Origin of the sequence: Roseivivax sp. THAF197b, from assembly GCF_009363255.1 — a bacterium.
Lineage (GTDB): Bacteria > Pseudomonadota > Alphaproteobacteria > Rhodobacterales > Rhodobacteraceae > Roseivivax.
This window is the reverse complement of record NZ_CP045318.1, coordinates 824,301-1,475,000: the sequence shown is the minus strand read 5'-3', so window position 1 is coordinate 1,475,000 and position 650,700 is coordinate 824,301. Positions and strand designations below refer to the sequence as shown.

The window sequence follows — 650,700 nt, the reverse complement described above, 5'->3', positions numbered from 1 at the left end:
GGGAATCCGGTCGAGATACCGGCGATCTTCCGTCCAGGTGAAGACTCACGGAGGTCCGCGACGCCTTTAAGCGGAGCCATAGGACAAAGTCGGGCGCATAGCCGCAATCGCTTGATGCCACAGCGATCCAAACAGGATGCCGGAACCAGGAAACCGGTTCAGCGCAACGATCATATCAAGAGATGGGGAAGGTGGCAGCCCGTAGGGGAATCGAACCCCTCTTTCCAGGTTGAAAACCTGGCGTCCTAACCGATAGACGAACGGGCCATCCTTGGCGGGCTGACTAGGACAAGCGCGCAGTCCCCGCAAGTTTTTTCTTCACCCCCCAAGCGTCATCGGATCAGAGCACTGGACCGCGCCAAAATCCCGAGACTTTCAGAGGAGGCGTCGTGGCAGCCCGTAGGGGAATCGAACCCCTCTTTCCAGGTTGAAAACCTGGCGTCCTAACCGATAGACGAACGGGCCACTCTTGACGTGCGCGGTGTCTAGAAAAAACCTGACCCGCCTGCAAGAGGCATTTTCAGGAATTTTCGCTCGCAGCGGGTGCGGCATCTTCCAGACGGAGCTGAACGCTGCGCCGCCCGCGGAATTCATTGATCTCGAGACGCCCTGCAAGATGGAAACGCGCGCCCTTGTGCTGGGACAGCGCGGCTCCCATCGGGCTGTCGAACGCACCGAAGCAGATCGCATCGAGGCGCGCGCCCATGCCGTCTCCGATCCCGAGCTTGAGGTGCCCGGTGCCGACCTCCTTGCAGAAATCGATCTGCGCATCGGGAAAGGCGTAGCGCGGCGCGGGCGCACCTGCTCCGAAGGGCCCCGCCGCCTCCAGCGCCTCGATCAATTCCGGCGTCGCAGCGCCGGGCATGAGAAGACTGTCGAGACGCAGATCGGCAGCACCGCCCGTCCCTGCCCCCTGTTTTGCCAAAAGCTCGGTCAGGCGGGACATCGCGGCATCAATCCCGTCCCGCGCCACGGTCAGACCGGCGGCCATCTTGTGCCCTCCGCCTTTCAGCAGCAGCCCTTCGGCGGCCAGTTTCTGAATGCTCGCCCCGAGATCGACACCGGCAATGGAGCGCCCGGAGCCTTTCCCCTCGTCGCCTTCGAGACCGATGACGATGGCAGGCCGGTTCGTGGCCTCCTTGAGGCGCGCGGCAACAATGCCGACCACGCCCGGATGCCAGCCCTCGCCCGCAGCCCAGACCAGCGGCGCATCGAGACCGCGCTCTTCCGCCTGGGCCATGGCCGTGGCACGCACGGCCGCTTCGATCTCGCGCCGCTCCGTATTGAGGTGATCGAGACGCTCCGCCAGAGCGGCGGCCTCGTGCACATCCTGCGTGGCGAGAAGGCGGGCACCGAGATCCGCGGCCCCGATCCGCCCGCCCGCATTCACGCGGGGACCGAGCACATAGCCCAGATGGTAGGAGGAAGGTGCCGTCTCCAGGCGGGCAATGTCGCTCAACGCGACGACCCCGGGCCGCGCGCGCCGCGCCATGACCTGCAGACCTTGCCGCACAAGCGCCCGGTTCACCCCGCGCAAGGGAGCCACATCGGCCACGGTCGCAAGGGCCACGAGATCGAGCATCGCCATGAGGTCAGGCCCCGCCTGCCCCGCCGCGCGCATCTGACGTCCGCATTCGACCAGCATCAGGAAAACGACCGCCGCCGCGCAGAGATGCGCAAGCGCGCCGTCCTCATCCTGCCGGTTCGGGTTCACGACTGCATGGGCGGGCGGCAGCACCTCGCCGCCAAGGTGGTGATCGAGCACGACCACATCCGCCACGTCCGACGCCGCAGCAATCGGATCATGCGACAGGGTCCCGCAATCGACACAGATGATGAGATCGTGCCGCGCGGCCAGATCGCGCATCGCGGGCACGTTCGGACCGTAGCCTTCGTCTATCCTGTCGGGGATATAGAGCGTGACCGACCGCCCCTGCTGCCGGAACCAGTCGATCAGCAGCGCAGCCGACGCACCGCCATCCACATCGTAATCCGCGAAGACCGCCACGCGCTCGGACTGCGATACAGATTGCAGAACCCGCGCCGCCGCCTTCTCCATGTCGCGCAGGGATCGCGGGTCGGGCAGCAGGTCGCGCAATTTGGGGTCGAGGAAGGCCACCGCATCTTCAGCCGCAATGCCGAGCCGCGCGAGCGTGGCACAGATCGCCGATGCGAGGCCCGTCGACTGGGCCATGGCCTCGGCGGCGCGCTGCACGTCAGGCGCGGGGCCGACCCAGCGCCGACCGGTCAGGGATCTTTCGACACCCAGGTAACTCAAGAGTGCGCGCCTCTCACGTTCGGACGGAAAACAGCTGCGGGGGTCGTCATTGTTGCGCCATTGGTCCGAGCGACACTGGCGACGGGCAGAACCCCCAACGGGATCGCCGCATGCGCGCGGCGATCCGCATCACCGGCAACCTGACCTTACTGCGTCGGGTTGCGGTAGACCATGCGCCGGACCGATCCGGTCTTCGAACGCATCAGGATCGTCTCGGTCGTCAGATATCCGACCTCGCGCTTGATCCCGGGCAGGAGCGAGCCGGAGGTCACGCCTGTGGCCGCAAAGATCACGTGATCCGTCACCATGTCGTCGCGCGTGTAGATCCGGTCGAGATCGGTGATCCCGGCCTTTGCCGCGCGCCCGCGCTCGTCATCGTTGCGGAATGTCAGGCGGCCATACATCTGGCCCCCCATGCATTTCAGCGCGGATGCGGCGAGCACGCCTTCAGGCGCCCCGCCCGATCCCATATACATGTCGATCCCGGTGATGTCGGGCTCTGCGGTATGCATGACACCCGCGACGTCGCCATCGGTGATGAGCCGGATCGCAGCGCCCGTGGCACGAACCTCGGCGATCATGTCCTCGTGGCGGGGACGCTCAAGGATACAGACGGTGATATCGGCGGTGGCGCAGGACTTGGCACGCGCCAGCGCCTCGACCCGCTCTTTCGGGCTCATGTCCAGTGTCACCACATCCTTGGCAAAGCCCGGACCGATGGCGAGCTTGTCCATATAGACGTCGGGCGCATGCAGCATGGAGCCGCGCGGCCCCATGGCGATGACGGTCAGTGCGTTGGGCATGTCCTTGGCGGTCAGCGTCGTGCCTTCCAGCGGATCGAGCGCGATATCGACGCCGGGTCCGTTGCCCGAACCCACTTCCTCGCCGATGTAAAGCATGGGTGCCTCGTCGCGCTCCCCCTCGCCGATCACGACCGTGCCCTGGATGTCGAGCTTGTTGAGCTGCTCGCGCATGGCGTTCACCGCCGCCTGGTCGGCGGCCTTCTCGTCGCCGCGGCCGATGAAATCCGCCGATGCAATCGCCGCCTGCTCGGCGACGCGGGCCAGGCCCAGAGACAACATGCGATCGTTAAAATCCTTGGGGGCGGTCATGGCGGGCTCCGGAACTGTCCATTTCTTGTTGCGACATGCCTACCCCGGCCCGCCGCGCTTCTGCAAGGACAAGGGCGGGCCGGATTTCCTTTATCGCGCCATAGTTTCCGCAATGCGCCTCAGAGGACGGGCCTCGAGCTGGTGATCCAGCCCATCGCCCGAAGGCACAACCGGTCCACATCCCGGCTCATCAGGTACCGTCCGCCGATCACGTGCGGGACCGGGAACCAGCCCGCCTCCTCGGCATCATCCGCCGCGCGTGCAGCCCCGGTCGCGTCATGGCAAAGAAACGCATCGAGCCGGTAGTGGAAATCTGGCCGCAGGACATGGAGCGTGCCAAGCATCGTCGCGCGCGTGGCGACTAGCCCGGTCTCTTCGCCCAATTCGCGCAAGGCGGTCTCGGCCGCGCTCTCTCCGGCTTCGCATTTCCCGCCGGGATAACCCCAAAGCCCCGCATCGGGCCGATTGCCCCGGCGCACTAGAAGGGCATGCCCCTCGCGGATCACCACCGCGAGCGCGGCAGGTGTCGGTTCAGACTTCCTCGATACGGAGCGCAACCGGGTCGCTCCCCAGGACACCGGACGTGCTCATCGCGCCGATCGCGCGGTCCAGCGCATCGCGCGTGGTCTTGTGGGTGACGATCAGCACGGGCGCCGTATCCTGCGAATGATCGTATTGGCGCATCCGGTTGATCGAGATGCCCGCATCGCCCAGGGCCGTGGCGACCTTGGCCAGCGCGCCCGGCTTGTCGAGAAGCCGCATGCGCAGGTAATAGGGCGCGGGCGTTGCGACCGTCGCCGATTGCACCTTGTTGAGCCCCGCCGCGGGCTTGCCGAAGGTCGAGATGCGCAAGCCGCGCGCGATATCCATCACGTCGCCGAGGACGGCGGAGGCCGTGGGCCCCTCGCCCGCGCCCGCGCCACGCAGGACGATCTGGCCGACGCTGTCGCCCTCGATCACCACCATGTTGGTGCCGCCATCGAGCTGGCCCAGCGGCGAGGTCTGCGGCACGAGGCACGGCGCCATGCGCTGTTCCAGCCCGCGGCCGGTCATCCGCGCCACGCCCAGAAGCTTGATCTTGTAGCCCATGTCGGCGGCCTGGCGGATATCGTCGATGGACACCTTGCCGATGCCTTCGAGCTTCACGCCCGCGAAATCCACCTCCGTGCCGAAGGCGATGGCCGAAAGGAGCGCCAGCTTGTGCCCGGCATCGATGCCGCCCACGTCCAGCTCGGGATCGGCTTCGAGAAAGCCCAGGTCATCGGCTTCGGCGAAGGCCTCGGCATAGGTCAGCCCGCCCGATTCCATCCGCGTCAGGATGTAATTGCAGGTGCCGTTCATCACGCCCATGACGCGGCTGATCTCGTTGCCGGCCAATCCCTCGGTCAGGGCCTTGATCACGGGGATGCCGCCCGCAACCGCGGCCTCGAAGCGCAGGACCGCGCCCTTCTCGTCGGCCATCTGGGCAAGCATCTGGCCGTGATGGGCCAGCATCGCCTTGTTCGCGGTCACCACATCCTTGCCCGCCTCGAGCGCGGCCTGGGTCGCGGCCTTGGCAGGCCCGTCCGAGCCGCCCATGAGTTCCACGAAGACATCGACATCGTCGCGCCGCGCCAGCGTGACGGGATCGTCTTCCCAGTCGAAATCGGTCAGGCGCACGCCGCGATCCTTGTCGCGGTTGCGTGCGGAAACGGCGACGATCTGGATCGGCCGCCCGGTGCGCGTGGCCAGGAGATTGGCCTTCTGGCGCACGATCTTGATGACACCCGCCCCGACCGTGCCGAGGCCTGCAATTCCAAGACGCAAGGGGTCTGACATGGGCGCACGGGCTCCTTTTCGCGGGTCGGGATCTGGGTTCGAGACGTATTCGCCGTCCCTCTAGCCGCTCCTGCAGGGCGCTGCAACGCGTCTCAGCGCGATGCCACCCCGCGCGCCATGCGCCTGCGGGTCCCGGCATCGATCACCGGGCCTTGCAAGCGGGCCGCGCGCGCGCGCAGAGCCTCGGCGCGGGAGACGACGTTTGCACTCATGTCGGGCGTGGCGCGCATCGGCGCGTCCCCGAGAAGCAGGCCGAGCGGCAGAAGATCGGGATAAGGCGCATCGGCCACACCCGGCGTGGCCGTCGCATCAAGCTCGGGAAACTGGGTGCAGCCCGTCACGGCAAGGCCGAGGGCGATTACAAGGGCAGGCGCGCGCATGGGCAATCCGGTCTTTCGATCCGACCGTCTTGCCCGAGCGTCCCCGACTTGGCAAGCCCGCGCCATGGCACGCACGGAGCGCGCGCGGCACGCACCATCTTGATCTGAACGAGCGTTCATATCAAACTCCGCCCATGGCACGCACCCGCGGTTCCCATTCCGACATCACCGGACCGCGCGTCGAACGCGCGGCACTCAAGCTGTTCGCGCGACACGGCTTTGCCGCGGTCTCCATGCGCCAGATCGCCTCGGATGTCGGCGTTCAGGCAGGCGCGCTTTACAATTACACGCCCGACAAGCAGACCCTGCTCTTCTCGCTGATGAAGGGACACATGCAGGACCTGCTCTCGGCCTATACCGCCTGGCCGAAGCCCGAGGACGCGCTTGGCAGGCTGGAGGCGTTCACACGCTTTCATATCCGCTTCAATTCCGAACGCCCGGCCGCGGTCTTCATCTCCTACATGGAGCTGCGCAATCTCGATCCCGATCATTTCGCCGAGATCGAGATGCTGCGCCGCCGCTATGAAGGCGCGCTGGTCGACATTCTGCGAAATGGTCGCGACACGGGCGCCTTCGATGTGGAGGATCCCCGCATCACCGCCTTCGCGATCATCGGCATGCTGACCCAGATCAACACCTGGTACCGCGATGGCGGTCGACTGTCCCTGCCGGAGGTCGAGGAGCTTTACTGGTCGATGATCCGACGGCTCGTCACGGCGCAACCCGCCCCTGTCACGACCGGACCATAAATACCTCCAGAGAGCGCGAGAGACAGCGTCTCTCGCACCGGCGCATCCCGGCCTTGCGCCGGGATGCGCCTGGTTCCGCGTCAAACCTCAGTCGTCAGCGATCAGCCTTGCGCCCCGAGACCTCAGCGCGTCACCTGGATCGTGCGCAGGTATTCGGTCAGCGCCACGAGCGTGCGCGGCGTGGGCGTCTGGATCCCGTCGCCCGTGTCATAGGGCACGAGATCGCCGCGCAGCAATTGCCCGAATTCCGGCATGCTCGGCCCCGAGATGTCGGAACGCGCATAGCCGTCGATGGTCGAGATGACCTTGGCCGCGGGATAGACATCGTTGTTGCGCACCGTCAGCAGCGTCAGGTCGCGCGGCGGTTTCTGCATGGCGCGCGCCATCGTCCCGTCGCCCTTGCCGCCCGGCCCGTGGCAGATCGCGCAATATTCCTGGTAGAGCCGCGCGCCATCCGAGGCGCCGGGCATGGCGGCCTGTCCGCCCGTTTCGTCCACCTGGCATGCCGACAGCCCGGCCAGGGCGAGCGTGGCGAATGCGATGCGCGTGAAGGTCATGATGGTGCTCCTGTCCTGCTCCCTCACATGTCTGGCAAGCACCGGCGCCCCGCGCAAGGGGCGATGACCCGGGCGCGCCCTCTCCGCGCACCATCCGCGCCGCTTTCCGCGTGACATGCCCGGCCGCGCGGTCCACCTTCCGCCGAAGAGGCCCCGCATGCATGCGGGGATACCGATGAGGTGCGCCATGTTCCAATATGCCAGCATTATGTTTCTCGCCGGGATCGGCATCCCGCTTCTGGCGGCTCTCAATGCGGCCCTCGGCGCGCGCATGGGATCGCCCTCCGCCGCAGCCCTCATCCTGTTCGTCGTGGCCTTTTCCGCGGCGGCAGCCGCGACGCTGATCACCGGGCCGCATGCCCTGGCGCGGGCCGCAGGTGCTCCGAAACACCTCTTTCTTGCCGGGTTCTTCGTGGCCTTCTACGTGCTGTCGGTCACGTATATCGCACCGCATTTCGGGGTCGGGAATGCGGTGTTTTTCGTGCTGATCGGGCAGCTCGTCTCCGCCGCTGTGATCGATCAGTTCGGCCTCTTCGGCGCGCGCCCCTCACCGCTGACAATGACGCGCCTGACCGGCATTGCGGTCATGGCGCTGGGTGTCTGGATCACGCAGAGGGCCTAGTTCACCGCGAGGTTGCGGATCGAGGCATCGATGCGGCTCTCGGTGTCGTCGCTGTCGCCCGACACGGCGATCCCCACAAGCGCACCCGGCGCATCGCTCCCGAAGGCCCGGGCATAATCCGCGGCGAGATCGATGTCTTCGCCATGGGCGCCCGTCCCCGCGGCCCGCAGGACTACCGTCTTGCCCCGCTCGCCCAGATACGGGCTTGGGAGCACGTCCCCCCGGCCATGATCGCCGCCCCAGACATAGACGAGCGCGCGGATCGCGTCCTCGTTCAGAAGCCGTGTGATGGACGCGCCCTGCAATTCCCGCGCCTGCGCCTCCGGCAGGAAAACGAAATAGACGGCGAGGTTGCGATCATCGCCGCCCTTCTGCGTCAGATCCGTTGCGGGCACGCTCGCATCCACCGACCAGGACCAAGAGGCGGAGCGCGCCCCCCAGTTCGCAGGCGCCAGCGGACGATAGGCGATGGAGACCGTTCCATCCGAAGCGACAGACAGGCTATCGCCTTCAAAGCCATAATCATTCCCGGAAAAGAGCGAGAATCGCTGCACTTTCCACGCTGAATCCTCGAACGGGACCGAGGCGGCGCCAACAGGAAGCGCCAGAGACGCGGCCAGAAGCGCGCCGGACAGGACAGGACGGGCGGAGAAGCGGAAGATTTTGGGCATGTGATCCTCGTAACGTTACAGCCCGGAACCTATCGCGCCCGAAGGTTACAGCGAGGCACAATGACGTGACGCCACGGGAGCGCGGCGCGGAGCGGTGACGTCACCGCGCAGACATCACAGGGCCGCTGTTTCGAGGAACGCGATGCTCGCCACATCCAAAGGCTCGGTCACACCCGCCAAGGTGATGACGCTACCATTGGACAGGCTAACCTCCAGCCCCGTGGACGTGACGACCTGATCGGTGATCTCCGGGGCGGTCTCGCCAGTATAGCGCACCAGGAGGACGTCTTCCGCGCTGTCAAAATCGGTAATCGAAGCGGACCCGCTCGGTGCAAAGACATCCGCCCCCTCACCACCGGTCGCACTGTCGCCCGGACCAAAGAACAGGGCATCGTCCCCCTCTCCGCCATCCAGCACATCCGCGTCGTCGTCCTCGTTTTCCGCATCATCCGCGAGCAGGATATCGTTGCCCGATCCACCCGAGAGCGTGTCGGCGCCGACACCGCCAGCAAGGACGTCGTCATCCGCGCCGCCCTCCAGCACGTCATCGCCTTCCCCGCCCAGAAGAACATCATCGCCCTCCCCACCGAGAAGCGAGTCGGCCCCGTCATCGCCTTCGACGTAATCTGCGCCCGCGCCTGCATCCACGCTGTCACTTCCTGCATCCGCGAGGACCAACTCATCGGCATCGGTGCCTGTCAGAATGTCGTCTTCCTCGGTTCCCGGAATGTCCAAACTGTCCTCGGGGCGTGCGGGGATCAGGTCGTCGGCGTCCTCCACCTCGGCGCCGTCCTCTCTGGCCGGATCCGCGCCGAATTCGTCCTGCCCGTCCTCCGCACCGGTGGCGATCAGACCCGCACCGATTGCAACAGGCGTTAAAGCCAGAAGAATGAAAAGAAGTTCCGCACCCATCACACAGTCCACATCTCTCCGCCGAAAACGATGCGACAGGAACCGAATAATGAGGTCAATTTATGGCAAGTTTTTCGGATAACGATCGCAACCCATCGTCGCGATGCATCGGGGTCACAGCGCCCGCAATGTGCCCTGGTCCAACCGCACCTGCCGATCCATGCGCGCGGCAAGCTCGAGATTGTGCGTCGCGATCACCGCCGCAAGCCCCGTCTCGCGCACGAGGCGCATGAGCGTGTCGAACACCCGCTCCGACGTGTCGGGATCGAGGTTGCCCGTCGGTTCATCCGCCAGGATGAGGCGCGGCGCATTGGCCATCGCACGGCAGAAGGCCACACGCTGCTGCTCGCCACCCGACAAGGCGGCGGGTCGGTGATGGGCCCGGTCCGTCAAACCGACGGAGGCCAGGAGATCTGCCGCGCGCGCATCCGCGTCCTTACGTGAGCTTCCATTCGCAAGCTGTGGAAGAACAACGTTTTCCGCGGCACTGAATTCCGGCAGAAGATGGTGGAACTGGTAGATGAAGCCCACCGTTTCGCGCCGCATTCGGGTGCGGCGGCGGTCGGGCTGACCGGTCATGTCCTGCCCGGCAATCGTCAACTGGCCCGCATCGGGCGTGTCCAGAAGCCCGGCGATATGCAGAAGCGTCGACTTTCCGGCGCCAGAGGGCGCCACAAGCGCGACAGCCTCCCCGGGTATCACGGCCAGGTCCACTTCGCGCAGCACATGAACGGCGTTCGGCAAGCCCTTGTTATAGCTTTTGGATATACCGCGCAGATCGAGAGCCAGATCACTCATAACGCAGCGCCTCGACCGGGTTCATGCGCGCCGCACGCCGGGCCGGAAAGATCGTCACGATGAAGGACAATCCCAGCGACAAGGCGACGGCGGACAACACGTCGCCGAGCTCCAACTTGGCCGGCAATTGATAAAGGCCGCGCACGGACGGATCCCAGACCCCGCCCCCGGCGACGTAGTTCACCGCCGAGAAGATCGGATCGATGTAGATCGCGAAGAGACATCCCAAGACGACGCCCGCGACCGTGCCGATGATGCCCGTAAAGGCGCCGCAGATGAAAAAGACCCGCAGAACCGCACCCTCGGTCAGCCCCATCGTGCGCAGAATGCCGATATCCCGACCCTTGTTCTTCACCAGCATGATAAGACCGGAGGTGATGTTCATTGCCGCGATCAGAACGAGGACGGACAGGATGACGAACATCACGTTATCCTCGATCTCGAGCGCGTTCAGAAACCCGCCAGACGCATCCTGCCAGGTCCACAAATAGGCACCGGAGCCCACTGCGGCTTGGATCGCGCCGCGATATTCGGACACCGCCTCGGGATCCGAAACAATTACTTCGATTTCATCGGCTTGCCCGTCGCGGTTGAAGAAGAGCTGCGCCTCCGCGAACGGCATGTAGGCGCGCGTCCGGTCGATGTCGTAGCGCCCCGCGGAAAAGATGTAGACCACCTCGTACGACTTGGAGCGCGGGCTTTGTCCGAAGGCGGTCTTCACCCCGTCGGGCGAGATGATCTTGACCGGATCGCCGATGCGCAGACCGAGCTCCCGCGCCACGCCCGATCCTATCGCGATGCCGTCCCCGTAGCGGGAAAAGTCGCCGCGGCCCGTCTCTGGATCGACGATGCGCGGCAGGGTCTGCACGTCCGACGCGGCCATGCCGAAAACCTCGATCCCGGAATTGCGACCATTGGCATTGGCCATGACCTGACCTTTGACCACGGGCGCGGCATGCTCCACGCCCGGCACTTCTGAGACGGCGTCCGTGCGCGCCTGAAAGTCTGTGAAGCTGCGGCTCACGACGCCGTTTTCGTCCCGCGTTTCAGAGGCATAGACGGTGACATGAGCGTTCGCGCCAAGGATCGTATCGACGAATTCCGCGCGAAATCCGGACCGCACCGCGAGGGTTGCGATCAGTGCGAAGACCGCAAGCGTGATGCCGATCAGGCTGATCCAGGTCATGACGCTGACGCCGCCCTCGGCGCGGCGCGCACGCAGGTACCGCCAGGCGATCATCCATTCGAACGGGGCAAAGGGGGCTGTGCGACGGGGCATCGTGTCTCGGCTATAGTGTCGGGCGATAGGTGACCGCTGCGCCCTGCCCCGTCAAGCGCAGTGACGCCTTTTCTTCGGCACGGCGCCGCTTAACTAAATACTCAAAGGAGTTCGGATATGAGCAGAATACTGGTGATCGGCGCGACCAAGGGGATTGGTCTGAATGTCGTCGAATACGGGCTGGAGCGCGGGCATACCGTGCGGGCCTTCGCGCGCTCGGCAGACAAGATGACGCTGGAGCATGATGCGCTCGAGCGTTGGGCAGGCGACGCGACCCGGTCCGAGGATCTGGAGCCTGCATTGAAGGATGTCGATGCCGTGGTGATGTGCCTCGGCATCGAGGAAAGCGTGTCGATGATCTGGAAGAAGGTCACGCTCTTCTCGGATGCGACGCGCGCCCTCTTGCCGCTGATGGAGGCCCATGGCCCCAAGCGGTTCCTGGCCGTGACCGGCATCGCTGCGGGCGAGTCGATCTCTGCGCTCAGCTGGGTGGAACGGCAGGGCCACGCCTTCCTGTTGGGCGAGCCCTACAAGGACAAGACCCGGCAGGAGGAGCTGGTGAAAGCCTCCAACCTCGACTGGACCATCGCGCGCCCGGTGATCCTGACAAAGCGGCCCATGACCGGCCAGTACCGCGTCCTGACCGAGCCGAAAGACTGGCGCATGGGTCTGATATCGCGCAAGGATGTCGCGCATTTCCTGATCCATGCGATCGAGGATAACGCGTATGTGCACGAGGCCCCGGTTCTGGCCCGTTGATGCGCAGGGCCTCCCGTGTCTTGATACGCTGGTAATGACGACCAGGATCTGAACGCGATGGCATTGTTTCCAAGGATCGCCGAGAAGCGCATGCAGGAGGCCGCGGAAGACGGTCTGTTCGACAACCTCAAAGGTGCGGGGCAACCGATCCCGGACCTGCAAAGCCATGACGGTCTGGACGCGGCGACCCAGGCCGGGTTCCGCATCATGTCCGAGGCCGGGGCCGTGCCCTTCGAGGTCAGCCTCAAGCGCACCGTGAACGAAGCGCGCGAGGCATTGCGGCTTTGCGAGGACCCGGAGGAGCGGCTGCGGCTCATGAAGACGCTTGCAGATCTGGAGATGCGCTACGCTATGACGATGGAGCAGCGGCGGCGCGGGCGATAATCCTCAAACGGGCGCGCCTCGGCCAGAGAGATGCGCGCAGACCGGGCTGCCCCCTTGCTTGCGGCTCGTCGCTGCGGATATTCAGACGGCATGACCGGACCCAGATATACCCGCCTCGCCGAGACCCTGCCCTCCAACGTGCCCTTCGTCGGGCCCGAGGTGCAGGAACGGCAGATGGGCCGCCCTTTCCGGGCACGCCTTGGCGCCAACGAGTCGGTCTTTGGCCCGTCTCCGGCGGCGACGGAAGCGTTGCGCCGGGCGGCAACCGAGGTCTGGATGTATGCCGATGCCACGAACCACGCGTTGAAGGCCGCATTGGCGGCCGAGATGCAGGCAAAGCCCGAAAACATCGTCATCGGCGGCGGCATCGACGGACTTCTGGGCACGCTCGTTCGTCTGCTGGTGGAGCCGGGCGATCCCGTCGTGACCTCCAAGGGTGCCTACCCCACCTTCAATTACCATGTGACGGGTTTCGGCGGCGCGCTGCACAAGGTTCCGTTTCGCGACGATCGTGAAGATCTGCCGGCACTGATCGAGGCCGCGCGCGCGACCAAGGCCAAGCTGGTCTACCTGTCCAATCCCGACAATCCGATGGGCTCCTGGTATGAAGGCGCGGAGATCGAGTCCGCGATCGAGACCTTGCCCGAGGGCACGCTTCTGCTGCTCGACGAGGCCTATATCGAATTCGCGCCCGAGGGCACCGCGCCCCGGATCGATCCCGATGACCCGCGCGTCATCCGGATGCGCACCTTCTCCAAGGCGCGCGGCATGGCGGGGCTCAGGGTAGGATATGCCACGGGCGCGCCGGACCTGATCCGCGCCTTCGACAAGGTGCGCGATCATTTCGGAATGACGCGGCCCGCGCAGGAGGCGGCCCTCGCCGCGCTCGAGGACAGGCAATGGCTGGCCCATGTGCAGACGGAGGTTGCCACCTCTCGCGCGCGGATCGGCGAGATTGCCCGCGCGAACGGGCTAACACCGCTGCCGTCTGCAACGAACTTCGTCGCGATTGATTGCGGAGGCGACGGGGCTTTTGCCAAGGCCGTGCTCGATGCGCTGGTGGCGCGCGGCGTCTTCGTGCGCATGCCCTTCGAGGCGCCGGAAAACCGCTGTATCCGTGTGTCCTGCGGGCGGCCCGAGGACCTCGATGTCTTCGAAGAGGTGCTGCCGCTGGCGCTTGCGGATGCCAAGGAGCACGCCGCGTTCTAGGGCTTTCCTTGCGCAGCATTCGTTTTATCCTTTCCCCTGCAAAAGACAGAGGACCGGATCATGCACGAGCATCCTCAAGGCCGCGCGCCCGATTACACTATGCCCGCCCTAGTCATGGCGGCGATTAATCTGTTCTGGATGCTGGGCGTGATCTGGGCCGTTTTCGGTTTGCCCGTCGTCTTGGCGCTCGCTTGGGCGCTAAAGACGCTGATCGACGCGATCGGGGCTCGGCGCGGAGGATCGTAGCCCGCCGCGACACGCCTGATTCCTAACCCGACACTCTTATGACGCGGCGGAGGCCGCAGCGGGCTTGGCCGCGGTATTGGCCGCCGCACCTGATGCCTCGGCCACGACGCGGGCCGCGGCTGACACACCGCCTGCACCATGCGGCACATCGATGGCGGCAAGCCCGGCCTCGACCGTGCCCAGAAGGCCCAGAACCATATGCGCGTTCACGTGGCCCATGTGACCGAAGCGGAAAAAGCCCGTGCCCTTGGGATCGCCCTCTTCCGACATGCCGAGCCCGATGCCCAGCGTCACGCCCGCCTGCGCATCCGTCCAGGCGCGAAGCTGCGCGCCGAAGGGCGCACCGATGCGCATCGCGGTCACGGCATGGCTGCGCTCTGCGGGATCGGCCACGTTGAGACGCAAGGGGCCGCCCTCGCCCCAGACCTCCACCGCGGCCCAAATGGCGCGGGCCAGCGTGGCGTGGCGGGCCCAGATCGCCTCCATCCCTTCCGCGTGGATGATGTCGAGCGCGGCGCGCAGTCCGTAAAGGTGATGCGTCGGCGCGGTCCCGCCGAAATACTGATAGAACATCTCGGGATTGGCACGCGGGGACCAGTCCCAGTAGCGGCTGACGCGCGGCATCTTGCGGCGGACCGCATCCGCACGGTCGTTGAAAAAGACAAAGCCCAGCCCCGGCGGCACCATCAGCCCCTTCTGGGAGCCGGTGATCGTGACATCCGCGCCCCAGGCATCCATCTCGAAGCGGTCACAGGCGAGCGACGCGATGCAATCGGCCATCAGAAGCGCGCCGTGGCCGGCCTCGTCGAGCGCGCGGCGGCATTCGGCGATATCGGACCGGATCGACGAGGACGTATCCACATGAACCGCCAGCACCGCCTTGATCCTGCCGCCCGCATCCTCCAGCAGACGCGCCCGCAAACGCTCGGGATCAATCGGCGCGGCCTTGCCGAAATCGAGGATTTCCACCTCGATCCCCATGCATTCGGCCATTTCCGCCCAGCCGTGACCGAAGCGGCCCGTAGCACAGACCAGGACCTTTTCGCCCGGTGCGACCGTGTTGGCCAGGACGGCCTCCCAGGTGCCGTGCCCGTTCGAGATGTAGATCGCCACATGGCCATCGGTGCGGGCCACGCGTTTGAGATCGGGCACGAGGCCTGCCACCATGTCGATCAGCGCGCCCTCGTATATGTTCGGGGAGGCCCGATGCATCGCCTGCAGGACCGCATCCGGCATGACCGAGGGTCCGGGGATGGCAAGATAGGGGCGACCATTGGCAAGCGACATGAGTTCTGCATCCTGTGCTGAAAGGGTGTCGCCTTGCACCGGCAACGCCTTGAACCTACTTCCGTCAGAGGGGGCGTCAATCGCGTCACGCCTCGCGCATCGAATTTTCGCGAAGGGTTTCATGCAGGCGCCCGACGGGATACATCCCGCCCGTGACCCAGAGGCTGGTAACCGACCCGATGATCAGAACAGCATGGAACCGGATTGCCGAGGCCGAGCGCCGTCTGATGCGATCCTTCGGGAAGGATATCTCGACCCCGTGGAACCGCTTCCTGTCGCGCGTTCACATGGCGCTCTTCGATCATGGCATCCTGCGCGGGCTCTGGACCAATTTCTACAAGGTGGCGCCGGGCGTCTTCCGGTCGAACCATCCCACCGACCGCCGGTTCCGGCAGTTCAAGGCGATGGGCATCAAGACCGTGATCAACCTGCGCGGCCCGGACAAGTTCTCCTTCTACCTGTTCGAGCGGGAAATCTGCGACGAGCTGGGCCTCACCCTGGTCGATGCGAAGCTCTGGGCGCGGCTGGCGCCGTCCTCGAAGCGCATCCTGACGGCCATCGACGCGATCCGGCAGGCGGAAAAACCGCTGGTCTTTCACTGCAAGTCGGGGGCCGATCGCACCGGGTTCCTGGCCACGGTCTACCTGATCGTGTTCGAGGGCCAGAGCCCGGCGGAGGCGCGCAAGCATCTGGGCCTGCGGTACATGCACCTGAAGTTCACCAAGACCGGCATCCAGGATTACATCATCGACGTCTATGAGGCGCGGCAGGCGCTTGGGCCCATCGGGTTCGAGGACTGGATTCGCGACGAATACCGCGCCGCCCGTCTGCAGGACGGCTTCGACCGCAAACGCCCCCCCTCCGAACTGGCCCAGCCCGAATGAGCGAACAGACCCGCCTCAAATCCTCGGACGAATATGCCGCGGGCGAAGACAATACGTTCCGCGAACGGGTGGCCCTGTTCGGCTGGATCTGGCGAGACTACCTCATCCGCCATTGGCCCTGGTTCTTGGTGGCCTTCATCCTGATGACCCTGGAAGGCGCCATGTTCGGCGCCTTGTCCTACATGATGAAGCCCATGTTCGATCAGGTCTTCGTCGAGGGCGGCGAGCAATATATCGGCCTTGTGGGCATCGCCTTCTTCAGCATCTTCACGATCCGGGCACTCGCGGGGATCGGACAGAAGACGATCATGTCGCGCGTCTCCGCAATCTCGATGATGGAGCTGCGTGAGGCGCTTCTGCGCCATATCATGACGCTCGATGGCGGCTTTCACCAGACCTACGGGCCGGGCTATCTGATGCAGCGCCTGAACGGCGATGTGAACACGATCAACACGCTGTGGAAGGCGTTCATCACCGGCGCGGGGCGCGATGTCGTGGCGCTGATCTCGCTCTTCGGGGTGGCCTTCGCGATCGACTGGCGCTGGACACTGATCGCGCTCGTGGGCGCGCCGCTTCTGATCATGCCGGCCTTCCTGTTGCAGCGCGTCCTGCGCGGCAATTCGCGGCGGGTTCGGGACATGCAGGCGGGCCTGTCCACACGGCTGAACGAGGTCTTCACCGGCATCGTGCCCGTGAAACTCAACACGCTGGAGCAGTACCAGGCGGATCGGTTTCGCAGCCTGTCGGAGCGGGTCGTCGGCATCAATATCCGCAATTCCGCAGCTGAAGCCGCGATCCCCGGTCTGATCGACATCATGTCCGGAATGGGCTTTGCCGCGGTCCTCTATTTCGGCGGGGGCGAGATCCTGTCGGGCGACAAGACCGTCGGCGATTTCGTGGCCTTTTTCACCGCCATCGGCCTCGCCTTCGAACCCCTGCGCCGATTGGGCGGCTTGTCGGGCAAGTTGCAGCCCGCCCTTGCCGGGCTTGAACGGCTGCGCGAGCTCTTCGATCTGAAACCGGCCGTGACGGATCCCGACCATCCGGTCCCCGCACCCACCGCGCCGCCGCGCATCGCCTTCGACAGCGTCACGGCCAGTTACGGCGACGGCCCGATTCTGCAGGAGACGTCCTTCGTGGCGGAGGCGGGCAAGGTGACCGCACTTGTGGGCCCGTCGGGCGCCGGGAAATCCACCGTGTTCAATCTGCTGACCCGTCTCCTCGACCCCGAGAACGGTACGGTGACGCTGGACGGTATCCGCACGGAAGACATGGCGCTCGCCGATCTGCGCGCGATCTTCTCGGTTGTGAGCCAGGACGCGCTCCTGTTCGACGAAAGCCTGCGCGACAACATCCTGCTGGGGCAGGACCATGTGTCCGAGGCGCGCCTGCAGGCCGCACTCGATGCCGCGCGGGTCACCGATTTCCTGCCGAAGCTGCAGGGCGGGCTCGATGCGACGGTGGGGCCGCGCGGCTCCAAGCTGTCGGGCGGTCAGCGCCAACGCGTGGCCATCGCGCGTGCAATTCTGCGCGACACGCCGGTGCTGCTTCTCGATGAGGCTACCTCGGCGCTCGATGCGCAGATCGAGGCGGATGTGCAGGCCGCCCTCGATCAACTGGCACGCCAACGTACGACGCTGATCATCGCGCACCGGCTGTCGACCATTCGCGGCGCGGACAAGATCGTCGTGATGAACCATGGCCGCGCCGTTCAGCAAGGCACGCACGAGGCGCTTCTGCGCGAAGGCGGGCTCTATGCCGATCTGCACAACCTGCAAATACGGGACGCCGATTGAGGCATCCGCCTAGCAGGTCTGCCGCGTCGCGCCCGGTCCCTCCGGTTGCAGCGGCCGTCTGAGACTTTAAGTTACGGCCAACAGAAAGAGGCTGATATGAGCGAGACAGAGCGCACCGTGCTCCGCCTTTCGGGCGCGGAGACGCATCACTTCCTGCAGAACCTTGTGACCAACGATCTGGACCGGCTCGAAGGCGGCGTGGTCTATGCCGCGCTGCTGACGCCGCAGGGCAAGTACAAGGCGGATTTCTTCCTCGTGGCCGAGGGCGACGACATTCTTCTCGATGTGGCAACGCCTCTGGCGGCCGATCTGATGAAGGCGCTGACCCTCTACAAACTGCGCGCCAAGGTCACGATCGAGGAGACCGACATCATCGTGGCCCGGGGCACCGGCGCCCCGCCCGAGGGCGCATTTGCCGATCCGCGCGATCCGCGAATGGGCTGGCGTGCCTATGACGGACGGCCCTCGGAGCCGGATGTGGACTGGGACGCGCTGCGCGTGGCGGCCTGCATCCCCGAAAGCGGCGTGGAACTGACGCCCGAGAGCTACATCCTCGAGATGGGATTCGAGCGGTTGAACGGCGTCGATTTCCGCAAGGGTTGCTATGTCGGCCAGGAGGTGACCGCCCGGATGAAACACAAGACCGAGCTGAAGAAGGGCCTTGCCGTCGTCGAGGTCGAAGGCGAAGCGCCTCCCGGTACGGAGATCACGGCGGACGGAAAACCGGCAGGTATTCTTTACACGCAGGCAGGCGGCGCGGGGCTCGCATTTCTGCGGTTTCAGCGGGCCGCGGGGCAGATGGACGCGGACGGGGCGCGCGTAAAGGTGCAGGGATGAGCCTGCCACAGCCCCTTCTCGACACACTTGGCGCGACGGTTGCGCGCACCGAAGCCATGACTGGCGGCGATTTGAGCCAGGTCGCGCGGATCACACTCGATGATGGTCGCGAAATGGTCACCAAGCGCGGAACCCTCGTCGATGCCGAGGCCCGGATGCTGGCCACCATGGCGCTGGTGAACGCGCCGGTGCCGCAGGTTTTGCATGTCGAGCACGGTTTGATCTGTCTCGAATACCTGCCCCCTGCCCCGGCCACCACGCAGGCCTGGCGCGATTTCGGCACGGCGCTTGCCAAGATGCATAGCTGGGACGGGCAGGATTACGGCTGGTCGGAGGACTACGCCTTCGGGGACGTCCGGATCGAAAATGCCGCTGCGGCCTCCTGGCCCGCCTTCTGGGGGGAGCGTCGGCTCCTGCCGTTCCTGTCGCATCTGCCTGCCGCCATCGGCGCCCGGATCGAGGCGCTGGTTGCGGATCTGGGCAACCGTCTGCCGGCCGCGCCGAACCCCGCCCTGCTGCATGGCGATCTCTGGGGCGGAAACGTGCATTTCACCGATCAGGGCGCCTACATGATCGACCCCGCCAGCTATTACGGTCATGCGGAGGTCGATCTGGCGATGCTGACCCTGTTCGGACAGCCCGACACCGCCTTCTGGCGCGGTTACGGCCATCTCGAGCCGGGGTTCGAGGCGCGCCGCATTTTATATCAGCTCTTCCCCGCGCTGGTGCATCTGCGCCTCTTCGGGGACAGCTACGCGCCCATGGTCACGCGGCTTCTGGACGAGGCCGGGGTGTAGATCGACCGGGGCGCCTGTCTCAGACATAAAAAAGCCGCGGGCCCGAAGGCGCCGCGGCTTTTTTCGACCTGTCGTGGAGCGCTCAGGCGCGCTCGGAATATTCCATCGTCTCGGTGTTCACGACGACATCTTCGTCCTGTCCCACGAAGGGCGGCACGTTGATCTTCACGCCATTGTCGAGGATCGCAGGCTTGAACGAGTTGGCCGCGGTCTGGCCCTTTACCACCGGCTCCGTTTCGGCCACGCGGCAGGTGACCTTCTGGGGCAGCGTCGCGTTCAGCGCTTCGGATTCGTAGAACTCGACCTGGATTGTCATGCCGTCCTGCAGGAAGGGACGACGATCGCCGAGAATCTCGGCGGGCAATTCGACCTGGTCGTAGGTTTCCGCATCCATGAAGGTCATGATGCCGTCATTTTCGAACAGGAACTGCATGTCACGCTGTTCGAGGCGGACGCGCTCGACCTTGTCGGCGGAGCGGAAGCGCTCGTTCAGTTTCGAGCCGTTGCGCAGATTGCGCATCTCGACTTGTGCGAAAGCGCCGCCTTTTCCGGGCTTTACATGGTCGACCTTCACCGCGGCCCAGAGGCCACCGTTATGCTCGAGCACGTTGCCCGGGCGAATCTCGTTTCCGTTGATCTTGGGCATGTAACAATTCTATGGCAAAAGGTTGATCGGATCGTGTCGCCCCCTATATCTGCCCATCGAGACCCCTGCAACCTTACCATATATCGTGTTGGGCCGGATCGCAGATATGCACAGAACGAAGACAAGATATGCGTTTCAGGTGTATCCGAATCGAGCAAGATAGGCCATAAGGGCCCTCACGCCCGAAGCACAAGACCAATAATCAGAAGGACGACTTATGCGAGATTTCGTTGACGGAACGGCTTTCAATGCCGAGCAGGGCAATCGTGCCCGCAAGCTCTTCGCAGCTGTTGTGCTTGCCGCGCTCGACGACGCCATCGCCGACGACAAGAAGTATGGAAACGGACCCGAGCAGATTGCCCGCTGGGCGCGCTCCCGGGACGGTCGCGAGGTGCTGAGCTGCGCCGGTATCGACCCGAACGAGCGTGTCGTGGAAGGTCTGATGGAGTTCGTCTCGAAAGGTGTCCGCACCTCCGTCGCGCTCTCGCGCGAAGAGAGCGAGCGTCGCAACGCCGCGTTGCAGGCCGAAGCCGCCTGATCTTTCGAGACCTTTGATTTCCCTGATTTGGCGCGCCTCCGGGCGCGCCTTTTTTATGCGCAAACTGTTTTGATGCGCGATCCGTCGCGCCGGAGCCTTCGTTTCACGTATGCCCGTTCGGGCAAGCTGTTTGCTCCCACATCACGCAGATGCTGGAGGGGTGCCGCCCCCAATAGGAGCGGCTTTGCCAGACACGGCCAAGAGGTCGCTTATTCGTAATTCTGGCTCATCATGGCGCGCTGGATCTCACGGCGCACCAGTTTGCGCACGTTCCGCGTGATCCGTTCGCCCAAAGCGCCCTGCAGCTCGCTGCGCACAACGCCTGCCACCAATTCGCGCAAGGCCTCCTCGTCGAGACCGGCGAGCGGAGATGCGGGCGCTTCACCGGGCACATCCTCGTCGAGATCGTCGGCGATCCGGGACAATTCGCCTGCCCGTCGCGTCTGGAAGATCGCCTCGGGGCGCGGGGCATCTTCCCATTCCAGCGGAGAGGAGAAGCGCTGCGCAAAGCCCGTATTGCTGTCCTGGCCCTGCGGTTCATCTTCCCAATCCGCGGCCCCGGTGCCGCCGATCATCGCTTCGAGCTCGGCGATTTTCTCTTCCAGCGACAGCCCCTGCCGCGGCGCATCGGATCGCGGCGATCGCGCCTCGGCCTCGGCATTGACGGCGCGTTCCGGCATATCCGGGCGGGTCGGCCGAATGGCGGGGGCTGCCTGCGCCGCATCTTCCGCGATATCGGTCGGCGCGCGGCGGGGTGCCGCGACGTCGTCCACGGCCCGGTCGGCAGGCTGGTCGGCACCGCCCGTCGCTTCGGGCGCGTTTTCTCCCAGCGCCGCGGACAATTCATCCCGGATCACCTGCGCGAGAACCGAGTTCGGCGCGTCCTGATCGCTGTCAGCGGCGTTCTCGCCCTCATCCTCGTAAGCGTCGTCTTCGTTGTATTCCGACACGCCCGGCATGGACGACAGCGTTGCGGACACCTCCGCGTCATCCTGCAGATCCGCATCATCCTGGGTGTCGACTGCATCGAGGATCAGATCCGTCGCGGCCTCATCATCCCAATGGGCATTGTCAGAATGCGGCGCCTCTTCAGGCTGCGCGTCAGCATGTGCCTCATCGCTATCGGGCGCCACGCTTTCCAGCGGCTCCGCATAGGCATCCACGCCATCGGTCGGGTCTTCCACGGCCTCCGCCGCGGTGTCGACGCGGTGCGGTTCGGTCAGAAGAATCGGTTCGGGTGCGCTGTCCGTGTCATGCGCCGCACCATTTCCGTTGGAGCCCCCATGGCCGTTGGCTGATCCCGCATCATTGGTGTCGGGCTGATCGTGATCCGCGACACGCTGCGCGGGCGTCAGAATCAAACGGTCGGCACGCAGGATCTTCGCCGCCTTGTTGGCGCGTATCGCTGCGGAGGATGGATCCGACCCGGCCTCGTCGTCAGCCTCGACGCGTTTCGGCTGCAGCGCGCGCGCGGCAGAGCCCCGGCCGTCATCCGTGACAAGCCGACGGATCGACGCCAGAACGTCCTCTATTTCGACACTCGATCCATGTTTGGACATGTTGTTCACCGCTCTACCTCGGGCACGAGTGTAACCCCGCCCCCGATTCCGCACAACAGATCGGAAAAACCTTAATCTTTTCCAATCGCTCTCAGGACACGATTCAGCTGTTCCCCCTGGCTGGAGAGCGCAGGCGCGTCCTTGACGAGGTTGTAATAGACGGTGGGATCGTATTGCTGCACGGGCAGGTTCAGCTCTGCCACGGTCAGGCGGCCCATCGCGGCGATCACGTTATAGGCCGCGACATATTCATCGACCTGCGCCGAGATCAGCAAGGTGCGGGCGTCGAGCAGGTCCTGCTCCGCATTGAGCACATCGAGCGTCGTCCGCGCGCCAAGCTGCGCTTCCTCGCGCACCCCGTTGAAGGCCACCTGCGCCGCCTGCACCTGCTGTTGGCTGGCCTGGATGGCCGAGCGCGCAACCTGCACGTTCACATAGGCATTGGCGACATTCTGGCGGACATTCTCGGCAACGACATGGAGCTGCGCGCGGCGCTGATCGCGATTGGCCACGGCCTGCCGCAGGGCCGAGGTCAGCGCCCCGCCGCGATAGATCGGGCCGGATGCGCCCAGCGAAATCGAGCCGCCGCGATTGAAGAAGTCGTTGTCGTCGAGGTTCTGCGTATAGCCGTAGCGGCCCGTGAGGTTCACGCTGGGCTTCAGGGAAGCCTCGGCGATGGCGATGCTGAGATCGGCAAGCGTGACAGCATATTGCGCGGCGATCAGATCGGGCTGGGTCTTGAGGGCGATGGTGGTCGCCGCACTGACCGATCCCGGGATGCTCGGCACGCTGCCCAATGCGTTTACGCCGCCGGGCTGACGGCCGGTGGCGCGCAGGTATTCCTGCTGCGCGCGCGCCACATCACCCTGCGCAACGGCCAGCTGAGAGCGCGCTTCGGCAAGACGCGCCTCCGCGAGGGCGACATCGGTGCGCGTCACCTCGCCCACCTCGAACCGGTCGCGCGCGGCGCGCAATTCGCGGCTGATGACGCTGAGGTTGTTCTGGCGAACGGTCAGGACACGCTGCGCACGCTGCAATTCGTAATAGGCCTGCGTGGCGCGGAACAGCACTTCCTGCTCGATCCCGATCAGCTGGTAGCGGGTCGCCAGAACCGCCTGCTTCGCGGCATCGACGCTGAGCTGCGTGCGCCCGAAATCATAGACCAGCAACGAGGCGGAAATGCCGATCGACGCCGTCTCGGTGACGGAGCCCACGACCGTGCCAAGGGTGTTCGCGCTGCGGCTTTCGCTGAACTGACGGGTGATATCCGCCGTCCAGTCCAGAACCGGGCGCAGGGCCGCGACCGCCTGGGCGACATCCTCGTCTGCGGCCCGCAGCAAGGCACGGTTCTGTTCGAGAAGGCCGCTGGAATTGTAGGCTCCGACGAGGGCGTCGGCCAGGGTGTCGGCCTTTGCGGCACCGAGGGTCGAGAACGTGGCTGCGAGGCTGAGACCCGCGGCGACAAATGTGTGTTTCAGCGCCATCCGGCTGCCTCCCGCTCGTATTGCTCTCCCTCGTGTCGCATCAGCGCGGCGCGAAGGCCTGTCAGAGTGCGAATGCCCGCGTCTTCGCAAAGCCCGGAAGGACCGGGGCACTTGCGTTGAAGGCATATCGCCAGTTGAGATGCCCATCGATCTTGTAGCCGATCCGCACCGTGCCGAGGCGACCCTCGACGAAGAGGCAGGCAATGCGCCCCCCTTCTTTCAATTGCGCTTCGATCCCGGCGGGCAATTCCTCGATCCCGCCTTCGAGAATGATCGCGTCATAGGGGCCGTGTTCCGGCGCGCCATCCGTCAGCGGGCCTTCATGCAGGACCACGTTGTCCGCTCCGGTCTCCGACAGGATGCCGGGCGCTTCGGCGGCAAGATCGGTCTCTTCCTCGACGGCCACGACCGCCTCGGCGATCCGCGCCAGAACCGCGGCCGAATAGCCGTAGCCACAGCCGATATCGAGCACGAGCATGTCATTGGTCACATTGAGCGCATCGACCATCTTGGCGAAGGTGCGCGCGGCCAGCACGGTGCGGTCCGGTGCGATGTCGATCGGTTCCGAGATATAGGCGACCTCGGCCTTGTCATTCGGCAGGAACGCTTCTCGCGGCACGGTCAGCATCGCCTGGATGATCGGGAACTTGGTGACGTCGGAGGGGCGGACCTGCGTGTCCACCATCACTCTGCGAAGGGTCGCGTAGTCAGACATCCGCTAAACTCTTTCGTTCAATACTGCCCGTTCGTTCTGACACAGCCGTGCAGAACCGGCAACATCGCAGCATTGCGAAAGACGGTGATGGTGTTCAAATTTCCATAAAGGCTGCCGGAATGCGACACAAAGGCGCCCGTCCGCGCGGCTGAGCGGATCAGGCGGCGTTGGCTGTCCGGGCCTGGGTTTCGAGCTTGTCGTCCGTCATCGCGACCCCGATCACGAGGACCGGAATGGCCACAATGCCCCCGATCGGCCCCCAGAACCAGATCCCGAAGACAAGCGCCACGAAGACCAGAAGCGGGTTCAGGCGCACATGGCGGCCCACGAAGGCCGGCGTCACGAATTGCGCCTCGATCATGTTGCACACCATGAAACACGCAGCCGGTGCGGCCACCATCAGCCCCTCGAAATTCACGAGCCCGCCCAGAAGCAGCACGACGACCATCACCGCAGGCCCGAGATACAGCACGTAATTCAGAAGGGCTGCCGCAAGCCCCCAGACGTAAGGCAGCGGCATGCCGAGCGCGGTCATGATGGCGGTGACCGCAAAGCCCAGTGCAAAGTTGACGATGGTGATCGCCAGGAAATACCGCGAGACGAGTTTCTCGGCGACCCGGAAGCGCCGCTTGATCAGCTCCGTCTCCCCCACCGCGCTGAGGCGACGCGCGAGGAAGGAATAGACCTCCAGGCGATTCACGAGGAAAAAGTAGAAGGTGCCCGCGAAGATCAGCGCCTGCGCAATGATGGCAGGTGCTGCGAGCATTGCATCTGTCAGCGAAGGAACGCTCGCGCCCTCATTGGAATCCCCCTCGCCCGAGCCACCGCCGAAGGCTTCCTGCATTTCTTCGTTTACGTTCCCGATGCTGTTCAGCGTCTCCCGGAAATTCCAGATGATTTCGCGGATTTCCAATCGGATGGTCGGGATCGCATCCACGAACCGCCAAAATATCGGCTCGAAGGCGACAACAGCGGTGACGATGATGGCAATTGTGGCCAGAAGAATTATGGAGGCTCCGACGCCCACGGGCACACCCACGCGGCACAGAAAATCAAGGACGGGCGCCGCAATGATACCGGTGACCACAGCAAGCGTCATGGGCGCGGCGATATCGGCGGCAAAATGGAGCACGCCCGCCACGAGGATGCCCGCGATCACGATCACGGCCGCCTGAAAGGCTCCGGTCTTCTGTTTCAAGCTGCACTCCGACCCGTCACGCGCGGGCTGCGGTCACTTGCGTGACTTGCGACCGGCATCGAGGCCGATCAGGAAACCTTCGATCAATTGGACGACGGGCAATGTCGCGGTCTGGGGAGCTGCGGAATGCGCGCCGACGACGACGGGTCTGCGGGAGACGAATTTCCCGATCCCCAGAAAAATAAGGCCAATTCCAAACAGACTTCCGCCGATGACTTGCGCTGCAAAAAGCGCGCCCCGGAGTTCAACCAACACGATCCAAAGCGCGACGCAAAGAAACGCCACGCCTGCGAGGATGAACACTGTCCCGATGGTCGAAAAGACGGCGCCACGCACCTTTCGGCGCGCGACAGCCTCAGCATGGGCAAGCAAAGCCATTTTACTTCCGGCTGGTCAGGAAGCCGAAGAGAAAGCCCATCCCGACAGCCAGACCGATGGCCGTTGCGGGCTGGCGGCGGATTGCCTCCAGAGCCTGATCCTGGGCGTCCTCCGCCCGGTGACGGGCCTCACTGTAGAGCCGCTCACCTTCGGAGCGCGCCGACGCATAGCGCGCCTTTGCCGCCTCGAGAGTCTCATCCTTGCGCCGGACGCCGATCTCACCAAGCATGTCGGTGATGGATGCCAGATCTGCCTTTAGCGTGTCGATCTGCGCCTTGAGCGCATCCGTGTCGGCCTTGTCGGTTTCCTTGGTGCTCGTCGAGCTCGTGGTGTTCTGCGATTGTGCCATGTTCCCTCTCAAATCTGTCCAATCACAAACGCGGTATGAGGCCATCTTGTTCCGCGTCGTTTTGGTGTTTGGGAAAATCGGCTGCCCGTCGTTGGCATATCCGCTTGACGCCGCCCGAGCAGCCTCCTAGAGACAGGGTCGCTCTGGCGAGTTGGCGGAGTGGTTACGCAGCGGATTGCAAATCCGTGTACACCGGTTCGATTCCGGTACTCGCCTCCATACCCCCACTGGAATGACGGATTGACCTGTCGCGCATTTTTTCGCGGCACTGCGGGGATTTGCGGGTTTTTTCTGATGTCGCGGACGGACTTCAGCGACGATCAGGCAATGGTCTGGACGTCTGGCTAGCAGAGGATAACCACCGCCACTCACACGCGGAAAAATATGCCCTACCAGAGGCTTGAGCGCCACACTTCACGCATCACCTCAAAAGACACCGGACAGAATGCTGCGAGGCGTGAAAAAACAGGTCCCAAGACGCGAAACGAGGCACGCAAGCGCGCGCGCCGTCAGACAATTGGTCCGGATCAGGCGGTGTATTCGGTGGCGCCGGTTTCTCCGCGGCCGAACCCTTCGAGCAGTATCGTCTGGTCGAAGAAGCTCAGCTCGAGCCCATCCGCGGTGGCGTCCACCTCGAGATTGCGGAAAACTCGGAACACGCCGTAATCGCTGAAATCGAACCGGTCCACGCCACGCTCGTAATCGGTGATGACGTCGTAGCCACCCTGCCCTTCGACGAATATGAAGGTGTCGGCCCCGGCGCCGCCCGTCAGCACGTTATCCGCGGCGTTGCCGACAATTGCATCGTCGCCGGAGCCGCCCGTCGCGTTCTCGATCACGACGCCATTGGCGATCGTGTAGCCGCCATAAATGCCATCTGCATAAGACAGCCAGCCGCCGCCACCTTCTTCCAGTTCGAGCGTCGCTTCCCGCAGATCGATCACCACGTCATCGCTGCCGTTATACCGGATCTCGTCGGTGCCACCCGCATCCCAGATACACGAATAGAAGGTGCCGGCGCCGTTGCTGTCGGGCAGCAGATAGACGCTGTCGCCGGTATTGTAGTCCATGTTGGCGCCGTACTTGTCCTGCAACAACGCGACATCTACGGCCATGGGCGTGCCCTGGTAGCCGTAATCGCTCGTGATCGCGGGGTTGAGCGCGCCGTCGGGGTTCGTGGCCCAGCCGTCGATATAGGACATCGTGGTGTAGATGCCCTGATTGAGATCGCCAAAGCCGGTATCGCCCGAATTGCTCACGCCGGGCAGCACCGAAGAGCCGCCGCCAGTGTCATGCGGATGCGCCAGGCCCATGCCGTGGCCGAATTCGTGGATCAGGGTGATGAAGCCGAAGCCGCCCTGTTCGAGCCCGCCCGTGTCATTCCAGCCTGTGCCGTCGCTGGCAAACCCGGCATCGCCTTCGTTGCGGAGCCCCGGCGGGTTCATCACGCCGAGATAAAGGCCGTTCGCATCGATCTTGTGGAGCTGGAATTCGGCATCCGCCTCGTTCGTGGTCTCGACGAACTCGACATCGAGGATCGCCTCGTAGGTGTCGAAGGCAAGCTCCACCTGCTGCTGTTCGTACGCCGTCCAGGTTTCGGTCGTGAAGAAGCCGAACCGCTCCCCGGCGGGCACGTAGTAATACTCGATGATCATGTCACCGTCGGCGTTCATTTGGCCGGACGAGACTTGCGTGCCCCAGTCGATGGCATCCGTGTAACTGGTCGTCACCGCGGCGGCCGCGGGAGATGCGCTGCTGCTGGCCGGGTTGATCGCCCCGAGTTTATCGCAATAGACGCACATACCGAACCTCGCAAAGCCGTCAAATGGATGCTCGATTATTAGGCCAAGCATCCTTTGCGAGGCAATATGGCAATTGCCCGGAGCGGTTATTTTCGGGTCAGACCGGTTCGATTTCCTGGAAGGCTTCCCGCAGCGCCTCGGACCAGGCCTGGCTCATGGCCTGGAAGCCCGCATCATCTGCCTCGATGCGACGCGACCGCGCCACCCGGAGGCCGTGGTTCTCGATCACCACGAGATCGAGCGGCATGCCCACGCTGAGGTTGGATCGCAGGGTCGAATCCATCGACAGAAGCACGGCCTTCTCGGCATCGGCAAGCGACGTGCTGGGTTCGATCACCCGGTCGAGGATCGGCTTGCCGTATTTGTGCTCACCGATCTGTAGATACGGCGTCTCCGCCGTGGCCTCGATGAAATTGCCTTGCGAATAGATCAGAAAGAGGCGCATCGGCCCGTCGGCGCGTTGGCCCGCCAGAATGAGCGAGGCGGAGGTCGACACCTTCTCCTGCTGCTGGATCTTGCCGCGGATCTCTTGGCTGACCGCTCCCAGCGTGTCGCCCACGATCTGTGCCACGGCCAGCATCGAATGCGCCGTCATGATCGAGCGCTTCTCATCGCCGCTGTCGATCGCCTCCGTGAGGCGGGCGATGGTGGTTTGCGTGACCGACAGGCTGCCTGCGGTCATGATCGCAATGACCCGCTCGCCCGGGGCCTCGAAGGTGAACATCTTGCGATAGGTGGAGATATTGTCGAGCCCCGCATTCGTGCGGGTGTCGGACAACAGGACCATGCCTTCGTCGAGCAGGAGGCCGACGCAATAGGTCATCGATTCGAACCTTTGTGACAGTATCGCTGAGGATTAGACGATTGCGCCCCGGTCCTGCAATCGCCCGATGGCCCCATGGTGAACAACGTGACGTTACTGCTGCGTCTGGGCCGCGGCCGGATCATCGGCGTCGCGCACCTTCACATGCACATCCAGCGTCTCGCCGCTGCCGCCCGCAACGACTCCGCGGATCGGGGCCGCATCCTGCGCGTCAAAGCCTGAACCGAGCCGGATGTAGCGATCATCCGGACAGCAGCGATTGGAGGCGTCGAAGCCGACCCATCCCAGATCGGGCACGTGCAATTCGGCCCAGGCGTGGCTGGCCTCGGCCATGTGGTCTCCCGATGCGCTGAACAGGTATCCGGTGACGTAGCGCGCGGGAATGCCGGAAACCTGCGCCAGCGCGATCAGCACATGGGTCTGGTCCTGGCACACACCCTTGCCGCCTTCCACAACCTCGGAGGCCGGGGTCATGTGATCGGTCTCGCCGGGCACATATTCGACATTGTCCGAAACGGCCGCCGACAGCTTGTGCGCGCATTCCAGAACAGTCGCGTCGGCCATGTCGGCCAGGGCCTCGGCTACGAGGTCCCGAAGCCCCTGGCTGGGCCGGGTCTGATCGGTCGCGGTCAGATAGGCCGAGGGCGGCACCTTCTCGCGATGCTCGGTCAGAACGCCAGCATAATCCTGCGTCTCGACCTCCCCTTCGACAATGATCTCGAAATGCTCAAGCGGGCCGTTCACGGTGACGGTTTCGGTCCAGTCCCCCGTCCCGTCGCGAAAGGCCGCGCCGCGCACCGCGCCCTCCATCCGCACGTCCCATTCCATGATCTGCTGGTTGGCGCAGCGCGACGGTGTCAGCCGCTGGGACTGGATCAGCCGCGCAACCGGCGTCGTGAAACTGTAGCGCGTGACATGACGAACGCTGAGCCTCATTCCGGCACCCCGCTGAGATATGTGGCCTGCACGGCGGCCGCGATCTGGTCGTTGCGGCGCATGAAACGCAACAGGAACTGGTGCAGCCCTTCGTCGAAGACATCCTCGACCGTCAGCTCTGCGATCTCGCCCAGAAGGCCCCGCGCCACGGAGGAGGCGCGCGACGGCTGCTTGTAGCCCCGCGACAACGCTTCGAGATGGTCGACGCTGTCCTGGGTGGCCGATAGCAGCGAGCGCGGAAACTGCCTGTTCAGGATCAGAAGATCGGCGATCTTGCCCGCCGTGATCTCGCCCTTGTAGGTCCAGACAAAGGCCCGATGCGCATGCATGGAGCGCAGAAGCGTCGCCCATTGCGTCTGATCGAGCGCGGAGCCCACGTAAGACAGGCTGGGCAGGAGGACGTAATATTTCACGTCGAGAAGCCGGGCGGTGTTGTCGGCGCGTTCGATCGAATAGCCGAGACCGATGAAGCGGTAACCGTCGTCGCGCAACTGCGTACCGCCGATGGCCCCGCGGATGAGCGCCCCTGCCCGCAAGGCCCAGTCGGTCATGTCGTTCAGCATCAGCTTTGAGCGCTCGGTGCGGTGAAACTCCTGCATCTCCTGGAAGCTCATGTTGATCGCATCCCAGACCTGGCTGGTCAGCGCCGTGCGCACCACGCGCGCATTCTCGCGCGCATTGGCCATGCAGGACATCACCGATGCGGGGTTGGAGCTGTCGAAGAAGAGAAACGTCTCGATATTGCGCTGGTTGGGATCGCCGTATTTCTCGCGGAAGGGTTCAAGCTGGCCGAGGGCCTGCAGCACCGCCTCCCAATCGTTGCGGTACCCGCCGCCGATATCTGGCAGCAACCCGTTGCGCGCGCCCACCTGCAACAGGCGTGCGGTCGTCTCGGCCCGCTCAAGATAGCGGGCCATCCAGTAAAGATGCGATGCGGTGCGGCTCAGCATGTCTGTGTCACTCCGCCAATACCCAGGTATCCTTGACCCCGCCGCCCTGCGACGAGTTCACCACCAGGCTGCCTTCGTTCAAGGCAACGCGCGTGAGGCCGCCCGGCACCAGCTCGATCTTCTCGCCCACAAGGCAATAGGGCCGCAGGTCCACGTGGCGCGGTGCGACGCCTTCCTCGACGAATGTGGGACAGGCCGAAAGCGCCAGCGTGGGCTGGGCGATGTAGTTCGAGGGGCGTTCCTCGATCTTGGCGCGGAAGGCCTCGATCGTCGCGCGGTCGGCCTTGGGGCCCACAAGCATGCCGTAGCCACCCGAGCCATGCACTTCCTTGACCACCAGCTCCGACAGGTTCTCGAGCACGTATTTGCAATCATCCGCCTTGGCGCATTGCCAGGTCGGTACGTTTTCAAGGATCGGGGCCTCGCCGAGATAGAAGCGGATCATCTCGGGCACGAAGGTGTAGATCGCCTTGTCATCGGCCACGCCCGCACCGGGCGCGGAGCAGATGGTCACCCCGCCCGAGCGGTAGACATTCATCAGCCCCGGCACGCCCAGCATCGAGTCGGGCCGGAAACAGAGCGGGTCGATGAAGGCGTCATCGATCCGGCGGTAGATCACGTCGACCTTCTTCGGGCCTTCCGTCGTGCGCATCCAGCAGAAATCGCCATCGACAAACAGATCCTGCCCCTCCACGAGCTCGACCCCCATGAGGTCCGCGAGGAAGGAATGTTCGTAATAGGCCGAATTGAACTGGCCGGGCGTCAGGATCACCACGGTGGGATCGCTGTCGCATTTCTGCGGCGCGACCGAGGCCAGCGTCTTGCGCAGCGTGTCGGCATAACCATCGACGGGCGCGATGCGGTTCTCCACGAAGAGATTGGGGAACATCCGCATCATGATTTCGCGGTTCTGCAGCATGTAGCTGACACCCGAGGGCGTGCGGCAATTGTCCTCGAGCACGTAGAACTGGTCGGGGCCCGTGCGCACGAGGTCGATCCCCACGATATGGGACCAGACATTGCGCGGCGGGCGGAAGCCCACGACCGCCTTCTCGAAGGCTTCGTTCTTGGTGACCAGATGTTCGGGAATGCGGCCCGCGCGGATGATCTCGCGCTGATCGTAGACATCGGCCAGAAAGGCGTTGAGCGCCGCGGCGCGTTGCCGGATTCCGCGGTCGAGCTTGCGCCATTCGGAGGCGGTGAAGACCCGCGGGAACATGTCGAACGGGATGAGCCGCTCGGGATCGCCCCCCTCGCCGTAGACCGCGAAGGTGATGCCGACCCGGCGGAAGAGTGCCTCCGCCTCGCTCTGCTTCATCGCGCGCAGATCGCCCGGCATGTCGTTTTGCCACTTCTCGAGGTTCCTGTAGGCCTCGCGGACATGGCCCTGATCGACCATTTCGTTGAACGTTTGTGCCATCATACCCCCTGCATTGCCCTAGCACATAATGCAGAGGCCGGAAACGCAATGGCCTGCCATCAAAAAGCGCCCATTCCTGCGGCATGCGCTGAAATTGCAGGCGATTGGCCGCGGGGCTTTGCGCTTGCCCGCCGGTGCTGCGCGCGCCATGTGAGGGCGCAAGCGCAATGTCGCGCGCCACGAAAGGTCGTCACGCATGCATCAGCCGCCCCTTCCCCTGACCCGCGATCTCGTCCTTGTCGGTGGCGGGCACACCCATGCGCTTGTGCTGCGCAAATGGGGCATGGATCCCCTGCCCGGCGCGCGCCTGACGCTGATCGATCCCACGCCGGTGACGGCCTATTCCGGCATGTTGCCGGGCTTTGTTGCGGGGCATTTCACGCGCGAGGAGCTTGATATCGACCTGGTGAAGCTTGCGCGCTTTGCGGGTGCGCGGCTGATCCTGGGTCCAGTCACGGGCATCGATCCCGCGCGCAAGCTGATCGAGGTGCCGGGCCGCCCGCCCGTGGCCTATGACGTCTGCTCGCTTGATGTGGGCATCACCTCCGCCATGCCGGACCTGCCCGGGTTTTCCGAACATGCCGTGCCTGCAAAGCCGCTCGGGCCCTTCGCGGATCGTTGGACCGCCTTTCTTGACGGCACGGGCCCCGCCCGCGTCGCCGTGATCGGTGGCGGAGTGGCAGGTTGCGAATTGGCGATGGCCATGGCGCATGCCTTATACGCCAAGGGCCGCGCACCCGATGTGACGATCATCGACCGGTCGCAGGCGCTGTCGGGTCTTGACCGGAGAACCGAACGCGGACTTCGCGCAGCACTTGAGGCGCGCGGCGTAACCCTCAAGGAAAACTGCGAAATCTCGGAGCTGACTTCCGAGGGTGTGCAGCTTGCGGAGGGCACTTTTCTGACCGCGGATTTCATCGTCGGCGCGGCGGGTGCCAAGCCGCATGACTGGATCGCCGCGATGGGCCTCGATCATCAGGCAGGCTTTCTGTCCGTCAGCGCCAGGCTGCAAAGCAGCGATCCCGCGATCTTTGCGGCCGGCGATTGCGCGCATCTCGCCCATGCGCCCCGCCCGAAAGCCGGTGTCTTCGCGGTCCGCGCGGCGCCGATCCTCTATTCCAACCTCCGCGCAGCCCTTGGAGGCGGCACGTGGCGCCGCTTCGAGCCGCAGAGCGATTACCTCAAACTGATCTCGCTGGGTCGTCAAAGCGCTTTGGGCGCGCGGTTCGGCCTCTTTGCGCAAGGGGAATGGGTCTGGCGCTGGAAAGACCGGATCGACCGCCGGTTCATGGAAAAGCTGTCTCAGCTGCCGCACATGACGCCCCCGCCCCTGCCCGCACATCACGCATCGGGCCTGGCCGAAGCGCGCGGTCCGAAGCCCATGTGTGGCGGTTGCGGCGCCAAGGTGGGTCGGGCCACGCTCGCACGGGCTTTGAGCACGCTGCCGAAACCGGACCGAACCGACATCGTCCCTTTGCCCGGCGATGATGCCGCATTGCTGCATATGGGTGCCACACGTCAGGTCCTGACCACGGATCACCTGCGGGCCGTGACGCTCGATCCCGTCGTGATGACCCGGATCGCCGCCCACCACGCGCTTGGCGATATCCACGCCATGGGCGCGGCCCCGCAAGCCGCAACGCTCAACCTGAACCTGCCGCGCCTTTCGGATCAGCTGAGCGCGCGCATGCTGACCGAGATCGTCACCACCGCGTCAGAGGTGCTGCGCGCAAGCGGCGCCGAGATCGTCGGCGGTCATTCCTCCGTCGGCGATGAGCTGACCATCGGGTTTTCGCTCACGGGCCTTGCCGAGGCCGCACCGATCACCCTGTCCGGCGGACAGGCCGGCGATGTGCTGATCCTGACGAAACCGATTGGCTCCGGCACGATCCTTGCGGCCGAGATGCAGGGGCAAGCTTCCGGCCACGATGTTGCCGCCTGCTGGGAATGGATGTGCCAAGACCAGTCCGGCGCCGCGCGGATCCTGGCCGACGCGCATGCGATGACCGATGTGACGGGCTTCGGGCTGATCGGTCACGCGCAGAACATGGCGGAGGCGTCAGGCTGCGGGCTCGCCCTGTCTTTGTCCGATATCCCGTGGATGCAGGGCGCGCTGGCCTTGGCTGATGCAGGTCATCGGTCGTCGCTTTATCCCCAGAACCGCGAAGTTGCCCCCGACCTGCCGGAAACCGCCCGTCACGCGCTTCTGTTCGATCCGCAAACCTCCGGAGGTCTTCTGGCGGCGGTCTCGTCGGAAAACGCGGCGGAGCAACTCAAAGCGCTTCGAAACGCGGGCTTCGCGGCGGCAGAGGTGGGGCATCTGACAGCGCGCCCCGGCGCTATCGAGGTCAGGACCTGACAAGGTTGCCCATCTGGTCGAGCGTGCCCTCGATCTCGGCCGCGACCTCCCCCAAAGCGCTTTGATCTAGCGACTTGGCGTCCACCCGCGCGATCACCTCCGGCGCCAGCCCGCGCATCGCCGTGGCATAGGCCGGATCGTAGTGATCCTGCATCAGGCTTTCCACGAGCCCTGCCTTGTCACCGCGCCCGATCCGGTCGAACCAATCATCAACCAGAGCATGTCCGCGATGACGCCGAAGCGGCGCCAGTTTTTCCTTCAGCGCGTCGCCATCGGCCAGGATATCGGCATAGGCCTCGACCAGGTAGGAGGTGCGCGCCTTGATCGGTGCTGCCATCTCGATCCAGGGCGCGTCCTTCATCGCAGCCCATAGCGACGGCGGCAGGATCAGATCGCCGATCTTGCTCGACTCGGCTTCGACCACGACCGGACGCGCCGGATCCAGACGGAGGATTTCACGGGCCAAAGCGCTTTCAAACGCCTTCTGGCTCGGTTGCCCGCCCGGCCGATCGCCAAGCAGCGATCCGCGGTGATGGGCAAGCCCCTCAAGGTCGATGACCTGAATGCCTCGTTGCGCCAGAACGCCCAACAAATCGGTCTTGGCCGTGCCGGTATATCCCCCAAGCTGCACCAGTCGCAGGTTCAACGGTGCGTCATACAGCATCCCGCAGACGAGCCGCCGATAGGTCTTGTAGCCGCCCTTGATCGTATCGGATCGCCAACCGATCTCGCGCAACATCCAGGCCATGGAGCCCGACCGCTGCCCGCCCCGCCAGCAATAGACCAGCGGCTGCCAGCCCCCGTCCTGATCGGCCAGCGGACCTTCGATGTGGCGTGCGGCGTTCTTGAAGACGAGCGCCGCCCCGATCTTGCGCGCGCGAAACGGCGATTCCTGTTTGTAGATCGTCCCGACGCGGGCGCGTTCTTCATTGTCCAGCACCGGCAGGTTGATCGCGCCCGGCAGGTGATCCTCCGCGAATTCCGCAGGCGACCGGACATCGATGACAGTGTCGAAGCCATGGTCGAGCAGGTCGGCGAGGTTTTTGGACGATATCGGCATGAGGCTGCATCTAGAGCAGCGCAGCCGCGCTGGAAAGCGACGAATGACGCCTCGACGTCGCAATCGCGTGGCCTCCCTGACCCTTGGACGGACGGCATCACCGGTCCCTTTTGCGCGGCAGACATGCGTGAGATGCATTTTTCCCGTTCGACCTCTGGACACCCGTTTCAGTTCTGGCTAGACCGCGCTCACCCGAGGGAGAGCCCTCACCCGTGCCCGGGTAGCTCAGGGGTAGAGCAGTGGATTGAAAATCCTCGTGTCGGTGGTTCGATTCCGCCCCCGGGCACCACTTCCTTACCATAATTTGGTACTCTGTGCGCACGGCCCTCAAGCTTGTGTGGGACTGGTCCAACCAGTCCCAAAAATGCGGTTGTTTCGCACCGTTAACACATCAGCTTGACGGCTTGATATCGAACACAAGCGCGGAGGCTGGCGCGTCACCTCGGTTGTAGAACCAATGCGTGGTGTCGGCATCTTCAATGAATGTATCTCCTGCAGATCTCAGGGTCTCGCCTTCGTCGGTGCCTTCTGTCCAAGCGCCGCTTTCCATGAAGACGATGCCCGGCACGGTGTCATGGCTGTGCTTGGCGATCTGGCCACCCGGCATGATTGTGATCCGTCGCGCAAGTAGCATCCTGCCCTCGAGCCCCAGTTGCCGTTCAATCGAGTCCGGGGGCACATTAGCGAGTTGCTCAACCTGCAAACCTGCATGTTCGGTTGGGAAGTGTCCTTCGGCAAACAACATCGTGGCCGACAATGCCAGAATGGTACTGCCGATGACCACGCGTCGCAGATAACGGGTTGGGGATTGGGAATGCGTTGAAAGTATTTTCATCTCTGTCGTCCTTCTCAAATCGGGGTGGCTCATTTGAAAAGTCTCTGCGGAACAGCGATTTGGCTCAAATGATGGTTTTTCACGGCAGACTGAATTCCTTTCAGCCTCTCGCGGTGGCCTGATCCGCGTTTTGAGCGATGGCATTGATTGTGCCATACTGGGCAAGAGCAAGACGCGTCGCCCGCACACACGGGAAGGGATCGATGAGCCGCAAATACCCACCATTCGCCGCTGTGCGCGCCTTCGAGGCCGCGGCCCGGAGAGGCAGTGTCAAAGCTGCCGCCGAAGAGCTTTGCCTCACCGCATCGGCAGTCAGCCACCAGATCCGTGCACTCGAGACCTATCTCGATACCGATCTGTTTATACGATCAGGCAACCGGGTAGAGTTGACGCTCACCGGACGCACCTATGCGCGCAAAATGACTGCGCTGCTCGATCTTTTCGACGAGACGACGCGCAATGTAAAAGAGGCGGGGCATAAGCCATTCCGCGTGCATTGCACCCCGGGTTTTGCCGCCCGCTGGCTCGTGCCGCGCCTGAATGATCTCGCGTTCGGCGATCGGGTGAGGATCTCCGTATCCAACGGGGCGCCGTCGACCGATTTCTCGTCGAACGGGGCCGATGTGGTCATCCAGTGGGCAGACGCCCATGTGCCCGGTGTGATTACTGAGCCACTTATGCAGTCGGCGCGCTACCCCGTCGCGAGCCCGGCGTTGAAAGCAGCCGAGAACCTTCGGAAACCAGAGGATCTCCGGCGTGTCACGTTGATGCATGACGAGACAATGGATGCATGGCAGGAATGGTTCCAAGCCGCAGATGTCACGCCTCCCGCCTTCCCAAGAGGCCCGAGATTTCCCAATTGCGAGCTGGCAACAACAGCAGCAGAAAAGGGACAGGGGGTGGCGCTTGCCTATGATGCGGTGGTACGAGATACGTTGAAGAATGGAACACTCGTCCGCCTGTTCGATGCGGTGACCATGCCCTTCGTGATCTACTCAGTCGCCTACACGATTGCGCGCAAGAACGATCCCATGGTGCGGGAATTTTCGGATTGGCTTCATAACCAAGTCGAAGCGGAAGGCGTCGCGGCCAAGTCTGGCTTGGCGCAGTCTCACGCCTGATGGAGGCGTCCAGAACCTAGACCTGCAGGCAGTAGCGATCAGCTACGCTCACCCAAGACGCTTTGCGATGAGCTCCGCCCAGCAAGGACGCGCCCAATCCTCACAAAAGCAAGCATCGACACAACAGATGCAGAGGATCGACATGCCCCACAGCCCCACCGCCCTACTGATCGCAGATGCCCTCGATGCTTCGGGCAAAACACAGCGCAAAGTCGCATATGAAGTCGGCTATCCGCGCGGCAATGTCATCTCCATGCTGCGCTCAGGCGAGATGCGTCTTCCCATTGAGCGGGCCCCTGCCCTCGTCCCCGCGCTCGGCAAAGACGGACACTTGAACGCCAATATGTGCTAGAGTTCCTCTTGAGTGTTCAGGGAGGGCCCCGCCATGGGACATCGGAGACACCTGGTATCCAACGGGAACCCGATGGAGCAGATCGTCGGGTTCAGCCGTGCGGTGCGCGTTGGAAATTTCATCGCGGTCGGGGGCACGGCGCCGGTTGACGCGGATGGCCGGACGGTGGGCGTTGGGGATGTCATTCAGCAAACCCGACAATGCTTTGAGATCATCAAAGCCGCCCTTGAAGACGCGGGGTCCGGCTTGCAGGACATCGTCAGAACTCGGGTTCTCCTGACCGATATCGGTCACTGGAAAGACGCGATAGAGGCGCGAAAACTCTATTGTCTCGACGCACGTCCGGTGGACACGATCATGGCGGTCAGCCGGTTCGTGAATCCCGAATGGCTTGTCGAAATCGAGGTCGACGCCGTTATCGAGAATTGAGCGCCGCCTGCGACTAGATGGTTTACCCTCCTATGGCACACGTACCACGATGGCCTGCGCGGCGATCTCGTCCCTGGGACAGCGGCGCGAAAGGCGCGCCTAAGTCGGGAACAAGGGGGTACGTGCCCGATCTAGAAGGACGGCTGCATCCAGACCTTTCTCGATGAAGCGCCAAAACTATTTACGGCGCGCCATTCCGACACGCGCGCCCCTATCGTTCCGGCAATGGAATGAACTCCGCGTCATCACCGGGAGGCAGCTGGAACCGGCCTGCCTGCCAATCCCCGGCCCGCCAGGCTTCCTTCGCCTCTTCGATCCGCTCCTTCGACGAGGCCACGAAGTTCCACCAGATATACCGCGACCCTTCAAGGGTCTCGCCCCCGAGCAGCATGACCCGAGCGCCCGAAGGCCCCGCCTTCAGGGACAGCCGGTCTCCCGGCCGGATCACCATCATGCGACCGGCTTCGAAGGTCTCCCCCGCGATCGTGACCGCGCCCTCCACGACATAGATGCCGCGATCCTCATGCTCGTCGGGCAGCGGAATTGCGGCGTCGGGTGCAAGCGTCGCATCGGCATAGAACATCTCGGAGGCGGTCTCGACCGGCGCGCGTTCCCCCCAGGCATTGCCGAGGATGAGCCGCACCGATTTTCCTTCGCCCTCGAGCATCGGAAGCGTGTCGGTCGCCGCGTGCACGAATTCCGGTGCGCGATCCTCATGGTCCCTGGGCAGCGCAACCCAGGTCTGGATGCCGAAGAACGGCATCGGATCGACCTGCGTCTTGTCGTCCGTACGCTCGGAATGGGTAATGCCGTGCCCTGCAACCATCCAGTTCACCGCTCCGGGCTCGATCCACGCATCTGTGCCGAGGCTGTCGCGGTGATGCATGCGGCCTCTGAACAGGTAGGATATCGTCGCCAGACCGATATGCGGATGGGGCCGCACATCCATGCCCCGCGTCGGAAGAAATTCGGCGGGGCCCATCTGGTCGAAGAAAATGAACGGACCGACCATCTGGCGACGGGGCGCAGGCAGCGCGCGCCGCACCTCGAACCCGCCGAGGTCCCGCGCACGGGGGACGATAATCGTGTCGATCGCATCCACCTCGTCTCCGGTGGGGCAATGCGGGTCAAGGGCCGGGTTCCAGCTCATGCATCTTCTCCATTATGGACTCGACATGCAGGATATTGGGTTTCACCGCGCAATAAACGGGTATTTGCCCCGATATCTGCGCGCCTGCGCACAGGTACTCGGCATTGGGTCCATCGCCGGTAGGCAGATTTGCGATGCTGAGGGTACCGGCGGCGGTCAGAGGGACTCACGCGCGCCTGGGCGGATGGCGACCGAGGAAACCTTTTCAGGCAGAGCACTTCGAGCGTCCCCCGAGATGAGCGCAAGGCGGATGAGTACGTGCCGCACGGCCGAAGCCGCGTTCTCGGAGACGCTGTTGCTCCCAACGTGTGTTTGGCCATGGGCGGGGGGCATCGCACCCCCCTGCCCTGATCCCAAACCACCGATTAATGCGGCCCGGATTTCGTTCGGCGATGACGGTCCGGTCTTTGACGGTCCGCATGCGGGCTTCCGCCGTCCGGCCCGTCATGATCTTCTTCGGAGATGGCCTGCTTCATGTCCTCAAGATCGAGGCTGTGCATCCGGCTGAGCCCGCTGTTGCGGTAAAGAAAGCTGACGAACATCATGCGTTACGCCGCTGGCAAAGGAGTGCGCGACTGCGGCTTCTGGCGCACCAGCCCGTCGAAGCGGGAAATCTCGTCCTTTAGGCGCAAGCGCTCCCGTTTGAGGGCCTGCAAGGTCAGGCTGCACGGCGCGGGTCTGCGCAATTCGGCATAGACCCGCGCGGCCAACTCGCGCCGACGTCGGCGCAGATTGTCGACCCGAGCCATGATCGAGTGGCGTTTCTTGGCGGGCATCCCATTCATCTTTCAGTCTCCCTGTGTTTAAGCCGAAGCGATCTTTGCCGACCGCACTTGCGATATGGCCAAGGCGTTCGATTGGAAAAAGACAGATAAACCTGAAAGTTTGATCGGCCTTTCCTATATTATTCGAAGCCCGATACCGCATGAGCAAACCGGATGCCCGCAGATTTCACGCTGAGACAGCTGACCTATTTCCTCGCACTTGCGGACACGCGCCATTACCGGCGCGCGGCCGAGCGTGTCGGCATCAGCCAGCCGTCGCTCAGCCAGCAGATCGTGGCGCTGGAAGAGGCCCTCGGCGTGGAACTGGTGGAGCGCGGCCAACGCGGCGCGGTCCTCACGCCACACGGGCGCACGATGCTCGAGCAGGCGCGCCGGGTTGCGGATGAGGCAGACACGCTCCGCGCCCTGGCGCAGGATATGCGCGCGGGCTTCGGCGGAACTGTGCGCTTCGGCTCCACCCCGACCCTCGGCCCCTATCTGCTGCCGCATGTGATGCGCCAGCTTCATCTGTCCTACCCGGCGCTCAAGGTGATCGCGCGCGACGCGACGCCGCTGCAGCTTCAGGACGAACTCATGACGGGTCAGCACGATCTCATCCTGACGCAGCTCCCGGTCTCATCCGCCGATATCGAAACGCAGCGGCTTTTTCGGGAGCCTCTGAAGCTTGCCATGGCACAGGATCATCCCTTCGCCGCCCGGCAGAATATTGCGCCTTCGGATCTTGCCGGGCTCGATGTCATCGGTCTGTCCGACGCCTACCGGCTACACACGCAAATCGCGGCACTTTGCGAAGAGGTCGGGGCGAACCTGCGGCGCGATTACGAAGGGACGAGCCTTGATGCCGTGCGGCAGATGACGGCGCTTGATATGGGCGTGAGTTTCCTTCCGGCGCTTTACGTGCGCTCCGAGGTCTCGGGCGATACCGGCGACGTGGTTGTCCGGCCCTTTCGCAAGGATCGTCTCACACGCTCCATCGGTTTGGCGTGGCGGCGGCGGGCCGCGCATCGCGAACTGATCCAGCGCATGGCGACCCTCATCCGCGACGTGATCCGCGACCGTTTTGCCGGAATCGTCCAGATCGAATGAGCCGGTATTGCCCGGGAGGCGTCGATGTGACCACGCGGCTATCCGATATGTTCGGAGCCGCGTGGTTCAGATCTTCGGTTTGACGGGTCGAACGGTCCTGCCCGGACCACCGCACCCTTGCGCGAAGAGACGCCATTTCGGCGCCTCTCGCTTTATCCCTTATGACCGCTTGATCCGACCAGAGGGCGGGCTTCGCCGCTACCCTCAGTCGGCACCACGAGCGAAATCGGAGGCGCCCATGCGTCCGCGCTGGATCAGCACCAGAACGATCGCGATGCCCACCCCGATTGCGTCCGTAATCCAGCCGCCTGCGATCATGGTCAGTCCGCCCGCCCCGAGGGCTGCGCGAACTGCCGCGTTGGCGTGGCCGAAGAACCAGCCCTGCACCGCGCAGGACAACAGGTACACGCCGACCAGCGCCGTTGCAGCAATATGGGCGATGTCAAACCAACTGCCGTTGAGCAGCATCGCGGGCGAGTAGAAGAACATGTAGGGCACCACGAAGGCCGCAAGGCCGATCTTGAAGCTCTCCACGCTCGTGCGGATCGGGTCCGACCCGGCCAGCGCGGAGCCCGCATAGGCGGCCAGCGCCACGGGTGGCGTGATTGCCGACATCACCGCGAAATAGAAGATGAAGAGATGCGCGGTCAGCGGTGCGACGCCGAGGTTGATGACGCCCGGTGCGATGACCGAGGCCGCCACGGCATAGGCCGCCGTCGTGGGCATCCCCATGCCGAGGATGATCGACACGACCATGGCGAAGAAAAGCGCGAGGATCTGGCTCTGATCCGCCAGCGCCAGCAGCACCGTCGAGAAGCGCGAGCCGATGCCTGTCAGGGCGATGACCCCCACGATGATCCCCGCCGTGGCACAGACCGCGACCAGCTGCAGCACCATGCGCGCGCCGTTGTCGAGCGCCTGGATCAGTTGCCGCGGCCCCATGCGGTGCGGCGTGAGCCAGGACACCACCGCGGCGGTGATCATCGCCAGCGTACCGCAGCGGATCACCGAATAGCCTGCAAAGAGCGCGTAGATCAGCACCACGATGGGGAGGAACAGGTAGATCTGCTTGGCCAGTTTCGCGAGCTTGGGAAGCTGGTCGCGCGGCAGGCCCATCATGTTGGCCTTCTTAGCGGCCAGATCGACCATGAAATAGACCGACACGAAGTAGATCACCGCCGGGATGATCGCGGCATAGACGATGTCCATGTAGGCGATGCCCGTGATCTCGGCCATGATGAAGGCGCCTGCGCCCATGATCGGCGGCATGATCTGCCCGCCCGTGGAGGCTGCGGCCTCCACCGCGGCGGAGGTCTGGGGCCGGTAGCCCACCTTTTTCATCATCGGGATGGTCAGCGAACCGGTCGCCACGACATTGCCCGCCGAGGTGCCGTTGATCATGCCCATGAGACCGGAGGCGAAGATCGCCACCTTGGCCGGACCGCCGCGGCGATGGCCCGCAGCCGCGAAGGCGAGGTTCACGAAGTATTCCCCGACCCGCGTGGTCTGCAGAAAGGCCGCGAAGACGACGAACAGGATGATGTAGGTGGACGAGATCGCGATCGGCGCGCCGAGCACCCCGTTATCGGTGAAGATGTAGGAGAAGAAACGCTTCACGTCATAGCCGCGATGCTCGAAAATCCCGGGCAGCCAGGGGCCCGCGAAAGCATAGGCCACGAAAACGCCCGCGATGATCACCAGCGCCATCCCGGCAAGGCGGCGCGTGAGCTCGATGATCAGCAGCACGCCGGTGATGGCCGACCACATATCGCCCGGCAGGGCCATGGGCATGCCCGCACGCAGTTGAAGCTGGCGCGCGAAGAAGATCAGGTAGGCCGTGAAGGCGATCGCGGCCAAGGCCAGCACCACATCGCCCGGCGCGAATTGCATCCGCCCCCGATGGGGAAAGACCCAGCCATGCACGATGGCGAGGCCCGTGCCGAGGGTCAGCGGGATGCCGAAGGTCGACATTGCCCAGGCCGGAGGCATCATCTCGCCCAGAAGCGTGCCGTTGATCCAGATCGCGACAACACCGATCAGGCCGTAGAGGACCCCTGCCCCGGCAAGAACCAGCAGCACTTTTGACATGAGGCTTTCGCGTTGGGTCGGTCCCGCATCCTCTCCGAACGGCTGGGAGCCGAACAGAAGGAAGCCGAGCAGCAGACCGCCGCCCACATGGGTCAGGCGATAGGCCCAGGTTTCCAGCGGGTAGACGTTCATCACCAGAAGGTGGAACACCGTGTAGGCCACACACATCGCCGCGACGATGAAGTTGCGGCTGCCGATAAACAGCCTCTGGTTCGCGGCTACGGGGTCGTTGTCGACATTGGCGCGGGCCAATTCTTGCTCGATGGCGGACTTACCGTCGCTTTCGGCCGGGTTTGGGCTGTGCTTATGCTGCGCGTTGCTCATGGTCCGGATCGCTCGTGAATATGAAAAGAAGCGGGCGGCGACATGGGAATCGCCGCCCGCGCGCGTTCAGACTTTTGCCAGATGTGGCGCGGGTTTACTCGACCGACGGCACGTCGAAGCCGTTCTCCTCGAACCAGCGGGCAGCGCCCGGGTGGAACGGGATGACGGTGTTCTTGGAGACGTTCTCCGGCAGGGTCTCGCGTGCGGCAGCATGGTTGGTCATCATGCGGTCATGGTTTTCCATGGCGAGTGCCGTGATCTCGTAGGCGAGGCTTTCCGGCATGTCCTCATGCGCGATGGCGAAGTTCCAAAGCGATACGGTCTGAAGATCCTCGGGCTGATCCTCGTAGGTGTCCGCGGGGATGGTGAAATCGGCCATTGCGGGCACGATTTCCTTCATGGTCGCCAGCGTCTCGTCATCCATCGACAGGAAGCGCACGTCGTTTTCGACGGCGAGCTGCGAATAGGCGCCCGTCGGCAGACCCGCAGCATAGACGAACGCATCGATCAGACCGTCCTTGAGCTGACCGGCCGTGTCCGAGCCGCCCGCGTTGGAGATCGTCACATCGCCGTAACCTTCCGCGTTCTCGAAAAAGCGCGTCCAGTAGGTGGCCGATGTGCCGCCCGCGGGGCCGACGCCCACGCGCTTGCCTGCGAGGTCCTGGAAGCTCTCGATATCCGAGGATGCCAGCACGGCCGCCTGCAGCGGCGTCTGGTACATCGGGAAGAGCGCGCGCACGCCTTCATGCGGCGTGCCCGGCATCAGCGGGCTTTCGCCGCGGCGCGCTTCATCGGCGGGGCCGAGCGTGACGAAGCCGAGCTGATGCTCGCCCGCCTCGACCAGCGTGACGTTCTGCACCGGGCCGCCGGTGATCTCGACGCCGGCATTGACGCCCAGCTCTTCGCTGATCATCGCGCCGAAGCCGCTGCCATAGCCGAAATAGGTGCCGCCCTGGCTGCCTGTGCCGATGGTCAGGCTGCTCGGCCAGTCCGCATTGTCCTGCGCGACTGCCGGCAATGCTGCGACGCATGCTGCGGCGGCAAGAAATGTGGTGAATTTCATCGGTTTCCTCCTCCGTTGTATTCCCCTCGTGACGCATCCTGATGTGGCGCGTCCTCCGAGGAAGAGTGTGGTCGAAGGAGCGTCTCCAACTCAATTCGTCACGGATTATATTCAGTTATGAAATAATCAGGCCGAGGCTTCGAGCACGCCTAGATTGGCATCGAGGGTCTGGAGGAAATCATCCCGAAGCCGGTCTCGCGTGCCCCGCGCCCATGCAGCGGCAAGGATCAGTTTCGCCTGCGAGGTCGCATCCGTTGTTGCCAGGGGAATGAAGTTCACGCCCTTGACGCCAAGGCGCGACGTCCAGCGCGGCACGATGGCCAAACCGGTCCCCGCCGCCACCAGGTTGACGATGGTCTGCTTCTCTTCTGCAATTTGCGCGACCCGCGCCGTCAGGCCCGCGCCGAGAAACAGCGACATGGTCAGATCGTGGGAATGCGGTCGGGACCGCCGGTCCGGCACGATCAGGGGCTCTTCGGCAAGATCGGCAATCTCGATCGCTTCGCGGTCGGCCAGGGGATGCGATTTCGGCAGGGCGACGACGGCCGTCTCATAGAACAGGGTCTGGAAGACCAATCGCGGGTCCCGGATGTCGGGCGGACGGCACAACGCGATGTCGAGGCTGCCGCTCAGAAGTTTCGGCAATAGGTGAATGGTCTTCTGCTCGACGATCTGGATCTTCAGCTCCGGATGCGCGGCCTGCAGCGGGTGCAGGATTTGCGGAATCAACCCGGCCGCCGCGCTATCGATCGCGCCGACCCTGAGGACATGTTCACCGTCGCTGCGCACGGCGCGGACCTTTTCCTCGAACGCCTCGGCCTGGGCGACGAGCGCGCGGGCATCCTCCAAGATCCGACTACCCGCCTCCGTGAGTGCGACAGCGCGCGTGGTGCGCGTGAACAGCGACACGCCGAGGTGATCCTCGAGTTGCTTGATCTGCCGTCCAAGCGTCGCAGGCAGCATACCGAGCGACTGCGCGGCGCGTCCGAAATGCAGGGTCTCCGCCGCCGCAAGCAGGCATTTCAATTGAGTGATATTCACATGCGCTCTCTAATCGCGTCAGTATTTCATTTAAGTATATAATCGACGTGGAATTGAGAAGCGCAATCGCCTGCCTGTACGCTTCCGCGCAAACACGTGTTGACGAGGAGGAAACAGCATGACGATCCTGACAGAGGGCAAGCCCGCGACTGCGCCGTCCGGCCAATCACACGCGGCAGGTGATGCGGTGAAGACCTACAGGATCGCCTCGATTCCGGCCGACGGCATCGGCCCAGAGGTGATCGCCGCCGGATTGCAGGCGCTCGAGGCACTGGCCCGGCGCGACGGTAGCTTCACCTTCGACGTCACCGAATTCGACTGGGGCTCGGAGCGCTACAAGAAGACCGGCGCGCTGATGCCCGAGAACGGACGCGACGAGATCAAGGATTTCGACGCCATCTTCTTCGGTGCCGTGGGCGCGCCCGATGTGCCGGATCACGTCACGCTCTGGGGTCTGCGCCTGCCGATCTGCCAGGGCTTCGACCAATATGCGAATGTGCGCCCGACCAAGATCCTGCCGGGCATCACCTCGCCTCTGGCCGGTGTCGGCCCCGGTGATCTCGACTGGGTCATCGTGCGCGAGAACTCCGAGGGGGAATATTCCGGCAATGGCGGACGCACGCATCAGGGCATGCCCGAGGAAGTCGGCACGGAAGTGTCGATCTTCACCCGCACCGGCGTCACGCGGATCATGCGCTATGCGTTCGAACTGGCCCGGTCGCGGCCCCGGAAACTCCTGACCGTGGTGACGAAGTCCAACGCCCAGCGGTTTGGCATGGTGATGTGGGACGAGATCGCGGCCGAGGTGTCCAAGGATTTCCCGGACGTGACCTGGGACAAGATGCTGGTCGATGCCATGACCGTGCGCATGGTCAAGGATCCCAAGAGCCTCGACACCATCGTCGCGACCAACCTGCACGCAGACATCCTGTCGGACCTCGCCGGTGCGCTGGCAGGCAGCCTCGGCGTGGCGCCCACGGGCAATATCGATCCCGAACGGCGCTATCCCTCCATGTTCGAGCCGATCCATGGCTCGGCCTTCGACATCACCGGCAAGGGCATCGCAAATCCCGTGGCCACCTTCTGGACCGCAAGCCAGATGCTCGACCATCTGGGCGAAGCGAATGCCTCCGAACGCCTGATGCGCGCGGTGGAGAAAGTCTGCGCCGACGGGATCATGACACCGGATGTGGGCGGCACGGCCACCACGCAGGAAGTCACCGACGCCGTGTGCGAAGCCATCCGCGGCGAGAATATCTGAGCGGTAGATGATGACCGACGATGATGCACAAGACCTGCTTCGGCGGATGCTGGATGCTGCCATCGGCGCGGCGGATCCGGCGCGGGTCCTGGCGTCCCACCTGCCCGAGAAGCCGCGCGGGCGCTGCATCGTCGTGGGCGGCGGGAAGTCGGCGGCCTCCATGGCGCGCGCGGTCGAGCAGGCCTGGCCCGATGTCGATCTGACGGGCGTCGTCGTGACGCGCTACGGGCATGCGGTCCCGACCGATCGGATCACCGTCCGAGAGGCCGCCCACCCGGTGCCCGATGCCGCGGCAGAGGCTGCGACCCGGGAGATCATGGAGGAAGCGGCCAAGGCGGGGCCGAACGACCTGGTTCTCGCGTTGATCTCCGGAGGCGGCTCGTCCTTGCTGTCTCTGCCCCGGCCACCGCTGACCCTCGACGATCTCGTTGCGGTGAACCGGCTCCTCTTGGCCTCCGGTCTGTCGATCTCCGAGATGAACAAGGTGCGCCGCCGCCTCTCGCAGGTGAAAGGCGGCGGACTTGCGCGCGCGGCGAAAGATGCGCGGCTCGTGACGCTCGCGATTTCAGATGTGCCCGGCGACGACCCTGAAGCCATCGCGTCCGGGCCGACCGTGCCCGACCCGACGGCGCAGGCAGACCTGTCCTATCTCGCCGACAAACTCGGCGCGTCGCTGCCCAAGGCCGCGCAGGACATGCTGCGTGCCCCCTCCCCGGATGCCGAACCCTTCGAGCCTGATTATCGCCTGATCGCAACGCCGCAAGCCTCGCTTGAGGCCGCGGCAGAGGTCGCGCGAGCCGCGGGCGTAACGCCAGTTCTCCTGGGGGATGCATTGGAGGGAGAGGCGTGCGAGTTGGGCACCGTGATGGCCGGGATGGCCAAGGCTGTGGCGCGCCACGGAACGCCTGCTGCGCCGCCTGCGGTTCTGATCTCCGGCGGGGAGACGACCGTGACAGTCGGCGACACGAAGCCCGGTCGCGGGGGGCGCAACACCGAGTTCCTGCTGTCCCTCGCGCTCGCGCTGAATGGCCATGACGGCATCTGCGCCGTTGCCGCGGACACGGACGGCATCGACGGGACCGAGAACGCGGCCGGGGCGATCATCAACGCGGGCTTTCCGAGGGACGCAGCCCTCGCAGGCCTCGATGCGCGTCAGATGCTTGCGGCGCATGACAGTTTCAGCGTGTTCGAGCGCTTGGGCTGTCTGATCGAGACGGGGCCGACCCTGACCAATGTGAACGATTTCCGGGCCATTCTGATCCGGGGCTGACACCATCGCGCGGCACCATAGGATCAAGGGGCGTGGCTGAGCACGGTCCAGCTCAAACAGTGCGTTATGACGCGGCCGCCCGCGGACCATCCAGCGCAAGGACGCGCATTGGACCCGCACCGTCAGTTTCTAGATGAACTCGATATCGTTCTGCAGCTGATCCTTGGTCACGCCCAAGAGGATCATGACATCGTCATCCACCTTCAATGCTGTGAAACCGTTGAGAGTGATCGCGTTCTGCTGCACGAAATCGGCAGCGCCAAGGCCACCCGCCAAATCCGCATCGACCAGCAAGGTATCGATATCGTTATGAAAATCAACAACGATGTCGGTATCGGCACCGGCCATGAACACGAAACTGTCCGCCCCGCCGCCACTGACGATCAGGTCGCGGTCGGCGCCGCCGATCAGCGTGTCGTCTCCGTCCTGCGCGATCAGGCGGTCATCGCCCGCCCCACCGTCGTAAAGGTTGTCGCCCGCGACGCCCAGCACCACGTCGTTGCCCGCGCCGCCAAACATCTCGTCATTGCCAGCGCCTCCGATCATTGTGTCGTTATCGGTGCCCCCGAACAGGAAATCGTCCCCCACACCCCCGCGCAGGTTGTCGTCACCGGCAAGACCAAACATGGCGTTCGAAGCCCCATCGCCGGTCAGGGTGTCGGCGGGGTTCGGCGCGTCGCCCGTGTCGAGCCCCACCACCACGTTGTCGAGAAGCTGGGGCGATCCGACAATCTCCTCAGCATCTGCCACCAGATCGGCGAAGGCGGTCTGCAAGGTGCTGATGGCGCTGGTCAGGTTCTGGAAGAGTGGTGCCACGGCCTCGCCCAGCACGTCGAATTGATCGAAGAACGGGTCGAGGAACCCCAGCATCTCGTCGGCGATGGAGTCGAACACGCCGCGGATGTCGATGCCGATATCCGCAAGCACATCGATTACGAAGTCTTCCACGATCCCGACAATCGTATCGATCCATTCGGTGATCGTTTGCAGGACATCGAGAACATTGATGTCGGGCAGCGGAAACGGCAGGTTGATCGTCACGTCCAACGCGTCTTCGATGTCATTCGCAATACCCGCAGCACCGCTGAAGACCCCAAGCGCGCTGTCGAGCGCATTGGACACGCCACTGAGGCTGGGCACCGCGTTCTCGATCGCGTCGATGGCGGTCTGCAAATCGGACAGCGCCGCCTGAACGGGTTGCACCCCTGCATCCAGAAGGCTGTTCCAGTTTCCGGCCAGTTGGGAATACCCCGCCATGCGCGCAGCCAGTTCAGATCCTTCGAAAATCTGCTGATCGCCCAAGCTGGCCACCAGCAGATCGGCCTGCTCCACGCGGTCCTGATTTGCCGTAGCGAGGCCGGAGATGGACGCGCCGATGGTGGTATTCACGCTTTGTGCATTGTCGACGATGCTGCGCGTCGGTTGCCATGACGCATCCAGAGCGGCCAGAACATCGGCCTGGTCGTCCACCGTGCCCGAGACCGAATTCGCGACATTGTCGAGTTGGCGGATGGCTGTCCCGATCCCGAACGGCACGGCGCCAAGAGCTGTCACAATCGAATTCGGAAGGTCGATCGTATCAGCCGCATCCCGCAACTCGTCCTCAAGCTCGCCCGGCAGATCAAGGACGGTTTCGGCGCCCGACAGCACGCTTCCGATGTCGGAGGAATATCCGCCCAATGTGTCCAGGTCGGTCTGAACACCATTCACGACACCCTGAAAGCCAACCGCAGTCACCATTTACCCACACTCCGAAATATATCTAATTCAAATGCATATTCTTTAGCGATGAAATTGAGAGGTTTTTTCGAGCTATGAATGGGCCTCGAATCCTTCCTCAACGTCACGATTAGAGTGCGCGAACGGGGTGTTTAAGTCGAGTATTTCGTATTTTTCGGCTAATGGCCTGAATTCCCAATTGGAAATCAAAATATGAGTCTACAGTCGTTATTTTGACCACTTCCAATTGCGAGCCCGCACGACATGTACCCGCGCCAGGTCGTCAGGGTTTGACGAGCGCTCATCGCCGGGCGTGAGACACCCCCGCTCCTCGGTAGGTGACCGCCCTCGAACGCGACGATCCGAGCCGCTTTCGTCCGAGGTCAGGCCGGTGCCTCCCATCCCCCCTGCCCCGGCAGCACGCGCAACATGCCGCATCTCAGGCAAGAATCACCTTCGAGAGGCGCGGACGCCGCATTTTATCGGTATACGACGGGATGCTAAAAAATTTCAGTTAAACAATGGCTTATAAATCAGGGAAAATCCCCTCCGCACGAAAGTTATGGAAAATTACTTCTTGACGAAATAATCCTGCGCACTCCATGTAGCACCTCGGAGCGCCACAGGCCTTGCAACACGACCAGTCGAAACTGGCGACCCGCAAGGAAAGTGGCGGGGAGTATGACTTGAGGCAGGTGAGATGATTAAGTCCATTTTGGTCCCCGTGAGAGGGGATGGCATGGTCTCAACCGTGCTCGCGCATGCGGCGGAACTGGCCAAGAGGCACAGCGCGCGCGTCAATGTCGTGCATTGCCGGGTTCAGGCGAAAGACATGATCCCGCAGGGATTTGCGATGCCTGAATTCGCCCGCAAGACGATGATGAGCCAGGCCGTGGAACTGGCAGACCGCCAGGAAGAGCATCTGCGCAAGATCCTTCATAAGCTGGCTGCCGAATATGGGCTGAAGGAAGGTGCTGCGACTGATGGAAGCGTCACCTGCACCTTTTCCGAAGAGCCCGAGAAGATGGCCGACATGGTGCGCCACAAGGGCAGGCTCGCCGATGTGATCGTCCTGCCGAAGCCGCAGCGGGAACGGAACCTCGGCCAAAGCTCACTGAAGTCGGCGCTTTACGGCGCGGGACGTCCGGTTCTGCTCTGCCCCGGCGAATTGCGCCCGGACGCGACCTTCGCGGATCACGTGGCGATCGGCTGGAACGGCTCCCTGCCCGCGTCACGCGCCGTGGCCTCGTCGCTGGACATTGTCGGGATGGCCAAGCGCGTGACCATCCTCACGGGTGGCAAGGGCGAACCCCACGGGCCCGGCGCGGACGAGTTGGCAGAGTATTACGCTTTGCGCGGCATCAAGGCCGAACTGGTACGCATGGACGGCAAGGATCCCGCGACGGCCCTTCTCAAGACCTGCAAGGAGATCGGCGCGACCCTGCTGGTCACCGGCGCCTACAGCCACAGCCACGAGACCGAGATTCTCTTCGGCGGAAATACCGAACGCATCGTGGACCGCACAGAGATGGCGGTCCTGATGGCGCACTGAATTCCTGCGCCTGCACCGGATCCGAGCACCGCGACATGTCGGGGGTCGGTTACGCAGGAAGGGATACTCGCGAAGGACGCGAACCACTGGTCCGGGACACCGGACGTTCAAAGGGAGGACGACGAATGACACTGACCAAGAGAGCATTATTGGGCGCTGCCGCCAGCACCCTGCTGGCATCCCTGCCCGTGGCCTCGATGGCCCAGGATTGGCAGCCGAAACGCCCCATCGATTTCACCATCATGGCAGGTCCGGGCGGCGGCGCCGACCAGATCGCACGCTTCGTGCAATCGGTCGTGGAAGCCGAGGACATGACGAACCGTCCGCTCGTGCCGACGAACCGCGGCGGCGGGTCGGGCGCGGAAGCCCTTCTCCACCTCATGAATGCGCGCGACGCGGATCACACGCTGATGGTCACGCTGAATTCCTTCTACACGACCCCGATCCGGCAGGATGGCCTCGGTGTGGATATCGAGACCTTCACGCCGATCACCATGATGGGCGTCGATCCCTTCGTGCTTTGGGTCCACGCCGATAGCGGCATCACCACCTTCGAGGAATTCGTCGAAGAGGTGAAGTCCATGGACGGCGAATACGTCATGGGCGGCACGGGATCGGGCCAGGAGGACAGCATCGTGATCGCCTACATGTCGGGCGCCTACGACCTCGATATCAAGTACATCCCCTATGATGGTGGTGGCGCGGTCGCCAAGGATCTCGCGGGCAAGCAGATCATGGCCACGGTGAACAACCCCGCCGAGGCCAAGGGCTTCTACGAGTCGGGCGATTTCGTCCCTCTTCTGGCCTTCTCGGATGAGCGGATGGAGGCCTATCCGGACGTACCCACGATGAAGGAAAAGGGCCACGACTTCTCGTACTACAACCAGCGGGCCATCGTCGGCGCGCCGGGCATGTCGGACGAGGCCGCGGCCTATTACCGCGATGTCTTCGGCAAGGTCTACGACAGCGAGGAATGGCAGAACTACCTCGTCTCCGAGAGCCTCTCGCCCCTGCCGATGAACGAGGAAGAGACCCGCGCCTATTGGGCCACGCAGGTGGAAAACCACCAGCAGCTTCTCTCTGACATCGGCAGCTAAGGCCAATTCAAGGCAATGAAAGGGGGCAAAGATGCGTCGTGGTGAGATCTCTCTCGCAGGGCTCTTTGCCCTTTTTTCCATCTACCTGATGTGGAAGGCCACCGAGCTTCCCGTCGGCTACATCCGGGGCGAAGGGCCCGGCGGTGGCTTCTGGCCATTCTGGCTCTCGGCGGTGATGTTCCTGAGCTGCGTCGCCATTGCCATCAACTGGTGGCGCGGCAAAAGCCCGGCCTCGCAATCCGACGAGCCGATGATGGACGATTTCGGCTGGCGCACCGTCTTTCTCGTGGGTGGCGGCGTCGTGGGCTTCGTCGCGCTCATTTCGGTTGTCTCCATGTACGGGGCGATCGCGCTTTTCCTGCTCTATTACCTGCGCATTCTCGGGCGGCATTCATGGTGGCTGACCCTGATCATGGCCATCGGTCTGCCCATCCTTCTGTTCTTCTTCTTCGAAGGCGCGATGATGATTTCCATGCCGCAGGGCATGGCGTTCACGCAGCCCTTCTTCGACGTGATGTACGACATCATCTACTGACGCCGCCCCATCCAGAGGTCCCACATGGAAACTTTGTCTTTCCTCGCCGACGGCGTCCTGCTGTCGCTTCAGCCGATCAACATCATGCTGATCATGATCGGTGTCACGGTGGGGCTGTTCATCGGCGCCATGCCGGGGCTCGGATCCGTGAACGGCGTGGCGATCCTTTTGCCGATCACCTTCCTCGTGCCGCCCGATTCCGCGATCATTTTCCTGGCCGCGATCTATTACGGCGCGATGTATGGAGGCGCGATTTCGTCGGTCACGCTGGGCATTCCCGGCGCGTCGACGGCGGTGGCCACCACCTTCGACGGCAGGCCACTCGCGATGCAGGGCAAGGCCAGCCTCGCGCTTGTGACAGCGGCCATCGCATCCTTTGTCGGCGGCACGGTGGCGAATGTTCTCTTCACGCTGTTCGCGCCGCTTCTCGCCGGGCTCGCGCTGTCCTTCGGGCCGCCCGAGATCTTCGCGCTGATGCTTCTGGCCTTCGCCACCTTCGTGGGCCTTGGCGGCGATGACATCCCGAAGACGATCTTCTCCATCTGTTTCGGGCTTGTCCTTGCCACGGTAGGCTTCGACACGATCTCGGGCGAGCCGCGGCTTGTGCTTTTCGACATTTCCGGCTTCCTGCGCGGGATCAGCTTCATCGTTCTGGCCATCGGGGTCTACGGCATCGGCGAGATGCTCTGGACCATCGAACAGACGCGCGGCGAGATCACCACCACCAACCCGAAGATGTCGGTGAAGGGTATGATCTCTGACACCAGGGAGGCCACGCGCCGCGGCTGGAAAGGCACGACCATCGGCTCCTTCCTGGGCTTTTTCGTGGGCGTTCTGCCTGCCGCGGGTGCGACGCCCGGCTCGCTCATGTCCTATGGCGTGGCCAAGATGGTGGCCAAGAACCCCAAGGAATACGGTACCGGCACGCCCGACGGCGTGGCCGCACCCGAGGCCGCGAACAATTCCGCCTCCACGGGCTCCATGCTGCCGATGCTTACGCTGGGTATTCCGGGTTCGCCCACGACGGCGATCCTTCTGGGTGGCATGGTGATCTGGGGGCTGACACCCGGCCCGCGGCTCTTCGTCGATGAAAGCGAGTTTGTCTGGGGCCTGATCGGGTCGTTCTACATCTCGAACTTTGCCGCCTTGCTGATCAACCTCGCCTTCATCCCGCTTTTCGTAGCGATGCTGCGGATGCCGTTCACGATCCTCGCGCCGCTCATCTTCGTGCTGTCGATCATCGGCGGGTTCGCTGCCGCGCGCAGCATGCATGATATCTGGCTCATCGTGATCTTCGGGCTGGGCGCGTTCTTCATGCGGAAATTCGACTATCCGCTGGCCCCTGCGGTCCTCGCGATCGTGCTCGGCCCCATTGCGGAGCCCACCTTGCGGCAATCGCTGCTTCTGTCTTCGGGCGATCCGTCGATCTTCTTCACCCGGCCCATTGCCGCGCCGATTACGGTAATTGCGATCTTTCTGATCCTTCTGCCGGCATTCAAGCTTCTGCGTGTTAAGAAGAAGACCGAACTGAAGGCATGAGCGCGCAGAAACACAGGATCGAACCGGGCAATGCGCCCGGGGATACCAACAATCAAGAAGTCAAACGAGGGATGTTATGCAGACACTTGCAGAGCTGATCGGACGCCAGAACGATGACGCGCCCGCGCTGGGGGCGCCGGGTCGGGAATGGTTGAACTACGGCGGGCTGAAGGCCCTTGCCGGGGACGTCCGGGGCGTGTTGCGCGGAGCGGGTGTGGCGGCCTCAGACCGGGTGGCGATCGTGTTGCCGAACGGGCCGGAAATGGCTGCGGCCTTCGTTACCGTGGCGCAATCGGCGACTACAGCGCCGCTCAATCCCGCCTACAAGGAAGACGAATTCGCCTTCTATCTCGAGGATCTGAAAGCCAAGGCCATCATCGTCGAGGCGGGCTATGACGGCCCTGCCCGCGCGGCGGCAGATCGCTTCGGCCTGACCGTGATCGAGCTGACCGCAACAGAGCCTGCGGGTAGTTTCACGCTGTCGACAGATGCCAACGGCGATGCCGCCGACAGCGATCCCACCAAGGACGACGTGGCGCTGATCCTGCACACGTCGGGCACCACTTCGCGGCCCAAGATCGTCCCGCTCCTGCAATCGAACATCGCGGCCTCGGCACAGAATATTGCGACGTCCCTCGCGCTGACCTCGGACGATTGCTGCCTCAACGTGATGCCGCTGTTCCACATCCATGGCCTCGTGGCCGCCGTCAGCGCCTCGCTTGCCGTGGGCGCGTCGATCAGCTGCGCGCCGGGCTTCGATGCGCTCAAGTTCTTCAGCTGGCTCGAAGAGGTGAACCCGACCTGGTACACCGCCGTGCCGACCATGCATCAGGCGATCCTCGCCCGCGCGCCGCGCAACCGCGAGATCATCGAGGCGTCGCGCCTGCGCTTCCTGCGCTCGTCCTCGTCCTCCCTGCCGGGCCCGGTGATGACGCAGCTGGCCGAGACCTTCGGCGCGCCGGTGGTCGAGGCCTACGGCATGACCGAGGCCGCGCACCAGATGTGCTGCAATCCGATCGAGCCCGGGCGCCAGAAACCCGGCGCCGTGGGCCTGCCCGCCGGTCCCGAGGTCCGCATCGCGCATGAAATCGAGAACCGGCTCATCGACGGCGTGGGCGAGATCTCCATCTCCGGGCCGAACGTGACGCCGGGCTACGAGGGCAATCCCGAGGCGAACGAGAAGAACTTCTTCGAGGCCGAGGGCAAGCGCTGGTTCCGCACCGGCGACCAGGGCGCCTTCGACGAGGATGGCTACCTCGCGCTGACGGGCCGCCTGAAGGAGATCATCAATCGCGGCGGCGAGAAGATCAGCCCGCTCGAGGTCGATGGCACGCTGTCCGATCACCCGGCGGTCGCGCAATGCGTGACCTTTGCGATCCCGCACCCCAAGCTTGGTGAAGAAGTGGGCGCAGCCGTCGTGCTGAAAGAGGGCCAGACCGCCACGGATCGCGACATCCGCGATTTCGCCAGCGAGCGGCTCGCTGCCTTCAAGGTGCCGCGCAAGATCCTGATCCTCGATGAAATTCCCAAAGGGGCCACCGGAAAGTTGCAGCGCATCGGGCTCGCCGAAAAGCTCGGCCTCGTGGAAAAGGCATAAACGAATGAAGATCTGTGTATTCGGCGCGGGCGCCATCGGCGGCTATATGGGCGCGAAACTGGCGCAGGCCGGGGCCGATGTGAGCCTTGTCGCGCGTGGTCCGCATCTGGCGGCGATGAAGGAAAAGGGTCTCACGCTGATCGAGGAAGGGGCCGATCCCGTGACCGTGCCCGTCACCGCCAGCGACAATCCCGAAGACCTCGGCCCGCAGGATTACGTCATCGTCACGCTGAAGGCGCATTCCGTGCCGCCCGTCGTGCCGAAGATGCAGCCGCTCATCGGCGAGAACACGACCATCGTCAGCGGGGTGAACGGCGTGCCCTGGTGGTATTTCCACAAGATCGGCGGCGACCTCGAAGGCACGCGGCTGGCCTCGGTCGATCCGGGCAATGCGCAATGGGACGGCTTCGGCCCGGACCGGGTGCTGGGCTGCGTGGTCTATCCCGCAGCCGAGGTCAGCGAGCCCGGCACGATCAAGCATATCGAGGGCAACCGCTTCAGCCTCGGGGAGCCCGACGGCTCCAAATCCGAGCGCGCGATGGCCTTGTCGAAGGCGCTCTCGTCGGCGGGGCTGAAAGCGCCGGTGCGCCCGCGTCTGCGCGATGAGATCTGGGTGAAGCTCTGGGGGAACCTGTCCTTCAACCCGATCTCGGCACTGACCCATGCGACGCTCGACGTGCTGTGCACCGATGAGGGCACACGGCCCGTGGCGCGCGCGATGATGGTCGAGGCGCAGGAGATCGCCGAGAAGCTGGGCGTCAAATTCCCCATCGATGTCGACCGCCGCATCGACGGTGGGGCTGCGGTGGGGGCGCACCGAACCTCCATGCTGCAGGATCTCGACCAGGGCCGCCCGATGGAGATCGACGCGCTCGTGGGCTCCGTGCAGGAGCTGGGCCGCGTGACCGACACCCCGACCCCCACCATCGACACCGTCCTCGCGCTGATCAAACTCCGCGCCAAATCCGCAGGTCTCTACGGCGGCTGAACGCCGGGAATGAGACGCGGACGGCAGAGATGCTGCTCGCGACTACATACGAATAGGTCCGCCGCCACAGCGTGACGGCGGACCTTTGATTTTCGGGAACAAGCTGAAGCCGGGGCCATTTTGCGCGGCCCCGGCGATCAGGCTTACCGGGCGGCTTGCAGCAGCGGCGTGATCCGGCGCACGGCAGCGCGGCGATTGGCACGCTCGTCTTCCTGGGTCTGCACCAGCAGATCGCTTTCGCCGTAGCCTTGGATCACCATGTTTTCCGGCGGCACGTCGAAATATTCCGTCAGCGCCAGCGCCACCGATTCCGCACGACGGTCCGAGAGCGCGAGGTTGTAGCTCGCCCGGCCCACCGCGTCCGTGTGACCTTCGATCAGGAAGACCTCGCTCGGGTTCTCCTCGATCAGCGAGCGGATGGCGCGGCCCAGGGCCCGCAATTCCTCCGCCTCTTCGGCGCGGATCACGGCGGAGCCCGTCTCGAAGTTGATCGTATCCACGTTGATCTCGGGCATCAGCTTGCGCACCTGGTCGATGTTGCGCACCTGATTGAGAGAGAACGTCCGATCGAGCGCCTCGCCCTCCAGCTGCGACAGCGCGGTAGCCAGATCGTCCTGCTCCGTATCGCGGAAGTTGATGACATTGCGCTGCGATTGCTGCGGCAACTCGCTGATCGTGACGCTTTGGCTGGTCTGCGTGTCGTCGAAGAGCACGTAGCTTTCGCCCGACGGCAGCGTGCGCGTGCGGCGCAGGACGCGGCCATCGCGAGCCCGGATCGTTTCGATCTCGGAGCCGTCCTCGCGCACGACGACGGTCCGGGTGGAGCCATCGTCATACCGGTAGGTCGTCACGTTCGATCCGGGCTGACGCAGCAGCGCGTCGTCATTGCGCAGCACGCGCAATTGCCCGTCGCGTTCGACCACGACGCGGTCACCGGTATCGGAAACGACGCTTTCGTTCGGACGCAGGATGTCGCCGACCGCCAGCGCGCCGAGGCCGAGAAGTGCGGCACCCGCACCCCGCAGAACCTCGTCCTGACGGTCATTGTCATCGTCGTCATCGTCGTCGTTGGCTTGGCGTTGGGCCGCGGCATCGCCTTCCGCGATGGAGGTTTCGAATTCCTCGTCGGAAGAGCGGGCCGTCTCTTCGGTCACGGTCTCTTCGACCACCTCGGCCTCGGCACCTTCGCCGGATGCGGCGGCGGTGTCTGCGGCTGCGGCACTTGCCGCGGCGTCCTCTTCGGCAATGGCATCTGCCTGCGCCTGCGGATCGACGTCAACGACGTCCGAGACGGGTTCGTCTGCGGCTTCAGTTTCCGCCTCTGTGCCGGTCGCGGTTTCGGTTTCGGTCTCAGCCTCCGTTTCGGCCTCGGCCTCGGTTTCAGCTTCGGCGTCTTCGGCTGTTTCGGCTTCTGCTTCGGCGTCAGCCGCGTCTTCCTGCTCTGCCGCAGGGGCTGCGTCTTCGCTCTCGGAAGCGGAGTTTGCCTCCTCTTCAGCAGCGGCTTCGAGGGCGGCTTCCAAATCCGCGTCCTCATCGGCTGCGGCTTCCGTGCCTGCCTCAGCCGCAGGGTCCGCATCGGGAGTGGCGGCTTCCGCATCCTCTACGACGGGTGCCTCTTCGGCCTCCGCTACGGGATCGGCCGGAGCGCTGCCTTCGGCGGGTTCTGCGCTTTCGGCAGGCTCGGAGGCGTCAACGGCGCTATCCGCCGCCTCGGGCGCGGCTTCCGGAGCCGGTGCCGGATCTGCCTCGGCCTCGGATTCGACCTCAGCCTCTGCCTCTGTTTCTGTGTCTGTTTCGGCTTCTGCCTCGGAGGCAGCTTCGGCTTCGGCTTCCGCTTCGAGCTCGGCTTCCGCCTCGGCAGCGGGTGCAGCCTCCTGCTCGGACGCGGTGTCAGAAGCTGCATCTATCTGCGCATCGAGATCCGCGATCATCGCATTGAGCTCTTGGACCAGCTCGGTATTGCCTGCCGCCTCTGCGGCGGCCCGTTCTTCAAGGACAAGCGCACGTGCGGCGGCCGGGTCCATCCCGCCCAGATCCAACGCCGATTGTGCAAGCGCCGGATTGGAAAGGCTGGCCACCAGGGCCAGGGCCGTCGTTGTCTTGAGGATACCGGTTTTCATCTTCACTCTCCTGAATTGCGTCGCACGCGACCTCTCCGCCCCCGCTTCTGAAGCGGACGCAGCGGCCAACCCGTGCGCGTCGCGAGTAAAACGCCGTGGGTCACCTGATTTGTTCCGTGCCGATTGTTCCGCGGCGGATCATCGCCGTTTTGGCGGCACGGGGCGCGCAGACGGATTTGCGGCGGGCGAGGCGTTCTTGCGCCTTGCAGACCGTGATGCTGCGCCACCGGCAGAGCGATGGCGCAGCTTGGCATATCTCGTGGGTACCAAAGCCGGGTTCGGTGCCGCCCCGCCTGTCCGGCAACGGCAGACACGGCGATGACGCGATCAGCCTTTGATCACGACCGCGTTGATCTTGTCCCAGCCATTATCGGCGTTGGAGCGGAAATCGATCTCGATCACGTCGCCCGCCTTGAGGTCCGCTGGCACCTCTTCGAGGGTTTCCAGCGACCAGACGGTCTTGTCGGTCAGAACGATGACATTCGCCTTCCGGTCGAATGCAAGGACGGTTCCGGTGGTGCTATCGGCAATGACCGGTGTCGCAACAGCTGCGATGAAGATCGCGGCAATCAGGGAACGCATGGCGTTTTGTTCTCATGTGGAGGATGGCGCTCTCAGGGCGTCGTCGCACCTTGCAGCCGCCGGACGGAGCCTCACGTCCGGATTTTCGCGCATTAGAACCAGTTGATGAGTCGCGCAAGCGAAATCATTTGGAGACCCGTGTTCGGCGCGTCTTTGGATCTGATGCGCCGCTCGGGCCCCGTTTAACGGCTCTCCTGCGGCCAATCCGAAACCCGTCGACCGCGCGACACAACCAGGATCAGGACCAGGGGCCTTTGGGCCGCCGCCCGCCGGTTTTCGGTATGCTGCTGCGCGAAATCGGCTGCGTCGCGGAGCGCGACACCGGCCCCCCTGCCCGACCGCCCTGCGCGGCAAGCTCGCGCAGGGCAGCGATGCGGTTCTCCGTTGCGGGATGCGTCGCGAAGAGCTTGTCGCGCGTATGGGCGTGCAGCGGATTGATGATGAACATATGGGCCGTGGCCGGGTTCCGCTCCGCCGCGTCGTTGTCAATTCTCGCAGCGCCGAGCGCGATCTTCTCCAGCGCAGAGGCCAACCACATCGGCTCACCGCAGATCTCGGCCCCGGCCTTGTCGGCGGCATATTCGCGGGTGCGGCTGATCGCCATCTGCACCAACGCGGCCGCCATCGGCGCGAGGAACATCATGAGCAAGGTGCCCACCAGACCGAGCCGCTCGCGCGAGCCGCCGAAGAACAGCGCGAAGTTGGCCAGCATTGAGATCGCACCGGCAAAGGTGGCTGTCACGGTCATGATCGCCGTGTCGTGATTGCGGATATGCGCAAGCTCATGCGCGACCACGCCCGCCAGCTCCTCACGGTTCAACGTCCGCACGAGGCCAGCCGTGACCGCCACGGCCGCGTTCTGCGGGTTGCGCCCTGTCGCGAAGGCATTGGGCTGCGCCGTGTCGATCAGGTAGACCTTGGGCTCCGGCATGCCTGCGCCGCGCGCGAGCTCCGACACCATCGCGTGCAGGCCAAGGCGGTCGCCCGGCATGACCGGTTGCGCATCGTGCATGCGCAGGACCATCCGGTCAGAATTCCACCATGTGAAGATGTTCATGGCCGCCGCGACTACGAGGGCGATGATCGCGCCGCCGGATCCACCGATGAGATAGCCCACGCCCATGAAAAGCGCGGTCATGGCCGCCATCAGTACCGCTGTCTTCACGTAACCCATGCTGCGCAGGCCCCTTCACCATCGTCGTGTCGCAAATATGGGTTTGGCATCATGGGCGGGCAAGTCGCGGCGAAACCCGTCTCTGCATCGCGGGGGCCGTCGCAAATGCGCCGCGTTGCGGTCGGTGCCGGCATCAAACCCCGAGATCACGCTCGATCTCGGCCCGTTTCGCGAGCCCCGGCAAATCCGGCAGGATCAACATTTGCCCGTCCCGGGCGAGCAATCCGTCATGCTCCAACGCGCGCAGCCGTTTGTTGACGGCCTCCCGCGTCGCGCCCAGAAGCTGCGCGAGGTCGCTTTGCGAATACCGCCGGGTGAAGCGCGCCTGCCCGTCCGCGATCTCGGCATTGTCGAGTGCAAGATCGTAGAGCCCGCGCGCCAGCCGCGTGTCCAGGCTGGAAAAGGCAAAGCCGCTGATCGTGCTGACATTCCGGCGGAGGATTTCGCAGAGGCATTCGATCAGGTGGCGCGCGAGCGCGGTATCGGCTTCGAGCGCATTGGCCATGGCCCGGACCGGCAGGAACAGGCATCGGGTCGGCTCCAGCGCGGTGGCGGAGGCGGATCTCGGCAGACCGTCGAGAAGGGCGATCTCCCCGAAGGGATCGCCGGGTTCGGCAAAGACGAGGGTCAGCTCGCGGCCTTCGCGATCGGCAATCCAGATCCGGACCTGGCCAGACAGGACGATGCGCAGGCCATCCGCCTCATCGCCCGTGGCGAAGATCTGCGCCCCGCGCTCCACCGTCTGGACCGAGCTTGCGCGCGCAAGGCCCGCGAGGCTCTCCTCCGGCGCATCGGTGAACAAATGGCATTTGCGCAGGTGGACCAACCTATCGTCCGACATTGTGCTCATCGGTCTGACCTCCGGCTTTTGCGTGTCGTCTGGGAGGCGCGCGGGAATGCGCCCATGTGGCGCGCCGGTGCCGCGTTCTGCTTGGGCGGTGGCATCCCGATCCAGATCGTCTCAGGCGCCTGCCTGCCCCGCAAGGATTGATCGACCAGAGGCGTCAGGCCCGCCGCATCAGCCCATGCGCGGGTCGATGGATCGCTTGCCATCAGGCGCTCGGACAGGGCCAGCGACACGCCATGGCCCTTCGCAATCTCCTGCAAGCGGCTGGCCGTATTGACCACATCGCCACTCACCGACACGATCCGGTGTCGCGTCCCGCCCAGAAGGCTGAACTGCACCTGCCCTGCATGGCCACCGACCCGCAAATGGATGTCATCCAGCGCCTCCGCTTCGAACAGCCGCTCGATGAAGTGCAGCGCATTGGCGGCATCGCTTTCGCCCGCGTCGGGCAAGCCGAACACGACCAGCACACCATCGCCCGCGAAATCCATGATCGTCCCGCCAAGCGGGTCTGCGGCGGCCTCGACCTGCTGGTGAAACATGCTCAGAAAGCGCGCGGTGTCGGCGGGGCCCATCCGTTCCGCCCGGGTGGTGAAGCCCGCGATATCGACGAAAAGCACGATGGCATGCTGCGGCGCCCGGCTTCCCAGCGGATTTGTCTGCGAGGCGATGGCCTCGACCAGCCGTGGCGACTGGAAGCGCGCAAGGTTGGCCGCCCGCCGTCGCGTATCCAGAAGCCGCAGGACCGTCCCAATGGCCAGCCCGCCTCCGAGGGCGGCCAGAACACTCAAGGCATCCAGCCACCATCCGGCAAGAAACGCCGCGTGAAGCGCGAGCAGCGTCGCGCTGATCACGCCAAGGCTGAGCGCAAGCGCCACCCATGGACGGGCGCGCGACCCGGACCAGAAGCCTGCCAAGGCGACCGTCACGGCCAGAACACCCCCGATGCCCAAAGCGGCCAGGTCGCGGCGGAGAACCCGTCCCTCCAGCAGATTGGCCGCGAGCGTTGCGTGCGCCTCCACCCCGGGCAGGGTCGCGTCGAAGCTGGTGGCATGCCGATCCCCGAAACCGGTCGCCGTGGCCCCCAGAAAGACAATCCGCCCGGTGAGATCAGCCTCGGAGAGCGCCGCGGCCGAATAGGTCGGGATGGTCGCTTCGGGGCCGTAATAATCGAGTGGCAGCGCACCCTGCCGGTCGAGCTTGGCCGTGGGCCATGACCCGCTCAAAACGCCGCCGGGACGGTCGCGGTGCAGGATCAGCTCGGGCCGTGCCCCTGACGTTGAAAGTGCGGCGATGGCCAGACCTGGTATTGTGACCACGCCTTCCGGGGTCTGCAGCGACAGAGCCGGGCGCATCCGGCGCAACATGCCGTCTCTGTCATGCTGCACGGTGACATGCCCCAAGCCCGCCGCTTGTTGCAATGCGGGGTTGGGGCCGAGTGCCGGCAGGGGCGACGCGGACGGCAGCCCAATAATCAGGCCGAACCCGTCCTTCTGTATCAGTGGCGTGGGGCGCGCGCCCATGGGCGCTTCAGCGACGCCGAGGAGTGTGGGCCCCAGTGACAGCGCCGCGCTCAGCTCCGGATCATCGGGCCGCGCATCGACCAGAAGCAGGTCGAGGGCAACGACCTCCGCTCCGGCGGCGAAGATGCGGCGCACGGTATCGGCGATATCCGCGCGCGAAGGTGGAAAGGCCTGTAACGCGGCGACGGCTTGGTCGTCGAACGCCACGATGGCCACACGTTGCGGTGCGGGAACCGGCCCGCGCAGGGCGAAGCGCATGTCCAGCAATCGCCCCTCGATGGCACTGCCGACCTGACCCCGCGCTCCGGGTTGCCAGACGGCCAGGGCCGTGGCGGCCAACAGGATGAACAGACACGCGCTTTTCCAGCCTTGGGGAGCCGCGCCCTGTCCTGTCACCAATCCGGGCCCAGAAGATCGGCAAAGAGATTGATCCGGGCCTGACCCCATTGCACGACCGGCCCGACCGCACCCGTCGATGCGACATCGACCCCCTCGCCGGGCCCGAGCGTGACGCGCCCCGTCTCGCCGACGACGTCCACCGCTCCTTCCCGCGCAAAAACCGCGCTGGCGCCATCGGTGACCTGCATCGCCCATTCGGTGGAGCGGACCGCGGCGACCGCCGATGGGGTTTGCACCTGAACGCTCCCGTCATCGCCCGTGCCATCGAAGATGAAGCCGGAAATGCCGCGCATCAGCCGCATGCGGAATGTCTCGGGCGCGTCTCCGACGATGCGCGCGACCGCGACTTCAGAGTCGGGCCCGACGATCACGCGCAGATCGCCGTCGCATTGCAGCGTGACGCGGGCTTCGGCTTGTGTTCGCAGCGTGGCGTTGCGCCCCAATCCCAGACCGGTTTCCGCCGCCCGTGGGCGCACGCCGCGGGCGAAAACCTCGCCCGCCCCCTCCACCGAAAGAATGACGCAGATGCCGTCGCCTGATGCCTGCGCCAGGGCCTGAGTGACCGGCGCACCTGTCAGCACGAGGGACAACAGCATCACGCGAAGCATGGGTTGAGCGATCCGATTTCTGGTTACCGCTCAACGGTGACCGAACTCCGGCACCGAGTCAAAAGATTGCCGGGCCTCTTCGGGCGAGGAAAATGGCCCCTTCCTTGTGGAAGGGGCCGACTGGTTAAAAAAGCACCGTTTAAAAAGGTCTTCTTGAAATTCGAGAAACGGATCAGGCCGCCTGCATCGCCCCCGAACCCGTAGGCCTTTGGGCCATCTGCGGCTTGATCCATGCGATCGCGCCATCGGCCTTCATCGTGTAGCGCACGCCGCGGTAGCACATCTCGGTCTGCGCCGACCGCGCGACTTGCGCCTCGGACATGCCGTCATGGGCAACCCCGCGATAGATCAGGTCTTTCGTGATCGCGCGCTGGGTATGGCGGGTCCGGGTATATGTCACGCCACGGTAAATCATCTTGGTCATTGAATATTCCTTCCATCCGATTGTCTGGCCGACCCTGTGTCTGACCGTGCACGCACCTTGGCATCACGCCGCGTCGCTGGCTGTGAAGCGGATCACACTTCGCCGGATTGGTGGTGCTGCGCGGCTCTTCTCACTGAGGGCGTCGGGCGATCTCGACCCGACATGAAGGCGGGCTGACTTCCCCTTCGAGACCGGAAAGGTCAGCGGTCGTGCCCTCCGACGACCTGCGCCGATCCGGTTTCCATTTCACCGCCCTTCCCCGGTGGCACGACTGGGCTAATTCCTCGGCATGACCAAGTTATCCAATGCCATCGACGCCGCTTACGAACGTTTCGCAGCCTCGATTTCGATGCTGCTGTTGCTGGGCATGGCGGTGGTGATCCTGGTTGCGACGTTCTCGTTCCTCCGCCTGACCGCCGGGGTGGTGATCGGAGCGCCGGGTGGTACGAGTTACACGACGCTTCAGGCGCTGTTCGATGCGCTTCTGGGCGCGATCATCGCCTTGGAGCTTGCCCATTCGGTGCATCTCATGGTGATCGGGCAACGCGGTTTCGCGCAGGTCCGCATCGTTCTGGTCATCGGTATTCTGGCCGTTGTCCGCAAACTCATCGTGGTTGAGCTGGAACAGGTCTCAGGCGTGCTTTTGATGGGGCTTGCGGCTGCGGTCATTGCACTTGGCGCGATCTACGCGACATTGCTGTGGTTGGACCGCAACGGAAAAATGCCCAAGGATTGAGGGCGCTCTGCCACGCGCGAAGACAGGTGCGACTGCCGTAGCGCCCGGCTTGATCCGGACGTCGGGAATTATCCGAAGGCGCGGCACAATCGGGCCGCCGCCGTCACCCCATCGATCACGCGGCAGGAAACCTGCGCCTCGATAGTCTCCGCGATGGTGACCGCACCTGCACATCCGAGGATCAGGGTATCGATGTGCCGGGGCAAGGCGCGCGCGGCCTCGGCAAAGACGCTGGCCGCCTGGCCCGGATTATCCTCCAACATCAGGACCGGGACCTGCGCCGCACTGACATGCTGGATTGACTTGTCAAAACCCGACTGGGCCAGGTTCGCCTCGATAACGGGAATGGCTGCCTCGACCGTGGTGATGACCGCAGCCGCGCCCGACACCATCGCAGCCATGATGAAACTCGCCTGACCGATCCCGATCACAGGGCAGCTGGCCAGCGCCCGTGCTTCGATAAGGCCTGTATCGTCGAAACAGGCGATGATGATGATTTCCGCACCGCCCTCTGACGCCTTTTTGACCAGCGCAAGCAGCGGCGGCACGGCCCTGTCGCCATCGGCGGCGCCTTCGATCGCAGCGGGCCCGTCGAACGAGGTCCATCCTTCGAAGTCGATCTCGGGCGCGGCTCGTTTTGCGGCGGCCAAAGCGCTTTGGGTCATGGCTTCGGTGCTGTTTGGATTGATCAGGACGGCACGCACGGCTCAGACCATGCCCTTTCCCGCATCCGACCCCTTGTCCCGGCGCCGGGACATCAGCCAGACCGCCAGGAAAAAGACCCCGATGATGCAGAAGGAAAAGATCGTCGTCAGGGTGCCGAGGGCGAAGATGACCGGCGTGGTCACGTTGGTGGTCATGCCGAAGATTTCCAAGGGCAGCGTGTTGTAGCTGCCTGCAGTAAGCAGCGTGCGGGCGAATTCGTCATAGCTCAGCGTGAAGCCGAACAGCGCCACGCCCAGCAGCGACGGCGCGATGATCGGCAGCACCACATGCGCGAAGGTCTGCCATGCCGTGGCGCCCTGATCGCGCGCGGCCTCCTCGTAGCTTTTGTCGAAGCGGTTGAAGACCGCGAACATGATCAGCAGGCCGAACGGCAGGGTCCAGGTCAGCTGGCTGCCAAAACCGGAGGTCGCCCAATGCACCGGGAAGCCCAGCTGGTTGAAGATCAGCCCCACGCCGAGCGAGATGAGGATCGACGGGATCACGAGCGAAGCGATGGCGAGGTAGAACAGAACCGACGCCCCCTTGAAGCGCTTCCGAAAGGCCAGCCCGCCCAGCACCGAGACGATGACGGTCGTGACCATCACCATCAGACCCAAGGCGAAGGAGCGACGAAAACTGCCCCAGATGTCGCCCACGGCCTGTTCCTGAAAGAGATCGCGGAACCAGTGCAGCGAGACGCCGTTCATCGGAAATGTCAGCCCGCCCTGCGGTCCCTGAAAGCTCAGGATGCCGATGGTCAGGATCGGCCCGTAAAGGAAGAGGACGAACAGGGTGAAGAACCCGGCAAGCACGTAGAAGCTGCGGCTGCGTCGTTCCATCTCAAAGCTCCTTGCGGATATCGACGAGGCGCAGGAACAGCGCGATGACGATCAGCACGGTCACCAGCAGCACCACCGCCGTGGCCGAGGCCGAGGGGTATTGCAACAGGTTGATATCGTTCGAAATCAGCCGTCCGACATTGGCCCGCTGGCTGCCGGACATGAAGCGCACGGTAATGAAATCCCCCATCACGAGCGTGGTCACGAAGATCGTGCCGATCATGATGCCGGGCTTGCAGAGTGGGATGATGACGTGGCGCAGCGTCTGCCAGCCATTCGCACCATTGTCGCGCGCAGCCTCGATCAGGGAGCGGTCAATCCGCATCATCGAGTTGAAGATCGGCACGACCATGAACAGCGTATAAAGATGAACAAACGCCAATATGACGCTGAAATCGCTGAACAATAGCCATTCGAGCGGTTCGTCGATCACGCCCCAGCTCATCAGGGTGGAATTCGCCAGACCATTGCGCCCCAGAAACGGGATCCAGCTGATCATGCGGATGATGTTCGAGGTCCAGAACGGGATCGTGCAAAGCAGGAACAGGGCCACCTGCCATTTCAGGCTGCGCACCTCGAAGGCCAGGAAATAGGCCACCGTGAAGCCGATGACCAAGGTGAAGGCCCAGGTAATGAAAGCGTATTTGAACGTATTGAAGAACACCGTGTAAGTCACGGGAGAGCCGAACAAAAACTCGTAATTGTCGAACTGGAAGGCGGGGTAGATCGAGTATTCCGTCGCGCCCCAGAAACTGACGATGACGATCATGACGATCGGCGCCACGAGGAAGGCCAAAAGCACGAAGCCTATGGGCGCGGCCTGAAGCCATGCGGTGATCTGTTTGCTCATGGGTGCCTGTCGTCCGGTCTTTTGGGATGCGGGGGGCACGCGGCCCCCCGATCCGGGATCTGCGTCTTAAGCGGCGATGAACTCGTTCCACTTGCGGACCATGTACTGGTTCTCGTCCATGACGGAGTTCCAGCAGGCGACGGAGCCCATCCGGGAGTAGAAGTCGCCGCCATCGCGCACTTCGCCCGCCTGGGCCAGCGGATCGCCGAAGGGCGAGGTGATAGTATCTGTGGCTTCCTTGCCCTCGAACCAGTAGCCCCATTCGTTTTCGGACATGAAATCCTTCGAGGTCGCGGGCACGGCCGAGTAATAGCCCTGCCGCATCAGGAAGCCGCCGACCCAGCCCGAGAGATACCAGTTGATGTATTCATAGGCCGCATCGAGCTCCATGCCCGACAGCGACGCCGAGAGGCCGATGCCGCCGCCCCAGCTGCGATAGCCCTCTTCGAGCGGCTGGTAGACGCAGGGAATGCCGCGGGATTTGACCGCCGTGATCGCGGGCGACCACATGGACTGGATCACCACCTCGCCCGAGGCCATCAGGTTGACGCTCTCGTCGAAGGTCTTCCAGAAGGCGCGGAACTGGCCGTTCTTCTTGGCCTCGGTGAAGATTTCGAAGGTCTTGTCGATCTCTTCGCGGGTCATGTTGCCCTTGTCGCCATAGGTCATCTCGCCCATCGATTCCACAACCATCGCCATGTCCATGATCCCGATGGAGGAGATGTCGAGGATCGACGCCTTGCCCGCGAATTCGGGGTTCAGAAGCTCGGACCAGTTGTTGATGGGGCGATTGATGAGATCGGGGCGGATGCCCAACGTGTCCGCGTTGTAGATGGTCGGGATCAGCGTCATCCAGCCGGATTCGTTGTCCACGAACTCCGTGCCGTCCGGACCGTCGACAAAGCCCACCGTGTGCGGCGCGGTGCCTTGGGCGATCTCGCTTTCGGGCGTCAGCTTGCCATCGCGGAAGATGCCGACGATCTGGTCGTAATTGGCGATGCGGCTGGCATCCATGGCCTGCAGATTGCCGGTGGGCCAGACCTTCTTGCAGACGAAATACTCGATGTCAGCAATGTCGAAGCTGTCTGGCTGCGTGGCCGCACGCTGGGTGACGCTGTCGGTATCGAGCGCGGTCATCTCGAGCGTGATGCCGAGGTCTTCCTTCACCTTCGTCGCCACCTCGTTGAGGTTCGACACGCCGGTGCCGAACTGGCGCAGGGTGATGTTCTTGCTCTCCTGTCCCCAGACCATGGGGGCGGGAAGCGCTGCGGCCGCGATGGCGGCCCCACCGGTCTTCAGCAGCGAACGGCGGCTATACCGGATCTTCGATATCGTGGTCATGTGGTCATCCTCTCTGTCTTTGGGGGGTGGCGAGCTTTTTTGTTCAGGCGCTCAGCGGGTGCGCGACCCGGTCGTCCCATTGCAATCCAATGACTTCGCCAAGGTCCTTGGGTGTCTCGATGAAGGCGGCGTCGGGCATGAGGGCCGTGACCTCCTGCCCGCCCGCGACTTCTGCGGTCAGCGCCACGTGCGTGCCCTGGTATTCGACGCCGATCACACGGCCATCGAGGCGGCCCTGGTCGGGCGCGGTCACGCGCATCTCGTCGGAGCGCAACGCGATATGGCCCTGCGGCAGGCTCAACACGTTGTGCCCGCCCATGAAGCGCGCCACGAAGGCAGTGCGGGGCGCATTGAAGACCTCGCGTGCGGGGCCCGCCTGTTCGATCCGCGCGTCATTCATGACGATGATCTCGTCGGCCAGCGCGAGGGCTTCGTCCTGACCGTGGGTCACATGGATGAAGCTGATCCCCAATTCGCGCTGCAGGCGTTTCAGCTCTGCCCGCATGCGGATGCGCAGGAACGGATCGAGCGCCGAGAGCGGCTCATCGAGCAGCAGCACCTGCGGGCGCGTGATCAATGCGCGGGCCAGCGCCACGCGCTGTTGCTGACCGCCCGAGAGTTGCGCGGGTCTGCGCTCTGCCAATGCGGTCATCTCCACCAGTTCCAGCATCTCGTCGGCGCGCCGGTCGCGGCTGGCTTTGTCAACGCCGCTCATGCGCAGGCTGAAAGCGACGTTGTCGCGCACGTTCAGATGCGGAAAGAGCGCGTAGTTCTGGAACATCATCGCCGTGCCGCGCTTGGCGGGCGGCAGATGCGACACGTCCCGGCCGCCCAGCACGATGGACCCGTCCGAGACGTCCTCGTGGCCCGCGATCATGCGCAGGGTCGAGGATTTGCCGCATCCCGACGGCCCCAGCAGGCAGGCATAGACGCCGCTGTGAAAGCGGTGGTCGATGGCATCCACCGCGACGGTGCCGCCGTAGCGCTTTGTCAGGGCGATCAGTTCGAGATCGGTCGGGGCTGTCATGAGGCACCTCGTTGAAGATGCCCTCAGCAAGCGGACGGCCCGGCGAACGGCGCAAGAATTTCACGCCGAAAACCGGGGCATTTTCTGCACTGCAAATAAATGCAGCGCAGATTTCGGACCTGCGCACATAAATTGCGCACAATATTGTATACAATAGTGCAAAAGCATGGATACGAAGTTCAGGTCTCTTGCACCAGATTCGCGAAACCGTCATGGCTGTCGACAGGAGCCAAGATATGACGTCCACCGCAGACCTGCCGACATTCACGCAATCCACCATGGCCGGGCCGAGTGCCACGCTTGTGGACTCGCTCAGCCTCGCCATTCACGAACATCGGCTGCTGCCGGGCACCAAGCTCGGCGAGGATGAGTTGAGCGAGATCTACAAGGTCTCGCGCACCGTCGTGCGGTCGGCGCTTCAGGCCCTGTCGCATCTCGAATTGGTGGAGTTGAAGCGCAATCGCGGTGCCTTCGTCTCCCAGCCCACGGTGCGCGAGGCGCGCGAGGTCTTCGAGGCCCGCGCCCTTCTTGAGCCGCGCACCGCGCGCTCTGCGGCCGAACGGATGACGCCCGAGGCGCTTGCCCGGCTTGAAGCCCATATCGCCGCCGAACATGCCGCCATCGCCGAGGGCGCGCCCGGTCGCGCCCTGCGCCTGTCCGGGCAGTTCCATATCGAGATTTCGCGCATCGCCGACCAGACCACCATCGCAGGCTTCATCGAACGCCTCGTGGCGCGGTCATCGCTGATCATCGCACTTTATTGGCGCAGGCAAAGCGCGCTTTGCGAAGAGCATGCGCATCACGCCCTCGTCGAGGCGTTTCGGAGCGGCGACGGGACGCAGGCGGAAGATCTGATGAAAAGCCACCTGGTGGATCTCGTCACCGCGCTGGACCTGCGGGACGCCCCTGCCCCCAGCGTCGATCTGAGGGACATCCTCGCCCCGTGAGATCGCCGCCTTATGCGAGGACAAGGACAGCGGCTTGGCGCGTCACGGCCACCAAAGCGACGGAGGCATGCTGCCGCCCGTCATCGCGATGGCGCGTTCGGAAAGCAAAATCATCCAAAGGAACGTTGCTCCGCAAAGGCGTGCATGTGTCATTGACCTTCCCCCTTCATGAATGCTGTGAGCAGGCTCAAAGGATAGCACGGAGCGTTTTACGTTACGTCACCTAATGCCGTGATGGGATCGTGAGCCTTTCCCAAGACTTACGAGACGCGTTCCGCCATTGGTTGTGTTAGAGGATCCGCGCCCAACTTTTGTACGAAGTCGATATGCGGCACGCCGGAGATGGCGGCGAGAGACGTGCATCCGTGGAGACCGACACTCCCGAATGGAATGGGTAATGCTCTAATACATTCGTCAGAGTTTTCGATTGAGATTCTGCAACGTTCCGCTCCTGCAATGCGTACCCGCATTACCGAGGCTTTGCTCTGCCATCAGACCTTATCCAATTACGAACGGATTGCCGCACTATCAGCAGCGCCCTCCAATCGGTGACGTTGGATGATTTTATAAATTCAAACGAACGGGATTGGCCCAGCTAGGCCAACCCTGTCCAATCGTATAAGGAACTTACTGATAATATTTGATCAGCGCTTTCGCGGTCGCCCGACCATCCGCAACGGCGTCAGACCCATGCAGCACGTTGATCACCGCCGCGGCCTGTGCATCGGTCAGGTTGGAGGCGTCGAAATGCGTCAGAGACCAGATCTCGAGCGATTGCTCCGGCGTAATGGCAACAGCCGCCGAACCGAACACGGATGTAAAGGAAAACAGCATCAAAAAAATGACTCTCGTCATGACCCTACTCCTTTATAAAATGTTTTGGTGAGTGCACTCAGAATACCACATTCGGCGCATTGATACGCGATGAAATCCCGAAATAATAAGAGACGCTATTCGAACGACTTGGCCGAGGCATTCATCCAAAAGTTGTGTTAGCGACCAACAGCACTTGCCATTTCTGATTCCTTTTCACGGTGATCAAGCAGCATTAAAAGCCAATGACGCCACCCGCTTGGAATTTCGATGAAAGACACTTTCGCAGCTGCGCAAGCTGACTTCCGCGCGCGCCGCGGGCATGGTATTTCTCACCCAACGGAGGATCAGCCATGCCCCTTACCGGCTTCAGCCATGTGAATGTCCGCACCGCGCGGCTTGCGGAGATGGTCGAATGGTACACGGATATCCTCGGGATGAAGACCGGCCCGCGCCCCGATTTCGCGTTCGATGGTGCATGGCTTTATCTCGGGGACAATCCCTTCATCCATCTTGTCTCGGTCCTAGAGGATCCCCGGACACAAGACCCGAAGATCGAGCATTTCGCTTTCGATGCGACCGGGATGGCCGCCTTCGCCGAAAGCCTCGCCTCGCACGGGGTCGCATTCACGATCGATCCGGTGCCGGGATTTCCGCTTGTCCAGATCAACTGCCACGATCCCGACGGGAACCACATTCATATCGACTTCGCCCGTGCGGAGGCGGAAACCGCCGGATTGGTGTGACCACGGGCACTTAGCCGAAAGATCACGCCCGTTTGTCCTGCAACCCTACCGCACGCGCTCCGCGTGACGTGACCACCCTTGACCTCGATCAAGGCACCGCGCGGCGCAGGCTTTAGCCTGACCGGAGCAGAGACGCGGCCGGGAATGCCGGGCCCGCGCTGGCCGCCAGGAAGTGGGACAGGATGCCCAAATCGACCTCGACCCGCCCGAAAACCGACCTGCCCGCCAAGGTGCATGACCTCGTGCCCCGCGCCGCTCCGGCCCCGGCGGATACGCATCCCTATGAGCATCTCGACAGGATCTCCCGGGCCCTTCTGGCGCGCAATACTGCCGGGTTGTCCCCTTTTTCCATCTTTCAGGCCTGGAACGATTGGGCCCTGCATATGAGCCGCGCCCCCGGTCGGCAGATCGAACTGGCTGAACGGGCGGTGAAGAACGCCCTGCAGGTCGTCTCCCACACCGCAGGCATCGGACAGGATGAAGACGCGGACCCGCCCTTTCGACCCAAACCCTATGACACGCGGTTCGCCCATGACGGATGGGCCAAAATGCCGTTCCTCTTCTGGCAGCAATCCTTCCTCGCCACGCAGGATTGGTGGGATCACGCGACGGATGAGCTGCGCGGTTTGTCCGCCGCGGATTCCGAGCGCGTGCGTTTCATGGTGCGTCAGGCGCTCGACCTCGTGTCGCCATCCAACATGCCCGCGACCAATCCCGAGATCATCGAAGAGACCATCGCCCGCCGTGGCGCGAATATCATCGAAGGCGCGGAGCATTTCCTGAACGACATGACGCATACGGTGATGCAGACCCGCACCGCCCCGCCCGAGGGTTTCAAGCTCGGAGAGGACCTCGCCTGCACACCCGGTGAGGTGGTCTTTCGCAACGAGATATTCGAGCTGATCCAATACGCGCCCGCGACCGACGATGTGCATGCCGAGCCCATCCTGATCGTGCCCGCATGGATCATGAAATACTACATTCTCGATCTCTCGCCGCGAAACTCGATGATCCGGTATCTGGTCGCCCAGGGCTTCACGGTCTTCGTGATATCCTGGTGCAATCCGACCCGCGATCAGGCCGACCTCTCCCTTGAGGATTACCGCAAGAATGGGGTCATGGCGGCGCTCGATGCGATCGGGAAGATCGTACCGGACCGGAAGGTGCACGCGATGGGCTATTGCCTCGGCGGCACGATCCTGTCGATCGCGGCGGCGACCATGGCGCGGGACGGAGATGACCGCCTCGCCAGTGTGACGCTTCTGGCCGCACAGACCGACTTTTCCGAGGCGGGAGAGCTGCTGCTCTTTCTCGATGAAAGTCAGGTCGCCTTCCTCGAGGACATGATGTGGGCGCAAGGTTATCTCGACCGCCCGCAGATGAGCCGGACCTTCGCCTCCATCCGCGCGGAAGACCTGATCTATGCCCGCGCCGTGAAGCGCTATTTCCTCGGCAAGGCTGACCTGCCCTCGGATCTGACCGTGTGGAACAACGACACCACCCGCATGCCCGCCAAGATGCATTCGGAATACCTCCGGGGGCTGTTTCTGGAAAACCGCCTGACCGCGGGGCGCTTTGCAGTCGAGGGGCGCGTGATCGCCCTGAAGGACATCGACGTGCCGCTTTACGTCGTGGGCACGGAGACCGATCACATCGCGCCCTGGCGGTCGGTCTACAAGATCCGGCTCTTCACCGATTGCGATCTGACATTCGCGCTGACGAGTTCCGGCCATAACGGCGGCATTCTCAGCGAGCCCGGGCATCCACGGCGCCACTTTCGCATCGGTCATCGGCCGACCGGGGCGCGCTACGTAGATCCCGACACCTGGTTTGCCGCGCATGATCCGGTTGAGGGGTCGTGGTGGACCGACTGGGTCCGGTGGCTCGCGAACACCTCGAGCGGCAGGGCCGAGCCGCCGCCCATGGGCGCGCCGGGCGCGGGCCTGCCCCCGATCGCGCCCGCGCCGGGCACCTACGTCCATCAGGAATAGGGTCGCGCCCCGCGCAAGGTCACGGCACCCGGCAATCCGAGGCGTCCAGTGTCTGGACCGGGTCGGTCGGCGCGCAAGGTGCACCGGACACGGGATAGGTTTCCGGATCCTCGCAGCCCATGAGCAGAACCGCGAGAACGGGCAGCAGCGCGATGGCCGTTCTGCGGCCAGGTGTGGTGGTGACGTTGGACATTTTGGCCTCTTTCATCATGGATGTGTCCTGAGAAATTAGCCGCTGATGGCGGGGCGAAATTGATCTTGATCTATCCGCCTTACGTTTTCTCCAACGCGCTTTGGCCTGCCACAAACTGAGCTCACACCGCGCTTCGATTTCCAAAACTCTGCCCTGACCGCCTGCCCCGCGCGCATCGCGGCGCAGATCATTCGATACTGCGCTCCGCGATTGCCATGCCGTCGGATATCGCGGCCGACGGGTACAGGACCACGCGATCGCCCGCAGACAGCCCGTCAAGCACCTCTGCCGTGACACCGTTGTTCTGACCGATCTCGACCGGGCTCAGACCGGCCCGCCCCTCCGTGTCGCGGAAGACCGCCCATCCGGCGCCGTCTCGAAACAGCGCGCTGGCGGGGACGCGCAATGCATCCTCGTTCTGCCAGACGATGATCCGCGCCTCGACGCGGTATCCGTGGCCAAGCGCGCGTCGCGCTTCCTTCGGTCCGGTCATTGCGATGGTGACCGCCACGCGCTGTTCCTCGACCCCGAGCGCCGAGAACGTGGTCACCCCGAACGGATCGACGCGCCGCACCTCGCCCGGCAGCGTGTCCGGACCACCCCAATCGGCGATAAGGACCGGATCGCCGGGCGCCACCTGCACCGCATCCGAAGAGATGAGATCGACAACCACTTCGAGCGATCCGTCCACATCGCCAATCTCCATGATCGGGGCGCCCGCAGGCAGGGTCGTGGCGCTTTCCTGCAAGATCCGCAGGATGCGCCCGTCGGCAGGTGCGTAAAGCGGGATGTCGTCGCTGCGGGTATTGCCGATGGCCCGAGCGAGCCCCTGATCATCGAACCCGATGAGTTGCGCGCGCGCATTCGCAAGATCGGCCTCCCGGATGGCAATGGCGGCCTCCGCTGTCTCGACCGTCGCTTCGGCCACGCGGAAATTCTGACGCGCGCGGTCGAAGGCGGCCTTGCTGGCGATCTGCCGCTCACTCAATTGCCGGGCGCGGTCCAGCTCGCTCTCGGCGAGGTCGCGATTGGCCAGTGCCGCATTCAGGTCCGCGCGGGCCACGCGCAAGGCCGCTTCGGCGGCTTGCAGGGCGGCTTGTGCCTGTTCCCGCGTCCGCACATCGAGCGCTGCGGGATTGGTGGGCAGCATATGCGCCACGACGGTCTGATCCTGGACCACCGGATCGCCGGGATGGACCTGCACGCGCTGCAGCCGCCCCGCAACCGGCGTCGAGACCACATAAGCCTCGGCCACGCGCGTGCGGCCCTCCTCATCGATCGTGACCATCATCGGGCCGCGCGTCACAGCGCCCAGATCGACCATCACCGGACGAGGCCAGAAGGCAATCACCAGCGCGGCCCCGATCAGCAGCGCAACAAGCCCAGAGAGGATCAGACGCGAACGTTTCCGTGCTTTTGCCATGGCCTATTCCCGTGTTTTGAGCGCTTCGATCAGATCGACCCGATCCAGATCGCGCTTGACCAGCCAGCCCGAGACGAAGGCCGCCCCAAGGACGACAAGCATGGCCTGACCATAGCTGACCGGATCGAAAATGGCGGGGATCTGGTAAAGATCGGTCGAGTAGCCCGCCGCGATCACAAACGACAGATGGTATCCGAGGATCGCCCCGACCGGCAGCGCGATCGCCGTGACCACGGCCAGTTCCCCCAGAAGGACAAACGCGACCTCCCCGCGTGAAAAGCCGATGACCCGCAGGCTGGCCAGGTCGCGCGCGCGTTCGGCCAGCGCGATCCGGGCGGCGTTGTAGACGATGCCGAAGGTTATGATGAAGGCAATCGCCCCCATCACGTAGCGGATCGAGCCCGCGCCTTCGTTCATCACGCGGGCGACCGAGTCGCGCGCCTCCGCCTTCAGGCTGACGCCCGCGACAATCGGCATGGCCTGAAGGGCGGCATAGATCGCCCCGGCCTCGCGTGTGTCGATGGTCAGATAGGCGGCGGAGATGCGCCCGGGCTCGCGCAGCGCGCGATTGAGGGCATGCAGGTCCATGTAGGCGGGCGATCCCAGCAGGGTCTGCGCCGTCCCGGTCACCGGGATCTGCAAGAGCGGGCGGCGCCCCTCGCGGACATCCACGGTCAGCATGTCGCCCGGCGCCACATCGAGCATGCGCGCCAGCACATCCGACAGCACGATTCCGCGTTCCGGCAAGTTGATCGCCGCGAGGTCCGCATCGAGCGCGCGATTGAGCTCCGGCTCCGGCGGCAAGCCGATGAGCGCGCCGCGATGGGCCCGTCGCCCGTTGCGCATCACCACGCTGACATGGCGTACCGGCTCGGCACGCTCCACACCTGGCAGCCGCACGAGTTCGAACAGGGTCTTGTCGCTTACGGGATGGGTGAAGCTGACGGTGACATCGCTGCGGTCGATGACCGAAAAGGTCAGGTCGATGCTGCGGTCAAAGCCCGCATAGATCGTGATCATGGCCACCGACAGCGCCATGCCCGAAGCAATGCCGATGACCGAGCCCGCCATGCGCACGGGCTGACGTGTCAGGCGGCGCAGCACCATCCGCGAGGGCTGATCGAGAAACCGGTTCAGGCTTCGGCCAACCCTACCGCTTCGGCTGAAATTGGGCGGCGCGGGCGGGCGCATCGCCATGGCCGGTGCCAGCGCGAAGACCCGACGCAGTACAAAAAGCCCGCCTGCCGATGCAGCGAGAATGCTGACGATCACGCCGGTCGCGAAGGAGGCAGGATCGAGTTGGAAGACGAGGAAGGGAAACTTGAAGTAGATCGTATAGATGCCGACCAAGGCCCGCCCGGCCGCGATACCGCCAAGACAGCCTGCCGCGGCTCCACCCGCTGCAATGGCGAGGATCAGCTTGAAATAATGCGCGCCGACTTCGGTATTGGTATAGCCGAAGGCTTTCATCAGCCCGATCTCCTCGCGCTCGGACTGCACCATGCGGCTGATGACGATGTTCAGAAGAAAGGCCGCGACCGCGAGGAACAGAGGCGGCACGCTGACCGCGGCGGCTTCAAGGCCGGAGATCTCCTCAGAGACGAAGCGGTTCGAGAACTGATCGGCCAGACCGTAAGCCCCTGCCCCGCCATAGGGATCGAGCATCCGGTCGACACTCTCCCGCACGGACCGCTCCGACGCGCCGCGCGACAGGCCCAGCAAGACCTCGTTGAAGGCGCCGTCCATGTCGTAAGCCGCGGCCAGGCTTGCACGGCCCATCCAGATCACGCCGAACCGCGCATCGTCGGGCACCAACTCTCCGGGTGCCGTGGTGTAAAGAAACTCGGGGCTTTGCGCGAGACCGACGATATCGAAGCTGCGCCGCGCCCCGTTCATGGTTGCGCGCAAAGCGTCGCCCGGTCGCAGGCCATGGGCGACGGCAAATCCCTGCAGCAGCAGAATTTCGTCCGGGCGCCCGACAGACGGCATCCGGCCATCGGTCAGGTACACGTCGTTGAGCGCCGGACGGCCCCGGTCTGGCAGGGAGGTTGCCATCGCCTGAACCGGCAGATCCCGCCCCGGCACATCGATGAGGGCGCGCCCGACCACCCGCGTCTGCACCGACGCAACACCGGGAATATCCGCGAGGCGTCCGCTCAGGCGCTCCGGCGCGCGGGCCACCGGCGCGAAGATATCGGCCATGCGGTAGCGGTCGTAATAGGCGTCGCGTGTCTCGCTCAGCGAGGCGACGAGGCCCGTCATCATCACCAGCATCATCACGCCCATGGCGATCACGGCGCCGATGGCGGCCGCCTGCCCCTTCATGCGCCACAGATCACGCAGGAGCTTGTGATCGAGCGGGCTCACCAGACGATCTCCTCGGGCGGGCGCTTGTCGCGGTTTTCCACGATCTCACGGATGTCTCCGTCGGCAAAATGGATGACCCGGTCGGCCATGCGTGCCTGGTTCGCGGCATGGGTAACCATCAGCACGGTGGAGCCGAGCCGCGCATTCACATCCGCAAGCACCCGCAGCACCGACCGCCCCGTGGCGGAATCGAGCGCGCCTGTCGGCTCGTCGCAGAACAGCACATCGGGCTGCTTTGCGATGGCGCGCGCGATGGCGACGCGCTGCTGTTCCCCACCGGAAAGCTGGGCGGGGAAGTGATCCGTCCGGGCGCGCAACCCGACAAGATCGAGTGCGGCATCTGCATCCATCGGATCCGTCGCAATCTCCGTCACCAGTTCGACATTCTCGCGCGCGGTAAGGCTCGGCATCAGGTTGTAGAACTGGAACACGAAGCCCACGTGGTTGCGCCTGTAGCGCGTCAACTCGGTGTCGTTCATGGCGCTGAGCCGCTGGTCCCGGAACAGAACCTCGCCCGCCGTGCCACGATCCAGGCCCCCGATGATGTTGAGAAGCGTGGATTTCCCCGACCCGGACGGCCCCAGCAGGACGACGATCTCGCCCTCCGGGATCTGCAGATCGACCCCGCGCAGGGCGTGAACCGCGGAATGCCCCTCCCCGTAGACCTTGGTCAGACCGCGGGTGGTATAGGCGATACGGGTCATGGGGCCCGCACCTCACCGGCCGCCCTTCGCGGTAAGCAGGCATTGGTTCTGACGGAATTATTCGCGGTCCACGCCGCGCCGATGTCCCGGCGCAATGGATGTCGCCGGTGCCTCTTTCGAAACCCCGGGAAGACATCTGATCGCTTTGGACACCGCATCCGTCGACCTTGCCGCCTGCGCCAAGAAAGCTGGTGCAGCGAGCCTATCAGACCGCTCATGTCTGTGGGAAGAAAACGCGCGTGACGTCGGCGTCACGACTTGCGCCCGGTTTCTGATCAGGCCGACTGGGCCTTGGCCGACAGATACTCATCGACATCTCGCAGCAAGGACTCGCAATCCGCGTCCTCGATACCGAGCGCCTCGAAATGCGCGACAATATTGGCCAGGTAATCCCGGCTGGTGCCCAGAAAGCCCGCCCCATGCGCGATATAGCGGATCTGCTCTTCGCGGGCGATATCGGCGCGCATGTCGGGCACGGCATGATCGGCCACGAAGGTCAGCGCCTGGACCGGTTCGTCATCAAGCTCGACGGGAACCATCCGCGCGAGATAGGCCGGCGCCAGCATTTCCCGACGGAAGAGAATCCGCGTCTCGGTATCGACCAAATCCGCCGCGATCCGGAACGCCAGCCCCTCGCAGCCATGGCCCGTATCGAGCGCTGCCATGAGACCGGGCGCCTCAGCGGTCCCACGCGCCCCGCGCCACTCCACCAGCATCATCTTGCGCTCGTAATCCGGCAGGTAGGCGCGACGGACTTCGGAAAAGTGGAGCGCCGGATCCCACATCAGGGAGCCGTAGCCAAAGACCCAGAGATCGCCCGAATGCCCGCTCAACGCCGCCGCGCGCAGCGCTTCCCGGGCGTCATCCCGGTGCGGCCAGTCGCGATGCACCGCCATTTCGGGAAAGCGCTCGATCATCCCCTCGAATGAGAAGTCGCGAAAGAACGACGCCTCGGGGGCTGCGATCTTGTCGCGCAGTTCGGGGTGATGTGCGAAAGGATCATCGGACAAGGGGTTGGCCTTCGGTCGGGGATGGGCATGCGCAGGGACCATGCGGCATCCCGCGCGGCGCGTCCAGCAGGCAAGGAGTGGCGTTGAGCGGACCCGAGACGGGCCAAAGCCCCGACTTTGCGCATCTTTGTTTGGATCGTCCCGCAGGATTGCTTAGGCTTTGCATGATGTCCCCTGCCGAAAAGGCGCCAGAATGACTGCATGCGCGGATCCCCGATCCGGCCCGGTGGCCTATCCCACCTCCCAAGTCCGGTTTGCGGGAGTGGTGCGGGCCACCGTTTGGAAGGTCGCGCGGCAGGGCTGGCTTTCCGTTTCAGCCCCGCAGGTTAAGTGATGCCATATGCGTAACCCGTTTGATCGTTTCACCGGGCAGACCCCGGAGGATGCCGCAGACCCGCCCCCCGAGGCGGAGGCAATGGCGCGCGACATCCCGATCGTCTGGCTGCTGGGGCGGACGGGTGCGGGCAAAAGCTCCCTCATCCGGGTTCTGACCGGGCTCGACGAGATCGCGGTCGGGAACGGCTATGCCCCCTGCACGCGCAGCTCGCAGAGTTTCGACTTCCCCGCCGAGGAGCCGCTCGTGCGGTTTCTGGACACGCGGGGCCTCGGCGAAGCGGGCTATGATCCAAGCGAGGATCTGGCGGCCTGCGAAGGCCACAGCCACGCCGTGATGGTCGTGGCCCGGCTCGATGATCCGATCCAGGGCGAGGTTGCGGACGCCTTGAAGGCGGTGGTGCAACGCCGCCCGAAGATGGAGATCTTGCTTGTGCATACGGGCGCGGATCTTGTTCCCGATCCGGCCATGCGATCCCGTGCCAAGGCCGCCATTCAGAAGCGGATCGAGGACGCGGCGGGGCGATCCGTTCCCCATGTCGTCATCAGCCTGCCCGCCCATGGCAATCCGCGCGCAGACGAGCTTGCCGCCCTGAAGGATGCGCTGGTCGAAACCCTGCCCAATGCCGGGCTGGCGCTGCGCGAGGAAGCCGCGACCGACGCCGAATCCCGCGCCTTCAACGCGGTGCGCCGAACCGTTCTGCTTTACTCCGGCATGGCGGGCGGGTCAGACGCGCTGCCCATCTTGGGGCTGTTTTCGTCGACGGGATTGCAATTCACCATGCTCAAGAAGCTTGGCGATCATTACGGCGTGCCCGTTACGCTGGCGCTGGCGCGGAATTTCCTGTCTCTTCTGGGTGTGGGCGTCGGTGGCCGCCTTCTGGGCAGCGTTGCGCTGCGGCAGGGCGGCAAGCTGATTCCGGGATACGGTCAGACCGCAGGCGCGGTGGCCGCAGGTGCGTTCACCTTCGTTGCGACCTATGCGCTGGGTCGGACGGCGGGGCGGTATCTCTATACCTTGTCGATGGGCGAGACGCCCACGCGCGACGACATCCAGGCCACCTTTCGCGAAGCCTTGAAGGGGGCTGGGCAGCAGCATGACCCCGGGCAGCAGCATGATCATTGATCGCGCACGCGGCTTCCTGCTCAGATGGCGCATCCTCGTGCGGGCGGGGGCAATCGCGGTGCCGGTTCTCGTGTCGTGCCTTCTGGGCCTTCTGTGGCTGCGCGAGCATGGCTACCTTCTGGAATTCACGATCACCTGTCTGGTCATCGGGCTCTTGGCCTATCTCGCGCTGAAACTGCCCATGTGGCTTGGCAAGGCCGCGCCATCCGAGCCGATGGACCTGACCGAGACGTATCATGTGGAGGCCGATCCCGATTGGTCGCCCTCCGAACAGAAGGCCTTTGCTGCGGCGCGCAAGCTGATCGACACGCGCCTGCGCCATCCCCTGCCCGTCGAGGAGATCCAGGATTTCGCCCTCGAGGTGATCCGCAAGGTGGCCGAGGCCTCGGGCGAGACGGGCAAGCGCGATCTCGACTTCACGATCCCCGAGGCCCTGCTTCTGGTGGAGCGCGTGTCATCCCGGCTGCGTGCCGATCTCAGGGCGCATATCGCCATCTCGGACCGGATCTCGGTCGGCACGCTGGTCTGGCTCTGGCAGAACCAGGACCGAGCCAAGCGGCTTTACGGTCTGGGGCACGGCGCCTATCGCGTTTATCGGCTGACCGCGGGCCTGCCTGTTGCGGTGATGCGCGAGACGCTGGATCTGGTTACCAGCGGCAATTCCAAGATGCTGACCGGGGAGTTGCAGGTCATCGGCCAGCGGATCCTCTTCGAGGAGATCGCCCGCGCCGCAACGGAGCTTTATTCCGGGCGCTTGCGGATGTCCGACGCGGAGCTTCTCGAAAGTATCCTGCAGGAGGCCGATATCGACCGACAGCGTCTGGCCGAACCCGATGCGCCCTTGCGGATCGCGGTCGCGGGACAGGTCAGCGCGGGCAAATCCAGCCTGGTGAATGCCTTGCTCGGGATGAATGTGGCCGAGACGGACATGCCGCCAACCACGGATCGCGACACGGTGCATGAAGGCGACATCGACGGTCTGCCCTGCGCCATGGTCGACCTTCCGGGCCTCGATGGCAGCGCCAAGGCCACCGAGATGACCCTGCGCGAGGCGGATCGCTGCGACATCCTTCTGTGGGTCGCGGCGGCCAACCGTCCGGGCCGGGAAATCGACCGGGCCACGATCGCGAAGATCGAGACGCAATTCGCGGAGAAGCCCGGCCGTCGCGTGCCGCCCCTGATCGGCATCGCCACCTTCTGCGACAAGCTGGCCGGGTCCGACTGGCCCTACCCGGAGCATTCCATTCCGCAGGAGGTGCAGACCCGCATCGGGGCTGCCGTCACCGCGATCGCGCAGGAGACGGGCATGGATGCGCCGGTCCCGGTGGCGCTGGGCAATCACCCGTGGAACGTCTCGGCGGTGCGGCAGCAGGTCTCCGTCCGGCTTCTGGAAGGCATCCGGGTGCAGCGCAACCGCACGCGCCTGACGCGCGGAGACAAATCCTTCGGGCGCGAGGCGCTGGATACGGTTCAGGGCGTCACCAAGAGCCTTCGGTCGCTCTCGAAACACGCGGCGGCGCGGTACAGGCGGTCCGACAAGACGCCACGCTGATTGGGTCCTGCGCGCCTCGCTCTCAGCTTCGATCGGACGGCACAACACCCGTGATGCTGTCGCTGACCGCGCGCGGATCGCGCAGGGGCCAGCGTCCCGCATCGACCTGCGCGAAGAACTTCTCCAACGCAGTGTTGAAAAGATCCGGTTCCTCAAGATTGACGGTATGCCCAGTGCCCGGCACGACCTGAAGCTGCGCGCTTGGAATGACCGATTTCAGGAATATGCCTGGCAGTGAACAGGGCCAATCCTCGTCCCCGTTCAGGATCAGGCAGGGCGTTGTCATGGCGCGCAGACCATCCTCAAGATCGTAGATCGACGGGCGTTCGCGCTGCACCTGCTGCTGGGTATGGGCCGAGCCTGTTGCCGAATGCTCCGCCATCGCGTCTGCGAATTCGCGCCAGCCGCGCGGATTCTTGTTCTGGAATTGCACGCGGGTCGGTCCTTGCGTGTAATGCTCCGCAAACGCCTTCATGCCGTCGCGGCGCAACCTTTCGGCGCTGGCATCCGCCTCGGCCCGCCATAGCGTCTGGCGCTCTCGCTCCGCGCCATATCCCACGCCGGAGACAACGAGCGACAAGGCGCGCTCGGGCGCGGTCAGGCCGAGATGCAGCGTCGCATATCCCCCCATCGACAGGCCCACCACATGCGCCCGGTCGATGCCGAGCCCGTCGAGGATGGCGATGACATCCGCCGTGGCCCGCGCCTGCGAATACTTCGCCGGATCGTCCGGCACGTCCGAGGGTGGCCAGCCGCGCGCATTGAAGACGATGCAGCGGTAGCGACGCGCGAAGTAGCGCACCTGCGGCTCCCAGCTGCGACAATCGCCTGCGAATTCATGCACGAACAGGACCGGCGTGCCCTGCCCCGTCTCCTCGTAGTAAAGGGCGACGCCATCATCGGTTGTGAGTGTCGGCATTGGCTTGCTGCTCCGCCTGCGATCCGGGCTTTACCCTTCGGTCTGGTCCAACCCGCAGGCTAGTGCAGAACGCGGCATTGATCCATCGGGCGCGGGCCGACGCCACGACCTGCGTGCGGTTCATGCGGGGCGGGCCGTCAGCAGATCAGACGCGCGGCAAGGCCAAAAGCGTAATCTTGAGCGTTCGTCGCTGGCGCGCCTCGTCGAATTTCCGCTGCGCCGCCTGAAGCTGCAACAGAGCACGGTCGCGCTGCTCATAGAGCTTGCGCAGTTTCGAGCCCGGCGCACCGATCAGCAAACCCGTCGGGCGCGCGCCCACCGGAAACCACGCCCGCGCATCGCGCTGCGCCTGCTGCCATGCGCGGTCAGAAGCCAGGTATCGTTGGTAGAAAATCATCACGGCCCGGCGCCGCGGAACCAGATCAGGGGTCATGGCAACTTACCTCCCATCACATTGCCCTATTAGCAAAAACCGATCACTTTTCCTAGTCCGAGCCGCCGATCCGCGCCTTCAGCGATGCCAGCACGGCGCGGCGGATATCATCTGGCTGATCCTCGACGGCCTCGCGCAAAAGACGCAGGTCGCGCCGCGTGCGATGCAGGTTGTCTATGAGTGACAGCAGCGTCGGGATCGCGTCTTCCGGCAGCGCCATGTCCTTGCTCAGATCGCACAGCAAGCGCAGGCGCGCGACATCCACGTCATCGAAAATCGGGCCCGCCTCGCTTTCGGCGGGACGGACCCAGCCTTCGCTGACCCATAGCCGCAGATCGTGCACCGTGAGGCGCTCGATGCGCGCGACGACCATCCGTTCATCGAGGCTCATAGGCTTTTCCTCAATTCCGCGCGCGGGTCGAAGGCGGCCTTGTCCCGCATCCGCTCCGCCAGCTTGCGCGTCTCGTCGTCGATCTCGGGCGGCAGCACGATCTTCAGCCGGACGGTCTGATCGCCTGCCTTGTTGCCCCGCTTGATCCCCCGGCCCTTGAGGCGCAGCCGTCGCCCCGAGGACGCACCCGGGGGGATCGTCATCGCGACCGAGCCCGCGATCGTGGGCACATCAACCTTCGCGCCGAGCACCGCCTCGTCGAGCGTGATCGGCAGTTCCATCTCGATATTGTCGCCCTCGCGGATGAAGACCGGATGCGCACCCACGGCGATGGTGATGAGCGCGTCTCCGGGCGGGCCATCGCCCAGTCCCGGCTGGCCCTTGCCGCGAAGCCGCAGGGTCTGGCCGTTGCGCACGCCCGGCGGAATCGAGATTTCGATGGCCTTGCCGTCGGGCATGGTGACAGAGCGTTTCGCCCCCAGCGCGGCATCGAGGAAATCGACATCCAGGTGATAGCGCTGGTCCTGACCGCGCGCCTGAAACGCCCCGCGTGGCCCGCCGCCGCGCGCGCGACCGCCGAAGAGGTCCGCGAAGGCCTGCGCCAGATCCTCATCCGCGCCGGGTCTGAACCCGCCTCCGAAGCTCGGCCCACCCGGTCCGCCATCGTAGCGCGCGCCCGCATCCTGATCGGCGTATTGATGATAATATTGCCGCTGCGGGCGTTCCTGACCGGAGGCGTCGATCTCGCCTGCATCGAAGCGCCGACGCTTTTCGGGATCGCGCAGCAGATCGTGCGCAGCAGAGACCGCCTGAAAGCGCGCCTGCTTGTCGGGATCGTCGGGGTTCAGATCGGGATGCAGGGACTTGGCGAGTTTGCGGTAGGCCTTCTTGATCTCGTCCTGAGACGCCGTCTTGGCCACGCCTAGAACCATGTAGGGATCGTCGATCATGTCACGGGGCCCCTTTTCACGTCCGCGCCTCGGCGCCGACCCAGGCCGCGATCTCGCCCGCCTGCGTCACGCCCGTCCGGCGCGCGATCTCTCGCCCCTTGCGGAAGGCAATGAGCAGCGGAATGCCCCGGATGCCGTAGCGAGCGCCCGCCGCCGGATGCGCCTCGGTGTCGAGTTTGGCAAAGCGCGCCCGGCCCTTGAGCATCTGGGCAGCCTTCGCGAATTCCGGCGCCATCATCCGGCACGGCCCGCACCATGCGGCCCAGAAATCCACGACGAGCGGGACCTCATCGGTCGCTTGCGCCTTCCTGAGAATGTCGAGGCTGATCTCGACGGGTTTCGCGGGCATCAAGGCCGCGCCGCAGGTGCCGCATTTCGGCCCCGCGCCCAGCCGGTCCTCGGGCACCCGGTTGGCTTGTCCACACTCAAAGCATGTCAGTTTCAGGCCCATCGGCGCTGCTCCACCTATTCCAACTCATGAATATATAAGAGGCCTGCGCCGCAGCATAAGGGGGGAAAGTGCCGGTCGATTTGATTCATGTCATCGTCTGGACAATTTCCGCCCCCTACACCTTGGGCGTCGAACATGCGCCGACGATCCGCAGGCGAGCCAGGCCCTGCCCGGCGCGCGTGACGTATCTAGCGTCCGCAGAGAGGAGCGAACGATGCCGGAGATCAGCACCAACAAGGTCGTGCGCGTCATATTCCTCGCGCGGGAATACGGACCGGAAAGCCACCAGCTTCACGACTACATCTCCGGATTGAACGAGGATGAGGCCGCGAACCTCGTGGCGATCATGTGGGTGGGTCGCGAAAGTTTCGATGCGGATGACTGGGACGAGGCGCTCGCCACCGCACGGGCCGAGGCGACCGCACCGACGGCGGATTATCTGTCGGGCATGCCGGAACTGGCGGACCAGTTGGAATCCGGCCTCGATGCGCTTGGTATCGATGTGAGCGACGCCGAAGACCATTTCCGCGACCGGTAACAGCGCGGTCACCTCTGCGCGCGATGCCTCCACCGCATGGGATGATGACGCCGACGGTGTTTCGCCCGACAGCCGCAGGAACGCTTCGCTCTGCGGTGCAACAATCGCCGATGCCACCGTGCCCGCGTCCGCCGCTCTCCGGCACCGATGTCTAGTTTTTAAGCACAGACGCAGGCGAGCCCGCGCTAAGCGGTCCTTTTTTGTTGCGCAAGGCGCGCGTTGGCGGGTCATCTTCGGGGTGCAGGACGTTTAGGGTTCCGCCGCGCCCCCGCGGGTCTGGTCCGAGAAACGTCACCTGACCGGCAAATTCCGGGCGGGCACACGGCGGGGCAAAATCCCGGGAGGCATACTGCGCAGGTCTGACCCGCGCCCACCTCTTTGTTCCGCCAGCGGGCCGGACCTTACCTCAATCGAGGGCGGGACGCTTACAAAGGGTAAGTCCATGAACCGAAGAACGCTGCTGTCCACGACGGTCCTGTCGCTTGGCCTCCTTGCCGCGACCCAAGGCCCTGTCGCCGCACAGGAAAAGTCCGAATTCCGTCTGGCCTGGTCGATCTATGTGGGCTGGATGCCCTGGGGCTACCTGGAAGACTCCGGCATCATGGACAAATGGGCCGAGAAATACGGCATCGACGTCGAGATCGTGCAGATCAACGATTACGTGGAATCCATCAACCAATACACCGCCGGTGCTTTCGACGGCGTCTCGGCCACGAACATGGACACGCTGTCGATCCCGGCAGGCGGCGGCGTCGACACGACCGCGCTGATCATCGGGGATTATTCCAACGGCAATGACGCGGTGATCGCCAAGGGCGACGCGACGCTTGAAGACCTCGCGGGCACATCCGTGAACCTCGTGGAGCTGTCGGTGTCGCATTACCTGCTCGCACGCGCGCTCGACAGCGTGGGCCTCGCGGAGCGGGACCTCGACGGCGTCGTGAACACCTCGGACGCGGACATGATCGCGGCGTTTGCGACCGAGTATGTGAGCACCGTCGTCACCTGGAACCCGCTCGTGTCGGAAATCCTGAACACCAATCCCGATGCCACGAACATCTTCGACAGCTCGGCCATTCCGGGCGAGATCCTCGATCTGATGGTGGTGAACACCGAAACGCTGGCCGCCAATCCCGATTTCGGCAAGGCCGTCGTCGGCGCCTGGTACGAGGTGATGGGCCTGATGGCCGCAGGCGACGAAGAGGCGCTGACCGCCATGGCCGAGGCCTCGGGTACGGATCTCAAAGGCTACAAGGCCCAGCTTGCCGCGACGGAGATGTTCTACACGCCCGCCGATGCGGTCGCGCAGGCCTCGAGCGCGGATCTGCCCGAGACGATGGTTAACGTTGCCGAGTTCCTGTTCGACAAGGGGATCCTCGGCGTCGATGCGCCCTCGGCGGATTTCGTGGGCATCGAATACCCGGACGGGACCGTGACCGGGAATACCGACAACGTGCAGTTCCGCTTTGACGCGAGCTACATGCAGATGGCGGCCGACGGCGCGCTTTGATCTGACGCCTGAGCCCAAGCCCGGCCGGTCGTCCTGGCCGGGCGCCTTTCCGCTGCCCCAGAGAGATCGCGCATGCGCCTGATCAATCGCCGCCCCACCTTCCGTCCGCTTGTGGTCGCGCTGGCCGCCCTGCCCTTCGTGGCCGTGGCTGTGGCCTATGCGGTGGGCTCCGATATCCGGCTGACCGCCAATCCGCAGGACAAGCTGCTGCCCGCCCCCGCGACGATCTTCGACACCGCGATCCGGCTTTTCACCGAAGGTGACCGCCGGTCGGGCGAGATCCTGTTGTGGCAGGATACATGGGCGAGCCTCAGGCGGCTGTTGTTCGGGGTCGGCATCGGGGCGCTGATCTCCCTCGCAACGGGCGTGCTGATCGGCATGCTGCCCTATGTGCGGCGCACCCTGTCGGATTTCGTCGCCGTCCTGTCGATGGTGCCACCGCTGGCGCTGCTGCCCATCCTGTTCATCGTCTTCGGCCTCGGCGAGACCTCCAAGGTCGTGCTGATCGTCGTGGGCATCACGCCGTTCCTGATCCGCGATCTGAGCCAGCGGGTTCTGGACATCCCGCATGAGGAGATCGTGAAGGCGCAGACGCTTGGCGCCTCGACGCTGGTGATCGCGCTGCGCGTGGTGCTGCCGCAGATCCTGCCGCGGCTGATTGCGGCGGTGCGGCTGTCGCTGGGATCTGCTTGGCTGTTCCTGATCGCGGCCGAGGCGGTCGCGGCGGATGTGGGGCTCGGCTACCGCATCTTCCTCGTGCGCCGCTACCTCGCGATGGACATCATCCTGACCTACGTGATCTGGATCACGCTTCTGGCCTTCCTGATCGACTGGGCACTGAAAACCGCCTCGCGCCGCGCCTTCCCCTGGCTGGGGGCGAGCCTGTGAGTTTCGTCTCTGTCACAGATGTCTGGCAGGCCTATGACGGGCGCTCGATCATCGAGCGCGTCAATCTCGACGTGGCCGAGGGCGAATTCGTCTCCATCGTCGGCGCGTCCGGCTGCGGCAAGTCCACCTTCCTGCGGCTCCTGCTGGCCGATGAGCGCCCGACGCGGGGCGAGATCCGCATCGATGGCGGCGCACCGGCGGTCGAACCGGGGCGCGAGCGGGGCGTCGTCTTCCAGCGCTACTCGGTCTTCCCGCACATGACCGTGCGCGACAATATCGTCGCCGCTGAGAGTTTCCCGACAGGGTTCGGGCGATTTTTCGGGGCGAAGCTGCGCGCCGCCCGCGCCCGCGCCGACGAGACGCTGGAGCGGATCGGCCTTGCGCACGTGGCCAAGAACTACCCCGCGACGCTCTCGGGCGGGATGCAGCAGCGGCTGGCCATCGGGCAGGCCCTGACCGCGCGGCCCCGCATCCTGCTTCTCGACGAGCCCTTCGGCGCGCTCGATCCCGGCACGCGAATCGCGATGCACGATTTCCTGACCGAGCTCAGGGCCGAGACGGCGATGACCGTCTTCATGGTCACCCATGACCTGGCCGAGGGCTTCAAGCTCGGCGACCGCGTTCTGGTCTTCGACAAGCCGCGCTGGGATCCGGACTTCCCCGAAGCCTACGGCGCCACGATCACCTACGATTTCGACGCCCGCGACGGCGGTATCCCCTACCAGCGCATCCTGAAGGATGTGCCGGCACTCGGGCCCGCTGTGCCGCCGCCGGACTAGCCCGCCCGCACCCGATGCCCATGCGCGCCGCCGGGCCCCGCGCATGGGAGACAGCCAAGGTCCGGAAGCCGCATGCCCCCAGAGCGGGGCGTACCCGAGAGGGAGACTGACATGCTCTTTGAGCCGATGACCCGCAACAGCCGGTCCCACCACCCCGACGCCGCGCGCGCACGCCATGCCGCGCGTGAGCGGCGCTTTCACCATCCCGACCTGACCAAGCTCGGCGGTTGGCGCGCCATGCAGAAGGAGGGCGAACTGCCCGAGGGCCGCTGGGACGAGGAACGCCGATGGGCGCTGCGCATGGGCCTGACCGGCGCGGACACGATCGAGGACAAGTCGATCCCGACCTTCGCGCGGGGCGAGCTGCCGCATTATGCGGGCATCAACACCTTCCTCAAGGCGCCCTATACCGAGGACGTGCTGGAGGTCGCCAATTACGACGCGACCGTGCTGGGCATCCCCTTCGACGGCGGGACAACCTACCGCCCCGGCACGCGCTTCGGCCCGCAGGGCGTGCGCAAGATCTCGGCGCTTTATACCCCCTACAACTACGAGATCGGTGTCGATCTGCGCGAACAGATGACGCTCTGCGATGCGGGCGACGTGTTCACCATTCCGGCCAATATCGAGAAGAGCTTCGATCAGATCAGCCGCGCGGTGAGCCACGTCTTCTCCTCGGGCTCGCTGCCCATCATGATCGGTGGCGATCATTCCATCGGCTTTCCCTGCGTGCGCGGCATCGCCGAATGCACCTCGAAGAAGATCGGCATCGTGCATTTCGACCGTCACGCCGACATCCAGGAAAAAGACCTCGACGAGCGGATGCACACCACGCCCTGGTTCCACGCCACCAACATGCCGAACGTGCCCGCGAAGAACCTCGTGCAGGTGGGCATCGGCGGCTGGCAAGTGCCGCGCGAGGCGGTGAAGGTCGCGCGCGAGCGGCAGACCAACATCATCACCATGTCCGACATGGAGGCGATGGGCATCGACAAGACCGCCGAGATGGCGCTCGAGATGGCCTGGGACGGGGTCGACATGGTCTACATGTCCTTCGACATCGACTCGATTGATTGCGGCTTCGTGCCGGGCACCGGCTGGCCCGAACCGGGCGGCTTCCTGCCGCGCGAGGCCTTGGCGCTCGCCTCCAAGGTCGCGGCCGAAGGCATCTGCGGGATGGAACTCGTTGAGGTCTCCCCGCCCTACGACACGTCCGACATCACCGCACTGATGGGCACGCGAGTGATCGTGGACGTGCTGGGCGCGATGGTCTCGAACGGCACGTTGGGCAAGCACAAGCAGCATATCGACAAGCCCGTCTCGATCCCGCATGGCGAATTCGAGGGCAAGAGGTGGTCCAATGCCACATGATCACGGGCCGCACGGCCATCATCACCATCACCACGACCACCACCACGATCATGGGCCGGGGGCGGGCCACAACCACGCCGATGCGGAGCATCTGCACAGCCACATGCATCACCACGACGATGCGGCGGACCTGCAGGTGCTGGCCACCCAGTTCATTGACGGCTTCCTGCAGGCCTCAGACAAGACGAGTTATCTCAAGCTTGCGGGCGTCCCGTTCGAGCGGGCCTCGAAGGACGGCGCCAAGGCGCTGAAGCTTGTCGATGTGGAACTGACCACCGACTGGCAGGTCGGCACCGCCTCGCCGAGCTTCGGCTCGCGCGAATTGTCCTACCTGCCCTTCCCCGGCGAAATGGTGCAGGAGCGCACCAACATGTCCCTGATCTACGTGTCGCTCGACGAAAAATCCGTCCTCGACATCCGCGACTTTCTCACCACCCGAAAAAAGGAAATCGACCAATGAAAACCCTGTCTCTCGCCGCAATCGCCAGCCTCGCCGCCCTGCCTGCCGCCGCGCATACCGATACGGTGCTCCACATCCATAACGCCGAGACAGGCGCGATGATCGTCGCGGCCTTCATGGTGGTCGTGGGCCTCGCGCTGGCTTTCAAGCGCTGACACGAAAGAGGCGGCCCCCGGGGATGATCGGGGACCGCCGCACATTGTCGGACCTGAGCGATCCGGGCTGTCCGCGCCCGGACGCGGCACCTCAGTTCAGTCGCTGACCGGTCTCGGGCGCGAAATAGGACACCTTGCCCAGATCGAAGGCCAGGGATTGCGGCGATCCGGCTTTCGCCTGCGTCTCAGCATGCAGCCGCGCAGTGACGTGCTTGCCGCCCAGTTGCATGACCGCGAAAGTGTCCGCGCCCGCAGGCTCCACGATCTCGATCAGGCATTCGGCGATCTGCGCATGCTCGCTCGTCAGGCGCGCGGGATCTGCGATATCTTCGGGCCGCACGCCCATGATGACATCTTCGGGCAGATCGGTGTTGCGCGTGTCGGTCAGCACGATCGGGTCGCCCTCCTTCCGGGCGATCTCGATCTTGGTGCCGTTGCCGTTACGCCGCGCCTTGGCGGGGATCAGGTTCATCGCGGGCGAGCCCATGAAGTCCGCAACGAAGAGGTTGGCCGGACGATTGTAGATCTCCGCCGGGGAGCCGATCTGCTGGATTACCCCGCCCTTCATCACGACGATCTTGGTGGCCAGCGTCATCGCCTCGATCTGGTCGTGGGTGACGTAGACCATCGACGCGCCGAGCTTCTGGTGCAGGGCCTTGATCTCGGTGCGCATCTCGACGCGCAGCTTGGCATCGAGGTTCGACAGCGGCTCGTCGAAGAGGAAGAGCTTGGGATCACGCACCAGCGCCCGGCCCATGGCGACGCGCTGCCGCTGGCCGCCCGATAGCTGGCCGGGCTTGCGGTTCAGCAATTGCTCGATCTGCAATTGCGCGGCAACCTTCTTGAGCTTCTCGTCCTGCGTGGCCTGATCGACGCCGCGCACCTTCATGCCGAAGGTGATGTTCTTGGCCACCGTCATCGTCGGGTAAAGCGCGTAGGACTGGAACACCATGGCGATGTCGCGATCCTTGGGGCTGACATTGGTCATGTTCTGACCGCCGATGAAGAGGTCGCCGCCGGAGATCGGCTCAAGCCCCGCGATGCAGTTGAGAAGCGTGGACTTGCCGCAACCCGAGGGTCCGACGAGGACGAGGAAATCGCCCTCCTCGATCGACACGTTGATGTCGTGCAGCACCGCGGTCGCGCCGTAGTTCTTGTAGAGGTTCTTGACGTCGAGGATCGGGGACATCGGGCTTATCCTTTCACGGAACCGGCGGTCAGACCGCGGATGAAGTACTTTCCGGCAACCACGTAGACGAAGAGGGTTGGCAGGGCTGCGATGATCGCGGCGGCCATGTCGACGTTGTATTCCTTCACGCCGGTGGTCGAATTGACGATGTTGTTGAGCGCGACCGTCACGGGCTGCGTGCCCGCCTGGCTGAACGAGACGCCGAACAGGAAGTCGTTCCAGATCTGGGTGAACTGCCAGATCACGGTGACCACGATGATCGGCAGCGACAGCGGCAGGAAGATCGACCAGAAGATGCGGAAGAACCCCGCGCCGTCGACCTTCGCGGCCTTGGTCAGCTCGTCCGGGATCGACACGTAGTAATTGCGGAAAAAGAGCGTGGTGAAGCCCAGACCATAGATCACGTGCACGAAAACGAGGCCCGGAATGGTGCCTGCAATGCCCATCACGCCGAGCATCCGCGCCATCGGCAGCAGTACCACCTGGAACGGGATGAAGCAGCCGAAGAGCATCAGGGCGAAGAAGATGTTCGCCCCCTTGAAGCGCCATTGCGCGACGACATAACCGTTGAGCGCGCCCACGAGGGTCGAGATCAGAACGCCCGGAATGGCGATCAGCACCGAGTTCCAGAAGAACGGGCGCACGCCCTCGCATTGGATGCCGGTGCAGGCCTCGGACCAGGCGGTGCGCCACGCATCGAAGGTGACATCGCGCGGCAGGGACATCAGATCGCCCGTGCGGATCTCGTCGAGCGATTTCAGCGACGTGGTGATCATCACGAAAAGCGGCATCAGGTAGAACAGCGCGAAGACGCACAGTGCCACGTAGAGGATGACGCGCAGGACGAGCTTCGTTGTCTGGTTCTGGGAACGGACCATCGAGGGGCCGCTGCTGGAAGAGATATCAGCCATCTTTGGTCCTCAATTCCGAATAAAGGTAGGGAACGACGATCGCGAAGACGACGAGCATCATGACCATGGCGGAGCTGGCCGCCTGGCCGATATCGCCGCGCGAGAAGGCCATCGCATACATGTAGGTTGCGGGCAGATCGGTGGCGTAGCCCGGGCCTCCGCCCGTCAGCGCGATCACCAGGTCGAAGGACTTGATGGCAAGGTGGGCCAACACGATGAACGCGCTGAGGAAGATGGGCGCCATCGAAGGGATGATGATCGCGGTATAGACGCGCCAATTCGGGATGCCGTCCACCTGCGCGGCCTTGATGATCTCGCCATCGACGGAGCGCAGACCGGCGAGAAACAGCGCCATCACGAAGCCCGAGCTTTGCCAGATCGCGGCGATGACGATGGTGTAGATCGCCATGTCCGGATCGACGAGCCAGTCGAAGGTGAAATTCTCGAACCCCCAGCCGCGTACCATCGCCTCGAGGCCAAGCCCCGGGTTCAGGATCCATTTCCAGGCGGTGCCGGTGACGATCATCGAAAGCGCCATCGGGTAGAGGTAGATCGTGCGGATCGCACCCTCGGTGCGGATCTTCTGGTCGAGCAGGATCGCCAGCAGCAATCCCAGCACCATCGCGATGATGATGAAGAGCGCCCCGAAGATGAACAGGTTGATCATCGCCGTCTCGAAGCGCGGCGACGTGGCCAGCCGTTCATACTGAATGAAGCTGTCGAGCTCGTAGCGCGGCATCAGGCGGGACCGTGTCAGCGACACCCAGGCCGTCCAGCCGATGAAGCCGTAGACGAAGATCATGACCGCGATGAACGACGGCGCCAGAACGATCTTCGGCATGTTGTCTTGAAGCCATTTCGACATGGCGTGCCCTCCCCCCTTTTTGGTAGCCCGATGGCCCCGCCCCCGAAGGGACAAGGCCGGAGTTTCGGTAATCGCGGGCGATTACATGGAGTTGGCGACAGCGTCCGTCAGCATCTGCACGGCGTCCTCGGAGGACATGTCAGAGTTGAAATGCGCGGTGACGACATCGGTGATCGCACCGGCCTGCGCGCCGAACAGGGCCATGCCGTGGGCATAGGACGGCAGGAGGGAGCCGCCATCGGAGGTGCTGGCCATGTCGGATGCCGAGGTCTGTGCGCAGCTGTCGAAGCCATCGAGCGCCACATCGGTGCGCGCGGGGATCGAGCCCTTGTTCATGTTGAACACTTCCTGGAAGCTCGGGCCCATGACCAGCTCTGCCAGAAGCTCCTGACCGGCCTGCTTGGCCTCGCCGTCGACTTCGAACATCGCGAAGCTGTCGACGTTGTAGAGGAAGCCGTCACCCGGCGTGGAGGCGCAGGTGAAGTCGACACCCGGCTCCTGACCGGCGGCGAGGAATTCGCCCTTGGCCCAGTCGCCCATGATCTGGAAGGCGGCCTCGCCGTTCATGACCATCGCGGTGGCAAGGTTCCAGTCGCGGCCCGAGAAGTTGTCGTCGACATATCCGCGCAGGGTGCGCATCTGGTCGAAGACCGCGACCATCGTGTCGGAGCCCAGCGCTGCGGGATCGAGATCGACCAGCGCCTGCTGGTAGAACTCGGGACCGCCGAGGCCGAGAACCACCGTCTCGAAGACGGTCGCATCCTGCCAGGCCTGACCGCCATGCGCGAGCGGGATGATGCCCGCCGCCTGCAGCGTGTCTGCCGCGGCGTTGAACTCTTCCCAGGTGGTGGGCATCTCGATGTCGTTGGCCGCGAGGATCTCGGTGTTGGCCCAGATCCAGTCAACGCGGTGGACGTTCACCGGAACCGCGCACCAGGTGCCGTCGCACTTCATGTGCGAGGCGATGGAGGCGGGCAGAAGCTCGCTCCAGTTGTTCTCTTCGGCCACGTCAGAGATATCGGCCAGAACGCCTTCCTGGTACCATTCCTGGATGGACGGGCCCTTGATCTGCGCCGCGGTGGGCGCGTTGCCCGACAGAACGCGTGCACGCAGCGCCGTGCCAGCCGCATCGCCGCCGCCGCCTGCGACGGGCATGTCGGTCCAGGTGCCACCATTCTCGGCGAACTCTTCCTGCAGAACGGCCACGGACTTCGCCTCGCCACCGGATGTCCAGTAATGCAGGACCTCGGCCTCGGGCGTGACATGGCTTTCGGCCAGTGCCCCGTTTGCGGCCACGATCGCGATCGCGGACACCATTTTAAATGCGCCGTATTTCATCTTGGTTTCCTCCCAGATACTGCCCTTCCCGGGCAATGGTGGGGGAACATTGTCGCTTGGCCCGAAGCGTTGCAACTTCGGAATGGCGGCTAATCGCTGGGGGCATGCAATTAATCGGGCAAGCCGTTACACATTGTTACGCAAGGCTCTGGGCCGGTGCATGAAAAGGCATATGATCCCGCCCGGAAGCGCCCGCCCGGCGGCGTGTCGAAGGAGATCATGGATGACGATCCCGCGCATTCTGGTGGTCGATGACGATGTGGAGATGCGTCGCATGATGACGCAGTTTCTGCAAAAGAACGGCTCCATCGCGCTGCCTGCGGCCAACGAGGCGGAGGTGCGCGGCCATCTCGAGGCCGGACGCATCGATCTCATCCTTCTCGACGTGATGCTGGGCGACGAGAACGGCCTGTCGATCTGCGACCGGCTGCGGCGCGAACAGGACGTGCCGGTCATCATGGTCTCGGCGCTGTCGGCCGATCACCAGCGGATGCAGGGCTACGAGGTGGGCGCGGACGATTACATCGCCAAACCCTTCAACCCCGAGCTGATGCTGGCCCGGATCAAGGCCGTGCTGAAGCGGACCCGGCGCGCGGCCTCTCTCGCGCATCGCCGCCAGACCGATATCTTCCATTTCCGCGGCTGGCGCTACGATGCCAAGCGCCGCGAGGTGCTGTCGCCCGATGGCGTGCAGGTCGCATTGTCGAAACGCGAAACGGCCTTGTTGCAGGTGCTCCTGGCGAACCCCTATATTCCGCTCACTCGCGAAGAGATCGCCGAAACGCTCAGCGTCGATGACACAGCCCCGCAGACGGGCGATGCCTCGGGACGCTCCATCGACATGCTGGTCAAACGGCTGCGCTCCAAGATCGAGGTCAATCCGAAGGAGCCCGAGGTGCTTCTGACCGAACGGGGCGTGGGCTATGTCTTCGCGGTCGATGTGACGACAGAAGACGCATGACGCGAAACGCGCCCAGCCTGCGCCTGATCGGAACGGTCATCGTCCTCTGCGCCTTCGCGGCGGGCCTCATCGCGGCCTGGGCCTGGGTACGCTCGGATGCGCGCTGGCAGCAGCATCGCTCCGAAGCTTACGTGGCGGGGCTTGCACTGTACGCCACCCTGCAGACCGGGGCTGCCGCCCCACGGGACATGGCGATCGCGCCCCTCTCCACCGAGGATCAGGCCCGCGCCAGCCGCAATGATTTCCTGCAGCTATCCCGCGCGCCGCAGGTGGTCCGCACCACCATCGTGCCCATCCTGCCCGATCCGGGCCGGGGCGGCGTGACCGACGCGCTGACCCTGGTGATCCTGTCATCCGACATCGTCTATCCCATTGCTCCCCTGCAGCAGCGCGCCGAGCAGACCGCGGCGGAGACCACGGGCGAGGTGCTGCGCCTTCTGGCCACCTATTGCAGCGATCCCGTGGTTCTGGCCCGCGTGGGCACCGGTCCGTGGCTTTACGTCGAGGGGGCTCGCTTCTGGAATTGTGCCGCCGCCCCCCCGGATCTGCGGCTCTGGGCGGCGATGGGGGCTGCTGTCGCCGTGGCCGGGCTGCTGACCGTGCTTCTGAACACCACGGCGCATTTCACCAATTTCGCGGGCCGTCTTCGCAGCCGCCGACGCTTGGACGGGCCGGACAGCTACGACACGGACGGGCCGCAGGAATTGCGGGACATCATCAACGCGGTGAACAACTACCTGGAGATGGAGCGCGCCCAGCTGGCCGCCCGGGCTGCCGTCCTTTCCGGGGTCAGTCACGATCTGGGCACGCCTGCGACCCGGCTGCGGCTGCGCACCGCGCTCATCGAGGATGCGGAACTGCGCGGCAAGCTCGAGCAGGACATCGACAGCATGACCGGCATGATCGAAAGCGTCCTGACATACACGCGCGCGGAGATGAACGCCGAGACGCCGCGCCGGATCTCGTTGCAATCGCTGATCGAGGCCATCGTCGCGGATTACGAGGATATCGGCCAACCGGTCCGGGTCCGCCCGCCGCGCGACAAGATCCTGCAAGGCGCGCAATCGGTGTTCATGTCGCGGCGTGGCAGCAGCGTCATCTCCGGCGATACCGATATCGTCGTGCGAGCGCGGCCCATCTCGCTGCAGCGCGCGATCTGCAACCTGATCGACAATGCGCTGAAATACGGCCGCAGCTCCACCGTCGGGCTGGAGACCGGCGCCACAAGCGTCACAATCACCGTCGAGGATGAGGGCACGGCCAGCACGGCGGAGGATATCGGCAAGCTGATGGCCCCCTTCACCCGCGGCGAAAACATCGCAGCGAAAGACGGCTACGGGCTGGGCCTGACCATCGTGAACACGATTGCGAGCCTGCATGGCGGGTCCTTGTCCTTCGAGGACACATCGACCGGGATCATCGCCCGTCTGACCATCGCGCGGGGCTGAGGCAGGGCGCGCGGCGCCGCATGTGCAAGGAGCCACGCCGCGTGAGCCCTCGCCACTGCCCGACGCGCCGCAGGCTGCGCGGAAAGAGATAACGCCAAGGCAGTGCGTGACCTTCGCGCCCTCCGCCACATCTTTCCCGGCAAGACGCGATACCGGGCTGACCAGGCTGCCTGGGCAGACAATCGAAAGGCGATCATGCGGTTCTGGACCAATATCAACCTCATCCTCGTTTTGTCGGTCGTGGGCCTCACCTACGAGATCGCGGCGGGCCGCGTTCTGGCGCCCTTCTTCGGCACGTCGCTGGTGACCTGGACCGCGGTGATCGCGACCGTTCTCGCGGGCTTTTCACTGGGCTCTGCCCTGGGCGGGCTCGTGGCCGAACGCGGTCGGCGCGATGCGGTGGCCGCGGTGCAGAAGGCGCTCATCGGGACGGCGGTGCTGATGGCGCTGTCGCCAACCATCCTTGCGGCCCTCTACGGCATGGGCGCGCGCGGCACGTCGGGCATGTTGCTGACCGTCTTCGTGGCATTCTTTCCGGCCTCGGTGCTGGTCACGCTGCCCACGCCGCTTCTGGCCAAGCTCGCCGTGGAGGCCCGACCGGGGCGCGAAGGTTCCTCCCTTGGCATCGTGCTGGCCGCAGGGTCGCTCGGGGCGATCTTCGGGGCGATCCTCGCGGGCTTTGTCACCCTGCCCTTCCTCGGCTCGGCGGCGACCTTCGCAGGCTGCGGGGCCGCGGCGCTTCTCTGTGTGCCGTTTCTGCGCGCAGAGCCGAAAACGGCCGCCGCCCGCGACGATGCCCGCATCGGCACGCCCGTTGCCGTGGGACCGGCTGCGGTTCTCGTGGCGCTCAGCCTCGCGACGGGTCCTGTCTGCCAATACGAATCCGGCCTATCCTGCATCGATGTCGTGCAGCGCGGGGGGAATGTTCAGCTATATTCCGACCGCACGCCCCAGGCGGCAGAGCGCGCCCTGCCCGACGGCGCCCGCGCCGATACCGGTCCGGAACTTGTGATGCCTTACGTGCAATGGATCTGGGCGCGTCTGGCGCAGGATCTTGGCCCTGCCCCTAAGGTCCTGTTCATCGGCGGTGGCGGCTATACCCTGCCCACGCAGCTTTTGTCCGAGCGGCCCGAGGCGCGCGCCGTGGCGGTGGAAATCGATCCGCTCATCACATCGGTCGTCCGCCAGCACCTGCCTGCCGCAAGTGCTATGATCGCCGAGACCGGCTATGATGCCGGGCGCGATCTGCCCGCGCGGACCACCGCGGAGAACCGGCTTGGCATCGTGCATGAAGACGGTCGGGTCTATATCAACGAGACCGGCAAAACGTTCGATGCCGTGGTGATGGATGCGTTCTCCTCGGGCTCGGTGCCTGCCCACCTCGCCACGCGCGAGACCTATGCGAGGCTGCGCCAGATCGTCGATGGCCCGGTCTACGTGAACCTGATCGACGCGCCCGACGGTCGGCTGGCGCGCGGGCTTCATGCGATCCTGACGGAGCTCTACCCGCATGTCCGCGCCGTTCAGGGCCCCGTCAGCAATCGCGGCCGCGCCAACATCCTGCTTGCGGCCTCCGACGTGCCGCTGCCTACCCTGACGCAGATGCCCACGGACTACGCGCTCACGGAGATCTCCGACGGTCGCGCCTTCACCGATGATCGCGGCTGGGTCGGTCACAGGTAGGCCCTGCGCTGAAACGCCACGCCCCCTGTTCCGGAACGGACAGGAATGACCGCGCATTGAGATGCGACTGGCGGGCGGCGGACCTCGCGTAAAGCGCTCGCATGAGACACCTGTTTCGGCCTGGCACAGGGCGCCGCGCGGAAGGCGCTGAGGCGGCGATCCGGTACGAAGCCGCCCGGCAAGACAGATCCTGAGACCCAATGCGCATCCTGGCGCACAGCAATACGGAGACCGGCGATGACCAGCCTTCTGAAAGCCTTTGCGGGATTGCTCGCCATTGCAGCCTTTGGCGCGGCGGGATTGTTCGGAACGGAATACCTGCTGTCGAACTCGGGCGCCGCGATGCAATCGGACGGTGAGCGTGCCCGCACCACCCCTGTCGGCGTCACCGCGCCCGAACAGCAGGCCGTCGACGATGCCGTCAGCGCGGTCGGCACGATCATGGCCATTCGCGACATCGAATTGCGCGCCGCCACGTCCGGACGGGTCGCCGAGGTCGCGGTTGCCTCCGGCGCGAGCGTTCAGGCCGGGGACCTCATCCTCGAGCTTGACGCCGACAGCGAACGCGCGGCTTTGCGCAGCGCAGAGGCCAGCCTTTCGGAGGCGCGGCAGAACCTCGACCGGGTCGAGGAGCTGGCCGCATCGAACACCGCTGCCGAGGCCCGGCTCGAACAGGCGCGCGCCATGTTCAACCGTGCCGAAAGCGAGGTCGCGCGCGCCGAGGCCGCCTTGGCCGATCACCGGATCACTGCGCCCTTCGACGGCACGCTGGGACTGATCGACCTCGATCCCGGAGCGTGGCTGACACCCGAAACACCGCTCACCCGCCTGTCGGACCTGTCTGTTGTCGAGGTCGAGATCGCCCTGCCCGAACGCTATTACGACCGCGTCGAACCAGGTCAGACCATCTCTCTCACCGTGCCCGCCTATCCGGATGCCACTTTCGAGGGCGCCGTCACGGTGCGGGACAGCGCCATATCGCCCGCATCCCGCAGCTTCGACATCCGGGCCGAGATCGACAATGCCGAGCGGCGCCTGACAGGCGGCATGTTCGCCCGCACTCAACTGGTTTTCGGCACGGGCGATGCGCTGACACTGCCCGACGACGCGATCATCTCCGAAGGTGAGACGACCTTCGTCTACATCGTCGAGGACGGTCAGGCTGTCCGGCGCGAGGTCAGCCTCGGCGGCTCCGCAGGCGAGCGCACGGTGGTCACGGAGGGCATCGGCGCCGATGACCGCATCGTCGTGACGGGCTGGAGCAATCTGCGCGACGGCGCGCCTGTGGACGTCGCGGACAACGTCGCTCGCGAGGCGCTGCAATGACCCTCTCGGATCTCAGTCTCAAGCGGCCCGTCCTCGCCACGGTCATGTCGATCCTGATCGTGATCCTCGGCATTGCCGGGCTCACGCGGATGCCGGTGCGCGAATTGCCCAATACCTCCACCGCCGAGGTGACGGTCAGCGTGCAATATACCGGTGCGGGCCCCAGCGTGGTCGATTCCGAGATCACCTCGGTTGTCGAGGGCGCGATTTCCACCGTGGCCGGGATCGACCGGATCTCGACCGAGGCCGAGCTTGGCGGCGCGCGCACCGTGATCACCTTCCGTCAGGGCCGCGATATCGATGCGGCAGCCTCCGACGTGCGTGCAGCCGTGCAATCCGTGGCCGCCGATCTGCCCGAGGCGGCGGGCGAGCCGCAGGTCGAAAAGAACGACAGTCAGGGCGATCCGATCCTCTGGATGACGATGACATCCGACCGCATGTCGGCGGTGGAGCTCACCGATTACGCCGACCGCTTCATCACCGACCGGCTCGAGACGCTGGGCGGTGTGGCTGCGGTGAACATTTATGGCGACCGGCCGTATGCAATGCGGATCTGGCTCGATCCCGACGCAATGGCCGCCCGCGACATCACCGTGAACGAGGTCTCCGCCGCCCTGCGCGACAACAACCTCGAACTGCCCGCAGGCCAGATCGAAAGCGCCTCGCGCACCTACCTTCTGCGCACCGAGACGCGGCTTTCGAGTGCCGAGGATTTCGAGAACCTGATCCTGCGCGATGCGGGCGGCTTCCCCGTGCGGCTGGGTGATGTGGCGCGCGTCGCCCTTGGCACCGAGACCGACGATTCCCGCTTCCGTTCCAACGGAGAGACGGCCATCGGCCTGGGAGTTCTGCGGCAATCCTCCGCCAACACGCTGTCGATCTCGCAGGCGGTCAACGAAGAAGTCGCCGCGATCCAGAGCGATCTGCCAAGCGGCACGACGCTTCAGGTCACCAGCGACGACGCGGATTTCATCCAAAGCTCGATCGAGCAGGTCCTGATGACGCTGCTGATCGCGGTCGGCATCGTCGTCACGGTCATCTTCCTGTTCCTGACATCGCTGCGCGCGACCATCGTGCCTGCGGTGACGATCCCCATCGCCCTTCTGGGTGCCTGTGCGGGCATCGCCATCGCGGGCTTTTCGATCAACATCCTGACGCTTTTCGCGCTAATCCTCGCCATCGGTCTTGTCGTCGATGACGCCATCGTCGTGCTTGAGAATATCGAGCGGCGGGTGGAGGAAGGCGACGATCCAAAGGACGCCGCGCGCAAGGGCGCCAACCAGGTCTTTTTCGCGGTGGTCTCCACATCGGCCACGCTGATCGCCGTCTTCGTGCCGCTGTCCTTCCTGCAAGGGGAGATCGGCAAGCTCTTCTCCGAGTTCGGTGTGACGCTCGCCATTGCGGTTGCGCTTTCGTCCTTCGTGGCGCTGTCTCTTTGCCCCGTCATCGCGTCGAAGGTCCTGAAACCGGGCATGAGCGAGGGCCGCTTCGCCAGGACGGTCAAGCGGATCACGGATGCCACGTCCTCGGGCTACCGTGCCTTGCTGACACGGGCGATCCGCATGCCCGTGCTGGTCGTGGGCATCGCCGCTCTGATGACCGGCATGTCCTGGACGCTCTATCAGAACCTGCCGTCGCAGCTCACGCCGCAGGAAGATCGCGGCATCTTCTTCGTCTCGATCTCTGCGCCCGCGGGCTCCGCGCTGGGTCTGACCGATCAGGCTGTGGATCAGGTGGAAGACCTGATCGCGCCCTACCGCGAAGACGGTGTCGTCGATGACGTGATCTCCATCATCGGGCAGTATGGCGAGACCGGCCGCGCCTTTGTGGTCGCCGTCATGTCGCCCTGGGGCGAGCGCAATATGGGGCCGCGCGACGTGGTGAACGAATTGCGCCCGGCCTTTGGGCAGATCACCTTGGCGAGCGTCCGCTCCTTCGCGCCGTCTGGGCTCGATGCGGGCGCCGGGTCTGGCCTGTCACTGACCATCACGGCCCCCAGCTTCGAAGAGGCGGCGGAATGGTCCGCCAACATGGAACAGGCGATGCGCGATAGCGACGTCCTGACCGGTGTGCGCCGCGCCTACGAGGTGAACACGCCCGGCTTCGACATCCGCGTGAACCGCGAGCTTGCGCGCGGGATCGGCGTGGATGCGCGGGCGATCTCGGATTCGGTGCGGACCTTCTTCGCCTCCGCCGAGGTTACGGAATTCATCCGGGAGGACCGGCAATACCCGGTGATCCTGCAAGCCCCCGAAGAGTTGCGCGCCACAACAGACAACCTGCGCGGCCTCAATATCCGCACCGCAAGCGGTGAGCTCGTGCCACTCGATGGGCTGGTTGAGCTAGAGCGCCGCGCCTCGGTCGCCGCGTTCAACCGCCTGAACCGCCAACCGGCGGTGGAGATCAGCGCGTCGCTCGCCGAGGGGGTCGATCTGGGTCAGGCCATCGCCGAGGTGGACCGCCTCGCCGATGAACAGCCCGCGCAGATGGGCGTCACCTATTCGGGCCAGGCGGAGCAGTTCCAGGAAACCTCGGGCGGGATCTTCGTGACCTTCGGCCTTGCGCTGCTGATCGTGTTCCTCGTGCTGGCCGCACAATTCGAAAGCTTTGTGCAGCCCGTGGTGATCCTGCTGTCGGTGCCCTTGGCCGTGGCGGGCGCGCTACTGACGTTGTTTGTGCTTGGCGAGTCTGTGAACATCTACAGCCAGGTCGGGATGGTCATGCTGATCGGTCTCATGGCCAAGAACGGCATCCTGATCGTCGAGTTCGCCAACCAGCTGCGCGAAGAGGGTCACGCCGTGCGCGAGGCTGTGATCGAGGCGGCAACCGTGCGTCTGCGCCCGATCCTGATGACGGTGCTGTCCACCGTGTTGGGCGCCGTGCCGCTGGTCTTTTCGTCGGGCGCCGGGGCGGAGAGCCGTTTCTCCATCGGTATCGTCATCATCGGCGGCTTTTTCCTGGCCTCCATCCTGACGCTGTTCCTGACACCGGTGCTCTATGACCTGATGCAGCGTGACCGAGATGAGGCCGGCGACGAAAAGCCGGGCGATCTGAGCCCGGCGGAATAGCCTATCCGAGCTGCGCCTGCCCGACGAGCTCGGGCAATGCGGCATCGAGCCCGGCCACACCGCGCGGTCGCCAGCCCAGAGCCCGCAGGCGGTCGCAGCGCATCTCGGATACCGGCGCATCGCTGGGCGGGGGCGGTTTAACCCCCGCGCCCGTCAGCCGGGCCACGCGCGACAGTAGGTCGTGCCGGTCGAGCAGAATGTCGGAGGCGTTGAAGGGCCCCGTCGCGTCATTGCACAGGAGCAGCCGCACAGCGGCGGCCAGATCGTCGCCGTGAAGCTCGGTGCTGCGGCGCGGTTCGATCTTGCGCGCGGCAAGGAAGTCCCGGAACAGCCCGCACCATTTGTGATCCCGCCCCGGCCCGTAGATGCCCGTCGCGCGGATCGAGGCGGTGGCAAATTCCGGGCCATGCATCGCCGCAAGCGCCTGTTCCGCTTCCCATTTCACCTGTCCGTAAAGCGTGTCGGACCGCGGCGTCAGGTCTTCGACGAGGGGCGTGCCGGGCGGGTAATCGCCATAGACCGCGCGGGAACTCAGAAAGATGATGCGCGAGACGCCGCATGCACGCGCCGCCTCGAACAGCCGCAGCGAGCCGTCCAGATTGGCGCGGCGGAAACCCTCCGGGTCGTCCCCCTCGCCGCCGCGATAGCGGCCAGGCACATGGGAAAAAGCGCAATGGATCAGCGCGTCACAGCCCTCGAGATCGGGCGCGTCTCCAAGACTGTAATCAGGTCGCGAAAGCGCCAGAAGATCGTCGCCCGCCGCACGGATTTCCTCAGCGATGAAACGCCCGACAAGGCCTGTACCGCCGGTCAACGCGATCTTCATGCGGGATCCGGCAGGCTTGCGATCTCGGGCACCGGCCCCTCGCCCGCATAGGCACGCCACAGATCGATCAGGGGCGCGAGGCGAGCGGCCTTGTCATGGTCCTGCCACGGCTTTTCGTATTGGAAATGAAGAACATGGATGTCCGACCAGCGCCAGAGTTCCGGCAGGTTGAACCACACATATTGCAGCATGTTCATGAAGACGGGCAGCCCGTGCCAATCGGGAAAGAAGTCCTGCAGGAAGGTCTGATCGGTCCGGCGCCAGAACATGTCCGGCACATCGAGCCGCGCCAACATCGCCTCGAACGTCGCGGGATCAGGCCGCGCGGTGAAGACGCCCGAATTCATCCGGTGAAAATCGCCCAAGCCCTCATAAACATTGGGGGCCGCGCAGAATTCGGGGTAGTCGAACAGCTTGTCGAGATTGCGCAGCACAAGCGTATCGGCATCGAGGAACACGACCCGCTCATAGGGCAGCTGCCAGAGCCGCAGCTTGGCGAAATTGTCGAGCGGCGTGTGAAAGGCGGGCTTGTTGCCCTTCGCAAACGGTGCCGCGTCATGCAGGGCCTTGCGCGCGTGCCGCGCGTTGAAGGCGTCCGATGTGGGCAACAGCTGGGTGGGCGTCAGATGCGTGCCCGGATGCGCGAGCGTCTCCAGCGCGGCCTCCGACACGCCGCCCGTATGCATCACCACCAGATCGGCCTCGGTCCCGGACAGCCGCAGCGAGCGCAGAAGCGCCCGCGCGCCCAGCGCGAAATCGTCATTCGTCACCAGGGTGACGTAGGCGCACCGGCTCATGAGACGGATTTGATGCGGCTGCTTTCGGGATCCTTTTCAACGCGGCTGCCCAGATCCTTGGTCCAGGCGCTGACCGCGGGCACGCGGGTGCGGTCGATGCGGTGGGCGAATTTGCGCGCGACCTCCACGACCTCATCGAGAAGCCCCTCTTCCAGCGTGGTGGGATCAAGGCCCAGCGCCAGGAACTGGTCGTTCTTCACGATCAGGTCGTTCTCGGCGGCTTCCATCCGGGGGTTCGGCAGATAGGCGATCTTTGCGCCGGTCTTCTTCGCCACCAGTTCGGCCAGATCGCGCACCCGGTGGGTTTCGGTCATCTGGTTGAAGATCTTCACCCGGTCGCCCGCCTCGGGCGCATCCGAGAGCGCCAGCGCGATGCAGCGCACGGAATCCTGGATATGGATGAAGGCGCGCGTCTGCCCGCCCGAGCCATGCACGGTCAGCGGATAGTCGATCGCCGCCTGGATCAGGAACCGGTTCAGCACCGTGCCGTAATCGCCATCGTAATCGAAGCGGTTGATGAGCTGCGGATGCCGCCGCGTCTGATCGGTATGGGTGCCCCAGACGATACCCTGATGCAGATCGGTGATCCGAAGCCCGTCATTCTGCGCATAGAACTGGAACAGGATCTGATCGAGCGATTTGGTCATGTGATAGACCGAGCCGGGCCGCGTGGGATAGAGGATCTCCTGCGCCTTCTTGCCGGTGGGCGTGTCGATCTCGATATCGAGATAGCCTTCGGGGATCGGCGCACCGACCGACGAATAGCCATAGACGCCCATCGTGCCCAGATGCACCAGATGCGCGTCGATGCCGGTCTCGACCATGGCGGTCAGCAGGTTATGCGTCGCGCTGACATTGTTGTTGACCGTGTATGTCTTGTGCCGGTCGGATTTCATCGAATAGGGCGCGGCGCGCTGCTCAGCGAAGTGGATGATCGCGTCGGGGCGTTCGGCTTCCAGCCATTGCTTGAGCCGCTGGTATTCCTTCGCCAGATCCAGCAGGTGGAAATGCAGAACGCGGCCCGTTTCCTGTTTCCAGATGCGGCAGCGCTCCTGGATGCTGTCCATCGGCGTGAGCGATTGCACGCCAAGCTCCGTGTCGATCCAGCGCCGGGACAGGTTGTCGATGATATGGATGTCGTGACCCTGCTCCGAGAGGTGCAAGGCCGTGGGCCAGCCGCAAAATCCGTCGCCGCCCAGAACTGCAATCTTCATCGTCTCACCCCGTCCTCTTGTCCTGCCATCCGCGCCGATCATTCCGACGCGCGCCTCTGATACGAGACTGCCCGGCAGGTGTCATATGAAGGTTTTATGTCGGGCTTTCCCGTGCCCAAGTCAAATCAGGAGGCGGGGCGGCGGCGGTGACTCGCCAGACCGGGCGCGGTGAATGCGGGTACGGAACAGCCATGCCGGGGTATCCGGATGGGATAGCAGATGGCAGGCTCAGATCCGATCGGCGGCCCAGCTCAGCACAGCCATGTCGCGCACGCGGTCGGTCACTTCGGGCTCCACGGGGCGTATCCGCTCGGACCGGTGCGGCTGATCGTGGAAGAGGTAGAGACGCGACAGGAATTCCTCGAAGGGCAGCGAACCTTCGCCGTAGCGTTCTCCATTGCCGCTGGTGGTGACGGTCAGCCCATGGCCCCAATCCTGACCGCTGTCATTGTTGGGGTTGTAGAAATAGACGCGCATCTCGCCCGAGAGGCCGGTGGCGACGCGCAGGATGGTGATCGCGTGCCAACCGATGAAAGCGCCTGTGGGATCGGTGAAGGCGATGCCCGCGGGTTGGGGATGAATGAGCGGCCGGTCGCCATTGTAATCGGGATGGTAGCTTTCGTGGAACCGCGCAACGAAGCGGTCGTAATCGTCAAGCTTGCCCGTCGCCACATCCACGGCCACCGCACATTCGCGGGCGACCCACCAGCCATGAAATTCCGGGTTGATCCAGCGATGCGGATCTCCTGCCCGGCCTGCACAAAGACGGCCCATCTCGGCATAGATCCGGTCGAGATGCGGCACCAGCAGCACGGAGACGGGATCCGCATCGATCGGACCGAAGCCCGCAAGGCCCGCGGGCAAATCGGCGGAGGCGATGCGCTTGCCCTCGAAATGCATGATGATCGTTTCGGCCTCGGCGGCCTGCACCACGAGATGCAGCAGGAAATCGGGATCGTTCAGCGCCCACATCGAGATGGCGCGTGCCGATTGGCAGGTCGGGTTCGCCCCCTGCCCCACGCCCAGCGGCTTGCCGATAACCTCCAGCAGAGATGCGGTGATCAGGCTGTGGGGCGACACGTGCGGGCCGAAGCCCAGCGCGAGCCGGTCCTGCACGGCAGGCGCGAAATCGATGGTCATGGCGCGGCGCAAGGCCGGGGCCACGGGTGGCGCGTGCATCACGCCGCGTTCGAGCAGCATCGCGAGCCCGTGCACCGCCTGGCTGGTCGCGGGGGTGACGCTGGTGCGGATCAGGTCTTCGATGAGGCTGCGGAAGTGACGCCAGCAATCGCGGCCCGTGGGACCGAGACCAAGCGCCTCGGGCACGAAGGGCCGGTCGGGGTACTCCACCGCCCAGACCAGGAAACCTGCATGGTAGTCCGAGACGAGCCCCGTGTCGTGCATCGACCGGGCAAAGCCCATCGCCTCGCGCGAGAGCGCCACCTCGTCGAGTTGATCGAGCCGGGCGACATAGGCCTCGATCCCCGGATCGTCCCGCGTTTCGGCCGTGGGACCGAAGAGCGCGCTGACCAGCCGCTCTGCGCCCAGCCTGTCGGCCCCAGGCGCGCTGCCCTGGCGCGCGAGCACGATGGCGATCTGCGTGATCATGTCCTTGACCGGCGCCATCTGAACGGGGCGCTGTTCGAGAATGCGCCAGATCTCGGTCACCATCTGGCCCAGCACGTCCTGCAGACCGATCCGGTCGGCCACCATGCGCAGAACGCGGCCCGCAATCGCGGCCCGCGCGCCTGCCGCCCGGCTGGCCTCGTCGGAGAAATCGAAAAAGCGCGGCAGATTGAGCGCGAGAAGCTGGGTCAGGAATTGCCGGGCGTAATCCTGCTGCAGCGCGGGATGGGTCGCATCCCCCACGGCCACTGCCAGAAACCGCATCAGGCTTGCCGCTTCGAGTGCTGCCAGAAGCCGGTCTTCGCCTTCAAGCGTCTGACCTGACAATTGGGGCAGGAGCGCGTTCGGCATGTTCCAGTCGGAGCCTGTGAACAGCCCCGCCTCATCGAGCGCAATCGCACGCGCATAGATTGCCTCCAGCCCCCCCTCGACGGCCATCAACCGTGACAGCACATCGAGAACGGGCCTTTGGTTCCGCTGCTTGGAGAAGGGGCGCGCCCGCTCCAGCCGTTCTGTCGCGACATCGAGCGTCCTGGACAGACGCTCGACATCACCAACAACCGTATCCATCAGGTATTGCACCTCCTGGATGCCCCGCTTGTTGCCTCAGACATAGAAATCAAGCTCTTCCTGAGCTTTCAAGAGATCCCGCAGCTTATGCGGGTCTTCGCCGAAGAAATAGGCAAGTCCCCAATGCGTACCGAAGGCGGTACGCTTCGTCACCTTGCTTTCCATGGGCTCGGCGAGCTCATGGAACTCGAAATAGGGGTGGTTTGCCGTCTCCTCCGGCACTTCGAGGCGGCTGACGACGCGGCGGCGCGGATAGACGCCGAAGCAGCCCGCATGGCCTTTCGCACCGGTCACTTCCTCGGGGAAGAAGGCGTCGATCTCGTCCTGCGTGGTGTTCGGATCGAACATCAGCACGAGGCCCTGATAGCCGTTGAAGCCGTAGGCGCGCTCGATCAGCTCCAGCGCCTTGAAGCCCGGCGGACGGTAGGCGACCTCGCCGAAGTAGAGCTTGTTGTCGCTCGTGAGGAAGTATTCGGGATGGATGAAGCCGAAATCGATATCGAAGGCCTCGATCAGCTTCTCGATCTCCTCGGTGATGCGGGCGCGATGCGCCTCGAGCTCGGGCGTCGCGGGCACGAAGACCGAATAGCCCAGAGTGACGTATTCCGAAATGTTGAGGAACTGGATCTTGCCGTCCTTGATCCAGGCCTCGACCGCAAATTCCCAGCCGTCGAGATGGCTTTCCAAGAGCGCCGGGAATTCGTCGTCCGGGATGTTGTCCACGTCCTCGGGCGTGCGGATCACGCGGTGGCCCGCCGTGCCCGACTTGTCGAAGGCCTTGAAGTGGATGGGATCGTTCGGGTCACCATCAAGCTTCAACAAGGTCTGGTTCACCCGCTTGAGGAACCGGATCACGTCGCCACGATCATGCGCCTCCTCGAAAACACCCACGCGGATACCGCCGAGCTGGGCGCGCCGCTTCATCAGCGACTTGTCGCGGAACAGCATGGATTGGCCCAGAAGGCGCGGGTTCTTCAGCAGCACGGCGTTGATCGCGCCGGCCCATTCCACCGTCTCCTCGTAAAGCGGGATCGCCACATCGACGCCTTCATCGGCCAGACGGTGCGCCAGCTCGTGCGAGCGTTCGTTCAGACGGTCGAAATCCCATGGAATGAAGGGAATGTCGTTCTGTTTGCAGTAATCTTCGGCCCAGGGCGGTGCGACCACGACATAGCGACGGTCAAACCGGTCGACGGCGTCGATGGCGTTCAGGCTCCAGCCCAGAAGGGCGACATATCCTTTGTCGGGATTGTAATCGTTCATGTTTCCTCCGTTCATTGCCACGAAGCCGCCGCGCGCGATTGCGCGGTCAGTAACCGACCGGTCACTCCCTCAGCGATGCGAATGCAGGGAAGAGAAGCCCGATCCAGGCGGCTGGGCTTGTTTGATTGACCGGACCCTACCAATCAGCCCGCCGCATGACAACCCGACGACACTTTCGGTCTGTTTTCAGTGACTTAACGTCGCACCTGAGCGGCGCGACGCGAGACGTCCCGAGGCTGCCCAAAGGCTATGATCCGTTGATCGATCCCTCAAAATCCGCCGGATCGCCGCTTGCGGCCTCGGCAGATCGGGCCAACGGAGATACGCTTGACGGGATTCCACACCGGGTATCCGGGCATCATCGGCCCGCGAAAGGCGCGCATTTTTTCAGCCACGTTTTAATACCTCCGGGAATCTGACGTTTTCTGCAACGCAGCGCTTGCAAGGATGCCGAGGCTGCCTAGTTTTGATCTATCGAAGGTGCGGCACCGACCCGCCTTCGGTTACGGTCAGGCCGATCCCTTCGCATGGCGGTTGGCACTGGCACTTTGAGCGCCTTTTCCTCCTCCCTTGGCGCTTGAGGGTTAGAGCGGTCGGTCTGCTACCTCCTCCCGGCAGACCGGCCGTTTTTTATTCCCCGAGAAATTCGCGCCTTGCGCCGGATCGCAGCCTTGCGGCTCAGAACCGCTGTCGCAACTGCGCCGCAGCCTGCGTCAGAAGTGTGAGATCGATGCCCACGGCAGTGAACCGCGTGCCCAGCGCCATGAATTGCGCGGCCTCGTCGGGATCGAGAGACAGGATGCCCGACGGCATTCCCAGCGCCTGGAGCCGCCGGATCACATCGTCGATGGTCGCGCGCACCTCTGGGTGTCCCAACTGGCCCGGATAGCCCATGCTGGCGCTCAGATCGGCAGGCCCGATGAAGATGCCGTCCACGCCGTCCACCGCGGCGATCTCGTCCAGCGCGTCGACGCCCGCCTGAGTTTCCACCTGCAGGATCAGGCACAGCTCCTCTTCGGCGCGGGTGAAGTAATCGGTCACGCGACCGTAGCGCGTGGCCCGCATCGCGCCTGCCATGCCGCGTATCCCGCGCGGGCCGTAGCGCATGGCTGACACGGCGGCGCGCGCCTCCTCGGCACTTTGCACATACGGCACAAGAAGCGTCTGCGCGCCTATATCCAGCAGACGTTTGAACAGCACCGGATCATTCGCTGCCGGACGCACCACCGCCGAGACATCGGGATATTGTCCGATGGCCTGGAGCGCGGGCAGCACATCGAGCGTATCGACCGGCGCATGTTCGCAATCGACGAGCACCCAGTCATAGCCCGCGCCCGCGAGCATCTCGGGCACGGTATTGCCGCCGATCATGTTCCACATGCCGATCTGCTGCGTGCCCGCCTTGAGCCGCGCCTTGAAGAGGTTCCGGGGCAAATCCATGAAGCATTCTCCTTGCTGGGTCTTTGCCCGCATGGCGACACAATGCGGGCCGGACAGCAAGATAGGAGATCGGGTATCCGCGCTGCGGCGACTTTATGCAGGCGGGCGGCTCCGAGACGCGCCGGAGGCGCATTTGCCTGGCCCGCGTCGATTAGTCCTTCGCGACCACGCCCCTCTCGTGCCAAGCTGACGGTATGAGCGCCCGTCCCTCACCGTCAGGAAAGCTGCCGATGCGCAGCCTTGCCGCCCTCGCCCTCGGCCTCTGGGCCACGCAGAGTGCCGCGCTGGAGATCACGCTCACGGGCAATTACGCGCTGAACCGCCCGGCGAGCCTCGATTACGATCCGACATTCTGCGGGCTCTGGATCGCCAATGAGGGGCCGGAGGCCATCCTCGTCACCCTTCAGGGGGACGAATTGCGGCGCATCTCCTCGGATCTGAGCCGGATCAAGGCCATCTCGCTCGAGGGGGACAACCTGATCGTGGCCGACGGGATGGGCCTGTTTCAAAGGCTAGACAAGTCCGGCACGCCGTTGGCCGCCCCGTTTCGCATCGCCAGCGGCTGGGCCGATACCGAAGGCATTGCCGTCGATGCGGACGGTCGGCTCATCACGGTGGAAGACGATCCCGAATACCTGACCTGGCTGTCGCCTGAAGGTGATATCCTGAAGCGGATCGACACGATGACGCTGGAGCCGCCCCTGTCGGAGGCCCAAGGCATCGCGCGGGATCCGCGCACGGGCCATCTGCTGATCGTGGACGATTGGGAAGGCTCGAACGCGCTTTACGAATTCGACGCGGAGGGCGGGCTGCTCGGCACCGTCTCGCTGGTGCCTTACGGCATCGACCCCGAGGGGATCGCGATCCGGCCGGGCTCGGGGCAATTGTTCATCGCCTTCGACAGCGGTGCCAAGATCGCGAGCTTCGATTACACGCCCACCCTGCCCGAGGGCGCACCGCCCCTGGCGCCGGGTGCCGATTGCATGATGTTCTGATCGCGCCAAACGTAAGTCAGGCGGTCAGCAGGAAGCGCGCGATGCGCTCGAACCGGCCATCCGGTCGCTCCCCCAGAAGCGTGACGGCGTCCAGAACGAACGGCGCGGGCAAGTCCGGCAGGTGGGTCGGCAGCGCCGCCTCGGCCCGGGCGAGATCGGATTTGTTCAGCCGACCCGTTAGCGTCATGTGAAAGCGGAATGCGTCCAGCACCTGCGGATAGCCCCAACGGGCCAGCAACTCTTGCTGGTGCGCGGTCAGATGTGGCAATTGGCGGCGCGCCCGTTCCGCCACATCCATCGGAGCCCGAAACGCATCGAGGTCCGTCACGCAGGCCGCCGCGATCCGGTCAATCCCGGTGCTGTCGCCATCGGCGACAAGGGCGAGGAACCGCCCCAGCCGCGCGAGCTTCAACCCATCCGCGCGCGCCTGGGCAGTGCGCCCCGCAAGCTCCGCGATGGCGGCTTCCAGATCCGCCTGGCTTCGACCCAGCGCGAGCCGGAACGGCGGCTTCAGCGTTGCGTGAAAGCCGTATTTGCGCGGGCCCGCCGTCATGGCATCGAGGCCGTCCAGATCGTAAAGCGGGGCCTCCACCCCCGCCTGCGCATCCCAGCCCAGCCAACGCGCGCCGAACTCAGCCAGCGCGCCCTCGGGCGGCAGATAATAGAGGGCGTATCGGGCATAAGAGGTCATTGGCAGCTGCGCCCCCGGCAATGCGATCAGACCGTCGAAACAGGTCCGCCCCGGTTCTTGCAGAGCATCGCGGCCTTGCCAATGCTCGGCACAGATGCGCCCGCGATAACGCCCTTGATCGCCGCGCGGGAATGCGTAGCAATACCCGTCCAGAGCGGGTGCCCGCACCGAGCGCGGCACGGCGGGGTTTCATGCATACGGGCGACCGACCCGATCTCAATTTTCGAAAGGACCTATCTCATGGCGTTCAAGCACAGCTCCCTCGCGGTCGCGGCCGTTTTCTGCCTGTCGGGCGTCGCGGCCCATGCACAGGATGCGGCGCAGGGCGAAGAGATCTACCAATCCGTCTGCAAGAACTGCCATGGCCCTACCGCGAACGGCATGGCGAGCTATCCCAAGCTCAACGACAAGGACGTGGCATACCTCACCGACCGGCTGGAGACCTACCGCGCCGGTGACAAGGTGGGGCCGAACTCGCTGCTGATGATCCCCCATGCCAAGCGCCTGTCGGATGACGAGATCGCCAGCATCGCCGTGTATGTAACGACCGCCTTCGAGTGAGGCGGCCGCTTCAAAGCCGCACCGCAACACATCAATGAGCGACGTCTGCGCAACCGCGCGGACGGGCGTCCCGTGGCCATCCTCCCGTCCGAACACCCCATAATTCTCCAAACGATTCCAGAGGCGTAACTGGCATGGGCCCGAAAACGCAAATGCGGTCTTCCGCCGAGCCCAGCACGGATCCGTCGGAAAATTCTTGCTCCAAAGCGTTTTTGCGGCCTACCGTCGGTGGCCCGGGTGACCTTGCGTCATTTATCCCCAAATCGCGCAGGCTCCGGCAACCATCGTATCAGGGAGGATAAAATGGTTAAAAAGACCAATCGCCAGACATCGGCACTCATCGCGACCATGCTGCTCGGCACGGCACTGGGCACGACCCCGGCGCTCGCGCAATCGGGTATGAACACGACCGCACTGCAGCACGAGGTGGTGCTCGATAACCTCGAAAGCCCGTGGGATATGGCCTTTCTCGACGACGGCACGATGCTCTTTACCGAGAAGTGCAAAGGCCTGTCGGTGCGCATGCCCGACGGCACCGTCAACGCGCTTTACGGGATGAGCGGCAGCGAAGGCTATGCCGCCACGGGCGACGATCTGTTCTGCGAAGGCCAGGCCGGGATGATGGGCGTCGCCTTCGACCCCGACTTCGCCGAGAACCGCCGGGTCTATGTCTATTCGACGTCGAACATGTCCGACCCGCATACCAACCGGCTGATGCGCTTCGAGGTGTCTGGGGACTTCACCTCGGTCTCAAATCGCACCGACATCGTGGATGACGTGCCCTACAAGATGGAAGCCTCGGACCACCCGTTCGGCGGCCCCGGTGCGCATAACGGCGGGCGCGTGCGCTTTGACGAAAGTGGTGCGCTCTGGCTGACCACCGGCGACAACCACAACGAAGAGGTCCCGCAAAGCCCGACGATGATGGGCTCCAAGGTCATCCGCATCGACACCGATGGCAATGCCCATCCGGACAACAGCCCGCCCGAGGGCTTCGATCCGCGGACCTTCACCTATGGTCACCGCAACGTGCAGGGCATCGCCTTCCACCCCGAAACCGGCACGCCCATCGCGGCAGAGCACGGCCCCTGGCACTCGGACGAGATCACCGTTCTCGTGAATGGCGGCAATGCCGGCTGGGATCCGCGCGACAACATGGCCGGACGCGGTGACTGCCCGGACGGCTATTGCGGCTACATGCCCAACCAGGGCGAGGGCATGAACCGCTACGAGCGCGCGGCCTTCATGCCGATGACCGACTTCGAGACCTATCCCGACGCCATGCCACCGATCTGGACTAACAATGGCTGGTCGCAGGGCACCTCCTCGGCGGCCTTCCTCGAAGGCGAGCAATGGGGTGACTGGGATGGCGCCATGGTTGTCGGCATCATGGGCATCGGCTTCGGCGGCACGCCCATCGGCCAGCGCATCGACGTGATCGAACTGACCGACGACATGGAGGTCGAGGACGTGACCGAGATGACGCTGCCCATGGACTCGGCGCGCTTCCGCTCGGTTGTGCTGGGTCCCGATGGCAGCCTCTACACGGCGGTCGATGAAGGCCAAATCCACAAGCTGACACCCGGCGGCATGTGATCGCCTCGCCAGAAACATCGGATGCGCCGCCTTCGGGCGGCGCAGTCGTTTTCGCTTGCGTGTACCCCTCGGCCTGTTCCGGACCGTGCCGTCACTCGCCGAAGATGAGCACATCCGGCAGGACAAAGCGCTGATCGTCGACACGGATGTTGTGCAGACCCTCTTCGATGCGCCAATCGGTATCCGTGCCCACACCCGACATGGTCGTATTGGCCCGCAAGAACGCGCTGTCTTCGAAGAACAAGGTGCGCGTGAAACTGTTCTCGAAGGTGATGACGATGGTCGCCTCTCCGCCCGGCGCCCGCGCCACGCGGGCGATGCAGCGTCCCATGGGCAACCCATCCCGTTGCACGCAATCGATCGGGCCTTCCGCATCGAAATCGCCTGACGTGGCCCGCGCGGCCGTCGTCTCGGCCGACACGTCTCCAGGGCCAAGGCATGCACATGCAAGCACAATGACCGCCCCCTGACGCAAGCGGTGAGAGATGGTCGCCACGGTCATGGACTCCATGCATCCTCCGATCAGTGTCCAACGCGAGGATAAAGGACCCGTGCCAGCACACAAAGCGCAATCGCGCGCCCCTCAGGCCGCGTCGTCCGACAAGGCCCCGCCCTGATCGGACAGGATGCCGCGCAAGGTGGCCAGCGTCTTCGACCTTGTGGAGTTCTGCCGATGCACCAGCCCCAACCGCCGCGAGATCTGGCCGCGCCCGAAAGGTCGACAGACCAGCCGCTCCGAACGGGCATCGAGATAGGCGATCCGGGGCACGACCGCGAAGCCCAGGCCCGCCTCCACCAGCCCGACCACGGCGGGCATCGTGTTGGCGACCGCAACTTCGCGAGGCGCGATGGCAAGCCGCGACAGCTCCGTCGTGATCTGGCGCGCCAGCGGCACATCGGTCTCGTAGCGGATGAAGGGCAGCCGCCGCATCAGCTCCGTTTCGGTCTCGTCCGCAGTGCCGGGTGGGGCGACCAGCACGAGCGGCTCCTCGATCACCGGGTGCCAGGCGAGGCTCGACGGGACGCCCACATGTTCGGCCACGAGGGCCGCGTCCAGCCGCCCTGCCCCGACATCGGACATCAGTTTTTCCGACAGCCCCACCGACAGATTGAAGGCGAGATCGGGATAGACGCGACGCATTTCAGCGAAGGCCTGCGGCATGAAGCGCGTCGACACGGTGCGAATTGCCCCGAATTTAAGCACACCCGAGGTCCGCCCGCCCGACAAGGCGACCCGCGCCTCGGTCATGGTCTGCACGACATTGCGGGCGGTTCGGAGGAAGTCCTCCCCCTTGCCATTGAGCCTTGGCGGGCGCTTCGACCGGTCGAAAAGCTGCACGCCCATTTCGGACTCAAGTGATTGAATTTGTTGACTAACAGCGGAGGATGTCAGGTTCACCAGCCGCGCCGCTGCGGCGAAGCTGCCGGTGTCCGCGACGGCGATCAGGGTTTCGAGCTGGCGGATATCCATTCCCGCTTCTTAAGCATCTCTTACGAAAATCCCAAGAACAATTCGCTTTCATAAGGTTTTCTTACGCCATAGCCGTGAGGCGTCCCGGCGCAGTGCCGGAGATTCGCTCAGAACAGGGAGTTCCCGAATGACTGTCCTCACACGGATCGCCGCAGGCATCGGCCTGGCCGCCGCCACGCTGGCCCAGCCTGCCCTCGCGCAGGATTACCCCGACCGTCCCGTCGAGTTCATCGTGCCTTGGTCGCCCGGTGGCGGCAGCGACACGCTGATGCGCATCGTGGCCAACAACGTCTCGCCCTATCTCGGCGCGGAGATGCCCGTGATCAACATGCCCGGCGTCGGCGGCACCGTGGGCCTGACCGAAGCCTCGCGCCGCGATGCCGACGGCTACACGATCTCCCAGGTGCATGAGGGCCTTCTGGCCGCGACTGCGACCGGCCTGACCGAGCTGAAATGGGACGATTTCGATCCCATCGCGCTGATGACCGCCTCGCCGCAATACCTCGTGGCGGCCTCCGATCAGCCCTTCGACACGTTCGAGGGCCTGATCGAATATGCCGAGGCCAATCCCGGCGAACTGACCATCGGCGTCACGCTGGGCGGCGTGCCCCATGTGCACGCGGCCATGATCGCCGAGGCCTATGACCTCGACTGGCGCTATGTGGGCTATGAAGGCACGGGCGAGCGGATCCGCGCGCTTGTGGGCGGCAATCTCGATCTCGCCATCGGTGACATCTCTTCGTCGCTGCAATTCGTCGAGAACGGCGATCTGGTCTTTCTCGCCACCGGCGCCACCGAGCGGATGGAGCAGACCCCGGACGTGCCCACCTTCATGGAACTCGGTTCGGATCTCGACCTTTCGGTCACCCGTGGCATCGTGATGCCCGCAGGCGCGCCCGAAGAGGCTCAGGCCACGCTGGAACAGGCCCTGATGGAGCTGTCGCAGGACGAAACCTTCATCGAGCAGATCAACAACGCCGGGGCGACCGTCGCCTTCCGGGGCCGCGAGGAGTACACCACCTACCTCTCGAACCTTTCGGACACGGTTAACCGCCTGGCAGAGGTCATCGCACCGTGAGCCAAGAGGCCACCCCATATGACGCGGAGGAGGCGGGCGAGGTTGCCCGCCTTCTCTCCTATGTCGCGCTGCTGGCGGTCTCGGCCGGATTGTTCCTCGAAGCCCGCGTGATCCCCACATCCCGTTTCGAGGTGCTGGGTGCGGGCGCCTTCCCGATGCTGGTGCACGGCGTTCTGATGCTGCTCCTGCTCATCGCCATCGTGGGGTCGGTCCGCAGCCTGCCCGGCTCCGCCTATGGCCGCTTTGCCGCCCGCATCACGGGCTGGGCCGTGGAACGCCGCCTCGTCTTCGCGGTCTTCGGCTGCTTGGCGGTGTATCTCGCGGCGATGCCGGTCATCGGCTATCCTATTGCGACGCTGGGCTTTCTACTGGTGCTGCAGATCGTTCTGTCGCCCAAGACCCGCACGGCCATCGCGCTGGCCGTCGCCCTGTCGATCCTCTTCTCCTTCGGCTTGAACTGGCTCTTCGCCGAGGTGTTCAACGTCTTCCTTCCGCGCGGGAGCTGATCCATGGATGCGTTTCTTCTCGGCGCCTCCGAGGTGCTTTCGCCCGTCACGCTTCTGATGATGCTGGCAGGCTCCATCGCGGGCATCATCGCCGCTGCGATCCCCGGCTTCACGGTGACCATGGCGATCGTCCTGACCCTGCCCCTGACCTTCACGATGGAGCCCTTGCAGGGCATCGCGGTGATGCTGTCGGTCTATGTGGGCGGCTATACCGGCGGTCTGATTTCCGCGGCCCTTCTGGGGATTCCGGGCACGCCCTCTTCGGTTGCCACGACCTTCGACGCCTTCCCGATGTCGCGCAAGGGCGAGCCCGGGCGCGCGCTATCCATCGGGGTCTGGGCGTCATTCTTCGGCACGCTCATTTCGACCGCCGTGCTGATCGTCGCGGCACCGCCGCTTGCGATCTTCGCGGTGAAGCTTGGCCCTTGGGAATATTTCTCGCTCATTGTCTTCGCGCTGACCATCGTGGCCTCGCTTGTGGGCCATTCGCTGCAACGCGGCCTGATCGCGGCCCTCATCGGCCTCGCCATCGCCACCATCGGCACCGACCCGATCCTGGGTCGCCCGCGCTTCGACATGGGGTTCGAGCTCTTGGCGGCGGGCCTGCCCTTCCTGATCGTGCTGATCGGCATTTTCGCGATCTCGCAGCTTGCCTCCGAGGTGGAGGATGCCAAGGCCATCAAGACCGGCGAAAAGCTCGTCGAGGGCGAGATCGACTTCAAGACATGGGCGGTGATGCGCGAAGTGCTGATGCGCCCGGTGAACCTGATCCGGTCCTCCATCGTGGGCGTGGCCATCGGCGCGCTGCCGGGTGCGGGCGGCTCCATCGCCAATCTCGTGGCCTATGACCAGGCCAAGCGCAGCTCCAAGACGCCCGAGAAGTTCGGCACCGGCATCACCGACGGGGTCGTGGCCTCGGAGGCGGGGAATTCCGCGACCGCGGGCGGCGGGCTTATCCCGCTGATCGCGCTCGGCATCCCCGGCTCCGCGGTCGACGCGATCCTGATGGCCTCGCTCATGGTGCATGGTATCTCGGTCGGTCCGCGCCTGATCATGGACAATGCCGATCTGGTTTACGGCATGTTCCTTGCGATGGCCGTCTCCAGCCTGATGATGCTGGTGGTCTGCGTCCTGTCGATGCGCGCTTTCCTGCGGGTGGCGGAGGTGCCGAAATGGGTTGTCGTGCCGGTGGTTCTGGTCTGCTGCGTCGTGGGCTCCTTCGCGCTGAACAACCGGGTCACGGACCTCTACCTTCTGGGCGCCATCGGCCTCTTCGGCTATGCGCTGAAGGCGCTGGACTATCCGCTGGCGCCCCTGGTGCTGGGCGTGATCCTGGGCCCCATCGCCGAGACGAACCTGCGCCGCGCGCTGATGACGGACAATGACTGGTCGCTCTTCGTGACCCGTCCCGTCAGCCTGCTGTTCCTCGTGGCGGCAATCCTTTCCGTGGCCTGGGCGATCCGCGGCATCGTGAAATCGCGCCGTTCCTGCAACAATGACACGAAGGACGCTTCCTGATGCATTTGCGCCATGATGCCCTCTACGCTTCCCGCCGCTCCCCGATCCTTGCGCAGAACGTGGTCTCCACGTCGCACCCGCTGGCCGCGCAGGCAGGCCTGTCGATGCTGGCGAAGGGGGGCAATGCCGTCGATGCGGCTATCGCCGCCGCCGCCACGCTGACAGTGGTCGAGCCCACGGGCAACGGGCTTGGCTCCGATGCGTTCTGCATCCTGTGGGATGGCAAGGAATTGCACGGGCTCAACTCCTCGGGCGCGGCCCCTGCGGCCTGGACGCCCGAGCGCTTCGCGGGCCAATCCGAGATCCCCTTCCGTGGCTGGGAAAGCGTGACCGTGCCGGGCGCAATTGCCGCCTGGGCCGAGTTGGCCGAGAAATATGCCCGCTTCGACCTGCCCACGCTGCTGGCGCCTGCCACGGCCTATGCCGAGGGCGGTTTCATCGTCTCCCCCATCATCGGCGCCTTGTGGGAGCGCGGCGCGGAGATGCTGTCGGACCAGCCCGGTTTCGCGGAAGCCTTCATGCCCGGCGGGGCCGCACCCAGGGCCGGTACGCGCTTCCGCAATCCGGCACAGGCGCAAAGCCTCGCCGCGATTGCCGAAACCAACGGACGGGCCTTCTACGAAGGCGCGCTGGCCGAGAAGATCATCGCCGATGCGCGCAAGCACGGCGCGGCTCTGTCCATGGCGGATCTGGCGGAGCATCGCCCCGAATGGTGCGGCACGATCTCGTCTGATTTCGACGATCTGAGCCTGCACGAGATCCCGCCCAACGGTCAGGGCATTGCCGCGTTGATGGCCCTTGGAATGCTCGCCCATACCGGCGTGCGCGATCTCGGCCCCGACGATCCACAGGCGCTGCATCTGCAGATCGAAGCGGTGAAGCTGGCCTTTGCGGATCTTTACGCCTATGTCGCCGACCGCCCCTACATGACCGCCCCCCGCGTGGAGGATCTGATCGATCCGGGTTACCTCGCCAAGCGCGCCAAGCTCATCAGCACCGACCGCGCGCAGGATTACGGCCCCGGCGAACCGCAGGCGGGCGGCACGGTCTACCTGACCACCGCCGATGCCTCGGGCATGATGGTGTCCTTCATCCAGTCGAATTACTCGGGCTTCGGATCGGGCGTGGTGGTGCCCGGTACCGGGATCAGCCTGCAGAACCGCGGCGCGGGCTTCACGCTGGAAAAAGGCCACCCGAACGAGGTCGCCCCCCGCAAGAAGCCGTTCCATACGATCATTCCGGGCTTCCTGATGAAGAACGGCCAGCCTGCCATGAGCTTCGGCGTTATGGGCGGCCCGATGCAGGCCCAGGGCCATGTGCAGATGACCCTGCGCACCCAACTATGGGAGCAGGATGTGCAATCGGCGGTCGACTCGCCGCGCTGGCGCTTCGTTAAGGGCATGAACGTCGCCTGCGAGGAGGCGATGCCTGAGGCCACGCGCGACGCGCTAGCCAAGCTCGGTCACGAGATCACGGTGGAGACGCCCGATACGGCCTTCGGCTTCGGGGGCGCGCAGCTGATCCAGCGGCTCGAGGATGGCAGCTACGCGGCAGGCTCCGATCCGCGCAAGGACGGACAGGCGGTGGGCTTCTGAGGCCCCCGCCCCGCCCTCAGGTCGATTGCCGTTCGGCCCAGCCCGCGAAGGTCTTCTCGAGCGCGACCACCGCGTAATAAAGCGCAATGCCCAGGATCGCGAGCGCGATCAGCACCGCGAACATCAGCGGGTAGTTGGAGTTGGTCTGTCCCGACAGGAACAGCGCACCAAGGCCCCGCCCGTGCGGCGAGACGATCTCCACGAGGTTGGTGCCGATGAAGGCCAGCGTCACCGACACTTTCAGCGCCCCGAAGAACTCGGGCAGCGTCTTCGGCAGCGCGATCTTGCGGAAGATCGTGAACCGTGACGCACCGAGCGAGCGCAGGATGTCGCGGTATTCCGGCTCCAGCGTCGAGAGGCCAATTCCGACCGACACGGCGATGGGAAAGAACGAGATCAGGAAGGCCATCATCACCGTGTTGAAATCATGCTGGCCGATGAACAGAAGCGCCAGAACCGGCACCAGCGTCGCCTTGGGGATCGCGTTGAAGCCCACCAGCAGCGGGTAGAGCCCGTCACGCGCGATGCGGCTGAAGCCCATGATCATGCCCAGAAGCAGGCCGAACAGCACTGCAAGGCCAAGCCCCGCCACCGTTCGCCAGAGCGTCTGCCAGGACCCGATCAGGAACAGCTCCCAGAATTGCGCGTAGGCGGCGGGCAGGTCCGATGGCGAGGCCATGACGTAGTTCGGCCAGTTGTTGATGCGCACCAGCGCTTCCCAGAAAAGCAGGAAGGCGAGGATGGTGGCGACGGGCACGCCGATCTTTCGAACCATATCCATCAGGCGGCCACCTCCGGATCGCGGCCCTGGGCGATCTTGATCTGATCGCGCAGCGTGTGAAGCATGTCGGCGGCTTTCTGAGTATAGAGCACGTCGATGGTGCGGTCCTGCGGCAGGTCCACGTTCAAAATGAACTGCGTGCGGGCGGGACGGCCCGACAGCACCACGACCTGATCGCCGAGAAAGACGCTCTCGCGCAGATCATGGGTGATGAGCACGGCGGTGAAGGGCTCCTTTTCGCGCAGATCGTGCATGGTCTGCCACAGATCCTCGCGGGTGAAATTGTCGAGCGCGCCGAAGGGCTCGTCCATGATCAGCACGTCCGGCTTGTGCACGATAGCCCGGCACAGAGAGGCGCGCTGGCGCATCCCGCCCGAGAGCTCCGAGGGGCGTTTTTCCTCGAAACCCGAAAGGCCCACCATCTCGAGCAATTGTTCGGCGCGGGCGACGCGGTCGCGGCGCGGCATCGACGGCGCCACGATCTCGAGCGGCAGGATGACGTTTTCAAGGATGGTGCGCCATTCCAGAAGCACGGGGTTCTGAAAGGCCATGCCGACAGTCTTGCGCGGGCTGGTCACCCGCTCTCCATGCAGCCAGACCTCGCCCGCATCGGGCTTCATCAGGCCTGCCACGAGCCGCGTCAGCGTGGATTTCCCGCAGCCCGACGGGCCAACCACGGCGCAGAACTCGCCCTCGGGCACGGAGATATCGAGCCCGTCAAGGACGGGGAGCGGCCCGGCCTTGGTCTTGTAGGCGTGCTGCACGCCCTTGATTTCTATGAGATTATCCATCTTCCCCGCCGCGTTGGAAGATGCCGGACCCGAAAGCCCGGCACCTTGCCCGATCTTACTTGAGCATCAGCACGTCGCCCGCAGGCAGATAGCTGTCATCGAAGAACTTTGCCGCGTCGGGTTCGTTCTGGAACTCGTAGACGGTCTTGGTCTGCTCGATGGCGGCGGCGAAGCGCTCGGGGTCGATATTGCCCATGCCGTTCTCGCCCACGTATTCGGTCATCACGTTGGCGTCGATGGCCAGTTGCAGACGACGCTTTTCGAGATCGGCATCGGCGGCCGGGTTGCGCTTCAGCAGCGCCTCGATGGCGGCGTCGGGGTTGTCGATGGCTTGCTGCCAGCCCTGCGCGATGGCGGTCAGGAAGCCGGTCACCGCCTCGGGGTTGGCTTCGGCGAAGTCGGTGTTCACGATGATCGCGTTGCCGTAGAGGTCAACGCCGTAATCGGCCATCAGGATGACCGAGATGTCCTCCTCGGGCACGCCCAGACGGATCAGGTTCAACGTCGAGGAGAAGGAGAAGCCAGTCACGGCGTCCACCTCGCCCTGCGCCAGCATCGGCTCGCGCGTGGGGAAGCCTACGGGCTCCACGGTGATTGCATCCACGTCGAGGTCATTCTCGGCGGCGAAGATCGGGAATTGCGCCCAGGCGCCATCGGGCGGCGGCGCGCCCAGCGTGCGGCCTTCCAGATCAGCTGGCTCGGACACGCCTTGGCTGATGCGGCCCACCACCGCAAAGGGCGGCTTGTCGTAGACCATCATGACCGGCATGACCGGCGCGTCGGGGTTCTGATCGAGAAAGCGCATCACCGAGTTGATATCGGCAAAGCCCACCGGGAAGGCGCCCGTGGCGACCTTCGGGATCGCGTCGAGCGATCCGGCCCCTTCGGTGATGCTGACGGACAGGCCCTGCGCCTCGAAGAGGCCCGCATCGACCGCATGGGTATAAGGCGCGGCGGGGCCTTCGAACTTCCAATCAAGCGCGAAAGGCATTTCGGTTTGCGCGGAGGCGGCACTGGCCGCAGTGGCGACAGCACCGGCGAGAACGATGTGTTTCAGCATTGTGGTTTCCCCTGTTGGATCGTCTTTTTGTCCTGCGGCGTGGCTGTGAAGACCAGTCCCATGCGCCGCTTCCCCTCGGGATAGCCCATCAGGTCGCAGATGGTGAGTAATTTTTGGGCAGAGGCCGGAATTTGGCGATGATTTTTGCGTCGCGGCGGGCTGACCGCGCAGCTTTGAGAGCGTGCGCGCCCTAGGTGCAGGCGTCAGAGCAGGCGCGACTTGGCTCAGCTCACGTGGGCCAGCGTGCCCATCATGAAATCGCGATTATAGTTCAGAAACCGCACGCGGGGATCATCGGCCGAGAGCCGCATCACCCGGTCGTAATCCGCAAGGCAGATGATCTGCGCATCGTTCTGAACGATCTCGAAGGCGCGATCGAGCAGGAAGGCGGCGGTGAAATCCTCGGCCAATTCACGAGACGGAAAGTTGAGAATGGTCGTCGTGCCGCCGATATTGTTCTTCAGGCCGTAGCAGACCACTTTCTGGCGCTCGAACAGGAAGTCGGCGAATTCCATGGTGTTTTCGGAGTAGGACGTCATCGAACCTCCTTCGCGGCACGCCGCACACGCGCAAAACCGGCGTTGCGTCAGAGGTAGTATATTTGCGGGCATGGGAAATGGGTAAAATTCTCTGCATTGCAGCGAAAAGTGGCTCATGGCACGGGAGCCTGCGCCCGGATAACGGGCAGATGATCGCGCAGCGGGCAATCAGCGCCCCTTTTTCGTGCAGGAACAGCACAGACCGGCCCGATGACGCGCCGCGCTACGGCCCCTTGGTGGCGCGCGCGCCATCGCCCAGCAATTCGGCCAGAAGCGGATTCGGAAAGCGGCGCTGCAGGCTCACCGCGTAGAACGTCTCTTCCATGTCGCGCAGGCGCAGCGCTTCGATCAGCACGCCCGAGGCCAGCTCGTCACGCACGACGATGGAGGGGATCACGGCAAGGCCCGCATCTTCCCGCGCAAGAAGGCGGAGCATGGCCATGTCATCAGCCTCGGCCGCGATATGCGGCGTGATTGACAGGCTGGCTGTCAGCGCGTCGAACGCGGATCTAAGCGCGGTTTCGGGCGTGGGCAGGATCAGCGGCATCTCGGTCAGCAAGCGCGCAAGCTCATGCGGCCCCTGCCCCAGACGCGAAGGCGTGCCGATCAGGCTCACCGGTTGCGCATCGAGCCTGCGGGTCAGATAGGCGCTGGCCGCATCCCGGCTGGGCGCCAGGTTGGTCAGCACCACGTCGAGCGACAGCGCCTCCAACCCCGACAGAAGCGAGGATTGCGAGCCCGAGCGCAGGATCACCTCCACATCCGGGCGCTGGATGAGCGGGCGCAGGAATTCCAGCTGGAAGTTGCGCGACAGTGTCGCAAGCGCCCCCACCCGGAGGGGACGGCGCGCCGATCCGGTTTCGCGCAAGGTGGCCGTCAGATCGTCGGCGGTGCGAAAGATCGCCTCCGCATGATCGAGCGCGATGCGCCCCGCTTCGGTCAGGACAAGCCCCCGCCCCCGCCGTTCGAAAAGCGGATGGCCGAGCGTCGCCTCCAGCGTCTTGATCTGGGTCGAGACCGCCGATTGCGACAGGTTCAGCCCGCGCGCAGCGCCCGTCAGCGTGCCATCGCGGGCCACGGCACGGAAAAGACGGAGGTGATGCAGGTTCAGCATGCAGGCGTTCTATCAAACAGAACGAAATCTCACAATATATGTAATTTTATTGATGCCTTTTCCGCCCTATCTGCCCCTCAACGAAAATTTTGACCGGAGAATTGGCCTATGTCCTCGCTGCTTCCGCTGTCTTTCCTGGCCCCCATGGTGCTATTGGCCGTGGCCGCGCGCGCCATGCTGACACCGGGCGCCCGCCCCGGATCTCTGCCCCGCTGGGCCGAGGCCGCGGCGCTTGCATCTCTTGGCCTGACGCTGGCCGGATTGGTCCAGCTCCTGGTCGCAGGACCGGAAACGCGCAGCCTTGGCGGCGGGCTTGGCCTGATCGCGCTGCGGCTCGATGCGCTCAGCGCCACGATGGCGGTGCTGGTGGGCTTTGTGGGCTGGATCGTTCTGCGGTATTCGCGCAGCTATCTCGACGGGGAGCCGCGCGAAGGCGCCTTTCACGGCCTGATGCTGGCGACGCTGGCCGCGGTTCTGATCCTCGTGCAAGCGGGCAGTTTTGCCGTTCTGGTCGCGGCGTTCCTCGCGATTGGCGCGGGCCTGCGGGCCTTGCTCCTGTTCTATCCCGACCGGCCCGAAGCGCGGCGTGCGGCCACGAAATTCACGCTGGTCTGGGGCTTCGGCGATGCCAGCCTCATCGTGGCCGGGCTTCTCTTCTGGGCGGCGTTCGGCACGAGCGACCTGACCGCAATCGGCGCCGCGGCGGCCGATGCGGGCCTGCCGGTTGCGGCTCATATCGCAGTGGCGCTCCTGGTACTCACAGCCGCGCTTAAGACCGCTTCCTTCCCGCTGCATGGCTGGCTGACCGAAGTGATGGAAGCGCCCACGCCCGTCTCTGCGCTGCTGCACGCGGGCATCATCAACTCCGGCGGCTTCCTTCTGATCCGGATGGCCGAGCCCATGCGCGAAAGCCCCGGCGCCATGGCCGCGCTGGTAATCCTGGGCGGGTTGACCGCGCTTTTCGGCGCGATGGTCATGCTGACCCAAAGTGCCGTGAAGACGGGCCTTGCCTGGTCGACGATCAGCCAGATGGGCTTCATGCTGCTGCAATGCGGTCTTGGCCTCTGGACGCTGGCGCTGCTGCACATCGTGGCGCATTCGCTCTACAAGGCGCATGCCTTCCTGGGCTCGGGCGGCGCGGTCAAGGCCGTGACCGATGCCCGGCGCCCCGGCCCCGTGGCCGCCCCCGATCTGGCCGCGGTGGCGCGCGCCTTCGTTCTGGCGCTGGTTCTATACGGCGTGGTCGCTGCGGGCTTCATGGCCTTCGTCGCGCCGAAATCCGCACAGGCGCTGGCCTTGGGCGCGATGTTGATCTTCGGCGTGGCCTATCTCGTGGCACAGGGTCTTGCGGACAAGGCCCCGAAAGCGCTGACGCAGCGCACGGCCCTGGCTTCTTTCGGGGCGGCGCTGGCCTATTTCGCCTTCCAGCAGGGCGCGCATGTGCTCTGGGGCGCGCATCTGCCCGCGCCGCAGGCGCCCGGTCCGCTTGAATGGGCGCTCATCGTGCTTGCGCTCTTCTCTTTCGGGCTCATTGCGCTGGCGCAGTCGCTCTTCCCGCTCTGGGCGCATCATCCGGCCACGGCGGGGCTTCGGGTCCACCTTGCCAACGGGCTTTACCTCAACGCGTTGCTGGATCGCCTGATCGGCGGATTCCGGGCTGCGAAATCCAACTGACACCTCAAGACGGAGCGAAACCCATGTTTCTCAAGCACAGCACCATCGCCCCCGCACGGGTGTCCGATATCCTGAAGGCCGCAGAGACCGCCTGCCGGGCCATCCCGCCAGCCTTCCCGCTATCGGCCACGGTCGCGGTCAATCCCTTTCTCGGCCAGACCGGCGAGCCGCTGACCATGGCCGCCGCCCGGCTGGCACGGGTCGCAGGCGTGCGCCTCACGCGGAGCCGCGAGGAATACGCAGCCGCAATCGCCAAGGGCACGATCAGCGATGACGACCTTGCCGCGGCCCTGTTCGAAAGCACCGATCCGCTGAAGCCCGTCGACCTTGCCGCGCTCAAATCACGGATGAAGCGGCCCCATCCCGCACCGCAGGCGCTGCCCACCGTGGCAGAGCTTGCCGCGCAGGCCGAGGGCACCGACTGGCCCGCCCTGATCCTGCGCGCGACGGGACTTTGGGCCGCGGGCCATTTCGACGAGGGTCAGGCGCTTTGGACGCCCGCCCCGGGCCGCCCGGCCTTTGCCGCCTGGCGCGACTGGGCGACGAACGACCTCACCCCCGAGATCGCGGGGCTGACAGGCTTCTGCGCCCATGTGGCCGACGCGCCCGACACCGCCGAACGCGCGATCCTGCGCGCCTGCGAAACGCTGGGCATCACCGACGAGGCGGCCGAGACGGTGTTCCACCGCCTGCTCGTCGATCTGGGCGGCTGGGCGCATCACGCGCGCTGGCAGCTCTGGCAGGCGGAGCTGGCAGGCGGCAGCGACACGGCGTTGACGGACCTCCTTGCGATCCGGCTTTTGTGGGAAGAGGCGCTCTTTCACCATGTGCCCGCCATCGCGCCCGATTGGGAGGCGACCATCGCCGCCCATGCGGCACCGATCGCGCCCACGCCGGACGAGGTTGCCGATGCAATCCTGCAGGACGCGGCCGAACGCGCGCATCAGCGCGGCCTCGAGATCACGTTGAAGGGCGGCACGACGTCTGACGCGCGGCCCGCGCTGCAGGCGGCCTTCTGCATCGACGTGCGCTCGGAAGTGTTCCGGCGGGCGCTCGAAAGCACCGGTACGGATGTGGAGACGATCGGGTTCGCGGGCTTCTTCGGCCTGCCTGTCGCGCACAGCGCCCATGGCTCCGATCTGCAGGAGGCGCATCTGCCGGTGCTTCTGCAGCCCGCCGTGCAGGCCACCAGCCACCGTCCGCCCGAAGCCGAGCAGGACGCCCGGATCTCGGCCCGCGCCGCGCGCGCCTGGGGCCGGTTCCGGCAGGCAGCCGTGTCGTCCTTCGCCTTTGTCGAGGCGGCGGGTCCGTTCTACGGCGCAAAACTCGTGAAGGACGCGCTGGGGCGCGGCGCCAAGACCGCGACGCACCCTGCCCCGCGCTTTGCAACGGAGCTCTCGCCCGAGGACAAGGCCGCGACCGCCGCAAAGGTCCTGCGCGCAATGAGCTTCACACGCAATCACGCGCGGCTCGTCCTGCTGCTGGGGCACGGGGCGGATGTCGCCAACAACCCGCATGAGAGCGCCTATCATTGCGGCGCCTGTGGCGGTCAGACCGGCGAAGTGTCGGCCCGGCTGCTCGCAAGCCTGCTCAACGATCCCGAGACGCGCGCAGGCCTGCCGGGGCACGGCATCGATCTGCCCGCCGACACGCTGTTCGTCGCAGGCCTGCACGAGACGACGACGGACGCGGTGACGCTTTATGCCGATGATGCCGGTCCCGATCATGGCGACGACCTGAAACGGGCGCGCTTGGCGCTCGATACCGCGGGCGCCCTTGCGCGGGCCGAACGAGCGGCCCGCCTGCCCGGTGCCAAGCCCGAGACCGTCGCAGCCCGGGCGCGCAACTGGGCCGAGATCCGTCCCGAATGGGGCCTTGCAGGCTGCGCGGCCTTCATTGCGGCGCCGCGTCCGGCCACGGCGGGCGTCGATCTGGGCGGGCGCGCCTTCCTGCACAATTACGACTGGCAGGCGGATGAGGGGTTCGGCACGCTGGAGTTGATCCTGACCGCCCCCGTGGTCGTCGCAAGCTGGATCAGCCTGCAATATTACGGCTCCTCCGTGGCGCCCGAGGCGTTCGGCGGCGGCAACAAGCTGATCCACAACGTGACCGGCGGGATCGGTGTCGTGCAGGGCAATGGCGGGCGGCTGCGCACCGGTCTGCCCTGGCAGGCGGTCCATGATGGCGACGGCTTCGCCCATGAGCCGCTGCGGCTGTCGGTGATGATCGAGGCACCGGAAGCGGCGATCCTCGATATCCTGGCGCGGCATGACGGCGTGCGGGAGCTGTTCGACAATGGCTGGCTGCACCTCTTCACGCTGAAAGAGGGTCGGGTTGCTGCGCGCTACAAGCCCGGCGGCACCTTTAAGCGGGCCGCGGCAGAGACACTGGCGGCCTGAGGCAAGCTGTCAAAGGTGTTTTTGAAAATGCGGGCCTCCGTTCCGGGGGCCCGCGACGCGCAATGTCAGCTGTTCACCACGCGGGGCATCATGTCCTCGGCGCGCATGCTGGCATTGAAGATGATCTGTTCGGCGAGTTCTTCGGCGAGTTCGCGCGCGAAGCTCAGGCAGGACATCCGGTCAAGCTTGGGGATGTATCGTGGGGGACCATCGCTGGCGATGGCCACCACAGGCGCGATCTGCGCATCGGGCGAATTGTCCGCGATCCAGTCATTGAGCGAGACCGCCAGCGATTGGCAATCGACATCGCTCGGACCCCGGATCGCGAAGGCGATGGCGCCATCGCCGAGATAGGCCATCTGCACATCTTCATCCCAAAGCAGCTCCGCCAGGATGAGCGCGACCTGACGGATCGTCTGCCGGAAGGCGGGCAGCGATTGCTCCGCGTGCAGCTCCTCGACATTGACGACCTTGAGCACGCAGATCCGGAACCGCGAAAAGCTCGGCAGCGCCTGCAGCGAGTTTTTCAGTGCCTCGACGCTGACCGCGCCGGGGACCTTCCGAAGCATGAAGGGCTCCGACAGGCTGGAGGCCGCGGTCTCGACCGGAACGAGCGCGGGCCGGGCCACCTCTGGCTGCTGGGACGCGGATCGCCGCCGCGCCAGATCGACCCGCAGGCCGATCTCTGCCTGTTCGAACGGTTTGACGATGTAATCGCTCGCCCCCGCGTCGAAAGCCTGCGTCACATAAGCCCGGTGGTCGAGGCGCGTGACCATGATGATGGGCACATCGGCATAATCCGCATGCGCCCGGATATGGCGGCACAGCTCTATCCCGTCCATGTTCGGCATGTTCACATCAAGCAGGAAGCAATCGAACGGCGCGTCCGCCTGCGCGATCAAATCCAGCGCAGCCTCGCCGCTTTCGGCGAAGGCCGTGTCGAAATACCCGGCACGGCTCAGGGCAAGTCTGAGCATGTCCCGTATGAAACTGTCATCATCAACGGCCAATATCCGCATGTCGCTGCTCCGGCTTGAAAAATACAACTCTAAGGAGCAGCCAGAATGTGGCGAGCGTTTGGCACTTTGCCGCCAGATCGGTGAACATTCTCACGGGCCTGTGAAGCCGCCTTTGCAGAAATTCGCTGAAATATACGAAAGTATAGTTTCCCATCCCTTCGCGCGGATGTCTGGTCAGGCATTCTCTGGCATTTGGATGGTTAACTGTAAGTGATTGAATGCGAATTTGAACTGGTACCCGAATCATGATTACGCACCGCATCTTTTTTACTGCTTTCGCGGCCGGCTTGCTCAGCATGTCGGCCATGTCGCCCGCCTCGGCAGACCAACTGCCGGAACCGGAAGGCGCGGTGCTCCTGACAGTCACCGGCGACATCAAGGTCACCAATGTCGGGGATACGGCCCAGTTCGACCTCGACATGCTGCGCGCAATGGAGCCTGAGACCTTCGCCACGTCCACCATCTGGACTGACGGCGTGCAGCGCTACACTGGGGTGCCCTTGCGCACCCTCATGGACCGGCTCGGCGTCGAGAGCGGCACGATCGAAGCGCGCGCAATCAACGATTACGCCATCGACATCCCCCTCGACGACCCGACTTCCAGCGCTCCGATCATCGCCTTCGCCGTGGATGACAAGCGGATCTCGCGGCGGGAAAAGGGACCGCTCTGGATCGTCTATCCGTTCGATTCGAGCGTCGAATACAGGTCGGAAGTGGTCTATGCGCGCAGCATCTGGCAGCTCGATCGTATCCACGTCACGCCCTGAACGCACCGCGACGTCCGGTAGCCCGCCAGCATCGCGCGCCGGTTACGCCCCAAGCCGCCCCGTGCGACCGCCGCTGATCATTCGATCTGCGCCTCGCGGGCCAGCATCGCGGCCTGGGTGCGGTTGCGCACGTCAAGCTTGCGGAACATCGTCTTCATATGCAGCTTCACCGTCGGTTCGGTGACGCCGAGATCGCGGGCAATCTCCTTGTTTGACTTGCCCTCCTTGACCCCGCGCAAGACATCCCGTTCGCGCGGCGTCAGCGACGCGGCGAGCGGATTGCTCGGCTCGGAATCGCCGCTCCGCATGAATTCGATCGGCGCGTATTGCTCGCCCATGGCCATGAACTTGATGGCGCTGACCAGCGACTTTGCCCCGAGCGTTTTCGGAATGAACCCGGCGGCCCCCATGTTCAGGGCCTGCTTGGCCACGTCCCGCGTGGCCTCCCCCGAGATCAGCGCGACACGCTGATTGCCGCCGCCGAGGCTGATGGCATCGGCCACGCTGGACAGACCGGTCATGCCGGGCATGCGGAAATCGAGCAGGATCAGATCGAATTGCGGGCTTTTCTCGACGCAGCGGCGCACCTCGTCGAAGGATGCGGCCTGCTCCGTCTGGACGCCGTCTTCGCCTTCGAGGTACGCAACCAATGTTTCGCGTAACAGGTCGTGGTCATCTGCGATCAAGACGCGCAAAAGCGGGCTCCGGACTGGCTACAGGGCGAACAGGTCAACTCACTACAGCGCCTGGCAAGCAACACCGATCACCCCGATACAAGCACTGGCACAGTCCCTATAATCGCATCGGGACGAATGTGCGGCAAGCCAAATTACGGGCAAAATTCGACCGATATCAAACAGCTTCTGTGCGCCCGTGCGACAATCACCCTGCCCTGCAACCATCTACCCTTTCCCGGAAAACACTGGCTGAAAACCCGCTTTGCGATATGATCGCGCAACACCGCAAAGCAGGCGCAGATGGCACTCGACCCTTCCAGAACGATTGCAAGGCGCGGCCTCACGGGCCTCATACTGGTTGCCGCCGTCTGTCTGCCGCTCATCGCGCTCATGGTCCAGGACGTGGTGCGGGAATTGCGCCTGCTCCGGTCTGCCTCCGCGGACAATCTGCAATGGACATTGTCCCAGGCCGAAATCGAATTCCAGGAATTTCGCCGCTCGGCAGAACGTGTCGCCAATGGCAGCGCCTCCGATCTGGAAACGCTACGGGCCGATTTCGATATCTTCTACAGCCGCATCGGCACGCTTGAGGCCAGCGGGGTTTTCGTCCGGTTGCGCGAGAACGACGAGTTCGATGCCGCCCTCACCACCCTGCGCGAATTCCTCGACGCCTCGGTCCCTGTCATCGACGGCCCGGACGCGGCATTGCGCGAAGAGGTGCGCAGATGGCCGCCGCAACTGGCCGAGTTGCGCGAGGTGACGCGGGATCTTTCGATTTCCGGGCTGACCTTCTTCGCCTCCGCCTCCGAAGCGCGGCGCGACGGGATCGCGCTCACACTGCGCCGTGTGGCGCTTCTGACAACAGCGCTCTTGCTGGCGATGGCTGCCACGCTGGTTATCCTGCGCCGTACCACGACCCAATTGCAGGAGCGCGGGCGTCTGCTCAGTGCCACGAATGCACGACTGAACACCATTCTGGACACGACCCGCGACGGCATCGTCGTGGCCGACCGCCATGGCCGCATCCTGCAGTTCAATGCCGCAGCGGAGGCGATGTTCGGACGCAAGGCGCCCCAAGTGGACGGGCTGCGCTTTTCGCGCTTCATCCGCTCAACCGAGACGAAGCACGATCCGGTACGCCTCGAGAGCCTGGACGGACAAGGCCGCTGGACCATGGAGGGATTGCGCAGGGACGGCAGCACCTTCCCCATCGAGATCGCCGTTTCGCGTGCCTCCGCAGGCGGCGAGGACATCTTCATCGGGTCCGTGCGCGACGTGTCGCACAGTGTCGCCGCCGAACGGGACCTTCTTGCCGCCCATGACCGGGCCGTTGCGGGCGAGAAGGCCAAATCCGACTTCCTGGCCGTGATGACGCATGAGATCCGAACGCCGCTCAATGGCCTTCTGGGCAATCTCAACCTGATGCAGGACACGGACCTCACGGAGGATCAGTCCCGCTTCACGCGCAACATGGCCATCTCGGGCGAGGTGCTGATGCGGCACGTGGATTCGGTGATGGATATCGCCCGGCTGGAGGCGCAGACTCCGCCCAATGCGCGCGAGCCTGTGCATCTGGGCCAGCTGTTGCAGGATGTGGTGGACGGGCAAAGCGGTGCCGCCGTCGCGCGCGACACCACGCTGACCTGGCGCTGGATCGGCCCGGCCGCGGGCTGGGTCGCAAGCGATCCGGTGCGCCTGAACCAGATCCTGCTCAACCTCGTCGGCAATGCCATCAAGTTCACCGAGGCCGGTGCGATCATCATCGAGGCCGAGGCCGAGACCGACCGTGACGATCCCGGCAAGCTGACGCTCGAGCTGCGGGTCATCGATACCGGCATCGGTATCGCCGAAGACGCACTCGAGACGGTGTTCGACGATTTCACCACGCTCGATACGAGTTACCGGCGCAAGACCGGCGGCACCGGGCTCGGCCTCGGGATTGCGCGGCGCCTGACCGAAAGCCTCGGCGGCGAGATTGGCGCGGAAAGCACGCTTGGGGAGGGCAGCGTCTTCTGGCTGCGCCTGCCCCTGACCCGGACCGCCGCGCCCGCCCAACCGATCCGGCAGACCGAGGACGCCGCGGAGGCCAGACCGCTCGATATCCTGGTTGTCGAGGATAACGACATCAATCAAGACCTCGCCCTCGACCAGCTGCGCGCGCTCGGCCATCGCGCTGTTGCCGCCAGTGACGGACGCGCGGGCGTGGCCATGGCGGAGGCGCAAGCCTTCGATGCCATCCTGATGGACATCTCCATGCCGGTCATGGACGGGCTGGAGGCCGCGCGGCATATCCGCGCCTCGAACGGGCCCTGTGCGAACGCGCCGATCATTGCGCTGTCCGCCAATGTCCTCGCCCGCAATCAGGAACGCTTCAAGGCCGCGGGCATGAACGACTTCCTGGGCAAGCCCTTCACGCGTGCCGCACTGCAGGCCACGCTTGAACGCGCCATGTCGCGCCCTGCCCCAGCCCCTCGCGCCGATGATGGCCCCGGCACGCGGATGCCCTCCGACGCGGTGGTCGCCCGGCTTCGCGCGACCTTGTCGAAAGAAGTGGCGGACCTGATCGACTGGCTGTCCGAGGCCGATATCGACACGCCCGAGATCGGGGAGCGTTGCCACCGGATCGCAGGCACTGCCGCCGCCTTCGAAGAGACCGGCCTGCGCGACGCGCTCGTCGCCATCGAGGAGGCAGCAGAGGCCAAGGATGCCCCGACCTTCCAAAGCCGTGTGGCGGATCTGGCCAAGCTCGACCCACGCCGCAACGACGCGTCCGGTGCGCCCCAAAAGCACGCCGTGTAAGCGGTCACGCGCGGGCTAGATCACCTCGTAGACATGCACGCGGTGGGTGATCTCGGGCTCACCGTAAGGCATCGACTGGAATGGCGCGGTCTTGAAGACCTCGCGCCAGCGTCCCGAAGCGGCAAGCTGCGCCACGGCCTCCGGATAGGCCGGGTCCTGCCCTGCATCGGCGCGGAGCGAGAACAGGACCAACCCGCCGGGCCGGGTCACGCGCGTCAGATCCTCGAAGGACGATGCGGGCGCATGGCCGGGCGAAATACACCCGCAGGCATAGCTCACGGCGAAATGGTCATCCGGAAAATCGAGCCTTCCGCCCAACGCCATCTGGCGCAATTCCGCGTAGAGCCCCTTGGCGCGTGCGACCGCCAACATGCCCTCGGACAGATCGATGCCCGTCAGCGGGCCGTACCCCAAAAGCGCCAGGGGTTCGGCCTGGATACCGCCACCGCAGCCCGCATCGAGGATGGGGCCTGCGTCGCGCGGCACATGGGCGGCGAAGACAGACGCGAAGGCTGCAGGCAGCCGGTAGCCCATCGCGCAAAGGTCGCGCTCATAGGCGTCGGCCCAATCGTCATAGGCCGCGCGCGCCTCGTCGCTGTTCTGCGCGCCATAGACACGCTCCAGATGTGCGTCGGACATGGTGCCCCCCTTTGCCGTGACAGGATCAGGTTAGTCACGACGCCGCGCGCGACAAGCCCCCGCCTTGGGTCGGCGGGGTCACCGTTGTTCCCCATTCACGGCATTTGGCCGCGAGCGATCCGGGCAGCGTCGCATCGGTAAAGAACGTATCGATATCGGCCAAGGTGGCGATCCGTGCGGGCGCGCTGCGGGTGAATTTCGATTGATCGGCGACAAGGAAGGTGCGCCGCGCTTGGGCGAGGATGGTTTGGCTGACGCCCACCTCCTCGATGTCGAAATCCAGAAGGTCGCCGTCATCATCCAGAGCCGAGCAGCCGATCACCGCGAGATCGAATTTGAACTGACGGATCGTCTCGGCGGCGAGGTTGCCGACGAGCCCGCCATCGGACCTGCGCAAGCGTCCCCCGGTGACCACGACCTCGCAGCCATCATTCGCGGCCAGGATATTGGCCACATTCATGTTGTTGGTCACCACCAGCAGGTTGGCATGCTGGTCGAGCGCCCGCGCGACCGCCTCCGTCGAGGTGCCGATATTGAGGAAAAGCGAGATATTGTCGGGGATCTGCGCCGCACAGGCCTCCGCGATGGCGGTCTTGGCCTCCGTGTTGAGCGCGCGGCGCTCCTCGTAGCCGATATTGGTGGTCCCGGACGGCAGCACGGCGCCGCCATGCACCCGCTCCAGACGGCCCGCCTCGGCCAGGTCCGTCAGATCGCGTCGGATGGTCTGGTGCGTGACCCCGAAATGAGCCGCGAGCCCTTCGACGGTGACGGCCCCGTCGCGCCGGGCGATGTCGATGATCTCGCTGTGCCGGAAGGTTTGGGACATCGGCGCTTTCGTTTTCGTTCGGTTATGCCCGCCACGGATGCGGCAAGGAGGGTGCGAGTCGCGAACCGAAACGACGTCCGATTCGGTTTTTTGCCTAAATTCAACGCTTACGATGACGATTTACGCAGGCATTGACGCCACGACACTGTCCGCCACGCCTCATAAAAATCAAGAAAAATCTTCGAAAACGAAAATAAACGAAAAAACTCTTGAACGGGACAGAGCGGTTTGTCAGTGTCGTGAGGCCTGATCGTTTTGGGAGGAACGGTATGGCCCAGCGGCCAGATACAGACATCAGCGACCTGTTCATCATCGGGGGCGGCATCAACGGATGCGGCATCGCCCGGGATGCGTCCGGTCGCGGTCTCTCCGTCACCCTGGCGGAGATGAACGATCTGGCCTCGGCCACCTCCTCCGCCTCGACGAAGCTCTTCCATGGCGGCCTGCGCTACCTCGAATATTTCGAGGTGCGGCTCGTGCGCGAAAGCCTGATCGAGCGCGAGACGCTGCTGCGCGCCATGCCGCATATCAGCTGGCCGATGCGATTTGTGCTGCCCTATCATAAGGATATGCGTTTCGAGAGCGAAACGCCGACGTCGCGGCTCCTGTCCCGGATCATGCCGTGGATGAAGGGACGCAGACCGGCCTGGCTGATCCGGCTGGGGCTTTTCATGTACGACCATCTGGGCGGCCGGAAGATCCTGCCCGGCACGTCGACCCTGTCGCTGACGGGCACGCCCGAGGGCGCGCCGCTCGAGGATCGGTTCGAAACGGCCTTCGAATATTCCGATTGCTGGGTCGAGGATTCGCGCCTCGTCGTGCTGAATGCGCGGGATGCGGAGGCGCGTGGCGCCGAGATCCTGACGCGCACGAAAGTGGTCAGCGCGGAGCGGGACGGCGATCATTGGCGTATCGAAACGCAAAATAGCGAACATGGCGCGCGCCGCACCCACCGCGCCCGCATGCTCGTGAATGCCGCGGGCCCTTGGGTCGGCGATGTGATCCAGACCAAGGTCCGGCTCAATTCCTCGGACGGGGTGCGGCTCGTGCGCGGCAGCCATATCGTGACGAAGAAGCTCTACGATCACGACAAGTGCTACTTCTTTCAGGGCACCGACGGGCGGATCATCTTCGCCATCCCCTATGAGCAGGATTTCACCCTGATCGGCACCACCGATGCCGAACATCTCGACCCGTCGGACAAACCCGTCGCAACTGAAGCCGAGCAGACCTACCTGATTGATTTCGCGAACAATTACTTCAAGCACCAAATCACGAAAGCCGATGTGGTCTGGACTTTCTCCGGCGTCCGGCCCCTTTTCGACGACGGTGCGTCCAGCGCCAGTGCCGCGACCCGCGACTACACGCTGAAGGTCGATGCGGAGGGCGGCGCGCCCATGCTGAACATCTTCGGCGGCAAGATCACAACCTATCGCCGCCTCGCCGAATCCGCGCTTGAGCAGATCGGCGGTCATCTGCACGTCTCGAAAGGGCCCTGGACCGCGGGCGTGCCCCTGCCCGGCGGCGATTTCGCCGTGGATGGCGTGGCTGCTCTGACAGACGCGCTCAAGGCGGAATACCCGTTTCTGGACGACAGATGGGCGGGCCGCCTCGTGCGCGCCTACGGCACGGAAGCCCGCGCGATCCTCGGAGACGCGAGGAGCCCCGAGGCTCTGGGAAAAAACTTCGGCGCAACCCTGACGGAGGCCGAAATTCACTGGCTCATGGCGCAGGAATACGCACAGAATGCCGAGGACGTCGTCTGGCGGCGCAGCAAGCTCGGCCTGCGCATGACGGACGAGAATATCGCCGCGCTCGACGCCTTCATGGCAGCGGCGCGTGACACGCAGACCCGCGCGGCGGAATGAGAGGACGGAACCGATGACGCTCGAACTCAAAGGCGTATCCAAGACGGTCGACGGGCAGACGCATATCTACCCCACCGATCTGACGCTCGAGAAAGGCACGATGAACGTCCTGCTGGGGCCCACCTCCTCGGGCAAGACGTCGCTCATGCGGCTGATGGCCGGGCTCGACGTGCCCGCGACGGGCCAGATCCTGTGGCAGGGCGAGGATGTGACCGGCCAGCGCGTGCAGGATCGCAAGGTCGCGATGGTCTACCAGCAATTCATCAACTACCCCTCGATGAGCGTCTACGACAACATCGCCTCGCCCATGAAGCTGATGGGGGTCGATGGCTCCGAGATCGACCGCCGCGTGCGCGAAACCGCCGAGCTGATGCAGCTCACCCCGATGCTCGACCGCAAGCCCTTGGAACTGTCTGGCGGCCAGCAGCAGCGTTGCGCCCTGGCCCGTGCGCTTGTGAAGAATGCGGGCCTTGTGCTGCTCGATGAGCCGCTGGCGAACCTCGATTACAAGCTGCGCGAGGAATTGCGCGTAGAGATCCCGAAGATCTTCGAGAAGTCGGGCTCCATCTTCGTCTATGCCACGACCGAACCCGAGGAAGCGCTGCTTCTGGGCGGCAATACCGCAACCCTCTGGGAGGGCCGCGTGACGCAGTTCGGCCTCACGCCCGACGTCTATCGCCAGCCGGTGGATGCGACCACGGCGCGGGTCTTCTCGGACCCGCCGATGAACTTCCTGCCGGTGTCGAAGACCGGATCGAACCTGATGTTCGGCGACGGACAGAGCACGCCCGCGAAAGGCCGCCTCGCCGACCTGCCCGACGGGCGCTATACCGCCGGGTTCCGGCCCAACCACCTCGAGATCGGCAAACATTCCGAGGACGCGATGGAGTTCACAACCCGGCTCGTCGTGACGGAGCTGACCGGTTCGGAGACCTTCGTGCATCTCGATCATCACGGGCAGCGCTGGGTCGGACTGATCCACGGCGTTCACCACCTCGATATCGGCAAGGACCTGTCCGTGTGGCTCGATCCGCGGCACGTCTACGTGTTCGGCGAAAACGGTGATCTGATCGCCCCCGCAGCCTACGCGCTGGCCGCCTGAGGAGAGAGAGACATGGCAAAGATCACCCTCGACAACCTCGCCCATTCCTACCTGCCCAACCCGGGCAGCGAGGACGATTTCGCGCTGAAGGAGCTCAACCACGATTGGGAAGACGGCGCGGCCTATGCCCTGCTCGGATCGTCGGGCTGCGGCAAGTCCACCCTTCTGAACATCATCTCGGGGCTGTTGCAGCCCAGCCAGGGCCGCATCCTGTTCAACGACCGCGACGTGACGCATCAGGAAACCGCCGAGCGCAATATCGCGCAGGTGTTCCAGTTCCCGGTGGTCTACGACACGATGACCGTGCGCGACAATCTCGCCTTTCCCCTGCGCAATCGCGGCAATGACGAGGCCTATATCGCCGAGCGCGTGCAGGAAATCGGCCGCATGATCGACATGGAGGACATGCTCGACCGCAAGGCGCGGGGCCTCACGGCGGATGCCAAGCAGAAGATCTCGCTCGGGCGGGGCATGGTGCGCAAGGACGTGAACGCGCTGTTGTTCGACGAGCCGCTGACGGTGATCGACCCGCATATGAAATGGGAGCTTCGGACCCAGCTGAAGAAGCTGCACCACGAGTTCGGCCATACGATGATCTACGTGACCCACGACCAGACCGAGGCGCTGACCTTCGCCGACAAGGTGGTGGTGATGTATGACGGGCGCGTGGTGCAGATCGGCACGCCCGACGAGCTGTTTGAACGGCCCGAGCATACCTTCGTGGGCTATTTCATCGGCTCGCCCGGCATGAACGTGATCCCCGCGCGGGTCGAGGGGCGCAAGGCCTATGTCGAGGGCTCCGAAGTGCCGCTGGGTGCGGGCTACGCGCCGCTTGACGGCAAGGTCGAGCTGGGCGTGCGGCCCGAATTCGTGCGCCTGTCCGCGGAAGAAGGCCTGCCGGTGAAGGTCCGCCGGGTCGAGGATGTGGGCCGCCACAAGATCATCCGCGCGGAATTTTTCGGAAGCGATATCAATATCATCGCAGGCGAAGATGATGTGATCGGTGCGGATATGACGCGGGTCGTGTTCGACCCGGACCACGTGAATGTCTATGCCAATGACTGGCGTGTGAAGGGGGAAGCGGCGTGATGTTGGCTCTCCATCATCACGCGCGCTTCGGGGCGTTGGGAGATTCTTGGGTCAAGGCCGAGGATGAGGTCTCTCGGGTCGGACGTTGCGCGAGCCGCGCCAGCGCTGGACCGGGGTTCGGCGCTCCGACTTCCGAGGTCTGCGCTTTATCCACGCCACGTCCCTCTGCCTCCCGAGCGGTGCGCTTGCATTTCCAAAGCGCCGGACCGTCGGGCTGGTCCAGCGCTGGCGCGACAGCCTGCGGCCTTGTTCCGCGCCCGGTGCATCGCTCGATCATCACAGCGCCAGCCCGCCGGTCCGGCGCAGTCTCGGTAAGCGACCAAATTGGCGACGCAATTCAATCCTCTTCCCGAAAGGCCCCGTGATGGAAAAGACCGTCAATCAGAAAGCCTGGTTTCTCGTCCTCCCGGTCCTGATCCTCGTCGCCTTCTCGGCCGTGATCCCACTGATGACTGTGGTGAACTACTCCGTGCAGGACACGTTCGGGAACAACCAGTTCTTCTGGGCCGGGCTCGAATGGTTCGAGGAGATGCTCGAGGATGAACGCATGTGGGACGCGCTCCAGCGCCAGCTGCTGTTCTCGGGGATTATCCTCGCGATCGAGATCCCGCTGGGCATCTTCGTTGCGCTCAACATGCCGAAATCCGGCTTCTGGTCGTCCTTCTGCCTCGTGATGATGTCGCTGCCGCTGCTCATTCCGTGGAACGTCGTGGGCACGATCTGGCAGATCTTCGGCCGCGTCGATATCGGCCTTCTGGGCCATACGCTCGATGCGCTGGGGATCAGCTACAACTACACGCAAGACACCTTTGCTGCCTGGGTCACGATCATCGTGATGGATGTCTGGCACTGGACATCGCTCGTGGCGCTTCTGGCTTTCGCGGGTCTCAAGTCGATCCCCGACGCCTATTACCAGGCGGCCAAGATCGACCAGGCGAGCCGCTGGAAGGTGTTCCGTTTCATCGAGCTGCCGAAGATGATGGGCGTTCTGATGATCGCGATCCTTCTGCGCTTCATGGACAGCTTCATGATCTACACCGAGCCGTTCGTCGTGACCGGCGGCGGACCGGGCAATGCCACCACGCTTCTGTCGATCGACCTCGTGAAGATGGCGCTGGGACAGTTCGACCTTGGCCCCGCGGCGGCGTTCTCGCTGATGTATTTCCTGGTGATCCTGCTGATTTCCTGGGTGTTCTACACCGTGATGGTCAATCTCGACAAAAGGGAGGGCTGAGCCATGGCTGACACGACGTCCCGCATCCCCGGCGATCTGACTGCCGAAGGCAAGGCCCGCAAAGCGCGCATGCGGCTCAATTCGAGCGCGGTGGTGATGACGCTCTACCTGCTGTTCCTGCTCCTGCCGATCTACTGGCTTCTCAACATGAGCCTGAAGACCAACACGGAGATCCTGAACAGCTTCACGCTCTGGCCGCGCAACCTGACGCTTGCCAATTACGCGACGATCCTGACCGATCCCGCTTGGTATATGGGCTATGTGAACTCGCTCATCTACGTGGTGATGAACACGGTGATCAGCCTCGCCGTGGCGCTGCCTGCGGCTTACGCCTTCTCGCGCTATCACTTCATGGGCGACAAACACCTGTTCTTCTGGCTGCTGACGAACCGGATGGCCCCGCCTGCGGTCTTCGCCCTGCCCTTCTTCCAGCTTTACTCCTCGGTCGGGCTCTTCGACACGCATATCGCGGTGGCGCTGGCGCATTGTCTGTTCAACGTGCCGCTGGCGGTGTGGATCCTCGAAGGCTTCATGCGCGGCGTGCCGAAGGAGATCGACGAGACCGCCTATATCGACGGCTATTCCTTCGGCGGGTTCTTCGTGAAGATCTTCATGCCGCTGATCGCATCCGGCATCGGCGTCGCGGCCTTCTTCTGCTTCATGTTCTCGTGGGTGGAGCTCTTGCTGTCCCGCACACTGACCACGGTGGACGCCAAGCCCATCGCGGCGATCATGACCCGGACGCAAGGGGCTGCGGGCATCGACTGGGGCGTGCTGGCCGCGGCGGGCGTGCTGACCATCGTGCCAGGCGCGCTCGTGATCTACTTCGTGCGCAACTACATCGCGAAGGGCTTTGCCCTGGGGCGGGTGTGATGCAGGGCATCGCTTTCCCCGTCGCGCGGAGCCGCGCCAGCGCTGGACCGGGGTTCGGCGCCGCAACCTCCGAGGTCCGCACTTTATGTCGGCCACGTCCCTCTGCTGCCCGAGCGGTGTGCAAGCGTCACCAAAGCGCCGGACCGTCGGGCCGGTCCAGCGCTGGCGCGGCGGCCTGCGGCCTTGTTCCGCGCCGATGGCACTGCGCGCGCCGAAGAACCAACCCGACACAGCGAAAGGACCACTGACATGGCATGGATGGCATGGACCTGGCCCACGGCGGCCTTCTTCGCGGTGATCGCGCTTCTTCTGATCACCTTCACGATCCTCGCGATCAAGTTCCCCGAAACCCCGCGCGTGGGCATCCTGCGCATCGAGACCACGCGGGGCGACCGGCTTTTCATCACCCTTCTGGGCTCGGCCTTCATCAACCTGGCCTGGCTTGGACTGATCGGGGCGAACCAACCCTTCGCCCTCATCGTCTGCCTGATCTATGCCGCGGCGGTCTTCCGCTGGGTCTGATCAGGTTTCCACCACGCGCGGGCAAACGAGGAGGTCCGCGCGGTAACGCTTCACTCCTCGACATAACGGTTCAATCAGGGAGGAACCAATGAACCTGAGTTTGAAATCAACCACGGCCATGGCGCTCGCGCTCGGCCTCGCATCCGGACCGGCCTTTGCCGGGATGGACGAGGCGCGCGCGTTCCTCGACGAGGAAATCGGTGAGCTCAGCGCGCTGACCCGCGAAGAGCAGGAAGCGGAGATGCAGTTCTTCGTGGATGCGGCCGAAGCCTTCCAGGGCATGGAGATCAAAGTCGTCTCCGAGACCATCACCACCCACGAATACGAGAGCCAGGTCCTGGCCCCCGCATTCACCGCGATCACCGGCATCCAGGTCACCCATGACCTGATCGGCGAAGGCGACGTCGTCGAGAAGCTGCAGACGCAGATGCAGTCGGGCGAGAACATCTATGACGCCTATATCAACGACTCGGACCTGATCGGCACCCACTGGCGCTACCAGCAGGTGCGCAACCTCACGGACTGGATGGCCAACGAAGGCGCGGACGTGACGCTGCCGACCCTCGATCTCGAGGATTTCATCGGCACCGAATTCACCACCGCCCCCGACGGCAAGCTCTACCAGCTGCCCGACCAGCAATTCGCGAACCTCTACTGGTTCCGCTACGATTGGTTCAACGACGAGAAGAACAAGGCCGACTTCCAGGAAGCCTATGGCTACGAGCTCGGCGTTCCGGTCAACTGGTCGGCCTATGAGGACATCGCGGAGTTCTTCACCGGCCGTGACCTGAGCCACCTCGATGTCGAAGGCGAAGTCTTCGGCAACATGGATTACGGCAAGAAGGATCCCTCGCTCGGCTGGCGTTACACCGATGCGTGGATGTCCATGGCCGGCATGGGATCCGAAGGTGAGCCGAACGGTCTGCCCGTCGACGAATGGGGCATCCGGGTGAACGAGAACTCGCAGCCCGTGGGTTCCTGCGTCGCGCGCGGCGGTGCCACCAACGGCCCCGCAGCGGTTTACGCCGTGACCAAGGCCATCGAATGGCTCGAGAAGTACTCCCCGCCCGCAGCGGCAGGCATGACCTTCTCCGAGGCAGGCCCGATCCCCGCGCAGGGCAACGTGGCCCAGCAGATGTTCTGGTACACCGCCTTCACCGCCGCCACGGTCGAGCCCGACCTGCCGGTGATGAACGAGGACGGCACGCCCAAGTGGCGCATGGCCCCCTCGCCGCACGGTGTGTATTGGACCGAAGGCACCAAGATCGGTTACCAGGACGTGGGTTCCTGGACGCTGATGAAGTCCACGCCGGAAGATCGCGCCAAGGCGGCCTGGCTCTACGCCCAGTTCGTCACCTCGAAGACCGTGGACGTGAAGAAGTCCCATGTGGGCCTGACCTTCGTGCGTGAATCCTCGATCCAGCACGAAAGCTTCACCGAGCGCGCGCCGCGTCTCGGCGGCCTGGTGGAATTCTACCGCTCGCCCGCGCGGACGCAGTGGTCGCCCACCGGCACCAACGTTCCGGATTACCCGAAGCTCGCGCAGCTCTGGTGGCAGAACATCGGCGACGCGATGTCCGGTGCGAAGACCCCGCAGGAAGCGCTCGACGCGCTGTGCGAGGACCAGGAAGACGTGCTCGCGCGTCTCGAGCGTGCAGGCATCCAGGGCGATATCGGTCCCAAGCTCAACGAAGAGCAGGATCCCGAGTACTGGCTGAGCCAGGAAGGCTCGCCCAAGGCCAAGCTCGAGAACGAGGACGAAGAGCCGATCACCATCTCCTATGATGAGCTGATCAAGTCCTGGCAGTAATCGAACCCGAACGGGGCCCCGCGCGGGCCCCGTTCCCTTTTTTGGCGCTGATTTCAGCCCTGCCGCGATCGCCCCGCACGCAGGCGCTATCGCCCGCCCCACGCCCCGGCCAAACCTGACGCGCCACCCCGCATCAAGGCCTTGATTTTCGGCGCGTTTGGCGCGCAATACGCCCCCCGCCTCGCAGCCGATCCCGCCTGATTGGGCTTTCCAGTCCCCGCCCGCGGCTTACCTGTAAGACATGAACAGCTTTTCTCTGACCCTGCCCGCCCATATCGATTTCGGCCGTGGTGGCGCGCAAAGCGCCGTTGATCACGCCCGCCGCTTCGGCACATCCATCCTTGTCGTGCGGTCTGCCTCCGCGGCCTTTGCGGGCCAAGCCGTGACAGCGCTGGAGGCCACGGGCGCGCGCGTTCGGGTCATCACGGGACGCGGCGAGCCCGCGTTGCCCGATCTCACACGGCACCTGGAGGATTGCGCGGGCGATCCGCCCGATTGCGTCCTTGCGATCGGTGGGGGATCGGTCATCGATCTCGGCAAGGCGCTGGCGGCGCTGATCCCGCAGCCGGGCGCACCGCTCGATTATCTCGAAGTGGTCGGAGCAGGCCGCGCGCTGGACGCAGCCCCCCTGCCGATGATCGCGGTACCGACCACCGCCGGAACCGGTGCGGAGGCCACGAAGAACGCCGTGATCGGCGTGCCGGAGCATGGCCGCAAGGTCAGCCTGCGCGACGCGCGCATGGTGCCGGTGCGCGCCATCGTCGATCCGGCGTTGACGGATAATTGCCCCGGCGCGGTGACGCTGGCCTCGGGCCTCGATGCGGTGACGCAGGTGATCGAGCCCTTTCTGTCGGCCCGCGCCAACCCGGTCACGGATGCGATCTGCCGCGATGCGATCCCCCGCGGGATCGAGGCGCTCGATTGGCTGATGTCCGAGGAAAACCCCGAGATGCGCGATGAGCTGGCTTATGTCAGCCTGTCGGGCGGGATTGCGCTGGCCAATGCGGGGCTCGGTGCCGTGCACGGGCTTGCAGGTGTGATCGGCGGACGCACGGGCATGGCCCATGGCGCACTCTGCGGTCGGCTCCTTGTGCCGGTGCTGCGCGCCAATGCCACCGCACTTGAGGCGGCGCGGGCCGACACGTCGCGCATGGATTGGGTGTTGCGCGTGCTCGCGGACCAGTTCGGCGTGCCGAAGATGGGCGCGCTCGATGCGCTGCAGGACTGGATCGACGGCCACGGGCTGCCCTTCATCCCGCGTCCCGACCCCGATCTGGAGACGAGGGAGGCCTGGGTCGACGATGCCGCTGCCTCCTCGTCGATGAAGGCCAATCCGGTCGTGCTGAGCACCGACGCCCTGATGCAGGCGGTCAGCGCTGCCTGCGCTGCGCCGCACTCCTAGCGCCCGTCCGCTATGTCCGGTGCTCTCGTCCAGGCAATGCGCGCCTTGAATCACCCGCGTCGCCCGAGAATGTCCGGACGCTGCGCGATTCCCCCCTCGACGTAAAAGCCCATGGCGCTTAGGCTTTCTGCCAAGCGCCCGCAGCGGCGCTCGTCATAAGGGAGGAAACCATGACACCATTCAAGCTGGGCCGTCGCGCCCTGATCGCGGCCACGGCGGCCGCCATGACCTTCGGCAGCCCTGTCTTTTCAGAGGGCCATCAAGTCGTCGAAAGCATCCACTTCCTGATCCCCGGCGGCGCAGGCGGCGGCTGGGACGGCACCGCACGCGGTACGGGCGAGGCCCTGACCAATGCCGGTCTCGTGGGCAGCGCCTCCTATGAGAACATGTCCGGCGGCGGTGGCGGCAAGGCCATCGGCTACATGATCGAAAACGCCGAGAGCCTCGAAGACACGCTGATGGTGAACTCCACCCCCATCGTGATCCGCTCGCTCACGGGTGTGTTCCCGCAAAGCTTCCGCGACCTGACGCTCGTGGCCGGAACGATCGGCGATTACGCGGCGATCGTGGTGCCCGCCGACAGCGACCTCGACTCGATGGCCGACCTGCTTGAGACCTACAAGGCCGACCGCAACGCCTTCGCGGTGGGCGGCGGCTCGGTGCCGGGCGGCATGGACCACCTCGTGGCAGCAATGACCATGAAGGCCGCGGGCGAGGATCCGACGGCGGTGAAATACATCCCCTATGATGCGGGCGGCAAAGCCATGGCGGCGCTGCTGTCGGGCGAGATCCAGGCGCTGTCCACGGGCTTTTCGGAAGCCGTGGCGCTGGCCGATCAGGGCGAGGTCAAAATCCTCGGCGTGACGGCGGACGAGCGCGTGGCGGCCTATGAGGACGCGCCCACGATGCAGGAACAGGGCATCGACACCACGTTCATCAACTGGCGTGGCTTCTTCGGGGCGCCCGGCCTCTCTGACGAGAAGCTCACCGCCTATCAGGACGCCATCGCCAAGATGTACGACACCGAGGAGTGGGAAGCCGTGCGCGCCCGCAACGGTTGGGTCAACATCCACAATCCCGGCGACGAATTCCGCACCTTCCTGGAGAGCCAGGAAAAGGAAATCGGCGACCTGATGAAAGAGCTGGGCTTCCTCTGAGCCCGTCCCGGCGCGCCGCCCTGCAGGGCTTGGCGCGCCGGAATTTCAATTAAAATTCCGGGCGGATTTTTAGATAAAAATCCGTGCCCTTGGCAAAGGTCACGCCTTTGTCTGCAAGGAGGATCTCATGGCCCTCGACCGCTGGATCGCGCTCATCATCCTCGGCATCTGTCTCGCTTATGGCTATGCTGCCTTCTTCACGATGGATCAGCTTCTGCCGCCGTTCATGCAGCGCAATCCGATCTGGCCCTCGACCTTCCCGAAGGTCCTGTCGGTGCTGGCGATCCTGACCGCGCTCATCATCGTGCTCGGCCTCGAAAAGCCTGCCGCGGATGAGGAAAAAGCCCCCGATATCGATTACCGGCGTCTCGGCGATTATCACCTGGGCAAGGCGCTGGCGCTCTTGGGCCTGATGGTGCTTTACGCCCTGATGCTGCGGCCTGCGGGCTTCATCATCGCGACGATCGGCTTTCTGTCGGGCGGTGCGGTGATCCTCGGCGAGCGCAAGTTTCACTACCTTTTGCCCATCACCGCGCTGGCCACCGGCATCGTGTGGTACCTCGTCGAGGGGGTTCTCGGCATTTTCCTGCGGCCTTGGCCGTTTTTCCTAGGCTGAGGAGCGCACGTCATGATCGAAGGACTTCTCATCGGCCTGTCCACCGCCTTCTCCGTCACGAACCTTCTGATGGTCATTGGCGGCTGCCTCATCGGCACCTTCATCGGCATGCTGCCGGGCCTTGGTCCGATGTCGATCATCGCCATCATGATCCCCGTGGCGATCACGCTGGGCGATCCGTCAGCCGCATTGATCCTGCTGGCAGGTGTCTATTACGGCGCGATCTTCGGCGGCTCGACCTCGTCCATCCTGCTGAACGCGCCCGGTGTTGCGGGCACGGTCGCCTCCTCCTTCGATGGCTACCCGATGGCGCGCAAGGGCATGGCCGGGAAGGCGCTGACCATCGCCGCGATCTCGTCCTTTCTGGGCGGCACGATCGGCGCGCTCTTGCTGATGGTCTTCGCGCCCATGCTGTCCACCGTGGCACTCCTGTTCCATTCGGCGGAATATTTCGCGCTGATGGTCGTGGGCCTCTCGGCCATTGCGGCCTTCGCGGGCACGGGCAACGTGGCCAAGGCCGTGCTGATGACGCTTCTGGGGCTCATCATGGCGACCGTGGGCGAAGGCGCGCTCTTCAACATGCCGCGCTTCACCATGGGGATGATGGACCTGCAATCGGGCTTTTCCTTCATCACGCTCGCCATGGCGATGTTCGCCCTGCCCGAGGCGATTTTCCTTGTCCTGAACCCCAAGCGCACCGCGACGGAGGGCGATGGCTCGTCGGGCAAGATCACCGGTCTGCGTATCTCGGGCGCAGAGGCCCGCAAGATCGCGCCCGTCATCGGACGGCAATCGGTGCAGGGCTTCTTCATCGGCGTGCTGCCGGGCGCGGGTGCGACCATCGCGTCCTTCCTGGGCTACGCCGTGGAACGCAATCTCGCCACCGAGGAAGAGCAGAAGGAATTCGGCAAGGGCGCGATCAAGGGGCTTGCCGCGCCCGAGACCGCCAACAACGCCGCCTGCACGGGTTCCTTCGTGCCGCTCCTGACGCTGGGCATTCCGGGCTCGGGCACGACGGCGATCCTTCTGGGCGCACTCATTGCGCTCAACGTGACGCCGGGGCCTCGCCTGATGGTCGATTCCCCTGAGATCTTCTGGGCCGTCATCACCTCGATGTTCATTGGCAATCTGGTGCTTCTGATCCTGAACCTGCCGCTCATTCCCTACATCGCCAAGGTCCTGTCGATCCCGCGCAACTATCTCATTCCGTTCATCCTCTTCTTCACGCTGATGGGCAGCTATATCGGCCAGAACAACGCGACCGAGCTTCTGATCCTCGTGGGCTTCGGGGTCTGCGCGACGATCCTGCGCTTTGCGGATTACCCGCTGGCGCCCTTGCTGATCGGCTTCATCCTGGGCCGGATGCTGGAGGACAACTTCTCGCGCTCCATGCAGCTTTACGACGGGGCGAGCTTCATCCTCGACCGGCCGATGACGCTGGGCCTTCTGGTGATCGCGGCGCTTCTCGTGATCGTGCCGAGCTACCGTGCGCGGCGCGCCCGTGCCCGCAAGCAGGGCGTGGCCGAGGGTGACTGAGACCGCGCGATTGCCGCTTGAGGGCGTGCGCGTCCTAGACCTGTCGAACGTGCTGGCCGGGCCTTATTGCGCCTTTCAACTGGCGCTGATGGGGGCCGAGGTCATCAAGGTCGAACGCCCCGGCATGGGAGACCTCGCGCGGCAATTGGGCGCTGATCCCGCGCGGAGCGCGGTCAATATGGGGATCTCGTTTCTGGCGCAGAATGCCGGGAAGGCCTCGGTCACGCTCGATCTGAAGCGCGCGCGCGGCAAAACCCTGCTGAAACGGCTCGTCCGGGATGCGGATGTGCTGATCGAGAATTTCCGCCCCGGCGTGATGGACCGGCTGGGCCTCGGCTACGAGACGCTGCGGGCCGAAAATCCCGCGCTGATCTACTGCGCCATCTCCGGCTTCGGGCAGGACGGGCCCTGGCGGGACAATCCGGCCTATGACCAGATCGTCCAAGGCGTCGCGGGCGTCATGTCCGTCACGGGCGATGCGACGAGCGCGCCGCTGCGCGTGGGCTACCCGCTGGCCGACACGGTGGGCGGCATGACCGCGGCCTTCGCCATCACGGCGGCGCTCAATGCCGATCCGCGCGGCACATTCCTCGATATCTCCATGACGGAGGCGGTGCTGTCTTCGATGGGTTGGGTCGTGTCGAACCACCTGATTGGCGGGGTCGCGCCGCAGGCGCTCGGCAACGAGAACATGACCTCCGCGCCCTCGGGCACCTTCGCCACCGCCGACCGGCCCATCAATATCGCCGCCAACCGCGACAGCCAGTGGGAGGCGCTGGCCCGGCACCTGGGCCGCGACGATCTGCTGACCCATCCCGACTATGCCACCCGCGAGGCGCGCAAGACGAACCGTCACCGCCTGCGCGCCGAGCTTGAGACTGTGCTGACCAAACGGCCGGCGGCGGATTGGGTGGCGGAGCTGAACCCGCTGAGCGTGCCCGTCGGGCCGGTGCTGAGCGTGCCCGACGTGCTGGAGACCGAGCAGATCACGGGCCGCGACCTGATCGCGGAGGTGGAAACGGAAGATGAGACACTGCGCCTCTGCGCCTCGCCCGTGCGGATGGGCACGCAGCGCCCTGCCCCGCAAAGCGCGCCGCCTGCGCTCGGGGCGGACAACGCGCGCATCTGGGGCGATCTGGGCCTGAGCGCGCAGGAGATCGCGGAGTTGCAGGCGGAGGGCGTGATATGAGCGATGTCAGCGATTGGTGGCGGACCTCGATCATCGACATGGAGCCGGGCCGGATCGCCCTGCGCGGGCATCCGATCGAGGATCTGATCGGTCAGGTCAGCTTCGCGCAGATGATCTGGCTGATGGTACGGGGCGATTTGCCGACCGAAGTACAGGCGCGGCTCTTCGAGGCGGCGCTTGTCTCGGCGGTGGATCACGGACCGCAGGCGCCCTCGATTGCCGCCGCCCGGATGGCTGTGACCTGCGGGCTGCCGCTGAACAACGCGATGGCGAGCGCGGTGAACATGCTGGGCGACGTGCATGGGGGTGCCGGCGAACAGGCGGTCGAGCTTTATCACCATGTCGCGGGCTTCGACGGCCCGCTTCCCGCGGCGCTGGCCGACTGGACCGCGACGCGCGGCAAGATCATCCCGGGTTTCGGGCATCGCTTCCACAAACCTGTCGATCCGCGCGCGCCGCGCCTGATGGCGCTGGTTCGCGAGGCGGCGGATGCAGGCGCGGTCTCGGGCCATTTCGCCGGGATCGCGGAGGCCATCGAGGCCGAGATCAGCGCGGCCAAGGGCATAGCCCTGCCGATGAATATCGACGGGGCCACGGCGGTGATCTACGCCGAGCTGGGCTTCGCGCCGCCCTTGGCGCGGGGGCTCTTCTGCCTGTCGCGCTCCGTGGGGATTCTCGCCCATGCCTGGGAACAGCGCGAGCAAGGCGGGCGCAACAAGGGGCCGACCCCGCCCGGATACCGCTGGACCTATGATGGTCCATGACCTGCGCGATGCGGCGACGGCCCTGGCGATTGGCGCTGTGGGCGCGGCGCTCTTCTGGGTCATCGGTTTTCCCGCAGCGCCCCTGACCGGCGGGGCCACCGCCGTCACGCTGGCCGGGATCGCGGGTCTGCGTGTCCGCCTGCCCGGGCCCTTGCGCATTCTCGCCTTCTGCCTTCTGGGCATCGGCATCGGCACGGGCGTCACACCCGAGATGCTGCGCACTGCCGCCGCCTGGCCTGCCACATTGTCGATCCTTGCGGTCTCCGTCCTCGCCGGGATGGCGCTTGCCCGCTACGGGCTGGAGCGTTGGATGGGTTTCGACCGCCGCAGCGCGACGCTGGCCGCAGCGCCCGGTCACCTGAGCTTCGTGCTCAGCCTGTCGCTCGAGACCGGGGGCCAGACAGCGCGCATCGCCGTGGTGCAAAGCATCCGGGTGCTGTTCATCACGCTCTGCGTGCCGGTCTTCGTCTCGGCCGTCTTCGGGGCCACCGGCGACCGCCTCGCCCCGCCCGTCAATATGGGGGCGCTTGCGGCGCTGACGTTGCTTGCGGGCACCTACGTTCTTGGGCGCCTCTTCGAGAAGGCCCGCCTGCCCGCGGCCTTCCTGCTCGCGGGCATGGCGCTGAGCGCGGGCGGCCATCTGAGCGGGCTGACGCCGGGCGGGCTTCCGGGGCCGGTGAATTTCGCGGCGTTCCTCGTGATGGGCGTGCTGATCGGGTCGCGCTTTTCCGGGCAAAGCTGGGCGGATGTGCGCGCGGCCATGGCCGCAGGCGCCTGGGTGACAGCGGTAACGGGCGTCATCACGGTGTTTGCCGTGCTGGGCGCCTGGGTCGCGATGGGGCTGCCGCCTGCGCTACTGATCGTGGCCTTCGCGCCGGGCGGGGTTGAGGCAATGGCCGCGATCTCCGTCACGCTGGGGCTCGACCCGGCCTTCGTGGCCGCCCATCACGTCGCGCGGCTCCTGATCCTGACGGCGCTTATTCCGCTGTTGATGGGCCGGGCACCGCGTCCGCCCGCGCCGCCGCCGCAGCACTGAGCCCCGCTTCGCGCACGATCTCGGCAAGGTCGGTCAGCTGATGGGCCAGCGGCGAGGATTTCCGCCAGATCATCCCCACGGTGCGGGTGGGCTTCGGCGCCCGGAACCGCCCTACTGCCACAGCCGCAGACCGGGTTTCCACCGGCACGGCCATTTCGGGAATAAGCGTCACGCCGATCCCCGCCCCCACCATCTGCACGAGCGTGGAAAGCGACGAGCCCTCAAGCCCCTCACGCGGCAATCGCGCGGGCATCTCGCAGAAGGACAGCGCCTGATCGCGGAAGCAATGCCCCTCCTCCAGCAACAAAAGCCGCATCTTCTGCAGAGCCTCCCCGTCGGGCACGGGCTCGTTCGCCTCCGCCTCGGGCCGGATCAGCACGAATTCCTCGTCGAAAAGCGCGGTCTCCATCAGATTCGGCTCCGAGACCGGGAGCGCCACGATGGCCGCGTCGATCCGGCCTTCGCCCAATTCGCGGATCAGCCGGTCGGTCAGGGTCTCGCGCACATGGATGTCGATGCCGGGATGCGACCGCGACAGCGCGCCGATCACCCGCGGCAGCAGGTACGGCGCCACGGTCGGAATGATCCCGAGCCGCAGCCGCCCCGACAGACGGCCCGACGAGGCCCGCGCGAGATCGCCAAGCTCGTCGACCGCGCGCAGGATATCCCGCACGCGGGCCGCGAAATCCTCTCCGAAGGCCGTCAGGCGCACCTGCCGCGCGGACCGGTCGAAGAGCTGCACGCCAAGCCCTGCCTCCAATTCCTTGATCTGCACCGACAAGGCCGGCTGCGTGATCGCGGAGGCGTCCGCCGCACGTCCGAAATGCCGGTGGCGCGCCAGCGCGTCGAAATAGCGAAGCTGTCGGAGGGTCAGGTTGTTCATAACCTGAAATTATCGACAGGATGAATATTTGTAAATTATATCTATGGAAAAAGGCTGCTATGGCAGGGGCCAGCGGGGGAATCGCTCCCGCAGAAACGTGGGCCGCGAAAAACCCGGATCGGATTGATCTCGGTCGCTTCGCGGCTACCTCGAAGATGCTATACCGCTGGCGGGTCTCGCCCCCCGGCCCACCGTGACAGACTACCGACTGGAGAGACGAAGATGATGGACGGAAACGACATCCCGGCAGGCAAATGTCCTGTGATGCACGGCAGCACGACCGCGCTCAGCAGCACCGCAACCGTCAGGTTCCCCGATGCGCTGAACTTTGACATCCTGCATGCTCATGGCAGCAAGTCCAACCCGATGGGCCCCGACTTCTCCTACCGCAAGGAGTTGGAGAAGCTGGACGTCGAGGCGCTCAAGGCGGACATGCACGCGCTGATGACCGACAGCCAGGAATGGTGGCCTGCGGATTGGGGCCATTACGGCGGCCTGATGATCCGTCTGGCCTGGCACGCCGCGGGCACCTACCGCCTGCAGGACGGGCGTGGTGGCGGTGGCACCGGCGACCAGCGCTTTGCGCCGCTGAACTCCTGGCCCGACAACGTGTCGCTCGACAAGGGCCGCCGTCTGCTGTGGCCGCTCAAGAAGAAGTACGGCAACAAGGTTTCCTGGGCGGATCTCTTCATCCTGTCCGGCACCATTGCCTACGAATCCATGGGTCTGAAGACCTTCGGCTTCTCCTTCGGCCGCGTCGATACCTGGGAGCCGCAGAAGGACGTCTATTGGGGCCCCGAGAGCGATTGGCTCGAGCCGTCGGACGAGCGCTATGGCGACGTGACCGACGCATCGACCATGGAAAACCCGCTCGCCGCCGTGCAGATGGGTCTGATCTACGTGAACCCCGAGGGCGTGAACGGCAATCCCGACCCGGCCCTGTCGGCGCAGCACGTGCGCGAGACCTTCGCGCGGATGGCCATGGACGATGTCGAGACCGCGGCCCTGACCGCAGGCGGCCACACCGTCGGCAAGTGCCACGGCAATGGCGATGCGGGCGCGCTCGGTGACAAGCCCGAAAGTGCCGACCTGCACGAACAAGGCTTCGGCTGGACCAACCCGAACTGGTCGGGCAAGGCCTCCGATGCCATCTCCTCGGGCATCGAAGGCGCCTGGACGACGGAACCCACGAAGTTCGACATGGGCTACTTCAAGCTCCTCTTCGGCTATGAGTGGGAACTGAAGAAGTCGCCCGCAGGCGCCTGGCAGTGGGAACCCATCGACATCAAGGAGGAAGACAAGCCCGTCGACGCCTCCGATCCCACGAAGCGCAACAACCCGATCATGACCGACGCGGACATGGCCATGAAGGTCGACCCGATCTACAACGAGATCTGTCAGAAATTCATGGCCGATCCGGAGTATTTCCGCGACACCTTCGCCCGCGCCTGGTTCAAGCTGACGCACCGCGACATGGGCCCCAAGGCCAATTACTGGGGTCCGGACGTGCCGGAAGAGGATCTGATCTGGCAGGATCCGATTCCCGCCGGTTCGACCGATTACGACGTGGACGCGGTCAAGGCGAAGATCGCGGATAGCGGTCTTTCGATCTCGGACATGGTCACCACCGCATGGGACAGCGCGCGCAACTTCCGCGGCTCGGACATGCGCGGCGGTGCCAATGGTGCGCGCATCCGTCTTGCCCCGCAGAAGGACTTCGAGGGCAATGAGCCCGAACGTCTGGCGCGCGTGCTGGGCGTCCTTGAGCCCATCGCAGCCGAAGCCGGTGCTTCCATCGCGGATGTCATCGTGCTGGCCGGCAATGTCGGTATCGAGCAGGCGGCGAAGGCCGGTGGTTACGACGTGACCGTGCCCTTCACGCCGGGTCGCGGCGATGCCTCCGAGGAGATGACCGACGGTCCCTCCTTCGAGTATCTGGAGCCCATCCATGACGGCTTCCGCAACTGGCTGAAGAAGAACTATGCCGAGAAGCCCGAGGAGCTGATGCTGGATCGCTGCCAGCTCATGGGTCTCACTGCGCCGGAAATGACGGTTCTGACGGGCGGCATGCGCGTGATCGGGACGAACCACGGCGGCACCAAGCATGGTGTCTTCACCGACCGTGAGGGCGCGCTGACCACCGACTTCTTCGTGAACCTCACGGACATGTCCTACAAGTGGGTCAAGAAGGACGATGGCGGCTACGAGGTGCAGGATCGCAAGACCGGCGCCAAGAAGTGGGAGGCAACGCGCATCGACGCCGTCTTCGGCTCGAGCTCGATCCTGCGGGCCTATTCGGAGCTTTATGCCCAGGACGACAACCACGAAAAGTTCGTGAACGACTTCGTGGCGGCCTGGAACAAGGTGATGAACGCCGACCGTTTCGACGTGACGCCGGTCAACGCCTGAGCCTAGGGCTTAATTGAACCAAAGGGGCCGCCCGCATGTGCTATGCGGGCGGCCTTTTTCTTTGCGCGAAGCCTAACGCGCCGAAAGGACCTGCCCGATCCGGTCGAGCGCGCGGGCAATGTTCTCCTCGGAATTGGCGTAGGAGAAGCGCAGGAACCCCTCGCCATGCGCGCCGAACGCGGTGCCCGCGACGGTGGCGACGCCCGCCTCTTCCAGGAACAGATCCTGCGCCTCCGTGGCGCTCAGCCCGGTGCCTTCGATATTCGGGAAAGCGTAGAACGCCCCGCCCGCATCCGCGCAGCGCATCCCCGGCAGCGCATTGAGCCCGTCGACGATGACCTTGCGCCGTGCGTCAAAGGCCGCGACCATCTCCGTGACCGCGTCCTGCGGCCCGGTCAGTGCGGCAAGGCCTGCATATTGCGCCGCCGCGTTCACGCAGGAATGGTCATTGATGCAGAGCCGCGTGACGTGATCCACCGCCGCATCGGGCCAAACCGCGTAGCCCAGCCGCCAGCCGGTCATGGCATAGGTCTTCGACCACCCATCGAGCAGGATCAGCCGATCGCGGATCTCGGGATATTGCAGCAGCGAGACATGGCTGCGGCCCTCGTAGAGCATCTGCGAATAGATCTCGTCGGAGAGGATCGCCACATGAGGATGCGCCTCCAGCCCTTTGACAAGCTTGTCGATTTCGGCCTTCGGCGTCACCCCGCCCGTGGGGTTCGCGGGCGAGTTGATGATCAGGAGCCGGGTGCGCGGCGTGATCTGCGACAGCACCGTTTCGGCGGAGAAGGCAAAGCCGTTCTCTTCCTTCAGGGCGATGGGCACGGGCGTCGCGCCGGAATAGCGGATGACAGATTCGTAGATTGGGAAGCCCGGGTTCGGGTGAAGGATCTCCGCCCCCGGTTCGCCGAACATCAGGATCGCGAAGAACATCGTGGGCTTGCCGCCCGGGACGACGACCACATTGCCGGGATCGACCGCCGCGCCATGGCGCCGCTCCAGATCGGCGGCGACGGCCTCGCGCAGCGCGGGCAGGCCATTGGCGGGTGTATAGCCGTGATGGCCATCCCGAAGCGCTTTGACCCCGGCCTCGACGATGTGATCGGGCGTGCGGAAATCCGGCTGCCCGATGCCGAGATTGATGATGTCGCGCCCTTCTGCCGCCAGACGCGCGGCGCGGCCCAGGACGACGAAGGCGGATTCTGTGCCAAGGCGCGACAGGTTCTCGCTGAAGATCATGCGGCTCACGGATGCGACCCTTTCGTGTTGTTGCGCGGGGCCATACCGCCTGAGGCCCGCGCAAAAGACAAGCCGCATGGCGCGCCGGGGGCTACGTTGCGTCAAGCTTCGCGATTGCACGCATTCCGTGTCTCAAAAAGCGGCTGAGGCGCTGCTATGTTGTGATTAAATCAGATGCGACGTGAGGACCAAGGCCCATGCAACTGACCGTGAACGGGACCCCGCGCGAGGTCGACGTGGAAGAAGACATGCCGCTTTTGTGGGTGCTTCGCGATGAATTGGGGATCACGGGCGTCAAATATGGCTGCGGCGCGGGACTCTGCGGGGCCTGCACGGTGCATCTCGACGGGGTCGCGGTACGGTCCTGCCAGACCTGGGCCGCGGATGCCGAGGGCGCGGAGGTCACAACAATCGAAGGGCTTGGCACGCCGGAGGCGCTGCACGCGGTGCAGGAAGCCTGGATCGCGCATCAGGTGGCGCAATGTGGTTATTGCCAGTCCGGCCAGATCATGCAGGCCGCCGATCTTCTGGCGACGACACCCGCCCCCACGGATGCAGATATCGACGCGGCGATGAACGGCAATCTCTGCCGCTGTGGCACATATCCTCGGATCCGGGCGGCCATCCACGACGCGGCCCGCCGCTTGCAGGAGGCATGAAATGAGCGCGAAGGACATTACCCGCCGGGTCTTCCTCGCGGGATCCGTCGCGATTGCGGGCGGCGCGGCTTTCGGCATCTATGCCGCGCGGCGCCCCCATGACAATCCGCTGGAGGCCAAGCTGAGCGCGGGTGCCGCGGCGCTCACCCCTTACGTCAAGATCGACGCGTCGGGCGTAACGCTGATCACGCCGCGCGCGGATTCCGGTCAGGGCGCCTACCACGTCCAGGCCGCGCTCATTGCCGAAGAGCTGGATGTCGACCTCGAAAACATCGCCATCGATCCCGGCCCGCCCGATGCCGCCTATTGGAACGGCGCCCTTGCGACGGAGGCGGCGGAATTCATGGTCCCCGCCGCCGGACTCGTTCGCAATGCCACCGAAGCGACAGTCGCCACCGCGCTCAAGGTGATGGGGCTGCAAATCACCGGCGGCTCGACCACCGTGCCGGACGCTTTCGACAAGCTGCGTGCCGCAGGCGCTTCGGCGCGCGAGACGATCAAGGCGGCAGCGGCAGACCGTCTTGGCGTCGATGCGATGGACCTCTCCACCGAGGCGGGCCATGTGATTGCGCCGGATGGAACCCGGATCGCCTATACCGAGCTTGCCGCCGATCTGTCGGGCCGCGCGGTTGTTCAGGACGTGCCGCTCCGTGCGCCCGAGACGTGGCGCTACATCAATAAGGGCATCCAGCGCCTTGATATCGTGCCGAAATCCACCGGAACGCAGGCCTACGGGATCGATGCCAACTTGCCCGGCATGGTTCATGCGACGGTGCTGATGAACCCCGCGCAAGGCGGCGCGCTCGACAGTTTCGACACGGCAGAGGCGATGAAACTGCGCGGCGTGCAGGCGGTCATTCCGATCACCGGTGGCCTCGGCATCGTGGCGGATAATACCTGGCGCGCCTTCCGGGCGCGCGCGGCAATCGCGGCGACTTGGGGCAAACCCGATTTCCCCACCGAACAGGCCGATCACTGGGCCGCACTCGAGGCCGCGTTCACCGAGGACGCCCGCGACAGCCGCAAACGCGACGATGGCGATGTGGAGGCAAATCTCGGATCGGAGGCGATCAGCGCCGAATACCGCGCGCCCTACCTCGCCCATGCGCCGCTGGAGCCGGTAAACGCCGTGGTGCGGGTGGACGAAGACGGAGCGGAGGTCTGGACCGGCACGCAGATCCCGCGCTTCATCCAGCGCAACGTGGCCCGGATCACCGGGTTAACGCCTGATCAGGTCACGGTGCATGTGCTGGCGATGGGCGGCTCCTTCGGCCACAGGCTCGAGGACGAGGTCGTCAAGCAAGCCACGGAAATCGCGATGCAAATGCCCGGCACGCCCGTGAAGCTGACCTATCAGCGCGAGGAGGACATGATCCACGATTATCCCCGGCAGATCGCCATGGCGCGGATGCGGGGGGCCGTGAGGGATGGTCAGGTCGAGGCGCTCGATCTCGGGATCGCGATGCCGTCGGTGATGGCGTCTCAGATGGCGCGGCAGAACCAGCCCGTGCCCGGCCCCGACAGCCAGATCGTCGCCGGTGCCTGGGACCAGCCCTTCGCGATCCCGCACCAGCGCGTAACGGGATATCGCGCACAGCCGCTGGCGCCGATCTCGTCCTGGCGGTCCGTGGGCGCGTCTTCGAACGGCTTTTTCTACAATGCCGCGCTCGACGAGCTGATCCATGCAGCGGGGGCAGATCCCTTGCAGGAGCGCCTGCGCCTGACCTCGGATCCGCTGGCCCGCGCCGTTCTGGAAACGGTGGGCGAAATGGCTGACTGGTCCGGTCCGAACCCGGCACCGGGACGCGGACGGGGCATCGCCCTGACCCGCAGCTTCGGCGTTCATTGCGCTGAAATCATTGAGGTTTCGGATACGGAGGACGGCATCCGCATCGACAATGTCTGGGTCGCCGCGGAAGTCGGCCGCGTGGTCGATCCGGTCAATTTCGAAAACCAAGTGCAGGGTGGCGTGATCTGGGCCCTGGGCCACGCGATGAATTGCGAGATCACCTATGCTGGCGGTGTGGCGCAGCAGGACAATTATTACGCGCATGAGGGAATGCGGATGCGGCAGGCCCCCCGGATCACGGTCCGCGGATTGGAAAACGGCGACCGTGTGACCGGGATCGGCGAGCCACCTGTCCCGCCTGCCGCCCCCGCGCTTGCGGGCGCGATCTTCGCGGCGACTGGCACGCGGCTGCGCGAAATGCCGTTCAACAAATTCGTCACCTTTGCCTGAGGCCTCGCCGATGTCGCGTTTCAACACCTTGCCCTATGCCGGACGCCTTTTGATGGTGGTCGCGGTCTTTCACCTCGTCGCGGCGTGGTTTGCTGGCCTGACGGAGATGGGCCTTGCGGGTCTTGCCCTCGCGGCGGGCCTCATCTTGCAGGCGGGTCTGCGCTGGACGGGCTGGCTCGTGATGCTCGCGCTGATCCTCGCCATGGGCGCACGGGCGGCCGAGATAGGCCTGCCGCCAGTGCCGGACGCGCTCGACATGGCGATCCTTGCGCTCGACGCCCTCGCAGCCCTGAGCCTCTTCACAGCGCTTTGGACGCCCGCAGAAAGCCCGGTCCGCGACTGACGCGACCGGCTTTCAGGCAGATGCCACGGCTCGAACGTGGCTCACGACGCGGCGCGCTTCCATCCCATTCCCCATGCCGTTACACATGGTTGAAACGCCAAGGGGAGGTTTTCGATGACCTATATTCTCGCCATCGATCAAGGCACGACCTCGAGCCGCGCCATCCTGTTCGACGAGAAACTCAGGATCGCCGCAATCGCTCAGGAAGAATTCGAACAGCACTACCCCGCCTCGGGCTGGGTCGAGCATGAGGCCAGCGATCTCTGGACGACGACGGCCGCCACCTGCCGCGGCGTGATCGAGAAGGCGGAGACCGATGCCAGCCAGATCGCGGCCATCGGGATCACAAACCAACGCGAAACCACCGTGGTCTGGGATGCCGAGACGGGCCATGCGGTGCACCGCGCCATCGTCTGGCAGGATCGCCGCACCTCGGCCTATTGCCAGGAGCTGAAGGCGCAAGGCCACGAAGAGATGGTGACGGATCGTACCGGTCTACTGCTCGATCCCTACTTCTCGTCGACAAAACTGAAATTCATCCTCGACGAGGTCGATCCCGACCGCAGCCGCGCCAAGGCGGGCAAGCTTCTGTTTGGCACGGTCGACACGTTCCTGATCTGGAAGCTCACCGGCGGCAAGGTACATGCAACCGATGCGACCAATGCCTGCCGCACGATGCTTTACGACATCCGCAAGGGGCGTTGGTCAACGTCGATCTGCAAGCTCTTGGATATCCCCGTGGAAATGCTGCCCGAGGTCCGCGACAGCGCAGCGGAATACGGCGTGACGCGCGGCGATCTGTTCGGGCGCGAGATCCCGATCCTGGGCGTTGCGGGCGACCAGCAGGCCGCCACGATCGGTCAGGCCTGCTTCGAGCCGGGCATGCTCAAATCCACCTATGGCACGGGCTGTTTCGCGCTCATGAACACCGGGGCCGAGCCTGTGCGATCGGAGAACCGCCTGCTCACGACCATCGCCTATCAGCTCGACGGCAAGCCGACCTACGCGCTTGAAGGGTCCATCTTCATCGCGGGCGCGGTGGTGCAATGGCTGCGCGACGGGCTGAAGATCATCCGCGAGGCGAAGGAAACCCAGCCCATGGCGGAGCGCGCGGACGATACGCAGAATGTCGTTCTGGTTCCGGCCTTTACGGGCCTCGGTGCCCCCTATTGGAATGCCGAATGCCGTGGCGCGATCTTCGGGCTGACGCGCAATTCCGGGCCCGAGGAATTCGCGCGCGCCGCACTCGAAAGCGTGGGCTACCAAACGCGTGATCTTCTGGACGCCATGCGCGCGGACTGGAAAGGCGATGGCGCGGGCCGGACCTTGCGCGTCGATGGCGGGATGTCGGCCTCCGATTTCGCCATGCAATTTCTGGCAGATATCATCGGCGCGGACGTGGACCGGCCGGAGGTTCTGGAGACGACCGCGATGGGCGCGGCCTGGCTCGCCGGGATGAAGGCGGGCATCTACCCCGACCGCGACGGGTTCGCCGCAATGTGGGCGCTCGATCGCAAGTTCGAACCGTCGATGGACGCTGACACGCGCGAGGAAAAATACGCCTCCTGGCAACGCGCGGTGGCGGCGGCCCAGGCCTTCTGAGGCTGATCTGGCGATTTTGGGCATTTGATCGCCGGGCGGCTTGCAAGCCCTTGCTCGTCCCTTGCCCGCCCGGCACACTCCGCTCAGCCAAGACCCAAAAGAGGCAGAGCAGAGCAGTCATGACCCTATCTCGTCGCACCTTCGCCCTCGGGGCAACCGCCTTCCTGTCCGCTTGCGGCGGCGGCGGTGCCTCCCCGATTTCCCCGACCCCCGCGCGCGATCCGGACCTGATGCCGACGCCCAATCCCGGCTTTGACGCCTGGGTGGCGGGCTTCCGCGCGCGCGCCCGGTCGCGCGGCATCTCCGAAAGCACGTTGGACAGGGCGTTTCGCGGCGCGGGCTTCCTGCCCGGCGTCGTCGCGCGGGATCGCAACCAGACCGAGTTCAAGCGCAGTTTTGAGGATTACCTCAACATCGTCGCGGGCGATGCGCGCGTGGCCACCGGACGAGAGAAATTCAGACAAAACAGCAGCTTGCTATCGGAAGTTGAAGCGCGCTACGGCGTGCCCGCATCCATCACCTGTGCCATCTGGGGCGTGGAAAGCCGCTTCGGGGCGCGCCGTGGGGACATCCCGGTCATCTCTGCCACGGCGACGCTAGCCTATGACGGACGGCGCGGTGACTTCTTCGAAGCCCAGCTTCTCGCAGCACTGCGGATCCTCGAACGGGGCGATACGAGCGCCGGGCAACTGACCGGGTCCTGGGCTGGCGCGATGGGACATACACAATTCATTCCAACCACTTATCAAGCCCATGCGGTCGATTTCCGTGGCGATGGTCGGCGCGATATCTGGTCGGAGGATCCGACGGACGGGCTTGCCTCTGCGGCGGCCTACCTCGCCGATAGCGGCTGGCGTCGTGGTCGTCCCTGGGGCCTTGAAGTGCGTGCGCCGGAGGGCCTGCCCACGGGGCGCGGCAACCGGCGCACCGTCGCCTCTTGGACAGCCGCGGGTGTCACCTCTGCGCGGGGCGGCGCGCTGCCAGCGCTCGGAGATGCGGCCCTGCTCAGACCATCGGGGATCGTGGGCCCGGCTTTTCTGGTCTCGCGGAATTTCGATGTGATCCTGCGCTACAACAATTCGGAAAACTACGCGCTTGGCGTGGGTTACCTGGCCTCGCGCATTGCGGGCGGCCCGCCGCTGTCAGCCCAGTTTCCGCCGGACGCAACCGGGCTGACCGCGGATGATCGCAAACGCCTGCAGGAATTGCTGACATCGCGCGGCTTCGACACGGGCGGCACGGATGGCGTGATCGGACCGAACACTGAAGAGGCAATCCGCGCCTACCAAGCCAGTGTGGGGCTGCCGGTGACAGGCACACCCTCGCCCGCCTTGCTGCAAGCGCTCGCGCGCTGATCAGCCAAAGACATCGATCAGCCGCAGGCCGCCCGTTTCCTCACGAAGACGGACGGCCCGAAACGGGTCTCCCGGTCTGAGCGAACCTATGCCACCTGTCAGCCCGGCCAGACTGGCCGGGCCGGATGTCGCGCGCCGAAGGGCCTGCTCCAGGCTCTGACCGCATTCCGTCATAACGATCGAGACCGCGCGCGTGAGGTCCAGATCCGCCCCCGCCAGCGTCTCATCTTCGAGCCGTAATTCATTGTTTTTCCGATAAACCTTTCGTTCCCCGAGCATGAAGCTCGGCAAATCTGTCCCGGCCACGGCCATGGCGTCGCTGACCAGCACGATGTGGTCGTTGGCCGCCAGCGCCACGCGCATCGCCTCCGGCGCCACATGCACCCCATCCGCGATCAAACCGCACCACACCCGATGCGAGAGCGCCGCACCCACGAGTCCCGGCGCACGCGCATTCATCTGGCTCATCGCGTTGAACAGATGCGTGACGCCCCGCGCGCCTGCCTCGAAATAGGCGGATGCGGTGACGGCGTCGCAATCGCTGTGGCCGAGCATGACGACGACGCCCGCGTCCGAAAGCTTGCGCACCTGCTCCAGGGTCGCGTTTTCAGGCGCCAGCGTCACCATGAGACAGGGCAAGCGTTTCGCCGCCTCGATCAGCAAGGCGAGGTCCGAGGCGTCCATCGGACGGATCATCGCCGGATCATGGGCGCCGTGTTTCGCGCGGTCCAGATGCGGCCCTTCCAGGTGCAGCCCGGCAATGCCCGGTACATGGTCTGCACATGCCTCACAGGCCGCCTCGATGGCCACAGACACCTTCTCCGGTCGGTCGGTGATCAGCGTCGGCAAGAGGGTCGTCGCGCCAAGTGCCCGATGCGCCTCCGTCATCCTGCGCAGTGTTTCAACGCAAGGATCGTCGTTCAGGTTGATGCCGCCACCGCCATTGACCTGAAGATCGACGAAACCGGGCGCCAAGATATCACCGTGAAGGTCGATTTGCGTGGCATCCTCGCCCTTGATGTCAGAGATTACTGTTCCATCACAGATCGTTAGCGCCTGATCCTCAAGTAGATGCTCCCCATCGAACACACGGCCGTTGAGGAATTGGATTGCCTCGCTCATGACTGGCCCGCCAAGTCCCGCGCCAAGGCGATCGCTCCGGCAAGCGGCGTGCCTCTGGGTTGGGTCAGCCGCTTTTGGATATGGGTCGGAAGATAGGCTGCGAGATGCGGGGCAACGCCCCCCGTCAGGCAAATCGGGCCGTGATCCGCTTCCTCCATTCCTTGCATATAATCAGATAGATGCCGGGCGGCGTTCATCAATATCTCCTGAGCGGATGGGTCAGTTTTGGCGCAGGCAACCACCCGCGGTGCCAGATCGGCAATGTCACGGACGGGTCGCGTGCCCGCATAGGCGATGACCTCTGCGGCGCCGCCGATTTCCGATTGAATTGCCGATGACAATTCACCTTTGTCAGCCCGCTTTTCGAGGACCCGCAAATGGTGCCGCAAGGCCTCCCGACCGATCCAGAAACCCGATCCCTCATCGCCCAGATTGGATCCCCAGCCGCCCGCGAACCGGGCGCGCCCTTCTGCCTGAACCCCGACGAAAGCCCCCGTACCGGCATGGATGACGGCCCCGTCCACGCCTCCGAGGGCACCGCGCAGCGCTGCAACACGGTCCTCGCAGACGCGGATGCGCGCGAAAGGAAACGTACGGGCCGCACGGTTCGCGATATCGTCTGACACGACGCCAGCCAGGGCAAAGACGGCAGGAAATTGGTTCAGATCTTCGCCCAGAACTTGAGACAGCAGATCAAGTCCGCGTCGCAGCTCTCTGATTCCGCCATCAAAATCGGATGATAGATTGCACGCCGCAACCTCGACCTGCTCGACGATATGCGCATTTGCAAACGCGATCCGGCATCGCGTGCCGCCCCCGTCGGCGGCAATCACCGGCACAGAGGCCGCTTCCAGGGGGAGAGCTGTTTTCACACTGGTCCTTCCACAGACACTTGACGGCTTAAGTGGCCGCTGATTCGGAGTAGGTTGACACAAAACGCGAACACAGATAGAACAAAGCCGAACATCACCTCGGAGGCGACCGCATGCTGACCAAGAAACAACTCGATCTTCTGGACTTCATCAACCGTCGCCTGCAGCGCGATGGCGTGCCGCCCAGCTTTGACGAGATGAAGGAAGCATTGGATCTGCGGTCGAAGTCCGGAATTCACCGATTGATCACGGCGCTGGAGGAGCGCGGCTTTATCCGTCGCCTCGCCCATCGTGCCCGTGCAATCGAGATCGTGAAGCTGCCGGAAACGCTGGGCGGCACTGCGCAGAACGGATTTCAGCCCCGCGTGATCGAGGGTGATGCCGCCACGTCCCGTCCTGCAGCGGCGCAACCCGTGTCGGCGACCCATGCGACGGATCTGCAGATCCTCGGACGGATCGCGGCGGGTGCACCGATCGAGGCGATCAATGACATCCCGCCCGAGATTGCGGTGCCTGGCCAGATGCTCGCCGGTGCCGGGCGGCACTACGCGCTTGAGGTCAAAGGCGATTCCATGATCGACGCGGGCATCAATGACGGGGATGTCGTGGTCATCCGCGAAACCGGCGAGGCGCAGAACGGAGATATCGTTGTGGCGCAGGTGCAAGGCTATGAGGCCACGCTGAAGCGGTTCAAACGCAAGGATGACATGATCATCCTGGAAGCTGCGAACCCAGCCTATGAGCCGCGCGTGCTGCCCCGTGGCGATGTCTCGGTTCAGGGGCGACTGGTCGGATTGATCCGCACCTACTGACCCGCTGGAGACCGGCCTTTCCAGGCGAGCTTCTGCGGACGCGCGTCCGACCATCGCTCCGATCTGGTTTCTGACCAGGGCCGCAGTCCGGTAATCTGCCGCGACGTGATGATCCGCAGCCCGTCCGGTGTGTGCGTGATCGCCATGGCACCGCTTCGCGCAAGCTCGGCAGGCCCGATGATCCTGCAGCCTTTTGCTGCGTCCAACGCGAAAACGCTGATGACCAGCATCCCGCGCTCACATCCCGCGAAGACCGCGAGGTCCCGCTTGCGCGACAGGTGCACCACCTCCCCATCAAGCGCGGACCAAAGCTTCGCGGCATCCTCCTGACCGATGCGCTCCCCATCGTTTTCGGCCCATAGACGCGCCGTGAACCCGGCACCACGGGCTTTCGACAGGGCACGGCCCTCTTCTGTCATGACGCCCACAAGGGCGCCGTCCCGCGCGATCAGGATTTCCGGACGCTCGCTCATGGCCCAGAGCGACAGCGCCGCGATGGCGGGAAATGCCGCGATTAGTCGTCCACGCCCCTGCCACAGCACGAAGATCAGACCTGCCGAGGCAATCAGCGGCAGGACCCATGGGGGCGGCGCCTTGATCTGACCGACAGCACCCGGCAGGCCCGAGACATAAGCGGCCACACCCATGATCCAGTCGAGCCCGCCCCCCATGATCCAAAGCGGCACGGCCTCCCATCCGAAGGGCATCGCCACGAGCGCCATGAGCCCGGCAGGCATGACCAGAACCCCCATCAGCGGCACGGCGAGGAGGTTGGCCAGGAGCCCGTAATGCGAGATCAGGTTGAAATGGGCCATGGCGAAAGGTGCGGTCGCCGCCCCCGCGACCGCCGAGGACAGCACGAGTGCCGCGGCACCGCGCAGCCAGCCCGGCAAACGGCCCTCGAACCCGCGATTGCGCCAGGCGGCAAAGGCTGCAACCAGCGCCGTCGTGGCGGCAAAGGACATCTGGAAACCGGGGCCCAGCAACGCTTCGGGCGTGAGGACCAGAACGATCAACGCGGCAATCGCCACGGATCTGAGGGACAAGGCCCGCCGGTCGAGCACCACGGCGAGCAACATCACGGACACCATGACGAAGGCGCGTTGCGTCGCGACATTGCCCCCCGAGAGGGCGAGATAGCCTGCCGCCGCGATCAATGCGCCGCATGCCGCGATTTTCTTCACCGGCCAGCGCAACCCGATGCCGGGCAAGGCCACGAGGCCCAAACGCAGCCCGCCAAAGACGAGCCCCGCCACAAGGCCCATATGCAGCCCGGATATCGCCAAAAGGTGCGCGAGGTTGGATTCGCGCAACGCTGTCAGCGCGTCAGGCGAAATGCCGCTGCGGTCGCCCACGAGGATGGCCGCCGCGACCGCGCCGCGATCCTCTCCCAGCGCCGCCCGGATCCGCTTCGCAAGCGCGTGTCGTACGCGTGCGACGGGCAACACATCGCCCCCTTCCGACAGGTGCAGAACCGGCGAGCGGGTATATCCCACGCCGCCCAGCGATTTGAACCAGGCGTGGCGGCGGAAGTCGAAACCATAAGGCTCCACCGGACCTTGCGGCGCGGAGAGATGCCCCGTAAGGATCACAACGCGCCCCGGTGCGGGATCGAGCCAGCGCTGATCGCCATGAAGGGACACGCGCACCCGGCGCGGCGTCTGTTCAGGCGGGGTCCAGGGCAGCACCACCTGGTCAAGCGTGAGGCGCGGTTTGCCCGACGCGGAACGATCAAGCGCGACGATCCGCCCTTGGATCGGACCGAAATAACGCCCGTCGATCAGCGGGGTGGCCACGATCTCCGTGCGCAGACCCGAAACCGAGACACCCAGCGCAGGCATGGCGACACAAAACAGGAGCGCCGAGGCCAGCAGCCCCGTCCGGCAGGCCTGCAGCACGCATAGCGCCCCCAGCCCGGCCATCACCGCGAGGGACCAGAGCGGTGGCTCGATGGGCAAAGCGAAATAGACCCCGACGCCCAGACCGAACAAAACCGCGAGCCACGGGAACAACGCCCCCGATTGCGAGGCGAGGCGTGTTTCCATGGCGGTCCAGACCCGGCCCATGCTTGTCCTCCCGGCCCCGCGTGATATGGGTCCGCAGCACTTTGCGCGCCCTTGGTTATCGAAAGGTTAACGCTTCTTATGTCCGAACAGGTCGTCACTCGCTTCGCCCCTTCTCCCACGGGATATCTGCATATCGGCGGCGCCCGGACGGCGCTGTTCAACTGGCTCTATGCGCGGGGTCGTGGCGGCAAGTTCCTGCTTCGGATCGAAGACACGGATCGCGCGCGCTCCACGCCAGAGGCGACGGCCGCCATCCTGCAGGGGATGGGCTGGCTCGGCCTCGATCACGATGGCGAGGTGGTCAGCCAGGCGGCCCGCGCCGATCGCCATGCCGAAGTGGCGCGCACGCTTCTGGACAAGGGGGCCGCCTACAAGTGCTTCTCGACGCAGGAAGAGATCGAGGCATTCCGCGAAGCCGCCCGGGCCGAGGGCCGCTCGACGCTGTTCCGCTCACCCTGGCGCGATGCGGATCCCGCGACGCATCCTTCAGATACCCCTTACGTCATCCGCCTGAAGACGCCCGAAACCGGTGAGACGGTGATCCGCGACGAGGTGCAAGGCGACGTGCGGATCGGCAATGACCAGCTCGACGACATGATCCTGCTGCGTTCGGACGGCACGCCCGTCTACATGCTGGCGGTGGTGGTCGACGATCACGACATGGGCGTGACCCATGTGATCCGGGGTGACGATCACCTCAACAATGCGGCGCGCCAGATGGGCATCTACGAGGCGATGGGCTGGGACGTCCCGGTCTATGCGCATATCCCGCTGATCCATGGCCCCGACGGAAAGAAGCTGTCGAAGCGCCACGGCGCGGTCGGGCTCGAGGAATACCAGCTGATGGGGTATCCGGCGGCCGGCATGCGCAATTATTTGACCCGCCTCGGATGGAGCCACGGCGACGACGAATTCTTCACCGATGCCGAGGCGCGGGACTGGTTCGATCTGGGCGGCATCGGCAAATCCCCCGCCCGGCTCGACTTCAAGAAGCTGGAGAATCTCTGCGGTCAGCATATCGCCGCCATGGACGATGCTGCGCTGCTGCATGAAATCTCGGCATATCTCGACGCCAAGGGAGACATTCCCTTGACCGAAGGTCAGAAAGACGGATTATCGCGGGCGATGTATTGCCTGAAAGATCGCGCGAAGACATTGCCGGAGCTTCTTGAAAAGGCGCACTTTATCCTGACCGACGCCCCCGTCGAGCCGGATGAGAAAGCCGCCAAGGCGCTGGATGATGTATCCCGTGGTATACTGGGAGAATTGACGCCGCACCTGCAAAATGCTAGCTGGTCGCGAGACGGATTAGAGGCAGCAACCAATGCTGTCGCGGACGCTCATGGCATCAAATTCGGCAAGATGGCGGGCCCCCTGCGTGCGGCGCTTGCCGGCCGCGCGGTCACGCCCAGCGTGTTCGACATGATGCTTGTTCTCGGGCGGGAGGAAAGCCTCCTGCGCATCGAACAGGCGGGACGCCTCGATGCCTGACGGGCGCCAGCCCCAGGCCTGAGCGACCAGCCCGAGCGTCCCGGAAACAAGGGCCCATGCCGGTGAACGCGGCATGGCGGAATGACAGGAAGGGATGACGGCATGGCTGACAGCTCCAAGAACGCAACGATGACCATCGATGGGCAGTCCTACGACCTGCCCATCTACACGCCCACGGCGGGCCCCGACGTGATCGACATCCGCAAGCTGTATGCGCAGGCGGGCGTCTTCACCTACGATCCGGGCTTCACCTCCACGGCAAGCTGCGACTCGACGATCACCTTCATCGACGGCGACAAGGGCGAGCTTCTGCACCGCGGTTACCCGATCGACCAGCTGGCCTCGAAGTCGCATTACCTCGAAGTGTGCTACCTGCTGCTTTACGGCGAACTGCCATCCTCGACGCAGCTCGAAGACTTCGAGAACACGATCACGCGCCACACCATGCTGCACGAGCAGATGGTGAACTTCTTCCGCGGCTTCCGCCGCGACGCGCACCCGATGGCCATCATGGTCGGGGTCGTGGGCGCCATGTCGGCCTTCTACCATGACAGCACCGACATCGCCGATCCCTATCAGCGCGAGGTCGCATCGCACCGGCTCATCGCCAAGATGCCCACCATCGCGGCCTGGGCCTACAAGTATTCGGTGGGTCAGCCCTTCGTTTATCCGCGCAACGATCTGTCCTATGCGGCGAACTTCCTGCACATGTGCTTCGCCGTCCCGGCAGAGGAATACGTCGTCGACCCGATCCTCGCCCGTGCGATGGACCGGATCTTTACCTTGCACGCGGATCACGAGCAGAACGCCTCGACCTCGACGGTGCGTCTGGCCTCGTCCTCGGGCGCGAACCCGTTTGCCTGCATCGCGGCCGGCGTGGCCTGCCTCTGGGGGCCTGCACATGGCGGTGCAAACCAGGCCTGCCTCGAGATGCTGAAGGAAATCGGCTCGCCCGAGAACATCCCGGAATACATCGCGCGCGCCAAGGACAAGAACGATCCGTTCCGCCTGATGGGCTTCGGCCACCGGGTCTACAAGAACTTCGACCCGCGCGCGAAGGTCATGAAGCAATCCGCGGACGAGGTGCTCGACCTCATGGGGATCGAGAACAACCCGATCCTCGCCACCGCGAAGGAGCTGGAGCAGGCCGCACTCAACGACCCCTACTTCGTCGAGAAGAAGCTGTTCCCGAACGTGGACTTCTATTCCGGCATCATCCTCGAGGCGATGGGCTTCCCGACCTCGATGTTCACGCCGATCTTCGCGCTGTCGCGCACGGTGGGCTGGGTCAGCCAGTGGAAGGAAATGCTGAACGATCCGCAGAACAAGATCGGTCGGCCGCGCCAGCTTTACCTCGGCAACACGCAGCGCGATTACCGCGATATCGAATCGCGCTGATCCCAAAAATCACAGATTGCAGACCGGCCGTGGCAGCGATGCCGCGGCCGTTTTGATTCCGGGCCTCAATTTGGAAACGACCCCGGAGGCAATACCGCCATGGGCCGCGCATTGTCTCCATGACGGGAACAAACGTAGCGTCATCTCTCTGAAAAACATAAAAAAATTGCTAAATCCTCGCCGTCTTTCTAACACAATTCAGGCCGGAGCCCCTGCCCGGCAGGTTTCTTTATCGATGCGGAGATTGCGCCATGTCCTCAGCCGACACGTTTTTCATCACCCTGGGCTGCGATCCCACGATCGACCTCGAAGTCATCCCCGACGGCAACAAGCTGGTCTTCCGCTTCGTCGACCCGTCGCAGGCGATGGATATCGACGGGCTCTTCTTCAATCTCAAGGGTGACGCCGAGCAGATGCCGCTCGACGTGTTTCCCTTCGAGGGCAATATCCCGATCACCGGCTTCGACAACACCGTCGACAGCGTGAACCACCTCGATAACGGCGCGATGGTGCAGCAAAGCTTCGATGTGGGCGTGCAGTTCGGCTCCGTCGAGGCAGGCAGCACCGCGGGCGAAGTGGGCGCGCCGCTGGCCTTCACGATCCAGCCTGTGGATTTTGACCAGACCCTCAGCATCGAAGATATCGACTTCACAAACATCACCGTCGTGATCGATTCCGATACCGGCAACGGCCAGGCGCTGGTCGGCAATCCCGGCGACAGCGACAGCGGCACAACGACCGAGCTGGTCGAGACCGTGGCCCTGTCCGAGGATTTCAATGCCATCCACACGCCCGAGCAGAGCGACAGCGTCGTGGGCAATGACGGCTGGTACATCTACAACAACCAGCTCTCGACGGATGGCTGTAATGACGGTGCTCTGACCTTCGGCAAGGTCGAGGCGAACGAGGCCGTCAGCCTGACCTTTGATGCCTCCACATGGAACGTCTCCTGCTTCGAGAATTCCGGCCATGCCGCGGACAGCCTGTCCGTGCAGGTCCAGATCGATGGCGGCGAGTGGGTCACGCTCGACGTGTTCGCGGTGAACGATGCGGGCACGGCGATGGTCGGCTCCGAGACCGGGCAAACCTTCAACGATCACGGCGGCACGCTGACCTATGAAGGCGGCATCCTCGACACGGTCGAGGAAGGCGCGCAGTTCCGCTTCGTCTCCGACATCTCGGCCGGCAACGAATATATCGACATCGACAATGTGCAGATCAGCACCGTGAACGAGGTCGTCGTCGACGGCGACACTCCGCCCGAGCCGATCTGCCTGCTCGAAGACGATTTCGACGGCATCCACTACGCATCGCAAAGCGAAATCGTCGAGGGCTCGACGCATTGGGATGTCTGCTATGGCAAGCTCGCGACCGATGGCGGAGATGACGGTCTGCTGACCTTCAAGGAAGTCGCAACCGACGATCCCGTGCGCTTCACCTTCGATGCCGAGTCGCCCTGCACCGGCACGTTCGAAAATTCGGGCCATTATGCCGACAGCCTGCGCGTCGAAGTGCAGATCGATGGCGGCGAGTGGGTGCTGCTCGACGAGTTCATGGTCAATGATGCGGGCACCGCGCTCGTGGGCTCGGAAACCGGCCAGACCATCACGAAGGACGCGACCACCCTGACCTATGAGGGCGGCATCCTCGACACCGCCTCGTCCAACGTGCAGTTCCGCTTCGACAGCGACATCTCCGCGTCGAACGAGGATATCCTCATCGACAACATCAAGGTCGAGGCCCTGCCGGAAGCGACCCAGGATGACGACGACAGCGAAAAGGTCTGCGAGGATTTCGACAGTGCAGAGGCAGGCGACGATCCGTTCAGCGCCTTCTCCGGGCTCCTGATCACCGGGCAGAATGCGGGCTCCGACCCCAACGGGCCGAGCGATGCGATGATCTTCGACACCGCGAACCCGACAGGCGGCGACTGGGACCTTGGCTTTGCCGATCAGGGCAAGGCGATCATCCTCTCCGAGGATGGCGACAGCTCCGACCCGGACGACAACGCCCATGGCGGCACGATCTCCTTCGAGTTCCTGTCCGCATCCGATGTGCAATCGGTCAACATCCTCGATGTCGAGGAACAGGGCGGCACCATCGACCTGTTCGACGCCGACGGCAATGTGCTGAACAGCTTCGAGATCCCGGCGGCGGGCGACAACAGCGTCCAGACCATCGAGATCGCAACGGCGGGCGTGACCTTCATGGATGTGAACCTCGTGGGCTCCGGCGCGGTCGACGATCTGTGCTACAGCAATCCCAAGGCGGATGATTGCGAGGGCGCACAATACGACATCCTCTTCAAGGACGAGCTTGTCGCCGAAGAGACCGAGGAGCAGCCGGAAGAAGAGGAAGAGGCCGACAGCATGATGGCCTGATCCCGGCCCCTTGCCGAAACAGAAACGCCCGGACGGTCACGACGACTGCCCGGGCGTTTTGCGTTTTTGTACTGGTGGGCTCAGCGCCCCTCGAAGACGGGCGGGCGCTTTTCGAGGAACGACACGACGCCCTCCTTGAAGTCGCGGGTCTTGCCGCATTCGCCCTGCAGCTTGGCTTCCAACGCGAGCTGCGCCTCGAGATCGTTCTCGAAACTCGCATGCATCGCGGTCTTCACCTTCTGATAGGCCGCGGTCGGCCCCTTGGAGAGATGCGCCGCACGCGCCTTCCATTGGGCGTCGAACTGGTCGTCCGGCACCGCCTCCCATATCATGCCCCACTTGTCGGCCTGCATCGCGGTGATCTTCTCGGCGAACAGTGCCGCACCCATCGCCTTGGCAAGGCCCATCTGGCGGGGCAGCGCCCACGTGCCGCCGGCATCGGGGATGAGCCCGATCCGCGTGAAGGCCTGGCTGAAGAAGGCGCTCTCAGTCGCGATGACCACGTCCGCGACCAGCGCCAGGTTGGCCCCTGCCCCGGCAGCCGCGCCGTTCACCGCCGAAATCGTTGGCACCGGGCAATCCACCACGGCGCGCAGCATCGGCACGTATTCGTCGCGCAGCGTGCGTTCGAGATCGAGATTGGCGGCATTGGCCCGGTCACCGAGATCCTGCCCCGAGCAGAAGGCCCGCCCCGTGCCGGTCAGCACGACGCAGCGCGCCTCCGTGCCGCCCTGCTGGATGGCATGGGTGATCTCCGCGCGCATCTGCGTGTTGAGCGCGTTCATCACGTCGGGGCGATTCATGGTCACCACGGCCACGCCGTCCGTGACCGCGTAGGTGATCGTTTCGTATTGCATGGGTCTGTCCTCTCGCGCGTTTGCCGCATCAAATACCGGCATGGCGCGAAAGGCAAAGCGCTACGCGGCGTCAGACATCGTCGAGAAGATCCTTGAGGCGCTTCTCTTCGTCCGGGCTGAGCGCTGCTTCCGCTTGCGGCACGGCCTTTGCACGTCCGCGCAGATAGCCCGCGCCGAGGCCCGCCGCTGTCAGCAACATCAGAGGACCGGCGGCCCAGAGAAGCCAGTTCCAGCCATCGGTCTGCGGGTTCAGCAGGACATATTCGCCGTAGCGCTCGACGATGTAGTCGACGGTCTCTTCGTTCGTGTCGCCTTCGACGAGCCGTTCGCGCACCAGGATGCGCAGGTCGCGGGCCAGCGAGGCATTGCTTTCGTCGATCGACTCGTTGCGACAGACAAGGCAGCGCAGCCCTTCGGAGATCTGGCGCGCCCGCGCCTCGAGGGCGGGATCGTCCAGCACCTCGTCGGGCTGCACCGCAAAGGCCGGGAGCGCGATCATCGCGGCGAGGACGCCCGCAAGGGCGGAGGCGCGCATCCCCGTCATTCCGCAGGCACCGCATTCTTGGCAGTACTCTTCCGGGCCCCGGCGGCCACCCGGAATCGGCGATCCGTGAGGCTCAGCAATCCGCCGAGCGACATGATCAGCGTGCCCGCCCAGATCCAGTTCGCCAGCGGCTTGATATAGGTCCGCACGACCCAGCCGCCATTCTCCTGCCGGTCGCCAATCACCACGTAGACATCGCGCAGGAAGCGGTAATCGATCGCAGCTTCGGTGGTGGGCATCTGCGCCACCGGGTAATTGCGCTTCTCGGGGAAGAGCTCGGCCAGAACCGTGCCGTTCCGCGCGAGCGTGACATCGCCCATGGTCGAGACGTAGTTCGGCCCTTGCACGCGCCGCACATCGTTCAGCGTCAGGGTGAAGCCCGCAACCTCGAAGCTTTCACCCACCTGCGCGACCCGGATATCTTCGCTTTCCCAGGCCGTCAGACCCGCAACACCGATGAACAGGATACCAAGCCCCGCATGGGCGGTGGACTTGCCCCAATCGGCGCGCGGCAGACGCAGCAGGCGCTTGAGGTCCCGGCTGCGGCCTGTGCGCGACCACAGATCGGTCAGCGCGCCGCCCACAAGCCAGGCGCCCAGGAAGACGCCGACCGGCCCCAACAGCGACCGGCCTGTCTGCATCGACCACGCCAGCCCGCCCAATGCCACGGCCAGCACGAAGACCGGCATCAGGGTCTTTGCCACACGGCCGAGCTTGCCGCGCTTCCAGGAAATCATCGCGCCCAAGGGCAGGATCAATCCGAGGATCAGCATGAAGGGCGTGAAGGCCGCGTTGAAGAAGGGCGGCCCGACCGAAAGCTTGCGATCGAAGAGCATCTCGGCCACCAGCGGCCAGACCGTGCCCACGAAGACCACGAAGGACGACACGGCAAGCAGGATATTGTTGGCGACCAGCGCGCTCTCGCGGCTGACGACACCGAAGACACCCTTGGCCTGCATCGCATGGGCCCGCATCGCGAAGAGCGTCAGCGCGCCACCGGTGAAGAACACCAAGATCATCAGGATGAAAACGCCGCGATCCGGATCGTTCGCGAAGGCGTGCACGGAGGTCAGAACGCCCGAGCGCACGATGAACGTCCCGATCAGGGAAAAGCCGAAGGCGAGGATCGCCAGAAGGATCGTCCAGGCTTTCAGCGCCTCGCGTTTCTCGACCACGATGGCCGAATGCAGAAGGGCTGCGGCAAAGAGCCAAGGCATGAAGGAGGCGTTCTCCACCGGGTCCCAGAACCAGAAGCCGCCCCAGCCCAGCTCGTAATAGGCCCACCAGGAGCCGAGCCCGATGCCGATGGTCAAGAACACCCAGGCGGCCAGCGTCCAGGGACGCACCCAGCGGCCCCAGGCGGCATCGACCCGGCCTTCGATCAGGGCTGCGACCGCGAAGGAGAAGCAGATCGAAAGACCGACATAGCCGAGATACAGAAACGGCGGATGGAAGGCGAGGCCCGGATCCTGCAGCAGCGGGTTCAGATCCTGCCCGTCAAAGGGCGGCACCGCCATGCGCGTGAAGGGGTTCGAGGTCCAGATGATGAAGGCATAGAAGGCCACGCCCACCGCGGCCTGCACGGCCAGAACGCGGGCCCGCAGCGTCTCGGGCAGGTTCGATCCGAACCAGGCGGCCATCGCGCCGAAGAGTGCCAGGATCAGCACCCACAGCAGCATAGAGCCTTCATGGTTCCCCCAGGTGCCCGAAATCTTGTAGATCATCGGTTTGGCGGAATGGGAATTCTGCACAACGAGGCTCAACGAGAAGTCGGACGTGATGAAGGCATACATCAGCGCGGCGAAGGAAAAGCCCACCAACAGGAATTGGGTCGTGGCCGCGGGTTCGGCCACAGCCATCCATCCCTGCCAGCGTTGATGCGCGCCGATCAGCGGCACGACCATCTGAACCAGCGCCACGAGGAACGCGAGGATCAGGGCGAAATGTCCGAGTTCTGTAATCATGCCCCATGTATATGCGCGGAGGCCGCGCAGGCCAATGGGGATCGGCCTGCACGGTTCAACTTGTCGCGCGTCCCGGCTCGGCGTTCAGCCCTGCCCCTGACGCCATTCGGCCAGCGCAGCGTTGGGCGCGTCATCGCCTGCTTCCGCCGGGGCATTGAGGCGCGCTGCGGGCGTCGCCCCGCCCTGCCCGGCCTCTGCCGATCCGCGGAGACCTTCGATGGCGCGCATCTGCGCCATGATCGCTGGCGCGCCCGCCAGCGTGGCGGCCATCTGGCGCTGCAGATCCTGCCCCTTCGCCTGGTGGCGCGCGCCGAAATAGAAGCTCACCACCGCGCCCAACAGCCACCAGAGCGGCTCCGGCACGAGGGCAATGCCCGCCATGCGCGCGCCGAACCAGACCGGGTCGACCATGGCCGTCACGAAGAGCCCCAACGTGCCGAGCGCCATGGCCGGGCGCGGCACCCGGTTCATCCCGTCGATCACCCGGTCGAAGAGGCCCTTCTTGGGCAGGGCGAATTCCGCGCCGAACTGCGCCATGGCAGCGGTGCGCAAGGCCGCATCGCGCGCCGCGTCGCCTTCGGCATTGACGCGAAACACCTCCGCCGTCTCGGCCACCACGTTGCGGCCCGACCCGAACAGGAACTCGATCACCCCCATGCCGCCACCCGCGCGCTGAACTCGGCGTCACTCAGATGATAACGCGGCGCCATGAACTCCTCCGCACGCTTGATCCAGCCGCCTTTGCGCCCGGCGCGGGTGCGCGCGTATTTGCGCGACGCAGGCCGCCTGTCCGCAAGGTCGAAGTAATAGTTGCGCCGCGCGATCCCGTAGGCATCGACCAGAAGCGCGCCCGCCTCGGCGAAGGCCTTCTGGCAGGCGCCCAACGTCTGAGGCCCGATGGCCCCGTCGACCGCGACCGGAAATCCCATCTGGCCCATCAGACGCTGCAGGATCTTCACGGCATTGCCGCCTGCATTCACGTACATGTCGAAGACCGAGGCCTGAAGCGGCTCCGGCAGGCCCGCGATCCCGGGGCGCGCGTAATAATGCTGCAGGAAGATATCGACCGCCTGCTCACGGCTCAGCGCGCGCACATCGGCGATATCCGTATCGCCATCGCCATCCAGATCGATGCGCAATCGGCGCATCGTGCCGATGGTCACGCCATATTTCGTCGCCCCGCCCGGATCGTCGGGATCGTTCACATATCCGCCCTCACGCGCCACGATTGCGCTTGCGATCCGGCGGACCTCCGGTCCGGTCTTGGTCATCAGCTTTGCCCCTTGTCACCCAGTGCGATGGGGGCAAAGGTCGCGCGTGTATGTTAATGCGGGCCTGCGGGCGCGTGCGATGCAGCAAGGGACGCCTCCATGTCAGACCTCACCGACGACGAGATCATCGACCTTCTGGCACTCGAGACGCATCCCGAAGGCGGCTATTACCGGCAGACATGGCAGGGCACGGAGACGCCTCGCGCCTCGGGCACCGCGATCTACTTTCTTCTGAAGGCAGGCGCAGGAAGCCATTGGCATCGGGTCGATGCGACCGAGATCTGGCATTACTACGCTGGCGCGCCGCTTAGCTTGCGCCTTGCGGCAACGGACGCCGGACCGGTCACGGACATCACGCTGGGGCCTGACCTGACAACGGGTGCCCGCCCCCAGGTCATCGTGCCGGAACGGCATTGGCAGGCCGCGAGAAGCTTGGGCGACTGGACATTGGTGGGCTGCACCGTGTCGCCGGGCTTCCGCTTTGAGGGGTTCGAATTGGCCCCGCCGGGTTTCGACATCCCGAAAGCCTGACGCCACACGACAAAAAAAGCCGGGCCCCGCGAGGGACCCGGCCGATACGTGCCTAACGTATCAAGGGAAGTCGTCTTAGTTCCAGAAGCCTTCGTCGACGGATTCCATTTCTTCCAGCTCTTCTTCCGACTGGCCGACGGCGATGGAGTAGGTCTTGTCATCAACAGCAACCAGCTGAACATCGTCCATCTGCATGAAGACGTGCTTGTCGCCGATATCGAGGAAGCCGCCGATTTCGAGCACGACGCCACGCATCTGGCCGTCCTTGCTCAGAACGATGTCTTCGATCTCGCCGATCTTGGTCCAGTCGTCGCCCACGGTCTCGTAGGTTTCGGCACCGAAATTGGCGACGCCGTTCTCACCGTCGACCGAATAGACCGGCCCACCGGTGATGTCGCGGGTGCGGATCAGCTGTGCGGGGTCGAACATTTCCATGTCCGCCACTTCATTCGCTTCTTGCTCGAGCTCTTCACCAGCGTTCTCGGCGGCCTGCTCGGTTTCCTCGGCTGCGTTCTCTGCGGCCTGTGCGGTCTCATCGGCGGCCTCGTCGAGCGCCTGACCGGTCTCGTCAGCGGCGTTCTCGATTTCCTGACCAGCTTCCTCGGCCGCGTTCTCGGTGGCCTGAGCTGCGTTTTCGGCTGCGTTTTCAGTTGCTTCCGCGGTGTTCTCGATCGCCTGGCCGGTTTCTTCGGCGGCGTTTTCGAGGTTCTGCTCTGCGTCTTCCATGTTGGAATGGCTTTCAGCCATGGCGCCACCGGCAGCAATGGTGAGGGCAAGAACGGATGTGGTAAGGCGGATCATTTCGAACTCCTTTGCGTCTCTGTGCATGTGACAGAACAACACACCCCTGAGCGGGTGCGTTCCGAAAAGGTGCTAAATTAAATCACAAAAAAATCTGGAACATTTCAGGGCCGCTCAACGTTTGCGCGGCCCTGAAATCAGGGGGCTGTTAGCCATCGCCTCAGCGATAGAGGCTCACATATTCGACAAGCTGTCGGGTGGAGCCGTCCTTGTCGTCCGCACTTGCCTCGCCCGAGATGACGGGCCCCAGCGACGAGGCCAGTTCCTTGCCCAGCTCCACCCCCCATTGATCGAAGGAGTTGATGCCGAGGATCACCCCTTCGACGAAGACGCGATGCTCGTAGAGCGCCACGATCTTGCCGAGGATCTCGGGCGTGAGTTCGGGATAGATGAGCGTGGTGGACGGCCGGTTGCCCGGAAAGACGCGGTGGCGCGCCTGGCGTTCGATCTCGTCGCCCTCGGCGCCCTTCTTCTCCATGATCGCGCGCGCCTCGTCGAGGGACCGACCCCGCATCAGCGCCTCCGATTGCGCGAGGCAATTGGCCACGAGAAGATCGTGGTGGTGGCGCAGATCGGCCTCGTGCCCCTTGGCGGCCACCATGAATTCACACGGGACGATGCGCGTGCCCTGGTGGATCAACTGGTAGAAGGCGTGCTGACCATTCGTGCCCGGCTCCCCCCAGACGACGGGGCCGGAATTCACCTCGAGATCGGCACCGTCCATCGACACGCGCTTGCCGTTGCTCTCCATCTCAAGCTGCTGAAGATATGCGGGCAGCCGCGCGAGGCGGTTGTCGTAAGGCAGCACCGCGCGCGTGGCATGGCCCTGCACCTGGTTGTGCCACATCCCCACCAGCGCCAGCAGCACGGGCATGTTCTCATGCGGCTCGGCCACCTGGAAATGGCGATCCATCTTCTGCGCGCCGCGCAGGAAGGCGCGGAACGCCTCGGGTCCGATGGCGATCATCAGCGACAAGCCGATGGGCCCCCACATGGAGTAGCGTCCCCCGACCCAGTCTGCGAAGCCGAAGGTACGTGTCTCGGGGATGCCCCACTCGCCCGCCGCCGCCTTGTTCGACGACAACGCGACGAAGCGCCCGTCGGTGGAGACGCCCTTGTCCATGAGCCACGCCTTCGCCGTCCGGGCATTGGTCATGGTCTCGATCGTGGTGAAGGTCTTCGAGGCGACGATGAAGATCGTCGTCTCCGGATCGAGGCCCCGCAACGTGTCGGCAATATCCGCCCCGTCCACGTTTGAGACGAAATGGCAGCGCGGCCCGTCGCAATAGGGTGCCAGCGCCTTGTAGGCCATGGCAGGCCCGAGATCCGAGCCGCCGATGCCGATATTCACAACATCGGTTACGTCAGAGCCCCGCACTTCACGTGCGAGCGCCGCCATCCGGTCCAGCGTCTCCAGGACCTCGGGCATGACGTCCTGTCCGTCCACATGCACGGGCCCGCCATCGAGGTTACGCAGAGCGGTGTGCAGAACCGCGCGATCCTCGGTCTCGTTGATGGCAGTGCCGGTGAACATGGCCGTGCGGCGGGCATCGAGATCGGAGGCTTCGGTCAGTGCGATCAGGGCCGCGCGGATCTGCTCGTCGATCTGCGTCTTGGAATAGTCGAACAGCATGCCCGCGGCGTTCAGGCTGAATTCCTCTGCCCGCTTTGCATTGTCGGCAAACAGATCCTCGATCCGCCGCGTCTTGATCCCCTTGGCCAGCGCGTGAAGGTCGTCCCACATGATGCTCACTCCGTCCAATGCACGATGGCGCCGTCGAGCACGGCGTTGATCGGGGCCTCCGAGGCGGATTTGCCGCGGGCATTCTCCAGCGCCGCGCGTTTCTCGGGCCCCATGATGAGGATATGTTTCGACAGCGCGCCATTGAGCACCGGGGCGCTCAGGGTGACGCGCGGCTCGGGCGCGCCGTCCGCCCGCATCGGCAGAAGGATCGGCGCATTGCGCGACAGCCCCTCCTCCAGCCGGTCCGCACCGGGAAACAGCGAGGCCGTGTGCATGTCCGCCCCCATCCCCAGAAGCACGACGGAGAGGGGCAATTCGGGGCGGATCATGTCGGCGATCTCGTCGATCCGCTCCTCGGGTGTCTTGCAGGGCAGATACATCGGCAGGAGGCGCGCCACTGCGGCCTTCTCGACCATCAGCCGTTCCCGCAAAAGCCGCGTGTTGGAGCGGTCGCTGTCCTCGGGCACCCACCGTTCGTCGGTCAGCAGGACGTCGACCCGGTCCCAATCCAGATCGACCGAGCACAGATCGTCGAAGACCGGCCCAGGCGACGTGCCGCCCGGCACCGCGAAGGCCACGCGATCGGTGCGCGAAAGCGCGCCGCGCAGGTCCCCGGCGATGCGGTTGGCGAGGTTGATGAAGAGCGCCTCGCGGTCGGGATAGGTTTCGAATTCGTAATTCATACCTTGATCTCCCGCCAGCGGCGCCCGTCGCGGTGCAGCAGCATCAGCGCATCCTCGGGCCCCGACCCGCCGGGATCGTAGGTCACCGGCACGTCGCCGCGCAACTCCCAGCCCTCGATGATGGGATCGGTCCAGGCCCAGGCGGCCTCGACCTCGTCGCCGCGCATGAACAGGGTCTGGTTCCCCCGGATCACATCCATGATCAGCCGTTCATAGGCATCCGGCACCGCTTCGGTATCCGCGCCCAGCGCATCCGCGAAGGCCATGTCGAGCGGCACGTCAATGAGACGCATGCCCCCCGGCCCCGGCTCCTTGATCGTCACGCCGAGGGTCATGCCCTCATTGGGCTGCAGGCGGATTGACAGCACGTTGCGGTGCCGTCCGGCATCGGCACCGAAGATCGAATGCGGCGCATCCTTGAACACGATGGTGATATCCGAGGTCCGCGCCCGCAGCCGCTTGCCCGTGCGCAGGTAGAAGGGCGTTCCAGCCCAGCGCCAGTTCGAGATATGCGCCTTCAGCGCGATGAAGCTCTCTGTGCGGGAATTGCTGTCCTCGACATGAGACTTGTAACTCTCCTCGCCGCCGCCCGCGCCGTACTGGCCGCGCACGATATCCTGCGGCTCGACAGGATCGAGCGCGCGGATCACCTTCAGCTTCTCGTCGCGCACCGCGTCGGGCTCGAACTTGGCGGGCGGCTCCATCGCGATTAGACAGAGCAGCTGCATCAGGTGGTTCTGCACCATGTCCCGCATGGCGCCTGATTTGTCGTAATAGGATCCGCGCCCGCCGACGCCCACGGTCTCGGCCACGGTGATCTCGATATGATCGACATATTGCGAGTTCCACAGCGGCTCGAACAGCGTGTTGCCGAAGCGCACGGCCATCAGGTTCTGGACCGTTTCCTTGCCGAGATAATGGTCGATCCGGTAGATCTGCGTCTCGTCGAAATACTGCGCCAGCGTCGCGTTGAGCGCGCGCGCCGAGGCAAGGTCATGCCCGAAGGGTTTTTCGACCACGATCCGGCTTTCCGGCGTGGACAGCCCCTTGTCGTTCAACCGCTCCGCGATGTCCCCGAACAGCGACGGCGCCACCGAGAAGTAGAAGGCCCGCACCGAATCGTCCCGCAGATGGGCTTTCAGGGGCTCCCAGCCGTCATCGCCCTTGGCATCCACCGCCTCGTAGAAGACGCGGTCGAGAAACGCGTCGATCTGGCCATTATACTGTGGTGCGGAGCCGAATTCCTCGATCACCTCGCGAGTCATGTCGCGGAATTGCGCGTTGTCCATCTCGGAGCGCGCGGCACCGATGATCTTCGCCTCGGGCGGCATCTGCCCCGCGCAGTAGCGGCGGAAAAGGCCCGGCAGGATCTTGCGGCGGGCCAGATCGCCGGTCCCCCCGAAAATGACGAGGTCGAAGGTTTCGACGGGAATGACGCGGGATACCATTGAAGACGCTCCGATTCGTCTGGATTTGCACCCTGTTTGCCCAATCGGGGGCGATGGGTGCAATGCCCCAGAGGTTTTTCCAAGTGCAGGTGTGGACCTGTGCGTTAGCGCTAACTGTTTCGCCGTCGGGTTAGCCCATCCGCATCGCTTTGTCTAATCCTATGGCACCCCCGAAAGGTGTCTGCCGCATCGCAGCGCGGCAGCCGCGCCACAGCGTCGGGGCGTCTTGCGCGGCGGAGAAACGCGTGCCACCACTTGCCCGCATATCTGCGCAGGAGCCGCCATGTCCGCCCGAAAGATCATTATCGACACCGATCCGGGGCAGGACGATGCCGTCGCGATCCTGCTGGCGCTTGCTTCGCCCAACGACATCGAGCTCCTGGGCATCACCGCCGTCGCGGGCAATGTGCCCCTGTCCCTCACCGAAAAGAACGCGCGCATCGTCTGTGAACTGGCGGGGCGCCCGGACATCAAGGTCTTCGCGGGCTGCGACGCGCCCCTTGCGCGCAAGCTCGTCACGGCGGAGCACGTGCATGGCAAGACCGGGCTCGACGGGCCCACCCTGCCCGATCCGACCATGCCCCTGCAGAAGGCCCATGCGGTCGATTTCATCATCGATACGCTGCGCACTGAGCCGGCAGGCACCGTCACGCTCTGCCCGCTGGGGCCGCTCACGAATATCGCCACAGCCCTCGACCGCGCGCCCGATATCGCCGAACGGATCGCGGAGATCGTGCTGATGGGTGGCGCCTATTTCGAGGTGGGCAACATCACACCTGCCGCCGAATTCAACATCTACGTGGACCCCGAAGCCGCGAAGGCCGTCTTCGCCTGCGGCGCGCCCATCACCGTCATGCCGCTGGATGTAACGCACAAGGCGCTGGTGACGAAGCCCCGCAACAACGCGTTCCGCGCGCTTGGCACGGCTCCGGGGCTGGCCGTGGCGCAAATGACCGACTTCTTCGAACGCTTCGACCGCGAAAAATACGGCTCCGAAGGCGCTCCGCTGCATGATCCCTGCGTGACGGCGTATCTGATCAAGCCCGATCTCTTCAGCGGGCGGCATATCAACGTGGAGATCGAGACCACGTCCGAGCTGACCCTGGGCATGACCGTTGCCGATTGGTGGGGCGTGTCGGGGCGGCCCGCGAACGCGACCTTCATGGGCGATCTCGATGCCGACGGGTTTTTCGCCCTCCTGGTGGAGAGGATCGGACGGCTGTGACGGACCTTCTTCTTTACGGACACCCGGACTCGGGTCACGCCTGCAAGGTGGCGCTGGCCCTCAGACTCGCGGGCCTGCCGCACCGGGTCGAGACCGTCGATATCTGGGCGCCGCCCGAGACTCGGCCCGCGGCGTTTCTGACCGCGAACCCGGCGGCCGAGGTGCCCTGCCTGATGATCGACGGATCGCCCTACGTGCAATCGGGCGCGATCCTGATCGAGATCGCCACGCGTTTCGCCGTACTCGGCGGCGCGGATGCAGCCGGACTGCGCCGTGGGCGCGAGATCCTGTTCTGGGAGGCCAACCGCATCGGAATGTGCGTGCCGCAGCTTGTCGCCGCCGCCAAGGACGGCGCGGGGTTTGCGCCCGATGTCGTGGCCTGGCTTCGCGGGCGCTTCGATGCCGATTGCGCCCGGTTCGACCTCTATCTCGGCGACGCGGCCTTCCTGCATGGCGACACACCCGGGATCGGCGATTGCGCGGTCTGGGGCTATACCCAATGGCTCGAAAAGGCGGACCTTGCGCCAACACCGGCGATGGCGGACTGGCTGGCCCGGATGCGCGCCCTGCCCGGCATGGTCACGCCCGAGGCGATGTTCCCCGGCTGAGACGCGAAGCTTCGCCGATGCCGCCCGCGCCCCCTTTCGCCGCGCCGCCGAATGGCCTAGGTCCGCTGGGACCACCCATTCAGGCTTGAGACTGCGAAAGACGCCCATGAAAACCTTGCATCTCGCCGCGCCGGACGATGCCGAAAAGCTCCTGCCGCTCGTGGCGGCCTTCCATGCCGAACAGGGCTTCGACACCGATCTTGAGCACCGCGCCGCGGCCATCGCGCCCCTGCTCGACGGCACGCCCCACGGGGCCGTCTGGCTGATCGGGCCGCGAAAGGCGCCTGTCGGCTACATCGTCATCACCTTTGGCTGGTCGGTGGAATATGGCGGCCTCGATGCGGTTGTGGACGAGATCTACATCCGGCCCGCCGTGCGCCGCCGGGGCATGGGCAGCGAGGCGCTGAACGATATCGCCAAGGCGCTGAAGGAGGCCGACGTGCGCGCGCTCCATCTCGAAGTGGCCCGCGACGATGAAGACGCCCAGCGGTTCTATTCCCGCGGGCGCTTCAAGCCCCGCGACGGGCATATGTTCATGTCGCGGACGCTGCGCTGAGCTCAGCTCAGCGAAGAGACGACGATCACCATCAGCAGCGAATAGAGCATGATGCCGCCGCCGATCATCCAGATCGGATAGTTGCGGCCAACGCTGGCCTGCGCCAGCACCTTCGCCTGATGCAGCAGATCGGGCCATGTATAACTGACGAAATCGCCTTGGGTGAACACGACCTTGATCCGCCCGTCGGCATCGACCACGGGCAGGCGGCGGAAGCGTTCGTTCGACATGATCCGCAGCCAGTCGACGAGATCGTCGTCTTCGCGCGCAACGCGCGGATCGGCGGTCATGATATCGCCAAGCTTCAGCGTCGCGGCATCCTTTTCGGCGCCGACAACCTTGCGCATGACATCGCGCTCGGTGACGACCCCAGTCACCTTCCCGGCCTCGTCGCAAATGATGACGGAGCCGTAATTCTTCTCGCTCATCGCCTTGACCGCATCGAGGACGCTGTCCCCCGCATTCATGGTCAGCGGCTTCGGCTTGCTCTTGAATTCGGGACGATCCTTGATCGCCATTCCGACGCGGTCCGTGGCGGCCATCTCGCACTCCTTTCCGGTTTCACGAGGATTCACCTAGCGCCATATGCGTTGCGACAAGGCTTTATGGCCGTGCCGCGGATCCCTATATCCGAGACATGACCCTGCATATCCCCTTCGACAATTCCTATGCCCGCCTGCCGGACGGCTTTTACACCCGCCTTGCGCCCGAGCCAGTGGCAAAGCCCGCGCTGGTTGCCTTCAACGAGGCCCTCGCCGCCGAGCTTGGCATTGTGCGCCCCGACAACGATGCCGAGCTGGCGCGTGTCTTCTCCGGCAATGCCACGCCCGAGGGCGCGGAGCCGCTCGCGCAGCTTTATGCGGGCCACCAGTTCGGGCAGTTCAATCCGCAGCTCGGCGACGGCCGCGCGCTTCTTCTGGGCGAGGTTGTGGATCGCGCGGGCCAGCGGCGCGATATTCAGCTCAAGGGCTCCGGGCCCACGCCCTACAGCCGTTCGGGCGATGGACGCGCCTGGCTGGGCCCCGTCCTGCGCGAATACGTGGTCTCCGAAGCGATGCATGCGCTTGGCATCCCCACGACCCGCGCCCTCGCCGCCGTGCGCAGCGGCGAGCCGGTCTATCGCGAAACCGCCCTGCCGGGCGCCGTCCTCACCCGTGTCGCCGCCAGCCATATCCGGGTCGGCACTTTCCAGATCTTCGCCGCTCGCCGGGACCGCGACGCGTTGCAGGCGCTTTATGACTACACCGTTGCGCGGCACTACCCGGACGCCGCCGACCCGCATGATCTTCTGGACCGGGTGATCGCGAAACAGGCGGCGCTCGTGGCGCATTGGATGTCAGTGGGGTTCATCCACGGCGTGATGAATACCGACAATTGCACCCTGTCCGGCGAGACGATCGACTATGGCCCCTGTGCCTTCATGGATGCGTATCATCCGAACCGCGTCTTCTCCTCGATCGACCGCATGGGCCGCTACGCCTATGCCAATCAGGCCGACATCATCGTGTGGAATATGGCGCAGCTGGCGACGGCGCTGGTGCCTTTGACGGACGACCCCGAGGCCGCAGTCAAGCGCTTCACCGATCAGGTCCACGCCATGCCGGACCGCATTCGCGCCGAATGGGAGGCGCGCTTTGCCGCCAAGATCGGCATCTCCGCCCCGCGCGCGGAGGACAAGATGTTGGTGGCCGAGCTGCTGACGTTGATGCAGGCCGAAGGGGCCGATTTCACCAACACGTTCCGCGCACTTGGCCGGGACGATGCGCGCGACGCCTTCATCGACCGGGCCGCCTTCGATGCCTGGGCCGGAAAATGGCGCGCCCGGATCGCCGAAGAGCCCGAGCCCGATGCGCTGATGGCGCGCGTCAATCCCGCCATCATCCCGCGCAACCACCGCATCGAGGAGATGATCGACGCGGCGGTCTCAGGCGATGACGGCCCGTTCCACCGGTTGAACGCGGCTCTGTCCGCCCCCTTCACCGAGGATCCCGCCAGCGAGGATCTGCGCCGCGCCCCCCTGCCCGACGAGGTGGTGCCTGCCACCTTCTGCGGCACCTAACCGGCGGCTCGAGCACGCCGCCCGGCGCCGCGCGCTCGAGACCCTGCACATCGCCGCCCGAGATCAAGGGCTGTGCAAACCCGCAAAACATGTCACCTTAAGACCGAATTTGAGAAAAGGAGATGCCCCATGGGCCTGATGAAGACGCTGACCAAAGTTGCCATTGGCTATGCCGCCGCGCGCGGCGTCGACCGGCTGTCCTCGGGCAAGGGGTTGTCCGGCCTCATCGGGGGTGGTGCGCAGCTCAAGGGTGACCACCCTGCCACCCGCACGGGCAGCGACATGACCCAGCAGATGCAATCCGGCATGACCCAGGCGGCGAGCCCCATGCAGGGTATTCTCGAGAACATGAAGAGCGCGGGCTTCGATCTCTCCTCGATGCTGGGCGGCGGCGCGACTGCCGGCGGCACCGGCGGCGCCGAGCCGGGTGCCAGCCACAAGGGTCTGTTGTCCTCCATGCCATCCGCAAGCGGCGGCGGCCTTGCCGGTATGCTTGCCGCGGCAGGCGGTGCGGCCGCCATGGGCGGCAAGGGCGCGGGCCAGCTGATCGACCAGTTCAACACCGAGCAGACAGCGCCCGAGCTGGAGAAAACCGCCGGTCTGATGCTGCGCGCGATGATCCAGGCCGCCAAGGCCGACGGCAAGATCGACGAGGAGGAGAAGGCCAAGATCCTCGAGCTGGTGGGCGACGACGCCACCGAAGAGGACCTGGCCTTCGTCCGCACCCAGCTTGCCGCCCCCATCGACATCAAGGCGCTGGCCGCGGACACGCCAGATAGCCAGAAAATGCCGGTCTATTCGGCCTCGCTGATGACTATCCGGGTCGATACCGACGAGGAAGCGGAATATCTCGACCAGCTCGCCAAGGCGCTCGGCCTCGATGAGCCCACGGTGAACGCGCTGCACATCCAGATGGGCAACCGTCCCCTCTACATCTGAGGTCAGGCTCCCTTTCATGCTTCGCACACACCCCGCCTTCGGGATCGGGCTGGCCGCGCTCGGCGCGGTCCTTTTGTCGCCCGACGCCCTGTTCATGCGCCTGTCGGGCATGGAGGGGCTGCAAATGGTGTCCTGGCGGGGCACCTCGATGGGACTCATCTTTCTCGCCGCCTGGGCCTTGACCAGCCGCACCCGGCGTGAGGATCTGCGCGTTCTCGGCACCGGGGCGGGGATCACGATTATCGCGGCACAGGTCTTCAACGCGCTCTTGTTTCCCACCGGAATCGCGCTGGCGCCCGTCGCGGTGATGCTGATGGCGGTGGCGACGGCGCCGGTCTGGTCGGCCCTGCTGTCGCGGGCGCTTTATGGCGAGAAGACGGGTCCGGCCACCTGGATCGCCATCGCCGCCGTTCTGATCGGGATTGCCATCGCCGTGACAGGCAAGGGCGATCTGGCCATCTCGCCTGCAGCCGCGTTGGGCGCGCTTTGTGGCGTCGGCGTCGCCTTGATGCTGGCGCTCAACTTTTCCGTTCTGCGGTTTCAGCGCGAGGTCCCGATCCTGCTGGCAATGGGCCTCGGCGCGCTCCTCGCAGGCGGCATCGGCATCGCTGCCACCGGTCCTGCTCAGATGAGCAACGGGAATGTTCCCGCCATCCTCGTGACCGCAATCGTGATCCTGCCCGCATCCTTTTTCGCGCTGTCTCTCGCCTCGCGCTATACGGCTGCGGCCAATGTCAGCCTCCTGATGCTGCTCGAGACGGTTCTCGGCCCGCTCTGGGTGTGGCTCGGCACGGGCGAGACCCCGACGCCGCGCATGCTGACCGGTGGCGCGATCGTGGTCACAGCACTCGCGATCTACCTCGCCCGCCCGAAACGCCGCGCGCGCATGGGCTGAGTTAACGCGCTTCCCGCGCCCTCTCCGCCCGCGCGTCCTACACAGGGCCCGAAGCGCCCGCGCCCTATCCGCCCGCGCGTCCCACGCAAGGCCCGAAGCGCAGGCCCCTGTCACGACCGGACCATAAATACCTCCGGGGAGCGCGAGGGGCTGGCCCCTCGCTTCCTTGAATGCGCCATTGGCCCAAGGACAATGGCGGCGGGGCTGGCCCCTCGCTCCCGCGCGCGCCATAGGCGGGAGGCTCGATCAGCCCCCAACCATCGCCACTGGCCAATTGTCCTCCGTCCCGCTACCTGCGCTGAGGTGGCATGCGGAAGGCAAAACGAATGGACAATCTGCGCGGCATTACCCTGATGATCGTGGCCATGGCCGCCTTCGCCATCGAGGACGCCTTCATCAAGGTCGCGGCCCGCGAATTGCCCACAGGACAGATCCTGATCGTCATCGGCGTCGCGGGCGGCGCTGTCTTTGCCACCATGGCGCGTCGTGCGGGCATCCGCCTCGTCACGCCCGAGATATGGCGCGGGCCGATCCTGCTCAGAAACGTGGCCGAAATCCTGGGCACGATCGGCTTCGTGACCGCGATCACGACCATTCCGCTGTCCACCGCATCGGCCATCGCGCAGGCCATGCCGCTGGTGATCACCATGGGGGCGGCCTTGTTTTTCGCCGAGCCCGTGGGCTGGCGGCGCTGGTCCGCGATCCTCGTGGGACTTTCGGGCGTCCTGATCATTATCCGGCCCGGGCTTTCGGGCTTCGATCCCAACGCGCTCTGGGCCGTTTTGGCCGTCTTCGGGCTCGCGGCGCGCGATCTGGCTGCCCGTGCGGTCCCCGCGCGCGTGTCGCATCTGCAATTGGCCTCCTACGGGTTTCTGAGCCTGATACCGACCGGGCTCATTCTGCTGCCCTTCGCTGCCACATCACCGGCCCTGCCCGATGGACGGCTCACGCTGATGCTGGGCGGGGCGGTTCTTTTCGGGATGGCGGCCTATTACGCCATCACCTCCGCCTCACGTACGGGCGATGTGTCGGTGGTCACGCCGTTTCGATTTTCGCGCATGTTGTTCGCGCTGATCATCGGCATGGTCGTCTTCGGCGAACGCCCCGATACCCTGACCTATCTTGGCGCGGCACTGATCCTGGGATCAGGCACCTATACCTTCCTGCGCGAACGCAGGCTGGGCCGCGCCCGCGCCGCGGAACCCGGCAGCCCCGGCATGGCCCGCGACCCCGGCTAGGGAACCGCGCCCCTCCCCGCACAAATCCTGTCACCCAATTCCGGCCACCTGATTGCAGCGTGTTATCGCTAACAAATGGCACGCCGCGCCGTTTACTTGACGTCAGAGCTTGATATAGACGCAGGCAACGCCCCAGCAGGGAGAGGAGCATTTACCATGAGCATTATCATCGACATCCATGCCCGCGAGATTCTCGACAGCCGAGGCAATCCCACGGTCGAGGTCGACGTCACGCTTGAAGACGGCACGATGGGCCGCGCGGCGGTGCCCTCGGGCGCCTCGACCGGCGCCTACGAGGCGGTGGAGCGGCGCGATGGCGACAAGTCCCGCTACATGGGCAAAGGCGTTCTGGATGCCGTCGCCGCCGTGAACGGCGAGATCGCGGACAATATCGTGGGTCTCGATGCCACCGAACAGGTCGGCATCGACGGCGCGATGATCGAGCTTGATGGCACCGACAACAAAGGCCGCCTCGGCGCCAATGCGATCCTCGGCGTGTCGCTCGCCGTGGCGAAGGCGGCAGCGGATTTCACCGGTCAGCCGCTTTATCGCTACGTGGGCGGCACCGGTGCGCGCCTCCTGCCCGTGCCGATGATGAACATCATCAATGGCGGCGAGCATGCCGACAACCCGATCGACATCCAGGAATTCATGATCATGCCGGTCGCTGCGGAGAATATCCGCGAGGCGGTCCGCATGGGCTCCGAGGTGTTCCATACGCTCAAGAAGGAGCTCTCGGCGGCGGGTATGTCCACCGGTCTCGGCGACGAGGGCGGATTTGCGCCCGAACTCGGCTCCACCCGCGACGCGCTCGATTTCATCCTGAAGTCCATCGAAAAGGCGGGCTACAAGCCCGGCGAGGACATGTATCTCGCGCTCGATTGCGCCGCGACGGAATACTTCAAGGACGGCAAGTACGAGATGAAGGGCGAAGGCAAAACGCTGTCGTCCGAGGAAAACGCCGATTACCTCGCAGCCCTTTGCGACGCCTACCCGATCATCTCGATCGAGGACGGCATGTCCGAGGATGACTGGGACGGCTGGAAAGCGCTGACCGACAAGCTGGGCGACCGCGTGCAACTCGTGGGCGACGACCTTTTCGTCACCAATCCCAAGCGCCTGTCGGACGGCATCGCCAAGGGTGTCGCGAATTCCATGCTGGTGAAGGTCAACCAGATCGGATCGCTGACCGAGACGCTGCAAGCGGTCGAGATGGCCCACCGCGCGCGCTACACCAACGTCATGTCGCACCGCTCGGGCGAGACCGAGGATGCCACGATCGCGGATCTGGCCGTGGCCACGAATTGCGGGCAGATCAAGACCGGCAGCCTCGCGCGGTCGGACCGGCTGGCGAAGTACAACCAGCTGATCCGGATCGAGGAAATGCTGGGCGAGACGGCCGAATATGCGGGTCGGTCGATCCTGCGCGGCTGATCCATCCCTGATCCGGCGGAGTGCGGGCCAAGGGGCCCGCACCCATGTCATCTCATCCGGGGCCCATTGGGCCCCGGTTTCGGATCGGAGCCTCTGACTTGCGCGATCTCATCGCCCATATCGGGCCACAGCTTGCCCATGTCACCGCGGCACGAAACCTACCCTCGATCCGGCAACACGGTCTCCGCCCCGCGGCCGAGCTGGCCCGGGCCACCGGATACGCGCCCCAGGGGATCGTCCTGCGCAACGAGCGTTTGCACCTGCAGGGTGCCAATTTTGACGCGACGCTCAATCATCAAAAACCGATCCTGCACGGGCGCACGGCCGCGGATCGCATAATCGACGGTCATGACGCCGCAAGCTGGGCGGCAGCGCTTGACGCCCGCGTGTTCTTCTGGCCGCACCGCAGAGGCGCAAAATTCCGCGCGAGCCTCGCCCGCGATCTGCCCATGGCGATCCTCTGGCTGTCGACCGAGGCGCTTCTTGAGCGCTGCGCGGACCGGCTGACGTTGTCGCCGATCAATTCCGGGAATTTCCTTCAGGGCGGGGCTCATGCACGCCGTGGAGACTGGCTGTTCGTGCCGGTCCGGGCCGGGCTTCCGGCCTTTCGCGAAAATCGCCGGTCTCGGGGCCTCGTGCGCAACCCGGATAGCGTGACCGAGATTTCCTTGCCGGGCAGCCTGTCCGTCTCCGACCTCGATGCCTGCCTTGTCCGCATTGATACAGCCGACTGAACAGGCCAAGCGCAACCAAGCGCCCACTCATGCGTTGGGTCTCAAGCAGTATTAGGGGAGACCATGTCCGGCTGGATAACCACATTTCTGACAGACCATGGATACAGCGCCATTGCGCTTCTGATGTTCGTGGAAAATCTCTTCCCGCCGATCCCGTCCGAAGTGGTGATGCCGCTTGCGGGATATACCGCGTCCCAAAGCGACCGCTCGGTCGTGCTGATGATCCTTGCAGGTACGTCCGGCTCCATTGTCGGCGCCTTGTTCTGGTACTGGGTCGGCATCCGGATCGGCACGGATGGCCTGCGCCGCGTCGCCGCCCGCTATGGCCGCTGGCTAACGCTCAATCCGTCGGACGTGGATGCAGCAGATGCCTGGTTCGACAAGCACGGACACAAGGCGGTTTTCGCAGGGCGTCTCATCCCCGGCGTGCGCACGCTCATTTCCGTACCGGCGGGCCTGTCGGAGATGAGCTTCCGGCGCTTCATGATCTACACGACAGCCGGAACCGCGCTCTGGACGGCGCTTCTGACGCTTGCCGGATGGTATCTCGGCGCCAATTACGACGCAGTCTCGAAATATACCGGTCCGGTCTCGAACCTCGTCATCGGCGGGGCCGTGATCTGGTACATTTACAGGGTCATCACATTCTCGCCGGACAGGAAGTAGCGCGTCAGCTCTCGGGCTCCTGGTAGACACCCTGTTCCTTCAAGGCATCGACGACTTCCTTGGGCATGTAGGTCTCGTCATGCTTGGCGAGGATTTCGGAGGCCTCGAACGTGCCGTCGATCAGCCGTCCCGTGCCGACCATGCCCTGGTTCTCCTCGAAAAGATCCGGCAGTACGCCGCGATAGGTCACGGGCACGCTCGCGCCGCCATCGGTGACGCTGAAGGAGACCGTCTCACCCTGCCCGCGCACGATGCTGCCCTCTTCCACGAGGCCACCGATGCGGAACACTTCGTTGGGCGCGGGCGGCGCTTCGGCCACCTGGGTCGGAGAGCGGAAGAAGTTGATCCCGTCGCGCATCGCATAGCCAATGAGCGCGGTGGAGATAATCAGCGCCACGGCGGTCAGCGCCACCACCTGAACGCGGCGTTTCTTCTTGAGGTTTTTCAGGGCCATGATCTTCCGCTTCCCCCCGGAGATATATTCGTTACTTAGCATATATGCGCTGCGGCGTCCCGCGCCTAGTGCCTGCGGGACTGCCAGATGCGATGCGCGGGCGCAGGATCGCAGATAATCGCCAGGGCCCTTGCACGCGATCACTCCCGGTCAGCGCGCCGAGGCATGCCCGCTGCGCACCTGATCCTCGAGATGCCGCGCGAGGGTTTTGCGATTGGGGAAATCATCGACGCGGACGGGCGGGTGATAGATCAGCTCCACCGCCCCCTGCCGCGGTGCGGCCAACGTCTTCAGAAGGTGCGATCCGAAATCCATCCCGCCCCACCAGCCGTAGAAATGGCCGGGCGCGCCTTCGGGCGGATGATAGCGCAGGGTCACGGCCTGGAGCCGCATTTCGTGGCGGATACGCGGATTGAGAAAGGCCTCGAAGAGCGTCGTCTTGAACGGCAGCACGCGCAGCCCGTCGGTCGAGGTGCCCTCGGGAAAGAAAACGAGCTTATGGCCGTGATGCAGCCGCCATTCGAACATGCGCGTCTGCTCGGAGGCGCGGCGGCGGTCGCGTTCGATGAAGACGGTGCCGGTCGCCCGTGCCAGCCACCCGATGCCGGGCCATTTCGCCACCTCGGCCTTGGAGACGAAATAGAGGTTCATCCGGGAATTGAGCGCGAAGATATCGAGCCACGACGTATGGTTCGCGACCAGCGCGCCGTGCTCGCGCAAGGGTGCCCCGCTATGGCGGATCGGCAGGCGCAGGATCGTGAAAGCGGCGCGGCAGACGCCTTGCGTGATATAGGGAGTGACCGGGCGGCGCATGCCGCAAAGTGGCCGTTCGATGAGCCGCGTCAGCAGCAGGAGCGCCAGCCCCCCAAACACCACGATCCCGAGCGGCACGCCACGCCAGGCAACGCGCAACCAGTCGGTCGCGCCAAGCCGCGGTGGTGCCGGCTCCTCCGGGCCCTCCCAGGTCGTCATTGCGAGCCCGCCTGCATTCGGGTTTCGCTTTCGCGCGGGTTGGCCACCTTGCCGAGGACGGCCCGACGCATGGCACTCAGCTGCGATGTCTCGAGGATGAGGCACACATCGACCGTGTTGAAGGCATGATCGATGAAGGCGCCATCGCCCACCATGCCGCCGAGGCGCAGATAAGCCTTGATCAGCGCGGGCGTGTCCCGCACCGCCTGACGGCGGTCGATCTCGGAGGCAGGCACGAGGTCCATGGGGTGATAGGCCCGCGACCGGACGCGCAGGTCAGGCGGGGCAAGATGACGGTGATGAAGGTTGGACAGGGGCTGCGCCAAAGCTTTCGTGTCGGTGCCGTGAAAGCTCGCCACGCCGAACAGGATATGAGGGCCGTGATCCTCCACATAGGCTGCGAGGCCCTGCCAGAGATGCATCATCGCCGCCCCGCCGCGGTAGTCTTCATGCAGGCAGGAGCGCCCCAGTTCCAGAAGCGGACGGCCCGTTTGGCGCAAGGGGTCGAGATCGTATTCCGCCTCCGTATAGAAGCGGCCCGCTTTCTGCGCGCCCTCATTGCGCAACAGACGGTAGACGCCGACCACCGGTTCGGCAGGCCGCGCATCGTCGAACAGAAGAAGGTGGTCGCAGACCGGATCGAAGCGGTCCTGTTCGATCCCGGCGGCGTGATCGACCTCTTCGCCGCCGCCGCCCAGTTCCTCGACAAAGACCCTGTAGCGCAGTCGCTGCGCCGCCTGCAGATCCTGCGGGGTGCGTGCCAATGCCACGCGGAATTGCGGCTCCCGGTCCGTCATGCAGGCGGTCTCCGTTTCAGTCGCTGCCTTCCTAGGCAGCACGCGGGGCGATTGCAACGGCACGGCGATCCCGTGTTAAGGTTCTGCTAAGCAATCGGCTCTAGCCTTCTCCGAAGACAGGAATCAGGAACACGCGGGACCCATCGATGACAACCTTGCCCTCATCCCTGAAGTTCACCGTGATGCGCCCGTTTATGTTGGACTGCACCTGTCCCCGTCCCCAATCGGGCCGGTCGGGATGCTCGACCAGCATGCCCGGCTCCAGCATCGCGTTCAGATCCTCGGACATCGGTCGGCCTCATGCATGATATAGTGGTTCCCCAGCACGGTAACGCAGAGTTGGCGGCGCTGATAGGCTCGCGCATCTGCCATGACCTCATTTCACCTATCGGCGCGATCGGCAACGGCATCGAGTTGATGAGCATGGGTCCGGGCAGCGCAGACAGCCCCGAACTCGCGCTTGTCTCGGAATCCTGTCGGGCAGCCCAGGCCCGTATCCGGTTCTTCCGCGTAGCCTTCGGCTCTCAGGTCACGTCCGAACAGATGGTCGCCGCGTCAGAAGCCCGGTCGATCCTGGCGGAATATAGCCGGGATGCGCGCCAGAACCCCGATTGGCGCGTGACCTCGGATGTCCCGCGCCGTGAATTACAGATCGCTCTCTTGGCATATCTGTGCCTGGAGACGGCGTTACCGCGCGGAGGCGCAATCGTCATCACTCACGGCGGTGGGCATTGGCAGTTGCAGGTGGAGGCGGATCATCTGTCGGTCGATCCGAAGCTCTGGTCCGCGCTGACCGGTACGCCCATGGCAACGCCCCCCGCGGCGGCGCATGTGCAATTCGTGCTGCTGCCGATGATTGCCGCCGAGCTCGGCCGCGCGATATCGGTCGCCCATGGCGAGACTCGGCTGACGCTGACAATCTGAGGCCGTCACGCCGACGCGCTGAATAGGCAAAGTCCCGGCGCGAACAAGGGCCGCCCAACCGAGTCACGCAGCTAAATCACCGCGCCACGTCGCACCATTGCGAGACGTGCGGCCCGTGCAACCCGCTCAGCTCGTTCAAACGATCCCCTGCGACACCCGCCCTGATCGAAGCCGACCCTTTGGCGCAGGGACGACGCCCGGCGTCGCCCCGACCGCTCAGCCGCGCGTCGTCCCGTTTCCGGTCACGAGATACTTGAAGCTCGTCAGCTGCTCGACGCCCACCGGTCCGCGCGCATGCATCTTGCCCGTGGCGATCCCGATTTCCGCGCCCATGCCGAACTCGCCCCCATCGGCGAATTGCGTCGAGGCGTTGTGCATGACGATCGCGGAATCGACCCGGGCAAAGAACCGCGCTGCCGTCTCGGCATCTTCGGTCAGGATGCACTCGGTATGCGACGACGAATGCTGCCCGATATGCGCGATGGCGCCGTCCACATCGGGCACGACCTTCGCCGCGATGATCATGTCGAGATATTCGCAGCCCCAATCGGCGTCACAGGCGGGTTTCACACCGGGAATTTTGGCCAGGCGCGCATCGCCGCGCACCTCGACACCGCCATCGATCAGCGCGCGGATCACGCCCTGCCCGATCGTGTCGACCACGTCTTCATGGATCAGCAGGCATTCCGCCGCGCCGCAAATCCCGGTGCGGCGCGTCTTGGCGTTCATCACCACGTCGAGCACCATCTGCGGGTCCGCGGCCTTGTCGATATAGATGTGCACGATGCCCTCGAGATGGGCAAAGACCGGGACCCGTGCTTCGCGCTGGACGAGGCCCACGAGCCCCTTGCCCCCGCGCGGCACGATCACGTCGACATGATCCGTCATGCCCAGAAGGTGGCTCACCGCGTCGCGATCCCGCGTGGGCACCCGCTGGATCGCATCCTCCGGCAGACCTGCGGCGCGCAGGCCTTCCACAAGGCAGGCATGGATCGCGGCGGAGGAATGGAAGCTTTCCGAGCCGCCGCGCAGGATCACAGCATTGCCCGCCTTCAGGCATAGCGCACCGGCATCGGCGGTCACGTTGGGACGGCTTTCATAAATAACGCCAATCACGCCGAGGGGCGTGCGCACGCGCCGGATGTGCAACCCCGACGGCCGGTCCCATTCGGAGATGACCGAGCCCACGGGATCAGGCAGCGCCGCGATGTCGCGCAAGGCCTTCGCCATCGCCGCCACGCGGGACGGATCGAGCTTCAGGCGATCCATCATCGCGTCGCTCAGGCCCTTTTCGCGGCCATATTCGAGATCTTTCTCGTTGGCCGCGAGGATTTCGGTCAAATGCGCGCCCATCGCATCCGCCGCCGCTTCGAGGGCGCGGGTCTTGGTCTCCGGTGCTGCAAAGGCCAACTCCGACGCGGCGCGCTTGGCGCGTGCCCCGATATCATCCATCAGCGCCGTGATGTTGTCCTGATCTTTCATCTCACTCGCCCTCCGGCCCGTAAAACCTGCTCGATCCTAGCACGGATCAGAGCGCCATGTCGTCGCGATGTACAAGAACCGCGCGCCCGGGATAGCCCAAGATCGTCTCGATCTCGGCTGATTTGTGCCCCCGGATCGCGCGCGCCTCGGCAGCGGTGTAGCGCGCCAGCCCCTGGCCCAGGGCGGACCCGTCCGCGCCGCGGATCATCACCGGATCGCCGCGCCCGAACGTGCCTTCGACAGACCGGATGCCCGCGGGCAGCAGCGACCGGCCTGCCTGCAAGGCAGCCACCGCCCCCGCATCGAGCGTCAGCACTCCACGCGGCTTCATCGCGGCAATCCAGCGTTTGCGCGCTGTATGCGGATCGCCCTGCGGTGTGAACCATGTGGCCGCGGCCCCGCCCTCAAGTGCTTTCAGCGGGTGCAGCGCCGAGCCTTCGGTGATCGCCATGGCGCAACCCGCCGCGGTGGCGGTCTTGGCCGCCATGAGCTTGGTCTTCATGCCACCCTTCGAAAGGCCCGAACCCGCATCCCCGGCCATCGCCTCGATCTCGGGCGTGATCGCGGTGATCTCGTCGTATCGGGTAGCCGCCGGGTCCGTCGCGGGGTTGCCGGAATAGAACCCGTCCACATCCGACAAGAGAACCAGCACGTCCGCCCCTGCCGTGACCGCAACCTGCGCGGCGAGACGGTCATTGTCGCCGTAGCGGATCTCGTCCGTGGCGACCGTGTCGTTTTCATTCACGATGGGCACCACGCCATGGCCCAGAAGCGCCTCCATCGTCGCGCGCGAATTCAGATACCGCCGCCGATCCGCGGAATCCTCCAGCGTGACGAGCACTTGCGCCGTGGTGATGCCATGCGGCGTCAGCGCCTCTTCCCAGGCGCGAGCCAGCCGGATCTGCCCCACGGCAGCCGCCGCCTGGCTTTGCTCGAGCGCGAGGTCCGTGGCGGGCAGACCCAACACGCCGCGCCCCAGCGCGATGGAGCCCGAGGACACCAGCACCACATCAGTGCCGCGCGCACGAATCCGGGCCACATCTTCCGCCATGGCGCGGAGCCAGTCGCTGCGGAGCGCGCCGGTCTGCCGATCCACCAGCAGCGCGGAGCCGATCTTGACGACCAGCCTGCGCGCCGCGTTCAGGGTTGCCATCCGCCGCTCTCCTCGTCGGCATCGGCCTCCGCGTTTTCTTCCTTGCGGCGGCGCAGACGCTCGTCCTCGATCTCGGCGCGCAGGGCCCGCAGCACGTGCGTGACGCCATCGCCAGAGATGCCCGACATGGTGAAGACACGGGCCCCCGCGACCTCTTCCAGCTCCTCGCGCAGGAACTTGATCAGCTCGTCATCGAGCGCGTCGATCTTGTTCAGCACCGTGATCCGTGGCTTGTCCGCAAGGCCCGCGCCATAGGCCTCGATCTCGTCGATGATGGTCTTGTAATCCTCGAGAAGCGTGCCCGAAGTGCCGTCCACAAGGTGCAGAAGCGCCGCGCAGCGCTCCACATGGCCGAGGAACAGATCGCCCAGGCCACGACCCTCATGCGCGCCTTCGATGAGACCGGGAATATCGGCCACGACGAATTCCACATCATCGACGCCGACAACGCCAAGATTGGGGTGCAGCGTCGTGAAAGGATAATCGGCGATCTTGGGCCGCGCATTCGATGTCGCCGCAAGGAAGGTGGATTTCCCGGCATTTGGCAGACCCAGAAGCCCCACATCCGCGATGAGTTTCAGCCTGAGCCAGATGGTCCGGTCGATGCCCGGCTGTCCGGGATTGGCCCGGCGCGGCGCCTGGTTGGTCGAGGTCTTGAAGTGCACGTTGCCCCAGCCGCCATTGCCGCCCTTGGCAAGCGTCACCTTCTGGCCAAGCTCGGTCATGTCGGCCAGCACGGTTTCCTGATCCTCGTCGAGGATCTCCGTGCCCACCGGCACGCGCAGAACGATATCCTTGCCGTCGCGGCCGGTGCGCTGACGGCCCATGCCACCCTGCCCGTTCTCGGCAAAGAAATGCTGCTGGTAGCGGAAATCGATCAGCGTGTTGAGACCGTCCACCGCCTCGACGATCACGGAGCCGCCGCTGCCGCCATCGCCGCCATCGGGGCCGCCATATTCGATGTATTTCTCGCGCCGGAAGCTGGCCGCACCCGACCCGCCCGAGCCGGAGCGGATATAGACCTTGCAGAGGTCGAGGAATTTCATGGGTCGCGCCTCGCGGAATGGATGGCTGAGGCGATAATCGGATTGCCGCGCGCGCTCAAGGCCCGCGGCGATCCTGCCCGTCTCAGCTGAGTTGTTTCAGATAGGTCCAGGTCGGGATATTCGCCTGGCGCGCAATGCAGAACTGTTCCGCATCGCCGATGTAATCGAAGCCGGAATTGACCAGAACCCGCGCGGAGGCGGCATTGTCCTGAAAGACGGCGGCGAACATGGTGGCGTTGTTCATCGGGTTCGCCTCCACCAATGCCCGCACGGCGTCTGAGGCGAGCCCGGTATTCCAGAAAGCGGGCGCCACCCAATAGCCGATCTCGGACTGGTTGCGATCCATGCGCTTCAAGGCGATCACCCCCATCAGCTCGGGCGCGCCTGCGCGCTGTCCGTCGATGGCCCAGATATCCTCTTGCCGGTCAGGGGCATGGGCACGGGCCACATAGGCCTCGGCCGCGCCTGGCGGATAGGGATGCGGGATCGCCCCTGTCATGCAGGCCACCCGCTTGTCGCCCGCGTAATGCGCGATCAGGCCCTGATCCGAAACGCGCAAGGGGCGCAGTTCGAACCTGTCGGCCGGAATCGTCGGCTGAAGGCTGGTCTGGTCAAGGCTCATGACGGGTCTCCTCCTGGGATCGAACTGCACCGCCCCCTCCCCGGTTCGGTCAGCCCTGTAATGTCATGTATGACGCGGGATCGCGGAATGCATGTGACAGCACGAAGTTTAATGACTTCGAACGCGGCACACCGCGCGGCGCGGGGTCGGAATGACAAAGGGGACCGGCGTGCCGCCGATCCCCTGAATGGTGTCCGATACGCGGCGGTGCTTACTCTGCGGCCTCGGCCACTGGCAGGACCGACACGAAGGTACGACCCTTGAGGCCCTTGCGGAACGTCACGGAGCCTTCGCCCGTCGCGAACAGCGTGTGGTCCTTGCCCATGCCGACGCCTTCGCCGGGATAGAACTTGGTGCCGCGCTGACGCACGATGATGTTGCCGGGGATCGCGCGCTGACCGCCGTAAAGCTTGACGCCAAGACGGCGTCCGGCAGAGTCGCGACCGTTGCGGGAGGAACCGCCTGCTTTTTTATGTGCCATGGGTGTCTCTCCTTACTTCTTCGACAGCTCTTTGGCCTGATCGATCCAGCCTTCACGCTCGATGCGGCCCTTGAACGACAGCTTCTCGCCGAATTCCTCGACGTCGGCTTCGGTCCATGCGGCGATCTGCGCAAAGCTTGTGACGCCAGCCTCGTTCAGCTTCTTCTCAAGCGCCGGGCCCACACCCGAAAGCTGCTTGAGGTCGTCCTTCGCGCCCTCGGACACGCCTGCCTCTGCGGCGGGCTTTTCCTGCGCTTCGTCGTTCTTCACGCGCGCCTTCATGTCCGACTGCTCGGCACGGTTGGCGACGTACTTCTCTTCGCCGAGGCCGCGGGGCAGAACGCCCGCGCCGATCGCGGCCTTCACACCGGATGCATCCGCGCCGGAGGCCAGGATGTCGGTCACGCGGATCATCGTCAGCTGCTGACGGTGGCCCTTCGTGCGCTGCGAGGAGTGCTTCCGGCGACGCTTCACGAAGTGGATGACCTTGTCACCCTTGACCTGGTCGACGATCTCGGCCTGCACGGCCGCGCCATCGACGAACGGCGCGCCAACCGTGGTGCTGTCGCCACCCAGCATCAGAATCTCGTTGAACTGGACTTTTTCACCAGCATCAGCCGCAAGCTTTTCCACGCGGAGCGTATCGCCCGCCTGAACCTTGTATTGCTTGCCGCCGGTCTTCATTACCGCGAACATGCGCGTCTTCCTTTTGCTTCCGCGTCCTGTGGCCCCGCCCTGTGGCGGAATTTCGGGGACCATCCCCGCCTCGAACAGCGCGCCCGATCGGGCGTCATGAATTCAAAACGACAAGCGGGGCGCAAAGCCCCACCTGTCAGAGCAGCGCTTATGCGCAGCATCCGCGCCCCTGTCAAGCGCCGCGACCGGGGAAAACCGCCCGAATCCGGCCCTAAACCGAGACTAGAGGTCGGTCCCTGCCATCTCCACCGCGGCACCGAGACCCATCGCGTAGGAAATCTCGTCATACATGGCGTTGAAGCCCGCAAAGAGCGCCTTGTTCAGCGCCTCGCCCGCCGCACTTTCCGACAGCGCCACGTATTCGGAAAGCTCGTCCTCGGAGAGCGGCCCGTAGGCCATCATCAGGTAGCCCCAGACCCATTCTTCCGTGTCACTCCGGGTGGCCTCTTCCTGGCTCCAGATATCATCGAGCATCTCTTCCTCGCTCAACTGCAGCGCGCCGCCTTCCGACAGGCCCGAATAGAACGCGTAAGAGGCGTTGAGCGCCCCGGTCACGTTCTGCTCGATCAGGTCATTGGCATCGATGAACCGCTCGATCAGTTGCAGCTTGGGATCGCCGGTCAGTTGCAGCTTGGGATCGCCGGTGCCGGTCAGTTCGCGGTATTCCGCGCGGGCGGCCTCTTCAATGGCCTCGTCGAGCAGCGCCTCCCGCGCGCCGATCTCCAGCGCCACCACCTCCCGGCCGAGATCGCTTTCGAAGAACGCGAGCAGAGGGCCCACGGCCTCGGGATCGATGGCCTCGCGGAAGCCTCTGGTGACGCTGCTTTCCATCGTGCCCGCATCGTAGATCGCGTCGACCGTCGCCTGCCAGCTTGCGTTGACGCCGCCCAGCATGTCGACCGCAAGCTCGTTGGCATATTCCTGCCCTTCGGCGCGCATGATCTCGACCGTGTCGTCGATCCGCAAAAACGCGATCAAGGCATCCAGATCCTCGGACTGCGCCTGCGCCGGGGCGGCCAGCGTGCCGATTGCGAGCCCGATCCCACCCACGAAATGTCGCATGAACATGCCAGTCGCTCCTTGCTTGGTCTGCCTCAACAGATACGTGCCGCCCGCCCCGTTTCCAACCATTCGAGCGTTGCATCGCAAAATTCATCGCACTCCGGGTTGCAAGCGCCCCCGGCCTTGGGTATTGGGCCGCACCAGACCCCCGCGGAGAGGTGCCGGAGTGGTCGAACGGGGCGGTCTCGAAAACCGTTGACCCTTCACGGGGTCCCAGGGTTCGAATCCCTGTCTCTCCGCCATTTCACTCAATAGATGTATGGACTTCGCGTCGAATGCGCGCCGGTCAGGCGCTCAGGCGACGTCTGTTGAGCATGTGGAAGTGGTTTTCGAGGATGGGTAATCCGTCGCACCTCCAGTGAGCGTGGATCGTCTCTCAAGAGTTGTGCTCGATCACGGATCCCCTCGCGCTGGGCTCTGCAAACATCCCTAGCAATCACGCAGGCGCGCGCAACGGGCCAAGCGCGAGGGCCGAGGCCGGGTGCGTGTGATAGCTCAAGCCGTCAAGAGCCAATCTACGGCCGTCGCATATGCGAAACCGACGCGCCGGTTGTCAGTGCCCAATTACTCCACGAGTTGAACATCGCAGTCGATATTCAGCACCTCGAGATAGGATGGCACAAGCGCCAGGTTCAGCAGCGACCGGGAGAGGATCTCCTTTTCGCTGTTTTCGCGCTTCTTGAAGAACGAGACCGGCGTGCTGCCCGAGAACAGCCCGGAGGTCAGCAATTCCTGCTGCAATATGGCAGACAGGCTCTCCTCCAGCTCCTTCTTCAGTTTCTGCAGGTCGTTCACCCGCATATACGCGACCTCTTTGCGCGCTCCCCGGTCGATCTCGTCTTGGGAGAAGCGCAAGGCCTCCTTTCGCTCCCGACCGAGCAACGGGACATAGGCGGTCAGATCCGTAACGGAGATCGGCAGAAGCGGCGTCGAGAGGCTCACACCGATATCGACCAAATCCACTTGGACAGGGTCGAAATGCACCGCGATCCGGTTCGTGTCGCGTGAGCAGACCTCGCTTTTGGCGGCCAGCTGCGCCTCGGCGCTGGCAATTTCGACCTTCAGTTTGAGCCCGGTCAACGACAAGAGGTCCGAGCCTTCAATCAAGAGGCTGATCTGCGAGGTGCGCGCGCGCGCGTTTGGATCGCCGGGCCTCGCGCCCACCACGATTTTGCGTGGCTCACCGACATGCAGATGCGCCGAGACCCGCCCCTGCGGCTCAAGATCGATCTCGAGCGCCGCATCGAGCAGCCGGTCCCCCAAAAGCTCGACCGCGCCGAACACCAGATCGGCGGCAGAGATCTCGATCCCGTCGATGGGGCTGCCAATCGTCAGTCGTCGCAGATCACTCGGCATGTAAATCATGTCGCCCAGGCGCAGGGTGTCGCCAATCGGCGGCACAGATCGCCCGAGAACCGCGCTCAACAGCTCCGAAACCTCGAACTCCGCATCCAGCACGTCGCCATAGGTGCTCGAATAGTTCAGGGCATCGCCCTCGACCGCAAGCGCCGAAAACAGCTCAACCGCATTCACGCGCACGCCCTCACCGGAGCACAAAACGTCCGTATCAAGTCCTGCAATCCCTGCGAGGGCCTGCTTGTACAATTCCAGCGACAGCAGGCAATTCGACAGGGCGAAGGAGACCCGCGGCTGTCGTATCGCCGTGGCGGACCGCGAAAATGCGAAACCGTCCACGTCGAGATAGCGACTCAGCAGGGAAAATGGCGCGTCGCCGGTCACATCCACCCGCACCCCCTCGACGAGATGAGGCGAATGATCGATCACCGCGTCGCTCAGCGGGGTGAAGGACCCTGATGTCGCGAATGTGCCGAAAGCGATATCGTCGTCATGCACCCTGCCCGCTTCGAAGAAGTCGTTGACGGCGACGGAGGCGCGGATCGCCTCCATGCTCTCCGCACGGCTTTCGAGGTTGAGCGCCCCGCTGATCGCGGCCAGATCCGCCTGGGATTGGACATGCTTGCGGTTCGCGTTCAGCAGGACGAAGTCGAGGCCGAGCGCCAGCACGATCAGGAACACCGGCAGCATCAGCAGCGAAAGGACGGAAATCCCGCCCTCTTCGCGTCGGAAAAATCTCGCCATGACCGTCATAGCAGGAAGACCGCGTCTTGCGTGGTCTGCTCCGTGTCGAGGCCGACCGCGTCCAGAAATCCGCTGAAGAACAGATGGTTCGTGGCATAGGACACGGACACATGAAGACCGGCCGGGTCCTCGATATAGGTGCAGCTCACCGACTGGATGTGTTGCGGATCGAAGAAGATCAACTCGGCCGATACGCGTTCGAAGGCAGAATGCTGCAACGCAACACAGAGCTCCGCCCCTTCCAGGTCAGACACCAGGAATCGCAGGGATTGCCGCGCCAGGTCCGAGCTGAACTGCTGAACCTCACTGATCGTCCAGATATATTGCGTGGCCGCGAACGCCGCCAGCAGCAGAAAGATGAAGGCCGGGAAGATGATAGCGAATTCAACCGTAACAGAACCGCTTTCGCACTTTGAAAAACACCGCAACCGCTTAAAACGATAATCTGGATATGACATGTCATACCTCCCTATATCATTTATTCGCACTCTCGCTGGTGACCTGCATGTTAAAACAATGTGGCAAAACTAGGTCAGCGCCTTGCGGTCTCGCAAAAGTGTTAAGTGAAGCCAGCGGATCTCAGAAAGCACCCAACATATTTTTTACTCGAAAAATCCGATATTTAGAATGAATCCATGTAAGAGACGGGATTCGATCTACTACTTTTGGATTATGTTTCGACCAATAAATAACTTAGCCTGAAATAAGGCCGCAAACCAATCAGGAGTTTCATTTATTAGCGCCACCAATTTATCGCGACGCATATTTTTGGCGCGCCGATAAATCAGACTTTTTTATGTACAACCCATGTGCGCCCTACGCGGTCATCATTCAGAACATGAATGAATACAAATATAAAATTGCATCTATCTAGGTCGCATTTGTTAACAAGCATCAAACGAACTGTTTCCGAAACAACTTGAAACAGGACGACCTGTATATCCGTGGCTGTCAGCGCTCTTTGTTCAACAATAAGGGAGAAGCGACGATGTTCAACTTCGTCAAGAGTGGCCTCGCCACCGCTACACACTTGATCAATGAAAAAGAAGCGCAGATCCGTGAGCTCTTCTCGCAGGATCAATCAGGCAAGGAGGGGTCCGACACATCCGGCGCAGACAATGCGTCAGATGGGGCTGGCCTGAGCCTCGATATCGGTCAAGAGACCTCCATCGGCGGCGATCAGGGCGTCGACATCGACAACCTCGCGAATGTCGACGCGGGCAAGGACGGTGTCGAGATCGACGTGCTCGAAGAAGCCTCCATCGGCGGTGACCAAGGCATCGACGTCGACAACCTCGCGAATGTCGACGCGGACAAGGAAGGCCTCGACATCGACGTGCTCGAAGAAGCCTCCATCGGCGGTGACCAAGGAATCGATGTCGACAACCTCGCGAATGTCGACGCGGGCAAGGACGGTGCCGAGATCGACGTGCTCGAAGAGGCCTCCATCGGCGGCGATCAGGGTATCGACATCGACAATCTCGTGAATGTCGATGCGGACAAGAAAGGCCTCGATATCGATGTGCTGGAAGAAGCCTCCATCGGCGGCGACAAGGGCATCGATGTAGACAACCTCGCGAATGTCGACGCGGGCAAGGACGGCCTAGATATCGACGTGCTCGAGGAAGCCTCCACCGGTGGCGACAAGGGCATCGATGTCGACAACCTCGCGAATGTCGACGGGGGCAAGGATGGTCTCGAGATCGACGTACTCGAAGAGGCCTCCATCGGCGGCGACAAGGGCATCGACATCGACAACCTCGCGAATGTCGACGCGGACGAGAACGGTCTCGATATCGACGTACTCGAAGAGGCCTCCATCGGTGGCGACAAGGGCATCGACGTCGACAATCTCGTGGACCTTGGTCTCGGCGGTGGTCATGCGGATGCCGCGCCCTTGGATGGGGCGGCGCTGCTGGCGGCGCTCGACACATCGTCCTCCAAGCCGTCCGAGGAAGACCACGACAAGGCCCATGACTGCGATGACGATGCGGAGGAGGATGGCCTGCTCGGCGGGATCTTCTAAGGGATCCTGATGCAAAGACGGGGAGCGGCGATCCGGGCGGTCACCGCTCCCCGCCCCTGAGAATTGAGCATTGCACGGCCTCGGGCGCACATGGGGTCATGCATGATGCGTTAGGTTCAACCGGACACACGCTGCGCCCCCGATTGACCTGCATCAACCGAGACCGCGCCGCGCATGGTATCCCCTCGGCAATTGCCCGGACGACAACGCGCGGCAATCGCATCGCCGTCCGGACCGCACGTTTTCAGGGGGGAGCCAAACCATGACGCATCGACCGTTCCGATTTCATCCGATCCAGCACAGGATCCTGAGCGCAGCCATGGCGCTGGCCAGTCTGACCGTGGCGGGCCCTGCCACGGCGCTCGACCGCGATGCAGAGATCATGCTGGGGCAATCGGAATACATGGCCCATTGCGCCTCGTGCCACGGGGCCTCGGGCTTGGGCGACGGACCCGTGGCCGACGTTCTGACAAACAAGCCGCCCGACCTGACCACGCTCAGCGCGCGTTTCAGTGGCAGCTTTCCGGCGGACGATGTCCGGCAATTGATCGACGGGCGCAACATGATCAATCCGCATGGCGATCGCGGCATGCCGGTCTGGGGTTATCGCTATTTCCAGAACGCGGCCGACCGCGCTGCGGGCGTCCCGCATGACGTGAATGCACAGGCGCTGGCCTTCGGGCGGATCACCGCTTTGGTCACATATCTGGAGTCGATCCAGGCCGAGTGACGCACGGAAAGCGTGCCGATGCTCACCCCCGCGCGAAGGCGTCCCGCAGCGCGTGGTAAGATGCTTTCGGCACGCGTGCCTGCGTCTCGTAATCCACGTAGATGATGCCGAAGCGCTTGTCGTAGCCGAAGGACCATTCGTAATTGTCCATCAAGGACCAGGCGTAATAGCCCGTGACCGGCGCGCCCTCCGCGATCGCGGAGCGGACGGCGCCCAGATGATCCTCGAAATATTGTACGCGCACCGGATCACCGATCTGACCGTCGACGAGATGATCGTCGCCCGCCATGCCGTTTTCCGTCACGACCAGAGGCGTGTCGCCCGTATAATCGCGCGCCAGCCGCACCAGCAGCGCACGCAGACCGTCGGGATAGATCTCCCACCCCATATCGGTCTTCGAAAGCGGCCCGGGCACGTCTTCGAGATGTGGCCAGAGGCTGTCCTCGACATGGCGCAACGTGGTGCGCGTGTAATAATTGGCGCCAAGCCAGTCGATCGGCGCCGAAATCGCGGCCATGTCCTTCTGCCATCCCTCGGGCATATGGGGGCCGAGCGCGCTCGCGATATCCTCGGGGTACCGGCCCTTGGTCAGAGCCTCGACGAACCAGCGATTGTGAATCCCGTCGAAGGTATGCGCGGCCTGCTTGTCGGCCTCGGCGTCGCTCGCGGCATGGGTATGCGTGAAATTCAGCACGATCCCGGCCTTGAGGTCAGGCGTCACCTCCCGGATCACCTCGAGCGATTTGGCATGGGCCAGAAGCACATGATGCATCGCGCGCGAGGCCGCCCGGATGTCCCGCAGGCCAGGCGCCTGAAGCCCCATGAAATGGCTGAGCCAGGCCACGCACCACGGCTCGTTGATCGTGGCCACGCTGTCCATCCGGTCGCCGATCCGCTCCATCACGACGCGGGTGTAATCGGCGAAGCGATCCGCCACGTCCCGGTTGGCCCAGCCGCCCTGATCCGCAAGCGCCGAGGGCAGATCCCAGTGATACAGCGTGAGCGAGGCCTTGAGGCCCCGCGCCGCAATGGCATCGGCAAGCCTGTCATAAAAGTCGAGCCCCTCGGCATTGGGCGTCCGCCCGTCCGGCATCACCCGCGCGAAGGAGGTCGAGAAACGGTAGGTGTCGAAATTGCCGTCCCGCACCAGATCGAGGTCTTCCTCGAACCGGTGGTAATGGTCACAGGCGATGCGGCCATCCTCGCCGCGCACCACGTTCCCCGGGGTGGCGGCATAGCTGTCCCAATGGGACGGGCCCGTGCCCCCTGCGGCCGTGCCTTCGATCTGGTAGGCGGCGGTGGACGCGCCAAGCTCGAAGCCGTCGGGGAAATCCGCGCGCGAGAGTGACAGCTGCATGTCGTCCTCCGTTCATTCAATCGCAAATCAAGACAATGTTGATGTGAACGCTAACAGTGGACATGCGAGGGGTAAAACCGAAATCCTGACCGGTCCGATCGGCGCCATCACGCGGCTTGATCTGCATTTCCCCATGCAAGTGCCGGCATCTGCGTTACATTTCGCGCATGACCTTTTTCGATTCCTATATTCTGGCCGCTCTGGCATTCCTCGCGCCGATCCTCGTGATCTACACGGTCTGGCGGGCGATCGTCTCTGCGCGCACGCCGCAAGGGGCGGCGGCCTGGGTCGTGTTCCTTCTGGCGGCCCCCTGGTTCGCCCTGCCCTCCTATCTGGTCTTCGGCCGCCACAAGCTGAAACGCTACGAACGCACGCGCCGCGCCTCGCGGGCCCTGGCGCAGGATCTCGATGCGCGCACCGAGACGCCCCTGCCCGATGAAGATCGCCGCACGCTTTATGCGCCGTTCGAGAAGCTCGCGGGCATGCGGGTGCTGGGCGGCAATGATGCGGCGCTTCTGATCGACGGGGAGGAAACCTTCGCCGCCATCTTCGAGGCCATCGACGCAGCGAAGTCTTATGTCTGCGTGCAATTCTACACGATTGCCGATGATGATCTGGGCGGCAGGCTGGCGGATCGCCTGATCGCCGCGGCCGAGCGCGGCGTCTCGGTGCGGGTGATGTATGACGGTGTCGGCAGCTACGGGCTGTCCGCGGCCTATCCCGAGAGGTTGCGCGCCGCCGGCGTGACGATCCTCAATCCGCGCAAGGCGCGTGGTCCCACCAAGCGCTTCGAGGTCAATTTCCGCAATCACCGCAAGACCGTGGTGGTCGATGGCAATGTGGGCTTCATCGGCGGACACAATGTCTCGGACCTTTATATGGGCAAGGACGCGCCCGGCGGGCATTGGCGCGACACGCATATCGCGCTGTCGGGCCCGGTCGTCGCCCAACTGCAGACCGTCTTCTTCGAGGATTGGCACTGGGCGACGCAGGAACGGCTGGACGAGGTGCTCGACTGGTCGCCCGCGCCGCGCGATGCAGACCTGCCCGCGCTGATCCTGCCCGCCGGTCCCACCGACGAGATGGACACGGCGGCGATGTTCTTCTTTACCGCGCTGTCGCGCGCGCAATCCCGGGTCTGGATCGCCTCCCCCTATTTCGTCCCAGACGAGGCGATCCTCTCCGCCCTGAAATCCGCGGCCCTGCGCGGCTGCGACGTGCAGCTGCTTTTGCCCCGCCATGTCGATCACTACCTCACCTGGCTTGCCGCGCATGCCTATTTCGACGAGGTGCGCGCGGCGGGCGTGACCATTCACCAATATGACCGCGGCTTCACGCATCAGAAGGTCGTCGTCATGGATGACGAGATGGTGGCGATCGGCTCGGCCAATCTCGACAATCGCTCCTTTCGGCTGAACTTCGAGACGATGGCGCTGGTTTTCGACGGGGCGCTGACCGCCAAGGTCGCGGCGATGCTGAAAGACGATTTCATCGACAGCACGATTGTCGACACGCCGCTTTCGGAGCAGCCTCTCTATATCCGCATCGGCGCGCCCGTCGCGCGGCTCCTGGCGCCGGTGCTATGACCGAACTGACGCTGGCCAGCTACAATATCCGCAAGGCGGTGGGACTCGACTGGAAACGCGATCCCGCCCGGATCCTGGCTGTCCTGACCGAGATCGACGCCGACATCGTCGTCCTGCAGGAGGCCGACAAGCGGCTCGGCGCCCGCCCCTCGGCCTTGCCGCACTTCCTGATCGCGCAGGAAACCGATTACGTGCCCGCCGATCTGGCGCGCAACAAGGTCAGCCTGGGCTGGCATGGCAATGCGATCCTCGTGCGGCGCGGCCTCTCGGTCGAGAAGACCCAGCATTTCGACCTGCCGGGGCTTGAGCCACGCGGCGCGGTGATGGCGCGGATCGAGGGATTGACCGTCGTCGGCACCCATCTCGGGCTATTGCGCAGCTGGCGGCGTCGACAGATGCGGCAGATCCGTCAGCATCTGGGCGATGCAGCACCGGGTGCGCTGATCGCGGGGGATTTCAATGAATGGTCCGATACCTCCGGCTATGAGCCCTGGGCGCGGGATTTCAAGCTCGTGACGCCCGGCCCCAGTTTTCACGCCGCCCGTCCGGTGGCCTCGCTCGACGGGATCGCGCATGGCACGCTTGTGACCGTCGCTGAATCCGGCGTGCATCACGGCGCCCATACGCGCGTTGCGTCCGATCACTTGCCGATCTGGGCTCGATTGCAGCTGCGGAGGGAAGACAGCGATCCTTCGACGGGCCCGCACCACCAGTGAGTTCGCACCTTTCCGTGGTGTCCGGTTGCGCGATGTCGAAGACCGAGGTTGCGCATGCCTTAGGGGCAATCAAGGGAATGGCCATGGGTCCGGACACCCAAGACGCGACTTGCACCGCATTCCGTCTCGACAATGCGAGTTTCCGTGATTGATTGTTGAAAATCCTATTTCGATCTCAGCATAATAGCTGCAATCGTAATGCTTCTGGATTTATTCCGATTCGATGCTCAGACCTCTAATGGAGGTATTCCAGACCTCAGGCGATTCGCGTTTTCGGACGCTCTTTCTCTCAAATGGCGGTCTTTTCGCGCAATAAACAACACTAGGTTGTGCGGATAATCTTCACATCGCCCCAAAGTTGCCGCTCGCCGCAATTTCGACAGATTCTCTTTGCGCAAAGGTTAACGAAGGGTAAATATGCAGATGTTGTTTCTGCGCCCTGGGGGGAGCGGCGCGACCACATTATTGAAGTCTACTTTTCATCGGTGCCGAAAGGCAGCGTGAAATTAATTCTGCCGCCTCCGGGCGGCAACCACCTTTCGTCTTTCGCTGTCATTCGGCAGCGGCCCTGTTGTTTTGTGCTGCTAACTCTCAGTGTTTTATAGTGTTTTTGTTTTCGGGAGATTATAATGTCCTTTGTTTCGATTAGGGGAAACCGGTCAAACCGGACGAACCAAAGATCTGAACCGGCAGTCTCCGGTCTGAGAAACGGTCCCACAGCACAATATCTCCGTCGCATCTTCGGCGAGTTGAAATCCCACAAGCGTCTGGCCGTGTCGGATCAGATTTTGCTGATGATTTCGTTTTGCACGGCATATCTTCTTCAAGTCGGGATGCCTGTTGGAGAAGCAGGCTACAAAGCGCTTTCGGGCCTTATTTTATATGGCGCTGCGGCATCCCTGGTCATCTTTCCCGTGGCCGGCATGTATCGTCGCCATCCCAAAACGGCATCAATCCCGGATGCTCTAAGCTCCTTCACCGGCGTCGCTATCGTTATCGGGATAATGACGATCGCCTCTCTGTCCGGAATGATAAGCATTCAGCCGCATTTAGGCACTCTGATTGTCGCATTCTTTATCGCGATGCCCCTGCTCAGCGGATCGCGGCTCGCACGTCGTATCGGCAGCCGGTATGAAACTGTTCTGAATGGTGAAAAGCGGGCTCAGACCGAAAACCGCATTCCGCTTCTGCTCGTGGGCACCGGGACAAGCTGCGATCTGTATCTGCGCGCGTTGCGCAACACCTCCGATACGGAATACCGCCCCATCGGGATCGTCGACTCGGTCGAGGATTCCAAAGGATTGTTTTTCCATGACATCCCGATCGTCGGATCTGTCCGGGATATCGACGCGGTCGCGGATTGGTGCACCCGCAAGGAAATGCCGCGCCAGATCGTGCTGACGGAAGCCCCGTCGCAATTCGACCAGAAAGCGATCAAATCGCTGGTCGAATGGGCCGAGGGCCGTGGAATCGCAATTCGGAAACTCGCCGGGCTTTGCGAAACCTTCGAATTGGAGGAGGCGCAGCCGCTCAAGACGCTCGAAGTGGCGCCCGACGATCTGCTGCAACGCCCTGCCCGCATGTGCGACCATCACCGGATGGCCAGGCTGATTTCCGGCGCCCGCGTGGTCGTGACCGGCGCAGGCGGATCCATCGGCAGCGAGCTGGCCCGCCAGATCGCGGCGAACGGTCCCGAGAGTCTGCTCCTGCTCGATCACTCGGAATACAACCTGTATTCCGTGACGAAGGACCTCGCCCATTATTTCCCGGAAGTGGATCGCCATTCCGAGATTTGTGATATCCGCGACAAGGAACGCGTGGAGCGTTTCTTCCAGCAGCACAAGCCCGATATCGTCTTCAACGCCGCGGCGCTGAAGCATGTGCCGATCGTCGAGAAGAACCCCTGCCAGGGTGTGCTGACCAATGTCGTGGGCACCCGCAATGTGGCCGAGGCTGCGCTGCGCGTGAATGCCAAGGCGATGGTGCAGATCTCGACCGACAAGGCCGTGAATGCGAGTTCCGTGATGGGCGCCACGAAGCGCGTGGCCGAGCTTTACTGCGCAGGCCTCGACCGCGAAGCCCGCGAGAGCGATACGCGCTTCATGACGGTGCGCTTCGGTAATGTTCTGGGCTCGTCGGGCTCGCTCATTCCGCTCTTCAAGGAACAGATCGCCTGCGGGGGGCCCCTGACGGTCACGGATCCGCGTATGGAGCGTTTCTTCATGACGATCCGCGAAGCGGTGGAGCTCACGCTCATGGCCTCCGCAAACGGCGTCGAGCGGCAGACGGACAAGGGGTCGATCTTCGTGCTCGACATGGGCGAGCCGATCAAGATCATCGACCTCGCCGAACGCATGATCCGGCTGTCCGGGATGGAGCCTGGGCGCGACATCGCCATCAAGATCATCGGCACGCGCCCCGGCGAGAAGCTGTTCGAGGAGCTTTTCGACAAGCTCGAGACGCGCTCCGCCTGTGGGATCGATGGTGTGCTCTCCGCGGCATCGGCCAGCGTGTCGCTCGCTGAATTGCGCCGCTGGGCCGACCGGCTGGAAGCCTTCGCCCGGCTTCAGGACCGGCCAATGGTTCTGCGCACGTTGCAGGACATCGTTCCCGGATATGGCGAGAGCGCCGACGAGATCGAAAATGCGCCCCGCCGCAACGATTTGCCCCCGGAAGAGGCGAAGGCCGTTCCACTTTCGAACAGGCATTTTGCCGATGCACCAAAAGGACCTTTCAGCATTGGCGCGGACCTGCTTCGCAACAAGATCGTGGTCCGACATTAACGCTGGCAGCTCCGTCCGGACCATGTCGCCGGCACGGTGCTGCAATCCCCACACGTAATGTTTTCACGGAGACCGGATAGCGATGAAGACGTTAGTAACGAGTATATTGCCCGAGAGTCAGAAAAACCGTATTCGCAAGGTGCAATCGGGCGGCTACAAGCTTGCCTCGCAAGCCAAGCCGCTTGCCTCTGCGTATTACTCTCTGCTCTCGCGGCAGTTTTTGCGTGAGGAACGCGCGGTCCTGCTCGGGCTCGCGAAGTATCATGCGGATCTTCAGGAAAATGACGCCAACATCTTCCTGCTGCGCCGCAACGTGCACCGGCTGGAAAAGGGCATGATGATGCGGCCGCGACGTGCGGTCTTCGCAAAGGAATACATCGTAGCCACGGTCAACGTTTATCGCAAGCTCGTGGCCGAGCCTGCGCGGTCTCAGGAAAGCAACGCCGTATCGCTGCACTGGGCCTATGACGTCCTGAGCAAGTATTTCGAGATCGTGGCACCGGAACCGGCTGTCGATCGCGCGCGCGAAATGTTCGAGAAATGCCCGATCCCGGCCAAAACCGATACGGACCGGAGCAAAACCCCCTATCATCGCGATCTCGATGAGCACCCGGTCACATATGAGCAGCTCGAAAGGCTCGCCATAAAGCGTCGGTCGGTCCGGTGGTACGAACAAAAGCCCGTGCCGCGCGAATTGCTCGACAAGGCGTTCACAGTGGCCGGCCTGTCACCCACCGCCTGCAATCGGCAGCCCTACCGCTTCCTTGTCTTCGACGATCCTGAGATGGTTCAGACGGTGGCGTCGCTGCCTGGCGGCACGGCCGGCTTCAAACACAATATTCCGGTGATCGTTGCTGTCGTGGGCACGCTCGATGCCTTCTACTGCGAACGGGATCGGCACGTGATCTATATCGACAGCTCGCTCGCGGCGATGTCGTTTTCTCTCGCGCTTGAGACCGTGGGGCTCAGCTCCTGCATCTTCAACTGGCCCGATATCGAAAAGCGCGAGAGGATGGCCGAAAAGGTTCTGGGTCTCGAAGGCTACGAACGTCCCATCATGTTCATGGGCGTGGGCTACCCGGACCCCGAGGCCATGGTCGCCTATTCCCAAAAGCGCCCACTGGAAGTCATTCGGGAGTATAATCGGCCGATCAACCCGCTCTGAGCCGACGCACGCGGTCGGTGCCGTGATCTGAAAGCCCAACTGCGCTGCGAAGGTCGTCGGAGGGATCATGGGGGAGGCCCTCCGCACCGGAGCATCGGCGGATAACGAAACTTAAGGGCGGCGGCACGCTTTTGAGGCGCTGCAAACCGTCAGGAAAATCGGACGTTTGCAAGAGGCGTCCAATTCAAGGGGACGATACGTGGGCATAGCCAGATCACGAAGCGCGTTGGCGCGCCTGGGGGACTCCTTCGAGGGCCTCCTGCCCCATATCGGCGTTCTTTTGTCCGCCAATGTGATCATCGTGATCGTCGGTCTCGCCACCCTTTCCATCACGACCCATGCGATTGGCGCGGTCGGCATCGGCCTTCTGGCCGTCATCGAGGCCTACCCGCGTACTCTCGACCAGGTCTTGCGCTTTGAGCCGTCCCAGGCCGTCATTCGCTACGGCAATCGCGCCCGCGTGGCGGGCGACGACGAAGCGTTCCGCAGGCTGATCAAGTTCGGCACGGTGATGGATGTCCTCGGGGCCGCGGTGGCCGCACTCCTCGCGCTCGCAGCGCTCGATCTTGCCAGCCAATGGTTCGATTTCTCCGATGCGGAGCGTCACATGATGATGCTCTTCGTCTTCGCCATGTTCACCTTCGTTTCGGCGACCTCGATTTCGGTGCTCAGGCTGACATCCCGTTTCGATCTCTACGCCCATGTCCTCGTGGGCGTGGCGGTTCTGCGTCTCCTGGTCAGCGCCGCACTCTGGTACGTCGGCGCGGGCATCGAGGCGTTCTTCTATTTGTTGCTGTTCACGGCGATCGCCGAGCATCTGGTCATGTTCTGCGTCGCCTGGTTTATCCTGCGCCGCGAGGTCCCAGGCCCCATTCTCTCCCTTCCGCTCAAGGGGATCTTGCGGGAGAACCCGAAGATCCTCTCGTTCATTTTCAACTCAAACATGAACGTTATCGCCCGCAACTCGACCCGCCGGTTCGATATCTTCATCCTCGGTGGCGTTGTGGGCTATGCGGATATCGGCCTCTACCAGATCGCCAAGCGCGTCGGCCTCGCCGCCACACGCCTGTCTCGGCCCATGCAATTCGTCGTCTTCCCTGCGCTGAGCCAGTTCTGGGAACGGGGCGAAGGCATGAAAATCGTCAAGCTGGTCCTACGCTTCAGTTCGGTCTTCGCGATCATCGCGGTGATACTGTTCCCCCTCTTCGCGATCTGGGGGGAGCAGTTCATCACCGTGGCGTTCGGCGAAGAATTCATCGCCGCCCTGCCCCTGGTGCTTTTGCAAATCGTCGCGGCATCCCTGTTCATGACGGGCGGCATCCTGAACTCCGCGCTGCTGAGCATCGGGCGAGATGGTGCCCTGCTCGGCGTGACCTTCACCGCATCCTTGTTGTTCTTCGCCCTCCTGATACCGGCCGTCAGCCTATATGGCATCGTCGCGGCAAGCTGGCTGCACGTGCTGGTCAATCTCGTATGGTGCGGCGGCTGCGTCTATTTTTTCGCAAAGGCGGTCAACCTGCATATGAAGCCGAAAATTCCGGATGATGTTGAGGATCTGTCTTTGTGAGAGACCACGGCGTCATCGATATGGATGCTTCGGAGCTGGCCGCGCGAAATGCGACCTTCACGGTATGATCGAAGGATGAATCGGATCGCCGCATTCCCGGACGTTTTCGTTTCTTTTCACGTGTCTTGCGTATGCATGCCCATGGACTTCCAAATCTGCCATGTCCGCGCACCTTCTCGATCTGTTGCATTGAATGAGAGGCAGATGGGCAATCATCCCTCGCGCAGATAAAGAAATTCCCGATCGCTTCTCAATTTTCTTGCCATCATACGGAAATTTACTACGCTACTGAAAACTATATCATTTTATTGATCTTTCTGCGCCCGAACGCAGCTTGGATTTCAACTGGAAGACATTTCACGAAGGGGCAATGATGCTTGGCCCGACACCCAAGATAACGATCAACCATAGCGACGCATCTGAAGCCGGGCAGTGTTACACCAACGACGAAACATGCACCGATCTATTTAGACGCGTGAGACATTATCAGGGTCAGTCCGTAATTTCATGAACTGACTTTACGGGGACACAGAAAGAAAGGGGAAGGATGGGCACGCTTTAAGCCCATCGATTGATATGAAGAAATTTATCATTACCGGTATTCAGATGAGAAACAAAGGCTCCCAGGCCATGTTTCTATCGTTGTGTTACGCATTGAAGGCCAAATTTGCAGGCTGCGAGGTCATCGGTTTTGCAAACAAGTACGATGCGCCTGAACAATATTCGTTCAAGCTTCTGCCTTATGACGATTATACCCGCCTCGTTTTCAAACATCACCTGAACAAGGTCCCGCTTCTGGAGCCGGTGCTCGCATTCGCGGCCGGCCAGCGCAGCAAGACCGACAAGTGGAATGGCGCAGTCAGCGAGATGGAAGAGGCGCTGCGCGACGCCGATGCGATCTTTGATGCGAGCGGCTATACCCTGGGCTCCGGCTGGCCGAAAAAAGGCGGGGGGATGCTGCTTCAGACCATCCGTATCGCGAAGCGGTACAACAAGAAGGTCATCCTGATGCCGCAAAGCTTCGGCCCTTTCGACTGGGGGGAGCCTGACGATGCGGACTTCCTAAAGGAAGTGAAGGAAGAGCTGTCCTATGCGTCGCGGATTTATGCGCGCGAGAAGGAGGGGTACGAATGCCTGCTCTCGCTCGGCCTCGACAATGTCGAACTTTCAACAGACATGGTCATTCGGGAAAAACCGTTCCCCACGGCCAGCGAAATCTTCAAATCCTATGATCCGGCCTCTGTCGAATATCCCAGCGAAGGCTCGGTCGGTTTCATCATCAATGAAAATGTCTTTCGGATCGGCAATTCCGATGCGGTTTTCGACCTCTATGCAAAGGCGCTGGATAAGCTGCTCGACAAGGGGGAAAAGGTCTACATCCTGAACACCTCGACCGCCGATATCCACCTGGTGGAGACGGTTCTGGGCAAGGTCAAGAACCGCGACAAGGTCAGCATCATCTCGGGCGAGTATTCCAGCCCGGAGCTGATCGATATCATCAGCCGGTTCAAATATGTCGTGGCGTCGCGCTATCACTCCGTCGTATTCGCCTACCGGAGTGGCGTGCCCGCCATCATCCTGGGATGGGCCAACAAGTACATCGATCTGGCGGAACATTTCCAACAGCAGGATTACGTCTTCGACATCCGGGAACCGGGCGTCGATCATATCGTCGAAAAGATCGACAAGATGAGCGACACCCACGAGGCCGAGTCCCAGCGCATCAAGGAATGTTTGGAAAAACTTCAGCAAAGCTCTGTGGTTGATAAGGCGATTGACGCTTTGGGGATCCATTGATCACGGGGCCTGACCCCACAGATTTGGCGACCTCGCACGGATAATGCCCGTCAATTAGGGCTATCAGGTTTTACGGCGCGCCGGACCCAATCATGGAAGGTGCGGCCCCGGACATTCGCCGATCATGTCTGACGGATCTGCACTGCACGCCGTCTGAGTTCGAGTTCCGGTCCATTGGAGGGCCATATGCCGAAAGATTCCATACGCGTATTGTTCTGCTCCGCCGGTCGGCGCGTCGGGCTTCTTGAGCGTTTTCGCACCGCCGCGAAGACACTCGATCTGAACCTCGAGATCCTGGCCTGTGACATGATGCCGGATCTGAGCGCGGCCTGTTTGCTGGCGGACAAAAGGTTCACCGTCCCCCGCTGCACCGACGCGCAATATGCGGATGCGATCCTCGCGATCGTGCGGGAGCATGATGTGGACCTAGTCGTTCCGACCATCGACCCGGAACTGCAGCCTCTGGCCCGAAAGGCCGAGGAGTTCGCCGCATGTGGCGCGCGTCTGCATGTCTCGTCCGAGGCGGTGATCGACGTGGTCCGGGACAAGCTGCGCACCTCGGACGTGCTGGGCGCCGCCGGGGTGCCGGTGCCGAAATCCGTGAGCCATTCCGCCCTTCTCGACGCGCCGGACGCGCTCGGCTGGCCGATCTTCGCCAAGCCGAGCGGGGGAAGTTCCAGCCGCGGCCTTCAGGTCTTCGAGCGCATGGAAGACGTGCCGACGGACTTCCCGGAGCCGATGGTGTTTCAAAAGCTCCTGCGCGGCGATGAATACACGGTGAACATCGTCGTGGACGCTCATGGCGCGCTACGCACGGTCGTTCCTCATCTGCGCCTGCAAATTCGCGCGGGCGAGGTCGAGAAAGGCAGAACCGTACGGCGGCAGGATCTGCAGGAGATCGCGGAAGGGATCGTACGCGCCCTACCCGATTTGCGCGGTGTTGCCTGTTTCCAGGTCATCGACGATCCGGATCTCGGCCCCTGCGTGATCGAGATCAACGCCCGGTTCGGCGGGGGCTATCCGCTGGCGGACGAGGCAGGCGCCACATTTGCGAAATGGCTTCTGGAAGAGGTGTCGGGCCGGGACTGCTCGGCGCATAACAACTGGCGTCCGGACGTGCTGATGGTCCGCTACGACGCCGCGGTGTTTCAGGGTTGATGCTGGTCTTCGACCTCGACGACACGCTTTACCTCGAGCGTGATTTTGCCTTTTCCGGCTACCGTCATCTGGACCATTGGGTCGCGGCGCAGACCGGAATCACCGGGTTTGGCGCGGCCTGCCGTGCGCTCTTCGAGGCTGGCGAACGTCGACATGTCTTCGATCGGGCCTGCGCCCAGCTCGGTCTGGACCCAAGTCCGGAATGGATCGCGGAGCTGGTCGCGGCCTATCGCGGTCACCCGCCGCAGATCACCCTCGCGGATGATGCGGCGCGCTATCTGGCGCGGGCGGAGGGTCCGTACGGGCTGATCACGGACGGGCCGGAACACATGCAGCGCGCGAAAATCGCCGCTTTGAGTCTAGAGCGGTGGATTGCGCATATCCGGCCCACAGGGGCCTGGCCGCCGGGTTTCGGGAAACCGCATCCACGCGCTTACGAAGAAATGGAAGGCTTCGGAAGCTCCTCCCCGATGGTCTATGTCGCCGATAATCCCGCCAAGGATTTCGTCACCCCGAAGGCGCGCGGTTGGTTGACCGTCCAGATCACGCGCCCGGGCAGCGTCCATTCCCCAGTTCCCCCGGACAATGACCATGCTGCCCATGTCAAATGTCAAAGCTTCGACGAGCTGGACGCAGCACTCGCGGGTCTGTCGGCCTGACGCGAAACGGTCCTCGACGCGGTGACGCCATCGATCACGCGATCCCACTCCCGCAGAATCCGCGCAGGTGCCAACCATTCGCGCGTCGGACCCGCCGCCTTCGAGATCGCCGCGCGCAGATCGGGGTCGCGGGCCACATCGGTAACGGATCGGGCAAACCCCTCGATATCGTCCTGCGGGACAAGAAAGCCGTTTTCGCCGTGCCGGATCAGTTCCTGCGGACCGTAATCGCAATCGAACGAGACGACCGGCAAGCCGCTGACCACGGCCTCGGCGATGACATTCGGGAACCCCTCGAACCGGGACGAGACGACGAGCATATCCTGCCCTTCGATCCACTGGCCCGGCAGACTTGCCCCCGGCAGGAAGACGCAATCCGCAATGCCGAGACGCTGCCTTTGCGCCTCAAGCGCGGCGCGTTCGCGGCCTTCGCCGAAGATGGTCAGGCGTGCTTCGGGAACGGTATCGCGGATCGAAGGCATCGCCTCCAGAAGCATGTCGAACCCCTTCTGGCGATCCAGACGACCGACCGCGACCAGATTGGCGCCGATCCCGGGACGGGCCTTCGACGGCGCAAGCGGCGCGCAGGGATTGGGGATGACAACCGCCCGCGATTGCAGGCCCGAGGGCAGATCCTCGCGCGCCCGCTCCGTCTGCATCGCGATAGAGGTGGCGCGTCGGCCCAGAAGAGATTGCGCGCGATCCCAGATCGGGTTTGCATTCTGCGCCTTGGGATTGTTCCGCTCGGAAATCACGACGGGCACGGAAGAGCCAAGCGTCGCCAACAGGACCAGCGTGTTCACCTTGGTCAGGAAAGAGATGATGACGTCCGGCTTCGTCTTCTTGATGACCCGCCGGATATGCCGCAGCCTTTGCCACTGGACCCGGCGCCTTGGGGCCGCATCCTCAAGGCACATCGGGTGCAGGCGCACGGCATCGGGATAGGTGAAAAAGGAGCCATCTTTCGGCATGGTCATCCCGGCGACATGCACCTCATCGCCTTGCTCCGCGCGGTTTGCGGCGATCATCGCGATGATCTTCTCCGCACCTCCGGCACCGAACCCGCCCTGAACGAACAACACTTTCATCAGTTGGCCCTGCCCGCGATGACGCGCTCCGCATAGGACCTCTGCCGCATCGGAGCGCGGGCATCGGCCGTGTTCATGCGGCGTATTCCTGAACGAGAATGCGGTCGATCCAATCGCTGCGTCATGGCGCGCTGACCTCCCGCTTGGTTTTCGGCTCCACGGCAGCAGACAAGGTTCCGGTCTGCGGCACGGCTTCAAGCCCGCCAATTTCGATCCCCATGCCGTGCATGAGCTTCGCATTGACGAGATGCACATCGTTTGTGCCGCACACTTTCTGACGGGCGGCTTGCCCGAAGCGCTCCGCCAGCCCCGGCTCCTTCACGAAACGCCGCATGGCGCCTGCAAGCGCCTCCGCATCGCCGCGCGGCACGACCAGCCCGGACACACCGTCATCGATCGTCTCCCCGCAGCCCGGACTATCGGTGGTGATCACGGCCCGGCCGCAGGACATCGCCTCAAGGATCGAGCGCGGAATGCCTTCGCGCAGATAGGTCGGAAGGACGAAGACACTGCAGTTCTGGATGAAAGGCACCACATCGTCGCTGGCGCCGAGATGGCGGATCAGACCGGCAGCTTTCCAATCTTCAAGTTCGCGGTCGCTGATATGGTCCGGGTTCGGGTCCTTCGGTCCGAGGATCTCGATCTCGAAATCGAGCCCTTCGCCCTTGAGCTTCTTGGCAGCCTCCGCCAGGACGGCAATTCCCTTGGACCGCAAGAGCCGACCGACGAAGAGGAACTTGATCGGACCGGCGGGAACCGGCGTGGGCGCGAAGCGGGATGTATCGACGCCGGAGCCCGGGATGTCATGCAGCGCGACCTTTGGCGGGATCAGCCCGAAGCGGCGAATATCCTCCCGGTCGGCGCTGTTATAGCAAAATGCCGCGGTGATCCCGCGCAGCGCCATCCGGTGCAGCCAGATCGTCGTTGTCCGCACCAGCCGCCGCCGTCCCGTCGGATTGGGCTCCGTGAAGGCGTAACCCAACCCCGTGAAGAGCGCGTATCGGTCCGGGACCGACGCAAGCTGCGCGGCAAGACAGCCATAGACGATGGGCTTCATGGTATAGGCAACGACGATATCGGGCCGCGCCCTCCGCAATTCCCGCAGGAGCGCCGTCAATGACCGGATATCGTGAAACGGGTTCGTTCCGGTGCGGTTCATCGGGATCTCGCGATGTGCGATGCCATTGCGGTCAAGCGCTGCGGCTGTGTCCGGGTCAATCTCGGCCGCCAGGGCAAGCACATCGTATCCGTTGGCCTGAAAACGGCGCATCAGGTCGAGACGAAAATTCACCAGCGAATAGCCAAGACTGCCGATGATGACGACGCGCTTGCGGTCCGCCGTTCCGGAGGGTGTCCGATCCGGGCCGCGGCCTCCCCGGTGCAGCGTGCCATTGACCGAAGACGTCACGACGCAACCTCCTTGCCGGGCAGGATCAGGGGCGCGACCGCGCAATAGGTCCGGTCCGGCGAAGGAACGGCCGGAATATGTCCGGCGGGGCGGGTGAGTGAAATCTTGACTTTGCCCGAATGACCGACCCGCCAAATATCAATAGCACGACAAACACGCACCTGCCGCAAAGCACTTGAGGGCATTGGTTCTGCTCGAGTCGCAAAAGGCAAAAGTCGAGATGCCGGTGCCGCACAGGCTTCAGGCCCAATGGCGCTTGAGACGACCATCATATGGCAGCACCGGCATTGATTTTATGAGAATATAAAACGAATTCTCTTGAGCAACACACGCTATACAAAACTGGTAACACTGAAACAGCGGCAGAAATTGCCAAATACATTCACAAACTCCCAGTCGACCTGGTTCGCCTTGCCTGTATCATGCTGTGGATTTCCGGTTCACCCGGATATGAATTGAGATTCATCTAAAATAGATGCGCAACAAGACACCACTCAAAACAACACAGATTCAAGATGTACTCTTTACCAATATACACACGACTAAATAAGCCATTACAGCGGGCTGAAAACGCGCCCAGTCTTAAGATTATATTAACCTTTGCTTTCCTGCAATTCTTTCTTGATCTCTTTTCAAGGACGCTTATCACCAATTAAGTGTGCAATTCCCCTAAATACACGCAAGGCGTGCATCGGGATCCTCAGGCAAAGGCAAAGTCGTCTCATGGCTGCGCTGCCGTGTCAGGTTGAGACGCCAAAAAAAAATCGAAGGGCCGCGCTTGCAGGCGCATGGCCGCCCGCAGAACGCCCCTGATGCATCCCGTCGATGGCAGCGCCTTGCCCGGATGGACAACCTCATGCGTAGCTCGGCTCGAGCGACGTCGCTGTCGGCCAGCCTTTCCCCACATGCGGCGCAAATTGCCGCAAGGCCGCCAAGTCGGCCTGGAAGAAATCGGCCATCTTCGCGGCCAGATCCGGCGGAAGCGGAGGATAGCTCACCTCGTTTGCAACGAGATTGCGCAACCTCTGCACGGGCCAGGTATGACGCACCGGATCCAGCACCCGGCGCATGGGGGCCAGCGCACCGCGAACGCCCGGCGGCACGATCGCCTGCGTCTTGTCCTTCACCCGGTCTTTCACCGGCGGTACCAGCGCCTGACCCAGCCCGATATGGTCCGCCACAAGCTGCGCCTGCGCTTCCGGGGCATGGCGGATCCGATCAAAATCCAGCACCAGGATGCGATCATCGCCAAACAGATCGCGGAACTTCTGAAGGTGATGGGCATAAAGCCCCCTATCGAGGAAGCGGTCCCCGTCGGCTTTTCTGTCCGGATCGAGGTAGCGACGGATATCCTTGGTCACGGCGCCGCGCCGCAGATGCATGCAATAGGACGAGTAGGCGCGCTGAACCGGATCGCGCAGCTGAACGATCAGTTTCACGTGCGGAAGATCATGCGCGATGCGCTCCGCCGAAGGCTCCTCCGTCAGGTAGGAATTGGATTTCTCGCCGATGATGGTGGCGGCACCGGCCTCCGCGAACTGGGCCCGGTACCAATCGCTGCCCCTGTGATATTCGCGCGAGAAGTAGTGCAGCTCCGGTTCCGGCATGAACACGCTCGGGTTCTCCGCGAGCGACATCTGAAGCCAGGTGGTCGCGCATTTGGCGGCACCGATAATCAGGAAATCAATTTTGGTCTCAGGCTGCATTAACATTGCGCTTACTCCTTAAAACAACATCTTCGTAAATCCGGCTGACCTGCGCCACGTGGCTGTCGGTGCCCAGGGTCTCATGCACATGGCGCTGCGCACGCGCGGTAATCGCATCCGCAAGCCCCGGCTCCTGCAACAACCGCAGAACGGGTGCCACGAAGGCCCCTGCATCGAAGGGATCGACGAGAAAGCCCGTCTCGCCGTCGCGAATGGCTTCGGGATTGCCGCCATGTTCGGTGGCCACCACGGGCGTGCCCAGATGCATCGCTTCGATCAATGTGCGCCCGAAAGGCTCTTCGAGCGCCGGAACAAGCATGACGTCCATGGCGGCCATCGCAGCCTCGATGGGCGATCGGTAGCCCATCAGATGCAGCCGGTCGGCCACGCCCAAGGATGCGGCCAATGCCCGGCACTCTTCATCGAGGCCCGACCCTGCCACCTCGACCTTGCCGAAGATCAGGCCATGCACCGGCCGGTCCGGCAGCGCCTCCGCGATGAGTGCCAGCGCCCGCACGAAGTGATCGGGGCGCTTACGGGTGTTCAGAACGCCGAAATACCCAAGAAGAACGGCATTCTCCGGCAGGTCGAGTTCGGCACAAAGGTCGGCATGGCAGGCATTGCGATCAGGCAGGGCCTGCGAAAAATCAAACGGGCTGCGCACCACCTCCAACCGGTCCGCCACTGACCGGATCGGGTTCTTCGGCTGCGAGAATTCCGAGACGCAGAAGATCCGGTCGGCCAGCATCGGCGCCAACCGATTCACCCCGGCCGCCTCCGGTCCCTGCCGATGGTGCCAGATGAAGGCCGCATCGGACAGTTTCGTGGGCAGCGCCCAGTTCGCGTGCATCCGCCCGTCATTGGTGTGGACGATGTCGATCTGCATGTCGCGCAGCATCGCCACGAGCCTCGGCACCGAACGCGTCAGGTAACGCGCAAAAGACACGTCATCGACGCTTCTGGAATATTTCGGCGCGACGATGCCGGGCTCTGTCAGCAGGCGGTATTCGAGGCCGAGCGAGTGCACATAATCGCCCAGCGCACCCTCCGTGCGGTGCAGGGCGATGATCGGCTCGAAGCGCGCGCGATCAAGGCCCGCCACCAGGCTCAGCGCCGAGACGTGGCTTCCACCGAATGTGTCCCCGCCAACGAAAGGGAAAAAAATGCGAATTGGGTACAAAACACAGAACTCCAAAATTACTCGGTCGTCGGTGCCACCTGTCTTTGGCGGCGCACGTAAAGCGTGTCTCCGGGCTGTAATGCGCCCGTCGGTTCAATCTCTTTCGCCGTGGGGCTCGTGCCCCGCGTCACGCTGAATTGCGTGACCAGCTCTCCGTCCAGGCTCGATTCGCTGACCAGTCCGGCTGCAATGGCTTCATCATACAGTGTCGCGGCCGTTTGACGCTGTGTGCGCAGTCTCACGATATCGTTTTCGATCCGATTGAGCTGCTCCAACCCTTCGGAGCGGGCTTCCCCCACCAAGGTCAGCGCGTCCCGTTCGGCCAGGTTGAGCTGCTGTTCGGCGGTCAGACGCGCAATCTCGAGCTGCAGCCGTTTGGCCTCCAGATCGTTGAGCGAATTGGTCAGCGCGCTCACACGGGTGTTCACCGCAAGCCCCCGCTCCTTGAGCGAACTCACGCTTTCCAGCTCCTGGCGGACGACCTCGATCTGATCCGTTCTGAGCGCGATCTGAGCGCCGAGCCGTTCGACCTGACCGCGCAGAACCGTCTCCAATTCCGCGATCTGGGTGCCCTGGGCCTCCCGCGCGGCCCGCGTCGAGGCCAGGATCTTGCCCTGAAGCCCGTCAGGCAGAGGTGCTGTATCCGCGTCATCCCCCTGCGCTTCCAGCCCTTCGAGATCGGAGAGGAAGCGGGCGCGTTCCGCGTCCAGCGCGGCAAGCTGCGCGTCCAGCAGGCGGATTTCGCCAGAGAGGCGCAGCGCGCCCATATTGGCGCCAGCATTGTTCAGGGGATCGGTCGGCACCCGCAGGAATCCGCCCGCGAGCGCGAGCGCCTGTTCACCGGACAGGCCCGGCCGAAATGGATATGCCCCCGGCGCGGCCACATCGCCCAGCACGTAGACCGGCAGGTGACCGATCACTTCGACGGCGATGTCGGGCGGCTCGGAGAGGCCGGCGCTTCGCTGCAGGCGCTGCTCCAACTCGTCCGCAAGCGCCCCGACCTCGAGCCCCGCCGCCTCGATCTGCCCGACAAGCGGTACGAGCAATACCCCGCCCTCCGTCAGCGTGAATTCCCCCGAGACGCCCTGCCAAAGGACATGGGTCGCGTTCAGGGGATCCCAGCGCATGACCCGCAACAGGACGCGGTCCTGCTTGTTCAGCTTGTATTCCTCCGCCTGGGCATCGGCGCCGCGCGGAAGGGCAAGAGACGCCAGAAGCGTCAGAAGAATGCAGGCGGCCCTCACCGGTCCAACCTCCTGATTGCACGTTCGCCCAGCGGATCTGGTCGGCTTGTCCGGGGCGAGGTTTTTGTCGGCGCCATCAGCCGGGATGCGCTCAGCGCGATGGCAAGGATCACGGGCACGTTCCAGAAACGCGCGTAGAAGGTGGGGAACATGTTCAGCATCAGCGCGAAGATCAGCAGCAAGGTCACCGTCACCGCGCCAACCTTGCGCGACCCGTCGGCGCGCATGGCCTGGACCGCCACGAAAATGCCCGTCAGTTGCAGGCCGATCAGCCCGAACAGGGAAACCGCGCCGCCTTCGGTCAGGATCAGCAGATAGACGTTGTGGACCGGGGCGCCGTGGGCGCTGAACTCCCGGTATTGATCGGCGCCCAGACCGATCACGAGCGTCCGGCGCGCCGTCTCCAGCGCCTCGCCCAAGAGGTAGGCCCTGTCCTCGAACGTTCCGGCCTCGGAGACGTCCTGCGTGACAAGCGCGTTCATGACCCGTTTCTGGAACACCTCGGGCAGGAACGCCTCGCCGAATTGCAGCGCAATCACGGCGCAGAGCAGGATGATCGCCAGGGTGATCACGCCGTGCTTCTTCGACCCGCAGAGCAGCACGATCGACAAGGTCCCCAGAACGCTCACGATCAGGCCCGAATTCGAGCCCGTGAGCAGGACGCCATAGCCGAGTGCGGGCATGCTGATCACCAACCAGATGATCCGCAGATGCCCCAGAAGATAGAGGCCCAGCACGAACACCATGCCGACCGCGCCCAAAGCGGCACATTCGTTTTCGCGCTCGATCAGGGAGCGCAGCCGCCCGCTGCCGGAGACCAGCCGCATGCTCGGCTCATCCACGAAATGAACCACGTAGATTCCGAACAGCATCACCGCGACGAGCGCCGCGATCAGGACCTTTATCAGCGAGACGATCTCCGGATAGCTCCGCCCGGCAATGACCATGGGCAGAATGATGAGCGAGAAGAAATATTGCAGGTAGACGCTTGCCAGCGCTGCAGGCGCGCCATTGACCACCGAGCCCAGCGCAAGCCCGCCGCAGAACAGCAGGAAGGAGAAATACCAGTAGCTGGTGGCAGCTCCGAAGAAATACAAAGGCAGCCGTCCGGTTGCCAGCAGCAGCACGAAGGCCAGCATCGTGGCCGCATCGGAGGCCGTGAGATAGATCCCCTGCAAGCGGAAGTAGCTCATCGGGGACAGCGCCACGGCGATGACCACCAGAACACCCGCAGCGCTCGTCATGGCCCGACGGCTCTGCGCGGGCCTGTCAGCGCCGTCCCAAGCGCGGCCCCAGGCGCCGCGATGCCCGGCTCCGCCCGGCACCCCGCCGGGCAGGCCCGGGACCTGTCGCGCCCGGCTCATGGCGCATCCCCCGATATCGAAACCCGCTCAATCCACATCGGCCCAGGTCCCGTCTGAAGCGGAGAGGGCAAGCCAGGTCTCGACATGGCTCATGCCGCTTTGCGGGTCGATGGCCCAGACATCGTCGGCACGCGCGCTGTCCAGTGCCGCGCGGGTCTCCTCCCAGAGATCGGGCAGACCGTCATTGTCGCTGTCGCGCGTCTCTGCGGGATCGGCCGGGGCCAGGACCGGCCAGCCGCCGACCTGATCCACCCGGTTGATCACCTTGCCACGGCAGTTGCGGACCCCCTTGATGACGCGCGCATCGAGCGCATCCGCCGTGCGGCGCCCCTGGATCCGGTCCCCCGCCCGCGCGAGCACCGCGTTCAACACCTCGGATGCGGGCATGGGCGTTACGCTGACGGGCCATCCGGGCGGCGCGACCAGCGCGCTTTCCGCGGCGCGATCTAGAACCTGCACATTGCGCCTGTCGCAGCCCTTCGCGACCCCGGCGAGGTTATCGCTGGCCAGCAAGCGGACGGTGGCCCCATCCGTCCATTCGAAGACCTGAACCGCCTCCGGCGTCTTCTGGATCGTCGATTTCCCGGCAAGGGCGAGATTGCCGAGATACGCGATGTCGGCATTGCCCAGAAGGTCGTAGAACTCTCCGAACTGGCTGATCGAATTGTAAAAGACGTTGTTGATGACCTCGACAGGACCGATATCGGTGGCCTTGACGTCCGGAGACCGATCCCGGTGATGCGCGAACAGGTTGCGCAGCAGCGTGATGCGTCCGCAGCGATTGCCCTGCCCTTCATCAGAGCAGATCAGCGCGCCCTTGGAATGGCGGCCCTCGGGATGGTTCGACCGGTCGAGGCTGTAGGCCAGGATGCTGTCGGCCAGCGTGATGTCGGACGCCGTCGCCCCCGAGACGTGGATGTTAAAGGTCTCATCCGTGGCGAATGCCATCGACAGGTTGCCCAGAAAGACGCGCTGCGCATTCTCCACCGTGATGGCGTCCACGGTCGGTGACGGCTCCGGGCTCGGTCCGGGGCGCAGCTTCAGATGGCGGATGACCACATCCGAGACATTCTTGAGGATGATCGGCCCGTGACCGCCGTTCGTGATGCGCAATTGCACGCCATCACCGGGCGCTGTCTGCCCCGCGATATAGATGTTGGAGCCCACATGGATCGGTCCCTCAAGATCGATCGTGCCGCTCACGGCAAAGCCACAGATGCGCGGCGTGCCCGCATTCTCGGCGCAGTCCCGCAAGGATCCCGGCCCGCTATCCTCAAGCGTCGTGACGAGGCGCAATTCCCCCTGCCGCCAGCCCACGGCACCCGCGCCGAAGCCCTCTGCGCCGGGGAAGACCAGCTCGGACGCGATGGCCCCGTGCCCTGCCAGTGCAAAGCCCAGCACGATGCCCATGCGCTTGAGTTTACTGATAATATTTTGCGGCATAATCATAGTATTGCGGTGCACCTCCGTAGCCATGCTTCCGGTGCTTGCGCAAATCCACATCGTTGATGACCGTCCCCAGGACATTCATGCCGTTCCGCTGCAGCCGTTCCATCGTGTCGGACAGCGCGGTCTGCGTGGTCTGCCCCCAGCGGACCACCACCACCGTCGCCTCCACGAGCGGTCCGAACCGGCAGGCATCGTCCATGATCAGGACCGGCGGCACGTCGACCAGCACGAGATCGTAGCTGTCGCGCAGTTTGCGGTTCAGCCGGTCGAGCCACTTCTTCAGATGCTGCGGCGATGCGCTGGCGCGGGTCTGCAGCGACAGGATTTCGAGCCCCTCGATGGGCTGGCCATCGACCACCACTGGCTCCGCCTCGAAATCTTCGGTCAGCGCCTCGCTGATCGGCTTCGCCGAGGTCTGGTAATTCACCAGCTTCGAGGACCCCCGACGATGACTGTCCAGATCGAGGACCAGAACCCGCATCCCTTCCCGCGCGGCCATGGTCGCCAATGACACGGTCAGGGTCGACTTGCCCTCATTGGGCAGGCCAGAGGCGACCATGATGATCTTGGCCCTCTCGCGGCGATTGAACCACAAGGTCAAGAAACTCCGCAGCGTCTCGCTGAAGGCGGAATAGGGGTTGTTCACCAGGAACCAGACGGGCGCGTGCCGTCGCCAGAGCAGGCCCCTGCGCTTGATCCGCGGCAGATATCCCAGGTTCGGCACGCCGCTGACCGGAACGGTGCCGTCCTCGGTCCAGAGCCTGTTGTTCATTCCTTCCAGAAGCAGGGCGATCACGAACGCGATCGTGAACCCGACCACCGCACTGACCACGAGGGCCACCGGGATGTTCGGCCAGGACGGCTCCAGCGGGATCCGCGCAACCGAGACCTGCCGCGCGCCCTGATTGGAGAATTCGAGCTGCGTCTCGAACTCCGTCAGCTTCTCGATCGATGTCTGATAGCTCGTGCGCAGAAGCTCCATGGCGCGCTGCATGCGCATCAATGTCAGCTCGGCGCGGGTGTGGTCGTAAAGCGCCTGCTCGGCATTTTCCAGTTGCCGCCGCGGTTCGGCCAGTTCGGCAGGATCGCTCGGCCGTGCTTCGAGGATTTCCACCACGGCAGAGGCACGCTCAAGGTCTGAGCGCAGCCGGTCGACGAGGTTTTCGTCGTAAAGATCATTGTTGCGGATGAAATCCGCGAGTTCGAGCTCGGATTGCGACAGATCCTCCCCAAGCTTCTCCACCCGGTCGCGCAGGAACGCGATGGATTCCTCGATCGTTTCGCGCCGCTCCAGCCTCGAGATGTCGATGAACGTGTCCGAAACCTGGTTGGCGATCGCCGCCGCCATCTCCGGGTTTCCCGAGGTGGCGACGACCGAGAAGGCCAGGCTCTCGCCCTGTCGGTATACGTCATACGTGCCCAGAAGCTTGTCGATCACCCGCTCCTGGCGGATCTCGGGCGTCTCAATGGTTCCGTCTGCCGGCGGCCCGACGAAATCGAGATTGTCGAAGAGCTCCAGCGCGGTCGCCACTTCCTCTGCGAATTCATGCGAGCGCAGGACGTCCATCTGCGTCTCGATGATCGTCCGGGTCAGTTCGAAACTTTCAAGCTGCACATCCGTCGACCGGACCCGCGTGTCGAAAAGGGTCATCACCACGGTGGATTTCGCCGTATACCGCTCGTCCACATTCGTCAGAACGACATAGGTCAGCGCGACAATGCTCGCGACGATCAGCAGGCCCATCAAGAGATGCCTGCGCAATAGGCTCCAGACGCCTTCCGTCCCGAACCGCCTTTCCGAAATCCGTTCCGGCATGGTTAAAACTGGTCTTGCCGATGTCATAACTTCCCCTCAGCGATCAGAATGGATCGCTTGTCGTCACTCGTCACCACGAACCGACCCAGACACCCCGGTCCGGAAAGACCGTATCAGGCGGAAACAGACTGCCTGGTCTGGGTCGTCTCACCAAAAGAAACCGCGCGATAAAGCTTGTCATGCTCATCGCGATAAATATCGGTCGAATAAAATTTTTGTACGCGTTCCCGGGCCTTTGCGCCCAGTTCCTGACGTCCTTCACGCCCCAATGAAATGAGTTGCGAGACCGCTTCGGCCTGTACTGCGGGATCTTGCGGCGGCACGACAATCCCCGTGTCTCCGACAAGCACGGCGCAGTCGCCCACATCCGTGACGACGCAGGGCACGCCCGCCGCCATCGCTTCGGTCACGGCAAGCGGGAAGGCCTCCCCCCAGGCCGAGCACAGAAGGAAGACATCGAGCCCCGGAACAAGCGCCGCGATATCGTCGCGCACCCCCAGTGCCGTCACACGATCCGCAATGCCCAGCTTTTTGGCCTCGGCAAGCGCCGGGCCGTCGCCATGGCCCTCCCCGATGAGGACCGCTTGCACATCATGCCCCTGCTGCAAAAGCTGTGCGCAGGCCTGCACCATCGAAGGATGGTCCTTCATCGGATGGCTGCGGGCGACATTGCCGATCAGAAGGCGCCCCTCCGGCACGCCGCAGATCTCCGCCAGATGCGCGTGCGCGGCAGGATCAGGGCGAAACTGCTCTGCATTCACCGCATTCGGGATCAGCACCGACTTGTCCGGCGCAAAGCCGATCGCCTCATGCTGTCGGCGCGATGTGTCGGAGCAATAGGTGATGGCGTCGGTACGGCCGGACAATGCGGCCATGGTCCGGATCACCGCCCGGCTGGACCGCTTTTCGTTGCGGATATCCTGCAGGGAATGATGGATGCCCCAGACCAGCCTTGGCCGCCGGGCGCGCCGCCCCGCCAAAGCCGCCCAACTCGACAGGCAGCCGTGATACATCCAGCCATGCACCACATCCGGCGCGAGCGCGCTCAGCCGACTGCGAAGCTGCGGAAGGGCCGCGGGCGTAATCTGCCCGGCCGAAAGCCCGAGTGTGTCCACCGCGACACCAAGGTCGCGCATGGCGATGCCAACTGACCCATCTTCAATGAGGGACAGGACTGTGTGATCGGAAATGCGTGGACCCAATGACGAAAGGTAGCGGAGTAACATAACTTGAGCACCACCCACACCCGTGGAAGTGATGAGATGAACAATTTTCATGAATTCAGCATCGAGATTTTCCGATTCAATTCAAGAAGACTCTCTAAACCATGATCAAAAAAGTAGTTTTGGCAGCCTTCCACTGGTGTAATCTGTCTATTGTTTCCAAAGATTCGTTCTAAAAATGATGATTAACGATCACGGACCTGATACGCTCAGGACGTAATTATTGTGACCCGGATTGTGATTCGGGGGAATTTTTTTGCCATGAGTCGACCAGTAGAGTTCATTATCTGCATCTTACTGGGCATTATTGCCCTGCCGTTTTTCCTTATAGGTTGCATTATCATTTACGCGACCCTGGGGCGGCCACTCTTCTTCTCGCAGACGCGTGCGGGAAAAGGCGGCGTGCCATTTCGTCTGTTTAAATTGCGCAGCATGAGTGACGCGCGCGATCACACCGGGGCGCTCCTTCCCGATGAGGCGCGCCAGACCTGGGCGAGCGCGATCATCCGGCGGCTCAGGATCGACGAGATACCGCAATTGCTGCTCATCCTGCAGGGAAAGATGGCGCTGGTGGGCCCCCGCCCCCTGCTGCCCGAGACCGTCGCCTCCTTTGGTGAGGCGGGCCGTCGGCGCGGTCTGGTGCGACCGGGGCTGACCGGTTGGGCGCAGGTCAGCGGCAATACTAATCTCGACAATCACGAAAAGATGCAGCTCGACCTTTGGTATGTCGCGCATCGCTCGGCCGCGCTCGACTTTCGTATCCTGGCCGAGACCGGCGGCACGGCGCTCGCCGGTGAGAAGCGGCGCGCAGACCGTCTGGAGGAGGCCGCGCGCTGGATGACCGAAGATCCAGCCAGGCCCTTCGTGGATATCCCGGCATGAAGACGGTCTTTGTTGGTGCCGTCGAAGGCTCGCTCGAAGCGCTGAGCGCGATCTGCGCGCAGGGCCATCCCCCGGCGCTCGTCGTGACGCTTCCGCCCGAACTGGCCAAACGCCATTCCGACTTTGCCGATCTCGCCCCGGTGGCGGCCGCGTTCGACATCCCGGTCCATTACACGACCAAGAGTGATTCCACCGAGACGCTGGACGCCATTCGCGCGGTGGCGCCCGATCTCGTCATGGTCATCGGCTGGTCACAGATCTGCGGGCCGGAATTTCGCGCCATTCCCCGGATCGGCTGCCTCGGCTTCCATCCCTCCGCCCTGCCCCGTCTGCGGGGCCGCGGGGTGATCCCTTGGACCGTCCTTCTGGGCGAGACGCAATCCGGCAGCACGATCTTCTGGCTTGGTGCGGGTGCCGATGACGGGCCGATCGCGGCGCAGACACTTTATGATATAGACCCCGAAACCGTCACCGCGCGCGAGATCTACGACCGCGTTCAGGTCGCCCTGATCGAGATGCTGCCGCCGCTGCTGTCGCGGATCGCGGCCGGGGACATCCCATCGGAGCCGCAGCCCGAGGACGGGATCAGCATCTGTGCGCGCCGCAGGCCCGAGGACGGCCGGATCGACTGGACCCGCCCCGCCCGGGAGATCCACCGCCTGATCCGCGCCGTGGGTCCCCCGTATCCCGGTGCCTTCACGGAAGCTCCCGACGGCACGACGCTAACCGTCACCGATGCGCGGATCTTCCCCCGCGACGGCTATTACATCGGTCTGCCTGGGCAGGTGCAGGCGATTGATGGAACCACCTTCATTGTCTCTTGCGGCGATGGTCGCTGCCTCGAGATCCTCGAATGGAGCGGAGCCACGCTCCCGCCTGCCATGCACAGCAAGCTTGGAAAGAGTGCCCTATGATCTCGACCCTCATGTCCAGCACCGGTCCGGTTCTCGTGATCGCGCCTCACCCGGATGACGAAGTCCTGGGCGCGGGCGGGACCATCGCGCGCCTCGCCCGGCAGGGATGCGACGTGCATGTGGCGATCGTGACGCGCGGGCAGCCGCCCGCTTTCGACGCGGCACAGATCGCGCGGGTGAAGGCCGAAGCCGAGGCCGCGCATGCCCATCTCGGAATCACGCAGACCCATTGGCTCGATTTTCCGGCGGCGGGATTGTCCGAGCATCCGCATGCCGTGCTGAACGGGGGGCTCGGATCGCTCGTGCGCGCGCTCTCTCCGGACCTGCTGCTCGCGCCGCATCCCGGCGATATCCATCTCGATCACCAGCTGACATTCCTGTCCTCGCTCGTGGCAAGCCGCCCGCATCAATCGAGCTACCCGGCCACGATCGCCGTCTACGAGACGCTGTCGGAGACCAACTGGAACGCGCCCTACCTGACGCCGCCCTTCATTCCCAATGTCTTCGTGGACATAACCGACACGCTCGAAGCCAAGCTGGCCGCGTTTCAGCTCTTCGCCAGTCAGGTCCATCCCGCCCCGCATGAACGCTCCGTCGAAGCGCTGCGCGCGCTCGCCACCCTGCGCGGCGCCACCGTTCACCGTCCGGCGGCCGAGGGCTTCGTTCTCGTCCGCTCCGTTTGCTGAGGTTGCCCCCATGACCCGATGGCCCGTCTTTGACACCGAAGAGATTGAAGCGGTCGCGAACGTTCTGCGCTCCGGCAAGGTCAATGCCTGGACCGGACCCGATGTGGCAGCCTTCGAGGAGGCCTATTGCGCCGCGACCGGGGCCCGGCACGCCATCGCCATGGCCAACGGGTCGGTGACGCTGGACGCGGCCCTGCACGCGCTGGACCTGCAGCCCGGAGACGAGGTCATCGTCACGCCGCGCAGCTACATCGCCTCCGCAAGCTGCGTCATGCTGGCAGGCGGCGTGCCGGTCTTTGCCGATATCGACCGTGACAGCCAGAACATCACGCCCGAAACCATCGCGCCCCTGATCGGTCCGCGCACCCGCGGCATCCTGCCCGTGCACATGGCGGGCTGGCCCTGCGACATGGACGGCATCCTCGATCTAGCCCGCGCGCATGATCTGTGGGTGATCGAGGATTGCGCCCAGGCCCATGGCGCGAAGATCGGCGACCGGCATGTGGGCACGATGGGCAGTTTCGGATCGCTCTCCTTCTGTCAGGACAAGATCATCTCAACGGGCGGCGAAGGGGGCATGTTGCTCTGCAATGACGACGCCCTCTGGTCGCGCGCCTGGAGCTTCAAGGACCACGGCAAGGGACACGCCACGGTCCATGCCAAGGACCACCCGCCGGGCTTCAGGTGGTTGCACGATTCCGGTCCCGGCACCAATCTGCGCATGCCCGGCCCCCTGGCCGCGATCGGGCGTATCCAGCTCGGACGTCTTGACGCGACCCTCGCCCACCGGACCCGCAACGCGACCATCCTCGCCGAGACGCTGGGGCAAAGCCACGCCCTGCGCGTGCCGATGCCGGCCGCGCCGTTCACCCATGCCTATTACCGCTTCTACGCCTTCGTGCGCCCCGCAGCCCTCGCCTCCGAATGGTCCCGCGACCGCATCATCGCCGAGATCACGGAGGCCGGCATCCCGGTCTTCTCGGGCAGTTGTTCGGAGATCTACCGCGAAGCCACGTTCCGCAGCCGCAATCTGGGCCCGGATCAGCCGCTTCCGGTGGCACGGGAGCTGGGCGAGACCAGCCTCGCCTTCCTCGTCGACACGACCTGGTCCCACGAGACGATCGCCGCCCTTGCCGAGACTGTGCGCGACATCGCGGACGCGGCGCTTTCAATCAAGGTTCAATCAAAGCTGGCCTGAAACGAAGTAGCTGTCAGCGAGACGTGCGCGTCTAACGGCGGGTGCAATTCAAACGCCTTTGCCTCGCGTCCAAAGTTCCAAAGGCGAAAAAGTGACCATTCAGAACGCCGCTCCTCGGCCGCCGCCAATTCGTTGCGACTGATGTGAAAAGGCGTGCGTTCCCAGCCATTCGTTGTTTTCACCTCAATCAAACGTGGGCGTCCGTTCGGCGCGAAGCTGGCGATATCGTAGCCAGCACCATCGCCATCCTCCTCCGACACCCACCGGACTCTACGCACAAGGTCGTCGCGTCCCGCTGATTTGAGGGCTGCTCGCTCGTGCGCCAAGACGCGCTCCTCACCGGCACGGCCGAGGACGCGATTGCGCTCATCTCTCGCCGCTACATCGAATTTTCGGGCGATGTGCAGCATCTGCTCCAGCTCCTGCGGCGGCGGCTGGTTCGACAATGTGGGCGGCGGCCCTATCCAGATTGGCGCGGCTTCGGCCAGGCCGGTCGACGCTCTTGCACCCGAACGGCGGCCAAGCCACGCCGGGTTCAACGCTAGCCAGCGCACCACGGCATCCACCAGTGTCATCTGGAAATTGAAGGCTGGCTTGTAGCCTGGGATCCAGTCCTCACCTAGCCCCTTCAGCACGGCGCTGATGTTCTGATGTTTAAACTCGATCGAACCCTCGGATCGATCTTTCAACAACGGAATAAGCGCCCGTCGATGCTCGGCCTTGTTATAGCGTTGTCCAGCAATATCATCGGCTAACATCGCAAAGTAATCAGCGACGATCAGATCGTTTTCTTCGTCTGTCCAGGGCCCATTCGACATGCCGCCAGGCTATGAGCGAAAAGTCTCTTTGTCATCAGAGACTTCTCATGATCGTTCGCACCAATACGCACAACTGTGCCGCCTTCGGGTGTCTCTGATCGCATTGATTGCAGCCGAGCTTACTTCAACTTCGGCGCAACCCATTCTCAGCAAAAAATTGAAAAGGCGTTACTTTTTGAATCCGTCCCGGTCTAGGTGGGCGGCAGGTGGAAAAAGACGCCGGGCTTTGAGAGATTAATTTCAGGCCAATCGCCAGTCTCCACAAGTCGGGTGCGTTCCTCAAACCCCATTGAACCAAAAAGAAAAAAGGCCCCATCAGGGACACTATCTCGGGTTCGCGAATGGTTTGTGGCGGACAGGAAGGGATTCGAACCCTCGAGACGGTCTCCCGCCTACGCACTTTCCAGGCGCGCGCCTTCGACCACTCGGCCACCTGTCCGAGGCGGTGTGTAGCGGAAAGCCAAGGCGGGGTGCAAGGGGCGCAATCACCGAAATTTCCAGCTTTTTGCCGACTTTTCGGTCAAGGTGGCGTGCGAGGCGTCGGCGCAGCGGCACGCGCCACCCATCGAGGCGCGCCCGTATGCCCTCCAAAGCCCTGCAGGTGGCGCATGTCAGGCGCCATCGCCCAGCACGATCTGCACGCGGCGGTTCTGTTTGCCCTTGTTCTCGATCTTGCCCAGACGCAGCGCGCCGATCTCGCCCGTGCGTGCCACATGGGTGCCGCCGCAGGGCTGCAGATCCACTTGGTCCGCCCCCTCGCCGATCCGCACGAGCCGGATGCGCCCCGCACCGCGCGGGGGCTGCACCGACATGGTCTTCACCAACCCCGGATTGGCATCAAGCTCGGCCTCGTCGATCCAGCTTTCCGACACCGGCAGGTCGCGGGTGACAAGTGCGTTCAGCGCGTCCTCAACGGCCTGCTTGTCCTCGGGCGGCTCCGGCATCAGGAAATCGAGCCGCCCCTTGCCCGCGCCGATCTGCCCGCCCGTCACGGGCAGCGGGATGACCACGGAGAGCAGGTGCAGCGCCGTGTGGATGCGCATATGCGCGTACCTACGCCCCCAATCGAGCGATTGCGTGACGCGGGCACCTTCAGGCGGCAGGCTCCGCGGCTCCGATGGCACCAGGACGATGCTGTCGCCCTCTCCCTTCACGGCGGTGGCGATCTCGATCTCGCCGCCCTCCCAGCGCAAGGTGCCGCTGTCGCCGGGCTGTCCGCCGCCTGTCGGGTAGAAGACCGACGCATCGCAGACAATGCCGCCCTCGCCGGTCAGCGCGGTCACACGGGCCTCCGCCTCGCGCAGATAGGCATCGTCTCGAAACAAAGGCGTTGTCATATGGCTCGTCCTCATTCTCCGTCGGGGTCAGCGCCGCCGGTGCTGCGCGCGACGTTGTCGGGCAACGGCTTCTTGTCCGCCATGCTTTGCGGCGATTGATCGTCGCTTGCGAAGGCCCGCTCTTCTGCCGGTCTGCCGCTGCTGTCGACCTCGCCCTCGCGCAAGGTTTCGGGATTGCGCAGCCACAGGTCGCGCTGCGGGATCGGAATGCGGATGCCCTCTTCGGCGAAACGCTCGGCGATCTGGTGGTTCATCTCGGTCTGCACGTCGAAGATCTCGAGGATATCGCTGAGGATCACCCGGATCTCGAATTCCAGCCCGTCATCCCCGAACCCTGCGAACAGGACGTAAGGCGCGGGGTTCATGATCACGATGGGATGTGCGCGCGCAATGGACAGCAGCGTAGATTCGACCTTCCGCGTGTCAGAGCCGTAAGCCACCTTCACCGGCAGGATCAGACGCCCCAGCGTGTTGCCGCGCGTGTAATTCGTCACCGTGCCCGACACGAGGTCCGAGTTGGGCACGATCACGTCGAAGCGGTCGAAGGTCTCGATCCGCGTGGAGCGGACGGAGATATCCTTCACGAAGCCCATGTTGTCGCCGACCGCGATCCAGTCCCCCTCGCCGATGGGCCGCTCGATCAGCAGGATGATGCCTGAGACGAAGTTCGACACGATGTTTTGCAGGCCAAAACCGATGCCCACCGACAACGCACCTGCCACGATGGCGAGCGACGACAGGTCGATCCCGGCGGTGGTGAAGGCGATCAGGGCCGCGAGGAAAATCCCCAGATAGCCCACGCCCGCAACGATCGCGTTCTGCCCGCCGATATCCATCCGCGTCTTCGGCAGCACGCTGGAGCGAAGCCCCGCCTGCGTGCCGCGCGTGACCGCGAAGCCCACCATGAAGACGAGGATGAAGGACAGGAAATCTGCCGGAGAGATAACGCTGTCGCCGATCTCGAAGCCCGAAAGGAACGTGTTCCACAGCTCCGTGAGGTCGGCCACCCGCGCGCCCCAGATCAGGGCCAGAACGGGGATCGAGGAGAGGATCAGGACGAAGCCCGCAAAGACCGGAACGAGCGAATTGCTCTCCTGTGGCGAGACGCCCGCGATGAGCTTGTAAAGCTCCCCGATGAAGCGCAGCAGCACGAGGATCGTACCCGCGAGCACCATGGTCGCGATCATGGGGAAGGTCAGCGTCTGCGCGACCTCCTGCAACCCGGCGGCGGAAAAGATCGGCGCGGCAATCGCGCTCAGCGTCAGAACCCGCCCGAAGAACCGCACGAGACGCAGACGGAAATGCATCGTGTCGTGGCGATCCTCTTCCGCGCCGTCCTCGCTGTCGCCTTCCAGTTTGGCGTGGCGGAAGATCGTGCCGAGGCGGAACAGCAAAAGCGACGCGAAGGTGACGATGGCGAAGCTCAGAACCGCGCGGACCCCGTCGGTGTAGACATCCGCACGCGAGAAGGTGACGATCACGCCGCTCAGGATCATCAGCGCCGCAAGCGCCCCGAAATAGTACCGCGCCTCTTTCCGGCGTGAGGATTCAAGCGGCAGCGTGGCCTCGTCCTCGTCTGTCGAGAAGGTCTGCTGCGCGAGCCAGCGGATATAGACGAAGATGCCGACCCAGATCGGCAGCCGTTCAAGCAGGAGCTGTCCGCGCGGCCCGGCATAGCCCGTCATCTGCGCGCCGTAGGCAATCGCGATGATTCCGCTCAAGGGCAGCACGACCATTCCGAAGGAGGCCAGCGTGCGCCACACGCCGGTGCCCCGCCGCGAGGTCGCATTGCGCAGCCACGCCGCGCCCCGCTCCGCCCAATGTCGCCCCTTGAGCAGCAGAATGAGGCCGACGACGCCCAGGAATACCGCAAGCGGCACATTCACTTCGTTGGTCGACAAGAGACCGCGCGCGATCTCCCGGTCGGTCTCGGTCAGAAAGCCCACGCCCGAGGACAGCACCGCCTCCACCGCTTCGGGCCAAAGCGCGGGATTGATTGGTGTCGGGCCACGGCTGAACAGCTTCTCGGTCGCCCGCGTACGGATGGTGGCGTCAATCTCGCGGATGATGCCATCGGCGCGGGTGAAGGCCTCCTCCGCGGCCACGATCGGCGCCTGAGCGGCTTCGAGCTGGCTGGTCAGCTCAGCGCGCCGCTGGGCGATCTCCTCGGCCTCGCTGGCGCCCTCTTCGGGGACGGGACCGAGCGCGTCGATCTGCGATTGCAGCGTCGAGATGCGCTCGGATTCCATGTTCTGCTGGGAGTTCAGCCGTTCGCGGAAGGCCGCAACCTCGGAGCGCAGCTCTTCGAGTTGCGGGATCGTGGCATTGCCCTCCGCGAGCGTATTCTCGACGCGGCTGGCGACATTGTTCCACAGGTCGAAATCGATCTCCGGGCGCGGCCCGGAGGGCGACGCTTCGCTGACCGCTTCGGAGGATTGCGCCTCGCCGCCCGCATTGCCCCCGTCGGAACCACCCGCGTCCGAGCCTTGCGCAAGCGCCGCCCCGGTCCAGAGACACAGGACCAGAGCAGCTTGAACCAGCCAGCGCGCCAGCGGTTTCATGTATCCTCGAAGACGCCCGGAATGGAGGCCGGTGCCCGGTCCATCCAAGGCGGAACAGGCAGGCCCTTGGCGGTCAGGAAGTCGGGGTTGAAGAGCTTCGATTGGTAACGATTGCCGAAGTCGCACAGGATGGTGACGATGGTGTGCCCCGGCCCCATCTCGCGCGCCATGGCCATCGCCCCCGCGACGTTCACGCCGGTGGAGCCGCCCATCACAAGGCCTTCGTGCTGCAGGAGGTCATAGACGATGGGCAGCGCTTCGCTGTCGGGAATGCGGCAGGTGAAATCGGGCGTGAAGCCTTCGAGATTGGCGGTGATCCGTCCCTGCCCGATGCCTTCGGTGATCGAGTCGCCCGGGTTTTCCTCACCGGTATAAAGCTTCAGAAGCCCCGCGCCTTCGGGATCGGCAAGGCCCACTTTCACGCCCTTGGGCTGCAGCGCCATGCCCACGCCCGCCACCGTGCCGCCCGATCCGGCCGCACAGATGAACCCGTCGACGCGGCCCGATGTCTGCTCCCAGATCTCGGGGCCGGTCGTCTCGATATGCGCCTGCCGGTTGGCCACGTTGTCGAACTGGTTGGCCCAGATCGCGCCATGGGGTTCGGTCTTGGCCAGCTCCTCGGCGAGGCGACCGGAATAGCGCACGTAATTGTTGGGGTTCTTGTAGGGTGCTGCGGGCACCTCCACGAGCTCCGCGCCTGCAAGGCGCAGCATGTCCTTCTTTTCCTGGCTCTGCGTCTCGGGGATGACGATGACCGTCTTGAAGCCGAGCGATGCCCCGACAAGCGCGAGGCCGATGCCGGTATTGCCCGCCGTGCCCTCGACGATGGTGCCGCCGGGCTCCAGCAGTCCGCGCTTCACCGCGTCGCGGATGATGTACAGGGCGGCCCGGTCCTTCACGGACTGGCCGGGATTCATGAATTCGGCCTTGCCATAGATATCGCAGCCCGTCGCCTCGCTGGCCTGGCGGAGCCGGATCAGTGGGGTGCGGCCGACCGCGTCGGCGAGGTCCTTGGCAATGCGCATGGCGGCTCCTTTACGATATCTCGCTGCGTTGCCCATGGGTGTAGGGCGCAGGTGGCGGGAACTCAAGGAGATGACGGCCCGGCGCGCCGGGATCGGCAAGCGGTCGGTCCGTTGTCCTTGCGTCCTAGGCCGCTGCCCGCAAGCCTGGTCGCTCGCGCGCCAACCACAGCAGCATCATCGCGAGCGGGCCTGCATTGATCTCGCCCGTCTCCACCAGCTCCATGGCCCGGTCGAACGAGATGACATGGCTGCGGATATCCTCGTTCTCCTCGTCGAGCCCCGCATGCACCGTGTCGCGCCCGGACAGATCCGCAAGACCCAGGAAACAGTGGAAAAATTCCGTGGAATAGCCGGGTGAGGCGTAGACCTTCACCATCAGGCGCACATCCTCGATATCGAGCTGCGCCTCCTCGCTGGCCTCGCGGCGCGCGGTCTCCGCCGGGTCCTCGCCAGCATCGATCAGCCCCGCGATGGGCTCCAGCACCCACGGGGCGGGATCGTCGCGCATCAGCGGGCCGTAGCGAAACTGCTCGATTAGCAGGACCTGGTCGGTCACGGGATCGTAAGGCAGCACGAGCGCCGCATCGAAGGCGCAGAACGCCTCCCGCGTGAGCCGCTCCGATACCCCGCCGCGATACTCGGAATATTGCACGGAGAACCGGCGCAGGCGGAAAAACCCGTCCCAACCGCCCGGCTCATGGGCGAAATGGCGGATGTCATCGCGCGACATCGCCGTGCGCAGCGTGGTCGGTGCTGCATTCTGCGCCATCTGGCGGCCCCAGGCGCGGGCTGCGAAAACCGGCCAGAGCGCATGTGCCTCTTTTCCGGTCTCGCGCCCGTGCCGCGCCATGATTTCCTCGGCCGCGCCGGTCGCGATGGCGCCCCAGCGCGTGGCCCAATCCTCCAGATCGAACGGAGCCCCAGGATCGGCATCGTGATCGGGGAAATACACCCAGGCCTCGACCGGGCCATTCGCCGTCTCGACCTGCCGCGTCTCGGCCCGGTAGCCAAAGCCCGCCTCGTAGAAGTCGAGCCGCGCGGCCATGTCCGCCCCCGCCTCGATCAGACGGCCCTTTGCCACGCGCGCGGGATCGGCATGGATCACGGGATAGGCCGCGTCGCGCACCCAATCGACGCCATATCCCGACAATTCCGCCGCCTCTCCGGCCAGCGCGTCTTGGGCCACCACCTCGAACAATGGCGCGTGCAGCAATGTGCCGTAGAGAAAGTAGCGCGGCACGTCAGCGCCAGTAATTGCTGGAGATTTCAGCGGCCATGCCCACGATGATGGCACCGAGAATGAACAGACCGAAGAAGGTGGGCGTGAGGAGATACGCCCCGTATTCGAGGAAATTCTCGATCGCGGAATTGATGGCTTCGAACACGTTGTCGAATTTCCGGTCGAGGGAATCCTCGACCATGGTGTTGACGGAATGCACGAAAAGGCAGCAGACGATCATCGAAACGGTGCCGGTCAGCCCGTTCGAGATCGCGGCCGCCGACCCCTGCCCGACGCCGTAGCCGACCTGTCGCCAGCCTATGATGAAGCCGATCAGCGCATTGACCACCGAAAACCATCCGAACACGGTCGAAGACGGCAAAAGCGGCTTCACCATCTCCGAGGCCACGAAGGCCAGGGCCGCAAGCAGCAGGCCTGCAACCAGTTTCGGTGCTGTCGGCATGGATCATTTACCCCGGACGCGACAATGTGATCTGCGTGACGTCGCAATTGCCCGACGAGAAGGTCGCGGCGCAGGACGTCAGGTAGAAATTCCACATACGACGGAAACGTTCGTCAAATCCTAACCGCGCCACATCGTCCCATTTTTCGTTGAACGTGTCGTGCCAGCGACGCAATGTCTGGGAATAGCTCTCTCCGAACTCGATGGAGCGCACGAAATCGAGCCCGGCGCGCGCGATCTGCTCGCGCAGGATCACCGGGGAAGGCAGCATCCCGCCGGGGAAGATGTATTTCTGGATGAAATCCGGGCTGCGCTTGTAGACGTCCCAGCGCCGGTGCTGGACGGTGATGATCTGCAAGGTGGCATTGGCGCCGGGTTTCAGCCGCGCCTTCACGTTGTCGAAATAGACCGGCCAGTATTTCTCGCCCACGGCCTCGAACATCTCGATGGAGGCGATGCCGTCATAGGTGCCGCGCTCGTCGCGGTAATCCTGCAGCTTGAACTCCACGCGGTCCTGCAGCCCGGCGCGGCGGATCCGCTCCTGTGCGTAATCGAACTGCTCCTTCGAGATGGTCAGCCCCGTGACCTTGAGGCCGCGTTCCTTGGCGGCATATTCCGCGAACCCGCCCCAGCCGCAGCCGATCTCCAGGACGTGATCGCCGGGCTTGGCCCCCATCTCGTCGATCATGGAGGCGTATTTCAACTCCTGCGCGCGCTCGAGGCTCTCCTGCCCCGTCTCGAACTTCGCCGAGGAATAGGTCATCGTATCGTCGAGCCAGAGCCCGTAGAAATCGTTGCCCAGATCGTAATGGTGCGAGATGTTCTTCTTGGCCTGGCGCTTCGAGTTCGACTGCCACCAGAAACGCAGGTTCTCGTAGAGTTTCACGAGCTTCATGCCCGGGAAGCCGTCATAGATATCCTCGTTATCGGCATGAACGAGTTCCATGAAGGCCATGAGGTCCGGCGTGGACCACCAACCATCGAGATACGCCTCGCAGAACCCCATATCGCCCTCGCGGATCAGACGCGCGAAGAGGTCGGGATTGTGGATGCGCAATTCCGAGACGGGCCCGGGATTTCGGCCCTGGGCGCGGAAGACCCGCCCGTCGGGCAGCACGAAATCGATGCGGCCATTGTTCATGTCGCGTGCCATGCCGAAGACCTGCGCAAAGTAGCGCGGCAGGTTCGGCTGGCCGGTCGTCTCGGTCAGGATCATTCAGGTCTCTCCGGTCGCTTGCACCCGAGACACGGGCGCCGCGTGCTTCTGGTTTCAGATTTGTTCTATAGCGGGCAAGGCCTTGGCGGCAAGCCGGGGGTCTGCGGCGTGCCGCCTCAGAAATCGCGGTTCTCGTAGGCCTCAAGCGCCCGCTCGCGGCCTTCCTTGGCGCCCACGATCGGATCGGGATAGGGATCGTCCGGCTCCATGTTCCACGATTTCGGGATCGCGTCGAAATAGGACAGCGCCTCTTCGGGTGGGGTCTTCTGCCCTTCGGCGATCCAGCGCTGCACATAGGCGCGCTTCTTGTCGAACCGGTCGAGCTGGGTCTCGGGATTGAAGACCCGGAAATAGGGCGTCGCATCGGGGCCGGAGCCGGCCGACCATTGCCAGCCCATCGCGTTCGAGGCGGGATCCCAGTCGATCAGGTGCTCCTCGAACCATTCCTTGCCGATCTTCCAGTGGCACATCAGGTGCTTGCAGAGATAGGAGGCGACGATCATGCGGCCGCGATTGTGCATCCGGCCCGTCACGTACATTTCGCGCATGGCCGCATCGACGAAGGCCATGCCGGTGCGCCCCTGCTTCCAGGCCTTGACCTCCGCCAGCCGCTCATCCTCGTTCCATGGGAAGGAATCCCAATCCTCGCGCCAATTGGCGTTCTGGATGCGGGGCGTGTGCCACAGGAGGTGATAGGCGAACTCGCGCCAGACCAGCTCCTTGAGGAAGGTCTCGGCGCCATCCTTGCCATCCTTGAGCGCGCGCAAGCCCGCATGCCAGCATTGCGCCGGGCTGATCTCGCCCAGGGCCAGGTTCTCCGACAGGTTCGAGGTGCCGTCCGCCCAGGGCCGGTCGCGCCCCGCATCGTAATCGGCGACCTTGGAGGACATGAAAGCGCCGAGCCGCGCCTGTGCCGCACCCTCGCCCAGCTGCACATAGGGCCGCACTATATCGGCACCGCGCTCCATGCCCGCGCCCAGCGCCCAGCTGTCCAGCGTCTCGCTCTCCGGCCAGGAGGCAGGCGCCGGGATCTTGGAGGGCGTGCCCAGGGGGGCGGGCACATCGCGATCCTTCACCGACCGCCAGAACGGGGTGTAGACCTTGTAGAACTCGCCCTGCTTCGTCTCGACGGTCCAAGGCTCGAACATCAGATGGCCTTCGAAGCTCTGCGCATCGAGCCCTTCCTCTTTCAGGCCTTCCTTGACGCGGGTGTCACGCTCCACCGCGTCCGCGTCATAGGCGCGGCTCCAATATACAGCCTTAGCGCCGGTCTCCTTGGCCAGTTGCAGCAAAACCTCCCGCGGCGGCCCCGCCCGCAGGATCAGGCGGCTGCCCTTGTCGGCGAGGCTTTCCGCCAGCGCCCCCACGCCCAGCCCCAGACGCCATTGGGGCGCGGTGCCCAGCCCATCGACAAGATCGTCACGGATGAAAACCGGGATGACCGGGCCGCCTGCCTTGACGGCCGCGTCCAGCGCTGCGTGATCCGACAATCTCAGATCGCGGCGAAACCAGACCAGGATGGGCGATGCGTCTGACACGGGATACCTCGTTCGTTGAGTTTCGCGGAAAGCTGGTCCCGCTTGGGCGAAGGTCAACCTCCGTCGCAGGAGGACAGGCTGTCAGTGCGCCGTCTCGATGCTGCGCGCGTCAACGGGGCGACCCGCCCCGCCTGCCCCCGTGATCCGCGCCGGATCGCGGGGCCAGACATGCATGCGGGGGCCCGAAGGCCCCCGCATTCGATCAGATCAATCGGGCGGTGCGCGTCAGCGACGCTCGCTGCGCAGGCCCGCATAGATGGCAAAGCACATCACCAGGAGCACCAGCGTGAAGGGCAGACCGGTGGAGATCACCATCGCCTGCAGCGACGACAAGCCGCCGCCCAAGAGGAGCGCGATGGCGACAGCCCCTTCCACGAGGCACCAGAACACCCGCTGCGGCACCGGCGCGTCGACCTTGCCGCCCGCGGTGATCGTGTCGATCACGAGGCTGCCCGAGTCCGACGAGGTCACGAAGAACACGATGACCAGCACGATGCCCACGAAGCTGGTGATCTGCGCAAGCGGCAGTTCGGCCAGCATCTGGAAGAGCTGCAGCTCGAGGGCCGCATCGCGCGCGCCGGTATAGCCGTCATTGACGACCTGGCTGATCGCGGTGCCCCCGAAGGTGGTCATCCAGAGCACGCAGACGAGGCTCGGGATCAGCAGCACGCAGATCACGAATTCCCGCACGGTCCGGCCGCGGCTGACGCGCGCGATGAACATCCCCACGAAGGGTGACCAGGAAATCCACCAGGCCCAGTAGAACGAGGTCCAGCCCTGCATGTAGTTGGTGTCGGCGCGTCCGAACGGGTTCGAGAGCGCGACGAGATTGGCAAGATAGGCGCCAAGACCCGAGAAGAAGCCGGTGATCAACTCGACCGTCGGGCCCACGAAGAGCACGAAGAGCAGCAGAAGGGCCGCGAGACCCATGTTGATCTCGGACAGGATCTTCACGCCGCCATCGAGGCCGCGCATCACCGAGACCAGCGCCACCGCGGTGATCGCCGAGATCAGCACCACCAGAAGCGCGTTGGAATTGGTGGCCCCGCTCTCTTCGGTGTTGCCGTAGGAAATGCCCCAAAGGCTGCGTGTGCCTTCGGCCGCGTCACCCGACCCAAAAAGAAGCGTCAGGCCAGACGCCGCCTGCTGCGCGCCGATGCCGAGCGAGGTTGCCAGACCGAACAGCGTCGCCAGAACCGCGATCGTGTCGATGATGTGCCCCGGCCAGCCCCAGACGCGATCGCCCAGAAGCGGGTGGAAGGCCGAGCGGATCGAAAGCGGAAGGCCCTTGTTGTAGGAAAAGAGCGCCAGCGCCAGCGCGACCACAGCGTAGATCGCCCAGGGGTGCAGACCCCAGTGGAAGATCGTGGCGGCCATGCCAAGCTGGGCCGCGGCCTCGGGGTTGGAGGCGGCATTGAGCGGCGCCCAGTCCGTGCGCAGGCCGTTCTCGCCCACACTCGTTCCCGCATTCGCCGAAGCGAAGTGCGACAGCGGCTCGGACACGCCGTAGAACATCAGGCCGATGCCCATGCCCGCGGCAAACAGCATCGCGAACCAGCCGGGATAGGTGTAATCCGGCGTGGCTTCGCTGCCGCCCAGACGCACCTTGCCGACCGGCAAGACAATGAGCGCGAGGCAGAAGAGCACGAAAAGGTTCGCAGCACTCAGAAACAGCCAGTCGAAGGTCGAGGTGAGCCAGGGACGAAGCGCCCCGAACACCGTCGCCGCCTGCTCGTTGAAGATCAGCGCGTAGAACGTGAACAGAACCGTTCCCAACCCGGAGATCAGGAAGACGGGATTGTGAATATCGAAGGGAACAGGTCCCAGGGAGCCGTCGATATTGTCCTGACCGATATCGTAATCGGTCTCGATTAGGTTTGTGTGGCCTTCAGGGGTCGGTATCCCCTCAGCCACAACGTCTTCGTTAGACATTGTCTGTCTCCTTATGTCTGTTGCGGGACCGCGCGCTTGCGAGAAGGCGCGGCCGCCTCAGCGATAATTTGCCGACGATGGCTGCACTGGTCTCACGATTCAGCATGCGATTCAAACGGGCTTCCGATCAAGACAAAGCTTGGAACACCCCTTCAAGCCCGCGCGACCGGACGCGGGCGGGGCGCGCGACCATGCGCTCACGGCGCGGATTGCGGACGGAAAAAGGCCCCGGAATCCCTCCGGGGCCCTGTCGCACGGAACCCGCGCGCAATCGGTCTGCGTGTTGTATGCTTGAGCGTATCGGCGTCGTCAGCCCGCGATATCGACGACCACCCGGCCCCGCACCTGACCTTGCAAGATATCCGCGCCAAGCTTCGGCAGATCAGCCAGCGTCGCGGGCTGGATCATCGCCTCGAGCTTTTCCATGGGCAGGTCTTTCGCGATCCGTTCCCAGGCGCGCAGGCGGTTGTCATAGGGCTGCATGACCGAATCGATGCCCAGAAGATTCACGCCGCGCAGAAGAAACGGCACGACCGTCGCAGGCAGGTTCGCGCCGCCTGCAAGCCCCACCGCGGCAACCGAAGCGCCGTATTTCATCTGCCCCAAAACGCGCGCCAGCATCTCGCCGCCCACCGCGTCGACGCAGCCCGCCCAGCGCTCGCTTTCGAGGGGGCGCTTGACGGTCTCGGCGATCTCTTCGCGGGCGACGATTTCGGTCGCGCCCAGATCCTTGAGGTAATCGGCACTTTCGGGCCGCCCGGTAACGCCCGCGACCTCGTAGCCGAGATTGGACAGGATCGCCGTCGCGACCGAGCCCACGCCGCCGGAGGCGCCGGTGACGAGCACGGGCCCATGGCCCGGCGCGAGCCCGTGATCCTCAAGCGCCATGACCGCCAGCATCGCCGTAAAGCCTGCCGTGCCCACGGCCATCGCCTGCTTGGTGGACAGCCCCTCAGGCAGCGGCACGAGCCAGTCGGCCTTGACCCGCGCCTTCTCCGCGTAGCCGCCCCAATGCGCCTCGCCCACGCGCCAGCCGGTCAGCACGACCCGGTCGCCCGGCTTGTAGCGGTCATCCTCGGAGGCCTCGACGGTGCCGGCAAAGTCGATGCCCGGCACATGCGGGTATTTCCGAACGAGCCCGCCCCCCGGCCCGATGCAGAGACCGTCCTTGTAGTTTAGCGTGGAATACTCGACCGCAACGGTCACCTCGCCCTCGGGCAGGTCGTCCAGCGCGATATCCTTGACCGCGGCGCTGGTCTTGCCGCTGTCTTCGTCCTTCTCGACGACGAGTGCCTTGAACATGAACGTGCTCCTTCTGGGCTGGCGCGGCTTGGCGCATGCATTTGCCCCAGAGGTAACGAGCCTTGTCCGCCGCGCCAAGCCCCGGTGGCTTGGATGGGCTGTGGATCGCCCTCCTCTTGCGCATCCGCATATCGACGCGACCGCGGCCTTGGCCGTGATAGGGCCGTTAAGGGCTGACACTGAGCCGCCACTGGCCCGCAGGTCACCGCGGCCTAGATCGCAGTCGGAACAAACGGAGCCATCAGCACATGGTCGACCTCATCAATATCGCGATGGCGCTTGCCACCATCGCCTTCGGCGCGTTCGGGCTCGTGGCGCCAAGCTACACGGCGCGCGTCCTCGATCTCGAATTCGGCGCGAGCGACATGGGCAAGAGCGAGTTGCGCGCGTCAGCAGGCGGTCTGTTCGTGGCGTTGGGTATCGGCGCGATCGTGATCGGCGCGCCGCTTGCCTATGCGATGGTGGGTCTTGCCTATCTCGGCGCGGCCATCGGACGTTTGACGGCCAATATCATCGACGATCTGCCCCAACCGAAAGGCTGGACCTTTTTCGCGTTCGAGGCGGTGTTCGCGGCCTGGCTGATCGGTGCGAACCTGCTCTGAGCGCGGGGACGCCGCGACGTGCGACATCGCCGGACACTTCGCCCAAGCGTCCCGGCTGATCGCCCGCATTCCGCGCGCCGCGGGGTCTGGACCGGACCCTGTTCTTTTGTGTTAGCCTCATGCTCTCAGGAAAAGGGAGATCCGCGATCATGACCAGGCTTGTTGCAGCGCTCAGCGCGCTTTTCTTCATGGCAGCCGGGCCGCTTCTGGCCCAAGACGACACCGGTTACGGCAAGCAGAAGGTCGTCTATCACATCAATTACAACGGCGGTGAGGACGACCGCGCCTATCGCGGCGCGATGCGCAACATCCAGAACCACATCAACGCCGTAGGCGCAGAAAACCTTGAGGTGAAGGTCGTTCTGCACGGCAACGGGCTCGGCCTTTTGAAAAGTGCGAAGTCCGATGACAAGCTGCAAACGCAGGTGGGCGGGCTCAAGGGCCAGAACGTGTCCTTCAGCGTCTGCAACAACACGCTGAAAGGCCGCCAGATCAGCTATTCCGACGATCTTTACGACGTCTGGGAAGAGGATATCGTGCCCTCGGGCGTGGCCGAACTCTCGAAGCTCCAGCAGATGGGCTACACCTACATCAAGCCCTGAGCCGGGCTTCACCGCCCCGGAAACCGCTTGAAACACGGGCGCACGGCCTCCATATTACGAGTGTCTCGCAAGAGACTATGGACATAAACGCGCTCGTAATAAGCGGATCGGACCCGGGGGCGGTACCCGGCGACTCCACCAATTAACCCGCGTTGGGGGTTCATGGGGTCGAAACAGGATCGACGAACGTCTAAAGGGGTTTGCTTTGTCCCGGTGAGGTACCACCGTTATCGGTCCGTAAAGCATAGTTGCCAACGTCAATCATGCTCCGGTTGCAGTTGCCGCGTAAGCGGTAACGAGACCGAAACTTAAGCCCTAACCTCTAGCCAGGTTAGGCGGGGTTCGCAGGCACCTGGCAACAGAAGCCTGCATTCATCCCCTCCCAATCCTGATCGACCGCAGCCCTTCATCCTGTGCGGAAATCCGCCTCGGCTGCCGCGATGCGTCGGCATCTTTCGCCCGTTTTTCAGGCGCAAACCGGCGAGGCTGCCCGCGTAAGAGCCCAATTTCCCCCAAGACTGCCGAGAGAGCGGGCAATCGGACCGGATTGAAAAAATGCGAGGCTCTGCCCCTTTCACTCCGCTGCAAAAGCAATAAAGTGGCGAGACGTCACCCAAGGGAAGAAATATGTCCGGCGGAATCGACTACGGCAACCTCATGCACAAAGCCATGCGCAGCCTGATCCAGCAGGTTCTGACGGATGTGGCCATGTCCGGTTTGCCCGGCGAGCACCACTTTTTCATCACCTTCGACACCGGCCATCCGGATGTCGAACTGGCCGATTGGCTGTCCGACCGCTATCCGGGCGAGATGACGGTGGTGATGCAGCACTGGTTCGACGCGCTCGACGTGACGGATGACGGCTTCTCCGTAACGCTGAATTTCGGCGACGCGCCGGAGCGGCTTTATATCCCTTACGACGCGATCAAGACCTTCGTCGATCCCTCCGTCGAGTTTGGCCTGCGCTTCGAGACCCAAGACGAAGACGGCGATGACGACGACGCCACCGCCGCGCCCCGGACACAGGATGACGAGGCCAAGACCGCGGGCAAAAGCGACAAGTCCGACGCCGAGATCGTCAGCCTCGACAGTTTCCGCAAGTAATTCCGGCCGCAGCCGCGAGGATGACCGCCGACCGCGCGTAGCGCTTGGCCTTTCGCGCCGCGCGTCGTAGGACCGGCCCCGATCAGGACGCATTCCGCGAAAGGAGCCCCAAGATGACCGCGACCCGTACCGAAACCGACAGCTTCGGCCCGCTCGAGGTGCCCGCCGAGAAGTATTGGGGCGCGCAGACCCAGCGCTCGATCATGAATTTCCCCATCGGCTGGGAACGTCAGCCGGTCCCGATCATCCGCGGCCTCGGCGCGATCAAGAAGGCCTGCGCGCTGACCAATGTGGAGCTGGGCAACATGGAGGCCGAGATCGGCGAGGCCATCGCGGCTGCCGCGCAAGAAGTGATCGACGGCAAGTTCGACGACAATTTCCCGCTGGTGGTCTGGCAGACCGGATCGGGCACACAGTCGAACATGAACGCGAACGAGGTCATCTCCAACCGCGCGATCGAAATGCTGGGCGGCGAGATGGGCTCCAAATCGCCCGTTCACCCCAATGATCACTGCAATATGGGGCAATCCTCGAACGACACCTTCCCGACCGCCATGCATGTGGGCATCGCCCTTCAGGCCCGAGACGTGCTGCTGCCCGGTCTGCGCAAGCTGCACGCGGCGCTTGTCGCCAAGTCCGAGGAATTCGCAGATATCATCAAGATCGGCCGAACCCACACGCAGGATGCGACGCCACTGACGCTGGGCCAGGAATTCTCGGGCTATGCCCATCAGGTCGCCAAGGGGATCGAGCGGGTCGAGGCTTGCCTGCCCGATATCTACGAGCTGGCGCAGGGCGGCACCGCCGTGGGCACCGGGCTCAACACGCAAACCGGTTGGGCCGAGAAAGTCGCGGCCCGCATCGCCGAGATCACGGATCTGCCCTTTGTCACCGCCCCCAACAAGTTCGAGGCGCTCGCCGCCCATGACGCCATGGTGATGTTCTCGGGCGCGCTGAAGACGGTGGCCGCAAGCCTCTTCAAGATCGCCAACGACATCCGTCTCCTGGGCTCCGGTCCTCGCTCGGGCCTCGGAGAGCTGATCCTGCCCGAAAACGAGCCCGGCTCCTCGATCATGCCCGGCAAGGTGAACCCCACCCAGGCCGAGGCGCTGACCATGGTCTGCGCGCATGTGATGGGCAATGACGCGGCAGTGGGTTTTGCTGGCTCCCAGGGCCATTTCGAGCTCAACGTCTACAACCCGATGATGTCCTACAATGTGCTGCAAAGCATGCAGCTTCTGGGCGACAGCGCGTCCGCGTTCACCGACAACATGGTGTCGGGCATTCAGGCCAACGAGACGCGGATCGGAGAGCTGATGCGCAATTCGCTGATGCTGGTGACCGCGCTCGCGCCCACAATCGGCTATGACAACGCCACCAAGGTCGCCAAGACGGCGCATAAGAACGGCACCACGCTGAAGGAAGAGGCCATCGCGCTTGGCTTTGTCGATGAGGCCACCTTCGACGCCGTGGTCCGCCCCGAAGACATGATCGGCCCCAAGGACAGCTGAGGTCTTCGCCAAAGGGCGCGGATGGGGTATCATGCCACCATGGCAAAGATCGTGAACCTCAGCCGCGCCCGCAAATCCCGCGCCCGCGACGACAAACGCCGCAAGGGCGATGAGAACGCCGCGAAGTTCGGGCGGACGAAAGCCCGCAAAGGGCTTGAGAAGGCGCGCGCCGAAAAGGCCCGCCGCGATCTCGACGGGCACGAAAGCGAATGACCGCGCGGCCGGTGAAACGCTCGCTCACCCTGCGCGGGCACCGCACCTCCGTCTCGCTGGAGGATCCGTTCTGGCAGGAATTCCGCGCCATTGCCGCCCGCGACGCCAAGCCGATCAACGTCCTTGCGACCGAAATCGACGCAAGCCGCGGCCTCGATGTCGGATTGGCCTCCGCGATCCGGCTCTACGTGCTGGCGGATCTCAAGGCGCGGGTTACTGGATGATCTCGAACACCATCGAGACCTGCGCGGAATAGCCCGTCTCGCCCTGCGCGATCGGCACCGAATCCGCAGCCATCCGCATCTCGGCCATGGGCATCGGCATGGGCCGCGCGCCCCCCTGCTCGTCGATCGACAGAACCCGGCCCAGCGACACGCCCGCGGCTTCCGCGTAGAGCTCGGCCTTGCGGCGCGCATCCGCGACCGCACTGCGCCGCGCCTCGTCCAGAAGCGGCGTCTCGTCGATCACGCCAAAGCTCAACCCGTCCAGCGTGTTGGCCCCGTCCCCCGTCACGGCCCCCAGAACATCGCCCAGGATGTCCAGATCGCGCACCCGGACCGTGACCTGGTTCGAGGCGCGAAAGCCCGTGATTTCCGGCGGCTTGCCGTTGTCGCGATCATAGCGGGTATAGACCGGCTGCAGGGACAGCCCCGAGGTCTGCACGTCCCGCGCCGCGATTTCGAAGCTTTCGAGCCGCGCGATGATCCGGCCCGCGACCTCGGATGTCGCATCGAGTGCCTCTGCCGCTGTCTCTTCCTGCGCCATGACGCCTAAGCGGATCGTCGCCATATCGGGCACCGCGGCCGCCTCGCCGCGTCCCGAGACCGACATCCGGGCAAGGATGTCCTCCTGCGCTTGTGCTTGCGCAGCAACCGGCGCGGGCACAGGCGCGACAAGCGCGGCAGAGACGAGTAGCGGGGCGAGAATTCCGGCGATGAGACGCGGCATGGCGATCCTTTCGGTGGCATCGGCTAGGCCCCGATACCTTCCTCCGATGCCGCCCCGTGCGCAAGCGTCTTGGCTTTGCGTCGGCGCGTCCCTGCCCTATATTCTGGATTGGCGGATGCGGACTCCCACGCAGCTGAAAGCGGTGTTAAACCATGGCCATGAGACCTGATTTTGCCCTGAACCTTTCCTTCGACGGAATCACGCTTCTCCAGCGGGTGAAGGGGGGCTGGGCCCGTCTAGGGCAGGCCGGGCTCGACGGGGATCTCGCCGCCGAGATGGCCGCGCTGCGGGATGAGATGGCCAAGGCCGGACAGACCGACGGCGTGGTCAAGCTGATCCTGCCCGAAGACCAGATCAAGCTTCTCGAGCGTGACATGCCGCAAGGCGCCTCCCTCGACGCGGCGGCGCGCGATGCGGTTGACGGTCAGACCCCCTACGCTGTGACCGAGTTGCGCATCGACGCGCTGGAGCGGGACGGACGCCTGCATGTCGCCGCCGTCGCGGTCGAGACGCTCGAAGAAGCGGAAGCCTTCGCGCTCGAGCACGGATTTGCGCCGATGGGCTTTGTTGCCGCTCAGGGCAACGGTTTCGGGCGCGAAGTGTGCTTCGGATCCGCAGAAAGCTGGAGCGGCAAAGCCCTCAAGCCGGACAGCACGCCGCTGCGGATCGTGCCGATGCCCGAACCTGAGCGTGAGGCTGAGCCCGCGCCGGAGGAAGAAACCGCAGCCGAGGCATCCGCCGAAGACGCGCGCACAGCGCCCCTAGAGACGACGCCCCCGGAGACAACGCCTCAGCAGACCGAAGCTCCGGTGTCAGCGCGCGAGAGCGACCCAGCGGACGCAGCAGCCGATCATGGCCGCGATGCCCAGTCGGCAGCACCAACGCCTGAGCCGCCCGCAATCGAAGCCGCGAAGGCCGACAAGCCCACGGAGGTGAAGGCCGACAAACACACTGAGGCGGAAGTCGATACGCTGGACCGCGAGGATGAGAGCGACGCTTCCTCAGCCGAGCAGACCGAGCCCTCTGTACCCTCCGAGGCGAAGCCGTACCCCGTTCGCGCCCGTGCGGCTGACCCCTTGGCCGATCCCAAGGCAGCGCCACCGGTCAGGGCGCCCGCCGCCCCAACGCCCCCCGATGCCAAGGCGCCCTCGACCCCGCCCGAGGAAAAACCCGCCTTCGTGTCGATGCGCGCCCGCCGTGATGCGCCGCCACCGGCCCCGAAGACGCCTGCCGCACCGCTACGTGCGCGCGATGACAGCCCGAGCGGTGCGCCGCGCCTGTCGGTTCGTCCGGTGGCTGCGGACCGGATCGACAGTCCCGTGGCGCCCGACCCGCAGGTCCTCGACAGTCTGACACGTCCGGCCCCGCCGGTCCTGCCGGAGGACAGCGATCTGACGCCGGGCCCCTTCGGACAGCCCGCGCAGGATCAGGCCACCCGCAACAAGGCTGCCGCAGTCAAAGCTGCCGATGACAAACCCGCGCCGCGCGACATGGCGCGTCCCATCGGGCATGACCAATTCGAGGCCGCGCATATCCCCAACGATCCGGCGCCTCTCCCGGCGGGGGATGCATCCGTCACGGCACCTGTCGGGACCGCCGTCGACAGCCCCGCGCTCGCTGCGAGTTCCGCGCGGTTGGGCTCTGCGGGCCTTCGTCCGGGGGCCGCGGCGGATCCCGCCCCCACAAAAGAAGCGCGCCGCGGATTGGGCGCGCGGATTGGCCTGGGCGGAAAAGACGCGAAGACCAAGGCTGCGCAGTCCGCAAACGGCGCGCAGGCCACCACCGCCGCCGCCAACGAAGCCGAACGGATGACCGTCTTCGGCGCGCGCCGGAAGGACAATTACGTCGGCGGCAAGCCTCGTTTCCTCGGTCTGATGCTGACTTCGGCCCTTCTGCTGTTCCTTTTGGGCGTTGCCGCCTGGGCCTCGGTCTTTCTCGAGGATGGGCTTGCGCGCCTCTTCCGCAGTCCCGCACCAAGCGAGATCGCGGCGGTTCCCGAGGATCCGCTGCCCGAGGTCGTCGCACCGGCCGACGATCCGGCACCACTGCCCGAGCAAACCGCGGAGACCGGCCTGGAATCGCCCGGCGCAGCGCCCGATGCGGAACCGCAGCGCGAAGCCAGCCTTGCGGTCGAGCCGGTCGCCCCGGCCCCTTCCACCCTCACATCCGATCCCGCCATCGCGGCGCCGCAGCCCCAACAGGAACCCGAAGCGCTCAGCACCGAGGAGGCCGAAGCGACCTATGCCGCGACTGGCATCTGGCAGCGCGCACCCGAGGCCCCGGTCGATATCCGCGAAAGCGACGCAGGCGATCTCTATGTCGCCTCCATCGATCCGGACGTGCCGCAATTCGACGCCAATGCCTTGCCGATGGCGCGGGTGGCACGCGATCCGGCCTATGATGCGCCGCCTATCCCGGCCCCTGCGGGCACGCCCTTCGATCTTGACGATCGCGGCCTCGTGCGGGCCACGCCGGAAGGCGCCGTGAACCCCGACCGCGTGCGCATCTTCGCGGGTCTGCCCCCTGCCGTGCCGCCCTTGCGGGGCGATGCGCTGGCTCCGGTGGTCGAGGCGATCCCGGAACGCGCGGATGGCAGCCGACCCGCACCCACGGAAATCTTCCAACGCCTGCAGGAATTTGACGATTTCCGCCCGAATACCCGCCCCGGCGATCTGCAGGAACAGAACGACCGCGCCAACCTGACCGGGTTTTCCCGCAACGAACTGGCCGCGTTCCGTCCTGCCCTGCGCCCGGACGCCGAGAAGACCGCGCAGGAAGAGGACGTGACTGCAACCGATCAGGCGGTCGCGGTATCCGAACGCCCCAGCTCCCGGCCCGTGAACATGGCGCGCATCGTGGCCGCCGCCCAGGCGCGTCAGGCGGCATCGCCCGCGCCCACGACGCAGGTCGCCTCCGCTGCCGCCGTGGCCCCCCGCACCGTGGCGCCCAGCATACCGTCCAACACCTCCGTCGCGCGGGCCGCCACGGAAGAGAATGCGATCAACCTGCGCCGCATCAACCTGATCGGCGTCTATGGCCAGCCGTCGAGCCGCAGCGCGCTCGTCCGGCTTTCCAACGGGCGATATGTGAAAGTGTCTGTCGGGGACCGTCTCGATGGCGGGCGCGTTGCAGCCATCGGCGAAAGCCAGCTGCGCTACGTCAAGGGCGGGCGCAACATGACCCTTCAGATGCCGCGCGGCTGATCCGGCACGCGGCACCGTCGCGCAGCCTTGGCCGCGCGACACTCTCTACTTTCGAAGTGTCCCGCACCGGGCTTATTCGGTGCCTTCCAACTCGCCATTGGCGATCTGTTCGGCCTCGATGGACTCGAACAGCGCCTTGAAGTTGCCCTCTCCGAAGCCGTCATCGCCCTTGCGCTCGATGAATTCGAAGAAGATCGGACCAATCACCGTCTTCGAGAAGATCTGCAGCAGGATTCGCGTCTCGCCGCCATCTACCACGCCCTCACCGTCGATCAGGATGCCATGCTTCTTCATCCGGTCGATGGGCTCTTCATGGCCCGCCACGCGCGTCTTGCTCAGGTCGTAATAGGTGTCCGGCGGGCCCGGCATGAACTTGAGCCCGTTCTCGGCAATCGCATCGGTCGCATCATAGATGTTCTTCGCCCCCACCGCGATGTGCTGGATACCCTCGCCGTTGTACTTCTTGAGATAGGACACGATCTGCCCGGTCTCGCCACGGTCCTCGTTGATCGGGATTCGGATACGTCCGCAGGGCGAGGTCAGCGCACGGGAAAAGAGCCCCGTGAACTTGCCCTCGATATCAAAGAAGCGGATTTCCTGGAAATTGAACAGGCGGCCATAGAAGTCGAACCACTTGTCCATGTTCCCCTTGAAGACATTGTGCGTGAGGTGATCGAGATACCAGAACCCCACGCCCTCGGGTTTGGAGGTCGCGATCCAGTCGAACTCGCTGTTGTAGGGCGAGGTCGCGTAATATTGGTCGGTGAAGTAGAGAAGCGACCCGCCGATCCCCTTGATCGCGGGCCAATCCACGGTCTTGTCGCTCCCCTCATAGGGCTCCGCCCCTTGCGCGACGGCATGCTCGAAGGCGTGCTGCGCATCGCGGACACGCCAGGCCATGGAGGGCGCGCAGGGGCCGTGCTCCTCCACGAAGCGCGCGGCGAAACTGTCCGGCTCGGCATTCAGAACGTAGGTGATATCGCCCTGCTGCCAGAGCTCCACGGCCTTCGTCTTGTGGTTAGCGACATGGGTATAACCCATTTTCGTAAAGACATCGCGCAGCGCATCCGGGTCGGGATGGGCAAATTCCACGAACTCGAAACCATCCGTCCCGGCAGGGTTCTCGGACGTGATCTGTGCCTGCGGCGCGTCGTGGGGGAACGGGCCCATCATCTTCTCCTCTGACTTGGGTGTAGGCCGTATCATACCCGTTTGCACATGCTGAAATTGCGCGAAATTGACCGGAATAGTGACGTTGATTGCGTAAGACACGCGCGCTATGCTCATATTATGCAAGATACCCGCATCGATCTGGACGAGACCGATACCCGCCTCCTCGCGGCCCTGCAGGAGGATGCGCATCTGACGGCGGATGCGCTCGGACAGATGCTCAACCTCTCGGCAAGCCAGATTGGCCGTCGGCGTCAGCGGCTTGAAAAGATCGGCGCGATCCGGGGCTACCGGGCCGATCTCGATCCCGAACGCCTGGGCCTCGCAGTGCAGGCCTTCATCCAGGTCAGTCTTGGCAGCCATGGCGCCGATCAGTCGAAACGCTTTGCCCGCCTTGTGGCCACACGGTCCGAGATCGTCTCCGCCTGGACCCTGACCGGCGAGGCGGATTACCTCCTGCGGGTCTATGCGCCCGATCTGCGGGGCTTGCACCGGCTGATCCACGATGTGCTGCTGAGCCATCCGTCCGTGGCCCGCGTGCAAAGCCAGATCGTGATGGACCAGCTCAAACGCGACGCCCCCCTGCCGGTGTGACGCCCGCCCCCTCTGCACTGCCCTTGCATGTCGGTGCTGCACGCGCAGAATGAGGAGGACGCCCGAAGGAGCCCTCGCCGATGGACGCATTTCTGTTCCAAGCCTCGATCTACCTCGCCGCAGCGGTCATCGCCGTGCCGATTGCCGCCCGTCTCGGATTTGGATCGGTGCTGGGCTACCTCGCCGCGGGCCTTGTGATCGGCCCGGTTCTGGGGCTCGTGAATGCAACCGAGGATCTGCAGCATTTTGCCGAATTCGGCGTTGTCATGATGCTGTTTCTCATCGGCCTCGAGCTTGAGCCGCGCGCGCTTTGGGATATGCGCCACAAGCTGCTGGGCCTGGGCGGGTTGCAAATCAGCGTTACAACGCTCGCCGTGACCGGCCTCGTGATGCTGTTCGGCTATGTCTGGCAGACCGCGCTCGCCATCGGCCTGATCTTCGCGCTGTCCTCGACGGCGATCGTGCTTCAGACCCTGTCCGAGAAACGCCTGATCCAGACAAGCGGCGGGCGGTCCACCTTCTCGGTCCTTCTGACGCAGGACATCGCGGTGATCCCGATGCTGGTTCTGTTGCCGCTTCTGGCGGTTGCCGCGCCTGCCACGATCAACGAGGACGGCTCCATCGGCGTGGGGCACGGGGAAGATGCGCATCATTCCATGAGCCTCGTGGAAGGCCTGCCCGGCTGGGGCGTGACCCTCGTGACGCTGGGCGCCATCGCGGCGATCATCCTCGCGGGCATCTACCTGACCGGCCCGCTTTTCCGCTTCATCCACCAGGCGCGCCTGCGCGAGATGTACACCGCCGTGTCGCTGCTGATTGTGCTGGGCATTGCCTTCCTGATGATGCTCGTGGGCCTCTCGCCCGCGCTCGGGACGTTCCTTGCGGGCGTAGTGCTGGCCAATTCCGAATTCCGGCACGAGCTGGAATCGGATATCGAACCCTTCAAGGGCCTGCTTCTGGGCTTGTTCTTCATCACTGTCGGGGCCGGTATCTCCTTCGGCACCTTCTTCGCAGCCCCCCTCCTGATCCTGTCGCTGACCCTCGGGATGATGGCGCTCAAAGGCGTCATCCTTTACGTGCTCGGGGTGATATTCGGCCTCACTGGCAAGGACCGATGGCTCTTCACCCTCGGCCTTGCGCAGGCGGGCGAGTTCGGCTTCGTGCTCGTCTCCTTCTCGCTCCAGCAGAACGTGCTGACCGACGCGCTCGGCGAACGCATCCTGCTTGTCATCGCGCTGTCGATGCTGTTCACGCCGCTGGCCTTCATGGCCTATGAGCAGTTGTCCAAACGCATGAGCTCCGGCGACACCCAGCGCGAGCACGATGAGATCGACAAGACCGCGCCCGTCATCATCGCGGGCATCGGCCGCTTCGGGCAGATCGTGAACCGGATGCTGCAATCCACAGGGTTCGAGACGGTGGTGATCGACCATGACATGGAGACGATCCAGACCATGCGGCGCTTCGGCTTCAAGGGCTTCTTCGGCGATCCGACACGCCCGGATCTGCTTCATGCCGCGGGCATCGAGAAGGCGCGCGTGCTCTGCGTTGCGCTGGATGATCCGGCCGCGACGTCCAGGATCGTGGCCTATGCGCGGCGCTTGCGTGGGGACGAGTTGCACATCGTGGCGCGCGCGCGCGACCGCACCCATGTCTACGAGCTCTATCAGGCGGGCGCCGACGACATCGTGCGCGAGCTGTTCGACAGCTCCCTGCGTGCGGGCCGCTATGTCCTTGAGAATATGGGCCTGACCGAGTTCGAAGCGGCAGAAGCCGAGAAGACCTTCTTCCAACACGACCGGATGACCGTGCGCGAATTGGCGCAGCATTGGCGGCCCGGTGTGCCCGCAGGCGAAAACGAGCCCTATATCGCGCGCGCCAAGGAATTGGAGAAAGACCTGGAGACGGCCCTTCTGTCCGCGCTGGACAGCCAGGCCAATCGCGACAGCAAGTCCGAGGAGGCATGAAAAAACCGCGCCCCGGTGGGAGCGCGGTCTTTGCATTGTAATCGAAGGAGTGTCGCTTAGGCCGCGGCGGCGCGCGACACGAGCACGTCGTCGATCTGCTTGGCAGCTGCGACCTCGTCGCCGCCGGAGACCGCAGAGATTTCGCGGGTCAGACGCTCAAGGGCCGCTTCATACAGCTGACGCTCGGAATAGCTTTGCTCGCGCTGATCGTCGGCACGGTGCAGGTCGCGCACGACCTCCGCGATGGAGATCAGATCGCCGGAATTGATCTTCTGCTCGTATTCCTGCGCCCGGCGCGACCACATGGCCTTCTTGACCTTGGCCTTGCCCTTCAGCGTCTTCATGGCCTGGCTGACGACGTCAGGCGAGGACAGCGAACGCATGCCCACCTCGGTCGCCTTGTGCGTCGGCACGCGCAGGGTCATCTTGTCCTTCTCAAAGGAAATCACGAAAAGCTCGAGCTTGATGCCCGCAATCTCCTGCTCTTCGATCGACATGATCTGACCGACGCCATGCGCAGGGTACACCACGTAATCGTTCGGGCGGAATTCGGACTTGTTCGACTTCGACATATTGCTTCCTCAGGCAGCGCGCCTTCCCATATCTCGGACCCATCAAACGGCACGAAAAGAAGCGAACGGAAAAACCAATTTCCGATCACTTCATGGAATGCCAGACTTTACAGATGGGTGCAGACGCCCCGAAACTGATATGGATAAAGCGCTATCATTGAGTTGTCACAATAGCACAAAAATGAGCCACTTCCCAGCGCCCTGAGAAAGCGACCCATTGTCAATGCGTTTCAAGGGCTTAACGGCCTAAACCGCCGCGAAAGCCGCCCCGTCGTGCTGCACTGCGCGAATCAGGCTCAGCCGCCCTCGCCCGGCGCTTCGGAGAAGTACTTCTCGAGCTTGCCTTCTTCGCCGTCGCGTTCCTCGGCCTCGGGCAGCGGGTCCTTCTTGGTGATGATGACCGGCCACATTTCCGAATATTTACGATTGAACTCGACCCACTTCTCGGCCTCCGGCTCGGTATCGGGCCGGATCGCATCTGCGGGACATTCAGGCTCGCACACGCCGCAATCGATGCACTCGTCGGGATGGATGACGAGCATGTTCTCCCCCTCGTAGAAGCAATCCACGGGGCAGACCTCGACGCAGTCGGTGTATTTGCAGCCAATGCAGGCATCGTTGACGATATAGGTCATATCAGCAGGGTCCGTCTTCAGCTTTTGGCACAGCTAGACCAAGGCCCCGCATCATTCAAGCGCATCACGGCGGGTTTGATCGAGCAGCCTGCGGTCGCGCTTCGAGGGGCGCCCGCCCTCATCGTAACGCGGGACATGCGGTTGGACCTCGCGCACACGCGGTTGCGGTGGATCGAGGTCCTCGTAGAGCGCCTGAGCCTCGGGTGCGGGGCCGCGCCGCTCGCCCGGCGCGATGACCCGGATGACGCGGACGTGATCGTCTTTCGGGAATGTCAGAACATCGCCCGGCGCTACCTGAACTGCCGGTTTCGCGACGGGCTGGCTGTTCAGGCGCACCCGGCCCGAGGCCACCAGCTTGTTGGCCAGGCTGCGCGTCTTGAAAAATCGCGCATGCCAGAGCCATTTGTCGATGCGGATGCGGTCCGACATCGCGGCTCAGCCAACCCGTCTCGCGGTGGAGACGGGTCGCGCTGATCGCAAAGCGTGTGCGTCGAGGATCAAGACTTGCCCTTGAAGCCCTGCAACGCCGCGGCGAAGGGGTTGTCGGGGTCGATCTTGTCCTTCTTCTGCGGACGTGCCTCGTAATTTTGGACCTTCTTCGGCCCGCCATCGCGCGGCCCTTTGCCCTTGGGCTTGCCTTTGCCTTTCGGCGGGCCGCCCCGGCCCCGGCCTTGGCCCTGCCCCTGCGGCTTGCCACCGCCGCGATTACGATTGCCGACCCAGGTGAAAGTATAGAACACCTCCATCTCGGGGCCTGCGATATCCGCGTCAGGCGCTGTGCCAACCGGCGTTTCCTCGTCCGAGACGGCATCGACAGGCGCTTCGTCCTGCGGCTGAGCAGGCTCTGCCGCGATCGGGGCTTCACCGTGATCGGTGATCGCCTCGACACCTTCCGTCGCCGTCGCTGTGGCTTCCTCGCCGGTGATGGCACCGGCCTCCGCGGCATCGGGCTGTCCCGCGTCGAAGACCGGCGTGTCGGCGGCAGGCGCCTCCTCGGGCGTGTCGGCTGCGGGCACTTCGGCCTCATGCGCGATACCCTCATCGGTGGGCACTACCTGATCGACGGCCTTTTCCTTGGCCCGCTCGCCCCTCTCGGCGCGATAGCCCAGACCTTCCATCAGATCCGCGAATTGCTCCAGCGTGAGACCGGTGATCGAGAGCATGTCGGCCTTGGCCTCGAACCCGCCCCGGCTGTCCTCGCCGCGGACCATGTCGGCCAACCGCTCCAGCATGTCGATGCGGATGGCCCGCTTGCCCGCGCGGCGATACCCCATCGTGGTGAAGGCGTCGTTCGACGTGCCCGCCTCGGCCGGTACGGTCACGAGACCCGGCGGCGGCGCTTCGGGGAAAACGTCATGACCCTGCGCGAGGCTCCACAAAACCAGACGCAGGCGCGTCGGCGCGGGCTTGAGCAGAAGCGGCATGAAAATGGTGAACTGACCGAACCGCATGCCGTGCTTGCGCAATGCGCCACGCGCGTCCTGGTCTAACTCCTTGACGTCGTTGGCCACCGCACCGCGCGGCAGCACGCCCATCGCCTCGACCATGCGGAAGGCGAACCCCTTGGCAAGGCCGGTCAGCGTCTCGTCGCGCTGGATATTGATCAGCGGCTCGAAGAGGCTCGCCACCTTGCGGTCGATGAAATGCTGCAGGCGGCGCTCCACCTTCTGGCGCACATCGGGCCCGGCTTCGTCGTCGACAAAGGCCACGACCCGCGGCTTGAGCGCATCATCGCCCTTTTCGAGCTTGCCCACCGCCTGGTCGCCCCACATGAGGCCGCCCTGCTCGGTGAAGTCGATCTCCGTGTCGGGCGCGTTGTAGAACCTGTCCGCGCGCAGATGGAAATGCGGGCTGAGCGCCTGCAAGGACGCCGTCTTCAGCGTCTTGGCCTCCTGCCCCTGGGCGTCCTTGTCCTGCCGGAACCGGAACCCTTCGAGCCTGCCGACGAATTCGCCTTCGACGGTCACTTCACCTTTGTCGTTCACTTCGGCCAAAAGGGCCTCCTTTTGCTTCAACCGGCGAAGGAGGACACTCGTCCGCCGGTCAACGAATCTTTGCGTCAAACGCTCATGCAGGGCGTCCGATACTCTGTCTTCTACCGCTCGGGTGCGGTCGCGCCAATGCTCTTCATCACCGACCCAACCTTTGCGCTGCGCGACATATGTCCATGTGCGGATATACGCCAATCGTTTCGACAATGTGTCGATATCGCCTTCGGTCCGGTCGATCCGGTGCACCTGCCGGGCCAGGAAATCATCGGGCACGCTCCCTTTCTCGTGCAGATACCCGAAGATAACGTCGAGCAGGCCTGCATGTTCCGCGTGACTGATACCGCGAAAATCCGGGATGCGGCAGACATCCCACAAAAGCTGAACCGACCGCGCATCGGAGGCCCGCGCCCGCACCTCCGCCCGGGTGGACAGCTCCTTCAGCGCTTGCAGATCGTCGGCCTCCCGCGCCTTGACGAGGATGGGATCATCGGTGCCCGCCTCGAGCGATGCGATCAGCGCGTCGATGGACCCGAAGGACAGCTTCGCATTGCGCCAGTTCAGTTTCTTGATCGGCGTGAAGCGGTGGTTGCAGATGGCCTCGGCCACGTCGTCCTGCAAGGGCGGAGCCTCGCCCGTCACGCCGAAGGTGCCATGGCTCATGCCGCGCCCCGCCCGGCCTGCGATCTGCGCCAGCTCGTTCGGGGCGAGCGGCCGCATCCGCCGTCCGTCGAACTTCGTCAGCGATGAGAACGCGACGTGATCGATATCGAGGTTGAGCCCCATCCCGATGGCATCGGTGGCCACGAGGTAATCCACCTCGCCGTTCTGATACAAATCGACCTGCGCATTCCGCGTGCGGGGGCTGAGCGCGCCCATTACCACGGCAGCGCCCCCCTTCTGGCGACGCAGCAGCTCGGCGATGGCATAGACGTTCTCAACCGAGAACCCGACGATTGCCGATCTCGGGCGCAACCTGCTTATCTTTTTCGAGCCGAGATAGGACAGCTGGCTCATCCGCTCGCGGCCGATGAACTCGCATCCCGGCACCAATGCGGCGATCGGACCGCGCATCGTATCCGCGCCCATGAACAGGGTCTCGTGCGTGCCGCGCATGCGCAGAAGGCGGTCGGTGAAGACATGACCACGCTCGGGATCGGCGCATAGCTGGATTTCGTCGATGGCCGCGAAATCCGTGCCCATGCCTTCGGGCATCGCCTCGACAGTGCAGACCCAATAGGCCGCGCGGGGCGGCACGATACGCTCCTCCCCGGTCACAAGCGCCACGACGCCGGGGCCGCGCGCCGCGACGACCTTGTCGTAGACTTCGCGTGCAAGAAGGCGCAGCGGCAGGCCGATGATGCCGGTGCGATACCCGAGCATCCGGTCAATCGCGTAATGCGTCTTGCCGGTGTTTGTCGGACCGAGCACCGCCGCCACGCGGGATCTCATTTCCATATGGATGTGCCCTTTGCCGCCTCGGGATCAGAGCCGGGTGCCGTTTGCCGCAAGATCCAGCCGCTTCAACGCCTCTGTCACATCCTTGTCGAAGGGACGCAATGCCTCGGCCTCCGCGTAGGCGCGATAGGCCAGCGCCTGTCGGTCCAATTGTTCAAGAAGCGCCCCCATGCCCTGCAAGGCGCCGAAGTGATTCGGATTGAGGGCGAGCGTGCGCTCCAGCGCATCCGCTGCCTGGCCGTATTGCCCTTGCGCGTAATAGGCCTGCGCGAGCGAGTACCACCCTTGGGCGAATCCGGGCGCATGATCGGTCAGCGCCAGGAGATGGTCGATGGCGCGATCCGTTTCGTTGATCTCCAGCGCGTCGCGTCCCCGCTTCAGCAGGAGATCCATGGCCGCGGAGCCGGATTTCGACCATTCGAGCTGCAATTCGCGCTCCAGCCGCTGCGCTTCGGCGGCGTCCACGGCTTCGGCCAGATCGCGCGCCAGTTCCGCGGCACGATCGCTCGTCGCTTCGGCATGGCCTTGTGCGGGTATGGAAAACATGACCAGCACGGCAAATGCCGCAACGGTAGAATTGAATTCGGGGCGTGTCCTAATCATGGTCCCGATGAGATTAGCGCCTAGTTCGGGAATTGCTACCCGAACCGGATCACATGGAGGACAGCGCGCATGAGCGATATCATCAACGAGGCCGTATCGGCCCTGAACGACAAGCTGGCAGGCCAGGACATCGGCGGCACGGCAAAGTTCGACATCGAGGGCGAAGGCACCGTCATGATGGACGATTCTGGCGCGCGCGCCGCGGATGAAGAGGCCGATGTCACCATGACCTCCGACGCCGACACGTTCCGCCAGATCCTCGAAGGCGAAATGAACCCGACCGCCGCATTCATGTCCGGCAAACTAACGATCGATGGCGATATGGGCATGGCGATGAAGCTCGCGGGCGTGCTGGCCTGATGTCGGATGCGGCCCCTTTCCTGACCGACGCCGCGCATGGGCCCGATGGGGCCCGGGCGCTGTGGATCCAATCGGTTGATGGCAAGAGGCTGCGCATCGGACATTATCCGGCAGCGGCAGATACGCCCGTGCGCGGGACCGTTCTGCTGTTTCCGGGACGTACGGAATATATCGAGAAATATGGCCGCACCGCCGCTGATCTGGCGGCGGGCGGCTATCACACGGTCACCATCGACTGGCGCGGCCAAGGGCTGTCGGACCGGCTTCTGGACGATGCGCGCACCGGTCATGTCGATGTATTCGACGATTATCAGCGCGATGCGGATGCGCTGATGGAATGGGTCAAGGCCGAAGGATTGCCGCAGCCCTGGCACCTGATCGGCCATTCCATGGGCGGCTGTATCGGCCTGCGGTCGCTGATGAACCGCCTGCCCGTCGCCTCGGCCGTCTTCACGGGCCCGATGTGGGGCATCCGGATCTCGCCCGTCATGCGCCCCGCCGCCTGGGCGCTGAGCTGGGGGGGCGCGCAGGTTGGCATGGGCCATCAAATCGCGCCCGGAACCCGACCCGAGAGCTACATCGTCTCGGAAGGTTTCGACGATAACATGCTGACCCGCGATCGCGACATGTTCGACTACATGCGCGCGCAGGTTTTGGCAGAGCCGAAGCTGCAACTCGGTGGCCCGTCCCTGCGCTGGCTGAACGAGGCGCTGAAGGAATGCCGCGCCCTGTCGCGTCTGCCGAGCCCGGACTACCCCTGCCTCACATTCGTCGGTACCAATGAACGCATCGTCGACGTGCCCCGGATCGAGGCCCGCATGAAGGCCTGGCCCAAGGGGCGTCTCGAACGCGTGCCGGGCGGCGAACACGAGGTCCTCATGGAGGGGCCGCAAGTTCGCGGCCGGGTCATCCGCGAGATCATCGCGCATTTCAACACCTCCGGCAGCACCGCGGACGCCACGGCGACAGGTTGACCCGCACCCCGGTGCCGCGACGATCCCCGGCATTGGCACCGCGCCGGACCGCCCTATCCTAAAGGCCATGTCCGACCCCGTCCTGACCTTCACAGAGCGTGGCATCTACTGCCCCGCAGGCGATTTCTTCATCGATCCCTGGCGCCCGGTCGACCGCGCGCTCATCACGCATGGGCATGCCGACCATGCCCGCTGGGGCCACGCCCATTACCTCGCAACCGAAGCCGCCGCCCCGGTCATGCGCTACCGTCTTGGCGATGTCTCCCTCGACACGATCGCCATGGGCGAGCCGCGAAAGATCGGCGGCGCAACCGTCTCCTTCCATCCGGCAGGTCACATCCCCGGATCGGCTCAGATCCGCGTGGAGGTCGGCGGTGAGGTCTGGGTCGTTTCCGGCGACTACAAGACCGAGCCCGATCGCCTGTGCGAGCCCTTCGAGCCCATCTCCTGCCACGCTTTCATCACCGAATGCACCTTCGGCCTGCCGGTTTTCAAATGGCGCCCCGAAGCCGAGGTCGCCGCGGAAGTTAACGAGTGGTGGGCCACCAACGCGGCGGAAGGACGCGCATCGGTTCTGGGTGCCTATTCCCTCGGCAAGGCCCAGCGGGTTCTGTCCTTGATCGATCCCGAAATCGGTCAGATCCTGACCCACGGGGCCGTCGAGGCCACCAATCGTATCCTGCGCGATCAGGGCCTGCCCTTGCCCGAGACCACGCAGGTCACATCCGATATAGATCCGAAATCCGTAAAGAATCCGTTGATCATCGCGCCCCCTTCGGCTCTGGGCACGCCCTGGATGCGTCGCTTCGGCCCGTCGAGCCAATCCTTCGCGTCCGGATGGATGGCGCTCCGGGGGGTCAGGCGACGGCGGGCGATGGACCGGGGCTTCGTGATTTCCGACCATGCGGATTGGGACGGCCTGCTCTGGGCGATTCGGGAAACCGGGGCGGAAAAAGTATTCTGCACACATGGTTACACGGAGATCTTCGCGCGATGGCTGAAGTCTGAAGGCTATGACGCGCATGTCCTGTCGACCGAGTTCGGATCGGAAGATGCCGACGACGTCTCGCAAGAGTCGGAGGAGGTGCGCGCGTGAAGGATTTCGCAGCACTCTTCACCGCCGTGGACCAGACCACGAAGACCACCCTCAAGACCAAGGCGCTGGCGGAGTATTTCCGGACCGCGCCCGATACCGACAAGCTCTGGACCATCGCGCTTTTCTCGGGCCGACGCCCGAAACGTGCGGTCAACACGACCCAGCTGCGCGAATGGGCGGCGGAGCGCGCAGGCATTCCGCTTTGGCTGCTGGAGGAAAGCTATCCCATTGTCGGCGATCTTGCCGAGACGATCGCGCTTGTGCTTCCGGATGCGAAAATACATGAAGACCGTCCGCTAACCGACTGGATACTCAAGCTTAAGTCGCTGTCTCAGGTGGATATCGCGGAGCGCAAGACGCGCATCCTCGATGCATGGGCCCGGCTCGATACGACCGAGCGCTTCCTCTTCAACAAGCTCATTACCGGAGGTTTCCGGATCGGGGTCAGCCAGAAGCTGATGACCCGCGCCCTGGCGCAGGCCACCGGGCAGGAAGAGGCCGTTCTGGCCCATAAACTCATGGGCAAATGGACCCCGGACGACATCACCTATCACGCGCTCATCGAAGCAGACGACCCCGCCGCGGATGCCTCGCGCCCCTACCCGTTCTACCTGGCCTACCAGCTTGACGACGGCCCCGTGGATATCGGCCCGCCGGAAGAGTGGCAGGCGGAGTGGAAATGGGACGGCATTCGCGGTCAGCTTCTGATCCGCGGCAGCGAACACCACGTCTGGTCGCGCGGCGAGGAGCTGATGACCGACCGCTTCCCCGAACTTGCCCGCGCGCGGGACTACCTGCCCGAGGGCACCGTGCTCGACGGCGAGATCGTGGCCTGGAATGCCGAGGACGAAATCCCGCTCCCTTTCAATACCTTGCAGGCCCGCATTGGCCGCAAGACCGTGCCGAAGAAGCTGCTGAAAGACGCGCCCGTGATCCTGCTGGCCTATGACGTGCTGGAAGCGGACGGCCGGGACCTGCGCGATACGCCCATGGCGGATCGGCGCGCGCGACTTGACCGGATGCTGGGCCAATTGCCCGCCGAGGCCCCGATCCGCCCCTCCCGTCTGATCGACTTCGATACCTGGGACGTGCTCGCCGAGACCCGTGCCCAGGCGCGGGAGATGCGCGCGGAAGGTGTCATGCTGAAACGCAAGGACAGCCCCTATCTGTCGGGCCGCAAGAAGGGCGATTGGTGGAAATGGAAGCTCGATCCGCTCACCATTGATGCAGTGATGATCTATGCCCAGCAGGGCCACGGCCGCCGCGCCAATCTCTTCACCGATTTCACCTTCGCGGTCTGGGATGGCGACGCGCTCGTACCGTTCACGAAGGCCTATTCCGGCCTGACCGACGCGGAATTCCGCAAGATCACGGCCTGGGTGCGCAAGAACACCCAGCAACGCTTCGGCCCGGTGCGGCAGGTCACGCCGCACCATGTCTTCGAGATCGCCTTCGAAGGCATTCACGAAAGCCCACGGCACAAATCCGGCGTGGCGCTGCGGTTTCCCCGCATGTCCCGCTGGCGGCAGGACAAACCGCTGGCCGAAGCGAACACGCTGGACGATCTGAAGGCCATCCTCGCCGCCTATGGATGACAGCTCCCGGGGGGGGAGACATCTGGGAAAAGCGCCGGACAAACGCATCCTCGTGTTGCACGCGCCGCGAGCCGGACGCACCGCAGCTCAGGCGGCAAACGCCCCGCACCAAGCGACTGCCTCGGATCACGGCCCCTTGAACCCGGGCCAGCTTCGCGCCACCTATCGATAAGACAGATGAACAGGAGCATTCCATGACCGCACGCCCGCTTTTCGACGCCAATGCCTCAGCCGGGGGTCGCGACCTGGGCGATCTGCCCGAATGGGATCTGACCGACCTCTATCCGAGCGAGGACGCCGCCGAACTGAAGCGGGATCTCGACTGGCTGGAGCAGGCCTGTCAGAGCTTCGCCGCGGATTACGAGGGCAAGATCGCGGATCTCGATGCGGGCGCCTTCGTCGAGATGATCGAGCGGCACGAGAAGATCGAGAATATCGCAGGTCGGATCATGTCTTTCGCGGGCCTGCGCTACTACCAGAACACCACCGATTCCGGGCGCGCGAAATTTCTGTCGGACGCGCAGGAAAAGATCACTGTCTACACGACGCCGCTCGTGTTTTTCTCCTTGGAACTCAATCGTGTGGACGACGACGCTTATGCGGATCTGTTCACCGATGACCGGCTTGCGCGCTACAAGCCCGCCTTTGACCGCGTCCGCGCGATGAAGCCTTACCAGCTGTCCGACGAGATGGAGAAGTTCCTGCACGACATGGGCGTTGTGGGCGACGCCTGGGAGCGGCTCTTCGACGAGACGATCTCCGGGCTAGAATTCGACGTCGGTGGCGAGATCATGGGGATCGAGGCCACGCTCAACAACCTGACCGAGCAGGATCGCGACACGCGCGAAGCCGCGGCCCGTGAGCTGGCCCGCGTGTTCGGCGCCAATATCCGCACCTTTGCGCGCGTGCACAACACGCAGGCCAAGGAGAAGGAAATCCTCGATCGCTGGCGCGGCATGCCCACCCCGCAGACGGGACGCCACCTGTCCAACGACGTGGAGCCCGAGGTGGTGGAGGCCCTGCGCAACGCGGTTGTCGCGGCCTATCCGAAGCTCTCGCACCGCTATTATGAGCTGAAGCGCAAATGGCTGGGCCTCGAGGTCATGCAGGTCTGGGACCGCAACGCCCCCCTGCCGATGGAGACGACGCGCATCGTCGATTGGGACGAGGCGCGCGAGACGGTGATGAACGCTTATTCCGAGTTCGACCCCAAGATGGCCGAGATCGCGGAGCCGTTCTTCACCCGTGGCTGGATCGATGCCGCCGTCAAACCGGGCAAGGCGCCCGGCGCTTTCGCGCACCCGACCGTCACGGACGTGCACCCCTACGTCATGCTGAACTACCTCGGCAAACCGCGCGACGTAATGACGCTCGCGCATGAGCTCGGGCACGGCGTGCACCAGGTGCTGGCCGCCGATCAGGGCGAGATGCTCTCCTCGACGCCGCTGACCCTGGCCGAAACAGCATCGGTCTTCGGCGAGATGCTGACCTTCCGCCGCATGCTGCGCAACGCCAAGACGGATGCCGAGAAGAAGGTCATGCTCGCGGGCAAGGTCGAGGACATGATCAATACGGTCGTGCGCCAGATCGCGTTCTACGATTTCGAGTGCAAGCTGCACGAGGCGCGCCGTGGCGGTGAGCTGACGCCCGACGATATCAACGCGCTCTGGATGAGCGTTCAGGCGGAAAGCCTCGGGCCCGCCTTCGAGTACATGGACGGGTACGAGACCTTCTGGGCCTACATCCCGCATTTCGTGCATTCGCCCTTCTATGTCTACGCCTATGCATTCGGCGACGGGCTCGTGAACGCGCTTTACGCCAATTACGAAGAGGCGCCCGAGGGCTTCCAGGAGAAGTATTTCGACATGCTGAAAGCGGGCGGGTCGAAGCACCACACCGATCTGTTGAAGCCCTTCGGCCTCGACGCCACCGATCCCGCCTTCTGGGACAAGGGCCTGTCGATGATCTCGGGCTTTATCGATGAGCTGGAGGCGATGGAGGACTGATCGCCCCGCCAGACCGGCGCGCGGGTCTCTCGCGCGCCGTTTTGCCGCCCTCGGTTCCCGTCTCTGAAGCCAGAGCCCCCAGCGGCGGCTCTTGCTGCCCCTGCCCTTCACCTTTCCAGATAAACGCAATCCATCGCCGCCGTCCCGCACAACCGGTGGAACGGCGCGCCTTCAGGCCACGCGCGCCTTGGAATAGGTATCCGGCAAGCGCTCCAGCCCATTTTCGGCCCCCGCAACAAAGTCACGCGAATAGCCAAGCTCCATGCAGAGCGCCGCGCAGGCGTCCCGCAGCGCCGGGCGCACCGTGAAATCGTAATCGCCCTTGAGCGCGAAATTATAGGCGTCGCGCTCGTCGTCGGGTTTCGGGATATGGATGCCCGCGAGATCGAAATAGAACATCGGCATGGCCGTCGTCTTCGTGCCGTAGAGCTCCTCGAACCGGTAGAGCGGCGCGTCATAGGCGCGGCAGCTCTCGAGGATCAGCGTGTTCGCCTCCAGCCAGTGAAACAGCAATTTCTCGAAGGGCGAGAAGTCGGCCCAGTCCGCCCCCAACGCGCCATGATAGACGCGTGGATCGCCGCCCCGGATAAATCCGCAGCGCTGCATCGTGTCCTGCCGCGCACCGGTAAACAGATCGTGCGTGAGGAAGCTGGCCGCGACCTTGTAGGGGTTGCGCACCAGACCGACGAAGGACACGGCGCCGCCGAAGCGCCATTTCAGGAACGTGGCCCAGGTGAACGTGGTCCAGCCCGCCGACACGTAGCGCTCCCCGCGCGCCAGCACGCTTTCGATCTCGTTGAGCTTTGCGTCGATCAGCGGGTCGCGACGCTTGATTTCGGCGCACATCTTGGGTTTGCGAAAGGTCTGGCGCGGATTGAAATGCACGCGCAGCGGCTCATGCTCGACCAGCCCGCGAAAATTCGACTTGCGGATTGTGTTGTAGATGTTCTGCGTCGAAACGCGTCCCGTGGACAACAGATACGTTGCCTTGCCCATGCTCTGCCTGCCTTTTCGTGTTTTTTTAGGGCAGGATGGCCCAGCGGGCCGCAGCGCGGCAAGGTTGCAGGGAGCCAGTGGCGGTCTTACGGCCACTTCTTCAACGTCTTGTTGCAAAAAGGATTCGCCCTCGGCGCGATGGGCTACTTCAACTGGCTGTCCTTGGAGCCCCGTCGGTTGATGCCCCCGCGCGGCGCCGCACGGCCGTCTCGTTCCGACTGGCAATCGATGCATAGCTTGACACCCGGGATCGCCACGCGGCGCGCTTCGGGAATGGGCTCGTCGCATTCGGCGCAATGCGTGCGGCTCTCACCGACGGGGCCGCGCCGCGCCTTCAGCCGCGCAAGCTCGTCGCTGATCGACGCTTCGATCTGTTCGCTGACCGCGCCGTCGCGGCTCCATCCGCCTGCCATGTCCGACCCTTCCATCGGCCCCGGGATATCCGCCGACGCAGGCGTGATTTGACCGTGGCCATTCCACGCTAAAACATAGGCACACAGAGGAGAGTTTTCCATGACGCGACTGATCGCGCCCTTCGTGGCCTTGCTGCTGTCGGCCCTTCCGGTGGCCGCGCTCGATTTCAGCTTCCCCTCCATCGATGGCGGGACGGTCGAGATGTCGGACTGGGACGGCCAGCCGGTGCTTGTGGTCAATACCGCCTCGCGCTGCGCCTTCACCGGCCAGTACGATGCGTTGCAGACATTGTACGACCGGTATCGCGATCAGGGTCTCGTGGTCCTGACCGTGCCCTCGGGGGATTTCCGCCAGGAACTGGGCTCCGAGGAAGAGGTGAAGGAATTCTGCGAGGTCAATTTCGGCCTTGATCTGCCGATGACCACGATCACCTCCGTGCGCGGTGCAGCAGCGCATCCGTTCTATGCCTGGCTGCGTGCGGAAACCGGGTTTGAGCCCACATGGAACTTCAACAAGGTCCTGATCGGCCCCGATGGCGCGGTGGTCGCGACCTATGGCTCGACCACCCGCCCTCTCGCCCCCGTTCTGACGCGCGAGATCGAGGCCCTGCTCAGCCCGGCACGCGGGTAAGCGCGGCGTAAAGCTGATCCTTCAACGCCGCACGCGCCTTGCGCTTGGCCGTCTGAGTGGCATCATCCGTGGGCGATACATCCGTCTCCATGCGGTGAATCTCGCCGTTGATCGCGGCATATTCATCCGCCATCCGCGCGAAATGCGCATCCGACTGGCGCAGCTCGGCAATGCGGGCACGGTGTTCGGGGAAGTCTTCGACAAGCTGGTGGGGAACGTGAGTCATGTTGGGCTCCTGTTTGTGTCGGACCCAATCTCGGTCACATGCCCCCACCCCTTCCTTGACCGGGATCAATCCGCGCCGCGTATCGCGAAAAAAGACCGGGCGCTGGGGCCCGGTCCGGTCTTCATCGTTGCGCGGTCTGCCAGTCTGGATGCAGCCAGGGTTCCGCGTTCTCCGGCGGCAGGTAACGGCCCAGAACGTGATCCGCGATCTTCTCGCCGACCATGATCGAGGGGCCGTTCAGATTGCCGTTGGTGATGCGCGGAAAGATCGAGCTGTCGGCAACGCGCAGACCCTCCACGCCGATCACGCGACCCTGCGGATCGACCACCGCATGGCGGTCATCCGCGCGCCCCATCCGGCAGGTGCCGCAGGGGTGATAGGCGCTTTCCGCATGCTCGCGCACGAAATCATCCAGCGCCGCGTCGCTCTGCACCGCCTCGCCCGGCTGGATCTCGAAATCCGCATAGGGCTTGAACGCGTCCTGCGCGAAGATCTCCCGCGTGAGGCGGATTGCGCGGCGGAACTCGGCCCAGTCGTCCTCGTGGCTCATATAGTTGAACGCGATCTTGGGCGCGTCTTCGGGATCTGCCGAACGCAGCGTCACCGCCCCGCGCGATTTCGACCGCATCGGTCCCACATGCGCCTGGAAGCCATGCCCCTCGGCCGCGGCCTTGCCGTCGTAGCGCACGGCGAGCGGCAAGAAATGGTATTGGATATCGGGGTAATCCACGCCCGCCTCCGAGCGGATGAAGGCCGCGCTTTCGAACTGGTTCGAGGCCCCAGGCCCGGTCTTCGTGAAAAGCCAGCGCGCCCCTACATAGGCCTTGCCCAGAAGGTTCCAGTACTTGAAGAGGCTGACGGGCTGTTTCGCGGCCATCTGGATGTAAAGCTCCAGGTGGTCCTGCAGGTTCTGCCCGACACCCGGCCGATCCGCGACCACGTCGATGCCATGCTCGGCCAGATGCGCGGCAGGGCCAATCCCCGACTGCATCAGCAGCTTCGGCGAATTGAGCGAGGACGCCGCGACGATCACCTCCCGGCCCGCGCGCACGATCTCCGTCCCGTTCGGGAAGCGCACTTCCACGCCGGTTGCCCGGCCATCTTCCATCACGATCCGGCGTGCGAGCCCGCGCACCAACTCCGCCCCCAGCTTCTGCGCCGGGCGCAGATAGGCATGGGCCGCCGACCAGCGCACTCCGCGATGGATCGTGGCCTCCATCGGCCCGAAACCTTCCTGCTTCTCGCCGTTGTAATCGTCGGTGGTCTCGTAGCCCGCCTGGCGCCCCGCCTCCACGAAGGCCTGCGTCAGCGGGTTGTCGCGCGGCCCGCGCGTGACATGGAGCGGCCCGTCCGTGCCGCGCCAGCCCGCCTGTCCGCCATGCGACGTCTCCAGGCGCTTGAAATAGGGCAGCACGTCGGCATAGCCCCAGCCATCGGCGCCCTGATCGCGCCAATGGTCGAAATCCTTCGCATGGCCGCGCACATAGACCATCCCGTTGATCGAGGAGGACCCGCCGATCACCTTGCCGCGCGGCGTGGCCAGACGGCGTCCGCCGAGATGCGGCTCGGGTTCGGACGCGTAACCCCAGTCGTACATCTTCATGTTCATCGGGTAGCTGAGCGCCCCCGGCATCTGGATGAACGGCCCGCCATCCCAGCCGCCTTCCTCGATCACGATCACCGACCGGCCCGCCTCGGCCAGACGGTAGGCCATGGCGCAGCCCGCACTGCCCGCGCCAACGATCACGTATTCCGCTTGCATCTCACGCTCCTTCGCGTGGCTCCGGGGCGGGTCAAGGATGGCCCTTCAGGGCCACCGCGGCTTGGCCGCGGCCTGTCCTTGAGGCGCGCCGGAGCCACCTCACACTTGTCATGGCGCCTTGAGGGCAGACCTGCCCCTCAAGCGCCTCCCCAGCAAATATCCGAAATCCCCCGCCCGCGCGGCCCGCGGGATCGCAGGTCGCAATCCCTGCGAGGACGCCCGCGAGGGCGGAGGAGCAGCCTCAGAACGGCGCCTCCACCCGGCCCATGCGCACATAGACCGACTTCACCTGCGAATAATGCTCGATGGCGGCCTTGGCGTTCTCGCGCCCCACACCCGACATCTTCACGCCGCCAAAGGGCATTTCCACCGGCGCATCGTTGTAGGAATTGATGAAACAGGTCCCGGCCTGCAATTCCCCGATCACCCGGTGCGCGCGCGAAATATCGCGGGTGAAGACACCCGCCGACAGCCCGAAGGGCGTATCATTGGCCCGCGCGATGCCCTCTTCCTCGGTCTCGAATTCGAAGACCGATAGCACGGGCCCGAAGATCTCCTCGCGCGCAATGGTCATCTCGTCGGTTACCCCGTCGAAGATCGCGGGCGTCAGCCAGAAGCCGTCCTGGTCAAGCCGCTTGCCGCCCGTGACCAGCCGCGCGCCTTCGGCCACGCCTTTCTCAAGGTAGCCCTGCACGATCTCCATCTGCCTCTGGCTCACCATCGGCCCGAAATTCGTGGCCTCGTCCAAGGGATCGCCGATCACCGCGCCTTCCAACCGCTCCTGCAGCCGTTCGACGAAACGATCCTTCAGCCCCTTCTGCACAAAGACGCGGGTGCCGTTCGAACAGATCTGCCCCGAGGAATAGAAATTCCCCAGGATTGCGCCGCCCACCGCATCGTCGAGATCGGCATCGTTGAAGACCAGCATCGGCGATTTGCCGCCGAGCTCCATGGTGACGTGCTTCAGCTCACCGGCGGCCGCCGCATAGACCTTCTGCCCTGTCGGCACGGATCCTGTCAGCGACACCTTGTCGATGCCGGGATGGGTCGAGAGCGCGGCGCCCACGGGCCCCATGCCCTGCAGCACCTGGAACAGCCCGTCGGGCAATCCCGCCTCGGTCAGGATCTCGGCCACCTTGAGCGCGCAAAGCGGCGTGGTCTCGGACGGTTTGAAGATCATCGCGTTGCCGCAGGCGAGCGCCGGTGCGGCCTTCCAGCAGGCGATCTGCGTGGGGTAGTTCCACGCGCCGATGCCTGCGCAAACCCCCAGCGGCTCACGCATTGTATAGGCCCAATCCTCACCCAGCGGGATATGCTCACCGGTCAGCCCCGCCGCGATGCCCCCGAAATACTCGAGCGCATCGGCACCGGAGGTCGCATCGGCCACCAGCGTCTCCTGCAACGGTTTGCCGGTATCGTAGGTTTCCAGAACCGACAGCGGGCGGTTGCGCTCGCGCATGATCTGCGCGGCGCGCGTCAGGATGCGGCCGCGCTCGCGCGGGCTCACCTTGGCCCATTCGGCCTGCGCGCGCCTGGCTGCCGCGACAGCCTTCTCGATCAAACCATCGGTCGCCTGATGCACGCGCCCGATCACTGCGCCCGTCGCGGGATAGATGACCTCGATCACCTCGCCCGCGTCATCTTCGAGATAGGCGCCATCGACGTAATGGCTGGCTTTGGGTTGCGTGTCGTACTCGATGTCCATCGTCATTCTCCTCTCGGGAAACGCTGGTTGGTTTCAACCTCGTTGAGGTCCATGTGATTGCGCATGTAGCGATCCGACGCGTCGCGCAGCGGCTGGAAATCCCACGGGTAATAGCCACCCTGCCGCAGCGCCTCGTAGACGACCCAGCGGCGGGCCTGGCTTTTCCGCACCTCGGCATCGAAGGACTCCAGATCCCAGCGCGCGGCGGCTTCCAGCCGGAAAGCCTCCAGCGTCGCGGCATGGGCCGGATCCTCGGCGAGATTGGTCAATTCATGCGGATCGGCGTCGAGATCGAAAAGCTGCTCGGGATCGAGTGCGCAGTTGGTGTATTTCCACCGCCCCTGCCGGAGGGCCACAAGCGGCGAGTAGGAGGCTTCGGCGGCATATTCCATCGCCACGGGGCTCTTGCGCGCCCCACCCTGCCCCAGCCGCACGAGGCTTTCCCCGGTCGTCCAGGGCATCACCTCGGCCATGGAGACACCGGCCAGATCGCAAAGCGTGGGGCACAGATCGATGGTCGATACGGGCGTTTCCACAAGACCCGGCGCCATATTCGGCGCCGCGATCATCAGCGGCACCCTTGCCGAGCCCTCGTAGAAGCTCATCTTGAACCAGAGGCCCCGCTCGCCCAGCATGTCGCCGTGATCCGAGACGAAGACCACGATGGCCTCCTGCCGCGTACGCTCGAGCACGTCGAGGATGCCGCCGATCTTGTCGTCGAGGTAGGAGATATTGGCAAAATACGCCCGCCGCGACCGGCGGATATCGTCCTCGGAAATCTCGAAACTGCGCCAATCGTTGGCGTCGAAGATGCGCTGCGAATGGGGATCGTGATCGGCATAATCCATCGCGGGAACGTCCGGCTCCAGATGGGCGCAATCCGCGTAAAGGTCCCAGTATTTGCGCCGCGCCACGTAAGGATCATGCGGATGGGTGAAGCTGACGGTCAGCATCCACGGCCGCGCATCCTGTCCGCGCGCCAGATCGTAGAGCTTCTGCTCCGCCTCGAAGGCGACCGCGTCGTCATATTCCATCTGGTTCGAGATCTCGGCCACGCCCGCGCCGGTCACGGATCCCAGATTGTGATACCACCAGTCGATCCGCTCACCGGGTTTGCGGTAATCCGGCGTCCAGCCGAAATCTGCGGGGTAGATGTCCGTGGTCAGGCGGCTCTCGAAGCCGTGGAGCTGATCCGGCCCAACGAAATGCATCTTGCCCGAGAGGCAGGTCTGGTACCCCGCACGGCGCAGGTGATGCGCATAGGTCGGGATGGACGACGCGAACTCGGCCGCGTTGTCATAGACGCCCGTCTCCGAGGGCAATTGCCCCGACATGAAGGCCGCCCGCCCCGGCGCGCAGAGCGGCGAGGCCGTGTAGGCATTGGCAAAACGGGTCGAGCGCGCAGCCAGCGCGGCAAGATTGGGCGTATGGAGCCAATCCACCGGGCCGTCCGGAAACAGCGTTCCGTTCAGCTGGTCGACCATGACGACAAGGATGTTGGGCCGGTTCATCGCATTTCCTCGGTTGGTGACCCAGAGGTAATGCGCACTGATTGACTCGTCAATCAATATCCCGAAAGAGCGCAGGCCAGACATGAAAACGCCCGGCAGCCAATGGCTCCGGGCGTCAGCGTTCAGCGATATTCATATACTCGATCAGGCCTCAATCATTCCCAGAACGCTCATCTGCGGCAGGCGGGCCACTTCGTAGCCATGATCCGTCCGACGCAGATTGTAGCCGTAGCCGCGCATGCGGAACCGCCATTCCGTGTCGGACAACACCTTTGCGCGCTCACCCAGAGCGAAGCTGGCGACATCGTCGAAATTCTCGGTCAATTGGTTGTTAGCGAACATATCTTGCACTCCGTTACACCGTTTTTCGGACCTCTTCGGGTCTGTGATCTCACCTTTCCGCGCAATTGGGGCAGGATCGTGCCGCCCCTGTGATCATTTCTGGAATGGAAACAGTTAAGGCTTGGTCAATGCTTCGTTGCGTGAAACGCAGGTGTGACCCGGCGGCGGTTGGCGCGCGCCTCCCGCCAGGTCATGAAGCTGACGGCCACGATGATCAGGGTCCCGCCCGCGATCACGAAAGGATCGGGCGGCTCGCCGAAAAAGGCCGCACCGATCAGAACGGACCAGACAAGCTGCAGGAAGATCACCGGCTGTGTCACGGTGACGGGGGCTGCCGCGAAGGCCCGCGTCATCGTGTAGTGCCCCGCCGTGGCGAAGAAGGCGACGGCGAAGAGGATGCCGAACTCCCAAAGCGTGGGCCAGACCCAGCCCACGAGCGCGAAGGGAAAGAGCACCAGTGTCACGCTCACCGACAGCATCGCCACCACGACCGATGCCGACACCTCGTCCGACAGGATCTTGGCCAGAAGATAGCCCCCCGCGAAGGTCAGCGCCGTCACCATCATCGCAAAATGCCCCGGATCGAGCACGCGCATGCCGGGCCGCAGGATGATGAGCGCACCGAGCAGGGCCGCCACGATGGCCAGGATGCGCGGCGCGCGGATCCGCTCGCCCAGAAAGAGCACGGCCAGTACGCTCACGAAGACGGGGTTGAGGTAATTCATCGCCGTCACCTCGGCGATGGGAATGCGCGTCATGGCAAAGAACCAGCAGATCACGCCCAGCCCGTGCATCAGCCCGCGGATGGAAAACAACGTCCATTGCCGTCGGCTGAGCCGTGCCGCCACCAGCACGCGCCAGACCGGGATCAGGAATACAAGCCCGAGGAGATAGCGGAGAAACGCGCTTTCGGTGGGCGGTATGCGGGTCCCCAGCGCTTTGACGAGCGCCGTGACCATCACGAAGCAGATCCCGGTCACGACCATCCAAAGGATGCCCTGAAGCGGGCGCTGCATGCTGTCCGTCATGGCGCCATCAAGCGCGGGACGCGGCGGGATTGCAAGGGGCCGCTCAGCCAAGAAGAAGCGAGACCGCGATTGCATACATCGTCAGTCCCACGAGCGCATCGAGCACCTGCCACGCCCGCGGCCGCGCGAAAAGCGGCGCCAGGGCCCGCGCCCCGTATCCGAGCGAGAAGAAGAAGACGAAAGACGCGGTCATCGCGCCCAGGGCAAAGCGCAGCGCGCTGGGATATTGCGCCGATATCCCGCCCAGAAGCACCACCGTGTCGAGATAGACATGCGGGTTGAGCCATGTGAGCGCGAGACAGGTCACGATGGAGCCCTGCAGCGACGGCGCCGCCTGCCCCGCCTCGAGCGCCGTGCCACCCCGCCAAGCCGCGATCAGCGCGCGGCTCCCGTACCAGAACAGAAACGCCGCCCCGAAAAGCCGCATCGCATTCTCGAGCCAGGGCAGCCGCTCCACCAGCGCGCCGAAGCCCGCGACCCCGCCCGCGATCAGCACCGCATCCGAGACAGCACAGGTCAGAACCACCGGCAGCACATGCAGACGCATCAGCCCCTGCCGCAGAACGAAAGCGTTCTGCGCGCCGATGGCCAGGATCAGGGAAAAGCCGAGCGTGAAGCCCGCAAGGATCGATTGCATGCCTCCTCATGGCCCGGCGCGCCCGTATCTGCAAGGACCGCGCCGCACGGGCTTGCCCCCGCCCCGCCTCCTCCCCTATATGAGCCTCGACTTTCAGACAGACGTGAGTGAGGCAAACATGGCCGGCCATTCCAAATGGGCGAATATCCAGCATCGTAAGGGACGCCAGGACGCCGCGCGCTCCAAGCTCTTCTCGAAGCTGTCCAAGGAAATCACCGTCGCCGCCAAGATGGGCGATCCGGACCCCGAGAAGAACCCGCGCCTCAGGCTCGCGGTGAAGGAAGCCAAGTCGCAATCGGTGCCGAAGGACGTGATCGAGCGTGCGATCAAGAAGGCCACCGGCGGCGACAGCGAAGCCTATGAGGAAATCCGCTACGAAGGCTACGGGCCGAACGGCGTCGCGGTGATCGTCGAGGCGATGACCGACAACCGCAACCGCACCGCTTCGAACGTGCGCTCCACGTTTTCGAAGAATGGCGGCAATATGGGCGAGACGGGCTCCGTGGGTTTCATGTTCGACCGCAAGGGCGAAGTGATCTACCCGGCCTCCGTGGGCGATGCGGACACCGTGATGATGGCCGCGATCGAGGCAGGCGCCGAGGACGTGGAAAGCTCCGAGGACGGTCACGTGATCTGGTGCGCCGATACGGATCTCAACGAGGTCTCGACCGCACTCGAGGCCGAGCTGGGCGAGTCCGAGACCACGCGCCTCGTCTGGAAACCCTCCACCACGACCGAGCTTGACCTCGATGGCATGCAATCGCTGATGAAGCTCGTGGACGCGCTCGAGGATGACGACGACGTGCAGCGCGTGACGACGAATTTCGAAGCCTCCGACGAGGTCATGGCCCAGCTCTGAGCCGCCCCCTCTCCATCCGCGCGTCCCACCTCTGGCGGTTCTGCGCAGCACGATGTCACGACCGGACCATAAATACCTCCGGGGAGCGCGAGGGGCCGGCCCCTCGCTCCTGCCCCCGCCACGGCATCGAAGGGTGATCTCAAAATTCCGACCGCGTCACTCGAGGCCTCGGTCAGCCGCCTGTGTCGCCGTCCGGATACCGACACCAGCGTTTAAAGACATGACGATTGAGGGAGCGAGGGGCCCTGCCCCTCGGTCGCCATTGTCTCTCGGACCAATGGCGCGACAATGACGACCCCGGAGATATTTATAGTCCGGTCGTGACAGGGTGTGGCGCCTAAGCGACGGTGTGGAACGCGCAGGCGAGGAGGTTTTGTGGCGCGTCCTGAAATCAGACGCCGCGCTTCAGATGTCGAAGCGGCCCTGATCCACGTTCTTGTCGAGCCGCGCCGCCGGGAAGACCCGGCCGTTCATCACGCCCCAGACCCCCGGCTCCAGGATCTGTGCCGCGACGATTGCGGCGCCGAGATTGAACTCGCCATCCGAGGCATAAAGCGAAAAGGGCCGCATCGCGCCTGTCAGCACCACGCACTTGTCCGTGTCGCCCAATTCCGCGGCGAGATAACGCGCCGTCTGCCCCATCGTACCGGTGCCATGTGTCAGCACAATTGAAGGCTCGGGTGCGGCACGCACCGCCTCCGCGATGGCGGCCCGATCCGCATCGTCGAAATAAAGCGAATCTTCAGCATCAGCTTTTCGACCACCGGGAAATGGCAGCGCCCGATGCGCAGCATCTCCGGCAGATGCGTAGCGCCGTCGGGCGAAAAGGACAGCCCTTCGCTCGCCGGATCGTGGACCTTGTCGATGGTCCCGCCCGTCACGATCACGCGCAGCTCTTTCATCCCGGCGATCCTTTCGCGGCTTTACTGATTGGCGCGCTCGGCCTCGAGACGCCGGTAGGCGGCGACATTCTCGTTATGCTCGGCCAGGGTCTGCGCGAAGAGATGCCCGTCGGACGGATCGAGCGTCTTGGCCACGAAGAAGAGGTACTCGGTCTCGTCGGGATTCAGTGCCGCCTCGATCGAGGCCCGGCCCGGATTGGCGATGGGTGTCGGCGGCAGCCCGTCGATGACATAGGTGTTGTAGGGCGTCTCCGCGCGCAGCTCCGACTGGCGGATGCCACGGCCCAGCGTGCCCTCGCCGCCCGTGATGCCGTAGATCACCGTCGGGTCGGTCTGAAGGCGCATGCCCTGCCGCAGGCGGTTGATGAAGACGGAGGCCACTTGCGGACGTTCCTCTGCGCCGCCCGTTTCCTTCTCGATGATCGAGGCGAGGATCAGCGCCTCGGTCGGGCTTTCCAGCGGCAGGTCGTCGTCACGATTGGCCCAGGCATCGGCAAGGATGATGTCCTGCGCGCGGCGCATCCGCTCGATCAGGCTTGCGCGGGTATCGCCCTCGGCGACCTCATAGCTGTCGGGCGCGAGCGATCCCTCCGCCGGGACCTCGACCTCGCCCTGCAACACATCGACGGATTTCAACTCCTCGATGACCTGCCAGCTTGTCACACCCTCGGCCAGGGTCACGCGGTAGCGGGTGTCGGCCCGGGCGCGCACGTCCTGGTAGGCTTGCGGCGCCTCTTCGGCGGCAGGGTTGAATTCCGCGATCTCCACGAAGCGGCCCGTGGCCGGATCCAGTTCGCGCACTTCCACCTCGGCCGCGGTGACACCGATGCGGTAGACCACTTCGGTGCCGCAGGTCGAGGCGCCGCCGCGGGTCACGATGTCGACGATCTCGCGCATCGAGGCGCCTTCCGGCACCAGGTAAGAGCCCGCTTTCAGCTCCTGCGTCTTGTCGGCGTAATCCGCACCCAAGCGAAACAGCATGCCGGAGGACACCGCGCCCTGCTCGGCGAGATTGTCAGAAACCCGGGTCATGTTGGTGCCGCGCGGCACTTCGAGGCAGATGGGCTCGCCCAGGGGGCCCGCCGCCTCGTATTCCTGCTGCGCCCAGATCAGCATGCCGCCGAATAGGAAGACGACCACGACCAGGAAGGTCAGCGCGTTCGAGGCGATGTTGCGCCACATGGATATTGCCCTGCTCTTTATTGCGACAGGCGCGGCCGAGCGACCGCCCCCTTCGATCTATATGTGCCCGCCCCGGCTGCCGGAGAAAAGCCCGGGGCCGGGCATGGTCACGCGGATTTCAGCCGACCTTGGAGAAAACCACGCTGGCATTGGTGCCGCCGAAGCCGAAGGAGTTCGACAAGGCATGGGTGATCTCGCGCTCGACCTTGGCGTTGGGCGCAAGGTCCACCTTCGTCTCGACCGCGATGTTGTCGAGGTTGATCGTCGGCGGCGCCACCTGATCGCGGATCGCGAGGATCGAGAAGATCGCCTCGATCGCACCGGCAGCACCCAGAAGGTGGCCCGTGGCGGATTTGGTTGAGGACATGGTGACCTTGGAGGCCGCGTCGCCCATCATCCGTTCCACCGCGCCCAGCTCGATCACGTCAGCCATGGTCGAGGTGCCATGCGCGTTGATGTAGTCGATATCGGCAGGCTCCAGCCCGGCATTCTTCAGCGCCGCGCGCATGGACCGCTCGCCGCCCTCGCCGTCCTCGGAGGGGGCCGTGATATGGTAGGCATCGCCGGAAAGCCCGTAGCCCGCCACTTCCGCGTAGATCGTCGCACCGCGCGCGACCGCGTGCTCGTATTCCTCCAGCACCACGACGCCCGCGCCCTCGCCCATCACGAAACCGTCGCGATCCGCGTCATAGGGACGGCTCGCCTTTGCGGGATCGTCGCTGCGCTTGGTAGAAAGCGCCTTGCAGGCGTTGAAGCCCGCGATGCCGATCTCGGAAATGGCCGCCTCCGCGCCGCCCGCGATCATCACGTCGGCGTCGCCATGCTGGATGAGCCGCGAGGCGTCGCCGATGGCATGCGCGCCGGTGGAACACGCCGTCACGACCGCATGGTTCGGCCCCTTGAAGCCGTACTTGATCGACACCTGGCCCGAGATCAGGTTGATCAGCGCGCCGGGAATGAAGAACGGCGACACGCGTCGCGGCCCCTTCTCCTTGATCAGGATGGCGGTCTCGGCGATGGAGTTCAGCCCGCCGATACCCGAGCCGATCATGACGCCCGTGCGCAAACGGTCCTCTTCGCCCTCGGGCGTCCAACCCGCCATCTGCACGGCCTGCTCTGCCGCGGCGATGCCGTAGAGGATGAAGTCGTCGACCTTGCGGCGGTCCTTCACGGCCATCCACTCGTCCGGATTGAACGTGCCGTCCGACCCGTCGCCCCAGATCACCTCGCAGGCGTAATCCGTGGCGAGATGCGAGGCGTCCCACTTGGAGATCGTGCCCGCGCCCGATTTCCCCGCAAGGATGCGGCTCCAGCTTTCCTCGACCCCAGTAGCAAGCGGGGTCACGAGGCCCATTCCGGTGACGACAACGCGACGCATGAGGCGGCCCTTTTCGCTCAAATCTCTGTCAGGCCCGGCTCTTATCGCGCGGGCTGCGCTGGAGCAAGACCGGGACGGTGCCGCACCGCGGCGGGATGCCGCAAAACATAGTCTCGGCGGGATGCCGCCAAAACGGGGTTCGGCGGAAGGCCGCCAGACCACTCACCGGATAAAGCCCGGTCCTCTACGCCCAGTCCGGCCCCAGATCCGCCGCCGTCCGGTCGATCCAGTGCTCGCGCAGCCAGGGGCACGGCTTCGAGTACCGGATGAGCGAGCCGCGATAGCCGTCGATCGCCTCATCCATCTTGGGATGGCCGTGAAAACACACGACACGCGCCTCCTCGGGCAAGATGGGCGGGCGCAGGTAATTGCCCGGAAACGGATTGCAATCGTACTTGTAGGACACGACCCAATCCTCGGGGATATAGGTGAAGACACCCCGATCCATCGCCTTGTGCGAGGTGTAGCGCTGCTCGGACCCGCGGGCCTTTTCGACCTCCGCATAAGGGTTCTCCGCCAGATCGTCATAGAGAAAGCCGTGCACGCCCGGGTCATACCGGAAGACCGAGCCATGCCCGGTGGGCCGCCCCTTCCGCTTCTCGGTCCAGTCGTGGCGCATGGCGACATGGCCCGGCGCAAGCTCGAGGATCGGTTGCAGATCGCCGGTGATGACCACGTCGAGATCGAAGCCCAGCACCGGCCCGTCGAGATCCGGGATGAGCCCCTCGCGGAAGAGCGAGGTCTTGCGCATGGCCCCCTGCCGGTTGGCGACCGCAAGCGCCGCGTCCATTTCGGCCCGGAAGGGCTCTTCGGGGAGGCTCAGCACCTCGATATCGGGGTGCAGGCCGTCTGTGTGTTCGGTCATGCAGAGGAAGCGGATGGGGGTGCCGAGGTTCCGCCGCACGCCGGAATAGAGCCGGTTGACATATTCCGGCCCGAAGAGCGTGCCCCACTTGATGCAGATGATGTTGGTTCGGGTCATGGGGTGGGTGATAGCGGAGGGGGGTGGTGGGGGGAAGTAGCTACTCACCTATTCAACCGCGGAGAGGTTCTAGTCAGAGACTAGCAATACAGTGAGCCAATGATCTTCATGCCGCGCACACCAAACCTCAAATATTATGAAATTCGTAGCGATACTAAATCTTTATCCGTAAGAGTCTGAACACTAGAATTCAAACCTGACAATCTGGCCATTTCGTGAAACAAGTATGAACCAAAAGTATATATTCGAGCTACGAGGTCCAGAACATCAACCTCATCTTGCCCTTCAATTTCCACATTCCGAAAATATCTCATTGTATTATCTTCTAACGAAGCGGGCTTTACCGAACCAAACATTTCTGATGATCGAGTACCAAACGGCTCACGGTGAATGAACTTATTTCGTAAGCTTGACAGATCCTTCAACCAGCCCGAAAATTCAAAGTCTCCCTTACCGCTACTGCTTCTAATTATACACTTCGAATCAAGGAGAAACTTCAACATTGCATCATCAGGAAAACTTTCCACACTGAGAGACCTCACTAATTTCACCATAGAATCGCATTTGTTTGATATGTTGTGATTGCGTAAAGCAATAAATTTTGCCAGATAGTCCCTCGCAGCGCCAATATGAACAAAAAATGCATGGATATTTGCATATAGTAGCCGCGACTGCGTATTATCCGAACGCTCACCAGACACTCTACCGTCAAACATCCCATTGAGAAGCTGTTCGTTATAGTATGACGCCAGAGCTTCTACCGTTATATCCATACTCTCGAGGCTTAGACGAATGAAGTGGGCCAGAGCCTCAATACCCCCTCGACTATCAAATATCTTTTCCATGTCGATATCATCCGCGCACAAACGACTATCACTAAACCGTTCTTTTCGCTCTTTTAATAAATGCGATGCGATATTACCCCATAACATAACCGGTGATTCAGAGTGATTATTCTTTCCGTCCATCACTGGAATCCAAGAGGAGTAGTAACTCCCATCAATTATACCAGATTGCTGAAATCCTAACGCCCGAAACGAACTTCGACGTGCTATTGCCTGAACTTCGCCCATAGAATAGCTTCCACTTATAGCGGGCCGCCCTTCGTATAAAATCGGCCCAATATCCCAGAGACCCTTCGAAATCATAGAGGCATAAAATCCACCAGTAAAATGCAGGTAAAATCCGCTCCATGCTGGCGTCTTTCTCAACAATTCATTTCTTTTAAGACTATTTCTATTAGACACTTACACCTCATGAAATTTTTCTTGAACACGTCTTATTCGGCAGGCACAATAACAGTAACTATCTTGCATCTCTAGTTTTCAAAAACTCTCCACTCAATACCCACTCTCCGACACCAAAACCCGATGCCCCGGCCCCACCTCCTCGTACACATTCGCCACGGGCTCATACCCCACCGGGTGAATGGGTGACGGGATCGGCTTGAAGTTCAGGTCCCGCTCGGATTTGCGCCGCGCTGGGTCCGCAACCGGCACCGCGGCCAGCAGCGCCTGCATCACCCGATGATATGTGCACAGGCCGAGACCGCAAGCCAAGCGCGTCACATACCCCTCAAGAAAAACGAAAAACCGGACCGCGCTTGCGCGCGACCCGGTTTCCCTCCGAACACAGGCGGGGATGGCCTCAGAACGGAACGCGGAACGAGTCGAACAGGCTCTCGCGGTTGGCATTGCGGGAGCCGCCGAACAGCAGCGTCGCGCCCACATTCACGGAGGTGGCATTGGAGGTCTCGCCGCCAAAGCTTGCAGAGCTGCGCGACAGACCGGCGGATAGTCTCACCGGCGCATCCCCTGCCGCCACGAAGTAATTCCCCCCGACGGAGAGCGTGTTGACGTCGAGATTGTCGTCGACCCCGTCGAGGGACGCGGACAGCGAGTCGTAGTTCGCGCTCAGCTGAAGCGTCTCGGACAGGGCCACGTCGCCGCCGACACCGATCAGGGTCACGTCGACATCGTCCACGCCCTCGATATCCGCAGAGCCGAGATACCCACCGAAGGTATAGAGACCCTGCGTCATCTGGCCCTCGATCCCGTAGGTGGAGACCGTCTGATCCAGGTCCGCCGAGCCGACATCATAGATCTCGATCTCACCGAGATTGAGCGAGCCGCCGAACAGACCGACCTTGCCGCGGCCGAAATCGCCGTAGATATGCGTCGCGAAATAGCTGGTATCGAGATCGCCGTAATCATCGACATGGGTGTTGGCCGCAAATCCGTCGAGCTGGATCCCGAGACCCGCGCCGGAGACGAAGGCCGCACCGCCCTGGAGGGTTATCGTATCAGCCGCGCCGTCGAAGTCTTCGCTGGTTGCCCGGCCATAGCCGAGCCCGACTTCACCGAACACTTTTTCCTGTGCGTGCGCAAATGATGCACTGGCCGCGACAATAGCCACGGCTGTCCCGATCGTTCTCATAACTACCTCAATTATATGGTGTTTTAGTTATGTATTTGAGACTCGCATAACGGGAATCGCTTGTATAGGGCTTGCACCGTCACACGAATGAGAACCCGGTTTTGGGTTCGTGCAACGAACGCCCGCGACCCCACCGAAGGCGTTCCCTCAGTAGCCACTCTCCGACACCAGTACCCGATGCCCCGGCCCCACTTCCTCGTACACATTCGCCACAGGCTCATACCCCACCGGGTGAATGGGTGACGGGATCGGCTTGAAGTTCAGGTCCCGCTCGGATTTGCGCCGCGCGGGATCGGCAATGGGCACCGCTTTCATCAGCGCCTGCGTATAGGGGTGGCGCGGGTCCTCGAAGACCGCGCGGCGGGGGCCGATCTCGACGATCCGGCCCAGATACATCACGCCCACGTAATGCGAGACGCGCTCGACCACCGCCATGTCGTGGGAGATGAACAGGAAGGACAGCCCCATTTCGGCCTGCAGCTCCAGCATCAGGTTCAGGACCTGCGCCTGCACCGACACGTCGAGCGCCGAGACCGCCTCATCCGCGACAATCAGCTTCGGATTGAGCGCCAGCGCCCGGGCAATGGCGATCCGCTGGCGCTGCCCGCCCGACAACTCGTGCGGATAGCGCTGCATGAAGCTGCGCGGCAGCTCCACCCGGTCAAACAGGTTCGCCACCTTGTCGCGGATGCCATCCTTGGGCAGCCCCAGCCCGTCATAATTCCACAAGGGCTCCGCCACCTGATCGGCCAGCTGCATCTGCGGGTTGAGCGAGGCGAAGGGATCCTGGAAGATCATCTGCATATCGACCCGCGCGCGGCGCAGATCGCGGTCATTCAGCCCGATGATATCCGTACCATCGAGGTCGACACTGCCGGAAAGCGGCTCCACCAGCCGCAGAATGGACCGGCCCGCGGTGGATTTCCCGCAGCCCGATTCGCCCACAAGGCTCAGCGTCTGGCCGCGATTGATCGTGAAGGACAGATCCTCGACCGCGTGCACATTGGCCACCGTCCGGCGGAAGAACCCGCCCTGCACCGGAAAGCGCGTGGTCAGCCCCTCGACGCGCAACAGCGTCTCGTCCGTGCCGGGGATCGGATCGGTCGCCTGATCGTCGCGCCCCACGAGCTTCATGGGGGCTGGCGCATCCGTGCCCGCCATCTCTCCGAGCTTCGGCACCGCCGCCAGAAGCGCCTGCGTATAGGGATGCGTGGGCGCTGCGAAGATGTCGGCCACGGGCCCCTCCTCTACCTTCTCGCCCCGGAACATCACCACGACGCGGTCGGCCATCTGTGCCACCACAGCCATGTCATGCGTGATGAACATCACCGCCGTGCCGGTTTCGCGCTTAAGTCGGTCGATCAGCGCCAGGATCTCCGCCTGGATCGTCACGTCGAGCGCGGTCGTCGGCTCATCGGCAATGAGCAGCCGCGGCTTGCAGGCCAGCGCCATGGCGATCACCACCCGCTGGCGCATGCCGCCCGAAAGCTCGTGAGGATATTGCTTCAGGCGGCGTTCGGGTTCGGGAATGCGCACCTCGCGCAGAAGCTCCAGCGCACGGGCGCGGGCAGCCTTCTGGTCCATGCCACGATGCACGCGCAGCCCTTCGGTGAGCTGCCGTTCGATGGTGAAGACGGGGTTCAGCGCGGTCATCGGCTCCTGGAAGATCATGCCGATCTCGTTGCCTCGGATGGTGCGCATCAGGTCCTGCTCGGCCCCTGCCAGATCGAGCGTGCCGCCCTCCTTGCGGTCGAAAACCAGCGTTCCGCCCGCAATCGCCCCGCCCGAGAATTCAATGAGCCGCATCAGCGACAGCGAGGAGACGGACTTGCCCGATCCGCTTTCGCCCACGACGCAGACCGTCTCTCCGGGATCGATGGAGAAGGACAGATCCTTCACGCCTGCGACGGTGCCCGCCCGCGTCTGAAATTCGACCCGCAGGTTCTCGATCCGGGCAATGGGGCCCCGTGGCGCGTCATCAAGCATGGGAGCTCCTTCTTCCGGCGTCGAAATGCGAGGGTAAGAACACCGGCATGGAAGTGTCAAACCTTCCCCGCTGCGCGGCACGCGGTGACGACGGGGAAGGCGCGGGATGCATCCCGGATGAACAAGGAATGCGCGCCCCGCCCGACAGGAGCCGATTGCCGCAAGGCAAGGGTTGCAATTTCAGCGGTCTGTGGTTTCGTCGGACACTTGTGGGAAGGTCGCGGCCGCCGCGTGGCGCCCGGCCCCTCATCATCCAATGGACGGCGTGGCCGAACCGACCGCTTGCAACGATCAAACATAACGGCCGACACGACAACCAACGTGGGAGACCATCTCTATGAAACTCAAAACTCTGCTCATGGGAGCAGTGGCTGTGACCGGGCTTGCGCCCGCCGCTTTCGCGGAGCGCGCGTCAGACGGCCAGGTGAATATCATCTATTGGCAGGCGCCCTCAATCCTGAACCCGTTCCTGTCGGGCGGCACCAAGGATATCGAGGCGGCCTCGCTCGTGCTGGAGCCGCTCGCGCGCTATGACGAGACCGGCGCGCTGGTCCCCTGGCTCGCAGCCGAAGTGCCCACGCTGGCCAATGGCGGCTTCTCCGAGGACAAGACGCAGATCACCTGGACGCTGCAGGACGGGATCGTCTGGTCCGACGGCACGCCCTTCACCTCGGCGGATGTGAAATTCACCTATGATTACTGCACCGACCCCGAGGGCGGCTGCGCGCAGCTTTCCAAGTTCGAGAATATCGCGAGCGTCGAGACGCCCGACGACCTGACCGTGGTTGTGACCTTCAACAGCCCCACCTCGAACCCCTACCAGCCCTTCGTCGGCGGTCAGAGCCCGATCCTGCAGCAGGCGCAATTCGCCGATTGCATGGGCGCGAACGCCCCCTCCTGCACCGAGCAGAACTTCAATCCCATTGGCACAGGCCCCTTCACCGTGGCCGAGTTCAAGCCCAATGACGTCATCACCTTCGAGGCGAATGACAACTATCGCGATCCTGCGAAGCCTGCCTTCGCGACCGTCAATTTCAAGGGCGGTGGCGATGCGACGGCCGCAGGCCGCGCGGTGATGGAGACGGGCGAGTTCGACTATGCCTGGAACCTGCAGCTTGCGCCCGACGTGATCGCGTCCATGCAGGAAGGCGGCCAGGGCGTGCCCGTGGCAGGCTTCGGCACCGGCGTCGAGCGGATCATGCTCAATTGGACCAACCCCGACCCGTCGCTCGGCCCCGATGAGCGCGCCGTGATCGGCCCGCACCCCTATTTGCAGGAACCCGCGGTCTTCAAGGCGATGTCCATGGCCATCGACCGCACGCTTCTGTCGGAAGTGGGCTATGGCGAGGCGGGCAAGCCCACCTGTTCCTGGGTCGCAGGCCCTGAGATCTACGGCATCTCGCCCGAAGGCTGCCTGACGCAGGACATCGCGGGCGCCAATGCGATGCTCGACGAGGCGGGCTTTGTCGACAGCGATGGCGACGGCATCCGCGAGGCCAATGGCGTGCCCATGTCGCTCGTCTTCCAGACCTCGACCAACGCCGTGCGCCAGGACTTCCAGGCCCTGATCAAGCAGTGGTGGTCCGAGATCGGCATCGAAACCGAGCTGCGCAACATCGACGCGTCGGTCTTCTTCGGCGGCGATCCGGGCAGCCCGGACACGTTCCAGAAGTTCTATGCCGATGTGGAGATGTACCAGAACACCTTCGACGGCACCGATCCGCAAAGCTATTTCGGCAACGGCCTCTGCGACAAGATCCCCTCGCCCGCGACCCAATGGCAGGGCGAGAACGTGTCGCGCTTCTGCATGGAGGAATATGATGCCCTCCACGCCAAGCTGACCGAGACCGACGATCCCGATGAGCGCGTGCGCATCTCCCAGGAGCTGAACACGATGGCTTTCGAGAACGGCATGATGATCCCGCTCGTGCATCGCGGGCGCATCTCGGCGGCGTCCAACTCGCTCGGCGGCGTTGTCCTCAATGTTTGGGACAGCGAGCTGTGGAACGTCGCGGACTGGTACCGTAAGGACTGATCCGATCCACACGCGCAGGCCGGTACCGCACCGGCCTGCGCGCCAAGCCGCACTTCCGAAAGATCTGACCCGAGGCGCCGTATGCTGACATTCATCGCGAGACGATTGCTTCTCTCGATCCCGACGCTTTTGTTCATCTCTTTCGCGGTCTTCATGCTGTTGCAGCTCGCACCCGGCGATCCGATGGCGCAGGTGCCCCTGACCGTGCCCGACGCGGTGAAGGAAAAGATGCGCGAGGCCCTGGGCCTCGGCGAGCCGCCCTTGGTGCAATACTGGAAATGGCTGGTGCAGGTCTTCTGGATCGAGCCCAAGGTGCTGATCGACTACCTGACCACATCCTCGACGCTGTTTTCCTGGCTGCCCGACACAGCGCTTTATCAGGGCGAGTTGCGCGTCATTTCCTGGCAGACCCGCTCGCCGGTCATGGATATCGTCGTGCAGCGCATGCCGCAGACACTCTGGGTCGTAGGGCTGGCCTATGTGGTGGGCGTGCTGATTTCCCTGCCCATCGGCGTCTATTCCGCCTACCGGCAATATTCCGTTTTCGACCAGGCGGGCACCTTCGTGACGATGATCGGCTTTTCGATCCCGCCCTTCTTCACCGGCCCGCTTCTGATCGTGATCTTCTCCGTCGGTCTCGGTTGGTTCCCGTCGATCTACGACACCACCCACGAAGTCACCGACTGGGACAGCTTTGTGGTGCAGCTTCAGCAGATGATCATGCCGGTCATGGTGCTGGCGCTGCAGACCACGGCACAGATTTCGCGTTACATGCGCGCCTCCATGCTCGACAACCTCGGCGCGGATTACGTCCGGACCGCCCGCGCCAAGGGCCTGTCCGAGGCGGTCGTGGTCAATATCCACGTCCTGCGCAATTCGATGATCCCCGTTGTGACGGTCATCGCGCTTGGCGTTCCGGCCATTTTCGGCGGCGCAATCATCACCGAGAACGTCTTCAAGGTGAACGGGATCGGCCAGCTTCTGATCACCGCGCTCTTTGCCAATGACCTGCCCATGGTCATGACGCTGACCTTCATTTTCGCCGTGCTCATCGTGCTGTTCAACCTGATCGCCGATGTCCTTTACGGCGTGCTCGACCCGAGGATCCGCTATGACTGAGCCCGTTCCCGCAAGCCCCAAGGCCATCGAGGCGCTGCGCGACGAAGGCCCCCTCGCCCCGCCCACAAGCCAGGCCGCCGATATCTGGGCGCAGTTCAAGAAGCACAAGGGCGCCATGGTGGGCGGCGGCTTTCTGGTCTTCATCACCCTTGCGGTGATCTTCGGCCCCTATATCTGGACGCTCGATCCCCAGCGGCTCGATATCCGCAACAAGGATCTGCGGCCGATCTACACGCTTCTGTGGGACGGCACCGCCAAGACCGCCTGGGGGCATCCCTTCGGCACCGACAATCTGGGCCGGGACCAGCTCGCCCAGATGATCGCGGGCGGGCGCGCCTCGCTCGCCGTGGGCTGGGCCGCGATGGTGCTGAGCCTCGTGATCGGCGCCACGATCGGTGTGGTTGCGGGGTATTTCCGCAGGCTCGACGGGCCGCTCATGCGCCTGACGGACCTGTTTCTGTCCCTGCCCATCCTGCCGCTTCTGCTGGTCGCGGTGACGCTCTTCCGTCAACCGCTGCGCGCGAATTTCGGCGCCGAGGGCGGCATGTTCATCCTCATCGTGACGATCATCGGCATCACCTCGTGGATGCCCACGGCGCGGATCGTGCGGGGCGATGTGCTGGCGCTGAAGCAGCGCGAATTCATCCTGGCCGCGCAATCCATCGGCACGACATCGGGCAAGATCATCCGGCGCCACCTGCTGCCCAATGTCCTTTCGCCCATCATGGTCTCCGCGACGCTCGGCCTCGCCACCGCGATCATCACCGAAAGTGCGCTGTCCTTCCTGGGCGTGGGCTTCCCCTCGGACTTCCCGACATGGGGCAAGATGCTGGCCGATGCGGTCCCGCGCATGTCCGAATTTCCCGAACGGGTGATGCTGCCCGGCATCGCCATTTCGCTCACGGTACTGTCGGTGAACTACCTGGGCGACGGGCTGCGCGATGCGCTCGATCCGCGGTTGCGCGGTCGGTGAGACCGCTGAAATAAGGACAGAGACAACGACTGCGCGGTCGGCGCAGGAGCCGTGTTGCGCGCTGGACCGCTGAGCAGAACCGCGATTACGGCTTTTGCGCGCGAACCGGAATTTTGTTCTCGAAAGCGCTTCTGTTCTGACCCCCCTCCCCCTTGAACGGAGGGGAAAACCTCGGCAGATGAGACCGATTGTTCTCATCGAGGTGATCCCATGTTCGCTGATTTCGGATTCGAGACCCTGACCGCGCCGCAGGCCGCCATCTTCTTCGGTCTTGGCCTTGGCGTTCTCTTCGGCATCCTGGCCGAGATCACCCGCTTCTGCTTCCGCCGCGCGCTGGTGGGCGAGGATCGCCGCTCCGCCGCAGGTGTCTGGCTGACCGCCTTCGCCGCCGCCCTTCTTGGCACGCAGGCCGCCGTTCTGACGGGCCTTGTCAGCTTCGACGCGCATCGCTTCATGGCCGCGGATCTGCCGGTTTTGGCCATCGCCGTGGGCGGGCTCCTGTTCGGTGCCGGCATGGTGCTGACGCGCGGCTGCGTCTCGCGCCTCACGGTCCTGACCGCCAGCGGCAACCTGCGCGGGCTTTTCGTGCTCGTCCTCTTCGCCATCGTGGCCCATGCCACGCTGAAGGGCGTTCTTGCGCCGCTGCGCACCTCGCTGGGCGCCGTGACCGTCCCGCTGGGTGAGGCCGTATCGCTGGCCGCCCTGCCCGGCGGTGCCGCCCTCTGGACGGCGCTTCTGGCCATTGCCGCGCTGGCCTTCGCCGTGCGTTCCGGCACGCGTCCCGTGATGCTCGGCCTCGCGGCCCTTCTGGGCCTTCTGGTGCCCGCGGGTTGGGTCGGCACGGGCTTCGTCCTTTATGACGACTTCGATCCCGTCGCGATGGAAAGCCTGTCCTTCACAGCACCCTGGGCCGACACGCTGTTTTTCACCGTGGCCTCGACCTCGATCCCGGCGGGTTTCGGCGTGGGCCTGATCGGTGGCGTGCTGGCCGGTGCGCTGGTCTCCGCGCTGATCGCTGGCCGTTTCGCGTGGCAGAGCTTCGAAAGCCCCGCTCAAACTGGCCGCTACGGTGCAGGTGCAGCCCTGATGGGCGTGGGCGGTGTGCTGGCGGGCGGCTGCACCGTGGGCGCGGGTCTGGCCGGTGTGCCGACCCTGTCCGTCGCGGCGCTTCTGGCGCTGGGTGCCATAGCGGCAGGCGCGTTTGCCATGCAGGCGATCCTCGTCCGTGCGCCGCGTGCAGGCATCATGCATCCCGCTGAGTAAGGCGGTTCTGACGCGATTTCGAAAGGCGGGCCCTCGGGTCCGCCTTTTTTCATGCCCCGCCTAGAGATCGGGCCCCTGCTTTTCCATCTGCACCCGGATGCGCCGGATCATGTACCACACGCCCAGCACCACCGGCACGGTGATCCCCGCGATCAGCACACCGCGGGAGATGCCCAGGAGTTCTGCCAGCGGATAGACGAGGTAGGAGACGAGCGAAACCGCGTAATAGCTGATCGCCACGACCGAGAGCCCCTCGACCGTGCGCTGCAGGCGCAGTTGCATGTCCGCGCGCTGGTTCATGCTTTCCAGAAGCTGCTGGTTCTGGGCGGAGCGTTCCACCTCGACCCGCGTGCGCAAGAGATCCCCCGCCCGCATCGCCCGTTCAGCCATGGTACCCAGCCGCCTTTCCGTGGCCTTCACCGTGCGCATGGCCGGATCGTAGCGGCGGGTCATGAATTCCTCGAAGGTCTGGCGGCCGCGCCAGCGCTCCTCGCGCAGGACCTCGATGCGTTGCGCCACGATGGCCTCGTAGGCGCCCGTGGCCCCCAGCCGGAACGACGTCTGCGCCGAGAGGCTTTCCAGTCGCGCCGAGACTGACAGCAGCGCCTTCAGAGTGTCCTCGGCGGCCCCCTGCCCATGGGTCATGGCCTCCATCAGGTGGCTGAGTTCGGTATCGAGATCGCCCATCTTCGGGCTCAGCGACTTGATGCGCGTGAAGCCCAGCATGGACATGGATTTGTAGGTCTCGATCTCGCAGAGCCGCTGCACGATGCGGCCCACGCGGCGTTCGCCCACATGCGGCTTGGTGAAGACGCCGAAGCGCATGTGCCCCGCAGGATCGATGCGGAAATCGCCCGCGATCACCGCCTCGTCGTCGATTACCGAGGACACGGCGAGGCTTTCGGGCACGAACCAATCGTTCAGCATCGGCTCGATCTGTGTGTCGTCGTCGGGCCGCTGGCAGCAGCGGATCAGGCAGGATGTGATGCGCACGCCGGGCGCGTCATCGAGCCATTCGCTCGGGAACACCTCGAAATCCGCGGGGTCGAAGGGCCGGTCGGTCAGCCCGTTCATGAAGACGGTATAGGTGACGAACTCGGTATGCTGCTCCCATTTGAGCATGTGCTGGCCGATCTTCGTCTGGTAATGCGTGGCGCCCGGCTGCGGATGCGCCGTGCCGTAGCGGTCCAGCAGATCCGTCAGGTGCTTGAGATCGAGCGAGCGGTCCCGCCCGGCCGCCCCCTTGGCTTTCTTGATCGCGAGATAGACCGCCCGGCAGGGCGGCTTCAGCGCCGGAAAGGGCCGGGCATGCAGCTCGTTTGCCAGCTTGTAGCGCAGCGGATGGTCTTGGATCGGCGGCATGAGGGGGCCTTACTTGGGAGAGCTTTCCTACGCATGTAAACTGCCCTCTGGCAGCGGCAAAGGGATTTTTTATCGATTTCAATGGGTTGGAAGGATGCAACAGTATACTGATCGCGCCTATCAACACTGGCTTTATCAAGAAAACCAAGTGCTTGGGGCGCATCAGGGTCGTCGAAGGGCGGGCCCTACGCCCGTTGAGCGCGTATTTTCTAGGCGCTACGAGACCTTGCGTGGACGAATGGAAAGATGGGCGTGTAAACCCTCGCATTCACGAGCGCTTGGACATCAAGCCCTCCTTTTCCGGAGTGGTGAACCCCAAGGCGCGGAATCAAGGCAGCTTGCTGCCGCCGCGCTTAGCGCCTGCCCGCCCCAACGGGCTGGCGCTTTGTCAACGCAGGCGCTGACGTTCCTTCTGCGGAGGTATTTGGCTGCCATAAAGCGCTGACGTTCATACGTAGCTGCGCCATCCCGCGGGCAGGCGTTCCAGCCGCGGGCCTCTGGTCTATGGTCGCTCCACCCAAACGCAAAACGCCCCGGCCTTCCAGCCGGGGCGCTTCGCATCTCTCAAAACCGACGATCAGCCGATCTTCGTCAGCAGGTCGCTGATCGTGGCCTTCGCATCGCCGTAGAACATCCGCGTGTTGTCCTTGAAGAACAGCGGGTTCTCGATGCCCGAATAGCCCGTGCCCTGGCCGCGCTTGCAGACGAAGACGTTCTTGGCCTTCCACACTTCCAGAACCGGCATGCCCGCGATGGGCGAGTTCGGGTCGTCCTGTGCGGCCGGGTTCACGATGTCGTTCGAACCGATCACGATGACCACGTCCGTATCCGGGAAGTCGTCGTTGATCTCTTCCATCTCGAGCACGATGTCGTAGGGCACCTTGGCCTCGGCCAGCAGCACGTTCATGTGGCCCGGCAGACGGCCCGCGACGGGGTGGATGGCGAAACGCACCTCCTTGCCCTGCCCGCGCAGCTTCTTCGTCAGGTCCGACACGGCGTTCTGCGCCTGCGCCACGGCCATGCCGTAGCCCGGCACGATCACCACGCTGTCGGCCTCGTCCAGTGCGGAGGCCACGCCATCGGCGTCGATGGCGACCTGTTCGCCCTCGACCGCGGCCTGCTCACCGGCGGCAGAGCCGCCCCAGCCGCCCAGGATCACCGAGACGAAGGACCGGTTCATGCCCTTGCACATGATGTAGGACAGGATCGCACCCGAGGAGCCCACCAGCGCACCCACGACGATCAGCAGATCATTGCCGAGCGAGAAGCCGATCGCCGCCGCGGCCCAACCCGAGTACGAGTTCAGCATCGACACCACCACGGGCATGTCGGCGCCGCCGATGCCCATGATCAGGTGGTAGCCGATGAAGAGCGCGAGTGCCGCCATGATGAACAGCGTCCACGAGCCCGAGCCGGACATGTAGAGCACCAGCATCAGCACCGAGCCGATGACTGCGGCAAGGTTCAGCATGTGCCCGCCAGGCAGCTGCTTGGCCGAGGTGTCGACCTTACCGGCAAGCTTGCCATAGGCGATGATGGAGCCGGTGAAGGTCACTGCACCGATCCAGATGCCAAGCGAAAGCTCGACCATCAGGATGCCGATCTCCACGCCCGTCTTCTTGGCGACGAGCTCCGCGAAGTTGCCCTCGACCATCTCGCCACCGGCCTTTGCGGCCTCGACCATGTTGATGGTGAAATCCGCATTGAAGCCCACGAAGACCGCCGCGAGACCGACGAGGCTGTGCATCGCCGCCACAAGCTCGGGCATCTGGGTCATCTGTACCCGCGTGGCCAGCTGCCAACCGATCACGCCGCCCATGGCGATCAGTATGACCGACACCACCCACAGGCCCGAACCGGGGCCCACCAGCGTCGCCACCACGGCCAAAGCCATGCCGACGATACCGTACCAGATCGCGCGTTTTGCGCTTTCCTGACCGCTCAGACCGCCGAGCGACAGGATGAAGAGAACTGCCGCGACCACATAGGCCGCTGTCGTAAATCCGAAATCCATTGTCCTGTCTCCCGCTTACGATTTCTGGAACATGGCGAGCATGCGCCGGGTGACGAGGAAGCCGCCGAAAATGTTGATCCCGGCCATGAAGACCGAAAGCGCGGCGAGCAAGATCACCAGGAACGAGCTTGATCCGATCTGCATCAGCGCGCCCAGAATGATGATCGACGAAATCGCGTTGGTCACGGCCATGAGCGGCGTGTGCAGCGAGTGGCTGACGCCCCAGATCACCTGGAAGCCCACGAACACGGACAGCACGAATACGATGAAGTGCTGCATGAAGCTCGCCGGTGCGATCAGACCCACGCCGAGGATCAGCGCCGCGCCGATGCCCAGAAGCGCCACCTGCTGGGTGGTCTGCTTCTTGAAGGCCGCCGCTTCCTGCGCCTGCTTCTCTTCCGCCGTCAGCTCCTTTTCCTTGGGCTTGGGCTTCTGTGCCGCAATCGCCTTGGTCTTGGGCGGCGGTGGCGGGAAGGTGACCTCCTTCGCGTGCGCGATGGTCGCGCCGCGGATCACGTCGTCTTCCATGTTGTGATTGACCTGGCCGTCCTTCTCGGGCGTCAGATCGGTCATGAGGTGACGAATATTCGTCGAGTAGAGCATGGAGGACTGCTTGGCCATCCGGCTCGGGAAGTCGGTATAGCCGATGATCGTCACGCCATTGTCGGTGACGATCTTCTTGTCCTTCAGCGTGAGCTTGCAGTTGCCACCCTTCTCGGCGGCAAGGTCCACGATGACCGAGCCGGGCTTCATCGCCTCGACCATGTCCTGCGTCCAGAGCTCGGGCGCTTCGCGGTTGGGGATCAGCGCCGTGGTGATGACGATGTCCACATCGGGCGCCAGTTCGCGGAACTTCGCAAGCTGCGCCTCGCGGAATTCAGGGCTGGACGGCTTGGCGTAGCCACCCGATTCCGCGCCATCCGTCTGCTCTTCCTCGAAGTCGAGATAGACGAACTCGGCGCCCATCGACTCGACCTGCTCGGCCACTTCGGGGCGCACGTCGAAGGCCAGCGTGATCGCACCCAGAGACGTGGACGTGCCGATGGCCGCAAGACCGGCCACACCGGCGCCCACGACGAGCACTTTGGCGGGCGGCACCTTGCCTGCGGCGGTCACCTGGCCGGTGAAGAAACGGCCGAAATTGTTGCCCGCCTCGATCACGGCGCGATAGCCCGCGATATTGGCCATCGAGGACAGCGCGTCCATCTTCTGCGCGCGGGAGATGCGCGGCACCATGTCCATCGCGATGACCGATGCGCCCTTGTCGGCGGCTGCCTTCATCAGATCCTCGTTCTGGCCGGGCCAGAAGAAGGAGATCAGCGTCTTGTTCTCGGAGAGCTGCCCGACTTCGGCATCAGTCGGTGGCTGCACCTTGGCGATGATGTCGACACCGGACCAGAGCGCATCCGCGCTCTTGACGATCTCGACACCCGCTTCTTCGTAGACGGCATCCGGGAACCCGGCCTTTTCGCCCGCGCCGGTCTCGATGGCGCAGTCATAGCCGAGCTTTTGCAGCATCTTGGCGCTGTCAGGCGTCATCGCGACCCGCGCCTCGCCCTCCATCAGCTCTTTTGGTGTACCAATCTTCACAGGTCAGATCCCCTTTCGATACATCATTCGTTATTTTCGCATACAGAACGTTTTTGCATACAGAACTCGGGCCGCAGGCATATCCTGCCGCCCGGTAAGTCTCAACCTCGTCGGCCCTAGACCATAGGTCGCGGCAAAGTTAAAGCCACCTTCGCACTTGTTGCGCATAAGTATCGAATTCAGCAAGAAACGTGCTTCTCAGCAGCGCCTCCTCCTTCTCGATAAAACGCTTGTTTATCAACATCATGAAGACCGGAACCAGGACCAGCCCTAGGATCGACCCCCAATAGAGCGCTGCGCCCAGCAGGATCAGCGCATCGCCCAGATAGATCGGATTGCGCGTCTTTGCGAAGATGCCTGTGCGGATTATCGCGGAGGGCGCTTGGCGGGGGATGATCGTGGTGCGGGCACGGCGAAACTCCCAGGCCGCCAAGAGGATCATGATCAGCCCCATCGCGACGAAAATCGTGCCCGAGAATTGCAGCGCGGGCAGCGGCCCGATCCCGGCGCCGATCCGGGCGAGGATCAGCGCACCGAGAAGCCAGACGGGCGGCATGTCGATCCATTTCATCGCGGGTCCCCGGCCTGTTGCGTCCGGCGGACCCTGCCCCAGCGACAAGACGGCGGCAAGCGCCTTGTGAGCCCTGCCCCGCGCCCCTAGGCTCGGGCCGAACAAAGGGAGGAAAAACCATGCATCTGGCAGGCAAACACGCGCTGGTCACGGGCGGCGGCACCGGGATCGGGCTCGCCATCGCACGGGCGCTGGCGGATGCGGGCGCCCATGTCACCATCACCGGACGCCGGGCGGAGGTTCTGGGCGCGGCAGAAGGGCTGCGCATCACGGGCCGGGTCATGGATGTCGCCGAGGAAGCGTCTGTACGCGACGGCATCGCCGCAGCGGTCGCCGCCCACGGCCCGGTGCAGATCTGCGTCGCGAATGCGGGCGTCGCCGAAGGCCGCGCGCTGCACAAGACCGACCTCGATTTCTGGCGCCACATGATGGCGATCAATCTCGACGGCTGTTTTCTGACCATCCGCGAGGCGCTCGCCTCGATGCGCGAGACCGATTGGGGCCGAGTGATCGCGGTGTCGTCCATCGCGGGCATCCGCGGACTGAAGGGCGCGCCGACCTATACCGCCTCGAAGCATGGCATGATCGGCCTCATCCGCGCGCTCGCCGCCGATTACGCGGGCAAACCCTACACATTCAACGCGCTCTGCCCCGCTTACGTGGACACAAATATCGTGTCCTCGAACGTGACCAAGATCATGGAGCGCACGGGCATGTCCGAGGCAGACGCGACCCGCGCCATGGTCGGCGTGAACCCCCATGGCCGCCTGATCCGCCCCGAGGAAGTGGCCGAGGCGGCGATGTTCCTTTGCGGGCCGAATTCCGGCAGCGTGAACGGTCAGGCGATCCAGATCGCGGGCGGGGAGGTGTGAAGCCCCAAGACGCGCACCACTGTCGACACTTACTGTAGGGTGGGTGAAAACCCACCAAACCCCGATCACGCCGAGAGCCGCGCCTCCGGCCGCTTGCCCGCAGCCCAGTCCCGGGCCGCGGCGCCGAAGGCCTCGAACAGGGGCCGCGAGACCGGGTCGTTCCCGGCCTGCCATTCGGGATGCCATTGCACCGCTAGCGAAAAGCCCGGCGCGCCGTCGATATAGGTCGCCTCGGGCGTGCCGTCGGGCGCGTATCCGTCGATCACGACGCGGTGCCCCGCGGCCTTGATCCCCTGCCCGTGCAGGGTGTTCGTCATGACCTCGCGCGCCCCCAGCAGGCGATGAAAGACGCCGCCTTCGGTGAAGGCCACCTTGTGACGCAGCGCGAACTTTTCCTCGAGCGTGCCATCGGGCGGCATCCGGTGGTTCATGCGTCCCGGCAGGTCGCGGATCTCGGGATAGAGCGTGCCGCCCATGGCGACGTTCATCTCCTGAAAGCCGCGGCAGACCCCGAAGACGGGCTGCCCACGCTCAACGCAGGCCCGCACGAGCGGCAGCGTGATCGCGTCACGGTCCCGGTCGAAGGCCCCATGCGCCTCGGTCGCGGCCTCGCCGTATTCCTCGGGATGCACGTTCGGACGCCCGCCGGTCAGAAGAAAGCCGTCGCAGACCTCCAGAAGCTCGTCCAGCGCCACCACCGACGGATCGGCCGGCACGAGAAGCGGCAGGCAGCCCGACACCTTGCTGACCGCTTCGGAATTCATCGAGCCACCCGCATGGGCCGCGTACTGATCGTTGATCAGGTGGTGATTGGTGATGATGCCGATGACGGGCCGCGCCATGGATGCCTCGCAGAGCCTGAACAGAGTTGCCTGTTTCTAAGGCATTGCCCGCCAAAGGTGAAGGCTGCTCAGATCTCCGCCGTCAGCCCGACCGCCTCGATGCCCGCTTTCGCGGCAGCCGCGTCGTTATCCGAGCTGTCGCCGGTCACGCCGACCGCGCCCAGAAGCTTGCCCTTGGCGTCATGCACCAGAACGCCCCCCGGCACCGGCACGAGCTGGCCGCCGAACGCACCGTTGGCACAGGCGATGAAATAGGCCTGCGCCTCGGCGCGCTGCATCTGCGCGGTGCCCGCCATGCCCAGCATGATCGCGCCGTATGCCTTGCCATGGGCGATCTGGAAGCGGCCGGGGCTCGCCCCGTCGCCGCGCTCGAAAGCCTGGATGTTGCCGCCCGCATCGAGCACAATGGCCGAAAGCGGCTTCATGCCCGCCTCCTTGCCGTGCTCCAGCGTCTTGCGGATGATGGTGCGCGCGCGGCGCAGCGAAATCTCTGCCATGTCGTCCTCCCTTTTCGCCGAGCCGCCGGGACCCTGCCCCTGTCACGTTCGGACCAAAAATACCTCCGGGGGTGTGGGGGCAGAGCCCCCACTCGGGTCCGGCCAAAAGGCCGGATCCGATCCTATCCCGCCGCCTTCAACTCGAGACGCCGCTGGTGCAGCACCGGCTCGGTATAGCCGGAGGGCTGTTCGCGCCCCTTGAAGACCAGGTCGCAGGCCGCCTGGAAGGCGATCCCATCAAAGTTGGGCGCCATGGGCCGGTAGGCCGGATCGCTCGCGTTCTGCTCATCGACGACCTTCGCCATGCGGCGCATGATCTCCATCACCTCCTCGCGGCTCACCACGTCGTGGTGCAGCCAGTTGGCGATGTGCTGCGCCGAGATCCGGCAGGTCGCGCGGTCTTCCATCAGGCCCACATTGTTGATGTCGGGCACCTTGGAGCAGCCCACGCCTTGGTCGACCCAGCGCACCACGTAGCCCAGGATGCCCTGCGCGTTGTTCTCCACCTCGCGGCGGATCTGATCCTCGTTCCACTTTCGGAAGGCGGCGAGCGGGATATCCAGGATGGCATCGACCTGCGCGTAATTGTCCGACGCCTTCATCTTCTCCTGCAGCGCCATCACGTCGACCTGGTGGTAATGCAGCGCATGCAGCGTGGCGGCGGTGGGTGACGGCACCCAGGCGCAGTTCGCGCCCGCCTTCGGATGGCCGATCTTGGCCTCCAGCATGGCCGCCATCTTGTCCGGCATGGCCCACATGCCCTTGCCGATCTGCGCCTTGCCCGAGAGCCCGCATTTCAGGCCGATATCGACATTGCGGGTCTCGTAGCCGTCGATCCAGCCCTTGCGCTTGATGTAATCCTTGCGGCTGAAGGGCCCTGCTTCCATCGAGGTATGGATCTCGTCGCCCGTGCGATCAAGGAAGCCCGTATTGATGAAGGCCACGCGGTTCTGCGCCGCCCGGATACATTCCTTGAGGTTGACGGAGGTGCGCCGCTCCTCGTCCATGATGCCGATCTTGACGGTGTTCTGCGGCAGGCCCAGCGCCTTTTCGACCGCGGTGAAGATGCGGTCGGTGAAGGCCACCTCATCGGGGCCGTGCATCTTCGGCTTGACCACGTAGACCGAACCTTTGACAGAGTTGCGCGGCCCATCGGTCTTGGCGAGGTCATGCTTGGCGATCAGCACCGTGACCATGGCATCCATCAGCCCCTCGAAGACCTCGCGGCCCTCGGCGTCGAGGATAGCGGGGTTGGTCATCAGGTGGCCCACGTTCCGCACCAGCATCAGCGCGCGGCCCTTGATGCTGAACTCCTTGCCATCGGGTCCGGTATAAACCGGATCGGGGTTGAGCGCGCGGGTGACGGTCTTGCCACCCTTCTCGAAACTGTCCTGCAGATCGCCCTTCATCAGGCCCAGCCAGTTGCGATAGGCGAGAGTCTTGTCCTCGCCATCGACGCAAGCGACCGAATCTTCGCAGTCCATGATGGCGGAGACCGCCGATTCCAGCCGCACATCCGCCAGACCCGCCTGATCGCGCGCGCCGATATTGTGCGTGCGGTCGAAGACGAGCTCCACATGCAGGCCGTTATTGCGCAGGAGCACCGCGTCGGGCGCTTTCGGATGGCCGCGATATCCCACGAATTTCTCAGGGGATTCCAGCGGCTTGTCATCAACCAGAAGCTGCCCCTTGGAGATGTGGTAGCGCCGCGCATCCGCGTGGCTCGTGCCCTCGACCGGGAAGGCCTGATCGAGGAAGACGCGCGCCCGCGCCACGACCCGCGCGCCCCGGCCCCGGTCATAGCCGCCCGCAGGCGGGACGGAGCCCATGGCGTCGGTGCCGTAGAACCCGTCGTAAAGCGAGCCCCAGCGCGCATTGGCGGCGTTGAGCGCATAGCGCGCATTGGTGATCGGCACGACGAGCTGCGGGCCGGGCACGGTGGCGATTTCAGGGTCGGTATTCTCGGTCCCGATCTCGAAATCGGGGCCCTCGGGCAGCAGGTAACCGATCTCCTGCAGGAAAGCCTTGTAGGCTTCGTGGTCGCGCGGCGCATTGGCGCGCTCCCGGTGCCAGGCATCGATCTGGGTCTGCAGCTTGTCGCGGGTCTCGAGAAGGGCGCGGTTTTCCGGCGTCATCTCCTCGATGAGGCTCGCAAGCCCGGCCCAGAAGGTATCCGCGTCGATGCCGGTCCCTGTCAGCGCCTCACCCTCGATGAAGTCGCACAGCAGCGTGTCGACCTGCAATCCGTGCCGCTCGGTCCGGTCTGCCATAAATTCCTCCCTGAATTCTGTATACACTCGTCGACGGCCCATATAGCGGGGCAGACCGGTCCGGGCAATGTCAGGTCGGGATGATAACGCTCACAGGCCCTCATATGCACAAAGCGCATGCACCTCCATGTTCATGCCTTCGAGCTTCGCGCGCCCGCCGAGATCGGGCAGATCGACAATGAACGCACAGCCGATGACCTCGGCGCCCAGCCGTTCACAGAGCTTTATGCCCGCCTCGGCCGTGCCGCCCGTGGCCAGAAGATCGTCGACCACGAGCACCTTTTCACCGGGCTGCAGCGCGTCATCATGGACCTCGACCACCGCTTCCCCGTATTCCAGCGTATAGCTTTCGGAGATCACCTTGCCCGGCAGCTTGCCCTTCTTGCGAATGGGCACGAAGCCCGCCGAAAGCTGGTGCGCCACCGCTCCGCCCAGGATGAAGCCCCGCGCCTCGAGCCCCACGACCTTGTCGAAGCGCACGCCCGCGTAAGGGTGCAGAAGCTGATCGATCGCCATGCGAAAGCCCCGCGGATCGGCAAAAAGCGTGGTGACATCGCGGAACATGATCCCCTCATGGGGAAAATCGGCGATGGTGCGGATGTAATCCTCGACCTTTTTCATCGGGGTTCGGTCCCTTCCTCTGAGGCTGTCTGTGTCAGTCCGGTGCGGGCAGGACGCGGCCTGCAATGGTGGCCAGTTTCCGGACCATGGCCGGATCGCGCGCGGCATCCTGGGTGATGATCGCATGTTCGAGCGCGCGGTCGCAGCCGCAAGCGCAGGGCACCTCCCGGGTCGTCATCCGCTCGGGCAGGCCCCTGACCAGCGCGCGGGCATGCTCCGCATTCGCGGTCAGGACGCGGATGACATCCGTCACCTCGACCGCCTCGTGCCCCGGATGCCAGCAATCGTAATCGGTGACCATCGCCACGGGCGCGTAGCAGATCTCGGCCTCGCGGGCGAGTTTGGCCTCGGGCATGTTGGTCATGCCGATCACGTCCGCGCCCCAGGCGTCACGATACATCCGGCTTTCGGCGAGGGTCGAGAATTGCGGGCCTTCCATCGCGAGATACGTACCGCCCGGATGGACCGTGACACCCGTAGCCTCGGCGGCGGCGCCCGCGATCTGCGAGAGCCGCGCACAGACCGGATGCGCCATGGAGACATGCGCCACGCATCCCGCCCCGAAGAACGATTCCGGGCGCGCGCGTGTGCGGTCGATGAACTGGTCGACCATGACGAAATCGCCGGGCGCCATGTCCTCCCGGAAAGAGCCACAGGCCGACACGGCGACGATATCGGCGACACCCAGTTGCTTCAGTGCGGCGATATTGGCGCGGTAAGGCACATCGGAGGGCGCGTGCACGTGGCCGCGTCCGTGGCGCGGCAGGAAGGCCATGGGCTGTCCGGAGAGCGTGCCTGTGAGGATCTCGTCCGAGGGCGCCCCCCAAGGCGTGTCGACCGCGACCCACCGGGCCTCTTCCAACCCGTCGAGCGCATAGACCCCCGATCCACCGATCACGCCAAGCCGTGCCTGCATGCGCTCATCCCCGTGCCGCTTGTTGCGCGGCAGAGAACCAGCTTGTCCCGCTCTTGGCAATGCCCGCCCGCAGGACTGCGCAACAGGCTAGCGGGCGTTGCTGCCCGGTATTCCTAGAGGAGGTTGCTACCGGGACCGGCGGGGCTGACGCTCGACCGCGTCGCGCAGCTGGGCGATGAGCGCCTCGCGCGGGGTGCCCGTCTGCTCGGCCAGCTTCTTCAGGCCGAAATGCACATGGGCCATTTCCTGGTAATAGCTGGTATAGGCGTAGTTGGTGGCGGCCCCTGCTGCCGCGCCGAGGATCGGAATGGTCTGCGCGGCGAGCTTCTGGCCCAGCACCGTGGCAAGACGGGGGGCGACCCGCGCGATCACACCGTGCACCGTGGCGCCCGTGAGGGTGACGCGCGCCGACAGGAAGGCCATATCCGCGCCGTCGTCTGCTTCCAAAGGGCCCGCCGAGCCGAACACCATCAGGCATTCCTTGGCAATTTCGGGATCGGCAGGATCGAAGCCATGCTCGGCCGCGATGCCCTGGATCGCGCGCAAAAGGACCGTGGTCGTCACCGGCAGCTCGGCCATCGCGGTGGGCAGACCGCCCGCGCCGCCGGCCGCGCCCATCGCGGTCGTGAGCGCGGTGTTGAGCCAGCTTTTCTGATCCGGCACGACGCTGCGCGAGGACGAGGCTGCCCGCATCGCCGTCTCGAGCGCGCGCTGGGTCGATGCCTCGAGCCGGTCCTTGACCCGGTCGGGCAGGCGTTCGAGCAGGTTCTCCGCCTGGCTGCCCAGCACGTTGAGAAGCTGAAGCCCCACACCGCCCGCGCGCTTGTGACGGCGCGCGAGGGCCGCGATTTCCGTGTCGGTCGAGGTCGGGATCAGGTCGGTGCCGGTCATGGGCTAGAAGATCGGCGCTCGGACAGGCGGTTTCAAGCGGCGCGCGTAACCGTGCCCGCAACCCCGTCCCAGGCGCCGTCCGTCAGGGCCAGCTGCAGCACGCGGTCCGGGTTCGTGGGCGGCGGCATCTCGACGCCCGTGGCGCGGGCAAAGCCGAAGCGGCTGTAATAAGGCGCATCGCCCACCAGCAGGATCCGCGGGCAGATGGGGCGCGCGCGTTCCAGGCTGTCGCGGATGAGCGCACCGCCCAGGCCCTCGCCCTGCGCAGTCGGGTGCACGGCGATGGGGCCGAGCAGCAGCGCATCGGTGCCGCCCACCTGGACCGGCCAATAGCGGATCGCGCCGCCGACCTGTCCGCCATCTTCCGCGCGGGCCACGCGGCAGAGCTGCGCCACGGGCGGCACATCCTCACGCAGGCGGTAGGAGGAAAGCGCCGTGCGGCCCGGCGCGAAGGACAGATCGAAGAGGGCCTCGACCTCCCACCAATCCGCCGCGCGTTCCTGATCGAGGATGTACAAATCCCTGCCCGCCCCCTCGCGGCCCTGCCCCTTGGCCCATGCGGCCCGCTCATTGGCCCTTGCGGGCCGCTTCGCCGGGTAACATGCGCGTGGCCCTTCGGCAAACCGCTGCCGGGGACTTGTCGGCCCCGCGCCAGTACGGTCTACCTGTGGCTGAATTCGCATCCGAGGAGAAAGCATGTTCTATCGCCCCGAAGACGGCCACGGCCTGCCGCACAACCCCTTCAACGCCGTGGTCACTCCGCGGCCCATCGGCTGGATTTCGACCCGTGGGGCGGATGGCTCGGAGAACCTCGCGCCCTATTCGTTCTTCAATGCCGTGGCCTATGTGCCGCCGCAGGTCATGTTCGCCTCGACCTCGGCAAAAGAGGATCGCGGCGACACCAAGGACAGCGTCGCCAATATCCGCGATACGGGCGTCTTCTGCGTGAATATCGTCGAATACGAGATGCGCGACGCGATGAACCAGACCTCGGGCGCCTGGGACAAAGACACCGACGAATTCACCCTCGCCCAGATCGAGCGCGCGGAATGTGAAAGCATCGCCTGTTCGCGGGTGGCGCAGGCACCGGCCAACCTCGAATGCAAGCTGACGCAGATCGTCCAATTGCCGGGCGAGGCCAATTTCGCCGTCTTCGGCGAGGTGACGGGCGTGCATCTGCGCGACGATTGCCTGGTCGACGGGGTGTTCGACGTGCTGCGCTACAACCCGCTCTCGCGGATGGGGTATCGCGACTACACCGTGGTGCGCGAAAAGTTCGCCCTCAAACGCCCGGGCGAGTGAGATCCGGGGGTGTTCGACGTGCTGCGCTACAACCCGCTCTCGCGCATGGGGCATCGCGACTACACCGTGGTGCGCGAAAAGTTCGCCCTCAAACGCCCGGGCGAGTGAGATCCGGGGAGGGAGGGGCCCTGCCCCTCTTGGCGGGCCGGGCCCGCCAATTCACCCCGGCGGTTTACGGGAAAGGTGAAGCGCAACGTGGCCCGCCCGGTGTTTGCAGGTCCGGGTAAGAATGCCACGGGCGGGGTCCGCTCTGAGACGAAGGACGCCGCTTCCTGCCCGGGCCTCTTGCCGAAGACGCGGTGCGGCGCGCGCGGCGGGGCTAGTGCCCGCCGATGATGCCCGTGCGCACGCCGTAATTCACCGCGACGCCGTAATCTGGGTCGTCATCGGCCTCGATCACGAGGTGCCCGGATTTCTTCAGCAGCCAGTGGCAATCGCGCGAGAGATGGCGCAGCTCGATCCGCTTGCCCTCTGCCTCGTATTTCTCGGCCACCGCCTCGATCGCCTGCAGGGCGGATTGATCGGCCACGCGGCTGTCGGCGAAATCCACGATGACGAGACCCGGATCGTTCTCGGGATCGAACATCTCGTTGAACCCGTCGGCCGAGCCGAAGAAGAGCGGCCCGTTGACCTGGTAGACCTTCGCGCCTTCGGGCGTGGTGTAGGTCTTGGCCGAGATCCGGCGCGCATTGGTCCAGGCATATTCGAGCGCAGAGGCGATCACGCCCACCACCACCGCCACGGCGAGGTCTTCGAGCACCGTCACGACGGTCACGAGGCCGATCACGAAGGCGTCCATCTTGGGCACGCGGGTGAGGATCTTCAGCGAGTTCCAGGCGAAGGTGCCGATCACCACCATGAACATCACGCCCACCAGCGCAGCGAGCGGGATGAGCTCGATCAGCGGAGCGGCGAAGAGGATGAAGACCAGCAGGAACAAGGCGGCAGCAACGCCTGCGACCCGGGTCCGCCCGCCCGATTTCACGTTGATCATCGACTGGCCGATCATCGCGCAACCGCCCATGCCGCCAAAAAAGCCGGTCACGGTATTGGCCACACCCTGGGCCACGCATTCCTGGCTCGCGCCGCCCTTCCGGCCCGTCATCTCGCCCACGAGGTTGAGCGTCAGCAGGCTTTCGATGAGACCGATCGCGGCGAGGATCACCGCGTAGGGCAGAATGATCTCGAGCGTTTCGAGATTGAGTGGCACGGTCGGGACATGAAAGCTCGGCAAGCCGCCCTGGATCGAGGCCAGATCGCCCACGCGCGGCACGTCGATGCCGAAGCCGATGACAATACCCGCCGTGACCACGATGCCCACGAGCGGCGCGGGCACGACCTTGGTCAGCTTGGGTAGCAGCCAGATCACGCCCATGGTCAGCGCGACGAGGGCCAGCATCGGGATCATCTGCGCCATCGGCAGCCATTGCCCGCCCGATGCGCCATGCCCTGAAACCTCGGCGGTGCCCGGCACCTGGAACTGCGTGAGCTGCGCGAGGAAGATCACGATGGCCAGCCCGTTCACGAAGCCCAGCATCACCGGATGCGGCACGAGCCGGATGAATTTCCCCCAGCCAAGGACACCGGCGGTCATCTGCAGAATGCCCATCAAGACCACGGTCGCGAAGAGGTATTCCACCCCGTGCTGCGCCACGAGCGCCACCATCACGACCGCCAGCGCGCCCGTCGCACCCGAGATCATGCCGGGGCGTCCGCCAATCAGCGCGGTGATCAGACCGACAAGGAAGGCCGCGTAAAGACCGACCAGCGGATGCACGCCGGCCACGAAGGCGAAGGCCACCGCTTCGGGCACCAGCGCCAGTGCGACGGTCAAGCCCGACAGGAGTTCGGTCTTGAGCTGCGACGGGCTCAACTTGCCCTGCGGCAGGATGTTCAGATCCGCCGAGGAGAGGCTTTGCGCGAAGCGGGCGAGCGGGGCACGGGACATGAAGGGGCCTTTTCCAACGGACAGAAGTATCGCAAGCCCCGGCGCCTATCGGGATTCAGGCTGTGGTGAAACCGCGCTGGGTGAATAGCCGGTATGCAATCACTGCATGACTTAGCGCGTTTCCTCGAAAGTCCCGCAATGGGTGTCAATCCTGCCGCAGGCCTGTCTGAACCCGCGCGGGTCAGCTTGCGCGGGCGAGATAGTCCATCACTGGCCCGCGCACCGATTGGTGGCCGTCATGGCAGGCGCCCTTGATGACCTCGCGCAGCTCATCGAGGCGCACGCGCATCAGAAGGTGCTTCACGGGGCCGATGGAGGCCGGGCGCATGGACAGCGTCCGCAGACCCACCGCCGCAAGGCAGGCGGCTTCGATCGGTCGGCCCGCATCCTCACCACAGAAGGACAGATGCGTGCCCGTCTCGGCGCAGCGGTCCACGATCCCCTCGATGAAGGTCAGGAAGGAACAATTGAGCGTGTCGTAGCGGCGGCGCACGCGCTCGTTCTCGCGGTCGGCGGCGAAGAAGAACTGCTTGAGATCATTGCCGCCGATGGACAGGAAATCGACCTCCTCGAAGAACTTCCGCGGCGCGAAGGCCAGGCTCGGCGTCTCCAGCATGGCGCCCACTTCCAGCGTCTCGGGCACCGGATGGCCCAGGCGCTTTTCGCGGGCGATTGTTTTTTCGACCTCGGCGCGGCCCGCGCGGAATTCATCCAGCTGGGCCACGAAGGGGAACATCAGCGTCAGCGGTCGGCCATTGGCCGCGCGGAAGAGCGCCTGCAGCTGCATCCGCATCACGCCCGGCTTGTCGAGGCCTACGCGGATCGCCCGCCAGCCCAACGCCGGGTTCGGCTCGTCGTTGGGCTTCATGTAGGGCAGCACCTTGTCCGAACCGATGTCGAGCGTGCGGAAATTCACCCGCTTGCCATGGGCCGCATCGAGGACGCGGGCGTAAAGCGCGGCGAGCTCGGTGCGCGTGGGCATCTTGTTGCGCACCAGAAATTGCAGCTCGGTGCGGAACAGACCGACCCCTTCGGCGCCGGAGCCATCGAGGCTTGGCAGATCGGCCATCAGGCCCGCATTCATGTTCAGATGCACCCGGGTGCCGCAAGCGGCCACGCAATCGGCATCGCGGATGGAGGCGTAGCGCTCCTGCGCCTTGGCCTGCATCGCCATCTTGTCGCGGAAGGCGCCGACCACGGTCTCGTCGGGGCGCAGGTGCACGATGCCCTGATCCCCGTCGACCATGATGTGATCGCCGTTCAGCGCCTCGGTGGTGATATTGCCCGCATGGATGATGAGCGGAATGGCCAGCGCGCGGGCCACGATCGCCGCGTGACTGCCGACCGAGCCTTCCTCGAGCACGATGCCGCGCAGGCTGCGACCGTATTCCAGAAGCTCGCCGGGGCCGATATTGCGCGCCACGAGGATGGGATCGGCGGGCATCTCCGCGCCGGTATGGTTGCCCTGCCCCGTCAGGATCCGGAGCAGCCGGTTCGACAGATCGTCGAGGTCCTGCAGCCGTTCGCGCAGATAGGGATCGGTGGATTGGGACATCCGCGAGCGGGCGTTGGATTGCTGCTTTTCGACCGCCGATTCCGCCGAAAGGCCCCGGTCGATATCTTCCTGCATGCGCCGGACCCAGCCCTTGGAGGCCGCAAACATGCGGTAGGCTTCGAGGATCGCGCGCTGTTCGGGATCTTCGGCCGAGGCCAACAGATCATCGACGGAGACCTGCAGCGATTGCACTGCTTCGGTCAGCCGCGCATGTTCCTTCTGCGGATCGTCGGCCACGAGGTTGGTAACGACGACGCGCGGCTCGTGCAGCCAGACATGGCCCTCGGCGGTGCCCTCCTGCCCTTGCGTGCCGCGAATGAGCCGCGCTTCGGTGTGGCGGGCCTGCAGGGCCGCGCCCTCGCCCACGAAGGCGCCCAGCTCGGCCATCTCGGCGAGCACCATGGCCACCACTTCAAGCGCGTATAGCTCATCGGCGGAGAATTCGCGTGCCTCCTTGGACTGCACGACCAGAACGCCCAGCGTCTCGCCCAGGCGCTGAACCGGCACGCCCAGGAAGGACGAGAAGATTTCCTCGCCGGTTTCGGGCATGTAGCGGAAACCGGGCTGGGACGGCGCGTCGGCGGCATTGACCGCCTCGCCCGAGCGCGCGACACGGCCCACGAGCCCCTCTCCGATCCGCATGCGAGTCTGGTGCACGGCCTCTTTCTTGAGGCCATGCGTGGCGCAGAGCTCCAGGGTTTCGGGGTCGCGGAACAGGTAGACGGAACACACCTCCGTCCCCATGGAATCGGCGGTCAGATGCGTGATCTTGTCGAGGCGCGCCTGTCCGGCGGCTTCCTCGGCCATGGTGTCGCGCAGCCGGCGCAGCAATTTCCGGCTTTCGCTCTCGCTTTCGCCGCGATCCGGCATATCAATTCCCAGCTATGAAATCGGCTGTCCCCGGTTATAGGCGATGCAGCCCGTCGAGGGGAAGACGTACTAACCCTTGAGTTGAAAAACTAGAACCTTTCGCATGCGAAAGGTGCATGCGGCGGCAAATTCCGCCTAATCCTTGGGATATCAGGCTTTTTCCAGCTCGAACGCGTCATGCAGTGCCTGCACCGCGAGTTCCATGTACTTGCGATCGACCAGGACGGAAATCTTGATTTCCGAGGTCGCGATGACCTTGATGTTCACGCCTTCCTGCGCCAGCGTCTGGAACATCTTGGCGGCGACACCTGCATGGCTGCGCATGCCGATCCCCACGACAGACACCTTCGCCACGCCGGTATCGGCCACGAGGTCATGGAAGTTGATCGCGCCCGAGGCCTTCGCGTCATCCATCGCCTTCTGCGCGCGCTTCACCTGGTCCACGGGGCAGGAGAAGGTCATGTCGGTGCGCCCGTCATCCGAGATGTTCTGCACGATCATGTCCACATTGACCCCCGCCTCGGCGAGCGGGGTGAAGATGGCCGAGGCAATGCCCGGACGGTCCGCAACCGAAACGAGCGTCATCTTCGCCTCGTCGCGCGAATGGGCCACACCGGCCACGACCTTGCTTTCCATGATGTCCTCCTCGTCGCAGACAAGCGTACCTGCCGCGTCATCCATTTCCTCGAAACTCGACAGAACCCGCAGGCGCACCTTGTAGCGCATCGCAAGCTCGACAGACCGGGTCTGCAGCACCTTGGCCCCGAGCGAGGCCAGTTCCAGCATCTCCTCGAAGGCGATGCGGTCAAGCTTGCGGGCTTTCTCGCAGATGCGCGGGTCGGTGGTGTAGACGCCGTCCACATCGGTGTAGATATCGCAACGCTCCGCGCCGAAGGCCGCCGCAAAGGCCACCGCCGTCGTGTCAGACCCGCCGCGCCCCAGCGTGGTGATCCGGCCCTCGGGGCTGATGCCCTGAAAGCCCGCCACGACCGCGACGCGCATGCCCTCGCCGAACTTGGCGTTGATGTTGTCGGTGGGGATGTCCTCGATCCGGGCCGCACCATGAGCCGAGGTAGTCAGAAGCGGCACCTGCCAGCCCTGCCAGGAGCGCGCAGGCACGTCCATTTCCTGCAGCGTCAGCGCCATCAGCCCCGCGGTCACGTTCTCGCCCGAGGACACCACGGCGTCATATTCGCGCGCATCGTAGAAAGGCGAGGTCTCGTTCACGAAGCCCACGAGCTTGTTGGTCTCGCCCGACATCGCGGAGACGATGACGATCACGTCATAGCCCTTGGATACCTCGACGCCCACGCGTTTGGCCGCGCGGCGGATACGATCGAGCGTGGCGACGGACGTGCCGCCGAACTTCATCACGAGAACGGGCATGGCGCGCCTCCCGGGGACTGACTTCGCCTCGCCCTTTAATCGGGGGGTCGAACACGCGCAAGAGCGTGCTTGCATCCGCGGCGCGGGGCTGGCCCGGATGCCGCTATGACGCGTGCCTCAGGATGTTGCGCACAGACCCGGGGGGCGGGCTCAGAACGGATGCACCTCTCCGTCCCAGGTCAGGAAGGCGCCGGTCGTCTCGAGGCTCAGCTCCGCGATCCGGTCTGCAAGGCCCGCAGCGGACGCCTCGGGCGAGATGCTCGCCCCCTGCCCGCCCATATCGGTGCGCACCCAGCCGGGATGGTAGATACCCACGGCGATGCCGTCATCGCGTAGATCGGCGGCAAGGTTGCGCCCCAGATTGGTCACCGCCGCCTTGGTGGCGCGGTAGATATAGCTGCCGCCCGGCGCGCGTTCGGACGATCCCATCTGCGAGGAGATGATCGCGATCTTGCCGGCCTTCGAGCGCCGGAGCGCGGGCAAAAGCGCCTGGATCGTGGCGAAGACGCCGGTGACGTTGGTGGCGAAGGCGTCGGCCCACATTTGCGGCGGATAGCCATTGTCGAGCGCCTCTGCCTTGTCGGGGTAGATGCCCGCATTGCAGACCAGCACGTCGAGGCTGTCCTCCCCGATCCGCGTGGCAAGGTTCGCGATCGAGGCCGGGTCTGTCACATCGAGGGCGACCGTACCGCCCCCTGCCCGCGAGGTGCGGATCGCTTCGTGTCCTTGCGTCTCCATGCGCTCGGCCAGCGCCGCGCCGATGCCGCGACTGGCACCCGTGATCAATATCCGCGCCATGTTACCTCAGTTACTTTTGCGTGTCGGGGTGAATGGCAAGGGGGCGATGGGTACCCCGTCCTCTGCCAATTTGCGCGCCTCGTCAGGCCGCGCCTCGCCCCAGATGGGGCGTTCGGGCGCATCACCGTCATGAATCGCGCGCGCCTCGCTGGCGAAGCTTTTGCCGACATAATGGTGGTTCTTCTCCACATGCGCCTTGAGCGCGGCAATCGCCTGTTCCGCCGGGCTTTTCGGCGCAGAAAGCGGCCCTGGCCGGTCCGGCGCCGCTATGGGCTTGGCCTGTTCGTCCTTTGACGTCGACTTGGACACGGCAGGCGCCATCAACGCTTTTTCCACTTTCGTGTCCCCGCAGATCGCGCAGGAGACCATGCCCTGCGCCTGCAGGGTTTCGAAGGCGGTGGCGGATTGGAACCAGCTGTCGAAGCTGTGTCCCGACGCGCATTTGAGCGTGTAGCTGATCATGGACTGGCTCTGAGTTTCTACCTTTAAAGATATTGCATCGCCCAAGGCCTTCAAGCCATGCCCGACCGCTCCGGCAGCCGCTGCAGGATCGCGGCGAGGAGCGCATCGAGATCGGCCTCGGGCTGCAGCGCCTGCTGTGCCGCCTGCCCTTGCCGCACCTGGTCCGCGGGATCGCCCAACGCCGTCAGCGCCTCGGCCAGCCCGTCGGCATCGGCGATCCGGCGCGCCGCCCCGGCCTTGTCCAGCTGCGCGAAGGGACGCGCGAAATTCGCCACATCCGTCCCGTGCAGGAGGGCCGCACCGAAGGCCGCAGGCTCGAACGGCGTATGCCCGCCGCGATCGGTGAGCGTGCCGCCGATGAACACCCGACCGGCCAGGCGATACCACAGCGCCATCTCGCCCATCGTGTCGGCCAGCAGCACCTCGGCGCCAATCTCGCCCCGACTGCGCCGCGCGATCTCAAGCCCTGCGCCCTGCAACAGCGCCGCGACCTTGTCCCCGCGCGCGGGATGACGCGGCGCGAGGATCAGGCGCAGCCCCGGCTCCGCCGTGCGGGCCTTGAGATGCGCCGCGATCACCGTCTCCTCCTCGCCCTCATGGGTCGAGGCCGCGAGCCATGTCCGCGCCCGCGGATAGGCGGCCATCAAATCCGCATCAGGCATAAGGTCCTGCGGCGGCGTATAAAGCGCTTTGAGATCGGTCACGGGGCCTGCTGCGGCCTCGGGAAGACCAAGGCCCAGCAAGCGCGCGCGCGAATTGTTGTCCTGCGCCGACAGGTAGTCGATGCGTGACAGAAGCGTGCGCGCCAGGGCGGGCAGACGCTGCCAGCTGCGCGCGGAGCGTTCCGTCAACCGCGCACCCAGAACGATCACCGGCCCCGGCATGCGCAGGATCCGGTTCGGCCATATCTCCGATTCGAGCGTGATATGCGCCGCCACCTGCCAGTCGCGCAGAAACCGCGCCACGATCCAGCGAAGATCGAGAGGGGCAAGCCGGGCCTCCAGCCCCATCTTTCGCGCCAGATCGCAGCCCGTCTCCGTGTTGCAGGTGACGAGGATGGGCAGATCGGGCCGTGCCTTCCGCAGGGCCTCGATCACCGGGCGCGCGGAGGCCAATTCGCCATTCGAGGCGGCGTGCAGCCAAAGCCGCGCCTGTCCGTTGCGCGGGCCACCTATCCCCAGCCTCGCGGCGACGGCGCTCCTGCCCTCGCGCAGGCCCGTGCTCACCAGAACGACGCTAGCAAAGATGGAGATCAGGAAACGATAAAGCAGCATGGCTATCCCGTTGCGGCGGATCGCGCCCTCCTACACCGCGCGACGCTGCGTTGTGAAGGCGGCGGGGCTGGAGGCGGGTCTGTGACGTCCGGTTTGGTCAGTGATCAGGCGCCCTTGAGCGTGGCGCGGATCGTGTCTTCGAGCTTTGCCAGCAATCGTTCGTTGTCGAACCGCGCCTCGGCCACCTCTCGTGCACGCGCCGACATGGCCGCGTGGTCCGGCGCGTTCAAAGCGGTTTGGATGGCGGCGGTGAACCCCGCCGCGTCGTGTTCGGCCACAAGATAACCCGTCTCACCTTCGTCGATCGCCTCGGGGATGCCTGCATGCCGGGTGGAGACGGTGATGCAGCCCGCGGCCATCGCCTCCTGGATCGCGGTGGGCAAACCTTCGGTATTGCCATCAGCAGCCGTGACCGAATGCTGCAGGAAAAACGCCGTCGTCTTCAGCTTTTCTCGCACGAAATCATGCGGTTGCGCGCCATGGAATCGGACCTTCTCGGTCACGCCCAGACTTTCCGCAAGCGCTTTGGATTGTTCGAGAAGCGGGCCGTCGCCCACGAAATCTAGCCTGGCGTCGGGCAGGCCTTCCGATGCCTCGGCGAAGGAGCGCAGGGTGGTCAGTGGCGCCTTTTTCTCGACGAACCGCCCTACGGCGAGGCAGGACAGCGGCACCTTCCGGCCCGGCGCGAACCGGCGCACATCCACGCCCGAAGGGATCACATGCGCATTGGGATGCGACACGCCATGGGCGGCAAGATTGTCGAGCAGGAACTGACTGACCGAGATGACGCCCGCAAGCCGTGGCATCATCAGCCGGTAGGCCGCCTGCATCCGTGGCGGTGCCAGGGATTTCGACGCATCGGTGCCGCGAAAATAGGTGAAGATCGGGATGCGCAACTCGTTGGCCAGGGGGGCCAGTGCCAGGGCTTGCGTGCCGAACTCGGCGAGGATGACCTCAACGCGTTCCGTGCGCAGAAAGGCAGCAAGGGCCGCTTTCTGATGGCCGAACGGCAGCCGCGTGGTCTTGTGCCGCACCCTGTTCCACACCGTCCAGAACGGGGCGCGGATTACGTCCGACAGGGGCGGTTTGGCACGGCGCTCGAAAAGGGGTTTGGAATGGGCATCGTCGCCGTTGAAGCGGCCGGTGACGATCACAGTGTCGCCACCGAAAAGATGCGCAATATGGCGATTGATGAACGTCTCGCCGGGGACGTGGTAATCGCTTGTGGCGATGGCTGCGCGCATGATCCGGCACCTTGGGCTGTGACGCTTGGGGCTTATCAACCGGACCCCGCGCAGACAAGCGCAGGCCAAGCGCCTGCGCTCGTTGCGTGGATAGGGAAATTCAGAGGACGAACTGGACGATAGCGACAACGATGACGACGAGGCCGACAAGGTAAATGATATTACGCATCTTTTTTCTCCACTTTTACAATTTGTATGTGGATGAAGCGTCGGTAACGCCGTTTTGTTCCGCGCAATGTGTAAGAACGTCGCAAAGGAGGCATCTCCGACGGAATGGCGCTGCGGGCCACTGAGACTGGGCGATGAAGGGAGGAAAATGGTGCTGCTGGAGAGAATTGAATTTTGGATTTCTGGCGATAAATCATATACTTACAAGGCATTTTGTAACGGCGTAACGGGCTGATTTTTGTAACATTTTGCCGAGATCGTGATCGCCCACGAGGGCGATGCCTAGCCAAGGGAGCCGCGAAACGAAGACGCCCGGCGCGATGGCCGGGCGAAGAATTAGATGGCGGGGGTTCGACGGCCTACTTCACCGGGAGTTGAAATTCCTCGACAAGCAAAGGCCTGATCCTGTGGGCGGCTCCTGCATAGGTTTGTCCATTCACCTGCCACTGACGAAAATCAGCTTGGCTTTTAACAATGGCCGCAACATCTGGCAGGTAGAAGTCTGGCAAGCGTGCCCCGACGTTCCACACAGCGCCACAGGCTCGATAGAGCTCGAGTGCATTATTTGCTGTCGGCTCCTGAACGAACGTTTCGAGCGCGGACGTGAAAAATTCGCGTGCATTCATATTGGTGCCCTCAGATTCGCGCGTTGCCGGATTGTTCGCCGAGCTGCTCCGCAAACCGATGCGGGCGCTCATCGCCAATTGTCACCATGCATTCATCGAGCCGAGTGACAGCCTTCGGTGCGAGCGCAGCAGCGGCATGGCGCAGCGCAGAGAGGATCGCCCGCCGGGCGGTCGGCGCGTGCCGGAACTTCGGGCCGGTGGCGACCTCGGCCCCGATCATCAGGAGCGCGGCAGTGTGCCGGTCCTCAGGCGTTAGGCGATCAACCTCAGGATCGTCGAGGATGGTGTCGGGCCAAAGGTTGAGGCGCTCGCCCAGGGCCTCCTTCACGGCGCTGGAGGGGCACATGGTGGCGGGTGCCGCCAGGAGCTCGGCAACAAGGGTTTCGTAGCTCGCGGCGGGCATGAAAGCCGGGCCGGAACTGACACAGGTGTGCGTCATGCTGGTTACTCAAAGGGGTTTCGGTGAGATCAGATTCCGCTATTGCCGGAATCCTGTCCAGCAAAAAGTGAAGGTAAGCATCTGCTTATCATCACTTTTTTCTCGGATCGCATGTTCGCTGCGCCGGAGATGAGAACGCCCATGCCGGTGGCTTACTCCCGGCATGGGCGAAGATGCGCCCCTTCTAACTGACGCAGTGTTATACTATAACATTTACGTCATGCGCGCAAGGAAGATCGTGCCGCGTCACCGGCTGAGGCGAAGTGCGGCCTGGTTAGCAGGTGCCGGAAGCGTATCGGGATGAACGGTCTCGACCGTCACGGTCTTCCGCTTCTTCCTGGGCCTGATCGCCGGACGCCCAGCTTCATAGAGGGCGCGCGCCACACGACGCATCTCATCGTTCATATAGGTGGTCGGCTGCCCAGGGAATGCCTCTGCGAGGCGCTCCCCTTCCTCGCGGTGGTCTGTGCGATCCCAGGTCTTCCCGGCATAGCCAATGGTGCCAGGGCCGTAGAAGACATCCCTGGCCGTCACCAGCCGCGCCTTCATGCCGGTGGTTTTCCCCGCGACATCGAAGAGCGCGCTCTTGATGAGAGGAAGAGGGTGCGCGCCGGGAAGGATGTTGCCGTGCAGATGGATGCGGCCAGTGCCGGAGATGCCGAGCATGATCTGAACCGGCACGCCGGAGAGGCCATGCTTGGCGAAGATGGTCTGCACGCGACGCCGGACATAGCCGAGGGCATCCTTGTGGCCGATGAGCGTCTGGTGCTGCACGTCGCCGAACTGGATCGTGACGTTCTGCCCGCCGAGGTGCTCAGCGGCGATCCCGGCGGCGACGTGCTTCTGGGCCTCGCTGAGACTCTTCCAGGGGCCAGTGAGCACGGGGGCGGCACCGTGCTTCGCCAGGTAGGCGGCGCGTTTCTGGGCGAGCTCTGCGGCGATCTGTGGGGCGTGCTGGCGATGGTGCTGGGCGACGGACGCGGGGATGGGGGTCGGAGGCGTGGTCTTGAGTGTGTGCGAGGGCGTGTGAGTTATGCGCGGCGCGACGGCCTTTGGGGTGTGTGCGTTGGCTGCGATGAAGGCGCGGAGTGCTGGACTCAAGTTGCCTCCAATGCGACCTACTGCACGAAAGCCATCACTCCAGCCGTTGGGGCTTGTGTTTACTGGGGTTTTCGGCAGATCCGGCGTGTCCGAAAGTGCGCGGATTTCGCTAAGCTCGTTGAGCCCGACGATCTGCTCGAGCGCAGCGTCAAGCTCAGCGAGACTGGATTTTCCGTCGAGCATGATTTTCTCAGCCGAGGGTTCCAGCGCGCGTGCCGCTGGAGTTGGCTCGTTCGATATGACCCCAGATCCACGGACCTCTACGAGCTGACGAAGCTCAAGCTCGGCCATAGCCCGCTGATACTCCTCCTCGGTCTCGAAGCAGTCGTCGTCTTCCGGCTCAGGAAAGTGACCGGAAAGGTCGAGGTCAGCGAGCACAAGCTCGAGCTCCTCGTCAGAAATCTCATGCAGTTGAGCGGCGGTAGTGCTATACATGGTTGAGCTCGTGCTGGTGCAAAGCGGTCTCGGGCAGTCGTGTAGGAGCGACGTTTTCAAGGCCGGAGCGTTGGTGCGCTCCGGCCTTCATCATGTATAGCGGGTCAGGTGTTCGCTTGCGCGATGTTCCGCTCGAGGAGGTCAGCGAAGTCCGCCGCGATGTCCGGGGCGAACTGCTTGGTGATCTTCCGCTTGATGAACTGGATCGCGACCGAGCGCCCGATCCCCTTCACGATGAAGTCGCGCGTCGGGTGAGCGAGCGCGGTCTTCCTGGGCTTCGTGTCGGCCAGGTATTCGCGGATCGCGCCGACGAGATGCATGGCATCTTCATACGACATCCCGGCGGCGGTCGTGCCGTCGAAGCGGATCACGAAGCCATCGGTCGCGGCACGTATATCCACGCCGGGAAGCGAATGTTCGATCTTGCCGATTTCGGCGAAAGTCTTGATCAGCTCACCGATGGCTGCGGAGAAGCTAGGGGCATTGAGCAGGTCGCGGAGATCCACGAGCTGTTGATAGCGCTCCAAGGGGAGCGCGATTTTGGGAAGCTGTCCCATATTGCAAAAAGGTCTCCAGACGATATAGCACTACAATACCGTTTATTGTATTGTATGGCAAGATATACCTTGCGCTGCCTGGATGAAGGCGAGAAGGTCGTGAGGCGATATGCAAGCCAGGGAATTATAGATGCCAACCCCCACCCCCGAATTTCGTTTGGAAAATCCTAATATACTTCAAGCCGACACTCACATAAGTGAAATCCAAACTCACGAAATTCCGAGAGCGCCCATTAGATGCCCTCATTGCCATACATCAAGTGTATTCTCCGTATTAAGGACTCCTGTTCAATATCAGAAGGCGACCATAAATAGCGAGGGCAGAAAGTTAACGGAGCCCGTCAAGGTAGCAATAAGGCAGTGCCCAAATGAAAGTTGTCGTGGAATTGTTCTCTATCTGCTCTATAGTGATAACCTAGAATCCATCTTACCTCCAGAGCGGATCGGCTTTTCAACTGAGAATATTCCCGAGCGACTGGTCTCTACACTCCAAGAGGCAATCACCTGTCATGCTAATGGCGCATTTCGTGCTTCCGCAATGATGGTCCGGCGTCTTCTGGAAGAGTTATGCGATCTCAATGACGCCGACGGGAAAAACCTGCATGACCGATTAACAGCGCTTCAAGAACAGGTCATTCTTCCTCCCGCCCTATTTGAGGCCATGTCTCACCTTAAGGCCCTTGGGAATGATGCAGCGCATATCAAAGCCAAGAATTACTCTAGCGTTGGAGCGGAAGAGTCCAAGCTCTCCATTGAGCTGGCTCAAGAAATACTAAAGGCACGATATCAATATGACGATCTAGTAAACCGCCTAAGAGCGCGGCAAAATGATGCCGCCAGAGAATGACACAAATTCAATAACCTAATCGAAATGGATTATGCGCTTTACCTCGATTCGCACTCATCTTCTCTCATTTTTTCTGCTTCTTGAAGTTTCGCTTGCAACCACTCAACGACAACCTGTCCAAGCTCAATAGCTTGATGCTCTGCAATAATAGCCTCATTTGGAACCCGATACACTCCACTCCTTGTTTTAACATCCTTTAAAACAAGGAAGTGCTCGTGCTCTTTGACACCTTCTCTTCCAATTGAGCCTCCGGCATATCGACCGCCCTTCACTTCAAGCTTCCCATCAGGCAAGCGCTCTACACGACCATCAGGATGAATGATGCGATTATTATACAACTCAATAGAGGAATCTCCCGAAACCCGAATAAAGTCACCGATTGAAACTGATCTTTCTCTAGCCTCCTTTTCATCTTCAAAGACATGATTAGCATGATCTCTTGCTTGAAATGCATACTGGAGATATGGATGAGACCTTTGCTCCTGAAGCAACTTATCAGACCAAGACTTTGATGAGCCAGTATCTGTCGCCCTTCGCAAAGCGGCCACTGCTTTCACATATTGATCGAGAAATCCGGACCAAGCGCGCCAAAGAGCTCTAGCCTCGTCAGCATGCCTCAACTCTTCGAGGTGGTCGCCAGCGTATGATATTGCGATTTCAGCGTTTTTCAAAATGCCCTTATATCCTTCGCGCATTATACGCTACTCCAATTCTCTAAAAGCACGTGTAGCATATATCATTCGTTGCTCCCTAGTGAAGAGGTTACCTGCAATCCAAAAACTCCTCGTTTCTCAGCAATCTGGAAAACAGCTCATCTCCGCCCCAGCATATTCCCCGGCCTCGTCGCCCGACGCAGCTCGTCAATCACCAAGCCGCGCACCGTGTTCTCCATCTCGCGCGCCATGCGCTTGGCAAGGTCATTGTTCTGTTCAGGTGATCCGGATGAACCCTGCACCGTCACCGGCGCGTTGATCGACACAGCGATGCCACCAGGCGCTGCCGGAGCGAGCCCAGGAGTGCGGGTGAGCGCTGGAGCGGCACCGACATAGCCGCCAGCGCTATAGCCCTTGAGTGCGCCCTGGTGCAGAGCCTCCAGGTTCGCCACGCCGATCCGCTCGACCGCAGGTTTTGAGAGCACGAACTCGCCGCGATGCACAACACCGGCAGGCTCATGGCGCGCACCGTCGCCGGTGTAGCCGCCACCGGCGAAGCCAAGCAGCCCGCCCAGGAGATTGCCGAAGCCGGTGCCGCCGAAGACACCGCTGAACACGCTCTGGAAGACCGATGACGCCGCCATCTCGAGAAGCTGGTCGAGCACCTGGGCGAGCGCATCCCGCCAGGTCAGCGTGCCCCGCACTAGGCCAACGAAGGCGCTCTCGGCGGTGCCTGCCAGCCGCTCGCGGGCATCCTCGATGCCTTCCAGTTTGTTGGTCACGGCGTCCACGGCGTCGGCCTGCGCGCGGTGCGCGGCTACAAGCTGATCAATCTCGGCGCGCAAGGCAGGAGTGTCCGCGCGCCCAGCCTGGAGTGCAGCGTTCAAGAGCTCGGCCTTCCTTGCGGCATCGTCGATAGCGCCGGAGAGGTCGCGGCCTGCGAGGGTGACACCAGCCAGCGCCAGCGCTTCGAGCTCCAGCTCACGGGTCAGCTCGCGGATCGCGGCCACCTCGCGCTGATACTCGTCAGCCTTCGTTGCACCACCACCGCCACCCGATCCACCACCACCGCCAGACGATGAGTGTGCCGGTGCGCCGAAGCTGGCGTCGATACTCGGCAGAACCGGGCGCGGCGAGCTCGTCGGGGCGATGGCGCTGCCGGGCGAGTTATACTTGGGGCGTCCGTTCTGTGGCCCGTAGCTGATCGCGGTCTCTGTGTCACCGGCGGGCAGGTTGCCGCGGAGCGTGGCCGCGTTCTGTGCGGCGGTCGCCAGGGCTCTGGCAATGCCATTGATCGCGCCGATGACATTCCCGAACCGCTGAGCATCAACGGCACTCAGCTCACCGAGTAGCGTCTGTGCCTCTTCTACCAGCTCGGCGACCTCGGCCTCGAACTCGGCGGCGCTCTTCGAGCCGTTCTCGAAGGCGCGCATCTCGCGGTCGATCTCCTGCAGGATCGCCGCCAGGTCCTGAGCGACATCAAGATCGGCCACGTCCATGAGCCGAATGCCATCCGGGCCGGTGGCAGCATTGATCGCGCGGAACAGCTCGTCATAGGTGCCGATTAGGCCTTCGACGTTCTGGCGCTGCTCTTCGAGCTCTGCCCCGCCCTCTTTCAGGGCGCGGTAGTTGGCCTCGCCCATCATGGCGATGGCGCGCTCGACCGATCCGAAAAGCTCATCCACGTCCACCGTGAAGGCGTCCTCGATGGCTGCGCCCAGCTCGACCACGGAAGTCTTCGCGAGCGTCGAGACACGCGCGCGCAGCTCGTCGAACTTGCGGTTGATGCGCTCGGCCCGGTCGAGCACGTCGCGGTCCATAATTAGGCCTAGATCGCGCGCCCTCTGCATCGTCGCGCGGATATTGCCCTCGCCCTGGGCCAGAAGCTCGACGAAGCGCTCGCCGCCCGTGCCGCCGAAGATCTCATCTGCCACGCGGATCTGTCCGGCCCGGTCGAGGCCTTCCAAGCGCTTGGTGATCTCGAGGAAGAGCTCAGTCGGGTCTTCGAGCCGCCGCTTCAATTCGCTCGCGCCGAAGCCGAGCCGCTGGAATGCCTCGGCACCGGAGCCCTGGCCGGTCAGGATGAACTCGTCGGCGCGGAGCTGGAGCTCTTTGAGGCCATCGGTCAGCACGTCCACGCCGATCCGGTTCTGCCGCGCCACGAAGTCGAGCGCCTGAAAGCTCTCGAAGTCCACGCCAGCGCGCCGGGCCGCATCGGCGGTCTCTGCGATGCTCCGCGCCACTGTGTCGAGGGTCTTCGCGCCACCTGCAGCGGCAGCGGTGATCGCGCCGATGATGGGCACCGCCCTGGCACCGAGACGGGTGAAGCCAGCCGTGATCCGGTCCATCGCGGAGCCATAGCTCGCATTCATCCGGTCCGCGCTGTCGCGCGCGCGGCGCTCCATCTGCGTCGCGGCGGAACTCTGGGCGCGGTTGGCACGGGCCAGGCCGCGCTCGAGCTTGTCGATCTTGGCCTCGAGCTCGATGATCATTCCAGGCAGGCGGTCGCTCATTTGGTCTTGTCCTTAGAAGGTGAAGATCCCGCCATGCGCGGGGTCATTGTAGGCGGAAACGGCGGTCTCGGCGGCGCAGGCGCGGCTCACGGCCATCGCGGCGGCAATGGCAGCGTCGATGCGGTCGGTCTTGCGCGCCTTGTGCATCCGGATCAGGCCGGAGTTGTCATTGCGGCTCGCGACCACGTTGGCGAAGTGCACAGCGAGCACCGGGTGCCCATCATGGCGGATCATGCGCCCGTTCACGGTGCGCTCAAGATCGCCAGCGGCCACGCCCATGTTGAGCGGTGTCTGGCGGAACTCGACCACCGGCAGGCCATCGTCGTGCAGGTTCTGCATCATCTTCCGCGCGAGGTGCGGATCGAAGGCGATCTCTTGCACGTCGAAGCGCGCGCAGAGCTCGGTGATCTGGGTCTCGACCGCACCATGATCGACCACCGGCCCAGGCGTCACGATGATCTGGCCCGCCGCTTCCCAGGCCTCGTAGGGTGCGCCGTCACGATCCGCACGGGCACGCAGATCTTCACCAGGCACGAAGACCCAAGGCGCGATGGTGATCTGTCCATCAGTGTGCCGCCACGCGGCCACCACCGCGCTCAGGTCGCCGGAGAGCGAGAGATCGACACCCAGCCAGCACGGGAGGCCCTCGAGCTCCTCAAAGTCGATCTCGAAGGCGCGCGCCGCATAGGTGTCGAGATCGAAGAGCGGATCGCGGCTGTTCGCCATCCAAACGTTCAAATTGTATTGCGCGAAAGCATAGCGGTCGCCTGGCCGGTGCTCGGCCTCACGGGCGAGGTTGCGCAGGCCTTCGAGGCTCGGGAAGCCGTGCTCGAGACCGGGGTTCACGCGGTGCCACACAGCCTCATCGCGCCAGTCTTCCTCGGGCTCGGCGGCGAAGATGATCGGCAGGAAGCTCGGATCGGTGATCTCGCCGAGCGCGACACGCCGCCCGTAGTCAAAGAGGTCCGCCGCCACGGTGTCAGAGCCGCGCCCGGCGGTCGTGGCGATCACGGTGAGCGCGTTCGGCACCTTGGCAGTGCCCGAGCGCAACGCCTCCCAAAGATCGCGGCCACGCCAGACGTGCAGCTCGTCGGCCAGGATGAAACTCGGCGTCAGGCCGTGCTGGGCGGAACCGTCAGAGCTGATCGCGCGGAGGGTCACGTCCTCGGCGCTGTAGACGATTTTCTTCGGGGCATTGTGCGCGTCATAGATGCGCGTCGCGGCCTCGATGCGCTTGTCCATGCGGACGATGTTCGCGGCCTCGCGGAAACCGATGCCCGCCTGCTCACGATCCGCCGCCGCGAAGATCACCTGCCCTGCCGGGACACGCTCGGGACCGATCAGATGCAAGAGTGCTAGCGCAGCGGCGAGCGAGGTCTTCCGGTTTCCGCGCGGCAGAAGCAGGAGCACGGTCTGCACGATCCGCCGCCCGTCTTCGTGGCGCGGCCCGTAGATATGCCGCACGATGCGCTCCTGCCAGGGGAAGAGCTGGAAGGCCTGGCGCGGCGCATCGCTCTGGGGATGCCGGAGGCGGCGCAGGAACTCGACAGCGCGCGCGCCACAGCGCAGCGGATCGGGGATGGCCGATCCGTCGCTGATCCATGCCGGGTGCACGCTGCCAGTCATCACCGCACCGTCAACGGGTTGTCGTCGTCATCGTCTTCGGCCTGGGTCGCGCCGATCCGGGCGCGGCTCGTCGGGCTCAGCCCATACTCTGCGGCGAGCTGGCGCGCGGTCTGCGCGCAGCGGATCGACAGGCCCATCATCTTGAGGTCAATCACGCCACCGGCGGCGGCTTGATCGTCGGCGATCTGCCGCACGGTGCCAGCCATCACGCAGTAATTTTCGACACCGCCGAGATCGGCCTTCGTAAGCACGCGGCGCGCGATGAGCTGGGGCATGATCCGCTTCCACTCGGCGGCGGCGTGCTTCGAGAGATGCTTCGGCACCGGCGGCGCTTTGGTCAGGGCGTCTTTGTCAGCGGAGAGGGGCGGCTTTACGCCGCGCAGATGCGCGCTCATGCCGCCACCGCCCGAAGCTCGAGGCCCTGCCGCCGCCCAAGCTCTGCGATCTCTTCGAGGTCATAGGCGCGGCCCAGATAGGTCAGCCGGTCAGCGGTCGAGATGTCCGCGCGCCACCGAATGCGGAAGATCACGGCCACGGTCTCGCGCTCGATGTCCGAGGCCAGGAACTCCTCGGCGCTCCGCTGCACCAGCTCGGCGCGGATCGTCGCGATGGGTGCCCAGGCTTCCGAGACCGCGCCGGATGCGGCCACGGTCTCGACCTTGCGCTCGAGCGTCACGATCCGGTCGAGCTTGCCTGCGCGGATCATGCGTAGGCCCTCCAGCGGATCGCAGCTTCGAGCTCGATGACGCCATGCGTCCAGGCGCGCTCCGGGGCCGGGTCGCGCAGATACCGGATGCTGGGCTTCGTCCATTCATCGACGTGGATCTCCTCGGAGGTCGGCGCGTCGAGCAGCGCCAGCATGGCCGCGCCGCCGATCTGGTGCGCCAAGTCCGCGCCTTCGGGTGCCCAGATATGCGCATCGAGATAGACACTGGCGCAGAACTGCTCGCCGGAGGCGCGGCCTTTGAAGACGATCTGCTCCCCGGCAAGCACGATGCAGGCGGCGTCACCGGGCCGGGTGGAGCCTGCGCGGATGCGATCTGCCGGGACCAAGGCGGTGACGGCAGGTGCACCCATCAGGGCAGCGCGCACAGCGGTGCGGAAGGCGAGTGTCGGGTCGATCATGTCAGGGCTTTCTTGATCGCGGTCGTGATGGCTCGTTTTATGCGGCGCTCGACGCGGGGCTTGGCAAGGCGCCAGCCGGGCCGCATGAAGGGCTGCGCCTCGTGGTGGACGGTGCCGAACTCTTGCAGGTGGCCGTGGCGCATGTCTGGATCGCCGACCGTCACCAGTGCTTCATTCGGGCCAGCGGTGCGCCTGCCGCCGCCATCTGCATAGGCCGGGGTGGTCTCGAGTGGGCCGGTCACGGCGATGGACGCGATCAAATCACCCTCATCTTCTGGTGCGAGCGCGCGCATGTTGCCTGCAACCTCGTCAGCCGAGCGCACCAGAGCGGGCCGGAGGTGGGTGAGGATCTCGGTGGGGATGGCCCCGAGGCGCGCGGAGATGCGCTTGGCGTCGTCAGATGCTGACATGACCAGTCACCACCTCGGCATAGGGCCGCAGAAGGTCGTGCACGCCGAAGGGGATCATACCCATCGGCCCGGAAGTGACCGCCTCGCGCTCGGCATACCAATATGCGGCGAGCTGCAGGACGGCCTCGGTCAGCACCGGCGCGGGGATCTCGTGAACGCCCAGGAAGGTCGCGCACCAGGCTTCGGCGGTGGCGATCTTGTGCTCGAGGAGCGCGTCATCGAGATCGTGATCGAGGTTGATCTGGGCTTTCACTAGGGGAAGCAGAGGGTGTGGCATGGGTCAGGTCTCAGTGAAAAAATCTAAATTCGGCTGTTTTGCCGAGCGCAAATACCGGCGATGGCGTAAGAGCCTTCCCGCGCCGGTCCCGTGGATCGGTCGAAAGACCACAGGCACCCCCGGCATCCTTCGCCCTGCGGCGCGTCGGAGTGGCGCGCGGCGAGTGACGCACCGGCTTCGAGATCAGCACCTCGGGTGTCTCAGCCGCTTCGATCTGCCGGGCCACACGGTCGCGAACCGCAACGGGATCAAGGCCGAGGAGCTCGCAGATCGCGCGCAGGCTGTCATTCGGGGCGAGGAAGTATTCGCGTGCTTTGCGGGTCTCGACGATGCGGAGGCCAGGCGTTCCGAGGCAGGCTGGTGCACCGAACACTGCGTCTTCGATGAGCGCCAGAAGCACGGACGCCCAGAGCCGCCGCTCGGGCGCGGTCTCGTTGTCGAGGGTGTCGATGGTGAAGCGGCCGGAGAATGGCGCGGTCATTCGCTCCGCTCCTGCCGCTGCTTGTGCGCGTTGTGGTGGTGCGCGCACAGCGCCTGCCAGTTGGTGCGATCCCAGAAGAGCTGCATGTCGCCACGGTGCGGGATGACGTGATCGACCACAGAGGCTTTTTCGGTGCATCCGGAGTGTGCGCAATAGGGGTAAATTGAAAGGAACGTAGTACGCGCTTCCTCCCATGCTCTCGTGTATCCGCGAGCACGCGCATTCGGACGGCGAGCATCGTGGCGCTTGTTCCTGGCACGGATAGCAGGGCGTTTGCAGGCACAGAGAACGCCATCGGGCACGATCTTTCCGCAGGTGCAGAGATGCGGAGGCCGGGGCATTAGGCGATCCCTCCGGCGATCTTGGCCTTGAGTGCGCGCAGGGCATCGCGGTCGAACTCAGGGTCGAGCCCTTCCGCGATGTTGCGCTCGCGCTGCTCTTCCGAGACCTGGCCAGTCTCTTTGGTCTCTGCCGAGCCGTGGATCGTGCGCAGCATGTCGAGATGCTCTTCGAGCGCAGCTGCGATCTCGGAGGGTGTGGCGTTCCATGCAGCCGCCGGCGTCCAGTGCAGCCAGCCGGTCGCGCGCCGATGAAGCTGTGCGTAGACATTGGCCCAGGGCATAGGCTCAGCGGTGATGCCTGTCTGAAAGCGTGTCTTTTGGTCCTGAGAGACGTGGGGGATGAAGCCCAGGCAAAGCGCCTGGAGGGGCCGCCGGAGCGCCGCCTCGGCAGCGCGCAGGGGCACATCTGCGATGTCTGCCAGGAGTTGCTCGGCGACGCTCCTACCGACCACCACGCGGATGATCTTCTTCACGATGCCCAGCTCGAACTGAGCCAGGCCCCGGAAAAGACGCTCGAGGCCAATGTCGGCCTCGAGGATGGCAGCGGCGCGCAAAGAGGGACGGAGCTGCACGGCGAGATCGCCGAGCTGCACCGTGGCCTCCTCATATGCGAGCCGGATGGTCATTAGGCGGCTGCCAGCTCGAGCTTGACCAGTGACTCGCCCAGGATGACGCGGCCACCGACGCGGCGGCGGGCCACGAACTTGACCATGCTGTTGAGCGCGCCGGTCAGCTCGTCGCGGATCACCTCGAAGCCGATGCGGTCAGCGATGGCGTAGCCGGTGGCGAAGTCGCCGAAGACGATGGGCGTGCCACCGGGGGCCGGATCGGGCATGTCCACCGCCTCGAGCACGGGGCGACCGTAGAGGGTCGGCGGCTGACCGGATGCAAGCGAGGGCTGCCAGATCGGCACACCGTTACCATCGCTGATTGCGCGGATCACCGACATGGTGCGGCGGTTCATCAGCCAGACGCCGTTGACCGCATACGCAGTCGGCAAGCCGTAGAAGAGCTGATTGATCGCGTCCAGATCGACAAGGCCCCCGGTATGCTCGAACACCTGCACCTCGGTCGAGGTCAGGACACCCTCGGCCTGCGAGGTGCCGTTGCCGGTGACGAACCAGGAGGCCTCTTTCTGGCCGAAGCGGCGCGCTATGTGGTTCGCCAGGTAGCCGGAAATATCCACCTGTGCGTCTTCGATCAGCGTGCGGCTGACCGGAACCATTACCCCCATCTCGAAGGGCTTGAGGTCGATCTGCTCGAAGGTCGGCTCGCTCTCGGGCTTGGCCTCGAGCTCGGCCACCTCGCCGACCGTCACTTCGGTAACAAGGCGCGGAAGCTGGAGCAGCGGCCCATTCATGGCAATGGTCTGGGCGATGCCGCGCACCGGGCTGAACTCGGCGATCTTCTCGATGATCGTGGCCGAGACCGTTTCAGGTGCGAGGATGCCGCCGGTGCCGCTGTTCGCGGCCAGCGCCTTGAGCTCGGTCGCATCGCCAGTGCGCAGGTAGTCGGTGAAGGCCTTGCGCTCATCGCCGGTGTGGATGGCCGGGCCGGTGATCGTCACGCCGTGGGAACGTGCCGCTTTTGCCTCAAGGGCGTCCAGACGATTGCGGATCGTCTCGAAGGCTTTCAGATCGACCGCCGGAGCATCATTCGCCGGGACGGTCGGAACAACCGGCGTGATTGCCGGGGTCGTTTCGTTTTCCATTTTTTCTCCAATGGAAGGATGTGCCGTGTCATCGGCGGCAGATTTTGCAGTCGTGATGCGCGCCGCCGGATGACACGGAACGGCGACCAGAGAGACCTCGAAGAGGTCGAGCGCGGTGATCGTGCGACCACGGACGCTGGGTGCTGCGGCTTTCGTCTTGAAGCCGATGCTGAGGCCGGTGACGGCCTTCTCGACGAGCATCGCGCGGACCTCACGGGCACGCGCGATCTCATCGACCAGAAGGCGACCTTTGACGGTCAGGCCTTCGGCTGTTTCGGTGATCTTTTCCCAGACGCCGACCACCTGGGTCTGATCGTGCTGGAAGAGCATGGGCAGCGGTGCGGCCACGGCCTTGAACGCGCCGGGCAGGATCTCGTCGCCGACATGATCCGGCGATCCAAAGGGCCAGGCCAGTCCGGAGACGTGGCCGGTATCATCGACGGCGAGCTGCGCCTTGATCTCGATGAAGTCGGTCATGCTGCGTCGCTCGTCTTGGCGGGGGCACCGCTCCAGCGCGCATCCAGCACGTCGAGCGCGAGCGGCAGGGTTTCGGCAATGGGGCGATTGCGGCACCAGGCGGTGACGAGGCGCTCAGCCTCTTCGGGTGGCGTGCCTGCGCCGATCAGAGCGAGCCGGAGCGTCTCGGTGATGTCTTTGAGGCCGAACTGCATGGCAGTGGCGCGGCGGTAGATGAGGCCGATCCCGGCATCACTGAGCCGCTCGAGCTCTTCGATCATGTGATCGGTTAGCGCGAAGTCGCGCTCTGCATCGCCGAAGAATGCGCGCACGTTGATGGTCATTTCTCGGCCTCGACCTTTACCTCGGCGATCAGCTCATCCTGATCGCGCAAAAGCGCCTCGCCTGCCGGATGGCGGCGGAGCTTCATCGCCTTCAAGCCGCGCTCAGTGTCGCGGCGCATGGCTTCGAGGATGTTCGCGGTCGTGGTGCTCATGCAGAGGGCTCCTGCACCGGGGCGCTGTTTGAGGTTGTGAAGGGGTTGCTCAGCTCATCACCGGCAACGTGAGCGGGAAGGTTGAGCCCGGCGCGGACCTCGTTCGCGGTCATTGCGCCCATGCTGCGATATTGCGCGTAGGCAGCGGCGCGCGTGGCGGCGTCGGTCTCAAGGAGGGCATCGACGACAAACTCGATGCGCAGCGCCTGGCGCTCTTCCAGCGTCAGCAGCGTGCGGGAATACGCGGCTTCCCAGGCGCGCAGCCAAGGCGCGAGCGTCATCTGGAGGAACTGGCGGTTGAGCTGCTCGAGGTTCGACCAGGTGGCGCGGCCCAGCTCGCCGATCATGGGGGCCGGAATGCGGAAGGCACGCGCGATCTCGCGGATCTGCTCGACACGGTTCTCGGCGAACTGTGCATCGGCAAGCGTCGTGCTCAGCGCCTGGTAGCTCATCCCCTCGTCGAGGATTGCAGTGCCCCCTGAGCGAGCGCCGGAATGCGTGGTGAACCAAGAGCCAGCAATCTTCTTCTTGCCCTCGGCGTCGAGCGTCTTGGGCGACATGATGATGCCGGAGGGACGGCCACCATTCTTGAAGAGCGAGCCGATGTGCTGCTCGAAGGCCAACGCCAAGCCGATGGCCTCGCGCGCCTGTGTCAGTGGGGCGATGCCGCCGAACGGCGCGACGTGCAGAATGTCCTCGAAGCTGTAGGTCGCCTTGCCGGTCGCATTCTGCACCAAGTAGGCGGGGCTGCCATCCGATGCCGTGGCAATCGTGACCGCCGAGGGCTCCAGGCGGTGGAGCTCAAGCGGACGGCCATCGCTGGCGCGCACCACGAGCGCAAAGCCGCCCTTGTCATTCACCAGCGCATCAAGCGTCAGCGCCGTGCGCAGCGCTCCGGCGGCGGTCCAGGGATTCGCCTCGTCATGGGTCAGCCGGAATGAGGGATGGGTGCGGTTGGCCTCCTTCGTGCTCTTGTCGAAGCCCTTGACCGGCAACGTGCCGATGGTCTCGGCGATGAGCGCCACGGCGCAGGCGACGGCAGGCACGCGCATCGCGGTCGCGGCGGAGACCGACATACCGCTCGAGGTTGGCATGACACCGAAGATACCGAGGGCCTCGGCATCGGTCAGAGAGATCGGACTCGTGCTTTTTTTCTCGAGGGCGGTGCGGCCCAAGAGGCGGTCGAAGATAGTCATGTGGGAAACAAATCGGGCGGTATGATGATTTAATCCATCATACCACAATCTCAGACTCCCAGCATAAAAAATCTACGGGTTTGAATGAATATTATCGATCTGGCTCAAAATATTCGAGCCAACGATCTCGCAAGTGCCCATCAAGATCCTTTACGGCAGCCCTAGAAAAAGCTTGCGAGTTTTTCTCAAGATCTACTAGAAATGATCGGATGAGATTTTGATGTGCTTCGGTAATTCGTGACGACATGTCACCCTTAGATCCAGTCAGCAAATAAGAACTCGACCAAAGCGAGTATCTATAGATAGAAGGAAGCTTCAATTCTTCATTATGAACGTTGCGAAATCCAGTAGCCCAAACCTTCAACTTCACATTGGCAGCACATGAGTAATCATCTATGGCGTAGCCATTTGCAGAGACAAATATTTCCGGCGTGAAAAAACTACCTTCTTCAATGTGAATCGAACTGCGCAAGAGCTCCAACTGGACAACATTCATCGAAGCGGTTGGGTCTATCCAGCATCCACCAGAGACTTGATCATTGATAGAAACCGATGCTTCTCTATACTTTGATAGAAACACCCAACTCGGGTCTCCCTCGATTGCGAAAAAATCCTCCTGCGCAGTTGCTAGGGGAGAAAATATAATTGAATAGGCCAATGCCAGAATAATAGTCGAGGGTTTCTTCACGCCCATTAACTCCAATGAGTGATTTCTTTTTCAATAAGTGTTGGTGATGAGCACAACATCACTCAACGGTGTATGACGGCATTTTCCCGAGCACCACCGCTTTAGCCTTGATCGTTACATCGCCGTAGTCATCACCAGCGGTCCGACCGGCATGACCGCAGATCGCGTCGGCGATGCGATCAGATATCCCGACCTCACGGGCGACAGTCTTGAAACGATGCCGCCAAGCATGGTTCGGCTGCACACCATCAGGCACCAGACCGGCCTCTTTCAGCCATTTCGCAATCCGCACCCCCTGGTGCTGAGCCTTCTGCAAAGACAGCTTTTCGGGACTGCCGATGTAGAACAGCGGCCCATCCGGAGCTGCATTCACCACAGCCGGAAAGCCGAGGTCGATCAGCTGGGGATGCAACGGCACGTCCCGATATTGCCCTGTCTTCACAGTGCCAGCCTCAGGGGTGATCCGGATCACCAGGCTGCCGTCCTCCTGCCGAAGGTCAGACTTCCTGAGCTGCATGATCTCGGTGATGCGCGCCCCGGTATGAGCCGCGAGAAGCGGCCCCCAGCGGCGGGCCAGCGTTGTGGTCGGTGCCTCTCGGACGATTCCCATGTCGACCTTCGGCTCGTGGGCGCGGCTGAATTTCAGGATCGCGCGCGCCTCCTCATCGGTATACCCCTTCTGCCGGGAGCGCGTTTTCTTGGGCACCGCCTGCCGCACCTTCTCGACCGGATTTGCATCAAGCCGGTCCTCGGCCACCGCCCAGTTAAATGCAGCTCTGAGCGCGCCGAGATATGTCTGGCTCACCGTCTTCGCCGAGCGCGAGGTCAGGAGCTTGTCGCGCCATGCAATCGCATCCTTCCTGGTGACGCGGCGCGCATCGTCGTGGCCGAGATCATCGACAAAATCATCGAGAACGCCGCGCCATCTCTTGATCGTGGCAGGTGATCTCCGCTGCACTTTCAGATGGCCCAGGTAATCATGCAGTAGCCTGCGGAGCGGGATCGGTGGCGGTCCCTCTGCTTCGGGCTCAGCGTCACGGATCATGGGATGCGCCGGGATGCCCGCGAAGTCTCCCTCATCGCGCTCTGCGACGCGGCTCAGCGCCTCGTATTCGGACACGCACAAAGCCATTGCCAGGCTGCGCCATTCTGGCGTGCCGCGAACGGCGATCGTGTTGCCGATCTTCCGATAGTGCGCGATCCGATGGCCGACGAGCTCCTCGAGCTCGGCATCGCTCGCGTGCCCGGCCATACCGGCGCGGAGCTGAGCGGCATAGGTCTCATCCACGCTGACGCTCGCGTAGCCAGGCAAGCGCTGTCGCTCCCCGGCATCCTGAACCAGTCGGGCGCTATAGCTGCGAAAGGCGATCTGCGCATCGCTCAGAGGGTATCGGCCTGGCACCTGGGCGATGCCCTGGGCGTCCGCCAGGGCGCGCTCAGCGACCGCGATCTTCTGCATCAACTCGGCGACCGCGATGGGATGGTGCCGGAGCGCCGTGCGTCGATCAGGACCGAGCGGCGCGCGGAGCTCGGTCTTGTTGTCGAGATATGGCCGGAGCTCTTTCGGCACCACGATGCGCGCGAAGTAGCGACCGCCACGGTCGAGGAAATGACGAGGATTCCGCCCCATGTCACAGCCCATTTTGTAACACTGTTTGTAACAGCGAAATGGTGAAAGCCCTTAGAAAGCAAGGGGTTTCTTTATGATCAAGGGGTTAGAGTGGTGCTGCTGGAGAGAATTGAACTCTCGACCTCTCCCTTACCAAGGGAGTGCTCTACCTCTGAGCTACAGCAGCGCCGGGTCGCCGTGTCTGGCGATGTGGCGGGTCTCTACTGGCAAAAAACCGAAGGCGCAAGCATGAATCTGGACCCTCTTTGCCCGCTGCGATAGAGAGCGCCCATGGAGCAGAAACGCACGCCCGGAAAACCCCGCGACACTGGCCGAGAGGACCGGCTGAAAGCCGCGCTCAAGGCCAATCTGGCCCGCCGCAAACGGCAGGCCAAGGCGCGCAGCGGTCCCGACGAGGCGCAGGACAAAGACAAGGATTGAGGTCATGGATTCCATCGTCGTCACCGGAGGCGGCCCGCTTTCGGGCCAGATCCCCATCGCGGGCGCGAAGAATGCCTGCCTCACGCTCATGCCCGCGACGCTTCTGTCCGAAGAGCCGCTGACGCTGACCAACGCGCCGCGTCTGTCGGATATCCGCACCATGACCACGCTGCTGCAATCGCTGGGCGCGGAAGTCTCCAGCCTGCAGGACGGGCATGTCCTGGCCCTGTCGAGCCATGACATCCATAACCACAAGGCCGAATACGACATCGTCCGCAAGATGCGCGCCTCAATCCTCGTTCTGGGCCCGATGCTGGCGCGGGACGGGCATGCGGTGGTCTCCCTGCCCGGCGGCTGCGCCATCGGGGCGCGGCCCGTGGACCTGCATCTGCGCGCGCTGGAAGCCATGGGCGCGGAGCTCGACCTGCGGGACGGCTACGTCCATGCCAAGGCGCCGGGCGGTCTGAAAGGCGGCACGTTCGAGTTTCCGCTTGTCTCCGTGGGCGCCACGGAGAATGCGCTGATGGCCGCAACGCTCGCGAAGGGCACGACGGTGCTGAATAACGCGGCGAAAGAGCCGGAAATCGTCGATCTGGCCGATTGTCTGCGCCGCATGGGCGCCCAGATCGAAGGCGACGGTACCGACACGATCACCATTCAAGGCGTCGAGCGGCTGGGCGGCGCCACCCACCGCGTCGTCACCGACCGGATCGAGCTAGGCACCTATATGCTGGCGCCCGCGATCTGCGGCGGCGAGGTAGAGTGCCTGGGCGGGGAGATCCGGCTGGTCGCGGCCTTCTGCGAAAAGCTCGACGCGGCGGGCATCTCGGTCGAAGAGACGACGACCGGCCTGAAAGTGTCCCGCAAGAATGGCCGCGTCTCGGCGGTCGATGTCACCACGGAGCCCTTCCCCGGCTTCCCCACCGACCTGCAGGCGCAGATGATGGCGCTTCTGTGCACCGCCGAAGGCACCAGCGTTCTGGAAGAGAAGATCTTCGAAAACCGCTTCATGCATGCGCCCGAATTGATGCGGATGGGCGCGAAAATCGACGTGCAGGGGGGCACCGCCACCGTGACGGGCGTCGACAAGCTCAAGGGCGCGCCGGTCATGGCGACCGATCTGCGGGCCTCGGTGTCGCTGATCCTCGCAGGACTCGCGGCCGAGGGCGAAACGCAGGTCAACCGGGTCTACCACCTCGATCGCGGCTATGAGCATGTGGTGCGCAAGCTTCGCGGCGTGGGTGCCGAGATCGAAAGGATCAAGGAAGCATGAGCGAAGACGCACGTTTCGAAGACGCGACGCCGAAGCCGCTGAACCTCGGGGCGCTCGACATCGACGATCTGGCGGTGTTGTCCGCGCTGGTGCAGGACGCGGTGCTGCCTGCGACCGAAATTTCCTTCTCGCGGAAAGAGCGGCGTCTGGCCCTTCTCATCAACCGTCTGCGCCACGAGGAAACGCGCGCAGATGTCGAGCGGGTGCAGGCCGTTCTGTCCGTGGAGAACGTGCTCAAGGTGGCCAGCCAGGGCGTGACGCGCGGCGATGCGGATACCATCCTACAGATCCTGTCCATCGCCTTTCAGCCGGGCGAGGACGGCGCGGGCTTCGTCGAGATCACGCTTGCGGGCGACGGCGCGATCCGCGCGGAGGTCGAAGCGCTGGAGCTGCGCGTGAAGGACGTAACGCGGCCTTACCTCGCGCCCTCGGGCAAGCGGCCGGATCATCCGCTGGACTGATCGGGTCCGCCTTTCGCACCTGCAATAAAGCCTTATCATGAGCGACAGCCCCCGCGCGTTTTGCGCGGGCTTTCGCCGTGCGAGCGCCCCTATCGGGCATAGACCCGCCGAAGCGCTCATCCCTCTGTTCTTCATCACAAATTCTCTATCGAAACGGTGGAACCGGGGCGCCACTCTGGTGTTGATAGCATTCCCAATGCATCTTTTCCGGAGCTCCCGTATATGCCAGCCCTCCTTCTCGGTTCCATCGGCGTCCTGGTCGAGACGTCGGCCGTGCAACGCGATGCGTTCAATCGCGCTTTCGGAGAGGTCGGGCTCGACTGGAAATGGAGCGACGAGGACCTGAAATCGCATCCCTGCGCATTGAGCGACCGTGCGCGGATCGCCCGGCACGCGGAGGCCTCGGAACTCCATGTTGATGTCGACGCGCTGGCCCGCCGCAAGTCGGAAATCGTTCAGACCGCGCTGACCCGCCCCGTCACATTGCGGCCGGGTGTCGCCGACACGATTGCCGAGGCCCGCACCAAGGGTTGGCGGATCGGGCTGGTCTCCTCTGCCTCCGAGGCCATCGTGGATGCGGTGCTCAGGGCGACTCATCTGGGCCGCGACAGTTTCCATGCAATTGTGACCCGCGCAAACCGCGTGGCGCCGAAGCCCTCCCCCGACAGCTACCTGAAGGCGCTGCTGGAGCTTGAAACCCTGCCGCATGACGCGATTGCCGTGGAGAACACGGCACATGGGCTTAGGGCCGCACGTGCGGCGGGTCTGGCCTGCCTTGCCTTTCCGGACAAGCGCAATGCGCGCGCGGATTTCGGAGGTGCGGCCGCCCATCTCGACCGTCTGGCCTTGCGTCCCGAACTTCGGACCGGTTGATCCCCGGGTGGCGTGCGGCCCCCTGCCCCGGTTGCGCCCGGCGCGCATCCCGCTAGAACCCCGGGCAACAGGCTAGAGAGGTCGCCGCAATGCCCGTCTTTCTGAACACGACACAATCCGATTTCGAGGCCGCCTTTGCCGCGCTTCTGACCGCCAAGCGCGAAGACAGCCCCGATGTGGACGACACCGTCGCCGCGATCATCGCAGACGTGCGGGCGCGGGGCGATGCGGCCCTTCTGGACTACACCGCGAAATTCGACCGGATGGAAATCACTGCGGACAAGATCGCCGTCAGCCGCGACGAGGTCGATGCCGAGATCGCCAAGGTGCCCGAGGCCGAGCGGCAGGCACTGGAGACCGCCGCAGACCGCATCCGGGCCTATCACGCGCGCCAGATGCCCGAGGATCAGCGCTGGACCGACGAGACGGGGGCCGAGCTTGGCTGGCGCTGGACGCCGGTGTCGGCGGCAGGGCTTTACGTGCCGGGCGGCATCGCCTCCTACCCGTCTTCGGTGCTGATGAACGCGGTGCCTGCGAAAGTCGCAGGCGTCGGGCGGCTGGCCATCACGGTGCCGACGCCGGATGGCGTGATAAACCCGCTGGTCATGCTGGCCGCGCGCATCGCGGGCGTTGACGAAATCTACCGCGTGGGCGGCGCGCAGGCCATTGCGGCACTGGCCTACGGCACCGAGACCATCGCGCCGGTGGACAAGATCACGGGGCCCGGCAATGCCTTCGTTGCCGCTGCCAAGCGCCGCGTCTTCGGCCGTGTGGGCATCGACATGATCGCGGGGCCGTCGGAGATCCTCGTGATCGCCGATGGCGACAACGATCCCGACTGGATCGCGCTCGACCTGATGAGCCAGGCCGAGCATGACGAGAGCGCGCAGTCGATCCTGATCACCACCGATGCCGCTTTCGGCCGCGCCGTGGCCGATGCCGTCGAGACCCGGCTGCAAACGCTGGAACGGCGCGCGGTTGCGGGCGCATCCTGGCGTGATTTCGGTGCCATTGTCGTGGCGCGCGATCTCGAGGAGGCGGCGGCGCTGTCGAACCGCATCGCGCCCGAGCACTTGGAGCTCTGCGTGGCCGATCCCGATGCGCTGTCAGAAAAGATCACCCATGCGGGCGCCATCTTCCTTGGGCAATGGACGCCGGAGGCCATCGGCGATTACGTCGGCGGGCCGAACCACGTCCTGCCCACGGCCCGCTCCGCGCGCTTTTCGTCGGGCCTTTCGGTGATGGATTTCGTCAAGCGCACGACGCTGGCCAAGATGACACCGGAGGCCTTGCGGGCCATCGGACCTGCCGCCGAAACGCTGGCGCGGGCCGAAAGCCTCGAGGCGCATGGGCTATCCGTCACGGCACGGCTCGAGAAGCTGAACCGATAAGCGCCACTTTCCTGCGCATGTCCCGACGCGCAGGCCTGATCAGGGCTGCCGGCCGGACCTTCGACGAATGCATCGTTGCCCGGCCCGGTCTTTGCCGCTAGGCAGGACGGCAGACATGCCGGACCGTTATTCATGAGCTACATCGCCGATATCGCGCTTGATGACGCGAACCTGCCCCCGCCCACGCCCGAGATCGAGCAAGAGCGCCGCGTCGCCCTGTTCGACCTGATGGAAGAGAACACCTTCACCCTGCCCGCACGGGACGGCACGCCCCCGCCGGAGGGGCCTTACCGGCTGACGCTCGCGATCCGGGACAAGCGGCTGGTCTTCGACGTGACCACCGAAGACGGCACCAAGGCCAGCGAGTTTCACCTTTCGCTCTCGCCCTTTCGGCAGGTGGTGAAGGATTATTTCCAGATCTGTAAAAGCTATTTCGACGCGGTGAAATCGCTGCCGCCAAGCCAGATCGAGACGATCGACATGGCCCGCCGGGGCATCCATGATGAAGGCGCGCGGCTGTTGCAGGACCGGCTCGACGGCAAGGCCGAGATCGACGACGACACGGCGCGGCGGCTCTTCACGCTGGTCTGCGTGCTGCAATTCGGCGGCTGAGATGCCCCAGACCCTGCCCCGTTCGGTGCTGTTCTGCTGCGATCACAACGCGGTCCGCTCCCCCATGGCCGAGGGACTGATGAAACAGCTCTATGGTCAGGAGCCTTATGTGCAATCGGTGGGCGTGCTGGGCGATCTCGATATCGACGGCTTTGCCATCGCCGCCTGCAAGGAGCTCGGCGTCGAGCTTTCGCGCCACAAGTCGCGCAGTTTCGAAGAGCTTGAGGAGATGGGCGAGGCGTTGTCGGATTTCGACCTGATCGTCGCCATGTCGCCTGCCGCGAACCGCCAGGCGCTGGAGCTGACCGCCAAGTTTCACCTGTCGGTCGAATACTGGCCGATCATGGATCCCACCGGGATCGGTGAGACGCGGGAGGTCAAGCTTCAGGCCTATCGCCAGACCCGCGACCAGTTGCGTCGCCACATGATTGAGAAATGGGGAACAAGATGAGCCATCCGACCCTGACCCGCTATTTCGACGCGTTCAATCGCGGCGATACGGACGCGATGATCGATTGTTTGTCCGAGGATGTCGCTCACCACGTCAACGAGGGCGATGTGCGCATCGGGCGCGACGCGTTTCGTGACTTTTGCGCGCACATGTCGCGCTGCTACGACGAGAAACTGACGGAGCTCGTGATCTTCGAGGCCGAGAAAGGCGCGCGCGGGGCCGCGGAATACATGGTCAATGGCACCTACCTTCAAACAGATGCGGGCCTGCCGGAGGCCAAAGGTCAGACCTACAGGCTGCCTGCGGGGTCGTTCTTCTCGCTCGACGAGGGGCGGATCACGCGGATCGCGACCTATTACAACCTCTCCGACTGGATCCGGCAGGTATCCTGATGCGGGTGAAGGCGCTGACCGGAGACGCCCTCGAGGCGGTGCTGGACGACGTGGCCGCCCTCAGGATCGCGGTGTTTCGCGAATATCCCTACCTTTACGACGGCGATGCGGCCTACGAACGGGATTACCTGCAGGCTTACCGGGACAATCCGGATGCGATCGTGATCGGCGCGTTCGACGGCGACCGTCTGGTGGGGGCAGCCACAGGCACACCGATGGAGGATCACGCCGAGGATTTCGCGGCGGCCTTCTCCAATACCGGGCATGATCTCGGCAGCATCTTTTATTGCGCGGAATCGGTGCTGTTGCCGGAATACCGGGGGCGGCGCATCGGCCATCTGTTTTTCGACATGCGGGAAGAGCATGCCCGTGCCCTGGGCCGGACGCATTCGGCGTTTTGCGCGGTAATGCGCCCCGATACCCACCCGCTGCGCCCGGAGGACTTCCGCCCGTTGAACGGGTTCTGGCGCAAGCGCGATTACGCGCCGCTGCCCGGTGTGGTCGCGCGATTTTCATGGAAGGATATCGACCAAGAGGCCGAGACCGCACATGAGTTGCAGTTCTGGATGCGGGAACTTTGATGCGCGGCTTACCGAAAATTTATTAATTTTCGGCGCGTCCATGGGCAATGCAAAATCTTAATTAAGATTTTGACCCGTCTCCAGCTCGCCCCTTGGAGCGGCGACAGCGATCGGAGCAGTATCGCACCTCGTCCCACACATCCGCCCATTTCTTGCGCCATGTGAAGGGCTTACCGCATGTGGCGCATGTCTTCTGAGGCAGATCGCCCTTCTTGCGCATCTTGGCCATGGCTGCCTCAGATAGACGGGGCGGCACAAGGCCGCCCGCTCACTCTCATTCGGATTCGAGAGTGACGGATCCGGTCGAGTTTCCGCCGGGCTCATACCCTTCGGCCTCGTAGCCCTCGAGCGCGGTACCTTCCGTCTCCCCTTCGACCATCGACGATCCGGCCGTGTCGGCACCGGCAACGCCCGTTTCGCCCTCATTCGAGGCGGTGATCACGTAAATCGTGAAAATCGCGAGCAGACCGACGCCATAGGCAAGCGAGGCCTTGATCCCGAGCAAGGAGTGGCGGTGCTTCTTTTCTTCGTTTTTCACGTTGGTATCAGGTGCGGACATCTGATTACTTCCCCTTTGAACACATTACAGGTGCGGACAGGCCAAAGCCCATCTGCTGTTACGCACCTAACGACCAGTGGACGCCGCTTGTTCCTGCGACACATTGAACAGCCCGGCCCTACGAAACATGAAGGAGTGCCACCGCGTGAAGGATGCGAGCCCGCAAACCGTCTATCTCAAGGATTACACCCCGTTCGGCTTCGAGGTCGACGCGGTCCATCTGACATTCACGCTGAACCCGGATGCGACCCGGGTGAAAAGCCGCATCGCGTTCCGGCCAAATCCCGACGCCACGGATCGACGGTTTTTTCTGCATGGCGAGGAGCTGACGCTCATTTCGGCGCGGATCAACGGGGCCGAAGTGACGCCCGAGCTGACCGCGGAAGGACTGAGCTGCGACGTGCCCGACGCGCCCTTCATCTGGGAGGCGGAGGTCGAGATTGCACCCGCCGCCAATACGGCCCTCGAGGGGCTCTACATGTCGAACGGCATGTATTGCACGCAATGCGAGGCCGAGGGGTTCCGCAAGATCACATATTATCCCGACCGGCCTGACGTGATGGGTGTCTTCACCGTGCGGATCGAGGGCGATCTGCCGGTGCTCCTGTCAAACGGCAATCCGCAGGGGGCGGGCGATGGCTGGGCGGAATGGCACGATCCCTGGCCGAAACCGGCCTATCTTTTTGCGCTGGTTGCGGGCGATCTCGTGGCACATCCCGACCGCTTTACCACTGCGTCGGGTCGCGAGGTGGAACTGAACCTCTATGTGCGGCCGGGCGACGAGGGCAAATGCGCCTTTGGGATGGAGGCGCTGAAGAAATCCATGCGCTGGGACGAAGAGGTCTACGGGCGCGAATACGATCTCGACATCTTCAACATCGTCGCGGTCGACGATTTCAACATGGGCGCGATGGAGAACAAGGGGCTGAATATCTTCAACTCCTCCGCGGTTCTGGCCTCGCCCGAGACCTCGACAGATGCCAATTTCGAGCGGATCGAGGCGATCATCGCCCATGAATATTTCCACAACTGGACGGGTAACCGGATCACCTGCCGCGACTGGTTCCAGCTCTGCCTCAAGGAAGGGCTGACCGTCTTCCGCGACAGCCAGTTCACCGCCGATATGCGCTCCGCCCCGGTCAAGCGGATCTCGGATGTGATCGACCTGCGCGCGCGGCAGTTTCCCGAGGATCAGGGCCCGCTATCGCATCCCGTCCGGCCAGAAAGCTTTCAGGAAATCAACAACTTCTACACCGCCACCATCTACGAAAAGGGCGCCGAGGTGATCGGCATGCTCAAACGGCTGGTGGGCGACGAGGCTTATGACAAGGCGCTCGAGCTCTATTTCGACCGTCATGACGGACAGGCCTGCACGATCGAGGATTGGCTGCGGGTCTTCGAGGATGTGACCGGTCGGGATCTCGCGCAGTTCAAGCGCTGGTATAGCCAGGCAGGCACGCCGCGCCTGTCGGTCAAGGAGAACTGGGCGCCCTCAGGCGATGGCGATGGCGGCACCTACACGCTCACCTTCCACCAGCACACGCCGCCCACGCCGGGCCAGCCAGAGAAGGCGCCGCAGGTCCTGCCCATCGCGACGGGGCTTCTGGGTGCCAATGGTGATGAGGTCGTGCCCACCACCCTGCTCGAGATGACGGAAACCGAGCAGAGCTTCACCTTCGAGGGGCTCTCGGGGCGACCGGTCCCATCGATCCTGCGCGGCTTTTCGGCGCCCGTGGTGCTCGACCGCGATCCCGGCCCCGAGGAGCGTGCCTTCCTCCTGGCCCATGACACCGACCCGTTCAATCGCTGGGAAGCGGGCCGTCAGCTCGCGCGCGAAAGCCTCGTGGCGCAGATCACCCAAGGGGCCGCGCCCGATGCGGGCTATCTCGACGGGCTGACAGCGGTGATCCGGGATGAGACGCTCGATCCTGCGTTCCGTGCGCTGATGCTGGGCGCGCCGACCCAGTCCGAAATGGCGCAGACCCTGCATGAGCGCGGCGTCGTGCCGGACCCCGATGCCATCTATGCCGCCGCCGAAGCGTTGGCGGAGGCGAAGGCGGCGGCACTGGCGCCGATGCTCGATGGTCTGGCCATGGCCTGCCGGGTCGATGCGCCTTACGCGCCTGATGCCGCGCAATCGGGCAAGCGCGCGCTCGGCGCCGCGGTCCTCAGCCTGCAGACCCGTCGCGACGGGGGGCGCACCGCGCAGGCGCAATTCGAGAGCGCGGACAACATGACGCTGCAATTGTCGGCCCTGACGAGCCTCGTGCGGGCCGGTCAGGATGCCGAAGCGCTCGCGGCCTTTGCGGAGCAATGGCAAGAGGACCGGCTCGTCATGGACAAGTGGTTCGCGATGCAGATCGCGGCCACAGCGCCGGACAACGCCCTGCCCCGTGCAGAGGCGCTGACACAGCACCCGGCCTTCGACATGAAGAACCCCAACCGCTTCCGCGCCGTGCTCGGGGCGTTCGCCATGAACCATGCGGGCTTTCACCGAGCGGATGGGGCGGGTTACGATTTTCTAGCCGATTGGCTGGTCAAACTCGATGCGAAGAACCCGCAGACGGCGGCGCGGATGTGTGCACCGTTCCAGACCTGGCGGCGCTATGACACGGACCGGCAGGCCAAGATGCGCGCGGCCTTACAGCGGATCGCGGACCAACCGGGTCTCAGCCGCGACACGACCGAGATGGTCACGCGGATGCTGCAGGACTAAGGACGCGGGTTGTTGCTCGATGGGTGCGGCCCGGATCGCGTGTCGGTCCGGGCGGCGCCCTTTCATTGTCCGTGGATGCGCCGCGCCGGTGAACCGGATCGGTCGGGACGGCTTGTTCGAGCCGTTTCGAAGCGCGGGCCGTTGCGATGAAACGTGTTTCGCCAATGGCGTCGTGATGGCTGCACAGCCGCCGGACAGGTGCGATTTCCTTGCCTCGAACCTGTGGAACGTGGTGAAAAAGTCCGCTCGGGCACCGCATCCGAAGCCTCGAAAGGACCTGAAATCAGGCGCTTGTCCAGGCAACCAGCACCGAAAATGGAACCCCACCCTGACATTTTGCGTTGGAAGGTGTTAAGTTGACGTGTAGGCAATCTGCTGCCCATCAAGCGGCAGGAACGGCCTCTTCCCTTCACGCGAGCGTCATGCGATGGGAATATAAGCAAGGTTGAAACGGGATTAGGCCGCCATGAAAGAGCGCATCGACCCCCTGATCGAAGAGCGTGCGCCGTGGCTCTTCAGCGACAGGCTTGGCACACGCCATGCCCGGCGCGTTCTCAACATGCTTCTCGGATACAAGAAGACGATAACGCTGGCCGAGCAATTCCGCGACATGCCCTCGGCCGAGTTCATGACCATCCTGGGCGAGATGCTGGCCCGCGACGTGGAAGTGTCCGGCCTCGATCATATCCCGCGCAATGGTCCGGCCCTTGTGGTGGCGAACCACCCGACGGGCATTGCCGACGGGATCATCCTGTTCCACCTGCTGCATTCGATCCGCCCGGATCTTTATGTCTTCGCAAATCACGACATCCTGCGCGTCATGCCCCAAATGGAGGACATGATCGCGCCGGTGGAATGGCGCAAGGAAAAGCGCAGCCACGGCAAGACGCGCGAGACGATGGCCTATACCCGCCGCGCGGTCGACGAGAACCGCCTCGGCATCATCTTCCCGTCGGGTCGTCTCGCGAAACGCCGCGGGCTCAGCCTGCATGAACGCGAATGGATGCCGTCGGCGGCGATGCTCGCGCGCAAGTTCGAGTTGCCGGTCGTGCCGCTGAATATCCGCGCGCGAAATTCGGTGCTGTTCTACCTGTTCGACTTCATCCATCCGACGCTGCGCGATATCACTCTCTTCCACGAGACGCTGAACAAGGCGCGTCAGCCGTACCGCGTCACCATCGGGGAGCCGATCTCGGCCAGCGCATTGCCGCAGAAATCCGAGGACGGGATCGAGATTCTGCGCCGTGCCACGCTGGAACTGGGCGGCCATCGGGCGCCTGCGGTGTCCTTGCTGGACAATTCGCGCAGGCCGTCCTGGCTGAAGGCGATCAAGGCGACGTAGGCCTTCTGCACCGCGTCTTTGGCCGGTGCCACGCCGTTCATTTTACTCAGGAGAAGTCGCGCGGACGCAGCTTCGGGCGGGTCGAGATCAGCGGCTTGCAATAGGTCTGCGACCGGGTCCAGGCCATCATGTCGCCGCGCTTGGCGCGCGAATGAAACGGGCCCCAATCGGCGGCGACACCGCGCATGCCCTGGCTCACGACGCCATCGCGCTTCACGGTCTTGGCCATGATCCGGAGCCCGCATGCGAGGTTCGCAGGACCGTGTTTCAGCGCCTCGCCGGAGCCTGCCTTGCATTGATAGGCGCGCGCGGTGGAGGGCAGGATCTGCAACAGCCCGTACCATCGCCCGCCCCCGCCCACGACGCGCGGGCGATAGGTGCTTTCGTGTTTCGCCAGCGACGAGACGAGGCCGACCCAGAACGCCTCCCGGTCGCGACGCGAGGCTTCGGGATAGGCGGGGCACCACTCGCGGATATCGCCGGGCACGATCTGCGGCAGGTCGTCGGCATGGCTGCGCAGCGCCGAGACGGCCGCGCGGGTCCAGAGTGCGGGCCGCCCGGTCGCGCCCCAGCGCGCAGGCGGCAGCACATCGAGGCGCGGCTTGGGGCGCAGGGAGGCAATGACCGCTTGCGGGCTCGCCTCGGTCACGAGGTCCAGCGGCAGGGACCGCGCGACGGGGTGCAATTCGGACGCGGCATCGCCCTGCGCGGCAAGCGGCGGGGCCAGACAGATCAGGGCGAGTGCGGCAGCACGGGCAAACATGGCCGCAAAGATGGCCCAACAGGGACGCATCGCGCAAGTCGCCCCGCGACAGGCATGGGCGGATTGCTGCCCGAGACCTTTGCCGGAACGGTCGTGCGGGAACGCGCAATGACCCTCTTCGCCCCTCTTGCCCCGTCCCGGCCGCTCGCCTAAACCGCTCCTCGAACCGACACGCATAAAGGACACGGGACGCATGCTGGATCTGACGTTCGACGCCCCGAAGCCCAAGGTCATTGCCGGGGCAAAGCACGATTGGGAGCTGGTGATCGGCATGGAGGTCCATGCCCAGGTCGCCTCCAAGGCCAAGCTCTTCTCGGGCGCGTCCACGCAATTCGGCGCAGAGCCCAATTCCAACGTGGCCTTCGTGGATGCGGCGATGCCCGGCATGCTGCCCGTCATCAACGAGTTCTGCGTCGAGCAGGCGGTGCGGACGGGGCTTGGCCTCAAGGCACAGATCAACCTGCGCTCGGCCTTCGACCGGAAGAACTACTTCTATCCCGACCTGCCGCAGGGCTACCAGATTTCGCAGCTCTACCACCCGCTCGTGGGCGAAGGCGAAGTGATCGTCGACATGGAGCCGGGCATCGCCCGCCGGGTGCGGATCGAGCGCATTCACATGGAACAGGATGCCGGCAAGTCGATCCACGACATGGACCCCGCGATGTCCTTCGTCGATCTCAACCGGACGGGTGTGGCGCTGATGGAGATCGTCTCGCGCCCCGATATCCGCGGCCCCGAAGAGGCGGCGGCCTACGTGGCCAAGCTGCGCCAGATCCTGCGCTATCTCGGTACCTGCGACGGCAACATGCAGAACGGCAACCTGCGCGCGGATGTGAACGTGTCCGTCTGCCGCCCCGGCGCGTATGAGAAATACATGGAGACGCAGGATTTCAGCCATCTCGGCACGCGCTGCGAAATCAAGAACATGAACTCCATGCGCTTCATCCAGGCCGCCATCGACTATGAGGCACGGCGTCAGATCGGCATTCTGGAAGCAGGCGGCGAGATCACGCAGGAGACGCGGCTTTACGATCCGGACAAGGGCGAGACCCGCTCGATGCGGTCCAAGGAAGAAGCGCATGATTACCGCTACTTCCCCGACCCCGACCTGCTACCGCTTGAGATCGAGCAGGCCTGGGTCGACGACATCGCCGCCAACCTGCCCGAACTGCCCGACGCCAAGAAGGCGCGCTTCGTCAAGGATTTCGGCCTGTCGGAATACGACGCCTCGGTGCTGACCGCGGATCTCGCCAATGCCGGATACTTCGAGGCCGTGGCAGCACAAGCGGGCGACGGCAAGCTGGCCGCGAACTGGGTCATCAACGAGCTCTTCGGTCGGCTGAAGAAGGACGACAGGGGCATCGAGGAGAGCCCCGTCTCGCCGGAGCAACTGGCCGGGCTCGTCAAGTTGATCAAGTCGGGCGACATTTCCGGCAAGATTGCCAAGGACGTCTTCGAGATCGTCTATACCGAGGGCGGCGATCCCGCGCAGATCGTCGAGGACAAGGGTCTCAAGCAGGTCACCGATACAGGCGCGATCGAGGCTGCCGTCGATGAGGTCATCGCCGCCAACCCCGCGCAAGTGGAGAAGGCGCAAGCCAACCCCAAGCTCGCGGGCTGGTTCGTGGGCCAGGTGATGAAGGCCACCGGCGGCAAGGCGAACCCCAAGGCGGTGAACGAGATCGTGACCGCGAAGCTCGGCCTCTAGGCCCCTCCCTGCCCCCGCGTGATTGGCGTCCGCTTTTCGCGCGGGTCCCGTTTCTTTCTTTGCGGTCGGCACTCTGCAAGTGACCGCGCATGGCGCGGGTCTCCGCGCCGGAGCGCTGGCCTTCGCGCAAGCTCCGGCCTATGGTCCGGCCCGCGCCGAACAAATCAGCGAGATCCCAATGCCGCATTACGAATACCGCGTCCTACCCGCGCCTGAAAAAGGCCTCAAGGCCAAGGGCGTCAAAGGTCCGAAAGCGCGCTTTGCGCATAGCGTCGAGACGCTGATGAACGAGATGGGCGCCGAGGGCTGGGAATATCTGCGCGCCGACACGCTGCCGTCCGAGGAGCGCGCAGGCCTGACCTCGTCGGTGACCGAGTGGCGCACGCTGCTGGTCTTCCGGCGCATCCGCCTCGATCACGCCGACGCGTTCCGCCCCAAGGAGCTGCCCGCGCCGGACGAGGACGATGCGCAAGCGGCCACTCCCGCCGATGCAAACCAGCAGGAGCAGGAGCCGAGCGCCAAGGCCGACGCCGAGGACAAAGACGCGGATCGCATGGAGACGATGCTGAAATCGCGCGCCGACAGCCTCGTGGCCATGCCCACCGATCTGGGCGGGCCGGAAAGCGATGGCGGGACAGCCGACCGCGACGATCCGTCACCGGACGACGCGCCCCGCCGCGACTAAGTCATTCGCCAAGATCCAGCGACAGCGCATGGATCGCCGTCACCAGCTCGGGCCCGAGCGCGCCATGCACCGCCCGGTGCCGCGCGATCCGGCTCTGGCCCTTGAAGGCCTCCGAGCGCACGATCACATGGAAGTGGCTCTCGCCGCCTTCCTGGAAACCCGCATGACCGCGATGCCGTTCGCTGTCGTCTCTCACAACCAGTTCGCGCGGTGCGAAAGCCTCGCGCAGACGTGTCTCGATCATTTCAGTTCGCGTCATTTTTTCCTGCCTCTCCCCCTACAAACCGCTGGGGTTTTGTCTAAACTCTGGCGTCCGAGTCGAAAAGGTACCCGATCATGAGCAAACCCGATCCCTTCGGTTTCGACATGTCTATCAAGTCGTCGAAGAAGAAAAACCCGCGCGGACGGCGGGGCATGTCCGGCGAGAGCGAAACCTCGACGCGCATCTGCGATCATGACGGCTGCAACGAGCCGGGCAAGTTTCGCGCGCCCAAGGCGCCGGACGTGCTCGATGATTTCTACTGGTTCTGCAAGGACCATGTGCGCGAATACAACGCCAAATGGAGCTTCTTCGACGGCAAGACCGAGGCCGAGATGAACGCCCAGAACACCGCGGACAAGGTGTGGGAACGGCGCACCAAGGATTGGCGCGACCCCGAAACGCGCGCCTGGGCGCGCCTCGGGATCGAGGACCCGCACCAGGTGCTGGGCGACAACGCGACGCGCAATCCGGGCCGCAACGGCCAGACCGCCGCGCGCCGCCTGCCGCCGACCGAGCAGCGCGCCGCCGACATCCTCGAAGTGCGCGCCGATGCCACCAAGGCCGATGTGCGCAAGGCCTACAAGGCGCTGATCAAGGTCCTGCACCCGGACATGAATGGCGGCGACCGCAGTCAGGAAGAACAGCTGCAACAGGTCGTCTGGGCCTGGGATCAGCTGAAAGACAGCCGCAACTTCAAGTAACGCCTCCGCCAAAACGCAAATCGGCGCGCCCATCCCGAGGCGCGCCGTTTTTCGTTCGGACGGACCGCGACTTAGGCATCGCCAGCCATCCACGCGTCCAACGCCTTAGTGACGCGCGGCCCCCTGTCACGTTCGGACCCAAAATACCTCCGGGGAGCGCGAGGGGCAGAGCCCCTCGCTTTTCTGAGTGCGCCGATGGCCCAAGGGCATCGGCGGCGGGCAGAGCCCCTCGCTTTTCTGAGTGCGCCGATGGCCCAAGGGCATCGGCGGCGGGCAGAGCCCCTCGCCTTTCTGAGTGCACCGATGGCCCAAGGGCATCGGCGGCGGGCAGCGCCCCCAGCGGATCGGCGCGGCACGCGTCGATCCGACAACGTCAGCCGTCCGTCACGCCGCCACGAAAGTCAGCGAAACTCCGTTGATGCAATGCCGCTTGCCCGTCGGCTGCGGGCCATCATCGAAGATATGCCCCAGATGCGATCCGCAGCGCGCGCAATGGCATTCCGTGCGCGTCATGAACAAGGACCGGTCCTGCTTGGTCCCGATCGCGTCATCCGAGATCGCGCGCCAATAGCTCGGCCAGCCGGTGCCGCTGTCGTATTTGTGCAGCGACGAATAGAGCGGCAGGTCGCAGCCACGGCACACATAGGTGCCCTCGGCCTTCTGATCGTTCAGCGGCGAGGTGAAGGCCCGCTCGGTCGCCTCCTCGCGCATCACGCGGTATTCCAGATCGCTCAGCATGGCGCGCCATTCGGCCTCGCTGCGCGTCACTTCGAAATTGCCCTCCACGGCGGAGGCGCTTGTCCCCAGCCCGAGGGCTGCGGCGGTCGTTCCGAGAAAGGTTCGGCGGTGCATGTCGTCTCTCCGGGTTGGATCTTCAAAAAAAGGCCCGGCCGGAAACCGACCGGGCCACCTGCAAGTCAAGGTAGGGGGCTCTACCCCGACTTGAAAGGGATCAGCCTGCCTGACCGGCGGGCAGCATCACGCGGTCGATGACGTGGATGACGCCATTCGACTGGCGCACATCGGCGATGGTCACGGTGGCCGAGCGGCCATTCTCATCGGTCAGGATGATGTCGGAGCCTTCCATCTTCGCCTGCAATGTGCAGCCACCGACGGTGGGCACCGGGTGCATGCCGCCATCATCGGCGATCATGCCTGCAATCGCGCTCGACATGGCTTCCGCGGCGACCACGTGACAGGTCAGGATCTGCTGCAACTGGCCCTGGTTCGCGGGATCGAGCAGCGCGTTCAGGCTGTCTTCGGAGATCATGCCAAACGCATCGTTGGTGGGTGCGAAGACCGTGAAAGGCCCTGCGGAATTGAGCGTATCGACCAGCTCGGCGGCCTGGACCGCTGCAACCAGCGTGGTGTGATCCGCGGAATTCACCGCGTTCTCGACAATGGTCTTCGAGGGGAACATCGCGGCCCCGCCGACCATCGGATTGTCCTGCGCCGAGGCGGTGCCTGCGGCCAGAAATGCAGTTGCGGTGGCGATTGCGCCGAGTGTGAAAGTCGCGTTCATCTTCATCTCTCCGTTCTGGGTCTCTCCACCACGTTCTTGCGATGGAGTTGCCCTGAGCCACGCGCGCCGCGACGCCGGAGTTTCAGAGGATGAAGATTATTGCGCTCACGTCTCCGTGAAGGGAACGATCGGACCGATTGCGCGGACTTCCGTGGGCAGCCCGGTGGGCGAACCGCCAAGCGGCTCCTCGGAGATGGCAAGCGTGCCGCCATCCAGGAGCGGGCGCAGCGCCTCGGGCAGAACCTGACGTCCGATCACACCGGTCTCGCGCGGCACGAGGCCCAGCGAGATGGGCGGGCCGTCATCCGGCACGAGCCAGATCTCGTTATCGCGCTCTTCGGGCACCAGCCCGCCGTCTCGGCGCACGAGGAACTCGTTCGTCTCTTCGAGATAGCCTGCATGGACCAGCAGTTCCGGCCCCTCCGCAGCTTCCAGATCCGCCACGTAAAGCGGGGTCGGTGCATCGGGCATCAGGAGCCCGGAGATCATGACCGCCCAACCAAAGAGGGCCGCGGCCACCGCGCCCACCGCGTAGGGAATGAGGCTTTGCCACCAGGGGCGACGCGGCGCATCACCGAAGGCCAGCACCTCGATCCGGCGCTTGAGCTGCGGCGCGGGCATCTCCTCGGGCAGGTTTTCGGTCAGGGTCGCGAGATGCTCCGTCCAGGCGACGACGGACAGCACGAGATCGGGCTCCACATCGAGCCGCGCCTCGAAGGCCTCCGTCTCGGCGGGATCCAAGAGACCAAGGACATATTCCGCGGCCAGCGCGTCGTCCTCGTCCCCGGGCCCCAGGGGGCGTTCGCCGTCCTGCCCGCTCATGACGCCAGACACTCCTTGAGATCAATGAGGGACCGGCGCAGCCAGGTGCGCACGGTGTTCAGCTTCACGCCCGTCGCCTCTGAGAGGTCGGCATAGCTCCACCCGTCCAGATAGACCCGGCTGACCATTTCCGCGCGATCGGGCGACAGCCCGTCCATGCAGGCGTAAAGCGCGCGGGCATCGGAAGACATCATCGCCTGCGCCTCGGGTCCCGGGGCCGCATCGGCCACGAGATCCGCCGTGTCGAGGGTCGCGCCCGTGTCGGGCACGCGCTTGCGACGCCGGTCGATGGCGACGTTGCGCGACAATGTGATCAGCCATGTCATCGGCGAAAAACCGTTGGCGCGGTACATCTCTGCCCGGCCCCAGATGCGCAGGAATGCCTCCTGCAAAGCCTCTTCCGCCTCAGCGCGGTCCTTCAAGACACGCAGGCAGACGGCAAAGAGTTTCGCCGCGGTGCGATCATAAAGCTCCGAAAAGGCCGCGCGGTCGCGCAAGGCGATGCGCGCCAGCAAGGCCTCGATTTCTTCCTGCGGTGTTATGATGGACTTGCCCTGCGTTTGTCTGGCCTGTGTCACGATGCGGCATCTGCCCTTTTTTTGTCGGACCGCAACGCCGCAGGTCCGGGCTTTCCCTTGCTCCCCCTCGCGATATGTTGCACGACGGGCGCAACTCAAGGATCGGCCGAAAGGACAGTGAAAATCATGGCGGACGGATCGATAGATATCAATGCAAAACCGACGGTCGAACACTCGGTGCGCGAGCTCTTCGGCCTCGACACGGACATGGTCGTGCACGGCTTTCCCGAAGCGAGCGATCGCGTGCCGGATATCGACTCGACCTACAAGTTCGACCACGACACCACGCTCGCCATCCTCGCGGGGTTCGAACATAACCGCCGGGTGATGATCCAGGGCTATCACGGCACCGGCAAGTCCACCCATATCGAGCAGGTCGCGGCGCGTCTCAACTGGCCCGCCGTGCGCGTGAACCTCGACAGCCATATCAGCCGGATCGACCTGATCGGCAAGGACGCGATCCGCCTCGTGGACGGCAAGCAGACCACGCAATTTCAGGAAGGCATCCTGCCCTGGGCGCTGCGCAATCCCACGGCCATCGTCTTCGACGAATACGATGCGGGCCGCGCGGATGTGATGTTCGTGATCCAGCGTGTTCTCGAAGTGGACGGCAAGCTGACGCTTCTCGACCAGAACGAGGTGATCCACCCCCACCCGTTCTTCCGCATCTTCGCGACCTCGAACACTGTGGGCCTTGGTGACACGACGGGGCTTTATCACGGCACCCAGCAGATCAACCAGGGCCAGATGGACCGCTGGTCGCTGGTGGCCACGCTGAACTACCTGCCCGTCGATGCCGAGGTGGAGATCGTGATCTCGAAAAACCCCGCATACGACACCGAAAAGGGCCGCCGTCAGGTGCGCCAGATGGTGACCGTGGCGGAGCTGACCCGCACCGCCTTCATGAACGGCGATCTCTCCACCGTGATGAGCCCGCGAACCGTGATCGCCTGGGCGCAGAACGCGCAGATCTTCGGCGATGCGGGCTACGCCTTCCGCGTGTCGTTCCTGAACAAATGCGACGAGCTCGAGCGCCAGACCGTGGCCGAGTTCTACCAGCGTTGCTTCGACGAAGAGCTGCCCGAAAGCGCGGCCTCCGTCGCGATGAAGTAAGGCCAATCGGCGCCGCCACGCGCGGCGCCCGCGGCTCCCGCGTGCCGCCCCAGTGTCCAAGCTGTGGCACGGCGCCCCCCCCCTGTTACGACCGGACCAGAAATACCTCTCGGGGGAGCGCGAGGGGGCAGACAGCCCCCTCGCCCTTTTGGTGCGCCATTGATCTAAAAATACTGCCGGCGGGGCAGACAGTCCCCGCGCCTGCAACGGCTCTAGCCTGCGCGCGGGCTGATCACCTCTCGCTCGGTCACGATCAGGTCGAGCGGCTGATCGGTCTCCTCGACCGGCAGGCTGTCGGTTTCCTGAGCCGCATAGGCAAAGCCCACGGCCAGAGTGGCCTGCCTTGACCGCAAAAGCTCCAGCGTCCGGTCGTAAAAGCCCCCGCCATACCCCAACCGCGCGCCTTGCCGCGTGAAGGCCAAGAGCGGCACGATCAGGATTTCCGGCGCGATGAAGTCCTGCGTTTCAGGCACCATGGCGCCGAAGGGCCCCGGGATCATCGCGCAATCGGGCTCCCAGCGGGCAAAGCGCAGCGGCATCTCCGGCCCCTCGATCACCGGCAGGCCGACGGCCCCGTGTGCTGCGGCCTCCTCCATCGCGGGGCGCGGATCGATCTCGGTCCGGATCGGCCAATAGCCCGAGACCGGCACACCGCGATAGCCCGCGAGCACCTGCGACAGATGCCCTGCCCGTCCCGGCCCGTGCATGTCATGCGCCGCGGCCCGTCGGGCGAAGGCGGCCTTGCGCGCCGCGGCCTTGGCCTCGGCAAGGCTCACAGCAAGACAGCCGATGCGAGCCCGAGGAACGCGAAGAAGCCCACCACATCCGTCACCGTGGTCACGAAAGTGCCCGAGGCCAGGGCCGGATCGACTTTGAGCTTTTCCAGCACGATGGGGATGCCGATCCCCGCCAGCGCGGCCGCGACCATGTTGATGATCATCGCCGCGAAAATGACCCAGCCCAGCGCGGGCGAGCCGAACCAGATCAGCCCGACGATGCCCATGACGATGGCGAAGGCCACGCCCATGATCAGGCCCACCGCCGCCTCGCGCCGGATGACCCGCCAGGCGTTGGACCCGGTCAGATCGCGCGTGGCCAGCGCGCGCACGGCCACGGTCAGCGATTGCGTGCCCGCATTGCCGCCCATGGAGGCCACGATCGGCATCAGGACCGCAAGGGCCGTGATCTGCGCGATGGCCGCTTCGAACTGCGCGATCACCAGCGAGGCCAGGATCGCGGTCGCGAGGTTCACTGCGAGCCAGGGAAAGCGCTGTTTCGTCGTCTCGACGGCACTGTCCGACAGGGAACTTTCCTCACCCACACCGGCAAGGCGCAGGATGTCTTCCTCGTGTTCTTCATCGAGGACCATCATCGCGTCATCGATGGTGATCACACCCACGAGCCGTTCGTTTTCGTCCACCACCGGCGCCGAGATCAGGTGGTACTGGTTGAAGGCATAGGCCACGTCGGCTTCGGGCCGGGAGACCGGGATCACATGGAAGCTGGCATCGGTGATCTCGGCCAGTTTGGTCGCGCGCGGCGACGACATGAGCTTGCCGAGCTGCACCTTGCCCACGGGCTTCATGCGCGGGTCGACCAGGATGATGTGGTAGAACTGGTCCGGCAGATCCTCGGTGGCGCGCATGTAGTCGATGGCCTCGCCCACGCTCCAATGCTCGGGCGCCATGACCACTTCGCGCTGCATGAGGCGGCCCGCGGAATATTCCGGGAATTCCAGCGACTGCTCGATGGCGAGGCGGTCGCGGTCGGTCAGCGCGCCCAGGATGGAGTCGCGCTGCTCCGCCTCGAGGTCTTCCAAGAGGTCGACCACGTCGTCCGAATCGAGCTCGCGCACCGCATCGGCCAGAACCTCGGGCCGCAGGATACGGATGACTTCCTCGCGGATGCCTTCATCGAGTTCGGTCAGGATTTCGCCGTCGAATTCCTGGTCGTAAAGCCGGATCAGCGCCGCGCGGTCGGGCGCGTCGATCTGCTCGAGCATGTCGGCGATATCGGCGGCATGAAGCGGCTCCATGAGCGACACGAGCGCGTCGCGGTCCCCCGCCTCGACCGCCTCGAGAATTGCGGCAATCGTGCGCGGCGACAGCGCATAGGCGTCGTCCTCCGGGACCTCGGGCTCAGGGGCGATATCGGGCTCGTGCACCATGGCAGATTCCTTTTGCGGATTTGGCCGGAGACTAGGACAGCGCCCGGAAAAGCAACAGGGCGGATCGACAATTTACCCCCGCAGCCGGGGCGCGTAGGGTCCGGCACGCACGAGCATGAGGCAGGCCGGAATGAACGAACAAACCTTGATAAGCGGTCGGGTGTTGATCTGGGACGGCGCGCCCATGACGGAGGGGCCCGGCGCCGCGCGGATCGAGCCCGATTGGGCGGTTCTGATCGAAGGCGGCAAGGTCGCTGCACTCGGCCCGGCAGGTGCGTTGCGCAGCACCCATCCGCAGGCCGCCGAGACGCGCTACGGCTCCGACCTGATCTGCCCCGGCTTCGTCGATCCGCATGTGCATTACCCGCAGACCCGCATCATCGCGAGCTGGGGCAAGCGGCTGATCGACTGGCTTGAGACATATACCTTCCCCGAGGAGATGCGGTTTGGCGATCCGGCCTATGCCCGGGCGGTGGCCGACAGCTATCTCGACCTGACGCTGGCCGCGGGCACGACCACCGTCTCGAGCTATTGCACATCGCATCCCGCTTCGGTCGATGCCTTTTTCGAGGCGGCCGCCGCGCGGGGACAACGGGTGTTCGCGGGCAAGACCTGCATGGACCGAAACGCACCCGAAGCGCTTTGCGACACCGCTCAAAGCGCTTTGGATGACAGTGCGGCCCTGCTTGCGCGTTGGCACGGGGTTGGTCGGGCCTCCTACGTCATCACGCCGCGCTTCTCGCCCACCTCCTCGCCGGAGCAGCTGGAGGCGCTCGGAGCGCTTTGGGCCGCACATCCCGACTGCCTGATGCAGACCCATCTGTCCGAACAGACCGATGAAATCGCCTGGGTCCGCACGCTCTATCCCGGGGCGCGCGATTACCTCGATACCTATGAGCAATTCGGTCTGCTCGGGCCCGGCGGGCTCTACGGCCATGCCATCCATCTTGAACCGCGGGAGGTGGACCGGCTGGCTGAGGTTGGCGCGGCGCTCATCCATTGCCCGACCTCCAACACGTTCATCGGATCGGGATTGTTCGACATGGCGGGGCTTGTCGCGCGCGGTCTGCGCGTGGGACTGGCCACCGATACAGGCGGCGGATCATCTTTTTCGATGCTGCGCACCATGGCCGCGGCCTACGAGATCGGACAGCTGCGCGGCCGCGCACTTCATGCGGCCGAGCTTCTGTGGCTCGCCACCGCGGGATCGGCGGACACCCTCGGCATGACCGGTGTGATCGGGACGATCGCGGAGGGCGCCGAGGCGGATCTGACGGTCCTCGACCTCGCCTCCACGCCTGCCATCGCGCAGCGAGCAGATCGGGCCGAAGATGCCTGGGAAGAGGTCTTCGCAACCATCATGATGGGCGATGACCGGGCCGTGCGCGATGTCTGGGTCGGTGGGCGCCGCGTCTAGAGCGTTTCGGCAAGGCGGCGCGCGCGGCGGTTCTGCTCGGTGATGGTGGCGGCGAGGTCGATGGTGGTGATCTGCCCGCCCCGCACGATCTGACGTCCTTCCACGAAGAGATCGCGCACGCGGGTCGGACCGGCCAGAAGCAAGGCGGCCGGGTCCCAACTGCCCGCAGCCTCGATGCCCGAAACATCCCAGACCGCGATATCGGCGCGGGCACCGACCGCGATGCGGCCGCAATCCTCTCGGCCCAGCACCTCCGCCCCCCCGCGCGTCGCGATCCAGAGCGCCTCCCGCGCGCTCATCGCATCCGCACCTTTCGAGACACGCTGCAACAGCATCGCCATCCGCGCCTCGGAGACGAGGTTGCCCGCATCGTTCGAGGCCGACCCATCCACGCCGAGCCCGACCCGGACGCCCGCGTCCCGCATGGCCCGGACCGGCGCGATGCCGGATCCGAGGCGACAATTCGAACAGGGACAATGGGCGATACCGGTGCGCGTGCGGGCAAAGAGATCAATCTCGCCCGCATCGAGCTTCACGCAATGCGCGTGCCAGACATCCGGTCCGGTCCATCCCAGATCCTCCGCATATTGGCCGGGACGGCAGCCGAAGGTGGCAAGGCTGTAAGACACATCCTCGTCGTTTTCAGCCAGGTGCGTGTGCAGCATTACGCCCTTGTCCCGCGCGAGCAGTGCGGCGTCTCGCATCAATTCGCGGCTGACCGAGAAAGGCGAACAGGGGGCGACCCCCACTCGGATCATCGCGCCCGGTTCGGGATCATGGAAGCGGTCGATCACCCGGATGGTATCCTCGAGAATTGCCGTCTCGGCCTCCACAAGGCTGTCCGGCGGCAGCCCGCCCGCGCTTTGCCCGATGGACATCGCCCCCCGCGTTGGATGAAACCGCAGGCCGATCTCGCGCGCCGCGTCGATCGTATCGTCGAGCCGCGCCCCGTTCGGAAACAGGTAGAGATGGTCGGAGGTGAGCGTACATCCCGACAGCGCCAGTTCCGCCAATCCCGTGAGCGCCGAGATGCGCATGTCCTCGGGCCCCATGTGTGCCCAAATGGGATAGAGCTTCTGCAACCATCCGAAAAGCAGCGCATCCTGCGCGCCGGGAACAGCCCGGGTCAAGCTTTGGTACAGGTGATGATGCGTGTTCACGAGACCCGGTGTGATAACGCAGCCCGCCGCATCGACAATCTCGCCTGATGTCCGGAGATCTGGACCGATTTCGGCAATGACGCCATCGCGAATGCGGATATCCTGGCCCGTGCGTTCAGATTTCTGATCGTCCATCGTCAGGATGTGATCGGGATTGCGCAGGAGCCATTCGCCCATGACCTACCCCATCAGCAGGGTTTGCGCTGCGCGGTGCAACTCGGGCGTCGCCGCGGCCAGAACCGTGCCGCCATGGAGCGCCGGTCCGCCGTCCCAGTTCGTGACAATGCCACCCGCCGCTTCGATCACGCCGATGGGCGCCTGGATGTCATAGGCATTCAAACCGGCCTCTATGACGAGGTCAATCTGACCCGTCGCCAGAAGTGCGTAGGCGTAGCAATCCATCCCGTAACGGGTGAGTTTGGTCCGCGTCGCGACCCGCTCGAAGGCTGTGCGCTCCGCAGGCATGCCGATTTCGGGAAAGGTCGTCATCAGGCGAGCATCGGCAAGATCGGTGGTCTGGCGCACGCGCAGTTTGTGGCGTCCCTGCGGCCCGCTCACATCCGCCCGACCGAGGCCACCGCAGAACCGTTCTTTGGTGAAAGGCTGGTCGATGACCCCATAGAGGACGCGATCTGCGGACGAGAGCGCGATCAAAACGCCCCAGGTCGGCGTGCCGCAAAGGAAGCCGCGGGTCCCGTCAATGGGATCGAGCACCCATGTGCGACCACTCCGGCCCGGCGCGTGCCCATATTCCTCGCCAAGGATCCCATCGTCAGGATGGCGGTCTGCGAGGATCTCGCGCATCGCGCGTTCCGCGGCGCGGTCGGCCTCGGTGACGGGATCGAAGCCGTCTGCCAGTTTGTTATCGGTTGCCAATCCCGCTGACCGGAAGAGCGGCAAGACCGCTGCGCGGGCGGCATCCGCTAGCGCGTCCGCTGTGTCCTGGATCCGGGATTGACCGATTTCGGAGTTGGGTGGCGTCATGCTGCGCAGCCCTGGAGGTCGACACGCGTGAGACGGCTGTAGCCGCGCGGTATCGCGTGGGGGCCTCGCGGTAGAATTTTATTGAAGGGCACGGTGCAGGTGTCAGCACCTTGCGCCTCAGGCGACGTCCGACAGGACCCGTGCCAGTTCAAACAAGCGACGCCGCTGGTTTTCTGGAATGGCATAGTAGGACCGCACGAGGTCCAGCGCTTCCTTGTCACCGAGGATATCGGCGGGAACTTTCGTGTTCGGCGCGGCATCTTCTGATTTCTCTTCGGTCTCGTCGATGCCTTCAAAGAAGCAGCTGACCGGGACGTCAAGCGCATCGGCGATATCCCAAAGCCGGGACGCGGAGACACGGTTCGCACCGGTTTCGTATTTCTGGATTTGCTGAAACTTGATTCCGACCTTTTCCGCGAGCTGCTGCTGCGTCATGCCGACGAGCCATCTGCGATGGCGGATTCGCTTTCCCACATGGACGTCGACGGGATGTGTCATACCCTCTTTCCCTTATTCATTGTCGGGTGCTTTACAATCCGACCCAAGCAGGCTGATTGTTGCGGCACAGCCGACCGGACTACTCGTACCTCACACAGGCGGTGATCTGCCCAGCAATTTTCTTCCGGGAAGGTACAGCGAAAGCCCCTTCTGTTACAAGATGCAAGAACGCCTGTCACGAACCGCCTTCCCCTCCGTAAACTACGGAATTTTTGCAAAGGCGCGCGGTTTAATCGCTTTATTTCGGTGTGCTTGACGCAAAGGTGAACGGCGGGCAACAACAACGCCATCACAAATCCGAGGACCGAACCATGCGCGCGCTTCTTGTCGAAACCCATGATGCACCGCCGCAAGAAGCCGAAATCGCGCGGCCAGAACCCGGATCGGGAGACATTCGCGTCAGGATCGAGGCCTGCGGGCTGAACTTTGCTGACCTCCTGATGGTGAAGGGCACGTATCAGGACACGCCCGCCCTGCCCTTCGTTCTGGGGATGGAGGTTGCGGGCGTTGTTGACATGGTCGGAAGCGGCGTCTCGCATCTGGCGCCCGGCGACCGCGTTGCCGTCTTTGGTGGTCGGGGCGGGCTTGCCGAATACGGTGTCTTCGATGCGCAGCGCGCCGTGCGATTGCCGGACGCGATGAGTGCGGTCGATGCCGCCGCTTTCCAGATTGCCTATGGCACAAGCCATGTGGCGCTGGACCATCGCGCGCGGCTTCAACCGGGCGAAACGCTTCTGGTTCTGGGCGCGGCAGGCGGCGTGGGCCTTACCGCGGTCGAAATCGGAAAGCTGATGGGTGCCACCGTCATCGCCTGCGCCCGCGGGGCCGACAAGCTGGCCGTTGCTGAACGCGCGGGGGCCGACCACCTGATCGATGCCGAAACCGCCGATCTCAGGGCCGAGGTCAAGGCGCTTGGCGGGGCGGATGTGGTCTATGACCCCGTTGGGGGCGATCAATTCAAGGCCGCTTTCCGGGCCTGCAATCCCGAAGCGCGGCTCCTGCCGATCGGTTTTGCGTCGGGGGATATTCCCGAGATCAAGGCGAACCATCTTCTGGTGAAGAACCTGTCTGTCATGGGCCTTTATTGGGGTGGCTACCTGGCCTTTCGCCCAGACATCATCACCAAAAGCCTGTCGACGCTGATGGATTGGTACACTGAGGGGCACCTCAAGCCGCATGTCAGCCACGTCCTGCCCTTGTCGGAGGCGGCCCACGGGTTGGAATTGATGCGGACCCGGAAATCGACCGGCAAGGTCGTGATCGAGATCAAGTGACGGGTTCCAATCACGGCACAAGGCCCGAAACGACCCGATGACAATCCGCAGGACGCACAGGACGTGCAGAGATATCCACATTGTCGCGCCCTCCCTGTCCTTGAGCCCACTTCGTGTCGTAAGGGCGAAACGTTGCGTCTTTCCTAATGCCTGACCGGAAAGGCGCGTCAGATGCGGGCAATCCGCGCCCGCGTATGATCATTGCAAGGAGACAGCGGCCATGACCGACGCAACCTTTACCCATGCCGCGGAAGAGGATGCGCGCAACGAGACGGTTCAGCTCTGGCTCAACGGGAAATTGGTGCCGCGGGCGGAGGCGACCGTTTCGATCTATGATTCCGGCTTCATGTTGGGGGACGGCATCTGGGAGGGCCTGCGCCTCTATAACGGGAAATGGGCGTTTCTCGACGCCCATATCGCGCGGCTCTTCGAGGCAGCCAAGGCGATCGATCTCGACATCGGCCTGAGCGCGGAGGACATCGTGGATGCGTTGGAAAAAACCCGGACAGCCAATGGGATGCAGACCGATGCTCATGCACGATTAATGGTAACGCGCGGGGTCAAAACCCGGCCGTTCCAGCACCCCGGCCTGTCCCGCTCAGGCCCGACCATCGCGATCATCATGGAGCATTCGAAGCCCCAAATCGCGCGTCCGATCCGGCTGGCAACCGTGCCGCATATCAGGGGGCTGCCGATGAGCCAGGATCCCAAGCTCAATTCCCATTCAAAGCTGAACTGCATCCTCGCCTGCATCGCGGCCGAAAAGGCCGGGGCGGATGAAGCCTTGATGCTGGACGTGCACGGGTTCGTGAATACGACGAATGCCTGCAACTTCTTCATCGTGCGAAAGGGCGAGGTTTGGACCTCCACCGGGGATTATTGCATGAACGGTATCACAAGGGGCCAGGTGATCGATATCTGTCGTACGGAAGGCATCCCGGTCTTCGAGAAAAACTTCTCCCTGACAGAGACTTACAGCGCGGAGGAGGCGTTCCTGACCGGCTCTTTCGGGGCGCAGACACCGGTTTCCGAGATCGATGGACGCCGCATCGGAGATGGCGAGCTTGGCCCGCTGACCAAACGCATTCGGGCCGCCTATATGCAGCGGGTGAGCGCATGAACCTCGCGATGTGGTCCGGCCCGCGCAACCTTTCGACCGCGCTGATGTACGCGTTTGCGGCGCGCGGGGATTGTACGGTCTGGGACGAGCCCTTCTACGCGGCGTATCTTGATCGTACCGGTCTGGACCATCCGATGCGGGCCGAGATCATGGATGCAGGCCTGCGCGATCCCGCAGATGTGGCCCGCAGATGCGCTTCAGGGGCGAACGACAAGCCGTTGTTTTATCAAAAACATATGTGCCAGCACATGATCGCGGAGATGCCCCGCGATTGGATGGAAAAGGCCACGCATGTTTTCCTGATCCGGCATCCGGCGCGCGTGCTGGCGAGCTTCGCCGCGAAATATGAGGCGGCGGGCCTCGACGATATCGGTTTTGTGCAACAGGAAAGCCTTTACCAAGATGCGGCCAAGCTTGGCGATACCGCGCCGATTGTCATCGATTCCAGTGACATACTGGCCGATCCTGAAGCAGCTTTGCGCGCGCTTTGCGCAGCACTCGGGATCGAATACCGCAATTCCATGACCTCTTGGCCCGCAGGTCCGAAACCGTTCGACGGGGTCTGGGCACCGGTGTGGTATGCGTCGGTTCACGCCTCGACGGGGTTCCATGGATCCGAACGCCCCTTGCCGAAGCTGGAGGCCCCCTATGATCGGATCGCGGAGGCTGCACTTCCCTATTACGAGCGTATGCGCGCGCGGGCCCTTCGCATCCCGAAGCGCAAGGCGGACTAGATCGCCGCAAACCCTGTACGCAGCAGATCGACGAGCGCTGCAGCTGGTCCGGTGGTCGAACGCGCGGCATAGAGGTTGATCTTCGTCGTACCGAGATCGGGCAGCGCACCGCCGGTATCGATTTCTTCCAGCTGCGGCGGCGCATGCCCCTCAATGAGCGCCATGACACCGAGATCGGCCGATACCGTGGCCTCGATCGAGCGGTCGCTATCGGTATCAATGACCTGAAACCACGGGATATTTTCGGCATCGAGATGCCGGATGACAGCGGCCCGGAAGGCGCAGATCCGTGCCTGCGCGTATGGCAGCGGCCTTTGCCGCCAGGCAGTCCCGTCCGGCGCACCATACCAGCGCAGCGGGGCTTCGCTGAGCGTCTCGCCCTGCGCCTCCTCTTCCGTCGTCAGGATGATGTCGATCTCACCAGCGGCATATTTCTCCTTCAGATTGAAAGTTGAAAAGGTCAGCAATTGCACGCGCATACGCGGGAAACTTGCGGCAAACGCCTTCATGGCACGCGGCACGACGGGGTAGAGGATATCCTCGGGCACACCGAGCGTGATCTCCCCCTCAAGAGCATCATGCGTCAGAAGCGCGTAGACCTCGTCATTGAGCGCGATCATCCGCCGAGCATAGCCGAGAAGCTGCTCCCCGGAGGCGGTCAAGGCCACTCCACGACCGGCGCGTTCCAGAAGCGTCAGGCCCAGAAGATCCTCAAGACGCTTGATCTGCATGGACACGGCGGACTGCGTCAAATTCAGCATGCGCGCCGCGCTCGTCACCCCGCCATTATCGGCGACGGCTGCAAACGAGCGCAGAGTTGTCAGATCGAGATTACGCATGCGGACCCCATTCATCACAACCTGTGATGCGATACCCTATAATCATTCATTTTTCAAATATTCATATGTAGCCTATCTATCACCCATCAAGAAGGCAGACAGCCAAAGCATCACAGATACTGAAAGGTCACATCATGTCCCTCATGGATCTCGCATTTCCCCTGCCCCGCCATCGCCAATCGCTCCGAGCGCGCTTTGCCCGCATGGTACGGCTGCACAGCCAGCGTCGGGCCTTGGGCGCGCTCGACGCACATTTGCTGCAGGATATCGGCGTTAGCGCCGAAGACGCACGGATCGAAGCCGCGCGCCCGGCCTGGGATGCCCCCGATCACTGGCAGGGCTGACCCGACAGGCATGCGACCGAATGTTTCGGTCAAAAGCGCCGGATATTCTTGAAAAGCTCGGTAGGAGCGCCGATATTTCTCACAGTTTCCGGCAGGTCGCCGGGGTGGATTGATTTCGGAGGAAAGAATGGCTGAATACAGAACCGTTCGAACCGGCGCCGCCGCCGGCGCGCGTTCGGCTCAGATCGATGAGGGCCTGCGCGCCCATATGAACAAGGTCTACGGCACGATGTCCGTGGGCATGTTCCTGACCTTCCTTGTGGCCTGGGCCGTTGGCTCCAGCCCGCAATTGCTGGGTATCTTCCGCGACCCTGCCACGCTCCAACCCAATATCCTGGGCTGGATCGTCATGTTCGCGCCCCTCATCATGGTGTTCGCCTTCGGCGCCGCGATCAACCGGCTGTCCGCGGCTGGCGCGCAGACATTCTTCTACGTCTTCGCCGCCGTGATGGGTCTGTCGCTGTCCTGGATCTTCGTCGCCTTCACCGGCATTTCGATCGCGCAGGTCTTCCTCGTGACCTCGATCTCCTTCGCGGGCCTGTCGCTCTTCGGCTACACCACGAAGAAGGATCTGTCCGGCTGGGGCACCTTCCTGATGATGGGTGTGATCGGCCTTGTTGTGGCGTCGATCGTCAACATCTTCCTGCAGAGCCCGGCGATCATGTTCGCGATCTCGATCCTCGGCGTGCTGATCTTCGCGGGTCTGACCGCGTATGATACGCAGTCGATCAAGAACGAGTATATCGAGCATGCCCGCCACGCCGATCAGGAATGGCTTGGCAAGTCGGCGATCATGGGCGCGCTCCGCCTGTATCTCGACTTCATCAACATGTTCATGTTCCTGCTGCAGCTGTTCGGCAATCGCGAATAAGCGCGTAGAGCAGGCACGTATCCAAGGCCGCCGGAGCCCAGCTTCGGCGGTTTTTTCATGCGGCTTCAGCGATTTGCGCGCGACGTCTGCAGCATCCACGACACGCATGGCATCAATTTGCCGGGCGTCTAGGTGAACGGCCGCACGGGCCGCGTCGTCTCTTTTGGGAGTGAATGGTGCGGTCGAGAAGACTCGAACTTCCACGGGAGTTACCCCACAGCGACCTCAACGCTGCGCGTCTACCAATTCCGCCACGACCGCACTGTCTGAGGCTTGGTTTTCAACGCCTTACGTAGAGCCGACCATTTCACCTAACCAACCTTAGACTTACCCTCGGTGGTGGTTCGAGTAGCATCGGTAGTGTAAGGGTGAATCACCTGTCAACCCTTACATGTCAGGGTGAGCCTCCGAGCCCCCTGCCAAGCGTTGTCGGTAGTCTTCGAGTTCCTCGGACTTGACCGAAGCAAGGAAAGCCAGTTCTCCGCTCTCCCATCCACGCCGGAAGCCGTCTTTTAGAGAACGCTTTTCGGCATCAGTTTTGACGCAGGGGAAGCACAGGCCGTTCAGGTCTTGGAAGAGATGCCAAGCACGGGCCTCGCGATCACGATAGAGGAAGCGCATTCTGCCATCGACCTCTACAAACAAATGGCCCATCCGGTCTGCCTCATTCCTGCTCTCGTGGCGTCTCAGGTAAGCCTTGGCCGCTTCGTCAAATAAAGCTGATCCAAGAATGATCGGGCTGGGCTGGCTCACAGCGGCCCGGAGAGAGTCACTGAGTGCAGGCTGGGCTTTCTTTCGTGTCGGCACCTCCGTAACCTCAAGAGGCTCTGAGGAGTCCTCTCCGTGGCCCTCAGGGTCCATAAGAAATTCGCTCATATATGATCCTTAAAAAATGATGATGGTCGAGGAAGGAGAGCGTTTGTCCCCCTCCCCTCCGAAGGCGTTGCGGGTCAGCCTACGTCTACCGGGAAGTCCAGTTGGTCAGCCGGGATTACTCCGGCGAACGCATGGGGTCCCTCGGGTTCAACAGGTTGTACTCGGTTCGCCGTGACGACTTTGACAGCATTGCCAATGTCAGTTGCCGAAGCTTCGTTGTTCTCAAGCTTTGCGATCAAAGCGCGGATGAGAAGGCCATTGAGTTTCTCTAGGTCCTCTCGGGTAGCATTGAGGTCTCTGGGCGCTTCGATCTTCGTGGTCTTGCGTTGAGCCATGCGGGTTACGCCTTCTGACCGTAGGGCGAGTAGAGGTAGCTGTAAGCCTCAGCAGCGTCTTTCTGGGTCAGCTTCCCCGTCGCGGCCATGAACCAGAGGTTGCGAACAATCGCTTGCTCTTGCTGAGTCCCGTTCCAAGCCTTGTCTGCGAGGAAGTCCATACGCGCTTCACCGTATTCGTCGCCTACCGCCATAAAATCGGACAGGACTTGGGACCCTGCCTCTTCCATGTCAGCGTACCTCTGGCGAACCGAAGCTTCCGACATACCCAGCTTGTCCTGGGCGAACGCAAATGTCTCTGCCCCAAGTTCACCGTTGTACACGATATCATTCTGGAAGGCCGACAAGGCGGCATCAGCATTGCCCTCGCCTACTGCGACCTCAAGTTGCGCTTCGAGTAACTGAGCGGCTTCATGGCGGTTGTCCTGCTGGGCCTCTTGAAGTTCGGCTCGGGCATTCTCGGCGTCAGACAGGAAGTCGTCCGAGGGATTGCTCAGGGTCTGTCCCTTGATTAACCCGAGGGACACAGCCTGATCGTATGCGACCTCCATGCCTTCAATCACTACGAGATCGCCCGGAAGGTATTCGCCGTTAGAGTGCTGGCGTGAACCGTCTCGAATGACAACCTCAGGATTGTTGTTGGTTTCCTCATCCGAGAGATACGTATTCGCAACGGAGTAGTGTCCCTTGGCGACCTTCTCTGCCGAGTAGTCCCGCGCGGTGAACCCGAGATCATTACCTTCGGTGAGATCGTCGGAGTAGGTAGGAACGGCGTTGCCGTTGGCGTCGATTGCGTTGGTCATTGATTAATGTTCTTTCTGAAAATGTTTGGTGAGGCTGTCTCCGCCTAGCGGGAGACCGAGGGCCTCGGTGGCCTTTACGAGAAGGCGATAGTCGGAGAGCCAATCGCTCCCCATTGCGTGTTTTACTGCCAAGCGGAGTTCGTCTCCGATTGCGCGTACAAGAGTGGCAGACCGCCAGAGGTCTAGCTGTTTGGTCTTCGTGATTGTCTCGGTAATGGGTTGAGAGAGATTGTCCCTCGGGTTCTCCGAGATGTACCAAGGGCGCTCCCAAGCGATCACCTTTTCCTCGGTGGTGGTCTTGGTGAACCCCGAGTTCGCCAGAACGAAACGCCCTGCCAAGGTATTTACGAATTGATCCCGTTCCTTGGTGAAGCCTTTGCGGCTTCCCTCGGGCATCTTCCATTTGAACTCTGCCCACAGTCTGATGGCCATGTAGCGCAACATAGCGTCGGACAGAGAGTGCCCTTGGCGGTGGAAGTAATGTGACAGGATAATCCAGCCTTTGGCCTTCTGGGTGTACCCTGAGACGCCTTCGAGGCGATAGAACGGGAGAGCGTAGGAGGCATGGTGTCGTATCTTCCTTTGCCCTGAACCCCAAGCGGCCTTGAAGGCTTGTCGCTGGTGGTCATTGGTCAGGAGGTCGGTATCCAGCCACTGCTTTAGGGCTTCCTCTAGTGCCCTCAGGTCCGCCAGTTTTGGTATTTCATTGGTGGGGTGACCGAAGCGCCGATATCGCTGAGCATGGCTGTAGCAGTAGGGGTACAAATCATGTCGATGAATAGCGCATCCCGAGACCGCACAGACCTCCGCTTTGTTTGCTCTCTTGGCTTGCCGAACTTCAATGGAACGCTTCTCGCGTTGTCTTGAGTCTTTCCCTTGGCGCTTGGATTTCGGAAGGCCAGTCTGAGACCTATGAACCACAGCCCGACCCGTCCGCTACATCGTAGCGCCTATCGTAGAGGAACGAGAGGTAATTGATTGCCGTAGTCGCTAACAGTTCACTGGAGAACTCTAGGTTGAACTCTGGCTCCCCCTTGGACGAGAAGAACGAGACACGGAAATTCCCTTCCTCCGTTTTCTGAATATCGCCGTAGCTGGTGCAGCCCGTGCTATACATTCGGTTTTCCATGTTCTCCCGAGGTGTTGCCGCTTTGAGATTACTGGGACGATTATCGAAGGGGATACGATTAATGTGGTCAATCAATTTGGGCGGGGCTTCTTCATATTTGAGAAGCCAGATAAGGCGATGAAGCATCACTCGGACCGGACCTAAGTCAGGATGAGTTACCCCGAGGATAATATGTGGCATTTTAAGACAAGGATTCTTGCCGACAAGAGTTCCCGCGTATTGGTTGTTGAAGTTGGTCTGATTACGCTTCGATTTGAAGTGGTGACGGGGGCGCTCTTTCCAGTAGAGGAGGCCTTTGTCGATCTTGGTTGCATCGAAGCAAGCCCTGAGGAAATCTAGGTTCTCTGGGCGTAGTAGTTGGTCGGTTTTATTCATCATTTGAATGCTTTCGTTGTAGTTGGATGGTCATCAGAAATTGATGATAGGAGTTGGGCCTTTGGTCTGGCCTATTGTGGCACTCGGTCTTCTCGGCGGTGCCAACGATTGTACCTTCGTCTTCACCTTGGTGATGACAAGGTTTCGTCTGTCGGTTCTATAGAGGGGGTGTCCCCGGTTTTGACCTGAGACCAGACCATGCTGTCTATAGAAGGGGTGTCCCCGGTTTTGGTAATTGCAGGTGGGTACAAGCCTTGAACCCCGGACCAGCGTCATCGACGGTACCGTCATCCGAGACAAGCCCAGTTGACGGCTCAGGGATCAAACCTCGAACGACACGATCAATAGTGGCGCTCCAAGGAGACCAAACGGTATAGCGATTAGCGGCTTGGGCAATCGTGCAGTAGACAGAGGGACGACCCCGGTAGAATAAATAGCGGTTTTTTGGGTTGGGGCGGATCAACTGAGGGGTGGTTAGAATATCGCGCACCATTGGGCTGTGACCATCACGGGCCAGCCTGATGACGGTTTCGAGATACCCGAGTCGGAGCGCAGGAGGTATTGAATAAAGCCGTTCAGCCATGCGCTCAGCGAGTTCAAACTTCTCGTGTTGCTGTCTGTCTTTGGCGTAACTGTAGCTAGCGTTAACGGGTGTCTTACGTCTAGCCTTGCGCTTCTTTGCAGCATCGCGGCAGCGAGGTGAGCAGTAAGTCTTATTGCTTCGGTAGATGAATAGGATACCGCAATTCGGGCAAATTAATTGCGTTGGCGGAGAAACAGAACTCCCCGCGTCCGGCTCGATAACTTCGTATTTCAATGCTGGATATTCACTTTCAAAAGTATGGACGCTCAGAAACGGTAAACGAGCAATTCAGAGTTGGTCTTAGACAGACCTAGAGCCTCCACCCTGGCCTTAACGTGGGCGGCGCTTCTGGCTGGCATAGTGAACAATCGGTCGAGATGAGTTGCTCCGGTCTTGGGATCGGTTGTGAGCAAGCTGGCTTCGTACATGGACATGATGAAAAACCTCTTAACTACGCACTGTCGTGCGCGGCATTAACTTGAGGGAATGAGTTTGGGGCCGCTTGAAGCGACTGAAAATGGTCTGGGTAGTCGGGAGAAAATACGTGAGGACGCCTGAGAAAACGCAGGGGACCTTGGGTGAGTCTGACGCGCGTGTATCTCCAGATGAGGGGGTTTAAATTTTGCCCCTATTTTGCTGGACTTTCAGCAGCTAGGCAGGGCAACGCCTAGAACGGTAGCGTGTGTGTTATCTCCATATGCAGACATAATTAAAAACGACAAAAAGGGAGGCCCTAAAGCCCCCCTTCCTTGTCTTGTGTCGATCAGATGCCGCAGCTTCCGCCCTTACCGGAAATGTCGCAAATGTCATGTGTCTGAACACCTTCCTCGAACTCTTGTCCGAGATGCTCCACAGCCTCGCTGTAAGGGACGCTGGTGAGCGGTTGTCCACCTCGGGCACCATCGGGCAGGACGAGGCGTGTATCTCCATATGGAGGGGTTTAATGGATAACACGTGTTTAGCCGGGCTTTCCGGGCCTCAAGAGAGCAAGTCCCAAGACAGTAGCGTGTGTGTTATCTCCATATGGTGTGGTTTAACGGATGACCGAGCGAAACCCGTACAGAACCCTAACGCTCCCCGCGCTAACCTACTGTTATCCCTGCGTTCACTGCGAGTAACTATGATCGAACCAGCTAGAGCCCAAGCGTTTTCGTGTCGGCAGCGAGAGAAGCAAATGGTTAGGCTAGGTCGCGTGAGATATTCCTAGGGTCTACCTTGGGTTTCCCTAGGGGGTACGGGGGGAGGGGGTATCGCGAGACTACGATATACCTCTACGAATTTTCTCCAGAAAACTGGGCGTTATGAATTTGAAACTGGTGGATATCGACCAACCATCGTGTGAATGAAAACCCTTGGGTTACGAGAAGGAGACCAAGTTCTTCGGTTGGCTGGGAAGGTTCAGGCTTACCCTCTTCGTGGCGGTAAAAATGGGCCGCATCGATCCATTCCCCAAAGCTTTTCAGGATACGTAGGGAAGCCCTAAGGCCATTAGTTTTTTCTGGATACATATTTTCAAGTATCGGCGATAATAAATCCCTTGCCTCTCCAACCCCCAAGCGTGGTTTTCGGCCCAATTGCTTGAAGATATTCTCTGATGCGAGGAAAATACTACGAATTGCCTGAGAACCATCTACCGGGTCCTTCAGAAGCGCCGCCTCACAAGCCTCAACATGCAAACGCGCAGCCTCATACGAATCTAAATCTAATCCTCGTATCAGCGCCATCCTCTGCTGATCAAATGCCATATCATACTTCGGGTGTATTATCCCATCATTCTTTAAGACCAGTCGCGCTTTCTGCTCCCCGAATACACGATTCACCATAGCTAAATATTGACCCAATTCTCGTCTAGCTACATCTCCACGGGGTCCAACAACAATCTCCGCCTTAATCGTATGATACAGTTCACCTAGAACGTCGAGAAAATCTCCCCACTCCAATGATCTCATGAACTTCCGAACGTCACTCGCAACTCTAAGTGAGCCTGGATAAATACCAATTTCAGCCTCAATATTTTTCGCTACTTTATGAGTCCTGTTCTCGGAAAAAGAAATGAAGACCGCTATTAATCGGCTTCGTGTTCGTTCGTTATCCCCTGAGTTTTCCTCAAGTCCAACATAGAGTTGTTTATGCGTACGCGCAGGATACTCTAGATAACTCAAAATCATCTCCGTGTAGTAAGGGATTCACAATCATGACTTGCTGTGCGTTACGCCAGCCATCAGGTCAACAGTGGATACGGACACAACAGCTTAGAAATCGATATCGTCCAACTTCTCACCCACAGGATGATCCTCCCGCCCTGTGATTTCCTCATAGGCCCACAGAGCATCCGCAAGCTGCTTGAACAATCCCTCGCGTCCCTCAGGGCATTCCGAGGTATGAAGACGGTTCAGACCCCACCCTGTCTCTATGCCCCAGTCGGTGACCAGAAGTTCACTGCGGTTATCCGTGAGCATTAGATACAGAAGACAGATACGCTCATGGATTGCTTGTGCCGGGGTGAGACTGCCTACGCTCAGCATTACAGGCTCCCCCCAAGTTCACCGTAGAGCGCCTCAAAGGTCGCCTTTATGACCTCGCTCAGGTCGCCCCGCTTTGCATAGACTGACATGCCAATATCGTCCTTGTTCGAGTGGCCCACCGCAAGGTTCCGCGCTTCCTTGGCAACCCCGGCGTTGACCAGCGCGGAAACCCCGGTCCTACGAAAGGAATGCATGTCCCACTCACCCGATTGCATGTCCAAGGTCTTCCTAGCGTTCTCCAACGCCTTCCCGAGATAATGCCCCGGCGTCCTGTCGTATCCGCCTCTGAGCAGCCTCGGGAACAGTAGACCGCGATTATCGGGACAAGCTGGCTCGGTCACCTGAGCGCGGCGGATTGCTGCTCGGAGTAACTCACAATCATCCTGCCCGACGACCATCACCTTCCGGTTCCCGGCCTCTGTCTTGGCTCCCGTGATGTTCAGCCGGATATGGTCGCCCCGGTCGTCAATGTTGCCCAGAGAAAGCCCTGCGATCTCCCCGAGGCGACAGGCGGTCACCCAAAGTAACCTTACGGTCACGCTCATCTCGAACTGATACTTGAGGCGTTGGTTACGTTCGATGAAGGCCAACAAGGCTTCGGCCTCTTCACGGGTCACCGGACGCAGGTTCTTCTTCCTCGGGTCTGTCTTCTTCTTCTGCCCTGCAAGGCGACGAAGGAGAGAAGAGAACGGGTTCTTCATGTCACCATCGACAAGCCCCCAGTGCTCTAGGACGCGCCAGTAGGAGGCGAGGCAGATTTGATGGATGGACAGGCTTCGATGCGAGAGCGGTTGCCCTGTCTTGGGAGAGGGAGTTGCCCTGAGATGGTCCATGAAGCCCAAAGCCATCTCACGCTTAATCTGGGACACATCACAGTTTCCCGAGTATTCCTCGAACCGCGCGAGGATGCTTCGATAGCGAGCGCGGGTGGAGTTATTAATTCCGTCACTTTCGCTCAGCCAGCGATGGGCTGTCTCCCTCACGGTCGAACCTGAGGACACCCTACAGTGCACTTGAGGCTTCTCTACCTTGGCGCTGAACAAATTCTCTCTGATATCCGAGAGGACCTCAGGGCTTCTGGCTAGGGCTTCACCTAGGTCCCGAGTGCCGAGTGATCGGACGATCTCCTTCTTTCCAACCACGGACTGAGCCTCGGTTGGAACGCTGAAACGCACAGCGTACACGCCGTTACGCTTGAAGATACCTTTGGGAAGTGTACGGGTCACAGGTCTTTTTCTCCCTTACAGATGGGAGAGCAAGTCCTTGATTTTTAGGTGAATGGTGCGGTCGAGAAGACTCGAACTTCCACGGGAGTTACCCCACAGCGACCTCAACGCTGCGCGTCTACCAATTCCGCCACGACCGCACTGTCTGAGGCTTGGTGGCGTGCGTATAGAGGACGCTTTTCAGCTTGTGAAGGGGGAATGTCGCGATTTTTTTCGTCGCCTGAAATCAGTACGGGCCGGACGGCTTTTCCCCCGCAGAACAGGTTGAAAACGGCGACTTTCCTCACCCCGCGCGTCAGGGTAAGAGCGGCAGGACACGGCAAGGAGGCGACCATGGTGGAATGGCGCATCTCGGACGGATTGACCGATTACGCGGAGGCCGTGCAGGTCATGGAAGACCGCGCGGCGGCCATTGCGGAAGGCACGGCGGATGAGCTGATCTGGCTGGTGGAGCATCCGCCGCTCTACACGGCGGGCACATCGGCGCAGCGCGCGGATCTCAAGGATCCCGACCGATTCCCGGTGCATGTCACCAAGCGCGGCGGGCAATACACCTATCACGGGCCGGGACAGCGGGTGGCCTATACCATGCTCGATGTCAGCCGCAGGGGGCGCGATGTGCGGCGCTTCGTGGGCGATCTCGAGGCCTGGGTGATTGCGGCCCTCGGCGAGTTCGGACTGACCGGACATATCCGGGAGGGGCGCGTGGGCGTCTGGATCGAGCGGCCTGACCGGCCTCGTCTCGCCACGGGCGCCATGGCGGAAGACAAGATCGCCGCCATCGGCATCCGCCTGCGCCGCTGGGTGAGCTTTCACGGTGTGTCGATCAACGTCGAGCCGGATCTGAGCCATTTCGACGGTATCGTGCCCTGCGGCATCACCGATTACGGCGTCACCAGCCTGGTCGATCTCGGATTGCCCGTGACGATGGACGACGTGGATGTGGCGCTGCGGCGCAGCTTCGAGGATGTGTTCGGCGATAAGCCTTCCGGCTGACACTCTGTGCACCGGGGCCGCATGTCCGGGGCGGGACGCACGGGCTGGGGCGCCTGCCCTGCGGCTCCCGCGAAATCCCGGCCTGCGGCAGTGCGATTTTAAGCCAATCTCCCGCTTTCACCTTGCACCTGCAGCATGGCGCCTCATGTTAGCGCGAACGGCCCCAGAGCATCGGGCCAGAGACAACAGGAGCGACCCCATGTCCGAATGGTGGAAAGACGGCGTCATCTATCAGATCTATCCCCGCAGCTTCCAGGATACGAATGGCGATGGCGTGGGCGATCTGCGTGGCATCGAGGCGCGGCTCGATCACCTCGTCGATCTGGGCGTCGATGCGGCTTGGATTTCACCGATCTTCCCCTCGCCCATGAAGGACGCGGGCTATGACGTGTCCGACTATACCGGCATCGATCCGACCTTCGGCACGCTCGAGGATTTCGAAAGCCTGATCGCAGCAGCCGAGGCGCGCGGCCTGAAGGTGCTTCTGGATTTTGTGCCGAGCCACACCTCGGACCAGCATCCCTGGTTCATCGAGGCTTGCGCATCGAAGGACAGCCCCAAGCGCGACTGGTATGTCTGGCGCGACCCGAAGCCCGATGGCAGCCCGCCCACCAACTGGATCAGCGAATTTGCAGGCCCCGCCTGGACCTTCCACGAGGCCACGGGTCAGTATTACATGCATATCTTCCTGACCGAGCAGCCCAGCCTCAACTGGCACAATCCCGAGCTGCGCGCCGCGATGTACGACGTCATGCGGACCTGGTTCGACCGGGGTGTGGACGGCTTCCGCGTGGATGCAGTCGAGAACATGGTTCCGAACCCCGAAGCGGGCGACAACCCGCCCAACCCGGAATGGGTCGAAAGCATGGGGCCCGCGCGCAGCCATCTTGGCACCAATACGAAGCACCAGCCGGAAATCTTCGACATCGCCCGCGAAATGCGCGCCGTGGCCGAGGAATACGACCCGCCCCGCCTTCTGGTGGGGGAGGCCTACGGCGAGACAGAGCAAGTCATGAAGTATTACGGCGATGCGCTCGATGCATTTCAGCAACCGTTCAACTTCATGCTGATCGAGACCGAGTGGGAGGCGGAGAACCTCGCCACGCTCATCGGGGAATACGAGGCCGCCCTGCCCGAGGGCGCCTGGCCCAACTGGGTGCTGGGCAACCACGACCGCTCGCGCATCGCGAGCCGGATCGGACCCGAGCGGGCACGCGCCGCGGCGCTGATGCTGCTGAGCTTGCGCGGCACGCCCACCATCTATCAGGGCGAAGAGCTGGGCATGGAGAACGTGCCGATCCCGCCGGACCGCGTGCAGGATCCGTGGGAGAAAAACGTGCCGGGCCATGGCCTTGGCCGTGATCCGGTGCGCACCCCGATCGCGTGGGAGGACGCGCGCCATGGCGGCTTCTCCGAGGTTGACCCCTGGCTGCCCATGGATCTCGATCCCGCGCGGATCGTGGAGAACCAGACCAACGATCCGGCCTCCATGCTCGCCTTCTACCGTCGGCTGCTGGCCTTGCGCCGGGAACGGGAAGCGCTGCGCCGGGGCGCGCTGGAGGATCTGCGCGCCGAGGATGGCGTCCTCTTCTATACGCGCCGCGCGGGCGACGATGTCGTGCATGTGGCGATCAATTGGGGCGAGAGCCCGGTCGATATCGTGCTGCCCGGCCAGGTGGTCCTGGCCACGGATGAGGTCGAGGTCGGCGCCCTGGCTCCCGGCTCTGGCCGAATGTCGCTGGGCTGAGCGGCCCCCCGAAGGGAAGTTCCGCGTGGGTGACGGCGGATCGGATCGACGCGGGACAAGCCCGCGCCGATCCGCTGGAGGCTCTGCCTCCAGACCTCCGGAGGTATTTTTGGTCCGAACGTGACAGGGGGCGGCGCCCGGATTGGCCGCGTGGGAGCGTAGTCCGCGCAAGCCTTGGGGCGGCGATTGACAATTGCCGGGTCGCATTCTGTCAGACTTGATTGACACATATTCAAGAAATCAGACATGTGCGACAAAAATGACCGCCCTGCGACGAAAGCGGTCATTGCCGGACGGAGATGCTTTGCCTAAACAGGCAAACGACGCGCGGGGCGAGTCTGTCCTGCCTGATCTGATAACACCTTGAGGAGGCTTACATGGCAGACGCCGCCATCCACGGCCATGAGCACGAAGACAACCGGGGGTTCTTCACCCGGTGGTTCATGTCCACCAACCACAAGGATATCGGGATCCTGTACCTGGTCACTTCGGCCCTGGCAGGTTTCATCTCGGTCGCCTTCACCGTCTATATGCGTCTGGAGCTCATGGAGCCGGGCGTTCAGTACATGTGCCTCGAAGGCGCGCGGATGTTTGCCGCCGCCCCCGGCGAATGTACCCCGAACGGCCATCTGTGGAACGTTCTGATCACCGGCCACGGCATCCTGATGATGTTCTTCGTGGTCATTCCCGCGCTCTTCGGCGGCTTCGGCAACTACTTCATGCCGCTGCAGATCGGCGCGCCGGACATGGCCTTCCCGCGTCTGAACAACCTGTCCTACTGGCTGTACGTTGCCGGTACGACGCTGGCGGTCGCCTCGGTCTACTCGCCGGGTGGCAATGGTCAGCTGGGCTCCGGTGTGGGCTGGGTTCTCTACCCGCCGCTGTCGGTGCGTGAGGGCGGTCTCTCGATGGACCTCGCGATCTTCGCGGTGCACGTCTCGGGTGCCTCGTCGATCCTGGGTGCGATCAACGTGATCACCACCTTCCTCAACATGCGCGCACCGGGCATGAGCCTGTTCAAGGTGCCGCTCTTTGCCTGGTCGATCTTCGTGACCGCGTGGCTGATTCTTCTGGCCCTGCCGGTTCTGGCGGGCGCGATCACCATGCTGCTGACCGACCGGAACTTCGGGACGACCTTCTTCGATCCCGCAGGCGGGGGCGACCCGGTGCTCTACCAGCATATCCTGTGGTTCTTCGGGCACCCGGAAGTCTACATCGTGATCCTGCCGGGCTTCGGTATCATCTCCCACGTCATCGCCACGTTCAGCCGCAAGCCCGTCTTCGGCTACCTGCCGATGGTCTGGGCGATCATCGCGATCGGCGCGTTGGGCTTCGTCGTCTGGGCGCACCACATGTACACCGTTGGCATGTCGCTGACCCAGCAGAGCTACTTCATGCTGGCCACGATGGTCATCGCGGTGCCGACGGGCGTGAAGATCTTCTCCTGGATCGCCACGATGTGGGGCGGCTCGATCGAGTTCAAGACGCCGATGCTCTGGGCGTTCGGCTTCCTGTTCCTCTTCACGCTCGGTGGTGTCACCGGCATCGTGCTGAGCCAAGCCGCCGTGGACCGTGCCTACCATGACACCTATTACGTGGTCGCACACTTCCACTACGTGATGTCGCTGGGTGCCGTCTTTGCCATCTTCGCGGGGATCTACTTCTACTTCCCCAAGATGACCGGCAAGATGTACCCCGAATGGGCCGGCAAGCTCCACTTCTGGACCTTCTTCATCGGCGCCAACATCACCTTCTTCCCGCAGCACTTCCTGGGCCGTCAGGGCATGCCGCGCCGCTACATCGACTATCCCGAGGCCTATGCCCTCTGGAACTACGTGTCGTCCTGGGGTGCGTTCATCTCCTTCGCCTCGTTCCTGTTCTTCTTCGGCGTGATGTTCTACGCGCTGTTCAAGGGCAAGCCCGAGACCCGCGAGAACCCCTGGAACGAATACGCGGATACGCTGGAATGGACCCTGCCTTCGCCGCCGCCCGAGCACACGTTCGAGCAGCTGCCGAAGCGGGAGGATTGGGACAAGGGCCACGCCCATTGATCTCCGGGTTTCCGACCTGACACAGAAGAGGCCCCGGATCACCATCCGGGGCCTTTTTCATTCGACCCGATGCGCCGGCCGCCCAAGCGTGGAAAACCGCGCGCATCGCGCCATATCCCAAACGGGCCCCGCGGCCGACCCGCCGCCCCAAGGCCCGCCCGAGTAACGACAGACGACCGGACATCGACATCATGCCCTATCGCTGGACCCAGAAAGACCCGAGCCGGACGGAGCAGGAGCTCACGCTCTGGCCGCATAATTCGCTGCCGCCCAAGGGCTTCGCGGCTTTCATCCTGGGCACGTTCACCCTGGCCACGATCCCCCTTTACGGGCTTCTGGGCACGTCGCTCCTCTGGGGCATGCTGCCCTTCCTGCTGATTGCACTTGGCGGGATGTATTACGCGCTACGCAAGAACGAGGCGGACCGCCGCATCCTCGAAGTGCTCAAGATCACCGAGGCCGACCTGCATCTGACCCGCTACAACCCGCGGGGCGACGCGCAGGACTGGCATTGCAATCCCTATTGGGCCAAGGTCGCGCTGCACCAGAGCGGAGGTCCCGTGCCGAATTACGTCACCCTGAACGGCTCTGGCCGCGAGGTCGAGATCGGGGCATTCCTGTCCGAGGATGAGCGCAAGGCGCTCTATTCGGAGCTTCTCGACCGGCTGGCTCGGCACAGCCCCGCCTGATGGCACAGGTCCCGGCGACCCCGAAAGCGCGGCGCCTCGCGCATCGCTTGCGTGTTGCGCTTCTGGGACCGACCATGGCTGCAGCGCGAAACGATGTGCAGCCCTCGGAGGCCGCCGCCCTGGCCTTGCGCACGGCGAGGCGCATCCCGGCGCCTGCGCCCGAACGGGTGATCTTCCTCATCCCACTCGTGGCACCGGCCCATGTGGGCGATTGGGACGCGGTCACCGCACGGCTGGGCCGCACGCTTCAAAGCTTCCAGGCGCAGGACAATCCCAATTGGGAAGCGGTCATCTGCTGTCAGGTGCGCCCGCCCCTGCCCGAGGATGACCGCATCCGCCACCTGCCCTTCGACGATCCGACGCCCGGAAACGACAAGTGGCGCAAGCTCGCAGCACTCTACGAGGATCTGGCCGGGCGGGACGTGCCGCCCGCCTTCGTCATGTCCTTTGACGCTGACGATCTGCTGCGTCAGGGCGTGGTGAGCGAGATGCTGGAGGGCGGCGGTGACGGCTGGCTGGTCGAGCGTGGCTTCGTCCGGGATGTGGCGTCCGGCAAGGTAGCCCTGGCCGCCCCCGCATCCCTGACGGCACCGCGTCAAAGGGCATTCTGGAAGCTGTGCGGATCCTGTCTCGCGCTGCGCCATGACCCGGCCTTGCCCGAAAGCGCCGCGTTCATGCGGGAGATGACACAGCACGAGCACCGCATGTTTCCGTATCTGGCGCGACTTGCGGGCTTGCGCATCCGCGCCCTGCCCCGCCCATCGGTTCTATATGAGTTGAATCACGGCGAGAATTTCGGCGCGCGGCGTGGGCGCGTATCGTTCAAAACCCGGTTCGTGGAGCGGTTCACGGTGCGGGATGCGGAGACGTTGGAGGCGGTCCGGACGGATTTTCCGGTGTCCATCGACACGGCGTGAGGTGAGAAACGCCACCCTCGTGATCTGCCTGTTGGCGTCGGTGTTTCGCAAGCGGTTGGAAAATTCCGCAAACTGCAGGGAGTCCTCGGGTCAGGCCCGAGGATGACAGCGCTTGGCGCGGACGACCGCATCTGGCGCGTATGAGAGCATCAGGCGCAGATCGGCATCCAACGCCGCCTGCGCGCTTAGCCCGCCAGACGCTCCTTCACGCGCGGGCCGACCGCGCCGAAATCCATCTGACCCTGATATTTGGACTTCAGGACGCCCATGACGCGGCCCATATCGCGGATCGAATCGGCGCCGACATCGGCCACGGCCTTGTCGATGGCCTTGGTGACTTCCGCATCGGACAGCTTCTTCGGCAGGAACTCTTCGATGACGACGATTTCCGCCTGCTCGCGCTCTGCCAGATCGAGACGGCCGCCCTCTTCGTAGGTCTTCACGCTCTCATGGCGCTGCTTGACCATCTTGGAGAGGATCGCCAGCACTTCCTCGTCGCTGACACCGTCTTCACGCCCTTCGCCGCGCGCGGCGATGTCCCGATCCTTGATCGCGGCATTGATCAGGCGCACCGTCGACAGACGGTCGGCGTCCTTGTCTTTCATCGCCTGTTTCATGGCGGCAGTGATCCGCGTGCGCAGTTCCATGGCCTCTCATCCCTCGATTGGCTAGAGGTTGATAGGTAGGGTTTTGCCGCCAGAGGTGCAAGCCTTCCCTGAAACCCAGCAAGCCATTGTTTTCGCTACATTTTGACATCAGGGCCTGCTCTTGACCCGGCTTGCAGGCGGTCTTAGACAGGCGCGACACCCAAGATGCCCGGAGGCTCGCCCATGACCGCTCCTACCGCTTGCCTCGCCCTGGCCGATGGCACGTTGTTCTATGGCATGGGCTTCGGCGCCACCGGGGAGACGGTGGCCGAGCTCTGCTTCAACACCGCGATGACCGGGTATCAGGAGATCATGACCGATCCCTCTTATGCGGGCCAGATCGTCACCTTCACCTTCCCGCATATCGGCAATACCGGCGTGAACCCCGAGGATGACGAGACGCAGGACCCTGTGGCGGCCGGCATGGTCGTGAAATGGATGCCCACGCAAAGCTCCAACTGGCGGGCCGTCTCGGAATTGTCGGACTGGCTCGCGAGCCGGGGCCGCATCGCCATCGGCGGGATCGACACGCGGCGTCTGACCCGGGCGATCCGCCAGCAGGGCGCGCCCCATGCGGCCCTCGCCCACAATCCCGATGGCGTGTTCGACACGGAAGCGCTGGTGGCCAAGGCCCGCGATTTCGCCGGACTGGAGGGGCTGGACCTCGCCAAGGATGTCACCTGCGCGCAAAGCTATCGCTGGGACGAAATGCGGTGGGCCTGGCCCGAGGGCTATGCCCGTCAGGAAAACCCCGTCCACAAGGTGGTGGCGATCGATTACGGTGCCAAGCGCAACATCCTGCGCAGCCTCGCCTCGGCGGGTTGTGACGTGACTGTCCTGCCCGCGACCGCCACGGCGGAAGATGTGCTGGCGCTCAACCCCGACGGGGTCTTTCTGTCGAACGGACCGGGCGATCCGGCGGCGACGGGCGAATATGCCGTGCCGATGATCCGCGAAGTTCTGGACAAGGGTCTGCCGGTCTTCGGCATCTGCCTCGGTCACCAGATGCTGGCGCTGGCGCTGGGTGCCAAGACCGTGAAGATGAACCACGGCCATCACGGCGCCAATCACCCGGTGAAAGACACCGAGACCGGCAAGGTCGAGGTGACGTCCATGAACCACGGCTTCGCGGTCGACAGCCAGTCCCTGCCCCAAGGCGTGCTCGAGACGCATGTGTCGCTCTTTGACGGGTCGAATTGTGGTCTGCGGGTCGAGGGCAAGCCGGTCTTCTCGGTCCAGCAGCACCCCGAGGCCAGCCCCGGCCCGATGGACAGCTATTACCTGTTCGAGCGGTTCGCCGACTGGATGGCGGACCATAAGGCCGCAAATACCTAATCAGCGGTTAATCTTAAGCGCGCATTAACCCACGCGGGCGTAACTGGTCTCCGATCGACAACGGAGACCAGCATGCTTTCGAGCAAGGTCGACCCCCCACCCAGCCGCCAGGCGGCCAGCATCGATGATCGCGGCCGTTCGGTCGCCGGTCTCCTCGTCGATGGCGGTCATGTGCCTGCCGCTGACATGGTCGCGGCATTGGGAGATGCGGTCGCGACCGGCGCCCCCTTGCGGCGCGTGCTGCTCGCCAGTGACCTGATCGGAGAGGACGAATACGTCCCCGCCCTGGCCCTGCGCTGCGGCGTCATGGCGCTCAACCGGGCCGATCACCCCGCCGATCAGACACTTGCAGGCCTCCTGCCTGCGGAGACCTGCCTGACCCATGGCGCCCTGCCCTGGATGTGGATCGGCACATCGCTGGTGGTGGCCGCGACAAGCCGCGCGGGCTTCGACGCCGTGCGCGCGCCCTTCGACGCCACGGGCCAAGCCGTCATAATGGCCGCGATGTCCGAGGCGGACATTCATGCCGAGATCGGCGCGCGCTACGGGCGGGCCATGGTCGAAGCGGCGGAAACCTGGGTGCCGGATGCGGAGGCCTGCCGCGATCTGGGCCATGCCGGGGCTGCACGGGTCGCGATTGCAAGCTCCGTCACGATTGCAAGCGTCGGGCTTCTGGCCCTGGCGCCGCTGGTCTTCTTCGCAGCCCTTCTGATCATCGCGGTGGTGTCGCTGCTCCTGACACAGGCATTGAAGCTGGCCGCGTTGATCGCAGCGCGCAAACCGCCGCCCCGTCCGGGCCCGCCCCGCCATCCGCTGCCCGATGTGACGCTGCTGGTCCCGCTGTTTCGCGAGGCGGCGATTGCGCGGGCGCTGATCGACCGGCTGTCGCGGCTCAGCTATCCCAAATCCTGCCTGTCTGTCTTGCTGATCCTGGAAGACATCGACCGGGAGACCGCCAGCATCCTTGCCGCCGCGGACCTGCCGGGCTGGGTCCGGATCGTGGTCGTGCCGGGCGGCAGCATTCAGACCAAGCCGCGCGCGCTGAATTATGCGCTGCGATTTTCCAAGGGCAGCGTGATCGGGATTCTCGATGCGGAGGATGCGCCGGCGGTCGATCAGATCGAGCGGGTTGTCGCGCGCTTCCAGACCGCGCCGCCGGAGGTTGCCTGCCTTCAGGGCGTTCTCGATTTCTACAATCCGCGTGCCAATTGGCTGTCGCGGTGTTTCGCCATCGAATACGCGACCTGGTTCCGGCTGATCCTGCCCGGTCTCGCGCGGCTCGGCGTGCCGATCCCGCTGGGCGGCACCACGGTCTATTTCCGCCGCGAGGCGCTGGAGGCCGTGCGCGGCTGGGACGCCCATAACGTGACCGAGGATGCCGATCTCGGCCTTCGTCTCGCGCGTCACGGCTACCGGACGGAGCTTTTGCAGACCGTCACCCGCGAGGAAGCCAACAACCGTGTCTGGCCGTGGATCAAGCAGCGGGCCCGGTGGCTCAAGGGATATGCCATGACCTGGGCCACGCACAGCCGCAGTCCGCGCGCGCTTATACGTGACCTCGGGCTGCGGCGCGCGGCGGCGGTGCAGGTGCTGTTTCTGGGCACCTTGCTGCAATTCCTTCTGGCGCCCGTCTTGTGGTCGTTCTGGCTGATCCTGGCAGGCGTGCCGCATCCCGCGGCGGAGATCCTGTCGCCCGCCGCTCTGCGCGGGCTTTTCGTGATCTTCATCGCCTGCGAGGCGGTCACGGTGCTTGCGGGCATGCTGGCGCTGGCCCGATCTCCGCATGCGCGTCTCATGCCCTGGGTGCCGGGCATGATCCTCTATTTCCCACTGGGCACGATTGCGATGTATCGCGCGGTCTGGTCGCTGATCACGCGGCCGTTCCATTGGGACAAGACCCAGCATGGCCATTCCGCACCGGACCGGCCCGGCAGCGACCGCGTGCCGGAATAGCGCCGCCCGCCTTGCGCGCCGTTCAGCGCTCCGTCGCCGCGTCGAGCTTGAGGCGCGTCACGAACGCCACCGAGATATGATCGCGCAAGGCCTGGTAGGCCGCCTCCTCGTCACGGCGGCTGATCGCCTCGACGATGGCGTTGTGTTCCTCGAGCGCGCGCGTCCCCCGCCCTTCGGCGGCCAGCGACGTCGTGGCCATCAGCGCCATGGAGCGATGGACGAGGTCGAGCTGCTGCACGAGATAGCGGTTGTGCGACGCGAGATGGATCTGCTTGTGAAACCGGCGATTGGCACGGGCCAGGGCCTTGGGGTCGTCGAGCCGCGCGCGGTCCTCCTCGACCATGTCAGCAAGCACGGCGATCTCTTCCTCGGTGGCGTGACGGGCCGCCAGACGCGCCGCCAGCCCCTCAAGTTCGGTGCGCACGGCGTAGAGCTCGGCCATCTGGTTGTGATCGAGCGAGGCCACAATCAGCGAGCGGCCATCGCGGGCCAGCAGGGATTGGGTCTCAAGCCGCTGCAACGCCTCGCGGATCGGCGTGCGCGAGACGCCGAAGCGTTCGGCCAGATCGCTTTCCACCAGTCGATCACCGGGTTTGAACGTGCCCACATCGATCGCCTCGAGGATCAGGGAATAGGCATCGCGCTGGGGGGTGGTTCTGTCCCGCATTTTTTCTTCTCTCCCTCGCTTGCCGCGAAAATACGCAGGTTCAAGGGCTTGTGGCAAGCGCAGGGCCATTGCTTTGGCTCTGCGACCGGTCTAGCTCCGCCTTATGAAAGAGCGTTTTTCACATGTCCGCCACTGGGTCTTCGACCTCGACAACACCCTTTATCCGCCCGAGGCGCGGCTTTTCGACCAGATCGAAACGCGCATGACCGACTGGGTGATGCGCGAACTCAGCGTCGATGCGGTGGAGGCCAATCGCCTGCGCAAGAAATACTGGGCCGAATACGGCACCACGCTCGCAGGGCTCATGCAGGTGCACGGGGTAGATCCGGGCGGATACCTGCACGATGTGCACGACATTTCCTTCGCGCCGCTCGTGCCCGACCCGGTTCTTGCCGCGCGGATCGCGGCGCTGCCCGGACGCCGGATCGTCTATACCAACGGTTCGGCCCCTTACGCGAACCGGGTGTTGAAGGCGCGCGGTCTCGACGGGTTGTTCGATGCGATCTACGGGGTCGAGCACGCGGATTTCGCTCCGAAGCCCGAACGTGTGGCCTTCGAGCGCGTCTTTGCCCGCGACGGCACGGACACCGCTCGTGCCGCCATGTTCGAGGACGAGCCCCGCAACCTCGCAGCCCCCCATGCGATGGGCATGCGAACCATCCACGTGGCCCCCGAGGCGCATGTGGCAGAGCATATCCATCACCATACGGACGATCTGTCGGGCTTTCTGTCCCGCATCCTGTAAGCGATGCGACCAAGCGCCCACTGGCGCCGGGGCCCGATGAAACCCACCTGTTGAGGCAATGACGGAGGCAACGCGCATGGACCATGACATCCTCATTTCAGGCGGCGGCATTGCGGGCATGTCGGCGGCAGCCGCCTTCGGGCGCGCGGGCTTTTCGGTGCTTTGCGTCGATCCCGCCCCGCCGGTGACGGAGCGCGACGCGGATGGTGCCGATCTGCGCACGACCGCCTTCCTGCAGCCTGCCCGCGATTTCCTGGATCGCGCAGGCCTGTGGGCGCGCCTGTCGGACCACGCGACGCCCCTGCAGGTCATGCGCATCGCCGATGCGAGCCGCAGCCCGCCGATGACCCGCGATTTCAACGCCGCCGACATCTCCGACCTACCCTTCGGATGGAACCTGCCAAACTGGCTATTGCGGCGCGAAATGGCCAAGGCGCTGGACGAGATGCCGGGCGTCGATTTCCGCCCCGGAACCGCAACGAAATCGCTGTTCACGCGCACTGGCGAGGCGCGCGTCGGGCTGTCGGATGGTACACGCCCCCGGGTGAAGCTGGTGATTGCGGCGGACGGGCGCGGATCGCCCATGCGGCAGGCGGCCGGAATCGGCGTGACGACCACGCGGTATGGGCAGAAAGCGCTGGCCTTCGCGGTCACCCATGACGCGCCCCATGGCAATGTCTCGACCGAGATCCACCGCGCGGGCGGGCCTTTCACGCTCGTTCCCCTGCCCGATCACGACGGGCGCCCCTCCTCCGCGGTGGTCTGGATGATGGCCGCGCGCGATGCCGAACGGCGGGCCGCGCTCGATGTGCCCGCTTTTGAGGCGGAGATGACGGATCGCTCCGCCGGGCTTTATGGCCCGCTGAAACTGGCCTCGAAGCGCAATCTCTGGCCGATCATCACCCAAGGGGCAGAGCGGCTGACCGCGCAGCGCCTGGCGCTCGTGGCAGAGGCCGCCCATGTGATGCCGCCCATCGGCGCGCAGGGTCTGAACATGTCGCTGCGCGATCTCGAGACGCTGCTCGACCTTGCGGTCGCGGCGCCCGAGCGCTTGGGCGATGCGGCCATGCTGGACGCCTACGAGAAGAAGCGTGCGCCGGATATCCGGTTGCGCATGTCGGGGATCTCCGCGCTGAACCGCGCCTCCATGCAGGGTCTGCCCACGCTTCAGGCCGCACGGGCCACCGGATTGGGGCTGTTGCATGATCTGGCACCGATGCGGAAGGCCGTCATGGAACTGGGTCTCGGCGCCAAGGCCCGCTGAACCGGTCGACGCGGGGCAAGCCCGCGCCGATCCGGGCGAGGGCTCTGCCCTCGCGCTCCCGGAGGTATTTCTGGTCCGGTCGTGACAACAGGCTGCGCGCTGAGGCGCAGGTCAGTGATAGGTGAATTCGCCGGTCACATGCCGCCATTCGCCGGGCGAGATCATCTTGCGATGGGTGAAGCGTACGGAATGCAGCGGGCCTTCGATCTCATCCTGCCAGAAGGCGATGAAATCGAGCAGTTTGGGATGATCGGGGGCCAGATCGTAATCCTGCCACACGAAGGTGTTTAGCACGTTGCGGTAATCCGGCATGCGATAGAAGATCTCGGCCGTGGTCAGACCGTAGCCTTTCAGCATCAACTCCGTTTCGCTTTGGGACATCGTGTTTTTCTCCTCGTTAACCTCGGAAGAGAATCCTGCCCGAACTTTGTTAAAAATCAACAAAAACAGGTTGTTATCAGTCAGACCACCTGGCTGCCAGCGACGAGAGGGGATGTGCACGGCATTGCACCTGTCTGTTGCGCTCTGCTATAGATGTGACAACAACATATAGAATAACGACAGGCGGACCTTCCCGTGACCGACACACCCGAACCCCCTGATAACGAAGAACAAAATCCGCCCGCACCGGCACCGCACAGCGGGCCTACGATCTCGATCGAGCAGGAGATGAAATCCTCCTATCTCGATTACGCCATGTCGGTGATCGTCAGCCGCGCGATTCCGGACCTGCGCGACGGCTTGAAACCGGTGCATCGGCGCATCCTTTACGCCATGCATGAGACCGGCAACACGCATGACAAGTCCTACCGCAAATCCGCGCGCCCCGTGGGCGACGTCATGGGTAAGTACCACCCCCATGGCGACAGCGCGATCTATGACGCATTGGTGCGGATGGCGCAGGATTTCTCCATGTCGCTGCCGCTTCTGGACGGTCAGGGCAATTTCGGCTCGATGGATGGCGATAACCCGGCGGCCATGCGCTACACCGAAGTGCGCATGGACAAGCCCGCAGCCTATATCCTGGCCGATATCGACAAGGACACGGTCGATTTCCAGGACAATTACGACGGCAAGGATCGCGAGCCCACGGTCCTGCCCGCACGCTTTCCGAACATGCTGGTCAATGGTGCGGGCGGTATCGCCGTCGGCATGGCCACCAACATCCCGCCGCATAACCTCGGCGAAGTGGTCGATGCGACGCTGGCACTGATCGAGGATCCGGATCTGACCTCCGAGGCGCTGATCGAGTACATACCGGGTCCCGATTTCCCCACGGGCGGCATCATGCTGGGCCGGTCGGGCGCGCGGAAGGCGTATCTCGAAGGGCGTGGCTCTGTGATCGTGCGGGCCAAGACCCGGATCGAGGAGCTGCGCAAGGATCGCTACGCCATCATCATCGACGAGATCCCCTACCAGGTGAACAAGTCGGCAATGATCGAGAAGATCGCCGAGGCGGCCCGCGACAAGAAGATCGAGGGCATCGCCCATGTGCAGGACGAGAGCGACCGTTCCGGCGTGCGCGTGGTCGTCGAGCTCAAGCGCGACGCGACCCCGGACGTGGTGCTGAACCAGCTCTTCCGTTTCACGCCGATGCAGACCTATTTCGGCTGCAACATGCTGGCGCTGAACGGCGGCAAGCCCGAGCAGTTGACCCTGCGGCGCTTCCTGACCTCCTTCATCGATTTCCGCGAAGAGGTGGTCGCCCGGCGCACCGCCTACCTTCTGCGCAAGGCGCGCGAGCGGAGCCATATCCTCTGCGGTCTGGCGGTCGCGGTGTCGAATGTCGACGAGGTCGTGGCCACGATCCGCGCGAGCCAGGACGCCGCCGAGGCGCGCGAGAAGCTGATGACGCGCCGCTGGCCCGCCGAGGAGATCGCGCCCTTCATCCGGCTGATCGACGATCCCACGCATACGATGAACGAGGACGGCACCTACAACCTGTCCGAAGCGCAGGCCCGCGCGATCCTGGAACTCAGGCTGCAGCGCCTGACACAGCTCGGGGTCAAGGAAGTCACGGACGAGCTCGAGGAACTGGCGGGCAAGATCAAGGAATACCTCGAGATCCTGGGCTCGCGGGAGCGGATCATGGGCATGATCGCCGACGAGCTGCGCGAAGTGCGCGAGCTTTTCGCCGTGCCCCGCCGTACCGAGATCGTCGACTGGTCCGGCGACATGGAAGACGAGGACCTGATCGAGCGTCAGGACATGGTCGTCACCGTCACCGCAGGCGGCTACATCAAGCGCACGCCGCTGGCTGATTTTCGGGCGCAGAAGCGCGGCGGCAAGGGCCTGTCCGGTGGACAGCTCAAGGATGATGACGTCGTCACCACGCTCTTCGTGGCCAACACGCATACGCAACTGTTGTTCTTCACCACCGAAGGCATGGTCTACAAGCTCAAGACCTGGCGTCTGCCGCTGGGCGGACGGACCTCGAAGGGCAAGGCGATCGTCAACATCCTGCCCATCCCGACGGGCGTGTCGATCGCGGCCATCATGCCGGTGGACCGCGACGAGGAGGATTGGGACGATCTGCAGATCGTCTTCGCGACCTCTGCGGGCGATGTCCGGCGCAACGCGCTGTCGGATTTCACCAACGTCAAGCGCAACGGCAAGATCGCGATGGAGTTGAGCGAGGGCGTCAGCCTCGTGAATGCGCGTATCGCGTCCGAAGATGACGACGTCATGCTGGTGACCGATAGCGGCCGCGCGATCCGCTTCCGCACCACCGATGTGCGGGTCTTCAAGGGCCGCAAATCCACCGGGGTTCGGGGCATCAAGCTGACCGGCGACGATCACGTGGTCTCCATGGCCGTGATCCGCCACTCGCGCTACACGCCCGAGGAGCGGACCGCCTATCTGAAGATGCGCCGCGCCATGGCCGGCCTTTCGGACGAAGCCGAGGCCGGGGACGAGGATGCAGCCATTGCCGATCCCAACTTCTCGACCGAGCTTTACGCCGAGATGTCCGCTGCCGAGAACCTGATCCTGACCATCACGCGCGGTGGCGCGGGCAAGCTGAGCTCGAGCCACGACTACCCGATCCGGGGACGCGGCGGCATGGGCGTGCAGGCCATGGACAAGGCGATGCGCGGCGGGCCCGTCATCGCAAGCTTCCCGGTCGAGCTCGACGATCAGATCATGCTCGCCACGTCGAAGGGACAGTCGATTCGCGTGCCTGTGGACGGTATCTCGTTCCGGTCCCGCTCTGCGGGTGGTGTGCGCGTTTTCAACACGGCCAAGGGCGAGGAAGTCGTCTCAGTCGCGTGGATCGCCGATCAACCGGAAGATGAAGCGGATATCGCGACGGATGGCGGCGAAAACGAATCGTGAGGCGAAAACTCGCTGACATTTCCCGCGAAAGCGGCGCGTTGATATTGCCTCTGCGCAATCGTGCCTTTACATTTTTGCGCGCGGCAATGTCGGCAGGTGCAGTCATACGGCGGCGCAACCCTAACCCCGGGGTTGCGCGAACGAACCGAGGCGCACCGATGTAAAGGTTGGGACGGATGGATAATTGGGACGATCTGCGGTTTCTCGTGGCGCTCTCGCGGACGGGAACTATGACCGCAGCGGCAAAGCTGCTGGGGACGAATACCGCGACCGTGTCGCGGCGGATCGACCGCCTGTCCGAAACGCTCGGAGAGGCTGCCTTCGTCAAGACCTCGCTCGGTTGGCAACCGTCCCCGTCCGTGACCAAGCTGATCGATCTCGCGCAGACCTTTGACGGCGAGTTGCAAAGCACGCTCAATGCACGCGAAGTGGATGGGGAGCTGGGCCTCGCGTCGATCAATCTCGGATCGCCGCCCATCGTCACGTCGCAGGTTCTCATCCCGGGATATTCCAACGGGTCCAACGAGTTGCGCGGCATCACGATCACTTTCAATGACCGTCTTCTGCGCGAGGGTCTGGGCGAAAACGATGTCGTTCTGCAATTGGGGGCGCCGGAAGTCGGCCGCATCGTGACGCGCAAGGCGGGCACGATGAACTTCAACTTCTTCCAGAAACGTGGCGCGCCGGAGCCCGCCGAAAAGTGGATCGGGCTGTCCGAGGCGTTCGAGCACGTGCCGGTGCAGCAGATCGGGTTCGAAAGGTTCCAGTCCCCGCCCACCGTCCGGGTCGAAAACTTTGCCGCGATCTACAGTCTGATCCATGTGACCGGAATGCCGGGCCCCCTGCCCGACGTGATGGGCCTGCGCGATCCCGAACTGATCTACATGGATCCGAACCTGCCGTCTTACCAGGCCGAGTTCTGGGTCATGTACCACGAAACGCGCCGTTCCGACCCGGTCATGCGCCGCGTTGTCGACTGGATCATGTCGTGTTTCGAGACTCTGGAACGCGACCAGCGGGCGACCATCGCGAAGTCCGCCTGAGCCGCCAAGACCGAATTCTGCAAGGCCGGGATATCCCCGGAATATCTTGTGAGATCGGGGGAATTGTGGTCCACTCTTCCCGGTAAGGTTGTATCACTCTCCCAGTGTCGTACCGGGGACGCACTCTCCCGCCGAAGGTTCGCCTTTTGATCCAGCGGCGGAAGCCCCGGGCCGTAATGCTCTTTACGGAATTGATGCCACGGCATCATCACTTGCACACCGTAGACTACGCGGCCTTCGGGCCGCGTTTTTTTATGCGTAGAGCGCTTTGAATTTCGCGTCGAGATAATCGAGCAGCGGCCCTTCATCGGGTGCGCTGCCCGTCGCCCGCTCGACCAGCGCGCGCGGCTCGTAAAGCCCGCCATGCACCTGCACATTCTCGCGCAGCCATTCGGTAGCCCCGGTCAGATCGCCTGAGGCCAACTCGTCGTCCAGCGCGGGGCGCGCCTTGCGCAAAGCCGAATGCAGCGAGCCTGCATAGACATTGCCGAGCGTGTAGGTCGGGAAGTAGCCGAAAAGGCCCACGGACCAGTGCACATCCTGCAGCACGCCGTTTGACGCCCGATCGACCTTGTAGCCGAAATCCGCCTCGAACCGGTCGTTCCAGGCCGCTTCCAGATCATCGACCTCAAGGTCACGGGCGATGAGGGCCCGCTCCAGATCGAAGCGCAGAAGCACGTGGAGGTTGTACTGGATCTCGTCCGCCTCGGTCCGGATGAACCCGTCATGCACGCGGTTCACGGCGCCGTAGAACGCGTCCGCATCCGCGATGCCGATTTCGCCGAAGGCTTCCTGCATCTGACCGAAGAGATAGCCGCAGAAGGCGCGGCTGCGGCCCAACTGGTTCTCATAGATGCGGCTTTGGCTTTCATGCACGCCCATGGACACACCGGCACCCACAGGCGTCAGCAGATGCGCCGCGTCGATATTCTGCTCGTAGCTTGCGTGTCCCACCTCGTGGATCGTCGAATAAAGGCAGTTGAAGGGATCATCCGCCGCCGTGCGCGTGGTGATCCGCACATCATTGCCCGAGCCCGAGGAGAAGGGATGCACCGCCTTGTCCACGCGGCCCCGGCTCATGTCGTAGCCGAAGGTTTTCGCGATGTGGCGCGCGAGCTTCATCTGCGCCGCCTCGTCGAACGTGCCTGTCAGGGCCTGCGGTGCCGGGCGTCCGCGGATCTCGTCTCGCAGCGCCACGAGGCGCGGGCGCAGCGCCCCGAACATCGCCTCCAGGCTTTGGGCCGTGGCGCCGGGCTCGTAATCATCCAGAAGCGCGTCATAGACATTGCCGCCATCAGCCAAGGCCGCGCCCTCTTCGCGTTTCAGGGCCAACACCTCGCGCAGGGTCGGCGCGAAGGCCGCGAAGTCGTCCTTGGAGCGCGCCTCCGCCCAGACGCCCTGCGCCACCGAGGTCAGCCGCGCCAAGGCTGCCGCGAGGTTCGCGGGCACCTTCATCGTGCGGGCATAGCTGCGGCGAATGTGGCGCGTATTGGCCTGCCCCACCGGGTCGAGCCCCGCATCGTCGATCGCCGCCAGCCATTCGCCGACACGCGGGTCGGTGCGGCGCGCATGAAGCACGCCCTCCAGCGCCGCCATCTCGTCGGAGCGTTGCGGCGCGGCGCCGCGGGGCATCACCGTCTCCTGATCCCAGGAAAGCCGCCCCGCGACCTGGCTCAGCGCCTCCGTCTCGCGTTGGAAGGCCATCAGGTCGGAATAGGGATCGCTCATGCCGTGCCTCGCAAGGATTGGGATTTCGGATAGCCTGCGCCGAAGCGCGCGCGGATGACCAGCACCCAGAGGAGGACCGCGCCAAGCTGGTGCACGATCGCAATCTCAAGCGGCGCGCCGTAGATCACGGTTACGATGCCAAGCACCATCTGCACCACCATCATCGCCAGCACGGCGTTGAAGCGGAACCGCGTCTCGGCATTGGGCGAGCGGCGCGCGCGCAACCAGACAACGACGCCGAAGATCATCAGCCCGTAGCCTGCCATGCGATGCATGAATTGCACCGTGCCGGAGTTTTCGAAGAAGTTGCGCCAGACAGGCTCAATCTCGAGCGGGGTCGGCGGCAGGAACTCCCCCGCCATCAGCGGCCAGTCGGTGTAATTGCGCCCGGCATCGATGCCCGCGACGAGCGCGCCCAGCAGGATCTGCAGGAAGGTGAAATGCATGAGCCCCGTGGACATGGAGAAGAGCTTGCCTTCCCGCACGCGGCGCTGCTGCATCAGATCCCGCTCGGAGCGGCCAAGCTGAAACGTGAACCAGGCGATCACGCCCAGGATCACGAAGGCGAGCCCCAGATGCGTGGCCAGACGGTAGCTTGCCACGTCGATGCGGTCGCCCGTCAGGCCCGAGGCCACCATCCACCAGCCGATCGCGCCCTGCAGACCGCCCAAGCCCCCGAGAAGCAGAAGCCGCCCGGTCCAACCCGGCGGGATCTTCCGGGTCACGAGGAAGCCCACAAAGCCCAGCGCCCAGACGAGCCCCACGAAGCGGCCAAGCTGCCGGTGGCCCCATTCCCACCAATAGATGAACTTGAACTCGGCCATGGACATGCCGACATTCTGCAACTGGTATTCCGGGATCTGCCTGTACTTGTCGAATTCCGATTGCCAGGCGGCCTCGGACATTGGCGGCAGCGCGCCCGAAACCGGCGCCCATTCGGTGATCGACAGGCCGCTATCGGTCAGGCGCGTCAGACCGCCGACCACGATCATCGCCATGACGAGAACGAACAGCATCATTAGCCAGATGCGGATCGCGCCGCGCGCGCCACGGCGGCCCTTGTCGATCAATCCGGTCTCCCGGGGGGCACGGGCGGGCGTCTCGGCACCGACCTCTTCGAACAGTTTTCGGGAATTGCTCATGCGTCTCACGCGGCCTCTTTGGTGTCGCGCCAGACACTATGCCCCGGGCCGGGGCGCTTCAAGTCAGCCCCCCCGGTCTTTCCACCGCACCAATTGACGCAGCATGCCATGGAAGGTCTGCACATCCGAGCGGGTGAGCGGCATCCGCGACCACAGATTGCGCAGGTTGCGCTTCATGGTCTCGGCCTTGTGGTCGGGAAAGAAGAACCCCGCCTCCTCCATCCGCTCCTCGTAATGGCGCGATAGCGCGTCGATCTCAGCCTGATTGGCCCAGTCGGTCCCGGCCATCTCCAGAACGCGCGGGGTCACCTCCGACGTGGCACGGCGCCATTCATAGCCCGTCAGCAGCACGCATTGCGCAAGGTTGAGCGAGGGGAAATCGGGGTTGACCGGCACCGAGATGATGCCATTGGCAAGCGCGATATCGCTGTTCTCGAGCCCCGCACGTTCCGGCCCGAAAAGCACGGCAGCCTTCTGCCCATCCTGGATGCGCGCGGCGATCTCGGACATCGCCTCTTCGGGGGAATAGACGGGCTTTGTCAGCCCGCGCGGGCGCGCCGTGGTGGCCAGCACGAAATCGGCCTCGCCCACCGCATCGGCCGTCGTCTCAAACACCTGCGCCGCGTCGAGAAGCCGCCCCGCGCCACAGGCCATCGCCACGGCCTTTGGATTGGGCCAGCCGTCGCGCGGCGCCACAAGGCGCATGTGCTCGAGGCCGAAATTCCACATCGCACGCGCCGCAGCACCAATATTCTCGCCCATTTGCGGCTGAACGAGGACGAAGGCGGGCTGCGGTGCGGGCTCGGTCGGCATGATGGCTCCTTGGAAAGACCGCCTGCATCTACGAACTTGCCGCCTCCGCCGCAAGATCACGCCGCCCCGCGAAAGTGTACCTGCCTGAGGTCCGGCGCGCCCTTGTTCGGGTGCCACGGCTCCCCCGCCCCGCCGCCCGCGCGCGCCCTTGCCTGTTGCAGCACACCCCTCTGCGCTTCACCTTTCTGAAAAAACGCAAACAAGACCGTGCCGTAAGCGCCCCCGCTGGCATCCGCCGCGCGCCTTCGATATGACACCTCAAAAGACCGAAGGACCGCCCGCCATGGCCGAGGATGACCGCCCGCAACTCTATCTCGTCACCCCGCCCGAGATTGACCTCTTGGCCTTTCCCGAGCGGCTCGCGACCGTGCTCGACGCCCATGACGTGGCCTGCCTGCGCCTGAGCCTCGCCACCCGCGACGAGGACACGCTGCTGCGCGCCGCCGATGCCGTGCGCGAGGTTGCCCATGCCCATGACATCGCCCTGGTGATCGACACGCATATCGTGCTGGCGCAACGCCTCGGCCTCGACGGGGTGCATTTCCCCGATGGCGGTCGCTCCGTCCGCGCCGCGCGGAAGGAACTCGGCCCCGATGCCATTGTCGGCGCCTCCTGCGGCACGTCGCGCCATGACGGCATGAATGCAGGCGAAGCGGGCGCCGATTACGTGGCCTTCGGGCCGGTCGGCGGCACCACGTTGGGCGATGGCAGCGTGGCTGAGCGCGAATTGTTCGAATGGTGGTCCGAGATGATCGAACTTCCGGTCGTGGCCGAAGGCGGGGTGACCGAGGCGCTGGTGCGCGAGCTGACCCCGGTGGTCGACTTCTTCTCCATCGGAGAGGAGATCTGGCGCACCGAGGACCCCGCAAAGGCCCTCGGCACATTGGTCGCCGCGATGGATCAGGGATAGCAGGGCGCGAGCATCAGTCCCGTCGTCTCTGCGATCCCCAGCATCAGGTTGGCGTTCTGAAGCGCCTGGCCCGACGATCCCTTTGTCAAGTTGTCAAGGGCAGCCACGACGATGGCCCGGCCTTCAATGCGGTCGGCCACCACCCCGATATGGCAGAAGTTCGAGCCCCGCACGTGATGCGTGGACGGCGTCTCACCCATGGGCAGAAGCTCGATGAAGGGCTCGTCCGCATAGGCGGCTGATAGCGCGTCATGCACCGCCTGCGCCGCGCCCGAAACATAGGCCGTGGCCAGGATACCCCGGTTCATGGGCAGAAGATGGGGCGTGAACTGGATCTTCACATCGCGCCCCGCAAGGGCGGAAAATTCCTGATCGAATTCGCCCAGATGCCGGTGCGTGCCGCCCACGGCATAAGCATTTGTGCCCTCGGAGAGCTCCGCATGCAGCAGGTTTTCCTTCAGCGACCGGCCTGCCCCCGACACACCGCATTTCAGGTCTAGGATGATGTCGTCGAGCCCGATCACACCCGCGGCGATCAGCGGGCGCAGCACGTATTGGCCGGTGGCCGCGTTGCAGCCGGTGCCCGCGACCAGCCGGGCGGCCTTGATCTCGTCGCGGTAGAACTCGGTCAGGCCGTAGACGGCCTCGCCCTGCATCTCGACCGCAGCATGCGCATTGCCATACCAGCGGGTATATTCTTCGGGATCGCGCAGCCGGAAATCCGCTGACAGATCGACGATCTTGAGATGCTTGGGCAGTTTCGAGATCACCTCCTGGCTCGTCTTGTGCGGCAGGGCGCAGAAACACAGGTCGATCGCGGAGAAGTCGATCTCTTCCCAGGTGACGAGGGTCGGCAGGTCGAGATGGCGCAGATGCGGGAAGACCTGCGCCATGGTCTGACCGGCCTTGGAATTGGCCGCGAGGGCTGCGATTTCCAGCTCCGGATGGGTGGCGATGAGCCTGAGAAGTTCGGCGCCGGTATAGCCCGACGCTCCGATGATGGCGATTTTGTACGGCATGGCATGTCCTGTCGGTGACGAGGATGAAAGGAAGGACGCGTTGGGGCGGATCAGGCCGCCTCGAAGGCGATCCGTCGTCGGAGGAACGTGGTCGCCTGACCCGAGACACGGGCCGGATCGCCCGTGGTGAGGAACCGTGCTTCGCTCCCCTGCCCCTGCATCTCCGGATGGCGGGAAAGGTAATCGGCGAGGCTTTCGGCCACGACGGAGGGCTGGGAATAGACCGAAACATTCGGGCCCAGCGCGTCGCGGAAGATGTCTTCCATCAGCGGGTAATGCGTGCAGCCGAGGATCGCGGCGTCAGGCTCCGGCATCTTGCGCTTGAGCGCGTCCACGTGGGAGCGCACCAGCGCCTCGGCGAGGATCATGTCGCCCTCTTCGATGGCATCGACGAGCCCGCCGCAGGCCTGCGCCTCCACATCGACGCCCACGGCGCGGAAGCTGAGCTCGCGCTGAAACGCCCGGCTGCGCACGGTGGCGGGCGTGGCGAACAGCGCCACGGAATTCACCGCGACCTCGCGCGGCGGGGAATTGTCGCCCCATTGCCGTTCCGTCAGCGCCTCAATGAGCGGCACGAAGACCCCAAGGACGCGCTTGTCGCGCGGCACCCATGCCTCCTGCATCCGGCGGAGGGCGGCCGCGGAGGCCGTGTTGCAGGCCAGGATCACCAGATCGCAGCCTTCCGCCCAGAGCCGCTCCACCCCCTTGGTGGTCAGATCGTAGATGTCATCGGCTTCGCGCACGCCGTAGGGCGTATGGGCATTGTCGCCGAGATAAATCAGCGGCGTGTCCGGCAAACGCTTCGTCACCGCGTCCAGCACGGTCAGCCCGCCCAGTCCCGAATCAAATACGCCGATGGCCATGCCTCACCCTTTCGCAGCACGCGTCAGGGGATCAGCCTTCGCGCCTTTTCCACGCCGCGTCAAATTCAAAGCCGCGCGTTGCGGCGGCACAGGGCGTTGGAGACAGCGCATACGTGGATTTGCGCAGGAAATCCATCAGGACGCGCGGATCCCGCGCCCGGGCGGCGATTTCGCCGGGATCGATGGGTTTGCCAATGCTGATGCGCACGGGCTTGTCGGTCTGGCGTTTGAATTCCCGGATCAGAAGCCCCATCCGCAGCGTGTAATGCAGATGGCTCGCCAGCTGGAACAGCCGCGAATTGGCCCCGTCGAAATAGACCGGCACCACCGTGGCGCCCGAACGGGCCACCATCCGGGCGGTGAAGCTGCGCCAGCTGGGATCCATCGGGCGGCCCATTGGGGTCGCCGACGTGGATACCGTGCCGCCGGGGAAGATGCCGATCGCCCCGCCCTGCCCGAGGTAGTCAAGCGCGGTCTTCCGCACGGCGAGGTTCTCGGCCATGGCCGCTTTGCTCTCGTCGAAATTCACCGGCAGGATCACGTTTTCCAACTCGCGGGCCTGCAGGAAAACCTTGTGCGCGAGAATGCGGAAATCGCCGCGCGTCATTGCCAGAAGATGCCCGAGGATCAGACCGTCGAGGATTCCGTAGGGGTGATTGGCCACCACGACGAGCGGACCATCCGCCGGGATATTGCTCAGCGTGCCATGCACCACGTCGAGTGCAAGGCCGTAGCGGTCCACCATGACCTGCCAGAAATCCGCGCCCGCCGCGATCTCGGTCTCGTAGCCCGCCGCGCGGCGGATGAGCCCGATGCGGCCTGTTGCGGTTTCGAGCGCGCGGATGATGGCGCGACCACCCGGACCTTGCGCGGAATGGGCATAGCTGATCTGGCGGGCGATCTGGCGATCTGTGGGCATGTGCGGGCCTCGGGGTGACGGTCAGGCGCGTGTTATGCAACGAAATTGTAACCGTTGTGTAACGCGCGCCTGCCCCCGAGGGCCCTACTCCGCGGCTTCACGCATCGGCGTCGCGGGTGCCGCGAGGGCGGCAAGAAGCTCCTCGCGGCGCTTCTCGGCCTTTGCGAGATTGGCCATTTTCACCGGGCCGAACCCGCGGATCTGCAGGGGCAGCTCGGCCAGTGCGATCAGCGCATCGAGATTGGCGGTATCGGCGCGGGGCAGCCATTCGGCCATGTCCTTTTCGTATTGGCGGATGAGCGCGCGCTCCGCCCGCCGCTCGCTCGTGTAGCCGAACGGATCGAAGGGTGTGCCGCGCAAGGATTTCAGCTTCGCAAGCAACCGGAAGTTGCGCAGCATCGACGGGCCGTATTCCTTCTTCCTTGGGCGCCCATCCTTGCCGGTCTTCGAGATGAGCGGCGGGGCCAGGTGGAAGGTCATGGTGAAATCGCCGTCGAAGGCGGCACGGGCCTTCTCGCGGGTGTCGAGATGCAGGCGGGCCACCTCGTATTCGTCCTTGTAGGCCAAGAGCTTGTGATAGCCCTTGGCGATGGCCTCGCGCAGGCGGGGATCCTCGGCGCGGTCCACGAGCTTGGCGTAGCGCTTGGCAAGACGGGTGGATTGATAGGCGGTCAGATGGGCCGCGCGCACCTCGATCCGCTCTTCGAGCGTCCTCGGCTTGTCCACGACGTTGGGCGTCACACGCGCCGCCGCCTCCTCGGGGTGGAGCGCGGCCCAGCGCCCGATCGCGAAGGCTTCGAGGTTCTTCTCGACCGCGGCCCCGTTGAGGCGCATCGCATCCTCGATCGCCTCCTTCGGCAAGGGGATCAGCCCCTGCTGCCAGGCCGCGCCGAGGATCATCGTGTTGGAATAGATGGAATCGCCCATCACGACGCGGGCCAGCTCGGTCGCATCGAAGAAGATCGCCCGGTCGCCCATCCGCCGCTGCAGCGACATGCGCAGCCGGTCGGCGGGCAGCGCGAATTCCGTATTCCGGGTGAAGTCGCCGGTGATGATCTCGTGGCTGTTGACCACGGCGCCCGTGCGGCCCGTCGCAGTGAGCCCCAGCGTCTTGGCCCCTGCAGAGACCACCAGATCACCGCCAATGAGCGCATGCGCCTCGCCCGTGGCCACGCGGATGGCGCTGATGTCATCGGGCCGCTCCGCGAGGCGCAGGTGGATATGCACCGCGCCGCCCTTCTGGGCGAGGCCTGCCATCTCCATCATGCCGGCCCCCTTGCCCGCGATCTGCGCGGCCTGCGCCAGCACGGCCCCCACGGTCACGACGCCCGTGCCGCCGACACCGGTGATGACCATGTTCCAGGTCTTGTCGATTTGGGGCAGCTCCGGATCGGGCAGATGCGGCAGGTCGAGCCCAGTGCCGCCGCCTTTCTTGCGATGCGCGCCTTCGAGCGTGACGAAGGACGGGCAGAAGCCTTTGAGGCAGGAGAAATCCTTGTTGCACGACGACTGGTCGATGGCCCGCTTGCGCCCGAACTCGGTTTCCACGGGGACAATCGAGACGCAGTTCGACTGCACGCCGCAATCGCCGCAGCCTTCGCAGATATCGGTGTTGATGAAGACGCGCCGGTCGGGATCGGGGAACTGCCCCCTCTTGCGACGGCGCCGTTTCTCCGCCGCACAGGTCTGCACGTAGATGATGGCCGAGACGCCCTTGGTCTCGCGCAGCTCTTTCTGGATCGTGTCCAGGTTCTCGCGGCTGCTCCAGCCGACGATGGGCGGGAAATCGTCGCGGCAGGGCTCTTCGTTCTCGTCGAAGACCACCTCGATGCGCTGCACGCCCATCGCGTCCAACTCGTAGGCGATGCGCCCGGGGCTGAGGCCGCCCTCGTTCTTCTGCCCGCCGGTCATGGCGACCGCGTCGTTATAGAGGATCTTGTAGGTGATGTTGGTGCCCGCGGCCAAAGCTGCGCGGATCGCCTGCACACCCGAATGATTGTAGGTGCCGTCGCCCAGGTTCTGGAAGACATGCTCCGTCTTGGAGAAGGGCGCCTCGCCGATCCAGTTGGCCCCTTCGGCCCCCATATGGGTGAAGCCGGTCGTCTCGCGGTCCATCCACTGGACCATGTAATGACAGCCGATCCCGGCATAGGCGCGACTGCCCTCGGGCACCTTGGTGGAGGTATTATGCGGACAGCCCGAGCAGAAATAGGGCAACCGGGCCGCGATCTCCTCGGCATTGTCGGCGCGGCGCGCGGCATCGAGCGTGGAAAGCCCCGCGCGAATGCCATCCGTGTCGCGCCCCTCCTCAAGGAAGATGCCGCCCAGCTTTTCCGCGATCCAGACGGGATCGAGCGCGCCATGGGTCGGGAAGAGCTCTTCACGGTGCATGCCGCCCGCTCCGCCCTTGTACCAGCCATAGACCCGCCGACCCCGGCGGTCGTCGAAGATCGCCTCCTTGACCTGCACCTCGATCAGCTTGCGCTTCTCCTCGACGATGACGATCAGGTCGAGCCCCTCGGCCCAGTCATGGAAGCCCTGCATGTCGAGCGGGAAGGTCTGGCCCACCTTGTAGGTGGTGATGCCAAGGCGTTCGGCCTCGCTCTCGTCGATGTTCAGAAGTGCCAGCGCATGTACGAGGTCGAGCCAGTTCTTGCCGGCCGCGACGAGCCCGATTTTGGCGCCGGGCTTGCCCCAGACGCGCTTGTCCATCCGGTTGGCGTGGCTGAACGCCTCCGCGGCGAAGCGCTTGTACTCGATCATGCGCGCTTCCTGCGCATGTGGTGTATCTAGAAGCCGGATATTGAGCCCGCCCTCGGGCATCAGGAAATCCGCAGGCTGCGTGAGCTGCACACGGTCCACACGGCCATCGACGACCGCCGTCGCCTCGACCGTGTCCTTCATGGTCTTGAGACCCACCCACAGCCCCGAATAGCGCGACAGCGCATAGCCGTAGATGCCGTAATCGAGAATTTCCTGCACGCCAGCCGGTGACACGACCGGCATGTAGGCATCGACCATCGCCCATTCGGACTGATGCAGAACGGTGGAGGATTCGCCGGTATGGTCGTCGCCCATGGCCATCAGCACACCGCCATGACGCGACGTGCCCGCCATGTTGGCGTGCCGCATCACGTCGCCTGACCGGTCGACCCCAGGCCCCTTGCCGTACCAGAGCCCGAAGACGCCATCATACCGGCCCTCGCCGCGCAGCTCCGCCTGCTGGCTGCCCCAGAGTGCGGTGGCCGCGAGATCCTCGTTCAGGCCTTCCTTGAAGAGCACATTGGCCGCGGCAAGATGCTTGGCCGCGCGGTTCATCTGCAGATCGACCGCCCCGAGGGGCGAGCCGCGATAGCCCGTGACATAGCCCGCCGTGTTCAGCCCCGCCGCGCGATCCCGCGCCGCCTGGGCCAGCATCAGCCGGACAAGGGCCTGCGTTCCATTCAGCAGAACCTGCTCTGATTGCAGGTCAAACCGGTCTTCGAGGGTGATTTGATGCTTCGACATCTCGCGCCTCCCGTCGCCAAATGTGCATGCGAATGACGCATATTTTAGGTCAAAAATTCTGACCCGCATAGCGTTTTCACTGGCATATTAACGGTTTTGTGCACTAGTCCGTTACATAGCAGACATGTTGCGATGACATAGCGACGGACAATCGAAAGCGACATTTATGGACTGGGACAAGCTCAGAATCTTTCACGCCGTGGCCGATGCGGGCAGCCTCACCCATGCGGGCGATGCGCTGCACCTGTCGCAATCGGCGGTCTCGCGCCAGATTCGCGCGTTGGAGGAGACGCTTGATACCACGCTGTTCCACCGGCATGCGCGGGGCCTCATCCTTACCGAACAGGGTGAGCTTCTGTTCGACGCGACCGTCGCGATGGTCAAACGGATAGACGCCGCCACCGCGCGCATCCGCGACAGCGAGGAGGAAGTCTTCGGCGAGTTGCGCGTGACCACGACGACGGGCTTCGGCTCCCTGTGGCTCGCGCCGCGCCTGTCGAAGCTCTACGACAAATATCCCGACCTCAATATCGACCTGATGCTCGAGGAACGGGTGCTCGATCTGCCCATGCGCGAAGCCGATGTCGCGATCCGCATGAAGGAGCCGAGCCAGGCCGACCTGATCCGCAAGCGGCTGATGAACATCAGGATGCGGCTTTACGCGACAGAGGAATATCTCGACGCCAACGGCACGCCCTCGTCGCTGGACGATATGTCGTCGCACCGGCTGATCTGCCAGAACACGCGCTCGGCGCAGGTGTCGGCCGGTCTGCAGCTGGTCCAGGAATTGCTCACGCATGACATCCAGGCGACGCTTTCGGTGAACAACTATTTCGGCGTGCTGCAGGCGGTGATGTCCAACCTCGGCATCGGCGTGTTGCCCGATTACATCATCGAGGATTTTCCCGCGATCGTTCGCGTTTTGCCCGATGTCGAAAGCGTCGAGGTGCCCGTTTTTCTGGCATATCCGGAAGAATTGCGACATTCCAAACGGATAGAAGCCTTCCGCGATTTCGTGCAGGACGAAATCATCCTGCATCGCAAGACCCGGAAGGCGATGGGCGCCAACTGACCTGCAGCCATGACGCCACAGCATAGCGGCCATGTTGCACCTGCGGCATCTTCAGGCTTGATCGACTCAATCCCGCCTACTAATTCAGCTTTATGGCGATGGGGCGCTGTTTGGCGCATCATCTTCATACCTCCCTGTTGGACTACGGCCGAGCTTTGTGCTCGGCCTTTTTTTTTGGCCATGGGTCAGGTCATGCCGATATATGCGGGTATCAAAGCCTCACTGGTCGCGCTTGGGTGGTAGAGAATAGGTCAGGTTGGCGCGCGCCACCGGTGCCGGATCCCCTTCGGAGAATAGAAGCACGTCGCAGACCGACAGCGCCCGGCCCAGCTTCAGCACCCGGCATTCCGCCAGCACATCCCGGCCCGAGGCGGGCTTGCGCATGAAATCGATGGAGCAGTTCGTGGTCACCGCCAGCGCCTCGCGCCCGATGCGCGCCATCGTCGCCACATAGGCCGACACATCCGCCAGTCCGAACATCGCGGGCCCCGATACCGTACCGCCGGGGCGCAGGTGCTTTTCATCGGCGAAAAGCCGCATCACCAGAAGGTCGGCGTCCAGCCGGTCGATCCCGAACATGCCCCGCACCTGAGGAAACACCTGGTCCAGAAACTCGGACATCTCGTCTGCGGATACCTTGATCGTCACGACTGCTTTCCTCCTCACGCTCGCGGGCCTAAGCTGCCCGCGCAAGGATCGGAGGGCAAGATGGCGTATCTCGAGCGGGTGGACAAAAACGCGGTGGCGTATCTGACGCTGAACCAGCCGGACAAGCTCAATCCCCTCTCGAACGCGATGCTGGCCGCGCTGTCGGACGAAATCGCCCGCCTTGCCGAGGATCGCGCCATCCGCGTCGTCGTGATCGCGGGGGCCGGTCGGGCATTCTGCGCAGGCCATGACCTGAAGGAAATGACCACGGCGCGGGATGCGGACGATAACGGGCGCGCGGCCTTCGCGGACCTTTTCGAGCGCTGTTCGATGATGATGCAGAGCCTGCAGCGCCTGCCCCAGCCGGTGATCGCGCAGGTGCATGGCCTCGCTGCCGCTGCCGGATGCCAGCTCGTTGCGACCTGCGACATGGCCGTGGCCGCGGAATCGACGCGCTTCGGCGTGAACGGCGTGAATATCGGGCTGTTCTGCTCCACACCGATGGTGGCACTGACCCGCAACATCCCCCGCAAGCACGCATTCGAGATGCTGACCACGGGCGCGTTCATTGATGCGACGCGCGCGCGGGAATTGGGGCTTGTGAACCGGGTCGCCCCAGACGACCAGCTTGAGGCGGAGACGCAAAACCTCGCGGAAACCGTGGCGGCGAAACTCGCCACCGCCGTGCGCATCGGCAAGGAGGCATTTTATGCCCAGGCGCAGATGCCGCTCGACGAGGCCTACCGCTATACCGGCGACGTGATGGTGGCCAACATGCTCGATCGTGACACCGAAGAGGGCATCCAGGCCTTTCTCGAAAAACGCGCCCCCGCCTGGTCGCAGGACGGATCCGACCCGTGACAAGGCGCGCGCGAATGACTATCTCGGCGCCATGACAGAGACATTGCATATCGTGGGCGGCGGCATGGCCGGGTCCGAGGCCGCATGGCAGGCCGCCAATCTGGGCGTGCGCGTGGTGATTCACGAGATGCGCCCGAAGGTGGAAACCTTCGCGCATAAGACCGGCAAGCTGGGCGAGATGGTGTGCTCCAACTCCTTCCGCTCGGACGATCACGAACAGAACGCCGTTGGCCTTCTGCATTGGGAGATGAAGGCCGCGGGCGGTCTCGTGATTTCAACGGCTTACGACCACCGGCTGCCTGCTGGCGGCGCGCTGGCCGTCGACCGGGAGGCATTCTCCGAAAAGATCACCGCGGCGCTGACGGCCCATCCCAATATCGAGGTCAGCTACGAGGAAGTGACCGAGCTGCCGGATCAGGGCCAGTGGATCTTCGCGACCGGGCCGCTCACCTCCGAAGGTCTGGGCGGCGCCATCGCGCGGGCCACGGGGCGCGACAGCCTCGCCTTCTTCGACGCCATTGCGCCCATCATCTATGCCGACAGCATCGACATGTCGAAAGCCTGGATGCAGTCGCGCTACGACAAGGGCGAGACCGAGGACGAGCAGCGCGCCTACCTGAATTGTCCCATGGACAAGGCGACTTACGAGGCCTTCCTCGATGCGCTCCTGGCCGCGGACAAGACCGAATTTCACGAAGGCGAAACGGCCGGTTACTTCGACGGCTGCCTACCCATCGAGGTGATGGCCGAGCGCGGCCGCGAAACCCTGCGCCATGGTCCGATGAAGCCCGTGGGCCTGACGAACCCGCATCAGCCGGACGTGAAGCCTTGGGCCGTGGTTCAGCTGCGCCGGGATAACGCGCTGGGAACGCTCTATAATATCGTGGGCTTCCAGACCAAGATGAAATACGGCGCCCAGAAAGAGGTGCTGCGGATGATCCCGGGCCTTGAAGAGGCCCGCTTCGCCCGTCTGGGCGGCATCCACCGCAACACTTTCCTGAACTCGCCCACGTTGCTCGATGCGCAGATGCGTCTGAAATCGCAGCCAAATATCCGTTTCGCGGGTCAGATCACCGGGGTCGAGGGCTATGTGGAAAGCGCCGCGATGGGGCTCCTTGCGGGCCGCATGGCCGCGGCGGAGATCCTTGGCCAGCCGCTTGCCACCGTGCCGCAGGACAGCGCGCATGGCGCGCTCGTGCATCACATCACGGGCGGCGCCGAGGCCAAGACCTTCCAGCCGATGAACGTCAATTTCGGTCTCTTCCGTCCGCTTGAGGACACGACCGGGATCAAGGGCGGTCGGCGCGGGCGCCGCGACCGCTACAAGGCCTATACCGACCGCGCGAAATCCGCGTGGCAGGGTTGGCTGACGGATCAGGCGGGCGCGCCCGCTGCCGCAGCGGAGTAACGCGCATGAACTACGTCCTCGCCCTCTTCTTGCCGCCCCTGTCGATCCTTTTGACGGGCCGGATCATCACCTCGATCGTGGTGTTCATCATCTGGGTGCCTGCGATCCTCATTCCCGGTGGCGTGCTAACACATCCGCTATTCATCCTGCTCGCCTGGATCCTCATCTACCAATCGGGGGAAGAGGCCCGCGCGCGCCGCCGCGACCATTGATGCGCACGCGCTTTGCGCCGTCGCCCACGGGGCCCCTGCATCTGGGGCATGCCTATTCCGCTTTGATCGCCTTCGACATGGCGCAGGCGGCGGGCGGCGCGTTCCTCATCCGGATCGAGGATATCGACCAGAACCGCGCGCGGCCCGAATGGGAGGCGCAGATTTACGACGATCTGCGCTGGCTGGGTCTGTCCTGGGAGCGCCCGGTCATGCGTCAGTCGGACCGCTTGCCTGCCTATCGCAGCGCACTGGAAATGCTGTGGTCGCAAGGACTTCTCTATCCTTGCTCATGTACCCGCCGGGACATTCAGGACGCGGCTTCCGCCCCACAGGAGGGCGCGCAGCCCCCGGTCGGACCGGACGGCATCGTCTATCCCGGCACCTGCCGCCCCGACACGCCGCCCACGGGGGCGATGCCGGATAACGCGGTCTTGCGGCTTGATATGCGACGTGCGCTGGCCGGACTGGCAAATGACCTGTCATTCGAAGAGCGGGGGTATGGCCCACGGGGAGAGCATGGCACGATCCAGATCGCACGGGATGCGATGATCCGCGATGTCGGCGACGTCGTCCTCGCGCGCCGCGACATGGGGACATCCTATCATCTGTCTGTCGTGGTGGACGATGCCGAGCAGCGCATCTCTCACGTCATCCGCGGCGAAGACCTCTTCGATGCCACGCCAATTCATATTCTTTTACAAAGGCTTCTCGGGCTTTCCTCACCTGCGTATCACCATCACCGGCTGATCCGCGACGCTGCGGGCAAGCGTCTTGCCAAAAGGGACGATGCCCGCGCGATCCGGACCTATCACGAAGAGGGCCTCACGCCCGCCGATATCCGCGCCGAGGTCGGCCTGTAAGTCACCGTTTTCAAACAATCATCGGCGTCATCAATTCGCGCTCTTCACCGTCGATGATGCCCGTATAGAAGCAGCTGCGCCGATTGGTGTGACAGGCCGGGCCGCTTTGTCGCACCTTCACCAGAAGGCAATCGCGGTCGCAATCGACCCGCATTTCCACCAGGGCCTGCGTGTGACCTGAACTCTCGCCCTTGACCCAGAACGACTTTCTCGATCTGGACCAATAGGTTACGCGCCCTGTTTCAAGTGTTTTCGCGACTGCCTCGGCGTTCATCCAGGCCAGCATCAACACTTCGCCCGTCTCTGCATCCTGCGCGATGGCGGGTAAAAGGCCGCGGTCGTCATAGACCAAGGTCTGAGGATCGAAGGACATGGCAAGAAACCTTTTTGCACAGCGCGGTTGAACGCCTATTTATGAAGACAAGACGGAAAGGGAAAGCCATGACGGCCGAACAGGATCTCATCAAACTTTATTCCGACCGCATTCTGGCTCTCGCGGCGGACATCCCCTGTACCGAGCGCCTCGATGCGCCGGATGCAAGTGTGAAGAAACGCTCGCCGCTGTGCGGATCGACGGTGACCGTTGATCTCAAGGTCGCGGACGGGCGCGTGGCGGGCTACGGGCAGGACGTGAAGGCCTGCGCGCTCGGACAAGCGGCCGCCTCGGTGGTGGGGGGCGCGATCCTGGGGTGCGATGCCGAGCAGATCACCACCGCGCGTGACGAGCTGAAGGCGATGCTGAAGGCCGATGGCCCTGCCCCGGCAGCGCCTTTCGATGGACTTGAGGTGCTGCGCCCCGCGGCGGCCTACAAGAACAGGCATGCCTCGATCATGCTCGCGCTCGATGCAGCTGTCGAGGCGATGGAAACCGTGCGCGCACGCGAGACGGCTTAACCGAATCTTCCGAATTGCGGGCCTAGTCACAAAGAGCCCGCAGTTTCGGAGTGATGCATGCGACTTGATCCCGTGCCGCAGGACACCCCCCAAGTGTCCGAACGGCTTTCCCATATCGTGCGGGTTGCGACCGAGCTTGGACGGCGCAACGTGGAGATTCAGGGATTTCTTCAGTCCCTGGACGAAAACTGCACGGCACATTCAGGGTCGCTCAATACGTTGCAGACGCGCGGTGATCGCGTGCAATCCGCGGCGCAGCGCGCAATCGAGACGACTACTGAAACACGCGCTCTCGCCGATTCGGCGCTTGTCCAGATGCAAGGCTCGATCAAGCGCCTCACGGAGACGGGTGGCCTTTCGCGTGATCTAGCAAGCTGGGTCAACCAGGTGCATGCCGATAGCGGTGATGTCGATGCGATGCTCGTGGCGGTAGGGAAATCCAATGGCGATATCGCATCCATCGCCTCACAGGTGAACATCCTCGCCATGAACGCCAAGATCGAAGCTGCGCGCGCGGGCGACGCGGGGCGCGGTTTCGCCATCGTGGCCGAGGCGATCAACGATCTCAGCCACAAGACGCGGAGCGCCGTGGAGGATATATCAGCCACGATTCAATCGATGTCTCAATGGATTACGCATCTCAACGATGGGGCGCGGACAAATTCCATCGGCGCGCAGACCCTCCTCAGCGAGGTCGAGGTCAGCGACGCGGAATTGAGTGACATCGAGGCGCGCATGACCGAATTGCGCGAAGCGGCGCACAAAACCGAAGCAGAGGTCGCAAGTGCGCAGAATGCGTCCGCGGAATTCGTGCCCGCCGCCGCGACGTTAAGCGGATTCATGAAAGAGCTCGGGCAAGGCGTTCACGAAGCGAAGACACGCACCGAAAGCTTGATCGATCAATCCGAATCCATTCTTCAAGACGTTGTCAGCCTCGGCGGTTCGGGCAAGGATTCCCCGATGATCGTCATGGTTCAGGACGTTGCCGGACGGATTTCGGAAGCATTCGGCAAGGCTGTCGCCACGGGCAGGATCAGCGTGTCCGACCTCTTCGACGAGGCGTATACGCCGATGCCCGGCACCGACCCCGCGCAGATGACAACCCGGTTCACCAAGCTGACCGACGACATTCTTCCAGCCCTTCAAGAGCCTGTATTGTCCCTCGATCCGCGCATCGTCTTTTGCGCGGCTGTCGATCGCAACGGATATCTGCCGACCCATAATGCGAAGTTTTCTCAACAACAAAGCAAGGATCCCGTCTGGAACGCCGCGCATTGCCGCAATCGCCGCATTTTCGACGATCGCGTCGGGTTGAAAGCCGGTCGGAACACCGAGCCCTTCCTCCTGCAGATCTATCGCCGGGATATGGGCGGTGGGAATTACGCGATGATGAAGGACCTCTCCGCACCGATCCACGTGGAGGGACGACACTGGGGCGGGCTCCGTCTGGCGTATCGACTGAACGGGTGATCACGCCAAGATGCACAGCGATACGGCTCCCCGCATGCCCTTCACAAAAAAACCGCCGCGTCTTGGGGGACGCGGCGGGAAGTGGCGTGTCTTGTGGGCGTTTGGGACGCGGGAAATCGCACATAACGGGACAGGCAGTGTCCGTGGCGATGCATCAGGGGACAGTCGATGCGTTGGGACAGGCGTCCGGCACAAGCTACGCAGGCAGAAACCGAAGCGTCACGATCCGATATGCAGACCGGTGACGAGCATAACGACGAGGGAGAGCACACCCAGCGAATCCATCCAAAGCGTGCTCTGCGAGCGCCGGATCGTGGTCTTGATCTGATCAATCATCGGTGCATCCTCTCGTTGGCGTTGCCCATTTGTTCTCACAATTGACCACACCTGTAAAGAACTTTTTAAGAACATTTGAGAACACGGGAGAACAGATGGGAACAAAGAGGCGGCTAGCCGACCTGAAGCAGCCGGATCGCACGGTCCTGACGCATCAACCACAAAAGCGTCCGCGCGGCCTGACCGCGGGGCGTTTCGAGTGCCGGGTCATCTGCCAGAAGGCGGCGCGCATCGCTTTGCGCGATGGCCATGAGCCCCGCCTGCGCCTCCATATCCGCGATCTGAAATCGCGGCAGGCCCGATTGCGCCGTGCCGATCAGATCCCCGGCACCGCGCATCTCGAGGTCGACCTCCGCGATGCGGAACCCGTCCTCGGTCTCGCGCAGCGTGGTCAATCGCCGCTCCGCACTCTCATTCAGCGGCGGGCGATACATCAAAAGGCAGGTGGACTCGCCTTCCCCGCGCCCGACACGGCCACGCAATTGATGAAGCTGCGCAAGGCCGAACCATTCCGCCCGCTCGATCACCATGATGGTCGCATTGGGCACGTTGACACCCACTTCGATCACCGTGGTCGCCACCAGGACCTGGGTATCTCCGGCCACGAAGCGAGCCATGGCGGCGTCCTTCTCGGCAACAGGCATCTGGCCGTGGACAAGCCCGACAACATCGTCGCCCAGCGCGGCGCGCAAATGTTTGAACCGGTCTTCCGCCGCGGTCAGATCGACTGCCTCGCTTTCATCCACCAGGGGGCAGACCCAATAGACCTGGCGGCCTTCCGCGACAGCTCGCACCAGGTGCGAGACGACCTCGTCCATGCGTTCTGTCGATACCAACGCCGTGCGCACGGGTTTGCGCCCGGGCGGCTTCTCGTCCAGCACCGAAATATCCATATCGCCATATTGCGCAAGCGACAGGGAGCGCGGGATCGGCGTTGCCGTCATCACCAAGACGTCGGCGAGAGGCCCCTTCTCGCCCAGCTCAAGGCGCTGATTGACCCCGAACCGATGCTGTTCATCGACGATGGCCAACCGCAGATCCTTGAAGGCGACATCCTTCTGAAACACCGCATGCGTGCCGACGAGGATGTCAATGCGCCCATCCGCGAGTGCAGCAATTTTCGCCGCCCGGTCGCGACCCTTGTCCCGACCTGTCAGGATCTCGAGCGTGACGCCCGCACTCTCGGCAAGGGGGCGCAATCCGTCCAGATGCTGCCGCGCGAGAATTTCCGTAGGCGCCATCATGACGCCCTGCCCGCCCGCCTCCACCGCGATCAGCAAGGCCATGATCGCCACGAGCGTCTTGCCGGAGCCCACATCGCCCTGCAGAAGTCGGCTCATGCGGTCGGGCCCGGCCATATCCGCGGCAATCTCGGCGATGGCGCGGGTTTGCGCCCCGGTTGGCCGGTAAGGCAAGGCCTCGAGCACCTTGGTGGAGAAGCGCCCGTCGCCCCGGCTGACCTGACCGGGCCGCTTGCGCCGCGCCGCACGCGCCAGCGCCAATGTCAGTTGATGCGCCATGAACTCGTCATAGGCCAACCGTTGACGCGCGGGCGCTTCCGGCGCGAGGTCATCGGCCCCGTTCGGCGCGTGGGCTGCGCGCACCGCGTCTGCCCATCCGGGCCAGCCCGCCTTTGCCTTTTGTGCAGGATCGATCCATTCCTCAAGATCAGGCGCCCGCGCGAGCGCCGACTGCACGGCCTTGACCACGGTTTTCTGCGTGACGCCCTGGGTCAGGTGATAGACCGGCTCGAACCCCGGCAGGGTCTCAGCGTCGTCCGGCGCCAGAACATGATCGGGATGGACCATCTGCGCCCGCCCGTCGAACAACTCCACCCGCCCCGACACGATGCGGCGCTGCCCAGTGGGTAAAATCTTCTGCAGATAATCGGCGCGCCCGCGAAAGAAGAGGAGCTCAAACGCGAAATGTGCATCCTCCACGTCAATCCGGTAGGCGCCCGTGCGCGACCGAGACGGTCTGTGGTTTCCGACACGGACCTCGACCGTCAACGTGGCGGGCAGATCCACGCCCTGGATGGAGGGGAGCAGCCTGCGGTCGATGCCGGAATAGGGCAACAGGAACAGCAGATCGCGCGGCGCCTCGATGTCCAGCGCCTCCAGCGATTGCGCCGTTTTCGGCCCGACACCGTCCAGCGCGGTGAGGTCGCCGAACAGTGGAAACAGCGCTTCCGGCCGCGTGCTCATGCGGCGCCGATCAAGGTCAACCAGCCGTCTTCGTCCAGAAGCTCGATCCCAAGCTCGCGGGCCTTCTTCTCCTTGGAACCCGCGCCCGGCCCCGCGACCACAAAGTCCGTCTTGGCCGATACCGAGCCGGAAACCTTGGCCCCGAGCGCCTCCGCGCGTGCCTTGGCCTCGGCGCGGGTCATCTTCTCGAGGCTGCCGGTGAACACGACGGTCTTGCCCGCGACCGGGCTGTCTGCGGTCTGCGGACGAACCGCCTCCTCGACGTCGAGATAGGCGACCAATCGGTCGATGGAGGCGCGTTCGGCCTCTTGGTTCATCGTTGTGACCAACGATTTGGCCAGGGTCTGACCGACGCCATCTATGCCGATCAGATCGTCCCAGGCAGGCCCCTCGCAGCTTGCGGCCTCCTGCATGGCGGCCTCGAAGGCCGACCAGGTGCCGTAGTGGCGGGCCAAAAGCTTCGAGGCCACCTCGCCCACATGCCGGATGCCCAATCCGAAGATCAGCCGGCCGAGCGGGATCGTGCGGCGTGTTTCGATTGCGGCAAAGAGGTTCTCCGCGGATTTTTCGCCCCAGCCCTCGCGGTTCTTGAGCTGCTGGAGGCCCGAGCTGTACTTGTCGCGCAGGGCGAAGATATCGGCGGGTTCGCGGATCCAGCCGTCATCGTAGAATTGCTCGACCTGCTTGGCGCCCAGTCCTTCGATGTCAAAGGCCGCGCGTCCGACGAAGTGCTTCAGGCGTTCCACGGCCTGCGCGGGGCAGATCAGACCGCCGGAGCACCGGCGCACGGCGTCGCCTTCCTCGCGGATCGCATCCGATTGGCATCGCGGGCAGATTTCCGGGAAGACGAAAGGCTCGGCATCCTCCGGGCGCTTCGACAGGTCGACATCGGCGATCTTGGGGATCACGTCGCCTGCACGATAGACCTGCACCCAGTCGCCCACGCGGATATCCTTGCCGTCGCGGATCGGCGCGCCATTGGCATCCCGCCCGGCGATGTAATCTTCATTGTGCAGCGTGGCATTCGAGACCACGACGCCGCCCACGGTGACCGGTGTCAGCCGGGCGACGGGCGACAGCGCGCCGGTGCGACCCACCTGGATGTCGATCGCATCGAGCCATGTCCAGGCAAGCTCGGCAGGGAATTTATGCGCGATGGCCCAGCGCGGAGTGGTGGAGCGGAACCCGAGCCGCGATTGAAGTGCCAGATCGTCGACCTTGTAGACGACGCCGTCGATGTCATAGCCGAGCGTCGCGCGCGCCTCCTCGATAATGCGGTATTGGTCGAGCATCTCGACCGGACCGTCACAGAGCCGGGTCAGGGGATTGGTCTGAAAGCCCAGTTCTGCCAGCCGGTCGATGGCGGTTTTCTGCGTCTCCGCCAGCGGCGCAGAAATCTCTCCCCAGGCATAGGCGAAGAATTTCAGCGGCCGATCACGGGTGACGGAGGGGTCGAGCTGGCGCAGCGATCCGGCGGCCGCATTGCGCGGATTGGCGAAGGTCTTAGCCCCTTTTTCGGCCTGGCGCGTGTTCAGATCAGCGAAATCGGCGTGGCTCATATAGACCTCGCCGCGCACCTCCAGCACGTCGGGCGCGCCCTCAAGCTTTTTCGGGATGTCGTCGATGGTCCGGGCATTGGCAGTGACATTCTCGCCCTCCGCGCCATCCCCGCGGGTGGCGGCCTCCACCAGCTGGCCATTTTCATAGCGCAGGCTGAGGGATAACCCGTCGATCTTGGGTTCTGCGGTATAGTTGAGGTGCTCGTCCGCACCAAGGCCCAGATACCGACGAATCCGCGTATCGAACTCGGTGATGTCATCATCCTCGAACGCATTGGACAGCGAGAGCATCCGCACCCTGTGCTGCACTTTGTCGAACCCGTCCGAGGGCGCGGCTCCAATCTGCTCGGACGGGGAGTCGAGGCGTTTTAATTTCGGGAATCGCGCTTCGATCGCGGCGTTGCGACGCTTGAGACGGTCATACTCCGCGTCACTCAGCGTGGGGGCATCGCGCAGGTAATACTCGTCATTCGCCGTCGCCAGGCGTTGCGCGAGCCGTGCCAGTTCCTGCGCAGCCGCCTCTTCGCTCAGCGCGTCAACCGCGATCTCTCCGTTGTCCGTTTTCCCGGCCATGCCGCACGCCTCGCTCCGCCTTGTTCGAGGCAAGTGATAGGTCGCGCAGGCATGCGGGTCCAGTCCATCGCGGTTGAGGTAAAGCGGAGTGGCGGCGTTGGCCCGGGATCAGGCGCCGATGGCGATCGGTCCGGGTGTTTCGCTTGCCGGTTCGGGATCGCGCAGAACGTATCCGCGCCCCCAGACCGTTTCGATATAGCTGGCCTCACCCGTGGCTTCGGTGAGTTTCTTGCGCAGCTTGCAGATGAAGACATCGATGATCTTCAGTTCCGGCTCGTCCATGCCCCCGTAGAGATGGTTCAGGAACATCTCCTTGGTGAGGGTCGTGCCCTTGCGCAGGCTCAACAGCTCGATCATCTGGTATTCCTTGCCGGTCAGATGGACCTGCCCATCCCCGACCTCGACCGTCTTCGTATCGAGATTTACCGCGATCTTGCCCGTGCGGATCACCGATTGCGAATGCCCTTTCGAGCGCCGGATGATCGCGTGGATGCGAGCGACAAGTTCGTCCCTGTGAAATGGCTTGGTGAGGTAATCATCCGCCCCGAAACCGAAGCTTTTCAGCTTGCTTTCGGTATCGTCGTCGCCCGACAGGATCAGGATCGGCGTGTTGATCCGTGCCTTGCGCAATTGCCGCAGCACGTCATGCCCGGTGATATCAGGAAGATTTATATCGAGAAGGATCAGGTCGTAATCATAAAGCTTGGCAAGATCGACGCCCTCTTCCCCCATATCCGTCGCGTAGACGTTCAGGTTTGCATGGGTCAGCATCATCTCGATGCTTTTCGACGTCGTCAGGTCGTCTTCGACGAGTAGAACGCGCATATGGTCTCTCCCATTGAGCTGCCCGGGGTTGCGCCAATGTGTGCGTAAAAGAGTTAATCACTCCTAAAGATAGCCGAAAATACAGCAAATACAACTTAAAGTTGTCTGTATTTCTGCAGTGTTGTCGTTTTCAGAGCGTCAGGCCCGTGAAGGCGCGCCGCCGCGATCCATTCCTGCAGCTCCTCCTCCGACAGGGCGTAGAGTTCCTGCGCCTGTTTGTCGGTTATCAATCCAAAGAGCACTGCCTTGACGACAGCCAGCTTGCGCGAGGCCACCCAGCGTTTGATATCGGTTGGCGGCAGGTCCGCGCGTGTCATCGTGCTGCCATCGGGCAAATGCACCGCGCGCGGTCCGTCGATCCTTTTGAGGTACATCCGGCTGATCCCTTGTTCGTCCGGATGCGACCCTTGCGCAGTGGCGCTTAACGCAGCATGAAGCCGCCCCTTGAGAATAGGTTGGATTTTCATATATTCCGCCAGTCTCCAACCAAGCTGCAGATTGCGATCCCCATGGCCTTTGACGCAACAACCCCGAACTCGCTCGGCTTTGCCAAGCCCCCGTCCGAGACGCGCGTCGTCGTCGCCATGTCGGGCGGCGTGGACAGCTCGGTCGTGGCCGCGCAGCTGGCAGAGGAAGGCTACGACGTCGTTGGCGTCACGCTGCAGCTTTACGATCATGGCGCGGCGCTGGCCAAGAAGGGCGCCTGCTGCGCGGGGATCGACATCCACGATGCGCGCCGCGTGGCCGAGGAAATGGGTTTCCCGCATTACGTGCTCGATTACGAGAACATCTTCCGCGACGCGGTGATCGACGAATTTGCCGAAAGCTATCTGGGCGGTGCGACGCCCGTGCCCTGCATCCGCTGCAACGAGCGGGTGAAGTTCAAGGATCTCTTGGCCACCGCGAAGGATCTCGATGCCGATTGCATGGCGACAGGGCATTACATCCAGCGCAAGATGGGCGCGGCAGGACCGGAATTGCATTCCGCCGCCGATGCCAACCGCGATCAGTCCTATTTCCTGTTCTCGACCACACCCGACCAGCTCGACTATCTGCGCTTCCCCTTGGGCCATCTGCCTTCCAAGGACGCGACCCGCGCGCTGGCCGCGAAGTACGGTCTGACTGTCGCCGACAAGCCCGACAGCCAGGACATCTGCTTCGTGCCGGACGGCAATTATGCCTCCGTCATCGAGAAACTGCGCCCCGGTGCTGCGGAGCCGGGCGAGATCGTGCATGCCGACGGACGCGTTCTGGGCACCCATCGGGGCGTCATCCACTACACGATCGGGCAGCGCCGCGGGCTCGGCATCGGCGGGCTCGATGAGCCGCTTTACGTGGTCAAACTCGATGTCGACGCAAAGCGTGTGATCGTCGGCCCGAAGGACATGCTCGCCACGCGCACGGTTCCGGTCCGCGAGATCAACTGGCTCGGCGATACGCCCTTCGCCAGCCAGTCCGAATGGCATGTCTCGGTCAAGGTCCGCTCCACCCGCCCCCCGCGCGAGGCGGTGATCCGTCCCCTGTCGCCCACCGAGGCGGAGGTCGAATTGCTGACCCCGGAAGAAGGCGTGTCGCCCGGTCAGGCCTGCGTCTTCTACGAGACCGGCGGCAGCCGCATCCTTGGCGGCGGATGGATCTGGCGCGGCCACTGAGCCGGACGGCGCGCAGATGGCTTGGCGTCGCGTTTGGCCGCCCTCGGCTCCCGCGGTCTGACCGGCTTCCAACCGGACCTCTCATGCGAAACGCCCCTATGCGCTTCACCTTTCCCGAAAACCGCCGGGGGTGAATTGGGCCGCCTGCGGCCCAAGAGGGGGCCGGCCCCCTCCGCCGAGATCGGGGCCAGAAGGCCCCGAACGAGATGACATGCGCGGGCGGAACGCCCGCACCGCCAGATCAGGCAAGCACCGTCAAACGCGTGCGAAGGCCAGGACCGCGTTCAGCCCTCCGAAGGCGAAGGCGTTCGACAGGACCGCCTCGACACGGGCCTCCCGGGCGGCGTTCGGCACGACGTCCAGCGCGCATTCGGGGTCGGGCTCGTCGTAATTGATCGTGGGCGCGATCACGCCGTCGCGCAGGGCCATGATGCAGGAGAGCGCCTCGATGGCCCCGGTGCCGCCGATCACATGGCCATGCATCGACTTCGTGGACGAGATCATCAGCCGGTCCGCATGCGCCCCGAACACATCCGCCACCGCGGCGCATTCGGTCTTGTCATTGGCCGCCGTTCCGGTCCCGTGCGCATTGATATAGCCCACCTTTTCAGGGGCGAGCCCCGCATCGGCCAGCGCGCCCTGCATGGCCCGCGCGGCCCCCTGTTTCGACGGCATGACGATATCGGCGGCATCGGAGGACATCGCGGCCCCCACCACCTCGGCGAGGATCTCGGCCCCGCGCGCGCGCGCATGCTCGTAATCCTCGAAGACGAAGATGCCCGCGCCCTCGCCCTGCACCATGCCGTTGCGGTTCGCCGAAAACGGGCGGCAGCCATCCTTCGACATGACCCGCAGGCCTTCCCAGGCCTTGATCCCGCCGAAACACAGCATGCTCTCCGACCCGCCCGTGACCATGACCGGCGCCATGCCCGACCGCACGAACCAGAAGGCCTGTCCCATCGCGTGATTGGACGAGGCGCAGGCGGAGGCCACGGTGAAGCTCGGCCCCTTGATGTTCCACTGCATGGAGACATGGGAACAGGCCGCATTGTTCATCAGCTTCGGCACGATGAAGGGATGCACGCGGTTCTTCCCCTCCTCATAGACCGCGCGATAATTCTCGTCCTGCGTGGTCAGACCGCCGCCGCTCGTGCCCAGCACGACGCCCGAGCGCGCGGCCAGCTCGCCCTCGAAGCTGAGCCCCGATTGCGCGATGGCCTCTGCGGCGGCCAGAAGCGTGAATTGCGTGTAGCGATCGTAAAGCGCGATCTGCTGGCGGTTGAACCGCGACTCGGCGGCGTAGCCCGTGACCTGCCCGCCGATCCGGATAGACAGCCGGTCGGCATCGCGGATATCGAGCGGCCCGATCCCGGAACGGCCCTCGCGCATGGCCTCGAGTGTGGTCGGCACATCATGGCCGAGGGCGTTGATCGTGCCCGCGCCGGTGATGACAACCCGCCTCACGCGTGCTGTTCGGCGACCAGCCGCTCGACCTCGGCGACGATCTTGCGCACGGATGAGATATCGAAGCCGCTTTCCCCGGGGGCGTTGGCGTTGAACGGCACGGAGATATCGAAGGCTTCCTCGATGGCGAAGATCGATTCCACCAGCGCCATGGAATCGATGCCCAGATCCTCAAGCGTCATGTCCATGTCCACATCCGACGGCTCGAGCACCGCCTGATCGGCCAGAATTTCAACAACCTTCGTCTTCACATCCATGGATCATCTGCCCGGTCTGTCGCCATTTCCCTGCGATTTAGCCATTCCCCGAGAGCTTTGAAACCGCTTTCCTGAGCGCGTCGACCTCCCGGAACAATCGTGGCAGGCGGCGCAGGCCCTTATAGGCTTCGATATTCTGATCCATCTTCATGGCGGGATAGCCCATCATCACCCGCCCCTCGGGCACGTTCGACAGCGCCAGCGTGCCTGCCCCGAGGATAACGCGCGCCCCGATCTTCAGATTGTCGCCGACACCGGATTGCCCGCCGAGCACGCTGTGATCTCCGATCACCGTGGAGCCCCCGATCCCGACCATCCCACAGAGCAGGCAATGCTGCCCGACCACCACGTTATGGCCGACCTGGACGTTGTTATCGATCTTGGTTCCGGTGCCGATGCCGGTGTCGCGGACCGTTCCCCTGTCGATCGAGGAATTGGCCCCGACCTCCACGTCGTCGCCAAGGGTGACAGCCCCTAGCGAATGGATCCGCGCCCAGGGTTGGGCCTCGGCCGCGCCCTGATCGCCGAGGCTTTCGCGCGCCCGCTCCACCCCGGAGACTTCCGGCGTCACGAAGGAGAAGCCGTCGGAGCCGATGACCGCGTTGAATTGCACGATGAGCCGGTCTCCGGCAGTCACACCCGCGCCGATCCGCGCACCGGCATGGACAAGCGCGCCCGCCCCGATGCGCGCGCCGCGCCCGATGAAGACCTGCGGGCCGATCACCGATCCTGTGCCGATCTCGACTTCTGCCCCGATCACGGTGAAGGGACCAACGGCCACGTCCGGCGCGATACGCGCCGATGGATCGATGTGAGCCGTTTCGTGAATGCCTGCGCCGTAGCCCTGCCCGGGATCGAACGCCGCCGAGACCCCCGAAAGCGCGTAACGCGGCCGCTTGGCCAGGATCGCGGCCTTGAGGCCCATGCCCTGCCAATCCGCCCCGTCCCAAAGAAGCGCCGCCTGCGCCTCTCCCTGACCGAGCTGCTCGGCGAAGGCGGGCTTCAGCGCGATGGCCAGACGATCCGGCGGACAATCTGCGGGCTCTGCCACCCCCTCGACCGCGATGGCACCATCCCCCACCGCCTTGAGGCCGAGGGCATGAGCGATCTCGTCTATAGTATGGCGCATTGGGGCCTCCGGGCAGAATTGCCCGAAGTGTTAGCTTTGAAGGCCGCCCAGCGAAACCCCTGCCGCTTCGAGCGCCTGCCAGATCTGCGCGTCGCGGCCGTAGATGTCGTCGCGGAACTGCGTGCGACCCTTCGCGGTGGTGAAGGCCGTGCGATAGATCAGGTGGACCGGCACTTCCTTCTCCAGAACGACGCGATGGGTCTGGCCCGTGCGCAGCTTGGATTTGAAGAACCCGACCGGATCGTCTTCCTGCTTGGCGAGCAGCGCGTATGCAAAGTCGTGCGGGTCGTTCAAGCGAACGCAGCCATGCGAGAAGGCGCGCACCTCGCGGGAGAACAGGCTCTTGGCGGGCGTGTCATGCAGATAAATGTTGTAGCGGTTGGGGAACATGAACTTCACGGTGCCAAGCGCGTTCTTCGGCCCCGGCGGCTGCTGCATCGAGAACGGGAAGCTCGAGGCGGAATATTGCGCGAAGCTGCGTCCCCGGCTGACCGTGCGCCCGCGGCTGTCGACGATGCGCAGATGCCCCGCCGCACCGGGATTGCGCCGCAATGCGGGCAGGTATTCGTTCACGATGATGGAGCGCGGGACGTACCAGCTCGGATTGATCTCCATATGCTCCATCACGTCGGAAAACTCCGGCGTCTGATGGGTGGAGAGATTCTTGCCGATCACGGACCGCGTCTCGAAGGTGACCTTCTCGTCATCATAGATTCGCGCGACGAACTCGGTGAGGTTCACCTTGATATGCCGCTGGCCGAGGCCGCCCGGCATGTTCATCCAGCGCTCGCGCTCCATCGCGACGATCACGGATTTGAGCCGTGCGTCGATACCGACATTGATGGCCTTGAGCGTGGCCGCGCCCGCGATGCCGTCCTCCTCCATGCCGTGATCGCGCTGGAAGTCGCGCACGGCGGCCTCGATCGTCTTGTCGTAGCGCGCCGTCGAGGTGTGCCCGAGATAGTCCATCGCGATGAGCCGGTTGCGCAGATCGACCACGGCCTGTCCGGTATCGCCCGGCTCCAGCTTGGACGCGCTGACCGTCTTGCCCCAACCGCCCTTCGCGCGCCGCTTCTCGAGCGCCACACGGGTCGCCATCAGGCGCACATATTCCGGACTTTGCGGTGCGAGCGACCGGAACAGCGCGCGCGGCGGTTCTCCCATCAGCCGTGCCAGCAGCTCTTCGGGGCTACGCATATGCGGATCGCGCTTGATGCCGCTGGCCGCGCGACGCGGATCGAGGATGCCGGTCTGCAAGTCATGGGCAAGCTTGAGATAGGCCTTGGACAGCGCAATCTCGGCGACCCCCCGATCGCGGGGCGTGCGGGCGTCGCGCAGCTGGGCATAAAGCGCATCGGCATTGTGACGGGATGCGGGAATGCCATGGGCCGGTGCGCGTCGCATCGCATCGAGCAGGAAGGCGCGGCGCTGGCGGTCGAGTTCCCCCTCGCCGGTCCAGACGGGCTCGAAAATTCGTGCGCGGTAGAAATCGTTCAGGCCCTCATGATCCGCCACGTTTTCCGCCACTGCCTGTTTGAAGGCCGTCACCTGCGCCGTCGCAGGCAAGGCCACAGCCCCGAGGACCAGGGCGAGTGCGCTGGCCGCAGCAAAGTGTTTCAGGACAGGGGGAAGACGGAAGACCATGCAGGAACCTCAAAATACTTTGACACAAAGGGCTTAGCTTATCTGACGGGCAATCGTGGGTGCTGTCCATTCACAAATGCTTTCCCCATCGCTTTGGATCCCGGATTTTTTACGCCGCAGCGCGCTTGTGACATGGCTGCGACAATCTGGACACGTGCCTGCAATTTCAGCGGCTTTTCGCCGAAAATTGTTGTACGCTTCGTGAACATCCCCGGACCGGGTTTCAGACAGATTCGGTTTGTGCAATAAAAATTAGGACATCTGGGGATAGATGGCAGGCGTGCCCAACGAGGCGCGCGATACAGGACAGAAAACGGGACAGGCTTCCGATGACCGATGCACGCTTTGGCGGCTTCACGCGCCGTGGGCTTTTGCAGGCCTTCGCCGCGACCACGATCACAGCCGCGCCGACTTTCGCTAATGCCGCGGGATTTCTTCGCGGCGGCGGGGATATCCGCCGTATCAAGATGTATTCCGGGCGTACCGGGGAACGTATCGACATGATCTACTGGGTGGACGGCGATTACATCGCCGACGCCGTCAAGGAGATCAATTTCTTCATGCGCGACTGGCGCAACAACAAGGTCAAGGGAATCGATCTGCGGACGATCGACATCATGGCTGCATCGCATAACCTTCTGGATGCGTCCGACCCTTACATGCTGATCTCGGGTTATCGCAGCCCCGAGACGAACGCGATGCTGCGCCGCCGGTCCTCCGGCGTTGCCAAGAACTCCCGCCATCTTCGGGGCGAGGCTGCAGATCTGCGGCTCAACTCGCGCTCCGTGGGACAAATCGCCAAGGCGGCGGCGGCCTGCCGTGCCGGCGGCGTCGGCCGGTATTCCGGTTCGAACTTCGTGCACATGGATTGCGGTCCGGTACGCAGCTGGGGCCGGTAAGGCCCCGAAGAAAAACAAAAAATGATGGAAGGCGCCCGATGCGGCGCCTTTTTTCGTGGGGGCATTTCCGATGTGGGGCGCTCTATACCGATGGCCCGGCGTTCGGGAGCGCTGGGCAAGGGCGCGGCCCAAGGGCCGCGTGGAGGCTCTGCCTCCAAACCTCCGGAGGTATTTTTGGTCCGAACGTGACAAAGGCCCGCGCCAAATGCCCGAGGTGGGACACGCGGGCGGCGCCATCTTTTCCGAACTGTCGAGGAAGAAGTGGCGCGGTTGACGGGGCTCGAACCCGCGACCCCCGGCGTGACAGGCCGGTACTCTAACCAACTGAGCTACAACCGCGCATTACGCACGAGACTTCGGGACGGGACAGCGGTGGCGCGGTTGACGGGGCTCGAACCCGCGACCCCCGGCGTGACAGGCCGGTACTCTAACCAACTGAGCTACAACCGCTCGCTGCCCGTCCGGTCGCCCGGACGTGTCGCGCGTTCTATGGCCGCACCTCCTCCCCGTCAAGCGGAATTGGCGGTGGTTTTCACGAAGAATGCGACTTGCCGGAAAGTTCGCGGAATTGAGCGTGGGGATCGCGGAATGCGAAAGGCCATGAGCACGTGGCGGTGGCCTTTCCTGGCCATGCGATGGGTGACTTGGGAAGGCGGGCAGAACCCTGCAGCCGCCGGACGCGCGCAGATTTTTATTAACCACGTTTCGCGCTCGTGCGGTGCCGCCCGGCATGTCCGGTGGGGTGTAACTGCAATTGTTTGGACGTGGCCTGCACGGCAGCAGATCAGACAGAGACATCCCGCACAGATACATGGGAAGCCAATTACGCAATCCTATTGATTTAAGGCCGAACTGACGCTAAACGGCGTCAATTCTGTCGAATTCCGTGCTTTCGAGGACATCTTTCGCCAGGTGCAGGACACCGCGTTTCACCAGTTGAAGAAGCTGAGCCGTGATCAAGAGTGCAGATACCCCCCAGCCGGAATGGCATATTCAAGACTGGTTCGGAAAGCGCCACATCTGCGATTGCGGCCTGATCCGGGACACGCTGCGCTCGGACAATGGGCGGATCCTCGTGATGTGCCTGTTGCTCGTGCTGGTCATCTCCGACCCGCTGCGCCTTTTCAGCCATGCGGACCATTCGCTGGCCTTTCTCGGCTACCTCATCTTGCTGCCGATATATGCGCTCTGTCATTGGGCGATGCTGCACGGCGCTACGTCGCTGCGCGAAGCGGGGTTGCTTCGACACTGGCCCATACTGGTCTCCACCCTGCTCTCCGCGATGATCGTGACGGTGCCGTTCCTGTTTCTGATGGCCAATGTCAGTTGTACCAATGCGCTGTTCTGCGCCTCGATCTACGCCGTATTGCTCGGAATATTCGAGACACTGTTCCTGCGATTCGTCCTGCCCGCGGAGGCCCGCGCGCTTTGGCCCGAGAGCAAAGAGAGCGCAGCGCCCGGGGTTTCCGCCGAAAGCCTGGCCCCCCGCACTGCAGACCAGATCTTCGTCGGCGGATTGTGCATCGATCTCCATGATCTGCTCGCGATCGAGGCCCGCCAGCATCACCTGTGTATCCACCTCAAGGGTGGCGAGGTGACGCGCCGCGCGCGCCTGCGCGACGTGCTCGCACAGGTTCCCGAGAGCAGCGGCATCCAGCCGCACCGTTCATGGTGGGTGGCCGCGCAGGCTGTGACGCGCCTGATCCGGCGCGACGGAAAATCCTTTCTGCAACTGGCAGATGGCACGGACATACCGGTGGCCCGCGCCCGCCTCGACACCGTGACCACCTGGCTCGACCAGCGCTGAGCCTTTGCCTTGGAAGGCGCCGCCGCTACCTCGATCACACGACCGAGGAGAGCCCATGCTGACTGCCCGCGATATCGAGAAAAGTTACACCTCCGCCGACCGGGCGCTGGCCGTTCTGAGAGGCGTGTCGCTTGATGTGGCGGGCGGGGAAAGCGTGGCGCTGACGGGCGAATCAGGCTCCGGGAAAAGCACGCTCCTGCATTGCCTGGGCTGTCTGGACACGCCCGATCGCGGCGAGGTGACGCTCGATGGCACGCGGCTTTCGGGCCTCGATGAAGCGGGCCGCGCGGCCATGCGCCGGGACCGGATCGGCGTGGTCTTCCAAAGCCTGAACCTCATCCCGTCCCTCGATGTGCGCGCGAACCTGTCCTTCCAGGCGCGCCTGTCGGGTCACGCCGACCCGGACTGGCAGGCCGAATTGTCCGAGCGGCTGGGCCTCACGCCCTATCTCGACCGCTATCCCGAAGAACTGTCTGGCGGGCAGCAGCAGCGCGTCGCCATCGGCCGCGCCATCGCCAACCGCCCTGCCCTGTTGCTGGCGGATGAGCCGACCGGAAACCTCGATGAGGACACGGCGGGGCGCGTGCTGGATCTGCTTCTGGAGCTCGCGTGCGAGACGGGTGCCGCTTTCCTTATGGTCACCCATTCGGAGCGGCATGCGGCACGCATGGACAGGCGGCTGCATCTCGAACAGGGCCGCATCGCATGATGATGCGCACGGGATTATCGGCGCTGCTTGCCCATTGGTGGCGGCATCCGATCCAGCTTGCGACCTTGCTGATCGGGCTGGCGCTGGCAACAGCGCTCTGGTCCGGGGTGCAGGCGATCAATGCCGAAGCGCGCGCGAGCTATGATCGCGCCGCAGGAGCGCTGGGACAGGGCACGCTCGACCGGCTAGTCTCTGCCGAAGGCGTCACCATGACCGATTTCGCGGAATTGCGGCGGGCGGGCTATGCGGTCACGCCGCTGGTCGAAGGCAGTCTGACGCTTGGCGAGACGCGCCTCACCCTGCGCGGGATCGACCCGCTCACCGCGCCGCCGGGCCTTGGCAGCGCGGCCATCGCGGGCGATGCGGAGGCGCTTGACGGGCTCCTGTCGGAGACGGGTCTCCTGATCGTCGCACCCGAGACCGCAGAGACGGTGCGGAACGCCGATCTGCCGCCGCTTCGCCTGAGCGGACAGGTCGCGCAAGGCACTGCCCTGACCGATATCACCACTACGCAACGGCTTCTGGGGCTCGACCAACTGACCGCCCTCGTGATCGCGCCCGAACAGGCATTTGGCCTGCCCGCGATCGAAACCGCGACGGAGCTCACGCGAATCGAGGGGCAAACGGGCGGCGATCTCGCGCGGCTGACCGATTCCTTCCACCTCAACTTGACCGCGTTCGGCCTTCTGTCTTTCGCCGTCGGTCTGTTCATCGTGCAATCGGCCATCGGCCTCGCCTTCGAACAGCGCCGCGCGACCTTCCGCACCCTGCGCGCGCTCGGCTTGCCCCTGTCACGGCTGATGCTGCTTCTAGGCGCGGAACTGTCGCTGATCGCGCTGGTCGCCGGGATCGCGGGCATCGCATTGGGCTACGCCATCGCCGCAGCGCTCCTGCCCGGGGTCGCGGGCACGCTGCGCGGGCTCTACGGTGCGGATGTGTCGGGCCAGCTCGGCTTCGATCCGCTTTGGGCGCTCTCGGCTCTTGCGATTGCCCTTCTGGGCGCGGGTCTGGCGGGGGCGCAGGCGCTTTGGCGCGTAGCGAAGATGCCGCTTCTGGCGCCGGCCCAGCCCCGCGCCTGGGCGATGGCGAATGCGCGCGCGTTGCGCGTGCAGGGCGTGTTCGCCGCTTCTTTGCTGCTGGGCAGTGCGATCCTGGCCGTTTGGGGATCGGGCCTGATACTGGCCTTCGCCTGCCTTGCGGCACTCCTGATCGGTGCTGCCCTGGCGTTGCCGCCTGTGCTGATCGGAGCCTTGCGCGCGATGCGCCCCTTGGAACGCGGCCCGATCGGCGAGTGGCTTCTGGCCGATGCCCGCCAGCAGGTCCCGGCCCTGTCGCTGGCACTGATGGCGCTTCTGCTGGCCCTCTCGGCCAATATCGGCGTCGGCACGATGGTCGGCTCCTTCCGGACGACCTTCACCGGGTGGCTCGATCAACGCCTCGCGGCGGAGCTTTACGTCACCGCCCGGACGCCGGGCGAGGCGCAGGCGATCCGGGATCGCGTGGCGCCCGAGGTGGATGCGATCCTGCCCGTCTGGTCCGTCGATGTGAACGTCGCAGACCAGCCAGCGGAAATCTTCGGCGTCGCGGATCACCCGACCTATCGCGACAACTGGCCACTTTTGCGCGCCGCCCCCGACGTCTGGGACCGCATCGCTGCGGGCGATGCGGTGCTGGTCAACGAACAGCTTTACCGCCGCGAGGATCTGGCTCTTGGAGACGAGGTCGCGATCACCCCGGATTGGAGCCTGCCCATCGCCGGCGTCTACTCGGATTACGGCAATCCGGCCGGTCAGCTGATTACGGGCATCGACGCGCTCGATCAGCGGTTCCCGGACCGCCCGCGCTTGCGCTTTGCCCTCAGGGTGGATCCCGAGCGCGTCCCGGACCTCGCGCAGGACCTGCGCCAGCGCTTCGATCTGCCCGATGGGAATGTCATCGATCAGGCACAGGTGAAGGCCCTGTCCTTGCGCATTTTCGACCAGACCTTCCTCGTCTCGGGCGCGCTCAACGTGCTGACGCTCGGGGTTGCGGGCTTTGCGATCCTCACGAGCCTTCTGACGCTGTCGAGCCTGCGCCTGCCGCAGCTGGCCCCGGTCTGGGCGCTTGGTTTGACGCCCGGTCGGCTGGGCTGGCTCGAGATCGCGCGCACCGCTCTCCTCGCGCTTCTGACCTGGGCCATTGCCGTGCCCGTTGGCCTGTGCCTCGCCTGGGTGCTGCTGGCCATCGTCAATGTGGAGGCCTTCGGCTGGCGCCTGCCCATGGCGCTTTTCCCGGTGCAATGGCTGTGGCTTGCGTTGGCCGCCCTTGCCGCGGCGATCCTCGCCTGCCTCTGGCCGGTCTTTCGCTTGACGCGGCTACCGCCCTCCCAACTTCTGCGGGTGTTCGCAAATGATCGTTAAAGTCTCCCTGATCCTGGCCTGTCTCGCGGCCCCCCTGCCCGCGCTTGCCCAAGGTTTTGCGGGGCTCGGCGCGGAGGCGGAGGGCTTCGCCGTCCCTCAACCGGACACCACTTTCGAATTTCCCGCCGATCACCTGCCGCATCCCGATTACCGGATCGAGTGGTGGTATCTGACCACGAACCTGACGGCGGAGGATGGCACGGAATATGGCGGGCAATGGACGCTCTTTCGCTCGGCCCGCAGGCCCGACACCGCGGAGGGATGGGAGGCCGATCAGCTATGGATGGGCCATGCGGCATTGACCTCGGCGGATTGGCACCGCGTCGCCGAACGGCTGGGTCGGGGCGGCACCGGACAGGCAGGCGTCACCCCGGACCCCTTCGAGGCCTTCATTGACGATTGGTCGCTCCGCTCGGATGCGGAGGCGGGCGAAGACGCGCTGTCATCCGTGCAACTGACCGCACGGGGGCGCGATTTCGCCTATGATCTCGCGCTCGACGCGACCGGCCCGCTGATTTTTCAGGGCGATGCGGGCTATTCGGTCAAATCCGCCGAAGGTCAGGCAAGCTATTACTATTCCCAGCCCTTCTACGAGGTCGCGGGCACGCTGTCCCTGCCCGAGGGCGATGTCGAAGTGACCGGAACCGCCTGGCTCGATCGGGAATGGTCCTCGCAGCCCTTGTCGGAGACGCAGACCGGCTGGGACTGGTTTTCGCTGAACTTCGACGGGGGCGCGAAGCTGATGGGCTTCGGCTTGCGGTCCTCGGATGGCGGGCATTTCACCTCCGCCACCTGGATCACGGAGACGGGCGAGACGCGGCCCTATGGCGACGGCGCGCTGCGACTGACCCCGCTTGAGACGGCAGACGTGGCGGGCCGCGACATCCCGGTGCGCTGGCGCGTCGAACTGCCCGAAGAAGGGCTCGACATCACGACTGAGCCGCTGAACCCGCAGGCCTGGATGGGAACGCTCTTTCCCTATTGGGAAGGTCCGATCACGCTGTCGGGCAGCCATCCCGGTCGCGGTTATCTGGAGATGACGGGATACGCCGAGCGGGACTGACCTGGCGGTGGGTGTCACGGGAGCGTCGGCGGGAATGGTGGGCGGTGAGGGATTCGAACCCCCGACATCTTCGGTGTAAACGAAGCGCTCTACCAGCTGAGCTAACCGCCCCCGACCCGCTGTCTAGAGCGGCGCCGCACGGCCTTCAAGCCCTCTCGCACCGCTCCTGCAAAGGAAAAGGCGCGCCCCGATCGGATGCGCGCCTTTCCGAATTCTGGTGGGTGATAAGAGATTCGAACTCCTGACATCTTCGATGTGAACGAAGCGCTCTACCACTGAGCTAATCACCCGGTGCGGGCGTCTTTAGCTTTACTCCGCCGCCTGCGCAAGGGGGTCAGGCGCGTCCTTTTCGGCCTCTTGCGGCTGGCGCACCTTGGTGACGAGGACCTGCCCGTTGCCGGTGTCGCGCACGCGCTGCACCTTCATCTTGCCGAAGGGTTTGACGTTCAGATCCCGGCCCTCGGCCAGCGCCTCGCCCAGGATTTCAAGCGCCGCCTCGATCGCGGGTTTCGCGTCGCGTTTCTTCACACCCGAACGGCGCACCACCTTGTCTATGAGCTCGCGCTTTTTCAGCTCGGGCTGCATGGCAGGGGGCAGCAGCGTCGGATCGAGCGTGGCCGCCACGGCGGTATGCAGCGCATCCTCCGTTTTTGCGGGTTCCGGCGCGGGCGCGGCTGCGGGACGCACAGCAGCCGTCTTGCGGGGCGCGCGCGGTTTCGCGGGCGTGCGCGCGGATTTCGCGGACGTGGTCCGAGATGTGGTTTTCGAGGTGGTCATATCGCCTGTATCCTTCTTGTGGGGCCGTTTGCGGCCTTCTGCTCGGGCAGACGATAGCAGGTAATCTGCGTTTCGCCAAAACCTTGTCGGCCCGAAAGGCGCAGTCAGGGCCGAAATGACGCGATAACATCGCTGTTTTGACGGGAAATTGTTGCTGCTGGACGCCTGCGCAAGGTCGGCTCTCCCCGCGAGAGCGCCGAGGCCGACAACCCGCCGAGGAGCGGCTCCATAACCTTGCAGCACGAAAAACGCCGCGGGCCAGAGACCCGCGGCGTTGTTGGTTCACACGAATGTGGCGCGCTTAATGCGCGATGGCACCCGCTGCGTCGCCACGCTTTTCAGCCAGCGCCTGCGCTGCGGCCTCTTCCGCGGCCTCGTCCCACTCGATGGGCTCGGGCTTGCGCACAAGCGCCCGGTCCAGCACCTCGAAGACGTGGGAGACCGGCACGATCTCAAGCCCGTCCTTCACGTTGTCCGGCAACTCGGCGAGGTCCTTCTCGTTCTCCTTCGGGATGAAGACCGTCTTGATCCCACCGCGCAGCGCGGCAAGCAGCTTCTCCTTCAGGCCACCGATGGGCAGCGCGTTCCCGCGCAGCGTCACTTCGCCCGTCATGGCGATGTCGCGGCGTACCGGGATACCCGTCAGCACCGACACGATGGACGTCACCATCGCGAGACCTGCCGAGGGGCCGTCCTTGGGCGTGGCGCCTTCGGGGACGTGGACGTGGATGTCCATTCGCTCGAACTTCGGCGGTTTGACCCCGATCTGAGGGCTGATCGACCGCACATAGCTCGATGCCGCGTCGATCGATTCCTTCATCACGTCGCCCAGCTTGCCGGTGGTCTTCATCCGACCCTTGCCCGGCAGGCGCAGCGCCTCGATCTGCAACAGATCGCCACCGACCGAGGTATAGGCGAGGCCCGTGACCACACCGACCTGGTTCTCTTCCTCGGCGAGGCCGTATTTGTGCCGCCGCACACCGAGGTAATCGGACAGGTTCTCGGGCGTGATCACCACCTTCTCGGCGTCCTTCTTGACGATCTCGGTCACGGCCTTCCGCGCGAGCTTCGACAGCTCCCGCTCGAGGTTCCGCACGCCCGCCTCGCGGGTGTAGTAGCGGATCGTGTCCGTCAGCGCCTCGTCGGTGATCTCGAACTCGCCCTTCTTCAGGCCGTGGTTCTTGACCGCCTTGGAGATGAGGTGCCGCTTGGCGATCTCCGCCTTCTCGTCCTCGGTGTAGCCTGCGAGCGGAATGATCTCCATCCGGTCCAGAAGCGGGCCCGGCATGTTGTAGGAGTTCGCCGTCGTCAGGAACATCACGTTCGAGAGGTCGTATTCCACCTCGAGGTAGTGATCGACGAAGGTCGCGTTCTGCTCGGGATCGAGCACTTCGAGCATGGCCGAAGCCGGATCACCACGGAAATCCTGACCCATCTTGTCGATTTCATCGAGCAGAATGAGCGGGTTCGTGGTCTTCGCCTTCTTCAGTGCCTGGATGATCTTGCCCGGCATGGAGCCGATATAGGTCCGGCGGTGGCCGCGGATCTCGGACTCGTCGCGCACGCCGCCCAGCGAGATGCGAATGAATTCGCGCCCCGTGGCCTTCGCGACCGACTTGCCGAGCGAGGTCTTACCGACACCCGGAGGACCCACGAGGCACATGATCGGCCCCTTGAGCTTCTTCGAGCGCTGCTGCACCGCGAGATATTCGACGATCCGCTCCTTGACCTTGTCGAGGCTGTAATGGTCGTCGTCGAGGATCGTCTGCGCGCGGCCCAGATCCTTCTTCACGCGGGACTTCGTGCCCCACGGGATCGACAGCATCCAGTCGAGATAGTTGCGCACGACGGTGGCTTCGGCCGACATCGGGCTCATGTTCTTGAGCTTCTTGATCTCGGCATCCGCCTTTTCGCGGGCCTCCTTCGAGAGCTTCGTCTCGGAGACACGCTTTTCCAGCTCGGCCACTTCGTTCTGGCCGTCCTCGCCGTCGCCCAGCTCCTTCTGAATGGCCTTCATCTGCTCATTCAGATAGTACTCGCGCTGGGTCCGCTCCATCTGGCTTTTCACGCGCGTCTTGATCTTCTTCTCGACCTGCAGGACGGACATTTCCCCCTGCATGTGGCCGTAGACCTTCTCAAGCCGCTCGGAGATCGAAAGCGTCTCCAGAAGCTCCTGCTTCTGGTCCACCTCGATGCCGAGATGACCCGCCACGAGATCGGCAAGCTTCGCAGGCTCATCCGTTTCCGACACCGCGGACAGAGCCTCTTCGGGGATGTTCTTCTTGACCTTGGCGTAGCGCTCGAACTCGTCGGCGACGGTGCGCACCAGCGCCTCGATCGAGGTCTCGTCGCCCGGCATCTCGGTCAGATACTCGGCGGAGGCCTCGAAGAAGGCATCATTGTCGGTGAAATGCTCGATCCGCACGCGGGCCTGCCCCTCGACCAGAACCTTCACGGTGCCGTCGGGCAGTTTCAGCAATTGCAGAACATTGGCGAGGACGCCCGCCTTGTAGATGCGATCCGCGGTCGGATCATCATCGGCGGCATCCATCTGACTGACCAGCAGGATCTGCTTGTCGTCGTTCATCACCTCTTCCAGCGCGCGCACCGATTTCTCGCGGCCCACGAACAGCGGCACGATCATGTGCGGGAAGACCACGATATCGCGCAGAGGCAGCACCGGATAAGATGTGTTGAGTGGCTGTTGCATGCTTGTTCCTTGTAGCTGGCAGAGCGATCAGGGCCCCGCGATGCGGCAGCCCCATCCGTCCCCGTCTGGACTATGTAGGTGGGGCGATGGGCGGCCCAATTCAAGCGCTGATCCACCGCAGGTTTGACGCAGAATGACCAAGCCGCCTGCCGGGCGCAAGACGTGGTAGGCGTCGGATCGAGCATCGCCGTGAAAATCGGATGCCGTGCGGACAGCGCCTCGCGGAATGCGATCAGTTCACGATGAGATCAGGAAATGACGAGCGGGCTGACCGGACGTTCGGTCAGCACCGAGACGGAAATCAGTTCCTGAATATCGCCGGATGCGTCGGGCACGCCTGCCACGGTCACATCCCAGCAGGCCACCCGGCCCTTGGCGGTCGGGCATTCCGCCACGAAACGGGCCAGATGCCCCGCTCCGGCCTCTGCCACGGCACGGTCCAGCATTTCCCGCGTCTCATCTGGCCAGAGCGACGACCATTTCCGCCCAAGAAGCGCGGTCAGGTCGTCGATTTCCATGGCGCATCGGCCATTGCGGCTCATGTAGCGGATAGTGCCATCGAGGTTCAGCAGCTTCACGCAATCCTGCGAACAGGACATCAGCATCGCCGTGCGGGCATCGAGCGTGATCCCGGCGGCGCGCGCCTCTTCGATATCCCCCAGGGCCGTTTTCAGATTATCGAGCATGTCATCCCCCTGTCACCGCTTCGCACTCGGCTTTGGAGGAGCTTGTAAGGCGTTTCTCGGAGAAAGGCAGCCATCTTGTCGCCCCCGGCAATGGCCCGTGACATTATGCCCAAGCGTCGCGGCGCGCGCCTCAGGTCACAAACAAGACGCGCGCCATAGGTCGCGACATGAAAAAAGGGCGCCACGATCCGCGCGGCGCCCTTCGATGAGAAACCTATGCCCCGATCAATAGCCCGGCGGGCACGGCGCGGGCTGACCGTTGGGATAGGCGCAGCGCACGGTGCTGGTGTTTTGCTGACGCGGACCGGTGTTGGAGGCAATCGCCCCACCCGCCGCGGCGCCTGCCAGAGTGGCCACTGCGCGGCCGGTGTTGTTTTCCTTGTTGGCATCGGCAGCGGCCAGTCCGGCGGCGCCACCGATCAGCGCGCCCGTGGCATAGCGCTGATCCGACGACATGTTCCCGCAGCCTGCGAGGACTGCACTTCCAAGGGCCAGCGCTGCGATTGCTGATTTCTTCATAACGACGTTCCTTCTGTCGGCTTGAATTTCCTCAAGCGGTACGATGGATAACGCATGAAAAGCGATTTCGTTTGATCGTTATCAGATATCAGCGCCGATCTGGCCGAAAACGGCAGGAACCCGCGCATTAAGAAACCGGGCTCCGGCAAGATCCCGGCAGCTGCGACGCGGTGTTCTCGCGCCCGGCAATGATGTCGGTCTATGTCTGACTGTGGGCGCCTCGTCCCCGCGCCACGCGCCCCGGCGGGATGACCTTAAAGCGGCGGAATATCCCCTTCGGCGCGCTTGGCATGGAATGCAGCCTCGAACGCGTCGAAGCGATCCGCCTCGATGGCGTCGCGCAGGCCCTGCATCAATTCTTGGTAATAGTGCAGGTTGTGCCAGGTCAGCAGCATGCCCGCGATCATCTCGCCCGCGCGGTGGACATGGTGCAGGTAGGCACGGCTGTAGTGGCTGCAGGTCGGGCAGGTGCATTCTTCATCGAGCGGACGCGGGTCATCCATGTGGCGCGCATTCTTGAGATTGACCTGACCGCGCCGCGTCCAGGCCTGTCCCGTACGGCCCGACCGCGAGGGCAGCACGCAATCCATCATGTCGACGCCGCGCTTGACGGCGCCCACGATGTCGTCGGGCTTGCCCACCCCCATCAGGTAGCGTGGACGGTCTTCCGGCAGAAAGCCCGGCGCGTAGTCGAGACAGCCGAACATGGCCTCCTGCCCCTCGCCCACCGCAAGCCCGCCGATCGCATAGCCCTCGAACCCGATATCGGTGAGCGCGCGCGCCGATTCCTCCCGCAGGTCCTGCTCCAACCCGCCTTGCATGATCCCGAAGAGGGCGTGACCGGGCCGATCCCCGAACGCCTCGCGCGACCGGGCCGCCCAGCGCATGGAAAGCTGCATGCTTTCCGCGATGCGGTCGCGGCTGGCAGGCAGGGCCGGGCATTCGTCGAAGGCCATCACGATATCGGAACCCAGAAGCCGTTGGATCTCCATCGACCGCTCGGGCGTCAACTCGTGCTTCGAGCCGTCGATATGGCTTTTGAAGGTCACGCCCTTCTCGGTCAGCTTGCGCAGATCGGCGAGGCTCATCACCTGAAACCCGCCCGAGTCGGTCAGGATGGGCTTGTCCCAGTTCATGAAGCGGTGCAGCCCGCCCAGCCTGTCGATGCGCTCGGCAGTGGGGCGCAGCATCAGGTGATAGGTATTGCCCAGAAGGATGTCGGCGCCGGTGGCCGCGACGCTTTCGGGCATCATCGCCTTGACCGTGGCGGCGGTGCCCACGGGCATGAAGGCAGGGGTCCGGATCGTGCCGCGCGGCGTCTCGATCCGGCCTTTGCGGGCGCGCCCCGAACGGGCGTCGAGTGTGAAGGAAAAGCGTGTCATGGCCCGCTCATTGCCCCGGAATGCGGCCTGCCCGCAAGGCCTCTTGCCTCCCCCGCGGCCCACATCAGCGTCCCGGGCGCGCGCCCCTGTCACGTTCGGACCAGAAATACCTCCGGAGGTCTGGAGGCAGCGCCTCCAGCGGATCGGCGTGGGCTCAAGGCCCGCGCCGATCCGATCCCGCAGCCACACCTGCAATGTCGGCCCTGCCCGATGCACACTGGCCCGACCCCGCACCGGCTGATAGGTCTGCCCTCAAATCCGAATTGAGGACTCCCTTCGATGACCGACGAGACCGATCCCGCCACCGACCTGATCCGCTTTGGATGGGAGGAATGGGTGTCGCTGCCCGATCTTGGCCTGCCCGCGCTGCGCGCCAAGGTCGATACCGGCGCGCGGACCTCTGCGCTGCACGCCTCCGACATCGAGACCTTCGGCCCGGCCGCGACACCCAAGGTGCGCTTCACCGTGCATCCCGTGCCAGAACGCCAGGACCTCGTGATCCCCTGCTCGGCCGAGATCATCGACCGCCGCGTGGTGACCTCCTCGAATGGCGAAGGGGAGAGCCGCTACGTAATCGGCACCACGCTCAACGTGGGCGGCGAAGCCTGGCCCATCGAGGTCACCCTGACCAACCGGGCGGGCATGGCGAGCCGGATGCTTCTGGGCCGCGAGGCGCTGAAAGATCACATCGCCATTGTCGCCACCGACCGCTTCCTGCAACCGCAGCTCAGCTACGACATCTACGCCTCGACACGGGTGCGCAGCGCCGCGCCGAAGCGCGCGCTGCGCATCGCGGTGATGAGCCGGGAGAACAACTATTCCACTCGCCGCCTCGTCGAGGAGGGCGAATCCCGCGGCCATACGGTCGAGGTGATTGACACCACCCGCTGCTACATGGCGATCAACGCGATGGCCCCCGAGGTGCATTACGACGGCAAGCGCCTGCCGCGCTATGATGCGGTGATCCCGCGGATCGGGGCGTCCGTTACCGCCTATGGCACCGCCGTGATCCGCCAGTTCGAGACGATCGGCACCTTCTGCGTGAACGGCTCCGAAGGCATCACCGCCTCGCGCGACAAGCTCTACGCTCATCAGCTCATGGCGCGCCACAAGATCGGCATGCCCAACACGGCCTTCGCGGCCTCCCCCAAGGATACCGACAGCCTGATGCGGCTCGTGGGCACGGCGCCCCTGATCGTGAAGCTGCTCGAATCCACGCAAGGCAAAGGCGTCGTTCTGGCCGAAACGAAGAAAGCCGCCTCCTCGGTGATTGACGCCTTCCGGGGTCTGCGCGCCAATTTCCTCGTGCAGGATTTCGTCAAGGAAGCGGCGGGCGAGGATATCCGCTGCCTCGTCGTGGGCGGCCGCGTCGTGGCCGCGATGAAGCGCACGGGCGCCGAGGGCGATTTCCGCTCGAACCTGCATCGCGGCGGCTCGGCGCAGGTGGTGCGCATCTCGAAGGAGGAGCGGGACTCCGCCGTGCGCGCAGCCAAGGCCTTCCGGTTGAACCTCGCAGGCGTGGATCTCCTGCGCTCGGAGGCGGGGCCGAAAGTGCTCGAGGTCAATTCCTCGCCCGGGCTCGAAGGGATCGAAGGCGCCACGAAGAAGAACATCGCGGGGCTGCTTTACGATCACATCGAGGAGCGCGTGCGCCCGGCGCCGGTGCGCAAGCGCAAGCTTCTGGGCTGAGGGCTGAGGGCTGAGGGCTGAGGGCTGAGGGGAACCTCTTGTGGGGTGGGTGACAACCCACCCCACGCATTGCCTAGACGAAGCGCGTCAGCACGTAAGCCATGCCCGCGATATGCACGAGGCCCAGCACGACAGAGACACCGTGCAGCCTGCCGAAGCGCGCCTTGTCGCCCGCATCCGTCGCCGCATTGATCGCGGGCATCAGCACCTGGCGCGCCGGGATGGTGCTCAGCGCAATCGCGGCGAGGATGCCCGCCGACAAAGTGTCGGAGGGCAGAGCGAGCGCCGCTGCGAGCGCCGATAACGCAATGACAAGCGTGTAGAAATGCGGGAACGCGGCCCGCAAGAGGCGCCGCGCCTCCTTCTCTTCGGTGTTCTTCAACAGGAAGACCGCAAATCCGAAGGAAAACAGGACCGCCCCGCCGAAAAGAAGCGCCGTGGTCAAAAGGGCCAGTGTGGTCATGCCGGTTTCTCCGCGATCCCCATATATTGCACTGTCTTCAGGGGCAGTGGCCCGAAGGTCAAATCGCCCCGCCGGGTCATCCCGCGCGGCCCGAGCCCGGTCATGTGCCGATCCGACAGCCCGGCCGTCTCCATCTCCGCGCGCAGTTCGGCGGGGGTGATGAACATCTCGGGATCGTGCGTGCCCTTGGGCAGGATGCGCACCACGTCTTCTGCCATGGTGATGGCCATCAGCCGCGCCACCGCGTTCCGGTTGATCGTGTCGTAGAGAAACAGACCGCCCGGCCGCAGCACGCGCGCCACCTCGTCCAGCGTCTTCTGCAGATCGGCGACATGCTCCAGCACATCCACGCAAACGACTGCGTCGAAGCTGTCATCGCCATATGGCAACGCCTCGCCCACGCCGACGTCATAGCGGATGGAGAGGCCCTCGCCCTCCGCATGGGCTTTCGCCGCATTGATGGCCTCCCGCGCGGGATCGATGCCCGTGACCTCGGCGCCGCGCTTGGCCAGCGCCTCCGCCATGAAGCCGCCCGCGCAGCCCAGATCGAGGACGGTCTTGCCCGACCAGTCGATATACCGGTCGAAATACTTGAGCCGCCCCGGCACGAGGTTCTTCAACGTCCGGACCCAGCGGATCTCGTCCGACCACCATTGGGCGGCGACATCGTCGTAGATGGCAAGGTTGTTGCGGGTCGTCTCAGCCATTGGAGCCTCGTTTCGGGAACATGTAGCCGGTGTCCTCCTGGTAGCGGGTGAAGCGCGCGCCGTGGCGCTTGGCGTAGCGGCGCTCCTTCAGCTTGCGCGGTGCGATCAGGCAATAGGCCGTGAGGCCCAGCGCCAGCACCAGCTGATCCGGCGTCCAGGTCGGCACCGTCCAGAGCGTCAGGGAAAAGCCCAGATAGATGGGCTGGCGGATATAGCGGAAAATGCCATGGGTCGGCATGTCCGGGTAGCGCGGACGGACCTTCTGCAGAAGCGACATCCAGCCCAGCGCGCCCGATTGCAGCTCCGCGCCCGCGTCGAGGTTCGACTTCATCAGAAAGCCCCAGGCCGCAAGGTTCAACGCGGTCATCGCCACCAGCGCCCAGCCCTCGGCCTGCCACCAGACGATGCCCGAGGGCGTCCACAACACGAACAGCGCCAGGAGCTGCAGCGAGGCGAAGATCGTGTAGGAGGTCGAGGCCAGAACCGATCCATAGGGTTCGGGAAAGACCCGCGCAGGCAGCTTGGCCAGCCGTCCGTTCAGCAACAGCGAATGCAGCACCGGAAATTGCGCCAGAAGCAGGAAATTCGTCAGCGCGGCCCAGGGCCAGAGCACGGTGCCGAGGCCGGTGCTCATCCCGTTATAGAGCGTCCAGAACATCCAGATCACCGCGGCCGCGAAGATCAGGTGGCACAAGAGCCCGTAAGCGATGGCCGCCGCGATCCGCGCAGCCCCCGGAGGTGCGTCGAAATTGCCGAGAACCAGTTTGATGAGCCGGGCAACGGGATGCTCCGGCGGGCGCGGTGTGTCTGTCATGCGCGGCAGATATGGCCCGGCCCGCCCGCGTCCAGTCGGCGCCCAGAGGCAATTCGTCTCAGTAGAGGGCGACCTCGCGGATATCGAGGCTTGCGGTATAATCCGCGCCGTAAGCCACGATGCCCAATGCCGTCAGGGTCTCGGGTGCGGGCGTCCTGCTCAGCGGGGCGCCTTGCGCGTTGAACTCGGCAAAGGGCAGCCGCACCTCGCCCCAGCTATCGCGGGCCACGAACCCCGCGCGGTAATGCTGCCAGGGCAGATACATCACCTCGGTCCGAAGATGCACGTAATAGCGCGCATCATTGCCCCGTACGATCAGGCGAATGCCCTGCGCATCTGCAGGCACGTCCGACAGCGCGCGCCGCATCTGGATGAAGCCGCCATTGTTTGCCGTCGACACCTCCCCCGTGAGGCGCGCGATGCTTTGCCCGCCCTCGTTCAGAAACGCGACCTGCCCGGTGGACACACCGCCCATCACGCCGTCGGTGAAAAAGCGCCAGCGCGTCTCTGGCCGGTTGTCGAACGTGTCATGCATCAGGGGACCTGCGGCGAAGGCGGCACGCGGCGCGAACCCCGCGCAAAGAATGGCGGAGGAAAGCGTCGCCAGGGCAGTGCGTCGGTGCATGGTGGCGGAGCGATGTGCGGCGGTGCGCTGTTTCATATCACAAGAGTTAGCGCGACATAACGGCACTGCCAGCATGCGGCGCTGCCCTTTACCCGCGGCCGGCCATTCCTTATATCAATTGTCGGAATTGATGCGAAGGGACGCTGCATGAACGATCAGAGCCCGCAACTCGAAGGCGCACCGCTGATACAGCCGTCGAGCACGGAACACCCGCTCTACGACCGGATCGTGGAGGCGTGCCGCGGTGTCTATGACCCCGAAATCCCCGTGAACATCTACGATCTGGGGCTGGTCTACACGATCGACATCTCCTCGGAGAACGAGGTGCGCATCATCATGACGCTGACCGCTCCCGGCTGTCCGGTGGCAGGTGAAATGCCCGGATGGCTCGCCGATGCGGTGGAGCCCGTGGAGGGCGTCAAGCAGGTCGACGTGGAGATTACCTGGGATCCGCCCTGGGGCATGGACATGATGTCCGACGAGGCGCGGCTCGAGCTGGGGTTCATGTAAGGCGGAACCCAGCCGATTCCCGGTTCGTGGTTGCGCGCGCTTTCGCCGCCAGCCCCCGGAGATCGCCGCATCTGTCATCTAACCGTAACAGATACATTACGAATTTGTCGTAAAGCCGTGTATATCTGAGGCCTCAAAGTCACCATACGAGGTCTTTCATGACACGTGCATTTCTCATGGGTACAGCGCTGACCGCGCTGGCCTTTCCGGTCGTTGCAGAAGAACATTCCGAGGATTACTCCGCGGGCATGAGCTACGGCGTGCGTCCCTTCCATCTCATCGCGAAGATGGATGACAGCCCGCTCAAGTCCGAGCTGATGGCCTGCATGGGCCAGACGCCCGAGCGCAGCGCCTTCTCCATCGGCCATCGCGGCGCCCCCCTGATGTTCCCCGAGCACACGGTCGAATCGAACCGTGCGGCCGCCGGTCAGGGCGCGGGCATCCTGGAATGCGACGTGACCTTCACATCCGACCAGGAACTGGTTTGCCGTCACGCCCAGAACGACCTGCACACGACCACGAATATCGTCGTGACCGACCTCGCCGAGAAATGCACGCAGCCCTTCGCCCCGGCCTCGGGTGACGCGTCGGCCACCGCAGAATGCCGCACGTCGGACATCACGCTCGCGGAATTCCGCACGCTTGACCCGCTGATGGATGCGGCCAACGGCGCGGCAACCACGGCCGAGGAATATATCGGCGGCGTCGCCCCCTGGCGCACCACGCTTTACGAAGATGACGCGACGCTGATGACCCATGCGGAATCCATCGCGCTTTTCGACAGCCTCGGTGCGGATTTCACGCCCGAGCTGAAGGCCCCGTCGGTCGAGATGCCCTTCAACGGCTTCAGCCAGGAAGATTACGCGCAGAAGCTGATCGACGAGTACAAGGAAGCCGGGATCGACCCCTCGCGCGTCTGGGCGCAAAGCTTCAACCTCAGCGACGTACTCTACTGGATCGAGAACGAGCCCGATTTCGGCGCGCAGGCCGTCTATCTCGACGACCGCTACGAGGCCGAGGATGACGACGAGGGTCTGATCGACCCGATGGATGCGTCGACCTTCAAGCCCACCATGGCGGAGCTGAAGGAGATGGGCGTCAACTACATCGCACCGCCCCTGTGGATGCTGGTCACGCTGAATGACAACGGCGAGATGGTGCCGTCGGTCTATGCCGAGGAAGCGGCAGCGGCAGACCTCGACATCATCACCTGGACGCTGGAGCGGTCCGGCCCGCTCGCCTCGGGCGGCGGCTGGTATTTCCAGTCGGTGACCGATGCCATCGACAATGACGGCGACTACTTCGAGATCCTCGACGTTCTGGCGCAGGATGTGGGCGTCGTGGGCGTCTTCTCGGACTGGCCCGCAACGGTGAGCTACTACGCCAATTGCAAAGGCCTCTGATCCGGGCCACCCTCGCCGCATTTGGTGGGGGGTGCAGGATCGGATGACCAGCGAGAAAGCAAAGATGATCGCCGGGGCGCCCTATTTCCCCGGCGATCCCGAACTGGCCGAGGATCGCAAGCGCGCCCAACGGCTGATGCGCGCCTACAACCAGACGGTCTATGGCGATGAGGGACGGGACGCGATCCTGTCCGACCTCCTGGGTCAGCTGGGCGAGAAATGCGCGATCCGCGCCCCGCTTTATGTCGATTATGGATACAACATCACCATAGGATCCGGCGTCTTCCTGAATTATTCCTGTTACCTGCTGGATGCCGCTCCGATCATCGTGGGCGACGGATGCGATATCGGCCCCTTCGTGCAATTGCTGACCGCGGATCACCCGCGCGATCCCGCCGCCCGCAAGGCCGAGCTTGAAAGCGCCTATCCCATCGTGATCGGACGCGATGTCTGGCTGGGTGCCAGCGCGATCATCCTGCCGGGCATTACGGTCGGCGACGCGGCCATCGTGGGCGCGGGCGCGGTGGTCACCCGCGATGTACCACCGGGCGCGACCGTGATGGGCAATCCCGCACGGATCCGCGAGGCCTAGCCCCGGCCCCATTGGAATTTCCCCGTCGATCCCTTATGTTGGCGCTATACCCAAGGAGGCATCCCATGTTCGGCATTCCGGGCCAAGCACCGCTGACCATCACACCGGCCGCGGTCCAGCAGATCACCAAGCTCATGGCGCGCGATAACCGTCATGGCCTAAAGATCGGCGTCAAGAAGGGCGGCTGCGCGGGCATGGAATACACCATGGATTACGTCGATGCGGCCGATCCCCATGACGAGGTCGTGGAGCAGGATGGCGCGCGCGTGATGATTGCCCCCATGGCGCAGATGTTCCTCTTCGGCACGGAGATCGATTACGAGGTCTCGCTTCTGGAGTCGGGCTTCAAGTTCCGCAATCCCAACGTGGTCGATGCCTGCGGATGCGGCGAGTCGATCAAGTTCAAGGATGTCGACGAACTTCAGGCCGAGCGCGAAGGCCAGAACTGATCCATATCGCCCCGCGCCGGGCGCTTGACCTTCGGACATGCTCCGCGATGATGCGGACAACCCCAACCCGGAGGATGCAAGATGACGCGCAAGATCGCTGCAGGCAATTGGAAGATGAACGGTACCGGCGAGAGCCTCGCCGAGCTTGAGACGCTGGCCGCACGGACCGGTGACAGCGCCGAGGTGGTTATCTGTCCGCCCGCCACCCTGATCGATCGCGCTGCTGCAAAGGCTGGGCCTGTCGCCATCGGCGGGCAGGATTGTCATTCGGCCGCCTCGGGCGCGCATACCGGTGACGTCTCGGCCGAGATGCTGCGCGATGCGGGTGCGACCTTCGTCATCACCGGTCATTCGGAACGCCGCGCCGATCATCACGAAAGCGATGCGGATGTCGCCGCCAAAACCAAGGCCGCCTGGGATGCGGGCCTGACGGTGATCCTGTGCGTGGGCGAAAGCCTGGCGCAGCGCGAAGCGGGCGAGACGCTGGACATCGTGGGCGCACAGCTGGCGGGCTCCGTGCCGGAGGGCGCGACCGCTGACAACCTGATCGTCGCCTATGAGCCGATCTGGGCCATCGGCACCGGCAAGGTGCCCACGCTCGAGGAGATCGGCGAAGTGCATGCCTTCATGCGCAAGACCCTGTCGGATCGCTTTGCCACGGGCGGCGATATGGCGCTCCTTTACGGGGGCAGCGTGAAGCCCGGGAATGCGGCTGAAATCTTCGCCGTGGCGGAGGTGAATGGCGCGCTCGTGGGCGGGGCCTCCCTGAAGGCCGGCGATTTCGGCGGGATCATCGACGCACTCAACGCCGCGTCGTAAGGCGCGCTCCAAGCCCATATCTTCGCAAGAAACAGGGCGGCGCTCCTTTTGGAAACGCCGCCCGTCACTCGTGACCAACCGATGCGGCCCGTAAGGGCCAAAGAGGTGCGCCCGGTCAGTAGGTGATGATCTCCGGACCCATCAGCATGGTCGGCAACCATGTGGACAGGATCGGGATGTAGGTCACCATGATCAGGAAGATGAACAAGACACCCAGGAACGGCAGCGCCGCGCGGACGACCCGCGTCATCGACATGCCCGCCACGCCCGAGGTCACGAAGAGGTTCAGACCCACAGGCGGCGTGATCATCCCAATCTCCATGTTCACCACCATGATGATGCCGAGATGGATCGGATCGATGCCAAGTTGGATCGCGATCGGGAAGACCAGCGGCGCCACGATCACGAGAAGGCCCGACGGCTCCATGAACTGACCGCCGATCAGCAGGATTACGTTCACGATCACGAGGAACATGATCGGCCCGAAGCCCGCATCGAGCATCACCGCAGCGATATGCTGGGGGATCTGCTCGTCGGTCAGCACGTGCTTCAGGATCAGCGCGTTGGCGATGATGAACATCAGCGTGATCGTAAGCTTGCCCGCGTCGAACAGCGTGTCCTTCGTGTCCTTGTGGAAGAAGGCGGTGATCAGCGCGATGGGCTTGTGCAGCAACGTCTTGTTGGGCTGGCCCTCCTCGGTCGCAAGGGGGCCCATATCCGCATAGACGAAATTCGCGATCAGGAAGGCGTAGATCGCCGCCACCGCGGCGGCTTCGGTGGGTGTGAAGATGCCGCCGTAGATGCCGCCCAGGATGATGACGATCAGGAACAGCCCCCAGGAGGCCTCCCGCGCCGAGGCGAAGACCTCGGTCCAGCCGAGCCAGTCGCCCTTGGGCAGATCCTTGACCTTTGCGATCAGGTAGATCGTCAGCATCAGCATCGTGCCTGCCATGAGGCCCGGGATGACACCGGCCAGGAACATCCGGCCCACCGACACATCCGTGGCCGACGCGTAGACCACCATCACGATGGAGGGCGGGATCAGGATGCCGAGCGTGCCCGCATTGGCGATGACGCCTGCCGCGAAGTCCTTGGAATAGCCCACCTGCCGCATGCCCGCGATCACGATGGAGCCGATGGCCACGACCGTGGCAGGCGACGAGCCCGAGAGGGCCGCGAACATCATACAGGCGAAGACGCCCGCGATGGCAAGACCGCCCGGGAAATGCCCCACGACGGCGATGGAGAAGCGGATGATCCGCCGCGCCACGCCCCCCGTCGACATGAACGACGAGGCCAGGATGAAGAACGGGATCGCCAGCAGCGTGTAATGCCCCGCCATCGCCTGAAAGAAGCTCTGCGCGATCGAGGCGAGCGAGGTATCCGACAGAACCAGCAGGAAGATGGTCGAGGAAAAGCCCAAGCTGACCGCGATCGGCACGCCGATCAGCATCAGGCCGATGATCATGGCGAAAAGAACGACGACTTCCATGATCTCAGTCCCCCTTGTTCATATGGGCGACGTCATCGACGGCGTCTTCGGCTTCGTGGCTGACGATCAGCGATTTCTGCTCGCCCTTCCAGATCCGCACCGCGGATTGAATAAAGCGGAAGAGCAGAAGGGCCGCGCCGAAGGGCAGGATCACGTAAGGGATGAAGCGGGGCAGCTTCTCGTAATCCATGCCCTCGTTCATGATGGGCTGGATCCAGCGCAGCCATTCGGGGAACGGGATGTCGATGGTCTCGTACCAGCCGCGATAGGACGTACGGCCCATCTCCTCGAGACCCGTGGGGAACCAGCGCCCGGTGGTCTGCGGCAGGTTGGCGAAGTTGGCCCAGTAATCCCAGGCGCCCTTCAGAAGCAGGAACGCGTAAGCCAGGCACACCGCCGCGGCGATCATGGTCAGCACACGGCGCGGCCCTTCCGGGATCGCGTTGGTCACGGCGTCGACGCCCAGATGCGCGGTCTTCTTCACGCAATAGCTGACACCGAAGAGGACCAGCCAGGCAAACAGAAGCGACGTCGCCTCAAGGCCCCAGATCAGGCCCGTGTTGAAGCCGTAGCGCAGAACCACGTTGATGAAGGTGATGATGGTCATCGCGCCGAGGATCACGGCGATGGCCGTCTCCTCCAGCTCGTCGATGAACCGCCCGAACGCGCTGTCGGGCTCGTGCTGGACAGACATGAAAGCTTGCTCCCCCTTCCATGCAGGCCCCTCGGCCCGCAAGTCCCCTTTGCCGGAAAGCCCCGCCCGCGGCATGCGCGGACGGGGCAATGATCAGATCGAGACGATCCGGATCAGTTCATCTCGTTGATGGACTGTGCCGCGGCGATGTTTTCCTCGCCCACATCTTCCCGGAACTGGTCCCAGACGGGCTTCATGGTCTCGACCCAGGCCGCGCGCTGCTCTGCGGTCAGCTCGCGCACGACACCACCCGCATCGAGGATCGCCTGCTTGGCTTCCTCGTTGACAGCGAAGCTCTCGGAGTTCCGGGTCTCGGTGACCTCGGCCACGATGGTGGCGAGCTGGTCGCGCACATCCGCATCGAGGCTGTCCCACCAATCGGTGCCCGTCACGACGAGGTAGTCGATGACGCCGTGGTTGGTCTCGGTCGTGCCGTCCTGCACTTCGAAGAACTTCTGGCCGTAGATGTTGGACCAGGTGTTTTCCTGACCGTCGACAACGCCGGTCTGCAGCGCGCCGTAGACCTCGGAGAAGGCCATCGGCTGGGGCGATGCGCCCATGGCCGCCATCTGCGCCTTGAGCACCTCGGAGTTCTGCACGCGGAACTTCAGGCCGTCGGCATCGGTGGGCTCCAGAAGCGGCACGTTCGCCGACATCTGCTTCATGCCATTGTGCCAGTAGGCCAGGCCCAGCAGACCGCGGCGGGTCATGGATTCCAGCATCTCCTGGCCGGTATCGGAGGCCTGGAACGCGTCGACCGCGTCGATATCCTTGAACATGAACGGCAGGTCGAAGATGCGGAACACCTTGGTGAACTGCTCGAACTTGGACAGCGACGGGGCGGCCATCTGCACGTCGCCCTGCAGCATTGCCTCGAGCACCTGGTCGTCGTTGTAGAGCGTGGAGTTCGGGTAGACCTCCATGCAGGCAACGCCGTCCATCTCGGTGTTGACGCGCTCCATCAGAAGGCTTGCGGCAATGCCCTTAGGGTGACGGTCGGTGTTGGTCACGTGGCTGAACTTGATGACCATCTCGCCATCGTCGCATCCGGCCTCATGCTCTGCGGCAAAGGCGGTGGTGGCGGAAATGGACAGCGCCGCGACGGCAGCGGTGGTCTTCAGAAATGTCTTCATAAGGTCCTCCCAGACGGTATCGAGGCGGCTGCGCACCTCTTCTCTGCGCCCGGCGTGACCGCCCGACGCTGCCAAAGAGGGAACGCCGAACGCGTCGTTCTGACAAGCAAATTGATTCGATTCGAATCGGACACCGTTTGTTCAATATTCTCAGCGCCTTAGGGTCAGCCGTCCGTGAATGCTTCCGCGGTCTGTGCGAAAAACCGCACAGGCCCTGCCCTCATGCGTGCGAAAAATCGCACGCATAATAGGTCGGCTGGCAGGCGGGCGAATCCCCCCGCCTGGCGGTCACTCCTGATCGATGGGCGGGGCGTTCTCGGGCTCGGACGTGCCTGGCGTCCCGAGTGCCGCCTGCGCATCCTCGACGATCCGCTCCGCCTCGCCCACGCCGAAGTAAAAGCCCAGGATCGTGCCGAGGATCGCCACGAGCGAGGTGAACACCTCCTTCGCGCGATCGAAGGAATGGCTGCGCGAGCTGTCCGAGATGAAGCTCGCACTGACGATGATCAGCGCCAGCGACATCACGCCCAGCGCGAAGATGAAGGTGATCAGACCGCGCGCCGTCTCCGTGTCGGACAGCTGATCGAGAAGCGTGGGCTCCGACTTCGAGAAAATCCCGAAGGCGATGACGCCCAGCACGATCACCATCAGCGCGAAGACGCTGAGCCCGAACGATAGAAGCCCTGCGCTGCGGCGACGGGGCGCGGCCTGCTCGAAGGCCAGGAATGCGCGGGCAAGGTCCATCTGGCGCGCGCGGCGGGCCTGCTCGGTCAGACCCGGCAACGCCTCGATCCGGGCCTGGGCTTGCGGGAGGGTCGAGATCCCGGCCCAAAGGTCCGGTTCTGCGCTCACATGAGTGCGGAGCTCGTCGAAATCGGCCGCCTTGGTGGCCGTCAGCCAATCGGAAAAGGATCGGGTCATGGGAAAGTCCTGTCAGAAAGGATCGGTCGAAAATGTCGCGTCAAATATCACGACGGTATCACGACCGCGCCTTTCGCGCTATCGCGGCAGGCCGTTCCCTCCGGGGCGTCGCTGCGCCGTTCCGCTTGCGGCCGGAAAGCCCTAGCGGAAATCCTCGGGCTTGAGCCCATATTTTGCGAGCTTGTCGTAGAAGGTCTTGCGCGGCAGTTTGAGCGCCTGCGCCGCGCGGCTCGCCTGCCCGTTCGCCCGGGACAACGCCTCGCTCAACAAAGAGCGTTCGACCTGCGCCATCCGGTCGGCCAATCCAAGCCCCGCAGTCTCCGCAGGGGTCGCATCGCGCAGCCCCAGGGCAAAGCGCATCGCCTCCGACATCAAGGCGCGGGCATTGCCCGGCCAGTCGCGCGCCATCAGATCCGCATCGACCGCCTCGGTGATCTCGGGCGGCTGAAGTCCAGCCTGCTCCGCCGCTTGCGCGACGTAGTGCCGAAAGAGAACGGGAATGTCCTCGGGCCGCTCGGCCAGCGTGGGGATCTCCACGCGGCAGACCTCGAGACGGTAATAGAGATCGGCGGAAAAGCGGCCCTCGGCCGCGGCGCGGTCCAGCCGTTCGCTCGTGCCCGCGACCAGAACGGGCCCGCCCGCGTCAAGCGCATCCGCGAGCGCCATCTGCAGATCGGGGCCAAGCTGCCCGATCTCGTCGAGAAAGAGCGTGCCCTGCGCCGTCTGTGACCAGATATCCGCCAGCTCCGCCCGGTCGAGCGTGCGCGCGGCGCGCTTTTCGAAAGGTTGCTTGGCGCGCGAGGAACACAGATGCAGCACCTCCGCGATCTTCGGGATACCCGTGCCCGGCGCGCCGCTGACCAGGGTGGCGGCCCCTGAACGCGCCGCGATCCGAACCTGTTCGCGCAGGGCTTCCGATTGCGCGGAGCGCCCGAAGATCAGCCGCGCGGCGGGATCGCCCGACTCCAATTGTGCCTTGAGGCGACGGTTCTCCAGAACCAGTGCACGGGTCGTCAGCGCCCGACCGATCACCGCAACAAGGTCCGACGGCGCGCAAGGCTTCTCCAGGAAATCGAACGCCCCCGCCGCCATCGCACGCACTGCCATCGGGATATCGCCCTCGCCCGTCAGAAGGATCACCGGCAATTCGGGATCGGCGGCATGGGCGAAATCCAAAAGGTGAAAGCCGTCGCGGCCCGGCATGCGGATATCGGACAGGATCACGCCGTCGAAATCCGCACCGATCCGGTCCTTGGCCTCGACGAAGGAGCCGGCGGTGATCGGGATCAACCCTTCGAGATCGAGCGTCTGGGCCAATGCCTCGCGCACAGCCATGTCGTCATCGACCAGAAGCACGTTGCGGGTCATGGCGCTCTCCACCCGTTGCGCGCGGACCGATGCGCGCCGGAAGCGATGCCAGCGGTGACGGGCCTGTGCGCCGATTTTCGGTAGAGCTGGGTCACGCCGGTTTTCTTCTTGCCGGTATCCGTCATGCCGCAGCCTTCGCATTGGTCAGCTCGACCGTGAAGATCGCACCGCCCCCTTCGGCATTGGCACCGCGCAGCTTGCCGCCGAAACTCTGGATCATGCCGTAGCTGATCGACAGGCCCAGCCCCATCCCCTCCGCAGCGCCCACGGCCTTGGTGGAGTAGAACGGGTCGAAGATGCGTTCCGGCTCCTCAATGCCGGGGCCGCTGTCCTGCACGGTCAGAAGCGCGTGGCCCATCCCGTCCTCGGTGATGCGGATGCGCAGCCGCCGCTCGACGCTTTCGGCCATTGCGTCAAGCGCGTTGGTGATCAGGTTCAGCACGACCTGACCGAGCCGCACCTCGCCCCCGATCACGATGATCGGCGTCGCAGGCGCGGTCCAGTCGACAGAGACACCCTCGGCCCGGATGCGCGTCTCCACGAGGTCGAGTGTGGCATCGACGATCCCCGCGAGCCCCACCTCGGTCGCGGGCGCGGCTTCCTGCCGGGCGAAGGCCCTGAGGTTCTGGATGATGCGCCCCATACGGCCCGCCATTTGCGAAATGCGCGCGAAATTCCCGGCTGCCGCGTCGGGCCGTCCGCGGTCGAGGAAGGCCGTGCCATTCTCCGCGTAGGACCGGATGGCCATCAGCGGCTGGTTGAGTTCGTGACTGATCCCGGCGGACATCTGCCCCAGCGCCGAGAGCTTGCCCGCCTGCACGAGATCGGCCTGCGCGCGGGTCAGCTGGCGCTCGGCCTCCTGCCGTTCGCTGACCTCGCGCCTGAGGGCGGCATTGGTCTCCGACAGGGCACGGGTCCGGGCCGAGACGCGCTCTTCCAGACGCTGATTGGCAAGGGCCAGCGTGCGGCGGCGTTCGGTCGCAAGAAACAGGAGCGCCCCGAAGAAGAGGCAGATCGCCACCGCCGCCGCGGCCTGCAGGCTGGCCAGCCGCTTGGCCGCCGTCACGTCGATGAGGGCATGCCCCGTCAGGCCGATCACCGGCAGATGGTCGGTCAGGTAAACGGCTTCGGCCGGGATATAGGGCGACAGATCCTGTTGCCGGATCTCGTGTCCGCCCACCCGGTCGACGCTCAGCGCCACGCGGCGTCCCTCGGGTGCGATGAGCGTCGCCGATGTGGCCTCGCGCCAGAACAGAAGCTCGGAGCGATTGGTGACGAATATGCGCCCACCGGGATCGGTGAAATAGACCGTGGGCAGCGATCCGCGCCAGTCGCGCTCCAAGGCCGCGAGGTCGACCACGACGATCAGCGTGCCCGCCACCGTGCCATCCGCGCCGAAATGCGGGGCGGCAAAGGTGAAGACGCGAATGTCGCCCATCATGCCGAGACCGGCGCCCAGCGCGCCCTGCCGCGCGCGGCCGATGACCTCGGTCGACGCCATGTCGAACGGATCGCCCGGACCGGAGGCGGCCAGGATCCGGCCATCGAGCGACAGGAAGAACGCCGCCGCGGTCCCGGTCCGGTCGGTCGCTTCCAGAAGGGCGTTGTCGGCCGCAGCGCGCGGCCCGCCTGCCCTGCGCGCCTCCAACGCCGGGTGATCCGCCATCAGGACAGCGAATTCGCGGTAGCGCGACAGCTGGGTGACCAGCCGGTCGGCGGCCAGTGCAAGATCCGACTCGCCCGCCTGCGACAGGGGCTGCAAGGCCTGCACGTATCCGGTGCGCCAGACGACAGCGCCCAGCGCAGCCACCGCGGCCAAAAACAGGGCCACGAGCCCCGCACGGATATCGAGATGCCTCCTCATCGCCCCTCCTTAGCGCGAGGCGCCGTGCCTGCGCCAGCGCGATGCGCCGAGGCATCGGCACGCCGCGGCCCCTTGCAGATGCGCAACTCCTGTGAGTCGCGCAGAACCGCTCCGCGCTCAACGCCATCCCCGTTGCGGCACCCCGTCCGGTCCCGGCGGCGCGGGACGCGCACGGGTCAAGGATCGCCGCAGGCGACCGGGCTTCAGCCCGGCTTGTCCTTGAGGCGGGCGCGGCTCGCCTCATCCTCGAGATGGCGCTTTCAGGGCAGACCTGCCCCTGAAACGCTTCTCAGCAGAAAATCCCGCACTCTACCCATTTCCCCCGGCCCCCGGGGTCCGCACAAATGGCCCATGCGACGCGGCGCGCAAGCGCCAAGGAGCGGGCCCCGTCTAGAGTGGCAGGGCCGTCGTGGACTTGATCTCCTCCATCGACAAAAGCGCCGTCACGTTATGCACTTTCACCTCGGAAATCAGCGCCTGGTAGAAGGCGTCATAGGCGCGGGCGTTCTTCACCCGGACCTTCAGGATATAGTCGATATCGCCTGCGAGCCGGTGCGCTTCCTGCACTTCCGGCCGCTCTTTCAGGGCCTTGAGAAAGAGCCGCTGCCACTCCGCCTCATGCTCCGAGGTGCGGATCAGAACGAAGAAACAGGCTTCGAAGCCCAGCGCCTCGGCATCGAGCTGCACGGTCTGCGCCCCGATGATCCCGGCCTCGCGCATCTTGCGGATCCGATTCCAGACCGGCGTCTTCGACGAGCCGACGCCGCTTGCGATATCGTCCAGCGATTGGCTGGCATCGCGCTGCAGTTCCGCAAGAATTTTCCGGTCCGTCTCGTCCAGCCGAACCTCCGTTCTGTCTTTTGTCGCCATCTGGAATTCTCCACTCTCGAGCCCCGCACAGATAGAACAAATGTCCTTGTTTCCGCAAGCATCTGGATATCCAGCGGAACAATATTCTATTTTAAGCAAGCAAACCGCAAAGGCTCAAAGGGCGCGACATGCAGCACTTTCCCATCTTCGTGGCGCTGGCCGGACGGCGCGTGGTCGTCTCGGGCGGCGGCGAGGCCGCTCTGGCCAAGCTTCGGCTTCTCCTGAAGACCGAGGCCAACCTGACGGTATTCGCCCCCAACCCCGCCCCCGAGATCGAAGGCTGGGCCACAGCCGGGCGCCTCCGCCTCGAACGTCGGCCGATGGGCCCGGGCGATGCGCTTTGCGCGGTGCTTTTCTACGCCGCCGATGAAGACGCGGCCGAGGATGCCCGCACGGTCGCCCTGGCGCGCGCCGATGGCGCATTGGCCAATATCGTCGACAACCTGCAGGACAGCCAGTTCATCACCCCCGCGATCGTCGATCGGGACCCGGTGACCGTGGCGATCGGCACCGAAGGGGCGGCCCCGGTTCTGGCCCGCGCAATCAAGCGCGACCTGGAAGAACGGCTGCCCGCGGATCTGGGCCCGCTTGCACGTATCGGCAAAGCCTTCCGCAAGATGGCTGATGCCCTGCCCATGGGACGCAAGCGGCGCGACTTCTGGGCCGCGTATTACGGCGGTGCCGGGGCCGAGGCCCTCCGCGCGGGCGGCGAGGACGCGGTGCGCGAACGTCTCGACACCCTGCTCGAGGCGCATCTCTCCGAGGCGCCGCGCCCGGGCCGCGTGGCCTTCGTCGGCGCAGGCCCCGGCGATCCCGACCTTCTGACCATGAAAGCGCGCCGCGCGCTCGATGAGGCGGATGTGGTGATCCATGACCGGCTGATCTCGCCCGCGATCCTGGAGCTTGCCCGCCGCGAGGCCGTCCTCGTCGATGCTGGCAAGGAAGGGTTCGGCCCGTCCATGACGCAGACCGACATCAACGCCCTGATCGTGGAGCATGCCGCCACGGGCGCGCAGGTCGTTCGGTTGAAATCCGGCGATCCCACCGTTTTTGGCCGCCTCGACGAGGAGATCGACGCCGTCTCGGAGGCGGGCATCGCCTGGGAGATCGTCCCCGGCATCACCGCCGCCTCCGCCGCCGTCGCCACGATCGGCCAAAGCCTCACGAAGCGCGAGCGCAATGCCAGCGTGCGATTTCTGACCGGCCACGACATGAAGGGCTTTGCCGATCACGACTGGAAGGCATTGGCCCGTCCCGGCGAGGTTGCCGCGATCTACATGGGCAAGCGCGCCGCGCGCTTCATCCAGGGCCGCCTTCTGATGCATGGCGCAGGTCCCGACACGCCCGTGACGGTGATCGAGAACGCCGCGCGTCCCGATCAGCGCATCCTGGCCACGACGCTCGCCACACTGGCTGCAGACCTGACCGAAGCCGCGCTGACCGGCCCTGCCCTGACCCTCTTTGGCCTCGCGCCACGTGCCGCGGAGGCCGCAACCCGCACGCTCATGAAGGAGGCACTCTGATGCCCCGCGCATTCACCCCGAAAGTTGTCACCGGAAACGCGCTTCTGGAAGGCGACGTGATCTACCTGACCGAAGCCGATGGCTGGAGCCGCGATCTCGCGGAGGCCGAAGTGCTCGATGACGAAGCCGTGGCACAACTGCGCCTCCTCGATGCACAATCCCGGCCCGGTGAGGTCGTGGGCGCCTATCTGGCCGACGTGTCGCCGGGCGCAAACGGCCCGGAGCCCACGCATTTCCGCGAGGATTTCCGCAGGACCGGCCCCTCGAATTATTCCCATGGAAAGCAGGAACAGCGGTCCGGCACTGAATTTTCATAAAATTCAGTTCACGTCTTTAACAAAAACCGTGCGCCCGGCCCGACGCCAGGAGATACCCCCATGTACCGCTACACCGATTTCGACGCCGGCTTCGTGGCCGAGCGTAACTGCCAGTTCCGCGCCCAGGTCGAACGCCGCATCGACGGCTCGCTGACCGAGGACGAGTTCAAGCCCTTGCGGCTGATGAACGGCCTCTACCTGCAATTGCACGCCTACATGCTGCGCGTGGCCATCCCCTACGGCACGCTGAACAGCGGCCAGATGCGTCAGCTCGCCTATATCGCGGAGCGGTGGGACAAGGGATACGGCCATTTCACCACGCGTCAGAACATTCAGTTCAACTGGCCGGAACTGCGCGACGTGCCTGATATCCTCGATGCGCTGGCCGAGGTGGAGATGCACGCGATCCAGACCTCCGGGAACACGATCCGCAACGTGACCGCGGACCATTTCGCGGGTGCTGCCGCCGATGAGGTGGCCGATCCCCGACCCGTGGCCGAACTGATCCGGCAATGGTCCACCGATCATCCCGAGTTCCAGTTCCTGCCGCGCAAGTTCAAGGTCGCCGTCACCGGCAGCCCCGAGGATCGCGCGGTCACCGCAGCCCATGATATCGGCCTGCGCATCGTCGAGACGGCAGAGGGCGGCATTGCCTACCGGGTGCTCGTGGGCGGCGGTCTGGGCCGCACGCCCATGATCGGCAAGGTCCTGCATGACGCCCTGCCCGAAGCCGATCTGCTGCCCTATCTCGAAGCGGTCGTGTCGGTCTGGAACCTGCTTGGACGGCGTGACAACAAGTACAAGTCGCGCATCAAGATCACCGTGCATGAGCACGGCATCGACGAGATCCGCCGCCTTGTCGAAGAACGGTTCGCCGAAACGCGCACGGCCTTCACCGGCATCGATCAGGAGATGCTGGCCGCGATCCGCTCGCAATTCGCCCCGCCCGCCTTCGAGCAGGCCAGCACCGGCGCATTCGAGGCGGCTTATGAGCGCGATCCCGTGTTCCGGGCCTGGGCCGATGCCAACCTCGCCGCCCATCGCGCACCGGGCTATGCCATCGCGCAGATCTCGCTGAAGGCGCATGGCGAAACGCCGGGCGATGCCAGTGCCGCACAGATGCGCGTGATGGCCGATATCGCTGAACGCTTTGGCCATGACGAGCTGCGCATCAGCCATGAACAGAACGTAGTGCTTCCGCATCTGCGCAAGGACGATCTGCCCGAGATTCACGCAATCCTGCGCGAGCATCGCCTCGCCACGGCGAATATCGGCAAGATCTCGGATATCATCGCCTGCCCCGGCATGGATTATTGCGCGCTGGCCACCGCACGCTCGATCCCCATCGCGCAGGAGATCGCCACCCGCTTCGACGCGCTGAAGACCGAGGCCGATATCGGCGATCTGAAGATCAAGATCTCGGGCTGCATCAATGCCTGCGGCCATCACCATGTGGGCCATATCGGCATTCTCGGCCTCGATCGCGCGGGCGTGGAGAATTACCAGATCACGCTTGGCGGCGATCAGGGGCCGGATGCAACGCTGGGCAGCCGCACCGGACCCGGTTTCTCCGCAGACGAGATCGTGCCCGCCATCGAGCGGATCGTGGACGCGTATCTCGACCTGCGCGAAGACCGCAACGAGACGTTCCTCGAGACCTATCGTCGCCTCGGCATGGCGCCCTTCAAGGCTGCCCTTTACGACAAGGCCGAGGAGGCCCGCGCCAATGCGGCATGAGCCTGACATACGCGAGGACGTCCGCCCGGACGGACCGAGCCCGGCGGAGATCGCCGAGCGGCGGGACCGCGTGGCTGCGCTCAACGCGCGCTACCGGCATCACGGCGCCACGGCCGTTTTGCGCGGCGCGCTGAACGATCCCGAGGCCGGGCGCATCGCCATGGTCTCGAGCTTCGGCGCGGAATCGGTGGCGCTTCTCCACCTTGTCGCGATGGTGGATCGCTCGACGCCCGTTCTGTTCATCGACACGCGGCTCCTATTCGCGGAGACGCTGGTCTATCAGCAGGAGGTCGCCGAACGCTTGGGACTTCGGGACGTGCGCATCCTGAAGACTGATGCGGATGCGCTTCAGGCGCGCGATCCTTACGGGGCGCTGAAGCATTCCGACCCCGATGCCTGCTGTGCCTTGCGCAAGACCCTGCCGCTTGAGGCGGCCCTTGACGGCTTCGACGGCTGGATCACCGGGCGCAAGCGTTACCAGACTTCGGACCGCGCGCAGATGGACTTCTTCGAGCTCGAAGAGGCCACGGGCCGGATCAAGGTCAATCCGCTGGCCCATTGGGCGCCGGGCGATGTCGCCTCCTACATGGACGAAAACCGCCTGCCCCGGCATCCGCTGGTGGCGAAGGGTTATCCGTCCATCGGCTGCGCCCCCTGCACCAGCCGCGTGGCCAAGGGCGAAGACCCGCGCGCCGGGCGCTGGCGCGGCCAGTCCAAGGACGAATGCGGCATCCATTTCATCGACGGTCGCCCCGTGCGCCAATCAGGACAGCCAGCGGGCGAAAAAGGAGAAACGACATGAGCGTGATCGTGACCGATGCGGGCTTTGCCCCCGACGATTTTCAACCGGGCCTCGCGGGCGACGCAGTCGTTCTGCCCTCGGATACCGACCCCGACACGCTGGAGGCTGCAACGCAGGCGCAGATGGTCGTGGTCGAGTTCCCGTCCTCGGCGGATGGGCGCGGATTTACGCTCGCGCGGCTTCTGCGACTGCGCGGCTATCGCGGACGGCTCAGGGCCCGCGGCCATGTGATCGCCGATCAATACGCCATGGCGCGCCGGGCTGGCTTCGACGAGGTCGAGATCGACGCGGCGCTCGCCGCGCGTCAGCCGGAAGACCAGTGGATTTTCCGCGCCGACTGGCAGTCCCATGACTACCAGGCCCGGCTGCGCGGCTGACCCGCGCGGCGCAGCCCGGACACCGGGCGACCAAACGCCCCCTTTGCCCATCCCCCTCCTTTCGACTATTGCAGAAGGTACGAGGCGCGCGCCTCGTGATGACGCCATGACAGAGCAGAGACCCGTGAAAGACAGTGATTCGACGCCGGTCAAGAAGCTGGCCGTTCCCGACGCCCAGAAAGTGACGCAAGTGACCCATTGGACAGATCGTCTGTTCTCCTTCCGGGTGACGCGGCCTGCGAGCCTGCGGTTTCGCTCGGGCGAGTTCGTGATGATCGGCCTGATGGGCGACCCCGATCCCAAGACCGGCAAGCAGAAACCGCTGCTGCGCGCCTATTCCATCGCCTCCCCCTCCTGGGACGAGGAGCTGGAATTCTATTCGATCAAGGTGCCCGACGGCCCGCTGACGTCGCGGTTGCAGCATATCGAGGTGGGCGACGAGATCATCCTGCGGCCCAAGCCCGTGGGCACGCTGGTGCATGACGCGCTGCTGCCCGGCAAGCGGATCTGGTTCTTTGCCACCGGCACGGGCTTCGCGCCCTTCGCCTCGCTCTTACGCGACCCGCAGACCTTTGAGGATTACGACGAGGTCATCATCACTCATACCTGCCGCGAGGTGGGCGAGCTGGAATATGGCCGCAAGCTCATTGAAGACATCCGTCAAGACGAGATGCTCAACGAGCTCATCGGCGCGGAAAACCTCGCCAAACTGCGCTATTACCCGACCACCACCCGCGAGGAGAGCCCGAAAATGGGGCGGATCACCGATCTCATGCGCTCCGGCGAGGTGTTCGAAGATCTGGGCGTGGCCCCCATGACGCCCGAGCATGACCGGGCGATGGTTTGCGGCAACCTTGCCTTCAACCTCGAGATCAAGGAGCTCCTGGAAGGCTACGGGCTCGAGGAAGGGGCGAATTCCGACCCCAAGCAATACGTCGTCGAAAAGGCTTTTCTCGACTGAGTGCGCAAGCCAGGTAGCGGGGTGGCGCGGTGCGCGGTCAGACCGGCGGCGTCAGCGCCCCCTCGCTTTCGGGGATGAGCGTGGTTGCAAAGAACAGCGCGAAAAGGGCAGCGGTGTATTGCGACAATTCCGCAAAGACCGGCAATGCATAGATCGAGGCGGGCTCGAAGGAATGGCCCAGCAGGATCGCCACCGCCGAGGACAGCCCGAAGAGCGAAACGGCAAGTGCAATCGTGCTGTCGCGGTTGGTCTGCAGCCTCCACAGCACGAGTGCGGTCAGCAGAAACCCGATCGCGGTGGCCGCGGACATCCCGTCGATCGCCGCGGGCATCGCGCGTGCGACGCCGATTATCGACGGCAGAGCATGAAGATCGGGATAGAGCTGCTCGGCAATCACCAACCCGATCACCGCGAATATGAGGGTCCGCTGCAGCTTTTCGGCGCGACCCCGCTCGATCAGCATCAGGGCGATGAAGACCAGCGTGAAGGAAAACGCGGTCGGCAGGACAATCGCGGCATGGGTTTCGGAAGCGCGGACGAGCCACGGCGTGTCCAACATCCATCCCAGAATGGGCATGCAGGACAGCAGCACACCAACCTGAGCGATGCGACAGCGCAGAGACGGCTTGTTCGAAAGATCATTGCTCATATCGTCTATCCTGCTGAGGGAGGTCCGGCCGCTCCCGATTCTCGTTTTCGCAAAGCCGTCCTTTCGTAAATGTAAATTAATTAAGTCACCCGGCATAGCGAAAACGGATTCTCACTGTCATCTTTTCCTGACATTCCGCGTAAATTCCGATCGGGCCAATCTGCGAGGCGTCGCGGACCGACGCTCGTACACCCCCTATCCCATCATCCACGTTCAGCACGGCAGGGAGCGACCGAATTCCGGCCCCACATACGTTTAAACGCTTGAAACACCGGGCCGGGACGCCTATTTTTCGGCCTCGCAACTGCAATCGCACAAAGGAACATTCCCATAGCCCGCAGACCTCACAACGCGCCGCCCACCCGTGACACCGGCCCCCGCGTCAACGATCGTATCCGCGTAGCGGAAATCCGCCTGATCGGCGCTGAAGGCGAAAACATCGGAGTCGTCACGCCCGAACGCGGCCGCGAATTGGCGGAACAGGCTGGTCTTGACCTCGTGGAGATTTCGCCGAACGCGACGCCTCCCGTGTGCAAGATCATGGATTTCGGCAAGTTCAAATACGAACAGCAAAAGCGCGAAGCCGAGGCCCGCAAGAAGCAGAAGACCATCGAGGTCAAGGAAGTGAAATTCCGTCCCAACACGGATATTCACGACTATGACGTCAAGATGAAGAACGTCTTCAAGTTTCTCGAGAAGGGCGACAAGGTGAAGGTCACCCTGCGTTTCCGCGGACGGGAAATGGCACACCAGAACCTCGGGCGGGAATTGCTTGAGCGCGTGGCCGAGGACGTGAAAGACGTCGGCAAGGTCGAGAACATGCCGAAGATGGAAGGCCGCCAGATGATCATGATGGTCGGCCCCGTGAAGTAAACGTCTCGCCATCGCGACGAGGAATGGGCGCCCGCTGTGGCGCCCTTTTTGTTTGTTCGGTTTGTTTGCCCGCTAAGAGTTCCGGCGCACGTGTCGCAAGCCGCCGAGATATCGCAGGCGCGGGCCGCGCGGTCCGGCCTCACGCCTCCCGCGGACGGCCGCGCAGAGGAATCTCCTTCAGAAGGCCGCCGACCCCCATGCCTGCAATGTCCGCCGGGGTGACCGCGACGCCGCACAGGATCCGTTCCATCACCCAATCCGCCCCGTTGAGCGCGGGCGAGCGCGCACAGCCAGGCAGGCCCACGACGGGCCGTCCGCCGAGATCGCCAAGGAACAGCAGATTGCCCGGATCGACCGGCATGCCGTAATGCGCGACCTGGCCACCCGCCGCGCGCAGCGCCTCGGGGGCGGTGTCGTGCAGATCCGACGTGGCCGAGCCCGTCAGGATGAAGAGCGCCTCCGCCTCGGACGCCCTGAGCGCGGCGGCGAGCGCGTCGACCTCGTGCGGCACGACCTGCGCGGGTGCCAGATCGACGCCGAGGCGGTCCAGCCGGTCTGCGATGGCCTTGTGCCCCTTCGCAGGATCAACGGCGCTTTCCGTGCTGGTCTGGATCAGCTGCGCCGTGGCGATGGCCGGGGCGTGAAAGCCAAGCGCGCCCGCGCCGACCGAGGCCGCTTCGGCGAGCGCCGCGCCCGGCACGCCGTAGGAGATGATCTTGATCGTCGCCACCATGCCGCCCGCCGCCATCCGCTGGAACGGCGGTACGGTGGCCACGGTAATCATCGGGTGTACCGCGTTGAGGGCGTTGATCCGGTCCGCGTCGATATGCGCAAGTCCCGGCCCTTCGGCAAAGACATTGGCCCGGCCCGTCGCGGCGCGCCCGATGCGCAAGCCGGTCTGCTCCCCGGGGACGAGCGCGCGGGCCAGTTCAGCGGCCGCGTCATCCTCGCCCAGATCGCCGGGTTCGAGCCGGGCGGCCACGACCTCGCTCAGACCAGCGGCTTCGAGCTTGGCCACTGCCTCCGCATCGATCACCATGCCCTTCTTCAGCCGCCCCTTGGGCAGAGCCACCGAATGGGCAAGGATCGCGCCTTCGGCCTCGGACACGGGCATGGGGCCGAATTTCATGGCCGTTTCCGGAGCACTTGGGTCATCTCCGCGATCACCGAGACGGCGATTTCCGCAGGCCCCGCCGCGCCGATATCGAGCCCGATGGGCCCGTGGATGCGCGCGATCTCGGCTTCGGTGAAGCCCTCGGCCTGAAGCCTCTCCACGCGTTTGGCATGGGTCCGGGTGGAGCCCAGCGCACCGATGTAAAAACACGCCGAGCGCAGTGCGCGGCTGATCGCCGGATCGTCGAGCTTCGGGTCATGGGTCAGCAGCACGAGCGCCGTGCGGCTGTCGAGCCCGGCCTTGTCCACCGCCTCGTCGGGCCAGTCATGCAGGATCGTCTCTCCGGGAAAGCGCGTCTCCGACCCGAAGGTCTCGCGCGGGTCGATCACCACCGGATCGTAGCCCGCGATCCGCGCCATGGGCAGCAGCGCCTGGGCGATATGCACGGCACCCACCACGACGAGGCGCAGGGGCGGGTTGTGAATGGTGACGAAGCGGCGCGTGCCCTCCTCGAAGCCCGAACGATCCATGCGGAAACGGTCGGCATGACCCTCGCGGGTCAGGGACCGCACGCCGGTGTCGAGATCGACACTATAAGCCACAGGCGTGCGAGCAGCCCGCGCCGCGACAAGATCCGCCAGAAGCGCCTCGGGCAGAACCGCGCCCACCGGTTCGATCAGCACGCGGATCGTGCCGCCGCAGGCCAAGCCCACCGCGAAGGCATCATCGTCCGAGACCCCGAATTCCAACTCGCGCGCCTCGCCCGCCTCCAGCGCCTCGATGGCTTCGACGATCACCGCGCCCTCGACACAGCCCCCCGACACGGAGCCTTCGATCCGGCCGGTGCCGGAAATGGCCAGCTGCGATCCGGTGCGCCGCGGGGCGGAGCCCCAGGTCTCGATCACGGTGGCAAGGCAGGCGCCCTCGCCTGCGCGATGCCATTCGAGGGCGGTCTCCGGGATCGGGTCGAAACGGTCCATGGCGGATCTCCTTTGAGGGCCTGTCTATCCTCAGATAGGCCCGCTGTCGCCTGCCCAAAAGGTGGGGGCCATGGCGGTCGGCACGGTCAACGCGCTTCGGTCGGATCGTAGCGATAGAGCCAGTCGAACTGGCGTAGCATCAGGCCGGGAGCCAGGCGACCGCCGATGGAGAGAGCAAGATGCGCCGCATCCCGCAGGCCCGGAGTGGCAAGATGGTATTTCCAGGCATTGCCATTCGCGGCCTCGATCACGCGGGCCGCCCGATCCGCGCGGCGCGCCTGGTAGGAGGCGAGGCCTTCGGGCAGGTCGGCGGCGCGGGACAGCGCGTCGGTCAATTCCCAGGCATCCTCAAGTGCGAGGTTGGCGCCCTGAGCCAAGAAAGGCAGCGTCGGATGCGCGGCATCGCCCAGAAGCGCTAGCCCCTCCCCCCACCAGCGCGCGGCGACCGGATGGCGGAAGAGCCCCCAGAGGCCCGGGCGGTCGACCTCGGCCAGAAGGCGGGCCGTATCGCCGCCGAAATCCGCGAAGGCGGCACGGAGGTGGCGGCCCTCATCGGTCTGTGACCAGCCCTCTTCGGTCCAGCGCGCGCGCTCCTGCACGGCAACGAGGTTCACGAAGGCACCGTCGCGCAGCGGGTAGCTGACCACGTGGCGATGCGGCCCCATATGCACCCGCGCTTCGGCGGGGTGATCCACGACATTGGGCACGACAGCCCGCCAGGCCACCTGACCGGTGAAATGCGCAGGCGCCTCTCCGTTCAGCACGGGCCGGACGACGGAATGCAAACCATCCGCGCCGATGACGAGATCGCCCGCGATGACTTCATCGGCGGCGGTCTCGATCCGTGCGGGCGCGCCGGGGCTTACACGGGTCACTTTCTGCGTTAGGCGGATATCGACGCCCGCCTTGCGTGCGGCATCGGCCAGAACCGAAACCAGATCGGCGCGATGCACGAACCGGTAGGCCATGCCGTCCCCGAGCCGGGCCAGATCGAGGCGCAGCACCTCCCGCCCGGCGCGGTAGTCGCGCAAGGACACGGCGGCGGCCCTTGGGGCTGTGCCCAGCGCCGCCTCGAGCCCCAGCGCGGCGATCACCTTCAGACCGTTCGGGGAGACCTGCAGGCCCGCCCCCACTTCGCGGATTGCGTCGGCCTGCTCCAGGAGGGTCACATGCGCCCCCCGGGCAGAGAGCGCGGCTGCCGCGGCCAGCCCGCCAATGCCGCCGCCCACGACCGCGATGCGCAAAGCCTGCACGTCCATGATTCGCCTCCCGAATATTGGCACCGGAAATGAAAAAGGCGCCCGACCCTGCGATCCGGCGCCTTTGCTGATTAGACGAGATCGCGATCAGTCGTCGCGATGCACCTTTTCGCGGCGCTCATGGCGTTCCTGCGCCTCGAGCGTCATCGTGGCGATCGGACGCGCGTCCAGACGCTTGAGCGAAATGGGCTCGCCCGTTTTTTCGCAATATCCGTATTCGCCCTCTTCGATGCGGCGCAGTGCGGATTCGATCTTGGCGACGAGCTTGCGCTGGCGATCCCGGGTGCGCAGCTCGATCGCGCGGTCGGTCTCTTCGCTGGCGCGGTCGGTCACGTCGGGAATATTGCGCGTGCCGTCCTGCAGCCCTTCGATGGTGTCGCGCGTGTCGGCGAGAAGGTCCTGCTTCCAGGTAATCAACTTGCGGCGGAAATATTCGAGCTGCCGATCGCTCATGAACTCTTCGTCTTCGGACGGACGGTAATCATCTGGTAAAAAGGATTCGGGTTTCATGGTCGCTCCCTCAATCACGCCGACATCAGCCATAGCTTTTCCCCTGATTATCTGGCACCCCTGCGCGAAGCCGAATAGCCCAAGGCTGCCGCGCTGTCACTAGTCAAGTGACGTAGGGGCGCGGAAAAAAACCAGCCTCCGAGCACGCCAACAGCAAAGAGAGACATGCGTTCGATGAAGTTTGAAGGAACCGATGCCTACGTCGCAACCGACGATCTGACCATGGCGGTGAATGCCGCCGTGACGCTGGAACGCCCGCTTCTGGTCAAGGGAGAACCCGGCACCGGCAAGACCGAACTCGCGCGTCAGGTGGCGCAGGCCTTGGGCACCGAGATGATCGAATGGTCGATCAAATCCACCACCAAGGCGCAGCAGGGCCTCTACGAATACGACGCGGTCAGCCGCCTGCGGGACAGCCAGCTCGGCGACGAGCGTGTGAATGACGTGAAGAACTACATCCGCAAGGGCAAACTGTGGGAGGCCTTCGAGGCGGAGCGCCGGGTGGTCCTGCTGATCGACGAGGTGGACAAGGCCGATATCGAGTTCCCGAACGACCTGCTGCAGGAACTCGACCGGATGGACTTCTATGTCTACGAGACCGGCGAGACGATCCGCGCGCGCCATCGCCCCATCGTGATCATCACATCGAACAACGAGAAAGAGCTGCCGGACGCCTTCCTGCGCCGCTGCTTCTTCCACTACATCCGCTTTCCCGAACCGGACGTGCTCCGCCGTATCGTCGAGGTGCATCACCCCGGCATCAAGCCGCAGCTTCTGACCGAGGCGCTGACCCAGTTCTACGAGATCCGCGAACAGCCCGGATTGAAGAAGAAGCCGTCGACCTCAGAGGTTCTGGACTGGCTGAAGCTGTTGCTGGCCGAAGACCTCGATCCTGCGGATCTGAAACGGGACGGTGCGGATGCCCTGCCAAAACTGCACGGGGCCCTTCTGAAGAACGAGCAGGACGTGCATCTCTTCGAGCGGCTGGCCTTCATGGCGCGTCGGCAGCAGGGGCGCTGACGCCCCTGCCCGTGCGGTCCCTCACTGACCGTAGAGATAGCCCGAGCGGCGGTTGCGGTTTTCCAGCTTGACCAGCTCGGCCATTTGCGGCGGCACGCAGGTGCGGTCGCCGCGCACGGCATTGCGGCGCACGAAATCGCCCTTGCAGGTCCCGTCGGCATTGGTGTTGCGGCGGGCAAGGTCGTTCATATTGCGCACTTCAATCCAGCGATCCTCGGTCACGCAGACGTAGTCCGTGGGTGTGATCCCGCGCCAGCGCAGACGCCCCTTGCAGGTCATCGGACCTTTCGCCTGATCGGAGAGGCGCGGCGAGTTGCCATCGCGATCCGCCTGGGTCTCAAGCGACGACACCGCCGATTGATCGAACGACACGCAGGTGCGGTTCGGGTCGAAAGCGCGCGGCATGAAACCTGACTTGCAGCTGCCATCGGCGTTGGTGTGATCCGGCGCCGCCTCGTTCTCGGCCTTGATCGCGTCGCGACGCGCCTTCGTCACGCAGGCACGGTCATCGGGCCATGCCGCGCGCTGAACGAAGTCCTTCATGCAGAGATTTGGCAGGAAGTGCCGGATGCGAAGCGTCGTGGTGCGCTTGTCCTCAGCGGTGGCGCCCGGCGCATGGGGAATCTGCTCGATCCGGACCTGGCCCGCGTTGAACTGCGCCCCGAAACTGCTGCGATCCTCAAGCGGCAGCGCGGCGATGGCCCGCCAGCTTCGGTGCTGGTTCTGCCATTCCTTCATCAGCACATTGCGCCGGACCGGCCGGGACGTATGGTTCATCTGGATCCGGTTCCAGTCGTCGAAATACATGTCCGACTCGTAAAGCGTGTAGATCCGCAGCGCCGGGTCCGACATCTCGTCCGCACCGACCGAGGTCGGACGGCTGGCATATTCCACGAGAAAGTAGGTCTCGGGATTGCGCGGATCGAAGGGAATGCGCGCGCCCACGTAATGGGTGTTGTCCTTGCGGGCGTTCCAGTCGGTCAGCGTGATCTCCCAGGTACAGCCCTGGCCTGAGCGGAACTCCTGGCGACAGCTGGCATGCTGGCCGCCCGCCTGGAAGATGCGGCCCTGCGGCACGAGACCCAGCCGTTCGCGATCATGCAATGTCAGTGCGCCGCCATTGCGCCCCATCACCGAAGAATTGTCGTCATAGGAGATGGGCGCCTGAAACGCACTGAGATCGTTCGCGGCCCCGTAGGTATGATTGAGCCGCAAGGCATGGCCGATCTCGTGCACGACGCCGCCCAATCCGAGGCTGAGATTGCTTTTCGTGGAATCGAGTGCCGCCGCACCGCCCGTCGTGCCCCGATAGACGACCCAACCCGGGCTGCCCTTCACTTCGTAGCCGGGCACGGTGATGACGAACGTGACGTCGGTATCGGCGTCCAGACCGGCCTTGGCGGAACATTCGTTCTTGATGGTCGTGGCCGAGACCCTGTTGGCACGCGTGTCGTCAAAACTGCGCTCAAGCGTGACCGGGCGCGTCACGCGCATGTCGATCCGCGCCACGTCACCGATGAACTTGTTCCAGACATTCACCCCCTTGAGGACCTGAATGGTATAGGCCAGCCGGTCGGAATTGCTCATCCGGGTGCCCGAGAACTGGCAGGGAATGACCGCCATTTTCACCGACCCCATCAGCGGAAGCGTTGGCGCCGCGGGAGCTGCGGTTGCAAAAAGTGCCAGCGACAGCGCGCAGGCCGCACGTTTCAATAAATGCATTAAGAATTTCTCCAAGATACACGGTAAACACAGGCGGAAATTGCCCAACACAACTATGGCGCGAGTTACCTCACCTGTCACGCGGGATTCGCGTCACGTTGCGGCCCTCTTTGTCGCAGCCCTGCCCGGAACACCCCGCATCGGCTGCCACGCGTTGGAAGATGTGGCATCCATGCATCAAATTTCTCATTTACTTTCAATATACTGCGGGAAGAAGCTCATCCACCGCGAGAATCTCGAAGGCTGTTGCCGTATCGGCTCCAGAATTCCCTATTTCGCCGTATAGTCATCCAACTACGGACAAAAATGGCCCCGATGTTGGCCACATCTGGAACGATCAGGACGACCCCGACGATGCTTTCCGCCAATGCCATCTCCGTGCGCCCGTTGGCACAAGAGGATCGCGCCGATTGGCAGGCGATGTGGACCGCGTATCTCGATTTTTACGAGAGTTCGGTCGACGCGCCCGTCTATGACGCGACTTTTGCGCGCCTTCTGGGCGACGACCCGCGCGACTTCAACGCGCTGGTGGCCGAGGTCGATGGCCGGCTCGTCGGGCTGACGCATTACCTGTTTCACCGCCATGCCTGGCGCATCGAGGAGGTCTGCTATCTACAGGACCTCTACGCGGTGCCCGAGATGCGCGGCGCAGGCGTCGGACGCGCCCTGATCGAGGCGGTCTATGCCGCCGCTGACGCGCATCATGCAGGCTCGGTCTATTGGTTGACGCAGGAGTTCAACCACACCGCCCGCAAACTTTACGACCGTATCGGCGTCCAGACCCCCTTCATCAAATACCAGAGGGCCTGATGCGCCATTTCATTATCCCCATTTGCCTTTTGCTGAGCGCCTGCGTGCCCGTGTCCGAACCCGACACCACAACCCGCGCCGCCATCGTCAGCGAAAGCACGCTGCCGCCGATGAAGCGCTTCCAGGTGCCGCGCCCCGTGCCCGCCCAGGCCTCCAACCGTGAGATTGCGCGCGATTTCCTGGCCCTCTCCTTCAGCCTCGAATCGGGACGGGAACTCGAACGCTTCACGCGCTTCGAAGGGCCGATCAACGTGCGCGTCACCGGCCGACCGCCCGCATCCCTCTTCTCCGATCTCGATCAGGTGCTCTACCGGCTGCGCACCGAGGCGCGGATCGACGTGGCCCGCGACCAGTCCGGCCCCGCGCATGTGACGATCGAGGCGGTCCCCCGCTCCGAAATCCGCCGCTACCTGCCGCAGGCGGCCTGTTTCGTCGTGCCGAACGTCTCCTCGCTGGCCGAATATGGCCGCGTGCGCCGGACCGCGCAGATCAATTGGTCCAACATGGTCAAGCGCGACCGGGTTGCCGTTTTCCTGCCGGGCGATGCCTCCCCCCAGGAGGTGCGCGACTGCCTGCATGAGGAACTGGCCCAGGCGCTGGGCCCGCTCAACGATCTCTATCGCCTGCCCGATTCGGTCTTCAACGACGACAATGTGCATACGGTGCTCACGGGCTTCGACATGCTGATCCTGCGCGCCTATTACGATCCCGAACTGCGCTCGGGCATGACGAAGGGCGCTGTGGCAAGCCGTCTTCCCGCGATCCTCGCCCGGCTCAATCCCGGCGGCACGCAGCGGCAGACCTCGCAACTGCAACAGACGCCGCGCGCCTGGGTGCAGGCGGTGCAGGCGGCACTCGGCCCCGGCACCAAGGACCGCAAGTCCGCGGCGCGTGAGGCGCTCCAGATCGCCAACGCCCTGGGCTGGCGCGATCACCGGCTCGGCTTTTCGCATTACGCCATGGGCCGCATCACCCAGTCCCAGGACATCGACGCGGCGCTGAAGCACTTCCAGGCGGCGGATCGCTACTTCGCCGCCTCCCCCAGAACCAGCCTGCACCGCGCCTATGTCGCGTCGCAGCTGGCCGCCCACGCGATCGCGCGGAACCAGCCCGAGCAAGCGCTCGCGGTGCTGAGCCCGCAGGTCGACGTGGCCGCGCGGCATGAGAACGCGGCCCTGCTCGCCACGCTTCTCATGCTGCGCGCTGAAGCGCTGGAGCTTTCGGGCCGGGCCGCGGAAGGCCGCCAGGTGCGTCTGGACAGCCTCGGTTGGGCGCGATACGGGTTCGGCTCGGATTACGCGGTCCGCGCGAAGCTGCGCGAGATCGAGGCGTTGAACCCGCTGAAGGGAAGGATCGGGCGTTTATGATCGTACTTGTCGGGGCTGTGCTCGGGGCAATCTGGGGGGGCCTATCTGCCAAGCGTCGGCGCGGGAACCGGCTCGATATCGTGCAATACGCCGTGGTCTACGCCATCATCGGTGCCCTTCTCGGACTGATCGGGACCATCGCCATCGAGAAGGCCTTGGTGTAAGGCAGGGGCATGTTCGTCCCCTTTTTCGAAAAACTCCGCGATGCGGGCGTGCCGGTGTCGCTTCGCGAATACCTGACATTTCTGGAAGCGATGCGCGCAGGCCTCGCCACCTATGATCCGGAGGCGTTCTACTACCTCGCGCGCAGCGCCATGGTGAAGGACGAGCGGCATATCGACCGCTTCGACCGCGCCTTCGCCGCCGCCTTCTCTGGGCTGGAGAACATCAGCTTCGACCAGGTGCTCGAAGCCGTGGACCTGCCCGCCGACTGGCTGACCAAGATGTCGGAAAAGCACCTCTCGCCCGAGGAGAAGGCCGAGATCGAGGCGCTCGGCGGCTTCGACAAGCTGATGGAGACCCTGCGCGAGCGTTTGAAGGAACAGCAGGGCCGCCATCAGGGCGGCAACAAATGGATCGGCACGGGCGGCACATCGCCATTCGGAGCCTACGGCTACAACCCCGAAGGCGTGCGCATCGGCCAGGATACCTCGCGCCATCGCCGCGCCGTGAAGGTCTGGGACAAGCGCGAATTTCGCGAATACGACGATTCCATCGAGATCGGCACCCGCAACATCAAGGTGGCGCTGAAGCGCCTGCGCAAATGGGCCCGCGACGGCGCCGCCGATGAGCTTGACCTGCCCGGAACGATCCGGTCGACCGCCGAACAGGGCTGGCTCGACGTGAAGACCCGGCCCGAGCGGCGCAACGCGGTCAAGGTGCTGCTGTTTCTCGACGTGGGCGGCTCGATGGACGATCATATCCGCGTGGTCGAGGAGCTTTTCTCCGCCGCGCGCTCCGAGTTCAAGCACCTCGAACATTACTACTTCCACAATTGCCTCTACGAAGGCGTCTGGCGCGACAATCGCAGGCGCTGGGACCAACAGACGCCGACCCACGAGGTGCTGCGCACCTATGGCGCGGATTACAAATGCATCTTCGTGGGCGATGCCTCGATGTCGCCCTACGAGATCGCCATTCCGGGCGGCGCCAACGAACACTGGAACCAGGAGGCCGGCCAGACCTGGCTGGAGCGCGCGCGGGCGCAATGGCCGGACCACCTCTGGATCAATCCGGTGCCCGAGAAATACTGGGATTACACCCAGTCCATCGGCATGATCCGCGAGATTTTCGAGGATCGCATGGTGCCGATGACGCTTGACGGCATCGACCGCGGGATGCGCGAACTGGCGCGGTAACCGCGCCCTCCGTGGGCCTCAGCAGACGAGCCGCGCGCCCCTCTTTGCCGCATCGGCTCCCGCATTCCTCAAACCCGGCGCGTCGCTCGCCATAAATCTCCCTCGCCCCCTCACGACCGGACCGGAAATACCTCCGGAGGTCTGGAGGCAGAGCCTCCAGCGGATCGGCGGCCGAAGGCCGTCGATCCGATCTGCGCCATGCCACGCAGCGCAAAACCCGGAATGCGTGCCAGGCGGCGGGCACGGAACCACTCCGTCATTCGGAACGTTGGGTTCCGAATTCACTTGGGACAAAGGGATACCAACATGGCGATCAAGAAATTCGGCACCGCGCATTGGGCGGGCGATCTGCAATCCGGCAAGGGCAGGGTCTCGACCGAATCGACCGCGCTCGACAACACGCCCTACGGCTTCAACACCCGCTTCGAGGACGAGCCCGGCTCCAACCCCGAAGAGCTTGTCGGCGCCGCGCATGCGGCCTGCTATTCGATGGCGCTTTCGATGATCCTCGGCCAGCACGATGCCACGGCGGACGCGATCGACACCAAGGCGACGGTCAGCCTCGAGAAGGATGGCGACGGCTTCTCGGTCACCAAGGTGCATCTCGAAGTGAAGGCCACCGTGCCGGGCCTCGATGAGGCTAAGTTCATGGAAGCGGCCAATGCCGCCAAGGAGGGCTGCCCGATCTCCAAGCTCTACAAGGGCGGCACCGCAGAAATCACCATGGACGCATCGCTCGTCTGACGCGTTCGATCTGCGCATCCCGCAGACTGCGACATCAGGGCGTCCGGGGCGAAGGCTCCGGGCGCTTTTTCTTTGGCCCGTCCCGCCCCATATTACGACCATGATCAAGTTCACACCGATCCTGCTCGCCATTCTCTACGGCCTTGCCATGTACCGCTTCTCGGCATGGCGCACCGCGAAGGAGCTTGACGAGCGCTCGACCGAGCTGGCCGACCCGCGCCTGCGCGATATTCTCTCGCGGCTGGCCAAGGCACTCGATGTGCCGCGCATCAAGGTGCATATCTACGAGATCGATCCGGTGAACGGCCTCGCAGCACCGGACGGGCGCATCTTCATCACCAGGGGTTTCTACCGCAAATATCAGCAGGGCGAGGTCACGGGCGAGGAAATGGCCTCGGTCATCGCGCATGAGCTGGGTCATGTGGCGCTTGGCCATTCGCGGCGGCGGATGATCGACTTTTCCGGGCAGAACGCCCTCCGCACGGCGCTCGCGATGATCCTCGGCCGGATCATCCCCGGCGTGGGTGTGTGGATCGCCAACATGCTGGGCTCGCTTCTGGCCGCACGGCTTTCACGCAGTGACGAGTTCGAGGCCGACGCCTATGCCGCGGCACTTCTCGCCAAGGCAGGAATCGGCATCGGGCCGCAGAAGTCGCTCTTTGCCAAGCTCGAAGAGCTGACGGGCGCGCGCGCAGGCGCAGTCCCCGCCTGGCTGATGAGCCATCCCAAGACCGAGGAACGCATCGCGGCTCTTGAGGCGCTGGAAGCCCGCTGGGGCACCGCCCCTGCCAAGTAAGGCTCTCCAGTCCGGGGCCTAGCCCCCGACGCTCACGGTGAAGCTATATTCGGCCACATCCCGGCCATTGACCTGCAGGATCAGCTCATGCGGCCCGGCATGCCAGGTGAAGGTGGTCGCGTTGGCCTTGAGGTTGTGGCGCTTTTCCAGTGTCGCTGTCTCGCCGGCCGCGACATTGCACTGGCCCAGCTTGAACACTTTCTCACCCATGCGCCCGCCGGGGCGGTGAAAGCGGATCCGGTAATCCACCAGCAGACGGCCCGCGCGCGCAGGCGTGATCTGCGCCTTGATCGTCAATGGCGCGCCGATCGGCACCGGATCGGGCGTGCAATGCAGGCTTGCGTCAACGGGCAGCTCCGGATCGATCCCGATCAGCGCCAAGGCTGCGGGCGCGCCGCGCTTCACCGCCCCGCGCAGGGCGTGGCGCGTCATCCAGTCAAGCTCGCGCGGGGATTGCCGCCCGGCCGCCTTCCAGGCCGAGAGATGCCGCGCGACCGCATCGAGATCATGCCGCGTCAGATCATTGAGGTGGTTCGCGACCGAGCGCGTGACGTAGCGCGTGGGATCGGCATGCAGCGCGTCCAGAAGCGGCAGCGCACGCGCCGGCGGCAGCGTGATGTTGGCAGCCCAGGGCAGACGCGGGCGCGTGCCTTCCGACACGAGACGCCGCACATGGTAATTCTCGTCCTCCGCCCAGACTGCGAGCCGCTCCAGCGTCTCGTCGGGCCAGCGGTTCAGGAAGGGCCGGATGTAATACTCCATCGAGAAGCGCTGCGTGGCGCGGTGGATCAGGTCGAGCGCGCGGTCACGGTGGTCCTCGATCCCGTGGCGCACGGCCAGGATCCCCGGCACGGCATGGATGAACTGCCCGAAATCATTGTCCTGCAGGCTCGGGTCCAGCTTTGGCGGCATGGCCGCTTCCAGCGCCTCGGCCATGGCCGGGAAGTCCTGCGGAAGCTGCGCCTCGATGCATGTGGCGAGCCAGTCCAGCCGTTCCAACAGGCCGCGACCGGCAAGGCCCTGCAGCGCTTCGGCTTCGAAACGGGCCGGGTCGAAACCGGGCAGCACCGCGTATTCGCGCGCCAATTGCCCGATTGTGCGTGCATTGAACAACTGATCCGACAGCGAGAATCCTGCCCCGCCGCCGGTCCCGTCCGGCCCCCGCGCCATCAGAGCGTCGCGTTGATGCCGCCACCATCGAGCAGGATGTTCTGCCCGACGATATAGCCTGCATGTTGCGAACAGAGGAAAGCACACATCGCGCCGAACTCCTGTCGCGTGCCATAGCGCCGGGCGGGAATGGTCTGGAACTTGGCGTGCCGGATGTCCTCCTGGCTGCGGCCCTGCGCCTCGGCCGCGCGCCGGTCGAGCGCATCGATCCGGTCGGTATCATGCGCGCCGGGCAGCAGGTTGTTGATGATCACGCCCTCGGGCGCGACCTGCCGCGCTGTCCCGGCGACAAAGCCCGTCAGCCCCGTGCGCGCCGAATTGGACAGGCCAAGGGCGGCGATGGGCGCCTTCACCGATTGCGAGGTGATGTTGACCACCCGGCCCCAGCCCCGCGCCATCATGCCCGGCAGGCAGGCCTGCATCAGCGCGATGGGCGTCAGCATGTTGGCATCGAGCGCGGCGACGAAATCGTCCCGCGTCCAGTCGGACCAGATGCCCGGCGGCGGGCCGCCTGCATTGGTCACAAGGATGTCCACGTCGCCTGCGGCCTCAAGCACTGCCGCGCGCCCATCCTCTGATACGATATCAGCAGCGACCGTCGTGACCGAGACGCCGTAATCCGCACGCAAGGCTGCCGCCGTTTCCTCCAGCGCCTCGGCGCCGCGGGCATTCAGAACGAGATCGACGCCCGCTTCCGCCAGAGCCTCTGCGCATCCGCGGCCCAACCCTTTCGACGCCGCCGTCACCAATGCCCGTTTTCCGCGAATTCCCAAATCCATGCGCTTCCTCTCTTCTTGATGGCGGTCGACAAAAGACCTGTCCTGCGGCCTCGTGATGCCATAATCGGTGGGCAATCTACATTGAGATTTTCTCAAGACTTCCTGCGGATACGAGACACGCGTGATGACGACCAGCGGCACGCCCCGCTCCACCCAGACCCTCGGCGTTTACCGCGCCGAGCATTTCCGCGTGATCAACGGCGCCAATCTCGGCGATCCGGTGAGCTTTGCGGAAGAGCTGATGCTCGACGATCTGTACCAATTGTCACCAGTCGCCGCCGAGATGCAGCTTCGGGTCGTGGTGCGTCCCGACGCGCCCTTTTCCATCGCGACTGGCTCCGAGATCGGTCAGCCCGGCGCCGATCTGCACCTCGACTGCGCCATCACGCTGATGTCCGGAGACGGGCGCACGCATGAAGCCCTCGTCCTCGTGGAGACGGATGGGAACGGCCATGCGCAAGGGCTGTATCTCCTGCCGCTGGCGCCCCTGGCCCCCCGTATCGATTACGCCCTCGTGGGCATCGACACAGAAGAGATGCTGGCGAAGTTCGCGCAGTTGGCCTGCGTGTCCTTCACCCGCGGAACGCTCATCACCATGGCCTCCGGGGCGCAATGCCCGGTCGAGGATCTCAAGATCGGCGACCGTGTTCTGACCCGCGATGACGGCCCGCAGGCCGTGCGCTGGATCGGGCAGCGGACGACACGGGCCGTCGGGGGCTTTGCGCCGGTGCAAATCCGGGCGGGCGCCCTGAACAACACAAATGACCTGGTCGTCAGCCCCGACCATCGGCTGTTCATCTACCAACGTCAGGATGCGCTGGGCGCCGGGCGTGCCGAGGTGCTGGTGCGCGCCCGGCATCTGGTGAACGGCGATACGATCCGTCGGCTGACGGGAGGCTTCATCGATTATTTCCAGATGCTCTTCGATCAGCATCAGATCATCTATGCCGAGGGAATTGCTGCGGAATCCATGATCGTGGATTCGCGCACGCGGGCGATTTTGCCCACCGAGATGGCCGACATGCTGAGCCAATTGCAGCGCGACCACCGCGAAAGCGAACATGGCTCGCTCGAAATCAGCGAAGAGATGCTTTCACATCTCGACGCCGCCGCCGTTTTGCGAAAATCCTCGGGCGGGTAAGGCGGAATTGCGGTCGACATGCGGCGAAACAGTGGCATTTTCGCAAGTCGACATGCTCTCTGAGCGCCACATACGCCGTAGCGCGCAAAATGCACCGTTCGGCTACGGCATCGTGTAGAAGAACTCCTCGCGCACGATCTTGCCATCGGCGATGTGATAGACCGCGACCTCTTCCATGATGCTGCGCTCGCCGGTGGATTTGTCCGTGGCATCCACCTTGAAGGTCACCGCGAAACGGTCCTGGCCATGCATGTAAGGGCCGCCGATCTCAGCCGAGTGGAACTCCATCGCGTTGTCCCACCAATCGTGCTTGCCGCGGATGCCATCCAGACCATGCGTTTCGGCGCTGTCCTGCCCTTCCATGGCCATGGCTTCGACCGACACGGCATCTTTCGCATAAAGCCGGTCGAGGTTTTCGCGATCGCGGCCTTCACGACATCCGGACACAAGCTCTTGCGCAATTTCAACGGGAGTCATGTGGGTACCTCACACAAAATGTTCACGTAATGTTCATCCTGCGCGCGGTATGACGATTCGAAAAGTATTTTTCGGGTCAGTGGTTCCGCAGGGCGGAAATCAGCTCATCCTTGGTCATGTCCGATCGGCCCTCGATGCCAATCTCTTGCGCGCGGGAATACAAGTCATCCTTGCTCCACTCTTCATATGCAGGTTGCTTGCCGCCCTTCTCGGACGGATTCATGTCGTCATTGGCCTTGGCATTCGCGATGCGTGCGGCCTTTTCCTTCGACATGCCGTCGTCGCGCAGATCGTCGTACAGTTTTTCGTTCTTGATGCTTGGGCGGGCCATGGAAACCTCTCCTATAAAAAGGGTGAACCGCAGAGTGCGCGCTTGGGTTCCTTGCCAAGGCCGCCGCCCGCTCCTATGACGCAGCCTATGTTGGACGCGCCCCAGAACCGCCCCGCCCTGCCCGCCGAAATTGCGCGGCGGCGAACCTTTGCCATCATCTCGCATCCCGATGCGGGCAAGACGACACTGACGGAGAAGTTTCTGCTCTTCGGTGGCGCGATCCAGATGGCCGGTCAGGTGCGTGCAAAGGGTGAAGCGCGGCGCACCCGGTCGGATTTCATGCAGATGGAAAAGGATCGTGGCATCTCCGTCTCGGCCTCGGCGATGTCGTTCGATTACGGAAACTTCCGCTACAATCTCGTCGATACGCCCGGCCACTCCGACTTTTCCGAAGACACCTATCGCACGCTGACCGCGGTCGATGCGGCGATCATGGTCATCGATGGCGCCAAGGGCGTTGAAAGCCAGACCCAGAAACTTTTCGAGGTCTGCCGCCTGCGCGACCTGCCGATCCTGACCTTCTGTAACAAGATGGACCGCGAAAGCCGCGACACGTTCGAGATCATAGACGAGATCCAGGAAAACCTGGCCATTGACGTGACGCCTGCCTCATGGCCGATCGGCGTCGGGCGGGATTTCATCGGCGCCTATGACATGCTGAACGACCGGCTTGAAATCATGGACCGCGCGGACCGGAACAAGGTCGCGGAAAGCGTGCAGATCTCCGGTCTCGACGATCCCAAGCTGGCCGATCACGTGCCCGATCATCTTCTGGGTCAGTTGCGCGAAGAGGTTGAGATGGCACGCGAATTGCTGCCAACCCTTGATCCGCAGGCGGTTCTGGAAGGTCACATGACGCCGATCTGGTTCGGCTCGGCGATCAACTCCTTCGGCGTGAAGGAATTGATGGACGGCATCGGCAATCTCGCGCCTGAGCCGCAGCCCACCTCTGCCGAACCGCGCCAGATTGCGCCCGAAGAGCGCAAGGTCGCGGGCTTCGTCTTCAAGGTCCAGGCGAACATGGACCCCAAGCATCGCGACCGCGTAGCCTTCGTGCGGCTGTCCTCGGGGCATTTTCAGCGCGGCATGAAACTGACCCATGTGCGCTCGAAAAAGCCCATGGCCATCTCCAACCCGGTGCTGTTTCTCGCCTCGGACCGCGAACTCGCCGAAGAAGCCTGGGCGGGCGACATCATCGGCATTCCAAACCACGGCCAGCTGCGAATCGGTGACACTCTGACCGAAGGCGAGGCTCTGAAAGTGACGGGCATCCCGTCCTTCGCCCCCGAATTGCTGCAAGCGGCCCGGGCGGGTGACCCGATGAAGGCCAAGCATCTGGAAAAAGCGCTGATGCAATTCGCCGAAGAAGGCGCGGCCAAGGTCTTCAAGCCGACCTACGGTTCGGGCTTCATCGTGGGTGTCGTGGGGCAGCTGCAATTCGAGGTATTGGGCAGCCGGATCGAGATGGAATACGGTCTCCCGGTTCGCTTCGAGGCGTCGCAATTCACCTCGGCGCGCTGGGTGCATGGCTCGCAAAAGGCTGTCGAGGCCTTCGTGAACGCCAACAAGCAGCATATCGCGGAGGATAATGACGGCGACATCGTCTACCTGACGCGCCTGCAATGGGACATTGATCGCGTCGTGCGCGATTATCCCGACATCACCCTGTCGGCGACCAAGGAAATGATGGTCTGACAGCGCGCCCGTCGCGCGAATTGTCTCGAGATTTGCCCGCTCCAGCCTTGTTCTGGCCGTGAAGCTGCGCCACCTTTTCGCCATGTCTGCGCGCATACCCAAAACCTCGAGCTATCCGGGCGGGATAGAGGCCGTTCTTACCCAAATGGAGGGACGGCGCGCGCCGCTCGAATATGCCGAGGGCGAGGCATTGCCGCCTCTCGACATCGACCTGCAGGCGCTCAAAACCGCGCTCGTCGGAGATCCCGCAGAAGACCCGGCGGAACAGCCCCCCTTTCGATCCTCCTACCACCGCAAACGCTTCGCGCTGCGCCAGGAATTCACGGGCAAGAGCGAACTGGCCTGTCTTCATGGTCTGCTCGTGGCACATCTGCGCAAACGTGCCTTCCCCGACCATATCCCTGCCCTGTTCCGCAGGCTCTGGGCCGAGGAGGCGGACTTTCTGCTGCAAGCGCTCGATGCCCGTTGGCAGGTCTCTGCGGTCACGACCTTTGGCGATCACGGCGTAGATCCGGAAGAACGTGCCGTTGGGCTGGCCTTGTCGACCCTGTTCGGCGCCATGAAACTCTATGAAAGCGAACGACTTTTTTCGGGGCGCCCCCCGGAAGCAACCTTTGCGCTCAAGGACAAGGTGAAGGCCGATCTGCCGATGCAGATGGATCCCTATGCATTGGGGTCAGGCGGTCTGGACGTGAACCTTCTGGGCCGTTTGTGGCAGGAGGCGGACGCAGCGCCGGTGATCCGCCCCTTGGCCCAAGGCCTGATCTCGGCGCTGATCGAGGATCCGGCGACGATCTTCCGCCGCCTGCAAAGAATGAAAGCCCGCAAGGCGCGCCAAAGGGCCGCCGAAGGTGCAACGCCCGCGCAAAAGAAAAACGTGGCCCCCGTCCCGACCTCGGTCAAGGGTCAAAAGGCCGATACCTTGCGCTGGGGCATCGTCGCGACGATCCGGGCGGAGACGCCCGACATTTTGCGTTTTGCGGCGTATCACCTCGAACTTGGCGCCCACGAACTGCATATCTATTTGGACGAACCCCAGCCCGAAGCGGCTGATTTTCTGTCGCGGAACCCGCGTATATTCGTGACCACCTGCGACGACGCGTATTGGTCCGAAAACCGCAAACCACGAATGGCGGCGCATCAATTGCGGCAGGTCTACAACGCCACGCGCACCATGCAGGCCCGCGCCCAGCATCTTGACTGGATCGCGCATATCGATGTGGATGAATTCCTGTCGCCGGATGATCGGATTGCGACAGCTCTTGCCGCCGTTCCGCCCGATGCGGCCCTGGCGCATCTAACGCCGATGGAGGCCTTGGCGGCAGACGACGGGCTGACCCCGAGCGCGTTCAAGACATCCCATGCCGCCGCGGGTGTGAAAAAAGCGCGGATCCAGGACATTTACCCGACCTTCGGAATGCATCTTTACGGCGGTTTTCTGAGCCACGCCGCGGGCAAGGTATTCGCGCGCACGGGTATTCCGGACACAAGGCTCGGCATCCACACGCTGAAATACAAAGGCGCGGACGTGTCGAACCGCGCGCCGCTCAGCGGTTGCCGCCTGGCCCATCTGCATGCACCAAGCTGGGAAGCGTTTCTGCGTCACCTGCCCTTCCGGCGCAGCGTCGGCTCCTACGCCAAGCAAAGCGAGCGGCCCGGAAAACTGGGGGTCGCCGATATACTGACCTATCTCGAGAAGGAGGAAGGCGAGGCAGGCCTGCGTTTGTTCTTCGATGAGGTCTGCCGCGATACGCCGGAGCTGCGGCAGAAGCTCGCAGCCCATGGGATGCTGGTCGAGCGTGACCTCGATCTCGACGGGGCTGTCGCGCGGGTGTTCCGAGGGCGCGCCGCGTGAGCAAATGGGGCATCGTCTCGACGATCAAGGCGCCGTTGCCGCGGATATTGGACTTTGCGGCGTGGCATCTGGAGCTGGGTGCAGACCACTTGTTCTTGTACCTCGACACCCCAGATCCAGAGGCGCGCGAGGTGTTGAGCGCCCATCCCGCGATCACGGTGACCGAGACCGATGCGGCCTATTGGGAGAAGAAAGGCGGGCGGCCCGACGCCCATCAAAACCGCCAGTGCCGGAATGCACGGCACGCCAATAATCGCAAAACGGGGCTCGCGTGGCTGGCCCATATCGATGTCGACGAGTTCCTGCTGCCCGAGGGAGATATCGCCGAGATCCTGAGCGCGATCCCCGCCGAGGCCTTGTGCGCCCGCATGCGGCCCGTGGAAGCGCTGGCACGGAGAAGTCAGAATGAATCGGACATTCTGTTCAAGGGCTTCCACCTCGACCAATCCGCGAGGCAGGACGCGAGCGCGCGCATTTTCGGCCCTTGGGCGCAGCATCTGTCGGGCGGATTTCTCAGCCATGTCGCGGGGAAGCTCTTCTTCCGCGCCGGAACGAAGGGTTTGCAAATTCGCATCCATAACGTGATCCTCGATGGCGAGCAGAACCCCGGCCAAGTGGCGCTGGATGAGGTCAAGCTCGGGCATTTTCATGCCGCGTCGTGGGAGGCATTTCGCGAGGCATATCGGTTCCGCCTGTCGCAGGGCTCCTACCGTGCGGGCCTTAATCCGCAGGCGCGGGGCAAAGACGCGATGAAGCTGCATGACCTCTTTCGCGAGATCGAAGCGGCGGAGGGCGAGGCCGGTTTGAAGCGCTTCTACGAGGAGGTGGCGACCGCGACACCGGAGCTGACCGCGAAGCTGGATCGCGAAGGGTTGCTGCACCGCCGCAAGATGGATCTGCCCGCGCTCGTCGCGCGGCACTTCCCCGGGCATGAAAGCGCCGCAAAGCCTTCATAGGAAAGGGTTAGATTGACGTCACACGCCCGTTAAGCTATGAGGCCACACGCTGCGCGGAGAGGTCTTCGCGCCCCGGCCCAGCGTTCGGCCGGACAGATGCAGACGCACGGGCCGGAACGTGTCCGTGAATACCGGATACACATGACCAAATTTACCGACCTGAATCTCGGCCCGAAGGTGCTGAAAGCTGTCACCGAAGCAGGGTACGAGACGCCCACACCGATACAGGCAGGCGCCATCCCGCCCGCCCTAGAAGGGCGCGACGTGCTTGGCATCGCGCAGACCGGCACGGGCAAGACCGCCTCCTTCACGCTGCCCATGATCACCAAGCTGGCGCGGGGGCGCGCGCGGGCACGGATGCCTCGCAGCCTCGTGCTGTGCCCCACCCGCGAACTCGCCGCCCAGGTGGCAGAGAATTTCGACACCTATTCCAAGCATGTGCGCCTGTCGAAGGCCCTGCTGATCGGCGGCGTCTCCTTCAAGGAACAGGACCAGCTGATCGACAAGGGCGTCGACGTGCTGATCGCGACGCCGGGCCGCCTTTTGGATCATTTCGAGCGCGGCAAGCTTCTCCTGACCGGCATCGAGATCATGGTGGTGGACGAAGCCGACCGCATGCTCGACATGGGCTTCATCCCGGATATCGAGCGGATCTTCTCGCTCACGCCGTTCACCCGTCAGACGCTGTTCTTCTCGGCGACCATGGCCTCCGAGATCGAGCGGATCACCAACACCTTCCTGTCCGCGCCGGCCCGGATCGAAGTGGCGCGTCAGGCCACCGCGTCCGAGACGATCGAACAGGGCGTGCTGATGCTGAAGCCGTCGCGGAAGGACCGCACCGACAACGAGAAGCGGAAAGCCCTGCGCGCGCTGATCGACGCCGAGGGTGAGAAACTGACCAACGGCATCATCTTCTGCAACCGCAAGATCGATGTGGATATCGTCGCGAAATCGCTGAAGAAATACGGCTATGACGCGGCGCCCATCCATGGCGATCTGGACCAGTCGCAGCGCACGCGGACGCTCGATGGCTTCCGGGCGGGCGATCTGAAAATCCTCGTGGCCTCCGACGTGGCGGCGCGCGGGCTCGACGTGCCTTCGGTCAGCCACGTGTTCAACTACGACGTGCCCGGCCATGCGGAGGATTACGTTCACCGCATCGGACGGACGGGCCGCGCAGGTCGCGACGGCAAGGCGGTCACGCTCTGTATCCCGCGCGATGAGAAGAACCTCGAAGACGTGGAGCGGCTGATCGACAAGCCGATCCCGCGCCTTGAGAACCCGCTGGGCGACACCGCCCCGGCGCAGGACGCGGCCCCCGAGGCCGAGGCCAACGGCGAGGCGGAGACCAAGCCCAAACGGTCGCGGAGCCGGTCGCGCCGCAAGAAAAGCGATGACACCCCCGCGGTGTCGCAAGCCGCGGAAGAGAGCAAAGCCGCAGAGGCGCAGGAGCCGGCCGCTGAGAAGGCCGAGCGCTCCGCCGACTTGCCTGCCCGCAGCAAGGCGACGAGCGACAAGGGCGGCGACCGGTCGCGCGGCAAGCGTGGCGGCGGTGGCCGCGGCGGGCGTGACGACAACAAGGTCGTGGGCATGGGCGATCACATGCCGACCTTCATCGCGATGAGCCTTGAGGAGCGGAAGACGGGCTGAGCCCCCTTCCCTCCTACACCCTACGAGAGACAAGAAAGGCCGCCCGAGGGCGGCCTTCTTCATTTTGCGGATCTTGCCGACAATCGTTGCAGAAGAAGGCCCCGGACGCGATCCGGGGCCTTAGCGTCAGCTCAAACGGCTGATCACCACCGTCACTTCCGGCTTCTTGCCGATCTCGTTCTGAGCCGCGTTGCGCACGGCGCGACGCAAGCCTTCTTCCAAGGCATCGTCATCGGCCAGAACCTTGGCTTTGGCCCGTTCGACGAACTGGCCCAGCTCCTCCTCCAGCGTGGCCTCGAGCGGCTGACGGCTGCGGCCCGTCGCGGGCAGCCCCATCGTATCGCACCAGGGCTCGCCAAGGGGCGTGTTGTCCTCATCGATGACCACGGTCACGGTGACATGGCCATTCAGCGCCATGCGGATCCGGTCGCGCACAACGCCGTCGAGCGCGCCGATCTGCACGCTGCCATCGAGGTAGGTGCGGCCCGTCTCGACGTAGTCGCAAGGCTTGCCCGAGATCAGGTCGACCATGGTGCCGTTGGGGGCCAGAACGCCCTTCCGCCCCTTGCCCCGGGCAAGGGCCGCATGGGTGCGCAGGTGGCGGTGCTCGCCATGCATGGGCACGACCACGTCCGGCTTGACGATGTCGTGCATCGCAAGAATGTCCGGGCGGTTCGCGTGACCCGAGACGTGGTAGCGGCCCGAGCTGTCATCGATCACGTCGACGCCCCGTTCGGAGAACTGGTTCATGATCCGGATCACGCCGCGTTCATTGCCCGGGATGGTCTTCGAGGAGAAGAGGAACAGATCGCCTTCCTTCAGCTCGATCCCGAAATGCTTACCACGCGCCAGTTGCGCGGAGGCGGCCCGGCGCTCGCCCTGGCTGCCGGTCACGATCAGCATCAGGTTTTCGCGCGGCACATCCGACGCGTTCTCGATCGGCACGACCGAGGGGAAGCCTTTCAGCACGCCGGTCTCGACGGAGGCCTCGACCATGCGCTGCATCGCCCGCCCCATCAGCACGATGGAGCGGCCCGCCCGTTCGCCCGCCTCGGCCAGCGTCTTCAGGCGCGCCACGTTGGAAGCGAAGGTCGTGGCGACCACCATGCCCTTGGCATCGAGCAGGAGCTTCTCGATCTCCGGGCCGACCGTCGCTTCGGAACGGCCTTCATGTTCCGAGAAGACATTCGTCGAATCGCAGACCAGGGCCTTCACGCCATCGGCGCTGATCTCTTCCCACATTGCGCGGTCGAAGGCCTCGCCCACGACGGGGGTCGCGTCGATCTTGAAGTCGCCGGTATGCACCACGCGGCCAAGCGGCGTGTCGATGACCAACGAGGAGCTTTCGGGGATCGAGTGCGAAATGGGCGCGAAGCCCACCTCGAACGGGCCCGCGGTTTGCGTCTCGGGCCAGGGCTCCTTCACCTTGACAGTGTCGGCGCTGAAACCCTTTTCGTCCATCTTGCGCCGCGCGATATTGGCCGTGAAGGCACGCGCATAGACCGGCGCGCCCAGGTCTTCCCAGAAATGCGCCAGCGCGCCCACATGGTCCTCATGGGCATGGGTGATGAAGATCGCCTCGATCCGGTCGCGGCGTTCCTTCAGCCAGGTGACATCGGGGAAAATCAAATCGACCCCGGGCGAGCCGTCCATGTCTGGGAAGGTCACGCCCAGATCCACGACGATGAGGCGCTCCTTGTCGGGTTCGCCGTAGCCGTAGACATAGCAATTCATGCCTATTTCACCCGCGCCGCCAAGCGCGAGGTAGATCAGTCTCTTACCGCTCATGGGAGTGTTCCCTCGGTTTTGTTGTGATTATGGATCACGGTCAGGCCGTGCATCGTGAGTTCGTCTTTCCAGTCGTCAAATAGCTCTTCGGTCTGCTGAAACAAAGGCGCCAGCCCGCCAGTCGCAATGATCTTCATCGGGCGCGCGCGTTCCGCCTTGATCCGGGCGCAGACCTCGCGGATCACGCCGACATATCCGTAGAAAATGCCCGATTGCATGCAGGCCACCGTATTGGTGCCCACAACCGCCTGCGGGCGGGAAATGTCCACATGGGGCAATGCGGCCGCAGCCTCGTGAAGCGCCTGTAGCGACAGGTTCACACCGGGCGCGATCACGCCGCCCACATAGGCACCATCGGCATCGACCACGTCGAAGGTGGTGGCAGTTCCGAAATCGACGACGATCAGGTCACCGCCGTAAAGATCATAGCCCGCAACCGAGTTGACAAGCCGGTCCGGACCGACCGCCGTGCCAGCATCGACGCGCACATCGATGGGCAGCGCGCAATCGGGTTTGCCGACGACCAAGGGGCGGGTGTTGAAGTAGCGATCCGCCAGCACCCGCAGGTTGAACACGACGCGCGGCACGGTCGACGAGATGATCATGTCGGTGATCTGCGCATCTACCTTCTGCAGCGACATCAGCGTGGACAGCCAGACGTAATACTGGTCCGCCGTGCGCTGCGTCTCCGTCGAGGTGCGCCAGGTGGCGATGAACTCCGCCCCGTTCCAGATCGAGAAGACGGTATTGGTATTGCCGCAATCGATGGCGAGCAGCATGGCGCGTCCTCCTCAGAAAAACACGTCGGCAGCGGCGATGGACACGCGGCCGTCCGGCGTCTTTAGGACAAGATTGCCGGTGGCGTCCACCGTCTCGAAAATGCCCTGCGTCTCCGCACGGGGCGTGCGGGCCGTAATGGCTTCCCCGATGCGGGCCGCACGGGCGAGCCAGGCCTCCCGGATCGGGGCGAAACCGTGGGTCCGGAAGGACGCCTCCCGCGCGGCATAGGCCTGCGCGAGGTGATCGAGAAACTCCTCTTGCGACACCTCCGCCCCGGTCTCCGGCAGAAGTGCCACGGGCCGAAGCGCATGTGCATCGAGCGCGCGCGAGTCAGGCGCTTCGCGCAGATTGACCCCCACCCCGATGGCGAGTGCTGCCACCCGGCCCCCGGCGCCTGCGCTTTCGAGCAGGATCCCCGCGAGCTTGCCGCCATTGAGCAGCACGTCATTGGGCCATTTCAGCGCGAAGGGCGTAGTCCGTCCGGTCAGCGTCACACAGGTATCGTGAAGCGCCAGTGCCGCCACGAACGAGCGCAGCGCGACGGTCTCGGGCGGCTCCTCGGGGCGCAGGAAAAGCGTGGCGGCAAAATTGCCATCCGGACCCGCCCAGGCGCGGCCACGACGGCCCCGCGCTGCGGTCTGGCGGTGCGCCATGATCCAGGTGGGACCGGCGAGCGTATCGGCGCGGCGCAGCGCCTCGGCATTGGTGCTGTCGGTCTCGGTGAGGATCAGGCGGTCATAGCCTGCGGGGAAGCTCATGTTCGGGGCTTTCGGACGAGCTGGGCCGCGCCGCGCGCCTGACCGGGGGATGGCGCTGCAACCGTGGAACGGCGCGCTTTATCCCGGCCATGTTCGGATGACCTCCGAGCAGGGGACAAGCTTCGCCAACGCGCCAGCCCGCCGGGCCGGGCAGGCGCGCGGCGCGGCGGCTGCAAAGCAGCCTCGATTCCGCGCCTATGGTCACCCGCACAACCCCGTGAGATCGCAGTCCCCATAAACAAGCGACGCGGCCCTTGGGGCCGCGTCACATCTGGATCACTCATGCGGAGTGCGATCACGGAACCAGCGTGGCCGCCGCAGCCGCCGCAGCACCTTCGATGCCGAAGAGGTTGATGACCCCCACGACCATCGCGACTGCCGACAGGCTCAGGAACCCGTAAAGGACCGGCGATGTGCCCTGATCGAGCGCGTCGTCCCGCTCCTCTCCAAAATACATGAAGAAGACGATGCGCAGGTAGTAGAACGCGCCAATCACCGAGGCGATCACGCCCGCAATCGCCAGCCAGGCGAGCCCACCTTCATAGGCCGCGCGCAGCACGTAGAGCTTGCCGAAGAAGCCCACAAGAGGCGGCACGCCTGCCAGCGAGAACAACAGGACCAGCATCGCCAGCGCCCGGCCCGGCTCCACCTTGGAGAACATGTTGAGCGAGGCGATGTCGGTCACCGGCTGACCGTCCCGCTCCATCGACAGGATGAAGGCGAAGGTCCCGACGTTCATCGTGACGTAGATCGCCATGTAGATGAGCAGCGCCTGCACCCCGAACTGCGTACCTGCCGCGAGGCCCATCAGCGCGTATCCCATATGGGCGATGGAGGAATAGGCCATCAGTCGCTTGATATTCGTCTGGCCGATCGCGGCGATGGCGCCCAGGAACATCGACAGGACAGAGAGCATGGCCACGACCTGCTGCCAGTCGCCGACGACGCCGCCGAAGGCTTCGAACATCAGCCGCGCGAACATCGCCATGGCCGCGACCTTGGGTGCGGTGGCGAAGAAGGCGGTGACGGGCGTGGGCGAGCCTTCATAGACATCGGGCGTCCACATGTGGAACGGCACCGCGGAGACCTTGAAGGCAAGACCGGCGGCCATGAACACCAGACCGAAGAGAAGGCCGAGCGATGCCTGACCCTCGCCTGCCGCCTCGATGATACCCGAGAAAAGCGTGGTGCCCGCAAAACCGTAGGTCAGCGACGCGCCGTAAAGCAGAAGGCCGGAGGACAGCGCGCCCAGGACGAAATATTTCAGGCCCGCCTCCGTGGAGATGGCGCTGTCGCGGCGCAGCGAGGCCACGACGTAAAGGGCCAGCGATTGCAGCTCGAGCCCCATGTAGAGCGCGATCAGGTCGCCCGCGGAGACCATCATCATCATGCCGACCGCCGAGAGCGCGATCAGGATCGGGTATTCGAAACGCAGGATGCCCCGGCGCTCCATGTAATCCTGGCTCATCACAAGGACGGCCGCGGCCGAGATCAGGATCATCACCTTCGAGAAACGCGCGAAGCCGTCATTGATGAACATGCCGCCGAAGGCGGTCTGGGTGCCGCTGACGCCCGAGGTCGCGATCCAGAGCGCGACAACCGCGAACAGGCCCGCGGTCGTCCAGACCAGCAGGGAGGCAAGCCCGTCCTTGGCGGTATAGACCGCCCCCAGAAGGGCGATCATGGCATAGACCGAAATGACGATCTCGGGAAGGATGACGGCGAGGTCTGACTGGATCATGGCTCAGTTGTCCTCAGAATTGGTGGCTGCGACCTGCGTCGCGGCACGCATCTCGGCCACGGCACTGTCGTAATCGGAGACGAGCGCTTCGACCGACGGGCCGATGCGGTCGAGGATCGGCGCCGGATAGACCCCCATCCAGATGGTCATGACGACGAGCGGCGCGAAGATCGCCTTCTCGCGGCGGGTCATGTCCTTGATGGTCTTCAGGCTTTCCTTGATGAGATCGCCCATCACCACTCGGCGATAGAGCCAGAGCGCATAAGCCGCCGACAGGATCACACCCGTGGTGGCGAACATCGCGACCCAGGTATTGACCTGGAAGACGCCCATCAGGGTCAGGAATTCCCCGATGAACCCGGACGTGCCCGGCAGGCCGACATTGGCCATGGTGAACAGCATGAAGATCAGCGCATAGGCGGGCATCCGGTTCACGAGGCCGCCATAGGCGTCGATCTCGCGGGTATGCATCCGGTCGTAGATGACGCCTACGCAGAGGAAGAGCGCGCCAGAGATGAAGCCGTGGCTGATCATCTGGAAGATCGCGCCGTCGATGCCCTGCTGGTTCGCGGCGAAAATACCCATGGTCACGTAACCCATATGGGCAACCGACGAGTAGGCGATGAGCTTCTTCATGTCCTCCTGCACCATCGCGACGAGCGAGGTGTAGACGATGGCGATGACCGAGAGCCACAGGATGAACGGCCCGATCACCTCGGTCCCGATGGGGAACATCGGCAGGTTGAAGCGCAGGAAGCCGTAGCCGCCGAGCTTCAGCAGGATCGAGGCCAGAACGACGGAGCCCGCGGTTGGCGCCTGGACGTGCGCGTCGGGCAGCCAGGTATGCACGGGCCACATCGGCATCTTCACCGCGAAGGAGGCGAAGAAGGCGAGGAACAGCAGCGTCTGCATGCCGCCCACGATCTGGATGCCGAGGACATTCATGCCCGCTGCCGAGAAGGAGTGGTTCAGAAGTGTCGGGATGTCGGTGGTGCCCGCATCGGCGAACATCGCCACCATCGCCACGAGCATCAGCACCGAGCCGAGGAACGTGTAGAGGAAGAACTTGAAGCTCGCATAGATGCGGTTCTTGCCGCCCCAGATGCCGATGATCAGGAACATCGGAATGAGGCCGCCTTCGAAGAACAGATAGAACAGCACCAGGTCGAGCGCCATGAACACGCCCAGCATCAACGTCTCGAGGACGAGGAAGGCGATCATGTATTCCTTGACGCGGTGCGTGACGTCCCAGCTCGCCGCAATCACGAGCGGCATGATGAAGGTCGTGAGCATCACGAACAGCACCGAGATGCCGTCGACACCCATCTTGTAGTTGAGACCAAGGAGCCAGGCACCCTCTTCCACCATCTGGAAGCCGGTATCGTTCGGATCGAACTGCGCGAGGATCACCAGCGAAATGAGGAAGGTCGCGATCGTGGCGTAAAGCGCCACGCGCTTTGCGTTGAGGGCTGCCGCTTCGCTGTCGCCCCGCAGGAAGATGCCGAGGATCGCCGCGGCCAGCGCGGGCAGGAAGGTGACAATGGACAGAAGGTTATCCATTATTTCGCTCCTCCGAACAGCGTCATCCAGGTGATGAGGACCGCGATCCCCACGACCATCGCGAAGGCATAGGTGAAGATGTAGCCCGACTGCGCACGGCCCGCGAGCCGGGTGAAGAAGGGCACGATGCCCATGGACAACCCGTTGATCGCGCCGTCAATCGTGGCGCCATCGCCCGTCTTCCACAGGAAGCGGCCCACGGCCTTGGCAGGACGCACGAAGAGGAAGTCGTAGATCTCGTCGAAATACCACTTGTTCAACAGGAACAGGTAGAGCGGGCGCTGGCTTTCTGCGAGCTGGCGCGGCAGCGCCGGGTTCACGATGTAGAAGAGATAGGCCACGCCAAGACCGATCAGCATCGCCACGAAGGGCGACAGCTTCACCCATGTGGGCACGTAATGCGCCTCGTGCAGCACGGTGTTCTCGGGCGCGATGTAGATCGCGGCCTCGCCCGGCGCGCTCTCCATGACGTAATGCAGCTCGGAAGCTTTGGGGCTGCGCTCGGCCACGGCCTCGACGAGTTCGGGTGCCGGTTCGGTGTATTCGCCACCGAAGAACTTCACCACCTCGTTGGTCTTGCCGAAGAAGCTCGAGTACCAGATCGCACCGGCCAGGATCGAACCGACCGCCAGGACACCCAGCGGGATCAGCATGACCTTGGGGCTTTCATGGGCGTGCTCATGCGTGTGCTTGTCGCCACGTGCCTCGCCAAAGAACGTGAGGAAGATGAGCCGCCAGGAATAGAAGCTGGTGAAGAGTGCTGCGATCACCAGCATCCAGAAGGCATAGCCGCCCTGGCTGCCGACAAAGGCGCTCTCTATCACGGCATCCTTGGAGGCAAAGCCCGCAAAGCCGATCCAGCCCGTCAGCGGAATGCCGACGCCGGTGATGGCCAGCGTGCCGATCATCATTGCCCAGAACGTGTAGGGCAGCTTGTGACGCAGGCCGCCATAGTTCCGCATGTCCTGCTCGTGGTGCATCCCGTGAATGACGGAGCCCGCACCAAGGAAGAGCATTGCCTTGAAGAAAGCGTGGGTGAAGAGGTGGAACATCGCCACCGAATAGACGCCGACGCCTGCCGCGACGAACATGTAGCCCAGCTGCGAGCAGGTCGAATAGGCAATGACGCGCTTGATGTCGTTCTGCACAAGGCCGACGGTGGCCGCGAAGAAGGCGGTGGTTGCGCCGAGGAAGGTGACGAAGGCCATCGCCTCGGGCGCGAATTCCATCAGCGGCGACATGCGGCAAACGAGGAAGACGCCCGCCGTGACCATGGTGGCCGCGTGGATCAGCGCCGAGACCGGCGTCGGGCCTTCCATGGCATCGGGCAGCCAGGTGTGCAGGATCAGCTGCGCCGATTTGCCCATGGCGCCGATGAAGAGAAGGAAGGCCAGCAGGTTCGCGGCATTCCACTCGGTCCAGAGGAAGGTGAGCTGCGTCTCCGCGATCTCGGGGGCTGCGGCGAAGATGTCGTCGAGCCGCACCGAGTCCACAAGGAAGAACAGCCCGAAGATGCCAAGCGCGAAGCCGAAATCGCCCACACGGTTGACGATGAAGGCCTTCATTGCCGCCGCATTGGCCGAGGGTTTCTTGTAGTAGAAGCCGATCAGCAGATACGAGGCGACACCCACGCCCTCCCAGCCGAAGAACATCTGAACGAGGTTGTCCGAGGTCACCAGCATCAGCATCGCGAAGGTGAAGAAGGACAGGTAGGCGAAGAAGCGGGGCTTGTAGACCTCGCCTTCCTTGAAGTTGTCGTCATGGGCCATGTAGCCCATCGAGTAAAGATGCACGAGCGCCGAGACGGTGGTCACGACGATCAGCATGATCGCGGTGAGACGGTCGAGGCGGATGGACCAATCCGTGGACAGAGTGCCCGACTCGATCCAGCGCAGAATCTGGATCTGATCGGTGACGCCGTCATGGCTGAGAAACACGATCCAGGAGAAGAAGCAGGCCAGGAACAGCAGGCCCGTGGTGATCCACATGGCCGCACGTTCACCGGTGATCCGCCATCCGAAGCCCGCGATCAGGGCACCGACCAGCGGGGCGAAGAGGATGATCGTTTCCATGCCCTCAGCCTTTCATCACGTTGACGTCTTCGACCGCGATCGTGCCACGATTGCGGAAGAAACAGACGAGGATGGCGAGGCCGATGGCGGCCTCTGCCGCAGCGACCGTCAGAACGAAGAGCGTGAAGACCTGTCCGACCAGATCGCCCAGGAACGACGAGAAAGCCACGAGGTTGATATTGACCGCGAGCAGCATCAGCTCGATCGACATCAGAAGGATGATGACGTTCTTGCGGTTGAGAAAAAGTCCGAAGATGCCGATGACGAACAGCGCCGCCGCCACCGTCAGGTAATGTTCCAGTCCGATCATTCTCGGTCCCTCGTCCGTCCTTGGCGCGGAAAATTAACTAATTTTCCGGTCCGTATTTTTATCTCGACCGTCGCGCCAAAGCGCGTTTCGATCTGGGTTTCCGCCCCGGTTCTTCCCGGCCGGGATCGGAAAATTATCTAATTTTCCGGCTGCCGCGCGCCGGAATGGGCCTCAGAGACCCTGCCCCGGCTTCACGTCCTTCAACTCCATCGCGGTTTTCGGATCGCGGTAGATCTGCGCCAGAACGTCCTGCCGCTTGACGTCCGACCGGTGCCGCAGGGTCAGCACGATGGCCCCGATCATCGCGACCAGCAGGATCAGGCCGGCCAGCTGGAACAGCAGGAAGTACTGATCATAGAGGATCATCCCCAGCGCCTCGGTATTGTGCCGATCCACGGGGATCGCCTGGGCGAGGTTCTCCGCCACTTCTGGAGCGGTTTCCCAGGCCCCGAAGGCGAGGACGAACTGCATCAGGATCACGATCCCGATCAGAAGCGCCAGCGGCATGTATTTCGCCATCTCCGCCTTCAACGCCGAGAAGTCGATATCAAGCATCATGACCACGAAGAGGAACAGCACCGCGACCGCACCCACATAGACGATGATCAGCAGCATCGCGACGAATTCCGCGCCCAGAAGCACGAAAAGACCCGCCGACGACAGGAAGGCCAGGATCAGCCAGAGCACCGAATGCACCGGGTTGCGGCTGACGACCGTGAACAGCCCGCCTGCCAGCGTCGAGATGGCAAAGAGGTAAAAGGCAAAGACGCTCATGACTTGTCGTCCTCCATGTCTTCCATGACAGAGCGCGCGAGTTCCATGGCGCGGGTCATGGCGGGTATGCCTGCGAACATCGACATCTGCGCGATGGTCTCGGCGATCTCGTCCTTGGTGGCGCCGGCTTCGCGCGCGTGACGCACATTCATGCGGAACGGTGTCTCCGCCTGCGCGCCTTGCATCGTCAACCCGGCCAGTGTCAACAGAAGCCGCGTCTTTGCATCGAGCCCGTCTTTGGACATGCCCTTGCCGAAAGACATCTCCATGAAATCTTTGGGCATGGTCGGCCAGAACTTTTCGATCTCACGCGTGTTCAGGGTCTCGAGCGCAGGATTCCAAGCCTTGGCCATTTCCTGCGCCTGCCGCATGAAAAACTCGAAAGGGTTCGGGCTGTCGGTCATCTGTAGGGCGCATCCAGCTCGAGGTTGCGGGCAATCTCGGCTTCCCAGCGCTCGCCGTTTTCGAGAAGCTTCTGCTTGTCGTAGTAGAGCTCCTCGCGCGTCTCGGTGGTGAATTCGAAATTCGGCCCCTCGACGATGGCATCCACCGGGCAGGCTTCCTGACAGAAGCCGCAATAGATGCACTTGGTCATGTCGATGTCGTAGCGCGTCGTGCGGCGCGACCCGTCCGAGCGTGGCTCGGCATCGATGGTGATGGCCTGTGCGGGGCAGATCGCCTCGCAGAGTTTGCACGCGATGCAACGCTCTTCGCCGTTGGGATACCGGCGCAGCGCATGCTCGCCTCGAAAACGCGGGCTGAGCGGGCCCTTCTCGTGCGGGTAGTTCACCGTGGCCTTGGGGCCGAAGAAGTATTTCAGCCCGAGCTTCATGCCGACCCAGAAATCGGCAAGCAAGAAGTAGCCAGCGCGGCGGGAGAAGTCTGTTTGGGTCATGTCACGTCCCTAGACTGTTTGATGCACGGTTTCAAAGGCTCAGGCGCCGGTGGTCCAGCGCGCGAAGATGCCCCAGAACCAGTCGAATTTTGCGGCAAAGGCCACGAAGACCACCCAGACGAGGCTGAACGGCAGGAAGACTTTCCAGCCCAGCCGCATCAGCTGGTCATAGCGGTAGCGCGGGGTGATCGCTTTCACCATCGCGAAGAGGAAGAAGAAGAACGCCATCTTGGCGACCATCCAGAGCGGCCCGTCGGGCAGGAACGGGATGGGCGACAGCCAACCGCCGAAGAACAAAAGCGAGGTCAGCGCGCACATCAGGAAGATGGCGATGTATTCGCCGGCCATGAAGAGCAGGAACGGCGTCGAGGAATATTCCACCTGGTAGCCCGCGACGAGTTCCGACTCGGCCTCGGGCAGATCGAAAGGCGGGCGGTTCGTCTCGGCAAGGGCCGAGATGAAGAAGAGGAAAACCATCGGCAGATGCGGCAGCCAGTACCAGCCGAAGAAGCCGTAGCCGGTATCCTGCGCGCGGACGATATCACCGAAATTCATCGAGCCCGTGGAGAGGATCACGCCGATGATGATGAGGCCGATGGAGACCTCGTAGGAAATCATCTGCGCCGCCGAACGGAGCGAGCCGAGGAACGGATATTTCGAGTTCGACGCCCAACCGCCCATGATCACGCCATACACCTCGAGCGAGGAGATCGCGAAGACATAGAGGATGGCGACATTGATGTCGGACAGCACCCACGTGTCGTTGAAGGGAATCACCGCCCAGGCCACCATCGCCAGCACGAAGGAGGTCAGCGGGGCCAGGATGAAGACCGCCCGGTCCGAACCTGCCGGGATCACCACTTCCTTGACCACGTATTTGAGCGCGTCGGCCACGGTCTGCAACAGACCGAAGACGCCGACCACGTTGGGCCCGCGGCGCATTTGAACGGCGGCCCAGATCTTGCGATCGCCGTAGACAAGGAAAAGCAGGCTCACCATGACGAAACCGAGAACTGCGAGGCACTGGGCCACGATGATCAGGGCGGTCCCGCCGGGCGACATCAGGAAGTCAGACATCAGGTCCTCACACCATCGGTATTCCGTTTTCCGCGCAGGCCTGGGCGATGACTTCAGCGTCAATCGTCTTGAGCCCGCGGGGCAGCGCTGGCGAGATGGTGTAAATCGCATCTGCGCGCCAGAGGCCACCCTCTTCGTCGACATTTGTGCGCAAATGCCGCGCGAATCCGTATCCGCGGATCAAAGCATACTGCGCCGCAGCGCATTCTGCATAATTTTCGACATCAATCGCATCGCGTGCACCGCGCATCTCGACGAGGAACTGCACCAGATCCCCATCGAGAAGCCGCGTTTCAATGCCGAGATAACGCGGCTCGAAGGGCGCATCGCCCCCCTGCCCCGACGGGCCGCAGGCCAACAGGCCCGAAAACACCGCCAAAGGCAGGAGCCGCGCCGCGCGCATCGGCCTCACTCCGCCGCGATCTTGGTCTCTTTGCGCGCTTTTGCATTGGCGCTGAGCTCCGCCATCAGCTGGCTGGCCCGCGCAATCGGGTTGGTCAGATAGAAATCCCGGATCGCCTGCCCGAAAGCCGCATCCGACATCTCGCCCTGCGCCTCGACAGGCTGCCAGTCATTGTCGGGCACCATGTCGAGATCGGCCAGATGCGGCGCGCCCTTGACCATGTCGGAGCGCAATTCCGCAAGGCTGTCGAACGGCAGTTGCTGTCCCGCCTCGGCGGAAAGCGCCCGCAGGATCGCCCAGTTTTCCTTGGCCTCGCCCGGCGCGAAGCTCGCGCGGAGCGCCAGTTGCGGGCGGCCTTCTGTGTTCACGAAGAGGCCCTGCTCCTCCGTGTAGGCCGCGGCAGGCAGGATCACGTCGGCGCGATGCGCCCCGCGATCGCCGTGGCTGCCCTGGTAGATGACCGTGGCGCCTTGCGGGATCTCGATCTCGTCCGCGCCGAGGTTGTAGATCACATCCGCGCCGTCCATCGCGGCATCCATGCCGCCCTTGGTCACGGCCCCCACATCCATCGCACCCACGCGGCCAGCCGCGCTGTGCAGGACCATGAAGGTCGATCCGGTCGCGTCAGCCAGCGCCATCGCATTGGCAAGAACCGCCGCGCCGTCTTCACGGGTCAGGGCTGCCTGGCCCACGATCACGACCGACGGCTTCTCGGCCACGTCCGAATGATCGCGGCCCAGAAGATCGGTGATCGCTGCGGGCGTCGTGCCCAGATGATCGTATTCATAGGTCAGATCGACCGCTTCGCCGATCAGGCCCACGGAGGCACCTGCGGCCCAGGCCTTGCGGATGCGCGCGTTCAGGACCGGCATCTCGATGGCCGGATTGGTGCCGATGAGCATTACGGCCTCGGCGGTGTCGAGTTCTTCAACCGTGGCGGTGCCCACATAGCCGGAGCGGTTGCCCGCAGGCAGTGCCGCACCATCGGTGCGGCATTCGGTGGTGCCGCCGAAGCTTTCGATCAGCTGTTTCAGCGCATAAGCGGCCTCGGTCGGAGCGAGATCGCCGACGAGCCCCGCAGGCTTTTTCGCGCCTTTCAGAGCCTCGGCCGCTTTCTCGAGCGCTTCGGGCCAGGTCGCGGCGCGCAATTTGCCGTTCTCGCGAATATAAGGCTTGTCGAGGCGCTGACGGCGCAGGCCATCCCAGACAAAGCGCGTCTTGTCGGAAATCCATTCCTCGTTCACGCCGTCATGGTTGCGCGGCAGGAAGCGCATGACTTCCCGGCCCTTCGTGTCGACGCGAATCGAGGAGCCGAGCGCATCCATCACGTCGATCGATTCGGTCTTGGTCAGCTCCCAGGGGCGCGCATTGAATGCGTAGGGCTTGGAGACGAGCGCACCCACGGGGCACAGGTCGATGATGTTGCCCTGCAGGTTCGAATCGAGCGTTTCACCCAGATACGAGGTGATCTCCGCGTCTTCGCCCCGGCCGGTTTGGCCCATCTGGGAGATGCCCGCGACCTCGGTGGTGAAACGCACGCAGCGGGTGCAGGAGATGCAGCGGGTCATATGCGTCTCGACCAGCGGGCCGAGATCGAGATCCTCGACCGCGCGCTTGGGTTCGCGGTAGCGCGAGAAATCGACGCCATAGGCCATGGCCTGGTCCTGCAGGTCGCATTCCCCGCCCTGGTCGCAGATCGGGCAATCCAGCGGGTGATTGATGAGCAGGAACTCCATCACCCCCTCGCGGGCCTTCTTGACCATGGGAGAGTTGGTTCTCACCACGGGCGGCTCGCCATCCTTGCCGGGACGCAGGTCACGGACCTGCATGGCGCAGGAGGCGGCGGGCTTCGGCGGGCCGCCCACGACTTCCACGAGACACATCCGGCAATTGCCGGCGATCGACAGCCGCTCATGGTAGCAGAAGCGGGGAATTTCGCGGCCCGCTTCCTCGCAGGCCTGGAGCAGCGTCATCGCGCCGTCCACTTCGATGTCTTTTCCGTCGATATTGATCTTGCGGAGGTCTGACATGGGGTGTCTCACCTTTCCTTAAGAAGGACGCCGATCTGGCTGCCCCTCGCTATTTCCTCTCGGCCAAAGGTGCAATAGTCGGCATCATTATCCAATGCGACACCGCGCGCCTTCAGAACGGCCTCACCGCGCCTGCGCATGCGCTTCTTCTCGTCTTTCGAGGTGACGTAATCCTCGATCTCCTCGTCGGTATAGCCCATCCGCTTTGCCTTGGATTCAAGCGCATTGATCGTTGTCCAGGCGGTGAACATACGCGCCTCGATCCGGTCGCACTTGTTGCGCACCTCGTCGGCGATGGCGATCATCAGGAGCGCGTTGTCGATCTCGGAGACGTCGCGGAGCGGCGGCTTGCTTTGGGCGACCGCACTTTGCGCGCCAAGGGCGAGTGCCGCCGACAGCGTGGCGCCAGCAATGATCGAGACGGGTTTGCGGAGCATGGAACGTTCCTTTTTGCCTGCAATGCCGGATCCGGTCCGACAATCCTGCGCCTTACATGGGGGCGCGAGGGGCGGCTATCCAATAGCATGGGCGAGAACCTGCACGACATCAGGAGTTTGCGAGGCCGCCTTCATGCGCTTGGCCGCTCAGCCTTCTTCGATGCAGGTGCCGCGCAGAACCACGCGGTCGCCGTCGCGGGGCAGAGACGTCGCGGGCGTGCCCGCGGGGACGGCGTAATCGATGACGGATGTGCCGAGATAGCGGATGCAATGGCGCGTGGCCTCGTGGCGAGCCGCGGCGGCCGCACCCTCGATCCCTTTCGCGACCGGCCCGGCCGTCGCCGTAAAATTGGCGCGGTCTTTCGCAGGCGCGCTGGCATTGGCGCGGTAGAACTCGCCCCCGAAGGCGATCCGTTCACTCCCGACGCCGCAGCCTGCAAGGATAAGCAGCATAGGCAGGAGCATCAGGTTGGATCGCATGTCGTCACTCCGTGAGCCGTGATCTGGCCGTCTTGGACCATGCCGCTTTGTCGCGGCAAATGATCGTGGAATCAAGAGCCTGCAACCGGGCGTTCCGCCTGCGGGGCTCAGGCCGCGGCAAAAACCTCGATGACGGCCATCACCGACATGACGAGGCAGCAAAGCCAGCCCACCACGAAGATGAAGGTGCGCGGGCCGAAATTCATCGGACCGATCCCCGCCGCGTGCACGGCAAAGACCGCAAGCCGGCTGATGAAGAACACCGAGGCGAGAAGATTGACCCAGTAGGGGGAGACGCCTGCGAGGATTGCAGCCAACACCGACGCCACGAAGAAGCCCATCGTCTCGACAAGGTTCAGGTAGGCCCGATTGAACCGGTACAGGCGGTCATCGTAGCTTTGATCCGGCGTGGCGCCTGCCTGCATGCCGCTTGTCATCTTGGCGACGGCGGTCAGCGGGCCGACCAGCAGACCGAACAGCGTAGTCAGGGCGAGGGCCACGATCGCATGGCCATAGGCTGCGAATTGCTCCATCGTGAACGTCCCCCAAATGTTGCCGGGGCGCGGGACGGGAAGACCGCCGCCGCGCCGGTCTTGCGCTTACTCCGCCGCGATGGGCGATGTGCGCTTGTGGCGGATGCGATCCTCGATCTCGTCGCGGAAGTTGCGGATGAGACCCTGGATCGGCCAAGCTGCCGCATCGCCGAGCGCGCAGATCGTGTGACCCTCGACCTGCTTGGTGACGTCGAGCAGCATGTCGATCTCCTCGACCTCCGCGTCGCCTTTCACCAGCCGGTCCATCACGCGCATCATCCAGCCGGTGCCTTCCCGGCAGGGCGTGCACTGGCCGCAGCTTTCGTGCTTGTAAAACTTCGACAGGCGCCAGATCGCCTTGATGATGTCAGTGTCCTTGTCCATCACGATGACGGCTGCGGTGCCGAGGCCCGATTGCAGGTCCGAGCGCAGGTAGTCGAAATCCATGATCGCGTCGCGCATGTTCTCACCGCGTACGCATGGCACCGAAGAGCCGCCCGGGATGACCGCCTTGAGGTTGTCCCAGCCGCCGCGGATGCCGCCGCAATGCTTGTCGATCAGCTCCTCGAAGGAGATCGACATCGCCTCTTCGACGACACACGGGTTGTTGACGTGGCCCGAGATGGCAAAGAGCTTGGTGCCCGCATTGTTCGGACGCCCGAAGCCCGCGAACCAGTCCGCACCACGGCGCAGGATGGTCGGCACGACGGCAATCGATTCCACGTTGTTCACCGTGGTCGGGCAGCCATAGAGGCCCGCACCCGCCGGGAAGGGCGGCTTCATGCGCGGCATGCCCTTCTTGCCCTCGAGGCTTTCGATCAGCGCGGTTTCCTCGCCGCAGATATAGGCCCCTGCCCCGTGCGTGAGGTAGATGTCGAAATCCCAGCCCGAACCGGCGGCGTTCTTGCCGACGAGGCCCGCGTCATAGGCTTCGTTGATGGCGCGCTGCAGCGCTTCTTTCTCGCGGATATATTCGCCGCGGATGTAAATGTAGCAGGCATGGGCCTGCATGGCGAAGGAGGCGATCAGGCAGCCTTCGACCAGCGTGTGCGGGTCGTGGCGCATGATTTCGCGGTCCTTGCAGGTGCCGGGCTCCGACTCGTCGGCATTGACGACAAGGTAAGCCGGGCGCCCGTCCGATTCCTTGGGCATGAAGGACCATTTGAGGCCCGTCGGGAAGCCCGCGCCGCCGCGACCGCGCAGGCCGGACTTCTTCATCTCGTCGATGATCCAGTCGCGACCCTTCTTGATCAGATCGCCCGTGCCGTCCCAGTGGCCGCGCGCCTGCGCGCCCTGGAGCGTGCGGTCTCCCATCCCGTAGATATTGGTGAAGATCCGGTCCTGATCCTGCAGCATCGTTCAGTCCTTGTCCTTCTGGCGGTCCCGCCAGAGCTCATAAATCATCCAAAGGGCCCATCCGAACCCGGCCAGCGCGGCCAGATCGAAAAGAGACTGGGTCCGTACACTCCAGCCCTGAGACACCCCGATTGCGGTCGACGCAATCCATAACACGCCTGTCCCGGCGATGATGAGGGCAATTCGACGCCCCCTCCGTGCCAGATCGTCGCTCTTCATAATCCGCCGACCGCCTCCTTAGCGGCTCAATACACGCCGCCCTTGTCGACGCGCTTGGAGAATTCGGTGTCGCCGCCAGATGCCAGAATTTTAGCCTGCGACACCCATTCGTCACGGGTCACGCGGCCCTTGAAGCCCGTGAGGTTCTGGTTGACCCAGTTGACCTCGGCTGCAGTCCAATTTGCGATCTGGTCGAAATGATAAAAGCCCATTTCGTTCAGCATGATCTCGAGCTTCGGCCCGACACCCTTGATTTCCTTGAGGTTATCCGCCCCGCCATCGCGCGGGCCGTCCAGCGTCGCGGGTTTTTCCTGCGGTGCGTCGGGATCGAGGCTCGCCGCCGTTGCGGCATCCTTGTCGGCACCGTTGGACGACCCTGCGGCCATGACAGGCTCGGGAGCGGAGGCGGCGGCGGCTTTTTTGTCGCCTTCGTACTTCCACTCGCCCTTCTTGCCCGCCAGTTCTTCCTGACCCTTGAGCTGGGTCGTGGGCTTCACCTTGGCACCTGCTTCGGCATCCGCCGTGGCCGGAGCCGATCCGGGCAGCGCGGCACCGGTCGTCGCAGGCGATCCCGCGGTCGAGGCCGACCCGCCCGAAGTCTCGGCGGCGGCGGCGGAGGGGGCGGCTTCGGCTTCGCCGGAGGACCCAGCGCCAGTCGCGCCCGTTCCGGCCGAGCCCGGTTTGACACCGGCCGATCCGGGCGTCACGCCCGCGGAGCCTGGCGTCTTCAGCGCCGCTGCGGCATCGGCAGGCCGAGTCAGCGGCTTGCAGAAGATCCAGCTGAACGCGAAGCCCAGCACGACGAAGGCGACACCGCCGAGGAAGATTGACGCGAGCCAGCCGCTTTCGCCCATGACCAGCAGCAGCAGGAAAATGATCAATGCCACGCCTGCCGCCAGGGCCCAGCAGCCTGTCTGGCAGCTCATGCCGCCTCTCGATGTACTCATTTCGTCACTCCCTCTCCGTGTTTTTGCGCATGATTTTGGTACACGATGCCCAATTTTGCACGGGAAGCAAACTCTGACTTCAGGACTGGGTCAGCTCTTTGGCCTGCTGAACCCAGTTGTCGCGGCTCACACGGCCCTTGAAACCTTCGAGGTGATGATCGACCCAGGCCACTTCCTTGTCGGTCCAGTTCGCGATCTGGTCGAAGTGGAAAAAGCCCAAGCCATGGAGCAGCTTTTCAAGCTTCGGGCCGACGCCCTTGATCCGCTTGAGGTCGTCCGGCGCGTCACCGCGCGGCGCATCGAGCGTCTGGGGCTTCTCGCCGAGATCCTCTTCCGCGTCCTCGGCAGCCTCGGCAGGGGCGAACGTCTCGGGATGCGCGTTGCCCGAGACGGGCGCCTCGCGCTTGTCGATGCCGGTCTCGTCGATGGGCTGCTCGGGCGCTTTCACGGTGCCGCGACCCGGTTCCGCATCACCCTTTTCCTGGCTGAAATCGTGCCACGGCGCTTCAAGCGACACTTCGGTGCCGTCGATCCGCTTGACCGTGTCGCCGATGGTCACGGCCAGATCGACAGAGGCGTTATGCGCATTGCCGCCCTCAAGATCCTTGAGCGATGTCAGGCCCATGGCGGGCTCGGACGCGAAACGACCCTGCTGCGGGCCGGGCGTCGGCACCTTGCCTGCGGCCAGCTCGTCGAGGATTTCGGCGAAGCGTTCGGTCGTCAGGTCTTCGTAATAATCCTTGCCGATCTGGGCCATGGGCGCGTTGGCGCAGGCGCCGAGGCACTCGACCTCTTCCCAGCTGAGCTTGCCATCGGCGGAGGGCTCAAATGGTTTCTTGGCGATCTTCTCCTTGCAGACCGCGATCAGGTCTTCCGCACCGCAGATCATGCAGGATGTCGTGCCGCAGACCTGGATATGCGCGACCGAGCCCACCGGCTGCAGCTGGAACATGAAGTAGAAGGTCGCCACTTCCATCGCGCGCATATAGGCCATGTCGAGCATCGCCGCGATATGCTCGATCGCGGGGCGGGTCAGCCAGCCTTCCTGTTCCTGCGCCCGCCACAGAAGCGGGATGATCGCCGAGGCCTGGCGCCCCTTGGGGAACTTCGTGATCTGCGTCTCGGCCCAGGCCTGGTTCTCAGGCGTGAAGGCGAAGCTGTCCGGTTGGTCGGGGTGCAGTCGTCTCAGCATCGTACATCCTATTGCGTCGCTGCGCGTGTCGGGACGGGCACAAGCGCGCGCCCTGCCCCGGCTTTGTCTGGTCGGGCGGCAGGCCCGCGTGAAACGAGCCCTGACCCATCATCGGTTGCGGCCATCGCACCGGAGCCCGAAAGGCGCCCGGCATGGCCTGTTCAAATCAGCCCGCTTCGGCCGCGGGCGCCTCTGCGGTCTCGACCGGAGCGCAAGGCCCGCTGACGAGCCGCATGCCGCCGTTCGACAGTCGGGCCGCAGCACCGGTTTCGACCCGGAAGCTGGCCATCTCCTGGAGCTGCGTCCGGGTCAGCCCGGTCTGCAGCTCGATCGCCTGGTAATCCCCCTCGTCGAGCAGGTCACACCCGATCGAGGCGACGGCGGTGTCGAAATTCGCAACATCCGTCTCGTCGGTGCCCTCGGGGGGCATTTCACAAGCGGCGAGTACGGCCAATGCGGCCAGCGGCGTCCAGCGTGTCAGGTTCATGGCGCGGGTCCCTCGTTTTATTCGTTATCCGCGTTTGGTACCCCGCGTGGCCCTATCGGTCCACCTCTCCGAAAACGATATCCATCGAGCCGAGGATCGCCGCCACATCCGCTAGCTGGTGCCCCTTGGCCATATAATCCATCGCCTGCAGGTGGGCATAGCCCGGCGCGCGGATCTTGGCGCGGTACGGTCTGTTGGTGCCATCCGCCACGAGATAGACGCCGAACTCACCTTTGGGCGCCTCGACACAGGCGTAAACCTCGCCCTCGGGGACGTGGAAACCCTCGGTATAGAGTTTGAAGTGGTGGATGAGCGCCTCCATCGAGGTCTTCATCTCGCTCCGCTTCGGCGGGGTGATCTTGCCGCGGGCCTGGATGTCGCCCTGGTTCTCGGGCATCCGCAGCTTGTCGATGGCCTGACGCATGATGTGGATCGACTGACGCATCTCTTCCATGCGGACGAGGTAGCGGTCGTAGCAATCACCGTTCTTGCCCACGGGAATCTGGAACTCGAACTCGTCGTAGCATTCATAGGGCTGCGCGCGGCGCAGGTCCCATGCCATGCCGGAACCGCGCACCATAACGCCCGAGAAGGCCCAATCCTGCGCCTCTTCCTCGCTGATCACGCCGATATCGACGTTGCGCTGCTTGAAGATGCGGTTTTCCGTCAGAAGCCCGTCGATATCGTCGAGCACGGACAGGAACGGGTCGCACCATGCCTCCATATCATCGAGCAATTCGGGCGGCAGGTCCTGGTGCACACCGCCGGGGCGGAAATAGGCCGCGTGCAGACGCGCGCCCGACGCGCGTTCGTAGAACTGCATCAGCTTCTCGCGCTCCTCGAACCCCCAGAGCGGCGGCGTCAGCGCGCCCACGTCCATCGCCTGCGTGGTCACGTTCAGAAGGTGGTTCAGGATGCGGCCCACTTCGCAGAACAGCACGCGAATGAGCTGCGCGCGGCGCGGCACCTCGACACCGGTCAGCTTCTCGATGGCGAGACACCAGCCGTGTTCCTGGTTCATCGTGCCGACATAGTCGAGCCGGTCGAAATAGGGCAGATTCTGCAGGTAGGTGCGGCTTTCCATCAATTTCTCGGTGCCGCGATGCAGCAGGCCGATATGGGGATCGCAGCGCTCCACGATCTCGCCGTCCAGCTCCAGCACGAGGCGCAAAACGCCGTGCGCCGCCGGATGCTGCGGGCCGAAATTGATGTTGAAGTTGCGAATCCGCTGTTCCTGCGTCTGCGCGTCGTCAAACTTGGAGCCGTCCATCAGGAATGCCCTCCATTACTGCCGTCTTTGAACGCCATGATCCAAAGCAGGATCAGCGCCACCACCGGGAAGATCGCGAAAATTGACACCCAGTTCGGGATGCCGAAGCGGGGCAACAGCTTCCAGAACGGGACCACGACCAGCGCGCCCACGATCAGAAGCCAAAGGATGCCACCGCCGCCGCCCATCAGGCCTTGTCTCCGGCCGGAACGTCCGATTTCTCGTCACCGGGAAGCACGTAATCCGCACCTTCCCAGGGGCTCATGAAGTCGAACTGGCGGTATTCCTGCACGAGGCTCACGGGCTCATAGACGACGCGCTTCTGCACTTCGTCGTAGCGCACTTCGACATAGCCCGTCGTCGGGAAGTCCTTGCGCAGCGGATGCCCGCGGAAGCCGTAATCCGTCAGCAGGCGCCGCAGGTCCGGATGGCCCGAGAACAGGATGCCGAACATGTCGAAAATCTCGCGCTCGAACCAATCGGCCGAGGGATGCACGGAGGTGATCGACTGCACGATATCCTCTTCGCGCACCGCGACCTTCAGGCGAATCCGGTGGTTCTGATGCATCGACAGGAAGTGGTAGACCACGTCGAAACGCTTGGCACGCTCGGGGTAATCCACCGCCGTGATGTCGATCAGCGTGGAGAACCGGCAGGTCGGCTCCGTCTTGAGCCACTCCACGAGGCCGCGAATATTCGCAGGCGCCACGTGGACCACGAGCTCGCCGCGGGTGACCTCCCAGGAGACGACGCAATCGGGGCGCTTGGCCTCGATATAGCCGCCGAGTTCTTGCATTGCGGTGCTCATGGCCCCTCCTTAGCGGGTCAGCGTGCCAGTGCGGCGGATCTTCCGCTGCAGCGCGAGGATGCCGTAAAGCAGCGCCTCCGCCGTGGGCGGGCAGCCCGGCACGTAGACATCGACGGGCACGATCCGGTCGCAGCCGCGCACGACGCTGTAGCTGTAGTGATAATAGCCGCCGCCATTGGCGCAGGAGCCCATCGAGATCACGTAACGCGGCTCGGGCATCTGGTCGTAGACCTTGCGGAGCGCGGGCGCCATCTTGTTCGTGAGCGTGCCCGCGACGATCATCAGGTCGGACTGGCGCGGGGAGGCGCGCGGCGCCACACCGAAGCGTTCGGCGTCATAGCGCGGCATCGAGGTCTGCATCATCTCGACCGCGCAGCACGCCAGACCGAAGGTCATCCAGTGCAGCGAGCCGGTGCGCGCCCAGTTGATGATGTCCTCCGTGGAGGTCAGCAGGAAGCCCTTGTCGGTCAGTTCCCGGTTGAGGTTCTGAACGGCGACTTCGCGGTCAGCACCCGCCGTGTTCGCACCTGTCATCACTCCCATTCGAGGGCCCCTTTCTTCCATTCATAGGCAAAGCCGATCGTGAGCACTCCGAGGAAGACCATCATCGACCAGAACGCGGTCATCGAGATATCCGAGAAGGCCACCGCCCAGGGAAACAGGAACGCGATCTCCAGATCGAAGATGATGAACAGGATCGACACGAGGTAGAATCGCACATCGAACTTCATCCGCGCATCGTCGAAGGCGTTGAAGCCGCATTCATAAGCCGACACCTTCTCGGGATCGGGGTTGCGTACCGCGATCACCACGGCGGCCAGGATCAGCACGAGGCCGAGGCCGATGGCGATGGCCAGGAACACGAGGATCGGGAGATATTCTCTCAGCAACTCATCCACGGGGATCAAACCTTTCCCTTGGCATGCCCACCTGGCTGCGGCGGGCGACTTGCGGACTCACGCCCTTGGGCTGTCCGATTGACCTTCATCTATCCCTGCACCCGATTAGGGTCAACGGGCGTGGCCCCGTTCAAGGCCCGAACCTGGCGTGTTTCAGGGCTTCTGCGAAAGAAGGCCGCAGGCTTGCGCGGTCCTCCCCCGGGAAATGGCGCCGGAGGGGTCTGGGGCCGGTGCGGCCCGAAGATCCGTTTTGGCAGGTCATTGGGCCCGCCGAGGCGCGGCGGAGAACGGCGTCGCGGCGCACAGAGGGAAGGAGTGCGAAGGAAAAAGGCGTCCGCCGAAGCGAACGCCTTTCACTCACCGCACACCGCAGACCCCGGACGTATGTCATGTCGCACCCGGTTGGATCTTGCGTTCGGTTGCCCGTCGCACACGGGCCGGTCACTGCGTCGCCGGGCTCGATCCCCATCCTTTCCGGCGTCGCGGCGACGGTGCGGCAGTTCGACTGCTCTTCAACCGTCGCGCAGGACTACCCGCACCATATTGCGTTTTCGGAATGTATGTTGAACGCGGAAGGATTGCGCGCATACCCGAAAGGATAGGTCGACGTTGCGGTAAGGGCTGCGCGTCAACTGCGCCAGCGGGGTTTGCGCTTCTCGAAGAACGCATCCAGCCCTTCCTGCGCCTCGTCGGTTTCCCAGCGGAGCGCCAGCGCATCAATGGCGGCATCGACCTCCGCCGAACCGACCCGGCCCGCAAGATCGCCAAGCAAGGCCTTGGCCGCCGCGACCGCCCCCGGCGCGCAGTCAAGATAGGGCGCCACCTCCGCTTCCACCGCGTCATCGAGCGCCTCGGGCGGCACCGCGCGGGTCAGAAGGTTGAGGCGCACCGCCTCCTCCGCGTCGAAGATGCGCGCATTCATGAAGACCTCGCGCGCCCGCGCCGCCCCCATCCGCGCCACGACATAAGGCCCGATATTGGCAGGCAGCAGGCCAAGCCGCGTCTCGGTCAGTCCCATCTTCGCGCCGCTCACGCCGATCGCCACATCGCAAACCGATGCCAGCCCCACACCGCCCCCGAAGGCATTGGCGTGAATGCGGCCGATCAGCGGCTGCGGCAGGTTTGCCAACGCTCCGAGTGCCGTGGCGATGCGGCGGCTTTCGCGCTTGCGGGTCTCGGCATCCATGCCGCGTTGCGCCCGCATCCAGGCGAGATCGCCGCCTGCGCAAAACGTTGGCCCTTCGCCCGCGAGGATCACGACGCGGCATTCCGGATCGGCGGCAAGCGCCTGCGCTTCGGCCTCAAGCTCCGTCATCATCTGGGCGGACAGCGCGTTATGCTTCTCGGGCCGCGCGAGCCATAGCGTTGCCACGCCCCGGTCGTCCCGATCGGTTCGGATGAATTCAGCCATGTCCATTCCCCCCCGCGCGCAGGTCGCGCGCGATATTCGCCGCCTCGTTGAGCACATCCCGGTCGAGCCCGGTCTCGTAACCGAGGGCCGTCAGCCGGTCATGCACCGCTTCGGTTGCGACATTGCCCGCAGCCCCCGGCGCATAGGGGCAGCCGCCAAGCCCGCCCACGGCGGCATCGAACACGCGCAGGCCATGGCTGAGCGCCACCTCGATATTCTCGAGCGCGCGGCCAGACGTGTCGTGAAAATGCCCGGCCAGTTGCGCAGCCGGGATCTCGTCCAACACGGCCGTCAGCATTGCATCGACCGCCTCCGGCCGCCCCTGCCCTATCGTGTCGCCAAGGCTGACCTCGTAGACGCCCATGTCGCGCAGGGCCGCGACGACCCGGGCCGTGGCTTCAGGCGCGACCGGCCCGTCATAAGGGCACTCGACGACGCACGACACGTAGCCGCGCACCGGAATGCCTGCATTCCGCGCGGCCTCCGCCACGGGCGCGAACCGCTCCAGACTTTCGGCGATGCTGGCGTTGATATTGGCCTTCGAAAAGCCCTCTGAGGCCGAGCCGAAGATCGCCACCTCGTCGGCGCGCGCGGCAATTGCCGCGTCCAGCCCGCGCATGTTGGGCGTCAAGGCCGCGTAGGACACGCCCGGCTTGCGCGTGATCGCTGCCAGAACCTCTCCCGATGCGGCCATCTGCGGCACCCATTTGGGACTGACGAAAGAGGCTACTTCGATCCGCCGAAAGCCCGCATCGCTCAGCGTATCGATCAGGCGCACCTTGTCGGCCACCGAGATGGCGGCCTTCTCGTTCTGCAGCCCGTCGCGCGGCCCGACCTCGAAGATTTCGACGAAGCCGGTCACTTGACTGCCTCGGGCAGCGGATAAAACTCGCGGTCGTAGAGATCCTGCGCGCCGTCTCGCGCCTTGGCCGCGCTGTAGCCGGGCCGCGCGCGCAGCCGGTCCCAATAGGCCATCAATGTCGGGAAGTCCTCCATATGGACATAGTACCGCGCCAGCTCAAACCCGTAGGCGAACATGATGTCGGCGGCGGAAAACCCCGATGGCAGAAGGTGATCGTGCTCCATCCGCCGGTCGATCGCAGCAAGTGCGGCGCGCAGCCGTGCGGTCAGGAGCTTGATGACCACGGGCGAGGCATCGGCGGGATCGCGCAGGAAGACGCGGTTTAGGTTCAGGTTCTCGACAAGCGATCCGACGGTTTCGGAATAATGCAGCATTTCCAGATACTGGGCCCGTTCCGGCGTGCCGGGCTCCGGGGCAAGGCCCTTATCCGGGTGGCGTTCGCACAAAACCTGCAGGATCGCGCCGCTTTCGACCAGGACCGCACCATCAAGCTCCAGCGCGGGCACGCGACCCGCAGGCGACAGCGCCAGGAACTCGGGCGTGCGCAGGGAGCCGTCGCGGATCGAGTAATAGACGACCTCGTATTCGAGGCCCAACTCCTCCAGAAGCCACATCACCCGGAAAGACCGCCCAAGTGGTACGTGATGCAGCCGGATCATGCGGCCGCCTCGTCATCCGAGGCCAGCCGCAGGAGCGCCGCCCCCGCCTCGACCTGATCGCCTTCGGCCACAAGCACCTCCGCGATGGTGCCGTCACGGCCCGCCTTCAGCGCATGTTCCATCTTCATCGCCTCAAGCACCGCGAGCCGGTCGCCTGCAGCGACCGTATCGCCCGCGCCCACGAGCACGCGCGCGACCCGGCCCGGCATCGGTGCCTCGATCACATCCGCCGATTGCGCGGCGGCAGCGCGGTCCAGCGGATCGATGACCGCGAACCCCTGGCCGTAATCGGCAAACACCGTCACACGGCCGCCATGGCGAACGGCCCCGCGGGCAGGCGCGTCCCCGAAATGCCAGCGCCCCGCACGCCGTTCAGCGAGGACGGTCCCCTCGGGCATGGCCACCCGCACGCGATCGGGCCCGTCGGGCGACAGGCGGAGTGTGACCGGATCGGCCCCTTCCCGCGCCAGCATGACCGTCTGGGTCAGCGGCTGCCACAGCGTGAAGCCCTGATCCGAAGCGGCCTCTCCATCAAGGCCTGCGGCACACAGCGCGGCCTCGGCCCAAATCTCCGGACCGGGCGACGCCACAGCGGTCAGCGCCTCCAGATCGCGCCCGATGAGGCCGGTATCGACCTCGCCAGCCGCGAACCCCTCATGCCGTGCAAGCGCTCCAAGGAAGGCGAGGTTGGTCACGGTGCCCGCCACCTGCGTCTCGTCCAGCGCACGCGCCAGCTGGGCCAGGGCCACGGCGCGGGTCGGCCCATAGGTGATCAGCTTTGCGATCATCGGGTCGTAATGCGGGCTGATCGTGTCTCCCGCGCGCACGCCGGTATCCGCCCGCGCGCCCGGCGCGAAGACCAGATGATCGAGCCGCCCTGTCGCGGGCAGGAACCCCTTTGGCACGTCCTCGGCATAAAGCCGCGCCTCGAAGGCATGGCCACGGAGCGGGATGTCCGCCTGTGCCAGCGGCAAGCCCTCTCCGGCCGCGACCCGCAGCTGCCATTCCACGAGGTCCACGCCGGTCACGGCCTCGGTCACGGGATGCTCGACCTGCAACCGCGTGTTCATCTCCATGAAGAAGAAGCCGTCGGGACTGAGCCCGCCTCCCCCATCGACGATGAATTCGACCGTGCCCGCGCCCTTGTACCCGATCGCTTCGGCCGCACGCACCGCAGCCGCACCCATCGCCGCGCGCATCTCCGGCGTCATGCCGGGGGCCGGAGCCTCCTCTATAACTTTCTGATGGCGCCGTTGTAGCGAACAATCTCTTTCGTAAAGGTGAACGGCAGACGCCCCGTCGCCGAAAACCTGCACCTCGATATGGCGCGGCTGCGTGACGAATTTCTCGATCAACACCGCGTCATTGCTGAATGCGCCCCTGGCCTCTGCCCGGGCCGAGGCCAGCGCCTCGTCGAAGCCGCTTTCCTCCTCGACGGCGCGCATGCCCTTGCCGCCGCCCCCCGCCACGGCCTTGATCAGGACCGGGTAGCCGATCTTCGCCGCCTCCTGTTTCAGAAGGCCCGCCTCCTGTTCGGCACCGTGATAGCCCGGCACGACGGGCACGCCCGCCTCCTCCATCAAGGCCTTGGCGGCATCCTTGAGACCCATCTTGCGGATTGCCGCCGCGGACGGCCCGATGAAGACGAGCCCTGCCGCCTCCACCGCATCCACGAAATCGGGGTTCTCCGACAGAAACCCGTAGCCCGGATGGATGGCCTCGACGCCGGTTGCACGCGCCGCCGCGATGATGGCGTCGCCCCGCAGGTAACTCTCGGAGGGCGCCGCGCCCCCGATATGCACCGCCGCATCCGCGAGGCTCACATGCCGCGCGTCGCGGTCAGCATCCGAGAACACCGCCACGGTCGCCACGCCCATGCGCCGGGCGGTCTCGATGATCCGGCAGGCGATTTCGCCGCGATTGGCGATCAGGATCTTACGGAACATGAATGCCCTCCCAGGCCGATACGCGCGGCCCCGCCCGCTCTCCGCCCCTGCGTCCCACGTCTCGGACAAGGGTGCGCGCCCCTGTCACGACCGGACCATAAATACCTCCGGGGAGCGCGAGGGGCTGGCCCCTCGCTTTCTTGAGTGCGCCATTGGTCCAAGGACAATAACGGCGGGCTGGCCCCTCGCGCCCGCCCCCGCCACAGGCGAACCGCCCGAGATCTCTCACAGCCCCCATCACATCCGGAACACGCCGAAGCGCGTCTCCTCGATGGGTGCGCAGAGCGCCGCCGACAGCGACAACGCCAACACATCGCGCGATTTGCGTGGGTCGATCACCCCGTCATCCCAAAGCCGCGCGGAGGCATAAAGCGGATGGCTCTGCTGCTCGAACATCTCGACCGTGGGGCGCTTGAACGCGGCCTCGTCCTCTTCGGACCAGACCTCGCCCGCCTTCTCCATCGCCGCACGTTTGACGGTAGCCAGGACGCCCGCGGCCTGCGCACCGCCCATCACGGAGATGCGCGAATTTGGCCAGGTCCAGAGGAACCGAGGCGAATAGGCCCGCCCGGCCATGCCGTAATTGCCCGCGCCGAAGGATCCGCCCACGAGCATGGTGATCTTCGGCACCGAGGTCGTCGCCACCGCCGTCACCATCTTGGCGCCGTGCCGGGCGATGCCTTCGTTCTCGTATTTCCGGCCCACCATGAAGCCGGTGATATTCTGCAGGAAGACCAGCGGGATACGGCGCTGCGAGCAAAGCTCGACGAAATGCGCGCCCTTCTGCGCGGCTTCCGAGAACAGCACGCCGTTATTCGCGACGATGCCCACGGGGCAGCCCTTCACATGGGCAAAGCCCGTGACGAGCGTGTCGCCGAAGCGCGGCTTGAACTCGTCAAAGCGCGAGCCGTCCACCAGCCGCGCGATCACCTCGCGGATGTCGTAGGGTGTGCGCAGATCGGCTGGCACCACGCCCAGGATCTCTTCGGGGTCATAGGCGGGCTCTTCCGAGCTTTGCCACTGGACGGTCGCGGGCTTGGCGCGGTTGAAGCTTTCCACCGCGCGGCGTGCGAGCGCCAGCGCATGGGCGTCGTCCTCGGCCAGATAATCCGCCACGCCCGACAGACGCGTATGCACGTCGCCCCCGCCCAGATCCTCCGCCGTGACCACTTCGCCCGTGGCGGCCTTCACCAAGGGCGGGCCGGCAAGGAAGATCGTGCCCTGATCCTTCACGATGATCGTCACGTCCGACATGGCGGGAACATAGGCCCCACCCGCGGTGCAGGAGCCCATGACAACAGCCACTTGCGGGATGTTCTTCGCACTCATCCGCGCCTGGTTATAGAAGATCCGCCCGAAATGGTCGCGGTCCGGGAAGACCTCGTCCTGGTTGGGCAGGTTCGCGCCCCCCGAATCCACGAGGTAGATGCAGGGCAGATGATTTTCCTCGGCGATCTCCTGCGCGCGAAGGTGCTTCTTCACCGTCATCGGATAATAGGTGCCGCCCTTCACCGTGGCGTCGTTGGCCAGCACCATGACCTCCTGCCCGGCCACGCGTCCGATCCCGGCAATGGCACCCGCACACGGAGCCGCACCGTCATAAAGCCCGTGCGCCGCGGTCGCGCCCACCTCGAGAAAGGGCGAGCCGGGATCGAGCAGCCCGGCCACACGCTCCCGCGGCAGCATCTTGCCGCGGTCCAGATGCCGTTTGCGGGCGCGCTCTCCGCCCCCCGCCGCGGCCCAGGACGCGGCCTCTTCGATTTCAGCCAAGGCCTCCAGATGCGCGGCGCGATTGGCGCGGAATTCCTCCGATCCGGTCAGGATGTGCGAGGTGAGTTTCATGGGCTGTGTCCTTCCGCCTCATCGCGGGCAATCGCCTTCAGGTCGCGCCGGATCACCTTGCCGGTGACCGTCATCGGCAGGGCCTCCAGAAAGGCGATCTCCCGCGGATAAAGATGGCCCGCGAGCCGCTCTTTCACCCAGGCCTGCAATTCCGGGCCCAGCGTTTCTGGATCGGCGCCCGGTTTGGCGACTACGTAGGCCTTCACGATCTCGCCGCGCACGGGGTCGGGCTTGCCCACGACACCGACGGTTGCGACCGCATCATGCGCCATCAGGCAATCCTCAATCTCCGATGGCCCGATCCGGTAACCGGCAGAATTGATCACGTCGTCCTCGCGGCCGACGAACCGCAGGAAGCCATCCTCCCATTGTCCGCGATCGCCGGTGAGCATCCAGCGGCCCTTGAACTTCGCGGCCGTGGCGCGGGGATTGCGCCAGTATTCCAGCATCATGGAGGCCGAGCCGCGCTTGACCGCGATATCGCCCTCGCCATCGGTCGGCTCCCCGTCTTCGTCCAGCACGGCCAGACGATGACCGGGCACCGGGCAGCCGATGCGCCCCGGTCGAGGGGCAAAGAGGCTGCCCGCCGAAGACACGATCATGTTGCACTCGGTCTGGCCGTAAAATTCGTTGATGGTGACACCCAGCGCCTCCTGCCCCCAGGCCAGCATCTCCGCCCCGAGAGGCTCACCGCCCGACGCCACGCTGCGCAGACCATCGATCCGTGTCTCCGCAGCTTTCAGCATGCGTAACACCGTCGGCGGAAAGAAGACGTTGCGCACATGCCCCTCGCTGCAGATGCGCTGGCATTCCTCGGGCGTGAACTTGTCCGCGCGGCTCGCCACCACCGGCACGCCCAGCGCAAGGCCCGGCATCAGCACGTCGAAGAGCCCGCCGATCCAGGCCCAATCCGCGGGCGTCCAGAGGACATCGCCGCGCTCGCCCAGAAAATCATGGCTCATCTCCACGCCCGGCAGATGCCCTGTCAGGATCCGGTGGCCATGCAGCGCCCCCTTGGGCGCGCCCGTCGTCCCGCTCGTATAGATCAGCACGGCGGCATCGTCCGGTCCCGTCTCGACACCCGCATGGCTGCCCATGGAGGCCGGCGGCAGCTTGTCGCGGGTGATCAGCCCCAGACCGAAGCCGCGCAGCGCCGCGCGGCCGGCATCATCGGTGATCACGACGCCCAACCCCGAATCGTCGATCCGCGTCTCCAGCGCGTCGCGTTTGAACAGCGTGAAAAGCGGCACCGAGATCGCCCCCAACCGCCAGGTCGCGATATGGGCGGCAGCGCAGAGCGGCGATTGCGACAAAAGCACGCCCACGCGGTCGCCGCGCATCACGCCCTTCTCGATCAGCGCCGCCTCGACACGGCGGGACAATTCCCAAAGCTGGCCATAGGTGACATCGCGCCGCTGGGCCCCACGCAGATCGATGAGCGCGATGCGGTCGGGCTCGGTCGCCGCCCAGCCGTCGCAGACCTGGTGCGCGAGGTTCAGCTCGTCCGGCAGATCCCAGCGGAACCGCGCATAAAGCTCTGCGTAAGGGCGGCGGCGGAGCATCATGTCAGCGCGCCTCCGGCCCATCCAAGTCGCGCGCCTGCGGCCCGACCACGCGATCCACACCGCCGAACCGGCTGACATAAAACGTATAATGCAACGCAGGATCGTAAGGATCCGGCCCGCAGATCACCACGAGCCACGATGTCCCCGTCGGATCTGGCCGCGCGCGGCAATCCGACCATTGGGCGCCCTCCCCGGTCCCGGCCGCGCGGCGCAATTCCACGTAACGCGCGGCGGTCGCCTCGATCACCTCGGTCTCGGTCACGTTCGCCACGAGCCAGCCCTGCCGCCAGCCGATAAGGGCCGTCAGCGCGACGATCAGCGCGAAGGGCAGGAACATCGCCCATCGCGGCATCAGCCCATCGCTGCCATGAGCTCGCGACCCACCAACATGCGCCGGATCTCGGACGTGCCCGCCCCGATCTCCATCAGTTTCGCGTCACGGAAGATCCGGCTCACGGGCGTTTCGTTCATGAAGCCCGCGCCCCCCATGGCCTGCACCGCTTGATGCGCCTGCACCATCGCCTGCTCGGAGGCATAGAGACAGCAGGCTGCCGCATCCTGACGCGTGACCTCGCCCCGGTCGCAGGCCTTGGCGACCTCGTAGACATAGGCGCGCGCCGAGTTCATCGCGGTGTACATGTCGGCGATCTTGCCCTGCATCAGCTGGAAGGAGCCGATCGGCTTGCCGAACTGCTTGCGCTCGGCGAGATAGGGCATGATCTCATCAAGGCAGGCGGCCATGATGCCCAGCCCGATCCCCGCCAGCACGACGCGTTCGTAATCAAGCCCAGACATCAGCACCTTAACGCCGCCGCCCTCTTCGCCCAGCACGTTCTCGAAGGGCACTTCCACATCCTCGAAGACCAGCTCCGCCGTGTTCGAGCCCCGCATGCCCAGCTTGTCGAAATGCGCCGAGGTGGAGAACCCCTTCATGTCCTTCTCGATCAGGTAGGCGGTGATGCCCTTCGATCCCGCCTCCGGGTCCGACTTGGCATAGACGACGAGGGTCTGCGCGTCCGGACCGTTGGTGATCCAGTACTTGTTGCCGTTCAGACGGTAATGGTCGTTGCGCTTCTCGGCGCGCAGGCTCATCGACACCACGTCCGATCCTGCGCCCGCCTCCGACATCGCCAGCGCACCCACATGTTCACCCGAGACGAGCTTCGGCAGATATTGCGCGCGCTGTTCGGGCGTACCGTTCAGCCGGATCTGGTTCACGCAGAGATTCGAATGCGCGCCATAAGACAGCGACACCGACGCCGACGCGCGGGCCACCTCCTCGATCGCGACGGTATGGGCGAGGTATCCCATCCCCGCGCCGCCATATTCCTCCTCGACGGTGACGCCCAGAAGCCCCAGATCGCCCATTTCGCGCCAAAGCTCTGATGGGAAATCGTTCTTCTTGTCGATTTCGGCCGCCATGGGGCGGACCCGGTCCTGCGCCCAGGCATGCACGGTCTCGCGCAGGGCGCCGACATCCTCACCCAGGTCGAAATTCATCACGGCGTTGAACATCGCCCCGGCCCTCCCAAACCGTTATTGAACACTCGTTCATATTTATACGGGCGCGGGCAGGCCTGCGTCAATGGATTCGACACGCCGAGGAACTCGCACCGCTCCCCGAGGGTTGCATGCCAAAGGTTGAACGGAAAGGCATCATTATGAGCACCGCATTGAAAGACACCTTCTGGAACCGCATGGACGATGTGCAGGCAGGCCTCTTGTCGGCGGCGGGCGAACGCCCGATCCCGATGGCACCCCATGCCGACGCCGATGAAGGCGCGATCTGGTTCATCGCCGCGGCAGGCTCCGCGGCAGAGCGTGCGGCCAAGGGGGGCGACACGGCCTCCTTCCTCGTGGCGGATTCCAAGGCCAATCTTTACGCCACGCTCGACGGCACACTCACTGAGGTGAACGACAGCGCCAAACTCGACGAGATCTGGAGCGCGGTCACCGCCGCCTGGTTCGAGGACGGGCGCGACGACGACGCCGTGCGCCTCGTGAAATTCACCCCGAAAGAGGGCGAGGTCTGGGCAACCGCGAAAACCGCGGGCTTTCTTTATGAAATCGTAAAGGCCAATCTCGGCGAAGACACACCGGATGCGGGCGAGCACGGCCGCCTCGTCTTCTGATCAGGGAGATCTGACATGATCCGTCGCCTCGTCCTCGCGCTGACCTGCGCGCCGCTTCTCGCCTCCGCCGAACAGGTGGGCGAAATCGGTGTCGACTGGGTCGGCAATGATATCGTGGTCGAGGCGATCCGCGATCCCGATGTGGCGGGCGTGACCTGCCACATCGCCTATTTCGAACGCGGCCTGATCGACCGGCTCTCCAAGGGCAATTGGTTCGAGGATCCCTCGAACGCCTCCATTGCCTGCCGCCAGACCGGCCCGATTGAAATCGGCGAGATCGACCGCAGCGAAGCCGGCGAAGACGTCTTTCGCACGTCGCGCTCCATCATCCTGAAATCCCTGCGCGTGAAACGCATCTTCGACGAAGCCAACCAGACGCTCATCTACGTGGCGCACGCAGCCGAACTCACGGACGGGTCGGCCAAGGTCGCGATCTCGACGGTGCCACTCTACACACCCTGATCGCTGCTGCTTCGGAGCCGGCCCTCGCCTGAGATCGAGAGGACGGATGGCCCGATGCGGGACAAGGCAAATCGCCGAGGGGCCCCGCCCCAATGCGGGGAGACGGCTATTTTCCTTGGCGCGCAGCGGGACGTCTGTCAGCGACAAGCTCAGGCAAGGGCGGCCTCAGAAGTTGCTGCTTTGGTGAGGGCCTGAAGCCCCGACCACGCAGCATTTGCCCCTCCGCTCCCATGACGGGCTCACGGCGCCGATATCTCCCAAAAACCAGCATGCGGGGACTTGGCCCCGCATTCCGCCAGATCACCTAGGATCACGCAGCGTCGCTGTGCAAATCCGCAATCTCTTCCCGCAAAATGCGCGCGATCATCTCGCAATCGGCGATCGTGAAGGTCAGCGGCAGGCGCATGTCCAGAAGCCCGGCCAGCACGCGGTCGGTGCGCGGCAGGCGCGCGCTCGGGGCGTAGCTCCAATGATCGTAGCGCGAGGTAAATGCCATGGGCTCCGGCGCGCCGAACCACTTGATCTCAACGCCGCGCGCCTTGGCGCGCGCCACCAGCGCCTCAATGCGCGCAGGCGGCCAATCGAGCGCCAGGAATTGAAACGAGGAGCCCACGAACGTCTCGGCCTCGGGACGCGGCGGAAGGGTGATGCCCGGCGCATCCCAAAGCCCCGCTTCAAGCACCCGGTAGCGCGCATTCCAGGCCTCTCGGCGATCGGCCAGTTTTGACAATTGCGGCCGCAGGATCGCCGCGCGCAGATTGTCCATGCGGCCCGAGATGTTGGGCATCGTGTCCCGAAGCCCCTCGAAGGCCTCAGGCGGCGGGGCGGCGAGATGCCGCTCATAGAGCATGTAGGAGCCTGACAGGAGGATCATCCGCGCCGCAAGCTCGGCATCATCGGTCACCAGAAGGCCACCCTCGCCGGAATTTGCGTGCTTGTAGGTCTGCGTGGAATAGCAGCCGATGGCCCCGTGCCGTCCCGAGGGCGTGCCGCGCCACTCCGCCCCCATCGTATGGGCGCAATCCTCGATCAGCGTGATCCCGGCCTCCCGGCAGAGCGCGACCACCCGGTCCATATCCGCGATATGCCCGCGCATATGCGACAGCATGAGGACCCGCGCCTCACCGGCCTTGGCCGCCAGATCGTCAAGATCAATGGTCAGCGCCTCGGTCGTCTCGATGAAGACCGGCCGTGCCCCCACGGAGGCAATCGCCCCCGGCACAGGCGCCAGCGTGAAGGCATTGGACAGAACCGCATCGCCCGGCCCCACCCCCACGGCCCGCAAGGCCGCGGCCATGGCATAGCCGCCCGAGGCCACGGCGAGACAATAGCGCGCGCCGGTCAGGGCGGCGAAATCCTGCTCGAGCAGTGCCGCCTCCCCGAACTCGCCCTCTGCCAGATTGTAGCGATGCAACCGGCCGTGACGCAGCACCGCGAGCGCGGCCTCGATCCCCTCTTCGGGGATGGTCTCCTGCTGGGTGAACGAACCTGTAAATACCTCTGTCATGGCCGCATTGGACCGGGCGCACATGGCCGCGTCAATGGCCCAGAAGATCTGCCACCACGCCCGGCAATTCGTCGTAATGGGCAATCATCGCCTCGGGCGCGAGCCTTGCAATGCCGGGGCCTTCGGGGCCGAAGCCAACAAGGATCGACGGCACGCCCGCCGCCCGCGCTGTTTCGCGATCCGTTTCCGTATCTCCCACGAGGCAGGCGCGGTCCGCAGCGCCACCCGCCCCTTCGACCGCTGCAAAGAAAGGCGCCGGATCGGGTTTGCGCACGGGCAAGGTGTCCGCCCCGATCATGGAGCCGAAGGCGTCGCGAATCCCGAGATCGCGCAAAAGCGTCTCAGCAAGGCCGCTGGGCTTGTTGGTACAGATCCCGACCTTGATCCCTTCCGATTTGAGCGCCTCGACCGCCACCATGGCGCCGGGATAGAGGGTGGAATGCTCCGATATTGCCGCGCCATAGGCCTCCAGAAGGCGCGGATACCAGGCCTCGATCACCGCTTCATCGACGCCGCCCTGACGCTCCAGCCCCCGGCGCAGCATGGCGCGCGCGCCGCGAAAGGCCACCGCGTCATCGGCGCCGCGTTCCAGCAAGGGCCCGTATCCCATCTCGACGAAACACACATTTGCCGCGCCGATCAGGTCGCCGCTGGTATCGGCAAGCGTACCATCAAGATCGAAGATTACCGTGCGCATCATGTTTCCTCGTTGACACAGCCCGTCACATGCCGTGAACGCGAACCGCTTGTTGCTGAGTATGTTCCGGTTAAAACGGGCCAAACCGAATGCAAAGAGATTTCGTTATGAGTGTTGCCCTCGTCATCCTGGCCGCCGGGAAAGGCACCCGGATGCAATCCGATCTGCCGAAGGTCCTTCACAAGATCGGCGGTGCGCCGATGCTGCACCATGCCATGCAGGCAGGCGCGGGGCTCGAGCCCGAGCGTATCGTGGTGGTTGCGGGGCACGGCGCTGACAAGGTGAGCACCGCGGCGCATCAATTTGACGCAGAGTGCGAGATCGTCCTGCAGACCGAGCAGAACGGCACTGCGCACGCCGTCGCACAGGCCGCCGATGCGCTGGCGGATTTCGAAGGCGACGTGCTGGTGCTCTATGGCGACACGCCCTTCATCTCGCGCGAAACGCTCGAGGCGATGGCCGTCGCGCGCAGCCATCACGACATTGTCGTGCTGGGCTTCGAGGCGGCAGATCCCGGGCGCTACGGGCGGCTCGTGATGGCGGGTGACACGCTGGACCGGATCGTCGAGTTCAAGGATGCGACGGATGAGGAACGCGCCATAACGCTTTGCAATTCCGGCGTTTTGATCGCCGATCGCAAGGCGCTGTTCGACCTCATTGCCCGCGTCGGCAACGACAATGCCTCGGGCGAATATTACCTGCCGGATATCGTGGCCCTGGGTCGCGAGGACGGGCTCAGCGCCACGGCCGTGGCCTGCGACGAGGCCGAAACGCTGGGTGTGAACTCCCGCGCCGAACTTGCCGCCGCAGAAGCCGCTTTCCAGGCGCGCGCACGGGCCGCGCTCATTGAAGACGGCGTGACGATGCAAGCGCCCGAAACGGTCTTTCTCAGCCTCGACACCGCGATCGGGCGGGACACGGAGATTGAACCGAACGTGGTCTTCGGACCCGGCGTGACCGTGGAATCAGGCGCGCGCATCCGGGCGTTTTCGCATCTTGAGGGCGCGCACGTGTCACGCGGTGCCATCGTCGGCCCCTATGCGCGGCTGCGCCCGGGTGCTGAGCTTGCCGAGGATGTCCATGTGGGCAACTTCGTCGAGATCAAGAACAGCTATCTCGCCGAAGGCGCCAAGGCCAATCACCTGACCTATCTCGGCGATGCCGATATCGGTGAGGCCACGAATATCGGGGCGGGCACGATCACCTGCAATTACGACGGTGTCTTCAAGCATCGCACGACCATTGGCGCGCGCGCGTTCATCGGCTCGAACACGATGCTGGTGGCCCCCGTCACGCTGGGCGACGAGACGCTGACAGGCTCCGGATCGGTGATTACGAAGGACGTGCCCGACGGGGCGCTGGCGCTTGGACGGGCCCGGCAGGAGACGAAAGCCGGTCATGCGCGCAAATTGTTTGAAATGTTAAAATCCAAAAAGAAGAATTTGACCAAAGGCGGCTAAAATGTGCGGTATTATCGGGATACTCGGAAACCACGAAGTGGCACCAACGCTGGTTGAGGCGCTGAGACGGCTGGAATATCGCGGCTATGACAGCGCGGGCATCGCCACGGTCGATGGCGGACATCTCGACCGCCGCCGCGCTGTGGGCAAGCTGGTGAACCTTTCTGATCTGCTGGTGCATAACCCGCTGCGCGGCAAGTCCGGGATCGGCCATACCCGCTGGGCCACCCATGGCGCCCCGACCGAGTCCAACGCACACCCGCACAAGGCGGGCCCCGTGGCCGTCGTGCATAACGGGATCATCGAGAATTTCCGCGAATTGCGGGCGGAGCTGACCGCGGCAGGGCACAGCTTCGCTTCGGACACCGATACCGAAACCATCGCGTGGCTGTGTCAGCACTACATCGCCGAGGGCATGAACCACGTGGAGGCGGCGGAGAAGACCCTGTCGCGCCTTGAGGGCGCTTTCGCGCTGGTCTTCCTGTTCGACGGGCAGGACGATCTGATGTTCGCCGCGCGCAAGGGCAGCCCGCTGGCCATCGGGCACGGCGATAACGAGGTCTATGTGGGGTCCGACGCCATCGCGCTCGCGCCGCTGACCGACCGGATCACCTATCTGGACGAAGGCGACCGCGCGATCCTGACGCGCAGCACCATCGAGATCCGCGACGAAAGCGGCACACCCGTCGAGCGCCCGGTCAAGAAGGTCCAGATCGACGCCGCGCGTGTCGACAAGGGCGGGCACAAGCACTTCATGTCGAAGGAAATTGCCGAGCAGCCGACCGTTCTGGCCGATGCCCTGTCGACCTACCTGTCGAGCGGAGACATCCGCCTGACCGATGAGCCGCTCGATTTCACCAAGACTGACCGGCTGATCATGGTGGCCTGCGGCACCGCGTTTTACGCCTGCATGACCGCGAAATACTGGTTCGAGCGGATCGCGGGCCTGCCCGTGGAAGTCGATATCGCCTCGGAATTCCGGTACCGCGAACCGCCGATTTCCAAAGGCACGACGGCCCTCTTCGTCAGCCAGTCGGGCGAAACCGCCGATACGCTGGCCGCCCTACGCTTCTGCAAGGGGCGCGCGGACCGCATCCTGTCCGTGGTCAACGTCACCGAAAGCTCCATCGCGCGGGAAAGCGACGTGGCGCTGCCGATCCATGCCGGGGCCGAGATCGGCGTGGCCTCGACCAAAGCCTTCACGTGTCAGCTTAACGTCCTGCTTTTGTTGGCCATCGAGGCGGCGCATCAGCGTGGGCGCCTCAACGATACCGAGAAAGCCCGGATGCTGGACGATCTGCGGGGCCTGCCCGGGATCTTCAACATCGCGCTCGACCGCGACGCGATCGTCCGGGAAGCCGCGCACGCCATCTCGGAGGCGCGCGACGTGTTGTTCCTGGGCCGGGGGCTGATGTATCCCCTGGCACTTGAAGGTGCGCTTAAGTTGAAGGAAATCAGTTATATACACGCCGAAGCTTATGCATCGGGCGAACTGAAGCACGGCCCGATTGCCCTGATCGACAACACGGTGCCCGTGGTCGTCATGGCGCCGCGCGACAGCCTCTTCGACAAGACCGTCTCGAACATGCAGGAAGTGATGGCGCGCGGCGGAAAGGTGATCCTGATCACCGACGCGGCGGGGGCCGCCGAGGCGGGAACCGATGCCTGGCACACGATCATCCTGCCCGAGATTTCGGAAACGCTGGCACCGATCCTCTATGCGCTTCCAGCGCAGCTGCTGGCCTATCACACCGCCATCGCGAAGGGCACGGATGTGGACCAACCGCGCAACCTCGCGAAATCGGTAACGGTCGAATAAGGCCCGCCCTTTCGAGCGGCGGCGCGTCAGGCGCCGCCACTGACCCGGAAGATATCGACCTCGGGCAGGTCCGTGACGGGCACGTTCAATAGCCGCATGGCCGGCAGGGAAATCCGGCTGCCCGTGCCCGCCGTTGCCGGACGGAGTTCGATCTGCGCCGAAGCGCCGCCGCCCGCGATCTGCACGCGCCCGGGCGTCACGGCATCGACCAGCGGCGTCTCCACCCAGAAGCCCGGATCGGCGGGCGAGCCCAGCGAGACGACAACCGTCCCCAACCGCGTATCTCCACCCGACGCCGCCGGGGGAGCGGCTGCAGCCTGACGTTCTTCCGCGGTGGTGGTGTCGAAATCCTCCGCCGTTGTCGCCGATGCGGAGGGAATCCGTGTTTCGGGCGGCCGGGTCGCCGCTGCGGCGGCCTCTGCTGCCGGGGCGGGCTCGGCGACAGGCGCGGCTTGGCTTCCGACTAGGTTGGATACTTGTGCGCAGCCTCCAAGCGCCAAGACGCCCGCGAGGGTCAGCGCCGGATATGTGCGAGAGATCAAGGACATGGCGAAGCTCTTTCATGTAATCAAAAAAATTTGCCACAGCTTAACGGTCCAATTGCCGCGATGGAACACCACCAAGCGCCTCCAGGGCGAATGCAGGCAGAGCCTTGCCGTTCTGCCCCGCGCGCCCTGCGACCTTGGTGCCGCGTCCCCGCGTCCTGCATGACTTGCGAGCGTGCCGCGCAATCCGTATTGTCGCACCATGAAAACGCCTCTGATAGATCCGTTCCAGCGCCCGATCAGCTACCTTCGCGTGTCGGTCACCGATCGCTGCGATTTCCGCTGCGTCTATTGCATGTCCGAGAACATGCAGTTCCTGCCCAAGAAGGAGCTTCTGACGCTGGAGGAGTTGGATCGCATGTGTTCCACCTTCATCCGCCTCGGGGTCGAGAAGCTGCGGATCACGGGCGGCGAGCCGCTGGTGCGCCGGAATATCATGTCGTTTTTCAACGCCATGACTCGGCATCTCGATGCGGGCGACCTGAAGGAGCTGACGCTGACGACCAACGGCTCGCAGCTCGAACGGTTCTCCAAGGATCTCTATGCGGCGGGCGTGCGTCGCGTGAACATTTCGATGGATACGCTCGACGAGAAGAAGTTCGCGGACATCACCCGCTGGGGCCGCCTGCCCCAGGTTCTGCGCGGCATCGACGCGGCCCAGGCGGCCGGTCTGCGCGTCAAGATCAATGCCGTGGCGCTCAAGGATTTCAACGAGGACGAGCTCTTCACCATGACCGAATGGTGCGCGAGCCGTGATATGGATCTGACCTGGATCGAGGTCATGCCCATGGGCGATATCGGCAACGAGGATCGTCTTGGACAATACTGGAAGCTCGACGACTTGCGCGCGCGGCTCGGCGAGCAATACACGCTGACCGATCTACCCGAACGCACAGGCGGCCCCGCACGCTATGTGCGCCTTGAGGAGACGGGCCAGAAGATCGGCTTCATCACGCCGCTCACGCATAATTTCTGCGAAAGCTGCAACCGCGTGCGCCTGACCTGCACGGGCGAGCTGTTCATGTGTCTCGGTCAGGAAGACAACGCCGATCTGCGCTCCGCCCTGCGCAACCATCCGCATTCCGACGCGCCTCTCGAAGAGGCGATCCGCGGGGCGATTGCGCTGAAGCCGAAGGGGCACGATTTCGACTATTCCCGGCAAAGCGTGGATGGCCGCGTGTCGCGCCACATGAGCCATACGGGCGGGTAAGCGATACACCCGAAAAGAAAAAAGGCCGGTCACCAGACCGGCCTTTTTCATGTCTGCGTCATGAGATCTCAGGCGTTCCAGGCCTTGTCGGTGCCGCCAAGGCCACCTTCCAGAACGCGGGTCGGCAGGCCCATGCGGTCAAGCTCCGTGAAGAACGGCTTGGGGTCCATTTCCTCGACGTTTTTCATCGCCTTGGCGTCCCAATCCCCCTTGGCGATCAGGATCGCAGCTGCCACCGGCGGCACCCCGGCCGTGTAGGAGATGCCCTGCGATCCAACCTCCTCATAGGCTTCCTTGTGATCTGCCACGTTGTAGACGAACACCTCGGAGGGCTGACCGTCCTTGGTGCCCTTCACCAGATCGCCGATGCAGGTCTTGCCGGTATAGTTGGGCGCAAGGCTCGACGGGTCGGGCAGACAGGCCTTCACGACCTTCAGCGGCACAACCTCCGTCCCTTCGGCCAGCGTGACCGGCTGCTCGGACAGAAGTCCGAGGTTTTTCAGCACGGTAAACACGTTGATGTAGTGATCGCCGAAGCCCATCCAGAAACGCACATCCGCCTGCGGGTAGTTGGTGGCCAGCGAATGCACCTCGTCATGGCCCGACTGGTAGGCCCGCTGGGTGCCCACGACAGGCAGGTCCCAATCGTGACCCGAGGCGAACATCGTGGTCTCTTTCCACTGGCCGTCTTCCCAGTAATAGACGACGCCGGTGAATTCGCGGAAATTGATCTCGGGATCAAAATTCGTCGCAAAATACTTGCCGTGCGAGCCTGCATTGATGTCGACAATATCGATGGACTTCACCTCATCCATGTATTCGTCGATGGCATAGCGCGCGAAGGCGTTCACCACGCCCGGATCGAAACCCGCACCAAGGATCGCGGTCACGCCCTTCTCGGCGCAGAGATCGCGCTTCTTCCACTCGTAATTGGCGTACCAGGGCGGGGTCTCGCAGATCTTGTCGGGCTCTTCGTGGATCGCCGTGTCGATATAGGCCGCCCCCGTCTCGATGCAGGCATCGAGCACGTACATGTTCACGAAGGCCGAGCCCACATTGATCACGATCTCCGCCTTGGTCTTGCGGATCAGGTCGGCCACGGCGGCGGTGTCCTTCGCATCGACCTGGTGCGCCTCGAAGACGCCATCCTCTTTCATGGCGCCCTTTTCATGCACCGAGGCAATGATCGCGTCGCATTTCGACCTGGTGCGCGAGGCGATGTGAAGATCGCCCAGCACGTCATTGTTCTGCGCGCATTTATGGGCCACGACCTGGGCTACACCGCCCGCGCCGATGATGAGTGTCGATTGGGTCACGTTTGAAACCCCCTTGAATGTTCGGGTGGGTTTGGCCGGCTCAGGACAGCGCGGCGCGGAAATCCTCGTAGCCGAAACCGCGCACCAGGCGCTCCGTCCCGTCGAGTTCTCGGATGGCGATGGCGGGCATCTGCACGCCGTTGAACCAGTTCTTCTTCACCATGGTATAGCCGCCCGCATCCTCGATCGACAGCCGGTCGCCGGGCTGCAGGGTTTTCGGGAAGCGGAACTCACCGAAGATATCGCCCGCAAGGCAGGATTTGCCGCAGATCTGCCAGGGCTGATCGCCGGTCTCCGCCATCTTCCCGCTTTCGCGATAGATCAGGAGATCGAGCATATGCGCCTCGACCGAGCTGTCGACGATGGCCAGGTTCTTGCCGTTGTTGAGCGTGTCGAGCACCGTCACTTCGAGCGTGGTGGAGCCGGTGATCGCCGCTTCTCCGGGTTCGAGATAGACCTGAACGCCGTTCTCTCCGGCAAAGCGCTTGAGCCGTTCGGCGAACCGCTCCAGCGGGTAACCCTCTCCGGTGAAATGAATGCCGCCGCCGAGGCTGATCCAGTCCATGCGGCGGATCAGGTGCCCGAAGCAGTCTTCGATCTGCCCCAGCATCGCGTCGAAACGGTCGAAATCCGCATTCTCGCAATTGTTGTGAAACATGAAGCCCGAGACCATGTCGGCCACCGGTTCGATATCCTTGGGGTCGTGCTCTCCGAGCCGCGAAAAGGGCCGCGCAGGATCGGCGAGGTCGAATTCCGAGGTCGAGATGCCGGGATTGACCCGCAATCCGCGCTTGTGACCCGCGGATTGCGTCTCGAACCGGCGCAATTGCGCGGCGGTGTTGAAGATCACCTTGTCGGAGACCTGCATCACCTCGTCGATCTCGTGATCGGCCCAGGCCACGGAATAGGCATGGGTCTCGCCGCCGAATTTCTCCGCGCCGAGCTTCACCTCGAACAAGGAGGACGAGGTCGAGCCGTCCATGTATTCCGACATGAAATCGAACACGCCCCATGTGGCGAAACACTTGAGCGCCAGGAGCGACTTGGCGCCCGAGGCCTCGCGCAGCCAGGCGATCTTTTCCATGTTGGGCTGAAGACGGGATTTGTCGATCAGGTAATAGGGCGTCTGCATGTGGCGCGGGCTCCCTGTCGCGTTCCGGTTGGGCCAAGACATAAGGCGGCGCATCCCGAGGGGCAAGGCACCCTCGTTCCGGCACCGGGCGGGTCCCGCATGCCGGATCCGCGCGAACCCCGCGAACAGGCGCGCTCGCCCCCGCTTCACCTTTCCCGAAAACCGCCGGGGTTTGGGGCAGCGCCCCAATCCGCCCGGATGATCGGCACGATCAGACGGCCAGACATGCCCGCGCGCCTTGCGCGCGCGGACCTCTGGATCACGGGCGGCGCGTCAGGCGGCAGGCAATCGCCGCTCCACCAGTTCCGCCCAGAAAGACGCGCCCGCCGGGATCGCATCATCGTTGAAGTTGTATTCCGGGTGATGCACGTCCGCGCTGTCGCCATTGCCCACGAGGATATAGGCCCCCGGCCGCTCTTCCAGCATGAAGGCGAAATCCTCGCCCCCCATGATCAGCGGCGCGTCGTCACATTGGCCCGACACGGCGCGCCCGGCTTCGGCCGCGAATTCCGTCTCCGCATCGGTGTTCACCATCACGGGGTAATTGCGCTGGTAATCGACCTTGGCGGTGCAGCCCATGGCCAGCGCCGTGTGCTCCGCGATGGCGGTCAGGCGGGTTTCGGCCAGATCGCGCATCTCCTGGCTCAGGGTGCGCACCGTGCCTTTCAGCATGACCCGCTGCGGGATCACGTTGAACGCCTTGGACGAGGTTTCAAACGAGGTCACAGAGACCACCAGCTGCTCCACCGGATCGGCATTGCGCGCAGCGATGGATTGCGCCGCGGTCACCACCTGCGCGGCTGCCACGACCGGATCGATCGTCTGGTGCGGCTTGGCCGCATGTCCGCCCTGCCCTTCGATCACGATCTCGAAGAGGTCCGTGGCGGCGAAGAACGGTCCCGGACGGATCGCGAACTGGCCCAGCGGCATACCCGGCCAATTGTGCATGCCGTAGACTTCTCCGATATTCCAGCGCGCCATCAGCCCGTCCCGGCACATCTCGCGCCCGCCGCCGCCGCCCTCTTCGGCGGGCTGGAAGATGACCACGCAAGTGCCGTCGAAATTCCGCGTCTCCGCGAGGTATTGCGCAGCACCCAGAAGCATCGCGGTATGCCCATCATGCCCGCAGGCATGCATCGCGCCCGGCGTTTTCGAGGCATAGTCGAGCCCCGTCGCCTCCTCGATCGGAAGCGCGTCCATATCCGCGCGCAAGCCGACCGTTCGGGCGGACGCGTTCGATTTGCCCCGGATCACGCCCACGACACCGGTGCGGCCGATGCCCTCGACCACCTCGTCACATCCGAATGCGCGCAGCTTTTCGGCAACGAAGGCCGCGGTGCGGTGTGTCTCGAAAAGGATTTCGGGGTGCTGGTGAAGGTCGCGCCGCCAGGCGGCGATCTCGTCATGCATCTCGGCAATTCGGTTCTTGACCGGCATCGAGCAACTCCTTGCTGGGGTGTGGCGCGACCCTGCCCCAAGGCCCGGCGCCCTGCAAGAGAGCTTACAGGTTTGGCCCCGGCACCATGCGGGAGCCGTCGGAAAAACGCCCGAAACGGAAGCGGTCGAGGTCGTGGCCCGGCGTCTCGCCGGTCGCCAGCGCCGCGGCAATCCGCCCGAAGGCCGGGCCCGCCCCGAAGCCATGCCCGCACATGCCCGTCGCCACGACCAGTCCCGGCAAGGGCGCCACTTGATCCACGACCGGAACGACATCCGGCAGGACATCGATCATGCCCGCCCAGGCGGTCCGAATGCCGACCTCTCCGGCTTCAGGAAAAGCCGCCGCAAAGGCTGCCGCGGCACTCGCGGCCTTGTCGCGATTGGGTTCGGGGCTGAGGATGCGCATCGCCTCGAATGGTGAGGCCTGATCCTCGGACCATTGGCGGGGCGTGGACCAGGCGTCGGGATAGCCCTCTGGCGCACGGGCGCGCAACTTCACCTCGAAGCCGCCCTGGCGGAGCACCGGCAGGTATTTCCGCGTGGCCCGCAACGCGTCCGGGCCGAGGTAAAGCTCCGACAGGGTCGAGGGGGCCAGGGTGTAGCCACCATCCTCGCGCGGACGGAAGGCCATGCGGTCATCGACGCCCGCGGTCCCGGTGACTTGCGGCATGGGCCCGGTCTCGAGCGCTGTTGAGCGGACGGACAATTGCGGGATCGTCACACCGTGCCGCCGCAGCAAGAGCGCCGACCAGGCCCCGCCTGCCAACACGACCGCATCGGCTTTGACGCGGCCCCGTTCGGTCACCACCCCGACGACGCGACCCGCCTCGATATCGAGCGCACGGGTCGCGCAACGCTCCACGATCCGCGCACCTTCCTGTGCCGCGAGACGCGCAAGCTCCGGCACCGCGACCCAGGGCTCGGCCTTCATGTCGGTGGGCGTGTAAAGCCCGCCGATCCAGTCCGATGCAGCGCCCGGCAAAGTCTCGGCAATGTCCTTGGCTGACATGAGTTTCGAGCTGACGCCATGGGCGCGCGCCGCTTCCAGCCAGTTCGCGTAATTCGCTAGGCTCTTTTCGCTGCGGGTCAGGTAATGCACCCCGATTTCGCGCAGGCCAAGGCGGCCCTTGCAGTCGCGATCGAGGTCCTGCCACAGGCGCTGTGCGTCCTGGGCGACCGGGATTTCAGCCATGTCGCGGCCCTGAACGCGGATCCAGCCCCAGTTCCTGGAGGATTGTTCAGCCGCGATGCGGCCTTTTTCCAGAAGCGCCACGTCGTGGCCTACCCGCGCCAGATAAAGCGCCGTCGCCACGCCGATCACGCCACCGCCAATCACGACGATGCCGGTCCGTGAGGGCGGCGCGCCGCCATGCTCAACCGGATTCTGCAGTGTGAACGGGAAGCTCATATTTCTTGGCGTCCCATTCTATGCAGGACATCCGCGCGTGATACAGGCATCAGACCTTCCCCCCTCTGCGAAGCGCAACGAGATCGGTTCGACACCGCGGTCACGGGCGCGATGCACGGTTTGAATTGGCATAAGCGGCAGCTCCTTGCATCCGGAAATAGTGCATGCACGACGTGCAAGCGAAAGGCCGCAAAGATGCCGCGCGCATTGCCGATCTATCCCTGTGGCCGCGAGACCTCACCCCCGCCGACGAGCGCACGCACACCGGTCGTTGACGGCCCCGAAGTGGGCAGGCCTCGCAAGACACGCACGGCCAGGAATCCGAATGCCTGGGCTTCCAGCATATCGCCGTCGAGGCCGACCGCTTCGACCGGTTCGACCGCGCAGTCGAGCCCGGCGGCCAGCATCCGCATCATGACCGGGTTCTTTCGGCCGCCCCCTGTTACCAGAAGTCGTTCGGGCGGCGCTGGACAATGCTCAATGCCCTGCATGACCGCCGCGGCCGCCATCGCCGTCATCGTGGCGGCCGCATCCGCATCGTCCAACTCGCGCACGAGGTCGAGCATCAAGGAAAAGTCATTTCGATCTAGTGACTTGGGCGGCATCTTTCGGAAGTAGGCTTCCTCCAGGAACAGCTCCAGCGCGCCATCGACGACCGCACCGCCAGCGGCAAGTTCTCCATCGCGATCGAAGGCCAGGCCACGGCGTTCCTGCATGAGGTCATTGATGGGGGCGTTTGCGGGCCCGGTATCGAAGGCAAGGCACGCACCAGGCTCGTCGGGCGCGGGTTTGGACGGGTCGATCCAGGTCAGATTGCCGATGCCGCCGAGATTGAGAAACGCCAGTGGTCGCGTCGCGCCGATCCACTTGGCACAGGCGAAATGGTAGAAAGGCGCCAGAGGAGCGCCCTCGCCTCCGAGTTGGACGTCCGAACTTCTGAAATCCCAAACGACCGGAAGGCCGAGCGCTTCGGCGAGAATACTGCCGTCACCCGTCTGGTGCGTGCCCCGGCCTTTTGGTTCATGCGCCAATGTCTGTCCGTGAAACCCCACGATATCCGCGCCGGGGATGGTGCCGATCAGTTCGATATGCGCGTTTTCCACGATTTCCTTTGCAGGTCCGGTCGGCGCGTCATCCGGCCAGGCGCCAAGTGCTGCGCGCAAGATCCGGGCCTCCGCCTCGGTATAGGCGCGATATCCCGTCTCTCCGAAAGCGGTGATCGTCACGCCGTCGGTCTGGATCATCGCCGCATCCACGCCGTCCAGCGACGTTCCGGACATCGTGCCCAGAGCCCAAAGTGGCCCGCCTGTTTTCGAATTCATTCCTGCTCCGTCGCCACCTGCGAAAACCGGTTTTCAAACCATTGATGCAAGCAGTATATCGCAGCGGCGGAATGCGGAAGGAAAGACCATGACCTACCACCCCAAATCGGACTTCATGCACGTCATGATGGAACGCGGCTTTCTTGCCGACTGCACCGATTATCAGGGCTTCGACGCGGCGCTGACAAAAGGCGTGGTTCCGGGATATATCGGCTTTGACGCGACCGCGCAGTCGCTGCATGTGGGATCGCTGATCCAGATCATGACGTTGCGCTGGCTCCAGAAAACCGGCGGAAAGCCGATCACGCTGATGGGCGGCGGGACCACAAAGGTGGGCGATCCCTCCTTCCGCGCAGACGAACGTCCGCTGCTGACGAATGCTCAGATCGACGACAACATCGCCGGGATCAAGCAGGTCTTCGCCAAGTACCTGACCTACGGTGAGGGCGCCACGGACGCGCTGATGCTGAACAACGCCGAGTGGCTGGACGATTTGAATTATCTCGATTTCCTGCGCGACATCGGGCGCCATTTTTCCGTCAACCGGATGCTCTCCTTCGAGAGCGTGAAGTCGCGTCTCGATCGGGAGCAGTCGCTGTCGTTTCTCGAGTTCAACTACATGATCCTGCAGGCATATGATTTCCTTGAGCTCAATCGACGCTACGGCTGCCTCGCGCAATTCGGCGGCTCCGACCAATGGGGCAATATCGTCAACGGGATCGACCTGACGCGGCGCGTTCTGGATCACGAGATCTATGGATTGACCACGCCGCTCCTGACGACCGCAGACGGCAAGAAGATGGGCAAAACGGCCAACGGCGCCATCTGGCTTAACGCAGACATGCGCTCGCCCTACGAATTCTGGCAGTTCTGGCGGAACACGATGGATGCCGACGTGGCACGGTTTCTGAAGCTCTACACCGAGCTTCCTGTCGACGAATGTGCGCGCCTTGGAGCGTTGGGCGGTGCGGAGATCAACGAGTCCAAGATCGTCTTGGCCGACGAGATCACGACGCTTTGTCATGGCGCGGAGGCGGCCGCGGCGGCGAAAGCCACGGCACGCGAGGTGTTCGAGAAAGGTGGTGCTGGCGACGACCTGCCCACATTGGAACTTGCGGCGCAGGACGTGGAAGGCGGCATCTCGATTATTCAACTGATCGTCCGGTCTGGCCTCGCAAAGTCCGGGAAGGAGGCGAAGCGCCTGATCTCGGACAATGGTGCGCGGATGGACGATGCGCCCGTCACCGATGTTGGGCTGATGCTTGACCGCGATGCCCTGTCGTCGCCGATCAAGTTGTCGGCGGGCAAAAAGCGCCATGCGCTGGTAAAACTGACCGATTGAATCGTCCCAGTATGAATGCACGCCGTTTCGGCGCGGGTTGCTTGCAGCCACGCCTGCGCCGAAGCTTGCAACAAGCGTGAATATCCGCAGCAATTGTCGAATGAGCGTTTCCATGCCCTGACATTAACGGCCTGTTTATTGAATTTCCGTAAAGAACAAACGATGAACGGCGTGATGTTTCGAATCTTGGGTCAATTGGTGTGCTAGCTACGAGCCCGGCACCCAGCTTTTCGGAGCGCGCAACGCTCTGAAATCATTGTACTGGAGAAAACCCCGTTGCAGTCCGTGACCTCGCTTTCGAGTCACCGGCCTCGGTCCGAGTTTTCGGCAATGTCCGATTCGCGCAGTGTAGATTTTGCTGTGCACTCAAACACTGGTGATCGCGAGGACCGTGAGCTGCCAAGGGGCATCACACCATGTCACCGCCAATCGCCAGAGTTTAACTTTCAAGAGCGAGAAACTCGGTATCCACCGAGAAAAGAGGCGCCACATCGGGGTGGCGCCTCTTGGTATCGCTTTCTCTATGAGGATCCGCCCGCGCGAAAAACGCGGCGCGGTCAACCCACTGAAATAGTCCGCAACGCCCGCGTCTTATTCGGTGACGCGGACCTCGGTCATGCGATCCGGCTCTCCGATGACCGCACCGTTCTGGCCTTGTCCCCGCTTGATCGCATCCACGACATCCATGCCTTCGGTCACTTCACCAACGATCGTGTACTGACCATTCAGGAATTCACCCGGGGCAAACATGATGAAGAACTGGGAATTCGCGCTGTCTGGCGATTGCGCCCGTGCCATGCCGATCACGCCACGCTCGAAGCTGAGATCGGAGAATTCGGCAGGAAGGTCCGGAAGGTCGGAGCCGCCCCGCCCTGCCATGCGCATATCGCCTCCGATGCGGCCGAACTCCACGTCGCCCGTCTGCGCCATGAACCCGTCGATCACGCGGTGGAAAACAACCCCGTCGTAGGAACCGTCAGCCGCCAGCGTGGTGATCCGCTCAACATGTTGCGGCGCGACATCCTCGAACAGATCGACCGTGATCGTCCCGGTTGCGCCCTCGCCCGCGATATCGATCTCGAGGCCCGTGGACAGGGCGGGCCCTCCTGCGCAGAGCGCTACGGCAAGAACGAGGTTACGCATCTGCGGCCACCTTGACGGAAATCATGCGATCCGGATCTGCAGGCGGCTCGCCACGCGTGATGGCGTCGACATGCTCCATGCCGGACAAGACGCGTCCATACACCGTGTATTGACCGTTCAAGAAGTGGTTGTCCTTGAAGTTGATGAAGAATTGCGAGTTTGCAGAATTCGGGTTCTGGCTGCGCGCCGCACCGATCGTTCCGCGATCATGGGGGATACGGCTGAACTCGGCCGGTACGTTCGGCAGGTCCGAACTGCCCGTCCCTGCCATCCGGAGGTTGAAATCCTTTTCGGCGTTGCCGTTTGCCACATCACCCGTCTGAGCCATGAAGCCATCAATCACACGGTGGAAAACAACGTTGTCATAGGCACCCGAGCGGGCCAATTCCTTCATGCGCGCGACATGCTGCGGCGCGATATCCGGCATAAGTTCGACTGTTACGGTGCCGTCTTTCAACTCGATCAGGATGGTGTTTTCGGGGTCTTTGATCTCGGCCATGTGGCGTCTCCCTGTTTCGCTGGTTGCCTCCTAGGTAGCGGGCCGCCCACCGGGCCGCAAGGCAGGGCCGTTGACGCGGGCGCGCGGGCTTGCGAGATGTTCGGCAACATTCGCCACAAAGGACGATGACGATGGCCTGGAAATCCCTCGACGACATGGACCTCGACGGCAAGAACGTCCTGACCCGCGTCGATATCAACGTGCCCGTGGAAAACGGGAGAGTGACCGACGCCACGCGGATCGAACGGATCGTTCCCACGATCCGGGATATCCTCGACAAGGGCGGCAAGCCGATCCTGATGGCCCATTTCGGGCGCCCGAAGGGCCAGCGGGTCGACGAGATGAGCCTGCAACCGCTGGTTCCGACCCTGGCGGAGCATATCGGCGCGGAGGTTGTTTTCGCGGCCGATTGCCGTGGTCCCGCCGCGGAAGCTGCGATTGCCGCACTGCAACCGGGAGAGGTGCTCTTGTTGGAGAATACCCGCTTTCATCCGGGCGAAGAGAAAAACGATGCCGCGCTCGCCGCGGAAATGGCCGCCTTGGGGGATGTTTACGTGAACGATGCCTTTTCGGCAGCGCACCGCGCGCACGCCTCCACCGAAGGCATCGCGCATCATCTTCCATCCTGCGCAGGTCGGCTGATGGCCGCGGAGCTCTCGGCGCTCGAAGCCGCGCTCGGCGATCCGAAACGTCCCGTCGCCGCGGTCGTGGGTGGCGCGAAAGTATCCACCAAGCTCGATCTGCTGTCGAACCTCGTTGAAAAAGTCGACATCCTGATCATCGGCGGCGGTATGGCCAACACGTTCCTCGCCGCGCAGGGGGTGGGCGTGGGCGCTTCGCTGTGTGAGCATGACATGGCGCCGACCGCGCGCGAGATCGCCGAAAAGGCGGCCTCTGGAGGCTGCGAAATTCTGCTGCCCCGCGATGTCGTGGTGGCGCGTGAGTTCAAGGCAGGCGCCGCGAGCGAGACCGTCAAAGCCGAGGACTGCCCGGAGGATGCGATGATCCTCGATGCCGGCCCGGACAGCGTCGCCCATATCAAATCGGTCTTCGATCGCGCGGAAACCCTGATCTGGAACGGCCCGCTCGGCGCGTTCGAAATCGCCCCGTTCGATGCGGCGACCAATGCCGCGGCTGATTATGCGGCGGACCTGACCGCGCAGGGCGCACTCGTCTCCGTGGCAGGCGGCGGGGATACGGTCGCAGCCCTCAACAAGGCAGGAGCGGCGGAGCGGTTCAGCTATATCTCCACCGCGGGCGGCGCGTTCCTCGAATGGATGGAGGGCAAGACCCTGCCCGGGGTTGCGGCATTGGGGTAACACCCCGCACGCGGGGGATTCCCCCGCCTCTTCGGCCGTGGCATAGTCATCCCGCACCGCCCTGAAGAGGCGCCATTCGAGGCAGATCGATGACCAACCGCACGCGTCCGGCCCTTGGCGGGCTCTTGTTTTTCGCACTCCTTCTCTCGGTCGGGGCGTATTTCACCTTTGCGGCTGTGCAGGGCGATTACGGCCTGTTCCGGCGGGCAGAGATCGAGGTCGAGGCCGATGCCCTGCGTGTCGAGCTGGCAAAGCTCGAGGCGGAGGTTGTGCGGATGGAAAACCTCACGCATCGCTTGTCGGACGATTACCTCGATCTCGATCTTCTCGATGAACGCGCGCGCGACGTTCTTGGGCTTTTGCGCCCAGATGAAGTGGTGGTTCGCTAGAGGCTCACCTGTTCGCCCGCGCCAGAAGCCCCACGGCCAACAGACCGACGAGGATCACCAGCATCGCGGCGGGGGCCGCCCCGCCTAGGTTTTCCAGGCTCGCCTGCTGATGCACGCGGGTGGCGAGCGTCTCGTAGTTGAAGGGCCGCAAAAGCAGCGTCGCGGGCAATTCCTTCACGCAATCCACGAAGACCAGAAGCAGCGCGGAGGCGATGGAGCCGCGCATGAGCGGGAAATACACCGCCCCCAGCGTCTGGCCCCGATCCCGACCAAGCGAACGCGCGGCCAGCGCGAGATTGGGCGACACCCGGCCCATTGCCGCATCCGCCGCCCCTTGCGCAATGGCAAAGAAGCGCACCGAATAGGCCAGAACCAGCGCGAAGGCGGAGCCGGTCATGACAAGCCCGATATCGACGCCCGTCAGACCGAGAATGAAATCCGCCACGGCATTGTCGATGAAAGCCAGCGGGATAAGTATGCCGACGCCCAGCACAGCGCCCGGCGCGGCATAGCCGATCGAGGTGATCGGCATCAGAAGGCGCGGCAATTTGCGCCCTGAAAGACGTACGCCGTAGACCATGAAAATACCGCCCGCGACCGTGACCAATGCGGCGATGCCCCCCACGGTGACGGTGTGCATCATGGCGCGCCCGAGTGCCGGATCGACCCATTCATCGGCATTGGCCAGCGCGTGATCGAGGATCACCGCCGCGGGCAGCACGAAGCCCAGGGCGAAGGGGAAGGCGCAGGCCAATGTGGCAATCCAGGCCGCGCGCCCCGACAGCGCGCGCCGCTCCGCCGGGCGGTGGCGCGAGGATAGGTTGAAGAACCGCATCCGCCGCCGCGAGGACCGCTCCAGCATCACGAGCATCACGATCAGCACCAGGATCACGCAGGCAATCTGCGCAGCCCCCCCGGCATTGCCCGCCTGCAGCCAGACCGAGAAGATGCCCGTGGTCAGCGTCTGGACGGCGAAATAATCGACTGTTCCGAAGTCGTTCACGGCCTCCATCATCACGATGGCGCAGCCTGCGGCGATGGCCGGGCGCGCCAGCGGCAACCCCACGCGCCAGAAGCGCGCGAAGGCGCCCGCGCCCAGCGATTGCGCGACCTCCTCGGCACTGCCCGATTGCTCACGGAAGGCCGCGCGGGTCAGAAGGTAGACATAAGGATAGAGCGCCGCCGACAGCACCACGATGGCCGCCCCCAAGGAGCGGATCTCGGGGAACCAGTAATCGCGCGCATCCTGCCAGCCAAAGAGGGCGCGCAATCCGGTCTGCACGGGCCCTGCATATTCCAGGAAATCGACAAGCGCATAGGCCCCCACATAGGCCGGGATCGCCAGCGGCAGGAGCAGCAGCCATTCGAGCCAGCGTCGTCCCGGAAACTCGTAGCGCGTCACCATCCAGGCGGCCCCGGTGCCCACGAGCGCCGTCAGGAAGCCCGTGGACAGCATCAGGATACCCGTCGTCGAAAGGTATCGCGGCAAGGTCGTCGAGACGAGATGCGGCCAGATGTTCTCTTTCGGGAAGGCGGCGATGCCGATCACCGCCAGGATCGGCGCCAGCACCAGAACCGCGATCAGCACCGCGCCCGCAGACCACGGGTTGAAGATGCGGCGGCGCTCGGCGCGGGAGGTCGGAGTGATATCGCTGGCGGTCATCGGCCCCTCGGGCTTTTGCGGTTTAACTGCTCGCGGGAGCGCTTATAGTCTCACCGCCGGGCAACAAAAAGACCCAGATATGCAGGTAATACTTCACGCTGGCGTGCACTTCACCGATGAGGGCCGCTTCCTCAAGGGCATGAGCCGCAACGCCGATCTTCTGCGCGAGGCGGGCACCGTTGTGCCCGGCCCCAGCCGCTACCGACAGCTTCTGTCGGAGGCCGCGCATCAGCTCGCCGGTGGCACGGCCGCGCCCGAGGCGCGGGATGTCCTGCTCGATGGGCTTCTCGACGAGGATGCGGATGGCGTGTCGCGGATCGTGCTCAGCCATCCCAACTTCTTCTCCGTGCCCCGCCTCGCGATGCAGGGCGGTCTGCCCTACCGCAAGGCCGAGGAGCGGGTGGGCATCCTGAAGACGCTGTTCGAAGGCGACCGGCTCGAGGTCTTTCTTGGCCTGCGCGATCCTGCGCCCTTCCTGCAAGCGGCGTTCCGCGAAGGCGATTATCCCAGTTTCGAGACCTTCCTCGACGGCGCGACGCCCCAGGATTTCCGCTGGTCGCACCTGATCGAGCGGCTGCGCGCGGCGCATCCGGACGTGCCGGTGACCTGCTGGTGCAACGAGGATACGCCGATCATCTGGGGGCAGATCCTGCGCGAGGCCGCGGGCATCGACCCCAACCGCAAGATCAAGGGCGCGTTCGATCTGTTGCACGAGATCATGGATCCCGAAGGCATGAAGCGGTTCCGGGCCTATCTGCACCAGCATCCGACCATCAACGAGCGGCAGAAGCGCCGCGTCATGGTGGCCTTTCTCGATAAATACGCCCTCGACGAGGAAATCGAGGAAGAGCTGGACCTGCCCGGCCTCGACGAGGCGGGGGCGGAGGCGCTGAGTGCCGCCTATGAGGAAGATGTCTGGGCGATCGAGCGGATCCCCGGCGTGAATTTCATCGCGCCATGAGCCGCGCTGCGACCCGCCGTCCGCCGCGCGATCTTGCAGGTCTGCGCACGTCGCTGGCCCGCCTCAAGCTGCCGGGAAAGCCCGACGCGGATGGCGCGACACTCGATCGGGCGCGGGCCCTTCTCGACCTCTATCTCGAAACCGCCGAGGCGCATGGGCAAAGCTTCGAGGACACCGCGAAATCCCTGCGCGCGGGCGTGCCTGCCTTGCGGATCGGCGGCGCGGAATTGCAGGCGCAGGCGACCCGCCCCGGCTCGCCCGTGGAACATGCCGCCTGCGCGCCGGGCTGTGCCTTCTGCTGCATCCTGACCGGCGAAGATGGCGGCGTGATCCTGGAGGCGGAAGCCCGCAACGTGCATGCAGCCCTCAGGCCGCTTGCAGGCCAACCGGATGGCCGCGACTGGCACAAATCGGCCTGCCCCGCGCTCGATCCCGCGACGCGGATGTGCCGCATCTACGAGGCACGGCCGATGATCTGCCGCACGTATCTCTCGACCGATGCGGAGGCCTGCCGCCAGATCGCGTACGGCACGCCCGCGACGGGTCCGGGCGTGCTGGGCGCGCAGGGGCTCTATCTGGCGGTGCAGTCGCTGGCGCGCGCAGCCCTCAAGGGGCTGACGCAGGTGCCGACCTACAGCCTCGCGCAAGTGGCGGCCGCGGCGCTCGATGGGCAGGATGCGGCGACGGCGCTGAAAGCGGCGCGCCACGCGCCCCGTATCCTCGACGAGGAGCGCGCGCGTCTCGGCGGCGCGCTCTGAGCTGGCCCGCCCCGGGGGCGGACCAACAGGCTCAGCTCATGCCGAGCGCGGATTTGTACATGTCGAGGATCGCTTCCTCCTCGGCGATATCATCCGCATCGCGCTTGCGCAGCGCGATCACCTTGCGCATGACCTTGGTGTCGTAGCCACGGCCCTTGGCCTCGGCCATCACCTCTTTCTGCTGCTCGGCGATGTCCTTCTTCTCTTCCTCGAGCCGCTCCATCCGCTCGATAAATTGCCGCAGCTCGCCTGCGGCGACGCCGTAACCATCGGATGCCTGATTGTCGTCCATGAATGCCTCCTGTCGAACAGGCATGTCCGGTAGCGCGGCCTCGGGCGGGCGGCAAGGGGTTGCGCGCAGCATGGCGATCCTTTAGCGCCCGGCGGAACACTCTGCGCATGGGAGAGACGGAATGGAGACGTTGATCTGGGCCGGGGCCGCTATGTCGCTGGCAGGTCTTGCCGGTCTGGTTTTCTGCATCGTCAAGGTCGCGCGGGCGCGCCGGAAATCTCTGCCCGATGCGGAATTGCGGGCCGAATTGCAAAAGGTCGTACCGCTGAACCTCGGCGCCTTGCTGCTGTCGGTTCTGGGCCTGATGCTTGTCGTGATCGGCATCTTCCTGAGCTGACACGCCCCCAAACTGCGTCCCTGTCACGACCGGACCGGAAATACCTCCGGAGAGCGCGAGAGGCAGCGTCTCTCGCCGGGGGTGGCGGGCCTCGATGGCCCGCATCGCCCGCCCCGCTAGACTGCCCTACTCCGCCGCGATCCCGTCAGTGAACTGCAGCCGCGCGAGCCGCGCATAAAGCCCGCCTTCGGCCACCAGTGCATCATGCCGACCGGTCGCCACGATCCGGCCGCCCTCCATCACCACGATCCGGTCCGCTTTCTTCACCGTGGCAAGCCGGTGTGCCACGATGATCGTGGTGCGGTCCTGGGACAGACGGTCCACCGCGTCCTGCACCGCACGTTCGCTTTCCGCATCCAGCGCCGAGGTCGCCTCATCAAGCAAAAGCACCGGCGCGTCGCGAAGGATGGCGCGGGCGATTGCGATACGCTGCTTCTGTCCGCCCGACAGCATCACGCCGCGTTCCCCGAGCCAGCTGTCATATCCCTCGGGAAGGGCTGCGATGAAGTCATGCGCGGCGGCAGCCCGCGCCGCCGCCTCGATCTCGGCATCGGTGGCATCGGGACGCCCGAAGCGGATATTGTCCCGCGCGGAGGCCGCGAAGATCACGGGGTCCTGCGGCACGAGCGCGATATGCTGCCGGAACGCCGCGCGCGTCATCGCATCGAGCGCCACACCATCAAGCGTGATGCGCCCCGAGGCCGGATCATAGAAGCGCAGCAGCAACTGGATGATCGTCGTCTTGCCCGCGCCCGAGGGCCCCACGAGCGCGACCGTCTCGCCCGGCGCCACGTCGAGCGTGACGTGATCCAGTGCCGGGATGTCGGGCCGCGACGGATAGGAGAAGGAGACATCCTCGAAACCGATGGCGCCTTGCACCTGCGCGGGGGGCGCAACCGGCGTGGCCGGGTCGCTGACCGCATCCTCGCTGTCCAGAAGCTCCACCAGCCGCTCGGTCGCGCCCGCCGCGCGCTGCACCTCGCCGATGACTTCCGACAGCGCGGCCACGGAGCCCGCGACCATCACCGAATAGATCACGAATTGCACCAGCGCGCCGACGCTCATCTCGCCCATGCGCACGTCCTTGGCCCCCATCCAGAGGACGCCCACAATCCCCGAGAAAACGAGGAAGATCACAATGGCGGTCATCGCGGCCCGCGTCCAGATGCGCCGTCGGGCGGCATCGAAGCTCTGTTCGGTGACGCGCGCGAAGGCCCCCTGAGAGATCGTCTCGTGGGTGAAGGCCTGCACCGCCTGCACGGATAACAGCGCTTCGGACGCATTGCCCGAAGAGGCCGCGATCCAGTCCTGGTTCTCGCGGCTGAGCTTGCGCAACCGGCGGCCCAGGACGAGGATCGGGACGATCACCGCGGGCACGATCAACAGCACCATCAGCGTCAGCTTCCACGAGGTGAAAAGCATCAGCACCAGACCGCCGATGAAGATCAGGATGTTGCGCAGCGCGATGGAGATCGACGAGCCCACCACCGACAGGATCAGCGTGGTGTCGGTCGTGATCCGGCTCAGCACCTCCCCGGTCATGATCTTCTCATAGAAGGCGGGCGACAGCGTGATGACCTTGTCGAAGACCGCCTTGCGGATATCGGCCACGACCCGTTCGCCCAGACGTGTCACGAGCGCGTAGCGCAAGGCCGTTCCCAAGGCGAGCAGCCCAGCGATCCCGAGGGCCGCCGAGAAATAGAGATCGAGGATCGCCGCATCGCCGCCCTCGAAATTGTCGACGACCCGGCGCACGGCAAGCGGCAGCACGAGCGATATCGCAGCCGTTATGGTCAGCGCCACCGCAGCCGCGGAGAGCAGCAGCTTGTAGGGCGCCAGGAACGGCCAAAGCCGCGCCAGTTCACCAATCCGTTTGGAGGCTTCTCGCTCTTCCGTTTGCTGGCCTGCCGCCATTCCTCGCGCCATGCGGTCCCCCTTGTCGTCCCATGGGGTTTTCGCAGGTTGGTCGCGGGGCCTCAAGCCTTCGAAAGCCGCAAAACCTGCCGCTAAGGTCGCAGGGTGCGTCGGGCCGGTCGCGATATCGGGAAGATCTGGAGCGGGTAGCGGGAATCGAACCCGCACGACTAGCTTGGAAGGCTAGGGCGCTACCATTACACCATACCCGCCCGCTGAGGGTTGCTTAATTCACCGAATGAACAGGGTCAAGAAGACCCTGATCGCGACTGGCCGCCCGCCTCGACAGACGTCCACTCGACAGACATCCGCGCCCGGCGCGCGGGCTGTGCGCGCCGCTTTCCAAAGCCGCGCCCACGGGGTAGGCAACGCAAAAACCAGCGGACCGGTCCAATCATGGCGCAGAATGCCACCATCCACAAAGTCGAGCTGTCCGTCGCGGACATGGATCGGCACTATTACGAAACTCACAAGCTGACGATCGCCAAGCATCCTTCGGAAACGGATGAGCGGATGATGGCGCGTCTTCTGGCCTTCGCCCTGAATGCAGGCGAGCACCTGGAAATGACGAAGGGGCTGTCGACCGACGACGAGCCTGACATCTGGCAGAAAAGCCTGAGCGGCGAAATCGAGCTTTGGGTGGCGCTCGGACTGCCCAGCGAGAAAGTGCTGCGGCAATCCTGCAGCAAGGCCGGACGGGTGATCGTCTATCCCTATGGCGGGCGCGTCGCGGAGATGTGGTGGGACAAGATCAAGGGCAGCGCGAGCCGGTTCGACAATCTCGAAGTGACCTGCTTTGCCGAGGCGGACACGCAGGCCCTGGCAGAGCTGGCCAGCCGCTCCATGCAGATGCAGGTCAACATTCAGGACGGCGACGTCATGGTCAGCCTGGACGACAACATTGTCTATGTCGCGCCGATGAAATGGGCCGAGGCGGGTTAAACCGCGGATCTTTCACTCTGTCCTTGCGTGTGGCGATACGGACCGCCCTGCCCGCCGATATGTGCCAGCCATGGCGAGCGAATCCGGCCCACTTTCCCGCAGGCCAGCAACGCGCGCACCGGGCAGGCTTGTATCTTGCGCGGGCAGCCTGCACACAAAGAGGCCCTTGAAACACCGAAGGCCATCGCGATGGGTGCCTCTGCCAACAAGTTAGCAGGCCTTCTGCTATGCGTGATTTCCGTGCTGGTGATCTGCAAGGAATGGGGGGCGGCGGACTGGACGCAATACGTCAAGCCCTGGCTTGTCCTGGCCCTCGTCTCGATCTTCTTCTTCCAGGTTCGCTGGTCCCGAAAGGCGTTCATCGGCGTGGCCGTCGGCATCGGTGCAGCCCTTGCCGCGACCAATCCTGACTGGCGCGGGATCGTGCTGCGCGGGCTGGAAACCGCGGCCTTCATCGGGGCGTTCTTCGCGGCCCTGTCGACCCTGCGCAACGTGGCCCAGACCTCCCCCGCGATTCAGGCCGCCGGGGCGTTCCTGGCCGGGCAACCGCCGGGTCGCCGCTATGCCGCCCTGACCGTGGGCGGCCAGGGCTTTGCCTTGCTGTTGAATTACGGCTCCATCCAATTGCTGGGCGCGCTCGCGACGGCCAATGCCAAATCCGAGCCGAACCCCGAGATCCGCGGCCACCGCATCCGCCGGATGCTGCTGGCGATCCAGCGGGCCTTCATCTCGACCCTGCCCTGGTCGCCCCTGTCCTTCGCCGTGGCGATCACCACCAGCGTCATTCCCGATGTCAGCTGGTCGCGGGTGCTGGTGCCGGGGCTGATCACATCCGCGCTGCTGGCCGGGATCGGCTGGGCGCTCGATACCCTCTTCAAGCCCCGGCTGACCGTCACGCCCGCGCGCACCAAACCCGAAGGCAGCTGGGCGCTGATGCTGCCGCTCGGCCTGTTGCTGGCCATTCTGGTCGTGGGTGTGGTGACGCTGAACACCCTTAGCGATGTGCGCATCGTGGGCATTGTCGCGCTCCTCGTGCCCGGCATCGCCGTCGTTTGGATGCTCATTCAGCATTGGGAGGACCGCCCGGTCGCCGCCACGGGCGCGCGGATCCGCACTTATGTCCTGCAGGAGCTGCCCGGCTATCGCGGGGAACTGACGCTTCTGATGATGGCAGGCTTCATCGGCACGGCAGGATCGCAGCTATTGGCGCCACTCGTGCAGATGGCGGGCTTTGATCCGACCGCCCTGCCCGCCTGGCTGATCCTCGTCTCGTTCGTCTGGATCATTCCGTTTGCCGGGCAGATCGGCATGAACCCGATCCTTGCCGTCACGCTCATTGCCCCGCTCATCCCCGGCGCGGCCGAACTCGGGGTGGAGCCCACGGCCATCGTGGTCGCGATCACCGCGGGATGGGCGCTGAGCGGCGCAAGCTCGCCCTTCACTGCCACGACGCTTCTGATCGGGTCTTTTGCCGGGATCAGCGCAACCCGCGTCGGGCTTGTCTGGAACGGGGCCTATACGCTGCTTTGTGGCGGCGTGTTGTCCCTTTGGGTTCTGGCATTCGCCTATCTGCTCTGACCGCGTGCTACGGCGCCGCGTGCGGCCCGTCTCAATCCGGCAATCTCGGGCCCGTCCGATGAATTTCAGCCACCTATCCCACTGAAAACCGAATCGATTCCCGCGCGCCATCACCCGAATTGCGGCGGTAATGAGGTGCGCGATACGCCCGCAAATCGCCTTGGCGCGCACAATTCGCGACGAACCAAAAGACTGTCGCCCGCGCCCCGACAATGGCGGGCAATTTGGACAAAATCCTCCAACCCAGCCCCATGTTGGGCTAAATTGTGGCGGGGGCCTGATCGATGAAGGGCGTCTTCGATCTGCGGATTTGAAGATGTAACGCGATGGGCAAGCTGATTGGGAACGAGAGACCTGCATGCGCGCGCAAATCTGCGTCGCAGCGGAATGTCCGGCACCGTTTTGGGCGGTTCTGGACCGAACAGGACGGCAGCATGTCCTACATGGCGCTGTCGACCGCGCTTATCATGATGGCGTTCGGAGGCATCGGGGTGGACCTGATGCATGCCGAACTCAAACGCACCAAGATGCAGAACGCGCTTGACCGCGCCGTGCTCGCCGCCGCGTCGGTCGACAATGAACGCGATGCCGAAACCGTGGTGCGCGATTATTTCCGCGTGCAGGGCATGGAAGAGGCCCTCGTCGGCGTAAATCCTGCGGGCGATCTGTCCTACCGGCAGGTGACGGCGGGCGGTCAGCAGATAATGCCCACGAATTTCATTCAGTTGCTCGGCGTTGACAACCTGCAGGCCGAGGGTCTTGCGACCGCGGAAAACGGCGTCGCCAAGATCGAGATCGCGCTGATCCTCGACATCTCCGGCTCGATGACCGGACGCAAGATCGAGCAGCTGAAACAGGCTGCCAGCACCTTCGTGGACAATGTGCTTGCCTCGGAGGCGTCGCAGCTTTCCACATCCGTGTCGATCGTGCCCTACAATGCAACGGTCAACATGGGCTCCGTGCTGCCCGAATACATCGCGCTCGACCGGCAGCACAGCTATTCCAATTGCGCCGTCTTCGCGGGCGACAGCTTCAGCGAAACCGCGCTCGATCCTGCGGTTCCGCTGGAACAGCTCGGTCAGTTCGACCCCTATTCAACCGACTGGACCGCGGGAGACGCGGATCGGCATTGGTGCCATGACGGCGATACCGCAGCGATCATCGTGCACAGCTCGGATCCGGCGGCCCTGAAGGCGCAGATCGCTACGCTGACGGCGGGCGGCAACACCGCGATCGACGTCGGCATGAAATGGGGGGCGGCACTCCTCGATCCTGCCGCGAAGGACGTGGTCGGTGCAATGGCAGGCGACGGCCTGATCAAGGCAGATCACGCGATGCGCCCGGACGCCTACGGCACGGATGACACGCAGAAATTCGTCGTGCTGATGACGGATGGCCAGAACACCACGCAATACGATCTCAAGCCGGAGCTGAAAGCCTCGGATGCAGGCACGGGCATCTTCGTGAACACGAAAGGCACCGCGGACCTCTCCGATGACGATTATTCCGTGCGCGTCGACCCGATCCCGGGCCTTGTCGCGGATTTTTCGGGGGCGGGTGTCTTGAGCCCGATCCTGGCATCTGTCGGGGGCGCGCTTCCGGCCAGTGATCCGCACAGCTACTTCTGGACGCGCTTTGCCGGGGATGCCGCCGCGCGCTACCAGGCGGAGATCGACGGCGCCGCGACCGAGCCCGAGAACGTCTACGAGCTGACCTATAACGATCTGCTCAACCGGTTCGGGACGCGCGTGGCGGCAGATCTGCTGCTCTACCGGCCTTACGTCGACGGCCTGATCGACCGAGACCGCTACAACACTTTGCGCTCCCCGTATCGGGCGATTGCCGGGGGCGATGCGGCGGACGCTCGGCTGTCCCAGGTCTGCGGTGCGGCCAAGGACAAGGGCGTCGTGGTCTACGCCATCGGCGTGGAAGCCCCGGAGGCCGGACGCCGCGCGATGCGCGATTGCGCCTCCTCGGCCTCGCATTTCTTCGATGTCGAAGGCGACGAGCTGGAAAACACCTTCTCCGGCATTGCCCGTAACCTTACCCAGTTGAGGCTGATCCAATGACCCGCTTTTGCAAGATGCTGCGCCATTTCCGCCGGAACGAAGACGGCACGATGGTGGTGCCCTTCGCCTTGTGGACTTCCGTCTTCCTGTTGCTGATCGTCTCGACCATCGAGTTGGGCACGATGACCGTGCGACAGACGGTGATGGAGCGCGCGGTCGACACCACGATGCGCGATCTGAAGATCGGAAAATTGCCGGGGGATATCGTCACGCTCAAGGACGCGATCTGCGACGATGCCGAGATCCTGCCATCCTGCCGCGAAAATCTCTTTCTCGAGATGACCCGCCTCGACATGGAAGACTGGCAACAGCCCTCCCCCAATGCCAATTGCGTGGATACCGGCACCGTCGCAATGCCCCACCGCTCGTTCCGGCAAGGCCCCGCGCATGAGGTCATGCTTGTCCGGGCCTGCTTCAAGTACAAGCCGATCACGCCCCTCGGTGGCTTCAACGCGAGCCTCGCCAAGGATGCCAACGGCTACACGGCGCTCGTTTCCAGCAGTGCCTTCGTCAACGAACCGCTGTGAGGACTGAAAAGATGATGCGTTTTCTCAAAATCCGGGCGGCCGCCTTCACTGCCGACACGCGCGGTCACATCAACGCCGAGGCGATCATCGTGCTGCCCGTGCTGCTGGCCCTGTTCGGGGTCGGATGGGTCTTCTTCGATGCGTTCCGCCAACAGAATGTGAGCCAGAAGGCGAATTACGCCATCAGCGATATCCTGTCGCGACAGACCGATTATATCGACGATGGCTTCATCGACAGCACCTACAACCTGTTTCAGACGTTGACAAAAACCGACGGGCCCGAGGGTTCGCTGCGGGTGAGCCTTGTCGAATATGACGAAGCGGAAGGCGCCTGGACGATCATCTGGTCCCGGACGCGGTCCGGCAGCGGGACCCTGGACGGGGCAGGCCCCGACGGGCTTGAAACACGGCTGCCGCCGGTGGTCGACGGCGATCAGTTGTTCGTGGTCGAAACGGTGGATCGCTACGCCCCGGCGCTGCAGGTAGGTCTCGATGGCTTCGACATCACCACCTTCAGCTTCACCCGGCCGCGCTATGCCGCGAAGGCTGCCGCCTCAAGCTGAGCCAACGCCTATCGGCGCGCGCGGCCTTCAGATGTTCAGCAACCTGCGCAGTGCATATGCAGGCGACGAATAAGGATCGCTTTGGTCATTTGCCGCCCGCCGCGTCACCGCGCGGATTTCGAAATTGCCCATGAGATAGGTGTTCAGTCCGATCATCGGCCCAGTCCTTTGCCCCTCTTGCTCAGCTTGGGTTTTGCACGGGACTTTGTCCAGAATAGGCAGGAATTGTGGCCATTTTGGAAACAATTGAGTGGGCCGAGGGCTGCCCCCGGTTTGTCGGCGTAACGTGCGGCCCGCGCGCCGTCATACCGATGCAGGCCCGCCCCGCGTTTGCTGGCGGGACCGGCCCCGAAAAGACGCTTATTCCGGCGGCGCGCTCATGGTCACGCCGACGCTGCCGATCCCCTCGATCACGACCTCGACCGCCATACCGGGCTTGACCGGACGCGCGCCAAGGGACGTACCGCAGGCGATCAGATCCCCGGGATGGAGCGTCATGTCGCGCGACAGGCAGCTGACGATCTGCTCGGGCGGCAGGATCATGTCGCTGGCCGGATAGGATTGGCGCTCGCGCTCATTGACCAGAACCTTGATCTCCAGCGCGCTCCAATCGATCTCGGTCTCGATCACCGGGCCCGCGACGCCGAACCCGTCGAAGCTCTTGGCGCGGGTCCATTGCGGGAAGGACGGATCGGCATTCAGGATATCGAGCGATGTGAAGTCGTTGATGCAGGTATATCCCAGGATGGCCTGCTTGGCCTCCTCGGGGGTGATGTCCTTGCAGGTCTTGCCGATCACGATGCCGAGCTCGCCCTCGAAGACCACGCGCCCCGCCGAGGCCGGGATCTCGACAACGGCACCGGGGCCGGAGAGTGACGTGTCGGCCTTGAAGAAGTAGAGCGGATGTTCGGGATGGGCGTGCCCGCCCTTCTCGGCGGCGGCCTTGAAGTTGTTCCAGAGCCCGATGAACTTGCCGGGCTTCACCGGGGCCATCAGGGTGACATCAGCCAGCGGTATGGCCTCTCCTGCGGCCTCGTCCGATCCAAGCGCTGCCCGCGGATGCAGCATGTCGTCCGCGATCACCCCGATCACTTCGGTGCCGTTACCCGTTTTTCCTCGTGCCCATTGCATGTTGCCGCCTCCCTGAAAGCTTTCCACGCGGGATCACGGCCCGCCTGTTTTGCTGTCTGTCTGTCGCAGGAATGTACTGCGAATACCGGCGGGCACCATGGGAATTCCGCCGATGGCGCAGATTCCGCGCGCTCGAAGCGGCGATAGCCACTGCCAATCCGAAAAGATCAAACGCCTCCGAATGCCAAAGTTTCGCCAGAATCACCCTCTACTGAAAATGCAATGCAATCGGTGGGGGCCGTGTGCAAAGAAACAAGGAGCGCAAACATGCTTCGCGCAACGCTCACCGCTGCTGCCCTGACCGCAGCCTCCCTGATGCCCCTCGCCGCCCAGGCGCAAGCCACGACCGAGGTCACGATGCTGGGCCGCGGCTACTTCCCGAACAAGATCAACGTCGATCCCGGCGGCAGCATCGTGTTCCACAATGCCAGCGACGTCCCCATGGCGGCGACCGCGCTCGATGACAGCTGGACCACCGGATGGGTGTTCCCCGGAAATCGCAAGACCATTGTTTTGCCCGAAGAAGGTGGCCTGGTCTTCAACAACCGGATCAATGCGCTCGATGCCCTGCTGGGCACGGAGCCTGAATTCTTCAACGAAGCCATGATCATCACCGATGGCAGCACAGAGGACCTTCTCTCGCCCGCCGTCGAACCGCTCGACACCGACACCCTGCTCGCGCTTTATGGCCCCCCGAATTTCGACACCGATGGCGATGGTGATCTCGACGGTTATGACTGGAGCGAGATCCTGGTTGATCCCGAGGATCGTCCTTGGGCCGCCGAGGGCAGCGAGGCCACGGCCAGCGCGGAAACGACCGATGGTGGCACCACGGAGCAGGAAGCCATTACCGCTTCCAACTGACAGCGCCTGCTAAACGCGGCCTGAACAGACCGACACTAAAGGGGCTCGATCAGATCGGGCCCCTTCGCACGATTGGAGTTCACCTTCGGATCGACGCGGTAGGCGGTCAGCGTGCCGTCGGGCGCAGGCGCCATCAGGGGCGCCGCCTTGCCCTCCGTCTCCCCCAGCCAGCGCGCCCAATTCTCGGCCTCCAGAATGACGGGCATCCGGTGATGGATCTCTGCGATATCCGGCCCTGCCCCGCAGGTCAGGATGGCGGCGGTCCGCATCGGCCCCGCCTCTTCATCCTTGCCCCAATCCTGCCAGAGCCCCGCGAAGACGATCGGCGCGCCATCCGCGCGCTGGATATACCAGGGCAGGCGATTGTCCTCCGTATCCTTGGTCCACTCGTAAAAGCCCGATGCCGGGATCAGGCAGCGCCGCGTGCGCACCGCCGACCGGAAAGCGGGCTTCTCGGCCACGCTTTCGGCGCGGGCATTGATCAGGAGCGGACCGTCATTCGGTGTCTTGTACCAATGCGGGATCAACCCCCAGCGCATTGCCTCCAGGCTGCGCATCTCCTCGGCCTCCCCCGGCGCGCGGATCACGTGGATCTGGTTGGTGGGGCAGACATTGAAATTGGGCACGTCCGGCAGGTCGTTCGCGGGCCGCGCCTCGAAAAGCTGCGCCATCGCATCGGGTGGCAGCGTGATTGCGAAGCGTCCACACATCAGCGCGCCCCCGCATGAAGGTTCGAGTAGAGCAGAATGCCCCAGGGGCTCAGCGCGGTCTCAAGCGGTTGCCAAAGCTGCCAGAACCGCAGCGGATCGAGCTTCGCGGCGCTGGCGATGTCGGTCAGGCTGCGCCGCCCGTTTATGGCCGCGATCAGGGGGGCCGCCGCGCGCTCGAGCCTGAGCCGGATGGGCGCGCCCCCTGCCCGCAAGGTCGGTGCCTTTCCGGCGGCCACGGCCTGGGCCAGCGCACGCGGATCGACACCGCGCAAATGCGGACAAAGCGCGCGATTGCGCCCGCTGGCCGGGCTTGGGCGCGGCGCGTCATCGGCGACGAGATAGGCGTTGTGCACCTTGATCGTGCCGCGCAGCTCTTCGGCCACCGCCATGGCCGCAACGGGATCGAGATCGGGCACCTCACCGATCAGCATGCCCGGATCGTATAACCCCGGCGTCGCGAAAGAGGCCAATTGCCAGCCTGTCCGGTCCAGCGTGTCGACCAGTTCGCGGACGCTGTAGGCCCGATCCTGCGAATGCAGAAGCAGGTCGTAAAAGCCCGCGTCGCTCTGGCGGTGATCGACGAGGTTGGTATTCACCTTGAAGGGATGCCCCTCCGGCAGCCGCTCCATCACCTCCCGCGCCCGGGCGAGCCGCGCCTCGGGCGGCAGCCCCTCGAAAAGCGTGCCGAAAGCGGACTGCAACGGATAGACGCCCGAGCGACCATAAGGCGCATAGACCATGATCCCCGCCCCGCCTCCCGGCGCGAGGGCGGCGCGCAGCGCGGCAAAGCCCGCATCGGGATCGGGCAGATGATGCAACACGCCGCAACTGTCGATGTAGTCGAAAAGGCCGAAATTCGGCGCGTCCAGCAGCGATCCGGTATGGAAGGTGATCCCGGTCAGCCCGCGCGCCGCCGCCCGCGCCTCGGCGATGCTGCGCGCCTTTCCGGAAAGATCGACATAGGTGATGTCATAGGGCCGCCCGGCATCGGTCAGAAGCTGCGCCATCTGGATCAGCCCGTCCCCCGTGCCGCCCCCCGCCACGAGGATGCGCAGGGGCTGCGACCAGTCGCGCGCGCCCCCCCAAAGGAAGTGATCCATCTCCAGCGGATGGGACGGCGATCCCGTGATCAGCCGCGTCGCCTCCTCCGCCGGGTCCCGTTCGGGATAGGGATAGACCTCGTATTGCTCGGTGACGCTGACCAAGTGGCGCTCCTGTTATGTCCGCGCGCGACCGTGCCACGCCGCCCGGCCGAAGAAAAGCACCCCGCCCTGCCCGGCGTGCCCTGCCCTGCCTCGCCTCCCGCGCTCCGGGTGTCACGACACGGCGTCCTTTCCCTCACAGCGGACCCCACACTCTGCCGCCCATGCTCCGGCTCGTATCTCCGGGCGATCCGCTCTTGTGCTTCACCTTTCCAGAAAAACGCATCGCCGCGCCGACCTGAAGCACTCCACCCAGACCGGTGCGGCGTCCTTTTCCTCACAGCGGTCCCCGCATTCTGCCGCCCTTGCTCCAGCTCGTATCTCCGAGCGATCCACCTTGCCCTTCACCTTTCCCAAAAAACGCATTTTCCACGCGTCCGGCCCCGCGCTCCCCTGCATCTGACGCGGAACGAAAAACGCGCGCGAGGCGTCAGCCTCGCGCGCGCGGGTCGGGCCGGGCGCAGCCCGGGCCGAAACCTGTCTTACTTCATGGTGATCCGACCATCGGTATAAGGCGTGTAGGGCCCCGTTTCGGCAAGGTACGCCGCCGTCACATCGGCGAGGTCCGGACCGAAATCGTAGGCATCCTCGGCATCCACGAACATCGCATAGCCGTCGCCGCCATTGCGGACGTAGTTGTTCGACACGACGCCGTACATGGCCTCGGGATCGATGGGCGCATCGCCCACCATCACGTCCGAGATCCGCGACCCGGGCTCTGCGCCGGTATCGACGGTGAAGGACATGCCCGCGACCTGCGGGAAGCGGCCCGCCCCTTCCTCGATCTGGCCGACGCCGTTTTCCAGCGCCTCGATGATCGTCGCACCGGAGACGCGGAACGTGGACAGCGTGTTCTGGAACGGCAGCACGGTCAGCACTTCGCCCATCGTCACCTCGCCCGCATCGATGGAGGCGCGCAGACCGCCACCGTTCTGGACCGCGATCTGGATGCCCTGATCGGCGACACGGGCAAGCATCGCGTCGGCCACGAGGTTGCCCATCTGGCACTCGCCCGCACGGCAGGCATCGCGCGAGCCTTCGATCGCGTCGGTGCTTTCCGCGACGATGCGGGTCTTCATCTCCTCGATGGGCGCGCCCATTTCGGCGATGCGCGCGGTGATCTCCTCGTCGGGCGTCACCGAAGCATCGAGCAGCATCGGATTGCCCTCGGCAGACACGACGTTGCCGTCATCGTCGAAGGTCACCGCGAGATGGCCCAGATACTTGGTATAGGCATAGGCCTGCGCCACCGGCGTGTCGCCCACCATCTCGGGATAGGACGGGGTCTCGGCGTCGTTGTTGAGCATCAGCGTGTGGCTGTGCCCGCCGATCACCACGTCGATATCCGCGACCGCCTCCGCGATCTGACGATCGCGCGGCAGACCCACATGGGTCAGCGCGATGATGATGTCGACGCCGTCCTCGCGCAGCGCCGCGGCATCGGCGGCAAGGCTGTCGATCTCGTCCTGGAAGGTCACGTTCGGGCCGGGGCTCGACGTCTCGACCGTGTCGGTCGCAAGCGCCGAGATCACGCCGATGCGCTGGCCACCCACTTCGAGCACGACGTGATCCTGCACGCGGTCCTTCAACTCTTCCGAGGCCGAGAGGTCCAGATTGCCCGAGATCACCGGGAAGCTGACCGCATCGACAAATTCCGCGAGCTTCGGCGGGCCGTCATCGAATTCGTGGTTGCCCACGGCCATCACGTCATAGCCGATCTTCTCCATGAACTCGGCCTCGGCCGCGCCCTTGTAGGTCGTGTAAAAGAGCGAACCCTGGAACGGATCGCCCGCATCCAGCAGGACCACGTTCGCATCCGACAGCTCCTCGCGCTTCATGTCGATGGCGCTCGCGAGACGCGCGATGCCCCCGAAGCACTCGCCCGCCGCGTCATCCTCGGCGCTGCAGGTCGAATCGTACTTGCTGATCGGTTCGATCCGGCTGTGGATGTCATTGGTGTGCAGGATGTGCAGCGTGTACTCGGCCTGGGCGGTGCCCGCGACTAAAGCCAGCACGGCTGCGCTGGAAAGCAGACGAAGCGACATGTAATTTCCTCTCTGTCGGGTAGTGTCTTGTTGTTCTGTAACCAGATGGTGCAACGGAGCCGTGACATAGTCAAAGCTGACGCGACGGTCGGGCCCCCGGCGCCCCGGTAAAACCGCCCCGGGCGCCGAGCTTTTCGCCAGAAGGTCGTCGAACGCCCCCTAGCGGGGCAAAGATCCACGGGAGATCCGCGTGTAGCGGTCGGTCACGAAGACATAGAGCTTGTCCTGCGGCGGATAGAACAGCGCCGTGTCCACATAGCCGTAAAGCTGCGGGAACCTGTCATGGATGACCCCGCCCTGGGTCGTCTTGTCCGGTCCGAAATCGAATCGCTGACAATGCAGGTCGCGAAAGAACCACGCATCGCCCGTATCGGGATGGCGGAAAGCGGCCTGCACGGGATGCTTCACACCGCTCCAGCCGTCGATGCCGATCCGTCCGACCTTGTCCATGTTGTCGGGATTGAACTTGTAGCGGTAATACTTGTCGCCCTTGAAGAAGTAGACCGCCCCGTTGGGGTGTTCGACCGCGGCATCAAGGTGGGTGGGCAGCCCACCCCAACCATCGACGCCAATCCTGCCCACCTTGTCCACGCCGCTGCCGGGCACGAAGCGATAATACTTGTTTTCCTTGAAGAAATAGGCGTTCCCGTTGGGATGCATGCAGGCAGCATCGGGTTTTTCGGGCACGCCCGTCCAACCGCTGACACCGGTGCGCGGCAGCGTGAAGTGGCGCGCCCGATACGTGAAGAACTGTTCGTAATTCTCGGCGTTGCGGCGGGCATTTGTCGGCTCATCCTGCGCGAAGAGAAGCGCAAGTGGCGTGCCGTAGACCGTCTGGCCCCGATCGTTCTTCAGATCGACCGTGCCGAACCCGCCGATGGCGTGCAGGACCTCATGCGCGATGACCGCCGCGCGGTAATCGGCATCCTTGCCAAACCAGATCGGGCAGAGGTTGATGTTGTCGCCTGCGAACCAGCCGAACCGCTGGAAAGCCGTCGAATCATCGCATTTCCCGCTTCGGAAGCCGGAGCCCGGTCGGCATTTCACCGTGAGGCCGCCATCGATCCGGTCATGAAGTTTGCGCAGGCGCGTATCGACCTTGTCGATATGTTTCGCGCCATCGTCGAAATCCCAGCCGAAAAACAGCCGGAATGCCTTTCCGACCGAATTGTCCCACCGGGCCTTCTGCACGGACAGCTGGTCGTCGACGCGGTCCGCGCCCGACCGGATCGCGACGAGGTTGTTGCGCGCGCCAATCGCCCAGTCCTGTGCGGTGTCGATTGCGGTGCGGACCATTGATTCCGCGCTGACGCCGGAACTCCATGTATTGTTGTCTTTGCGGATCTTCTCGATATCGGCTTCGGCATCTTGCAAAAAACGGATGGAATGGGAGGCCACTGAAAATACTCCAAAAAAATAAATAATGAGACTGACATTAGCCTTTGAAAACGCCTCGTACAGTCAGGTTTTCCGGCAGCATACGTCTCGGACTTGACCCACGGGCGAGCAACGGGCACATCGCCTGCATGCTGATTTACAAGATCCTCCGGGCCGAGGAATGGGCCGAGTTGGAGCGCGCGGGAACGAGTGCGGGCGCGCCCATCGACGTGGCCGATGGCTACATTCACTTCTCAACCGCCGAACAGGCAGCCGAGACCGCGGCCAAGCATTTCGCGGGCGAAACAGGTCTCAAGCTCCTGGCCTACGATCCGGACGATCTGTCGCCGCTGAAATGGGAGCCGTCGCGCGGCGGGCAGCTTTTCCCGCATCTCTACGGGCCGCTGCCCCGCAACGCGGCGCTCTGGGTCGCGGATCTGCCCTTCGAGGAGGGCCGCCATGTCTTTCCCGAGGGCATGGTGTGAGCCTGCTGGAACGTGCGGGCCTCGCGCTTCTGCGCGGCGTCGATCCTGAACGCGCGCATGGCCTTGCGATCCGTGCGCTGCAGACCGGGCTGGCGCCCGCGCCCGGTCTTGTCACCTCCGACCGGTTGAAAACCGAAATAGCGGGCCTCGCCCTGCCCAATCCGCTGGGCCTTGCCGCGGGGTTCGACAAGAATGCCGAGGCGCTGTCGGGGCTGGCCCGCGCGGGTTTCGGCTTCGTCGAGGTGGGGGCCGCCACCCCGCGTCCGCAACCCGGCAATCCGCGCCCGCGTCTCTTCCGCCTGACCGAGGATCACGCCGCAATCAATCGCTTCGGCTTCAACAACGACGGCATGGAGGCTATCGCCGCGCGCCTTGCCACCCGCCCCCGCAGCATGGTCACGGGCCTCAATCTCGGGGCGAACAAGGACAGCGACGACCGGGCAGCGGATTTCGCCAGGGTGCTCGCGCATTGCGGCCCGCATGTGGATTTCGCCACGGTTAACGTCTCCTCCCCCAACACCGAGAAGCTGCGCGATTTGCAGGGCAAGGACGCGCTGGCGGCCCTTCTGGCGGGCGTCATGACGGCACGCGACGCGCTGGACCGCGCCATTCCGATCTTCCTGAAAATCGCGCCGGATCTCGACGATCAGGGCCTTTCCGATGTGGCGGATGTGGCGCGCGCCAGCGGGATCGATGGGATCATCGCCACGAATACGACGCTTGCCCGCGATGGCCTGCGGTCCGCCCATGCGCAGGAAGCGGGCGGGCTGTCGGGCCGCCCGGTATTCGATCGCTCCACCCGCGTGCTGGCCCGGCTGTCGCAGCTGACGGGCGCGGATATCCCGCTCATCGGTGTCGGCGGGGTGGAGGACGTGGAGACGGCCTGGGCCAAGATCCGCGCGGGCGCGTCGGCGCTGCAACTCTACACCGCGCTGGTCTATGGCGGGCTTGGCCTCGTGCGCCAGATCGTCGAGGGGCTGGATGCCAAGATCGCCGCGGAAGGGTTCGCCTCTGTCACCGAAGCTGTCGGCACGGGGCGCGACGCATGGCTCTGATCTTGTGGCATAATCCGCGGTGTTCGAAATCCCGCCAGGCCCTGGCGCTGCTGGAGGATCGGGGCATCACCCCCGAGATCCGCCGCTATCTGGAGGATGCACCCGACACCGAGACCTTGCGCGCCCTGCAGGCCAAACTGGGCATCCCGGTGATCGAGATGATGCGCGTGCAAGAGCCTGAGTTCAAAGCCGCCGGGCTTTCGCGCGACAGCGATGAAGACGCGCTTTTCGCCGCGATGGCCGCGACGCCGAAGCTCATTGAGCGGCCTGTGCTTATCGCCGGGGATCGGGCCGTAATCGGGCGCCCGCCCGAGCGAGTTCTCGACCTGCTCTGACCGGCATTGGCGCGCGCCGAATTAAAGCCGCGGCACCTCGCCCGCCCCTTGCGCCGCCGCGATGAAGGCGCGCATCTTGGCCGCATCCTTCACACCCGGCGCGCTTTCCACACCGGATGACACGTCAAGCTGCTGTGCGCCGGTCATTGCTACGGCACGGCCCGCGCTCTCCGGCGTGAGCCCTCCGGCGAGCATCCACGGCACGGGCCAGCGGCGCCCCTGTACCAGGCGCCAATCGAAGGCCAGCCCGTTGCCGCCGGGCAGATCTGCGCCTTCGGGCGCTTTTGCGTCGATCAGAAGTTGGTCGGCCACGCGCCCGTAGGCCGCGACCTTTTCAAGGTCCGCCTCCGTCGCCACACCCAGCGCCTTCATCACCGGCAGACCCATGCGGGCGCGCACCTCCGCCACCCGTTCGGGCGTCTCGCGGCCATGGAGCTGGATCATGTCGAGCGGCACCCTGGGGGCAATCTCGTCAAGCAGCGCGTCGTCCGGATCGACCAGAAGACCGACCTTGGCGACACCGAAGGGCGCGTCGACCGCCAGCGCACGGGCTTGATCCACGGAGACATTGCGCGGGGATTTCGGGAAGAAGACGAAGCCCAGATAGGCCGCCCCCGCATCGGCCGCGGCGGCCACGTCTTCGGCGCGGGTCAGCCCGCAGATCTTCACGCGTACATCAGGCATGTCGCGTCATCCTTCACATGATGAAAAACGGGCCCCGCACGAGGGGGCCCGGGACGATCAACTGGCCTGATCGAGGATGGCCAGCACTTCGTCCTTGTCCTTGTCGCGCTCGGTCTGCGTGCGCTTCAACTCGCGCTCCAGACGCTTGACCTCGCGGTCCTTGCGGGCAGCCTCGGCGCGGTGCTTGTGCTCGCGCAGCCATTCCCAGACGAAGCCCAGGATCAGGCCCACGACGATACCGCCGAAGATCACGAGGAAGAGCGGCAGCGAAATCTCGCGCTGCAGACCCAGGAGGTCGGCGAGGTCGTTCGGCAGAAGCTGCAAGGTCACCAGACCGCGATTGGCCAGCGCCACGGAGATCAGGATGATCGCCACGGCGGCGAGGAAGGCATAGCGGATATATCTCATGTCTGGGTCAGGCCTTTCCGTTCAGACGGTCGCGCAGCAACTTGCCGGTCTTGAAGAAGGGGACGTGCTTTTCCTCGACCTCAACGGCTTCGCCCGTGCGCGGGTTCCGCCCGGTGCGCGCGTCGCGTTTCTTGACCGAGAATGCCCCGAAGCCGCGCAACTCCACCCGGTCGCCGCGCGCCATGGCGCCGGTGATCTCGTCGAAGATGGTGTTCACGATACGCTCCACGTCGCGTTGATAGAGGTGCGGATTGTCATCCGCGATTTTCTGGATCAGTTCCGACCGGATCATCCACATCTCCCTCTGATGGCGTCTTGAGGCGCGTTCGGTTCGGCTCAGTATAGGCGGAGTGCGGGCGGATCGAAACTGTTTCCATGCGCTTTGGGCAGGGAAATCACGGGTTTAGAGGCCGCGTTTTGGCCCGGCTTCAAAATCTGTGCGGCTTTCACGCGGCGAGACCGATCCGACAGGGTCGGGCAAGCTGTCCGATTCGGCGCATGAAAAGACCCCGGCGCGATGGCGCACCGGGGTCGATTGTTATCAGCGATGATGCGGCGTGGCCGCGATCAGTCGTCCTTGTTGCCGCCCAGGGCCGCGCCAAGGATATCGCCCAGCGATGCGCCGGAGTCAGACGAGCCGTACTGCTCGACCGCTTCCTTCTCTTCGGCGATCTCGCGCGCCTTGATCGACAGGCCCAGACGACGGGTCTTGCTGTCCACGTTGGTCACCCGCACATCGACCTTGTCACCGACCGAGAAGCGCTCGGGGCGCTGCTCTGCACGGTCGCGGGACAGGTCCGAGCGACGGATGAAGGACTTCATGCCCTCATACTCGACCTCGATGCCGCCATCCTCGATCGCGGTGACTTCCACCGTGATGATCGAGCCGCGCTTCGTGCCGCCCACGGCTTCCGCGAACTTGTCGCCGCCAAGTGCCTTGATGGAGAGCGAGATGCGCTCCTTCTCGACATCGGTTTCCTGCACGACCGCCTGGACCATGTCGCCCTTGCGGTAGTTCTGGATGGCGTCTTCGCCACGCTCGTCCCAGCTCAGGTCCGAGAGGTGAACCATGCCGTCGATGTCGCCGTCGAGACCGATGAACAGACCGAATTCGGTGATGTTCTTGACCTCGCCTTCGACCTCGGTGCCCGACGGATGCGTCTCGGCAAAGACTTCCCACGGATTGCGCATGGTCTGCTTGAGACCCAGCGAGACACGGCGCTTCGCGGCGTCGATCTCGAGGACCATGACTTCCACTTCCTGCGAGGTGGAGACGATCTTGCCCGGATGGACGTTCTTCTTGGTCCAGGACATCTCGGAGACGTGCACGAGGCCTTCGACACCCGGCTCCAGCTCAACGAATGCACCGTAATCGGTGATGTTCGTCACGCGGCCCTGATGCACCGACGACAGCGGGTACTTCGCGCCCACCAGATCCCACGGATCTTCCTGCAGCTGCTTCATGCCGAGGCTGATGCGGTGCGTCTCGCGGTTGATCTTGATGACCTGCACCTTCACGGTCTCGCCGATGGCGAGGATCTCGGAGGGGTGGTTCACCCGGCGCCATGCCATGTCGGTGACGTGCAAGAGGCCGTCCACACCGCCGAGATCGACGAAGGCGCCGTATTCGGTGATGTTCTTGACCACACCGTCGACCGCCTGACCTTCTTCGAGGTTGGCGATGACTTCGGCGCGCTGCTCGGCCCGGCTTTCCTCGAGAATCGCACGGCGCGAGACAACGATGTTGCCGCGGCGGCGGTCCATCTTGAGGATCTGGAACGGCTGCTTGAGACCCATGAGCGGGCCTGCGTCACGCACGGGGCGCACATCGACCTGGGAGCCGGGCAGGAAGGCCACGGCACCGCCGAGATCAACGGTGAAGCCGCCCTTGACGCGGCCGAAGATCGCGCCTTCGACGCGGGCATCGTCTGCGTAGGCCTTCTCGAGGCGATCCCATGCCTCTTCACGGCGCGCCATCTCGCGGGAGATGACCGCTTCGCCGCGGGCATTCTCGGCCGAACGAAGATAGACTTCGACTTCGTCGCCGACGGAGATGTCCGCAGGCTCGCCGGGATTTGCGAATTCCTTGAGATCGACGCGGCCTTCCATCTTGTAGCCGACATCGATGATGGCCTGGCCCGCTTCGACAGCGATCACCTTGCCTTTGACGACAGAGCCCTCATCGGGCGTGTCCATTTCGAGGCTTTCATTCAGAAGGGCCTCGAATTCCTCCATAGTAGCGTTCTGAGCCATGTGGCGTGTTGTTCCTTTACGTCGCTTTATTCCGGCCGCGCGGTTGTCTCCGCCGGTCTTTGGGTTTGGTCAGGGCTCGCAAAACAAAAGGGGCCGGACGGGTCCGACCCTGCTCGCCTTCATGTTTCGCGGCATTGATGCCGTCTCGACACGCGCGCTTTAGCGCCATAACGGCGCCATGGCAAGTCTCGGACGGCTTGGGCCGTGCAAACGGAAAAGACCCGCCGATGTCAGACGGCGGGCCTTTCGCTCTAATGCTACGTCACGAAAGCGCGGATCAGCCCGCGTTCTCGACCTGCATCTCCTGGAGAAGCTGCGCGATCACGGCATTCAGCGCTTCGTCCTCGGCGGCCGCGCGGCTGATCTCCATATATTCCTCGACCGTGAGGTCCTCACGCTCCTCGATGGCGCTGCGCATCTCGGCATTGGCCTCTTCGATGAGGCTGCGCTGCTGCGTCTCGTCGCTGACGCCTTCGAGTTGCCCGGCATAATCGTCGCGGATTTCGGTCACATCCAGAACGGCTGCGGCGAAGGCCTCGATCGTGGCCATCTCGTAATCGGTGCCTTCAACTGCGTCGGAGGCTCCGTCTTCGGCCATCTCGGTCGCATCCGTCTGGGCCGGGGTGTTGCCCTCGGTCTCGGCGGCACCTTGCGCCTGCGTGCTCTCCTCTGCGGCCACGGCGCTGTCTGCCAGCGCGTCTGCGGCGGAATCGGTCGACTGAGCAGCCACGTAGCTGGCGGGCATCGCGGCGATGAGGGCGGCCAGTGCGGTGGCGGTGATTTTGCGGGTCGCGAACATTCTCGATCCTTTCATGGTCTTCCAGGCCCGTTTTGGGGCGCAACGACCAGGGCACGCGAGCCGTGCCCCGGCGTTGGTCAAGACGTGGGGACCATGGAGGCGCAGGTCAAAAACCGTCGGCAAATTCTTGCGTTTACGCTCCGTAAACGCGCGGATCCCGGCCTGCGCCTGCCCGGATCAGCTTTCCCTGTCGAGCGCTTTCAGCGTACGCGCGATATGACGGTTGAGGGCGCGATCCGTGCGCGCCTCCGCATTGATCCGCTCGAATTCCGCGAGCGTCAGACCGTCGGCTTCGATGACGATCTCGCGCATCCGCGCATTGGCGTCCGCGATGAGCGCGCGACGCGCCTCTGCATTCTCCATCTCGAAATAGCGGTTCATCGTCTCCTCGCGCATCGCCGCCACCCTCTTGGCCACGATCGCGAAGGTGTCGATCTGGGCCGCGCTGTAGCCTGCCCGGAAGGCGGCCTGTTCCGGCTGCACCTCCTGCGCCGAGGCCGAGGTGACGCTTGTCCAGAGCGCGCAGGCAGCAATCAGATATGCAAATCGCATGATGTCTCTCCCCTTTCAGTTCCCAAGCGCCCGCGTTCCAGACGGGTCCTCATAGGGATCGTGGCAAAGACGATCCAACGGGTAAAGGGGGGTGGCGGCGCTCCGCTCAGGTTCCGAAGACAGCGCCCAGGATTGCGGCAGCTTCGGGGTCGCGCACGATATCGTCGGGCACCTTCAGGCGTCGTTTCCCCTTCCACGCGGTCGAGACGCCGCGGCAATGCAGGAAACGGAAATCCCGCGCGGGCAGGTTGTGCAGAAGGCCAAGGCGCTCGAACCCGTGGATATCCCAGCTGAACCGCCCGAGCGGCCCCGATGGATCGAGGCACCATTTCGTCGGGCAAGGCTTCGGCGGATCATGCCGAAAGACGTGATCGGCATGACTGAAAGGCGGCTGACCACCGGGCGGCGGCGTCATCCATTGGCCCCGGATCTGCAGGAATTTGAGCCGTGATGCGCGCGCGGCCTCGAACACGCTGTCCGCACCCAGGACCAATTCGTCGAGATCGCAATTCAGCACCGCCCCTGCCCGGTCGAGGCCGCGCAGCCTGAGCGCGTTGAACAGCGCCGTCTGCAGGTATTTCTCGGTCCGTCGGAACGGCGGCAAGCCAACCGGGCCATAGGGATAGGGCGCGCTGAAGACGAGCGGCGTGACGCCCTGCCCGCGCAAGGTCTCCGCGATCTCGTCCGGACCATACCGGGTGGAGCCGTTGTCGATCACCATTACCGCATCGAGCCCGTGGCGCGCCTTGGTGAAGCGCGCGTGATCGGCCATCCAGCGCAGGTCATTGTCCTTGTTGATGTAGAAATGCACCCGCGCGCCGTCGATGCCCGGCAGGCCCGCGGCACTCACCGCGCTCTCGCCGGTCCAGTCGCCGATCTGGACGGAGATGCGTTCTGGCGTCTGCGGCGCATCGAGTTCCAGCACCGTATGGCGCTTGTAGCTGCGCTTGCGCCTGATCCGCGCGGGCGAACCGTCGAGGCGGTATTCCGCGCCAAGCACCACCGATTTGAGGTTGTTCAAGGGCGGGCAGACCAGGTGCACGCGGCCCCGCGCCCAGATCGCATCGTACCAGAACGTGTCGGCATCGAAGCCGTCATCGTATCCCTCCGGGCGATACTTCGCCTTGAGGATGGAAGCGCGGCGCAGATGCGGCGGAAAGGCCAGCCGCGCGAACTGCATCACGGTGCCCGCGTCCCGCCACGCGCCTCGATCGCGGCGATGGCTGCGGCAACGGCTTCATCGATGGACAGGCCCGTGGTGTCGATCTGAACCGCGTCTTCGGCGGGCCGAAGCGGCGCATCGGCACGACCCATGTCCCGCGCATCGCGGGCGCGAACATCTTCGAGCACACGCTCGTAATCGACTGCCTCGCCTGCTTGCACATATTCGTCATAGCGCCGTTGCGCGCGCACTTCCGGGGAGGCGATGACAAAAAGCTTGGCCTCGGCCTCCGGGCAGATGACCGTGCCGATATCGCGCCCGTCGAGCACCGCACCGCCATCGCGCCGGGCGAAGGCGCGCTGGAAATCCGCAAGCGCAGCCCGCACTTCGGGGATCACCGCAACCTTAGAGGCCGCATCGCCCACGCCGGGCGTGCGCAGACCGTCCACCTCGAGGTCTTCGGCCCGGAGCGCGCGGGCGGCCTCGATCGGGTGCTCGCCGTCCAGCATCCGCCGACCCACCGCGCGATAGAGAAGCCCGGTGTCGAGATGCGCAAAGCCGAAGACCCGCGCCACTTCGCGGCTGATCGTCCCCTTGCCCGACGCGGCAGGTCCGTCGATGGCGATGGTGAAGGCCATGTCTTTCTCCGTCTCTAGCGCGCGGGCGGCGCAAGTGTCGCATCCTGGCCGGGTGATTGCCGGGTGCCATCCGCGATCTCGTAGTACCGCCCCTTGTCGGCGCAGAAGATATGCCCCGCAAGGGTGAGGTCCGCCGCATGGGTATCAAGCGTGCCTGCGAAAATCGACAGATGTCCGGGCCTGCGCCAGAACAGGTTCGATCCGCATGTGGGGCAGAAGCCCCGCTCCGCCGCCTCGGATGACCGAAACCAGCGCGGTGTGCCGGTGATCGCCACATGGGCAGGATCGGCAGCGGTCGCAGCGACATGGTGGCCCGAGGTCTTGCGGCATTGCGTGCAATGACAGCCGACCACCGGGCGCAGCTTTGCGAAGACCTCGTAGCGGATCGCACCGCACAGGCAGCTTCCCGCAGCCTCGGGCGTCATCGCGCCGCGTTCTCCTCGGCGAGCCTGCGGCGCGTGGCGGCCCGCCCGGCAAGAAACAGGATCGCCGCGAGGCCCAGTTTCACGCGCGTCACGGGCAGAAGCAGCGTTGTCGCCGCCGCCGGATCTCCGCCGCCAAGCGCCCAGAGCAGAAGGCCGTTCTCGGTCAGGTCCACCAGCGCGTAGATCAGAGCAAAGCCCAGCGCCACTTTCGGCGATCCGCGCAAGGCCAGCGACACCCAGAGCGCGAAGAACCCGATGAAAAGCGGATCGATCACGCCCAGTTCGATCCGGTAGAGCATGCCGATCCAGCCCGCCTGCCCGATCTCCGCCACGAAGGTTTCAAGCTGCAGGGGCGTGTAGCCCATAAGCGCCGATTGCGGCAGCAGGTCTCCGGTCACGGCGGGTGCGACAAGGGCATTGTTCACCCCCACCATGAGAATGAAGATCAGGACCGCCGCAAAGCCGATACGTGTCTGTGTGGTCATGCCGCCTCCCGCTCGATGGTGGCGCCCAGGGTTGTCATCAGCGGCTCGAAGATCGGGAACGAGGTCGCGATCGGTCCGCCATCATCGACGCGGCAGCCCTTCTCTGCGGCCATGCCGAAAACGAGGAAGGACATCGCGATCCGGTGGTCGAGCCGCGATGCGACCGTCGCGCCGCCGGTCACCTGCCCGAAGCCGCGCCCATGGACGCGCCACCAATCCGGGCCCTCCTCGACCTCGATGCCGTTGGCGCGCAGACCTTCGGCCATCGCGTCGATCCGGTCGCTTTCCTTCACGCGCAACTCCTTGACGCCCGGCATGTAGGTCGCGCCCTCGGCATAGGCCGCGACGGCCGACAGGACGGGGTATTCGTCGATCATCGAGGCCGCGCGTTCCGCAGGCACCTCGATGCCCTTGAGGTTGGGCGAAAAGCGCGCGCGCAGATCGGCCACGGGCTCGCCGCCCTCCTCGCGTTCGTTCTCGTAGGTCAGATCCGCGCCCATCTCGCGCAGGGTGGTGAACAGCCCCGCGCGCGTCGGATTGAGCCCGATATTGGGCACCAGCACGTCCGAACCTTCGGTGATCAGCGCGGCGCAGACCGGGAAGGCTGCAGAGGACGGATCGCGGGGCACGGCAATCGTCTGCGGGCGCAGCTCGGGACGGCCCTGCAGCGTGATCAGCCGACCCTGCGGCGTATCCTCCACCGTGACGTCGGCGCCGAAGCCCGCAAGCATCCGTTCGGAGTGATCGCGCGTCGCTTCGGCCTCCAGCACGACGGTTTCGCCCGGCGCATTGAGCCCGGCCAGCAGGACCGCCGACTTGACCTGCGCGGAGGGCACCGGCGTCTCGTAGCGCACCGGCAGCGGGCGATCCGCGCCCTTGATCGTCATCGGCAGGCGCCCACCCGAGCGGCCCATCGCCTGCGCGCCGAACAGGGCCAGCGGATCGGTGACCCGCGCCATGGGCCGGGAATTGAGGCTCGCATCGCCGGTGAAGGTCGCCGCGATGGGCGAGGTCGCCATCGCGCCCATGATCAGCCGCACGCCGGTGCCCGAATTGCCGCAATCGATGACCTGGTCGGGCTCCATGAAGCCGCCGACGCCCACGCCGTGCACGACCCAGGCCTCGCCCTCGCGGAACACCTCGGCCCCGAAGGCGCGCATGGCCCGCCCGGTATCGAGCACGTCCTGCCCTTCCAGAAGCCCCGTCACCCGTGTCTCGCCCACCGACAAGGCACCAAGGATCAGCGCGCGATGCGAGATCGACTTGTCGCCCGGCACCTCCGCCGTGCCTGTGAGGGGCCCGGATTTGCGGGCAATCATCGGGATGGCAGGACCGTGGGCGGACATAGGGTTTCCTTCGTGACGGGTTGCACGGGGCTTTAACAAGCGGGCCGGTCATCGTCCATCGGACTTGCAGGGACCGGCCCTGAAAAGTCGGCGGATTTGGCCGCTCAGCCTTTGCGGAAGGTCAGGTAATGCGGCGTGCGCCCTTCGCGGAGGGCCTTTTCCTCATATCGCGTGCGGGTCCAGTCGGCCCAGGGTTCGCGCCAGTCCCGCGGACCTTCGGCCAGCCACTCGAAGCCTGCCCGCGGCACCTCGACCAGGGTCTGGCGCACGTAATCGGGAATATCCGTCGCCACGCGAAACTCCGCGCCGGGTTTCAGCGCGCGCGCCAGCGGCTCGAGATGTTCGGGCGTGACGAAGCGGCGGCGATGGTGGCGCTTCTTGGGCCAGGGATCGGGATAAAGCAGGAAAGCCTTGTCGAGGCTGTTCTCGGGCAGGACATCGAAGAGATCGCGCGCATCGCCGGGATGGATGCGAACGTTCTGCGCGGGGTTCTCCCGCAGCTTGCCCAGAAGCATCGCCACGCCGTTGATATAGGGCTCGCAGCCAATGAGCCCGACCTCAGGGTTGCCCAGCGCCTGATGCACCAGATGCTCCCCGCCGCCGAAGCCGACCTCGAGCCAGACGGGCTTGCCGCCGAACAAGGCTTGCAGGTCAAGGGGATGGCGGTCGGGATTGACGTCCCATCCGACGGGACCGGGGCTGTAGGCGGCCAGATCCTCGTCGAGATAGGCCTCCTGCGACTTGCGCAGGCCCTTGCCCTTGAAGCGGCCATAGAAATTGCGCCAGGGCGCACCGGAGGGATGTCGTTCACTCATGGCCGCGCGGGATAGCTGCAAGGGGCGCGGGGCGCAACGGGGCTCAGACCGCCGCGACAAGCGCGATGATCGAGACGCACAGGATCGCGATGCCCGCAAGCTCCCGCCGCGTGGCCCGTTCGCGGAAGAACAGCACCGAGGCTGCGAGCGAGAAGATCAGCTCCACCTGTCCCACGGCGAAGACATAGGCCGCGTTCTGCAGCGAGAAGGCCGCGAACCAGCCAAAGGAGCCGCCCACGGATGTGAGGCCAAGCCAGATCCCCTTGGGCCACCAGCGCGCCACCGCGGTGAGCGTCCCTGGCGCTGTCACGCGCAGCCACAGACCCAGCGCGATTGTCTGCATCACCGTCACCGGGGCCAGCGCGAAAAGCGCCCGGCTGACCGGGTCGTCCGCGCCCACCGCCAGCGCAGCACCGCGATAACCCACGCCCGACAGCCCGAAGAAGAGGCCGGAGGCGAGGCCCAGAAGCACCACCCTGAGACCGATCCGCTGCCACCATCGGCCCGTGAGGCCTGGCGTGTCCGACAGGAGCAGAACGCCGACCAACCCCAGGACCATCGCGGCAAGGCCCGCCGCGCTGACCGTCTCGCCGAGGATCAGCCAGCCCACGAGGGCGGTCTGCAGGACCTCGGTCTTCTTCAGCGTGATGCCCACCGCGAAACTGCGATGGGCGAACAGGGCCACCACGCAGATCGTGGCGAGGATCTGCGCCAGCGCGCCCAACGGGGCGTAGATCCAGAACACCGGAGCGAGCGCGCCGGGCGGGCCGCTTCCCGCCGCGGCCCAAAGCGCCGCCGCGACAAGGGCGAAGGGCATCGCATAGGCAAAGCGCGCGAAGCTCGACGCGGTGGCGCTGAGCCCGCCCGCGCTCATCACCTTCTGCAGCATGAAGCGCACCGTCTGGAAGGCGGCTGCCAGAAGGGTGAAGAGGATCCAGGGCTCGATCACGCGGGCACACCTCGAAGACGCCCGCCAGGGCGGAAGAGAGGCGCCGCCTCAGAACGGGAACGGATGCGCCTTGTGGACCGCGTCCAGCGCCGCGAGGCATTCGTCCGACAGCGTCACGTCGATGGCGCCCAGCGCATGATCGAGCTGCGCCAGCGTCGTCGCGCCGAAGATCGACGAGGTCACGAAGGGCCGTCGCGCGGACCAGGCGAAGGCCATCTGCACCGGGTCGAGCCCGAAATCGCGGGCAACCTGCAGATAGGCCTCTGCGGCGACGAAGGCCCGCTCGGTCTTCCGCCCGCCGAGGCCGCCTTCGCCGCCAAAGGAGATATCGACCGCCATCCGGCTGCCCTCGGGCACGGCGCCGTCCTGATACTTGCCCGACAAGAGGCCCGCCGCCAGCGGCGAGTATGGCAGAAAGCCCACCTCTTCGTGCAGCAGCACCTCGGCCAGATCCGTGTCGGCCATCCGGTACATCAGCGAATATTCGTTCTGCACCGCATTCATGCGCGGCAGACCCTCGGCCTCGGCGATGCGGTTCCAGGCCATCGTGCCCCAGGCGCTTTCATTCGACAGGCCCATCGCACGGATCGTGCCCCGATCCACTTCGCGCTGCGCCCAACCCAGCACATCGGCCATGTGCTGGCGCGTCTCGGCGGTGTCCTGGGTCTCGGGCGCAAAGCCCCATTGCTGGCGGAACGCGTAGGAGCCGCGATTGGGCCAATGCAGCTGGTAAAGGTCGATCACATCCGTCTGCAGGCGCTTGAGTGAGGATTCCAGCGCCTCGGTCATCGTCGCGGGGCTGATGGGCGCGCCGTCCCGCACCGCCGCAAGTCCCGCGCCCGACACTTTCGTGGCCACGATCCATTCGTGCCGCTTGCCGGATTTCGCGAACCAGTTGCCCAGGATCTCCTCGGTGCGGCCCACCGTCTCCGCGCGAACGGGGTTCACCGGGTACATCTCGGCGGCATCCATGAAATTGAGGCCCGCCGCGGCGGCATGCTCGATCTGTGCATGGGCCGTGGCCTCGTCGGTCTGGTTGCCGAAGGTCATGGTGCCAAGGCAGAACTCGGTCACATCGAGGCCGGACCGGCCCAGGGGTTTCTTTGTCACGGACATGGGAAGACTCCTTCTTTGGGCGTCTTCCTAAAGGCTCGGATCAGACCCGCAAGCCCCGACCGACATCGACGGGCGCGACTGCCACCGATTTCATCACCGCGAAACAGCCCCGCCCTTCGCACAGGCCCAGCGCATCGGCAGAGCGGCGGGTCACACGGGCGAGGATCGTGTCGTCGCCCACCGCAAGCTGCGCAATCATGCCGGGCCCCTCGCCCGGCCGCAGCCCCGTGATCGTCGCGGGCAGGATATTCAGCGCGGACAGGCCCGCGGGCCGTTCGGTCGCGATGATCACGTCCTGCGCGAGGACGCGCACGCGGAGCCGCGTGCCCGGCTCCGCCCCGATCCGCGGCAGCCAGAGCGTGCCGCCAGACACCGCAAGTTCTGTCAGCCCGTCCGCACCGTGCCCTGCCACGCGTGCGGGCAGGACCGCGCCCGCCTCGCGCAGGCCCATGACCGGCACGAGGTCCGGGTCGGACAGCAGCGCCTCGGCGGAGCCCGCTTTCAGAACGCGGCCGCGCTCCAGCACCACGAGATGCGTGGCCAGCCGCGCCACCTCGGACAGGTTGTGACTGACATAGAGAATGGGCAGCCCGGTCTCGGCCTGCAGACGTTCGAGATAGGGCAGGATATCCGCCTTGCGCGGCGCGTCGAGCGCGGCCAGCGGCTCATCCATCAGAAGCATGCGCGGCTCCGACAGCAGCGCGCGCCCGATCGCCACGCGCTGCGCCTCGCCGCCCGACAGCGCTCCGGGCCGCCGCGCGAGCAGATCCTCGAGCCCCAGAAGCGCCACGATCCGGTCCATCGCGCCGGTGCCCTTCAAGCCGCGCGCACGCCGTCCATAGGCGAGGTTCTGACGGATATCGAGATGCGGAAACAGGCGGCTGTCCTGAAAGACATAGCCCACCCGGCGCCGATGAACCGGCACGGAGCGCCGCGCCGCCCCGTCGAACAGCACCTCATCCTCCAGCGTGATCCGCCCGGCATCGGGGCGCATCAGCCCCGCAACCGCGTTCACCACGGATGTCTTGCCCGACCCCGAGCGTCCGAACAGGACGGTCACCCCCTCCGGCGCCTCGAAGCGCACGTCGAGCGCGAATTCACCAAGACGTTTCTGAATGGCCACGGAGAGCGTCATCGTCCGGCCACCCGCTTGGCGGCCCGCCGGGCCAGCACCTCTGACAAGGCCAGCGCGCCCATGGCAATACCGATGGACACGAGGACCAGCGTCATCGCCGCATCCTCGCCACCCGGCACCTGCAGGAAGGCATAGATGGCCGAGGGCAGCGTCTGGGTCTCGCCGGGGATGTTGGCGACGAAGGTGATCGTCGCGCCGAACTCGCCCATGGCCTTGGCAAAGGACAGGACCGCCCCCGCGATCACGCCGGGCAGGATCAGCGGCAAGGTCACGGTCAGAAAGACCCGAAGGCGCGAAGCCCCCAAAGTTGCCGCGGCCTCCTCAAGTCCCGGATCGACCGCCTCGAGTGCCAGACGGATCGCCCGCACCAGAAGCGGGAAGGCCATGATCGCCGCGGCCAGCGCCGCCCCCGTCCAGCGAAAGGCCAGCGTGACCCCGAAAACCTCATAAAGCACCGATCCGAACGGCCCTTGCCGTCCGAACCCCAGAAGCAGCAGGTAGCCCGTCACCACCGGCGGCAGGATCAGCGGCAGATGCACCAGACCGTTCAGAATACCGCGCCCCGGAAACGGCACACGCGCCAGGATATAGGCCACGGCCACGCCTGCGGGCAGCGCCGCGATGGTCGCCCAGAACGCCACTTTCAGCGACAGCCGCACCGCCTGCCACGCCTCGGGCCCCAATGTCTGCGCGAGTGTTTCCATGAATCCCCGATTACCTCACTCGGGCGGCGCGGCAAAGCCATGCGCCTCGAAGATTGCGCGCGCCTCGGGGCCTTGCAACCACTCAAGAAACGCCGCGGCCGCCTCGGGCGCGCGCGCCTCCTGCAAAAGGGCGGCGGGATAGCGGATCTCGGGATGCGCGCTTTCCGGAATCTCTGCCACGATCCGCACACGCGGCTCCGCGGCGGCATCGCTGGCATAGACCACGCCGAGCGGTGCCTCACCAAGCGCCACCAGCGCCAGTGCCGCGCGCACATTGTCCGCCTCGACCCGGCGCGGCGCGAGGGCGTCCCACAGGCCCAGCGTCTCGAAGGCGGCCTTGGCATAGAGCCCCGCTGGCACCGCATCGCTCAGCGCCATCGCAAGGCGCCCCTCGGCGCCAAGCCGGTCCAGAAGGGCCGCGTCCGTGAGCGCCACCTGCCCATCGCCGCCACCATACGCAGGCGCGATCAGGACAAGCCGGTTGGCCAGAAGCGTGACCCGCGTCTCCGCCTGGACATGCCCGCGCGCCTCCAGCCAATCCATCCAGCCGGGATTGGCCGACAGGAACAGATCCGCAGGCGCACCCCGGTCGATCTGCCGGGCCAGAAGCGACGAGCCCGCAGGCGCGATCCGCACGCTGTGCCCGCTTGCCGCTTCGAAACCCGCCGCCGCCTCGGCCAGCGCGTCGCGCGTGGAGGCGGCGGCAAAGACGGTGATCTCTGCCGCGTCCGCCTGCCGCGCCAGGCCTGCAAAACTCATTAAGCCTGCAAGAAAAATAAGCAGGGTCAGTCGCATGGCGGTGCCGTCCTTCCGGGTAGAGGCCTCTCGACGCTCAGGGGTGGCATGCCGCCGCCCGCCCCACAAGCCCGCTTTGATCGCAGGTCCGCTCTGCACGGGCGCCTTGAGAACAAATAGCGAACGCGTTATATCCAGGATATGGTAGAGACGGTCGACACGCTTCTGACACGCGCGCCGCAGAAGGCCGCGCCCGCCATCGCGCTGACCGGGGAGATTTCCCTGCGCGAAGGCCGCGTGCATGAAATCTGCGGGCGCGCCCGGCTGCGCTTCGCGCTGGAGGTTGCAGGCCGGACCCAGGGCTCGGTGATCTGGATCGCCCCGCCCGGCGGCTCGGGGCTCAATCCCTGCGGCATGCACGGCATCTGCGATCCCGCGCGGCTTCTCTTCATTGCCGCCCCGCGCGAGATCGACCGCCTCTGGGCGCTCGAGGAAACCTTGCGCGCGGGCGCCGTGGCGCTGGCCGTGGCAGACCTGACCGAAGCGCCGGGCCTCACGCCGGTGCGGCGGCTGCAACTGGCCGCGGAGGCGGGCACCACGCGCGAGGCCCGGCCCACGGGGCTTCTCCTGACACCGGGTGCGGGCGGGGCCGCAGGCATCGAAAGCCGGTGGCAAAGCGAGCCGGATCACGCCCCGGGCTGCGACCGCTGGCGCGTGACGCGGCTGCGCGCCCGCATGGCCCCGCCCGCCGCCTGGACGCTGCGCGCCGAGGCCTCGACGCTGCACAGTAGCCCTGTTCCGGTCTGACCAAGCGGACGGTCCATCCGCCCCCCACACCCATTGCCGACCCTGCGGCCGGAACAATGCGACTTGTTCCCCGCATCGGACCCCGCATTCCACCACCCTGAGCGCGCCTACGGCACGAAAGCGCGCCCGACAGACCTTCACCTTTCCAAAACAACGCCCGGGGTGAATTGGCCGCAAGGCGGCCAAGAGGGGCCGCGCCCCTCGCATGCGCGATGATCGGCACGATCAGCGCGCCAGGGATGCGCGGGCGGCACGCCCGCCCCGCCGGATCGGCTTGCGGCCACTGGCCCCCGGCCCGGCGATGGTCTAAATGGCGCCAAACGCTCCCGCACCCGACAATGCAAGGCAGGCGCCATGGCCCGACATCTCATCACCTCCGCGATCCCCTATATCAACGGGATCAAGCATCTGGGCAATCTCGTGGGCTCGCAGCTGCCGGCCGACCTCTTTGCCCGCTACCAGCGCGCGCGCGGCCATGAGGTGCTGTTCCTTTGCGCCACCGACGAGCACGGCACGCCTGCCGAGCTGGCCGCCAAGAAAGCAGGCCAGCCCGTCGCGCAATATTGCGCCGAGATGCACGAGACCCAGGCCCGGATCGCCGAAGGCTTCCGCCTCTCCTTCGATCATTTCGGCCGCTCCTCCTCGCCGCAGAACCACGCGCTCACGCAGCATTTCGCGGGCGTTCTGGCCGAGCGTGGCCTGATCCGCGAGGTTTGCGAGACGCAGATGTACTCGCCCACCGACGGGCGCTACCTGCCCGACCGCTATATCGAGGGCACCTGCCCCAATTGCGGCTTCGAGGATGCGCGCGGCGATCAATGCGACAATTGCACCAAGCAGCTCGATCCCGTCGACCTGATCAATCCGCGCTCGGTGATCTCGGGCGCCACCGATCTGGAGATGCGCGAGACCAAGCATCTCTACCTCTGCCAAAGCCAGATGAAGGACGAGCTCGAAGCCTGGATCGACAGCAAGGGCGACTGGCCGGTCCTTACCACGTCGATCGCCAAGAAATGGCTCAATGACGGGGACGGGCTGCAGGACCGGGGCATCACCCGCGATCTCGACTGGGGCATTCCCGTCAAGCGCGGCAATGAGGACTGGCCCGGCATGGAGGGCAAGGTCTTCTATGTCTGGTTCGACGCGCCCATCGAATACATCGCCTCCGCCCAGGAATGGGTCGATGCGGGCAAGGGCGACGATTGGCAGCGCTGGTGGCGCACCGACAAGGGCGCGGACGACGTGCGCTATACGCAGTTCATGGGCAAGGACAACGTGCCGTTCCACACGCTCTCCTTCCCCGCGACGATCCTGGGAAGCCAGGAGCCGTGGAAGCTCGTCGATTACATCAAGTCGTTCAACTATCTGAACTATGAGGGCGGGCAATTCTCCACCTCGCGCGGGCGCGGCGTCTTCATGGATCAGGCACTCGAGATCCTGCCTGCCGATTACTGGCGCTGGTGGCTTCTGAGCCATGCGCCCGAAAGCTCGGACGCGGAATTCACTTGGGAGAATTTCCAGAGCTCGGTGAACAAGGATCTCGCGGATGTGCTGGGCAATTTCGCCTCCCGCGTCACCAAGTTCTGCCGCTCCAAGTTCGGCGAGCAGGTGCCCGAAGGCGGCACCTTCACCGAGCGGGAAACCGCGCTGGTCTCGGCCTTGCAGGAGAAACTCGCCGAGTACGAACGCCAGATGGAAGCGATGGAGGTCCGCAAATCGGCGATGACCCTGCGCGCGATCTGGGTGCTGGGCAACGAATACCTGCAGGAAGCCGCACCCTGGTCCACCTTCAAGGAAGACCCCGAGACCGCCGCGATGCAGATTCGGTTGGGGCTGAACCTGATCCGGCTCTATGCGGTGCTGTCACAGCCCTTCATCCCGGATGCCTCGGCGCAACTTCTGGAAGCGATGGGCGATCCGGAGGCCGCTTGGCCCGGTGATGTGGATGCAGACCTGCAGGCCCTGCCCGCGGGCCACGCCTTCACCGTGCCGGACGTGACCTTCCGCAAGATCACCGATGCCGAGCGTGAGGATTGGCAGACCCGGTTCTCGGGCAAGCGCGACTGAACGGGCGCAGTGGTGGGTTTTCACCCACCCTACGGGGATGACATGTAGGGTGGGTGAAAACCCACCACGCCGAAACAAAAAGGCCGGGCACCTTGCCCGGCCTTTCTGCATGGAGCAAGCTCCGATCAGGCGGCCTTGATGTCCACAAGCTCGATCGCGAAGTTCAGATCCTTGCCCGCGAGCGGATGGTTCGCATCGAGCGTCACTTCCGCTTCGGTGACTTCCGCCACCATGACCGGCATCACTTCGCCGGTGGGCGTCTGCACCTGAAGCTGCGTGCCGATATCGAGCGGGATTTCCGCCGGAATCTGTTCGCGCGGGACGGTCTGCATCGCCGCGTCCTGACGCTGGCCGTATGCTTCATCCGCAGGAATCTCGACAGTCTTCTTCTCGCCGACGGTCATGCCGGGAAGCGCCTTGTCGAGGCCGGGAATGATCTGGCCGGAGCCCACGGTAAACTCGAGCGGGTCGCGCCCGTCGCTCGAATCGAAGGTCGAGCCGTCATTCAGCGTGCCGGTATAATGAATCGAAACGGTGTCGCCGGTTTTCACCTCGGTCATGACATATCCAATCTGTCTGGGAATGGGTTGGTTCGGAGGCCGCGCCGCACGCGGGTTCTCATGATCCCGTCATAGGTACGCATTCGAGCGGTAAATTGCAAAGGGTCCGGCCTTTTCCGGCCAAACCTCTTCAAAAATCGCCCGTTTGACCTCATTTTGAGCATCAAGAACGGGGAATGACAGTGTTGCCGCCGGGTCATCACCCGGCGATCACGCGTCTGTCAGAGGTTGCGCTCGGCGCCCGCCCCCGAACAATTGCAATCCTGCTCGTTTCGAAAGGTCTGCCATGTTTAACCGTCGTACATTTCTTGCCGCGTCCGCGGCAACGCTTGCCGCGCCGGCCATCGCCCGCGCCCAAGGTTTTCAGATTGATCCCATCTACACGCCGCAAACCGTGCGGGTGAAATCCTCGCTCGCGCCGCAACAGATCATCGTGCTGCCGCGCGCGCATTTCCTTTACTACGTCGAAGCGCCGGGCCAGGCGCGCCGCTACGGCGTGGGCGTCGGCAAGGCCGGGCTCGAATTCTCGGGCGAGGCCGTGATCCAGGTGAAGAAGGAATGGCCCACCTGGCGTCCCACCAACGAGATGATCGAGCGTGAGCCCAACACCTATGCCCGCTTCAAGGACAACGATTACGTCCAGCCCGGCGGGCCGGGCAATCCGCTGGGGGCACGCGCGCTGTACTTGTTCCAGAACGGGCGCGACACCTTCTACCGCATCCACGGCACGACCAGCCCGTCCTCGATCGGCCGCTCGGTCTCGAATGGCTGCATCCGGATGATCAACGACCACGTGATCGACCTCTATAACCGCGTGCCGACGGGAACCAAGGTGACCGTCGCTTGAGATGCCTTCCCCGCGCCGCTTTGACCTGATCGTCGTCGGCGCGGGACCGGCCGGCAGCGCCGCGGCTGCAACCGCGGCCCGCGCGGGCCTCTCCGTCGCCCTTGTCGACAAATGCGACTTCCCCCGGCACAAATTATGCGGCGGGGGATTTACCGGGCGCGCGATGAAAGCCTTCCGCGCAGCCTTCGCGCAGGACGCCCCCGAAGCGCCCTACCTGACCGCGACATCGGTGTCTTTCGGCGCGTTCGGCCGCGAGATCGGGCGCTATGACGACGTGCCCCCCATCCATATGGCGATGCGCCAGACGCTGGACGCGGCCCTGTTCAAGGCGGCGACCGACGCCGGAGCCGCTCCGTTCACCGGCACCGCCCCGCGGGATATCGACGTATCGGAGCCTGCGCTGACCTTGGGCGATTTGCGCCTGTCGGCCACGGTCATGATCGGAGCCGATGGCGTCTCGAGCGGTGTCGCGCGTGCGCTTTATGGTCGCCCCTTCCATCCCAAACAGATCGGGTTCGCATTGGAGGCGGAGTTTCCCCCTTCTACCGCGCCTGACGCGCCTACCGAGGCCTCCGATCCCGTGGTGCGGATCGATTTCGGCGCGGCGGATTGGGGGTATGGCTGGGTGTTCCCCAAGACCTGCGGGACCACCGTGGGCGTGGGCGGGGTGCATACCCGCAACCCCGACATGAAGGCGCAGATGACGCGCTATCTCGATGGCTCGGGACATCCACGCGATGTGCGAATCAAGGGGCAATACCTGCCCTTCGGTGCGCCCCGCCGCGTGCCGGGTCGGAACCGTGTCCTTCTCGCGGGCGATGCCGCCGGGCTTGTCGATCCGATCACCGGCGAAGGCATCGCCTATGCACTGATTTCGGGGCGAATCGCGGCCGAGGCTGCGACTGCGGCGCTCAGGGCGGGCGCGCCCGACACGGCGCTTGCGCGCTATCGCAAGGGTTTGCGCCCGACTTATCGCGCGATTGGCCATGCCCGCCTTATTCGACCGCTTTTGTTCCAGCCGCGCCTGCGGGACGGCTTCATAGCCAGCTTCCAGCGCTCCGAAACGCTCAAGCACGATTACCTGCGGATGCTGGCCGGTGAGACAGAATATGCCGATATCTCGCGGAAATTGGTGGCGCGCTTGCCCCGTCATTTCTGGCGTGCCATCACACTCTCACGCAGCGAACGGCCAGACATCGCCCCACCGCTGCCCTGATTTGGCCCGATTTGGCGCCATTAGTGAGTGTGTGATCCATCGACCGATATCATTGAACACCGGAAAGGGCGCCTGACATGATGATTCTCGCATTGATCGGCAGCAGCTTTTTCGGCGGACTCGCAGCCCTGTTCGGCGTCATCGGACTTGATATGGGCGTCGGGGCCGCATTCGCGCTCTATATCGGCATTGCCATGGCAGGCGTCGCACTTGCGCTGATCGCCCAGATGGGCCGCCAGGCAGAGCCTGAGATGGATGTCTCCCGCGCTCATTGAGCGTCAGCCACTTTCTGCAAAGCGCAGCCGATTTTGCGCCGCGCGCCCTGCATTCACGCAGTTTAGTCAGTCGGAACCGAAACCGCCAAGTCGGACACTCCGCGCATGAAAAACCCCGGCACCATCACGGTCCGGGGCTTCTTGTCTTGCGAATATGCGCCTGCGCGCAGGATCAGTTGAGATAGAAGATCAGGAGAATCGGCACGATCCCGATCGCTGCGATGTTGAACAGCATCGCCGCATGTGCCGCTTTTTGCAGCAGCGGGTTTTCGTCGAAGACATTTTTCGTGGCAAACGCCGCATAAGCGAGCGCGGATGCCTGCCCGGCTTCGACCTGATGGCTCCGCTCCAGCAGTACCTTCTTGGCTTCATACCGCTCAAGCATTTCGGATCGCGTCATTTTTTGGCTCCTGTCGGGTGCGTCTGTGTTCCAGAGGCAGACATGGCGCGCGCGGGGCGCAAAACAAGAAAAATCCCCCGCAGCCAACGCAATTTTGCCTGCGGCGAGATGGACGAGATTTTTTCTTGCGCAAAACGCCCAGAATCGATGAGCATCTTACTGCTACGTTACGATATCTATCCTGCTCCTTCGACCAAGGCACAGTCATACGATGTCAACGATTATGCCGATCTGCCGCAATGATGCGGGCAGCTACAATTGGGAGAAGCGAGACAATGGCCACGGGCACCGTCAAATGGTTCAACACCACCAAGGGATACGGCTTCATCGCGCCGGATACCGGCGGAAAGGACATCTTCGTCCACATCTCGGCGGTAGAACGGTCGGGACTGACCGGCCTCGCCGATAACCAGAAGGTGAAGTACGAATTGCAGACCGGCCGCGACGGTCGGGAATCCGCAGTCGATCTCGAACTGGCCTGAGAGACCGAAGGCCGGTTGTTAAAGTGTATCAAGGCGTCCGGTCGCGGGCGCCTTTTTTGCTTTGGGCGTGTCTCGCGTCAGCTGTCTGCGCCGCCCTGCTCCAGCAATTCGGCAACGCTCGGCCCCATATCCTCTACGATGCGCGTTACCCCTTCGGCCGAGGGGTGAATGCCGTCCGGCTGCATGAAGCGGGCCATGTCCTGAGGCTGGTCGCCCTCGCTCTCGCGTAGACCCGCGAAGAATTCCGGGTAGAACAGCGTGTCGTATTCTTCGGACAATTCGACATAAAGCGCGTCGAACGCGGCCTTGTAGTCGGGGCCGTAATTGGACGGCGCGATCATCCCCACCAGAAGGACGGGCAGATCGCGGCCCTGCGCCACTTCGAGAATGCCATCGAGATTGGCGCGCGCCGTCTCGGGCGCGATGCCCCGCAACAGATCGTTGCCGCCAAGCGCCACGATCATCGCGTCCGTCTCGTCGGACAGGGACCATTCGACGCGGGAGAGCCCGCCTGCCGTGGTGTCGCCCGAGACGCCCGCATTCACGACCTCGACATCGTATCCTTCCGCATCGAGCCAGGCCTGCAAGGTCGGCACGAAGCCTTCGCCCTGCGGCAGCCCATAGCCCTGGGTCAGCGAATCCCCGAGCGCCACCAACTCCAGCGTCTCCGCATGTGCGGCGCTGCACAGCAGCATCAGCGCGGCGCATGCGTTGATCGGCGCGCGGGTCGCCCCATATCTGAACGACGTCAACGAATTGAAGCAGCGGGTATTGCGCGACATGGTCACTCCTTCGGAAGCGGTGCTTTCTCTTAAAGATGTCACCCTCAGCCTCAGCGGCAATGCCGGGATGGTCGAGATCCTACATGGCATCTCTCTCGACGTGCGCAAGGGCGAGACGCTCGGCATGATCGGACCGTCCGGGTCGGGCAAATCGTCGCTGCTGATGGTCATGGGCGGGCTGGAGCGCGCGACCTCGGGCTCCGTGCAGGCACTTGGGCAGGACCTGACCGCGATGGACGAGGATGGCTTGGCCAAGTTCCGACGCAATCACATGGGTGTCGTGTTCCAGTCCTTCCACCTGATCCCCACCATGACCGCCTTAGAGAACGTCGCGACGCCGCTCGAGCTTGCGGGCGACAAGGACGCCTTCGACAAGGCCCGCGCCGAGCTTGACGCCATCGGGATCGGTCACCGTGCCGATCACTATCCCGCGCAGATGTCGGGCGGCGAACAGCAGCGTGTGGCACTGGCCCGCGCCGCCGCCCCCCGGCCCGAGATCCTGCTGGCCGACGAGCCCACGGGCAACCTCGATGGCGTCAACGGCGAGGCGATCATGGACATGCTCTTCGGTCTGCGCGACCGCCATGGCGCAACGCTGGTACTGGTCACGCACGCGCCCGCCCTCGCCGATCGCTGCGACCGGGTCGTCACCCTGACCGATGGTCGCGTGAAGAAAGACGCCATGGTCGAGGCCGCGGAATGAGCTTTCGGACAGCGGCGACCTTCGCCAAACGCGAATTGCGCGGGGGCCTCAAGGGCTTCCGCATCTTTCTGGCCTGCCTCGCTCTGGGCGTCGCGGCCATTGCCGGGGTCGGCTCGGTCCGCTCTGCGATTCAGGCGGGGCTCGAGGATCAGGGCGCTGTGCTTCTGGGCGGCGATGCGGAGGCGCAATTCACCTACCGCTACGCCACCGAGAACGAACGCGCTTGGATGGAAAGCGTGTCGACCGCCCTGTCGGAGGTCGTGGATTTCCGCTCCATGGCCGTGGTCGGGGAAGGCGAGCAAGCAGAGCGGGGCCTGACCCAGATCAAAGCCGTGGACGACGCCTATCCGCTTCTGGGCGAGATGGTGCTGGAGCCCGCCATGCCCCTGCCCGACGCGCTCGCAGGCGATGGCGCGGTGATGGCGCCGATCCTCGCGGACCGTCTGGGCATCGCCCCCGGTGACACGTTCCGGCTGGGCACCAAAAGCTTCACCCTGTCCGCCCTGATCGAGACGGAGCCCGACGATGCAGGCGGCGGTTTCGATCTCGGGCCGCGCACCATGGTGCGCACGGAAGCGTTGGATGGCGCGGGCCTACTGGAAGCGGGCACCCTGTTCGAGACGGAATACCGCATGCTCCTGCCCGAGGAGACGAACCTCGACGCGGTCAAGCGCGAGGCCGAGGAGCGGTACCGCGATGCCGGCATCCGCTGGCGCGACTCGCGCAACGGCGCGCCCGGCACGGCCCGGTTCGTGGACCGATTGGGCGGCTTCCTCGTGCTGGTGGGCCTATCGGGCCTTGCCGTGGGCGGCATCGGCGTGTCGGCGGCGGTGCGCGCCTATCTCTCGCGCAAGACCTCCGTGATTGCCACGCTGCGCACGCTCGGTGCCACGCGGCAGACGATCTTTCTGACCTATTTCATCCAGGTGGGCGTGCTGGCGCTTCTGGGCATCGCCATCGGGCTGGTGCTGGGCGCCGGCGTGCCGATGCTGTTCGCACCGCTCATCTCGGACGCGCTTCCAGTGCCGACGCTGTTCATGCTGCACCCCGCCCCGCTGATCGAGGCGGCGATCTACGGTGTGCTGACGGCCCTTCTCTTCACGCTCTGGCCGCTTGCCCGGACCGAAGAGGTCCGTGCGGCCACGCTCTTCCGCGATGCGCTCGACTCGGCGCGCGCGCTGCCTGCGGGGCGCTACCTGATTGCGACGGCAGCACTTCTGATCATCCTTGTCGCCGTGGCGATGACCTTCTCGGGCGATGCGGAACTGACGCTCTGGACGGCGGGCGGCATCCTCGGCTCGCTGATCATCCTTGTTGGCGCGGCCTTCCTCATCCGTCTCGTCGCGAAGAAAGCCACCCGCCCCGCGCGCGGCAGACCGGCCCTACGCTGGGCGCTCGGCTCCATCGGGGGCCCGCGCGAGGAGGCATCGTCGGTCGTGCTGTCGTTGGGCCTCGGCCTCGCCGTGCTGGCCGCCATCGGCCAGATCGACGGCAACCTGCGCGCGGCCATCGACCGGGATCTGCCGGAAGTCGCGCCCTCCTACTTCTTCGTCGACATCCAGAAGGACCAGATGGAGACCTTCCTCGATATCGTCGAGAGCGATCCCGCCGTCAGCCGGGTGGACAGCGCGCCGATGCTGCGCGCCGTCATCACCGAGATCAACGGCCAGCCCGCAACCGAAGTTGCAGGCGATCACTGGGTCATTCGCGGCGACCGGGGCATCACCTATGCCGCCCAGCCCGACAGCCGCACGCGTATCGTCGCTGGCGAATGGTGGCCCGAGGATTACGACGGCCCGCCGCAGATCAGCTTCGCCGAGGAAGAGGCGATGGAACTCGGCCTGTCGCTGGGCGATGATATCACGGTAAACATCCTCGGCCGCGACATCACCGCCGAGATCACGTCCTTTCGCGTGGTGGATTTCTCGACCGCCGGGATCGGCTTCGTGATGACGATGAACCCCGCCGCGGTCGAGGCCGCACCGCATACCTTCATCTCCACTGTCTATGCGGAGGCCAGCGACGAGGCCCGTGTTCTGCGCGAGGTCGCCGAGGCGCTGCCCAACGTGACCGCGATCGGCGTGCGCGACGCCATCGACCGCGTGTCGGAACTTCTGGACGGCGTGGCCGAGGCCGTGCGCTGGGGCGCGGCGGCCACGCTCGTCACGGGTTTCCTGGTGCTGATCGGGGCCGCCGCGGCAGGCGAGCAGGCCCGCACATACGAGGCCGCCGTCCTGAAGACGCTGGGTGCCACGCGTGGGCGCATCCTGTCGAGCTTCGCGCTCCGCTCCGCGCTTCTGGGCGCGGGTGCGGGCGTCGTGGCCATCGTTGCGGGGATCCTGGGCGGCTGGGCCGTGTCCACCTTCCTGATGGAGACCGCCTATGCGGTGGTCTGGCCCTCGGCGCTCGGTATCGTGCTGGGCGGGCTCTTGGCGACGCTGCTCGCGGGGCTCTTCTTCGCCTGGCGGCCGCTTGCCATCCGACCCGCTCAGGTCCTGCGCGCGCGGGAATGACGGAGCAATGGCTTGGCAGCGCCGCCCGCGCGGCGTAGGCGGAGGCATGTTCGTTTGAGGGGAAGACATATGTCCGATTCGTTGCCGATGACCGTGACCACCCTGACCCGCGCGCAGAAGAGACAGGTCCTCAACCTCGTCCGCCGCGCCGCCCGGGCCGAAATCCTGCCGCGCTTTCGCGATCTCGCGCCCGGCGATATAGCCACCAAGACCGGGCCGCAGGACCTCGTGACCGAAGCGGACCGCGCCGCCGAGGCGATGATCACGCGCGGATTGCAGCAGATGTTCCCGCATGCGCTGATCGTCGGCGAGGAAGCCGTGTCGGACCATCCCGATATCGAGAAGGGCCTGCCCGACGCCGAACTGGCCTTCACGGTCGATCCGGTGGACGGCACCTGGAACTACGCCAACGGCATCGCGACCTTCGGCGTGATCGTCGCCGTGGCGCGCTACGGCGTGCCGGTCTTCGGGCTGCATTACGACCCGGTCATGGACGATTGCATCTGGGCCGATAGCGATGGGGCCGCGGAATTCGTCAAGGGCCGCCGCGCGCCCCGAAAGGTGCAGGTGAGTGAAGGCGGAGCCATTGAGGATATCTCGGGCTTCGTCGGTCTGAAATTGCTGCCCGACGACAAGCAGGACGCGATGGCCGCGACCTTTCCCAAGTTGCGCCGCGCGCTGAACCTGCGCTGCGCCTGCCACGAATACCGCGTCTTCGCGCAAGGCGGCGTCGATTTCGTGCTGGCCTCGAAGCTCACGCCCTGGGACCACACCGCCGCGAGCCTGATCGCCGCCCGTGCCGGGGGCCATGTGGCAATGCTCGACGGTTCGGAATACCGCGCTGGCATGCGCGACGGCTACCTGCTGGCAGCCTCGAACCAGAAGACATGGATGGCGCTCCGGGACCTCTGGTCGTTCCTGGTGGAGTGACCATCCTCTGCGATCTCGCGAGAGAAAAAACGCCCCGGCTTTCTCTGAAGGCCGGGGCGTTTCGCATCTGGGTAAAGCGGCGGTTTATTCCGCCGCTTCGGCGTAATCCTCCATCGGAGGACAGGTGCAAATCAGGTGCCGGTCGCCATATACGTTGTCCACGCGGTTGACCGGCGGCCAGTACTTGTCGACCCGGAATGCGCCCGGCGGGAAGCAGCCCTGCTCGCGCGCGTAAGGACGATCCCAGTCGCGCACGAGGTCTTCCATCGTGTGCGGCGCGTGTTTCAGCGGATTGTTCTCCGCATCCATTTGCCCCTCTTCGATGGCGCGGATCTCGTCCCGAATGGCCAGCATCGCGTCGCAGAAGCGGTCGAGCTCGGCCTTGGTCTCGGACTCCGTGGGCTCCACCATCAGCGTACCCGCCACAGGCCAGGACATGGTCGGCGCGTGGAAGCCGCAATCGATCAGCCGCTTGGCGATATCGTCCACCGTCACGCCCGCAGATTTCTGGAAGGGCCGCACGTCGATGATGCATTCATGCGCAACCCGGCCCGCATGCCCGCGATAGAGCACGTCGAACGCCCCTTCGAGGCGCTTCGCGATGTAGTTGGCATTCAGGATCGCCACCTTCGTCGCCTGCGTCAGACCATCGCCGCCGGTCATCTTGATGTAGGCCCAGGAGATCGGCAGCAGCGAGGGCGAGCCGAAGGGGGCCGCCGAAACCGGGCCCGGCCCTTCCCCGCCCGCAGTCGGATCACCGGGCAGATGCGGGGCAAGATGCGCCTTCACGCCAATGGGGCCCATGCCGGGGCCGCCACCGCCATGCGGGATGCAGAAGGTCTTGTGCAGGTTGAGGTGGCTCACATCGCCGCCCAAATCGCCGGGCTTCGACAAGCCCACCATCGCGTTCATGTTGGCGCCGTCGATATAGACCTGCCCGCCATGTTCGTGGGTGATCGCGCAGACCTCCTTCACCTCGGTCTCAAAGACCCCGTGGGTGGAAGGATAGGTGATCATCGTGCCCGCGAGATCGGCGCTGTGCTTCTCGGCCTTGGCGCGGAAATCCTCAAGGTCGATGGAGCCCTTCTCGTCGCATTTCACCGACACGACCTTCCAGCCCACCATTTGTGCGGAGGCCGGGTTGGTGCCATGCGCGTTGACCGGGATCAGGCAGACATTTCGGTGCCCCTGCCCCTGCGCGCGGTGATAGGCGGCGATGGTCAGAAGGCCCGCATATTCACCCTGCGCGCCGGAATTGGGCTGCATGGAGATCGCGTCGTAGCCGGTGATCTCGCAAAGCTTCGCGTTCAGATCGTCGATGAGTTGGGTGTAGCCCGCCGCCTGATCCTTGGGGCAGAACGGGTGCAGCATGGAAAATTCAGGCCAGGAGACCGGCATCATCTCGGCCGCGGAATTGAGCTTCATCGTGCAGGAGCCCAAGGGGATCATCGCACGATCGAGCGCCAGGTCCCGGTCCGCAAGGCGACGCATATAGCGCATCATCTCGGTCTCGGCGCGGTTCATATGGAAGACGTCGTGCTGCAGGTAATCGCTGCGGCGCACGAGCGCGTCCGGCAGGCGATACTCGGTCACTTCCGCGTAGCTGCGGTCGATGCCGAAGGCGCGCCAGACCGCCTCGATCTTCTCGGGGCGCGTTGTCTCGTCAAGGGTGATGCCCACGCGGGTCTTGCCCACGGGCCGCAGGTTCACCCCCTCATTGACCGCCGCCGACAGGATACCCCGCTGAAAGAGGCCCACATCGACGGTGATCGTGTCGAAGAACGCCTCCGTCTCGACGGTGAAGCCGCCTGCACGCAGCCCCTCGGCCATGGTCGCGGCCTTGAGATGGATGCGCTGCGCGATGGCCTTCAGACCCTCGGGTCCGTGGAAGACCGCATAGAAGCCTGCCATAACCGCCAGCAGCGCCTGCGCGGTGCAGACATTCGACGTGGCCTTCTCGCGGCGGATATGCTGTTCGCGCGTTTGCAGGGCGAGGCGATACGCCCGGTTGCCATGCGCATCGACCGACACGCCGACAAGACGGCCGGGCAGCGCGCGCTTGTAGGCGTCCTTGGTGGCGATATAGGCGGCATGAGGCCCGCCATAGCCCATGGGCACGCCGAAGCGCTGGGTGGAGCCCACGGCGATATCGGCGCCCATGGCACCCGGCTCCTTCAGAAGGCAAAGCGCCATCGGATCGGCCGACACGATGCCCAAGGCACCCGCTTCGTGCAGTGCGGAGATGGGCTGGCTGAAATCCTGCAGATCGCCATAGGTGCCGGGATACTGGAAGATCGCCCCGAAGACGGCGGATGCATCCAGCGTCTCGGGCGCGCCGACGATGACCTCGATGCCCAGAGGCTCGGCGCGGGTTTTCATCACTGCGATGTTCTGGGGGTGGCAATTTTCGTCGACGAAGAAGGCCCGCGCCTTGGACTTCGCGACCCGCATGGCCATGGTCATGGCCTCGGCGCAGGCCGTCGCCTCGTCCAGAAGGGACGCGTTGGCGATCTCGAGGCCCGTGAGATCCGACACCATGGTCTGATAGTTCAGAAGCGCCTCAAGCCGCCCCTGGCTGATCTCCGGCTGGTAGGGCGTGTAAGCCGTGTACCAGGCGGGATTCTCAAGGATATTGCGTTGGATCGCAGGCGGCGTGACCGTGCCGTGATAGCCCTGCCCGATCATCGTCGTCATCACGCGGTTCTTCTTCGCGATCTGGCGCATCTCGAAAATGAGCTGGCGCTCGGACAAAGGCGCGCCGAAATCGAGCGGCTGGTCCTGCCGGATCGCCTCGGGCACCGTCTCTTCGATCAGCGCGTCGAGATCGGCGACTTCGAGCGCCGCGAACATCTCCGACATCTCGGCAGGCGACGGGCCGATATGCCGACGGTTTGCGAAATCATAGGGATCGTAATCGGTGGGCGTGAAGGCCATGACCAGTCCTCTCAAACGGGGCGAGTGCGCCGCGGCGCCGAGATGCGCCACAGCCCTGCCCTTACCTCTTTCCAGATGCGCCTGCCCGCTTCCGGCCCCGAGAGGGCACCGGAGCGGCGCGGATCAGGCGATGAACTTCTTGTAAGCGGCTTCATCCATGAAATCGTCGAGGGCCGAGGGGTCCTCGATCGTCATGCGGAAGAACCAGGCGGCACCTTCGGGGTCGTCGTTCACCTGCGCGGGCTCATCGGTCAGCGCTTCGTTCACTTCCGTGATCTCACCGTCGAGCGGGGCCAGGATGTCCGAGGCCGCCTTGACCGATTCGATCACCACGACCTCGTCATCCTTGGACACGGTCTTGGGCACGTCGGGCAGTTCGACGAAGACAACATCACCAAGCTGTTCTGCCGCGTGGGATGTGATGCCCACGGTGACAACGCCCTCGTCGTCGATCTCGAGCCATTCGTGTTCTTCGGTGTATTTCATGTGCAGGTTCCGCTTCGCTGAGACGTCTATCGTTTGAAATTTGCAGCCACGAAGGGCAGCGCGGTCACGGTGACGGGGCGACGCTTGCCGCGCAAGTCCCCGTAAAGAACGGTGCCGGGCGTGGCCGATGCGGCGGGCACGTAGCCCATGGCCACAGGCCCTTCGACAGAGGGGCCGAAGCCGCCCGAGGTGATGCGGCCCACGGGCTCCGCACTGGTCTCGTCGGCGTAAAGCTGCACCCCTTCACGCATGGGCGCGCGGCCTTCGGGCGTGAGGCCTACGCGTTTCTGCGCCGGGCCGTCATTGAGCTCCGCAAGGATGCGATCCGCGCCGGGAAAGCCGCCCGCGCGTGCGCCATCTGTCCGGCGCACCTTCTGGATCGCCCAGTTGAGCGCACCTTCGACGGGCGATGTCGTCGGATCGAGATCATGCCCGTAAAGGCAAAGCCCGGCTTCGAGCCTCAGCGAATCGCGTGCGCCGAGGCCGATGGGCGCCACGGCCTCATGATCCAGCAAGCGGCGCGCGAAAGCCTCCGCTGCCTCGGCAGGCAACGAAATCTCGAAGCCGTCCTCGCCGGTATAGCCCGAGCGCGAGACCCAGATCTCGACCCCGTCTACAACCGCGTCGCGCACATCCATGAAACGCATATCCGCAAGCTCTGGCGCGATTTCGGCGAGCACTGCCTCGGCCTTCGGGCCCTGAAGCGCCAGAAGCGCGCGGGTAGTGACATGCTTGACCACCACATCGGGCTCGAGGCCTGCGCGCATCAGCGCGACATCGGCGTCCTTGCAGGCGGCGTTGATCACCAGAAACAGATGATCGCCCTTGTTGGCGATCATCAGGTCGTCCTCGATCCCGCCCGCATCATTGGTGAAAAAGCCGTAGCGTTGACGCCCCTCGGGCAGATCGATCACGGATTGCGGCACCAGCGCCTCCAGTGCCTCGGCAGCACTGCGCTTGCGCGACAGAAGGATGACCTGGCCCATATGGCTCACGTCGAACAGCCCGGCCTCGGCGCGGGTGTGCAGATGCTCCTTCATGACGCCCATCGGGTATTGCACGGGCATCGCGTAGCCCGCGAATTCGACCATCTTGGCGCCCAGTTCCAGGTGCAGATCATGAAGCGGGGTCTTCAGCAGCCCCTCTTCGGTGCGCGGGGCATCGCCTGCCGCATCAGGAGCCGCGGCGCCGTCGCATCCGGGCGCGTGACCGCCATCCGGGCCATGGGCCATGCCGCAGCCGCATTCCTGGCGCTGCCAATCGTCGTAATCGCTTGCATCGCGCTCTGGCACGGCGTCCCTCCATTCAACGCGGCGCGGGTTCTTGTCCCGACGCCAACAGCGGCGGACATGTTGCCCGCCAGGAACGCCCCCTCTGTCCCGGTGCCTGAGATCGTTATCCCTTCGGCGGGTGGATGGGTTTTGAGCCCGGCCACCACTCTCCAGAGTGTCTTGTCGCGACGGTCCTGAGGCCTGAGAGTTTCCGGGGCGGTTGCTCCTTCGGCACCGGCCAGACGGCCGGTTCTCCCATCGCTGCGCAAACAGCTTTACTCAAGCGGCTCCGCAGGCGCAAGCGAGGAGGAAGGATCGTCCAGACCGAAGACCTGCGACAAAGAGGCGTTGTTCGCCACCAGGTCGTCCAGGGTCACGTCGTCGAGTGCCGCATAGAACGCCTCGGCCGCCTTCGTCAGCGCCTTGCGCAACCGGCACGCATCGACCAGTGGGCAGGTATTGGCCTCGGGATCGAAGCATTCCGCCAGCGGCGCCTTCGCCTCGAACGCCCGAAAAAGCGGCCCGAGCGCGATGTGATCGGGCGTGCGCGCCAGCCTGAGCCCGCCATGCCGCCCGCGCCGTGTTTCCAGATAGCCCAGCTGCGCGAGCTGATTGACGATCTGGCCCAAGTGGTGCTCGGACGCATTGCACGCCCGCGCGATCTGGGATTTCGTCACGAGGCTGGTATTATGCACTGCACAATACATCAGCACTCGCGTCGCTATATTTGTACGCTTTGTGATGCGCATCGGTCCGCCTCCCGAATGACGCTATTTCTTGCACACCTGTCTTTTTGAGGGGCGACAGATTATTGATTTCCGACACCATGCCCGCAAATAGGTCCGAATGATACCTTTTTTCTTTGGCTACGGGTCGCTGGTTAATCAGCGGACCCATGAAAACCGCCCCGCACACCTGGCCACGGCGCGCGGATGGCACCGTGCCTGGGTCGCCGTGGAGGCCCATCCGCTGGCTGTTCTGACCGCCGTGCGCGCCCCCGGCGCGGAAATCGACGGCCTGATCGCTGCGGTGCCCAACAATGACTGGGACATCCTCGACCGGCGCGAGGCGGAATATGACCGCATCCCGGCCACCGAGGATATCGCCCATCCGGTCGAGGATCTGCATTCCATCGCGATCTACTCGGTCCCCGAGGCACGCCGCAGCCTGCCCCATCCCGACAAGCCCATCCTGATGAGCTATCTCGACGTGGTACTTCAGGGTTATCTCGACATGTTCGGCGAGGCGGGCGCGCGGCGCTTTTTCGATACGACCGAGAACTGGGACGCGCCCATCCTCAATGATCGGGCAACGCCGCGCTATCCGCGTGCGCAGACCCTGACCGGCGACGAGCGCGCCTGGATCGATGCGGAGTTGAAAGGTCGTGGATTGACGCCCAGAAGCTGACCGGGCGCCGCTCTGTTTCGGGCTATTAACTGAAACTCATGGCCCCGGAACTGACCCGGGGTCCACCGCCGCGCAAGCGCTGCAACAGCGCAACTGCCGCAGGGTGGCTGAAAGCCCGCCCGCGGCATGCGCCCTTAGCCCGACTTCGCGCGGACCACCTGCATCAGCGGCATCACATCGGCCATTTCGGGGCCGCGATCCATGCCCGTCACCGCGCGGCGGAGCGGCATGAACAGGCCCTTGCCCTTGCGGCCGGTCTTTTCCTTCACCGCCGCGGTCCAGGTGCCCCAGGTGTCGGCGTCATAGGGCGGCTCGGGCAGCAGCGTCATCGCCTCGGCCACGAAGTCCGCATCCTCGGGGTCGATCTTGGGATCGCCCCCCTTGGAAAAGAGCTCCCACCAACCGGCCAGATCGTGCCGCGTGGTGATGTTCTCGCGCGCCACCTGCCAGAAGAGCGGCGCTTTGTCGTCGGGCACGCCCAGCGCGCGAATGTCGTCCGCCATCGCGTCATAGGGCAAGCCGTGCAGCTTGCGCGCCGTCAGCGGATAAAGATCGTTCACGTCGAATTTCGTGGGCGCGGAGCCGAATTGCGACAGCGCAAACCCTTCGGCGATCTCGTCCAGCGTCAGCCGCAGCTCCACGGGCTGCGACGAGCCGAGCCGCGCCATCAGCGACAAGAGCGCCTCGGGCTCGATCCCGGCCTCGCGCAGGTCCTTGAGCGCCAGCGTGCCCAGCCGCTTCGACAGGCTTTCGCCCTGCGGTCCGGTCAGCAACGAATGATGCGCGAAGACCGGATGACCCGCGCCGAGTGCCGCCATGATCTGGATCTGCGTCGCCGTGTTGGTGACGTGATCCGAGCCGCGCACCACATGGGTGATGCCGAACTCGACGTCATCGACAACGGAGGCTAACGTGTAGAGGAACTGCCCGTCTGCCTTGATCAGAACCGGGTCCGACACCGAAGCCGCATCGATGGAGATCGGCCCGAGGATGCCGTCCTCCCACTCGATCCGCTCCTGATCGAGCTTGAAGCGCCAATGCCCCTGCCCGCGTTCAGCCTGCAGCTTTTCCTTCTCGGCCTCGGACAGCGCCAGGGCTGCGCGGTCATAGACCGGCGGACGCCCCATGTTCATCTGCTTCTTGCGCTTGAGGTCCAGCTCCGTGGGCGTCTCGAACGCCTCGTAGAAGCGCCCGATCTCGCGCAGCTTGTCCGCGGCCTCGTGGTATTTCTCGAGCCGCTCGGATTGCCGCTCCACCCGGTCCCAGCCAAGGCCCAGCCATTCCAGATCGCGCTTGATCCCGTCGACATACTCCTCCTTGGAGCGTTCGGGATCGGTGTCGTCGATGCGCAGGATGAAGGTGCCGCCCTCTTGCTTCGCGATCAGCCAGTTCATCAGCGCGGTGCGCAGATTGCCCACATGAATATGGCCGGTGGGCGACGGGGCGAAGCGGGTGATGGTCATCGGATCTGTCCTCGATCTGGCCGTGGATCTGGCGGTGTCGCGCGGTCTTTCACAAAGCCCCCGCCTTGTCCATATCGCCCCCTTGCACCCGGCCCCGCAACGGGCGAGCCTGCGCGCGTCGTTTCCCCGGCCGGAGCCCCTATGCGCGCCTTCATCGCCCTGCCCATCCCTGCCTCGGATGCCGAGGTTCTGGAAGCCATGGGTGACCGGCTCGATGTGGGCCGCACCGTGCCCTCCGAGAACGCGCATCTGACGCTGGCCTTTCTGGGCGACGTGCCCGAAGCGGATCTGCGCGAGGTTGCCGACGCGCTCGAGACGCTGGCGCCGCCGTCTTTCGCCTTCGACCTTTCGGGGATCGAAGCCTTCGGCACCGCGCTCGCCCTGCGCGGCCATGGCGGAGCGCCGCTGGCCGATCTGCAGGCGCGGGTGAAATCGCGGCTCGTGGGGGCGGGGATCACGCTGGAGCGGCGGCGCTTCCGTCCCCATGTCACCTTCGCCCGCCTGCCCCAGCGCATGACGCTGGAGGACGAGGCCAAACTCGGGCGCTTCCTGACCCGCGAGAACACGATGGCAATCCGCGAGGTTCCCGCGCGGGAGGTGGTGCTCTACGAATCGATCCTCACCCGGGACGGCGCGGTCTACGAGCCGCTGGCGGAGTTCGCCCTGTCGTGACGGCGCGCGCGATCACGCTCGAGGAGATGGAGGCGATGGCCCGCGCCACCATCGACGCCCTGCCTGCCCCCTTCGCCACTGGCGCCGCGGAGGTGGTGCTGCGGGTTGAGGACTGGCCGGATCAGGACATGCTGCGCGATCTCGGGATGGACGATCCGCTGGAGCTGACCGGGCTCTACGATGGCATCCCCATGACCGAGAAGAGCTTTGCCGACCCCGCCCCCTGGCCCGACACGGTGTGGCTGTTTCGCGAGCCGATCCTCGCGGAATGGCGGCACCGGGGCGATGTGGAGATCGCCGATCTCGTCGCGCATGTGACCGTGCATGAGCTTGCGCATCATTTCGGCTGGTCGGACGAGGATATCGCGGTGATCGACCGCTGGTGGGAGTGATGCGCAGCGCGCAACGCGCATGCGGTGCAGCCGCCCCTTGATCGGATCAGCGTCCGCGCGCGGCGCAGATCGCCTCCCACAGGGCGCGAGCGGTGGCTGCCGTGTCGAACTGACTTTGCGCACGCTGCTGCGCGGCTCGGCCAATCTTCACCCTCAAAGCCTCATCCGTGCAAAGCTTGCGGGCCGCTTCGGTGATCGCATCCACGTCCTGTTGCGGCACCAGAAACCCGTCGACACCGTCGGTGATCATGTCGCCCGTGCCGCCGATGCGGGAGCAGATCACCGGCAGGCCCGCAGCCATAGCCTCCATCACGGCAACCGGCGCGGCCTCGCCATGTCCGAAGCTCGTCAGCACGAAAGCATCCGCTCGCCCCAAGGCCGCGCGCACATCGTCCTGACCAAGCGGCCCCAGCATCGACACTTGATCGCCGAGCGAAAGGCGCGCGATCTCGGCGCGGATCGCACTCTCCGCCTCGCCCGACCCTGCAATCCGGTAATGGGCGGCGTGGCCCGCATCGATCAGGCGGCGCAGCGCCTTCAGGAAATAGACGTGTCCCTTCACCGGGTTCAGCCGCGAGATGGACAGGAATTGCAGCGGCGCATCGGCGGGACGGGAGGGCCTATCGCCAACAAAGCGCGCTGTATCGACGCCCATGGTGATGACCGGCACGTCGCGGCCCGGCGCCACGGCCAGAACCTCGTTCCGCAGGGGGCGCGTGACGGTTGTGACAAGCGCGGCGCGGGCGAATTTCGCCGCGTGATCCGTGCCGTAGACATCGAGATTGCCATGCACGGTCACCGAATAGGACGGTCCGCCCATCCGCTCGGCAAGCGCTCCGAGATGCGCGGCATCGGCGCAGGAATGGAAATGCACGTGACCCACGCCCGCCGCCTCCGCCGCGGCACAGATATCCGCCGCCGACGGCAGCAGCGCGGCCACTTTCGCCCGCGCCTTGGCGCCGCCCTCCTGCAGTTCGCGCAGATAGCCCAGCGCACGCACCAACCCCGCCGGATGCCGCGCCGCCCAGCGCAGAACGGCACCGGGGCGCGGCGGGAAGACGTAATGGGTCTCGGCGCGCGCGTCCTCGCCGAAGGCATGCGGGCAATCCTCGGGCCGGGGCCTGCGGGACGAGAAAAGCACGACCTTCACGCCTTGTGCACGCAGGGCCGCGACCTCGCGCCAGAAAAACGCGTGGGTCTGGGTCGGAAAGGCGGGCACGAAATAGCCCAGGGCGCGCGGTGCGGTCATGGCGCCTGTCTGCCCGGACTTTGGGCCAAGATCATGACCCTTCCACGGCTCTTCCCGCCCGAGCTGCGCGCCCCGTGACCCGTCGGCCACGGCGGCCGCTCAAGACTCCCGCCGCGCATCCCGCCATCGGTTCACGATCGGGTAGCGCCGGTCGAGCCAAAAGGCCCGGTCTGTCAGGCGCGTGCCGGGGGCCGATTGGAAGCGCTTGTATTCGCTGATGTAAATCAGATGCTCGACCCGCGCGGCATCGTCGCGTGCGTAACCCGCCGCGACGCAATCCTCGATGGAGCCTTCGTCATCGACGAGGATCTGCAGGATGCCGTCGAGCACGGGGTAATCGGGCAGCGAGTCGCTGTCCTTCTGATCCGCGCGCAGCTCGGCCGAAGGCGGCTTGGTGATGATCCGGTCGGGGATCACCTCGCCCTCGGGGCCCATCATCCACGCGCGGTGATTAGCGTTGCGCCAGCGGCAGGTCTCGAACACGCGTGTCTTGTAGAGATCCTTGATCGGATTGTAGCCGCCATTCATGTCGCCATAGATCGTGGCATAACCCACTGCGACCTCGGATTTGTTGCCCGTGGTCAGGAGCATTTCGCCGAACTTGTTGGACATGGCCATCAGCAGGAGGCCGCGCAGACGGGACTGGATATTTTCCTCGGTCACATCCTCGTCGCGCCCTTCGAACAGGGGGGCCAGTGTCTCGGTGATGGCATCCCGGCCCGGCGTGATCGGCACGAAGTCGTAGTGACAGCCCAGCGCTTCCGCCACGGCCTTGGCATCCTCGAGCGAATGCTCAGAAGTGTATTCCGAGGGCAGCATCACGCAGCGCACGTTCTCGGGGCCCAGCGCATCGGCGGCGATGGCCGCGACGATGGCCGAATCGATCCCGCCCGACAGGCCCAGCAGCACCTTCCTGAAGCCGGTCTTGCGCATGTAATCGCGCAGGCTCTCGACCATGGCGCGGTAATCCTGCTCCCAGGCGTCGGGATGACGTGCGACGGCGCCCGGCTCTGCGCGCCAGCCCTCTTGCATGCGGGTCAGCGTGACATGGGCGATCTCCTCGTCGAAGACCGGCAGTTTCACCGCCATCTGGCCGCCCGGATTGACGATGAAGGAGCCACCGTCGAAGACCTGATCGTCCTGCCCGCCCACCATGTTGAGGTAGATCAGCGGCAATCCCGTCTCCACCGTGCGGGCGATCATGTGGTTCAGCCGCACATCGAACTTGTCGCGGTGATAGGGCGAGCCGTTGGGCACCAGCAGAAACTCGGCACCCGTTTCCTCCAGGGTTTCGGCCACGTCCTCGTACCAGGCATCCTCGCAGATGGGGCTGCCGATCCGGACCGCGCCCACCGAATAAGGCCCGGTCACGGGGCCCGAGGCATAGAGGCGCACCTCGTCGAAGACGGTGTCGTTGGGCAAGTGATGCTTCAGCACCGCGGTCTGCACCGCACCGTCCTTCAGGATGAGATAGGCGTTATAAAGCTCCGTCCCCTCCAGCCAGGGCGCGCCGATGGCGATGGCAGGCCCCTCCGCGCAATCCGCGGCCAGCGCACGCACCTCTTCGATCGCGGCGGCATGGAAGGCCGGACGGCGGATCAGGTCCTGCGTGTTGTAACCGGTGATGAACATCTCCGGGAAGGCGACGAGGTCGCTGCCCGCGTCGCGCGCCTGCTCCCAGGCCGCGAATGCGCGGGCGCGGTTGCCGGTCAGATCGCCGACGGTCGGGTTCAGTTGCGCGAGCGTCAGTCGGAATTGGTCCGCCATGAAATCTCAGCCTCTTGCTGCATTTCCCGCCCACATAGCAGATGGGGCCCCGAGGGGAAGGCAGAGGGCGCGCGCATCCCTGCCAACCGGGTCGGGCTGCGGCCAAAAGACATTGTATCGCTTGGCCCCGTTGACTAATTTCACGGCAACAGCCCGCATGATGCGGCCGAACGGGCGGGAAAGAGCAGCATGACACAGAACAGCCGAACCATCTTCCTGCGCGCGGGCCTTCTGGCCCTGGGGCTCGGTGTCTCGGGCGTGGCGATGGCACAGGACGGCGAGGTCATCTCGAAGCAATACGATGATGGCGGCGTCTACGAGGGCACTTTCAAGGACGGGCTGCAACACGGCACCGGCACCTACACGCTGCCCAACGGCTACGAGTACACAGGCGACTGGGTCGAGGGCGAGATCCGCGGCCAGGGTGTCGCGCGCTTCCCCAACGGGTCGATCTACGAAGGCGAGTTCGAGGCCGGGAAACCCGATGGCGTGGGCCGCATCGTCTTCGCCGATGGCGGCACCTACGAGGGCACCTGGAAGGACGGCAAGATCACCGGCCAGGGCATCGCGGTCTATGCCAATGGCGTGCGCTACGAAGGCTCGTTCCGCAATGCGCTCCATCACGGGCGCGGCACCATGACCTCGCCCGGCGGTTACATCTACGAAGGCGACTGGGTCAACGGCACCAAGGAAGGTCGGGGCAAGATCACCTATCCAGATGGTTCCACCTATGAGGGTCGCGTCGCGGACGGCCAGCGCGACGGCGAAGGCACGCTGATCATGACCGACGGTCTGGTCTATGAGGGCATGTGGGATGACGGCCAGATCGACGGGGTCGGCAAGCTGACGCAACCCAATGGCGACATCTACGAAGGCGAGCTGGTCGCGGGCCGCCGCGAAGGTCAGGGGAAAGTCACCTACGAAAATGGCGATGTCTACGAGGGTGAATTTGTCGCCGATCAGCGCGAGGGTCAGGGCACGTTTCGCGGCGCAGACGGCTATGTCTATACCGGCAACTGGATCGCGGGCGAGATCGAGGGCGAAGGCCGCGTCACCTATCCCGATGGCTCGGTCTACGAGGGCCAGTTCCGGGGCGATCTGGCCAATGGCAAGGGCAAGATCACCTATCCCGACGGCTCGACCTATGAGGGCGACTGGGTCGAGGGTGTCATCGAGGGCGAGGGCCGCGCGGTCTATGCCAACGGCCTGATCTACGAAGGCGGCTTCCAGAACGCCAAGAACCACGGGCTCGGCACCATGACCTATCCCGACGGCTACCGCTACGAGGGCGAATGGGTCGAGGGCGAGCGTGAGGGCCAGGGCACTGCCACCTATCCCGATGGCACGGTCTATGAAGGCGCGTTCCTTGACGGGCAGCGCCATGGCGAGGGCCGGATCGTGATGCCGGACGGGTTCGAATATTCGGGCGAATGGGCCGACGGCGAAATCGAAGGCACGGGCGTTGCGACCTATGCCAATGGCGATGTCTACGAAGGCACGTTCATCGGCGGCAAACGCCAGGGCACCGGCACGATGCGCTATGCCACGGGCGAACAGGCCCGCGGCGAATGGGTCAACGGTGCGCTGGCCGAGGGGGAGACCGGCCCCGCGCCCGAGTACGAGGCCACCGAAACGCCCGACACCCCAGACGCGCCCGAGAACTGAGCCTGGCCCCCATGCGCGGGAACCCCGCGCCTGAGCACCGCGTTCCTCTGCCAAAGTGATAGGAGAGCGATTATGGGATATGCCACCGGCGACCGCGTGGAATGGGATTGGGGCGACGGTACCGCCTCGGGCGAGATCAAGGAGCGCTTCACCCAAGACGTGACCCGCACGATCAAGGGCAATGAGGTCACGCGCCATGCCTCCGTGAATGAACCCGCCTTCATGATCGAGCAGGAAGACGGAACCTCCGTGCTGAAATCGATCACCGAAGTCAGGAAGGCGTGAGCCGACTGAAATGAGTGGCCGCAACGCAGGCCGCCATGCCTAGATGTCCCTGACGCGGCTAAATCGCGCAGCAAGGGGGCATCATGGCCAGCGAGAAGATCACCTTCGATGGGCCGTCCGGGGCAAAGCTTGCCGGGCGGCTCGACATGCCGGACGGGCCCCATCTGGCCACGGCGCTCTTTGCGCATTGCTTCACCTGCGGCAAGGATATCGCCGCCGCCCGGCGTATCGCGGCGCGGTTGGCCGCCGAAGGCATCGCGGTTCTGCGCTTCGATTTCACCGGGCTCGGCCATTCCGGCGGCGAGTTCGAGCATACGTCCTTCACCACGAATGTCGGCGATCTGGTGGCCGCGGCGGGCGTTCTCGCGGCGCGCGGCATGGCGCCGCAACTGCTCATCGGCCATTCGCTGGGCGGTGCCGCGGTGCTGAAAGCCGCGCCCGAGATCGCCTCGGCCCGCGCAGTCGCCACGATCGGCGCGCCTTTCGATCCCGGTCATGTGACCCATAATTTTGCGGACGCGCTGGAGCGGATCGAAACGGAGGGCGCGGCAGAGGTGGATCTGGGCGGGCGCCCCTTTCGCATCGGGCGTGATTTCGTCCGCGACGTCGCAGCAACCGAGTTGGCGCCGATCATCGCCCATCTGAAACGCGCCCTTCTGGTAATGCACGCGCCGCGCGACGCGCAGGTCGGGATCGAGAACGCCACCGCCATCTTCACGGCCGCCAAGCATCCCAAGAGCTTCGTGACGCTGGACGAGGCCGACCACCTGATCACACGGCCCGAGGATGCCGAATATGCCGCCGGTCTGATCGCCGCATGGGCCGCACGCTATCTCGACCTCGCGCCCCCGCCCCCGCCCGAGGCCACGCCGGAAGGCATCGTGCGCGTCTCGGAATGCGATCCCGGCGGCTTCCTGCAGGATATCCAGGTGGGCCCCCACCATGTCACCGCTGACGAACCCAAATCCATGGGCGGCACGGATCAGGGGCTTACGCCCTACAACCTGCTCTGCGCGGCGCTCGGCGCCTGCACCTCCATGACGATCCGCATGTATGCGCGGCGCAAGGGGCTACCGCTCGATCACGTAGAAGTCGACGTGCACCACGACAAGCTTCACGCGCGGGATGCGGATGCCGATGCGGGCGGGGCGGCGCAGAAAGTGGATCACTTCTACCGCCGCATCCGGCTGGAGGGTGATCTCGATGCGGCGACGCGGGGGCGGTTGCTGGAGATCGCGGATAAATGCCCGGTGCACCGGACGCTGGAGCAATCATCAGCGGTCGTGACGGAGTTGGGGTGAGGCGGATTGGTGCGCGCATCTTCGTGAGCCGATGGAAGGCTTGAGCGCCCAGCCCGAACAGCGCCGAAGGCGCCGGGCCAGCGCCGGACCGGCCCGACCGGTCTGGCGCTTTGGCGACGCCAGCACGCGGCACCTGCGACGCGATGATATGACGGGATAAAGCGCTTATTTCCAAGGTTGTCGCGCCAGCCCACCGGTGCGGCGCTGGCCCGGCACACGGAGGACTGCGCCTCGTGTCGCGGGATCTGGCGGCGCCTTGGGGTCTTCGCTCCGCCCCCGCAGATTTTCTCAGACCACCTCTTCCTTCGACATCCGGTCCAGGAAATCCTCCGCCTCGCGCAGCACCGTCTCCTTGCGGTCGTCCTTCATCCGGTCCCAGGTCGCGTACATCTGCGCCATGCGCGGATTCTTGGCGAACTTGTCGCGGTGCCGGTCCATGAAGTGCCAATAGAGCAGGTTGAAGGGACAGGCCCCCTCGCCCGTCTTCTTCTTCACCGAATAGGCGCAGTCGCCGCAATAATCCGACATCTTGTCGATGTAATTGCCCGAGGACACGTAAGGTTTCGACGCGATCACGCCGCCATCTGCAAACTGGCTCATGCCCACCGTATTGGGTGCCGTGACCCATTCGAATGCGTCGAAATAGACCCGCATGTACCATTCCTCGACCTCCGCCGGGTCGATCCCCGCCAGAAGCGCGAAATTGCCCGTCACCATCAGCCGCTGGATATGGTGCGCATAGGCCTCCTCCCGCGTCTCCTCCACCGCCTTCGACAGGCAGCGCATCTTCGTCTCGGCGCCCCAGTAAAGTGGCGGCAATTTGCGCTGATGGTTGAGCCAGTTGCGGCTTGGATAATCGGGCCCTTCGCGGAAGTAGATCGCGCGCATGTATTCGCGCCAGCCGATGACCTGCCGGATGAAGCCCTCGACCGCGTTGATCGGCGCATCACCCGCGCGCCAGGCCTCTTCCACGGCCTCGCAGACCTCGCGCGGGTCCAGAAGCCCGATATTCATGTAGCCCGAGATCACCGCGTGATAGAGGAACTTCTCGCCTCCCATCATCGCGTCCTGGAAGTCGCCGAAGCGCGGCAGGGCGTGTTTGACGAAATGCGTGAGCGCGCGCCGCGCCTGGCCCTGATCGGTCGCGAACCAGAAGGGCCGCAGGTCGCCGAAGGAATTGCCGAAGCGCGCCTCCACGAGCGCCAGCACCTCCTCCACCGTCTCGTCCGGGGTGAATTCCATCGGGCCGCCGAAATCAACCTCGTCCGGGGCGGGCTTGCGGTTGTCGTGATCGAAATTCCACTTGCCGCCCGCAGGCTCGCCATCCTCCATCAGGTAGCCGGTTTTCTTGCGCATCTCGCGATAGAAATACTCCATCCGCAACGATTTGCGGCCTTCGGCCCAGTCCTCGAACCAGTCGAGATCGGTGAGAAAGCGGGTATCGCGCAGTTGGCGGACGGGCAGCGACATCTCGTCGAGAAGCTGGATCAGACGGAACTCGCCCGGTTGCGTGGCGACCACCTCCTTAGCGCCGCACTCGTCGGCGCGGCGCATCAACTCGCCGGGGATGGAGCCCGTATTCTCCGTATCGTCGAGCGCGGTATAGCGCACATCCCAGCCATCCTCCCGCAGCCGTGCCGCAAATTTTCGCATCGCCGCGAAGATGAGCGCGATCTTCTTGGGGTGATGTTGCACGTACGAGGCCTCGTCGGCGACCTCGGCCATGACGACGACATCGCGGGACTTGTCGGCCTCCTCGAGCGCCGACAGGGTCTCCGACAGCTGGTCGCCCAGGACCAGGATCAAACGGCTCACCAGGGGATCTCCTTCATGGCGTAATCGTAAAAGCCGCCACTATGCTCGGGCGTGAGTTGCTCGAACACATCGCAAAGCCGCCCCGCCGCCTCCGCCGCGCTGACGGTGGGATGATTGTCGGCATATTTCGCGGTGAAGGCGGTCTCGACGGTGCCGGGATGCAGCGCCACGCAGGACAGCTTCTTGTGTGTCCGGCCGAACTCGATGGCAGCAGAATGCACGAGCTGGTTCACCGCGGCCTTCGCGGTGCGGTAGGAATACCAGCCCCCGAGACCGTTATCTCCGATGGAGCCGACCCGCGCCGACAGCACGGCCATGACCGCAGACTCCCGCCGGGGCAGAAGCCGTGCGCCATGTTTCAGCACCATGGCAGGTCCGATGGCGTTCAGCGCCACCTGATCGGCGATGGCCTTGGGGGTCAGGTCGCGGATCGTCTTCTCGGGCCGCGCACCGTCGATCTCCAGCGCGCCGGTGGCGCAGAAGATCAGGTCGTAGGGTCCTTCGAGGCGTCCCAGATGCTCCTCGACCGAGGCCTCGTCCCTGACATCGAGCCCATTGCCGGAGCGGGACAGCCCCGTCACCCCCACGCCGCGCCGCTCCAGTTCCTGCGCCACTGCGGAGCCGATGCCGCCCGACGCGCCGATAATCAATGCATGTGTCATGGCCGAGGAGGTAGAAAGCCCACGCGCCGCTTCAAGCGCGCCCGTGCCACAGGCCCTCTTGGCCGCGCCTGCCCCGCCGCGGATTGGCCCTACATCGGACGCAGCACGGCGCTCCGAACAGCGCGTCGGCGTTTTGCCGCCCTCGGCTCCCAAGGCTGCGGCCCCTCGCAGCGGACACGCCTGCAGGCTGCCCCAAGCCCCTTCACCTTTCCAGAAAAACGCAACACAACGCCCGCCGTCACGCGAACGGGTCGGCCTCGTAGCCCACGCCCATCAGGTATAACCCCTGCGGTGGCGCCACCGGCCCGCAGGCCGCGCGGTCGCGAGCCGCCAAGGCGCGGCCGACCGCCTCGGGGGGCCATGCTCCCGCCCCGACCCGCTCAAGCGTCCCCACGAAGGAGCGCACCTGGTTGTGCAGGAAGGACCGCGCCCGCAGGCGGAACCGGATCTCGCGGCCCGCATCGGTGTCGACCGCGTCGATCTCCAGCGCGTCCAGCGTCTTTACCGGGCTTTGCGCCTGACACATGGTCGACCGGAAGGTTGTGAAATCGTGCTTTCCGATCAAGGCCTTGGCACCTTCGCGCATGGCATCGACATCGAGCGGGCGGGTCACCTGCCAGACATGGCCCGGCTCCAGCACCGCGCGCGGCCTGCGGTTCAGCACCCGGTAGAGATAGCGCCGCTCGCCCGCCGAGAAGCGCGCATGCCAATCCTCCGCCACCCGCGCGGCGTTAACGATGGCCACGGGCTGCGGCTTCAGATGGTGATTGAGCGCTTCCTGCAGGCGGAACGGCTCCCAGTCCTTGGCCAGATCCGCATGCGCCACCTGCCCGCGCGCATGCACGCCTGCATCGGTGCGTCCGGCGGCGGCGATCGTATGCGGCCCCGGCTCGAGCCGCGCAAGCGCGGCCTCGATCGCCCCCTGCACGGAGGGCTGATCCTTCTGACGCTGCCAGCCCGAGAACGGCGCGCCATCATATTCCACCAAGAATGCAAATCGCGGCATGGCCCCGGGCGATAGACAAAGTGCCGACACGCGGCAAGCCCCGGCCTCTGGCGAAGCGCGCGCCGACTGCCTATCTTGCGCGTGAGGCTTGAGCGGAGAAGAAGCGCGCGTGATCATCTCGGATATAGCAGACAGGCTCACGCGCGGCGTGGAAAGCGTGGGCGACACCTTGTCCGAGACGTTCTTCGAGCCGGTGATCCGACTGGGCGTCACAGGGCTTGCCCGCGCGGGCAAGACGGTATTCATCACCTCGCTCGTCGCGAACATGATGGAGCGTGGGCGCATGGGGCAGCTCAGCGCCGCCTCCGAGGGCCGCATCGTCGCGGCCTATCTGCAGCCCCAGCCCGACGATACGCTGCCGCGCTTCGACTACGAGCAGCACCTCGCGGCCCTGACCGCCAAGACGCCGCGCTGGCCCGAAAGCACGCGGGCCATCTCGGAGCTCAGATTGTCGCTCAAGGTGCGGCCCACGGGGCTTCTGGGCGGCATTCAGGGACCGCGCACGGTGCATCTCGATATCGTGGACTATCCCGGCGAATGGCTGCTGGACCTTGCCCTTCTGGACAAAAGCTATGCCGAATGGTCCGCCGAGACGCTCGCGCGCTTGTCGAACCGCGACAGCGGCGCCGCGTTTCGCGAAGCACTCGCAGGCGAGGACAGCGCGCAAGCGCTGGAGGAGCTGCGCGCGCAAAAGCTCGCCGAGACTTTCACCGCCTATCTGCATGCCGCGCGCGATGCGGGTTATTCCGATTGCACGCCGGGACGCTTTCTGCTGCCCGGCGATCTCGCGGGTTCGCCGGTTCTGACCTTCGCGCCGCTGCCCCCACAGGAGGGCGCACCCCGAAAATCGCTCTGGCGCGAATTCGAGCGGCGCTATGAGGCCTACAAATCCCGCGTGGTGAAGCCGTTCTTCCGCGATCATTTCGCCCGGATCGACCGCCAGGTGGTGCTGGTCGACGCTTTGGGGGCTATTCACAAGGGCCCCGACGCGCTGGCCGATCTGCGCCAGACCATGGCCGATATCCTCGGCGCCTTTCGCCCCGGCCGGAACGCCTTTCTGAGCCAGCTTCTGATGGGCAAGCGGGTGGAGCGGATCCTCTTTGCCGCCACCAAGGCCGACCATCTGCACCATGCGCAGCATGACCGGCTGACAGCACTCATGCAGGCGATGACCCGCGAGGCGTCGGACCGCGCCGAGTTCGCGGGCGCCAAGACCCGCGCCATGGCCATCGCGAGCCTGCGCGCCACCATCGAGGAGACGCGCGACATCAAGGGCCAGCGGCTCGATTGCGTGCGCGGCACATTGCTCGAGACGGGGCGGGAGGCGGCGCTCTGGCCCGGTGAGTTGCCCGCCGATCCGCGCGTGCTTCTGTCGGGCGACGAGACCGACTGGCTTGCGGGCGATTACGGCATCATGTCCTTCGCGCCCGCCCCGCTGTCGCTGCGCCCCGGCCATGGCCCGCCGCATATCCGGCTCGACCGGGCGGCGGAATTTCTGATCGGAGACCGGCTATGAGCGACCGAAAGCGTGACGCGGACCGCCGCCGCCCCGTCCTGATCGAGATCGACGCGCCCGAGGCGGGCCCGGACACGCCCAGCTCCGGTCCCGCGGACGCGCCGCCCGTGCCTGATATCGGCGCTGATTTCGGCACAGATTCCGGTCCGGATGCCCCGCCGCAGGGGGCCGCGATGGCCAATGCGGCAGCCCTCGCCGCGCGCCGCCCGTCGCGTCTTGCGCGCTGGTTCTGGGCGCTCGCAGGCCTGATCCTGACCACCGTCATCTCCATTGCCGCGTGGAATTTCGCCACGGCACTCGTCGCGTCCAATCCGATCTTGGGCTGGCTCGTGACCGGGCTTTTTGCGCTGTTCGTGCTGGTCACCCTCCTGATCGCGATCAAGGAATTGTCCGCCTTTTCAAGGCTGAAGCGGCTCGATGCGCTGCAGCGCGCGGCGGACACGGCCCTGTCGCAAGGCAGTCTCGAAGAGGCGCGCGGGGTCACCACGCAGCTCACCGCGCTCTACAAAGGCCGCGATGATACCCGCTGGGGAAGGGAGCGCTTCGCCGAGCGTCAGGGCGATGTCTTCGATGCCGAAGCCCTGCTGCAACTGGCCGAGCGGGAGGTGCTGGGCCCCCTCGATGCCCGCGCCACGGCGGAGGTGCAGGCCGCGGCCCGGCAGGTCGCGGCAGTCACGGCGCTGGTGCCCTTGGCCTTTGCCGATGTGGCGGCGGCGCTTTCGGCCAATCTGCGCATGATCCGCCGCATCGCGGAGGTCTATGGCGGGCGATCCGGCACGCTGGGATCGTGGCGCCTGACACGCGCGGTCTTCTCGCACCTCGTGGCAACGGGGGCCGTCGCGGTGGGCGATGACATGCTGGAGCCGATCCTGGGCGGCGGGTTGCTCGCGCGGCTGTCGCGCCGCTTCGGCGAAGGGCTCGTCAATGGCGCCCTGACCGCGCGGGTCGGTGTCGCCGCGATGGAGGTCTGCCGTCCTCTGCCCTTCTCCGAGGGGCGCAAACCCTCGGTGCGGCGCATCGTGGCCACATCACTGACCGATCTTTTCGGCAAGGACCGCGGCAAGGACGACGCCTAGCGCCAAAAGAAAGACGGCCCCGAACCCCTGAAGGGTCCGGGACCGCCGAAGCTGCATTCGCGGTGGCGCGCGGCCCGGTCTCCGCTGCAAAAGACGGGCGATCCGGCGCGTGGCTGCTCACAGGCGCAGGACGGTGGGTGTCCGTGGCGCTACCGGCAGGCTGCAGTTGGCCTGAGGGCGATTATTCTGCGGGTGTCGCGGCAGGTGCGGTTGCCTCCGGCGCTTCGGCGGGGGCGATCATGCTGCCCTCTGCGGGCGCCGTGCCGGTCGCGTCGCCGCCCCCGACAAAGCTCAGCACGATGAACAGCACAATGACGAGGCCGATCGCGACGGCAAGACCGCCGAGAACCCCGCGCCGGTTATCGGGTGTGGCACCCTGCATGCCCCGGCTGTACCGCGACGCGCCGGATCGCGGGTCGCTTCGGCCGTGGTCGATTTCGTCTCTGTAAGCCATCGAGAAGTCCTCCGGGTTTGGGTCGGGCCATGAGATGCGGCGTCGGGCGGTGCGCATGCCTGCCGCTGAGGAAAGACTGCCCGTGCGCGAGGCCCCTTGTCTCCGTTATTGCCGCCGAGACGGGAAAACGGGCCAAGGCTCGCCAGCCTCCGCCCCCGTGCCAAGCCGGAAATCGCCGTTCCAAATCGCGCGGGCGGCGCATCGGCGACGCTCTGCGCATCGGTGGGGCGCGCGGGCCGAGTTCTGCCGATGCGGGTCGTCGGCAAGGTCAGGAATACCGGCCTCGACAGATGGGGCGCGCCGGGGCACCCTCTCGCATGTTGACGCTTATTTTTTAGTCATCTTGCGAAATTGATACCCGTTCCTTTTTCAATCATCCGGTTTCAAGGGTCTGTTTTATGTTTTTCGAATTGACCGGTTACACTGTCGAGGATGCCTGCAACGCCGCAGGCTTCCTCGGGGTGGTCACCTATATCTGCAATTACACCCTGCTCTCGCTGCGTTATCTGACCAGCGAGAGCACGCTCTATTTCTGCATCAACACGCTGGCCGCCGTGCTGGTGATGCTGAGCCTGACGCAGAACTTCAACATGGCCGCGGCCCTGATCCAGGGGTTCTGGATTGTGCTCGGAGGGATCGCCATTTCGCTGCGCCTTCACCGGCATGTGCGCGGACGGATCGACGCGCGGCTGGGCCGCGTTCATTCCGTGCATGTGCATCCCGCGGAGTGACGCGCAGCACTGGACCATCGGGGGCGGCCTGCCTATAAGGCGGGCATGATGAAGCCCGCCGCGATCATCATTCGAATTATATGCCCGGCGCCGTAATCTACGGTTCGCCGGGTCAAAGGCGTCAGCCCTGCCGCGCCGCCCCTCACCCCATCCGATACTCCATTTCCGAGGACGCCACAGATGTGCGCCGACACCGTGACCGATCAGCCTGACTACAAAGCCACGCTGAACCTGCCCAAGACCGATTTTCCCATGCGCGCGGGTCTGCCCAAGCGCGAACCCGACTGGTTGGCCCGCTGGGCCGAGATCGGCATCTACGACCGCCTGCGCGAGCGCGCCGAGGGCCGTCCCCCCTTCACGCTGCATGACGGCCCGCCCTATGCCAACGGGCACCTTCATATCGGCCACGCGCTCAACAAGACGATCAAGGACATGATCGTCCGCTCCCACCAAATGATGGGGCGCGACGCGCGCTACATCCCCGGCTGGGATTGCCACGGCCTGCCCATCGAGTGGAAGATCGAGGAACAGTACCGCGCCAAGGGCCAGAACAAGGACGAGGTCGACATCGTCGATTTCCGCCAGGAATGCCGCCGCTTCGCCGAAGGCTGGATCGACATCCAGCGCGACGAGTTCAAGCGTCTCGGCATCACCGGGAACTGGGACAAGCCCTACCTGACGATGGATTTCCACGCCGAGCGCGTGATCGCGGAGGAATTCCAGAAATTCCTGATGACCGGCACGCTCTATCAGGGCTCGAAGCCCGTGATGTGGTCGCCCGTCGAGAAGACAGCACTTGCCGAAGCCGAGATCGAGTATCACGAGCACCAGAGCCACACGATCTGGGTGCCCTTCGAGATCGTGCGCGGCGGGCATGTCACCATGGCCGAGGGCGAGGATGACGATTTCGCGGGCGCGGATTCGGACCTGATCGCGGAAGGCATGCGCGGCGTGAAGGTGGTGATCTGGACCACAACGCCCTGGACCATCCCGTCCAACAAGGCCGTGGCCTACAACCCCGCCATCTCCTACGGGCTCTACGAGGTCACCCGCACGCCCGAGGAATGCTGGGCCTCCGTGGGAGATCGCTACATCGTGGCCGACAACCTCGCGGGCGACGTCTTCACCAAGGCGCGGCTCGAAGAGGGTGGCTGGGAGCGCGTGCGCGAGGTCACGGCCGATGAGCTCTCGACGCTGCACATGGCGCATCCCTTCCGCGGAGCCGAGGGTGCCGAGGGCTTCTGGGATTACGACGTGCCGATGATCGACGGCGATCACGTCACCGACGATGCGGGTACGGGTTTCGTGCATACCGCGCCGAGCCACGGTGCGGATGACTACGAATGCTTCCTCAAGCGCAATTGGCTCGACCGGATGACGCATAATGTGGGCGAGGAATCCGAATTCCTGCCGCACGTTCCGTTCTTCGCGGGGCTGCGCGTGTTCAACCACAAGGGCAAGGAAGAGAAGGCCAATGGCGCGGTGATCGCCAAGCTGGTTGAGGTCGGCGGCCTTCTGGCGCGTGGGCGGCAGAAACATTCCTACCCGCATTCCTGGCGCTCCAAAGCACCGATCATCTTCCGCAATACGCCGCAATGGTTCGCGGCCATCGACCGGCCCGTGGGCGACGGTCAGGACGATCTGGGCGAGACCATCCGCGGCCGCGCCCTGACCGCAATCGACCAGGTGAAATGGACACCGCAATCGGGGCGCAACCGGCTCTATTCGATGATGGAAGCGCGGCCCGACTGGGTTCTGTCGCGCCAGCGCGCCTGGGGCGTGCCGCTGACCTGCTTCACGAAAAAGGGCGCGCTGCCCACCGATCCGGACTTCCTGCTGAAGGACGAGGCCGTGAACGCGCGGATCAACGCCGCGTTCGAGGCGGAAGGCGCGGATGCCTGGTACGCGGACGGCGCCAAGGAACGCTTCCTCGGCAACGATTACGACCCGGCCGAATGGGATCAGGTCTTCGACATCCTGGACGTGTGGTTCGATTCAGGCTCGACCCACGCCTTCGTGCTGCGCGACCGCGAGGACGGCAGCGAAGACGGCATCGCCGATGTCTACATGGAAGGCACCGACCAGCATCGCGGCTGGTTCCACTCTTCGCTGCTGCAGGCCTGCGGCACCATGGGCCGCGCGCCCTATCGCAACGTGGTCACCCACGGCTTCACGCTGGACGAGAAGGGCAACAAGATGTCCAAGTCGCTCGGCAACACGATCGTGCCCGAGAAGGTCGTGCAGCAATATGGCGCGGATATCCTGCGGCTCTGGGTGGCGCAGACCGACTATACCGCCGATCAGCGCATCGGGCCCGAGATCCTGAAAGGCACGGCAGACAGCTACCGCCGGTTGCGCAACACGATGCGCTTCATGCTGGGGGCGCTCGCGCATTTCGAGGAATCGGACCGCGTGGAGCCTGCCGACATGCCCGAGCTGGAGCGTTGGGTGCTGCACCGTCTGGCCGAGCTCGATGAACGCGTGCGCACGGGCTACGCGGCTTTCGATTTCCAGGGCGTGTTCCAGGCGCTGTTCAACTTCGCCACGGTGGACCTCTCGGCCTATTACTTCGACATCCGCAAGGACGCGCTTTACTGCGATGGCGATACGGCCCGGCGGCGCGCGGCCCGCACGGTGCTCGACATCCTGTTCCACCGCCTGACGACCTGGCTTGCGCCGGTGCTCGTCTTCACCATGGAAGAGGTCTGGCTGGAGCGGTTCCCGGGCGACGACAGCTCGGTGCATCTGCAGGACATCCCCGAGACGCCCGCGGCATGGCGCGACGACGCGCTGGCGGCGAAATGGCGTGGCATCAGAGAAGTCCGTCGATACGTTACCGGAGCACTGGAGACTTCGCGCCGAGACGGTCTGATAGGAGCAAGCCTTGAAGCCGCACCAGTAGTCCACCTAGGCACCGTCGCAAGCCATTGGCCTAATGCAGAAAAAGCCAAGGCAGACCTTGACAGTATTGACTTCGCCGACGTGTGTATCGTGTCGGAAATCACCGTTTCAGAACAACGGGCTCAGGAGAAAGCAGATGGCGATTGGACAGCACCTGTAGTTGTAGAGGTCGACCTGGCCGAGGGCGAAAAGTGCCAGCGTTGCTGGAAGATCCTGCCCGATGTGGGCACGCATAGCCATCCCGCGACCTGCGCGCGCTGTGACGCCGCGCTGAGCTAAGACCCGCGCCCCACAAAATTGGATAATTTTGTGGGGCGAAAAATTCTTATCTAAGAATTTTGCGCGGCACCGCCCGCGCTCTGGACAAGTCAGGCCTGAGACAGGACCATCACGCCATGAATACAGCTCCCTCCGCCTACCAGGTCCTCGCCCGCAAATACCGCCCCGAGACCTTCGCCGACCTCGTCGGGCAGGATGCGATGGTGCGCACGCTCAAGAACGCCTTCGCCGCCGACCGCATCGCGCAGGCCTTCATCATGACGGGTATTCGCGGCACAGGCAAAACCACCACGGCGCGGATCATCGCCAAGGGCATGAACTGCATCGGCCCCGATGGCGAAGGCGGCCCCACGACGGAACCTTGCGGTCAGTGCGAACATTGCGTTGCGATCATGGAAGGTCGTCATGTGGACGTGCTGGAGATGGACGCGGCGTCGAACACAGGCGTCGGCGATGTGCGCGAAATCATCGATTCGGTGCATTACCGCGCAGCCTCGGCGCGCTACAAGATCTACATCATCGACGAAGTTCACATGCTGTCCACAAGCGCGTTCAACGCGCTTCTGAAGACGCTTGAGGAACCGCCCGCCCACGTCAAATTCATCTTCGCCACGACCGAGATCCGCAAGGTGCCGGTCACCGTCCTGTCGCGTTGCCAGCGCTTCGATCTGCGTCGGATCGAGCCCGAGGTGATGATCGCGCTTCTGCGCCGCATCGCGACCGGCGAAGGGGCCGAGATCACCGACGATGCGCTGGCCCTCATCACGCGCGCTGCCGAAGGATCGGCCCGCGATGCAACCTCGCTTCTCGATCAGGCGATCAGCCATGGCGCGGGAGAGACCACCGCCATTCAGGTGCGCGCGATGCTGGGGCTCGCCGATCGTGCGCGCGTCCTGGACCTCTTCGAGACGATCATGAAGGGCGATGCGGCAGCGGCGCTCACGGAGCTGTCGGCGCAATATGCAGATGGCGCGGACCCGATGGCGATCCTGCGGGATCTCGCCGAGGTCACGCATTGGATCTCCGTCGTGAAGATCACGCCCGAAGCGGCGGAGGACCCCACCATTTCGCCTGATGAGCGCACCCGCGGGCAGGCCCTGGCCCAGACGCTGGGGATGCGGCCGCTCACGCGGATGTGGCAGATGCTGCTGAAGGCGCTGGAGGAAGTCTCCGCCGCGCCCAACGCGATGATGGCGGCCGAGATGGCGGTGATCCGGCTGACGCATGTGGCCGAACTGCCCTCGCCCGAGGACCTCGTGCGCAAGCTGCAGGCCGAAAGCCCGCCCCCTGCCCCGCCCGGCGGCGGCGGAGGTGGCGGCATGACCCATGCGCCCGCAGGCGGTGGCGCGCAGGCCCAGGGCGTACCCGTGCCCACCCATCGCGGACCCTCGGGGCCCTCGGCCTCTCATGACGGCAATGCGGTGCGCGCGGTCGCCAAAGATGACGCGCTTGCCCGCTATCCGACATTTGACCACGTGCTCGAGTTGATCCGTGCCAATCGCGACGTGAAGCTTCTGGTCGAGGTCGAGGGTGGCGTGCGGCTCGCGGCCTATCAGCCCGGCCGGATCGAGTTCACCCCGACCGAGGATGCCGCCCCCGATCTGGCGCAAAGGCTGGGCGCGTCCCTGTCGCGCTGGACCGGCAATCGCTGGGCGGTGACGCTGGTGAACGGCTGCGAGGCGCCCACGCTCGTGGAGACGCGGGATGCCGACGTGCTGGCGCTGCGCGAGGAGGCGGCAAGCCATGACATGGTGCGCGCGGTCTTCGACGTCTTCCCGAAAGCGCGGATCCTCAAGGTCACCACGCCCGAGGAAGAGGCGCAGGAAGCACAGGCCGAGGCATTGCCCGAGGTCGAGGAGGAATGGGATCCTTTCGAGGACGACTGACCTTGTGAGACGGCCCCCGCGCCCGTATCTCAGGGGAAACACCCGTATTCAGGAGAGACGAGATGTTCAAAGGACTTGGTGGGCTCGGCGACATGAGCAAGATGATGAAAGCCGCCCAGGACATGCAGACCAAGATGACCGAGCTTCAGGAAGAGATGCACAACATCGTGGTCGAGGGTGAGGCCGGCGCAGGCCTCGTGAAGGCAAGCTGCACCGCCAAGGGCGAGCTGAAGACGCTCGACATCGACCCGTCGATCTTCAATGGCGACGACAAGGAAGTGGTCGAGGACCTGATCTTGGCGGCGATCAAGGATGCGCAGCAAAAGGCGCAGGAGCGCTCCAAGGAAGAGATGGGCAAGCTTGCGGAAAGCATGGGCCTGCCCAAGGACATGAACCTGCCCTTCTGAGGCAGGTCGCACGCGCCCCATGGCTGACCGCAGCGAGATCGACGCGCTGATCGACTTGATGGCGAAGCTGCCGGGGCTCGGCCCCCGCTCCGCCCGTCGCGCCGTGCTGCATCTCATTCGCAAGCGCGGGCTGTTGTTGCAGCCGCTCGCGGAGAGCATGGCCGATGTCGCCCGGACCGCGCGGGAATGCCTGAATTGCGGAAATGTGGGCACGTCGGATATCTGCGCGATCTGCGCCGACGAGGCCCGCGCGACAGGCCTCCTTTGCGTGGTCGAGGACGTGGCCGATCTGTGGGCGATGGAGCGCGCGGGCGTCTTCAAGGGCCGCTATCACGTGCTGGGCGGCACGCTCTCCGCGCTCGATGCGGTGGGTCCGGACGATCTGCGTATCCCCAAACTCGTGGACCGCGTGGCGAGCGAGGAGATCACCGAGGTGATCCTCGCTCTCAATGCGACGGTCGATGGGCAGACCACGGCGCATTACATCGCGGATCAGCTTGAGGACCGTGTCGAGATTTCCTCCCTGGCCCAGGGCGTGCCCATCGGCGGGGAGCTCGATTACCTCGATGACGGGACGATCACGGCTGCGCTGAATGCCCGCAAGCGGGTGTAAGGACGCGCGCGGACAGGATTGCGTGTGCCGCGGCGGCGCGCGGGTGGTGTTCACCCGTCTTGGCGAGTCGGGCCATGCGCGATCGTGTCCGCGTCGGATACGGCGACCGGAGCGCGAGGATGGCACGGTCGGATGGTGGGTTTTCACCCACCCTACGGCAACAGTCTCATATCCTGCGCCTTGGCGATCAGCCCTGTAGGGTGGGGGAAAACCCACCGTCCGAGGCAGATGGCGCCGGACACGTTCGGAATATCTGCCCGCGCGGACCCCGGCGAAAAAAAACCCGCGCCGGAGCGCGGGTTCCCTGCGGGCCCATGAAGGCAGCCGCCCTTACTTGTCGTCGTCGTCCTCGTCGTCATTCCCGCCATCGGGCAGGTTGAAGAACGAATCCGCATCCGCGTAATCGCTGTCGGACTTCTCTTCTTCCTCCTCGCGCGGGTCGGAGAGCGAAAAGCTTTCGAGCCCTTCCATGCTGGAGGGCAGACGCGGCTCGGGATCCATGCCCAGCGATTGCTCGGTCGAGACGAGCTTGCGGCGCTCGTCGTCATCCATGACCTTCTCGGCGGCTTTCGAGGCCTTGGCCACGGCGGCATCGAGCTCGGACTGACGGCAGAGGCCCAGCGCCACGGGATCGATCGGCTGCAGGTTCGAGATGTTCCAATGCGTCCGCTCGCGGATCGACTGGATCGTGGGCTTCGTGGTGCCCACGAGCTTGGAGATCTGGCCGTCGGACAATTCGGGATGGAACTTCACCAGCCACAGGATCGACGCCGGACGGTCCTGACGCTTCGACAGCGGCGTGTAGCGCGGGCCGCGCCGCTTGTCCTCGTCCACGGCGGCGGGATTGTGCTTCAGCTTCAGCTTGGCCGTGGGATCGGCCTCTGCGCGGTCGATATCCTCCTGCACCAGCTGGTTGTTGGCAATGGGATCGAAGCCCTTCACGCCCGCGGCCACGTCGCCATCGGCAATGCCCTGAATTTCCAGCTCATGCATATCCGTGAAATCGGCGATTTGCTTGAAGGTCAGCGTGGTGTTGTCCACCAGCCAGACCGCGGTGGCCTTGGGATGCAGCAGCTTGGCCATAAAACTCTCCTTCACATATCTCTCAGGGCGGGCGGGGCCTGGGCCCTGCCGGGTCCCGGCGGGCCGGGACAGTCACCATTGTCGGGGAACTTGGAGGCTATATAGTCACGGCATGGACAAGTTGAAAGAGAAAATCGCGGGCGTCGCCTGCGCGGCAATCCTGGCTCTGGCCGCGCCCGGCCAGACGCAGGCCGAGGGCGAGATCGCGGGAGACTTCGACTATTACGTCCTGTCCATGACCTGGTCGCCCACCTGGTGCGCGCTGGAAGGGGACGCCCGCCGCTCGCCGCAATGCGCACCCGAACGCGATGCGGGCTGGATCCTGCATGGTCTCTGGCCGCAATTCGAGGAGGGATGGCCCTCCTATTGCCGCACGCCGCATGCGCCGCCCCCGCGCTCGATGACGCAAGACATGGCGAATGTGATGGGCACGTCGGGGCTGGCCTGGCATCAATGGAAAAAGCACGGCACCTGTTCGGGCCTTTCCGCGGCGGCCTATTACGAGACCGCCGAAACGGCGTTCGATGCCGTGGTCCTGCCCGAGATCTTCACGCGGCTCACCGATCCCGTCACCCTGCCCGCCTCCGTCGTGGAGGAGGCGTTTCTGAAGGACAATCCCGATCTTGAGCCGGACATGCTGACCATCACCTGCCGGTCGGGCCGCATCCAGGAAGCACGGCTTTGCCTGTCGCGCACACTGGAGCCCGTGCCCTGCGGACGTGACGTGGTTCGCGATTGCACGCTGGGCGATGCGCTGCTCGATCCGGTGCGGTGAGCGGGCCGGAACTTGGCCCCAAGCCGCGGCGCCTTTCACCGGCAGTCCTGCGGCATAGATGCCCGCGCGAAGGGGCTCACCATGAGCACCATAGCCAGTCTCCGCAAACGCGGCGCCGAGCCCCCTGCCCGAAGGTCCGCATGCCCCGCATACCCCCGCTTCGACGACACGAGGCTTGGCGCTGCGGCGCATCCGCCTACATCGCCAAAGGAACCAACGCTCAACGGCGTTTCAACTTACAGTTTGCCAGGAGCAGATTTCCCATGAACACCCGCCTGATCCTCGCCACCGGCCTTTTCGGCACGATTGCCGCCACCGCACAGGCCGACATCACCGTTTCCTCCAAGATCGATACCGAGGGCGGCCTCCTGGGCAATATCATCGCTCTCGCGCTCGAAGATGCGGGCCTGCCGGTCGAACGGCGGCTGCAACTGGGCGGCACGCAGGTCGTGCGCGAGGCCCTGCTTGCGGGCCAGATCGACATCTATCCCGAATATACCGGCAACGCGGCGTTCTTCTTCAACGAAGCCGAGAGCGAGGTCTGGAAGGATGCAGACGCCGCTTATGCCCGCGCGGCCGAGCTCGACGCGGAGGCCAACAACGTCACCTGGCTCGCGCCTGCGCCCGCCAACAACACCTGGGCCATCGCGGTGACCGGCCCCGTCGCGGAAGAGAACGATCTGACCACCATGTCCAATTTCGGCGCCTGGGTCGCGGATGGCGGGTCGGTCAAGCTGGCCGCCTCGACCGAGTTTGTCTCCTCGCCCGCGGTGCTGCCTGCCATGCAGGACACCTATGGCTTCGAGCTGAGCGAGGACCAGACCGTGATCCTGTCGGGCGGCGATACGGCCGCGACGATTCAGGCCGCCGCGCGGGGCACGTCGGGCGTGAATGCCGCGATGGTCTACGGCACCGATGGCGGTGTCGGCGCAACGGGCCTCGTGGTCATGGAGGACGACCAGGGCGTGCAGCCGGTCTACGAGCCGAGCCCCATCGTCCGCGCCGAAATCCTGGAGGAATATCCTTCGATTCCAGACGTGCTGAACCCGATCTTCGGCGCGCTCGACATGCAGACACTGCAATCGCTGAACGGCCGCATCCAGGTCGGCGGCGAGCCCGCCGAAGCCGTGGCGCGTGACTACCTGACCGAGGCGGGAGTGCTGGACTGAGCGTCACCGAAATAGCCGGGCCGCGCGCTCAGGACGGTCTGTCCCGGCCCGGCATCCTCTTCGCGCTGCTCGGGCTCGGGGCGTTGCTGCTGCCGTTCATGACGCTGGCCGCCAACCGGATCGTGGCTGGCGACGGCGTTCCGGCATGGGCCGTGGATGCGCTTGGCGTGACGGTGCCGGGCGTGGCCGCTATCGTCGCAGGCCTTTGCCTGGGCCTTCCTGCGGCCCGGCCGCGCCTGCGGCTGGCGGGATCGCTGATCGGGCTCGCCGGACTTCTGTGGCTGCTGATGCAAGGGGGGCCTGCCCTGCTCGATGGTGCAGGGGACTATGCGCGCGTCTCCCCGGCGATGGGATTCTGGTGCCTGCTCCTTGTGCTGATGCTGCTGATGGCCGATGCGCTGTCGCAGCTATCGCCCGGCCCTGCTGCGCGCGGGGCGCTTTTGGCCGCCGTTCTGGGCGCTCTGGCCCTCATTCTCTGGTCCGGCGCGCTGTCACCGCTGTCGATCCTGCAGGAATTCGAGGGACGGAAAGCCGCCTTCGCGGATGCAACGCTGCGGCATCTGGCGCTCGCGTTCGGCTCGCTCGGCATGGCGGCGTTGATCGGTTTCCCGCTGGGCATCCTGTGCCACAGGCGGGTGCAATTGCGCGGAACGATGCTGCCGGTCCTGAGCTTTCTGCAAACCATCCCGTCGCTTGCGATGTTCGGCCTGATGATCCCCATTCTGGGCTGGGTGGGCGACACCGTGCCCGGCGCGGAAGCCATCGGCATTGCCGGGATCGGCTTTGCGCCTGCCTTTCTGGCGCTGGTGCTCTATTCGCTGCTGCCCGTTGTGGGCAACACGGTGGCCGGACTTGGTGCCGCGCCACCTGCGGCGCTGGAGGCAGCGCGCGGCATGGGCATGACGCCCGCGCAGCGGCTATGGCAGGTCGAGCTTCCACTGGGCCTTCCCATCATCCTAACGGGTCTGCGCATCGTGCTGGTGCAGAATATCGGCCTTGCTGTCATCGCGGGCCTGATCGGCGGCGGCGGCTACGGCACTTTCGTGTTTCAGGGCCTGAACCAGACCGCGACCGATCTGATCCTCTTGGGCGCGCTGCCGACCGTTGCCCTCGCACTCACATCGGCCATCGTGATGGACATCCTTGTCGACCTGGCCCGCCCGACGCGGAAGGAGCCCGCATGATCGAGATCGACCAGATCACCAAGACTTACGGCACGACGCGGGCCGTGGACAGCGTGACCATGACCGTCGAGACCGGGACGATCACCGTGATCGTCGGCACGTCGGGGTCCGGCAAGACCACGCTCTTGCGGATGATCAACCGCCTGGAAGAGCCGACATCCGGCGAGGTCCGGATCAACGGCGAGGCGACGAGTGCCACCAAACCGCATCTTCTGCGGCGGCGCATCGGCTATGCGATCCAGGGGCACGGGCTTTTCCCGCATCACACCGTCGCGCGCAATATCGGTGCGGTGCCGGACTTGCTGAATTGGCCGAAAGAAAAGATCCGCGCGCGCATCGATGAATTGCTGACGCTCTTCTCGATGGAGCCCGCGAAGTTTCGGGACCGGTTCCCGTCGGAACTCTCCGGCGGTCAGAAGCAGCGGGTCGGCGTCGCGCGCGCCCTGGCCTCGCGCCCCGATCTCATGCTGATGGATGAGCCCTTCGGCGCGCTCGACCCGATCATCCGGGCGCGGGCGCAGGACGATCTGCGCCGGATCCAGAAAGCGCTCGGATCGACGATCATGCTCGTCACACACGACATGGAGGAGGCGATCCGCCTTGGCGACCGCGTCGCGGTCATGGATGGCGGCACGCTCGTGCAGCATGGCACCCCCGCCGAGATCATCGCCAAGCCTGCGAGCGGTTTCGTGGCCGACATGGTGGGCGACGTGGAGCGGCCGCTGCGGCTTTTGTCGCTGATCCCGCTCGCGGAGCTTCTCGAGGACGGGCCCGCCGAAGGGGCGGCCATGCCCGCCGATGCCAGCCTGCGCGATGCTCTGTCGGCCTGTCTTTGGACGGGGCGGTCGGCCGTGCCGGTGGAGCGGGACGGCGTCCCCGCAGGCCGCGTGACCTTCGAGGCGATCCGCGCCCGCGCCGAGATGCACGCATGAAGATCGGCACATTCCTGCGTCCGGCGCTCGTGTTGCTGCTGCTGGCGCTGGTGCTGCGGCCCGGCTGGTTCACACCGGTCTTCGCGCCACTGGCGCCCGAGGGCGCGCCCGTGATCTACGAACGCAGCTCGCTTCTGTCCCTGTCGCTGAGCCATCTGGGTCTCGTCCTTGCCGCCACGGCGGCGGCCACGCTGGTGGCGGTCACTCTGGCGATCCTGGTCACAAGGCCTGCCGGGGCGGCCTTCCGGCCCCTGTCGCGCACGATCACCAATATGGGGCAGACCTTTCCGCCCGTGGCCGTGCTGGCGCTTGCCGTGCCGGCACTCGGCTTCGGGGCGGGTCCGACGCTTGTCGCGCTCTTTCTCTACGGCTTGCTGCCCATTTTCGAGAATGCGATCACGGCACTATCCACCCTGCCGCCCGCGACGATGGATGCGGCACGCGGGATCGGGCTCAACCGCTGGCAGCGTCTCCTGCGGGTGGAATTGCCGCTGGCCCTCCCGGTGATGCTGACGGGTATCCGCCTGTCGGTGGTGATCGCCCTCGGGACCGCGACGATCGGCTCCACCGTCGCGGCGCGCACCTTGGGCGAGGTGATCATCGCGGGACTTCTGACGAACAATACGGCCTACGTGTTGCAGGGCGGTCTGATCGTGGGGCTGTTCGCGGTGCTGATCTATGACGCCTTGGTGCAGCTTGAGGCGCGGCTGGCCCGCCGGATGGGGGCATGAGGCGAAGGTACTTCGTCGCCCCGGCCTGTGTCGACGCCCGGCCCTCATGAACGTTGAGCGGCTTCCGCTTGTCGAACGATCGCTTCCCCCCGACGACACATTGAGACGATGAAGCATATTGGCGACGCGCGTGATCGCCCCCCGTGTTGCGCAGTCAGCGGCTCAGCGGCACGTGCGCGCAGCCTCTGCCCGGCTCGGGGACCATGGACCTATCGCGGTGGTGACGATCCGGTCGCCGTTCCATGTGACCGCAACCGTCTCGGACCAGTCCCCGCGCGCGAGGATCAGGGCGGGTGGTGAGGCACAAGGCGCCGCGCCGCCGATGATGTAATCCCACCCGATCCGGTGATTGCTGAGCCCTTCCGCCCGCGCGACCTCGGACAAGTCATTGCCGACCAGATTAAAGAGGCGCAGGGTCTTGGCGAGGTGCGGCCGGTCCACATAGGCAATCTCGACCCGGCCATCACCGTCCAGATCCGCGACGCCCGCAGGGGCCAGCCAGCGGTTCGTCTGGCCGATGAAATCGCCGGTCGCGCGGTGGCGCAGCGCGGTGCCGTCCCAGTGCCAGATTGCCAGACGCGCGCCGCGCTCGGCATGGGTCTCGACCGTGATCACCTCGGGGGCGCCGTCGCCGTCCACATCCGCAAGACGCGGTGCGGTATCCTCAAACACCATGGGCGCGTCCCAATGGGCGGTGACGACGCGTCCATCGGACAGGGTCACGACGAGGTCTTCGTATTCGACCGCATCGCCCAGAACGCCATGGGCGTACCGCGTGGTCGGCCCGTCATAACGCGCCGCGGTGATCTGGCTGGCGGCGGCGCATCCCGCGCTTGCGATCAGGACCGCCGCGAGAAGCGCGCCCCGCATCGATCAGATCTGCTTTTCGGGCATCTGCACCACGAGCCCGTCCAGCGCGTCGGTGACCTTGAGCTGGCAGGTCAGGCGCGAGCGCTCGGGATTGGGCTCATAGGCGAAATCGAGCATGTCCTCTTCCATGTCCTCTTTCGCGGGCAGCTTGTCGACCCAGGCGGGGTCCACGTAGACGTGGCAGGTGGAACAGGCGCACGCCCCGCCGCAATCGGCCTCGATGCCCGGAATGCCGTTGTCGCGGGCGCCTTCCATCACCGTAAGGCCGGTCTTCACATCGACCACGTGTTCGGTGCCGTTATGCTCGATATAGGTGATTTTCGCCATGCGCGGGTCTCCCTCGGATTAGGTTTCCGTGGGACATAGGCGAGGGCCGCGGCAGGATAAAGGGTTATGAGGTCGCGGATTGCATCCGGACCCATTTGTTCTATATTTGTTCTAATGCAGGTGATCTCAAGCACATCCAGATTCCAGGGCTCGGTCGATTGGCCGCGCCCGCCCTCCTGTCTGACCGCGGACCGGACGGGCCTGCCGCCGCAGGGCGCGCGGGTGGCCGTGGCAGGGCTCGTGATCCTGCGCCAGCGGCCGGGCACCGCGAAGGGGGTGATCTTCCTGACGCTGGAGGACGAGACCGGCGTCGTGAACGTCATCGTCTGGCGTGGCATCTACGAACGCTTTCGCCGCGCGGTGATCGCGGGCCGCATGTTGCGGGTGACCGGACGGCTGCAGCGCGACAACAGCGTCACCCACGTGATCGCCGAGGAGATCGAGGATATCTCGCCCATGCTCGACCGTTTGCTGGCCGCGCCCGAGGCGCTTTCGCAGAAGGCTGAAACAGGCTAACCTGCCCTCCAACGAGAGGCAGAGCAGAGGCCCGTCCCGTCATGACCCGCATCGCGGTCCTTACCGTCTGTGTCGGCGGTCTTGCCATGGCCATGGCGTGCAGCCCCGTGGGGCCTGAGACGGGCGGCGGCGCGCGGCCCGATTTCAACACGATGGGCCTTGGCGACGACGATTCCCGACCCGACCCCGCCGGCGGCTGCTACGCGACGGAGCGCACGCCCGCCGTCTACGAACAGGTCCCCGGTCAGGTTCTGGTGGTCCCGGAGGTCCGCGCCGAGGACGGCACGCTTGTCCGTGCGCCGATCTACCGTAACGCGACCGTGCCGAAACTTGTCCGCCCGCGCGAGGAGGTCCGCTTCCCCGCGCCCTGCCCGCCCACCTTCACGCCCGATTTCATCGCCACGCTGCAGCGCGCGTTGGTGGCGCGGGGCTATTACGGAGGCGCGGTGACAGAGCGGCTCGACCCGCCGACACGAGCGGCCATCGCAGCCTTCCAGCGGGAGCGCGGTCTCGACAGCGATAAACTTGCCCTCAACACCGCGCGGGAGCTGGGACTTGTCGCGGTGGAAGTCGATGGCGCCACGCCGGACAGGCAGGCCCCGGCGGGCTAGACTGCGCCGCTGCGTGTGACCGAGATACAGGCACCGCTGCGTCCTTTGAGACCGTCAGTCGCACTTTCGAACCGAAACCGACCGCTTGGCAGTCGCCTGTCAAAAAGGGGCAGCCAAATGCAGAACAGGGCGCGGAAGCCCGCGCCCTGCCCCTGACCCAAATCTCGAAAGCTGCGATTACTCTTCGAGCGTCAGCGCCACGAAACGGGGATCGCCGGAGCGGCGCACCAGAAGCAGGATCGACTTGCGGCCCGCCTCTTTCGCGGCGGCGATCCGATCTTCGAGATCCGCGATCTCGGCCACCGTCTCGCGGCCCGCTTCGGTGATGACGTCGCCCGCCCGCATGCCCTTCTCAAAGGCTTCCGAGGATTCGTCGACCGACGTGACCACAAGACCCGTCATGTCGGCGTCGAAGCTGAATTCCTCTGCCAGCTCGGCATTGGGCAGGGTCAGGCTCAGCCCCAGCAGATCGGCCGAGGACGGGGTTTCCGGCGTCTCCGCCTCGGGTGTCTCCGCCTCGGCGCTTTCCGCTTCTTCGCGGCGGCCAAGCGTGACCATCAGCGTCTCGGTCGCGCCGTCGCGGTTCACGACCACGCGCACGGCTTTGCCGACAGCGGTGTTGCCGACCTGACGCACGAGCCCACGCGTGTCGACCACGTCGCGGCCATCGAACTTCATGATGACATCGCCCGACATCATGCCGGCCTCGGCGGCGGGGCCTTCCGGCACATCGGTGACGAGCGCGCCATTGGTCGAGGCAAGGCCCATCGCCTCTGCCACGTCCTCGGTCACGTCCTGGATCCGCACACCCAGCCAGCCGCGCCGGGTTTCCCCGAATTCCTGCAACTGGTCGACGACGCGGGTCACCACGTTCGAGGCCATCGAGAAGCCGATCCCGATGGAGCCACCGGTGGGCGACAGGATCGCGGTGTTCACGCCGATCACCTCACCATCCATGTTGAAGAGCGGCCCGCCCGAATTGCCGCGATTGATGGCGGCATCGGTCTGGATGTAATCGTCATAGGTGCCCGACAGCGCCCGGTTGCGCGCGGAGACAATGCCCGCGGAGACCGAGAAGCCCTGCCCCAGCGGGTTGCCCATCGCCATGACCCAGTCGCCGACGCGCGCGGTGTCGCTGTCGCCGAAGCTGACGAAGGGCAGCGCCGTATCAGCCTCGACCTTCAGGAGCGCGATATCGGTGTTGGGATCGGTGCCGACCACTTCCGCGCGCAGCTCCTCGCCCGAGAAGAACTCGATCAGGATCTCGTCCGCGCCTTCGATGACGTGGTTGTTGGTGACGACATAGCCATCCTCCGAGATCACGAAACCAGAGCCCAGTGCCGAAGACCGGCGCGGACGGTCGCCCTGCCCGTTGCGATCCTGGAACTCCCGGAAGAAATCCTCGAACGGTGAGCCTTCGGGCACGATCCCCTGCGGCCCGGTGCGACCGGCAACCGTGGTCTCGGTGGTGATGTTGACGACCGAGGGGCTGATCCGGTCCGCAAGGTCCGCAAAGCTGCGCGGGGCATTGCCCTGCGCGCTCGAGAAGACGGATTGCGCGAGGATGAGGATCATCGACAGGCTGGCCAGCCAGAACAGACGAAGGGCAGGACGCATATCGCGACTGCGGACGGAAACGTGGGCGGTCAAATCAGGGCATCCTTGTATCTGTGGTCGGACATGCGGCAGTCCGCGCTGCCGGTTTCCTCAAAGATAGGCGCTTTCGCGCAGGTCTCAAAGGTCGATCATGCAAGTCACCCGGTTGTGAGTCCGCTTTTCCGGCGGATCGGCCGCCATGTGGCGCCGATTGCGCAACGGCACGGCAGGATATCAACGGGACCAAATGCCCGTACGGGACACTCGCGCCCGCCTTCGAGCGCGACAAAAATGCGAGGGATTTGAGATATGGCAGCGATGGTGCGGCGCCGGTCAGGCGATCTGCCGCATCCGGCCAAGGCCGTCTTGCACCGTTCAGACCGCGAACCACAAAACGACGACTCCGGTCGCCACGGTCACCAGCCCCAATGTGCGGCGCTGGTCGAGCGGCATGGCCGAGAGCGCCTCAAGCAGGCGTTCGACAAGCGAAGGGGCCAGCGCATAGGCCAGCCCCTCCACGATCAGTGCTCCTGCGAGCATCACCAGAATGGTGTCGCCCGACATGGGATCAGTTCGTCACTTCGGACGGTTCTTCCTCGGTCGGCGAGGCTTCAGGCGTTGCCGCGCTTTCGTCATCCGGCGTGGCGCCAAGCGGCACGTCCAGTGTCTCATCCTCGCCGATCGGTGCCATCGTATCGTCCTGAGGCGCCAGCTGATCGCGGGCGCTGTCCGGCAGATCCGGCGAGATGCGCACATCCGGTGCCAGCTCGCGCAGCCGCTCGATATCGGTGTTCGAGATGCTGACCGCCGAGAGGCCTTCCGCGCGGATCGCGTCGAAGAGCGGGCCGACGAGATCGCTGTTGGGCGACATCACCAGCGTCGAATTGTCCGTCTGCAGCGTGCGCTCCAGCGCCGAGAGCGACCGGTAGAACGAGAAGAACTCCGGATTGTCGCCGAAAGCTTCGGCATAGACGCTGTTGCGCTCCGCATCCGCTTCACCGCGGACAATATCGGCTTCCCGGTTCGCCTGTGAAGTAGTCTCGACCACGGTCCGGTCGGCGGCGGCGCGAACCCGCTGGGCGGCCTCGTTACCGCGCGCGATCTCGTCCGCGGCTTCCCGTTCCCGTTCCGCCCGCATCCGGGCAAAGGTCGCGTCGAGGTTCTGCTGCGGCAGGTTGGTCTGCTTCAGGCGCACGTCGACGATCTGCAAGCCGAGGCTGGCCGCTTCGGTGCGGGCCTGTTCGCGAATGCGCACGGCAAGGCTGCGGCGCTCGGTCGACAGGATCGTGTCGGACGTGACCTGATCGGCACCGAGAACCTCCCGGATCTGCGCGTTCAGGATCGACGAAAGACGATCTTCCGCGGCCCGAATGCCGCCCACGCCCACGGCCTGACGGAACTGCACGACGTCCGAGATCCGGTAGCGCGCAAAGGCGTCGACCACGAGACGGCGGTCATCCGAAGGCGTGACCTCGATCGTTTCGGTGTCGAGCGACAGGATGCGGTCGTCGTATTTCACGACTTCCTGGATGAAGGGCACCTTGAAACCGATGCCCGGCTCTTCGCGGACCTGCTTGATCTGGCCGAATTGCAGCACCAGCGCCTTTTCGCGCTCGTCGACGATGAAGATCGCCGACAGGATGCCCACCACGACCAGAACCGCGGCGCCGATCAGGATATTGAGCTTACTCATCAGTTCGACCCTCCGGTCTGCGTGCGTCTCTGGTTCAGCTCGTTGAGCGGAAGATAGGGCAGCACGCCCTGGCCGCCGCCATTGCCGCTTTCGTCGAGAATGATCTTGTCGATGCTGCCGAGCGTGCGCTCGATCGTCTCGAGATAGAGGCGGCGCTGGGTCACTTCGGGCGCCTGGTTGAACTCCTGGGCCACGGAGATGAAGCGCGAAGCCTCACCGATGGCTTCGTTCACGACGCGGGCGCGATAGCCCTCGGCCTGTTCCAGAGTCTGGGCTGCCTGACCACGCGCCTCGGCGAGGACACGGTTGGCATAGGCATCCGCCTGGCGCTGAAGACGGTCGCGTTCCTGCTCGGCCGCCTGGACCTCACGGAAGGCGTCGATCACCTCGGCGGGCGGGTCGGCCTGGTCGAGGTTCACCCGGACCACGTTGATGCCCGACTCGTACTCGTCCAGCGTTTCCTGGATATTCGCCAGAGCGGTATCGGCGATCAGACCCCGGTCGCGGTTTAGGATCGGTGCAAGGTTCGAGGCCGCGATGATCTCGCGCATGACCGACTCCGAGACCGCCTGAACGGTCAGCTGCGGGTCACGGATGTTGAACAGCAGACGCGCGGGATCCTTGATGTTCCAGACGACCTGGAACTCGATATCCACGATGTTGGCATCGGTGGTCAGCATGAGGCCATCACCGTCGCGGCCCCGGCGCATGCCGATATTCTCGGTCCGCTCGGAAGTGACGTTGATCACTTCATAGGTGACGACCGGCCAGGGCGCGAAGTTCAGACCCGGGCTGCCGGTGGAGGAATACTCGCCGAGGAACAGCTCGACCGACTGCTCTTCCGGGCGCACGGTGTAGAAGCTGGAATAGAGCCAGACCGCGAGCACGGCGAGAAGGCCGATGATGACCGTACCGCGACCGACCTGCGGACCACCGCCGCCGCCATTGCCGCCGCCGGTGCCGTTGCGGCCATCGCCCTTGCCGCCCATGAGGACGCGCAGACGCTCCTGTCCCTTGCGTACGAGTTCGTCGATTTCGGGCATCTGGTTGTTGTCGGGGCGTCGTCCGCCGCCGCCACCGCCGCCTTGCGGACGCTGCGGGCCATTGCCGCCGCCCGATTGCCCGCCGCCGCCCCATGGGCCGCCGCTGTTGCCTGCCATGTGGTGTCTTCCCTTCCAGTTAAGCAGAATTCATTGGTGTTAAGCTGGGAGGCCCCGCGCGCAATTCAAGCGCTGCGCACAGGGTTCCGCATTGTCACGATCTCCTCGGACATCGTGGGGTGGACCGCGCAGGTGCGGTCGAAATCCTCTTTGGTAGCGCCCATTTTGACCGCGATGCCTGCAAGCTGGATCATCTCGGCGGCCGATGGTGCGACGATGTGACAGCCCAGGATCTTGCGGTTTTCCTTCGACACGATCAGCTTCATCAGCACTCGGTCGGGCTTGCCGATGAAGGCGGAATGCATGGGGCGGAAGGACGTGCAGTAGATCTCGACCGCTTCCTGCTCAGCGGCCTCCGCCTCAGTCATGCCGACCGATCCCAGCTCGGGCTGGGTGAAGACCGCCGAGGGGATGAGGTCGTGATCGACGGGCGTCGGGTTGCCCTTGAAGACGGTCTCGACGAAGGCCATGCCCTCGCGGATCGCCACGGGCGTTAGGTTCACCCGGTCCGTCACATCGCCGATCGCGTAGATCGAGGGCACCGAGGTCTGGCTGTATTCATCCACCTCGATCTCGCCGCCGCGGCCCAGCGTCACGCCAGCCTCCTCGAGGCCCATATCGGCAGTGTTCGGCTTGCGGCCGGTGGCAAAAAGCACCGCATCGAAGATCTTCTCGCGCCCGTTCGTGGCCTTGACCCAGATCGGGCCCTTCTTCTCGGCGGAGCCGTCCGAGCCATGCCCGCCCATGCCGCTGTCGCCCACGACCGCGCCGCCATCCTCGATCGGTGCGCCCATGCCAGCCCCTTCGGATGCGTCGTAATCCTCGGCCTCGGCGCAGCGCATCTCGACGATGTTGGAGCCCGTGTGGATATCGATTCCGCGGGTTTCCATCGCCTCGGCAATGAGGCCGCGGGCCTCGTCGTCGAACCCGTTCAGCACCTGCGCGCCGCGCACGTATAGCGAGACCTCGACACCCAGACCGGCAAGGATATTCGCCATCTCGCAGGCAATGTAGCCGCCACCCACGATCAGAATGGATTTCGGCAGCTTCTCCATCAGGAAGATATCGTCCGAGACCATGCCCAGCTCCGCATTGGGCAGATCGGGGCGCACCGGGTGCCCGCCGGTGGCGACGAGGATATGCTTGGCGGTCTTTTCGGTGCCGTCCTCCAGCACGACCGTATGGGGATCCTTCAGGCGGGCGCGCTGATCGAAACGTTCGACGTCGGACCCGTCGAGCAGTTTCTTGTAGACCCCTTCGAGCCGGTCGAGCTCTTCGCGCAGATGGTCCGAGAAGACCGACCAGTCGAAGGTGCCCTGCTCCATCTGCCAGCCATAGCCGCGGGCATTTTCCGCCGCGTGGGAGAACTCGGAGGCGAAGACCATGAGTTTCTTGGGCACGCAGCCGCGGATCACGCAGGTGCCGCCATAGCGGCTGTCCTCGGCCAGTGCGACCTTCGCGCCTGCCTCGCCCGCGGCCACACGTGCGGCGCGGACACCGCCGGAGCCGCCTCCGATGACGAACAGATCATAGTCAAAATCGCTCATGGGGGTCCCTCATTCGTCGTTGCGGTTTGTAGACCACAAGGGCCGGGCGATGGCCAGACGTCTTGCGGGGAACGCCTGGAATCGCGAGAACCGGTCCGCACGGGCCATCGAGGCCCGCGCGTACCAGGCGAGAGACGCTGCCTCTCGCGCTCTCCGGAGGTATTTCCGGTCCGGTCGTGACAGGGCGGAGCGCGCCGTCCCCAGGTGGGACGCGCGGGCGGCTCAGATATCTGAGAAGAGGTTGTCGTCCTCGACGAAATCGAGCCGCGTCTCGCTCACCGTGCCTTCGTTGATGTCGCGCATCTCGCAGCGCCCATCGCCGTAGCCGATGATGACCTTGTCGCAGATATCGATGAAGAGCCCGTTTTCGACCACGCCGGGCATCTGGTTCAGCACCAGCGCCATCTGCCGCGGATCGCCGATCCGACCGAGATGCAGGTCGATGATGTAGTTGCCCTCATCGGTGATGAAGGGCCGCTCGCCGGTCATGCGCAGCGAGGATTTCCGCCCCATCACATCCATGGAGATCAGCAATTCCTCGATCAGGGTCTGGGTCGTCTGCCAGCCGAAGGGCACGACCTCGACCGGGAGCGGAAAATGCCCCAATGTCGAGACCTCCTTGGCGGCATCGGCGATCACGGCCATCTGATCGGAGGCGGTGGCCACGATCTTTTCCTGCAGGAGCGCGCCGCCGCCGCCCTTGATGAGGTTCAGCTCGGGGTCGAACTCGTCGGCGCCGTCGATGGTGAGATCGAGCCAGCGCGCCTCGTCGAGGGAGATCACCTCGATGCCCACCTCGCGGGCAAGCTCGGCGGTGCGGGTCGATGTCGGCACGCCGCGGATCTTGAGACCGTCCTCGCGCACCATCTCGCCCAGGCAGCGCACCAGCCAGGCGGCAGTGGAGCCGGTGCCGAGGCCCACGCGCATCCCGTCCTCAACCAGATCGGCGGCGGTCTTGGCGGCGACGTATTTCGCCTTGTCGATAGGCGACAATTCTCCGGACATGCGGGTCTCCTTTGGCAGCGCCGTCCTTATAGGGGCAAGACCTGACGGGCGCGAGGGGCAAATCGCGTCAATGCGCCAAGGAACCCCGTGCGAGTATCTGCCTGTCTCTGCCGCGTGCCGGGGGCGGCGTGCATGACGCAATCGGCGCCGAGCTGCCGTATTCCGGACGCGTCCCCGGCGCGCGCCTGTTAGGGTCGGTCGCGAATCGTATCAGCGCGAGGCCCCATGTTCCTGTCCGTCTTCGAGATGTTCAAAATCGGGATCGGCCCGTCCTCGTCCCACACGATGGGCCCGATGGTGGCGGCGGCGCGGTTTCTCGATGCCATGCGCAGCGCCGGGTATTCCTTCCACGGAGTGCGGGCCTCGCTGCACGGATCGCTGGCCTTCACCGGGGTCGGGCACGCAAGCGACCGCGCGGTAATCCTCGGCCTCGCGGGGCTCAAGCCCGAGACCTATGATGCGGAGGAGGCCGAAGAGGCGCTGGCTCGGATCCGGGCGGAGGCCACATTGCTTCCGGATGGCCTCGGGACGCTGGCCTTCGATCCCGACCGCGATCTGCGCTTCGATTACGACACGACGTTGCCGGGCCATGCCAACGGGCTGCGGATCGAGGCGCTCGATGCGCAGGGCGACGTGCTGATGCAGGAGGTCTATTACTCCGTCGGTGGCGGCTTCGTGCTGACCGAGGCGGAGCTGGCCGAGGGGCGCGACACCGATGACGGCCCGCCCGTGCCCTACCCGTTCAAGACCGCCGCGCAGATGCTGGAAATGGCGGAGGCTTCGGGACTCAGCATCGCAGGCATGAAACGCGCCAATGAGCTCACACGCCGCAAGGCGGCCGAGCTCGACGCGGGGATCGCGCGCATCTGGGAGGTCATGGAGGCTTGCATGAACCGCGGGCTCGACGGCAGCGGACATCTGCCCGGAGGGCTGAACGTGCGCCGCCGTGCGGGCGCGATCCGGCAAGCGCTTCAGGCCGAGCATGGGCGCAACCTGACGGCGCCGCATACGATCAACGACTGGATCTCGACCTATGCCATGGCCGTGAACGAGGAGAACGCCGCGGGCGGACAGGTCGTCACCGCCCCCACCAATGGCGCGGCGGGCGTAGTGCCCGCGACGATCCGCTACTGGCTCGATCACGTGCCGGGCGCGTCGCGGGCGCGTCTGCCGGATTTCCTGCTGACCGCCGCGGCGATCGGGGGGCTCGTGAAATACAACGCCTCGATCTCGGGCGCGGAGGCGGGCTGCCAGGCGGAGGTGGGCGCGGCCTCGGCCATGGCGGCGGCGGGCTTCTGCGCGGTTCTTGGCGGCACAGCGGAGCAGGTGGAGAACGCCGCCGAGATCGCGCTTGAGCATCATCTGGGCATGACCTGCGATCCGGTGCGCGGCCTCGTGCAGGTGCCTTGCATCGAGCGCAACGGGCTGGGCGCGATCAAGGCGATCTCGGCGGCCTCGCTGGCCCTTCGAGGCGACGGTCAGCATTTCGTGCCGCTCGATGCCTGTATCGAGACGATGCGGCAGGTCGGCGCGGATATGTCCGAGAAGTACAAGGAGACGGCGCTTGGCGGGCTGGCCGTCAACGTGCCCAATTGCTGATTGCCGCGCGGAACCGCCCGGCCTAGGCTGCCTCGGACACCCATTTGCGGCCGCCTGGAAGACCCCGATGCAAGACGCGACCTCCCCAGATGCCGAAACGCGCCAGACCTGGCGCGGCTACCTGCGGGACATGCTGCGCATTCGCCGCTTCGAGGAAAAGGCCGGTCAGCTTTACGGCATGGGCCAGATCGGCGGCTATTGCCATCTCTGCATCGGTCAGGAGGCGGTGATCGTCGGCGTGGCGGCGCATCTTCGTACAGGCGATACGCGCGTCGCCTCGCATCGCTGTCACGGGCACATGCTGGCGGCGGGCATGGCACCCGAGCGAATTCTTGCGGAACTGATGGGCCGCGACACAGGATATTCCGGAGGCTGGGGCGGCTCCATGCATATGGCCGATCCGGGACTGGGCTTTTACGGTGGGCATGCCATTCCCGGCCTGCAAGTTCCCATTGGCGTGGGGCTGGCCTTCGCGCAATCCTACCAAAAGACGCGTGGTCTGACCTTGTGCAGCTATGGCGACGGGGCCGCGGCGCAGGGCCAGGTCGCCGAGGCTTACCGCCTTGCCGCCGACATGGCGCTGCCAATCCTCTTCGTGATCGAGAACAACGCCCACGCACCGGGCCAGGACCGCACGCCCAAGGCCCGGTCGCTGGCCGCGCGCGCCGAGGCGCATGGTATCCCGGCCCGGCAGGTTGACGGCATGGACGTGCTCGCCGTGACCGAGGCCGCGGATCGCGTCACCTTCGACATTCGCGCGGGCAAGGGGCCGGTCTGCCTCGAAATGATGACCTATCGCTATCGCGGACATGCGCTGGCCGCCGCGGACAAGGCGATGAACGATGCCGAGATGCGCCGCGTCCGCGCCGAACGCGATCCGGTGGAAAACCTGCGCCAGAGACTGATTGCCGCCGGTGAGGACGCCGCGGCGCTGAAAGCGCTGGACCGGGAGATAAAGGCTGAGGTCCAAGGCGCCTCAGACACTGCATCGGCAGCCCCCCAGCCCGATGCAAAGCCTGTGGAGGCGCTGCGCCATGCCGGGGTCTGAGGCCGTGCTCAGGGCCGTACCCATGCCGGAGGTGTCGCCCGGTCTGGAGGCCGCAACCTTGCGCCGCTGGATGGTGCGCCCCGGCGATCTGGTGGAGGAAGGGGATCTTCTGGCCGAGATCGAAACCGACAAGGCCGTGCTGGAGATCGAAGCGCCCGAGACCGGGCGGATCGCTGAGCTGTTGATCGACGAAGGCACGGAAGCTGTTCCGGTGGGCTCCGCCATCGCGCGCTTGATGGATGAGGACGCGGAGGCGGTGCAACCCGCGGCGGCAGCGCCCCCCCAGTCCCGGAACACGGGCACCGTGGCGGCGAAACCGAAGTCGCGGGATATCGAGGCCGACTGGGACACAGGCGTGTCATCGAGCAAAACGACCGTGCGCGAAGCCCTGCGGGACGCCTTGTCCGAAGAGATGGCGCGGGACGACAGCGTCTTCGTGATCGGTGAGGATGTCGGCGGCGCGCAAGGCGCCTACAAGGTCACGCAAGGCCTGATCGAGCGGTTCGGCGCGGCCCGCGTGGTCGATGCGCCGCCGCTCTGGCAAGGGGTTGCGGGCTTGGCAATCGGCGCGGCCATGGCCGGACTGCGCCCTGTCGTGGAGTTTCGCAACCTCGCCTTCGCCCTGCAGGCTGCGGGTCAGATCGTGCAATCGGCGGCAAAGACCGAAGCGATGACCGGCGGCGCGCTGACCGTGCCGGTGGTCTTTCGTGGCCCCCACGGCGCGGTGGAGCAGATGGGCGGACAGTTGAGCCACGACATGGCGGCAGTTTTCGCGCAGGTACCGGGGCTGAAAGTGGCGATGCCCTTTGCGGCCTCTGACGCGAAGGGCTTGCTGAAGGCCGCGATCCGCGATCCGGGGCCGGTGATCTTTCTGGAAAACGACGCGCTCTACGGACAGGCCTTCCCGGTGCCGGACGGTGAGGATCATGTCGTGCCCCTGGGTCGCGCGCGGCGATTGCGGGACGGGGATGACGTGACCCTGGTCAGTTTCGGGATCGGCATGGTCGCGACGCTGGAGGCTGCGGATATTCTGGGCCGGGATGGCATCGCCGCGGAGGTGATCGACCTGCGCAGTCTTGCCCCCCTCGATACCGAAACGCTCGTGGCCAGCCTGCAGAAAACCCATCGCTGCGTGACCGTCGAGCATGGCTGGCCGCGTGGCGGGATCGGTCAGCAGATCAGCGCGGCCTTGATGCGCGATGCGTTCGACGCGCTCGATGCGCCGGTCATGTGCCTCGGCGCGGCAGAGGTCGCCCGACCCTATGCCGAAGGCCTCGAAGCCGCGGCCCTGCCCGATGCCTCGGAGATCGCCGCGGCAGCGCGCAAGGTGCTTTACCGATGAGCCGGGTCGAGGTTCTGGGCCGCGACGTGGCGCGCGAGGCGTATCATATCCGCACCGAAGACGGCGCGGCCTTCGTGCCCGAATGCCTCATGGACGGGCTACGCCCCGGCGCGCGGCCCTCGCATCAGGAAGCCTATGAATGGATCGCGGCGCATCGCGGGGCCTTGTCAAGCGCGGTGGCGGCACTGGTCCGGGGGAACTATCCGAAACCGCCCTACGACCTCGTCACGCTCGCCTCCGAAGAGCCATGAGCGCGCGGCGCCCTGCCTCGCCCTATGCCCGCGCGCTGGCGCGGGACGCCGGGTTGTCGTTGGAGGCTTTATCCGGAAGCGGCCCCGGCGGGCGCATCATCGCGCGGGATATTCCGGCGGTTGCGGGTGAAGATGATGGTGATGCGGCTCTGGTCGGCCCCGTGCAGGAAACCGCAGATGTCGTAATTCTACGCCGCCAGATCGCTGCACCACGGGATTCGGACGCGCTATTGCCCCCGCTGTTGCGGCAGATCGCTAGCGATCGGGTGATCGCCCTGGCTGATCTGCGCGGTTTCGAGATCGACAACGCGGATCCGATGCCCGGCCCCGGACAGGACGCGGCGCTCGGCCTTGCAGGGCGGGGTGGCGTGTTGAATGTGACGCTGACGCTAAAAACGCGCCGTATGAGCCTTCAGGACGGCGCGCGCATTCTGGCCGAGCTCGCGGATGCGCTCGAGGGCTGAGCCTCAGGCGCCCCCGGCGAGGATTTGATCCATGGAGATCGAGGGCTGCGCGCAGCCCGCCTCTCCCACGATGCGGGCAGGCACGCCCGCCACGGTCTTGCAGGGCGGCACTTCTTCCAGAACGACGGAGCCCGCCGCGATACGGCTGCAATTGCCGACGCGGATATTGCCCAACACCTTGGCGCCCGCGCCGATCAGCACGCCGTCGCCGATCTTGGGGTGACGATCTTCTTCTTCCTTGCCGGTGCCGCCAAGCGTCACGGAATGCAGCATGGAGACGTTGTCACCCACCACGGCCGTCTCGCCGATGACGATGGAATGGGCGTGGTCGATCATGATCCCGCGCCCGATCCGGGCATTGGGATGGATGTCGACGCCGAAGACCTCGGAGCAGCGCATCTGGAACAGATAGGCCAGATCACGGCGGCCTTGCCGGTAAAGCCAGTTGGCCACGCGGTAGGCCTGGATCGCCTGGAAGCCCTTGAAGAACAACAAGGGTTGCAGAAAGCGGTGGCAGGCCGGGTCGCGTTCATAGACCGCGACGATATCGGCCCGCGCGGCCAGTGCCAGTTCGGGATCGGCGGCATAGGCCTCGTCGCAAATCTCGCGCAGGATCTGTTCGGAGATCTCGCCCGAGGCCAGCTTGACCGCGGTGCGATAGCTCAGCGCCCGCTCGATCGTGGGGTGATGCAAGACGGAATAATGGATCATGCCGCCCAGGAGCGGCTCGTCCGCGACCGCGTCTTCGGCCTCGTCCATGATGCGGGCCCAAACCGGGTCCAGCATCGACAGGTTGGTCTTCGTCTCGGCCATATCCGTCTCCTTTGACGTCCTGATCTTACCAGATAGACTTCGCGTCGTGAAACGCAAAGCCTTGTGAGGGGAGTGTTTCAATTAAGACCCCCGATGACGCGCATTGGACCGCGCTGATCGAGACGCGCCTTGCGGCCCTCGCAGAAGAAGACCGGCTGGGCCATGCGGGGCAATCAGTGGTGGAGCTCGATCAGCAATCGGTAGGACGGCTGAGCCGAATGGACGCGCTGCAAGCCCAGGCGATGGCCAAGGCCACGCAAGGTCGGCGCGACCAGATGCGGCGCGCGCTGCAGTTGGCCCTTGCGCGGATCGAGGAGGGGGAGTTCGGCTTTTGCGAAGAGTGCGGGGACGAGATCGCCACCGCGCGGCTGGAGCTTGATCCGACCGCACGGCGTTGCGTGGGATGCGCGGGGTAACAGCGCGTCGGCCATCTGCGGTGCCCCGGTCGCGTCAGCCACGCGTTAGCCTGTTGCCGGGGCCGTTGGTGGGTCCCGGCCTCCGTTCCTATCAGGCCGCAACGACCATCACAGCCGCAGGACCCGGCCCGAAGCGGGCCGAAACTTGCGATACGCGCACCTCCACCGGGCCAAAGGCCAGATCCGCCGTGCGCGCCGCTTCGGCATAAGTCCAGAGTGGCAAGTGCGCCTCCTCTTCGCGCAGAAGCACGTCGCCGCGCCAGACCTGCACCGCATAAAGCTCGCTTTCCTCGCCAAGCGGCACCTGCGCGAGCGACCAGTCGTCACCGTCGATACGGCTGCGCCGGATCCAGCGCAGGCGAAGGTCGACTCCGACCGGCTCCGCCGTCAGATGCACGGGGCTGTAGGGACGCAGCCCGATCCCCTCGAAGGTCTCGATCCGGTAGGTGTAGCTCGGATCTGTGAAACTTCGGCTGGCGGGACCGATGCGGAAATGCTGCTCCTGGCGGCGCTGGCTCGAGGCGAGGTCGATCTGTTCCGGCGCGCCGTTGAGGCGTACCACGACCGAGCCCGCAGGCCAGACATTTGGCATCACCCCATCGCTGCCCACCTGCCCGCGCAGCCGGTGCGAGACATGCCAGACACCGTCCGAGAGCATCTCGGCGTCACGGAATTGCAGCACCTCCCAACGCCCGGTCGACCCGTCGCCGATGGCCAGCGCGTTGGCACCGCCCAGAAGCGCCGCATCGGTCACCGATTGCAGCGCCCCCGAATAAAGCCGCATTCGCAGGGGCGCGCCCCGATCGATCCGACCCGAGGGAGATGCGACCAAGTCGGTTTCGGTCTCGCCCACCACCGCGCGGGCCGGAAAGATCCCGTTCAGACGATAATCGGCATCGCTCGGCGCGGAATAGATCGCCACAGGACCGGGCCAGGGATTGGCATGGGCGGCGAAATGCGGCGCATGCGGCACCTCGTCCCCGGTCAGAAGCGGCAGGTCCATGAAGATCGGCGAGACCGGAACGGCTGGAACGTAGCGGGTCAGGCCGGGCGGCACATCCGCCGTGACCGCGGGCTGGTAGACATCGTCCTCCATCCGCACAGCCTCGATGAGCTGGCGGTCGGTGACCTCCACCCGGTCGACGCGCGCATGAACCGGCCCGCCGGGCCCCGGCAAGGCCACGACATCGCCCGCCCGCACCTGCAGCCGCGAGGGCGGCAGCGCGAATTTTAGGCTGTCGCGGGAGATGCGCGCCTCCGCAAGCCAGCGTTCGACGATCTGTCGGCCCTCGGCGCGGGTCAGGGTCAGCGCGACCTCGCTGTTCGAAACGGCATGCGTACGGTCGTCGGGCAACACGGCCTCTTCGGAGACGGTGTCGTAGTCGCCTTCGGCCTCGTGAAAGTGCAGACGCACGCGGCCCGAGAGATCCACTTCGCTCGCGCGGGTCTGGATCAGCTCCCCTTCCGCGAGGTCGGCATGTTCGGCGATGCGTTCGGGATCGACCTCCACGACATCCCGCCCCTCGCGCATGCGGAATACCAAAAGTCCGTCACGTTCCACCGCGTCGAACCCATAGCTCAGCATCAGAGGCTGCAGCGCGCGCCGCCCGTCGGCCACGTCCGGCACGAGATAGCCGCGCACCATGCCAACGAGGTCCGACACGTCATAGTCGGTCACGCCCACACGCTCGCAGATCGCGGCGACCACATCGGCCAGCCGCTGCGACGAGAGCCGCCCGGTGATCCAATGCCCGCGGCGATAATTCTCGCCATCGGCCCAAAGCTCGGTCAGCGCGGGAAACCACGGGTAAGGCCGCGCATCCCAGGCCCAGACGAAGGCGCGCGACATATCCAGCATTGGTGCCTCGTAGACGCCCGAGACGGGATTGTTCGCGGGATCGGTCCAGTGCAGGTGCATCGCGCGCAGATATTGCCGCTGGATATCCTCGTCCGGTTGCCCGTTCGAAGCCCGCGGCAGCGCGCTTTCCGAAGATTTCGGATCGAGGAAAACGTTGGGCTGGTTGGTGCCCTTGTCGACCGCGGGGCAGCCCAATTCGGTGAACCAGATGGGTTTCGACTGCGCGATCCAGTCGGTGGGCACGCTCTGCCGCACGCCACCGATGCGGTCGTGATGGCTGTTCTCCCACCACGACCGGATATCCTTGTAGCGGAAGATCCAGTCCTCGCCATGGGCGGTGTCGACGATGGGCGCGCGGCGCTGCGCGGCGACGGCTTCGGGGCTCGTGTAATACCAATCGAACCCCTCCCCGCCCTCGATATTGGCATCGAGATAGTCGAGGTTGTGAATCCGCCCGTAGGCCGCATCCGCGTGATCGCGCCCGTCGCGCCAGTCGCTGATCGGCATGTAATTGTCGATGCCGATGAAATCGATCTGCGGATGCGACCAGAGCGGGTCGAGATGAAACAGCACGTCGCCAGAGCCATCGTTTGGCCGGTAGCCGAAATACTCGGACCAGTCGGCGGCATAGCTGAGCTTCACAATCGGGCCGACGATGCTGCGCACCTCGTCGGCCAGATCGCGCAGCGCCTCGACGAAGGGGAAGCCCTGATGATCGCGGATCTGCGTGAGCCCGCGCAGCTCGGAGCCAATGCAGAAAGCGTCGACCCCGCCCGCGGCCTTGGTCAGCGTTGCGTAATGCAGGATAAAGCGCGAAAAGGACCACTCGTCGGGGCCGGTATATTTGACGCCGCGGCCCTCGACCCTGAAATCGGAGGCGCGCGCAGTGCCGACGAAGGCTTCGACCTCGGCGCGCGCAAGAAGTGTGCCGTCGGTCGAGCCATCCTGCCCCGGCGCCCGCGCCGTGGTGATCCGCCCGCGCCAGGGCAGCGGCGGCTGGCTGGTCCCGCCATAGGGGTTGGGTTTGGTGTTGCCCTCAAGCTGTTCCATCAGGATGAACGGATAGAACATGACCGCGCGGCCTTCCGCGTTCATCCGCTCGATCGCGCTGACCACCGAGGCGTCGGCAGGCGTGCCGCCATAAACGGGCTTGTCGTCGATCCGGGGCACCCTTTGCGCGGCCCCCCGCCCGAGACCGGCGACCTTCCACTTCATGTCCTTGGCGTCAAACTCCTTCTGTTCGACCTTTGGCCTGATGTCGCATCGGCCGCAGCGCAGATCATCCCCGAACCAGCTGACGACGAGCGAGATCGCGTTGCAATTCTCGGCCTGGTCCGCGAGCGTGCCCAGCGACTGGACGATGTCCGGCACCTCGGCAGGCGTGTTGACATTGATCGCCGACGACGCGCCGCCGCTGTCACCCGCGAAATACTGCTTGTTCGTGGCCAGCACGTATTCCCCGGTGCCGGGCAGAAGCGCGACACCCTGCAACAGCTCCGGCATGTCATCCGCCGCCTGGTTCGGACGCAGCACCTCGAAGGAAAGCTGCGGCACACGGTTGCCGAAATCCTCAAGCTTGAAATCCTCCAACACGACATAGGCGGTGCCGCGATAGGCGGGCACTTCGCCCACGCCCTCAACCGCCTCCATCTTCGGATCAGGAAGCTGGTCGCGCGTGCCGGGATAGACGCGCATGTTCAGATCCTCGGCCGAGATCTCGACCCCGTCGGCCCAGATGCGGCTCACGCCCGCAATCTCGCCCTCGCAGAGCGCGAGCGCCATGCTGATCGAGTAATGATAGGTGGTGATCTCGGGCGTGGCAGGCGCGCCCTTGCCGCTGTCACCGCCTTCGGTCTTGGTCTTCTCGGTGAAATGCGTGGTCCAGATAACCTGCCCGCCGACGCGCACCCGTCCGTAAGCCTGCGGGATCGCGCGGCCCTCGCCTGAATTGGCAAGGTGGAAGCGTTCGACGCGGCCCGTCTCGATGCTCTCGGACCCTTGCCCCAACAGGCTTTGGTCGATGGCCCGGCCAAGCGTGGCCCCGGCAAAGCGCCCCCAGGCCACCATCGATAGCCCCAGGAATGAGCCGCCCACCGAGCCGCCGAACGCGGCACCCGCCGCCGAGAGGAGTATCGTCGCCATGGGGTCTGTCCTTACGGTCTGTCGGGAAAGGTAAAGCGCGCCACGATGCGCCGCGCCCAGGGCCGGGTCAGGGCCGACTCGATCACGCCATGGCCGGAATAGGCATGGATGAAGCGCGCCTGCGGCTCGGGCGCCGAGACGATGCCGAGATGCTTGGCCACGGCCCCTTCGCGCATCCGGAACAGGATCACATCGCCGGGTTGCGGCGCGCCGCGCGGCGTAGGCTTGAGGTTCCGCGCCCCCGCCGCCCACAGCGTCTCGATCCCCTGCGGCTCGGACCAGTCGTTGCTATAGGCGGGCACCGCCTCGGGCTCCGCGCCCATCACTTCGCGCCAGACGCCGCGAATGAGCCCGAGGCAATCGCTACCCACGCCTGCGCGTGACGCCTGGTGGCGGTAGGGCGTGCCGATCCAGCGGCGCGCGGCGGCGACGATGTCATCTTCAAAGCTCATCTGCGGCTGCCCCCGGCCTTGTTCGAGGCGTTGGCCGGATGCACGACGAGGAAATCGTCGCCGGGGATGTCCGGAAAGCCCTGGTAGTTGACGAGGTTGTCGAACTTTTCACGGCAGGTTCCGAAGCGCTTGTCGCAGCCTGCCGCGATCCGCACCTGATCGCCCGGCGCCAGATCGGCGCGGAACGGCTCCCAAAGGTCGATCTGACGGGTCTCGCCAAGGATGCGGTCGCGCTTGATCCAGCGTGTCAGACCCGCCGCAGCACCCGAGAGCATCTCCGCCCGCCCGCGTTCGAACCAGCCCGGCAGAAATTGCGGCAGGCCGGGAAGAACAAGCTTGCGGTTTTCGATGACGCCCGTGACCGCACCTTCCCAGACAAAGCCCGCCTGCGTCAGATCGACCCCGCAGGTCGCATCGCCCAGAACCGCTGTACAGGGCCGCTGATAGATGCGCCCCACGGGCCGGTTCAGCAGATCGGAGAGGCCGCGCAATTCCGCCTGAAACGCGCCGCCCGCGCGACGGATCTCGCCGATATGGCCGCGAAACAGCACCTGACGCGCGCCCACATCCTGCCAATTCACCAGCCACGCGACCACCTCAGCGGCATCATAGCGACCGGCCTCGATGTCCGCCTCGGAGAGCGCGGCATCCGACAGCGCGCCCATGGCCTCGGAATTGTCCACCGACAGGCCGGTGCCCTGCTCCAGCGCCCGCGCGGTCAGCCCGCTTTCGGCCTTGAAGGTCAGCCCGTCGAAAGACAGGTCCAGATCGTGATCGGTAAAGCCCAGCCGCACGCCGTCGCTGCGGACCACCTCCCAGCAGCGCACCACGTTGGTGACGCCAGTCCCGAGATGCGCGAAAAGCGCGGCCGCATCGCCGGTCATACCCGCACCTCCACGACCGCGATTGAGGGCACTTCACCGGCCTGGAAATTCGCCACGCTGGTCTGGATCGCCGCGGTGTCGAAGCGCACCGGCACGTCGAACTCGAAGCCCGCCGTGACGGCGATGCCCGTGATCGGCGGTTCGGCAAAGGTGACGCGCCCCGTGGCGGTGTCGACCGAGAAGGCCACCCCGTCGCGCAGCTCCGTGTCATGCATGCCGATGCGGACGCTGCCGGGCACCGGCTTGTCGATGGGCCGCGCATAGGCATTTTCGCCCGAGCGATACGTCTTGGTCAGTTGAAACTCGGTACGCGCGCCGTCGCCATAGCCGATGATCTGATCCTCGAAATGCACGTCGCGCGATGGCACGCAGGATTTGAAATCGGACCAATCCTTCCAGCGGAATGCGAAAAGCTGCCCGCGCCGCGCCTCGAAGAAATCCACGACCTCGGCCACATCGTCGAGCGAGCGCAGCCCCACGCCTGCATCGTAGCGCCTGCGCGATTGTGACCAGGGCGTGTTACGCTCCTCATAGCCGTTGGCGAGGGTGACGATCTCGGTCTTGCGTTCGGGCCCGCCCATCGAGCCGAAGCTCAGCCGAGCGGGAAATCTGACGTCGTGGAACTCCATGGCCCCGTCCCTTTCGTTGTCGTTGGTCTTACCGGGTGCGGCGACCTCAGCGGTTGCGCCCGCCGCGCGACAAGGCGCGGCTCATCTGCGCCGCGATCTGGCTCTGGCTGCGCTGGAAGCCCTGCACATCGGGCGTGGTGATGTTCATGGTCACGTGCACCGCCCCGGTGCCCCCGCCACTGCCCGCGCGCACGCCGAGCTTGCCATCCGGCCCCCGCGCCAAGGGCATGATCGCCTCGGGTCCCGCCTCGCCCATGAGGCCGGTGCCGCCGCGCATCGGGAAGGTTGTCGGCCCGGAGACGACGCCGCCATTGGCGAACGGCATCACCCGCCCCTGCGCGAATGAGGCGCCCTTGGCGAAGGGTGAATATTGCCCGAAGACGCTGTTCACACCCGTGGAGATCAGACCGCCCAGATGGTCGGCGACCGGATCGACGGCAGCCTTGTAGGCTGTGTTGATCATCGCCTGCGCCACCTCGTTGAGGGCCGATGTCAGGCTAATCCCGTCCAGCACGACCCCGTCGATTGCGGAGGACAGCCCCGATGACAGCGCCGATTGCAGCCGTCGCACGCCGCCGCCCGTTTGCGCGAAGGTCTCGTGGATGCGCTGCATCTCGGCATTGAAGCCCGCCGCCATGTTCGCAGCCCCCGAGAGCGAGGCATCGAGCGCGTCGAGCTCCGCCTCCAATCCGTCCATATCGCTTGTCATGTCTCGCTCCTGTCCATGTCATCGGGGAAGGCCGCCATCAGCGCATCGAGCCGCGCGCGCCCCAAAGGCTGCGGGCCTGCCCCCTCGCCCAACATCAGGCGCAATTCGGCAGGCGTCAGCGCCCAGAACTCCGCCGGACGCAGACCGAGCCGCGTCAGACCCGCCCGCATGAGCTGCGGCCAGTCGAAATGACCCGGGCTCATGCCGGTGCGGGCTCGGCGAAGGCGCGGGCCAGAAGGCGCGCCGCTGCCTCCGCCGCGGCGAGCGGCCCGCCCGCGATATCCGCCCGCGCGATCACGTCGGGCCGCACGTCCCAGCCGCCGCCGCGCAATCCCGCGACGATCAGCGCCAGCACGTCGCGGCTGGCGAACCGCCCCGTCTCGAAGCGCTCGACCAAGGCCACAAGGCTGTCCGCCCCGAGCGTCGCCTCAAGCTCCGCCAGCGCGCCGAGTGTCAGGCGCATGCACCGCGTCTCGCCGTCGATCACGATCTCGACCTCACCGCGCCAGGGGTTCTCCATCGGCTCAGATCGCCGCCGCGACGAAGTTCACGACACCCGCTGAGGCCATCGAGACCTCGTAGGTCGCCTCGCCGTCATGGGTGCCCGCATATTCGAGCCCGGTGACCTGGAACGGCCCCGTGACGGTGCCGAAATCCGGGATCACGACCTGGAATTGCGGTGTTTCGGCGGCGAAGAAGATCTGCCGCGCACGTTCGTCGGTATCGGCGTCGCGGAAGATGCCCGAGCCCGAGATCGCGGCGGAGCGCACGCCCGCCCCGCCCAGAAGCTCGCGCCAGCCGCCCTGACTTTCGAGCGAGGTCACGTCGACCTGCTCGGCGTTGAAGCTGATCCGCGTCGCGCGCAGGCCCGCCATGGTGTGGAACTGTCCGTCGCCGGTCAGATCCACCTTGATCAGAAGGTCCTTGCCGTTTTGGGCGCTCATGTCCGTCACTCCGTTCTAAGGGTTCACTCGTCGTCCACGCGGGCGCGGAAGATCATCTCGATGCGGCGGGTATCGCCGGACCTGCGCTTGGCGTCGGCCTTGAGGAAGCGCAGGCTGACAAGCCGTCCCCGAGCCAATGGCAGGGCCGCATCGTCCAGCGCATCGCAGATCGCCGCCGCCGCGCGCTTGGCGCTGCGAAAGCCCGCCGCATCCGTGGCCACGATCACCGACAGATCATGCCAGGCGCCATGGACCCCCATGTCGGAGGCATCGCGCACCTTCTCGGGGCCGAGCGAGACGTAAAGCTCGGGCAATGGACCCGTGGGCAGCGCGTCATAGACATGACCGCCCACTTCGAGCGCGAGGCCCGGATCACCCACCAGCGCGGTATAGACCGCCTCCTGCAGCGCGTCGGACAGGGCGTAGCTCATGGCGTCACCTCTTCCTCGACATTGCAGATCAGGTGCCGCGCGGCCGGCCCTTCCTCCTGAACGCTCAGGATATCGAAGACCCGCGTGCCTGACCGGAAGCGGTCGCCCGGACGGGGCCGACCCTCATGCCCCTGCGGCTGCGCGCGCAGCTTCACGCGGTAGCCCGCACGCGCCACGGTGCCCGCATCGATATTGGCCTCGCGGCCCGAGCGCGGCGTCATCTCGCCCCAGATCGTGCCCAGCGCCGCCCAGGCCGCGTTGCGCCCGCCTGCACCGTCCGGCATTGCGCTCTCGCGCTCCAGCACCAGCCGCCGGTTGAGCCGCACGCCGCTCATGCGCCGAAGCCCATGCGTACGGGACGGTAGCGTGCCAGGAGGGCTGTCACGCCGAAGGGCATGCAGCCCTCGCCCAAAGATGTCTCGTCGCGGTATTCGTAGTAATGCGCCGCCAGAAGCAGCACCGCCTGCGCCAGATCGGCGGGCAGATCGCCGAACTCGGCGACGTATCCGGCGGTGAGGCGCACTTCCGCGCTGCCGCCTTCGGGGATGCCCGGCAGGCTGCTCGCGATCGATCTGAGCCGCGGCACCTGCGCGTCCCGCTCCAGCCGGTAGGCGGTCGGTGCAACAACGCTCGATGTGCCATGCCGGTCGATCAGCGTGACGCTCCGCAAGGCCTGCACCGGCGCTGTTCCAAGCGGCTGCGCATCGGCCGCCGCCCAGCGCTGCACGCTCAACAGAAAATCGCGCGCGAGAAGCGTCTTCGCGGTCCGCCCTTCGATCACGGCCATGGCCGCGCGCAGAAAACCTGACAGGACCGCGTCCTGCACATCATCCTCGGCAAAGCCCGAGCCCATCCTGAGATGCCGCTTCAGGCCATCCACGGGAAGGGCCGTATCCTGCACGAGGGTCTCTTCGGTCAGCATCATGGGTCTTCGTCTCCGCTCTGCATCCCCGCCGGATGACCGGCTTTCCCAACAGGCGGCGGCACGATGGCCGCCGCCCGCTCACGGCGTCGTTCAGGCCGCGCAGACCAGAAGCTTGATCGCGGCGAAATCCGACACGTCCCCGCCCACGCGCTTGGTGGCGTAGAACAGGACGTGCGGCTTGGCGCTGAACGGATCGCGCAGGATGCGCAGATCGGGCCGCTCGGCGATGGTGTAGCCCGCACCGAAGTCGCCGAAGGCGATGGGTGTCGCATCCGCGGCGATGTCCGGCATGTCCTCGGCGATCACCACGCGGTAGCCCAGAAGGCGCGCAGGCTCACCGCTCGCGAACCCGTCCGACCACAGGTGGCGGCCATCGGCATCCTTGAGCTTGCGCAGCGCACCCGCGGTCTTGGAGTTCATCACGAAGGCCGCGTTGGCGCGGTATTCCGCACCCAGCGCGTAGACGAGGCTGATCAGCGCATCGCCATCGCCGATATCGGCGGCTGCCCCCGTCGCGACCGTGCCAATGGACCCCCAGGCCCAGAGATCGTTATCGACCTGGGCGTGGGTCAGGATGCCCGTCGGCTTGTCCGCGCCGTCGCCCGAGATGAAGGCGGCAGCTTCTGCGCGGGAGAACTTGTCGGCGATCCGGCTCGCAAGCCATGCTTCGACATCGAAGGCGCTGTCGTCGAGCAGACGCTGCGAGGCTTTGGGCATCGCGTTCAGCTCGTAGAGCGGGATGGAGATCCGCTCGATCGTCGGCGTGCCGCTCTCGGTGGTGCCGGTGGTCTCGTCGGCCCAGCCCGCGCCCGCATCGTTGCGGTCGATCAGCACGTCATAGGAGGTGGCCTCCACGTTGACGACGCTGGCCACGGCGCGGATCGAGCCTGCCCCTGCCAGAACCGATGCGATCGTGGCCGAGGTCTGCGGGTCGACGAGGTAGCCGCCATCGGAATTCACCGCCGTGGACGCAGCCTTGCCCTCCAGCTCGAGGCCGCGCAGGCCATCGTCGTCGCCTGTGCGCAGATAGGCGTTGAACGCCTTCTGGTGGGGGGCTTCGGTGTCGCCGGCGCTGGCAAGCGCGGGCCGGGCCGCCTTGATGGCAGATTTACGATCAAGCATGGTCAGTCGCTCTTCCTGTGCTTTGAGTTGTCCATAAAGGTCGGCCCGCATGGCCTTGATGTCCTGGGCAAACCCCGCCATCGCGGTGCCCACCTGGACGACCGGAGACGCATCTTCCCCGGTCCGAGACGTGTTCTCGGCTTTTGTCATGTCGTTCTGGTCCCGTTTTCGTCCCGGCGCGCGTCAGCCGCCCGCCAATTCAAGGCGCAGACGTTCGATTGTCTGTGCCAGCTCGCGCCAGGCCACGTCGTCGGGGTGATCCCCCTTTCCCGCGACCCGCGCACTGGGCAGCATCGGGAAGGTCACGAGGGACACTTCCCAAAGCTCCAGTTCCTCAAGGACACGCTGGCCCTTGGTGTTCTTCGTGGCCCGCAAGGTGCGATAGCCGATGGAGAGCCCGTCAATGGCCCCCGCCTCTATGAGGGCCGCGGCCTCCTTGGCGCGAGCGACGCCCTCCAAGAGGCGCCCCTTGACCCAAAGCCCCGTGCCGTCCTCGCGCACCTCGTCCCAGATGCCGATGGGCTGCGCCGGATCGTGCTGCCAGAGCATCTTGACCGCGCGGCCCTCGGCGCCCAGACGCTTGAGCGAGGCCGCATAGGCGCCCTTGGCCACGACGTCGCCGCCCTGATCGCAGGCTCCGAAGCGCGAGGCATAACCCTCGAGCCGCATGCCGTCCCCGACCGTGACTTCCGCCTCGAAGCGGCAGAGCTTGTGTTCCAGTTCCATGTATCTCTCCAGCTTCCAGGCCCGTCAGGGCGTGACACTCATGAGGCCCTGCACGCCTTGCGCGGCGATCGCGGCCATGACCCCGTAGACGGCGAGCCAGAGACGGCGTTCGAGCCGCTCCATCAACGCCTCGATCCGGTCGAGGCGCGCCGCAAGGTTGCGGAATTGCAGATCCGAAAGCCGCTCATGTGCCTCGAGCCTCAGACCCGGCGCGCATTCGAAGCGCTCCGTCGGGATGCGGGGCTCACTCATCCGCGGGCTCCACGAGCGGCGGCAGGCCGAGGATGCGGCGCTTTTCCGCAGCACTCAGGAAATCTGCGCCCGCAACCCGCGCCCATTGCTGATCCCGCTCGGCGGCCAGCGCGGAGACCTGATCGAGATCGGGCTTCAGCTCGAAATCCTCGCCCGATTGCGCCGACAGCCATGCGCCGAGCGTCGCCGCGACCCGCGTGGCCAACGGCAGCACCGTCAGGCGATAGAAGGCCCGGTGCGCTTCCTGGTAATTGGCGAATGTCGCCTCTCCCGGGATGCCCAACAGCATCGGCGGCACCCCGAAGGCGACCGCGATTTCCCGCGCCGCGGCTTCCTTCGATTTGTGGAATTCCATGTCCGACGGCGAGAAGCCCATCGGTTTCCAGTCGAGACCACCTTCAAGCAGCATCGGACGGCCGGCATTCCGCGCACCCATGTGATGCGCTTCCATCTCCCCCACGAGGCGGTCGTATTGCTCGGGGCTCAGCGTGCCGTAGCCGTCCCCGCCGGTATAGACGATGGCCCCCGAGGGTCGCGCGGCATTGTCGAGCAGCCCCTTGGACCAGCGAGATGCGGAATTATGCACGTCGAGCGCCTGCGCGGCCGCCTGCATCGGCGAGAGACCGTAATGGTCATCCTGCGGATTGAACGACTTGATATGGCAGATGGGCGCGGCCTCGCCCGTCATGTCGAAGCGATGCTTGCGCGCGCCGACCGTGTATTCGTAAGCCACCGGCCAGCCGTCATTTCCGGGGATCAGTCGCATCCGGTCCGAGCGCAGCACATGCAATTCGAACGGCAGACCCGATGTGGTGCCGTGCACCGCCTCAAGATAGCCATCCCCCGACAGCAAGAGCTGACCGTAAAGCGCCTCCAAAAGCTCCGCCCGACCCTGCCCCGGATTGGGCTGCGTCAGGAGTGCCAATGCGGGATGCGCGTCATAGCGGCGCTCGGCGTCCTGCAGCACCAGCGGCAAGGCGGCGGCGGCCTCCGCGATCAGCTTGACCGCGCGAAAACCCACCGGGTTGCCGGAAAAGCCCGTCTTGGTCAGCGACACGGTGTCCCGTGGGCTCCAGGCGACGCGGCCCGAGCTGGCATAGGCGACGACCGGACCGGTGGCCGAAGCCTTGGTCTCGGGGGTCGCGGGCTGGGCCGGGCCACGAAAAAGCTGAAAGACCATGCGGGCGCACTCCTGGTTTCTGGCAGACGAGCCGGAGCCCGAGGCCTGTTCGTATCGCAGCGTCGGGATTGTCCGTCTGCCGTTGGGAGAAGGTGTAGGGACCGGGCGTTAATGCGGCTTGAGGGTTGCGCCCGGTCCAGGGTGTTGCGGCGCAACGGTGCCGTGGTTTTTACAATTCCCGCAGGCCCGGACGCGCCGCCTTGCCGTTGCGCAACATCAGATCTGTGAGTGCCCAGACCAGCGCATCCACACGGTCCGGGGAGCCCGCGCCCTCATATCCCGCCTGCGTCATGCGGCACATTTGCTCTTCGAGGATGCCAAGGCCGCGCAGATGTTGCACGCGCCCCCGCTCATAAAGCGCGGCCACCGGTTCGGCCCTTGCGGTCTTGCCCCGCGCCGCGTGAACCTTGGTGACCGCCACGTCCGGATCGACGGTGCGCAGCACTTCCTCGACCATGTCTCCGCCCTGGTTCACCTCGGCCACGAGGCGGTCGGCGTCCCAGCGCGCCATTGCCGCGATGGCCGCTTCCGCCCAGGCGGCAGGCCGGACGCCCTGAACGGTCGCGTCCTCCAGGACGACCCCGATGCCCTCGGGCGTGAGCCCCGCCACCACGATCCCGCAGGCATCGGACCCCGCATGCGCCGTGGTCGGCGGATCGACCGCGACCACGATCCGAACCAGATCGGGTTTCCGGGTGATATGCCCCGCTTCGATCATCGCGGATGTCCACAATGCGCCTTCCGCCTCCTCGATCAGCAGCCCATCGAGTTCCTGCCGCCCGAGCCGCGTGTCGCCATATCGCTCGCGCACTTCCTCAAGGAACGAGGGCGCAAGGTTGGCGCGGTTCGCCTCCGTCGCGGCATGTGTGACGACGGTGGTCTCGCGGGTCAGCAGATCTTTCAGGACAGCGACATTGCGCGGTGTCGTGGTCACGCAGACCCTCGGGTCCTGCCCCAGCCTGAGGCTGAATTGCAGCATGTCCCAAACGGCCTGACCCTTTTTCCACTTGGCCAGCTCATCGGCCCAGGCGCCATCGAATTGCGGCCCGCGCAGCGCTTCGGGCTCCTGCGCCGAGAAGGCCATGGCCTCCGCGCCGTTGGGCCAGACAAGGCAATGCCGCGTCGCCTGCCATTTGGGCCGACGATCGGGCGGACAACAGGCGAGGATGCCGCTGTCTCCGAAGATCATGACCTCGCGGACCTGATCGCGCGTTTCCCCCAGAAGGGCCATACGGCGGCAACGGCCGGGATCGCGCGGGCGAGCGCCTTCGACCTGTGACCGCACCCATTCGGCACCCGCGCGGGTCTTGCCCGCGCCGCGCCCGCCCATGATCACCCAGCTTTTCCAGGCCCCTTCGGGCGGCATCTGGTGATCCATGGCCCAGACCTCGAAGAGATAGGGCAGCGCGATCTGTGCCCCGATCCCGAGCTTATTGAGGATCTTCTCCCGCGCAGCCGCATTTCGGCAATCTCGCAAAGCGGCACCGGACTTCGGCGCGGGATTTTTCAAGATCGAGCCCCCAGGACCCATCGATGCCGACTTTTTCCCGTTCGATTTTGACAAGTTCCGCCTCCGTTTCCCTTACCTGCCGCAACCAGTAGCGTGCTTCTTCCAGCAGCCGCTTGGCCTCGGCCTTGTCCTCCTTGGTCATCTGGTCCGCGCGCACCTTGGATTTGAGATCGTTCAATGCCGCGCGCAGCTCCCTCAAAGTCTCGAGGAATTCCTGCCGTTCCTCTTCGAGCGCCGAGGCGCGTGTCTCCGGGGTAATCAGACTCATTTCCGCTCGATCCTTGTTCTGGGAGTCGATGCGCCGCACGTTGGTCGCCGGAAGCGTTGCCAACGGAACGCAGACACCGTTCGCATGATGTCCACGTTGTTTTACAGAGTGCATGTCCGAAATGTCTTACAGGCGCGCGCGGCGCCGTCACGCGAGCCCTGTCCTGGCGTCAGCTCAGGGCGACAGCCTAAGGCGTCAGCGGCCAGATCAGCGGAATCATCAGGGAGGCAACGATGCCGATTAGCAGATTCATCGGCACGCCCACACGCACGAAGTCCGTGAACCTGTACCCGCCCGGGCCGTAAACCAGCGTGTTGGTCTGATAACCGATCGGTGTCGCGAAGGCGCAGGACGCCGCGACCATGACGGCAACCACCAGCGGGCGCGGATCGACGCCCAGCGCCTCTGCCAGCGAGATGGCGATGGGCGTCATCACCACCGCCACCGCGTTGTTGGAGACCAGTTCGGTCAGGAAACTTGTCAGGGCAAAGACCGCGAGCACGATGAAAACCCCATCAAGGCCGCTCATCCAGGGCGCGACCCAGCCCGCGATCATCTCGACCGCTCCGGTTTCGTCCAGCGCGGCACCGATGGCGAGCATGGCGAAGATCAGCGCCAGAAGCTGGCCCTCGACGAAAGAGAATGCCTCATCCGCATCGATACACCGGCTCAGAAGCACGACCGCCACCGCGACCACGGCCAAGGCGAGAATGGGCGCGAGGCCCAGTGCCGACAGGATGACGATGCCCGACAGCGCGCCGAGCGCGACCGGCGCATGCCCCCGCCGAAATGCCCGTGCCGACGGCTGCGCGACATCCACAAGCGCCATTTCATCCGCGAGGCGCTTGATATCGTCGGGCGCGCCTTCAAGCAGCAGCGTGTCGCCCACGCGCACCACCAGATCGTCGAGCTGTCGGCCGATATTCTGGTTTCGGCGATGCACCGCCAGCGGGTAGACACCGAAACGGCGGCGCAGGCGCAAGGCGCCCAGCGATCGGCCGACCATCTTGCATCCCGGAGAGATCAACACCTCCACCGTGGTCGTCTCCACCGACGACACCTGGTCGACGCGCTTCAAAGACTTGTTGCGCTGCAGGCTCAGGATTTCGGTCATCTGGGTGCGCAGAACGATCCGGTCGCCCACGGCCAGTTCGACATCCTTGAGGTTGCGGCGCAGCGACTCGTCGCCCCGCACGACATCCACCAGCCGCACGCCGTCGCGCTTGAACAGCTGCACGCTCAGAACGTCCCGACCGATCAGGTTGGAATCGGGCGGGATCACCACCTCGGTAAAGAATTTCATCCGCGACCGGTCCGACAACATGCCCGCCATGCTCGTGCGCTCGGGCAGTAGGACGGGCCCCAGAAGGAACAGGTATCCCATCCCCACGAGCACCAGCACGATCGCGAGGGGCGTGATCTCGAAGATGGTGAAGGGCTCCATGCCGCGGGCCCGTGCAACCCCGTCGACGAGAAGGTTCGTCGAGGTCCCGATCAGCGTCAGCGTGCCCCCGAGGATCGCGGCATAGCTCAGCGGGATCAGCAGTTTCGAGGGCGCGACCCCCAGCGAGCGCGACAATTGCACGAAGATCGGCAGCATGACGACGACCACGGGGGTGTTGTTCATGAAGGCCGAGGCCAGCACGACGACGCCGACGATCCCGACCATGGCGGTCTTGGGATGCCGCTCGGCCCGCGCCTGCGCAAAGGAGGTAAACGCATCGAGCGCGCCCGTGCGCACCAAGGCGCCCATGACGATGAACATGGCCGCGATGGTCCAGGGCGCCGGGTTCGACAGGACGGCGAGCGCGCTTTCATAGGGCAGAACGCCCAGCACCAGAAGTGCCGCCACCCCGCCCATGGCCACCACCTCGACCGGGTACCATTCCGACACGAACAGCACGAACATTACGAGGATTACCCCCATGGTGATGTAGGCGGCTGTCTCCTGGCCGAACTGAAAAAGCTCCATGCGCGCGCTATCCCGACGTCGTTGACGGACCATTGTGACGGCTGCGCCCTGCCCCGACAAGGGCCTGCAACGGCCCCGTCAGGCGTTGCTCAAGCTACGGGACTTGGCCCCGCCTGTTCGAGCCTGCCGCCCTGTCGCACCATGGCAATCCGGGTCGCGCGCCCGGTGCGGTCATCGGTTTCAACGTAGACACCGGACAGGGTCGCCTCGCCCAATGCCGGCTGGAAGCGCCCCTTGGGCATGCCGGTGATGAAGCGCCGCAATGGCTCTTCCTTGTCCATGCCGATGACCGAATCGTAATCGCCGCACATGCCCGCATCGCTCAGATAAGCGGTGCCACCCGGCAGGATCTGCGCATCGCCCGTCGGCACGTGGGTATGGGTGCCAACCACAAGGCTCGCCTTGCCGTTGCAATACTGCCCCATCGCCATCTTCTCGGAGGTTGCCTCGCAATGCATGTCGACCACGATGGCCTGCGCCTGACCGCCCAGGGGATGCGCCTTCAAAACACGCTCCATGTGACTGAACGGATCATCGAAGGGCCGCTTCATGAAGACCTGGCCCAGCACCTGCACGACCAGGACCTTGCGGCCGCGCCGATCCTCGAACAGCCGGAAGCCGCGGCCGGGGGCCACCTTGGAGTAGTTCACCGGCCGGATGATGCGCGTGTCGGTCTCGGCGAATTGCAGCATGTCCTTCTGATCGAAGGCATGATCGCCAAGCGTAACGCAATCGGCGCCCGCATCGAAGAGAAGTTGCGCATGCGCCGCCGTGAGCCCTGCCCCGTTCGACGCGTTCTCCCCGTTCACGACCACGAAATCGAGCTTCCAGGCCTCTCGCAACGCTGGCAGCCGGGCAGTCACCGCGTCGCGGCCCGCGCGGCCCATGACATCTCCAAGGAACATCAGTTTCATGCGTTCTGGAGTGAGTGAGCCGCGCCGCTTTTGCAAGCCCCTTCTCCCGCCCGTCCGGGGTCTGCGTCCCGGTCGGGCCCAGCTCGCGCCCGCTCCTGTCACGACCGGACCGAAAATACCTCCGGAGAGCACGAGAGGCAGCGCCTCTCGTCGCCCGCTTGCGGGCGCGCCCGACCGTCACGCCAGACCCCGATCGCCCGTTATCCCGCTTGCAGCACGGGCCGCGCGCTTTATCTCTCGCCTGTCACACCGCCCGCCCTCTTGCTTTTCTGCGGTGCACGAAGGAGAAAGACGCCATGTCAAAAAGCTCCGACAATCCCGCCGATCCC

The 650,700-nt window shown here is 64.4% G+C and carries 625 protein-coding genes, 14 tRNA genes, 1 other RNA gene, 1 pseudogene and 2 riboswitches (1 of these 643 cut by a window edge); of the genes and pseudogenes, 259 read left to right on the top strand and 382 right to left on the bottom strand.

From position 1 onward, the window contains the following. Nucleotides 1–192: 192 nt before the first annotated feature. The 7 genes from FIV09_RS07330 to FIV09_RS07300 all read right to left on the bottom strand — a co-directional run bounded on the left by FIV09_RS07330 (nt 193) and on the right by FIV09_RS07300 (nt 5,588). Nucleotides 193–267: transfer RNA gene (locus tag FIV09_RS07330), tRNA-Glu, on the bottom strand. A 123-nt stretch (nt 268–390) separates the two neighbouring features. After that, nucleotides 391–465 (bottom strand) — tRNA-Glu (locus FIV09_RS07325). 55 nt (nt 466–520) lie between these two features. Then, nucleotides 521–2,278 (bottom strand): single-stranded-DNA-specific exonuclease RecJ, encoded by a 1,758-nt coding sequence (gene recJ / locus FIV09_RS07320; protein WP_152449381.1) that lies wholly within the window; start codon nt 2,276–2,278, stop codon nt 521–523. 146 nt (nt 2,279–2,424) lie between these two features. Continuing rightward, the gene (gene glpX, locus FIV09_RS07315; RefSeq protein WP_152449380.1) at nt 2,425–3,390 is read right to left on the bottom strand and encodes a class II fructose-bisphosphatase; all 966 of its coding nucleotides are present in this window, start codon (nt 3,388–3,390) and stop codon (nt 2,425–2,427) included. Between the two features lie 119 nt (nt 3,391–3,509). Beyond that, on the bottom strand, nt 3,510–3,947 hold the full coding sequence (locus FIV09_RS07310) for an NUDIX domain-containing protein (protein ID WP_152449379.1): 438 nt from the start codon (nt 3,945–3,947) through the stop codon (nt 3,510–3,512). Then, entirely contained in the window at nt 3,922–5,208 is a 1,287-nt protein-coding gene (locus tag FIV09_RS07305) for a homoserine dehydrogenase (RefSeq protein ID WP_152449378.1), read from the bottom strand. The genes FIV09_RS07310 and FIV09_RS07305 overlap by 26 nt, the downstream gene beginning before the upstream one ends. Before the next feature lie 92 nt (nt 5,209–5,300). Then, entirely contained in the window at nt 5,301–5,588 is a 288-nt protein-coding gene (locus FIV09_RS07300; RefSeq protein ID WP_152449377.1) for a hypothetical protein, read from the bottom strand. A 134-nt stretch (nt 5,589–5,722) separates the two neighbouring features. On the opposite strand from FIV09_RS07300, the gene FIV09_RS07295 reads away from it, so the two are divergent. Beyond that, nucleotides 5,723–6,337 (top strand): TetR/AcrR family transcriptional regulator, encoded by a 615-nt coding sequence (locus FIV09_RS07295; RefSeq protein ID WP_152449376.1) that lies wholly within the window; start codon nt 5,723–5,725, stop codon nt 6,335–6,337. A gap of 122 nt (nt 6,338–6,459) precedes the next feature. Here the strand turns inward: FIV09_RS07295 and FIV09_RS07290 are convergent, their stop codons facing one another. Continuing rightward, a complete protein-coding gene (locus FIV09_RS07290) occupies nt 6,460–6,894 on the bottom strand; it encodes a cytochrome c (protein ID WP_152449375.1) in 435 nt (144 codons plus the stop codon). 187 nt (nt 6,895–7,081) lie between these two features. Between FIV09_RS07290 and FIV09_RS07285 the strand changes: the two genes are divergently transcribed. Further along, on the top strand, nt 7,082–7,516 hold the full coding sequence (locus FIV09_RS07285; RefSeq protein ID WP_152449374.1) for a DMT family transporter: 435 nt from the start codon (nt 7,082–7,084) through the stop codon (nt 7,514–7,516). On the opposite strand, the gene FIV09_RS07280 is transcribed toward FIV09_RS07285, so the two are convergent. The 4 genes from FIV09_RS07280 to FIV09_RS07265 all read right to left on the bottom strand — a co-directional run bounded on the left by FIV09_RS07280 (nt 7,513) and on the right by FIV09_RS07265 (nt 11,176). Then, on the bottom strand, nt 7,513–8,187 hold the full coding sequence (locus FIV09_RS07280) for a DUF3047 domain-containing protein (RefSeq protein WP_152449373.1): 675 nt from the start codon (nt 8,185–8,187) through the stop codon (nt 7,513–7,515). The genes FIV09_RS07285 and FIV09_RS07280 overlap by 4 nt on opposite strands. 114 nt (nt 8,188–8,301) lie before the next feature. Then, nucleotides 8,302–9,099: a calcium-binding protein gene (locus FIV09_RS07275; RefSeq protein WP_152449372.1), complete on the bottom strand. Its 798-nt coding sequence runs from the start codon at nt 9,097–9,099 to the stop codon at nt 8,302–8,304. Between the two features lie 114 nt (nt 9,100–9,213). Further along, on the bottom strand, nt 9,214–9,897 hold the full coding sequence (locus FIV09_RS07270) for an ABC transporter ATP-binding protein (RefSeq protein WP_152449371.1): 684 nt from the start codon (nt 9,895–9,897) through the stop codon (nt 9,214–9,216). Then, nucleotides 9,890–11,176: a lipoprotein-releasing ABC transporter permease subunit gene (locus FIV09_RS07265; RefSeq protein ID WP_152449370.1), complete on the bottom strand. Its 1,287-nt coding sequence runs from the start codon at nt 11,174–11,176 to the stop codon at nt 9,890–9,892. The genes FIV09_RS07270 and FIV09_RS07265 overlap by 8 nt, the downstream gene beginning before the upstream one ends. A gap of 117 nt (nt 11,177–11,293) precedes the next feature. Between FIV09_RS07265 and FIV09_RS07260 the strand changes: the two genes are divergently transcribed. From FIV09_RS07260 to FIV09_RS07245, 4 genes are all read left to right on the top strand, one after another. After that, nucleotides 11,294–11,935: an NAD(P)-dependent oxidoreductase gene (locus FIV09_RS07260; RefSeq protein WP_152449369.1), complete on the top strand. Its 642-nt coding sequence runs from the start codon at nt 11,294–11,296 to the stop codon at nt 11,933–11,935. 57 nt (nt 11,936–11,992) lie between these two features. Next, complete coding sequence (locus tag FIV09_RS07255) at nt 11,993–12,319, top strand: DUF1992 domain-containing protein (protein ID WP_152449368.1); 327 nt, start codon at nt 11,993–11,995, stop codon at nt 12,317–12,319. Nucleotides 12,320–12,409: 90 nt separating this feature from the next. Then, nucleotides 12,410–13,528 (top strand): pyridoxal phosphate-dependent aminotransferase, encoded by a 1,119-nt coding sequence (locus FIV09_RS07250; RefSeq protein ID WP_152449367.1) that lies wholly within the window; start codon nt 12,410–12,412, stop codon nt 13,526–13,528. A 60-nt stretch (nt 13,529–13,588) separates the two neighbouring features. Next, nucleotides 13,589–13,774, top strand: coding sequence for a hypothetical protein (locus FIV09_RS07245; protein ID WP_152449366.1), 186 nt, complete (start codon nt 13,589–13,591; stop codon nt 13,772–13,774). A 36-nt stretch (nt 13,775–13,810) separates the two neighbouring features. Here FIV09_RS07245 and FIV09_RS07240 read toward each other — a convergent pair whose 3' ends face one another. Then, complete coding sequence (locus tag FIV09_RS07240; protein WP_152452428.1) at nt 13,811–15,061, bottom strand: alanine--glyoxylate aminotransferase family protein; 1,251 nt, start codon at nt 15,059–15,061, stop codon at nt 13,811–13,813. Between the two features lie 179 nt (nt 15,062–15,240). Here FIV09_RS07240 and FIV09_RS07235 point away from each other — a divergent pair, with 179 nt between their 5' ends. From FIV09_RS07235 to FIV09_RS07220, 4 genes are all read left to right on the top strand, one after another. Beyond that, on the top strand, nt 15,241–15,945 hold the full coding sequence (locus FIV09_RS07235; RefSeq protein ID WP_152449365.1) for a tyrosine-protein phosphatase: 705 nt from the start codon (nt 15,241–15,243) through the stop codon (nt 15,943–15,945). Then, the gene (locus tag FIV09_RS07230; RefSeq protein WP_152449364.1) at nt 15,942–17,741 is read left to right on the top strand and encodes an ABC transporter ATP-binding protein; all 1,800 of its coding nucleotides are present in this window, start codon (nt 15,942–15,944) and stop codon (nt 17,739–17,741) included. Before FIV09_RS07235 ends, FIV09_RS07230 begins: the two co-directional genes overlap by 4 nt. 96 nt (nt 17,742–17,837) lie before the next feature. Next, entirely contained in the window at nt 17,838–18,578 is a 741-nt protein-coding gene (locus tag FIV09_RS07225; protein WP_152449363.1) for a folate-binding protein YgfZ, read from the top strand. Beyond that, nucleotides 18,575–19,375 (top strand): fructosamine kinase family protein, encoded by an 801-nt coding sequence (locus FIV09_RS07220; RefSeq protein ID WP_152449362.1) that lies wholly within the window; start codon nt 18,575–18,577, stop codon nt 19,373–19,375. The genes FIV09_RS07225 and FIV09_RS07220 overlap by 4 nt, the downstream gene beginning before the upstream one ends. 82 nt (nt 19,376–19,457) lie before the next feature. Here FIV09_RS07220 and efp read toward each other — a convergent pair whose 3' ends face one another. Further along, nucleotides 19,458–20,021 (bottom strand): elongation factor P, encoded by a 564-nt coding sequence (efp, locus tag FIV09_RS07215; RefSeq protein ID WP_152449361.1) that lies wholly within the window; start codon nt 20,019–20,021, stop codon nt 19,458–19,460. Nucleotides 20,022–20,238: 217 nt separating this feature from the next. Between efp and FIV09_RS07210 the strand changes: the two genes are divergently transcribed. Next, nucleotides 20,239–20,559 carry a DUF6280 family protein gene (locus FIV09_RS07210; RefSeq protein WP_076450181.1) on the top strand — a complete coding sequence of 107 codons (321 nt, stop codon included), beginning with the start codon at nt 20,239–20,241 and terminating at the stop codon, nt 20,557–20,559. 209 nt (nt 20,560–20,768) lie between these two features. Here the strand turns inward: FIV09_RS07210 and FIV09_RS07205 are convergent, their stop codons facing one another. The 6 genes from FIV09_RS07205 to FIV09_RS07180 form a co-directional block, all read right to left on the bottom strand. After that, nucleotides 20,769–22,118 (bottom strand): hypothetical protein, encoded by a 1,350-nt coding sequence (locus tag FIV09_RS07205; protein WP_152449360.1) that lies wholly within the window; start codon nt 22,116–22,118, stop codon nt 20,769–20,771. A gap of 71 nt (nt 22,119–22,189) precedes the next feature. Beyond that, nucleotides 22,190–23,602 (bottom strand): TolC family outer membrane protein, encoded by a 1,413-nt coding sequence (locus tag FIV09_RS07200; RefSeq protein ID WP_152449359.1) that lies wholly within the window; start codon nt 23,600–23,602, stop codon nt 22,190–22,192. A 61-nt stretch (nt 23,603–23,663) separates the two neighbouring features. Beyond that, nucleotides 23,664–24,317: a protein-L-isoaspartate O-methyltransferase gene (locus tag FIV09_RS07195; protein ID WP_152449358.1), complete on the bottom strand. Its 654-nt coding sequence runs from the start codon at nt 24,315–24,317 to the stop codon at nt 23,664–23,666. A 157-nt stretch (nt 24,318–24,474) separates the two neighbouring features. Then, entirely contained in the window at nt 24,475–25,515 is a 1,041-nt protein-coding gene (locus FIV09_RS07190; RefSeq protein WP_152449357.1) for an AI-2E family transporter, read from the bottom strand. 33 nt (nt 25,516–25,548) lie between these two features. After that, nucleotides 25,549–25,893 (bottom strand): hypothetical protein, encoded by a 345-nt coding sequence (locus FIV09_RS07185; protein ID WP_152455292.1) that lies wholly within the window; start codon nt 25,891–25,893, stop codon nt 25,549–25,551. A 1-nt stretch (nt 25,894) separates the two neighbouring features. Beyond that, nucleotides 25,895–26,242 (bottom strand): YqjD family protein, encoded by a 348-nt coding sequence (locus FIV09_RS07180; RefSeq protein ID WP_152449355.1) that lies wholly within the window; start codon nt 26,240–26,242, stop codon nt 25,895–25,897. Nucleotides 26,243–26,387: 145 nt separating this feature from the next. Between FIV09_RS07180 and FIV09_RS07175 the strand changes: the two genes are divergently transcribed. Then, nucleotides 26,388–26,461: transfer RNA gene (locus tag FIV09_RS07175), tRNA-Cys, on the top strand. Between the two features lie 308 nt (nt 26,462–26,769). Here the strand turns inward: FIV09_RS07175 and FIV09_RS20720 are convergent. The 5 genes from FIV09_RS20720 to FIV09_RS07150 form a co-directional block, all read right to left on the bottom strand. Next, nucleotides 26,770–27,972, bottom strand: coding sequence for a M10 family metallopeptidase (locus FIV09_RS20720; protein WP_172975651.1), 1,203 nt, complete (start codon nt 27,970–27,972; stop codon nt 26,770–26,772). A gap of 169 nt (nt 27,973–28,141) precedes the next feature. After that, entirely contained in the window at nt 28,142–28,867 is a 726-nt protein-coding gene (locus FIV09_RS07165; RefSeq protein ID WP_152449353.1) for a peptidase, read from the bottom strand. A 93-nt stretch (nt 28,868–28,960) separates the two neighbouring features. Then, nucleotides 28,961–29,803, bottom strand: coding sequence for a transglutaminase family protein (locus FIV09_RS07160; RefSeq protein ID WP_152449352.1), 843 nt, complete (start codon nt 29,801–29,803; stop codon nt 28,961–28,963). Next, a complete protein-coding gene (locus tag FIV09_RS07155; RefSeq protein WP_152449351.1) occupies nt 29,800–30,753 on the bottom strand; it encodes an alpha-E domain-containing protein in 954 nt (317 codons plus the stop codon). Before FIV09_RS07155 ends, FIV09_RS07160 begins: the two co-directional genes overlap by 4 nt. A gap of 7 nt (nt 30,754–30,760) precedes the next feature. Next, nucleotides 30,761–32,173 carry a circularly permuted type 2 ATP-grasp protein gene (locus tag FIV09_RS07150; RefSeq protein WP_152452426.1) on the bottom strand — a complete coding sequence of 471 codons (1,413 nt, stop codon included), beginning with the start codon at nt 32,171–32,173 and terminating at the stop codon, nt 30,761–30,763. A 196-nt stretch (nt 32,174–32,369) separates the two neighbouring features. Between FIV09_RS07150 and selD the strand changes: the two genes are divergently transcribed. Beyond that, nucleotides 32,370–34,532 carry a selenide, water dikinase SelD gene (selD, locus tag FIV09_RS07145; RefSeq protein ID WP_152449350.1) on the top strand — a complete coding sequence of 721 codons (2,163 nt, stop codon included), beginning with the start codon at nt 32,370–32,372 and terminating at the stop codon, nt 34,530–34,532. Here selD and mnmH read toward each other — a convergent pair. Further along, a complete protein-coding gene (gene mnmH, locus FIV09_RS07140; protein ID WP_152449349.1) occupies nt 34,522–35,592 on the bottom strand; it encodes a tRNA 2-selenouridine(34) synthase MnmH in 1,071 nt (356 codons plus the stop codon). The genes selD and mnmH overlap by 11 nt on opposite strands. Nucleotides 35,593–35,806: 214 nt before the next feature. On the opposite strand from mnmH, the gene FIV09_RS07135 reads away from it, so the two are divergent. After that, nucleotides 35,807–35,881 (top strand) — tRNA-Phe (locus FIV09_RS07135). A 102-nt stretch (nt 35,882–35,983) separates the two neighbouring features. On the opposite strand, the gene FIV09_RS07130 is transcribed toward FIV09_RS07135, so the two are convergent. Next, the gene (locus tag FIV09_RS07130; RefSeq protein WP_152452424.1) at nt 35,984–36,427 is read right to left on the bottom strand and encodes a cupin domain-containing protein; all 444 of its coding nucleotides are present in this window, start codon (nt 36,425–36,427) and stop codon (nt 35,984–35,986) included. 203 nt (nt 36,428–36,630) lie between these two features. Here FIV09_RS07130 and FIV09_RS07125 point away from each other — a divergent pair, with 203 nt between their 5' ends. The 3 genes from FIV09_RS07125 (at nt 36,631) to FIV09_RS07115 (ending at nt 38,329) form a co-directional block, all read left to right on the top strand. Beyond that, nucleotides 36,631–37,548 carry a LysR substrate-binding domain-containing protein gene (locus FIV09_RS07125; RefSeq protein ID WP_152449348.1) on the top strand — a complete coding sequence of 306 codons (918 nt, stop codon included), beginning with the start codon at nt 36,631–36,633 and terminating at the stop codon, nt 37,546–37,548. A gap of 67 nt (nt 37,549–37,615) precedes the next feature. Next, nucleotides 37,616–37,900: a hypothetical protein gene (locus tag FIV09_RS07120; protein WP_152449347.1), complete on the top strand. Its 285-nt coding sequence runs from the start codon at nt 37,616–37,618 to the stop codon at nt 37,898–37,900. A gap of 33 nt (nt 37,901–37,933) precedes the next feature. Beyond that, nucleotides 37,934–38,329, top strand: coding sequence for a RidA family protein (locus FIV09_RS07115; protein ID WP_254702323.1), 396 nt, complete (start codon nt 37,934–37,936; stop codon nt 38,327–38,329). A gap of 211 nt (nt 38,330–38,540) precedes the next feature. On the opposite strand, the gene FIV09_RS07110 is transcribed toward FIV09_RS07115, so the two are convergent. The 3 genes from FIV09_RS07110 to FIV09_RS07100 form a co-directional block, all read right to left on the bottom strand. Further along, entirely contained in the window at nt 38,541–39,479 is a 939-nt protein-coding gene (locus FIV09_RS07110; RefSeq protein WP_152449346.1) for a pirin family protein, read from the bottom strand. A gap of 365 nt (nt 39,480–39,844) precedes the next feature. Continuing rightward, on the bottom strand, nt 39,845–40,024 hold the full coding sequence (locus FIV09_RS07105) for a hypothetical protein (protein ID WP_152449345.1): 180 nt from the start codon (nt 40,022–40,024) through the stop codon (nt 39,845–39,847). Between the two features lie 3 nt (nt 40,025–40,027). Beyond that, a complete protein-coding gene (locus FIV09_RS07100; RefSeq protein WP_254702454.1) occupies nt 40,028–40,255 on the bottom strand; it encodes a YdcH family protein in 228 nt (75 codons plus the stop codon). Between the two features lie 162 nt (nt 40,256–40,417). Between FIV09_RS07100 and FIV09_RS07095 the strand changes: the two genes are divergently transcribed. Beyond that, on the top strand, nt 40,418–41,350 hold the full coding sequence (locus FIV09_RS07095) for a hydrogen peroxide-inducible genes activator (RefSeq protein WP_152449344.1): 933 nt from the start codon (nt 40,418–40,420) through the stop codon (nt 41,348–41,350). A 204-nt stretch (nt 41,351–41,554) separates the two neighbouring features. Here FIV09_RS07095 and FIV09_RS07090 read toward each other — a convergent pair whose 3' ends face one another. The 3 genes from FIV09_RS07090 to FIV09_RS07080 all read right to left on the bottom strand — a co-directional run bounded on the left by FIV09_RS07090 (nt 41,555) and on the right by FIV09_RS07080 (nt 45,866). Beyond that, nucleotides 41,555–43,762, bottom strand: a complete 2,208-nt coding sequence (locus FIV09_RS07090; RefSeq protein WP_152449343.1) for a TRAP transporter permease — start codon at nt 43,760–43,762, stop codon at nt 41,555–41,557. Nucleotides 43,763–43,856: 94 nt separating this feature from the next. Then, entirely contained in the window at nt 43,857–44,825 is a 969-nt protein-coding gene (locus FIV09_RS07085) for a TAXI family TRAP transporter solute-binding subunit (protein ID WP_152449342.1), read from the bottom strand. 126 nt (nt 44,826–44,951) lie between these two features. Next, a complete protein-coding gene (locus FIV09_RS07080; RefSeq protein ID WP_152449341.1) occupies nt 44,952–45,866 on the bottom strand; it encodes a LysR family transcriptional regulator in 915 nt (304 codons plus the stop codon). A 187-nt stretch (nt 45,867–46,053) separates the two neighbouring features. Between FIV09_RS07080 and FIV09_RS07075 the strand changes: the two genes are divergently transcribed. Then, nucleotides 46,054–47,127 (top strand): tartrate dehydrogenase, encoded by a 1,074-nt coding sequence (locus FIV09_RS07075; protein ID WP_152452416.1) that lies wholly within the window; start codon nt 46,054–46,056, stop codon nt 47,125–47,127. Nucleotides 47,128–47,134: 7 nt separating this feature from the next. Beyond that, nucleotides 47,135–48,397, top strand: a complete 1,263-nt coding sequence (locus FIV09_RS07070; RefSeq protein ID WP_371417755.1) for a glycerate kinase — start codon at nt 47,135–47,137, stop codon at nt 48,395–48,397. A 129-nt stretch (nt 48,398–48,526) separates the two neighbouring features. Here FIV09_RS07070 and FIV09_RS07065 read toward each other — a convergent pair whose 3' ends face one another. After that, on the bottom strand, nt 48,527–50,137 hold the full coding sequence (locus tag FIV09_RS07065) for a calcium-binding protein (protein WP_152449340.1): 1,611 nt from the start codon (nt 50,135–50,137) through the stop codon (nt 48,527–48,529). 718 nt (nt 50,138–50,855) lie between these two features. On the opposite strand from FIV09_RS07065, the gene FIV09_RS07060 reads away from it, so the two are divergent. From FIV09_RS07060 to FIV09_RS07035, 6 genes are all read left to right on the top strand, one after another. Further along, nucleotides 50,856–51,668: a universal stress protein gene (locus FIV09_RS07060; protein WP_254702322.1), complete on the top strand. Its 813-nt coding sequence runs from the start codon at nt 50,856–50,858 to the stop codon at nt 51,666–51,668. A gap of 125 nt (nt 51,669–51,793) precedes the next feature. Continuing rightward, complete coding sequence (locus FIV09_RS07055; protein ID WP_152449338.1) at nt 51,794–52,765, top strand: tripartite tricarboxylate transporter substrate binding protein; 972 nt, start codon at nt 51,794–51,796, stop codon at nt 52,763–52,765. A 31-nt stretch (nt 52,766–52,796) separates the two neighbouring features. Further along, complete coding sequence (locus FIV09_RS07050; RefSeq protein WP_152449337.1) at nt 52,797–53,300, top strand: tripartite tricarboxylate transporter TctB family protein; 504 nt, start codon at nt 52,797–52,799, stop codon at nt 53,298–53,300. A gap of 24 nt (nt 53,301–53,324) precedes the next feature. Further along, on the top strand, nt 53,325–54,839 hold the full coding sequence (locus FIV09_RS07045; RefSeq protein ID WP_152449336.1) for a tripartite tricarboxylate transporter permease: 1,515 nt from the start codon (nt 53,325–53,327) through the stop codon (nt 54,837–54,839). Nucleotides 54,840–54,915: 76 nt separating this feature from the next. Continuing rightward, the gene (locus FIV09_RS07040) at nt 54,916–56,436 is read left to right on the top strand and encodes an acyl--CoA ligase (protein WP_152449335.1); all 1,521 of its coding nucleotides are present in this window, start codon (nt 54,916–54,918) and stop codon (nt 56,434–56,436) included. A gap of 4 nt (nt 56,437–56,440) precedes the next feature. Next, nucleotides 56,441–57,424, top strand: coding sequence for a 2-dehydropantoate 2-reductase (locus FIV09_RS07035; RefSeq protein WP_152449334.1), 984 nt, complete (start codon nt 56,441–56,443; stop codon nt 57,422–57,424). A gap of 143 nt (nt 57,425–57,567) precedes the next feature. Here the strand turns inward: FIV09_RS07035 and FIV09_RS07030 are convergent, their stop codons facing one another. From FIV09_RS07030 to FIV09_RS07000, 7 genes are all read right to left on the bottom strand, one after another. Then, nucleotides 57,568–59,544 (bottom strand): OmpA family protein, encoded by a 1,977-nt coding sequence (locus FIV09_RS07030; protein WP_152449333.1) that lies wholly within the window; start codon nt 59,542–59,544, stop codon nt 57,568–57,570. A gap of 327 nt (nt 59,545–59,871) precedes the next feature. After that, nucleotides 59,872–60,126, bottom strand: coding sequence for a hypothetical protein (locus tag FIV09_RS07025; protein ID WP_152449332.1), 255 nt, complete (start codon nt 60,124–60,126; stop codon nt 59,872–59,874). Between the two features lie 238 nt (nt 60,127–60,364). Then, on the bottom strand, nt 60,365–61,300 hold the full coding sequence (htpX, locus tag FIV09_RS07020; RefSeq protein ID WP_152449331.1) for a zinc metalloprotease HtpX: 936 nt from the start codon (nt 61,298–61,300) through the stop codon (nt 60,365–60,367). Between the two features lie 133 nt (nt 61,301–61,433). Then, complete coding sequence (locus FIV09_RS07015) at nt 61,434–62,150, bottom strand: Crp/Fnr family transcriptional regulator (RefSeq protein WP_152449330.1); 717 nt, start codon at nt 62,148–62,150, stop codon at nt 61,434–61,436. Beyond that, nucleotides 62,147–64,066: a CHASE2 domain-containing protein gene (locus FIV09_RS07010; protein ID WP_216646967.1), complete on the bottom strand. Its 1,920-nt coding sequence runs from the start codon at nt 64,064–64,066 to the stop codon at nt 62,147–62,149. The genes FIV09_RS07015 and FIV09_RS07010 overlap by 4 nt, the downstream gene beginning before the upstream one ends. After that, nucleotides 64,063–64,677: a FecR domain-containing protein gene (locus FIV09_RS07005; RefSeq protein ID WP_152449328.1), complete on the bottom strand. Its 615-nt coding sequence runs from the start codon at nt 64,675–64,677 to the stop codon at nt 64,063–64,065. Before FIV09_RS07005 ends, FIV09_RS07010 begins: the two co-directional genes overlap by 4 nt. Before the next feature lie 172 nt (nt 64,678–64,849). Then, nucleotides 64,850–65,101 carry a DUF4278 domain-containing protein gene (locus FIV09_RS07000; RefSeq protein WP_152449327.1) on the bottom strand — a complete coding sequence of 84 codons (252 nt, stop codon included), beginning with the start codon at nt 65,099–65,101 and terminating at the stop codon, nt 64,850–64,852. Nucleotides 65,102–65,390: 289 nt separating this feature from the next. On the opposite strand from FIV09_RS07000, the gene FIV09_RS06995 reads away from it, so the two are divergent. Next, the gene (locus tag FIV09_RS06995; protein ID WP_152449326.1) at nt 65,391–65,837 is read left to right on the top strand and encodes a phosphate-starvation-inducible PsiE family protein; all 447 of its coding nucleotides are present in this window, start codon (nt 65,391–65,393) and stop codon (nt 65,835–65,837) included. Nucleotides 65,838–65,905: 68 nt separating this feature from the next. On the opposite strand, the gene FIV09_RS06990 is transcribed toward FIV09_RS06995, so the two are convergent. From FIV09_RS06990 to FIV09_RS06970, 5 genes are all read right to left on the bottom strand, one after another. Then, nucleotides 65,906–66,502, bottom strand: a complete 597-nt coding sequence (locus tag FIV09_RS06990) for an aspartate/glutamate racemase family protein (RefSeq protein ID WP_254702321.1) — start codon at nt 66,500–66,502, stop codon at nt 65,906–65,908. A 42-nt stretch (nt 66,503–66,544) separates the two neighbouring features. Then, nucleotides 66,545–67,381 (bottom strand): ABC transporter permease, encoded by an 837-nt coding sequence (locus tag FIV09_RS06985; RefSeq protein WP_152449324.1) that lies wholly within the window; start codon nt 67,379–67,381, stop codon nt 66,545–66,547. A 1-nt stretch (nt 67,382) separates the two neighbouring features. Beyond that, the gene (locus FIV09_RS06980) at nt 67,383–68,231 is read right to left on the bottom strand and encodes an ABC transporter permease (protein ID WP_152449323.1); all 849 of its coding nucleotides are present in this window, start codon (nt 68,229–68,231) and stop codon (nt 67,383–67,385) included. Nucleotides 68,232–68,297: 66 nt separating this feature from the next. Next, the gene (locus tag FIV09_RS06975; protein ID WP_152452414.1) at nt 68,298–69,563 is read right to left on the bottom strand and encodes a PotD/PotF family extracellular solute-binding protein; all 1,266 of its coding nucleotides are present in this window, start codon (nt 69,561–69,563) and stop codon (nt 68,298–68,300) included. Between the two features lie 52 nt (nt 69,564–69,615). Further along, on the bottom strand, nt 69,616–70,599 hold the full coding sequence (locus tag FIV09_RS06970) for an ABC transporter ATP-binding protein (RefSeq protein ID WP_152449322.1): 984 nt from the start codon (nt 70,597–70,599) through the stop codon (nt 69,616–69,618). A 236-nt stretch (nt 70,600–70,835) separates the two neighbouring features. Here FIV09_RS06970 and FIV09_RS06965 point away from each other — a divergent pair, with 236 nt between their 5' ends. Continuing rightward, a complete protein-coding gene (locus FIV09_RS06965) occupies nt 70,836–71,546 on the top strand; it encodes a GntR family transcriptional regulator (protein WP_172975647.1) in 711 nt (236 codons plus the stop codon). 627 nt (nt 71,547–72,173) lie between these two features. Here FIV09_RS06965 and FIV09_RS06960 read toward each other — a convergent pair. Further along, nucleotides 72,174–72,401 (bottom strand): hypothetical protein, encoded by a 228-nt coding sequence (locus FIV09_RS06960; protein WP_152449321.1) that lies wholly within the window; start codon nt 72,399–72,401, stop codon nt 72,174–72,176. 311 nt (nt 72,402–72,712) lie between these two features. Between FIV09_RS06960 and FIV09_RS06955 the strand changes: the two genes are divergently transcribed. Next, a complete protein-coding gene (locus tag FIV09_RS06955) occupies nt 72,713–73,105 on the top strand; it encodes a VOC family protein (protein ID WP_152449320.1) in 393 nt (130 codons plus the stop codon). 182 nt (nt 73,106–73,287) lie between these two features. Next, on the top strand, nt 73,288–75,096 hold the full coding sequence (locus FIV09_RS06950) for an alpha/beta hydrolase (RefSeq protein ID WP_152449319.1): 1,809 nt from the start codon (nt 73,288–73,290) through the stop codon (nt 75,094–75,096). A 19-nt stretch (nt 75,097–75,115) separates the two neighbouring features. Here FIV09_RS06950 and FIV09_RS06945 read toward each other — a convergent pair whose 3' ends face one another. From FIV09_RS06945 to FIV09_RS06925, 5 genes are all read right to left on the bottom strand, one after another. Further along, on the bottom strand, nt 75,116–75,289 hold the full coding sequence (locus FIV09_RS06945) for a hypothetical protein (RefSeq protein WP_172975646.1): 174 nt from the start codon (nt 75,287–75,289) through the stop codon (nt 75,116–75,118). Between the two features lie 187 nt (nt 75,290–75,476). Next, on the bottom strand, nt 75,477–76,712 hold the full coding sequence (locus FIV09_RS06940; RefSeq protein WP_152449317.1) for an efflux RND transporter periplasmic adaptor subunit: 1,236 nt from the start codon (nt 76,710–76,712) through the stop codon (nt 75,477–75,479). 3 nt (nt 76,713–76,715) lie between these two features. After that, nucleotides 76,716–79,079: an ABC transporter permease gene (locus FIV09_RS06935; protein WP_152449316.1), complete on the bottom strand. Its 2,364-nt coding sequence runs from the start codon at nt 79,077–79,079 to the stop codon at nt 76,716–76,718. Further along, the gene (locus tag FIV09_RS06930; RefSeq protein WP_152449315.1) at nt 79,076–79,783 is read right to left on the bottom strand and encodes an ABC transporter ATP-binding protein; all 708 of its coding nucleotides are present in this window, start codon (nt 79,781–79,783) and stop codon (nt 79,076–79,078) included. The genes FIV09_RS06935 and FIV09_RS06930 overlap by 4 nt, the downstream gene beginning before the upstream one ends. A 275-nt stretch (nt 79,784–80,058) precedes the next feature. Beyond that, nucleotides 80,059–80,793 (bottom strand): gamma-glutamylcyclotransferase, encoded by a 735-nt coding sequence (locus FIV09_RS06925; protein WP_172975645.1) that lies wholly within the window; start codon nt 80,791–80,793, stop codon nt 80,059–80,061. Between the two features lie 340 nt (nt 80,794–81,133). On the opposite strand from FIV09_RS06925, the gene FIV09_RS06920 reads away from it, so the two are divergent. Both FIV09_RS06920 and FIV09_RS20715 read left to right on the top strand, forming a co-directional pair. Beyond that, nucleotides 81,134–82,252, top strand: a complete 1,119-nt coding sequence (locus tag FIV09_RS06920) for a YcjF family protein (RefSeq protein ID WP_152449313.1) — start codon at nt 81,134–81,136, stop codon at nt 82,250–82,252. Further along, complete coding sequence (locus FIV09_RS20715) at nt 82,242–83,804, top strand: GTPase family protein (protein ID WP_172975644.1); 1,563 nt, start codon at nt 82,242–82,244, stop codon at nt 83,802–83,804. Before FIV09_RS06920 ends, FIV09_RS20715 begins: the two co-directional genes overlap by 11 nt. Nucleotides 83,805–83,826: 22 nt before the next feature. Here the strand turns inward: FIV09_RS20715 and FIV09_RS06910 are convergent, their stop codons facing one another. From FIV09_RS06910 to FIV09_RS06890, 5 genes are all read right to left on the bottom strand, one after another. Beyond that, nucleotides 83,827–84,723 (bottom strand): alpha/beta fold hydrolase, encoded by an 897-nt coding sequence (locus tag FIV09_RS06910; protein WP_152449311.1) that lies wholly within the window; start codon nt 84,721–84,723, stop codon nt 83,827–83,829. 145 nt (nt 84,724–84,868) lie between these two features. After that, nucleotides 84,869–85,156 (bottom strand): hypothetical protein, encoded by a 288-nt coding sequence (locus FIV09_RS06905; RefSeq protein ID WP_152449310.1) that lies wholly within the window; start codon nt 85,154–85,156, stop codon nt 84,869–84,871. 52 nt (nt 85,157–85,208) lie between these two features. Further along, a complete protein-coding gene (locus FIV09_RS06900) occupies nt 85,209–85,547 on the bottom strand; it encodes a MerR family transcriptional regulator (RefSeq protein ID WP_152449309.1) in 339 nt (112 codons plus the stop codon). Beyond that, nucleotides 85,544–86,497 carry a DnaJ C-terminal domain-containing protein gene (locus FIV09_RS06895; RefSeq protein WP_152449308.1) on the bottom strand — a complete coding sequence of 318 codons (954 nt, stop codon included), beginning with the start codon at nt 86,495–86,497 and terminating at the stop codon, nt 85,544–85,546. Before FIV09_RS06895 ends, FIV09_RS06900 begins: the two co-directional genes overlap by 4 nt. Before the next feature lie 16 nt (nt 86,498–86,513). Then, entirely contained in the window at nt 86,514–86,948 is a 435-nt protein-coding gene (locus tag FIV09_RS06890) for a thioredoxin domain-containing protein (protein ID WP_152449307.1), read from the bottom strand. Between the two features lie 214 nt (nt 86,949–87,162). Here FIV09_RS06890 and FIV09_RS06885 point away from each other — a divergent pair, with 214 nt between their 5' ends. The 7 genes from FIV09_RS06885 to FIV09_RS20335 all read left to right on the top strand — a co-directional run bounded on the left by FIV09_RS06885 (nt 87,163) and on the right by FIV09_RS20335 (nt 92,649). Then, nucleotides 87,163–87,486, top strand: coding sequence for a DUF3775 domain-containing protein (locus FIV09_RS06885; RefSeq protein ID WP_152449306.1), 324 nt, complete (start codon nt 87,163–87,165; stop codon nt 87,484–87,486). Nucleotides 87,487–87,724: 238 nt separating this feature from the next. Next, a riboswitch (guanidine-I (ykkC/yxkD leader) is annotated at nt 87,725–87,832 on the top strand. Between the two features lie 96 nt (nt 87,833–87,928). Continuing rightward, complete coding sequence (locus FIV09_RS06880; protein ID WP_152449305.1) at nt 87,929–88,996, top strand: putative urea ABC transporter substrate-binding protein; 1,068 nt, start codon at nt 87,929–87,931, stop codon at nt 88,994–88,996. A 72-nt stretch (nt 88,997–89,068) separates the two neighbouring features. Beyond that, nucleotides 89,069–89,884, top strand: a complete 816-nt coding sequence (locus FIV09_RS06875; protein ID WP_152449304.1) for an ABC transporter permease — start codon at nt 89,069–89,071, stop codon at nt 89,882–89,884. After that, nucleotides 89,881–90,663 carry an ATP-binding cassette domain-containing protein gene (locus FIV09_RS06870; RefSeq protein WP_152449303.1) on the top strand — a complete coding sequence of 261 codons (783 nt, stop codon included), beginning with the start codon at nt 89,881–89,883 and terminating at the stop codon, nt 90,661–90,663. The genes FIV09_RS06875 and FIV09_RS06870 overlap by 4 nt, the downstream gene beginning before the upstream one ends. 111 nt (nt 90,664–90,774) lie before the next feature. Further along, nucleotides 90,775–92,034, top strand: coding sequence for an agmatinase family protein (locus FIV09_RS06865; RefSeq protein ID WP_152449302.1), 1,260 nt, complete (start codon nt 90,775–90,777; stop codon nt 92,032–92,034). Continuing rightward, nucleotides 92,024–92,494: a hypothetical protein gene (locus FIV09_RS06860; RefSeq protein WP_152449301.1), complete on the top strand. Its 471-nt coding sequence runs from the start codon at nt 92,024–92,026 to the stop codon at nt 92,492–92,494. The genes FIV09_RS06865 and FIV09_RS06860 overlap by 11 nt, the downstream gene beginning before the upstream one ends. Beyond that, entirely contained in the window at nt 92,491–92,649 is a 159-nt protein-coding gene (locus FIV09_RS20335; protein WP_172975643.1) for a hypothetical protein, read from the top strand. Before FIV09_RS06860 ends, FIV09_RS20335 begins: the two co-directional genes overlap by 4 nt. Nucleotides 92,650–92,740: 91 nt before the next feature. On the opposite strand, the gene FIV09_RS06855 is transcribed toward FIV09_RS20335, so the two are convergent. The 4 genes from FIV09_RS06855 to FIV09_RS06840 all read right to left on the bottom strand — a co-directional run bounded on the left by FIV09_RS06855 (nt 92,741) and on the right by FIV09_RS06840 (nt 96,952). Further along, a complete protein-coding gene (locus tag FIV09_RS06855; protein ID WP_152449300.1) occupies nt 92,741–93,838 on the bottom strand; it encodes an ABC transporter ATP-binding protein in 1,098 nt (365 codons plus the stop codon). Between the two features lie 5 nt (nt 93,839–93,843). Beyond that, nucleotides 93,844–94,716, bottom strand: coding sequence for a carbohydrate ABC transporter permease (locus FIV09_RS06850; protein ID WP_152452410.1), 873 nt, complete (start codon nt 94,714–94,716; stop codon nt 93,844–93,846). 25 nt (nt 94,717–94,741) lie between these two features. After that, a complete protein-coding gene (locus tag FIV09_RS06845; protein WP_152449299.1) occupies nt 94,742–95,614 on the bottom strand; it encodes a carbohydrate ABC transporter permease in 873 nt (290 codons plus the stop codon). An 81-nt stretch (nt 95,615–95,695) separates the two neighbouring features. Continuing rightward, nucleotides 95,696–96,952, bottom strand: coding sequence for an ABC transporter substrate-binding protein (locus FIV09_RS06840; protein WP_152449298.1), 1,257 nt, complete (start codon nt 96,950–96,952; stop codon nt 95,696–95,698). A 223-nt stretch (nt 96,953–97,175) separates the two neighbouring features. On the opposite strand from FIV09_RS06840, the gene FIV09_RS06835 reads away from it, so the two are divergent. From FIV09_RS06835 to FIV09_RS06815, 5 genes are all read left to right on the top strand, one after another. Beyond that, the gene (locus FIV09_RS06835; protein WP_152449297.1) at nt 97,176–97,913 is read left to right on the top strand and encodes a response regulator; all 738 of its coding nucleotides are present in this window, start codon (nt 97,176–97,178) and stop codon (nt 97,911–97,913) included. After that, nucleotides 97,910–99,361 (top strand): HAMP domain-containing sensor histidine kinase, encoded by a 1,452-nt coding sequence (locus FIV09_RS06830; protein ID WP_152449296.1) that lies wholly within the window; start codon nt 97,910–97,912, stop codon nt 99,359–99,361. The genes FIV09_RS06835 and FIV09_RS06830 overlap by 4 nt, the downstream gene beginning before the upstream one ends. A 195-nt stretch (nt 99,362–99,556) precedes the next feature. Continuing rightward, nucleotides 99,557–101,044, top strand: a complete 1,488-nt coding sequence (locus tag FIV09_RS06825; RefSeq protein WP_152449295.1) for a fused MFS/spermidine synthase — start codon at nt 99,557–99,559, stop codon at nt 101,042–101,044. A 237-nt stretch (nt 101,045–101,281) separates the two neighbouring features. After that, the gene (locus tag FIV09_RS06820; protein WP_152449294.1) at nt 101,282–102,370 is read left to right on the top strand and encodes an efflux RND transporter periplasmic adaptor subunit; all 1,089 of its coding nucleotides are present in this window, start codon (nt 101,282–101,284) and stop codon (nt 102,368–102,370) included. Next, on the top strand, nt 102,367–105,438 hold the full coding sequence (locus tag FIV09_RS06815) for an efflux RND transporter permease subunit (RefSeq protein ID WP_152449293.1): 3,072 nt from the start codon (nt 102,367–102,369) through the stop codon (nt 105,436–105,438). Before FIV09_RS06820 ends, FIV09_RS06815 begins: the two co-directional genes overlap by 4 nt. A gap of 1 nt (nt 105,439) precedes the next feature. Here the strand turns inward: FIV09_RS06815 and FIV09_RS06810 are convergent, their stop codons facing one another. The 6 genes from FIV09_RS06810 to FIV09_RS06785 form a co-directional block, all read right to left on the bottom strand. Then, a complete protein-coding gene (locus FIV09_RS06810; RefSeq protein WP_152449292.1) occupies nt 105,440–106,264 on the bottom strand; it encodes an NAD(P)-dependent oxidoreductase in 825 nt (274 codons plus the stop codon). Beyond that, nucleotides 106,261–107,061 carry a glycosyltransferase gene (locus FIV09_RS06805; protein ID WP_152449291.1) on the bottom strand — a complete coding sequence of 267 codons (801 nt, stop codon included), beginning with the start codon at nt 107,059–107,061 and terminating at the stop codon, nt 106,261–106,263. The genes FIV09_RS06810 and FIV09_RS06805 overlap by 4 nt, the downstream gene beginning before the upstream one ends. Beyond that, nucleotides 107,058–108,275: an NAD-dependent epimerase/dehydratase family protein gene (locus tag FIV09_RS06800; protein ID WP_152449290.1), complete on the bottom strand. Its 1,218-nt coding sequence runs from the start codon at nt 108,273–108,275 to the stop codon at nt 107,058–107,060. Before FIV09_RS06800 ends, FIV09_RS06805 begins: the two co-directional genes overlap by 4 nt. Before the next feature lie 228 nt (nt 108,276–108,503). After that, nucleotides 108,504–110,471 carry a hypothetical protein gene (locus FIV09_RS06795; RefSeq protein WP_152449289.1) on the bottom strand — a complete coding sequence of 656 codons (1,968 nt, stop codon included), beginning with the start codon at nt 110,469–110,471 and terminating at the stop codon, nt 108,504–108,506. Nucleotides 110,472–110,507: 36 nt separating this feature from the next. Beyond that, the gene (locus FIV09_RS06790) at nt 110,508–111,734 is read right to left on the bottom strand and encodes an acetyl-CoA carboxylase biotin carboxylase subunit family protein (RefSeq protein ID WP_152449288.1); all 1,227 of its coding nucleotides are present in this window, start codon (nt 111,732–111,734) and stop codon (nt 110,508–110,510) included. A gap of 678 nt (nt 111,735–112,412) precedes the next feature. Continuing rightward, nucleotides 112,413–113,174, bottom strand: coding sequence for an HpcH/HpaI aldolase/citrate lyase family protein (locus FIV09_RS06785; protein WP_152449287.1), 762 nt, complete (start codon nt 113,172–113,174; stop codon nt 112,413–112,415). A 230-nt stretch (nt 113,175–113,404) separates the two neighbouring features. On the opposite strand from FIV09_RS06785, the gene FIV09_RS06780 reads away from it, so the two are divergent. Next, nucleotides 113,405–114,169, top strand: a complete 765-nt coding sequence (locus FIV09_RS06780) for a hypothetical protein (protein WP_152449286.1) — start codon at nt 113,405–113,407, stop codon at nt 114,167–114,169. 16 nt (nt 114,170–114,185) lie between these two features. On the opposite strand, the gene FIV09_RS06775 is transcribed toward FIV09_RS06780, so the two are convergent. After that, nucleotides 114,186–114,860 carry a DUF1045 domain-containing protein gene (locus tag FIV09_RS06775; protein ID WP_152449285.1) on the bottom strand — a complete coding sequence of 225 codons (675 nt, stop codon included), beginning with the start codon at nt 114,858–114,860 and terminating at the stop codon, nt 114,186–114,188. A gap of 240 nt (nt 114,861–115,100) precedes the next feature. Here FIV09_RS06775 and FIV09_RS06770 point away from each other — a divergent pair, with 240 nt between their 5' ends. Further along, the gene (locus FIV09_RS06770) at nt 115,101–115,421 is read left to right on the top strand and encodes a c-type cytochrome (protein ID WP_152449284.1); all 321 of its coding nucleotides are present in this window, start codon (nt 115,101–115,103) and stop codon (nt 115,419–115,421) included. 303 nt (nt 115,422–115,724) lie between these two features. Next, the gene (locus FIV09_RS06765) at nt 115,725–117,017 is read left to right on the top strand and encodes a sorbosone dehydrogenase family protein (protein ID WP_152449283.1); all 1,293 of its coding nucleotides are present in this window, start codon (nt 115,725–115,727) and stop codon (nt 117,015–117,017) included. 91 nt (nt 117,018–117,108) lie between these two features. Here FIV09_RS06765 and FIV09_RS06760 read toward each other — a convergent pair whose 3' ends face one another. Both FIV09_RS06760 and FIV09_RS06755 read right to left on the bottom strand, forming a co-directional pair. Continuing rightward, nucleotides 117,109–117,528, bottom strand: coding sequence for a hypothetical protein (locus FIV09_RS06760; protein ID WP_152455276.1), 420 nt, complete (start codon nt 117,526–117,528; stop codon nt 117,109–117,111). 72 nt (nt 117,529–117,600) lie between these two features. After that, complete coding sequence (locus FIV09_RS06755; RefSeq protein WP_152449281.1) at nt 117,601–118,488, bottom strand: LysR family transcriptional regulator; 888 nt, start codon at nt 118,486–118,488, stop codon at nt 117,601–117,603. Between the two features lie 127 nt (nt 118,489–118,615). On the opposite strand from FIV09_RS06755, the gene FIV09_RS06750 reads away from it, so the two are divergent. Genes FIV09_RS06750 through FIV09_RS06735 form a run of 4 tightly spaced genes read left to right on the top strand, consistent with a single transcriptional unit; the run spans nt 118,616 to nt 123,185 of the window. Next, on the top strand, nt 118,616–119,566 hold the full coding sequence (locus FIV09_RS06750) for a tripartite tricarboxylate transporter substrate binding protein (RefSeq protein ID WP_152449280.1): 951 nt from the start codon (nt 118,616–118,618) through the stop codon (nt 119,564–119,566). Continuing rightward, nucleotides 119,563–120,072, top strand: coding sequence for a tripartite tricarboxylate transporter TctB family protein (locus FIV09_RS06745; protein ID WP_152449279.1), 510 nt, complete (start codon nt 119,563–119,565; stop codon nt 120,070–120,072). The genes FIV09_RS06750 and FIV09_RS06745 overlap by 4 nt, the downstream gene beginning before the upstream one ends. 3 nt (nt 120,073–120,075) lie before the next feature. Further along, on the top strand, nt 120,076–121,590 hold the full coding sequence (locus FIV09_RS06740) for a tripartite tricarboxylate transporter permease (RefSeq protein ID WP_152449278.1): 1,515 nt from the start codon (nt 120,076–120,078) through the stop codon (nt 121,588–121,590). Continuing rightward, nucleotides 121,590–123,185 carry a gamma-glutamyltransferase family protein gene (locus FIV09_RS06735; RefSeq protein WP_152449277.1) on the top strand — a complete coding sequence of 532 codons (1,596 nt, stop codon included), beginning with the start codon at nt 121,590–121,592 and terminating at the stop codon, nt 123,183–123,185. Before FIV09_RS06740 ends, FIV09_RS06735 begins: the two co-directional genes overlap by 1 nt. Before the next feature lie 16 nt (nt 123,186–123,201). Here FIV09_RS06735 and FIV09_RS06730 read toward each other — a convergent pair whose 3' ends face one another. From FIV09_RS06730 to FIV09_RS06710, 5 genes are all read right to left on the bottom strand, one after another. Further along, complete coding sequence (locus FIV09_RS06730; RefSeq protein ID WP_152449276.1) at nt 123,202–123,966, bottom strand: ABC transporter permease; 765 nt, start codon at nt 123,964–123,966, stop codon at nt 123,202–123,204. Continuing rightward, on the bottom strand, nt 123,966–124,757 hold the full coding sequence (locus tag FIV09_RS06725) for an ABC transporter ATP-binding protein (protein WP_152449275.1): 792 nt from the start codon (nt 124,755–124,757) through the stop codon (nt 123,966–123,968). Before FIV09_RS06725 ends, FIV09_RS06730 begins: the two co-directional genes overlap by 1 nt. A 55-nt stretch (nt 124,758–124,812) precedes the next feature. Next, nucleotides 124,813–125,817: an ABC transporter substrate-binding protein gene (locus tag FIV09_RS06720; protein ID WP_152449274.1), complete on the bottom strand. Its 1,005-nt coding sequence runs from the start codon at nt 125,815–125,817 to the stop codon at nt 124,813–124,815. Between the two features lie 224 nt (nt 125,818–126,041). Beyond that, a complete protein-coding gene (locus FIV09_RS06715) occupies nt 126,042–126,356 on the bottom strand; it encodes a hypothetical protein (protein ID WP_152449273.1) in 315 nt (104 codons plus the stop codon). A 223-nt stretch (nt 126,357–126,579) separates the two neighbouring features. Continuing rightward, nucleotides 126,580–127,470 (bottom strand): LysR family transcriptional regulator, encoded by an 891-nt coding sequence (locus tag FIV09_RS06710; RefSeq protein WP_152449272.1) that lies wholly within the window; start codon nt 127,468–127,470, stop codon nt 126,580–126,582. Between the two features lie 108 nt (nt 127,471–127,578). Between FIV09_RS06710 and FIV09_RS06705 the strand changes: the two genes are divergently transcribed. Then, a complete protein-coding gene (locus FIV09_RS06705; RefSeq protein ID WP_152449271.1) occupies nt 127,579–129,144 on the top strand; it encodes a proton-conducting transporter membrane subunit in 1,566 nt (521 codons plus the stop codon). A gap of 23 nt (nt 129,145–129,167) precedes the next feature. Further along, nucleotides 129,168–131,543 (top strand): YbcC family protein, encoded by a 2,376-nt coding sequence (locus tag FIV09_RS06700; RefSeq protein WP_152449270.1) that lies wholly within the window; start codon nt 129,168–129,170, stop codon nt 131,541–131,543. Nucleotides 131,544–131,608: 65 nt separating this feature from the next. On the opposite strand, the gene FIV09_RS06695 is transcribed toward FIV09_RS06700, so the two are convergent. Together FIV09_RS06695 and FIV09_RS06690 are read right to left on the bottom strand one after the other, a co-directional pair. Further along, nucleotides 131,609–132,562 (bottom strand): PleD family two-component system response regulator, encoded by a 954-nt coding sequence (locus FIV09_RS06695; RefSeq protein ID WP_152449269.1) that lies wholly within the window; start codon nt 132,560–132,562, stop codon nt 131,609–131,611. Next, the gene (locus FIV09_RS06690) at nt 132,543–132,869 is read right to left on the bottom strand and encodes a hypothetical protein (RefSeq protein ID WP_152449268.1); all 327 of its coding nucleotides are present in this window, start codon (nt 132,867–132,869) and stop codon (nt 132,543–132,545) included. Before FIV09_RS06690 ends, FIV09_RS06695 begins: the two co-directional genes overlap by 20 nt. Between FIV09_RS06690 and FIV09_RS06685 the strand changes: the two genes are divergently transcribed. Further along, entirely contained in the window at nt 132,868–133,329 is a 462-nt protein-coding gene (locus FIV09_RS06685) for a molybdopterin-dependent oxidoreductase (protein ID WP_254702320.1), read from the top strand. The two genes, FIV09_RS06690 and FIV09_RS06685, sit on opposite strands and share 2 nt — an antisense overlap. Nucleotides 133,330–133,406: 77 nt before the next feature. On the opposite strand, the gene FIV09_RS06680 is transcribed toward FIV09_RS06685, so the two are convergent. Beyond that, on the bottom strand, nt 133,407–134,024 hold the full coding sequence (locus FIV09_RS06680; RefSeq protein ID WP_152449266.1) for a response regulator transcription factor: 618 nt from the start codon (nt 134,022–134,024) through the stop codon (nt 133,407–133,409). Between the two features lie 282 nt (nt 134,025–134,306). Here FIV09_RS06680 and FIV09_RS06675 point away from each other — a divergent pair, with 282 nt between their 5' ends. After that, a complete protein-coding gene (locus FIV09_RS06675) occupies nt 134,307–136,805 on the top strand; it encodes an ATP-binding protein (protein WP_152449265.1) in 2,499 nt (832 codons plus the stop codon). Nucleotides 136,806–136,820: 15 nt separating this feature from the next. Here the strand turns inward: FIV09_RS06675 and FIV09_RS06670 are convergent, their stop codons facing one another. Together FIV09_RS06670 and FIV09_RS06665 are read right to left on the bottom strand one after the other, a co-directional pair. Further along, a complete protein-coding gene (locus FIV09_RS06670; protein WP_152449264.1) occupies nt 136,821–137,444 on the bottom strand; it encodes a class I SAM-dependent methyltransferase in 624 nt (207 codons plus the stop codon). 34 nt (nt 137,445–137,478) lie between these two features. Continuing rightward, nucleotides 137,479–138,270 (bottom strand): DeoR/GlpR family DNA-binding transcription regulator, encoded by a 792-nt coding sequence (locus FIV09_RS06665; RefSeq protein ID WP_152449263.1) that lies wholly within the window; start codon nt 138,268–138,270, stop codon nt 137,479–137,481. Nucleotides 138,271–138,539: 269 nt separating this feature from the next. Here FIV09_RS06665 and glpD point away from each other — a divergent pair, with 269 nt between their 5' ends. From glpD to FIV09_RS06595, 14 genes are all read left to right on the top strand, one after another. Beyond that, nucleotides 138,540–140,138: a glycerol-3-phosphate dehydrogenase gene (gene glpD / locus FIV09_RS06660; RefSeq protein WP_152449262.1), complete on the top strand. Its 1,599-nt coding sequence runs from the start codon at nt 138,540–138,542 to the stop codon at nt 140,136–140,138. A gap of 13 nt (nt 140,139–140,151) precedes the next feature. Continuing rightward, nucleotides 140,152–141,240 (top strand): ABC transporter ATP-binding protein, encoded by a 1,089-nt coding sequence (locus FIV09_RS06655; protein ID WP_152449261.1) that lies wholly within the window; start codon nt 140,152–140,154, stop codon nt 141,238–141,240. Between the two features lie 12 nt (nt 141,241–141,252). Then, complete coding sequence (locus FIV09_RS06650) at nt 141,253–142,329, top strand: ABC transporter ATP-binding protein (protein ID WP_152449260.1); 1,077 nt, start codon at nt 141,253–141,255, stop codon at nt 142,327–142,329. 364 nt (nt 142,330–142,693) lie between these two features. Next, nucleotides 142,694–143,563 carry a carbohydrate ABC transporter permease gene (locus FIV09_RS06645; protein WP_152449259.1) on the top strand — a complete coding sequence of 290 codons (870 nt, stop codon included), beginning with the start codon at nt 142,694–142,696 and terminating at the stop codon, nt 143,561–143,563. Nucleotides 143,564–143,566: 3 nt separating this feature from the next. Continuing rightward, nucleotides 143,567–144,436: a carbohydrate ABC transporter permease gene (locus FIV09_RS06640; protein WP_371417754.1), complete on the top strand. Its 870-nt coding sequence runs from the start codon at nt 143,567–143,569 to the stop codon at nt 144,434–144,436. 249 nt (nt 144,437–144,685) lie between these two features. Further along, nucleotides 144,686–144,958 carry a DUF2160 domain-containing protein gene (locus FIV09_RS06635; RefSeq protein WP_152449258.1) on the top strand — a complete coding sequence of 91 codons (273 nt, stop codon included), beginning with the start codon at nt 144,686–144,688 and terminating at the stop codon, nt 144,956–144,958. Nucleotides 144,959–145,046: 88 nt separating this feature from the next. Beyond that, a complete protein-coding gene (locus FIV09_RS06630) occupies nt 145,047–146,768 on the top strand; it encodes an ABC transporter substrate-binding protein (RefSeq protein WP_152449257.1) in 1,722 nt (573 codons plus the stop codon). Between the two features lie 241 nt (nt 146,769–147,009). Further along, nucleotides 147,010–148,170 (top strand): iron-containing alcohol dehydrogenase, encoded by a 1,161-nt coding sequence (locus tag FIV09_RS06625; RefSeq protein ID WP_152449256.1) that lies wholly within the window; start codon nt 147,010–147,012, stop codon nt 148,168–148,170. A gap of 170 nt (nt 148,171–148,340) precedes the next feature. Continuing rightward, nucleotides 148,341–149,327, top strand: a complete 987-nt coding sequence (locus tag FIV09_RS06620) for a tripartite tricarboxylate transporter substrate binding protein (protein WP_152449255.1) — start codon at nt 148,341–148,343, stop codon at nt 149,325–149,327. Between the two features lie 127 nt (nt 149,328–149,454). After that, entirely contained in the window at nt 149,455–149,943 is a 489-nt protein-coding gene (locus FIV09_RS06615; protein WP_152449254.1) for a tripartite tricarboxylate transporter TctB family protein, read from the top strand. Between the two features lie 12 nt (nt 149,944–149,955). Beyond that, nucleotides 149,956–151,479 (top strand): tripartite tricarboxylate transporter permease, encoded by a 1,524-nt coding sequence (locus FIV09_RS06610; protein ID WP_152449253.1) that lies wholly within the window; start codon nt 149,956–149,958, stop codon nt 151,477–151,479. Further along, on the top strand, nt 151,472–152,668 hold the full coding sequence (locus tag FIV09_RS06605; protein WP_152449252.1) for a CaiB/BaiF CoA-transferase family protein: 1,197 nt from the start codon (nt 151,472–151,474) through the stop codon (nt 152,666–152,668). The genes FIV09_RS06610 and FIV09_RS06605 overlap by 8 nt, the downstream gene beginning before the upstream one ends. After that, nucleotides 152,665–153,432, top strand: coding sequence for a citryl-CoA lyase (locus tag FIV09_RS06600; RefSeq protein ID WP_152449251.1), 768 nt, complete (start codon nt 152,665–152,667; stop codon nt 153,430–153,432). Before FIV09_RS06605 ends, FIV09_RS06600 begins: the two co-directional genes overlap by 4 nt. Then, complete coding sequence (locus tag FIV09_RS06595; protein WP_152449250.1) at nt 153,419–154,468, top strand: AbrB family transcriptional regulator; 1,050 nt, start codon at nt 153,419–153,421, stop codon at nt 154,466–154,468. The genes FIV09_RS06600 and FIV09_RS06595 overlap by 14 nt, the downstream gene beginning before the upstream one ends. Here FIV09_RS06595 and FIV09_RS06590 read toward each other — a convergent pair. Next, on the bottom strand, nt 154,410–155,351 hold the full coding sequence (locus tag FIV09_RS06590; RefSeq protein ID WP_152449249.1) for a hydrogen peroxide-inducible genes activator: 942 nt from the start codon (nt 155,349–155,351) through the stop codon (nt 154,410–154,412). The two genes, FIV09_RS06595 and FIV09_RS06590, sit on opposite strands and share 59 nt — an antisense overlap. 225 nt (nt 155,352–155,576) lie before the next feature. Between FIV09_RS06590 and katG the strand changes: the two genes are divergently transcribed. After that, on the top strand, nt 155,577–157,760 hold the full coding sequence (gene katG, locus FIV09_RS06585) for a catalase/peroxidase HPI (protein ID WP_172975771.1): 2,184 nt from the start codon (nt 155,577–155,579) through the stop codon (nt 157,758–157,760). 72 nt (nt 157,761–157,832) lie between these two features. Here the strand turns inward: katG and FIV09_RS06580 are convergent, their stop codons facing one another. Continuing rightward, nucleotides 157,833–159,002: a pyridoxal phosphate-dependent aminotransferase gene (locus FIV09_RS06580; protein ID WP_152452406.1), complete on the bottom strand. Its 1,170-nt coding sequence runs from the start codon at nt 159,000–159,002 to the stop codon at nt 157,833–157,835. Between the two features lie 197 nt (nt 159,003–159,199). On the opposite strand from FIV09_RS06580, the gene FIV09_RS06575 reads away from it, so the two are divergent. The 5 genes from FIV09_RS06575 to FIV09_RS06555 all read left to right on the top strand — a co-directional run bounded on the left by FIV09_RS06575 (nt 159,200) and on the right by FIV09_RS06555 (nt 165,200). Beyond that, nucleotides 159,200–159,661 carry a (2Fe-2S)-binding protein gene (locus tag FIV09_RS06575; RefSeq protein WP_152449247.1) on the top strand — a complete coding sequence of 154 codons (462 nt, stop codon included), beginning with the start codon at nt 159,200–159,202 and terminating at the stop codon, nt 159,659–159,661. A 1-nt stretch (nt 159,662) separates the two neighbouring features. After that, the gene (locus FIV09_RS06570; protein ID WP_152449246.1) at nt 159,663–161,900 is read left to right on the top strand and encodes a xanthine dehydrogenase family protein molybdopterin-binding subunit; all 2,238 of its coding nucleotides are present in this window, start codon (nt 159,663–159,665) and stop codon (nt 161,898–161,900) included. A 10-nt stretch (nt 161,901–161,910) separates the two neighbouring features. Then, on the top strand, nt 161,911–162,243 hold the full coding sequence (locus FIV09_RS06565; protein ID WP_152449245.1) for a hypothetical protein: 333 nt from the start codon (nt 161,911–161,913) through the stop codon (nt 162,241–162,243). A gap of 114 nt (nt 162,244–162,357) precedes the next feature. Further along, the gene (glpK, locus tag FIV09_RS06560) at nt 162,358–163,845 is read left to right on the top strand and encodes a glycerol kinase GlpK (RefSeq protein WP_152449244.1); all 1,488 of its coding nucleotides are present in this window, start codon (nt 162,358–162,360) and stop codon (nt 163,843–163,845) included. Between the two features lie 119 nt (nt 163,846–163,964). Continuing rightward, nucleotides 163,965–165,200 carry a lytic murein transglycosylase gene (locus FIV09_RS06555; RefSeq protein ID WP_152449243.1) on the top strand — a complete coding sequence of 412 codons (1,236 nt, stop codon included), beginning with the start codon at nt 163,965–163,967 and terminating at the stop codon, nt 165,198–165,200. Here the strand turns inward: FIV09_RS06555 and nagA are convergent, their stop codons facing one another. Further along, nucleotides 165,201–166,322 (bottom strand): N-acetylglucosamine-6-phosphate deacetylase, encoded by a 1,122-nt coding sequence (nagA, locus tag FIV09_RS06550; RefSeq protein WP_152449242.1) that lies wholly within the window; start codon nt 166,320–166,322, stop codon nt 165,201–165,203. Then, on the bottom strand, nt 166,319–167,161 hold the full coding sequence (locus FIV09_RS06545; RefSeq protein WP_172975640.1) for a BadF/BadG/BcrA/BcrD ATPase family protein: 843 nt from the start codon (nt 167,159–167,161) through the stop codon (nt 166,319–166,321). Before FIV09_RS06545 ends, nagA begins: the two co-directional genes overlap by 4 nt. 146 nt (nt 167,162–167,307) lie before the next feature. On the opposite strand from FIV09_RS06545, the gene lexA reads away from it, so the two are divergent. Further along, nucleotides 167,308–168,006 carry a transcriptional repressor LexA gene (lexA, locus tag FIV09_RS06540; protein WP_152449240.1) on the top strand — a complete coding sequence of 233 codons (699 nt, stop codon included), beginning with the start codon at nt 167,308–167,310 and terminating at the stop codon, nt 168,004–168,006. Here lexA and FIV09_RS06535 read toward each other — a convergent pair. Further along, nucleotides 168,000–170,072 carry a ComEC/Rec2 family competence protein gene (locus tag FIV09_RS06535; protein ID WP_152449239.1) on the bottom strand — a complete coding sequence of 691 codons (2,073 nt, stop codon included), beginning with the start codon at nt 170,070–170,072 and terminating at the stop codon, nt 168,000–168,002. The two genes, lexA and FIV09_RS06535, sit on opposite strands and share 7 nt — an antisense overlap. Before the next feature lie 78 nt (nt 170,073–170,150). Between FIV09_RS06535 and gltX (FIV09_RS06530) the strand changes: the two genes are divergently transcribed. The 3 genes from gltX (FIV09_RS06530) (at nt 170,151) to FIV09_RS06520 (ending at nt 175,342) form a co-directional block, all read left to right on the top strand. Then, nucleotides 170,151–171,563 carry a glutamate--tRNA ligase gene (gene gltX, locus FIV09_RS06530; protein WP_152449238.1) on the top strand — a complete coding sequence of 471 codons (1,413 nt, stop codon included), beginning with the start codon at nt 170,151–170,153 and terminating at the stop codon, nt 171,561–171,563. Between the two features lie 102 nt (nt 171,564–171,665). Further along, nucleotides 171,666–172,961 (top strand): citrate synthase, encoded by a 1,296-nt coding sequence (gltA, locus tag FIV09_RS06525; RefSeq protein WP_152449237.1) that lies wholly within the window; start codon nt 171,666–171,668, stop codon nt 172,959–172,961. Nucleotides 172,962–173,212: 251 nt separating this feature from the next. Further along, on the top strand, nt 173,213–175,342 hold the full coding sequence (locus tag FIV09_RS06520) for a hypothetical protein (protein ID WP_152449236.1): 2,130 nt from the start codon (nt 173,213–173,215) through the stop codon (nt 175,340–175,342). 80 nt (nt 175,343–175,422) lie between these two features. Here FIV09_RS06520 and FIV09_RS06515 read toward each other — a convergent pair whose 3' ends face one another. From FIV09_RS06515 to FIV09_RS06495, 5 genes are all read right to left on the bottom strand, one after another. Then, the gene (locus FIV09_RS06515; protein ID WP_152449235.1) at nt 175,423–176,199 is read right to left on the bottom strand and encodes an enoyl-CoA hydratase-related protein; all 777 of its coding nucleotides are present in this window, start codon (nt 176,197–176,199) and stop codon (nt 175,423–175,425) included. Between the two features lie 70 nt (nt 176,200–176,269). After that, entirely contained in the window at nt 176,270–176,734 is a 465-nt protein-coding gene (locus tag FIV09_RS06510) for a cytochrome c-type biogenesis protein (RefSeq protein ID WP_152452404.1), read from the bottom strand. A gap of 5 nt (nt 176,735–176,739) precedes the next feature. After that, nucleotides 176,740–178,707 carry a heme lyase CcmF/NrfE family subunit gene (locus tag FIV09_RS06505; protein WP_152449234.1) on the bottom strand — a complete coding sequence of 656 codons (1,968 nt, stop codon included), beginning with the start codon at nt 178,705–178,707 and terminating at the stop codon, nt 176,740–176,742. Between the two features lie 84 nt (nt 178,708–178,791). Then, complete coding sequence (locus FIV09_RS06500; protein WP_152449233.1) at nt 178,792–179,364, bottom strand: holin family protein; 573 nt, start codon at nt 179,362–179,364, stop codon at nt 178,792–178,794. Then, entirely contained in the window at nt 179,355–179,978 is a 624-nt protein-coding gene (locus FIV09_RS06495) for a holin-associated N-acetylmuramidase (protein WP_152449232.1), read from the bottom strand. The genes FIV09_RS06500 and FIV09_RS06495 overlap by 10 nt, the downstream gene beginning before the upstream one ends. Before the next feature lie 99 nt (nt 179,979–180,077). Here FIV09_RS06495 and FIV09_RS06490 point away from each other — a divergent pair, with 99 nt between their 5' ends. Further along, nucleotides 180,078–180,509 (top strand): cupin domain-containing protein, encoded by a 432-nt coding sequence (locus FIV09_RS06490; protein ID WP_152449231.1) that lies wholly within the window; start codon nt 180,078–180,080, stop codon nt 180,507–180,509. A gap of 75 nt (nt 180,510–180,584) precedes the next feature. Here FIV09_RS06490 and FIV09_RS06485 read toward each other — a convergent pair whose 3' ends face one another. The 4 genes from FIV09_RS06485 to zwf all read right to left on the bottom strand — a co-directional run bounded on the left by FIV09_RS06485 (nt 180,585) and on the right by zwf (nt 185,185). Continuing rightward, complete coding sequence (locus tag FIV09_RS06485) at nt 180,585–181,310, bottom strand: PRC-barrel domain-containing protein (protein WP_254702319.1); 726 nt, start codon at nt 181,308–181,310, stop codon at nt 180,585–180,587. Nucleotides 181,311–181,470: 160 nt separating this feature from the next. Continuing rightward, nucleotides 181,471–183,054 carry a glucose-6-phosphate isomerase gene (pgi, locus tag FIV09_RS06480; protein ID WP_152449230.1) on the bottom strand — a complete coding sequence of 528 codons (1,584 nt, stop codon included), beginning with the start codon at nt 183,052–183,054 and terminating at the stop codon, nt 181,471–181,473. Between the two features lie 5 nt (nt 183,055–183,059). Further along, on the bottom strand, nt 183,060–183,737 hold the full coding sequence (gene pgl, locus FIV09_RS06475; protein ID WP_152449229.1) for a 6-phosphogluconolactonase: 678 nt from the start codon (nt 183,735–183,737) through the stop codon (nt 183,060–183,062). Then, on the bottom strand, nt 183,734–185,185 hold the full coding sequence (gene zwf, locus FIV09_RS06470) for a glucose-6-phosphate dehydrogenase (protein WP_152449228.1): 1,452 nt from the start codon (nt 185,183–185,185) through the stop codon (nt 183,734–183,736). The genes pgl and zwf overlap by 4 nt, the downstream gene beginning before the upstream one ends. Before the next feature lie 283 nt (nt 185,186–185,468). Here zwf and FIV09_RS06465 point away from each other — a divergent pair, with 283 nt between their 5' ends. From FIV09_RS06465 to FIV09_RS06455, 3 genes are all read left to right on the top strand, one after another. After that, nucleotides 185,469–186,410 (top strand): nucleoside hydrolase, encoded by a 942-nt coding sequence (locus tag FIV09_RS06465; RefSeq protein WP_152449227.1) that lies wholly within the window; start codon nt 185,469–185,471, stop codon nt 186,408–186,410. Continuing rightward, nucleotides 186,407–187,018: a glutathione S-transferase family protein gene (locus FIV09_RS06460; protein WP_152449226.1), complete on the top strand. Its 612-nt coding sequence runs from the start codon at nt 186,407–186,409 to the stop codon at nt 187,016–187,018. The genes FIV09_RS06465 and FIV09_RS06460 overlap by 4 nt, the downstream gene beginning before the upstream one ends. A gap of 106 nt (nt 187,019–187,124) precedes the next feature. After that, a complete protein-coding gene (locus FIV09_RS06455; protein ID WP_152449225.1) occupies nt 187,125–187,574 on the top strand; it encodes an N-acetyltransferase in 450 nt (149 codons plus the stop codon). A 2-nt stretch (nt 187,575–187,576) separates the two neighbouring features. Here FIV09_RS06455 and FIV09_RS06450 read toward each other — a convergent pair whose 3' ends face one another. After that, nucleotides 187,577–188,116 carry a cyclic nucleotide-binding/CBS domain-containing protein gene (locus FIV09_RS06450; protein ID WP_152449224.1) on the bottom strand — a complete coding sequence of 180 codons (540 nt, stop codon included), beginning with the start codon at nt 188,114–188,116 and terminating at the stop codon, nt 187,577–187,579. 95 nt (nt 188,117–188,211) lie between these two features. On the opposite strand from FIV09_RS06450, the gene FIV09_RS06445 reads away from it, so the two are divergent. The 7 genes from FIV09_RS06445 (at nt 188,212) to FIV09_RS06415 (ending at nt 195,539) form a co-directional block, all read left to right on the top strand. Next, nucleotides 188,212–189,633, top strand: a complete 1,422-nt coding sequence (locus tag FIV09_RS06445) for a YdiU family protein (RefSeq protein WP_152449223.1) — start codon at nt 188,212–188,214, stop codon at nt 189,631–189,633. A 129-nt stretch (nt 189,634–189,762) separates the two neighbouring features. Next, nucleotides 189,763–190,572, top strand: coding sequence for a DUF533 domain-containing protein (locus tag FIV09_RS06440; protein ID WP_152449222.1), 810 nt, complete (start codon nt 189,763–189,765; stop codon nt 190,570–190,572). A gap of 16 nt (nt 190,573–190,588) precedes the next feature. After that, nucleotides 190,589–191,467: a DMT family transporter gene (locus FIV09_RS06435; RefSeq protein WP_152449221.1), complete on the top strand. Its 879-nt coding sequence runs from the start codon at nt 190,589–190,591 to the stop codon at nt 191,465–191,467. A 326-nt stretch (nt 191,468–191,793) separates the two neighbouring features. Further along, nucleotides 191,794–192,705: a DMT family transporter gene (locus FIV09_RS06430; protein ID WP_152449220.1), complete on the top strand. Its 912-nt coding sequence runs from the start codon at nt 191,794–191,796 to the stop codon at nt 192,703–192,705. 156 nt (nt 192,706–192,861) lie between these two features. Next, the gene (gene eno, locus FIV09_RS06425; protein ID WP_152449219.1) at nt 192,862–194,139 is read left to right on the top strand and encodes a phosphopyruvate hydratase; all 1,278 of its coding nucleotides are present in this window, start codon (nt 192,862–192,864) and stop codon (nt 194,137–194,139) included. Between the two features lie 98 nt (nt 194,140–194,237). After that, nucleotides 194,238–194,873 carry a hypothetical protein gene (locus tag FIV09_RS06420; protein WP_152449218.1) on the top strand — a complete coding sequence of 212 codons (636 nt, stop codon included), beginning with the start codon at nt 194,238–194,240 and terminating at the stop codon, nt 194,871–194,873. A 63-nt stretch (nt 194,874–194,936) separates the two neighbouring features. After that, nucleotides 194,937–195,539, top strand: a complete 603-nt coding sequence (locus FIV09_RS06415) for a DedA family protein (RefSeq protein ID WP_152449217.1) — start codon at nt 194,937–194,939, stop codon at nt 195,537–195,539. 4 nt (nt 195,540–195,543) lie between these two features. On the opposite strand, the gene ccmE is transcribed toward FIV09_RS06415, so the two are convergent. From ccmE to FIV09_RS06395, 4 genes are all read right to left on the bottom strand, one after another. Then, nucleotides 195,544–195,993 (bottom strand): cytochrome c maturation protein CcmE, encoded by a 450-nt coding sequence (gene ccmE, locus FIV09_RS06410; protein WP_152449216.1) that lies wholly within the window; start codon nt 195,991–195,993, stop codon nt 195,544–195,546. A gap of 150 nt (nt 195,994–196,143) precedes the next feature. Continuing rightward, entirely contained in the window at nt 196,144–196,965 is an 822-nt protein-coding gene (locus FIV09_RS06405; protein WP_152449215.1) for a 1-acyl-sn-glycerol-3-phosphate acyltransferase, read from the bottom strand. Continuing rightward, on the bottom strand, nt 196,962–197,762 hold the full coding sequence (locus FIV09_RS06400) for a GNAT family N-acetyltransferase (protein ID WP_152449214.1): 801 nt from the start codon (nt 197,760–197,762) through the stop codon (nt 196,962–196,964). Before FIV09_RS06400 ends, FIV09_RS06405 begins: the two co-directional genes overlap by 4 nt. A gap of 100 nt (nt 197,763–197,862) precedes the next feature. Then, nucleotides 197,863–198,051, bottom strand: a complete 189-nt coding sequence (locus FIV09_RS06395) for a DUF3553 domain-containing protein (protein ID WP_152449213.1) — start codon at nt 198,049–198,051, stop codon at nt 197,863–197,865. Between the two features lie 11 nt (nt 198,052–198,062). Here FIV09_RS06395 and FIV09_RS06390 point away from each other — a divergent pair, with 11 nt between their 5' ends. Next, nucleotides 198,063–198,686, top strand: a complete 624-nt coding sequence (locus FIV09_RS06390) for a histidine phosphotransferase family protein (RefSeq protein ID WP_152449212.1) — start codon at nt 198,063–198,065, stop codon at nt 198,684–198,686. Nucleotides 198,687–198,902: 216 nt separating this feature from the next. On the opposite strand, the gene FIV09_RS06385 is transcribed toward FIV09_RS06390, so the two are convergent. The 7 genes from FIV09_RS06385 to FIV09_RS06355 form a co-directional block, all read right to left on the bottom strand. Continuing rightward, the gene (locus FIV09_RS06385) at nt 198,903–200,168 is read right to left on the bottom strand and encodes a glutamate-5-semialdehyde dehydrogenase (RefSeq protein ID WP_152449211.1); all 1,266 of its coding nucleotides are present in this window, start codon (nt 200,166–200,168) and stop codon (nt 198,903–198,905) included. A gap of 46 nt (nt 200,169–200,214) precedes the next feature. Then, nucleotides 200,215–201,321, bottom strand: coding sequence for a glutamate 5-kinase (gene proB, locus FIV09_RS06380; RefSeq protein ID WP_152449210.1), 1,107 nt, complete (start codon nt 201,319–201,321; stop codon nt 200,215–200,217). Continuing rightward, nucleotides 201,309–202,367 (bottom strand): GTPase ObgE, encoded by a 1,059-nt coding sequence (gene obgE / locus FIV09_RS06375; RefSeq protein WP_152449209.1) that lies wholly within the window; start codon nt 202,365–202,367, stop codon nt 201,309–201,311. Before obgE ends, proB begins: the two co-directional genes overlap by 13 nt. An 82-nt stretch (nt 202,368–202,449) precedes the next feature. After that, a complete protein-coding gene (locus FIV09_RS06370; RefSeq protein ID WP_152449208.1) occupies nt 202,450–202,989 on the bottom strand; it encodes a GNAT family N-acetyltransferase in 540 nt (179 codons plus the stop codon). A 211-nt stretch (nt 202,990–203,200) separates the two neighbouring features. Beyond that, nucleotides 203,201–203,470: a 50S ribosomal protein L27 gene (gene rpmA / locus FIV09_RS06365; RefSeq protein WP_152449207.1), complete on the bottom strand. Its 270-nt coding sequence runs from the start codon at nt 203,468–203,470 to the stop codon at nt 203,201–203,203. A 12-nt stretch (nt 203,471–203,482) separates the two neighbouring features. Continuing rightward, the gene (locus tag FIV09_RS06360; protein WP_152449206.1) at nt 203,483–204,166 is read right to left on the bottom strand and encodes a 50S ribosomal protein L21; all 684 of its coding nucleotides are present in this window, start codon (nt 204,164–204,166) and stop codon (nt 203,483–203,485) included. 222 nt (nt 204,167–204,388) lie between these two features. Then, complete coding sequence (locus FIV09_RS06355) at nt 204,389–205,234, bottom strand: DUF2059 domain-containing protein (protein ID WP_152449205.1); 846 nt, start codon at nt 205,232–205,234, stop codon at nt 204,389–204,391. Between the two features lie 146 nt (nt 205,235–205,380). On the opposite strand from FIV09_RS06355, the gene FIV09_RS06350 reads away from it, so the two are divergent. Continuing rightward, nucleotides 205,381–205,470, top strand: a tRNA-Ser gene (locus FIV09_RS06350). Nucleotides 205,471–205,792: 322 nt separating this feature from the next. Here FIV09_RS06350 and FIV09_RS06345 read toward each other — a convergent pair. Continuing rightward, complete coding sequence (locus FIV09_RS06345; RefSeq protein ID WP_172975638.1) at nt 205,793–207,328, bottom strand: pilus assembly protein TadG-related protein; 1,536 nt, start codon at nt 207,326–207,328, stop codon at nt 205,793–205,795. Between the two features lie 5 nt (nt 207,329–207,333). Next, on the bottom strand, nt 207,334–207,786 hold the full coding sequence (locus FIV09_RS06340) for a TadE/TadG family type IV pilus assembly protein (RefSeq protein ID WP_152449203.1): 453 nt from the start codon (nt 207,784–207,786) through the stop codon (nt 207,334–207,336). Between the two features lie 530 nt (nt 207,787–208,316). Here FIV09_RS06340 and FIV09_RS06335 point away from each other — a divergent pair. Together FIV09_RS06335 and FIV09_RS06330 are read left to right on the top strand one after the other, a co-directional pair. After that, nucleotides 208,317–209,354, top strand: coding sequence for a hypothetical protein (locus FIV09_RS06335; RefSeq protein WP_152455258.1), 1,038 nt, complete (start codon nt 208,317–208,319; stop codon nt 209,352–209,354). 262 nt (nt 209,355–209,616) lie between these two features. Continuing rightward, on the top strand, nt 209,617–210,084 hold the full coding sequence (locus FIV09_RS06330; protein WP_152449201.1) for a cytochrome c: 468 nt from the start codon (nt 209,617–209,619) through the stop codon (nt 210,082–210,084). Between the two features lie 22 nt (nt 210,085–210,106). Here the strand turns inward: FIV09_RS06330 and FIV09_RS06325 are convergent, their stop codons facing one another. Continuing rightward, nucleotides 210,107–211,435, bottom strand: coding sequence for a GH1 family beta-glucosidase (locus FIV09_RS06325; protein WP_172975770.1), 1,329 nt, complete (start codon nt 211,433–211,435; stop codon nt 210,107–210,109). 173 nt (nt 211,436–211,608) lie between these two features. Between FIV09_RS06325 and cls the strand changes: the two genes are divergently transcribed. The 8 genes from cls (at nt 211,609) to FIV09_RS06285 (ending at nt 222,872) form a co-directional block, all read left to right on the top strand. Continuing rightward, on the top strand, nt 211,609–213,027 hold the full coding sequence (gene cls, locus FIV09_RS06320; RefSeq protein WP_152449199.1) for a cardiolipin synthase: 1,419 nt from the start codon (nt 211,609–211,611) through the stop codon (nt 213,025–213,027). After that, nucleotides 213,024–213,743 carry an endonuclease/exonuclease/phosphatase family protein gene (locus tag FIV09_RS06315; protein WP_172975637.1) on the top strand — a complete coding sequence of 240 codons (720 nt, stop codon included), beginning with the start codon at nt 213,024–213,026 and terminating at the stop codon, nt 213,741–213,743. Before cls ends, FIV09_RS06315 begins: the two co-directional genes overlap by 4 nt. Nucleotides 213,744–214,372: 629 nt before the next feature. Beyond that, complete coding sequence (locus FIV09_RS06310) at nt 214,373–216,526, top strand: nucleoside-diphosphate sugar epimerase/dehydratase (RefSeq protein ID WP_152449198.1); 2,154 nt, start codon at nt 214,373–214,375, stop codon at nt 216,524–216,526. An 82-nt stretch (nt 216,527–216,608) separates the two neighbouring features. Continuing rightward, nucleotides 216,609–217,691: a nitroreductase family protein gene (locus FIV09_RS06305; protein ID WP_152449197.1), complete on the top strand. Its 1,083-nt coding sequence runs from the start codon at nt 216,609–216,611 to the stop codon at nt 217,689–217,691. Between the two features lie 226 nt (nt 217,692–217,917). Next, a complete protein-coding gene (locus FIV09_RS06300; protein WP_152449196.1) occupies nt 217,918–219,258 on the top strand; it encodes a lipopolysaccharide biosynthesis protein in 1,341 nt (446 codons plus the stop codon). Between the two features lie 576 nt (nt 219,259–219,834). Beyond that, a complete protein-coding gene (locus FIV09_RS06295) occupies nt 219,835–221,055 on the top strand; it encodes a polysaccharide pyruvyl transferase family protein (RefSeq protein ID WP_152449195.1) in 1,221 nt (406 codons plus the stop codon). A 186-nt stretch (nt 221,056–221,241) separates the two neighbouring features. Then, nucleotides 221,242–222,213, top strand: coding sequence for an ATP-grasp domain-containing protein (locus tag FIV09_RS06290; protein ID WP_152449194.1), 972 nt, complete (start codon nt 221,242–221,244; stop codon nt 222,211–222,213). Next, on the top strand, nt 222,213–222,872 hold the full coding sequence (locus FIV09_RS06285; RefSeq protein ID WP_152449193.1) for an HAD family hydrolase: 660 nt from the start codon (nt 222,213–222,215) through the stop codon (nt 222,870–222,872). Before FIV09_RS06290 ends, FIV09_RS06285 begins: the two co-directional genes overlap by 1 nt. On the opposite strand, the gene FIV09_RS06280 is transcribed toward FIV09_RS06285, so the two are convergent. The 9 genes from FIV09_RS06280 to FIV09_RS06240 all read right to left on the bottom strand — a co-directional run bounded on the left by FIV09_RS06280 (nt 222,824) and on the right by FIV09_RS06240 (nt 235,353). Further along, on the bottom strand, nt 222,824–223,960 hold the full coding sequence (locus FIV09_RS06280) for a glycosyltransferase family 4 protein (RefSeq protein WP_172975636.1): 1,137 nt from the start codon (nt 223,958–223,960) through the stop codon (nt 222,824–222,826). The genes FIV09_RS06285 and FIV09_RS06280 overlap by 49 nt on opposite strands. A 121-nt stretch (nt 223,961–224,081) precedes the next feature. Beyond that, on the bottom strand, nt 224,082–225,368 hold the full coding sequence (locus tag FIV09_RS06275) for a glycosyltransferase family 4 protein (protein WP_172975635.1): 1,287 nt from the start codon (nt 225,366–225,368) through the stop codon (nt 224,082–224,084). 854 nt (nt 225,369–226,222) lie between these two features. Then, on the bottom strand, nt 226,223–227,080 hold the full coding sequence (locus FIV09_RS06270) for a sulfotransferase (RefSeq protein WP_152449190.1): 858 nt from the start codon (nt 227,078–227,080) through the stop codon (nt 226,223–226,225). After that, a complete protein-coding gene (locus FIV09_RS06265) occupies nt 227,064–228,176 on the bottom strand; it encodes a glycosyltransferase family 4 protein (RefSeq protein ID WP_152449189.1) in 1,113 nt (370 codons plus the stop codon). Before FIV09_RS06265 ends, FIV09_RS06270 begins: the two co-directional genes overlap by 17 nt. Nucleotides 228,177–228,271: 95 nt before the next feature. Beyond that, the gene (locus tag FIV09_RS06260; protein ID WP_172975634.1) at nt 228,272–229,498 is read right to left on the bottom strand and encodes a polysaccharide biosynthesis/export family protein; all 1,227 of its coding nucleotides are present in this window, start codon (nt 229,496–229,498) and stop codon (nt 228,272–228,274) included. Beyond that, nucleotides 229,495–230,862: an O-antigen ligase gene (locus FIV09_RS06255; protein WP_152449188.1), complete on the bottom strand. Its 1,368-nt coding sequence runs from the start codon at nt 230,860–230,862 to the stop codon at nt 229,495–229,497. The genes FIV09_RS06260 and FIV09_RS06255 overlap by 4 nt, the downstream gene beginning before the upstream one ends. A 27-nt stretch (nt 230,863–230,889) precedes the next feature. Further along, nucleotides 230,890–232,272, bottom strand: coding sequence for a polysaccharide lyase family 1 protein (locus FIV09_RS06250; RefSeq protein WP_152449187.1), 1,383 nt, complete (start codon nt 232,270–232,272; stop codon nt 230,890–230,892). A 10-nt stretch (nt 232,273–232,282) separates the two neighbouring features. Continuing rightward, a complete protein-coding gene (locus tag FIV09_RS06245; protein ID WP_172975633.1) occupies nt 232,283–234,055 on the bottom strand; it encodes an AAA family ATPase in 1,773 nt (590 codons plus the stop codon). A 185-nt stretch (nt 234,056–234,240) separates the two neighbouring features. Then, nucleotides 234,241–235,353 carry a glycosyltransferase gene (locus FIV09_RS06240; protein WP_172975632.1) on the bottom strand — a complete coding sequence of 371 codons (1,113 nt, stop codon included), beginning with the start codon at nt 235,351–235,353 and terminating at the stop codon, nt 234,241–234,243. 222 nt (nt 235,354–235,575) lie between these two features. Between FIV09_RS06240 and FIV09_RS06235 the strand changes: the two genes are divergently transcribed. From FIV09_RS06235 to FIV09_RS06220, 4 genes are read left to right on the top strand one after another with little or no spacing between them, the layout of a single operon-like run. Beyond that, entirely contained in the window at nt 235,576–236,232 is a 657-nt protein-coding gene (locus tag FIV09_RS06235; protein ID WP_216646452.1) for a sugar transferase, read from the top strand. Continuing rightward, complete coding sequence (locus FIV09_RS06230) at nt 236,229–237,146, top strand: methionyl-tRNA formyltransferase (protein ID WP_152449184.1); 918 nt, start codon at nt 236,229–236,231, stop codon at nt 237,144–237,146. The genes FIV09_RS06235 and FIV09_RS06230 overlap by 4 nt, the downstream gene beginning before the upstream one ends. Continuing rightward, entirely contained in the window at nt 237,143–237,832 is a 690-nt protein-coding gene (locus tag FIV09_RS06225; protein WP_152449183.1) for a PIG-L deacetylase family protein, read from the top strand. Before FIV09_RS06230 ends, FIV09_RS06225 begins: the two co-directional genes overlap by 4 nt. A gap of 10 nt (nt 237,833–237,842) precedes the next feature. Next, complete coding sequence (locus FIV09_RS06220; protein WP_152449182.1) at nt 237,843–239,030, top strand: DegT/DnrJ/EryC1/StrS aminotransferase family protein; 1,188 nt, start codon at nt 237,843–237,845, stop codon at nt 239,028–239,030. On the opposite strand, the gene FIV09_RS06215 is transcribed toward FIV09_RS06220, so the two are convergent. The 11 genes from FIV09_RS06215 to acuI all read right to left on the bottom strand — a co-directional run bounded on the left by FIV09_RS06215 (nt 239,012) and on the right by acuI (nt 252,441). Then, nucleotides 239,012–239,848, bottom strand: a complete 837-nt coding sequence (locus tag FIV09_RS06215) for a DUF3883 domain-containing protein (RefSeq protein WP_152449181.1) — start codon at nt 239,846–239,848, stop codon at nt 239,012–239,014. The two genes, FIV09_RS06220 and FIV09_RS06215, sit on opposite strands and share 19 nt — an antisense overlap. 349 nt (nt 239,849–240,197) lie before the next feature. Next, nucleotides 240,198–240,287: transfer RNA gene (locus FIV09_RS06210), tRNA-Ser, on the bottom strand. A gap of 172 nt (nt 240,288–240,459) precedes the next feature. After that, a complete protein-coding gene (locus FIV09_RS06205; protein WP_152449180.1) occupies nt 240,460–241,185 on the bottom strand; it encodes an alanyl-tRNA editing protein in 726 nt (241 codons plus the stop codon). A gap of 11 nt (nt 241,186–241,196) precedes the next feature. After that, on the bottom strand, nt 241,197–243,746 hold the full coding sequence (locus tag FIV09_RS06200) for a DUF3772 domain-containing protein (protein ID WP_152449179.1): 2,550 nt from the start codon (nt 243,744–243,746) through the stop codon (nt 241,197–241,199). After that, nucleotides 243,743–244,771 carry a cysteine synthase A gene (locus FIV09_RS06195; protein WP_152449178.1) on the bottom strand — a complete coding sequence of 343 codons (1,029 nt, stop codon included), beginning with the start codon at nt 244,769–244,771 and terminating at the stop codon, nt 243,743–243,745. Before FIV09_RS06195 ends, FIV09_RS06200 begins: the two co-directional genes overlap by 4 nt. Before the next feature lie 124 nt (nt 244,772–244,895). Then, on the bottom strand, nt 244,896–246,011 hold the full coding sequence (locus tag FIV09_RS06190) for a gamma-glutamylcyclotransferase (RefSeq protein WP_152449177.1): 1,116 nt from the start codon (nt 246,009–246,011) through the stop codon (nt 244,896–244,898). 1 nt (nt 246,012) lies between these two features. Then, entirely contained in the window at nt 246,013–246,453 is a 441-nt protein-coding gene (locus tag FIV09_RS06185; protein ID WP_152449176.1) for a TrgA family protein, read from the bottom strand. A 7-nt stretch (nt 246,454–246,460) separates the two neighbouring features. Further along, nucleotides 246,461–247,669 carry a cyclopropane-fatty-acyl-phospholipid synthase family protein gene (locus FIV09_RS06180; protein WP_152449175.1) on the bottom strand — a complete coding sequence of 403 codons (1,209 nt, stop codon included), beginning with the start codon at nt 247,667–247,669 and terminating at the stop codon, nt 246,461–246,463. A gap of 116 nt (nt 247,670–247,785) precedes the next feature. Continuing rightward, a complete protein-coding gene (locus tag FIV09_RS06175) occupies nt 247,786–249,207 on the bottom strand; it encodes a deoxyribodipyrimidine photo-lyase (RefSeq protein ID WP_152449174.1) in 1,422 nt (473 codons plus the stop codon). 225 nt (nt 249,208–249,432) lie between these two features. Continuing rightward, the gene (locus FIV09_RS06170; protein WP_152449173.1) at nt 249,433–251,139 is read right to left on the bottom strand and encodes a BCCT family transporter; all 1,707 of its coding nucleotides are present in this window, start codon (nt 251,137–251,139) and stop codon (nt 249,433–249,435) included. A 309-nt stretch (nt 251,140–251,448) separates the two neighbouring features. Next, nucleotides 251,449–252,441 carry an acryloyl-CoA reductase gene (acuI, locus tag FIV09_RS06165; protein WP_152449172.1) on the bottom strand — a complete coding sequence of 331 codons (993 nt, stop codon included), beginning with the start codon at nt 252,439–252,441 and terminating at the stop codon, nt 251,449–251,451. A 248-nt stretch (nt 252,442–252,689) separates the two neighbouring features. On the opposite strand from acuI, the gene FIV09_RS06160 reads away from it, so the two are divergent. The 7 genes from FIV09_RS06160 to FIV09_RS06130 all read left to right on the top strand — a co-directional run bounded on the left by FIV09_RS06160 (nt 252,690) and on the right by FIV09_RS06130 (nt 256,697). Next, a complete protein-coding gene (locus FIV09_RS06160; RefSeq protein ID WP_152449171.1) occupies nt 252,690–253,043 on the top strand; it encodes a DUF4345 family protein in 354 nt (117 codons plus the stop codon). 149 nt (nt 253,044–253,192) lie between these two features. Continuing rightward, nucleotides 253,193–253,645, top strand: coding sequence for a DsrE family protein (locus tag FIV09_RS06155; protein WP_152449170.1), 453 nt, complete (start codon nt 253,193–253,195; stop codon nt 253,643–253,645). Between the two features lie 23 nt (nt 253,646–253,668). Further along, nucleotides 253,669–254,018, top strand: a transfer-messenger RNA (tmRNA) gene (gene ssrA, locus FIV09_RS06150). A 254-nt stretch (nt 254,019–254,272) separates the two neighbouring features. After that, nucleotides 254,273–254,749, top strand: coding sequence for an SspB family protein (locus tag FIV09_RS06145; RefSeq protein ID WP_152449169.1), 477 nt, complete (start codon nt 254,273–254,275; stop codon nt 254,747–254,749). A 113-nt stretch (nt 254,750–254,862) separates the two neighbouring features. Then, complete coding sequence (gene fumC / locus FIV09_RS06140) at nt 254,863–256,260, top strand: class II fumarate hydratase (RefSeq protein WP_152449168.1); 1,398 nt, start codon at nt 254,863–254,865, stop codon at nt 256,258–256,260. Between the two features lie 39 nt (nt 256,261–256,299). Continuing rightward, nucleotides 256,300–256,473, top strand: a complete 174-nt coding sequence (locus FIV09_RS06135; RefSeq protein WP_152449167.1) for a DUF4169 family protein — start codon at nt 256,300–256,302, stop codon at nt 256,471–256,473. Further along, entirely contained in the window at nt 256,470–256,697 is a 228-nt protein-coding gene (locus FIV09_RS06130) for a ribbon-helix-helix domain-containing protein (protein ID WP_152449166.1), read from the top strand. Before FIV09_RS06135 ends, FIV09_RS06130 begins: the two co-directional genes overlap by 4 nt. Here the strand turns inward: FIV09_RS06130 and FIV09_RS06125 are convergent. After that, nucleotides 256,687–257,421, bottom strand: a complete 735-nt coding sequence (locus FIV09_RS06125) for an SIMPL domain-containing protein (protein ID WP_152449165.1) — start codon at nt 257,419–257,421, stop codon at nt 256,687–256,689. The two genes, FIV09_RS06130 and FIV09_RS06125, sit on opposite strands and share 11 nt — an antisense overlap. Nucleotides 257,422–257,573: 152 nt before the next feature. On the opposite strand from FIV09_RS06125, the gene FIV09_RS06120 reads away from it, so the two are divergent. Further along, complete coding sequence (locus FIV09_RS06120; RefSeq protein ID WP_152449164.1) at nt 257,574–260,624, top strand: hypothetical protein; 3,051 nt, start codon at nt 257,574–257,576, stop codon at nt 260,622–260,624. 72 nt (nt 260,625–260,696) lie between these two features. Here the strand turns inward: FIV09_RS06120 and hppD are convergent, their stop codons facing one another. Continuing rightward, nucleotides 260,697–261,794 (bottom strand): 4-hydroxyphenylpyruvate dioxygenase, encoded by a 1,098-nt coding sequence (gene hppD / locus FIV09_RS06115; protein ID WP_152452394.1) that lies wholly within the window; start codon nt 261,792–261,794, stop codon nt 260,697–260,699. Between the two features lie 120 nt (nt 261,795–261,914). On the opposite strand from hppD, the gene FIV09_RS06110 reads away from it, so the two are divergent. Next, the gene (locus FIV09_RS06110) at nt 261,915–262,388 is read left to right on the top strand and encodes an Lrp/AsnC family transcriptional regulator (protein WP_152449163.1); all 474 of its coding nucleotides are present in this window, start codon (nt 261,915–261,917) and stop codon (nt 262,386–262,388) included. 80 nt (nt 262,389–262,468) lie between these two features. Beyond that, a complete protein-coding gene (locus FIV09_RS06105) occupies nt 262,469–264,355 on the top strand; it encodes a monovalent cation:proton antiporter-2 (CPA2) family protein (protein WP_152449162.1) in 1,887 nt (628 codons plus the stop codon). A gap of 56 nt (nt 264,356–264,411) precedes the next feature. Here FIV09_RS06105 and FIV09_RS06100 read toward each other — a convergent pair whose 3' ends face one another. The 5 genes from FIV09_RS06100 to FIV09_RS06080 form a co-directional block, all read right to left on the bottom strand. Further along, nucleotides 264,412–264,927 (bottom strand): CarD family transcriptional regulator, encoded by a 516-nt coding sequence (locus FIV09_RS06100; RefSeq protein WP_152449161.1) that lies wholly within the window; start codon nt 264,925–264,927, stop codon nt 264,412–264,414. A gap of 296 nt (nt 264,928–265,223) precedes the next feature. Then, on the bottom strand, nt 265,224–265,562 hold the full coding sequence (gene fdxA / locus FIV09_RS06095; protein WP_152449160.1) for a ferredoxin FdxA: 339 nt from the start codon (nt 265,560–265,562) through the stop codon (nt 265,224–265,226). 51 nt (nt 265,563–265,613) lie between these two features. Next, the gene (locus FIV09_RS06090; RefSeq protein WP_152449159.1) at nt 265,614–265,991 is read right to left on the bottom strand and encodes an RNA-binding S4 domain-containing protein; all 378 of its coding nucleotides are present in this window, start codon (nt 265,989–265,991) and stop codon (nt 265,614–265,616) included. Between the two features lie 68 nt (nt 265,992–266,059). Continuing rightward, nucleotides 266,060–269,008: a helicase-related protein gene (locus tag FIV09_RS06085; protein WP_152449158.1), complete on the bottom strand. Its 2,949-nt coding sequence runs from the start codon at nt 269,006–269,008 to the stop codon at nt 266,060–266,062. Between the two features lie 27 nt (nt 269,009–269,035). Next, nucleotides 269,036–269,554 (bottom strand): tetratricopeptide repeat protein, encoded by a 519-nt coding sequence (locus FIV09_RS06080; RefSeq protein WP_152449157.1) that lies wholly within the window; start codon nt 269,552–269,554, stop codon nt 269,036–269,038. A gap of 126 nt (nt 269,555–269,680) precedes the next feature. Between FIV09_RS06080 and FIV09_RS06075 the strand changes: the two genes are divergently transcribed. From FIV09_RS06075 to FIV09_RS06055, 5 genes are all read left to right on the top strand, one after another. Then, nucleotides 269,681–269,971 carry an SCP2 sterol-binding domain-containing protein gene (locus FIV09_RS06075; protein WP_152449156.1) on the top strand — a complete coding sequence of 97 codons (291 nt, stop codon included), beginning with the start codon at nt 269,681–269,683 and terminating at the stop codon, nt 269,969–269,971. Then, nucleotides 269,971–270,945, top strand: coding sequence for an alpha/beta fold hydrolase (locus FIV09_RS06070; protein WP_152449155.1), 975 nt, complete (start codon nt 269,971–269,973; stop codon nt 270,943–270,945). Before FIV09_RS06075 ends, FIV09_RS06070 begins: the two co-directional genes overlap by 1 nt. Before the next feature lie 67 nt (nt 270,946–271,012). Then, nucleotides 271,013–272,041: a ligase-associated DNA damage response exonuclease gene (locus tag FIV09_RS06065; protein WP_152449154.1), complete on the top strand. Its 1,029-nt coding sequence runs from the start codon at nt 271,013–271,015 to the stop codon at nt 272,039–272,041. Then, nucleotides 272,038–273,636, top strand: coding sequence for an ATP-dependent DNA ligase (locus FIV09_RS06060; protein WP_152449153.1), 1,599 nt, complete (start codon nt 272,038–272,040; stop codon nt 273,634–273,636). The genes FIV09_RS06065 and FIV09_RS06060 overlap by 4 nt, the downstream gene beginning before the upstream one ends. A 194-nt stretch (nt 273,637–273,830) precedes the next feature. Next, nucleotides 273,831–275,642, top strand: coding sequence for a M3 family oligoendopeptidase (locus FIV09_RS06055; RefSeq protein WP_152449152.1), 1,812 nt, complete (start codon nt 273,831–273,833; stop codon nt 275,640–275,642). A 171-nt stretch (nt 275,643–275,813) separates the two neighbouring features. Here the strand turns inward: FIV09_RS06055 and FIV09_RS06050 are convergent, their stop codons facing one another. Further along, nucleotides 275,814–276,638 carry a hypothetical protein gene (locus tag FIV09_RS06050; protein WP_152449151.1) on the bottom strand — a complete coding sequence of 275 codons (825 nt, stop codon included), beginning with the start codon at nt 276,636–276,638 and terminating at the stop codon, nt 275,814–275,816. A gap of 143 nt (nt 276,639–276,781) precedes the next feature. Further along, complete coding sequence (locus tag FIV09_RS06045) at nt 276,782–277,051, bottom strand: DksA/TraR family C4-type zinc finger protein (protein WP_152449150.1); 270 nt, start codon at nt 277,049–277,051, stop codon at nt 276,782–276,784. Nucleotides 277,052–277,151: 100 nt separating this feature from the next. Here FIV09_RS06045 and FIV09_RS06040 point away from each other — a divergent pair, with 100 nt between their 5' ends. After that, nucleotides 277,152–277,682, top strand: a complete 531-nt coding sequence (locus FIV09_RS06040; protein ID WP_152449149.1) for a glutathione peroxidase — start codon at nt 277,152–277,154, stop codon at nt 277,680–277,682. Here FIV09_RS06040 and FIV09_RS06035 read toward each other — a convergent pair. The 7 genes from FIV09_RS06035 to FIV09_RS06005 all read right to left on the bottom strand — a co-directional run bounded on the left by FIV09_RS06035 (nt 277,663) and on the right by FIV09_RS06005 (nt 284,893). Beyond that, entirely contained in the window at nt 277,663–277,908 is a 246-nt protein-coding gene (locus FIV09_RS06035) for a YdcH family protein (RefSeq protein ID WP_152449148.1), read from the bottom strand. The genes FIV09_RS06040 and FIV09_RS06035 overlap by 20 nt on opposite strands. Before the next feature lie 121 nt (nt 277,909–278,029). After that, the gene (gene betA / locus FIV09_RS06030) at nt 278,030–279,670 is read right to left on the bottom strand and encodes a choline dehydrogenase (RefSeq protein WP_152449147.1); all 1,641 of its coding nucleotides are present in this window, start codon (nt 279,668–279,670) and stop codon (nt 278,030–278,032) included. Nucleotides 279,671–279,911: 241 nt separating this feature from the next. Next, nucleotides 279,912–281,381, bottom strand: a complete 1,470-nt coding sequence (gene betB, locus FIV09_RS06025; protein ID WP_371417753.1) for a betaine-aldehyde dehydrogenase — start codon at nt 281,379–281,381, stop codon at nt 279,912–279,914. Next, on the bottom strand, nt 281,378–282,886 hold the full coding sequence (gene betC, locus FIV09_RS06020) for a choline-sulfatase (protein WP_152449146.1): 1,509 nt from the start codon (nt 282,884–282,886) through the stop codon (nt 281,378–281,380). Before betC ends, betB begins: the two co-directional genes overlap by 4 nt. A gap of 144 nt (nt 282,887–283,030) precedes the next feature. Continuing rightward, a complete protein-coding gene (locus tag FIV09_RS06015; protein ID WP_152449145.1) occupies nt 283,031–283,228 on the bottom strand; it encodes a hypothetical protein in 198 nt (65 codons plus the stop codon). Nucleotides 283,229–283,353: 125 nt separating this feature from the next. Then, the gene (locus FIV09_RS06010; protein ID WP_254702317.1) at nt 283,354–284,256 is read right to left on the bottom strand and encodes a DMT family transporter; all 903 of its coding nucleotides are present in this window, start codon (nt 284,254–284,256) and stop codon (nt 283,354–283,356) included. Between the two features lie 43 nt (nt 284,257–284,299). Then, nucleotides 284,300–284,893: a LysE/ArgO family amino acid transporter gene (locus tag FIV09_RS06005; RefSeq protein ID WP_152449144.1), complete on the bottom strand. Its 594-nt coding sequence runs from the start codon at nt 284,891–284,893 to the stop codon at nt 284,300–284,302. Nucleotides 284,894–285,011: 118 nt separating this feature from the next. On the opposite strand from FIV09_RS06005, the gene FIV09_RS06000 reads away from it, so the two are divergent. Further along, nucleotides 285,012–285,752 carry a YebC/PmpR family DNA-binding transcriptional regulator gene (locus FIV09_RS06000; RefSeq protein WP_152449143.1) on the top strand — a complete coding sequence of 247 codons (741 nt, stop codon included), beginning with the start codon at nt 285,012–285,014 and terminating at the stop codon, nt 285,750–285,752. A 405-nt stretch (nt 285,753–286,157) separates the two neighbouring features. Here FIV09_RS06000 and FIV09_RS05995 read toward each other — a convergent pair whose 3' ends face one another. The 9 genes and pseudogenes from FIV09_RS05995 to FIV09_RS05960 form a co-directional block, all read right to left on the bottom strand. After that, nucleotides 286,158–286,445, bottom strand: coding sequence for an asparaginase domain-containing protein (locus FIV09_RS05995; protein ID WP_254702453.1), 288 nt, complete (start codon nt 286,443–286,445; stop codon nt 286,158–286,160). Then, entirely contained in the window at nt 286,412–286,654 is a 243-nt protein-coding gene (locus FIV09_RS20540) for a hypothetical protein (protein WP_216646966.1), read from the bottom strand. The genes FIV09_RS05995 and FIV09_RS20540 overlap by 34 nt, the downstream gene beginning before the upstream one ends. A gap of 21 nt (nt 286,655–286,675) precedes the next feature. Further along, the gene (mltG, locus tag FIV09_RS05990; RefSeq protein ID WP_152449142.1) at nt 286,676–287,836 is read right to left on the bottom strand and encodes an endolytic transglycosylase MltG; all 1,161 of its coding nucleotides are present in this window, start codon (nt 287,834–287,836) and stop codon (nt 286,676–286,678) included. Between the two features lie 118 nt (nt 287,837–287,954). Next, nucleotides 287,955–289,214, bottom strand: coding sequence for a beta-ketoacyl-ACP synthase II (fabF, locus tag FIV09_RS05985; protein WP_152449141.1), 1,260 nt, complete (start codon nt 289,212–289,214; stop codon nt 287,955–287,957). 184 nt (nt 289,215–289,398) lie between these two features. Beyond that, nucleotides 289,399–290,196 carry a glycosyl transferase gene (locus FIV09_RS05980; protein WP_152449140.1) on the bottom strand — a complete coding sequence of 266 codons (798 nt, stop codon included), beginning with the start codon at nt 290,194–290,196 and terminating at the stop codon, nt 289,399–289,401. Between the two features lie 134 nt (nt 290,197–290,330). Next, nucleotides 290,331–291,443, bottom strand: a complete 1,113-nt coding sequence (locus FIV09_RS05975) for a hypothetical protein (RefSeq protein ID WP_152449139.1) — start codon at nt 291,441–291,443, stop codon at nt 290,331–290,333. Nucleotides 291,444–291,536: 93 nt separating this feature from the next. Further along, nucleotides 291,537–291,725 (bottom strand): annotated as a pseudogene (locus FIV09_RS20740) (glutathione ABC transporter ATP-binding protein GsiA); the annotation flags it as partial. A gap of 118 nt (nt 291,726–291,843) precedes the next feature. After that, nucleotides 291,844–292,563: a hypothetical protein gene (locus tag FIV09_RS05965; RefSeq protein WP_152449137.1), complete on the bottom strand. Its 720-nt coding sequence runs from the start codon at nt 292,561–292,563 to the stop codon at nt 291,844–291,846. 216 nt (nt 292,564–292,779) lie between these two features. Beyond that, complete coding sequence (locus FIV09_RS05960; RefSeq protein WP_152449136.1) at nt 292,780–294,618, bottom strand: ABC transporter ATP-binding protein; 1,839 nt, start codon at nt 294,616–294,618, stop codon at nt 292,780–292,782. Between the two features lie 337 nt (nt 294,619–294,955). Here FIV09_RS05960 and FIV09_RS05955 point away from each other — a divergent pair, with 337 nt between their 5' ends. From FIV09_RS05955 to FIV09_RS05940, 4 genes are all read left to right on the top strand, one after another. Continuing rightward, nucleotides 294,956–296,653, top strand: coding sequence for a peptide ABC transporter substrate-binding protein (locus FIV09_RS05955; protein ID WP_152449135.1), 1,698 nt, complete (start codon nt 294,956–294,958; stop codon nt 296,651–296,653). Nucleotides 296,654–296,734: 81 nt separating this feature from the next. Further along, the gene (locus FIV09_RS05950; RefSeq protein WP_152449134.1) at nt 296,735–297,772 is read left to right on the top strand and encodes an ABC transporter permease; all 1,038 of its coding nucleotides are present in this window, start codon (nt 296,735–296,737) and stop codon (nt 297,770–297,772) included. Then, on the top strand, nt 297,765–298,745 hold the full coding sequence (locus FIV09_RS05945; RefSeq protein ID WP_152449133.1) for an ABC transporter permease: 981 nt from the start codon (nt 297,765–297,767) through the stop codon (nt 298,743–298,745). The genes FIV09_RS05950 and FIV09_RS05945 overlap by 8 nt, the downstream gene beginning before the upstream one ends. Before the next feature lie 210 nt (nt 298,746–298,955). Then, nucleotides 298,956–300,008 (top strand): YeeE/YedE family protein, encoded by a 1,053-nt coding sequence (locus FIV09_RS05940; protein WP_152449132.1) that lies wholly within the window; start codon nt 298,956–298,958, stop codon nt 300,006–300,008. Between the two features lie 60 nt (nt 300,009–300,068). On the opposite strand, the gene FIV09_RS05935 is transcribed toward FIV09_RS05940, so the two are convergent. From FIV09_RS05935 to FIV09_RS05920, 4 genes are all read right to left on the bottom strand, one after another. Continuing rightward, on the bottom strand, nt 300,069–301,370 hold the full coding sequence (locus tag FIV09_RS05935) for a DUF3422 family protein (RefSeq protein WP_152449131.1): 1,302 nt from the start codon (nt 301,368–301,370) through the stop codon (nt 300,069–300,071). A 577-nt stretch (nt 301,371–301,947) separates the two neighbouring features. Next, nucleotides 301,948–303,384, bottom strand: a complete 1,437-nt coding sequence (locus FIV09_RS05930) for an NAD(P)(+) transhydrogenase (Re/Si-specific) subunit beta (protein WP_152449130.1) — start codon at nt 303,382–303,384, stop codon at nt 301,948–301,950. Nucleotides 303,385–303,399: 15 nt separating this feature from the next. Next, the gene (locus FIV09_RS05925) at nt 303,400–304,974 is read right to left on the bottom strand and encodes a Re/Si-specific NAD(P)(+) transhydrogenase subunit alpha (RefSeq protein WP_152449129.1); all 1,575 of its coding nucleotides are present in this window, start codon (nt 304,972–304,974) and stop codon (nt 303,400–303,402) included. Between the two features lie 139 nt (nt 304,975–305,113). After that, nucleotides 305,114–305,545 carry an isoprenylcysteine carboxylmethyltransferase family protein gene (locus FIV09_RS05920; protein WP_152449128.1) on the bottom strand — a complete coding sequence of 144 codons (432 nt, stop codon included), beginning with the start codon at nt 305,543–305,545 and terminating at the stop codon, nt 305,114–305,116. 119 nt (nt 305,546–305,664) lie between these two features. Between FIV09_RS05920 and FIV09_RS05915 the strand changes: the two genes are divergently transcribed. Beyond that, nucleotides 305,665–306,417, top strand: a complete 753-nt coding sequence (locus tag FIV09_RS05915; protein WP_152449127.1) for an SDR family NAD(P)-dependent oxidoreductase — start codon at nt 305,665–305,667, stop codon at nt 306,415–306,417. A 65-nt stretch (nt 306,418–306,482) separates the two neighbouring features. Here the strand turns inward: FIV09_RS05915 and FIV09_RS05910 are convergent, their stop codons facing one another. The 7 genes from FIV09_RS05910 to FIV09_RS05880 all read right to left on the bottom strand — a co-directional run bounded on the left by FIV09_RS05910 (nt 306,483) and on the right by FIV09_RS05880 (nt 312,972). After that, a complete protein-coding gene (locus tag FIV09_RS05910; RefSeq protein ID WP_152449126.1) occupies nt 306,483–307,259 on the bottom strand; it encodes a gamma-glutamyl-gamma-aminobutyrate hydrolase family protein in 777 nt (258 codons plus the stop codon). Between the two features lie 68 nt (nt 307,260–307,327). Further along, a complete protein-coding gene (locus FIV09_RS05905; RefSeq protein ID WP_152449125.1) occupies nt 307,328–307,756 on the bottom strand; it encodes a heme-binding protein in 429 nt (142 codons plus the stop codon). Between the two features lie 122 nt (nt 307,757–307,878). Continuing rightward, nucleotides 307,879–310,026, bottom strand: a complete 2,148-nt coding sequence (locus FIV09_RS05900) for a malate synthase G (protein ID WP_152449124.1) — start codon at nt 310,024–310,026, stop codon at nt 307,879–307,881. A 90-nt stretch (nt 310,027–310,116) separates the two neighbouring features. Further along, a complete protein-coding gene (locus tag FIV09_RS05895) occupies nt 310,117–310,647 on the bottom strand; it encodes an adenine phosphoribosyltransferase (protein WP_152449123.1) in 531 nt (176 codons plus the stop codon). Between the two features lie 34 nt (nt 310,648–310,681). Beyond that, nucleotides 310,682–311,563: an S-methyl-5'-thioadenosine phosphorylase gene (locus FIV09_RS05890; protein WP_152449122.1), complete on the bottom strand. Its 882-nt coding sequence runs from the start codon at nt 311,561–311,563 to the stop codon at nt 310,682–310,684. A gap of 126 nt (nt 311,564–311,689) precedes the next feature. Beyond that, nucleotides 311,690–312,454: an EcsC family protein gene (locus FIV09_RS05885; protein WP_152449121.1), complete on the bottom strand. Its 765-nt coding sequence runs from the start codon at nt 312,452–312,454 to the stop codon at nt 311,690–311,692. Nucleotides 312,455–312,486: 32 nt separating this feature from the next. Next, nucleotides 312,487–312,972 (bottom strand): GNAT family N-acetyltransferase, encoded by a 486-nt coding sequence (locus tag FIV09_RS05880; RefSeq protein WP_254702316.1) that lies wholly within the window; start codon nt 312,970–312,972, stop codon nt 312,487–312,489. 178 nt (nt 312,973–313,150) lie between these two features. Between FIV09_RS05880 and FIV09_RS05875 the strand changes: the two genes are divergently transcribed. Beyond that, complete coding sequence (locus FIV09_RS05875) at nt 313,151–313,756, top strand: flavin reductase family protein (protein ID WP_152449119.1); 606 nt, start codon at nt 313,151–313,153, stop codon at nt 313,754–313,756. Between the two features lie 319 nt (nt 313,757–314,075). Here FIV09_RS05875 and FIV09_RS05865 read toward each other — a convergent pair whose 3' ends face one another. From FIV09_RS05865 to FIV09_RS05815, 11 genes are all read right to left on the bottom strand, one after another. Next, nucleotides 314,076–315,704 (bottom strand): SulP family inorganic anion transporter, encoded by a 1,629-nt coding sequence (locus FIV09_RS05865; RefSeq protein WP_152449118.1) that lies wholly within the window; start codon nt 315,702–315,704, stop codon nt 314,076–314,078. Nucleotides 315,705–315,885: 181 nt separating this feature from the next. Continuing rightward, on the bottom strand, nt 315,886–318,129 hold the full coding sequence (gene ptsP / locus FIV09_RS05860) for a phosphoenolpyruvate--protein phosphotransferase (protein ID WP_152449117.1): 2,244 nt from the start codon (nt 318,127–318,129) through the stop codon (nt 315,886–315,888). A 150-nt stretch (nt 318,130–318,279) separates the two neighbouring features. Next, on the bottom strand, nt 318,280–319,515 hold the full coding sequence (locus tag FIV09_RS05855; protein WP_152449116.1) for an aspartate kinase: 1,236 nt from the start codon (nt 319,513–319,515) through the stop codon (nt 318,280–318,282). A gap of 150 nt (nt 319,516–319,665) precedes the next feature. Next, nucleotides 319,666–320,313, bottom strand: coding sequence for an SDR family oxidoreductase (locus FIV09_RS05850; protein WP_152449115.1), 648 nt, complete (start codon nt 320,311–320,313; stop codon nt 319,666–319,668). A 6-nt stretch (nt 320,314–320,319) separates the two neighbouring features. After that, on the bottom strand, nt 320,320–320,775 hold the full coding sequence (locus FIV09_RS05845; protein ID WP_152452387.1) for a DUF1178 family protein: 456 nt from the start codon (nt 320,773–320,775) through the stop codon (nt 320,320–320,322). A gap of 50 nt (nt 320,776–320,825) precedes the next feature. Continuing rightward, nucleotides 320,826–322,049, bottom strand: a complete 1,224-nt coding sequence (locus FIV09_RS05840) for a 3-deoxy-D-manno-octulosonic acid transferase (RefSeq protein ID WP_152449114.1) — start codon at nt 322,047–322,049, stop codon at nt 320,826–320,828. A 104-nt stretch (nt 322,050–322,153) separates the two neighbouring features. After that, nucleotides 322,154–323,293, bottom strand: coding sequence for a glycosyltransferase (locus FIV09_RS05835; RefSeq protein WP_152449113.1), 1,140 nt, complete (start codon nt 323,291–323,293; stop codon nt 322,154–322,156). Between the two features lie 527 nt (nt 323,294–323,820). After that, on the bottom strand, nt 323,821–324,087 hold the full coding sequence (locus FIV09_RS05830; RefSeq protein ID WP_152449112.1) for a hypothetical protein: 267 nt from the start codon (nt 324,085–324,087) through the stop codon (nt 323,821–323,823). 10 nt (nt 324,088–324,097) lie between these two features. After that, on the bottom strand, nt 324,098–324,526 hold the full coding sequence (locus FIV09_RS05825) for a hypothetical protein (RefSeq protein ID WP_152449111.1): 429 nt from the start codon (nt 324,524–324,526) through the stop codon (nt 324,098–324,100). 246 nt (nt 324,527–324,772) lie between these two features. Continuing rightward, nucleotides 324,773–326,062 carry a hypothetical protein gene (locus FIV09_RS05820; RefSeq protein WP_152449110.1) on the bottom strand — a complete coding sequence of 430 codons (1,290 nt, stop codon included), beginning with the start codon at nt 326,060–326,062 and terminating at the stop codon, nt 324,773–324,775. Between the two features lie 104 nt (nt 326,063–326,166). After that, the gene (locus FIV09_RS05815) at nt 326,167–326,619 is read right to left on the bottom strand and encodes a hypothetical protein (protein ID WP_152449109.1); all 453 of its coding nucleotides are present in this window, start codon (nt 326,617–326,619) and stop codon (nt 326,167–326,169) included. 130 nt (nt 326,620–326,749) lie between these two features. Here FIV09_RS05815 and FIV09_RS05810 point away from each other — a divergent pair, with 130 nt between their 5' ends. Continuing rightward, nucleotides 326,750–327,466 (top strand): DUF4145 domain-containing protein, encoded by a 717-nt coding sequence (locus tag FIV09_RS05810; protein ID WP_152449108.1) that lies wholly within the window; start codon nt 326,750–326,752, stop codon nt 327,464–327,466. 38 nt (nt 327,467–327,504) lie between these two features. On the opposite strand, the gene FIV09_RS05805 is transcribed toward FIV09_RS05810, so the two are convergent. The 18 genes from FIV09_RS05805 to FIV09_RS05725 all read right to left on the bottom strand — a co-directional run bounded on the left by FIV09_RS05805 (nt 327,505) and on the right by FIV09_RS05725 (nt 341,235). Then, entirely contained in the window at nt 327,505–328,161 is a 657-nt protein-coding gene (locus FIV09_RS05805) for a mechanosensitive ion channel family protein (RefSeq protein WP_152449107.1), read from the bottom strand. A gap of 116 nt (nt 328,162–328,277) precedes the next feature. Then, a complete protein-coding gene (locus FIV09_RS05800) occupies nt 328,278–330,632 on the bottom strand; it encodes a phage tail tape measure protein (protein ID WP_152449106.1) in 2,355 nt (784 codons plus the stop codon). A gap of 12 nt (nt 330,633–330,644) precedes the next feature. Continuing rightward, nucleotides 330,645–332,258, bottom strand: coding sequence for a terminase large subunit (locus FIV09_RS05795; RefSeq protein WP_152449105.1), 1,614 nt, complete (start codon nt 332,256–332,258; stop codon nt 330,645–330,647). Next, on the bottom strand, nt 332,258–332,653 hold the full coding sequence (locus tag FIV09_RS05790; protein WP_152449104.1) for a P27 family phage terminase small subunit: 396 nt from the start codon (nt 332,651–332,653) through the stop codon (nt 332,258–332,260). The genes FIV09_RS05795 and FIV09_RS05790 overlap by 1 nt, the downstream gene beginning before the upstream one ends. Then, nucleotides 332,650–332,964: a phage head closure protein gene (locus FIV09_RS05785; protein WP_152449103.1), complete on the bottom strand. Its 315-nt coding sequence runs from the start codon at nt 332,962–332,964 to the stop codon at nt 332,650–332,652. Before FIV09_RS05785 ends, FIV09_RS05790 begins: the two co-directional genes overlap by 4 nt. Beyond that, on the bottom strand, nt 332,961–333,383 hold the full coding sequence (locus FIV09_RS05780; RefSeq protein WP_152449102.1) for a DUF3168 domain-containing protein: 423 nt from the start codon (nt 333,381–333,383) through the stop codon (nt 332,961–332,963). Before FIV09_RS05780 ends, FIV09_RS05785 begins: the two co-directional genes overlap by 4 nt. Beyond that, the gene (locus FIV09_RS05775; RefSeq protein ID WP_152449101.1) at nt 333,380–333,793 is read right to left on the bottom strand and encodes an HK97-gp10 family putative phage morphogenesis protein; all 414 of its coding nucleotides are present in this window, start codon (nt 333,791–333,793) and stop codon (nt 333,380–333,382) included. Before FIV09_RS05775 ends, FIV09_RS05780 begins: the two co-directional genes overlap by 4 nt. Beyond that, the gene (locus FIV09_RS05770; protein ID WP_152449100.1) at nt 333,780–334,070 is read right to left on the bottom strand and encodes a head-tail connector protein; all 291 of its coding nucleotides are present in this window, start codon (nt 334,068–334,070) and stop codon (nt 333,780–333,782) included. Before FIV09_RS05770 ends, FIV09_RS05775 begins: the two co-directional genes overlap by 14 nt. Before the next feature lie 10 nt (nt 334,071–334,080). Beyond that, entirely contained in the window at nt 334,081–334,551 is a 471-nt protein-coding gene (locus FIV09_RS05765; protein WP_152449099.1) for a hypothetical protein, read from the bottom strand. Next, on the bottom strand, nt 334,548–334,670 hold the full coding sequence (locus tag FIV09_RS20695; protein WP_256371941.1) for a hypothetical protein: 123 nt from the start codon (nt 334,668–334,670) through the stop codon (nt 334,548–334,550). Before FIV09_RS20695 ends, FIV09_RS05765 begins: the two co-directional genes overlap by 4 nt. A 221-nt stretch (nt 334,671–334,891) precedes the next feature. Next, nucleotides 334,892–335,518 (bottom strand): hypothetical protein, encoded by a 627-nt coding sequence (locus FIV09_RS05755; RefSeq protein WP_152449097.1) that lies wholly within the window; start codon nt 335,516–335,518, stop codon nt 334,892–334,894. Beyond that, nucleotides 335,518–337,080 carry a phage major capsid protein gene (locus FIV09_RS05750; protein ID WP_152449096.1) on the bottom strand — a complete coding sequence of 521 codons (1,563 nt, stop codon included), beginning with the start codon at nt 337,078–337,080 and terminating at the stop codon, nt 335,518–335,520. The genes FIV09_RS05755 and FIV09_RS05750 overlap by 1 nt, the downstream gene beginning before the upstream one ends. After that, a complete protein-coding gene (locus tag FIV09_RS05745) occupies nt 337,077–337,403 on the bottom strand; it encodes a gene transfer agent family protein (protein ID WP_152449095.1) in 327 nt (108 codons plus the stop codon). The genes FIV09_RS05750 and FIV09_RS05745 overlap by 4 nt, the downstream gene beginning before the upstream one ends. Continuing rightward, nucleotides 337,400–337,555 (bottom strand): hypothetical protein, encoded by a 156-nt coding sequence (locus FIV09_RS20330; protein ID WP_172975631.1) that lies wholly within the window; start codon nt 337,553–337,555, stop codon nt 337,400–337,402. The genes FIV09_RS05745 and FIV09_RS20330 overlap by 4 nt, the downstream gene beginning before the upstream one ends. Beyond that, nucleotides 337,552–338,799 carry a phage portal protein gene (locus tag FIV09_RS05740; RefSeq protein ID WP_254702452.1) on the bottom strand — a complete coding sequence of 416 codons (1,248 nt, stop codon included), beginning with the start codon at nt 338,797–338,799 and terminating at the stop codon, nt 337,552–337,554. Before FIV09_RS05740 ends, FIV09_RS20330 begins: the two co-directional genes overlap by 4 nt. Nucleotides 338,800–338,842: 43 nt before the next feature. Continuing rightward, on the bottom strand, nt 338,843–339,439 hold the full coding sequence (locus tag FIV09_RS05735; protein ID WP_152449094.1) for a hypothetical protein: 597 nt from the start codon (nt 339,437–339,439) through the stop codon (nt 338,843–338,845). Nucleotides 339,440–339,497: 58 nt separating this feature from the next. Beyond that, complete coding sequence (locus FIV09_RS05730; RefSeq protein WP_254702451.1) at nt 339,498–341,081, bottom strand: tyrosine-type recombinase/integrase; 1,584 nt, start codon at nt 341,079–341,081, stop codon at nt 339,498–339,500. Between the two features lie 79 nt (nt 341,082–341,160). Next, nucleotides 341,161–341,235: transfer RNA gene (locus tag FIV09_RS05725), tRNA-Thr, on the bottom strand. 104 nt (nt 341,236–341,339) lie between these two features. Here FIV09_RS05725 and FIV09_RS20325 point away from each other — a divergent pair. From FIV09_RS20325 to FIV09_RS05685, 9 genes are all read left to right on the top strand, one after another. Continuing rightward, the gene (locus FIV09_RS20325; protein ID WP_172975630.1) at nt 341,340–341,489 is read left to right on the top strand and encodes a hypothetical protein; all 150 of its coding nucleotides are present in this window, start codon (nt 341,340–341,342) and stop codon (nt 341,487–341,489) included. Between the two features lie 4 nt (nt 341,490–341,493). Then, entirely contained in the window at nt 341,494–342,762 is a 1,269-nt protein-coding gene (gene murA / locus FIV09_RS05720) for a UDP-N-acetylglucosamine 1-carboxyvinyltransferase (protein WP_152449093.1), read from the top strand. After that, nucleotides 342,759–343,223 carry a DUF2948 family protein gene (locus FIV09_RS05715; RefSeq protein ID WP_152449092.1) on the top strand — a complete coding sequence of 155 codons (465 nt, stop codon included), beginning with the start codon at nt 342,759–342,761 and terminating at the stop codon, nt 343,221–343,223. Before murA ends, FIV09_RS05715 begins: the two co-directional genes overlap by 4 nt. A gap of 222 nt (nt 343,224–343,445) precedes the next feature. After that, on the top strand, nt 343,446–344,096 hold the full coding sequence (locus FIV09_RS05710) for an HAD family phosphatase (RefSeq protein WP_152449091.1): 651 nt from the start codon (nt 343,446–343,448) through the stop codon (nt 344,094–344,096). A gap of 89 nt (nt 344,097–344,185) precedes the next feature. Then, entirely contained in the window at nt 344,186–345,487 is a 1,302-nt protein-coding gene (hisD, locus tag FIV09_RS05705) for a histidinol dehydrogenase (protein WP_152449090.1), read from the top strand. Nucleotides 345,488–345,619: 132 nt separating this feature from the next. Continuing rightward, nucleotides 345,620–346,099: a UPF0262 family protein gene (locus FIV09_RS05700; RefSeq protein WP_152449089.1), complete on the top strand. Its 480-nt coding sequence runs from the start codon at nt 345,620–345,622 to the stop codon at nt 346,097–346,099. Between the two features lies 1 nt (nt 346,100). Continuing rightward, the gene (locus FIV09_RS05695) at nt 346,101–346,550 is read left to right on the top strand and encodes a low molecular weight phosphatase family protein (RefSeq protein WP_152449088.1); all 450 of its coding nucleotides are present in this window, start codon (nt 346,101–346,103) and stop codon (nt 346,548–346,550) included. After that, complete coding sequence (locus FIV09_RS05690) at nt 346,547–346,942, top strand: ketosteroid isomerase-related protein (protein WP_152449087.1); 396 nt, start codon at nt 346,547–346,549, stop codon at nt 346,940–346,942. Before FIV09_RS05695 ends, FIV09_RS05690 begins: the two co-directional genes overlap by 4 nt. After that, nucleotides 346,942–347,523, top strand: coding sequence for a GNAT family N-acetyltransferase (locus FIV09_RS05685; RefSeq protein WP_152449086.1), 582 nt, complete (start codon nt 346,942–346,944; stop codon nt 347,521–347,523). Before FIV09_RS05690 ends, FIV09_RS05685 begins: the two co-directional genes overlap by 1 nt. 61 nt (nt 347,524–347,584) lie before the next feature. On the opposite strand, the gene FIV09_RS05680 is transcribed toward FIV09_RS05685, so the two are convergent. Both FIV09_RS05680 and FIV09_RS05675 read right to left on the bottom strand, forming a co-directional pair. Further along, nucleotides 347,585–347,752, bottom strand: coding sequence for a DUF2256 domain-containing protein (locus FIV09_RS05680; RefSeq protein WP_152449085.1), 168 nt, complete (start codon nt 347,750–347,752; stop codon nt 347,585–347,587). A gap of 45 nt (nt 347,753–347,797) precedes the next feature. Beyond that, nucleotides 347,798–348,082, bottom strand: coding sequence for a hypothetical protein (locus FIV09_RS05675; protein ID WP_152449084.1), 285 nt, complete (start codon nt 348,080–348,082; stop codon nt 347,798–347,800). Nucleotides 348,083–348,227: 145 nt separating this feature from the next. On the opposite strand from FIV09_RS05675, the gene pepN reads away from it, so the two are divergent. Together pepN and FIV09_RS05665 are read left to right on the top strand one after the other, a co-directional pair. Beyond that, the gene (gene pepN, locus FIV09_RS05670; protein WP_152449083.1) at nt 348,228–350,798 is read left to right on the top strand and encodes an aminopeptidase N; all 2,571 of its coding nucleotides are present in this window, start codon (nt 348,228–348,230) and stop codon (nt 350,796–350,798) included. 466 nt (nt 350,799–351,264) lie between these two features. Continuing rightward, nucleotides 351,265–352,140 (top strand): lysophospholipid acyltransferase family protein, encoded by an 876-nt coding sequence (locus FIV09_RS05665; RefSeq protein ID WP_152449082.1) that lies wholly within the window; start codon nt 351,265–351,267, stop codon nt 352,138–352,140. Nucleotides 352,141–352,186: 46 nt separating this feature from the next. On the opposite strand, the gene FIV09_RS05660 is transcribed toward FIV09_RS05665, so the two are convergent. Further along, complete coding sequence (locus FIV09_RS05660; protein ID WP_152449081.1) at nt 352,187–352,903, bottom strand: transglycosylase SLT domain-containing protein; 717 nt, start codon at nt 352,901–352,903, stop codon at nt 352,187–352,189. 193 nt (nt 352,904–353,096) lie between these two features. Here FIV09_RS05660 and gatB point away from each other — a divergent pair, with 193 nt between their 5' ends. Continuing rightward, entirely contained in the window at nt 353,097–354,611 is a 1,515-nt protein-coding gene (gatB, locus tag FIV09_RS05655) for an Asp-tRNA(Asn)/Glu-tRNA(Gln) amidotransferase subunit GatB (RefSeq protein ID WP_152449080.1), read from the top strand. 79 nt (nt 354,612–354,690) lie between these two features. Next, nucleotides 354,691–355,296, top strand: coding sequence for a DUF4177 domain-containing protein (locus FIV09_RS20535; protein WP_216646451.1), 606 nt, complete (start codon nt 354,691–354,693; stop codon nt 355,294–355,296). Between the two features lies 1 nt (nt 355,297). On the opposite strand, the gene FIV09_RS05645 is transcribed toward FIV09_RS20535, so the two are convergent. Then, nucleotides 355,298–355,555 carry a BolA family transcriptional regulator gene (locus tag FIV09_RS05645; RefSeq protein ID WP_152449079.1) on the bottom strand — a complete coding sequence of 86 codons (258 nt, stop codon included), beginning with the start codon at nt 355,553–355,555 and terminating at the stop codon, nt 355,298–355,300. A gap of 77 nt (nt 355,556–355,632) precedes the next feature. Between FIV09_RS05645 and FIV09_RS05640 the strand changes: the two genes are divergently transcribed. Further along, a complete protein-coding gene (locus tag FIV09_RS05640; protein WP_152449078.1) occupies nt 355,633–356,259 on the top strand; it encodes a J domain-containing protein in 627 nt (208 codons plus the stop codon). A 384-nt stretch (nt 356,260–356,643) separates the two neighbouring features. On the opposite strand, the gene msrB is transcribed toward FIV09_RS05640, so the two are convergent. The 4 genes from msrB to FIV09_RS05620 form a co-directional block, all read right to left on the bottom strand. Continuing rightward, nucleotides 356,644–357,111 carry a peptide-methionine (R)-S-oxide reductase MsrB gene (gene msrB / locus FIV09_RS05635; RefSeq protein WP_152449077.1) on the bottom strand — a complete coding sequence of 156 codons (468 nt, stop codon included), beginning with the start codon at nt 357,109–357,111 and terminating at the stop codon, nt 356,644–356,646. A gap of 100 nt (nt 357,112–357,211) precedes the next feature. Beyond that, nucleotides 357,212–357,781, bottom strand: a complete 570-nt coding sequence (locus tag FIV09_RS05630) for a fasciclin domain-containing protein (RefSeq protein ID WP_152449076.1) — start codon at nt 357,779–357,781, stop codon at nt 357,212–357,214. A gap of 105 nt (nt 357,782–357,886) precedes the next feature. Continuing rightward, nucleotides 357,887–358,603, bottom strand: coding sequence for an anti-sigma factor domain-containing protein (locus tag FIV09_RS05625; protein ID WP_152449075.1), 717 nt, complete (start codon nt 358,601–358,603; stop codon nt 357,887–357,889). Then, a complete protein-coding gene (locus FIV09_RS05620) occupies nt 358,600–359,181 on the bottom strand; it encodes a sigma-70 family RNA polymerase sigma factor (protein ID WP_254702315.1) in 582 nt (193 codons plus the stop codon). The genes FIV09_RS05625 and FIV09_RS05620 overlap by 4 nt, the downstream gene beginning before the upstream one ends. A 126-nt stretch (nt 359,182–359,307) precedes the next feature. On the opposite strand from FIV09_RS05620, the gene cobS reads away from it, so the two are divergent. After that, a complete protein-coding gene (cobS, locus tag FIV09_RS05615; protein WP_152449074.1) occupies nt 359,308–360,294 on the top strand; it encodes a cobaltochelatase subunit CobS in 987 nt (328 codons plus the stop codon). 212 nt (nt 360,295–360,506) lie between these two features. Here the strand turns inward: cobS and FIV09_RS05610 are convergent, their stop codons facing one another. Both FIV09_RS05610 and mgtE read right to left on the bottom strand, forming a co-directional pair. Further along, entirely contained in the window at nt 360,507–361,070 is a 564-nt protein-coding gene (locus FIV09_RS05610) for a 5-formyltetrahydrofolate cyclo-ligase (protein WP_254702314.1), read from the bottom strand. Further along, nucleotides 361,067–362,461 (bottom strand): magnesium transporter, encoded by a 1,395-nt coding sequence (gene mgtE, locus FIV09_RS05605; RefSeq protein WP_152449073.1) that lies wholly within the window; start codon nt 362,459–362,461, stop codon nt 361,067–361,069. The genes FIV09_RS05610 and mgtE overlap by 4 nt, the downstream gene beginning before the upstream one ends. Nucleotides 362,462–362,591: 130 nt before the next feature. On the opposite strand from mgtE, the gene guaD reads away from it, so the two are divergent. After that, a complete protein-coding gene (gene guaD / locus FIV09_RS05600; protein WP_152449072.1) occupies nt 362,592–363,878 on the top strand; it encodes a guanine deaminase in 1,287 nt (428 codons plus the stop codon). Here the strand turns inward: guaD and FIV09_RS05595 are convergent. The 3 genes from FIV09_RS05595 to FIV09_RS05585 form a co-directional block, all read right to left on the bottom strand. Beyond that, on the bottom strand, nt 363,875–365,215 hold the full coding sequence (locus FIV09_RS05595; RefSeq protein ID WP_152449071.1) for an 8-oxoguanine deaminase: 1,341 nt from the start codon (nt 365,213–365,215) through the stop codon (nt 363,875–363,877). The two genes, guaD and FIV09_RS05595, sit on opposite strands and share 4 nt — an antisense overlap. Before the next feature lie 3 nt (nt 365,216–365,218). After that, nucleotides 365,219–366,022: a histidinol-phosphatase gene (hisN, locus tag FIV09_RS05590; protein WP_152449070.1), complete on the bottom strand. Its 804-nt coding sequence runs from the start codon at nt 366,020–366,022 to the stop codon at nt 365,219–365,221. Nucleotides 366,023–366,139: 117 nt separating this feature from the next. Then, nucleotides 366,140–366,520, bottom strand: coding sequence for a helix-turn-helix domain-containing protein (locus FIV09_RS05585; RefSeq protein WP_152449069.1), 381 nt, complete (start codon nt 366,518–366,520; stop codon nt 366,140–366,142). A 311-nt stretch (nt 366,521–366,831) separates the two neighbouring features. On the opposite strand from FIV09_RS05585, the gene FIV09_RS05580 reads away from it, so the two are divergent. The 3 genes from FIV09_RS05580 to FIV09_RS05570 all read left to right on the top strand — a co-directional run bounded on the left by FIV09_RS05580 (nt 366,832) and on the right by FIV09_RS05570 (nt 369,648). After that, a complete protein-coding gene (locus FIV09_RS05580; RefSeq protein WP_152449068.1) occupies nt 366,832–367,794 on the top strand; it encodes an NADPH:quinone oxidoreductase family protein in 963 nt (320 codons plus the stop codon). 220 nt (nt 367,795–368,014) lie between these two features. Then, nucleotides 368,015–368,914 carry a D-amino acid aminotransferase gene (locus tag FIV09_RS05575; RefSeq protein WP_152449067.1) on the top strand — a complete coding sequence of 300 codons (900 nt, stop codon included), beginning with the start codon at nt 368,015–368,017 and terminating at the stop codon, nt 368,912–368,914. Continuing rightward, entirely contained in the window at nt 368,911–369,648 is a 738-nt protein-coding gene (locus FIV09_RS05570; protein ID WP_152449066.1) for an HAD family hydrolase, read from the top strand. The genes FIV09_RS05575 and FIV09_RS05570 overlap by 4 nt, the downstream gene beginning before the upstream one ends. Here the strand turns inward: FIV09_RS05570 and FIV09_RS05565 are convergent. Further along, nucleotides 369,645–370,487: a LysR family transcriptional regulator gene (locus FIV09_RS05565; RefSeq protein WP_152449065.1), complete on the bottom strand. Its 843-nt coding sequence runs from the start codon at nt 370,485–370,487 to the stop codon at nt 369,645–369,647. The genes FIV09_RS05570 and FIV09_RS05565 overlap by 4 nt on opposite strands. Before the next feature lie 134 nt (nt 370,488–370,621). Between FIV09_RS05565 and FIV09_RS05560 the strand changes: the two genes are divergently transcribed. Next, the gene (locus FIV09_RS05560; protein WP_152449064.1) at nt 370,622–370,831 is read left to right on the top strand and encodes a DUF1127 domain-containing protein; all 210 of its coding nucleotides are present in this window, start codon (nt 370,622–370,624) and stop codon (nt 370,829–370,831) included. Between the two features lie 127 nt (nt 370,832–370,958). Continuing rightward, entirely contained in the window at nt 370,959–371,702 is a 744-nt protein-coding gene (locus FIV09_RS05555; protein ID WP_152449063.1) for a Bax inhibitor-1/YccA family protein, read from the top strand. A 174-nt stretch (nt 371,703–371,876) separates the two neighbouring features. On the opposite strand, the gene FIV09_RS05550 is transcribed toward FIV09_RS05555, so the two are convergent. From FIV09_RS05550 to FIV09_RS05505, 10 genes are all read right to left on the bottom strand, one after another. Further along, nucleotides 371,877–371,963, bottom strand: a tRNA-Leu gene (locus FIV09_RS05550). Nucleotides 371,964–372,089: 126 nt separating this feature from the next. Then, nucleotides 372,090–372,578, bottom strand: a complete 489-nt coding sequence (locus FIV09_RS05545; RefSeq protein WP_152449062.1) for a hypothetical protein — start codon at nt 372,576–372,578, stop codon at nt 372,090–372,092. A gap of 74 nt (nt 372,579–372,652) precedes the next feature. Then, on the bottom strand, nt 372,653–372,913 hold the full coding sequence (locus tag FIV09_RS05540; protein ID WP_152449061.1) for a hypothetical protein: 261 nt from the start codon (nt 372,911–372,913) through the stop codon (nt 372,653–372,655). A 5-nt stretch (nt 372,914–372,918) separates the two neighbouring features. Then, nucleotides 372,919–373,716, bottom strand: coding sequence for a hypothetical protein (locus tag FIV09_RS05535; protein ID WP_152449060.1), 798 nt, complete (start codon nt 373,714–373,716; stop codon nt 372,919–372,921). 3 nt (nt 373,717–373,719) lie between these two features. Beyond that, on the bottom strand, nt 373,720–374,148 hold the full coding sequence (locus FIV09_RS05530; protein WP_152449059.1) for a hypothetical protein: 429 nt from the start codon (nt 374,146–374,148) through the stop codon (nt 373,720–373,722). A 478-nt stretch (nt 374,149–374,626) separates the two neighbouring features. Then, complete coding sequence (locus FIV09_RS05525; RefSeq protein WP_216646965.1) at nt 374,627–375,220, bottom strand: HNH endonuclease signature motif containing protein; 594 nt, start codon at nt 375,218–375,220, stop codon at nt 374,627–374,629. 1,854 nt (nt 375,221–377,074) lie between these two features. Further along, complete coding sequence (locus FIV09_RS05520; protein WP_152449057.1) at nt 377,075–377,965, bottom strand: hypothetical protein; 891 nt, start codon at nt 377,963–377,965, stop codon at nt 377,075–377,077. A gap of 90 nt (nt 377,966–378,055) precedes the next feature. After that, nucleotides 378,056–378,328 carry a hypothetical protein gene (locus FIV09_RS05515; protein ID WP_216646964.1) on the bottom strand — a complete coding sequence of 91 codons (273 nt, stop codon included), beginning with the start codon at nt 378,326–378,328 and terminating at the stop codon, nt 378,056–378,058. After that, nucleotides 378,328–379,554 carry a site-specific integrase gene (locus FIV09_RS05510; protein WP_152449055.1) on the bottom strand — a complete coding sequence of 409 codons (1,227 nt, stop codon included), beginning with the start codon at nt 379,552–379,554 and terminating at the stop codon, nt 378,328–378,330. The genes FIV09_RS05515 and FIV09_RS05510 overlap by 1 nt, the downstream gene beginning before the upstream one ends. 53 nt (nt 379,555–379,607) lie before the next feature. Further along, nucleotides 379,608–379,694, bottom strand: a tRNA-Leu gene (locus FIV09_RS05505). A 193-nt stretch (nt 379,695–379,887) separates the two neighbouring features. On the opposite strand from FIV09_RS05505, the gene lipB reads away from it, so the two are divergent. The 5 genes from lipB to FIV09_RS05480 all read left to right on the top strand — a co-directional run bounded on the left by lipB (nt 379,888) and on the right by FIV09_RS05480 (nt 385,954). After that, nucleotides 379,888–380,550, top strand: coding sequence for a lipoyl(octanoyl) transferase LipB (gene lipB / locus FIV09_RS05500; RefSeq protein ID WP_152449054.1), 663 nt, complete (start codon nt 379,888–379,890; stop codon nt 380,548–380,550). 199 nt (nt 380,551–380,749) lie between these two features. Then, nucleotides 380,750–382,297, top strand: coding sequence for an alpha-amylase family glycosyl hydrolase (locus tag FIV09_RS05495; protein ID WP_152449053.1), 1,548 nt, complete (start codon nt 380,750–380,752; stop codon nt 382,295–382,297). A gap of 377 nt (nt 382,298–382,674) precedes the next feature. Next, entirely contained in the window at nt 382,675–384,348 is a 1,674-nt protein-coding gene (gene ctaD, locus FIV09_RS05490; RefSeq protein WP_152449052.1) for a cytochrome c oxidase subunit I, read from the top strand. Nucleotides 384,349–384,539: 191 nt separating this feature from the next. Continuing rightward, nucleotides 384,540–385,037 carry a DUF2244 domain-containing protein gene (locus tag FIV09_RS05485; RefSeq protein WP_152449051.1) on the top strand — a complete coding sequence of 166 codons (498 nt, stop codon included), beginning with the start codon at nt 384,540–384,542 and terminating at the stop codon, nt 385,035–385,037. 74 nt (nt 385,038–385,111) lie between these two features. Further along, nucleotides 385,112–385,954, top strand: coding sequence for a hypothetical protein (locus tag FIV09_RS05480; RefSeq protein ID WP_254702313.1), 843 nt, complete (start codon nt 385,112–385,114; stop codon nt 385,952–385,954). Nucleotides 385,955–386,139: 185 nt separating this feature from the next. On the opposite strand, the gene FIV09_RS05475 is transcribed toward FIV09_RS05480, so the two are convergent. After that, complete coding sequence (locus FIV09_RS05475; RefSeq protein WP_152449049.1) at nt 386,140–386,601, bottom strand: GatB/YqeY domain-containing protein; 462 nt, start codon at nt 386,599–386,601, stop codon at nt 386,140–386,142. A 183-nt stretch (nt 386,602–386,784) separates the two neighbouring features. Between FIV09_RS05475 and carA the strand changes: the two genes are divergently transcribed. Both carA and FIV09_RS05465 read left to right on the top strand, forming a co-directional pair. Further along, a complete protein-coding gene (carA, locus tag FIV09_RS05470; RefSeq protein ID WP_371417752.1) occupies nt 386,785–387,936 on the top strand; it encodes a glutamine-hydrolyzing carbamoyl-phosphate synthase small subunit in 1,152 nt (383 codons plus the stop codon). Between the two features lie 72 nt (nt 387,937–388,008). Beyond that, the gene (locus tag FIV09_RS05465; RefSeq protein WP_152449047.1) at nt 388,009–389,889 is read left to right on the top strand and encodes a glycosyltransferase family 2 protein; all 1,881 of its coding nucleotides are present in this window, start codon (nt 388,009–388,011) and stop codon (nt 389,887–389,889) included. A gap of 22 nt (nt 389,890–389,911) precedes the next feature. On the opposite strand, the gene FIV09_RS05460 is transcribed toward FIV09_RS05465, so the two are convergent. Beyond that, nucleotides 389,912–390,556: a GntR family transcriptional regulator gene (locus FIV09_RS05460; protein ID WP_152449046.1), complete on the bottom strand. Its 645-nt coding sequence runs from the start codon at nt 390,554–390,556 to the stop codon at nt 389,912–389,914. 103 nt (nt 390,557–390,659) lie between these two features. On the opposite strand from FIV09_RS05460, the gene FIV09_RS05455 reads away from it, so the two are divergent. After that, nucleotides 390,660–391,301 carry a pyrimidine 5'-nucleotidase gene (locus FIV09_RS05455; protein WP_152449045.1) on the top strand — a complete coding sequence of 214 codons (642 nt, stop codon included), beginning with the start codon at nt 390,660–390,662 and terminating at the stop codon, nt 391,299–391,301. A gap of 76 nt (nt 391,302–391,377) precedes the next feature. After that, entirely contained in the window at nt 391,378–392,565 is a 1,188-nt protein-coding gene (locus tag FIV09_RS05450; protein ID WP_172975629.1) for a UbiH/UbiF family hydroxylase, read from the top strand. Between the two features lie 111 nt (nt 392,566–392,676). Here FIV09_RS05450 and FIV09_RS05445 read toward each other — a convergent pair whose 3' ends face one another. Then, entirely contained in the window at nt 392,677–392,946 is a 270-nt protein-coding gene (locus tag FIV09_RS05445; RefSeq protein WP_152449043.1) for an usg protein, read from the bottom strand. 195 nt (nt 392,947–393,141) lie between these two features. Here FIV09_RS05445 and gyrA point away from each other — a divergent pair, with 195 nt between their 5' ends. Together gyrA and FIV09_RS05435 are read left to right on the top strand one after the other, a co-directional pair. Then, the gene (gyrA, locus tag FIV09_RS05440) at nt 393,142–395,898 is read left to right on the top strand and encodes a DNA gyrase subunit A (RefSeq protein ID WP_152449042.1); all 2,757 of its coding nucleotides are present in this window, start codon (nt 393,142–393,144) and stop codon (nt 395,896–395,898) included. A 176-nt stretch (nt 395,899–396,074) separates the two neighbouring features. Continuing rightward, entirely contained in the window at nt 396,075–396,941 is an 867-nt protein-coding gene (locus tag FIV09_RS05435; protein ID WP_152449041.1) for a LysR family transcriptional regulator, read from the top strand. 252 nt (nt 396,942–397,193) lie between these two features. Here FIV09_RS05435 and FIV09_RS05430 read toward each other — a convergent pair whose 3' ends face one another. From FIV09_RS05430 to FIV09_RS05420, 3 genes are all read right to left on the bottom strand, one after another. Next, a complete protein-coding gene (locus tag FIV09_RS05430) occupies nt 397,194–398,669 on the bottom strand; it encodes a carboxypeptidase M32 (protein ID WP_152449040.1) in 1,476 nt (491 codons plus the stop codon). Next, nucleotides 398,666–399,811 carry a heme A synthase gene (gene ctaA, locus FIV09_RS05425; RefSeq protein WP_152449039.1) on the bottom strand — a complete coding sequence of 382 codons (1,146 nt, stop codon included), beginning with the start codon at nt 399,809–399,811 and terminating at the stop codon, nt 398,666–398,668. Before ctaA ends, FIV09_RS05430 begins: the two co-directional genes overlap by 4 nt. Before the next feature lie 63 nt (nt 399,812–399,874). Then, nucleotides 399,875–400,624, bottom strand: coding sequence for an RNA methyltransferase (locus FIV09_RS05420; protein WP_152449038.1), 750 nt, complete (start codon nt 400,622–400,624; stop codon nt 399,875–399,877). Nucleotides 400,625–400,907: 283 nt separating this feature from the next. Here FIV09_RS05420 and FIV09_RS05415 point away from each other — a divergent pair, with 283 nt between their 5' ends. Continuing rightward, a complete protein-coding gene (locus tag FIV09_RS05415; protein ID WP_152449037.1) occupies nt 400,908–401,534 on the top strand; it encodes a thiamine phosphate synthase in 627 nt (208 codons plus the stop codon). On the opposite strand, the gene argC is transcribed toward FIV09_RS05415, so the two are convergent. The 4 genes from argC to FIV09_RS05395 all read right to left on the bottom strand — a co-directional run bounded on the left by argC (nt 401,525) and on the right by FIV09_RS05395 (nt 407,842). Next, entirely contained in the window at nt 401,525–402,553 is a 1,029-nt protein-coding gene (gene argC, locus FIV09_RS05410; protein WP_152449036.1) for an N-acetyl-gamma-glutamyl-phosphate reductase, read from the bottom strand. The two genes, FIV09_RS05415 and argC, sit on opposite strands and share 10 nt — an antisense overlap. 50 nt (nt 402,554–402,603) lie before the next feature. After that, nucleotides 402,604–403,416, bottom strand: coding sequence for a glutamate racemase (locus FIV09_RS05405; protein WP_152449035.1), 813 nt, complete (start codon nt 403,414–403,416; stop codon nt 402,604–402,606). Between the two features lie 31 nt (nt 403,417–403,447). Continuing rightward, nucleotides 403,448–404,335, bottom strand: coding sequence for a lysophospholipid acyltransferase family protein (locus FIV09_RS05400; protein ID WP_152449034.1), 888 nt, complete (start codon nt 404,333–404,335; stop codon nt 403,448–403,450). A gap of 84 nt (nt 404,336–404,419) precedes the next feature. Next, the gene (locus tag FIV09_RS05395) at nt 404,420–407,842 is read right to left on the bottom strand and encodes an indolepyruvate ferredoxin oxidoreductase family protein (RefSeq protein WP_152449033.1); all 3,423 of its coding nucleotides are present in this window, start codon (nt 407,840–407,842) and stop codon (nt 404,420–404,422) included. Between the two features lie 166 nt (nt 407,843–408,008). Here FIV09_RS05395 and FIV09_RS05390 point away from each other — a divergent pair, with 166 nt between their 5' ends. After that, the gene (locus FIV09_RS05390; RefSeq protein WP_152449032.1) at nt 408,009–408,914 is read left to right on the top strand and encodes a LysR family transcriptional regulator; all 906 of its coding nucleotides are present in this window, start codon (nt 408,009–408,011) and stop codon (nt 408,912–408,914) included. A gap of 219 nt (nt 408,915–409,133) precedes the next feature. Here FIV09_RS05390 and FIV09_RS05385 read toward each other — a convergent pair whose 3' ends face one another. After that, nucleotides 409,134–409,535, bottom strand: coding sequence for a PaaI family thioesterase (locus FIV09_RS05385; protein ID WP_152452377.1), 402 nt, complete (start codon nt 409,533–409,535; stop codon nt 409,134–409,136). An 87-nt stretch (nt 409,536–409,622) separates the two neighbouring features. Between FIV09_RS05385 and FIV09_RS05380 the strand changes: the two genes are divergently transcribed. Genes FIV09_RS05380 through gluQRS form a run of 4 tightly spaced genes read left to right on the top strand, consistent with a single transcriptional unit; the run spans nt 409,623 to nt 412,903 of the window. Then, nucleotides 409,623–410,423: an enoyl-CoA hydratase gene (locus FIV09_RS05380; RefSeq protein ID WP_152449031.1), complete on the top strand. Its 801-nt coding sequence runs from the start codon at nt 409,623–409,625 to the stop codon at nt 410,421–410,423. A 31-nt stretch (nt 410,424–410,454) separates the two neighbouring features. After that, a complete protein-coding gene (gene trmFO, locus FIV09_RS05375; RefSeq protein WP_152449030.1) occupies nt 410,455–411,831 on the top strand; it encodes a methylenetetrahydrofolate--tRNA-(uracil(54)-C(5))-methyltransferase (FADH(2)-oxidizing) TrmFO in 1,377 nt (458 codons plus the stop codon). A 5-nt stretch (nt 411,832–411,836) separates the two neighbouring features. Continuing rightward, the gene (locus tag FIV09_RS05370; RefSeq protein ID WP_152449029.1) at nt 411,837–412,043 is read left to right on the top strand and encodes a hypothetical protein; all 207 of its coding nucleotides are present in this window, start codon (nt 411,837–411,839) and stop codon (nt 412,041–412,043) included. Then, nucleotides 412,043–412,903 carry a tRNA glutamyl-Q(34) synthetase GluQRS gene (gluQRS, locus tag FIV09_RS05365; protein ID WP_152449028.1) on the top strand — a complete coding sequence of 287 codons (861 nt, stop codon included), beginning with the start codon at nt 412,043–412,045 and terminating at the stop codon, nt 412,901–412,903. The genes FIV09_RS05370 and gluQRS overlap by 1 nt, the downstream gene beginning before the upstream one ends. A gap of 10 nt (nt 412,904–412,913) precedes the next feature. On the opposite strand, the gene hisI is transcribed toward gluQRS, so the two are convergent. Next, nucleotides 412,914–413,276 (bottom strand): phosphoribosyl-AMP cyclohydrolase, encoded by a 363-nt coding sequence (gene hisI / locus FIV09_RS05360; protein WP_152449027.1) that lies wholly within the window; start codon nt 413,274–413,276, stop codon nt 412,914–412,916. A gap of 68 nt (nt 413,277–413,344) precedes the next feature. Between hisI and FIV09_RS05355 the strand changes: the two genes are divergently transcribed. After that, complete coding sequence (locus FIV09_RS05355) at nt 413,345–413,797, top strand: iron-sulfur cluster assembly scaffold protein (protein WP_152449026.1); 453 nt, start codon at nt 413,345–413,347, stop codon at nt 413,795–413,797. Nucleotides 413,798–413,854: 57 nt separating this feature from the next. Continuing rightward, nucleotides 413,855–415,267, top strand: coding sequence for a methyl-accepting chemotaxis protein (locus FIV09_RS05350; RefSeq protein WP_152449025.1), 1,413 nt, complete (start codon nt 413,855–413,857; stop codon nt 415,265–415,267). 449 nt (nt 415,268–415,716) lie between these two features. On the opposite strand, the gene recG is transcribed toward FIV09_RS05350, so the two are convergent. The 4 genes from recG to FIV09_RS05330 all read right to left on the bottom strand — a co-directional run bounded on the left by recG (nt 415,717) and on the right by FIV09_RS05330 (nt 421,138). Next, nucleotides 415,717–417,807, bottom strand: coding sequence for an ATP-dependent DNA helicase RecG (gene recG / locus FIV09_RS05345; protein WP_152449024.1), 2,091 nt, complete (start codon nt 417,805–417,807; stop codon nt 415,717–415,719). Continuing rightward, a complete protein-coding gene (ligA, locus tag FIV09_RS05340) occupies nt 417,804–419,939 on the bottom strand; it encodes an NAD-dependent DNA ligase LigA (protein WP_152449023.1) in 2,136 nt (711 codons plus the stop codon). The genes recG and ligA overlap by 4 nt, the downstream gene beginning before the upstream one ends. A 108-nt stretch (nt 419,940–420,047) precedes the next feature. Next, entirely contained in the window at nt 420,048–420,764 is a 717-nt protein-coding gene (ctrA, locus tag FIV09_RS05335) for a response regulator transcription factor CtrA (RefSeq protein WP_152449022.1), read from the bottom strand. 95 nt (nt 420,765–420,859) lie between these two features. Next, nucleotides 420,860–421,138: a DUF1153 domain-containing protein gene (locus FIV09_RS05330; RefSeq protein ID WP_152452375.1), complete on the bottom strand. Its 279-nt coding sequence runs from the start codon at nt 421,136–421,138 to the stop codon at nt 420,860–420,862. Between the two features lie 135 nt (nt 421,139–421,273). On the opposite strand from FIV09_RS05330, the gene mnmA reads away from it, so the two are divergent. Continuing rightward, nucleotides 421,274–422,416 (top strand): tRNA 2-thiouridine(34) synthase MnmA, encoded by a 1,143-nt coding sequence (gene mnmA / locus FIV09_RS05325; protein ID WP_152449021.1) that lies wholly within the window; start codon nt 421,274–421,276, stop codon nt 422,414–422,416. A gap of 255 nt (nt 422,417–422,671) precedes the next feature. Here mnmA and FIV09_RS05320 read toward each other — a convergent pair whose 3' ends face one another. Genes FIV09_RS05320 through FIV09_RS05305 form a run of 4 tightly spaced genes read right to left on the bottom strand, consistent with a single transcriptional unit; the run spans nt 422,672 to nt 426,910 of the window. After that, complete coding sequence (locus FIV09_RS05320; protein WP_152449020.1) at nt 422,672–423,880, bottom strand: beta-ketoacyl synthase; 1,209 nt, start codon at nt 423,878–423,880, stop codon at nt 422,672–422,674. After that, a complete protein-coding gene (locus FIV09_RS05315; protein WP_152449019.1) occupies nt 423,877–424,137 on the bottom strand; it encodes an acyl carrier protein in 261 nt (86 codons plus the stop codon). Before FIV09_RS05315 ends, FIV09_RS05320 begins: the two co-directional genes overlap by 4 nt. A gap of 37 nt (nt 424,138–424,174) precedes the next feature. Then, nucleotides 424,175–425,266, bottom strand: coding sequence for a UDP-3-O-(3-hydroxymyristoyl)glucosamine N-acyltransferase (gene lpxD, locus FIV09_RS05310; RefSeq protein WP_152449018.1), 1,092 nt, complete (start codon nt 425,264–425,266; stop codon nt 424,175–424,177). Nucleotides 425,267–425,296: 30 nt separating this feature from the next. Continuing rightward, entirely contained in the window at nt 425,297–426,910 is a 1,614-nt protein-coding gene (locus tag FIV09_RS05305; protein ID WP_152449017.1) for a murein L,D-transpeptidase, read from the bottom strand. 329 nt (nt 426,911–427,239) lie between these two features. On the opposite strand from FIV09_RS05305, the gene FIV09_RS05300 reads away from it, so the two are divergent. Beyond that, the gene (locus FIV09_RS05300; protein ID WP_152449016.1) at nt 427,240–427,809 is read left to right on the top strand and encodes a DUF882 domain-containing protein; all 570 of its coding nucleotides are present in this window, start codon (nt 427,240–427,242) and stop codon (nt 427,807–427,809) included. Nucleotides 427,810–428,071: 262 nt separating this feature from the next. Here the strand turns inward: FIV09_RS05300 and FIV09_RS05295 are convergent. Both FIV09_RS05295 and FIV09_RS05290 read right to left on the bottom strand, forming a co-directional pair. Next, a tRNA-Asp gene (locus FIV09_RS05295) sits at nt 428,072–428,148 on the bottom strand. Nucleotides 428,149–428,182: 34 nt separating this feature from the next. Then, a tRNA-Asp gene (locus FIV09_RS05290) sits at nt 428,183–428,259 on the bottom strand. Nucleotides 428,260–428,761: 502 nt separating this feature from the next. Between FIV09_RS05290 and FIV09_RS05285 the strand changes: the two genes are divergently transcribed. The 4 genes from FIV09_RS05285 to FIV09_RS05270 are packed head-to-tail and all read left to right on the top strand — an operon-like array spanning nt 428,762 to nt 433,787. Further along, nucleotides 428,762–429,616 carry a LytTR family DNA-binding domain-containing protein gene (locus FIV09_RS05285; RefSeq protein ID WP_152449015.1) on the top strand — a complete coding sequence of 285 codons (855 nt, stop codon included), beginning with the start codon at nt 428,762–428,764 and terminating at the stop codon, nt 429,614–429,616. Between the two features lie 55 nt (nt 429,617–429,671). Next, nucleotides 429,672–430,325, top strand: a complete 654-nt coding sequence (locus FIV09_RS05280) for an ABC transporter ATP-binding protein (RefSeq protein ID WP_152449014.1) — start codon at nt 429,672–429,674, stop codon at nt 430,323–430,325. A 2-nt stretch (nt 430,326–430,327) separates the two neighbouring features. After that, the gene (locus FIV09_RS05275; RefSeq protein ID WP_152452373.1) at nt 430,328–432,724 is read left to right on the top strand and encodes an FtsX-like permease family protein; all 2,397 of its coding nucleotides are present in this window, start codon (nt 430,328–430,330) and stop codon (nt 432,722–432,724) included. After that, complete coding sequence (locus tag FIV09_RS05270) at nt 432,714–433,787, top strand: lipocalin-like domain-containing protein (RefSeq protein ID WP_152449013.1); 1,074 nt, start codon at nt 432,714–432,716, stop codon at nt 433,785–433,787. Before FIV09_RS05275 ends, FIV09_RS05270 begins: the two co-directional genes overlap by 11 nt. A gap of 35 nt (nt 433,788–433,822) precedes the next feature. Here the strand turns inward: FIV09_RS05270 and FIV09_RS05265 are convergent. The 7 genes from FIV09_RS05265 to tgt form a co-directional block, all read right to left on the bottom strand. Next, nucleotides 433,823–433,898 (bottom strand) — tRNA-Val (locus FIV09_RS05265). 104 nt (nt 433,899–434,002) lie between these two features. Further along, a tRNA-Val gene (locus FIV09_RS05260) sits at nt 434,003–434,077 on the bottom strand. Between the two features lie 19 nt (nt 434,078–434,096). Next, complete coding sequence (locus FIV09_RS20575) at nt 434,097–434,564, bottom strand: HU family DNA-binding protein (protein ID WP_254702311.1); 468 nt, start codon at nt 434,562–434,564, stop codon at nt 434,097–434,099. 301 nt (nt 434,565–434,865) lie between these two features. Beyond that, entirely contained in the window at nt 434,866–437,274 is a 2,409-nt protein-coding gene (gene lon, locus FIV09_RS05250) for an endopeptidase La (protein WP_152449012.1), read from the bottom strand. 248 nt (nt 437,275–437,522) lie between these two features. After that, nucleotides 437,523–437,960, bottom strand: a complete 438-nt coding sequence (locus FIV09_RS05245; protein ID WP_152449011.1) for a PAS domain-containing protein — start codon at nt 437,958–437,960, stop codon at nt 437,523–437,525. Between the two features lie 225 nt (nt 437,961–438,185). After that, nucleotides 438,186–438,479: a glucose-6-phosphate isomerase gene (locus FIV09_RS05240; protein WP_152449010.1), complete on the bottom strand. Its 294-nt coding sequence runs from the start codon at nt 438,477–438,479 to the stop codon at nt 438,186–438,188. A 254-nt stretch (nt 438,480–438,733) separates the two neighbouring features. Continuing rightward, nucleotides 438,734–439,861, bottom strand: a complete 1,128-nt coding sequence (gene tgt, locus FIV09_RS05235; protein ID WP_152449009.1) for a tRNA guanosine(34) transglycosylase Tgt — start codon at nt 439,859–439,861, stop codon at nt 438,734–438,736. A 279-nt stretch (nt 439,862–440,140) separates the two neighbouring features. On the opposite strand from tgt, the gene rimK reads away from it, so the two are divergent. After that, the gene (gene rimK, locus FIV09_RS05230) at nt 440,141–441,550 is read left to right on the top strand and encodes a 30S ribosomal protein S6--L-glutamate ligase (protein ID WP_152449008.1); all 1,410 of its coding nucleotides are present in this window, start codon (nt 440,141–440,143) and stop codon (nt 441,548–441,550) included. A 73-nt stretch (nt 441,551–441,623) separates the two neighbouring features. Here the strand turns inward: rimK and FIV09_RS05225 are convergent, their stop codons facing one another. Genes FIV09_RS05225 through FIV09_RS05210 form a run of 4 tightly spaced genes read right to left on the bottom strand, consistent with a single transcriptional unit; the run spans nt 441,624 to nt 444,159 of the window. Beyond that, on the bottom strand, nt 441,624–442,013 hold the full coding sequence (locus tag FIV09_RS05225) for a DUF4149 domain-containing protein (protein ID WP_152449007.1): 390 nt from the start codon (nt 442,011–442,013) through the stop codon (nt 441,624–441,626). After that, nucleotides 442,010–442,720 (bottom strand): bifunctional 2-polyprenyl-6-hydroxyphenol methylase/3-demethylubiquinol 3-O-methyltransferase UbiG, encoded by a 711-nt coding sequence (gene ubiG / locus FIV09_RS05220; RefSeq protein WP_152449006.1) that lies wholly within the window; start codon nt 442,718–442,720, stop codon nt 442,010–442,012. Before ubiG ends, FIV09_RS05225 begins: the two co-directional genes overlap by 4 nt. Further along, entirely contained in the window at nt 442,713–443,534 is an 822-nt protein-coding gene (locus FIV09_RS05215) for an isoprenylcysteine carboxylmethyltransferase family protein (protein WP_152449005.1), read from the bottom strand. Before FIV09_RS05215 ends, ubiG begins: the two co-directional genes overlap by 8 nt. 58 nt (nt 443,535–443,592) lie before the next feature. After that, nucleotides 443,593–444,159, bottom strand: coding sequence for a CIA30 family protein (locus FIV09_RS05210; RefSeq protein ID WP_172975628.1), 567 nt, complete (start codon nt 444,157–444,159; stop codon nt 443,593–443,595). 147 nt (nt 444,160–444,306) lie between these two features. Here FIV09_RS05210 and FIV09_RS05205 point away from each other — a divergent pair, with 147 nt between their 5' ends. From FIV09_RS05205 to tpiA, 5 genes are all read left to right on the top strand, one after another. Then, nucleotides 444,307–444,669 (top strand): SUF system Fe-S cluster assembly protein, encoded by a 363-nt coding sequence (locus tag FIV09_RS05205; RefSeq protein ID WP_152449004.1) that lies wholly within the window; start codon nt 444,307–444,309, stop codon nt 444,667–444,669. Between the two features lie 158 nt (nt 444,670–444,827). After that, nucleotides 444,828–446,072: a glycerophosphodiester phosphodiesterase family protein gene (locus FIV09_RS05200; RefSeq protein ID WP_152449003.1), complete on the top strand. Its 1,245-nt coding sequence runs from the start codon at nt 444,828–444,830 to the stop codon at nt 446,070–446,072. 43 nt (nt 446,073–446,115) lie between these two features. Continuing rightward, nucleotides 446,116–446,664, top strand: coding sequence for a sugar O-acetyltransferase (locus tag FIV09_RS05195; protein WP_152449002.1), 549 nt, complete (start codon nt 446,116–446,118; stop codon nt 446,662–446,664). A 65-nt stretch (nt 446,665–446,729) separates the two neighbouring features. Beyond that, complete coding sequence (locus FIV09_RS05190; protein ID WP_152449001.1) at nt 446,730–447,113, top strand: iron-sulfur cluster assembly accessory protein; 384 nt, start codon at nt 446,730–446,732, stop codon at nt 447,111–447,113. Between the two features lie 81 nt (nt 447,114–447,194). Beyond that, nucleotides 447,195–447,932, top strand: a complete 738-nt coding sequence (tpiA, locus tag FIV09_RS05185; RefSeq protein ID WP_152449000.1) for a triose-phosphate isomerase — start codon at nt 447,195–447,197, stop codon at nt 447,930–447,932. A gap of 115 nt (nt 447,933–448,047) precedes the next feature. Here the strand turns inward: tpiA and FIV09_RS05180 are convergent, their stop codons facing one another. The 7 genes from FIV09_RS05180 to FIV09_RS05150 all read right to left on the bottom strand — a co-directional run bounded on the left by FIV09_RS05180 (nt 448,048) and on the right by FIV09_RS05150 (nt 456,274). Continuing rightward, a complete protein-coding gene (locus tag FIV09_RS05180; protein ID WP_152448999.1) occupies nt 448,048–449,424 on the bottom strand; it encodes a TRAP transporter large permease in 1,377 nt (458 codons plus the stop codon). A gap of 4 nt (nt 449,425–449,428) precedes the next feature. After that, complete coding sequence (locus FIV09_RS05175; RefSeq protein ID WP_152448998.1) at nt 449,429–450,118, bottom strand: TRAP transporter small permease; 690 nt, start codon at nt 450,116–450,118, stop codon at nt 449,429–449,431. A gap of 113 nt (nt 450,119–450,231) precedes the next feature. After that, nucleotides 450,232–451,251, bottom strand: a complete 1,020-nt coding sequence (locus FIV09_RS05170; protein WP_152448997.1) for a DctP family TRAP transporter solute-binding subunit — start codon at nt 451,249–451,251, stop codon at nt 450,232–450,234. A 288-nt stretch (nt 451,252–451,539) separates the two neighbouring features. Further along, a complete protein-coding gene (locus FIV09_RS05165; RefSeq protein WP_152448996.1) occupies nt 451,540–452,172 on the bottom strand; it encodes a hypothetical protein in 633 nt (210 codons plus the stop codon). Between the two features lie 141 nt (nt 452,173–452,313). Continuing rightward, a complete protein-coding gene (locus FIV09_RS05160; RefSeq protein ID WP_152448995.1) occupies nt 452,314–453,540 on the bottom strand; it encodes a sigma-54 dependent transcriptional regulator in 1,227 nt (408 codons plus the stop codon). A gap of 121 nt (nt 453,541–453,661) precedes the next feature. Further along, nucleotides 453,662–455,404: an ATP-binding protein gene (locus FIV09_RS05155; RefSeq protein ID WP_152448994.1), complete on the bottom strand. Its 1,743-nt coding sequence runs from the start codon at nt 455,402–455,404 to the stop codon at nt 453,662–453,664. 390 nt (nt 455,405–455,794) lie between these two features. After that, nucleotides 455,795–456,274: an Lrp/AsnC family transcriptional regulator gene (locus FIV09_RS05150; RefSeq protein ID WP_152448993.1), complete on the bottom strand. Its 480-nt coding sequence runs from the start codon at nt 456,272–456,274 to the stop codon at nt 455,795–455,797. Between the two features lie 128 nt (nt 456,275–456,402). Between FIV09_RS05150 and cysG the strand changes: the two genes are divergently transcribed. The 6 genes from cysG (at nt 456,403) to FIV09_RS05120 (ending at nt 461,991) form a co-directional block, all read left to right on the top strand. Beyond that, nucleotides 456,403–457,797, top strand: a complete 1,395-nt coding sequence (gene cysG, locus FIV09_RS05145) for a siroheme synthase CysG (protein ID WP_152448992.1) — start codon at nt 456,403–456,405, stop codon at nt 457,795–457,797. After that, a complete protein-coding gene (locus FIV09_RS05140; protein ID WP_152448991.1) occupies nt 457,797–458,114 on the top strand; it encodes a DUF2849 domain-containing protein in 318 nt (105 codons plus the stop codon). The genes cysG and FIV09_RS05140 overlap by 1 nt, the downstream gene beginning before the upstream one ends. A 60-nt stretch (nt 458,115–458,174) precedes the next feature. Continuing rightward, nucleotides 458,175–459,851 (top strand): nitrite/sulfite reductase, encoded by a 1,677-nt coding sequence (locus tag FIV09_RS05135; RefSeq protein WP_152448990.1) that lies wholly within the window; start codon nt 458,175–458,177, stop codon nt 459,849–459,851. After that, nucleotides 459,841–460,653 (top strand): phosphoadenylyl-sulfate reductase, encoded by an 813-nt coding sequence (locus FIV09_RS05130; RefSeq protein ID WP_152448989.1) that lies wholly within the window; start codon nt 459,841–459,843, stop codon nt 460,651–460,653. The genes FIV09_RS05135 and FIV09_RS05130 overlap by 11 nt, the downstream gene beginning before the upstream one ends. Continuing rightward, nucleotides 460,650–461,030, top strand: a complete 381-nt coding sequence (locus tag FIV09_RS05125; RefSeq protein ID WP_152448988.1) for a DUF934 domain-containing protein — start codon at nt 460,650–460,652, stop codon at nt 461,028–461,030. Before FIV09_RS05130 ends, FIV09_RS05125 begins: the two co-directional genes overlap by 4 nt. 106 nt (nt 461,031–461,136) lie before the next feature. After that, complete coding sequence (locus tag FIV09_RS05120; RefSeq protein WP_152448987.1) at nt 461,137–461,991, top strand: ferredoxin--NADP reductase; 855 nt, start codon at nt 461,137–461,139, stop codon at nt 461,989–461,991. Nucleotides 461,992–462,028: 37 nt separating this feature from the next. Here the strand turns inward: FIV09_RS05120 and FIV09_RS05115 are convergent, their stop codons facing one another. Next, entirely contained in the window at nt 462,029–462,640 is a 612-nt protein-coding gene (locus tag FIV09_RS05115) for a hypothetical protein (protein ID WP_152448986.1), read from the bottom strand. A 330-nt stretch (nt 462,641–462,970) separates the two neighbouring features. Between FIV09_RS05115 and infC the strand changes: the two genes are divergently transcribed. Continuing rightward, nucleotides 462,971–463,513 carry a translation initiation factor IF-3 gene (gene infC, locus FIV09_RS05110; protein WP_152448985.1) on the top strand — a complete coding sequence of 181 codons (543 nt, stop codon included), beginning with the start codon at nt 462,971–462,973 and terminating at the stop codon, nt 463,511–463,513. A gap of 139 nt (nt 463,514–463,652) precedes the next feature. Here infC and FIV09_RS05105 read toward each other — a convergent pair whose 3' ends face one another. The 4 genes from FIV09_RS05105 to dksA all read right to left on the bottom strand — a co-directional run bounded on the left by FIV09_RS05105 (nt 463,653) and on the right by dksA (nt 467,376). After that, on the bottom strand, nt 463,653–464,642 hold the full coding sequence (locus tag FIV09_RS05105; protein ID WP_152448984.1) for a molybdopterin-binding protein: 990 nt from the start codon (nt 464,640–464,642) through the stop codon (nt 463,653–463,655). Then, nucleotides 464,639–465,607, bottom strand: coding sequence for an XdhC family protein (locus FIV09_RS05100; RefSeq protein ID WP_152448983.1), 969 nt, complete (start codon nt 465,605–465,607; stop codon nt 464,639–464,641). The genes FIV09_RS05105 and FIV09_RS05100 overlap by 4 nt, the downstream gene beginning before the upstream one ends. Before the next feature lie 86 nt (nt 465,608–465,693). Then, complete coding sequence (locus tag FIV09_RS05095) at nt 465,694–466,866, bottom strand: FAD-dependent monooxygenase (RefSeq protein ID WP_152448982.1); 1,173 nt, start codon at nt 466,864–466,866, stop codon at nt 465,694–465,696. An 87-nt stretch (nt 466,867–466,953) separates the two neighbouring features. Next, on the bottom strand, nt 466,954–467,376 hold the full coding sequence (dksA, locus tag FIV09_RS05090) for an RNA polymerase-binding protein DksA (protein ID WP_152448981.1): 423 nt from the start codon (nt 467,374–467,376) through the stop codon (nt 466,954–466,956). A gap of 174 nt (nt 467,377–467,550) precedes the next feature. Here dksA and FIV09_RS05085 point away from each other — a divergent pair, with 174 nt between their 5' ends. Continuing rightward, the gene (locus FIV09_RS05085) at nt 467,551–468,396 is read left to right on the top strand and encodes a MoxR family ATPase (RefSeq protein WP_152448980.1); all 846 of its coding nucleotides are present in this window, start codon (nt 467,551–467,553) and stop codon (nt 468,394–468,396) included. A gap of 21 nt (nt 468,397–468,417) precedes the next feature. Here FIV09_RS05085 and FIV09_RS05080 read toward each other — a convergent pair whose 3' ends face one another. Then, nucleotides 468,418–470,019 carry a hypothetical protein gene (locus FIV09_RS05080; protein ID WP_152455233.1) on the bottom strand — a complete coding sequence of 534 codons (1,602 nt, stop codon included), beginning with the start codon at nt 470,017–470,019 and terminating at the stop codon, nt 468,418–468,420. On the opposite strand from FIV09_RS05080, the gene FIV09_RS05075 reads away from it, so the two are divergent. From FIV09_RS05075 to FIV09_RS05050, 7 genes are all read left to right on the top strand, one after another. Next, entirely contained in the window at nt 470,009–470,404 is a 396-nt protein-coding gene (locus FIV09_RS05075; RefSeq protein ID WP_152448978.1) for a hypothetical protein, read from the top strand. The two genes, FIV09_RS05080 and FIV09_RS05075, sit on opposite strands and share 11 nt — an antisense overlap. Nucleotides 470,405–470,472: 68 nt before the next feature. Further along, nucleotides 470,473–470,928 carry a GNAT family N-acetyltransferase gene (locus FIV09_RS05070; protein WP_152448977.1) on the top strand — a complete coding sequence of 152 codons (456 nt, stop codon included), beginning with the start codon at nt 470,473–470,475 and terminating at the stop codon, nt 470,926–470,928. Next, on the top strand, nt 470,928–472,295 hold the full coding sequence (locus FIV09_RS05065; RefSeq protein ID WP_152448976.1) for a DUF2927 domain-containing protein: 1,368 nt from the start codon (nt 470,928–470,930) through the stop codon (nt 472,293–472,295). Before FIV09_RS05070 ends, FIV09_RS05065 begins: the two co-directional genes overlap by 1 nt. Further along, on the top strand, nt 472,292–472,459 hold the full coding sequence (locus FIV09_RS20320; protein WP_172975627.1) for a hypothetical protein: 168 nt from the start codon (nt 472,292–472,294) through the stop codon (nt 472,457–472,459). The genes FIV09_RS05065 and FIV09_RS20320 overlap by 4 nt, the downstream gene beginning before the upstream one ends. 9 nt (nt 472,460–472,468) lie before the next feature. After that, nucleotides 472,469–473,653: a VWA domain-containing protein gene (locus tag FIV09_RS05060; RefSeq protein ID WP_152448975.1), complete on the top strand. Its 1,185-nt coding sequence runs from the start codon at nt 472,469–472,471 to the stop codon at nt 473,651–473,653. A 312-nt stretch (nt 473,654–473,965) separates the two neighbouring features. Beyond that, the gene (locus tag FIV09_RS05055; RefSeq protein ID WP_305793789.1) at nt 473,966–474,397 is read left to right on the top strand and encodes an OsmC family protein; all 432 of its coding nucleotides are present in this window, start codon (nt 473,966–473,968) and stop codon (nt 474,395–474,397) included. Nucleotides 474,398–474,497: 100 nt separating this feature from the next. After that, nucleotides 474,498–475,193 (top strand): M48 family metalloprotease, encoded by a 696-nt coding sequence (locus FIV09_RS05050; RefSeq protein ID WP_152448973.1) that lies wholly within the window; start codon nt 474,498–474,500, stop codon nt 475,191–475,193. 18 nt (nt 475,194–475,211) lie between these two features. On the opposite strand, the gene FIV09_RS05045 is transcribed toward FIV09_RS05050, so the two are convergent. Together FIV09_RS05045 and FIV09_RS05040 are read right to left on the bottom strand one after the other, a co-directional pair. Beyond that, nucleotides 475,212–476,363 carry a hypothetical protein gene (locus FIV09_RS05045; RefSeq protein ID WP_152448972.1) on the bottom strand — a complete coding sequence of 384 codons (1,152 nt, stop codon included), beginning with the start codon at nt 476,361–476,363 and terminating at the stop codon, nt 475,212–475,214. Further along, nucleotides 476,363–477,142 carry an SDR family oxidoreductase gene (locus FIV09_RS05040; RefSeq protein WP_152448971.1) on the bottom strand — a complete coding sequence of 260 codons (780 nt, stop codon included), beginning with the start codon at nt 477,140–477,142 and terminating at the stop codon, nt 476,363–476,365. Before FIV09_RS05040 ends, FIV09_RS05045 begins: the two co-directional genes overlap by 1 nt. Before the next feature lie 124 nt (nt 477,143–477,266). Between FIV09_RS05040 and FIV09_RS05035 the strand changes: the two genes are divergently transcribed. Then, complete coding sequence (locus FIV09_RS05035; protein ID WP_152452367.1) at nt 477,267–478,283, top strand: Hint domain-containing protein; 1,017 nt, start codon at nt 477,267–477,269, stop codon at nt 478,281–478,283. A gap of 102 nt (nt 478,284–478,385) precedes the next feature. On the opposite strand, the gene FIV09_RS05030 is transcribed toward FIV09_RS05035, so the two are convergent. Together FIV09_RS05030 and FIV09_RS05025 are read right to left on the bottom strand one after the other, a co-directional pair. Further along, on the bottom strand, nt 478,386–478,760 hold the full coding sequence (locus tag FIV09_RS05030) for a nuclear transport factor 2 family protein (RefSeq protein ID WP_152448970.1): 375 nt from the start codon (nt 478,758–478,760) through the stop codon (nt 478,386–478,388). 76 nt (nt 478,761–478,836) lie between these two features. Further along, nucleotides 478,837–479,091, bottom strand: a complete 255-nt coding sequence (locus FIV09_RS05025) for a Rho termination factor N-terminal domain-containing protein (RefSeq protein WP_152448969.1) — start codon at nt 479,089–479,091, stop codon at nt 478,837–478,839. Between the two features lie 87 nt (nt 479,092–479,178). On the opposite strand from FIV09_RS05025, the gene FIV09_RS05020 reads away from it, so the two are divergent. The 4 genes from FIV09_RS05020 to FIV09_RS05005 all read left to right on the top strand — a co-directional run bounded on the left by FIV09_RS05020 (nt 479,179) and on the right by FIV09_RS05005 (nt 485,247). Next, on the top strand, nt 479,179–480,786 hold the full coding sequence (locus FIV09_RS05020) for a peptide chain release factor 3 (protein WP_152448968.1): 1,608 nt from the start codon (nt 479,179–479,181) through the stop codon (nt 480,784–480,786). Nucleotides 480,787–480,931: 145 nt separating this feature from the next. Continuing rightward, on the top strand, nt 480,932–482,641 hold the full coding sequence (locus tag FIV09_RS05015; protein ID WP_254702310.1) for a glycosyltransferase family 2 protein: 1,710 nt from the start codon (nt 480,932–480,934) through the stop codon (nt 482,639–482,641). Beyond that, nucleotides 482,638–483,597, top strand: a complete 960-nt coding sequence (locus FIV09_RS05010; protein ID WP_152448966.1) for a glycosyltransferase family 2 protein — start codon at nt 482,638–482,640, stop codon at nt 483,595–483,597. Before FIV09_RS05015 ends, FIV09_RS05010 begins: the two co-directional genes overlap by 4 nt. A gap of 141 nt (nt 483,598–483,738) precedes the next feature. Continuing rightward, nucleotides 483,739–485,247 carry a DEAD/DEAH box helicase gene (locus FIV09_RS05005; RefSeq protein ID WP_152448965.1) on the top strand — a complete coding sequence of 503 codons (1,509 nt, stop codon included), beginning with the start codon at nt 483,739–483,741 and terminating at the stop codon, nt 485,245–485,247. Between the two features lie 126 nt (nt 485,248–485,373). Here the strand turns inward: FIV09_RS05005 and FIV09_RS05000 are convergent, their stop codons facing one another. The 34 genes from FIV09_RS05000 to FIV09_RS04835 form a co-directional block, all read right to left on the bottom strand. Further along, nucleotides 485,374–487,035, bottom strand: a complete 1,662-nt coding sequence (locus FIV09_RS05000) for a ribonuclease J (protein ID WP_152448964.1) — start codon at nt 487,033–487,035, stop codon at nt 485,374–485,376. Beyond that, nucleotides 487,032–487,814 carry a type III pantothenate kinase gene (locus tag FIV09_RS04995; RefSeq protein WP_152448963.1) on the bottom strand — a complete coding sequence of 261 codons (783 nt, stop codon included), beginning with the start codon at nt 487,812–487,814 and terminating at the stop codon, nt 487,032–487,034. Before FIV09_RS04995 ends, FIV09_RS05000 begins: the two co-directional genes overlap by 4 nt. A 12-nt stretch (nt 487,815–487,826) precedes the next feature. Next, nucleotides 487,827–488,573, bottom strand: a complete 747-nt coding sequence (locus FIV09_RS04990) for a biotin--[acetyl-CoA-carboxylase] ligase (protein ID WP_152448962.1) — start codon at nt 488,571–488,573, stop codon at nt 487,827–487,829. A gap of 295 nt (nt 488,574–488,868) precedes the next feature. Continuing rightward, a complete protein-coding gene (nuoN, locus tag FIV09_RS04985; RefSeq protein WP_152448961.1) occupies nt 488,869–490,314 on the bottom strand; it encodes an NADH-quinone oxidoreductase subunit NuoN in 1,446 nt (481 codons plus the stop codon). 3 nt (nt 490,315–490,317) lie between these two features. Further along, a complete protein-coding gene (locus tag FIV09_RS04980) occupies nt 490,318–491,874 on the bottom strand; it encodes an NADH-quinone oxidoreductase subunit M (protein WP_152448960.1) in 1,557 nt (518 codons plus the stop codon). Next, nucleotides 491,874–493,946 carry an NADH-quinone oxidoreductase subunit L gene (gene nuoL, locus FIV09_RS04975; protein ID WP_152448959.1) on the bottom strand — a complete coding sequence of 691 codons (2,073 nt, stop codon included), beginning with the start codon at nt 493,944–493,946 and terminating at the stop codon, nt 491,874–491,876. Before nuoL ends, FIV09_RS04980 begins: the two co-directional genes overlap by 1 nt. 4 nt (nt 493,947–493,950) lie before the next feature. Next, complete coding sequence (gene nuoK / locus FIV09_RS04970; RefSeq protein WP_076446015.1) at nt 493,951–494,256, bottom strand: NADH-quinone oxidoreductase subunit NuoK; 306 nt, start codon at nt 494,254–494,256, stop codon at nt 493,951–493,953. A gap of 171 nt (nt 494,257–494,427) precedes the next feature. Then, nucleotides 494,428–495,030, bottom strand: coding sequence for an NADH-quinone oxidoreductase subunit J (locus FIV09_RS04965; RefSeq protein WP_152448958.1), 603 nt, complete (start codon nt 495,028–495,030; stop codon nt 494,428–494,430). Next, complete coding sequence (locus FIV09_RS04960; RefSeq protein ID WP_152448957.1) at nt 495,027–495,434, bottom strand: carboxymuconolactone decarboxylase family protein; 408 nt, start codon at nt 495,432–495,434, stop codon at nt 495,027–495,029. The genes FIV09_RS04965 and FIV09_RS04960 overlap by 4 nt, the downstream gene beginning before the upstream one ends. Beyond that, nucleotides 495,431–495,925, bottom strand: coding sequence for an NADH-quinone oxidoreductase subunit NuoI (gene nuoI, locus FIV09_RS04955; protein ID WP_152448956.1), 495 nt, complete (start codon nt 495,923–495,925; stop codon nt 495,431–495,433). The genes FIV09_RS04960 and nuoI overlap by 4 nt, the downstream gene beginning before the upstream one ends. Before the next feature lie 39 nt (nt 495,926–495,964). Continuing rightward, a complete protein-coding gene (nuoH, locus tag FIV09_RS04950) occupies nt 495,965–497,002 on the bottom strand; it encodes an NADH-quinone oxidoreductase subunit NuoH (RefSeq protein ID WP_152448955.1) in 1,038 nt (345 codons plus the stop codon). Nucleotides 497,003–497,009: 7 nt separating this feature from the next. After that, nucleotides 497,010–497,405, bottom strand: coding sequence for a hypothetical protein (locus tag FIV09_RS04945; protein WP_152448954.1), 396 nt, complete (start codon nt 497,403–497,405; stop codon nt 497,010–497,012). A gap of 5 nt (nt 497,406–497,410) precedes the next feature. Beyond that, on the bottom strand, nt 497,411–499,435 hold the full coding sequence (gene nuoG, locus FIV09_RS04940) for an NADH-quinone oxidoreductase subunit NuoG (RefSeq protein WP_152448953.1): 2,025 nt from the start codon (nt 499,433–499,435) through the stop codon (nt 497,411–497,413). 8 nt (nt 499,436–499,443) lie between these two features. After that, nucleotides 499,444–499,872 (bottom strand): DUF5333 domain-containing protein, encoded by a 429-nt coding sequence (locus FIV09_RS04935; protein WP_172975626.1) that lies wholly within the window; start codon nt 499,870–499,872, stop codon nt 499,444–499,446. 147 nt (nt 499,873–500,019) lie between these two features. After that, nucleotides 500,020–500,352: a hypothetical protein gene (locus FIV09_RS04930; protein WP_152448952.1), complete on the bottom strand. Its 333-nt coding sequence runs from the start codon at nt 500,350–500,352 to the stop codon at nt 500,020–500,022. Between the two features lie 107 nt (nt 500,353–500,459). Beyond that, complete coding sequence (locus FIV09_RS04925; protein ID WP_152448951.1) at nt 500,460–500,885, bottom strand: MAPEG family protein; 426 nt, start codon at nt 500,883–500,885, stop codon at nt 500,460–500,462. 66 nt (nt 500,886–500,951) lie between these two features. Further along, entirely contained in the window at nt 500,952–502,241 is a 1,290-nt protein-coding gene (gene nuoF / locus FIV09_RS04920; protein WP_152448950.1) for an NADH-quinone oxidoreductase subunit NuoF, read from the bottom strand. Nucleotides 502,242–502,244: 3 nt separating this feature from the next. Further along, entirely contained in the window at nt 502,245–502,460 is a 216-nt protein-coding gene (locus tag FIV09_RS04915; protein WP_152448949.1) for a DUF5337 domain-containing protein, read from the bottom strand. Nucleotides 502,461–502,486: 26 nt separating this feature from the next. Next, complete coding sequence (locus tag FIV09_RS04910) at nt 502,487–503,407, bottom strand: endonuclease (RefSeq protein ID WP_152448948.1); 921 nt, start codon at nt 503,405–503,407, stop codon at nt 502,487–502,489. A gap of 79 nt (nt 503,408–503,486) precedes the next feature. Further along, complete coding sequence (locus FIV09_RS04905) at nt 503,487–504,599, bottom strand: NADH-quinone oxidoreductase subunit E (protein WP_172975625.1); 1,113 nt, start codon at nt 504,597–504,599, stop codon at nt 503,487–503,489. Between the two features lie 166 nt (nt 504,600–504,765). Continuing rightward, complete coding sequence (locus FIV09_RS04900) at nt 504,766–505,086, bottom strand: hypothetical protein (protein ID WP_152448947.1); 321 nt, start codon at nt 505,084–505,086, stop codon at nt 504,766–504,768. 52 nt (nt 505,087–505,138) lie between these two features. Continuing rightward, on the bottom strand, nt 505,139–506,356 hold the full coding sequence (locus FIV09_RS04895) for an NADH-quinone oxidoreductase subunit D (protein WP_152448946.1): 1,218 nt from the start codon (nt 506,354–506,356) through the stop codon (nt 505,139–505,141). Next, complete coding sequence (locus FIV09_RS04890; protein WP_152448945.1) at nt 506,356–506,544, bottom strand: hypothetical protein; 189 nt, start codon at nt 506,542–506,544, stop codon at nt 506,356–506,358. The genes FIV09_RS04895 and FIV09_RS04890 overlap by 1 nt, the downstream gene beginning before the upstream one ends. Continuing rightward, nucleotides 506,544–507,164, bottom strand: coding sequence for an NADH-quinone oxidoreductase subunit C (locus FIV09_RS04885; RefSeq protein ID WP_152448944.1), 621 nt, complete (start codon nt 507,162–507,164; stop codon nt 506,544–506,546). Before FIV09_RS04885 ends, FIV09_RS04890 begins: the two co-directional genes overlap by 1 nt. A gap of 9 nt (nt 507,165–507,173) precedes the next feature. Then, nucleotides 507,174–507,698: an NADH-quinone oxidoreductase subunit B family protein gene (locus tag FIV09_RS04880; protein ID WP_076445969.1), complete on the bottom strand. Its 525-nt coding sequence runs from the start codon at nt 507,696–507,698 to the stop codon at nt 507,174–507,176. Beyond that, a complete protein-coding gene (locus tag FIV09_RS04875) occupies nt 507,698–508,063 on the bottom strand; it encodes an NADH-quinone oxidoreductase subunit A (protein WP_152448943.1) in 366 nt (121 codons plus the stop codon). Before FIV09_RS04875 ends, FIV09_RS04880 begins: the two co-directional genes overlap by 1 nt. Nucleotides 508,064–508,691: 628 nt before the next feature. After that, a complete protein-coding gene (locus tag FIV09_RS04870) occupies nt 508,692–509,474 on the bottom strand; it encodes a crotonase/enoyl-CoA hydratase family protein (protein ID WP_152448942.1) in 783 nt (260 codons plus the stop codon). Then, complete coding sequence (locus FIV09_RS04865; protein WP_152448941.1) at nt 509,467–510,336, bottom strand: hydroxymethylglutaryl-CoA lyase; 870 nt, start codon at nt 510,334–510,336, stop codon at nt 509,467–509,469. Before FIV09_RS04865 ends, FIV09_RS04870 begins: the two co-directional genes overlap by 8 nt. After that, nucleotides 510,333–510,995: a glutathione S-transferase family protein gene (locus tag FIV09_RS04860; protein ID WP_152448940.1), complete on the bottom strand. Its 663-nt coding sequence runs from the start codon at nt 510,993–510,995 to the stop codon at nt 510,333–510,335. The genes FIV09_RS04865 and FIV09_RS04860 overlap by 4 nt, the downstream gene beginning before the upstream one ends. After that, nucleotides 510,992–512,941: a biotin carboxylase N-terminal domain-containing protein gene (locus FIV09_RS04855; RefSeq protein ID WP_152448939.1), complete on the bottom strand. Its 1,950-nt coding sequence runs from the start codon at nt 512,939–512,941 to the stop codon at nt 510,992–510,994. The genes FIV09_RS04860 and FIV09_RS04855 overlap by 4 nt, the downstream gene beginning before the upstream one ends. Nucleotides 512,942–513,178: 237 nt before the next feature. Then, entirely contained in the window at nt 513,179–514,783 is a 1,605-nt protein-coding gene (locus FIV09_RS04850) for a carboxyl transferase domain-containing protein (protein WP_152448938.1), read from the bottom strand. Continuing rightward, a complete protein-coding gene (locus FIV09_RS04845) occupies nt 514,780–516,345 on the bottom strand; it encodes an AMP-binding protein (protein WP_152452363.1) in 1,566 nt (521 codons plus the stop codon). Before FIV09_RS04845 ends, FIV09_RS04850 begins: the two co-directional genes overlap by 4 nt. A 4-nt stretch (nt 516,346–516,349) precedes the next feature. Further along, nucleotides 516,350–516,700: a hypothetical protein gene (locus FIV09_RS04840; protein WP_152448937.1), complete on the bottom strand. Its 351-nt coding sequence runs from the start codon at nt 516,698–516,700 to the stop codon at nt 516,350–516,352. Next, the gene (locus FIV09_RS04835) at nt 516,700–517,863 is read right to left on the bottom strand and encodes an isovaleryl-CoA dehydrogenase (RefSeq protein WP_152448936.1); all 1,164 of its coding nucleotides are present in this window, start codon (nt 517,861–517,863) and stop codon (nt 516,700–516,702) included. Before FIV09_RS04835 ends, FIV09_RS04840 begins: the two co-directional genes overlap by 1 nt. Nucleotides 517,864–518,009: 146 nt before the next feature. Between FIV09_RS04835 and FIV09_RS04830 the strand changes: the two genes are divergently transcribed. Beyond that, on the top strand, nt 518,010–518,480 hold the full coding sequence (locus tag FIV09_RS04830) for a pyridoxamine 5'-phosphate oxidase family protein (protein WP_152448935.1): 471 nt from the start codon (nt 518,010–518,012) through the stop codon (nt 518,478–518,480). 15 nt (nt 518,481–518,495) lie between these two features. Continuing rightward, on the top strand, nt 518,496–518,942 hold the full coding sequence (locus tag FIV09_RS04825; protein WP_152448934.1) for a CreA family protein: 447 nt from the start codon (nt 518,496–518,498) through the stop codon (nt 518,940–518,942). A 310-nt stretch (nt 518,943–519,252) separates the two neighbouring features. Here FIV09_RS04825 and FIV09_RS04820 read toward each other — a convergent pair whose 3' ends face one another. After that, nucleotides 519,253–520,449, bottom strand: coding sequence for a DegT/DnrJ/EryC1/StrS aminotransferase family protein (locus tag FIV09_RS04820; RefSeq protein ID WP_152448933.1), 1,197 nt, complete (start codon nt 520,447–520,449; stop codon nt 519,253–519,255). Nucleotides 520,450–520,480: 31 nt separating this feature from the next. Beyond that, nucleotides 520,481–521,146: an HAD-IA family hydrolase gene (locus FIV09_RS04815; protein ID WP_152452361.1), complete on the bottom strand. Its 666-nt coding sequence runs from the start codon at nt 521,144–521,146 to the stop codon at nt 520,481–520,483. Nucleotides 521,147–521,253: 107 nt separating this feature from the next. Between FIV09_RS04815 and glmU the strand changes: the two genes are divergently transcribed. After that, complete coding sequence (glmU, locus tag FIV09_RS04810; RefSeq protein WP_152448932.1) at nt 521,254–522,606, top strand: bifunctional UDP-N-acetylglucosamine diphosphorylase/glucosamine-1-phosphate N-acetyltransferase GlmU; 1,353 nt, start codon at nt 521,254–521,256, stop codon at nt 522,604–522,606. A 1-nt stretch (nt 522,607) separates the two neighbouring features. Beyond that, complete coding sequence (gene glmS, locus FIV09_RS04805; protein WP_152448931.1) at nt 522,608–524,425, top strand: glutamine--fructose-6-phosphate transaminase (isomerizing); 1,818 nt, start codon at nt 522,608–522,610, stop codon at nt 524,423–524,425. Between the two features lie 26 nt (nt 524,426–524,451). Here the strand turns inward: glmS and FIV09_RS04800 are convergent, their stop codons facing one another. Continuing rightward, a complete protein-coding gene (locus FIV09_RS04800) occupies nt 524,452–524,973 on the bottom strand; it encodes a hypothetical protein (RefSeq protein ID WP_152448930.1) in 522 nt (173 codons plus the stop codon). Between the two features lie 199 nt (nt 524,974–525,172). On the opposite strand from FIV09_RS04800, the gene moaA reads away from it, so the two are divergent. Then, entirely contained in the window at nt 525,173–526,180 is a 1,008-nt protein-coding gene (gene moaA / locus FIV09_RS04795; protein WP_152448929.1) for a GTP 3',8-cyclase MoaA, read from the top strand. Nucleotides 526,181–526,248: 68 nt separating this feature from the next. Here the strand turns inward: moaA and FIV09_RS04790 are convergent, their stop codons facing one another. The 5 genes from FIV09_RS04790 to FIV09_RS04770 form a co-directional block, all read right to left on the bottom strand. After that, complete coding sequence (locus tag FIV09_RS04790) at nt 526,249–527,496, bottom strand: saccharopine dehydrogenase family protein (RefSeq protein WP_152448928.1); 1,248 nt, start codon at nt 527,494–527,496, stop codon at nt 526,249–526,251. A 40-nt stretch (nt 527,497–527,536) separates the two neighbouring features. Continuing rightward, a complete protein-coding gene (locus FIV09_RS04785; RefSeq protein WP_152448927.1) occupies nt 527,537–528,628 on the bottom strand; it encodes a carboxynorspermidine decarboxylase in 1,092 nt (363 codons plus the stop codon). A gap of 273 nt (nt 528,629–528,901) precedes the next feature. Next, complete coding sequence (locus tag FIV09_RS04780) at nt 528,902–530,065, bottom strand: M20 aminoacylase family protein (RefSeq protein WP_152448926.1); 1,164 nt, start codon at nt 530,063–530,065, stop codon at nt 528,902–528,904. A 64-nt stretch (nt 530,066–530,129) separates the two neighbouring features. Next, nucleotides 530,130–531,473, bottom strand: coding sequence for an FAD-binding oxidoreductase (locus FIV09_RS04775; protein WP_152448925.1), 1,344 nt, complete (start codon nt 531,471–531,473; stop codon nt 530,130–530,132). A gap of 215 nt (nt 531,474–531,688) precedes the next feature. After that, nucleotides 531,689–532,795: an anhydro-N-acetylmuramic acid kinase gene (locus FIV09_RS04770; RefSeq protein ID WP_152448924.1), complete on the bottom strand. Its 1,107-nt coding sequence runs from the start codon at nt 532,793–532,795 to the stop codon at nt 531,689–531,691. Nucleotides 532,796–532,883: 88 nt separating this feature from the next. Here FIV09_RS04770 and tyrS point away from each other — a divergent pair, with 88 nt between their 5' ends. Next, entirely contained in the window at nt 532,884–534,137 is a 1,254-nt protein-coding gene (tyrS, locus tag FIV09_RS04765) for a tyrosine--tRNA ligase (RefSeq protein ID WP_152448923.1), read from the top strand. Nucleotides 534,138–534,728: 591 nt separating this feature from the next. On the opposite strand, the gene FIV09_RS04755 is transcribed toward tyrS, so the two are convergent. Continuing rightward, nucleotides 534,729–535,280: a peptidylprolyl isomerase gene (locus FIV09_RS04755; RefSeq protein ID WP_152448921.1), complete on the bottom strand. Its 552-nt coding sequence runs from the start codon at nt 535,278–535,280 to the stop codon at nt 534,729–534,731. Then, a complete protein-coding gene (locus FIV09_RS04750; RefSeq protein ID WP_152448920.1) occupies nt 535,273–535,779 on the bottom strand; it encodes a peptidylprolyl isomerase in 507 nt (168 codons plus the stop codon). The genes FIV09_RS04755 and FIV09_RS04750 overlap by 8 nt, the downstream gene beginning before the upstream one ends. Nucleotides 535,780–535,910: 131 nt before the next feature. Between FIV09_RS04750 and pgk the strand changes: the two genes are divergently transcribed. Both pgk and FIV09_RS04740 read left to right on the top strand, forming a co-directional pair. After that, nucleotides 535,911–537,098, top strand: a complete 1,188-nt coding sequence (pgk, locus tag FIV09_RS04745) for a phosphoglycerate kinase (RefSeq protein WP_152448919.1) — start codon at nt 535,911–535,913, stop codon at nt 537,096–537,098. An 89-nt stretch (nt 537,099–537,187) separates the two neighbouring features. Next, on the top strand, nt 537,188–537,487 hold the full coding sequence (locus FIV09_RS04740; RefSeq protein WP_152448918.1) for a septum formation initiator family protein: 300 nt from the start codon (nt 537,188–537,190) through the stop codon (nt 537,485–537,487). 4 nt (nt 537,488–537,491) lie between these two features. Here FIV09_RS04740 and FIV09_RS04735 read toward each other — a convergent pair whose 3' ends face one another. After that, nucleotides 537,492–539,150 (bottom strand): iron ABC transporter permease, encoded by a 1,659-nt coding sequence (locus tag FIV09_RS04735; protein ID WP_152448917.1) that lies wholly within the window; start codon nt 539,148–539,150, stop codon nt 537,492–537,494. A 79-nt stretch (nt 539,151–539,229) separates the two neighbouring features. Between FIV09_RS04735 and FIV09_RS04730 the strand changes: the two genes are divergently transcribed. Continuing rightward, nucleotides 539,230–540,111, top strand: coding sequence for a hypothetical protein (locus FIV09_RS04730; protein WP_152448916.1), 882 nt, complete (start codon nt 539,230–539,232; stop codon nt 540,109–540,111). Beyond that, nucleotides 540,108–540,869 carry a YkgJ family cysteine cluster protein gene (locus FIV09_RS04725; protein ID WP_152448915.1) on the top strand — a complete coding sequence of 254 codons (762 nt, stop codon included), beginning with the start codon at nt 540,108–540,110 and terminating at the stop codon, nt 540,867–540,869. Before FIV09_RS04730 ends, FIV09_RS04725 begins: the two co-directional genes overlap by 4 nt. 31 nt (nt 540,870–540,900) lie before the next feature. On the opposite strand, the gene FIV09_RS04720 is transcribed toward FIV09_RS04725, so the two are convergent. Next, entirely contained in the window at nt 540,901–541,161 is a 261-nt protein-coding gene (locus FIV09_RS04720) for a DUF2312 domain-containing protein (RefSeq protein ID WP_152448914.1), read from the bottom strand. Nucleotides 541,162–541,282: 121 nt separating this feature from the next. On the opposite strand from FIV09_RS04720, the gene FIV09_RS04715 reads away from it, so the two are divergent. Continuing rightward, the gene (locus FIV09_RS04715; protein WP_152448913.1) at nt 541,283–541,498 is read left to right on the top strand and encodes a hypothetical protein; all 216 of its coding nucleotides are present in this window, start codon (nt 541,283–541,285) and stop codon (nt 541,496–541,498) included. 126 nt (nt 541,499–541,624) lie between these two features. Here FIV09_RS04715 and FIV09_RS04710 read toward each other — a convergent pair whose 3' ends face one another. Further along, entirely contained in the window at nt 541,625–543,424 is a 1,800-nt protein-coding gene (locus FIV09_RS04710) for an ABC transporter transmembrane domain-containing protein (RefSeq protein ID WP_152448912.1), read from the bottom strand. Nucleotides 543,425–543,550: 126 nt separating this feature from the next. Further along, nucleotides 543,551–543,624: transfer RNA gene (locus FIV09_RS04705), tRNA-Gly, on the bottom strand. Between the two features lie 184 nt (nt 543,625–543,808). Between FIV09_RS04705 and FIV09_RS04700 the strand changes: the two genes are divergently transcribed. The 5 genes from FIV09_RS04700 to FIV09_RS04680 all read left to right on the top strand — a co-directional run bounded on the left by FIV09_RS04700 (nt 543,809) and on the right by FIV09_RS04680 (nt 549,091). Further along, nucleotides 543,809–544,354, top strand: a complete 546-nt coding sequence (locus FIV09_RS04700; RefSeq protein WP_152448911.1) for a YaeQ family protein — start codon at nt 543,809–543,811, stop codon at nt 544,352–544,354. 189 nt (nt 544,355–544,543) lie between these two features. Then, nucleotides 544,544–545,932: a hypothetical protein gene (locus FIV09_RS04695; RefSeq protein WP_152448910.1), complete on the top strand. Its 1,389-nt coding sequence runs from the start codon at nt 544,544–544,546 to the stop codon at nt 545,930–545,932. A 434-nt stretch (nt 545,933–546,366) separates the two neighbouring features. Continuing rightward, nucleotides 546,367–548,001, top strand: a complete 1,635-nt coding sequence (locus tag FIV09_RS04690) for a VWA domain-containing protein (protein ID WP_172975624.1) — start codon at nt 546,367–546,369, stop codon at nt 547,999–548,001. Further along, entirely contained in the window at nt 547,998–548,528 is a 531-nt protein-coding gene (locus tag FIV09_RS04685) for a TadE/TadG family type IV pilus assembly protein (RefSeq protein ID WP_152448908.1), read from the top strand. The genes FIV09_RS04690 and FIV09_RS04685 overlap by 4 nt, the downstream gene beginning before the upstream one ends. 11 nt (nt 548,529–548,539) lie before the next feature. After that, nucleotides 548,540–549,091 (top strand): TadE/TadG family type IV pilus assembly protein, encoded by a 552-nt coding sequence (locus FIV09_RS04680; RefSeq protein WP_152448907.1) that lies wholly within the window; start codon nt 548,540–548,542, stop codon nt 549,089–549,091. A gap of 27 nt (nt 549,092–549,118) precedes the next feature. Here FIV09_RS04680 and FIV09_RS20690 read toward each other — a convergent pair whose 3' ends face one another. Then, the gene (locus FIV09_RS20690) at nt 549,119–549,247 is read right to left on the bottom strand and encodes a hypothetical protein (RefSeq protein ID WP_256371862.1); all 129 of its coding nucleotides are present in this window, start codon (nt 549,245–549,247) and stop codon (nt 549,119–549,121) included. Nucleotides 549,248–549,451: 204 nt separating this feature from the next. Next, the gene (locus tag FIV09_RS04675) at nt 549,452–550,222 is read right to left on the bottom strand and encodes a fumarylacetoacetate hydrolase family protein (RefSeq protein WP_152448906.1); all 771 of its coding nucleotides are present in this window, start codon (nt 550,220–550,222) and stop codon (nt 549,452–549,454) included. Between the two features lie 267 nt (nt 550,223–550,489). Here FIV09_RS04675 and FIV09_RS04670 point away from each other — a divergent pair, with 267 nt between their 5' ends. Continuing rightward, nucleotides 550,490–551,086, top strand: coding sequence for a hypothetical protein (locus tag FIV09_RS04670; protein WP_152448905.1), 597 nt, complete (start codon nt 550,490–550,492; stop codon nt 551,084–551,086). A 35-nt stretch (nt 551,087–551,121) separates the two neighbouring features. Here the strand turns inward: FIV09_RS04670 and FIV09_RS04665 are convergent, their stop codons facing one another. From FIV09_RS04665 to FIV09_RS04650, 4 genes are all read right to left on the bottom strand, one after another. Continuing rightward, on the bottom strand, nt 551,122–551,796 hold the full coding sequence (locus FIV09_RS04665; protein WP_152448904.1) for an SOS response-associated peptidase: 675 nt from the start codon (nt 551,794–551,796) through the stop codon (nt 551,122–551,124). Continuing rightward, nucleotides 551,796–553,001, bottom strand: coding sequence for a methyltransferase (locus FIV09_RS04660; RefSeq protein ID WP_172975623.1), 1,206 nt, complete (start codon nt 552,999–553,001; stop codon nt 551,796–551,798). Before FIV09_RS04660 ends, FIV09_RS04665 begins: the two co-directional genes overlap by 1 nt. A 479-nt stretch (nt 553,002–553,480) precedes the next feature. Beyond that, nucleotides 553,481–555,043 (bottom strand): bifunctional UDP-sugar hydrolase/5'-nucleotidase, encoded by a 1,563-nt coding sequence (locus tag FIV09_RS04655; protein WP_152448903.1) that lies wholly within the window; start codon nt 555,041–555,043, stop codon nt 553,481–553,483. Nucleotides 555,044–555,202: 159 nt separating this feature from the next. Next, the gene (locus FIV09_RS04650; protein ID WP_152448902.1) at nt 555,203–556,339 is read right to left on the bottom strand and encodes a hemopexin repeat-containing protein; all 1,137 of its coding nucleotides are present in this window, start codon (nt 556,337–556,339) and stop codon (nt 555,203–555,205) included. Between the two features lie 230 nt (nt 556,340–556,569). Here FIV09_RS04650 and FIV09_RS04645 point away from each other — a divergent pair, with 230 nt between their 5' ends. Genes FIV09_RS04645 through arsC form a run of 3 tightly spaced genes read left to right on the top strand, consistent with a single transcriptional unit; the run spans nt 556,570 to nt 558,295 of the window. Next, nucleotides 556,570–556,905, top strand: coding sequence for a DUF952 domain-containing protein (locus FIV09_RS04645; protein WP_152448901.1), 336 nt, complete (start codon nt 556,570–556,572; stop codon nt 556,903–556,905). Continuing rightward, the gene (locus FIV09_RS04640) at nt 556,902–557,960 is read left to right on the top strand and encodes a quinone-dependent dihydroorotate dehydrogenase (RefSeq protein WP_152448900.1); all 1,059 of its coding nucleotides are present in this window, start codon (nt 556,902–556,904) and stop codon (nt 557,958–557,960) included. The genes FIV09_RS04645 and FIV09_RS04640 overlap by 4 nt, the downstream gene beginning before the upstream one ends. Continuing rightward, nucleotides 557,957–558,295, top strand: a complete 339-nt coding sequence (gene arsC, locus FIV09_RS04635) for an arsenate reductase (glutaredoxin) (protein ID WP_152452357.1) — start codon at nt 557,957–557,959, stop codon at nt 558,293–558,295. Before FIV09_RS04640 ends, arsC begins: the two co-directional genes overlap by 4 nt. A gap of 21 nt (nt 558,296–558,316) precedes the next feature. Here arsC and FIV09_RS04630 read toward each other — a convergent pair whose 3' ends face one another. The 17 genes from FIV09_RS04630 to modA all read right to left on the bottom strand — a co-directional run bounded on the left by FIV09_RS04630 (nt 558,317) and on the right by modA (nt 572,525). Continuing rightward, the gene (locus FIV09_RS04630) at nt 558,317–558,979 is read right to left on the bottom strand and encodes a phosphoribosylanthranilate isomerase (RefSeq protein ID WP_152448899.1); all 663 of its coding nucleotides are present in this window, start codon (nt 558,977–558,979) and stop codon (nt 558,317–558,319) included. Between the two features lie 57 nt (nt 558,980–559,036). Continuing rightward, nucleotides 559,037–559,387, bottom strand: coding sequence for a lipopolysaccharide assembly LapA domain-containing protein (locus tag FIV09_RS04625; RefSeq protein ID WP_152448898.1), 351 nt, complete (start codon nt 559,385–559,387; stop codon nt 559,037–559,039). 7 nt (nt 559,388–559,394) lie between these two features. After that, on the bottom strand, nt 559,395–559,679 hold the full coding sequence (gene ihfB / locus FIV09_RS04620; protein WP_152448897.1) for an integration host factor subunit beta: 285 nt from the start codon (nt 559,677–559,679) through the stop codon (nt 559,395–559,397). Nucleotides 559,680–559,954: 275 nt separating this feature from the next. Then, complete coding sequence (gene rpsA, locus FIV09_RS04615; RefSeq protein ID WP_152448896.1) at nt 559,955–561,640, bottom strand: 30S ribosomal protein S1; 1,686 nt, start codon at nt 561,638–561,640, stop codon at nt 559,955–559,957. A gap of 277 nt (nt 561,641–561,917) precedes the next feature. Next, nucleotides 561,918–562,439, bottom strand: a complete 522-nt coding sequence (locus FIV09_RS04610; protein ID WP_172975622.1) for a DUF4168 domain-containing protein — start codon at nt 562,437–562,439, stop codon at nt 561,918–561,920. A 177-nt stretch (nt 562,440–562,616) separates the two neighbouring features. Continuing rightward, nucleotides 562,617–562,991: a DUF4168 domain-containing protein gene (locus FIV09_RS04605; protein ID WP_152448894.1), complete on the bottom strand. Its 375-nt coding sequence runs from the start codon at nt 562,989–562,991 to the stop codon at nt 562,617–562,619. A gap of 106 nt (nt 562,992–563,097) precedes the next feature. Beyond that, the gene (locus tag FIV09_RS04600) at nt 563,098–564,174 is read right to left on the bottom strand and encodes a hypothetical protein (RefSeq protein ID WP_152448893.1); all 1,077 of its coding nucleotides are present in this window, start codon (nt 564,172–564,174) and stop codon (nt 563,098–563,100) included. Then, nucleotides 564,171–564,791 (bottom strand): d(CMP) kinase, encoded by a 621-nt coding sequence (locus FIV09_RS04595; protein WP_152448892.1) that lies wholly within the window; start codon nt 564,789–564,791, stop codon nt 564,171–564,173. The genes FIV09_RS04600 and FIV09_RS04595 overlap by 4 nt, the downstream gene beginning before the upstream one ends. A 14-nt stretch (nt 564,792–564,805) precedes the next feature. Then, complete coding sequence (locus FIV09_RS04590; protein WP_152448891.1) at nt 564,806–565,216, bottom strand: GFA family protein; 411 nt, start codon at nt 565,214–565,216, stop codon at nt 564,806–564,808. After that, on the bottom strand, nt 565,213–565,701 hold the full coding sequence (locus FIV09_RS04585; RefSeq protein WP_152448890.1) for a hypothetical protein: 489 nt from the start codon (nt 565,699–565,701) through the stop codon (nt 565,213–565,215). Before FIV09_RS04585 ends, FIV09_RS04590 begins: the two co-directional genes overlap by 4 nt. Further along, a complete protein-coding gene (aroA, locus tag FIV09_RS04580) occupies nt 565,698–567,047 on the bottom strand; it encodes a 3-phosphoshikimate 1-carboxyvinyltransferase (protein WP_152448889.1) in 1,350 nt (449 codons plus the stop codon). The genes FIV09_RS04585 and aroA overlap by 4 nt, the downstream gene beginning before the upstream one ends. Nucleotides 567,048–567,151: 104 nt before the next feature. Continuing rightward, a complete protein-coding gene (locus FIV09_RS04575; protein ID WP_152448888.1) occupies nt 567,152–567,862 on the bottom strand; it encodes a tRNA (guanosine(46)-N(7))-methyltransferase TrmB in 711 nt (236 codons plus the stop codon). 43 nt (nt 567,863–567,905) lie between these two features. Continuing rightward, nucleotides 567,906–568,811, bottom strand: a complete 906-nt coding sequence (locus FIV09_RS04570) for an EamA/RhaT family transporter (protein WP_371417751.1) — start codon at nt 568,809–568,811, stop codon at nt 567,906–567,908. A 48-nt stretch (nt 568,812–568,859) separates the two neighbouring features. Next, on the bottom strand, nt 568,860–569,921 hold the full coding sequence (locus tag FIV09_RS04565; protein WP_152452353.1) for an aldo/keto reductase: 1,062 nt from the start codon (nt 569,919–569,921) through the stop codon (nt 568,860–568,862). Nucleotides 569,922–569,967: 46 nt separating this feature from the next. Beyond that, complete coding sequence (modC, locus tag FIV09_RS04560; protein WP_152448887.1) at nt 569,968–571,062, bottom strand: molybdenum ABC transporter ATP-binding protein; 1,095 nt, start codon at nt 571,060–571,062, stop codon at nt 569,968–569,970. Continuing rightward, entirely contained in the window at nt 571,059–571,766 is a 708-nt protein-coding gene (gene modB, locus FIV09_RS04555; protein ID WP_152448886.1) for a molybdate ABC transporter permease subunit, read from the bottom strand. The genes modC and modB overlap by 4 nt, the downstream gene beginning before the upstream one ends. A 15-nt stretch (nt 571,767–571,781) precedes the next feature. Then, complete coding sequence (gene modA / locus FIV09_RS04550) at nt 571,782–572,525, bottom strand: molybdate ABC transporter substrate-binding protein (protein WP_216646450.1); 744 nt, start codon at nt 572,523–572,525, stop codon at nt 571,782–571,784. A 177-nt stretch (nt 572,526–572,702) separates the two neighbouring features. Here modA and FIV09_RS04545 point away from each other — a divergent pair, with 177 nt between their 5' ends. Together FIV09_RS04545 and metG are read left to right on the top strand one after the other, a co-directional pair. After that, nucleotides 572,703–573,308, top strand: coding sequence for an ImuA family protein (locus FIV09_RS04545; protein ID WP_152448884.1), 606 nt, complete (start codon nt 572,703–572,705; stop codon nt 573,306–573,308). A gap of 354 nt (nt 573,309–573,662) precedes the next feature. After that, entirely contained in the window at nt 573,663–575,375 is a 1,713-nt protein-coding gene (metG, locus tag FIV09_RS04540) for a methionine--tRNA ligase (protein WP_152448883.1), read from the top strand. Between the two features lie 125 nt (nt 575,376–575,500). Here the strand turns inward: metG and FIV09_RS04535 are convergent, their stop codons facing one another. Next, the gene (locus tag FIV09_RS04535) at nt 575,501–575,935 is read right to left on the bottom strand and encodes a peptidylprolyl isomerase (protein ID WP_152448882.1); all 435 of its coding nucleotides are present in this window, start codon (nt 575,933–575,935) and stop codon (nt 575,501–575,503) included. A 286-nt stretch (nt 575,936–576,221) separates the two neighbouring features. On the opposite strand from FIV09_RS04535, the gene FIV09_RS04530 reads away from it, so the two are divergent. The 3 genes from FIV09_RS04530 (at nt 576,222) to FIV09_RS04520 (ending at nt 578,273) form a co-directional block, all read left to right on the top strand. Continuing rightward, nucleotides 576,222–576,782, top strand: coding sequence for a L,D-transpeptidase (locus FIV09_RS04530; RefSeq protein WP_152448881.1), 561 nt, complete (start codon nt 576,222–576,224; stop codon nt 576,780–576,782). Between the two features lies 1 nt (nt 576,783). Then, nucleotides 576,784–577,998, top strand: a complete 1,215-nt coding sequence (locus FIV09_RS04525; RefSeq protein ID WP_152448880.1) for a geranylgeranyl reductase family protein — start codon at nt 576,784–576,786, stop codon at nt 577,996–577,998. Nucleotides 577,999–578,075: 77 nt separating this feature from the next. Then, nucleotides 578,076–578,273 (top strand): hypothetical protein, encoded by a 198-nt coding sequence (locus FIV09_RS04520; protein WP_152448879.1) that lies wholly within the window; start codon nt 578,076–578,078, stop codon nt 578,271–578,273. Nucleotides 578,274–578,445: 172 nt separating this feature from the next. Here the strand turns inward: FIV09_RS04520 and FIV09_RS04515 are convergent, their stop codons facing one another. Next, nucleotides 578,446–578,673, bottom strand: a complete 228-nt coding sequence (locus FIV09_RS04515) for a hypothetical protein (RefSeq protein ID WP_152448878.1) — start codon at nt 578,671–578,673, stop codon at nt 578,446–578,448. Between the two features lie 42 nt (nt 578,674–578,715). Here FIV09_RS04515 and FIV09_RS04510 point away from each other — a divergent pair, with 42 nt between their 5' ends. Together FIV09_RS04510 and FIV09_RS04505 are read left to right on the top strand one after the other, a co-directional pair. Further along, nucleotides 578,716–578,916 (top strand): hypothetical protein, encoded by a 201-nt coding sequence (locus FIV09_RS04510; RefSeq protein ID WP_152448877.1) that lies wholly within the window; start codon nt 578,716–578,718, stop codon nt 578,914–578,916. Nucleotides 578,917–578,948: 32 nt separating this feature from the next. Continuing rightward, the gene (locus FIV09_RS04505; protein WP_152448876.1) at nt 578,949–579,155 is read left to right on the top strand and encodes a cold-shock protein; all 207 of its coding nucleotides are present in this window, start codon (nt 578,949–578,951) and stop codon (nt 579,153–579,155) included. A 77-nt stretch (nt 579,156–579,232) separates the two neighbouring features. On the opposite strand, the gene FIV09_RS04500 is transcribed toward FIV09_RS04505, so the two are convergent. Further along, entirely contained in the window at nt 579,233–579,937 is a 705-nt protein-coding gene (locus FIV09_RS04500) for an arylesterase (RefSeq protein ID WP_152448875.1), read from the bottom strand. Between FIV09_RS04500 and FIV09_RS04495 the strand changes: the two genes are divergently transcribed. The 3 genes from FIV09_RS04495 to FIV09_RS04485 all read left to right on the top strand — a co-directional run bounded on the left by FIV09_RS04495 (nt 579,936) and on the right by FIV09_RS04485 (nt 584,083). Further along, nucleotides 579,936–580,640, top strand: a complete 705-nt coding sequence (locus FIV09_RS04495) for an ABC transporter ATP-binding protein (protein WP_152448874.1) — start codon at nt 579,936–579,938, stop codon at nt 580,638–580,640. The two genes, FIV09_RS04500 and FIV09_RS04495, sit on opposite strands and share 2 nt — an antisense overlap. Then, nucleotides 580,637–583,153, top strand: coding sequence for an ABC transporter permease (locus FIV09_RS04490; protein WP_152448873.1), 2,517 nt, complete (start codon nt 580,637–580,639; stop codon nt 583,151–583,153). Before FIV09_RS04495 ends, FIV09_RS04490 begins: the two co-directional genes overlap by 4 nt. Nucleotides 583,154–583,222: 69 nt before the next feature. Beyond that, entirely contained in the window at nt 583,223–584,083 is an 861-nt protein-coding gene (locus FIV09_RS04485; protein WP_152448872.1) for an inositol monophosphatase, read from the top strand. A gap of 84 nt (nt 584,084–584,167) precedes the next feature. Here FIV09_RS04485 and gcvP read toward each other — a convergent pair whose 3' ends face one another. From gcvP to FIV09_RS04465, 4 genes are all read right to left on the bottom strand, one after another. Continuing rightward, entirely contained in the window at nt 584,168–587,017 is a 2,850-nt protein-coding gene (gene gcvP, locus FIV09_RS04480) for an aminomethyl-transferring glycine dehydrogenase (protein WP_152448871.1), read from the bottom strand. A 123-nt stretch (nt 587,018–587,140) separates the two neighbouring features. Beyond that, nucleotides 587,141–587,503, bottom strand: a complete 363-nt coding sequence (gene gcvH, locus FIV09_RS04475; RefSeq protein ID WP_152448870.1) for a glycine cleavage system protein GcvH — start codon at nt 587,501–587,503, stop codon at nt 587,141–587,143. Between the two features lie 26 nt (nt 587,504–587,529). Then, nucleotides 587,530–588,594 (bottom strand): glycine cleavage system aminomethyltransferase GcvT, encoded by a 1,065-nt coding sequence (gcvT, locus tag FIV09_RS04470; protein WP_254702349.1) that lies wholly within the window; start codon nt 588,592–588,594, stop codon nt 587,530–587,532. A 359-nt stretch (nt 588,595–588,953) separates the two neighbouring features. Continuing rightward, a riboswitch (glycine riboswitch) is annotated at nt 588,954–589,042 on the bottom strand. Nucleotides 589,043–589,049: 7 nt separating this feature from the next. Then, a complete protein-coding gene (locus FIV09_RS04465; RefSeq protein WP_152448869.1) occupies nt 589,050–589,523 on the bottom strand; it encodes an Rrf2 family transcriptional regulator in 474 nt (157 codons plus the stop codon). Between the two features lie 97 nt (nt 589,524–589,620). Between FIV09_RS04465 and FIV09_RS04460 the strand changes: the two genes are divergently transcribed. Continuing rightward, a complete protein-coding gene (locus FIV09_RS04460) occupies nt 589,621–590,181 on the top strand; it encodes a gamma-glutamylcyclotransferase family protein (protein ID WP_152448868.1) in 561 nt (186 codons plus the stop codon). Nucleotides 590,182–590,315: 134 nt separating this feature from the next. Here FIV09_RS04460 and gltX (FIV09_RS04455) read toward each other — a convergent pair whose 3' ends face one another. After that, nucleotides 590,316–591,644 carry a glutamate--tRNA ligase gene (gene gltX, locus FIV09_RS04455; RefSeq protein ID WP_152448867.1) on the bottom strand — a complete coding sequence of 443 codons (1,329 nt, stop codon included), beginning with the start codon at nt 591,642–591,644 and terminating at the stop codon, nt 590,316–590,318. Between the two features lie 141 nt (nt 591,645–591,785). Between gltX (FIV09_RS04455) and thpR the strand changes: the two genes are divergently transcribed. Beyond that, nucleotides 591,786–592,316 (top strand): RNA 2',3'-cyclic phosphodiesterase, encoded by a 531-nt coding sequence (gene thpR, locus FIV09_RS04450; RefSeq protein ID WP_172975621.1) that lies wholly within the window; start codon nt 591,786–591,788, stop codon nt 592,314–592,316. Between the two features lie 26 nt (nt 592,317–592,342). Then, the gene (locus tag FIV09_RS04445) at nt 592,343–592,708 is read left to right on the top strand and encodes a metallopeptidase family protein (protein WP_152452349.1); all 366 of its coding nucleotides are present in this window, start codon (nt 592,343–592,345) and stop codon (nt 592,706–592,708) included. A gap of 46 nt (nt 592,709–592,754) precedes the next feature. On the opposite strand, the gene FIV09_RS04440 is transcribed toward FIV09_RS04445, so the two are convergent. Next, nucleotides 592,755–593,957 (bottom strand): glycosyltransferase, encoded by a 1,203-nt coding sequence (locus FIV09_RS04440; RefSeq protein WP_152448865.1) that lies wholly within the window; start codon nt 593,955–593,957, stop codon nt 592,755–592,757. 99 nt (nt 593,958–594,056) lie between these two features. Further along, complete coding sequence (locus FIV09_RS04435; protein ID WP_152448864.1) at nt 594,057–595,724, bottom strand: NAD+ synthase; 1,668 nt, start codon at nt 595,722–595,724, stop codon at nt 594,057–594,059. 189 nt (nt 595,725–595,913) lie between these two features. On the opposite strand from FIV09_RS04435, the gene FIV09_RS04430 reads away from it, so the two are divergent. From FIV09_RS04430 to FIV09_RS04420, 3 genes are all read left to right on the top strand, one after another. Continuing rightward, nucleotides 595,914–597,389, top strand: a complete 1,476-nt coding sequence (locus FIV09_RS04430) for an MORN repeat-containing protein (protein ID WP_152448863.1) — start codon at nt 595,914–595,916, stop codon at nt 597,387–597,389. Nucleotides 597,390–597,461: 72 nt separating this feature from the next. Next, the gene (locus tag FIV09_RS04425) at nt 597,462–597,674 is read left to right on the top strand and encodes a DUF2945 domain-containing protein (protein ID WP_152448862.1); all 213 of its coding nucleotides are present in this window, start codon (nt 597,462–597,464) and stop codon (nt 597,672–597,674) included. An 83-nt stretch (nt 597,675–597,757) separates the two neighbouring features. Then, nucleotides 597,758–598,975 carry a bifunctional alpha/beta hydrolase/OsmC family protein gene (locus FIV09_RS04420; protein ID WP_152448861.1) on the top strand — a complete coding sequence of 406 codons (1,218 nt, stop codon included), beginning with the start codon at nt 597,758–597,760 and terminating at the stop codon, nt 598,973–598,975. Nucleotides 598,976–599,263: 288 nt separating this feature from the next. On the opposite strand, the gene FIV09_RS04415 is transcribed toward FIV09_RS04420, so the two are convergent. The 3 genes from FIV09_RS04415 to truA all read right to left on the bottom strand — a co-directional run bounded on the left by FIV09_RS04415 (nt 599,264) and on the right by truA (nt 602,458). Next, nucleotides 599,264–600,790, bottom strand: coding sequence for a cryptochrome/photolyase family protein (locus FIV09_RS04415; RefSeq protein WP_152448860.1), 1,527 nt, complete (start codon nt 600,788–600,790; stop codon nt 599,264–599,266). Next, entirely contained in the window at nt 600,787–601,452 is a 666-nt protein-coding gene (locus FIV09_RS04410; protein ID WP_152448859.1) for an SDR family NAD(P)-dependent oxidoreductase, read from the bottom strand. Before FIV09_RS04410 ends, FIV09_RS04415 begins: the two co-directional genes overlap by 4 nt. 238 nt (nt 601,453–601,690) lie before the next feature. Next, nucleotides 601,691–602,458, bottom strand: coding sequence for a tRNA pseudouridine(38-40) synthase TruA (gene truA / locus FIV09_RS04405; protein WP_152448858.1), 768 nt, complete (start codon nt 602,456–602,458; stop codon nt 601,691–601,693). 109 nt (nt 602,459–602,567) lie between these two features. On the opposite strand from truA, the gene FIV09_RS04400 reads away from it, so the two are divergent. Together FIV09_RS04400 and FIV09_RS04395 are read left to right on the top strand one after the other, a co-directional pair. After that, nucleotides 602,568–603,974 carry a YcjX family protein gene (locus FIV09_RS04400; RefSeq protein ID WP_152452347.1) on the top strand — a complete coding sequence of 469 codons (1,407 nt, stop codon included), beginning with the start codon at nt 602,568–602,570 and terminating at the stop codon, nt 603,972–603,974. Next, the gene (locus FIV09_RS04395) at nt 603,971–605,050 is read left to right on the top strand and encodes a YcjF family protein (RefSeq protein WP_152448857.1); all 1,080 of its coding nucleotides are present in this window, start codon (nt 603,971–603,973) and stop codon (nt 605,048–605,050) included. Before FIV09_RS04400 ends, FIV09_RS04395 begins: the two co-directional genes overlap by 4 nt. Nucleotides 605,051–605,231: 181 nt before the next feature. Here FIV09_RS04395 and FIV09_RS04390 read toward each other — a convergent pair whose 3' ends face one another. Then, nucleotides 605,232–605,504: a hypothetical protein gene (locus FIV09_RS04390; protein WP_152448856.1), complete on the bottom strand. Its 273-nt coding sequence runs from the start codon at nt 605,502–605,504 to the stop codon at nt 605,232–605,234. A 398-nt stretch (nt 605,505–605,902) separates the two neighbouring features. On the opposite strand from FIV09_RS04390, the gene FIV09_RS04385 reads away from it, so the two are divergent. The 5 genes from FIV09_RS04385 to recR all read left to right on the top strand — a co-directional run bounded on the left by FIV09_RS04385 (nt 605,903) and on the right by recR (nt 612,321). After that, nucleotides 605,903–606,235, top strand: coding sequence for a hypothetical protein (locus FIV09_RS04385; protein WP_152448855.1), 333 nt, complete (start codon nt 605,903–605,905; stop codon nt 606,233–606,235). A 180-nt stretch (nt 606,236–606,415) separates the two neighbouring features. Then, nucleotides 606,416–609,415, top strand: a complete 3,000-nt coding sequence (gene ileS / locus FIV09_RS04380) for an isoleucine--tRNA ligase (protein WP_152448854.1) — start codon at nt 606,416–606,418, stop codon at nt 609,413–609,415. Nucleotides 609,416–609,531: 116 nt separating this feature from the next. Next, nucleotides 609,532–611,301, top strand: a complete 1,770-nt coding sequence (locus FIV09_RS04375; RefSeq protein ID WP_152448853.1) for a DNA polymerase III subunit gamma/tau — start codon at nt 609,532–609,534, stop codon at nt 611,299–611,301. Between the two features lie 62 nt (nt 611,302–611,363). Beyond that, complete coding sequence (locus FIV09_RS04370; RefSeq protein ID WP_152448852.1) at nt 611,364–611,708, top strand: YbaB/EbfC family nucleoid-associated protein; 345 nt, start codon at nt 611,364–611,366, stop codon at nt 611,706–611,708. A 19-nt stretch (nt 611,709–611,727) separates the two neighbouring features. Beyond that, on the top strand, nt 611,728–612,321 hold the full coding sequence (gene recR, locus FIV09_RS04365) for a recombination mediator RecR (protein WP_152448851.1): 594 nt from the start codon (nt 611,728–611,730) through the stop codon (nt 612,319–612,321). A 330-nt stretch (nt 612,322–612,651) separates the two neighbouring features. Here recR and FIV09_RS04360 read toward each other — a convergent pair whose 3' ends face one another. Continuing rightward, entirely contained in the window at nt 612,652–613,404 is a 753-nt protein-coding gene (locus FIV09_RS04360) for a DUF1013 domain-containing protein (protein WP_152448850.1), read from the bottom strand. A gap of 112 nt (nt 613,405–613,516) precedes the next feature. On the opposite strand from FIV09_RS04360, the gene FIV09_RS04355 reads away from it, so the two are divergent. The 5 genes from FIV09_RS04355 to FIV09_RS04335 all read left to right on the top strand — a co-directional run bounded on the left by FIV09_RS04355 (nt 613,517) and on the right by FIV09_RS04335 (nt 618,195). Next, nucleotides 613,517–614,179, top strand: coding sequence for a ribonuclease T2 (locus FIV09_RS04355; RefSeq protein WP_152448849.1), 663 nt, complete (start codon nt 613,517–613,519; stop codon nt 614,177–614,179). Nucleotides 614,180–614,442: 263 nt separating this feature from the next. Further along, nucleotides 614,443–615,348 carry an ABC transporter substrate-binding protein gene (locus tag FIV09_RS04350; protein WP_152448848.1) on the top strand — a complete coding sequence of 302 codons (906 nt, stop codon included), beginning with the start codon at nt 614,443–614,445 and terminating at the stop codon, nt 615,346–615,348. An 83-nt stretch (nt 615,349–615,431) separates the two neighbouring features. After that, nucleotides 615,432–616,532, top strand: a complete 1,101-nt coding sequence (locus FIV09_RS04345; RefSeq protein ID WP_254702309.1) for an ABC transporter permease — start codon at nt 615,432–615,434, stop codon at nt 616,530–616,532. Continuing rightward, nucleotides 616,529–617,464: an ABC transporter ATP-binding protein gene (locus FIV09_RS04340; RefSeq protein WP_152448846.1), complete on the top strand. Its 936-nt coding sequence runs from the start codon at nt 616,529–616,531 to the stop codon at nt 617,462–617,464. Before FIV09_RS04345 ends, FIV09_RS04340 begins: the two co-directional genes overlap by 4 nt. After that, the gene (locus FIV09_RS04335) at nt 617,461–618,195 is read left to right on the top strand and encodes an ABC transporter permease (RefSeq protein WP_152448845.1); all 735 of its coding nucleotides are present in this window, start codon (nt 617,461–617,463) and stop codon (nt 618,193–618,195) included. The genes FIV09_RS04340 and FIV09_RS04335 overlap by 4 nt, the downstream gene beginning before the upstream one ends. A gap of 162 nt (nt 618,196–618,357) precedes the next feature. On the opposite strand, the gene FIV09_RS04330 is transcribed toward FIV09_RS04335, so the two are convergent. Both FIV09_RS04330 and FIV09_RS04325 read right to left on the bottom strand, forming a co-directional pair. Beyond that, the gene (locus FIV09_RS04330; RefSeq protein WP_152448844.1) at nt 618,358–619,065 is read right to left on the bottom strand and encodes a VCBS repeat-containing protein; all 708 of its coding nucleotides are present in this window, start codon (nt 619,063–619,065) and stop codon (nt 618,358–618,360) included. A 3-nt stretch (nt 619,066–619,068) separates the two neighbouring features. Next, nucleotides 619,069–619,392: a 2Fe-2S iron-sulfur cluster-binding protein gene (locus FIV09_RS04325; protein WP_152448843.1), complete on the bottom strand. Its 324-nt coding sequence runs from the start codon at nt 619,390–619,392 to the stop codon at nt 619,069–619,071. 114 nt (nt 619,393–619,506) lie between these two features. Between FIV09_RS04325 and FIV09_RS04320 the strand changes: the two genes are divergently transcribed. Both FIV09_RS04320 and FIV09_RS04315 read left to right on the top strand, forming a co-directional pair. After that, on the top strand, nt 619,507–619,908 hold the full coding sequence (locus tag FIV09_RS04320; protein ID WP_152448842.1) for an OB-fold nucleic acid binding domain-containing protein: 402 nt from the start codon (nt 619,507–619,509) through the stop codon (nt 619,906–619,908). 41 nt (nt 619,909–619,949) lie between these two features. Continuing rightward, entirely contained in the window at nt 619,950–620,519 is a 570-nt protein-coding gene (locus tag FIV09_RS04315; protein WP_254702308.1) for a peptidoglycan-binding protein, read from the top strand. 177 nt (nt 620,520–620,696) lie between these two features. Here the strand turns inward: FIV09_RS04315 and FIV09_RS04310 are convergent, their stop codons facing one another. The 6 genes from FIV09_RS04310 to rpiA form a co-directional block, all read right to left on the bottom strand. Next, entirely contained in the window at nt 620,697–622,136 is a 1,440-nt protein-coding gene (locus FIV09_RS04310; protein ID WP_254702348.1) for a Do family serine endopeptidase, read from the bottom strand. 354 nt (nt 622,137–622,490) lie between these two features. Beyond that, complete coding sequence (locus FIV09_RS04305; RefSeq protein ID WP_152448841.1) at nt 622,491–622,679, bottom strand: DUF2065 domain-containing protein; 189 nt, start codon at nt 622,677–622,679, stop codon at nt 622,491–622,493. A 4-nt stretch (nt 622,680–622,683) separates the two neighbouring features. After that, nucleotides 622,684–623,808: a protease modulator HflC gene (hflC, locus tag FIV09_RS04300; protein WP_152448840.1), complete on the bottom strand. Its 1,125-nt coding sequence runs from the start codon at nt 623,806–623,808 to the stop codon at nt 622,684–622,686. Further along, nucleotides 623,808–624,968 carry an FtsH protease activity modulator HflK gene (hflK, locus tag FIV09_RS04295; RefSeq protein WP_152448839.1) on the bottom strand — a complete coding sequence of 387 codons (1,161 nt, stop codon included), beginning with the start codon at nt 624,966–624,968 and terminating at the stop codon, nt 623,808–623,810. The genes hflC and hflK overlap by 1 nt, the downstream gene beginning before the upstream one ends. A 65-nt stretch (nt 624,969–625,033) precedes the next feature. Next, nucleotides 625,034–626,515, bottom strand: a complete 1,482-nt coding sequence (locus FIV09_RS04290; RefSeq protein WP_152448838.1) for an FAD-dependent oxidoreductase — start codon at nt 626,513–626,515, stop codon at nt 625,034–625,036. A gap of 222 nt (nt 626,516–626,737) precedes the next feature. Then, on the bottom strand, nt 626,738–627,520 hold the full coding sequence (gene rpiA / locus FIV09_RS04285; protein WP_152448837.1) for a ribose-5-phosphate isomerase RpiA: 783 nt from the start codon (nt 627,518–627,520) through the stop codon (nt 626,738–626,740). Between the two features lie 225 nt (nt 627,521–627,745). On the opposite strand from rpiA, the gene FIV09_RS04280 reads away from it, so the two are divergent. From FIV09_RS04280 to FIV09_RS04260, 5 genes are all read left to right on the top strand, one after another. Beyond that, a complete protein-coding gene (locus tag FIV09_RS04280; RefSeq protein ID WP_152448836.1) occupies nt 627,746–629,119 on the top strand; it encodes an L-serine ammonia-lyase in 1,374 nt (457 codons plus the stop codon). Between the two features lie 67 nt (nt 629,120–629,186). Beyond that, entirely contained in the window at nt 629,187–630,167 is a 981-nt protein-coding gene (locus FIV09_RS04275; protein ID WP_152448835.1) for a thiamine pyrophosphate-dependent enzyme, read from the top strand. Then, nucleotides 630,154–631,509, top strand: coding sequence for a pyruvate dehydrogenase complex E1 component subunit beta (locus tag FIV09_RS04270; RefSeq protein WP_371417750.1), 1,356 nt, complete (start codon nt 630,154–630,156; stop codon nt 631,507–631,509). Before FIV09_RS04275 ends, FIV09_RS04270 begins: the two co-directional genes overlap by 14 nt. Then, nucleotides 631,506–631,760, top strand: coding sequence for a hypothetical protein (locus FIV09_RS04265; RefSeq protein WP_152448834.1), 255 nt, complete (start codon nt 631,506–631,508; stop codon nt 631,758–631,760). The genes FIV09_RS04270 and FIV09_RS04265 overlap by 4 nt, the downstream gene beginning before the upstream one ends. After that, nucleotides 631,757–632,224 carry an E3 binding domain-containing protein gene (locus FIV09_RS04260; protein WP_216646449.1) on the top strand — a complete coding sequence of 156 codons (468 nt, stop codon included), beginning with the start codon at nt 631,757–631,759 and terminating at the stop codon, nt 632,222–632,224. The genes FIV09_RS04265 and FIV09_RS04260 overlap by 4 nt, the downstream gene beginning before the upstream one ends. A 3-nt stretch (nt 632,225–632,227) precedes the next feature. Here the strand turns inward: FIV09_RS04260 and cysE are convergent, their stop codons facing one another. Further along, on the bottom strand, nt 632,228–633,037 hold the full coding sequence (gene cysE / locus FIV09_RS04255) for a serine O-acetyltransferase (RefSeq protein ID WP_152448832.1): 810 nt from the start codon (nt 633,035–633,037) through the stop codon (nt 632,228–632,230). A gap of 218 nt (nt 633,038–633,255) precedes the next feature. Between cysE and FIV09_RS04250 the strand changes: the two genes are divergently transcribed. Continuing rightward, a complete protein-coding gene (locus FIV09_RS04250; RefSeq protein ID WP_152448831.1) occupies nt 633,256–633,453 on the top strand; it encodes a TraR/DksA C4-type zinc finger protein in 198 nt (65 codons plus the stop codon). 91 nt (nt 633,454–633,544) lie between these two features. On the opposite strand, the gene FIV09_RS04245 is transcribed toward FIV09_RS04250, so the two are convergent. The 19 genes from FIV09_RS04245 to FIV09_RS04155 all read right to left on the bottom strand — a co-directional run bounded on the left by FIV09_RS04245 (nt 633,545) and on the right by FIV09_RS04155 (nt 650,371). Beyond that, nucleotides 633,545–637,453, bottom strand: a complete 3,909-nt coding sequence (locus FIV09_RS04245) for a glycoside hydrolase/phage tail family protein (RefSeq protein WP_152448830.1) — start codon at nt 637,451–637,453, stop codon at nt 633,545–633,547. A gap of 11 nt (nt 637,454–637,464) precedes the next feature. Next, nucleotides 637,465–637,905: an NlpC/P60 family protein gene (locus tag FIV09_RS04240; RefSeq protein WP_152448829.1), complete on the bottom strand. Its 441-nt coding sequence runs from the start codon at nt 637,903–637,905 to the stop codon at nt 637,465–637,467. Beyond that, complete coding sequence (locus tag FIV09_RS04235; protein WP_152448828.1) at nt 637,902–638,789, bottom strand: DUF2163 domain-containing protein; 888 nt, start codon at nt 638,787–638,789, stop codon at nt 637,902–637,904. Before FIV09_RS04235 ends, FIV09_RS04240 begins: the two co-directional genes overlap by 4 nt. Next, on the bottom strand, nt 638,786–639,418 hold the full coding sequence (locus FIV09_RS04230; protein WP_152448827.1) for a DUF2460 domain-containing protein: 633 nt from the start codon (nt 639,416–639,418) through the stop codon (nt 638,786–638,788). Before FIV09_RS04230 ends, FIV09_RS04235 begins: the two co-directional genes overlap by 4 nt. A 46-nt stretch (nt 639,419–639,464) precedes the next feature. After that, nucleotides 639,465–640,127: a phage tail tape measure protein gene (locus FIV09_RS04225; RefSeq protein WP_152448826.1), complete on the bottom strand. Its 663-nt coding sequence runs from the start codon at nt 640,125–640,127 to the stop codon at nt 639,465–639,467. Further along, nucleotides 640,124–640,330, bottom strand: a complete 207-nt coding sequence (locus tag FIV09_RS04220) for a rcc01693 family protein (RefSeq protein ID WP_152448825.1) — start codon at nt 640,328–640,330, stop codon at nt 640,124–640,126. Before FIV09_RS04220 ends, FIV09_RS04225 begins: the two co-directional genes overlap by 4 nt. Beyond that, complete coding sequence (locus FIV09_RS04215) at nt 640,327–640,647, bottom strand: gene transfer agent family protein (RefSeq protein WP_152448824.1); 321 nt, start codon at nt 640,645–640,647, stop codon at nt 640,327–640,329. Before FIV09_RS04215 ends, FIV09_RS04220 begins: the two co-directional genes overlap by 4 nt. Before the next feature lie 4 nt (nt 640,648–640,651). Further along, the gene (locus tag FIV09_RS04210) at nt 640,652–641,071 is read right to left on the bottom strand and encodes a phage major tail protein, TP901-1 family (RefSeq protein WP_152448823.1); all 420 of its coding nucleotides are present in this window, start codon (nt 641,069–641,071) and stop codon (nt 640,652–640,654) included. A gap of 23 nt (nt 641,072–641,094) precedes the next feature. Next, a complete protein-coding gene (locus tag FIV09_RS04205) occupies nt 641,095–641,502 on the bottom strand; it encodes a DUF3168 domain-containing protein (RefSeq protein WP_152448822.1) in 408 nt (135 codons plus the stop codon). Further along, nucleotides 641,499–641,837 (bottom strand): head-tail adaptor protein, encoded by a 339-nt coding sequence (locus FIV09_RS04200; protein WP_152448821.1) that lies wholly within the window; start codon nt 641,835–641,837, stop codon nt 641,499–641,501. The genes FIV09_RS04205 and FIV09_RS04200 overlap by 4 nt, the downstream gene beginning before the upstream one ends. After that, a complete protein-coding gene (locus FIV09_RS04195) occupies nt 641,834–642,427 on the bottom strand; it encodes a head-tail connector protein (RefSeq protein WP_152448820.1) in 594 nt (197 codons plus the stop codon). The genes FIV09_RS04200 and FIV09_RS04195 overlap by 4 nt, the downstream gene beginning before the upstream one ends. A gap of 90 nt (nt 642,428–642,517) precedes the next feature. Next, the gene (locus FIV09_RS04190) at nt 642,518–643,699 is read right to left on the bottom strand and encodes a phage major capsid protein (protein ID WP_152448819.1); all 1,182 of its coding nucleotides are present in this window, start codon (nt 643,697–643,699) and stop codon (nt 642,518–642,520) included. A gap of 33 nt (nt 643,700–643,732) precedes the next feature. After that, the gene (locus FIV09_RS04185; protein ID WP_152448818.1) at nt 643,733–644,275 is read right to left on the bottom strand and encodes an HK97 family phage prohead protease; all 543 of its coding nucleotides are present in this window, start codon (nt 644,273–644,275) and stop codon (nt 643,733–643,735) included. A 24-nt stretch (nt 644,276–644,299) separates the two neighbouring features. Continuing rightward, nucleotides 644,300–644,527 carry a hypothetical protein gene (locus tag FIV09_RS04180; RefSeq protein WP_152448817.1) on the bottom strand — a complete coding sequence of 76 codons (228 nt, stop codon included), beginning with the start codon at nt 644,525–644,527 and terminating at the stop codon, nt 644,300–644,302. Next, nucleotides 644,520–645,707: a phage portal protein gene (locus tag FIV09_RS04175; RefSeq protein WP_152448816.1), complete on the bottom strand. Its 1,188-nt coding sequence runs from the start codon at nt 645,705–645,707 to the stop codon at nt 644,520–644,522. The genes FIV09_RS04180 and FIV09_RS04175 overlap by 8 nt, the downstream gene beginning before the upstream one ends. A gap of 169 nt (nt 645,708–645,876) precedes the next feature. After that, the gene (locus tag FIV09_RS04170; protein ID WP_152448815.1) at nt 645,877–647,238 is read right to left on the bottom strand and encodes a terminase large subunit domain-containing protein; all 1,362 of its coding nucleotides are present in this window, start codon (nt 647,236–647,238) and stop codon (nt 645,877–645,879) included. Continuing rightward, entirely contained in the window at nt 647,138–647,599 is a 462-nt protein-coding gene (locus tag FIV09_RS04165; RefSeq protein WP_152448814.1) for a hypothetical protein, read from the bottom strand. Before FIV09_RS04165 ends, FIV09_RS04170 begins: the two co-directional genes overlap by 101 nt. Before the next feature lie 73 nt (nt 647,600–647,672). Continuing rightward, nucleotides 647,673–649,394 (bottom strand): SLC13 family permease, encoded by a 1,722-nt coding sequence (locus FIV09_RS04160; RefSeq protein WP_371417768.1) that lies wholly within the window; start codon nt 649,392–649,394, stop codon nt 647,673–647,675. Nucleotides 649,395–649,546: 152 nt separating this feature from the next. Continuing rightward, a complete protein-coding gene (locus FIV09_RS04155; protein ID WP_152448812.1) occupies nt 649,547–650,371 on the bottom strand; it encodes a TIGR00282 family metallophosphoesterase in 825 nt (274 codons plus the stop codon). 296 nt (nt 650,372–650,667) lie between these two features. On the opposite strand from FIV09_RS04155, the gene cobT reads away from it, so the two are divergent. Further along, on the top strand, nt 650,668–650,700 hold the 5' end (the start) of the coding sequence (cobT, locus tag FIV09_RS04150; protein WP_152448811.1) for a cobaltochelatase subunit CobT. Its footprint extends 1,842 nt past the window's final position; the window shows 33 of its 1,875 coding nt (coding positions 1–33); the start codon lies at nt 650,668–650,670; the stop codon falls past the right edge of the window.

Bases quoted from the DNA above. Each gene is read 5' to 3' on its own strand.
- FIV09_RS04930 (WP_152448952.1), bottom strand. From the start codon at position 500,352: ATGCGATCCAACCTGATGCTCCTGCCTATGCTGCTTATCCTTGCAGGC.
- recG (WP_152449024.1), bottom strand. From the start codon at position 417,807: ATGAGCACGCGGCCGGAAGCGCTGTTTCCACTGTTCGGCGACCTCACC.
- FIV09_RS07225 (WP_152449363.1), top strand. From the start codon at position 17,838: ATGAGCGAGACAGAGCGCACCGTGCTCCGCCTTTCGGGCGCGGAGACG.
- trmFO (WP_152449030.1), top strand. From the start codon at position 410,455: ATGACAGAGACATTGCATATCGTGGGCGGCGGCATGGCCGGGTCCGAG.
- FIV09_RS06965 (WP_172975647.1), top strand. From the start codon at position 70,836: ATGACGTCCACCGCAGACCTGCCGACATTCACGCAATCCACCATGGCC.
- FIV09_RS05455 (WP_152449045.1), top strand. From the start codon at position 390,660: ATGAAAGAGCGTTTTTCACATGTCCGCCACTGGGTCTTCGACCTCGAC.
- fumC (WP_152449168.1), top strand. From the start codon at position 254,863: ATGACCGCGACCCGTACCGAAACCGACAGCTTCGGCCCGCTCGAGGTG.
- FIV09_RS04725 (WP_152448915.1), top strand. From the start codon at position 540,108: ATGAGCCGCGCTGCGACCCGCCGTCCGCCGCGCGATCTTGCAGGTCTG.
- FIV09_RS06000 (WP_152449143.1), top strand. From the start codon at position 285,012: ATGGCCGGCCATTCCAAATGGGCGAATATCCAGCATCGTAAGGGACGC.
- FIV09_RS07070 (WP_371417755.1), top strand. From the start codon at position 47,135: ATGATGACCGACGATGATGCACAAGACCTGCTTCGGCGGATGCTGGAT.
- FIV09_RS05745 (WP_152449095.1), bottom strand. From the start codon at position 337,403: ATGACCATCAACGTGCGCGCATTCTTCGGCGATGCAGAGCGCGACTTC.
- FIV09_RS07030 (WP_152449333.1), bottom strand. From the start codon at position 59,544: ATGAAAACCGGTATCCTCAAGACAACGACGGCCCTGGCCCTGGTGGCC.
- FIV09_RS04665 (WP_152448904.1), bottom strand. From the start codon at position 551,796: ATGTGTGGACGCTTCGCAATCACGCTGCCACCCGATGCGATGGCGCAG.
- metG (WP_152448883.1), top strand. From the start codon at position 573,663: ATGGCCCGACATCTCATCACCTCCGCGATCCCCTATATCAACGGGATC.
- FIV09_RS05775 (WP_152449101.1), bottom strand. From the start codon at position 333,793: ATGTCAGCATCTGACGACGCCAAGCGCATCTCCGCGCGCCTCGGGGCC.
- FIV09_RS04915 (WP_152448949.1), bottom strand. From the start codon at position 502,460: ATGAAGAGCGACGATCTGGCACGGAGGGGGCGTCGAATTGCCCTCATC.
- FIV09_RS05350 (WP_152449025.1), top strand. From the start codon at position 413,855: ATGCGACTTGATCCCGTGCCGCAGGACACCCCCCAAGTGTCCGAACGG.
- FIV09_RS05665 (WP_152449082.1), top strand. From the start codon at position 351,265: ATGAAAGAGCGCATCGACCCCCTGATCGAAGAGCGTGCGCCGTGGCTC.
- FIV09_RS20540 (WP_216646966.1), bottom strand. From the start codon at position 286,654: ATGAAAGAGCTGCGCGTGATCGTGACGGGCGGGACCATCGACAAGGTC.
- cls (WP_152449199.1), top strand. From the start codon at position 211,609: ATGACCTTTTTCGATTCCTATATTCTGGCCGCTCTGGCATTCCTCGCG.
- FIV09_RS05305 (WP_152449017.1), bottom strand. From the start codon at position 426,910: ATGGTCTTCCGTCTTCCCCCTGTCCTGAAACACTTTGCTGCGGCCAGC.
- FIV09_RS04320 (WP_152448842.1), top strand. From the start codon at position 619,507: ATGCAGGTGATCTCAAGCACATCCAGATTCCAGGGCTCGGTCGATTGG.
- FIV09_RS06440 (WP_152449222.1), top strand. From the start codon at position 189,763: ATGGGCCTGATGAAGACGCTGACCAAAGTTGCCATTGGCTATGCCGCC.
- FIV09_RS05755 (WP_152449097.1), bottom strand. From the start codon at position 335,518: ATGACCATCCGGCTCGCATATGAGGAGGCCACGGTGCAGCTCGGCGAT.
- FIV09_RS07150 (WP_152452426.1), bottom strand. From the start codon at position 32,173: ATGGCACAAACGTTCAACGAAATGGTCGATCAGGGCCATGTCCGCGAG.
- argC (WP_152449036.1), bottom strand. From the start codon at position 402,553: ATGCCGTACAAAATCGCCATCATCGGAGCGTCGGGCTATACCGGCGCC.
- FIV09_RS05525 (WP_216646965.1), bottom strand. From the start codon at position 375,220: ATGAATAAAACCGACCAACTACTACGCCCAGAGAACCTAGATTTCCTC.
- FIV09_RS06335 (WP_152455258.1), top strand. From the start codon at position 208,317: ATGTTCAACTTCGTCAAGAGTGGCCTCGCCACCGCTACACACTTGATC.
- FIV09_RS06730 (WP_152449276.1), bottom strand. From the start codon at position 123,966: ATGGATATGGTTCGAAAGATCGGCGTGCCCGTCGCCACCATCCTCGCC.
- FIV09_RS06805 (WP_152449291.1), bottom strand. From the start codon at position 107,061: ATGAGCCGGTGCGCCTACGTCACCCTGGTGACGAATGACGATTTCGCG.
- FIV09_RS04585 (WP_152448890.1), bottom strand. From the start codon at position 565,701: ATGACCACACAGACACGTATCGGCTTTGCGGCGGTCCTGATCTTCATT.
- FIV09_RS04315 (WP_254702308.1), top strand. From the start codon at position 619,950: ATGACCCGCATCGCGGTCCTTACCGTCTGTGTCGGCGGTCTTGCCATG.
- FIV09_RS07025 (WP_152449332.1), bottom strand. From the start codon at position 60,126: ATGCGTTCCCTGATTGCCGCGATCTTCATCGCAGCTGTTGCGACACCG.
- FIV09_RS06810 (WP_152449292.1), bottom strand. From the start codon at position 106,264: ATGAAGATCGCGTTGACCGGCGGTACAGGCCTTGTCGGGCGTTTCATC.
- FIV09_RS04490 (WP_152448873.1), top strand. From the start codon at position 580,637: ATGAGCTTTCGGACAGCGGCGACCTTCGCCAAACGCGAATTGCGCGGG.
- FIV09_RS05315 (WP_152449019.1), bottom strand. From the start codon at position 424,137: ATGGATGTGAAGACGAAGGTTGTTGAAATTCTGGCCGATCAGGCGGTG.
- FIV09_RS06970 (WP_152449322.1), bottom strand. From the start codon at position 70,599: ATGACAGCCCCGACCGATCTCGAACTGATCGCCCTGACAAAGCGCTAC.
- eno (WP_152449219.1), top strand. From the start codon at position 192,862: ATGAGCATTATCATCGACATCCATGCCCGCGAGATTCTCGACAGCCGA.
- gcvH (WP_152448870.1), bottom strand. From the start codon at position 587,503: ATGAAATACACCGAAGAACACGAATGGCTCGAGATCGACGACGAGGGC.
- FIV09_RS05120 (WP_152448987.1), top strand. From the start codon at position 461,137: ATGACAGAGCAGAGACCCGTGAAAGACAGTGATTCGACGCCGGTCAAG.
- FIV09_RS06815 (WP_152449293.1), top strand. From the start codon at position 102,367: ATGACCCTCTCGGATCTCAGTCTCAAGCGGCCCGTCCTCGCCACGGTC.
- FIV09_RS05275 (WP_152452373.1), top strand. From the start codon at position 430,328: ATGCGCACGGGATTATCGGCGCTGCTTGCCCATTGGTGGCGGCATCCG.
- FIV09_RS04465 (WP_152448869.1), bottom strand. From the start codon at position 589,523: ATGCGCATCACAAAGCGTACAAATATAGCGACGCGAGTGCTGATGTAT.
- betB (WP_371417753.1), bottom strand. From the start codon at position 281,381: ATGACGATGGACATCGAGTACGACACGCAACCCAAAGCCAGCCATTAC.
- FIV09_RS20320 (WP_172975627.1), top strand. From the start codon at position 472,292: ATGATCGTACTTGTCGGGGCTGTGCTCGGGGCAATCTGGGGGGGCCTA.
- FIV09_RS06245 (WP_172975633.1), bottom strand. From the start codon at position 234,055: ATGGGCCTGCTGATCGTCGCGAGCATTGTCGCGCTGACCTATGTCGTT.
- FIV09_RS04200 (WP_152448821.1), bottom strand. From the start codon at position 641,837: ATGAGCGGCGTGCGGCTCAACCGGCGGCTGGTGCTGGAGCGCGAGAGC.
- FIV09_RS05950 (WP_152449134.1), top strand. From the start codon at position 296,735: ATGCTGACATTCATCGCGAGACGATTGCTTCTCTCGATCCCGACGCTT.
- FIV09_RS06065 (WP_152449154.1), top strand. From the start codon at position 271,013: ATGTCCGACCCCGTCCTGACCTTCACAGAGCGTGGCATCTACTGCCCC.
- FIV09_RS05820 (WP_152449110.1), bottom strand. From the start codon at position 326,062: ATGTATAGCACTACCGCCGCTCAACTGCATGAGATTTCTGACGAGGAG.
- FIV09_RS06835 (WP_152449297.1), top strand. From the start codon at position 97,176: ATGACGATCCCGCGCATTCTGGTGGTCGATGACGATGTGGAGATGCGT.
- FIV09_RS06920 (WP_152449313.1), top strand. From the start codon at position 81,134: ATGCGTAACCCGTTTGATCGTTTCACCGGGCAGACCCCGGAGGATGCC.
- FIV09_RS05435 (WP_152449041.1), top strand. From the start codon at position 396,075: ATGGATAATTGGGACGATCTGCGGTTTCTCGTGGCGCTCTCGCGGACG.
- FIV09_RS06135 (WP_152449167.1), top strand. From the start codon at position 256,300: ATGGCAAAGATCGTGAACCTCAGCCGCGCCCGCAAATCCCGCGCCCGC.
- FIV09_RS05800 (WP_152449106.1), bottom strand. From the start codon at position 330,632: ATGAGCGACCGCCTGCCTGGAATGATCATCGAGCTCGAGGCCAAGATC.
- FIV09_RS05780 (WP_152449102.1), bottom strand. From the start codon at position 333,383: ATGATCGACCCGACACTCGCCTTCCGCACCGCTGTGCGCGCTGCCCTG.
- fdxA (WP_152449160.1), bottom strand. From the start codon at position 265,562: ATGACCTATATCGTCAACGATGCCTGCATTGGCTGCAAATACACCGAC.
- FIV09_RS04240 (WP_152448829.1), bottom strand. From the start codon at position 637,905: ATGAGCTTTGAAGATGACATCGTCGCCGCCGCGCGCCGCTGGATCGGC.
- FIV09_RS05420 (WP_152449038.1), bottom strand. From the start codon at position 400,624: ATGCCGACCGAGCCCGCACCGCAGCCCGCCTTCGTCCTCGTTCAGCCG.
- FIV09_RS05030 (WP_152448970.1), bottom strand. From the start codon at position 478,760: ATGACTCCCGTTGAAATTGCGCAAGAGCTTGTGTCCGGATGTCGTGAA.
- FIV09_RS05545 (WP_152449062.1), bottom strand. From the start codon at position 372,578: ATGAGCGAATTTCTTATGGACCCTGAGGGCCACGGAGAGGACTCCTCA.
- FIV09_RS06940 (WP_152449317.1), bottom strand. From the start codon at position 76,712: ATGGCAAAAGCACGGAAACGTTCGCGTCTGATCCTCTCTGGGCTTGTT.
- FIV09_RS20325 (WP_172975630.1), top strand. From the start codon at position 341,340: ATGGAGCAGAAACGCACGCCCGGAAAACCCCGCGACACTGGCCGAGAG.
- FIV09_RS05105 (WP_152448984.1), bottom strand. From the start codon at position 464,642: ATGAAATTCGGCCCCATGCCCGTGTCCGAGGCCGAAGGCGCGATCCTT.
- FIV09_RS07050 (WP_152449337.1), top strand. From the start codon at position 52,797: ATGCGTCGTGGTGAGATCTCTCTCGCAGGGCTCTTTGCCCTTTTTTCC.
- betA (WP_152449147.1), bottom strand. From the start codon at position 279,670: ATGCAAGCGGAATACGTGATCGTTGGCGCGGGCAGTGCGGGCTGCGCC.
- FIV09_RS06840 (WP_152449298.1), bottom strand. From the start codon at position 96,952: ATGAAATACGGCGCATTTAAAATGGTGTCCGCGATCGCGATCGTGGCC.
- FIV09_RS07295 (WP_152449376.1), top strand. From the start codon at position 5,723: ATGGCACGCACCCGCGGTTCCCATTCCGACATCACCGGACCGCGCGTC.
- FIV09_RS04945 (WP_152448954.1), bottom strand. From the start codon at position 497,405: ATGCGCGCGGCGCGGCTCCTGCCTTTGGCGGTGTTTTCGGGCCTGTTG.
- glmU (WP_152448932.1), top strand. From the start codon at position 521,254: ATGAGTGTTGCCCTCGTCATCCTGGCCGCCGGGAAAGGCACCCGGATG.
- FIV09_RS07165 (WP_152449353.1), bottom strand. From the start codon at position 28,867: ATGACCTATTGCGTCGGCCTCCTGCTCGACGAAGGCATGGTCCTGTTG.
- hflC (WP_152448840.1), bottom strand. From the start codon at position 623,808: ATGAGTAAGCTCAATATCCTGATCGGCGCCGCGGTTCTGGTCGTGGTG.
- FIV09_RS06330 (WP_152449201.1), top strand. From the start codon at position 209,617: ATGACGCATCGACCGTTCCGATTTCATCCGATCCAGCACAGGATCCTG.
- FIV09_RS05770 (WP_152449100.1), bottom strand. From the start codon at position 334,070: ATGCCACACCCTCTGCTTCCCCTAGTGAAAGCCCAGATCAACCTCGAT.
- FIV09_RS06620 (WP_152449255.1), top strand. From the start codon at position 148,341: ATGACACCATTCAAGCTGGGCCGTCGCGCCCTGATCGCGGCCACGGCG.
- FIV09_RS05955 (WP_152449135.1), top strand. From the start codon at position 294,956: ATGAAACTCAAAACTCTGCTCATGGGAGCAGTGGCTGTGACCGGGCTT.
- FIV09_RS04525 (WP_152448880.1), top strand. From the start codon at position 576,784: ATGCCTTCCCCGCGCCGCTTTGACCTGATCGTCGTCGGCGCGGGACCG.
- FIV09_RS06795 (WP_152449289.1), bottom strand. From the start codon at position 110,471: ATGGATACGGTTGTTGGTGATGTCGAGCGTCTGTCCAGGACGCTCGAT.
- FIV09_RS07120 (WP_152449347.1), top strand. From the start codon at position 37,616: ATGAGCTCCGCCCAGCAAGGACGCGCCCAATCCTCACAAAAGCAAGCA.
- FIV09_RS05380 (WP_152449031.1), top strand. From the start codon at position 409,623: ATGGCGTATCTCGAGCGGGTGGACAAAAACGCGGTGGCGTATCTGACG.
- FIV09_RS06195 (WP_152449178.1), bottom strand. From the start codon at position 244,771: ATGCGCATTGCCAAGGACCTCGCCGACGCGGTCGGCCGCACCCCACTG.
- FIV09_RS06650 (WP_152449260.1), top strand. From the start codon at position 141,253: ATGGCAAAGATCACCCTCGACAACCTCGCCCATTCCTACCTGCCCAAC.
- FIV09_RS06750 (WP_152449280.1), top strand. From the start codon at position 118,616: ATGACTGTCCTCACACGGATCGCCGCAGGCATCGGCCTGGCCGCCGCC.
- FIV09_RS04780 (WP_152448926.1), bottom strand. From the start codon at position 530,065: ATGCCGGTCAAGAACCGAATTGCCGAGATGCATGACGAGATCGCCGCC.
- FIV09_RS06430 (WP_152449220.1), top strand. From the start codon at position 191,794: ATGGACAATCTGCGCGGCATTACCCTGATGATCGTGGCCATGGCCGCC.
- FIV09_RS05370 (WP_152449029.1), top strand. From the start codon at position 411,837: ATGAACTACGTCCTCGCCCTCTTCTTGCCGCCCCTGTCGATCCTTTTG.
- FIV09_RS04245 (WP_152448830.1), bottom strand. From the start codon at position 637,453: ATGGCGACGATACTCCTCTCGGCGGCGGGTGCCGCGTTCGGCGGCTCG.
- FIV09_RS06610 (WP_152449253.1), top strand. From the start codon at position 149,956: ATGATCGAAGGACTTCTCATCGGCCTGTCCACCGCCTTCTCCGTCACG.
- FIV09_RS07155 (WP_152449351.1), bottom strand. From the start codon at position 30,753: ATGCTGAGCCGCACCGCATCGCATCTTTACTGGATGGCCCGCTATCTT.
- obgE (WP_152449209.1), bottom strand. From the start codon at position 202,367: ATGAAATTCCTCGACCTCTGCAAGGTCTATATCCGCTCCGGCTCGGGC.
- lexA (WP_152449240.1), top strand. From the start codon at position 167,308: ATGCTGACCAAGAAACAACTCGATCTTCTGGACTTCATCAACCGTCGC.
- FIV09_RS06725 (WP_152449275.1), bottom strand. From the start codon at position 124,757: ATGGATAATCTCATAGAAATCAAGGGCGTGCAGCACGCCTACAAGACC.
- rimK (WP_152449008.1), top strand. From the start codon at position 440,141: ATGACCGACGAGACCGATCCCGCCACCGACCTGATCCGCTTTGGATGG.
- FIV09_RS04675 (WP_152448906.1), bottom strand. From the start codon at position 550,222: ATGCAATGGGCACGAGGAAAAACGGGTAACGGCACCGAAGTGATCGGG.
- FIV09_RS04290 (WP_152448838.1), bottom strand. From the start codon at position 626,515: ATGAGCGATTTTGACTATGATCTGTTCGTCATCGGAGGCGGCTCCGGC.
- FIV09_RS06860 (WP_152449301.1), top strand. From the start codon at position 92,024: ATGCCACATGATCACGGGCCGCACGGCCATCATCACCATCACCACGAC.
- FIV09_RS06255 (WP_152449188.1), bottom strand. From the start codon at position 230,862: ATGAGCCGGGCGCGACAGGTCCCGGGCCTGCCCGGCGGGGTGCCGGGC.
- FIV09_RS06050 (WP_152449151.1), bottom strand. From the start codon at position 276,638: ATGGGCAAGGCAACGTATCTGTTGTCCACGGGACGCGTTTCGACGCAG.
- nuoH (WP_152448955.1), bottom strand. From the start codon at position 497,002: ATGTCTGACTTCCTGATGTCGCCCGGCGGGACCGCCCTGATCATCGTG.
- FIV09_RS05460 (WP_152449046.1), bottom strand. From the start codon at position 390,556: ATGCGGGACAGAACCACCCCCCAGCGCGATGCCTATTCCCTGATCCTC.
- FIV09_RS05465 (WP_152449047.1), top strand. From the start codon at position 388,009: ATGCTTTCGAGCAAGGTCGACCCCCCACCCAGCCGCCAGGCGGCCAGC.
- FIV09_RS07110 (WP_152449346.1), bottom strand. From the start codon at position 39,479: ATGAGCTGGAACCCGGCCCTTGACCCGCATTGCCCCACCGGAGACGAG.
- FIV09_RS05980 (WP_152449140.1), bottom strand. From the start codon at position 290,196: ATGACCCGAACCAACATCATCTGCATCAAGTGGGGCACGCTCTTCGGG.
- ileS (WP_152448854.1), top strand. From the start codon at position 606,416: ATGTGCGCCGACACCGTGACCGATCAGCCTGACTACAAAGCCACGCTG.
- glpK (WP_152449244.1), top strand. From the start codon at position 162,358: ATGACCTATATTCTCGCCATCGATCAAGGCACGACCTCGAGCCGCGCC.
- FIV09_RS06960 (WP_152449321.1), bottom strand. From the start codon at position 72,401: ATGACGAGAGTCATTTTTTTGATGCTGTTTTCCTTTACATCCGTGTTC.
- FIV09_RS07195 (WP_152449358.1), bottom strand. From the start codon at position 24,317: ATGTCTGACTACGCGACCCTTCGCAGAGTGATGGTGGACACGCAGGTC.
- FIV09_RS04195 (WP_152448820.1), bottom strand. From the start codon at position 642,427: ATGATGCTGACCGAAGAGACCCTCGTGCAGGATACGGCCCTTCCCGTG.
- FIV09_RS05565 (WP_152449065.1), bottom strand. From the start codon at position 370,487: ATGCGTAATCTCGATCTGACAACTCTGCGCTCGTTTGCAGCCGTCGCC.
- FIV09_RS05905 (WP_152449125.1), bottom strand. From the start codon at position 307,756: ATGGCAGAGATTTCGCTGCGCCGCGCGCGCACCATCATCCGCAAGACG.
- FIV09_RS06155 (WP_152449170.1), top strand. From the start codon at position 253,193: ATGACCAGGCTTGTTGCAGCGCTCAGCGCGCTTTTCTTCATGGCAGCC.
- FIV09_RS05050 (WP_152448973.1), top strand. From the start codon at position 474,498: ATGATCAAGTTCACACCGATCCTGCTCGCCATTCTCTACGGCCTTGCC.
- FIV09_RS04715 (WP_152448913.1), top strand. From the start codon at position 541,283: ATGGAGACGTTGATCTGGGCCGGGGCCGCTATGTCGCTGGCAGGTCTT.
- FIV09_RS06685 (WP_254702320.1), top strand. From the start codon at position 132,868: ATGTCGCCCGCCTCGGCAGACCAACTGCCGGAACCGGAAGGCGCGGTG.
- FIV09_RS05495 (WP_152449053.1), top strand. From the start codon at position 380,750: ATGTCCGAATGGTGGAAAGACGGCGTCATCTATCAGATCTATCCCCGC.
- FIV09_RS05830 (WP_152449112.1), bottom strand. From the start codon at position 324,087: ATGAATGCACGCGAATTTTTCACGTCCGCGCTCGAAACGTTCGTTCAG.
- FIV09_RS04870 (WP_152448942.1), bottom strand. From the start codon at position 509,474: ATGGCTGAATTCATCCGAACCGATCGGGACGACCGGGGCGTGGCAACG.
- FIV09_RS05935 (WP_152449131.1), bottom strand. From the start codon at position 301,370: ATGCCGCCGATCCAAGACCATCCGCTGCGCTACAAGCTGGCAAACGAG.
- FIV09_RS04265 (WP_152448834.1), top strand. From the start codon at position 631,506: ATGAGCCGGGTCGAGGTTCTGGGCCGCGACGTGGCGCGCGAGGCGTAT.
- FIV09_RS07130 (WP_152452424.1), bottom strand. From the start codon at position 36,427: ATGAAAATACTTTCAACGCATTCCCAATCCCCAACCCGTTATCTGCGA.
- FIV09_RS04430 (WP_152448863.1), top strand. From the start codon at position 595,914: ATGACACAGAACAGCCGAACCATCTTCCTGCGCGCGGGCCTTCTGGCC.
- rpiA (WP_152448837.1), bottom strand. From the start codon at position 627,520: ATGTCCGGAGAATTGTCGCCTATCGACAAGGCGAAATACGTCGCCGCC.
- FIV09_RS06905 (WP_152449310.1), bottom strand. From the start codon at position 85,156: ATGACCCCTGATCTGGTTCCGCGGCGCCGGGCCGTGATGATTTTCTAC.
- FIV09_RS06645 (WP_152449259.1), top strand. From the start codon at position 142,694: ATGGAAAAGACCGTCAATCAGAAAGCCTGGTTTCTCGTCCTCCCGGTC.
- FIV09_RS04710 (WP_152448912.1), bottom strand. From the start codon at position 543,424: ATGGCGCGAGGAATGGCGGCAGGCCAGCAAACGGAAGAGCGAGAAGCC.
- FIV09_RS04735 (WP_152448917.1), bottom strand. From the start codon at position 539,150: ATGACCGCCAGCGATATCACTCCGACCTCCCGCGCCGAGCGCCGCCGC.
- FIV09_RS06105 (WP_152449162.1), top strand. From the start codon at position 262,469: ATGGACGCATTTCTGTTCCAAGCCTCGATCTACCTCGCCGCAGCGGTC.
- FIV09_RS06360 (WP_152449206.1), bottom strand. From the start codon at position 204,166: ATGTTCGCGGTAATGAAGACCGGCGGCAAGCAATACAAGGTTCAGGCG.
- FIV09_RS04900 (WP_152448947.1), bottom strand. From the start codon at position 505,086: ATGAACCTGACACGCTGGACGCCGCTGGCCGCATTGGCCGTACTCGCC.
- FIV09_RS05835 (WP_152449113.1), bottom strand. From the start codon at position 323,293: ATGCGCGCAGCCATCGCCACAAGCGATTACCACGTCCCCGGCGAGACG.
- FIV09_RS05015 (WP_254702310.1), top strand. From the start codon at position 480,932: ATGGAGGGACGGCGCGCGCCGCTCGAATATGCCGAGGGCGAGGCATTG.
- cysE (WP_152448832.1), bottom strand. From the start codon at position 633,037: ATGGCCGAGACGAAGACCAACCTGTCGATGCTGGACCCGGTTTGGGCC.
- FIV09_RS05865 (WP_152449118.1), bottom strand. From the start codon at position 315,704: ATGTCCCGTGCCCCGCTCGCCCGCTTCGCGCAAAGCCTCTCCTCGGCG.
- FIV09_RS06895 (WP_152449308.1), bottom strand. From the start codon at position 86,497: ATGATCGACGATCCCTACATGGTTCTAGGCGTGGCCAAGACGGCGTCT.
- FIV09_RS04825 (WP_152448934.1), top strand. From the start codon at position 518,496: ATGATCCGTCGCCTCGTCCTCGCGCTGACCTGCGCGCCGCTTCTCGCC.
- FIV09_RS06740 (WP_152449278.1), top strand. From the start codon at position 120,076: ATGGATGCGTTTCTTCTCGGCGCCTCCGAGGTGCTTTCGCCCGTCACG.
- FIV09_RS06760 (WP_152455276.1), bottom strand. From the start codon at position 117,528: ATGGAGTCCATGACCGTGGCGACCATCTCTCACCGCTTGCGTCAGGGG.
- FIV09_RS04630 (WP_152448899.1), bottom strand. From the start codon at position 558,979: ATGCCTGATGTACGCGTGAAGATCTGCGGGCTGACCCGCGCCGAAGAC.
- mnmH (WP_152449349.1), bottom strand. From the start codon at position 35,592: ATGCCGATATCGTCCAAAAACCTCGCCGACCTGCTCGACCATGGCTTC.
- FIV09_RS05920 (WP_152449128.1), bottom strand. From the start codon at position 305,545: ATGAAATGGATCGACATGCCGCCCGTCTGGCTTCTCGGTGCGCTGATC.
- FIV09_RS04270 (WP_371417750.1), top strand. From the start codon at position 630,154: ATGCCGGGGTCTGAGGCCGTGCTCAGGGCCGTACCCATGCCGGAGGTG.
- FIV09_RS05140 (WP_152448991.1), top strand. From the start codon at position 457,797: ATGCCCCGCGCATTCACCCCGAAAGTTGTCACCGGAAACGCGCTTCTG.
- mltG (WP_152449142.1), bottom strand. From the start codon at position 287,836: ATGTGGCGCAACATCGCCTCGAACGCGCTGACCTTCCTGGTCGTGGTC.
- FIV09_RS06755 (WP_152449281.1), bottom strand. From the start codon at position 118,488: ATGGATATCCGCCAGCTCGAAACCCTGATCGCCGTCGCGGACACCGGC.
- FIV09_RS06785 (WP_152449287.1), bottom strand. From the start codon at position 113,174: ATGGATTTGCCCCGGAACCTCTTCAAGGCGCGGCTCAAGGCGGGCACG.
- FIV09_RS04305 (WP_152448841.1), bottom strand. From the start codon at position 622,679: ATGTCGGGCGACACCATTCTGGTGATGCTCGCAGGAGCACTGATCGTG.
- ihfB (WP_152448897.1), bottom strand. From the start codon at position 559,679: ATGATCCGGTCGGAACTGATCCAGAAAATCGCGGATGACAATCCGCAC.
- hisI (WP_152449027.1), bottom strand. From the start codon at position 413,276: ATGTCCTTCGATCCTCAGACCTTGGTCTATGACGACCGCGGCCTTTTA.
- FIV09_RS04775 (WP_152448925.1), bottom strand. From the start codon at position 531,473: ATGAGCTTCCCGTTCACACTGCAGAATCCGGTTGAGCATGGCGGCGCG.
- FIV09_RS05180 (WP_152448999.1), bottom strand. From the start codon at position 449,424: ATGGAAGTCGTCGTTCTTTTCGCCATGATCATCGGCCTGATGCTGATC.
- FIV09_RS06290 (WP_152449194.1), top strand. From the start codon at position 221,242: ATGCCGAAAGATTCCATACGCGTATTGTTCTGCTCCGCCGGTCGGCGC.
- ctaD (WP_152449052.1), top strand. From the start codon at position 382,675: ATGGCAGACGCCGCCATCCACGGCCATGAGCACGAAGACAACCGGGGG.
- FIV09_RS06690 (WP_152449268.1), bottom strand. From the start codon at position 132,869: ATGGCCGACATGCTGAGCAAGCCGGCCGCGAAAGCAGTAAAAAAGATG.
- FIV09_RS04310 (WP_254702348.1), bottom strand. From the start codon at position 622,136: ATGCGTCCTGCCCTTCGTCTGTTCTGGCTGGCCAGCCTGTCGATGATC.
- FIV09_RS06695 (WP_152449269.1), bottom strand. From the start codon at position 132,562: ATGCGGATATTGGCCGTTGATGATGACAGTTTCATACGGGACATGCTC.
- FIV09_RS06655 (WP_152449261.1), top strand. From the start codon at position 140,152: ATGACGCTCGAACTCAAAGGCGTATCCAAGACGGTCGACGGGCAGACG.
- FIV09_RS06515 (WP_152449235.1), bottom strand. From the start codon at position 176,199: ATGCAATACGAAACGATCACCTACGCGGTCACGGACGGCGTGGCCGTG.
- FIV09_RS05475 (WP_152449049.1), bottom strand. From the start codon at position 386,601: ATGGAACTGCGCACGCGGATCACTGCCGCCATGAAACAGGCGATGAAA.
- FIV09_RS04230 (WP_152448827.1), bottom strand. From the start codon at position 639,418: ATGGAGTTCCACGACGTCAGATTTCCCGCTCGGCTGAGCTTCGGCTCG.
- FIV09_RS06600 (WP_152449251.1), top strand. From the start codon at position 152,665: ATGAGCGATGTCAGCGATTGGTGGCGGACCTCGATCATCGACATGGAG.
- FIV09_RS06215 (WP_152449181.1), bottom strand. From the start codon at position 239,848: ATGTCGAATGGGCCCTGGACAGACGAAGAAAACGATCTGATCGTCGCT.
- FIV09_RS06615 (WP_152449254.1), top strand. From the start codon at position 149,455: ATGGCCCTCGACCGCTGGATCGCGCTCATCATCCTCGGCATCTGTCTC.
- FIV09_RS04625 (WP_152448898.1), bottom strand. From the start codon at position 559,387: ATGAGATATATCCGCTATGCCTTCCTCGCCGCCGTGGCGATCATCCTG.
- FIV09_RS07005 (WP_152449328.1), bottom strand. From the start codon at position 64,677: ATGCTTCGCGTGATGCTGTTGTCCCTCGTGCTGACAGGTGCGCCGGTC.
- FIV09_RS04210 (WP_152448823.1), bottom strand. From the start codon at position 641,071: ATGAGCGCCCAAAACGGCAAGGACCTTCTGATCAAGGTGGATCTGACC.
- FIV09_RS05895 (WP_152449123.1), bottom strand. From the start codon at position 310,647: ATGAAAAAGGTCGAGGATTACATCCGCACCATCGCCGATTTTCCCCAT.
- FIV09_RS05170 (WP_152448997.1), bottom strand. From the start codon at position 451,251: ATGAAGACATTTCTGAAGACCACCGCTGCCGTCGCGGCGCTGTCCATT.
- FIV09_RS05430 (WP_152449040.1), bottom strand. From the start codon at position 398,669: ATGAGCGATCCCTATTCCGACCTGATGGCCTTCCAACGCGAGACGGAG.
- FIV09_RS04610 (WP_172975622.1), bottom strand. From the start codon at position 562,439: ATGTTCGCGACCCGCAAAATCACCGCCACCGCACTGGCCGCCCTCATC.
- FIV09_RS05025 (WP_152448969.1), bottom strand. From the start codon at position 479,091: ATGGCCCGCCCAAGCATCAAGAACGAAAAACTGTACGACGATCTGCGC.
- FIV09_RS05750 (WP_152449096.1), bottom strand. From the start codon at position 337,080: ATGACCGACTTCATCGAGATCAAGGCGCAGCTCGCCGTCGATGATACC.
- FIV09_RS06520 (WP_152449236.1), top strand. From the start codon at position 173,213: ATGTCCTCAGCCGACACGTTTTTCATCACCCTGGGCTGCGATCCCACG.
- FIV09_RS06005 (WP_152449144.1), bottom strand. From the start codon at position 284,893: ATGCAATCGATCCTTGCGGGCTTCACGCTCGGCTTTTCCCTGATCCTG.
- FIV09_RS04215 (WP_152448824.1), bottom strand. From the start codon at position 640,647: ATGGAGAACCCCTGGCGCGGTGAGGTCGAGATCGTGATCGACGGCGAG.
- FIV09_RS05625 (WP_152449075.1), bottom strand. From the start codon at position 358,603: ATGAGCGGGCAGGACGGCGAACGCCCCCTGGGGCCCGGGGACGAGGAC.
- FIV09_RS05960 (WP_152449136.1), bottom strand. From the start codon at position 294,618: ATGCTTGATGACGCGCCACGGGGCCCCATTGCCCGGATCGAGAACCTG.
- FIV09_RS06010 (WP_254702317.1), bottom strand. From the start codon at position 284,256: ATGACGGACAGCATGCAGCGCCCGCTTCAGGGCATCCTTTGGATGGTC.
- FIV09_RS06200 (WP_152449179.1), bottom strand. From the start codon at position 243,746: ATGAAACCGCTGGCGCGCTGGCTGGTTCAAGCTGCTCTGGTCCTGTGT.
- FIV09_RS06700 (WP_152449270.1), top strand. From the start codon at position 129,168: ATGTTTCTCAAGCACAGCACCATCGCCCCCGCACGGGTGTCCGATATC.
- FIV09_RS06305 (WP_152449197.1), top strand. From the start codon at position 216,609: ATGAAGACGTTAGTAACGAGTATATTGCCCGAGAGTCAGAAAAACCGT.
- FIV09_RS06205 (WP_152449180.1), bottom strand. From the start codon at position 241,185: ATGACAACGCCTTTGTTTCGAGACGATGCCTATCTGCGCGAGGCGGAG.
- FIV09_RS05280 (WP_152449014.1), top strand. From the start codon at position 429,672: ATGCTGACTGCCCGCGATATCGAGAAAAGTTACACCTCCGCCGACCGG.
- FIV09_RS05190 (WP_152449001.1), top strand. From the start codon at position 446,730: ATGTTCGGCATTCCGGGCCAAGCACCGCTGACCATCACACCGGCCGCG.
- FIV09_RS04350 (WP_152448848.1), top strand. From the start codon at position 614,443: ATGAACACCCGCCTGATCCTCGCCACCGGCCTTTTCGGCACGATTGCC.
- FIV09_RS07245 (WP_152449366.1), top strand. From the start codon at position 13,589: ATGCACGAGCATCCTCAAGGCCGCGCGCCCGATTACACTATGCCCGCC.
- FIV09_RS05175 (WP_152448998.1), bottom strand. From the start codon at position 450,118: ATGTCTGTCCAGCACGAGCCCGACAGCGCGTTCGGGCGGTTCATCGAC.
- FIV09_RS04275 (WP_152448835.1), top strand. From the start codon at position 629,187: ATGCAAGACGCGACCTCCCCAGATGCCGAAACGCGCCAGACCTGGCGC.
- FIV09_RS04980 (WP_152448960.1), bottom strand. From the start codon at position 491,874: ATGGATAACCTTCTGTCCATTGTCACCTTCCTGCCCGCGCTGGCCGCG.
- FIV09_RS07125 (WP_152449348.1), top strand. From the start codon at position 36,631: ATGAGCCGCAAATACCCACCATTCGCCGCTGTGCGCGCCTTCGAGGCC.
- FIV09_RS04750 (WP_152448920.1), bottom strand. From the start codon at position 535,779: ATGGCCGAGATCAAAGACCCCGAAAACACCATCCTGATCGAGTTGAAA.
- nuoK (WP_076446015.1), bottom strand. From the start codon at position 494,256: ATGATCGGACTGGAACATTACCTGACGGTGGCGGCGGCGCTGTTCGTC.
- FIV09_RS06505 (WP_152449234.1), bottom strand. From the start codon at position 178,707: ATGATTACAGAACTCGGACATTTCGCCCTGATCCTCGCGTTCCTCGTG.
- FIV09_RS07015 (WP_152449330.1), bottom strand. From the start codon at position 62,150: ATGAGCACAATGTCGGACGATAGGTTGGTCCACCTGCGCAAATGCCAT.
- FIV09_RS06435 (WP_152449221.1), top strand. From the start codon at position 190,589: ATGCTTCGCACACACCCCGCCTTCGGGATCGGGCTGGCCGCGCTCGGC.
- FIV09_RS07085 (WP_152449342.1), bottom strand. From the start codon at position 44,825: ATGAAATTCACCACATTTCTTGCCGCCGCAGCATGCGTCGCAGCATTG.
- FIV09_RS05900 (WP_152449124.1), bottom strand. From the start codon at position 310,026: ATGGCAGACCGGACCGAGCGGCACGGATTGCAGGTCGACACGCTGCTG.
- FIV09_RS05930 (WP_152449130.1), bottom strand. From the start codon at position 303,384: ATGGATTTCGGATTTACGACAGCGGCCTATGTGGTCGCGGCAGTTCTC.
- FIV09_RS04960 (WP_152448957.1), bottom strand. From the start codon at position 495,434: ATGACCGACAGCCCGAACCCTTTCGAGTTTTTCATGCGGCAGGCGCAG.
- FIV09_RS05020 (WP_152448968.1), top strand. From the start codon at position 479,179: ATGTTGGACGCGCCCCAGAACCGCCCCGCCCTGCCCGCCGAAATTGCG.
- FIV09_RS07000 (WP_152449327.1), bottom strand. From the start codon at position 65,101: ATGACCAAGATGATTTACCGTGGCGTGACATATACCCGGACCCGCCAT.
- FIV09_RS06735 (WP_152449277.1), top strand. From the start codon at position 121,590: ATGCATTTGCGCCATGATGCCCTCTACGCTTCCCGCCGCTCCCCGATC.
- gltX (WP_152448867.1), bottom strand. From the start codon at position 591,644: ATGACCATCACCCGCTTCGCCCCGTCGCCCACCGGCCATATTCATGTG.
- FIV09_RS04445 (WP_152452349.1), top strand. From the start codon at position 592,343: ATGGAGGCGATGGCCCGCGCCACCATCGACGCCCTGCCTGCCCCCTTC.
- FIV09_RS06635 (WP_152449258.1), top strand. From the start codon at position 144,686: ATGGCATGGATGGCATGGACCTGGCCCACGGCGGCCTTCTTCGCGGTG.
- FIV09_RS06890 (WP_152449307.1), bottom strand. From the start codon at position 86,948: ATGGGCCTGAAACTGACATGCTTTGAGTGTGGACAAGCCAACCGGGTG.
- FIV09_RS06315 (WP_172975637.1), top strand. From the start codon at position 213,024: ATGACCGAACTGACGCTGGCCAGCTACAATATCCGCAAGGCGGTGGGA.
- FIV09_RS07285 (WP_152449374.1), top strand. From the start codon at position 7,082: ATGTTCCAATATGCCAGCATTATGTTTCTCGCCGGGATCGGCATCCCG.
- FIV09_RS06110 (WP_152449163.1), top strand. From the start codon at position 261,915: ATGCAAGATACCCGCATCGATCTGGACGAGACCGATACCCGCCTCCTC.
- ccmE (WP_152449216.1), bottom strand. From the start codon at position 195,993: ATGGCCCTGAAAAACCTCAAGAAGAAACGCCGCGTTCAGGTGGTGGCG.
- FIV09_RS05240 (WP_152449010.1), bottom strand. From the start codon at position 438,479: ATGAAGAAATCAGCAATCGCAGCGCTGGCCCTTGGAAGTGCAGTCCTC.
- FIV09_RS05850 (WP_152449115.1), bottom strand. From the start codon at position 320,313: ATGGCGCGGATATTGATCACGGGTGCCAGTCGCGGCATCGGCGCGGCG.
- cobS (WP_152449074.1), top strand. From the start codon at position 359,308: ATGGCGGACGGATCGATAGATATCAATGCAAAACCGACGGTCGAACAC.
- FIV09_RS06830 (WP_152449296.1), top strand. From the start codon at position 97,910: ATGACGCGAAACGCGCCCAGCCTGCGCCTGATCGGAACGGTCATCGTC.
- FIV09_RS06225 (WP_152449183.1), top strand. From the start codon at position 237,143: ATGATCTCGACCCTCATGTCCAGCACCGGTCCGGTTCTCGTGATCGCG.
- FIV09_RS04500 (WP_152448875.1), bottom strand. From the start codon at position 579,937: ATGTCGCGCAATACCCGCTGCTTCAATTCGTTGACGTCGTTCAGATAT.
- FIV09_RS05570 (WP_152449066.1), top strand. From the start codon at position 368,911: ATGAACCTCGCGATGTGGTCCGGCCCGCGCAACCTTTCGACCGCGCTG.
- FIV09_RS07300 (WP_152449377.1), bottom strand. From the start codon at position 5,588: ATGCGCGCGCCTGCCCTTGTAATCGCCCTCGGCCTTGCCGTGACGGGC.
- FIV09_RS07305 (WP_152449378.1), bottom strand. From the start codon at position 5,208: ATGTCAGACCCCTTGCGTCTTGGAATTGCAGGCCTCGGCACGGTCGGG.
- FIV09_RS06270 (WP_152449190.1), bottom strand. From the start codon at position 227,080: ATGTTAATGCAGCCTGAGACCAAAATTGATTTCCTGATTATCGGTGCC.
- FIV09_RS06130 (WP_152449166.1), top strand. From the start codon at position 256,470: ATGACCGCGCGGCCGGTGAAACGCTCGCTCACCCTGCGCGGGCACCGC.
- recR (WP_152448851.1), top strand. From the start codon at position 611,728: ATGGCTGACCGCAGCGAGATCGACGCGCTGATCGACTTGATGGCGAAG.
- FIV09_RS06100 (WP_152449161.1), bottom strand. From the start codon at position 264,927: ATGTCGAAGTCGAACAAGTCCGAATTCCGCCCGAACGATTACGTGGTG.
- FIV09_RS07035 (WP_152449334.1), top strand. From the start codon at position 56,441: ATGAAGATCTGTGTATTCGGCGCGGGCGCCATCGGCGGCTATATGGGC.
- FIV09_RS07115 (WP_254702323.1), top strand. From the start codon at position 37,934: ATGGGACATCGGAGACACCTGGTATCCAACGGGAACCCGATGGAGCAG.
- FIV09_RS04225 (WP_152448826.1), bottom strand. From the start codon at position 640,127: ATGACAAGCGATATGGACGGATTGGAGGCGGAGCTCGACGCGCTCGAT.
- FIV09_RS05840 (WP_152449114.1), bottom strand. From the start codon at position 322,049: ATGCTGCTTTATCGTTTCCTGATCTCCATCTTTGCTAGCGTCGTTCTG.
- FIV09_RS05095 (WP_152448982.1), bottom strand. From the start codon at position 466,866: ATGGACGTGCAGGCTTTGCGCATCGCGGTCGTGGGCGGCGGCATTGGC.
- FIV09_RS05540 (WP_152449061.1), bottom strand. From the start codon at position 372,913: ATGGCTCAACGCAAGACCACGAAGATCGAAGCGCCCAGAGACCTCAAT.
- FIV09_RS04280 (WP_152448836.1), top strand. From the start codon at position 627,746: ATGTTCCTGTCCGTCTTCGAGATGTTCAAAATCGGGATCGGCCCGTCC.
- FIV09_RS04590 (WP_152448891.1), bottom strand. From the start codon at position 565,216: ATGACGCCCGAGGCTGCGGGAAGCTGCCTGTGCGGTGCGATCCGCTAC.
- FIV09_RS06415 (WP_152449217.1), top strand. From the start codon at position 194,937: ATGTCCGGCTGGATAACCACATTTCTGACAGACCATGGATACAGCGCC.
- FIV09_RS04695 (WP_152448910.1), top strand. From the start codon at position 544,544: ATGGGTGCCTCTGCCAACAAGTTAGCAGGCCTTCTGCTATGCGTGATT.
- FIV09_RS06295 (WP_152449195.1), top strand. From the start codon at position 219,835: ATGAAGAAATTTATCATTACCGGTATTCAGATGAGAAACAAAGGCTCC.
- FIV09_RS20335 (WP_172975643.1), top strand. From the start codon at position 92,491: ATGAAAACCCTGTCTCTCGCCGCAATCGCCAGCCTCGCCGCCCTGCCT.
- FIV09_RS06220 (WP_152449182.1), top strand. From the start codon at position 237,843: ATGACCCGATGGCCCGTCTTTGACACCGAAGAGATTGAAGCGGTCGCG.
- FIV09_RS05575 (WP_152449067.1), top strand. From the start codon at position 368,015: ATGACCGACGCAACCTTTACCCATGCCGCGGAAGAGGATGCGCGCAAC.
- FIV09_RS07260 (WP_152449369.1), top strand. From the start codon at position 11,294: ATGAGCAGAATACTGGTGATCGGCGCGACCAAGGGGATTGGTCTGAAT.
- FIV09_RS04425 (WP_152448862.1), top strand. From the start codon at position 597,462: ATGGGATATGCCACCGGCGACCGCGTGGAATGGGATTGGGGCGACGGT.
- mnmA (WP_152449021.1), top strand. From the start codon at position 421,274: ATGGCCTTTGACGCAACAACCCCGAACTCGCTCGGCTTTGCCAAGCCC.
- FIV09_RS06450 (WP_152449224.1), bottom strand. From the start codon at position 188,116: ATGGCCGCCACGGACCGCGTCGGAATGGCGATCAAGGATCGTCCCGAA.
- FIV09_RS04740 (WP_152448918.1), top strand. From the start codon at position 537,188: ATGACCAACCGCACGCGTCCGGCCCTTGGCGGGCTCTTGTTTTTCGCA.
- lpxD (WP_152449018.1), bottom strand. From the start codon at position 425,266: ATGCGCCATACTATAGACGAGATCGCTCATGCCCTCGGCCTCAAGGCG.
- hflK (WP_152448839.1), bottom strand. From the start codon at position 624,968: ATGGCAGGCAACAGCGGCGGCCCATGGGGCGGCGGCGGGCAATCGGGC.
- FIV09_RS06405 (WP_152449215.1), bottom strand. From the start codon at position 196,965: ATGACGACCTGGGAGGGCCCGGAGGAGCCGGCACCACCGCGGCTTGGC.
- FIV09_RS06980 (WP_152449323.1), bottom strand. From the start codon at position 68,231: ATGAGCAAACAGATCACCGCATGGCTTCAGGCCGCGCCCATAGGCTTC.
- FIV09_RS06055 (WP_152449152.1), top strand. From the start codon at position 273,831: ATGACCGCACGCCCGCTTTTCGACGCCAATGCCTCAGCCGGGGGTCGC.
- FIV09_RS06490 (WP_152449231.1), top strand. From the start codon at position 180,078: ATGTCAGACCTCACCGACGACGAGATCATCGACCTTCTGGCACTCGAG.
- FIV09_RS05035 (WP_152452367.1), top strand. From the start codon at position 477,267: ATGACGACCAGCGGCACGCCCCGCTCCACCCAGACCCTCGGCGTTTAC.
- proB (WP_152449210.1), bottom strand. From the start codon at position 201,321: ATGGCAACCCTGAACGCGGCGCGCAGGCTGGTCGTCAAGATCGGCTCC.
- FIV09_RS06170 (WP_152449173.1), bottom strand. From the start codon at position 251,139: ATGTCTAACGAAGACGTTGTGGCTGAGGGGATACCGACCCCTGAAGGC.
- FIV09_RS05415 (WP_152449037.1), top strand. From the start codon at position 400,908: ATGGCCGAGGATGACCGCCCGCAACTCTATCTCGTCACCCCGCCCGAG.
- FIV09_RS05445 (WP_152449043.1), bottom strand. From the start codon at position 392,946: ATGTCCCAAAGCGAAACGGAGTTGATGCTGAAAGGCTACGGTCTGACC.
- FIV09_RS04420 (WP_152448861.1), top strand. From the start codon at position 597,758: ATGGCCAGCGAGAAGATCACCTTCGATGGGCCGTCCGGGGCAAAGCTT.
- FIV09_RS05945 (WP_152449133.1), top strand. From the start codon at position 297,765: ATGACTGAGCCCGTTCCCGCAAGCCCCAAGGCCATCGAGGCGCTGCGC.
- FIV09_RS05100 (WP_152448983.1), bottom strand. From the start codon at position 465,607: ATGGACCGTTTCGACCCGATCCCGGAGACCGCCCTCGAATGGCATCGC.
- FIV09_RS06820 (WP_152449294.1), top strand. From the start codon at position 101,282: ATGACCAGCCTTCTGAAAGCCTTTGCGGGATTGCTCGCCATTGCAGCC.
- FIV09_RS04385 (WP_152448855.1), top strand. From the start codon at position 605,903: ATGTTTTTCGAATTGACCGGTTACACTGTCGAGGATGCCTGCAACGCC.
- FIV09_RS04235 (WP_152448828.1), bottom strand. From the start codon at position 638,789: ATGACCGGCGATGCGGCCGCGCTTTTCGCGCATCTCGGGACTGGCGTC.
- FIV09_RS04220 (WP_152448825.1), bottom strand. From the start codon at position 640,330: ATGAGCCCGGGTCATTTCGACTGGCCGCAGCTCATGCGGGCGGGTCTG.
- selD (WP_152449350.1), top strand. From the start codon at position 32,370: ATGCATCAGCCGCCCCTTCCCCTGACCCGCGATCTCGTCCTTGTCGGT.
- FIV09_RS04440 (WP_152448865.1), bottom strand. From the start codon at position 593,957: ATGACCGCACCGCGCGCCCTGGGCTATTTCGTGCCCGCCTTTCCGACC.
- FIV09_RS05160 (WP_152448995.1), bottom strand. From the start codon at position 453,540: ATGACCCGCAACGTGCTTCTGGTCGATGACGACATGGCTGTGCGCGAG.
- FIV09_RS05115 (WP_152448986.1), bottom strand. From the start codon at position 462,640: ATGAGCAATGATCTTTCGAACAAGCCGTCTCTGCGCTGTCGCATCGCT.
- FIV09_RS06080 (WP_152449157.1), bottom strand. From the start codon at position 269,554: ATGTTTTCCATACCCGCACAAGGCCATGCCGAAGCGACGAGCGATCGT.
- FIV09_RS04895 (WP_152448946.1), bottom strand. From the start codon at position 506,356: ATGGACGGCTCCAAGTTTGACGACGCGCAGACGCAGGAACAGCGGATT.
- FIV09_RS05690 (WP_152449087.1), top strand. From the start codon at position 346,547: ATGAGCCATCCGACCCTGACCCGCTATTTCGACGCGTTCAATCGCGGC.
- FIV09_RS04650 (WP_152448902.1), bottom strand. From the start codon at position 556,339: ATGGTCCGCACCGCAATCGACACCGCACAGGACTGGGCGATTGGCGCG.
- FIV09_RS07060 (WP_254702322.1), top strand. From the start codon at position 50,856: ATGGTCTCAACCGTGCTCGCGCATGCGGCGGAACTGGCCAAGAGGCAC.
- FIV09_RS06950 (WP_152449319.1), top strand. From the start codon at position 73,288: ATGCCCAAATCGACCTCGACCCGCCCGAAAACCGACCTGCCCGCCAAG.
- FIV09_RS05000 (WP_152448964.1), bottom strand. From the start codon at position 487,035: ATGAGCGGTAAGAGACTGATCTACCTCGCGCTTGGCGGCGCGGGTGAA.
- ubiG (WP_152449006.1), bottom strand. From the start codon at position 442,720: ATGGCTGAGACGACCCGCAACAACCTTGCCATCTACGACGATGTCGCC.
- FIV09_RS05810 (WP_152449108.1), top strand. From the start codon at position 326,750: ATGCCAACCCCCACCCCCGAATTTCGTTTGGAAAATCCTAATATACTT.
- FIV09_RS05730 (WP_254702451.1), bottom strand. From the start codon at position 341,081: ATGGGCTGTGACATGGGGCGGAATCCTCGTCATTTCCTCGACCGTGGC.
- FIV09_RS06715 (WP_152449273.1), bottom strand. From the start codon at position 126,356: ATGACGTCCTACTCCGAAAACACCATGGAATTCGCCGACTTCCTGTTC.
- FIV09_RS04785 (WP_152448927.1), bottom strand. From the start codon at position 528,628: ATGCAGACGCCCTATTACCTGATCGACAAATCCCGTCTTCAGCCCAAC.
- mgtE (WP_152449073.1), bottom strand. From the start codon at position 362,461: ATGGTGCACGAGCCCGATATCGCCCCTGAGCCCGAGGTCCCGGAGGAC.
- FIV09_RS06250 (WP_152449187.1), bottom strand. From the start codon at position 232,272: ATGGGCATCGTGCTGGGCTTTGCACTGGCAGGGCACGGGGCCATCGCG.
- FIV09_RS04830 (WP_152448935.1), top strand. From the start codon at position 518,010: ATGAGCACCGCATTGAAAGACACCTTCTGGAACCGCATGGACGATGTG.
- FIV09_RS06985 (WP_152449324.1), bottom strand. From the start codon at position 67,381: ATGGAACGACGCAGCCGCAGCTTCTACGTGCTTGCCGGGTTCTTCACC.
- pgk (WP_152448919.1), top strand. From the start codon at position 535,911: ATGGCCTGGAAATCCCTCGACGACATGGACCTCGACGGCAAGAACGTC.
- FIV09_RS05130 (WP_152448989.1), top strand. From the start codon at position 459,841: ATGCGGCATGAGCCTGACATACGCGAGGACGTCCGCCCGGACGGACCG.
- FIV09_RS04850 (WP_152448938.1), bottom strand. From the start codon at position 514,783: ATGAAACTCACCTCGCACATCCTGACCGGATCGGAGGAATTCCGCGCC.
- FIV09_RS07095 (WP_152449344.1), top strand. From the start codon at position 40,418: ATGCCCGCAGATTTCACGCTGAGACAGCTGACCTATTTCCTCGCACTT.
- FIV09_RS20715 (WP_172975644.1), top strand. From the start codon at position 82,242: ATGATCATTGATCGCGCACGCGGCTTCCTGCTCAGATGGCGCATCCTC.
- FIV09_RS04520 (WP_152448879.1), top strand. From the start codon at position 578,076: ATGATGATTCTCGCATTGATCGGCAGCAGCTTTTTCGGCGGACTCGCA.
- FIV09_RS06465 (WP_152449227.1), top strand. From the start codon at position 185,469: ATGTCCGCCCGAAAGATCATTATCGACACCGATCCGGGGCAGGACGAT.
- FIV09_RS05065 (WP_152448976.1), top strand. From the start codon at position 470,928: ATGCGCCATTTCATTATCCCCATTTGCCTTTTGCTGAGCGCCTGCGTG.
- FIV09_RS04505 (WP_152448876.1), top strand. From the start codon at position 578,949: ATGGCCACGGGCACCGTCAAATGGTTCAACACCACCAAGGGATACGGC.
- FIV09_RS06045 (WP_152449150.1), bottom strand. From the start codon at position 277,051: ATGGCAGGCGGATGGAGCCGCGACGGCGCGGTCAGCGAACAGATCGAA.
- FIV09_RS05940 (WP_152449132.1), top strand. From the start codon at position 298,956: ATGTTCGCTGATTTCGGATTCGAGACCCTGACCGCGCCGCAGGCCGCC.
- FIV09_RS04700 (WP_152448911.1), top strand. From the start codon at position 543,809: ATGGCGCAGAATGCCACCATCCACAAAGTCGAGCTGTCCGTCGCGGAC.
- FIV09_RS04355 (WP_152448849.1), top strand. From the start codon at position 613,517: ATGGACAAGTTGAAAGAGAAAATCGCGGGCGTCGCCTGCGCGGCAATC.
- FIV09_RS04360 (WP_152448850.1), bottom strand. From the start codon at position 613,404: ATGGCCAAGCTGCTGCATCCCAAGGCCACCGCGGTCTGGCTGGTGGAC.
- FIV09_RS04935 (WP_172975626.1), bottom strand. From the start codon at position 499,872: ATGCTCCGCAAACCCGTCTCGATCATTGCTGGCGCCACGCTGTCGGCG.
- FIV09_RS06240 (WP_172975632.1), bottom strand. From the start codon at position 235,353: ATGTTACTCCGCTACCTTTCGTCATTGGGTCCACGCATTTCCGATCAC.
- rpsA (WP_152448896.1), bottom strand. From the start codon at position 561,640: ATGGCTCAGAACGCTACTATGGAGGAATTCGAGGCCCTTCTGAATGAA.
- FIV09_RS05695 (WP_152449088.1), top strand. From the start codon at position 346,101: ATGCCCCAGACCCTGCCCCGTTCGGTGCTGTTCTGCTGCGATCACAAC.
- lipB (WP_152449054.1), top strand. From the start codon at position 379,888: ATGGTGGAATGGCGCATCTCGGACGGATTGACCGATTACGCGGAGGCC.
- FIV09_RS07105 (WP_152449345.1), bottom strand. From the start codon at position 40,024: ATGATGTTCGTCAGCTTTCTTTACCGCAACAGCGGGCTCAGCCGGATG.
- FIV09_RS05070 (WP_152448977.1), top strand. From the start codon at position 470,473: ATGCTTTCCGCCAATGCCATCTCCGTGCGCCCGTTGGCACAAGAGGAT.
- FIV09_RS07200 (WP_152449359.1), bottom strand. From the start codon at position 23,602: ATGGCGCTGAAACACACATTTGTCGCCGCGGGTCTCAGCCTCGCAGCC.
- FIV09_RS06930 (WP_152449315.1), bottom strand. From the start codon at position 79,783: ATGACCCGTATCGCCTATACCACCCGCGGTCTGACCAAGGTCTACGGG.
- FIV09_RS07230 (WP_152449364.1), top strand. From the start codon at position 15,942: ATGAGCGAACAGACCCGCCTCAAATCCTCGGACGAATATGCCGCGGGC.
- FIV09_RS04180 (WP_152448817.1), bottom strand. From the start codon at position 644,527: ATGAGTGAGCCCCGCATCCCGACGGAGCGCTTCGAATGCGCGCCGGGT.
- FIV09_RS05885 (WP_152449121.1), bottom strand. From the start codon at position 312,454: ATGACCGGCACCGACCTGATCCCGACCTCGACCGACACGGAAATCGCG.
- FIV09_RS05660 (WP_152449081.1), bottom strand. From the start codon at position 352,903: ATGTTTGCCCGTGCTGCCGCACTCGCCCTGATCTGTCTGGCCCCGCCG.
- FIV09_RS05225 (WP_152449007.1), bottom strand. From the start codon at position 442,013: ATGACCACACTGGCCCTTTTGACCACGGCGCTTCTTTTCGGCGGGGCG.
- FIV09_RS05675 (WP_152449084.1), bottom strand. From the start codon at position 348,082: ATGTCCGCACCTGATACCAACGTGAAAAACGAAGAAAAGAAGCACCGC.
- ctrA (WP_152449022.1), bottom strand. From the start codon at position 420,764: ATGCGCGTTCTACTCGTCGAAGACGACCTGACGACGTCGAAAAGCATC.
- cysG (WP_152448992.1), top strand. From the start codon at position 456,403: ATGCAGCACTTTCCCATCTTCGTGGCGCTGGCCGGACGGCGCGTGGTC.
- FIV09_RS06845 (WP_152449299.1), bottom strand. From the start codon at position 95,614: ATGTCGAAATGGCTTCAAGACAACATGCCGAAGATCGTTCTGGCGCCG.
- glpD (WP_152449262.1), top strand. From the start codon at position 138,540: ATGGCCCAGCGGCCAGATACAGACATCAGCGACCTGTTCATCATCGGG.
- FIV09_RS06825 (WP_152449295.1), top strand. From the start codon at position 99,557: ATGCGGTTCTGGACCAATATCAACCTCATCCTCGTTTTGTCGGTCGTG.
- FIV09_RS05200 (WP_152449003.1), top strand. From the start codon at position 444,828: ATGACACGTGCATTTCTCATGGGTACAGCGCTGACCGCGCTGGCCTTT.
- FIV09_RS07270 (WP_152449371.1), bottom strand. From the start codon at position 9,897: ATGAGTGATCTGGCTCTCGATCTGCGCGGTATATCCAAAAGCTATAAC.
- FIV09_RS06580 (WP_152452406.1), bottom strand. From the start codon at position 159,002: ATGATCTTCAGCGAGAACCTGTCGCGCCTTGGCACAGAATCCGCCTTC.
- FIV09_RS04905 (WP_172975625.1), bottom strand. From the start codon at position 504,599: ATGCTGAGACGACTGCACCCCGACCAACCGGACAGCTTCGCCTTCACG.
- FIV09_RS05785 (WP_152449103.1), bottom strand. From the start codon at position 332,964: ATGATCCGCGCAGGCAAGCTCGACCGGATCGTGACGCTCGAGCGCAAG.
- FIV09_RS07235 (WP_152449365.1), top strand. From the start codon at position 15,241: ATGATCAGAACAGCATGGAACCGGATTGCCGAGGCCGAGCGCCGTCTG.
- FIV09_RS04185 (WP_152448818.1), bottom strand. From the start codon at position 644,275: ATGGAACTGGAACACAAGCTCTGCCGCTTCGAGGCGGAAGTCACGGTC.
- FIV09_RS04730 (WP_152448916.1), top strand. From the start codon at position 539,230: ATGCAGGTAATACTTCACGCTGGCGTGCACTTCACCGATGAGGGCCGC.
- FIV09_RS05125 (WP_152448988.1), top strand. From the start codon at position 460,650: ATGAGCGTGATCGTGACCGATGCGGGCTTTGCCCCCGACGATTTTCAA.
- FIV09_RS04175 (WP_152448816.1), bottom strand. From the start codon at position 645,707: ATGGTCTTTCAGCTTTTTCGTGGCCCGGCCCAGCCCGCGACCCCCGAG.
- FIV09_RS20690 (WP_256371862.1), bottom strand. From the start codon at position 549,247: ATGATCGGACTGAACACCTATCTCATGGGCAATTTCGAAATCCGCGCG.
- FIV09_RS06310 (WP_152449198.1), top strand. From the start codon at position 214,373: ATGTCCTTTGTTTCGATTAGGGGAAACCGGTCAAACCGGACGAACCAA.
- FIV09_RS06875 (WP_152449304.1), top strand. From the start codon at position 89,069: ATGCGCCTGATCAATCGCCGCCCCACCTTCCGTCCGCTTGTGGTCGCG.
- FIV09_RS06675 (WP_152449265.1), top strand. From the start codon at position 134,307: ATGGCACTCGACCCTTCCAGAACGATTGCAAGGCGCGGCCTCACGGGC.
- FIV09_RS07275 (WP_152449372.1), bottom strand. From the start codon at position 9,099: ATGGGTGCGGAACTTCTTTTCATTCTTCTGGCTTTAACGCCTGTTGCA.
- FIV09_RS05595 (WP_152449071.1), bottom strand. From the start codon at position 365,215: ATGGGCGAATGGCTCCTGCGCAATCCCGATCACATCCTGACGATGGAC.
- FIV09_RS04835 (WP_152448936.1), bottom strand. From the start codon at position 517,863: ATGTTCAACGCCGTGATGAATTTCGACCTGGGTGAGGATGTCGGCGCC.
- FIV09_RS05205 (WP_152449004.1), top strand. From the start codon at position 444,307: ATGAACGATCAGAGCCCGCAACTCGAAGGCGCACCGCTGATACAGCCG.
- FIV09_RS04670 (WP_152448905.1), top strand. From the start codon at position 550,490: ATGCTTCGCGCAACGCTCACCGCTGCTGCCCTGACCGCAGCCTCCCTG.
- FIV09_RS07185 (WP_152455292.1), bottom strand. From the start codon at position 25,893: ATGGCTTTGCTTGCCCATGCTGAGGCTGTCGCGCGCCGAAAGGTGCGT.
- FIV09_RS05400 (WP_152449034.1), bottom strand. From the start codon at position 404,335: ATGCCCACAGATCGCCAGATCGCCCGCCAGATCAGCTATGCCCATTCC.
- nuoL (WP_152448959.1), bottom strand. From the start codon at position 493,946: ATGGAAACGATCATCCTCTTCGCCCCGCTGGTCGGTGCCCTGATCGCG.
- FIV09_RS06510 (WP_152452404.1), bottom strand. From the start codon at position 176,734: ATGCGCGCCTCCGCCCTTGCGGGCGTCCTCGCCGCGATGATCGCGCTC.
- ctaA (WP_152449039.1), bottom strand. From the start codon at position 399,811: ATGAGCAATTCCCGAAAACTGTTCGAAGAGGTCGGTGCCGAGACGCCC.
- FIV09_RS07290 (WP_152449375.1), bottom strand. From the start codon at position 6,894: ATGACCTTCACGCGCATCGCATTCGCCACGCTCGCCCTGGCCGGGCTG.
- ptsP (WP_152449117.1), bottom strand. From the start codon at position 318,129: ATGCCGGATCGCGGCGAAAGCGAGAGCGAAAGCCGGAAATTGCTGCGC.
- FIV09_RS06880 (WP_152449305.1), top strand. From the start codon at position 87,929: ATGAACCGAAGAACGCTGCTGTCCACGACGGTCCTGTCGCTTGGCCTC.
- FIV09_RS05390 (WP_152449032.1), top strand. From the start codon at position 408,009: ATGGACTGGGACAAGCTCAGAATCTTTCACGCCGTGGCCGATGCGGGC.
- FIV09_RS05330 (WP_152452375.1), bottom strand. From the start codon at position 421,138: ATGTACCTCAAAAGGATCGACGGACCGCGCGCGGTGCATTTGCCCGAT.
- FIV09_RS05040 (WP_152448971.1), bottom strand. From the start codon at position 477,142: ATGGATTTGGGAATTCGCGGAAAACGGGCATTGGTGACGGCGGCGTCG.
- FIV09_RS05875 (WP_152449119.1), top strand. From the start codon at position 313,151: ATGTTCTATCGCCCCGAAGACGGCCACGGCCTGCCGCACAACCCCTTC.
- FIV09_RS04515 (WP_152448878.1), bottom strand. From the start codon at position 578,673: ATGACGCGATCCGAAATGCTTGAGCGGTATGAAGCCAAGAAGGTACTG.
- rpmA (WP_152449207.1), bottom strand. From the start codon at position 203,470: ATGGCACATAAAAAAGCAGGCGGTTCCTCCCGCAACGGTCGCGACTCT.
- FIV09_RS05560 (WP_152449064.1), top strand. From the start codon at position 370,622: ATGTCCCTCATGGATCTCGCATTTCCCCTGCCCCGCCATCGCCAATCG.
- gltX (WP_152449238.1), top strand. From the start codon at position 170,151: ATGTCCGAACAGGTCGTCACTCGCTTCGCCCCTTCTCCCACGGGATAT.
- FIV09_RS05765 (WP_152449099.1), bottom strand. From the start codon at position 334,551: ATGACCGCGCCATTCTCCGGCCGCTTCACCATCGACACCCTCGACAAC.
- FIV09_RS04495 (WP_152448874.1), top strand. From the start codon at position 579,936: ATGGTCACTCCTTCGGAAGCGGTGCTTTCTCTTAAAGATGTCACCCTC.
- FIV09_RS04595 (WP_152448892.1), bottom strand. From the start codon at position 564,791: ATGGCCTTCACCATCGCCATCGACGGACCTGCCGCGTCGGGCAAGGGG.
- FIV09_RS05480 (WP_254702313.1), top strand. From the start codon at position 385,112: ATGGCTGCAGCGCGAAACGATGTGCAGCCCTCGGAGGCCGCCGCCCTG.
- FIV09_RS05915 (WP_152449127.1), top strand. From the start codon at position 305,665: ATGCATCTGGCAGGCAAACACGCGCTGGTCACGGGCGGCGGCACCGGG.
- FIV09_RS07055 (WP_152449338.1), top strand. From the start codon at position 51,794: ATGACACTGACCAAGAGAGCATTATTGGGCGCTGCCGCCAGCACCCTG.
- FIV09_RS05640 (WP_152449078.1), top strand. From the start codon at position 355,633: ATGAGCAAACCCGATCCCTTCGGTTTCGACATGTCTATCAAGTCGTCG.
- FIV09_RS06590 (WP_152449249.1), bottom strand. From the start codon at position 155,351: ATGAACAACCTGACCCTCCGACAGCTTCGCTATTTCGACGCGCTGGCG.
- FIV09_RS05355 (WP_152449026.1), top strand. From the start codon at position 413,345: ATGACGGCCGAACAGGATCTCATCAAACTTTATTCCGACCGCATTCTG.
- FIV09_RS04605 (WP_152448894.1), bottom strand. From the start codon at position 562,991: ATGCGATTTGCATATCTGATTGCTGCCTGCGCGCTCTGGACAAGCGTC.
- FIV09_RS06720 (WP_152449274.1), bottom strand. From the start codon at position 125,817: ATGCTGAAACACATCGTTCTCGCCGGTGCTGTCGCCACTGCGGCCAGT.
- FIV09_RS04575 (WP_152448888.1), bottom strand. From the start codon at position 567,862: ATGAGTGAACGACATCCCTCCGGTGCGCCCTGGCGCAATTTCTATGGC.
- FIV09_RS04990 (WP_152448962.1), bottom strand. From the start codon at position 488,573: ATGAGCTTCCCCGCAGGCTATGACCGCCTGATCCTCACCGAGACCGAC.
- FIV09_RS06850 (WP_152452410.1), bottom strand. From the start codon at position 94,716: ATGGTCCGTTCCCAGAACCAGACAACGAAGCTCGTCCTGCGCGTCATC.
- FIV09_RS05485 (WP_152449051.1), top strand. From the start codon at position 384,540: ATGCCCTATCGCTGGACCCAGAAAGACCCGAGCCGGACGGAGCAGGAG.
- FIV09_RS04685 (WP_152448908.1), top strand. From the start codon at position 547,998: ATGACCCGCTTTTGCAAGATGCTGCGCCATTTCCGCCGGAACGAAGAC.
- FIV09_RS06990 (WP_254702321.1), bottom strand. From the start codon at position 66,502: ATGACCCAAAGCGCTTTGGCCGCCGCAAAACGAGCCGCGCCCGAGATC.
- FIV09_RS04335 (WP_152448845.1), top strand. From the start codon at position 617,461: ATGAAGATCGGCACATTCCTGCGTCCGGCGCTCGTGTTGCTGCTGCTG.
- pgi (WP_152449230.1), bottom strand. From the start codon at position 183,054: ATGTGGGACGACCTTCACGCGCTGGCCAAGGGGATCAAGACGCGGCGG.
- fabF (WP_152449141.1), bottom strand. From the start codon at position 289,214: ATGCGTCGCGTTGTCGTCACCGGAATGGGCCTCGTGACCCCGCTTGCT.
- FIV09_RS07265 (WP_152449370.1), bottom strand. From the start codon at position 11,176: ATGCCCCGTCGCACAGCCCCCTTTGCCCCGTTCGAATGGATGATCGCC.
- FIV09_RS06500 (WP_152449233.1), bottom strand. From the start codon at position 179,364: ATGGGGGTGATCGAGTTCCTGTTCGGGTCGGGCCGCAACGTGGTGGCC.
- FIV09_RS04815 (WP_152452361.1), bottom strand. From the start codon at position 521,146: ATGCGCACGGTAATCTTCGATCTTGATGGTACGCTTGCCGATACCAGC.
- gcvT (WP_254702349.1), bottom strand. From the start codon at position 588,594: ATGGTCGAATTCGCGGGCTACGCGATGCCCGTGCAATACCCGATGGGC.
- msrB (WP_152449077.1), bottom strand. From the start codon at position 357,111: ATGCACCGCCGAACCTTTCTCGGAACGACCGCCGCAGCCCTCGGGCTG.
- FIV09_RS06390 (WP_152449212.1), top strand. From the start codon at position 198,063: ATGCATGATATAGTGGTTCCCCAGCACGGTAACGCAGAGTTGGCGGCG.
- FIV09_RS06180 (WP_152449175.1), bottom strand. From the start codon at position 247,669: ATGATCCTGACCGAGACGACCGGCCAGCCGAACCTGCCGCGCTACTTT.
- FIV09_RS06900 (WP_152449309.1), bottom strand. From the start codon at position 85,547: ATGAGCCTCGATGAACGGATGGTCGTCGCGCGCATCGAGCGCCTCACG.
- FIV09_RS04375 (WP_152448853.1), top strand. From the start codon at position 609,532: ATGAATACAGCTCCCTCCGCCTACCAGGTCCTCGCCCGCAAATACCGC.
- FIV09_RS05825 (WP_152449111.1), bottom strand. From the start codon at position 324,526: ATGACGCACACCTGTGTCAGTTCCGGCCCGGCTTTCATGCCCGCCGCG.
- FIV09_RS06340 (WP_152449203.1), bottom strand. From the start codon at position 207,786: ATGTCATATCCAGATTATCGTTTTAAGCGGTTGCGGTGTTTTTCAAAG.
- FIV09_RS06085 (WP_152449158.1), bottom strand. From the start codon at position 269,008: ATGGAAATGAGATCCCGCGTGGCGGCGGTGCTCGGTCCGACAAACACC.
- FIV09_RS05270 (WP_152449013.1), top strand. From the start codon at position 432,714: ATGATCGTTAAAGTCTCCCTGATCCTGGCCTGTCTCGCGGCCCCCCTG.
- FIV09_RS04205 (WP_152448822.1), bottom strand. From the start codon at position 641,502: ATGAGCTACGCCCTGTCCGACGCGCTGCAGGAGGCGGTCTATACCGCG.
- aroA (WP_152448889.1), bottom strand. From the start codon at position 567,047: ATGTCCGCCCACGGTCCTGCCATCCCGATGATTGCCCGCAAATCCGGG.
- truA (WP_152448858.1), bottom strand. From the start codon at position 602,458: ATGCCGCGATTTGCATTCTTGGTGGAATATGATGGCGCGCCGTTCTCG.
- FIV09_RS06775 (WP_152449285.1), bottom strand. From the start codon at position 114,860: ATGACCTCTTATGCCCGATACGCCCTCTATTATCTGCCGCCCGAGGGC.
- FIV09_RS05790 (WP_152449104.1), bottom strand. From the start codon at position 332,653: ATGAGCGCGCATCTGCGCGGCGTAAAGCCGCCCCTCTCCGCTGACAAA.
- FIV09_RS07045 (WP_152449336.1), top strand. From the start codon at position 53,325: ATGGAAACTTTGTCTTTCCTCGCCGACGGCGTCCTGCTGTCGCTTCAG.
- FIV09_RS06285 (WP_152449193.1), top strand. From the start codon at position 222,213: ATGCTGGTCTTCGACCTCGACGACACGCTTTACCTCGAGCGTGATTTT.
- FIV09_RS05710 (WP_152449091.1), top strand. From the start codon at position 343,446: ATGCCAGCCCTCCTTCTCGGTTCCATCGGCGTCCTGGTCGAGACGTCG.
- FIV09_RS06640 (WP_371417754.1), top strand. From the start codon at position 143,567: ATGGCTGACACGACGTCCCGCATCCCCGGCGATCTGACTGCCGAAGGC.
- FIV09_RS04330 (WP_152448844.1), bottom strand. From the start codon at position 619,065: ATGCGGGGCGCGCTTCTCGCGGCGGTCCTGATCGCAAGCGCGGGATGC.
- FIV09_RS06145 (WP_152449169.1), top strand. From the start codon at position 254,273: ATGTCCGGCGGAATCGACTACGGCAACCTCATGCACAAAGCCATGCGC.
- FIV09_RS07280 (WP_152449373.1), bottom strand. From the start codon at position 8,187: ATGCCCAAAATCTTCCGCTTCTCCGCCCGTCCTGTCCTGTCCGGCGCG.
- FIV09_RS06230 (WP_152449184.1), top strand. From the start codon at position 236,229: ATGAAGACGGTCTTTGTTGGTGCCGTCGAAGGCTCGCTCGAAGCGCTG.
- FIV09_RS05530 (WP_152449059.1), bottom strand. From the start codon at position 374,148: ATGGCCATCAGACTGTGGGCAGAGTTCAAATGGAAGATGCCCGAGGGA.
- FIV09_RS04410 (WP_152448859.1), bottom strand. From the start codon at position 601,452: ATGACACATGCATTGATTATCGGCGCGTCGGGCGGCATCGGCTCCGCA.
- FIV09_RS04535 (WP_152448882.1), bottom strand. From the start codon at position 575,935: ATGACCGAGGTGAAAACCGGCGACACCGTTTCGATTCATTATACCGGC.
- FIV09_RS06370 (WP_152449208.1), bottom strand. From the start codon at position 202,989: ATGAGCCTTGACCAGACCAGCCTTCAGCCGACGATTCCGGCCGACAGG.
- FIV09_RS05135 (WP_152448990.1), top strand. From the start codon at position 458,175: ATGTACCGCTACACCGATTTCGACGCCGGCTTCGTGGCCGAGCGTAAC.
- FIV09_RS05890 (WP_152449122.1), bottom strand. From the start codon at position 311,563: ATGCAGGCACGGCTTGGCGTGATCGGTGGATCGGGGGTCTATGCGCTC.
- FIV09_RS06385 (WP_152449211.1), bottom strand. From the start codon at position 200,168: ATGAAAGATCAGGACAACATCACGGCGCTGATGGATGATATCGGGGCA.
- FIV09_RS06345 (WP_172975638.1), bottom strand. From the start codon at position 207,328: ATGGCGAGATTTTTCCGACGCGAAGAGGGCGGGATTTCCGTCCTTTCG.
- FIV09_RS06090 (WP_152449159.1), bottom strand. From the start codon at position 265,991: ATGTCGGACCGCATCCGCATCGACAAATGGCTCTGGCATGCGCGATTT.
- FIV09_RS20330 (WP_172975631.1), bottom strand. From the start codon at position 337,555: ATGAGCACCACGACCGCGAACATCCTCGAAGCCATGCGCCGCGACACT.
- FIV09_RS06625 (WP_152449256.1), top strand. From the start codon at position 147,010: ATGAACAGCTTTTCTCTGACCCTGCCCGCCCATATCGATTTCGGCCGT.
- FIV09_RS06035 (WP_152449148.1), bottom strand. From the start codon at position 277,908: ATGACTCACGTTCCCCACCAGCTTGTCGAAGACTTCCCCGAACACCGT.
- FIV09_RS07065 (WP_152449340.1), bottom strand. From the start codon at position 50,137: ATGGTGACTGCGGTTGGCTTTCAGGGTGTCGTGAATGGTGTTCAGACC.
- nagA (WP_152449242.1), bottom strand. From the start codon at position 166,322: ATGAGCGAGGCAATCCAATTCCTCAACGGCCGTGTGTTCGATGGGGAG.
- FIV09_RS06495 (WP_152449232.1), bottom strand. From the start codon at position 179,978: ATGACCAAGACCGGACCGGAGGTCCGCCGGATCGCAAGCGCAATCGTG.
- FIV09_RS06575 (WP_152449247.1), top strand. From the start codon at position 159,200: ATGCAACTGACCGTGAACGGGACCCCGCGCGAGGTCGACGTGGAAGAA.
- FIV09_RS06160 (WP_152449171.1), top strand. From the start codon at position 252,690: ATGGTCGACCTCATCAATATCGCGATGGCGCTTGCCACCATCGCCTTC.
- FIV09_RS04965 (WP_152448958.1), bottom strand. From the start codon at position 495,030: ATGAGCGTCTTTGCCTTTTACCTCTTTGCCATCTCGACGCTGGCAGGC.
- modC (WP_152448887.1), bottom strand. From the start codon at position 571,062: ATGACGCTCTCCGTGGCCATTCAGAAACGTCTTGGTGAATTCGCGCTC.
- FIV09_RS05555 (WP_152449063.1), top strand. From the start codon at position 370,959: ATGGCTGAATACAGAACCGTTCGAACCGGCGCCGCCGCCGGCGCGCGT.
- FIV09_RS04855 (WP_152448939.1), bottom strand. From the start codon at position 512,941: ATGTTCCGTAAGATCCTGATCGCCAATCGCGGCGAAATCGCCTGCCGG.
- FIV09_RS05060 (WP_152448975.1), top strand. From the start codon at position 472,469: ATGTTCGTCCCCTTTTTCGAAAAACTCCGCGATGCGGGCGTGCCGGTG.
- carA (WP_371417752.1), top strand. From the start codon at position 386,785: ATGACCGCTCCTACCGCTTGCCTCGCCCTGGCCGATGGCACGTTGTTC.
- FIV09_RS06395 (WP_152449213.1), bottom strand. From the start codon at position 198,051: ATGTCCGAGGATCTGAACGCGATGCTGGAGCCGGGCATGCTGGTCGAG.
- FIV09_RS04510 (WP_152448877.1), top strand. From the start codon at position 578,716: ATGGCGCGCGCGGGGCGCAAAACAAGAAAAATCCCCCGCAGCCAACGC.
- FIV09_RS05075 (WP_152448978.1), top strand. From the start codon at position 470,009: ATGACCGCCATTTTCACCGACCCCATCAGCGGAAGCGTTGGCGCCGCG.
- FIV09_RS05630 (WP_152449076.1), bottom strand. From the start codon at position 357,781: ATGAACGCGACTTTCACACTCGGCGCAATCGCCACCGCAACTGCATTT.
- FIV09_RS05150 (WP_152448993.1), bottom strand. From the start codon at position 456,274: ATGGCGACAAAAGACAGAACGGAGGTTCGGCTGGACGAGACGGACCGG.
- FIV09_RS05680 (WP_152449085.1), bottom strand. From the start codon at position 347,752: ATGGCCAAGATGCGCAAGAAGGGCGATCTGCCTCAGAAGACATGCGCC.
- FIV09_RS04485 (WP_152448872.1), top strand. From the start codon at position 583,223: ATGTCCGATTCGTTGCCGATGACCGTGACCACCCTGACCCGCGCGCAG.
- FIV09_RS07210 (WP_076450181.1), top strand. From the start codon at position 20,239: ATGCGAGATTTCGTTGACGGAACGGCTTTCAATGCCGAGCAGGGCAAT.
- FIV09_RS06015 (WP_152449145.1), bottom strand. From the start codon at position 283,228: ATGTTCGCTAACAACCAATTGACCGAGAATTTCGACGATGTCGCCAGC.
- acuI (WP_152449172.1), bottom strand. From the start codon at position 252,441: ATGTTCAAGGCACTCGTCGTCGAGAAGGACGAAGACAGCGGCAAGACC.
- FIV09_RS04800 (WP_152448930.1), bottom strand. From the start codon at position 524,973: ATGTCCTTGATCTCTCGCACATATCCGGCGCTGACCCTCGCGGGCGTC.
- FIV09_RS07240 (WP_152452428.1), bottom strand. From the start codon at position 15,061: ATGTCGCTTGCCAATGGTCGCCCCTATCTTGCCATCCCCGGACCCTCG.
- FIV09_RS06995 (WP_152449326.1), top strand. From the start codon at position 65,391: ATGACCAAGTTATCCAATGCCATCGACGCCGCTTACGAACGTTTCGCA.
- FIV09_RS06125 (WP_152449165.1), bottom strand. From the start codon at position 257,421: ATGCCGCGTCTCATCGCCGGAATTCTCGCCCCGCTACTCGTCTCTGCC.
- FIV09_RS04370 (WP_152448852.1), top strand. From the start codon at position 611,364: ATGTTCAAAGGACTTGGTGGGCTCGGCGACATGAGCAAGATGATGAAA.
- lon (WP_152449012.1), bottom strand. From the start codon at position 437,274: ATGCAACAGCCACTCAACACATCTTATCCGGTGCTGCCTCTGCGCGAT.
- FIV09_RS04880 (WP_076445969.1), bottom strand. From the start codon at position 507,698: ATGACAGGTGCGAACACGGCGGGTGCTGACCGCGAAGTCGCCGTTCAG.
- FIV09_RS05815 (WP_152449109.1), bottom strand. From the start codon at position 326,619: ATGGGACAGCTTCCCAAAATCGCGCTCCCCTTGGAGCGCTATCAACAG.
- FIV09_RS05910 (WP_152449126.1), bottom strand. From the start codon at position 307,259: ATGGCGCGGCCCGTCATCGGCATCATCACCAATCACCACCTGATCAAC.
- FIV09_RS06955 (WP_152449320.1), top strand. From the start codon at position 72,713: ATGCCCCTTACCGGCTTCAGCCATGTGAATGTCCGCACCGCGCGGCTT.
- FIV09_RS05685 (WP_152449086.1), top strand. From the start codon at position 346,942: ATGCGGGTGAAGGCGCTGACCGGAGACGCCCTCGAGGCGGTGCTGGAC.
- FIV09_RS04325 (WP_152448843.1), bottom strand. From the start codon at position 619,392: ATGGCGAAAATCACCTATATCGAGCATAACGGCACCGAACACGTGGTC.
- FIV09_RS04755 (WP_152448921.1), bottom strand. From the start codon at position 535,280: ATGCGTAACCTCGTTCTTGCCGTAGCGCTCTGCGCAGGAGGGCCCGCC.
- FIV09_RS04260 (WP_216646449.1), top strand. From the start codon at position 631,757: ATGAGCGCGCGGCGCCCTGCCTCGCCCTATGCCCGCGCGCTGGCGCGG.
- FIV09_RS04840 (WP_152448937.1), bottom strand. From the start codon at position 516,700: ATGCCGCGATGGGCGATGTTCCTGCCCTTCGCGCTGATCGTCGCGCTG.
- FIV09_RS06910 (WP_152449311.1), bottom strand. From the start codon at position 84,723: ATGCCGACACTCACAACCGATGATGGCGTCGCCCTTTACTACGAGGAG.
- FIV09_RS05195 (WP_152449002.1), top strand. From the start codon at position 446,116: ATGACCAGCGAGAAAGCAAAGATGATCGCCGGGGCGCCCTATTTCCCC.
- ligA (WP_152449023.1), bottom strand. From the start codon at position 419,939: ATGGCCGGGAAAACGGACAACGGAGAGATCGCGGTTGACGCGCTGAGC.
- FIV09_RS04655 (WP_152448903.1), bottom strand. From the start codon at position 555,043: ATGTCGCTTCGTCTGCTTTCCAGCGCAGCCGTGCTGGCTTTAGTCGCG.
- FIV09_RS06670 (WP_152449264.1), bottom strand. From the start codon at position 137,444: ATGTCCGACGCACATCTGGAGCGTGTCTATGGCGCGCAGAACAGCGAC.
- FIV09_RS07205 (WP_152449360.1), bottom strand. From the start codon at position 22,118: ATGTCCAAACATGGATCGAGTGTCGAAATAGAGGACGTTCTGGCGTCG.
- murA (WP_152449093.1), top strand. From the start codon at position 341,494: ATGGATTCCATCGTCGTCACCGGAGGCGGCCCGCTTTCGGGCCAGATC.
- FIV09_RS04160 (WP_371417768.1), bottom strand. From the start codon at position 649,394: ATGTTCGTGCTGTTCGTGTCGGAATGGTACCCGGTCGAGGTGGTGGCC.
- FIV09_RS05700 (WP_152449089.1), top strand. From the start codon at position 345,620: ATGAGCTACATCGCCGATATCGCGCTTGATGACGCGAACCTGCCCCCG.
- FIV09_RS04435 (WP_152448864.1), bottom strand. From the start codon at position 595,724: ATGGCGGACCAATTCCGACTGACGCTCGCGCAACTGAACCCGACCGTC.
- moaA (WP_152448929.1), top strand. From the start codon at position 525,173: ATGAAAACGCCTCTGATAGATCCGTTCCAGCGCCCGATCAGCTACCTT.
- FIV09_RS06665 (WP_152449263.1), bottom strand. From the start codon at position 138,270: ATGTCCCAAACCTTCCGGCACAGCGAGATCATCGACATCGCCCGGCGC.
- FIV09_RS06555 (WP_152449243.1), top strand. From the start codon at position 163,965: ATGACCCTATCTCGTCGCACCTTCGCCCTCGGGGCAACCGCCTTCCTG.
- dksA (WP_152448981.1), bottom strand. From the start codon at position 467,376: ATGAAACCCGAATCCTTTTTACCAGATGATTACCGTCCGTCCGAAGAC.
- FIV09_RS06565 (WP_152449245.1), top strand. From the start codon at position 161,911: ATGTCGCGTTTCAACACCTTGCCCTATGCCGGACGCCTTTTGATGGTG.
- gluQRS (WP_152449028.1), top strand. From the start codon at position 412,043: ATGCGCACGCGCTTTGCGCCGTCGCCCACGGGGCCCCTGCATCTGGGG.
- FIV09_RS05580 (WP_152449068.1), top strand. From the start codon at position 366,832: ATGCGCGCGCTTCTTGTCGAAACCCATGATGCACCGCCGCAAGAAGCC.
- FIV09_RS04530 (WP_152448881.1), top strand. From the start codon at position 576,222: ATGTTTAACCGTCGTACATTTCTTGCCGCGTCCGCGGCAACGCTTGCC.
- FIV09_RS06535 (WP_152449239.1), bottom strand. From the start codon at position 170,072: ATGGGCCGGGTCTGGACCGCCATGGAAACACGCCTCGCCTCGCAATCG.
- hisN (WP_152449070.1), bottom strand. From the start codon at position 366,022: ATGACGCCACCCAACTCCGAAATCGGTCAATCCCGGATCCAGGACACA.
- FIV09_RS05715 (WP_152449092.1), top strand. From the start codon at position 342,759: ATGAGCGAAGACGCACGTTTCGAAGACGCGACGCCGAAGCCGCTGAAC.
- FIV09_RS06400 (WP_152449214.1), bottom strand. From the start codon at position 197,762: ATGACGGACCGGGAGCCGCAATTCCGCGTGGCATTGGCACGCACCCCG.
- FIV09_RS07180 (WP_152449355.1), bottom strand. From the start codon at position 26,242: ATGGCACAATCGCAGAACACCACGAGCTCGACGAGCACCAAGGAAACC.
- FIV09_RS04460 (WP_152448868.1), top strand. From the start codon at position 589,621: ATGATACCTTTTTTCTTTGGCTACGGGTCGCTGGTTAATCAGCGGACC.
- FIV09_RS07160 (WP_152449352.1), bottom strand. From the start codon at position 29,803: ATGAGGCTCAGCGTTCGTCATGTCACGCGCTACAGTTTCACGACGCCG.
- FIV09_RS04770 (WP_152448924.1), bottom strand. From the start codon at position 532,795: ATGAATTCGAAAACAGGCGGGCCACTTTGGGCTCTGGGCACGATGTCC.
- FIV09_RS06705 (WP_152449271.1), top strand. From the start codon at position 127,579: ATGTCCTCGCTGCTTCCGCTGTCTTTCCTGGCCCCCATGGTGCTATTG.
- FIV09_RS05855 (WP_152449116.1), bottom strand. From the start codon at position 319,515: ATGCCCGTTCTCGTGATGAAGTTCGGCGGCACGTCCGTCGCCACGCTC.
- FIV09_RS05585 (WP_152449069.1), bottom strand. From the start codon at position 366,520: ATGACACATCCCGTCGACGTCCATGTGGGAAAGCGAATCCGCCATCGC.
- FIV09_RS07255 (WP_152449368.1), top strand. From the start codon at position 11,993: ATGGCATTGTTTCCAAGGATCGCCGAGAAGCGCATGCAGGAGGCCGCG.
- gltA (WP_152449237.1), top strand. From the start codon at position 171,666: ATGGCTGACAGCTCCAAGAACGCAACGATGACCATCGATGGGCAGTCC.
- htpX (WP_152449331.1), bottom strand. From the start codon at position 61,300: ATGGGTTACGTGAAGACAGCGGTACTGATGGCGGCCATGACCGCGCTT.
- FIV09_RS06885 (WP_152449306.1), top strand. From the start codon at position 87,163: ATGCCGGAGATCAGCACCAACAAGGTCGTGCGCGTCATATTCCTCGCG.
- glmS (WP_152448931.1), top strand. From the start codon at position 522,608: ATGTGCGGTATTATCGGGATACTCGGAAACCACGAAGTGGCACCAACG.
- FIV09_RS04680 (WP_152448907.1), top strand. From the start codon at position 548,540: ATGATGCGTTTTCTCAAAATCCGGGCGGCCGCCTTCACTGCCGACACG.
- FIV09_RS04925 (WP_152448951.1), bottom strand. From the start codon at position 500,885: ATGGAGCAATTCGCAGCCTATGGCCATGCGATCGTGGCCCTCGCCCTG.
- FIV09_RS04995 (WP_152448963.1), bottom strand. From the start codon at position 487,814: ATGCTGCTCGCCATCGATTGCGGCAATACCAATACCGTCTTCTCGATC.
- FIV09_RS06770 (WP_152449284.1), top strand. From the start codon at position 115,101: ATGGCGTTCAAGCACAGCTCCCTCGCGGTCGCGGCCGTTTTCTGCCTG.
- FIV09_RS07090 (WP_152449343.1), bottom strand. From the start codon at position 43,762: ATGAGCAACGCGCAGCATAAGCACAGCCCAAACCCGGCCGAAAGCGAC.
- FIV09_RS06040 (WP_152449149.1), top strand. From the start codon at position 277,152: ATGACGCGACTGATCGCGCCCTTCGTGGCCTTGCTGCTGTCGGCCCTT.
- hppD (WP_152452394.1), bottom strand. From the start codon at position 261,794: ATGGGCCCGTTCCCCCACGACGCGCCGCAGGCACAGATCACGTCCGAG.
- FIV09_RS04165 (WP_152448814.1), bottom strand. From the start codon at position 647,599: ATGCACTCTGTAAAACAACGTGGACATCATGCGAACGGTGTCTGCGTT.
- FIV09_RS06630 (WP_152449257.1), top strand. From the start codon at position 145,047: ATGAACCTGAGTTTGAAATCAACCACGGCCATGGCGCTCGCGCTCGGC.
- FIV09_RS05005 (WP_152448965.1), top strand. From the start codon at position 483,739: ATGACCAAATTTACCGACCTGAATCTCGGCCCGAAGGTGCTGAAAGCT.
- FIV09_RS04910 (WP_152448948.1), bottom strand. From the start codon at position 503,407: ATGAGTACATCGAGAGGCGGCATGAGCTGCCAGACAGGCTGCTGGGCC.
- FIV09_RS06790 (WP_152449288.1), bottom strand. From the start codon at position 111,734: ATGAACGATTACAATCCCGACAAAGGATATGTCGCCCTTCTGGGCTGG.
- FIV09_RS05300 (WP_152449016.1), top strand. From the start codon at position 427,240: ATGACCGATGCACGCTTTGGCGGCTTCACGCGCCGTGGGCTTTTGCAG.
- FIV09_RS05245 (WP_152449011.1), bottom strand. From the start codon at position 437,960: ATGCTCGATAATCTGAAAACGGCCCTGGGGGATATCGAAGAGGCGCGC.
- FIV09_RS04390 (WP_152448856.1), bottom strand. From the start codon at position 605,504: ATGGCTTACAGAGACGAAATCGACCACGGCCGAAGCGACCCGCGATCC.
- FIV09_RS04155 (WP_152448812.1), bottom strand. From the start codon at position 650,371: ATGAAACTGATGTTCCTTGGAGATGTCATGGGCCGCGCGGGCCGCGAC.
- FIV09_RS05805 (WP_152449107.1), bottom strand. From the start codon at position 328,161: ATGCGCGAAGGATATAAGGGCATTTTGAAAAACGCTGAAATCGCAATA.
- FIV09_RS07250 (WP_152449367.1), top strand. From the start codon at position 12,410: ATGACCGGACCCAGATATACCCGCCTCGCCGAGACCCTGCCCTCCAAC.
- FIV09_RS07100 (WP_254702454.1), bottom strand. From the start codon at position 40,255: ATGCCCGCCAAGAAACGCCACTCGATCATGGCTCGGGTCGACAATCTG.
- thpR (WP_172975621.1), top strand. From the start codon at position 591,786: ATGCGCGCCTTCATCGCCCTGCCCATCCCTGCCTCGGATGCCGAGGTT.
- FIV09_RS06280 (WP_172975636.1), bottom strand. From the start codon at position 223,960: ATGAAAGTGTTGTTCGTTCAGGGCGGGTTCGGTGCCGGAGGTGCGGAG.
- FIV09_RS05845 (WP_152452387.1), bottom strand. From the start codon at position 320,775: ATGATCAGCTACACGCTCAAATGCGCGTCGGGACACAGCTTCGACAGC.
- FIV09_RS06120 (WP_152449164.1), top strand. From the start codon at position 257,574: ATGGCCATGAGACCTGATTTTGCCCTGAACCTTTCCTTCGACGGAATC.
- FIV09_RS06185 (WP_152449176.1), bottom strand. From the start codon at position 246,453: ATGCCGACAGCACCGAAACTGGTTGCAGGCCTGCTGCTTGCGGCCCTG.
- FIV09_RS06710 (WP_152449272.1), bottom strand. From the start codon at position 127,470: ATGCTGAACCTGCATCACCTCCGTCTTTTCCGTGCCGTGGCCCGCGAT.
- FIV09_RS04190 (WP_152448819.1), bottom strand. From the start codon at position 643,699: ATGACAAAAGCCGAGAACACGTCTCGGACCGGGGAAGATGCGTCTCCG.
- FIV09_RS05085 (WP_152448980.1), top strand. From the start codon at position 467,551: ATGAAGTTTGAAGGAACCGATGCCTACGTCGCAACCGACGATCTGACC.
- FIV09_RS06945 (WP_172975646.1), bottom strand. From the start codon at position 75,289: ATGTCCAACGTCACCACCACACCTGGCCGCAGAACGGCCATCGCGCTG.
- FIV09_RS05395 (WP_152449033.1), bottom strand. From the start codon at position 407,842: ATGTCGAAGCATCAAATCACCCTCGAAGACCGGTTTGACCTGCAATCA.
- FIV09_RS06070 (WP_152449155.1), top strand. From the start codon at position 269,971: ATGTCGGATGCGGCCCCTTTCCTGACCGACGCCGCGCATGGGCCCGAT.
- glpX (WP_152449380.1), bottom strand. From the start codon at position 3,390: ATGACCGCCCCCAAGGATTTTAACGATCGCATGTTGTCTCTGGGCCTG.
- FIV09_RS04250 (WP_152448831.1), top strand. From the start codon at position 633,256: ATGGACGCGCTGCAAGCCCAGGCGATGGCCAAGGCCACGCAAGGTCGG.
- FIV09_RS06455 (WP_152449225.1), top strand. From the start codon at position 187,125: ATGAAAACCTTGCATCTCGCCGCGCCGGACGATGCCGAAAAGCTCCTG.
- FIV09_RS05795 (WP_152449105.1), bottom strand. From the start codon at position 332,258: ATGACTGGCAGCGTGCACCCGGCATGGATCAGCGACGGATCGGCCATC.
- FIV09_RS04890 (WP_152448945.1), bottom strand. From the start codon at position 506,544: ATGGGCGGCGGCGGTGGCATCCTTTGGCTTCTGATCGTGGGCGCGCTG.
- FIV09_RS04720 (WP_152448914.1), bottom strand. From the start codon at position 541,161: ATGGACGACAATCAGGCATCCGATGGTTACGGCGTCGCCGCAGGCGAG.
- FIV09_RS04845 (WP_152452363.1), bottom strand. From the start codon at position 516,345: ATGCTCCGCCGCCGCCCTTACGCAGAGCTTTATGCGCGGTTCCGCTGG.
- modB (WP_152448886.1), bottom strand. From the start codon at position 571,766: ATGGAAACACTCGCGCAGACATTGGGGCCCGAGGCGTGGCAGGCGGTG.
- FIV09_RS05405 (WP_152449035.1), bottom strand. From the start codon at position 403,416: ATGGCCATCGGCGTATTTGATTCGGGACTGGGCGGGCTGACCGTGCTG.
- FIV09_RS05215 (WP_152449005.1), bottom strand. From the start codon at position 443,534: ATGACAGACACACCGCGCCCGCCGGAGCATCCCGTTGCCCGGCTCATC.
- katG (WP_172975771.1), top strand. From the start codon at position 155,577: ATGGACGGAAACGACATCCCGGCAGGCAAATGTCCTGTGATGCACGGC.
- tpiA (WP_152449000.1), top strand. From the start codon at position 447,195: ATGACGCGCAAGATCGCTGCAGGCAATTGGAAGATGAACGGTACCGGC.
- FIV09_RS07220 (WP_152449362.1), top strand. From the start codon at position 18,575: ATGAGCCTGCCACAGCCCCTTCTCGACACACTTGGCGCGACGGTTGCG.
- FIV09_RS04645 (WP_152448901.1), top strand. From the start codon at position 556,570: ATGCTGATTTACAAGATCCTCCGGGCCGAGGAATGGGCCGAGTTGGAG.
- gcvP (WP_152448871.1), bottom strand. From the start codon at position 587,017: ATGGCCTTCACGCCCACCGATTACGATCCCTATGATTTCGCAAACCGT.
- FIV09_RS04860 (WP_152448940.1), bottom strand. From the start codon at position 510,995: ATGATCCGGCTGCATCACGTACCACTTGGGCGGTCTTTCCGGGTGATG.
- zwf (WP_152449228.1), bottom strand. From the start codon at position 185,185: ATGGTATCCCGCGTCATTCCCGTCGAAACCTTCGACCTCGTCATTTTC.
- FIV09_RS06355 (WP_152449205.1), bottom strand. From the start codon at position 205,234: ATGTTCATGCGACATTTCGTGGGTGGGATCGGGCTCGCAATCGGCACG.
- FIV09_RS05165 (WP_152448996.1), bottom strand. From the start codon at position 452,172: ATGACCCGATCCTTTTCCGATTGGCTGACGGCCACCAAGGCGGCCGAT.
- FIV09_RS06570 (WP_152449246.1), top strand. From the start codon at position 159,663: ATGAGCGCGAAGGACATTACCCGCCGGGTCTTCCTCGCGGGATCCGTC.
- FIV09_RS04690 (WP_172975624.1), top strand. From the start codon at position 546,367: ATGTCCTACATGGCGCTGTCGACCGCGCTTATCATGATGGCGTTCGGA.
- FIV09_RS05515 (WP_216646964.1), bottom strand. From the start codon at position 378,328: ATGCTGAGCGTAGGCAGTCTCACCCCGGCACAAGCAATCCATGAGCGT.
- FIV09_RS07040 (WP_152449335.1), top strand. From the start codon at position 54,916: ATGCAGACACTTGCAGAGCTGATCGGACGCCAGAACGATGACGCGCCC.
- FIV09_RS05645 (WP_152449079.1), bottom strand. From the start codon at position 355,555: ATGACGCGAACTGAAATGATCGAGACACGTCTGCGCGAGGCTTTCGCA.
- FIV09_RS05045 (WP_152448972.1), bottom strand. From the start codon at position 476,363: ATGGCGCGGGGGCCGGACGGGACCGGCGGCGGGGCAGGATTCTCGCTG.
- FIV09_RS06780 (WP_152449286.1), top strand. From the start codon at position 113,405: ATGCGCAGCCTTGCCGCCCTCGCCCTCGGCCTCTGGGCCACGCAGAGT.
- FIV09_RS05210 (WP_172975628.1), bottom strand. From the start codon at position 444,159: ATGCACCGACGCACTGCCCTGGCGACGCTTTCCTCCGCCATTCTTTGC.
- tgt (WP_152449009.1), bottom strand. From the start codon at position 439,861: ATGACACGCTTTTCCTTCACACTCGACGCCCGTTCGGGGCGCGCCCGC.
- guaD (WP_152449072.1), top strand. From the start codon at position 362,592: ATGAACGAACAAACCTTGATAAGCGGTCGGGTGTTGATCTGGGACGGC.
- FIV09_RS04885 (WP_152448944.1), bottom strand. From the start codon at position 507,164: ATGAGCACCGCAATGCAAGAACTCGGCGGCTATATCGAGGCCAAGCGC.
- gatB (WP_152449080.1), top strand. From the start codon at position 353,097: ATGCTGGATCTGACGTTCGACGCCCCGAAGCCCAAGGTCATTGCCGGG.
- FIV09_RS06485 (WP_254702319.1), bottom strand. From the start codon at position 181,310: ATGATCCGCCTTACCACATCCGTTCTTGCCCTCACCATTGCTGCCGGT.
- FIV09_RS05155 (WP_152448994.1), bottom strand. From the start codon at position 455,404: ATGAGGAGGCATCTCGATATCCGTGCGGGGCTCGTGGCCCTGTTTTTG.
- nuoG (WP_152448953.1), bottom strand. From the start codon at position 499,435: ATGTCAGACCTCCGCAAGATCAATATCGACGGAAAAGACATCGAAGTG.
- modA (WP_216646450.1), bottom strand. From the start codon at position 572,525: ATGAGTTTTGCAGGCCTGGCGCGGCAGGCGGACGCGGCAGAGATCACC.
- FIV09_RS06765 (WP_152449283.1), top strand. From the start codon at position 115,725: ATGGTTAAAAAGACCAATCGCCAGACATCGGCACTCATCGCGACCATG.
- efp (WP_152449361.1), bottom strand. From the start codon at position 20,021: ATGCCCAAGATCAACGGAAACGAGATTCGCCCGGGCAACGTGCTCGAG.
- pgl (WP_152449229.1), bottom strand. From the start codon at position 183,737: ATGAATTACGAATTCGAAACCTATCCCGACCGCGAGGCGCTCTTCATC.
- nuoN (WP_152448961.1), bottom strand. From the start codon at position 490,314: ATGATCCAGTCAGACCTCGCCGTCATCCTTCCCGAGATCGTCATTTCG.
- FIV09_RS05080 (WP_152455233.1), bottom strand. From the start codon at position 470,019: ATGGCGGTCATTCCCTGCCAGTTCTCGGGCACCCGGATGAGCAATTCC.
- FIV09_RS04820 (WP_152448933.1), bottom strand. From the start codon at position 520,449: ATGACAGAGGTATTTACAGGTTCGTTCACCCAGCAGGAGACCATCCCC.
- FIV09_RS06595 (WP_152449250.1), top strand. From the start codon at position 153,419: ATGATGGTCCATGACCTGCGCGATGCGGCGACGGCCCTGGCGATTGGC.
- FIV09_RS06855 (WP_152449300.1), bottom strand. From the start codon at position 93,838: ATGTCCCCGATCCTCGACGTCAAGAACCTCTACAAGAACTACGGCGCG.
- betC (WP_152449146.1), bottom strand. From the start codon at position 282,886: ATGAACCGGCCCAACATCCTTGTCGTCATGGTCGACCAGCTGAACGGA.
- tyrS (WP_152448923.1), top strand. From the start codon at position 532,884: ATGACCTACCACCCCAAATCGGACTTCATGCACGTCATGATGGAACGC.
- FIV09_RS06445 (WP_152449223.1), top strand. From the start codon at position 188,212: ATGACCCTGCATATCCCCTTCGACAATTCCTATGCCCGCCTGCCGGAC.
- FIV09_RS04340 (WP_152448846.1), top strand. From the start codon at position 616,529: ATGATCGAGATCGACCAGATCACCAAGACTTACGGCACGACGCGGGCC.
- FIV09_RS04545 (WP_152448884.1), top strand. From the start codon at position 572,703: ATGGTAGAGACGGTCGACACGCTTCTGACACGCGCGCCGCAGAAGGCC.
- FIV09_RS05535 (WP_152449060.1), bottom strand. From the start codon at position 373,716: ATGACCAACGCAATCGACGCCAACGGCAACGCCGTTCCTACCTACTCC.
- FIV09_RS06800 (WP_152449290.1), bottom strand. From the start codon at position 108,275: ATGAAGATTGCAGTTCTGGGCGGCGACGGATTTTGCGGCTGGCCCACG.
- FIV09_RS06075 (WP_152449156.1), top strand. From the start codon at position 269,681: ATGAGCGATATCATCAACGAGGCCGTATCGGCCCTGAACGACAAGCTG.
- FIV09_RS06865 (WP_152449302.1), top strand. From the start codon at position 90,775: ATGCTCTTTGAGCCGATGACCCGCAACAGCCGGTCCCACCACCCCGAC.
- FIV09_RS04395 (WP_152448857.1), top strand. From the start codon at position 603,971: ATGAGCGACCGAAAGCGTGACGCGGACCGCCGCCGCCCCGTCCTGATC.
- FIV09_RS05450 (WP_172975629.1), top strand. From the start codon at position 391,378: ATGGACCATGACATCCTCATTTCAGGCGGCGGCATTGCGGGCATGTCG.
- FIV09_RS05385 (WP_152452377.1), bottom strand. From the start codon at position 409,535: ATGTCCGAGTTTCTGGACCAGGTGTTTCCTCAGGTGCGGGGCATGTTC.
- hisD (WP_152449090.1), top strand. From the start codon at position 344,186: ATGCCCGTCTTTCTGAACACGACACAATCCGATTTCGAGGCCGCCTTT.
- nuoI (WP_152448956.1), bottom strand. From the start codon at position 495,925: ATGACCCAAACAGACTTCTCCCGCCGCGCTGGCTACTTCTTGCTTGCC.
- nuoF (WP_152448950.1), bottom strand. From the start codon at position 502,241: ATGCTGCAGGATCAGGACCGGATCTTCACCAATATCTACGGGATGGGA.
- FIV09_RS04170 (WP_152448815.1), bottom strand. From the start codon at position 647,238: ATGGGTCCTGGGGGCTCGATCTTGAAAAATCCCGCGCCGAAGTCCGGT.
- FIV09_RS20575 (WP_254702311.1), bottom strand. From the start codon at position 434,564: ATGACCACCTCGAAAACCACATCTCGGACCACGTCCGCGAAATCCGCG.